General features: G+C 70.8%; 822 protein-coding genes, 7 tRNA genes, 9 pseudogenes and 2 riboswitches (1 of these 840 only partly in view). Of the genes and pseudogenes, 483 read left to right on the top strand and 355 right to left on the bottom strand.

Translation table 11 applies throughout. The features are described from left to right. Positions 1–7 precede the first annotated feature (7 nt). The gene (locus tag RPQ07_RS06440) at positions 8–793 is read left to right on the top strand and encodes an HAD-IIA family hydrolase (RefSeq protein WP_313943061.1); all 786 of its coding nucleotides are present in this window, start codon (positions 8–10) and stop codon (positions 791–793) included. Positions 794–1239: 446 nt separating this feature from the next. Here RPQ07_RS06440 and RPQ07_RS06435 read toward each other — a convergent pair whose 3' ends face one another. Beyond that, positions 1240–1737 carry a GNAT family N-acetyltransferase gene (locus tag RPQ07_RS06435; protein ID WP_313943060.1) on the bottom strand — a complete coding sequence of 166 codons (498 nt, stop codon included), beginning with the start codon at positions 1735–1737 and terminating at the stop codon, positions 1240–1242. A 73-nt stretch (positions 1738–1810) separates the two neighbouring features. Further along, positions 1811–2227, bottom strand: a complete 417-nt coding sequence (locus RPQ07_RS06430; RefSeq protein WP_313943059.1) for a hypothetical protein — start codon at positions 2225–2227, stop codon at positions 1811–1813. 213 nt (positions 2228–2440) lie between these two features. On the opposite strand from RPQ07_RS06430, the gene RPQ07_RS06425 reads away from it, so the two are divergent. Continuing rightward, on the top strand, positions 2441–3715 hold the full coding sequence (locus RPQ07_RS06425; protein WP_313943058.1) for a hypothetical protein: 1275 nt from the start codon (positions 2441–2443) through the stop codon (positions 3713–3715). Between the two features lie 82 nt (positions 3716–3797). Here the strand turns inward: RPQ07_RS06425 and RPQ07_RS06420 are convergent, their stop codons facing one another. Continuing rightward, positions 3798–5921, bottom strand: coding sequence for a transglycosylase domain-containing protein (locus tag RPQ07_RS06420; RefSeq protein ID WP_413777706.1), 2124 nt, complete (start codon positions 5919–5921; stop codon positions 3798–3800). Positions 5922–6194: 273 nt separating this feature from the next. On the opposite strand from RPQ07_RS06420, the gene RPQ07_RS06415 reads away from it, so the two are divergent. Continuing rightward, the gene (locus RPQ07_RS06415) at positions 6195–6401 is read left to right on the top strand and encodes a hypothetical protein (RefSeq protein ID WP_313943057.1); all 207 of its coding nucleotides are present in this window, start codon (positions 6195–6197) and stop codon (positions 6399–6401) included. A 66-nt stretch (positions 6402–6467) separates the two neighbouring features. On the opposite strand, the gene RPQ07_RS06410 is transcribed toward RPQ07_RS06415, so the two are convergent. Next, positions 6468–7028: an NAD(P)H-dependent oxidoreductase gene (locus tag RPQ07_RS06410; RefSeq protein WP_313943056.1), complete on the bottom strand. Its 561-nt coding sequence runs from the start codon at positions 7026–7028 to the stop codon at positions 6468–6470. 116 nt (positions 7029–7144) lie between these two features. On the opposite strand from RPQ07_RS06410, the gene RPQ07_RS06405 reads away from it, so the two are divergent. Both RPQ07_RS06405 and RPQ07_RS06400 read left to right on the top strand, forming a co-directional pair. Continuing rightward, complete coding sequence (locus RPQ07_RS06405) at positions 7145–7603, top strand: MarR family winged helix-turn-helix transcriptional regulator (protein WP_313943055.1); 459 nt, start codon at positions 7145–7147, stop codon at positions 7601–7603. Positions 7604–7665: 62 nt separating this feature from the next. Then, positions 7666–8730, top strand: a complete 1065-nt coding sequence (locus RPQ07_RS06400) for an LLM class flavin-dependent oxidoreductase (RefSeq protein ID WP_313943054.1) — start codon at positions 7666–7668, stop codon at positions 8728–8730. Between the two features lie 27 nt (positions 8731–8757). Here RPQ07_RS06400 and RPQ07_RS06395 read toward each other — a convergent pair whose 3' ends face one another. Further along, positions 8758–9975, bottom strand: coding sequence for a cytochrome P450 (locus RPQ07_RS06395; RefSeq protein WP_313943053.1), 1218 nt, complete (start codon positions 9973–9975; stop codon positions 8758–8760). 136 nt (positions 9976–10111) lie between these two features. Here RPQ07_RS06395 and RPQ07_RS06390 point away from each other — a divergent pair, with 136 nt between their 5' ends. The 3 genes from RPQ07_RS06390 to RPQ07_RS06380 all read left to right on the top strand — a co-directional run bounded on the left by RPQ07_RS06390 (position 10112) and on the right by RPQ07_RS06380 (position 11833). Next, positions 10112–10726 (top strand): helix-turn-helix domain-containing protein, encoded by a 615-nt coding sequence (locus RPQ07_RS06390; protein ID WP_313943052.1) that lies wholly within the window; start codon positions 10112–10114, stop codon positions 10724–10726. A gap of 103 nt (positions 10727–10829) precedes the next feature. Next, on the top strand, positions 10830–11468 hold the full coding sequence (locus tag RPQ07_RS06385; RefSeq protein WP_313943051.1) for a LysE family translocator: 639 nt from the start codon (positions 10830–10832) through the stop codon (positions 11466–11468). A 277-nt stretch (positions 11469–11745) separates the two neighbouring features. Next, positions 11746–11833, top strand: a tRNA-Leu gene (locus RPQ07_RS06380). A 129-nt stretch (positions 11834–11962) separates the two neighbouring features. Here RPQ07_RS06380 and RPQ07_RS06375 read toward each other — a convergent pair. Beyond that, positions 11963–13792 (bottom strand): AMP-dependent synthetase/ligase, encoded by a 1830-nt coding sequence (locus RPQ07_RS06375; protein WP_313943050.1) that lies wholly within the window; start codon positions 13790–13792, stop codon positions 11963–11965. Between the two features lie 437 nt (positions 13793–14229). Between RPQ07_RS06375 and RPQ07_RS06370 the strand changes: the two genes are divergently transcribed. Beyond that, complete coding sequence (locus tag RPQ07_RS06370) at positions 14230–14739, top strand: GtrA family protein (RefSeq protein WP_313943049.1); 510 nt, start codon at positions 14230–14232, stop codon at positions 14737–14739. Positions 14740–14774: 35 nt separating this feature from the next. Here RPQ07_RS06370 and RPQ07_RS06365 read toward each other — a convergent pair whose 3' ends face one another. Beyond that, positions 14775–15560, bottom strand: a complete 786-nt coding sequence (locus tag RPQ07_RS06365) for a CDP-alcohol phosphatidyltransferase family protein (protein ID WP_313943048.1) — start codon at positions 15558–15560, stop codon at positions 14775–14777. A gap of 109 nt (positions 15561–15669) precedes the next feature. On the opposite strand from RPQ07_RS06365, the gene RPQ07_RS06360 reads away from it, so the two are divergent. From RPQ07_RS06360 to RPQ07_RS06340, 5 genes and pseudogenes are all read left to right on the top strand, one after another. Then, positions 15670–16662: a zinc-binding alcohol dehydrogenase gene (locus tag RPQ07_RS06360; protein WP_313943047.1), complete on the top strand. Its 993-nt coding sequence runs from the start codon at positions 15670–15672 to the stop codon at positions 16660–16662. 78 nt (positions 16663–16740) lie between these two features. Further along, complete coding sequence (locus tag RPQ07_RS06355) at positions 16741–17139, top strand: 6-carboxytetrahydropterin synthase (protein ID WP_313943046.1); 399 nt, start codon at positions 16741–16743, stop codon at positions 17137–17139. A 56-nt stretch (positions 17140–17195) separates the two neighbouring features. Next, positions 17196–18266, top strand: a complete 1071-nt coding sequence (locus tag RPQ07_RS06350; RefSeq protein WP_313948805.1) for a glycosyltransferase family 4 protein — start codon at positions 17196–17198, stop codon at positions 18264–18266. Then, positions 18194–19108: an SAM-dependent methyltransferase gene (locus RPQ07_RS06345; RefSeq protein WP_413777825.1), complete on the top strand. Its 915-nt coding sequence runs from the start codon at positions 18194–18196 to the stop codon at positions 19106–19108. Before RPQ07_RS06350 ends, RPQ07_RS06345 begins: the two co-directional genes overlap by 73 nt. Then, a pseudogene (locus RPQ07_RS06340) lies at positions 19105–19935 on the top strand (lysylphosphatidylglycerol synthase transmembrane domain-containing protein); the annotation flags it as partial. The gene RPQ07_RS06345 and the pseudogene RPQ07_RS06340, both read left to right, overlap by 4 nt. Positions 19936–20034: 99 nt before the next feature. On the opposite strand, the gene RPQ07_RS06335 reads toward RPQ07_RS06340, so the two are convergent. Together RPQ07_RS06335 and RPQ07_RS06330 are read right to left on the bottom strand one after the other, a co-directional pair. Beyond that, positions 20035–20880 (bottom strand): RibD family protein, encoded by an 846-nt coding sequence (locus tag RPQ07_RS06335; RefSeq protein ID WP_313943044.1) that lies wholly within the window; start codon positions 20878–20880, stop codon positions 20035–20037. After that, positions 20877–21629, bottom strand: a complete 753-nt coding sequence (locus RPQ07_RS06330) for a creatininase family protein (protein WP_313943043.1) — start codon at positions 21627–21629, stop codon at positions 20877–20879. The genes RPQ07_RS06335 and RPQ07_RS06330 overlap by 4 nt, the downstream gene beginning before the upstream one ends. Before the next feature lie 138 nt (positions 21630–21767). Between RPQ07_RS06330 and ribA the strand changes: the two genes are divergently transcribed. Next, positions 21768–22421, top strand: coding sequence for a GTP cyclohydrolase II (gene ribA / locus RPQ07_RS06325; RefSeq protein WP_313943042.1), 654 nt, complete (start codon positions 21768–21770; stop codon positions 22419–22421). A gap of 137 nt (positions 22422–22558) precedes the next feature. Here the strand turns inward: ribA and kstD are convergent, their stop codons facing one another. The 7 genes from kstD to RPQ07_RS06290 form a co-directional block, all read right to left on the bottom strand. Then, positions 22559–24337: a 3-oxosteroid 1-dehydrogenase gene (gene kstD / locus RPQ07_RS06320; RefSeq protein ID WP_313943041.1), complete on the bottom strand. Its 1779-nt coding sequence runs from the start codon at positions 24335–24337 to the stop codon at positions 22559–22561. A 118-nt stretch (positions 24338–24455) separates the two neighbouring features. After that, positions 24456–25007 (bottom strand): hypothetical protein, encoded by a 552-nt coding sequence (locus RPQ07_RS06315; protein WP_313943040.1) that lies wholly within the window; start codon positions 25005–25007, stop codon positions 24456–24458. Positions 25008–25043: 36 nt separating this feature from the next. Beyond that, positions 25044–27011 carry an amino acid transporter gene (locus RPQ07_RS06310; RefSeq protein ID WP_313943039.1) on the bottom strand — a complete coding sequence of 656 codons (1968 nt, stop codon included), beginning with the start codon at positions 27009–27011 and terminating at the stop codon, positions 25044–25046. Between the two features lie 161 nt (positions 27012–27172). Next, a complete protein-coding gene (locus tag RPQ07_RS06305; RefSeq protein ID WP_413777705.1) occupies positions 27173–30070 on the bottom strand; it encodes an NHLP bacteriocin export ABC transporter permease/ATPase subunit in 2898 nt (965 codons plus the stop codon). Next, positions 30045–32357, bottom strand: coding sequence for an NHLP family bacteriocin export ABC transporter peptidase/permease/ATPase subunit (locus RPQ07_RS06300; RefSeq protein ID WP_313943037.1), 2313 nt, complete (start codon positions 32355–32357; stop codon positions 30045–30047). Before RPQ07_RS06300 ends, RPQ07_RS06305 begins: the two co-directional genes overlap by 26 nt. Beyond that, positions 32354–33160 (bottom strand): HlyD family efflux transporter periplasmic adaptor subunit, encoded by an 807-nt coding sequence (locus RPQ07_RS06295; protein ID WP_313943036.1) that lies wholly within the window; start codon positions 33158–33160, stop codon positions 32354–32356. Before RPQ07_RS06295 ends, RPQ07_RS06300 begins: the two co-directional genes overlap by 4 nt. A gap of 271 nt (positions 33161–33431) precedes the next feature. Further along, positions 33432–33665, bottom strand: coding sequence for a type A2 lantipeptide (locus RPQ07_RS06290; RefSeq protein WP_313943035.1), 234 nt, complete (start codon positions 33663–33665; stop codon positions 33432–33434). A 677-nt stretch (positions 33666–34342) separates the two neighbouring features. On the opposite strand from RPQ07_RS06290, the gene RPQ07_RS06285 reads away from it, so the two are divergent. The 7 genes from RPQ07_RS06285 to RPQ07_RS06255 all read left to right on the top strand — a co-directional run bounded on the left by RPQ07_RS06285 (position 34343) and on the right by RPQ07_RS06255 (position 44345). Next, positions 34343–36265 (top strand): cellulase family glycosylhydrolase, encoded by a 1923-nt coding sequence (locus RPQ07_RS06285; protein WP_313943034.1) that lies wholly within the window; start codon positions 34343–34345, stop codon positions 36263–36265. A 154-nt stretch (positions 36266–36419) separates the two neighbouring features. Further along, positions 36420–41114 carry a DUF6531 domain-containing protein gene (locus RPQ07_RS06280; RefSeq protein WP_313943033.1) on the top strand — a complete coding sequence of 1565 codons (4695 nt, stop codon included), beginning with the start codon at positions 36420–36422 and terminating at the stop codon, positions 41112–41114. Positions 41115–41150: 36 nt separating this feature from the next. Further along, complete coding sequence (locus RPQ07_RS06275) at positions 41151–41627, top strand: hypothetical protein (protein WP_313943032.1); 477 nt, start codon at positions 41151–41153, stop codon at positions 41625–41627. A 133-nt stretch (positions 41628–41760) separates the two neighbouring features. Continuing rightward, a complete protein-coding gene (locus RPQ07_RS06270; protein WP_313943031.1) occupies positions 41761–42096 on the top strand; it encodes a hypothetical protein in 336 nt (111 codons plus the stop codon). A 95-nt stretch (positions 42097–42191) separates the two neighbouring features. Next, the gene (locus RPQ07_RS06265; protein WP_313943030.1) at positions 42192–42635 is read left to right on the top strand and encodes a hypothetical protein; all 444 of its coding nucleotides are present in this window, start codon (positions 42192–42194) and stop codon (positions 42633–42635) included. A gap of 91 nt (positions 42636–42726) precedes the next feature. Beyond that, positions 42727–43212 carry a hypothetical protein gene (locus tag RPQ07_RS06260; protein ID WP_313943029.1) on the top strand — a complete coding sequence of 162 codons (486 nt, stop codon included), beginning with the start codon at positions 42727–42729 and terminating at the stop codon, positions 43210–43212. A gap of 446 nt (positions 43213–43658) precedes the next feature. Further along, positions 43659–44345, top strand: coding sequence for a histone-like nucleoid-structuring protein Lsr2 (locus RPQ07_RS06255; RefSeq protein WP_313943028.1), 687 nt, complete (start codon positions 43659–43661; stop codon positions 44343–44345). Between the two features lie 10 nt (positions 44346–44355). Here RPQ07_RS06255 and RPQ07_RS06250 read toward each other — a convergent pair whose 3' ends face one another. Next, positions 44356–45174: an N-formylglutamate amidohydrolase gene (locus RPQ07_RS06250; RefSeq protein WP_313943027.1), complete on the bottom strand. Its 819-nt coding sequence runs from the start codon at positions 45172–45174 to the stop codon at positions 44356–44358. A 156-nt stretch (positions 45175–45330) separates the two neighbouring features. Between RPQ07_RS06250 and RPQ07_RS06245 the strand changes: the two genes are divergently transcribed. After that, complete coding sequence (locus RPQ07_RS06245; RefSeq protein WP_313943026.1) at positions 45331–46656, top strand: hypothetical protein; 1326 nt, start codon at positions 45331–45333, stop codon at positions 46654–46656. 90 nt (positions 46657–46746) lie between these two features. Continuing rightward, positions 46747–47748, top strand: a complete 1002-nt coding sequence (locus tag RPQ07_RS06240; protein ID WP_313943025.1) for a hypothetical protein — start codon at positions 46747–46749, stop codon at positions 47746–47748. 123 nt (positions 47749–47871) lie between these two features. On the opposite strand, the gene RPQ07_RS06235 is transcribed toward RPQ07_RS06240, so the two are convergent. The 3 genes from RPQ07_RS06235 to RPQ07_RS06225 form a co-directional block, all read right to left on the bottom strand. After that, positions 47872–49116 carry a cation:proton antiporter gene (locus tag RPQ07_RS06235; protein ID WP_313943024.1) on the bottom strand — a complete coding sequence of 415 codons (1245 nt, stop codon included), beginning with the start codon at positions 49114–49116 and terminating at the stop codon, positions 47872–47874. Between the two features lie 2 nt (positions 49117–49118). After that, a complete protein-coding gene (locus RPQ07_RS06230) occupies positions 49119–49589 on the bottom strand; it encodes a cation:proton antiporter regulatory subunit (protein ID WP_313943023.1) in 471 nt (156 codons plus the stop codon). 165 nt (positions 49590–49754) lie between these two features. Next, positions 49755–51020: an SGNH/GDSL hydrolase family protein gene (locus RPQ07_RS06225; protein WP_313943022.1), complete on the bottom strand. Its 1266-nt coding sequence runs from the start codon at positions 51018–51020 to the stop codon at positions 49755–49757. 272 nt (positions 51021–51292) lie between these two features. On the opposite strand from RPQ07_RS06225, the gene RPQ07_RS06220 reads away from it, so the two are divergent. Continuing rightward, entirely contained in the window at positions 51293–52105 is an 813-nt protein-coding gene (locus tag RPQ07_RS06220; protein WP_313943021.1) for an SAM-dependent methyltransferase, read from the top strand. 104 nt (positions 52106–52209) lie between these two features. Here RPQ07_RS06220 and RPQ07_RS06215 read toward each other — a convergent pair whose 3' ends face one another. Next, positions 52210–52401: a hypothetical protein gene (locus RPQ07_RS06215; protein ID WP_313943020.1), complete on the bottom strand. Its 192-nt coding sequence runs from the start codon at positions 52399–52401 to the stop codon at positions 52210–52212. Between the two features lie 44 nt (positions 52402–52445). On the opposite strand from RPQ07_RS06215, the gene RPQ07_RS06210 reads away from it, so the two are divergent. Beyond that, positions 52446–52916 (top strand): hypothetical protein, encoded by a 471-nt coding sequence (locus RPQ07_RS06210; RefSeq protein WP_313943019.1) that lies wholly within the window; start codon positions 52446–52448, stop codon positions 52914–52916. Between the two features lie 69 nt (positions 52917–52985). On the opposite strand, the gene xylB is transcribed toward RPQ07_RS06210, so the two are convergent. Continuing rightward, positions 52986–54464: a xylulokinase gene (gene xylB / locus RPQ07_RS06205; RefSeq protein WP_313943018.1), complete on the bottom strand. Its 1479-nt coding sequence runs from the start codon at positions 54462–54464 to the stop codon at positions 52986–52988. A gap of 177 nt (positions 54465–54641) precedes the next feature. Between xylB and xylA the strand changes: the two genes are divergently transcribed. Next, a complete protein-coding gene (gene xylA / locus RPQ07_RS06200) occupies positions 54642–55811 on the top strand; it encodes a xylose isomerase (protein ID WP_313948804.1) in 1170 nt (389 codons plus the stop codon). Between the two features lie 229 nt (positions 55812–56040). Here xylA and RPQ07_RS06195 read toward each other — a convergent pair whose 3' ends face one another. The 3 genes from RPQ07_RS06195 to RPQ07_RS06185 form a co-directional block, all read right to left on the bottom strand. Beyond that, on the bottom strand, positions 56041–57318 hold the full coding sequence (locus RPQ07_RS06195) for an ROK family protein (RefSeq protein WP_313943017.1): 1278 nt from the start codon (positions 57316–57318) through the stop codon (positions 56041–56043). A 3-nt stretch (positions 57319–57321) separates the two neighbouring features. After that, positions 57322–57852: a toxin-antitoxin system, toxin component gene (locus RPQ07_RS06190; protein WP_313948803.1), complete on the bottom strand. Its 531-nt coding sequence runs from the start codon at positions 57850–57852 to the stop codon at positions 57322–57324. A gap of 78 nt (positions 57853–57930) precedes the next feature. Continuing rightward, entirely contained in the window at positions 57931–58590 is a 660-nt protein-coding gene (locus RPQ07_RS06185; RefSeq protein ID WP_313943015.1) for a helix-turn-helix transcriptional regulator, read from the bottom strand. A gap of 371 nt (positions 58591–58961) precedes the next feature. Here RPQ07_RS06185 and RPQ07_RS06180 point away from each other — a divergent pair, with 371 nt between their 5' ends. Next, positions 58962–59894: a transcriptional regulator gene (locus tag RPQ07_RS06180; RefSeq protein ID WP_313943014.1), complete on the top strand. Its 933-nt coding sequence runs from the start codon at positions 58962–58964 to the stop codon at positions 59892–59894. Positions 59895–60113: 219 nt separating this feature from the next. Beyond that, a complete protein-coding gene (locus tag RPQ07_RS06175; protein WP_313943012.1) occupies positions 60114–61610 on the top strand; it encodes a M28 family metallopeptidase in 1497 nt (498 codons plus the stop codon). Positions 61611–61826: 216 nt separating this feature from the next. Here RPQ07_RS06175 and RPQ07_RS06170 read toward each other — a convergent pair whose 3' ends face one another. Genes RPQ07_RS06170 through RPQ07_RS06160 form a run of 3 tightly spaced genes read right to left on the bottom strand, consistent with a single transcriptional unit; the run spans position 61827 to position 63090 of the window. After that, positions 61827–62126, bottom strand: a complete 300-nt coding sequence (locus RPQ07_RS06170) for a hypothetical protein (protein WP_313943011.1) — start codon at positions 62124–62126, stop codon at positions 61827–61829. A gap of 59 nt (positions 62127–62185) precedes the next feature. After that, entirely contained in the window at positions 62186–62605 is a 420-nt protein-coding gene (locus RPQ07_RS06165; protein WP_313943010.1) for a hypothetical protein, read from the bottom strand. Then, a complete protein-coding gene (locus RPQ07_RS06160; protein ID WP_313943008.1) occupies positions 62599–63090 on the bottom strand; it encodes an ATP-binding protein in 492 nt (163 codons plus the stop codon). The genes RPQ07_RS06165 and RPQ07_RS06160 overlap by 7 nt, the downstream gene beginning before the upstream one ends. Before the next feature lie 124 nt (positions 63091–63214). Between RPQ07_RS06160 and RPQ07_RS06155 the strand changes: the two genes are divergently transcribed. Together RPQ07_RS06155 and RPQ07_RS06150 are read left to right on the top strand one after the other, a co-directional pair. After that, a complete protein-coding gene (locus RPQ07_RS06155; protein ID WP_313943007.1) occupies positions 63215–64075 on the top strand; it encodes a helix-turn-helix transcriptional regulator in 861 nt (286 codons plus the stop codon). Next, on the top strand, positions 64076–64312 hold the full coding sequence (locus RPQ07_RS06150; protein ID WP_313943006.1) for a DUF397 domain-containing protein: 237 nt from the start codon (positions 64076–64078) through the stop codon (positions 64310–64312). 141 nt (positions 64313–64453) lie between these two features. Here RPQ07_RS06150 and RPQ07_RS06145 read toward each other — a convergent pair whose 3' ends face one another. Next, positions 64454–66361, bottom strand: coding sequence for a M64 family metallopeptidase (locus RPQ07_RS06145; RefSeq protein ID WP_313943005.1), 1908 nt, complete (start codon positions 66359–66361; stop codon positions 64454–64456). Positions 66362–66556: 195 nt separating this feature from the next. On the opposite strand from RPQ07_RS06145, the gene RPQ07_RS06140 reads away from it, so the two are divergent. Next, entirely contained in the window at positions 66557–66835 is a 279-nt protein-coding gene (locus tag RPQ07_RS06140) for a hypothetical protein (RefSeq protein ID WP_313943004.1), read from the top strand. Between the two features lie 13 nt (positions 66836–66848). Here the strand turns inward: RPQ07_RS06140 and RPQ07_RS06135 are convergent, their stop codons facing one another. Further along, complete coding sequence (locus RPQ07_RS06135; protein WP_313943003.1) at positions 66849–67505, bottom strand: NAD(P)H-binding protein; 657 nt, start codon at positions 67503–67505, stop codon at positions 66849–66851. Positions 67506–67606: 101 nt separating this feature from the next. Continuing rightward, positions 67607–69400: an FAD-dependent oxidoreductase gene (locus RPQ07_RS06130; protein ID WP_313943002.1), complete on the bottom strand. Its 1794-nt coding sequence runs from the start codon at positions 69398–69400 to the stop codon at positions 67607–67609. 114 nt (positions 69401–69514) lie between these two features. Between RPQ07_RS06130 and RPQ07_RS06125 the strand changes: the two genes are divergently transcribed. Further along, positions 69515–69949, top strand: a complete 435-nt coding sequence (locus RPQ07_RS06125; RefSeq protein ID WP_313943001.1) for a YchJ family protein — start codon at positions 69515–69517, stop codon at positions 69947–69949. Between the two features lie 90 nt (positions 69950–70039). Here RPQ07_RS06125 and RPQ07_RS06120 read toward each other — a convergent pair whose 3' ends face one another. Together RPQ07_RS06120 and RPQ07_RS06115 are read right to left on the bottom strand one after the other, a co-directional pair. Next, positions 70040–70486: a hypothetical protein gene (locus RPQ07_RS06120; RefSeq protein WP_313943000.1), complete on the bottom strand. Its 447-nt coding sequence runs from the start codon at positions 70484–70486 to the stop codon at positions 70040–70042. Further along, on the bottom strand, positions 70483–71136 hold the full coding sequence (locus tag RPQ07_RS06115) for a DJ-1/PfpI family protein (RefSeq protein ID WP_313942999.1): 654 nt from the start codon (positions 71134–71136) through the stop codon (positions 70483–70485). The genes RPQ07_RS06120 and RPQ07_RS06115 overlap by 4 nt, the downstream gene beginning before the upstream one ends. Positions 71137–71345: 209 nt before the next feature. Between RPQ07_RS06115 and RPQ07_RS06110 the strand changes: the two genes are divergently transcribed. Then, positions 71346–72329 (top strand): GlxA family transcriptional regulator, encoded by a 984-nt coding sequence (locus tag RPQ07_RS06110; protein WP_313942998.1) that lies wholly within the window; start codon positions 71346–71348, stop codon positions 72327–72329. 51 nt (positions 72330–72380) lie between these two features. Here RPQ07_RS06110 and RPQ07_RS06105 read toward each other — a convergent pair whose 3' ends face one another. From RPQ07_RS06105 to RPQ07_RS06095, 3 genes are all read right to left on the bottom strand, one after another. Next, entirely contained in the window at positions 72381–73592 is a 1212-nt protein-coding gene (locus RPQ07_RS06105) for an acyl-CoA dehydrogenase family protein (RefSeq protein WP_313942997.1), read from the bottom strand. A gap of 2 nt (positions 73593–73594) precedes the next feature. Continuing rightward, complete coding sequence (locus RPQ07_RS06100; RefSeq protein WP_313942996.1) at positions 73595–74056, bottom strand: SCP2 sterol-binding domain-containing protein; 462 nt, start codon at positions 74054–74056, stop codon at positions 73595–73597. A gap of 124 nt (positions 74057–74180) precedes the next feature. Then, positions 74181–74438, bottom strand: coding sequence for a hypothetical protein (locus RPQ07_RS06095; RefSeq protein WP_313942995.1), 258 nt, complete (start codon positions 74436–74438; stop codon positions 74181–74183). 218 nt (positions 74439–74656) lie between these two features. On the opposite strand from RPQ07_RS06095, the gene RPQ07_RS06090 reads away from it, so the two are divergent. Together RPQ07_RS06090 and RPQ07_RS06085 are read left to right on the top strand one after the other, a co-directional pair. Then, entirely contained in the window at positions 74657–76633 is a 1977-nt protein-coding gene (locus RPQ07_RS06090) for an AMP-dependent synthetase/ligase (RefSeq protein WP_313948802.1), read from the top strand. Between the two features lie 57 nt (positions 76634–76690). Continuing rightward, positions 76691–77338 (top strand): ThuA domain-containing protein, encoded by a 648-nt coding sequence (locus RPQ07_RS06085; protein WP_313942994.1) that lies wholly within the window; start codon positions 76691–76693, stop codon positions 77336–77338. 53 nt (positions 77339–77391) lie between these two features. Here RPQ07_RS06085 and RPQ07_RS06080 read toward each other — a convergent pair whose 3' ends face one another. Next, positions 77392–78621, bottom strand: a complete 1230-nt coding sequence (locus RPQ07_RS06080; RefSeq protein ID WP_313942993.1) for a helix-turn-helix domain-containing protein — start codon at positions 78619–78621, stop codon at positions 77392–77394. A 704-nt stretch (positions 78622–79325) separates the two neighbouring features. Here RPQ07_RS06080 and RPQ07_RS06075 point away from each other — a divergent pair. From RPQ07_RS06075 to RPQ07_RS05995, 17 genes are all read left to right on the top strand, one after another. Continuing rightward, positions 79326–79967, top strand: a complete 642-nt coding sequence (locus RPQ07_RS06075) for a hypothetical protein (RefSeq protein WP_313942992.1) — start codon at positions 79326–79328, stop codon at positions 79965–79967. 82 nt (positions 79968–80049) lie between these two features. Continuing rightward, positions 80050–81576 carry a DUF6801 domain-containing protein gene (locus RPQ07_RS06070; protein ID WP_313942991.1) on the top strand — a complete coding sequence of 509 codons (1527 nt, stop codon included), beginning with the start codon at positions 80050–80052 and terminating at the stop codon, positions 81574–81576. Between the two features lie 62 nt (positions 81577–81638). After that, positions 81639–82640, top strand: coding sequence for a hypothetical protein (locus RPQ07_RS06065; protein WP_391838057.1), 1002 nt, complete (start codon positions 81639–81641; stop codon positions 82638–82640). A 287-nt stretch (positions 82641–82927) separates the two neighbouring features. Next, entirely contained in the window at positions 82928–83911 is a 984-nt protein-coding gene (locus RPQ07_RS06060; RefSeq protein WP_313942989.1) for an ABC transporter ATP-binding protein, read from the top strand. Next, positions 83908–84738, top strand: a complete 831-nt coding sequence (locus tag RPQ07_RS06055) for an MlaE family ABC transporter permease (protein ID WP_413777704.1) — start codon at positions 83908–83910, stop codon at positions 84736–84738. The genes RPQ07_RS06060 and RPQ07_RS06055 overlap by 4 nt, the downstream gene beginning before the upstream one ends. Positions 84739–84742: 4 nt before the next feature. Beyond that, positions 84743–85546, top strand: coding sequence for an ABC transporter permease (locus RPQ07_RS06050; RefSeq protein WP_313942988.1), 804 nt, complete (start codon positions 84743–84745; stop codon positions 85544–85546). Beyond that, the gene (locus RPQ07_RS06045; protein WP_313942986.1) at positions 85543–86781 is read left to right on the top strand and encodes an MCE family protein; all 1239 of its coding nucleotides are present in this window, start codon (positions 85543–85545) and stop codon (positions 86779–86781) included. The genes RPQ07_RS06050 and RPQ07_RS06045 overlap by 4 nt, the downstream gene beginning before the upstream one ends. Further along, positions 86778–87809 (top strand): MCE family protein, encoded by a 1032-nt coding sequence (locus tag RPQ07_RS06040; RefSeq protein ID WP_313942985.1) that lies wholly within the window; start codon positions 86778–86780, stop codon positions 87807–87809. Before RPQ07_RS06045 ends, RPQ07_RS06040 begins: the two co-directional genes overlap by 4 nt. Beyond that, on the top strand, positions 87806–88846 hold the full coding sequence (locus RPQ07_RS06035; protein ID WP_313942984.1) for an MCE family protein: 1041 nt from the start codon (positions 87806–87808) through the stop codon (positions 88844–88846). The genes RPQ07_RS06040 and RPQ07_RS06035 overlap by 4 nt, the downstream gene beginning before the upstream one ends. Further along, complete coding sequence (locus RPQ07_RS06030; protein WP_313942983.1) at positions 88843–89952, top strand: MCE family protein; 1110 nt, start codon at positions 88843–88845, stop codon at positions 89950–89952. Before RPQ07_RS06035 ends, RPQ07_RS06030 begins: the two co-directional genes overlap by 4 nt. 71 nt (positions 89953–90023) lie before the next feature. After that, entirely contained in the window at positions 90024–91115 is a 1092-nt protein-coding gene (locus RPQ07_RS06025; RefSeq protein ID WP_313948800.1) for an MCE family protein, read from the top strand. After that, a complete protein-coding gene (locus RPQ07_RS06020) occupies positions 91115–92419 on the top strand; it encodes an MCE family protein (protein WP_313942982.1) in 1305 nt (434 codons plus the stop codon). The genes RPQ07_RS06025 and RPQ07_RS06020 overlap by 1 nt, the downstream gene beginning before the upstream one ends. Further along, complete coding sequence (locus RPQ07_RS06015; RefSeq protein ID WP_313942981.1) at positions 92412–92945, top strand: hypothetical protein; 534 nt, start codon at positions 92412–92414, stop codon at positions 92943–92945. Before RPQ07_RS06020 ends, RPQ07_RS06015 begins: the two co-directional genes overlap by 8 nt. Further along, complete coding sequence (locus RPQ07_RS06010; protein ID WP_313942980.1) at positions 92942–93601, top strand: hypothetical protein; 660 nt, start codon at positions 92942–92944, stop codon at positions 93599–93601. Before RPQ07_RS06015 ends, RPQ07_RS06010 begins: the two co-directional genes overlap by 4 nt. A gap of 14 nt (positions 93602–93615) precedes the next feature. Beyond that, positions 93616–94143, top strand: coding sequence for a hypothetical protein (locus RPQ07_RS06005; protein WP_313942979.1), 528 nt, complete (start codon positions 93616–93618; stop codon positions 94141–94143). Between the two features lie 16 nt (positions 94144–94159). Next, positions 94160–94882, top strand: a complete 723-nt coding sequence (locus tag RPQ07_RS06000) for a hypothetical protein (protein WP_313942978.1) — start codon at positions 94160–94162, stop codon at positions 94880–94882. Beyond that, positions 94879–96066, top strand: a complete 1188-nt coding sequence (locus RPQ07_RS05995; RefSeq protein ID WP_313942977.1) for a lytic transglycosylase domain-containing protein — start codon at positions 94879–94881, stop codon at positions 96064–96066. The genes RPQ07_RS06000 and RPQ07_RS05995 overlap by 4 nt, the downstream gene beginning before the upstream one ends. Here RPQ07_RS05995 and RPQ07_RS05990 read toward each other — a convergent pair. Then, positions 96049–97119, bottom strand: coding sequence for an ATP-dependent DNA ligase (locus tag RPQ07_RS05990; RefSeq protein ID WP_313942976.1), 1071 nt, complete (start codon positions 97117–97119; stop codon positions 96049–96051). The genes RPQ07_RS05995 and RPQ07_RS05990 overlap by 18 nt on opposite strands. A 52-nt stretch (positions 97120–97171) precedes the next feature. Here RPQ07_RS05990 and ligD (RPQ07_RS05985) point away from each other — a divergent pair, with 52 nt between their 5' ends. Next, on the top strand, positions 97172–98182 hold the full coding sequence (gene ligD, locus RPQ07_RS05985) for a non-homologous end-joining DNA ligase (RefSeq protein ID WP_313942975.1): 1011 nt from the start codon (positions 97172–97174) through the stop codon (positions 98180–98182). Between the two features lie 111 nt (positions 98183–98293). On the opposite strand, the gene RPQ07_RS05980 is transcribed toward ligD (RPQ07_RS05985), so the two are convergent. Together RPQ07_RS05980 and RPQ07_RS05975 are read right to left on the bottom strand one after the other, a co-directional pair. Continuing rightward, entirely contained in the window at positions 98294–100447 is a 2154-nt protein-coding gene (locus tag RPQ07_RS05980) for an OmpL47-type beta-barrel domain-containing protein (protein WP_313948799.1), read from the bottom strand. Between the two features lie 56 nt (positions 100448–100503). Further along, positions 100504–102984 (bottom strand): ThuA domain-containing protein, encoded by a 2481-nt coding sequence (locus tag RPQ07_RS05975; protein WP_313942974.1) that lies wholly within the window; start codon positions 102982–102984, stop codon positions 100504–100506. A gap of 198 nt (positions 102985–103182) precedes the next feature. Here RPQ07_RS05975 and RPQ07_RS05970 point away from each other — a divergent pair, with 198 nt between their 5' ends. Further along, positions 103183–104208: a multicopper oxidase domain-containing protein gene (locus RPQ07_RS05970; protein ID WP_313942973.1), complete on the top strand. Its 1026-nt coding sequence runs from the start codon at positions 103183–103185 to the stop codon at positions 104206–104208. A 25-nt stretch (positions 104209–104233) separates the two neighbouring features. Here the strand turns inward: RPQ07_RS05970 and RPQ07_RS05965 are convergent, their stop codons facing one another. Next, on the bottom strand, positions 104234–105115 hold the full coding sequence (locus RPQ07_RS05965; protein WP_313942972.1) for a hypothetical protein: 882 nt from the start codon (positions 105113–105115) through the stop codon (positions 104234–104236). Between the two features lie 247 nt (positions 105116–105362). Between RPQ07_RS05965 and RPQ07_RS05960 the strand changes: the two genes are divergently transcribed. After that, positions 105363–106154 carry a VOC family protein gene (locus RPQ07_RS05960; protein WP_313942971.1) on the top strand — a complete coding sequence of 264 codons (792 nt, stop codon included), beginning with the start codon at positions 105363–105365 and terminating at the stop codon, positions 106152–106154. A gap of 136 nt (positions 106155–106290) precedes the next feature. Next, positions 106291–106536 carry a WhiB family transcriptional regulator gene (locus RPQ07_RS05955; protein ID WP_313942970.1) on the top strand — a complete coding sequence of 82 codons (246 nt, stop codon included), beginning with the start codon at positions 106291–106293 and terminating at the stop codon, positions 106534–106536. 7 nt (positions 106537–106543) lie between these two features. On the opposite strand, the gene RPQ07_RS05950 is transcribed toward RPQ07_RS05955, so the two are convergent. From RPQ07_RS05950 to RPQ07_RS05935, 4 genes are read right to left on the bottom strand one after another with little or no spacing between them, the layout of a single operon-like run. Next, positions 106544–107149 (bottom strand): hypothetical protein, encoded by a 606-nt coding sequence (locus RPQ07_RS05950; RefSeq protein ID WP_313942969.1) that lies wholly within the window; start codon positions 107147–107149, stop codon positions 106544–106546. Beyond that, positions 107146–107829, bottom strand: coding sequence for a hypothetical protein (locus tag RPQ07_RS05945; protein ID WP_313942968.1), 684 nt, complete (start codon positions 107827–107829; stop codon positions 107146–107148). Before RPQ07_RS05945 ends, RPQ07_RS05950 begins: the two co-directional genes overlap by 4 nt. 26 nt (positions 107830–107855) lie before the next feature. Then, positions 107856–109100: a putative T7SS-secreted protein gene (locus RPQ07_RS05940; protein WP_413777703.1), complete on the bottom strand. Its 1245-nt coding sequence runs from the start codon at positions 109098–109100 to the stop codon at positions 107856–107858. Next, positions 109084–109395: a hypothetical protein gene (locus tag RPQ07_RS05935; protein ID WP_313942966.1), complete on the bottom strand. Its 312-nt coding sequence runs from the start codon at positions 109393–109395 to the stop codon at positions 109084–109086. The genes RPQ07_RS05940 and RPQ07_RS05935 overlap by 17 nt, the downstream gene beginning before the upstream one ends. A 295-nt stretch (positions 109396–109690) precedes the next feature. Here RPQ07_RS05935 and RPQ07_RS05930 point away from each other — a divergent pair, with 295 nt between their 5' ends. The 8 genes from RPQ07_RS05930 (at position 109691) to RPQ07_RS05895 (ending at position 117116) form a co-directional block, all read left to right on the top strand. Further along, positions 109691–110509, top strand: coding sequence for a hypothetical protein (locus RPQ07_RS05930; protein ID WP_313942965.1), 819 nt, complete (start codon positions 109691–109693; stop codon positions 110507–110509). Beyond that, the gene (locus RPQ07_RS05925; protein ID WP_313942964.1) at positions 110493–111209 is read left to right on the top strand and encodes a hypothetical protein; all 717 of its coding nucleotides are present in this window, start codon (positions 110493–110495) and stop codon (positions 111207–111209) included. Before RPQ07_RS05930 ends, RPQ07_RS05925 begins: the two co-directional genes overlap by 17 nt. Then, entirely contained in the window at positions 111206–112693 is a 1488-nt protein-coding gene (locus RPQ07_RS05920; RefSeq protein ID WP_313942963.1) for a hypothetical protein, read from the top strand. The genes RPQ07_RS05925 and RPQ07_RS05920 overlap by 4 nt, the downstream gene beginning before the upstream one ends. Before the next feature lie 255 nt (positions 112694–112948). Next, the gene (locus RPQ07_RS05915; protein ID WP_313948798.1) at positions 112949–114259 is read left to right on the top strand and encodes a DUF1996 domain-containing protein; all 1311 of its coding nucleotides are present in this window, start codon (positions 112949–112951) and stop codon (positions 114257–114259) included. A 150-nt stretch (positions 114260–114409) separates the two neighbouring features. Beyond that, positions 114410–114481: transfer RNA gene (locus RPQ07_RS05910), tRNA-Glu, on the top strand. A 10-nt stretch (positions 114482–114491) separates the two neighbouring features. Beyond that, positions 114492–114564 (top strand) — tRNA-Val (locus RPQ07_RS05905). Between the two features lie 30 nt (positions 114565–114594). Beyond that, positions 114595–115929: an SDR family NAD(P)-dependent oxidoreductase gene (locus tag RPQ07_RS05900; RefSeq protein WP_313942962.1), complete on the top strand. Its 1335-nt coding sequence runs from the start codon at positions 114595–114597 to the stop codon at positions 115927–115929. Then, positions 115929–117116 carry a ribonuclease inhibitor gene (locus RPQ07_RS05895; RefSeq protein ID WP_313942961.1) on the top strand — a complete coding sequence of 396 codons (1188 nt, stop codon included), beginning with the start codon at positions 115929–115931 and terminating at the stop codon, positions 117114–117116. Before RPQ07_RS05900 ends, RPQ07_RS05895 begins: the two co-directional genes overlap by 1 nt. 3 nt (positions 117117–117119) lie before the next feature. Here the strand turns inward: RPQ07_RS05895 and RPQ07_RS05890 are convergent, their stop codons facing one another. Together RPQ07_RS05890 and RPQ07_RS05885 are read right to left on the bottom strand one after the other, a co-directional pair. After that, positions 117120–118967 (bottom strand): ATP-binding protein, encoded by a 1848-nt coding sequence (locus RPQ07_RS05890; RefSeq protein ID WP_313942960.1) that lies wholly within the window; start codon positions 118965–118967, stop codon positions 117120–117122. Continuing rightward, positions 118964–120331, bottom strand: a complete 1368-nt coding sequence (locus tag RPQ07_RS05885) for a DUF2201 family putative metallopeptidase (protein WP_313948797.1) — start codon at positions 120329–120331, stop codon at positions 118964–118966. The genes RPQ07_RS05890 and RPQ07_RS05885 overlap by 4 nt, the downstream gene beginning before the upstream one ends. A gap of 184 nt (positions 120332–120515) precedes the next feature. Here RPQ07_RS05885 and RPQ07_RS05880 point away from each other — a divergent pair. Further along, positions 120516–120591 (top strand) — tRNA-Trp (locus RPQ07_RS05880). A 43-nt stretch (positions 120592–120634) separates the two neighbouring features. Here the strand turns inward: RPQ07_RS05880 and RPQ07_RS05875 are convergent. Next, on the bottom strand, positions 120635–121474 hold the full coding sequence (locus tag RPQ07_RS05875; RefSeq protein ID WP_313942959.1) for a hypothetical protein: 840 nt from the start codon (positions 121472–121474) through the stop codon (positions 120635–120637). Between the two features lie 113 nt (positions 121475–121587). Between RPQ07_RS05875 and RPQ07_RS05870 the strand changes: the two genes are divergently transcribed. Then, positions 121588–124980, top strand: coding sequence for a hypothetical protein (locus RPQ07_RS05870; RefSeq protein WP_313942958.1), 3393 nt, complete (start codon positions 121588–121590; stop codon positions 124978–124980). A 64-nt stretch (positions 124981–125044) separates the two neighbouring features. Here the strand turns inward: RPQ07_RS05870 and RPQ07_RS05865 are convergent, their stop codons facing one another. Both RPQ07_RS05865 and ddaH read right to left on the bottom strand, forming a co-directional pair. Further along, complete coding sequence (locus RPQ07_RS05865; protein WP_313942957.1) at positions 125045–126019, bottom strand: acyl-ACP desaturase; 975 nt, start codon at positions 126017–126019, stop codon at positions 125045–125047. A 116-nt stretch (positions 126020–126135) separates the two neighbouring features. Next, positions 126136–126912, bottom strand: coding sequence for a dimethylargininase (gene ddaH / locus RPQ07_RS05860; protein ID WP_313942955.1), 777 nt, complete (start codon positions 126910–126912; stop codon positions 126136–126138). Between the two features lie 213 nt (positions 126913–127125). On the opposite strand from ddaH, the gene RPQ07_RS05855 reads away from it, so the two are divergent. After that, positions 127126–127199 (top strand) — tRNA-His (locus RPQ07_RS05855). Positions 127200–127407: 208 nt separating this feature from the next. Next, positions 127408–128454, top strand: coding sequence for a Ku protein (locus tag RPQ07_RS05850; protein ID WP_313942954.1), 1047 nt, complete (start codon positions 127408–127410; stop codon positions 128452–128454). 101 nt (positions 128455–128555) lie between these two features. On the opposite strand, the gene RPQ07_RS05845 is transcribed toward RPQ07_RS05850, so the two are convergent. The 3 genes from RPQ07_RS05845 to RPQ07_RS05835 form a co-directional block, all read right to left on the bottom strand. Further along, positions 128556–128750, bottom strand: coding sequence for a DUF6381 family protein (locus tag RPQ07_RS05845; protein ID WP_313942953.1), 195 nt, complete (start codon positions 128748–128750; stop codon positions 128556–128558). 123 nt (positions 128751–128873) lie between these two features. Then, entirely contained in the window at positions 128874–129206 is a 333-nt protein-coding gene (locus RPQ07_RS05840; RefSeq protein ID WP_313942952.1) for a hypothetical protein, read from the bottom strand. Between the two features lie 325 nt (positions 129207–129531). Next, positions 129532–130200 (bottom strand): type III effector protein, encoded by a 669-nt coding sequence (locus RPQ07_RS05835; protein WP_313942951.1) that lies wholly within the window; start codon positions 130198–130200, stop codon positions 129532–129534. 129 nt (positions 130201–130329) lie between these two features. On the opposite strand from RPQ07_RS05835, the gene RPQ07_RS05830 reads away from it, so the two are divergent. From RPQ07_RS05830 to RPQ07_RS05800, 7 genes are all read left to right on the top strand, one after another. Beyond that, a complete protein-coding gene (locus RPQ07_RS05830) occupies positions 130330–130761 on the top strand; it encodes an Hsp20/alpha crystallin family protein (protein WP_313942950.1) in 432 nt (143 codons plus the stop codon). Between the two features lie 270 nt (positions 130762–131031). Continuing rightward, the gene (locus RPQ07_RS05825; protein WP_313942949.1) at positions 131032–131427 is read left to right on the top strand and encodes a DUF2267 domain-containing protein; all 396 of its coding nucleotides are present in this window, start codon (positions 131032–131034) and stop codon (positions 131425–131427) included. Positions 131428–131983: 556 nt separating this feature from the next. After that, the gene (locus RPQ07_RS05820; RefSeq protein WP_313942948.1) at positions 131984–133561 is read left to right on the top strand and encodes an ATP-binding protein; all 1578 of its coding nucleotides are present in this window, start codon (positions 131984–131986) and stop codon (positions 133559–133561) included. A 55-nt stretch (positions 133562–133616) separates the two neighbouring features. Next, on the top strand, positions 133617–134054 hold the full coding sequence (locus tag RPQ07_RS05815) for a roadblock/LC7 domain-containing protein (RefSeq protein WP_313942947.1): 438 nt from the start codon (positions 133617–133619) through the stop codon (positions 134052–134054). A 2-nt stretch (positions 134055–134056) separates the two neighbouring features. Further along, the gene (locus tag RPQ07_RS05810) at positions 134057–134437 is read left to right on the top strand and encodes a DUF742 domain-containing protein (RefSeq protein ID WP_313942946.1); all 381 of its coding nucleotides are present in this window, start codon (positions 134057–134059) and stop codon (positions 134435–134437) included. Continuing rightward, positions 134415–135020 carry a GTP-binding protein gene (locus RPQ07_RS05805; RefSeq protein WP_313942945.1) on the top strand — a complete coding sequence of 202 codons (606 nt, stop codon included), beginning with the start codon at positions 134415–134417 and terminating at the stop codon, positions 135018–135020. The genes RPQ07_RS05810 and RPQ07_RS05805 overlap by 23 nt, the downstream gene beginning before the upstream one ends. 31 nt (positions 135021–135051) lie before the next feature. After that, positions 135052–135642 carry a GAF domain-containing protein gene (locus RPQ07_RS05800; protein WP_313942944.1) on the top strand — a complete coding sequence of 197 codons (591 nt, stop codon included), beginning with the start codon at positions 135052–135054 and terminating at the stop codon, positions 135640–135642. A 127-nt stretch (positions 135643–135769) separates the two neighbouring features. Here the strand turns inward: RPQ07_RS05800 and RPQ07_RS05795 are convergent, their stop codons facing one another. Beyond that, positions 135770–137002 carry an acyl-CoA dehydrogenase family protein gene (locus RPQ07_RS05795; RefSeq protein WP_313942943.1) on the bottom strand — a complete coding sequence of 411 codons (1233 nt, stop codon included), beginning with the start codon at positions 137000–137002 and terminating at the stop codon, positions 135770–135772. A gap of 553 nt (positions 137003–137555) precedes the next feature. On the opposite strand from RPQ07_RS05795, the gene RPQ07_RS05790 reads away from it, so the two are divergent. After that, positions 137556–138080, top strand: coding sequence for a hypothetical protein (locus RPQ07_RS05790; protein ID WP_313942942.1), 525 nt, complete (start codon positions 137556–137558; stop codon positions 138078–138080). Positions 138081–138103: 23 nt separating this feature from the next. On the opposite strand, the gene RPQ07_RS05785 is transcribed toward RPQ07_RS05790, so the two are convergent. Beyond that, positions 138104–138541, bottom strand: a complete 438-nt coding sequence (locus RPQ07_RS05785; protein WP_313942941.1) for a hypothetical protein — start codon at positions 138539–138541, stop codon at positions 138104–138106. Next, positions 138522–138983, bottom strand: coding sequence for a hypothetical protein (locus RPQ07_RS05780; protein WP_313942940.1), 462 nt, complete (start codon positions 138981–138983; stop codon positions 138522–138524). The genes RPQ07_RS05785 and RPQ07_RS05780 overlap by 20 nt, the downstream gene beginning before the upstream one ends. Positions 138984–139197: 214 nt before the next feature. Here RPQ07_RS05780 and RPQ07_RS05775 point away from each other — a divergent pair, with 214 nt between their 5' ends. Then, complete coding sequence (locus RPQ07_RS05775; protein ID WP_313942939.1) at positions 139198–139626, top strand: ester cyclase; 429 nt, start codon at positions 139198–139200, stop codon at positions 139624–139626. 136 nt (positions 139627–139762) lie between these two features. Here the strand turns inward: RPQ07_RS05775 and RPQ07_RS05770 are convergent, their stop codons facing one another. Further along, positions 139763–140590: an endonuclease I family protein gene (locus RPQ07_RS05770; protein WP_313942938.1), complete on the bottom strand. Its 828-nt coding sequence runs from the start codon at positions 140588–140590 to the stop codon at positions 139763–139765. 257 nt (positions 140591–140847) lie between these two features. On the opposite strand from RPQ07_RS05770, the gene RPQ07_RS05765 reads away from it, so the two are divergent. The 3 genes from RPQ07_RS05765 to RPQ07_RS05755 all read left to right on the top strand — a co-directional run bounded on the left by RPQ07_RS05765 (position 140848) and on the right by RPQ07_RS05755 (position 142325). Beyond that, positions 140848–141219: a PadR family transcriptional regulator gene (locus tag RPQ07_RS05765; protein WP_313942937.1), complete on the top strand. Its 372-nt coding sequence runs from the start codon at positions 140848–140850 to the stop codon at positions 141217–141219. Next, positions 141216–141806 carry a hypothetical protein gene (locus tag RPQ07_RS05760; protein WP_313942936.1) on the top strand — a complete coding sequence of 197 codons (591 nt, stop codon included), beginning with the start codon at positions 141216–141218 and terminating at the stop codon, positions 141804–141806. The genes RPQ07_RS05765 and RPQ07_RS05760 overlap by 4 nt, the downstream gene beginning before the upstream one ends. A gap of 87 nt (positions 141807–141893) precedes the next feature. Beyond that, positions 141894–142325 carry a DUF3592 domain-containing protein gene (locus RPQ07_RS05755; protein WP_313942935.1) on the top strand — a complete coding sequence of 144 codons (432 nt, stop codon included), beginning with the start codon at positions 141894–141896 and terminating at the stop codon, positions 142323–142325. 102 nt (positions 142326–142427) lie between these two features. Here RPQ07_RS05755 and RPQ07_RS05750 read toward each other — a convergent pair whose 3' ends face one another. Then, the gene (locus tag RPQ07_RS05750) at positions 142428–144071 is read right to left on the bottom strand and encodes an ABC-F family ATP-binding cassette domain-containing protein (protein ID WP_313942934.1); all 1644 of its coding nucleotides are present in this window, start codon (positions 144069–144071) and stop codon (positions 142428–142430) included. 324 nt (positions 144072–144395) lie between these two features. Between RPQ07_RS05750 and RPQ07_RS05745 the strand changes: the two genes are divergently transcribed. Beyond that, a complete protein-coding gene (locus RPQ07_RS05745; RefSeq protein ID WP_313942933.1) occupies positions 144396–145061 on the top strand; it encodes a GOLPH3/VPS74 family protein in 666 nt (221 codons plus the stop codon). An 81-nt stretch (positions 145062–145142) separates the two neighbouring features. Then, positions 145143–145958 (top strand): isocitrate lyase/phosphoenolpyruvate mutase family protein, encoded by an 816-nt coding sequence (locus RPQ07_RS05740; protein ID WP_313942932.1) that lies wholly within the window; start codon positions 145143–145145, stop codon positions 145956–145958. Positions 145959–145980: 22 nt separating this feature from the next. Here RPQ07_RS05740 and RPQ07_RS05735 read toward each other — a convergent pair whose 3' ends face one another. Further along, complete coding sequence (locus RPQ07_RS05735) at positions 145981–146397, bottom strand: SsgA family sporulation/cell division regulator (RefSeq protein WP_313942931.1); 417 nt, start codon at positions 146395–146397, stop codon at positions 145981–145983. Positions 146398–146561: 164 nt separating this feature from the next. On the opposite strand from RPQ07_RS05735, the gene RPQ07_RS05730 reads away from it, so the two are divergent. After that, a complete protein-coding gene (locus tag RPQ07_RS05730) occupies positions 146562–147695 on the top strand; it encodes an oxidoreductase (RefSeq protein ID WP_313942930.1) in 1134 nt (377 codons plus the stop codon). 152 nt (positions 147696–147847) lie between these two features. On the opposite strand, the gene RPQ07_RS05725 is transcribed toward RPQ07_RS05730, so the two are convergent. Next, the gene (locus tag RPQ07_RS05725; RefSeq protein WP_313942929.1) at positions 147848–148141 is read right to left on the bottom strand and encodes a YciI family protein; all 294 of its coding nucleotides are present in this window, start codon (positions 148139–148141) and stop codon (positions 147848–147850) included. 179 nt (positions 148142–148320) lie between these two features. Between RPQ07_RS05725 and RPQ07_RS05720 the strand changes: the two genes are divergently transcribed. The 3 genes from RPQ07_RS05720 (at position 148321) to RPQ07_RS05710 (ending at position 150706) form a co-directional block, all read left to right on the top strand. Further along, positions 148321–148932 (top strand): RNA polymerase sigma factor, encoded by a 612-nt coding sequence (locus tag RPQ07_RS05720; RefSeq protein ID WP_313942928.1) that lies wholly within the window; start codon positions 148321–148323, stop codon positions 148930–148932. Further along, a complete protein-coding gene (locus tag RPQ07_RS05715; protein WP_313942927.1) occupies positions 148925–149881 on the top strand; it encodes a hypothetical protein in 957 nt (318 codons plus the stop codon). Before RPQ07_RS05720 ends, RPQ07_RS05715 begins: the two co-directional genes overlap by 8 nt. A 132-nt stretch (positions 149882–150013) precedes the next feature. Further along, positions 150014–150706 (top strand): endonuclease V, encoded by a 693-nt coding sequence (locus RPQ07_RS05710; RefSeq protein ID WP_313942926.1) that lies wholly within the window; start codon positions 150014–150016, stop codon positions 150704–150706. A 64-nt stretch (positions 150707–150770) separates the two neighbouring features. Here the strand turns inward: RPQ07_RS05710 and RPQ07_RS05705 are convergent, their stop codons facing one another. Continuing rightward, on the bottom strand, positions 150771–151970 hold the full coding sequence (locus tag RPQ07_RS05705) for a saccharopine dehydrogenase family protein (protein ID WP_313942925.1): 1200 nt from the start codon (positions 151968–151970) through the stop codon (positions 150771–150773). A gap of 218 nt (positions 151971–152188) precedes the next feature. On the opposite strand from RPQ07_RS05705, the gene RPQ07_RS05700 reads away from it, so the two are divergent. From RPQ07_RS05700 to RPQ07_RS05685, 4 genes are read left to right on the top strand one after another with little or no spacing between them, the layout of a single operon-like run. Next, complete coding sequence (locus RPQ07_RS05700) at positions 152189–153331, top strand: CaiB/BaiF CoA-transferase family protein (protein ID WP_313942924.1); 1143 nt, start codon at positions 152189–152191, stop codon at positions 153329–153331. Next, complete coding sequence (locus tag RPQ07_RS05695; protein WP_313942923.1) at positions 153328–154470, top strand: acyl-CoA dehydrogenase family protein; 1143 nt, start codon at positions 153328–153330, stop codon at positions 154468–154470. Before RPQ07_RS05700 ends, RPQ07_RS05695 begins: the two co-directional genes overlap by 4 nt. A gap of 33 nt (positions 154471–154503) precedes the next feature. Beyond that, a complete protein-coding gene (locus tag RPQ07_RS05690) occupies positions 154504–155718 on the top strand; it encodes an acetyl-CoA C-acetyltransferase (RefSeq protein ID WP_313942922.1) in 1215 nt (404 codons plus the stop codon). A gap of 41 nt (positions 155719–155759) precedes the next feature. Continuing rightward, positions 155760–157955: a 3-hydroxyacyl-CoA dehydrogenase NAD-binding domain-containing protein gene (locus RPQ07_RS05685; protein ID WP_313942921.1), complete on the top strand. Its 2196-nt coding sequence runs from the start codon at positions 155760–155762 to the stop codon at positions 157953–157955. 111 nt (positions 157956–158066) lie between these two features. Here RPQ07_RS05685 and RPQ07_RS05680 read toward each other — a convergent pair whose 3' ends face one another. Then, complete coding sequence (locus RPQ07_RS05680; RefSeq protein ID WP_313942920.1) at positions 158067–159140, bottom strand: MerR family transcriptional regulator; 1074 nt, start codon at positions 159138–159140, stop codon at positions 158067–158069. 94 nt (positions 159141–159234) lie between these two features. Here RPQ07_RS05680 and RPQ07_RS05675 point away from each other — a divergent pair, with 94 nt between their 5' ends. Next, the gene (locus tag RPQ07_RS05675; protein ID WP_313942919.1) at positions 159235–160764 is read left to right on the top strand and encodes an alpha/beta fold hydrolase; all 1530 of its coding nucleotides are present in this window, start codon (positions 159235–159237) and stop codon (positions 160762–160764) included. Here the strand turns inward: RPQ07_RS05675 and RPQ07_RS05670 are convergent. Next, entirely contained in the window at positions 160761–161528 is a 768-nt protein-coding gene (locus RPQ07_RS05670) for a MerR family transcriptional regulator (RefSeq protein ID WP_313942918.1), read from the bottom strand. The genes RPQ07_RS05675 and RPQ07_RS05670 overlap by 4 nt on opposite strands. A gap of 143 nt (positions 161529–161671) precedes the next feature. Here RPQ07_RS05670 and RPQ07_RS05665 point away from each other — a divergent pair, with 143 nt between their 5' ends. Next, entirely contained in the window at positions 161672–162148 is a 477-nt protein-coding gene (locus RPQ07_RS05665) for a macro domain-containing protein (protein WP_313942917.1), read from the top strand. A gap of 154 nt (positions 162149–162302) precedes the next feature. Here RPQ07_RS05665 and RPQ07_RS05660 read toward each other — a convergent pair whose 3' ends face one another. Both RPQ07_RS05660 and sph read right to left on the bottom strand, forming a co-directional pair. After that, positions 162303–163376: a S1 family peptidase gene (locus RPQ07_RS05660; RefSeq protein ID WP_313942916.1), complete on the bottom strand. Its 1074-nt coding sequence runs from the start codon at positions 163374–163376 to the stop codon at positions 162303–162305. Positions 163377–164227: 851 nt separating this feature from the next. Continuing rightward, positions 164228–165214: a sphingomyelin phosphodiesterase gene (gene sph, locus RPQ07_RS05655; RefSeq protein WP_313942915.1), complete on the bottom strand. Its 987-nt coding sequence runs from the start codon at positions 165212–165214 to the stop codon at positions 164228–164230. A gap of 258 nt (positions 165215–165472) precedes the next feature. On the opposite strand from sph, the gene RPQ07_RS05650 reads away from it, so the two are divergent. Together RPQ07_RS05650 and RPQ07_RS05645 are read left to right on the top strand one after the other, a co-directional pair. After that, positions 165473–166357 (top strand): ion transporter, encoded by an 885-nt coding sequence (locus tag RPQ07_RS05650; protein ID WP_313942914.1) that lies wholly within the window; start codon positions 165473–165475, stop codon positions 166355–166357. Positions 166358–166447: 90 nt separating this feature from the next. After that, positions 166448–167350, top strand: a complete 903-nt coding sequence (locus tag RPQ07_RS05645) for an oxygenase MpaB family protein (protein ID WP_313942913.1) — start codon at positions 166448–166450, stop codon at positions 167348–167350. Here RPQ07_RS05645 and RPQ07_RS05640 read toward each other — a convergent pair. From RPQ07_RS05640 to RPQ07_RS05625, 4 genes are all read right to left on the bottom strand, one after another. After that, entirely contained in the window at positions 167292–168692 is a 1401-nt protein-coding gene (locus RPQ07_RS05640) for a GH1 family beta-glucosidase (protein ID WP_313942912.1), read from the bottom strand. The two genes, RPQ07_RS05645 and RPQ07_RS05640, sit on opposite strands and share 59 nt — an antisense overlap. A gap of 61 nt (positions 168693–168753) precedes the next feature. After that, positions 168754–169659, bottom strand: a complete 906-nt coding sequence (locus RPQ07_RS05635; RefSeq protein WP_313942911.1) for a carbohydrate ABC transporter permease — start codon at positions 169657–169659, stop codon at positions 168754–168756. Continuing rightward, positions 169656–170618 carry a sugar ABC transporter permease gene (locus RPQ07_RS05630; protein WP_313942910.1) on the bottom strand — a complete coding sequence of 321 codons (963 nt, stop codon included), beginning with the start codon at positions 170616–170618 and terminating at the stop codon, positions 169656–169658. The genes RPQ07_RS05635 and RPQ07_RS05630 overlap by 4 nt, the downstream gene beginning before the upstream one ends. A 210-nt stretch (positions 170619–170828) precedes the next feature. Beyond that, positions 170829–172133: an ABC transporter substrate-binding protein gene (locus RPQ07_RS05625; protein WP_313942909.1), complete on the bottom strand. Its 1305-nt coding sequence runs from the start codon at positions 172131–172133 to the stop codon at positions 170829–170831. A gap of 240 nt (positions 172134–172373) precedes the next feature. Here RPQ07_RS05625 and RPQ07_RS05620 point away from each other — a divergent pair, with 240 nt between their 5' ends. Then, the gene (locus RPQ07_RS05620) at positions 172374–175157 is read left to right on the top strand and encodes a glycosyl hydrolase (RefSeq protein WP_313942908.1); all 2784 of its coding nucleotides are present in this window, start codon (positions 172374–172376) and stop codon (positions 175155–175157) included. A 101-nt stretch (positions 175158–175258) separates the two neighbouring features. Here the strand turns inward: RPQ07_RS05620 and RPQ07_RS05615 are convergent, their stop codons facing one another. Continuing rightward, positions 175259–176299 (bottom strand): LacI family DNA-binding transcriptional regulator, encoded by a 1041-nt coding sequence (locus tag RPQ07_RS05615; protein ID WP_313942907.1) that lies wholly within the window; start codon positions 176297–176299, stop codon positions 175259–175261. Positions 176300–176574: 275 nt separating this feature from the next. On the opposite strand from RPQ07_RS05615, the gene RPQ07_RS05610 reads away from it, so the two are divergent. The 3 genes from RPQ07_RS05610 to RPQ07_RS05600 all read left to right on the top strand — a co-directional run bounded on the left by RPQ07_RS05610 (position 176575) and on the right by RPQ07_RS05600 (position 181631). Beyond that, on the top strand, positions 176575–178551 hold the full coding sequence (locus RPQ07_RS05610) for a Xaa-Pro dipeptidyl-peptidase (RefSeq protein WP_313942906.1): 1977 nt from the start codon (positions 176575–176577) through the stop codon (positions 178549–178551). Next, complete coding sequence (locus tag RPQ07_RS05605) at positions 178548–179828, top strand: M14 family metallocarboxypeptidase (RefSeq protein WP_313942905.1); 1281 nt, start codon at positions 178548–178550, stop codon at positions 179826–179828. The genes RPQ07_RS05610 and RPQ07_RS05605 overlap by 4 nt, the downstream gene beginning before the upstream one ends. Before the next feature lie 126 nt (positions 179829–179954). Next, positions 179955–181631 carry a BCCT family transporter gene (locus RPQ07_RS05600; protein ID WP_313942904.1) on the top strand — a complete coding sequence of 559 codons (1677 nt, stop codon included), beginning with the start codon at positions 179955–179957 and terminating at the stop codon, positions 181629–181631. Between the two features lie 104 nt (positions 181632–181735). On the opposite strand, the gene RPQ07_RS05595 is transcribed toward RPQ07_RS05600, so the two are convergent. Further along, positions 181736–182695, bottom strand: a complete 960-nt coding sequence (locus tag RPQ07_RS05595) for an FAD-dependent oxidoreductase (protein ID WP_313942903.1) — start codon at positions 182693–182695, stop codon at positions 181736–181738. Between the two features lie 157 nt (positions 182696–182852). Here RPQ07_RS05595 and RPQ07_RS05590 point away from each other — a divergent pair, with 157 nt between their 5' ends. Both RPQ07_RS05590 and RPQ07_RS05585 read left to right on the top strand, forming a co-directional pair. Beyond that, positions 182853–184493, top strand: a complete 1641-nt coding sequence (locus tag RPQ07_RS05590; protein ID WP_313942902.1) for an ABC-F family ATP-binding cassette domain-containing protein — start codon at positions 182853–182855, stop codon at positions 184491–184493. A gap of 163 nt (positions 184494–184656) precedes the next feature. Then, positions 184657–185133 carry a hypothetical protein gene (locus tag RPQ07_RS05585; protein WP_313942901.1) on the top strand — a complete coding sequence of 159 codons (477 nt, stop codon included), beginning with the start codon at positions 184657–184659 and terminating at the stop codon, positions 185131–185133. 200 nt (positions 185134–185333) lie between these two features. Here RPQ07_RS05585 and RPQ07_RS05580 read toward each other — a convergent pair whose 3' ends face one another. The 3 genes from RPQ07_RS05580 to RPQ07_RS05570 all read right to left on the bottom strand — a co-directional run bounded on the left by RPQ07_RS05580 (position 185334) and on the right by RPQ07_RS05570 (position 188875). Continuing rightward, positions 185334–187697 (bottom strand): Tex family protein, encoded by a 2364-nt coding sequence (locus RPQ07_RS05580; protein ID WP_313942900.1) that lies wholly within the window; start codon positions 187695–187697, stop codon positions 185334–185336. A gap of 82 nt (positions 187698–187779) precedes the next feature. Further along, positions 187780–187911 (bottom strand): LPFR motif small protein, encoded by a 132-nt coding sequence (locus RPQ07_RS05575; RefSeq protein ID WP_313942899.1) that lies wholly within the window; start codon positions 187909–187911, stop codon positions 187780–187782. A gap of 109 nt (positions 187912–188020) precedes the next feature. Continuing rightward, on the bottom strand, positions 188021–188875 hold the full coding sequence (locus RPQ07_RS05570) for an SCO6745 family protein (protein ID WP_313942898.1): 855 nt from the start codon (positions 188873–188875) through the stop codon (positions 188021–188023). A 148-nt stretch (positions 188876–189023) separates the two neighbouring features. Between RPQ07_RS05570 and RPQ07_RS05565 the strand changes: the two genes are divergently transcribed. Together RPQ07_RS05565 and RPQ07_RS05560 are read left to right on the top strand one after the other, a co-directional pair. Next, complete coding sequence (locus RPQ07_RS05565; RefSeq protein ID WP_313942897.1) at positions 189024–190031, top strand: GlxA family transcriptional regulator; 1008 nt, start codon at positions 189024–189026, stop codon at positions 190029–190031. Positions 190032–190059: 28 nt separating this feature from the next. After that, entirely contained in the window at positions 190060–190704 is a 645-nt protein-coding gene (locus tag RPQ07_RS05560; protein ID WP_313942896.1) for a DJ-1/PfpI family protein, read from the top strand. Between the two features lie 11 nt (positions 190705–190715). Here RPQ07_RS05560 and RPQ07_RS05555 read toward each other — a convergent pair whose 3' ends face one another. Then, positions 190716–191474, bottom strand: a complete 759-nt coding sequence (locus tag RPQ07_RS05555; RefSeq protein WP_313942895.1) for an enoyl-CoA hydratase/isomerase family protein — start codon at positions 191472–191474, stop codon at positions 190716–190718. Between the two features lie 282 nt (positions 191475–191756). Here RPQ07_RS05555 and RPQ07_RS05550 point away from each other — a divergent pair, with 282 nt between their 5' ends. Further along, complete coding sequence (locus RPQ07_RS05550; RefSeq protein WP_313942894.1) at positions 191757–192272, top strand: ATP-binding protein; 516 nt, start codon at positions 191757–191759, stop codon at positions 192270–192272. A gap of 18 nt (positions 192273–192290) precedes the next feature. Here the strand turns inward: RPQ07_RS05550 and idi are convergent, their stop codons facing one another. The 4 genes from idi to galE form a co-directional block, all read right to left on the bottom strand. Next, a complete protein-coding gene (idi, locus tag RPQ07_RS05545) occupies positions 192291–192884 on the bottom strand; it encodes an isopentenyl-diphosphate Delta-isomerase (protein ID WP_313942893.1) in 594 nt (197 codons plus the stop codon). 135 nt (positions 192885–193019) lie between these two features. Further along, on the bottom strand, positions 193020–194261 hold the full coding sequence (locus tag RPQ07_RS05540; protein WP_313948796.1) for a bifunctional class I SAM-dependent methyltransferase/N-acetyltransferase: 1242 nt from the start codon (positions 194259–194261) through the stop codon (positions 193020–193022). A 189-nt stretch (positions 194262–194450) separates the two neighbouring features. Next, positions 194451–195392 carry a cation diffusion facilitator family transporter gene (locus RPQ07_RS05535; protein WP_313942892.1) on the bottom strand — a complete coding sequence of 314 codons (942 nt, stop codon included), beginning with the start codon at positions 195390–195392 and terminating at the stop codon, positions 194451–194453. 142 nt (positions 195393–195534) lie between these two features. Continuing rightward, positions 195535–196518, bottom strand: a complete 984-nt coding sequence (gene galE / locus RPQ07_RS05530; protein WP_313942891.1) for a UDP-glucose 4-epimerase GalE — start codon at positions 196516–196518, stop codon at positions 195535–195537. Between the two features lie 259 nt (positions 196519–196777). Here galE and RPQ07_RS05525 point away from each other — a divergent pair, with 259 nt between their 5' ends. From RPQ07_RS05525 to RPQ07_RS05435, 19 genes are all read left to right on the top strand, one after another. Next, positions 196778–198718 (top strand): DUF5941 domain-containing protein, encoded by a 1941-nt coding sequence (locus RPQ07_RS05525; RefSeq protein ID WP_413777824.1) that lies wholly within the window; start codon positions 196778–196780, stop codon positions 198716–198718. Beyond that, on the top strand, positions 198715–199467 hold the full coding sequence (locus tag RPQ07_RS05520; protein ID WP_313942889.1) for a phosphocholine cytidylyltransferase family protein: 753 nt from the start codon (positions 198715–198717) through the stop codon (positions 199465–199467). The genes RPQ07_RS05525 and RPQ07_RS05520 overlap by 4 nt, the downstream gene beginning before the upstream one ends. Next, positions 199455–200519, top strand: coding sequence for an iron-containing alcohol dehydrogenase family protein (locus RPQ07_RS05515; protein ID WP_313942887.1), 1065 nt, complete (start codon positions 199455–199457; stop codon positions 200517–200519). The genes RPQ07_RS05520 and RPQ07_RS05515 overlap by 13 nt, the downstream gene beginning before the upstream one ends. After that, positions 200497–201276 carry a CDP-alcohol phosphatidyltransferase family protein gene (locus RPQ07_RS05510; RefSeq protein WP_313942886.1) on the top strand — a complete coding sequence of 260 codons (780 nt, stop codon included), beginning with the start codon at positions 200497–200499 and terminating at the stop codon, positions 201274–201276. Before RPQ07_RS05515 ends, RPQ07_RS05510 begins: the two co-directional genes overlap by 23 nt. 41 nt (positions 201277–201317) lie before the next feature. Beyond that, positions 201318–202169: a glycosyltransferase family 2 protein gene (locus tag RPQ07_RS05505; RefSeq protein ID WP_313948795.1), complete on the top strand. Its 852-nt coding sequence runs from the start codon at positions 201318–201320 to the stop codon at positions 202167–202169. Positions 202170–202268: 99 nt separating this feature from the next. Next, complete coding sequence (locus RPQ07_RS05500) at positions 202269–203198, top strand: ABC transporter permease (protein WP_313942885.1); 930 nt, start codon at positions 202269–202271, stop codon at positions 203196–203198. Further along, positions 203191–203973, top strand: a complete 783-nt coding sequence (locus tag RPQ07_RS05495) for an ABC transporter ATP-binding protein (protein WP_313942884.1) — start codon at positions 203191–203193, stop codon at positions 203971–203973. Before RPQ07_RS05500 ends, RPQ07_RS05495 begins: the two co-directional genes overlap by 8 nt. A 471-nt stretch (positions 203974–204444) precedes the next feature. Next, positions 204445–205377: a squalene synthase HpnC gene (hpnC, locus tag RPQ07_RS05490; RefSeq protein ID WP_313942882.1), complete on the top strand. Its 933-nt coding sequence runs from the start codon at positions 204445–204447 to the stop codon at positions 205375–205377. 8 nt (positions 205378–205385) lie between these two features. Then, complete coding sequence (hpnD, locus tag RPQ07_RS05485; RefSeq protein WP_313942880.1) at positions 205386–206318, top strand: presqualene diphosphate synthase HpnD; 933 nt, start codon at positions 205386–205388, stop codon at positions 206316–206318. Between the two features lie 85 nt (positions 206319–206403). Beyond that, positions 206404–207789, top strand: a complete 1386-nt coding sequence (gene hpnE, locus RPQ07_RS05480; RefSeq protein ID WP_313942879.1) for a hydroxysqualene dehydroxylase HpnE — start codon at positions 206404–206406, stop codon at positions 207787–207789. Positions 207790–207827: 38 nt separating this feature from the next. Then, positions 207828–208895 (top strand): polyprenyl synthetase family protein, encoded by a 1068-nt coding sequence (locus RPQ07_RS05475; RefSeq protein WP_313948794.1) that lies wholly within the window; start codon positions 207828–207830, stop codon positions 208893–208895. Between the two features lie 113 nt (positions 208896–209008). Next, positions 209009–211027 carry a squalene--hopene cyclase gene (shc, locus tag RPQ07_RS05470; RefSeq protein ID WP_313942878.1) on the top strand — a complete coding sequence of 673 codons (2019 nt, stop codon included), beginning with the start codon at positions 209009–209011 and terminating at the stop codon, positions 211025–211027. Beyond that, on the top strand, positions 211027–211680 hold the full coding sequence (locus tag RPQ07_RS05465; protein WP_313942877.1) for a 1-hydroxy-2-methyl-2-butenyl 4-diphosphate reductase: 654 nt from the start codon (positions 211027–211029) through the stop codon (positions 211678–211680). Before shc ends, RPQ07_RS05465 begins: the two co-directional genes overlap by 1 nt. Positions 211681–211685: 5 nt before the next feature. Continuing rightward, a complete protein-coding gene (gene hpnH / locus RPQ07_RS05460) occupies positions 211686–212708 on the top strand; it encodes an adenosyl-hopene transferase HpnH (protein WP_313942876.1) in 1023 nt (340 codons plus the stop codon). Between the two features lie 4 nt (positions 212709–212712). Beyond that, positions 212713–213876 (top strand): flavodoxin-dependent (E)-4-hydroxy-3-methylbut-2-enyl-diphosphate synthase, encoded by a 1164-nt coding sequence (ispG, locus tag RPQ07_RS05455; protein ID WP_313942875.1) that lies wholly within the window; start codon positions 212713–212715, stop codon positions 213874–213876. A 25-nt stretch (positions 213877–213901) separates the two neighbouring features. Next, positions 213902–215776: a 1-deoxy-D-xylulose-5-phosphate synthase gene (dxs, locus tag RPQ07_RS05450; RefSeq protein ID WP_313942874.1), complete on the top strand. Its 1875-nt coding sequence runs from the start codon at positions 213902–213904 to the stop codon at positions 215774–215776. A 3-nt stretch (positions 215777–215779) separates the two neighbouring features. Then, positions 215780–217207 (top strand): aspartate aminotransferase family protein, encoded by a 1428-nt coding sequence (locus RPQ07_RS05445; protein ID WP_313942873.1) that lies wholly within the window; start codon positions 215780–215782, stop codon positions 217205–217207. A gap of 60 nt (positions 217208–217267) precedes the next feature. Then, a complete protein-coding gene (locus RPQ07_RS05440; protein WP_313942872.1) occupies positions 217268–217855 on the top strand; it encodes an XRE family transcriptional regulator in 588 nt (195 codons plus the stop codon). Between the two features lie 42 nt (positions 217856–217897). Next, positions 217898–218023, top strand: a complete 126-nt coding sequence (locus tag RPQ07_RS05435; protein WP_313942871.1) for a DUF6126 family protein — start codon at positions 217898–217900, stop codon at positions 218021–218023. A 69-nt stretch (positions 218024–218092) separates the two neighbouring features. Here the strand turns inward: RPQ07_RS05435 and RPQ07_RS05430 are convergent, their stop codons facing one another. Beyond that, positions 218093–218905: a tyrosine-protein phosphatase gene (locus tag RPQ07_RS05430; protein ID WP_313942870.1), complete on the bottom strand. Its 813-nt coding sequence runs from the start codon at positions 218903–218905 to the stop codon at positions 218093–218095. A 180-nt stretch (positions 218906–219085) separates the two neighbouring features. Here RPQ07_RS05430 and RPQ07_RS05425 point away from each other — a divergent pair, with 180 nt between their 5' ends. The 3 genes from RPQ07_RS05425 (at position 219086) to RPQ07_RS05415 (ending at position 223555) form a co-directional block, all read left to right on the top strand. After that, positions 219086–221179 (top strand): alpha-galactosidase, encoded by a 2094-nt coding sequence (locus RPQ07_RS05425; protein ID WP_313942869.1) that lies wholly within the window; start codon positions 219086–219088, stop codon positions 221177–221179. Between the two features lie 311 nt (positions 221180–221490). Then, positions 221491–221647: riboswitch (cyclic di-AMP (ydaO/yuaA leader) on the top strand. Positions 221648–221651: 4 nt separating this feature from the next. Next, positions 221652–222602 carry a LysM peptidoglycan-binding domain-containing M23 family metallopeptidase gene (locus RPQ07_RS05420; RefSeq protein ID WP_313942868.1) on the top strand — a complete coding sequence of 317 codons (951 nt, stop codon included), beginning with the start codon at positions 221652–221654 and terminating at the stop codon, positions 222600–222602. A 161-nt stretch (positions 222603–222763) separates the two neighbouring features. Then, positions 222764–223555: an SGNH/GDSL hydrolase family protein gene (locus RPQ07_RS05415; RefSeq protein WP_313942867.1), complete on the top strand. Its 792-nt coding sequence runs from the start codon at positions 222764–222766 to the stop codon at positions 223553–223555. 19 nt (positions 223556–223574) lie between these two features. Here the strand turns inward: RPQ07_RS05415 and RPQ07_RS05410 are convergent, their stop codons facing one another. The 5 genes from RPQ07_RS05410 to RPQ07_RS05390 all read right to left on the bottom strand — a co-directional run bounded on the left by RPQ07_RS05410 (position 223575) and on the right by RPQ07_RS05390 (position 228818). Further along, a complete protein-coding gene (locus tag RPQ07_RS05410) occupies positions 223575–224429 on the bottom strand; it encodes an STM4011 family radical SAM protein (RefSeq protein ID WP_313942866.1) in 855 nt (284 codons plus the stop codon). A 7-nt stretch (positions 224430–224436) separates the two neighbouring features. Beyond that, the gene (locus RPQ07_RS05405) at positions 224437–225774 is read right to left on the bottom strand and encodes an STM4012 family radical SAM protein (protein WP_313942865.1); all 1338 of its coding nucleotides are present in this window, start codon (positions 225772–225774) and stop codon (positions 224437–224439) included. Further along, positions 225771–226580: an STM4013/SEN3800 family hydrolase gene (locus RPQ07_RS05400; RefSeq protein ID WP_313942864.1), complete on the bottom strand. Its 810-nt coding sequence runs from the start codon at positions 226578–226580 to the stop codon at positions 225771–225773. Before RPQ07_RS05400 ends, RPQ07_RS05405 begins: the two co-directional genes overlap by 4 nt. A gap of 154 nt (positions 226581–226734) precedes the next feature. Beyond that, positions 226735–227874, bottom strand: coding sequence for an STM4014 family protein (locus RPQ07_RS05395; RefSeq protein ID WP_313942863.1), 1140 nt, complete (start codon positions 227872–227874; stop codon positions 226735–226737). Positions 227875–227876: 2 nt separating this feature from the next. Further along, entirely contained in the window at positions 227877–228818 is a 942-nt protein-coding gene (locus RPQ07_RS05390) for an STM4015 family protein (protein WP_313942862.1), read from the bottom strand. A gap of 244 nt (positions 228819–229062) precedes the next feature. On the opposite strand from RPQ07_RS05390, the gene RPQ07_RS05385 reads away from it, so the two are divergent. Together RPQ07_RS05385 and RPQ07_RS05380 are read left to right on the top strand one after the other, a co-directional pair. Continuing rightward, on the top strand, positions 229063–229389 hold the full coding sequence (locus tag RPQ07_RS05385) for a hypothetical protein (protein WP_313942861.1): 327 nt from the start codon (positions 229063–229065) through the stop codon (positions 229387–229389). Between the two features lie 104 nt (positions 229390–229493). Further along, on the top strand, positions 229494–230543 hold the full coding sequence (locus RPQ07_RS05380) for a DUF6745 domain-containing protein (RefSeq protein ID WP_313942860.1): 1050 nt from the start codon (positions 229494–229496) through the stop codon (positions 230541–230543). A 240-nt stretch (positions 230544–230783) separates the two neighbouring features. Here the strand turns inward: RPQ07_RS05380 and RPQ07_RS05375 are convergent, their stop codons facing one another. The 4 genes from RPQ07_RS05375 to RPQ07_RS05360 form a co-directional block, all read right to left on the bottom strand. Next, the gene (locus tag RPQ07_RS05375) at positions 230784–231692 is read right to left on the bottom strand and encodes a carbohydrate kinase family protein (RefSeq protein ID WP_313942859.1); all 909 of its coding nucleotides are present in this window, start codon (positions 231690–231692) and stop codon (positions 230784–230786) included. Between the two features lie 149 nt (positions 231693–231841). Continuing rightward, the gene (locus RPQ07_RS05370) at positions 231842–232462 is read right to left on the bottom strand and encodes a TetR/AcrR family transcriptional regulator (RefSeq protein ID WP_313942858.1); all 621 of its coding nucleotides are present in this window, start codon (positions 232460–232462) and stop codon (positions 231842–231844) included. Positions 232463–232590: 128 nt separating this feature from the next. Further along, a complete protein-coding gene (locus RPQ07_RS05365) occupies positions 232591–233769 on the bottom strand; it encodes a glutamate dehydrogenase (protein WP_313942857.1) in 1179 nt (392 codons plus the stop codon). Beyond that, a complete protein-coding gene (locus RPQ07_RS05360; RefSeq protein WP_313942856.1) occupies positions 233766–235808 on the bottom strand; it encodes a thiamine pyrophosphate-binding protein in 2043 nt (680 codons plus the stop codon). Before RPQ07_RS05360 ends, RPQ07_RS05365 begins: the two co-directional genes overlap by 4 nt. A 556-nt stretch (positions 235809–236364) precedes the next feature. On the opposite strand from RPQ07_RS05360, the gene RPQ07_RS05355 reads away from it, so the two are divergent. The 7 genes from RPQ07_RS05355 to RPQ07_RS05325 all read left to right on the top strand — a co-directional run bounded on the left by RPQ07_RS05355 (position 236365) and on the right by RPQ07_RS05325 (position 242272). Then, complete coding sequence (locus RPQ07_RS05355; protein WP_313942855.1) at positions 236365–236805, top strand: PPOX class F420-dependent oxidoreductase; 441 nt, start codon at positions 236365–236367, stop codon at positions 236803–236805. Between the two features lie 91 nt (positions 236806–236896). Next, positions 236897–238138 (top strand): MBL fold metallo-hydrolase, encoded by a 1242-nt coding sequence (locus RPQ07_RS05350; RefSeq protein WP_313942854.1) that lies wholly within the window; start codon positions 236897–236899, stop codon positions 238136–238138. A 283-nt stretch (positions 238139–238421) separates the two neighbouring features. Then, positions 238422–240293 carry a sensor histidine kinase gene (locus RPQ07_RS05345; protein ID WP_313942853.1) on the top strand — a complete coding sequence of 624 codons (1872 nt, stop codon included), beginning with the start codon at positions 238422–238424 and terminating at the stop codon, positions 240291–240293. A 6-nt stretch (positions 240294–240299) separates the two neighbouring features. Continuing rightward, entirely contained in the window at positions 240300–240734 is a 435-nt protein-coding gene (locus tag RPQ07_RS05340) for a roadblock/LC7 domain-containing protein (protein WP_313942852.1), read from the top strand. Between the two features lie 2 nt (positions 240735–240736). Then, complete coding sequence (locus RPQ07_RS05335) at positions 240737–241108, top strand: DUF742 domain-containing protein (RefSeq protein ID WP_313942851.1); 372 nt, start codon at positions 240737–240739, stop codon at positions 241106–241108. Then, positions 241086–241700 carry a GTP-binding protein gene (locus RPQ07_RS05330; protein WP_313942850.1) on the top strand — a complete coding sequence of 205 codons (615 nt, stop codon included), beginning with the start codon at positions 241086–241088 and terminating at the stop codon, positions 241698–241700. The genes RPQ07_RS05335 and RPQ07_RS05330 overlap by 23 nt, the downstream gene beginning before the upstream one ends. Next, positions 241697–242272 (top strand): GAF domain-containing protein, encoded by a 576-nt coding sequence (locus RPQ07_RS05325; RefSeq protein ID WP_313942849.1) that lies wholly within the window; start codon positions 241697–241699, stop codon positions 242270–242272. Before RPQ07_RS05330 ends, RPQ07_RS05325 begins: the two co-directional genes overlap by 4 nt. 75 nt (positions 242273–242347) lie before the next feature. On the opposite strand, the gene RPQ07_RS05320 is transcribed toward RPQ07_RS05325, so the two are convergent. From RPQ07_RS05320 to RPQ07_RS05310, 3 genes are all read right to left on the bottom strand, one after another. Beyond that, a complete protein-coding gene (locus tag RPQ07_RS05320; protein WP_313948793.1) occupies positions 242348–243544 on the bottom strand; it encodes an acyl-CoA dehydrogenase family protein in 1197 nt (398 codons plus the stop codon). Between the two features lie 520 nt (positions 243545–244064). Then, positions 244065–245252 carry a mandelate racemase/muconate lactonizing enzyme family protein gene (locus RPQ07_RS05315; protein WP_313942848.1) on the bottom strand — a complete coding sequence of 396 codons (1188 nt, stop codon included), beginning with the start codon at positions 245250–245252 and terminating at the stop codon, positions 244065–244067. Beyond that, a complete protein-coding gene (locus RPQ07_RS05310) occupies positions 245249–246292 on the bottom strand; it encodes a LacI family DNA-binding transcriptional regulator (RefSeq protein ID WP_313948792.1) in 1044 nt (347 codons plus the stop codon). The genes RPQ07_RS05315 and RPQ07_RS05310 overlap by 4 nt, the downstream gene beginning before the upstream one ends. A gap of 186 nt (positions 246293–246478) precedes the next feature. Here RPQ07_RS05310 and RPQ07_RS05305 point away from each other — a divergent pair, with 186 nt between their 5' ends. The 3 genes from RPQ07_RS05305 to RPQ07_RS05295 are packed head-to-tail and all read left to right on the top strand — an operon-like array spanning position 246479 to position 249230. After that, positions 246479–247342 (top strand): ABC transporter permease, encoded by an 864-nt coding sequence (locus RPQ07_RS05305; protein ID WP_313942847.1) that lies wholly within the window; start codon positions 246479–246481, stop codon positions 247340–247342. A 35-nt stretch (positions 247343–247377) separates the two neighbouring features. After that, the gene (locus tag RPQ07_RS05300; protein ID WP_313942846.1) at positions 247378–248397 is read left to right on the top strand and encodes an ABC transporter substrate-binding protein; all 1020 of its coding nucleotides are present in this window, start codon (positions 247378–247380) and stop codon (positions 248395–248397) included. Beyond that, positions 248394–249230, top strand: a complete 837-nt coding sequence (locus RPQ07_RS05295; RefSeq protein WP_413777702.1) for an ABC transporter ATP-binding protein — start codon at positions 248394–248396, stop codon at positions 249228–249230. Before RPQ07_RS05300 ends, RPQ07_RS05295 begins: the two co-directional genes overlap by 4 nt. Before the next feature lie 117 nt (positions 249231–249347). Here RPQ07_RS05295 and RPQ07_RS05290 read toward each other — a convergent pair whose 3' ends face one another. Both RPQ07_RS05290 and RPQ07_RS05285 read right to left on the bottom strand, forming a co-directional pair. Next, a complete protein-coding gene (locus tag RPQ07_RS05290) occupies positions 249348–250205 on the bottom strand; it encodes a sugar phosphate isomerase/epimerase (RefSeq protein WP_313942845.1) in 858 nt (285 codons plus the stop codon). Between the two features lie 28 nt (positions 250206–250233). Next, positions 250234–253707 carry a ThuA domain-containing protein gene (locus tag RPQ07_RS05285; RefSeq protein WP_313942844.1) on the bottom strand — a complete coding sequence of 1158 codons (3474 nt, stop codon included), beginning with the start codon at positions 253705–253707 and terminating at the stop codon, positions 250234–250236. Positions 253708–253897: 190 nt separating this feature from the next. Between RPQ07_RS05285 and RPQ07_RS05280 the strand changes: the two genes are divergently transcribed. Continuing rightward, positions 253898–254263 carry an MmcQ/YjbR family DNA-binding protein gene (locus RPQ07_RS05280; RefSeq protein WP_313942843.1) on the top strand — a complete coding sequence of 122 codons (366 nt, stop codon included), beginning with the start codon at positions 253898–253900 and terminating at the stop codon, positions 254261–254263. A 38-nt stretch (positions 254264–254301) separates the two neighbouring features. Here RPQ07_RS05280 and RPQ07_RS05275 read toward each other — a convergent pair whose 3' ends face one another. Beyond that, positions 254302–255207 carry a transketolase gene (locus RPQ07_RS05275; protein ID WP_313942842.1) on the bottom strand — a complete coding sequence of 302 codons (906 nt, stop codon included), beginning with the start codon at positions 255205–255207 and terminating at the stop codon, positions 254302–254304. A 55-nt stretch (positions 255208–255262) separates the two neighbouring features. After that, positions 255263–255913, bottom strand: coding sequence for a transketolase (locus tag RPQ07_RS05270; protein ID WP_313948790.1), 651 nt, complete (start codon positions 255911–255913; stop codon positions 255263–255265). A 338-nt stretch (positions 255914–256251) separates the two neighbouring features. Here RPQ07_RS05270 and RPQ07_RS05265 point away from each other — a divergent pair. From RPQ07_RS05265 to RPQ07_RS05250, 4 genes are all read left to right on the top strand, one after another. Then, positions 256252–256328: transfer RNA gene (locus RPQ07_RS05265), tRNA-Pro, on the top strand. An 83-nt stretch (positions 256329–256411) separates the two neighbouring features. Next, the gene (locus tag RPQ07_RS05260; RefSeq protein ID WP_313942841.1) at positions 256412–257170 is read left to right on the top strand and encodes a sulfite exporter TauE/SafE family protein; all 759 of its coding nucleotides are present in this window, start codon (positions 256412–256414) and stop codon (positions 257168–257170) included. A 146-nt stretch (positions 257171–257316) separates the two neighbouring features. Further along, positions 257317–258540 carry a cytochrome P450 gene (locus RPQ07_RS05255; protein WP_313942840.1) on the top strand — a complete coding sequence of 408 codons (1224 nt, stop codon included), beginning with the start codon at positions 257317–257319 and terminating at the stop codon, positions 258538–258540. A 64-nt stretch (positions 258541–258604) separates the two neighbouring features. After that, entirely contained in the window at positions 258605–259366 is a 762-nt protein-coding gene (locus RPQ07_RS05250) for a cobalt-precorrin-6A reductase (RefSeq protein WP_313942839.1), read from the top strand. Here the strand turns inward: RPQ07_RS05250 and cobF are convergent. After that, positions 259335–260090, bottom strand: coding sequence for a precorrin-6A synthase (deacetylating) (cobF, locus tag RPQ07_RS05245; RefSeq protein WP_313942838.1), 756 nt, complete (start codon positions 260088–260090; stop codon positions 259335–259337). The genes RPQ07_RS05250 and cobF overlap by 32 nt on opposite strands. A gap of 72 nt (positions 260091–260162) precedes the next feature. Here cobF and RPQ07_RS05240 point away from each other — a divergent pair, with 72 nt between their 5' ends. The 3 genes from RPQ07_RS05240 to RPQ07_RS05230 are packed head-to-tail and all read left to right on the top strand — an operon-like array spanning position 260163 to position 262917. After that, complete coding sequence (locus tag RPQ07_RS05240) at positions 260163–260873, top strand: (Fe-S)-binding protein (RefSeq protein WP_313942837.1); 711 nt, start codon at positions 260163–260165, stop codon at positions 260871–260873. Continuing rightward, a complete protein-coding gene (locus RPQ07_RS05235) occupies positions 260870–262288 on the top strand; it encodes a LutB/LldF family L-lactate oxidation iron-sulfur protein (protein ID WP_313942836.1) in 1419 nt (472 codons plus the stop codon). Before RPQ07_RS05240 ends, RPQ07_RS05235 begins: the two co-directional genes overlap by 4 nt. Then, complete coding sequence (locus tag RPQ07_RS05230) at positions 262285–262917, top strand: LutC/YkgG family protein (RefSeq protein ID WP_313942835.1); 633 nt, start codon at positions 262285–262287, stop codon at positions 262915–262917. Before RPQ07_RS05235 ends, RPQ07_RS05230 begins: the two co-directional genes overlap by 4 nt. Positions 262918–262930: 13 nt before the next feature. Here RPQ07_RS05230 and RPQ07_RS05225 read toward each other — a convergent pair whose 3' ends face one another. Next, complete coding sequence (locus RPQ07_RS05225) at positions 262931–263398, bottom strand: DUF309 domain-containing protein (RefSeq protein WP_313942834.1); 468 nt, start codon at positions 263396–263398, stop codon at positions 262931–262933. Between the two features lie 125 nt (positions 263399–263523). Between RPQ07_RS05225 and RPQ07_RS05220 the strand changes: the two genes are divergently transcribed. Next, a tRNA-Pro gene (locus tag RPQ07_RS05220) sits at positions 263524–263600 on the top strand. Positions 263601–263718: 118 nt separating this feature from the next. Here RPQ07_RS05220 and RPQ07_RS05215 read toward each other — a convergent pair. Both RPQ07_RS05215 and RPQ07_RS05210 read right to left on the bottom strand, forming a co-directional pair. Continuing rightward, a pseudogene (locus RPQ07_RS05215) lies at positions 263719–264023 on the bottom strand (thiamine pyrophosphate-requiring protein); the annotation flags it as partial. Between the two features lie 2 nt (positions 264024–264025). Then, the gene (locus tag RPQ07_RS05210) at positions 264026–265210 is read right to left on the bottom strand and encodes a zinc-dependent alcohol dehydrogenase (RefSeq protein ID WP_313942833.1); all 1185 of its coding nucleotides are present in this window, start codon (positions 265208–265210) and stop codon (positions 264026–264028) included. A gap of 398 nt (positions 265211–265608) precedes the next feature. Here RPQ07_RS05210 and RPQ07_RS05205 point away from each other — a divergent pair, with 398 nt between their 5' ends. The 3 genes from RPQ07_RS05205 (at position 265609) to RPQ07_RS05195 (ending at position 268446) form a co-directional block, all read left to right on the top strand. Then, complete coding sequence (locus RPQ07_RS05205; RefSeq protein ID WP_313942832.1) at positions 265609–266571, top strand: TIGR03557 family F420-dependent LLM class oxidoreductase; 963 nt, start codon at positions 265609–265611, stop codon at positions 266569–266571. 13 nt (positions 266572–266584) lie between these two features. Next, a complete protein-coding gene (locus RPQ07_RS05200) occupies positions 266585–268117 on the top strand; it encodes an FAD-dependent oxidoreductase (protein ID WP_313942831.1) in 1533 nt (510 codons plus the stop codon). 140 nt (positions 268118–268257) lie between these two features. Continuing rightward, entirely contained in the window at positions 268258–268446 is a 189-nt protein-coding gene (locus RPQ07_RS05195; protein WP_313942830.1) for a CsbD family protein, read from the top strand. Between the two features lie 123 nt (positions 268447–268569). Here RPQ07_RS05195 and RPQ07_RS05190 read toward each other — a convergent pair whose 3' ends face one another. The 3 genes from RPQ07_RS05190 to RPQ07_RS05180 form a co-directional block, all read right to left on the bottom strand. Next, positions 268570–268902, bottom strand: coding sequence for a DUF3140 domain-containing protein (locus RPQ07_RS05190; RefSeq protein WP_313942829.1), 333 nt, complete (start codon positions 268900–268902; stop codon positions 268570–268572). A gap of 257 nt (positions 268903–269159) precedes the next feature. Then, entirely contained in the window at positions 269160–269393 is a 234-nt protein-coding gene (locus RPQ07_RS05185) for a hypothetical protein (protein WP_313942828.1), read from the bottom strand. A gap of 62 nt (positions 269394–269455) precedes the next feature. Further along, complete coding sequence (locus RPQ07_RS05180) at positions 269456–269650, bottom strand: SDR family oxidoreductase (RefSeq protein ID WP_313942827.1); 195 nt, start codon at positions 269648–269650, stop codon at positions 269456–269458. On the opposite strand from RPQ07_RS05180, the gene RPQ07_RS05175 reads away from it, so the two are divergent. Further along, on the top strand, positions 269640–269912 hold the full coding sequence (locus RPQ07_RS05175) for a hypothetical protein (protein ID WP_313942826.1): 273 nt from the start codon (positions 269640–269642) through the stop codon (positions 269910–269912). The genes RPQ07_RS05180 and RPQ07_RS05175 overlap by 11 nt on opposite strands. A 71-nt stretch (positions 269913–269983) precedes the next feature. Here RPQ07_RS05175 and RPQ07_RS05170 read toward each other — a convergent pair whose 3' ends face one another. Together RPQ07_RS05170 and RPQ07_RS05165 are read right to left on the bottom strand one after the other, a co-directional pair. Beyond that, positions 269984–271513 carry an amino acid permease gene (locus RPQ07_RS05170; RefSeq protein ID WP_313942825.1) on the bottom strand — a complete coding sequence of 510 codons (1530 nt, stop codon included), beginning with the start codon at positions 271511–271513 and terminating at the stop codon, positions 269984–269986. Between the two features lie 98 nt (positions 271514–271611). Continuing rightward, entirely contained in the window at positions 271612–272607 is a 996-nt protein-coding gene (locus RPQ07_RS05165; protein WP_313948789.1) for a hypothetical protein, read from the bottom strand. 278 nt (positions 272608–272885) lie between these two features. Here RPQ07_RS05165 and RPQ07_RS05160 point away from each other — a divergent pair, with 278 nt between their 5' ends. From RPQ07_RS05160 to RPQ07_RS05140, 5 genes are all read left to right on the top strand, one after another. Next, positions 272886–274352 carry an FGGY family carbohydrate kinase gene (locus tag RPQ07_RS05160; protein WP_313942824.1) on the top strand — a complete coding sequence of 489 codons (1467 nt, stop codon included), beginning with the start codon at positions 272886–272888 and terminating at the stop codon, positions 274350–274352. Next, entirely contained in the window at positions 274349–275746 is a 1398-nt protein-coding gene (locus RPQ07_RS05155) for an FAD-dependent oxidoreductase (protein ID WP_313942823.1), read from the top strand. The genes RPQ07_RS05160 and RPQ07_RS05155 overlap by 4 nt, the downstream gene beginning before the upstream one ends. Then, a complete protein-coding gene (locus RPQ07_RS05150) occupies positions 275743–276951 on the top strand; it encodes an NAD(P)/FAD-dependent oxidoreductase (protein ID WP_313942822.1) in 1209 nt (402 codons plus the stop codon). Before RPQ07_RS05155 ends, RPQ07_RS05150 begins: the two co-directional genes overlap by 4 nt. An 85-nt stretch (positions 276952–277036) precedes the next feature. Then, entirely contained in the window at positions 277037–278500 is a 1464-nt protein-coding gene (locus tag RPQ07_RS05145) for a DNA-3-methyladenine glycosylase 2 family protein (RefSeq protein ID WP_313942821.1), read from the top strand. Further along, the gene (locus tag RPQ07_RS05140) at positions 278497–279246 is read left to right on the top strand and encodes a 2OG-Fe(II) oxygenase (protein ID WP_313942820.1); all 750 of its coding nucleotides are present in this window, start codon (positions 278497–278499) and stop codon (positions 279244–279246) included. The genes RPQ07_RS05145 and RPQ07_RS05140 overlap by 4 nt, the downstream gene beginning before the upstream one ends. A gap of 30 nt (positions 279247–279276) precedes the next feature. Here the strand turns inward: RPQ07_RS05140 and RPQ07_RS05135 are convergent, their stop codons facing one another. Beyond that, positions 279277–279699, bottom strand: coding sequence for a DUF350 domain-containing protein (locus RPQ07_RS05135; RefSeq protein WP_313948788.1), 423 nt, complete (start codon positions 279697–279699; stop codon positions 279277–279279). Between the two features lie 208 nt (positions 279700–279907). Here RPQ07_RS05135 and RPQ07_RS05130 point away from each other — a divergent pair, with 208 nt between their 5' ends. Next, entirely contained in the window at positions 279908–280426 is a 519-nt protein-coding gene (locus RPQ07_RS05130) for a DoxX family protein (protein WP_313942819.1), read from the top strand. Positions 280427–280563: 137 nt separating this feature from the next. Here the strand turns inward: RPQ07_RS05130 and RPQ07_RS05125 are convergent, their stop codons facing one another. Further along, positions 280564–281547, bottom strand: coding sequence for a helix-turn-helix transcriptional regulator (locus RPQ07_RS05125; RefSeq protein WP_313942818.1), 984 nt, complete (start codon positions 281545–281547; stop codon positions 280564–280566). A 158-nt stretch (positions 281548–281705) separates the two neighbouring features. Here RPQ07_RS05125 and RPQ07_RS05120 point away from each other — a divergent pair, with 158 nt between their 5' ends. Then, positions 281706–282140: a VOC family protein gene (locus tag RPQ07_RS05120; RefSeq protein WP_313942817.1), complete on the top strand. Its 435-nt coding sequence runs from the start codon at positions 281706–281708 to the stop codon at positions 282138–282140. A 139-nt stretch (positions 282141–282279) separates the two neighbouring features. Next, positions 282280–283377, top strand: a complete 1098-nt coding sequence (locus RPQ07_RS05115) for a winged helix DNA-binding domain-containing protein (protein ID WP_313942816.1) — start codon at positions 282280–282282, stop codon at positions 283375–283377. Between the two features lie 27 nt (positions 283378–283404). On the opposite strand, the gene RPQ07_RS05110 is transcribed toward RPQ07_RS05115, so the two are convergent. Further along, positions 283405–284307, bottom strand: a complete 903-nt coding sequence (locus tag RPQ07_RS05110) for a LysR family transcriptional regulator (RefSeq protein ID WP_313942815.1) — start codon at positions 284305–284307, stop codon at positions 283405–283407. A 132-nt stretch (positions 284308–284439) separates the two neighbouring features. Here RPQ07_RS05110 and RPQ07_RS05105 point away from each other — a divergent pair, with 132 nt between their 5' ends. The 5 genes from RPQ07_RS05105 to RPQ07_RS05085 all read left to right on the top strand — a co-directional run bounded on the left by RPQ07_RS05105 (position 284440) and on the right by RPQ07_RS05085 (position 287623). Further along, positions 284440–285291, top strand: coding sequence for a 3'(2'),5'-bisphosphate nucleotidase CysQ (locus RPQ07_RS05105; RefSeq protein ID WP_313942814.1), 852 nt, complete (start codon positions 284440–284442; stop codon positions 285289–285291). 41 nt (positions 285292–285332) lie between these two features. Continuing rightward, positions 285333–285929: an NADPH-dependent F420 reductase gene (locus RPQ07_RS05100; protein WP_313942812.1), complete on the top strand. Its 597-nt coding sequence runs from the start codon at positions 285333–285335 to the stop codon at positions 285927–285929. A 173-nt stretch (positions 285930–286102) separates the two neighbouring features. Then, positions 286103–286564: an aspartate 1-decarboxylase gene (panD, locus tag RPQ07_RS05095; protein WP_313942811.1), complete on the top strand. Its 462-nt coding sequence runs from the start codon at positions 286103–286105 to the stop codon at positions 286562–286564. Positions 286565–286637: 73 nt separating this feature from the next. Continuing rightward, positions 286638–286982 carry a GNAT family N-acetyltransferase gene (locus RPQ07_RS05090; RefSeq protein ID WP_313942810.1) on the top strand — a complete coding sequence of 115 codons (345 nt, stop codon included), beginning with the start codon at positions 286638–286640 and terminating at the stop codon, positions 286980–286982. Positions 286983–286990: 8 nt separating this feature from the next. Continuing rightward, positions 286991–287623 (top strand): aspartate/glutamate racemase family protein, encoded by a 633-nt coding sequence (locus RPQ07_RS05085; RefSeq protein ID WP_313948787.1) that lies wholly within the window; start codon positions 286991–286993, stop codon positions 287621–287623. 433 nt (positions 287624–288056) lie between these two features. On the opposite strand, the gene gndA is transcribed toward RPQ07_RS05085, so the two are convergent. Continuing rightward, positions 288057–289499 (bottom strand): NADP-dependent phosphogluconate dehydrogenase, encoded by a 1443-nt coding sequence (gene gndA / locus RPQ07_RS05080; protein WP_313942809.1) that lies wholly within the window; start codon positions 289497–289499, stop codon positions 288057–288059. A gap of 386 nt (positions 289500–289885) precedes the next feature. On the opposite strand from gndA, the gene RPQ07_RS05075 reads away from it, so the two are divergent. The 6 genes from RPQ07_RS05075 (at position 289886) to RPQ07_RS05050 (ending at position 295888) form a co-directional block, all read left to right on the top strand. After that, complete coding sequence (locus tag RPQ07_RS05075) at positions 289886–290647, top strand: DeoR/GlpR family DNA-binding transcription regulator (RefSeq protein ID WP_313942808.1); 762 nt, start codon at positions 289886–289888, stop codon at positions 290645–290647. Positions 290648–290780: 133 nt separating this feature from the next. Beyond that, on the top strand, positions 290781–292142 hold the full coding sequence (locus tag RPQ07_RS05070) for a sugar ABC transporter substrate-binding protein (protein ID WP_313942807.1): 1362 nt from the start codon (positions 290781–290783) through the stop codon (positions 292140–292142). After that, a complete protein-coding gene (locus RPQ07_RS05065; RefSeq protein ID WP_313942806.1) occupies positions 292139–293101 on the top strand; it encodes a sugar ABC transporter permease in 963 nt (320 codons plus the stop codon). The genes RPQ07_RS05070 and RPQ07_RS05065 overlap by 4 nt, the downstream gene beginning before the upstream one ends. After that, entirely contained in the window at positions 293098–293991 is an 894-nt protein-coding gene (locus RPQ07_RS05060) for a carbohydrate ABC transporter permease (RefSeq protein WP_313942805.1), read from the top strand. The genes RPQ07_RS05065 and RPQ07_RS05060 overlap by 4 nt, the downstream gene beginning before the upstream one ends. Next, complete coding sequence (locus RPQ07_RS05055) at positions 293988–294977, top strand: zinc-dependent alcohol dehydrogenase family protein (protein WP_313942804.1); 990 nt, start codon at positions 293988–293990, stop codon at positions 294975–294977. Before RPQ07_RS05060 ends, RPQ07_RS05055 begins: the two co-directional genes overlap by 4 nt. Then, positions 294974–295888: a PfkB family carbohydrate kinase gene (locus RPQ07_RS05050; RefSeq protein WP_313942803.1), complete on the top strand. Its 915-nt coding sequence runs from the start codon at positions 294974–294976 to the stop codon at positions 295886–295888. The genes RPQ07_RS05055 and RPQ07_RS05050 overlap by 4 nt, the downstream gene beginning before the upstream one ends. 69 nt (positions 295889–295957) lie before the next feature. Here RPQ07_RS05050 and RPQ07_RS05045 read toward each other — a convergent pair whose 3' ends face one another. Genes RPQ07_RS05045 through RPQ07_RS05030 form a run of 4 tightly spaced genes read right to left on the bottom strand, consistent with a single transcriptional unit; the run spans position 295958 to position 300542 of the window. Next, positions 295958–297313 carry a GH1 family beta-glucosidase gene (locus tag RPQ07_RS05045; RefSeq protein ID WP_313942802.1) on the bottom strand — a complete coding sequence of 452 codons (1356 nt, stop codon included), beginning with the start codon at positions 297311–297313 and terminating at the stop codon, positions 295958–295960. A gap of 20 nt (positions 297314–297333) precedes the next feature. Then, positions 297334–298197 (bottom strand): carbohydrate ABC transporter permease, encoded by an 864-nt coding sequence (locus RPQ07_RS05040; protein ID WP_313942800.1) that lies wholly within the window; start codon positions 298195–298197, stop codon positions 297334–297336. Then, complete coding sequence (locus tag RPQ07_RS05035; RefSeq protein ID WP_313942799.1) at positions 298190–299218, bottom strand: sugar ABC transporter permease; 1029 nt, start codon at positions 299216–299218, stop codon at positions 298190–298192. Before RPQ07_RS05035 ends, RPQ07_RS05040 begins: the two co-directional genes overlap by 8 nt. Before the next feature lie 10 nt (positions 299219–299228). Next, on the bottom strand, positions 299229–300542 hold the full coding sequence (locus RPQ07_RS05030) for an extracellular solute-binding protein (protein ID WP_313942798.1): 1314 nt from the start codon (positions 300540–300542) through the stop codon (positions 299229–299231). A 142-nt stretch (positions 300543–300684) separates the two neighbouring features. Here RPQ07_RS05030 and RPQ07_RS05025 point away from each other — a divergent pair, with 142 nt between their 5' ends. After that, complete coding sequence (locus tag RPQ07_RS05025; RefSeq protein WP_313942797.1) at positions 300685–302022, top strand: ROK family transcriptional regulator; 1338 nt, start codon at positions 300685–300687, stop codon at positions 302020–302022. 128 nt (positions 302023–302150) lie between these two features. After that, positions 302151–303398: a transglycosylase family protein gene (locus tag RPQ07_RS05020; RefSeq protein WP_313942796.1), complete on the top strand. Its 1248-nt coding sequence runs from the start codon at positions 302151–302153 to the stop codon at positions 303396–303398. Here RPQ07_RS05020 and RPQ07_RS05015 read toward each other — a convergent pair. Beyond that, on the bottom strand, positions 303300–304370 hold the full coding sequence (locus tag RPQ07_RS05015) for a DMT family transporter (RefSeq protein WP_313942795.1): 1071 nt from the start codon (positions 304368–304370) through the stop codon (positions 303300–303302). The two genes, RPQ07_RS05020 and RPQ07_RS05015, sit on opposite strands and share 99 nt — an antisense overlap. 210 nt (positions 304371–304580) lie before the next feature. Between RPQ07_RS05015 and RPQ07_RS05010 the strand changes: the two genes are divergently transcribed. The 10 genes from RPQ07_RS05010 to RPQ07_RS04965 all read left to right on the top strand — a co-directional run bounded on the left by RPQ07_RS05010 (position 304581) and on the right by RPQ07_RS04965 (position 316110). Further along, positions 304581–305270, top strand: a complete 690-nt coding sequence (locus RPQ07_RS05010) for a (2Fe-2S)-binding protein (RefSeq protein ID WP_313942793.1) — start codon at positions 304581–304583, stop codon at positions 305268–305270. A gap of 49 nt (positions 305271–305319) precedes the next feature. After that, positions 305320–306483 (top strand): glycogen synthase, encoded by a 1164-nt coding sequence (glgA, locus tag RPQ07_RS05005; RefSeq protein WP_313942792.1) that lies wholly within the window; start codon positions 305320–305322, stop codon positions 306481–306483. Between the two features lie 44 nt (positions 306484–306527). After that, positions 306528–307745 (top strand): glucose-1-phosphate adenylyltransferase, encoded by a 1218-nt coding sequence (gene glgC, locus RPQ07_RS05000; RefSeq protein WP_313942791.1) that lies wholly within the window; start codon positions 306528–306530, stop codon positions 307743–307745. A 165-nt stretch (positions 307746–307910) separates the two neighbouring features. Next, the gene (locus tag RPQ07_RS04995; RefSeq protein ID WP_313942790.1) at positions 307911–308327 is read left to right on the top strand and encodes an ATP-binding protein; all 417 of its coding nucleotides are present in this window, start codon (positions 307911–307913) and stop codon (positions 308325–308327) included. 541 nt (positions 308328–308868) lie between these two features. Further along, entirely contained in the window at positions 308869–309528 is a 660-nt protein-coding gene (locus RPQ07_RS04990) for an ArsR/SmtB family transcription factor (RefSeq protein WP_313942789.1), read from the top strand. Positions 309529–309644: 116 nt separating this feature from the next. Beyond that, positions 309645–310373, top strand: a complete 729-nt coding sequence (locus RPQ07_RS04985) for an SRPBCC domain-containing protein (RefSeq protein ID WP_313942788.1) — start codon at positions 309645–309647, stop codon at positions 310371–310373. A gap of 232 nt (positions 310374–310605) precedes the next feature. After that, positions 310606–312069 (top strand): SDR family NAD(P)-dependent oxidoreductase, encoded by a 1464-nt coding sequence (locus RPQ07_RS04980; protein ID WP_313942787.1) that lies wholly within the window; start codon positions 310606–310608, stop codon positions 312067–312069. A gap of 579 nt (positions 312070–312648) precedes the next feature. Beyond that, positions 312649–312822, top strand: a complete 174-nt coding sequence (locus tag RPQ07_RS04975) for a hypothetical protein (RefSeq protein ID WP_313942786.1) — start codon at positions 312649–312651, stop codon at positions 312820–312822. Between the two features lie 216 nt (positions 312823–313038). Next, positions 313039–313569, top strand: coding sequence for an NUDIX hydrolase (locus tag RPQ07_RS04970; protein WP_313942785.1), 531 nt, complete (start codon positions 313039–313041; stop codon positions 313567–313569). Positions 313570–313764: 195 nt separating this feature from the next. Further along, on the top strand, positions 313765–316110 hold the full coding sequence (locus RPQ07_RS04965; RefSeq protein WP_313942784.1) for an alpha-L-fucosidase: 2346 nt from the start codon (positions 313765–313767) through the stop codon (positions 316108–316110). Here RPQ07_RS04965 and RPQ07_RS04960 read toward each other — a convergent pair. Together RPQ07_RS04960 and RPQ07_RS04955 are read right to left on the bottom strand one after the other, a co-directional pair. Next, the gene (locus RPQ07_RS04960; RefSeq protein ID WP_313942783.1) at positions 316088–317494 is read right to left on the bottom strand and encodes a lipase maturation factor family protein; all 1407 of its coding nucleotides are present in this window, start codon (positions 317492–317494) and stop codon (positions 316088–316090) included. The two genes, RPQ07_RS04965 and RPQ07_RS04960, sit on opposite strands and share 23 nt — an antisense overlap. Beyond that, complete coding sequence (locus tag RPQ07_RS04955; RefSeq protein WP_313942782.1) at positions 317472–318029, bottom strand: DUF1990 domain-containing protein; 558 nt, start codon at positions 318027–318029, stop codon at positions 317472–317474. Before RPQ07_RS04955 ends, RPQ07_RS04960 begins: the two co-directional genes overlap by 23 nt. A 297-nt stretch (positions 318030–318326) precedes the next feature. Between RPQ07_RS04955 and RPQ07_RS04950 the strand changes: the two genes are divergently transcribed. From RPQ07_RS04950 to RPQ07_RS04920, 7 genes are all read left to right on the top strand, one after another. Beyond that, positions 318327–319364: a DUF6777 domain-containing protein gene (locus tag RPQ07_RS04950; RefSeq protein WP_313942781.1), complete on the top strand. Its 1038-nt coding sequence runs from the start codon at positions 318327–318329 to the stop codon at positions 319362–319364. 53 nt (positions 319365–319417) lie between these two features. After that, the gene (locus RPQ07_RS04945) at positions 319418–321496 is read left to right on the top strand and encodes a SpoIIE family protein phosphatase (RefSeq protein ID WP_313942780.1); all 2079 of its coding nucleotides are present in this window, start codon (positions 319418–319420) and stop codon (positions 321494–321496) included. A gap of 100 nt (positions 321497–321596) precedes the next feature. Beyond that, entirely contained in the window at positions 321597–322943 is a 1347-nt protein-coding gene (locus RPQ07_RS04940) for a wax ester/triacylglycerol synthase family O-acyltransferase (protein WP_313942779.1), read from the top strand. 189 nt (positions 322944–323132) lie between these two features. Beyond that, complete coding sequence (locus RPQ07_RS04935; RefSeq protein ID WP_313942778.1) at positions 323133–324128, top strand: aldo/keto reductase; 996 nt, start codon at positions 323133–323135, stop codon at positions 324126–324128. Continuing rightward, complete coding sequence (locus tag RPQ07_RS04930; protein ID WP_313942777.1) at positions 324125–324436, top strand: L-rhamnose mutarotase; 312 nt, start codon at positions 324125–324127, stop codon at positions 324434–324436. Before RPQ07_RS04935 ends, RPQ07_RS04930 begins: the two co-directional genes overlap by 4 nt. Before the next feature lie 3 nt (positions 324437–324439). Next, positions 324440–325291, top strand: a complete 852-nt coding sequence (locus RPQ07_RS04925) for an amidohydrolase family protein (protein ID WP_313942776.1) — start codon at positions 324440–324442, stop codon at positions 325289–325291. Between the two features lie 37 nt (positions 325292–325328). After that, on the top strand, positions 325329–326189 hold the full coding sequence (locus RPQ07_RS04920) for an Fpg/Nei family DNA glycosylase (RefSeq protein ID WP_313942775.1): 861 nt from the start codon (positions 325329–325331) through the stop codon (positions 326187–326189). A 41-nt stretch (positions 326190–326230) separates the two neighbouring features. Here RPQ07_RS04920 and RPQ07_RS04915 read toward each other — a convergent pair whose 3' ends face one another. Next, positions 326231–326908, bottom strand: a complete 678-nt coding sequence (locus RPQ07_RS04915; RefSeq protein WP_313942774.1) for a zf-HC2 domain-containing protein — start codon at positions 326906–326908, stop codon at positions 326231–326233. A 179-nt stretch (positions 326909–327087) separates the two neighbouring features. On the opposite strand from RPQ07_RS04915, the gene RPQ07_RS04910 reads away from it, so the two are divergent. Next, complete coding sequence (locus RPQ07_RS04910; RefSeq protein ID WP_313942773.1) at positions 327088–327888, top strand: LytTR family DNA-binding domain-containing protein; 801 nt, start codon at positions 327088–327090, stop codon at positions 327886–327888. A gap of 279 nt (positions 327889–328167) precedes the next feature. Next, a complete protein-coding gene (locus tag RPQ07_RS04905) occupies positions 328168–328437 on the top strand; it encodes a hypothetical protein (RefSeq protein WP_313942772.1) in 270 nt (89 codons plus the stop codon). An 11-nt stretch (positions 328438–328448) separates the two neighbouring features. On the opposite strand, the gene RPQ07_RS04900 is transcribed toward RPQ07_RS04905, so the two are convergent. The 5 genes from RPQ07_RS04900 to RPQ07_RS04880 all read right to left on the bottom strand — a co-directional run bounded on the left by RPQ07_RS04900 (position 328449) and on the right by RPQ07_RS04880 (position 331628). After that, positions 328449–328970, bottom strand: coding sequence for a hypothetical protein (locus RPQ07_RS04900; protein WP_313942771.1), 522 nt, complete (start codon positions 328968–328970; stop codon positions 328449–328451). A gap of 270 nt (positions 328971–329240) precedes the next feature. Next, positions 329241–329825, bottom strand: a complete 585-nt coding sequence (locus tag RPQ07_RS04895; protein ID WP_313942770.1) for a TIGR03086 family metal-binding protein — start codon at positions 329823–329825, stop codon at positions 329241–329243. Between the two features lie 14 nt (positions 329826–329839). Continuing rightward, positions 329840–330226 (bottom strand): GntR family transcriptional regulator, encoded by a 387-nt coding sequence (locus tag RPQ07_RS04890; protein WP_313942769.1) that lies wholly within the window; start codon positions 330224–330226, stop codon positions 329840–329842. Further along, positions 330223–330975 (bottom strand): hypothetical protein, encoded by a 753-nt coding sequence (locus RPQ07_RS04885; RefSeq protein ID WP_313942768.1) that lies wholly within the window; start codon positions 330973–330975, stop codon positions 330223–330225. The genes RPQ07_RS04890 and RPQ07_RS04885 overlap by 4 nt, the downstream gene beginning before the upstream one ends. 98 nt (positions 330976–331073) lie before the next feature. Continuing rightward, entirely contained in the window at positions 331074–331628 is a 555-nt protein-coding gene (locus RPQ07_RS04880) for a sigma-70 family RNA polymerase sigma factor (protein ID WP_313942767.1), read from the bottom strand. A gap of 301 nt (positions 331629–331929) precedes the next feature. On the opposite strand from RPQ07_RS04880, the gene RPQ07_RS04875 reads away from it, so the two are divergent. Further along, positions 331930–333207: a CapA family protein gene (locus RPQ07_RS04875; RefSeq protein WP_313942766.1), complete on the top strand. Its 1278-nt coding sequence runs from the start codon at positions 331930–331932 to the stop codon at positions 333205–333207. Positions 333208–333262: 55 nt separating this feature from the next. On the opposite strand, the gene RPQ07_RS04870 is transcribed toward RPQ07_RS04875, so the two are convergent. Both RPQ07_RS04870 and RPQ07_RS04865 read right to left on the bottom strand, forming a co-directional pair. Next, positions 333263–334699 (bottom strand): amino acid permease, encoded by a 1437-nt coding sequence (locus RPQ07_RS04870; RefSeq protein WP_313942765.1) that lies wholly within the window; start codon positions 334697–334699, stop codon positions 333263–333265. A gap of 132 nt (positions 334700–334831) precedes the next feature. Next, on the bottom strand, positions 334832–335293 hold the full coding sequence (locus RPQ07_RS04865; protein ID WP_313942764.1) for a universal stress protein: 462 nt from the start codon (positions 335291–335293) through the stop codon (positions 334832–334834). 60 nt (positions 335294–335353) lie between these two features. Between RPQ07_RS04865 and lysX the strand changes: the two genes are divergently transcribed. Then, the gene (gene lysX / locus RPQ07_RS04860; RefSeq protein ID WP_313942763.1) at positions 335354–338662 is read left to right on the top strand and encodes a bifunctional lysylphosphatidylglycerol synthetase/lysine--tRNA ligase LysX; all 3309 of its coding nucleotides are present in this window, start codon (positions 335354–335356) and stop codon (positions 338660–338662) included. A gap of 101 nt (positions 338663–338763) precedes the next feature. Beyond that, positions 338764–339621 carry a polysaccharide deacetylase family protein gene (locus RPQ07_RS04855; protein ID WP_313942762.1) on the top strand — a complete coding sequence of 286 codons (858 nt, stop codon included), beginning with the start codon at positions 338764–338766 and terminating at the stop codon, positions 339619–339621. Positions 339622–339661: 40 nt separating this feature from the next. On the opposite strand, the gene RPQ07_RS04850 is transcribed toward RPQ07_RS04855, so the two are convergent. Next, positions 339662–340315, bottom strand: coding sequence for a class F sortase (locus tag RPQ07_RS04850; RefSeq protein ID WP_313942761.1), 654 nt, complete (start codon positions 340313–340315; stop codon positions 339662–339664). Positions 340316–340637: 322 nt separating this feature from the next. On the opposite strand from RPQ07_RS04850, the gene RPQ07_RS04845 reads away from it, so the two are divergent. Further along, positions 340638–341465 carry a hypothetical protein gene (locus tag RPQ07_RS04845; RefSeq protein ID WP_313942760.1) on the top strand — a complete coding sequence of 276 codons (828 nt, stop codon included), beginning with the start codon at positions 340638–340640 and terminating at the stop codon, positions 341463–341465. A gap of 102 nt (positions 341466–341567) precedes the next feature. Here RPQ07_RS04845 and RPQ07_RS04840 read toward each other — a convergent pair whose 3' ends face one another. After that, the gene (locus RPQ07_RS04840) at positions 341568–342089 is read right to left on the bottom strand and encodes a hypothetical protein (RefSeq protein WP_313942759.1); all 522 of its coding nucleotides are present in this window, start codon (positions 342087–342089) and stop codon (positions 341568–341570) included. A gap of 458 nt (positions 342090–342547) precedes the next feature. Here RPQ07_RS04840 and RPQ07_RS04835 point away from each other — a divergent pair, with 458 nt between their 5' ends. The 3 genes from RPQ07_RS04835 (at position 342548) to RPQ07_RS04825 (ending at position 346739) form a co-directional block, all read left to right on the top strand. After that, positions 342548–343552 carry an SCO0930 family lipoprotein gene (locus RPQ07_RS04835; protein ID WP_313942758.1) on the top strand — a complete coding sequence of 335 codons (1005 nt, stop codon included), beginning with the start codon at positions 342548–342550 and terminating at the stop codon, positions 343550–343552. Between the two features lie 209 nt (positions 343553–343761). After that, on the top strand, positions 343762–344574 hold the full coding sequence (locus RPQ07_RS04830; RefSeq protein WP_313948786.1) for an SAM-dependent methyltransferase: 813 nt from the start codon (positions 343762–343764) through the stop codon (positions 344572–344574). Then, complete coding sequence (locus RPQ07_RS04825) at positions 344574–346739, top strand: putative bifunctional diguanylate cyclase/phosphodiesterase (RefSeq protein ID WP_391843204.1); 2166 nt, start codon at positions 344574–344576, stop codon at positions 346737–346739. The genes RPQ07_RS04830 and RPQ07_RS04825 overlap by 1 nt, the downstream gene beginning before the upstream one ends. Positions 346740–346797: 58 nt before the next feature. Here RPQ07_RS04825 and RPQ07_RS04820 read toward each other — a convergent pair whose 3' ends face one another. Further along, positions 346798–347688: a LysR family transcriptional regulator gene (locus tag RPQ07_RS04820; RefSeq protein ID WP_313942756.1), complete on the bottom strand. Its 891-nt coding sequence runs from the start codon at positions 347686–347688 to the stop codon at positions 346798–346800. An 83-nt stretch (positions 347689–347771) separates the two neighbouring features. Here RPQ07_RS04820 and RPQ07_RS04815 point away from each other — a divergent pair, with 83 nt between their 5' ends. The 3 genes from RPQ07_RS04815 to RPQ07_RS04805 are packed head-to-tail and all read left to right on the top strand — an operon-like array spanning position 347772 to position 351177. Further along, positions 347772–348476: a succinate dehydrogenase gene (locus tag RPQ07_RS04815; RefSeq protein WP_313942755.1), complete on the top strand. Its 705-nt coding sequence runs from the start codon at positions 347772–347774 to the stop codon at positions 348474–348476. A gap of 2 nt (positions 348477–348478) precedes the next feature. Further along, a complete protein-coding gene (locus tag RPQ07_RS04810) occupies positions 348479–350434 on the top strand; it encodes a fumarate reductase/succinate dehydrogenase flavoprotein subunit (protein WP_313942754.1) in 1956 nt (651 codons plus the stop codon). Continuing rightward, entirely contained in the window at positions 350431–351177 is a 747-nt protein-coding gene (locus tag RPQ07_RS04805) for a succinate dehydrogenase/fumarate reductase iron-sulfur subunit (RefSeq protein ID WP_313942753.1), read from the top strand. Before RPQ07_RS04810 ends, RPQ07_RS04805 begins: the two co-directional genes overlap by 4 nt. 20 nt (positions 351178–351197) lie before the next feature. Here the strand turns inward: RPQ07_RS04805 and RPQ07_RS04800 are convergent, their stop codons facing one another. Together RPQ07_RS04800 and RPQ07_RS04795 are read right to left on the bottom strand one after the other, a co-directional pair. After that, positions 351198–352220, bottom strand: coding sequence for an MBL fold metallo-hydrolase (locus RPQ07_RS04800; RefSeq protein WP_313942752.1), 1023 nt, complete (start codon positions 352218–352220; stop codon positions 351198–351200). A gap of 96 nt (positions 352221–352316) precedes the next feature. Next, positions 352317–353237 carry a serine hydrolase gene (locus tag RPQ07_RS04795; RefSeq protein ID WP_313942751.1) on the bottom strand — a complete coding sequence of 307 codons (921 nt, stop codon included), beginning with the start codon at positions 353235–353237 and terminating at the stop codon, positions 352317–352319. 103 nt (positions 353238–353340) lie between these two features. On the opposite strand from RPQ07_RS04795, the gene RPQ07_RS04790 reads away from it, so the two are divergent. The 3 genes from RPQ07_RS04790 (at position 353341) to melC2 (ending at position 355941) form a co-directional block, all read left to right on the top strand. Further along, complete coding sequence (locus RPQ07_RS04790) at positions 353341–354318, top strand: LysR family transcriptional regulator (protein WP_313942750.1); 978 nt, start codon at positions 353341–353343, stop codon at positions 354316–354318. Positions 354319–354645: 327 nt separating this feature from the next. Continuing rightward, positions 354646–355098 (top strand): tyrosinase family oxidase copper chaperone, encoded by a 453-nt coding sequence (locus tag RPQ07_RS04785; RefSeq protein ID WP_313942749.1) that lies wholly within the window; start codon positions 354646–354648, stop codon positions 355096–355098. Positions 355099–355113: 15 nt separating this feature from the next. After that, on the top strand, positions 355114–355941 hold the full coding sequence (gene melC2, locus RPQ07_RS04780) for a tyrosinase MelC2 (RefSeq protein WP_313942748.1): 828 nt from the start codon (positions 355114–355116) through the stop codon (positions 355939–355941). 92 nt (positions 355942–356033) lie between these two features. Here melC2 and RPQ07_RS04775 read toward each other — a convergent pair whose 3' ends face one another. Together RPQ07_RS04775 and RPQ07_RS04770 are read right to left on the bottom strand one after the other, a co-directional pair. Further along, positions 356034–356975: an alpha/beta hydrolase gene (locus tag RPQ07_RS04775; RefSeq protein WP_313942747.1), complete on the bottom strand. Its 942-nt coding sequence runs from the start codon at positions 356973–356975 to the stop codon at positions 356034–356036. A gap of 73 nt (positions 356976–357048) precedes the next feature. Then, positions 357049–358329: a damage-control phosphatase ARMT1 family protein gene (locus RPQ07_RS04770; protein ID WP_313942746.1), complete on the bottom strand. Its 1281-nt coding sequence runs from the start codon at positions 358327–358329 to the stop codon at positions 357049–357051. A 105-nt stretch (positions 358330–358434) separates the two neighbouring features. Here RPQ07_RS04770 and RPQ07_RS04765 point away from each other — a divergent pair, with 105 nt between their 5' ends. Then, positions 358435–358848, top strand: coding sequence for a hypothetical protein (locus RPQ07_RS04765; protein ID WP_313942745.1), 414 nt, complete (start codon positions 358435–358437; stop codon positions 358846–358848). 21 nt (positions 358849–358869) lie between these two features. On the opposite strand, the gene RPQ07_RS04760 is transcribed toward RPQ07_RS04765, so the two are convergent. Further along, positions 358870–359901, bottom strand: coding sequence for an MsnO8 family LLM class oxidoreductase (locus tag RPQ07_RS04760; RefSeq protein WP_313942744.1), 1032 nt, complete (start codon positions 359899–359901; stop codon positions 358870–358872). Between the two features lie 39 nt (positions 359902–359940). After that, complete coding sequence (locus RPQ07_RS04755; protein WP_313942743.1) at positions 359941–360462, bottom strand: hypothetical protein; 522 nt, start codon at positions 360460–360462, stop codon at positions 359941–359943. A gap of 161 nt (positions 360463–360623) precedes the next feature. On the opposite strand from RPQ07_RS04755, the gene RPQ07_RS04750 reads away from it, so the two are divergent. Then, a complete protein-coding gene (locus RPQ07_RS04750; protein WP_313942742.1) occupies positions 360624–361316 on the top strand; it encodes a TetR/AcrR family transcriptional regulator C-terminal domain-containing protein in 693 nt (230 codons plus the stop codon). 50 nt (positions 361317–361366) lie between these two features. After that, the gene (locus RPQ07_RS04745) at positions 361367–361858 is read left to right on the top strand and encodes a hypothetical protein (RefSeq protein ID WP_313942741.1); all 492 of its coding nucleotides are present in this window, start codon (positions 361367–361369) and stop codon (positions 361856–361858) included. A 31-nt stretch (positions 361859–361889) separates the two neighbouring features. Here RPQ07_RS04745 and RPQ07_RS04740 read toward each other — a convergent pair whose 3' ends face one another. The 3 genes from RPQ07_RS04740 to RPQ07_RS04730 form a co-directional block, all read right to left on the bottom strand. Further along, a complete protein-coding gene (locus RPQ07_RS04740) occupies positions 361890–362105 on the bottom strand; it encodes a dodecin (protein WP_313942740.1) in 216 nt (71 codons plus the stop codon). A 24-nt stretch (positions 362106–362129) separates the two neighbouring features. Next, complete coding sequence (locus tag RPQ07_RS04735) at positions 362130–362915, bottom strand: GntR family transcriptional regulator (protein WP_313942739.1); 786 nt, start codon at positions 362913–362915, stop codon at positions 362130–362132. Positions 362916–363112: 197 nt separating this feature from the next. Next, a complete protein-coding gene (locus RPQ07_RS04730) occupies positions 363113–363940 on the bottom strand; it encodes a GntR family transcriptional regulator (RefSeq protein ID WP_313942738.1) in 828 nt (275 codons plus the stop codon). Positions 363941–364151: 211 nt separating this feature from the next. Between RPQ07_RS04730 and RPQ07_RS04725 the strand changes: the two genes are divergently transcribed. From RPQ07_RS04725 to RPQ07_RS04690, 8 genes are all read left to right on the top strand, one after another. Continuing rightward, entirely contained in the window at positions 364152–365408 is a 1257-nt protein-coding gene (locus RPQ07_RS04725; protein ID WP_313942737.1) for an extracellular solute-binding protein, read from the top strand. Continuing rightward, positions 365405–366301, top strand: coding sequence for a sugar ABC transporter permease (locus RPQ07_RS04720; protein ID WP_313942736.1), 897 nt, complete (start codon positions 365405–365407; stop codon positions 366299–366301). Before RPQ07_RS04725 ends, RPQ07_RS04720 begins: the two co-directional genes overlap by 4 nt. Beyond that, positions 366298–367146, top strand: coding sequence for a carbohydrate ABC transporter permease (locus RPQ07_RS04715; RefSeq protein ID WP_383238268.1), 849 nt, complete (start codon positions 366298–366300; stop codon positions 367144–367146). The genes RPQ07_RS04720 and RPQ07_RS04715 overlap by 4 nt, the downstream gene beginning before the upstream one ends. Before the next feature lie 11 nt (positions 367147–367157). Then, positions 367158–368672: a beta-N-acetylhexosaminidase gene (locus tag RPQ07_RS04710; protein ID WP_313942735.1), complete on the top strand. Its 1515-nt coding sequence runs from the start codon at positions 367158–367160 to the stop codon at positions 368670–368672. Further along, a complete protein-coding gene (locus RPQ07_RS04705) occupies positions 368669–370081 on the top strand; it encodes a cellulose binding domain-containing protein (protein WP_313942734.1) in 1413 nt (470 codons plus the stop codon). Before RPQ07_RS04710 ends, RPQ07_RS04705 begins: the two co-directional genes overlap by 4 nt. A gap of 184 nt (positions 370082–370265) precedes the next feature. Next, positions 370266–371516, top strand: a complete 1251-nt coding sequence (locus RPQ07_RS04700) for an extracellular solute-binding protein (protein ID WP_313942733.1) — start codon at positions 370266–370268, stop codon at positions 371514–371516. A 134-nt stretch (positions 371517–371650) separates the two neighbouring features. After that, entirely contained in the window at positions 371651–372484 is an 834-nt protein-coding gene (locus RPQ07_RS04695) for a GNAT family N-acetyltransferase (protein WP_313942732.1), read from the top strand. Next, entirely contained in the window at positions 372481–373350 is an 870-nt protein-coding gene (locus tag RPQ07_RS04690; protein WP_313942731.1) for a lysophospholipid acyltransferase family protein, read from the top strand. Before RPQ07_RS04695 ends, RPQ07_RS04690 begins: the two co-directional genes overlap by 4 nt. Here RPQ07_RS04690 and egtD read toward each other — a convergent pair. From egtD to egtA, 4 genes are read right to left on the bottom strand one after another with little or no spacing between them, the layout of a single operon-like run. Then, on the bottom strand, positions 373245–374207 hold the full coding sequence (egtD, locus tag RPQ07_RS04685) for an L-histidine N(alpha)-methyltransferase (RefSeq protein ID WP_313942730.1): 963 nt from the start codon (positions 374205–374207) through the stop codon (positions 373245–373247). The two genes, RPQ07_RS04690 and egtD, sit on opposite strands and share 106 nt — an antisense overlap. Continuing rightward, entirely contained in the window at positions 374204–374959 is a 756-nt protein-coding gene (gene egtC, locus RPQ07_RS04680; protein ID WP_313942728.1) for an ergothioneine biosynthesis protein EgtC, read from the bottom strand. Before egtC ends, egtD begins: the two co-directional genes overlap by 4 nt. Then, a complete protein-coding gene (egtB, locus tag RPQ07_RS04675) occupies positions 374959–376275 on the bottom strand; it encodes an ergothioneine biosynthesis protein EgtB (protein WP_313942727.1) in 1317 nt (438 codons plus the stop codon). Before egtB ends, egtC begins: the two co-directional genes overlap by 1 nt. After that, the gene (gene egtA / locus RPQ07_RS04670; RefSeq protein ID WP_313942726.1) at positions 376272–377546 is read right to left on the bottom strand and encodes an ergothioneine biosynthesis glutamate--cysteine ligase EgtA; all 1275 of its coding nucleotides are present in this window, start codon (positions 377544–377546) and stop codon (positions 376272–376274) included. The genes egtB and egtA overlap by 4 nt, the downstream gene beginning before the upstream one ends. 135 nt (positions 377547–377681) lie before the next feature. On the opposite strand from egtA, the gene RPQ07_RS04665 reads away from it, so the two are divergent. Beyond that, the gene (locus tag RPQ07_RS04665) at positions 377682–378515 is read left to right on the top strand and encodes a TIGR02452 family protein (RefSeq protein WP_313942725.1); all 834 of its coding nucleotides are present in this window, start codon (positions 377682–377684) and stop codon (positions 378513–378515) included. A 27-nt stretch (positions 378516–378542) separates the two neighbouring features. Here RPQ07_RS04665 and RPQ07_RS04660 read toward each other — a convergent pair whose 3' ends face one another. Beyond that, entirely contained in the window at positions 378543–379010 is a 468-nt protein-coding gene (locus RPQ07_RS04660; RefSeq protein ID WP_313942724.1) for a type II toxin-antitoxin system PemK/MazF family toxin, read from the bottom strand. 145 nt (positions 379011–379155) lie between these two features. Further along, the gene (locus RPQ07_RS04655) at positions 379156–379854 is read right to left on the bottom strand and encodes an alpha/beta fold hydrolase (protein WP_313948784.1); all 699 of its coding nucleotides are present in this window, start codon (positions 379852–379854) and stop codon (positions 379156–379158) included. A 953-nt stretch (positions 379855–380807) separates the two neighbouring features. Here RPQ07_RS04655 and RPQ07_RS04650 point away from each other — a divergent pair. Together RPQ07_RS04650 and RPQ07_RS04645 are read left to right on the top strand one after the other, a co-directional pair. Then, positions 380808–381830 carry a LacI family DNA-binding transcriptional regulator gene (locus tag RPQ07_RS04650; RefSeq protein WP_313942723.1) on the top strand — a complete coding sequence of 341 codons (1023 nt, stop codon included), beginning with the start codon at positions 380808–380810 and terminating at the stop codon, positions 381828–381830. Between the two features lie 87 nt (positions 381831–381917). Then, entirely contained in the window at positions 381918–382187 is a 270-nt protein-coding gene (locus RPQ07_RS04645; protein ID WP_313942722.1) for a hypothetical protein, read from the top strand. Between the two features lie 180 nt (positions 382188–382367). On the opposite strand, the gene trxA is transcribed toward RPQ07_RS04645, so the two are convergent. After that, the gene (trxA, locus tag RPQ07_RS04640) at positions 382368–382763 is read right to left on the bottom strand and encodes a thioredoxin (protein ID WP_313942721.1); all 396 of its coding nucleotides are present in this window, start codon (positions 382761–382763) and stop codon (positions 382368–382370) included. Positions 382764–382915: 152 nt separating this feature from the next. Here trxA and RPQ07_RS04635 point away from each other — a divergent pair, with 152 nt between their 5' ends. The 3 genes from RPQ07_RS04635 to RPQ07_RS04625 all read left to right on the top strand — a co-directional run bounded on the left by RPQ07_RS04635 (position 382916) and on the right by RPQ07_RS04625 (position 385864). Then, the gene (locus tag RPQ07_RS04635; RefSeq protein ID WP_313942720.1) at positions 382916–384346 is read left to right on the top strand and encodes an NAD(P)/FAD-dependent oxidoreductase; all 1431 of its coding nucleotides are present in this window, start codon (positions 382916–382918) and stop codon (positions 384344–384346) included. A gap of 111 nt (positions 384347–384457) precedes the next feature. Beyond that, on the top strand, positions 384458–384808 hold the full coding sequence (locus RPQ07_RS04630; RefSeq protein ID WP_313942719.1) for a VOC family protein: 351 nt from the start codon (positions 384458–384460) through the stop codon (positions 384806–384808). A gap of 132 nt (positions 384809–384940) precedes the next feature. Continuing rightward, positions 384941–385864 (top strand): AEC family transporter, encoded by a 924-nt coding sequence (locus RPQ07_RS04625; protein ID WP_313942718.1) that lies wholly within the window; start codon positions 384941–384943, stop codon positions 385862–385864. A gap of 18 nt (positions 385865–385882) precedes the next feature. Here RPQ07_RS04625 and RPQ07_RS04620 read toward each other — a convergent pair whose 3' ends face one another. Further along, on the bottom strand, positions 385883–386218 hold the full coding sequence (locus RPQ07_RS04620; protein ID WP_313942717.1) for a tetratricopeptide repeat protein: 336 nt from the start codon (positions 386216–386218) through the stop codon (positions 385883–385885). A gap of 131 nt (positions 386219–386349) precedes the next feature. On the opposite strand from RPQ07_RS04620, the gene RPQ07_RS04615 reads away from it, so the two are divergent. Further along, positions 386350–387315 (top strand): pirin family protein, encoded by a 966-nt coding sequence (locus RPQ07_RS04615; RefSeq protein ID WP_313942716.1) that lies wholly within the window; start codon positions 386350–386352, stop codon positions 387313–387315. 76 nt (positions 387316–387391) lie between these two features. Here the strand turns inward: RPQ07_RS04615 and RPQ07_RS04610 are convergent, their stop codons facing one another. Beyond that, positions 387392–388126 (bottom strand): phosphoribosyltransferase, encoded by a 735-nt coding sequence (locus RPQ07_RS04610; protein WP_313942714.1) that lies wholly within the window; start codon positions 388124–388126, stop codon positions 387392–387394. A gap of 319 nt (positions 388127–388445) precedes the next feature. Here RPQ07_RS04610 and RPQ07_RS04605 point away from each other — a divergent pair, with 319 nt between their 5' ends. The 5 genes from RPQ07_RS04605 (at position 388446) to RPQ07_RS04585 (ending at position 393113) form a co-directional block, all read left to right on the top strand. Next, positions 388446–390233, top strand: coding sequence for a serine/threonine-protein kinase (locus tag RPQ07_RS04605; protein WP_313942712.1), 1788 nt, complete (start codon positions 388446–388448; stop codon positions 390231–390233). Positions 390234–390542: 309 nt separating this feature from the next. Beyond that, the gene (locus tag RPQ07_RS04600; protein WP_313942711.1) at positions 390543–390710 is read left to right on the top strand and encodes a hypothetical protein; all 168 of its coding nucleotides are present in this window, start codon (positions 390543–390545) and stop codon (positions 390708–390710) included. Positions 390711–390925: 215 nt separating this feature from the next. Beyond that, positions 390926–391417: a phospholipase gene (locus tag RPQ07_RS04595; RefSeq protein WP_313942710.1), complete on the top strand. Its 492-nt coding sequence runs from the start codon at positions 390926–390928 to the stop codon at positions 391415–391417. A 143-nt stretch (positions 391418–391560) separates the two neighbouring features. Further along, the gene (locus RPQ07_RS04590) at positions 391561–392640 is read left to right on the top strand and encodes a dihydrodipicolinate reductase (protein WP_313942709.1); all 1080 of its coding nucleotides are present in this window, start codon (positions 391561–391563) and stop codon (positions 392638–392640) included. Continuing rightward, a complete protein-coding gene (locus RPQ07_RS04585) occupies positions 392637–393113 on the top strand; it encodes a carboxymuconolactone decarboxylase family protein (RefSeq protein WP_313942708.1) in 477 nt (158 codons plus the stop codon). The genes RPQ07_RS04590 and RPQ07_RS04585 overlap by 4 nt, the downstream gene beginning before the upstream one ends. Positions 393114–393245: 132 nt before the next feature. On the opposite strand, the gene RPQ07_RS04580 is transcribed toward RPQ07_RS04585, so the two are convergent. Then, a complete protein-coding gene (locus tag RPQ07_RS04580; protein WP_313942707.1) occupies positions 393246–394889 on the bottom strand; it encodes a GMC oxidoreductase in 1644 nt (547 codons plus the stop codon). 206 nt (positions 394890–395095) lie between these two features. Here RPQ07_RS04580 and RPQ07_RS04575 point away from each other — a divergent pair, with 206 nt between their 5' ends. Genes RPQ07_RS04575 through RPQ07_RS04565 form a run of 3 tightly spaced genes read left to right on the top strand, consistent with a single transcriptional unit; the run spans position 395096 to position 397397 of the window. Beyond that, a complete protein-coding gene (locus RPQ07_RS04575; protein WP_313942706.1) occupies positions 395096–395776 on the top strand; it encodes an ABC transporter permease in 681 nt (226 codons plus the stop codon). Beyond that, a complete protein-coding gene (locus RPQ07_RS04570) occupies positions 395773–396447 on the top strand; it encodes an ABC transporter permease (RefSeq protein ID WP_313942705.1) in 675 nt (224 codons plus the stop codon). The genes RPQ07_RS04575 and RPQ07_RS04570 overlap by 4 nt, the downstream gene beginning before the upstream one ends. Beyond that, on the top strand, positions 396444–397397 hold the full coding sequence (locus tag RPQ07_RS04565; protein WP_313942704.1) for an ABC transporter substrate-binding protein: 954 nt from the start codon (positions 396444–396446) through the stop codon (positions 397395–397397). Before RPQ07_RS04570 ends, RPQ07_RS04565 begins: the two co-directional genes overlap by 4 nt. Before the next feature lie 28 nt (positions 397398–397425). Here the strand turns inward: RPQ07_RS04565 and RPQ07_RS04560 are convergent, their stop codons facing one another. The 3 genes from RPQ07_RS04560 to RPQ07_RS04550 all read right to left on the bottom strand — a co-directional run bounded on the left by RPQ07_RS04560 (position 397426) and on the right by RPQ07_RS04550 (position 401034). Next, the gene (locus tag RPQ07_RS04560; RefSeq protein ID WP_313942703.1) at positions 397426–397974 is read right to left on the bottom strand and encodes a hypothetical protein; all 549 of its coding nucleotides are present in this window, start codon (positions 397972–397974) and stop codon (positions 397426–397428) included. Between the two features lie 220 nt (positions 397975–398194). Beyond that, positions 398195–399661 carry a hypothetical protein gene (locus RPQ07_RS04555; RefSeq protein WP_313942702.1) on the bottom strand — a complete coding sequence of 489 codons (1467 nt, stop codon included), beginning with the start codon at positions 399659–399661 and terminating at the stop codon, positions 398195–398197. Between the two features lie 209 nt (positions 399662–399870). Continuing rightward, a complete protein-coding gene (locus tag RPQ07_RS04550; protein ID WP_313942701.1) occupies positions 399871–401034 on the bottom strand; it encodes a betaine/proline/choline family ABC transporter ATP-binding protein in 1164 nt (387 codons plus the stop codon). 186 nt (positions 401035–401220) lie between these two features. Here RPQ07_RS04550 and RPQ07_RS04545 point away from each other — a divergent pair, with 186 nt between their 5' ends. The 4 genes from RPQ07_RS04545 to RPQ07_RS04530 all read left to right on the top strand — a co-directional run bounded on the left by RPQ07_RS04545 (position 401221) and on the right by RPQ07_RS04530 (position 405814). Beyond that, entirely contained in the window at positions 401221–402699 is a 1479-nt protein-coding gene (locus tag RPQ07_RS04545) for a cellulase family glycosylhydrolase (protein ID WP_313942700.1), read from the top strand. Between the two features lie 75 nt (positions 402700–402774). Continuing rightward, positions 402775–404073: an alpha/beta fold hydrolase gene (locus RPQ07_RS04540; protein WP_313942699.1), complete on the top strand. Its 1299-nt coding sequence runs from the start codon at positions 402775–402777 to the stop codon at positions 404071–404073. Between the two features lie 109 nt (positions 404074–404182). Further along, the gene (locus tag RPQ07_RS04535; protein WP_313942698.1) at positions 404183–404929 is read left to right on the top strand and encodes a PIG-L deacetylase family protein; all 747 of its coding nucleotides are present in this window, start codon (positions 404183–404185) and stop codon (positions 404927–404929) included. A 51-nt stretch (positions 404930–404980) separates the two neighbouring features. Then, positions 404981–405814 carry an enoyl-CoA hydratase/isomerase family protein gene (locus tag RPQ07_RS04530; RefSeq protein ID WP_313942697.1) on the top strand — a complete coding sequence of 278 codons (834 nt, stop codon included), beginning with the start codon at positions 404981–404983 and terminating at the stop codon, positions 405812–405814. Between the two features lie 46 nt (positions 405815–405860). On the opposite strand, the gene RPQ07_RS04525 is transcribed toward RPQ07_RS04530, so the two are convergent. Beyond that, positions 405861–406742: an SDR family oxidoreductase gene (locus tag RPQ07_RS04525; protein WP_313942696.1), complete on the bottom strand. Its 882-nt coding sequence runs from the start codon at positions 406740–406742 to the stop codon at positions 405861–405863. Between the two features lie 132 nt (positions 406743–406874). On the opposite strand from RPQ07_RS04525, the gene RPQ07_RS04520 reads away from it, so the two are divergent. The 11 genes from RPQ07_RS04520 (at position 406875) to RPQ07_RS04470 (ending at position 417345) form a co-directional block, all read left to right on the top strand. After that, the gene (locus tag RPQ07_RS04520; protein WP_313942695.1) at positions 406875–407459 is read left to right on the top strand and encodes an XRE family transcriptional regulator; all 585 of its coding nucleotides are present in this window, start codon (positions 406875–406877) and stop codon (positions 407457–407459) included. Positions 407460–407619: 160 nt separating this feature from the next. Then, positions 407620–408588 (top strand): NADPH:quinone oxidoreductase family protein, encoded by a 969-nt coding sequence (locus RPQ07_RS04515; RefSeq protein ID WP_313942694.1) that lies wholly within the window; start codon positions 407620–407622, stop codon positions 408586–408588. After that, entirely contained in the window at positions 408585–409766 is a 1182-nt protein-coding gene (locus tag RPQ07_RS04510) for an acyl-CoA dehydrogenase family protein (protein ID WP_313942693.1), read from the top strand. Before RPQ07_RS04515 ends, RPQ07_RS04510 begins: the two co-directional genes overlap by 4 nt. Further along, complete coding sequence (locus RPQ07_RS04505; protein ID WP_313942692.1) at positions 409763–410869, top strand: acyl-CoA dehydrogenase family protein; 1107 nt, start codon at positions 409763–409765, stop codon at positions 410867–410869. The genes RPQ07_RS04510 and RPQ07_RS04505 overlap by 4 nt, the downstream gene beginning before the upstream one ends. Positions 410870–410976: 107 nt before the next feature. Beyond that, complete coding sequence (locus RPQ07_RS04500) at positions 410977–412575, top strand: ABC transporter substrate-binding protein (protein WP_313942691.1); 1599 nt, start codon at positions 410977–410979, stop codon at positions 412573–412575. 23 nt (positions 412576–412598) lie between these two features. Then, on the top strand, positions 412599–413564 hold the full coding sequence (locus tag RPQ07_RS04495; RefSeq protein ID WP_313948783.1) for an ABC transporter permease: 966 nt from the start codon (positions 412599–412601) through the stop codon (positions 413562–413564). After that, entirely contained in the window at positions 413557–414423 is an 867-nt protein-coding gene (locus RPQ07_RS04490) for an ABC transporter permease (protein ID WP_313942690.1), read from the top strand. The genes RPQ07_RS04495 and RPQ07_RS04490 overlap by 8 nt, the downstream gene beginning before the upstream one ends. Positions 414424–414461: 38 nt before the next feature. Continuing rightward, the gene (locus tag RPQ07_RS04485) at positions 414462–415379 is read left to right on the top strand and encodes an ABC transporter ATP-binding protein (RefSeq protein ID WP_313948782.1); all 918 of its coding nucleotides are present in this window, start codon (positions 414462–414464) and stop codon (positions 415377–415379) included. Beyond that, entirely contained in the window at positions 415372–416031 is a 660-nt protein-coding gene (locus RPQ07_RS04480) for an ABC transporter ATP-binding protein (RefSeq protein ID WP_313942689.1), read from the top strand. Before RPQ07_RS04485 ends, RPQ07_RS04480 begins: the two co-directional genes overlap by 8 nt. Before the next feature lie 136 nt (positions 416032–416167). Continuing rightward, on the top strand, positions 416168–417031 hold the full coding sequence (locus tag RPQ07_RS04475) for a phosphatidylinositol-specific phospholipase C/glycerophosphodiester phosphodiesterase family protein (RefSeq protein WP_313942688.1): 864 nt from the start codon (positions 416168–416170) through the stop codon (positions 417029–417031). Positions 417032–417150: 119 nt separating this feature from the next. Further along, positions 417151–417345, top strand: coding sequence for a hypothetical protein (locus RPQ07_RS04470; RefSeq protein WP_313942687.1), 195 nt, complete (start codon positions 417151–417153; stop codon positions 417343–417345). Positions 417346–417367: 22 nt separating this feature from the next. Here RPQ07_RS04470 and RPQ07_RS04465 read toward each other — a convergent pair whose 3' ends face one another. Beyond that, positions 417368–417724, bottom strand: a complete 357-nt coding sequence (locus RPQ07_RS04465) for a DUF779 domain-containing protein (RefSeq protein ID WP_313942686.1) — start codon at positions 417722–417724, stop codon at positions 417368–417370. Positions 417725–418020: 296 nt separating this feature from the next. On the opposite strand from RPQ07_RS04465, the gene RPQ07_RS04460 reads away from it, so the two are divergent. The 7 genes from RPQ07_RS04460 (at position 418021) to RPQ07_RS04430 (ending at position 424419) form a co-directional block, all read left to right on the top strand. After that, a complete protein-coding gene (locus RPQ07_RS04460; protein WP_413777701.1) occupies positions 418021–420108 on the top strand; it encodes a SpoIIE family protein phosphatase in 2088 nt (695 codons plus the stop codon). Positions 420109–420300: 192 nt separating this feature from the next. Continuing rightward, positions 420301–421431, top strand: coding sequence for an MFS transporter (locus RPQ07_RS04455; RefSeq protein WP_313948780.1), 1131 nt, complete (start codon positions 420301–420303; stop codon positions 421429–421431). Positions 421432–421449: 18 nt separating this feature from the next. After that, positions 421450–422139: a YoaK family protein gene (locus RPQ07_RS04450; RefSeq protein WP_313942685.1), complete on the top strand. Its 690-nt coding sequence runs from the start codon at positions 421450–421452 to the stop codon at positions 422137–422139. A gap of 67 nt (positions 422140–422206) precedes the next feature. Continuing rightward, positions 422207–422383, top strand: coding sequence for a hypothetical protein (locus tag RPQ07_RS04445; RefSeq protein ID WP_313942684.1), 177 nt, complete (start codon positions 422207–422209; stop codon positions 422381–422383). Between the two features lie 155 nt (positions 422384–422538). Further along, complete coding sequence (locus RPQ07_RS04440) at positions 422539–422952, top strand: hypothetical protein (protein ID WP_313942683.1); 414 nt, start codon at positions 422539–422541, stop codon at positions 422950–422952. A gap of 118 nt (positions 422953–423070) precedes the next feature. After that, positions 423071–423865 carry an SDR family oxidoreductase gene (locus tag RPQ07_RS04435; RefSeq protein WP_313942682.1) on the top strand — a complete coding sequence of 265 codons (795 nt, stop codon included), beginning with the start codon at positions 423071–423073 and terminating at the stop codon, positions 423863–423865. Between the two features lie 107 nt (positions 423866–423972). After that, a complete protein-coding gene (locus RPQ07_RS04430; protein WP_313948779.1) occupies positions 423973–424419 on the top strand; it encodes a nitroreductase family deazaflavin-dependent oxidoreductase in 447 nt (148 codons plus the stop codon). A gap of 50 nt (positions 424420–424469) precedes the next feature. Here RPQ07_RS04430 and glpK read toward each other — a convergent pair whose 3' ends face one another. Continuing rightward, positions 424470–425987 carry a glycerol kinase GlpK gene (glpK, locus tag RPQ07_RS04425; protein WP_313942681.1) on the bottom strand — a complete coding sequence of 506 codons (1518 nt, stop codon included), beginning with the start codon at positions 425985–425987 and terminating at the stop codon, positions 424470–424472. Between the two features lie 357 nt (positions 425988–426344). Continuing rightward, a complete protein-coding gene (locus tag RPQ07_RS04420) occupies positions 426345–427238 on the bottom strand; it encodes a kinase (protein ID WP_313942680.1) in 894 nt (297 codons plus the stop codon). A 308-nt stretch (positions 427239–427546) separates the two neighbouring features. On the opposite strand from RPQ07_RS04420, the gene RPQ07_RS04415 reads away from it, so the two are divergent. The 6 genes from RPQ07_RS04415 (at position 427547) to RPQ07_RS04390 (ending at position 433775) form a co-directional block, all read left to right on the top strand. Continuing rightward, positions 427547–428551, top strand: a complete 1005-nt coding sequence (locus RPQ07_RS04415) for a pyridoxal-phosphate dependent enzyme (protein WP_313942679.1) — start codon at positions 427547–427549, stop codon at positions 428549–428551. A 71-nt stretch (positions 428552–428622) separates the two neighbouring features. Next, positions 428623–429468, top strand: a complete 846-nt coding sequence (locus RPQ07_RS04410; RefSeq protein WP_313942678.1) for a Rossmann-like domain-containing protein — start codon at positions 428623–428625, stop codon at positions 429466–429468. Next, on the top strand, positions 429465–430733 hold the full coding sequence (locus RPQ07_RS04405; RefSeq protein WP_313942677.1) for an MFS transporter: 1269 nt from the start codon (positions 429465–429467) through the stop codon (positions 430731–430733). Before RPQ07_RS04410 ends, RPQ07_RS04405 begins: the two co-directional genes overlap by 4 nt. Before the next feature lie 220 nt (positions 430734–430953). After that, positions 430954–431973, top strand: coding sequence for an iron ABC transporter permease (locus RPQ07_RS04400; RefSeq protein WP_313948778.1), 1020 nt, complete (start codon positions 430954–430956; stop codon positions 431971–431973). Position 431974: 1 nt separating this feature from the next. Beyond that, the gene (locus RPQ07_RS04395; RefSeq protein ID WP_313942676.1) at positions 431975–432748 is read left to right on the top strand and encodes an ABC transporter ATP-binding protein; all 774 of its coding nucleotides are present in this window, start codon (positions 431975–431977) and stop codon (positions 432746–432748) included. A gap of 22 nt (positions 432749–432770) precedes the next feature. Continuing rightward, complete coding sequence (locus RPQ07_RS04390) at positions 432771–433775, top strand: ABC transporter substrate-binding protein (protein WP_313942675.1); 1005 nt, start codon at positions 432771–432773, stop codon at positions 433773–433775. Between the two features lie 27 nt (positions 433776–433802). Here RPQ07_RS04390 and RPQ07_RS04385 read toward each other — a convergent pair whose 3' ends face one another. Genes RPQ07_RS04385 through RPQ07_RS04375 form a run of 3 tightly spaced genes read right to left on the bottom strand, consistent with a single transcriptional unit; the run spans position 433803 to position 437517 of the window. Continuing rightward, complete coding sequence (locus tag RPQ07_RS04385; RefSeq protein WP_313942673.1) at positions 433803–436013, bottom strand: xanthine dehydrogenase family protein molybdopterin-binding subunit; 2211 nt, start codon at positions 436011–436013, stop codon at positions 433803–433805. After that, positions 436010–436999, bottom strand: coding sequence for a xanthine dehydrogenase family protein subunit M (locus tag RPQ07_RS04380; protein WP_313942672.1), 990 nt, complete (start codon positions 436997–436999; stop codon positions 436010–436012). The genes RPQ07_RS04385 and RPQ07_RS04380 overlap by 4 nt, the downstream gene beginning before the upstream one ends. Before the next feature lie 2 nt (positions 437000–437001). Then, positions 437002–437517 (bottom strand): (2Fe-2S)-binding protein, encoded by a 516-nt coding sequence (locus RPQ07_RS04375; RefSeq protein ID WP_313942671.1) that lies wholly within the window; start codon positions 437515–437517, stop codon positions 437002–437004. A 348-nt stretch (positions 437518–437865) separates the two neighbouring features. Here RPQ07_RS04375 and RPQ07_RS04370 point away from each other — a divergent pair, with 348 nt between their 5' ends. Then, entirely contained in the window at positions 437866–438309 is a 444-nt protein-coding gene (locus tag RPQ07_RS04370; protein WP_313942670.1) for a hypothetical protein, read from the top strand. Between the two features lie 38 nt (positions 438310–438347). Here RPQ07_RS04370 and RPQ07_RS04365 read toward each other — a convergent pair whose 3' ends face one another. From RPQ07_RS04365 to RPQ07_RS04325, 9 genes are all read right to left on the bottom strand, one after another. Then, complete coding sequence (locus tag RPQ07_RS04365; RefSeq protein WP_313942669.1) at positions 438348–439034, bottom strand: class I SAM-dependent methyltransferase; 687 nt, start codon at positions 439032–439034, stop codon at positions 438348–438350. A gap of 156 nt (positions 439035–439190) precedes the next feature. After that, complete coding sequence (locus RPQ07_RS04360; RefSeq protein WP_313942668.1) at positions 439191–439937, bottom strand: hypothetical protein; 747 nt, start codon at positions 439935–439937, stop codon at positions 439191–439193. 341 nt (positions 439938–440278) lie between these two features. Further along, complete coding sequence (locus RPQ07_RS04355; protein ID WP_313942667.1) at positions 440279–443143, bottom strand: condensation domain-containing protein; 2865 nt, start codon at positions 443141–443143, stop codon at positions 440279–440281. Further along, on the bottom strand, positions 443133–444947 hold the full coding sequence (locus RPQ07_RS04350) for a non-ribosomal peptide synthetase (protein ID WP_313942665.1): 1815 nt from the start codon (positions 444945–444947) through the stop codon (positions 443133–443135). The genes RPQ07_RS04355 and RPQ07_RS04350 overlap by 11 nt, the downstream gene beginning before the upstream one ends. Positions 444948–445014: 67 nt before the next feature. Continuing rightward, a complete protein-coding gene (locus RPQ07_RS04345) occupies positions 445015–446973 on the bottom strand; it encodes a non-ribosomal peptide synthetase (protein ID WP_313942664.1) in 1959 nt (652 codons plus the stop codon). After that, complete coding sequence (locus RPQ07_RS04340) at positions 446973–450161, bottom strand: amino acid adenylation domain-containing protein (protein ID WP_313942663.1); 3189 nt, start codon at positions 450159–450161, stop codon at positions 446973–446975. Before RPQ07_RS04340 ends, RPQ07_RS04345 begins: the two co-directional genes overlap by 1 nt. Positions 450162–450347: 186 nt before the next feature. Beyond that, positions 450348–451667: a condensation domain-containing protein gene (locus tag RPQ07_RS04335; protein ID WP_313942662.1), complete on the bottom strand. Its 1320-nt coding sequence runs from the start codon at positions 451665–451667 to the stop codon at positions 450348–450350. Positions 451668–451768: 101 nt separating this feature from the next. Beyond that, on the bottom strand, positions 451769–453085 hold the full coding sequence (locus tag RPQ07_RS04330) for an MFS transporter (RefSeq protein WP_313942661.1): 1317 nt from the start codon (positions 453083–453085) through the stop codon (positions 451769–451771). Positions 453086–453603: 518 nt separating this feature from the next. Then, the gene (locus RPQ07_RS04325; protein ID WP_313942660.1) at positions 453604–454275 is read right to left on the bottom strand and encodes a DUF4097 family beta strand repeat-containing protein; all 672 of its coding nucleotides are present in this window, start codon (positions 454273–454275) and stop codon (positions 453604–453606) included. 222 nt (positions 454276–454497) lie between these two features. On the opposite strand from RPQ07_RS04325, the gene RPQ07_RS04320 reads away from it, so the two are divergent. The 13 genes from RPQ07_RS04320 (at position 454498) to RPQ07_RS04260 (ending at position 466598) form a co-directional block, all read left to right on the top strand. Then, on the top strand, positions 454498–455247 hold the full coding sequence (locus RPQ07_RS04320; protein ID WP_313942659.1) for a GbsR/MarR family transcriptional regulator: 750 nt from the start codon (positions 454498–454500) through the stop codon (positions 455245–455247). 98 nt (positions 455248–455345) lie between these two features. Then, a complete protein-coding gene (locus RPQ07_RS04315; protein ID WP_313942658.1) occupies positions 455346–455996 on the top strand; it encodes a CatB-related O-acetyltransferase in 651 nt (216 codons plus the stop codon). A 580-nt stretch (positions 455997–456576) separates the two neighbouring features. After that, positions 456577–457152, top strand: coding sequence for a hypothetical protein (locus tag RPQ07_RS04310; protein ID WP_313942657.1), 576 nt, complete (start codon positions 456577–456579; stop codon positions 457150–457152). A 71-nt stretch (positions 457153–457223) separates the two neighbouring features. Next, the gene (locus RPQ07_RS04305; protein ID WP_313942656.1) at positions 457224–457445 is read left to right on the top strand and encodes a hypothetical protein; all 222 of its coding nucleotides are present in this window, start codon (positions 457224–457226) and stop codon (positions 457443–457445) included. Positions 457446–457914: 469 nt separating this feature from the next. Continuing rightward, the gene (locus RPQ07_RS04300) at positions 457915–458586 is read left to right on the top strand and encodes a hypothetical protein (protein ID WP_313942655.1); all 672 of its coding nucleotides are present in this window, start codon (positions 457915–457917) and stop codon (positions 458584–458586) included. Between the two features lie 109 nt (positions 458587–458695). Then, positions 458696–458935, top strand: a complete 240-nt coding sequence (locus tag RPQ07_RS04295) for a ferredoxin (RefSeq protein ID WP_313942654.1) — start codon at positions 458696–458698, stop codon at positions 458933–458935. Further along, the gene (locus tag RPQ07_RS04290; RefSeq protein ID WP_313942653.1) at positions 458925–460316 is read left to right on the top strand and encodes an NAD(P)/FAD-dependent oxidoreductase; all 1392 of its coding nucleotides are present in this window, start codon (positions 458925–458927) and stop codon (positions 460314–460316) included. The genes RPQ07_RS04295 and RPQ07_RS04290 overlap by 11 nt, the downstream gene beginning before the upstream one ends. Before the next feature lie 250 nt (positions 460317–460566). Continuing rightward, positions 460567–461793, top strand: a complete 1227-nt coding sequence (locus tag RPQ07_RS04285; protein WP_313942651.1) for a cytochrome P450 — start codon at positions 460567–460569, stop codon at positions 461791–461793. 131 nt (positions 461794–461924) lie between these two features. Then, complete coding sequence (locus RPQ07_RS04280) at positions 461925–462431, top strand: SRPBCC family protein (RefSeq protein WP_313942650.1); 507 nt, start codon at positions 461925–461927, stop codon at positions 462429–462431. Then, positions 462431–463489 (top strand): LLM class flavin-dependent oxidoreductase, encoded by a 1059-nt coding sequence (locus RPQ07_RS04275; protein WP_313942649.1) that lies wholly within the window; start codon positions 462431–462433, stop codon positions 463487–463489. Before RPQ07_RS04280 ends, RPQ07_RS04275 begins: the two co-directional genes overlap by 1 nt. Beyond that, positions 463486–463989, top strand: coding sequence for a helix-turn-helix domain-containing protein (locus RPQ07_RS04270; RefSeq protein ID WP_313942648.1), 504 nt, complete (start codon positions 463486–463488; stop codon positions 463987–463989). Before RPQ07_RS04275 ends, RPQ07_RS04270 begins: the two co-directional genes overlap by 4 nt. A 453-nt stretch (positions 463990–464442) precedes the next feature. After that, positions 464443–465033: a phosphoesterase gene (locus tag RPQ07_RS04265; protein WP_313942647.1), complete on the top strand. Its 591-nt coding sequence runs from the start codon at positions 464443–464445 to the stop codon at positions 465031–465033. After that, on the top strand, positions 465030–466598 hold the full coding sequence (locus tag RPQ07_RS04260; RefSeq protein WP_313942646.1) for an alkaline phosphatase D family protein: 1569 nt from the start codon (positions 465030–465032) through the stop codon (positions 466596–466598). The genes RPQ07_RS04265 and RPQ07_RS04260 overlap by 4 nt, the downstream gene beginning before the upstream one ends. 154 nt (positions 466599–466752) lie before the next feature. Here RPQ07_RS04260 and RPQ07_RS04255 read toward each other — a convergent pair whose 3' ends face one another. From RPQ07_RS04255 to RPQ07_RS04210, 10 genes are all read right to left on the bottom strand, one after another. Further along, complete coding sequence (locus RPQ07_RS04255) at positions 466753–468276, bottom strand: aldehyde dehydrogenase family protein (RefSeq protein ID WP_313942645.1); 1524 nt, start codon at positions 468274–468276, stop codon at positions 466753–466755. 106 nt (positions 468277–468382) lie between these two features. Continuing rightward, positions 468383–469945, bottom strand: a complete 1563-nt coding sequence (locus RPQ07_RS04250) for a GMC family oxidoreductase (protein ID WP_313942644.1) — start codon at positions 469943–469945, stop codon at positions 468383–468385. 30 nt (positions 469946–469975) lie between these two features. Beyond that, positions 469976–471553, bottom strand: a complete 1578-nt coding sequence (locus tag RPQ07_RS04245) for an APC family permease (RefSeq protein ID WP_313942642.1) — start codon at positions 471551–471553, stop codon at positions 469976–469978. Continuing rightward, complete coding sequence (locus RPQ07_RS04240) at positions 471550–473019, bottom strand: aldehyde dehydrogenase family protein (protein ID WP_313942641.1); 1470 nt, start codon at positions 473017–473019, stop codon at positions 471550–471552. The genes RPQ07_RS04245 and RPQ07_RS04240 overlap by 4 nt, the downstream gene beginning before the upstream one ends. A gap of 171 nt (positions 473020–473190) precedes the next feature. Then, on the bottom strand, positions 473191–474444 hold the full coding sequence (locus RPQ07_RS04235; RefSeq protein WP_313942640.1) for a GAF domain-containing protein: 1254 nt from the start codon (positions 474442–474444) through the stop codon (positions 473191–473193). Between the two features lie 57 nt (positions 474445–474501). After that, positions 474502–475080 carry a peptidoglycan recognition family protein gene (locus RPQ07_RS04230; protein ID WP_313942639.1) on the bottom strand — a complete coding sequence of 193 codons (579 nt, stop codon included), beginning with the start codon at positions 475078–475080 and terminating at the stop codon, positions 474502–474504. Between the two features lie 22 nt (positions 475081–475102). Continuing rightward, a complete protein-coding gene (locus tag RPQ07_RS04225; protein WP_313942638.1) occupies positions 475103–476119 on the bottom strand; it encodes an acetamidase/formamidase family protein in 1017 nt (338 codons plus the stop codon). A 173-nt stretch (positions 476120–476292) separates the two neighbouring features. Next, on the bottom strand, positions 476293–477660 hold the full coding sequence (locus RPQ07_RS04220; protein WP_313942637.1) for an esterase-like activity of phytase family protein: 1368 nt from the start codon (positions 477658–477660) through the stop codon (positions 476293–476295). Positions 477661–477885: 225 nt separating this feature from the next. Beyond that, the gene (locus RPQ07_RS04215) at positions 477886–479160 is read right to left on the bottom strand and encodes an SWF or SNF family helicase (RefSeq protein ID WP_313942636.1); all 1275 of its coding nucleotides are present in this window, start codon (positions 479158–479160) and stop codon (positions 477886–477888) included. Then, positions 479157–482045 carry a DEAD/DEAH box helicase gene (locus RPQ07_RS04210; protein ID WP_413777700.1) on the bottom strand — a complete coding sequence of 963 codons (2889 nt, stop codon included), beginning with the start codon at positions 482043–482045 and terminating at the stop codon, positions 479157–479159. The genes RPQ07_RS04215 and RPQ07_RS04210 overlap by 4 nt, the downstream gene beginning before the upstream one ends. A 263-nt stretch (positions 482046–482308) precedes the next feature. Here RPQ07_RS04210 and RPQ07_RS04205 point away from each other — a divergent pair, with 263 nt between their 5' ends. The 3 genes from RPQ07_RS04205 to RPQ07_RS04195 all read left to right on the top strand — a co-directional run bounded on the left by RPQ07_RS04205 (position 482309) and on the right by RPQ07_RS04195 (position 484311). Then, positions 482309–483415 (top strand): acyl-CoA desaturase, encoded by a 1107-nt coding sequence (locus RPQ07_RS04205; RefSeq protein WP_313942634.1) that lies wholly within the window; start codon positions 482309–482311, stop codon positions 483413–483415. A gap of 97 nt (positions 483416–483512) precedes the next feature. Beyond that, a complete protein-coding gene (locus RPQ07_RS04200) occupies positions 483513–483695 on the top strand; it encodes a hypothetical protein (RefSeq protein WP_313942633.1) in 183 nt (60 codons plus the stop codon). 73 nt (positions 483696–483768) lie between these two features. Further along, the gene (locus RPQ07_RS04195; RefSeq protein WP_313942632.1) at positions 483769–484311 is read left to right on the top strand and encodes an MOSC domain-containing protein; all 543 of its coding nucleotides are present in this window, start codon (positions 483769–483771) and stop codon (positions 484309–484311) included. A gap of 406 nt (positions 484312–484717) precedes the next feature. Here the strand turns inward: RPQ07_RS04195 and RPQ07_RS04190 are convergent, their stop codons facing one another. From RPQ07_RS04190 to RPQ07_RS04180, 3 genes are all read right to left on the bottom strand, one after another. Next, positions 484718–485527 carry a hypothetical protein gene (locus RPQ07_RS04190; RefSeq protein ID WP_313942631.1) on the bottom strand — a complete coding sequence of 270 codons (810 nt, stop codon included), beginning with the start codon at positions 485525–485527 and terminating at the stop codon, positions 484718–484720. A 174-nt stretch (positions 485528–485701) separates the two neighbouring features. Next, positions 485702–485950, bottom strand: coding sequence for a hypothetical protein (locus RPQ07_RS04185; protein ID WP_313948777.1), 249 nt, complete (start codon positions 485948–485950; stop codon positions 485702–485704). 162 nt (positions 485951–486112) lie between these two features. Continuing rightward, positions 486113–486640, bottom strand: coding sequence for a PadR family transcriptional regulator (locus RPQ07_RS04180; protein ID WP_313942630.1), 528 nt, complete (start codon positions 486638–486640; stop codon positions 486113–486115). A 140-nt stretch (positions 486641–486780) separates the two neighbouring features. Here RPQ07_RS04180 and RPQ07_RS04175 point away from each other — a divergent pair, with 140 nt between their 5' ends. Next, positions 486781–487542: an alpha/beta hydrolase gene (locus RPQ07_RS04175; RefSeq protein ID WP_313942629.1), complete on the top strand. Its 762-nt coding sequence runs from the start codon at positions 486781–486783 to the stop codon at positions 487540–487542. Here RPQ07_RS04175 and RPQ07_RS04170 read toward each other — a convergent pair. Continuing rightward, the gene (locus RPQ07_RS04170; protein ID WP_313942628.1) at positions 487533–488132 is read right to left on the bottom strand and encodes a class I SAM-dependent methyltransferase; all 600 of its coding nucleotides are present in this window, start codon (positions 488130–488132) and stop codon (positions 487533–487535) included. The two genes, RPQ07_RS04175 and RPQ07_RS04170, sit on opposite strands and share 10 nt — an antisense overlap. Before the next feature lie 162 nt (positions 488133–488294). On the opposite strand from RPQ07_RS04170, the gene RPQ07_RS04165 reads away from it, so the two are divergent. From RPQ07_RS04165 to RPQ07_RS04130, 8 genes are all read left to right on the top strand, one after another. Next, complete coding sequence (locus RPQ07_RS04165; protein ID WP_313942627.1) at positions 488295–489179, top strand: MHYT domain-containing protein; 885 nt, start codon at positions 488295–488297, stop codon at positions 489177–489179. Between the two features lie 55 nt (positions 489180–489234). Next, positions 489235–491886, top strand: coding sequence for a nitrate- and nitrite sensing domain-containing protein (locus tag RPQ07_RS04160; protein ID WP_313942626.1), 2652 nt, complete (start codon positions 489235–489237; stop codon positions 491884–491886). Next, complete coding sequence (locus RPQ07_RS04155) at positions 491883–492305, top strand: roadblock/LC7 domain-containing protein (RefSeq protein WP_313942625.1); 423 nt, start codon at positions 491883–491885, stop codon at positions 492303–492305. Before RPQ07_RS04160 ends, RPQ07_RS04155 begins: the two co-directional genes overlap by 4 nt. Positions 492306–492342: 37 nt before the next feature. Beyond that, on the top strand, positions 492343–492750 hold the full coding sequence (locus tag RPQ07_RS04150; protein ID WP_313942624.1) for a DUF742 domain-containing protein: 408 nt from the start codon (positions 492343–492345) through the stop codon (positions 492748–492750). Between the two features lie 505 nt (positions 492751–493255). Beyond that, entirely contained in the window at positions 493256–493861 is a 606-nt protein-coding gene (locus tag RPQ07_RS04145; protein WP_313942623.1) for a GTP-binding protein, read from the top strand. Positions 493862–493939: 78 nt separating this feature from the next. Continuing rightward, positions 493940–494344, top strand: a complete 405-nt coding sequence (locus tag RPQ07_RS04140; protein ID WP_313942622.1) for a roadblock/LC7 domain-containing protein — start codon at positions 493940–493942, stop codon at positions 494342–494344. 120 nt (positions 494345–494464) lie between these two features. After that, the gene (locus RPQ07_RS04135; protein ID WP_313942621.1) at positions 494465–495409 is read left to right on the top strand and encodes a DUF6397 family protein; all 945 of its coding nucleotides are present in this window, start codon (positions 494465–494467) and stop codon (positions 495407–495409) included. A gap of 473 nt (positions 495410–495882) precedes the next feature. After that, complete coding sequence (locus RPQ07_RS04130) at positions 495883–496374, top strand: response regulator (protein WP_313942620.1); 492 nt, start codon at positions 495883–495885, stop codon at positions 496372–496374. 16 nt (positions 496375–496390) lie between these two features. Here RPQ07_RS04130 and RPQ07_RS04125 read toward each other — a convergent pair whose 3' ends face one another. Continuing rightward, a complete protein-coding gene (locus tag RPQ07_RS04125) occupies positions 496391–496708 on the bottom strand; it encodes a hypothetical protein (RefSeq protein WP_313942619.1) in 318 nt (105 codons plus the stop codon). A 228-nt stretch (positions 496709–496936) separates the two neighbouring features. Here RPQ07_RS04125 and RPQ07_RS04120 point away from each other — a divergent pair, with 228 nt between their 5' ends. Further along, positions 496937–497812: a glycosyltransferase family 2 protein gene (locus tag RPQ07_RS04120; protein ID WP_313942618.1), complete on the top strand. Its 876-nt coding sequence runs from the start codon at positions 496937–496939 to the stop codon at positions 497810–497812. 158 nt (positions 497813–497970) lie between these two features. On the opposite strand, the gene RPQ07_RS04115 is transcribed toward RPQ07_RS04120, so the two are convergent. After that, the gene (locus RPQ07_RS04115; RefSeq protein WP_313942617.1) at positions 497971–498969 is read right to left on the bottom strand and encodes a winged helix-turn-helix domain-containing protein; all 999 of its coding nucleotides are present in this window, start codon (positions 498967–498969) and stop codon (positions 497971–497973) included. 313 nt (positions 498970–499282) lie between these two features. On the opposite strand from RPQ07_RS04115, the gene tdh reads away from it, so the two are divergent. From tdh to RPQ07_RS04100, 3 genes are all read left to right on the top strand, one after another. Next, entirely contained in the window at positions 499283–500311 is a 1029-nt protein-coding gene (gene tdh, locus RPQ07_RS04110) for an L-threonine 3-dehydrogenase (protein WP_313942616.1), read from the top strand. A gap of 187 nt (positions 500312–500498) precedes the next feature. Beyond that, complete coding sequence (locus RPQ07_RS04105) at positions 500499–501680, top strand: glycine C-acetyltransferase (protein WP_313942615.1); 1182 nt, start codon at positions 500499–500501, stop codon at positions 501678–501680. A 22-nt stretch (positions 501681–501702) separates the two neighbouring features. Next, positions 501703–502617, top strand: coding sequence for a LysR family transcriptional regulator (locus RPQ07_RS04100; RefSeq protein WP_313942614.1), 915 nt, complete (start codon positions 501703–501705; stop codon positions 502615–502617). Positions 502618–502831: 214 nt separating this feature from the next. Here RPQ07_RS04100 and RPQ07_RS04095 read toward each other — a convergent pair whose 3' ends face one another. The 5 genes from RPQ07_RS04095 to RPQ07_RS04075 all read right to left on the bottom strand — a co-directional run bounded on the left by RPQ07_RS04095 (position 502832) and on the right by RPQ07_RS04075 (position 508799). Beyond that, positions 502832–505000, bottom strand: coding sequence for an ATP-binding protein (locus RPQ07_RS04095; protein ID WP_313942613.1), 2169 nt, complete (start codon positions 504998–505000; stop codon positions 502832–502834). Positions 505001–505028: 28 nt separating this feature from the next. Continuing rightward, the gene (locus RPQ07_RS04090; protein ID WP_313942612.1) at positions 505029–505541 is read right to left on the bottom strand and encodes an SRPBCC family protein; all 513 of its coding nucleotides are present in this window, start codon (positions 505539–505541) and stop codon (positions 505029–505031) included. A 188-nt stretch (positions 505542–505729) separates the two neighbouring features. Next, entirely contained in the window at positions 505730–507346 is a 1617-nt protein-coding gene (locus RPQ07_RS04085) for a cation acetate symporter (protein WP_313942611.1), read from the bottom strand. After that, a complete protein-coding gene (locus tag RPQ07_RS04080; protein ID WP_313942610.1) occupies positions 507343–507747 on the bottom strand; it encodes a DUF485 domain-containing protein in 405 nt (134 codons plus the stop codon). The genes RPQ07_RS04085 and RPQ07_RS04080 overlap by 4 nt, the downstream gene beginning before the upstream one ends. Positions 507748–507869: 122 nt before the next feature. Continuing rightward, entirely contained in the window at positions 507870–508799 is a 930-nt protein-coding gene (locus RPQ07_RS04075) for a DMT family transporter (RefSeq protein WP_313942609.1), read from the bottom strand. Positions 508800–508949: 150 nt separating this feature from the next. Between RPQ07_RS04075 and RPQ07_RS04070 the strand changes: the two genes are divergently transcribed. Beyond that, complete coding sequence (locus RPQ07_RS04070) at positions 508950–509840, top strand: LysR family transcriptional regulator (RefSeq protein ID WP_313942608.1); 891 nt, start codon at positions 508950–508952, stop codon at positions 509838–509840. A 53-nt stretch (positions 509841–509893) separates the two neighbouring features. Here RPQ07_RS04070 and RPQ07_RS04065 read toward each other — a convergent pair whose 3' ends face one another. The 4 genes from RPQ07_RS04065 to RPQ07_RS04050 all read right to left on the bottom strand — a co-directional run bounded on the left by RPQ07_RS04065 (position 509894) and on the right by RPQ07_RS04050 (position 516169). Continuing rightward, complete coding sequence (locus tag RPQ07_RS04065; protein WP_313942607.1) at positions 509894–511162, bottom strand: ThuA domain-containing protein; 1269 nt, start codon at positions 511160–511162, stop codon at positions 509894–509896. Beyond that, complete coding sequence (locus tag RPQ07_RS04060; RefSeq protein WP_413777823.1) at positions 511159–513354, bottom strand: RICIN domain-containing protein; 2196 nt, start codon at positions 513352–513354, stop codon at positions 511159–511161. The genes RPQ07_RS04065 and RPQ07_RS04060 overlap by 4 nt, the downstream gene beginning before the upstream one ends. A gap of 152 nt (positions 513355–513506) precedes the next feature. Next, a complete protein-coding gene (locus RPQ07_RS04055) occupies positions 513507–514892 on the bottom strand; it encodes an RICIN domain-containing protein (protein WP_313942605.1) in 1386 nt (461 codons plus the stop codon). Beyond that, positions 514889–516169, bottom strand: a complete 1281-nt coding sequence (locus tag RPQ07_RS04050) for a ricin-type beta-trefoil lectin domain protein (protein WP_313942604.1) — start codon at positions 516167–516169, stop codon at positions 514889–514891. Before RPQ07_RS04050 ends, RPQ07_RS04055 begins: the two co-directional genes overlap by 4 nt. Positions 516170–516505: 336 nt before the next feature. On the opposite strand from RPQ07_RS04050, the gene RPQ07_RS04045 reads away from it, so the two are divergent. Both RPQ07_RS04045 and RPQ07_RS04040 read left to right on the top strand, forming a co-directional pair. Further along, positions 516506–517717 (top strand): MFS transporter, encoded by a 1212-nt coding sequence (locus RPQ07_RS04045; protein WP_313942603.1) that lies wholly within the window; start codon positions 516506–516508, stop codon positions 517715–517717. A 199-nt stretch (positions 517718–517916) separates the two neighbouring features. After that, positions 517917–518342 carry a GlcG/HbpS family heme-binding protein gene (locus tag RPQ07_RS04040; RefSeq protein WP_313948776.1) on the top strand — a complete coding sequence of 142 codons (426 nt, stop codon included), beginning with the start codon at positions 517917–517919 and terminating at the stop codon, positions 518340–518342. An 82-nt stretch (positions 518343–518424) separates the two neighbouring features. On the opposite strand, the gene RPQ07_RS04035 is transcribed toward RPQ07_RS04040, so the two are convergent. After that, positions 518425–518940 carry a pyridoxamine 5'-phosphate oxidase family protein gene (locus RPQ07_RS04035; RefSeq protein WP_313942602.1) on the bottom strand — a complete coding sequence of 172 codons (516 nt, stop codon included), beginning with the start codon at positions 518938–518940 and terminating at the stop codon, positions 518425–518427. Between the two features lie 45 nt (positions 518941–518985). On the opposite strand from RPQ07_RS04035, the gene RPQ07_RS04030 reads away from it, so the two are divergent. After that, complete coding sequence (locus RPQ07_RS04030) at positions 518986–519465, top strand: MarR family winged helix-turn-helix transcriptional regulator (protein WP_313942601.1); 480 nt, start codon at positions 518986–518988, stop codon at positions 519463–519465. A gap of 53 nt (positions 519466–519518) precedes the next feature. Here RPQ07_RS04030 and RPQ07_RS04025 read toward each other — a convergent pair whose 3' ends face one another. The 6 genes from RPQ07_RS04025 to RPQ07_RS04000 form a co-directional block, all read right to left on the bottom strand. Continuing rightward, positions 519519–520124: a hypothetical protein gene (locus RPQ07_RS04025; protein ID WP_313942600.1), complete on the bottom strand. Its 606-nt coding sequence runs from the start codon at positions 520122–520124 to the stop codon at positions 519519–519521. A 187-nt stretch (positions 520125–520311) separates the two neighbouring features. After that, the gene (locus RPQ07_RS04020; protein ID WP_313942599.1) at positions 520312–522219 is read right to left on the bottom strand and encodes a transglycosylase domain-containing protein; all 1908 of its coding nucleotides are present in this window, start codon (positions 522217–522219) and stop codon (positions 520312–520314) included. A 69-nt stretch (positions 522220–522288) separates the two neighbouring features. Then, on the bottom strand, positions 522289–523533 hold the full coding sequence (locus RPQ07_RS04015; protein WP_313942598.1) for a HAMP domain-containing sensor histidine kinase: 1245 nt from the start codon (positions 523531–523533) through the stop codon (positions 522289–522291). Between the two features lie 2 nt (positions 523534–523535). Further along, on the bottom strand, positions 523536–524249 hold the full coding sequence (cseB, locus tag RPQ07_RS04010) for a two-component system response regulator CseB (RefSeq protein WP_313942597.1): 714 nt from the start codon (positions 524247–524249) through the stop codon (positions 523536–523538). Beyond that, on the bottom strand, positions 524249–524995 hold the full coding sequence (locus tag RPQ07_RS04005; protein ID WP_313942596.1) for a hypothetical protein: 747 nt from the start codon (positions 524993–524995) through the stop codon (positions 524249–524251). Before RPQ07_RS04005 ends, cseB begins: the two co-directional genes overlap by 1 nt. Positions 524996–525158: 163 nt before the next feature. Then, positions 525159–526151 carry an aldo/keto reductase gene (locus RPQ07_RS04000; protein ID WP_313942595.1) on the bottom strand — a complete coding sequence of 331 codons (993 nt, stop codon included), beginning with the start codon at positions 526149–526151 and terminating at the stop codon, positions 525159–525161. Positions 526152–526322: 171 nt separating this feature from the next. On the opposite strand from RPQ07_RS04000, the gene RPQ07_RS03995 reads away from it, so the two are divergent. After that, positions 526323–526763 carry an SPW repeat protein gene (locus RPQ07_RS03995; protein ID WP_313942594.1) on the top strand — a complete coding sequence of 147 codons (441 nt, stop codon included), beginning with the start codon at positions 526323–526325 and terminating at the stop codon, positions 526761–526763. 199 nt (positions 526764–526962) lie between these two features. Beyond that, positions 526963–528189, top strand: coding sequence for an MFS transporter (locus RPQ07_RS03990; protein WP_313942593.1), 1227 nt, complete (start codon positions 526963–526965; stop codon positions 528187–528189). A gap of 94 nt (positions 528190–528283) precedes the next feature. Here the strand turns inward: RPQ07_RS03990 and RPQ07_RS03985 are convergent. Further along, positions 528284–529247: pseudogene (locus tag RPQ07_RS03985) on the bottom strand (endonuclease/exonuclease/phosphatase family protein). A gap of 139 nt (positions 529248–529386) precedes the next feature. Further along, complete coding sequence (locus RPQ07_RS03980) at positions 529387–529833, bottom strand: SRPBCC family protein (protein ID WP_313942592.1); 447 nt, start codon at positions 529831–529833, stop codon at positions 529387–529389. Between the two features lie 192 nt (positions 529834–530025). Between RPQ07_RS03980 and RPQ07_RS03975 the strand changes: the two genes are divergently transcribed. Both RPQ07_RS03975 and RPQ07_RS03970 read left to right on the top strand, forming a co-directional pair. Beyond that, positions 530026–530958 (top strand): lytic polysaccharide monooxygenase, encoded by a 933-nt coding sequence (locus RPQ07_RS03975; RefSeq protein ID WP_313942591.1) that lies wholly within the window; start codon positions 530026–530028, stop codon positions 530956–530958. Between the two features lie 123 nt (positions 530959–531081). Then, the gene (locus tag RPQ07_RS03970; RefSeq protein WP_313942590.1) at positions 531082–532053 is read left to right on the top strand and encodes a TIGR03557 family F420-dependent LLM class oxidoreductase; all 972 of its coding nucleotides are present in this window, start codon (positions 531082–531084) and stop codon (positions 532051–532053) included. Between the two features lie 22 nt (positions 532054–532075). On the opposite strand, the gene RPQ07_RS03965 is transcribed toward RPQ07_RS03970, so the two are convergent. Continuing rightward, positions 532076–532801 carry a DUF2470 domain-containing protein gene (locus RPQ07_RS03965; protein WP_313942589.1) on the bottom strand — a complete coding sequence of 242 codons (726 nt, stop codon included), beginning with the start codon at positions 532799–532801 and terminating at the stop codon, positions 532076–532078. A 146-nt stretch (positions 532802–532947) separates the two neighbouring features. Here RPQ07_RS03965 and RPQ07_RS03960 point away from each other — a divergent pair, with 146 nt between their 5' ends. Further along, the gene (locus RPQ07_RS03960; protein WP_313942588.1) at positions 532948–533526 is read left to right on the top strand and encodes a YdeI/OmpD-associated family protein; all 579 of its coding nucleotides are present in this window, start codon (positions 532948–532950) and stop codon (positions 533524–533526) included. A 110-nt stretch (positions 533527–533636) separates the two neighbouring features. Here the strand turns inward: RPQ07_RS03960 and RPQ07_RS03955 are convergent, their stop codons facing one another. Continuing rightward, positions 533637–534605: a zinc-binding dehydrogenase gene (locus RPQ07_RS03955; protein ID WP_313942587.1), complete on the bottom strand. Its 969-nt coding sequence runs from the start codon at positions 534603–534605 to the stop codon at positions 533637–533639. A gap of 230 nt (positions 534606–534835) precedes the next feature. On the opposite strand from RPQ07_RS03955, the gene RPQ07_RS03950 reads away from it, so the two are divergent. Together RPQ07_RS03950 and RPQ07_RS03945 are read left to right on the top strand one after the other, a co-directional pair. Beyond that, positions 534836–535450 (top strand): histidine kinase, encoded by a 615-nt coding sequence (locus RPQ07_RS03950; protein WP_313942586.1) that lies wholly within the window; start codon positions 534836–534838, stop codon positions 535448–535450. 17 nt (positions 535451–535467) lie between these two features. Beyond that, positions 535468–536850 (top strand): diacylglycerol/lipid kinase family protein, encoded by a 1383-nt coding sequence (locus tag RPQ07_RS03945; RefSeq protein ID WP_313942585.1) that lies wholly within the window; start codon positions 535468–535470, stop codon positions 536848–536850. Positions 536851–536943: 93 nt separating this feature from the next. On the opposite strand, the gene RPQ07_RS03940 is transcribed toward RPQ07_RS03945, so the two are convergent. Together RPQ07_RS03940 and RPQ07_RS03935 are read right to left on the bottom strand one after the other, a co-directional pair. Then, positions 536944–538449: a glutamate synthase subunit beta gene (locus tag RPQ07_RS03940; protein ID WP_313942584.1), complete on the bottom strand. Its 1506-nt coding sequence runs from the start codon at positions 538447–538449 to the stop codon at positions 536944–536946. Between the two features lie 170 nt (positions 538450–538619). Continuing rightward, positions 538620–540578: a TetM/TetW/TetO/TetS family tetracycline resistance ribosomal protection protein gene (locus RPQ07_RS03935; RefSeq protein WP_313942583.1), complete on the bottom strand. Its 1959-nt coding sequence runs from the start codon at positions 540576–540578 to the stop codon at positions 538620–538622. 286 nt (positions 540579–540864) lie between these two features. Between RPQ07_RS03935 and RPQ07_RS03930 the strand changes: the two genes are divergently transcribed. From RPQ07_RS03930 to RPQ07_RS03920, 3 genes are all read left to right on the top strand, one after another. Further along, positions 540865–542115, top strand: a complete 1251-nt coding sequence (locus tag RPQ07_RS03930) for an FUSC family protein (RefSeq protein WP_313942582.1) — start codon at positions 540865–540867, stop codon at positions 542113–542115. 167 nt (positions 542116–542282) lie between these two features. Beyond that, positions 542283–542645, top strand: coding sequence for a DUF3040 domain-containing protein (locus RPQ07_RS03925; RefSeq protein ID WP_313942581.1), 363 nt, complete (start codon positions 542283–542285; stop codon positions 542643–542645). 594 nt (positions 542646–543239) lie between these two features. Next, entirely contained in the window at positions 543240–544052 is an 813-nt protein-coding gene (locus RPQ07_RS03920) for a VOC family protein (protein WP_313948775.1), read from the top strand. A 61-nt stretch (positions 544053–544113) separates the two neighbouring features. Here RPQ07_RS03920 and RPQ07_RS03915 read toward each other — a convergent pair whose 3' ends face one another. Both RPQ07_RS03915 and RPQ07_RS03910 read right to left on the bottom strand, forming a co-directional pair. Next, the gene (locus RPQ07_RS03915; protein WP_413777822.1) at positions 544114–545082 is read right to left on the bottom strand and encodes an iron-containing redox enzyme family protein; all 969 of its coding nucleotides are present in this window, start codon (positions 545080–545082) and stop codon (positions 544114–544116) included. An 83-nt stretch (positions 545083–545165) separates the two neighbouring features. Beyond that, a complete protein-coding gene (locus RPQ07_RS03910) occupies positions 545166–545864 on the bottom strand; it encodes a HemK2/MTQ2 family protein methyltransferase (RefSeq protein WP_313942580.1) in 699 nt (232 codons plus the stop codon). A 281-nt stretch (positions 545865–546145) separates the two neighbouring features. On the opposite strand from RPQ07_RS03910, the gene RPQ07_RS03905 reads away from it, so the two are divergent. Next, the gene (locus RPQ07_RS03905; protein WP_313942579.1) at positions 546146–546919 is read left to right on the top strand and encodes a 2OG-Fe dioxygenase family protein; all 774 of its coding nucleotides are present in this window, start codon (positions 546146–546148) and stop codon (positions 546917–546919) included. A gap of 43 nt (positions 546920–546962) precedes the next feature. On the opposite strand, the gene RPQ07_RS03900 is transcribed toward RPQ07_RS03905, so the two are convergent. The 3 genes from RPQ07_RS03900 to RPQ07_RS03890 form a co-directional block, all read right to left on the bottom strand. Beyond that, complete coding sequence (locus tag RPQ07_RS03900; protein WP_313942578.1) at positions 546963–548069, bottom strand: glutamate--cysteine ligase; 1107 nt, start codon at positions 548067–548069, stop codon at positions 546963–546965. Positions 548070–548166: 97 nt separating this feature from the next. Then, entirely contained in the window at positions 548167–548397 is a 231-nt protein-coding gene (locus tag RPQ07_RS03895; RefSeq protein WP_313942577.1) for a DUF6296 family protein, read from the bottom strand. 63 nt (positions 548398–548460) lie between these two features. Beyond that, positions 548461–549075 (bottom strand): hypothetical protein, encoded by a 615-nt coding sequence (locus RPQ07_RS03890; RefSeq protein WP_313942576.1) that lies wholly within the window; start codon positions 549073–549075, stop codon positions 548461–548463. 89 nt (positions 549076–549164) lie between these two features. On the opposite strand from RPQ07_RS03890, the gene RPQ07_RS03885 reads away from it, so the two are divergent. After that, the gene (locus RPQ07_RS03885) at positions 549165–549971 is read left to right on the top strand and encodes an alpha/beta hydrolase (protein ID WP_313942575.1); all 807 of its coding nucleotides are present in this window, start codon (positions 549165–549167) and stop codon (positions 549969–549971) included. Between the two features lie 443 nt (positions 549972–550414). Here the strand turns inward: RPQ07_RS03885 and RPQ07_RS03880 are convergent, their stop codons facing one another. Then, a complete protein-coding gene (locus RPQ07_RS03880; protein ID WP_313942574.1) occupies positions 550415–551524 on the bottom strand; it encodes a serine hydrolase domain-containing protein in 1110 nt (369 codons plus the stop codon). Positions 551525–551675: 151 nt separating this feature from the next. Here RPQ07_RS03880 and RPQ07_RS03875 point away from each other — a divergent pair, with 151 nt between their 5' ends. Further along, entirely contained in the window at positions 551676–551855 is a 180-nt protein-coding gene (locus tag RPQ07_RS03875; RefSeq protein ID WP_313942573.1) for a hypothetical protein, read from the top strand. 41 nt (positions 551856–551896) lie between these two features. Here the strand turns inward: RPQ07_RS03875 and RPQ07_RS03870 are convergent, their stop codons facing one another. The 3 genes from RPQ07_RS03870 to RPQ07_RS03860 all read right to left on the bottom strand — a co-directional run bounded on the left by RPQ07_RS03870 (position 551897) and on the right by RPQ07_RS03860 (position 555351). Next, positions 551897–552229 carry a hypothetical protein gene (locus tag RPQ07_RS03870; RefSeq protein WP_313942572.1) on the bottom strand — a complete coding sequence of 111 codons (333 nt, stop codon included), beginning with the start codon at positions 552227–552229 and terminating at the stop codon, positions 551897–551899. A gap of 119 nt (positions 552230–552348) precedes the next feature. Then, positions 552349–553605, bottom strand: a complete 1257-nt coding sequence (locus RPQ07_RS03865) for a Tm-1-like ATP-binding domain-containing protein (protein ID WP_313942571.1) — start codon at positions 553603–553605, stop codon at positions 552349–552351. A gap of 432 nt (positions 553606–554037) precedes the next feature. Continuing rightward, positions 554038–555351 carry a chloride channel protein gene (locus tag RPQ07_RS03860; protein ID WP_313942570.1) on the bottom strand — a complete coding sequence of 438 codons (1314 nt, stop codon included), beginning with the start codon at positions 555349–555351 and terminating at the stop codon, positions 554038–554040. A gap of 217 nt (positions 555352–555568) precedes the next feature. Here RPQ07_RS03860 and RPQ07_RS03855 point away from each other — a divergent pair, with 217 nt between their 5' ends. After that, positions 555569–556009, top strand: coding sequence for a hypothetical protein (locus tag RPQ07_RS03855; protein WP_313942569.1), 441 nt, complete (start codon positions 555569–555571; stop codon positions 556007–556009). A gap of 89 nt (positions 556010–556098) precedes the next feature. On the opposite strand, the pseudogene RPQ07_RS03850 reads toward RPQ07_RS03855, so the two are convergent. After that, positions 556099–556964: pseudogene (locus RPQ07_RS03850) on the bottom strand ((2Fe-2S)-binding protein). 141 nt (positions 556965–557105) lie between these two features. Between RPQ07_RS03850 and RPQ07_RS03845 the strand changes: the two are divergent. From RPQ07_RS03845 to RPQ07_RS03815, 7 genes are all read left to right on the top strand, one after another. After that, on the top strand, positions 557106–558311 hold the full coding sequence (locus tag RPQ07_RS03845; RefSeq protein ID WP_313948773.1) for an ATP-grasp domain-containing protein: 1206 nt from the start codon (positions 557106–557108) through the stop codon (positions 558309–558311). Next, positions 558308–560086, top strand: coding sequence for an IucA/IucC family protein (locus RPQ07_RS03840; RefSeq protein ID WP_313942568.1), 1779 nt, complete (start codon positions 558308–558310; stop codon positions 560084–560086). The genes RPQ07_RS03845 and RPQ07_RS03840 overlap by 4 nt, the downstream gene beginning before the upstream one ends. A 6-nt stretch (positions 560087–560092) precedes the next feature. Continuing rightward, positions 560093–561850, top strand: coding sequence for an IucA/IucC family protein (locus tag RPQ07_RS03835; RefSeq protein ID WP_313942567.1), 1758 nt, complete (start codon positions 560093–560095; stop codon positions 561848–561850). Continuing rightward, positions 561847–563109 carry a type III PLP-dependent enzyme gene (locus RPQ07_RS03830; protein ID WP_313942566.1) on the top strand — a complete coding sequence of 421 codons (1263 nt, stop codon included), beginning with the start codon at positions 561847–561849 and terminating at the stop codon, positions 563107–563109. The genes RPQ07_RS03835 and RPQ07_RS03830 overlap by 4 nt, the downstream gene beginning before the upstream one ends. A gap of 75 nt (positions 563110–563184) precedes the next feature. After that, the gene (locus tag RPQ07_RS03825) at positions 563185–564171 is read left to right on the top strand and encodes a D-cysteine desulfhydrase family protein (RefSeq protein ID WP_313942565.1); all 987 of its coding nucleotides are present in this window, start codon (positions 563185–563187) and stop codon (positions 564169–564171) included. A 55-nt stretch (positions 564172–564226) separates the two neighbouring features. Then, complete coding sequence (locus RPQ07_RS03820) at positions 564227–564823, top strand: gamma carbonic anhydrase family protein (protein ID WP_313942564.1); 597 nt, start codon at positions 564227–564229, stop codon at positions 564821–564823. Positions 564824–564981: 158 nt separating this feature from the next. Further along, positions 564982–565986 (top strand): alpha/beta hydrolase family esterase, encoded by a 1005-nt coding sequence (locus RPQ07_RS03815; RefSeq protein WP_313942563.1) that lies wholly within the window; start codon positions 564982–564984, stop codon positions 565984–565986. A gap of 151 nt (positions 565987–566137) precedes the next feature. Here RPQ07_RS03815 and RPQ07_RS03810 read toward each other — a convergent pair whose 3' ends face one another. Next, a complete protein-coding gene (locus tag RPQ07_RS03810) occupies positions 566138–566524 on the bottom strand; it encodes a helix-turn-helix domain-containing protein (protein WP_313942562.1) in 387 nt (128 codons plus the stop codon). Between the two features lie 127 nt (positions 566525–566651). On the opposite strand from RPQ07_RS03810, the gene RPQ07_RS03805 reads away from it, so the two are divergent. After that, positions 566652–567068 (top strand): STAS domain-containing protein, encoded by a 417-nt coding sequence (locus tag RPQ07_RS03805; protein ID WP_313942561.1) that lies wholly within the window; start codon positions 566652–566654, stop codon positions 567066–567068. Positions 567069–567083: 15 nt separating this feature from the next. Here RPQ07_RS03805 and RPQ07_RS03800 read toward each other — a convergent pair whose 3' ends face one another. Then, positions 567084–568445, bottom strand: coding sequence for an MBL fold metallo-hydrolase (locus RPQ07_RS03800; RefSeq protein ID WP_313942560.1), 1362 nt, complete (start codon positions 568443–568445; stop codon positions 567084–567086). Between the two features lie 262 nt (positions 568446–568707). Between RPQ07_RS03800 and RPQ07_RS03795 the strand changes: the two genes are divergently transcribed. The 3 genes from RPQ07_RS03795 (at position 568708) to RPQ07_RS03785 (ending at position 571212) form a co-directional block, all read left to right on the top strand. Next, entirely contained in the window at positions 568708–569454 is a 747-nt protein-coding gene (locus RPQ07_RS03795) for an SDR family oxidoreductase (protein ID WP_313942559.1), read from the top strand. 101 nt (positions 569455–569555) lie between these two features. Then, on the top strand, positions 569556–570461 hold the full coding sequence (locus RPQ07_RS03790; RefSeq protein ID WP_313942558.1) for an SDR family NAD(P)-dependent oxidoreductase: 906 nt from the start codon (positions 569556–569558) through the stop codon (positions 570459–570461). A gap of 31 nt (positions 570462–570492) precedes the next feature. Beyond that, positions 570493–571212: a TetR/AcrR family transcriptional regulator gene (locus tag RPQ07_RS03785; RefSeq protein WP_313942557.1), complete on the top strand. Its 720-nt coding sequence runs from the start codon at positions 570493–570495 to the stop codon at positions 571210–571212. Between the two features lie 324 nt (positions 571213–571536). On the opposite strand, the gene RPQ07_RS03780 is transcribed toward RPQ07_RS03785, so the two are convergent. Together RPQ07_RS03780 and RPQ07_RS03775 are read right to left on the bottom strand one after the other, a co-directional pair. After that, positions 571537–571890 (bottom strand): hypothetical protein, encoded by a 354-nt coding sequence (locus tag RPQ07_RS03780; protein ID WP_313942556.1) that lies wholly within the window; start codon positions 571888–571890, stop codon positions 571537–571539. Between the two features lie 153 nt (positions 571891–572043). After that, the gene (locus RPQ07_RS03775; protein WP_313942555.1) at positions 572044–573648 is read right to left on the bottom strand and encodes a hypothetical protein; all 1605 of its coding nucleotides are present in this window, start codon (positions 573646–573648) and stop codon (positions 572044–572046) included. A 373-nt stretch (positions 573649–574021) separates the two neighbouring features. On the opposite strand from RPQ07_RS03775, the gene RPQ07_RS03770 reads away from it, so the two are divergent. Both RPQ07_RS03770 and RPQ07_RS03765 read left to right on the top strand, forming a co-directional pair. Continuing rightward, positions 574022–578314: a HAMP domain-containing protein gene (locus RPQ07_RS03770; RefSeq protein WP_313942554.1), complete on the top strand. Its 4293-nt coding sequence runs from the start codon at positions 574022–574024 to the stop codon at positions 578312–578314. Between the two features lie 76 nt (positions 578315–578390). Continuing rightward, on the top strand, positions 578391–580865 hold the full coding sequence (locus tag RPQ07_RS03765) for a SpoIIE family protein phosphatase (RefSeq protein WP_413777699.1): 2475 nt from the start codon (positions 578391–578393) through the stop codon (positions 580863–580865). A 38-nt stretch (positions 580866–580903) separates the two neighbouring features. On the opposite strand, the gene RPQ07_RS03760 is transcribed toward RPQ07_RS03765, so the two are convergent. The 4 genes from RPQ07_RS03760 to RPQ07_RS03745 all read right to left on the bottom strand — a co-directional run bounded on the left by RPQ07_RS03760 (position 580904) and on the right by RPQ07_RS03745 (position 583270). Beyond that, positions 580904–581092 carry a DUF6381 family protein gene (locus RPQ07_RS03760; RefSeq protein ID WP_313942553.1) on the bottom strand — a complete coding sequence of 63 codons (189 nt, stop codon included), beginning with the start codon at positions 581090–581092 and terminating at the stop codon, positions 580904–580906. Positions 581093–581104: 12 nt separating this feature from the next. After that, entirely contained in the window at positions 581105–581332 is a 228-nt protein-coding gene (locus tag RPQ07_RS03755) for a DUF5133 domain-containing protein (protein ID WP_313942552.1), read from the bottom strand. A gap of 89 nt (positions 581333–581421) precedes the next feature. After that, positions 581422–581955, bottom strand: a complete 534-nt coding sequence (locus tag RPQ07_RS03750) for a universal stress protein (protein WP_313942551.1) — start codon at positions 581953–581955, stop codon at positions 581422–581424. 4 nt (positions 581956–581959) lie between these two features. Beyond that, the gene (locus tag RPQ07_RS03745; RefSeq protein ID WP_313942550.1) at positions 581960–583270 is read right to left on the bottom strand and encodes an SLC13 family permease; all 1311 of its coding nucleotides are present in this window, start codon (positions 583268–583270) and stop codon (positions 581960–581962) included. A gap of 126 nt (positions 583271–583396) precedes the next feature. On the opposite strand from RPQ07_RS03745, the gene RPQ07_RS03740 reads away from it, so the two are divergent. The 4 genes and pseudogenes from RPQ07_RS03740 to RPQ07_RS03725 all read left to right on the top strand — a co-directional run bounded on the left by RPQ07_RS03740 (position 583397) and on the right by RPQ07_RS03725 (position 587064). Then, a complete protein-coding gene (locus RPQ07_RS03740; protein WP_313942549.1) occupies positions 583397–583723 on the top strand; it encodes a hypothetical protein in 327 nt (108 codons plus the stop codon). 283 nt (positions 583724–584006) lie between these two features. Next, complete coding sequence (locus tag RPQ07_RS03735; protein WP_313942548.1) at positions 584007–584501, top strand: hypothetical protein; 495 nt, start codon at positions 584007–584009, stop codon at positions 584499–584501. Between the two features lie 189 nt (positions 584502–584690). Then, positions 584691–585929 (top strand): annotated as a pseudogene (thrS, locus tag RPQ07_RS03730) (threonine--tRNA ligase); the annotation flags it as partial. 127 nt (positions 585930–586056) lie between these two features. Further along, positions 586057–587064: an alpha/beta hydrolase gene (locus RPQ07_RS03725; protein ID WP_313942547.1), complete on the top strand. Its 1008-nt coding sequence runs from the start codon at positions 586057–586059 to the stop codon at positions 587062–587064. 20 nt (positions 587065–587084) lie between these two features. Here the strand turns inward: RPQ07_RS03725 and RPQ07_RS03720 are convergent, their stop codons facing one another. The 3 genes from RPQ07_RS03720 to RPQ07_RS03710 all read right to left on the bottom strand — a co-directional run bounded on the left by RPQ07_RS03720 (position 587085) and on the right by RPQ07_RS03710 (position 589155). Further along, on the bottom strand, positions 587085–587705 hold the full coding sequence (locus RPQ07_RS03720; protein WP_313942546.1) for a DNA polymerase ligase N-terminal domain-containing protein: 621 nt from the start codon (positions 587703–587705) through the stop codon (positions 587085–587087). Positions 587706–587771: 66 nt separating this feature from the next. Beyond that, positions 587772–588785: a non-homologous end-joining DNA ligase gene (gene ligD, locus RPQ07_RS03715; RefSeq protein WP_313942545.1), complete on the bottom strand. Its 1014-nt coding sequence runs from the start codon at positions 588783–588785 to the stop codon at positions 587772–587774. Positions 588786–588828: 43 nt separating this feature from the next. Beyond that, positions 588829–589155 (bottom strand): plasmid stabilization protein, encoded by a 327-nt coding sequence (locus RPQ07_RS03710; RefSeq protein ID WP_313942544.1) that lies wholly within the window; start codon positions 589153–589155, stop codon positions 588829–588831. Positions 589156–589396: 241 nt separating this feature from the next. On the opposite strand from RPQ07_RS03710, the gene RPQ07_RS03705 reads away from it, so the two are divergent. The 4 genes from RPQ07_RS03705 to nthA all read left to right on the top strand — a co-directional run bounded on the left by RPQ07_RS03705 (position 589397) and on the right by nthA (position 591126). Then, complete coding sequence (locus RPQ07_RS03705) at positions 589397–589816, top strand: CBS domain-containing protein (RefSeq protein WP_313942543.1); 420 nt, start codon at positions 589397–589399, stop codon at positions 589814–589816. A gap of 164 nt (positions 589817–589980) precedes the next feature. Continuing rightward, on the top strand, positions 589981–590262 hold the full coding sequence (locus RPQ07_RS37770) for a hypothetical protein (protein WP_327677567.1): 282 nt from the start codon (positions 589981–589983) through the stop codon (positions 590260–590262). After that, the gene (locus RPQ07_RS37765) at positions 590255–590542 is read left to right on the top strand and encodes an SH3-like domain-containing protein (RefSeq protein ID WP_413777698.1); all 288 of its coding nucleotides are present in this window, start codon (positions 590255–590257) and stop codon (positions 590540–590542) included. Before RPQ07_RS37770 ends, RPQ07_RS37765 begins: the two co-directional genes overlap by 8 nt. Next, the gene (nthA, locus tag RPQ07_RS03695; RefSeq protein WP_313942542.1) at positions 590539–591126 is read left to right on the top strand and encodes a nitrile hydratase subunit alpha; all 588 of its coding nucleotides are present in this window, start codon (positions 590539–590541) and stop codon (positions 591124–591126) included. The genes RPQ07_RS37765 and nthA overlap by 4 nt, the downstream gene beginning before the upstream one ends. 137 nt (positions 591127–591263) lie before the next feature. Here nthA and RPQ07_RS03690 read toward each other — a convergent pair whose 3' ends face one another. The 3 genes from RPQ07_RS03690 to RPQ07_RS03680 all read right to left on the bottom strand — a co-directional run bounded on the left by RPQ07_RS03690 (position 591264) and on the right by RPQ07_RS03680 (position 593954). Beyond that, positions 591264–592262 (bottom strand): GlxA family transcriptional regulator, encoded by a 999-nt coding sequence (locus RPQ07_RS03690; protein WP_313942541.1) that lies wholly within the window; start codon positions 592260–592262, stop codon positions 591264–591266. After that, complete coding sequence (locus tag RPQ07_RS03685; RefSeq protein WP_313942540.1) at positions 592250–592897, bottom strand: HD domain-containing protein; 648 nt, start codon at positions 592895–592897, stop codon at positions 592250–592252. Before RPQ07_RS03685 ends, RPQ07_RS03690 begins: the two co-directional genes overlap by 13 nt. Positions 592898–593051: 154 nt before the next feature. Then, entirely contained in the window at positions 593052–593954 is a 903-nt protein-coding gene (locus RPQ07_RS03680; protein ID WP_313948771.1) for a DMT family transporter, read from the bottom strand. A 197-nt stretch (positions 593955–594151) separates the two neighbouring features. Here RPQ07_RS03680 and RPQ07_RS03675 point away from each other — a divergent pair, with 197 nt between their 5' ends. Then, positions 594152–596329 carry an FUSC family protein gene (locus RPQ07_RS03675; protein WP_313942539.1) on the top strand — a complete coding sequence of 726 codons (2178 nt, stop codon included), beginning with the start codon at positions 594152–594154 and terminating at the stop codon, positions 596327–596329. 13 nt (positions 596330–596342) lie between these two features. Here the strand turns inward: RPQ07_RS03675 and RPQ07_RS03670 are convergent, their stop codons facing one another. Next, positions 596343–597080, bottom strand: coding sequence for an SAM-dependent methyltransferase (locus RPQ07_RS03670; protein WP_313942538.1), 738 nt, complete (start codon positions 597078–597080; stop codon positions 596343–596345). Positions 597081–597337: 257 nt separating this feature from the next. Here RPQ07_RS03670 and RPQ07_RS03665 point away from each other — a divergent pair, with 257 nt between their 5' ends. The 3 genes from RPQ07_RS03665 (at position 597338) to RPQ07_RS03655 (ending at position 599919) form a co-directional block, all read left to right on the top strand. Further along, entirely contained in the window at positions 597338–598324 is a 987-nt protein-coding gene (locus RPQ07_RS03665; protein WP_313942537.1) for an aldo/keto reductase, read from the top strand. Positions 598325–598441: 117 nt separating this feature from the next. After that, a complete protein-coding gene (locus RPQ07_RS03660; RefSeq protein WP_313942536.1) occupies positions 598442–599335 on the top strand; it encodes a SigB/SigF/SigG family RNA polymerase sigma factor in 894 nt (297 codons plus the stop codon). 113 nt (positions 599336–599448) lie between these two features. Continuing rightward, positions 599449–599919: a hypothetical protein gene (locus RPQ07_RS03655; protein ID WP_313942535.1), complete on the top strand. Its 471-nt coding sequence runs from the start codon at positions 599449–599451 to the stop codon at positions 599917–599919. A gap of 72 nt (positions 599920–599991) precedes the next feature. Here the strand turns inward: RPQ07_RS03655 and uvrA are convergent, their stop codons facing one another. Then, positions 599992–602496, bottom strand: coding sequence for an excinuclease ABC subunit UvrA (uvrA, locus tag RPQ07_RS03650; protein ID WP_313942534.1), 2505 nt, complete (start codon positions 602494–602496; stop codon positions 599992–599994). Positions 602497–602753: 257 nt separating this feature from the next. On the opposite strand from uvrA, the gene RPQ07_RS03645 reads away from it, so the two are divergent. The 4 genes from RPQ07_RS03645 (at position 602754) to RPQ07_RS03630 (ending at position 605388) form a co-directional block, all read left to right on the top strand. Beyond that, positions 602754–603191 carry a DUF4440 domain-containing protein gene (locus tag RPQ07_RS03645; RefSeq protein ID WP_313942533.1) on the top strand — a complete coding sequence of 146 codons (438 nt, stop codon included), beginning with the start codon at positions 602754–602756 and terminating at the stop codon, positions 603189–603191. 473 nt (positions 603192–603664) lie between these two features. Then, a complete protein-coding gene (gene tgmA / locus RPQ07_RS03640) occupies positions 603665–603856 on the top strand; it encodes a putative ATP-grasp-modified RiPP (RefSeq protein WP_313942532.1) in 192 nt (63 codons plus the stop codon). Between the two features lie 13 nt (positions 603857–603869). After that, positions 603870–604796 (top strand): ATP-grasp ribosomal peptide maturase, encoded by a 927-nt coding sequence (gene tgmB, locus RPQ07_RS03635; protein ID WP_313942531.1) that lies wholly within the window; start codon positions 603870–603872, stop codon positions 604794–604796. 187 nt (positions 604797–604983) lie between these two features. Then, positions 604984–605388 (top strand): ATP-binding protein, encoded by a 405-nt coding sequence (locus tag RPQ07_RS03630; protein WP_313942530.1) that lies wholly within the window; start codon positions 604984–604986, stop codon positions 605386–605388. 30 nt (positions 605389–605418) lie between these two features. On the opposite strand, the gene RPQ07_RS03625 is transcribed toward RPQ07_RS03630, so the two are convergent. Continuing rightward, the gene (locus RPQ07_RS03625) at positions 605419–605637 is read right to left on the bottom strand and encodes a hypothetical protein (protein ID WP_313942529.1); all 219 of its coding nucleotides are present in this window, start codon (positions 605635–605637) and stop codon (positions 605419–605421) included. 41 nt (positions 605638–605678) lie between these two features. Between RPQ07_RS03625 and RPQ07_RS03620 the strand changes: the two genes are divergently transcribed. After that, positions 605679–606995 carry a phytase gene (locus RPQ07_RS03620; protein ID WP_413777697.1) on the top strand — a complete coding sequence of 439 codons (1317 nt, stop codon included), beginning with the start codon at positions 605679–605681 and terminating at the stop codon, positions 606993–606995. Positions 606996–607162: 167 nt separating this feature from the next. Here the strand turns inward: RPQ07_RS03620 and RPQ07_RS03615 are convergent, their stop codons facing one another. The 6 genes from RPQ07_RS03615 to RPQ07_RS03590 all read right to left on the bottom strand — a co-directional run bounded on the left by RPQ07_RS03615 (position 607163) and on the right by RPQ07_RS03590 (position 613338). Then, positions 607163–608206 (bottom strand): NAD(P)/FAD-dependent oxidoreductase, encoded by a 1044-nt coding sequence (locus RPQ07_RS03615; protein ID WP_313942528.1) that lies wholly within the window; start codon positions 608204–608206, stop codon positions 607163–607165. Between the two features lie 114 nt (positions 608207–608320). Then, complete coding sequence (locus tag RPQ07_RS03610; protein WP_313942527.1) at positions 608321–609286, bottom strand: YihY/virulence factor BrkB family protein; 966 nt, start codon at positions 609284–609286, stop codon at positions 608321–608323. Positions 609287–609558: 272 nt separating this feature from the next. Further along, complete coding sequence (locus tag RPQ07_RS03605; protein WP_313942526.1) at positions 609559–609726, bottom strand: hypothetical protein; 168 nt, start codon at positions 609724–609726, stop codon at positions 609559–609561. 31 nt (positions 609727–609757) lie between these two features. Further along, positions 609758–610114 (bottom strand): PRC-barrel domain-containing protein, encoded by a 357-nt coding sequence (locus tag RPQ07_RS03600; RefSeq protein WP_313942525.1) that lies wholly within the window; start codon positions 610112–610114, stop codon positions 609758–609760. Between the two features lie 297 nt (positions 610115–610411). Then, positions 610412–611785, bottom strand: coding sequence for a hypothetical protein (locus RPQ07_RS03595; protein WP_313942524.1), 1374 nt, complete (start codon positions 611783–611785; stop codon positions 610412–610414). Positions 611786–612003: 218 nt separating this feature from the next. After that, the gene (locus RPQ07_RS03590; protein WP_313942523.1) at positions 612004–613338 is read right to left on the bottom strand and encodes a YncE family protein; all 1335 of its coding nucleotides are present in this window, start codon (positions 613336–613338) and stop codon (positions 612004–612006) included. A gap of 159 nt (positions 613339–613497) precedes the next feature. On the opposite strand from RPQ07_RS03590, the gene RPQ07_RS03585 reads away from it, so the two are divergent. Further along, positions 613498–614160, top strand: a complete 663-nt coding sequence (locus RPQ07_RS03585) for a helix-turn-helix domain-containing protein (RefSeq protein WP_313942522.1) — start codon at positions 613498–613500, stop codon at positions 614158–614160. 123 nt (positions 614161–614283) lie between these two features. Here RPQ07_RS03585 and RPQ07_RS03580 read toward each other — a convergent pair whose 3' ends face one another. The 5 genes from RPQ07_RS03580 to RPQ07_RS03560 form a co-directional block, all read right to left on the bottom strand. Further along, positions 614284–614784: an SRPBCC family protein gene (locus RPQ07_RS03580; RefSeq protein ID WP_313942521.1), complete on the bottom strand. Its 501-nt coding sequence runs from the start codon at positions 614782–614784 to the stop codon at positions 614284–614286. After that, entirely contained in the window at positions 614781–615164 is a 384-nt protein-coding gene (locus RPQ07_RS03575; RefSeq protein WP_313942520.1) for a metalloregulator ArsR/SmtB family transcription factor, read from the bottom strand. The genes RPQ07_RS03580 and RPQ07_RS03575 overlap by 4 nt, the downstream gene beginning before the upstream one ends. Before the next feature lie 68 nt (positions 615165–615232). Continuing rightward, entirely contained in the window at positions 615233–615631 is a 399-nt protein-coding gene (locus RPQ07_RS03570) for a YybH family protein (RefSeq protein ID WP_313942519.1), read from the bottom strand. Between the two features lie 80 nt (positions 615632–615711). Continuing rightward, on the bottom strand, positions 615712–616719 hold the full coding sequence (locus RPQ07_RS03565) for a zinc-binding dehydrogenase (protein ID WP_313948768.1): 1008 nt from the start codon (positions 616717–616719) through the stop codon (positions 615712–615714). A gap of 114 nt (positions 616720–616833) precedes the next feature. Then, positions 616834–619542 (bottom strand): glycoside hydrolase family 97 catalytic domain-containing protein, encoded by a 2709-nt coding sequence (locus RPQ07_RS03560; RefSeq protein WP_313942518.1) that lies wholly within the window; start codon positions 619540–619542, stop codon positions 616834–616836. A 329-nt stretch (positions 619543–619871) separates the two neighbouring features. On the opposite strand from RPQ07_RS03560, the gene RPQ07_RS03555 reads away from it, so the two are divergent. Beyond that, positions 619872–620345, top strand: a complete 474-nt coding sequence (locus RPQ07_RS03555) for a hypothetical protein (protein ID WP_313942517.1) — start codon at positions 619872–619874, stop codon at positions 620343–620345. A 102-nt stretch (positions 620346–620447) separates the two neighbouring features. Here the strand turns inward: RPQ07_RS03555 and metX are convergent, their stop codons facing one another. The 4 genes from metX to RPQ07_RS03535 form a co-directional block, all read right to left on the bottom strand. Then, positions 620448–621599, bottom strand: coding sequence for a homoserine O-acetyltransferase MetX (gene metX, locus RPQ07_RS03550; RefSeq protein WP_313948767.1), 1152 nt, complete (start codon positions 621597–621599; stop codon positions 620448–620450). Next, complete coding sequence (locus RPQ07_RS03545; RefSeq protein ID WP_313942516.1) at positions 621596–622954, bottom strand: bifunctional o-acetylhomoserine/o-acetylserine sulfhydrylase; 1359 nt, start codon at positions 622952–622954, stop codon at positions 621596–621598. Before RPQ07_RS03545 ends, metX begins: the two co-directional genes overlap by 4 nt. A gap of 100 nt (positions 622955–623054) precedes the next feature. Beyond that, a complete protein-coding gene (locus RPQ07_RS03540; RefSeq protein WP_313948766.1) occupies positions 623055–623543 on the bottom strand; it encodes a carbonic anhydrase in 489 nt (162 codons plus the stop codon). 222 nt (positions 623544–623765) lie between these two features. Next, positions 623766–624683 carry a nitroreductase/quinone reductase family protein gene (locus tag RPQ07_RS03535; RefSeq protein WP_313942515.1) on the bottom strand — a complete coding sequence of 306 codons (918 nt, stop codon included), beginning with the start codon at positions 624681–624683 and terminating at the stop codon, positions 623766–623768. An 821-nt stretch (positions 624684–625504) separates the two neighbouring features. Between RPQ07_RS03535 and RPQ07_RS03530 the strand changes: the two genes are divergently transcribed. Together RPQ07_RS03530 and RPQ07_RS03525 are read left to right on the top strand one after the other, a co-directional pair. Then, positions 625505–626557: a LacI family DNA-binding transcriptional regulator gene (locus RPQ07_RS03530; protein WP_313942514.1), complete on the top strand. Its 1053-nt coding sequence runs from the start codon at positions 625505–625507 to the stop codon at positions 626555–626557. Positions 626558–626622: 65 nt separating this feature from the next. Next, positions 626623–626753: pseudogene (locus RPQ07_RS03525) on the top strand (IS5/IS1182 family transposase); the annotation flags it as partial. A 38-nt stretch (positions 626754–626791) separates the two neighbouring features. Here RPQ07_RS03525 and RPQ07_RS03520 read toward each other — a convergent pair. Beyond that, entirely contained in the window at positions 626792–626989 is a 198-nt protein-coding gene (locus tag RPQ07_RS03520) for a hypothetical protein (RefSeq protein WP_313942513.1), read from the bottom strand. Positions 626990–627509: 520 nt separating this feature from the next. Here RPQ07_RS03520 and RPQ07_RS03515 point away from each other — a divergent pair. Beyond that, positions 627510–627911 (top strand): SMI1/KNR4 family protein, encoded by a 402-nt coding sequence (locus tag RPQ07_RS03515; protein WP_313942512.1) that lies wholly within the window; start codon positions 627510–627512, stop codon positions 627909–627911. Positions 627912–628034: 123 nt separating this feature from the next. Here the strand turns inward: RPQ07_RS03515 and RPQ07_RS03510 are convergent, their stop codons facing one another. Continuing rightward, the gene (locus RPQ07_RS03510) at positions 628035–628562 is read right to left on the bottom strand and encodes a GNAT family N-acetyltransferase (RefSeq protein WP_313942511.1); all 528 of its coding nucleotides are present in this window, start codon (positions 628560–628562) and stop codon (positions 628035–628037) included. A 495-nt stretch (positions 628563–629057) separates the two neighbouring features. On the opposite strand from RPQ07_RS03510, the gene RPQ07_RS03505 reads away from it, so the two are divergent. The 3 genes from RPQ07_RS03505 to RPQ07_RS03495 all read left to right on the top strand — a co-directional run bounded on the left by RPQ07_RS03505 (position 629058) and on the right by RPQ07_RS03495 (position 636224). Next, on the top strand, positions 629058–631241 hold the full coding sequence (locus RPQ07_RS03505; RefSeq protein WP_313942510.1) for a discoidin domain-containing protein: 2184 nt from the start codon (positions 629058–629060) through the stop codon (positions 631239–631241). Positions 631242–631480: 239 nt separating this feature from the next. Further along, a complete protein-coding gene (locus tag RPQ07_RS03500) occupies positions 631481–632539 on the top strand; it encodes an NAD(+)/NADH kinase (RefSeq protein WP_313942509.1) in 1059 nt (352 codons plus the stop codon). A gap of 307 nt (positions 632540–632846) precedes the next feature. Next, complete coding sequence (locus RPQ07_RS03495) at positions 632847–636224, top strand: pyruvate carboxylase (RefSeq protein ID WP_313942508.1); 3378 nt, start codon at positions 632847–632849, stop codon at positions 636222–636224. Positions 636225–636255: 31 nt separating this feature from the next. Here RPQ07_RS03495 and RPQ07_RS03490 read toward each other — a convergent pair whose 3' ends face one another. Beyond that, positions 636256–639162 (bottom strand): helix-turn-helix transcriptional regulator, encoded by a 2907-nt coding sequence (locus RPQ07_RS03490; RefSeq protein ID WP_313942507.1) that lies wholly within the window; start codon positions 639160–639162, stop codon positions 636256–636258. A gap of 189 nt (positions 639163–639351) precedes the next feature. Continuing rightward, a complete protein-coding gene (locus tag RPQ07_RS03485) occupies positions 639352–641148 on the bottom strand; it encodes a S8 family serine peptidase (RefSeq protein ID WP_313942506.1) in 1797 nt (598 codons plus the stop codon). A gap of 407 nt (positions 641149–641555) precedes the next feature. Here RPQ07_RS03485 and RPQ07_RS03480 point away from each other — a divergent pair, with 407 nt between their 5' ends. From RPQ07_RS03480 to RPQ07_RS03470, 3 genes are all read left to right on the top strand, one after another. Then, on the top strand, positions 641556–642605 hold the full coding sequence (locus RPQ07_RS03480) for a glutathione S-transferase family protein (protein WP_313942505.1): 1050 nt from the start codon (positions 641556–641558) through the stop codon (positions 642603–642605). A 212-nt stretch (positions 642606–642817) separates the two neighbouring features. Further along, positions 642818–643480 (top strand): hypothetical protein, encoded by a 663-nt coding sequence (locus RPQ07_RS03475; protein WP_313942504.1) that lies wholly within the window; start codon positions 642818–642820, stop codon positions 643478–643480. 82 nt (positions 643481–643562) lie between these two features. Next, a complete protein-coding gene (locus tag RPQ07_RS03470; protein ID WP_313942503.1) occupies positions 643563–644507 on the top strand; it encodes an NAD-dependent epimerase/dehydratase family protein in 945 nt (314 codons plus the stop codon). A gap of 15 nt (positions 644508–644522) precedes the next feature. On the opposite strand, the gene RPQ07_RS03465 is transcribed toward RPQ07_RS03470, so the two are convergent. Continuing rightward, positions 644523–645371 carry a class I SAM-dependent methyltransferase gene (locus tag RPQ07_RS03465; protein ID WP_313942502.1) on the bottom strand — a complete coding sequence of 283 codons (849 nt, stop codon included), beginning with the start codon at positions 645369–645371 and terminating at the stop codon, positions 644523–644525. 178 nt (positions 645372–645549) lie between these two features. Between RPQ07_RS03465 and RPQ07_RS03460 the strand changes: the two genes are divergently transcribed. Then, a complete protein-coding gene (locus tag RPQ07_RS03460; protein ID WP_313942501.1) occupies positions 645550–646227 on the top strand; it encodes a helix-turn-helix domain-containing protein in 678 nt (225 codons plus the stop codon). Positions 646228–646283: 56 nt separating this feature from the next. Here the strand turns inward: RPQ07_RS03460 and RPQ07_RS03455 are convergent, their stop codons facing one another. Then, the gene (locus RPQ07_RS03455) at positions 646284–646745 is read right to left on the bottom strand and encodes a GNAT family N-acetyltransferase (RefSeq protein WP_313942500.1); all 462 of its coding nucleotides are present in this window, start codon (positions 646743–646745) and stop codon (positions 646284–646286) included. A 137-nt stretch (positions 646746–646882) separates the two neighbouring features. Between RPQ07_RS03455 and RPQ07_RS03450 the strand changes: the two genes are divergently transcribed. Then, on the top strand, positions 646883–647701 hold the full coding sequence (locus tag RPQ07_RS03450; protein ID WP_313942499.1) for a methyltransferase domain-containing protein: 819 nt from the start codon (positions 646883–646885) through the stop codon (positions 647699–647701). A 101-nt stretch (positions 647702–647802) separates the two neighbouring features. Further along, complete coding sequence (locus RPQ07_RS03445; protein WP_313942498.1) at positions 647803–647946, top strand: hypothetical protein; 144 nt, start codon at positions 647803–647805, stop codon at positions 647944–647946. Positions 647947–647962: 16 nt separating this feature from the next. On the opposite strand, the gene RPQ07_RS03440 is transcribed toward RPQ07_RS03445, so the two are convergent. Next, positions 647963–649882 carry a glycoside hydrolase family 5 protein gene (locus RPQ07_RS03440; RefSeq protein WP_313942497.1) on the bottom strand — a complete coding sequence of 640 codons (1920 nt, stop codon included), beginning with the start codon at positions 649880–649882 and terminating at the stop codon, positions 647963–647965. Between the two features lie 153 nt (positions 649883–650035). Between RPQ07_RS03440 and RPQ07_RS03435 the strand changes: the two genes are divergently transcribed. Both RPQ07_RS03435 and RPQ07_RS03430 read left to right on the top strand, forming a co-directional pair. Next, entirely contained in the window at positions 650036–651313 is a 1278-nt protein-coding gene (locus RPQ07_RS03435; RefSeq protein WP_313942496.1) for a 4-hydroxybenzoate 3-monooxygenase, read from the top strand. Between the two features lie 107 nt (positions 651314–651420). Continuing rightward, a complete protein-coding gene (locus RPQ07_RS03430; RefSeq protein ID WP_313942495.1) occupies positions 651421–651558 on the top strand; it encodes a hypothetical protein in 138 nt (45 codons plus the stop codon). A gap of 402 nt (positions 651559–651960) precedes the next feature. On the opposite strand, the gene RPQ07_RS03425 is transcribed toward RPQ07_RS03430, so the two are convergent. After that, the gene (locus RPQ07_RS03425) at positions 651961–652392 is read right to left on the bottom strand and encodes an HGxxPAAW family protein (protein ID WP_313942494.1); all 432 of its coding nucleotides are present in this window, start codon (positions 652390–652392) and stop codon (positions 651961–651963) included. Positions 652393–652495: 103 nt separating this feature from the next. On the opposite strand from RPQ07_RS03425, the gene RPQ07_RS03420 reads away from it, so the two are divergent. Beyond that, positions 652496–653005, top strand: a complete 510-nt coding sequence (locus tag RPQ07_RS03420) for a MarR family transcriptional regulator (protein ID WP_313942493.1) — start codon at positions 652496–652498, stop codon at positions 653003–653005. A 147-nt stretch (positions 653006–653152) separates the two neighbouring features. Here the strand turns inward: RPQ07_RS03420 and RPQ07_RS03415 are convergent, their stop codons facing one another. After that, entirely contained in the window at positions 653153–653563 is a 411-nt protein-coding gene (locus RPQ07_RS03415; protein ID WP_313942492.1) for an ATP-binding protein, read from the bottom strand. A gap of 110 nt (positions 653564–653673) precedes the next feature. Between RPQ07_RS03415 and RPQ07_RS37760 the strand changes: the two genes are divergently transcribed. Beyond that, positions 653674–654090, top strand: coding sequence for a DUF397 domain-containing protein (locus tag RPQ07_RS37760; protein ID WP_391842779.1), 417 nt, complete (start codon positions 653674–653676; stop codon positions 654088–654090). An 87-nt stretch (positions 654091–654177) separates the two neighbouring features. Then, entirely contained in the window at positions 654178–655080 is a 903-nt protein-coding gene (locus RPQ07_RS03405; protein WP_313942491.1) for a helix-turn-helix transcriptional regulator, read from the top strand. Positions 655081–655199: 119 nt separating this feature from the next. Here the strand turns inward: RPQ07_RS03405 and RPQ07_RS03400 are convergent, their stop codons facing one another. Then, positions 655200–656012 (bottom strand): SAM-dependent methyltransferase, encoded by an 813-nt coding sequence (locus tag RPQ07_RS03400; protein WP_313948764.1) that lies wholly within the window; start codon positions 656010–656012, stop codon positions 655200–655202. Positions 656013–656415: 403 nt separating this feature from the next. On the opposite strand from RPQ07_RS03400, the gene RPQ07_RS03395 reads away from it, so the two are divergent. From RPQ07_RS03395 to RPQ07_RS03380, 4 genes are all read left to right on the top strand, one after another. Beyond that, complete coding sequence (locus RPQ07_RS03395) at positions 656416–657339, top strand: glutamate ABC transporter substrate-binding protein (protein ID WP_313942490.1); 924 nt, start codon at positions 656416–656418, stop codon at positions 657337–657339. 109 nt (positions 657340–657448) lie between these two features. Further along, positions 657449–658072 (top strand): isochorismatase family protein, encoded by a 624-nt coding sequence (locus tag RPQ07_RS03390; RefSeq protein ID WP_313942489.1) that lies wholly within the window; start codon positions 657449–657451, stop codon positions 658070–658072. Next, complete coding sequence (locus tag RPQ07_RS03385; protein WP_313942488.1) at positions 658069–658980, top strand: GlxA family transcriptional regulator; 912 nt, start codon at positions 658069–658071, stop codon at positions 658978–658980. Before RPQ07_RS03390 ends, RPQ07_RS03385 begins: the two co-directional genes overlap by 4 nt. 244 nt (positions 658981–659224) lie before the next feature. After that, on the top strand, positions 659225–659461 hold the full coding sequence (locus RPQ07_RS03380; protein WP_313942487.1) for a chaplin: 237 nt from the start codon (positions 659225–659227) through the stop codon (positions 659459–659461). Positions 659462–659524: 63 nt separating this feature from the next. On the opposite strand, the gene RPQ07_RS03375 is transcribed toward RPQ07_RS03380, so the two are convergent. The 8 genes from RPQ07_RS03375 to RPQ07_RS03340 form a co-directional block, all read right to left on the bottom strand. Beyond that, positions 659525–662794 (bottom strand): family 78 glycoside hydrolase catalytic domain, encoded by a 3270-nt coding sequence (locus RPQ07_RS03375; protein WP_313942486.1) that lies wholly within the window; start codon positions 662792–662794, stop codon positions 659525–659527. A 124-nt stretch (positions 662795–662918) separates the two neighbouring features. Further along, a complete protein-coding gene (locus RPQ07_RS03370) occupies positions 662919–663953 on the bottom strand; it encodes a LacI family DNA-binding transcriptional regulator (protein WP_313942485.1) in 1035 nt (344 codons plus the stop codon). Beyond that, the gene (locus RPQ07_RS03365; RefSeq protein ID WP_313942484.1) at positions 663953–665395 is read right to left on the bottom strand and encodes an L-fucose/L-arabinose isomerase family protein; all 1443 of its coding nucleotides are present in this window, start codon (positions 665393–665395) and stop codon (positions 663953–663955) included. Before RPQ07_RS03365 ends, RPQ07_RS03370 begins: the two co-directional genes overlap by 1 nt. Continuing rightward, a complete protein-coding gene (locus RPQ07_RS03360) occupies positions 665392–665742 on the bottom strand; it encodes an L-rhamnose mutarotase (protein ID WP_313942483.1) in 351 nt (116 codons plus the stop codon). Before RPQ07_RS03360 ends, RPQ07_RS03365 begins: the two co-directional genes overlap by 4 nt. Positions 665743–665756: 14 nt before the next feature. Continuing rightward, positions 665757–666842, bottom strand: coding sequence for a rhamnose ABC transporter substrate-binding protein (gene rhaS, locus RPQ07_RS03355; protein ID WP_313942482.1), 1086 nt, complete (start codon positions 666840–666842; stop codon positions 665757–665759). A gap of 61 nt (positions 666843–666903) precedes the next feature. After that, positions 666904–667896 carry an ABC transporter permease gene (locus RPQ07_RS03350; RefSeq protein ID WP_313942481.1) on the bottom strand — a complete coding sequence of 331 codons (993 nt, stop codon included), beginning with the start codon at positions 667894–667896 and terminating at the stop codon, positions 666904–666906. Further along, entirely contained in the window at positions 667893–668930 is a 1038-nt protein-coding gene (locus RPQ07_RS03345) for an ABC transporter permease (protein ID WP_313942480.1), read from the bottom strand. Before RPQ07_RS03345 ends, RPQ07_RS03350 begins: the two co-directional genes overlap by 4 nt. Next, positions 668927–670492: a sugar ABC transporter ATP-binding protein gene (locus tag RPQ07_RS03340; RefSeq protein ID WP_313942479.1), complete on the bottom strand. Its 1566-nt coding sequence runs from the start codon at positions 670490–670492 to the stop codon at positions 668927–668929. The genes RPQ07_RS03345 and RPQ07_RS03340 overlap by 4 nt, the downstream gene beginning before the upstream one ends. A gap of 254 nt (positions 670493–670746) precedes the next feature. Here RPQ07_RS03340 and rhaI point away from each other — a divergent pair, with 254 nt between their 5' ends. From rhaI to RPQ07_RS03320, 4 genes are all read left to right on the top strand, one after another. Beyond that, entirely contained in the window at positions 670747–671907 is a 1161-nt protein-coding gene (gene rhaI / locus RPQ07_RS03335) for an L-rhamnose isomerase (protein WP_313942478.1), read from the top strand. Between the two features lie 5 nt (positions 671908–671912). Beyond that, entirely contained in the window at positions 671913–673952 is a 2040-nt protein-coding gene (locus RPQ07_RS03330) for a bifunctional aldolase/short-chain dehydrogenase (RefSeq protein WP_313948763.1), read from the top strand. 91 nt (positions 673953–674043) lie between these two features. Then, on the top strand, positions 674044–675555 hold the full coding sequence (locus RPQ07_RS03325; protein WP_313942477.1) for a rhamnulokinase family protein: 1512 nt from the start codon (positions 674044–674046) through the stop codon (positions 675553–675555). 124 nt (positions 675556–675679) lie between these two features. Continuing rightward, a complete protein-coding gene (locus RPQ07_RS03320; protein ID WP_313942476.1) occupies positions 675680–677158 on the top strand; it encodes a glutamate-cysteine ligase family protein in 1479 nt (492 codons plus the stop codon). 63 nt (positions 677159–677221) lie between these two features. Here the strand turns inward: RPQ07_RS03320 and RPQ07_RS03315 are convergent, their stop codons facing one another. Beyond that, a complete protein-coding gene (locus RPQ07_RS03315) occupies positions 677222–678871 on the bottom strand; it encodes a lysyl oxidase family protein (RefSeq protein WP_313942475.1) in 1650 nt (549 codons plus the stop codon). A 268-nt stretch (positions 678872–679139) separates the two neighbouring features. Next, positions 679140–681467 carry a chitinase C-terminal domain-containing protein gene (locus RPQ07_RS03310; RefSeq protein WP_313942474.1) on the bottom strand — a complete coding sequence of 776 codons (2328 nt, stop codon included), beginning with the start codon at positions 681465–681467 and terminating at the stop codon, positions 679140–679142. Between the two features lie 346 nt (positions 681468–681813). Here RPQ07_RS03310 and RPQ07_RS03305 point away from each other — a divergent pair, with 346 nt between their 5' ends. From RPQ07_RS03305 to RPQ07_RS03275, 7 genes are all read left to right on the top strand, one after another. Continuing rightward, complete coding sequence (locus tag RPQ07_RS03305; protein WP_313942473.1) at positions 681814–681996, top strand: hypothetical protein; 183 nt, start codon at positions 681814–681816, stop codon at positions 681994–681996. Between the two features lie 517 nt (positions 681997–682513). Next, positions 682514–683575 (top strand): LacI family DNA-binding transcriptional regulator, encoded by a 1062-nt coding sequence (locus RPQ07_RS03300; protein WP_313942472.1) that lies wholly within the window; start codon positions 682514–682516, stop codon positions 683573–683575. 630 nt (positions 683576–684205) lie between these two features. After that, positions 684206–685450: a sugar ABC transporter substrate-binding protein gene (locus tag RPQ07_RS03295; RefSeq protein WP_313942471.1), complete on the top strand. Its 1245-nt coding sequence runs from the start codon at positions 684206–684208 to the stop codon at positions 685448–685450. Between the two features lie 2 nt (positions 685451–685452). Beyond that, positions 685453–686424, top strand: a complete 972-nt coding sequence (locus RPQ07_RS03290) for a sugar ABC transporter permease (protein WP_313942470.1) — start codon at positions 685453–685455, stop codon at positions 686422–686424. Continuing rightward, positions 686421–687278 carry a carbohydrate ABC transporter permease gene (locus tag RPQ07_RS03285; protein ID WP_313942469.1) on the top strand — a complete coding sequence of 286 codons (858 nt, stop codon included), beginning with the start codon at positions 686421–686423 and terminating at the stop codon, positions 687276–687278. Before RPQ07_RS03290 ends, RPQ07_RS03285 begins: the two co-directional genes overlap by 4 nt. 51 nt (positions 687279–687329) lie before the next feature. After that, complete coding sequence (locus tag RPQ07_RS03280) at positions 687330–688529, top strand: glycoside hydrolase family 1 protein (protein ID WP_313942468.1); 1200 nt, start codon at positions 687330–687332, stop codon at positions 688527–688529. Positions 688530–688748: 219 nt separating this feature from the next. Next, complete coding sequence (locus RPQ07_RS03275) at positions 688749–690212, top strand: glucoamylase family protein (protein WP_313942467.1); 1464 nt, start codon at positions 688749–688751, stop codon at positions 690210–690212. A 31-nt stretch (positions 690213–690243) separates the two neighbouring features. Here the strand turns inward: RPQ07_RS03275 and RPQ07_RS03270 are convergent, their stop codons facing one another. The 3 genes from RPQ07_RS03270 to RPQ07_RS03260 all read right to left on the bottom strand — a co-directional run bounded on the left by RPQ07_RS03270 (position 690244) and on the right by RPQ07_RS03260 (position 693924). Then, positions 690244–691923: a sigma-70 family RNA polymerase sigma factor gene (locus RPQ07_RS03270; protein ID WP_313942466.1), complete on the bottom strand. Its 1680-nt coding sequence runs from the start codon at positions 691921–691923 to the stop codon at positions 690244–690246. A 231-nt stretch (positions 691924–692154) separates the two neighbouring features. Then, on the bottom strand, positions 692155–693408 hold the full coding sequence (locus RPQ07_RS03265) for an RNA polymerase sigma factor (protein WP_313942465.1): 1254 nt from the start codon (positions 693406–693408) through the stop codon (positions 692155–692157). A 111-nt stretch (positions 693409–693519) separates the two neighbouring features. Continuing rightward, complete coding sequence (locus RPQ07_RS03260; protein WP_313942464.1) at positions 693520–693924, bottom strand: YciI family protein; 405 nt, start codon at positions 693922–693924, stop codon at positions 693520–693522. A 216-nt stretch (positions 693925–694140) separates the two neighbouring features. Here RPQ07_RS03260 and RPQ07_RS03255 point away from each other — a divergent pair, with 216 nt between their 5' ends. The 4 genes from RPQ07_RS03255 to RPQ07_RS03240 all read left to right on the top strand — a co-directional run bounded on the left by RPQ07_RS03255 (position 694141) and on the right by RPQ07_RS03240 (position 698845). Further along, positions 694141–695799, top strand: a complete 1659-nt coding sequence (locus RPQ07_RS03255; protein WP_313942463.1) for an FAD-dependent oxidoreductase — start codon at positions 694141–694143, stop codon at positions 695797–695799. After that, entirely contained in the window at positions 695796–697289 is a 1494-nt protein-coding gene (locus tag RPQ07_RS03250) for an ATP-binding protein (protein ID WP_313942462.1), read from the top strand. Before RPQ07_RS03255 ends, RPQ07_RS03250 begins: the two co-directional genes overlap by 4 nt. A 15-nt stretch (positions 697290–697304) precedes the next feature. Then, positions 697305–697667 (top strand): UBP-type zinc finger domain-containing protein, encoded by a 363-nt coding sequence (locus RPQ07_RS03245; RefSeq protein WP_313942461.1) that lies wholly within the window; start codon positions 697305–697307, stop codon positions 697665–697667. Positions 697668–697735: 68 nt separating this feature from the next. After that, the gene (locus tag RPQ07_RS03240) at positions 697736–698845 is read left to right on the top strand and encodes a DUF475 domain-containing protein (protein WP_313942460.1); all 1110 of its coding nucleotides are present in this window, start codon (positions 697736–697738) and stop codon (positions 698843–698845) included. 9 nt (positions 698846–698854) lie between these two features. Here RPQ07_RS03240 and RPQ07_RS03235 read toward each other — a convergent pair whose 3' ends face one another. Together RPQ07_RS03235 and RPQ07_RS03230 are read right to left on the bottom strand one after the other, a co-directional pair. Next, positions 698855–699619 carry a YqjF family protein gene (locus RPQ07_RS03235; protein ID WP_413777696.1) on the bottom strand — a complete coding sequence of 255 codons (765 nt, stop codon included), beginning with the start codon at positions 699617–699619 and terminating at the stop codon, positions 698855–698857. A 47-nt stretch (positions 699620–699666) separates the two neighbouring features. Beyond that, entirely contained in the window at positions 699667–700191 is a 525-nt protein-coding gene (locus RPQ07_RS03230; RefSeq protein ID WP_313942459.1) for a hypothetical protein, read from the bottom strand. 172 nt (positions 700192–700363) lie between these two features. Here RPQ07_RS03230 and RPQ07_RS03225 point away from each other — a divergent pair, with 172 nt between their 5' ends. Together RPQ07_RS03225 and RPQ07_RS03220 are read left to right on the top strand one after the other, a co-directional pair. After that, complete coding sequence (locus RPQ07_RS03225) at positions 700364–700714, top strand: PRC-barrel domain containing protein (protein WP_313942458.1); 351 nt, start codon at positions 700364–700366, stop codon at positions 700712–700714. 270 nt (positions 700715–700984) lie between these two features. Next, positions 700985–701815 carry a SigB/SigF/SigG family RNA polymerase sigma factor gene (locus RPQ07_RS03220; protein ID WP_313948761.1) on the top strand — a complete coding sequence of 277 codons (831 nt, stop codon included), beginning with the start codon at positions 700985–700987 and terminating at the stop codon, positions 701813–701815. A 22-nt stretch (positions 701816–701837) separates the two neighbouring features. On the opposite strand, the gene RPQ07_RS03215 is transcribed toward RPQ07_RS03220, so the two are convergent. Further along, positions 701838–702266, bottom strand: coding sequence for an ATP-binding protein (locus tag RPQ07_RS03215; protein ID WP_313942457.1), 429 nt, complete (start codon positions 702264–702266; stop codon positions 701838–701840). Positions 702267–702373: 107 nt separating this feature from the next. After that, positions 702374–704266 (bottom strand): Na+/H+ antiporter NhaA, encoded by a 1893-nt coding sequence (locus tag RPQ07_RS03210; protein ID WP_313942456.1) that lies wholly within the window; start codon positions 704264–704266, stop codon positions 702374–702376. A gap of 148 nt (positions 704267–704414) precedes the next feature. Between RPQ07_RS03210 and ykgO the strand changes: the two genes are divergently transcribed. The 4 genes from ykgO (at position 704415) to RPQ07_RS03190 (ending at position 706036) form a co-directional block, all read left to right on the top strand. Continuing rightward, complete coding sequence (gene ykgO / locus RPQ07_RS03205) at positions 704415–704537, top strand: type B 50S ribosomal protein L36 (RefSeq protein WP_028801377.1); 123 nt, start codon at positions 704415–704417, stop codon at positions 704535–704537. A gap of 112 nt (positions 704538–704649) precedes the next feature. Beyond that, on the top strand, positions 704650–704814 hold the full coding sequence (rpmG, locus tag RPQ07_RS03200; RefSeq protein ID WP_313942455.1) for a 50S ribosomal protein L33: 165 nt from the start codon (positions 704650–704652) through the stop codon (positions 704812–704814). A gap of 56 nt (positions 704815–704870) precedes the next feature. After that, a complete protein-coding gene (locus RPQ07_RS03195) occupies positions 704871–705134 on the top strand; it encodes a type B 50S ribosomal protein L31 (protein WP_313942454.1) in 264 nt (87 codons plus the stop codon). 206 nt (positions 705135–705340) lie between these two features. Beyond that, positions 705341–706036, top strand: coding sequence for a lysophospholipid acyltransferase family protein (locus tag RPQ07_RS03190; RefSeq protein WP_313942453.1), 696 nt, complete (start codon positions 705341–705343; stop codon positions 706034–706036). 81 nt (positions 706037–706117) lie between these two features. On the opposite strand, the gene RPQ07_RS03185 is transcribed toward RPQ07_RS03190, so the two are convergent. The 9 genes from RPQ07_RS03185 to RPQ07_RS03145 all read right to left on the bottom strand — a co-directional run bounded on the left by RPQ07_RS03185 (position 706118) and on the right by RPQ07_RS03145 (position 716938). Then, a complete protein-coding gene (locus RPQ07_RS03185; RefSeq protein ID WP_313942452.1) occupies positions 706118–707557 on the bottom strand; it encodes an NADH-quinone oxidoreductase subunit N in 1440 nt (479 codons plus the stop codon). After that, positions 707554–709059, bottom strand: coding sequence for an NADH-quinone oxidoreductase subunit M (locus tag RPQ07_RS03180; protein WP_313942451.1), 1506 nt, complete (start codon positions 709057–709059; stop codon positions 707554–707556). The genes RPQ07_RS03185 and RPQ07_RS03180 overlap by 4 nt, the downstream gene beginning before the upstream one ends. A 7-nt stretch (positions 709060–709066) precedes the next feature. Further along, positions 709067–710962 (bottom strand): NADH-quinone oxidoreductase subunit L, encoded by a 1896-nt coding sequence (locus RPQ07_RS03175; protein WP_313942450.1) that lies wholly within the window; start codon positions 710960–710962, stop codon positions 709067–709069. Beyond that, positions 710959–711264, bottom strand: coding sequence for an NADH-quinone oxidoreductase subunit NuoK (locus RPQ07_RS03170; protein WP_313942449.1), 306 nt, complete (start codon positions 711262–711264; stop codon positions 710959–710961). The genes RPQ07_RS03175 and RPQ07_RS03170 overlap by 4 nt, the downstream gene beginning before the upstream one ends. Then, the gene (locus RPQ07_RS03165; protein ID WP_313942448.1) at positions 711261–711824 is read right to left on the bottom strand and encodes an NADH-quinone oxidoreductase subunit J; all 564 of its coding nucleotides are present in this window, start codon (positions 711822–711824) and stop codon (positions 711261–711263) included. Before RPQ07_RS03165 ends, RPQ07_RS03170 begins: the two co-directional genes overlap by 4 nt. Before the next feature lie 19 nt (positions 711825–711843). Then, on the bottom strand, positions 711844–712761 hold the full coding sequence (locus RPQ07_RS03160) for an NADH-quinone oxidoreductase subunit H (protein ID WP_313942447.1): 918 nt from the start codon (positions 712759–712761) through the stop codon (positions 711844–711846). Further along, on the bottom strand, positions 712754–714100 hold the full coding sequence (locus RPQ07_RS03155) for a hypothetical protein (RefSeq protein ID WP_313942446.1): 1347 nt from the start codon (positions 714098–714100) through the stop codon (positions 712754–712756). Before RPQ07_RS03155 ends, RPQ07_RS03160 begins: the two co-directional genes overlap by 8 nt. Further along, a complete protein-coding gene (locus RPQ07_RS03150) occupies positions 714091–714450 on the bottom strand; it encodes an NADH-quinone oxidoreductase subunit A (RefSeq protein WP_313942445.1) in 360 nt (119 codons plus the stop codon). Before RPQ07_RS03150 ends, RPQ07_RS03155 begins: the two co-directional genes overlap by 10 nt. A 229-nt stretch (positions 714451–714679) precedes the next feature. Continuing rightward, entirely contained in the window at positions 714680–716938 is a 2259-nt protein-coding gene (locus RPQ07_RS03145; protein ID WP_313942444.1) for a heavy metal translocating P-type ATPase, read from the bottom strand. A gap of 265 nt (positions 716939–717203) precedes the next feature. On the opposite strand from RPQ07_RS03145, the gene RPQ07_RS03140 reads away from it, so the two are divergent. Next, on the top strand, positions 717204–718181 hold the full coding sequence (locus RPQ07_RS03140; RefSeq protein WP_313942443.1) for a hypothetical protein: 978 nt from the start codon (positions 717204–717206) through the stop codon (positions 718179–718181). 88 nt (positions 718182–718269) lie between these two features. Here the strand turns inward: RPQ07_RS03140 and RPQ07_RS03135 are convergent, their stop codons facing one another. Continuing rightward, a complete protein-coding gene (locus tag RPQ07_RS03135; protein ID WP_313942442.1) occupies positions 718270–718986 on the bottom strand; it encodes a TetR/AcrR family transcriptional regulator in 717 nt (238 codons plus the stop codon). Positions 718987–719161: 175 nt separating this feature from the next. On the opposite strand from RPQ07_RS03135, the gene RPQ07_RS03130 reads away from it, so the two are divergent. Next, positions 719162–720385 (top strand): saccharopine dehydrogenase family protein, encoded by a 1224-nt coding sequence (locus RPQ07_RS03130; protein WP_313942441.1) that lies wholly within the window; start codon positions 719162–719164, stop codon positions 720383–720385. An 88-nt stretch (positions 720386–720473) separates the two neighbouring features. On the opposite strand, the gene RPQ07_RS03125 is transcribed toward RPQ07_RS03130, so the two are convergent. The 4 genes from RPQ07_RS03125 to RPQ07_RS03110 all read right to left on the bottom strand — a co-directional run bounded on the left by RPQ07_RS03125 (position 720474) and on the right by RPQ07_RS03110 (position 728315). Continuing rightward, a complete protein-coding gene (locus RPQ07_RS03125; RefSeq protein ID WP_313942440.1) occupies positions 720474–722525 on the bottom strand; it encodes a neutral/alkaline ceramidase in 2052 nt (683 codons plus the stop codon). A gap of 228 nt (positions 722526–722753) precedes the next feature. Beyond that, positions 722754–722921 (bottom strand): hypothetical protein, encoded by a 168-nt coding sequence (locus tag RPQ07_RS03120; protein ID WP_313942438.1) that lies wholly within the window; start codon positions 722919–722921, stop codon positions 722754–722756. A 126-nt stretch (positions 722922–723047) separates the two neighbouring features. Continuing rightward, positions 723048–725441 carry an RICIN domain-containing protein gene (locus tag RPQ07_RS03115; RefSeq protein ID WP_313942437.1) on the bottom strand — a complete coding sequence of 798 codons (2394 nt, stop codon included), beginning with the start codon at positions 725439–725441 and terminating at the stop codon, positions 723048–723050. Positions 725442–725576: 135 nt separating this feature from the next. After that, positions 725577–728315 carry a PA14 domain-containing protein gene (locus RPQ07_RS03110; RefSeq protein WP_313942436.1) on the bottom strand — a complete coding sequence of 913 codons (2739 nt, stop codon included), beginning with the start codon at positions 728313–728315 and terminating at the stop codon, positions 725577–725579. A gap of 23 nt (positions 728316–728338) precedes the next feature. Between RPQ07_RS03110 and RPQ07_RS03105 the strand changes: the two genes are divergently transcribed. The 5 genes from RPQ07_RS03105 (at position 728339) to RPQ07_RS03085 (ending at position 734260) form a co-directional block, all read left to right on the top strand. After that, positions 728339–729370, top strand: a complete 1032-nt coding sequence (locus RPQ07_RS03105; protein ID WP_313942435.1) for a LacI family DNA-binding transcriptional regulator — start codon at positions 728339–728341, stop codon at positions 729368–729370. A gap of 154 nt (positions 729371–729524) precedes the next feature. Further along, positions 729525–730616 carry an ABC transporter substrate-binding protein gene (locus RPQ07_RS03100; RefSeq protein ID WP_313942434.1) on the top strand — a complete coding sequence of 364 codons (1092 nt, stop codon included), beginning with the start codon at positions 729525–729527 and terminating at the stop codon, positions 730614–730616. Between the two features lie 146 nt (positions 730617–730762). Beyond that, positions 730763–732283 (top strand): sugar ABC transporter ATP-binding protein, encoded by a 1521-nt coding sequence (locus tag RPQ07_RS03095; RefSeq protein WP_313948760.1) that lies wholly within the window; start codon positions 730763–730765, stop codon positions 732281–732283. Continuing rightward, entirely contained in the window at positions 732276–733241 is a 966-nt protein-coding gene (locus RPQ07_RS03090) for an ABC transporter permease (RefSeq protein WP_313942433.1), read from the top strand. Before RPQ07_RS03095 ends, RPQ07_RS03090 begins: the two co-directional genes overlap by 8 nt. Next, positions 733238–734260: an ABC transporter permease gene (locus RPQ07_RS03085; RefSeq protein ID WP_413777695.1), complete on the top strand. Its 1023-nt coding sequence runs from the start codon at positions 733238–733240 to the stop codon at positions 734258–734260. Before RPQ07_RS03090 ends, RPQ07_RS03085 begins: the two co-directional genes overlap by 4 nt. A gap of 52 nt (positions 734261–734312) precedes the next feature. On the opposite strand, the gene RPQ07_RS03080 is transcribed toward RPQ07_RS03085, so the two are convergent. Further along, positions 734313–735038, bottom strand: a complete 726-nt coding sequence (locus tag RPQ07_RS03080) for an SDR family oxidoreductase (protein WP_313942432.1) — start codon at positions 735036–735038, stop codon at positions 734313–734315. A gap of 367 nt (positions 735039–735405) precedes the next feature. Here RPQ07_RS03080 and RPQ07_RS03075 point away from each other — a divergent pair, with 367 nt between their 5' ends. Further along, positions 735406–735780: an STAS domain-containing protein gene (locus RPQ07_RS03075; RefSeq protein WP_313942431.1), complete on the top strand. Its 375-nt coding sequence runs from the start codon at positions 735406–735408 to the stop codon at positions 735778–735780. 166 nt (positions 735781–735946) lie between these two features. Beyond that, positions 735947–736531 carry a GNAT family N-acetyltransferase gene (locus RPQ07_RS03070; protein WP_313942430.1) on the top strand — a complete coding sequence of 195 codons (585 nt, stop codon included), beginning with the start codon at positions 735947–735949 and terminating at the stop codon, positions 736529–736531. A 28-nt stretch (positions 736532–736559) separates the two neighbouring features. Here RPQ07_RS03070 and RPQ07_RS03065 read toward each other — a convergent pair whose 3' ends face one another. Continuing rightward, positions 736560–736991: a response regulator gene (locus tag RPQ07_RS03065; RefSeq protein ID WP_313942429.1), complete on the bottom strand. Its 432-nt coding sequence runs from the start codon at positions 736989–736991 to the stop codon at positions 736560–736562. Positions 736992–737188: 197 nt separating this feature from the next. Between RPQ07_RS03065 and RPQ07_RS03060 the strand changes: the two genes are divergently transcribed. Together RPQ07_RS03060 and RPQ07_RS03055 are read left to right on the top strand one after the other, a co-directional pair. Next, positions 737189–738781 (top strand): sensor histidine kinase, encoded by a 1593-nt coding sequence (locus RPQ07_RS03060; protein ID WP_313942428.1) that lies wholly within the window; start codon positions 737189–737191, stop codon positions 738779–738781. Next, positions 738781–740013 (top strand): PP2C family protein-serine/threonine phosphatase, encoded by a 1233-nt coding sequence (locus RPQ07_RS03055; protein WP_313942427.1) that lies wholly within the window; start codon positions 738781–738783, stop codon positions 740011–740013. The genes RPQ07_RS03060 and RPQ07_RS03055 overlap by 1 nt, the downstream gene beginning before the upstream one ends. A gap of 80 nt (positions 740014–740093) precedes the next feature. Here the strand turns inward: RPQ07_RS03055 and RPQ07_RS03050 are convergent, their stop codons facing one another. Continuing rightward, entirely contained in the window at positions 740094–741263 is a 1170-nt protein-coding gene (locus tag RPQ07_RS03050) for a DUF3103 family protein (protein WP_313942426.1), read from the bottom strand. A gap of 223 nt (positions 741264–741486) precedes the next feature. Next, positions 741487–742623, bottom strand: coding sequence for a glycoside hydrolase family 19 protein (locus RPQ07_RS03045; RefSeq protein WP_313942425.1), 1137 nt, complete (start codon positions 742621–742623; stop codon positions 741487–741489). A 452-nt stretch (positions 742624–743075) separates the two neighbouring features. Between RPQ07_RS03045 and RPQ07_RS03040 the strand changes: the two genes are divergently transcribed. From RPQ07_RS03040 to RPQ07_RS03025, 4 genes are all read left to right on the top strand, one after another. Further along, positions 743076–743456 carry a hypothetical protein gene (locus RPQ07_RS03040; protein WP_313942424.1) on the top strand — a complete coding sequence of 127 codons (381 nt, stop codon included), beginning with the start codon at positions 743076–743078 and terminating at the stop codon, positions 743454–743456. Positions 743457–743518: 62 nt separating this feature from the next. Then, on the top strand, positions 743519–745252 hold the full coding sequence (locus RPQ07_RS03035; RefSeq protein WP_313942423.1) for a cation acetate symporter: 1734 nt from the start codon (positions 743519–743521) through the stop codon (positions 745250–745252). Beyond that, a complete protein-coding gene (locus RPQ07_RS03030; RefSeq protein WP_313942422.1) occupies positions 745249–746469 on the top strand; it encodes a sensor histidine kinase in 1221 nt (406 codons plus the stop codon). The genes RPQ07_RS03035 and RPQ07_RS03030 overlap by 4 nt, the downstream gene beginning before the upstream one ends. Positions 746470–746610: 141 nt before the next feature. Beyond that, the gene (locus tag RPQ07_RS03025; RefSeq protein ID WP_313942421.1) at positions 746611–747114 is read left to right on the top strand and encodes a DUF6328 family protein; all 504 of its coding nucleotides are present in this window, start codon (positions 746611–746613) and stop codon (positions 747112–747114) included. A gap of 114 nt (positions 747115–747228) precedes the next feature. Here RPQ07_RS03025 and RPQ07_RS03020 read toward each other — a convergent pair whose 3' ends face one another. Then, entirely contained in the window at positions 747229–747663 is a 435-nt protein-coding gene (locus RPQ07_RS03020) for a DUF6003 family protein (RefSeq protein WP_313942420.1), read from the bottom strand. A gap of 387 nt (positions 747664–748050) precedes the next feature. On the opposite strand from RPQ07_RS03020, the gene RPQ07_RS03015 reads away from it, so the two are divergent. Both RPQ07_RS03015 and RPQ07_RS03010 read left to right on the top strand, forming a co-directional pair. After that, positions 748051–748497: a hypothetical protein gene (locus tag RPQ07_RS03015; protein WP_391842656.1), complete on the top strand. Its 447-nt coding sequence runs from the start codon at positions 748051–748053 to the stop codon at positions 748495–748497. A gap of 133 nt (positions 748498–748630) precedes the next feature. After that, positions 748631–750796, top strand: coding sequence for a SpoIIE family protein phosphatase (locus RPQ07_RS03010; protein ID WP_313942419.1), 2166 nt, complete (start codon positions 748631–748633; stop codon positions 750794–750796). A gap of 29 nt (positions 750797–750825) precedes the next feature. Here the strand turns inward: RPQ07_RS03010 and RPQ07_RS03005 are convergent, their stop codons facing one another. Both RPQ07_RS03005 and RPQ07_RS03000 read right to left on the bottom strand, forming a co-directional pair. Then, entirely contained in the window at positions 750826–751230 is a 405-nt protein-coding gene (locus RPQ07_RS03005) for a DUF3662 domain-containing protein (protein ID WP_313942418.1), read from the bottom strand. A gap of 100 nt (positions 751231–751330) precedes the next feature. Further along, a complete protein-coding gene (locus RPQ07_RS03000; RefSeq protein WP_313942417.1) occupies positions 751331–752227 on the bottom strand; it encodes a LysR family transcriptional regulator in 897 nt (298 codons plus the stop codon). A gap of 281 nt (positions 752228–752508) precedes the next feature. On the opposite strand from RPQ07_RS03000, the gene RPQ07_RS02995 reads away from it, so the two are divergent. From RPQ07_RS02995 to RPQ07_RS02950, 10 genes are all read left to right on the top strand, one after another. Then, the gene (locus RPQ07_RS02995) at positions 752509–759336 is read left to right on the top strand and encodes an SDR family NAD(P)-dependent oxidoreductase (protein WP_413777694.1); all 6828 of its coding nucleotides are present in this window, start codon (positions 752509–752511) and stop codon (positions 759334–759336) included. After that, the gene (locus tag RPQ07_RS02990; RefSeq protein WP_313942416.1) at positions 759333–764102 is read left to right on the top strand and encodes a polyketide synthase; all 4770 of its coding nucleotides are present in this window, start codon (positions 759333–759335) and stop codon (positions 764100–764102) included. Before RPQ07_RS02995 ends, RPQ07_RS02990 begins: the two co-directional genes overlap by 4 nt. Then, entirely contained in the window at positions 764092–764400 is a 309-nt protein-coding gene (locus tag RPQ07_RS02985) for an acyl carrier protein (protein ID WP_313942415.1), read from the top strand. Before RPQ07_RS02990 ends, RPQ07_RS02985 begins: the two co-directional genes overlap by 11 nt. A 6-nt stretch (positions 764401–764406) precedes the next feature. Then, entirely contained in the window at positions 764407–765222 is an 816-nt protein-coding gene (locus RPQ07_RS02980) for an alpha/beta hydrolase (protein ID WP_313942414.1), read from the top strand. Further along, positions 765219–766385 carry a glycosyltransferase gene (locus RPQ07_RS02975; protein ID WP_313942412.1) on the top strand — a complete coding sequence of 389 codons (1167 nt, stop codon included), beginning with the start codon at positions 765219–765221 and terminating at the stop codon, positions 766383–766385. The genes RPQ07_RS02980 and RPQ07_RS02975 overlap by 4 nt, the downstream gene beginning before the upstream one ends. Next, a complete protein-coding gene (locus tag RPQ07_RS02970) occupies positions 766382–768244 on the top strand; it encodes a class I SAM-dependent methyltransferase (RefSeq protein ID WP_313942411.1) in 1863 nt (620 codons plus the stop codon). Before RPQ07_RS02975 ends, RPQ07_RS02970 begins: the two co-directional genes overlap by 4 nt. 53 nt (positions 768245–768297) lie before the next feature. Continuing rightward, positions 768298–769173, top strand: coding sequence for a galactokinase (locus RPQ07_RS02965; RefSeq protein ID WP_313942410.1), 876 nt, complete (start codon positions 768298–768300; stop codon positions 769171–769173). Between the two features lie 62 nt (positions 769174–769235). Continuing rightward, positions 769236–769541 carry a hypothetical protein gene (locus tag RPQ07_RS02960; RefSeq protein ID WP_313942409.1) on the top strand — a complete coding sequence of 102 codons (306 nt, stop codon included), beginning with the start codon at positions 769236–769238 and terminating at the stop codon, positions 769539–769541. A 40-nt stretch (positions 769542–769581) separates the two neighbouring features. Beyond that, complete coding sequence (locus RPQ07_RS02955; protein ID WP_313942408.1) at positions 769582–769848, top strand: hypothetical protein; 267 nt, start codon at positions 769582–769584, stop codon at positions 769846–769848. 148 nt (positions 769849–769996) lie between these two features. Continuing rightward, on the top strand, positions 769997–770152 hold the full coding sequence (locus RPQ07_RS02950; RefSeq protein ID WP_313942407.1) for a hypothetical protein: 156 nt from the start codon (positions 769997–769999) through the stop codon (positions 770150–770152). Here RPQ07_RS02950 and RPQ07_RS02945 read toward each other — a convergent pair. The 3 genes from RPQ07_RS02945 to RPQ07_RS02935 form a co-directional block, all read right to left on the bottom strand. Then, a complete protein-coding gene (locus RPQ07_RS02945; RefSeq protein WP_313942406.1) occupies positions 770143–770406 on the bottom strand; it encodes a hypothetical protein in 264 nt (87 codons plus the stop codon). The genes RPQ07_RS02950 and RPQ07_RS02945 overlap by 10 nt on opposite strands. Before the next feature lie 100 nt (positions 770407–770506). Next, positions 770507–771286, bottom strand: a complete 780-nt coding sequence (locus RPQ07_RS02940) for an aminotransferase class IV (RefSeq protein ID WP_313942405.1) — start codon at positions 771284–771286, stop codon at positions 770507–770509. Positions 771287–771398: 112 nt separating this feature from the next. Continuing rightward, entirely contained in the window at positions 771399–771632 is a 234-nt protein-coding gene (locus tag RPQ07_RS02935; RefSeq protein ID WP_313942404.1) for a hypothetical protein, read from the bottom strand. A 231-nt stretch (positions 771633–771863) separates the two neighbouring features. Here RPQ07_RS02935 and RPQ07_RS02930 point away from each other — a divergent pair, with 231 nt between their 5' ends. Both RPQ07_RS02930 and RPQ07_RS02925 read left to right on the top strand, forming a co-directional pair. Beyond that, positions 771864–773369 carry a metallophosphoesterase gene (locus tag RPQ07_RS02930; protein WP_313942403.1) on the top strand — a complete coding sequence of 502 codons (1506 nt, stop codon included), beginning with the start codon at positions 771864–771866 and terminating at the stop codon, positions 773367–773369. Between the two features lie 57 nt (positions 773370–773426). Next, complete coding sequence (locus RPQ07_RS02925) at positions 773427–774533, top strand: DNA alkylation repair protein (protein ID WP_313942402.1); 1107 nt, start codon at positions 773427–773429, stop codon at positions 774531–774533. A gap of 79 nt (positions 774534–774612) precedes the next feature. Here the strand turns inward: RPQ07_RS02925 and RPQ07_RS02920 are convergent, their stop codons facing one another. The 4 genes from RPQ07_RS02920 to RPQ07_RS02905 all read right to left on the bottom strand — a co-directional run bounded on the left by RPQ07_RS02920 (position 774613) and on the right by RPQ07_RS02905 (position 780056). Further along, positions 774613–775911, bottom strand: coding sequence for a CAP domain-containing protein (locus RPQ07_RS02920; protein WP_313942401.1), 1299 nt, complete (start codon positions 775909–775911; stop codon positions 774613–774615). A 114-nt stretch (positions 775912–776025) separates the two neighbouring features. After that, positions 776026–777414 (bottom strand): M1 family metallopeptidase, encoded by a 1389-nt coding sequence (locus RPQ07_RS02915; protein ID WP_413777821.1) that lies wholly within the window; start codon positions 777412–777414, stop codon positions 776026–776028. A gap of 130 nt (positions 777415–777544) precedes the next feature. Next, on the bottom strand, positions 777545–778426 hold the full coding sequence (locus RPQ07_RS02910) for a diacylglycerol/lipid kinase family protein (RefSeq protein ID WP_313942399.1): 882 nt from the start codon (positions 778424–778426) through the stop codon (positions 777545–777547). A gap of 31 nt (positions 778427–778457) precedes the next feature. Then, complete coding sequence (locus RPQ07_RS02905; RefSeq protein ID WP_313942398.1) at positions 778458–780056, bottom strand: FAD-binding oxidoreductase; 1599 nt, start codon at positions 780054–780056, stop codon at positions 778458–778460. 68 nt (positions 780057–780124) lie between these two features. Here RPQ07_RS02905 and RPQ07_RS02900 point away from each other — a divergent pair, with 68 nt between their 5' ends. Continuing rightward, positions 780125–780724 (top strand): TetR/AcrR family transcriptional regulator, encoded by a 600-nt coding sequence (locus RPQ07_RS02900; protein WP_313942397.1) that lies wholly within the window; start codon positions 780125–780127, stop codon positions 780722–780724. Then, positions 780721–782298, top strand: coding sequence for a glycerol-3-phosphate dehydrogenase/oxidase (locus RPQ07_RS02895; protein ID WP_313942396.1), 1578 nt, complete (start codon positions 780721–780723; stop codon positions 782296–782298). The genes RPQ07_RS02900 and RPQ07_RS02895 overlap by 4 nt, the downstream gene beginning before the upstream one ends. Before the next feature lie 61 nt (positions 782299–782359). Here RPQ07_RS02895 and RPQ07_RS02890 read toward each other — a convergent pair whose 3' ends face one another. Continuing rightward, positions 782360–783226: a PhzF family phenazine biosynthesis isomerase gene (locus RPQ07_RS02890; RefSeq protein WP_313942395.1), complete on the bottom strand. Its 867-nt coding sequence runs from the start codon at positions 783224–783226 to the stop codon at positions 782360–782362. A 133-nt stretch (positions 783227–783359) separates the two neighbouring features. On the opposite strand from RPQ07_RS02890, the gene RPQ07_RS02885 reads away from it, so the two are divergent. From RPQ07_RS02885 to RPQ07_RS02870, 4 genes are all read left to right on the top strand, one after another. Then, entirely contained in the window at positions 783360–783770 is a 411-nt protein-coding gene (locus tag RPQ07_RS02885; RefSeq protein WP_313942394.1) for a hypothetical protein, read from the top strand. Then, positions 783770–786247: a DUF4132 domain-containing protein gene (locus RPQ07_RS02880; protein WP_313942393.1), complete on the top strand. Its 2478-nt coding sequence runs from the start codon at positions 783770–783772 to the stop codon at positions 786245–786247. Before RPQ07_RS02885 ends, RPQ07_RS02880 begins: the two co-directional genes overlap by 1 nt. Positions 786248–786377: 130 nt before the next feature. Beyond that, a complete protein-coding gene (locus tag RPQ07_RS02875) occupies positions 786378–787013 on the top strand; it encodes a maleylpyruvate isomerase family mycothiol-dependent enzyme (RefSeq protein ID WP_313942392.1) in 636 nt (211 codons plus the stop codon). Between the two features lie 452 nt (positions 787014–787465). Continuing rightward, the gene (locus tag RPQ07_RS02870) at positions 787466–787849 is read left to right on the top strand and encodes a hypothetical protein (RefSeq protein ID WP_313942391.1); all 384 of its coding nucleotides are present in this window, start codon (positions 787466–787468) and stop codon (positions 787847–787849) included. Positions 787850–787868: 19 nt separating this feature from the next. Here the strand turns inward: RPQ07_RS02870 and RPQ07_RS02865 are convergent, their stop codons facing one another. After that, complete coding sequence (locus RPQ07_RS02865) at positions 787869–789002, bottom strand: IS630 family transposase (protein WP_313942390.1); 1134 nt, start codon at positions 789000–789002, stop codon at positions 787869–787871. Positions 789003–789090: 88 nt separating this feature from the next. Next, positions 789091–790014, bottom strand: a complete 924-nt coding sequence (locus tag RPQ07_RS02860; protein WP_313942389.1) for a LysR family transcriptional regulator — start codon at positions 790012–790014, stop codon at positions 789091–789093. An 83-nt stretch (positions 790015–790097) separates the two neighbouring features. Here RPQ07_RS02860 and RPQ07_RS02855 point away from each other — a divergent pair, with 83 nt between their 5' ends. The 3 genes from RPQ07_RS02855 to RPQ07_RS02845 all read left to right on the top strand — a co-directional run bounded on the left by RPQ07_RS02855 (position 790098) and on the right by RPQ07_RS02845 (position 792666). Further along, complete coding sequence (locus tag RPQ07_RS02855; RefSeq protein ID WP_313942388.1) at positions 790098–791030, top strand: EamA family transporter; 933 nt, start codon at positions 790098–790100, stop codon at positions 791028–791030. Positions 791031–791218: 188 nt separating this feature from the next. After that, entirely contained in the window at positions 791219–791554 is a 336-nt protein-coding gene (locus RPQ07_RS02850) for a hypothetical protein (RefSeq protein WP_313942387.1), read from the top strand. Between the two features lie 152 nt (positions 791555–791706). After that, positions 791707–792666, top strand: a complete 960-nt coding sequence (locus RPQ07_RS02845; protein WP_313942386.1) for a 2-dehydropantoate 2-reductase — start codon at positions 791707–791709, stop codon at positions 792664–792666. Positions 792667–792792: 126 nt separating this feature from the next. On the opposite strand, the gene RPQ07_RS02840 is transcribed toward RPQ07_RS02845, so the two are convergent. Then, entirely contained in the window at positions 792793–793176 is a 384-nt protein-coding gene (locus tag RPQ07_RS02840; RefSeq protein ID WP_313942385.1) for a hypothetical protein, read from the bottom strand. 216 nt (positions 793177–793392) lie between these two features. Between RPQ07_RS02840 and RPQ07_RS02835 the strand changes: the two genes are divergently transcribed. From RPQ07_RS02835 to RPQ07_RS02820, 4 genes are all read left to right on the top strand, one after another. Continuing rightward, positions 793393–794175, top strand: a complete 783-nt coding sequence (locus tag RPQ07_RS02835; protein ID WP_313942383.1) for a sulfite exporter TauE/SafE family protein — start codon at positions 793393–793395, stop codon at positions 794173–794175. Positions 794176–794333: 158 nt separating this feature from the next. Beyond that, positions 794334–795599: a DUF4032 domain-containing protein gene (locus RPQ07_RS02830; protein ID WP_313942382.1), complete on the top strand. Its 1266-nt coding sequence runs from the start codon at positions 794334–794336 to the stop codon at positions 795597–795599. Positions 795600–795949: 350 nt separating this feature from the next. Then, positions 795950–796468 (top strand): AAA family ATPase, encoded by a 519-nt coding sequence (locus RPQ07_RS02825; protein WP_313942381.1) that lies wholly within the window; start codon positions 795950–795952, stop codon positions 796466–796468. 179 nt (positions 796469–796647) lie between these two features. Next, a complete protein-coding gene (locus RPQ07_RS02820) occupies positions 796648–797061 on the top strand; it encodes a VOC family protein (RefSeq protein WP_313942380.1) in 414 nt (137 codons plus the stop codon). A gap of 177 nt (positions 797062–797238) precedes the next feature. On the opposite strand, the gene RPQ07_RS02815 is transcribed toward RPQ07_RS02820, so the two are convergent. The 4 genes from RPQ07_RS02815 to RPQ07_RS02800 all read right to left on the bottom strand — a co-directional run bounded on the left by RPQ07_RS02815 (position 797239) and on the right by RPQ07_RS02800 (position 801457). Next, a complete protein-coding gene (locus tag RPQ07_RS02815) occupies positions 797239–798249 on the bottom strand; it encodes an ABC transporter substrate-binding protein (protein WP_313942379.1) in 1011 nt (336 codons plus the stop codon). Between the two features lie 9 nt (positions 798250–798258). Continuing rightward, positions 798259–799104, bottom strand: coding sequence for an ABC transporter ATP-binding protein (locus RPQ07_RS02810; protein WP_313942378.1), 846 nt, complete (start codon positions 799102–799104; stop codon positions 798259–798261). Continuing rightward, a complete protein-coding gene (locus tag RPQ07_RS02805; RefSeq protein ID WP_413777693.1) occupies positions 799104–800219 on the bottom strand; it encodes a FecCD family ABC transporter permease in 1116 nt (371 codons plus the stop codon). Before RPQ07_RS02805 ends, RPQ07_RS02810 begins: the two co-directional genes overlap by 1 nt. 89 nt (positions 800220–800308) lie before the next feature. Continuing rightward, positions 800309–800394, bottom strand: a riboswitch (cobalamin riboswitch). Between the two features lie 76 nt (positions 800395–800470). After that, on the bottom strand, positions 800471–801457 hold the full coding sequence (locus RPQ07_RS02800; protein WP_313942376.1) for a YihY/virulence factor BrkB family protein: 987 nt from the start codon (positions 801455–801457) through the stop codon (positions 800471–800473). Between the two features lie 388 nt (positions 801458–801845). Between RPQ07_RS02800 and RPQ07_RS02795 the strand changes: the two genes are divergently transcribed. Together RPQ07_RS02795 and RPQ07_RS02790 are read left to right on the top strand one after the other, a co-directional pair. Beyond that, positions 801846–802508: an Asp23/Gls24 family envelope stress response protein gene (locus RPQ07_RS02795; RefSeq protein ID WP_313942375.1), complete on the top strand. Its 663-nt coding sequence runs from the start codon at positions 801846–801848 to the stop codon at positions 802506–802508. After that, positions 802505–802858, top strand: a complete 354-nt coding sequence (locus RPQ07_RS02790) for an Asp23/Gls24 family envelope stress response protein (protein WP_313942374.1) — start codon at positions 802505–802507, stop codon at positions 802856–802858. Before RPQ07_RS02795 ends, RPQ07_RS02790 begins: the two co-directional genes overlap by 4 nt. 65 nt (positions 802859–802923) lie before the next feature. On the opposite strand, the gene RPQ07_RS02785 is transcribed toward RPQ07_RS02790, so the two are convergent. Both RPQ07_RS02785 and RPQ07_RS37755 read right to left on the bottom strand, forming a co-directional pair. Then, the gene (locus RPQ07_RS02785) at positions 802924–804321 is read right to left on the bottom strand and encodes a sulfatase-like hydrolase/transferase (protein ID WP_313942373.1); all 1398 of its coding nucleotides are present in this window, start codon (positions 804319–804321) and stop codon (positions 802924–802926) included. 161 nt (positions 804322–804482) lie between these two features. Further along, on the bottom strand, positions 804483–804572 hold the full coding sequence (locus RPQ07_RS37755) for a putative leader peptide (protein ID WP_384438729.1): 90 nt from the start codon (positions 804570–804572) through the stop codon (positions 804483–804485). A 159-nt stretch (positions 804573–804731) separates the two neighbouring features. Here RPQ07_RS37755 and RPQ07_RS02780 point away from each other — a divergent pair, with 159 nt between their 5' ends. From RPQ07_RS02780 to RPQ07_RS02765, 4 genes are read left to right on the top strand one after another with little or no spacing between them, the layout of a single operon-like run. After that, positions 804732–805535, top strand: coding sequence for an alpha/beta hydrolase (locus tag RPQ07_RS02780; protein WP_313942372.1), 804 nt, complete (start codon positions 804732–804734; stop codon positions 805533–805535). Beyond that, a complete protein-coding gene (locus RPQ07_RS02775; RefSeq protein WP_313942371.1) occupies positions 805535–806794 on the top strand; it encodes a PP2C family protein-serine/threonine phosphatase in 1260 nt (419 codons plus the stop codon). The genes RPQ07_RS02780 and RPQ07_RS02775 overlap by 1 nt, the downstream gene beginning before the upstream one ends. Beyond that, positions 806787–807143, top strand: a complete 357-nt coding sequence (locus RPQ07_RS02770) for an STAS domain-containing protein (RefSeq protein WP_313942370.1) — start codon at positions 806787–806789, stop codon at positions 807141–807143. Before RPQ07_RS02775 ends, RPQ07_RS02770 begins: the two co-directional genes overlap by 8 nt. 14 nt (positions 807144–807157) lie before the next feature. Continuing rightward, positions 807158–807589, top strand: coding sequence for a hypothetical protein (locus RPQ07_RS02765; RefSeq protein ID WP_313942369.1), 432 nt, complete (start codon positions 807158–807160; stop codon positions 807587–807589). 94 nt (positions 807590–807683) lie between these two features. Here the strand turns inward: RPQ07_RS02765 and RPQ07_RS02760 are convergent, their stop codons facing one another. From RPQ07_RS02760 to RPQ07_RS02750, 3 genes are all read right to left on the bottom strand, one after another. After that, positions 807684–808034, bottom strand: coding sequence for a PRC-barrel domain-containing protein (locus RPQ07_RS02760; RefSeq protein ID WP_313942368.1), 351 nt, complete (start codon positions 808032–808034; stop codon positions 807684–807686). A gap of 222 nt (positions 808035–808256) precedes the next feature. Further along, positions 808257–808712, bottom strand: a complete 456-nt coding sequence (locus RPQ07_RS02755) for a lamin tail domain-containing protein (RefSeq protein ID WP_313942367.1) — start codon at positions 808710–808712, stop codon at positions 808257–808259. 168 nt (positions 808713–808880) lie between these two features. After that, the gene (locus RPQ07_RS02750; RefSeq protein ID WP_313942366.1) at positions 808881–810746 is read right to left on the bottom strand and encodes a glycoside hydrolase family 15 protein; all 1866 of its coding nucleotides are present in this window, start codon (positions 810744–810746) and stop codon (positions 808881–808883) included. A gap of 208 nt (positions 810747–810954) precedes the next feature. Between RPQ07_RS02750 and RPQ07_RS02745 the strand changes: the two genes are divergently transcribed. The 11 genes from RPQ07_RS02745 to RPQ07_RS02695 all read left to right on the top strand — a co-directional run bounded on the left by RPQ07_RS02745 (position 810955) and on the right by RPQ07_RS02695 (position 822048). After that, positions 810955–812034 (top strand): LacI family DNA-binding transcriptional regulator, encoded by a 1080-nt coding sequence (locus RPQ07_RS02745; protein ID WP_313942365.1) that lies wholly within the window; start codon positions 810955–810957, stop codon positions 812032–812034. Next, positions 812031–813578, top strand: a complete 1548-nt coding sequence (locus tag RPQ07_RS02740) for a sugar ABC transporter ATP-binding protein (protein WP_313942364.1) — start codon at positions 812031–812033, stop codon at positions 813576–813578. The genes RPQ07_RS02745 and RPQ07_RS02740 overlap by 4 nt, the downstream gene beginning before the upstream one ends. After that, entirely contained in the window at positions 813568–815529 is a 1962-nt protein-coding gene (locus RPQ07_RS02735) for a substrate-binding domain-containing protein (protein WP_313942363.1), read from the top strand. Before RPQ07_RS02740 ends, RPQ07_RS02735 begins: the two co-directional genes overlap by 11 nt. Before the next feature lie 106 nt (positions 815530–815635). Next, positions 815636–816550 carry a ribokinase gene (locus RPQ07_RS02730; RefSeq protein WP_313942362.1) on the top strand — a complete coding sequence of 305 codons (915 nt, stop codon included), beginning with the start codon at positions 815636–815638 and terminating at the stop codon, positions 816548–816550. After that, entirely contained in the window at positions 816547–816936 is a 390-nt protein-coding gene (rbsD, locus tag RPQ07_RS02725) for a D-ribose pyranase (RefSeq protein ID WP_313942361.1), read from the top strand. The genes RPQ07_RS02730 and rbsD overlap by 4 nt, the downstream gene beginning before the upstream one ends. 94 nt (positions 816937–817030) lie before the next feature. Next, entirely contained in the window at positions 817031–817861 is an 831-nt protein-coding gene (locus tag RPQ07_RS02720) for a DUF4397 domain-containing protein (protein ID WP_313942360.1), read from the top strand. A 631-nt stretch (positions 817862–818492) separates the two neighbouring features. Further along, entirely contained in the window at positions 818493–819020 is a 528-nt protein-coding gene (locus tag RPQ07_RS02715) for a TspO/MBR family protein (RefSeq protein WP_313942359.1), read from the top strand. A 110-nt stretch (positions 819021–819130) separates the two neighbouring features. Next, a complete protein-coding gene (locus RPQ07_RS02710) occupies positions 819131–819286 on the top strand; it encodes a DUF6131 family protein (RefSeq protein WP_313942358.1) in 156 nt (51 codons plus the stop codon). Positions 819287–819623: 337 nt separating this feature from the next. Further along, positions 819624–820022: an ACT domain-containing protein gene (locus tag RPQ07_RS02705; protein ID WP_313942357.1), complete on the top strand. Its 399-nt coding sequence runs from the start codon at positions 819624–819626 to the stop codon at positions 820020–820022. 139 nt (positions 820023–820161) lie between these two features. After that, complete coding sequence (locus RPQ07_RS02700; RefSeq protein WP_313942356.1) at positions 820162–820857, top strand: L,D-transpeptidase; 696 nt, start codon at positions 820162–820164, stop codon at positions 820855–820857. A 456-nt stretch (positions 820858–821313) separates the two neighbouring features. Beyond that, positions 821314–822048 carry an NPP1 family protein gene (locus RPQ07_RS02695; RefSeq protein ID WP_313942355.1) on the top strand — a complete coding sequence of 245 codons (735 nt, stop codon included), beginning with the start codon at positions 821314–821316 and terminating at the stop codon, positions 822046–822048. Positions 822049–822111: 63 nt separating this feature from the next. On the opposite strand, the gene RPQ07_RS02690 is transcribed toward RPQ07_RS02695, so the two are convergent. The 3 genes from RPQ07_RS02690 to RPQ07_RS02680 form a co-directional block, all read right to left on the bottom strand. After that, complete coding sequence (locus RPQ07_RS02690; RefSeq protein ID WP_313942354.1) at positions 822112–822975, bottom strand: alpha/beta hydrolase; 864 nt, start codon at positions 822973–822975, stop codon at positions 822112–822114. A 106-nt stretch (positions 822976–823081) separates the two neighbouring features. Beyond that, positions 823082–824038 carry an anti-sigma factor RsbA family regulatory protein gene (locus RPQ07_RS02685; RefSeq protein WP_313942353.1) on the bottom strand — a complete coding sequence of 319 codons (957 nt, stop codon included), beginning with the start codon at positions 824036–824038 and terminating at the stop codon, positions 823082–823084. Then, positions 824035–824904, bottom strand: a complete 870-nt coding sequence (locus RPQ07_RS02680; protein ID WP_313942351.1) for an MEDS domain-containing protein — start codon at positions 824902–824904, stop codon at positions 824035–824037. The genes RPQ07_RS02685 and RPQ07_RS02680 overlap by 4 nt, the downstream gene beginning before the upstream one ends. A 283-nt stretch (positions 824905–825187) precedes the next feature. Between RPQ07_RS02680 and RPQ07_RS02675 the strand changes: the two genes are divergently transcribed. Next, positions 825188–826411: a PP2C family protein-serine/threonine phosphatase gene (locus RPQ07_RS02675; protein ID WP_313942349.1), complete on the top strand. Its 1224-nt coding sequence runs from the start codon at positions 825188–825190 to the stop codon at positions 826409–826411. Between the two features lie 36 nt (positions 826412–826447). On the opposite strand, the gene RPQ07_RS02670 is transcribed toward RPQ07_RS02675, so the two are convergent. Continuing rightward, a complete protein-coding gene (locus RPQ07_RS02670) occupies positions 826448–827623 on the bottom strand; it encodes a serine hydrolase domain-containing protein (RefSeq protein WP_413777692.1) in 1176 nt (391 codons plus the stop codon). Between the two features lie 271 nt (positions 827624–827894). On the opposite strand from RPQ07_RS02670, the gene RPQ07_RS02665 reads away from it, so the two are divergent. From RPQ07_RS02665 to RPQ07_RS02645, 5 genes are all read left to right on the top strand, one after another. After that, the gene (locus RPQ07_RS02665; RefSeq protein WP_313942348.1) at positions 827895–829622 is read left to right on the top strand and encodes a D-glucuronyl C5-epimerase family protein; all 1728 of its coding nucleotides are present in this window, start codon (positions 827895–827897) and stop codon (positions 829620–829622) included. Positions 829623–829808: 186 nt separating this feature from the next. Beyond that, positions 829809–830948 (top strand): LLM class flavin-dependent oxidoreductase, encoded by a 1140-nt coding sequence (locus tag RPQ07_RS02660; protein ID WP_313948755.1) that lies wholly within the window; start codon positions 829809–829811, stop codon positions 830946–830948. Beyond that, entirely contained in the window at positions 830945–831562 is a 618-nt protein-coding gene (locus RPQ07_RS02655) for a CE1759 family FMN reductase (RefSeq protein WP_313942347.1), read from the top strand. The genes RPQ07_RS02660 and RPQ07_RS02655 overlap by 4 nt, the downstream gene beginning before the upstream one ends. Before the next feature lie 55 nt (positions 831563–831617). Next, positions 831618–832070, top strand: coding sequence for a VOC family protein (locus tag RPQ07_RS02650; protein WP_313942346.1), 453 nt, complete (start codon positions 831618–831620; stop codon positions 832068–832070). 137 nt (positions 832071–832207) lie between these two features. Continuing rightward, on the top strand, positions 832208–832810 hold the full coding sequence (locus tag RPQ07_RS02645; RefSeq protein ID WP_313942345.1) for an HD domain-containing protein: 603 nt from the start codon (positions 832208–832210) through the stop codon (positions 832808–832810). 98 nt (positions 832811–832908) lie between these two features. On the opposite strand, the gene RPQ07_RS02640 is transcribed toward RPQ07_RS02645, so the two are convergent. The 3 genes from RPQ07_RS02640 to RPQ07_RS02630 all read right to left on the bottom strand — a co-directional run bounded on the left by RPQ07_RS02640 (position 832909) and on the right by RPQ07_RS02630 (position 835493). Continuing rightward, on the bottom strand, positions 832909–833988 hold the full coding sequence (locus RPQ07_RS02640) for a HAMP domain-containing sensor histidine kinase (protein ID WP_313942344.1): 1080 nt from the start codon (positions 833986–833988) through the stop codon (positions 832909–832911). Further along, positions 833981–834706 (bottom strand): response regulator transcription factor, encoded by a 726-nt coding sequence (locus RPQ07_RS02635; RefSeq protein WP_313942343.1) that lies wholly within the window; start codon positions 834704–834706, stop codon positions 833981–833983. The genes RPQ07_RS02640 and RPQ07_RS02635 overlap by 8 nt, the downstream gene beginning before the upstream one ends. Positions 834707–834788: 82 nt before the next feature. Continuing rightward, complete coding sequence (locus tag RPQ07_RS02630) at positions 834789–835493, bottom strand: VanZ family protein (RefSeq protein WP_313942342.1); 705 nt, start codon at positions 835491–835493, stop codon at positions 834789–834791. A 188-nt stretch (positions 835494–835681) separates the two neighbouring features. Between RPQ07_RS02630 and RPQ07_RS02625 the strand changes: the two genes are divergently transcribed. Then, positions 835682–836035: a VOC family protein gene (locus tag RPQ07_RS02625; RefSeq protein ID WP_313942341.1), complete on the top strand. Its 354-nt coding sequence runs from the start codon at positions 835682–835684 to the stop codon at positions 836033–836035. A 105-nt stretch (positions 836036–836140) separates the two neighbouring features. Here the strand turns inward: RPQ07_RS02625 and RPQ07_RS02620 are convergent, their stop codons facing one another. Further along, positions 836141–836689 carry a DUF1062 domain-containing protein gene (locus tag RPQ07_RS02620; protein WP_313942340.1) on the bottom strand — a complete coding sequence of 183 codons (549 nt, stop codon included), beginning with the start codon at positions 836687–836689 and terminating at the stop codon, positions 836141–836143. A 501-nt stretch (positions 836690–837190) separates the two neighbouring features. On the opposite strand from RPQ07_RS02620, the gene RPQ07_RS02615 reads away from it, so the two are divergent. Next, complete coding sequence (locus RPQ07_RS02615; protein WP_313942339.1) at positions 837191–837937, top strand: DUF1838 family protein; 747 nt, start codon at positions 837191–837193, stop codon at positions 837935–837937. Between the two features lie 50 nt (positions 837938–837987). Here the strand turns inward: RPQ07_RS02615 and RPQ07_RS02610 are convergent, their stop codons facing one another. From RPQ07_RS02610 to RPQ07_RS02600, 3 genes and pseudogenes are all read right to left on the bottom strand, one after another. Then, positions 837988–838926, bottom strand: a complete 939-nt coding sequence (locus RPQ07_RS02610) for an LLM class flavin-dependent oxidoreductase (RefSeq protein WP_313948754.1) — start codon at positions 838924–838926, stop codon at positions 837988–837990. Between the two features lie 18 nt (positions 838927–838944). Continuing rightward, a pseudogene (locus tag RPQ07_RS02605) lies at positions 838945–839118 on the bottom strand (ABC transporter substrate-binding protein); the annotation flags it as partial. Between the two features lie 156 nt (positions 839119–839274). Further along, positions 839275–842349, bottom strand: a complete 3075-nt coding sequence (locus RPQ07_RS02600; protein ID WP_313942338.1) for an AfsR/SARP family transcriptional regulator — start codon at positions 842347–842349, stop codon at positions 839275–839277. A 130-nt stretch (positions 842350–842479) separates the two neighbouring features. Here RPQ07_RS02600 and RPQ07_RS02595 point away from each other — a divergent pair, with 130 nt between their 5' ends. The 6 genes from RPQ07_RS02595 (at position 842480) to RPQ07_RS02570 (ending at position 848462) form a co-directional block, all read left to right on the top strand. Continuing rightward, a complete protein-coding gene (locus RPQ07_RS02595) occupies positions 842480–844183 on the top strand; it encodes a glycoside hydrolase domain-containing protein (RefSeq protein ID WP_313942337.1) in 1704 nt (567 codons plus the stop codon). A 192-nt stretch (positions 844184–844375) separates the two neighbouring features. Next, on the top strand, positions 844376–845218 hold the full coding sequence (locus tag RPQ07_RS02590; protein WP_313942334.1) for a penicillin-insensitive murein endopeptidase: 843 nt from the start codon (positions 844376–844378) through the stop codon (positions 845216–845218). 39 nt (positions 845219–845257) lie between these two features. Continuing rightward, positions 845258–845995 carry a D-Ala-D-Ala carboxypeptidase family metallohydrolase gene (locus RPQ07_RS02585; protein ID WP_313942333.1) on the top strand — a complete coding sequence of 246 codons (738 nt, stop codon included), beginning with the start codon at positions 845258–845260 and terminating at the stop codon, positions 845993–845995. Between the two features lie 63 nt (positions 845996–846058). Beyond that, on the top strand, positions 846059–846376 hold the full coding sequence (locus RPQ07_RS02580; RefSeq protein WP_313942332.1) for a hypothetical protein: 318 nt from the start codon (positions 846059–846061) through the stop codon (positions 846374–846376). Positions 846377–846422: 46 nt separating this feature from the next. Then, the gene (locus tag RPQ07_RS02575) at positions 846423–846707 is read left to right on the top strand and encodes a hypothetical protein (protein WP_313942331.1); all 285 of its coding nucleotides are present in this window, start codon (positions 846423–846425) and stop codon (positions 846705–846707) included. A 240-nt stretch (positions 846708–846947) separates the two neighbouring features. After that, on the top strand, positions 846948–848462 hold the full coding sequence (locus tag RPQ07_RS02570; RefSeq protein ID WP_313942330.1) for a SpoIIE family protein phosphatase: 1515 nt from the start codon (positions 846948–846950) through the stop codon (positions 848460–848462). A 129-nt stretch (positions 848463–848591) separates the two neighbouring features. Here RPQ07_RS02570 and RPQ07_RS02565 read toward each other — a convergent pair whose 3' ends face one another. After that, positions 848592–849698, bottom strand: coding sequence for an AI-2E family transporter (locus tag RPQ07_RS02565; protein WP_313942329.1), 1107 nt, complete (start codon positions 849696–849698; stop codon positions 848592–848594). Between the two features lie 209 nt (positions 849699–849907). Here RPQ07_RS02565 and RPQ07_RS02560 point away from each other — a divergent pair, with 209 nt between their 5' ends. Then, positions 849908–850522, top strand: a complete 615-nt coding sequence (locus tag RPQ07_RS02560) for a hypothetical protein (RefSeq protein ID WP_313942328.1) — start codon at positions 849908–849910, stop codon at positions 850520–850522. Positions 850523–850684: 162 nt separating this feature from the next. Beyond that, the gene (locus tag RPQ07_RS02555; RefSeq protein ID WP_313942327.1) at positions 850685–850879 is read left to right on the top strand and encodes a hypothetical protein; all 195 of its coding nucleotides are present in this window, start codon (positions 850685–850687) and stop codon (positions 850877–850879) included. A 100-nt stretch (positions 850880–850979) separates the two neighbouring features. On the opposite strand, the gene RPQ07_RS02550 is transcribed toward RPQ07_RS02555, so the two are convergent. The 4 genes from RPQ07_RS02550 to RPQ07_RS02535 form a co-directional block, all read right to left on the bottom strand. Continuing rightward, positions 850980–853805 carry a SpoIIE family protein phosphatase gene (locus tag RPQ07_RS02550; protein WP_313942326.1) on the bottom strand — a complete coding sequence of 942 codons (2826 nt, stop codon included), beginning with the start codon at positions 853803–853805 and terminating at the stop codon, positions 850980–850982. Positions 853806–853948: 143 nt separating this feature from the next. Continuing rightward, the gene (locus tag RPQ07_RS02545; protein WP_313942325.1) at positions 853949–854560 is read right to left on the bottom strand and encodes a DUF402 domain-containing protein; all 612 of its coding nucleotides are present in this window, start codon (positions 854558–854560) and stop codon (positions 853949–853951) included. A 171-nt stretch (positions 854561–854731) separates the two neighbouring features. After that, positions 854732–855694 (bottom strand): alpha/beta hydrolase, encoded by a 963-nt coding sequence (locus tag RPQ07_RS02540; RefSeq protein WP_313942324.1) that lies wholly within the window; start codon positions 855692–855694, stop codon positions 854732–854734. 70 nt (positions 855695–855764) lie between these two features. Further along, positions 855765–856082 carry a putative quinol monooxygenase gene (locus tag RPQ07_RS02535; RefSeq protein ID WP_313942323.1) on the bottom strand — a complete coding sequence of 106 codons (318 nt, stop codon included), beginning with the start codon at positions 856080–856082 and terminating at the stop codon, positions 855765–855767. Positions 856083–856273: 191 nt separating this feature from the next. Here RPQ07_RS02535 and RPQ07_RS02530 point away from each other — a divergent pair, with 191 nt between their 5' ends. From RPQ07_RS02530 to RPQ07_RS02515, 4 genes are all read left to right on the top strand, one after another. Further along, entirely contained in the window at positions 856274–857173 is a 900-nt protein-coding gene (locus RPQ07_RS02530; RefSeq protein WP_313942322.1) for an AraC family transcriptional regulator, read from the top strand. 167 nt (positions 857174–857340) lie between these two features. After that, the gene (locus RPQ07_RS02525) at positions 857341–858096 is read left to right on the top strand and encodes an SDR family NAD(P)-dependent oxidoreductase (RefSeq protein ID WP_313942321.1); all 756 of its coding nucleotides are present in this window, start codon (positions 857341–857343) and stop codon (positions 858094–858096) included. 85 nt (positions 858097–858181) lie between these two features. After that, positions 858182–858832, top strand: coding sequence for a hypothetical protein (locus RPQ07_RS02520; RefSeq protein WP_313942320.1), 651 nt, complete (start codon positions 858182–858184; stop codon positions 858830–858832). 56 nt (positions 858833–858888) lie between these two features. Continuing rightward, positions 858889–859635 (top strand): DUF1775 domain-containing protein, encoded by a 747-nt coding sequence (locus tag RPQ07_RS02515; RefSeq protein ID WP_313942319.1) that lies wholly within the window; start codon positions 858889–858891, stop codon positions 859633–859635. A gap of 115 nt (positions 859636–859750) precedes the next feature. Here the strand turns inward: RPQ07_RS02515 and RPQ07_RS02510 are convergent, their stop codons facing one another. Next, entirely contained in the window at positions 859751–861118 is a 1368-nt protein-coding gene (locus RPQ07_RS02510) for a pyridoxal phosphate-dependent decarboxylase family protein (protein WP_313942318.1), read from the bottom strand. Positions 861119–861327: 209 nt separating this feature from the next. On the opposite strand from RPQ07_RS02510, the gene RPQ07_RS02505 reads away from it, so the two are divergent. Then, on the top strand, positions 861328–861813 hold the full coding sequence (locus RPQ07_RS02505; protein WP_313942317.1) for a pyridoxamine 5'-phosphate oxidase family protein: 486 nt from the start codon (positions 861328–861330) through the stop codon (positions 861811–861813). Positions 861814–861909: 96 nt separating this feature from the next. Next, on the top strand, positions 861910–862545 hold the full coding sequence (locus tag RPQ07_RS02500) for a DUF1345 domain-containing protein (RefSeq protein WP_313942316.1): 636 nt from the start codon (positions 861910–861912) through the stop codon (positions 862543–862545). Between the two features lie 69 nt (positions 862546–862614). Here RPQ07_RS02500 and RPQ07_RS02495 read toward each other — a convergent pair whose 3' ends face one another. Both RPQ07_RS02495 and RPQ07_RS02490 read right to left on the bottom strand, forming a co-directional pair. Then, on the bottom strand, positions 862615–864915 hold the full coding sequence (locus RPQ07_RS02495) for an FdhF/YdeP family oxidoreductase (protein ID WP_313942315.1): 2301 nt from the start codon (positions 864913–864915) through the stop codon (positions 862615–862617). A gap of 48 nt (positions 864916–864963) precedes the next feature. Beyond that, complete coding sequence (locus RPQ07_RS02490) at positions 864964–865482, bottom strand: SRPBCC family protein (RefSeq protein WP_313942314.1); 519 nt, start codon at positions 865480–865482, stop codon at positions 864964–864966. Between the two features lie 325 nt (positions 865483–865807). On the opposite strand from RPQ07_RS02490, the gene RPQ07_RS02485 reads away from it, so the two are divergent. The 5 genes from RPQ07_RS02485 (at position 865808) to lexA (ending at position 870436) form a co-directional block, all read left to right on the top strand. Further along, positions 865808–866983 (top strand): Cmx/CmrA family chloramphenicol efflux MFS transporter, encoded by a 1176-nt coding sequence (locus RPQ07_RS02485; RefSeq protein WP_313942313.1) that lies wholly within the window; start codon positions 865808–865810, stop codon positions 866981–866983. A gap of 269 nt (positions 866984–867252) precedes the next feature. Continuing rightward, complete coding sequence (locus tag RPQ07_RS02480) at positions 867253–868434, top strand: MFS transporter (RefSeq protein WP_313942312.1); 1182 nt, start codon at positions 867253–867255, stop codon at positions 868432–868434. 113 nt (positions 868435–868547) lie between these two features. Continuing rightward, positions 868548–869234 carry a DNA alkylation repair protein gene (locus RPQ07_RS02475; RefSeq protein ID WP_313942311.1) on the top strand — a complete coding sequence of 229 codons (687 nt, stop codon included), beginning with the start codon at positions 868548–868550 and terminating at the stop codon, positions 869232–869234. Between the two features lie 196 nt (positions 869235–869430). Then, positions 869431–869622, top strand: a complete 192-nt coding sequence (locus RPQ07_RS02470; RefSeq protein WP_313942310.1) for a hypothetical protein — start codon at positions 869431–869433, stop codon at positions 869620–869622. A 124-nt stretch (positions 869623–869746) separates the two neighbouring features. After that, entirely contained in the window at positions 869747–870436 is a 690-nt protein-coding gene (gene lexA, locus RPQ07_RS02465; protein WP_313942309.1) for a transcriptional repressor LexA, read from the top strand. Between the two features lie 93 nt (positions 870437–870529). On the opposite strand, the gene RPQ07_RS02460 is transcribed toward lexA, so the two are convergent. Then, entirely contained in the window at positions 870530–870742 is a 213-nt protein-coding gene (locus tag RPQ07_RS02460; RefSeq protein ID WP_313942308.1) for a hypothetical protein, read from the bottom strand. A gap of 353 nt (positions 870743–871095) precedes the next feature. After that, a complete protein-coding gene (locus tag RPQ07_RS02455; protein ID WP_313942307.1) occupies positions 871096–872358 on the bottom strand; it encodes a serine hydrolase domain-containing protein in 1263 nt (420 codons plus the stop codon). Positions 872359–872582: 224 nt separating this feature from the next. Between RPQ07_RS02455 and RPQ07_RS02450 the strand changes: the two genes are divergently transcribed. Next, positions 872583–873191: a GOLPH3/VPS74 family protein gene (locus RPQ07_RS02450; RefSeq protein WP_313942306.1), complete on the top strand. Its 609-nt coding sequence runs from the start codon at positions 872583–872585 to the stop codon at positions 873189–873191. A 62-nt stretch (positions 873192–873253) separates the two neighbouring features. Here the strand turns inward: RPQ07_RS02450 and RPQ07_RS02445 are convergent. From RPQ07_RS02445 to RPQ07_RS02405, 9 genes and pseudogenes are all read right to left on the bottom strand, one after another. After that, a pseudogene (locus RPQ07_RS02445) lies at positions 873254–873788 on the bottom strand (GNAT family N-acetyltransferase). A gap of 52 nt (positions 873789–873840) precedes the next feature. Continuing rightward, entirely contained in the window at positions 873841–874182 is a 342-nt protein-coding gene (locus tag RPQ07_RS02440) for a hypothetical protein (protein ID WP_313942305.1), read from the bottom strand. A 115-nt stretch (positions 874183–874297) separates the two neighbouring features. After that, a pseudogene (locus tag RPQ07_RS02435) lies at positions 874298–874495 on the bottom strand (helix-turn-helix domain-containing protein); the annotation flags it as partial. Positions 874496–874555: 60 nt separating this feature from the next. After that, complete coding sequence (locus RPQ07_RS02430) at positions 874556–875491, bottom strand: DUF5996 family protein (RefSeq protein ID WP_313942304.1); 936 nt, start codon at positions 875489–875491, stop codon at positions 874556–874558. Between the two features lie 67 nt (positions 875492–875558). Continuing rightward, complete coding sequence (locus RPQ07_RS02425; protein WP_313942303.1) at positions 875559–876590, bottom strand: aldo/keto reductase; 1032 nt, start codon at positions 876588–876590, stop codon at positions 875559–875561. Positions 876591–876698: 108 nt separating this feature from the next. Next, positions 876699–877643 (bottom strand): NADP-dependent oxidoreductase, encoded by a 945-nt coding sequence (locus RPQ07_RS02420; RefSeq protein WP_313942302.1) that lies wholly within the window; start codon positions 877641–877643, stop codon positions 876699–876701. A gap of 350 nt (positions 877644–877993) precedes the next feature. Continuing rightward, on the bottom strand, positions 877994–879397 hold the full coding sequence (locus tag RPQ07_RS02415) for an amidase (protein ID WP_313942300.1): 1404 nt from the start codon (positions 879395–879397) through the stop codon (positions 877994–877996). Between the two features lie 295 nt (positions 879398–879692). Further along, positions 879693–880079 (bottom strand): hypothetical protein, encoded by a 387-nt coding sequence (locus RPQ07_RS02410; RefSeq protein WP_313942299.1) that lies wholly within the window; start codon positions 880077–880079, stop codon positions 879693–879695. Between the two features lie 135 nt (positions 880080–880214). Further along, positions 880215–881117: a LysR family transcriptional regulator gene (locus RPQ07_RS02405; RefSeq protein WP_313942298.1), complete on the bottom strand. Its 903-nt coding sequence runs from the start codon at positions 881115–881117 to the stop codon at positions 880215–880217. Between the two features lie 101 nt (positions 881118–881218). Here RPQ07_RS02405 and RPQ07_RS02400 point away from each other — a divergent pair, with 101 nt between their 5' ends. From RPQ07_RS02400 to RPQ07_RS02390, 3 genes are all read left to right on the top strand, one after another. Beyond that, positions 881219–882058: an oxidoreductase gene (locus tag RPQ07_RS02400; protein WP_313942297.1), complete on the top strand. Its 840-nt coding sequence runs from the start codon at positions 881219–881221 to the stop codon at positions 882056–882058. Between the two features lie 195 nt (positions 882059–882253). Beyond that, positions 882254–882676, top strand: coding sequence for a nuclear transport factor 2 family protein (locus tag RPQ07_RS02395; RefSeq protein ID WP_313942296.1), 423 nt, complete (start codon positions 882254–882256; stop codon positions 882674–882676). 65 nt (positions 882677–882741) lie between these two features. Next, positions 882742–883287, top strand: coding sequence for a helix-turn-helix domain-containing protein (locus RPQ07_RS02390; RefSeq protein WP_313948753.1), 546 nt, complete (start codon positions 882742–882744; stop codon positions 883285–883287). Positions 883288–883339: 52 nt separating this feature from the next. Here RPQ07_RS02390 and RPQ07_RS02385 read toward each other — a convergent pair whose 3' ends face one another. From RPQ07_RS02385 to katG, 6 genes are all read right to left on the bottom strand, one after another. Then, positions 883340–883777 (bottom strand): glutaredoxin domain-containing protein, encoded by a 438-nt coding sequence (locus RPQ07_RS02385; RefSeq protein WP_313942295.1) that lies wholly within the window; start codon positions 883775–883777, stop codon positions 883340–883342. Between the two features lie 115 nt (positions 883778–883892). Next, positions 883893–885143, bottom strand: coding sequence for an acyl-CoA dehydrogenase family protein (locus tag RPQ07_RS02380; RefSeq protein ID WP_313942294.1), 1251 nt, complete (start codon positions 885141–885143; stop codon positions 883893–883895). Positions 885144–885320: 177 nt separating this feature from the next. Next, entirely contained in the window at positions 885321–885779 is a 459-nt protein-coding gene (locus tag RPQ07_RS02375; RefSeq protein WP_313942293.1) for an Rrf2 family transcriptional regulator, read from the bottom strand. 100 nt (positions 885780–885879) lie between these two features. Next, positions 885880–886101 carry a helix-turn-helix transcriptional regulator gene (locus RPQ07_RS02370; protein ID WP_313942292.1) on the bottom strand — a complete coding sequence of 74 codons (222 nt, stop codon included), beginning with the start codon at positions 886099–886101 and terminating at the stop codon, positions 885880–885882. After that, entirely contained in the window at positions 886101–886598 is a 498-nt protein-coding gene (locus RPQ07_RS02365; protein ID WP_313942291.1) for a DUF2975 domain-containing protein, read from the bottom strand. The genes RPQ07_RS02370 and RPQ07_RS02365 overlap by 1 nt, the downstream gene beginning before the upstream one ends. 220 nt (positions 886599–886818) lie before the next feature. Further along, positions 886819–889035 (bottom strand): catalase/peroxidase HPI, encoded by a 2217-nt coding sequence (gene katG, locus RPQ07_RS02360; protein ID WP_313942290.1) that lies wholly within the window; start codon positions 889033–889035, stop codon positions 886819–886821. A gap of 617 nt (positions 889036–889652) precedes the next feature. Between katG and RPQ07_RS02355 the strand changes: the two genes are divergently transcribed. From RPQ07_RS02355 to RPQ07_RS02335, 5 genes are all read left to right on the top strand, one after another. Continuing rightward, positions 889653–890063: a Fur family transcriptional regulator gene (locus RPQ07_RS02355; RefSeq protein ID WP_313942289.1), complete on the top strand. Its 411-nt coding sequence runs from the start codon at positions 889653–889655 to the stop codon at positions 890061–890063. 108 nt (positions 890064–890171) lie between these two features. Then, the gene (locus tag RPQ07_RS02350; RefSeq protein ID WP_313942288.1) at positions 890172–891038 is read left to right on the top strand and encodes a GNAT family N-acetyltransferase; all 867 of its coding nucleotides are present in this window, start codon (positions 890172–890174) and stop codon (positions 891036–891038) included. A 107-nt stretch (positions 891039–891145) separates the two neighbouring features. Further along, a complete protein-coding gene (locus tag RPQ07_RS02345) occupies positions 891146–891610 on the top strand; it encodes a GNAT family N-acetyltransferase (protein ID WP_313942287.1) in 465 nt (154 codons plus the stop codon). Positions 891611–891723: 113 nt separating this feature from the next. Beyond that, positions 891724–892095 carry a VOC family protein gene (locus tag RPQ07_RS02340; RefSeq protein ID WP_313942286.1) on the top strand — a complete coding sequence of 124 codons (372 nt, stop codon included), beginning with the start codon at positions 891724–891726 and terminating at the stop codon, positions 892093–892095. A 228-nt stretch (positions 892096–892323) separates the two neighbouring features. Continuing rightward, positions 892324–892650 carry a GYD domain-containing protein gene (locus tag RPQ07_RS02335; protein ID WP_313942285.1) on the top strand — a complete coding sequence of 109 codons (327 nt, stop codon included), beginning with the start codon at positions 892324–892326 and terminating at the stop codon, positions 892648–892650. 18 nt (positions 892651–892668) lie between these two features. Here RPQ07_RS02335 and RPQ07_RS02330 read toward each other — a convergent pair whose 3' ends face one another. Then, positions 892669–893325, bottom strand: a complete 657-nt coding sequence (locus RPQ07_RS02330; RefSeq protein WP_313942284.1) for a maleylpyruvate isomerase N-terminal domain-containing protein — start codon at positions 893323–893325, stop codon at positions 892669–892671. Between the two features lie 260 nt (positions 893326–893585). On the opposite strand from RPQ07_RS02330, the gene RPQ07_RS02325 reads away from it, so the two are divergent. The 4 genes from RPQ07_RS02325 to RPQ07_RS02310 all read left to right on the top strand — a co-directional run bounded on the left by RPQ07_RS02325 (position 893586) and on the right by RPQ07_RS02310 (position 898025). Further along, entirely contained in the window at positions 893586–895076 is a 1491-nt protein-coding gene (locus tag RPQ07_RS02325; RefSeq protein WP_313942283.1) for an MFS transporter, read from the top strand. A 187-nt stretch (positions 895077–895263) separates the two neighbouring features. After that, the gene (locus RPQ07_RS02320; protein ID WP_313942282.1) at positions 895264–895737 is read left to right on the top strand and encodes a carboxymuconolactone decarboxylase family protein; all 474 of its coding nucleotides are present in this window, start codon (positions 895264–895266) and stop codon (positions 895735–895737) included. A gap of 35 nt (positions 895738–895772) precedes the next feature. After that, a complete protein-coding gene (locus RPQ07_RS02315) occupies positions 895773–896696 on the top strand; it encodes an RNA polymerase sigma-70 factor (RefSeq protein WP_313942281.1) in 924 nt (307 codons plus the stop codon). Positions 896697–897065: 369 nt separating this feature from the next. Next, complete coding sequence (locus RPQ07_RS02310) at positions 897066–898025, top strand: aldo/keto reductase (RefSeq protein ID WP_313942280.1); 960 nt, start codon at positions 897066–897068, stop codon at positions 898023–898025. A 93-nt stretch (positions 898026–898118) separates the two neighbouring features. Here RPQ07_RS02310 and RPQ07_RS02305 read toward each other — a convergent pair whose 3' ends face one another. Next, positions 898119–899297, bottom strand: a complete 1179-nt coding sequence (locus tag RPQ07_RS02305) for an aminotransferase class V-fold PLP-dependent enzyme (RefSeq protein ID WP_313942279.1) — start codon at positions 899295–899297, stop codon at positions 898119–898121. A 160-nt stretch (positions 899298–899457) separates the two neighbouring features. On the opposite strand from RPQ07_RS02305, the gene RPQ07_RS02300 reads away from it, so the two are divergent. Further along, positions 899458–900096, top strand: coding sequence for a TMEM175 family protein (locus RPQ07_RS02300; RefSeq protein ID WP_313942278.1), 639 nt, complete (start codon positions 899458–899460; stop codon positions 900094–900096). A 61-nt stretch (positions 900097–900157) separates the two neighbouring features. Here RPQ07_RS02300 and RPQ07_RS02295 read toward each other — a convergent pair whose 3' ends face one another. From RPQ07_RS02295 to RPQ07_RS02280, 4 genes are all read right to left on the bottom strand, one after another. Then, positions 900158–902224, bottom strand: a complete 2067-nt coding sequence (locus RPQ07_RS02295) for an iron ABC transporter permease (RefSeq protein WP_313942277.1) — start codon at positions 902222–902224, stop codon at positions 900158–900160. Positions 902225–902228: 4 nt separating this feature from the next. Next, the gene (locus RPQ07_RS02290; protein ID WP_313942276.1) at positions 902229–903209 is read right to left on the bottom strand and encodes an iron-siderophore ABC transporter substrate-binding protein; all 981 of its coding nucleotides are present in this window, start codon (positions 903207–903209) and stop codon (positions 902229–902231) included. Continuing rightward, positions 903206–904066, bottom strand: coding sequence for an ABC transporter ATP-binding protein (locus tag RPQ07_RS02285; RefSeq protein WP_313942275.1), 861 nt, complete (start codon positions 904064–904066; stop codon positions 903206–903208). Before RPQ07_RS02285 ends, RPQ07_RS02290 begins: the two co-directional genes overlap by 4 nt. A 67-nt stretch (positions 904067–904133) precedes the next feature. After that, positions 904134–906017: a hypothetical protein gene (locus RPQ07_RS02280; protein ID WP_313942274.1), complete on the bottom strand. Its 1884-nt coding sequence runs from the start codon at positions 906015–906017 to the stop codon at positions 904134–904136. 256 nt (positions 906018–906273) lie between these two features. Here RPQ07_RS02280 and RPQ07_RS02275 point away from each other — a divergent pair, with 256 nt between their 5' ends. The 3 genes from RPQ07_RS02275 to RPQ07_RS02265 form a co-directional block, all read left to right on the top strand. Further along, positions 906274–906717 carry a helix-turn-helix transcriptional regulator gene (locus RPQ07_RS02275; RefSeq protein WP_313942273.1) on the top strand — a complete coding sequence of 148 codons (444 nt, stop codon included), beginning with the start codon at positions 906274–906276 and terminating at the stop codon, positions 906715–906717. A 10-nt stretch (positions 906718–906727) separates the two neighbouring features. Then, on the top strand, positions 906728–907138 hold the full coding sequence (locus tag RPQ07_RS02270) for a VOC family protein (RefSeq protein WP_313942272.1): 411 nt from the start codon (positions 906728–906730) through the stop codon (positions 907136–907138). A gap of 409 nt (positions 907139–907547) precedes the next feature. Continuing rightward, positions 907548–909915: the 5' portion of an excinuclease ABC subunit UvrA gene (locus RPQ07_RS02265; RefSeq protein ID WP_313942271.1), read on the top strand. Its footprint extends 38 nt past the window's final position; the window shows 2368 of its 2406 coding nt (coding positions 1–2368); its start codon is at positions 907548–907550; its stop codon lies beyond the right edge, outside the window.

The raw sequence follows: 909915 nt of genomic DNA, 5'->3' as shown, positions 1-909915 counted from the left end.
CGGGACCATGGAACGGGTCGGCGCAGTCCTGATCGACATCGACGGTGTGCTCACGGTCTCCTGGAAGCCGCTTCCGGGAGCCGTCGAGGCCATGGAACGCGTGCGCGAGGCGGGGGTACCGCTGGCGCTGCTCACCAACACCACGTCGCGTACCCGGAGTTCCATCGCGCGGCTCCTCGTGGCGTCGGGATTCCCGGTCACGGCGGACGACATCCTCACCGCGCCGGCGGCGACCGCCGCCTATCTCACGGAGCAGTTCCCCGGGGCTCGCTGCGCGGTTCTCAACAGCGGTGACATCGCCGAGGACCTGGCGGAGGTGACCCTCGTGGATCTCGACGACCCGGACGCCCGCCCCGATGTGGTCGTCGTCGGCGGCGCGGGACCGGAGTTCGGCTACGAGGCCCTCAACACGGTCTTCGCCCACCTCCAGCGCGGAGCCCGCCTGCTCGCGATGCACCGCAATCTCTCCTGGCGTACGGACGCGGGGCTGCAGCTCGACGCGGGCGCCTTCCTCCAGGGCCTGGAACGCGCGGCCGGTGTCGAGGCGGAGGTGCTCGGGAAGCCGGCCGGGGCGTTCTTCGAAGCCGCCCTGGCCCGCCTCGGCGCGGACGCGTCGCGGACGCTGATGGTGGGCGACGACATCGAGTCCGACGTACTCGCCGCCCAGCGTCAGGGCATCACGGGTGTCCTGGTCCGGACGGGGAAGTACCGCCCCGAGACGCACCGGGCCGCGTCCGGCGAACCCGACCACGTCGTCGACTCGTTCGCGGACGTGCCGGGACTACTTGCGTAGTCGCGGGCCGCGGGCCGAGGGGGAGGTGACGCTCACCAGCATCGCCTCTCATGATCACCGTGGTCGTCACCATCGCGCCGGCGTTCGTCGGCTGTGCGGCCACCTACCTCGACGGCGTGCGGCTCTCGCAGCGGCAGCAGCGCCCGTCCCGACGGCAGGTGGCCGTCCCTGCACGAGACACCCCCGTCCGAAGAGGAACCCGCCGAGTGGCGGTTGTGGGTCAGGACCGTCCTCCTCCCGACCATCCAGGCCATGCGCGACCTCGTCGTCCAGCACGCCGACCTGCTGAGCGAATCGGGGATGCCGCCGATCCCGCTGCGGCTGTGCGCACACGTTTCCGGCGACGAGATCGTCGCCCCCCGCTGGGACCACGGATTCGCGGGTCTGAAGCAGGAACAGGGACGACTGCCGGGAGGACGCACAGCAGCTGACGCGGCTCCCCGAGGTCAGCAGGCTCGCTCGTATTCGATCTGGTCGAGCAGGTTGCCCTCACCGAAGTCGAAGGCCCGTGCGGCGCCGGTCTCGGCGAAGCCCGACTTGGCGTAGAACCGTCGCGATTGGGGGGTGTCGCGCAACGTCCACAGGTGCACCCGCGTGAATCCCTCGTCGCGGAGGCGGTTCAGCGTCCCTGTCATCAACACGGCGGCGACCCCGCTGCCCCAGGCGTCGGGATGGCTGTAGAAACTGCAGATCTCCGCGAGACCCGGGCGGCCCGGGGACGGGAGACAGAGGGACAGCGCCACGGGGCGGTCGTCGAGGGCCGCGAGCAGGATCGTCCCCGTCCCTCCCGCGACCCGATCGTGCCAGCGGGTCCGCCTGCTGAGGACACCGCGTGCGGCGAAATCGGGCGCGAAGAAGGGGGCGTAGGCCGCCTCCCAGGCGGCGGCGTGGATCTCGCCGAGCACGCGTCCGTCGTCCGGCTCGGCCTGGCGCACCTTGATCATCGGCTCATCCTCCTGATGTCGCTCCTGGGAGCCGCCTCAGCCTTCCGGCCCGACGCGAGGCGTGCCGGTCCGGTCACGTCTGCGGCCGGACGGACCCCGGCCACGGCCGGAGCCGGCCCGGCCAGGTCGCCCAGCGCACGGAGTCGCACTCCTCCGGCGGCAGCAGGCCCGCGCCGATGAGCGCCGCGCGGCCGGCCTGTCGGCCCGCGATCCGGTAGCCGTACTCGGACGAGTCCACCTCGTGGTGCCTGCCGTCCGTGAGCAGTACCGCGGCCGCCACTCCGCCCAGCCCGTCCAGCAGGCCCTCCCGCAGCGCCGGCACGTACTCCGGGGGCAGCCGGTCCTCCGGGAGGGAGTTCCGGAGCTCCAACGCCGCGTCCGCCCGGGGCGGTTCGAAGGTGGCGACGATGTACGCGAAAGGGCCGCAGGCGCCGATGTTCATCTTGACGTGAACACGGACGTCGGGTACCCGTACAGGCAGGCCGGTCATGGTCGACACCGTAGAGGTGTCCCGGATCGGCGGTCGACCGGTTTGACGTCGGGGGACGGGGACCGAGGCACCGTCACTCGCGGCGCGTCGGCCACATCCGCCCGTGCAAAACACGTCACATCACGGACCACTTCCGCCCTGTTCCGAATCAACACGTATATTCGGACAGGTGTAACCGGGGGCATGTGTTTGTTTTTCTGGGGGCGGAATTCTATGGCGCAGAGTGTGAGGGCCCAGGCGCGTGCCCGTGCCCGTAAACGGGCACGCATCCGGTTCGGAGCCGCGGGGGTGGCCGCCATCGTGGCCGGAGCGGTGGGAATCCTGGCGTTGACCGGCGGGGACGGGGACGGCGCCGCCAACGCGGCGTCACGCAGTGGCGTGGGGGAGAAGTCCGCCAAGGACGACGAGGAGAAGTGGGACGGCACGACCAAGGTGCTGGGGGACGGCTCGACCTCCTACACCGGGCCGCAGCCCAAGCAGCTCGAGCCCAAGAAGCTCAAGCCGGGGGAGAAGCCCCCGCAGTTCGTCGTGTTCTCCTGGGACGGCGCCCTGGAGGGCGACGACCGGACGTTCTCCCGCTTCCGCAAGGTGGCCAGGGAGAGCGACGCCACCATGACGTTCTTCCTCACGGGCATCTATCTGCTGCCCAAGGACAAGGCCAGTCTCTACCGTCCGCCGCAGCACGGCGTCGGCGCGGCCGCGATCTCGTACCCCACGGACGAGCACATCCGCACCACCCTGAAGGAGCTCGGCGGCGCCTGGAAGGACGGCAACGAGATCGGCTCCCACTTCAACGGCCACTTCTGCGGTGAGAAGGGCGGCGGCGACTGGAGCGTCGAGGAGTGGAAGAGCGAGATCGAGCAGACCTACGGGTTCGTCAAGAAGTGGAAGACGAACACGGGCATGAAGGATCTGCCGCCGCTGCCCTTCGACGTGCAGAAGGAGACCGTGGGTGGTCGCGCTCCGTGCCTGGAGGGCCAGAAGAACCTGATCCCCGCGATCAAGAAGTTCGGCTGGCGCTACGACGCGAGCTCGTCCGGTGACTTCCAGATCTGGCCGTCCAAGATCAACGGCATCTGGAACTTCCCGCTCCAGCTCCTGCCCTACCCGGACAAGGAACTCCAGGTCCTCGCCATGGACTTCAACTTCCTCTACAACCAGTCCGGCGGTACCACCGAAGGTGATCCGTCGCGCTACGCGGAGTGGGAGAAGGAGACCCGGGACGCCTACCTCAACGGGTTCGAGCGGGTCTACAACGGCAGCCGCGCCCCCATGTTCATCGGAAACCACTTCGAGAACTGGAACGGCGGCATCTACATGGACGCCGTGGAGGACGTCATGCGGAAGGTCTGCCCCCGCTCCGACGTGAAGTGTGTGTCGTTCCGGGAGCTCAGCGACTGGCTCGACGTCCAGGACCCCCAGGTCCTCGCCAATCTGCGCGGCCTCGACCCGGCGCAGTCCCCGGACTGGAAGGCCTTGATCGACTGAGGCGGGTCAGGGGGCGCGGCAGACCTGTCGACGCGCCCCGGGGCCGCGCACGCCCCGGCCGGTGCCGGGGCGCGTGCGCCGGTCACCGCGCCGACGCCATGTGGTCCTTCCAGATCTTCGTCGCCATCGAGACCGGTGAGCCGGCGTCCGGCCCGCCCAGCCCCTTGAGCGGCAGCAGCTCCAGCTTCCTCAGGTCCGTCCGGTAGAGCACCACCGCCGTGGACTCCTGCGGTGTGTACCCGACGAACCAGGCCGCCGTGTCGTCCTGTGTCGTCCCGGTCTTGCCGGCCGCGTCCTCGCCGACCGACTTGGCCGCCCGTCCGCTGCCCTCCTGCACCGAGTCCCGGAGGGCGTCGGTGACCTTGGCGGCCACATCGGGGCTCATCGCCCGGTCCGCGTCCGGCCGCGGCAGCCGCAGCAGCTTCCCGTTACGGGTCACTTTCAGCACCGAGTAGGGCTCGGTGTGCATGCCCTCCGCGGCGAAGGTCCCGTACGCGGTCGCCATACGGATGGCACTGGGCTTGGAGTTGCCGAGCGAGAACTCCGGTATGGAGCGCCCGAAGCTGGACGTCAGCAGCCCGGAGTCGGCCGCGGTCTTGCGGACCTTGTCCAGGCCGACGTCCATGCCGAGCTGGAGGAACGGGGTGTTGACCGAGTTGGCCATGGCCGTGCGCAGGCTGATCGCCTGGCCCCACGACCGGTTATCGTCGTTGCGGCCCTTGACGATCTTGCCGCTGCGGTCCCAGTACGGGCCCTCCGGCGTACGGACCGCGACGTTGTCGTTGCCGTTGTAGAGGGTGTCCGGGGACACCGGAACGCGCGGCGCCTCCCGTTCCTTCTGGACGCCTTCGGCGAGCCCCGCCGCGTACACGAACGGGGTGAAGGCCGAACCGGCGGGCACGGTCACCGCGTTCGCCTCGTTGAAGCCCTGCTTGAGGTAGTCGGGCCCGCCGTACACGGCGAGAATGCGGCCGTTCGGGGCGACGGACGCGGCGCCGGTCTTCACGTAGGTGTCGGTGGGACGCTTCTTCGGGTCGAGCTTCGCCCGCACCTTCTCCACCGACGAGGTCAGCGAGGCGACCCGCTGTTTGTCGAACGTCGTGTAGATCTGGTAGCCGCCGAGGTCGAACTGGGCGTCGGAGATCTCCACGTGCTTGGACGTGTAGTCCTTCGCCAGCTCCACGAGATAGCCCTGCTGACCGCTCAGATTGCCGGGCGGGGCCGCCTTCTTCGGCTCGGGGAACTTCGTGTACCGGGCCCGCTCCTCGCGCGAGAGCTTGCCGACCGCCACCATACGGTCGAGCGTCCAGCTCCACCGCTGCTCCGCGCGTTCGCGGTTCTTGGCGCTGATGGTCGGGTCGTAGAGCGCGGCGCCCTTCAGCAGTGAGGCCAGAAAGGCGCCCTCGCTGGCGTTGAGCTGCGAGGCCTCTTTGCCGTAGTACGCCTGCGACGCCCGCTGGATGCCATAGGTCCCGCGGCCGAACCAGCTCGTGTTGAGGTAGCCCTCCAGGATCTCCTTCTTGCTCAGGCGGTTGTCCAGCTTCACGGCGAGCAGGACTTCGGTGAACTTCCGGGAGTAGGTCTGGTCCTGGTTCAGATAGGCGTTCTTGATGTACTGCTGGGTGATGGTCGAGCCGCCCTCGGTGTCGCCGCCGCCGACCATGTGACCGAGTGCTCTGACGATGCCCGACACGGAGATGCCGGGGTCGGAGTAGAAGTTGGCGTTCTCGGCGGAGAGAACCGCCCACTGGACGTCCTCCGGCACCTGGTCGAGCGACGTCTCCTGCCGGCTGACCCAGCCGGACCGCGCCATCTGCGTCCCGTCGGACCAGTAGTAGATGTTGTCCTGCTGAGTGGCGAACCCGTTGAGGTTCTTGGGGATGTCGGTCTTGACGTAGGCGAACATCACCAGCAGCGTCACACCGGCTGTGGAGACCAGGAACAGACTCAGGGACTGGCGCCACGACGGCACCCAGCGCCGCCAGCCCTGGCGGGTCGAGCGCGGGTAGTCCACGCTGTGCCACATGTCCGCCAGCCGGGTGCGCAGTCCGAGCGCCCGTACGATCCGCTTGACGTTCGGCTGCTGCATCGCCTCCCGGAGGCGCGCGACCCTGAGGCGCGTGACGAGGCCGCTCAGTGTGGTGCGGCCGGAGGCCGGTGCGGAGTCGTCGCCGTCCGTCTCGGGTCCTCGTCCGTGTCTACCCATGGTCCGGCACCGCCCCGTGCCCCCGGACAGTCCCGACGTCCTCGCCGTTGAACATCTAGCCCCCACGCTCCCACTGGCCCTGGCCGGACCACTCCCCAGGGATTCACCCTACGAAGCGCCGGATGTCCGTCGGCACCCGGGGTCCCCGAAAAGCAGACCACTGCCGGTCGGACGCGTGCCGCACCGGCCAGACGAGTGTTTTAGGAGGCGCGGGAGCGCGCTCGGACGGGGGGTGGGTACGAGGGGACACATCGGACCGAACAGGGAGAGACCATGAACGATCCACAGTCCGGCGCGAACCCCCCGCCCGATGACTCCGTCACGCCCGACTCGTTGCTGCACACCGGCTCCGAGGGTGAGGTCTCACCCGAGGATCTCGTTCTCGCCTCAGGTCGTGACCTCACCCCCGAGAACCTGGCCTGGGCGCAGCGCAAGCTGGCCGAGGAAGGCCCCGGTGCCATCGACAAACTGCTGCCCTGACCGCCGGGCGCGGACGTCTGCCGAGGTGCCGACGCCGGGGGCCCGGCCCCCGGGTCCCGCCCGGTCTCAGGCGGCCCGCAGCGGCGCCAGCGCCTGGCTCCAGGAGACGACCTGGTCGAGCGTCGTCGTGAGTGCGTCCCGCTGGAAGTCGCCCGGCTTGAACACGCTGAAGTTCTCGAAGTCGGTGAACAGCGACAACGCGACCTGCGCCCGCACATCGGCCATCTGGAGCTCGCCTGCTATCAGGCGCAGGTGCTCCACCGCGCGGGTGCCGCCGGCCGAGCCGTAGCTGACGAATCCGACGGCCTTGTTGTTCCACTCGGCGTAGAGGAAGTCGATGGCGTTCTTCAGCGCGCCGGAGGTGGAGTGGTTGTACTCCGGCGTCACCATCACGAAGCCGTCGAACGAGGCGATCTTGCTCGCCCAGCTCAGCGTGTGCGGCTGCGAGTACTGGCCCAGTGACGGCGGGTACGCCTCGTCGAGGTGGGGGAGCTTGTAGTCGAGCAGGTCGACGAGCTCGAACTCCGCGTCGTCGCGCTGTGCGGCGATGTCGTGCACCCAGCGGGCGACGGCCTCTCCGTTACGCCCCGGGCGGGTGCTGCCGAGAATGATGCCGATCTTGGTCATGGGTGTCCCTCGATAAATCTGTCGTGATCCGGACTCTGTGGTGATCCGGCCTACAGGTCCTTGCCTCGTCAAGTATCCACCTAGAACTTGCTTCGTCAAGCAAGTACTATCGAGATATGACCGACGCCGAGCAGCAGCCGCTGCGACCCCTGAGCACCGACGAGGAAGCGCTGCTGCGCGAGCTCGGTCGCGTGATGATCGTTCTGCCGCGCGTGATCGACGCCGACATGATGCGCGAGCAGCGCATCCCGGTCTCCGAGTACACGACCCTGATGCACCTCTCCGAGGCGCCGCACCGGCTGATGCGGATGAACGAGCTCGCCGCCGCGTGCAATCTCTCCCTCAGCGGGATGACCCGCGTGGTGACCCGCCTCGAGACCCAGGGTCTGGTCGCGCGGACCCGCTGCGACGAGGACGCCCGCGGCTGGAACGCCGTACTCACCGACGAAGGCCTCGCCCGGCTGGAACAGGCCTGGCCCGCCCATCTCGCGAGCGCCCGCCGTCATGTCTTCGACCACCTCGAAGGCGCCGATCTGGCCCGGCTCACCCAGGCACTGCGGCGCATCGCGACCTGACCCACCCGTGACGCGCGACGCGACCGCGAGAACCACGCGTCACACCATGCAGGGAGTACGACATGACCAGCCCTTCGACCGGCCGGACCGATGGGGGAGACCTCACGCTCGGCCTGGACACGTTCGGCGATGTGACCGATGACCGCGACGGCCGTCCGATGTCACACGCGCGGACCATCCGCCATCTCGTGGAGGAAGGCGTCCTCGCCGACCAGGTCGGCCTCGACCACTTCGGCATCGGCGAGCACCACACCGACACGATGCCCCTGTCGGCCGCCGACGTCGTCCTCGCCGCCATCGCGTCGCGGACCTCACGGATACGCCTCGGCTCGGCGGTGACGGTCATCAGCTCCGACGACCCCGTCCGCGTCTTCCAGCGGTACGCCACCCTCGACGCCGTGTCGAACGGCCGGGCCGAGCTCATCCTCGGCAGGGGATCGAGCACCGAGTCGTTCCCCCTCTTCGGCTACGAGCTCAGCGACTACGAGGAACTCTTCGAGGAGAAGGTGGGCCTGTTCGCCGAGCTCCTGAAGGAGAAGCCGGTCACCTGGTCGGGCAACACCCGCGCGTCCCTCGACGGTCTCCCGGTCTACCCGCACAGCGAGTCGGGGGCGATCCCGACCTGGATCGGTGTCGGCGGCAGCCCTCAGTCGGTGGTCCGCACCGCCCGCTACGGCTTCTCCCTCATGCTCGCGATCATCGGCGGCGAGACGGCCCGCTTCGCACCCTTCTCACAGCTGTTCCGGCAGGCGCTGGAACAGTTCGGTCAGCCACAGCGGCCGGTCGGTATCCATGCGCCCGGGCACGTCGCGGCCACCGACGAGCAGGCGATCGAGGAGTTCCTGCCCGCCCTGGAGGCCGCGATGCGCAGGGTGTCCCGCGAGCGCGGCTTCCGCACCCCCACCCGCGAGACTCTTCTGCGCGACGTTGGCCCCGGGGGCGCACTGCACGTCGGCTCGCCCGAGACCGTGGCCCGCAAGATCGTGAGGACGCTCACCGACCTGGACGCGACCCGTTTCGACCTGAAGTACGGCATGCACGGCATGGCGCACGACGCGGTGATGACCAATATCGAGCTGTTCGGGACCAAGGTGGCGCCCCTGGTACGGGAGATGATGGCCGACTGACGCCTGCGGCCCCGCTCGGGCTCCGCCTCACCACGTCACGGCAAGCCGGTCCAGTCCTCGCAGCAGGCTGGGCCGCCACGCCGGCGGGGCGGACGGGTCGGCGAGAGCGAGGTCCGGGAGGCCTTCGAGCAGGGTGCGCAGGGCGATCGCGGATTCCATGCGGGCCAGCGGAGCGCCGAGGCAGTGATGGATGCCGTGGCCGAACGACAGATGCGTACGCGTGGTGGCCGGGTCACGGTGGATGTCGAAGCGGTCCGGATCGGCGAACACCGCCGGGTCGCGATTGGCGGCGGCCAGGCTGAGCACGACGGGTTCGCCCTGGGGGACCGTGGTGCCCGCGATCGTCACGTCCGTGACCGGATAGCGGTAGGCCGCGGCGAGGGCAGGCGGCTCGTAGCGCATGGCCTCTTCCACGGTGCCTTCGAGGAGGGTCCAGTCCGCGCGCAGGGCGGCGAGCTGCGCCGGGTTGCGGAGCAGCAGGTTCACGGCGCTCGAGATCAGGTTGGCCGTGGTCTCATGGCCGGCCACCAGGAGCAGGAAGGCCATCCCGAGCAACTCCGGTGCCGTCAGGGGCTCTTCTTCCGCGCTGTCCGCGTGGGCGAGAGCGTGCAGCAGGTCGCCCCGAGCCGAGCCGGCCGTCTCGGTCTCCGTGGGGGACGGGAGGGCGCGCTTGGCCGCGATGAGGTCGGTGAGGTACGCCGTCATCGCCAGGCCGGCGGCCGACGCGGCCTCGTGGCTGGTGGCCGCGACGATCTCGGCGGACCAGGCACGGAAGGGGGCCCGGTCCTCGCCCGGTACGCCGAGCAGTTCGCAGATCACGGTCACCGGCAGCGGAAAGGCGTAGGCATCGACGAGATCGGCCTCTCCCGCCGGTGCCAGCGCGCCGACCAGGCCGTCGGCCATCTCCTGGACGCGCCCGCGCATCGCCTGGACGCGGTGCCGGGTGAACTCGCGTGCCACCAGCCGGCGTAGCCGGGTGTGGTCCGGCGGGTCGACCTGGAGCAGGTTCCGTCCGATCGCGTACCCGCCGTCGTGGGTCCAGGACGCCGAGTGCCGTACGTCGTTGCGCAGCCGCTCGTCGGCCAGCGCGGCCCGTACCGCTCGGGCGTCGGTCACCAGCCAGGCGGCCTCCTTCGACGGCAGCAGCACATGGTGGATGCCTCCCTGCGCGCGCAGTTCCGCGTAGCGGCTGTGCGGATCGGCGGTGAAGCGGTCCTGGTCGGGGACCAGTTCGACGAGTGTCACGGTGCCTGCCCTCCGGTGGCGTGGACGTGCGGCGGATGACGGCGGCAGCAGCCGTAAGTGGGGACTGCTCCCCGCTTCCGGTTTCCGACCGTAGCAGAAAGTGGGGAGTGCTCCACGGTTCGGGTAGCGTGAGGGCGTGAGACAAGACGCGGAGCGCAACCGGCTACGGATCCTGGAAGCAGCGCGGGAGGTCTACGCGGAGCAGGGCGTGGAAGCCCCCCTCGACGTGATCGCCCGCCGGGCGGCCGTCGGCAACGCCACGCTCTACCGGCGGTTCCCGGACCGCGCCGCCCTGATCGAGGCGGTGTTCCACGATCTGCTGGCAGCGACGCGCGAAGCGGGCGAGCGTGCCCGCGAGGCCGAGGATCCGTGGGCGGGTCTGGTCGACTACGTGACGCACATCTTCACGGGACTCGCCGCCGACCGGGGCGTCACCGACCTGATGACCACGACGATCCCCGGGATCCCTTCGCTGGAGGGCCTGTACGCCCACAACGCCGAGACCTTCGGACTGCTCCTCGCCCGCTGCCGCGAGAGCGGCACGGTCTGCGAGGACGTGACGGTCGAGGACCTGCTCTTCGTCCTCGCCGCCCTGGGCCGGGCCGTCCCGGCCGCCGAGGCGGCGTCGCCCGGTGCCTGGCGGCGTCCGCTGGCGATCCTCCTCAACGGGCTGCGGGCCACGGGCGCGTCCCTGCCCGGCCCCGTTCCGACCCCGGGCGAGCTGGAGCAGGCGCTGTCCCGACTGCACTGATCGTGCCCGCCGGCGGACGATGTGCCGGTGGCCAGCGGGCAGAGAACCCGCAGGCAGAAAAAGGGCTGCGAGCGAGCGTGGCGCTCTGGCTACGATCGGCCGCATGCTCTCCACCGACCGTCTCCTCGCCTTCGCGGCGATGTCCTTCCTGCTGATCGTGATACCCGGCCCGAGCGTGCTGTTCGTGGTCGGGAGGGCATTGGCGCAGGGCCGTCGCGCCGCGCTGACCACCGTCGTGGGGAACACGCTCGGTGCCTACGTCCTCGTCGTCGCCGTGGCCCTCGGGGTCGGTGCCGTGGTCGAACGCTCGGTCGTCGTCTTCACGACGCTGAAGCTGGTGGGCGCCGCGTACCTGGTGTATCTGGGGATCAAGGCCGTACGGGAACGCGGGTCGTTGCATGCCGCGTTCTCGGGCGACGCCCCTGTGCACAGCAGTTGGCGCACGCTCGCGGACGGGTTCGCCGTCGGGGTGGCCAACCCGAAGACCATCGTGTTCTTCGCCGCCGTGCTGCCGCAGTTCGTCGACCGCGGCCAGGGAAACGTCACGGGCCAGATGCTGCTGCTCGGCCTGGTCTTCAACGTCATCGCGCTGGCCTGCGACAGTGTCTGGGGGCTGGTCGCCGCCACCGCGCGGAGCTGGTTCGCCAGGTCGCCGCGGCGGCTGGCACTGGTCGGCGGAGTGGGCGGGGTGACCATGATCGGCCTCGGCGTCACGGTCGCCGCGACGGGCCGCAAGGACTGACGCCGCCCGGTCCTCGTGCGCGGAGCCGGTGAGCATACGGAGGCGAGCACGGGGGGTGACCGGTGTGACGCTGCGGATACGCCGGCAGGTGCGCGAGCAGGCTCCCGGCCGGGGCCGGAACGGAGTGCCCGGCGGGCCCGCCCGGCTCGCGCGCCGGGCTCGTCCTGCCTGGTCACGACCGATCCCGGCCCCGGGAAAAGGCAGTCACGGAGGGCCCTGAACCCCTGGTATTGTTGTCCATGTCGCCGCGGGGATGCTCACGGCCGACACACACCTTGTCCGGGTGGCGGAATGGCAGACGCGCTAGCTTGAGGTGCTAGTGCCCTTTATCGGGCGTGGGGGTTCAAGTCCCCCCTCGGACACCACGGAGAAACCCCACATGATGTGGGGTTTCTTTTGTTTCCGGGCTCGAAAGGTACGGGGTCCGGTTCGGGCCGCACCCGCCCGGCCCGCGCACCGCGCTCACTCCGTGCCGGTCGCCCGGCGAGGCCCCCTCACCGCCGGTAGAGCGCGTTGATGTCCGCCGCGTACGCCCCCGCGATCGCCCGCCGCTTGAGCTTCAGCGTCGGTGTCATCAGACCGGAGTCCAGCGTGAACTCCCTCGGCAGGATCCGGAAGGCGCGGATGGACTCCGCCTGGGACACCCGGGTGTTGGCCCGGGAGACCGCGCGCTGGATCTGGGCCCTCAGGTCCTCGTCGTCCGTCATCGCCGACACGTCCCACTGCGGCTTCCCCTTCAGGGCCAGCCAGTGCGCCAGCGCCTCCGGGTCCACCGTGATCAGGGCGGCGATGTACGGCTGGTCGTCGCCGACGATCAGGCACTGGGAGATCAGCGGATGGTGGCGCAGCTGCTCCTCCAGCGGCAGTGGGGCCACGCTCTTGCCGCCGCTGGTGATGATGATGTCCTTCTTGCGGCCCGTGATGACGAGGTAGCCCTCCTCGTCGAGATGGCCGGTGTCACCGGTGGCGAACCACCCGTCCCGCAGCACCGCCTCGGTGGCCTTCGGGTTGTTGAGATAGCCCGCGAAGACCGTCTCGCCGGCCACCCACACCTCGCCGTCCTCCGCGATGTGCACCGCGCAGCCCGGAATCGGCCGGCCCACCGTGCCGAACCTGACCTCGCCCGGCGGCTGTGCCGTGATCGCTCCCGCGGTCTCGGTGAGGCCGTAGCCGTCGTACACGGTGACGCCCGCGCCCGCGAAGAACAGCCCGAGCTCGCGGCGGAGAGTGGAGCCGCCCGAGACCGCGGTGCGTACCTGGCCGCCCAGTACCGCACGCAGTTTGGTGTACACCAGACGGTCGTACACGGCGTGCAGGACCTTCAGGGAAGGACCCGGACCGTGGCCCGCGCCGGTCGACTGGCGCTCCAGGGACTCCGCGTAACGCACCGCGACGGCGGCGGCCTTGTCGAAGAGGCCGAGGTTGCCCGCGCCCTCGGCGGTCCGGCGGGCCTTGTGGAAGATCTTCTCGAAGATGTACGGCACCGCGAACAGGAACGTCGGCCGGAACGACGACAGGGCCGGCAGCAGCGACTCGGGGCTCAGATCGGGCTGATGGCCCAGCCGTATGCCGCCGCGCAGACACGCGACCCCGACCATCAGGCCGTAAATGTGCGCGACGGGAAGAAAGTTGAGGATCGACGGCTGCACACCGGGTTCGGCGAGAATGCCGCCCCACCCTTCGAGCAGGATGTCGCACTCGGCGGCGAGGTTGCCGTGCGTGATGAGGCAGCCCTTGGGGCTGCCGGTGGTGCCGGAGGTGTAGGTGATCGCGGCGATCTGGTCCGGCAGCACCGCGGCACGGTGACGGTGGATCATCTCGTCGTCCAGCGTGAGCCCTTCCTCGACGAGGGTCGCCACACAGCCCCGGTCCATCTGCCAGATCGCGGTCAGGGCCGACTGCGAGTCGGAGGCCGCCGCCACCGTCATCGCGTGGTTCTCGTGCTCGACCACGATCGCCCTGACCTGGGCGTCGTTGAGGATCCAGCGCACCTGCTCGATGGACGAGGTGGGATACACGGGAACGATCTCCGCGCCCACCGACCACAGGGCGTGGGCCAGCACCGTCCACTCGTAGCGCGTACGGGACATGAGCGCGACGCGGTCGCCGAAGCGGATGCCGTTGGCCAGGAACCCCTTGGCCACGGCGACGACTTGATCGCACAGCTCCCGCGCGGTCACCGGCTCCCAGGTGCCCTCGTCCCGCCCGGTGCGGCGTGACACCTGCACGAGGGAGGGATGACGCAGAGCGGCCTCGAACACCGAATCGGCGAGGCCGCCCGTGCGTTCGTACCCGGGACGGAACGGAGGACCGTGTCCTTGCATCGTGGCCTCTCCCTTCCCCACCCCCGGGGCGCCGTGCCGTGCACTCAGGGAGCGCAAGATACCGTCCGGACGGTCCGGCTGCCTAGGTTCCGGGCACATCGGCACATTTTCCGTGTGCGTGGCGCCCGCTCGGCACGCGGAATGACGGTGTGTCATGCCGGCCGGAGTCGCGCCGCAGGGGCCCGTGACCTGCCCGCCGCCCCCGTTCCTGTCCGCGGATCCGGTGTCGCGGCGCAGCTCGTACGCCCCGTGCTGTGGAGCGACCGGGTGAACTGCCTCCGCCACGCACCACGCACACGAGGTCCCCGGGCATAGGTGGTGTGTCTGCCGCCCGGGCGGACCCCTTCGTCCAGGGGAGACCCGTCGCGCGGGAGCGGTGGCGTCGAGCGCATCACCCGACGAGGGCCCAGTCGCACGTGACCGGTCACGACCGGCGCGTGTCTCGTCCCGTCCCGGAGCTGCCCATGCACGAGGCGAAGCCGAGGCACAACGCGACGCCGCCCCCGCTGATGCGCGAGATGCTGCGGTTCGGCACGGTCGGCGGCCTCGGTGTGGCGGTGAACTTCGCCGTGTTCAATCTGTGCCGCGCGGCCACGTCCGAGTCGGTCGTGCGATGCAGTATCGCCGGCACCGCCGCGGCGATCGTCTTCAACTACCTGGGCTATCGCTACTTCACCTACCGCGAGAGGGACAAGCGCAGCCCCGCCCGGCAGTTCTCCCTGTTCGTCGCCTTCAGCCTCGTCGGTCTGCTGATCGAGAACGGAACGCTCTACGCGGCGACCTACTGGCTCGGCTGGAACGGCGTCCTGCAGAACAACCTGGTGAAGGCACTCGGCCTCGCGGCCGCGACGGCCTTCCGGTTCTGGGCGTACCGCACCTGGGTCTTTCTGCTGCCGTCCGGCGCACACAGGCGGGACTCCCCGGCGCCTCAGGGCCGTGGGTCCTGAGAGCTGTGCCGCAATGCGCGTACGGGCCGGGCCCGTTACGCAGCCGAGCTGTGCCGCACCGCGTCCGCCGCCGTACGACGCGGCGATGCGAAGACCTCCGACTCCGGAACGTTCCGCACCCGCCACAGGTACCTGATGTCCCGGCCGAACGACCACAGCAGGAGGCCGAGCGCCATGCCCACGGCCGTCAGCGCCGGCCACTGCGGCAGGATTTCCGCGCCCACCACCAGGAGCACGATCCCCTGGAGCGCCGCCACCGTCTTGCGGGCCGTGCTCGGGGGGAGGGCGCCGTTCAGCCAGGGGAGGACGCGGGCCGCGGCGACGAACGCGTAGCGCATCGTGCCGATCAGCAGCACCCAGGGACCCAGCGACATGGCGACATAGATGCTGAGCACCAGGATGAGGAAGGCGTCGACCTCCATGTCGAAGCGCGCCCCGAGTGCGGACGACGTTCCCGTGCGCCGGGCCACCTTGCCGTCGACCGCGTCGAGTATCAGCGCCACCGCTGTCAGGGCGACCAGCACGGTGACCGGGCGGGGGCTCTCGAAGGAGTCCGCGACAAGCGCGGTCACTCCGCCGACGAGCGTGGCCCGGGCGAGCGTGACGCGGTTGGCCGCGCCGAAGGAGCGGAGCCAGGAGCGGGACAGGGCGCGGGTGAGCACGGCCCAGGTGACGAGCGCGAACGCCAGGCCCGTCAGCCACCCCGCGAGCCCCAGACCCATCGCCGATCCGAGGAGGGCGAGCAGCAGCAGTTGAGCACCCGCACCCACGGCCGTCTCCTGGTGCAGGAGCCTCCTGTCGAGCGTGTCGTTCAAGGTCACCGTGTGTCCTCCGGCTGTGTGACAGAGTCCGTGAGTGCCGCGTACCGTGTCCGCGGCTTCGTAAAGATCAGTACGTGGACCGCTGCCCGAATGTTCAGGAGGACGCCTCATGGAGCTCACCGCCCGCGCCTTCTGGCTCCGCTCACCCGGCCACGGAGAGATCCGGGACGTGTCCCTGCCGGCCCCCACGGACGACGACGTCGTGGTGCGCACCCTCTACTCGGGGGTGAGCCGAGGGACGGAGACTCTCGTCTTCCGGGGCGGAGTTCCGGAGAACCAGCACACGACGATGCGGGCGCCGTTCCAGGAGGGCGACTTCCCGGGCCCGGTGAAGTACGGGTACCTCAATGTCGGCCTGGTGGAAGCGGGGCCGCGGGAGCTGGTCGGCCGTACCGTCTTCTGTCTCTACCCGCACCAGACCCGCTATGTCGTCCCCGCGAGCGCCGTGACACCGGTGCCGGACGGGGTGCCCGCCGCGCGGGCCGTGCTGGCCGGAACCGTGGAGACCGCGGTGAACGCCCTGTGGGACGCCGCGCCGCTGGTCGGCGACCGGATCGCCGTCGTCGGAGCGGGCATGATCGGCGCGTCGGTGGCCGCCGTCCTCGCCCGGTTCCCCGCCGTACGCGTCCAGTTGGTCGACGCCGACCCCGGCCGTGCCACCGTCGCCAAGGCCCTCGGGGTCGACTTCGCGCTCCCCGAGGAAGCCAAGGGCGACTGCGATCTCGTCGTCCACGCCAGCGCCACCGAGGCCGGGCTCACCCGCTCGCTGGAGTTGCTCGCCCCGGAGGGGACGGTTCTCGAACTGAGCTGGTACGGCGACCGCCGCGTCAGCCTGCCGCTCGGGGAGGCCTTCCACTCCCGCCGGCTGGTCGTCCGCAGCAGCCAGGTGGGGACCGTGTCCCCGGCCCGGGGCTCCCGCCGGACGTTCGCCGACCGGCTCGCCATCGCGCTCGATCTTCTCGCGGACCCCGTCTTCGACACGTTCGTCACCGGCGAGTGCGCGTTCGACGAGCTTCCGGAGGTACTGCCGCGGCTCGCCTCGGGCGACCTGCCTGCGATGTGTCTCCGGGTTCTGTACGAATCTGCTGCTGATCCGGCCTGAACAAGGAGAACAGGCCGGCCGTACTACACGACAGACCCCGGCAGGGGGTCAGAGGCGCCGTACCTGGAGGATCGTCCGTTGTTCAGCATCACCGTCCGCGATCACCTCATGATCGCTCACAGCTTCCGTGGAGAGGTCTTCGGACCCGCGCAGCGCCTGCACGGAGCGACCTTCCTCGTGGACGCCACGTTCCGGCGTGCCGAACTCGACGCCGACAACATCGTCGTCGACATCGGCCTCGCCACCACCGAGCTGGGCACCGTCGTGGCCGCGCTGAACTACCGCAACCTCGACGACGAGCCCGACTTCGCGGGCATCAACACCTCCACGGAGGCGCTGGCCAAGGTCATCGCCGACCGTCTCGCCGACCGGGTGCACGCCGGTGCACTGGGCGAAGGCGCCCGGGAGATCGCCGGCATCACGGTCACGCTGCACGAGTCCCACATCGCGTGGGCGAGTTACGAGCGAACGCTGTGACGTCCGTGGACCGTGCCGACGCCGCCACCCCGCCCTCGCGCGCGGTGCACTTCGTCATGCCCGGTGGTGTCGACGACCCCGCCGCACCCAGCGGCGGCAACGTGTACGACCGCCGGGTCTGCCGGGACCTGTCCCGTATCGGCTGGCAGGTCCACGAGCACACCGTCGCGGGCGGCTGGCCGCAGCCCGACGCCGCGGCGCGCAACGAACTGCGCCGCATCCTGGCCGAGCAGGCCGACGGTTCCCTCGTCCTCGTCGACGGAATCGTCGCCTGCGGGGTGCCCGACATCGTCGTCCCCGAGGCGGAGCGGCTGCGCCTGGTGGTCCTGGTGCATCTGCCGCTCGGCGACGAGACGGGACTGGTCGCCGCCAAGGCGGCGGAGCTGGACGCCCTGGAGCGCGACACCCTGCGCGCCGTCAGGGCGGTCGTGGTGACGAGCCATTGGGCGGCACGCCGCCTCGCGGCCCACCACCGGCTCGCACCCGACCGGCTCCATGTCGCCGCCCCCGGCGTCGACACCGAGCCCGCGGCACCCGGCACCGACGGTGTCTCGCGGCTGCTGTGCGTGGCGGCCGTGACTCCGCGCAAGGGCCAGTACCGGCTGGTGAAGGCGCTTGCGGGCGTCGCGGACCTGCCCTGGTCCTGTCTGTGTGTCGGCGGCCTCGACCACGACCCCGGCTACGTCTCCGGGCTGCGTGAGCTCATCGGCAACTCCGGTCTCTCCGACCGTGTCCGGCTCGCGGGTCCGCTCCCGCGGGAAGAACTCGCCGCCCACTACGCCGCCGCCGATCTGCTCGTCCTCACCTCGTACGCCGAGACGTACGGCATGGCCGTCACCGAGGCACTCGCCCACGGCGTGCCCGTCCTCGCGACGGCCGTGGGCGGACTCCCCGAGGCGGTCGGCCGGGCACCCGACGGCAGTGTGCCGGGCATCCTCGTCCGGTCCGAGGACCCGTCGGCCCTCCCGGCGGCGCTCCGCCGCTGGTTCGACGAGCCCGAACTGCGCCGGCAACTGAAGGCGGCGGCACTCGGCCGCCGCGCCGTGCTCGACGGCTGGGAGACGACAGCGCGTCATCTCGCCGGAGCACTCGAACACCTCCTGCACGAACCCCGGAGGGTCGCATGACCGCCACCGAAGTGCCTCGTTACGCCCCCGAGTGGCTGGAGCTGCGCGAGCCCGCCGACGCGGCCGCACGCGCGCGTGAACTCCTCGCCCCCCTGATCAGCGCTCTGACGAGTGGTCAGGACGACGGCACGGGTCTCGTGATCCACGACCTCGGCTGCGGCAGCGGGTCCATGGGCCGCTGGCTCGCCCCCCGGCTGACCGGCGCGCAGCACTGGGTCCTGCACGACCGCGATCCCGAACTGCTCGTACTGGCCGCCGACCGAACCCCCCGGACCGCCGACGACGGCAGCCCCGTCACGGTCGCGACCGTACGCGGTGATCTCGCCGGTCTCACCGCCGCGACCCTCGCGGGCGCCTCACTCGTGACGGCGTCGGCCCTGCTGGACGTCCTGACCCGCGAGGAGATCGACTCTCTCGCCGCGGCCTGTGCCGAGGCCGGCTGCCCGGCGCTGCTGGCCCTGTCCGTCATGGGCCGGGTCGAACTGACCCCCGCCGACCCGCTCGACGCCGAGATCCAAGAGGCCTTCAACGCCCACCAGCGGCGCGGCGGACTGCTGGGCCCCGACGCCGTGACGCAGGCTTCGGAGGCCTTCGCACGGCACGGCATGACCGTGCGGGTGCACGCCAGCCCGTGGCGGCTCGGCGCCGAGGAGTCGGAGCTGACGGGGGAGTGGCTGCAGGGCTGGGTCGGCGCCGCGTGCGAGGAACGCCCGGACCTCGGGCCGCGTGCCGTCGAGTATCTGCGGCGCCGCCTGGCGGCCTGCGCCGCGCGCGAGTTGGAGGTGGTCGTGCACCACAGCGATCTGCTGGCACTGCCCCGGCCGACGGGCGGGACGTCATGAGCGCACAGAACCTCAAGGGCCGGATCGGCACGGTCGCCGGTGCGGCGATCCTCGCGGTGCTGCTGTGGCGCCTGGGCACCGGCGCCTTCCTGGACGGACTGCGCAGGATCGACGGTCCCACCCTCCTCGCCGCGCTCGGCATCGGTCTGTTCACCACCGTCCTCAGCGCCTGGCGGTGGTGCGTGGTCGCCCGCGGACTGAACATCAAACTGCCGCTCGGCGGCGCCGTCGCCGACTACTACCGGGCCTTGTTCCTCAACGCGGCACTGCCCGGCGGCGTACTCGGCGATGTGCACCGAGCCGTACGGCACGGGCAGAACACGGGCGACATCGGCCGGGGGGTCCGCGCCGTCGTCCTGGAGCGGACGGCGGGCCAGATCGTGCTGCTCGTCGCAGGCGTAACGATCCTGCTCACGCTGCCCTCGCCGGTCCTGGCCGTGACCCGCGACGCGGTCGCGTCCCCCCTGGCCGCCGTCGTACTCGCGGCGCTGTGCGCCCTCGGTGTCGCGGCCGCCGTCCGCCGGCGCCGCAAGCCCGCAACCTCCCGCTGGCGCAGGGCGGTCCGCGCCACGCTCACCGAGGCGCGGACCGCGCTGCTGGCCCGCGGGAGCTGGCCCGCCGTGGTGGTCTCGTCCGTCGCCGTACTGGCGGGCCACCTCGCGATGTTCCTCGTGGCGGCCCGCGCCGCCGGCTCCACCGCGCCCTTCGCCGAACTGGCCCCGCTGATGGTGCTGGCGCTGCTCGCCATGGCGTTGCCGCTCAACGTCGGCGGCTGGGGCCCAAGAGAAGGCGCCACCGCCTGGGCCTTCGGCGCCGCCGGCCTCGGCGCGGCCCAGGGCCTGACCGTCGCCGTGGTGTACGGAGTTCTCGCGTTCGCCGCGAGTCTGCCCGGCATGCTCGTGCTTGCCGGGCAGTGGCTCGTGCGGCTACGGCGTTCCGAGTCCGAACTCGAAAAGGGTGTCCTCGCCGAGCATGGCGCGCCGCGTCGGCGGACGCAGCGCCTCACGCATCACGGACGTGCCCGCGAAGCGCAGACCGGGAACGCCGTCGCCCAGCAGGACCGGTGCGACGGTGACGTACAGCCGGTCGAGTGCCTGCTCGTGCAGGAAGCGCGACACGGTGACACCGCCGCCCTCGATCAGCATCCGGCCGAGACCGCGGCTCGCCAGGGTCTCGACCAGCCGACGGGGGGCGAACGCGTCGTCGTCCGGCAGCGTCAGCACGTCAACACCGCCACTGCCGCCACCGACACTGTCGCGCACCCGCTTCTCGTGGCCGCCGCCGGCGCCGACCACCCACAGAGTGGGAGCTGACCCATCGGTGAAGACCTTGCGCTCCAGAGGGACCCGGCCGCGCGGATCGAGCACGACACGCACCGGGTTGGTACCGGCGCAGGCGCGCACCGTCAGCTGGGGATCGTCCGAGACGGCGGTGCCCGCCCCGACCACGACAGCGTCGGCGAGCGCCCGGAGCCGGTGCAGATGACGACGGTCCTCCTCGCCGGTGACGAAGTCGGCGTCGCCGGTACGCGTGGCGATGAAGCCGTCGACGCTCTGACCGAGCTGAGCGACGGTCAGACGCGGACCGGCCAGGCACAGCGGCAGATACAGATCGGCGAGCGCCTCCGCTTCGGGCGAAGCGTCCTGGCTCCACCGCCGGACCCCGTCCCGGCCGAGCACCAGCCCGGCGGCCTCGGCATCCGCCTCGGAGCGCACACCGAGCAGCAGTTCCCACGCCTGTTCCTCCGTCAGGGAGGTGCCGTGAACACTCATCGCGCCTCCTCCCCGGAGAGAAGTGACAGGTATTCACCGAAGGAATCGACGAGTGAGGCCAGCAGCTCCTTCCCCTTATCCGCGGACGCCAGCGACGGGCGGCCGATGACACCGGACTCCGTATAGCCCGGCATACCGAGAGTGAGCAGATGCCTGCGGTCGTCGGCGACGTGATCCGCCGTCTCATAACCGGGACGGACCACGTCCGGATGGGCGTGCAACAGGATGGATGTCTCCACTTCTCCGGCATGCATATCGCTGTGCGACGAGGTCTCCAGACCGGCTCTCGTCCGGGCCGCAGCCCAGTCGCCCGAGCCCGGGAAAAGAGCCATCCGCATACCGCTGAAGGAGGCGGATTCCTGAACAACATTACGCAGCACGTAATTTCCGCCGTGCCCGTTCACCAGAATCAGCGAGGTGATACCGGAGCGGCGGAGGGAGTCGGCGATATCACGGACCACGGCATAAAGCGTCGTGGCGGAAATACTGACAGTACCCGGCCAGGCGGCATGCTCGTGGGAGCAGGACACCGTCACGGGAGGAAGGTGGAGAACCGGATGCGCGGCGGCGATCTCGGCGGCGATCGTGCCGGCGATGACCGTGTCGGTCACCAGGGGGAGAAATGCTCCGTGTTGCTCGAAGCTGCCGATGGGAAGCACGGCAACGTCGGCCCGGCGGGCCCGTACGTCCTCCGTGGTGTCCGTCGGGAGCAGGCCCGAAGCCCACTGTGGTGTTCCCGAACCGCTCATGTCGTTCCGGCCTTTCGTACGTCACTGCAAGGGATATGGCCGGTCGAACGTGATGAACCGGGCACTCGGTTGATGCGTCGTCTCTCATTTTCCCCCACGCCGCCTTGGAATTACCACCTGCCCGGTTAGGATCGAGCCATGATAGAAAGTGATGACGTGTTCGACGACGACGGTACTCGTCCGTCCGGAGTCGAGCGCGCGGTGAGTGTCCGGCTTGCCACCGTGCACGGCGATTTCCTTGCCATCGGCTACCTCGACCGCAATCGCGGTGAGGAGCAAATGGTGCTCGTTTACGGAGACGTCGAGACCGAAGGTGCGCTCACCCGACTGCACTCGGAGTGTCTCACCGGAGATGTCTTCGGCTCCAAGCACTGCGATTGCGGCGAGCAACTGTCCGCGGCGCTGGGTGCGATAGTCAAGGAGGGCCGCGGCATTCTTGTCTACCTCCAGGGACATGAGGGCCGGGGGATCGGGCTGCTCGCCAAACTCCGTGCGATGAAACTCCAGGCGGAGGGCATGGACACGGTCGAGGCCAATATCGCCCAGGGGCTGCCGGTCGACGCGCGTGACTACCAGGTCGCGGCCGACATCCTGCACGACCTCGGCGTGCGGTCCGTGCGGCTGCTGTCCAACAACCCGCGGAAGCGGGAGTCGCTGCAACGGCACGGGATCAAGATCGACTCCCAGGTGCCGCTGCTGATTCCGCCGAGCGAGGAGAACAAGTCCTACCAGTGGACGAAGCGCGACCGTCTCGACCACTACCTGCCGCACCTGGACATCGCGGCGGACTAGCGGACGCGCCCCGGTCGTTGGGGCGGGCCGACGACGCGGTGGGCGGCCGGCCCGGGAGTCGAAACACGGGCCGGCCGGTGCTCATGGCATGGGCCGGCGCGGGGCTCAGTTCCCGTCGCGCTCGGACCCGGGCGGGCTCAGGGACTGTCCGCGATGTCGTTCGCCGCTATGTAGCCGAACGTCATCGCCGGACCGATCGTCGAGCCCGCCCCGGCGTAACTGCGCCCCATGACAGCCGCGCTGGCATTCCCCGCCGCGTACAGGCCCGGGATCACGGAGCCGTCGGGGCGGAGAACCCGGGCGCGGGCGTCGGTCGTCAGGCCGCCCTTGGTGCCGAGGTCACCGGGCACGATCCGGAACGCGTGGAACGGCGGCAGCCACAGCGGTGCCAGGCAGGAGTTGGGCGCGATCCCGGGGTCGGTGTAGTAGTGGTCGTACGCGCTGTCGCCTCTGTGGAAGTCGGCGTCCGAGCCCGCGCGGGCCTGGCTGTTGAAGCGGTTGACGGTCGCCCGGAGCGCCGCCGCCGGTACGCCGATCCGCCCCGCCAGCTGGTCCAGGCTCCACGCCGTGTGCACGGCACCGGACGCGTACCAGGAGTCCGGGAGGACGAAGGTGGGCGCGATGTCCTTGAACAGATACCGGTTGCGGTAGTTCTGGTCGACCACCAGCCACGCCGGGATGTCCGGTGAGCTCGCGTTGCGCTCGTACATGACGTGGACGACATCGCTGTACGGCGCCGCCTCGTTGACGAACCGCGCCCCGGCCTGGTTGACCAGGAGACTGCCCGGCAGGGTGCGTTCGGCCAGGCAGAAGTACGGTTCGCCCGGCAGCGGGATCGCCGGCCCCCACCAGGCGTCGTCCATCAGGGCGAGCGCCCCTCCTGCCCGTTTACCCGCCCGGATCCCGTCACCCGTGTTCTCCTTGGCGCCCACCGTCCAGTCGGTGCCGATCGGCTGCTGCTGATAGCGGTCGCGCATCGCCGCGTTGTGCTCGAAGCCGCCCGACCCGACGACGACCGCGCGCCGGGCCCGGACGAGCCCGGGTGCGCCGCCGCGTGTCACGACCGCGCCGGTGACCCGGCCGTTCTCCATGTGCAGATCGGAGAGCGGGGTGCTCAGCCACACCGGTACCCCCGCGCTCATCAACCCGGCCCGCAGTCCGCCCGCCAGTGCCTGGCCCATGGTGAGCGGCCGCTGTCCGAGCAGGGCGGCCCGGGTCCCGCGGGCCAGGCACTCGGCCGCGACGGCGGCACCCTTGATGCTGACGGCGGCGAGGGCGATCCACTTGTAGTCGGCGCTGAAGACGACCATCCCGGCGGGGACGGGGAGGTAGGGAGCGTTCAGCCGGCTCAGCTCCGCGCCGAGGATGTTGCCGTCCAACTGGGCGGGCTCGATGGACCGTCCCACCGACAGTCCGCCGGGCAGCTCGGGGTAGTAGTCGCTGTAGCCCTCCATCCAGCGGAATCGCAACGGGCTGTTGGCCATCACGAACGAGATCATGGACGGTCCGTGCGCGAGGAACGCCCGTTGCCGGTCGGCGCCGACCTCGTCCCCGACGACGGCGGCCAGATAGGCCGCGGCCTTCTGCGGGGTGTCGGGCACACCCGCGGCGAGGGTCACCGGATTGTTCGGAATCCAGATCCCCGCGCCGGACCGGGCCGCCGAACCTCCGTACGTGGGCGCCTTCTCCACGACCCCGCAGCTCAGCCCGCGACGCGCGGCGGTGAGCGCGGCGGTCATCCCGGCCGCACCGGAGCCGACCACGACGACGTCGTACGTCCCGAGGAGAGGCGGCTCCGCCGCGTGGGCGGAGGCCGCCGGCAGACCGGCGGCGACGGCGAGCCCCGCGCCGGCGGCCCCGAGGACATGGCGGCGCGAGGGTCCGATGGTGTCCGGTACCGGCGTGATCTCGGGCATGGTGAGTCGCTCCAGTGGGGTGACGGGGGCGGTGCGGCGCCATGCTGATGGGTCGTCAGAGAAGGTCGCGCGGGGGTCTTGTGAAGTCAAGAGGCCCGCGGCCGGTGCCCTGCTTCGGTCACACGACCGGTTCGGCGGCCTCCGTCGGATCCACCACCCCGGGCACGAACTCGGGATTGACCGTGTCGAAGTACACGCTGTTCGTGCCGAGATCGAAGTGGAACCGGCCCCGGTAGACCGCCTGCGTGATGTGCCGGTCGTAGCGCGGGCTGGTCAGCCACCGGGCATGCTCGGGCAGAAACCTCTCCAGTGCCGTGGGCGCGGGCTCCGGGACCCCGGGGGAGAAGCCGTACGCGGTCAGGCCGACGACGGCCGCGGCTCTGCCCGCCGGCAGCCGGGCGATGCCGACCACCCGGATCTGCGGATCGGGTTCGGGGACGGACGCACGTCCGTGGCGGTTCGGGTTGAAGCCGAGCCAGTGAGGATCGGACAGCTGCCCGATGGAGGTGAACCGCCGTCGGAGCGGGGCCGTGTCCGTGCGCACTCTCTCCCGGTCCGCCCGGGAGGGGTCGTCATCGGTGGCCGCGTAGATGCCGGTACCGCCGCCGACGACGGTGAGGCCGCCCAGAAGGAGCCAGCCGCGGCGGCTCAGCGAGATCGACACCGTCATGGCCCCCGTTCGTTCGAGGGCAGATCCTAGCCCTCGTCAGCCCACGTGCACCCGGGGTCTGCGGGCCGGGTCCGGTTCCGCACGGCGCAGGATCTCGCGTGTCACCGGTGCCACCTCGCCGCTGCCGAAGACGAGGAAGCGGAACAGCTGACCGATCGGGCCGCCTTCCGTCCAGGTGAAGTACGCGTGGGGGACCCGGCCCGTTCTGTCGCGCAGCGACATCAGCACCGCGGCGACCGTGTTGGGCACGGTCGTGCCCTCCACCCGCAGCCGGCGCACGCCGTGCTTCTCGTCGCCATGGACGATCAGGTCGGCGCTGAAATCGGAGGAGTCCTTCACGAACGCCTCCAGGAAGAGGACCTGCCGTCCGAGCGGGATGGGGGTCTCCTCGCGCTGGCTCCGTTCCTTCTCGCGGTAGGCGGCCGTGCTGTGTTCCTGCGGCTCGTTGGCGATGAGCTGGAGCGGCCCCTCGGCGGCCGCCTCGTCGATGAACTGCGCCGCCCTGCCGTCGAGGACGACCTCGACCGCACGCAGCTCGAAGGCGCGGCGGACGCGGGAGACGAAGGACGTCACCATGATCGCGAAGATGAACAGCAGCGCGATCTTGATGCCGTCGGGCCGTTCGATGATGTTGGCGACCAGCGTGTACGCGAAGACGGCGGTGATCGTCCCGAATCCGATCGCGGCCCGCCGGCGGCCGCTGCGGTGCACCGCGACCGTCGAGGCGAAGGCCGCCGACAGCATGAGGACCAGCACGCCGGTGGCGTACGCGCCGCTCTGCTTGTCGACGTTCGCGTCGAAGTACACCGTGATCATCACGGCGATCGCCATGAAGACCAGGACGAGGGGCCGCACCGCCCGTGCCCATTCGGGCGCCATGCCGTAGCGGGGCAGGAACCGCGGTACGAGGTTCAGCAGCCCGGCCAGCGCGGACGCTCCGGCGAACCACAGGATGCAGATGGTGGAGAGGTCGTAGACCGTGCCGAAGACCTCGCCCAGATTCTCGTGCGCCAGATAGGCGAGCGCCCGCCCGTTCGCCGGGCCGCCGGCCTGGAATGCCTCCTGCGGGATCAGCAGGGTGGTGGCCAGGCTGGACAGCAGAAGGAAGCAGCACATCGTCAGCGCGGCGGTGGTCAGCAGCTTGCGGGTGTCGCGGATCCGGCCGGCCGGATTCCGGTACGTGTCGCCGGGACCGCCCTTGATCTGCGGCATCACCGCCACGCCGGTCTCGAAGCCGGACATGCCGAGCGCCAGCTTCGGGAACACCAGCAGTGCCACACCGATCATGGCCAGGGGAGAGGAGTGCTCGGCGGTCATGGCGCTCCACCAGTCGCCGATCACCACGGGCTTCCCGGTCACCTGCCAGGCGGCGGAGACCAGCACCACCAGATTGAGCCCGAGATACGCGGCCACGAGGGGGACCGCGATGCCGATCGCCTCGTGAAAACCACGGAGGAAGACGGCACCCAGCAGTCCGATGAGGATCAGGGTGATCCAGATGCCCGAGTTGTGCATCCAGTGCGGCGCGAACGGGTTCTCCACCACGTGCGCCGCGGCGTCGGCGGCCGAAAGAGTGATGGTGATGACGAAGTCGGTGGCCGCGAAACCCAGCAGCACCAGGACCAACAGCTTCCCCGACCACCATGTCAGGAGCCGCTCCAGCATCGCGATCGAGCCCTCGCCGTGCGGTGACTCCTTGGCCACCCGCCGGTAGACGGGCAGGGCGCCGAACAGGGTCAGCGCCAGCAGGACGAGGGTCGCGATCGGGGACAGCAGCCCCGCGGCGAGCGCCGCGATACCGGGCTGGTAGCCCAGGGTCGAGAAGTAGTCCACGCCGCTGAGGCACATGACGCGCCACCAGGGATTGCCCGGGTGGTCGGGCGGCGGTTCGCCGTGCGGCGCGGGGTACCGGGCCGCCTGTTCACTGCCCTGGAGCAGCCACGTACGCCAGCGTCGCTTCCCCACCCGCCGTCGGGGCCCGGTCTCGGTCTGCGCGCCGGTCATGGGCCTCCTCACCTTCGTCGCGTGCGCGGACAGCGAGCCCATCGTCGCCCGGGGGCCGGGCGTCGGCAGCCCGCGTGAGGGCCGTTCAGGGGGCGTACGTCGGCGCCGGGCGGGCGAACCGTCGACAGCCGGCCCCTACCGCCCCCCGCTCCGGCCGCGCCTCACGCCATCTGGCGGCGCACCAGCTCCTGGAGGTGACCACCGCGCGCGAGCAGGTCCGCGGGTGCCCCTTCCTCGACCACCTTGCCGTCCGCCATCACGATCACCCGGTCGGCGTCCATCACCGTCGACAGCCGGTGCGCGATGACGATCCGGCTGGCGCTGAGCGTGCGGGTGCTGTCGATGACGATGCGCTGGGTCTCGTTGTCCAGCGCGCTGGTCGCCTCGTCGAAGAACAGGACGCGCGGCCGGCGGATCAGCGCCTGAGCGATCATCAGCCGCTGCCGCTGGCCACCGGAGACCGCGCCGCCTCCCGCGATCATGGTGTGCAGCCCCATCGGCATCCGCTTGATGTCCTCGGCGAGGCCGGCCATCTCGGCGGCCTGCCACACCTCTTCCTCAGCGAATTCCTCGGCACCGCAGATGCAGTCCAGGATCGAGCCGGTGAGCGGCTGCGCGTTCTGCAGGACGACACCGCACTGCCGTCGTACGGCCGCCTGGTCCAGCGCGGCCAGATCCTGGCCGTCGTAGAGCACGCTGCCGGAGACCGGACGGTCGAAGCCGATGAGCAGCCGCAACAGGGTCGACTTGCCGCAGCCGCTCGGCCCCACGATCGCCACGAACTCGCCGGCACCCACCTGGAGGGAGACGTCGTCGAGAACCAGCGGGCCGTCGTCGCCGTAGCGGAACGACAGCCGGCGTGCCTCCAGGGCACCGGTCAGCGCGCCGGGCTGGGCGCTGGAGCCGCGCACCTCCGGGGCCTCGTCGAGCACCGGCCTGATCTGCTCGATCATCGGCAGTGCGGCGGCGACCGAGACGAGCGCGCCGGTGAGCTGGGTGACCGAGGAGAGCAGCATGGTGACGGCGGTGTTGAACGTCAGGAACTCACCCGCCGACATGCTGCCGCGGGCGGGGCCCGCCAGCAGCATGAACATCGTGAGGGCGCACAGCGGCAGATAGACGGCGTCGAGCACGGTCGTCAGATTCCTGATGCGTCCCGCGCGCTGCTGCAACTCGCGCGAGCGCGCGAACTCCCGGGCCCACGCCGCGTACGCGAAGCTCTCCGCCGCGGCGACCCGCAGCTTCGGCAGCCCTCGCAGGGTCTGGAACGCCTGGTTGTTCAGCTTGTTGCCGAGTTCCACCAGCTCCCGCTGCCACTTCAACTGCCACAGGCCCATCCCGAGGAAGACCGCGCCGATCACGGCCAGCATGCCGATGGCGGCCAGCGCCAGGGGCACGCTGTAGCAGAGCAGCAGCACGATGTTCATGGTTCCGATCGTGCTCGCCTGCACCGCGACCGGACCGATGCCGGACAGCACCCGGCGCACCGCACTGACACCCATCGCCGCACTGGCCAGCTCCCCGGTGGAGCGCTCGGCGAAGAACGTCGTCGGCAGCCGCAGCAGCCGGTCCCACACGGCCGGTTGCAGCGAGCTCTCGATCCGCCCCTCCATCCGCAGAACCGTGAGGTTCTGCAGCAGCATGAAGGCCGCGGCCACGATGCCGGCGATCATCACGGCCACCGACACCTGCACGATCAGGCTGCGCTCGGCCGTGGGCACGTACACGCCGAGGACCTGTCCGGTGGCGATGGGCACCAGCGCCCCGAGACCGACCGTCACCAGCGCGCCGACGGCGAGATTGCGCAGATCCATCCGCGTGCCGCGCAGGCTGAACCGCAGCAACCGCCAGAACGTCGGAGGCTCTTCCGGCAGCGGCCGGTAGAACATCACGCCGCTCGGTTCGAACTCCTCGGCGCTGTCCCCGCCGATGCGCCGCCGCAGTCCCGATGCCGGGTTCACGGCCTCGTAGCGTCCGCGCCGCCACAACAGCGCGACCGGCGCACCCGACTTGGCCCAGTGGCCGACCAGCGGACCGATGTCGGTGCGCCACCAGCGTCCGGAGAGCCGGACCGTGCGGGTCCGGATCCGGGAGTGCATCGCCACCCGCTCCACCGGGCCGACCCGGTCGTCGACCGCGGTGCCCTTCGGCGGCTCGGTCAGCGTGATCCCCGCCGCCTCGGCGACCTGACGGCACACCGCGTACGTGGCGTCGTCCGCGGCGGTGTCCCGTCCGCTCGCGCCGCGCCCGGCCCGGTCAGGTCTGCCGATCGAGGCGATCAGCGCCTGGTCGGCCCTGGCCCGTACGGCTTCACCGGCCCTGATGCCGGCGGCCGTACGGTCCTCGTGGGCGCGCTCCAGCTGGTCGATCCAGCGGTCCACCGCCGACAGGAGCCGGTAGTGCTGGTTCACCATGCGCTGCCAGAGTGCGGCGTCGACGAGCAGATCGCCGGCCGCGTCGGCGCTGTAGGCGCCGCCGTACTGGACGCTGCCGGACGGCACCGGCATCCACAGGATGTCGTCGTCGGCGACGGCCTCCTCGACCGGCCGGCCGTTGAGCGCAGCCTCGAAGAGGACCCCGAGAGCCCGTCCGGTCCCGAGGGAGAACGCGTACTCCAGGGCGGTCGGCATCCCCTCCTGACCGTACTGCACGGTGTCGTACTGGCCCGTGTCGAACTGCCCGGTGTCGTACCCGGCGTACTCGGGGCGGTACAGCTCCCTCAGTTGGATCCGGCGCAGCAGACAGTCCTGCGACGGGCGGCCGACCAGGGTGTGCTGCGGTCCCTCGACCGGGCCGAGGAGTACGGTCCCCGCCTCCAGGCGGCCGAGGAAGTGCCACTGCCCCTGCTGCGCCGCGTCGACGGCGAACACGTCGAGCGCACCGCCGACGACGAGCCACAGCACCTGCGGCCCCTCCAGCGGCACACTGCGCAGTCCTGCGCAGTCGACGGGGTGGCCGAGGCCGCCGAGAGCGTGGGTGACGGGGTCGCCGCTGCCGGCGCCGGCGACGGCTGACGGGTGGACGGACGACACGTCAGTGCTCCCTGACCAGGTCGGCATAGGCACCGCCGGCTGCCACCAGATGCTCGTGACGGCCGCGTTCGACCACCGTGCCGTGGTCGAGGACGACGATCTCGTCGCTGTCCCGCACGGTGCTCAGCCGATGGGCGATGACGACGCACGCACAGCCGCGGCGCCGCAGGTTGTCGATGATGAGCTGCTCCGTCTGCGCGTCGAGGGCGCTCGTCACCTCGTCGAGGACGAGGACGCTGGGCCGGCGCACCAGCGCGCGGGCGATCTCCAGCCGCTGGCGCTGCCCGCCGGAGAAGTTACGGCCGTCCTGCTCGACGCGGCTGTGGATGCCGTCGGGGCGGCGGGCGATCACATCGTCGTAGAGGGCTGCGTCCCGCAGGGCCGCGACGACGGCGTCGTCCGGGATCGAGGGGTCCCACAGGGCCACGTTGTCGCGGACGGTGCCCTCGAAGAGGAAGACGTCCTGGTCGACGAAGGAGACCGAGGCCGCCAGCGCGCTGCGGGGAATGTCCTCGAGACGCCGGCCGTCGATCCGGATCGTGCCCTCCCACGGGCTGTAGAGCCCGGCGATGAGGCGCGAGACGGTGGACTTGCCGCTGCCGGACCCGCCGACGAGCGCGACCTGCTGCCCGGGCCCGACGGTCAGCGAGAAATCGGTGAGCAGGGGCTTGTCCAGCGGGCTGTAGCCGAAGGTGATGCCGTCCAGCGTCACATGGCCCGTGAGCCTGCGGGTGCTGGGGTCCGGCTCGTCGCGCGAGTAGAGCTCGTCGACCGGGAAGTTCTCGACGTCCTTCAGGCGGGCCACATCCGCGGCGAAGTCCTGGATACGGCCGGCCACACCGTTCAGCCGGGTGATCGGCGCGGTGAAGCGGGTCACGAGCGCCTGGAACGCGACGAGGAGACCGACCGAGATCGCTCCCTCCACCGCCCGCATACCGCCGATCCACAGGATCAGCGCGCTGTTGAAGGTCGCGAGGGTCGGTGCGACGATCGCGAGGACCGCGCTCGGCACACCGAGGCGCTGCTGCTCCTCCAGCGTGGTCGCGTGCTGCCCGGCCCAGCGGCGGAAGAAGCCGTTCTCGCCGCCGGTCGCCTTCATGGTCTCGATGAGCTGAAGGCCCGTGTACGAGGTGTTCGTCAGCTTCGCGCTGTCGGCCCGCAGCTTCTGTGTATGAGTGGCCCGCAGCCGGATCACGATCCGCATCGCCACCACGTTCAGCAGCGCGATCAGCACACCGATGACGGTGAGTTGGGGGTCGTAGGTCCACAGCAGGAAGGCGTAGAGGATCACGACGACGCCGTCCACGCCCGCAGCTGCGAGATCGCGCGCCAGCGTCTCGGCCACCGCGTCGTTGGACTGGAGCCGCTGCACCAGATCGGCCGGGCTGCGCTGGGCGAAGAACGTGACCGGCAACCGCAGCAGATGCCGGAAGAACCGCGCGCTGCCGAGGGTCGAGGAAATGACACGGCCGCGCAGCAGATTCGCCTGCTGGAGCCAGGTGAGGACGGCGGTGAGCACCACCAGCGCGGCCATCGAGGCGAACAGCGGCCCCAGTAGCGAGGTCTGCTCGCCGATCAGGAACATGTCGATGTAGGTGCGGCTCAGCGCGGGCAGCGCGGCGCCCACGGCGACCAGCAGCAGACTCGCGAACAGAGCGGCCAGCAGCGTGCCCTTGGTGCCGCGCAGCCGGGCGGGCATCGCGCCCGCGACGCCAGGCTTGCGGCCGCCGCGGCGGAAGGCGGCGGTCGGCTCGAAGACCAGGACGACACCGGTGAAGCTGGTGTCGAAGTCCTCCATCGTCACGAAGCGGCGGCCCTTGTCGGGGTCGTTGATGTGCACCCCGCGCCGGCCGAAGCGGCGCCCCATGCCGTCGTAGACGACGTAGTGGTTGAACTCCCAGAACAGGATGGCCGGCGCCTGGACCTCGGCGAGCGCCGCGGGCTCCATCTGCATGCCCTTGGCCTGAAGGCCGTAACTCCGGGCGGCCTTGAGGACGTTGCTGGCGCGCGATCCGTCGCGGGAGACACCGCAGGCGATCCGCAGCTCCTCCAGCGGCACATGCCGTCCGTAGTGGGCGAGCACCATGGCGAGCGACGCGGCGCCGCACTCCAGGGCCTCCATCTGGAGGATGGTGGGGGTGCGGACGGTGCTGCGCCTGCGCGGCTTCGGGGGACGGCTGCGCTGCGCGCGCCGTCGGCCGCCGCCGGTCTCCTGCCGCTGGCGGCGGCGGCCCGGAGGAGGCAACTGCTGCTGCGGTGCCTGCCGTTGTGACCCCCGCCGCTGTGACGCTGCGGTGTTGCCTGTCGCGGTCATGGAAGCAGCCAATCGATCGGGTGCTGCTCGCTGAGACGGATGGCAGCGCTCGTGAGGGTCATCGACTCGATCTCGAAGGGCGGGCCGTCCGAGGAGGACCAGGTGTAGCCGGATCTGGTCGTCTTCGAGGCGTCGAGGCGCACCAGGACCGCCACCGGCTGGCCGCTCTGCGAGAACTGCTCACCGAGCTGGCTGCTGCCGAGGAAGCCGCTGATCCGCTGACGGGTCTGCGCGGTCCTGCCCACGGCCTTCACCGTGCCGCGGAGCACGCCGTACTGCTGGGTCGGCACGGACTGCACGGTGAGATCCACCGAGGCGCCGACGGGCACGGTCGATCCCCGCTCCGCCGGTACGTAGACCATCGCCATCAGGGGGTCGTTCGCCCCCTTCGCACGCTCCACGGCGGCCACGTCGGCTCCGGTCGTGACCACGGAGCCGATGGTGGCGGCGAGCGTCGTCAGCCGTCCGGCGGCGATGCTGCGGACGACGACGGCTCCCTGCTGGGTACGCACCTTCACCAGGGGGGAGTTGGCGGCCACCCGCTCACCCTCCTCGGCGAGGACCTCGGTGATCTGACCGGAGACGGGGCTCTGGAGGATGTAGCTGCCCTGGCCGTAGGTGAGGACGCCGGGGGCCTTCACGGTGGAGGTGATGGATCCGGTCACGGCCCAGAACGCTGCGGCGATCATGACGAGAACGGTCACGGACAGCACGAGCAGACCCTGCGGCCGGGCGAACCGTACCGGCAGGTCGAGTTCCTCGGGCGAACGCAGTTTGGAGAGGGCCTGTTGGCGGAATTGCACGACGCTTTCCCTCTACTGCGGGGATCCCCGGCGCTGCGGGAATCGGTGACGGGCGCGGAACACCCGTGGACGTACGGGTCCGTGGGGTACACGGGTACAGCGGGAAGGACACGGGGGCGGACCGGGACGGGCCCCACACGGACGACGGCCGTGCTGTCCGGAACCTGGTGGGCTCGGACAGCACGGCCATGGCGCGTCGGCTCAAGAGGGGAACAGCCGACGGGCCGTCATCGACCGGTGGGTGTGCCGCTCGGGGCGGCACACGGTCCAGTCAGAGACCGGCGACGAGGCCCGTCACGCCGGCGGTGTTCAGGCCGGTGAGGCCCTCGACCGTGCCGGTCACGGAGCCGACGGTGCCGGCGGCGGCGGCGAGGGTGCCGGAGACGGGAACGACCGAGTCGACGGTGCCCGTGACGGCGCCGACGGCCTGGTTCACGAGGCCACCGGCCACGTTGTCGAGGTCGGCGTCCGAGATTTCCTGGGTCTCGACCTGGAAGTTGTTCATGATGGGGGTTCCCTTCGCATGGATATATCGAAATTGCCGCGACCGAGCCATCGTCAGGTGAGTCCTGTCGCAGCGGCGGTGGTCGTACGAGTCAGGCGAGCCCGTATTCGGAAACCCCTTCGTACGACTCCCGCGGTGCGAAGGATCAAAGCACGGGGCTGCGTTGCTCAGCCAATCGGACAAGCGCCGATCCGCTGTCTCCAAGGCCGCTGGATTACCTGACGTGTACGCGCGTCCATGAGTTGGCGGCAGCTTCTTCACGTGTCTCCACGCATTGATCGCCGCACGTCAGCGCGACCAGGCCGACGGAACGGGACATTCCGCCTCGACGTGTACGGTGCGCGGACCCGCAGGGGAACGGCTGTCGGAAACGTTGTGACGCCGAGGTATTCAGTGTGCAGATTCGCTGAAGAGTGCCGTGTGTTTCGGCGGCATGTCGCCGGATGTCACGCGATGCAGTCGAGAGGCTATTCCGTGCTACCGCCGACCCTGGGTGCGCGGCACATAAAGGCATAACGGAGTTCCGTCGGGCGAGATACGGAATGGTCGAATTACTGCCGATTCTTCAGTGCTCCAGGATGCTCAACGCCCCCTTTCGGGACGAGGTGGTGCAAGGTGCGACAGCGGCATCCGCCGGAACCATTGACAAGCTGATGGTCCGTCAGGATGTTGTGGGCATGGCGAAGATGCGCGGGCGTCTGATCGGTCTCCTCATCGTCCTGACGGCCTCGTTGACGGTGGGAGAGCCGTCCGTTGCCGCTCCGGTGCCCGAACCCCAGCCGGGTACACCGCCGTTCGGTGAACGGGCCGCGGCCGTGCGCGCCGCCCCCGGCGGGCTCTGGTTCGACGAGCAGGCCGCTTCCTCGTTCACCGTCGGGAACGGGCGCTTCACCGACGGACTCGGCCGCGAGGTCGTCCTGCGCGGCTACAACGTCTCGGGCGAGACCAAGCTCGCCGAGAACAAGGGGCTGCCCTTTGCCTCCGTCGCCGACGCGGAGAAGTCGGCGGCCGCGCTGCGCAACCTCGGCGGCGGCAACACGGCGCGCTTCCTGCTCTCCTGGGCGTACGCCGAGCCCGTGCGCGGGCAGGTCGATGTCACCTACCTCGCCGCCGTCACCGCGCAGATACGGGCCTTCCTCGCGGCAGGCGTCCGCGTCTACCCCGACTTCCACCAGGACCTCTTCTCCCGCCACCTCTTCCACGAGGGCAGTTGGTACACCGGCGACGGCGCCCCGCGGTGGGTCGTCGAGGCAGGCGGCTACCCCCGGGAGTCCTGCGGGATCTGCCTCTTCTGGGGGCAGAACATCACCCAGAACGAGGCCGTGAAGCGCGCCACGTACGACTTCTGGCACAACCGGGGCGGAGTTCAGGACGCCTTCCTCGCCACCGCGCGGACCACGATGGCGTACCTCGCCGAGCACCTGACCCCGGCGGAGTTCGCCGGCATCGCCGGCTTCGACCCCTACAACGAACCGCACGCCGGGACCTACGACGCCGGCCAGAGCAGCCGGGCCTGGGAACGGGACGTCCTCTGGCCGTTCTACGAGAAGTTCCGTGCCCGCATGGACGAGGCGGGCTGGCGCCACAAGCCCGCGTTCGTGGAGCCGAACCTCTTCTGGAACGCCAACCTCGCCTTCCAGAAGCAGGAGGGCGGCCTGCTGGACGCCGGGACGCTCGGCCCGCGCTACGTCTTCAACACCCACTTCTACGACCAGAAGGCCATCTCCGGCATCTTCATGTGGGGCAAGGCGGCCGACGGCCAGTACAGCGGCGACTTCGGCACGGTCCGCGACCGCGCGGCGGCCGCGGGTACGGCGGGCATCGTCAGCGAGTTCGGCCACCCGCTCACGGGCTCGGTCTCCGACAAGGCCCCGACGATCGGCAAGGCGATGTACCAGGCCCTGGACTCCCGCCTGCCCGGCGCCACATGGTGGTCACGCCCCCAGGACTCGGGCCCGGTTCTCTCGGGCACCCAATGGCAGTGGGACATCTACCACGGCCGCCACCACGAACTCATGAACGGCAACCCGGACAAGGTCCTGACCGCGGCGGACGCGTGGAACGACGAAGACCTCTCGGCGGTCCGCCTGGACGACTCCGGCACCCCGGTCCTGCGCCAGGACGCCCGGCTCCTGGACCGGCTGTACCCGAGCGCCGTGGCCGGCCGCACGGTGGCCTTCACCTACGAGGACCGGGCGCGCGACGGCTCGACGACGCTGACATGGAACCCGGTCCCGGCCTCGCTGCCGAAGGTCCGCGAACTGGTGGGGGCGGGCCAGTACGGTCTCCTGCTCTGGCGCTCGACGGGCGTCACCGCGCCGACAGAACTGCACCTGCCGGCCTCGTTCCCGAGTGCGACGACGACGGTGGTCTCGGACGTGGGTTCGGTACACGGCTTGCCGGCGTATGCGGCGGGGGTACCGGTGGCAGTGGCGCCGGAGGTGGGCGGAACGGGAAGCAGGCGGCTACTGCTGACACCGGCGGCCGAGGGGCTGCACTACGCACTGGTGACGAACGGGGCGGAGGCGTCGGCGCCGTCGGGGGAGCTGCTGCGGGCGGCGAAGGCGGAACTGGCGGGGTGGGCGGCGGGGCGGGGCTGAATCCTCTCCCCTTTTCCCGGCCGCAGTGACCCCTGACGGTCTCTCACCATGTCCTCACAGGTCGTCTGGAACCTTGTAGAGCCCATCAGTTGTCTCATGCGAGAGTAGATGATCTTAAAGTCGTACTGGTTGTTGTGACGGGGGTAGGTGCGTCGTGGGTTACACGATTCCTGAGGGCGTCGACACGATGCTCGACGTGGTCGGCGTGGGCTGGCCCAACGTCGACGAGGACGCGTACCGCGATATGGCGGACGCGCTGCGGGAGTTCGCGGACGACGCGGACGAGGACGGCCATGCCGCGCACCAGCACGTCCAGCGCCTGCTCTCCAGCGGTCAGAGCGAATCACTGACGGCGCTGGACAAGCACTGGAAGAAGGTGTCGGGCAAGCACAAGGACCTGGCGAAGGCGGCCCGCATCATCGCCGGCGCGCTGGACCGGGTGGCCGACATCATCGTGGCCCGGAAGATCGCCGCGGTCGGCGAACTCGCCGACCTGTGTGCCACGGTGGGCATCACCCTCGCGTTCGCGCCGGTGACCGCCGGTCTGTCGACGCTCATCGCGGGAGCGAAGATCGCGGCCACCCGGATCGCGTTCAAGCGGATCCTGAAGGAGATGGCGGAGGCGGCGGTCTCGGAGATCGTCGCGACGCTGACCCAGCCCGCGGTCGCCGCGATCGAGAACGTGGTGGCGGACCTGGCCATCCAGACCGCGATGAACATCGCCGGGGTGCAGGACGGGTACGACAAGGACCAGACGGTGAAGGCCGGGAAGGAGGGCCTTCAGCTCAACTCCGCCCCTGGCTCGGGCGGTCCGGGACCCGGTGGCGGGCCGGTGATCGACCACGACGCGCACGGCAATGTGGGGATGCACCTGGCCGGCGTGCAGGTGTCGATGAACAACAAGGCCGGGAGCAAGCTGGGCAGGGCCAAGGGCCACCACGGCCGCGCCAAGGGCAAGGACTCCCTGACCGCGGTCCTGGACACGACCATCGAAGGCGTCACGGAGAAGCTCGGCAAGGCGCTGAAGGACCTGGGCGAACACGTCGGCACGACTTTGCCGAAGGCGATCGGCAAGAGCTCGAAGACCCACAAGGAAACCGACCAGGACATCCACGACAGGGTGCGCGGGATCAAGGGCGGGGACCGCAAGGGCGAGGGTGGGGTGGAGGGGCGGCGGGGTGCTTCGGGGCCTGCGCGACCCCGTCCCAAGTCGATGCGAGAGCTGGTGGAACGGGCCCGCGAGGTCGCGATGGCACTCCTCAGCCGGCGGTGCAAGACCGACCCGGTGGATGTGGCGACCGGAGAGATGGTTCTCGCCCAGACGGATCTCGCCCTGCCGGGCGTCCTGTCCCTGGTACTGAGGCGCACCCACATATCCAGCTATCGCTTCGGCACCTGGTTCGGCCCCAGCTGGGCCTCCACGCTCGACGAACGCCTGGAGATGACCGGCGCGGGCGCTGCCTGGGCACGGGAGGACGGCTCAGTCCTGGTCTATCCGGCGCTTCCGCCCGAGGACGGCGAGGTGGAGGTGTTGCCGCTGGAGGGTGAGCGGATGCCTCTCGTTTTCGAGGAGCGAGGGGTCCTCGGCGATGTCACGTACGCGGTCACGGATCCGCGTTCGGGTATCACCCGGCGGTTCACGGGCAACCCGTACGGCTCGGGTCTGTACTGGCTGGGTGAAGTCGAGGACCGCAACGGCAATGCCGTACTGATCGGCCGCGGCGAGGACGGCCTGCCCGTCACTGTCGTCCACGAGGGCGGGTACCGCGTGCGCGTCACCACCGACCCCGGCCTGGGCCGGGTCACCGCTTTGGACGTGCAGACCCCTGAGGGGCCGGTGCGGGTCGCGTCCTTCGGCTACGACCCGGAGCGGAACCTGGAGGCCGTCTCGGGCGCATCCGGCGTGCCGTTGCGTTTCACCTACGACGACGAGCGCCGCGTCACGTCGTGGACCGACCGCAATGATCACACCTACTCCTATGTGTACGACACCGCGGGGCGGGTGGTGGAGACGATCGGCCCCGACGGGGCCCTCTCCTCGCACTTCTCCTACGACTCCGAGTCCCGCGTCACCCGGTTCACGGACTCCACCGGGGCGGTCACCGTCACCCGCCTGAACAGCCTCGGCCAGACCATCGCCGAGACCGACGCCCTCGGCCACACCGTGCTGTTCACCTGGGACCGCTACGACAATCTGCTCTCCCGCACCGACGAACTCGGGACCACGTCCCGGTTCACCTACGACGAACGCGGCAACCTGACCACGGTGCACTACCCGGACGGACGGGAGGCGTCGGCCACGTACGACGACCTGCACCTGCCGGTATCGATGACGGGTCCGGACGGCACTGTCTGGCAGCAGGCATTCGACGAGTCCGGCAACCGAACCACGATCATTGCCCCCGACGGAAACTCGACCGCGTTCACATACGACGGGGCCGGCGCCCTCGCCACGGTGACCTTCCCCAACGGCACCGTGGAGCGGCGCACCAACGACCCGGCGGGTCTGACGCTATCGGTCACCGATCCGCAGGGCGCAACCTACGCGGTCAGGCGCGATGCCTTCGGGCAGCCCTGTGAGTCGATCGATCCAGCCGGGTCGGTCACCCGCCTGGAGTGGACGCATGAGGGCTGGCTGTCGCGATGCACGGCACCGGACGGCACGAGCGAGTCGTGGACGTGGGACGAGGAGGGCAACTGCCTCTCGTACACCAATCCCATGGGCGGCGTTGTCGGGTTCGAGTACACGTGGTTCGACCTGCTCGCCGCCCGGACGGGCGCCGACGGGGCACGCTACGAGTTCACCTACGACACCGAGCTACGGGTCACCGGCGTCCTCAACCCGCAGGGCAGGACGTGGAGTTACCGCTACGGACCGACGGGTCTCCCCACATCGGAATCCGATTTCGACGGGCGTACCACTACGTACGACCATGATGCCGCAGGACGCCTCATCGCCCGTACGAGCCCTCTCGGCCGGCGCATCGCCATGTCGTACGACGCCGTCGGCAACGTGGTGGCGAAGGACGCCGCCGGAATCGTCACCCGCTACTCCTACGATGTCGCGGACCGACTGACCCGGGCCGAGTCACCGACATCCACGCTCGCCGTGGAGCGCGACGCGACGGGGCGGCTGCTGGCAGAGACCGTCGACGGGCGCGCCATGTTCTTCGGCTACGACGCACACGGCGAACTGGTGTCGCGCACCACCCCCACGGGGGCGGTGACCTCGTACTCGTACGACGCCGGCGGCAACCGGGTGCGCGTCGAAGGGTCCGGGCACGTCCTCGACTACAGGCGCGATGAACTGGGCCGCGAGCTGCAGCGCTCGTTCGGGCCCTCCGGCGCACCGGTAACGCTCGCGTCGGGCTGGGACGCGATCGGTCGCCTGACGTCGCAGACGGTTTCCACAGCGCGGCGCACAGTCTGCTCGCGGGCATTCGCCTATCGCGCCGACGGCTTTCTCACCTCAGCGACCGACCAACTGAGCGGCCTGACGACGCGGTTCGAGCTTGACCCGGTGGGCCGTCCGCTCGGCGTCACTGCCGGCGACTGGTCGGAGAGTTACACCTACGACGCCACCGGAAACCAGACCGGCGCTCAATGGCCCGACAAGGCCCGCCACACGGAGGGCCGCGGCGAACGGACCTACGACGGGACGCGCCTCCTCGGAGCGGGCGGTGTGCGCTACGAGTACGACGTCGCCGGACGGATCGTGCTGCGCCAGAAGCGGCGCCTGTCCCGCAAGCCCGATACCTGGCGCTACGCGTGGGATGCCGAGGACCGCCTGGAGTCCTGCACCACCCCCGACGGCACGGTCTGGCGATACACCTACGACCCGCTCGGGCGCCGTACGGCCAAGCACCGTATGGCACCCGACGGAGCTACGGTCGCAGCCACCGTTCACTTCGCCTGGGACGACACGCGGTTGGCCGAGCAGACGGACACCTCGACCGGGGTGACGCTGACCTGGGACCACGAGGGGTACCGCCCCGTCTCCCAGCTGGAACGCCGTACAGTCGCGGACTCCTCGCAGGACGAGGTCGACAGCCGCTACTTCGCCATCGTCACCGACCTCGTCGGCACGCCCACCGAACTCGTCGACGAGCAGGGCCGGATCGCCTGGCACAAGCGATCCACGGTCTGGGGCCTCACAGCCTGGGCCCGCGAAGCGGACGCTTACACTCCGCTGCGCTTCCCCGGTCAGTACGACGACCCGGAAACCGGTCTCCACTACAACCTCCAGCGGCACTACGACCCGGAGACGGCGCGCTATGTGTCGGCGGACCCGTTGGGCTTGGCGCCGGCGCCCAATCCGGCGACCTACGTGACCAATCCGTACACGTGGATGGACCCTGAGGGGCTGATCTCCAAGGGCTGTACGGTCAACGGTGGTTGGTACGGCGGTCTGATGCCCGCGAATCTGAAGGACAAGACGACGGGCAAGCCCCTGTACGGCGTCAGGATGGAAGTCAATCACATTCCACCCAAGGCGGCCTGGAAAGACGTCACCAACCCTGGCTTCTATCGAGCGGGGAAACCGCACGACGAGCAGGAGGTTCGCCGGGGACCGGCCATCCGCATGGAGCGGGACGATCACCTGGACCTCTACAGCACCGGATACAGCGTCCAGACGCAGGCATGGCATCTGAGGCAGCGAGAGCTGATCAGCCAGGGGCGTCTGACCGAGGCGATGAGGATGGATATCGTCGACATCAAGAGTAAGTTCCCTGGCAAGTACGATCAGCACATCGAGGAGATGGTCGCGAGTCTCAAACACAATAAGCCGCTCCAGGCCATGCTGGCCAAGCGCGGCTGGTCGATCGACGAAGCGGCCCTGTTGGCCTGAGACGGGTTGCGGCCGAGCATAGAAAGCAGAACAACGATGGACATTGAAATCGTGCCTCATGTCGGCGCCGGACCGTTCCGTCTCGGCATGTCCTTCGATGAGGCCATGCAAGTGGCGCACGAGCGGGGCACTGTGAAGCACGGTGCCGAAGGCGAAAGGCCGCCTGGCAAGTATGTGGTGAAGCAGCCCGACACCACCCTCAACTTTGTGCTCATCTTCGAAGCAGACGAGAAATTGGACGGCATCGAATTGTGGCGCTTTCTGAGTGAGGACGAGGACGTGCACGTCACCCTCGACGGGTTCGATGTCTTCCGCACCCCGAAGAAGGAGCTGCGCCGCCGGATCGAGGGCCGCGGACACGTCATCGATTACAACGACCTCGGCTTCGACGGTATCCCGGACCTCAACGTCATCCTCGCCAACGCGAGCAGCCAGGAGTTCCCCACCGATCCGAGGACCGGTGCCCCGCTGTACTTCGACTACGCGTTGGTGGCCACGAGGATCGCCTTGTGAAGCCGTCGAGCGGATGGACGCCTGACCTGTTGCCGCTCGTAGGTGCGCGATGATTCCGGAGCTGTTGCCGAAGGCGGGGGTGTCCGAGGTTGCCGGCTTGCACCGAGTCGGCAACAGGGAATGAGCAGCACGTATGGATGTCGATATTCTGCCGCACATCGGTGCTGGCCCGTTCCGGCACGGCATGCCCTTCGGCGAAGCCATGGAGAGCGCTCATAGGCTGGGCCGGATCAGTCATCGGCCAGGGGCCGAGCGGCCGCCGGGGATGTATGCGGTGAACCTCGATGACTCCGCGTTCCCATTCGTCCTGTCCTTCCCTCAGGACGGGACGCTGACTGCTGTTGAGCTCTGGCGCTTCCGCGTGGAGGACGCCGATATCAACGCCACCTTCGATGGACTGGACGTTTTCCGTACTCCCGGCGAGCAGCTGGTTTCGCAGATGGAGGAAAGCGGTCACTCCGTCGCCTGACGGATTCCCAGCGACGGCGAGCGGATCGGAACTGCGGCGTGGACATGGACCTGGTACTCGACCCTCCTCGTGGAGTGGCGCCCGTGCTCCTGGGGATGACACTGGATGAAGCGGTGTCCGCGGTGAGTGTCTGGGGCGAGGCCAAGGTGCTGCGCCGTAGCACCCGCAGGTCCGTGAAGGTCTTGGCAGTGTGCGAAGGCGTCAGCTATCAGGCGCTGCTGGAGGACGGGGAGCGCGTCACCGCGATCGAACTGTGGTGGCCGGGTGAAGGCAAGGAGACCAACACGCGCGTCCTGCTGGACGGCGACGACGTCTTCAGGACACCGGCCGAGGACATCCTCGAACGCGCGAGGGCGGCGGGCCTGCGTGTCGACGATTCCCAGCCGGATTCTCCGGTCGTCCCCGGCGTCTCGCTGGGATTCACACGGCAGACGTCGCAGGAAGTTCCCCGTGACTCCCACGGCCTTCCGCTGTATTTCACGTCCGTCCTTGTCGGGAACGAGGACTATTACAACTACCGCTACGAGAGCGGCTCTTGACGGCACTCAGGGTGAACGTCAGTCGCCCACAACCTTCTCGGTGGGGGGCAAGCAGTGTGGCCCCGGGGGTGGACAACGTGAGGAGGGGACGATGATTCTGGAGCTGCTGCCGGAGGTGGGAGTTGCCACGCTCAGGCTCGGTATGTCGGCCGACGAGGCGGTTGGGGCCGCGCGCGAACTGGGCTTTGCCCCTTCCGACCCGGAATACGGCGGCGCGCCTGGGCAGGTGCTCTGCGAGCATGAGGAGTCCCAGACGGAGTTCAATCTCGGCTTCACCAAGGGCGCGCTGACAGACATCCACGTCTACCGGTTCCGAGTCGAGGACGCGGATGTGACGGTCGTCCTCGACGGGCTCGACGTCTTCCGGACTCCCAGTGAAGATCTGTTGGAGCGCCTTGAGGAGCGTGGCCACACGGTCGAGCAGAACGACGACGGCGTGGACACCCTTCCCGCCCTCAAAGTCATTCTGTCGAACGAGAGCAGCTTCGAATACCCGATGGACGAGGAGGGGGACCCGGTCTACTTCGACTACGCCCTCGTCACCTCGGTGGACTTCTTTGGGCCGCGCGGGGACTGACCCCTGCGGCCGTCCGGGGCGGGCACGGTCGCGGCCAACAGTGGAACAGGGACCGACGGTGCCTTGTACCGCGCCGGGCTGTGCTGCCGGGTGACGACCTATCGCGGGCGATCCGGCTGAAGCCAGCGCTGCTGGGGGACGGGCAGCAGGTCACGGCGACAGACCTGTGGTGGTCGGGCGAGGGCAAGGAGACCGGCACGCGCGTGCCGCTGGACTGCGAGGACGTCTTCCGAACGTCCGCGGGGGACATCCTCGAATGTTCACGGGCGCGAGCGCGGCCGGAATCCCCGGTCATTCCCGGAGCCTCGCTGGGCTTCACCGGCGGACGTCACACTGGAACGTACCGTGGCGCGCGGTCGGGGCTGCGCGCTGCCTGGGCCTCGGTGGGCTTCGGGGGTCCGCGCGGAGGCTGACGAACTGCAACAGCGGCACTGGCGGGGGTTTCTGTGACCAGCTTCGACGACCTCGTCCGGCTCTGTCCGCCCCCGGCCGACCCGCCCCGGGTGGACTGGGACGCCGTCGAAGGCACCCTGGCCATTCGGCTGCCGGAGGACTACAAGCAGCTGGCCGCCGCCTTCGGTCCCGGCGCATTCTGCAACTTCATGCGCGTTCACCACCCGCACGGGGCGACCGACTGGGTCTGTCTCACCGGCTCGATGCCTGCCACTGTTCGTGCCCAGCTGGAGCAGGACCGCAATCGAGGCACCGACACCGGGCCCCATGACCCGGCGAACCTCTTCGCCATCGGGGTGACCGACAACGGCGAGTACTTGTTCTGGGTCAGCGAACCGGCCACGGAGCCTGATACCTGGTGCATTGCTGTCAACGAAGCCCGTGGCCCCGGCTGGTACACCTTCGACGGCACACTCACCGACTTCCTCGCGTCGGTGCTCAGCGGCACGACACGCGTGCCGTTGTTTCCGGATGATCTCCTCGCCCAGGGGCCGTCTTTCGCCCCCTCCGCAACAGCATCCGGCGACCCCGAGCCCTCAGCTCCCCGTGCTCCCCGAGCCCTTGACGGCAAGACGGTCCGAGCCTGGGCCCGCGCCAACGGCTACCAGGTACCGGACCGCGGACGCATCCCCGCCGAGGTCCTCACCGCGTGGGAGCGGGCCAACAGCAGCGCGCCGTGATGGCCGGTTCTTACCCACGCGGGGGAGTCAGCGCGTTCACCAGCTCCGCCAGCGCCACCGCCAGCGGAGTCAGCCCCGGCCCCGTCGGCCCTCCCGGTTCCTTCATGTAGACGTCCCGCCGGATCTCGACCATCAGCGCGCTGACCCGGGCGTCCTTGGCGTAGTACTCCAGCGGTACGTACGTCCCGGCGAAGGGGCTGTTGATCCCGGTTCCGCCGAAGTCCCCGAACGCCTCCTGCGCGAGGGCGAGAAGTTCGGGCGGAGTGTGGAAGGCGTCCGTGCCCAGGCAGATGGGCGGCCGCGGGCCGTCGCCGTGGAGTTCGTACGGCAGGGGCTCGCTCGGGTACGAGTGGACATCGATGATCACGGCTCGCCCGGCCGTCTCCAGCCGGTCCGCAACGGCCGCGGTCATGGCCGCCGCGTACGGGTGGAAGTAGCGGTCGATCAGCGGCCGGCCGTCGAAGCCGTCGGGGCGGAGCGGCTCCCGGTGCGTGGTCCGCGTGTAGACCGCGCCCATGCCGACCGAGAGCATTTCCTCCCGCTCATCGGGGAAGCGTTCCGGGTCGATCACCAGCCTGGACAGCCGGTTGACGAACTGCCAGGGCGGGAGGGGGCAGAGTCCGGCGGCCGCGGTGGCCAGTTCGGCCGTGTGGGAGTCGGTGATGTGGCCGAGTTCGGCCGCGAGGGAGTCGTCGTCCAGCAGGATCCCGTCACGCACGGACGCCGGAAGCGCCCGCGAGGAGTGCGGGACGTGAAGGATCACCGGCGACGCCTCGGCACCGGCCAGCAGATGGAAGGGCTCGCGCGCGTTCTCGGGGAGTGTGGTCATCGCCTTCTCGTGGGCCGGGGCCGGTGGCCGGTGTCGGACTCCACGACCGTAGCCGAGCGCAGCCCCGACGAAGGGTGGGCGGGCAGGTCGTGGCGACCGGAGCACCTGATAACTTCTGCGAATTGTGACCAGCGGCAAAGAGCACGAGGGGGGCGCGTGAGCGACGCGGGGGAGGACCGGGCAGGCACACGGCTGCCCGAGGGAGTGCCGCCGATGAGACCACGGTGGCTGCCGCGGATACCGGGCAGGCCTGATCAAGGGCCTTGGCGGCGCCGGTCCAACCAACTGCTGTACGTTCTCGCGCTGGCCGGGATGGGAGCGAGCCTCTGGGCGTTCTGGCTCACGCTGGAGGACATGGGCGAGAAGGCCGACAGCAAAGACCGGATCGCCGAAGCGTGCGCGGGACTTGTGGACGCCGATGCCGTGTTGTCGCTGCGAGGCGGGGTGGTCAGGACGCAAGCCGACAGCGGTGCGGACTCCGGGCTCCGTATCGACTCCCTGCCGAGCGCGTGCCGGATCTACGGGGTATCGGAGTCCGGACGATCGGACGGCCTCTTCTCACTCGTGGTCCGCGCGACGGCCGACGGTCGTCCCCTGCATGTCGTGGGCGACGAGAGCAGGCTGGAACCGTTCCAGAACCCGTTGGGCCGTGAGAGCGACGACGAGGATGTGACCCGCACGGCGGACCACGCGGAGCCCCACCCCCTGGGGGACGGCGCTCCGGGTGACTACCGCGACGACTCCGTGACGGTACGGGCGGTGTGCGCGTCGGGGAAGCCCGCAACTCTGTCGGTCACCGCCCGGGCCGACTACGAGGACGTGTCGGACCAGGACCGCCGGACGCTCGCCGAGGTCGCCCACGGGTCGGCGGTGAAGGCCGCCGCTCGGCTGAAGTGCGACGCGAAGGTGTCTGCTCTTCCGGCGGAGTTGCCCACGCCGGGACGGGAACTCGGCGATCCGACGTCCGCGAAGGCGTCCTGCGGTTGGTACCGGGGTTACCTGGGCCGTACGGACCGGGGGCGGCTGCCCGACCGCGTGCTGGAGGCACCGCTCGGTGCCAAGAGCTCCACGGAGTCGTGCCTGTTGGCGGTCAGCCCGACCGCCGTGGGCGAGATCGCCGACGATCTGAAGGGATCGGACAGGGAGTTCGCCGAACCGGCGCTCACCCACTCTCCGTGGTGGATGAGGGCATCGTCGTTCCTCGGCACCGAGGCCGAGTCGGTGGGGCACTCGCTCTTCACCGACACCACCTTCCTGAAGCCGGGCACGGCCGGGGGTGACGAGGGTGCCGGCGTCTGGTGGGCCTCCTCCGTCTGCGACGGGCGGCCTGCCCTGCACGCGCTCACCGTGAGCTACACGTACGACGGCGTCGTGAGCGGGCAGATGGCCGCGCTACTGCGTGCGTACGTGGATGACGTGACCGAGCGCAGGGGGTGCACGGACGTCGTGTTCCCGCCGGCTTCGGTATTCGCGCCGAAGTAATGGGTGGCCTGGCGTGCCGGTTCCGGACGAGGACGGGGACGACGGCACGCTACGTATCAGCGGCACCTGCACCCGAGGTGGACACAGGACATGGACTGCACACGCTTCGCGGCTGAACTCATGGCCCAGGAAGAGTTTCCCGGATTCGCGCTTCACCCTCGCGACGCCTGGCTGGTGCGCGACGGAGCGTGCTGGCTGGTGGCCGAGCGGACGGGGGAGACCATCGTGGGGCGGGTCGACGAGGACTCCTCTCGTGTCCTCACTCGGCAGCGACGTTGGCCTTCGCCCCGGCCCGGAGCAGGGCATGGATTCGCTTCCCCGCTCCCCGACGGCGGTCTCGCAGTCAGTGGCAGGCACGCCATCACCGTGTACGACGCGGACGGGTGGGTGCGCTGGACGTACAGCCACGACGCCTGGCCCGGCGAAGGGAACATCGGCTCCGGTGCGTGCGTCGCCGATGCATCGGGTCGCCTGCTGCTCGCCACGGTGTCGGGTCCGGCGCAGCCCGGCTCGTACCCGGGTGACCTGTGTATCGCCCTCGACCTGGCCGATGGCCGGCGGGTGACGCAGACCGTGCTGCCCTCTGCCTCCTCGGGCTACACCTTCCAGCAGTCGCTGACCGATCCCTCGCAGGTGTTCCTCGACGCGGCGGGAGGCGACACGTTCCACTCCCTCGTCATCACGGTCGAGGACGACGCGCTCCGTGCGCAGCCGGTGGGTCTGGAGGACGAGCCGTTCGCCGGACTGAGCAGGGACGGTGCGTTTCTCAAGCTGGACGTGGGCGGGGAGTGGCTGAGCCGCTACGCCTCAGGGCAGGCCGATGTCAGCGTCGACGCGGAGGACGTGCTGCCCGAAGGCCTGCGTTTCGTCGGGTACCGTCCGGGCTTCCTGGACACGGACCGGGTGTTGGCCGCTGTCGGCAAGGAGCAGGACTCGCAGGACAATCGGCACCTTGTCCTCGACGGTCGCACCCTGCAGCCCGTGGCCGAGGTGGACTACCCGGGCACCAATTGCTTCGACCCCCTGGCGCTGGGCGACGGCACGTGGCTGACCGTGGAGGGTGACACCGTCCGGCGCTGGCGCACAGCCTGACCCGGGGTACGCGTACGGCACCGGGAGCCCGAGAGGTGCCTGCTGCCGAGTTGCCGCTGGGCTCGCACCGTCACCGGCCCTGGCCCGTCCGGGCACTCCTGACCGCGCAGCCACCGGCAGCCCTCAGCCACCCACCGGCCCGCTCGAACTCGCCGACGGCGTGATCTCCTCGTGCCCCGGTACTCCGCCCGGCCCCGTCGGCAGCCCCGGCTTCGGAGGCGTCCGCCGCAGCCGGGAGAGCAGCGGTTCCGTCCAGCGCGCCGCCAGGGGGCCGAGGATCACCATGATCAGGACGTACGCCGTCGCGATCGGGCCGATACGGGGTTCGGTCGCTACCGCGAGGCCCGCGATCACGATCGAGAACTCGCCGCGGGCCACCAGCGCGCCGCCCGCCCGGAGCCGGCCGCGGGGCGCGATGCCCGCGCGGCGGGCCGCGTACCAGCCCGTCAGGATCTTGGTGGCCGCCGTGACCACCGCGAGCAGCAGCGCGGGCAGCAGGACCGGCGGGATCTCGGACGGGACCGTGGAGAGGCCGAAGAAGACGAAGAACACGGCCGCGAACAGGTCGCGCAGCGGGGTGAGGAGTTTGCGCGCGCCCTCGGCGACCTCGCCGGAGAGGGCTATGCCCACCAGGAACGCGCCGACCGCCGCCGAGACCTGCAGTTCCTGGGCAACTCCCGCCACCAGCAGGGTCAGGCCGAGGACGACCAGCAGCAGCATCTCGGGGTTGTCGGACGAGACCGCGCGGCTGATCAGCCTGCCGTGGCGGAGCGCGAGATAGAGGACGACGCCGACCGTGCCCAGCGCGATCAGCAGGGTGATGCTGCCGCCCGCGAGTCCCGCGCCCGCCAGCAGGGCGGTCAGCAGCGGCAGGTAGACGGCCATCGACAGGTCCTCGATCACCAGGACGCCCAGGATCACCGGTGTCTCGCGGTTGCCGAGACGGCCGAGGTCGGTCAGCACCTTCGCGATGACGCCGGAGGACGAGATCCAGGTGACACCGGCGAGGGCCACGGCCGCCACGGGTCCCCAGCCGAGGATCAGGGCGGCGGCCGCGCCCGGTACGGCGTTGAGGACGAAGTCGACCGCGCCCGACGGGTACTGCGTCTTGAGGCTGCCGACGAGTTCGGACGCGCTGTACTCCAGTCCGAGCAGGAGGAGCAGCAGGATGACGCCGATCTCCGCGCCGACGGCGATGAAGTCCTCACTGGCGCTGAGCGGCAGGAGCCCGCCCTGCCCGAAGGCGAGTCCCGCCAGGAGGTACAGGGGGATGGGGGAGAGGCCGATGCGGCCGGCGAAGCGGCCTATCAGCCCCAGGCCGAGGATGATCGCGCCGAGTTCGATCAGCAGGGTCGTCGTCTCGTGCACGGTCAGCCTCCGGCGATGATCTCGACAAGGGCGTCGACGCCCTCGCGCGTGCCGACCGCGACGAGCGTGTCGCCCGCCGCGAAACGGAAGTCGGGTCCGGGGGAGGGATGCGCACCGGTACGGCGGAGCACCGCGACGATCGACGCGCCGGTGCGGGTGCGGGCCTGGGTGTCGCCGAGGAGCCGTCCTGCGTACGGCGACCGGATGCCGACCGGGATGTGCTCGGTGACCAGGTCGATGCCGTCGGTCCGTACGGCGTCGATGGGCGCCGGGTCGATCAGATGGGCGAGGGCGGTGGCCTCGTCCGACGAGAGCGGGACGGACAGCAGACACGCGTCGGGGTCGTCGGGGGCGAAGAAGCCGAGGAAGCGCCGTCCGTCGTGGTGGACGACGACGGATATGTGCCGGCCCGCCTCGGTCGTGAAGTCGTACTGCGTACCGACTCCCGGCAATGAGGTACGACGGGTGCCCATGCTCGCCTCCCATGGCGTTGGCCGGCCCCCACCGAGGACGGGGTGGGCCGTGATGTCCGAGAGTTCGAACAGTCTACGTAAGCCGATCAATCCCGGCCCGTGTGGCATCTCCCGGGCCGGGGCGGCTGACCTGCGGCTCTGGGTACCTCCCGGTCGACCCGGCCGCTATCGGCGGGAGCAGCGCAGCTGCTCCGGGTCGACGGCGTCGGCCATCACCGGCATCCCCGCGTCGCCGGGGTGCAGATGGTCTCCGCTGTCGTACGCGGGCAGGATCCGGGACGGGCGGGCGGGGTCACGGACGGCCGCGTCGAAGTCGACGACCTCGTCGAACGCCCCGCTCTCCCGTACGAAGGCGTTGACCTCCTGCCGCAGCGCCTCGCCGCTGGGGCTCCACTCACGCCGGCCCTCGTACGGCATGACGGTCGCGCCGACCACGCAGATTCCGGCGGCGTGCGCGCGGTCGATGATCTGCCGGTAGCCCGCGATGAGGGCGGCGGCGGTGGGCGCGGGGGTCGCCTTGAGGTCGTTGACGCCTTCGAGCAGGAACACGGTGTGCAGCCCGCGCTGCGACAGGACGTCACGGTCGAGGCGCTTGAGGGCGCTCTGGCCCGAGCCGTCGCTGAGGACCTTGTTGCCGGAGATCCCTTCGTTGGCCACACCCTTGATCCGCGTGCGGGGATCGGCGGCGAGCCTGCGGGCCAGGAAGTCGGGCCAGCGGCGGTTGGTGTCGGCCGTCGACGAGGCGCCGTCGGTGATCGAGTCGCCGAGCGTGGCCACGGCGCCGGTGCCGCGCCGGGCGTTCACGACGGCGGCGTCGAGATAGAACCAGGAGGTGGCGCGGTCGGTGTACGCGGTGGCCGCCTCGTCCGGCGCGTGGTCGCCCGAAGGGGCGATCCAGGAGGTCTGGAGCGCCATCTTGTGGCCGGTGGCGGGACCGCTCGCCTGCCGCACGTACAGACTGACCGCGAGGTCGGCCTGCGGGCGGAGCGTGCCGCGCAGCGGGTCGCTGTAGACGGACGCGCCGGGCGCCAGGGTGACGGTGGGGGAGCCGCCGAAGCTGAGCTGCCGATTGCTGCCGGGCACCAACGCCGCACCCGTGGCCCGCAGACCGGCGTACGCCCGGCCGAAGGTCACGGGCCGGGTGCCGAAGGTGTTGGAGAGCCGGATGCGCAGTCCCTCGCCGCCCACGCTGGTACGGACGATGAGGCGGTAGGTGCGCTCCTGGAGGGCGGTGGGGCTGACGAGGTCCGTACTGGCGGCCCAGGTGACGACGGGCGTGGGGCGCGAGATCGCGGGCATGGCATCCGCGCCCGGGACTGCCGGGGCCGCCCCGATCAGGGCGCCGGTCGCCAGCACGGCTGTGGTGAGGTGCAGGGCCCGGGTGAGCGGCCGTAACCGGGATCTGGGGGTGGTGGGCGGGGTGGTGTTCATGTGCCGGGGTTCCTCCCTTGCGGCGCGGGACCCGTCGGGCCCCGGGGCGACGGCATGGGCATGAGACGGAAGGCATGAACATGCCAGTGATGGTGCGGGGGTCATTCACTCCCGGTCGGGTGCGCGGTGTCCAGACCGCCTGGGGCCGCACCCGACCTGCGGTGAACTCCCTTACTGAGTAACGGGGTTACTTGCCGGAGGGCACGCCTCCTGGGATGATCACCGATCGTTGAACCCTTGACCTGAGCACCTCCGCCCCCAAGGAGCCTCGTATGACCGGGACCGAGCCGACCAGCCCCAGGATCGACACCAGCAAGCCGCATCCTGCCCGTGTGTACGACTGGTTCCTGGGCGGCAAGGACAACTACCCGGTGGACGAGGAACTCGGCCGCCAGATCATGAGCATCGACGCGCGCGCCAAGCATGTCGCCCGGACGAACCGCTGGTTCATGCAACGCGTCACCCGCTGGCTGGCGGGGGAGGCGGGAATCACTCAGTACCTCGACGTCGGCACCGGCATTCCCACCGAGCCGAATCTGCACCAGATAGCCCAGGGCATCGCCCCCGAGGCGCGCGTGGTCTACACGGACAACGACCCCATCGTGCTGACGCACGCGGAGGCGTTGCTGCGCAGCACCCCGGCGGGCGTCACCGACTACATCCAGGCCGACGTCCGCGAGCCCGAGCTCATCCTCGAACAGGCCCGGAAGGTCCTGGACTTCGACCGGCCCGTCGCCCTGTCGCTGGTGGCACTCCTGCACTTCGTCGGCGACGCCGACCGCCCGTACGACCTGGTCGGCCGGCTCGTTGACGCGCTGCCGTCGGGCAGCTATCTCGTACTGTCGCAGCTCACCTCCGACTTCGACCCGGAGGCGGTCCAGCGCGGAGTCCAGATGTACGCCGCCGGCGGAGTCACCCTCGCGCCCCGCACGCAGGCCGAGATCGCGCGCTTCTTCGAAGGTCTCGACGTGGTCGAGCCGGGAATCGTCCAGCTCACCCGGTGGCATCCGGAACTCGCCGTCGACGAGGCGGCCGAGGGGAACGAAGGGGCGTCGCTGTACGCGGCGGTGGGGCGCAAGCCGTAGCGGGCGCGCCGAACTCGTGTCTCCCGACCGTCCGGAGGGTGGGGGAGTCGCGTGCTGGGAAGGCAGGGTGCATGGGCATCTTCCGTCGACGTCGCCGGTCCACGTCACCCGGCGACCGACAGCAGCGCTACCGGATCGGCGAGGAACAGGGGCACGGTGACTACGCGCGCGTTCTCGACGAGAGCGGCGCCGTGGCCGGCCTCTGGCTGAGAAGCCCGCACCACGCCCATGACACCTTGATGATCGACGCCCTGCTCCACAAGCTGGACCAGCCCGCTCTGATGGGTGAGGCTCATCGTGTCGTCGCCAACACGGTCGACGGCAAGGCGGATTGTTCGTCATGTTCGGCGGCCGGCGCGCCCCCGGTGAGCCCGAGCCCGCGCCGTTCGCGCACGACGAGGGCTTCGCCGGTGGCGAAGGAGCGGCCGCCGGCCGATCGTTGATGATCAACGGCCACCGGTACCCGCTGCACGAGGAGTTCGAACCCTTCGGCCGGGACGCGGCGGCGGGCAGGATCGCGCTGCTCAGAACGACGATCTCCGGCCTGACCATGGGCGACCGGATGTGGCTGTTCGACGTCGTGGCGGCCGTCTTCGGCGAGGACTGTCCCGAGACCCGCGCGGTGGTCGGCGCGGGCTTCCACTGCCTCACCTGCTTCCAGGGCTACTCGGCGATGGTCATCCAGGTCCGCGATCATCTGCGCAACGGTGGACGGTCGAACCTGCGGGACATCACCGAGTGCCGTGAATGCGGAGGGACGGACGCGGTCTGGGTCTACCGGCCGCCCGCGGAGGCGGCACCCGCTCAGTAGCCGGTGCCGCCCGGCCGGCCGGCCGAACGGGTCGGCCGGCCCGTTCAGGCGGCTCCCGCCTGCCGCGGATCAGCGCGTGAGCAACGCCGGCGTCGCCCGCTCCAGCACCTCCGAGACCCGCTCCCATGTCTCCATGTCCCTTTCCACCGGCGGAAGGTGGGCAGCGCGGCCGCCCTGCCAGCGGCCCGCCAGCGCCACCGGGTCCTCGCCCGAGGCCGCTGCCGCCGCCAGCGCCGCCGCTCCCACGGCGACCAGCTCCTCGCTCTCGGGGATCAGCAGGGGCCGTCCGGAGAGGCGGCGTACGGTCTCCACCCAGTACCTGCCCCGCGCTCCGCCGCCCACCAGACGCAGTGGGCGCGACGCGACGTCCGCGTCCGCCGGGTCCGTACCGCAGGCGCGCAGCACCTCGTCGAGGGCCCGCAGCACGGTCACGACAGCGCCCTCGTAGGCCGCTCCGAGGATCTGCTGGCGGCTGGTGGTGTGCCGCAGTCCGGTCAGGAGTCCGGAGGCAGCGGGCAGATCGGGTGTCCGCTCCCCGTCGAGGTACGGCAGCAGGACCACCTCGCCGCCCGCCTCCGCCGTGTCCCGGCTCAGGCCGAACAGGGTGGCGATCCGGTCGACGGCCTGGGTGCAGTTCAGGGTGCAGGCCAGCGGGAGGTACGTGCCGTCGGCGGCGGCGAAGCCCGCGAGGACCGCTGAGGCGGGCCGGGTGCGGGTCGCCGCGAACACCGTGCCCGACGTGCCGAGGCTCAGGGCCGGATGGTCGAGCAGCCCCGCGCCGCCGAGCCCCAGCCCGACGGCCGCGGCCATGTTGTCCCCGGTGCCGGCGGCGACCGCGATGCCCGCGGGCAGTCCGAGGTCGTCGGCCGCCGCGTCGATGAGTGAGCCGACACGGGTGGCGCCGGTCTCCGCGACCTCGGGCAGCAGATCCGCCTCCAGTCCGACGAGCTCCAGCAGCCGCGGGTCGTAGGCGCCGGTCGCGGTGGAGTACCAGCAGGTCCCCGAGGCGTCGCCGGGGTCGGTGGCGGCGGTGCCGGACAGCCGTTCGGTGAGGAAGTCGTGGGGGAGGCGCACGGCGGCGGTGGCCTTCGCGGCGCGCGGCTCGTTCTCCCGCAGCCACTGCCACTTCGCGGCGGTCATCGAGGCGACGGGCACCGAGCCGGTACGGGCGGTCCAGGCCTCCGGGCCGCCGAGCGCCTCCGTGAGCGCGGCGGCCTGCGGGGCCGAACGGGTGTCGTTCCACAGCAGCGCCGGGCGCACGGGACGGCCGCTGCTGTCCAGGACGACCAGACCGTGCTGCTGTCCGGCGACCGCGATGCCCGTCACGGCGGAGGCGGACACGCCGGACTCCCGCAGCCCGATGGCCACCGCCTCGCGCAGGGCGTTCCACCAGACCTCGGGGTCGGTCTCGCGAGCGCCGTGGTCGCCGCTGACCTGATGGGCCGCGCGGCCGACGGCAAGTGTCCTGCCGCTGGCCGCTTCGATGAACGCCGCCTTGGTGGACTGGGTCGAGCTGTCCACGCCGATGACGACAGCCTGCGTCGGCATTGCCTCCACCTCTCCGTCCGGGACCGGTCCCGTCCAGGGCCTATTTGGCCGTGGGAGAAACAAATTACGTCAACCCATCGCCGGGGAACAGGTGTTGCGGGGCTTCAGAGATCGGCGGGGGAAGTGCATTATTAGTAAGGCCAGAAAACAAACTGTGGATCGAAGGCGGTCATGGCGATGACGGAACGCTTCACCCCCACCCCCGAGGACCGGTTCAGCTTCGGCCTCTGGACGGTCGGCTGGCAGGGCAGGGACCCCTTCGGGGACGCGACCCGGCCGCCTCTGGACCCCGTCGAGTCCGTGCAGCGGCTCGCCGCGCTGGGTGCGTACGGCGTCACCTTCCACGACGACGACCTGATCCCCTTCGGCGCGACCGAGGCGGAGCGCGAGTCCCACATCAAGCACTTCCGCCAGGCGCTGGACAAGACCGGTCTCGTGGTGCCGATGGCGACCACCAACCTCTTCACCCACCCCGTCTTCAAGGACGGCGGCTTCACGTCCAACGACCGGGACGTGCGCCGCTACGCCCTGCGCAAGACGATCCGCAACATCGACCTGGCGGCCGAGCTCGGGGCGCAGACCTATGTCGCCTGGGGCGGGCGCGAGGGTGCGGAGTCCGGCGCCGCGAAGGACGTGCGGGCGGCGCTCGACCGGATGAAGGAGGCGTTCGACCTGCTGGGGGAGTACGTCACCGAGCAGGGCTACGACCTGCGCTTCGCCATCGAGCCCAAGCCCAACGAGCCGCGCGGCGACATCCTGCTGCCCACCGTCGGCCATGCGCTGGCCTTCATCGAGCGCCTGGAGCGGCCCGAGCTGTACGGCGTGAACCCGGAGGTCGGGCACGAGCAGATGGCCGGGCTGAACTTCCCGCACTCCATCGCGCAGGCCCTGTGGGCGGGGAAGCTCTTCCACATCGACCTCAACGGGCAGAACGGCATCAAGTACGACCAGGACCTGCGCTTCGGCGCGGGCGATCTGCGGTCCGCGTTCTGGCTGGTGGACCTGCTGGAGACGGGCGGCTACGAGGGCCCGCGCCACTTCGACTTCAAGCCGCCGCGCACGGAGGACTTCGACGGGGTGTGGGAGTCCGCGGCCGGGTGCATGCGGAACTACCTGATCCTGCGGGAGAGGGCCGCCGCCTTCCGTTCCGACCCGAAGGTGCAGGAGGCGCTGCGGGCCGCCCGGCTCGACGAGCTGGTCCTCCCGACCGCCGAGGACGGGCTGGCAGCGCTGCTCGCGGACCGGTCGGCCTTCGAGGAGTTCGACGTGACGGCCGCGGCGGAGCGGGGAATGGCCTTCGAGGCACTCGACCAGCTGGCGATGGACCACCTGCTCGGGGTGGCCTGACCGTCTGCCGGGCAGGCCCAGGGTGCTGTTCCGGAGCTACGGATCTCCGGGAGGGCCGGGCGGGCTCGAGAGGTTGGACGGGGCCGGGCGGGCTCGAGAGGTTGGACGGGGCCGGGCGGGCTCGAGAGGTCGGACGGGCCGGGCGGGCCGGGGCTGTTCAGGCCCGTCCGGCGGAGGCCGACACCAGGCCCACCCGGCGGCCGGGGTCAGGCCCGTCCGGCGACCGAGGTCAGGCGCGCCCGGCGACCGAGGGAATCGCGTACGCCACCGGGTCCGTCAGCACGTCCTGCACCACCAGCGCCGCGGCACCCCGCGCGGCGTCCGCGGCGGGGGAGGAGGCCCGGAGCCGGTCGCCGCCCTCCGGCCACAGGCCCGAGACCACCCGTCCGCCCAGTTCCGCACCGGCGGGCGGGGCGAGCCAGGGCACCAGGGGGCGGTAGATCCCGCCGAGCACCACCGCGTCCGGGTCGAAGAGGTTGACCGCGCCGGACAGCACCCGGCCCAGCATCGACCCGGCACGCTCCAGTGCTGTCAGCGCTGCCGCCTCACCCGCCCGGGCCCGGCGCTCCAGCTCCGCCACGGCCACCGCGCCGTTCGTCTCGTCGATGCCCGCGGCACGCAGCAGGGCGGACTGACCCGCGTACTGCTCCAGACAGCCGCGCGAGCCGCAGCGGCACTCCGGACCGTCGGGCGTGACGACGACATGGCCGATCTCGCCGGCGAAACCGTGCGCCCCGCGCAGCAGCTCGCCGTTCAGAACCAGGGCGCCGCCGACACCGATCTCACCCGTCAGGTACAGGAAGGTACGCATCGCGCCGAGGCCGCCGAACCACAGCTCGGCCAGCGCCGCCAGGTTGGCCTCGTTCTCCGAACGGACCGGCAGCGCGGGCAGTCCGGGGTGCAGGGCGGCGAGCGCGTCGGCGAACGGGAGCTCGGCGGCGACCTGGCTCCACCCGAGGTTGGGTGCCTGCCGCACGGTGCCGGCGGCGACCAGGCCGGGCAGCGCCAGGGCGGCTCCGACCGGCTGGAGCTGCTGCTCGACCGCGGACGTCAGCGCGCGGGCCGCGATACCCGCGGCGCGCGCGAGCACCCGGGCGGGCGGCGCACCGCGGTTGTCGAGGTGCTCGACGAGCCGGACCCGGTCGGTGCCCGCCAGGTCCACCACGCACACGGACACATAGTCGACGTTGATCTCGACGCCGATCCCCGCGACTCCGGTCCGGGCGACCTTCAGTACCGTGCCCGGGCGGCCGGCCTGACCGCTGAAGGTCTTGCCGGACTCCGAGAGGAACCCGCTCTCCAGCAGTTGTTCCACCAGGGAGGAGATGGCAGCGCGGGTCAGGCCCACCCGAGCGGAGACCCCGGCCCGCGTCACCTCACCGGCCTCGCGCACGGCTCGCAGCACCAGGCTCAGATTGTGTCGTCGCACCGTGTCCCTGTCGGCCTTGGGCTCCAGCGGTGTGCGGCCCACCGGGCCGGCCAGTGTCACGCGTGCGGGTGGTTCCACGAATCAGCCCTGTGGCCCGCGATATCCCAGGGACGCCTCGATCCGTCCGGCGAGACCGTCGCGGCTGACAGGGCCACGGCCCGCCGAACCGGCCAGCCAGGAGCGGCACTTGCTGCTGAGCAGCAGCCCGAAGCTCTCCGCCTGGTTCTCCTCGGCCTGGTCGAAACGGGTCCTGGCCGCGACCTTGAGGACGGTGGCCTGGAGGTCCGCCTCGTCGGAGAGCAGCCGTGCGGCGACCGCCGCGCCGTCGACATGATGCGTGCAGTGCCCGGCCTTCATGTGCCAGAGCTCATGGCCGAGGATGACCAGCTGGTGGTCGGGCGCGGTGCGCTCCTCGATGACGATCAGGTCCTGGTCCCTCATGTCCAGCCAGAGGCCGCTCGCCGTGCCCGGCGGAAAGGTGGCCGTGCGGTAACGGACGGGCCGGCCGCGGCGTCTGCTCATGACGCCGCACAACGCGCCGTAGAGATCGGTGGGAGCCGCGGGGGCGGGCAGGTCGATTCCGGCTACCAGCTCGCCGCACAGCCGGCGCATCTCCTTGCCTATGCTCACCGTTCTCCTCTCCCCGTCAGCGGTTGTGTGCACACGTGCGGTGTCGAGCCTGGCCTGAAATCAGGGGTCCGTCGGGTCCGCAGGATCAGCCGGCGAGGTCGGTTTGACGCTCTCCAGCAGCAGGTCGAGCCACTCGGTGACCTTGTCCCGGTGCTTGTCGGTGGGCAGTTGGGCCGCGCGCCAGGCGATGCCGCGTACTCCATGGTCCTGGAGCAGGCGCTCCAGCGGGTCGCCCTCGCCGGCATAGTCCTGAAGCAGCCGCTGCTCGGTGCGCTGCAACGCACCGTTGAGCGCGTCCGCGTCCTCGGCCGTGAGGAAGCCCGCGTGGACCTTGAAGAACCTCTGGATCGCATCGCAGTGCTCCATGGTGGGGCGACGGTCGCCGTTGATGAGAGCACCTGCCTGCTGACGTGACATGGCGGCGCCGTCGGCGATCTCCTGCTGCGTGTACCGGCGGCCGTTCGGCTTGAGCCGGGTCCTGCGCAGCAGGTCGAAGCGCTGCAGAAAGCGTGTCTGGAGGTCGGGTTCGCCGGCCGGCAGGCCGTCGAGCAGTGAGCTGACCACATCGGCGGGAACGCCCGAGGCCTCCGAGAGCTGATGCACGTCGAGGACCTCGCCGTAGCTCAGTCCGAGCTTGCCTGCGAGTTCGGCGACACGGGCGGCCGACGCCGCCAAGGGGCCTGCGGCTGCCGGGCCCGGAACCGAGAAGCCGTCTGTCACCAGTAGGTCTCCTAGATCACGCGAGGTCGCTCCGCACACAGTTGGCTGCCCGGAGATTAGCCGCTGGAAGAAAATACAGCCAGGTCTTGCCACAGCTGTGGCGCGATCTGAACGCTCTACGGCGTGGAATGCCACGATAGTTGACATGGCTGCTTCCGCGGTAGCAGGATCGCCAGGCGGGGTGAAGATCCAAAGGGCGCTGCCGCAGCGGGACTTCGAGAAGGGTGGCGTTCTCGATGACACATGAGGCGGGCGTTGATCGGCCTGGTGTCCATGGTCGACGGACGTGTGCGGCGACGAACCGCGGCACGGTCCGGTCGAGACGGCTGACCGACGTTCTCCGACGGCGCCGGGAGGAACTCGGGCTGAGTGTGGCGGATGTGGCGGCACGGCTGGAGATCAGTACGGGCGCCTACGGCAGCTGGGAGCGCACACCGGCGCAGGAATGGACCGACGAGAGGCTCTCCGCGCTGGTCAAGGCGCTGGAGATGACGGACCAGCAGGGCGGCTGGCTGTTCCGCCTCGCCGTCGACCGCGATCCCCCCTACGCCTCGGCCGAACCGTGGGCTTCTTCTACGCCCGTAGCTCCGCTGGGACCCGCGCGGCCGTCCGGACCGGCCTTTCCGTCCGGGCCCGTGCGTCCGTACGTACCGGTGCCCGCGCCCGCGCTGCCCGCCGAGCCGTCCGCGCCCGCCGAGCCGCACGACCCGGAGACGCAGGCGTATCTGCGGGACTACGCCGCGATGATGGACGCCGTGCCGCTGCCGTCGGTCCTCTTCGACAGCCGCTGGGACGTGGCGCACGTCAACCCCGCCTTCCACGCACTGTTCCGGGGAGTGGGGGAGCACCCCACCGCCATGCCGGACCAGAACTTCCTGCGGTTCGTCCTCTTCCACCCGGACGCGGGCTCCGTGCTCGGCGACCGGGAGACGAGCTGGTGCCTGCCGCTGCTCGCCCAGCTGGAATCGGCGCTCGAGAGGTACGAGGACGACCATGTCCTTCAAGCCATTCGTGACGACATCGCCGACGATCCGATCATGGATGTCGCCTACCGCTGCGGGCTGCCGCACTGGATGCGGATCACGGGCGCGGCCGCCGTCCACCACGACGGCGCCGTACGGCCGTTGCACCACCCGGACCCGCGCTGGGGCCACACGGATTGCCGGATCGTGGACGAGACGCCCGCGACGCTTCAGGACCGGGGCTTCACCCGGATGACGCTGGTGCTGCACGAACGTCGGAGCGCCGCCCCGCCGTCCGCGCGCCGGGGCAAGCCGCATCTGCGGGCGGTCGCCGGCGGCTGAGGACCGAGCGCGTCGCGCGGGGGCCCGGCGCGGCGGCAGCCGACGGGGTGGGTGCCCTTCGCGGCACCAGGCGCAGGAGCGTGGGCTGAACCCTCCGCGGCAACAGGCGTAGCGGACGCGCTGTGCCCACTGCGGCACCAGGCGAGGCCTCACCGAGCCCGTCGTCCGGCCCCCGCCCGTGCCCTTGTCAGGTGCTCGGCGCGCCACGACCATGACCTCATGTCGCAGCAGACGCCAGAACCCACCGGTGATCACGCCCTCCCCCCTGGCACCAGCCGCAGATCGGTCATCGCTGCCACGGCCGGCACCGTCGCGCTCGGCGCGACGCTGTCCGGAGCCGGAGCGACGCCCGCGGCCGCCGTCACCGAGGAGACCGTCACGGGCACCGCCCCGGTGCGGCGCGGTCGCACCCCGGACCGGGACCTCCCCGCCACCGCGCAGCGCCCTTCCCGTGAACTGCGGGCCCTGCTCGCGGAGATCGACACCGACCGCATCGAGGCGACCGTGCGCAAGCTCGCCTCCTTCGGCACCCGCCACACCCTCTCCAGCCAGGACGACCCGGAGCGCGGCATCGGTGCGGCCCGCGACTGGATCTTCGCCGAGCTCAAGCGGTATGCGGCCGTCAGCGGTGGCCGGATGACGGTGGAGCTCCAGAGCTACATCCAGGAACCGGCCTCACGCATCCCCGTGGCGACCCGGATCACCAACATCGTGGCCACGCTGCGGGGTTCGACGGACCCGGACCGCGTCTACGTCGTCTCCGGACACTACGACTCACGTGCCACCGATGTGATGGACGCCGTGGGTGACGCGCCCGGCGCCGACGACGACGCCTCGGGTGTGGCCGTCGCCATGGAACTCGCCCGGGTGACGGCGAAGCGGCGCCCGGCCGCCACCCTCGTGTTCGCGGCCGTCGCGGGTGAGGAACAGGGACTGTACGGGGCCGCTCACATGGCCCGGACCTTCGCGTCGGCCGGGGTCGACCTCCAGGGCATGTTCACCGACGACATCGTCGGCAGCCCGACGGCCGACGACGGCAGCAGTGACCCGTACACCGTCCGGCTCTTCGCCGAAGGCGTGCCCACCACCGAGACCCCCGCCGAGGCGGCCACCCGCCAGTCGGTCGGCGGCGAGAACGACTCACGGTCGCGCCAACTGGCCCGTTTCGTGCGGGACGTCGCGGACAACGACGCCACCGGCATGCACGTCCGGGTCGTCTACCGCAGAGACCGCTATCTGCGCGGCGGCGATCACATCCCCTACCTCGAACGGGGCTTCCCCGCCGCCCGGTTCACCGAACCGGCCGAGGACTACGCCCACCAGCACCAGGACGTGAAGGTGGTCGACGGCAAGCAGTACGGGGACCTTCCGGAGTTCTGCGACTTCGCCTACATCGCCCGTGTCGCGAAGGTCAACGCCGCCGCGGTGTGGACCCTGGCCCAGGCGCCCGGCACCCCCAAGGGCGCGAAGATCCTCACCAGTGCGCTGACGAACGCGACCGAGCTGGTGTGGGAGCGGGGCAAGGAGAGCGATCTGGCCGGTTACGAGGTCGTCTGGCGGGAGACCACCGATCCCGAGTGGACCCACGTCGTTCGGGCGGGCAATACGACACGGCACACCGTGGACCTGTCCAAGGACAACGTCTTCTTCGGCGTCCGGGCCGTGAACCGGGCCGGTCTGCGCAGTCCGGTCGCGTTCCCCGCCCCGCAGCGCTGAACACCGGATGGATCAGGGGGCCGGAGCCGGGAACCGTTCGGGGCCCGGTCCCGCAGAACGCCCCCAGCGCCCTGCGGGACCGGGCCCCGCCCCGCGAGGCCATGTCCCCGCCCTTCCCCCAGGCAGGGTCGTGGCCTCTCCCCCATCCCCCCTTTTCCCCGTTGGCCTGTGTCCCCGGCTCGCCGTCAGCCGGGGCTGTCCTTCGTCGCGCGCGGCTCAGCGCAGGGCGGCGACCGCCCACTCGGCCGCGACCACCACGGCCACTCCCGCGCCCAGTACCGCTGTGGCCACCCGTGTACGCCCCTGCTTGCTCAGGACCAGTGCGCTGCCGGAGAGGATCAGCGCGATCCCGTAGAACCCCATCGTCAGGACGGAGTGTGTGCTGCCGAGCCGCAGGACGAGTGTCAGACCGACCGCGACCATGATGAGCGCGGAGAGCACGATCCGGACGTGGCGTGCCTGACGTGGTGTGAGCCCCTGCCGCTCCGGGCCCGAACTGGCTTCTGCTTCTGACATGTCGGGAAGATTAGCCGTCTCGTCCCCGCTCAGGCGGTCGGGTCCAAGACGTGCGCCGCTCATGCGCTCCGAACGCTGCCGACGCCGGCCGTCCACAGGGGAGCGGTGCCGGTGAGCTGGCAGGCGACCAGGTACAGCGGAATCGGTGGTGTGTAGGGACTGGAGTCGTCGGGCCGCCGGATGAGCCGCGGGTTCACGGCCGGTACGTACGCTCCTTCGGCGTAGTGCGATGGCAGCGGCCAGGTCAGCTCCTGGTCGGAGCCGGCCGGCACGATCCACCACCACCAGTCGGTGTCGGCGAACACGCAGCCGTTGCGCGGCAGCCGGCCGAGCATCCGGAAGCCGTGCCGCGCGGGCACGCCCACGGCGTCGCAGCCCAGGGTGGGTACGACCGTGGGCGGGAGCTCGAGCCGGGTCAGCCCGTGCCCCCTCGTTCGGCTGCCGCCCCGGACCAGGAGCGTCACCAGATTTCTCAGCACGGCCTCGCCGCCCCGCGCGGAAAGTCCACCCCGTAGGGGATGTCCACGTGCGGCAGCTCCGCCCAGACGATCCGGCCGGCGCCGTGGTGCGGTACGTGTGCCCCCCAGGAGCTGGACAGGGACTCGACCAGCAGGAGTCCGCGTCCGCGCTCCTCCTCCTGCACGGCGTGGCACACATGCGGGCCGGTGGGTGTGCATCCCTGGTCCTGGACGCTTATCCGCAGGTGTTCGACGTCGTTCAGAAGTTCGCACGAGACCAGGTGACCGTCGGCGTGCACCACCGCATTGGTGACGAGCTCGCTGACGACCAGCATGGCCGTGTCATGGACATCGCCTTCTATGCCCCAGCACTGCAGTCGCTCACGGGTGAGTTTTCTGGCCCGTGAGACGCATTCGGCGCGCGCCGGCAGCTCGAAGCCGTACCGATGGTGGTCGGCCTCTGAGCACGGGTCCAAGAGTGGGGCAAGGAGCGCGTCGAGGTTCACCGCACCACTGTCCCGCTGTAATAGTCACCTTGGCAAGGCCCACTCTGAAAAATCCAGAGTGGGCATATTCATCCATGCAGGCGCGTGGCACACTGCTCGCAACAGCACGTGGGGAGGTCTCGAAGTGAGTGAACCGCGGTCCGCCCCCACCGTGGGGCAGGTCGTACTCGGCAAGCGCTTGCAGGATCTGCGCGAGCGAGCCGGGCTGAGGCGCGAGGAAGCCGCGAAGGTTCTTCGTGTGGCCGCGGGCACCATTCGCCGGATGGAGACCGCCGAGGTCGCCCTGAAGATCCCGTATGTCCAGCTTCTGCTGGGTGCGTACGGGATCCATGAGGAGGAGGCGCGCGGCTTCATAGAGCTGGCCGAGGAAGCCAATAAGCCGGGATGGTGGCAGCGCTTTCACGATGTGCTGCCTGGCTGGTTCTCGATGTACGTCAGCCTGGAGGGCGCGGCCAGCATCATCCGTGCCTACGAGCCGCACTTCGTGCCGGGTCTGCTTCAGACGGAGGACTACGCCCGGGCGATCATGCGCGGCGGCGCCGTCGGAGGGACCGACTCCGCGGACATCGAGCGTCATGTGGCGCTGCGGATGGAGCGGCAGGCACTCCTCACCCGGCACGACGCCCCCAGGCTGTGGGTGATCATGGACGAGACGGTGTTCCGCAGACCCGTCGGCGGTCCCGGCGTCATGAGAGCGCAGATCGACCGGCTGCTCGAAGGCGCCCAGCTGCCCAACGTCACCTTGCAGATCGCGGAGTTCTCGACCGGACACCACCCCGGCACCTACGGGCCGTTCGTGCTGTTCCGGTTCGCTGTCCCCGAGCTCCCGGACATGGTCTACAGCGAGTACCTCACCGGTGCCGTCTATCTCGACGCGCGCCCGGAAGTGGCCTCGCATCTGGAGGTTCTGGACCGCATGGCGGCTCAGGCCGCGACTGCGCAACGCACGAAGGAGATCCTCAACGATCTCCGCAAGGAGCTGTGAATGGATCACATATACAACGGCATGCCTGCCGCCGACCTGGGTGAGGTGGGCTGGCACAAGCCGTGGAGCGGCGGGAACGGCGGCAACTGCTTCGAGACCATGAAGCTCGCCGACGGCCGTGTCGCGGTGCGCCAGTCCGCCGATCCGGACGGGCCCGCGTTGATCTACACCTCCAGCGAAATCGCCGCCTTCATCCAGGGGGCCAAGTCGGGCCAGGCGGACTTCCTCCTCACCTGATCACGTCCCTGGCCGCTGCCACCTGCGCCTTTTCGATGCTCACCATCGCCGGCCAGGGCTTCCGGGCCGGTACACGGACACACGAACACCATGTCGGCGGCGCCTCGCGGGGCGCCGCCGACATGGTGTTCCCGGGCGGATTCAGCGGCTGGCGCCCGGCGGGACCAGCGTCGCCAGGAACGCCTTCGGCGCCGAGACGTTCCCGGCCGCGTCGATCGTGCGGTGTTCGATCGTGTGCGTTCCGTAGTCAGGGGTCGCGTCGTCCCAGGGCACGGCACGTGAGGCGCCGAGCTTGCCGTAGACGAGGTCGTCGATGACGGTTCCGCCGGGCGTGAAGCGGAAGGGCGCGTCGGCGTCGGTCGGCCAGCCGTAGTACGTCTGCCAGCCGTCGCCGTCGACCCGGAACTGCGAGACGACGTGCCCGGCCCGGTCGTCGCGGGCCGTCAGCTTCATCGTGAAGGGGCCGTCGTACACGTACTCCACGGGCCGGCCCGGCCGGTGGACCGTGCGCAGGGGCTCGGACAGCGCGTACCGGCTGCTCGCCGGGCTCGCGTCCACCGTCCAGTTCAGCGTGGTGGCCGTCCCGGCGATCCGCGCGGTGAGGCGGTGGCTGCCCGGACGCAGCCGCAACGCGCCCAGGTCGAGATCGCGGTCGTTGCCGGGGTTGGCCAGCGGGCGGCCGTCGATGCTCCACCGCACGGCGAGCGCGCGGTCCGCGGGGTGCGTCGTGTCCGCGTACACGACCGCCTCCGAGCCCACCGGGGCTCCGGTGTCCGTGTGACCGGTGAAGGCGGCCGGGACCGCCTCGGGCGGGGTGGTCACGGCCGTGTCCACCGTCCAGGTGACGGTGCGTGTCAGGGCCGACGAGCCGCGGATCGCCGGGTCGCGCACGTACGGCGTCGGGTCCGTGACCGTCGCGGTCAGCTCATGGGTGCCGCGCGGCAGACGCAGGCTGCGCAGGTCCAGCGAGCGTGCGTCGCCGGCCCGGTGCAGCGGGCGGCCATCCAGGCGCCAGACGACGTCCAGCTCACCGCCGACCGGATGCAGCGTCTCGACCCACACCGTGCGGTCGTCGCCGACGGGCGCGGTGTTCGGTGCGTGGCCCTGGAGGAGGTTCACCTTGCCGGAGATCTTCTGGACCATCACCTCGCGCCCCACCTGGTCGAACGCGTAGCCCAGCGTCTTCATGATCGAGTGCTTGCTGGGCCGCCAGACGCCCTTCGTGGCGTACATACCGCCTTCGTGGCGTCCGATGACACCGCCCGACTCGCTCTTCTCGCCCAGCCAGCGCCACCACTTCGCGCGCTGCTGCTTCATCTGGTCCTCGGTGAGCACGGTGTGGTGGGCGGAGTTGGGCTCGCCGCCCTCGTGGGTGCCGCCGGGAACCCCGCGCCCGTAGTAGTCGTACTCGTCCTGGAGCTTGCCCAGGGAGTGGCCTATCTCGTGCGGGGTGATCAGCGAGGACAGGGCGTTGCCGCCGGAGGCGGTGGCGTACGTGCCGCCGGCGCCGCCGTACGTGTCGCTGTTGGCCAGCGCGACGATCTGCCGGTTCGCGTCCGCCGACCCCGGCACGAGGTCGGCCAGCGCGCTCGCCGCCCCGCTGTTCACGGTGAGCAGGCGCTGCACGCTGCCCGCGTTGCAGCCGCCCCAGAAGCCCATACCGAGGGCGGTGTCGCGGCGCGGGGAGTCGAGTCCCGGGTCGCAGTCCACCCCGGACTCGGCCGAGGGGACCTCCACGGCCCAGACGTTGATGTAGGAGCGGTAGGAGGCGAAGGGTTCGACGGACCAGAGCACGTTGAGGTGCTTGTCGACGTCGGCGCGGAAGGCGGGCATCTCTTCGGCGGTGTAACCGTCGCCCATGAGAACGATGTTGAAGCGCTTGTCGGCCGGACCGGTGGTCTGTACGGGGACGACGGTCGCGGCCTCCGTGACCGGTGGGGCCTCCTCGGCGGCGGCCGGGTCGGCGGCGGCCAGCAGACAGCCGGCCAGCAGGGCGCCCGCGGTGGCGAGCAGCGTCGCTCTTCGTGGTCGTGCACCGGGTGAGGTCATGAGGCGGGAGCGTACGGGCAGGCTCAACGGGCCGTAAAGACAAGCGAGTTGACTGTGCGATGGCTGAACGCCGCGGTGGCGCGCGGTCGGTCGGCGGGTGCACCACCATGTCACGACCCGGCCGAGGGCGGCTGGGGAGGTGACCTCTGCGCGACAACGGCTGTCGCGTGCGGCGCGTCACCGATCGCCCTGGCCGTGACCGCGGGCCTGACGGCCCTGCACGCCCACCCCTCGGACGCCACCCTCCAGCAGTACACCGCCATCTGTGCCGACGCCCTCGGACGCGCGTACCCCGCGAGGCTCCTCGGTCTGTGGTCGCAGAACCCCTGGCACGAGGAGCGGCTCCGTCCGGAGGTCGCACGGCTGCTCTCGACCTTGTCCGAGGACGACCTGAGCCCGGTCCCCGCCGAACTCCTCGACCGGGCACGCAGGTCCCTCGACGGCTCGGCGGCGCGACCGCCGGGATCCGGGTGAGGCCCAGTGCGTTCTACCGCCGCCGGACGTTGGCTTCGACGGCGTCCCGGATCGGGACGGATCCCGTGGTGAGTTCGAGGATCTGCCGGCCGATGCGGGGTTCGTGCAGCAACGCGGCGAGAGTCGCGGCGACATCGGCGCGGGCCACCTGGCCGTGGAACTCGGCCGGTCCGAGCGAGACGGTGCCCGTGCCGGGATCATCGACGAGCAAGGACGGCCGAAGGATCAGCCAGTCCAGATCGCTACGGCTGAGCGCGATGTCTGCTTCCTTCTTCACGGCGAAGTAGTACTCGACCTCCTCGCCGAGGTCGCGCTCCCGCCAGGACTCCGGGAGAACCGAGACAAGCGCAAGACGACTCACTCCTGCTCGGCGAGCCGCCTCGATCGCCTTCGCGACGCCGTCGCCGTCGATCGCCTTGGTGTCCTGCGCACTGCCGCCGTTCGACCCCGCTCCGAACACGACGGCGTCGACGGTTCCGAAGGCCGCCGCCAGCGCGTCCACGGACATGCCGGCGAGATCCCCGACGACCGCATCGACGCCGAGCGCCGCGAGGTCCGCCCGCTGTTCTTCGCGGCGCACGAGCCCGTGGACGGTGTCTCCCCTGGAGAGAAGCTCCTGTGCGAGCAGCCCGCCGGTCCTGCCCGTGATCCCGATGATGAAGGCATCCATGCAGGCGTCCAACATTCCCATCGCCACCGACATTCCGACATTCCGCACGGGCGACCCCGGCGTCGTACGGGGCGGTCCTCCGCAGGCAGATGAGCGCCCGCTCAGCCCAGATCGAAGAGGTTCCGCAGGCCCAGCCGGTACCGCGTCCGGTCGTGGCGCTTCAGAGCCTCCACCTCAGGGGCACGGAAGAGGGGTTTCACCGTGCAGCGGGCCGCCGTCGAACCGACGCGGTCCAGCAGGCCGTTGACCGCCGCGCGGGCCGAGGCGTTCGCGCCCTCCATCGTGGCGAGGTCGATGTCGACCAAGACGTAGTCGCCCGCCAGGAAGAAGTTCGGGATCTTCGTGACGGCCGACGGGCGGTTGTGGAGAGTGCCGACCGGGTGGATCAGCAGTTCGTCGTCGTTGGTCGGGTGAGGGGTGCCGATGCCGTCCACGCCCGGGTCCAGGAACCATGAGTGCAGGGTGCTGTCCTTGAGCACGACCCGGCCGGTGTCGTTGAGGGCCGCCTTCAGCTGGGCCCACACCTCGCGGGCGACCTGCTCACGGGTGCACTGCTTCGCGGTCCTGCCGTACAGGATGCCGGGCCGGTCCCACTCCGAGATGTCCACCGAGACGCAGTCCACGGCCACGCCGTCCCCGTAGTCGGCCGGGAAGTCCCGGTCGGGCCAGTGCCCGGCCTGCTGAATCGCCGTCAGGGACCAAGGGGAGTCGATGCAGTTGAGATGTCCGTCGATCAGCGGCGCGCTCTCCGTCAGATAGAACTGGATGCCCGTCATCCAGTCGGTCTCCAGCCGGTCGCATCGCGCCAGCTGCGGGTCCGCGGCACGGAGCCCGGCGCCCCAGGTCCGGCGCGCGTGCTCCACGGGGATCGCGGAGATGTAGTGGTCGGCGGTCACCGTCCGGCGCACGCCCTGCGGGTCCTCGATCACCGCGGCGGTGACCTTCCCGGCGCCGTACGTCACGTCCCGGACCGTCCAGCCCACCCGGAACTCCGCGCCGAGACCGGTGAGATGCTCCACCCACGGGTCGATCCAGGCCTCGTTCGTGGGGGCGTTGAGAATCCGGTCGAGCGGTCCGTCGGCGCCCCTGCCCAGCGCGTTGAAGGCGAACGCCTCGAGGAGCGTGGCGACCGTACGCGTACTGGCCTCCTCGGCCTTGGTGGCGACGATGTTCCTGGTGAGCCCGATGGCGAGGACGCGCTGGTAGTCGTAGCTCATCCGGCCGGCCCCGATGAAGTCCCACCAGGGCGTGGCCTCCCAGGTGGCGTCCCGGCGCTCGGCGCAGCTGGTGAGGAAGACCAGACCCCGGTTGACGAAGTACGCGGTCTCCAGCGGCGGGATGCCCAGCGCGGTGTCCAGCAGGGCGGTGAGCGCGCGGCGGATTTCGTCCAGGGTGAGATCGGCGGGCTTGTGCCCCGGCCAGGGGAGCGGGATCCGGAGATCCTCGCGGCCGGTGCGCGTGAACGACATCTCGGGGGGTGCCACGAGGTTGTCCCACACGCCGTTCGGGTTGCCCGGGAAGGGGATGCGCCGCATCGTGTCCGGGAGGTTGTGATAGATGCCGGGAATGAAGCGGAAGCCATGCTCCGCTGGTAACGGCTTCCTGGTGCCCTTGGCGCTGCCGGGCACGTCCATGCTGCGCGCCTTGCCGCCGAGCGCCCTGCGTTCGTACACCGTGACCCGGAAGCCGCGCTCGGCCAGTTCGTGCGCGGCCGTCAGACCGGCGACACCGCCGCCGAGCACGGCGACCGACTGTGCGGCCCGGTTCCCGTCGGCCGTGGTGTGTCCTGCCGCGGCGGCCGGAGCCGCAGTGGCCGCCGTGCCCAGCGCCGCCGTACCGCCGACCGCTGCCGCCCCGGCCATGAAGGTGCGTCGTGAGTTGCCCACCCGGTCCATCCCCAACCCCTTACCGACGGTAACAGTCGCGTCCGGCGCAGGAGCATACGGAGATCCCCCATGACCCGGAAGCCACACGTGCGCCCATTCGTTCAATGGCTGGAAAATGGAGCCATGTCCCGACGCAGCTCCCGCTCCCGCCGCACCGACGAGCCCGCCTTCTCCGCCGCATCGCCCTGCCCCTGCGGGTTGCCGGCCCCCTACGGCGAATGCTGCGGGCGGTACCACTCGGGTGCCGCCGCAGCGCCGACGGCCGAGCTGCTGATGCGCTCGCGCTACAGCGCCTTCGTCCTGCTCGACACGCAGTACCTGCTCCGCACCTGGCACCCCGCCACGCGGCCCGGTCACCTCGAACTCGACCCCGCCATGCGCTGGGCCGGTCTGGAGATCCTCCAGACGATCGACGGCAGTCCTTTCCACTCCTCCGGCCTGGTCACCTTCCGCGCCCGCTACCGGCACCACGGCAAACGGGGCGCGCTGCACGAGCGCAGCACCTTCGAGCGGCAGGACGGTGCGTGGGTCTACGTGGACGGCACCTTCCTGGACTGACGCGCCTCGATTGATGTGCCGCGACCGACGCGCTTCGACCGACGCGCCTCGACCGACGCGCCCGGGACGAGTCGCCGGGTGCGGAGCGGATCAGGCCCCCGTGGTCGACCCCGGGCGCACGATCATCAGGACCGTCACGGTCGCCCAGAGCAGATTGAACATGCCCGTGTACATCGCGAGCCGGGAGCCGGCGAGCGCGCCGAAGTCGTCCAGCACGGCGCTCTGCCCCGGCAGGACGAGCAGTCCGAGGACCAGGGCGGCCACCACGGTGAGCACGATGGACACGATCAGCCAGGTGTCACCGAGGACATGGAGACTGTTCGCGGTGGCCAGACCGAAGACCGGTACGACTACCCCGACCAGGGCGTAGACCCGGCAGATGCGGTGCAGATTGCGTACGGCGCCCACCGTCTGCCCGCTCTCCGGCTCGGCGGCGGCGCGCCGGACCGCGGCGGGGAAGGCGCTGGCGGCGACCGTCACCGGACCGATCGCGATGATCGCGGCCAGGACATGGACGGCGAGAAGGAACTCGGTCACGCCGCGACGCCCTGTCGCCCGCCACGGGCGCTCCAGACGGTGCCGCGCCGCTCGTACTGGAAGAGCTGCTCCACCGCGTGCGCCACCCGTGGCCCGAGCTCCCGCTCCAGGAGATACAGACCGACATCGAGTCCCGAGGTGACACCGCCGCCGCTGACCAGATCGCCGTCGTCGACGACCCGTGCGTCGATCGCGTGCACGCCGGCCTCGGCGAGCGCGTCGAGGCCCAGGTGATGTGTGGTGGCCCGGCGGTCGCCGATGAGCCCGGCCATGGCGAGGAGCAGGGAGCCGCCGCATACCGTGGCCATGGTCGGACCGGGCCGGTCGCACGCGGCCCTGAGCAGGGGAGCGAGTCCGGTGCCGAGGCTGCGGGCCAGGATCGCCGCGACCGTGTCCTCGCCGCCGTCGTCGGAGATACGCCCCGCGGCACCCGGCAGGACCACCAGATCGGCGCGGCCGGGGTCGAGCGCAGCCACGGCCCGCAGCGAGAGCAACCCCATGCCGGACGGCACATCGCGCGGGCCCTCCGCGGAGACCAGTTCGACGGTGAGGCCGCCGCCGGCAACAGCGCCGCCGGCGCCGAGCACTTCGTAGGGGGCGATGACGTCCAACGGGTCGAAGCCGTCGAACAGGACGATCTGGGCGTACATCGGCACCAGTCCTTGTCTCTCGTGGTCTCTCGTGTCCGGGCACCCGTCCGGGGACCCGGAACGACGCTAGGGAGCGTGCCGGAGCATCGACAGTGGCGTGAATGCCACAGTCCAACGGATTCCCGCCAGCAGGGCATTCGGTACGCACGGATACGGGGAACAGCCCGGGGCCGCTTGGCCGGAACCCGTGGAGCACCTAAGTTGTCGCCATGCACACCGTGGCCGTACTCGCCCTGGACGGCGTCATCGCCTTCGACCTGTCCACCCCGCTCGAGGTGTTCACCCGCACCCGGCTGCCCGACGGCCGGACCGCCTACCGGGTCCGCGTCTGCGCCCCTGCCGAGGAGATCGATGCGGGCGCGTTCACGCTGCGCGCGCCGTGGGGCCTGGAAGCGCTCGCCGAGGCGGACACGATCATCCTGCCGGGCTGCGCCGACCCGACGGTGCCGGTGCCCGAGGACGTCCTCGTGGCCCTGCGGGCGGCGGCCGCCCGCGGCACCCGTATCGCCTCGGTCTGCGCGGGCGCCTTCGTCCTGGCGGCCACCGGCCTGCTCGACGGTCTGCGGGCCACCACCCACTGGCTGGCCGCGGACGCACTCGCCCGGCTGCACCCCCGGATCGAGGTGGACCCCGATGTGCTCTACGTCGACAACGGCCAGTTCCTCACCTCCGCGGGCGCGGCCGCCGGCCTGGACCTGTGTCTGCACATGATCCGGCGCGACCACGGTTCCGCGGTCGCCGCCGACGCGGCCCGGCTGTCCGTGATGCCGCTCGAACGCGAGGGCGGTCAGGCCCAGTTCATCGTGCATCAGCTACCGCCGAGCCCCGACGGCACCGCGCTGGAGCCGGTGCTGCGCTGGATGGAGGAGAACGCGCGGCGTGAACTCACGGTCGCCGAGATCGCCGCCCGGGCAGGGATGAGCCCCCGCACGCTGAACCGCCGCTTCCGCGAGCAGACCGCCAGCACACCGCTCCAGTGGCTGCACCGGGCCCGGGTCCGTCAGGCGCAGTATCTGCTGGAGACGACGGCGCACTCGGTGGACCGGATCGCGGCACAGGTCGGGTTCGGCTCACCGACGGCCTTCCGCGACCGGTTCAAGCGGCAGGTGGGCACCAGCCCGCACGCGTACCGCCGCGCGTTCCGCGGCGTGCCGGCGGCCGAACCCCCGGTGGCCGCTGCCCAGCGGATCTGACGCCCGGCGGGTTCGGCGCGGCGGGCTTCAGTGGACCGCCGCCCGCAGGTCTCAGCGGATCTGACGCCCCGAGATCGCCCTCGCGATCACCAGACGCTGGATCTCACTCGTCCCCTCGAAGATCGTGTAGATCTTGCTGTCGCGGTACATCCGCTCCACCGGGTGCTCCCGGCTGTACCCCGCGCCGCCCAGGATCTGCACCGCCTTCTCGGACGCCGCCACCGCCAGTTCGCCCGCACGGAGCTTGGACATCGAGCCCTGTGCCGCGTCGAAGGTGCGGTCGTTGCGACCCATCCAGGCGGCCTGCCAGATCAGCAGCCGTACCGCCTCGATCTCGGTACGGATGTCGGCCAGCGCGAAGGCGATGGACTGGTTCTCGATGATCGGACGGCCGAACGCCACCCGGTTCCCGGCGTACTCGAGCGCGTACTCGTACGCGGCGCGGGCGATGCCGAGGGCCTGTGCGCCCACCGTGGGCCGGCTGACCTCGAACGTGGCCATCGCCGCCTGGGACTTGGCGGTCGTGCCCTCGCGTGCCCGGGCGAGGCGCGCGTCCAGCTTCTCCCGGCCGCCCAGCAGACAGTGGCCGGGGACGCGGACATCGTCGAGGAAGACATCGGCGGTGTGGGAGGCCCGCAGCCCCAGCTTCCTGATCTTGCGGGCGCCCTCCAGGCCGGGCGTGCCGGGCGGGACGATGAAGGCGGCCTGGCCGCGGGAGCCGAGCTCCGGTTCGACGGAGGCCACGACGACATGGACGTTCGCGATGCCGCCGTTGGTGATCCAGGCCTTCTGGCCCTGCAGCGTCCACTCGTCCCGGGCCTCGTCGTAGCGCGCCCGGGTCCGCATCGCGGAGACGTCCGAACCGGCCTCGGGTTCGGAGACGCAGAAGGCGGCGACCTTGGGGTCCTGTTCGTCGCCGTAGCACTGCGGGACCCACTCGGCGAGCTGGTCGGGTGTGCCGGAGGAGAAGATGCCGGCGACGGCGAGCGAGGTGCCGAAGAGGGCCATACCGATGCCGGCGTCGCCCCAGAACAGCTCCTCGTTGGCGATCTGCAGGGAGAGCCCGCTGGGGTCGCCGTACATGTCGGCCAGCGACTCGAATCCGTACAGGCCGATCTTGGCGGCCTCCTGGATGACGGGCCACGGGGTCTCTTCGCGCTCGTCCCATTCGGACGCCGCGGGGCGGACCACATCGGCAGCGAATCCGTGGACCCAGTCGCGCAGGTCCCGCTGCTCTTCGGTGAGCTGGAAGGAGAAGGACATGGTCAGGCCTTCGGGATGTCGAAGTAGCGGGTGAGGCCCGCGGCCAGTGCCACGTCCCCGGCGATCTTGAGCTTGCGCATCATGAACATGGTCACCGGGTTCCCGTTGCCCGAAACCAGCTTGAGGAACTCGGCGTCGCCCATGACGAGCGTGGTGCGCGGCTCCTGTTCCGAGCGGCCCTCGTGGACGGTGCAGGTGCCGTCGGTGATCGAGGTCTCGAAGATCTCCTCGGTCTCACCGGTGATCTTCCAGCGGATCAGCGCATCGACGGAGCCCGCGTTCTCCGGGCGGAACTGCTGCTTCATGCGCCCGAACACCTCGCGGAGCACACGCCCGCGCAGCTCACCTCGCATCAGATCGGCGAGTTCTCTGCCGGACAGCCCTTTGACGATCCTCGCGAACTCCTCGGGCGAGACCGCCGAGAAGTCGAGTGCGGCGAGCTCGTCGCCGATGTTCTCCGCCACAACGCGTCCTTACTCCGGAGTCAGCTTACTTCGGAGTAAGGTAGCCGCGCGGTCGTGGCGTCGGCAAGGGGCCGCCCGTCGGCGGTGGGGTGCGGAAGGGGTCGTGCGTCCGGGCAGGGTGGGGTCAGTGCACGCCGCCGGGGCCGATGACCAGCCGCGGGTTGTAGGCGGCGAGGATCTTGTTCGCCCGGGCGAGGGCGGAGAGGGCGTGCTCGCGGTCGGCCCGGTCCTCGTTGCACAGAGGACCCCGGAACCGGTTCGCCTCGCGCGCGGCACAGTCCGCGTCGACCTCGGCCTGCAGGATGTCGATCGGCATGCAGGATCCGATCAACGCGGCCACGCGGTCGGGGATCGGCACGGGGATGAGGGGCGACGCGGTCACGTGTGTAGTCCTTCTTCTTCGGTCGGGTGCCGGTGGTCGGCGTCCCACCCCTCCATACGTACCGGACGAGCTTCCGTGTTCGTCTTCGGGGATGTCTCTGTGCGGCAACCGTTTCCGGCCGCCTGATTGATTTCTTGTTACGCGGGGGTAAGTTGACTCCCGAGTAAGTGCTGAGTCCCGTCAACTCACCGTCCGCGAGCCGCGAACTGGAGCCGACCATGGGCGTGCGCAAGGATCTGAAGAAGGCGAAACAGCGCGGCGACCTCGCCGACCGAGCTCCTGTCGAGCTGATCAGGAGCGACGGTGTCGTACGAGAAGTGCGCACCACGCGGCTTGCCCGGCCCCCAGCCTCCGGCAGCACCGGCGACATACCTTACGCGAACGCCGAGCAGGCACCCGCATCGGTGGTCCTGCGACGCAAGGGCGACGACGGACAGTGGCAGCCCGTCACCGCGGCCGGCTTCGCCCGCCAAGTCACCGCCGTGGCGAAGGGGTTGATCGTTTCCGGGCTGGAGCCCGGCGGCCGGGTCGCGATCATGTCCCGTACCCGCTACGAGTGGACCGTGATCGACTTCGCCGTCTGGGCGGCCGGCGGTCAGAGCGTCCCCGTCTACGCCACCTCGTCCGCCGACCAGATCGCCTGGATTCTCGAGGACTCGGGCGTCTCCCACATGATCGTGGAGAACGACGATCTCGCCGCGACGGTGGCCACGGCCGCGAGCCGGCTGCCCCGGGCGCCGAGGATCTGGCGCATCGACGCCGGAGCGCTCGACGAGCTGACCGCCCTCGGGAGCGATCTCCCCGACGGTGAGGTGACCGAGCGACGGGCCGCCGTCACCCCCGACTCGATCGCGACCGTCTGCTACACCTCCGGCACCACCGGCAGGCCCAAGGGGTGCGTCCTCACCCACGGCAATCTGCACGCCGAGGCCGCCAACACGGTGGAACTGCTGCACCCCGTCTTCCAGGCGGTCACCGGACAGGCCGCCTCCACCCTGCTCTTCCTGCCGCTCGCCCACATCCTCGGCCGGACGATCCAGATCGCGTGTCTGCTCGCCCGGATCGAACTCGGCCACTGTCCGAGCATCAAGCCCGACGAACTGCGCCCGGAGCTCCAGAGGTTCCGGCCGACCTTCGTGGTCGGCGTCCCCTATCTCTTCGAGAAGATCCACGACACCGGACGCGCCACCGCCGAGAAGATCGGCCGGGGCTCATCCTTCGAGCGGGCGGACCGCATCGCCGTCCGCTTCGCCGAGGCTCACCTCGGCCGGTACCTCGGCACCCGTGAGGGGCCGGGAGCCGGCACCGACCCGGACGCACGCACCGGCCCGGACACCCGTTCCCGCAAGGGCCCGGGCATCCGGCTCACCGCCGCCTGGGCGCTCTACGACCTGCTCGTCTACCGGCGCATCCGCAAGGAGCTCGGTGGCAGACTGCACTACGCCATCAGCGGCGGCTCGCCCCTCGACCGTCGGCTCAGTCTCTTCTTCTACGCCGCCGGCATCGTGATCTACGAGGGGTACGGCCTCACGGAGACCACCGCGGCCGCCACCATCAGCCCGCCGCTGTCGCCGCGTCCCGGCACGGTCGGCAGGCCGGTGCCCGGGACGGCGATCCGTATCGCCGACGACGGAGAGGTGCTGATCAAGGGAGGCATCGTCTTCGGGTCGTACTGGAACAACCCGGTGGCCACGGGCGAGGCGCTCGACGACGGCTGGTTCGCCACCGGGGACCTCGGCCGCCTGGACGACGACGGCTATCTGACGATCACCGGCCGCAAGAAGGACATCCTCGTCACCTCCGGCGGCAAGAACGTCTCACCCGCCGTGCTGGAGGACCGGCTGCGCAGCCGCCCGCCGGTCGGCCAGTGCATCGTCGTCGGCGACAACCGGCCCTACGTCGCGGCCCTGGTGACCCTGGAGCCGGACGCGGTCGAGCACTGGCTCGCGGTGCGCAAACGGCCCCGGGACACACCGCTCGCGGAACTCTGCGAGGACGCGGATCTCCTGGCCGACGTGCAGCGGGCCGTCGACCACGCCAACGAGGCGGTCTCGCGGGCCGAGTCGATCCGCCGGTTCCGCATCGTGCCGGGGGAGTTCACCGAGGAGAACGGGCTGCTGACCCCGTCGCTGAAGATCAAGCGCCATGCGGTCGCGGCCGACTACGCGGCGGAGATCGCGGCACTCTACGAGTGATACGCGTGACTGCGGCCGATACGCGTGACGGCGGCGTCCCATGAGTGAATACCGTCCATGAGGATCCTGGTCTTCACGCGGACCGCCGGCTACCGGCACGAGTCCATACCCGACGGAATCCGGGCCTTCACCGCCCTGGGCGAGGAGCACGGCTTCGCCGTCGACGCCACCGAGGAGGCCGGCGCCCTCGCCGGTCCGCTCGACGGCTACGGCGCCGTGGTCTTCCTCTCCACCAGTGGCGAGGTCCTCACCCCCGAGGCCCGCTCAGGACTGATGGCCTACTGCGCGGCCGGCGGCGGCTTCATGGGGGTGCATTCCGCCGCCTGCACCGAGGAGGAGTGGCCGTTCTTCGGCGGGCTCCTCGGCGCCCGTTTCGTGCGCCATCCGAGGCTGCAGCCCGGGACGGTCGTCGTCGAGGACGCCGACCACCCAGCGACCCGGCATCTGCCCGGCCGCTGGCCCCTCACGGACGAGTGGTACGACTTCGACGTGAGCCCGCGGGGCGCGGTGCGGGTGCTCGCCTCGGCCGACGAGGCCTCGTACGAGGGCGGCGGCATGGGCCGGGACCACCCGCTGGCGTGGTGTCACACCCACGCCGGGGCGCGGGTGTTCTACACCGCCCTGGGGCACAGCCCCGAGGCGTACGCGGATCCCGACCACCGGGCCCATCTCCTCGGCGGTCTTCAGTCCGTGCTGCGGCGGTAGCGGGCAGGCGGAGCCGGAAGCCGGGGACGGCCGCCGGTGCAAGCCGTCAGCCGTCAGCCGGCCAGGGGCCTGCCCGGCGAACCCTCGGTCCGTGAGCGCAGGGCCAGTGCCCTCAGGACGACCTCGATGGCGAACCGCCGTTCGGCGTCGACGAGTTGATCGCCGAGTATCGACTCCAGACTGCGCAGGCGGTAACGGACGGTCTGGGGGTGGACGTCGAGGCGCTCGCCCATCTGGGCCGCCGTGCCACGCGTGTCGAGCCAGATCCGCAGGGTGTCCACGAGCCGGTCGCGCCGAGACGGTGTGAGCTCGGCGAGCGGTGAGAGTTCACGCTGGGCGAGCTGGTCGAGCAGCCCGGGGTCGGACAGCAGCCACAGGGGCACGAGGTGGTCGGCGGCGAAGGCCAGCGGGCCGTCCTCGACGATGCCCGCGTCGACGAGTTCCAGGGTGCGCCGGGCCCACCGGATCGAGTCATGTGCGTCGGCGGCCGGGACGGTGAGGCCGACGGCCGCGCGGTTGCCGAACAGGGCGCCGTCCAGCATGCGTCTTCGCGCGGCGTCGACGGGCCCCGGGATCAGTAAGTGCGGATGCGGATCGCTGAGATCGGCGAGGACATCGTTGTCCATGTCCGCCCGCTCCAGGACCGCGGGGGAGCGCAGGGCGACCAGCGTGACGTACTCGGGCAGCGGCCAGGCGGTCTGCTCGGACAGCTCCGCGATGGCGGCACGGGGGACGGGCGGCCCGGCGAGCAGCAGATGCAGCAGCCGCCGGCGCAGGATCTCGTTCTGCTCCCCGGACCGCGACTGCACCTCCAGGTAGCCCTCGCGGGACAGCGCTTCGAGCTCGTCGACATAGGCGAACAGCGCGTCGGCGAAGGTCAGCATCATCGTGGGGGAGAGGTTGTAGCTCCGGCCGACCTTCTTCGCCCGCCGCAGCGCGATGCGTGCCCCGAGCCGGTACGCGCCCTGGAGCGCGTCGAGGCTGCGGCCCTCGTACGCCTCGTAGCGCCCGAACCTGCGGCACATCTCGTCCCGCAGGGCGGAGGGCGCGGACGGTTCGGCGACCTGGTCGACGAAGACCAGGATGCTCTGCTCGACGCCGACCCGGATGCCCTGGCCGTACGGACCGTTCAGCAGCCGCGCGTACTCGGGATAGGCGCGGGTGACCTCGATGCCGATCTCTTTGATGAGGCTGGGCAGTTCGGGCCGGATGATGGCCGCGAACTCCTGCGGCAGCGGACCCAGCGACTCTCCGGTGTCCGACGGATTCACAGCTCCCGGCATGGCTGCTTCCCCTCGCTTTCCGGTCCCGGTGGGGGTCGGGTTTCGATGCAAGCGCTCGCCATGGAAGCAGCTCGCGCTCATCGACTGCGGCTTGCCGAAGATAGACCAACCCCGGAGGGCTGAACACCACTTGGGACAGAACGAGTTTCCTTGGGCCAGAAAACGCTCTCTGTCGGCGGTGATCGAGTGGCTCGGAATGCCGCCGGACGACGTAAAAGGGCTTCCGATTCCGGTGAAGGCACAGCAAAGTTCCGGCCATTGCGGCCCGATAGTCCCGGGGGATGCGGCGGCTGACGGACGGTGACGGCCGTGCCGTACGGTGGGCCGGCTCTTCCGCGCGGCGCTGCGAGCGCGGGTTCTCCGCCGGTATGCGGCCCTCTGTCCCGAGGTGACAGCTTGCGTCGGCAGTCCCCGGAGGTCGGCCGGGTGCGCACCCGGGAATTGCGCACCGAATGACAAGCGGTGCGCGCGAATTGCGTACCCCGGGACGAGGAAAAATGCTCGCCGAGAGAATCTTGACCGGCGGGATTGTGCGCGATGTTTCCCGCAAGTAACGTCTGGCATCGTCACAGATCGTACCTGGCTGAATCCTGTCGACCGCCACTGAACGGGGTTCAACGTCGCGTCCCGCCCTTCCCCCACACGGCTGTGGAACGCGTCCTGCGCAAGCAATGCATCGCACTGACGAATCGGAGGAACCACCCGTGCGAAACCCGATCGGAAAGGCCGCGTTAGTCGCAGTCGGGGCAACAGCCGCCGTTGCCCTCGCCACCGCACCGGCACTTGCCGCACCCACGACATGGACCGTCGGACCGAACTCTCCGGAGACGTTCTCGGCGCTGTCGACGAATACGGTTCTGGACCTGAACGGAATTCCCCTCACCTGTCCCGCCGCCACCGCGGGCGGAAATCTCTTCAGCGCCACCGGAAATCCGGCTCATGTCGGAGACATAGCCAGTGCCGCCTTCGGCAGCGAGGCCGACCCCTGTACCAGCCCCGTGGGTCCGGTGGAGCCGGTCGCCGACACCAGCCCCGCCTGGCAGTTGCAGGCCACCGACTACGACGCGGCCACCGGCACCACGACCGGCTACCTCACCGGCATCAACGCCTCTCTCACGGTGCTCACCTGCACCTTCGACGTCACGGGCGAGGTGAACGCGACCTACACCAACTCCACCGGTGTGCTGACCGTCTCCAATGCGGACCGCCAGCTGACGGTCGTCAACGCCAGTGCGGGTTGCGCGGGTATCGCCCAGGACGGCGACCACCCCACCTTCAACGGCGACTACACGGTGGTCACGCCTGCGGGCGGCACGGCACACCCCACCCTCGTGGGCACCGAGTAGCGCAAGACGTCCGCGGCCGTCCGGGACCGCGCGGCGGGGAACCGTCCGCCGTGCGGGCCCACCGGGTTTCGTGAAGGGAGGCATGCAGGTGCTGCGCAGCAGCGGGAACTGCCGTACGACGGGAACGCGTTCACGCACGGCCGTGCGGGGAGCGGCCGTCGCCGTCATGATCCTCGTGGCCGGCACGGTCCCCGGGGCCGGTGCCGCGGACGGTGAGCAGACCGTGGCCGCCGAACTCGCCTACACCTGCGAGGCCCCGGCGGGTCAGGAGGCCGTACGGATACAGGTACGGATCGCCGCCACCCTCCCCGAGGCGCACGCGGTGGGCGAGGCGGTCCAGGCGGAGGGCGTTTCCACGACGGTGATCCTGTCCGAGACCACCCGAGCCGAACTGGCCCTCCTCCGGGCGGCCGAGGTCACCGGCGCGAGCCGGCTCACCGTCGCCGTGGCCCAGGACGAGCACACGGCCGAAGCGGTCTGGGCGGGCACGGCCGCGCAGCCCGTTCCCGTCCCGGACAGCGGCGAGATGGCGCTCAGCACGTCCGGGCTCGTCCCCACCGTCACGGCCGGCGACACCGGCGGCCTCACCTTCACGGCGGGCCGGCTGACCGTCGACCTCACACCGCGCCGGGCGGACGGAACCCCCACCGAACCGGCCGTCGTTCCGCTCACCTGCACCCCGGACAAGAGTGCGGAGACGCTGCTCGCCACGGTCGAGATCACCGACGGCGACAGCCCCTCCACCCCGCCCCCCACCACGCAGCAACCCGCCCCCACCACCGGAGCACCCCGGCCGGACGGACCGCGCGACCTCGGCATCGCACCTCCCGCACCGAACGACGACAGCGCCCCCGCGGCACCACCCCCGTGCGTCGGCGACACCGTCAACCCCTTCGCGATGGTCGCGTACATCACGGGCTACTCGAACGTCGCCAAGCTCCGGGCGGCATCCGAAGTGCCCCTGTCCTGCACCCAGCTCATCGACGTCTCCAAGAAGATCGTGCCCAAGCCCGACGGGCTGCATCTGGTCCAGCACGCGACCGGCGTCCTGGACCACGAAGGCCGCCCCCAGATGCCGCCCGCCCCCGCCACCTTCCTGACCTACGGGTTCATGCCGACGACGGCCATGATGGAGCTCACGCAACTGGACACCATGACCATCGACTCGGACATCCTGCTGGCCAAGTCCTCCGGTCTCACACACATCAGGGTTCCCCTCCGCCTCCGCCTGTTCGACGTCAAGGTCAACGGCGTCCCCCTGGACGTCGGCCCCGACTGCCGGACGACCGGCTCCCTGTACTCGACGGACCCCGATCCCGCGCAGGACACCAAGGACCATGTGGTGCTCACCGGGGTGCTGAAGGGGCCGGGCAACGGCTATCAGCTCGTCACCGGAGGCGTACTCACCTCCACCATGACCATCCCGCCGTTCAGCGGCTGCGGAGTGGACGAGGACCTCGACGCCCTCTTCACCTCCTCCGTGTCCGGGCCGGGCAACTACCTCAAACAGGTGCAGGCCGCCCCCTGCGCATCGGGCAACCCCCGGCCCGACGCGCGCTACTGCACCCCCGACCACCAGCCGGTCAAGGTGCCGAAGCCCGAGCGCTGACCCTCTGACACAGCACACCCCGCAGCACAACTCCCCCAGAACTGGAAAGGATTGAGGGAGAGATGAGACCTGTCTCCTTGAGCTCCGACAGAGCGCGCACCGCCGCGAGCGGCGCGCTCGCCGCCCTCCTCGTGGCGGCGGTACCCTTGACCGCGGGGCCCGCGAGCGCGGCCGAGCCCGTGAGCGAGCAGCCGCCGGTGACGGCATCCGCTCCCGTACAACTCAACGGCCACTGGGCGCCGTTCACCCGGTGCCCGGTCGACGACCCCGCGATGCTCGCCGCCGACGGCCAGGCCACGGTCGCCACCTGTGTGTCCTCGCAGTCACCGGGCGGCTCCATCAAGCTGGGCAAGACGACCGCGACGACCGGCCCCAACGACCTCCAGTTCGGGGTGGTGCAGCAGACGGCGACCGGCACCTTCACCGTCGTGCCGCCCGCCGGCGGCGCTCTCGTCGGATCACCGACGGCCATCCCCGGTGGACTGCTCGGCCTGATGTGTCCGAGCGACATCCCGGTCGTCAGCGAGATCTGCCGGCAGCTCACCGAGAGCACCCTCAACAAGGTCACCGCCACCGTGGAATCGGCGGGCACACCCACGGAGTTCAGCCTCACCTCGGGTCTGACCACCGGCAAGCCCATCGTGAAGCTGCCGGTACGGATACGGCTTCAGAACCCGTTCCTGGGCTCGCAGTGCTACATCGGCTCCGCCGCCGACCCCATCGTGCTGCGGCCGCAGAACACGACCGCACCCGCCGTCGCCGTACAGCGCTTCGACGCAGGTGGAACGCCCAACACGGCAGGCGCGATGCTGCGGTTCGCCCTCACCGGCAACAGTCAGGGGGACACTGCCTTCTCCGTACCGAAGGCCAACGGATGCGGCCTGTTCGGCATCCTCAACGGAGCCATCGACCTGAAGACGGGGCTTCCCTCGCCGTCCGGCAACAACCGCCTGACGCTCGACAACGCCTCCACCTACAGCGGCGGTCTCACGGCACCGGGCACCGTGAAGCCGGACGCCGGCAAGGTGCTGTCGCGGCACTGGCACTCCGCCGTTCTTCCCTGAGCGACGGCTTTCCCGAATGGACCGGCCTCGCGGCTCCGGCCCCCCTGGGCCGCGAGGCCACCATCGACTGCGACTGCGACTGCGACTGCGACTGCGGAAGCGGGCGATGGCTGCGCAGAACTCCACAACGCGGCGGCAGGAACTTGTCACCGCATGACAAACAATTCAGCACCCCGGCAATTCACCGATCACGAGACCGTTCAGGCACTTGTCCTCGCGCCACAGGTCAACTTAACGTGCGCCCTCGGCGCACCCCTGTCACGTAGTGAGCACACGCAGGAGGTGAGATGGGAATCGAAGTGGTGGTCGACGGGCTGACGAAGTCCTTCGGCAAACAGAACATCTGGCAGGACGTCACGCTCACTCTGCCGGCCGGCGAAGTCAGCGTCATGCTGGGGCCTTCCGGCACGGGGAAAACCGTGTTCCTCAAGTCGATCATCGGGCTTCTCAAGCCCGAGCGCGGACGGGTCCTCATCAACGGCGTGGACATGGTGAACAGTTCCGAAAGGGACATCTACGAGACCCGCAAATTGTTCGGCCTGATGTTCCAGGACGGCGCACTCTTCGGTTCGATGTCCCTCTTCGACAACATCGCCTTTCCCTTGCGTGAACACACCCGCAAAAAGGAGTCCGAGATCCGCCGCATCGTCATGGAGCGGATGGACATGGTGGGCCTCGTCGGGGCGGAGGAAAAGCTGCCCGGCGAGATATCCGGCGGAATGCGCAAACGCGCCGGGCTCGCCCGCGCGCTCGTTCTCGACCCGCAGATCATTCTCTGCGACGAACCCGACTCCGGACTCGATCCCGTGCGCACCGCCTATCTCTCCCAGTTGCTGATCGATCTCAACGCCCAGATCGACGCGACCATGCTGATCGTCACCCACAATCTCGACATCGCCGCCACCGTCCCCGACAACATGGGGATGCTGTTCCGGCGCAATCTCGTCACCTTCGGCCCGCGGGAAGTGCTGCTCACCAGCGAGGAACCCGTCGTCGCGCAGTTCCTCAGCGGCCGCCGCGAAGGCCCGATCGGGATGTCCGAGGAGAAGGACGCCGCGACACTGGCGATGGAGCAGCGCACCCTCGGCAGCGCCGCGGCGGGGCCGCGCCCGCTCGTACCCCAGCTGGAGCCGTCACCGGGGCTGCCCGAGCGCCGTGCCGTCCAGCGCCGCAGAGAACGCGTGCTGGCGATGATGGACCGGCTGCCCGAAGCCGCTCGGACCGCGATCGCGCGCAGCTACGCCCCGGCCGGCGGCGGGGTGCCCAGGTGACCGCCCAGCTGCCGGTCAGGCCCGCCGCGCCGCCGGGCCCGCCGACCCCGCGACCCCCGCTGAAGGCGCTCGCACCGCTGCGTGAGACCGGCAGGCTCTTCGCGCTCGCGCTCGCCGTCGCCCGGGCGATCTTCCGCCGTCCCTTCCAGGTACGGGAGTTCATCGAGCAGTTCTGGTTCATCGCGGGCGTCACCATCCTGCCCGCCGCACTCGTCTCGATCCCGTTCGGCGCGGTCATCGCCCTCCAGGTCGGCTCGCTCACCCAGCAGCTCGGCGCGCAGTCGTTCACCGGCGGCGCGAGCGTCCTCGCCGTCATCCAGCAGGCCAGTCCGCTCATCGTCGCGCTGCTGATCGCCGGCGCCGGCGGCTCCGCCATCTGTGCGGACCTCGGCTCCCGCAAGATCCGCGAGGAGCTCGACGCGATGGAGGTCATGGGCGTGTCGCCCATCCAGCGCCTCGTCGTGCCGAGGGTGCTGGCCACCATGTTCGTCGCCGTCCTGCTCAACGGCATGGTCTCCGTCGTCGGCACACTCGGCGGTTACTTCTTCAACGTGATCATGCAGGGCGGCACCCCCGGCGCGTATCTCGCGAGCTTCTCCGCACTCGCCCAGCTGCCCGACCTCTACATCAGCGAGTTCAAGGCGCTCGTCTTCGGCTTCATCGCGGGCATCGTCGCAGCCCACCGCGGGCTCAATCCACGCGGCGGCCCCAAGGGGGTGGGCGACGCGGTCAACCAGTCCGTGGTCATCACCTTCATGCTGCTGTTCTTCGTGAACATGGTCCTCACGGCGGTCTATCTGCAGATCGTCCCCGCGAAGGGGGGCTGATCCGATGGCCGTGCTCAGCCGCCTCGACCGGGCCGGAGACCAGCTCACCTTCTACGTACGGGCCCTGGTCTGGATCCCGAGAACCCTGCGCCGCTATCTCAAGGAGGTGCAACGCCTGCTGGCGGAGGTCGCGTTCGGGAGCGGCGGCCTCGGAGTCGTCGGCGGGACCATCGGCGTGATGATCGCGATGACTCTGTTCACCGGCACCGTCGTCGGCCTCCAGGGATACGCGGCGCTCAACCAGATCGGCACCTCCGCCTTCACCGGCTTCGTCTCCGCGTACTTCAACACCCGGGAGATCGCCCCGCTCGTCGCCGGCCTCGCCCTCTCCGCCACCGTCGGCGCCGGGTTCACCGCCCAGCTCGGCGCGATGCGCATCAACGAGGAGGTCGACGCCCTGGAGGCCATGGGCGTGCGCTCCATGCCCTATCTCGTGACCACCCGCATCATCGCGGGTGTCGTCGCGATCATCCCGCTGTACGCGATCGGGCTGCTGTCGTCCTACTTCGCCTCCCGGTGGATCACCGTCGTCTTCAACGGCCAGTCCGCGGGCACCTACGACCACTACTTCCGGCTCTTCCTCTCCCCGGACGACGTCCTGCTCTCCATCCTCAAGGTGCTGATCTTCAGCGTGATGGTGATTCTCGCCCACTGCTACTACGGCTTCCGCGCCGAAGGCGGACCGGCCGGAGTGGGCATCGCCGTCGGCCGCTCCGTACGCAACGCGATCGTCCTGATCAGCGTCACCGACTTCTTCCTCTCGCTCGCCATCTGGGGCGCGACGACGACGGTGAAGGTGGCGGGATGAACACAACCGTCTTACGCCGAAGGCTTGCCGGAGTGGTCTTCCTGCTGGTGCCCGCCCTCCTGGTGTGGCTGTCGGTCGCCGTGTACGACAAGAAGTTCACCGACGACGCCACGATCACCGTCCTCGCCGGCTCCGTCGGCAACGAGATGCACGACAACGCCGAGGTGAAGCTCCGCGGCGTCGTCGTCGGCGAGGTGCGTGACATCCGCGCCGACGGCAGAGGCGCCCGTCTCACCCTCGCCATCGACCCCGGCCGGCTCAGCAGCATCCCCGCCGATGTCACCGTGCAGATGCTCCCGACCACCCTCTTCGGCGAGCGCTTCGTCGCCCTCGTACCGCCCGCCCGCAATGCCTCGTCCCGCACGCTCCGGGCCGGCGACACCATCACTCAGGACCGCTCCAGCAACGCCATCGAGCTGGAGCAGGTGCTCGACCATGTGCTGCCGCTGCTCACCGCGGTGCAGCCGCAGAAACTCTCCGCGACCCTGACCGCCGTCTCGCAGGCGCTGGAGGGCCGCGGTGACCAGCTCGGCCGCACCCTGGTCACCCTGGACGCGCACCTCAAGAAGCTCAACCCGCAACTGCCCGTCCTCAACCGGGACATCGCGCACCTCGTCAAGGTCAGTCACCTGTACGCGGACGCCGCCCCGGACGTCCTGAAGGCGCTCACCGACTTCACCACCACCACGGGCACCATCGCCGGGCAGCAGGCCGAACTCGCCCGCCTCTACGGCTCGACCACCACCACCGCGCAGGACCTCACCACCTTCCTGCGCCACAACAAGGAGAACCTCATCCGGCTCGCCGCGGTGAGCCGCCCGACGCTGGAGCTGCTCGCCCGCTACTCGCCGTCGTTCCCCTGCACCCTGCGCACCCTCGCCGGCTTCGTGCCCGCCATGGACAAGGCACTGGGGAAGGGCACCGACCGGCCCGGACTCCATGTCGATCTGACCACGGTGCCCTCCCTCGGGAAGTACGTGCCCGGCAAGGACACACCCGTCTACGACGGAGGCGACGGACCGCACTGCTACGCCGTGCCCTACAACGGCACACCGGCGCCCGCCGCGGCGGAAGCGGCCGCACCGAGCCTCGGCCTGCCCAACTCGCCCCAGGAGAACGAGCTCGTCAACGAACTGATGGCCCCCGAACTGAAGAAGGCGCCGCGGGAACTGCCCGACTGGAGCAGCGTCCTGACCGGGCCCGTCTACCGCGGCACGGAGGTGACGCTCAAGTGAAGCGCCGCAGCATCGCCGGGCCGCTGGTGAAGTCGGTCGTCTTCATCGTGGTCACCGTGCTGGCCACCACCGTCCTGGCCGTCAGCATCGCCAACACCGGGGTCGGCGACACGGCCCCGTACAAGGCACGGTTCACCGATGTCACCGGACTGATCGCGGGCGACAGCGTACGGATCGCCGGGGTGAAGGTGGGCCAGGTCGAGTCCGTCAGGGTCGCCGACCGCCGCGAGGCCGAGGTCTCCTTCAGCGTCCGCGAAGGGCGCAAGCTGCCCGTCTCGGTGACCGCCTCGGTCAAATACCTCAACATGGTCGGGCAGCGCTACATCGACCTCGACCAGGGCGCGGGCCCCGTCGGGCAGTACCTGGCGGCCGGCGACACCATTCCCCTGAAGCGCACCACGCCCGCGCTCGACCTCACCCAGCTCTTCAACGGCTTCCAGCCGCTCTTCGAAGGTCTGTCACCGAACGAGATCAACGACCTGGCCTCCTCGATCGTGACCGTCCTCCAGGGCGACGGGGGCACCGTCGACAGTCTGGTGAAGCACGTCGGTTCCCTGACGACGACCGTCGCCGGCAAGGACCAGGTCATCGGCCAGGTCATCAAGAACCTCAACATCGTGCTGAAGACCGTCAACGACCGCGAGGCGGGCTTCGACCAGCTCGTCGACACCCTCCAGCGACTGGTCAGCGGATTCTCCGGCGACCGCAAGCCCCTCGGCGAGGCCGTGGCCGCCATGGGCGGGCTCACCACCGTCACCGCGGACCTGCTGACGGACGGCCGTGCGCCGCTCAAGAACGACATCCGGGAACTCGGCCGTCTCTCCCGGCAGTTGGGCGACAACAGCCCCGCCATCGAGAATTTCCTGCGGAAGACGCCCGCCAAGATGCAGGCCCTCACCCGGCTCGCCTCGTACGGGTCCTGGCTCAACCTCTATCTCTGCGAGGCGAAGGTCAGCGGCGTCACCACGTCGGACGGCAGCACACCGCCCACGGGCATCGGGATCAGCGAACCGAGGTGCCAGGGATGAGGATGACCATGCCGGGCCGTATCAAGCCCATCAGGGAACGCAACCCGGTCGCCGTCGGCCTCGTCGGACTCCTCGTCCTCGCGCTGCTCGGGTTCGCGGCGTTCCGTGCCGACTCCCTGCCCCTCGTCGGCGGCGGCACCACCTATACGGCGGAGTTCACCGAGGCCGCCGGACTCACGGACGGCGACGAGGTACGCATCGCGGGGGTGAAGGTCGGCGAGGTCACCTCCGTCGGTCTGGACGGCGACAGGGTGGCCGTCCGCTTCCGGGTCGAGGACGCCTGGATCGGCAACTCCAGCACGGTCGCCATCGCCATCAAGACGCTGCTCGGGCAGAAGTACCTGGCCGTCGACCCACTCGGCACCACCGGCCAGAGAGCGTCCGAGCGCATCCCCGCGAGCCGCACCACCTCCCCGTACGACGTGACCCAGGCCTTCAACGGACTGGGCGAGACCATCGGGAAGATCGACACCGCGCAGCTCGCCAAGAGCTTCGAGACGATCTCCGCGACCTTCAAGAACTCCCCGCCGAACGTGCGCACGGCCGCGACCGGGCTCTCCGCACTCTCCCGCTCCGTCTCCCAGCGCGACGCCCAGCTCGCCGCGCTCCTCAAGAGCAGCAGACAGCTCTCGCGCACCCTGGACGGCAAGAAGAGCAGCTTCGAGATCCTGCTGGAGGACGGCAGTCTGCTGCTCGGTGAGATCCAGGCCCGGCGCGACGCCATCCATCTGCTGCTCACCGGCACCAAGAACCTCGGGAAACAGCTCTCCGGGCTGGTCGCGGACAACCGTCAGCAACTGGCCCCCACCCTGGCCGCGTTGAGCAAGGTCACCGGGGTGCTCCTGAAGAACCGCACGAGCCTCGACCGGACCCTGGCGCTCGCCGGACCGTACTACCGGCTCGTCGGCAACACCCTCGGCAGCGGGCGCTGGTTCGACAACTACCTCTGCGGACTCGTCCCGCGGACCTATCTGCCTCCCGGCACGCCTCCCACGACCGGATGCATGCCGCCCAAGCCCTCAGGCGGTGCCTCATGAACCTCCGCCGGATCATCGGGATCACTGCCGGGCTCGCGGTGATCGCCGTCGCGGGAGCTTCCGGGGCGATGGCGCTGAAGGAAGCCGAATCCACCCGCGTCACCGCCTACTTCAGCCGCGCCACCGGTGTGTACGAGGGCTCCGACCTGCGGGTCCTCGGTGTCAAGGTCGGCACGGTCGATACGGTGAAACCGATGGGGGACCAGGTGCGGGTCACCCTGCTGCTCGACCGCGACGTCGAGGTCCCCGCGGACGCGCACGCCGTCGTCGTGGCCCCCAGCGTCGTCGCCGACCGCTACATCCAGCTGGCCCCCGCCTACCGCGGCGGCGCACGGCTCGAGGACGGAGCGGTCCTGCCCGCGGAACGCAACGCCATGCCACTGGAGGTCGACCAGCTCTACGCGTCGATCACCGAACTCAGCACCGCACTCGGGCCCAAGGGCGCGAACGCGGACGGCGCGCTCGCGCGTCTCTTCGACACGGGCGCCGCCAACCTCGACGGCAACGGAAAGGCGATAGGCGACTCCGTCGCACAGTTCGGCAAAGCGGCACGCACGCTCGACAGAAGCAGCGGCGACCTCTTCGGCACCCTGGAACACCTCCAGTCCTTCACCGCCATGCTCAAGAAGAACGACGGCACGGTGGCCAAGGCCGAACAGCAACTCGCCAACGTCACCGGCTTCCTGGCGGACGACAAGGAGAACCTGTCGGCCGCGCTCAAGGAGCTCGGCAAGGCGCTCGGCGTGGTGAAGGGCTTCATCAAGGAGAACCGCGCCGGGCTCCAGAAGAACGTCGACGCCCTCGTACCGCTGACCCGGACCCTGGTCGATCAGCGCGCCTCACTCGCCGAGGCGATGGACACCGCCCCCCTCGCCGCCGGCAATCTGATGGCCGCGTACGACCCGGTCCACCGCACCATCAACGGCCGCGCCGACATCAACGAACTCAGCTTCGGCGGCGATCTCGTCAACCCCGACGGTACGCATCCACTGGCCGGCCTGGTTCCCGTGGCGCCGAACCGGCAGAAGGCCCTGCCCGGTCTGCCTCTGCCGCCCGTCGGCACCGTCTACGGCACCCCGGACAAGCGTCGGGGGGCCTCCCGGTGAGGAACACGCGCACGGCAGCCGCGCTGACCGCACTCGCCCTGGGCCTCGGGCTCACCGCCTCCGGCTGCTCGATGCCGGAACTGTCGGGCATCGAGCAGCTGCCGCTGCCCGGCGGCGCCGATCTCGGAAGCCATCCGTACGACATCACCGCCGAGTTCGAGGACGTCCTCAGCCTGGTGCCGCAGTCCGCGGTCAAGGTGAACGACGTCGCCGTCGGCCGCGTCACCGGCATCACCCTCAGCTCCCAGGACTGGTCCGCGAAGGTCACCATGCGCATCAACGGCGACGTGGAACTGCCCGCCGACGCCTACGCCCACCTGGAACAGTCCAGCCTTCTCGGCGAGAAGTACATCCAGCTCTCACCCCCGCCCGCCAGGACGCGGGCGGCGGCCGCCACTCATGCGGCGGCGGGCCCCCTCGCGGACGGCGCGGCCATCCCGATCGCCCGCACCAACCGCAACCCCGAGGTCGAAGAGGTCTTCGGAGCGCTGTCGCTGCTGCTCAACGGTGGCGGCATCAACCAGATCAAGACCATCGCCACCGAGCTCAACAAGGCCATCGGCGGGCGTGAACCCCAGGTCGCCTCCGTGCTCAAGCGGATCGACACCCTGGTGACCAGCCTCGACAAGAACAAGGGCAACATCACCGCCGCCCTCGACGGCGTCAACCGGCTCGCCGCCACCCTCGCGACCCGCAAGCAGCAGGTCGGCCGGGTGCTCACCGGACTGAGCCCCGGCCTGTCCGTGCTGGAACAGCAGCGCGGCTCCCTCCTCACCATGCTGCGCGCCCTCGGCACCCTCTCCGACGTCGCCGTCGACACCGTCGAACGGAGCAAGGCCGACACGATCGCCGACCTCAAGGCACTCGGGCCGACGCTGAAGGCGCTCGCGGACTCGGGGAAGGCCCTGCCCGACTCGCTCCAGGTGCTGGTGACCTATCCGTTCACCGACGAGGTCCTGCGCGGGGTGAAGGGCGACTACCTCAACGTCTATCTGAACGTGGCGGCGGTCCCCGGCACACAGATCATCCCCGAGCTCACACCGCCGGGGGCGCAGGCAACCGTGCGGAGGGGCCGCGACGCGGGGCTCCCTCTTCCCCTTCCGCCCGTCACGACGGCACCTGCCCCGGCGGACCCCGCCACGCCCGCGGAAGGGAGCCGCTGATGCTCACCACCGCCACGCGCCTCAAGAACGTGGCCTTCCTGGTCGTCGCCGTCCTCGTGCTCGGCTTCGTCGGCATCCGCTACGCCGACCTCGGGCGGTACGCGGGACTTCAGGAGCACTACACCGTGCGCGTCCAACTCCCGCACACCGGCGGCCTCTTCACCCATTCCGACGTCACCTACCGGGGCGTGTCGGTCGGCCGGGTCGGACCCATCGAGCTGCGCGAGGACGGCGTCGAGGCCGAACTCCGTATCAAGGACTCGGCACCCCCCATCCCCGCCGACCTGGAAGCGGTCGTCGCCGGTCTGTCCGCGGTCGGCGAGCAGTACATCGACCTGCGGCCGAGGAACAACGCGGGCCCGTACCTGAGCGACGGCGCGGTCGTCGCACAGCGCGACACCCGCGTCCCCGCGCCGGTCACCGACGTCCTCACCAGCGTCGACGCCCTGGCCTCCTCCATCGACCCGGAGTCGCTGCGCACCGTCGTGGACGAGTTCGGTGCCGCGCTGAGCGGACGCGGCGACGACCTTCAGGTGCTGCTGGACAGCGGCGACGACTTCGTCCGTGCGGCCGACCGGGCGCTCCCGGTCACCACGCGGCTGATGAACGACAGCGAGACCGTGCTCCGTACGCAGACCGAGCAGGGGCAGGCCCTCAAGTCCTTTGCGACGGGGGCGAAGGAGCTCGCCGGACAGCTGAAGGGGTCCGATGCCGATCTGCGGCGCCTCATCGCCGCGGCGCCCGACGCGGCCGGCCAGATCAGCGGCCTCCTGCGCGATCTCGATCCCGCTCTCGGGGTGGTGGTCGCCAATCTGCTCACCACCTCGCAGGTCGCGGTCACCCGGCAGCGCGGCATCGAGGAACTGCTGGTCCAGCTGCCTGCCGTGGCCGCCGCCGGATCGACCGCGATCACCGGCCAGGGAGCCCGCTTCGGTATGGCGGTGACGTTCTTCGAACCGCTGCCGTGCACCGCCGGATACGGCGGGACCACCTATCGCAACGGACTCGACACGTCACCCGCCGCGGCACTCAACACCAAGGCCCGCTGCACATCGCCGGCCGGCAGCGGAGTGAACGTCCGCGGCAGCGCGAACGCCCCCGGCGGCGGCGCGGTGCCCGACCCCGCGGTACCCGGCTCCATGCTTCCGCCGGCCGCCGGGACCGATGGAGCCGGCACGGCCCCCGCCCCGGCCGAACGCCTGCCGGGGCTGCTCGGACTGCCGTCGGTCGCCGGCACCCCGCCCGGCCTCGGCGGGCTTCTCGGACTGGAGGCGGGCGATGACCTGGAGGCGGGCGATGACTAGGACGGGGCGACGCTTCGCGGAGCAGCGCGGACGCGTGGTGTCGGGGACGGCCGCCGTTCTCGCCGTCGTGTTCTGCGCCGTCTCCGCATGGGCGTACGGCCAAGCGCGCGGCGACGACTCCCTCGCCCACGCCACCTCGCGCGACGAGGTGCTGTCCGACGGCAAGGAGCACATCGTCCGGCTCACCAGCTTCGACGCCGAGGACCCGGCCGCCGGGAGGCGACAGTGGCTCGACGCCTCGACCGGGCCGCTCCACGACGAGCTGAAGCGGGTGAAGGCGCGGAAGGGCGCCACCGCTCGTACCGCCCGTGCCACGGTCACCGACGCGGCGCTCACCGCCCTCGACAAGCGCGCAGGTACCGCCGAACTGATCGCGACCGTCCGCGTCGAACGGGCCCCGGGGGCTGGGGCTGCGGCAGGTGCCACGGCCGGCAGCGAGCGCAAACGGCTGGAGGCCGTCCTCGCCCGCACCCCGGACGGCTGGAAGGTGCAGTCCCTGAGCGCCGTCCCGGTGGGTGGCGCATGAACAGCGAAGCGGTACAGGCGGAAGCGGTAGAAGTGACGCCAGCGACGACGGGACCGGACGCGGGCACGCACCCCGAAGCGAGACCGGAGACGGGGCCGGAGACGACGGGGCCGGAGGCGGGCACACGGTCGGCAGCGGCGCCGGAGCGCCCGCCAGGCCTCCGCCGCCGCACGCTCGCCGCCGTCGCCCTCCTGCTCGCGCTGGTACTCGGCGGCGCCGCATTCCTGTTCGCCACGGCGCGGTTGAACGACACACCCGCCGCCCGCAACCGCGCGCTGACCGACACCGCGGCCACCACCGAGGTGATCGAGGACGTCAGCGGTGCGCTCACCCAGGTCTTCTCCTACACACCGGCCGGCACGGAGTCGACCCGGCAGGCCGCCCGCAGCCTCCTCGCCGGGAAGGCCGCCCGCCAGTACGGAGAGCTCTTCGGCCAGGTCGAGAAACGGGCGGCCGAGCAGAAGCTGACACTCACCACCCATGTCGTACGGGCCGGGGTCACCCGGCTGACCGGCCACAGCGCCCACCTCCTGGTCTTCCTCGACCAGGTCGCCGAGCGCCGCGGCAAGCCGCCGGCAACCGCCGCCGCCCAGCTGTCCGTCACCGCGGAACTGCGCGGCGGACGCTGGCAGATCGTCGACATCGCATCCCGATAGGGAGGGACTGGACCATGGCAGGGACGAGGAGGAATCCGCTGCTCGCCGCGGCGCTCGCGCTGACGGTCGTGGCGGCCGGGTGCGCGGGCTGGGGCGGCTGGTCCTGGTATGCCGCCGCGCACGACGACTCCGCCGCGTACGCCAGGGAACGGGACCGGGTCCTGACCGCGGGGGAGCAGGCGGTGCTCAATCTCAACACCCTCGACCACCGGGACGTCGACGGGGGCCTCGACTCCTGGGAGGACTCGGCCACGGGCGAGCTGCGCAAACAACTCACCGACGGGCGGAGCCAGTTCGAGAAGCAGATCCAGCAGGCCAAGACCGTCACGAGCGCCCAGGTGCTGTCCGGGGCGGTCACCGAACTCGACGACCGCGCGGGGCGTGCGAGCGTGCTGGTCGCTCTGCGGATCACCGTCACGGCCCCCACCGGCACACCCGCGCGGAAGGAGAGCCGGATGCTCGGCGAGCTCACCCGTACGCCCGAGGGCTGGAAGCTCAGCGCCCTCGGTCAGGCACCCGTCGGCAACACCGCGGCCGAGTGACGAGAGGACCCCGGACATGTCGACAACCCGCCATCTCATCAACCGCCGGAGGCGACTGGCGACCACGGGCCGCCCCGGCACCGCGCCCGGCGACACACTGACCTCCGACCGTCCCGCGACCGCGACCGCGAAGGCCGGAGCCCTGTCGCGGCGGCCGGCCGTACGCGAACGCGGCGCCGTCGCACCGCAGGAGCTCGCCGACGTGAAGCCGGCGGCGGCCCGCGGCAGTCGGCTGCTCGCCGTGCTGTGCGCCCTCATCGTCCTGTCGGGAGGCTTCGCCGCCTTCGCCGGTACTCAGGCGTCCGACCTGCGCGACGAGCCCGCCGTACGCAACGCCGCCCTGGCCGACACCGCGCGCACCAGCGAGCTGAAAGGCCGGGTGACGGCGGCGGTCGAGGCGCTGTTCTCCTACAACTACGCGGATTCCGGCGGCCTCGACCGGGCCGTGAAGGAGCATCTGACCGGCAAGGCCGTCGCGCAGCATGCCGCCATGCTCGCTGCCGTACGCAAGGAAGGGCCCCGCCAGAAGCTCGTCCTCACCACCACCGTCACCGAGAGCGGCGTGGAACTGATCGACGGCGACCGGGCCCGGGTGCTGGTCTTCGCCGACCAGAGCAACACCCGCACCGCGACGAAGGGCGAGACGACCTACGCCGCCGCCATGCTCGCCGTCGACGCCGTCCGCTCCGACGGCACCTGGCGCCTCGCCGCTCTCGACACGTTCGGGGAGGGGTCATGAGGCGCCCGCGCGGTGCGCGCGCCCGCAAGCGACTCGCCGGCAGCGTGGCCGCGGTGGCGGCGATGGCCGCGCTGACCGCCTCCCAGGCACCGGGAACCGTTCCCGAAAAGCCGACCGGCGAGACCAACTCCGAGGCCGCGTACGGGACATGGGCCGAGCCGCCGAACGACGACTCGTACCACACCGAACTGCCGCCTCTGCGTACACCGCCCGGGCCCGTCCGGCCGGGCCGGCGGTCCGGTGGCGTCCAGACCGGCGTCGTGCGGACCGAGTCGGGAATCCCCGCGACGGTTCTCGCTGCGTATCGCCGTGCGCAGACACTGATCGCCCGCACCGATCCTGGCTGCCGGCTGCCGTGGCAACTCCTCGCGGCGATCGGCAAGGTCGAGTCCGGTCAGGCGCGCGGCGGGCGGGTGGACGCCTCGGGCACCACGCTCTCGCCGATCCTCGGCCCGGTCCTCGACGGCAACGGCTTCGCCACCATCAGGGACACCGACAGGGGCGCGTACGACGGCGACCGGCGCTACGACCGTGCGGTGGGGCCGATGCAGTTCATCCCCTCCACCTGGGCGCGCTGGGGCCAGGACGCCAACGGCGACGGACGCAGGGATCCGGGCAACATCCACGACGCGGCCCTCGCCGCCGGACGCTATCTGTGCGCCGGCGACCGCGATCTGACGGTACCCAGGGATCTGGACCGGGCGATCCTCGGCTACAACCACTCGCGGGCGTATCTGCGCACGGTCCTGGCCTGGCTGGACTTCTACCGGTCCGGCGCCCACCCCGTCCCGGACGGCACGGGCGTCCTGCCCGGGAGCCCCGGTGCGGGCGGCAGGACTCCTGCCGTGCGTCCTGTCGGGAAGGGGAACGGGAGCGGTGGAGGCATCGTCGTCGGTCCCACGCCGACACCGGCGCCGACCGTCCGGCCCCGCCCGACTCCCGGCCGGCCTCCGGGGCCGTGGCCGCCCGGCGGTCCCACCTCGCCGCCGCCGACCGGCTCGCCGGATCCGAGCCCCTCGCCCGATCCGACCCCCTCGCCGGATCCGAGCCCGACACCCAGCCCGACACCTTCCGAACCGTCGCCCTGTCCCTCACCCGATCCGACACCCTCGCCCCAGCCGTCCCCGGAACCGTCGCCGAGCGGCAGCCCCGGCGACGATCCCTGCTCACCCCTCCCGGGGTGACAGCACCTCGGCGAGGTCGTACGACACCGGTTCCTCCAACTGGGTGTACGTGCAGGAGGCCGGTTCGCGGTCCGGCCGCCAGCGGCGGAACTGTGCCGTGTGCCGGAAGCGGTCTCCTTCCATGTGATCGTAGGCGACCTCGACCACCCGCTCCGGTCGCACGGCCACCCATGACAGATCCTTCTTGCCCGTCCAGCGGCTCTGCGCGCCGGGCAGCCGGGCTCCCTCGTGGGCGGCCTCCTCGGCCCAGGCCGCCCACGGATGCCCCTCCGGGGAGTCCATGAGCAGCGGCGCCAGCTCCTCGATCAGCTCCGCGCGCCGCTGCATGGAGAAGGCGGCGCAGACGCCGACGTGCTGGAGCGCGCCCGAGTCGTCGTACAGACCGAGCAGCAGCGACCCCACGACCGGCCCGCTCTTGTGGAGCCGGTAGCCCGCGACCACGGCATCGGCCGTGCGCTCGTGCTTGATCTTGAACATCAGGCGTGCGTCGGGGCGGTACGGCACATCCAGCGGCTTGGCCACCACCCCGTCGAGCCCGGCGCCCTCGTACTGCTCGAACCACTGCTGGGCCAGCTCCACATCGGTGGTCGCGGGCGCGAGATGAACGGGTGGCGCCGCGTCCGCCAGCGCGGCGGCCAGCGTCGTGCGCCGCAGCGACAGCGGGGCGTCCAGCAGGGCCTCGTCACCCAGAGCGAGCAGATCGAAGGCCACGAAGCTCGCGGGTGTCTGCTCGGCGAGCATCCGCACCCGGGAGTCGGCCGGGTGAATGCGCTCGGTGAGCTTGTCGAAGTCCAGCCGCCCCTCATGGGCGATGACGATCTCCCCGTCCACCACACAGCGGTCGGGGAGCTGGGCCGCCAGATCAGCGGCGAGCTCCGGGAAGTAGCGGGTGAGCGGCTTGCCCGTACGGGAGCCGATCACCAGCTCGTCCCCGTCCCGGTGGACGATCGCACGGAAGCCGTCCCACTTGGCCTCGTACTGCATGCCGGGCGGGATCTTCTTCACGGACTTGGCGAGCATCGGCTTCACGGGCGGCATGACCGGCAGATCCATATCGCGATTGTCCGGTATGCGGGGGAACTCGGCACGGCCTACGCTGACGGGCATGGCCGGAGCGGTGGAACTGGAAGTGGGGGAGCGGACCGTACGCGTGTCCAATCCCGACAAGGTCTACTTCCCTGAGCACGGCTACACGAAGCTGGACATGGTCCGCTACTACCTGGCCGTCGGCGACGGCATCACCCGGGCCCTGCGGAACCGTCCCACCACCCTTGAGCGCTACCCCGACGGGGTGACCGGCGAATCGTTCTTCCAGAAGCGCGCGCCCAAATACCTGCCCGACTGGATCCCGACGGCCCATATCACCTTCCCCAGCGGCCGGTCGGCCGACGAGATGTGCCCGACGGAACCCGCGGCCGTCATCTGGGCCGCCAACCTCGGCGCCGTCACCTTCCACCCCTGGCCCGTGCGCCGTGACGACACCGACCACCCCGACGAGCTGCGCATCGACCTCGACCCGCAGCCGGGCACCGACTACGCGGACGCCGTCCGGGCCGCCCATGAGCTGCGGGCCGTGCTCGACGAGGTGGGACTGCGCGGCTGGCCCAAGACGTCCGGCGGCCGCGGTATCCATGTCTTCGTGCCGATCGAACCGCGCTGGACCTTCACCCAGGTCCGCCGGTCCGCCATCGCGGCCGGCCGGCTGCTGGAGCGCCGTATGCCCGACCGGGTGACCATCAAGTGGTGGAAGGAGGAGCGCGGCGCGCGCATCTTCGTCGACTACAACCAGACGGCGCGGGACCGCACCATCGCCTCCGCCTACTCCGTACGGCCCCGGCCGCACGCACCCGTTTCCGCCCCGCTGCGCTGGGAGGAGGTCGACGACGCCAGGCCCGAGGACTTCGACATCATGACGATGCCCGGCCGGTACGCCGAGGTCGGCGACGTCCACGCCGACATGGACGACCACCGGTTCAGTCTGGAGACCCTGCTGGAGGCGGCGAACAAGGACGAGGCCGAGCACGGCCTCGGCGATCTGCCGTATCCGCCGGAGTACCCGAAGATGCCGGGCGAGCCGAAACGGGTGCAGCCCAGCCGGGCGAAGAAGACGGAATGACGCCGCAATGACGAGGGCCCCCTCCCGGTGTGCGGGAGGGGGCCGTTGCCGTCCACAGGAGCGTCGGGGCCAGGACACGCCAAGGGCCTGCCCTGATCCGAATGAAAGACCCTAGAGCTCCTGGATCCGGATGTTGCGGTAGGAGATGACATCCGTCGTGCCGTGGACCTGGAGTCCGATGTAGCCCGACGCGTACCGGCGGCCGTCCGTGCCGGGGTCGTCGCCGCGCGGCGGGACGAAGTCCTGGCCGCCGGTGTTCTCGAACTCGTTGATGAGGACACCGTTGCGGAAGACCGAGTAGTGCTGGCCGACCACGCGGATCTCGTAGTCGTTCCAGGTGCCCTTCGGAGTCACACCCGCACCGGCCAGGCCGACACGGTCGAATCCGTAGATCGAACCCGACTTGTACATGTCGCCGTCGGGCCGGTCCAGGACCTGGATCTCATGTCCGTACTTGATCGCGACCCACTCCGGGCGCGACTCCTCCGGGTTGTCGTGGACGTTCGGGAAGCGGACGAAGACACCGCCGTTGGCGTTGCCGGTGCCCGGTGCGTCGTCCCGCCACTGGAGCTTGAGCGAGAAGTCGCCGTACTGACGCTGCGGGAACCACAGCATGCCCATGCCCGGCACGGTGGTGCTGCTGGTCATGGCGCCGTCACCGCTGAGCGAGAACGAACCGCCGCCCACGTGCTGCCACTTGCCGAACGTGCTCTGGGTGCCGTCGAACAGATCCTTGTAGCCGGTGTTCTGGCCCGGCTTGCCGATGCCGGACTGCTTGGCCGCCTTGTAGATCTTCTTGTGCTCGCGCTGGTCGATCACATTGTCGGCGAGCAGCTTGTCGACGACCTGGTCCACGTGCTTGAGGAACAGCGCGTGCGAGGACCAGTCCTTCTCGTCCTCGATCAGTTCGTTGATCGTGCACCGGCTGCGGGTCATCCGGTTGGGGATGCCCGTGTCGACCGTGCCGACGATGACGGTCAACCGCTCGTCCCACTCGGGGCAGTTGGGCGCCGGGACGCCGCCGCCCTCCGCGACCGTGAACGACACCTTCTGCGCGGCCGAGGTGTTGCCGGCCTTGTCGGTCGCCCGGTGCAGAACGGTGTGGAAGCCCACCCGGTCGACGAGCACCGGAGCGGTGTAGGCGAGGTACGGGCCTCCGTCGAGGGAGTACTCGACCTTGTCGACACCCGAGGCGCCCTCACCGGTGTCCGTCGCGGTGACGGTCACCTTGGCGCTGGTGACATACGCGCCGTCGGAGTTCTTCTCACCCGTCACCCCCGCCGAGGTCTGCGGCGGGGTCTTGTCCACGACGGGCGGCGCGACCACCGTGAACTGCACGGACTTCTCCGCGGCCGCGTTGCCGGCCTTGTCGGTCGCCTTGAAGCGGACCGTGTGGGTGCCGACGGCGTGCACCATCACGGGAGCCGTGTAGGGCTGCCAGGCGCCGGAGGCGCCGATGGCGTACTCGATGGTGTTGACGCCCGAGCCGGTGTCGGACGCGGTCACGGTGACCGTCGCCATGTCCAGGTACTGGCCCTGTTCGTTCTTCTCACCGGTCACCGTCGCCGAGGTCTCCGGCGGGGTCTTGTCGTCCGTCGGCGGGGCGACGACCGAGAAGTCGGCCGCCTTCTCCGCGGCGACGTTGCCGGCCCTGTCCGTGGCCCGGTACCGGATCTTGTGCGTACCGACCTCGTTCACGACGACCGGGTTGGTGTATGCCTGCCAGGGACCGTCGGCCCCGACCGCGTACTCGATCTTGTCAACCCCGGAGCCCGCGTCGGTCGCCGCCACCGTCACGGTGGCCTGACCGACGTACGCGCCCGCGGAGTTCTTGTCGCCGTCGACCTTCACGGTCGTCTCGGGCGCCGTGGTGTCCTCGCCGGTGCCCTCGGTGACCGTCAGGATCCCCTGCATCGAGCCGTGGCCCGGAATGGTGCAGTGGAAGAGATACCGGCCGGGGGTCAGCGTGACCTCGGCGGTGTGCTTGCCACCCTGGTCGTCATTGGGGTTGGCCAGGATGTTCAGCGGTACGTCGTTGTTGTACTCGGGGTCCGAGACGTCGAAGGTCAGCGTGTGCGGCATCCCGGTGGTGTTCCCGGTGGCCTTGCTGTTCTCGAACACGATCGTCGTCGCCCCCGCCACCGCCGTGGTGGGGAAGGAGAGATAGCGGTCGATCGGGTCACCCGCGGTCCAGGTGAGAACCTGGGCCGCCTCCCGGTCGTCGGTCTGCCCGTAGGCGGCCGCGGACATCAGTCCGACGACCATGGCCACGGACGCCAGCAGGGCCGTCCACAGGCTCGCTGTCCGGTGTCTGACGAATCTCACTGTGCCGCCTTCCGTGCCAGCTTGTCGGCGGACGGCGTCGCCTCGCCGCCCTTGTATGTCACGCGCCACAGCGCCGACTGGGCGTCGGAGGTGAAGAACCCGCGTCCGTAGTCGAGGACATAGAGCGAACCGTCGGGCGCGAACTTCCAGTCCATGAGGTTGCGGATGCCGCCGTTGCCGACCGGGATGATCTTCTTCAGGGATTCGGCGTGAACCGGGATGCCGCCCTTGCCGACCGTCTTCGGGTCGGTGAGGACCGCGTGCCGCGGCTGGTCGCCGTCGTAGAAGTCACCGACGAACCACTTGCCGTCCCAGTACGCCGGCCACTTCTCGGTACCGGTGCTCGCCGCGTCGTAGCGGTAGACCGGGCCGTTCATGGTCGCCTGGCCGCCGCCCTTGAGCCACGGCATGAGCAGCTTCTGCTCCTCCGTCTTGTAGCTCGGGATGCCGTTGGCGTTACGCGGGTAGTCCACGCCACCGCCCTGCGGCGAGTACCAGATGGTGTTGGAGGTGACGGGAGGCAGATTCACCAGGCCGTCGTTGTTCGGCGACTCGTTCTTCGGCGCGTCGCAGTTGTACCAGCCGAGCGGCTGGTTCGGGTCGGGCAGGTTGCGGTCGCGGTAGGGCTGCTTGTTGCCCATGCAGTACGGCCACCCGTGGTTGCCCGCCTTGGTGATGGCGGAGAAGGTGTCGTACTTGGCGGGGCCCCAGGTCGTCGACGGCGCGCCGGCGTCCGGGCCGACCCAGCCCGCGTACAGGGTGTCGGTCGTCTTGTCGACGAAGATGCGCGCCGGGTTGCGGACGCCCATCACATAGATCTCGCCGCGGGTCTTGCCGCCGCCCTCGTCCGGCTCCTGGCCGGTGAAGAGGTTGCCCGCGGGGAGCGTGTAGGTGCCGTCGTCCTCCGGGTGGATCCGCAGGATCTTCCCGTTGAGGTTGTTCGTGTTGCCCGCCGTGCGGCGCGCGTCGGCGAACGAGACACCCTTGAAGTTGGGCTGCGGGTTGTTGCCCGAGTAACCGCCGCTGAAGCCGGACGAGTTGTTGTCACCCGTCGCGATGTAGAGGTTCTGCTTCGAATCCCAGGCCAGTCCGCCACCCGCGTGGCAGCAGCTGTGGATCTGCACCGGCCACTTGAGCAGGACCTTCTCACTGGCCATGTCCAGCTTGTTGGTCGCGGGGTCCAGGGTGAAGCGGGAGACCCGGCGCTCGGCCATGTGCGTCTCGCGGTTGATCTGCGAGTGCGGGGTGTAGTGCAGATAGACCCAGCCGTTGGTCCGGAAGTCGGGGTCGAGCTCGATGCCGAGCAGCCCCTCCTCGACCTTGATCAGCTCGTCGCCTCCGCCCTTGTTGCCGAAGACGGTCAGCGAACCGGCCAGGGTGACCTTCTTGGTCGCGGGGTCGTAGACGTGGATCTCGCCCTGGCCCTTGCCCATGTCGGGGTTGTTCCAGTCGGTGATGACGGGCTTGCTGGAGTCCGCACCGCCGCGCCCGATGTAGAACACGCGCCCGTCGGGAGCCGTCACCAGTCCGTGCGGCTCACCGATCTGGTCGTTCTGCCCGGGCTGGTTGGGCTGAGTGACCCGCTGCGCCGTGTAGTTGGAGGTGATCGTCGCCTTGCAGTCGGCACGCGAGATACGGCTCGTCCAGGCGAGAGCGCCGCGCAGATGGTCGCGGAAGTCGACCTCGGCGAAGCTCTCGGCCGTACCGCCCATGCCGGTGTAGAAGGAACGCCCGCCGTCGTAGTCACGGCACCACGAGATGGGGTGGTCCCAGCCGTTGGCGCCCGCCGCCGGAGTGAACGAACTCTCCTTGAGGCGCGCCACGGTGTGGACACTGCCGGAGGGATTCGTCGACCAGTTGAACCACTTGTCCGGTCGCTTCCACTGCAACGGCAGCGACGTGGTGGCCGGATGGCGACGGTCGCCGACCTCGACGACGGCCCGCTGGACCGAGCTCGCCGCACCCGCGGGACGGGCACCGATCAGTCCGGTGAACCAGTCGGAGTACGGCTCGGTCCGCGCCGCGTCATGGATACCGAGGAAGCCTCCCCCCGCCTCCAGATAGGACTCGAGCCCTGCCTCCTGCTCCGGATCGAGCACATCACCGCCTCCCGTCAGGAAGACGACGGCGTTGAACCGTCCGAGCTTGGTGGCATTGGTGAACACGGAAGCATCGTCCGTGGCCTCGGTCTTGAACCGGCCGGCCGCGGGTCCGGTGAGGCCGATGTTCTCGATGGCCGCGATACCGGCGTTGACGACCGGCGACTCCTCGGTCGCCGAGCCGTGGAAGACCAGGACCCGCACATTCTGGCCGCCGGGAGGCGACGGCAGGGACAACGTTGTCGACGGCGGTTCCGGGTACGGTTTGGCCGCCGCGACATTCCCTCCGCCCAGTAGCGACACGGTCAGTGCGCCGGCCCCAAGTACCGCGGCCAGAGCGCTTCTTCGGGACCTCGACCTGTGTGGTGTGCGCTGCATGTGGTCACCCACCCCTCTTTGGTCACAACAACAGCCTCGGAAACTAGACCTCTTTTCGTGGTTCGCCAATAGATACGACCGGAGTGGCACGAACTTTGTCCTGAGTGTGGATAAACGAAGATCACCCGGCTACCGTGTGGCCGTCCCCGGGGTCACACGCGCCCCGTCAACCTCCGCGACAGACATGGGGAGTTCGGCATGGACAGACGGAGCTTCAACAGGCGGCTCCTGGCGGGAGGCGCCGTCGCGGCCACCGGGGCGACATCGTTGTCTCTCGCCTCCGCACCGACCGCCACCAGCGCGCCGACGGCCGCGGGCGCGGCGAGAACCGCACCCGCCGGCGGCGTCGTGCGCCATATGAAGCTGTACGCCGAGAAGTTGCCGGACGGTCAGATGGGCTACGGGCTGGAGAAGGGCAAGGCGTCCATCCCCGGCCCGCTGATCGAACTCAACGAGGGCGACACGCTGCACATCGAGTTCGAGAACACCATGGACGTACCGGTCAGCCTGCACGCCCACGGTGTGGACTACGACATCTCCAACGACGGCACCAAGCTCAGCAAGAGCCATGTCGAACCGGGCGCCACACGCACCTACACCTGGCGCACGCACCTCCCGGGCAAGCGGGCGGACGGCACCTGGCGCCCCGGCAGCGCCGGTTACTGGCACTACCACGACCATGTGGTGGGCACGGACCACGGCACGGGAGGCATCCGCAAGGGGCTCTACGGCCCCGTCGTCGTGCGCCGGAAGGGCGACATCCTCCCGGACAAGCAGTTCACGATCGTCTTCAACGACATGCTGATCAACAACAAGCCGGCCAACGCGAGCCCCAACTTCCAGGCCACCGTGGGCGACCGGGTCGAGATCATCATGATCACGCACGGCGAGTTCTACCACACGTTCCATATGCACGGTCATCGCTGGGCGGACAACAGGACGGGCCTGCTGGAGGGTCCGGCGGACGTCAGCCGGGTGATCGACAACAAGATCACCGGACCGGCGGACTCCTTCGGCTTCCAGATCATCGCGGGCGAGAACGTCGGCGCCGGCGCCTGGATGTACCACTGCCATGTACAGAGCCATTCGGACATGGGCATGGCCGGGCTGTTCCTGGTGGCGAAGGCGGACGGCACGATCCCGGGGTACGAGCCGCACCACCCGACGGGCGCGAAGGGCGCGGCGAAGAAGGCCGCGGCGGAGGCGGGTGGCCACAGCCACTAGGGTCTTCCGTTCGGATCGGGCGGGCTCAGTGGCCGAGGTCCAGGACGCACCACTCGCTGTACGGCTCCGACTGCACGTACAGCCGCGGACCCCGGTTCACGAGCCGCCGCCGGCCGAGCTCACCGCCGTCGGGCAGGACGAGCGTTCCGTACGCCACCGGCTCGGCGGCGGTCTCGGTGAGCAAGCACATCACCAGGCGGGAGTGGTCGTACCCGTGGCCGCCGAGCAGGGCGAGACGGTCACCGTGGACGGCGAGACCGTGGGTGCCCTTCACCGGACCCGTGCGTACGGTGACCGGCTGCCCGTCCCGGATCTCCAGCAGACCGGTACGGGTGCCGGCCCAGGCCGTGTGCGCTCCCACGTTCAGGCTGAGGTAGTCCGCCGTGCCCACCGGCCCGGGCTGCGCCACGACCTCGCCGAGCACTCCTCCCGTGAGCGACAGTCGCCGCACGGCGGGACCCTGCGTGATCCACAGCGCGCCCGACGCATCGGTGAGCACATGGTCGACATCGCCACCGGGGTCGAGGGTCCAGGACGCCCTGCCCAGCGCGTCGAAGATCTGGATCCGGGCGGTGTCGGCGACGACGAATCCGCCGTCCGGCAGTGCGTCCAGCCGGGGGTTGCGGGCGGTCACGGCGCTCAGCTCGGTGGCGTGGGCGCTGCCGCCGTCCACGGTGACGACGAGCGCGTCGTACGGAACGCCGTCCGGAACGGCGTACGGAACGCCGTCCGACAGGCCGTCCGAGGCGCCGTCCGCAGGGTTGTCCGGGGCGCTGTCCGGTGCCTCGGGACGCCCGGCGAGCAGCCAGTGCGCCCGCCCGCCGGCGTCGACCGTGCTGTGCAGCACGTGCAGCCGCGCATGGGAACGCGGGAGACGGGCGTAAGGGGTGAGAGCGGTGGCTGCCACGGTGGTGCTCCTCGGCAAGGGCTGAACGGACGGTCCGCGGGTCTCGGGGAGGTCCGGCGGCGTACGGGCCGAGGGCGGCAGCGCGGGGCGGCTACCGGGCACGGGCCTTTCTGCTCGTCATGGCCGGAATCCTGCACGAGGCCGTGACCTCGGCACAAGGGAGTTCACCCGCGCTTCGGGTGCGAAGGCCCGGGATCGGTAGCAGACTCGGGCGAGAGCACCACGGGACCCCGCGAAGGAGCGCACCATGCTCACCACCCGTTTCGTCACAGGCTCCCCGAACTGGCTCGACCTCGGCACCCCGGACATCGAGGCGGCGACCGCGTTCTACGGCGGCCTGTTCGGATGGACCTTCCGGTCGGCGGGTCCCGAGGCCGGCGGTTACGGAATGTTCCAGCTGGACGGCAAGACCGCGGCCGGCGGCATGCAGGTCCCCCTGGAGCAGAGCCCGCCCGGCTGGACGGTCTATTTCCAGACGCCCGACGCGGACGCCACAGCGCGGGCGGTGCAGCAGAACGGCGGCTCGGTGATGTTCGAACCGATGGACGTCTTCGACCTCGGCCGCATGGTGGTCTTCACCGACCCGTCGGGCGTCGGGTTCGCCGCCTGGCAGCCCGGCCGGAACAAGGGCCTGGACGTGGTGAACGACCCCGGCTCCCTGTGCTGGCTCGAACTCAACACCACCGCCCCGGACGCGGCCCTCGGCTTCTACGACAAGGTCTTCGGCTGGGAGACCACGTCGATGCCGTTCCCCGACGGCAGCGGCATGTACACCATGATCAACCCGGCGGGCGAGGGCGCGGAAGCGATGTTCGGCGGCCTGGTCCCGGTCCCGGCGGACGCCCCGGAGACGGAGGGCCCGTACTGGCTCCCGTACTTCGAGGTCGAGGACTGCGACGCGGCGGTGGCGAAGGCGGAACGACTGGGCGGCCGGGTCACGATGCCGGTGGTCGAAGCGGAGGGAGTGGGCCGCTTCGCGAGCCTGACGGACCCGGCGGGCGCGAGGTTCGCGCTGATGCAGGCGGCGGCGCAGGAGTAGTCGCGGCGGGATGGTCGCGGCGGCATGGCCGCGGGTGGGCGGTCGTGGGTGGGCCGGGGTCGGGCTCGCGGTTGCCTCCGGGGCGTGTTGATGGGTCGTTGATCCGGTGTTTATCGGCACGGGAGAGCGTGTGCGCATGCCGATCAACACCATCACCGATGACGAACTCTCCTGGCAGGAGACAGCACTCTGCGCGCAGACGGGCCCGGACTTCTTCTTCCCGGCCCCGGGCTCGTCGACGCGAGAGGCGAAACAGCTGTGCAGGGCGTGCGAGGGGCGGGTGGCGTGCCTGGAGTACGCGCTGGCGCATGACGAGAAGTTCGGGGTGTGGGGTGGGCTGTCGGAGAAGGAGCGGTACCGGTTGAAGCGGAGCCGGGGCTGACGGAGCTTCACGTCCTGTGAACCTTGCCGCCCGTGATGAGCCCGGCCCGCTCGGCGAGCGCGTCGTCCTCAGGACTGCCGTCGGGGATGGGGCCGACGGGGGCCTCGGGCACGACGCGCACGGGGAAGTGCCCGCCGACGGGGGAGACGACACCGCCGAAGCGGGGGTCGCCGGCGAACCAGATGGTGTCGGGCTGGGGGTTCTGTTTCTGTGCGAGGTTCACGGAGAACGGGGTGAAGCGCAGTACCGGTGCGTGGTCATCGCTGAACCTGATCATGATCACCTTGGGGCTCTCGCCCGTGCGGCGGGGGAATTCGCAGGGGTAGGCGCGCCACGGGTACGTCTCGAGAATGGCAGCTACGCGTCTGGTTCGATGCAGCGCGAGAGCAGTTGCCCACAGCAGCAAGGGGTAGAGGCACAGGCTGACCAGCGTCAGTCCGACAAGTTTGCGCAGCGATTGACCGACGCCCGCATACACGGACATGGCCGTGAGGCAGACAACGAGGATCAGCCACGCCCAGCGCTTGGCGACGAGATTGCGGTGGCCCACCACGGTGGGCTGATGATCCAGGGCTGATTGGCACGCAGGCAGAGAGGGCGGCCGTGCGGTCATGAGAAGAGCTCCAGAATGCGAGACGTGCGGGGTGCGGGTGCCTCCACGTGATGGGGTGGCGTGAACGTCATCGTGTGACCGATTGCCTCAAGGATGTCCGTGTAGGAATCCGCATGACGGGTCGCTGCGCTCGTCAGATCTGCCACGGCAACGTGCTGGCTGCTCGGGCACGAAACTGTGAGACGCGCTTGGAAGACGTCAATCGGTTCGGCCGTGATGCCCATCTGCTTCAGCGTTGCCGGCGGTGGTGCGGCCAATGTTCCCGCCACAAGCGCTGCCGGGCCGACGGACAGTTCCAAGAGTTTGCGTGTGTGGGCTCTCCACAGGGGAGACTCCACGATGGACAGAGCGCTCTCGGCGACAGCCAGAATTCGCGTCGGCGCTGCGACGGTGATGATGGTCAGCGTGAAGATGGAAAGACTGGTGCCATCCCTGTCGTCGGGATGTACCCCGATCGACGCCAGCATGCTACGGCCTTCGCGTACGGTAGCGAGCAGTTCGACCAGTACGTGGGCGTCGGCGAGGGTCCTTTCGACGACGTCTGTTCCGTCAAGGATCGGGGCCAGCACAGCTGTCGTTGCGTGTTCCAGTTCGTCCAACGTGACATCGCTCAGGGAGTGAAAGCCAGGTGGCAGCCGGAACCACATGGGTGGTGGGTCAGGCGAGCGGTCGTTCGACATCAAGTGAAGTACCTTGCTTCTTGTCGTCAGCGAACAAGTGAAGTCCAGGCCTGGGCCAGCTTGGCTCCAGAGCTGGGACCGTCATCGACAACGGCTCGAAAACCGTCAGCACCAGTGGCACTGTTCGCGAAGGTCTCGTTGTCATCCAGTGGCGTGTAGTGGCTGACTGCTGTGGCCGCCCCCGCAGCTGGTAGACCGTATTTCACCGATTCCTTCACCGCGACAGGCGTGCTCTGCAACGCCCAACCGGTGAGCGGGTTTTCGACCCTGCGCATGTCGTCCATGGCGGTTTTCGCCCCACCGGCGAACCCGTCCGAGCCGGCGCGCATGGCAGCCATAGCGCCCGCGTCCGCGACAGCTCCGCCAGCGTGAACAGCGGCGGATGCCGATTTCGCACCGTGCGCGATGGCTGCTACACCAGGCACCGACCCCAATGCGTCGCCGGTCAAGGTCACTGTGCTGTCCCAGAAATCAGCGTCGAACTTCCCCTTCGTAAATCCGTCTTTCAGCGACTTGTGAATCCTGGAGTCGGTGGCGTGAAGTGCGAGCGCGCCGATGCTTGCGCCGGTCGCAACGAAGAGAAGCGCCAGGCCGAGCGGTGCACAGACTGGGCCGAGGACCAGGGCCAGGAAGCCCGCTCCAGCGGAAATGTCGGACAGGAGGTCACCCAGGTCCTCGTCCACCCACTTCAGGAACCTGTCCAGCGCCCCCGGCTCCTTCGGCGCCAACCGCTCCGTCGCCTCGTTCAACCCCTTCGCAATCCGCCCCGCCTCCGCCCCATGCGCATCCTCCAATTCCCGCGCCAGCTTCCGGACCGACGCGAGCGCCTCCCGCGCCTTCGTCACCGACTCCGCCGCCGCCCGCAGCTCCGGTTCCGGCGTCGACGCGGCCGCTCGCAGCAGGTCGTGGTGCGCCTCCGCCTTCGTGATCGCCGCCGTGTCCAGCTTCGCCTGGGTGTCGTAGCGGCGGGCCGTCGCCTGGTAGCTCACCAGGTCGTCGTGCCAGCGGCCCAGTTGCTTCGCCGCCTTGGAGACCGACCTGTGCGCGTTCTTCAGATACCTCGGCAGTTCACCGTCGATCGCGGCGCGGAACGCGTCCGCCGCCTCGCCGCGCCAGAACGAGCTCTGGCCGAGCAGCTCGCTGACCAGACGGTGCGCCGTGCCCAGGGCCTCCGCCGAGGAGGTGAGCTTCGTCTGGAGCGTGGACACCGCCGACGGGTTTCCCGGAACCGGGTTCCAGCCCAGGTGCGGGTAGTCAGGCGCGGGGGTCACCGACGTGCACCGCCTTGAAGGCCGCCACGATCGCGCGGTTCACCTGGACGTAGCCCTGGTGGCTGAGCCGCACACCGTCGTTGACCGACCTGATCCGCCCGTTCAGTTGCTCCGCGCCGTACTTCCAGCGCCGCTGGAACCCGTCGCACGCCTCGTCGAGTTCCTTGGTGCCCAACTGGTCCGCCCGTACATGCTCCAGTGCCCCTCTCGCCTCGGCGAGCGACGTCAGCGAGCGGTCGAGGGCACGTGAGAACCGGCCCAACTGGTCGGTGTCCACCTGAAGATCCACATCCATGGCCGACCACCTTGGCAGATCATCGCCCGAATCGGATAAACCGTGTCACTCCGACAGGTGGTGCGGCCCGGAGCACTGAGGGCGCGCAGGCGGCGTGCGTGAATCAATCGTGCGCGCTAGTGCGCCCCCTTGGAACTCCACGACCGGAACACCCCTTCGTCAACACGCCCCTACGTTGGTACTCCGCCCGGTGGGGCCTGGGGCCGCGAGGAGTCGCCCCGGGGAGCCGGGCGCTGTGTGCGCCGACGGTATGGGGATACCGGCTCGGCGCCGTACCAACCATTGGGGGGAATCCATGGTGACGATCCGACGCAGAACGCACCGGTCGGCGGCCTTGCTCGCCGCGCTGTGCCTGTGCTCCCTGGCGACGTTGACGGCATGCGGTGACGGCGGTGACGGCGGCGACGCATCGGACACGGAAACAACGGCCAGTACGTCCGAGACGGCGCCGGCCACCGCTACGCCGGACGAGGACACTTCCACGCCGACGGAGAGCGAGAGCGACAGCACAGAACCGGACGAGGAGACCACGGAGGCGGAGGACGACACCATCGACACCACCGACACCGGTGACGAGGGGACGGAGTCCGACGAATCGAGCAATTCGTCCGACGTACCGCACGGCACCTGGACCGGCAACGCGAGGATCAGCGTCGACTTCGAGGACCCCGGGTGCGCCGCCTCGTCGCAGACGTACAGCTTGCCCGCGACGCTGATCATCGACGATCCGGCGGGCTCGGAGAGCAACGACTTCCACCTCTCCTGGGCCAGTGACAGCCAGCGTGCGGCGGGCGCCTTCGGGGTGACCTCCGCGCTCAGCGGGACCGACACCACGGACGGCGAGTCGGTGGAGACCGGCTACTGGTCGCTCACCGACGACGGGGGCGGGGACATCTCCGGGAGCCTGACGGACACGGGCGGTTCGCAGGGTCTCGCGCTCAATCTGGTCTTCGTGCCCAAGCCCCTGTTCCCGTGCAGCGGGTACACCCCGTTCGCATACTCGATGGCCGAAGGCACCACGCTGGAAGGCACCCTGACCGAGGACTCCGCCTCGCTGACGCTGAGCGGCACGACGAGTGACGGGACGAGGAGCTTCCGTGTCGAGTGGTCCTGACCCCCGGCTGCCGTCCGCCGAGGAGTCCGCCGCGGCCGTCCTGGACGCGTGGTCCCTCCGTATCGCGTCGGCGGCGGCCCCGCACGAGGCCGACTTCGCCCCGCACACCGCCCGCGTCTATGCCGCGGGCGGCCGCGGCCGGCGGGTGCTGCTCCGTTCCGCGCCCTCCACGCCCGGCGGCTCCGGCGGTGAACTCGTCGCCGCACTACCGCTGTTGTGGGACGCGCTCGCCACGTCGTACCGGCTGCTGGAGTCCGCCCTCGGGTCACCGGCCGTCGGCAACGCGGTGTCGGGGGCCGCGCTGCTCCTCGCCATGAAGAGACGCGAGGCGCCGCCCGAGGATCCGGCGGCGCCGACACAGCCCGCACCGACGGACCCGGCCCCGTCGTCCGGCCCGCAGCCGACCCCCGAAGCCGGCCCGGACGCTCCCGCTGCTCCCGAACTCGCGCGCCTCGTCGATGCCGTGGTCCGCGTTTCCGCGCTTCTCCAAGGGCGCGGCGTGAGCCGTCAGGAGGCCGACCGGGCTGCCGCGGAAGCGGTGGCCGCGCTGTACGAGGGCCACGACGACGGCGCCCTCGCCTTCCTCGGCCTACTGAGCGGAGGCGACCCGCCCGCCGGCCCCGGCGGACGCCGTGGACCGGCCGTCTCCTTTCCGCGCAGGCTGGCCGGCTGGTGGCGAGGCCGTACGGAGGAGGCATGAAGCGCGCCCGCGCCGACACCCCGGCCGGCGATTTCGCGGACGGACTCACCGACGGACCGATCGACGCCGGCGACGGATCGGCCGACGCCGGGGACGGACCGACCGAGGCCACCGACGGACCGATCGACGCCGCCGTCGGACTCGCGTCGCCTCCACCGCCGTGGCTGTGGCTCGCTCTCGTCATGTACCTCTACGAGCTGCCCTCGACCGCAAAATGGTGGCACGAGCAGGTCACCTGGCTCTGGACCTCCGAGGTGTTCGGCCCCGAGGTCGTCGGGGGTGCCGCCTTCGCGGCTCTGCGTGTCACCACGATCAGCCAGGCCATGCCGACGCTCATCGTGCTGGCCGGCCTCGCAACCGTCCTGCTGCCGCACATCCGCGGCCGCTGGACGGAATGGCGTCACGCGCTCGTCGACGCCCGCGGAGACGCCCGCGGAGTCGAGGCGCCAGGTGCGGAGGAGACGCGCCGCGAGATCCAGGAACACCTCGACCGGTACGCGCCGGGGGCCGTCCTCATGGTGTCGCGCAGCGGCGGCGGCCCGCCCATCCGGGTGTACGCGCGGGGCTGGCGGACACGGCGGGTCGCCGCATCCCTCGGGTACCTCGGCATGTGGCACAGCCATCCCCGGCGGGCCCGCGCGTTGCTCGCGCACGAGGCGGCTCACCTCACCCGCGGCGAACACCTCATCACCGGGCTCGGCAGCCCGTTCACCACGATGGTCACGGCTTGGCCCGTGGTGTTCCTCGCGCTCGGGGTGGGCCCGCTGACCTGGCTCGCCATCGCACACCACCCCTCCGGCTCGCTGATGAGCGCCCAGGTGCTCACCGTGATGGTCAAGCTGCCGCAGATGCTGATCGTGCCCGTGGCCGCCCTCTGGTGCATCGAACTGGCCGCGGACCGGTACGCCGTGGACGCCGCGGGGCGCCGCACCGTCGCGGCGGCGCTCCTGGCAGCCCACGAGCGCGAGTCCCGGCTCCGGCGGGCGGGCTCCGTACTGCACCACCCGCCACGGTGGTTGAGGCGCTGGTTCCTCGCGCGGGCGCACCGGCCCTCCGCGCCGCTGCTCCTGCTGATGGCCGGTCCGCTGGCCCTGCTCGTACAGGCCGTGGTGGTCACCGCCTTCGCCGTGCCCAGTCTGATCCTCGCGGGCGATCCGGCCAGGAACGCCGTGGCGAGCAGCCTGGATCTCGCCCACCGCAACCTGCTGCCCGTACCGCTGTGGACCGCGATTCTGGTGATCCTGCTGGTGTGGCCGGCCGTGGAAGGGGTCTGGCCGCGGTTGTGGGGTGCACCCCGGCCCTCCGGGCCCGGGCCGTCCGGTGTCCGCCGTCCACGCCTGCATCTCGTGGCCGCGCTGCTGCCGGCCACCGTCCTTGCGGCGGCTCTGCTGCCGCACAGCGGTGCGCTCGAACGCGACCCAGTGCTGCGGCCTGCGCCGGCCTCCGCGGCCCAGAACGACCACTCTCAAACCTCTGCCCCGTGACGATTCTGAAAAAATGTTCGGGATCTCTTGAGTCGAATCGCCGCCGTCTCCGTATCTGACGGCGTTGCGCTCCGATGTCCGCTCGGCGGGTGAGGGCACGGACCGACTTGGCCGAGTGGCAGCCGGTCCCCGGCGTATGAGCAACCAGAAAGGGACGGACTTGTGAGGAACAGACAGAGACACAAGCGGTCCAGATGGATCGGCGTCACGATCGCCGGTGTGGCAGCACTGGCCGTGGGCGGCGGGGCTGTGCTGATGACGAACAACAGCGCGTCGGCGTCGCGGGAATCCGCGAGCCAGCAGGCGGCCGCGCAGGCGACGATGACGCTCAACTGCCCCGATGTCTCTGCCCGTCTGACGGACGTGCCGCAGGAGGCGCGGCCCGCCGTGGACACCGAACTCGCCAAGCTGGACACCCAGGTCGCGGACGCCTACGGGCAACTCGCCACCGGCGCGAAGACGGACAAGGAGTGGGTACGCACCAGCGTGCTGGACCCGCTGTCCTCCGAGCGGCGTCAGTCGCTCGACCGCATCGGCGCCGAGATCGGCAAGGTCGCCCAGCGGCCCGCCGGACTGGACTCGCTGGCGGCCTGCACGGTACGCAAGGAAGAGGCGGCCCCCGCCGTCGCGGCCGCGAACGGCTCGGCGGCCCCGAGCGCACCCGCGGCAGGCGGCCAGGCGCAGAACGCCCCCAGCCGTGCGGACTTCGTGGACATCCGCAAGGTGCGGCCCAACGTCGTCACGCCGCGTCAGAAGGCCAACGCCTCCAAGGGCACCTTCTCGTCGCGCTGCGGGCGCAACGAGAACAAGCACTTCAACCCCGACAACGTCATCGTGGCACCGGGTGTGAGCAACGGCGCCCACCACATGCACGACTACGTCGGCAACCTCGAGACCGACGCGTTCTCCACCAACGACGACCTCGCCGGGGCCGGGACGACCTGCACCAACGGCGACCGCTCCACCCACTACTGGCCGGTCCTGCGTCTGCGCAACGGCAAGAACGAGGCCGACGCGAACCTCCCGGGCGGAGGCCAGGACGGCAACGTCGGCCGCATCCTCCAGCCCGCCTCCGTGCAGCTGACCTTCCGCGGCAGCCCGGTCGGCAAGGTCGCCGAGATGCCCACCTTCCTGCGCATCATCACGGGTGACGCCAAGGCCTTCGTCAACGGCACGGCCAACGCCAACGCCTCCTGGAGCTGCACCGGCTTCGAGAACCGGCAGCTGAAGGACAAGTACCCGCTGTGCCCGAGGGGCAGCAACGTCGTGCGGACGTTCAACTTCCAGAGCTGCTGGGACGGCGCGAACATCGACAGCGCCAACCACCGCACCCATGTGGCCTTCGCCCAGGCCAACGGAGCGTGCCCGCAGGGCTTCCGCGCGATCCCGCAGCTCGTGCAGAGGATCACCTACAAGGTGACACCCGGATCGGTCTTCGCGGTCGACAGCTTCCCCGAGCAGTTGCACAAGCCGGTCACGGACCACGGCGACTTCATCAATGTGATGTCCAAGTCGCTGATGAAGAAGGCGGTGAGCTGCATCAACGGCGGCCGCAAGTGCGGCTGAGCAGCTGACGCGTGGTGCCGCGGTGACCCGGGGAGGGTTCGCTGCGGCACCACTGTTTCGTACGGCCGGTGGGCGCGGCCCCGCCGGCTCACCCCGGCCACCCGCCCCGGTGAGCCATGGCCGGGGGGCCCGATAGGATCCCCGCAATGTCCGGCCGTAGCGCAGAGGCAGGCGCACCGCCTTCTCAGGGCGGACACGCCGGTTCGAATCCGGCCGGCCGGACAGGCCGGACGGTCCCGTAGCGCAGAGGCAGGCGCAACGACCCCACACGGTCGGTCACGCCGGTTCGAATCCGGCCGGGACCACGCACAGAACGACGGGGGACGGGGCGGCGGATGGAGCACATCGGCGACGACGAGCTCGCGGCGTTCGACCGCACGGTCAAGAAGCTGCGTGCGCTGCCCGTAGACGACCCGGTGCGGCTGCGGGCCGAGCAGGTCGCATCCTCTTTTGCCCGGGACGGACGGCAGCGCAGGCGCAAGTCCCGCATCGGCGCGCGTGCCGACAGGGACGCCGCCGTTGTCGCGGCCACCGCCACCGGTTCCGTCGCCCGGCGCGAGGACGCGCCACTGGAGGTGGCGGCCAAAAGCGCCGGCGTCTTCACGAAGCCACGGCGCTGCTACGTCTGCAAGTCGTTCTATCGACAGGCCGACTCCTTCTACCATCTGCTCTGTCCCGGCTGTGCGGCCGACAACACCGCGCGGCGCGGCATGAGCACCGACCTCTCCGGCCGCAGGGCGCTCCTGACCGGCGGACGCGTCAAGATCGGCTTCCAGCTGGCGCTGATGATGCTGCGCGACGGCGCCGAACTCCTTGTCACCAGCCGTTTCCCGCACGACACCCTGCGCCGTTTCCGGGCCGCGCCCGGCAGCGGGAAGTGGCTCGACCGGCTCACCGTCGTCGCCGTCGATCTGCGGGACCCCCGGCAGGTGCTCGGCCTGTGCGAGCGGCTGCGCCAGGACGGGGAGCCGCTCGACATCCTTGTCAACAACGCCGCCCAGACGGTCCGCAGGCCTCCCGCTTCGTACGCCCTGCTCGCGGCCGGGGAGTACGGGGCCCTGCCCGGCGAGGTGCTGTGCGCTCCGGGGTACGAACCGATGGGCGCCCTTGAACCCGCGGGCGCCGGGGGAGCGCTTGCCATGGTCCTTCCGGAGGCCGACGAGGCGGGCCTGCTGCCCGACACCGCGCCGGCGAACTCCTGGTCGGCTCGCATCGGCGAACTCGACGCCGCCGAACTGCTGGAGACCCAGCTGGTCAACGCCCTGGCGCCCACCCTGCTGGTCGACCGTCTGCTGCCGTTGCTGCTCGCCTCTCCCCGCCACCGCCGTTACATCGTCAACGTGACCGCCGTGGAAGGCAGATTCGCCGTGCGGCGCAAGATGTCCACGCATCCCCACACCAACATGGCGAAGGCCGCACTGAACATGCTCACCCGCACCAGCGGGCCCGAACTCGCCGAGCAGGGCGTCCACATGTGCAGCGTCGACACGGGATGGATCACCGACGAGAATCCCGTGCCGAAGAAGGAACGGATCGCCGCCGAGGGCTTCCGCACACCCCTGGACATCGTCGACGGCGCGGCGCGCGTGTACGACCCCATCGTGCGGGGAGAGGCGGGCGCGCCGGTCTCCGGCGTCTTCCTCAAGGACTACCGGGAAGCGGAGTGGTGATGGAGGAGCCCTACGCGGGTGTACCCGAAGTGCTGCCCCGTTCGGTCGCCGAACTCGGTCCGCTCATCGCCTGGTTGCGAGACGGGCGGACGACGGACCGCAGACTCGACTTCGCCGCGGGCACCGCGCTCCCGGACGGGCGCCTCGACCTGTGCAAGCAGGCGCTCGGCCCCGACGGCGCCGCTCTCGTCGCCGAGGCGCTGCGCGAGGGCGGCGCGAGCGGCACCGTTCCCGCGCGGCACCTGCTGCTCGGCACCGACGGGCTCGGCGACGAGGGTGCGGCCACCGTCGCCGACAGGACCGTGGGCTCCGGTGTCGAGACGCTGTACCTGGGGTGCAACGGCATCACCGCGGCCGGCGCCTGCCGGATCGCCGACAGCCTGCGGGCGTCGGAACACGTGGTCAGCGGGGTCTGGCTCAAACGCAATCCGCTGGGCACCGGCGGCGGTCGGGCGGCCGCCGAACTCATCGCCGCGGCCTCGTCGCTGCGCACGCTCGACCTCGTCCAGACAGGGCTCGACCCGGCCGGGCTCACGTTCCTCACGGAGGCGCTGCTCGCCGCGGACACGCGGGGACGCCGCATCGAGCGGCTCTTCGTCGGGGGCAACCCCCTCGGTCAGGCCGGAGCCGTGCCGCTTGCCGCACTGATCGTGAGCGGCGCGGTCGGCGAACTCTATGCGTCCGCGACCCGGCTGGGCGACGAGGGTGCCCAGCGGCTGGCCGATGCCCTGGGGCGGGCGCCGCGGGGACGACTGGCCCGCCTCTCCGTCGCCAGCAACGGCGTCGGTCCGTCGGCCGCTGCCCGTCTGGTCGCCGCAGCGGCCGCCGCCGGCGTCGAACTGCTGGACATGGGGCGAGTTCGGGCCGCGGGCACACTCGGCGCCGAGGACAACCGGATCGACACGGATGCCGCGACGGCCATCGGCGAGAGCCTCGCCGATGGCGAGCACCGGCTGACCCACCTCGTCCTCGCGCACACCGGGATGCGCAGCCGCGAGGCCCACCGCATCCTCGACGCCGCGCCTCGCGCCGTGAGCCACACCCGCTTCGTGCTCGGGAAGGGCATCGCCACCAGCGTGCGCCGCCGCCTCGACGCCTTCAGCGCACACCTGCCCGCGCCCGCCGTCTCCGCCGATGTCGCCGCCGTACGCAGTGTGCACCGCACGGCGCCCCCGGAAGCACCCTGACGATCAGCGCACCCCGGCCGTGAAGATCTCGATCCAGAACCGCTGGTGCTTCTCGGACGCGCCCACCAGATAGGTCGACCGCAGTTTCGGCGGCAGCAGTGCCACCAGCCGGGCCACCACCCTGCGGTGCTTCTTCAGCTGTGACAGCTCGGCGTTGGCGATGATCTGATGCACCACATCACTGTCGTTGCCGCCCTCCCCGGACTGCTCGGCGGCCCTGCGCAGTCGTCCCTCCCACAGCTCCACCCGCTCGGCGAGCTCCCGCAGGCCGGTCACCGGCCGGTTGTCCAGGCGCTCGATCAGGGACGTCAGGGGCACCGGAGCGTACTCGCCGTCCCCCAGATAGACCGTGCCCATCTCCAGCGGCAGACCGCGCTGATGCAGCTTGATCAGCCGCTCGATCGTCCGCTTGGTGATCCACGCCCGACCCTCGTCGTCGATGTCGTGCTTCCACCAGTCGAGCACCGTCTCGGCGACCGGCCCATAGGTCCCGATCAGCCACTCGTTGGCCGGGATGTCGTCCGGCTCGACGGTCAGCGATGCCGTGAACCGGGTCGCCTGGGCGATGTTGTTGCGGGAGACGAGCAGCTTGCGGCCCAGGTGGTACGGCGGGTTCTGGACGGCGATCTGTGCCCGCAGCCCTTCGATCCGCCGCCCCGCCAGCGACCACTCCTGGGTGATCTCCATCAGTTTGGCGAACGCCGCTTTGTCCTTGGGCCGGTTGTACTCGTCCCACACGATGGCCTTCGGCTCCGCCCCGGTGAACCCGGCCGCCAGCAGATTGTCCAGGGAGCCGTCGGGCGTCGGGATCGGGGCGCACAGGTCCTCGACATTGGTCACCGGCAGCGAGAAGTACAGCGGTTCGCGCCCGCCGAGCCCTTCCCGTACGGTCTGGCGCACGAGCTCCGTCTTGCCACAGCCCGGCGGACCTTGCAGCAGCACGGTCCAGCGGTTGCGCAGCGCGGCGCGCACCACCTGCCGCACCGGGTCGGGAATCGTCGCCGGGTTGGGTACGCCGAGAGCGGCCGCGATGCGGTCGAGCACCTCCGCGGTCCGGTTCTGCCCCGGTCGGCCGTCACCACGCGGCTCGACGAGGCGCAGCCGCTCGCCGTTGACCAGCGGAAGCCCCCAGCGCAGCGGGAATCCCTCCTGGGCGTTGGCCAGGATGTGGTCGACGGTGCGTGGCGCCAGCAGTTCGCGCAGCGCCGGGCTGAGCGACGCCCACACCGCGAACACCCCGCGCAGGTCCCATGTCCGGTACTTGGCGGCCAGCTTGTAGCGCCACGAGGTGTCGTTCGCGGTGATCCGGATGGTGACCATACGGTCCAGGATCGCCAGATCGCTGCGGCGGGCGGCCGTCTCGGCGAGTGATTCGTTGTCGGCGAGGAACACGCCGATACAACCCAGCGCCCGCAGGTCGTACTCGCCGAGCGTCCAGTTGCAGGCGATCTGCATCAGCTGCGACTGGATCGTCTCGCCGGCCTGAAGCGAGTCGTCGATCAGCAGGACGAAGGGCTTTCCCGGCTTGAGCTGGCTCATCACCAGCTGCCGCAGCACCAGTTGACCGCTCTCGGTGTCTCGCACCGGCGCGTTCGCCAGCAGGTCGTCCGGCGTGAGGTTCGCCGCGGGCACGAAGACCAGCTCCGCGTCCGGATACGCCTCCGCCACATGGGAGAAGAACGTCGCCGTCTTGCCGATGCCGTGCTCGCCGAAGACCTGACCGGTCTGCCCCATGTCGATCATCGCGTCGATGAAGGACTCGAGCCGGGACACACCCGTCCAGCCCTCGGGACGCTCGGGGTAGGTGGCATTGCCGCGCCACTGCCGCCGGTGGTCGGTCGCGGTGGTCATCTCGATCCTGTCGTGACGCGATGGCAGGCCATCGGGGGTTGGTGGGCATCGGGCCAGTCGTCCCCGCCCTCGGTGATCAGCCAGATCCACTTGTCGGGTTCCGCCGGCGTGATGTGCGGGGCGTACCCGTCGGTGAGCATCACGATCGCGTCCGGGGTGACGTCGAACAGCCGGCCGTCCACGGCGGTGCGCCCCTCCACGTAGTCCGCGACGGCCTGGAAACTCGTACCGCCGCCGCCGAGCACCCGCTCGCCGGGTGCGAAGGGCATCACCACACCGTCGAACGACAGCCAGTGCGCCTCCACACCGTCGATGCCGCCGACCAGTTCGGTCAGCCAGGTGACCACGTGCTGCGGCATCGATCCGGAGGTGTCGTACGCGATGACGAGCACCTTGTCGCGCACCGGACCCCGCCGCGAGAGCATCGGGTCGTGGCCCAGCGCGGCGAGCAGCGCCCCGCGCTTCTTCGGATACACCAGCCGCTCACCCTCACGCAGCTTGGACGCCATGACGTCCACCAGCCACCGCTGCCACCAGTCGACGCGGCCCGTCCGAGCCGTCCGCCCTCGCAGCGCACCTGCCCCCAGCCGGCCCCACATCCGGGTGATCCGGTCGGACGCACCGTCCGTACGGTCCATCAGGTCACCCAGCTCCTGCTCGGCTCCCGCGTGACCGCGGCGCGCCGCCAGCAGCGCATTGAGCAGGGCCGACGAGCCGACCGCGTCGGTCGTCCGCTGGTCGCCCGGGACCTCGGCGTCCGTCAGACGGATGCACATCGGCTGCGGCACCGGGGGGTTCTTCATCCGCTTCAACTCGCTGTACACGGACATGTCGGTGGCGATGAACGCGGAGTACTCCAGGGGGTCGAGGCCGTGGGCCCGCAGGTCCGCCTCGTAGGCCTCGTGGATCTCGCGGGGATCGATGCCGGTCGGCTCGCCGTGCAGCAACGGCAGCGCGTCCCGGCCGAGCCTGACCATCGCCACGTGGTTGATGGAGACCTCGGCCGCGAGCGTGAACACCGGGTCCTCCCGCAGTTCGGGCTCGGCGAAAAGATGCCGGTGGACCAGGTGGCGTGCCTCGTGGAAGAGCACGAACTTCACCCCGTCGAGGCCGAGGTCCACGAAGAACCGCGGGTTGTAGAGCAGCAGGCAGGTGCCGTCGCCGCTCGCCACCACGGCCGCCGTGTCCACCGCCGTCGTCGCGATCTGGTGGTGGCACTTGGCATAGAGCCAGGAGGCGACCGCCGACTCGGTCAGCCCGAAGTCCAGCAGCGCGGCCTCCTTGAGCTGCCGTGCCTCCTCGACGGTCCCCGCGTCGGCCGGCTGCCATCGCTCCAGCGCCCGCCGGTCCGCCAGATCGACCACGGGACGCACGTGCCCGTTCCGCTCCCCGTATGCCACGTCCCGCACCCCCCTCGTACAGGCTCATTGGTACCAGGGGCCACTGACATCGGGCGAAGCGGTTTCCGCAGCGCAGCCGTGCCGGCCGAGCGGGCGGAGGGCTCACGGTGCGGCGGCCTCCCGCGCGGCCTTAGGATCTCCGGCAAGGGCGGGGCCGTAGCGCAGAGGCAGACGCGCCGGTCTCCAGAACCGGAGGACGCTGGTTCAACTCCAGCCGCCCCGCCCCCTTTCCGGTCCCGAGCCCGCGGCCGGACGGCATGCGCCTTCCTAGGCGATGGCGCCCGAGGTCACGATCAGCTCGGGCGCGGTACCGGTGAACGTCGGCAGCAACTGGGCGAGCACCGCCCAGGCTTCGGTGTTCTCGCCCAACGAGCCCTGAACCAGCGGCCGCAGGACCGCCTCGGCCTCCGGCAGCCGGCCCGGGAACGCCCAGCGGCCGGAGTCCAGCACCGACAGCACGTCCTGTGCGGTGCGCCAGTTCTCCGCGTACGCCCCCGGGCCCGCCACGATCCCGGCCTGCCGCATCCGGTGGGCGAAGCTCGGATGGTCGCTGAACCGTTCCCGCAGCGCCTTCGGACAGTCGATGCGGGTGGCCAGCGCCCAGCGCGCGAAGCCGGGCAGGGGCTCTTCGAGATCGGCCGCCGCCACCTGGGCCCAGTCGTCCCGGCCGACGGCCGCGGCCGCCCTGCGCCCCTGCCGCATGCGGGTGACCGCCCGCAGTTCACTCACGACACCACGCGGTCCGGTGCCCGGAAGATCCACGGGCTCGGTCTGCTTCCGCAGCCCCGGCGCGAGCGGGAGCGGTCCTCGCGCACCGTCGCCGAACGGCACCCCGCGCAGGATGTCGCGCTGGATCCGGCCGCCCACCCCGTCGACGTGGTAGACGACTTCGTTGATGTCGGGCCGGTCGGCCTGAAGCATCCAGAACAGCACCGACGCCGGTGTTCCCGCCCGCGAGACCTGTCGTGCGGCCTCCCAGACGGGGGGAGGGCCGGCCGGCGGGTCCTCCGTCACGGCCAGCCGCTTCCGCACCCGTCGCGCCACGTCCGCGTCGGCGAGTGTGAACAGCAGATGGAGAGCCATGGCGGTCCTGCGGTCACCGTTCATCGCGTCCCCCTGCACGGCCCCCGTCGGCGGCCCCGTCCGTCCCTGTGGCGGCCGATCATGCCAGGTTCCCTATTCGCCGGGGATCACGGTTCTCCGGAAGGCACAATTCCCGCATGCCGCACACCTCCCGGCGCTCGGCGGATCTCCTCCTGGCCGCGATCGAGCCCCTCCCGTATCCCCTGCGCATGCGCGAACTGTCCCGGCGGACCAGGGAGACGGAGCCCGAGGAACGGCGGTCGCTGCTGGTCGAACTCGACGCCCGCGGGCCCTACGAGCGAGGGCTCGCCGTCGTCGTCGCGTCCGTGGGCGGCGAGACCGGGTGGATCGGTGACCGGCTCGCGGACCCCGACGCCTTCGTCCGCGGCCAGGCACTGCGGGTCGCCGCGGGGCTCGGCGTCACCGACGAGGCGTTCGCCGCGGCGCTGGACGATGCACCGGCCGCGATACGCCGGCAGTTGCTGCGAGCCGTCGTCTCGCAGCGGCGCACGGCGCTCGCGGACCGGCTCGTCGACGGCGTCAGGGAGACCTGGGGCGACACCGAGGCGGCGCGCCTGCTGCCCGGGTGCGGGCGCGACACCGTCGCACGGCTGCTGCCCGCCCTGTTCCACGCCGTCCACGGCTGGACCTCGCTCGGCCGCCGGCATCCCGGTCCGGTTCTCGACGCCGCCGAGCGCGAACTGGCCGCGCTGCCCGAGTCACTGCGGGACGGCTGGTGGCAGCGGTACGCCAGGGCGGTCGCCGCCACGGCGGACGCCGAACCGCGGCGGGTTCTCGCCCTGTTCGAGAGCATGGGACCCGCAGCCCTGCCGGTGCCGCTGAGCCATCGGCTCGCCGGTCTGGCGAAGGCCGACCCCGCGCGGATCGTGGGCATGCTGCTCGCTCCCGAGGGGCACGCACTCCGCGGCCGCGTCACCCGGCGCCCGGCCCTGCTGAGCTTCCTCGCCCGGCACGCCCCCGAGGATCTGATGCTTCGACTGGGACGGGTCAGCGCCGCATGGCCCGACCAGCTCGCGCGACTGATCGCCGCGCATCCGCCGGCCCGGCGGGGCGCGTTCCACGAAGCCGTCGTCAGCGACCGGGGCAGCGACGCACAGGTGGTGAACGCCGAACTCCTGGACGTCCTGCCCCGCAGCTGTGTCGCCGTCGAGGCCCGCCGGATGGCCGAGCGGGCCCGGGAGCGTTCGGCTCCGTGGAGCGAGGTGCTGCTCGCCGAGTCGTATCTGCCCGTGGACGAGGCGCGCGAACGGCTGGTCGCGGCCACGCGCCGCCCCGCCGCGGAGGACCGCTCCGAGGCCTGGCCGCTGCTCGTCCGCAACGCCGCGCGGTCCGGCGACGCCGACTCCGTGACCGCGGTACTGCGCGAGATGGCACGGCTGCGCAACGAACAGGACCCGGTCCGCTCCGCTGCTCTGGACGCCCTTGCCGCCACGCCGCCCGTGCTGTTCACCGAAGAGGCTGAGGACCATCTCGACCGGGTCGCCGCCGACGCCGTCGAGGCCCGTGACTCGTCCCCGGCCACCCGCCAGGCGCTCAGCCGCCTCGCGGTCGAGGTGCTGCGCGAGCACGCCGCCGCCGGCCGGCGCGGGCTCGTCAACTGGGCGCTGCGTACGGTGGTGCGGATCTCCGGAAGCACTGGTGGCGCCGATCTCGGGCGGCTGGACCGTACGCTGCGCCGCGGCCAGGAACACGACGTCTTCGAGGCGCTGCGCCCGTGGATCGAGGCGGGCGCCGAGAAGGCGGACTTCAGTCTGGCCTTCGCACTCGCCCGCGCGGCCGGCCGGCGTGCTGCGGGCATGCCCGAGCTTCAGGAACTGCTGTGGCAGGCGGTGCGGTTCGGCAACAGCCGGGCCGCACGCACCGCGGTCGGCCTCTGGCTCGAAGCGCCCCAGGACCGCGACCGGCGGGTGGAACTGCTGCTGAGCCACGAGAGATCGGCGGCCGTACTGCCGCCCGTCGTCGCGGTACTGACCTCCCGCCGCACCGATCTGCTCGACCGCATCCTGGAGGACACCCCGCCGTACGGGCGCTTCCTCACCAAGGACAGCCACTGGACCCTGCCCGTCAACAACATCGACCGCACTGTCCACCGCTGGACCGCTCGCCAACAGCGCTCCGCCGTACGGCAGTTGGCGAACGCAGCGGATGACACCTCGCTGCCGCTGTACACCCGGGCGGACGCGGTCGCGTCGGTCGCGCGCATCCCGGCCGGCGGAGCGGATGCCGCACGCCGCTGGACGGGCTCCCCTGACGTGGTGCTCGCCGAGGCCGCGCTCGCCGCCCTCAGCCGGACCCTGCGTCCCGCCGACGCGCTGCCCGAACTGCTCTCGTACGCGAACGGCGACCGGGCCCGCGTCGCCGTGTACGCGGTCACCCGGGCGTCCCGGTACGCGCGGCCGTCCGAACTCGGCGCCCTGCTGCGCGGCGTTCTGGAGCCGGGTGCGGCCAAGGTGACCAGCCGCAAAGAGGCCGTGCGGCTCGCCGCGGCCCGCCTTCCGCCGACCGATGCGGCGTCGGTGCTCGCCGACACGTACGCGATGGAGGACCAGCACCGTGATGTCCGCGCCGCGTGCGTGGCCTTCGCTCCGGCCCTCCTCGGTGACGAACGCATATGGCGCCTGCTCACCGACGCGTCCGCCGGTGAGCGGGTGCTGCGCGACGGCGTGCTGCGTGTGGTGCCGATGGACCTCCCGGAGTCGTACCGCCCGCGCTATGCGCGTCTGATACGCGGTGTGTGCGAGATCCGCGACAAGGAACTCGCCGGTACGGCGTTCGCGGCCCTCGCCCACTGGCTGCCCTGGTCGCCCGAGGCTTCCGCGGTCCTGGTGTCCGCGATCACCGATCTGTCCGACCGGCGGTCCTGGTACGCGGCGGCCGACGCGCTCGCCGCCGCTGCCGTTCACGGGCCCGAGGCGGCAGCCGCCGTGGAGCAGGCGCTGACGCGGCTGGCCACCGCCGACGCTCTGGCGGTGGAGAACGCCGACGACGCCGGCGCTGAACGGGACCGGCCGGCCCGCCGCCGGGTCGAGCACCTCACGGACCGGCTGTGCCGCCGGTCCGGTGTACGCCCCCGGGTGCTGCGCCCGGTGCAGAAAGCCGCCGCCGAACTGCTCGCGGGGCACGACACCTTCGTGCCGCAGGCGGCGGCGCTGCTGACGGAGTCCCTCGACCTGACTGCCGACGCGGACTCGCTGCGGGTGTCATACGACCGGCTCGTCGCCCTGCACGAGGACCGCCCGGCCCTCGCCGTCCGTACCGCCGATGCGCTCGGCCGCAGACTCCGCGGCGCGGACCGGGCCGGCGACGCCGCGACGCTGCTCACCGCCGCCCGGCAGCTCACCGAGGCGGGCGGTCGCACCGAGGGGCTTCTCGCGGTGACGCTCACCGCAGCGGGCGGCGAGCGCACGTCCTGGACCGAGCCGTGGCGGGCCCAGTTGCGCAGGCTGCGCCGCCATCCGGTCGCCGATGTGCGGGACGCCGCCCTCGGGTGCGTCACCGCTCATGAATGACGCCCGGCCGGGCCGCGCACCACAGGATCGTGGGCGCGGCCCGGCCGGGCGGGAGACAGCGGAGTCAGCGCGCTGCGCGCGCCGCCATACGTGCCTTGCGGGCCGCGAGCTTCTCGTCGAACTTCGACGCCTCGGCGTCCAGCCCGCCCATGTACAGCCCGAGCTCCTCCTGCGCCTTGAGACCCTCCGGGCCCAGCCCGTCGATCTCCAGCACCTTCAGGAAGCGCAGCACCGGCTGCAGCACGTCGTCGTGGTGGATCCGCATGTTGTAGATCTCGCCGATCGCCATCTGCGCGGCGGCACGCTCGAAGCCGGGCATGCCGTGACCGGGCATCCGGAAGTCGACGACCACGTCGCGCACGGACTGCATGGTGAGGTCGGGGGCGATCTCGAAGGCCGCACGCAGCAGGTTCCGGTAGAAGACCATGTGCAGGTTCTCGTCGGTCGCGATCCGGGCCAGCATGCGGTCGCAGACGGGGTCACCCGACTGGTGGCCGGTGTTGCGGTGCGAGACGCGGGTGGCGAGCTCCTGGAAGGCGACGTACGCCACGGAGTGCAGCATGGAGTGCCGGTTGTCGGACTCGAAGCCCTCCGACATGTGGGCCATGCGGAACTGCTCGAGCTTGTCGGGATCGACGGCACGGGAGGTGAGCAGGTAGTCGCGCATCACGATGCCGTGCCGGCCCTCTTCCGCGGTCCAGCGGTGAACCCAGGTGCCCCAGGCTCCGTCGCGGCCGAAGAGGCTGGCGATCTCGTGGTGGTAGCTGGGCAGGTTGTCCTCGGTCAGCAGATTGACCACAAGAGCCGTTTTCCCTATGTCCGTGACCTTCGACTGGCTCGGCTCCCAGGCCTCGCCGTCGTCGAAGAGACCGGGGAAGTTGCGGCCGTCACCGAAGGGGACGTACTCGTGCGGCATCCAGTCCTTGGCAACCTTGAGATGGCGGTTGAGTTCCTGCTCCACCACCTCTTCCAGCGCGTACAGCAGCCGGGCGTCGGTCCACGCGTCCGAGCTGCCGAGTTGGGGAGAGGTGATTGACACGGGTGCTCCAGGGGGACGGGAGAGTTACTTACGTCTTCGTAGGTTACGAAACCGTAGGTTAAGGCGCCGTAAGCCGTCGGGCCAAGCCCGCTCCCGGAATGTCCGGTTACATTTAGTTATGCATGCAGGTCGCGGAGGCGTACCGAGAGGCAGGTCACGCAGCCTTCGAGCTTCTCGAACTCGCTGATGTCGACCGGCACCGGCTCGTAGCCGAGATCCGCGAACAGCTCGGCCGACTTCGGGGCGCTCGCCGCCATCAGCAGCCGGCCCCCGCCGAGCAGCACGACATGTGCCCCGGACTCCTCCGGCACGGGGAGATGACGGGGGAAGACGGACGGGGTCTCGACCAGCGGCGGGTAGCCGATGACCGTGGCGTCGGGCAGGGCCGTCACCGCCGACTTCAGGTGCAGCACCTTGCTGATCGGCACGGCGACGACCCGCGCCCCCAGCGGCTCGAAGACCTGCCGCAGTTGCGCCACGCCGGCGGCGTTCGTCCGGCCGCCGCGGCCGACGTAGATCGTGTCCCCGACCTTGAGCACATCGCCGCCCTCCAGGGTGCCGGGCTCCCACACCCAGTTCACCGAGCAGCCGAGCCGCGCCAGCGACTCCTCGACGGCGGCGGTCTCCGGCCTGCGCGACTCGGCGCCGGGGCGGGCGATCAGAGCGACATTGCGGAAGACGACGACGGTGTCCTCGACGAACACGCCGTCCGGACAGTCGTCGGCGGGCTCGGTCTCGACGGTCTCCCAGCCGTGCTCGCGCAGCGTCTCGGCGTAGGTCTGCCACTGTTCGAGCGCCAGCGCGGCATCGACGGGCGTGCGCTCGATGTGGGTGACCAGCCCCTCCGCGAGACGCGGGCTGGGGCGGCGGATCAGGGCTTTCCTGCTGGGCACGGGCGAATCTCCCGGGAGGCTCGGGGCTGGTGGCGCCCATCATGACCCTTGGTGCGGGGGCCATGGAATCCCTGGTTGCAGGCTTGTGAGCGGTGGGGAGGGGGCCGGTGGGCGCCGACGCCCGGACCGTCCGGGGTCGTCCGGGCCCTTGTCGGCCCCGTGCAAAAGGAGTTGGGCCCGAGCCGGACCGGGTCCTACGCTTCTCGGCACATGGTGTTCGTAGCTGAGTTCGGTACAGCACCCGGCTGTGGACCGGGAGATCGCGGGTTCGAGTCCCGCCGTACACCCTTTTCCGGACCCTCGGCGGTTCCGGGCTGCGACTCCTCCCGCGGCGGGGGCGGGTCAGGTAGCGGTTGCCGTCATCCGCGCGGGTGAGCACGCTGAAGAGTGAGTCTCATCAGCGCTGCACATGCGGCCGATGTGCGGTCGAGCCCGAGACGGCGAAGCGGGTTCCGAGATCCCGATCCACCGGCAGGCCGGGAGCGGAGTGGGCACATGGCACGCGCGATCTGGACCGGTGTCATCACCTTCGGGCTGGTCAGCGTGCCCGTCGGGCTCTTCACCGCGATCGAGGACCATACGGTCCACTTCCACCACCTCCAGCGCGGAACCGCGGACCGCATCCGCAACAAGCGGGTCAACGAACGGACCGGCAGGGAGGTGGCATCCGAGGACATCGTCAAGGGGTACGAACTCACCGAGGGCGAGTACATCGTCGTGGAGCCGGACGAACTGGACCACATCGCGCCAGGCCGCTCCCAGACCATCGACATCAGCGACTTCGTCGACCTGGCCGACATCGAGCCGGTGTACTTCGACCGCACCTACTACGTGGCCCCGCGCGGCAAGGAGTACGCCAAGGTGTACGGGCTGCTGCGGACAGCGCTGGCGCAGTCGGACAAGGCCGGGATCGCCACCTTCGTGATGCGCAACAAGCAGTATCTGACCGCCCTGCGAGCGGAGGACAGGATCCTGGTGCTCCAGACCCTGCACTGGGCCGACGAGGTCCGCGACCCGGGCGAGGAACTGCCCGACCTGCCCTCCGGCCGTACGGGCAAGGGCAAGGAGTTGGAGATGGCGAACCAGCTGATCGGAACCCTGAGCAGCCCGTGGGATCCCGCCCGGTATGCCGACACGTACCAGGAGAAGGTACGGGAGCTGGTGCAGGCGAAGGCCGACGACCAGGAGATCGACCTCGCCGAGGAGGCGCCCGAGGCCACCAATGTCGTCGACCTGATGTCGGTCCTGCAGGGCAGCATCGACCGGGCGGGCGGCGCGCGAGGCAAGGGGTCCTCCGCATCGCGACGGAAGACGTCCGCCGGCCGCAAGGGGTCGCCCGGAGCGGCCGCGAAGAAGAGCGCCGACGACAAGAAGGCTCGTTCACGGGGCGGAGGAAAGAGCGAGCTGCGGGAGCTGACCAAGAGGGAGCTGTACCAGCGAGCCACCGAGCGGGGAATCTCCGGCCGCTCGAACATGGGCCGGGAGGAACTGGTCGACGCCCTCGCCCAGGCAGGGCGCCGCCGGAAGAAGAGCGCCGCCTGACCATTGGCAGGTCGACTCGTCCTTCAGCGCCTGGGCGAGGGACTGCTGGGCGAGGGACTGCAGGAACGACGCGGGCGCGCGTTCCTGCACAACGCCCGCCGCTACAGCGGGTTCATGCCCATCTCGTCGGGGCCCTTGCCGCCCGTGCGCTTGCTCTCTTCCGTAAGCCGGTCGGCCTTCTCCATGAGGCGCTTGCGCTCCTCCGGGTCGGTGGCCCGCTCGGCGGCGTCCTTCAGCTCCTGGGCCTTTGCGCGCATCTGCTGGGCAGGGCCGCCGGACTCACTCGCACTCGACATGATCACTCCAGGGACTCGGGGGAGCGGACCACCTCAGCGAAGCAGCAGCCGTACCCGATCGCATCCCGGAGCCTCACACATGGTGACGACGCCTGCGGCCGCCGAGCCTCGGCCGCCGACGGTCTAGACGGCCGTCGTGAAGGCCGAGTCCTCGGCGGCGCCGGTGCGGGCCTGCACGATCAGGTCGTCGTTGCCGTTCATCTCGAGCATGCGGCGCACCGCGACGCTCGCGGCGCGGACCGTCATCGGCATGCCCAGGTCGCGTTGCGCTCGCAGTACGGCACTGAGGGCGGCGCTGCTCTCCGCCGCGTCCTCGAGGACGACCAGGACAGACTCCGGACGGTGTGAGCGGACGAGCGCGCTGATGTCCTGGGCGAGCTGTGCCCGCCGCGCGATGCCCGGGTCCTCGTGCAGGGTGATGACCAGACGGGTACCCGTGACGGCATGGGACCACATGGAGACCCTCCGATTCGTGCACAGAAGATGTGTGTGCAGTGAATCTGCCCCGTCTTGCATTGCAATATGCCGGACGTCTTCTGCTTGCGTTTCATTCGGCCTAAGGCGGCCTGGCCAACGTTTCCCGGGAACGGAGTCCTCCGCTTTCAGGGGGTGGGTACGGGCCGGCCTGGCGGCCTGGCGTGAGGGCGGGATCGTCGAGTGAGCGCAGACGCATCCGCGGCACCGAAACGATCTCCCGAGGAGTCGGACTCGCCTGTTCGGGAACCCTTGCTTTGACCCCACCGCCCCGACTCGCTCCTCGTGCGCGGCTGGTCACCGACCCTCAACTCCCCGGCTGTTCGGCCGACATCGGTCCGTTGCGGAGCTCGTCGGTGTGGCGCGTGACGCTGTGGACACGGGCGGCGAGGTCGGGGTGGCCGGCTGTCAGGTGGGTGTAGGTGTCGGCCAGGGGTGCGATGAGGTTGGCGGCGTCGTTGTCCGCGAGGGCGTCGGCGAGCCTGGCCAGCGGGAGGCGGGCCCGAGCCGGGAGATCCGTGAGGGCGGTGATCTGACCGGCGAGCCGGCGCAGATCTCCGGCGTTGCCGCGGGCCCAGGCGGTGACGGTGCGGCCGGCGGCGCGGCGGTCGCGGGTGGCCTGTACCCGCTCTTCGCCGGTGCTGCCGGGGGTCCCGGGGCGTACGCGCAGGTAGCGGCGTTCGGCGGCCTGGCGGCTGGCGACACCGAGGGGGTGGGCGAGGTCGGCCCAGCTGGCGCCGGCCGCGCGGGCGGCTTCGATCAGTCCGGGTTCCCATCCCGCGAGTCGGTCCCTCAGCTCGCGCAGCAGGAGCAGGGTGGCCAGTGCCTGTTCGGGGCCGGCGGCCGCTGCGGGTTCGGGGTGCTGCCCGGCTTGCGGGGGAGCCTGGGCGGTGCGTACGGCCTCGTCGATGGCGCTCAGCGCCGCCGCGGCGGCGGGCAGGGATGAGGGGTCTTTGGCCTGGTCGGCGGCGGTCATGGAGGCCCTTTCCGTGTGTGTCACCCTTCTGACGACATCGTGCTTGTCATCGTTTGGATGACATGTTACAACGGTGTCAGGTGAAGCGCATTGGCAGTTTCTGCCTGAACCGACTGGAGGTGTTTCGCGATGTTGATGCGCACCGATCCGTTCCGCGAACTCGACCGGCTCACCCAGCAGCTCCTGGGCACACCCGGCACCTGGTCCCGGCCCTCGACCATGCCGATGGACGCCTATCGCGAGGGCGACGAGTATGTGATCGCCCTCGACCTGCCCGGTGTCGGAAGGGAAGCGATCGACATCGACGTCGAGCGCAACATGCTGACCGTCAGGGCCGAGCGCCGGCCGGCCGTCAAGGCCGACGATGTGCAGATGGAGCTCTCCGAGCGGCCACTCGGTGTCTTCTCCCGCCAGCTCGTGCTGGCCGACACCCTCGACACCGAGCGCATCACGGCCGACTACGACGCGGGCGTCCTGACCCTGCGGATCCCGATCGCCGAGCGGGCCAAGCCCCGCAAGATCGCCATCGGCGAGCAATCGCCCCGGCAGATCAGCGGCTGAGTCGCCGAACCGCCGCACGAGCCGCGGGGGACGGGGCCCGATCTCCCCCTCCCTCCCGTCCTCCGCGCGCCGTCAGGAAGAACAGGCCCGCGACCAGGGCGTCAGCGCGGTCAGCACGACCCGGACGCGGGCCGACGAGCACCTCGATCCCGCGTCCGGCCGCAACCTTCCCAGCGGCCCCCCAACTCCACACCACTGCACGTCACTCAGGATCAGAAAGGCAGCATTCCGATGTTCGTCCAGCCTGCACCGGCCTTTGACCCTCAGGGCATGACGTTCGACCAGATGCTGGAAAGGATCCGCTACGCAGGCGCGTACCCGACACGCGAGCGTGCCGCGGAGGCCGTGCACGCCGTGATGACCGGCCTCGGCCGTCAGCTCTCCGGCGAGGAACGGGTCGAACTCGCCGCTCGCCTCCCCATCGAGGCCGCGATCACCTTCACCGCCCAGATCCCCACCGCCGAACCCCTCACCGGCTTCGGCTTCGTCAAGGAGATCGCCGCCCGCACGGGTGGAACTCCCGCAACTGCCCGTTGGGACACCGGCGCCGTCCTCGCCACCGTTGCCGACCTGGCGGGCCCTGACCTTCTCGATCGCATTCTGGCCCGGCTTCAGCCCGGTTACGCCCTTCTGTTCGGTCGCGCCGAACTCGTCCAGGCCGCTTGACGGTTGTGCCGCTCGGCCCCATGTGAGACCCCGGGACTCGCCGCAGAGTCCCGGGGTCTCGCGTAGGTGTCACTTTTTCGCCAATGTCATCGTGTGGACACTCGTCGGCGTGTCCTACTGGACCCGTCGCGCGGTAAATGTGTCTATTGGCGGCGTAGACGAGTCCGATCGCTCAGCGGTGTCTCTTTCCCGCGAACCGGAGCGGGATCGTTTCTGCAGCTCAAGACGTCCCTTTTCGGTGTGCCGGTCCCGGATGTGATTACAACGGGTTCATGAGTGTGCACTAGGGTGGCGGCGCCTTCAACTGTCCAACCGTGTAGACGAGTTGACTGTTAGTCGGCGGCGTACCCGTGCACCCCACCCCCCGGGGTGATCGAGAGGACTCCCTTTGTCTGAATCCCCGACGTATGCAGCGCGCCCGGAATCCGGTCGGACGACCGCTGGGGGCTCGGCACGAAACAGGCACGGCAGGCGGCCGGCGCAGGAGGAGGCCGCCGATCCTGCCGCCCGCTCGAGGGCGATACGCCTCGCGGTCCTTCCCGCGGCCCTCATATCCGTGCTCGCGGCCGCACTGGTCGTTTTCGTTCTTCGCGCACAATCCGGCACGGCCGACGCCGCCACCTGGGGCGTCCTCGTCACCGCCGGCGTTCTCGGCGCGAGTGTCCTGATCGGCGCCGCGCGTGCCGCCTCCGCCGAAGCCCGGCGGACCGCCGAACGCCACACATCGCTCCGCAACTCCCTCGCCCCGGGCGTCAGCGATCTGCAGAACATGGTGCTCCGGCTGGAGCAGGGCGAGCCGGTGGAGCAGCCGCTCTTCTCGCAGCCCGCCCCGCCCTCGAACGACCCCGTCAGCCGCCTCGCCTACGAGCTCACGATCAGCCTGCTCCAGGCCCAGGCGGCCATCGCGCACGCCGCGCAGTTCCCCCAGGCCTCTGCCTCCCCCAATGAGGAGAGCATCGAGGTCTTCGTCAACCTCGCCCGTCGTCTGCAGTCCCTCGTCCACCGCCAGATCAGCATGCTCGACGAGCTGGAGAACGAGGTCGAGGACCCCGAACTCCTCAAGGGTCTCTTCCAGGTCGACCACCTCGCGACGCGTATCCGCCGTCACGCCGAGAACGTCGCCGTCCTCGGCGGTTCGGTGTCGCGCCGCCAGTGGACCAAGCCGGTGACGATGATGGAGGTGCTGCGGTCCTCCATCGCCGAGGTCGAGCACTACTCCCGCGTCAAGCTCGTCCCGCCGCTCGAAGGGACGCTGCGCGGCCACGCGGTCGCCGACGTCATCCACCTGCTGGCGGAACTCGTCGAGAACGCCACCGGGTTCTCCGACCCGAGCACCCAGGTACTGATGCGCGCCCAGCGGGTGACCGCCGGACTCGCCATCGAGGTCGAGGACCGCGGCCTCGGCATGTCGCAGCACGAGCAGGACCGGATCAACTCCCTGCTCGCCCACCCCGACCGCATCGACATCAGCAAGCTGATCGCGGACGGCCGCATCGGTCTCTACGTGGTCTCGGCGCTGGCCCGGCGGCACGGTATCGCCGTCCGTCTCCAGGGCAACATCTACGGCGGCATCCAGGCGATCCTCGTCCTGCCCACCGGTCTCCTCGGCGAGGAGCCGCTGGACGCGCCGCACCACGCCGCTGCCGCGGCACCCCGGTCCGCCGCGCCCGCCTCACCCCAGCGGCCCGCGGTGCAGGCCGGACCCGAGGCCCAGTACGTACCACCGCCGCTGGACACGGCTCAGCCGATGACCCCGACACCGTCACAGCCGATGCCGCCGGTGCACCACATGTCCGCACCGGCGCGCCAGCCGCAGCAGCAGGCGCCTCAGGCTCCGCAGCGCACGTCCCAGCAGCAGATGCCCCAGTCCCAGCAGCAGCCGTCTCAGCACGCACGGCCCGCCGAGCGGCCCGCACCCCGCGACGCCGGGTCGTACGACACACCGGCCCCGCAGGCCGGGCGCCCGCCGCTGCCGCAGCGCCGGGCCCAGGAGCATCTGGCACCGCAACTCCGGAACGCCCCCACCACGCGCATGCGGGGGGACATGCCGGAGGGGGAGCACGATCCGGGACTGATGGCTGCCTTCCAGCGGGGAGTCAGCCTCGCCGACGACGTATCCGACGAGACCCGCTGACAGCTCCTGCCAGCCGCACTTCCCGTACTCACCCCCGAGGAGAAAGAACGCCACCATGGTGAGCGACACGCGTACCGGTTCGAACCAGAATCTCGACTGGCTCCTTCAGGGGCTCGTCAAGAGAGTCCCGTACACCCGCAGCGCACTTCTGTTGTCGTCCGACGGTCTGACCAAGGCCGTCGACGGGCTCGGCACAGACGAAGCCGACCACATGGCCGCGCTGGCGTCCGGCATGTACTCCCTCGCCCGCAGCGCCGGTTCCCGCTTCGCGGGCGGCGCCGACGTACGCCAGGTGGTCGTGGAACTGGACACGGCGCTGCTCTTCGTCTCAGCGGCGGGCTCCGGGGCCTGCCTCGCCGTCCTCGCCGACAGCGAGGCGGATGCGGCCGTCCTCGGCTACGAGATGGCCATGCTGGTCAAGAGTGTCCGCCCCTACTTCGCCACGCCTGCCAGAAACCAGGCACCTGGCGCGACGCGCGCTGCGGGGCACTGAGGATGGCGGATGCGCAGGGCGGAGCGTGGCTCGACGACGAGGCCGGACGACTGGTCCGGCCCTACGCCGTCAGCAATGGCCGCACGCGCCCGACAGCGCACTTCGACCTTCTCACCCTCGTGATGGCGACCGGCACCCGTCCGAAGACGTACCTAGGACCCGACTACGACCAGGTCCTCGCCCTGTGCGGGGGCCGGCCCATCTCGGTGGCCGAGGTGGCGGCCCATCTGCGGCTGCCGGCCGTCATCACCAAAGTCCTGCTGTCCGACCTCGTGACGCACCAGGCGCTCAGCACACGTGCGCCCCGGGCCATCGAGGCGGCCTCCCCAACCGACCGAAACCTCCTGGAGGCGGTGCTGCATGGCCTTCGCAAGCGGCTCTGACGATCCTTTCCCGACCGCACTGAAGATCCTCATAGCCGGAGGATTCGGGGTGGGCAAGACGACCTTCGTCGGAGCGGTCAGTGAGATCGCACCCCTGAGCACCGAAGAGCTGCTGACCCAGGTCAGCGCTCGGACGGACAGCCTGGTGGGCATCGAGGACAAGACCACCACCACGGTGGCGATGGACTTCGGGCGCATCACCCTGAGCGCGGACCACGTCCTGTACCTCTTCGGCACGCCGGGGCAGGAACGCTTCTGGTTCATGTGGGACGAACTGTCCAACGGAGCGCTGGGTGCGGTGGTACTCGCCGACACCCGCAGACTCGACCAGTGCTTCTCGGCCGTCGACTTCTTCGAGCAGCGCGGTATCGGCTTCGTCGTGGCCGTCAACCAGTTCGACGGCGCGTACCACTACGAGCCCGCCGAGATCCGGGCCGCGCTCGACCTCAAATCCGAGGTGCCTGTCGTGATGTGCGACGCCCGCCAGTGCAACTCCAGCACCGAGGTGCTGATCGCACTCGTCGAGCACCTGCTCGCCCCTGCTCCCGGCATGTCGCCCGCGGAGCCCACCCCGCTGCACTGACGCCCGCTCAGCGCTGTCGAATGGAGCCTGCATGTCCGCGCCTGTTCCCTACACGCAATACGACCCGACCGGCCAGATGCTGGTGACTCCCGAGGACCGGGACGCACCGGCCCGCGTGGCCCGGCTGCGTGAGCTCGGCATCGGAAGCGCCCCCGTGCCGGAGTTCGACGCGTTCGCCCGCAATCTGGCGCGCACGCTCGAAGCGCCGTACGCCATGGTCAACTTCATCGATGAGAACCGGCAGTACTTCGCCGGGCTCTACACTCCCGCGGACAGTCAGCCGGGAGTGGAGCTGGAGCCCCAACAGGCCTCCACCAGCCGGGTCATGGCCCGCGATCACGGCTGGTGCCCGCACGTCGTCGTACGGCGCAAGGCGCTGGTGCTGGAGGACGTCTGCGACTATCCGCGGTTCGCGGGCAACCCCGTGGTGGACGAGATCGGCATCCGCTCGTATCTGGGCGCGCCGCTGATCGACTGGAACACGGGGATGGCCCTGGGCACGATCTGCGTGATCGACACGGACACCCGGCCCTGGGGACGGCAGGGCCTGGAGACCATCAAGTCGATGGCGCAGCAGATGGTGGAGAGGCTGCACCAGATCGAGGAGCGGGGTCAGGCCTGAGCGCCTCCGGGTGGCCGCCGCTCACTGCACGCGGCCCCTCGACCCCTGACGGGAGCCTCGGACACGACGCTGTGTCCGTGGCTCTTCGTTCTTTCTCTCCCCGGGGCTTCTCACACCCCGGGTTCTCTCACACGCCGGCCGGCTCCAGCAGGTCCTCTTCCAGGTGATCCGTCGGACCGGTCCGCACCAGGTCGGCCAGACGCTCGGACCACTGGCCCTTGGCCGTACCGAGCGCGACCTCGCCCAGCCGCAGAAGCTGGATGTCGGAGGTGCCGGCGGGCGCGTAGATGTGGTGGGCGTCGCGCAGATAGCGCTCCACCGGGCGGTCGGTGAACAGGCCGCTCGCCGCATGGATCTCCATGGCGTCGCCGGCCGAATCGATGGCGGACTCGACATTGAGGTACTTGGCGTTCATCAACTCCGCGTCGCAGGGCTGCCCTTGGTCCATGAGGTGAACAGCGTGATAAGCGGCGAGCCGGGCGGTCATCAGCCGGTGCTTCATACGGCCCAGCTTGATCTTGATGTTGTTGAGCTCGCCGAGCGCCGCGCCATACCGTTCGCGTTCGATGCACAGCGCCGTTGTCTCCTCCATCACGGCCTGGTGGATGCCGAGGGAGACCGCGGTCAGGTTGGGCCGCCCGTAGAGGACGCTGGAGGAGTACGCGACGGCCAGGCCCTGTCCTTCCCTGCCGAGCAGGTTCGCGGCCGGTACCCGGCAGTCCTCGAAGATCATTTTTCCGAAACTGAATCCGTGCAGCCCCATGGCGGGCTGTTGTTCGGCGAGCGAGAACCCGGGGCGGTCGGCCTCGACGAGGAAGGCCGAGAGGCCCTTGGAGCCCTCACCGGTGCGGACGATCACGCCGTGCACGTCGCCGACGTGACTGTTCCCGACGAAGACCTTGTGGCCGTTGAGGATGTAGTCGTCACCGTCGCGTACGGCGGTACTGGTCATGCCGAGGACATGGCCGCCCGACTCCTCCTCGGTGGTCGCGATGGTGGGCAGGCAGTCGCCGGCCGCGATACGCGGCAGCCAGGCCGTTTTCTGGACATCGTTGCCATAGTGGATGATCTTGGCCGTACCCAGCTGGGATGCCTGCACCATGGCACCCATCGCCCCGCTGACGCGGGCCAGTTCCTCGATGATGATCGTCTTGGCGAGATGGCCCGCCCCCATACCGCCGTAGGCCCGGTCGATGGTGACACCGATCCAGCCCTGCTGGGCGATCAGCCGGGACACGTCGTGGGCGACGCCCCGGGAGGCTTCCATCTCGGGTATGCGGGGACGCACCTCGCGCTCGGCGAACTCACGCACACGCTGCCGTAGATCCTCGTGCCGTTGCTTGGTGAAGTACCGTTCCACGACCCCTCCTCCGCACTGCCTCCGCGTCCGTTCGGATACGGAGGGACGTCCTTCGGGCAGTGGTTCTCCGCCTCCAGGCAGACCGTCTGTTGGATTGTCGTCTTGTCGATCCATCTCGGCCAAGATCGTCAGCACTCTTTGACTGAAACCCTCCGTCTTGTAAATCGATCGCAACTGTGCGATGGGCGGGGTCACTTGGTCGCATCCGGTCACTTGTGAAACACGGGCGCCACGGGCCGTACCACACGCCACTGACAATGCCACAGGGCTGCCCACCAGGAACGCGCCTCCCCGGCGGACTCACCGCAGCGGCGCCTGCGCGAGGTGCGCGGTCGACCGCCGGTGAGCGAGGTTCGCGGCCCTGTCAGCGGAGTTCAGCCAGAATCAGCGGGGCACGGATATGCCGGGGCGCCCATGGGCATGCATCCACGATTGACCTGTCCGGCAGCGCACGACTGTCCCTCGCGGTGCCGGGCGGCGGATGGGCTCCGCAGAGGATCTGGCTGTGGGTTGCCCCTCCCGCCTCTGTCGCGCGGACGTCACAATGACGGACGTGCCCGACAACACGCTCTGGGTTGCTGCGCTGACCGCCGGAACGGCCGTCCTGGCGAGCTGGGTCACCAGCCGCGGAAACGCCAATGCCGCTCGCCTTCAGGCCGAAGCCGCCTCCGAATCACAGCGGACCGCCCGGCAGCGGGAAGCCCGGCGCGAGGCGTACGCGGCGGTCATCGACAAAGCCGTCGCCATCGGCGAGCTGTACTGGAAGATCCCCGAGGCGACGCGCATCACCGAGCCCGAAGCCCGGCGCGCCGAGATCCTGCGCCTGCGCGAACAGATACGGGACGTCTACGCCGCGCTCCTGCGATGCGTCCAAGTCGTCACGCTGGAAGGGCCGGACGACGTGGCGGAGGCAGCCGCTGCCCTCGACGAGGCGACCCCTTCCACCGCCCGCCTCATGCGAGCCATGGCCGAGGGCGACCCGGCAGCCGAACGACAGCTCACCGAAGAGACTCGTGCCTACTGGCCTGCACTGACCGAGTTCATCGCGCGGGCGAGCAAGGCCGTGCGCACCATGTGACGCCCCGCAGCCGTCCGGCGGACCTACCGCCCGTACAGGAAGAACTTCGCCGGGACGAAGACCTCATGGCCGGTCGGGAAGCGGACACGTACGCCTGCTGTCGTCCACGTGGTGGATTCGATCCCGTCCGCGCCCAGATCCGTGTCGACACCTACCCAGTGCCCGTAGGACAGTCCGGGGTCCCGTCCGATGACCAGCCTGTAGGAGTGCCGGCCCGACAGGGTGTGCTCGTGCACCAGGCCCAGGTGGTGCTCCGAGTCGTCCTCGTAGGTCACCGACGAGGGGGCGCTGCTGCGGTACGTGACATCGGACCGTGGCCACCACAGGACGGTGAAGAACACGGCGGTCAGGGCAACGCCCGCGGCGCCGGCGAGCAGCGCCTGTGCGACTTTGCCCCACCGCCGTCGTGGCGGCGCGGGCCGGCCGGGCAGGGCGGTCGGGTCAGCAGCTGGGCTGGGCACGGTGCGAGGTGAAGTGGGCGCCTGCGGCGGGCAGGTACAGGAGCGCAGCGGCGGCGATCGCCAGGACCTCGTGGGTGCGCTCCGCGGCGAGGGACACGTCGAAGCCGCTCATGGTCAGGTTGTTCACGAGCCAGAGGGCGCACAGAGCGCCGGCGGCGGTGAGAACGACGCGTGCCCAGCGGTGCCCCGCTCGCATCTTGTACGCGCAGAGCAGCCACAGGCCGTTCAGCGCGACCAGCACGCCTGCGGACACGGCGAGTTGCCCGAATGCCTCGGACGGCCCCCTGTCCGCGCGGAGGTCGCCCCAGCCCGTCGGAGCGATGACGAACGAGCCCAGCACCCACCCGACGAGTTCGACGGCCGTCCCGGCCATCGACAGCGCGAAGGCCAGGCGCACCGGCTTCGGTGCCCCGTCGGCCCGGTCGAGCCCCGTGGTGACCATCCGTACTCCTTGTGCCGCTCGGTAGGCGTCGCTTCCCCAGTGACGCCTCGTGCCCGGCTAGACCGCGAATCGGCCCGACGGGTTCCATCGATGAGGGGCTGCGGGGGAGTCCGTGGCCGTTCTTGACCATGACGCGGCGGCAGGGTTTCTACTGAAAGCCATGCGGATCGGAGCGATCACCGCATGGCGGGCGAACCCCTGGAGAGGACCCACGATGGACACCGGTACGGAGAAGAACCTGGCCCTGCTGCGCACGGCCTATACGACGCTGGAGAGCGGAGATCTCGACGCGTGCGTGGAGCTGCTGGCGGAGAACTTCATCGCCAACCTCCCCGGGCTGCCCGACCCGTTGCACGGCCGGGAGATCTGGCGGCTGGGCACCGAGGCCATGGTGGAGGGATTTCCCGACCTGACGATCGATGTCGAGGACATGTTCGGCGCGGGCGACAAGGTGGCCGTGCGGGTCCACTTCCGTGGAACGCACCGGGGCACGTTCCAAGGGGTAGAGGCGACGGGGAGGCCGGTCAGCTTCCGGAGCATCGAGATCTACCGCGTCGAGGGCGGCAGGATCGCGGAGGAGTGGGTCTCGCCGGACATGATCGGCCTCATGCAGCAGATCTCGCCCGTGCCGGCCGGCCACTGACCCCCGTGTGCACACCCGACGGGGGCGTGCGGCGACGGTCTGCCCATCGCCGCACGCCGGGTGCCGACCGCTCACCGGACCGACAGCGGAGCCGGTCGGCGAGGCGACAGCCCCGCACCGTCGGTGGAGCAGGCGGCTACGTCCAGATCGCGTTGACCCACTCCGGGTGGTCGATGAAGGGGTTGCGGTTGCGCTGGATGCCGAAGATGGCCTCATTGCGCTTCTGCTCGAACGCGTCCGGCGGGTCCTCGGTGTTCCACTGCTTGAGCACGGACAGCCGGCCGATCGCCGGTGCGGAGCCGTTGTTCACCTTGTCGTTCGGCTCCAGGTCCGGAGCGCCGTCCTCGCCGTCGTAGCGGACGGCCATGTAGAGGATCATGCGGGCGACATCGCCCTTGACCTGGTCGCGGGGCTCGAACGAGTCGCCGTCGGCGAAGTTCCCGGGCGCCTCGGCGACCTCGTCGCCGCCGTTGTCGAAGTCCAGGTTCCCGCGCGTGCTGTTCACGGACACGTCCGCGGGCCGCAGATGGTGGATGTCGGTGCCCGGACCGGTGGCGGTACCGAAGTCGCCGTGGGACTTCGCCCATACGTGCTCGCGGTTCCAGTCGTCGGGCCCGCTCCCGTTGGTGGTCTTGGCCTGGGAGCGGCCGGTGTAGAGGAGGATGACGTTCGCCGCGTTGGCGGGGTCCTCGTCGGTCTTCTTGAGCGCTTCCCACACGTCGTCGTAGGAGAGCTTCGTCTGCTCGCTGATGATCGTGTGCAGAGCCGCTTTCAGCTCCGGGCCGCTCTTGCCGAGGGCACCCTCGTAGTAGGTGTCGTCGAGGGCCCCGACGGTCGTGCGCTCGTCGGGGGAGGTGCCGGGCTGACCGGCGAAGGCGACGGTGGGGACTGCGACGGCCGCTGCCGCCACGGCTATGACGGCGTGGCGCCACGGGCGCCGGCGGGACAGTCGGTGAGTGGACATGTGTGGGGGGAGTCCTCTCCGGTTCGGTCACCCCGCTCTGCGGGCCAACGCGGCACGTGCGGCGGGGTGATGGGCTGTTGGCCCTCGGAGACTGGCACGGAGTGCCCGCCGGGAAGTGGACACGATGCGCGTATCTCGTACCGAGACGGTGAACGGCGCGCAGCTCGTGACGACCGGGCTCGCCACGCTTCCCGCGTGCGGCCCGGGACGACCAACTACCTTGCGGCGCATGGCAATGACCCACTACCGTGCACCACATGACAAAGGAGCTGCCCGCCGTCGACCAACGGCGCAGCCAGTTGTTGCGGGGCGTGCTCGACCTGTGCCTGCTCGCGAAAATCGCCGAACGGCCGCGTTACGGCTATGAGTTCGTGGAGGCTCTGGCCGCCGACGGGCTGGAGCTCATCAGCGAGGGGAGCATCTATCCGTTGCTGGCCCGGATGGAGCGGGCGGGGCTCGTCGACACGTTCCGGGCGCCGTCGGCCACCGGCGGTGCGCCGCGCAAGTACTACCGACTCACCAGCGCCGGAGAGGCTGAACTCGCCGGCGGCCGTGCCGCCTGGACGCACTTCACCGAAGCGGTCGGCCGGACGCTGGACCACGACACCACGGGGAGAACCACCACATGACGACGCGCGAGCAGGTGCTGGCGGTCTGCAGGGCCAACTGGGAGTACCGCGGCCTCGACGAAAACTCCGTACGGGAGATGCTCGACGAGCTCGACGACCACCTTCGGGACGCCGCTGCCGACGGGCGTGGCGCCGAGGCGGTGGTCGGCAAGGACATGAAGGCCTTCGCCGCGTCCTGGGCCCGCGCGAGGGCACCGCTGCCGGTCCGGCTGCTGCGTATGACCGCCATGACCGCTTTCGTCACCGGCTGGATGCTCCTCTTCGGGCACCTCGTCCGCTGGACTGCGGAACTCCCCGTCTCCACAAGCCGTATCGCCTTCTTCGCGGTCCTCGCCACGGTCAGCGTCACCTGGGACATGAGACGAGGCGGCTCCGCGCTCGGCAGGGGGTGGCTGGTCGCCAATACGGCCGCGGTGGCCGCAGCGATATCGATCGTGTGGCTGGCCGGTGATCGGACACTCTTCCACCTGCCGCTGTGGTGCTCGCTCCTGCTGCTTGCCCCCGGCCTGCCGTACGCCCTGGCCGACGCCCGCGCGAAGCGCAGGGCCGGCAGGACCCGGGACGCAACGGCCCCTGCTGCCAGGTGAATCGGACGAGGACTGAGGACGAGAGCGCGGGTGGGGCGGGCCACAGCAGCCCCACCGTGACACCCCCACGGACACGGTGCACACCACATGGAACCTGCATGGCTCATCCCGCTCATCCCACTGACGATCGGCGCGGGCTTCCTGAGCTTCGGCGTCTACGGACTCCGTCGCGCCCGGGTGCTGCGTAGCGCGGGTGTCACCGTCGAGGGGCGGATCGTCCGTCACGATGTCCGGCGGAACGACGAAGGCGTCACGTTCTACCACCCGGTCGCGGTCTGGACGACCCGGGACGGGGTGACGTGCGAGTACTCGTCCAGGCTCGGACGCGGTTCGGTCCGGCACGGGAGCGGCTTCCGCGCAGGAACCCTCGTGTCGGTCCGGTACGACCCGGCGGATCCCCGGCGGTTCGCCATCGAGGGCTGGGACTCCACCGTCATCGACCTGGTGTTCACCGTCGTGGGGTCGGTGCTCACAGCGGGCACCCTGGTCGTGCTGCTCGTCCTCCTGCTCATTCTCTGAGGCCCGGACGACGCCCGGATGCGGGGTGCGGGCGGCGACGACCCGTGTGCCGGACAACGTCGGTCCGGCCCACGGGTCGTCGCCGCGAAGGCGTCCGGCACGTCACGCCGTCGGGAACGCTCCCTCCCGTACGTCGTCCGGCCCGATGTCCCGCAGTTCGCCCTCCAGCAGCAGCCAGCGCGTGATGCCGATCGACTCCAGGAACGTCACATCGTGGCTCGCCACGATCAGTGCTCCCTCGTACGCCTCCAGCGCCGCCGTCAGTTTGCGCACGCTCGCCATGTCCAGATTGTTCGTCGGCTCGTCGAGCATGAGCAGCTGGGGTGCGGGCTCCGCCAGCAGCAGGGCGGCGAGCGCGGCCCGGAACCGTTCTCCGCCCGAGAGCGTGCCGGCCGGCTGGTCGGCTCGTGCGCCCTTGAACAGGAAGCGCGCCAGCCGTGCCCGGATGCGGTTGTCGGTCGCCTCCGGGGCGAACCGGGCCACGTTCTCGACCACGCTGAGCGCGTCGTCGAGTACGTCGAGCCGCTGCGGCAGAAAGCGCAGCGGCACCGCGGTCACCGCCTCGCCCGCGACCGGTTCCAGTTCACCGGTGATCGTGCGCAGCAGCGTCGTCTTGCCCGCGCCGTTGCGGCCGATCAGGGCGATCCGTTCCGGGCCGCGTACCTCGAACTCTCCCTTCACCTCGGCTCCGTAGCGCAGCCGCAACTCGCTCAGCCGCAGGACCTCACGGCCCGGGTGGACCTTGGTGGACGGCAGCTCGATACGGATCTCGTCGTCGTCCCGGACCGCGAGCGCGGCCTCGTCGAGACGCTCCTTCGCCTCGGCGAGCTTCTCCGTGTGCATGATCCGGTGCTTGCCCGCCGAGACCTGGGCCTGACGTTTGCGCGCCCCCATGACGATCTTGGGTTCGCGCTTGTTGTCCCACATCTTCTGGCCGTAGCGCTTGCGGCGGGCCAGTTTGACCTGGGCATCGGACAGTTCACGCTTCTGGCGCTGCACATCCGCCTCGGCGACGCGCACCATCCGCTCGGCGGCCTCCTGTTCCACGGCGAGCGCCTCCTCGTAGGCCGAGAAGTTGCCTCCGTACCAGACGACCTCCCCGTCGCGCAGGTCGGCGATCTGGTCGACGAGCTCCAGCAGTTCGCGGTCGTGGCTCACCACGACCATCACCCCGGACCACCCGGCGACCGCCTCGTACAGCCGGCGGCGCGCGTACAGATCGAGGTTGTTCGTCGGCTCGTCCAGCAGCAGGATGTCCGGCCCGGCCAGCAGCAGCGCGGCGAGCCGCAGCAGCACGGCCTCGCCGCCGGAGACCTCGCCGATCGTGCGGTCGAGCCCCACCTGGCCGAGGCCCAGCTGATCGAGGGTCGCGCGGGCACGTTCCTCGACGTCCCAGTCGTCGCCGACCGTCTCGAAGTGGTGCTCACTCGGGTCGCCGGCCTCGATGGCGTGCAGCGCGGCGCGGGTCCCGGCGATGCCGAGCACCTCGTCCACGCGCAGGTTCGTGCCGAGCGCGACGTTCTGCGGCAGATAGCCGACCTCGCCCACGGTGCGGACCGTGCCGTCCGTGGGAGTCAGCTCCCCGGCGATGAGTTTCAGCAGCGTCGACTTCCCTGATCCGTTGACGCCGATGAGACCGGTACGGCCGGGGCCCACGGCGAGCTGGAAGTCGTCGAGGACACCGGTGCCGTCGGGCCAGGCGAAGCCGAGAGCGGTGCAGGTGATGTGGGTGGAAGCGGTAGACATGAGGGCGTCTCCCTGTTGCGTGGAAGGGTTCGGGGCAACGGGTGGGGACACCGAGATGTGGGCGACGGCCGCCGACGGGGCACAAGAGGTGATGGATAAGTCCCGGCCGGGGGAGAAACGGCTCGTATGCCGAGGTCGCACGCACTGCGCACGCCGCACTGACTGCGGCTGTGACGCACGGTGTCTCAGGACCTCAGACGAGCAACGTCCTTCTCCGATCGACGACAACAGAACCGTTGTACACCGTAAGAGCGCACCCAGGGCCTGTCAACGGAATTACGTGACCAGGGCCTGCCCGCGCGACGCACCAGGAGGCACCAGCCCATGCCCGACGCATCGCTCTCGCTCGCCGCCCGGCTCGCTCTCCTCGCATGGGACACCGAACGGATGAAGCTCACCGGCGTCTCCCAGCTCGCCCACCTCGTCCGGGCCGGCGCACTCACGGAACTCGCCCAGCGGAGCATGCTCGCCGACGACGGCGGGATCGCCCGGCCCGTCTCCGACGACCGCACCGGTGATCCGGCACTGGACGACCTCCTGGAACTGATCGAGGAGTCCCGGCCCCGCACGTGGAAGAGCTGGGTGACCAGCCATTCCAAGTACACCCTCGACGCCGTCCAGACCCAGCTCGCCGGCACCGGTCATCTGCGGAAGGAGCACAGGCGGGGGCTCTTCTCCAGAACGCAGTACCGCCTGGAGCGTCCCGACGTCGTGAAGGCGTTGCGCGCGGACGCGCGGGACGTCCTGACCGGTCCGGCCCCGGCGGACCAGGTCTCCGACCGGGACGCGGCACTGGTCGCGCTGGCCGCCGCGGCCGAACTGCGGACCCTCGCGACCGGCAGCGAACGCCGTCGGTACAAGGAACGCATCGAAGCCCTCACCGTGCGCAGCGGCACGGCGGCGCCTGCCCTGAAGAAGGTGATCGACGAGGTACGGACCGCGGTCGTCGTGGTCGCGGCGACGACGGCGGCCACCGCGGGCAGCGGCTGAATACCGGACACGGCCCCCCGCGGGACATTGATGTCGGAAAGCTGCCAGCCGGACACCGGGGCCGGGTGATTGGCTCCACGCATGACGACCTCGATCGAACGCGCCCGCCGCTTCCGCTCGCTGCACACCGCCGACCGTCCCCTCGTGCTGCCCAACGCCTGGGACACCGCGAGCGCCCGCATCATCGCCCAGGCCGGTGCCGAGGCGATCGCCACCACGAGCGCCGGCGTCGCGTGGGCCCTGGGTGCCGCGGACGGCGACCGGCTGGACCGCGCTGCCGCGCTGGAGCACCTCGGCCGTATCGTCGCGGCCGTCGACGTGCCGGTGACCGCGGACATCGAGGGCGGTTACGCGCAGACCGCGGACGGGGTCGCCGAGACCGTCCGCGCGGTGCTCGCCGCGGGCGCCGTCGGCATCAACATCGAGGACGGTCCGCGCCCCCACGAGGAGCATCTGCGCCGGATCGGGGCGGCGCGGGCCGCGGCGGACGCGGCAGGCGTCCCGCTGTTCGTCAACGCCCGCACGGACGTGTTCCTGGCGGGCATCGGCCCCGATGCACGGCGGCTGGAGGAGACGCTGAAGCGTGCCGCCGCCTGCGTCGCCGCCGGCGCGGACGGGATCTTCGTGCCGGGGGTCACCGACGCGGACACCGTGGCGGCCCTGGTGCGGGGGATCGACGCCCCGCTGAACGTGATGACGGGTCCGGGAGCGCCGAGCACCGCGGAGTTCGCGCGGCTCGGGGCAGCGCGGATCAGTGCGGGCTCCTCGATCGCCCAGGCGGCCCACGCGCTCGTCCGCGACGCCGCCCGTGAACTGCTCACCGACGGCACGTGCACGACTCTGGCGAACGGCTACGACTACGGCGAGCTCAACGCGCTGCTCGGTGCGCGGCGCTAGTTCGTGTCCGCGTCCGCGGGACTCAGCTCGCGTCGCGCAGCAGCTCGACCAGGTTGTGGTCGAGGTCCAGATAGAGGTGCTCGCGCCCGGCGGGCACCACCGCCTGGACACGCCCCAGGAACCGGCGCAGCTCGCTGGTGCGGATGTGCACCATCGCCACACCCTCGGGGGCGTGGAACTCCACGACGGTGCGGTCGTAGCCGTACGGCCGCACCCGGACGTCCCCGAGCCCCGCCGGGGCGTCGACGCCCGCGGCGAGCAGCTCGCGGGAGAACGCCCAGGACACGTCGGTGCCTTCCAGGGTCGCCGTGGCGGGGAAGGCGATCCGTACGGCGTAAGGGTCACGGCGGTCGTAGAGCAGCGTCGCCGGGACGGATTCCATCCGGGGCGCCGAGGCGACCATACGTGCCTGCACGGCGTGTTCGATCACGGTGGACAAGACCTTCTCCTCGGTGCACGGCTCGCCGGCGTCTGCCTGACACCGGAGGAGACGGCAGAACGAGCCATTGCGTGCATCGGAACCATGCGTGACGTGTGTCACCGCCCGCGCGCGTCAGACGGCACCCTGGACGGGGTGCGGCGGGTGGGCTAGCTTCCAGCGCCATGACGTCCATGGGGAAGACGAGACGAATGGTGTCGGTGGGGCTGTGCGCGGCGGCGGTTGCCGCAGCTCTGACGGTCCCGGCACAGGCGGCCCAGCACACCGGCGGCGCGGTGTCGCCGCAGTGGAACCTCAAGCAGACCGGTACGGATGTACGGTTCCGCGGACTCGCGGCCGTCAGCCGCGACACCGCCTGGGTGGCGGGCTCCAAGGGCACCGTGCTGCGCACCGCGGACGGCGGACGCAGCTGGCGCAACATCTCGCCCCCGGGAGCGGGGGAGCTGGAGTTCCGCGACATCGAGGCGTTCGACAGCCGTCGCGCCGTGGTGCTGGCGATCGGCGAGGGCGAGGCTTCCCGTGTCTTCCGCACCACGGACGGGGGAGCGACCTGGACGGAGTCCTTCCGCAACCCGGATCCGAAGGCCTTCTACGACTGCGTCACCTTCTTCGACAGCAAGCACGGCCTCGCCATGAGCGATCCGGTCGACGGCAAGTACCGCATCCTGTCGACGGCCGACGGCGGCGCCTCTTGGAAGGTGCTGCCCAGCGCCGGGATGCCGGCCGCGCTGCCCGGCGAAGCGGGCTTCGCGGCGAGCGGCCAGTGCCTCGTCAGCTCGGGTCCGAAGGATGTCTGGCTCGCGACCGGCGGCGGCGCCACGGCCCGTGTGCTGCACTCCTCCGATCGCGGCCTGAACTGGACCGTCGCCGAGTCCACCATCCCGGCGGGCGATCCGGCGCGTGGGGTCTTCGCCCTCGCCTTCAGTGACCGCCGGCACGGCCTGGCCGTAGGCGGTGACTACCGCCCCGACCAGCAGTCGCCGAAGGCGGCGGCGGTCAGCCGTGACGGCGGCCGCAGTTGGCAGCAGTCCACGACACCGCCGCCCGCCTACCGCTCGGGTGTCACCTGGCTGCCGCACAGCAGCCGCGCGGCCCTGGCCGTCGGCCCGACCGGCACCGACCTGACGGTGGACGGGGGCCGCCGCTGGCGCACCGTCGACACCGGCTCGTACGACACGGTCGACTGCACGAAGGACTTCGGCTGCTGGGCCTCGGGGGAGAAGGGCCGCGTCGCACGGCTGGAGTTCAACTGGACCGAGGCCGGGTCCGTCATCCGCCAGGGCGTGTTCCAGAAGTAGCGCCGTCCACCCGCAGGGCGGGGCAGGCGAGACTGCTGCAACACCCCCAGGGCCCGTTGTACGGATCAGGTTCCAGGTCCCAGCCGTCGTGCAGGCCCCGAAGGTCCTGTCCGGTCGATCGGCGCGAACCCGGCATGATCCGAACGAAAGGCCTACAGCTGCTGCCGGTACGGCGCGAGTCCGGGCGCGGTCTTCGTCGCGATGAACTCGGTGATCCGGTACTCGCACACGCCGCCGACCGTGAAGGGGTCGGCCGCCGCGATCTCCTCGATCCGCGCGCGGTCGTCCCCCACGGCCAGGATCACGCCGCCGTCACGCGGGTTCTTGCGGCCCGAGGCGATGAACACACCCTCCTCGTAGAGCGCGTCCAGCCAGGCCACGTGCGCATCGAGCAGCGCGTCGACGTGCTCGATCGGAGCGGTGTAGGTCAATTCCAGTACGAACATGATCGACAGGCTAGCCCGTGGTATGCCGTGCCGTTCCGGGGTGGTCCGGTGTACCCGGGACGGCCCGGCGCGCGCCTTCGTCCCCTCGGGGGCGCGTACCTGTCGGGCACCTCCGTGAACCCGGTCGCGGACTTCGGGCAATAGTGAGTGCCCAGACCGCCGCGCGATACGGAGACCGTGTGACCAGCCCGCCCGACAGACATGACGAGGACGCCTCGGTGATAGCCCGGTCCCTGGACCGGCCCGAGGTCTTCGGTGAGCTGTACCACCGGCACGCCGCGGGCATCCACCGCTACGTCACCCGCCGTCTCGGTGACGACGCGGCCGACGACATCACGTCCGACACCTTCCTCATCGCGTTCCGCACCCGCACGCGCTACGACCTCACCCGGTCCAGCGCCCTGCCCTGGCTCTACGGCATAGCGGCCAACCTCATCGGGCGCCAACGCCGCTCCGAGGTACGGGCGTTGAAGGCCGTGGCCCGTACCGGCCTCGACCCCGTCGCCGAGTCGTGGACGGACCGGTCCGACAGCCGGGTGAGCGCGCAGGCCGCACACCGGTCCCTGGCCGGCGCCCTCGCCGGGCTGCCCGCGCGCGACCGCCATGTCCTCCTGCTGACCGCCTGGGCGGACCTCACCTACCAGGAGGTCGCCGAGGCACTGTCGATCCCGGTCGGGACCGTGCGGTCCCGGCTCAACCGCGCCCGGAAGAAGGTCCGTACGGCCGTCGGCGGGAGCGATCCCACGTCCTACGAGACAAGCCAGTCGCAGGAGGCGGCCACCCATGGATGAGATGCAGACGCTCGGCGAGTTCCGTGCCGACGCACCGGCCGCCGACCGCGCCCGCCTGGCTCCCGGCCACGAGCGGCTCCTCGCCGAACAGGGCAGGAAGCCCCGCTTCCGCGGCAACTGGAAACTCACGGCACTCGGCGCCGCTGCCGCCGTCGCGGCCGCCGCCGTGCTGTCGACACAGCTCGGACCGGACCCCGCTCCGCCGCGCCCGCAGACCGGGACCGAGGCCGTGTCCCAGCCCCGGGACGGTCAGTGGATCTATCGCAAGGTCGTCGAGTGGCAGGCGCCGCTGAACTTCGTCAACGACCTCAACCCGACGACCGACGACAGGGCGGGGAGACCTGACGGCTGGACGCATGAATCGGAGAGCTGGACGCAGTACGGCAGCGGCAAGCTGATGCGGACCCTGCCCCAGTCGAAGCAGATCGACCGTCATGGCATCACCACCGCCAACGGGGGCTCCCCGAAGGCGCTGCGCGGCAGGATCGCGAAGCTGCCCGACGAACCGGCCGCGCTGTTCCGGGCGCTGAGCACGATCTTTCCCCTCGGTTCCGGCGGTGCCGGGGAGCAGAGCCTGGTGGACAGCGCCAACTACCACCGCGTGGTGATGGCCTTCACGGAGGTCGACGAGATTCCGCCGAAGGTTCGTGAGTCGCTGTTCCGCGCCCTCGGCACGCTCTCCGGTGTCACGGTCTCGAAGCAGCCGGTCGAGGACGCCGCGGGCCGGCCGGCCCTGGCGGTGTACGAGGCGGTCACCGATACCACCCGGTCGCTGAACCTGCGCAGGGAGCTGCTGATCGACCCGACGACCCATACGTACCTCGGCGAACGCACCCTGTATCTGGCCGGCGGAAAGCTCGACGGCAAGGTGACGACGAAGGACACGCTGGTGAGGCGCTCGGCTCTGGTGGCGAACAAGGTGGTGGACGACCACAGTCTGCGTTCCTGAGCCGGACGTTGCTGTATCCGGCGCGGGGCGACGGCTCCGCGGGCGGGCCGAATGCCCGCGGAGCCCGTGCCGTTGGAGCCGCTGCCGTTCACGGGGCGGCCGCCCGTGCCCGCGTCGTAAGGTGGCCGCACCATGAAGATCATCGAGAAGCCCGCAGACTGGCCCGCCGACGAGGCGACGGCCATCGCCGTCCAGGACGAACTGCGGACCCGCGTGGTCCTGGACGAGCCGGGACCGCCGCCGTCCTCCGGGCTGGTGACGGGCGTGGACGTGGCCTACGACGACGAGCGTGACGTCGTCGCGGCGGCGGCCGTCGTGCTGGACGCCGGGACGCTCGACGTCGTGGAGGAGGCCACCGCGGTCGGCCGGGTGGCCTTCCCCTATGTTCCCGGGCTGCTGGCCTTCCGCGAGATCCCCACCGTCATGGCCGCTCTGGCCTCCCTCACCCGTGACCCCGGCCTCGTCGTCTGCGACGGCTACGGCCGGGCGCACCCCCGGCGCTTCGGGCTCGCCGCCCACCTCGGGGTACTGACCGGACTGCCGGTCGTCGGAGTCGCCAAGAACCCCTTCGTCTTCACCCACGCCGAACTCGGGCCCCGCCGGGGCGATGTCGCCGCCCTGCTCGCGGACGACGGGGAGGAGGTCGGCCGTGCGCTGCGCACCCAGGACGGTGTGAAACCGGTCTACGTCTCGGTCGGCCACCGCACCGGCCTCGACAACGCCTGCGCGCACATCCTCGCCCTGACACCGCGCTACCGGCTCCCGGAGAGCACCCGGCGTGCCGACCGGCTCTGCCGCCGGGCACTCATCGAGGCGACCGCGTAGGACGTACCCGGCTCGGGACGGCCCGACCGCCCGGCCGGCTCCGGCAGCCGGGCCGCCCCCGCCGTCAGCGCGCGGCCGCCACCCGGAAGCGGATCCCGGCAGCCTGGAGCCGCCCCAGCAGCGCGTCGCCCATCGCGACAGCCGTGGTGACCTGCCCCGAGGTGTCCGGCAGGGTGTCGAAGACCAGGCACAGCGCCGACTCGGCGAAGATCTTCGCCGTCTCGTCGTAGCCCGGATCGCCGCCCGAGACCTCCGTGTAGACGGTGCGTCCGCCGCCCTCGCCGACGAAGCGCACCGAGAACCAGCTCTTCGCCCGGCGCTTCTCGTCGGGCCCCTCGCCCGGCTTGACCCGTTCCGACAACCAGCGCCGCGCCGCGGACAGTTGGGCGAGTCCCACCAGGGCGCCGACCGCCGCGACCCCGCCCGCAGCCATGGGCAGGGTTTTGACCGCCGCGTAGTGGCGGTAGCGGAAGTCCGGCCCGTAGCGGGCCAGCGCCCGCGCCGACCGGGCGATGATCTGGCCGTCGATCACCGGCAGCGGCAGCGCCCAGGCCTGCGTCTCCCGGCTGAACCTCGGTGTGCCGAGCGGGGAGCGTGCCCGCCGTCCCATCAACCGCGGCTCGTGCAGCCGTCGTTGGTGCGCGGCCTTCGCCATCTGCCGGCCGCGGCCCATCGCGTTGAGCGCGGACGCGAACGTGCCGCCCGAGAAGGCCGCGTTGGAGCGGACGAACCCGTCGACGTTCAGCGGTACGTCCTGCGGCAGCTGCTGGACCGTGTAGTACGCGCCGAGGTCGTGCGGCACGGAGTCGAAGCCGCAGCAGTGCACCAGCCGCGCCCCGGTCTCCCGGGCCCGCGCGTCGTGGCGGACGTACATCAGGTCCACGAACTCGGGCTCGCCCGTCAGGTCGATGTAGTCCGTCCCCGCCTCGGCGCAGGCGGCGACCAGCGGCTCGCCGTACCAGAGGTAGGGGCCGACGGTCGTGGCCACCAGCCGGGCGGACTCGGCGAGTTCGCGCAGCGCCTGCTCGTCGTCGGCCTGCGCCTCGATCAGCGGGAGGGCCGCGCAGCCGGGGTGGTTCTCGGCGAGGCGCTCGCGCAGCCGTTCGAGCTTCTGGCGGCTGCGGCCCGCGATCGCCCAGCGGCATCCCTCCGGCGCGTGCGCAGCGAGGTACTGGGCGGTGAGCTCCCCGACGAATCCCGTGGCTCCGAAGAGCACGATGTCGTACGGGCGCTGCTCGCGACCGGTCGCGTCCTGCCTGTTCAATGGCCCCTCCGCCGTTGTCGTCGGTGGCTGAGGCTAGCGTGCGAACGCGCCCGGAAAAAGATGCGTTCCCCATCGGTAACATCCGGCCGCCCCGAGGTCAGGACGCGCAGCGGGCCGAATCTAAGCGCTTGCTCGGCCCAGACCCTTGTATCCGGTGGAACGCGTTCTTACCATCGCTGGTGTTACATCAGTTGTGTCACATCAGAGCAGGGGACTCCATGGCAGTGGCAGGGAACGGCCCGCTCTCCGGAGTACGGGTGGTCGAGCTGGCAGGAATCGGCCCCGGCCCGTTCGCCGCCATGCTCCTGGCCGACCTGGGCGCCGATGTCGTACGGGTCGACCGGCCCGGCGGCGCCGGACTCGCGATCGACCCCGCGTACGACCTCACCAACCGCAACAAGCGCTCCGTACTGATCGACCTCAAGGCCGACGACGGGCCCGAGCAGGTGCTCGCCCTCGTCGAGCGGGCCGACATCCTGATCGAGGGCTACCGTCCGGGCGTCGCCGAGCGCCTCGGGGTCGGGCCCGAGGAATGCCTGGCCCGCAACCCGCAGCTCGTCTACGGACGGATGACCGGCTGGGGCCAGGAGGGACCGCTGGCGCAGCGGGCGGGGCACGACATCGCCTACATCGCGATCACCGGCACCCTCGGCATGATCGGCAAGCCCGACGAACCGCCCGCCGTCCCGGCCAACCTCGTCGGCGACTACGCGGGCGGCTCCCTCTATCTCGTCGTCGGTGTGCTCGCGGCACTCCAGCACGCGCGCACCGAGGACGGCCGGGGCCAGGTCGTGGACGCGGCCATCGTCGACGGCACCGCCCATCTGGCCACGATGATCCACGGCATGATGGCGGCCGGCGGCTGGCAGGACCGGCGCGGAGCGAATCTGCTCGACGGCGGCTGCCCCTTCTACGGCACCTATGAGACGGCCGACCGCGAGTACATGGCGGTCGGAGCGCTGGAGCAGCAGTTCTACAACGAGTTCGTCGAGCTGCTCGGTATCAAGGACGAGGCCCCCGCCCGTAAGGACTTCGACCGCTGGGACGAGCTGCGCGCCGCCGTCGCCGCCCGGTTCAAGACCCGTACCCGCGCGGAGTGGACCGCCGTCTTCGAGGGCTCCGACGCCTGTGTGGCACCGGTGCTCTCCCTGCGGGAAGCCCCCGCACACCCGCATCTCGCCGCCCGCGGCACCTTCGTCGACCACAGCGGGCTGACCCAGCCGGCGCCCGCGCCCCGGTTCTCCGCCACCCCCGGTTCGGTGCGCACCGGTCCCGCCATGCCGGGAGCCGACACGGCCGCCGTGGCCCGTGACTGGGACCTGCCCGGCCTCGTCGAGCCCGCCAAGGAGGGCACCCTGTGAAGCGCCAGATCTTCACCGCGGACCATGAAGCGTTCCGCGAGACCGTCCGCACCTTCCTAGCCAAGGAAGTCCTGCCGCACTACGAGCAGTGGGAGAAGGACGGCATCGTCAGTCGGGAGGCCTGGCTCGCCGCGGGAAGGCAGGGGCTGCTCGGCCTCGCCGTTCCCGAGGAGTACGGAGGCGGCGGGAACCCGGACTTCCGCTACAGCGCCGTCCTCGCCGAGGAGTTCACCCGCGCCGGCGCCGCCGGGCTGGCGCTCGGGCTGCACAACGACATCATCGGCCCCTACCTCACCGGACTCGCCACCGAGGAGCAGAAGCGGCGCTGGCTGCCCGGCTTCTGCAGCGGCGAGATCATCACCGCCATCGCGATGACCGAACCGGGCGCCGGGTCCGACCTCCAGGGCATCCGCACGACGGCCGAGGACCGCGGCGACCACTGGATACTCAACGGCTCGAAGACCTTCATCTCCAACGGGATCCTCGCCGACCTCGTCGTCGTCGTGGCGAAGACGACGCCCGAGGGCGGTGCCAAGGGGCTGTCGCTGCTCGTCGTCGAGCGTGGTGCGGAGGGCTTCGAGCGCGGCCGCAACCTCGACAAGATCGGCCAGAAGTCCCAGGACACGGCCGAGTTGTTCTTCAACGACGTACGCGTTCCCAAGGAGAACCTCCTCGGTGAACGGGACGGCGCCTTCATCCATCTGATGACCAACCTCGCCCAGGAGCGCATGGGCATCGCGGTCGCCGGGATCGCCGCCGCCGAGTACCTGCTGGAGATCACCACCCAGTACGTCAAGGAGCGGGAAGCCTTCGGACGGCCGCTGTCCCGGCTCCAGCACATCCGCTTCGAGATCGCCGAGATGGCCACCGAGTGCGCCGTCACCCGCGCGTTCCTCGACCGCTGCATCGTCGATCACGCGAACGGCGAGCTCGACGCCGTGCACGCCTCGATGGCCAAGTGGTGGGCCACCGAACTGCAGAAGCGCGTCGCCGACCGCTGTCTGCAACTCCACGGCGGCTACGGCTACATGACCGAGTACCGCGTGGCCAAGGCCTTCACCGACGGCCGTATCCAGACCATCTACGGCGGTACGACCGAGATCATGAAGGAGATCATCGGTCGCTCCCTGCTCGCCTGACCCGACCTTCATCACCCTCGAAAGGCTGCTGTCTTGAGTACCGAAGCGTATGTCTACGACGCGATCCGCACGCCTCGCGGCCGCGGCAAGGCCACCGGCGCCCTGCACGGCACCAAGCCGATCGACCTCGTCGTCGGCCTGATCCACGAAATCCGCGACCGCTTCCCCGGACTCGACCCGGCGGCCGTCGACGACATCGTGCTCGGCGTCGTCGGCCCGGTCGGTGACCAGGGCTCCGACATCGCCCGTATCGCGGCGATCGCGGCGGGACTGCCCGACACGGTCGCCGGCGTTCAGGAGAACCGCTTCTGCGCATCGGGGCTGGAAGCGGTCAACATGGCCGCGATGAAGGTCCGTTCGGGCTGGGAGGACCTCGTACTCGCCGGGGGCGTCGAGTCCATGTCGCGGGTGCCCATGGCCTCGGACGGCGGCGCCTGGTTCGCCGACCCGATGACCAACTTCTCGGTCGACTTCGTCCCGCAGGGCATCGGCGCCGACCTGATCGCCACCATCGAGGGCTTCTCCCGCCGCGACGTCGACGAGTACGCCGCGCTCTCCCAGGAGCGGGCCGCGGCGGCCTGGAAGGACGGCCGCTTCGAGCGGTCCGTCGTGCCCGTCCGCGACCGCAACGGTCTGCTCGTCCTGGACCACGACGAGCACATGCGCCCCGGCACCACCGCGGACTCCCTCGCCTCCCTCAAGCCGTCCTTCGCCGGGATCGGTGACCTGGGCGGCTTCGACGCGGTCGCGCTCCAGAAGTACCACTGGGTCGAGAAGATCGACCATGTCCACCACGCGGGCAACTCCTCCGGCATCGTCGACGGCGCCGCCCTCGTCGCGGTCGGCAACAAGGAGGTCGGCGAGCGCTACGGGCTCACCCCGCGCGCCCGGATCGTCGCGGCCGCGGTCTCCGGCTCCGAGCCGACCATCATGCTCACCGGGCCCGCCCCCGCCACCCGCAAGGCGCTCACCAGGGCCGGGCTGACGATCGACGACATCGACCTCGTCGAGATCAACGAGGCGTTCGCCGGTGTCGTCCTGCGCTTCGCCCGCGACATGGACCTCTCCCTGGACAAGATCAACGTCAACGGCGGCGCCATCGCCATGGGCCACCCGCTCGGCGCCACGGGCGCGATGATCCTCGGCACGCTCGTGGACGAACTGGAGCGCCAGGACAAGCGGTACGGGCTTGCCACCCTCTGCGTGGGCGGCGGCATGGGTATCGCCACCGTCGTCGAGCGTCTCTGACCGTCCTGTCCCTCACGGCCCCACAACGGAGCAGTCACACCATGAGCGAGACCACCACTTCCTCGACCATCCGCTGGGAACAGGACGACACCGGCATCGTCACCCTGGTCCTCGACGACCCCAACCAGTCCGCGAACACGATGAACCAGGCGTTCAGGGATTCCATCGCGGCTGTCGCGCAGCGCGCGGAGGCAGAGCAGGACTCCATCCGCGGCATCGTGTTCACCTCGGCGAAGAAGACCTTCTTCGCCGGCGGCGACCTCAAGGACATGATCAGGATCGGTCCGGAGAACGCCCAGCAGGCCTTCGACGCGGGCATGTCCATCAAGCACGCCCTGCGCCGGATCGAGACCCTCGGCAAGCCCGTCGTCGCCGCCATCAACGGCGCGGCCCTCGGCGGCGGTTACGAGATCGCCCTCGCCTGCCACCACCGCATCGCCCTCGACGCACCCGGTTCGAAGATCGGCCTGCCCGAGGTCACCCTCGGACTGCTGCCCGCGGGCGGCGGCGTCACCCGGACCGTACGCCTGCTCGGCATCGCGGACGCGCTGCTCAAGGTGCTCCTCCAGGGCACCCAGTACTCCCCGCAGCGGGCCCTGGAGAACGGTCTGGTCCACGAAGTGGCCGCCACCCAGGACGAGATGCTGGCCAAGGCGCGCGCCTTCATCGACGCCAACCCGGAGTCCCAGCAGCCCTGGGACGTCAAGGGCTACAAGATCCCCGGCGGCACGCCCTCGAACCCGCGGTTCGCCGCCAACCTCCCCGCCTTCCCCGCGAACCTCAAGAAGCAGACCGCGGGCGCCCCCTACCCGGCACCCCGCAACATCCTCGCGGCGGCCGTGGAAGGCTCCCAGGTCGACTTCGAGACCGCGCAGACCATCGAGGCGCGCTACTTCACCGAGCTGGTCACCGGCCGGATCGCCAAGAACATGATCCAGGCGTTCTTCTTCGACCTCCAGGCCGTGAACTCCGGCGCCAACCGCCCCCAGGGCATCGAGCCGCGCCCCGTGCGCAAGGTGGCGGTGCTCGGCGCCGGGATGATGGGCGCCGGCATCGCCTACTCCTGTGCCCGGGCCGGTATCGACGTCGTGCTCAAGGACGTCACCGCCGAGGCGGCGCAGAAGGGCAAGGAGTACAGCGAGAAGCTGCTCGCGAAGGCCCTGTCCCGCGGCCGTACGACGGAGGCCAAGCGGGACGCGCTGCTCGCCCGCATCACGCCGACCGCCGACCCCGCCGACCTCGCGGGCTGCGACGCCGTGATCGAGGCGGTCTTCGAGGACACCGCGCTCAAGCACAAGGTGTTCCAGGAGATCCAGGACATCGTCGAACCGGACGCGCTGCTGTGCTCCAACACCTCGACACTGCCCATCACCGCGCTCGCCGAGGGCGTGACGCGGCCCGTCGACTTCATCGGGCTGCACTTCTTCTCGCCCGTCGACAAGATGCCGCTCGTCGAGATCATCAAGGGCGAGCGCACCGGCGACGAGGCGCTGGCCCGCGCCTTCGACCTGGTCCGGCAGATCAACAAGACGCCCATCGTCGTCAACGACTCGCGCGGCTTCTTCACCTCGCGCGTGATCGGCCAGTTCATCAACGAGGGCGTGGCGATGATCGGCGAGGGCGCCGACCCCGTCTCGGTCGAGCAGGCCGCCGCCCAGGCGGGCTACCCGGCCAAGGTCCTCTCGCTGATGGACGAGCTGACGCTCACCCTGCCGCGCAAGATCCGCAACGAGACCCGGCGCGCGGTCGAGGAGACCGGCGGCACCTGGGCGGGCCACCCGGCGGACGCGGTCATCGACCGGATGGTCGACGAGTTCGGCCGCCCGGGCCGCAGCGGCGGGGCCGGCTTCTACGACTACGACGGGGAGAGCAAGCGTGCCGGGCTCTGGCCCGGACTCCGCGAGCACTTCGCGAAGCCGGACGTCGAGATCCCCTTCGAGGACATGAAGGAGCGGATGCTCTTCTCGGAGGCGCTCGACACGGTGCGCTGCCTGGAGGAGAACGTCCTGACGTCCGTCGCGGACGCCAACATCGGCTCGATCATGGGCATCGGCTTCCCGGCCTGGACGGGCGGCGTGCTCCAGTACATCAACGGGTACGAGGGCGGGCTGCCCGGCTTCGTGGCGCGCGCCCGCGAGCTGGCCGCTGCCTACGGCGAGCGGTTCGAGCCGCCGGCGCTGCTGGTGCGGAAGGCGGAGCGGGGCGAGCGGTTCAGCGACGAGGAGCAGGGCCGCTAGTGCCTCGACCGGTACCTGGGTCTGTCGTCCGGATCAGTCCGGCACGATCCGTACGACAGGCCGCCCCGGGTCCGAACCGGGGCCGCCCGTACGGTCCTTGAGCCTCGTGCGTCATCCGCCGGTGAGCGCGCCGCCTTCGCGGGCGGCGTGCCCACCCCGGTCGGCCCTGCGGGAATCGGCGTCGGTGTCCTCGGATGCCGGCGCCGATCCACGTACGGGCACACCCGCCCCGGTCCCCAACTGGGTGTCCAGCGCGGCGAGGAGCCAGTCGTGCGCGGACCCCGGTGTCGGCTCGGGCGGGCCGCCGCGCGGGCTGATCAGCTCGGCCGTCAGCTCCCAGTACCGGTCGATCCTCGGGTCGGCGGCGAGCTGCCCGGACAGCAGACGGCGGAAGCCCGGGGTGTCCCGGGTCCCGAACGCGCTCGCGTAGGCGTTCACGAAGCCGTCCAGTGCCTCACCCGGGTACGGCTCCCGGCCGCGGCGCAATGGGCCGCCCGCCAGGTCGTACGCCTCGGCCAGGCCCGCGTACAGCACCGCCGCCCCACGGGATCCCGCGACCTGGTGCGCATGGGGACGGCACGGCTTCGACCCGCCGCACGGGCCGGTCGTCATCGCGGACAGCCGGGCGAACGCGAGCACCTGCGACGGGTCCGGGTCGTCGGGCGGATGGGGGACCGCCACCTCCAGGAACGCGGACGTCGCCCGCGCCGGCATCCGGGGCGGCAGCCAGGCACGCCAGAAACGGGCCAGCGGGGCCGTGCTGGGCGGTGCGGTCACCGCCCCGACCAGCCGCAGCCGGTCCGCCCGTTCGCCGGGCGGGCTCTCCTGCACCAGCCGCAGCGCCGCCTCCCGCCAGCGCAGGGCCGCGAGTTGGGAGCCGATCGCACGCAACTGCCCGGCGACGGCGTCCTCCAGAGCGCCGCCCGCCGCGATGGCGGGGCCCTCGCCGTCCTGCTCGTCGAGAATGCGGCGCACCTCGGCCACCGGCAGATCGAGGGTGCGCAGCGAGCGGATCAACCGCAGCCGCTCCAGTGCGCCGGGGCCGTAACGACGATGCCCGCCGGCACTGCGGGAGGCCGCCGGCAGCAGCCCGCTGTCGGAGTAGAAGCGGACGGTCTTGACACTGACACCCGCGCGTTCGGCGAGCTCGCCGATGCCGCACAGGCCGTCGGGCGAGGAGAACACTTGAACCTCCCTCAGGGGGAGTTCCTACGGTACCGGCGAGCGCGGCCGGTCGACCGGACCGGTCCGCGGAGGGCGACGGATCGAGGAGAGGCTCATGACCGTATTCATCCTGGTGCCAGGCGTGTTCACCGGCGCACAGGTGTGGGAGGAGACGGCCGCACGACTGGCGAAGGCGGGCGACGAGGTGCACACGGTGAACCTCACCGGGCTCGGAGAGGCCCGCGCCGCCGAGCCCACCGACGCCGAGAGGCGCGTCGATCTGGAGACACACATCGCCGATGTGCTCGGGGTGCTCGACACGGTGGACCCGGCGCCGGGCCGGGAGATCGTGCTCGTCGGCCACGACTACGGCGTCCATCCCGTGATGGGCGCCGCCGACAGACGGGCGGAGCGCGTCGCCCGGATCGTCTGCGTGGACTCCGCGCTGCCGCGGGACGGTGTCCCGGCCCTGGCCGCGGTGCCCGACCAGCGCCTGCGCGAGCAGATGGCCGAGCGGGGCCCTGCGGAGCAGGGAGAGTTGCCGCCCCCGGCGCGTGACGAGTGGCAGCGCTGGGGCAGCACGGCGGGTGTCCCCGCAGCGGCGCTCGACCGGCTCACCGACCTCGCCGCACCACAGCCGCTGGGCACGCTGCTCCAGCCGCTGCGGCTCACCGGCGCCGTCGCCGCGGTCCCCACCACCGGTGTGCTGTGCACCGGCAACGGTACGAGCATCGAGCTGGTCCGGATGCTGGTGGGCATGGGCGATCCCGCCCTCCAGGTCCTGACGGCCCCCGGGGTGACCTTCTTCGAACTGCCCACCGGGCACTGGCCCATGCTGTCCTGCCCCGCCGAGCTGGCCGACGTCCTGCTGAAGGCCGCCGCCGGTGGGGGAGACCGGCTTGAGCCGGCCGACGCCACGGAGCCGCCCGCCCATCTGCGGCCCTTCCTGCTCGACGTGCCCGAGCTTCCCCGCGAGCGGATCGGTAACGTGGACCTGTATCCGCCGGCCCACGCGGAGGGGCCGCGCCCGGCGGTCGTCTTCGTGCACGGCGGCCCGGTGCCCGCCGACGCCCGGCCCACCCCACGGGACTGGCCGACGCTGACGGGGTACGCCCGGTACGCGGCCGGCGAGGGCGTGGTGGGCGTGACGCTCGACCACCGCCTGCACGACGTGGCCGACTACGAGCGGGCCGCCGGCGACGTGGCGGCCGCGGTGGAGAGGGTCAGGGCCGATCCGCGGGTGGACGAAGACCGGATCGCTCTGTGGTTCTTCTCGGGCGGCGGCCCGATCGCGGCGGACTGGCTGGCGGCGCCGCCGACCTGGCTGCGCTGCCTGGCGGCCACGTACCCGGTCCTGGCGCCCCTGCCGAACTGGGGACTCCCGGGCGGCCGTTTCCGGCCCGCGGAGGCGGTGACGCACGCGGGTGCGCTGCCGATCGTGCTCACCCGGGTCGGGCTGGAGAGCCCCGAGATCGCGGCCACCGTCGCAGAGTTCCTGGCCGTGGCCACCGGCTGCGGAGCGCATGTCGAGGTGGTCGACGTGCCGCACGGGCACCACGGCTTCGAGACCCGTGACCCGACGGACGAGTCGCGCGAGGCGGTGCACCGGGCGATGGGCAGGGTGCTGGGCCGTCTGCGGACCTAGGTCCCGGACCTGGGGTCCGGGCCGTGTTCGGTGTCCGGCTCCGACCCGAACGCGGCCCGTAGCTCCTCCTTGAGCGACCGCTGGAACGCGGTGACCAGGGCCTGCACCACCAGCGGCTGCATATGGGCCGACAGGGACTTCATCGCCGCCACGTGCTCCGGGTCGGCCTCCCGGCGCCGGTAGGGGTTCCACACCTCGTCGCGGAACAGCCGGGTGAGCTCCTGGGCGGCCGAGCGGGTGTGCTCGACCAGAACCGTGCGGGCGGCGAGGATCGTCTCGTGGGCGATGGGCACGTCCAGTAGCTGCACGCCCAGCCGGAACAGTCCGTGGTCGAGCCGGAAGACGCCCGGCTCCGGCGCCCGTTGCAGGACGTCCATCGCGACCAGCCGGCCGATGTCCTCCTCGCTCAGCGGCCGCCCGGCCCGCCTTTCCAGCTCGGCGGCGGTCGCCTCCTCCGCGGAGTCCGGCGCCCAGGACGCCACCATCGCGCGATGGATCGCGAGGTCGTGGGCGCTGAGGTCGTCCGGCAGCTGTTCGAGATAGCGTTCGATGGCGGACAGCGTCATGCCCTGGTGCTGGAGCTCCTCGATGAGGGCCAGCCGGGACAGATGGGCGGGGCCGTACTGGCCCACGCGGCGGGGCCCGATCGTCGGCGGGGGCAGCAGCCCGCGGGTGCTGTAGAAGCGCACGGTGCGTACGGTCACCCCGGCACGGGCAGCCAGTTCGTCCACGGTGAGGGTCGGCTCGTCGGTCTCGGTCGCCACGCTCGTGCCTCGCTCTCCACCGCTCGTCGTCGATCTCCCTGCGGTGCAACAGTATTGCTGTCTCACCATTGTTGTGAAAGCGGTGGGAGCGGGCGGAACGATCGTCGGTGACGATTGTCAGTGGTGATCCGTACGGTGGATGCATGTCGGGGATCACGTTTGTACGGGGGGACGCCACCGCGCCGCAGGGCAAGGGGGTGAAGCTGATCGCGCACGTCTGCAACGACCTGGGCGGCTGGGGGAAGGGCTTCGTGCTGGCGTTGTCCCGCCGCTGGCCGGAGCCCGAGCAGGCCTACCGCCGCTGGCACCGGGAGCGCGCGTCGAACGACTTCGGCCTCGGCGCCGTGCAATTCGTCCGCGTCGGCCCGTATCTGTGGGTCGCCAACATGGTGGGACAGCGGGGGACGAGGACCGGGAGCAAGGGCGTTCCCGTGCGGTACGAGGCGATCGACACGGCGCTCGCCGCGGTGGCGGTGAAGGCGGCGGAGCTGTCGGCGTCGGTGCATATGCCGCGGATCGGCTGCGGGCTCGCGGGCGGCAGATGGTCACGGGTCGAACCGCTGATAACCGACCGGCTGACATCGCGGGGGACAGCGGTGACGGTGTACGACCACGACTGAGGGGGGCCGCGGGCCGCGGGAGGGGCATGCACGGCCCCGGGAGGCCGGGCGTACGCGCCGTGCGCACGCGGCTTCAGGGGACGAGGACGTGCGCTCGGGACGGCCGAGGGTGCGCGCTCGGGGTGAGCGACCCTCGGCCGTCCGCGCGATGACGTCAGTAGACGGTCACGCCGTACGCAGCCAGTGCTTCGGTCACCGGCTGGTGGATCGCCGAGCCGTTCGTTCCCGTGCAGCCGGCGCTGCCCGAGTGGATGCCCAGCGCGACGGAACCGGCGAAGTGGGCGCCGCCGCTGTCGCCGCCCGCCGAGCAGGCGGTGGTGCGGACCATGCCGTAGACCGGTCCGTCGCCGTAGTTCACCGTGACATTCACGGCGGTGACGGTGCCGGCGGTCACCTGCGTCGTGGAGCCGCTCTTGTGGACGGCCTGGCCGACGATGGCGTCGGCGGCGGAGGCGATGTCCTGGTAGCTGCCGTTGTACAGGTTGACGCTCCCGGCGGGCTGGTCGGTGCCGGTGTAGCGCACGATGCCGTAGTCGTTCGTCGGGAAGCTGGTGCCCTCGCGGGTCCCGATCGCGGCGCCGCCGGACGTGGCCGACCACGTGTCGCCGAGATTGGTGCAGTGGCCCGCGGTCACGAAGTAGCGGACCGTGCCCTTCGCGGCGTTGAAGGCGGCGGAGCAGCGGACGCCCCCGCCGTAGATGGCGTCACCGCCGGCGACCTCCTTGGTGAACACCCCCGGCACACGCGCGATGCGGACGGCGTCGCCGAGGGTGGCGGCGACCCGCGTCAGGCGCGCCATGGAGAGCGTGGAGACGGACCGGTCGGCCTCGATCGCGACCTGGTTGGTCGAGGGGTCGATGCCCCACGACGTGCCGGTGATCTTCGCCTTGGTCTCGAGGACGTTCATGGCGGCTTCGAGCTGGGCGGTGCTGCGCTCGACGAGTTCGGCCCGGGCGCCCGAGGCGCGTACCTCTTCGGCGGCGGACTGGTCGGTCACGGTGATGACGAGGTCGCCGGTCTGGGAGTCCAGGTACGAGCCGGCCGAGCGGTCGCCAAGGGTCCGTTCGAGCGTGGAGTCGAGTGCGTACTGGCCGGGGGAGGCCGTGACACCCGGGGCGGGGCTCGGCACCGGGTCGGGCGCGGCGTGGGCGGTCCCGGTTCCGAGACCGACGGCGGGCAGGGTGAGCAGTACCGAAAGGCAGATGCGCGCGCGGAGCGTGCGTCTCATGGGGGGCTTCTCCTTCGCAGGTGTGCGCTGTGGGGGGATTTACCGAGAAGCAGTGTGGACTGGACCAGTCCGGAGTGTGGTCTCAATGTGGCATGCTCCTGTCACGCCGACAAGGGTGTGGAAGGCCCCCGGAAGAGCGGTTCTTCACGGGTGGTCAGATCGTTCGCCGGCTGGGCTGCGGCAGGCGGGGGCCTCCCCGTTTCGCACTGGCATCGCGGCCGCCCGGCGCTCTGGGTTCGCGGACATCCGCCCGGTGCCGCCCGCCGCCAGGCGGCCGGCCACACCGGTCCGCCTCCGGTGCCCGTGTCCCGGAGGAGACGCCGCCCCCTCTCGATGACCCGCGGACGTACCGCGTCCCTCCGGCCTGGTCCGGGACGGGCCGGCTGCGCGCTGATCGGCGCTGTCGTGCCGCTGCCGGGCCCTCGCTGCGTGCCCTCACGACGCACGTCGTGGCACCGGCCGTTCGTGCCCGTGACCGTGGGGCCGGTCAGCGGATCGGCCCGCTGCCATCCGGGTGCCGCACCGCCCGGGTACGGCAGTTCGGCCAGAGAGGTGAAACGTCACGCCTGCCATGCGGCCGGTCGGCGGCCGAGGGCCCGGACCGGCCCCGCCGTTACCGTCACGACCCGTATCGTCCACGTGCCGCCGACGAAACCCATGAGGCCCGCGACGGTCCCTGCCGCCGGATGGCTGACCCGTCGAAGGCGGGCCGACCGTTCGGGGCGGCACACGGCAGTGGTGGCCCGTGACATGCCCGAGAGCTGTCACGGGCCACCACGTCCGAACGCCTGCACCCTCGCGGCCGCCGTCGCGGTCCCCAGGGGGCCCGGCCGGCCGCCAAGGGCTTGCGCCTACTGCCCCGACGCGGTCACCGGGTAGTGATCGGAGAGGTTCGTGTACGTGTAGTCCGTGCCCCAGCTGGAGACCGTCCAGGGCGCGCTCTGCTCCTTGATCACGTCATTGGTCCAGCCGGCCTGCCGCGCATGCCCGGCACGGTGCAGGACGTAGTCGAGGTCCTCGCGGGCGTCGTCCGGGTAGCGATCCGCGGCGATCGAGTTCTGCTCGGTGTCGAAGGAGTACGGGTGACCCGTGCGGGTGTCCGCCCCGACCAGCCCGGCGTCGGCGAGCATCGTCGCGTACTCCGGGGTGCGGGAGTCCACGTTGAAGTCACCCGCCACGAGGACCTGTTCGGACGCCGGGATCTTCTTGGCGTCCAGGAACGCGTCGATCGCCCGGAACTGCCGGCTGCGCATCCGGGCCGCCTCGCCCGTGCCGCAGCCGGAGTCGGTGGACTGCGCGTGCGTGCCCACGACGTGCACCTTCGTGCCGTTCACGTTCAGCACCGCGTACACGAAACCCTTGTTGGACCACCAGTCCGAACCGCACGCGTCCTTGTAGACCCACTGCTCCTTGCGGACGATCGGCCACTTGCTGAGGACGGCGACACCGCCGTCCTCGGGAGTGGCGGCCGAGTAGGAACCGCCGGTCGCGTCCCAGCCGGTCTTGCTCCGCCCCATCACCGGTGTCTGGTAGGGGTACTGCGCGGCGGCGTTCTGTTTCATGGCGTCCGAGGACGAGTTGTCGAACGCCTCCTGGATGACGACGACGTCGTTGCCCTGGAAGAACGAGGTCGCGGGAATCGCCGCGGCCCGGTGGTCCTGGCCCCAGTTGGGATAGAGCGTCTTGCTGAAGAGGAAGGTGTTGTACGTCAGCACCTTCAGGCGCGGCGTCGCGTCCGGCGCGGCGGAGGCCGTCGGGGCCGTGCCGGTGAGGACGGCGGCGGCGAGCGCGGTCGACAGGGCCGCGGCGGGCAGGCGGCGGAGCGAGGACGGCGGCACAGGGACTCCCGGGTGAGGTGGGGGGTACGAGCGGCGACGCACATCAAAGCAGCCGCAGTTACTCCTTGGTAATGGCTCGGGGCCTTCTTTCTTGCCGCCACGAAACGATCTCACCAACGCACGGGCCGGGCATGTGTGCGAAGGGGGTACCCCTCCGGGTGGGCTTGTCGGGCCCCGGTGTGTGCGTCGCCCGTCCCACGGACATGTGTGCGCAAGTCTGGAGAGTTCACAGCGGAAGACACCTCAGGTGGGGAACGAATGAGCCTGCGCACCGACATGGCGAACGACCGAAGGCGACAACTGGCGTACCGCGCCCGTCTGCTGACCGAGGAGGACTGGTTCTCCACCGTCGCCGTCTGCGCCATCGCGGTCAACGCGATCCTGCTGGGAGTGGAGACGTACGCGGGCTTCGCCGACCGCTGGGAGTTCCAGCTGAAACTCCTCGAACACCTGCTTCTGGGGGTGTTCACCCTGGAGATCCTGATGCGCGCCGCCGCTCACGCCGACCGCCCCGCGGACTTCTTCCGCAACCCCTGGAACATCTTCGACATGGTGGTCGTCCTCAGCGCGTTCCTGCCGTTCCTCAGTGAGAACACCACCGTGCTGCGGCTGCTGCGCCTGGCCCGGGTCATCCGCACCGCACGCTTTCTGCCGCAGCTGCGGATCATCGTCACCGCCATCGGCAAGAGCATCCCGGGCGCCGTGAGCTTCCTGCTGGTCGGCACGCTGCTGCTGTATCTGTACGCGATGCTCGGCTGGGCGTCCTTCGCCACGGCCGACCCGGAGCACTACGGCTCGCTCGGCAGGGCGGCACTCACCCTCTTCGTGCTGATGACCCTCGACGGACTGGGCGACGCCGTCAACGCGGGGCTCCAGATCTCGCCCTGGTCCGTTCTCTACTACGCCTCGTATGTGCTGCTCAGCTCGTTCCTGCTGGTCAATCTGCTGATCGGGGTGGTCATCAACTCGCTCGAACAGGCCCGGGTGCTGGACGAGGAGCGCAAGGCGCCCGCGGCACCCGACCCCGAGGCCGCCCAGGAACTCCGCGACCGGATCGCCGCCGCCCGGGCCTGTCTGGAGGATCTCGAAGGGCTCCTCGTCCAGGTCCCGGCCCAGCCGGAGAAGGCCGGCACCACGCCCTGACGCACCAGGACGGCGAGGGCTTCGGCCCGCAGGCGTACGAAGCCGAGCAGGAGGCCGTGAGGGCAGGAGAGCAGGCCGTAAAATGGCGATATGTCCAAGGTTGTGGCCCCTGCGCCGCCACCGCCGGGCGGCGTGCTGTGGTCCGTCGTCGGCGACGTCCGCGAGCTGCTCATGCTGCCCGCCGCACTCGCCCTCCAGGTCGCCCACCCCGCCGTCGCCGCGGGCGTCGACGAGCACTCCGTCTTCCGCACCGATCCCTGGGGCCGCGGTGAGCGCTCTCTGCACTCGCTCCAGCTGTGGGTGTACGGCGGGGAGGAGGCCGCCCGCGAAGGGCGGCGGGTGCGCCGGCTCCACCGGTCCGTGCAGGGCACCGACCCCTACGGCCGCGTCTACCACGCGCTGAGCCCCGACTACTACGCCTGGGTGCACGCCACGGGCTTCCCGGTGTTCCAGCACGCGCTGCGCTACCTCGCGCGTCCCCTCACCGAGGCGCAGGAGCGCCGGCTGTACGCGGAGTGGCTCCAGGTCGGCCGGGTCCTCGGCATCCGCGAGAGGGACATGCCCGCGACGATCGAGGACTTCTGGCCCTACTTCCGCAGGATGCTCGCCGACGAGGTGGAGGAGACCGCCGTCCTGCGCGAACTCATCGCCCTGGACGCGCCGGTGCCGCCGCCCGGCCTCGGCCCGCTGCCCGTCAGAGCGCTTCTCGGGGCCCTCTGGCCCGCGCTCCTGCCGTCGTTCGTCCGTATCCGCCGCTTCCTCACCATCGGGCTCATGCCACCCGAGGCACGCGCGGCGATCGGCCTCGACTGGACCGACCGCCAGGAGCGGGCGCTCGTCCGCCTCGGCCGGGTCGTACGGGCCGTGGTGCCCGTACTCCCCGACCGGCTGCGCTACCTCCCGCTCGCGCGCGAGGCGCGGCGGGCCGCCGGCCTCAGCGGGCCAGCCCGCCGCGCGCGACGACGTCGCCGTACCAGCGTGCGCTGTCCTTGAAGGTCCGCCGCTGGGTCGCGAAGTCGACATGGACGATGCCGAACCGCTTGCTGTACCCGTAAGCCCACTCGAAGTTGTCCAGCAGCGACCACAGGAAGTACCCGCGCACATCCGCCCCGGACTCGATCGCCCGGTGCACGGCCGTCAGATGCGACGTCAGGTAGGCGACGCGCTCGGGGTCGTGGACCGCGCCCGAGGGGTCGGCGTAGTCGTCGTACGCCGCTCCGTTCTCGGTGATGACCAGCGGAACACCCGGCAGGTCCTCGCTCAGCCGGGTCAGCAGGTCGTACAGCCCCTCGGCGTCGACCGGCCAGTCCATCGCGGTGCGCGGGCCCGGCGCGGGGACGAACCGTACGTGCTCCTCGGCTCCCGCCCACGGTGACGGCGACTCGGAGGACCCGGCGGCGACGACCGTGGGGGAGTAGTAGTTGATGCCCAGCCAGTCGATCGGGGTGGAGATCGCCTCCAGATCCCCCTCCCTGACGAAGGACCAGTCGGTCACCGTCGCGGTGTCGCGGACCAGGTCCTCCGGGAGCCGGCCGTGGAAGACCGGTTCGAGGAAGACACGGTTGCCGACGGCGTCGATCCGCCGCACCGCGTCCAGATCGGCCGCGGAGTCCGTCAGCGGACGGACCGCGTGCAGATTGAGCGTCAGCGCGATCTCGGACGTCGCAGGAAGGGCGGAGTGCAGCGCCTGCGCCGCCCAGCCGTGCGCCAGATTGAAGTGGTGCGCGGCGCGCAGGGAGGCGTGCGCACTGGTGCGGCCGGGCGCGTGGACGCCGTTGCCGTAGCCCAGGAAAGCCGCGCACCACGGCTCGTTGAGGGTGATCCAGGCAGCCACGCGGTCGCCGAGCGCGTCCGCCATGATGCCCGCGTAGTCGCCGAAACGCTGCGCCGTCTCACGCTGCGGCCAGCCGCCGGCGTCCTCCAGTTCCTGCGGCAGGTCCCAGTGGTAGAGCGTGGCCACCGGACGGATGCCCGCCGCCAGCAGCTCGTCGGTGAGCCGGCGGTAGAAGTCCAGGCCCTTCTGCACGGCCGGGCCCCGGCCGGTCGGCTGCACCCGGGGCCAGGAGACCGAGAAACGGTAGTCGGTGATGCCGAGCTGCTTCATCAGCGCGACGTCCTCGCGCATCCGGTGGTAGTGGTCGGCGGCGATGTCGCCGGTGTCGCCGTTGCGTACCTTGCCGGGGGTGCGGCTGAAGGTGTCCCAGATGGACGGCGTACGGCCGTCCTCCGCGGCTGCGCCTTCGATCTGGTACGCGGCGGTCGCGGTGCCCCAGCGGAATGCGGCGGGGAACCGGAGCTCCGTCGTCGTATCGGGGCGGGCGTCGACAGCGGTCATGAGGCGGAACTCCCAGGAGGTGTGGTGGAGCGGTGGGGGGTGGCAATGCGGCTGCCGGGGCTCAGCCCTTCACGGCGCCCTGCATGATGCCTCCCACGATCTGCCTGCCGAGCAGGCCGAAGACGAGCAGCACGGGAAGGGTGCCGAGCAGCGTGCCGGCCATGATCACGGACTGGTCGTGGACATAGCCGCCGCCGAGCTGGCGCAGGGCGACCTGCACGGTCGGCTCCTGCGAGGACAGGGCGACGATCGGCCAGAAGAAGTCGTTCCACGCGGCCATGAAGGTGAGCATGCCGAGGACGGCCATGCCCGGCCGGGCGATGGGCACCACGACGGACCAGAAGATCCGGGCACTGGAGGCGCCGTCCACCCGTGCCGCCTCGATCAGTTCGTCCGGCAGCGACTGCACCAGGTACTGCCGCATGAAGAACACACCGAAGGCGGAGACGAGCCCGGGCAGGATGACGGCCTGGAGCTGGTTCACCCACTGCAGTTCGGCGATCAGCATGAACAGCGGGATCACCCCGAGCTGCGGCGGGATCATCATGGTGCCCACCGTGATCGCCAGCAGCGCGCCACGGCCGCGGAAGCGCAGCTTGGCGAAGGCGAAACCGGCGAGCGTGCAGCACAGCACGGTGCCGACGGTGATCGAGCCCGAGACGATGAGGGAGTTCAGCAGCGCCTTGCCGATGTCCGCCTCCTCCATCACCGCCTCGAAGTTGCGCATCAGGTTCGGCCCGGGCAGCAGCGACGGAGGCACCTTCGCCAGATCGGCGTTGGACCGGCTGGCCGCGACGATCGTCCAGTAGAACGGGAACGCCGAGATCAGCAGCGCGACGATCAGGATCGCGTAGGTGAGCTTGCCGCCGTGCATGGTGCGTCCGGCGCGGGTCCTGCGCCGGCGCGGGGTCCGGGGGCGCCGGTCCGTGGTGGGCGGCTCGGTCGGCGGAGCGGCGAGCGCGGTCATCGGCCGGCCTCCTTGCGGTAACGGCGGCGCGCGATCAGGGCGTTGACCCCGACGAGCACCAGGATCAGCAAGAACATCACCCAGGCGATGGCGGCGGCCCGGCCCAGGTGGAAGAAGCCCCAGCCCTGTTCGTACATGTAGAGACCGAGCGTCTGGTACTGGTGCGAGATACCGCCGGAGATGGAGCCCTCGAACAGGAGCGGCTCTCCGAAGAGCTGCGTCGCGCCGATCGTCGACACGACGACGGTGAAGACGATCGTGGGCCGCAGCCCCGGCAGCGTGACATGGAAGAACTGCCGCCAGCGGGAGGCGCCGTCCATCTCGGCGGCCTCGTACAGCTCGCTCGGGATGGACTGCATGCCCGCCAGATAGATCAGCGCGTTGTATCCGGTCCACCGCCAGATCACGATCGTGGAGACGGCGATCTGCGAACTGACCGTGCCGGTCTGCCAGTCGACCGGGTCGATGCCGACCAGACCGATGGCGTAGTTGATCAGTCCGAAGTCGCGGCCGAAGAGCTGGGCGAAGACCAGTGTCGCCGCCGCGACCGATGTGGCGTAGGGCAGCAGCATCGCCGTACGCAGGAAAGTGCGGCCGCGCAGACGGTAGTTGAGCAGATGGGCCAGGCCCAGCGCCATCACCAGCTGCGGGACCGTGGAGAGCACCCCGATGGTGAAGGTGTTGCGCAGCGCGGTCCAGAAGATCTCGTCGCCGAAGAGCGCGGTGTAGTTGTCCAGGCCACGCCACTGCATGTCGCCGGGCGTCTGCAGTTCCACCCGGTACAGCGACACGAACGCCGTGTAGATCAGCGGGAAGAGGCCGAAGGCGGCGAACAGCGTGAAGAACGGCGCCACATAGGCGTACGGGGTCAGCTTCCGCCAGGTCCGGTGCGCGGCCGACGGCTGCGGGGGCGCCGGTGGCCGGGGCGCGTCCGGCTTCGCGGTGGCGGTGAGGGTCACGAGCGGCCCTTCGGGAGGAGGTACGGGGGTACGGGCGTACGGGAGAGGCGTGGAGTCCGGAGGCCGGTCCGGCCGGGTGTCGAGGACCGGCCTCCGGGGCGTGGTGGCCGGGTCCAGGACCGGCCTCCGGGGCGTGGTGGCCGGGTCCAGGACCGGCCTCCGGAGCGGGTGGCCGGGACCAGGACCGGCCTCCGGATCGTGGGGCCGCGGTCAGCCGGTGGCGTTCTCCACGTTCTTCTTCGCGGTCGACCAGGCCTTGTCGGGCGAGGTGCCCTTGCGCTCCACCTCGCTCAGCGCGTTGGTGATCTGGTCGGCCACGTTCTTGTCGTGGACGCCGAGCACCTGCACCGGGGCGGCCTTGGCGGCGTCACCGAAGATCTGGCCGATCGGCGCGTCGGAGAAGTACGGGTCCTTGGCGTCGGCGACCTGAGCGATGGCTCCCGTGGACGACGGGAAGTTGCCCTGCTTGGTGAAGAGCTTGGCCTGCTGCGCGGGGGCGGTCAGCCACTGGATCAGGTCGTACGCCTCCTTCTTGTGCTTGGCGGCCCGGGGGATGGAGAGGTACGAGCCGCCCCAGTTGCCCGCGCCGCCGGGCAGCTTGGCGATGTCCCACTTGCCCTTGCCGGCCTCACCGGCCTGGCCCTTGATGTAGCCGAGCATCCAGGCGGGGCAGGGCATCGTGGCGAACGAGCCGGCGGAGAACGCCTGGTTCCACTGCGGCGACCACTGGTCGAGCTTGGCGCTCAGGCCCGCTTTCGCGGCATCGGCGGAAGCCTTCCAGGCCGCCTTGATCGGCGGGTTGTTCTCGTAGATCAGCTTGCCGGAGGCGTCGTAGTACCGCTCCTCCTCCTGGCCGACCATGATCGTGTAGAGGCTGCCGACGCTGTCCATCCAGGCGCTCTTGGCGGGGGCCTTCTTCTTGTACTCCTTGCCCAGGGCGAGGTAGCCGTCCCAGGTGGACCACTTGGCCGCCAGCTCGGTCCGGTCGGTGGGCAGGCCGGCCTTCTCGAAGAGATCGGTGCGGTAGCACATGGCCTCCGGGCCGACGTCGGTGCCGAGGCCGAGGACCTGGCCGTCCTTGCCGGTGGCGGCGGACCACTTGGCGTCGGCGAACTGGCTCTTGAGCTTGTCGGCGCCGTACTTCTTCAGGTCCTCGAACTTGTCGGCCTGCTGCTGGGTGACGGCGGCGATGCGGCCCACCTCGATGCCCTGCACGTCGGCGAGGCCGCCACCGCCCGCGAGCCGGGTCTGCAGCGACTTCCAGTAGTCCTGCTCGTCCTCGGTGTCGCTCTGCTTGATCGTGACGCCCGGGTGGAGCTTCTCGTACTCCGCGTACAGCCCGGCCTCCTTGTATCCGAACGAACCGAAGAGGTCGACCGTGATCGTGACCTTCCCGTCCGCGCTGTCCGACGCGCCGTCCGAGGAACCGGATCCGCATGCGGCCAGAAGTGCTCCGGTGAGTGCGACCGCACCCACGCGGACGACGGCCCTCTTGGCGGCTCGGGCGATGGGCATGGGAAGCCTCCCTTGGCTTCGGTGGAGCGAGACCGCCATTGAGAGCGCTCTCAAAGATGCGACTGGAGCGTGCCCCGGAGGGGCTCGTCCCGTCAAGACTCGAAGGCGTAACGGCTTGGACTCAGCCCCAACTGGGGCCTGTGTCCCATCTATTGACACGTCTGTTTCAGGAGTTTTACGTTGCAGGACATCTGAGAGCGCTCTCGGACGCCCTTTCCCTCATGACTCGAGGTGCCGTCCATGCCAGCCCACCGCACCAGACCAGCTGCCGCGCTGTTCCTGGTCACAGCCCTGGCCGCCGTCGGCCTGGGCCCGGCCGCCACTCCGGCGGCGGCCGCAACCATCCCCGTAGGCTCTGGCAGCTACTCCGACAGCCGCCCCGCCGGCACGTCGGGCCCGACCACCAACACCGGCGCGCCGGTCACCCCCAAGACCACGCCCGCCGCCAAGGACAAGCCGGTCCCCACCAACGACTGGTGGTCCTCCCTGGCCTTCCAGCGCTACGGCGACAACCCGTACTCCACCCCCATGTACGGCCACCCGCTGACGTACCAGGCCACCGCCGGCGGGCTCGACATCGGCTACCCGACGACGGCCGCCATCGTCGGCGACGGCCGTCAGTACGAGTACGCGCACAAGCGGGACCTCACCCTCGGCCTGAGCGGGCTCAACTCGCCCGACACCAAGGCCGATGCATGGTCCGACTGGACCGTGACCCCCTACTGGTCGGACGGCACGCGCACCCTGCGCACCACCATCGGCCACGGCATGCCGTTCGTATACGCCAAGGGCTCCGGGGCAGCCGCCCAGATCACCACCGCGGCGGCGCCCACGGTCTTCGCCGACCAGGGCAACGTCCTCGGCATCACGGTCGCGGGCCACCACTACGCGCTGTTCGCCCCCACGGGCAGCGACTGGACGGTCTCCGGCTCGACCATCACCGCCGGCCTCGGCGCCAAGGACTACTTCTCCCTCGCCGTCCTGCCCTCCACCGACGCGCTGGCCACCTACCGGAAGTACGCCTTCAGTTTCGTCACCGGCTCCCAGGCGAGCTGGAGCTACACCGGCGGCAACTCCCGGGCCACGTACACCCTGACCACCGAGGCCAAGGAGGGCACCGAGCGCGGGACGCTCCAGGCGCTCTACCGCCACCAGTGGATGAACAGCACCGATCCGCTGACCTCGTACACCTACGTCTCACCGCGCGGGACGATGAAGGTCCGCGAGTCCGCGTCCTTCAGCACCAGCCAGAAGGCGTCCGCCGTGCTGCCCGGGCTGCCGAGGACCAACGCCGTCGACACCGCACGGCTGCGCGGCTATCTCAACGAGGTCGTGAACGCGGCCGACCCCTTCTCCGGCTACACGGACACCTACTGGACGGGCAAGGCGCTCGGCCGCCTCGCCCAACTGGTCCCCGTCGCCGACCAGATCGGCGAGACCGCCACCCGCGACAAGCTCATCGGGCTGCTCAAGGGCCGTCTTCAGGACTGGTTCACGGCGGGCGGCGTCAGCGAGTTCAGCTACGACAAGGCGTGGAAGACGCTCACCGGATACCCCGCCTCGTACGGCAGCGACACCGAACTCAACGACCACCACTTCCACTACAGCTACTACATCTACGCGGCCGCGATCGTCGCCCAGTACGACCAGGCCTGGGCCGCCGACTCCGCCTGGGGCGGCATGGTGAAGACCCTGGTGCGGGACGCGGCCAACCCCAGCCGCGGTGACTCCGCCTTCCCCTTCCTGCGGGGCTTCGACGTGTACGCCGGGCACAGCTGGGCCTCCGGGCACCAGGGCTTCGCCGCCGGCAACAACCAGGAGTCGTCGTCGGAGTCCATCAACCTCAGCGCAGGCCTCGTGCTGTGGGGCTCGGCCACCGGTGACACCGCTCTGCGCGACCTCGGCACCTATCTGCTCACCACCGAGTCCGAGGCGATCGGCCAGTACTGGTTCGACGCCGACCAGCAGGTCTTCCCGTCCTCCTTCGGCCATGACACGGTCGGCATGGTGTGGGGCAGCGGTGGCGCCTACGCGACCTGGTGGACCGCCAACCCGGAGGAGATCCATGGCATCAACGTCCTGCCCGTGACCGGTGGTTCGCTCCACCTGGGCGGCGAGAAGACCGCGATCCGGCGCAACATCGCCGAGATGGAGCGTGAGAACGGCGGCCCCGCCGTCGAATGGCGCGACATCCTCTGGGAGTTCCAGTCGTTCGCCGATCCCGCGGCGGCGAAGGCCAAGTGGGACGCGGGCCATGCCGGATACACGCCCGAACAGGGCGAGTCCAAGGCGCACACCTACCACTGGCTGACCACCCTCGACGCCATCGGGGCGCCCGACGCGACGGTCACCGGGGACATCCCGACGTCCGCCGTGTTCACCAAGGGGACGGCACGGACCTACGCCGCGCACAACTACGGCGCCACGGCCCGCACGGTGACGTTCTCCGACGGCAAGACGCTCTCCGTACCGGCGCGTTCGACGGCGACCGGCACGGGAACGGGCACCGGCGACCCGGACCCCGACCCGGATCCCGATCCGCCGACCGGGAACACCTTCCAGCTCCGTACGGGAGGAACGCTGACCACCGCCACCGGTGGCACGGCCGGCAGTGACACGATCGCCTCCGCCGGCGGCGGCAATCACGACGGCACCCCGAACCAGCCGCTCGTCTACCAGGCCAGGCAGGTCAACGGCACGGTCACGCCCGGCGCAGCCACCGCCTTCCGCCTCCAGCTCGACGCGGGCACGGCGGTGGGCCTCGGCCAGCAGGCCCGGGTCAGCTACGACTTCACGGGCGACGGCACCTTCGACCGCACCGAGACCTACCAGTACTTCGCCACCGACCCGGTGGCGGGCTGGGAGGAGTACGCCCAGTCGCGCGGACTGCGCTCGGCGACCGGGAGTCTCGGTGACCTGAAGAACGGCACGGTGCGGCTGGAGGTGTGGCACGCCATCGGCAACGGCACCGCGAAGCTCCAGACCGGCACGGACAGGTCGGTGCTGGTGATTCCCTTCGGCTGAGCCGGCGGATCGTGCCGGTGCCCAATGCACCGGGCCGCCGGTCGCGCCGGTCACCAGCGGGCGAAGGAGATCAGCACCGTGTGCGGCGGGCACCCGGCCTCTCAGGCCGAGGCCCGCCGCACCAGCGTGGTCGGGGTGATCACCGAGGCGGGAGCGCCGGTGTGCTGCTCGCCCTCGTTCAGGACGCGCATCAGCAGCCGCACCATGAGCCGGCCCATGCCCTCGATGTCCTGGCGGACCGTCGTCAGCGGAGGGTCGGTCGACTCGACGACCGAGGCCATGTCGTCGAAGCCCACCACCGCCACGTCCTCCGGCACCCGAAGTCCCCGCTCCCGCAGGGTCCGCAGCGCGCCGGAAGCCATCAGATCGTTCGAGGCGAACACGGCGTCGAGGCCGGGGCGCCGGTCGAGCAGTTCCGCCATCGCACGGGCACCGCTCTCCACGGTGAAGTCGCCCTGGCTGACGAGGTCGGGGTCGGCGTCGAGCAACACGTCCCGGTAGCCGTCGATCCGGTCGAGTGCGGAGGTCTGGTCGCGCGGCCCCGCGATGTGCGCGATGTGCTCGCGGCCGAGCGAGACCAGATGCCGCACGGCCTCCCGGGCGCCGCCGCGGTTGTCGCAGTCGACGTAGGGGAGGGCGAGACCGGAGGAGGCACCGGGCCAGCCGGGACGGCCGCCGAAGACGGTCGGGACCTTGACCCGGCTGATGATGGAGGGCAGTTCGTCGTCGTTGTGCAGCGAGAAGGCCAGCGCACCGTCCACATGGCCGCCGCCGAGATAGCGGGCGATCCGGTCGTGGTCGCCGGGGCCCTCGACCCACAGCAGCACCAACTGGGAGTCGTGCGCGGTGAGCTCCCGGCTGATGCCGCGCACCTGCTGCTCGAAGAAGGGGTCCGAGAAGATCCTGAACTCGGGCTCGGCGATGATCACGGCGACCGCACCGTTGCGCCGGGTCACCAGGGTGCGCGCCGCGTGGTTCGGTACGTAGCCGAGTTCCTCGACCGCCTGCCGGACCTTGTCCACCAGCGGCCGGCGCACCCCCGCGCCGCCGTTGACGACCCGGGAGGCCGTGGCCCGGGAGACACCGGCGCGCGCGGCGACGGCTTCCAGCGTGGGACGGGACCCAGTGGTCTGCTCGGGCAAGGCGGATGCTCCTCGGCTGGGTCGGTCGGCTGCGTCGGGCGACAGCGAGAATGCGCTGCCGGTATCAGGATATCCGTGCCCGGGCGGGCTGCTGAGAGCGCTCCCACCAGCCCGGACCGGGCGATGGCCCGCGAGACGGGCCGTGGGACCCGGGCGACGCGGCTCCGTCTCCCGCCGGCCACCGATCCCATCTGTCCCGTCCGGCGCACGGATGCCTTGATTGCCCCCTGATTGCCCTCTGTCGCAGGGAAGTTGACGGGAGTAGCTTCCCGCCCATGCCGATACGCGCGGGGGGCACCCGCTTGACGTGCAGATCGCTGGTGGTGGCGGCGTCGGCCGCCCTGATGGCCATGACGCTCACGCCCACCGGCGCCCAGAGCGCCCCGCTGCGGGAGAGCGGGCCGGTCCACTCCTACGAGAACGCGATCCGGGAATCCGTCTGGGTGGACACCCGGCTCGACGGTGACGGCGACGGGAAGAGCGACCGGGTCGCCGTGGACATCGTCCGGCCCCGGGAGCCGGCACAGCAGGGCCGGAAGATCCCGGTGATCATGGACGCCAGCCCGTACTACTCCTGCTGCGGCCGTGGCAACGAGAGCCAGCTCAAGACGTACGACGCGGACGGCAACCCGGTCCAGTTCCCGCTCTACTACGACAACTTCTTCGTCCCGCGCGGCTACGCCTTCGTCGCAGTCGACCTCGCCGGCACCAACCGCTCCGACGGCTGCGTCGACGTCGGTGGCCGCTCCGACGTCCAGTCCGCCAAGGCCGTCGTCGACTGGCTGAACGGCCGCGCCCGCGGCTACACCACCAGGACCGGGACCGAGCGCGCGGGAGCCGGCTGGAGCAACGGCCGGACCGGCATGATCGGCAAGAGCTACGACGGCACCATCGTTAACGGTGTCGCCGCCACCGGAGTGGAGGGCCTGGAGACGATCGTCCCGATCGCCGCCATCTCCTCCTGGTACGACTACTACTTCGCCAAGGGCGCACCCCTCTACGACTCGGGACCCGAGTGGCTGTCCGACTACGTCGAGAGCCCCGACGCCCGCTCGCGCTGCCAGGCCGTCCAGCAGCGCCTGGTGGACGAGGCCCCTCGCACGGGAGACCTCACCCGCCTGTGGAGCGAGCGCGACTACGTCCGCGACGCCGACAAGGTGCGCGCCAGCGTTTTCGCCGTGCACGGCATGCAGGACCTCAACGTCCGCTCCAAGCACTTCGGCCAGTGGTGGGACGCGCTCGCCGACGAGGGTGTCGAGCGCAAGGTGTGGCTGTCGCAGACAGGTCACGTCGACCCGTTCGACTTCCGGCGTGGCGAGTGGGTGAAGACACTGCACCGCTGGTTCGACCACTACCTGCTCGGTTACGACAACGGCATCGAACGCGAACCCATGGCCGACGTCGAACGCGCCCCCGACCAGTGGTCCACCGACCGTGTCTGGCCGCCGCGCGCCACGGACGCCACCACACTGCGTCCCGGCATCGGCACCGCACCGGGGGTCGGCACGCTCGGCCTGCGCCCCGCCCGCCCCGGCGCGAGCGAGACCTTCACCGACGACCGCACGAAGGACGAGACCGACTGGGCCGCCCGCATCGACCTCTCGACCCCGGACAAGGCCGGGTTCGTCAGCCGGCCCCTCGGACGCGATCTGCGGCTCTCGGGGTCCTCGACGGTGAAGGTGACCGTCACCCCGAACACCAGCAGCGCGCATCTGTCCGCGGTGCTCGTCGACCTCGGCCCCGACACCATCCGCGACTACGCGGCGGCCGGCGAAGGCATCACCACCCTTCCCGAGCGCACCTGCTGGGGTGCGACCGCTCCCGGCGACAGCCCCTGCTTCAAGGAGACCCGGGCGCGCACGGCCGCCGTGGACCACACCGTCTTCAGCCGGGGCTGGGCCGACCTCGGCAACCACGCGTCCGCCGCCCAGGGCCGACCGCTGACACCCGGCAGGGCGTACACCATCACGCTCGATCTGCACGCAAGTGACCATGTCGTCCCGGCCGGCCACCGGCTGGCACTCATCGTCGCCGGCACGGACCGGGACCTCATCGACCCGCCCGCGAGCACCCCGACGCTGCGCGTCGACCTGGCGCGCACCTCGGCCTCGCTGCCGATCGTCGGCGGCGCCCCGGCCTTCGTACGCGCCACGGCCCCCTCGGCCGTCCCGCCCGCGCCCCGCGACTCCCGCCCCGGCGGTGTCGCCGAACCGCGTCCGTTCCGTCCGATTCCCTCAGGGGGCAGCCGATGAGAGCACCGCTGCGCACACTCGCCCTGGCCGTGACGGCTGCCGCCGTGGCCGTACCGCTGATCACCGCGCCCGCCGAGGCGGCCCACCGGCCGCCGCGTACAGGCTTCGAGATCAGCAACGGCGCGCGCTGGACCGGTCAGCCGGAGGAGCAGACGTTCCTGCGCGCCGTCGACCGCGGCAGCGACCGGGTCTCGGTCGCCCGCATCGGGACGACCAAGGAGGGCCGGCCGCTCCAGCTCGTCCGGATCGGCGCGCGGCACGCCGCAAGCACGGTCCTGCTCATCTGCTCCCAGCACGGCGACGAACCCTCAGGCCGGGACGCCTGTCTCACCACGATCCGCGACCTCGCCTTCACGGACGACGACACGACCCGCAGGCTGCTGTCCCGGACCCGCATCCTCGTCGTCCCGACGGCCAATCCGGACGGGCGGGCTGCCGACACCCGCGGCAACTCCGACGGCGTCGACATCAACCGCGACCACATCGCTCTGAAGACCGCCGAGGGGCGGGCCATGGCCGCCGTCCTGCGCGACGAGCGGCCCGACATCGTCTACGACCTGCACGAGTACGGCGCGACTCCGCCGTACTACGACAAGGACCTCTTCGATCTCTGGCCGCGCAACCTCAACACCCACGCCCGCGTCCACGACGAGTCGCGGGCGCTGTCCGAGCGCTATGTGCGCCCCGCCGCGCACGACGAAGGCCACACCACGGGCACGTACGGCATCTGGACCGACCCCGTCACCGGCGATCCGATCAAGCAGACCGCGGGCGACGGCCAGGAGCGCATCCTGCGCAACGCCTCGGGCGTGAAGAACGCCCTGGGCCTGCTCATCGAGAGCCGCGTCGACCCCATGACCGAGGAGGAGAAGGCGGACGCGGCCCTCAACAACCGCCGCCGCGTCGGCAGTCAGCTGGCCGCCCTCGGCGGACTGTTCTCCTTCGCCGACGAACGGCGCGGCCGGATCGAGGCGGCGACGACCGCCGCCGCTCTCGCCGGATTCAGGGACCGCGGCCCGGTCTATCTCGGTGGCGCCGACAACGACCCGGCGACACCGGAGGAGACGCTCGCCGACCCGCCCTGCGGCTACCGCCTGGACGCCGCGCAGTTTGCGGATGTGAGGGACGAACTCGCCCTGCACGGTGTCGTCTCGCGACCGGACGGTCACGGTGCGTTCGTGCCGCTGCGGCAGTCCCGACGGCAGCTGGTGCCCCTGCTGCTGGATTCCCGGGCGACTTACCACCTCACATCGGGAGAACCAACGCCCGCCTGTTGACGTGGGTGGCGTGGATCACATGTGGTACGGGGTAGCGGAAGCGAAAGCAGGTTTGTTCCGAGCAATCCGTGAAAGGTGCCGCTTGTGTCGCACGAACCAGAACCGGAGGGCCGGAAGGAGAAGCTGGTGCCAGCTGATCTTCCCGGTTCTCCCCACGAGACCGGGCGCCCTACGACGGACCGGGTGGTCTTCGGAGTCACTGCCGTACTCACCCTTGCCTTCGTGGTGTGGGGCGCCGTAGCCACCGACGCGCTCGAGAGCGTGTCCAGCAAGATGCTGAGCGGACTGATCCACAACGGCGGCTGGGCCTTCGTCCTGGCCGCCTCCGGATTCGTCGTCTTCGCCCTCTGGCTGGCCATCAGCCGGTACGGCAAGATCCCGCTCGGCCAGGAGGGCGAGGGCCCGGAGTTCAAGACGGTCTCCTGGGTCGCCATGATGTTCAGCGCCGGTATGGGCATCGGCCTGATGTTCTACGGAGTGAGCGAACCGCTCGCCCACTTCACCTCGCCCCCGCCGGGCACCGCTCCCGCCGATTCGGCGGCCGCGATGCAGACGGCGATGGCGACCACGCTCTTCCACTGGACCCTGCACCCGTGGGCGATCTACGCGGTCGTTGGACTCGCGATCGCCTACAGCACCTTCCGCCGGCGCCGCCGGCAGACGATCAGCGCGGTCTTCGTGCCGCTCATCGGCGAGAAGCAGGCGCACGGCCCCACGGGCCGGGTCATCGACATCCTGGCGATCTTCGCCACGCTGTTCGGCTCGGCGGCGTCGCTCGGCCTCGGCGCCCTGCAGATCGGCAGCGGCTTCACCGAACTGGGCTGGATGAACAAGGTCGGCACGGGACTGCTCGTCGGCATCATCGCGGTGCTGACGCTCGCGTTCGTCCTGTCCGCCGTCTCCGGTGTGGAGAAGGGCATCCAGTGGCTGTCCAACACCAACATGGTGCTGGCGCTGCTGCTCGTGCTGTTCGTCTTCATCGCGGGTCCGACGATCATCATCCTCGACCTGGTGCCCTCGTCCATCGCCGCCTACTTCGGGGATCTGCCGGAGCTGGCCGGACGCACCGAGGCGTCCAGCGGTAAGGGCGTCGCGGAGTGGCTGGGCAGCTGGACGGTCTTCTACTGGGCCTGGTGGATCTCGTGGACGCCGTTCGTCGGCATGTTCATCGCACGCATCAGCCGCGGCCGGACGATCCGTCAGTTCGTCGGCGGCGTCATCCTGGTTCCGAGCACCGTCAGCCTGATCTGGTTCGCGGTCTTCGGCGGCACGGCGATGAAGCTCCAGGAGAACAAGCAGCTCGGCGACGAGACCACGCCCGAGGGCCAGCTCTTCGCGGTGCTCCAGCAGTATCCGATCGCCACCGTCATGAGCCTGCTCGTGATGATCCTCGTCGGCATCTTCTTCGTGTCCGGCGCGGACGCCGCGTCGATCGTGATGGGCACGCTTTCCCAGAAGGGCTCCTTCGAGCCGACCAAGCTGGTCGTCGTCTTCTGGGGTGTGGTCACCGGCGCCGTCGCGGCGATCATGCTGCTCATCGGCAACGGCAAGGGCGACGCGCTCGCCGGTCTGCAGAATCTGACCATCCTGGTGGCCGCGCCCTTTGTGCTCGTGATGATCGGCATGTGCGTGGCGCTCATGCGCGACCTGCGCCACGACCCGCTGATCGTGCGCGGCGAGATGGGTGCGGAGGTCGTGGAGTCCGCGGTCATCGCGGGACACCACAAGTACGACGGTGACTTCGAGATCCGTATCGGCCCCGGTGTCGGTCCCGACGACGACCGGAGCCCCGTGGAGCCCTGACAGCCACGGTATGTCGCACCACCGGACGCCGTCCGGAGCCGTAGCCCGGCTCCGGACGGCGTCCGCTTTCGTGCGGCTGCGGCCGGTTCTCCGCCGGCGGCGCTTCAGCTCTGCTCGACGAGGGCGGAGGCCGCCTCGGCACACCCCCACGCGACCGTCACCCCGGCCCCGCCGTGTCCATAGTTGTGCACCACCGCACCGCCACCCGGAAGCCGCTCGGCCTCGATGCGTACGCCCGCGGCCCTCGCCGGACGCAGCCCCACCCGGTGGCCGAGAATCCGGGCCTTCGCGATCTCGGGGCGGAACCGGGCACAACGCGCCACGATCGCCTCCGCCGTCGCCGGATCGGGCTCGGTGCGCCGGTCCCCGTCCTCGGCGGTGCCACCGAGGACGAGCCGGCCCGGCTGCGGGAAGAAGTACGTGCTCTCGGCGGACCTGTCCTTGGCCAGGACGAACCACTCGTCGATGCCCGGGTTCTCCACCAGCACGAGCTGTCCGCGCACGGGCTGGACCCCTGCGTCGGGCACCAGCTCACGGGCGCCCAGCCCCGTGCAGTTCACCACCACTCGCCCCGCGGCTGCCGCCTGCGCGAGAGAACGGACGTCCCTGACCTCCACCGTGCCGCCCGCGCTCTCGAAGCGCCGCCGCAGCCAGTTCAGATGGGCAGGCATGTCGATCAGCGGGAGCCGCGCCCGCACTCCCTCCCGGTGGCCGGGAGGCAACTCGTCCGGCTCCGCGGCCCGTAGCCCTTCCACCTCGGCCGACCAGGGCCCGAGCCGCGTCACCGCCTGGTCGGCGAGGACACCCGCGACCAGACGCACCCCGGTCTCCTCGGGCCGCTCGGCCAGCTCCCGGTACACCCGCAGTGTCGCCGTCGCCCACCCGCCGACCCGTTCCGCCGGTTCGATCCGGTACGGCCACCACAGCGCACCCGCCACCGCGGACGTGGTCTCCTCCGCCGCGTCCCGCGTCCACAGACGCACACGCCGGCCGCTCTCCGCCAGCACCACGGCGGTCGTCAGCCCGATGACGCCGCTCCCGACCACCACCACATCGCCGCTCATGCAGGGACCGTAGCGAAGCGCGCGGCGCCCACGCGAGGTACGTCGACGATCTCGACGCCGGCCGTTCCACCAGCGACGGCCCGGCATGAGGAGTACGGCCCGGCTCCGACCGGCCGGGCGGTCCACCGGAGCCCGGCCCCGTTAGGATCGCCGTCTGATGACTGCCACTCTCGTCGCCAAGGATCTCGCCGCCGGACACGGCGACCGTACGCTCTTCGCCGAGCTGGACCTCGTCGTCGCACCCGGCGACGTGATCGGCCTGGTCGGTGCCAACGGAGCCGGAAAGTCGACCCTGCTGCGGATGCTCGCCGGTCTCGAACGGCCCGAGGAGGGCGAGCTGAGGCTCTCGCCGCCCTCGGCCACGGTCGGGCATCTTCCGCAGGAGCCGGAACGCCGGCCCGGCGAGACCGTGCGGCAGTTCCTGGCCCGCCGTACCGGCGTCGCAGCGGCGCAGGAGGCCATGGACGAGGCGACCCAGGCGCTCGTCGACGGCGCACCCGGCGCCGACGACGCGTACGCCACGAGTCTGGAGCGCTGGCTCAGCCTCGGTGGCGCCGACCTCGACGAGCGCGCCGAGGAGGTCGCCGGCACCCTCGGGCTGACCGTGGGACTCGACCTCCCCATGACCGCACTCTCCGGCGGCCAGGCGGCCCGCGCCGGACTGGCCTCCCTGCTGCTCTCGCGCTACGACGTCTTCCTGCTCGACGAGCCGACCAACGACCTCGACCTGGACGGCCTGGAGCGGCTGGAGGCGTTCGTCCGCGGACTGCGGGCCGGCACGGTCGTCGTCAGCCACGACCGCGAGTTCCTCACCCGCACGGTCACCAAGGTCCTCGAACTCGACCTCGCCCAGCAGCAGATCACCCTGTACGGCGGCGGCTACGCGGCCTATCTGGAGGAACGGGAGACGGCCCGCCGGCACGCCCGCGAGGGCTACGAGGAGTACGCCGACAAGAGGTCCGCCCTCGAAGGCCGCGCACAGATGCAGCGGTCCTGGATGGACAAGGGTGTCAAGAACGCCCGCCGCAAGGCGAGCGACAACGACAAGCTCGGCCGCAAGTTCCGCAGCGAGGCGAGCGAGAAGCAGGCGGCCAAGGCGCGGCAGACGCAGCGGATGATCGAACGGCTCGACGTGGTCGAGGAGCCGCGCAAGGAGTGGGAACTGCGGATGGAGATCGCGTCCGCCCCGCGCTCCGGATCGGTCGTGGCCACCCTGCGCGAGGCGGAGGTGCGCCGCGGCGACTTCCGTTTCGGGCCGGCGTCGCTCCAGATCGACTGGGCGGACCGGGTCGCCATCACCGGCGCCAACGGCTCCGGCAAGTCCACCCTCCTCGCCGCCCTGCTCGGGCGCCTGCCCCTCGACGCGGGCCAGGCATCACTCGGCTCGGGCGTCGTCGTCGGCGAGGTCGACCAGGCGCGCGGGCTGTTCTACGGCACCGAGAAACTCCTCGACGCCTTCTGCGCGGCGGTCCCGGACACCGAACCGGCGGAGGTACGCACCCTGCTGGCCAAGTTCGGACTCAAGGCCGCGCATGTGCTGCGCCCGGCGACGACGCTTTCGCCGGGGGAGCGCACCCGGGCCGCCCTGGCGCTGCTCCAGGGACGCGGCGTCAATCTCCTGGTGCTCGACGAGCCGACCAACCACCTGGATCTGCCCGCGATCGAGCAGCTGGAGACGGCCCTCGACTCGTACCAGGGCACTCTGCTGCTGGTGACGCACGACCGCCGGATGCTCGACGCGGTGCACACCACGCGCCGTGTCGAAGTTGCCGACGGCAAGGTCACCGAGCTCTCCTGACGGCCGGTCCCGGGGGAGCCGGGGCCGAGGGGCCGGGCCCCACCGGTGTCACGCACGCGTCCGGGAAGCGTCCCGGGACGGCAACAGCGAGGCTGTCCACGACAACCTTCGGTACCCCCTGCGGATCTACTCCCATGACCAGCCCGGAGAATGGGCACAAATCGTGAAACGGGGTACACAGAATGTTCCGCACTCCCAGGCGTTCCGGACGTCGCGTCGCGGCCGCGGCCCCGTCCTCGGTCTCGGCCTTTCGCTCGCCGCCGTCTCACCGGCCTCCGCGGCACCCACCGTGGACGTCAACGGCCGGTACACGGCGAAGGAGATCCACACCTTCCTCGACCGGTTCTACGGCGAGCACGGACCCTCCGCGGCGGACCGCAGGAACCGCGTATCCGATCTGCTCAAGGAGAAGGCAGCCGCCAACCCCGGCTTCGACGTGCTGCTCTGCGCACAGAACACACCGCGGTCGATCGACATCGGCAAGGTGACCACCGCGCAGTCCGCGCGGGTCGGCTGGGCCACGGTGACGACCCACTGGGGCGACCACGGCGAGGTCACCGCGGAGCTGCGTGCGCTGGTGGACCTGGACGCCTCGAAGCCGTTGAAGCTTCTCGACGTGGAGTGCTCGCCGGAGGGCTGACCCTCCGGACAGCCGGCCGCACCGAAGCCTGCCCGAAGGAAGGCCGGCCGGGTCCGGAGAACGGTCCGACGGACGGCTGACCGAGGTCCGGAGGCCGGCGCGACGGAGGCCGACGACCCGGACAGGGCCACGCCGTCCGCACACGCGAAGGGACCCCGCAGTCACCCTCCTGCGGGGCCCCTTCGACGTACTCGTGAGCGTCAGCGCCCCCGGCCCGGATCCGTGAGACCGGCGCGCCGCAGGGCGTCCGCCATCGCGCTGTTCGCCGGGGGAGGGGCCTGCCGGTCCCCGCCACGGCCGCCGCCCTGCTGACGCCGCTGCTGGGGCGCACGCCCGCCGCCACGCTCACCGCGCTGCTGCCGCGGTCCGCCGGCCGGCGCCTTCGGGGCCGCCTCGTCCTCCAGCCGCAGGGTCAGCGAGATCCGCTTGCGCGGGATGTCGACGTCGAGGACCTTCACCTTCACCACGTCGCCCGGCTTGACCACGTCCCGCGGGTCCTTGACGAAGGTCTTCGACATGGCGGAGACATGAACGAGACCGTCCTGGTGGACACCGACGTCGACGAACGCGCCGAACGCGGCCACGTTGGTCACCACGCCCTCGAGGATCATCCCCGACGTCAGGTCGCCGATCTTCTCGACACCGTCCTTGAAGGTGGCCGTCTTGAAGGCGGGCCGCGGGTCGCGCCCCGGCTTCTCCAGCTCCCGCAGGATGTCCGTGACCGTCGGCAGGCCGAACGTGTCGTCGACGAAGTCCGCCGGCCTCAGCGAGCGCAGCACCGGCGCGTTGCCGACCAGCGAGGCGACCTGCTCGCCCGCCGTCTTCACCATCCGGCGCACCACGGGATAGGCCTCCGGGTGCACGCTGGAGGCGTCGAGCGGGTCGTCGCCGTCGCGGATCCGCAGGAAGCCCGCGCACTGTTCGTACGCCTTGGGGCCGAGCCGTGCCACGTCCTTGAGCGCCTTGCGGGAGCGGAAGGGGCCGTTGGCGTCGCGGTGGGCGACGATGTTCTCCGCGAGTCCCGCGCCGATGCCCGACACCCGTGAAAGCAGCGGTGTGGAAGCGGTGTTGACGTCGACGCCGACGCCGTTCACACAGTCCTCGACGACCGCGTCCAGCGAGCGTGAGAGCTTCACTTCGGACAGGTCGTGCTGGTACTGGCCGACGCCGATCGACTTGGGGTCGATCTTCACGAGCTCGGCCAGCGGGTCCTGGAGGCGGCGCGCGATCGACACCGCTCCGCGCAGCGACACATCGAGACCCGGCAGTTCCTGCGAGGCGAAGGCGGAAGCCGAGTACACGGAGGCGCCCGCCTCCGAGACCATCACCTTGGTGAGGTTCAGCTCCGGGTGCTTGGTGATGAGTTCACCGGCGAGCTTGTCGGTCTCGCGGGAGGCCGTGCCGTTGCCGATGGCGACCAGGTCGACCGCGTGCTCCTTGGCGAGGCGTGCCAGCTTCGCCAGCGACTCGTCCCACTTGTTCGCGGGGACGTGCGGATAGATCGTGTCGGTGGCGACGACCTTGCCGGTCGCGTCGACCACGGCCACCTTCACACCCGTACGGAAGCCCGGGTCCAGGCCCAGCGTGGCGCGCGTACCGGCGGGGGCGGCCAGCAGGAGATCGCGCAGATTCGCGGCGAAGACCCGTACCGCCTCGTCCTCGGCCGCCGTGCGCAGCCGCAGCCGCAGATCGATCCCGAGGTGCACGAGGATCCGCGTCCGCCAGGCCCAGCGCACGGTGTCCGCCAGCCACTTGTCGCCCGGCCGGCCGCGGTCGGCCACTCCGAAACGACGGGCGACCATGTTCTCGTAGGCGGACGGGCCGGGCTGCTCGGACGGCTCCTCCGGCTCCAGCGAGAGGTCGAGAACATCCTCCTTCTCGCCCCGGAACATCGCCAGCACCCGGTGCGAGGGGAGCTCCGTGAAGGCCTCCGCGAAGTCGAAGTAGTCGGCGAACTTCGCGCCCGCCTCCTCTTTGCCGTCCCGCACCTTCGCCGCCAGCCGGCCGCGCGTCCACATCCGTTCGCGCAGTTCGCCGATCAGATCGGCGTCCTCGGAGAAGCGCTCGGTGAGGATCGACCGCGCGCCCTCCAGCGCCGCGGCGGCGTCCGCCACACCCTTGTCGGCGTCGACGAACGCGGCGGCCGCCGACAGCGGATCCACCGACGGGTCGCCCAGCAGCCCCTCGGCCAGCGGCTCCAGACCGGCCTCGCGGGCGATCTGCGCCTTGGTGCGCCGCTTGGGCTTGAACGGCAGGTAGATGTCCTCCAGACGCGCCTTGGTGTCGGCGGCCCGGATCTGCGCCTCCAGCGCCTCGTCCAGCTTGCCCTGCTCGCGTACGGACTCCAGGACGGCGGTCCGGCGCTCCTCCAGCTCCCGCAGATAACGCAGCCGCTCCTCGAGCGTGCGCAGCTGCGCGTCGTCGAGCAGCTCGGTCGCTTCCTTGCGGTAGCGCGCGATGAACGGCACGGTCGAGCCGCCGTCGAGCAACTCCACGGCCGCCCTGACCTGCCGCTCCCGTACGCCGAGTTCCTCGGCGATCCTGCCTTCGATGGACGTCGTCACGGTTCCCCGACTCGCCTTCTCGTGCTGGCAATGCTTGAGAGTGCATTGTGCCGGGTGGCCGGGTGCCGTGTCGCGCGCCGCCTCACACGCGGCGGGTGCGCCGTCCGCCGCCGGACGCACTGCCGAAGAGCTTGGCGAGCAGGCGGAAGGGCAGCGTGACCACGGTGGCGATGGCGGAGCCGACTGTACGAAGTGCGTCTGCGATGGCGCGCACGGGAACCTCCAGTGTCGATGACCTTGCACCGGTCGGGTTGCCGTGAAGATCCCCGGCAAACGTCGCCCCGAGAAGGGCCGACGCACTGCCGGGGCCGGACCGCCGGTCGTCAGCCGACGGCATCCGACGGGAAGGCTCCCGCCGACAGCGCCTGCGTCAGGAACCCGCGCGCGAGCTCGGTGAGCCGCTCGACGCCCTCGGCACCCAGGTGTTCGTACGGAGCGCGGTCGATGCGGTCCGTGAGGTCCTCCAGCTCCGCCCTCAGCGCGGTGCCGGCGTCGGTCAGTTCACCCTCGGGGGAGAGCAGGCCGCGACCCCGCAGCCGGCTCTCGGCCGCCTCCCAGTCCGTGCGCCGCCAGCCGCGCGTCGCGAGGATCCAGCGCGGTGCCATGCCACGGCCCGTGGCGGTGTGACTCACCAGCGCCTCCAGCGGGTCCAGCTCCATGGCCAGCAGTGCCGCGACATGACCGTCGCCGCGGTGCTCGCGCAGCAGGGTCGCGGCGTGCCAGTACGCGAGATGCGGCTCGTCGGGGACGGGCAGATCCGCGTGTGCGGAGTACAGCGGGCGGGCGTGACGCGTGCACGCCTCGGCGGCGCGCAGGGCCAGCTCGGCGGCCTCGGCCAGTTCCTCGGAGGCGATCGCCTCGGCGCCCAGCAGCCGCCGCAGCGTGGTGTCCACGGCGCGCAGCCGCGCCTGGAGCGCCTGCTCGGGAGACGCGGTCTCCCACACCGCCGGCAGGTGCCGCGCGATCAGCTCGTGGTTGAAGTTGTAGAAGGTCGCCGTCACGGCGCCGGGCCCGACGGCTCCCATCGCGGCGGCACGGGCAGCGAAGTACGCGGCGCTGGAGTCCTCGATGCCGATCCCGGCCATCTCCGACGCCAGGTCGGGCGAGAAGTACACCGTCGAGTGCATCGGATTGAGTGCGTGGTGGCAGCGGCGTCCCGCGCGCGGCGAAGAGGTCATGGACTGCACGTTACCGACTGGTCGGTACGGCAGTGAAGGCGGGTGCCCGGGCCGCTGCTCGGGCCCGTCAGCTCCGCGCCGCCGTCATGGCAGGAAAGGTGGGTTCTTCGTCATTGCGGACATCGGCCGTCCGGCGAAGGATGTAGGCATGACCGACCGATCCGTGCTCGTCGTCCTCTTCGACGGAGTGCAGAGCCTCGATGTGACGGGCCCCGTGGAGGTGTTCACGGGCGCCGGCAAGGTGACCGGCGGCCGCGGTGGCTACCCGCTGCGGACGGCCGCGCTCGGCACCGCGCCCGTACGGACGACCAGCGGGCTGACCCTGCTCCCGGACACCACCCTGGCCGGGGCGCCGGCGCCGCACACCCTGCTCGTCCCCGGCGGACAGGGCACCCGACGGCCCGACCCCGCCCTGATCGACTGGCTTCGCGAGAACGGCCCCCGGGCCGAGCGCCTCGTCTCCGTCTGCACCGGAGCCCTGCTGCTCGCCGAGGCCGGCCTGCTCGACGGCCGCCGGGCCACCACCCACTGGGCCGTCTGTGATCACTTCGCCCGCACCTATCCGCGGGTCGAGGTCGACCCGGACCCGGTCTACGTGCGCGACGGACACATCGCGACCTCCGCGGGCGTCACGGCGGGCATCGACCTGGCCCTCGCGCTCGTCGAGGAGGACCACGGCCGTGACATCGCACTGACCGTCGCCCGTCACCTCGTCGTGTTCCTCCGGCGGCCGGGCAACCAGGCGCAGTTCAGCACGCAGCTCGCCGCCCAGACCGCGCACCGCGAGCCGCTGCGCGAGGTCCAGCAGTGGGTCACCGAGCACCCCGGCGGCGATCTGTCCGTCGAGGCGCTGGCCGGCCGGGCCCGGCTGTCGCCGCGTCACTTCGCCCGGGCGTTCCAGGCCGAGACGGGGACGACGCCCGGGCGTTATGTCGACGGCGTACGGCTCGAACACGCCAGACGGCTGCTGGAGGACACCGCCGACGGGGTCGAGGAGGTCTCGCGCGCGTCCGGCTACGGCACGCCCGAGGCAATGCGCCGGGCGTTCCTGAAAGCCCTCGGCACCGGGCCCGCGGAGTACCGCCGCCGCTTCCGCGCCGCGGCACCGCACGCGAAGCCGTCACTCCCCGGCTCCCGACCTGCCACCACGCCCTGACCTGCCGCCAATCCCGACAAGGAACCCGATGCAGATCGCCGTTCTCCTCTTCGACCGATTCACCTCGCTGGACGCCGTCGGCCCGTACGAGCTCCTCGCCCGCGTCCCGGGTGCGGAGACGGTCTTCGTGGCCCAGGAGCCCGGCCCGGTACGCAACGACCAGGGCTCGCTCGCCCTGGTCGCCGACCGGGCGCTGACAGAGGTGACGGCCCCCGACATCGTGCTGGTGCCCGGTGGCCCCGGCGCCCGCGAGGCGATGCGGGACGAGACGGTCCTCTCGTGGCTGCGCACGGCGGACGCCACCAGCACCTGGACCACGTCCGTGTGCACCGGTTCCCTCGTGTTGGCCGGCGCCGGGCTCCTGCGGGGCCGCCGGGCCACCTCGCACTGGCTGGCGCTGGAGGAACTCGTACCGCTGGGCGCCGAACCCAGCGGTGAGCGGGTGGTGTTCGACGGGAAGTACGTCACCGCCGCGGGCGTCTCGTCCGGCATCGACATGGCGCTGCATCTGCTGGGCCGGATCGGCGGCGACGAGCTGGCCCAGACGGTGCAGCTGCTGACCGAATACGATCCGCAGCCGCCGTACGACGCCGGATCACCCGACAAGGCCCCGGCCCGGATCGTCGACCGCTGGCGGCGCGGGGCCGAGAGGGTCCTGAGCGGGGAGAGCTGACGCCGTCGGGCTCACACGGTCCAGGTGAAGCGCGGCGCGCGCCGCTCCAGGAAGGCGGCGATGCCCTCGGCGGTGTCGCCGCCGCCGTGCGCCTGCGCCTGCCAGTACGCGTCCCGGTCCGTGCGGCCCGTCGCGAACTCCTTCGCGGCGGCCTGCGTGAGCTGCGAACGCGTCGCCACGACGCGGGTGAACTCGGCCACCCGCTTGCCCAGCTCCCCGGACGGCAGCACCTCGTCCACCAGCCCGCTGCGCAGCGCCCGTTCGGTGTCGATCAACTCGCCGGAGAACAGCAGGTACTTGGCCGCGGAGGGGCCCACCAGGGACACCAGCCGGCGGGTGGACGAGGACGGATACACGATGCCGAGCTTCGCCGGGGTCACCCCGAACAGGGCGTCCGTCTCGGCGAATCGCAGATCGCAGGCGGCCGCCAGCTGACAGCCGCCGCCCACGCAGTAGCCGCGGACGGCCGCGACGGTCGGCTTGGCGAACGCGGCGAGCGCCTCCTCGGCCCGCACGGCGAGGTCCTGCGGGCTCTCACCGGGCTCCCGCAACGACGAGATGTCGGCCCCCGCGCAGAAGGTCGGGCCCTCGCCGGTCAGGACGAGAGCGCGGACGGACGCGTCGGCTTCCAGCCGTCCGAGCAGTTCCGGCAGGGCCCGCCACATCGCGGCGGTCATGGCGTTGCGCTTGGCGGGATTGCTGATGACGACGGTGGCGACGCCGTCCGTGACGGTGTGCACCAGCCGCGGACCCGGTTCCGACTGCTCCATGCGCGGGATGCTATCCGCCGCGTCCGTCGGGTGATCGCTCAGGTGCGCCGGGGCCCTCGCCCGGGCCTGCCCGGCCGTGGTCAGAAGGAGATGTCCGATTCCGCCGGAGAAGTGACCAGAACAAGATCAGGAACAGTCGCGCGCTTGACCCTGTCATACGCACCCGGTCAAAAGACGTCGATAGATGCTGACTTCTGTTCAGCCTCTCGGTCCGGACCAACTCACTGCCAACACTGATTACTCGATGGTCAGGAGCAGTCGATTCAAGGGTGGTGCCGGACTATGGAGAGCCGCGGGAGCGTCCCGGCCCGGCCGCTGTCGTACGAGGGCATCTGGCGCTTCACCGCACCCGCGGTCGACGTGTCGGTACCCCAAGCGCGACACGCCGTGCGGGACCTGCTCAACCGTCAGGGCGTACCGGTCCAGGACGACCTCGTCCAGGGCCTGTTGCTGATCGTCTCCGAGCTGGTGACCAATGCCGTACGGCACGCGGCCCTGCTCTCGCCCGAGATCGCCGTCGAGGTCGCCATCGGCACCGAGTGGATCCGGGTCTCCGTGGAGGACAACCACCCCTACCGCCCCAAGGCGCTGGTGACCGACTGGGGGCAGACCGGCGGCCGTGGGCTGCTGCTCGTCCGGGAGATCACGCTGGAGGCCGGCGGCTCCTGCGACGTCGAGCACACCGCCGGCGGCGGAAAGATCATCTGGGCGGCGCTGCCCCTGCGGCCGGACGCGCAACCGGCACCGGTGCAGCAGGACGCAGGCACCGGCACCGCACCGCTCCAAGCTCCGGAGTGAAGCCGCCCCGGGGCTGGTTCACCAGCCGCTGGACGGACCCGTCAGTTCCTTGACCGCCGGACGCGCCGCGTCGAGCACCGTCATGAACCACGCCGAGAACGGGCCCTCGGCATGCCGTTCCGCCAGTTCCTCCGGCGTCACGAATGCCGTCTCGCCGACCTCCTCCGGGTTCGGCCGCAGCGGAGCCTGCACCAGACCGACGAAGAGGTGGTTGTACTCCTGCTCCACCAGGCCCGAGTCCGGGTCCGGGTGGTTGTAGCGGACCGTGCCCGCCTCGGCGAGCAGCGAGGGCGAGATGCCCAGTTCCTCGTGCGTCCGCCGGGCTGCGGCGGCGAAGGGTGCCTCGCCCGGATAGGGGTGTCCGCAGCAGGTGTTCGACCAGACACCGGGGGAGTGGTACTTCCCCGCCGCGCGGCGCTGGAGCAGCAGCCGGCCGTGCTCGTCGAAGAGGAACACGGAGAACGCCCGGTGCAACCGGCCGGGAGCCTGGTGGGCCGAGAGCTTCTCAGCGGTGCCGACGGTATTGCCGTCCTCGTCGACCAGTTCGAGCAGGATCGCTGGTGAGACGCCGTTCGACGTGCTGTTCGTGGCGGTGGCGGGTGAGGTCGGCATAACCATCCTTCGCGTCGGTCCTCGGCCCTCGGGGGCCTGCCCAGTCTGCCGTACAAAAGCGGCTTGTCCGCACTTCGGCAGTCCGGGCATGTCCGTCCCCGCCGCGCCGGCGTGCGGCGGGGACGGATTCATGCATCAGACGCCGAAAGCCTCCGGGTAGCGGATCGTGCCCCGCGGCACACCGGAAGAACCGTCGAGCACAAGGGCCATCATGGCCTCATCCGGTACCTCGAAAGATGGCCGGATTCCGTACTGCGAAGCAGGTTCGAAACCGAACCGCGGATAGTAGTCCGGATGGCCGAGGACCAGCACCAGCGGTTCCCCCTGCATCCGGGCCACATCGAGTACCGCCCGCACGACGGCCTGACCCGCTCCGCCGCGCTGGTGCTCCGGCGACACGGCGACCGGCGCCAGGGCCAGTGCCGGGGCGCCGTCGACATGACAGCGGGTGAGCAGCGCGTACGCGGCGACCGAGCCGTCCGCCGCCTCGGCGACGTACGACATGCCCGGCACCCACGCCCCGGCGTCCCGCCGCAGGGCGTCCACGAGCCCCGCCTCCTCCGCGGTGGGGAAGGCGGACGCGTTGACCGCACGGACTACCGGGACGTCGTCCGCCGTCTCCGGCCTGGTGCGCCAGCGCGGATCGGCGGCCCGCAGCGCGTAGCCGGTGTAGCCGTACTCCATGCCCAGGTCGCGGCGTACCGCGATCTCCTGCCGGGTGGCGGCGAGCGCCTCCGTCATGCCCGGAGCGGAGGGGTCGGCGGCGTCGGCGCGGGCGCCGAGCGGCCCGTAGTACTCCTCCCAGTCGCTCTCGGGCTGCTGGTGCACCCCGAGAACGTGGTAGCCCGCTGCGACGGCCGCGGCGATGTTCTCGCCGCTCGTGCGCAGCGGACAGTGCTGGTCCCAGAAGGCGCGTGCGTCGGCCGACGGGGTGCCGGTCGTCCACTCGCACTCGGTGACCACGAGCGCGCCGCCCGGCGCGAGCAGCCGCCGCCACCGGCGCAGGGCGGTGTCGAAGCCGATGCTGTAGGCGGAGCTCTCGGCCCAGACGAGATCGAACGAGCCGTCGGGGTAGGGGAGATCGGCCATGTCGGCCGTGACGGTGCTGATCGCGTCGCCGAGCCCGCGGGCTTCGGCGCTCTGCCGCAGCTCGTCGAGGAACGGCTGATGCAGATCGACCGCCGTCACCCGGGCGCCGGCCTCGGCGGCCAGCAGCAGGGCGGCACGGCCGGGGCCGCAGCCGAGATCGAGTACCCGCGGAGCAGCGGGCAGCGTGCCGGCGAGCGACGCGAGAGCGAGCAGCCGGCGGGTGGTGTCGTCAGAACCTGGACCCTGCCGCGGAAGACCGTGGTGCAGGGCGAAGAAGGCGTCGTGCATGGCGTTGTCGGACAACGTGGAAACCCTTGAGTGTGTGAGGGCTCCGGCCGACGTACGAGATACGGGTCAGCCGGTAACCCGGAAGCCGAGGACGGACCGGGGGCTGCACAGGGCAGCCGTCGCTGCGACGGTCATCAACTCAGCTCCTCTCAAGCGTGGGTGCCAGCGTAACAGCCCGGTGCACAGCCCTCAGTGGCAGAGCCGGGCCTCGTGCTCGGCATGGCCGACCGGCTCCAGCTGGAAGGTGCAGTGCTCCACGTCGAAGTGGCCGCCGACGCATCCCTGGAGATCGTGCAGCAGCTTCTCGTGGCCCACCGCGTCCAGCACATCCGGGTCCACCACCACATGCGCGGAGAGCACCGGCATCCCGGAGGTGATCGTCCAGGCGTGCAGGTCGTGCACGTCCTCCACGCCCTGAAGGCCCAGGAGGTGCGTGCGCACCTCCGCCATGTCGACGCCCTTGGGCGCCGCCTCCAGCAGGACGTTCAGCGTCTCGCGGAGCAGTTTCAGGGTGCGCGGCACGATCATGAGGCCGATCACCAGTGAGGCGATCGGGTCGGCGGCCTGCCAGCCGGTGAAGAGGATGATCGTCGCCGCCACCAGCACGGTGAGCGATCCGAGGGTGTCCGCCAGCACCTCCAGATAGGCGCCGCGGACATTGAGGCTCTCCTTCTGCCCGCGCATCAGCAGCGAGAGGGACACGGCGTTGGCGACCAGACCGACGAGGGCGAACGCGATGGCGAGTCCGCCCTTGGTCTCGGCCGGGGTGATGAACCGCTCCACCGCCTCGTAGAGCAGGAAGCCTCCGACGCCGAGGAGCAGCACACAGTTGGCGAGGGCCGCGAGTATCTCGGCCCGCGCGAAACCGAAGGTGCGGTTGCCGCCGGCCGGCCGGTTGGCGAAGTGGATCGCCAGCAGCGCCATCGCGAGACCGACCGCGTCCGTCGCCATGTGGGCGGCGTCGGCGATCAGGGCGAGAGAATCGGCCAGCACACCGCCGACGATCTCCAGCACCATCACACCGAGCGTGATCGTCAGCGCGATGCGCAGCCGTCCCTTGTAGGCGGAGGCCGCGGTGCCGGTCGGCGGCGGGCCGCCGTGCGCATGCCCGTGGTCGTGCCCAGCCCCCATGAGAACGCCTCCGGTCGTCGGAAATCGTGCTGCCGAGACCTCAGTGAACTACGCCCGCGGGGTACCGGGCAACACGGCACTGAACACCGTTGTCATATCGCCTGACCTGCGGAAACGACCCGCAGGTCAGACGCGTGAAAGATCACTTCGAGCGGGCTTCCGGGTGCCGCAGGCACCAGCCCTCCCAGGCCGACTCCACCATCTCGCGCACCCCGCGCGAGGCGCTCCAGCCGAGCTCCTCGGTGATCAGGTCGACCGAGGCGACCGCCTTCGCGGCATCGCCCGCGCGCCGTGGCTCGATGACCGGCCGGGCGTCGTACCCGGTGATCTCGCCCACCAGATCGGCGAGCTCGCGCACCGAGACCCCGACCCCGCGACCGATGTTGACCGTGAGATCGCCGGCACTCTGCTGCTCGGCCAGCCGGCGGGCGACGGTCAGATGGGCGTCGGCCAGGTCCGCGACATGGATGTAGTCGCGGACACAGGTGCCGTCCGGGGTCGGGTAGTCGTCGCCGAAGATGCGAGGTGCCTCACCCCGCGTGATCCGGTCGAAAAACATCGGAATGATGTTGAACACTCCGGTGTCGGCGAGCTCGGGGCGGGCCGCGCCGGCCACGTTGAAGTACCGCAGGCAGGCCGTCGAGATCGAGTGCGCCCGGCCCGTGGCCCGTACCAGCCACTCACCGGCCAGCTTGGTCTCGCCGTACGGATTGATGGGGACGCAGGGCGCCGACTCCGGGATCAGGTCCAGCTCGGGCACCCCGTACACGGCGGCCGACGACGAGAACAGGAACTGCCGCACACCTGCCTCGACGACCGCCTCCAGCAGCACGGTGAGCCCGTGCACGTTCTCCCGGTAGTAGTGCAGCGGCTGCTCGACGGACTGTCCGACCTGCTTCTTCGCCGCGAGGTGGACGACACCGGTGACATCGTGATCCGCGAAGGTACGGTCCAGCAGCTCACGGTCCAGGACCGCCCCCCGTACGAGTTCGATCCCCTCGGGCAGCCGCTCGGTGACCCCCGACGAGACGTCGTCGAGCACGACGACCTTCTCGCCCGCCGCCGTCATGGCCAGCGCCACATGTGCGCCGATATATCCCGCTCCACCTGTGATCAGCCAAGTCATGGCCGCCAGCTTAGGGTCTGCGGTCGCGATCGGGCCGGGCGGTTCCCGGGGCCGGGGCCCGCGGTTTGTGGGGCGAGGCGGTGATCGACAATGATGAGGCCGCGGACCCTCCCGGGGGTTCCGCCGTGTCGAGCGGGGCGTAAACGGCCAGTGAACTCCGGCCTCAGCGCATCCGATAGCCTCTGCCGACGAGCCGCCGCCCGCACACCGGGCCGAGCCGCCGCGCATCCGCACCCTCGGTTCCAAGGAGTGAGTCCGTCTGTCGACCGCCATCCTCACCGGTCCGCCCGTACCCGGATCGTCGCTCGAGGGCGATCTGCGGTCACTGGGCTTCGACGTACGCGTCGCTCCGGGTGCCGCCGAGAGCGAGGCGCTCCTCGCCGCCGTCCCGGCCGCGGAGCGCGTCGCGGTGGTGGACGCGCGCTTCGTCGGCCACGTCCACTCCCTGCGGCTGGCCCTGACGGACCCCCGCTTCCCGGCCTCCGCGGTCCCCGGCGCACTCACGGCGCAGCCCGAGGCGCGTGCGGCCCTGGCGAAGGCCTTCGCGGCCACCACGGCTCCCGCCCCCGCGGCGGAGACGGCCGCCGGAGTCTCGGACCTGCCCGGCGACGCCGACGCTTCCGCTGCGGCACCGCAGAGCGCTGCGGCGACCCCGGACGCGCAAACGACCCCGGACACGGAGGCGAGCGCGGCCGGCCTCGGAACCGCCCTGCGCGCCCCCGACCTGCCCGGCCTGCTCGCCGACACCCTGGACTCCGCCGGCACCCCCGTCCACCGGCCCGAGCTCGGTTCGCTCGTCGCGACCGTGCCCGCCGATCCGCAGGCCCGCAACGAGGCACGTCAGGCCGTCGCGGCCGTCGACGACGAAGAGGTGCGGCTGCGGTCGGCCGTGAAGGCCCGGGACGGCTTCTTCACCACCTTCTTCATCAGCCCGTACTCGCGCTACATCGCCCGCTGGTGCGCGCGCCGGGGGCTGACCCCCAACCAGGTCACCACCGCATCCCTGATCACCGCCCTGATCGCGGCCGGGGCCGCGGCCACCGGCACCCGCGGCGGGTACATCGCGGCCGGCCTGCTGCTGCTCTTCTCCTTCGTCCTGGACTGCACGGACGGGCAGCTCGCCCGGTACTCGCTCCAGTACTCGACGATGGGCGCCTGGCTCGACGCCACCTTCGACCGCGCCAAGGAGTACGCCTACTACGCGGGCCTGGCGCTGGGCGCGGCCCGCGGCGGTGACGACGTCTGGGCGCTGGCCCTGGGCGCGATGGTGCTGCAGACGTGCCGCCATGTCGTGGACTTCTCCTTCAACGAGGCGAACCACGACGCCGAGTCCAACACCAGCCCGACCGCCGCCCTCTCCGACAAGCTCGACAGCGTCGGCTGGACGGTGTGGGTGCGCCGCATGATCGTGCTGCCGATCGGTGAGCGGTGGGCCATGATCGCGGTCCTGACCGCCGTCACCACACCCCGGATCGTCTTCTACGCCCTCCTCGTCGGCTGCGCCTTCGCCGCCTGCTACACCACGGCCGGCCGGCTGCTGCGCTCCCTCACCCGCAAGGCGCGCAGGACCGACCGTGCCGCGCAGGCCCTGGCGGACCTCGCCGACTCGGGGCCGCTCGCGGAGGCGGTCGCGCGCGCGGGTCGCAGGTTCGTCGCCGGGCTCCCCGCGATGGCGCCGCCCGTCATCGCGTTCGTGGGCGGTGCGGGCCTGGTGGCCGCCGCCGTGTTCAGCGGCTACGGCTCCCTCTGGCCGGTCGTCGCGGCCGTGACGTATGTCATCACCTCCGGCCTCGCCGTCGCCCGCCCCCTCAAGGGCGCGCTCGACTGGCTCGTCCCGCCCGTGTTCAGGGCCGCCGAATACGGGGCCATCCTGGCGCTCGCGGTGGCCGCGGACGTGAACGGAGCACTGCCCGCGGCCTACGGCCTGGTGGCCGCGGTCGCCTACCATCACTACGACACGGTGTACCGCATCCGCGGCGGCACGGGCGCTCCGCCGCACTGGCTGGTACGGGCGACCGGAGGACACGAGGGGCGGATCCTGCTCGTCGTGCTGCTGGCCGCCCTGGTCACCGACACCGACTTCACCATCGCGCTGGCGGCCCTCGCTGTCGCCGTCGCACTCGTGGTGCTCGTGGAGAGCATCCGCTTCTGGGTGTCCTCCGCAGCACCCGCAGTTCATGACGAAGGAGAACCCGCATGATCGGCCTTGTTTTGGCAGCCGGTGCCGGACGGCGTCTGCGCCCCTACACCGACACGCTCCCCAAGGCCCTCGTGCCCGTAGGCCCTGAACAGGACGGCGAGGCCACGACCGTCCTCGACATCGCCCTGAAGAACTTCGCGGAGATCGGGCTCACCGAGGTCGCCGTCGTCGTCGGCTACCGCAAGGAGGCCGTGTACGAGCGCCAGGCGGCCCTGGAGGCGAAGTACGGCCTCAAGCTCACCCTCGTCGACAACGACAAGGCCGAGGAGTGGAACAACGCCTACTCCCTGTGGTGCGCCCGCGACGTCCTGAAGAAGGGCGTCATTCTCGCCAACGGCGACACCGTCCACCCGGTCTCGGTCGAGCACTCCCTGCTCGCCGCCCGCGGCGACGGCCGGAAGATCATCCTCGCCCTCGACACGGTGAAGCAGCTTGCCGACGAGGAGATGAAGGTCATCACGGACGGCGACCAGGGCGTGCAGCGCATTACCAAACTGATGGACCCGGCCGCCGCGACCGGCGAGTACATCGGCGTCACCCTCATCGAGCCCGAGGCGGCCGAGGAGCTGGCCGACGCGCTGAAGACCACCTTCGAGCGCGACCCCGACCTCTACTACGAGGACGGCTACCAGGAGCTCGTCAACCGCGGCTTCCGGATCGACGTGGCTCCCATCGGCGACGTCCCGTGGGTCGAGATCGACAACCACGACGACCTCGCGAAGGGCCGTGAGATCGCGTGCCTGTACTGACCCGGCTGATCCCGTCCCCGGTCGTCGTCGACATCCGCGCGGGAGCCCTGGACGACCTGGCGGGCCTTCTGGCCGACCAGCGGATCTCCGGATCCGGCAACCTGGCGATCGCGATCAGTGGCGGCTCCGGCCAGGCCCTGCGCGAGCGGCTGGCGTCGGTGCTGCCCGGTGCCGATTGGTACGAGGTCTGCGACGGCACGATCGACTCGGCCGTACAGCTCGCCGATGACATCAAGGGCAAGCGGCGCTACGACGCCGTGGTGGGCCTCGGCGGCGGCAAGATCATCGACGTGGCCAAGTACGCCGCCGCGCGCGTCGGTCTGCCGATGGTCGCCGTGGCGACGAACCTCGCGCACGACGGACTGTGCTCGCCCGTCTCGACGCTCGACAACGACAACGGACGCGGCTCGTACGGCGTCCCCACACCGATCGCGGTGGTCATCGACCTCGACGTGGTGCGCGGGGCCCCGGTCCGCTACATCCGTTCCGGCATCGGCGACGCGATCTCGAACATCTCCTGCGTCGCCGACTGGGAGCTGTCCCACCGGGTGACCGGCGAGTCCATCGACGGACTGGCGGCTGCCATGGCCCGGCAGGCCGGCGAAGCGGTCCTGCGGCACCCCGGCGGCATCGGCGACGACGCCTTCCTCACGGTCCTCGCCGAAGGTCTCGTACTGACCGGCATCTCCATGTCGGTCGCCGGCGACAGCCGCCCCGCGTCGGGCGCCTGCCACGAGATCAACCACGCCTTCGATCTGCTCTACCCGCGCCGCTCCGCTCCGCACGGCGAGCAGGTCGGACTGGGTGCCGCGTTCGCCATGCACCTCCGCGGCGCCCACGACGAGGCCGGACTCTTCGCGACAGTGCTCCGCAGACACGGTCTGCCCGTGCTCCCGGAGGACCTCGGCTTCACCGTCGACGAGTTCGTCCGAGCCGTGGAGTACGCGCCGCAGACCCGTCCGGGCCGTTTCACCATCCTCGAGCACCTTGACCTCACCACCGATCAGATCAGGGACGCGTACGCCGACTATGCCAAGACCATCCGTAGCTGAACTCCGCCCGGTCGTTCACCCGGCGGGAGTGAAGGACCGGCGCAGCGGAGAGCACTGGGGCGGACGCCTGTACATGCGCGAGATCTCGCTGCGCATCACCCGCCTCCTGGTCACCACGAAGGTCACGCCGAACCAGCTGACCTACGTGATGACCATCTGCGGCGTGCTCGCCGCCCCGGCGCTGCTGGTGCCGGGCATCTGGGGCGCCGTCCTCGGCGTCGTCGCCGTCCAGCTCTATCTGCTGCTGGACTGTGTCGACGGTGAGGTCGCCCGCTGGAAGAAGCAGTTCTCGCTCTCCGGGGTCTACCTGGACCGCGTCGGCGCCTATCTGTGCGACGCGGCGGTCCTCGTCGGTCTCGGCCTGCGCGCCGCCGACCTGTGGGGCCCGGGGCAGATCGACTGGCTCTGGGCGTTCCTCGGCACCCTCGCCGCACTCGGCGCGATCCTGATCAAGGCCGAGACCGACCTGGTCGGGGTCGCGCGCCACCAGGGCGGACTGCCTCCGGTCAAGGACGCCGCCGCCGAGCCGCGCTCCTCCGGTATGGCACTCGCCCGCCGGGCCGCCGGGGCGCTCAAGTTCCACCGGCTGATCCTCGGCATCGAGGCGTCGCTGCTCATCCTGGCGCTCGCCGTGGTGGACCAGATCCGCGGCGATCTGTTCTTCACCCGCCTCGGAGTCGCCGTCCTCGCCGGTATCGCGCTGCTCCAGACGCTGCTGCACCTGGTGTCCGTCCTCGTCTCCAGCAGGCTGAGGTGAGTGCCGTGAAGCCGCTGAAGGTCGGCGCCGTCATCATCACCATGGGCAACCGTCCGGACGACCTGCGCGCGCTCCTCGACTCGGTCGCCAAGCAGGACGGCGACCCGATCGAGACCGTGGTCGTCGGCAACGGTGCCCCGGTGACGGGTGTCGAGGACTTTCCGTTCGTCCGGACCGTGGATCTGCCCGAGAACCTGGGCATCCCCGGCGGCCGCAACGTCGGCATCGAGGCCTTCGGGCCGTCCGGCTCCGGTGTCGACGCGCTGCTCTTCCTCGACGACGACGGTCTGCTCCCCGGCACCGACACCGCGGAGCTGGTGCGACAGGCCTTCGCCGACGATCCGAAGCTGGGCATCGTCAGCTTCCGCATCGCCGACCCGGAGACCGGCCTCACCCAGCGCCGCCACGTCCCGCGGCTGCGCGCCTCCGACCCGATGCGCTCCTCGCGGGTGACGACCTTCCTCGGCGGCGCCAACGCCGTACGCACACAGGTCCTCGCCGAGGTCGGCGGCCTGCCCGACGAGTTCTTCTACGCCCACGAGGAGACGGATCTCGCCTGGCGTGCCCTCGACGCCGGCTGGGCCATCGACTACCGCGCGGACATGGTGCTGTTCCACCCGACCATGCCCCCGTCGCGGCACGCGGTCTATCACCGGATGGTGGCCCGTAACCGGGTCTGGCTCGCCCGCCGGAATCTGCCCGCCCCGCTGGTGCCGATCTATCTCGGTGTCTGGGTGCTGCTCACCCTCGCCCGGCGCCCCTCGGTGTCCGCCCTCAAGGCATGGATGGGCGGCTTCAAGGAGGGCTGGCGGACCCCCTGCGGTCCCCGCCGGCCCATGAAGTGGCGTACGGTATGGCGGCTCACCCGACTGGGCCGACCTCCTGTCATCTGACAAGCTCGGTCCTGAGAGCATCGGGCACGTCCGGGTACCCGGCGCGTCCGACGCCGCGCCCCCATCTGCCGCGCATCTTGAAGACGAAAGTTTCAACTTGTGAGTGACACAACCCACGACGGTGCGATCACGATGACCGCCCCGCCATCCGCCGACCAGGGCCTTTCCGCGGCGGACCTCGCCGCCAAGTACGGCCTGTCGGTCAGCGGTGCCCGGCCCGGGATGGCCGAGTACATCAGGCAGCTGTGGGGCCGACGCCACTTCATCCTGGCCTTCTCGCAGGCCAAGCTGACGGCCCAGTACAGCCAGGCGAAGCTCGGCCAGCTGTGGCAGGTCGTGACGCCCCTGCTGAACGCGATGGTCTACTACCTGATCTTCGGGGTCATCCTGGGGACCAGGGAGGGCATCTCCAACGACGTCTTCATCCCGTTCCTGGTCACGGGCGTCTTCGTCTTCACCTTCACCCAGAGCTCGGTGATGGCGGGTGTCCGGGCGATCTCCGGCAATCTCGGCCTGGTCCGCGCCCTGCACTTCCCCCGGGCGTCCCTGCCGATCTCCTTCGCCCTCCAGCAGCTCCAGCAGCTGCTCTTCTCGATGATCGTGCTGTTCGTGATCGCGGTGGGCTTCGGCAGCTACCCGAGTCTGTCCTGGCTGCTGATCATCCCGGCGCTGGTTCTGCAGTTCGTCTTCAACACCGGCCTGGCGCTCGTCATGGCCAGGCTCGGCAGCAAGACGCCCGACCTCGCCCAGCTGATGCCCTTCATCATGCGGACGTGGATGTACGCCTCGGGCGTCATGTACTCCATCCCGATCATGCTGAAGGACAAGCCGGCCTGGATCTCGGACGTCCTCCAGCTGAACCCCGCGGCGGTCTACATGGACCTCATCCGCTTCGGTCTGATCGACGGCTACGGCTCGGAGAACCTGCCGCCGCACGTCTGGATGTGGGCCGTGGGCTGGGCGGTCCTCTTCGGCATCTGTGGATTCGTGTACTTCTGGAAGGCTGAAGAACGGTACGGCCGTGGCTGACAAGAACCTGGGGCGCGTCCCCACAGTGATCGCCGACGACGTGCACATCGTGTACCGCGTGCACGGCAGCTCGGGCGGCAAGGGCAGCGCCACCGCAGCCCTGAACAGGATCATCAAGCGCGACAAGGGCGAGTCCCGCGGTGTGCGCAAGGTCCACGCCGTACGGGGCGTCTCCTTCACCGCGTACCGCGGCGAGGCCATCGGCCTGATCGGCACCAACGGTTCCGGCAAGTCCACCCTGCTGCGGGCCATAGCCGGCCTGCTCCCCACCGAGCACGGCAAGGTCTACACCGACGGCCAGCCCTCGCTGCTCGGCGTGAACGCCGCGCTGATGGGCGACCTGACCGGTGAGCGCAATGTCATCCTCGGTGGCCTGGCCATGGGCATGTCGCGCGAGGAGGTCCGCGAGCGATACCAGGACATCGTCGACTTCTCCGGGATCAACGAGAAGGGCGACTTCATCACCCTGCCGATGCGCACCTACTCCTCGGGCATGGGCGCGCGGCTCCGGTTCGCCATCGCGGCGGCCAAGGACCACGACGTCCTGATGATCGACGAGGCGCTGGCGACGGGCGACCGCAAGTTCCAGATCCGCTCCGAGCAGCGCATCCGGGAGCTCCGGGAGCACGCGGGCACGGTGTTCCTGGTCAGTCACAGCCTCGGCTCCATCAGGGACACCTGCGACCGCGTCCTGTGGCTGGAAAAGGGCGAGCTGCTGATGGACGGTCCCACCGCTGAGGTCCTCAAGGCGTACGAGAAGGAGACCGGCCGCTAGGTCCCCGAGGCCGTTTCCTGGACCGGTCCGCGAAAAGGCCCCCGCCCTGGCATCCGGGCGGGGGCCTTTCTGCGTCCTGTCAGTCGACGGGCCACCGGACGCGCCCGGCGGCGGGCGGGCCTCGGGGCCGGGCCCAGGCGGTCGTGGCCCCGGAACGTCAAGGGCGAGTCAATTCCTGTCCGGACAGGGACGGTTGACCACGATTGGAGTGTTCTTGTAATGCGCGCAACACCCCGGCGTATCACTGGGCGTTGTACAACGTAAGCTGTACCGGTGCTGAATCACGGCAAGTGGGGCGATACGCCCTCGGTATCGCCCCCGCCGGGCGGGACCCCCGCAGACGGCGCGACGGGCGGCGTGTCCGAAATAGGATGGATTGGATCGGCAGTGTAGAACGGGAGATGTGACGGCAATGATCGAAAATCTCCAGCTCCTCGAGGCTTTCGCCGTCCCCTCGCCGGGCAGCCACGTATGACCGGCACCCGGCAGACACGCGTGGCGACCTCGGCTGATTCCGCACGTGCCACCCTCGACAAGGCCGCGGACGAGAACTTTCCCGTGGCCCCCTTCTTCCTGCCGCGCGCCTGGCGCGACGATCTGATGGCCGTGTACGGCTTCGCCCGTCTGGTCGACGACATCGGCGACGGCGACCTCGCCCCGGGCGGTGCGGACGCCCGCCATCTCGGCGTGGACCCGGCCGACGCCGACGACCGCCTCGTGATGCTGGACGCCTTCGAGACCGATCTGCGGCGCGTCTTCACCCCCGACGGCGACGAGACGCCGCACCACCCGCTGCTGCGGGGGCTGCTCCCCACCGTGCGGCGCTGCTCGCTCGACCCCGGGCCCTTCGCCGGGCTGATCGCCGCGAACCGTCAGGATCAGCTGGTGCGGCGGTACAAGACGTACGACGAACTCCTCGCCTACTGCGAGCTGTCCGCCAACCCCGTCGGCCGGCTCGTCCTCCGGATCACCGGTACGGCCAGTCCCGAGCGGGTGCGCCGGTCCGACGCCGTGTGCACCGCGCTCCAGATCGTCGAGCACCTCCAGGACGTGACCGAGGACCTCGCGCGCGACCGGATCTATCTGCCTGCCGACGACATGCAGCGGTTCGGGGTGACGGAGGCCGATCTGGCCGCGCCGGCCGGGAGTGCGTCGGTGCGTGCCCTGATCGCCTACGAGTGCGAGCGCGCCGGCCGGCTGCTGGACGAAGGCATGCCGCTGGTCGGCAGCGTCCACGGCCGGCTGCGGCTGCTGCTCGCCGGCTTCGTGGGCGGCGGGCGTGCCGCCCTCGCCGCGATCGCGGCCGCCGGTCACGACGTCCTGCCGGGACCGCCCAGACCTGCCAGGACAAGGCTGTTGCGCGAAGTCGGAGCAGTCCTGCGAAGAGCGCGTAGAGAGGGGTGAGCGGGACGATGGAGGGACCGACCGACGTGTCGCCACCGGTGCAGGCCGCGTACAGCTACTGCGAGGCCGTCACCGGACAGCAGGCGCGTAACTTCGCCTACGGGATCAGGCTGCTGCCGACCGACAAGCGGCAGGCCATGTCCGCGCTGTACGCGTTCTCCCGCCGTGTCGACGACATCGGCGACGGCACGCTCGCGCCCGAGGCCAAGCGCGACCGCCTCGAAGTGACGCGGGCCCTGCTGGACCGCGTCCGGCAGGGTGCGATCGCCGAGGACGACACCGACCCGGTCGCCGTCGCTCTCGCGGACGCGGCACAGCGCTTCCCGATCCCGCTCGACGGGCTCGACGAGCTCATCGACGGTGTCCAGATGGACGTACGCGGCGAGGCCTACGAGACCTGGGACGACCTCAAGGTCTACTGCCGCTGCGTGGCGGGCGCGATCGGACGGCTCTCCCTCGGCGTGTTCGGTACTCAGCCCGGCGCACGCGGCGCCGAACGCGCTCCCGAGTACGCCGACACGCTGGGCCTCGCCCTCCAACTCACCAACATCCTCAGGGACGTTCGCGAGGACGCGGCCAACGGGCGCACCTACCTGCCCGCCGACGATCTCGCCAAGTTCGGCTGCTCCGCCGGATTCCACTCGGCGACCCCGCCGGCCGGCTCCGACTTCGCGGGCCTCGTCCACTTCGAAGTACGGCGCGCCCGGGCCCTCTTCGCCGAGGGCTACCGGCTGCTGCCCATGCTCGACCGGCGCAGCGGTGCCTGTGTCGCCGCCATGGCCGGCATCTACCGCCGCCTGCTCGACCGCATCGAGCGCGACCCCGAAGCGGTGCTGCGCGGCCGCGTCTCGCTCCCCGGCCGCGAGAAGGCGTTCGTGGCGGTGCGCGGTCTGTCGGGGCTCGACGCCCGGCACATCACCCGTCAGAGAGGGCGCGCCTGATGCCACGGCCCGACACGCACAACCGGCGGGCAACCGTCCGGACCGGTCCGGCGTCCCTGACGGCAACGGCCCGAGGGGAGGTCGCATGACGGACGAGGACATGCGTTCCCGGCACGCGGTGGTGATCGGCGGCGGACTGGCCGGTATCACCGCGGCGCTTCAGCTCGCCGACGCGGGCGTGGGCGTCACTCTCGTCGAAGGCCGCCCACGACTGGGCGGCCTCGCCTTCTCCTTCCAGCGCGGCGCCCTGACCGTCGACAACGGCCAGCACGTCTATCTGCGCTGCTGCACCGCCTACCGCTGGTTCCTCGACCGCGTCGACGGTGCCGCGCTGGCCCCGCTCCAGGACCGGCTGGACGTCCCCGTCCTGGACGTGGCCCGCGCCGGCGGACCCCGGCTCGGCCGGCTGCGCCGCACCGCGCTGCCCGTACCGCTGCACCTCGCCGCCAGCCTCGCCACCTATCCGCATCTCTCGCTCGCCGAGCGGGCGAGTGTGGGACGCGCCGCCCTCGCGCTCGGCAGGCTCGACCCGGCCGATCCCGCGCTGGACGGCATCGACTTCGCGACCTGGCTCGGGCGGCACGGCCAGTCGCAGCGCACCATCGAGGCGCTCTGGGACCTCGTGGGGGTCGCGACCCTGAACGCCACCGCGCCCCACGCCTCCATGGGGCTCGCCGCGATGGTCTTCAAGACCGGACTGCTCTCCGAGCCGGGTGCCGCGGACATCGGCTGGGCCCGGGTGCCGCTCGGTGACCTGCACGACACCCTCGCCCGCAAGGCCCTCGACTCCGCCGGTGTCCGCACCGAGCTGTCGACCAGGGTGCGCGCCGTATCCCGCGCGGACCACGGCCGGTGGCACGTCGACATCGCCGGCGAGCGGCTGGAGGCCGACACCGTCGTCCTCGCCGTGGCGCAGCGCGAGGCCCACGACCTGCTGCCCGAGGGCGCCGTCGAGGACCCCGACCGGCTGCTCGACATCGGCACCGCGCCGATCCTCAACATCCATGTCGTGTACGACCGCAAGGTGCTGCGCCGGCCGTTCTTCACCGCGCTGGGCACCCCGGTCCAGTGGGTGTTCGACCGTACGGAGGCATCGGGGCTCACGGAGGGTCAGTACCTGGCGCTGTCCCAGTCGGCCGCCCAGGACGAGATCGACACCCCGGTCGCCGAGCTGCGCGCACGCTATCTGCCGGAGCTGGAGCGGCTGTTGCCCGCCGCCCGCGGTGCGCAGGTGCGTGACTTCTTCGTCACCCGTGAGCGCACGGCGACCTTCGCACCCTCGCCGGGCGTCGGCAGGCTGCGCCCCGGTGCCCGAACCCGTGCGCCGGGGCTGTACCTTGCGGGCGCGTGGACCGCCACCGGCTGGCCCGCGACCATGGAGGGTGCCGTACGCAGCGGCTTCAGTGCCGCCGGCGCCGCGCTCTCCGCTCTCGGCCGCTCCCATGAACATCCGCTCAAGGAGGCGGCGTGAGCATCAGTACTGGAACAAGAGGAGAGACCGTGCCGACAGTGCCTTCGGCGAACCCGGCTGACGACACCGCAGCGGACGTGGACATCGTCGCGCTGCTGGAGCGCGGGCGGACCATGTCGACGCCGGTGCTGCGTGCGGCCGTGGACCGGCTCGCACCGCCCATGGACACCGTCGCCGCGTACCACTTCGGCTGGATCGACGCCGAGGGCCGGCCTTCGGACGGTGACGGCGGCAAGGCCGTGCGCCCCGCGCTCGCCCTGCTGTCCGCCGAGGCGGCCGGGGCGTCGCCCGAGACCGGCATCCCCGGCGCGGTCGCGGTCGAGCTGGTGCACAACTTCTCGCTGCTGCACGACGACCTGATGGACGGCGACGAGCAGCGCCGTCACCGCGACACCGTGTGGAAGGTGCACGGCCCGGCGCAGGCGATCCTCGTCGGTGACGCGCTGTTCGCCCTGGCCAATGAGGTCCTGCTGGAGCTCGGCACGGTCGATGCCGGGCGGGCGACCCGGCGGCTGACCACCGCGACCCGCAAGCTGATCGACGGCCAGGCCCAGGACATCTCCTACGAGCACCGCGAGCGGGTCACCGTCGAGGAGTGCCTGGAGATGGAGGGCAACAAGACCGGCGCACTGCTCGCCTGCGCCGTCTCCATCGGCGCCGTGCTCGGCGGGGCGGACGACCGTACCGCCGACACGCTGGAGGCGTACGGCTACCACCTCGGACTCGCCTTCCAGGCCGTGGACGATCTGCTGGGCATCTGGGGCGACCCCGTCGCCACCGGCAAGCAGACCTGGAGCGATCTGCGCCAGCGCAAGAAGTCCCTGCCGGTCGTCGCCGCGCTCGCCGCCGGAGGACCCGCCTCGCAGCGCCTCGGGGAGCTGCTCGCGGCCGACGCCAAGAGCAACGACTTCGACAGCTTCTCCGAGGAGGAGTTCGCCACCCGGGCGGCCCTCATCGAGGAGGCCGGCGGCCGTGAGTGGACCTCCCAGGAGGCACGCAGGCAGCACGCGATCGCCGTCGACGCCCTGAACGGTGTCGAGATGCCCGCGCACGTCCGGGCGCAGCTCGTCGCGCTCGCCGACTTCGTCGTCGTCAGGAAGAGATGATCGCTATCGCCTGCACCATATGAATCGCAGTCGCCGGCCGGCGACCGGGCAACCGGTTGCCGGCCGACGGAGACCCCAGCACAGCAGATCAGCACTGCAACGAAGGGGAAGCCATGACAGCGACGACCGACGGAAGCAGCGGGCCCCTCAAGTCCCGCGCAGCCGCGGCCAGTTCAACAACCGACACACCGTTCGTCTCCCTCACGGGCCCGGCCAGGAGCGATCCGCCCGAGGCCGCACGGCATGCCGCGGAACGCTCCGTCGAGTATCTGCTGAGCATCCAGGACGCCGAGGGCTGGTGGAAGGGCGACCTCGAGACCAATGTGACGATGGACGCCGAGGATCTGCTGCTCCGTCAGTTCCTCGGTATCCAGGACGCGCGCACCACCGAGGCGGCCGGCCGCTTCATCCGTGGTGAGCAGCGCGAGGACGGCACCTGGGCGACGTTCTACGGCGGTCCCGCGGAGCTCTCCACCACCATCGAGGCCTACGTCGCGCTCCGGCTGGCGGGCGACCTGCCGGACGATCCGCACATGGCGCGCGCCGCCGCCTGGATCAGGGAACACGGCGGCATCGCGCAGAGCCGGGTCTTCACCCGCATCTGGCTCGCATTGTTCGGCTGGTGGAAGTGGGACGACCTCCCGGAACTGCCGCCCGAGCTGATCTTCCTGCCCTCGTGGTTCCCCCTGAACATCTACGACTTCGGCTGCTGGGCCCGGCAGACCATCGTGCCGCTCACGGTGGTCTCGGCGAAGCGGCCGGTGCGGCCGGCGCCGTTCGCGCTCGACGAGCTGCACACCGATCCCGCGCGGCCGAACCCGGGCAAGCCGCTTGCGCCCGCCACCAGTTGGGACGGCTTCTTCCAGCGCACCGACAAGGCGCTGCACCTGTACCGCAAGGTCGCCCCGCGCAGGCTGCGCCGGGCCGCGATGAACGCCGCCGCGCGGTGGATCATCGAACGCCAGGAGAACGACGGCTGCTGGGGAGGCATCCAGCCGCCCGCCGTGTACTCGATCATCGCCCTGCACCTGCTGGGATACGACCTCCGGCATCCGGTGATGCGGGCAGGGCTGGAGTCGCTGGACCGCTTCACCGTGTGGCGCGAGGACGGCGCGCGCATGATCGAGGCCTGTCAGTCGCCGGTGTGGGACACCTGCCTCGCCACCATCGCCCTCGCCGACGCGGGACTGCCCGCCGACCATCCCGCCCTGGTGAAGGCGGCCGACTGGATGCTCGGCGAGGAGATCGTGCGGCCCGGCGACTGGGCGGTGCGCAGGCCCCAACTCGCGCCGGGCGGCTGGGCGTTCGAGTTCCACAATGACAACTACCCGGACATCGACGACACCGCCGAGGTCATCCTCGCGCTGCGCAGGGTCAAGCACCCCGACCCCTCGCAGGTCGAGGGCGCCATCGTCCGGGCCGGCCGCTGGACGCTGGGCATGCAGTCGAAGAACGGCGCCTGGGGTGCTTTCGACGCCGACAACACCAGCGCCTTCCCCAACCGGCTGCCGTTCTGCGACTTCGGTGAGGTGATCGACCCGCCGTCGGCGGACGTCACCGCGCATGTCGTGGAGATGCTCGCGCACGAGGGAAAGGCCCATCACCCGCGCACCCGCCGCGGTATCGACTGGCTCCTCGCCGAACAGGAGCCGAACGGCGCCTGGTTCGGCCGCTGGGGAGTCAACTACGTCTACGGAACCGGCTCGGTGGTCCCCGCACTCGCCGCCGCCGGGGTGCCCGCTTCGCATCCAGCGATCCGCCGTGCGGTCCGCTGGCTCGAATCCGTCCAGAACGACGACGGCGGCTGGGGCGAGGACCTGCGCTCCTACCGGGAGGAGGAGTGGGTCGGCCACGGCGCATCCACGGCCTCCCAGACCGCGTGGGCACTGCTCGCGCTGCTGGCTGCGGGGGAGCGGGGGAGCAAGGCGGTCGAGCGGGGTGTCACCTGGCTGGCCGTGACCCAGCGGGCCGACGGTTCCTGGGACGAGCCCCACTTCACGGGGACCGGCTTCCCCTGGGACTTCTCGATCAACTACCACCTCTACCGGCAGGTCTTTCCGCTGACCGCGCTCGGCCGGTACGTGCACGGCGAACCGTTCGCCGGGCGCGCGCCCGCCCGCAAGGGGGGCTGATGGCAGCTTCCCCGAGGCCCTCCGGCTCCGCCTCGCCGCTGCTGATCGCCTGTGCGCTCGGTATCGAGAAGGCCGCCCTGCGCAGCGGCGACCGCAGCGGCGCGCGGGGGCCGGTGACCGTGCTGCGTACGGGCATGGGGCCGCAGAACGCGGAACGTGCCGTACGCGCGGCCCTGAGTGCCACGGCCATGGGCGGGGCGCCGGTCGTGGCGTCCGGATTCTGTGCGGGGCTCGCCCCGGGGATGCATCCCGGGGACCTGATCGTCGCCGACGAGACCCGCCACCCCGCCGGTACCAGCCGCTGCACGGACACGGAACTGCTGGTCAAGGCCGTGGCCAGGGCCGTGCCCGGGCGCGCGGTGCACTGCGGTCCGCTGATCGGTTCCGATCATGTCGTCCGCGGTCCCGAGCGGGCGGCCCTGTGTGCCACCGGCGCGATCGCGGTGGACATGGAGTCCGCCGTCACGCTCCGCACAGCGCTGGGCGCCGGACCCCGCCCGGTTGCGGCCGTCCGAGTGGTCGTGGACGCTCCAGAGCATGAGCTCGTCCGTATTGGCACGGTCCGCGGTGGAATATCAGCCTTCCGTGTTCTTCGTGCCGTGCTTCCTGCTTTCTTTGAATGGCACCGTTCTTTGCTGCTCCCCAGGAGGTGAGCTAGATGGCCATGCCGCTTCGTCAGACCATCAGGGTCGGGACGTACCTCTTCGAACAGAAACTCCGCAAGCGGGAGAAGTTTCCGCTCATCGTCGAGCTGGAGCCGCTCTTCGCCTGCAATCTGGCGTGTGAGGGGTGCGGGAAGATCCAGCATCCGGCCGGTGTCCTCAAGCAGCGCATGCCGGTGGCGCAGGCGGTGGGTGCGGTGCTCGAATCGGGCGCGCCCATGGTCTCCATCGCCGGCGGTGAGCCGCTGATGCATCCTCAGATCGACGAGATCGTGCGCCAGTTGGTCGCGAAGAAGAAGTACGTCTTCCTCTGCACCAACGCGATGCTGCTGCGCAAGAAGATCGAGAAGTTCACCCCCTCCCCGTACTTCGCCTTCGCCGTGCACATCGACGGGCTGCGCGAGCGGCACGACGAGTCGGTGGCCAAGGAAGGCGTCTTCGACGAGGCCGTGGAGGCGATCAAGGAGGCCAAGCGCCGCGGCTTCCGGGTCACGACGAACTCGACCTTCTTCAACACCGACACCCCGCAGACCGTCATCGAGGTGCTCAACTACCTGAACGACGAGCTGAAGGTGGACGAGATGATGATCTCGCCCGCGTACGCGTACGAGAAGGCACCCGACCAGGAGCACTTCCTGGGTGTCGAGCAGACCCGCGAGCTGTTCAAGAAGTCCTTCGCGGGCGGCAACCGGCGGCGCTGGCGGCTCAACCACTCGCCGCTGTTCCTCGACTTCCTCGAGGGCAAGGCGGACTTCCCGTGCACGGCGTGGGCGATCCCCAACTACTCGCTCTTCGGCTGGCAGCGGCCCTGCTACCTGATGAGCGACGGGTACGTCCCCACGTACCGGGAGCTCATCGAGGAGACGGACTGGAGCAAGTACGGCCGGGGCAAGGACCCGCGCTGCGCCAACTGCATGGCGCACTGCGGCTACGAGCCCACCGCCGTCCTCGCCACCATGGGCTCCCTCAAGGAGTCCATCAGGGCGGCGCGGGAGACCGTCTCGGGAAACCACGGGTGACGTGATGTCCTCAGAGCCTGTCGCACTGGGGCTCCCGGTGCTGCCGGCCCGGCCGATCGCGATGCGCCGCCACTCGCGGCGCATCCAGGTCGGGTCGGTGGCCGTCGGCGGGGACGCCCCGGTGTCGGTGCAGTCGATGACGACGACCAGGACGTCGGACATCGGTGCCACGCTGCAGCAGATCGCTGAACTGACCGCGTCCGGTTGCCAGATCGTGCGGGTGGCGTGCCCGACGCAGGACGACGCGGACGCGTTGTCGACGATCGCGCGGAAGTCGCAGATCCCGGTGATCGCGGACATTCATTTTCAGCCGAAGTATGTGTTCGCGGCGATCGACGCGGGCTGTGCGGCGGTGCGGGTGAACCCGGGGAACATCAAGCAGTTCGACGACAAGGTGAAGGAGATCGCGCGGGCGGCGGGTGATGCGGGGACCCCGATCCGGATCGGGGTGAACGCGGGTTCGCTGGATGCGCGGCTGCTGGCGAAGTACGGGAAGGCTACGCCGGAGGCGCTGGTGGAGTCGGCGCTGTGGGAGGCGTCGCTGTTCGAGGAGCACGGTTTCCGGGACATCAAGATCTCGGTGAAGCACAACGACCCGGTCGTGATGGTCAACGCCTACCGGCAGCTGGCTGCGCAGTCGGACTATCCGCTGCACCTGGGTGTGACGGAGGCCGGTCCCGCCTTCCAGGGCACGATCAAGTCGGCGGTGGCGTTCGGTGCGCTGCTGAGTGAGGGGATCGGGGACACGATCCGGGTTTCTCTGTCGGCGCCGCCGGCGGAGGAGGTCAAGGTCGGTATCCAGATTCTGGAGTCGCTCAATCTGCGTCAGCGCCGGCTGGAGATTGTGTCGTGTCCGTCGTGCGGTCGGGCGCAGGTGGATGTGTACAAGCTGGCGGATGAGGTGACGGCGGGTCTGGAGGGCATGGAGGTGCCTCTGCGGGTCGCGGTCATGGGGTGTGTGGTGAACGGCCCGGGTGAGGCCCGTGAGGCCGATCTGGGTGTGGCGTCCGGCAATGGCAAGGGTCAGATCTTCGTCAAGGGCGAGGTCATCAAGACGGTGCCCGAGTCGAAGATCGTGGAGACCCTCATCGAAGAGGCGCTGAAGATCGCCGAACAGATGGAGGACACCGGGGCGGTATCGGGTCCGCCCGCCGTCACCGTGAGCTGAACCGGCAAGTGAAGGGGGTCCGACCGTGACGATTCTGGAGAGCATCAGGGGGCCGCGCGATCTCAAGGCGCTGACCGACGAGGAAATCGAGGAACTCAGCAGAGAGATCAGAGAGTTCCTGGTCCATGCGGTGGCCAGAACGGGGGGCCATCTCGGCCCCAATCTCGGCGTGGTGGAGCTGACGCTGGCTCTGCACCGCGTGTTCGAATCGCCCGTCGACCGCATCCTGTGGGACACCGGCCACCAGAGCTATGTGCACAAGCTGCTCACCGGCCGTCAGGACTTCTCCAAGCTGCGGGGCAAGGGCGGGCTCTCCGGCTACCCCTCCCGTGAGGAGTCGGAGCACGACGTCATCGAGAACTCCCACGCGTCCACCGTGCTCGGCTGGGCCGACGGACTCGCCAAGGCTCATCAGGTGCTCGGTTCCACCGGCCATGTCGTGGCCGTCATCGGGGACGGCGCGCTGACCGGCGGTATGGCCTGGGAGGCGCTGAACAACATCGCCGCGGCCAAGGACCGCCCGCTGATCATCGTCGTGAACGACAACGAGCGTTCCTACGCGCCCACGATCGGCGGCCTCGCGAACCACCTCGCCACTCTCCGGACGACCGACGGCTACGAGCGCTTCCTCGCCTGGGGCAAGGACGTCCTCCACCACACCCCGGTCGTCGGCAAGCCGCTGTACGAGTCCCTGCACGGGGCCAAGAAGGGCTTCAAGGACGCCTTCGCCCCGCAGGGGATGTTCGAGGACCTGGGCCTGAAGTACGTGGGACCCATCGACGGGCACGATGTGGCGGCGGTCGAGTCGGCGCTGCGGCGGGCCGCCCGTTTCCACGGGCCCGTCCTGGTCCACTGTCTGACCGAGAAGGGCCGCGGCTACCAGCCGGCGGTCGAGGACGAGGCCGACCGGTTCCACACGGTCGGCGTGATGGACCCGCTCACCTGCGAGCCGCTGACGCCCGCCGGCGGACCGTCGTGGACCTCGGTGTTCGGTGACGAGATCGCCGAGATCGGTGCGGAGCGGCCGGACGTCGTCGCGATCACCGCCGCGATGCTTCACCCGGTCGGCCTCACCCGGTTCGCCGAGCGCTTCCCGGACCGTGTGTGGGACGTCGGGATCGCCGAGCAGCACGCCGCGGTCTCCGCGGCCGGACTGGCCACCGGCGGACTGCATCCCGTCGTCGCCGTCTACGCCACCTTCCTCAACCGCGCCTTCGACCAGCTGCTGATGGACGTCGCCCTGCACCGGTGCGGCGTGACCTTCGTGCTGGACCGGGCCGGGGTCACCGGAGTCGACGGGCCCTCGCACAACGGCATGTGGGACATGTCGATCCTCCAGGTCGTCCCGGGCCTGCGGATCGCCGCTCCCCGCGACGCCGAGCGGCTGCGCCAGGAGCTGCGCGAGGCCGTCGCGGTGGACGACGCACCGACCGTGCTGCGCTTCCCGAAGGAGACGGTGAGCGAGCCCGTCGAGGCCGTCGACCGGGTCGGCGGCATGGACGTCCTGCACCGTGCGGAGGACCCCGAGGTGCTGCTGGTGTCCGTGGGCGCACTCGCCTCCGTCTGCCTTCAGGCGGTGGACCTGCTCCGCGGGCGCGGGATCCGCTGCACGGTGGTGGACCCGCGGTGGGTCAAGCCGGTGGACGAACAGCTCCCACCGCTCGCCGCGGCGCACCGGCTGGTGGCCGTCGTGGAGGACAACAGCCGGGCCGGCGGCGTGGGTTCGGCCGTGGGGCAGGCGCTCCGGGACGCGGGAGTGGACGTGCCGCTGCGCACGTTCGGCATCCCCGAGCAGTTCCTCGCCCACGCCAAACGCGGCGAGGTGCTCGCCGACATCGGCCTCACACCGGTGGAGATCGCGGGACGGATCAGTGCCGCCCTCGTGCCTAAGGAGAACTGAGGAATGACCGAGCCGCTCAAGGCATGCGAGCAGCCTCCCGGCGCGGAGCCGCCCAAGGGCTTCGACCTCGCGAAGCTGCTCGCCGAGCGCGGGGCCGAGCGCTACGACCTGCATCTGCGGCACCTCAATCACCAACTGCCGCGCATGCTGCACACCATCGGCTTCGACAAGGTCTACGAACGGGCCGAAGGCGCCTACTTCTGGGACGCCGAGGGCAACGACTACCTCGACATGCTCGCGGGCTTCGGGGTGATGGGCCTCGGCCGCCACCACCCCGTCGTCCGCAAGGCGCTGCACGACGTGCTCGACGCCTCGCTCGCCGATCTCACCCGCTTCGACTGCCAGCCCCTGCCGGGGCTGCTCGCCGAGAAGCTGCTGGCGCACAGCCCGCATCTGGACCGGGTGTTCTTCGGCAACAGCGGTACGGAAGCGGTCGAGACCGCGCTGAAGTTCGCGCGGTACGCCACCGGCAGGCCGAGGGTGCTGTACTGCACCCACGCCTTCCACGGGCTGACCACCGGATCCCTGTCCGTCAACGGCGAGGCGTCCTTCCGGGACGGGTTCGCCCCGCTGCTGCCCGACACCGCCGTCGAGCCCGGCGACCTCGCCGCGCTGGAGCGCGAGCTGAGGCGCGGCGACGTGGCCGCCCTGGTGGTCGAGCCGATCCAGGGCAAGGGGGTCATCGAGCCCCCGCCCGGGTTCCTGCGCGCCGCTCAGGACGCACTGCGCCGGCACAAGGCACTGCTGATCGCCGACGAGGTGCAGACCGGTCTCGGCCGTACCGGCGACTTCTACGCCTACCAGCACGAGGACGTCGAGCCGGACCTCGTCTGCGTGGCGAAGGCGCTCTCCGGTGGCTACGTACCGGTGGGGGCGACCCTCGGCAAGGACTGGATCTTCAAGAAGGTCTACTCCTCGATGGACCGGGTCCTCGTGCACTCGGCGAGCTTCGGCTCCAACGCCCAGGCCATGGCCGCGGGGCTGGCTGTCCTGTCGGTGATCGAGGACGAGCAGGTCGTGGCGAACGCGCGGGCGACCGGCGATCTGCTGCGGTCCCGGCTGGCCGCGCTCGTCGACCGGTACGAGTTCCTGCACGAGGTACGCGGACGCGGTCTGATGATCGGCATCGAGTTCGGGCGGCCCGATTCGATCAAGCTCCGCAGCCGCTGGGCCATGCTCCAGGCGGCCCGTAAGGGTCTGTTCGCGCAGATGGTCGTGGTGCCCCTGCTCCAGAAGCACCGCATTCTCACCCAGGTCTCCGGCGACCATCTGGAGGTGATCAAGCTGATTCCGCCGCTGACGATCGGTGAACGGGAGGTCGACCGGTTCGTCGCCGCCTTCACGGCCGTGATGGATGACGCGCACGCCGGGGGCGGTCTGATGTGGGACTTCGGCAAGACCCTGGTGAAGCAGGCCGTCGCCAACCGCTGAGCTTTTGCCTCTGAGGCAAACGGTTTGCCTCAGAGGCACTTTCTCTGGCCCAATGGATGCATGACCAGCCATACGGGAGAGTCGGCGGGCGCGCTGCCCGACGTCGCGCCCCGGCTGCGCGATCTGCGCCGCCGCCGAGGGCTCACCCTGGAAGCAGCCGCGCATCGCGCCGAGCTGTCACCCGCCCATCTGTCCCGGCTGGAGACCGGCCGCCGGCAGCCGTCGCTGCCGATGCTGCTCGGTCTCGCCAGGATCTACGGTACGACGGTCGCCGAGCTTCTCGGCGAGCAGGCGCCCGAGCGTGAGCCCGTCATCCGGGCCGGTGCGCGCGAGCCCACCGCGGCGGACGGCTGGACCTACCACCAGGCCGGCGGATCCGGCCGCGCGATGCAGGCCCTGCGGGTGGTGGTGCCGTACGGAGCCCAGGGCGACCTGGTGCGCGTGCATCCGGGCGAGGAGTGGATCCACGTCCTCGACGGACGGCTGCGGCTGAGCCTCGGCGACACGGTGCACGAACTGGCCCCCGGGGACAGCGCGCACTTCGACTCGCTGACTCCGCACCGCATCGCGGCGGCCACCCCGGACGGGGCCGAGCTCTTGTTCGTGCACACGCTGCTGCAGAGCCCCGATCTGCATCCGCACGCCTGATCCGGGGACCCTCCGTACCGCCGAGCCGAAAGCGAGACCGTCGTGTCCGAGAGCAACGAGGAGAAGTCATTTCCCCGGGGGCTGGTGATCCGGCTCTTCGCGTATCTGGTGGCGGGCCATGTCTTCGCCGGGTTCCTCTACCTGCTGTTCACCGTGGGGGCGAAGTAGCCGGTTTCGGCGAGAGGTTCACGTACGGCGAGGGGCCGCACGTGAACCGGTGCGCTCACGCCGAGGGGCTCACGCCTCGTCGAGGAGCCGGGCCCGCAACTGCTCGCGCGTCTCGGGGCTCACCTTCAGGCCCTCGGTGAGATAGCGGTCGGTGGTGCCCCAGGTCTGGTCGATCGTGTCGAACGCGGCGTGCAGATACGTGGAGCGTGCGTCGAAGAGGGGGCTCAGCAGCTCCATCACCTCCGGCGACATGCCGGCGGGAGAGTTGTCCTTGCGCCGGACCACGTAACGCCGGTGCGGGTCGTTGGACTTGAGGTAGTCCGCCTCGATCGCCTCGCGCTCCACCCCGACCGCCATCAGGGACACGGCGATCGACAGACCCGCGCGGTCCTTGCCCGCGGCGCAGTGCATCAGGGCCGGCACGCTGTTCTCGGCGAGTGCGTGCAGGACACGGCTGTGCTCGCCGGTGCGCTGCGTGATGATCGTGCGGTAGGAGGCGGACATCCTGTCCGCCGCCTTGCCGTCCGAGAGGATCGAGCGCAGCTGGTCGATGTTGCCCTCGCGGACCATCTTCCAGAACTCCGCGCCGTCGGCCGGGTCGGTGAGCGGCAGGTTCAAATTGCGTACGCCGGGAAGCTCGACGTCAGGACCTTCCAGCCGCATGTCCGCCGCATTGCGGAAGTCGAAGATCGTGTGCAGGCCGAGCGTCGTCAGGAACGAGGCGTCGGCCGCGGTCGCGTTCGCGAGATGGCCGCTGCGGAAGAGCTTTCCGTACCGCACCTGCCTGCCGTCCACGGTCGGCAGACCACCCACGTCCCGAAAGTTGCGCACACCGGCCAGTTCGGGCTCGGTCGACGGGACCTGCGGCAGCTGCTGCGTCACGTGAGCTCCTGAAGTCACTGCGGTCGGCGCCGGTCGCCGACGACGGCGGTTTCGACGATACGACATGGATTCGTCGGGCAATCATCTTGGCCCCGACCCCGCAGAGGCGTTGCACGGGCGGTGGTCCACGTCGGATGATGTGCGGGCCTGTGCGGACCTGTGAGTATCTGAGGGGTCGGGATGATCGAGAGCGTTGGCAAGGGTCGTACGTGGGTTCTCTCCGGACCGACGAGCAGCTATGCGCTGCACCTCACGGACGACGACGAGCTGTTGCATCTCCACTGGGGGCCGCGCATATCCGGTGCGGACGCCGAGGCGCTCGCGGACCGGGGGCTGCCGCCCTACTGGCCGTTCGAGTCCCCTCTCGACGGGCACGAGGAGTACCCCGTCGAGGGCGGCCCCCGTTTCGTCCGCCCCTCCCTCTCCGTCCGCACACCCCAGGTGCGCGGTACCGAGTGGGCTTTCGCCGACGCCTCCGCGGACGGCGACGAGCTGCGGCTGCGCTTCACGGACGCCGTGCACGGGCTGGGGCTCATCCTTCACCACCGCATGCGCGACGAGGCCGATGTGATCGAGCGCTGGGTGACGGTCGCCCATGAAGGGGAGGGGCCCGATCTGGAGCTGCTGCGGGCCGACTCTGCCGCCTGGACGCTGCCGCAGCGCGACGCCTGGCGGCTGAGCCAGCTGCACGGCCGGTGGGCCGCCGAGTCCCTGCTCGTACGGTCCCCGCTCACCTATGGCGAAAAGGTGCTCAGCAGCCGCCGCGGCCACACCGGCCACCAGCACCTTCCCTGGGTCGCGCTCGACGCGGACGGGGCGACCGAGGAACACGGCGAGGTCTACGGCTGCGCGCTCGGCTGGTCCGGGTCCTGGCGCATCAGCGTCCAGCAGCTGCCCGACGGCCTGGTGCAGATTACCGGCGGGGCCGGTTACGACGACTCCGGACTGCTCAAGCTCGCTCCCGGGCAGAGCTACACCTCACCCGTATTCGCCGGTCTGTGGAGCGCCGAGGGGTTCGGCGGCGCCAGTCGTGCCTGGCACACGTGGCAGCGCGCGCGGGTGATCCCGGACGCCGCCGCCGACCGGCCCGTGCTCTACAACTCCTGGGAGGCGACGAACTTCGACATCTCCGAGGACCAGCAGCGCGCGCTCGCCCGGCGGGCGGCGGACATGGGCGTCGAGCTGTTCGTGGTCGACGACGCCTGGTTCGGGCAGCGGACGAGCGACCGCGCCGGCCTCGGCGACTGGACCCCCAACCCGGACCGCTTCCCGAACGGCCTGCGGCCGCTCGCGGACGAAGTGCACGAGCTGGGCATGCAGTTCGGCATCTGGGTCGAGCCGGAGATGGTCAACGCCGACAGCGATCTCTACCGGGCGCATCCCGACTGGGTGCAGCACCACCCCGGACGGACCAGGACCGAGCTCCGCAATCAGCTGGTCCTGAACCTCGCCCGCAAGGACGTGCAGGACTACCTGTGGGAGCAGTTGCACACGCTGCTCGGCAGCGCACCGATCGACTATGTGAAGTGGGACTTCAACCGCTGCTTCACGGACGCCGGCTGGCCCGGTGAGGACTATCCGCAGCGGCTGTGGGTGGAACACGTCGACGCCCTCTACGCGCTCCTGGAGCGGCTGCGTGCCGCACACCCCGGTGTCGCGTTCGAGTCCTGCTCCGGCGGTGGCGGCCGGATCGATCTGGGGATCCTCTCCCGCACCGACCAGGTGTGGACCTCGGACAACACCGATCCGCTGGACCGGCTCGCGATCCAGGACGGCTTCACCCAGATCCACCCCGCGCGGGTGATGGCCGCCTGGGTCACCGACAGCCCCAATGTCCAGCTCAACGGGCGATTCAGCAGCCTGCGCTTCCGCTTCGTGAGCGCCATGGCGGGTGTGCTCGGGGTGGGCGGTGACCTGACCGAGTGGACCGAGGAGGAGCTGGCCGAGGCGCGCGACTGGGTGGAGCTCTACAAGAGGATCCGTCCGGTCGTGCAGCACGGAGACCTGTACCGGCTGCGGGCACCGGAGGGCGGGCTCAGCGCCGTGCAGTACCTGCGCGGGGACGAGACCGTCGTCCTCGCCTGGCTCCAGGCGCAGCACTACGGCGAGCAGCCGCCGCGGCTGAGGCTGCGCGGCCTCGACCCGGCCGCGGCCTACGAGTGCCAGGACACCATGCAGGTGCACCGGGGATCGGTGCTGCTCCATCACGGGCTGCAGACCGGGCTGAAGGGTGACATGGACGCCATGGTGATCAGGTTGCGGCGAATTGGCTGATACCGCTCACCATTCTTTATGTCTGGGCTTTCTGTCCGAATTGAACTGTTCGCCATAGCCTGCCCCATCTGGAATGGAGATGGGAAAAGGCCCGTGAGCAGGATCTCATTCGTGACGGACCGTGGCTGATCCACCGGCCAGAACTGCGACACCAGAAGGAAGTTGACGCTCCCTCGTCCACGGAGTGTGACCGGAATTTCCCGTCAGATATGCATGTGGCCCCTGATCGGAAAAAGAGGTGGCTTGTTCCCGTCCGCAATGCTCGCTTACGGTCACGGAAATCCGGACGGACCGCCTAATCCTGCCGCCGACCGGAATACCCACCCACCCACGTGTGGCAGGAGCGGGGGACCCAGGTAGTACGCCGTCCGGTGCTCCGGACGGCTTGGGGTGAAGTCACGCAGCAACGTGACCGGGCATCTCCAGCCCGAACCCGACAGCTCACCTCGCCGGCGCCGGAGAGGAATGCGCCATGCCCGGAAAGGGTAAGCACCGCCGTCCCAAGTCCCGTTCCCTCTCCCGCGGTTTCGTCGCCGCGGGTACCGGTGGCGCAGCCATCGCCCTCCCGCTGATGGGTGCGGCAGGCGCCCACGCCGCGGACAAGGCGGCCCCCGCCGCGGCCCCGGCCGTCGCTCCGCAGAAGGCGGCCGCCGCTCCGGCCGCTTCCACCGCGCAGAAGCCGGCCGCCCCCACGTCGTACCGCGTCGTCGCCGGTGACTATCTGTCCAAGATCGCCGCCGAGCACGACGTCCGTGGCGGCTGGCAGAAGCTGTACGCGGACAACCGTGCCGCCGTGGGCGACGACCCCGCGCTGATCCACCCGGGCCTCAAGCTCACCATCGGCGCCAAGGCCCAGGAGCAGCCGGCCGAGAAGCCGGCGCGGAAGGCCGCCCCCGCGAAGCCGAAGGCCTCGGACAACGAGGACCGCGCCTCCCGCAGCGAGTCCCGCGAGAGCGGCACGGCCGCGAAGGCCTCGACGAGCGACGCGGCCGAATCCGCGCCGCAGGAGAACGCCTCCGGCTACTCCGCGCCGCTGGACTCCGCCGCCGTCACGACCCCCTACCGCGCCTCCGGCGCCATGTGGTCCAGCGGCTACCACACCGGTATCGACTTCGCCGCGTCCACCGGCACCACGGTCAAGTCCGTGGGCCCGGGCAGCGTCGTCTCCGCCGGGTGGAGCGGTGCGTACGGCAACGAGGTCGTCATCCAGCACACCGACGGCACCTACTCCCAGTACGCCCACCTCTCGTCGCTGACCGTCTCCGCGGGTCAGAACGTGAGCGGTGGACAGCAGATCGGCCTCTCCGGCTCCACGGGCAACTCCAGCGGCCCGCACCTGCACTTCGAGATCCGCACCGGCCCGAGCTACGGCTCGGACATGGACCCGGTCTCGTACCTGCGCCAGTACGGCGTTTCTCTCTGACGCACCCAAAACGCCCGAATCCCCTCGTGCCGCCCCTTTTGGCACGGGGGGATTCGGCGTATTCCGCGCTTGTCGAAACTTGACCGGTGGCAAAGATCACGCACCGTCAACCCCTCCTTACGGTCGCGTAGGTCACACCCGTAAGGACAGGATGAGTCCTTGTGGCAGACGATTCGAGAACAGACGGAACAGGCGCAATCGGGTCGTACGCGGCGATCGGTGACAGCTTCACCGAAGGCGTCGGAGACCCGGGACCGGACGGGGCGTTCGTCGGCTGGGCGGACCGGTTCGCGGTCCTGCTCGACGACCGGATGCCCGAACACACCTTTCGCTACGCCAACCTCGCCGTGCGCGGCCGGCTGCTCGACCAGATCGTCGCGGAGCAGGTGCCGCGGGCGAGGGAACTCGCCCCGGACCTGGTGACGTTCTGCGCCGGCGGCAACGACATCATCCGCCCGGGCAGCGACCCCGACGACGTGGCCGAACGCTTCGAGCGAGCCGTCGCCGACCTCACCGGCGCGGTCGGGACGGTGATGGTCACCACCGGCTTCGACACCCGCGGTGTGCCGGTGCTGCGCCATCTGCGCGGCAAGATCGCCACGTACACGGCCCATGTCCGCGCCATCGCCGATCGCTACGACTGTCCCGTGCTCGACCTCTGGTCGCTCAAGTCGGTCCAGGACAGGCGGGCGTGGGACGGCGACCGGCTGCACCTGTCGCCCGAGGGGCACACCCGGGTCGCCCTGCGCGCCGCCCAGGTCCTCGGACTCGACGTGCCCGCCGACCCGGACCAGGAGTGGCCGGTCCTGCCGCCGCGCGCTCCCTTCGAGGTGCGCCGCGACAACGTCCAGTGGGCACGCGAGCACCTGGTGCCGTGGATCGGCCGCAGGCTGCGCGGCGAGAGCTCGGGCGACCACGTCGCGGCGAAGCGGCCGGACCTGCTGCCGCTGTGAGGCGGGCGGTGGGGAACGGCTAGCGGCCGGCAGGTCGGGCCGGGATCCGCTCCAGCACCCCGCCGGCGAACACGTCGTACAACGGCAACGACTCCAGGTGGACATAGCCGATGTGGCAGTCGCAGACGGCCAGCGGACAGGCGCGGGGGCGCAGCGCCTGCCGGTAGGTGCCGTCGTAGAGGTTCCCGAGCTCGTCCGGGACGAAGTGACAGCGCCGCACCGTGCCGTCCCCGTCCACGGAGACGACCGATTCGCCCGTCCGGCAGGGCAGCCCGGCCGACCGGTGCGGATGGCGGCTGTACGCGAACAGCGGGTCGAGTTCGCTCCACTCGGCGGCCTCGGCGTGGGTGTAGGTGCGGCCCTCCGCCGCGTTCACCCAGAGGTAGACATGGGCCGGCAGTTCGGCGCGGAGCCGGCGGGCGTGCTCCAGGTGCTCGGGGAAGCCGACGATGCCGACGCTGAAGCGGACCCCGCGCGCGGCGAGATCCCGGCACTTGCCGAGGAAGCGGTCGTACGGCGTCTGGCCCGGGTGGTAGGTGCACCAGAGCGCCAGGGTGTCCGGGTCCGCGTCCGTGAGCCAGTCGGTGCGGCAGCTCAGGTTGGTCTGGATCGCCACCCGCCGGACCTGCGGCAGCCGGGACAGATCGACGAGCGCCCTGCGGTACCAGGAACGGACCAGCCCCTCGCCCCAAGGCGTGAACAGCACCGCCAGACGGTCGTCGGTCTGCTCGCACACCCATCCGGCGAAGCGTTCCAGAGCTGCCCGGTCAGCACGCAGCTGCTCGGTGCTGTCCCGCCGCTTGGCGAACGGGCAGTAGGGGCAGTCGTAGTCGCACGAAGCGAGCGGGCCCCGGTACAGGAGGGTCAGATCCATCTGCGGCTCACTTCGGTTCGTACGCGGCCATGGCGGCGCGCACGGCGGGTGAGAAGAGCTCCGGACCGAGCGCGTCCGAGTGCGCCAGGCCCTCCGCACTGAGCCTCAGCCGGTCCGGTGCGGCGGTGTCGTCGAGCCAGCCGAGCGACGCGAACCGCTCCAGCTCCGCCCCGAAGTCGTGGGCAGGGTGGTGTCCGAACCGCTGCCGGTACTCCTTCACCTCCATGCCCTCCGCCTGGAGAAGCGACTGGAGCAGATGGCGTCGCCGGGCCTCGGACTCGTCGATGCGGCGGCCGACCTCGGCACGGCCGAAGTCCTTGGTGGCCGTGTAGTCGTCGATGATGCTGCGGACCTGGTGCATGTCCACGGCGTAGTCGAAGGAGTAGTGCAGGGCGGAGGTGTAGGAGCGGGCGCCGCAGCCGAGGCCGATCATGCCGTCGGTCTGGCAGGCGTAGTCGTCCGCGCCCTGTGCGGGAGCCCCCGTGCGGCGGAACATCCGCATCGACACCTGCTCGTATCCCTCGGCGAGGAGATGGTCACGGCCCTCGCGGTACAGCTCCAGGCGCTGTGCGTCCCATGCCTCGTCGCTGCCCGTCGCTCGACGGCCCAGACCCGTGAGCGGTCTGACGTAGAGCGGGTAGAGATACAGCTCCTCCGGCTCCCAGGCGAGCGCGGCGTCCAGCGAACGGCGCCAGCTCCCCGGGGTCTGGCCCTCGATGCCGTAGATCAGGTCGATGTTGAGGACGGGGATGCGGGCATCGCGTATCCGGGACAGCGCGGACTCCACGTCGGCGCGGCGCTGCGGTCGGACGGCGGCCCGGGCCTCCTGGTCGTCGAAGCTCTGTACGCCGATGCTGAGCCGGGTGGCACCACGGTCGGCGAGGACGGCGAGCCGGTCCGCGGTCGCGGTGGCCGGAGAGGTCTCCACGGACAGCGGGACGGCGCGCAGATCCACGCCGGTCCTCTTCTCGGCGATGTCGCACAGCCGGTCCAGCTCGCCGGCGGTCAGGAAGGTGGGGGTGCCGCCACCGAAGGCCGCGGCGGCGAAGCGCACCGGATCCCGGTCCCCGAGCGCGTCCCGGACAGCGGTCGCCTGGCGGTCCAGTGCGTCGACATAGCGGGTGCTCAGCTCGTCGGGAGCGCCGATGCGGGTGAAGAGATTGCAGAAGCCGCAGCGGACCTCACAGAACGGTATGTGCAGATAGAGGGAGAGCGCGTCCTTGCGCTCCGCCGACCACAGCTCGCGCAGCGACGGCCGGTCGGGGAGCGGACGGTACGCCGTCTTGTGCGGATACGCGTAGACATAACTCTGGTACGGGCGGGGGCGGTTCACCGGTGCGCTCATGCCGTGGCCCCTTCGAGGAAGAAGTGGACGTACGGCACGGTCCAGACGGCCTCATGACCGAGACGGTGCCCGGTGTAGCCGTCGTCCCCGTAGGCCGTGCCGTGGTCGGAGCAGACGATGGCGAAGCAGCGCCGGCGGCTGCGCGCGGCGGCGAACAGCCGGCCGATATGACGGTCGACGTACTCCAGGGCTGCCGCGTGGGTCTCCCGCGTGTCGCCCGACTCCCGGGTGGCGCCCGGGAGATGGAACCAGTTGGGCTGGTGCAGCGAGGGAACGTTGACGAACAGGAACAGGCGCTGCTCGTGCGGGAGCCCGGCGACGATCTGCTCGGCACGCGCCACCTGCGCCTCGAAGGAGGTGGGCGACGCGACCCCGAACTCCGGCTCCCAGTGGCTCTCCTGGAACATCCCCGGGAGGACGGAGCCCAGCGGGCCCTGCTGGTTGAAGAAGCCCACGCCACCGACGCAGACCGTGCGGTACCCGGCCTGCGCCAGACCGGAGACGAGGTCGGGGGTGTCGAAGACGTAGGTCCTGGGGGCGGTCGTCTCACTGCCCGCGAAGCGTGCGGCGAACAGCCGCGGATGCGGTCCCGGTGCGGCCGGTGTCGGCAGGAAACCCGCGAAGATCGCCTGGTGGGAGGCGTAGGTGAAGCTGCCCGGCGCGTGTCGCTCCTGCCAGCGTCCGCCGGGCAGATGACGGGCCAGATGGGGAATGCGGCCGGCGGCCGCGAGCTCGGCGGCGACGTCGAAACGCAGTGTGTCGAGGGTGACGAGCAGCAGATCGTCGCGCCCGACGACCTCGTTCATGTCCGGGTCCGGGTCGGGGTCTGACGCCGGTGCCGGTGCCGGTGCCGGTGCCGGTGCCGGTGCCGGTGCCGGTACGGATGCCGGGGCTGCGGCCGGGTGTGAGGGTGGTGCCGGATTCGGGTGCGGGGCCCCGGACGTCGGGTGGGCGGAGGTCTCAGGCGGTGGCACGGTGCACGTTCCTTCTTCTGCCGGGATCGGCGGCTCTGCGTACGGCGGCGATCTGCGCCGCGTAGGTGTCCTGGCCCTCGGCCCCGCTGCCCGGCAGACCGGTGAGGCCCGGCAGCAGGTCGCCGAAGGCATTGACCTCGCCGACGGCGAAGCGCCGCCATCCGGTGGCGGGCAGCACATCGACGCCCACCCGCAGCGAGCCGGGGAAACAGGCCGCGGCCCGCTCGCACAGCTCCAGCATGCCGGTCCAACTGCCGCCCGCTGCCTCGGTCGCGGCGCGGGCAGCCGCCAGATCCCCGCGTGCTCCGCCAAGATGGAGGTTCGTCATCGGAGAGCGGCTCGTTCTGACGACCGCGTGGGTGGCGCGGCCGGCGACGACGACCACCCGCAGGTCGGCCGACCTTCCGCGTTGCGAGACCTTGGGCACCCAGCGCTCGATGTGCAGACCGTCCGGTGCGAGGGCGTCGACGAGGGCCGCCACCTCACGCTCGGTCGAATAGCGGCGTACGCGCAGGGAGTTGAAGAGCCGGCCCTGATCGTCCCGCTCCACGGAGGTCGTCGCCTGCACTCGGCCGCCGCCTGCCGTCTCCACGGCGAGCACGCCCGACGCCGAGGAGCCGTGGGCGAGTTTGACGAACATCCGGCGCAGCCCGGTGTCCTGCTGCAGGGCACGGACGTCCTCCCAGCCCCGTACCCTCGGTGCGGCTTCGCCGGACGTGGGCGAGTCGGGCACCGGGACCCCGGCTTCCCGCAACACACCGTGACAGCGCCGCTTGTCGAACAGCACCGCCAATTCGACCGGGTCGTCCAGCAACGTCGCTCCGGCACCCGTCGCGAGCTCGGCCACGGTCCTGGCGGCGCGCACGAACCGCTCGTACCAGCGGGCCGTACCCTCGACCCTCGCCGCGTCGTCCATGCCCCGCAGCTCCCGGTCCACCAGCGGATCCTCGCCGGGCGACTCGATGCGGACCCACTCGCCGGGGCGGAACCGTGCCCGGCCGCGCAGCACGTCGATCCACGGCACGGCGCGCACGTCGATACCGTCGGCACGCGCCGCGTCCCGGTACAGCGTGACGCGGCGGTTGCCGGGGATGCCGACCACCGCGAGCCGCGGCGAGGGCCGCACTGTCACTCCGCCACGGCCGTGTAGCGGTCCTCCCGGCCTTCCGCGCTCTCGTCCTCGGACAGGTCGACCTCCACGCCGTCCGCCCCGAACGCGCCGGACAGCCGGTCGGCCATCGGCTTGCTGATGAAGTGGTGGTGCAGATCGAGCTTCTTCAGATGTGAGAGCGGCTGCCCGTTCAGCAGGGCTTCGGCACCTTCGTCGCCCAGCGTGCCCATCGAGAGATCGAGGGTCTCCAGCCGCGCGACGACCGGGGCGCCGGCCACCGCCACGGCGATCTCGTCCTGTATCTCGCTGTTGCGCAGGGCCAGATACGTCAGGGAAGGAAGCCGGGTGCCCGCGAGGATCGGTTCCAGATCGGACACATCGGCGTTCGCGCCGTACCAGGAGGTGCCGAGCCAGAGGTCGAGGTGCTCCAGCGCGGGCAGATCACTCGCCGCGACACCGCGCACCACGGCCGCGTCCAGTCCGCCCGCCTCGATGGTGAGCGAGCGGAGCTTCTCGTGCCGCACGGCGGGAAAGGCCAGGCCCTGACCGCCGCGCACCCCGAACTCCAGGAGCTCGGGATAGGCGTCGAGGAGTGGCGTCACCAGCCCCTGGTTGATCCAGGAGATCTCGCACTCCTCGTACGTGATGTCGCCGACGAACAGCGCCCGCAGCCGCGGAAGTCGCTCGCGGGCCTCGACCAGCGCCGAGATGATGGGCTCCGGACCGGAGTCGAACGCCTCGCTCCACGGCCCGACGATCAGCGCCCGCACCTGCGTGGTGTCCACCGCGCCGAGGAAGCGGGCGAAGGCTTCCTCCCACTCCTCCTCGCTGTCGTACGAGTCGACCGCTATCCGCCACGCCACAGAAGGCACGCTCGGCAGTTCGGCCTTCGACCCGGCGTCGGGGAAGTCGAACACGGGCAGCCCGTGCAGCTCCTGCAGATGCTCCGAAATGGTCATGCGGGCTCCAGACACCGGACGGTGCGGTCGGGACGGCGTACATCGCTGACGAGCAGAGTTCTACCAAGCCGCACTGACAACGCTCTCCGCGGGGCCGGGCGACCGCGGCCGCGTCGCCGGACGAGGCCGGTCCGCCCGGGGCCCGATCGCCGTGCCGCCGCTGGTCCGGGCGGCGTTGTCAGACCCTGCCTCTAGCGTCGGTATCAGCTTCGGCGCACTCGGCGTCGGAAGTGAGGGGAGAGCCATGTACCGGCAGGGAGATGTGCTGATCGTGCCCGTCGCGGAGGAGGCTGTGCCGTCGCACATCGCGGGCACTCCCGGTGAGGCGCGGGACGGGCGGGGGCGGCTGGTCCTCGCGCTCGGCGAGGTGACGGGCCATGCCCACGCGGTCACCGGGCCCGGCCGGCTGGTGCGCGAACCGGGGCCGTTCGGCCCGATGGTCCTCCAACTGCCGGAGGGCGGCCGGGTGGTGCACGAGGAGCACGCGGCGATCACGCTGCCGAAGGGCTGGTACCGCGTCGTGCGCCAGCGCGAGTACCTGCCGGGCGCGGTGCGCAGCGTCGCGGACTGAACGACGAGCGGGACGGCAGGCACAGAGACACACAACGCACAGAGCAACACAACGCACAGAGCAACAGCAACAGCGACACGGCCGGACAGGGGACGGGGAAGAACATGCAGGACGTGGACATGTGGCGGGCCGTGGCGACGGCCACCGGCCCGGCGGACCGGGCGGCGGCCGAGGAGGGCCTGCGCCTCGCCTACCGCACCGCGGGGCTCGCGGAGCCGGAGCGGATCATCTGGGCCGCCTCGCCCCGTTCGGGCGTGAGCGAGGTGCGTGCCCTCCAGGGCGCCGGACGCTCCGTCCGCGACGAGGTACGCACCAGGCCCTGGGCCGAGGAACGCCGCCGTGTCCACGACGAGTTGGGCCCGGCGGGCTGGACGGAGCTGTGGAGCGTGACCGGCGCCCGGCTCTGGGACGGCACCCGCGCACTCGCCGAGCGGATCCGGACAGGTGTGGTGGACGACCTCCTCGCCGGAGAGCAGACCGAGACGCCTGCGGACCCGGCGACGCGGGGCGCCGCGACGCGGGCAGCCGAGACCGCGATACGCCTGATCCTGCTGGACGCCGTGCTCGGACAGCACGACGCGGCCTGGCTCGCCGCCTTCGACGGCCGCAGCGAACGGCTCAACGGGCTGGCCCGTGTCGCTCGCCAGGCCTGCTGGTGGTGGCCGTTCGAGAAGGCGGTCGTGATCTGCGAACGGCCCGTGGAACTGCACCGTGACGAGGCGGGCCGGCTCGACCACGGCGAAGGACCCGCGCTCGCCTTCTCCGACGGATTCGCTCTCCACGCATGGCGGGGCATGCCCGTCCCGGCAGCGTTCCTGCGGGAACTCTCCTCGCTCACACCCCAGCGCATACGCACCGAGGAGAACGCGGAACTGCGCCGGGTGATGCTCGAGTACTACGGCTACGACCGCTACCTCGCCGAGTCGGGTGCCCAGCCGGTCCACACCGACGAGTCCGGCACTCTGTGGCGGATCGCGCTGACCGACGACGAGGACGTGGTGATGGTCGAGGTGCTCAACTCCACCCCGGAGCCGGACGGCACACACCGCACCTACTGGCTGCGAGTGCCGCCCACGACCAGGACCGCGAGGGAAGGCGTGGCCTGGACCTTCGGCCTCGCGGAGGAGGCGTACGAACCACTGCTGCAGACCTGAGCGGGTCGGACCCCGAGCAGATCGGACCTGAGCAGATCAGACGTGGGCGGAACGGGCCTGAGCCGGTCGGACCGTCTGCGGCCTGACCGGCGCGGACCTGAACTGCTGCCGATCGACCTCTCGGACCCGGGACCGACCAGCCCCGGCCCCGGACCCGGGTCCGGCCGGTCCCGGGTCCGACCGGCCCCGCCCCGACCGGCCCCGCCCCGGCCGGCTCAGGCCAAGCCTGCTCGGACCGGCTCAGACCTGTGCCGCGCGGATCTGCTCCTGGCCGATCAGTGCGGTACTGCCCTCGCCCGTACAGGCGTGGGCGCCGGCGAGCGCTCCCAGCCGGGCGCACTCCTCCAGGTCGCGTCCGCCCAGCCTTCCGTAGAGGAAGCCGCTGACGTAGGCGTCTCCGGCGCCATTGGAGTCGACCACACGGCCGGGCGGGGCGACGGCGGGCACCGGTCGCGGTGTACTGCTCCCGTCGCGAGTGAGGAGATACGAGCCGCCGGCCCCGGCTGTCGCGACCACGGCCTGCGCGCGGCCGTCGCGCAGGATCTCCCGCATCACGTTCGCGATGCGCTCACCGGCGCCCGCGGCGCTGAGAAAGACGAGATCCGCACGCAGAGCGAACTCCCGCTGGTGGTCCGCGAGTCCGTCCCAGTCGTGCAGATCGGTGGAGACGGGGACACCGAGTTCCTCGATGTCGTCGAAGAGGAAGCGAGCGAAGTTCACGATCGACAGATGGACATGGCGGGCCTGCCGCAGATGAGGGAGGTAGGCATCGCGCGGCATCCGCAGATCGGCGGGGTCGCGGCCGTCGTAGAACGACATGCGGTGGCCGGACGGATCGACCAGATTGACCGCCCGGCGGGTTCCGGCGGGGGATATCAGTGCCTCGAACGCGACATCACCGGCGGCCAGCCGTTCCCGGACCTGGCGGCCCGGCCAGTCGTCGCCTATGTAGTCGAGGAGGGTGACGTTCAGGCCCAGGGCCCGGCAGCCCAGGGCCACGTTTCCGCCGGTGTGGCCGGGCCATTCGAGGATGGGGCCGACACCGAGCGAGTCGGAGAGCGGTACGGGCAGCGTGTCGACACGGACGACCGTGTCCACACCGGTGCCACCGATGACGAGTACATCGGGGGGTGTATCGGAGGGAGGCACATCGGGAGAGGAAGAGGAAAGGGGGGCGGTATGTTCCGTCTGGCGCTGCGACAGGTGCGACACAGTTGCCCAGTATGGCTGTTGGGACTCCTGTGGTGCAGGCGATGACCGGTCAGTGGGAGGCGTTGGACGGCCAACCGGTGGTCCGGTCAGCGGGTGGCGGCGGCGAGTTCCGCGCGCTCCAGGCCGAGTTCACGGGCGAGCGCCTCGTCGGTCCACTCCAGCATCGCGGCCCGGGACAGCGAACCGCCGTACGACGTCATCTGGACGGCGAGTCCGTCCAGGAACGCGGTCAGCCGCCACGCCGCCGCCGCGGGATCATCGCAGGGGAACTCGCCCTCGGCGGCGCCCTGCGAGATGACCTCGGTCAGAGCGGCCTTCCACTGCTGGTCGAGGTCACGGGCGACCTCGCGGAGCGCGGGCTCGCGCAGCGATGCCGCCCAGCTCTCGATCCACAGCCGCCAGCCCTTGGCGGTTCCGGTGGGCGCGTACCAGCGGACGGCCGATCGCAGTCGGCGCACCGCGGTCGTGCGGCGGCCCAGCAGTTTGCGCAGATGGGCCAGGTCGCCGTCGGCGGCATGCGTGAACGCCGCCGCGACGAGCTTCTCCTTGGTCGAGAAGTGGTACAGGACCAGCGCGTTGCTCACCCCGAGGGACGCGGCCACATCGGCGATGCGTACGGCAGCGACACCGCGTTCCTCGATCTGCGCGACGGCAGCACCGAGAAGCTCCTCACGTCGCTCCGCCACGCTCAACCGGACTCTTGCCACGTTCTCACCCTACACAGCCGATCTTGGTGGGAGCCATGGATGTGCGTCCGGGCCGGCCGCCGGCGTGACCGGCCCCGGGGGCCTCACCGTCGGCGCCGTCGTCGGCGGGCCCAGTGCGCGGGCTGCTGTCAGCGGTACCAGCCGAAGCGTTCGGCGATGACCGGCAGCCGGTCGGCGACGATGGCGTGCGCGGCCGCCCGAGGGGTGGTGCCGTCCGCCTCCGCCCGCGCCAGCATCTGGTCGATCAGCTCGCGCATCGACCGACGGGTGTACGCGAACGCCTCATCCGCATCGGCCTCGATGTCCCCGAACAGGGTCCACCACCACCAGGCGTTGGTGCCGGAGTTGACCACCACGTCCGGCAGTACGGTGACGCCCCGCCCGGCGAGCAGTTCCTCCGCCTCCTGGAGCACCGGCATGTTCGCCGCCTCCACGATCCACGAGGCGGTGATCTGCGCCTGGTTGGCCGTGTCGATCGCATACGAGACCGCGGCGGGCACCAGCACCTCGGCATCCACCGACAGCCAGGCGTCGCCCGGCAGTTCCAGGTCCTCGGGGCGAAGTGCCGTCCGGTCGACGGTGCCGTAGGAGTCACGTGCGGCGAGGAGCGCGTCGACGTCCAGGCCGTCCGGGTTGGCGACCGTGCCCTTGATGTCGGCGACGGCCACGATCTTCAGTCCGGCGCGCGCGAGGAACCGCGCCGTGGCTCCGCCCATCGTGCCGAGCCCTTGTACGGACACCCGCGTGCCCTCGTGGGCGACGCCCGCACGGTCGAGCGCCACCAGGACCGACTCGGCGACACCGCAGCCGCCGACGAGTTCGTCGAGTCCGATGCCGTCGACCTCGACGGCGAAGGCGTCCGCGAGCCGCCGGCGGGCCGTGGCCTCGTCGTCCAGCAGGTGGTACACGGCCTGGATGGAGGAGACCAGTCCCGCCTCCGACGCGGCGCGGTCGACGATGTCCTGCGTCAGCCCGAGGTCCTCGCCGGTGGTCCACATCGCCTCGACATACGGGCGCACGGCCCGCAGATAGCGGACGAGGATGCCGTACGCGCGCGGGTCCTGCGGATCGCAGTCGATGCCGCCCTTCGCGCCGCCGAGAGGGATGTACTTCCCGTCCGGGTTGTAGTGCAGGGCCTCCTTCATGGTCATGCCGCGGGCGAGACCCGCCACTTCGTCGAGCGTGCAGCCCTCCCGCATCCGCAGACCGCCACTGGAGACTCCGCGCACGAGCCGGTCGATCACCAGATGGCCCTGGCGGCCGGTGACATGGTCGGTCCAGGTGAGCGAGAGCACGGGGGCGGTCATCGAGAGGTCTCCTCGGGAACGGTGATCACAGTGGGACCGGGGGTGGCGAACGCGCGGGTGAGCGCGGCGGCCAGCGCCTCGGGGGTGGTGGCGGATGTGCCGTGCCCGCCGTACGCCCGGGCGATGCCGGGCAGATCGACGGGCGCGAGGTCGACGGCGGCGGGGGTGTCGCCGCGGGCGGCCATTTCGTCACGGATCTCGCCGTAGCCGCCGTTGTCGAACACGACGATCGGCAGGGGCAGTCGGAGCTGCGCCGCCGTGGCGAGTTCCTGGATCGAGAACTGGAGTCCGCCGTCCCCGCTGAGCGCGAGAACCTGTCGGTCGGGGTGGGCGCTCTTCGCGCCGATCGCGGCGGGCAGTGCGTAGCCGAGGGTGCCGAAGCCCGTGGGGTGCAGATAGCGGGCGTCGGGGCCGATCGGCAGGTGGGGGAGCGCGCCGTAGTAGCAGCACTGGGCGCTGTCGGAGGTGATGACGGCGTCGGCGTCGAGCACGGAGCGGATGGCGTGGAGGTACGGCAGCCAGCGGGCGTCGCGCTCCCGGGTCTCGCCGTCGCGGGCGACCCGCAGCTCGGCGACGGCGGCGACGCCGGTCCGGTGTTGGGCCACGCCGGTTCGGTGTTCGGCGACGCCCATCCGGTGGTCGGCGGTGGCGTCCTCCGGCTCGTGGTCGGCGACGCCGGTCCGGTGTTGGGCCACGCCGGTTCGGTGTTCGGCGACGCCCATCCGGTGGTCGGCGGTGGCGTCCCCCGGCTCGTGGTCGGTGCCGGCCGACCCGGACCCGCGGGCCGCGACGACGTCGGCGCCGGCCTGCGGGCCCGAAGTGTCGATCACGGCGCCCGGCCCCGCGACGTCCGGCCTTCCGTCGGCTGCCCGGAGTCCGGGGCCGCGCCTGTCCTCGACCGCTTCGGCCCCTTCTGCCGCGCCCGTGTCCGGGCCGCTCTCGTCGCCCCGGACCAGCCGCAGTTCGACGGCCCGGTGTGCGCCCGCCGCGGTACCGCCGCCCGTGGCCAGGCGCAGGGACGGGGCCGCCGGGCTCCCGCTCCGGCCTTCGCGGTACGCACCGAGCAGCGCCGACACGACCTCCCGCGCATCGCCCACGAGCGGGATGTGCGCCGGGATCCCCGCGTACATCTGGGCCGGATCCAGATCGACCCGCACCAGCGTTCCGCCGAGCGGGACGGGCTCGGACCACAGGTCCGACTCGGCCAGTTCGGTGCCCACGGCCAGCACCACATCGCAGTCCGCCAGCCACTTCTGGACGGCCGGGCTGTGCAACGACACGCCGAGGGACAGGGGATGGGACTCGTCCACGATGCCCTTGCCGTTGGCCGTGGTGACCACGGGTGCGGCCAACTCCTCGACCAGGGAGCACAGTTCGCTCGCGGCCCCGCGGGCGCCGCCGCCCAGCACGAGTGCGGGACGGCTCGCCGTCCGCAAGGCCTCGCCGGCCCGGGCGAGTTGCTCGGACCGGGGCGCGGCCGGCCGCACGGGCGGGGAGAGGCGCAGGGGTGCGACGGATTCCGCGGACTCCAGCAGGTCCAGCGGGATCTCGATGTGCACCGGCCGCGGCCGCTCGGTCGTGAACAGCGTGAACGCCCGGGCCACGGCCGTACCGATCTCGTCGACGGACGACACCCGGTGGCTGAACGCCGCCACTCCGCGCAGTGCCTCCGTCTGGCTGCGCATCTCGTGCAGCAGCCCGGTCGCCTGTCGCGGATGCCGCAGCGGCATGCCGGGGGAGACCACGAGCAGCGGCACACTGTCCGAGTAGGCCTGACCGACCGCTGCCGCGATGTTCAGCAGGGCGGGCCCGGTGGTGGTGATCGCGACGCCGGGCCGCCCGGTGACCCGTGCGTAGCCGTCCGCCGCGTATCCCGCGCCCTGCTCGTGGCGCGGGGTGACATGGTCGATGCCGTAGGCGGCGAGATGCCGGTAGATCTCGAGGTTGTGGGTGCCGGGGATGCCGAAGGCCCGGACGGTGCCGTGCAGAGCCAGCGCGCGGACGGCCGTTTCGCCGCCGGTGAGGGGCATGGCCGACATGTCACATGCCCCCTGCGCTGATCAGCCGCATGATGTCCGAGATGCTCCCCTCGATCCCCGCCGCCCTGGCGTCGGGCAACCACTGATCCGCCGGCCGGCGGGGCGAGTGACTCCGTCCGTCGGGCGTCGGCACCGCTGCCCGGATGCAGTATGCAGCTTTTCCGGGTGCCGCGAGCGTCGCCCGGCGCCCGTCGGCCAGGGTGCACCGGCCTCCCCGTGGCCGGATCCGGTCGTGCGCGAGCGCGCGTCCGGGCCCGGCGGTGCGGGGCCCGCCGGTCGTGTGCGGGACCGGCTCCGCGGGGAGCTCCGGCATGCTGCCTCCAGGCGTGACAGGGAACTTCTAACTGAATCGTCAGTCAGTATCTGAATGGCTGAGGCCCGCTGTCAACATGATCGCCGGGCGGCTGCCCGTACGGATCGGGAGCGAGGGAGCGCGCGTGGCCCGGCCCGTGAGGGACGCGCGATCCGGGACCGGAGCACCGGGCCGACCGCGAGCCGGAGGGAAGAGGAAGGACTCTTCAGGAACACCGGAAGCGGGGCATGCGTTGCCTTGGTCATGACGGAATCCGACGTGCGGCAGGAATCCCTGCTCCAGCTGGTCGCCGACCATGACGGAGGAGTGCTGGTCACCCTCAAGAAGGACGGCCGGCCCCAGCTGTCGAACGTGAACCACGCCTATGACCCGCGGGAGCGGACCATCCGGGTGTCGATCACGGACGACCGGGCCAAGACCAGGAACCTGAGGCGCGACCCCCGCGCGTCGTACCACGTCACGAGCCCCGACCGATGGGCGTGGACGGTGGCCGAGGGCACCGCGGAGCTGTCCGCGGTCGCGGCCGATCCGGACGACGACGCCGTCGAGGAGCTGATCCGCCTCTACCGCGACGTCCAGGGGGAGCACCCGGACTGGGACGACTACCGGCACGCGATGGTCCGCGACCGGCGCCTGGTGATGAGGCTGCGCGTCGAGCGCGCCTACGGCCAGCCCCGAGCGTGAGCGGACCCGATGCTTCCGCGTCTGCGGATCACCCTCCCCTACCGGCACACCCCGCGCACATAATGGAAAGACCCCGACATCAGGAGGTGCCGTGACCGGCGCTGGTTCCCCCCACACGCTGAGATCCCGGCTGCGTGCGCTGCGCCCCGCCGCGTTCGGCGCCGACCCTGCCGGAGAGCGGATGGAGCGGATCCGCCGCTCGCCGAACTTCTCGGACGGCACGTTCCAGAACCCGGTGGGAGCGCGGACGAGGCCGTCCGGTGGCTCCATGGTCGAGTTCGCCAAGATCTACTTCCAGAAGGAGGCACGGGCCCGCCGGTCGCCGGTCGGCCAGGTGCCGCTGCACGCCACCACGCTGAAGGACCTGGAGCACCCGCCGGTCTCCGGGCTCCGCCTGACCTGGGTGGGGCACTCCAGCGTGCTCGCCGAGATCGACGGACGCCGGGTGCTGTTCGACCCGGTCTGGGGCAACCGCTGCTCGCCGTTCGCCTTCGCCGGACCCAAGCGGCTGCACCCCGTGCCCCTGCCGATCGCCTCGCTCGGTCCCGTCGACGTCGTCGTGATCTCGCACGATCACTACGACCACCTCGACATGCCCTCCATCAAGGCCCTGGCCTCCACCGACACCGCCTTCGCGGTGCCGCTCGGCGTCGGTGCGCACCTCGAGCGCTGGGGCGTCCCGGCCGACCGGCTGCGCGAGCTGGACTGGAACGAGACGACCGAGGTGGCGGGCATCAGGCTCACGGCCACCCCCGCCCGGCACTTCTGCGGCCGCGGCATCCGTAACCAGCAGCACACCCTCTGGGCCTCCTGGGCGGTCGCGGGTCCCGAGCACCGGATCTACCACAGCGGTGACACCGGGTACTTCCCCGGCTTCAAGGACATCGGCGCCGAGCACGGGCCCTTCGACGCCACCATGATCCAGATCGGCGCGTACAGCGAGTACTGGCCCGACATCCACATGACCCCCGCCGAGGGCATGCGCGCCCATCTCGACCTCCAGGGCGGCGAGCCGTCCGGGGTCATGCTGCCCATCCACTGGGGCACGTTCAATCTCGCCCCCCACCCGTGGGCGGAGCCGGGCGAGGGCACGGCCGCGGCCGCCGCGGAAGCGGGTGCGCGGCTCGCACTGCCGCGCCCGGGAGAGCCCTTCGAGCCGACCACGGAGAACGTCCCGGACGAGCCGTGGTGGCGGCCGGCGGCGACCGCGCCCGCCGGCGGATGGTCCGCCCATCCCCGCCGGGACGGCGCCCGCGCGGACGGCGGTCCCGCGGGACAGGGCGGCGGCAAGAGCGCCGGTACCGGCAGCCCGGAGGTCGCGCCCACCGGCTGACCCCCTCTCCCGCTCCCACGCCCTTTCGGCGTCCGACCCCTGTCGTGGCCCCCGCCGCGGCAGGGGTCAATTGTGTGTTGTCGAGCTGGTGTGCGATGCCTCATACCAGAGCGGGACGATTCGCGGGCAAGTTTGTCAACTGCCCGTCGCACGTGACGAACTGGCGACTACCGTGTGTGCCCGGTGATCAACGGTGGGCTCATATCGCCATTCCCGGGCCGTCGTTGAACCGTGCCGACCCCATGCACGCCGAATCCTGGGACCCCACGTACCAAGGACGCTGATGTCTCAACTACGCGCACCTGCCGCGCGGCCGGACCGCCGCGAGGGCGGGCGCCACGGCCGGACTGCCGCCCGCTCCGCCTCACCGGCGGGCAGACAGCATTCCGCGCCGTCGTCGCCGGAAACCCGCATACGCCCGCAACTGCTGCGTACGGCGGTGCTACCGGCCCTGGTCGCCGCGCTGAGCGGCGCCGCCGCGGTGATCTTCACCATCCGCTCGGCCACGCCTCAGCCGTCCGGCGGTCTCTGGGTCGTGCTGACCGGCTCGGCGGCGCTCGCGATAGCGGCCGTGGCCGCCGCGGCGCTCGGCGCGGACCGGATGGCCCGGTCGGTGCTCGACCGGTGCGCGGCACTGCGCCGCACCACCGCCCGCAGCCAGGCGGACCTGCGTACCGTGGTCGACCGGCTCCGCCGGGGCGAAGGCCCGCCGGCCCCCCGTCCGGCGCTGCCCGCGGCACAGCGCGGTGACGAATTCGACCTGCTCACGCACGAGTTGGGCCGTTCCCACGAGGCAGCGGTCGCCGCCGTGGTGCAGGCATCCCGGCTGTCCAGCAGCGTCGGCAACGAACAGAAGGTCGAGGTCTTCGTCAATCTCGCCCGGCGGCTCCAGTCGCTGGTCCACCGCGAGATCCAGCTCCTCGACGAGCTGGAGAACGAGGTCGAGGACCCCGAGCTGCTCAAGGGCCTCTTCCACGTCGACCACCTCGCGACGCGTATCCGCAGGCACGCGGAGAACCTCGCGGTCCTCGGTGGCGCGATCTCCCGCCGGCAGTGGTCCAACCCGGTCACCATGACCGAGGTGCTGCGCTCCGCGATCGCGGAGGTCGAGCAGTACCCGAGGGTCAAGCTGGTGCCGCCCATCGACGGCACCCTGCGCGGCCACGCGGTCGCCGACGTCATCCATCTGCTGGCCGAGCTGGTGGAGAACGCCACGCTGTACTCCGCGCCGCACACCCAGGTGCTGATGCGCGCCCAGCACGTCACGGCCGGTCTCGCCGTCGAGGTCGAGGACCGCGGACTCGGCATGCCCCTCGGTGAGCAGACCAAGATGAACGCTCTGCTCGCCGACCCCGACCAGGTCAACGTGGCACATCTGCTCCAGGACGGGCGGATCGGTCTGTTCGTCGTCTCGGCGCTCGCTCGCCGGCACGGCATCGCGGTACGGCTCCAGTCCAACATCTACGGCGGAGTGCAGGCCACCCTCGTCCTGCCGGAAGGACTGCTCGGCACCGAGCCGGGAGGACTCCAGCAGTCCGATACCACCGACTCCACCGCCGCCGCGCCCGAGGGCGGCGGGCGCCGCCGCAGGGCGCAGCCGACCGTCACCCAGGCGACCTCGCCGCCCGCGATTCCCCGGCAGCTACAGCCACAGCATCAGGCGCCACAGCACCAGCGGCCGCAGGCACCACCACCACAACAGCATCAACCGCCTCCGCCGCACCACCACCCCGCGCAACCGCAGCACCAGCCGCAGCCGGCCCACGCCACACCCGGCGCAGCGGCACCCCTGCCCGTCCGGGCCGCGCACCCCGACCGCCCCAATCCCGCCGAGGCACCCCCGGGCTTCAGCGCCGCGGGACCCTCCCAGGGCCCTCCCGCCGGTGAGACGGCCTCCGCGCCGGGCACCCGGCCCCCCGGGGTGGTGCGCGGCACCATGGGCCGGCCCCAACTACCCAGGCGGCGCAGCCAGGAGCACCTCGTTCCGCAGCTCAAGAACCCCCCACCGCCCCGCAAGGACGACGAACACGCCCTGCACGACCCCGGTCTGATGGCCGCCTTCCAGCGCGGCATCGGACTGGCCGAGGCGCAGCCCCCCGCGGATTCCGTCCGGCAGGGCGAACCGCAGCGCCACGACAACACCCCCAAGGAGTAGATGCACATGGCGAGCGATGTGCCGAACGGCCATGTCTCGGACCTCGACTGGCTGCTCAGCGGCCTGGTCCAGCGCGTGCCGTACACCCGCAACGCGGTACTGCTCTCCTCGGACGGCCTGGTGAAATCCGTACACGGCCTGGACCACGACAGTGCCGACCACATGGCAGCCCTCGCGTCGGGCCTCTACTCCCTCGGCCGCAGCGCCGGAACGCGCTTCGGCGACGGGGGAGAGGTGCGTCAGGTGGTCGTGGAACTCGACAGCACGCTGCTGTTCGTCTCCACCGCCGGTTCCGGGACCTGTCTGGCCGTGCTGGCGGGCCGTGAGGCGGACGCCGCCGTCCTCGGCTACGAGATGGCGATGCTGGTCAAGAGCGTGCGGCCGTACCTCGCCACGCCTGCCAGACAGGCGGCCGGGGCGACCGGCGTCGCGGGGCCGTGAACGTGCCGTCCCCCACGGACGGGCCGCTGCTCGACGACGCCGCAGGCCGCCTCATCCGCCCCTACACGGTGAGCGGCGGACGTACCCGCCCGACGGCCACGCTGGATCTGCTCTCCCTGGTGATGGCCACCGGCACGGTGCCCCAGACGCACCTCGGGCCCGAGCACGCGACCGCGCTCGGGCTGTGCGGCGGGCCGACCTCCGTCGCCGAGATCTCGGCGCATCTGCGACTGCCGGCCGTCGTCACCAAGGTGCTGCTCTCCGACCTCGTGGACTGCGGTGCGGTGACCGCCCGGGCTCCGCGCTGCAACGACGCATCCACCGACCGCTCTCTGCTGGAGGCAGTGCTCGATGGCCTACGACGACGGCTCTGACGTGGAAGTCCTCTTTCCGACCGCGCTCAAGATCCTGATAGCGGGCGGGTTCGGGGTGGGCAAGACGACCTTCGTGGGAGCGGTCAGCGAGATCGAACCACTCAGCACGGAGGAGCTGCTGACCCAGGTCGGGGCGGCGACGGACAGCCTCGACGGCATCGAGTCCAAGACCACCACCACGGTCGCCATGGACTTCGGCCGGATCACCCTGGACGAGCGCCATGTGCTGTACCTCTTCGGCACACCGGGTCAGGAGCGCTTCTGGTTCATGTGGGACGAGCTCTCCGAAGGGGCGCTCGGCGCGATCATCCTTGCCGACACGCGCAGACTCGAGGACTCCTTCTCCGCCGTCGACTTCTTCGAACGGCGCGGCATCGGGTTCGTCGTCGCCGTGAACGAGTTCGACGGCGCCTACCGCTACGAACCCGAAGAGGTGCGGGCCGCGATCGACCTCAAGCCGGAGGTGCCCGTCATGCTGTGCGACGCGCGGATCGCCAGCTCGGGGATCGGGACCCTGGTCACCCTCGTCCAGCATCTGCTCACCACCACCGCGGTGCCGGCTCCGGCGCCGAGCTACGGAGCACCGACATGACCTACGACCCGACCGGCCATCTGCTGCTGACGCCCGTCGACCGGGAGGCGCCCACGCGCGTCCGGCGGCTGCGCCAGCTCGGACTCGGGGAGCGGCCCGACCAGGCTTTCGACGAGTTCGCCCGCAAGCTCGCGGAGGTGACCGGCGCTCCGTACTCCATGGTCAACTTCATCGACGAGAACCGGCAGTTCTTCGCCGGACTGCACACCCCGGCGGGCACGCACAGCGGCAGCGACCTGGGCGCGGCGGCCGCGTCGGGCGGCGCCGAGGTCAATCGCTTCATGGCCCGTGACCACGGCTACTGCCCGCATGTCGTCGTACGGCGCAAGGCACTCGTCCTCGAAGACGTCTGCGACTACCCGCGGTTCGCCGGCAACCCGGTGGTGGACGAGATCGGCATCCGCTCCTATCTGGGTGCGCCGCTGATCGACCGTACGGGGATCGCGCTGGGCACGATCTGCGTGGTGGACACCGAGCCGCGCCCCTGGGGGAGGGCGGGGCTGGAGACCATCAAGTCCCTGGCGGCGGAGCTGGTCGACCAGATCCACCGGCGCGAGGACAGCGGTATCTAGAGCCAGGCCCACGTGGGCAGGGCGGTGCCCGGCCCGGTACGCCTCGGGCGGACCGGGCCGGTACGGAGGTCCCGTTCACACCGCCGGCTCCAGTCCGACCACCTCGGACAGCCTCTGAGACCACTGGCCCTTCGCCGTCCCGAGAGCCACTTCCGCGAGGCGGAGCAGCTGGACGTCGGATGTGCCGGCGGGGGCGAACATGTGCAGCGCGTCCCGCAGATAGCGCTCGATGGGCCGGTCGGTGAAGAGCCCGGCGGCGGCGTGGATCTCCATGGCGTTGCGGGCCGAGTCGATGGCCGACTCCACATTGATGAGCTTGGCGTTCATCAGCTCCGCGTCGCACGGCAGGCCCGCGTCGAGGAGATGCACCGCGTGATAGGCGGCCAGCCGGGCGGTCATGAGCCGTGACTGGAGCTTGCCGAGCTTCAGCTTGATGGTCGGCAGCTCGTGCAGGGGCTTGCCGTAGCGCCGGCGCTGCTCGCAGAACCGGGTCGTCTCGTCCAGGATCGCCTGGTGGATGCCGAGCGAGACGGCGGTGAGGTTCGCGCGTCCGTACAGCACGCTCGAGGAGTACGCCACGGCCAGACCGTCGCCTTCCCGGCCGAGCCGGTTCGCCGCGGGCACCCGGCAGTCGTGGAAGTGGAGTTCGCCGAAGCTGAAGCCGTGCAGACCCATCGTCGGCCGCTGGTCGCCGACACGCACACCGGGGCGGTCCGACTCGACGAGGAAGGCGGTCAGACCGCCCGATCCGGAGCCGGTCCGCACCACCACGCCGTGCAGATCGCCCACATGACTGTTGCCGACGTACACCTTCCGGCCGTTCAGGACGTAGTCGTCACCGTCCCGTACCGCGGTGGCACTCATGCCGAGGACATGGCCCCCCGACTCGGGTTCGGTCACCGCGATCGTCGGCAGACACTCGCCGGCGGCGATGGCGGGCAGCCAGGTCTTCTTCTGTGTCTCGTTGCCGAAGTGGACGATCTTGGCCACGCCCAGCTGGGAGGCCTGCACCATCGCGCCCATGGCTCCGCTGACGCGGGCCAGCTCCTCGATGATGATTGTCTTGGCGAGGTGTCCCGCGCCCATGCCGCCGTGGCCTCGGCTGATCGTCGCCCCCAGCCAGCCCTGCCGGGCTATGAGCCGGGACAGATCGTGGTGGACCGAGCGGGCAGCCTCCATGGCGGGGATTCTGGGGCGTACCTCCCTCTCCGCGAAGCGCCGTACCTCTGCGCGTAGTTGATGATGCAGCCGACTGGCGAAGTAGCCGTCCAACGCGAGCCCTCCTCTGCGAAACGCCTGCTCGGGCGGTTGTTCGAGCAGGTGGTGCATCGGCAGTGGTCCCGTGCCGAACAGGCCGGCCACGTGGTCGTGTTGATCAGTTGCACGTGGCACAGGAGCGACGCCGACGGTGTCCTGATGCCGGCCGTCGATGGGTTGAGGGATGGTGGGTTGCGCGTGGTGGTGGCCTGTCCGGTACTGCGGTACGGCATTCCCCGTGTACTTCTTTCTGCCACATGCCAACGGCAAAGGTTTCGTGGGCATATGGCACTGAGGGACAGCCGCTGGTGGCGAACGGGCCCCGAAGCGGGCATCCGTGCGCACCGGGAGGACCGCTACGGCAAGGCTGCGGGCGGAAAGCGGCACGGCCGGACCGGGCTCGCGGCGGGCGGCCCGGCGCTGCCCGCGCACAGCGGTGCATTTCGGCGCGTGGGGCGTGCACGGGGCGCCAGGGGCGCATGCACCGGCGTATTCGGCCTGACAGGGCCCCGCTACGCGCGACGCCCGCCCCGGGTTACGCCCGGCGCTCCAGTACGTCGACGGCCAGCTCGCGCACCACCGCCTCTTCGACCTCGACGCCGAGACCCGGCGCGTCGGGAACACGGGCCACGCCCTTCTCCACCCGTACGGTCTCACCCGCGTACGGCGAATCGATGAACTGCCGCCCGTTCAGGTCGACCGGGGTGTCGATGCCGTACGCCGAGAACAGATGGAGCGACGCGGCCAGCCCCAGATCCGAGTCGGTGAGCCCCGACCCCATCAGCCGCACCCCGCAGTCCTCGGCGAGCGAACACAGTCGGCGCGACAGGGTGAGTCCGCCGCTGCGCTGCACCTTGGCGATCGCCACGTCGACGGCTTCCAGGCGTACGAAGGTCGCCAGATCGGTCGGGTGGCGCAGGCTCTCGTCGAGGGCCACCGGCACGGGGGAGTGCTCGCGCAGCCGGCGAAGCCCTGCGATGTCGTTGGCGGGCAGCGGCTGTTCGAAGGCGGTGATGCCGATCTCGTCCAGCCGCCGGGCCATGCGCAGTGCGGCATCCACCGTGTACGCCTGATTCGCGTCCACCCACACCGGGGCGCCCGGCGCGTGGTCGCGCACAGCGGCCACCACGGCGGCGTCCGTGTCCTCGTCATGGAGCCCGATCTTGACCTTGAACGCACGGTGGCCTGCGTCCGATCCCTCCGCCACGCTGTCGCCGACCTCGGCGGGGGACTGTCCGGACACGATCCACCCGAGCTCGATCGTCTCCGACCGGCGCTGTCCCCACAGCACGCCGAGCGGTACGCCGGCGGCCCGCCCCAGCAGGTCGTGCAGGGCGGTGTCGACCGCGCTCTTGGCGAGGGGGGCCCCGATGGTGAAGCCGCGGTTGATCGCCCGATCGAAGGCGCGGTCGACGGCGTCGAGATTCCAGACCGGAGTGCCGATGACGGCCGGTGCGAGATAGCGGTCGATGGTGGTGACGATGGACTCGGCCGTCTCGTAGGTCCAGGCAGGCAGCGGCGTGGCCTCGCCCCAGCCGTGCGCCCCGTCCGCGGTCACCTTCACCAGCACCCGTATCGAGGGCTGTCCGGCGACGGCGACGGCCCCGCCCGAGACGCCGAAGGAACGGCGGGTCGGCAGCGCGACCGCGAAGGTCTCGACACGGTCGATCGTGGCCTGCACGGGGGAGGTGCTCCGTTCGGTCAGCGGGCTGTGCGCGGTCATCGACGAGTCCTTTCCGCAAGGGAATCGGGGGGAGGTGGCGCGGCGCTGGCCCGCAGGACGACCTCGCCGCCGGCCCGCACCACACGTGAGCGCGGTCCGCGTGGCTCCCGCAGGGCCAGGGCCATGACCTGCTGCCCCATCGCGGCGAGCGGCAGGGCGACGGTGGTCAGGGGCGGTGAGAGCTCCCGTACGAGCGGGATGTCGTCGAAGCCCGCCAGGGAGATGTCCTCGGGGACCCGTACGCCCTCCTCCCGGAAGGCGGCGAGTGCCCCGACCGCCATCACGTCGGTGACGGCGAAGACGCAGGTCGGCCGGGTGGGCCGGGTCAACAGCTCGCGTGCGGCCGCGTATCCCCCGTCGCGGGTGAACGGGCCCTCCACGACGCGCTCCTGGGGCAGCGTGACACCGGCCCCGGCAAGGCCGTCACGGAAGCCCGCCAGCCGGTCGGAGACGGTGGTCAGTTCCGGCGGGCCGCTGAGCACGGCGAACTCCCGGTGCCCGAGGCCCAGCAGAGCACGCGCCAGGGCCGCCGCGCCGGCGCGGTTCTCGGGCAGCACGGCGTCCACCCGCAGGCTGCGGTGCCGGCTCACCACCGCGACCCGGCCGCCGGCGCGGACGTACGGTTCGAGTTCGGCGGCGAGGGCCCGCTCCCAGGCGCGGTCCTGGAAGCCCGAGCCGATGAGCAGGATCGCGCGGGCCCGCTGTGCGCGGAGCGTGGAGACGTACGCGATCTCGCGCTCGGGTTCCCGGAAGGTGCTGGCGAGCATGACGAGGAGGTCCTGCTCGGCGGCCGCGCGCATCACTCCGGCGGCGATCGCGGCGAAGTACGGGTCGCCGACGTCGTGGCAGATCAGTCCGACCGTGTTGTTGGAGGCGCTGGCGAGCGCCTGGGCATGGGCGTTGGGTATGTAGCCGAGCAGATCCGCGGCCGCGCGGACCCGCCGGCGCAGGTCCTCCCGGACCCGTGTGGTCCCGTTGAGCGCGCGGGAGGCCGTGGCCAGGGAGACCCCGGCCTGCCGCGCGACGACGTCGAGCGTCACATGGACGGGTGTTGCTTGCCGTTCACTCACCGCACCCCCCGAAACTTCGGGACGACCTATTGACCGTGCGTACAGGCAGTCATTAGCGTGGCGACACCTTACCAGAAAGCGCTTTCTGAAAGCGTTTTCCGCAGATGTCAGTCCACAGCTCTTCTTAGCCGCTCCGGAGACCGGAGGAGTTGACCCGTGAGCCAGAGCGTCATCAACGCAACACCCGAGAAAGTGGCGGGAGTTGCCCAGCGGAACAAGCCGGGAACGGGGGAGCGGATCACTCGCGCCCTGGACCGGAGCTGGCGCCCCGTGGCGCTGCTGCTGGTCTGCTTCGGCGCGTGGTGGGTGATCGCCGCGGCCGAACTGGTCGAGCCCTACCTCGTCCCCTCGCCCGGCGCGACGCTCGACGTCCTGACCGGCAAGACCGACTACCTCTGGCAGCACACCTGGGTGACCACCTACGAGACGCTGCTCGGCTTCCTGATCGCCGTCGTCGTCGGCGTCGCCGCCGCGGTGATCATGGTCTACTCGACGACCGTCGAGAAGACGCTCTATCCGATCCTGCTCTTCGCCCAGGTCGTTCCCAAGATCGCCATCGCGCCGCTGTTCGTCGTCTGGCTCGGCTTCGGCATCGCCCCGAAGATCCTGATCGCCGTGCTGATCGCCTTCTTCCCCGTCGTCATCTCGATGGTGACCGGGCTCAAGGCGGTCGACCCGGAGATGCTCCAGCTGTCGTCCACCATGGGCGCGAACTCCTGGCAGACCTTCGTCAAGATCCGGTTCCCCGCCTCCCTCCCGCACCTCTTCTCCGGCCTCAAGGTCGCGGTCACGCTCGCCGTCACCGGCGCCGTCGTCGGCGAGTTCGTCGGTGCCAACGAGGGACTCGGCTACGTCATCCTCCAGGCCAACGGCAACCTCGACACCCCGATGCTCTTCGCGGGACTGCTCGTGATGTCGCTGATCGGCGTGATCCTCTTCGTCCTCGTCGAGATCGCCGAGAAGTTCCTGCTCCCGTGGCACGCCAGCCGCCGGGACTCCGGTGCCACCACCGCCTACTGATCCCGCACGACCCACGCTGACGAGAAGGACCAGCCATGACTGCGCGCAGAGTTCTGATCGGCCTCGTTCCGCTGCTCCTGGTCGCCACGGCCTGCGGTGAGGACGGCTCGGACAAGAGCACCAGTGACTCGGGCAAGGAGCTCGACAAGGTCACCCTGACCCTCAACTGGTATCCGTACGGCGAGCATGCGCCGTTCTACTACGGCAAGCAGCAGAAGATCTTCGAGAAGCACGGCATCGACCTCACCATCCGGGCCGGACAGGGTTCCCAGAAGACCGTCCAGGCCACCGGCGCCGGCCAGACCGACTTCGGCTGGGCGGACACCCCCGCGGTGCTCTCCGGCGTCGACTCCGGCGTCAAGGTCAAGAGCCTCGGCGTCTTCCTCCAGACCACACCGTCCTCCGTGCAGTTCTTCGCGTCGCAGGGCATCAAGGCCCCCGCCGACCTCAAGGGCAAGACGATCGCGGGCACCGCGGGCGACGCGCTGTCGAAGACGTTCCCGATCTTCCTGAAGAAGAACAACCTCCAGGAGTCGGACGTCAAGGTCCAGAACACCGACCCGGCGGGCAAGATCGCCGCGGTGATCTCCGGCAAGACGGACGGGCTGCTCGGCTACGCCAGCGACCAGGGCCCCACCATGCAGAACAAGGCCAAGAAGCCCGTCGCGTATCTGCGCTTCTCCGAGAACGGCCTCAACTTCTACTCCAACGGCCTCATCACCGGGCAGCGTTTCCTGACCACCAAGAAGGACGTGGCCGCCCGCATGGCCAAGGCGGTCAGCGAGTCCTTCGCCGCGGCGGAGAAGGCACCCGCCCCGGCCGTCGGCGCGATGGACGGCGCGAGCGAGCAACTCCCGCCCAAGGAGGTGCTGTCGGAGCAGTTCAAGACGACCCTGACCCTGCTGCACACCCAGGCGACCCAGGGCAAGGCACCGGGCGTCAACACCGATGCCGACTGGCAGCAGACGATCGACGTCTTTTCCGAGGCCGGCCTGGTCAAGAGCCCCAAGGCCGTGGCGGAGTACTGGGACAGCGCCACGGCAATGAAGGGATGACGATGGCGAGAGAGACGACGGTGCGGGAGCCCGCAGTGCAGCTGGACAAGGACGAGCGGCAGACGGCGGCGGTCGGTCTGGCCGACGTGGCCGTGCGCTTCCGCACCAAGAACCGGGACGTCACCGCGCTGGAGGGCGTCTCCCTCGATGTCGCCCCCGGCGAGTTCGTCGCCATCGTCGGTCCCTCGGGTTGCGGGAAGTCCACCCTGCTCAAGCTGGTCGCCGGTCTGCTGAAGCCGTCTGCCGGCGATGTCCGGCTGGCGGGCGAGCAGGTGCGCGGCCCGCGCCACGACATCGGGTACGTCTTCCAGCGCGCGGCCCTCCTGGAGTGGCGCTCCGCCCGCCGCAACATCCTGCTCCAGGCCGAGATGCGCAGGATGCCGGGCACGACCGCCCGGCGGCGCGTCGACGAGCTGATCGCCATGACCGGCCTCGGCGGCTTCGAGGACGCCTATCCGCACGAGCTCTCCGGCGGTATGCAGCAGCGGGTGGCGCTGTGCCGCGCGCTGCTGCACGAACCGCCGGTGCTGCTGATGGACGAGCCGTTCGGAGCGCTCGACGCACTGACCCGCGAGCAGATGAACGTGGAACTCAACCGGATCTGGCGGGAGACGGGCACCACCGTGCTGCTCGTCACCCACTCCATCTCGGAAGCCTGCTACCTGGCCGACCGGGTGGTGGTGATGAGCCCGCGGCCCGGCACCATCACCGAGATCATCGAGGTGGGGCTGCCGGCCGAGCGCAACTACAGCGACACGATGGGGCGTCCGGAGTTCCGGGAGGCCACCAGTCACATCCGCCATCTGCTCGGTGCGGCCTCCGCCGCGGACTGACGGACGGAGCGCACGGCGCCTCGCGTGGGTCCGCGGACCGGCGCACGGATCAACGCCACTGGGCCTCGCACCCCGACGAAGGGGTGCGAGGCCCAGTGGCGTGCCGGCCTGCCGCCGTCAGTACCTCAGCCGGGAGAGGTACCGGTAGCTGTTCAGGGCCGTGGCGAACGGGTCGGCCGGTGAGTCGTGCTCGACCAGCCACTGCCGTACGCCGCCGCTGTCCGCCGTCCCGAACATCGAGCGGAAGTCGAGGACGCCGGAACCGACGTCGGCGAAGTCGCCGTTCGGAGCCATGTCCTTGACGTGCAGCGCGGGGAAGCGCCGGCGGTGGCGCACGAACAGCGACCGTGGGTCGGCGCCGCCCTTGGCCGCCCAGTACACATCGAGCTCGAATCCGACCAGGTGCGGGTCGGTCTCCTCCAGCAGGATGTCGTACAGGTTCTCGCCCTCGACGACCTCGTGGTCCAGGCCGTGGTTGTGGAACAGGAGCGGACCGAGTCCGGCCTCGCGGGCCGCGAGCCCGGCCTTGTTGAACTCCCGTGCCGCTTCCCGGAATCCCGCCGGGGTGTGCATGGCGCCGGGCAGGCTCGGGACGACGATCCACCGGGCGCCGAGGGTGTGGATGTCCTCCAGGGCCTGCGGCAGACCGCTGCCGCGGACAATGTCGTACCCCACGTGCTCGAGCACCGCCTTCAGACGGGTCTCGTCCAGCATGGTCCGGATCGCGGCCGCGGTGTTGCCGTGCCGGCCGCTCACACCGACCGTCGCGTAACCGATGTCCGCGAGCCGGGCGAGGGTGCCCTTGAAGTCCGTCGCCAGCGGGGTGCGCATCGTGTACAGGTGCATGCCGAGGCCGGACGGCGGTATGCGCCGCCGGCACCGGCCCGTCTCGGCGGCCTGGGCGGGCGTGCCCAGGGCGGTCGCCGCGGCCGCGCCCAGAGCGGTTCCGAGGAAGGCGCGTCGGGTGCCGTTCATGTCAGCTCCTCTCATCTCTGCTCCTGCCTCAACTCACGGTGACGCGGGCGAAAGCACTGGTGGTGTCGCCCTCGTTGTCGGTGACGGTCAGATGTGCGGTGTACGTACCGGGCCTGGTGTAGCTGTGCGTGGCCGTCGCGCCCTCGGGGTCGGTGGGCTTGGTGTTGTCACCGAAGTCCCAGTGGTACGAGGCGATGGTGCGGCCCGCGAGAGGTTTCACGGTGCTCGTCAGCTGGACGGCGAGGGGCGCGGTGCCGGTGGCCGGAGCCGCCTGCACGGTGACCTTGGTCCCCGGGTGCTTCTCGACGCCGCGTCCGTTGAAGTGCAGCCAGTCCACGGCGAACAGGTCCGGTTTGTCGGCGCTCCACTGCGGGTTGGAGAAGACCGCGTACAGCGGCGCGCTGATCCCCGCGAACTTCAGGGGTGTCGTGGGTGAGACGACATTGCCCCAGTCGCCGGTGTTGGGCACGTTCACGCTGCCGAGGAGGGAGCCGGTGGGTGATCCGGAACGGAACTCGACCGTACCGCCGAGTCCGCCCGAGGCCGCGCCGACCGTCACCGAGTCGATCCCCTTGAGGTGCACGGGATCGAAGCGGATCCAGTCGCCGTCCTCGATCTCGGTCAGCCGCTTGCCGCCGGAGGCGTCCGTGCGGCTCGCCACCACCGCACCGCCGTGGGCGCCGCCGGTGGAGGTGTGGTGCTCCGCCTCGCGCAGGGCGGGGCGCAGGGTGAGCGAGGTGGAACCCGTGAGCGCCGGTGCGCCCGGTGCTCCCTTGTCCTCGTACTGGGCGGTGATGCCGTAGTAGAGGTTCTGGCCGGGCCCGTGGCTGTCACCGGCGTCCGTCCGGATCTCACCGGCGCAGCCGGTGTAGTTGTCCAGCGGATGCAGATGCGAGTCGTGGCCGAGCTGCGACTGGACGACCACCCGCGAGCAGTCGATCTCTCCGTCCTCGCGGTCCGTGACCTTGACCTTGAACGGGATCGTGTCGCCGAAGCTGAACATCCCGCCGTTCGGGGGCTGTTGAATGGTCACCTCGGGCCGGGAGTTGCCGACGGTGATGTCGGTGACCGCGAGGCCGCTGAGCTTCCCGGGAGTGGTGACCGTCAGCCGGGCGGTGAAACGGCCCTTGGTCCGGTAGACGTGGGTGGGGTTGGCCGTCGTCGAGTCGGTGGTGCCGTTCCCGTCGAAGTCCCAGGCGTACGTCACGGGTGTGCCGTTCGGCAGACCCGATCCCGCGCTGGAGAACTTCACCGTCAGCGGTGCCTTCCCGCTGTCGGGCGTGGCCGTCACCTTGGCGTCCGGCAGCCGGTCGTCACCGACGTAGTCGATGCGGTAGATGCCCGAGCCCTCGTTGCTGCCGCCGCGGCCGGTGCCGCTGCCGAGACCGAAGTCGATGACGTAGAGCGCTCCGTCGGGCCCGAAGTCGGCGTCGAAGGGCTGGTTCCACTTCATGTCGCCGAAGATCCCGTTGATGGAGTGCAGATCACCGGCCTTCGCCGGGGCGAAGCGCGGATCGGTGAACGTCTGGTCCTTCTGCTGGAACGAGAACGCCTTGAACCAGATGCGGGTGAGCTCGTAGTTGAGCCACTTCCCGTCGAAGTACTCCGGGAACTTGGTGCGATAGGTGTTCGCCGGATCGTAGTCGTAGACCGGACCGCTCATCGGCCCGCCGCCACCGGTTCCCAGCTCGGGGAATTCGGGCGATGCGGAGTAGGCGTACCAGACGGTGGCCGGCTGGGCCGGTGGCAGCTGCGTGAGCCCGGTGTTGTTGGGGGAGTCGTTGACCGGGGCGGAGCAGTCGAACTTCGGACCCGGCGTCTTGGTCGTGAAGTCGTAGTCGTTGAAGGGGGTGTTGTTGCCGATGCAGTACGGCCAGCCGAAGTTTCCGGCCTTGGTGATCCGGGTGTACTCGACCGTCCCCTCGGGCCCGCGGTCCGCCTTGGCCTCACGGGCGTCGGGACCGTAGTCCGCGACCATCAGCGCACCGCTCTGCGGATCGGTGGTGATCCGGAACGGGTTGCGCATACCCATCGCGTAGACCTCGGGACGTGTCTTGTCCGTACCCGGCGCGAAGAGGTTGCCCTCCGGGATGCTGTACGTCCCGTCGTCCTTCGGCGTGATGCGCAGGACCTTGCCGCGCAGGTCGTTGGTGTTGCCCGAGGTGCCCTGGGCGTCCCAGGCGCGGCGGCCCTCACCCTCGTCGATGGGCGTGAAGCCGTCGGAGGCGAAGGGGTCGGTGTTGTCCCCGGTCGCGATGTAGAGCTCGCCGTGCTTGTCGAAGGCGATCGAGCCGGCCATGTGGGAGTTGGCCCGGCCTTCGCCCCGCAGGGTGGGGATGGCGAGCAGCCGCTTCTCGGAGGCGGGGTCGATCGTGTTGCCCGTGACGGTGAACCGCGACAGATTGATCCGCTTCTCGGTCTTGTCGGAGTTCAGGAGATACAGCCAGTGGTTCTCGGCGAAGCCGGGGTCCAGGGCCAGGCCGAGGAGACCGTCGGACTGGCTCGTCATCTCCGGGGTGTAGGCGAAGTCCAGTGCGGTGGTGACCTTGAGCGTCTGCTGGTCGATCACCTTGACCTTGCCGGTGCGCTGGATGAAGAACACCCGGCGGTCGGGCGCGACGGCCAGTTCGAAGGGGTCGGCCAGATCGCTGGTGGCGAGCGGCGTGCGCTGGAAGGCACCTGTCTTGCCCGCGGTGCAGTCACCGGGCTTGTCGCCCGCGGCCCACTGGATGCCGCCGAGCAGATGCTTGAGGAAGGCGGCCTCGTCGAAGGCGGCCTTGTCGTGCCCGCCGGCGGTGAACCAGGAGCGGCCGCCGTCGTAGTTCTGGCACCAGGACCACGGATGGTCGACGCCCTCGTCGAGCCCGGTGATGCCGTCGCGCACCTTGATCTGCGCGAGCGTGTGGACCTTGCCGGTGGGGTTGGTGCGCCAGTTGTACCACTCCTCCGAGCGCTCCCAGAGTTCCGGGAGACCCTTGGTGGAGGGGTGCGCCTGGTCGAGAACCTTGACCCGCCCGGTCTGGACGGCGGGGTGCTTGTCGAAGATGGCGCCGACGAGACCCTCGTACCAGGTCCAGTCGCGCTCGCTGGCCGAGGCCGCGTGCAGACCGACCCAGCCGCCACCGCCGCGGACGTACTTCTGGAGCGCGGCACGCTGCGCGGCATCCAGCAGATCCCCGGACTCCGGCGTGGAGTTGGTGTTGTTGAAGACGATCGCCTGGAAGCGCGCGAGGTTCGCGTCGGTGAAGGCGGCGGCGTCGTCGGTGGCCTCGACCTCGAAGCCGTTCTCACTGCCCAGCTTCTTGACGGCCTCGATCCCGGCGGGGATGGAGTCATGGGTGAAGTTGGTGACCTTGGAGAAGACCAGGACCCGGTAGGCCGCGGCCGCTTCGGCCCGCGGGGGCGAGGCCAGGCCGAGCCCGACGACGAGCGCGAGAAGTGCGGTGACGACGGTGGAATGGAAGAGGATTCTCCGGCGGAGCCGTGTGCGATGCCTGCTCATTGCGCTCCCGGTGGCTGGTGTGCGGACCGTGAATTAGAAAGCGCTTTCTAGATACGTCGCACAGCGTAGGTTCCGGCCTCACAGGGGGTCAATGGGTCGGGAGCGGCCCGTGTGGGGCGATCGGGCCTCAGTGCAGGGGGAGTTGGGCCGCCGCGAGGCGAGTGTCGGTGCGGCGTCGTACGGTCGTCCCATGGCGACCGCCGACGACGTACGCAGAATCGCGCTCTCCCTGCCGGGGGCGCTGGAGAAGCTCTCCTGGGGCCTGCCCACGTTCCGTGTGGACAAGGGCAAGCTGTTCGCCTCGCTGAACGACGAGGACAAGGTGCTGGGGGTGAAGTGCCCGAGGGAGGACCGCGAGGAGCTGATCGCCGCCGAGCCCGAGAAGTTCTTCATCCGGGTCGGCCACGACGACCAGTGGCCCTGGCTGCGCGTGCGGTTGGCGGCGCTGGAGGACGAGGAGGAACTCCGTGCGATCCTCCTCGACTCCTGGCGCCAGGCCGCTCCGAAGAAGCTGCTGGCCGCGCACCCCGCTCTGTCGGTGCCGGAAGAGCGCTGAAGGCCGGCATCCGACCGGCCGAGGGAGACGGCCGAGGGCTACCGCCCGCGTCCGAGGAAGCCGCTGATCCGCTCGCGCAGCCCCTGCGCGTCGAGGCCCTGCGCTGCCAGATGCTCGTCCAGGGAGCCGTAGCGGCGCAGTTCCTCGCGGGAGACGCCGAGGCCGAGGACCCGGTGCGGCAGCTCCGCGAGGGCGTCATTGGCGGCGGTGGTCGATGTGCCCGCGAGATAGGGCTCGACGAGCACGGCGTCCGCCGCCCGCGCACCGGACACCGCCGCGCGCAGCGCCTCGCCGTCGAAGGGCCGCACCGTGGTGGCGTAGAGCACGGTCACATCGAGACCCTCCGTGGCGGCGAGGACGTTGTCCAGCATCGGGCCGACCGCGACGACCACGCCGGCGGCCCCCTCGCGTACGCGGAGGAAGCGGGCGCCGTCGACATCGAGCCCCTGCGCGTTCGACTGGAGCGACAACCGGACGTACACCCGGTCGTCCCCCGCCGCCGCGTGCCGGATCAGCGACTCGGCCTCGTTCGGATGGCCGGGTACATGGACCGTCCAGCCCTCCAGGGTGTCGAGCAGCGCCACATCGCCCGGTGACATATGGGTGAAGCCGCCCGCCGGCCAGTCGTAGGACGCGCCGGCGCTCACCAGTACGCCGCCCACGTGCTGGTGGCCCAAGTCGAGCTTCACCTGCTCGAAGGGCCGCTCCACCAGGAAGCTCGCGAAGGTGTGCATGACCGGGCGCATTCCGGCGAGAGCCATGCCGCCGCCGACCCCGACCAGCAGCTGTTCCCTGATGCCCACGTTGATCACGCGGTCCGGGTGCCTGCGGTGCGCCCCGTCGAAGCCGTCCCTGCTGATCTCGGCGAGCACGACGGCGAGCCGCGCGTCCTCGTCCAGCAGGCGGCTCGTGGTCGCGATGAACCTGTCACGCATCGTATCCATGATCAGAATCCCCTCGTGGTGTGTCCGTGTGCGGTGGTCCGGGCGCTGCGCTGGTTCAGGCGTTCTTGGGCTCGACGCGGGCGACGACGGCCCGCGGCCGCCCCGGATGCGGGGCGATGTACGCGGCGTGCAGCGCCTCGTGGTCCCGGCCGTCGACGGTCTGCGCCGACCAGCCGGCGGCCTCGAACCGGGAGGCGATGCCGCCGGGCCAGCCGTGGGTGGCGGAGGAGTTGTCGATCACGAGCGTGTGCAGCCGCTCCAGACCGGCGGGCCCCGCGTAGGCGATGGCCTCGTGGTTGCTGCCCTCGTCGAGCTCGGCATCCCCGATCAGGACCCATACGTGCGGATCGGTGAGGCCGCGGGCCCGCAGCCCGAGCGCGGTGCCGACGGCGAGGGGCAGCCCGTGCCCGAGTGAGCCGCTGCCGATCTCGGCCCCGGGCACCAGCGTCCGGTCGGGGTGATGCCCGAGAGGTGAGTCGTACGAGCCGAAGCCGGGCAGCCACGCCTCGGGGAAGAAGCCCTTGGCGGCGAGGACCGCGTAGTACGCCATCGGGCCGTGCCCCTTGGAGAGGAGGAACCGGTCGCGGCCGGGTGCGTCGGCGGTGGCGGGCGAGACACGCAGGACGCGGTCGTAGAGCACCCACAGGGCGTCGAGCGTGGACGTCGCCGCGGGTCCGTGCTTCTCGTCGCCGGTCATCAGGGCCATCAGTCGATGGAGATCCGATGTGTCGAGGTCGGGCGCTCCGAGGTCCGATGCGTCGAGGTCCGATGCGTCGAGGTGCGGCGCGACGAGTCCGGGTGCGTCGAGATCCCGTGCTGCCCGCCCGGGCGCTGCGTCGGCGTCCGATGAGATCGCTGTGCGCGTGGTCGATGTCGTCGTCATGAGGACCACCGTGCAACCTCAGCTTTGGTTGAGGTCAAGCGCTTCTGTGGGCCGGTCCGGTATGCGCCGTCCGTGCGGAAAGCGGTTCGTGACCACCCGGGGAAGTGCGGTATTGTTCTCATGCGCGTTCGGCCGGGGGAAACCCCAGGTCAGACGGGCACCGGGACGTGGCGCAGCTTGGTAGCGCACTTGACTGGGGGTCAAGGGGTCGCAGGTTCAAATCCTGTCGTCCCGACCAGCGACTTCGCAGGTCGGAGGCCGTATCGGAATCATCCGGTACGGCCTTTTCGGTTTTCCGTGGCCGTACCATCGGTTCCTGGCATGGACATCACTGTGAGCTGGGGACTGGTCGCGCTCGCCGCCGCGGCCGCGCTGGTCGGTTTCTCCAAGACGGCGGTCAGCGGGGCGAACACCGTCAGCCTGGCGGTCTTCGCCGCCGTACTCCCCGCCCGCGAGTCGACGGGCGTCCTCCTCCCCATCCTGATCGCCGGCGACGTGGTCGCGGTGCTCACCTATCGGCGCCATGCGCACTGGCCGACGCTGCTGCGGCTGTTCCCGGCGGTCGCCGCGGGCGTCGTCGTCGGCACCGTGTTCCTGTTCTGGGCCGACGACCAGGTCGTGCGTACCTCGATCGGGGCGATTCTGCTGCTGATGGCCGGCGTCACCGCACTGCGCCGCCGCTCGGGAGGGGATGAGGAGCCGTCGTCGTCGGAGAGCCGGCGGCGGGGCCGGCTGAAGGCGCGTTCGTACGGGGTACTCAGCGGGTTCACCACCATGGTCGCCAACGCGGGCGGTCCGGTCATGTCCCTGTATCTGCTCTCCGCGGGCTTCCGGAAGCTGGGTTTCCTGGGCACGTCCGCGTGGTTCTTCCTGATCGTCAACGTGTCCAAGGTGCCGTTCAGCGTGGGTCTCGGGCTCATCGACCGGACCTCGCTCCTGCTGGACGCGGTCCTCGTCCTGTTCGTCCTGCCGGGAGCGATGCTCGGGAAATGGTGCGCGGACCGCATCGACCAGGTGCTCTTCGAACGGCTGGTCATCGCGGCAACCGTGCTGGGCGGTCTCCAACTGCTGCTGTTCTGACAGCCGTTCGTGCGCATGCTCCGATGACCGTCCGAGAACGGCACCCTCGCCGGCGGGCGTACTTTCCGCCACCTCCGCGCGGGTGCACCATGGCCGGACCGACCGGTGGCCGGCCGCCGGTCCTTCTGCCGCCCCGGAGGCGCCGCGTGGCCAGAGCCGATCACGCCAGGCTCGACGACCTGTACCGCGACCCCTATCCGCTGTACGAGCGAGCCCGCCGGGGCGAGGGCCTGACCTTCGTCCCCGAGGTCGACGCCTGGCTGGTCGCGCGGGACGAGGACGTACGGGAGGTCCTGCGCAGACCGGAGGACTTCTCCTCGCGGCGGGCCCTCCTGCCCGACGTGCTGCCCTCACCGCCGGCCCTGGAGATCCTCGGCCGGGGGTTCGGCGGCCGCCCCACCGTGGTGTCCAGCGACGGGGAGGCCCATCAGCGCCACCGGGCTCCGCTCAGCAGGGGGATGTCGGCCGCGCGGGTCGCCGCCCTGGTGCCGTTCGCCGTCGAGCGCGCCGGGACGCTCGTCGACAGCTTCGCGGCGGACGGGCGATTCGAACTGATGGAGACGTACGCCCGGCAGTTGCCCGGCCAGGTCGTCGGACGGCTGATCGGCCTCGACCCGGTGGACGTACCGGCCGTCGTGTACGGCGGCCACCGCGCCGAGCAACTCCTGTTCCGCCCACTCGGACCGGACGAACAGATCAGCGCCGCCCAGGACATCGTCGCCCTGCAGAGACTCCTGGACGGCTATGTGCGCGACCGGCGCGAGAACCCCCGCGACGACCTCTGCTCCGACATGGCCGCGGCGCTCGCGCCCGGTGACGGCGAACTCACCCTCGACCAGCGCCACGAACTCGTCTCCGAACTCCAGAACTTTCTGATCGCCGGACATCTCACCACCACCGCGCTGATCGGCACGACCTTCCTGCATCTTCTGAGCGACCGCCGCCAGTGGGAACTGCTCTGCGCGGAACCCGAGTTGATCCCGGCCGCGGTCGAGGAGGCCGCGCGCTACGACAGCGCCGTGCAGGCTTTCCGGCGGGTCACCACGCGGCCCGTCACCGTCGCCGGGACCGAGCTGCCCGAGGGAGCCACGCTGCTCGTGGCGTACGGATCGGCCAACCGGGACGAACGGCGGTACGAGCGGGCGGACGTCTTCGACATCACCCGCCCACTCTCGCGGCAGCACCTGGCCTTCGGGCACGGGCCGCACGGCTGCCCCGGCTCCCGCCTCGCCCGTGAACAACTGCGGCTCACCCTGGAGCTGTTCACGCGCCGTATGCCCGGGCTGCGCATCGACGAGGACCGGCCGGCGCCGGTGATGCTCCCCACGCTGATCCACCGCTCACCGGAAGCCCTGCACCTCGTCCACTGAACGGCCGGGGCTCCCCGGGGCCCTCGGTCGGGCCGGCGAGCCGCGGCGACGTAGCCTCGGGGCCATGACCGGCACGCACATCCTGATCCTCGGCGGCACGGCCGAGGCGCGGCAGCTCGCCACCGAGCTCGCCGTGCCCGGCGGCGCCCGGGTCACCACCTCGCTCGCCGGGCGGGTGGCACGGCCGCGGTTGCCGGCCGGTGACGTGCGCATCGGCGGATTCGGCGGCGCCGAGGGACTGGCCGCCTGGCTGCGGGCCGAGCGCGTGGACGCCGTCGTGGACGCCACCCATCCGTTCGCGGACGTGATCAGCACCCATGCCGCCCGGGCCGCTGCGCTCAGCGGCATCCCGCTCGTCGCCCTGCGCAGGCCCGGCTGGCACTCCGGCCCCGGGGACCGGTGGCACGACGCGCTCTCCCTCGACGACGCCGCGGCGCAGTTGCCGGCCCTGGGGCAGCGGATCTTCCTCACCACCGGACGGCTCGGGCTCGCCGCCTTCGCCGGCCTCGCCGAACTGCACTTCCTCGTACGGTCCGTGGAGCTCCCCGAACCGCCCCTGCCACCGCACACCGAGACGGTCCTGGCCCGGGGCCCGTTCACCGTCGACGGCGAGCTGGACCTGATGCGGACCCACCGCATCGACGTGCTGGTCACCAAGGACAGCGGGGGACCGGCCACGGCGGCCAAGCTCGAAGCGGCCCGGTCGCTGGGGCTGCCGGTCGTCGTGGTCCGCCGGCCGCCCGTGCCCGAAGGAGTGCCGGCCGCCGAGGACGTACCCGCAGTGCTCGCGCTGCTCAGCCGCGCCGCAGCAGATAGGTGTCCATGATCCAGCCCTTGCGGGCGCGCGCCGCCGCCCGCAGTTCCTCGATGCGGTCCGACACCTCCGACAGCCGGCCCGACACCAGGATCTCGTCCTCGGTGCCCACGTACGCGCCCCAGTAGATGTACAGGTCCTGGTCCAGATGGCGGGTGAACGCCTGCCGGGCGTCGAGCATCACCACCACGTCGTCCACCCCCTCCGGCCAGCCCTCGGCGAGCCGTCGGCCGGTGGTGATCTGCACCGGGCGCGCGACCCGGTTCAGGCCGGTGCGATGCCGGGCGAGCAGGGCGGAGACGCTGCTGATGCCGGGAACGACCTCGTGGTCGAAGACGACCGCGCCGCGTTCCAGGATCTCCTCCAGGATGCCGAGCGTGGAGTCGTACAGTGCCGGATCGCCCCAGACGAGGAAGGCCCCGCACTCGTCGTCGGCCAGTTCCTCGGCGATGAACCGCTCGTAGAGATCGGCGCGGCGGCGGCGCCAGTCGTCGACGGCGGGGGAGTAGTCCGATGTCTGACGGTCCCGCTCCGGATCGCGGGCCTCGACGAGCCGGTATCCGGGGTCGTCGATGTGCGCGTCGAGAATGTCCCGGCGCAGCCGGGTCAGATCCGCCTTGTCCTCACCCTTGTCGAGGATGAAGAAGGCATCCGCCTTGTTCAGCGCCTTGACGGCCTGGAGCGTCAGATGGTCGGGGTCGCCCGCCCCGATGCCGATCACATAGATCTTCCTCACCCCGCCGAGTCTGCCCCATCCGGCTGATCGCGGGACCTACCGGGGTCCGCGGTCGCGGCATATCCTCCGACCATGCGTGTCGCACTCTTCGTCACCTGCGTCAACGACGCGATGTTTCCGGCCACCGGCATCGCGACCACGCGGCTCCTGGAACGGCTCGGAGTGGAGGTGGACTTCCCGGCCGGGCAGACCTGTTGCGGACAGCCCCAGTTCAACACCGGGTACCGCCGCGAGACTCGGCCCCTGGTCGAGCGGACGGCCCGGGTCTTCGAGGAGTACGAGTACGTCGTCACCCCGTCCGGGTCGTGCGCGGCGATGGTGCGCGACCACTATCCGGAGTTCGGGGAGACGGGTCTGCCGTCGCGGACGTACGAACTGACGGAGTTCCTGGTCGACGTCCTCGGGGTCACCGACGTCGGAGCGTACTTCCCGCACACCGTGACCTATCACCCCTCCTGCCACGGCCTGCGCCTGCTGCGGCTCGGGGACAGACCCCGCAGGCTCCTCGAAGCGGTCAAGGGCCTGGAGCTGCGCGAGCTCCCCGGCGCCGAGGAGTGCTGCGGCTTCGGCGGCACCTTCGCCGTCAAGAACCCCGATGTCTCCGCCGCCATGGGTCAGGACAAGGTCCGCAACGCCGTCGCCACCCGGGCCTCCGTCCTGTGCGGCGCGGACAACTCCTGTCTGATGCACATCGGCGGCATCATCCGCCGCCAGGACGAGCCCCTGCGGGCGCTGCACATCGCCGAGATCCTCAGCGCGACGGAAGAGGAGCCCCACGTATGAGCGGGACGTATCTCGGTATGCCGTCCTTCCCCGCCGCCGCCAAGGAGGCGGTGCACGACTCGACCCTGCGGGCCAATCTGCGGCACGCCACCCACACCATCCGCGACAAGCGGGCCAAGGCCGTCGCGGAACTCGCCGACTGGTCGCTGCTGCGGGAGGCGGGCAAGCAGATCAAGGACCACACGCTCCGTCACCTGGACCGGTATCTGGTGCAGTTGGAGGAGCGGGTGACCGCGGCGGGCGGCGTCGTGCACTGGGCCGCCGACGCCGACGAGGCCAACCGCATCGTCGCGGATCTGGTCAAGGCCACCGGCGAACGGGAGGTCGTCAAGGTCAAGTCCATGGCGACGCAGGAGATCGGCCTCAACGAAGCACTGGAGGCCGAGGGCATCGCCGCGTACGAGACGGACCTGGCGGAGCTGATCGTGCAGCTCGGTGACGACCGGCCCTCCCACATCCTCGTCCCCGCCATCCATCGCAACCGCGGCGAGATCCGCGACATCTTCCGCAGCCGGATGGCGGACTGGGGGCGGGCGGCGCCCGACGGACTGTCCGACACCCCGGCCGAACTCGCGGAGGCGGCCCGGCTCCACCTCCGCGAGAAGTTCCTGCGCGCCAAGGTGGGCGTCTCCGGGGCCAACTTCATGGTCGCCGAGACCGGAACGCTCGTCGTCTTCGAATCCGAGGGCAACGGACGCATGTGTCTGACCCTGCCCGAGACCCTGATCTCCGTCGTCGGCATCGAGAAGGTCGTGCCCAGCTGGCAGGATCTCGAAGTCTTTCTCCAGACCCTGCCGCGCTCCTCGACGGCCGAGCGGATGAACCCCTACACGTCCATGTGGACCGGGACGGCGGACGCCGACGGGCCGCGGACCTTCCATCTGGTCCTGCTCGACAACGGCCGCACCGACACCCTCGCCGACGAGGTCGGCCGGCAGGCGCTGCGCTGCATCCGCTGCTCCGCCTGCCTGAACGTGTGCCCGGTGTACGAGCGCGCCGGCGGTCACGCCTACGGCTCGGTCTACCCCGGCCCCATCGGCGCCATCCTCAGCCCTCAACTGCGCGGCATCCAGAGCGACATCGACGCCTCCCTGCCGTACGCCTCCTCGCTCTGCGGCGCCTGCTACGAGGTCTGTCCCGTCGCCATCGACATCCCCGAAGTCCTTGTCCATCTGCGGGAGTCGGTCGCGCAGAAGGGCGGCAAGGGACACCGGCTGGAGAAGGCCGCCATCATGGCGGCGGGCTGGGTGCTCAACCACCCCGGCGCCCTCGCCGCCGGTGAACGTCTTGCTTCGAGGACCCGCAGATTCCATCCGGCGAAACCGCCGGGTGCCGGCGGATGGACCGCGAGCAGGGACCTGCCCGAAGTGCCCGCGGAATCCTTCCGCGACTGGTGGAAGAAGAACCGCGGATGACCTCCTCACGTGACCGCATCCTCGGGCGGATCCGAGCCGCCGTCGGCGACGCGCCCGACGTGCCGGAAGCCGCACGCGACTATCTCGCCACCCACACACCGGACGACCCGGCCCTCGTCCTGGACCTGCTGCACGAGAACCTCGCCGACTACCGGGCGATCGTGCACCGCAGTACGCCGGCGGCGCTGCCGGGACTGATCGGCGACCTGCTGGACGGGCACGGAGCACGGTCGGTCGCGGTGCCGGACGGCCTGCCCGAGGACTGGCTCGCGGCCACCGCAGCCGAACGGCGCAGCGACGACGGACCGCTCACGGCGTACGAACTCGACGCGACCGACGCGGTGGTCAGCGGATGCGCGCTGGCGATCGCCGAGACCGGCACGATCGTGCTCGACGCCGGCCCCGGACAGGGCCGCCGGGCACTCACCCTCGTCCCCGATCTGCACATCTGCGTCGTCCGCGTCCCCGAGCAGGTCGTCGCCTCGGTGCCGCAGGCGATGCCGCGCCTGGACCCGACCCGCCCGCTGACCTGGATCTCCGGTCCGTCCGCCACCAGCGACATCGAACTGGACCGCGTCGAGGGCGTCCACGGCCCCCGCACCCTGGAAGTCATCCTGCTCCAGGGGTGAGGCCCACCCGTCGCTAGAGCGCCAGCCGGGGAGCCTCGGCGACCGGGTCCACCGGGCCGTCGAGCCGCTCCGCCAGTTCACGCGCCCAGGCGGCGAGACCGGACACGTCGACGCCGTGCGGATCGCCGAATCCGACGATCCGGTCAGCGCCGCGCAGCAGCAGACGCGCACCACCCGTTCTGTTGCCGCGGGCGGCATGCGTCAGCCCCACCGCGAGCTGCGCCAGGCCCCGCCACAGCTCACGCTCCTCCTCGGGCCCGGACTTCCACGCGTCCTCGAACACCTCGTGCGCGTGGAACGGCTTGCCCGCGTCCAGCAGCCGCTGCGCCTCCGCCAACGTCTCCTCGGGGGAGCGCACGATCCCCTCGGGCTGCCGCTCCACACCGGGCGCGCCGTACGGCAACGGCCGCCCGAGCCCGTCGCGGGGCCGGGCGTTGCGTGCGCGCCCGTCGTCGTCTCGGTCCCTGCGTGATGCGTCCACGTTCCCGATTGTCCCTCCCGCCCCGCCGGACCTGCATCCGACCGTCCGGCCGGGCGTCCGCCGGTGCCGGAGAGTGGGGTAGTGTTTCTCCTGCGTGCCCGGCCGGGAACGGCGCAGGTACGCATCGGGACGTGGCGCAGCTTGGTAGCGCACTTGACTGGGGGTCAAGGGGTCGCAGGTTCAAATCCTGTCGTCCCGACCAGCGTTTACGCGGGTCAGAGGTCGTATCGGAACATCCGGTACGACCTTTTCGCGGTTCACCACCGCCCGCGACGAGTGCGATCGCCGGACGCCCGGGTGGGCGGACGCGGCGCCGATGCGTCCATGCCCAGCAGTGCCTCGGCGACGCCGGCGCAGAGCGTGTCGGCGTGCTCGACCCGCGCACGGGCGCTGCGCGCCCTGGCCCATGAGAACGGCGACCTTCTCACCCTCGTCGAGCAGGTCCGCCGCGCGGGTGATGTCGGCGTCGTCCGCACCGGCGCGTAGGGAGCCATGCCGAGCCCGGACGGGACCATCTTGAACTCGTGTGCGGGCGGGGTGTATTCGAGTTCCTGGACAGGTCGACCTCCTGCGGGTACGAGCCGCCCATGACGCTGCGGCTCGTCTGACCGGCGATGGCGACGACGGTCAGGGCTTCAGGAGCGTCTTGATCATTCCGTCCTGCTTCTGCTGGAACATCTCGTACGCCTTCGGCGCGTCCTCGAGCGGCATGGTGTGGGTCGCGAACCCCTCCACGCCCAGCAGGTCCTCGTCCGACAGCAGCGGCAGGATGTCGGGCACCCAGCGCCAGACGTTGGCCTGGCCCATGCGCAACTGGATCTGCTTGTCGAACATGGTCAGCAGCGGCAGGGGGTCGGCGGCGCCGCCGTACACACCGGAGATCGAGATGGTGCCGCCGCGCCGCACGATGTCGATCGCCGAGTAGAGGGCGTTGAGCCGGTCGATGCCCGCGCGCTCCATCACGCGTTCGGCGACGGCGTCGGGCAGCAGCCCGGTGACCCACTGAGCGGCCTTCACCACCGGCGCGCCGTGGGCCTCCATGCCCACCGCGTCGATGACGGCGTCGGTGCCCCGCCCGTCGGTCAGATCGCGGACGGCGTCGCCGAGGTTCTTGCCGTGCCGGCGCAGATCGAGCCCCTTCACGCCGTGGGCGGCCGCGCGGGTCAGCCGCTCCGGGACCAGGTCGACACCGATGACGAGTTCGGCGCCGCGGTGCCGGGCGATGCGTGCCGCCATCTCACCGATCGGTCCGAGGCCGAGGACGGTGACGGAACCGCCCTTCGGGATGCCGGCGTACTCGACGGCCTGCCAGGCGGTGGGCAGGACGTCGGACAGATAGACGAACCGCTCGTCGCCCGGGCCGTCGGGCACCTTGATCGGCAGCGTGTTGCCGAACGGAACCCTGAGGAACTCGGCCTGCCCGCCCGGCACCTGACCGTAGAGCTTGGTGTAGCCGAACAGGGAGGCACCGGTGCCCCGTTCGCGGTTCTGCGTGGTCTCGCACTGGGACTGGAGCCCCTGCCCGCACATGAAGCAGTCACCGCAGGAGATGTTGAACGGGATGACGACGCGGTCGCCGGCGGAGAGGGCGGAGACGTCCGCACCCACCTCCTCGACGACGCCCATGGCCTCGTGGCCGAGGATGTCGCCCGGGTCCAGGTAGGGGCCCATCACTTCGTACAGATGGAGGTCCGAGCCGCAGATCCCGGTGGAGGTGACTTTCACGATCACGTCCGTCGGTTCCTCGATCCGGGGGTCGGGCACGGTCTCCACCCGCACGTCCCGCTTCCCCTGCCAGGTCAGTGCTCGCATGCTGTCCTCCTCGTGTCGTGATCGGCTCGACCGGCGGTGATATCTCCCGAGTCCCCCGGATATCGGCTGATATCCCGGACCGAACCCGCCCGTCCCGGCAGTGCCGGGTTCGGCCCCGCTGCGGCGGTGGTCCTTCTCGCAGCAGCCGTCCTGCCGATGCCGGACCGGGACGCCCTGGGCGAGGGGCCGGCGCACCACGCCACGGACCACGGAGCGCACCTGGTGACCACCTCCTGCGGCCACGGACCGTGGGCGGCGCACTCCGGGCCGGTCACCGACCTGCGGGCGGCGGCCGGCGCACGGCGCCGAATGGGCACGTGTGTCGTTTGAGGGGCAGGTGAGCGGTTACTCGCCCAGCGTTCGATCCGGGTAACGGGGTACACCGTCGAAGGAGCGTCATGACCACCTACGGATACTTTCTCTCGTCCGAGGATTTCACCCCCGCAGAGCTGCTCGCGCAGGCCAGGGCCGCCGAACAGGCCGGCTTCGAGGCCCTGGCGATCTCGGACCACTTCCATCCGTGGAACGACGAGCAGGGGCAGAGCCCCTTCGTCTGGTCGATGATCGGCGCACTGTCCCAGGTCTCGTCACTCCCGGTGACCACCTTCGTGACCTGCCCGACGGTCCGGATGCATCCCGCGATCAACGCACAGGCGGCGGCCACCGCCGCCGTGCTCACCGAAGGGCGCTTCCGCTTCGGGATCGGCACCGGCGAGGCCCTCAACGAGCACATCTACGGCGACGCCTGGCCGGAGGCCGACCAGCGGATGGAGATGCTGGAGGAGGCCGTCCAGGTCATGAACCACCTCTTCACCGGCAAGCAGGTCTCGCACCACGGCAAGCACTACACCGTCGAGAACGCCCGCCTCTACACCGTCCCCGACCAGCCGCCGCCGCTCTATGTCTCCGGCTTCGGACCGCAGGCCGCCGCCCTCGCCGGACGCATCGCGGACGGACTCGTCACGATGATGCCGGACGAGAGCCTGGTGGAGCAGTTCCGCACGTCAGGCGGCGGGCAGAAGCCGGTGATCGGCGGGCTCAAGGTGTGCTGGGGCACCGACCGCGATCAGGCGGTCAAGACCGTGCACCGGCTCTGGCCGAACCAGTTCCTGCCCGGTGAACTCGCCCAGATCCTCCCCACCCCCAGGCACTTCGAACAGGCCAGTGAGCTGGTCACCGAGGACATGGTGCGGGACGGCGTGACCTGCGGTGATGACGTAGACGAGCATGTGAAGACCGTCGGGGCCTACGCGAAGGCCGGATTCGACGAGGTCTACGTCAACCAGATCGGACCCGAACAGCAGGGGTTCTTCGACTTCTACCGCACCAGCGTCCTGCCCCGGTTGCGGGACGCAGGCTGACACCGGAGGAATCATGGCCCTCGCCCACCGCCCGACCGTCGACGAGTCGTACTGGATGACCACGACCGCCGCCACGGACCATCCGCCCCTGCTGTCGCGGACGACGGCGGACGTGGCGGTGATCGGCGGTGGCATCGCCGGGCTCGTCACCGCCTGGGAGCTCCAGCGGGCCGGACTGGACGTCGTCGTCCTGGAGGCCGACCGGATCGCCGCGGGCGTCACCGGTTACACGACGGCCAAACTGACCTCCCTGCACGGACTGCACTACGCACAATTGGAGGCCAGGCACGGCGGCGAGAGCGCGGCGCTGTACGCGCTCTCGCAGCAGGACGCCGTCGAGCACGTGGCCGCGCTCTGTGCCGAGCTGGGTATCGACCCGGATCTGGAACGGGTTCCCGCCTACACCTTTGTGGAGGATCCGAAGCGGGTGGACGAGGTGCGCGCCGAGGCCGACACCGCGCGCAGGGCCGGTCTGGAGGCCACCTTCGTGACCGACACCGAACTGCCCTTCCCGGTGGCCGGAGCGGTACGGGTCGAGGGCCAACTGCAGTTCCATCCCCGCAAGTTCCTGCTGGGTCTCGCCGAACGGTTCGTCCGGGCCGGCGGCCGCATCCATGAGCGCACCCGGGTCACGGGCCTGCGGGACGGGCGGCGTTGTCACCTCACGACCGAGAGCGGTGCCACGGTCGACGCGAGCGACGCCGTCATCGCCACCCATTATCCGGTCTTCGACCGGACCCTGCTGTTCACCCGGCTCAAGCCCCGCCGTGAACTGGTCCTCGCGGCGCCCGTGCCCACGGCGGACGCGCCCGAGGGCATGTATCTGAGCCCGGAGTCGGGGACGCGGTCGCTGCGCAGCGCGCCGTACGACGAGAGCCGGCGGCTGGTCATCCTCACCGGCGAGTCGTTCGAGCCCGGCGCGGGCGGGGTGCGGGAGCGCTACGCCCGGCTGGAGGCCTGGGCGGGTGAGCGGATCGCGGGCTTCGCCGCCGCGGAGAAGACCTACCGGTGGGCAGCCCAGGACAACGACTCGCACGACCACCTGCCGTACGTCGGTCATGCGCATCCGGGTACGCAGCACCTCTATGTGGCCACCGGCTTCGGCGGCTGGGGGATGAGCAACGGGGTCATGGCGGGGCGGCTGTTGACCTCCCACATCGCCGGCGGACCGCGCCCGCCCTGGACGGAGCTGTACGACCCCCGCCGGCTGCCGGCCGTACGGGACACGGCCGAACTGGCCAAGTATCAGGCCGGGGTGGCGAAGCACTTCGTCGGAGACCGGCTCCACTCGAGCCATGTGGACTCGGTGGAGGAGGTCGCACCCGGCAGCGGGGCGGTGGTCCGCGTCGGCGGCAAGCACTGCGCGGTCTACCGCGACGCGTCGGGGGAGGTCCGGTCGCTGTCCGCGCGCTGCACCCACCTCGGCTGTCTGGTGCAGTTCAACGACGCCGAGCGGACCTGGGAGTGCCCGTGCCACGGCTCCCGCTTCGCCACGGACGGATCCGTCCTGCACGGCCCGGCGACCCGGCCTCTGGAAGAACTCTGACGACCGCGTGAAAGGCGCCCTGAGTGCTCTGACCAGGGACGATTGTAGCTACGTTCTGTGCCCGTTTGCGCACTGGGGGTGATGGGGTCAGTGTGAATATGTCGATACATCTCCTTGTGCGACGCACGAAAGGAAACGTCATGGGTAAGGCGAAGGCCAAGGGCAAGCAGGCCAAGGGCAAGGTCAAGGAAGTCGCCGGCAAGGCCATGGGCGACCGTGGCATGCAGGCCGAGGGCCGCGGCGAGCAGATGGCCGGCAAGGCTCACGAGCAGGTCGAGCGGACCGCCGAGCGGGCCGGCGAGCGCATGAAGCGGCCGTCGGGCCGCTGACGCGGCTCCCAACGGCATCGTGCCCCCGGAACGCGCATGACGTGCGTTCCGGGGGCACAGCTGTGCGAAATCGATGCTCCGCGCCGGCGTGGGGCCGGTTCGGTGACCGGGCCGGGCTGCCTCTCAGGGCTTGAGCGGATCATGTCCGAGAGTCATCAGGCCCTGCCGCCATCGCTCGTCACCGGAGCCGGATGCCCGCTCCTGCTGGTCCTCGATCTCCTCCACGACCCGCAGCATCAGCTGCACGTCCTCGTCGGTCAGATCGGCACGCCGCTTGTGCAGGAGGGCCACCACCTGGAGGCCGGTGGCCGCACCCGCCGACTCGGGCAGCGTCTCGGCCGTCTCGGCCGCTTCGCTGGTCCTGAGCCATGCGGTCAGCTCCTGGGACGTCATGTTCACCAGCTGGTGAAACTCCTCCCAGAGTGCCTGGCTTTCGAGGGGGTTCAGTTCGCCCATGACGTCACGGGTGACCGGTCTGCCGCACGTCAAACGCCTGTGCCGCACGACACACACGGAAGAGGGCGGCATAGCGGGCATCCGCCGAGGCCGTCTCCGCCCGGAGGGTGTGTCGGGACGCGGCCGAGCAGCCTCGCGACCTCAGGGGTCGAGCGGCCGCCCGCCAGGATGCCCGCGCGGCCTCGTGCCCGGCCGGCCACGCCGCGTCGCGCCCGGACCCCCGTGCTGCCGTCCCGCCCCGAGCGTGCCCCGGTGGGTCAGGTCACCCGCTGATCCTCGTACAGCACCGGTTGCAACCTGGCCACCAGCCGGAAGAAGCCGGCCTCGTTCCCCGCCATGCCCAGCGCGTCCAGCGCGTCGTCCGCCTCGGCGATCGGGGCCATCAGCAGCGGCATCGGAACGATGGGCTGCTCCGTGTCGGCGAGCACGGCCCGGGTGGTCTGCAGCAGTCGTACGTACGCCTGCGCCGCCGCGAGTTCGGGATCGGTCATGCCAGTTCCCCCCTAGGAGAGGTGTCGGACCGTCCAGCATCTCGCGCGGCACTGACAATCGATCAGCGGCCGAGTGCCGCACCCCCGTTGATGTGCAGAATCTGGCCGGTCAGATAGGCGGCCTCCGGTGAGGCGGAGTACATCACGAGCGCCGCGATCTCCGAGGGGAGGCCCGGCCGGCCGGTCAGTGTCCGGCGTACGCGGGAGGCGACGAACTCCGGGGTCGCGCGGTCGCCGAAGAACTCCGTGTCCGTCACGAAAGACCGGCTGCGGCTCGACCACCAGTGGAACGGATCGACCGGTGCGCCGCCCGCCGTCACCGACGCCGCCTGGCACGACGTCCGCGTGGTGCACTGCGCCGACAGCGGCGAGATCGCGGTCTATGCCGACGGCTCGAAGCACCCGCTGATGACGGCCGTCGACACGACGTTCGCCGCGGGCCGGGTCGGCTTCGGCTCGTTCGACAACGTGGGCAGCCTGCGGAACCTGAAGGTCTCCGGACAGCGCGCGCGGCAGTAGCCGTCCCGCGGCCCCGCACAGCTGTGGGCCCCGTCCGCCCGGACGGGGCCCACACGGTTGCGGCGGGAGCGTCAGACGATCTGGTCGGAGATCTCCGCCTGCTCACGGGCGGTGCCGTACGACTGCGGTGTGCCGTACGAGCGACGCGCGACGAACCACCACACGGTCGCCAGGACCAGCACCGTGACCAGCGCGATGGAGGCGTAGTTCATCGTGTCGACCGTCACCGGGCTGGACTGCGGCAGGCAGAACAGCACGGTCACACACGCCACCCAGACCACCGCGATCCAGCCGATCGGCTTGCTCCAGCGGCCCAGGCTCCACGGCCCGGGCTCGAAGCGGTCGCCGGCGCGCAGCTTGAGGTAGATCGGGATCGCGTACGCCGGGGTGATACCGATGACGTTGATCGCCGTCACCGCGCCGTAGGCCGTCGTGGAGTAGAGCGAGGGCAGGGCGAGCAGGCAGGCGAAGCCGACCGACAGCCACACCGCGGGGACCGGGGTCTGGGTGCGGCTGCTGACCTTGCGCCAGATGGCCGACCCGGGCAGCGCGTTGTCGCGGCTGAAGGCGAAGACCATCCGACTGGCGGCCGCCACCTCGGCGTTGCCGCAGAACAGCTGCGCCACGATGACCACCAGCAGCAGTGCGGTGGCGCCACCGGTGCCGAGCGCGTCGAGCAGGATCTGCGCCGGCGGCACGCCGGTCGAGCTGTCCAGGGTGCCCGCGTAGTCCTGGATGGCGAACGTCAGACCCGCGAGCAGCGCGAATCCTGCGATCCAGGAGACCCAGATCGAGCGGACGATGCCACGTGCCGCGGAGACGGAGGCGTTGGAGGTCTCCTCCGAGAGGTGGGCCGAGGCGTCGTAGCCGGAGAACGTGTACTGGGCGAGCAGCAGGCCGATCGCCGCCACATAGATCGGGCTGTCCCAGCCGGTGTTGTTGACGAACTCGGTGAAGACGAACTCGGGGGACTGGTGGCTCGACGGCACGATGGCGAGCGCGCCGACGATGATGGCCACACCGCCCAGGTGCCACCACACGCTGACGGAGTTGAGCAGGCTGACCAGCCGTACACCGAAGAGGTTCAAGGTGGCATGGATCAGCAGAATGCATATGAAAATGATCATGGTGGAGCCGGGTGTGGGGTCGAAACCCCACTGAAGATTCAGAAAGGCGCCGGTGAACAGGGCGCAGCCGTAGTCGATACCGGCGATCGCGCCCAGCAGGCCCAGCAGGTTCAGCCAGCCCGTGTACCAGCCCCACTTGCGTCCGCCCAGCCGGTCGGCCATGTAGTAGAGCGCACCGGAGGTCGGGTACGCGCTCGTGACCTCGGCCAGCGCCATACCGACACACAGGACGAACAGGCCGACGCCCGCCCAGCCCCAGAGCATCACCGCCGGGCCACCGGTGTTCAGACCGAAGCCGTACAGCGTCATGCATCCCGACAGGATCGAGATGACGGAGAAGCTGATGGCGAAGTTGCCGAAGCCTCCCATGCGGCGGGCCAGAACCGGCTGGTAGCCCAGTTCCCGCAGCCGCTCCTCCTCGTCCTTGGGCGGCGACTGGTCCGACTTCGACCACCTGGGCGGGGATATGGACATCGTTGTACCTCCGGGGGGAAAGGAAGATGCACTGAGCGGACAGGGCGAAGGGGAGGTGCTGTGGTGCGAGGGGGGACCGGGACGGCGGCAGCGCTCGGCTACGTACCTGCCTCGTGCGCGGCGGCCAGACATCTTCCGCGGGCACGGAGGAAGACTTCCTCGGCCAGGCCCGCGTCGCCGGGACTCTGGGTGCGGTACGACCAGGGCGGTGCCGTGTAGTACGGGCCCAACGCCTCGAACACCCGCGCGGCCTCGGCGAACTGGCCCGAGCCCCACAGCGCGTGGGCGAGGTGGTTGAGGTCGAGCAGCGAGGACAGGGCCGGGTTCACATGGTCGAACCAGCCGTCCAGCGCGCGCGTGGCCTCCCGGGTGGCGTCGTCCGTCACCCAGTGCAGGTCCAGCGCCCGCTCATGCCCGTTGTCGCGGCGGTAGCGCTCGACACGGACATAGAGCGGAAGGGCGAGGAGAGCGGAACCGGTCGGGGCGGCGGAGGACGCCCACTGGACGAAGTTGACCGCCTCCGACAGATGCCCGCCCGACTTGCGGGCGTACACGAACTGCAGCATGCGGTGGTACGCCTCGCGGTTGTGCGGGTCCCGTTTGTGGGCCTCCGACAGCAGGCCCCACGGTCCGGGGAAGAGCATGGGGCCCGGCGGGATCTGCCGGTGCTCCTCCAGCCGCTGCTTCTCGTCGAGTTGGGCCAGGGCCAGCAGACACACCCACGGCACCGGGTCGTCGGGCCCCTGGTGGGCGGCGATCCGGCACGCCTCCCAGGCCTCGTGCCACAGGTCCTGGGTGCGCTGGTGCTGTTCGCGGTGGGCCCGCAGCGCCCGTTCGACGGAGATCCGGCAGTGCATCACGGTCGCGGCGAGGGAGTGGGGTTCCTCGGCCCGCCATGCCTGTACGGCGTCGGAACCGGCCGCCACCGCGGCGAGGACCTGTGTCCGCTGCGTCCAAAGGCCCCAGTCGGAGGTCGAGGCCAGCAGGTTCCGCATGGATAACCAGCGTCCGGTGCGTAAGTCCTGCATGGCGGCGCGCAGTTCATTGTCGTGACCCGCCGGGTGGTACACCGGGCGGTTCTGGTCCTGGGCCATCAGCGCGTAGCCGCCGCCGTCGGTGTCCAACGGCGCGGATGTCGCATTCTGGGCGTCATGGGTCCTCTTGGGACAGTGGGGGGTTGGGACCGGAATGGAGTGGTCGCTCCACGGCCCGTAGTTTCGCCGATCTTACTCAACTGTTCGATGACGACAAGAAGTTGATGAAGTATCGGTCCGTGGACAGTTTCGATCGTTACTTGACGACCGACGTGCCCTGATCCAGGCTTCTTGCGTCCACGATCAAGGTTTCCTTCCAGCGAGGGGCGGGGTGGCCGATGACCGGCCCGGTGCTTGCCGTCGACCAGGGCACTTCCGGCACGAAAGCGCTGGTCATCTGCCCCGAACGCGGAGTGATCGGCACCGGATCGGCGGCGGTGGAACCCCGCTACGGCGCGGGTGGCAGCGTCGAGGTCGACCCGATGAGCCTGCTGACATCCGTGGTCGACGCGGGCCGCCAGGCCCTCGCCGACGCCGGGGAACCGGTCCACGCGGTCGGGCTCGCCAACCAGGGCGAGACGGTGCTGGCCTGGGATCCCGTGAGGGGCGATCCGCTCACCGACGCCATCGTCTGGCAGGACCGGCGGGCGGAGCCGCTGTGCGAGGAACTCGCCCCGCACGCCGATGAACTGACCCGGCTGACCGGCCTGCCCCTCGACCCCTACTTCGCCGCGCCCAAGATGGCGTGGATACGCCGTGAACGCACCCGGGACGGCGTCGTCACCACCAGCGACGCCTGGCTGGTCCACCGGCTCACGGGCGCCTTCGTCACCGATGCGGCGACCGCCGGCCGTACCCAGCTCCTCGACCTCGACAAGGTCGCCTGGTCGCCGGAGGCGCTCGGCATCTTCGGCCTGGACGGCGAACGGATGCCGGAGGTCGTCGACGCGGACGGACCCGTCGGCATCACCACCGCCTTCGGCGACGGCATCCCGCTGACCGGGCTCCTCGTCGACCAGCAGGCGGCCCTCCTCGCGCAGAGCGTCACCGAGCCCGGCAGCGCCAAGTGCACGTACGGCACGGGGGCGTTCCTGCTCGCGCAGACCGGATCGAGCCCGCGCCGCACCGGCAGCGGCCTGGTCAGCTGTGTCGCCTGGCGGCTGGGCGGACACACCAGCTACTGCCTCGACGGACAGGTCTACACGGCCGCGTCCGCCGTCCGCTGGCTCACCGATCTGGGGGTGATCGCGGGCGCGGCCGACCTGGACCCGGTGGGCTCGTCCGTACCGGACAGCGGTGGTGTCACCTTCGTCCCGGCGTTCGCCGGACTCGCCGCCCCGTGGTGGCGGGGCGACCTGCGCGGCTCACTCACCGGACTCGGACTCGACACCGGTCCCGGGCATCTCGTGCGTGCGCTCTGCGAAGGCATCGCCGCCCAGGTGGCCGAACTGACCGACGCGGTCGCCGCCGACCTCGGCCGGCCACTGACCGGCCTGCGGGTGGACGGCGGACTGACCCGCTCCGCGCTGCTGATGCAGACCCAGGCCGATCTGCTGCAACTGCCGGTGGAGGTATCGGCGTTGCCCGATGTCACCGCGCTCGGTGTCGGCGCCGTCGCCCGGCTCGGCATGGACGCCGCACTGACCACCGACCAGGTGGTACCGGCCTGGCGGCCCTCCGCCGTCTACGAACCGAGGATCAGTGCCTCGCAGGCGGCCGAACGCCTCGGCCGGTTCCGCGGTGAGGTGTCCGCGCTGCTGGACCGTACGCCCATGGCCGGGGGAGCGGGGACGGCGGGCGCATGACCGTCACCACCGCCGGCGAACTGCCGGACTCGCTCTACGACGTGATCGTCGTCGGCGCCGGAGTCGTCGGATCGGCCATCGCCCGCGAGCTCGCCCGCCGCCGGCTGCGTACCGCCTTCGTGGACGCCTCCGACGACGTCGGCAACGGAACCTCCAAGGCCAACACGGCGATCCTGCACACCGGTTTCGACGCCGTGCCCGGTTCGCTGGAAGCCCGGCTCGTACGCGACGGACAGCGCCGGCTCGCGGCCTACGCGGCCGAGGCCGGTATCCCCGTCGAACCGATCGGCGCCCTGCTCGTCGCCTGGGACCGGACGCAGCTGGACGCGCTGCCGGCGCTCGCAGCCAAAGCCGAACGCAACGGCTACCACGACGCCCGCCTGATCGACGCCGACGAGGTGCGCCGCCGCGAACCGCACCTCGGCCCCGGCGCACTGGGCGCACTCGACGTTCCCGGCGAGAGCATCATCTGCCCGTGGACGACCACCCTCGCCTACGCCACCCAGGCCGTCCGCGGCGGCGTCGATCTGCATCTCAACTGCCGGGTGCAGAGCATCACCGGCACCACCCACCATGAACTGGCCACCAGCCGCGGTCTGTTGCGCACCCGCTTCCTCGTCAACGCCGCCGGACTGTACGCCGACGAACTCGACCGGCAGCTCGGCCACGACACCTTCACCGTCACCCCGCGCCGCGGTCAGCTCATCGTCTTCGACAAGTTCGCCCGCCCTCTGGTCCGCCACATTCTGCTCCCGGTGCCGACCGCCCTCGGCAAGGGCGTGCTCGTGTCCCCGACCGTGTACGGCAATGTGATGCTCGGACCGACCGCCGAGGACCTGGACGACAAGCAGGCCACCGGCTCCACGGCCGAAGGACTCGCGCTGCTGCGCGAGCAGGGCCGGCGGATCCTGCCGGAGCTGGTGACCGAGGAGGTCACCGCCGTCTACGCCGGACTGCGCGCCGCCACCGAGCACGACGACTACCAGGTGCGCGCCCACGCACGACAGCGGTACATCACCGTGGGAGGAATCCGTTCCACCGGCCTGACCGCGTCCATGGCCATCGCCGCGTACGTCATGGACCTTCTGTCCGACGTCGGACTCGACCCCGGTCCCGCCCACGACCTGGAACCGGTGCGGATGCCGAACCTCGGCGAGGCGTTTCCGCGCCCCTGGCAGCAGGCCGAGCTCATCGCCGCCGACCCGGCGTACGGCACCCTCGTCTGCCACTGCGAACGCGTCTCCCTCGGAGAGATACGCGACGCGCTGGACAGCACCGTCCCACCCGGCTCCCTGGACGGACTGCGCCGGCGGACCCGGGCCCGCGGTGGCCGCTGTCAGGGATTCTTCTGCGGGCCCGCGGTGCGCTCCCTGTTCGAGGAGGGGCGGCGATGACGGTACGCACGGTCGACGTCCTCGTCGTCGGGGCGGGCCCGGCCGGGCTCGCCGCGGCCACCCGCCTGGCCGCCGCCGGAGCGGGCCGGGTCGAGGTCGTCGAACGTGAGCAGCAGGCCGGCGGCATCCCGCGCCACTGCTGCCATGGCGGCTTCGGGCTCCGCGATCTGCAGCGGCCGCTCAGCGGCCCCGAGTACGCCCGCCGGCTCGTCCACGGCGCCGTACGCTCCGGCGCCCGGCTGCGCACCGGCGTCACCGTCACCGGCTGGGCGGGCCCGCGCACCCTGGAGACGGTCGGACCGGCAGGCCCGGAGACCGTCTCGGCACGGGCCGTGGTTCTCGCCACCGGAGCCCGTGAACGTTCGCGCAGCGCACGGCTCGTCCCCGGCACCCGGCCCGCGGGCGTCCTCACCACCGGCGAACTCCAGCAGGCCGTCCATCTGCACGACCAGTGGGTCGGCAGCCGCGCGGTCGTCGTCGGCGCGGAACCGGTCGCCTTCTCCGCGGTACGCACCTTGCGCGCGAGCGGCGCCGAGACCGTCGCCATGGTCACCGAACAGCCCCGCACCCGCGTGCCGTCCCTGCGCCGGCCCGTCCCCCTGCTGGCCAGGACACACATCGTCGAACTGCTCGGCCGGCGCCGGCTGACCGGCGTGCGGCTGCGTCACGAGGACGGGCGGACCACCACCCTCGGCTGCGACACGATCGTGTTCACCGGCGACTGGATCCCCGACCACGAACTGGCCAGACGCGGCGGGATCGCGCTCGACGCGGGCACCCGCGGACCGGCCGTCGACACCGCCTTCCGCACGGCCGAACCCGGTGTTTTCGCCGCGGGAAATCTGCTGCACGGCGGTGAGCGGGCCGGCATCGCCGCCGAGGAGGGCAGCGCCGCCGCGGAGGACGTGCTGCGCCATATCGCGGGCGAGCCGTGGCCGGGCCCCGGGCTGCCCGTACGGGTCGACGCCCCGCTGCTGTGGGCCGTGCCGAACATCGTCCGCCCGCACGGTCCCCGGCCGGTGCGGTTCGTCCTGCGCCCCTCGACACCGCTGGCACCACCGCGCGTGCTGGTCAGCCAGGACGGCCGGGTACTGCACCGGCAGCAGCTGCTGATGCCCGCCCGGCCCGGGCGCCCGCTGCATCTGCGAGCCGGCCGGCTCGATGGCCTGGACCCCGAGGGCGGCCCGGTGCTGATCAGCCTCTGACGGCCCGAGAGCTCGTCCGAGCCTGCCGAACGTGACGTCCGAATTCCGCCAGCCCGGCTGCCGGGGCCGTGCCCATACTGGCCGTATGACGATCGAGGACAGCAGGTACGAGGCGGTGAGCAGCCGGGACGCCCGGTTCGACGGCGTCTTCTTCTTCGCCGTCTCCACCACCGGGATCTACTGCCGGCCGAGCTGCCCGGCGATCACCCCCAAGCGCCGGAACGTGACCTTCTACCGCACGGCGGCGGCCGCCCAGGGCGCGGGCTACCGCGCCTGCCGCCGCTGCCGGCCCGACGCGGTACCGGGCTCCGCCGAGTGGAACGCCCGCGCCGACGTCGTGGGCCGAGCGATGCGGCTGATCGGCGACGGGATCGTCGACCGTGAGGGTGTGGCGGGGCTCGCCGGCCGACTGGGCTACAGCGCCCGTCAGGTGCAACGGCAGCTCAACGCCGAGCTCGGCGCCGGCCCCATCGCGCTGGCCCGGGCCCAACGCGGCCACACCGCCCGCGTACTGCTCCAGACGACGACCCTCCAGGCCGCGGAGATCGCCTTTGCCGCCGGATTCGCCAGTGTCAGGCAATTCAACGACACCATGCGCGAGATCTACGCGGCGACGCCCAGCGAGATCCGCTCCGCCCGCCCCGGGCGCGCCTCACGCTTCGGACCCGTCGCGGCGGCGAACGGCCGCGCCGGCGTGCCTCTTCGACTCGCCCACCGCGGCCCCTACGCCTCCGTCGAGGTCTTCGATCACCTCGCCGCCCGTGCCGTTCCCGGAATCGAGGAGATCGTCGGCGAACGCGGGTCCCGGACCTACCGGCGCACCCTGCGGCTGCCCAGCGGCGCCGGAGTGGCCGAAATCGGTGAACAGCCGGGCGCTGGCGGCTGGCTGGAGTGCCGGCTGCATCTGACCGATCTGCGCGACCTGACGACGGCCACCCAGCGCGTGCGCCGCCTGTTCGACCTGGACGCGGACCCGTGCGCGGTGGCCGAACGCCTGGGAGCGGACCCGGCGCTGGCGCCCCTGGTCGCCGCGCGCCCCGGACTGCGCGCCCCCGGAGCGGCCGACCCGCACGAGCTCGCCGTACGCGCCGTGCTCGGCCACCGGGCGACGACCGAGGAGGGACGCCGACGCGGCCACGCGCTCGTCGTGGCACACGGCAGTCCCCTGTGCGAACCGAGCGGCGGACTCACCCATCTCTTCCCGGACACCGCCACCTTGGCGGGCGCCGACCTCGACGATCTCGACCTGCCCGACGCGCGGCGGGCCGCCCTGCGCACCCTCACCACCGCCCTCGCCGACGGCTCGGTGACCCTCGACCCCGGTGCCGACCGGGACGACGCCGAACGCCGACTGCTCGCCCTGCCGGGCATCGACCGCTGGACGGCCGGCTACATCCGGATGCGGGCCCTGGGCGACCCCGACGTCCTCCTCACCGAGGACCCGGCCGTCCGCGCGGGCATGCGCCGGGCGGGCGCCCAGGCGTCCGACCCCGAGGCGTGGCGGCCGTGGAGTTCGTACGCCATGCACCACTTCTGGAGCACACCATGACCGTGCGGAGCACCGAAGCCCTCGCTGCCGAAGCAGCGTTTCCCACCGAAGCAGGGTTTCCCGCGACGGACTGGGCGGCACTCGCGGAGGAGATCGACGCATACGGCTGCGCCCTGACGCCGCGCATCCTGGATCCGGCCGAGCGCCGCGCGATCGCCGCCCTCTGGGACGAGCCCGAGCACTTCAGGTCCACGGTCGACATGGCCCGCCACCGGTTCGGCTCCGGCACCTATCGCTACTTCTCCGACCCTCTGCCGCCGACCGTCCGGGCACTGCGCGCAGCGTTCTACCCGCGGCTGCTGCCGATCGCCCGCGCCTGGGCCGAGCGCCTGGGCCGGCCGGCACCCTGGCCCGACGAGCTGGACGACTGGCCGGCGATCTGCCACGAGGCCGGCCAGACGAAGTCCTCGCAGATCCTGCTGCGTTACGGACCCGGCGACTGGAACGCCCTGCACCGTGACGTCTTCGGCGAAGCGGTCTTCCCGTTGCAGGTGGCCATCGGCCTCGACCGGCCCGGTACCGACTACACGGGCGGCGAGTTCCTCCTCGTCGAACAGCGGCCCCGGGCGCAGTCCCGCGGCACGGCGACCCTGCTGGAGCAGGGCCGCGCCCTGATCTTCACCACCCGCGACCGCCCGGTCCGCTCCAGCCGCGGCTGGTCGGCGTCACCGGTACGGCACGGGGTGAGCGCGATCAGGTCGGGGGAGCGGCACACCCTGGGACTCGTTTTCCACGACGCGTCGTAGCGAGTCCGCCCATCCCTCCCTGCGTGCGCGTCAGGCGATCGACGCGGAGATGATCGCCGACACCGCCAGATTGCAGGAGGCGGTCACCCACACCGCCGGATGCGGCTCCGGCTCCACGAGGGTCGCGCCCAGCTTGCCCGGCGTCACCAGGTCCACCACCAGGAACGCGACCGCCATCATCACCAGACCGAGGAGGCCGAACGCGGCCGTCGAGGCGAGGCCCTTGCCGAAGTGGTCGTACGTCGTCCAGATCGAGGTGAACACGATGCCGCCGATACCGAGGAGCGCGGAGCTCAGCAGCAGCGCGGCATTGCGGTTGCGGTCCTCCCATATCTGACGGCCGAGCTTGCCCGGCGTCAGCAGGTCGATCAGGACGATCCCGAGGATCAGGAGGACCACACCGAGTGCGCCGTACGCGGTCGCGCGGCCAAGTCCGTTGACGATGTCGCTCATTGAGGGGCCGGTCTCCGTGTCGATGAGGTTGATGCCGGTCAAGGGCGCGCAAAATCTACCGCACGGCCCGCGGAGCGGATCAGGCACCCATGTCACCCGTATGGAGTAGCAGTACCGAGGGTGGGCGGCCGGGCGGGACGAGAGTGGTCACATGCGCCTCCGCGGCGGCGCCCCACCCTTCGCGCCCCACCGGCACCGGGAGACACTCATGGCCCGCCTCAACCGACGTGACCTCGGACTGCTCGCCCTGCGCCTCGGCACCGCAACGGTGCTCGTGGCGCACGGATCGCAGAAGCTGTTCGGCTGGTTCGGCGGCCCAGGCATCGAGGGCACGGCCCAGGGCATGGAGGCCATGGGCTACCACCCCGGCCGCCAGAGCGCGATCGCCGCCGGGGTGGGAGAGACGGGCGGCGGCGTGCTGCTCGCCCTGGGCCTCGCCACACCGGCGGCCGGAGCGGCCGCGGCGGGAGCGATGGCCGGCGCGGTGGCGGTCCACGCCCCCGCGGGGTTCTTCGCCCAGGAGGGCGGCTTCGAATACCCGGCCTTCCTCGGCTTCACCGCGGCTACGGTGGGCCTCACCGGCCCGGGCCGCTACTCCCTCGACCACGCCAGCGGGCACCTGTTCGACCGGGGCTGGACGCTGGCGGCGGCGTTCGTGGGGAGCGCGGTGGGGGCGGCGATGGTGGTGGGGAGGCGGGCGAAGGGACGGGGGGCTGTGGAGTCGTAGGCGAGCCGGTACACAACTCCCCGCTGGTGAGTGCGCCGAGCTGTTCCCCGGCGCAGCGAGTACGAGCGCGCGCCCGGGCGACGTCCAGGAAGCCTGGGCCGTCTTTCGCGTGAGCCGGCGCAGCACCCCGCCGCCTGTCACGGCGCGGTCGTGCCGGCCGCCTTGGAGAAGCGGGTGGCGAGGCGGGCGAACGCGCTCTTGAGCTCGGGCGGGCCGACCACCTCGATGTCCGCGTCGAAGCGGCTGACGGCGGCGGCCAGACCGGTCCATGACCATGAGCCGAGGACGAGCCGGCAGCGGTCGGGCGCGAGTGCCTCGGCGATTCCGTCCTGGGCGAAGGGCGCGACGGCGGTGGCAGGGAGGTTGAGGATCACTTCGCCTCGGCACGGCCAATCGCTGCCGTCGCTGCCGTCGCTGCCGCGGAAGCGGTTGGTGATGAACGCGGAAACGGTGCCACCGGGAAGTTCGCGCGGTACGAAGCGGGGGCCCGTGGGCGTGCGGGGGCGTATGCGGTCGACGCGGAAGGTCCGCCAGTCGTCGCGGTCCAGGTCCCAGGCCGCGAGGTACCAGCGGCCGCGCCAGGTGACCAGGTGGTGCGGTTGGACCCGCCGGGGTTCCTCGGTGGCGGTTGCCGGCCCCTGGCCGTAGTCGAAGCGGAGTTCCACGTGTGCGTGGATGGCGGTGCTCAGCTCCACGAAGGTCTGAGGGTCGACCTGAGCGGTGTCCTCCTTTTCGGGTGGGTGTACGGCGGTGACGCTCACCGTGTCTGTGCGGTGCCGTAGTCGTGGTGGCATGACCTGCCGGATGGTGCCGAGGGCCCGTGCTGCGTCATCGGCGACGGCGTCCCCGGCTGCGACGGATTGCAGGGCCACCGTGAGTGCCACGGCTTGGCCGTCGTCGAACAGCAGCGGAGGCAGATGCGCGCCTGCGCCGAGACGGTATCCGCCGGAGGGTCCCTTGACGGCGGTGATCGGATACCCGAGGTCGCGCAGGCGGTCGATGTCGCGGCGCACCGTGCGCGGAGTGACGTCGAGCCGCTCGGCGAGGTTCTCGCCGGACCAGGCGCGGCGCGTCCGAAGCAGCGAGAGCAGCGCGAGCAGTCGCGAGGAAGTTGTCTGCACCGACGTCATGGTGCCCGCAGTAGAGGACACATCCTGTCCGCTACCCGTGGAACGGTGGCGACCGAGCCGCCGAGGGTGCGCCGCCCTGGTCAGGGCACCCCTTCCGGGGCTCGGTCAGTGCGTTGCCGCGCACATCCGTCCGTCAAAAGGGAGCAGCCATGTCCGTCATGACCACCACCCACCTGAACTTCCGGGGCGCCGCGCGTGAGGCGCTGGGGTTCTACCAGTCCGTCTTCGGCGGACGCGGCGTCACCGTCACGTACAAGGACGCCGGCAACGTCCAGGGCGAGAACGAGGCGGACTGGGTGATGTGGGGTGAGGTGGTGGGGGAGAACGGTTTCCGCGTCATGGCCTACGACGTGCCGTCACAACTCGCCTGGAACCAAGGGGAGAACCCGTTCTTCGCCTCCGTGCGCGGTGACGATGCCGACGAGATCAGCGCCTTGTGGCAGAAGCTGGCGCAGGGTTCGACAGTGGTGCGACCCCTGGAGGCCGCGCCGTGGGCGCCGCTCTACGGCATGCTCACCGACCGCTTCGGCGTGACCTGGGTCCTGGACGTCACTGCTCCGTACGACGCTCCGCACAACGGCTGATCCGCTCCGGCTCGGCTCATGGCAGTCAGGGCCGGCCACGCCACCGTGGCCGGCCCCGGGACAGAAGGGAGGGGCCAGGTCGCCGTACCCGCACGGCAGTTGTGTCTGTCGGCCGGGTACGAGGTGGCCTGGGAACACCATGACGGTACTCGGCACACGTGCTCTCAACCGCGCGACACTCGCTCGTCAGTACCTGCTCGACCGTGCGGACACGTCCGTGTGCGATGCCGTGGCGCACCTGTGCGGCTTGCAGGCGCAGGAGCCTCAGGAACCGTTCGTCGGACTGTGGTCCAGGTTGCGCGCCTTCGAGCCCACCGAACTGGACGAAGCGCTGACGGGCGCTGATGTCGTCCGCACGCACCTGATGCGCCGCACCGTCCATCTCGTCACCGCCGAGGACGCGCTGGCCTGGCGGGCCCGCCATGAACCGATGCTGTGCCAGCGCGTGTTGGCCACATACCGGCACGAACTCGCGGGCATCGACCTGGACGAGGTGGCCGCGGCCGGCCGTGCGGTCATGGCCGACGAACGGCCCCGCACCATGGCCCAACTCGTCCAGGCACTCGAAGACCGCTGGCCGGGCCCGCCGCGCCGGGCGCTGGGGGAACTGCTCGTGGCCGCCCTGATCCCGATGGTGCAGCTCCCGCCTCGCGGTCTGTGGCGGACGACCGCCGGTGTGCGCAATCTGCCGCTGGCCACCTGGCTCGGCCGCGACGTGGATCCGCTCCCCTCCGACGGGAACGATCCGGTCGGGCAGCAGCTGGTGCGACGCTATCTCGCCGCCTACGGGCCTGCTGCCTCGGCGGACCTGCGTTCCTGGTGCGGTCTCGCGGGACTTCCCGCAGCAGTCGGAGCCCTCCGGGAGGAGCTCGTCGCCTTCCGTGACGAACGCGGCCGCGAGCTCCTCGATCTGCCCGACGCGCCACGCCCCGATCCGGACACTCCCGCCCCCGTGCGCTTCCTCCCGGCGTTCGACAACGCGATCCTCGGCTACCGCGACCGCAGCCGCATCATCGACGACGCCCACCTCGGCCTGTCGGTCACGGGTCACCGCGTCGTGCTCGTCGACGGCCGGGTCCGAGCCACCTGGACCGTGCGCGACAAGCACCTGCACGTCACTCTGCTCCGGCCTCTCGCCGCTTCGGAGCGCGAGGCCGTGAGCGCCGAAGCCGATGCCCTGACCGCCTTCTTGGACCAGGACATCAGCGGCGTGGACATCACCGAGACCGACGGCTGAGCGTGGTGCTCCGCGGCGGTTCCGTGGTCAATGTGCCGCCTCAGTCAGCGCGGCTCGCGCCAGATTGCGCAGCCACGCATGTGCGGGGTCGGTGTCGTAGCGCTGATGCCAGGACAAGTACACCGGAGCCGGCGGAAGTTCGAACGGCAGGGGGAGAAGCACCAGCCCGAGGTCCGCGGCCGTTGAGCGGGTTGTCGATTCGGGGGCGGTGACCAGCAGGTCGGAGTCACGCACGAAGCTCAGGCCGGCCGCTTCGGTCGGCGCGGTCGCCACCACACGTCGTGTGAGTCCGAGCTGCGCCAGAGCGCCGTCGAGTGCGTTGTCGAACCTTCCGCGTCTCGAGATGGTGATGTGCTCGGCCTCGGCGTACCGGGCGAGGGTGACGGCCTTGGCGCGGGCGAGCGGATGGTCCGGGCGTACGACGACGACGTGCCCGGTCTCGGCGAGGAGCTCGCCGCGAATGTCGGACTGCGTCGGGCGGTTCGCGTTGGCCTCGAGGTCGACTTCGCCGCGGCGCAACTCAGGCGTGTCGGTGCTCGATTCAGCGATGAAACGCAACCGAACGCCCGGTGCCTGCTTTCGTACTTCCGCGAGCAGTGCGGGGCCGCCGAGCCCGACGAGAGAGTCGTGCCAGCGCAGGGTGAACGTCCGCTCGAGTGTCGTGAGATCGAGTTCTCGGCTGGGCGCCAGCACGCTCTGGACCTGCTGGAGCAGCTCGTGGACCTGCTCCCGAACGGCGATGGCGTACGGAGTCGGGGTCATGGTCCGCCCGGTGCGCACCAGGATCTGATCACCCGTTGTTCTCCGGATCCGGCCGAGACTCCGGCTCATCGCCGGTGCCGTCACGTGCAGGCGCTCGGCCGCGCCGGCGACGCTTCCTTCATCGAGGAGCGCGTCGAGGGCGGCGAGCAGGTTCAGATCCAGTTGCATGCGAGTCACTCTAGCCGTGCTTTACATGCACTTGAGGTTAACGATGCGCGCCCATACCTTCGATGTGCGGGGCGCGGAGATCGTCGATCACGCCCTCGCCCTCATCACCCCTGCTGAGTTGGGAGTACAGCCATGTCCGAATCGATTCAGAGCACCGGTGGCACCGGTGGCACCGGTAGTGCCGTAGTTGCCGATGCGGCGTCCGACGCCGATCTGCTGGCGCAGACCGCGATCGCCGTGGAGGCTGCGGGCTCGGTGCTGCGAGAGCGGTTCGGCGGCGTGGTCCGCCACCGGACGCGCGAGGAGCTGATGCGCGCGCTCGCCGCCAATGACGAAGCGGCCCTCGATGTTCTGCGTCCGCGCCTCACGTTCCTGCGCCCCGGCGCCCGTTGGGTCGAGGAAGAGCTCGACGGCGGGGCTCTGCCCGCCGGTGAATGGTGGGTCGTCGATCCGGCCGAGGGCAACGTCAACCACCTGCACGGTCTGCCGGATTGGGCGGTCACCGCCACACTCGTGCGCGAGAACCAGCCGGTGCTGACCGCTGTCCATCTGCCGTTGACCGGTGAGACCTACACCGCGCTCGCGGGCGGTGGCGCCCACCTCGACGGCCGCCCGTTGCACGTTTCCGAGACCACGGACCTCGGACTCGGCCTGGTGGCCACGAGCCAGGCCAGGCCGGACGAGGACGAAGCCGTCACACGGCGCATCGGCGCCTCGATCACGGCGATGCTGCTCGACGCGCTCGTGGTGCGGACGTCAGTGCCCGCAACCCTGCACCTGCTGAACGTGGCCGCCGGCCGGATCGACGCCTTCTGGCAGTTCGCCGGCGCCCGGGCGGACCTGCTTCCCGGCGCGTTGCTCGTCTCCGAGGCCGGCGGGCGGATCTCCGACGCCGAGGGCCGCCCGTGGACGACACAGAGCGAGAGCCTGCTGGCCGCCGCACCCGGTGTGCACACCGACGCTGTCGCCACGCTCTCCCGCTGACCACCGTTGAGATCCAGTAGCACCGAAAGGACCAGATCGACATGACCAAGATCGCCGTACTCGGAAACGGCCGCGTCGGCGGCAGCCTGTCCGCAGCCCTGAGCCGGGCCGGGCATCAGGTGACCGTCGCGGACCGCTCGCCGGGCGCCGCGGCCGACGCTGCCCGAGCGGCGCGGATCGTCATCAACGCGACGCCGGGCGCCGGCTCGCTGGAACGGCTTCTCGCTCTGCGGGAGGCGCTGGAGGGCAAGATCCTCATGGATGTCTCCAACGCCACCGTCGACGGACCGGACGGACTCCCCGCCGACCTGATCTACCCCGGCTCGAGCCTCGGGAGGCAACTCCAGGAAGCGCTCCCCGGCACGCGCGTGGTCAAGACGCTCAACACCATGCTCTACACCGTGATGACCGCGCCGGCGGCACTCTCCCAATCGCCCACCGCCTTCCTCTCCGGTGACGACGAGGAGGCGAAGCGGGTCGTCCAAGGGCTCCTCGAAGACCTCGGCTGGCAGCGGGACTGGATCACGGACCTCGGCGGGATCGAGACCGCGCAGGCCGTCGAGGCCGCGGTCCTGTTCGTCCCTCACGTGATGCGTTCCGGCGGGTTCGCGCCCTTCGCCGTCTCGATCGCTCGCTGACAAGGGCGAGGGCGAGGGCTGCGCGGTGATCCTGGAGGTGGCAGCCGTCCGTGCCCGTCCAGGCCCGCAAATCCCGGCTGGCCCTGCCCTGGCGCGCGACTGGCGGGTAAGGTATGCGCACAGCCCTTGACCTGCAAGAACGCAGGCAGGGAGCCTACTTGCAGGAGCACCCCATGCTGCGCACCATGTTCAAGTCCAAGATTCACCGTGCCACCGTGACCCAGGCCGATCTGCACTACGTCGGATCCGTCACCGTCGACCGCGATCTCATGGACGCCGCCGACCTCCTTCCCGGCGAGCTCGTCCACATCGTCGACATCACCAACGGCGCCCGCCTCGAGACCTATGTCATCGAGGGTGAACGGGGCTCCGGAGTCATCGGGATCAACGGCGCCGCCGCCCATCTCGTCCACCCCGGGGACCTCGTCATCCTGATCAGCTACGCCCAGGTCGACGACGCCGAGGCGCGTGCGCTCGTGCCCGCCGTCGTACATGTGGACGCGCGCAACCGCATCATCGAGCTCGGCTCGGACGCCGCCGCGCCCGTGCCCGGCAGCGGCACCGAGCGCAGTCCCCACGCCGCCGCGCCCGTGCCCGGCAGCCGCACCCAGCGCAGCCCCCACGCCGTAACATGATCGCCCGTCAGACAGCAGACCCGTCAGACGGCAACCACAGCAGAAGCTGATCCGAGCGAGGGAGCCCGCCGCCATGTCCGAGCCCGACATCCGCGACAACCGGTCGAAGGGCCTCCTCGAGGCCTATGAGGACGGCCAGGTCACCGGGCACATCGCCTACTTCACCCTGGACGCGGTGCCGCCGGCCCTCGTCGCGGTGCACACCATCGTCGAACCGGAGCACGAGGGCAAGGGCATCGCGAGCGCCCTGGTGCGTGAGCTGTTCCGGATCGCCGAGCGGGAGGGCGTGCCCGTCGTGACGCTCTGCCCGTACGCCGCCCGCTGGGTGCAGAAGCACCCCGACGAGGGCCCCACGCCCCCGTCCGAACTGGTCGTGGCCGCCGAGGACCAGTTGAAGGCGAACCCCGACCTCTGGTGAGCGAGAACATGCTGGCCCTGCTCCACACCTCCCCGGTCCACGTGCCGGTCTTCGACTCCCTGCGGGACGCCGACCACCCCGGCGTCCCGCTGCGCCACTACGTGCGGGAAGAGCTGTTGTCCCGTGCGGTGGCCCAGGGACCCGACGCCGTCGGCGCGGACGTCGCCGCCGTGCTCGAGGAGGCCGTGGCGGGCGGGGCGAGGGCCGTGCTGTGCACCTGTTCCACGATCGGATCAGTCGCCGAGAGGCAAGCGGTAGGGACCGGCGTACCCGTGCTGCGGGTCGACCGGCCGATGGCCGCCGCGGCGGCGGCTCACCAGCGCGTCGTGGTGGTCGCCGCCCTGCACAGCACCCTGGAGCCCACCGCCTCGCTCATCCGTGAGGAGGCCGCCGGGCGCCGTGTCGACCTGCGGACCGTTCTGGCCGGCGAGGCCTGGGAGCACTTCCTCGCGGGTGATCGCGAGCGGTATCTCGACCGGGTGGCCGCCGAGGTCGACGCCGTGCGGGACGCCGATGTCGTCGTGCTGGCCCAGGCGTCGATGGCGGACGCCGCCGCCCGTACGACAACCGCTCTCCCCGTCCTGTCCAGCCCTCGCCCGGGCCTGCGGGCGGCCGTGGGAGCGGCACGTTCCGGATCTTGAGGCGTGTGGACCCGGCGCGCGTGGGCAGGCGGAGCACGAGACATTGGGAAGGCACGACTCCGAACCCTGGAGGTCAGGCATGACCCAGCCGCCCGTTCCGCCGTCACCCGTCCCCTCGCCGGGACCGCCCGGCCCGACACCGGGCCCCCTGCCCGGTCCCGTGCCGGTGCCCTCGCCCCCGCCGGGGCCGGCGCCCGACCCGATTCCGAAGCCGCCGGGCCCCGACCCGGACCCGTCGCCGGAGCCCGAACCCGCGCCAGGCCCCGCGTGAGAAACCGGGCGAGCAAACGCCCGGCCCCGCGTGAGAACCGGGAAGCACACGCCCGGCCCGGCGTACGAAGCCGTAGAAGACCAGGCGTGACAGACAGAGAACCCGCACCGGGCCCGGCCGAAAGGCACGGGCCCGGTGGGCTGAGCAGCGGCTGTCGCGGCGTCAGTCGGTGCCGACCTCGGAGCGGTCGCCACCCCAGAGGGTGTGGAACGAGCCCTCCCGGTCCACGCGCCGGTAGGTGTGCGCACCGAAGAAGTCCCGCTGCGCCTGGGTGAGCGCGGCAGGCAGCCGGTCGGCCCGCAGCGCGTCGTAGTACGCGAGAGCCGCCGAGAAACCGGGCGTGGGCACGCCCTGGTGCGCCGCCGTCGCGACCACATCGCGCCAGTCGTCCTGCGCCGAGCCGATCTCCGAGGCGAACTCCTTGTCCGACAGCAGGCTCGGCAGGTCCCGCTGGGTGTCGTACGCGGCACGGATCCGGTCCAGGAACGCGGCCCGGATGATGCAGCCCGCCCGCCAGATCGCCGCGACGGAGCCGAGGTCGATGTTCCAGTCGTAGGCATCACTGCCCGCCTGGATCTGGTGGAAGCCCTGGGTGTACGACACGATCTTGGACGCGTAGAGGGCCTGCTCCACCTGGTCGGCGAAGCGCGAGGCCTCCTCGTCGCTCAGCGCACGGGGCGTCGGGCCGGGCAGCCCGCGCGAGGCCGCGCGCAGATCCGCGTGCCCCGACAGCGACCGGGCGAAGACCGCCTCGGCGATACCGGAGACCGGCACACCGAGGTCGAGCGCGATCTGCACGGTCCAGCGGCCCGTGCCCTTCTGCTCGGCCTGGTCGGTGACGATGTCGACGAACGGCTTTCCGGTGGCGGCGTCCGTGTGGGCCAGCACCTCCGCCGTGATCTCGATCAGATACGAGTCCAGCCGGCCCGTGTTCCAGGTCCTGAACGTCTCGGCGATCTGCGCGGGGGAGTAGCCCGCGACCGACCGCAGCAGGTGGTACGCCTCGGCGATCAGCTGCATGTCGGCGTACTCGATGCCGTTGTGCACCATCTTCACGAAGTGACCGGCACCGTCGGGGCCCATGTGGGCCACCGTCGGGGTGCCGTCGGGCGCCTTCGCCGCGATCTTCTCCAGCATCGGACCCAGCGTCGCGTACGACTCGGCCGAGCCGCCCGGCATGATGCTCGGCCCGTGCAGCGCGCCCTCCTCGCCGCCGGAGATGCCGGTACCGACGAAGTGGATGCCGCGCTCGCGCAGCTCCTTCTCCCGGCGCCGGGTGTCCGCGAAGTGGGCGTTGCCGCCGTCGATGATGACGTCGCCCTCCTCCAGAAGCGGCGCGAACTCCTCGATCACCGCGTCCGTGGGGTCACCGGCCTTGACCATGATGACCAGGCGGCGCGGCCGCTCCAGCGCCGCGACGAACTCCTCCGCCGACTCGGCGGGGACGAACGTGCCCTCGTCGCCGAACTCCTCCACCAGCGCCCGTGTCTTCGTCGCTGTGCGGTTGTGCACGGCGACGGTGAAGCCGTTGCGCGCGAAGTTACGGGCGAGGTTGCGCCCCATCACCGCGAGCCCGGTGACACCGATCTGGGCTGTACCACTCATACGTGTGCTCCTGGAAGTCCGTCGGAGAATCCATGTCCGCGCCTACGCATACGTACGGGCGGACCCAGCCATTCATCGATTTTCCAGCCCTCCGGAGCTCACCGCATTCCGGGTCCCGAAGGGGTGTGCGGCTCCAGTCTCCGCCCTCGGGCGCCGTTCGGACTCGGCAGGGGGGCCAAGCGGGCACGGCCGGGGCCCGCGATCCCCGTGCCCGGCGCCGCGACCAGCGCGGATCGCGTCGGGGAAACGGGCGCATACGGGCACACGGGATTCAGCGAAGAGCCTGGTCGAGCGGCCGGGACTGCTTGTACAAACGACGCATGGGCCCGAACGGACTTCGGACCCGGCGCGCAACAGTGCACGGAGCGGAAACAGGGAAGTGTGTCGTGGACACCGAGGAACGCCGACGGGGAATTCTCGACACGGCCCGACGGGACGGGTCGGTCGATGTCACCGCTCTCGCGGGTCTCTTCCGAGTGGCCAAGGAGACCATCAGGCGCGATCTGCACGTCCTGGAGGAGCACGGCCTCGTGCGGCGCACCCACGGCGGGGCGTACCCCGTCGAGTCCGCCGGGTTCGAGACCACCCTCGCCGTGCGCACCACCCGTCATGTGCCGCAGAAGTCACGGATCGCGGCCGCGGCCGCCGATCTGCTGGGTGACGCGGAAACCGTCTTCGTCGACGAGGGCTTCACCCCGCAGCTCGTCGCGGAGGCACTGCCGAGGGACCGGCCGCTGACCGTGGTCACCGCGTCCCTCGCGGTCGCGACCGTCCTCGCGGACGCCGAGAAGATCGCCGTACTCCTCCTCGGCGGCCGGGTGCGCGGCGGCACCATGGCCACCGTCGACCACTGGGCCACCCGGATGCTCGCCGACTTCGTCATCGACCTGGCGTACGTCGGCGCGAACGGGATCTCCCGCGAGTACGGACTGACCACCCCCGACCCGGCCGTCAGCGAGGTCAAGGCGCAGGCCATGCGCAGCTCACGACGGCGGGTGTTCACCGGAATCCACACGAAGTTCGGCGCGGTCAGCTTCTGCCGCTTCGCCGACGTCGGTGACTTCGAGGCCATCGTCACCGACGCCGCCCTGCCCTCCGCCGAGGCCCAGCGCTACTCACTCCTCGGCCCCCAGGTCGTCCGCGTCTGAGGAGGACCCCTCCTCCGGCCTCCCCTCCAGTCCCCACACATGTCGCGTCCAGCCCCCGTCACCGGCCGGGGGACGGGCCGGCCATGCCCCGCACCACCGATCACCGAGCCGCTACGACTGATCAGGAGAACTCATGCCCCACCACCGACGACGACGGGGAATCCGCGTACGTGCGGGCGCGGGCACGGCAGCGATGGCACTCCTCGCGGCAGGCTGCGCCGGAGCGGGCGGCACCTCCTTCGGGGGCGGCGACGCGCTCAACGTCCTGATGGTGAACAACCCGCAGATGGTCGAGCTGCAGAAGCTCACCAAGAAGCACTTCACCGAGGAGACCGGTATCAAGGTCAACTTCACGGTGCTCCCGGAGAACGACGTCCGCGACAAGATCAGCCAGGACTTCTCCAACCAGGCGGGTCAGTACGACATCGCCACCATCAGCAACTTCGAGGTGCCCTTCTTCGCGAAGAACGGCTGGCTGCACCCGCTGGACGAGTACGCCCGGGCCGACACCGCCTTCGACCAGCAGGACATCCTCGAGCCGCTGCGGGACTCCCTGACCGCCGAGGACGGCAGGCTCTACGCCGAGCCCTTCTACGGCGAGTCGTCCTTCCTCATGTACCGCAAGGACGTCTTCGCGAAGAAGGGCCTGACGATGCCGCCGAAACCGACCTGGCAGCAGGTCGCCGACCTCGCCGCGAAGGCGGACGGGGCCGAGCGCGGTATGAAGGGCATCTGTCTGCGCGGCCTGCCCGGCTGGGGCGAGGTCATCGCCCCGCTGACCACCGTGGTCAACACCATGGGCGGCACCTGGTTCACCGAGGACTGGGAACCGAAGCTCACCTCACCGGAGTTCAAGAAGGCCACCGAGTTCTATGTGAACCTGGTCCGCGAACACGGGGAGCTGGGCGCACCTCAGTCCGGCTACGCCGAGTGCCTCAACAACATGACGCAGGGCAAGACGGCGATGTGGTACGACGCCACCGCCGGCGCCGGATCGCTGGAGGCGTCGGGCTCCCCGGTGAAGGGGAAGATCGGATACGTACCGGCCCCGGTCGAGCGCACCAAGAGCTCCGGCTGGCTCTACACCTGGGCCTGGGGCATGCAGAAGGCCTCCAAGAAGTCCGACGACGCCTGGGAGTTCATCTCCTGGGCCTCCGGAAAGGACTACGAGGCCCTCGTCGGCGGGACGAGCGGCTGGGCGAACGTGCCCGCGGGCAAACGGGCGTCGACCTACGCCAACCCCGACTACCGCAAGGAAGCCGGTGCGTTCGCCGACGTCACCGAGCAGGCCATCTCCAGTGCCGACCCGAAGAACCCCGGCACCCAGCCCCGGCCGACCGCCGGGATCCAGTTCGTCGGCGTACCCGAGTTCACCGATCTCGGCACCAAGGTCGCCCAGGAGATCAGTGCCGCCATCGCCGGCCGCCAGTCCGTGGACAAGGCCCTCTCCGCCTCCCAGAAGCTGGCCGAGAAGGTCGCCGAGGAGTACCGATGACCACATCGATCAGCCGGCCGGCCCTGTCGCGCCGTCCCGCCGTGGCGCGAACCGGAAAGAGCGGCCGGGCCCGCGCATGGGCCACTCGCGCCCCGCTGCTGCCCGCCCTCATCTTCTTGATCGCCGTCACCCAACTGCCGTTCGTGGCAACCCTGGTGATCTCGCTCTTCGACTGGAACTCCCTCAGCCCGGACAAGCGCCACTTCACGGGCCTGTCCAACTACGCCTCCGTCGTCACCGACCCGGCGCTGCGGGACTCCGTCATCACGACCGTGGTGCTGACGGTGGCCGTCGTCCTCGTCACCGTGGTCCTCGGCCTGCTCTTCGCCCTCCTCCTGGACCGCACCTTCTTCGGCCGGGGCATGGTGCGCACACTGCTCATCACGCCCTTCCTCATCGTGCCGATCTCCGCCGCCCTGCTGTGGAAGCACGCGCTCTACAACCCGGAGTACGGGCTGCTGAACGGAGCGCTCACCTGGGTCGGCGACCTGTTCGGGATCGAGAGCATGTCGCAGCCGGACTGGATCTCCGGCATGCCGCTCCTCGCTGTCGAGGCGGCGCTGGTGTGGCAGTGGACCCCGTTCATGATGCTGATCCTGCTCGCGGGTCTGCAGAGCCGGCCCGCCGAGATGATGGAGGCCGCGCGGCTGGACGGCGCGAGCAGCTGGCAGACCTTCCGCTATCTGACACTGCCGCATCTGCGTCGCTACCTCGAACTCGGCGTCCTGCTCGGCTCCGTGTACATCGTGCAGAACTTCGACGCGGTGTTCACCATCACCTCCGGCGGACTGGGCACCGCCAACCTCCCCTACACGATCTACGAGACCTTCTACCGAGCCCACGAGTACGGGCTGGCGTCCGCCGCGGGAGTCGTCGTGGTGATCGGCACCATGATCATCGCGACCTTCGCTCTCCGGGTGGTCTCCTCCCTCTTCCGCGAGGAGGCGAATCGCGCATGAGCGCTGCCACCACCACTGAGCCCGCGGCCACCGGCCGTACACCCCAACTGCCGCCCGCGGCGCGGAAGGCCGGACGGCGTTCCGCGGCACTCGGAGTCGTCGCCTGGATCGTCGGGCTCGCCTTCTGCCTGCCCGCGCTGTGGATGGTGCTGACCTCGCTGCACTCCGAGGCCGACGCCGCCACCAACCCGCCGTCGCTCGCCGCCTCGCTGACACTGGACGGCTACCGCCAGTTCTTCGGCGGCGGAGGCGGCCCGACCCCCTGGCCACCCCTGATCAACTCCCTGTCCGCGTCACTGTTCTCGACCGTCCTGGTGCTCGTCCTCGCGTTGCCGGCCGCCTACGCCCTGTCCATCCGGCGGGTCCGCAAGTGGACCGACGTGATGTTCTTCTTCCTCTCCACGAAGATGCTGCCCGTCGTCGCCGGACTGCTGCCCGTCTATCTGTTCGCGAAGAACGCCGGGATGCTGGACAACATCTGGCTGCTCGTCATCCTCTACACCTCGATGAATCTGCCGATCGCGGTGTGGATGATGCAGTCCTTCCTCGCCGACGTGCCGGTCTCCATCATCGAGGCCGCCCAGGTGGACGGCGCCCGGCTGCCCACCGTGCTGGCCCGGGTCGTCGCGCCCGTCGCCGGGCCGGGTATCGCGGCCACCGCCCTGATCTGCTTCATCTTCAGCTGGAACGAGCTGTTGTTCGCACGGGTGCTCACCGGCGTCGTCGCCCAGACGGCACCCGTCTACCTGACCGGATTCGTCACCAGCCAGGGCCTCTTCCTCGCCCAGCTGTGCGCCGCCTCCGTCATCGTGTCCCTGCCGGTGCTCGCCGCCGGCTACGCCGCCCAGGACAAGCTCGTTCAGGGCCTCTCGCTTGGAGCAGTCAAATGAGGGCAGCGATCGTCGAAGCCCCCGGCAAGGTCTCGGTCACGACGGTTCCCGACCCCACCCCCGGGCCCCGCGAGGTCGTCGTCGACGTCGCCTCCTGCGGGCTGTGTGGCACCGATCTGCACATCCTCCAGGGCGAGTTCGCACCGACGCTGCCGATCGTGCCCGGCCACGAGTTCGCCGGTGAGGTCGTCGGTATCGGCGCCGATGTCACCGAACTGGCCGTCGGGGACAAGGTCGCCGTCGATCCGTCGCTGCACTGCCACGAGTGCCGCTACTGCCGGTCCGGACGCGGCAATCTCTGCGACCGGTGGGCCGCCATCGGGGTCACCGTCCCCGGCGGCGCGGCCGAGTACGCCGTCGCACCGGTCGCCAACTGTGTACGGCTGCCGGACCATATCGACGTCCACGACGCGGCCCTCATCGAGCCGCTGTCCTGCGCGGTGCGCGGCTACGACGTGCTCAACAGCACGCTCGCCGCCGAGGTGCTGATCTACGGCTCCGGCACCATGGGCCTGATGATGCTGGAGCTCGCCAAACGCACCGGCGCCGCATCCGTCGACGTCCTCGACGTCAACCCCGAACGCCTCGCCACCGCGGGCCTGCTCGGCTGCTCACGGACGGCATCCGGCGCGGACGCGCTGGACCGGCCGGGCGGCTGGGACGTCGTCATCGACGCCACGGGCAACGCCGGAGCCATTCAGGACGGCCTCGGCCGCGTCGCCAAGGGAGGCACCTTCCTCCAGTTCGGGGTCGCCGACTACGCGACGACCGCCGTCATCGAGCCCTACCGGATCTACAACCAGGAGATCACCATCACCGGTTCGATGGCGGTGCTCCACAGCTACGAGAGGGCCGCGGCCCTCTTCGCGGCCGGCGTGCTCGACCCGTCCGTCTTCATCAGCGACCGGCTGCCCCTGGAGCGGTACCCGCAGGCGATCGAACGCTTCCAGGCCGGCATCGGGCGCAAGATCGTGGTGGAGCCGTGACCGGCGGGTCCGCTGCGGTCCTCGTCGTCGGCGAGGCGCTGATCGACCTCGTCCCGGTGCCCGGTGAGCCCGGCGTGCTGCGTGCCCAGCCGGGCGGCGCGCCCGCCAATGTGGCGGTCGGCCTCGCCCTGCTCGGCCGGCGGGTCTGCTTCGCCGGAGGTCTCGGCGACGACGGCTTCGGACGGTCCGTGGAGCAGTGGCTGACCGGTGCGGGCGTCGACCTCGGGCTCAGTGCGAGGGCGGACCTCCCGACGGCGCTCGCGGTCGCCGACCCGGGCAGCAGCGGCAATGCCTACCACTTCCACCTCGAGGACACGGCGACCTTCCGGCTGCCGCGGCCGGCCGAGGAGGCGGCCCGGTTCGGCGCCGTGTACGTGGGCGGGCTCGCGGCGGTCGTCGAACCCGCGGCGAGGGCGGTCGCCGCCGTCGCACAGGAGGCGGCACGGCACTCGCTGCTGGTGGTCGACCCCAATGTGCGCGAGGACCGGACCGTCGACGCCGTCCGCGGTCTGCGACGGCTGCGGGACCTGTGCGCCCTCGCGCATGTCGTGAAGGCCAGCGACGAGGACCTGGTGCGGCTCTGGCCGGACACCGACCCGGACCGGAGCTGCCGCAGGCTGGCGGACGAGGGCCGGCTGGTGGTGGTGACCCGCGGGGCGCAGGGCGCGACCGCGTATGTGCCCGGCGGGGAACCCGTCTCCGTCCCGGCGGTTCCCGTCGAGGTGGTCAACACCATCGGCGCGGGCGACGCGTTCATGACCGGGATCCTGGCCTGGCTGGGCGCCGAGCGGGGCTGGGACCGTGCGCTCTCGCCGTCGTCCGCCAGGGCGATGCTGGAGTTCGCCTCCCAGGTCGCCGCCTCCGTCTGCGCCAGGACGGGGACCGAGCCCACGGCCCCGGCCGCTGTGTGACCCGGCCGGAGAGCGAGTGGCCGAGCGGGCGGGCCACGCCGGACCAGGTCCGGCGTGGCCCGCGTCGGCTCAGGCCGCCCGGCGGGCCCTGCGGGACGCGGCGCGGACGATGTCCGCGTACCGGTACCCGCTGCCCTTGATGGTCCGCTTCTGCGTCGTGTAGTCGACATGCACCAGGCCGAAGCGCTTGTCGTAGCCGTACGCCCACTCGAAGTTGTCCAGCAGCGACCAGGCGAAGTAGCCCGCGACGGACGCGCCCCGGCGAGCCGCCCGACCGCATGCAGCGAGGTGCTCCTCCAGATAGCGCACCCGCTCGGGGTCGTCGACGGTCCCGTCCGCGCGGACGACGTCGGGATACGCCGAGCCGTTCTCCGTGACGAAGACGCGCTGCGCGCCGTACTCCTCCGACAGCCGCACGAGCAGCTGCTCCAGACCGTCGGCGTGCACCTCCCAGTCCATGGCGGTGTGCCGGGCGCCGGGCGTGTAGATCTGCTTGGCGTACGGGACCGGGCCGCTGAGGTCCGCGGTGACGATCTGCCGGAAGTAGTAGTTGAGCCCGAGCCAGTCGAGCGGAGAGGCGATGGTCTCCAAGTCGCCGGACTTCTCGGGGAGTTCGACCCCGTACAGGTCCAGCATGTCCTGCGGGTACCCGCGGCCGTGGATCGGGTCGAGCCACCAGCGGTTGGTGTGACCGTCCGCCCGCACCGCCGCGGCCCGGTCCTCGGGACGGTCGCTCGCGGGCTCGATGGGGGAGAGGTTGTTGACGATGCCGACGCGTGCGTCGGACGAGGCCGCGCGGATTGCCTGCACGGCGAGCCCGTGGCCGAGGTGCAGATGGTACGAGGCGCGTACCGCGGCCGTCAGATCGGTGAGACCGGGCGCCATCTTGCCTTCCAGATGGCCGATCCACGACGAGCACAGCGGCTCGTTCAGCGTCGCCCAGTCCTTCACGCGGTCGCCGAGCCGTTCGGCGACGGCCGACGCGTACGCGGCGAAGTGCTCGGCGGTCTCGCGGGCCGGCCAGCCGCCCCGGTCCTGCATCGCCTGCGGCAGATCCCAGTGGTACAGCGTGGCGAAGGGGGTGATGCCCGCTTCGAGCAGACCGTCGACGAGACGGTCGTAGAAGGCGAGGCCCGCGGGGTTCACCGGACCGTCACCGCCGGGGACGATGCGCGGCCAGGCGATCGAGAACCGGTAGGCGCCCACGCCGAGCTGCCGCATCAAAGAGATGTCCTCGGGCCAGCGGTGGTAGTGGTCGCAGGCCACGTCGCCGGTGTCGCCGTTGTCCACCGCGCCCGGGGTGTGCGAGAACGTGTCCCAGATGGAGGGCGAGCGGCCGTCCTCGGCCACGGCACCCTCGATCTGGTAGGCGGCGGTCGCGACGCCCCAGGTGAAATCGGGCGGAAGGGCGTTGAGGTCGTTCACGGACTGCCTTTCGCTTGAGGTCACTTGACTGCGCCGGCGGTGAGGCCGGCGACGAGGTAGCGCTGGAGGAGCAGGAACCCGGCGACGACGGGCACGCTGACGACCAGCGACGCGGCCATGACCTGGTTCCAGTACACGTCGTTCTCGGTGGCGTAGCCGCGCAGACCGACGGAGAGCGTTCGTGTGGTGTCGTTCGTCATCACGGAGGCGAAGAGGACTTCGCCCCAGGCCGTCATGAACGCGTAGACCGACACGGCGACGATGCCGGGGACCGCGGCGGGCACGACGACCCGGAAGAGCGCCCCGAGGGCGCCGCAGCCGTCCACCATCGCGGCTTCGTCCAGGTCTCGCGGGATGGAGTCGAAGTAGCCGATCAGCATCCAGATCGAGAAGGGGAGCGAGAACGTCAGATAGGTGAGGATCAGTCCGCCGCGCGAGCCGTACAGCGCGATGCCCGTGCTGTTGCCGATGTTCACGAAGATCAGGAACAGCGGCAGGAGGAACAGGATCCCCGGGAACATCTGCGTGGAGAGCACGGTGACGGTGAAGATCCGCTTGCCGCGGAACCGGTAGCGGCTCACCGCGTAGGCGGCGAACACCGCGATCACCACGGACAGCACCGTCGCCGACACCGCCACGATCAGCGAGTTGACGAAGTAGTGGGCGAGGGGAACGGTGTTCCAGATGTCGATGTAGGGCCGGATGGTGAGCCCGGACGGAATCCAGCGGAACTGGCCCGAGACGTCCTGGAGCGGCTTCAGCGAACTGCTGAGCATCACATAGACGGGCAGCAGGGCGAAGACCGTCAGCAGCGTCAGCACGACCCGGCGGGTCCAGAGGAAGGACTGCGGCGGTGCGATCGGGGACCGCGGTGGCTTAGGCATCGGCGCTCTTCCTTGTGCGGGAGGCTCCTCGCGGGGTGCGGGAGGTGAGCAGCAGATAGACGGCCGTCACCACCAGCAGGAAGAGCAGCAGCAGGACGGACATCGCCGAACCCTGGCCGAAGTTCCAGGTGACGAACGACGACTGGTAGATGTGCACCGAGATCAGGTCGGCCGCCTCCGGGGCCGCCCGTCCGAAGAGCACGTACGGCGTGTTGAAGTCGTTGAACGTCCACAGGAACAGCACCAGGACGAGCACCTGGTTGACCGGCCGCAGCGACGGCAGGGTGATCTTGCGGATCTGCTGCCAGACGCCGGCACCGTCGATCGCGGCGGCCTCGTAGAGCTCACGCGGGATGTTCTGGAGCCCCGCCATCACGATCAGGAACGCGAACGGCCACGACTTCCAGACCGCGACGACGACCACGGCGAAGAACGCGTTGTCGCCGATCAGCCAGAAGGACGGCTGGTCGGTCAGTCCCAGCTGGTCGTGCAGGACGTGGTTGATCATGCCGTTGTCCCGCTGGAACATGAACGCCCAGGTGATGACGGCCGCGTACACCGGCAGCGCGTACGGCGTGAGGAAGACGGCCCGCAGCAGTCCGCGGCCGCGGAAGTTCTCCTGCATCATGATCGCCGCGGCGACGCCGAAGAGCCAGGACAGGCCGACGGCGAGAACGGTGAACGCACAGGTGACGAGGAACGAGTTGAGCAGGTCCTCGCCGATCGGTGCGCTGAAGTCGACGGCGATGCGGTAGTTGTCGAAGGCCGTCCACGGGGCCTCGCCCCAGTTGCGGATGTAGAACTGCGTGAGCTGACGGAAGCTCATCACGATCCCGATCACCATCGGGATCAGGTGGATGAGGAGTTCGAGCAGGACCGCGGGCAGCAGGAGGAGATAGGGCAGACCGCCGTGGCGGATCCGGTCGGGGATGCGCGGCATCCTGCGCCGCGCATCCCCCTTCCCCACCCGCTCACCGCTGTCCGCCGGGCCGGTGCGGCCGGGAGTGACGGTGGTGGTCATCGGGTGTGCCTCACTGCTGCATCTGCTGCTGGGCCTTGTTCAGACGTTCCTTGACGGACGCCGTGGTCACCGGGCGTCCGGCCGCGGCGTCCGCCCACAGCTCCTTCACGGCCGTGCCGACCGTGGTCTCGAACTGCGACTCCGTCGGCACCTGCGGCAGCGGCGCGGCGCTCGTGGACAGCGTGTCGCGCAGGACCTTCAGGTCCGGTGCGGCGAACGCCGGGTCCTGCTGCGCGGCCGTGACCGGCGGGATCGATCCGTACGTCTTGTTGAGGAGCTTCTGCTCGGCGTCGCTGGTCATGAACTTCACGAACTTCTTCGCGCCGTCCACGTTCTTGGTGTTGTTGAAGACCGCGATGTTGATGCCGGCGACCATGGAGTTGGTGTTAGCGCCGGTGCCGGGTGTGCCCTGCTGGACGGGGACGGGGGCCACGCCCCAGTCGGCGGGCTTCATGCCCTGGGCCGCGAAGGTGGACGCGGCGGCCTGCCACAGCACCATCGCCGTCTTGCCGCGGGCGAAGTCCTGGAGCGACTGGTTCTGCGCGTACTCCGCGTTGCCCGGAGCGACGATCTTGTCCTTGGCCATGAAGTCCACGTACTGCTTCACCGCGGCGACCGCGCCGTCGGAGGTGAAGGTGGGCTTGCCCGCGGAGTCGAAGAAGTCGGCGTTGTGCTGCTTGGCGAGGACGAAGACCTGGTGGATGTTGTTGGCGAGGTTGCCGCCCTCGGCACCCAGCGCCCACTTCCCGCCCTTGGAGATCTTCTTGCCGTCCGCCACGAGCTGGTCCCAGGTGGCCGGCGGCTGCGAGATGCCCGCGTCGGCGAACATCTTCTTGTTGTAGTAGAGGGCGTACGCGAGCGAGTACAGCGGCACGGCCGCGGGGTCCTTGCCCTCGGCGCCCGCGGAGGCGACGGCCGAGTCGACGAAGCGGTCCCGTCCGCCGATCGCGTCGAAGTTCTTCTGGTCCCAGGGCAGCAGGGCGCCCGTCGCCTGGAGCGATGCGGACCAGGTGTTGCCGATGTTCAGGACGTCGGGGCCCTGTCCGGAACTCGTGGCGGCAAGGATCCGGTTGAGGAGGTCGGACCAGGGAATGACCTCCAACTTGACCTTGATGCCCGTTTCCTTCTCGAACTTCTTGAGTTCGGGCGTGAGGATCTTCTTGTCGGCCTCGATGTTGGGGCCCTGGTTGGAGGCCCAGTACGTGAGCGTTTTGGGGGATTCGTTGCTGCCGCTTCCGTCGGTGGAGGAACCACCGCCGCAGCCGGATATGGCGACAAGCGCGCTGATGACGGTGACGGCTGCTGCGGCTCTGATGGTGCGCATGAGAGAGGGCCCCTTCCCGGGGATGGCTGCGTTCGATTCCCGAACGGCATCCATGACTTAATTTAGATCGTGATTTAAGAGGTGAGGGAAGGTCGCGTCAAGGTCTGCGACCGGGGTATGTTGCGACGAGGGAAGGAGCACCATGGCGGAGCGCAACAGACGGACAGTGCGTGACCTGCGGCGCGGCAACCGTGCCAGGGTTCTGCAACGGTTGTATTTCGACGGCCCGTTGAGCCGCCAGGAGCTCGGACCGGCCACCGGCCTGAGTTCAGGCTCTATCAGCAATGTGGTGGCCGAGCTGGTCGCCGAGGGAGTGCTCGAGGAGGCCGGTGTCGTCGACTCCGACGGCGGCCGGCCGCGCACCCTGCTGCGTGTCACCCCGTCCGGCGGTCTGCTCATCGGCATCGACATCGGCGAGACGCGCGTACGGGTCGAACTCTTCGATCTGTCCCTCACCGAGCTCGCCCGCACGGAACGGCTGCTGGCCCAGCACGGCTACGACGTCGACCGCGTCGTCTCCCATGTGAGCATCGGCGTCGCCGATGTCCTGCGGGACGCCGGCGTGGACGCCGCCGGTCTGCTCGGCATCGGCATCGGCGTGCCCGGCATCATCGAGCAGGACGCGCGGGACGGCGCGATCGTGCACGGCCAGACCATCGGCTGGACCGCCGTCCCCTTCGAGAAACTGCTCCGCGACGCCATCGAACTGCCCCGGGAAGTACCGCTGTTCATCGACAACGGCGCCAAGACCCTGGGGCAGGCCGAGATGTGGTTCGGCGGCGGACGCGGCGCCCGGGAAGCGGCCGTGGCCCTCATCGGGTCCGGTGTCGGTGCCTGTGTCGTCCACGCCGCCACGCGCGAGGAGTCCGCCAGCAACAGCGCCCTCGAATGGGGTCACACCACGGTCCGGATCCGGGGCAGGCGCTGCCGCTGCGGATCCCTCGGCTGTCTGGAGGCGTACGCCGGCGCGGAGGCGCTCCGCGAACGCTGGCAGGAGGCGGGCGGCCCGCTCCCGGCCGCCGCCGACGACGAGACCGCGCTCGCCACCCTGCTGACCGCCGCCTTCCCCGGAGCCCACGGCCCCGATCCGGATCCGGTCGCCCTCGCCCTGCTCGACGACACCGCCGAGTACCTGGGCGCCGCGGTCGCCGACCTGATCAACCTCTTCCGTCCCGAGCGCATCCTGCTCGGCGGCTGGGCCGGACTGCTGATCGGACCCCATCTGCTCCCCGAAGTGCGCCGGTACGCGGGCGAGTACGCCCTCGACCACGCCGCCGCCCGTACCACCATCGAGCTCGGCCGGCTCGGCCCCGATGCCGTGACCGTCGGCGCCGCGACCCTGCCGCTCGCCGACTTCCTCGCCCGGGGCGGCAGCCGTCCGCCGGCCGGCGGGGCCGGCGATCCGGAGCGCGCCGAGCGGGTCGGCGTCGGCCGCCGCTGGTCACCTGCCCCGGCCGCGACGGAGGGCGCCCCCGGCTGATCTCCCGGGGCGGCTCTCCGGCCCCCTGCGCCCCGGTACGCCGGGCCTGAACCCTTGTCACGGTCGGTGCACAGCACCTAAGTTGACCGCTTGCGACGTGACCTACATGTCAGTGGGGGAGTCTCGAGATGGCCGCAACCGGTCGGCACCGCCGATATCAGCCGAGCCGCATCAACCGCGCCTCACTCACCGTCACCGCGGGCGGAGCCGGCATGGCGCTGCCGCTCATCGGTGCCGGTACGACCCATGCGGCCTCGGTGGACGTCTGGGAGAAGGTGGCCGCCTGCGAGTCCACCAACAACTGGCGCATCAACACCGGCAACGGCTACTACGGCGGGCTCCAGTTCACCCAGTCCACCTGGGAGGCGTACGGCGGCAGGCAGTACGCCCCGCGCGCCGACCTCGCCAGCAAGGACCAGCAGATAGCCGTCGCCGAGAAGGTCCTCGAGGGGCAGGGCCCAAGAGCGTGGCCGGTCTGCTCCGCGCGCGCCGGTCTCACCCGCGGCGGGGACGCTCCCGACATCGCGCCGGACCGCCGATTAGCGGCGAAGACCGACGCGAAGAGCAAGCAGAGCGACCGCCGGGACAGACCCGCGGCCCAGCGGCAGTCCGCGCCCCCGAAGGCGACGCCGACGACGGTGCCCACGCACCGGGAGGGCTACACCGTGGCCCGCGGCGACTCGCTCTCCCGGATCGCCGACGCCGAAGACGTACGCGGCGGCTGGCAGGGCCTGTACGCGCAGAACCGTACGGTCGTGGGGCCCGACCCCGACCTCATCCACCCCGGCCAGAAGCTGATCCTGCGCATCGAGGCGCCCAGGAGCCGCACGGGACCCGTTCCGTCCGCCGAGGCACCTGAGCGCAGGCCCGCCGCCAAGCCCCGCCCGGCCCCCGGGCAGCAGCCGCCCAAGCAACAGGCCCCCAAGCAGCAGGCGGCCAAGCCCGCACACGTCAAGAAGCCCGTGCAGAGGTCCGGCTTCAGCGCCCCGGTCGACGCCTCCACCGGCACGCCGTACCGCAAGGCCGGCTCCTCCTGGTCCAGCGGCTACCACACGGGCGTCGACTTCCCCGTCCCGACCGGGACCTCCGTGAAGTCCGTCGCCTCCGGCCGGGTCGTCTCGGCCGGCTGGGCCGGTGCGTACGGCTACCAGGTCGTCATCCGTCACACGGACGGCAAGTACAGCCAGTACGCACATCTGTCGGCGCTCACCGTGCGCTCCGGGCAGCAGGTCACCAGCGGCCAGCGGATCGGCCGCTCGGGGTCCACCGGCAACAGCTCAGGACCGCATCTCCACTTCGAGATCCGGACAGGTCCGGGGTACGGCTCCGACATCGATCCCCTCGCCTACCTCAGGGCGGGCGGCGTCCCGGTCTGAGACCGGGGTCCGCTGCTCGGGCGCTTTCATCGGCGTCCCGGGGGTCTGTGACGACCGGTCGTCCCCGGGCGCGTGCCGGTCGTCCCGGTGCCCGCGCCCGTCCGCGTCCCCCGCCGCCGGTGAACCGTCCGCATCGTTCCTCCCGGCGGCGGCGAGACGTTCCGTCGTCAGCAGGATCAGACCGCCTGCCGCCAGGGCGCCGAAGCCGAGCGCGAGCAGAGTGCCCGGGATGCCGCCCCGGAACGATTCGCCGAACATCGTGATGCCGACGGCCGCCGCGACGACCGGGTTGACCACGGTCACCGTGGCCAGCGGCGCGGCCAGACCCGCGCCGCGGTACGACGCCTGGGACAGCAGCAGACCGCCGATCGCCAGCACCGCCATCACCAGCAGACTGCTCCACTGGGCGAGCGGGGCCGACCAGTCCCAGTCCACCGCCACGGTCTTCGTGAAGACCGACGCGATACCGAAGGCCACACCGGCCGACGCGGCCAGCAGCACACTGCGCAGCACCGGCCGGTGAATGGTCTGGGCGACCAGGAAGAGGAGAGCCACCCCGCCGAACGTCGCCGCCGCGAGCACCCCGCGCTGGCCCGTGCCCAGCGATTGGGCGTCCGCCGTGTCCGTCAGTGCCAGCAGGCCGGCGAGACCGGCCGTCGCCATCAGCGCGCCCTTCCACGCGGTGGCGCCCACCCCACGCCGCACGAACAGGGCGGCCATCGGCAGGGCGAAGACGATCGTGAGCGCGCCGAGCGGCTGCACCAGGCTCAGCGGCCCGTACGCCAGCGCGACGACATGGAGCACCGCACCCAGGGAGTTCAGGGCCACGGCGAACCACCACCCCGCGTGGTGCAGCGGGGCGTAGGGCCGGGCGGAGGTGGATGCCGCGACATGCTCCTGCACGATCGCCCCGGCCGCATAGGCGACCGCGGAGACCAGTGACAGCAGCACTGCCAGCACAAGGGAACTCATAGAGACCACGATCTCCCTGTTCCGCGTTCGCGTCGTCGTCCTTGAGCAGGCATTTGGACGTACTGCCGACGTAGTACGAGCCTAGGCCAAAAGTCCCCCGTACGGCGGTCGAGCAGGTCAGCGGGGGTGGACCGGTGTACGCCCGACGCTACGGTGACCGGTGTTGCGCGGCGGTCGAGAAATGCTCGAGAACAAGGCGGTGAGCAGGGGATGGACCTGACGGAGCTGGACGCGGTCGGCGGCTTCTTCGCGCTGCGTGCGGATCCGTCCGGCGGCGGAGGGGCGCCCCTGGCCCGGCTGTACGCCGGCGACACCGCCCCCCTCAGCAGCAGGATCGACACCGTCGCCGCCCGCCTCGGCACCGGAGAGCGGCGCGTGGCCGCGTCCGTCGCGCACCTGGGGTTCGCGGCCCGGCTGTGGTCCATCGCCCTCGGGTCGGCCGCTCTCCACGGGGAGATCCCCGATCTCGATCCCGCGCGGCTGCACTGGGCACCCCAACGCAGCGCACCCGACGATCTGTGGCTCACCGGCTCCGGTTCACTGTCCGCCACCGCGGTCACCCTGCGTGAGGCGGTTCAGTACGGACACCTCGTCCCCTTCGCCGACGCGCTGCGTCAGGACACGCCCGTCTCGCGGCAGCTGCTGTGGGGAAACGCAGGATCGGCACTCGCCGGAGCCGTGCGCATGCTCGCCGACTGGGCCCGCCGCGGCGGCAGGGCCGCTGTGGGCGAACGGGCCGCCGCCCTCGCCGCCGAACTGCTGAGCCACCCCGATCTGGCGGGCACCGTCCGCGGCCCGGCCATGCGCCGCAGCACCTGCTGTCTCTACTACCGCGTGCCCGGCGGCGGGCTGTGCGGCGACTGCGTTTTCGACCGTCCGCCCCGCCGGACACCGCAGTGATCCTGACGGCGGTCTTCCCCGTACGCCGCGCGTGGGTGACCATCAAGGGGTGAAGGTCGGACTGCTCACACGCGAGTACCCCCCGGACGTGTACGGGGGCGCCGGTGTCCATGTGGAGTTCCTCGCCCGGGAGTTGAGAGCACTCGCCGACCTGGAGGTCCACTGTTGGGGCGAGGGCGAGGCGGAAGGGGTGCTGCGGCACCGGGCGCCCTCCCAGCTCGACGGTGCGAACGACGCACTGCGCACCTTCGCCGTCGACCTGGCCATGGCCGCCGAGCTCGGCGGCCGCGAACTGGTCCACTCCCACACCTGGTACGCCAACCTGGCGGGTCATCTCGCCAAGCTCTTCCACGGGGTCCCGCATGTGATGACGGCGCATTCCCTGGAGCCGCTGCGGCCCTGGAAGGCGGAGCAGCTCGGCGGCGGTTACGCCCTCTCCAGCTGGGCCGAGCGCACGGCGATCGAGTCGGCCGATGCCGTCGTCGCCGTGTCCCGCGGTATGCGGGACGACATCCTCGCCTGCTATCCCGCCCTCGACGCCGACCGCGTGCACGTGATCCACAACGGCATCGACACCCGGCTCTACCGGCCCGATCACGAGACGGCCGCGCTGAGGCGGATCGGACTCGATCCGGACCGGCCCTTCGTCCTGTTCGTCGGCCGCATCACCCGTCAGAAGGGGGTCCCGCATCTGCTGCGCGCGGCCCGCTCGTTCGACCCCGACGCCCAGTTGGTGCTGTGTGCCGGAGCCCCGGACACCCCCGAGATCGGCGCCGAGTTCCGCGAACTGGTCGACGAACTCGAGCGGGTGCGCGACGGCGTGCACTGGATCCCCGAGATGCTGCCACGGCCACAGGTCATCCAACTCCTCAGCCATGCGGCCGTGTTCGTCTGCCCCTCGGTCTACGAGCCCCTCGGCATCGTCAACCTGGAGGCCATGGCGTGCGGTACCCCCGTCGTCGCCTCCTCGGTCGGAGGCATTCCCGAGGTCGTGGACGACGGACGCACCGGACTGCTCGTGCCCTACGTGGCGCGTCACCCGGAGGATTTCGAATCCGGTCTTACACAGGCGGTGAACCGGGTACTCGACGATCCGGCGGAGGCCGCCAGGATGGGCGCCGCCGGCCGGCAGCGCGCGGTGCGCGAGTTCGGCTGGGACCAGGTGGCCCGGCGGACGTACGAGCTGTACGAGGACCTGCTCAAGCAGGTGTGACAGGGACGGCAGTGCGACACACACAGCAGGTGTGAGGGGGCACGATGCGCGGTGGACCTTCGGTGCTCGGGATCGTTCTGGCCGGCGGGGAGGGCAAGCGGCTGATGCCGCTCACCGCCGACCGTGCGAAACCGGCGGTGACCTTCGGCGGGATGTACCGCCTCGTCGACTTCGTCCTCTCCAGTCTCGTCAATGGGGACATTCTGCGCATCTGCGTGCTGACGCAGTACAAGTCGCACTCGCTGGACCGCCATGTCACCACCACCTGGCGGATGTCGAGTCTCCTCGGCAACTACGTGACGCCCGTACCCGCCCAACAGCGGCTCGGCCGACGGTGGTACCTCGGCAGCGCGGACGCGATCCTCCAGTCGCTCAACCTGGTCAACGACGAACAGCCCGACTACATCGCGGTGTTCGGTGCCGACCATGTGTACCGGATGGACCCGCGGCAGATGCTCAAGCAGCACATCGAGGGCGGGGCAGGGGTCACCGTCGCCGGGATCCGGGTCCCGCGCGCCGAGGCCTCGTCCTTCGGGATCATCACGCCCGCGTCGGACGGCGCGAGAGTGGAGCGGTTCCTCGAGAAGCCCGCGGACCCGCCCGGACTGCCCGGCGATCCCGAGCGGGTGTTCGCCTCCATGGGCAACTACCTCTTCACCACCAAGGTCCTCGTCGACGCGCTGTACCGGGACGCCGAGGACGACAACTCCGTGCACGACATGGGTGGTTCGATCCTGCCGATGCTCACCGAGCAGGGCATGGCACAGGTCTACGACTTCAACGAGAACCATGTGCCGGGGGAGACGCCACGGGAACACGGCTACTGGCGCGACGTGGGCACCCTCGACTCGTACTACGACGCCCACATGGATCTGATCCCCGACCGGCCGGCCTTCGACCTGTACAACCGCCGCTGGCCCATCTACACCCATCCGGGCCAGCTTCCCCCGGCACGCTTCATCGGGGCCGGCATCGCGAGCGAGTCGATCGTCAGCCCCGGCTGTGTCGTCCGCGGGCAGGTCACCCGGTCCGTCCTCTCTCCCGGGGTGATGGTCGGGGAGGGCGCGGTGGTGCAGGGCTCGGTGCTGCACGACAACGTCCGCATAGGCCGGGGCGCCGTCGTCCGCGGTTCGATCCTGGACAAGAACGTCGACGTGCCGCCCGGTGCGACCATCGGCGTCAACCCCGAGCGGGATCAGGAGCTTTACACCGTCTCCAAGAACGGTGTCATCGCGCTCGGCAAGGGCCAGCGGGTCCTGTGAGCCGTCCTGGGAGTAGTCCTGTGAACGCTCCGTGACATGAACCCCGATTGCGGATCACTCCGTCCGGGCACCACTTGGAGGTAGGGGCACGCCGTCGCGCATCCGCGGAGCACGGCAGCCCCGTTCGGCTTTGAGGCTGCCATCGACCGGGACGGAGTGATGAGGATGCGTACGCAAGGGCGCACCCGTCGGCGCGCCGCGCGTGCGACGTACCAACTGCCGCAGGCGGAGACCTCCGCCCGCTGGGCGCGCCATCTGACCACGGTCTTCCTGAGCCGCCGCTGCGGCGAGCCGGTGACGGGGGACCAGATCGAGGACGCCACCCTCGTCGTGTCCGAGCTGGTCACCAACGCCACCCGGCACGGCCGCAGCGGCTGCCGGCTGCGGCTGCATGTCGACCCGGGCCTGGTCACCGTCGAGGTGGAGGACGCCAGTCCGATCCACCCGAGAGAGTGCTCGCCCCTGGAGAGCGACGAGAGCGGGCGCGGCATCTTCATGGTGCGCGAGCTGTCCCGGCACTTCGCGGTACGAGGCGGACCGGGCGGCGGCAAGACCGTCCAGGCGGTGCTCGCGGCGTCCTGAGGAGTTCCGAGGACGCTCACCGTTCGGCACGGCTGAGGCCACACTCCGGGCTCCTTGCACATCGAGCTGAACCCCGTCTGCCACGCACCGTGGCAGAACGCGCGGACCGGCACGGCGTGTTCGACGGGGATCAGGGTCTTGCCCGCCGCCACGAACATCGTTCCTGAGCCCGGTGGGCATTCCGCGCTCTCGTGCGCGAGCCGCGCGATCGTCCCCTTGCACGCGAGCTGGTGAGCTGCCGTCAGCGGGAAGCCGGTGGTGTCGAGACAGGCGTCGAGCAGACCGGGCTCCGCCGCAGCGACTCCGCGCTCACGGCGCACCTCGATCCTGGCCGCCATCAGCGGGCGCCGCGTCGTCCCTGAAGCCGATGCGGCGGACGCCCGTGCATCCCTTGCTCCCCTGCCTTCCCGTGCGACCGGGACACGGCTCTTGTTCTGTACCTGACCGGGTCGGTGGTGTGGCCGACCGTGTCCCGCCATGGCCCGAGACCGACAACAAAAGAGTGCTGGACAAGAAAAGTGTTCGGTGAGACGGTGGAGCCATGTTGGACGTCACAGTGATCGAGGACTCCGCGGCAGCCGCCGTCTCGCTGGACCCCGTGCGCTCCCGGCTCCTGGCGGAGCTCGCCGCGGGCCCCGCCTCTGCGGCCATGCTCGCCGGCCGGGTCGGGCTGCCCCGTCAGAAGGTGAACTACCACCTCAAGGCGCTGGAGCGGCACGGCCTGGTCGAGCTGGCCGGGGAACGCCGCAAGGGCAACGTCACGGAGCGGCTGATGCGGGCCACAGCGGCCTCGTACGTCATCTCTCCACTGGCCCTGGCCGCGGTGCAGCCGGACCCGGCGGGGTTCCGCGACCAGCTCTCCGCGCGCTGGATGCTCGCGGTCGCCGCGCGTCTCGTGCGCGATGTCGGCAGCCTGATCACCGGCGCGGCCAAGGCGCGCAAGCGACTCGCGACCTACGCCCTGGACGGCGAGGTGCGGTTCGCCTCCGCAGCCGACCGTGCGGCCTTCGTCGAGGAACTCACCCAGGGCGTGAGCGCGCTGATCGCCCGCTACCACGCCGAGGACGCCCCGGGCGGCCGCGATCACCGCCTGGTCGTGGCGCTTCATCCGACCGTGAAGATCCCGGACGCCGTCGAGGGGGCGGACGCCAGGGACCCGGACACCGAGAGCCCCGCCGCGCTGCCCGGCGAGCCGTCATGACGAAGCCACCCGGTCCGCGCGTCCAGCACCTCGCCGGAGCGCCGCGGCCCGCCTGACCGGCCATCCGCCCCATCCCCCCATCAACGCACCGAACCAGCACGACACAAGGAGACGTCATGTCCAAGGAATTCGAGATCGTCCGGGAGTTCGAGGTCGACGCCGAGCCCCAGCAGGTCTGGGAGGCGATCACCACCGGGACCGCCGGCTGGCTCTGGCCGATGGAGTACGAACCCCGCGAGGGAGGTGCGGCCCCGCACGGCGGCACCGTCACCGCCTGGGACCCGCCCCACCGGTTGACCGGCCGCACCGAGGACGCGGAAGGCATCTCCCAGCAGACCTTCAACCAGCTCGATCACGTCATCGAGCCCCGCGAGGGCGGCGGCTCCTGGGTGCGCTACGTGCACAGCGGCATCCTGGTCGAGGACTGGGACAACCAGTACGACGGTGCCGACAAGCACACCGACTTCTATCTGCACACCCTGCGCCAGTACCTGCTGCACTACACCGGCAAGGCGGCCGTGTTCATGAGCGTCGACGCCCCCGACACCTCGAACGAGCCGGACGGTCTCGACGTCGTGAGCCGGGGACTCGGACTGGCGGACGACGCGGCCGAGGGCGCGACCGTACGCGTCGAACTGCCCGGCACCGGCCCGGTCGACGCCGTCCTCGACTACCGCAATCCCTACTTCGTGGGGCTGCGCACGGACGACGCCATGTACCGCGTCTTCGGTCGCAACCACTTCGGCGCCCCTGTCGGCGTCAGCGTCCACGACTTCGCCGCCGGAGCGGACGCACAGAAGAACGAGGAAGCCTGGCGCACCTGGCTGACCGGCCTGTTCGCGTAGCCGACCCGTGCCGCGCCGTCGGTCTTCCCCTATCAGCCGGGCCGGGGAGACCGACGGCGGCCGGGTGGGGGAGACCGGGTGGCGACCGAGGCCCAGTGGGGGAGGGACACCGGCGTCGCGCGGGCAGGCTCGAAGCCCCCGGTCACGGGATTTTGTCGTCACCCATTTGCTCAGTAAAGTTGCGCTTTTGAAACCCCCACAGCGCGCGAGCGACCGAGGAACGGCAAAGGCCATGACGGTGACAGAGGACAGTCAGGTATTCGGCCCGGGCATCGACCCGGAGCGGATGGCCGTCTGCCTGAGCGTGCTCGACGAGCTCGACAAGCTGGACGTCGACCACCCCGACGCCATCGCGGTCCGCCGGGCCACCGCCGGTATCTACCGGACCGTGAAGCAGCGCCGCCGCCAGGAGCGCCGCGCCGCGAAGACCGCGCACGACAAGTCGGTCACCGAGGCCACCGCCACCGGATCCGCCGAGCGGATCGACGACGAGACCGAAGGTCTCCTTCCTTCGTCGTCGGCCACCGGCGAGATCGCCGGCATACTCCAGCGCCCCCGGTCCTGCTACATCTGCAAGACCCGCTACGTCGAGGTCGACGCCTTCTACCACCAGCTCTGCCAGAAGTGCGCGGCCGAGAACCGGGCCCGCCGCGACGCCCGGACCGACCTTACCGGCAAGCGGGCGCTCCTCACCGGCGGGCGCGCCAAGATCGGTATGTACATCGCGCTGCGACTGCTCCGTGACGGTGCCCACACCACGATCACCACGCGCTTCCCGAACGACGCGATCCGCCGCTTCAAGGCGATGCCGGACAGTGACTTGTGGATCCACCGCCTCAAGATCGTCGGTATCGACCTGCGCGACCCGGCGCAGGTCGTCGCCCTCGCCGACTCCGTGTCCGCGCAGGGCCCCCTGGACATCCTGATCAACAACGCGGCGCAGACGGTGCGCCGGTCCCCGCAGGCCTACAGCGAACTCGTCAGCGCCGAGTCCGCCCCGCTGCCCGCCGGCGAGCTGCCGCCCGCCGAGGTCATCGGCACCTTCGGCAGCGGCGCGGTGGAGACGGTGGCCGCGCTGCCCTCCGCCGCGGGCGAGGGCCTCACCGCCCAGGACGTGACCGGGCTCGCTCTCGTCAGCGGCTCGGCGTCCCCGGCGCGGATCGCGGCCGGCAACGCGATCGACGCCGGCGGTCTCGTTCCCGATCTGCACCACACCAACAGCTGGATCCAGACGGTGTCCGAGGTCGACCCGGTGGAGCTGCTCGAGGTCCAGCTGTGCAACTCCACGGCCCCGTTCATCCTCATCAGCAGGCTGCGCCCGGCGATGGCCGCCTCCGCCGCCAAGCGCACCTACGTGGTGAACGTCTCCGCGATGGAGGGTGTCTTCAGCCGCGGCTACAAGGGGGCGGGCCACCCGCACACCAACATGGCCAAGGCCGCGCTGAACATGCTCACCCGCACCAGCGCCCAGGAGATGTTCGAGAGCGACGGCATCCTGATGACCGCCGTCGACACCGGATGGATCACCGACGAACGCCCGCACCCCGACAAGATGCGTCTCGCGGACGAGGGCTTCCACGCCCCGCTCGACCTGATCGACGGTGCCGCCCGCGTCTACGACCCGATCGTGCGCGGCGAGTCCGGTGACGACCTCTTCGGCTGCTTCCTCAAGGACTACGCTCCGGCGAACTGGTAACCCTCCCTCCCTGGTGGACGGCGTACGGGACTCCCGTGCGCCGTCTTCTGCGTACCGCACACGGTCCCGGCGGGGGACCTCGTGGGGGACCGCTGTGCCGGTCTCGGGTCTCGGTCGACCTGCTCCGCGCACCGTGCCCCGGCCGCCCCCGTCCGTTGCCGGCCACCACGCCCGCTACTCCATCCGGGTGTCCGGCGGGGACGGTCGTGAGGCCCGCCATGGCTCCTCGTCAGCCGGTCTCCGGTCGCCCGCCTGACCGGTGCCGAGGAGGCCCCGGTCCCCGCTGCCGCGCCGGTACCGAGGCGGTCCCGTGATCATCCCGGGGCAGTTCGGCCTCGATCCCCCGAAGGCCCGGACAGGCAGAGATCGTTGGCCGGATTTGCGTTGATTTTACGGCCCCATAGAGCGGGCCTCTGCTCATTTGGTTACTCTGAGGCGAACGGACGCCACCAAGGGGTTCACGAAAACCACTTGGCCGTCCTGGGACAAGCCTGCAACCAGGCTGCGGTCCCGCCCGAAGACCGGCGCCACCGCGACCGACCTGCCTTGTCCCAGTTACGCGACACAGAGGAGTGCGCGGTGACACCTGATGTGAAGAAACACGAGAAGCGACCGCTGGATCTCAGCGGCGAGCGGTCCCGTCGTCCCGACGAGCTCGGAAGCCTGGAAGTCTGGGCCCGCTCGGCCCCGATCCGGCTGGCCGGCTACGAGGACGACCTGGCAGAGCCGCACATCCTGCCCGGCATCGACTGAGCGGATCGCTTCACCCCGTGCCCCCTGCCGACGGCAGGGGGCACGAACGGTCGAGGTGCCGCGCGCATCCCGTCGCCGACGCGTACGTCCCGGCCCGGGCCCCCGCCGTCCCGCCCGGCGCGCGACGCCCCCGACGAGGCTTGTGCGGTGGGCAGTTGACTTCGGTCCCGCGATCCCGGACACCGCCCCGAAGCGCGGTCGGCATAGGGTGTGCGGGTGATCCACGGTGAGACCGACGCAGAGATCCTGGACGCGCTGGTGGCCGATGTCGGGCTCGCCGCTCTGGAGCTCGACGAGGCGCGGGCGTGGCTCGACCGGGCGCAACACCACCCCGGGGAGCCGCTGGCGGCAGAGGTCTGGGTGACCGACCAGGCCTTCGACCACGTCCTGCTCGTGAAGCACCGATGGCGCGGCTGGGTGCCACCCGGGGGGAAGGTCGAACCGGGCGAGACGCCTCGCGCCGCCGCAGCCCGCGAGCTCGCCGAGGAGACCGGCGTACGGGTGGAACTGCTGCCACGGCCGGCGGCTACCTCCGTGCGTTCGTACCGGCCCGACCGGCCGCCGACGCTGGGTCTTTCCTATGCCGCGATCGTGAGCCGCGACGTGCCGCTGGGCGGCGAAGCGGGGCAGCCCCCGCGCTGGTTCGCGCTCGACGAGCCGTGGGAGTCGGTGTTCCCCGAGGACCGTGACCACATCCGCGCACACGTGCGCCGACTTGCGGCGGAGTACCGGGTCCGCGGGCACTGACCCCCGGTCCCGTGAGCCCGGCAAGATCAAATGAAAGACCCCGACCCCACGGTGAAGCGCACATGTCTGCGGTCGCCGCGCCGACCGGTCAAGATCACCTCACCCTGATTCATCCGATGGATGGGTGAGGGAACTCCCGTTCCTCGCTGTGAAGAGTATTGACAGGTTCCCGACACCCTTCAATCATCGGACCTCATGACCGAACTTCCCAGGCGCCACGTACTCGGAATGACGGCGGGGGCGGCAGTCGGCGCCGCCTTCATCACCCCGGCCACGGCCGATGCGAGCCCGCAGGCGACACCACGCGATACGACAGGCGGTGACTGGGGCACGGTCCCGCCCGCCGTGCCCGTACCGCTGGATCGCTGGTTCGACAACGACGGCATCGACACCGCGGACGCCCGCGGCGGCAACTTCGACGGCTCCGGCTACACCTTCCCCGGCGAGGAACTCCCCGCAGGCAAGCGGGAGATCGACGGCATCCCCTATCTCTTCCCCACCGCCGCGGCGGGGGCCAAGAACAACATCGTCGCGCTCGGCCAGCGCATCGACCTCCCGGCCGGCCGCTATCTCTCCGGGCTCCTTCTCGTCGCGAGCAGCTACGGCGCGGCCTCCGGCACGGCGACCCTCCACTACGCCGACGGCTCCAGCCGGCCGGTGGCACTCGGCGGCCCCGACTGGTACTCCGGCAGCGGTGCGATCACGGCCGCCTACCGCTACACCCCGACCGGTGCCAAGGACCCGCACCCCGTCGTCATCGCCACCGCCGAACTCACCATGGACCCGACCAAGGAGGCCGTGGCGCTGACGCTGCCGGTCACCAACCCGGCGGAGGCGGACAGGAGTTCCCTCCACATCTTCGCTCTCACTCTCCAGCCGGCAGCCACTGGACGGGCGTTGGCGCTGCGCGAAGCGCACTCGACCAGCTCGCTGCTCGGCGCGGGCGCGCAGAGTGTCGAGGCCACCGTCATCAACGCCGGCACCGTCGGCATCCTCCCCTCCGACCGGCTCACCGTCTCCGTCGACGTGCCCGGCGCCCGCACGGTCGCCCCCGCCACGGTCGGCCGGCTCGCCCCGGGGGAGCAGGCGAGAGTGCGGGTCGGCATCCGCCGCCGGCCCGGTACTACGCCCGGCACCCGGCAGGACGGCACCGTGCTCGCCCGCGGCCGGGGGCAGCAGGCGGCCGCCGCGCGGCGCACCCTGACGCTCGGCGTTCCCGACTACGAGCCCACCGACGCCTCGCTGAACACCCATCAGGCCCCCTACTGGTTCCAGGACGCGAAGTTCGGGATCTTCATCCACTGGGGTCTCTACTCGGTCCCGGCGTGGGCACCGGTCGGCAAGCAGTACGCCGAGTGGTACTGGAGCCAGATGCAGGACCCGAACAACCCGACGTACGCCCATCACCGTCAGACGTACGGTGAGTCCTTCGCCTACGACGACTTCATTCCGCGGTTCCGGGCGGAGCGGTTCAACCCCCGCTCCTGGGTCGAACTCTTCCGTGACGCCGGAGCGCAGTACCACGTCCTGACCTCCAAGCACCACGAGGGCTTCGCGCTCTGGGACACCAAGGTCAGCGACCGCAACTCCGTGAAGATGGGCCCCCGCAGAGACCTGATCGGGGAACTCTTCGACGCCTCCCGCCGCTACGCCCCCGAGCTGCACCGCGGCCTGTACTTCTCCATGCCCGAGTGGTTCAACCCCGACAACCCCTGGTCGGGGCACGCACCGCGGAACCCGTACACGCTGGAGCCCGTGCCGTACACCGGCCACCGCAGCGGCGACTACATCAAGGATCTTCAGGCACCGCAGATGCTGGAGCTGATCGACGGCTACGACCCCGAGATCCTGTGGTGCGACATCGGCGGGGCGAACGACAGCCACCGGGTGCTCGCGGAGTACTTCAACCACGCGAAGAACCGGGCCCGCCCCATCGAGGTGACCGTCAACAACCGTTCCGGCATCGGGCCGCACGACTTCACGACGCCCGAGTACACGACGTACGACTCGATCGTCACCGACAAGTGGGAGTCGAGCAGGGGACTCGACCCGTTCAGCTACGGCTACAACGCGCAGACCCCCGACGACCGGTACATGACGACCGAGGAGGTGGTGCACTCCCTCGTCGACATCGTCTCCAAGAACGGCAACTTCCTGCTCGACATCGGACCGCGGGCCGACGGCACCATCCCCGAGATCATGGAGCGCCGGCTGCGTGAGACGGGCGCGTGGCTGAAGGTCAACGGCGAGGCGATATACGGCAGTACGTACTGGGCGCGGATGCCGCAGCTCGGCGAGGATCTGCGCTTCACCGTCCGGCCGGACGAGGCCTTCTACATCCACTCGCTCGCCGCACCCGGCAGCACCCTCACCGTCGAGGCGCCGGTACCGGTCCGCCAGGGCGACCGCGTGACGATGCTCGGCCACGACCGTTCGCTGACCTGGCGTACCACGGGGGACACGTTCGTCGTCGACGTGCCGGCCGCGGCCCGCCGGGCGGGCCGGCATGTCTGGGTGTTCAAAGTAGCCTGGTCGGCCTGAGGAACTCGCGCACATGGCTCCGGTGCCACCAGGCACCGGTGGCCCGCAGTTCGCGCCAGGTCGTGTACCGGTAGTGGTACACCCTGGCGCGGACATACGCGGGCGGGGCGTCGGGGAACGGATTGTGGCGCAGCAGCTTCAGCGTGTCCCGGTCGCCCTCCAGCAGCCGCTCCATGAACGTCCCGAACCAGGGCCCCGCGTAGGCGGGGGAGAGCGCGGCGAACCACATCATCCAGTCGAGCCGCAGATGGTAGGGGGCGAACTGACGCGGCATCGCGCGGACATCGCCGGGCTTGCCCCGGAACCCGTACTCCCGCCACTCGGTGCCCTCGTGGAGAACGGTCTCCTCGGTGCCCTCGATCACCACTTCGTGGCGGATCCGCCCGACCGTTCCGAACGCGCCGTAGGCGTTGACCAGATGCAGCGAGTCGTAGGAGCGGTTCATCTGCTGCCGTCGGGAGAGCAGATTGCGCGCCGGGCGGTAGCTGAGCACCAGGACGAGCACGGTGACCGCGATGACCACGATCTCGTACCAGAGCGGGGCAGCGGGCAGCGCAGGCGCCTCGGAGATCAGTGAGCCGTCGACGGCGGAGAGCGCGAGCACGATCGTGATCCAGTTGAGCCAGGCGAAATTGCCGGAGAGCACCAGCCACAGCTGCGTCACCACGATCAGCGCGGCGGCCGCACCCGCCACCGGCTGGGGCGTGAACAGCAGGAACGGCACGACGAGTTGCGTGACATGGTTGGCGGCGACCTCGACACGGTGGGCCGGACGTGGCAGATGGTGGAAGAACCAGCTCAGCGGGCCGGGCATCGGCTGGGTCTCGTGGTGGTAGTCCAGACAGGTCAGCTTGCGCCAGCACTCGTCCCCGCGGATCTTGATCAGGCCCGCCCCGAACTCCACCCGGAACAGCACCCAGCGCAGCAGGAACAGCACCAGGACGGGCGGTGCGGTGCGTTCGTTGCCGAGGAACACGGCCAGGAAGCCGGTCTCCAGCAGCAGGGACTCCCAGCCGAAGCCGTACCAGGTCTGTCCCACGTTGACGATCGACAGATACAGCAGCCACAGCACCGCCCACCAGGCCATCGCCGCCCCGAGCGGGATGTGGTCGGCGGCTCCCGCCAGCAGCGCCGCGGACAGCAGACAACCGCTCCAGGCGACGAGGGCGAAGAAGCGGTCGGAGTAGTGCAGTTGGAAGAGGCTCGGCGCCTGCCGCCACGTCGTCCGGCGTACGAAGGCGGGCACCGGCAGCATGCCCCGTTCGCCGATCAGGGCCCGGAACTGAAGGGCCGCGGTCAGGAAGGCGACCAGGTACACGCCGGCCAGAGCCCGCTGGAACACCAGCCGGCTCAGCCAGTAGTCACTGTCGACGAACCACTCCATCACCTCCAGTATCGGTCTCCGCGAGCCGGCGCACGGTGCGACCGAGCCGGCGTACGTACGCCGTCTGCATCAGCGGCACGAGAGGCCCGCCGAGCCGGGACCACCAGACCGCCGGGCGGCTGAAGGCCATCACGGTGAACCAGACCGAGCCGTCGTCCCGCAGATCGACGACGAACGACTCCTCTCCGCGGACGGGGTGCCCCCGCAGAGTGCCGTAGCCGAAACCGGTCCGGTCCCGCTCGTGCACCGTCCACACCACCTCGCAAGGGGCGGTGATCCGCAGGGGGCCGAAGCCCGCGGAGACCTCGACCCGTACGCCGGGCTCGGCCCGCCGGGCCGACGTGCGCAGCCGCACCCCCGAAGCCCGGTGCGCACGCCAGGTGGCGAGGGCCTCGCCCGCCGCCGCGAACACCGCCCGGCCGCGGCCGATCCGGACCGTGCGATGCAGATGGCGGTAGCCGTCGGGCATCGGCCCGAGGCGGGTGGCCCCGGCCTCCGGGTAGCTGAGGGCGCCGGTGCGGTGGACGCTGTTCATACGTCCTCCGGCGATGAGGTCGGCCGAATGGGTGCGAGCCCCACGCACGGGGCCGGTGGCCCCTCCCGGGGCCCGGGAGCCGTTCCTGCGGACGTCAAGATCACGTTGACCAGCGCGAACATCGCGCACCCCTCCCCGAGGCCGAGCACGTTCACCTTCCCGGATCTGAGCCTAGGCCCGTACTTGAACGCGTTCAAGTAGCGGAGGTGGCGGCAGTCCGGCAGAACTTGAGAAATGCATCGGGAGAAAAGGTGGGAGAGGTTCGTGCGTCCCGTTCGTCGTCGGTACTCCGCGGCCATGGCTCTGGCCGTCGCGCTCTCACTCGGACTCCTGACCGCCGGCTGCGGCGGCGACAGCAGTGCGGCGACGGACACCGAGGAAAAGGTGCTCCTCCAGTCGGCGACGGCTCCGGGACCGGATCCCTTCACGGCGTCGACGGCACGCTCCCTCTCCTCGCCCGCGCCCGACCCGCCCGCCCCGTCGGCCGCCACGAGCAGCGAACCCGCCCGCGGGCAGAGCCTGCGCACCCTCTCGGGCGGCACGCCCGGTCTCTACGGCGGTACCGAGACCATCGGCAGCTGCGACATCGAGCAGCAGATCACCTTCCTCGGCAAGGACGCGGCGAAGCAGCGCGCCTTCGCCAAGGCCGCCGGGGTCTCCGAGGCGAAGGTGCCGGCCCATCTGCGCAGCCTGACCCCGGTCGTCCTGCGCGCCGACACCCGGGTGACCGGCCACGGCTTCGAGGACGGGTCGGCCGTCGCCCGGCAGTCCCTGCTCCAGGCGGGCACCCCTGTGCTGGTCGACGAGTACGGCGCGCCCCGGGTCCGCTGCGTCGGCGGAAACCCGCTGAAGGCGCCGGTCGCCGTCAAGGGAGCCGTGATTCACCAGGGCAGGCCGTGGATGGGCTTCCGGCCGGACCGGGTCGTCGTCATCAAGCCCACCGCCCAGGCCGTCAGCACCCTGATCATCGTCAACATCCTCGACAGCACCTGGATCGAGCGGAAGGCCGGGAGCGACGGTGAGCAGGACAGAAGGCCCGAGGTGCTCCCGCCCGTCGCCCCGGACGACATCTTCACCTACCCGCCGGCCATGCCGCCCCCGCCGGACGGCTCCACCCCGCCGGGCACCCCGAGCGAGCCCGCCGCCCCCGGCGATCCGTCCGTCCCGGCCGAGTCCCCGTCCCGCCAGGACGTGGCCCCGCCGGCCGACCCGCCGAGCGAGGAGCTGCCCTCGGCCGATCCCGGCATGCCCTCCGAGGAGGACGTCGATCCCTCCGATCCGAACCTGCTCATCCCCTTCGACGAGCCGTCCGAGCCGGACACCTTCGCGGGCTGAGCGGGCCGTCCGAACCGGTCGAAGAATCGGACGAATGATGGCAGAGTGGCTCCATGGTTGACCGGGCAGCGGGGGCCCTGTCGCTTCCCGACGACTGGCCTGCCGACCCCGATCTGAGCCTGATTCTCAACCGCATGGGGCTCTGGGACTGGGATCTGGCCAGCGGGCTGATGCACATGGACGAGCCCGCTCTCGACGTGTTCGACGTCCGTCCCGAGGAGTACGACGGCCGGCCGGAGAGTCTTGCCTTCCGCGTGCCGCCCGAGGAAGCCGCGCGGCTCGATGCCATGGTCGCGCAGGCGCTGAAGACCGGCAGCGACCACTACGGCGCGTACTTCCGCATCCGCCGCCGCGACGGCAGTCTGCGCTGGACCCACACCCAGGGACGCGTCCGCCGTGACGGCAGGGGCCGGCCGGTGCGCATCATCGGCATCGTCCGCGACGCCACCGAGGAGCTGGCCGACTCCTCCGCGCGGATCGCGGTCGACATCGAGCGCCGCCGGCAGACCAGCGTCGTCGAGAGCACCACCGCGGCGCTCGCCCATGCCAGGACCGTGCAGGACGTCATCGACGTGCTCAAGGACTCGCACGGTCTCGAGCACTTCGGCGCGACCAGCCTGGTGATGGGACTGCTGGAGTCGGGCGGGCGCATCCATCTGGTCGCGGAGGGCCCGGAGGGCTCGTTCGTGCCGGGGACCCGCTACACCCGGGTGGACGAGCAGTACCCGATGAGTGAGGTCGTGCGCACCCTGGCCCCGCGCTTCATCGAGTCCAAGGAGGACTTCGCCACCTCCTATCCGGTGCTGTGGCCGGACATCGAAGGGCTCGGCATCGAGGCGGCCGCCTATCTTCCGCTGATCGCCCAGGCTCAGCCCATCGGAGCGCTCGGACTGCTCTACCGCGACAAGTCGGGCTTCAGCGCGGAGGAGCGCAACGTGCTGGTCGCCCTCGGCAGCAGCATCGCGCAGAGTCTCCAGCGCGCCGTGCTCTACGACCAGGAGCACGACCTCGCGGAGGGTCTTCAGCAGGCCATGCTGCCGCGCAAGATCCCCCAGGTCCCCGGGGCCGGGATCGCCGTGCGCTACCGCTCGGCCCGGATGGGCCGGGACGTCGGCGGCGACTGGTACGACGTCATCACCCTGCCGGGCGGCCGGGTCGGGGCGGTCATCGGCGACGTGCAGGGCCACGACACGGACGCCGCGGCGGTGATGGGGCAGCTGCGCATCGTGCTGCGGGCGTACGCGGCCGAGGGCCACACCCCGGCCACCGTGATGGCGCGCGCCTCCGTCTTCCTGCACGAGCTGGACACCGACCGGTTCGCGACCTGCATGTACGCCGAGGCCGATCTGACGACCGGGGTGGTCCAGGTGGTGCGCGCCGGGCACATGGACCCCCTCATCAGGGACGCGGACGGCGACTGCCGCAGGGTCCCGGTGGAGGGCGGCCTCCCGCTGGGGCTGTCGGCGGAGTTCGGGCAGCTCGAATACCCGGTCAACACGGTGGAGCTGGACCCCGGAGCGACACTCATCCTGTACACCGACGGCCTGGTCGAGATGCCCGGCGCCGATCTGGACGACGGACTTCAGCTGCTCACTGCCCTGGTCCACGCCGGCCCCCGTGACCTCCAGCTGCTGGCGGACCATCTGTGCGACGTGGTGGAGGAGCGGGGCGGTGGCGACGACGTGGCGCTACTGCTGCTCCGCCGGAAGGGCGCGTTCGCTCCGCGGACGGGCGGCCGGCTGCGTCAGCACGTCGCCCAGAACGACGCGGAGGCACTGCGTTCCGCCCGGCACATGGTCCGCGCCACGGTACGCGCCTGGGGCGCGCGTGAGCGCGCCGACGAGATCGAACTCGCCGCGGACGAGATGATCACCAATGCGCTGATGCACACCGACGGCGGAGCGATCGTCACGGTGCGGGTCCTCTCCGGGCCGCAGCGGCGGCTGCGGGTGGAGGTCGAGGACCGTTCCAGCGCGCTGCCGCGGCGGCGGGACGCGGGGGAGTCGGGAGTCTCCGGACGGGGGCTTCTGCTGGTGGACCGGCTGGCCGATGCATGGGGAGTGGAGTCACGCGGCAGTGGCAAGTGCGTGTGGTGCGAGTTCACCGTCCCGGACAGAGCGGGCGGGGAATAAGAATCCGATGTTAACTGTCCGTGAACTGATCGTACTTGACCGTAACCGACCGAAGGCGATTGACTTCGCACTCCCTGGCTATCTAGGACATGAGGACACCGTGAGCAGCGAGCTTCTCGCCCCCCTCGACCTGGCGTTCTGGCACCTCGAATCCACCGGCCACCCCATGCACCTCGGTGCCCTCGCCTTCTTCGGCTCCGCCGAAGGGGACAGGAGCGACGACGAGGTTCTCGACCTGCTCGCCACCCGCGCGGCGGCCATCCACCGGCTGCGGATGCATGTACGCGACGTCCTGCTGCCGGTCGGCGGGGCCGCCTGGTCGGTGGCCCCGGACTTCGACGTGACGCGCCACGTCCACCATGTGCGCCTTCCGGCGGGCGACTTCACCGCCGCGGCCACCGGCATCGCCGGGGAGCTCATGGAGCGCCCGCTGGAGCGCGGACTCCCGCCGTGGGAGATGTACCTCCTCACCGGCGAGCCCGGCGGCCCCTTCGCGGTGCTCGTCAAGCTCCATCACGCCCTCGCCGACGGGATGCGCGCGGTCGCCATCGGCGCCGGCATCTTCGACGAGATCGCCGGCGCGCGCGGGATGAGGGCGCGCCGGTCCCGGCCGGTGCCGGCCTCGTCGTGGCGCAGCGTGCCGGCCCAGCTCATCGGCTTCGCCCGGGACCGTATCGACGATCTCGGCAACGCCGTGGGTGTCGGGGCCTCCGTCGTACGGGCCAGCCGCTTCGACTCCCGGGGCATGCCCGCCCTGGCGGCAGGCTCCAGCGGAACCCGCAGGCTCGGCACCGTCGCACTCGACCTCGACGATGTGCAGCGTGTGCGCAAGGCCGTGGGCGGCACGGCCAACGACGTCCTGCTCGCCATCGTCGCCGGAGCGCTGCGGCGGTGGACGCGGGAGCGCGGAGACCTGCTGCCGACCGCGGACCCCCGGGCGCTGGTGCCGGTGTCGCGGCGCAGGCCCGGCAGTCCGGCCGGATCCGGGAACCGGCTCTCCGCGTACCTGGTCGACCTGCCCGTCTCCGATCCCGACCCCCGTGCGCGGCTCGACACCGTCCGGATCGCCATGAACCGCAACAAGGCGGCGGGGCCGATGCGCGGAGCCGGGGCCGTCGCCGTACTCGCCGATCAACTCCCGCCGCTGGCACACCGGTTCGGTGCGCCGCTGGCAGGCGGCGCGGCCCGGATGCTCTTCGATGTCCTGGTGACCAGCGTGCCGCTGCCGCGCTCGGCCCTCTCGCTGGGCGGCTGCCCGCTGCTCTCGATCTACCCGATGGCGCCGCTGGCGCGCGGTCAGTCGCTGGCCGTCGCCCTGACCACCTACGGCGGGCAGGTGCACGTGGGCCTGGTGGCCGACGGCAAGGCCGTGCCCGACCTCGACCGGCTCGCCCGCAGCGTGGAGGACGAGCTGGCCGAGCTGCTCGACATGGCACTGACGCTGTGAGCCGAAGTGTCCGAAAGATCGGACACATCGACCGCCGTCCGTAACATCTCGCCCCTTCGCGGGTGTTGACGCCCTGAGTGATCCGATGAATATTCGGCAGTGATCGATGGATTGATGGATCGATGCACCGACCGGCGAGCTCGATGCGGCCGCGTCGGCGGACACCAGGGGCGAGGGGGCAGCAGCGGGATGCGACGAAGCAGGCTCGGCCGCAGCGGGGTCGAGATCACCGAACTGTCCTTCGGGGCCGCGGCCATCGGCAACCTCTTCACCCCGGTCGCGCCCGAGGAGGCGGCGGCCGCGGTCGACGCCGCCTGGGACGTGGGCATCCGCACCTTCGACACGGCGCCGCACTACGGTCTCGGCCTCTCCGAGCGCAGGCTCGGCGAGGCACTGCGCGGCCGGCCCCGCGAGGCGTACACCCTCTCCACCAAGGTGGGGCGGCTGCTCGAACCCTGCCCGGCCGACGGCGACGACCTGGCCCATGGCTTCGCCGTCCCGGCCGACCACCGGCGCGTCTGGGACTTCAGCGCCGACGGTGTGCGCCGCAGCGTCGAAGAGAGCCTCACCCGCCTGGGCCTCGACCGGATCGACATCGTTCATCTCCACGATCCGGACGAGCACGAGGAGGCCGCGTTCCGGCACGGGTACCCGGCGCTGGAGCGGCTGCGTGCGGAAGGCGTGGTCGGTGCGATCGGCGCCGGTATGAACCAGGCCGCCATGCTGACCCGGTTCGTCCGCGACACCGACGTCGACACCGTGCTCTGCGCCGGGCGCTACACCCTCCTGGACCAGAGCGCCCTCGCCGAACTGCTGCCCGAGGCCGAGGCCCGGGGCATCAGCGTCATCGTCGGAGGGGTCTTCAACTCGGGGCTGCTCGCCGACCCGCGCCCGGGCGCCACCTACGACTACACGGCCGCACCCGACGACCTCCTGCGGCGCGCGCTGCGGATCGAGGCCGTCGCCGCACGGCATGGAGTTGTGCTGCGGGCCGCCGCACTGCACTACTCACTCGGTCATCCGGCCGTCGCCGGTGTCCTGGTCGGCACACGCTCCGCCCGCGAGGTACGGGACGCGGCCGGCCTTCTCGCCCAGGACGTTCCGGCCGCCCTGTGGGACGACCTGCTCGCCGAGGGGCTCCTGCCGAAGGATGGCCCGCTGCCCCAGGGCGGAGGCGCCCGATGAGAGTGGCCCTGCACACCGCGGTCCGCCCCGACCGTATCGAGGAGTACGAGGCCGCCCACCGCGAGGTCCCGGCCGAACTGACCGAGGCGATCCGCGCAGCCGGCGTCACCTCCTGGACCATCTGGCGCAGCGGAACCGACCTCTTCCACCTCCTCGACTGCGACGACTACGCCGGGTTGCTGGCGGCGCTCGAAACACTCCCCGCCAACATCGCCTGGCAGGCCCGGATGGCCGAACTCCTCGACGTCGTGCACGACTACACCGCGGACGGCGCCGGCGCCGGACTGCCCGTCGTCTGGGAGCTGTGAGGTATGGCCGTCGTCGATGCCCACCACCATGTGTGGGACCTCTCCGTCCGGGACCAGGACTGGATCACCGGCCCCGACCTCGCGCCCCTGCGCCGTACCTTCACGCTCGACGACCTGCGGCCGGAGGCGCGCGCCGCGGGAGTCCGCGCGACCGTGCTCGTCCAGACCGTCACCGTCGCCGGGGAGACACCGGAGTTCCTCGCGCTCGCCGACGGCAGCGACCTCGTCGCGGGGGTCGTCGGATGGACCGACCTCACCGCCCCCGACGTCGCCGACGCACTGGCCGCGCTACGGGAGGGGCCGGGCGGCGACCGGCTCGTCGGCATCCGCCACCAGGTGCAGGGCGAACCCGATCCCGTGTGGCTGCTGCGGGACGACGTCCGACGGGGACTCGAAGCCGTCGCGTCCGCCGGCCTCGTCTACGACCTGCTGGTCCAGCCCCGTCAGCTGCCCGCCGCGGTCGAGGTGGTGAGCCGGGTCCCCGGACTCACCTTCGTCCTCGACCATCTGGGCAAGCCCCCCATCGCCGCCGAGGAGCTGGAACCGTGGGCGGGCCGGGTGCGTGCGCTCGCCGAGCGGCCCAACACCGTCGGCAAACTCTCCGGCATGGTGACGGAGGCCGCCTGGGCGACCTGGACCACCGCGGATCTCGCCCCGTACGCCGAGACGGTCGTCGAGGCCTTCGGGCCCGACCGCCTCATGTTCGGCTCCGACTGGCCGGTCTGCCGGCTCGCCGCGAGTTACGCCGAGGTCGTGGAGGCCGCCCGCACGCTCACCCGGGGTCTGAGCGCGGACGAGCGCTCCGCCGTCTTCGAGACCACCGCCTGCCGGGTCTACGGGCTCCCGGCGGAATGAACCTGCATCCCTGTGGCCCCTGCGGCACCCTGGAGGCATGCCGGAGCTGCCCGAGGTCGAAGCGCTGAGAGAGTTCCTCGACACCCATCTGGTGGGACAGGAGATCGTCCGTGTCCTGCCGCTGGCGATCAGCGTGCTGAAGACGTACGACCCGCCCCTGTCCGTGATCGAGGGCGCCGAGGTCACTGCCGTGGAACGCCGCGGCAAGTGGCTCGACATCACCGTCGGCGGCCTCCACCTGGTCACGCACCTGGCCCGCGCGGGCTGGCTCCAGTGGAAGGACGAGGTCCCTGCCGCGCCGCCGCGCCCGGGCAAGGGCCCGCTCGCCCTGCGCGTGGTGCTCGCCTCCGGGAGCGGCTTCGATCTGACCGAGGCCGGTACCACCAAGAGGCTCGCCGTCCATCTCGTCCGCGACGCCGGCGAGGTGCCGGGCGTCGCCCGCCTCGGCCCCGATCCGCTGGCCGACGCCTTCGACCGCGACGCGTTCGCCGCGCTGCTCGCGGGGGAGCGGCGGCAGATCAAGGGCGCGCTGCGGGACCAGAGTCTGATCGCGGGAATCGGCAACGCCTACAGCGACGAGATCCTGCACGCCGCGAAGATGTCGCCCTTCAAACCGGTGCAGAATTTGGGCGAGGACGAGATCACCACACTGTACGAAGCCCTCCGCAGCACCCTCGGTGAGGCCGTCGAGCGCTCGCGCGGAGTCGCGGCGGGACGGCTCAAGGCGGAGAAGAAGAGCGGTCTGCGGGTCCATGGCCGGACCGGTCAGCCGTGCCCGGTCTGCGGCGACACGATTCGCGAGGTCTCGTTCAGCGACTCGTCGCTCCAGTACTGCCCCACCTGCCAGACCGGCGGCAAGCCGCTGGCCGACCGCAGACTGTCGCGCCTGCTGAAGTGATCCGATCGCGGTGCGCAGGCGCTCGGTTCAGCTCCTGACGGTCACTTGATCGTCAGCAGCGGCTTGCCGTCGAACGTCCGCACTTCCCAGCGGCCGATGTCACTGCTCGACAGGTCGGTGCCCCCCTCGATCTCCAGGGGCTTGGCATGACCGGGGACATCCGTGCCGTATCCGCCCTGGGGAACGCGCCAGCTGAGCACCGGATGCTCGATGCCGTCCTTGCCGACGGCGACCAGCCGGCAGGAGCCGGGCCCGGTGAGGCCCGAGAGCCGCATCGCCACCGCCGTGCCCCACATCCGGTCCTCCACGAAGGCGGACGCCGTGACGCCGGAGCCGGCGTCCTTCACCGTGACCTGCTTGCCCGCGACGGCCGGCGGGGCGGGGTCCTGCGGGGTCCGCATCGCGAGCGCGCCCAGCGGCAGGGCGACGATCAGCGCCGCCACCGCGGCGACCAGCCGGAGCCGGCGTCTGCTGCTCCGCCTCCGCATCAGCGCGACCTCCTCGGTCAGCCGCTCCAGCAGCCGGGGCGAGGGCCGGGACGCGATCACGCCGGGTCCCGTGAGGTCGGAAATCGCCGAAGCGACCGACGAGAAGTCCGAGAGCTGTACTGTGCACAGCACGCACTCGGCGAGATGCTCCTCGAAGCGGAACGCGTCCCCCGGTTCCAGCACGCCCAGCGCATAGGCGGCCACGTCCTGGTGCCGCTGCTGCATGCCCATGGCGTCCTCGTTTCGTCTCTGGCCGTGCTGTGTCCGTTGCGGTCGGTCGCCGTTGAATACGGATCAGGCGCGTTCTCTGCTCAACCGCGGCCACGATGAGACGAACTCTCTTCGCGGACCCCTTCCCGCGGGCGAAGGACCGTGGCCCCGGCGATCGGGGCGCGCCTAAACTCCGCAGCATGCTGCGTGTACTGGCGGTCGACGACGAGAATCCGGCGCTCGAGGAACTCCTCTATCTGTTGCGTTCCGACGCCCGGGTCACGAGCGCGGAGGGCGCGACGGACGCCACCGAGGCGCTGCGCCGGATCAGCCGGGCGCTGGAGGCGGGACCGGACGGTGAGGACGGCATCGACGTCGTCTTTCTCGACATCCACATGGCCGGACTCACCGGACTCGATGTCGCCAGGCTGCTCGCGGGGTTCGCCAGGCCGCCGCTGATCGTGTTCGTCACCGCGCACGAGGGCTTCGCCGTCCAGGCCTTCGACCTCAAGGCCGTCGACTACGTCCTCAAGCCGGTGCGCAGGGAGCGGCTGGCCGAGGCGGTGCGCAGGGTGCGCGACCAGGTGCTCGCCGCCCGGGAGACCCGCCAGCCGGAGCACGAGACCGCGGTGACGGCCCCCGCCACCCGTGCGCCCGTGCACAACGCCGCCGAGCAGATACCCGTCGAACTGGGCGGTGTCACGCGGTTCGTGGCGGTCGACGACATCGCCTATGTCGAGGCACAGGGGGACTACGCCCGGCTGCACACGGAGGACGGCAGCCACCTCGTCCGCATTCCGCTGTCCGCCCTGGAGGAGCGGTGGGCCTCCCGCGGCTTCGTCCGCATCCACCGCAGCCATCTCGTCGCGCTGGCCCGTATCGACGAACTGCGCCTGGACGCGGGGACGACGACGGTCCGGGTGGGATCGGCCGAACTTGCCGTCAGCCGGCGTCATGCGCGGCAGCTGCGGGACCTGCTGATGCGGCACGCCGGCAGCTGACCCGCTGCGCCGGCTGAAGGAAGCCGGCCTTCCGCGCCGATTGCCCGGGGCCTCACGCACACCGGCGACCGGACATGCACCCGCCGGCCGTTTCACCGGACGCGCCGCACCGGCCGTTCACCGGACGCGCCCGACCGACCGTTCACCGGTTGGGGCCAACCGTTCGTCGCGGGACAGGCCCACCCGGCGACGAGCGTCATCCGCTGGCCGAGAGACGAGGGGATTCGGCGCACCGGGCTCCGGCGGCGGCCTAGCCTTGATCAGGAGGTAAGGGGTCTGATGTCCGACATCGAAGCGCTGCTCGCGGAACTGCGGAGCCTGCCGGCGACCCCGGCGTCCGGCCCGGGGGACATCGAGGCGCTGCTCGCCACGGTCAAGAGCGCCGCGGGGCGCTGGGCGGACGTGCTGTACGAGATCCGGCAGTCGGCCCAGGGGCTGGTCGGCCCGCGCGCCGAGGCGGCCCTCGAAGTCGCCTTCCGCCGGGCGGAGGAGTCGTACGTCGAGCTGGAGATCGCGCTCAAGGACTGCGGCCGGCGGCCGGGCCCCTGACAACTGCCTGCTCAGAACAGGTGGATGGCCAGATGACTCAGCGGCAGGCCCAACTGCCAGGCGGGCATCCATATCTGTTCGCCCTCGTCGACGCACGCATCCAGCGGATTCGCCGGGTGCCACGGTTCCGTGTCCCCGAGGTCGGCGGCGAGCAGTTCGGTCTGCCGCAGCCACTTCCATGAGTCCCGTGCCAGGGCGAGATCCGGATCGGGTCCGCCGCCGAGCTGCCGCTCCCGCTCGCCGCGTGCGTCGAGTCTCTCCCGTGCCCAGGCCGGCCAGGGATGTCCGTACGCGGTGAGGTTCAGCCACTCCTCGATCCTGGACACCGCGCGGACACCGGCGAGTTCGTCCGAACCGTCACAGAGATAGATGGTCAGCGCCAGCGTCTCGCGGCCCGCCCGGTATTCGAGCGAGCCGCCCTCGACGAGGGCGCCGGTGCGGAGCATCTCGTCGGCGATGTACTCGGCGCAGAGCCATGCCATGGGGACTGCCAGCGCGCCTCCGCTGGTGCCGTTCGTGCTCTCGGGCTGCAACCTTCCCACCTTCTTCCGGACGACGTCGTGTGCCGACTCGGAGACGAGCCTCCACCGTGTGACACGGCTGGGGGCGCATCTTTACTCAACTTCACCGTGAGGTTTCGCATACTGTCGCCCCTTGGCCGTGGCCCCAGGGAGACGGGGACACCGGCGGGACATCAGGGGCGCACGTGACTGCGCCGCCGAGGTTTGGAGTCCGCCATGGGGCGGGTACGACGACGCCCGCTCCGGAAGGGAGCGGGCGGCTCGTGCCGTAAGGCAGGCGTCTCAGTGAGGATCGCGTCCGATGAGTCCGAGGAGCCGGTCCTGGAGGGGAGCGTCCTCGGGGACGGGCACCTCGGGGCCGAAGACCTCCACCCCCGGACCGAACGCGCCGGGCGTCCGGAACTTCTCCATCACCTCGGCCGGGATCGCGGAGGTGCCACGCCACATCCGTTCCACGTCGTCGGCGGGCATCGTCTCGTCCTGCCCGGTGGCCCGCGCCAGGTCCCAGCCATGCAGCACGAGGTCGTCACTGATGACCCGGTCGATGTGCTGTTCGGCCGTCAGTGGCCCGCTGGGTGTCTCGCAGGGAGCCGCCGCGAGTTCGGGGTCGTCGAGCACGGCCTCGACATCGGCGCGTGCGGCCCGGAACGCGGCGAGGGGATCCTTCTCGACGGACGGTGCGCGGGAGGGACGGCGGTCGAGCGGGCGCAGCATGACGCCGTGCATCACGACGATGTGTCCGACGACGTCCCGGGCGGACCAGCGGGCGCACGGCGACGGGTTGTCCCACTGCTCGGGCCGGACGGCGGCGACCTTGCTCTCGAAGTCGTCGGCGTGTCTGCGGTATCGGTCGGCGATGTCGGTCATCGGCCGGGTTCCTCTCAGCCGTCGGGGGTGGCGAGCGCGTGGCGCAGGGCGGCCAGGGCATCTTCGTCGGTGACACCGAGGTTCCTGGCGGCGACGGCGAAGTGGCGGGCGTGGTCGGCGAGCCGGGTGGCGGCGTCGGGGCCGCTCGCGACGGCGGCGACGCGGGTGCCGGAGCCGCGCCGGCTGTGCACCAGCCCGGCCGACTCGAGTTCCCGGTAGGCGCGGACCACAGTGTTGTTGGCGAGACCGAGGTCGGAGGCGAGCTGGCGCACCGGAGGCAGCTTCTCGCCCTCGCGCATCCGGCCGACCGCGATGAGATCGGCGAACTGCTGTCTGATCTGCTCGTACGGAGGCACGGGTGTGGCCGGGTCGACCCGGATCGTCAGGCCGGCGGCGGTCACGGGCGTTCCTTGATGTACGCCTGCGGCAGCAGGAGGGCGCTCAGGCACCAGCCGGCGGTCAGTACCGAGACGAACGCGACGATTCCGAGGGCCCAGAAACTCACGGTCTCCATCCAACCACCACAGCTCAGGCTGAGCATCGCGGTCGCCATGGTCAGCGACACGGCGAACAACGGTGCTGCCGTCAGCAGACCCCACGCGCCGACCGTGGCGCGCGCTCTGATCCGGCGCCGCTCGTCGTCGGCCGCTCGCATCGTGATGCGCCGCAGTGTCGCGGCGCACACCACGGTCCCGACAGCGAGTCCACCGAGCACCGGCCAGGCGTAGTACGGCCCGGGCCAGGGCCCCACCAGCTGGTCCCGTCCGTCGCAGGCGACGGCGCGGCCCGCGTGCCCGGTGGCGTCGGTGGAGGCGGTGGCGACGGCGACGACCAGGAGGACGACGAGCAGCAAAGCCTGCACGAGCAGGGTCGACGAAAGCCCGCGCGGGACGTGGTCACGTATCCGGCGGGGCGCCGCCGAGGCCTGCCGTACTCCGCGCGCCGCCGGATGGGCGACCACGTCCGCGAGAAGCACTCCGCCGACGGCGCAGATACCGAGGACGGGGATGGCGTAGAGCAGGTCGACGTCGGACTCGGGGCTGAAGGTGACGAGATTGTTCACCACGACGCCTGCGGCGAGCCCTGTCCAGCGGACCGGGGTGTCGATCCAGTTGCGCCAGTCGGTGCGGAACTCCCGAATGGTGGACATGCGAACCCCCTGATGACCGGCCATGCGTATCAATCGCTTGAGACAATCTGTCGCCTGGGGAGCAACTGTGTCAAGCGATTGATACACCCGGCCCGGGTTCAGCGACTCATGGCCGGGCGTGGGCGCGCATAGCCGGGGAGGCAGCGGGCGAGGGCCCGCAGCGCGTAGTACGAACGGGACTTGACCGTCCCCGGCGGTATCCCGAGCGACTCCGCGGCCTCGTTGACGCTCAGTCCCTCGAAGTAGATCCGGACCAGCACCGCCTGGTGCTCGGGGCTCAGGGACTCGACCGCCGCGCGGACGTCGAGGGCGGCGACGGCCGTCTCGGTGACGTCCGCCGGATCCGGGGTGGTGGCGAGGACCCCGTCGCCGATCTCGGTGGGGCGGGCGAGACGAGAGCGGCGTGCGTCGATGGCGAGGCGGCGGCCGACCGTGAAGAGCCACGGGCGCATCGACTCGTACGGACCCTCGAAGGCCTCCGGGTGCTGCCAGGCGCGGACCAGGGTCTCCTGGAGCAGGTCCTCCGCGCGCTGCTGGTCCCCGTAGGTGAGGCCCTGGAGGAAGCTGAGCAGTGCGGGGCCGTGCTCGCGTTGCAGGTCCGCCATGGCCCGCTCGTCGGTCGTCGCGGAAGCGGTCACGGTTGCCGTCGCCATTGCCAACACCCTTTCGCGCGGAGGTCGCTGCTACGTGGCGTATACGAACGCATCCGGGCGCGAAGGGACAGACGGCGCACCACTGTCTTCGGCGAGCGGTCGCTCGGAGCGACGAATGGTGCGGTGAGCGGGTGGCCGGATACCGACGGCCGGTGAACCGGCCCGGGACAGGGCTCGGAATGAGCCCGGGATCAGGTCCGATCCGGTGACCCGCGCGGCCGGGTCGCTTGACGCGCCCGGGCCCGAACGATGCATTCGGTGTGCCGCTGTCACGCCGGTTCGCATTGGTCGGGAGCACTCCATGACACGCCGCCCGCTACAGGGCCCCACCCCGCTCGCGACGCCGCTCGCGCGACGGGGAGCGACGGCGCTCGCCGCCGTACTGCTCGGGGCGACGGCCGCCTGCGCCGCGCCGGGCCCCTGGTCTGCGGACGGTCGCTCCGAGCGCCCCGCGTCCGCGCCCGCGGCCGCCGGCGGCGCGGCACCCGCACGCGGCTTCACCCTCGTCGCGGGCGGTGGTGTCCTGCCGCACGACGCGGTCGTCCGACAGGCCCGCGTCCGCGGCGACGACTACGACTTCCGCCCCGTGCTCGCCGGTGTCCGGCCGGTCGTCTCCGCCGCGGACCTGGCGATCTGCCAGCTGGAGACGGTGTTCGGGACGGTCGAGGAACAGGGCGGTGACGAGCGCGGCCGCTCGGCCGTCATCTCCCCGCCCGAGCTCGCGAAGAACCTCGCGGCCATCGGCTACGACGCCTGTTCCACGGCCTCCGACCACGCCTTGGCGGACGGCGCCGCAGGCGTCGAACGCACGCTGGACGCACTGGACACCGCCGGCATCGGACACACCGGCACCGCCCGTACCGCCGCCGAGGCACGCGAGCCCGCGTGGCTGAAAGCAGGCGGTGCCAGGGTCGCCCAGCTGGCCTACACCTACGGCCTGGACGGCGACCGGCACCCCGGGGCACAGCCCTGGGCGGTCGCGCTGATCGACGAGGAGCGGATCGTCGCCGACGCCCGGGCCGCCCGGAAGGCGGGCGCGGATGTCGTCCTCGTCAGCCTGCACTGGGGCACCGCATGGCAGACCGCCCCCGACGAACGGCAACTGGCGCTCGCCGGCGCCCTCACCGCCTCGAAGACCGCGGGCCGCCCGGACATCGACCTGATCGTGGGTGCCCACGCGCATGTCCCGCAGCCGTACGAGAAGGTCAACGGCACCTGGGTGGTCTACGGGACCGGCGACCAGCTCGCCGGAGCCGGAGCCGGAGCCGGAGCCGGAGCCGGAGCCGGAGCCGGTCCCGGTCCCGGCCGCGGCCGCGACCGGCAGCGCGACCCCCGCGCCAACCAGGCGACCCTCGGCCGCTTCACCTTCGCGCCCCCCGCCCGTCCCGGAGAACGCTGGGAGGTGGCGAAGGCGGAGTTCGTCCCGCAGTGGACGGACGCCGCGGGGCGTGTGGTGAACACGGCGGACGCATCGTCGAGGGACGCGGACCGACACGACCGCAAGCAGGCGAAGGATGCCGTCAGCGCTGCCGTGTTCAGCCGCGGCGCGGCTGAACACGGTCTGACGATGGGCCGCTGAGCGGGCGAGGTCACCTGAGCCCCCGGCCAAGCACGACCGCCCGGCGCGCGGTTCCTCAGCGCAACCCCTTCTCCTGCCCGGTGTTCTGAGACGTCGCCAGATCCGACTTCCGGTAGGAGTACGCGAAGTAGATGACCAGGCCGATCAGCAGCCACACCGCGAAGCGGACCCATGTGTGCCAGGCCAGGAAGGTGATGAGCCAGATCGAGAACACCACACCGATCGCCGGGACGAAGGGCATGCCCGGGCAGCGGAACGTACGCGGCAGATCGGGTCGCCGATAGCGCAGCACGATGACCGCCACACACACGACCACGAAGGCGAGCAGAATGCCGATGTTGGTCAGTTCCGCCGCCTCGCCGATCGGCAGGAAACCGGCGATCGCCGCCGACGCCACACCGACGATCCAGGTCACGCGGGTCGGCACATGGCGTGTCGGATGCGTCTTGGCGAACCACTTGGGCAGGAGTCCGTCGCGGCTCATCGAGAACCAGACACGGGTCACGCCCAGCATGAACGTGAACATGACGGTGAGGATGCCGATGATGGCGCCGACGGCGATGACGTCCGCCAGACCGCCCAGGCCGACCGACTTGAAGGCCGTCGAGAAGCCGCTCTCCGGGTCGATCTCCGTGTAGTTCTGCATACCCGTCAGCACCAGGCACGCAAGGACGTACAGCACCATCGAGATCGCCAGCGAGTACAGGATCGCCTTCGGCATGTGGCGCTGGGCGTCCTTGGACTCCTCGGCCGCCGTCGACATGGCGTCGTAGCCGAAGACCGCGAAGAAGACCGTCGCTGCGCCGGTGAACGCTCCGCTCACCCCGAACGGGAAGAACGGGTTGTAGTTCGCGGTCTCGATGTGGAACACGCCGACACCGATCACCAGCAGCACGACCAGGACCTTCAGCACCACCACGACCGTCTCGAAGCGGGCCGCGTTCTTGATGCCGAGGGTGAGGAGATAGGCGATCAGCAGGCACAGGATCGCGGCGAACAGGTCGATCCGGTGTCCGTCACCCGTGCCGGGCGCACCCAGCATCCAGTTCGGCAGCTCGGCACCCGTCTCGCCGAGCAGGAAGTTGAAGTACCCCGAGATGCCGATGGCGACGACCGCCACGATCGCCGTGTACTCCAGCAGGAGATCCCACCCGATGAACCAGCCCGCCAGTTCGCCGAGTACGGCATAGCCGTAGGTGTACGCCGACCCGGCCTTCGGAATGAGCCCCGCGAACTCGGCGTAGGAGAAGGCCGCGGCCGCACTCGCCACCCCGGCGATCAGGAACGAGATGAGGACCGCGGGACCCGCCGTGCCGTTGGCGACCGTGCCCGCGAGGGTGAAGATGCCGGCTCCGATGATGCCGCCGACACCGATCGCGGTCAGCTGCCACAGGCCGAGCGTTCTGGTGAGCTGTTCGGCTGTGCCGCCTTCCTCGATACGTTCGATGGGCTTGCGCCGCAGTACGCCCTGCCCTGACCACAGGCCTGCCATGACTCACCTCTCCGAAGGTCTGGTGGGACCGATGGCGGCTCATGATGGTGCAGGCCCGGCAGGGACGGAAGGCGCCGGGCGGCATCCGGAGCCGAGCGCTCCGCAGTGACCACCGGACGGCCGAACGGGAGGTCAGGGAACGACGGTGACCGGCCAGCGTCCTGCCTTGACCAGCCGCACCGCCACCGAGCCGATGAAGCGGTGACCGGCCGACTCCGACGCCCCGACGACCACGGCGTCCGCCTTCAGCTCGTCGGCGGCCTTCACCAGGCCGCTGTAGGGATCGCCGCGGAAGGTGTGGAACTCCCAGCGCACCTCCCAGATCTCCCGGACGCGCTCGGCGGCCGACCGGATCTCGGCCACCAGCCCCTCCGCTATCTCCTCGGTGGTGTCCGCGACCGGAACCCCCAGTGCCGCGCCGGTCGACATCACCGGCTGGACGTACACCACCGCCAGCAGGGCGTTCTGGCGGCGGGCCAGGCCACTGGCGTAGGCCGCAGCCCGCAGGGAGGAGTCGGAACCGTCCACACCGGCGACGATGACCTTCGGGCCGTCGGTGCCGCGTTCGAAACGGTGAGGTCGCTGCTCAGTCACACAGCCGAGGCTATCCGCTCCCGAGAGGCGGGCCGTGGCCGGTCTCCGTACAGTCTGATCATGAGTGTCACCGTGCAGGAGCCCTCTCAGGCACGCGGCCCCTTGCTGAGCCGGGTCCCGAACGCGTTCGCGATCTTCTTCGGCCTGCTGGGTGTCTACTGCATCCTCATCTCGCTCATCCCGCCCCTGCGCCGCCTGCTCGCGCCCGTCTCGCGCTTCGTCGACCAGGTCGCCGTCCCCGTCAGCGCGAACCTCGCCTACGCCGTCTTCCTGCTGCTGCTCGCCGCGGCCGTCGGCGCCCGCAAGAAGACCGCCTGGTGGCTGGTGGTCGTCTATCTGTCGCTGGTGCTGCTCACCGACATCCTGGGCGTGGCCTTCGACCGTGAATGGGGCTGGGTCGCCAACCTGGTGCTGTGCGCACTCGCGCTGGGCGTGCTCGTCGCGGCCCGCGGAGAGTTCTACGCCAGGACCAGACGCGGGTCCCTGCGCCGAGCCCTGATGGTCCTCGTCCTCGGGCTGGCCGCCGGCGTCCTCGCCGGCTGGGGGCTCGTCGAGCTGTTCCCCGGCTCCCTGCCGCAGTCCCAGCGGCTGGTCTGGTCCGCCAACCGGGTGCTCGGCGGGCTGGCCTCCGCCGGCCAGTTCGACGGCACCCCACCGCGCGGGCTCTACTTCCTGCTCGGTCTGTTCGGCGCGATCGCCCTGCTCTGCGCCGCGGCCACGCTCTTCCGCTCGCAGCGCATGGAAGCCGCTCTGCACGGCGACGAGGAGGACCGGATCCGCGCCCTCCTCGGCGCCTACGGCTCCCAGGACTCGCTCGGCTACTTCGCCACCCGCCGCGACAAGGCCGTCGTCTTCTCGCCCAACGGCAAGGCCGCGGTCACCTACCGCGTCGAGACCGGCGTGGCGCTGGCCAGCGGAGACCCGGTGGGGGACCACGGTGCCTGGCGGCAGGCCATCGACGCCTGGCTGGCGGTGGCCAAGCGCCACGCCTGGGCACCGGCCGTGATGGGAGCGTCCGAGGACGGCGCGAAGATGTTCGCCCGCGCCGGGCTCGGCGCGATCCAGCTCGGTGACGAGGCGATCCTCCAGGTCGCCCGGTTCGACCTGAACGGCCGCGACATGCGGGTCACGCGGCAGGCCGTCAACCGGGTCAAGCGCACGGGGGCGACCACGCGCATCCGCCGGCACTCCGCCCTCACCGACGAGGAGATGCGGCGCGTCGTCGACAAGGCCGACGCCTGGCGGGACACCGAGACCGAACGCGGCTTCTCCATGGCGCTCGACCGGCTCGGCGACCCCGCCGACGGCGACTGCCTTCTCGTCGAGGCCTTCGACGGCGAAGGCCGCCTGACCGCCCTGCTCTCCTTCGTGCCCTGGGGCAGGGACGGCATCTCGCTCGACCTGATGCGCCGCGACCGCGCCGCACCCAACGGCGTCATGGAGTTCATGGTCGCCGAACTCTGCGGGGAGGCCGCGAAGCTCGGCGTCCGCCGCATCTCCCTCAACTTCGCCGTCTTCCGCTCGGCCTTCGAGGAGGGCGCCCGCATCGGTGCGGGCCCCGTTCTGCGGATGTGGCGCAGACTGCTGCTCATCTTCTCCAAGTGGTGGCAGCTGGAGGCGCTCTACCGGTCGAACGTGAAGTACCAGCCGGAGTGGTTCCCGCGCTTCCTCTGCTTCGGCGACGCGGGCTCGCTCGCCCGGGTCGGTCTGGCCTCGGGCATCGCCGAGGGCTTCGTCTCCGTCCCGAGCCTGCGCAAGCGCTTCGGCCGCGGCCGGCCGGGCGCCCGCGCCGGCGTCACCAAGCCGGTCACCACCGAGGGCCTGCCCGCCATCGAGGCGCTGGGGCTCGTGGGTCCGGACTCACCAGCGGAGGAGAGGGAACGGCGGCTGCCCGACCAGGTGCGCGTCCGCCACACCAAATTGGAGCGGCTGCGGGAGGCGGGCATCGATCCGTACCCCGTCGGCGTCCCCCTGCGCACCGACACCCTCGCCGCGATCCGCGCCGCTCACCCCGCTCCGGTACCCGGGAGCCGGACGGGCACCACGGTGACGGTCGCGGGCCGGGTCATGGTCGTACGCGACCTCGGCGGCGTGGTCTTCGCCGTCCTGCGCGACTGGTCCGGTGACCTTCAGCTCGCCTTCACCCGGGACGGTACGGGGGCCCAGGTGCTGGGGTCCTTCACCTCCGACATCGACATCGGCGACCACATCACCGCGACCGGCGAGGTCGGCGCCAGCGACAAGGGCGAGCTGTCGGTCTTCGTGACGGACTGGCGGCTGACCGGCAAGTGCCTGCGCCCGCTGCCCGACAAGCGGCGCGGTCTGGCCGATCCCGAGGCCCGTGTCCGCCGCCGCTATCTGGACCTGGTGTCGAGTCCGGACGCACGGGATGTCGTACGCCGGCGTTCCACCGCGGTCCAGGCACTGCGTCAGGGGCTCCTGGAGCGCGGCTACCTCGAGGTCGAGACCCCGATGCTCCAGCAGATCCACGGAGGCGCCAACGCCCGCCCCTTCACCACCCACATCAACGCCTACGACCTCGACCTGTATCTGCGTATCGCGCCCGAGCTGTATCTGAAGCGGCTGTGCGTCGGCGGTATGGAGAAGGTCTTCGAGATGGGCCGTACCTTCCGCAACGAAGGCGTCTCCTACAAGCACAACCCCGAGTTCACCATGCTGGAGGCCTACCAGGCCTTCGCCGACTACGACGTGATGCTCGATCTGACCCGGGAACTCATCCAGGGAGCGGCGACCGCGGCCTTCGGCTCGCCTGTCGCCCACAAGGCGGACCGCGACGGCAAGCTCGTCGAACACGACATCTCCGGCCCGTGGCCGGTCAAGACGCTCTACGGAGCGGTGTCCGAGGCGCTCGGCGAGGAGATCGACGCCGACACCGAGGAGACCGCGCTGCGCCGGCTGTGCGACGGGGCGGGTGTGCCGCACACACCCGACGACACCCGCGGCGACGTGGTGCTGGAGATGTACGAGCGCCTGGTCGAGGAGCGGACCGTGATGCCGACGTTCTACAAGGACTTCCCGACCGATGTCTCGCCGCTGACCCGGCAGCACCGGCGCGACCCGCGGCTCGCGGAGCGGTGGGACCTGGTCGCCTTCGGCACGGAACTGGGCACCGCCTACTCCGAGCTGACCGACCCGGTGGAACAGCGGCGCAGGCTCACCGCTCAGTCCCTGCTCGCGGCGGGTGGCGACCCGGAAGCCATGGAGATCGACGAGGACTTCCTGGACGCGCTGGAGTACGCGATGCCGCCGACCGGGGGACTGGGCATCGGCGTCGACCGGCTCGTCATGTTCCTCACCGGACTGACCATTCGCGAGACTCTGCCCTTCCCTCTCGTACGCCGGAACTGATCTCGTCCGTCCGTCCGAACAGCCCGCCTCGAACGGGTACTTTCGCGACCGCCCGCGTGTTGATACGGCGTGCCGGACAAGAGCCGTGCGAGCAGTTGGTCATGAAAAAGGATCAGATGCTTCCGGGGCGTCGGTCGGCGCTCCGCATCGTCGCCTGTCTCGGCGCTGCCGCCACGGCGGGGCTGCTCGTCACCGAACGGTCGGGGACATCGGGCGGGGCGGCCGCCACCCGCCCGGCAGGCGGCCCCCAGATCGCCTCCGGCCCCCGGGCGGCCACCGGTCCGTCCGTCCGGGCATCCGCGTACCGGCTGCAGCCCATGACGGCGTACGCCCCGCCGAGGTACCGGCGGGCCCTGCCGCCGGTGCGTCAGCGCCCGTTCCTCAGGATGTCGGAGGCCGGCCGGACCATGGTCCTGACCTTCGACGACGGCCCCGACCCGCGCTACACCCCGGACATCCTGCGCACCCTGCGCGAGTACGACGTGCGCGCGATGTTCTTCGTCTGCGGCGAGATGGCCACCGACAACCGTGATCTGCTCCGCAGGATGGCCGACGACGGTCATGTGGTGGGCAACCACTCCTGGTCCCATCCGCTGATCACGAAGCTGCCGCCGTCCGGCATCCGCAGCGAACTGGGCCGCACCAGCGAGGTGATCGACGACGTACTCGGCAGACCCCCGCTCTGGTACCGGGCCCCCTTCGGGGCCTGGAACAAGCACTCCTTCGAAATCGGTGCCGAACTCGGCATGGAGCCGCTGGCCTGGACGGTCGACACGCTCGACTGGACCGAGCCCGGCACGAGGACGATCGTGCGCCGGGTGATGGAGGGTGCCGGGCCCGGAGTGGTGGTCCTCTCGCACGACGCCGGCGGCGACCGCGCGCAGAGCGTGGCCGCCCTGCGCAGCTATCTGCCGAAGCTGCTGGACGACGGGTACCGGATCACGGTCCCCCGGCGCTGAGCGGCTCGCGGCGGCTGCCCGAGGCGCAAGGCGCCGGAGGTCAGAGGGACTTGACCATCCGTGCGAACACGACGACGTTGCCGTCGTAACCCTGCGTCTTCGAGTAGCCGCCGCCGCAGGTGATGACCCGGAGCTCGGCGTAGCCGGTGTCGCCGTAGACGCGGCTGCCGGGGAAGTTCTCCTTGGAGAACACCTCCACGCCGTACACCTCGAAGACGGCCGTCTTGCCGTCGAACCGGCTCACCTCGATGCGTCCGCCCTTCTCGAGCGAACCGAGGCCGTAGAAGACGGCCGGGCCCGAGAGGTTGTCGACATGGCCGACGACGACCGCGGTTCCGCGCTGGCCGGGGGCGACACCGTTCTGGTACCAGCCGGCCATGTTCGGATCCTCGGGCGGCGGTGCCTCGATCCAGCCGTCGGGGTCCAGGCCGACGTTCATGAGCGGGGCGTCGACGTCGATCGAGGGGATGTGCACCCGGGCCGCGGGGGCGTAGCTGAGGGCCTTCGGGGTGAGGAGGGGGGTGAACGTTTCGCCGCTGGGCCGGGCGAGTGACGCCGCCGCGGCCGGCTGGGGCGGACCCAGGCCGACGTCGACCCCGTTCTTCATCATCGCGATCCCCGTGAGCATCACCAGGGCCACCACGCCCCAGGGCGAGCGTTTCCTCGACACCGAGCCGTTGTAGTCCTCGCCCATGATTCTCCCTTTTGTCATCTTTTCCAGGCGCCTGTAGGCACGCTAAGTGAGCGTCACGGGACTGGCGAGGAGGGAAGAGCGAACGGGTGGCGAGGGCCAGTCGGCGTGACCCATCCGTGTCACCGGGCCGATAAAACTTCTGACGGTCTGTGACCTGCGGGTCCGTCAGTCGCGAGGGCGTGTCGTCGGCGTGTCGTCTCACCGGGGTGGACCAGCGCCGACATGCGGAGAAAGGTGCACACAGTGAGGGTTCGTCATGGAAGGCGTACTCGTCGAATTTCCCGGGGCGCCGCTTCGGAGCGTCTTCCGCTGGAGGTTCACGATGCGTGCTTCACGCACTCTCGCAGTGGCCGCGGCCGCGTGCGTGGCCGTCGGGCTGTCTGCCCCGCTGGCCGCCGCCGGCGGTGACAGCAACAACAATGACAACAGCCCGATCAGCGTCTCCGTCAACCCGCGGTCGGTCCACCAGGGCGGCACGCTGACAATCAGCGTCCGGGGCTGCAGCCGGGGCGGCACGGTGACGTCCAACGCCTTCCGTCAGGTCCACCTCTCGGAGAACCGCGGCGGTATCGCGACGGCGATCGCCCGGATCAACGACAACGCCTCGCCGGGCCAGTACAACCTGGCCGTCCGGTGCAACAACACTGCCGGTAACAAGGGCAGCAGCAACAACTACCACGGGAACGACAACGACCGCGGTAACGGCAACGACCGTGGTAACGGGAACGACAACGACCGCGGTAACGGCAACGACAACGGCCGCGGTAACGACAACGGCGGCAACAACAACCAGGGCAACAACAACCAGGGCAACAACAACGGCAACGGGAACCACAACAACGGCAACGGCAACGGCAACAACCAGGGCAACAACAACAACAACCAGAACAACAACAACCACAACAACGGCAACAACCAGAACAACAACAACAACTTCAATAACAACAACAACTTCAACAACAACAACCAGACGGTGGCGACGGCGCAGTTCACCGTTCTCACGGGCAGGGGCGCGCAGGGTGGTCTCGGCGGCTCGGTCGCGCCCAGCTCGGCCGAGATGGCGGTCGGAGCGGGCCTCGTCGTCACGGCGGCCGTCGGCGGCACGCTGTTCATCGCCCGTCGCCGCCGCACGATCAGCGGCAAGGCCTGACCGGCCGAACCTCCCCGGTCGAGCTGAACCGCCCGTCGCCCCGAGTCCTGGCCAGGACTCGGGGCGACGGGCGTTGACGGTACGGGGGGAGTGGCGTGCCGGTCAGTGCCGGCGGTCGGCCACCCGCCTGCGGAGTACGAAGACGGTCGCGGTGGCGGCGGCCAGGACGAGTCCGGCGCCCGCGGCGATCTCGCCGCGGTCCAGGCCTCCGACACTGCCGCCGAGCCCGCCCTGGACGCCCTGAGGCGTCGTGGTGACGGTGGAGCCGGTCGTCGGCGTGGAGCGGCCGCCCGCGATGGTGAGGTTGAAGGTGCCCCGGTCGTTGCCGCAGTTGAACTGCACGGAGTACTGGGCGCCCGGCCTGGCGTCGGAGTCCACCACGGCGGAGGCGGAGGTGCCGGGCTGAATGGTCACGGCGTCGAAGACGCCGGACGAGGCATAGGCCGTGGTGTCGCAGCCGCTGGCGGACAGATTGACACGCCCGCCCGCGGAGACCGTCGAGGGGCTGACGGTGAATAGCGGCGAGGTCTGCTTGGCGTCGTCGTCGGCCACCGCGAAGGGGGCGGCCAAGGCGAGAGAAGCCGCTCCCAGCAGAGTGGCTGTTGCGGCACGTATCGCGCGCATGGTGAATCCTCCGGTCCCCGAGGAGCAGGCGCGGAACCGATTTCCACAAAAGGCAGAGAATGCCCCTCGATGAGCGAAACGCTAGGAGTGAGGGGTGCGCGCCGCGATCGCTGTCCGGCGAATGGGTTATTCGTTCCCCCGGCTGGAGGACATCTGAGCGTGTCGCACGGTCCCGGCCGGTGCCGGATGGGAAAGGGGGTCCCGCTGCCCGCTGCCCGCTGCCCGCCGCCGCCGGTGCGGGGCCCTCACGGTGTGACAGGTGCAGCGGGTGGGGCGGATGAGATCGAGCCATTCCGCGCGGAGGCATGCCCGCCGCCTACGGAACGCGGACGTTCACATCGGCGCTCCGGAAGATTTTCTCAGCCTCGTTGAACACTGAGCGGCTCCCTGTCCGTACCTAGAGCCATGAACGGCGCACCCAGGCGTCGCAACAGGCTCAGAGGACAACAGGAGTGGACATGAACACCTGGCGTAACGCCTCGCTCGCGGTGACTGCGGCGGCCGTACTCGCGCTGACGACGGCGTGCGGTCAGGAACAGGGTACGCAGACGCCCAACGGTCAGGCCGTCGGCGCGGCCAACCCGGCAGGCCAGCAGCCCGGCAGCGGCGGATACGGATCCGACTACGGTTCCGGCGCCGGTTCGAACGCTCAGGGAGCGGCGGCCAAGCCGGCCGGCCAGCTCGCCGTCTGGGACAGCAAGCAACTCGGCAAGGTCGTCACGGACAGCGCCGGTCTCACGCTCTACCGCTTCGACAAGGACACCGCCTCGCCGCCGAAGTCCAGCTGCGAGGGCGAGTGCGCCAAGACCTGGCCCGTGGTGGCGGCCGGCGGAGCCTCCGCCGCTCCCGGGATCGACGCCGCGCTGATCGGTGAGGTCACCCGGTCCGACGGCTCCAAGCAGCTCACCATCGGCGGCTGGCCGATGTACCGCTACGCCAAGGACACCAAGGCGGGCGACGCCAAGGGTCAGGGCGTCGGCGGTACCTGGTACGCCTCTGCCCCCGACGGAAAGAAGGCGGGCGGCGGCGCGGCGGCCGGCTCCGGTGGCGGTGCGGACTACGGCGACGGCGGCGCCGAGGCCGGCGGTCAGCCCGCCGACCAGGCGGGACTGTCCACCCGCAAAGACGCCAAGCTCGGTGAGATCGTCGTCGACAAGAACGGTATGACGGTCTACCGGTTCATGAAGGACAGCGCATGGCCGATGAAGACGGCCTGCACCGGCGAATGCCTCAAGAAGTGGCCGGTTGTCGCCCCCGTCTCCAAGAACGACACCAAGGGAATCCTGAAGAAGGGCTTCGTCACCTTCGACCGCCCCGACGGCGTCAAGCAGCAGACGATCGACTGCTGGCCGATCTACACCTTCGCGGGTGACGCCAAGCCCGGAGACACCAACGGACAGGGTGTCGGCGGTACCTGGTACGTGGTGAGCCCGGAGGGCAAGCCGGTCGGAGCGCCCAAGTAGTCCCCACGCAGCGCCTCCGGCCTCAGCCGGCCCGTCTCACGCCCCCCGCGTGATGGCGGGCCGGTTGTCGTCGCGTTGTTGTGTGACCAAGAACGGACCGCGAATTTCCGTTTGGGCTCGCCCTCTTGGCGGGCGATCAGTAGCCTCGGCTCGAACAACTGGCCATGGACATGGCCGACTTCCCCCGTGGCGACTTGTTGGAGACATCGATGGAGCGTCCCGCCTGGGCCCCGCAGGGCATCGACATTTCGGTGCCGAGCGTGTCCCGCATTTACGACTACTACCTGGGCGGTTCGCACAATTTCGAGGTCGACCGGGAGGCCGCCCGCAAGGCGATGGCGTTCCTTCCTGGCCTGCCGAAGATCATGCAGGCGAACCGCGCCTTCATGCGGCGGGCCGTGCGATACGCGGTGAACGAGGGCGTCACACAGTTCCTCGACATCGGCTCGGGCATTCCGACGTTCGGCAACGTCCACGAAGTGGCCCAGAACGCCTCCGACGACGCACGCGTGGTCTACGTCGACCATGACCAGGTCGCCGTCGCCCACGGCCGGGCCGTGCTCGAAGGGAACACCCGGGCGACCGTGGTCTCCGCCGATCTGCGCAAGCCGCGGCAGATCCTGGACAGTTCCGAGGTCTCCTCGATGCTCGATCTGCGGCAGCCGGTGGCGCTTCTGCTGGTCGCCGTGCTCCACTTCATCGAGGACGCGGACGATCCGATCGCCGCGGTGACGGAGCTGCGGGAGGCACTGGCGCCCGGCAGCCTCCTCATCCTCACCCACGCCTCGTACGACGGAGTCCCGGTGCCCGAGGAGCGGGCGGTCGGTGCCGTCGACGTCTACCGGGACATCCGCAATCCGCTGGTCATGCGTTCGCGCGAGGAGATCGCGCGATTCTTCGAGGGGTACGAGATGGTCGAGCCCGGTCTGGTGTCCATGCCCCTCTGGCGCCCCGACGCCCCCGCCGAGCAGGAGGACCCATACGCCTTTTCTGGCTTCGCCGGGGTGGGGCGCAGGGCGTGATGGCACCGTCGCAGGCGGCGGGTTCCGCGGCGGACCCGGACGGTCTCGAGGACAGACTCCGCAGGTTCGCGACGATATGGAGCCGCGCCGTCTTCCCCGTGACGGCGACCTCGCTGACCCGTATCGAGGTCGAGCAGCATCTGCTGCCGCTCGCGCGGCAGTTGAGCGAGTCGCTGCACGGCCGCACCTTCGATCCGCAGGCCGCTCAGCGGATCGGCGTCGCCCTCGTCGACGCCCACTGCACCGATCCGGAAGCGCTCAGCCGCACCCTCGGCGTCATCGACTCCTATCTGGTGCTCTACTGCGGCAGCGGAGAGATCGAGCAGACGGCCGAGGAGAGCCGCGCGCGGTGCGCCCGGCTCCAGCACGCACTGGCCGCCGGTTTCGCGCAGGGCCTTCGCGAGCGCACACTCGCCGAGCAGGAGGCCATCGCACGCTCCTCGCTCCAGGCGCGCACGGACGCGGTCGAGGCGCTGCACGCCACCGAGACCCGGTTCCGCGCGGTCTTCGAGGGGGCGGCGATCGGTATCGGCATCGCCGACCTCGAAGGCAACATCCTCGAGGTGAACGGGACCCTGCTGCGCATGTTCGGCGGTCTCGAGAACCATGTGCGCGGCAAGAAGGTCACCGACTGGTCGCACCCCGAGGACCGGCCCCATGTCTGGCAGCTGCACCGGGAGTTGGTGAAGGGCGAGCGTGAGCACTTCCACGTCGAGAAGCCCTTCTACCGCAACGACGGCACCGTGCTGTGGACCAACCTGACGGTCTCCTTGCTGCGCGACCCCGACGGCCGTCCGCAGTACCAGCTCGCGCTGATGGAGGACACCACGGAGCGGCGGCTGCTCAACCTGCGGCTGCGCTACGAGGCCACCCACGACGCCCTCACCGGCCTGCCGAACCGGACGCTGTTCTTCGAGCGGCTGGAGAAGGCGCTCGCGGCGAGCGAGGGTTCCCGGTTCGGGCTGTGCTACCTCGACCTCGACGGCTTCAAGGCCATCAACGACAGCCTCGGCCACGCCGCCGGCGACCGGCTGCTGGTGGAGGTGGCCGACCGGCTGCAGAGCTGCGCCACCGCGCCGGGCGAGATGGTGGCCAGGCTCGGCGGCGACGAGTTCGTCGCCCTGACCACCGGACCCGACACCGAGAGCCAGGTCGACGAACTCGCGGCCCGCATCCTCGCCGTCCTCGGTTCGCCGATCCGGGTCGACGGGCGGGAGTTCACGGTCCGCGGCAGCATCGGTATCGTCGAGGGACCCGCCGGTGAGCGGACCACCGCCGAGGTGCTCCGGAGCGCCGACATCACGATGTACCGGGCCAAGTCGGCGGGCGGCAACCGCTTCGAGCTCGCCGATCCGGAGGCGGACGCCCGTGCGATCACCCGGCACGGGCTGACGACCGCGCTGCCCGCAGCGCTGGAGCGCGGCGAGTTCTTCATCGAGTACCAGCCGCTGGTGCACCTCGGCGACGGCACGGTGCACGGGGCCGAGGCGCTCGTGCGCTGGTGCCATCCGCAGCACGGGGTCCTCGGTCCCGACCAGTTCATCCCGCTCGCCGAACACACCGGTCTCATCGTGCCGCTCGGCCGCTGGGTGCTCCAGGAGTCCGTACGCCAGGCGAGGTACTGGCAGGAGCGGCACAGCGACGGTGGCCCGCTGCGGATCAACGTCAATCTGTCGCCGACCCAGCTCCACCACCCCGGACTGGTCGCCGACACCGTCGATGTCCTGGAACGCTCCGGGCTGGAACCGGGCGCACTGTGCCTGGAGGTCACCGAGTCCGCGCTCATCGGCGCGAACGAGGATCTGCTGAAGCCGCTGCGCCAACTCGCCGAGATGGGCGTCGACATAGCGCTCGACGACTTCGGTACGGGCTACTCCAACCTCGCCAATCTGCGCCGGCTGCCGGTCAGTGTCCTCAAACTCGACCGCTCCTTCACCCAGGGGATGCAGCGCCATCCTGCCGACCCGGTCGACCTGAAGATCGTCGAGGGCATCGTCACCCTGGCGCACAGCCTGGAGCTGGCCGTCACGGTGGAGGGCGTGGAGACCGGGGCGCAGGCGGAACAGCTGCGGGAGCTCGGCTGCGACACGGCCCAGGGCTGGTACTACGCCAGGCCCGGGCCGCCGGACAAGCTGCACGCGCTGTCGATGGCCGACGCGGTGTAGCGGGGGCACCCGGCCGAGGGTCCCGCCGGTGCTTCGACCGCATCCTCGGCACCACCCGTCAGAGCACCGCCGCCCGTGAGCCGAACAGCACCTTCTGGAGCTCACGGGCCGCACGCGGCGGTGCCACGTCGCTGCGGTGGGCCAGCGCGATGGTGCGGCGCAGCCCGGGAGGTGCCAGCGGTGTGACCCGCAGGTCGGGACCCGCGCGGCCGGCCACCATGCTGGGCACCACGGCGACGCCGAGACCTGCCCGTACGAAACCCAGCACGGCGTCCATCTCGCCGCCCTCGACGGTGAAGGCCGGCTCGAAGCCTTCGGCGCGGCATGCGGCCACGGTGAGTTCCCGCAGGTCGTAGCCGTGCCGGAACATCACCAGCGGTTGATCGCGCAGATCGGCGATGCGTACGGGGCTGCGCGGCGGCTTCGCCGTGGCCGCCGACACCACCACCAGGTCCTCCCGCAGCAGTTCCACGGTGGTCAGGGCGGGGGAGGCGGGCGGCAGCGGCAGGACGATCAGTGCCAGATCGAGTGCGCCGCGTGCCAGCTCGCGTACGAGGTCGTGCGAGCCGCCTTCCTCGATCAGCAGCTCGATCCCCGGATGCCGGTCGTGGAAGACGCGCAGGACGTCCGGGAGGAGGCCCGTGCACAGACTCGGAGTGGCTCCCAGCCGCACCCGGCCGCGCCGTAGCTGGACCAGTTCCTGCACCTCGTGCCGCGCGGTGTCGGCGTCAGCGAGGATACGGCGGGCGAGCGGCAGCAGCGCCTCTCCGGCCTCGGTGAGCGCGATGTTTCCGCGGGCGCGGCTGAACAGGGTCGCGCCCAGCTCCTTCTCCAGCGCCCGGATCTGCTGGGAGAGCGAGGGCTGGGACACATGGACGCGCTCGGCGGCGTGCGTGAAGTGCCGGGTCTCGGCGACCGCGACGAAGTAGAGGAGCTGCTGGAACTGCATGGGACCCATGATAGGTGATGCCTATGGAGATCAGCAGGATCATGTCTTGGACCTCTGGAGGTTCCCGGACGTAGCGTCCTTGCATGGCTCTGGCAACGCGGACGGACCGAAAACCGTCGCCCCCGCGCACCTTCTGGGGATCGACGATCGGCAAGAAGACGGTCATGGCCGTGAGCGGCCTGATCATGCTCGGGTATCTCGTCGCCCACGTCCTCGGCAACCTCAAGGTCTTCTTCGGGCCCGGTGAGTTCAACGGCTACGCGCACTGGCTCCGTACGCTGGGAGAGCCCTTCCTCCACTACGAGTGGGCGCTGTGGGGTGTCCGTCTCCTGCTGGTCGCCGCCGTGGTCGCGCACGCGGTCTCCGCCTACCAGCTCAGCAGGCGTGACATCAAGGCCCGGCCGGACCGCTACGTCCACCGCCGCAAGCGCGCGAGCTACGCCACCCGCACCATGCGCTGGGGCGGCATCATCGTCGCGCTGTTCATCGTCTGGCACCTCCTCGACCTGACCACCCTCACGGTCAACGAGCACGCACAGCCCGGCCATCCCTACGAGAACGTCGTCGCCACCTTCTCCACCTGGTACGGCAACGTCATCTACATCGTCGCGATGCTGGCCGTGGGCCTGCACATCAGACACGGCTTCTGGAGTGCGGCCCAGACGCTCGGCGTCGGCAACGCCGCCCGGGACCGCGCACTCAAGACCCTCGCAGGCGGGCTCGCGCTGGTGCTGACCGCGGGCTTCATCGCCGTACCCGTCGGCGTCATGACCGGAGTGGTGAAGTGACCATGAACTCCATCGACTACGCGGCCTTCACGACCGGCGATCCGATCGCCGACACCAAGGCACCCGAAGGACCCATCGCCGAGCGCTGGGACCGCCGCCGCTTCGAGGCCCGGCTGGTCAACCCCGCCAACCGCCGCAAGCACACCGTCATCGTCGTCGGCACCGGCCTCGCCGGCGGAGCCGCCGGCGCGACACTCGCCGAACAGGGCTACCACGTCGAGCAGTTCTGCTATCAGGACTCGCCCCGCCGGGCCCACTCCATCGCCGCGCAGGGCGGCATCAACGCGGCCAAGAACTACCGCAACGACGGCGACTCGATCCACCGCCTCTTCTACGACACCGTCAAGGGCGGCGACTTCCGGGCGCGCGAGTCCAACGTGCACCGGCTCGCACAGATCTCCGTGGAGATCATCGACCAGTGCGTGGCCCAGGGCGTGCCGTTCGCCCGCGAGTACGGCGGGCTGCTCGACACCCGTTCCTTCGGCGGCGTCCAGGTCTCCCGCACCTTCTACGCCCGCGGCCAGACCGGCCAGCAGTTGCTGCTCGGCGCGTACCAGGCCCTGTCCCGGCAGATCGCCGCCGGCACGGTGAACCTGCACGCCCGCACCGAGATGCTCGATCTGATCGTCATCGACGGACGGGCCCGCGGCATCGTGGCCCGGGACCTGATCACGGGCGAGATCACCAGCCACTTCGCCGACGCGGTGGTCCTCGCCACCGGCGGCTACGGCAACGTCTTCTACCTGTCGACGAACGCCATGAACTCCAACGCCACCGCGGTGTGGCGCGCCCACCGGCGCGGCGCCCTGTTCGCCAACCCCTGCTTCACCCAGATCCACCCCACCTGCATCCCGCGTACCGGCGACCACCAGTCGAAGCTGACCCTGATGAGCGAGTCGCTGCGCAACGACGGCCGGATCTGGGTCCCGAAGGCGCGCGGTGACCAGCGGTCGGCGAATGAGATCCCCGAGGACGAGCGGGACTACTACCTGGAGCGGATCTACCCCGCCTTCGGCAACCTCGTCCCGCGCGACATCGCCTCACGGGCCGCGAAGAACGTCTGCGACGAGGGCCGCGGCGTCGGCCCCGGCGGCCAGGGCGTCTACCTCGACTTCGCCGACGCCATCGGCCGTATGGGCCGGGCGAAGGTCGAGGAGAAGTACGGCAACCTCTTCGAGATGTACGAGCGGATCACCGCCGAGAACCCGTACGAGGTCCCCATGCGGATCTACCCTGCCGTGCACTACACGATGGGCGGACTGTGGGTCGACTACGACCTGCAGACCACCGTGCCCGGACTGTTCGCCATCGGCGAGGCCAACTTCTCCGACCACGGCGCCAACCGGCTCGGCGCCTCCGCCCTGATGCAGGGCCTCGCCGACGGCTACTTCGTCCTGCCGTCCACCATCAACGACTATCTGGCGCGCACACCCCTGGACGGTTCGCCGGACGCGTCGCACCCCGCGGTCGCCGAGGTGCTCGCCGAGACCGAGGACCGGCTGAACCTGCTGCTCTCCGTGGACGGCGACCGCACCCCCGACTCCTTCCACCGCGAACTCGGCGAGCTGATGTGGGAGTTCTGCGGCATGGCCCGTACCGACGAAGGGCTGCGCAAGGCGCTCGACCGCATCCCGCAGATCCGTGAGGAGTTCTGGCGCCGCATCAAGGTGCCCGGTACCGAAGAAGAGTTCAACCAGTCGCTGGAGAAGGCCAACCGGATCGTCGACTACCTGGAACTCGCCGAGCTGATGTGCCTCGACGCCCTCCACCGCGCCGAATCCTGCGGCGGTCACTTCCGTGAGGAGTCCCAGACCGCCGACGGTGAGGCCGAGCGGAGGGACGACACCTACGCGTACGCCGCGGCCTGGGAGTTCACGGCCACCGGCCGGGCGCCCGTCCTGCACAAGGAAGACCTCGTCTTCGACTACGTCCACCCCACCCAGCGGAGCTACGCATGAAGCTCAACCTGCGCGTGTGGCGTCAGCACAGCGCCGACGCACCCGGCGCCATGGCCACCTACGAGGTCGACGGCATCTCCCCGGACATGTCGTTCCTGGAGATGCTCGACACCCTCAACGAAGAGCTCATCCTGCGCGGTGAGGACCCGGTCGCCTTCGACCACGACTGCCGCGAGGGCATCTGCGGTGCCTGTTCCCTGGTCATCAACGGCGACGCCCACGGGCCGGAACGCACCACCACCTGCCAGCTCCACATGCGCTCGTTCCGGGACGGCGACACCATCGACGTCGAGCCGTGGCGCGCCTCCGCCTTCCCCGTCGTCAAGGACCTGGTGGTGGACCGCTCGGCCTTCGACCGGATCATCCAGGCCGGCGGGTACATCACCGCGCCCACCGGAGCCGCACCCGAGGCGCATGCCACGCCGGTGCCCAAGCCGGACGCCGACTTCGCCTTCGAGCACGCCGAGTGCATCGGGTGCGGCGCCTGCGTCGCGGCCTGCCCGAACGGCTCGGCGATGCTCTTCACCTCCGCGAAGATCAACCACCTCAATGTGCTGCCGCAGGGCGCACCCGAGCGCGAGACCCGGGTGCTGGACATGGTGGCGACGATGGACGAGGAGGGTTTCGGAGGCTGCACCCTCACGGGGGAGTGCGCGACCGCCTGCCCCAAGGGCATTCCGCTGCCGTCCATCGCCGCCATGAACAAGGAGTGGCTGCGCGCGAACCGCAAGGTCCGGCGCTAGAACGCCTGCGGGGGTGCGGATCAGCCCGTGGGCGGCAGGGCCCGCATGTCCCCTCCGAAGTCCGTCCCGTAGTCGGGGACGACCACCCTCGACGCGGGACTGAGCCGCCGGACCTCGGCGACGAAGGCGTCCAGATCGATGGACGGGTCGCGCTGGGGCGGAGAGGCGAGCGGCTTCTCGAAGTTGTCCCAGTGCACGGGCACGACCGTCGCCGGGTGGTCGAGTGCCTCCAGCAGCCGGGGCAGATAGCGGTACGTGGACGGGGACGCGGGCGTCGCTGCCATCAGGACGTCCGGCCGCAGGCCCTGTGCCGACCGCTCGTCGAGGTCGCTCGCCCCCATGAGGAAGAGCGAGGGGCCGCCGTCCACCGTCACCTGGAAGGCGAGGGTGTCGCCCTCCGGCAGGTCGGAGATCGTCCGCGGTGCGCGGTGGGGCGGGGCGTTGAGGGTGCCGGGGGCGAAGTAGGAGTAGGAGGCGTTGCGGCTGTGCCGGCTGGACACGACCTCGACGCTGTAGCCGTCGAAGGCCAGCACCTCACCCCCCTTGACCACGCTGATCTGCGCCGCGTCGACACCGAGCGCCCGCAGCACGTGGTACGTCGTCTCGGTGCCGATGACCCGAGCGCCCGTGGACTTCGCGATATGGGGGACGTCGTTGATGTGGTCCCAGTGCGTGTGGCTGACCAGCACCACCTCCGGCCGGCCGGCGTGCCGGTCGACCAGCGCGTGGTCCGTCGTCAGTTTCGTCTTCGCGTCGAAACCGCCCTTGGGGCCGAACAGCCCCGTGGTGAAGCGGGTGATGTACGGGTCGAACAGCACGGTCCGGGCTCCGATGCCGATACGCCAGCCGGAGGTGCCCAGCCACCGCAGCACGGCCGTGCCCGCCTGCGGGGTGGAGGCGGCACGGGGCGCCGACGCTCCGCCCGGTCCCGTCGCACCGGCGCCGGTGGCGGAGAGCAGTGGTGCGGCCGCACCCAGGGCCGCGCCCCGCAGCAGCGTGCGCCGGACGACCTCACGCCGTGAGCCGGTCTCTCGGTCACTCATGGATTCGCTCATACGACGCAGAAGATCAGCACCTCGCTACGCCCGTCCAAGACCGGGAACGCCCGCCTGCCATACCCGTTGATGTATGAGGCCAGGTCAGGACGGGCGCGAAGAGGCCGTCGAGCGGAGGAAATCCACCGCGGTGCGCGCGGCGGTGCCGATCGCCACGTCCGTGCCGGTGCTGTTCGCCGCGAGACCCGGAGTACGGGCGAACACCGCGACCGCGTACCGCCGGCCGTCCGGATACTCGGCCACGCCCACCTCGTTGTGCAGCCCGGGCAGTGTGCCGGTCTTCGCGGACACGCGCACGCCGTCGCCGAAGCCCGCCGCCAGCCGGTGCCGGAACACCTGACGTGACATCAGCAGCCTTACCTGCGCGCAGGCTTGGGGTGGTCCTGCCGTGTCACGCCAGATCATCCGCAGGAGCCGGGTCATCTCGCGCGGTGTGCTGGAGTTCGTGCGCCGCGGGTCGAGAGCGGCGAGGCGGTGCACCTCGTCGGCGGGCAGGGTGGGGAAGACGGCGGCGAACTCCCGCTCGTCACGCGCTCCGACGTCCGCCAGCATGGATTCCAGCACCTGCCGAGGCCCGCCCACGACGCGGGTCTCCACCAGGCCGAGCTCCTTGGCCAGCAGTCCGGGGGTGTCCCGGCCGACCCGGTCGAGCAGCAGGTCCGCCGCCGTGTTGTCGCTGACCGACATCGCGAAGTGTGCCAGGTCCCGCAGGGACAGCTCCACATCGTCCAGGCAGCCCGCGGTGCCCCAGCCGCCGAGCCGGTGGTCGGCGGTGATCCGTATCCGCTCACGGGGATCGAGGTGTCCGGCCACGGACTGCCGCGCGAACTCCAGCACCAGCAGCACCTTGAACACCGAGGCGAGGACGACCGGTTCGTCCGCGTCACACCCGGCTCCGGCCGTGTCCCCAGGGCCCTCGTCCTCGTCGATGGATCGTGCGTGGAGCCGGCCCTCTGCTCCAGCGTCCCTGAACACGGAGCGCAGTCTCTCCTCGATCGGCAGCATCCGGCCCCTCATTCGGCTCTGGAGTGTCCGCAAAGTATCGCCGTCCGCCCGCAGGGCGCCGCCAACCGGACGAGACGCAGCGGACAGGCCCTAGGCTCGTGGCGTGGATCTCTTGCGCCACCTGCGCATTTTCGTCGTCGTCGCCGAGGAGCTGCACTTCGGGCGGGCCGCCGAGCTGCTCGGCATGGCCCAGCCGCCGCTCAGCCGGTCGATCCGGCGGCTGGAGGACGACCTCGGCGCCGAACTCTTCGACCGCACCCACCGGCAGGTGAGGCTCACACCGTCCGGCGCCGTACTGCTCGACGAGGCACGGGACTTGCTGGCGCGGGAAGAGCGTACGAGAGCGCTCGTCCGACGGGCCCGCGACGGCGGTCTCGGCACGCTGCGTGCCGGTGTGCCTCCGGACACTCCGGCCGCGGCGCTCGGCGCGCTGCTCGCCGAGTGCGCCGAGCGGCTTCCCGGCGTACGGGTCGACCTCCAGGAGGTGACGACGGACGAGCAGCTCCGGCTGCTCGCCTCCGGCGGGCTGGACGCGGGGCTCGTGCACCGGCCGGTCGACGCCACCGAGTTGCTGCTGGGCCCCGAGGTCCGGGTCGAGTTGGGGGTGGTGCTGCCGCGTACGTCGCCGCTCACCCGGCTTCCCGAAGTGGGTCTCGCCGATCTGGCGGGCCAGGATCTGGTGCTGTTTCCGCGGGCGTCGGCACCCGGTTGGTACGACCGGACGCTCGACATCTGCCGGGCCGCCGGCTTCGTACCCGGGCGCGTCCGGCACGCGCGCAACCCGGAGTTCCTCATCGGGCTGGTGTCCGCGGGCTGCGGAGTCGCCTTCGATCAGGGGCCGGTGGCGCGCAAGGAGCCGAGGGTGGCCTGGCGGCCGCTGGCCAACCGGCCCCTCGCGCAGCGGATCTGTGCCGTACGGCCGAGGCGGTCGCCGCACGCGGCGGCGCGTGCTTTCGGGGAGATCGCGGCCGGTGTCCTGTCGCGGGACACGGCGAGCGTGCTGCACGGCGAGAGCTCGTCGGCGGGCGGGGAGCCGCCCGGGGAACAGGAGCCGAGGCCCTGGTCCGTCGTGTTCGGCTGAGGAGCCGCGGCTCCGTCCAGGCATATGTTCCGGACATGTTTCAGATGTGAGGACCGGCACAACTTCCGACCTTGCGCCGCAAATTCTTCACAAGAATGGCATGTTCACAGCGGAATGTTCGCCTCCCCTCCGAAGTGACGGTCGCTGCGGAACAAGATCAATACTGTTCAACGCTGCACTTCGAATCAGGACATGTCCGCATGGTGGCCCTCCGTCCTCCGCCGACTTCGGCCCACGGCATCCCGCCCTGTAGTCATGGCAACGGCGGTCTGCCTGACCAACGGGCCGCCGTCCGACACAAGTACAGCCATATCTGGGGGGACACCCATGTCCAGAATCACCCGCCGCCAGGCCCTGACCGCTGCCACGGGCGCGGCTGCCGGCCTCGCGATCACCGGCGCCGCCCGGGCCTCGTCCGGCAATGGAGCGCATCCGGCCGGTGGCCGGGCCAAGCGCCCGGCCGACGGTCCCGCACCCTTCGACGAGGTCTACCTGGGACGCCGCATCCAGGGCGCACCCGCGCACGGGGGCCACGGCGGCCACGGCGCTCACGGGGGCCACGGCGGTCACCAGGCTCCCGCCGGCCAGGGGGGCCACGAGGGTCACGGCGGCTACCGCGTGCACATCGACGGCGAGGAACTGCATGTGATGAGCAACGCCGACGGCACCTGGATCAGCGTCGTCAACCACTACGAGCCGCACCCGACCCCGCTCGCCGTGGCCCGCGCCGCCGTCGCCGAACTCCAGGGCGCCGACCTCGTGCCCCTCGACCTCGTCTGATCCAGGAGACCCGCCATGACCGTACGCAAGAACCAGGCGATCCTCTCCGCCGACGAGAAGCGCTCTTTCACCAACGCCGTGCTGGAACTCAAGCGCAGCGGCCGGTACGACACCTTCGTCACCACCCACAACGCCTTCATCATGGGTGACACCGACACCGGTGACCGTGTCGGGCACCGTTCGCCGTCCTTCCTGCCGTGGCACCGAAGATTCCTCATACAGTTCGAGCAGGCCCTTCAGTCCGTCGATCCCTCGGTGGCCCTGCCCTACTGGGACTGGACCGCGGACCGCACCACCGCCTCGTCGCTGTGGGCGGCCGACTTCCTCGGTGGCACCGGCCGCAGCAGGGACGGCCAGGTGATGGACGGTCCGTTCGCCTTCTCCGGCGGCCGCTGGCCGGTCAGCATCCGGGTGGACGGTCGCGGCTATCTGCGCCGTGACCTGGGAGTCGGTGTCCGCCAGCTGCCGACCCGGGCCGAGGTCGACTCCGTGCTCGCCATGCCGGTCTACGACGCGCCGCCGTGGAACAGCGCGTCCAACAGCTTCCGCAACCACCTGGAGGGCTGGCGGGGAGTCAATCTGCACAACCGCGTCCACGTCTGGGTCGGCGGTCAGATGGGGACCGGCGTCTCGCCCAACGACCCGGTGTTCTGGCTGCACCACGCCTTCATCGACAAGCTCTGGGCCGACTGGCAGACCCGTCACCCGGACTCGCCGTACCTTCCCGCCGCCGGCACGCCCAACGTCGTCGACCTGCGCGACACCATGCGCCCGTGGAACGACGTGACCCCGGCGGACATGCTCGACCACACCCCGCACTACACCTACGACACGGCGGCCTAGGCCTCCCCGCGGTCCGTGTCCACCGGCACGGACCGCGTCCCGTCAGCAGGGCCGCCGGCCGGCCGCGGTGAGCCGGGTGACGGGAGCCGGAGTCATTTCATGGGGCTCGCGCTCGGGCGGGCGACAGCGGCGCGGTTCGCGACCAGGCGGATCGCCGCCGTCGTGAGGTCCGGGTCGTGAAGCTGGACGTAGTGGTCGCTGCCGGTCGCCAGCAGGTGCGGAGTCTGCGGCCGCAGGGCCACCAGCGCCTGCTGGGCCTTGGGCCAGGCGTCCTCCAGCTTCGCCAGCAACTGCTTGTTCATGGTGGGCGGCGCGGCGAAGGGTTCCGTCTTGCTCAGGACCGCGACCGGGACCGGCGGGAGCGGGCCACCGCGCTCGATGGCGGTCACCCCGCCGTCGATGTCCACCTGCTCGAAGTCCGGATCGGTGTCGAAGGGTGTACCGGGATGCCGCAGGGCCTCGACGTACGCCGGCCAGTCGGCCCCCATCGCCGGCTTCAGCGCGGGTCCCAGCGCGTCGACCAGGACCAGCCCGCGGGTCTGCTCCGGGTGCTCCTGTGCGTACCGCAGGGCGAGCATGCTGCCGAAGGAGTGCCCCACCAGCACGTACGGCCCCGGCACGTGGCCGGCCGTCAGGACGCGGTCCAGGTCCTGGACCATGGCGCCCAGAGCCCGGGTTCCCCGCACGGGTGTGCTGCGGGTGGTGAGTGTCGGGGGCTGGGTGTAGCGGATCGTGCCCGGCCGGTCGTAGGTGCACACGCGGGTGAACCCGGCCACGCCCGGTAGCACCGGTGTCTTCGGCACGGGCGGGGTGACGTCGGACAGCGACCACGGGTCGGCGGACTCGTGGAGTCCGGACAGCAGCACCACGGTCGGGCTCCCCGAACCCGAGCACTGCAGGTACAGGCTTCGCCCGCCGCCGATATCCACCCGCTTCCCGGTGTCCCCGCCAGGCGCCCCGGGCGTGCCCGCGACCAGCAGGGCCACGGCCACCACGGCCGCCACACCACCGGACGCACGCCATCGCCATCGCATGCCTCCAGCGTCCCCGTCACCCCGTCACGCCGCCATCCGGGACCCGGCGGTGCCGCGATCCGCCGGAGGCGGCCTACGCCGGGCCCTCGGGGTCGCCCTCCGCCCCGGACGAGGTCCGGCGCGAGGTGGCGGCCGGCGCGGGCCGGGCCTGGATCAGGGCGTGGGTGCCACTGGTGCGCCAGGCCGCGCCCGTCCGGTCGAGGGCGTCGGTCATCGCCGCGGTCAGTCCGACGATCACGTCCGACTTCAGTGTGCGCAGGGCCGCGACGGACCCGGGGAAGTACGCCGTGACATCCGCGAAGGGCGTCGTCGCCGGCCAGAGCCGATCGCCCACCAGGCGGCGGTAGTTGAGGTCGCCCTTCAGGATCGTCAGCGTGACGGAGGCGAACTGAGTCCTGAGATCCTCGGGCATCTCCTCGTACGGAAGCGGTGCGCAGAAGAACGGGTGCGCGCGCACCTCCAGGCGTCCGGTTCCCGCCGCGGTCCAGAGGCGCCTGCCGATCTCGCCGGCCCGGCCGGACGCCCGGACGAGCCGCCGGAGAGCGCCGACGACATCGGTGGTCGTCGCGTCGGAGACGTAGTACGGATACGGCTTGACGTGCAGGACGACGTCCGTCGCGTGACCGCGTTCGAGGAGGTGGTCGACGAGGACGAGGTCGGGGATCAGCTCGCGCCCCGCATTGTCGGCGACCACGGCGACGGTGGCCGGCGTTCCCACGGGCAGCAGCGACCACAGCAACGCACTGTCGTCGGCGACGAGGCCGGCACCGGCATCAGCACCGCCATCCGTGTCGGTCCGGGCGGACTCGTCGGCCGTCACGCTGAAGCCGAGGTCGGCACGGTTTCCCCAGAGCGAGGCCTGCAGCAGTGCGGACGCCTGCCGTTCGGCGGGCAGATCGGCGAGTGTGTCGAGGGCCCGCAGCTCCTCGTCCACGACGGTGCTGCTCAGTTCGGCGTCCTTGAAGGGGCCGAACGGGTCCACACCCTGCCACGGGCCTTCGCCGAAGTATTCGAGGGCCGCGAGGAGCTTGCGGTAGAAGTAGCTCTCCGCCCACAGGAAGGGGGCGTCGAACCACGACCGTCCGAGGTACGGCTCCGCCCGCTCCGCCCAGAGCGCGTGATCCTTCGCCGTCGCGTCCAGCGGTTCGACGACTCCGTCGGTGATCTCGGCCAACAGGGCGTCGAGCGCGCGGTGTTGACGCGGAGCGTAGGGGAAGGCGTCGCGTACCTGCTGGATCAGGGCCGGATGGCGTCGGTGCAGTACTCCCCAGGCGAAGCTGCCGGGTTCATCGCACATGACCACGGGAGGACGGGAGTCCGGGACGTCCGAGGGGCGGGGGAGGCGTGCTGTCATGTCGGCTGAGCCCTTCGCGTATCGCTGGTCCGTGCGTCCCGGCTCATCCTCGCTCCGAGGCGCCGTCCCGCGGAACCGGCGACACGGTCCGGGCGTCGAAGGGGCATGACGGAGAAACCGGTACAGGCCGCATTCACCCTCGTGCTGGCGGCGCTGCTGCTGACGGCCTGTAGCGGCACCGGCGAACCGGCCTCACAGGAGAGCCCGTCCGCCCGCACCACGCCGTCCGTCCGCACCGTGCCGTCGGTCCGCACCGCTCCGTCCGCCCGGACGATCGCGTTCCAGCTCTATACGCACTGCGGCATCGGCGAGGCCCGCATCGGCTCCACCTACTTCGAGGCCGAGACGCCCCTCTCCGACGGCTCGGCCGGGCCGCCCGAAGGATGGGACAACCCGTACCAGAGCGGCAGGATGACGCTGACGTCCGCGACGCGGGCCGTCTTCACCGATGACGCCGGACACGAGGTCGTCTTCCGTGCCCGGCCGGGTGCGAAGGCCTTCACGGTGATCTGCCAGTAGCCGTGCACGGCGCCGCACGGATCACCGCTCCCCATCAGGAGCAGGCCTGCCGAGACCGGCCGCCTTCGCGAGCCTGCGGTAGGAGTCGAGCAGTGACCCGCGGTCGTACGTACTGGTCGTGATCAGCACCTCGTCGGCGGCGCTGTCCTTGACCACCGACTCGAGCGCGTCGAGGACCTGATCCTCCGTGCCGGCGATGTGGCCCCGCAGTCCCGACTCGTAGAACTCCCGTTCCTTCGCGGTCATGGTCAGTACCTCGATCCGCTCGGGCGCAAGGAGCGGGGGAAAGACGCCGTGCGTGCGGGAGTACGCCATCGACCAGGCTTCCGGCATCAGCAGCCGCCGGGCCTCCGCCTCGGTCGCGGCGACCGCGACCGTGCCGGAGATCGTCACATGGGGGCGCTCGGACCAGACGGAGGGCCTGAAGCCCTGGCGGTAGCGTTCGACGCCGGCCAGCATCCGGTCCCGGCTCCGCAGGTCGCCGATGACCATCGGCAGTCCGGCCTCCGCCGCGATGGCGGCTCCCTCACCCGTGGCGAGGACGAAGGGCGGGACCCGGAGGCCCTCCGCCGGGCGGGCGTGCACCTGAGGATGCGACGACTGCTCGCCGGTGAACCATCCGAGCAGTTCCTCCAGCCGGCCGGCGAAGTCGTCCGCGTCCTTCTTGTCCCGGCCCAGCGCCCTGCGGATGCCGTCGGTGAAGCCGACCGAGCGGCCCAGCCCCATGTCGATCCGGCCGGGGAACAGGGACTCCAGGACCCCGAACTGCTCGGCGACGACCAGGGGTTGGTGGTTGGGCAGCATCACCCCGCCGGTACCCACCCGGATCGTGGAGGTCGCCGCCGCCACCGCCGCCGCCAGTACGGTCGGCGCGGAGCCGGCCACCCCGGGCACGCTGTGGTGCTCGGAGACCCAGAACCGGTGGTAGCCGAGCGTCTCCAGCTCGCGGGCAAGGGACACCGTGTCCCGCAGGGCGGCGGGACCGTCGTACCCCTCGCGGGTGCGGGACCGGTCCAGTACGGACAGTCGGGTGGATGCGATCCATGAGCTCACACAGGGTGCAACGCCGTGGGGGCGTCAGGATTCCCGGGGTCAGGCGAGCGCGAGCAGGACGAGGACGGCGATGGACCCGGCCATCACGACGGTGTGCCGGACGTTCTGCAGGCCGGGCAGCACCCAGGAGGGGAAGGCCTTCTCGGCGGCGTCGAGCAGCGCGACGACGTCCATGCGCTGCAAGGCGGCGTCCCCGCTCTTCGCGAAGTGCGCCCGCACGGTCCGGACGGCGGTCAACTGGCTGTGCAGGATCAGTACGTTGCCGAGCAGGACGATCGGCTGGACGATCCAGGACGACGTCGCGCCCCACGCGTTCCCGGTGAGGTTGAGCGCCGCCAGAACCGCGAGGGTCAGAGCGACGCCGACGGGGACGGCCGTCTCGTGGCCGCCGGCGTCGAACCGCAGCTTGTTCTCCGCCAGCACCGTGGCGGGGACGCCCTGACGGTCCAGTTCGGCCTCGGCGGCGGCCTGGGCCCGCGCTCCGTAACGGGCGCGCACCATCGGGATGCTGACGAAGGCCGTCGCGATGAGCAGTTGCAGCGCAGCGGCGATCGGGGTCATGACTGTCTCCTTCACTGGGCCGCACGGGCGGCGAGAACCGAGGACGTGGGCGACTTGAACTAAGTGCAAGTGAAGGCTAGCGGCCTACTTGAACTAAGTGCAAGAGTCTTCCTCGGGCCCGTGAACTCCTTCTTGAACTAAGTGCATCTACGCTGGGCGGTATGCCACGGAACACCCTGACCGCCGAGCAGATCGTCCGCGCTGCCATCGAGTTGCTGGACGCCGAAGGGCTGGACGGCCTCAACATGCGCAGCCTGGGCGGCCGGCTCGGCTCCGCCGCCACCGCCGTCTACTGGCACGTCGGGAACAAGGACAACCTCGTGAGACTCGCGGGCGACGAGGTCTGGCAGGAGATCGATCTGCCCGACCTGGACTCGCTCGACTGGCGGAACGCCGCCACGGCGATGGCCGCGGGCCAGCACGCGATGATGGCGAGGCACCCCTGGCTCGTCCAGGCGCTCGCCGGTCATCTCCTCTACGGTCCCGGCAAGGCGCGCCACGACGACCACATCCTCGCCGTGTACGAGAAGGCGGGGTTCGTCGGTGCGGAGGCCGATCAGGCGGCCGCCACCGTCTTCATGTTCGTTCTCGGCAACGCGGCGGGCGCCTCTGCCACGATCGCGCTGACCCGGCGCCTCAACCGCGGCGGTGGCGACGCGGAGGAGCAGCTGCGCGACACCATGGCCCGGGCGAGTGAGATCGCCATGACGTACCCGCGACTGCGCTCCCGCCTCCAGGGGGCGTCGGCGGCCGAGTACAACGCGGCTCCCGACGACAGTTTCGCGTTCGGTCTGGAGGCCATTCTGGACGGGTTCGAGAAGAGGCTCGCGGCGCAGCGCACGGCGGCGGGCTAGGGACCGCTGACCCGCGCCGGTGGAGGGCGGACACGACCTAGGGTGGGGGCGTGACCCGAAACAGCAGGCCGCTGGCCGTATTCGACCTCGACGGAACCCTTGCCGACTCCGGGCATCGGCAGCGTTTTCTGGAGCGCAAGCCGCGGGACTGGAACGCCTTCTTCGCCGCCGCGCCGAAGGATCCGCCGCTGAGCGAGGGTGTCGAGCTGTGTCTGCGGTCCGCCGAGGAGTGCGACGTCGTGTACCTCACGGGCAGGCCGGAACGCTGCCGCAAGGACACGCTGGCGTGGCTCGCCGCGCAGGGACTGCCCGAGGGGCCGGTGCACATGCGGCGCAACGACGACCGCCGGCCCGCCCGCACCACCAAGGTGCAGATCCTGCGGCGGCTCGGCCGGGACCGGGAGATCCGGATGCTCGTGGACGACGACGAGCTGGTGTGCGACGCGGCCGAGAAGGCCGGCTTCCCGGTCGTACGGGCCGTATGGGCGGCCGGTACGACCGAGGCGATGAAGGAGGCTCAGGAGCGGGAGGGCCGCACCTGATCCGCCGCCGAACCGGTGATGCGGGGTGCGGTCAGGCACCCTCCTCGAGCCGGAAGCCGACCTTCAGGCCGACCTGGTAGTGCTCGATCTCCCCGTCCACGATGTGGCCGCGGACCTGGGTCACCTCGAACCAGTCGAGCCCTCGGAGGGTCTGGCCGGCGCGCTTGATGCCGTTGCGGATGGCGGCGTCGATCCCTTCGGGGGAGGTGCCGACGATCTCGGTGACCCGGTAGGTGTGATTCGACATGGGTGTCGCACTCCTCTCGATGCGTTACTCCACCGTGCCCCACCACGCCGCCGTGCGCGAGGCGTCGGGGGCAGGACGGTCGTCCGTCGAGGTGCCGAGCGCGAGCCGGGAGACGATGCGGTACCGGTCGCCGCGGTAGAGGGACCGTACGTACTCCACGGGGCGTCCGCCGGTGTCGGAGGTGACACGGTCGAACAGAAGGGCGGGGGAGAACACCGGCACACCCAGCAGTACGGCCTCGTCCTCGCTCAGCACGGTCGGCTCGATCGACTGCACGGCCTGGGCGGTCCGTACTCCGCGCGCCTCGCGGAGGTGCGTGTAGAAGCCCGCCTCCATCTGCTCCGCCGTGAGCCCGGGGACCAGGGCTGCCGGGATGTGGAGAAACTCCAGGGCGATGGGCGTGCCGTCGACCAGGCGCAGCCGCGCGACGTACACGAGGTCGTCGGCGGGGGACACCTTCAGGCGCCGTCCGATCCGGGCGCCCGCGCTCACCGTGCTGAACTCCAGAACCCGGCTGGACCAGGCGCCCGTTGGCATCGGCGCCGAGGCGGGATGGCGGTCGGAGACGAGTTCCTGGGTGATCTTGGCGGGGGCGACGAACATGCCGCGGCCGTGTTCGCGGACGAGTTGTCCGGTGGCGACGAGTTCGTCGACGGCGGCGCGGAGGGTGGGGCGGGAGACGCCGAGTTCGGCGCTGAGGGTGCGTTCGGAGGGGATGGCGTCGCCGGGCCTGCGGTCCTCGACCAGCGCCAGCAGATACGCGCGCACCCGCTCCCGCTTGAGCACCGTCCTGGAGCGGGTGTCGGGCATCCTCGCCCTCCTGAACTGCGGGCCGGTCCGGGGCGGAGCCGGCGGTGGGCCTTCGAGGATACGGGCAGCACCGCGGGCACCCGCGGGCGGCACTCACCGCCGGGTCGGCAGGCGTCCGGGTCGTCAGGTGCGGTGCGGGCGGCACGCGACGCGCGGTGCGGCCGGGGTGAGGCGGGCACGCGCGGTGCGGCAGCGGTTCAGTAGGCGTCGCCTGTGGTGGAGGAGTTGATGATGTCGCCGTGCGCGAAGTCGCCCGGCGGGATGCCGGGATGATGACCTTCCGGACGCGGACGCGGCACGGAGGTGCCGAGCGCGAGCCGGGAGACGATGCGGTACCGGTCGCCGCGGTAGACGGAGTGGACGTACTCGACGGGGTTTCCGGCGGTGTCGGTGGTGAGCCGTTCCACCAGCAGTGCGGGGGAGAGGACCGGGACGTCGAGCACGGCGGCCTCCGCCTCGTTGACCACGGTCGGCTCGATGGACTGGACGGCCTCGTTCACGAAGACGCGGTGATGCTCGCGCAGATGGTCGTAGAGGTCGCCGGCCTCCAGCTCCTGGGGGGTGAGGGTGGGGACCAGCCCGGCGGGGATGTGCAGATGCTCGATGGCCATCGGAGCCCCGTCGACCCGTCGCAGCCGGGCGATGTAGACCAGTTCGGCGGCCGGTGAGATGCGCAGCTTGCGGCCGATGCGGGCGCCCGCCCGGATGGTGGCCAGCTCCAGCACGGTGCTGGACCAGGTGCCCGCGGCGCGCGGCACGGCGAACGCGGCGTCGTCGGAGACGAGTTCCTGAGTGATCTTGGCGGGGGCGACGAACATGCCGCGGCCGTGTTCGCGGACGAGTTGTCCGGTGGCGACGAGTTCGTCGACGGCGGCGCGCAAGGTGGGGCGGGAGACGCCGAGTTCGGCGCTGAGGGTGCGTTCGGAGGGGATGGCATCGCCGGGCCTGCGGTCCTCGACCAGCGCGAGCAGGAACTCCCGTACCCGCTCCCGCTTCAGTACGGCACCCGAAGTGCTGCGTTCCATCGCCCTGGCCTCTCTGCTGTGGTCCACCTCGTCGACAACTGGTCAGATGGTAAACGACTTTCTGACCAGTGAGGCTCCGTCGGGTCGATGGGCAACTCCGTGAACGGCCCAGCTTTTCAAGGCTCTTGACGTCAACATTGGTCCATGCCACCTTCTAGCCACGCCGTTGGCCAGTTGACCAATTGGTCAACTCATCTCCGAGGTGACATCCGTGAAGACTCGCTTCATCGCCGCTGCCGCCGTCCTGGCAGCCACCACCGCGCTCACCGCCTGCAGCACGTCGTCCTCCGGCTCCGGATCGGCGAGCGGCGACGAACGGCTGACCGTCTGGATCATGAAGGACAGCGTCTCCGACGCCTATCTCCAGCGGTTCACCAAGGGCTTCGAGAAGGAGCACCGGGGCACCACGCTCGACATCCAGATCCAGGAGTGGGACGGCATCGGTGAGAAGGTCACCGCCGCCCTGGCCAGCAAGGACGCACCGGACGTCATCGAAGTGGGCAACACCCAGGTCGCGCAGTACGCGGCCAGCGGCGGTGTGACCGACCTCGGCGCCAAGGTCACCGAACTGCGCGGCGGCGACTGGCTCCCCGGACTCGCCGAGCCGGGCAAGGTCGACGGCAAGCAGTACGGCATTCCCTGGTACGCGGCGAACCGTGTGGTGATCTACAACAAGGACCTCTTCGGCAAGGCCGGCATCACCGCGCCGCCGAAGACACGTGACGAGTGGCTGGCGATCACCCGCAAGCTCAACGCGGGCCCGGTGCAGGGCATCTATCTGCCGGGCCAGAACTGGTACACCCTCGCCGGATTCATCTGGGAGGACGGCGGCGAACTCGCCGAGGAGAGCGGCGGCAACTGGAAAGGTTCGCTCGACAGTCCCGAGGCCCTGAAGGGCATGGACTTCTACCGGCAGCTCCAGGCGCTCGGCAAGGGGCCCAAGGACTCAGACGAGGCGAAGCCGCCCCAGGCCGACGTCTTCGCCAAGGGCGACGTGGCCCAGATCATCTCCGTGCCCGGCGGGGCGAAGATCGTCGAACAGGCCAATCCGGCGCTCGCCGGCAAGCTCGGCTTCTTCCCGATCCCCGGCCGGACCGCGGACAAGCCCGGGGCCACCTTCACCGGTGGCTCCGACCTGATCGTGCCGGCCGCCTCCGCCCACCAGGACGCCGCTTACCAGGTGGTGAAGGCGCTCGCGGGGGAGAAGTGGCAGAGCGACCTCGCCAGAACCATGAGTTATGTCCCCAACCGGACCTCGCTCGCCAAGGTCATCGAGGACAACGAGGGCACGGCAGCGATGGCGGCCGCGGCCGCCCAGGGCCGGGCGACGCCCAACTCCCCGCAGTGGGCGGCCGTCGAGGCCACCAATCCGATCAAGCAGTACATGACCGCCGTTCTGACCGGCAGCGACCCGGCGAAGGCGGCGAAGGAAGCCTCCGACAGCATCACCAAGACCCTCGGCTCATGAGGGCCGGCCCCCGAGCCCTCTGGCCCTATCTGCTGATAGCCCCCACCGTCCTCGGCGCGGCCTTCCTCCTCGCCTACCCCCTGGTCCGCAATCTGGTCATCTCCTTCCAGCACTACGGGATGGCGGAGCTGATCCGCGGCGGCGCCGGCTTCGCGGGCCTGGAGAACTACCGGGAGATCCTCGGCGACACGGCCTTCTGGGAGGTCGTGCGGCGCACGCTGTGGTGGACCGCCCTCAACGTCGTACTGATCATGGTGCTCGGCACCGTCGTGGCCCTGATGCTCCAGCGCCTGCGCAAGGGCCTGCGGATCCTGGTGCTGAGCGGACTGGTCCTCGCCTGGGCCAGCCCGGTCATCGCCACCACCACCGTCTTCCAGTGGCTCTTCTCCTCACGCCTCGGCGTGGTCAACTGGCTGCTGGTCCGGCTGGGGTTCGACTCCTTCCGGGACTACTCCTGGCTCGCGCACGGCGGTTCGGCTTTCACCATCCTCGTCCTGCTGGTCGTCTGGCAGTCCGTGCCGTTCGTGGCCGTCACCCTGCACGCCGCCCTGACCACCGTCCCCGCCGAACTGGTCGAATCGGCCAGGATCGACGGCGCCGGCGGCTGGCGGATCTTCCGCTCCGTCACGCTGCCCGTCCTGCGCCCCGTCTTCGGGCTCGTCCTGTGCCTCGAAGTCATCTGGGTCTTCCGCTGCTTCGCCCAGATCTGGGCCGTCACCAAGGGCGGACCCGGCGGTGCGACCACCACCCTGCCGGTCTACGCCTACCAGGTCGCCCAGTCCCTGCACCGCTACGACCTCGGCGCCGCCGCGGCCACCCTGACCGTGCTCATCCTGCTGGCCGCGCTGATCCTCTACTTCCGACAGATGTTCCGGCAGGAGGCCGAGCTGTGAGACTCCTGCGACCCGGACCCGCCGCACTGCGCCGGCTCCCCCTGAACGCGGGGGCGCTGATCGTCTTCGTCCTCAGCGTCTTCCCCGTCTACTGGATGATCCTGACCGCCTTCAAGCCCACCCGGGACATCCAGGCCGAGACGCCCGTGTTCCTGCCCACCGACCTCACGCTCGACCACTTCTCCGCGGCCGTGAACGCCGACGGATTCTGGTCCTTCTGGCGCAACAGCCTGCTGGTGACGGCCAGTTGTGTCCTGCTCGCCCTGGTCGTGGCGCTGGGTGCGGCCTTCGCCGTGGCCCGGCTGCGCTGGCGGGGCCGCCGTGGCTTCGTGCTGATGGTCTTCATCGCCCAGGTCGCGCCCTGGGAGGCGCTGCTCATCCCGATGTACGTTATCGCCCGCGACACCGACATGCTCGACCGGCTCGCCACCCTGAGCCTCGTCTACTTCATGATCACGCTGCCCTTCACCATCGTGACCCTGCGCAGCTTCCTCACCGCGATCCCCGTGGAACTGGAGGAGGCCGCCCAGGTCGACGGCTGCACCCGGGCCGCCGCCTTCCGCCGGGTGACGCTGCCGCTGCTCGCCCCCGGGCTGCTCGCCACCTCGCTGTTCGGCTTCATCACGGCCTGGAACGAGTTCGCCTTCGCCAACATGCTGATCATCAAGAACCAGGACGACCGCACCCTCCCGGTTTGGCTCTCCTCGTTCTCGAACGTCTTCGGCACCGACTGGGGCGCCACCATGGCCGCCTCCACCCTCTTCGCGCTGCCCGTCCTCGTCCTCTTCCTGGTGCTCCAGAGCCGGGTCTCCGCCGGAATGACCGGCGGAGCGGTCAAGGGATAGGAGAAGCCGTCATGCCGCTGTCCCGCCATCGCATCGACCTGGTGCCCCGGCCGACCCAACTCACCGTCATGAACGGCAGGTTCACCTTCGACGACCGTACGACCGTCCGAGCGGCGCCCGGCGCCGAGCCCGCGGCCGCACTGCTGCGCACCCTGCTCGCCCCCGCCACGGGACTTCCGCTGCCCCTCGCCGCGGACGGCCGCGTCGTCATCGCCCTCGACGCGGACCTCACCGGACTCGGCACGGAGGGATACGGACTCACCGTGGGCGCCGACGCGGTGCTGCTGCGGGCCGCCCGTCCCGAAGGACTGGTCCACGGCGTCCAGACGATCCGTCAACTGCTGCCGCCCGAGGCCCTGTCCGGGAACCCGGTGCGCGGCACCCCGTGGTCCGTGCCCTGTGTGCAGATCACCGACGTCCCCCGGTTCGCCTGGCGCGGAGCCATGCTGGACGTGGCCCGGCACTTCCAGCCCGTGTCCTTCCTGCGGCGCTTCACCGACCTGCTGGCCCTGCACAAGCTGAACGTGCTGCACCTGCATCTCACCGACGACCAGGGCTGGCGTATGCCCGTCGCCGCCCGTCCCAAGCTCACCGAGGTCGGCGGAACCCCGCACGGCGGTGCGTACACCCGGCAGGAACTCGCCGGGCTCATCGATCACGCCGCCGCCCGCGGCATCACCGTCGTGCCGGAGATCGAGATGCCGGGCCATGCGCGCGCGGCGCTCGCCGCCTACCCGCATCTGGGCAACCGCCCCGGGCGGCAGCTGGAGGTCTGGCGCCGATGGGGTGTGTGCGACACGGTCCTCGGTGTCCACGACGAGGTCCTGGACTTCTGCCGCACCGTCCTCGACGAGGTGATGGACACCTTTCCCTCGCCGTACGTCCACCTGGGCGGCGAGGAGTGCCCGACGACGGAATGGCATCAGTCGCCCGCCGCGCTGGCCCGGGTCGCCGAGCAAGGGCTGGAGGGCCCCGGTGCCCTGCACGGCTGGTTCATGGGCCGCATGGGCGAGTTCGTCACGGAGCGCGGCCGCCGTCCGCTCGGCTGGACCGAGACCGGTGTCGATCTGCCGGACACCTTCACCGTGCTGCCGTGGCGGGACCAGCGGCACGGTCTCGCCGCCGCCCGCGGCGGCCGGCAGGTGATCATGGCGCCGTACCGCTCCACGTACCTCGACTACCCCCAGTCCGCACTGCCCGGTGAGCCGCCCGGCCAGCCGGGCCAGGTCGTCGACCTGCGGACCGTCCATGCGACCGAACCGGCGCCCGCCCACTGGGAGCCGGAAGCCGCGGCCCGGGTGCTCGGCACACAGGCCCAGTTGTGGACCGAGTACGTCACCACCCCCGCGCACGCCGAGTACCTCGCCTTCCCCCGGCTGTGCGCGCTCGCCGACACCGCCTGGTCCGGTGGCCACGACTGGCCCGGTTTCCAGGCGCGTATGCACCGCCACAGAGCCCGGCTCGACGCGCTCGGCGTGCCGGACCGGCCCCCCGTGCTCCACCCGTCCCGAGAGGATTCCCCATGAGCCTCAGTCCCCTGCGCCTTCGAGCCGCCGTGGCCGCCGCGGCCGTGGCCGGCCTCGGCTGCGCGACGCTGACCGCGTTGCCGGCGGCCGCCGCCGGCGAGCAGGTCAAGGTCCAGTACCGGCAGAGCGCCACCGGCAGCGACCAGGCCGAGCCCTGGTTCAAGGTGGTCAACACCGGCAGCAGCTCGGTCCCGCTGAGCCAGGTGAAGATCCGCTACTACTTCAAGGCCGACGCGGGAGCCTCGTACCGCTTCGCCTGCTCCTGGGCGGTGAAGGGCTGCGCCAACATCACGGGCACCTTCGGCACCCTGGCCCGGTCCACGGCCGACGCCGACCGCTATCTGGAGATCGGCTTCACGGCCGGGGCCGGATCGCTCGCCGCCGGCGCCGACACCGGTGACATGCAACTGCGGTTCCACCGCAGCGACTGGCAGTCGATCAACCAGCACGACGACTACTCCTTCGCCGCCTCCCGGACGGCGTACGGCGACTGGTCCAAGGTCACCGCGGCCGTCGGTGGCGCGACGGTGTGGGGAACGGCCCCCGCGGGCAACGACCCCGACCCGGATCCGACGGATCCCACCGACCCGCCCGGCGACGGAGCCACGCTGTTCGACGACTTCACCTACACCTCGCACACCGACCCGGCGCTCAGCGCCCACGGCTGGAACGTCCGCTCCAACTCCGGCGGCCCCGGAGTGCCGGGCGCGGCCTGGGCGCCGGAGAACGTCACCTTCGCCAGGGAGGGGACCAACTCGGTCATGAACCTGGAGACCTCCACGGCCGGTACGGCCGCCTCCACCGAGCAGACCGAAATCCTCACCCGGGCCACGAAGTTCAAGAACGGTACCTACGCGGCGCGCGTGAGGTTCTCCGACGCCCCGAGGTCGGGCCCGGACGGCGACCGCCTCGTCCAGACGTTCTTCACCATCAACGACCTCAAGGCCCCGATGGCGGACGACTACGCCGAGTACGACTTCGAGTACCTCCCCAATGGCGGCTGGGGCGAGCCCGCCAACATCCTCTACACGACCTCGTGGGAGACCTACCGGCCCGACCCCTGGGAGGCGGTCAACCAGCACTCGGAGGCCCGCACCAGCTACGCCGGCTGGCACGACCTCGTCGTCACCATCGACAACAGCGCCATCACCTACTACGTCGACGGCACCCTGTTCGGCCGGCACGACGCCCGGTATCTGCCCGAGCGCCCGATGTCCATCAACTTCAACCAGTGGCTCATCGATCTCGCGGGCCAGACCAGCACCACCCCGCGCGCCTACGACCAGAAGGTCGACTACGTGCTGCATGTGAAGGACCAGGTGCTCACTCCCGCCCAAGTCGGCGCCCGTGTGGCCGCCTTCCGTTCCGCCGGGACGGCCTTCCAGGACACGGTCCCCGGCACCGGCTGACCGGCGTCGCGGGGGCGGGCGCCGTCGCGCGCCCGCCCCCGCGCGCGAACCCTCCGGCGGCTGCCGGGGGTTGACCCGGGCATTGGTACATACCAAACTCCACCCACACACCCGTGCGAGCGCGGAGCGCGCTTTCCCCCCATGTCGGGTCCGCTCCCGTGTCCTCTCGCCGAAGGTGACCGCCGTGAAGAACTTCCGTGCCCTGTCCGTCGCGCTCGTCTCCGCGCTCACGCTCACCGGCTGCGGGGTGATCCCCGGCACCGGATCGGATACACGGACCGTGCGGATCTGGCTGATGCAGGACAGCGTCTCCGACGACTTCCTGAAGCGGTTCACGACCGCGTACGAGAAGGACAACCCGTCGGTGGAGCTCGACGTCACCTTCCAGGAGTGGACCGGCATCGGGAAGAAGGTCATGGCCGCGCTGGAGAGCGGCAAGGGGCCCGACATCATCGAGGTCGGCAACACCCAGGTCGCCCAGTACGCGGAGAGCGACGCCCTGCTGGACCTCACGCTGGAGTCCGTACGCGACCTCGGCAACGAGCAGTGGCTGCCGGGACTCGCCGAACCCGGCAGCATCAACGGCTCCCAGTACGGCATCCCCTGGTACGCGGCCAACCGCGTCGTCATCTACAACAAGGACCTCTTTGCGGACGCCGGGATCACCGCGCTTCCCAAGACCCGGGCCCAGTGGCTCGACACCTCGGAGCAGCTCGACGACAACGGCGTCCAGGGCATCTACCTCTCCGGCCAGGACTGGTACACCCTGTCCGGCTTCATCTGGGACGAGGGCGGTGACCTGGCTGTCGAGCGAGGCGGCGACTGGCAGGGCACCCTCGACACCCCGGCGGCGCTGCGCGGCATGGCGTTCTACAAGGAGCTCCAGGCACACGGCGACGGGCCCAAGGCCGCCGACGAGCAGACGCCGCCCCAGGCGGAGGTCTTCGCCCAGGGCGATGTCGCCCAGATCATCGCCGTGCCCGGCGCCGCGACCGTCATCGAAAAGGCCAACCCGGACCTGAAGGGCAAGCTCGGCTACTTCCCCGTGCCCGGCAAGACGGCCCAGAGACCCGGCGCCGTCTTCACCGGCGGCTCCGACCTGATCGTCCCGGAGAAGGCCCGCGAACGGGCGGCGGCCATCGAGGTCGTCAAGGCGCTGGCCGGGACGCGCTGGCAGACCGATCTCGCCCGCACCATGAACTACGTCCCCAACAAGACCACCCTCGCCGGCGTGCTCAAGGGCGAGGAGGGCACGGCCGCGATGGCCGTCGGAGCCGCGCAGGGCCGGGCGACCCCCAACTCTCCGCAGTGGGCCGAGGTCGAGGCCGACAACCCGATCAAGACCTATATGACCGCCGTCCTCCAGGGGAAGAACGCCGCTCGCGCGGCGCGGCAGGCCTCCGAGCGCATCACGGACGTCCTCGCACGCGGGTGACACCCCGGCATTCAGCCGTCGCACATCCACTCTCCGCCGGGCTGTCATGTCGAATCCAGCCGGCCACGGAAGAAGTAAGGAGCCGGCCGCCGCACCGGCGGTCCGTCCCCCTCCGTCCGGCACAGGAGACAGCCATGCCCGCATCGCCAGCCGTCGTCGCCGCGCCCCTCCGACTCCCCGCCCCGGCCCCTACGTCGCTCCCCACCCGGCTCCCCGAGGCCGGCGCGGAGGCCGAGCAGCCCCGGTACATCGTCTCGCTCGCCCGCGACCAGGAGGACGTCAGCGCAGCCCAGCGGCTGCGCCACCAGGTCTTCGCCGGCGAGATGGGCGCACGGCTGGAGGGACCGGAGCCGGGTCTGGACATCGACGCCTTCGACGCGTACTGCGACCACCTGCTGGTGCGCGAGGCGGACACCGGCGAGGTCGTCGGCACCTACCGGCTGCTGCCGCCCGACCGTGCCCGTGCGGCCGGGCGGCTCTACTCCGAGACCGAGTTCGACCTGGCCCGGCTCGACCCCATCCGCGACGACCTGGTCGAGGTCGGCCGCTCCTGCGTCCACCCGCTGCACCGCAACGGGGCCGTCATCGGCCTGATCTGGGCCGGGCTCGCCCGGTACATGACCCGCACCGGACACAACTGGCTGGCCGGCTGCTGCTCGATCCCGCTCGCGGACGGCGGCACCCTCGCCGCGGCCACCTGGTCCACGGTCCGCAGCAAGAACCTGGCCCCCGAGGAGTACTGGGTGACCCCCCACAAGGTCTGGAACGCCGACACCGTCGCCCTTCCCGCCGGCCGCACCGAACTGCCCGCTCTGCTGCGCGGATACCTCCGCCTCGGCGCCTGGGTGTGCGGGGCGCCCGCCCACGACGCCGACTTCGGTGTCGCCGACCTGTACGTACTGCTCTCGCTGCGCCGCACCAACCCGCGCTACCTGAACCACTTCCTCTCGCTCGCCCCCGGACGATGAGCGTCTGGCTCCCCGGCGCGCCCTGCACCCCCGCCGGATGCGCCACCCACCAGGGCCCGGTGGCCGGCACGATCACCGCGGTCGCCCGGCTGACGGCAGGACTGCTGACCGCGCTCGCCGGCATCCTCGTCGGGCCGCTGGTGGCGCTGCTCGCCCTGGTACTGGGCACCCGGTTCCGGCATCTGGCGACCCGCTGCTGGACGCGGGCGGTGCTGCGCGCCTTCGGTGTGCGCCTGCGGATCGTCGGCCGGCCCTACGCCCCGCGGGGCTCCCTCGTCGTCGCCAACCACATCTCCTGGCTGGACATACCGCTGATGGCCACCGCCCTGCCGGGGCGGATGCTGGCCAAGACAGAGGTCAGGCACTGGCCCGTCCTCGGACCGCTCGCGGCCCGCGGCGGCACCTTCTTCCTGGAGCGCGACCGGTTGCGGACACTCCCCGCGGCCGTGGCCGAGATGGCCTCCGCGCTCCGCGGGGGCGCCCGGGTCATCGCGTTCCCCGAAGGGTCCACCTGGTGCGGGCGTGAGCAGGGCCGCTTCCGGCACGCCGTCTTCCAGGCCGCTCTGGACGCCGGCGCGAGCGTGCAGCCCGTCCGCATCACCTATCTGCCCACCGGCGCGGCCGCCTTCGTCGGTGAGGACTCGCTGCCCGCGTCGCTGTGGCGGGTCGTGGCGGCCGGTGAACTCACCGCCGAGATCCGGCTGCTGCCGGCCATCCCCGCGGGGAGTTTCCCCGACCGCCGCTCACTGGCCCGCGCGGCTCAGCAGGCCGTCGCCAGGGACAGCGCGAACCTGCCCTCCCTGTCCGTCCACCAGTTCGTCAACTCCATGCCCGCCGCCGCCAGTTCCGTCCGCACACCCTCCTGACGGAACTTCGCGGAGATCTCGGTGCGCATCTCCTCGCCCTCCTCGAAGGCGACCACGAGATCCAGCTCGGGAATCTTCACGCTCAGGGCGTGACGCGCCCGCAGCCGCATCTCGATCCACTCCTCCTGCGGGTCCCATCGCGCCACATGGTCGAAGTCGGCGGGGTCGACGTCCGCGCCCAGCTCCCGGGCGAGGACGTTCAGGACGTTCTTGTTGAACGCGGCCGTCACCCCGGAGGCGTCGTCGTAGGCGCGTACCAGCACGTCCTCGTCCTTGACGAGGTCCGTGCCCAGCAGCAGCGCGTCCCCGGGGTCGAGCAGCGACCGCACCGAGCTCAGGAACGCCGCCCGCTCGGCCGGCAGCAGATTGCCGATCGTGCCGCCGAGGAACGCGACCAGCCGGGGGCCCGGAGTGCCGGGCAGCGCGAGCCCGCGGGTGAAGTCGGCGATCAGGGCGTGCACATCGAGCCCGGGATGCTCCTCCAGCAGCGCCTCGGCCGCGCCCCGCAGGGCGCTCTCGCTCACGTCGACCGGCACATAACTGTGCAGGTCGTTCAGCTCGTCCAGCAGATGACGGGTCTTCTCCGAGGAGCCCGAGCCCAGCTCCACCAGCGTCCGGGCCTTCGTCGCCGCGGCGATCTCCGCCGAGCGGTCGATCAGGATCTCCCGCTCGGCTCGGGTGGGGTAGTACTCGGGCAGCCGGGTGATCTCCTCGAACAGCTCGCTTCCGCGGGCGTCGTAGAACCACTTCGGCGGCAGCGTCTTGGGGGTGCGGGTGAGCCCGTGCAGGACGTCGCCGCGCAGCGCGGCGTCGGTGGCGTCCTCGGGCAGGGTGCGGGTCAAGAGGAACGGGCTCACGAAGTGGGCTCCTTGAGCGGTGTCAGCAGGACATCGGTTCGGGTTGCGGCGAGCAGTGTCCGGTCGGGCACCTCTCGCCAGTGCGGATCGTCGTCGTACGGCTCCGAGGCCACGACCGTGCGGCGGCCGGGCTCGGCGAGGTACCACAGGGTGTCGCCCCAGGCGCTCGCCGCGATCGTCTCGCCGTCGGTGAGCAGGAAGTTCAGCCGTGAGTCCGGTGCGGCCCCGGCCGCCTCGTAGATCGTCTCGGCGATCGCCTGGCCGGGTTCGTCGCCGTCGCGCAGCCTGCGCAGCACCAGGGCCCACAGCAGCGCCGAGTCGCAGCGCGATTCCAGCGAGAGCAGGTCGGTGGCGGGCAGGGAGAGGGAGAGCGGCGCCATGGAGCGCGGCCAGCCCCTGACGGCCCCGTTGTGACTGAACAGCCAGGGCCCGGAGGCGAACGGAGCCGCGGCGGCCTCGCCGTCCGCACCGGCCTCCGTGGCGTCCCGGACGGCGGCGAGCACCGCCCCGCTGCGGACGACCCGGGCGATGTCGGTGAACGACAGGTCCGCCCAGATGGGTCCGGTGCGCCGGTAGCGTGCGGGCACCGGATCGCCCTCGGCGTACCAGCCGACGCCGAATCCGTCGGCGTTGACCGTCCCGTACCGCTGGCGGCGGGGGGCCCACGACTGCCGCAGCAGTCCGTGCGCCGGTTCGGCCAGCAACTGCCCGAGGGGCAGCGGCGGGCCGAGGTAGGCGATATGACGGCACATCAGGTGACATCCTCGTGGCCGGCGGCGTCCCGTGCGGTGCGGAAGCCGGAGAAGATCTGGCGCCGCACCGGGAGGTCCCAGTTGCGGAAGGTGCCGCGGCAGGCCACCTTGTCGACGGCGAACGAGCCGCCGCGCAGCACCTTGTGGGCGCTGCCGAAGAACACCTCGGAGTACTCGCGGTAGGGGAACGCGGCGAAGCCGGGGTAGGGGAGGAAGTCGCTCGACGTCCACTCCCACACATCGCCGATCAACTGCCGGACGCCGAGCGGGGACTCGCCCTCCGGGTAGCTTCCGGCAGGGGCCGGACGCAGATGGCGCTGTCCCAGGTTGGCCTGCGTGGGCGTCGGGTCCGCGTCGCCCCACGGGAAGCGCCGCGAGCGGTCCGCCTCCTGGTCGTGGCGGGCGGCCTTCTCCCATTCGGCCTCGGTCGGCAGCCGCCGCCCCGCCCAGCGGGCGTAGGCGTCGGCCTCGTACCAGCTCACATGCAGCACCGGCTCGTCCGCGGGCACCGGCTCCGTCACGCCGAAGCGGCGGCGCAGCCACTGCCCGGCCTCCCGGCGCCAGAACAGCGGTGCGCCGATGTCGTGCCGGCGGATCTGGTCCCAGCCCTCGGCGGCCCACCAACGGGGGTCGTCGTAGCCGCCGTCCTCGATGAACGCGATGTAGGCGCCGCAGGTCACCGGCGCGGTGTCGAGATGGAAGGCCGGCACGTCGCGCCGGTGCGCGGGACGCTCGTTGTCCAGCGCCCACGGCTCGGTCGAGGTGCCCATGGTGAAGGGGCCGCCGGGGACCAGGATCTCCTCGGCCAGGCCCTGCATACCGCCCGCCGGGGGCTCGGGCGCGCTGAGCACGGCGGGACCCTTGCGGAGCTGGTGGGTGATGAGCATCGTCTCGTCGTGCTGCTGCTCGTGCTGGGCGATCATGCCGAAGGCGAAGCCCGAGTCGGTCAGCCGGTCGGTGCCCTCCAGCGGGGTGCGCTCGAGGATGTCGAGGACCCGGCCGCGTACGTCGGAGGCGTAGGTGCGGGCCTCGGACGGGGCGAGCAGGGGGAGGGTCGGGCGCAGGGCGCGCGGGTGCTCGAAGGCGTCGTAGACGGAGTCGATCTCGGGCCGCAGGGCCTCACGGCCTCCGACGGTCCGCAGCAGCCACTGTTCTTCCTGGTTGCCGATGTGCGCGAGGTCCCAGACCAGCGGCGACATCAACGGGGAATGCTGGGCGATCAGTTCGTTCTCGTCCACGCAGGTGGTGAGACCGGCGGTGCGGTCCCGGGCGGTGATCAGCGCGTCGAGAGCGCGTCGCCTGAGGTCGTCGGTCATGAGCTCGGTTCCTTCCCGAGTGACGGGATGCGCAGATCGTCGGCGGGACATCGGCCCCGCAGGACATGGCGCTCGTTGAAGGCGGCGACCGCCTCCTGTACCGCGGTGGAAGCGCCGATGCGGGGGAGCGCCTCCAGGGCTACGCCGAAGCAGATGACGGCCGCCGCGTGCAGTTCGGGGTCGGTCAGTCCGTTCCGGGCCGCGCTCATCCACAGCGGATTGCACGGGGCGGGCAGCGGACCGGCGTACTCCGCCAGCGGTTTGACGGCGCGGTAGACGGTCTCGGCCGCCTCGGCGTCGTCGAACAGGGCCGTGGTGACGGCCAGCGGCACCCTCCAGCCGTCCTCGCCCGGCTGAGCGTCGATCATGCGCAGTTCGAGATGGCCACGCGGCCGCACGGGCGGGAACAGCGTGGTCAGGTGGTAGTCGAGATCCTCGCGGGTCGGCGGGCGCGGACCGCCGGAGCGCAGCCACTGACGGAAGGTGAGCCCCTCCGGCCGAGCCCAGGGCCCTTCGGGCGCCCGTACACACATCACGGGTGCGTCCAGCGCGTGCGCCGTCCAGGCCGCCCGCGGCTCCCGGTCCAGGGGCGGTGACAGCGGTCGTACGGCGTCCAGTTCGGCCCACACGGCCTGACGCGTGGAGCGCCAGCCGGTGTAGTGGCCCTCCCGCGCGGGGGAGTTGGCGAACGCGGCGGTCAGCACCGCGCCGAGCAGATGCGCGAGCTGCCAGCGTCTGCCGTGGCCGAGCGGTCCCGGCTCCTCGTTGCCCGCGTCCAGACACACCTGGACGGAGGCGGAGGTGCACATCATGGCGCGGCCGGCGGGGCCGGTGCGGTCGAGGAAGGCCTCCATGGCCTCGTACCGGGGTTCGTGGAGGAGCCGGCGCGGCGTCTGCCACGGGTCCAGTCCGTACCCGGCGAGGGTGAGTCCGGCCGGCCGGAGCACCGCGCGTACGGCGTCCAGATCGGCGGCGACGGAGTCGATGCACTCCGTCAGGGAGGCGGCGGGGAGCGAGCTGAGCTCCAGCTGGCCGCCCGGTTCGAAGGTCAGGAGCGAGTCGAGGTGCAGAGAGCGCACCCGGTCGTATGCCGCTATGAGGCGGTCGGCCGGGACGGGCTCATGGGGTCTGTCCTGGTCGTGTACGAGCCATTCCAGTTCCACACCCACCGTTCTGGGCGGGCCGTTCTTGAAGCAGATACATCGAAGGAGATCTTCTGCTTCTCCCTCGTCCATCGGCCGGCCGTAGTCGCCGGGATCAGGTGGGTGCATGATCCGCTCCTCCTTCGAAGGCACTCTGCCAACCTAAGGCCAGCGCCGCAGGTTCGCACAAGAGTGCCCTTGGGGCCCGTGTGGCGCACATAAACCGATTGCCCCAGCTGTCGCCGCTCACCCACGATGTGGCGCATGAGTGCACGACTGCGGGGGATCGCCAAGCACACCCAGGAGATCGTTGAAATCGGCCACTACTTCGCGTCCGACGGACGCCGTGTGGTGATCGCTCCGGACCTGGCCGCCGCCCTGGAAGGGACCCGGATGTACGGGCCCGAGAGCGTGCCCGTCACCCCGGACAGCGACCGTACGACGGTCTTCGACGTCACCGGCGAGAGCAGCACCCAGGCCGCCCAGCGCCTCACCGCGGCGGACGCCGCACCGGTCGCCGTGCTGAACTTCGCCTCGGCACGCAACCCCGGCGGCGGCTATCTGAACGGCGCCCAGGCCCAGGAGGAGGCGCTGTGCCGGGCCTCCGCCCTCTACAGCACGCTGCTGCGCGCCCCCGAGTACTACGCCCACCACCGTGCGGACCGCGATCCGTTCTACTCCGACCGGGTCATTCATTCCCCTGGCGTCCCGGTCTTCCGCGACGACCGCGGACAGCTGCTCGACGCGCCGTACACCGCCGGTTTCCTCACCTCGCCCGCACCGAACGCCGGGGTCATCACCCGTCGCACACCCGAGCAGGCCCACCGCATCCCGGCAGCCCTCGCGGCCCGCGCCGAACGGGTCCTGGAGACGGCCGTCGCGACCGGTTACCGCAGGCTCGTGCTGGGCGCCTGGGGCTGCGGAGTGTTCCGCAACGACCCGGGCGCGGTGGCGGGCGCGTTCCACGCGCTGCTCACCGCGGACGGCCGTTTCGCGGGTCACTTCGAGCACGTCGTCTTCGCGGTCCTCGACCGTACGCCGGAGGGGTCGACCCTGGAGGCCTTCCGCCGGGCCTTCGCCGGTCAGCTCCGGCCGTAGCGCCGGGCCCCTGCCGGTAGCTCCAGGTCAGCTCCAGCCGTAGCGCTCCCGCAGCCGCGCGACGACCGCATCGAACCGCGGCCGCGGCAGCGCGCAGGCCTCACGGCGCATACCGCTCTCGTGGACGCGCAGCACACGGTCGAGGTCGACCCACGACTCCCGGCCCGCGCTGTCCCACGGGCCGACGCCGATCGGCACCCACTCGCGGTCGTGGTCGTGCCGCCTGCTGGAGAGCTGCACGGCGAGCAGTGTGCCGGCGGGCTCCCGGGCCACGACGAGCACCGGGCGGTCCTTGCCGCGACCGTCGTTCTCCTCGAACGGCACCCAGGTCCACACGATCTCGCCGGGGTCCGGGTCACCGTCGCGGTCCGGCGCGTACGACGTGCGGACCGGACCCACCTCTGCGGGGTCGGCCTCGGTCGTCGCGCCCGGACCGCTGCGGCCGGGCCGGGCGAGGTCGTCGGAGGAGTCGGAGGAACGGCGGAAGATCGTCACGCGCCCACGGTAGAGCCTCGCCGGTCCGGGGGTCCCTGGTGGGTGCGGGCAGCTGCGCGAGCGCGCGACGAAGGCGCGTCGCCCGGAGCCGCGAGGACCTGCTGCCCGTGCCCGGCGCGCCGCAGGTGCCCACGTCCGTCGCGCGTCAGACCCAGCCGTCCAGCGCGGCCATGAAGCCGTCGAAGTCGTCGCGGTGGATGGTGTGCCCGGCCCCGGGGACCGTCCGCACCTCGAAGCCGCGCGCGGTGAGCAGCTCCGCCCGCTCGGCGGGTACGAGGAAGCTCGGGTCCGCGAGCATGACGAGCGACGGTACGACGGGCTCGGCCGGCAGCAGATCCGTGCCGGCGAGGCCGGCCAGACCGTAGGCCGTCCCCTCCTCCCAGACCCGCAGGGTCTCCAGCTCGATGCCGACGTCCACCTCGTCCCAGCGGGGACCGGCGGCCCGGATCTGCTCCCGTGTCAGCGTCTTGGCCTGTGCGAAGAGGTCGGGACGGTACCCGTCGTCGCCGTCCGGCAGATGCCAGGCGGGATCCGCGTACACGGCTCGTTCCGGTGCCAGCTGCCGTACCGCCCTCGACAGGGCCAGACCGCCGAGCGAGTGACCCATGGCCACCTCCGCGCCGGTGGGCAGCGTCTCCACGAGGTCGTCCGCGTGGTCCTGGAGCGTGTAGCGCTCCGCTCGGCCGCTGGCACCGTGACCGCGCAGATCGACGGCGAGCACGCGGTAGCCGCGCGCGGCGAGTGCGGGGCCGACCCGCCGCCAGGTGCGGTGGTCGGCCATGATGCCGTGGACGAGCAGCGCGAGACGGTCGCCCGTCCCCCAGGTCGTGGTGTGGAGCTGCACAGTGATGCCTTTCCGGTGCGGGGCGGTGGGCAGTCGAAGGGGGTGCATGCGTCGAACTGGTGCAACGGATCGGGTGGTTCATGCCGGGGCGGAGCGCTGTGGTCGAGAACAGCCCGGCGGTACGGCGGCTTCCCGATCCGGGGCCGGGCATGGATCGGGCTCCGGCCGCCGAGGACGGACCGAGCCGATGCGGCGGCCGCGGGGCCGGTTCCCCGCCACCCGCGTCCGACGCCGGCCTCGAACCTGTGCGGCGGCTGCCGCCGAGCCGACCCGAGCCGACGCGGACCCGCGGCGATTCGCGACCGCGGGACCGGTCCCGCGGAGACGGACCGACGACCGCGAGCTGCCCGACCGCGTCGCTCCGGCACCCGACGCCGAGCCGATCCGCGGTCGCAGGCCGGCCCCGTGCCGCCCCGGCACTCGGCGCCGGACCCGAGCCGATCCGCGTCCGACGCCGGACCGCACCGATCCGCGACCGCAGGGCCGCACCGATCCGCGACCGCAGGGCCGGTCGCGTGTCGGCCCGGCACGCGACGCCGGACGCGCGAACCGGCCGTCAGGACACGGGAGTTCGGGCCGAAGATCAGACCGAACTCGGCCACGTTCCGGGGCGGATGGATCTCCTCTGCGGGCAGGCCGTGGCGGACCGCCGGGAAGCCGCCCGAGAGCGCTTACATCGCGGCGCTCATCGCGACCCGCCGCGATCAAGGGCTTCCGGCGGATTTCCGCGGTCCGGTTTCGAGGGGTTTGCGGAGCCGCCCGGCCGATGCCGGCCGCAGAGCCGGCGGAGCCGGGAGTCCGTGCGGCCACACTGCCCTCCGGACGAGGTGACGAAGCGGGGGTGCCGACCGAGGATGGCGCGTGTCACTGACGCGTGTAAACCCTTTCTGGCGCTCGTTTCCGGCCATCCACCGGACGGCGTTCGGTGCCGTTCTGGAAGGATGCCGAGGGCGATGAGCCAGACACCCAAGCAGTCCGCAGAACGCCCCGTTCCCACCAGCGCCGATGTCGCCCGGCTGGCCGGAGTTTCCCGGGCCACCGTCTCGTACGTGCTCAACAACACCTCGGCCGTGCGCATCAGTGAGCCCACCCGCCGACGTGTCCGTGAGGCCGCCGAAGAACTCGGATACGTCCCCCACGCCGCCGCCCGCAGCTTGCGCGCCGGGCACACCCGCATGGTGCTGCTGCCGACCGCTCACGTCCCCGTCGGGCCCCTCTATAGCCAGTTCTTCAACGAACTCCAGTGGGCACTGCGCCGACTCGACTACACGGTCGTTCAGTACGGCAGCCTCGGACTCGAGGGCGACGAGGCGGCCAGGGCCTGGGCGGAGCTGCGGCCGGTCGCCGTCGTATCCTTCGGAGAGGTGGCCCTCACCCGCCACAGCGTCGACGTACTCAAACGCTCCGGCGCCAAGGCCGTCATAACCCTCGGCCCGCGACGGGTCGAGGGCGCGCACTCGCTCGTCATGGACCAGAGCGAGATCGGAAGCTGCGCGGTGTCGCACCTGGTCGCACGCGGCCGACGGGCCATCGGGGTCGTGATGCCCGAGGAGCCGGGTCTGGAGCTCTTCTCCGAACCGCGGCTCGAAGGCGCCCGCAGGGCGGCCGCCGTCACCGGCGCCCGCATCGAGCCGCTGCCCCTGTCGTACGACGAGGTGTCGGCCGCCGCCCTCGCCGCCCGCTGGCGGGAGCTGGAACTGGACGCGGTGTACGCGTACAACGACGAGCACGCCCAGCTCCTGATGCGCGCCCTCCAGGACGAAGACATCGATGTCCCGGGCGCTACCGCCGTCATCGGCGCGGACGATCTGCTGCTGGGCAGGCTCCTGCGCCCGCGACTGAGCACGGTGCACATCGACATGGTGACCGGCCGCCGGCTGGCCGAACTGGTCGACGGCATGGTCCGTGAGCCGGGTGAGGAGCCGGAGATCCACGACCTGATGGGCGCGAGAGCCGTGCACCGCGAATCCAGCTGACCCGGTCCGTCCTTCCGGCGTACCCGGCACACCGGCGGACCGGCGGACGACGTGCGCCCGGGGCGGCGGGTGGCTAGCGTCACGTGCATGACCAGCGATCCGCAGCGCTTCGAAATCCTGGTGGTGCCCGAGCACATCGAGGGCGACGATCATGCCTCCCTGGCCGGGGCCGCCATCCGGTCGGCCATCGTCGCGGCGACGGGCGACCGCGGTGAGTCGGGCTATCCGCGGTACGTGGGCCAGGGGGTCGAGGCCGACATCGACCCCGCCACGCGGACCGTCGAGGCCCTGCTGGTCGACGGCGCGGAGCTGGACTACGGCCTCTCGGCGCGCGTCGTCGAGCCGAAGAGCCTCTGACGGCACGACCGCGGACGACGCCGCCCGAAACGTGGCCCGCGCTGCGGGCAGCCCGCCGCCCGCGGTGATGTCGCGCAGCCGGCAGGACGACCCGGCCGCGCGGGCCCGGACGCGACTGTGGTCCCGGCCGTCCGGCCGGGACCACAGATGAGGCCGCGCCTCGTACGGAGCAGGGCCGTGTCAGGCCTCGGCCGCGCCGTCCGCTCCCGCCGCCTTGGCCTCGGCGGCCTTGATCGACTTGCGGACCTCGTCCATGTCGAGGGCCCGCGCCTGGCCGATGACGTCCTCCAGCGCGGCCTCGGGGAGAGCGCCGGGCTGGGCGAAGACGGCGACGTTGTCGCGGACGATCATCAGCGTCGGGATGGACTGGATCTCGAACGCGGCGGCCAGCTCCTGCTGGGCCTCCGTGTCGACCTTGGCGAAGACCAGGTCGGAGTGACGCTCGGCGGCACCTTCGTACACCGGGGCGAACTGCTTGCAGGGGCCGCACCAGTCCGCCCAAAAGTCGATCAGGACGAAGTCGTTGTCGCTCACGACCTGATCGAAGTTCTCCTTGGTGAGCTCAACAGTGCTCATGACGTACTACCTCTCCCTGATGTTCGCTGGTGTGCCGTCCCGGAGGAACACCCCGGTCCGTCAGCTGCCCCACGACAACCCTGCCCGGGGCCTTGCTATTCCTGCCCCTGCCCATGTGGCCAGGACGCACACCCACGACCAGACTGGCCTTCATGACGGAAGCTGTGGAATTCGACGTCGTCGTGCTGGGCGCGGGCCCCACCGGCGAGAACGTGGTGGACCGGCTGAGGGCAGCGGGCCTGAGCACCGCGGTCGTGGAGAGTGAGCTGGCAGGCGGCGAATGCTCGTACTGGGCGTGCATGCCCAGCAAGGCGCTGTTGCGCCCCGTGACCGCCCGTGCGGAGGCGCGCCTGGTCCCGGGTCTGCGCCAGGCGGTGCAGGGGCCGCTGGACACCGAGGCCGTGCTGGCCCACCGGGACGAGAAGGCCGCACATTGGAAGGACGACGGCCAGGTCGGCTGGCTCGAATCGACGGGCGCCCGCTTCTACCGGGGCCAGGGCCGCCTCCACGGCCCCAAGAAGGTCGTGGTCGACGGTCCCGAGGGCGAGCACCATGTCCTGACCGCCCGCTACGCGGTCGCCGTGTGCACCGGCAGCCGCGCGGTCCTGCCCGATGTGCCCGGCCTGGCCGGCGCCAAGGCGTGGACCAGCCGTGAGGCGACCAGCTCCCACACCGTGCCGGGACGGCTGATCGTCGTCGGCGGGGGAGTCGTCGGGGTGGAGATGGCCACCGCCTATCAGGCACTGGGTTCCCAGGTGACCATGCTGATCCGGAGCGTCGGACTGCTGCCCAAGATGGAAGCCTTTGTGGGCGAGCACGTCGCGGAGGCCCTCACCGAGGCCGGCGCGCAGATCCGCACGGACGTGGAGGTCGCGTCGGTCGAGCGCACCGGGGGGACGGGCCCCGTCAGGGTGGTGCTGGACAGCGGGGAGCGTATCGAGGCCGACGAGATCCTCTTCGCGACCGGACGGGCACCGCGGACCGAGGACATCGGCCTCGAGACGGTGGGCCTGGAGCCGGGTTCGTGGCTTTCGGTCGACGACACCTGCCGGGTCGAGGGGAGCGATTGGCTCTACGGCGTCGGTGACGTCAACCACCGCGCGCTGCTGACCCATCAGGGCAAGTACCAGGCGCGTATCGCCGGGGCGGCCATCGCGGCCCGGGCGAGCCAGGTGCCCCTTCTGGAGACGGACCGCTGGGGCGCGCACGTCGCCACCGCCGACGTGGCGGGCGCCCCGCAAGTCGTGTTCACCCACCCCGAAGCCGCGGCCGTCGGGCTCTCGCTCGCCGAGGCCGAGGCGGCCGGACACCGGGTGCGTGCCGTCGACTACGAGATCGGCGATGTCGCGGGCGCGGGTCTGTTCGCCGACGGCTACCGCGGCCGCGCCCGGATGGTGGTCGACCTGGACCGCGAGATCGTTCTCGGTGTCACGTTCGTCGGCCCCGGCGTGACGGAGCTGCTGCACTCGGCGACCGTCGTGGTGGTCGGAGAGGTGCCGCTCGACCGGCTGTGGCACGCGGTGCCCGCGTATCCGACGATCAGCGAGGTGTGGCTGCGGCTGATGGAGACCTACCGCGGCTGACCCTGCCCGAACTCCGCGACCGAGCTCCGTCCGCCGGTCGCGGCCGCGCGGCCCGGCGCCGGTGACCGGTCCGGGCCCCGGCACCCGCCTCAGCCCAGGAAGGAACCACCCATGTCCGTACGCCGCGTGGTGCCCGACATCCACACCGCGTCCCTCGCCGAGAGCCGGGACTTCTACGGCCTCATCGGCCTGGAAGAAGTGATGAACCTCGGCTGGGTCATGACGCTCGCGTCACCCGGCAACCCCACGGCCCAGATCTCGTTCGCCACCCACGACGAGACCGCGCCGGTCGAGGCCGACATGAGCATCGAGGTCGACGACGTGGACGCCGTGCACGCGGCGATGGTCGAGCGGGGAGCGGAGATCGTGCACGCGTTGCGGGACGAGGAGTGGGGCGTACGCCGCTTCTTCGTACGCGATCCCAACGGACGGGTGGTCAACGTGCTCAGCCACCGCAGCTGAGCCCCGCGGCCCCGGTCCGGCTCGCCCCCGCATGCAGAAGGCGTCGTACGGTGCGGGCGCCATGCCGCCGGCCGCCCTCGCTGTCCCGGGGGCGGCCGCGGGCCCGTGATCGTCGTCGGGCATGCTGGCGCGGTGACCGTGCTCTCCGGCTTTCTGCCCATCTGGGTGATCACCGCCGTCGGCTGGGCGGCCGGCCGGACCCAGGTGCTCGGCACCCAGGCGCAGAGCGTGCTGGGACGGTTCGCGTTCACGTTCGCCATGCCGGCGCTGCTGTTCCTGACCCTGTCGCGGTCCCAGGTCTCGGATCTCGTGAGCCCCGGCGTCGCCGTCTTCGCGCTCAGCCTGGTCCTCGTGTTCTCGCTCGGCCTGCTCCTCGGCCGCCGGGTGTTCCGCAGGCGCCGGGCCGACCGGACCATAGGCGCGATGGCCGGGGCCTACGTCAACTCCGCGAACCTCGGCATCCCGATCGCCGTGCACGTCCTCGACGACGCCTCGTTCTTCATCGCCGCGGCGCTGTTCCAGACCCTGTTCGTGACGCCGGTCATCCTCGTACTGATCGACATCGACGCGGGGAGCGGCGCACGCGAGCGCCGGCGGCGCATACTGCGCCTGCCGCTGCGCAATCCGATCATCGCGGCCTCCGCGGCCGGTGTGACCGTCGCGCTCGCGGGCTGGCGGCTGCCCGACCAGCTGATCACCCCCGTGCAGATGCTCGGCGGAGCGGCCGTCCCCGCAGCGCTGTTCGCTCTCGGAATGTCCCTCACCACCCGGGCGGACGGACCCGACACGACCGCCCGGACCGAACGCCGGGTCCTCGTGGCGCTGAAGATCGTGGTCCAGCCGCTCGTCGCCTATGTGCTCGCCCGCTGGGTGTTCGGGCTGGGCGGGCCCGAGCTGTACGCCGTGGTGCTGTGCGCGGGTCTGCCCACCGCCCAGAACGCCTTCATCTTCGCGTCCGAGTACCGGCTGAACACCGAGCTGCCCAGGGACGCCATCCTGTTGTCGACACTGCTGTCGATGGCGTCCCTGTCGCTCATCACCTGGCTGCTCGCCTGACCTGCCGGGCCCGGGCGCTCACTCCCCGGACATCGCGGCCGCCATCCGCAGATGCGGGGCCGCGTCGGCGGTCCTTCCCTGGCGCTCCAGGGTCCGCCCCAGCATCAGCCGTGCGTAGTGCTCGACGGGGCTGAGCTCCAGAACGGCGCGCAGCTCGCTCTCGGCGCGCTGCAGCTGGGCGGAGTGGTAGTAGGAGCGCGCGAGCAGCAGCCGCTGCGCGACCTGCCGCGGCTCCTCGGCGACGAGCCCCCGCAGGATCCGGGCGGCCGTCAGGTACTCCTTGGCGCCGAAGAACAGCTGCGCGCGGTCCCACCGCTCGGCGGCGGTGCCGAACTCGTAGTAGGTGTTGTTCATCCGCTCTCCTCCTCGTGCCCTGTGTCCTGTCTCTGTGGTGGGGTCAACAGAGCAAGATGGTTGAACATTCCACTACTCTGGGATGCGTGGGGGCAGACCGCCACCGCTCGTACAGGAATAGGTTGAGCGTCATGAGCAATCTCGATCGTCAGGCCACCCTCTCCGTCTGCGGCGGTCGCGGGTTCGTCGTCGCCGAGCCCGTCCGTGAGCTCCTCAGTCCCCGTCGTGTACCGCTCGGTGAGTCCACCGAGGTACGCCGGCTGCTGCCCAACCTCGGCCGCCGGATGGTCGGTGCGTGGGCCTTCGTCGACCACTACGGTCCCGACGACATCGCCGACGAACCCGGGATGCAGGTGCCTCCGCACCCGCACATGGGACTCCAGACCGTCAGCTGGCTGCACGACGGCGAGGTGCTCCACCGCGACAGCACCGGCAGCCTCGCCACCATCCGGCCGCGCGAGCTGGGCCTGATGACCTCGGGCCGGGCCATCAGCCACTCCGAGGAGAGCCCCCGGCCGCACGCCCGCTTCCTGCACGGCGCCCAGCTCTGGGTGGCGCTCCCGGACGCCCACCGCCATGTGGAGCCGGACTTCGAGCACTACACCGACCTGCCCGTCGTCACCGCGCCCGGACTCACCGCCACGGTCGTCCTCGGCTCCCTCGACGGCGCCACGTCACCCGGCACGACGTACAGCCCGATCGTCGGCGCGGACCTTGCGCTCACCCGTGGCACCGAGGCGAACCTGCCGCTGGACCCCGACTTCGAGTACGCCGTGCTCGCCATGTCGGGCGAGGCCCATGTCGACGGTGTGCCCCTCATGCCCGGTTCGATGCTCTACCTCGGCTGCGGCCGCACCGAACTCCCCCTGCGCGCCGAGTCCGACGCCGGTCTGATGCTGCTGGGCGGTGAGCCGTTCGAGGAGGAGATCATCATGTGGTGGAACTTCATCGGGCGGTCCCAGCAGGAGATCGAGGACGCCCGCCAGGGATGGATGGAGGGGGCCCGCTTCGGTGAGGTGAAGGGCTACGACGGAGCGCCGCTCCCCGCGCCGACGCTGCCCCCGACACCCCTGAAGGCACGGGGACGCGTGCGCTGACGCCGGTGCGCTGCGGTCCGGGCGCGGCCGGAAGAGGCATCGGCCGCGGCGGAGTTGCTCGCACGTGGGCCGAGGCCTACGACGGAGATTCGCTCCCCGCCCCCGAGCCGCCCTCGGCGCCCCCCGGCCCTCCGGGACGGGTACGCCGAGCCGGCCGGGCCCGACCCGGATCCCGCGCCGCGCGCAGCAGTTCCCGTACTTCGCCGTCCGTCGTCTGCCCGAAGTCGGCGTAGGAGTTCCCCACGGCGGAGAACGGGAACGGCGTCGTGGCGCACACGACCTCGTCGACCAGGGCCCTCAACTCCCGGCAGGCGGAGGCCGGTGCGGTGGGTATCGCGACGACGACGCGTGAGGGCCCCTGGTCCAGCAGCGCGCGGACGGCGGCCTTCATGCTGGCGCCCGTCGCCAGGCCGTCGTCCACCAGGACGACCGGCCTGCCGGTCAGTTCGGGCCAGGGACGCCCTTCCCGGTATGCCTCTTCCCGCCGCAGCAACTCGCGGCCCTCGCGCTCCGCCACGCTTCGCAGTGCCTCGTCGGAGATGCGCAGGCTGCGGATGACGTTGTCGTTGCGCACCGTCACGCCACCGCCGGCGATCGCTCCCATCGCGACCTCCTCATGACCGGGAACGCCCAGTTTGCGGACCAGAAAGACATCCAGCGGGGCGCCCAGGGAAAGGGCGACCTCGTACGCCACCGGGACGCCGCCGCGCGGCAACCCCAGAACGATCACTTCCGGATCGTCGATGTGCCCGAGGAGCCCGGCCAGCTCACGGCCGGCGTCACGGCGATCGTGGAACAGACGGTGCGGCATCGATGGCCTCCTCGAAGGCCCGCCGGCCCGGACTCACCACCTGAGGCGCGCACCTCACGCGGGTCCCGAGTCGTTGTCCGAGCGCGGACTTCGCTCCCGCAATTTTACGTCGGCAGCCACCGGCCATGACGGATCGCCCTCTTCGACCCGGACCGCCGTCCGCACAGACGGCCGTCCCCGCGCGCCGTACGACGGGCCGTGTCCGATGCGCGTTCCCCGCCGACGGGAACGCCCGCGACGCCGATCGGCGCCGGGGACTGCCCGCCGATGCCCGATGCGATTCCTTACGGCCGGCCCCGGCCTCGTAAGCTGACCGGCCATGGACACCAGGGGGGCCGGCAGACGCATCGTCGACGGCCGTTTCGAACTGCTCGGCAGGCTTGGCAGCGGCGGCATGGGCACCGTGTGGCGGGCCCGCGACATCGTTCTGCACCGCGAAGTGGCGCTGAAGGAGGTGCGGCCCGCGGACCCGGCGGTGGAGGGGTCGGACCCCGCCCGGGCACGCATGCTCAGTGAGCGCGTCCTGCGCGAGGCCCGGGCGCTCGCCCGTATCGCCCACCCGCACGTCGTCACCATCTTCCACATCGTGGACGGTCCCGAGGTCCCCTACCCGTGGATCGTGATGGAGCTGGTGGACGGTGAGTCGCTGCACGACCGGCTCACGCGCGGTCCGCTGACCGTCCCCGAGGCGCTCGGCGTCGGCCGGGGCGTGCTGTCAGCGCTCCGCGCGGCCCACGGCGCGGGCATCCAGCACCGGGACGTCAAGCCCGCCAATGTGCTCCTGCGCCGGGACGGCAGTCCGGTGCTGACGGACTTCGGCATCGCCGCGCTGCGCGAGTCCGCCGGTCTCACCGCGACCGGTGACCTCATCGGCTCGCCCGAATACATCGCTCCCGAACGCATCCGCGGCGAGGAGGGCAACCCCGCCTCCGACCTGTGGTCGCTCGGCATGCTGCTCTACGTCGCTCTGGAGGGCACGCATCCGCTGCGCCGCGGCACGAGTCTGTCGACCCTGGTCGCGGTCCTCGACGAGCCGATTCCGCCGCCGGTGCGGTCCGGAGCGCTCGCTCCCGTACTGAACGCCCTGTTGGTACGCGACACGGCCGCGCGTCCGGACGCGGAACGGCTCGCGGCCATGCTCGACGGCGCCGCGCGGGAGGTTCCCGGCGGGGCGCCGCCACCGCCCGCGGCTCATTCCTACGCGCCGCCCCACAACGCGCCTTCCGTCAACGCGGCACCCGGCAACGTGCCTTCCGTCAACGCGCCGCCCCACAACGCGCCTCTTGTCAACGCGGTGCAGGACCTTCCACCGGGTGCACCGCTCGGTACCTTCGGTCCGCCGCACCCCTCCACACTGCTGCTCGGCCACACGCCCCAGCCGGCCACCGGGCCCCAGGCCGCCGCGCGCAGGCCGGAGCGCGGCAGAAGGATCGCCGTCGTCGTCGGCGCCGCCGCGGCGATCACCGCGGTGTCGCTGTTGCTGTTCCAGGTCCTTCCCGGTGGCGGTGACGGGGAGAAGGACTCGGCGGGGAAGGCCCCGGCCGCTACGGGCGGTGCCTCGGGCTCGGAGAAGGACCGGACGCCCGGCGGGGGCTCGGACACGGACACGGGCACGGAACAGCCGGACAAGGCAGCGCTGCCGCCGTCGCAGAAGTCCGCCGACCTGCTGACGCCCGCCGGCGTGCGCGAGGTGATCAAGGCACTCGAAACCACGGCGCACACCACGAAGTTCTTCGAACTCGTCGTGTACGAGGAGTACGCGATCGCCCAGGTCCCGGTGAAGGGCAGCCGGAAGAAGTACGACCGCTACGAGTACCGCGACGGCCGCGCGTCGAAGCAGGGACCGGGCGGCACGGTGATCGGCACGGACGAGGGACCGGTCGACGTCAGCAAGGTCACGTGGGACAAGCTGCCGACGCTGATCAGCCGGGCCAACCGCGAGCTGGGCATCAGCGAGCCGACGATGCGTTATGTCATCGTCCGCGGGCCCGTCTTCGAGGACGTCCCCACGGTGAACGTCTACCTCACGGACGACTACAGCTCGTCCGGATATCTCGCGGCGGACTTCAAGGGCACGGTGCTGAACAAGGTGGCGGCCGAGAACTGACGTCCCCTGGGCCCGTCCCGCTTGCCGCGCACCGCGCTCATCCGGCTGAGCCGTCCGCCCCGTCCCACGGGCACCGCCGCAGTCGGAGCCAAGGGGAACAGTCATGAGATCCGCCCAACTCGCCGCCGCGGGGCCGGCGCTCGGCGCGGCCCTCTCCCTACTCGGTGCCACCGGCACCGCGCAGGCGACGGGGACCCGTGTCACGGGCACGGCCACCACCGTGCGGGCCCACAGCAACATCCGTGACGCGCCGACCACCAGCAGCAGGCTGATGGGCACCACGACGAGGGAGACCGAGGCGGGCGTCGAGTGCTACCAGCGCGGCCGCGCGTCACGGCGGGCGGATACACCACGGACGTCCGGTACTTCGGCACCGTGCTCGACTACGGCATCGGCCACATCTGCTCCAGCGCGTGGGTCCGGGGCGGCAACGTCAACGTCGGCAGGGACCCGGGAGCCGGCATTCCTCCCTGCTGACCCTTCTCCATACCGGAGTTGCCGCCGGGCCGAGGGGCCATTCGCCTGAACTTTCGCCCCTCGGTCGGCGAAGAGCGGAGGCGCCGAACTGAATCCGAGGGAAATTCAGTGGCACGTGACATCCGCCATCTATCCCTGACAGGGACATGACGTCACGCTGAACGTGCCTCGTGAGAGCCCGCGAGGCGACAAGGCCCCAGTCACGGAGGTTCCGCATGCGCCGCCGTTTCGCCTTCCCTCTCGCCGTGGTCACCCTGTCAGTACCCCTGGCACTGATCCCCGCCACGTCCGCCTCGGCCGCACCGGCCGACAAGCCGCAGGTCCTCAGCTCCTGGACCCAGACCAGCGCCTCCAGCTACAACGCGTGGAACGCCGCCCGCCAGAACCAGGGCGCCTGGGCCGCGTACGGTTTCAACTGGACGACGGACTACTGCAGTTCCTCGCCGGACAACCCGTTCGGCTTCCCCTTCCAGACGGCCTGCGCCCGCCATGACTTCGGGTACCGCAACTACAAGGCCGCAGGCACGTTCTCCGCCAACAAGTCCCGTATCGACTCGGCGTTCTACGAGGACCTCAAGCGCGTCTGCGCCGGCTACTCGGGAGCGACCAGGACCGCCTGCAACAGCACCGCCTGGACGTACTACCACGCAGTGGACATCTTCGGTGTCGCGCCGGCCACGGCGGGCACAGCAGTACAGGCCGCCTGACGGTTCGTCACGGTGGCGGGCGGGCCCGGGTGCTTCTCGCACCCGGGCCCGCAGCGCTCGCGTCGCGATCCGTCGTGCGACTCCTCATTTCGGGTCGTTCATGGCTCTAGGAACGTCAAGGGCCCCGCGCTACCCTCCGCCGCATGATTTCCACGGTGGTCTGGGGTACCGGCAATGTCGGCCGTGCGGCCATCCGCGCCGTCGAGGCTCATCCCGCGCTGAAGCTCGCGGCCGTCATCGTCCACAACCCCGACAAGGTGGGCCGCGACGCGGGCCATCTCGCGGGCCTGAGCGAAGAGTTGGGCGTCACGGCCACCGACGACATCGACACGGTGCTGGCCGCGAGTCCACGCGCCGTCGTGTACGCGGCCTCCGGTGACATCCGCCCCGATGAGGCCCAGGCCGACATCGTCAGGGCCGTCCGGGCCGGCGCGGTCGTCGTCACTCCCGCGCTGTACGCGCTCTACGACCAGCGCAACGCCCCTCAGGAACTGCGCGACCCGGTCCTGGCGGCCATCGCGGACGGCGGCGGATCACTGTTCGTCTCCGGCGTCGACCCGGGGTGGGGCAACGATGTACTGCCACTGCTGATCAGCGGACTCGGTACGTCCGTGGACGTGATCCGGTGCCAGGAGATCTTCGACTACTCCACCTACGACCAGCCGGACTCGGTCCGGTATCTGGTCGGCATGGGCCAGCCGATGGACTACGAGCCGCTGATGCTGGCGCCGTCGATCCCCACCATGGTGTGGGGCGGACAGATACGGCTGATGGCCAGGGCGCTCGGGGTCGAACTCAACGAGATCCGCGAGACGTTGGACCGGTGCCCCCTCGACACCACGGTCAGCACCAGGACCATGGGCGACTTCGAGGCGGGTACCCAAGGGGCCGTGCGGTTCGAGGTGCAGGGCATCGTCGAGGGTGAGCCGCGCATCGTCATCGAGCACGTCACCCGTATCCACCCGTCCTGTGCTCCCCACTGGCCCACACCGCCGGACGGCGCCGGCGCACACCGGGTGATCATCGAGGGCCGCCCGCGCATCGAGGTCACGGTCGAGGCCACCGACGAGGGGGAGAACCGGTCGGCGGGCGGGAACGCCACGGCGGTCGGCCGGCTGGTCAACGCCATCGACTGGCTGGTGGAAGCGGAACCCGGACTCTATGACGCACTGGACGTCCCACTGCGCGCCGCAGTCGGCAGGCTCGGAAGGAGCCGGCGATGAACATCGACATTCCCGAGGGCCAGGAGCCGATCGGCTATGTCTGGGGCGAGATGGTCCCGGGCATCGGCATGGCCGCCGCCAACTTCTCGCTGTCCGTGTACGAGCACACGACCCTGGGACTGCGTGAGTTCGAGGCCGCACGGCTGCGGATCGCGCAGATCAACGGATGCCTCTTCTGCCTCGACTGGCGTACCGACCGGGACGGCGAGAAGGTCGAGGACGAGTTCGCCGAGGCGGTGACGCAGTGGCGCACCACGGAGGCCTTCGACGACCGCACCCGGCTGGCCGCCGAGTACGCGGAGCGGTACGCCCTGGATCACCACGGCCTCGACGACGAGTTCTGGACCCGGATGACCGCTCACTACAGCCAGCACGAGATCGTGGAGCTGAGTATGAGCATCGGCTCCTGGCTGGCGTTCGGCAGGCTCAATCATGTGCTGGGTCTCGACGCGGTATGCGTCCTGCCCCACTGAGGTGTCCGGGGCCGCTCGGTGAGATGGGCCGGCCCCGGCTCCCGGCCGACCCGCGTGAAGGCTCGTCCCTCGGCCTCCGCCGGTCGTCGCCGGTCGGTTCCTTGCTACAGGTCTGCGCCGGTCAGTCGGTTCCTACAGGTCTGCGGCGATGATTCTCTCGATGTTCCGTTCGGCGAGCGCCGTGATGGTGACGAACGGATTGACGCTGGTGTTGCCGGGGATCAGCGCGCCGTCGATGACGTACAGACCCGGATGGCCGTGGAGGCGGCCGTAGTTGTCGGTCGCCTTGTTCAGAACCGCACCGCCGAGCGGGTGGTAGGTGAGGTGGTCCCCCCAGATCTTGTAGGCGCCGAAGAGGTCGGTCCGGTAGATGGTCCCTTCCTTCGCGTTGATCTTGTCGAAGATCGTCTTGGCCATGTCGATGGACGGCTGCTTCCAGGCCGTCTGCCAGTTCAGATCGGCGGTGCCCGTCGCGGCGTTCCAGGTGAACTGGGCGCGGTGCGGGTTCTTGGTGATCGACAGATAGAACGAGGCGAACGTCTCGATCCCGGTGGGGAGCGGTGCGACCTCCGCGAACGCGCCTCCGGCGGCCCAGTTGTCGATGCCGGAGCAGGGGATGGACGACTGGAGCTTGCCGGTCGGGTCCCACAGGTGGTTGGCGCGGCCGCACATGACGTTGCCGTTGTCACCCCAGCCCTTGCCGATCTCGGAGTTCAGGCCGGGCAGCGCGCCGGTGGCCTTCAGCTTGGTCAGGAGTTTGCTGGTGCCGACGCTGCCGGCCGCGAAGAACACCCTGTCCGCCGTCACGCTCTTGGTGGTGACCGTGTCGCCGTTGGTGTTGATCTCGTCGATGACGACGGTGTAGCCGCCCGCGGCTGCCGGACGGACCGAAGTGACCTTGTGCAGCGGTGAGATGGCGACCCGGCCGGTCGCTCTGGCCTGAGCGATGTAGGTCTTCTGCAGGGACTTCTTGCCGTAGTTGTTGCCGTAGAGGATCTCGCCCTCCAGCGCCGACTTGGGAACGGTGCCTGCCGCCTCCTGCTTCATGTAGTCCCAGTCGTACACATCGGGCACGAACACGAACGGGAAGCCGGAGCGCTGGGCGTGCTTACGGCCCACCCGGGCGTACTGATAGCACTCCGCGGTCTCGAACCAGGCCGGGTCGATCGTGCTGACCCCGAGCGCGGCGTTGGCGCGCGGGTAGTAGACGTTGTACATCTCGTCGGTGTTGACCGAGGGGAGGACGGCCGGGAAGTTCTCGCGGCGGGGTGTGACCGCCATTCCGCCGTTGACCAGGGAGCCACCGCCGACTCCGCGCCCCTGGTAGACGATGATCCCGCCCATCTCCTCGGCGTCCAGGATCCCGGTGTAGCGCGGGATGGCCTTGTCGATCGGGAATCCGAGGAAGTTGCTGAGGGGCTGTTTGGTCTTGGTGCGCAGCCAGTAGGAGCGTCTGTCCGGCTTGGTGGTGTTGGCGAAGATCTTGCCGTCCGGACCGGGGGTGTCCCAGGCCATGCCCATCTCGACCATGTGCACGTCGATGCCCGCCTGGGCGAGACGCAGGGCGGCGACCGAGCCGCCGTAGCCGGTGCCGATCACGAGGGCCGGGACATGGGCGCCCGGCGGAATCGGAGCGGGCACGAGGGCGGCTTTCGCCTGGGCGGGGGTGGTGTGACCGGCCAGAGTCACGGCGCCCAGAATGGAACCGGTTCCTGTGATGAATCGGCGGCGCGACACGCCTTTGGGGGTCTTGTCGTGCAGGTGAGCGTCGGTCATGTGATGTTCCTCACTCTTGACGAATGGGAACACGTTCTACTGCTGCCCGCATGGGAAGTCACTACATACCTTTAGGTAACTTGTGTCCGATCACATATCTGGATCACCTGGTCACGGCCTCCCACGGGTAACGGTCGGGAAGTGCCGGCACCCGGACAGGCGAGCAGAACGCGCGGTCAGGGACCGGGCCGGGCTGCAATGAACAGGTGACCGCGACCCCCGACGACTGCCTCGCGCACAATGACTGGATCTGCGGTGATTATGTGTCCACCCGCCGTGAGATCCTCTGGGACGCCGTCCTCCAGCACCTCCAGCTCACGCTGATCGCGGTGGCGCTCGCCCTGCTGCTCGCCGTCCCTCTCGCCGTCGCGGCACGCCGCTGGCGCTGGGCCGCCGGCCCCGTGCTCGGGGTGACGACCGTCCTCTACACGATCCCGTCGCTCGCGATGTTCTCGCTGCTGCTCCCCGCCTACGGGCTCTCCGCCTCGCTCGTCATCGCGGGTCTGGTCCTGTACTCGCTCACCCTGCTTGTCCGCAACATCCTCGCCGGACTGCGCGCGGTACCGCAGGAGACCCGGCAGGCCGCACGCGGAATGGGCTACGGCCCCATCCGCCTGCTGCTCGCCGTCGAACTGCCGCTCGCGCTGCCCGCCGCCATGGCGGGACTGCGGATCGCGACGGTCTCCGCGGTCTCCCTGGTCACCATCGGCGCGATCGTCGGCTATGGCGGTCTCGGCAACCTCATCTACGCGGGAATGAACACCTACTTCAAGGCCCAGGTGCTCACCGCCTCCCTGCTCTGCGTGGTCATCGCCGTCGTCGCGGATCTGCTGCTCCTGCTCGTCCAGCGGTTCGCCACGCCCTGGACGCGACGGGGTCAGGCATGAACACCCTTTCAGCCGCCTGGGACTGGCTGACCAGCGCCGCCAACTGGTCGGGCGCCAACGGCGTCTGGAACCGGCTCGGCGAGCATCTGTTCCTCACCGTCGTATGCCTCGGTCTGAGCTGTCTGATCGCCCTGCCGGTCGCTCTCGTCCTCGGGCACCTCGGCAAGGGCGGTGCGCTGGCCGTGAACATCTCCAACGTCGGGCGCGCGGTGCCCACGTTCGCCGTACTGGTCCTGCTGCTGCTCAGCCCGATCGGAAGCTACGGCTCCTGGCCGACGATCATCGCGCTGGTGCTGTTCGCCGTTCCGCCGCTGCTGACCAACGCCTACGTGGGCATGCGCGGAGTCGACCAGGACGTCGTCCGCGCGGCCCGCGGCATGGGAATGACCGGCCGCCAGATGCTCCTCGGCGTGGAGATCCCGCTCGCACTGCCGCTGATCCTGACCGGGGTGCGGATCGCGGCCGTGCAGCTGGTCGCCACCGCCACCATCGCCGCACTCGCGGGCGGCGGCGGACTCGGACGGATCATCACCGCGGGCTTCAACCTCGCCTCCACCCCGCAGGTGGTCGCCGGGGCGGTGCTGGTCGCGGTGTTCGCCCTGCTCGTGGAGGGCCTGTTCGAACTGGGGCAGCGGCTGGCGCCCGGGTGGGTGCGGGGGAGCGGCGGATGAGGCCCCGCCATGCCCTCGCCGTCGCCTCGCTTGCGGTCCTGACGGCCTGTGCGACGGGCCCGTCGCTGGAGAACCAGGGCGCTGTCACCGAGTCGCCCGGCGACAGCAAGCATTTGACGATCGGATCCGCGGGCTTCACCGAGAGCGATCTGCTGGCCCAGATGTACGCTCTGCTGCTCCAGAACGCCGGCTACAGCACCGAGATTCTGTCCGTGACCAACCGCGAGATCTACGAACCCGCCTTGGAGAGCGGGCAGATCGACGTGGTGCCGGAGTACGCCGCCACCTTCGCCGACTGGCTGAACGCCAAGGCCAACGGACCGAAGGCGGGCACCGTCGGCTCGCCCGATCTCGCCGTGACGATGACGGCCCTGCGGGTGCTGGCGACGCCCCGCGGTCTCACCGTGCTCGACGCCGGGAAGGCCGTCGACCAGAACGCGTTCGCGGTGAGCGCGGCGTTCGCCAAGAAGTACGGGCTCAAGACGCTGAGCGACCTGGGCAGGTCGCGCCGGCCCGTACGGCTCGCGGCCGGTGACGAGTGCGTCCAGCGGCCGTACTGCGAGCCCGGGCTGAAGAAGACGTACGGCATCGACATCACCGCGGTGGATCCCAAGGGCGTCGGCACCACGCAGGCGAAACAAGCGGTCCAGAGCGGACAGGACCAGATGGTGCTGACCACGACGACGGACGGGACGCTCGACGAATTCGGACTGGTGCTGCTGGCGGACGACAAGCATCTGCAGAACGCGGACTACATCGTGCCGGTGGTGAACCGCTCACGCGCCGGGAGCGCCGGCGTCACGAAGGCACTCGGCAAGCTCAACTCGGTGCTCACGACGGCGGATCTGGCGGCCATGAACGAACAGGTGGACAGCTGGCGGCGGTTGCCCGAGGACGTGGCAAGGGACTACCTGGAGTCCAAGGGCCTGCTGCCCAGGCCCGGTACGTGACGGGACCGCATGCCCCCCGACCACGACGTCACGCGCCGCCCCGCGCCGCAGCCGTGGGGGCCGGTGTGAGGAGCTCGATCAGTGCCGCGCGGTGGAGGTCCGCGATCGGGTGGAGAAGGTCCGGATGCCGCAGCAGCGGCGCGGCACGGTGATCCCGGGGGCTCGGGACGGTCAGCCGGCGCGTACCGCCCATGCCGCCGCCCACACCGCCCGCGCCGTGATGCGTCGCGGCCGTGCAGGCAGCGGCGACGACGGCAAGATCGGCGTCGGCCAGCAGGCAGGCCGCCCAGCTGACGACGGTTTCGTCCACCCGTGTGCGCCAGTCGAACTCCGCCGCCCACAGCGGGTGGGTGTCCGCGCCGGTGACGGCGTCCAGCCGGCCGGAGCCACCGGGACCGAGGAGGTCCAGCAGTTCGGCGTCCAGCGCGGTGGGGTAACGCAGGGCGGCGGCGATGGTGACCGCATGCCGTGCCTGGGCCTCGGCCAGGGCGTCGTTCAGCGGGCCGGCCGCCGGCGGGAACGCCGACAGCAGCCAGCGCGCGGAGGCGGCGATGACCGGCGAGAGATGGCTGGACATGGTGGACGGTCCTTTCCCTGTGCCCGCCGTGATGCTGTCACCACTGCGTGGTCGGGTCGCGAGGACTCGCGTGCCCGGGGCGTGCGGGGCCGGCCAGCGTAAGGGCGTCCACCGGAGCGCCGACAGGGCGTACGTCACAGCCGCGCTGCCAGTGCTTCAGGGGCCGCCCGTGGGCCGCGCGGGTCAGGGGTGCGTGACCACCACCACACCTCCGAGAGGGTCAGGAGGTGCCGCGGCCGGCCGGGCGCTCGGCGTGCAGATTCTCCAGGCGCCGCTGCAACACCTGTAGGGCCCCGCGCTGGCGGCCCGGGACGCGCCGCCGCAGGCTGACGAGCCCCGGTGCCAGCGCCCGTGCCCGTGCGACGTCCCTGATCTGCTCCCACTGGTGGTGCGCACGGTCGACGGCGCCCTCGACATCGGGATCATCGGCGGCCTGCTGCCGGGTGAGCCGGGCCTCGGCAGCGGCTATCCACAACTCGCAGCTGAGGGCGGGATCACCCGCGAGGCGAGCGAGATCGGCGCGTACCTCGACCCAGTGCAGGGCTTCGGGAGAGGCGGCACCGTGGCTGCGCAGGGCCTGCTGCTCCCACGAGGCGGCGGCCGCCGCGGCTTCGTGATGCCGCCCCGCGTGTGCGGCGGCGAGGATGCCGGGATGCGGGTCGCCACCGTCGGCGGGACCGCTCACCGAGGCCGCACCGGACCCCGCGGCCGTCGGGATCGTGCTGCCGGCGGCCTGCGCGGGGAGGAGGGACGCCGGAGCGCCGGGGGTCAGAGGCAGGGGCGCGAGTGGGTCGGCCGCGACGACGGCCGCGATGGGAAGCGGCGCCGGCCGGGCATCGGTCTGGGCGCCGCCGCCCGCTCCGGCAGGTGCCGTCGCGTACGGGACGGTGGTGACGGGCGCGTACGCACCGTCCGCCGGGACCGGAGGGGCCACCGGGAGAGCCACGGGCGGGAGGGGAACGTACCCGCCCCCTTCGCTCGCCCCGTGCGGGAGGGGAACGTACCCGCCGCCCACCGTCGTTCCATGCGGTGGCGTGCCCGCGGCCGGCGCCAGCAGCAGCGCACCGTCCACCCCCGCCTGGAGCGACGCCTGCTCATGCAGCGCCGCGAGGGTCGGCCGGGAGCCGCTGCGCCAGATGGAGGCGCAGGCCGCGAGGTAGGCGGGGCCCACCGCGTCCCCGCGCTGCGGGGGCGGTGCGACGCGGCCGTACAGATGCACGCCGGCGCCCAGACCGAGTCCTTCCCGGGCCACCCGTGGCCACGTCTCCGCGTCCGCGACCAGATCCACGACCATCGTCGTGGTGCCGGGCCGTCTGATCATCAGCTCCGCTCCGAGCCAGTGCCAGGGCAGGGCGGTGTACCGCATCGTCGAGGGGGTGGACCGCGCGAGCGCCAGGTGGGGCAGCCGCTGCTTGCGGTCGAGCTGGAGCTGACCGGCGATGTACAGGAACACCGGGCCCTGGGCGGCGGCCGCCGCCCGGATCCGGGTCAGAACGGTCTGCGGGTCGAGCGGGTCCGCGAGTTCGACCACCGTCGCGGCGGCGGTGCCCGTCAGCGCGCTCGGCGGTACGGCGGCCAGCGCGGGCAGCACCGAACTCGCGTCGATCAGACGCCCCTTACCGACCGGCGCGGCCGCGATCAGCAACGCGGTACCTGGTGCCGCCGTGTCCCCTCCCGTGATCACCACACCCAGCACCGTAACCGACGCCGTGCACACCGCCGGCCGGGTGCGAGGTCGTGGGCAGGTCGACGGATACCTCATGGTCCGTCAACATCCCTACAGAGCACCGTGGTTGGGCAGCGAAGCGAAACAGTCATCCGCCCCTGCGCTCGTCGGGGTCGAGCAGTCGATTCCCTGCGGCCGAGTCGACCCGGCCGGCCCGCGACCGTCCCGCCCTACGCGTCCGACACCGAGTCGAAGTCCACCTCATCGCGCCCCACTCCCTGCGCGTCCGCGTCCACGGAACGGCGCAGTGCCTCGTGCAGCTTCGCCGGGGTGAGTACTCCCACGAAGCGGGAGCCGTCCACCACGGCGACCCACCCCGCGTCGTGCTGGAGCATCTCGCTGAACGCCTGCTTCAGCGGCGCTCCGAGCGGTACCCACGCCTCCATCCGGCGGGCCAGCTCGCCGACCGTGCCCTGTTCACCGGCGTTCGCGAGGGCGTCCGCGGAGACCCAGCCGTGCAGATCGCCGCCCGGGCCGAGCACCACCGCCCACCGGGAATCCTCCTCGCGGAGCCGGTCCGCGACCGATCTCGCCGTCTCGTCGAGACGCGCGACCGGCGGCTGCTCCAGGTCGTCCTCCTCGATCACCGTGACCGAGAGCCTCTTCAGCCCGCGGTCCGCACCGACGAAGTGCGCGACATAGGGGGTCGCAGGCGTCCCGAGCACAGCCGCCGGGGTGTCGAACTGCTCGATGCGCCCCTCTCCGTACACGGCGATACGGTCCCCCATCCGTACCGCCTCCTCGATGTCGTGGGTGACCAGGAGCACCGTCTTGCGGACCGTGGCCTGGAGACTCAGGAACTCGTTCTGCAGCCGTTCGCGCACCACCGGGTCCACGGCGCCGAACGGTTCGTCCATCAGCAGAACCGGTGGGTCGGCGGCCAGAGCGCGGGCGACACCCACCCGCTGGCGCTGACCGCCCGAGAGCTGCGCCGGATAGCGGGAGCCGTATGTCGCGGGGTCCAGGCCCACCAGATCGAGCAGTTCGGCCGCCCGTGCGCGTGCCTTCGCCTTCTTCCAGCCGACCAGCGCGGGGACGGTCGCCGTGTTGTCGAGAACGGTCCGGTGCGGGAAGAGGCCGACCTGCTGGATGACGTAGCCGATCCGGCGGCGCAGTGCGACGGGGTCGACACCCGAGATGTCCCGGCCGTCGACGAAGATGCGGCCCGACGTCGGCTCGATCAGCCGGTTGACCATCATCATCGTGGTCGTCTTGCCACAGCCCGAGGGGCCGACGAGCGTGACCAGTTCCCCCTCGGCGACCTCGAAGGACAGGCCGTCGACGGCCGTCGTGCCGTCCGGGTAGACCTTGCTGACCTGCTCGAACCGGATCATGTCCTCACGCTAGAAGCGGCTCCGCGGCCGCGCACACGGGCCGCGACTGTCCGAGTCACGCCCGAACACCGCTGCCGATCATTCTTGTCATGGCCCTTGCAGAGGGGGAGCCGGGCTGCTATTCCATCCGGTTAGGAAAGTTTCCTTTTAGTCCGGGCCCCCCTCACGAACAGGCAACGGAGACCCATGAGACCGTCAAGGAACTGGTTACGCTCGCTCGGCGGCGTCGGCACCCTCGCCGCCGCTCTGCTCCTCGGCCTCACCACGGCCCCCACCGCACCGGCGGCCCCCACGGCCGCCGAGGCCCCGGAAGCGGCGGCCGCCGTCACCCACGAGGCCGAGAACGCCGTCATCTCGCAAGGAGTCGTGGAGTCCAACCACGCCGGCTTCACCGGCAGCGGCTTCGTCAACTACAACAACAGCACCGGCAGTCATGTCGAGTGGACCGTCAACGCGGCACAGGCGGGCAGCACCACGCTGACCCTCCGCTACGCCAACGGCACCACGGTCAACCGGCCGATGACCATCACCGTCAACGGAGCCGTCGTGGCCGCCGACCGGGCCTTCCCCGGCACCGGAGCCTGGACCTCCTGGAACACCGCCACCGTCACCGCCGCCCTCAGGGCCGGCGCCAACACCGTCCGGGCCACCGCGACCACCGCCAACGGCGGCCCCAATGTGGACAGCCTGGCCACCGACGCCGGAGGCCCGCCGCCCGTCGGCCGGACCCCCGTGGAGATCAACGGCCAGCTCCGGGTCTGCGGCACCAAGCTCTGCAACCAGTACGGCAAGCCCATCCAGCTGCGCGGCATGTCCACCCATGGCCTCCAGTGGTACAACCAGTGTGTGACCACCGGCTCGCTGAACGCCCTGGCGACCGACTGGAACGCCGACGTCCTGCGCATCTCCATGTACATCCAGGAGGGCGGTTACGAGACCGACCCGCGCAGGTTCACCGACATGGTCCACTCGATCATCGAACAGGCCACCGCGCGGGGCATGTACGCGATCGTCGACTGGCACATGCTCACCCCGGGCGACCCCCACCACAACCTCGCCCGTGCCAAGACGTTCTTCACCGAGATCGCCCAGCGCCACGGCAACAAGAACAACCTGCTGTACGAGATCGCCAATGAGCCCAGCGGAGTGAGCTGGTCGCGGATCAAGAGCTACGCCGAGCAGCTCATCCCGGTCATCCGGCAGAACGACCCGGACACCCCGGTCCTCGTCGGCACCCGCGCCTGGTCCTCCCTCGGTGTCTCCGAGGGCGCCGACGAGACCGAGATCGTGAACAGCCCGGTCAACGCGGCCAACATCATGTACACCTTCCACTTCTACGCGGCGTCGCACGACAGCGAGTACCTCGACACACTCTCGCGCGCGGCCGACAAACTGCCCATGTTTGTCACGGAGTTCGGCACCCAGACGGCCTCCGGCGACGGCGGGAACAACTTCACCCGCTCCCAGCAGTACATCGATCTGATGGCGAGCAAGAAGATCAGCTGGGTCAACTGGAACTACTCCGACGACAGCCGTTCCGGCGCCGTCTTCAAGGACGGCACCTGCAACAGCAATGGCCCCTGGACCGGCACCGGGCCCCTGAAGCCCGCCGGTGCGTGGGTCCGTGACCGGATCCGGTCCGCGGACAACTTCCCGACCGGCTGACCTCCGTTCCCTGCGACTCGCGCCCGCCCATGTGATCCCATGGGCGGGCGTGGGGCGTACAGAACAGGAGCACCAGTGAGCACATACCGCCAGCCGGGAGTCGTCCTCACCGACCGGCATTTCGCCGTCCCTCTCGACCATCGCGACCCGGGTGGCGAGCAGCTCGAACTGTTCGGCCGCGAGGTCGTCGCCGGCTCGCGCGCCGGGGACGAGCTGCCGTGGCTGGTGTATCTGGAGGGCGGTCCCGGCTTCGGCGCCCGCCGCTTCATCGGGCGGCAGGCATGGCTCGGCCGCGCGGTGCAGGAGTACCGCGTCCTCCTGCTCGACCAGCGCGGCACCGGCCGCTCCGGTCCGCAGAACCGGCAGACGCTGGCGGAGCGCGGCGGACCCGAGGCCCAGGCCGAGCACCTCGCCCGCTTCCGGGCCGACAGCATCGTGCGAGACTGCGAGGTCGTCAGACACCGCCTCACCGGCGGTGCGCCCTGGACCGTGCTCGGCCAGAGCTTCGGCGGATTCTGCGCCACGCACTATCTCTCCACCGCGCCCCACGGGCTGAGCGCCGTACTCGTCACCGGGGGACTGCCGTCGCTGGACGCCTCCGCGGACGACGTCTACCGCGCCGCGTACCCCCGCATTGAGCGCAAGGCCGAGGCCCACTACGCCCGCTACCCGCAGGACATCCGGCGGGCACGCCGGATCGCCGCCCACCTCGCCGAGCACCCGACGGTCCTGCCCGGGGGCTACACGCTCACCCCCGAGGCCTTCCAGTCGCTGGGCATCCTTCTCGGGTCCGGGGACGGCAGCCACCAACTGCACTATCTGCTGGAAAGCGCCTTCGTCCGCGTGGGCCGCCGGCACGAACTCTCCGACGCCTTCCAGGAAGCGGTCCTCGCCGCACTGTCCTTCGCGGCCCATCCGCTCTACGCCGTCCTGCACGAGGCGATCTACGCCCAGGGCGAGCGGGCGACGGACTGGGCGGCCGAGCGGGTGCGCGCCGAGTTCCCGCAGTTCGACGCGGCGACGGCCCTCGCGGGCGACGGCCCGCTGCTGTTCACCGGGGAGTCGGTCCACCCCTGGCACTTCGAGGTGGATCCGGCCCTGCGGCCGCTGCGCGAATGCGCCGACGCGCTCGCCGCCCGCACCGACTGGGAACCGCTGTACGACGCCACGCGCCTGGCCGCCAACCAGGTGCCGGTCGCCGCGGCCGTCTACCACGACGACATGTACGTGGACACCGAGCACTCGCTGCGGACCGCGCGTACCGTCCGCGGGCTGCGCACCTGGGTCACGGACGAGTACGAACACGACGGGGTACGGGCGAGCGGCTCACGGGTCCTGGACCGGCTGCTCGGCCTGGCCCGCGGGGAGCTCTGATCCGCCGACTTGCCGGGGAGAGCCGCTGCCCCGCGCAGCACCCGGCAAGGACCGACCCGCACGGTTCGCGGGCCGTGCTGACGCCAGGTCAGCGACGTATCCTGCGGCCATGAGCGCTCCCGTAACGGATCAGCTGGAACCGATGCCCGACGACTGGCGGAGAGCACTGGCCGTCGTCGCGCACCCCGACGACCTGGAGTACGGCTGTGCCGCGGCGATCGCCGGCTGGACCGACGGCGGGCGCGAGGTCTCCTATCTCCTCGCCACCCGGGGCGAGGCGGGCATCGACACCATCGCGCCCGCCGAGTGCGCACCGCTGCGTGAGCGGGAGCAGCGGGCGAGCGCGGCGGTCGTGGGGGTGTCCACGGTGGAGTTCCTGGACCACCAGGACGGCGTGATCGAGTACGGCGTCTCCCTGCGCCGGGACATCGCGGCGGCGATCCGGCGCCACCGTCCCGAACTGGTCATCACCCTCAACCACCGCGACACCTGGGGCGGTGTCGCCTGGAACACCCCCGACCACCGGGCGGTGGGCCGGGCGACGCTGGACGCGGCGGGGGACGCCGGCAACCGCTGGATCTTCCCCGAGCTCATCTCCGAGGAGGGTCTCCAGCCGTGGAACGGCGTCCGCTGGGTGGCGGTCGCGGGCTCCACCACGCCGACGCACGCGGTCGACGCGACCGCGGGCCTCGAACGCTCGGTCCGCTCGCTCCTGGAGCATCGCAGCTACATCGAGGTCCTGACCGACGAGGACCCGGAGGAGTACTGCCGCACCTTCCTCGTCGGCAGCGCGGAAGCCGTCGGTGCGCGGTTCGGTGGCCGACCGGCGGTCGCCTTCGAGCTGTTCGGACGCTGACGGCGGAGGTACGCTGCCCTGATTTCTGATGATGCGTCAGAAGGGGTGGCGATGATCGACACACTGGACCGGGATATCGCCGAGGGTGAGGAGCGCATCCGCCTCGACATCGCCGACGGCGTGGGCGTCCTCACCCTGTGCCGGCCCGCCACGCTGAACGGCTGGAGCTGGGAGTCCACCCGTCAACTGGGCCTGATGGCCGACCGGATCCGCTTCGACGACAGCGTCAGAGCGGTGTTGCTGCGGGCAGAGGGCCGTGCCTTCTGCGCGGGCATCGATGTCACCGCCCCGGGCGGCGCGATCACCGGCAGGTCCGCGGCGGAGCGCACCCAGCGCTACCACGAGGGCATCCGCTGGGCGCACGAGCGCTTCGCGGCCTTCGCCGGACTGCCGCAGCCGGTCGTCGCCGCGGTGCAGGGATACTGCCTCGGCTTCGGTTTCGAGCTCGCGTTGATGGCGGACATCCGCGTCGCCGCGGACGACGCCCTCTTCGCCCTGCCCGAGGCGCAGTTGGGGGTGGCGGTGGACGCGGGCGGTGATCTGCGGATCGCGCGCGAGGCGGGCGCGGGCTGGGCCAAGTACCTGGCGCTGACCGGCCGGCGCATCGACGCGGCGACGGCCGCGCGCCTGGGTCTGGTCCAACTGGTCTGCCCGGCTGGCGAACTGGCTTCTGCCGCGCAGGAACTGGCGGCGGAGATCGCGCGGAACGCGCCGCTCGCGGTGCGGGCCGTCAAGCGCGACATCGACGCGTTCGCGGACGCCGGTCTCGCGGAGGCCCTCGACCGTACGGCGCAGAGCGCGGCGCTCACGCTCACCTCGGAGGACTGCCGCGAGGGTTACACGGCCAAGGCTGCGCGCCGGCCCCCGGACTTCGAGGGCCGGTGACCGCGCGCGCCACGAGCCCGGCGCGACCCGAGCGGCGGGCTGTGGGTCAGCCGGCGAACGGACCCCGTCCCAACTGCTCGCGCACGGTCACCACCGGCTCGTTCACCAGTGCCCGCCGCTGCCAGTTGGCGCCGTCCACCACCAGGGTGTGCCCCGTGATCAACTGGGCGTAGGGGGAGGCGAGGAACGTCGCCGCCCACCCGATCTCCCTCGGCTGCCCCACCCGCAGCGCGGGTTGTCGGACGTCCTTGTCCTCCGCCCGGTCGAGACCGCCCCGCAGATCGGCGCTCATGTCGTCGTGCGGCACCAGCCCCGGCACCAGGGCGTTGATCTGGATTCCGTACGGCCCCCATTCGACGGCCAGGGTCTCGACCATGTTCTGCACGCCCGCCTTGGCCGCCGCGGAGTGCACGAACCCCGGCCCGCCCGTCCAGGCGTACGACGCGCCGAGATTGATGATGGACGCCGGTGTGCCCGCGGCCAGATGCCGGCGGCCGAACTCCTGCGTCATGAACCAGGTCCCGCTGAGGGTGATGTCCACGACGGCACGCCAGCCGTTGGCGGACAGCTCCTCGGCGGGCACGGGGAAGTTGCCCGCCGCGTTGTTGACGAGCACGCCCGGCAGGCCGAAAGCGGCCTCGGCGGCATCGATGACCTCCGCTATGCGGTCCGGTTCGCGTATGTCGCACAGGGCTGCGGTCACGCGGCCGCCGAGTCCGGCGAGTTCGTCCTGCGCGGCCTTGAGCCGGTCGGCCTTGCGGCCCACGATCATGAGGTCCGCGCCGAGCCTGGCGAACTCCGTCGCGATCGCCTTCCCGAGGCCCGAGCCGCCTCCGGTGACGATCACGCTCCTGCCCTCGAACGTCCCCTTGGGCAGGGCGGCGGCGCCGAGGGGCGGAGGCGCGGGAATGCCGAGACGATCTGTCATGAGGGCATGAGTATCCGGTGGCGGCCGAATCGTCCATGGGCTCGCACCGATCTTTGATCTCGACGATGCCGGTGCTGGGAGCCCGAAGGTCACGGGATTGACAAATGGCCTTGCTGTTTCTGCAATGGTTCCATGAACGACGAACCCGCGCTCGATTCCGTCCTCGACGAGGTCGGTCCCCGTCTCCGGCGTATCCGCCGCGACCGTGGTGCCACCCTCGGCGCCCTCTCCGAGGTGACCGGGATCTCCGTCAGCACGCTCTCCCGTCTGGAGTCCGGTCAGCGCAAGCCCAGCCTGGAGCTGCTGCTGCCCATCGCCCGCGCCCATCAGGTGCCGCTCGACGAACTCGTCGGCGCCCCGCCCGTCGGGGACCCGAGGGTGCGGGCGAAGCCGATCGTGCGGCACGGGAGGACCATGCTGCCGCTCACCCGCCAGCCGGGCGGCCTCCAGGCGTACAAGGTCGTGCAGGAGCCGAGTGGTCAGCAGCCCGATCCCCGGACGCACGAGGGCTACGAGTGGCTGTACGTCCTGTCCGGGAAGCTCCGGCTGGTGCTCGGCGAGCACGACGTGCTCCTCGGAGCCGGCGAGGCCGCGGAGTTCGACACCCGGGTCCCGCACTGGTTCGGCCCTGCCGGCGAGGAGAGTGTGGAGTTCCTGAGCCTGTTCGGGCCGCAGGGCGAGCGTATGCACGTCCGGGCGAGGCCGAAGCAGAGCTGACGCCCCGGGCGGAAGGAGGGGCGACGCTCCCGTCGGGCCAGGCAGGGGTTCGCGGTGGGCGGGGGCCTGCGCGGCCGGAAGGGGGCTTCCCGAGCGGCAAGCGACCGCTTAGTATGCGAACCGGAGCGCAGTACTGCCTACGGTTTGTGGAGGCCCGGAAATGCAGGCATGGCGAGTGCACCGGAACGGCGAGCCGAGCGAGGTGATGCGGCTCGAAGAGGTGGACCGGCCCACGCCGGGCGACGGGCAGCTCCTGCTGAAGGTCCGCGCCGCGAACATCAACTTCCCCGACGCGCTGCTGTGCCGAGGCCACTACCAGGTGCGCCCGCCGCTGCCCTTCACGCCGGGCGTGGAGATCTGCGGCGAGACCGAGGACGGCCGCCGGGTCATAGCCAACCCCGCCCTGCCGGACGGCGGGCTCGCGGACTACGTCGTGGCCGATGCCGCTGCCGTACTGCCCGCCCCCGAGGCGCTCGACGACGCCGAGGCCGCCGCCCTGCACATCGGCTACCAGACCGGCTGGTTCGGGCTGCACCGCCGGGCCGCGCTGCGGGCGGGCGAGACCCTGCTCGTGCACGCGGCCGCGGGCGGCGTCGGCAGCGCCGCCGTCCAGCTCGGCAAGGCCGCGGGCGCCCGGGTGATCGGTGTCGTCGGCGGCGAGGACAAGGCCCGCGTGGCCCGGGAGCTCGGCTGCGACGTGGTCGTCGACCGCCGCACCGATGACATCGTCGCCGCCGTCAAGGAGGCGACCGGTGGCCGGGGCGCCGACGTGATCTACGACCCGGTCGGCGGTGACGCGTACGCCAAGTCCGCGAAGTGCGTCGCCTTCGAGGGCCGCATCCTCGTCGTCGGCTTCGCGAGCGGTGCCATCCCGAGCCCCGCGCTCAACCACGCGCTGGTGAAGAACTACTCGATCGTGGGCCTGCACTGGGGCCTGTACAACCAGAAGGACCCGGCCGCGATCCTCGCCTGTCACGAGGAACTGACCAGGCTCGCCGCCGAAGGCGCCGTCAAGCCGCTGATCAGCGGACGGGTCGCGATGAAGGACGCAGCCGACGCGGTCCAGCGCGTGGCCGACGGCACCACCACCGGTCGTCTGGTGGTCATTCCGGAAGGAGCCGCCCGATGACGGACGCCGCCGAACTGCGCACCCGCGCGGAGGAGTTGCTGGCCGCACACCCGCCGGCCACCACCGACCGCACCACCTTCCTCAAGGCCCGCTTCGACGCCGGCCTCGCCTGGGTCCACTACCCGAAGGGCCTCGGCGGACTCGACGCGCCGCGCTCTCTTCAGGCCGTCGTGGACGCCGTACTGAACGCCGCTGACGCGCCGGACAATGACCCGCGCCGTATCGGCATCGGACTCGGCATGGCGGCCCCGACGATCCTCGCGTACGGCTCCGAAGAGGTGAAGGAGCGTTTCCTGCGGCCGCTGTGGGTCGGCGACGAGGTCTGGTGCCAGCTCTTCAGCGAGCCGGGCGCGGGCTCCGACCTCGCGGCGCTCGGTACCCGGGCCGTGCGCGACGGCGACGACTGGGTGGTGAGCGGACAGAAGGTGTGGACCTCCAGCGCCCATGTGGCGCGCTGGGCCATCCTCATCGCCCGCACCGACCCCGATCTGCCCAAGCACCGCGGCATCACCTACTTCATCTGCGACATGACCGACCCCGGCGTCGAGGTGCGTCCGCTGCGCCAGATCACCGGCGAGGCGGAGTTCAACGAGGTCTTCCTCTCCGGCGTCCGCATCCCCGACGCACATCGCCTCGGCGAGGTGGGCGAGGGCTGGAAGGTCGCGCAGACGACCCTGATGAACGAGCGCGTCTCCATCGGCGGCAGCCGCATCCCCCGCGAGGGAGGCATGATCGGCCCCGTCACGCAGACCTGGCGCGAGCGTCCCGAACTGCGCACCCACGACCTGCACCAGCGTCTGCTGACGCTGTGGGTCGAGGCGGAGGTCGCCCGCCTCGCCGGCGAACGGCTGCGCCAGCAGCTCGTCGCAGGCCAGCCGGGCCCCGAGGGCAGCGGCATGAAACTCGCCTTCGCCCGGCTCAACCAGGAGATCAGCGGCCTGGAGGTCGAACTGCGCGGCGAAGAGGGCCTGTTGTACGACGACTGGACCATGCGCCGGCCCGAACTGGTCGACTTCACCGGCCGCGACGCGGGCTACCGCTATCTGCGCTCCAAGGGCAACTCGATCGAGGGCGGCACCAGCGAGGTGCTCCTGAACATCGTCGCCGAACGCGTACTCGGGCTGCCGTCCGAGCCGCGCAACGACAAGGACATCGCCTGGAAGGACCTCGCCCGATGACGAAGGCGCCGACGCGGAGCACCCAGCCCGATCTGCTCTACTCCGAGGCCGAGGACGACCTGAGGGCGGCCGTCCGGTCCCTGCTCACCGACCGCGCCGACACCGCGGCGCTGCTGACGCGGGCCGAGGCCGGCACGCCGTACGACGCGGGTCTCTGGAAGGCGCTCGCCGCCGACATGGGCGCCGCGGGGCTGCTCGTTCCGGAGAAGCTGGGCGGCCAGGGTGCGAGTCATCGTGAGGCCGCCGTGGTCCTCGAAGAACTCGGCCGTCAGGTGACTCCCGCGCCGTATCTGACCAGTTCGGTCATCGCGACCGAGGTCCTTCTCGCGCTCGACACGGAAACGCCGGAGGTCGCCGACCTGCTGGCCGCGCTGGCGTCCGGCCGCACCGTGGCCGTGCTCGCCGTCCCGCTGTCGGCCTCCCCGTACGGCCCGCTCGCCGCGGGTGAGTCCCGGGTCCCGGGTGTCGCCGACGCGGCGGCCGCCGATGTGTTCCTGGTGCTGCGGTCCGACGGCCTGTACGCGGTCGAGGCCGGGGAAGTGGGCGTCGAGGCGCAGACGCCGCTCGATCTGACGCGGCCTCTCGCGGCCGTGACCGTCCCCGGTACCGCGGCGGCCACCCGGCTCGCGGACTCCGACGCGGCGGAGGCGGCGGTCCGCCGTGGACTGCTCGCCGGGGCCGGGTTGTTGGCCTCCGAGCAGCTCGGCGTGGCCGAGTGGTGCTTGGAGGAGACCGTCCGGCACACCCGGGAGCGCCATCAGTTCAACCGGCCGATCGGCTCCTTCCAGGCGCTCAAGCACCGCATGGCGCAGCTGTGGCTGGAGGTCGTCTCGGCGCGCGCCGCGGTCAGGAACGCGGCCGACGCCCTGGCCACCGACAGCCCGGAAGCGGCTCTCGCGGTCGCCATCGCCCAGGCGTACACCTCACGGGTCGCGGTGCACGCGGCCGAGGAGTGCGTCCAGCTGCACGCGGGCATCGGCATGACCTGGGAACACCCCGCCCATCTCCACCTCAAGCGGGCCAAGTCGGACTCGATCGCCCTCGGTACCGCGGGCAGCCACAAGGAGGCTCTGGCCGAACTGGTCGACATCGAGGCTCCGTAGGCCGCCCCCGCACCGCCTTGCGGACCTGCGTAGTCCGCTCCCCTTGGCGTGCTGTTTAATTGCGAATCGTTCGCAATAACAGTGGATCTTCATTAGGGGAGTGGGCCATGTCCGCCCGATCGATACGAGGGCTGGCCGCAGCGACGCTGGCCGCCGCGCTGACCGTCGGCGCGGCGGCCTGCTCCAACCCGGACAGCGGCGCGGCCGGCAAGAACGGCGACGGGGAGTCCGCCGTCGTCGGCATCGCGTACGAGCCCGAGAGCCTCAGCCCGCTGCTCGGCTACGGCAAGGACGGCAACGCGAAGATCTTCGACGGTCTGCTGGCCCTCGACCGCGGGATGAACCTCAAGCCCGCACTCGCCGCCGCGCTGCCGAGAATCAGCGAGGACCGGCTGACGTACACCTACAAACTGCGCCAGGGCGTGAAGTTCAGCGACGGCAAGCCGTTCGGTGCCAAGGACGTCGTCTTCACCTACCGCACCATCCTGGACAAGAAGACCAACAACGCCTCCAAGTCCGAGCTCGACGCCATCAAGGACGTCAGGGCGACCGGCGAGGACACCGTGGTCTTCACGCTGAAGTACCCCTACGCGCCCTTCGCCGAGCGCACCGTCCTGCCCATCGTTCCTGAGCACGTGGTGGCCGGACAAGACGTCAACACCGGCCCGTTCACCACCAAGCCGATCGGCACCGGGCCGTACGTCCTCACCGGATGGTCCAAGGGCGAGAAGATCAGCCTCAAGGCGAACCCCCACTACTGGGGCGGGGAGCCGAAGGTGAAGAAGTTCACCATGGCGATCATCAAGGACGACGACGTCCGCGCCACGCGACTGCGCGCGGGCGACCTCGACGGCGCCATCCTGCCGCCCAACCTCGCCAAGGGGTTCAAGGGCGACGGGGCGAAGAAGACCTACGCGGCCACGACGTACGACTACCGGACCGTCACGCTGCCGACCCACAACAAGGTCGCCGGCGACACCGCGATCCGTCGGGCGCTCGATGTCGCCGTCGACCGGCAGACCATGGTCGACAAGATCCTCGAAGGTGCCGGCAAGCCCGCCTACGGTCCGGTCCCCACCGGCAGCGAGTGGTTCACCCAGGGCACCGAGCGCCCCCACGACCTGGCCCGCGCGAAGAAGATCCTCGACGACGCCGGCTGGAAGCCCGGCAAGAACGGGATCCGCGAGAAGAACGGCGTACGCGCCGCGTTCCCGCTCTGGTACCTCGCCGGTGACAAACTCCGCCAGGAGCACGCCCTCGCCTACGCCTCCGACGCCAAGAAGGCCGGTATCGCCGTCACCACGCAGGCCGGCACCTGGGAGGTCATCGAGCCGCGGATGAAGGACGACGCGGTCCTCGCCGGTGGCGGTGCCCCGGCGGACCCCGACTTCGACCAGTATCTGCTGCTCACGTCCTCGTTCGGCGGCGACGGCTTCAACAACATGGCCCGCTACGACAACCCTGCCGTCGACGCGGCCCTGGCCGAAGGCCGCAAGAGCGGCGACAAGACCGTGCGCAAGGCGGCCTACGACACCGTTCAGCGCGAACTGGTGAAGAACCCCGGCTACACCTTCCTCACCCACATCGACCACCTCTACGTCGTCGCCGACCGCTGGGACGGACTGACCACCCAGGTCGAGCCGCACGACCACGGGCTCGCCTCCGGCCCCTGGTGGAACGTCGAGGACTGGACCCCGAAGCAGTGACCCGCCGCCTTCCCTGGGAGGCGATGGCGCGGATGGCGGGGCGGCGGGCACTGTTCGCCGCCCCCGTGCTCCTGGTCGTGACCTTCGGCGTCTTCGCCGTCGCCGCCGCCTCTCCCTTCGACCCCGTCAAGGCGTACACCGGCACGGCCGGACTGACCGCCACCCAGGAGAACCTGGACCAGATCCGCGCCAACCTCGGCGTCGACCAGCCCCTCGTCACCCGCTGGTGGAACTGGCTGATGTCCGCGCTCCAGGGCGACCTGGGGAACTCCAGCGTCCTGCGCAGGCCCGTCGCCGAGGTCGTCGGCGAGCGGATCGGCTGGTCCGCGCTCCTCGCGGTCACCGCGTTCGCCGTCGCCATCCTGCTCGGCACGGCACTGGGCGTACTGGCCGCCCGCCGCCGCGGCGGCTGGCTGGACCGCTGCGTCAGCTCGGCCGCCTACACCCTCGAAGCGGCACCCGCCTTCTGGCTCGGACTGCTCGCCATCTGGTTCTTCGCCCTCGAACTGGGCGTCCTCCCGGCCGGCGGGCTCACCGACACCGCCAGCGACGTCGTCACCTTCGGCCAGGTCGCCACGCACCTGGTCCTGCCCGCGGCCGTCCTCGGCATCTCCCAACTGCCGTGGTTCTTCCTGTACGTACGCCAAGGGGTCGCCGACGCGCTCGACGAGGACCCGGTGCGCGGGGCCCGCGCCCGTGGACTCGGCGAGCCGACCGTCCTGCTCGGTCACGCCCTGCGCTCCGGCATGCTGCCGATGCTCACCCTCATCGGCTCGCGCGTGCCCGAACTCATCACGGGCGCGCTGCTCGTGGAGACGGTCTTCAGCTGGCCCGGCATCGCCGCCGCCACCGTCCAGGCCGCGACCTCGGTCGACTTCCCGCTGCTGGCCGCGCTCACGGTCCTCGCCACCGCCGCCGTGCTCGCCGGCAACCTCCTGTCCGACGTGCTGTACGGGCTCGCCGACCCGAGAGTGGGCTTCGATGGCTGAGGCAGTGTGGCGCAGTCGCGGGCGCACCCGGCGCTCCACCCGCACCGTCCGGGTCTCCGTCTCCGCCGTCGTGGTGACCGCGGTCGTCCTCGCGGTGCTGGTCGTGCCGCCGATCGCGCAGCTCGACGAGCAGGCGGTCGATCTGTCGATGAAACTGCAACCGCCGTCGCCCGCCCACCCCTTCGGCACCGACGACGTGGGCCGCGACCTGTTGCTGCGGTGCGTCTACGGACTGCGGATCTCGCTGCTCGTGGGCGTCGTCGCCGCGCTGGTCGCCACCGTGATCGGCACCCTGGTGGGCGCAGCCGCCGCGGCCTTCGGAGGCTGGACCGACCGGGTGGTGATGCGGCTCGTGGACACGTTCGCGTCCGTGCCCCACCTGCTCCTCGGCATCTTCATCGTGGCGATGTTCCGCCCCGGGGTCTGGCCGGTCGTCGTGTCCGTGGCGCTCACCCACTGGCTGTCCACCGCCCGCATCGTGCGCTCGGAAGTGCTGTCCCTGCGCTCCCGTCCGTACATCGACGCGGCGATCTCCGGCGGTGCCTCGCGATGGCGCGTCACCGCGCGGCATCTGCTGCCGGGCGTGCTGCCGCAGGCCGGCCTCGCGGCCGTCCTGATGGTCCCGCACGCCATGTGGCACGAATCCGCGCTCTCCTTCCTCGGGCTCGGACTGCCCGCCCACGAGGCGAGCCTCGGCAACCTCGTCCAGTCCGCCCGTGGTTCCCTCCTCGCCGGCGACTGGTGGCCCACCCTCTTCCCCGGGCTGTTCCTGATCATCCCGACGCTCGCCGTGGCGGGCCTCGCGGGCGCCTGGCGGGAGCGGATCAACCCGCGCCGGAGATCGGAGCTGATGCTGTGACCGTCCTGTCCGTACGGGACCTGTCCGTACGTTTCCGGATGCGCGGCGGCCGGCACATCGCGGCCGTCACCGGAGCGACCTTCGACCTCGCCGCGGGGGAGTGCCTGGCCCTCGTCGGCGAGAGCGGCTGCGGCAAGTCCGTGCTCGCCTCTGCCCTGCTGGGCCTGCTGCCGGGCAACGCCCAGACCGCCGGCACGGCGACCGTCGACGGTGTCGAACTGCTCGGTGCCGACGAGCGGACCCTCGCCCGCACGGTGCGCGGGCGCAGGATCGGCCTCGTACCGCAGAGCCCGGCCGCCCATCTCACCCCGGTCCGTACCGTCGGAGCGCAGGTGTCGGAGACGGTGCGCGCGCTCACCGGCACACCGCGCGGGGAACTGCGCAAGGCCGCCGTCGCCGCGGCCGAGCGGGCCGCCTTTCCGGCCGGAGGCCTCGACCGCTACCCGCACGAGCTGTCCGGCGGACTCGCCCAGCGGGCCGCGACCGCGCTCGCCCTCGTCGGCGACGCGCCCCTGCTCCTCGCCGACGAGCCGACCACCGGACTCGACCGCGAGCTGGTGAACCGCACGGCCGACGAACTCCGCCGCCACACCGACGAGGGCCGGGGCCTGCTGATGATCACCCACGATCTGGCGGCGGCGGAACGGATCGCCGACCGGGTCGCCGTGATGTACGCCGGGCGGATCGTCGAACTCGCGGACGCCGACGCTTTCTTCGGCAGTCCCGGCCCCCGCCATCCGTACGCCCGGGGACTGCTCGCGGCTCTCCCCGAACGGGACTTCGTCCCCGTCCCCGGCCTGCCGCCGGAGCTGGGAGACCTGCCGCCCGGGTGCGCCTTCGCCGCGCGCTGCGAGCGCGTGAGCGAACGCTGCGGGACACAGCCCGTTCCCGACGGGGGAGTCGCGTGCCACCACCCCGTGAACGCCCCCGACGACCGGGAGCCCGCCCGTGTTTGAACTGCAGGAGATCACCGCCGGGTACGACCGCGGCCGCCCCGTCGTACGCGACGCATCGCTCACCCTCGCGCCCGGTGCGGCCGTCGGCCTCCTCGGCCCCAGCGGCTGCGGCAAGTCCACCCTCGCCCGCGTGGCCGCACTGCTCCACCGGCCCTACGGCGGCCGCGTCGTCATCGACGGCGAGCCCGCCCGCGGCTGGCGGCACACCGCCCCGCGGGCCCAGCGCACCGCCATCGGCGTGGTCTTCCAGCAGCCCAGGCTCTCCGCCGACCCCCGGCTGCCGCTGCGCGACCTGATCGCCGAACCGCTGCGGGCGACCGGCAGACGCGACGAGGCCGTCCGGCGGACCGGGGAACTGGCCGACCGGGTGGGACTCACCGGGGAGCTGCTGGGCCGCCGTCCGCACGAGGTCAGCGACGGGCAGCTGCAACGTGCCTGCGTCGCCCGGGCGTTGGTGCTCGACCCGCGCTGGCTGATCTGCGACGAGATGACCGCCATGCTCGACGCCTCGACAACGGCCGCACTGGTGGCGGTCGTCGAGGACTACCGCCGTGAACAGGGCGCCGGCCTCCTCGCCGTCGGTCACGACCGGACCCTGCTGGAGCGCTGGTGCGACCGGACGGTGCACTGGTCCGAGGCCTGGACCCCGTGAGCCGCGCGGGGCGGTGCGCCCGGCACGGTCACCAGGTGACGGATGGCCGAACTCTTGGTGCAGCACTGCCGATCAGCGACTTGGCGGGCTGATACTCGGGTGTCCCTCCCGACCCCACGAGCCCGGAGGCACCACCGTGCTGACCACCCGTCGCAGAGCCGTCACGACCCTCGCCGCCGCGCTGGCCGGCGCCGTCGCCGTACCCGCCGCAGCGCAGGCGGCCCAGAACCCCGGCGTGCAGCACCGCCCGCGGCCGCTGCGTCAGGCGCACGCCCACAACGACTACCTGCACGAACGGCCGCTGCACGACGCCCTGTCGCACGGATTCACCAGCCTGGAGGCCGACATCTTCCTGGTGAACGGCGAGCTGCTCGTCGCACACACCCCGGAGGAGCTCGACCCCACCCGCACCCTGCGCTCGCTCTATCTCGACCCGCTGCTGGCCCGCGTGCGGGCCAACCACGGCTCGGTGTACCGCGGTTACGGCAAGCCGGTGCAGCTGCTCGTCGACATCAAGACCGACGGCGTCGCCTGCTACCTCGAACTCGACCGCCAGCTGCGGCGCTACAGCCGGATGCTGACCGGCTACGCGCACGGCCGGGTCCGCCCCGGCGCCGTCACCCCGGTGGTCTCCGGCGACCGCGCGGCGCGCGTTCCCATGGAGGCCCAGCGGCAGCGGTACGCGTTCTACGACGGCCGGCTCGACGACCTCGGCACCGCCACGCCCGCCTCCTTCATCCCGCTGATCTCCAGCAACTGGACGTCGAGTTTCACCTGGCAGGGCATCGGACCGTTCCCCGCGGGTGAACGCGGCACGCTGCACGCGCTCGTCTCCGCGGCCCACGACCGCGGTCAGCGCGTCCGCTTCTGGGCCACACCCGATGTGCCCGGCCCGGCCCGCGACGCCGTCTGGTCCGAGCTGCTCGCCGCCGGCGTCGACCACCTCAACTCGGACGATCTGGCGGGCCTCGAAACCTTCCTGCGCAGGCGCGGCCGGTAGCCGGAAACTCCCGCAGACTGCACCCGTACGGCGGACACGCCAGTCGGCCGTACGGGCCCTCCGCTGCGCCAGACTGACGGCCGAATGCCGCGGATCCGGCGCGGCGGAGGAGGTTGACGATGGCTGTGTCGATTTCGGTCGTACTGCTTCTGGTGGTCCTCGCGGTGATCTTTCTGCGCAACGGCGGACTCAAGCTCTCGCACGCGATCGTGTGCTGCCTGCTCGGCTTCTTCCTCGCGGGCACGAGCATGGCGCCGACCATCAGCGAAGGCGTCGCCGCCACGGCGGAGGTCGTCAGCAGTCTGCGTCCCTGAAGCGCCCGGCGTACCCGACCGGTCAGGCGCCGACGAGATGCGACCGGATCAGGAAACGCACCCCCTCCGGGGCCTCCAGCGAGAATCCGCTGCCACGGCCTTCGACGACATCGACGACGAGCCGTGTGTGGCTCCACCGTTCGTACTGGCTTCTGGAGATCCAGAAGGAGATGTCCTCCTCGACGCCCTCCACCCGGAGGTCCGCGAGAAGGATGTCGGAGGACCCCGTACGGAATTCTCCCTGCGGGTAGCACATGGGGGCACTGCCGTCGCAGCAGCCGCCCGACTGGTGAAACATCAGCGGTCCGTGTACGGCCCGCAGCCGCCGCAGCAGATCGGCGGCGGCCGGGGTCAGCTCCACACGCGGGGTCTCGGTCATGCGCCGAGCGAAGCACGGGCGAGGTTGCAAACCCGTTGCAGAACGCTCGGCCGATCCTTCGCAGGGCAACCGGGGTTGTCATACCTGTGGAATCCAGCCATCCCACTGGTGCAGGATGGTCCGCGCCTGCATCGTTGGTGATCCTCTCCCGCCCGGCGGGGGAGCGCCCGCCGGATGCGGCCTGAGCCTGGCCGGAGGGACGATGGGAGGGTCCCTGGAGGGGCACACTGATGCCGAGGCCCGGAGTGGGTACACAGCGCCTCAAGAGGTGACGACAGGCGGACGGAGGTCGTGGGATGCGCGCTGCGGAGCCTTCCCCTGACCCTGCCGAGGGGGCCGTGCGTCCGGCGGCCATCACGTCCGAGTCCGGCGGCCTGATGGATGTCCTGAACGTCGCCGCCGTCATGCTGGACGCCGAGGGCAAGATCGCACTGTGGAGCCCTCAGGCCGAGAAGCTCTTCGGGTACAGCGCCGAGGAGGCCCTGGGGCGGCCCGCCGCCCGGGTCATGGTGCACGAGCAGCACCATGAGCTGGTGCAACGGCTGTTTGCCGAGGTCATGGGCGGTGAGGGCAACTGGGCGGGGGTCTTCCCCGTACGCCACAAGGACGGCACGTCCCTGCTCGTGGAATTCCGCAATATGCGGCTGGAGGACGACCGCAAGCACCTCTACGCCCTGGGGCTGGCCACCGAGCAGTCCACGTTGCGGCAGGTGGAGCGGGATCTCGCGCTGTCGACCCGGCTCATCGCCCAGTCCCCGATCGGCCTCGCCGTCGTCGACTCGGAGCTGCGGTACATCACCGTGAATCCGGCCCTGGAGCGCATCAACGGTCTCGCCGCCCAGGAGCATGTGGGACGTCACGTCCGTGAAGCCCTGCCGTTCCTGGACACCGTGGCCATAGAGTCCGACATGCGTCAGGTACTCGCCACGGGTGTGCCGATCCTCGACCGTGAGTCGGTGGGACACACCCCGGCCGACCCCGACAACCAGCGCGCCTGGTCCGTCTCCTTCTACCGCCTGGAGTCCTCGAACGGGCGTGTGCTCGGGCTCGCCGTGTCCGTCGTGGACGTCACCGAGCGTCATCGCGCCACGAGCGAGGTGGCCGCGGCCCGCCGGCGCCTCACTCTTGTGGCCGATGCCTCGATGCGGATCGGCACCACCCTCGACCTCGACCGGACCGCACGGGAGCTCGCCGAGGTGTCGGTGCCCGATCTGGCCGACGTCGCGGCGGTGGACGTGCTCGACAGCGCCCTGAACGGCCGAACGGGCCCGGTGGTGCACGACGGCCCCGCCACCTTCCGCGCCCTCGCCGTGGCCGCCTCGTTCTCCACCGACGCCATACGCGCCGCCGACCAGCCCGGCGAGGTCGCCCGCTACGAGGTCGACCGGCTGGTCACCCACTGCGTGAACACGGGCCGGCCGGTCCGCGTGTCCCACGTCGACGAGGACGACCTGCGGCGGATCGCACGCAGCCCCGAAGCCGCGGAGCTGCTGGCGGCCGCGGGTGTGCACTCCTACATGGCTGTTCCCCTCATCGCCCGCGGCGAGGTCCTCGGCGCACTCGACCTGAAGCGCACCCGCAACCCCGAACCGTTCAACGACGACGACGAGCTCCTCGCGGGCGAGCTGGCCGCGCGGGCCGCGGTCTGCATCGACAACGCACGCTGGCACCGGCAGGTGCGCAACACCGCGCTCACCCTCCAGCGCAGCCTGCTCCCGCAGCAGCCGTCGGACCAGCCCGGCCTGGAGATCGCCAACCGCTACGAGCCCGCCCAGGCCGCCAGCGAGGTGGGCGGCGACTGGTTCGACGTCATCCCGCTGAGCGGGGAGAAGACCGCGCTCGTCGTCGGCGATGTGATGGGCAGCGGCATCAACGCCGCCGTCACCATGGGCCAGCTCCGCACCGCCACCCGCACCCTGGCCGAACTCGACCTCGCCCCCGACGAGGTGCTGCGCCACCTCGACCGCATCACCGACCGCATGGGACAGACCATCACCACCTGCGTGTACGCGGTCTACGACCCCCACCAGGCCCAGTGCCTCATCTCCACCGCCGGACATCTGCCGCCGGTTCTGGCCCGTCCCGGCCGGGCGCCCGAACTGCTCGACCTGCCCACCGGCGTACCGCTCGGCGTCGGCGGCTTCCCCTACCGCACCACCACCTTCGACCTGCGGCCGGGCGACGAGCTCGTCCTCTACACCGATGGTCTGGTGGAGACACGGGACGAGGCCATCGACGTCCGGCTCGACCTCCTTCTGTCGCTGCTCGGCGCGCCCGAACGAACCCTGGACGCGACCTGCGAAGTGCTCCTCCAGACGCTGCGGCAGCCGGGGGACCACGACGACGTCGCCCTCCTCATCGCCCGCGCGCGCACCCACCCCTGACACCGCCGCCCCGCCGGCACCGCCTCACGGAGCCGTCGCGCCCGCTCCGCCGCCGTCAGGCGCACGGCCGCCCCGGACGTGCCCCGCCGCCCGCCGCCCCCTACCGTTCACTCTGTGAGTGATCGCCTGAACACGCAGCCGGACCTGCGCCGCGGCGGCTATCTCCGGGCCGCCGGGATCTTCGCGGTGTGCATGGCGGGAACCACACTCCCCACCCCGCTCTACGGCCTCTACCAGGAGGAAATCGGGTTCTCCGAGCTGATCGTGACGGTCGTCTTCGCCGTCTACGCCTTCGGTGTCATCGGAGTCCTCCTGCTCGCGGGCAACATCTCCGACACCGTCGGCCGCCGACCCGTGCTGCTGTGCGGACTGGTCCTCGCCGCCCTCAGCGCGGTGTGCTTCCTGGCCGAGAGCGGACTGCCCCTGCTCTTCCTCGGCCGGTTCCTGTCGGGACTGTCCGCCGGACTGTTCACCGGTGCCGCGACCGCGTTCGTCATGGAATGCGCACCGCCGGGCAAGGAGGGCCGAGCCGCCTTCGCCTCGACCGCGGCCAACATGGGCGGGCTGGGCTGCGGTCCGCTGCTGGCGGGACTGCTCGCCCAGTACGCGCCCTGGCCCCTGAAGCTCCCCTTCCTCGTCCATCTCGCCCTGGTCGCCGTCTCGTTCGCGGTGCTCTGGTTCCTCCCCGAGACCGTGCGCGAGCCGAAGCCGCTGCGTGTCGCCCGCCCGCAGCGGCCCAGCCTGCCGCCCCAGGTGCGCGCCCTGTTCGTACCGGCCGGCCTCGCCGCGTTCGTCGGCTTCTCCCTGCTCGGCGTGTTCACCTCGGTGAGCCCCGCGTTCCTCGCACAGAGCCTCGGCGTGGAGAACCACGCGGTCGTCGGGCTCATCGTCTTCCTCGCCTTCTTCGCCTCCACCGTCGGGCAGTTGCTGGTGCCCAGGCTGGGTGTGGCCCGGGCGCTGCCGGCCGGCTGTTTCACGCTCGTCGCCGGGCTGGCCCTGCTGGCCGGCGCGCTCGCCTGGGACCTGCTGGCGCTCGTGGTCCTCAGCGCGCTCGTCGGGGGCGCGGGCCAGGGGCTCGCGCTCAGGGGCGCCGTCGCCTCGGTCGCGGGCGCGGCACCCGAGGAGCACCGTGCCGGGGTCATCTCCTCGCTGTTCGTGGTCGCCTACACGGGCATCTCGATTCCCGTCATCGGCATCGGATTCCTCGCCGAACCGCTCGGCCTGGAGGACGCCGGACTGGTCTTCATCTGCTGCATGGTGCTGCTCGCCGGATCCGCCGGCATCTATCTCCTCCGCCGCCCGGCGGACCGCGCACGCGTCTGACGAGCCGGGAGCCGTCGCATGGCACACGACACGGACCCGTGGCTCACCGAGCCGCACCATCTGTTCGCCTCGGCCCCGGTGCTGCTCCTGACCCTGGCGACCGGCGCGGTCGACGCCATCAGCTTCCTCGCCCTCGGGGGCGTCTTCACCAGCGTCATGACCGCGAACCTGGCCCTCCTCGGACTCTCCGTCGGAAGCCGGCAACTCCCGCTGGCCGGCCATTCGCTGCTGGCGATCACGGGCTATGTCTGCGGCGTACTCCTCGGGAGCCGTATCACCGTTTTCCGCACCGGGCCGCGGTGGACGGGAGCGCGGTGCGCGCTGCTCGTGGAAACCGTCGTCCTGGGCGGCGCGACCGTCGCCTGGGTCCTGTGGGGCGGCGCTCCGCACAGCGGCGGCAGGCTCGCCCTGCTCGCGGTCATGTCGGTGGCGATGGGAGTGCAGGGCGGGGCCGTGCGGGCCGCCGGCGCCCCCGGGCTGTCGACGACGTACCTGACAGGCGCGCTGACCGGTGCGCTGACGAGCCTCATGACCACCGGCCGGCTCCAGTGGGACAACGCGGTTCTCGTCCTCGTCCTGATGGCGGGCGCGGCGCTGGGCGGGCTGATGCTCACTCAGGCCCGGCCCGCGGCCGTCGGGCTGCCGGCGGCTCTGGTGGCGGCCGCACTGGTCCTTTCCTTCGTCGTTCCGCCGCCGCGGCGCACCTGAAGGGAAACAGGTCTCTTTCCCGCTGAGCGGGGCACACGGTCCTCACCGATTCGAGGGGAGAACCTCCATGCTTGGCATCGCAGCAGCCGTCCTGTTCTTCATCGCGTTCCTCATCAACGCGGCGGAGATCTCGACGAACGACACGTTCACCGCCACCAACATCATGCTCATCGGCCTGATGCTGCTGGGTCTGCAGGTGGCGGGGATAGGGAGCAGCTGGTCGACGCGCAGCCGCAGACGTTGACCTGAGTCAGTGTCGGGAAGGGGGCGGGCCGGATCACCGGCCCGCCCCCTTCCCGTGCGCTCTGTGCCGACGGGCCGGACCGGAAGGTGTACCGGACACGACAGCCGGATGGCGGACATCGGTTTTCGGCGCCGATACGGGGTTACCCGAGCCCCATGACTGAATCGAACAAGCGAGTAACCACAGCGTCGAAGAACGAACACGTCAATGCCGCGCGAGCCGCGGGCGGGCGGGCCAAGCAGGCTTCGTCCCGGGCCGCGGACGCCGCTTCGGACGGTGCGAACGAGGCGCGGAACGCCACGGCGTCGGCCCTCGCGGGCGCCGGGAAGTCGGTCACCACGACTCTGGAGTCGGCCTCCAGGACGGTGGGCGGTGCGGCCGGTACGGCGACGAAGGCGGTGGGCGCGGCAGCCGGCACGGCCTGGCTGTTCATGAAGGCCCGCACCCTGCTCGTCGCGGGCGGTGGCGCGAGCGCCGTCGCGGTGGGCGCAGCGGCCTTCGCGGTCGGCCGGCGTTCCGCACGACGCGGTTTCGGCCCCGTGACCCGTGCGACCGGCGGCCGTATCTGAGTCTCCGCACGCGGCAATCCGCGTCGGTCTCGTACCGAGCACCGGGGACGAGGCCGGCGCGGATTCCCGCGCGTGGCGAACCCGATCCGCTCTGCGGAGATATGAGAGCGTGCGACGCGTGCACATTGATCTGAGCAGCCGGACGGCGGTCGTCACCGGATCGTCCCAGGGCATCGGACTCGCCATCGCGACGGGCCTTGCGCGGGCGGGTGCGAGGACGGTTCTCACCGGGCGGGGCGAAGAGCGTCTGCGGCAGGCCGCGGGCAGCCTGATCGAGGCGGTGCCGGCGGCCGATGTGGCGACCGTGACCTGCGACCTGACCACGGAGGAGGGCGCCGGGCTGCTGGGCCATGCGGTCCCCGACGCCGACATCCTCGTCAACAACCTCGGCATCTTCGGACCCACCGAAGCCCTGGACATCACCGACGACCAGTGGCGCGAGTACTTCGAGACCAACGTCCTCAGCGCCGTGCGCCTCATCCGTGCCTATCTGCCCGGCATGAAGGAGCGCGGCTGGGGCCGGGTCCTGAACATCGCCAGCGACTCGGCGCTCGTCGTCCCGGTCGAGATGATCCACTACGGCATGTCCAAGACGGCCCTGCTGGCCGTCTCACGCGGCTTCGCCAAGGACGCCTCCGGCGCCGGGGTGACGGTGAACTCCGTCATCGCGGGACCCACCCACACGCCGGGTGTGGAGGACTTCGTGTACGAACTGGTGGGCAAGGACAGACCCTGGGACGAGGCGCAGCGCGAGTTCATGCGACTGCACCGTCCACAGTCCTTGCTGGGGCGGCTGATCGAGCCCGAGGAGATCGCCAACCTGGTCGTCTATCTCAGCTCCGCGCAGGCGTCGGCGACCACCGGCGCGGCCGTCAGGGTCGACGGCGGCTACGTCGACTCCATCGTCCCCTGACGGACCCCTCGGACACCCCGCGCCACACGCGCGTCCGGGATGATCCCGGACGCGCGGCGCGTTGAACAACTGGCCAGAGACCTTTACCGACGACGGGATGGATGACCATGCCTCTTGAGGGTGAGTACGAGCCGAGCCCGGAGAAGTGGGTGCGTGACCAGGTGGAGCTGTTCGAGAGCTCCGGCGGCTCCAAGGGCACGACGCTGCGCGGGATGCCGGTCATCATCCTGACCACCCGCGGCGCCAAGAGCGGCAAGATCCGCAAGTCCCCGCTGATGCGGGTGGAGCACGAGGGCGAGTACGCCGTGGTCGCCTCGCTGGGCGGGGCGCCGAAGCACCCTGTCTGGTACCACAATGTGGTGGCCGATCCCCGGGTGGAGCTCCAGGACGGCGCCGTGCGCCAGGACATGACGGCACGTGAGGTGACCGGCGAGGAGAAGGCCGTGTGGTGGGCCCGCGCGGTCGAGGCGTACCCCGACTACGCGGACTACCAGAAGAAGACGGACCGGGAAATCCCCGTCTTCGTGCTGGAGCGGGTGCCCGAGGGCCACTGACGGCCCGTCCGAAGGCCGTCAGTGGCCGACGTGCACCCGTCGGTGCCGGTCTATTCGACCTTGGCCCAGTCGAGCGTGCGCTCCACGGCCTTCTTCCAGCCCGCGTAGCCCTCCGCACGCTGGTCCTCGGACCACTGCGGCTCCCAGCGCTTCGACTCCTGCCAGTGGGTGCGCAGTTCGTCGGTGTCGCGCCAGAAGCCCGTGGCCAGACCGGCCGCGTAGGCGGCACCGAGCGCGGTGGTCTCGGCGACGACCGGACGGCTGACCGGTACGCCGAGGACATCGGCCTGGATCTGCATGCACAGGTCGTTGGCGGTCACACCGCCGTCGACCTTGAGCACGTCGAGGTGGACGCCGGAGTCCTGCTCCATGGCCTCCACCACGTCCCGGCTCTGGTAGCAGATGGCTTCGAGCGTCGCCCGCGCCAGATGGCCGTTGTCGTTGTACCGGGCGAGGCCGACGATCGCGCCGCGGGCGTCGGAACGCCAGTACGGGGCGAACAGTCCGGAGAAGGCGGGGACGAAGTACATCCCGCCGTTGTCCTCGACCGTGCGGGCCAGTGTCTCGCTCTCGGCGGCCGTCTTGACGATCTTCATCTGGTCGCGCAGCCACTGGACCGCGGAACCGGTGACCGCGATGGAGCCCTCCAGGGCGTAGACCGCGGGGCTGTCGCCGAACTGGTACGCCACCGTGGTCAGCAGGCCGTGCTCCGAACGCACCAGCTCCGTACCGGTGTTCAGCACCAGGAAGTTGCCGGTGCCGTAGGTGTTCTTGGCCTCGCCCGGCGAGTAGCAGACCTGGCCGACGGTCGCCGCCTGCTGGTCGCCGAGCACGCCGGCGATGGGGATGGCCTCACGCAGGGGCCGCGACGTACGTGTCTCGCCGTAGGCATCCGCGCTGGAGGACGGCTTGATGCTCGGCAGCATCGACCGCGGGATGTCGAAGAATCCCAGCAGTTCGTCGTCCCAGTCCAGCGTCTCGAGGTTCATCAGCATGGTGCGGCTGGCGTTCGTCACGTCCGTGGCGTGGATGCCGCCGTCGGGACCGCCGGTGAGGTTCCACAGCACCCAGGCATCGGTGTTGCCGAAGATGGCATGGCCCTGCTGAGCGGCTTCGCGGACGCCGTCGACGTTCTCCAGGATCCACTGGATCTTGCCGCCGGAGAAGTACGTCGCGGGCGGCAGACCCGCCTTGCGGCGGATGACGTCACCCTTGCCCGAGCGCTCCAGGGCGGCGGCGATGGAGTCGGTGCGGGTGTCCTGCCAGACGATGGCGTTGTAGTAGGGGCGGCCGTTGCGCGGGTCCCAGACGACGGTCGTCTCCCGCTGGTTGGTGATACCGATCGCCGCCAGGTCGGCCGGCGACAGATTTCCGTGCCGGAGGGCGTTCTGGATCACCGAGTTGGTGCGCTCCCAGATCTCGACGGGGTCGTGCTCGACCCACCCCGATCGGGGAAGGATCTGCTCGTGCTCCAGTTGATGCTTCGCCACTTCGTTTCCGGCGTGGTCGAAGATCATGAAACGGGTGCTGGTGGTTCCCTGATCCACCGCGCCGACGAAGTCCGCCATGGCTGTGCCGCCTCTCCTGTCGGATGGGCTGGGTGTTGCCTCCGCGTGCTGCGCGGAGGGCTCGGTCAGCCTTCCGGGGCCGGAACGCGTCCGGGGAATCGCCCAGCCATGGGAGCCTGCTTCCGCCGGTTCGGGACCGGTCGTCGACTGCCCGGGTTGTCCAGAAAACAGCGTAGAACGGACCGCGGTGATCCGCGCGCGATGGGATGCGGTCCCGCCTCCTGCTTGGGCGCTCGGATGGCGCCTGGCAAGAAAGGTGCAGGTCAGGGACTTCTTGTGGGCGGCCCTGCCGGCGCAGGGTCTTGTCGGCCCGCGCGCTCGACGGCTTCGCGCGGGGTGGGGTCACGCGGGGTGGGGTCACGCGGGGACGGCGAGGCTCGGCTCCGGGAAGTGGGCGTCCGGGAAGCTGAGAGTCCGGTAGACCGACACGCCTCCCGCCAGTTCCGTGCACGCCCGTGCCGCGGCGGTGGCGCGGTGCGTGCATGCGGGGTCGGCCGCGTCCAGCAGCACTCCCAGCGTCGTGCCGCTGTGTCCGACGGCCACGCCCAGTCCGCCGACCTCGCGGCAGACATCACGCATGCGCTCCAACGACCGTTTGTGCCGAAGGGATTGGTTCATCAGCGCGCTGCGGGTGGCGACCCGCCCGACCTCCGCGAGGTCGCGGGAGCGTACGGCGCCGGTGAGCCGGTCCAGCAGACGCGCGTACTCGTGCCGGTCCGCTGTCGTGAACGGCTTGGGGATGCGGTTGAAGTCGACGGTGTCGACCGCTCCGCCCTCGTCGATCCCCACCACGGTCATGGCCGGCAGGGACCCGAGGACGGCGCGCAGGCGCACGCTGCGATGGTGGAAGGCGACGATGCCCGGGTAGAGCACGCCGTCTGTGGGTTCGATGCCTGCCAGGAGTCGCTCGATCCGGGCGGCGGGCATCGCGATGCCCAGGGCCTGCCCCACGGCCCGCGCGGTCGCGACCAGGTCGGCCGATGAGCTGGCCAGCCCTTTGCCCTCCGGGATGACGCTGTTGACGGTCAGCACCCCGCCGGTCGGTCGCGGAGTCTGCTCGACGATGGTGCGTGCCAGCTGCAGGGCCTTTTGCTTACGGGCCGGCCGCACCACCACCTCGCCCATGTGCGGATAGGGCCGGAAGGTCGCCCTCGTCCAGCGCGCGACGGGCAGGGTGACGAGGAAGTCGCCGTCCTGCTCAGGCAGCACGCCTTGGAGCAGCTCGCCGAAGGTCCCGAAGGCGGTCCCCACTCCGCTGCCCGTCGTCCCTCTCGCCGGCTCCCCGCGCGGTGGACATGGTCGTGCCCCGGCCTCCTGGGTCGGCTTCACGGGACTCCTCCCTGGTGGCGCATCAAATGAAAGTGATAATCGTTTCTATATGAGTCCGGCGCCGCGGGGCAAGTCCGGGCGTCGAGTCGTAATCGGTCTTGACAATCATTTTCAATTAGTGTGATGCTCTCGCTCGATCCGGTCGTCACCAGGCGCCGGGGACACCGACACCGGTCAGACCTACCTGCTCAAGCGGTCCCGGCACAGGGGCGGCTGACAGGAAGACGGGCATGCACACACACATAGCTGAAGCGATCAAGAAACCCGATCTCATCTCCCTGCGGCCGGACGTCATCTGTCTCCGGTTCGAGACGATGAAGATCTACTCGGCCCTGGGGGCGGTCCGCCATCTCCTGGAGTCGGGTGCCGTCGAACCCGGTGACACGCTCGTCGACAGCTCCAGCGGCATCTACGCACAGGCGCTGGCACTGGCCTGTCACCGGTACGGAATGAAGTGCCACATCGTGGGATCCACGACGGTGGACCGCACCCTCCGCGCGCAGTTGGAGATCCTCGGCGTCACGCTGGAGCAGGTCCGGCCGTCGAAGAACCTGCGTCTCGACCAGGAACTCCGGGTGCGGCGCATCGCCGAGATCCTGGAGGCGAACCCCTCGTACCACTGGATGCGGCAGTACCACGACTCCATCCACTACCTCGGTTACCGCGACGTGGCCGACACGATCGCCCGGGAGGTCCCCGACGGGCCCCTGGCCCTGGTGGGCGGTGTGGGATCGGGCGCCTCGACCGGCGCCATCGCCACCTATCTGCGCGAGGCCGGCCGGGATGTGTCACTCGTCGGCGTACAGCCCTTCGGCAGCGTCACATTCGGCTCGGAGCACGTGTCGGACCCGGACATGATCATCGCGGGGATCGGCAGCGCCATCCCGTTCCGGAACGTCCGGCACGAGCTCTACGACAGGATCCACTGGGTCAATTTCGACTGCGCGCTCTCCGGCGCCGTCGAACTCCTGCGGAGCAGCGGCATCTTCGCCGGCCTCTCGGCCGGCGCCGCGTACCTCACCACTCGCTGGGAACGCACCCGGGACGCCTCCCGCACCCATGTCTTCATCGCCGCCGACACCGGCCACCGCTACGTCGAGAGCGCCTACGCGCGGCACGCGCAAGCCCCGGACATCGACACCCTCAAGCCGCACGAGATCACCGCACTCGACGAGCTCAGTCTCCCCTGGTCGACGACCTCCTGGTCCGACCTCCGTGTTCCGCACGGGAGTTGACCGCGCCGATTCCCCATCGCGGCCGAACTGCCCGCACCGCAGCACATACAACCCCGACGAGAGAACCCGAGATGCCACACCCCATGCCGCAGACAGTCGCGGAACTGACCGACGCCGTACTGTCGGACGCCCACGGTCCCGCCCCCAGGAATCTGGCCGTCACCAGCGCCTTCTGGCTCTACCACACCACCCGGCTCGCCGGGGGCGAGGCCACGTACCACAACCACTACCTGGTGCTCCGGGTCGGGCACGCCTTCGGCGCCTGCTCCTTCGAAGCCGGTGAACTCGCCCCCGACTTCTGCGAGAACGCCTCCGGCCACACCCTCGACACGCTGCTGCGCCACGAGTCCGCCCCGGTCCGTGTCGCCGCACTCGACGCCTACCTCTCCCACGTGCGTCCGCACCGCGATGCGCCCGATGCCGAACCGGTCACCCTTCCGGCCGGGACGCCGGAGATCCGTGCCCGGGCCCGCGACGCCTCCATCGCCGGTCTCCTCGACATCGAGCCGGGCGCGAAGGTGGCCCTCATCGGCGTGGTCAATCCGCTCGTCGCGGCGATACGCGACCGCGGAGGTGTGTGCCTGCCCTGCGACCTCAATCTGCGCACCACCCAGTGGGGCGACCGGGTCGGCGACGACATGACCGAGGTGCTGGGCCAAGCCGATGCCGTCGTGGCGACCGGTATGACCCTGAGCAACGGCACGTTCGACCTGATCCTCGAGCACTGCCGCGAGCAGGGCGTCCCCCTGGTCGTCTACGCGCAGACGGGCAGTGCGGTCGCCCGTGCGTTCCTGTCCGGCGGAGTCACCGCACTGAACGCCGAGCCCTTCCCCTTCTCGCAGTTCAGCGCCGACCCGACACTCATGTACCGCTACCGCGCCGACAAGCCGGTGCTCACGGGGGGAGTCGGCTCGTGACCACCGACGCCAAGACGTCGGCCACGGACCGCCGGACGGAGGAGGAGCCGCTGCCGGGCGACCTGAGGATGGCCGGTGCCCTGTGGCCCGTCCTGCTCGCCTCGGCCGTCGGCCTGCTGCCGTTCACCATCTTCAGCACCTACCTGGTGCCGATCGCGGACGAGGCGGGAAGCAGCGTCGCGGCGATGGGCGGGCTGCGCGGACTCGGCGGCCTGGCAGCCCTGTTGGTCGGCACCGCGCTCGCCCCCTTCATCGACCGCGTACGCAAGGAGTGGGCGGCCGCGGGCGGACTCGTCGCTCTCGGCGCTTCAACGGCGCTCGGTGCGAGCGGGGACTTCGTGCTGCTGGCACTGTTCTGTCTGCTGGTCGGCGCGAGTACGTCCGTGCTGAACCCGGCCCTCACCGCGGCGGCCGCCGACCGCTTCGGTACGGGCAGGGCGGCCGGCCGGGCGGCGACCCTGGTCACCGCGGTGCAGTCGATGACCGCCATGCTCGCGGCGCCGCTCGTGGCCCTGCCCGCCCTCCTCTGGGGCTGGGAGGGGGACCTCCTCGCCGTGACCGCGGCCTCGGTTCTCCTCGCCGTGCTCTTCATCGCACGGGCCGAGCCGAAGGAGGCCGAGGAAGGCGGGAAGGAACAACGCCTGAGCTATCTCGCCTCGTTCACGGCGCTCGGAGCGGTTCGCGGAGCCGTGCCCCTGCTTCTCGTCTCCCTGCTCCGCACCGCGGTCTTCATGGGCTACCTCGCCTATCTGGCGGCCTTCTACGACGCCCGCTTCGGGCTCGACCCCGGCCTCTTCGCGTTCGTCTGGACGCTGAGCGGCGCGTCGTACTTCGTGAGCAACCTCCTCACCGGGCGGATCACGAACTCCGCCGAACCCCGGATCAGCACCGAACGCCTGCTGGCCATCGGCCTCGTCGCTGCGCTGGTGTCGGTCGTGGGCTTCTACTTCACGCACTGGCTGCCGCTCGCCCTCACGCTCACCTCGCTTCATGCGGCGAGCCATGCCGTCGTGGCCGCGTGCGCCGTCAGTCTCCTGGTACGGCGCTGCGGCCCGCTGCGCGGCTCGGCCCTGAGCCTCAACGCGGCGGGCCAGAGCCTCGGGGTCTTCGTCGGCGCGGCCCTGGGCGGCGCCGGTCTCGGCCTGGCGGGTTTCCCGGGCATCGCCGCCGCCTTCGGCGCCCTTGTCGTCGTGGCGCTCGGTGCGGCCGTCGTGGTGTCCCGCCACGGCGCCCAGGAACGGGAGCAGGAGGCGGCCGCCGCGTAGCCGACGAGCCCCCGGCCTCGTACCGCCCGGCCGTCGTCACAGACCGTGGCCCTTCCCCCCCGGAACACTTCTCCTCCTACCGAAAGTGAAGGCCGGCTCCATGCCTCCGCCCGCGATCACCTCACCACCGGTCGGCACCGGTGAAACGGGATCAGCCGACATCCCAACATCCGCGGCCGCGACCGGTCTCAAGGGCCGACTCGCCTCGCCCCACGGCCTGTTGGCGGCCTGCCTCATCCTGCTCGCCGTCCTCCTCGTCTCCGTCGTCGTGGCCATCGGTCTGGGATCCGCGGTGATCACGCCGGGGGAGACCGCCCGGTATCTGTGGGCGGCCCTCAGCGGCGGACACATCGCCGAGGACGAGGTGACGACGTATCAGATCATCTGGCAGATCCGTGCACCGCGGGTCCTGACCGCGGCCCTCGTGGGCGCGGGGCTGAGTGCCGTCGGCGTCGCCATCCAGGCCCTGGTGCGCAACGCCCTCGCGGACCCCTTCGTCCTCGGCGTCTCCTCAGGGGCGTCCGTCGGCGCCGTCGGCGTCACGGTCACCGGCGGCCTCGCCGCGCTCGGCATCTACGCGGTGTCCGCCGGCGCCTTCATCGGCGCCCTGGTGGCGGCGGTCCTGGTCCACGCGGCCGCATCCAGCCGGGGCACGCTCTCACCGCTGCGCCTGGTCCTGACCGGAGTGGCCATGTCGCTCGGCTTCCAGGCGGTGATGAGCGTGATCATCTACGTCGCCCCGGACAGCGAGGCGACCAGCATGATCCTCCACTGGACGATGGGCAGCTTCGGCGCCGCGAGCTGGGGCTCGCTGCCCGTCGTCTGCGTCGCCGTCCTGCTCGGTCTGGCCGTGCTCCACCGACACGGCCGGGCGCTGGACGTCCTCGCCCTCGGGGACGAGACGGCCACGAGCCTCGGGATCAGCCCCGACCGGCATCGCAAGGGCCTGCTCGTGATCGTCTCGCTCGTGACGGGGGTGATGGTCGCCGTCAGCGGAGCCATCGCCTTCGTCGGCCTGGTCATGCCGCACGTGGTGCGCATGGTCGTCGGGGCCGCCCACGCCCGGGTGCTGGCCGTCGCCCCCCTGCTGGGGGCGATCTTCATGGTGTGGGTCGACCTGGTGTCGCGGACGCTCGTGGCACCCCGTGAGCTGCCGCTGGGCGTGATCACCGCACTGGTCGGAGTCCCGGTGTTCATCGTGCTGATGCGCCGCAAGAGCTACCTGTTCGGGGGTCGTTGAGATGGATCTGACACTCGACGGGCTCTCGGTGGTGACCGACGGCAGAAGTCTGGTGCGCGATCTCTCGCTGCGGGTGGACAGCGGCCGGGTCGTGGGCCTGGTCGGCCCGAACGGCAGCGGCAAGTCCACCGCGCTGCGCTGTGTGTACCGGGCGCTTCGCCCCAGCAGCGGCACGGTGTGGGTGGGCGACGACGATCTCTCCCGTCTCGCGATGCGCCACAGCGCGCAGACCGTCGCCGCCATGACCCAGGACGGCGCCGTCGACCTCGACTTCACGGTCGAGGAACTCGTCGCCCTGGGGCGAACGCCCCACCTCCAGGGCAATCAGGCACTCGGCCGACGGGAACGGGAGCTGTGCGAGCGGGCGATGGAGCGGCTCGACATCCGGCATCTCGCGCGGCGCGGAGTGCTCACCCTCTCGGGCGGAGAGCGTCAGCGCGTCCTGCTGGCCCGTGCTCTCGTCCAGGAGCCGAAGATCCTCGTACTGGACGAGCCGACCAACCATCTCGACGTACGCCACCAGGTCCAGCTGCTCTCGCTCCTGCGCGGCTCGGGGCTCACCGTCCTCATCGTCCTGCACGATCTCAACCTGGCCTCGGCGGCCTGTGATCACATCGGCGTCCTCTCCGACGGCCGCCTGGTGACGGCGGGTTCGCCCGCCCATGTCCTCACCCCGGAGCTAGTCGACGAGGTGTTCGGTGTCGAGGCCGACGTGGTTCCCCACCCGCTCACGGGGGCTCCCCAACTGCTGTATTCGCTCAACTCCTCCTGGTGAAAGGCCTATCCACGTGTTGCGTATGAATCGATCGTCCGGCGCGGTGTCCCGAGGCACCGCAATCGGATCCGCGCTCGCCGCCGTCCTGCTGCTCAGCGGCTGCGGCGCCGAGGTCGGGACGGACGCCGAGGCGTCCGGGAAGGTCACCGTGAAGCGCTGCGGCGAGCCGGTCGCGTACACGACCCCGCAGCGCGCCGTCGCCTACGAGGGCGGCAGCGCCGACAAGCTGTTCAGCCTCGGCCTGACCGAGCATGTGCACGGCTATGTGATGCCGCCGGCCAACCCGCCGGTGAGCGAGTCTCCCTGGGCGTCCGAGTACGCCAAGGTCAAGATGCTCAGCGACGACCTCCTCAACAAGGAACTGGTGGTGGAGGCCAAGTCCGACTTCGTCGTGGCGGGCTGGAACTCCGGCTTCAAGGACGAGCGGGGCATCACGCCGAAGATCCTGGACCGGCTCGGGATCCAGAGTTTCCTGCACACCGAGAGCTGCTTCAACTACCCCGGGTACCCCGAGAAGGTCACCCCGTTCGAGGGGCTCTACACCGACCTCGACCGACTGGGCCGGATCTTCCGGGTCGAGGACAGGGCGGACAAGGTCGTCGCCGGCCTGAAACGCCGGGTCGAGGCGGTCGCGGAACAGGCGCCCCAGGGCGACCCGGTGCCGGTCTTCCTCTACGACTCGGGCACCGATCAGCCCTTCACCGCGGGCAACCAGGTCCCGCCCAACGACATCATCAGGACCGCGGGCGGCAGGAACATCTTCGACGGACTCGACCAGCGCTGGACCCAGGTGAACTGGGAGGCGGTCGCCGAGGCCGAACCCGAGGTCATCATGATCCTCGACTACGGCGACCTGCCGGCCCGGAAGAAGATCGACTTTCTGCGGAAGTCCCCACACACGAGGGAACTTCCCGCCGTCAAGAAGAACAACTTCTTCGTCCTCGACTACAACGAGGGCATCAGCGGACCGAGGAACGTCGACGGCCTGGAGAAGTTCGCGAAGTACACGCGGACACTGGGTGGTTGACCCCACGTCGGCAGTCGGCAAGCCCGGTCAGAGAAGCTGGTCGATGGTGAAGGGGAGGGACCGCAGACGACGGCCGGTGGCGTGATGGATTGCGTTGCCGATGGCTGCCGCCACGCCGACCAGGCCGATCTCGCCGACACCCTTGGTTCCGACGTTCGTTGCGCGGTCGGGAGTCCCGCAGAAGATGACCTCCATGTCGGGAACGTCGGCGTTGACGGGCATCAGGTAGTCGCCGAACGTGGGGTTGGCGATACGACCGGTGCCCTCGTCGGTCTCGGTCGCCTCGAACATGGCCTGGCTGATACCGCCGACGGTGCCGCCGACGATCTGGCTGGTGGCCGTCTTCTCGTTGAGGATGCGTCCGCCGTCGATGGCGGAGACCACCCGCTTGACCCGCAGCAGGCCGAGCCCGGGGTCGATGCGGATCTCGACGAACTTGGCTCCGAAGGCGCCGGAGGGGGCCATGCCGATCTGCTTCCCGTCGGGCGGGGTACTGCGACCGTCGGCGCTGACCTCCTCCAGACCGTGGCGGGCGAGGATGTCGGTGTAGGGCTCGCCCTGGTCCGGAGCGCTGATGCGGTGGAGCCGTCCCTCGCCGACGGTGACGTCGTCCGCTGAAGCACCGCGCAGTGGCGACTTGTCGTCGTCGCGCACGATGTCGAGCAGTTCGTGGACGAGGTTGTCGCACGCGGTGTGGATCGCGTTGGCCAGCGCTCCGGTCAGGCCGGAGCCGCCGGCCTGGGGCGAGTAGGGCATGTCGGAGTCGCCGAGGTCGAAGCGGACCCGGCTGATCTCCAGTCCGAGGAGTTCGGCGGCGAACTGCGTCATCACGGTGTAGGTTCCGGTGCCGATGTCGGTGGCGGCGCTGCGTACATACGCCGAGCCGTCGCGGCGCAGGGACGCCCGCGCCTGGCAGGGAGCCTGGTAGAACGGGTAGGAGACACCGGCCATGCCGTACCCGACGAGCCATCGGCCGTCACGCATGGAGCCGATGTCGGGCGTACGGCGCGACCAGCCGAACCGCTCCGCACCCTGGGTGTAGCAGTCGCGGAGGGCCTTGCTCGACCAGGGCAGACCGAGCAGCGGGTGGTCTTCGGCGTAGTTGCGCAGACGGAGTTCCAGCGGATCCATACCGATGGCGTGGGCCGCCTCGTCGATGGCGGACTCCAGAGCGAAGTTGCCCTGGCCTTCGGCGGGAGCGCGCATGGACCCGGGGCAGGGGATGTTCAGACGGGCCTGCCGGTCGCGCGTCATCACGTTGGGGCACGCGTAGGACACGGCCGAGCACCCGGAGACCGGCTCGAAGTCGTCGTCCTCCATCGCCACCGACGAGATTCCGTGGTGCTCGATGGCGACGAGGTCCCCGGCCCTGCTGACCCCGATCCTGATCTGCTGGACGCTGTCCGGACGGTGCCCGACCGAGGTGAACATCTGCGGTCGCGTCAGCACCAGTTTCACGGGGTGCCTGACCTCGCGGGCGGCCAGCGCGGTCAGAATGACGTGGGACCACACCCGCAGCCCGGCGCCGAAGCCACCGCCGACGAACGGCGCGAGCACCCGGATGCCGCTCTCCGGTACACCGAAGACCGTGGCGAGTGTCGTGCGTACGTTGTGGGGCCACTGCGTGGAGTCGTGCACGGTGAGGGAGTCGCCGTGCCATGAGGCGATGGTGCTCATCAGGCCGAGCGGGTTGTTGGTGTTGTCGGGCGTCGTGTAGCGCCCTTCGACCACGACGTCCGCCTCGGCGAAGCCGGCGGACACGTCGCCCCGATCCGAGTCCATCCCCCAGGGGTTGGTCAGGACCTGCGCGTTCGGATCCTCCACGTCGAGCAACGCTTCGGCCGGCTCGTATTCCACACGTACCAGCGACGCGGCGTGCCGGGCCTGCTCGGCGCTGTCGGCCACCACGATCGCGAGGTGCTGGCCGTAGTGGAGAATCCGGTCGTCCTGCATGGGCGCCGGCGGCGACGGCCCGAGCAGTGTCATCGGTCCGCGCGGCAACTGCGGAGCGGTGAGATGGGTGATCACCGTCAGGACGCCGGGTGCGGACTGCGCGTCGGAGGCGTCGATACTGCGGATGCGTCCCGCGGCGATGGTGCTCCCCACCAGGGCGGCGTGCACCATGCCCGGATAGCTGAAGTCATTGGGGTAGTGCGCTGCCCCGGTGACCTTCAGCGGTGCGTCTACGCGCTCGATGCCTTCACCGACGACCGCGCGGGGAGTTTCGAGGGTGGTCATGACGGGGCTCCTGCAACGGTCTCGAGCGTGCGCACCAGGGTGCGCTTGGCCAGATCCACCTTGAAGGCGGTGCCCGGCAGCGTCTGTGCGCCCTCCAGGGCTGCCTCCGCGGCCATCCGGAAGCGTTCGTCGCTCGCCGGTGCTCCTCGCAGCACCTCCTCGGCGTCCCAGGCCCGCCACGGGACCGTGCCGACGCCGCCCAGGCCGATCCGTGCGTCGCGGATGGTGTCGCCCTCCAACTGCAGAGCAACGCCGGCCGAGGTCAGGGCGAACTCGTAGGACACCCGGTCGCGGACCTTCAGGTAGTGGGACCGGGTGTCCTGCGGCAGCAGCGGAATCTCGACCTCGGTGATCAGCTCACCGTGGTTCAGCACGTTCTCGATGTGCGGTGTCGAACCGGGTTCCCGGTAGAACCGCGTCAGGGGTACCGACCGGGGGCCGTCCTGGCCCTGGACATGGACGACGACGTCCAGCGCCACGAAGGGGATCGCGACGTCCGAGGCATGCAACGCGATGCATTGATCGCTTGTGCCCAGGATGGCGTGCATGCGCTGAAAGCCGGTGATCGCGGCGCAGCCGGACCCGGGGTCGCGCTTGTTGCAGGCCCCTACGGTGGGGTCCCTGAAGTAGCGGCACCGGGCACGCTGCAACAGGTTGCCGCCGATGGTCGCCATATTTCTCAGCTGCGTGGAGGCTCCGAGCAGGAGCGCCTCACGCACGAACGGAAGCCGTTCGCGCAGCACGGGATCCGCTGCCAGTTCCTCCATCGTCGTCAGCGCACCGACGTGCACCGACGACTCGGCGTGCATGATCCCCTTCAGCGGCAGCCGGGTGATGTCGACCAGCCGATCGGGATGAAGGACGCCGTCCTTCATCAGATCCAGCTGGGTCGTGCCTCCGGCCAGGAATGACGTTTTCGGGTCGGCCGTCACGGCCGCGACTGCTTGCTCGGTCTCGGAGGGCCGGACGTATTCGAAGGGGCGCATCGTCACCCCTCCGAAACGACGTCGCGTATCGCGGCACGGATATTCGGATAGGCACCGCAGCGGCAGATGTTCCCGCTCATGAATTCGCTGATGTCCTCGTCCGTGCCCGCCCGGCCCTCGGCCTCCAGGCACACGGCGGACATGATCTGCCCAGGGGTGCAGTAGCCGCACTGGAACGCGTCACGGCGTGCGAAGGCGGCCTGCATCGGGTGCGGCTCACCGTTGTCGGACAGACCCTCCACGGTGGTGATCTCGCGGCCTTCGTACTGGGCGGCGAGCGCGAGGCAGGACACGATGCGTTTCCCGTCGGCCAGCACGGTACAGGCCCCGCAAGCGCCCTGGTCACAGCCCTTTTTCGCCCCGGTCAGCACCAAGTGATCACGCAATGCGTCGAGGAGGGTCACCCGCGAGTCGAGCCGCAGACGATACGCATCGCCGTTGACGTTCAGGGTGACCTCTACGGTGGGAATCTCCGGTGTGGCTTCGCGGGGGCGTGCTTGAGTGTCGACGTGCTTCATAACGCCTCAATTCGATGTGAACCTGCCCGGGGCGATGAAGTGGGCACGCTTCGCCATCCGGCGCAGTATCCGAAAAATTCTAGGTCCGGATCGGAGTGCGCGCATTTTCTGGCGGTGGGGTTCGGGCCAGGGCTTCGCCGACCCGATGCGCAGGGTCGGCGTGCGTCCGTGATGTCCCGGACGGGCGGACGACCACGCCACGCCGACTGCCGCCCGGGTATGTCCGTGCTGGGAGCGGCCACGCCTCTACACCACCGGACGGGACACCGTCCGAGATATCCGCAACCACCGCGCGGTGACCCGAGTCCTGGCCAGAGTGGACGGGTGTGGACAACGCTTGCACCGCTCATGGGTGTCGTACTCGGCGGGCTGACCTCGTTTGCGGCCCAGTTCTGGCAAGGACGCGCGTCGGAGCGCACGGAAACGCGACGCGGCGATCGAGAACGAGCCGAGGGGCGCCGTGCCGAAGCCCTCACCCACCTCATCGACTTCCTGTCCGCGGTGCAGGAAGCCGAACGGGTGGCGGTGGACCGGTACCACGACAACCTGACCGATGAAGCGTGGCAGGCGCGGGCCAAACAGGCCGTCGACACGTTGTGGGTGGCCCAGAAGACGATTCACCTGTTGTGCCCGTCCGAGGTCAACGAGGCGGCACGGCGGGTCGCGTTCGCGGTTCAGAACGTGATCCGAGACGGCCCGCGCGACCCGGGAGCACCCCAGGACGAGAAGGTCTGGGCGTGCATCAGCCCGAGCCGGCGGGCGTTTCTCGACGCGGCGGCCGAGTACTTGTGACGGAGGTGGCCTCAAGCACTGTGCTGCGGCCTCAACCACTATTGGCGCTTCGCCCGGAGGAGCTGGACTACGACGTGATGACCGCCCTCCGGCGCACGCAATAGCTCCACGGTCTCCAGGGTGAAGTCGTGATCGATGAGCAGACCCTCCCAGAGCGGCGGCGTGAGCACCCACATCTGTGCGGCGATGGGTTCCTCGTCCCGCAGCCGGATAACCTGCTCGCGCGGTGCCACGAGGTCGGACGGCTTGCGGCCCTCGTTGTCCGTGTGCAGAGCGGAGAAGACGAGCGGGGCTCCCTCGGTGAGGCCATCTCGCAAAGCCGGGAGCAGATGGTGCGGGTCGATGCAGCCGAAGGTCCGGACACCGTACGCGGCGTCATAGGGCTCGGAGTGGCGCAGGTGCTCCGCGACATCCGCGCACACGAAGCGAACTCCGGGCTCGAGACCGTGAGCGTTCAGTGCACGCTGGTGCTGGGTGGGTGACAGGTCGATTCCGTCGACAAGGGCGCCGTGTGCTCGGGCCAGGTGGACGGCATGGTGGCCGGGTCCGGATCCGATGTCGAGCACTCGCCTGCCCTCGATCAAGCCGAGGACCTCAGAGCCGGGGCCCACATCGGGCCAGAACCCCCAGTCGATTCGCGTTGGTACGGGCGGTGTGCAGCCGTAGTCCAGTTGGCGTTGGCCGTAGGTGATCCAAGCTTGTTCGTTCGCCCGGTGAGCGCTCACGAGTTCGCCGCCTTTGGTTGGTGGCTTTGATGTCATGAGAGGTCGCCATGGTGCTGTTGTCCAGGCCCCGAATGCACACTGCTCCAAGACTGTGTCCTGGCGGTGGACCCGGGCAGGCGGCCCTGAGCCGCCTGTGTGATTCGTCCCGGCACGGGGTTAGAGCGGGCGGCGACCGGTCATCCCCTGCCAAACACTCCGGGCATTGTCGAGGGCTGTTCGCGCCTGCGGGAGTGTGAAGTCGGCATCGTGACGGGCGCGTGTGCTCGCCAGCCGCTCCTGTGCCGACGCTATCGGTTCTGTCGCGCGCCGTGCCTCTTCCAGTTCGGCTTCGAGCGCGCGGATCTTACCGGCGCGCCGTTTCTGCAGCCTGTCCGCCGCCACGGCTGCGTTCTGGATCCGGACGCTGAACCGGCGCACTGTGTCCTCGGGCCACTGCTTGCCCTCATAGCGTTCCAAGCGTTCCCTTCCGTCGGGCCGCGTGAGGTACACGTACGACGAGCGCGCAGAAGAGGAGAGTTCGAATCGGACCTGCAGGCCTGCCAGCGGTACTTCGTCGTTGGAGATGAGGACCGCGCGTTCGAACAGGATGATCCGGCCGAGCTTTTGTCTCCGGGCTCCGCGGTGCGGTGTGCGCAGTCGCTCCAGCTTGGCTTCGCACTGGCGGACGTGGCGCCGGTGGGCCCACTCGGCCCGCTTCACCGCAGCCAGTGCCTGCAACTTCTCACGACGAGCTGTCCTTCGCAGCTCGCGCACGGCACGGCGGGGCTCATCCAGTGCCCGGCGTGCCTCCCGATGCTTCTCGTGGAACGCGAAAGCCCATCCGCCCGGATATCGGAGGAATCGCCAGACCGCCCACCACGCGCTCAGGGTCATCACGGCAACGACGCACCAGATCGCGATCATGTGCTGCCCCCGTTCGCGCCTGCTCGGCCGCGGTCAACGACAGCAATAGCGTTGCGCGTTGAGCAGGTCAACCCTTCTCGTCCCGGGCTCGCTGGTTCCCTGCCTGTCGTGTCGTGACACCAGGGGCGGAGGTGCTCCGCCTTCGGTGCCAGACGGCCCAGCCTGTCCGAATCCTGGCCCTTGGGGCGACCCCGGCCGAGCTCCTCCCCGGCCGGGGTGTCGCTGCAGCACGGCATACCGCGAGGTGTTGCACCCCGAAACAACCTGGCCGTACCTCCCGCCCGACTCGCCCGGACGGCGAAAGGGGCGCCTGCCCCCCGGCAGGCGCCCCCGTCCTCACCTCAGCGTCCCGCCCGCACCTGACCCTCGATCATCGTCGCCAGCACCGACTGCCAGTCCTCGCCCGGGCGTTCGGCCAGGGACGTGGCCAGTCGGTCGGACCGGTAGTGCCAGCGGTGGTCGAGGTCCGGGTGCACCCGGTCGACGAGGCTGATCTCGCTGTCGGTCCCGAGCAGCCGGCCCAGCTCGGCCGCCAGGTCCGCCCACCCGACGTGACCGCTCACGGCGTTGGCCGTGCCGTGGACCGGAGTGTCCAGGCAGGCGGTCACCGCGCGTGCCAGCGCGGACGCGTGGACCCACGGCGCGCCGTACCAGTCGTGGCCCTCGGCGCCGGGGCCGGGGACCTGGATCGGGTCTCCGGCCAGTGCCGCCTGGTAGAGCATTCCGGTGGCTCCCCAGCGCAGTTGGTCCCGCAGACGGTCGTGCGGACCCCACACGATCGGCGAGCGGACCACGCTCGCGCCGCCGCGGCCCTCGGTGCCGGCGGCGCGCAACAGCAGCTGCTCGCAGTCGAGTTTGGCCCGGCCGTACGCGCTCAGCGGCTGCTGCGAGGCCGCGTCCTCGACCACCTGCCGGTCCGCGGGCTTTCCGTACGCGTCCACGCTGCTGACGAACACGAACGGTCCGCGGCTCCAGGCCGCGACCATTGCCTCCATCGCCGACACGTCAACCTCGGGGCGGGTGAAGGTGCACGCGGCATGGATCACCGCGTCCGCGCTCGCCACCGCGGCGCGCAGGCCGTCCAGGTCGGTGAGATCGCCCTCGACGACCTCGACACCGTCGCCGGCGACCAAGTGCGCGGACTCGGGCCGGGCCAGGGCGAGCACGGGCCGTCCCTGCGCGGCCAGTTCCCGCAGGACGAAGGCGCCGACACCGCCCGTGCCACCCGTCACCAGCACCGTGCCCTCCCGGACCCGCCGCCTGCCGGCCGCCGGTGCGGCGGTGGCGACGACGGCCGCCCTCTCGCTCTCCCGCTCGTCCAGCAGCGCGGCCAGCGCCCGGGGAGTCCGGCACTGCATCACATCGAGACCGGTCACCGGCAGTTTCAGCCCGGTACGCAGTCGTTCGGCCAGTTGCACGGCGACCAGCGAGTGACCGCCGAGGACGAAGAAGTCGTCGTCCGGTGCCGGAACGCGGCCCAGCAGTTCGGCGAAGGCCTTCGTCACCGCGTGCGCACGGGGCCCCTGCGGGACGGCTGCCGCGACCGCGCCGGGCAGGCACGCCGTGTCCAGTGAGCCGTCGGCGGTCCGAGGCATCGCGTCCAGCAGCGTCACCGCGGCAGGAACGCTTTCCCGCGGCAGGGCCGCGCGGAGGTCCGAGCGCAGCTGTGCGGGGGAGGGGCCACCCGTCTCCCGCAGGACCGCGTAGGCGATCAGCGGACCGGCGGCCGGTACGGGTACGGCCGCGTCGGCGATCCGGGCGTCCGCCCGCAGACGCGCCTCGGCCGGATGGCAGTCGTCCGCCACGATCGCCCGAGGACCACCGCCGAGTCGTGAGAGCGTCAGACCCGGATCGGCCGCGACCGCGGACAGCAGGGCGGCGAAGTCGTCCGCCAGCCGGTCTCCCGCGGCGGAGTCCAGCGCCGACTGTCCGAACTGGACGATGCAGGCCGGGGAGTCGGAGTCCACCAGCCCGAAGGACAGGTCGAACTTCGCCTCGTCGAGACCGATGTCGACCGGCTCGGCGACCGTCCCCGGCAGCCTGAGCGCGGTGGGTTCCCGCAGGACGTCGGCGGACACCCGTACCAGTGCCGTACCGTCGGCGCCCCGCGCTCCGGCGCCGAGGCGCTCCAGGATCAGGTCGAACGGCACGTCCCGGTGCTGCTGGGCCTCCAGCAGTGCGTCCCGTACGCGCTCGACGAGTGTCCCGAAGTCCGGGTCACCGGACAGATTCACCCGGATCGGAAGGGTGTTGACGCACAGCCCGACGAGGTTTCGCATGGCAGCTCCCTCGCGATGGGTGCCGGCGCAGCCGATGACCAGGTCGTCCTCACCGGTCAGCCGGTGCAGTGCCGCGAAGGAGGCGGCGAGGGACACGGTGAACAGGGTCGCCCGGTGCTGTCGGCCGATCTCGCGCAGGGCCGGCAGGACGTGGGCGTCCAAGGCAGTGGTCCGGGCGACGGCGGCCCGCCCGCCCGGGGTGTGCGCGGGCCGGGGCAGCCGTACGGGAGTCGCGCCCGCGAGGCGGCGCACCCAGTGGTCGAGGCCCTCGCCGAGACGCTTCGCCGCCGCGTGTTCCCGGCGGGCGAAGTCCGCGTACTGCGGCGGCTCGGGCTGCGTGTGGGGGCGTTCGTCCACGGCCGCGGCGTACAGCTGGGACAGCTCGTCGGCGACCGTCTCCAGCGAACCGCCGTCGATGGCGATGTGATGGAACGTCAGCAGCACGGTGTGGTCCTGCGGGCCGTGGCGCACCACCAGGGCGCGCGGCAGCGGACCGGCGGACAGGTCGAAGGGTCGGCGTGCTTCCTCGGTGAGGAGACGCATGCCGTCGTCGTCGCTCTCCACCACGACGACATCCATCGCGTCGGGAGCGGCGAGCACCTCCTGGTACGCCTCGTCGCCGCGCTGCCCGTAGCGGGTGCGCAGGATGTGGTGACGGCGGACGAGCCCGGTGAGCGCGGCGGTCAGCGCGTCGATGTCGAGCGGGCCGCGCAGCCGGGTGGCGAAGGGCACGCTGTACAGCGAACCGCCCTGGCCGAGACGGTCCATCAGCCACATACGCCGCTGGGCGTGCGAGAGCGGCGCGGGCGACGGCTCGCGGACCGCGGCGGGCGCGGGGGCTGCCGGGCGGCTGCCGGCGCGGGCACGTGCCCGGCGCAGCAACTCCTCCTGGAGCGCGGCGGAACTGGGGGTCATGTCAGTGGCCATGGGTGTCGTCCTCGGACGCGTCGGGGTGGAGGTCGCTGTGGTCGGCCAGCAGAGCGCGTTCCACCAGCGCCGCGTGTCCGGCCACCGTGGGCGCGGCGAAGAAGTCGGGCAGGGACAGCTTGACCCCGAGCTCCTCGCGCAGATCGTCGGTGACGACGAGGGCGAGCAGGGAGTGTCCGCCGAGGGCGAGGAAGTCGGCGTCCGGCCGGTTCACCTCGCAGCCCAGACTGCGGCTCCACACCTCGGCGACCGCCTGCTGCAACGGGCTCAGCGGCTCGATGGCGCCGCCGTCGGCGGGAGCGCTGTGCAGTGCCGTGAGCGCGCGGCGGTCCACCTTGCCGGAGACGGTCAGCGGCAGCCGCTCCACGAAGCTCAGTTCGTCGGGGACCAGATGGGCGGGCAGCCGCTCGGCGAGCCGGGTCCTGAGGGTTTCGGCACCGGGCACGGGGCCGGGCGCGGCGACGACGAAGGCGGCCAGACGGGCGTCGTCCTCGGCCGCGCGGCGCACGGTCACCGCGGCGTCGTCCACCTCCGGCTGTTCACGCAGGATGTGCTCGATCTCGCCGGGCTCGATCCGGAATCCGCGGACCTTGACCTGGTCGTCGGCGCGTCCGTGGAAGTCGAGCAGTCCGTCCGGACGGGCCGAGACCACATCGCCGGTGCGGTAGAGGCGGCCCAGGGACGCATGGTCCACGAAACGCTCCGCCGTCAGCTCGGGGCGCCCGGCGTAGCCGCTCGCCAACCTGCTGCCACCGATCCACAGTTCACCGTGCTCGCCGGGCGCGACCGGCTGTCCGTCGGCGTCCAGGATGTGGGTGACGGCGCCCGCGATCGGACGGCCGATGGGCACCGGACCGTCGCAGTCCGCGTCCGTCACCCGGTGGGCCGTGGCGAACGTCGTGGTCTCGGTCGGGCCGTAGCCGTTGACCAACTCCAGCCAGGGGAAGGCGCGCAGCACCGCGCGGGCGTGCTGGGACGCCATCGCCTCGCCGCCCACCACGACCGTACGGAGCAGTGAGAACAGGCGCGAACGCCGCGCCGCCAGCTGGTGGAACAGCGCGGTGGTGAAGAACGCCACGCTCACGCCGTGCCGTTCCACCTGCTGGGCCAGATCCTCGAAGGAGGGCCGCTCGGCGGTGCACACCACGACCGCCGCGCCGTTGGCCAGCGCCGACCACACCTCGAACGTCGAGGCGTCGAAGGTGGCGGGGGAGTGGAACAGCACCCGGTCGCGTGCCGTGACCGTCACATACGTCGGGTCGGTGACCAGTCCCGCGATGCCGCCATGGGTGACGGTGACACCCTTGGGCTGCCCGGTGGATCCGGAGGTGAACAGGACGAGCGCCGCCGCGTGCGGGGCGTGACCGGCCGGGGCCGACTCCTCGCCCGTCAGCAGCGGTTCGTCAGGCAGGGCGAGGGTGGGGCCGGCCGTGTCGATCGCTTCGAGCAGCTTGCTGTCGCCGACGGTCAGGGTCACCCCGGCATCGGCGAGCATCGTGTCCGTACGGGGGCGGGGGTGGGCCGGATCGAGCGGCACACAGGCCGCGCCCGCCCACCACAGGGCGAGTTGGGCGACGACGGTTCTGGCCGAGCGCGGCACGAGCAGGCCCACGCGGTCACCGGGTCTGACATCGTGCGCGCGCAGGTGGGCCGCCAGAGAACGCGCCGAGGTGACCAACTGCGCATACGTCAGCGTGGTGTCGCCGTCCATCACGGCCAGGGCGTGCGGGGTCTGCTCGGCGTGCCGCGCCACGAGCGCGGGCAGACCCGCGGCGGAAGCGGCGGATACGGAGTCGGCGGACACGCGTTGTTCCTCCGGGGTGTTCGGGCCGTGAGCTCGGGCGTGGGCGTGAGTGAGGACGGTCGCCATCTCAGACCACCGCCGTCGTGGCGGCGCGGCGCTTGTCCAGCACCGCGGCCACCGCTCGCAGGTCCGGCTGACGCAGCAGTTCCGGCGCGCGCAGACGGACGCCGGTCTCCTTCTCGATCGCGGCCAGCAGCCGGGACGCGACGAGGGAGGTGCCGCCGGCCGCGGCGAAGTCGTCGCCGAGACCGGCGCCGGGGGAGTCCAGCAGATCGCGGACCAGCCGCAGGACGAGACGCTCGCTGTCGGTCGCGCCGTCGTCCGAACCCCCGTCGTGCGAACCGCCGTCGTGCGAACCGCTCTCGCCCGGGCCGTCGTTGCCCGAGGAGTCGGCCGGACGGGCGGGCTCGGCGGCCGTACGCAGCAGTGCTGTCCGGTCGACCTTGCCGTTGGCGTCGAGCGGGAAGGCGTCCACGATGCGCACGGCCGAGGGCACGGCCTGCTCGGGCAGCCAGGCACGCACCGCGCTCAGGAGCGCGTGCGGGGCCGGTGCAGCGTCCGTGGCGACGACGAAGGCCACCAGCCGGGCGTTCCCGTCGGCGGAGCGGGGCGCGGTGACGACCGCGCTGCGCACGGACGGGTCCTGCTCCAGCGCGGCCTCCACCTCGGCCGGCTCGATGCGCACTCCGCTGATCTTCACCTGGTCGTCGAGACGGCCCAGGAACTCCAGCGTCCCGTCGTCGAGCATCCGCACCCGGTCCCCGGTGCGGTACACGCGCCGCGTGACCTCCGGGTCGATGCCCGCGGGCGGGGCGGTGAACCTGCGGGACGTCAGCTCGGGATCCAGATAGCCGAGCGCGAGGCACTCGCCGCCGATGCACAGTTCTCCCGCCGCGCCGCGAGGCGCGATACGGCCCTCATCGTCGGTGACGAGGACCGTGGCGCCCGGGATCGGGGTGCCGATCGACGGCGGGGTCTCGTCCCGCACACCGCCGTCGTCCGGGCGCATGGCGTGCGTGGTGGTGACCACGGTGGCCTCGGCCGGGCCGTACGCGTTGTGGACGGTCGCCGTGACGTCCGCGCCGGGGCGCCGGCGCATCCGGTCGCCGCCGACGACGAGATGACGCAGCGACAGGTCCTGCGGCCAGGGCCGGTTCAGCACCGGTTCGGCCATCGGCGTGGCCGCGACGGACACCGTCACCGCGGCGTCGCGCCACCACGAGGTGAGCTCGGCGGGATCCCAGCGGACCGCGTCGGGCGCGGGCACCAGGGCGGCGCCGGACGTCAGTCCCGCCCACAGCTCCATGACGTGCGGGTCGAACGCCGCGCCGATCAGCAGGGACTGACGGTCCCCGGGGGCAAGTCCCGTCTCGGCGCGATACCAGTCCAGGAGGGCGGAGAGCGCGGGCTCGGCGACGGCGACGGCCTTCGGCCGGCCGGTCGAGCCGGAGGTCAGCACGGCGTAGAAGGACTCCGGCAGGGCGGGACGTGCGCCCGCGGCGGGCGGGGCGAAAGCCGCGACCGTGGTCGGTGCGGCGTTCGTACCCTCACCCGGCAGCGGCAGCGTGATCCGCTCGGCCGCCTGGTGGCGCTCCGGCAGTACTGCGGGGTCGCCGATCAGGCAGGTGACCTCGACGTCCTCGGTGACCGCCTGGATCCGGCGCTCACCGGGACGAGGTCCGAGCGGCAGATAGACGGCGCGCATACGCGCCAGAGCGACCGCTGTGACGACCAGTCCGGCGGAGCGGTCGAGGCAGACGCCGACGAGGTCGCCGGCGCGCACACGCCCGTCGAGCGCACGCACGGTCTCGTCGGCCGCCGCGTCCAGCTCCCGGTAGCTCCAGGTACGCGTCCCGTCGATCACCGCGGGTGCCTCGGGGCTGCGGCGCACCCACTCCTCGTACCGGGCGAACACACCGGTCGTGGCGGAGGCGGGCAGGGGGCGTCCGTGCATGACGCTCGGTGCCGCCGCGGGAGCGCTCGTCAGCGGGGAGGCCGTGGCGGTGTCGGTCAGCAGGTCGGTCATCAGGACTCCTTCGGTGCGGTCGCGGCGGCGGGGACGGGTACGGCCGTTGTGGCGAGCGGCTCGAGGGCGCGGGCCTGGTCGGCGAGTACGGGGTTCTGGAAGAGCAGGCGCATCGGCGGCCGTGTGCCGATCCGCGGCTCCAGCCAGGCCGCGAGCTGGGCGGCCAGCAGCGAGTGACCTCCGGCCCGGAAGAAGTGGGTGGACTCGGAGAAGCGGTCGTGACCGAGCACCTCGCGCCAGCCCTCCGCGAGCAGCGCGAGCGTCGGATCGGTGAACGCCGCCGGACTCATGGCCGGCTCCGCGCTCTCCACGACCGGTGCGGTCTGCTCCAACTCGGCTGCCAGACGGGTCAGTTCGCTGCGGTGCGGCTTGCCGCCCGCGAGAGTGGGCATCGCGTCCAGCCGTGCCCAGCGGCCCGGGACGAGCGCGGCGGGCAGACGCCGACCGAGTTCGACGTGCAGCGCCTGCTCGTCCCACGGTTCGTGCGCTTCGCGGCTCTCCACGAAGCCGACCAGCCGGGGTCCGCCGGAGGCCGAACGGTCCAGGACGACGGCGCACGAGCGGCCGCCGAGTACCGCCGAGGCGGCGGCCTCCACCTCCTCCAGCTCGATGCGGTAGCCGCGCAGCTTGATCTGGTGGTCGCGCCGGCCGAGGAAGTGCAGCAGACCGTCGCGGTCCCGGTAGCCCAGGTCGCCGGTGAGGTAGACCCGCTCGCCGCCCAGTGCGTCGACGTGGACGAAGCGGGCGGCGGTGGCGTCCGGGTTGCCGACATAGCCTTCGGCCAGACCGGCGCCGGAGATGGCCAGTTCACCGACGGCACCGGACGGCAGGGGCCGCAGCGCCGAGTCCAGCACGTGGATCCGCTCGCCGGGCAGTTCGGTGCCGAGGGGCACCTCCGCGCCGCTCACCAGGCCGTCGCGGGTGATCTCGTGCACGGTCGAACTGATCGCTGCCTCGGTGACTCCGTAGACGTTGAGCACGGTGGCATCGGTGTCGGCCAGGAACCCGTCCAGCGCGTCCGCCGGGATGCGCTCGCCGCCGAGGACCAGCAGTCGCGGCGCCCAGCGGCGCTCGCGCAGCACGGGCCGCAACTCCTCCCGCACGGCGAGGAAGTAGCTCGTCGGCAGGTTGGCCACGGTGACGCGCGCGGTGGCGAGCAGTTCGGCGAGCTCGGTGCCGGTGGGCACCTCGCGGTCCGGCACGACGAGACAGGCGCCCGCGTACAGCGAAGGCAGCACTTCCTCCAGCGCGACGTCGAACGACGGCTGGGCGAACAGCAGCGCCCGGTCCCCGACCGCCAGGCCGAACCGCTGTGCGGCGCCCGTCAGATGGTTCTCCAGGGCGGCCCGGCCGACGGCGACGGGCTTGGGTATGCCGGTCGAGCCGGAGGTGTGGATGATGTACGCCGCACCGGGGACCACATCGGCCGGGCGCGCGGCGGGGAACGAGTCCGTGTCGATGTCCGCGGTCGGAAGGTGCGCCGGCAGGGTCACTCCCGCATCGGCGGTGGTGAGGACCAGCGCGGGGCCCAGCCGGTCGAGCAGCAGCTCGAGCCGCGACGCGGGGTCGGACGGCGAGAGCGGGCAGTACACGGCTCCGGTCCGCAGACAGGCCAGCAGCGCCACGACGGACGCGGCACCGCGCGGCAGGACGGCGGCGACCGGCTGTCCGGCCCTCACCCCGGCTGTGTGCATGCGCCGGGCGAGGGAGGAGACCTGCTCGTCGAGGTCGCCGTAGGTGAGCCGGCGCGCGCCGATCAGCAGGGCGGGGAGCGAGGGGTCGTGCGCGGCGGCCGGGTCGAGCGGGTCCGCGTCGTCTACAGCCACAACCTCCGTCGCCTGCACGGGCGTTGCCGGCAGCGCGAGGTCGGCGAGGACCGTGGCGGGGGCGTCGAGGTAGGCGCGCAGCAGATCCAGGAAGCGGTCCGCGAGCAGCGTGGCGACCTCCTCGCCGAGCAGATCCGCGTCGTAGTCCCAGACCAGGGTCATGCCGGGCGCGCCGTGGCGGAGGCTGACGCCGCGCCGGTCGTCGGGGAGCAGCACCACATCGAGGTCGAAGCGGGTGGTGCCGGTGTTGAACCCTTCGAAGAGGGTGATGTCCAGACCCGGCACGTCGATCTCGGGCAGGGAGGCGTCATGGGCGCTGAACATGACGCTGAACAGCGGGTTGTCGGCGCCCGAGGTGTGCATCCCGAGCGCACGGGTCAGCTCCTGGACGGGCACGTCCTGATGCGGCAGAGCACGGATCAGGGTGTCGGTCACCTCGTCCATGGTGTCCTCGGCAGGAGCCCGCGGGTCCAGGCGGAGCCGCAGCGGGATCGTGTTGACAAACATGCCCACGGCGTCCTCGTAGCCGCGCGGGCGGTTGCCCACGGCGGTGCCGACGACCATCTGGGAGCGGCCGCTGTGGCGGCGCAGAAGCTCGGCGAAGAGGCCGAGCAGGGTCGAGAACGGGGTGAGACCGCGCTCGCGGGCATGCCCGCGCAGCCGCTGTGCGAGGTCGGCGCCGATCGACTGCCTCAGCTGTCCGCCGTGGTGCCTGCGCCGTGCGCCGGGACGGGCGAGGCCCGGCAGCGGCATGTCGTGGGAGGCGTCGCGCAGTTCGTCGGCCCAGAAGGCGAGGCTCTCCTGCCGCTCCTCGGTCAGGGCGTCGTCGGTCCTGTCGCGCACATGGTCCGCGTACGACGACGCGGGGGGCAGCACGACGGGCTCGCCGAGGACGCGGGCTCGGTAGACCGTGAACACGTCGGCCAGCAGGATTGCGAACGAGTGGCCGTCGTGGATCAGATGGTGCTCGACGTGGATGAGCCGGTGCTGGTCGTCGGCGAGGCGGACCAGCGTCCAGCGCAGCAGCGGAGCCTCGTAGGTGTCGAGCGGAGTCTCGGCCTCGGTGCGCAGCAGCTCGAGGAACGCGGCCTCGGGGTCCGACTCACCGGTCAGATCCACGGTGTTGAGACGAGGCGCGCAGGTGTCGGCCACCTGTTGGCCGGGCATCGCGCCGGGCACGGCGACGAGTTCCAGACGGAGTCCGGGGTGACGCTCGAGGGCCGCGGCGAGTCCGTGGCGCAGGGCGTCGGTGTCCAGAGCCCCCCACAGGTCGAGTGAGGCCGTGAAGTTGTAGGCGCGGCTGCCGGGCTGCACTTGTTCGTGCAGCCAGACGATCTCCTGCGAGGAGGAGAGGGGAAGCATGGGCGATCCCTGAGGTTGTCGGGTCGGGTGATACGGATGCGGGCCGGGAACGGTTGCGCTCCCTGCCCGTAGTCGCCGGCCGGTCCGCGGATCGCGCGGATCGGCCGTGCCGGGCTGTGATGTTCTGCTGTGGTCTCGTGTTGGGGGTGCTGCCGCCGGCCGTACGACCAGGGCCGGGCGGGTGGTTCAGTGGGCGGGGTCCGCCGATGCCGGTGCGGGCAGCGCCCGGCAGAAGGCGGCGAACCCGTCCTCGGCCGCTGCGTCGTCGAGCACCGACCGGTCCCACACCATGCGGATGTGCAGCTCCGGCCCCTGGGTGAGCGAGACGGCGAACGGTGCGCGCACCGGGCGTCCGTCGATGTGGACCTCGCGGCCGGGCACCCCGCCGAGAGTGAGCGGAGGACGCCGCCGGGCATCGTCCACGGTCAGCAGGCCGTCCAGCCGGCCGGTCCACCGGGCACCCGCCGACCGGGCGGCGTGCACCACCTCGTCGAACGGGGTGTCCGCCCGGTCCAGGTCGTCCCACCACGCGGTGGCCGTCGCCTCCGACCCGCCGTCCTCCGGGAGTTGAGGCGCGTCGTGAGTACGGGCGGGGAAGACGACGGTGTTGAGGAAGCAGCCCAGAACCTGCGCCGCGGCGGCCGGGCGCCCGCCCCACGGATAGCCGATCGGCGGTACATGCCCGGGTCCGTACAGGACACGGGCCGTCGCTCGGCAGGCGTCGAGCAGGGTAGGGAACGGCACGCCCCCGGCCGGGGCGCTCCTTCGCAACTCGGCGGCTCCGGTGGGCAGTACGCCGGGTGCCGGGTCCCGCGGACGGGGCAGAGGTGCGCGTTCGTGGACCGCGCGCAGCCGGTCGCCCCAGTACTCCAGCGCGGCCGGTGAACCGCCGCGCTGCTCGGCGTCGAGCTGGAGCTCGACCGCTTCGCGGTACGCCGCCAGTTCCGCCTCGGCGTCGGCGGGTGCGAGGTCGCCCGGTCCCAGGCCGTCGCGGTAGGCGTCGCCCAGTTCGTCGACGACGCGCGCCAGCGACTGGCCGTCGCAGGCGATGTGATCGAGCACGATGCCGAGGACCTCCTCGTCGGCCCGTTCGTCATCCGTCAGATACAGGCGCATCGGAGATCCCTGCGCACTCCACGCGGACACCGCGCGGCGCAGGGCGTCGGCGGAGCTCTCGCCCGGTGCGGGCCGTACCCGCTCCAGGGGGACGTCCGCCGCCTCACGTCGCAGCGCCGGGGTGCCACGGATCACCTCGGGGCGGGCATGCAGCACCGGGTGACGAGCCGCCAGATGATTCGCCGCCGCCCGCAGCCGCGCCGGGTCCACGGTGCCGCGGGGGAAGGCGAAGAACATCGGGACGGTGTCCGGCCGTCCGGCGGGGTCCATCGCCCGCACCAGGACGAAGCGCCGCTGCGCCCCGGTGACGGGCAGCAGCCCGGCCCCGTTGTCGGCGTCGGCGATGCGTCGGAAGCGGGCCAGGTACTGACCGGTGATGCTGGTGTGCACGTGATCCTCTCGGGCGTGGGCGCGCGCGACTCACCCGATGTCGCTCGGGTGGGACGGTGGCGAGAAGTGGTGGGCGCGGCGAATGGCGAACGGAGCGTGGTTCAGGCGACGGTGACGGGTTCGGCACCGCTGCCGTGGTCGCTCCCGTCCGGGCCGTCCACGTCGTCGGGCGGGGCCGGCAGATCGCGCATCCGGCGCAGGGGGGAGCACAGCAGCGGAATCGGTACGAGGAGGAATCCGAGGGCGCAGACCCACAGCGCGGCACGGGCGCCGAACGAGCCCGCGAGTGCACCGCCCACCACGGCGCCGAGGGGGAGGGTGCCCCACACGAGGAAGCGCAGCGTGGCGTTCATGCGGCCGAGCAGCCGGGGCGCGCAGAGCGTCTGCCGGAAGCTGACCTGAGCGACGTTGTAGACGACCGCGCCGAAGGAGACGACACCCGAGCCCACGGCGAACAGGGCAGCGGCGGCACCGTGTCCGGACAGCGGCCACAGCAGCGCGAACGGGCCGGTCGCCAGCGCGGAGAGCCAGATGATACGGGCCTGGCCCAGGCGGCCGGCGAGGACGCCGGCAGTGAGCGCGCCGAGGAGTCCGCCCGCGGCGGACGCGGAGAGCATCAGCCCGACGGCGGCCGGCTCCAGGCCCACCACCCGTACCAGGAAGACGGTCTGAGTGGCCATCTGCATCGCGGTGAAGAAGTTGCCGAGACCGGTGGTCGCTGCGATGACCCGCAACAGGGGGTGCCCGAGGACGAACCGCAGGCCCTCCCCGATGTCCGAGCGCAGGGAGGCCCCCGGCACGGGCTCGGGCCGGGGCTCGGGCGGCCGCTTCATGGCCATGAGGAACAGGGCGGACACGGCGTAGCCGATCGCGTCGGCCACGATCGCCAGATGCGCGCCCACCAGCTGGACGAGCCCACCGCCGAGCCCCGGGCCTGCGACGTGGGCCGACGAACGGACCGTCTCCAGGGCTCCGTTGCCCGCCATCAGCTGCTCCTTGGGCAACAGTTGGGGCAGATAGCTCTGGTGAGCCACGTCGAAGAACACGGTCGCCGCCCCGGTGACCAGCGCGACGACGTACAGCTGCGCCATCGTCAGGACGTCGGATACGGCCGCCAGCGGCACACTGGCCATGGCGACGGCACGCACCACATCGGCCCGGATCATCAGCGGCAGTTTGCGCATCCGGTCGACCCACGCGCCCGCGGGCAGCCCGATCAGCAGAAACGCCGCAGTCTCGGCCGCGGTGAGCAGACCCACCTCGAACGCCGGCGCCTTCAGCACGAGAACGGCCACCAACGGCAGCGCGACCAGAGTGACTTGAGCGCCGACCTGTCCGGCGGCCGCGCCGGCGAGCAGGAGACGGAAGTCGCGCATACGCAGCAGACCGCTGGACGCGACGGGGGGTGAGGGGGCCATGCGGCAGACCTTCACCGCCAGGTCGATCACCCGTCAAAACGGAAACGTCACTTTCGGTCGTTTCCTTGTCACTTCCTTCACCGGAACGGCAAATTCTTCGCCAGATGAGGGGAACGCCCGGATGAATGCATCACATGATGGGCCTGCGCGGGACGATCGGTGCCCGGAACGTATGGCCGATCCCGGGTGGATCCGGCCCAGGGCACGACGAATCGCACCTCTGACCGAAAATGGCCGTCCGCTCACACTCGGTGTACAAAAGCGCGGTGACAGGCGCTATAGGCGTGACGGTCATGCACGGCGCCGCGCCGGACCGTGCCCGGCCGAGCTGCCCGGGGTCGTACTTCAGGAGCTGGGGGCTCGTCGAGCACGCTCGTGTGCACCCCGAGCTCCGAGGCCGCCGCTGTCGCCGCCGGCGTCCGCGCCCGGATCGACGTTGTCGGGCGCGGTCATGACGCACCGAAGGGCCGCCGCAGCCGGTCTGCTGCGATGGCCCATGTCGGCCCGGCGGGTACTTCTCAGAGGCTGACGGCGGTGATGTTGCCGTAGGTGGTGGTCGCGTGGATGGTCAGGTCGGCGGCGGCGCCGTCGGCGTTCTTCAGCGCGTTGTGGATACGGCCGTAGGTGGTGCCGGCGTCCAGAGTCGCGGAGACGCCGTGGGCCGCGCCGATCGACAACTCGCCCGACTCGGTGCGCAGGGCGACCGTACCGCGCAGGGCCTCGGTGATCCGGATGTCGCCCTTCTGGATGCTGACCTCCGCGGGGCCGCTCAGACGGCCGATGGCGATGTCGCCGGCCTGGAGGGTGAGGCGGGCGCCCGCGGTCTCGTCGAGCTTGACCGAAGCCTGTGCACCTTCGAAGGCGATGTCGCCGAGCCGTCCCACACCCCGGAGCTCGGCGTCGGCCGCTTTCGCCTCGACGTGGGAGCCGGTGGGCAGTTGGACCGTCACCTCGACTGATCCGGAGCTGCCGAGGACCCGGTTCTTCGGCGCAGCCGCCTCGATCCGCAGGATGCCGTCGTCGTAGGCGACGGTGGTCTGCTCGGCCGCCTTCACGTCGCGGCTCTTCGAGGCGTCCGCGGGAAGGATCTCGACCGTGGTGTCGGCCCGGTCGGCGGCGATGAACCGGATGCGTCCCGCGGGGATGTCGACGACGGCCGAGACCGGGGCGGGGGTGTCGAACTTCTGCATGGCGCTCTCCTTGGAATCGCTGTTTCCGATGATGGAAACGCTACGTTGCGTTCATGGGTTTGGCAATGATGACGTTGCGTCAAAATGCCATTCAGGCAGGTGATAGGCAAGAAATTGTTGCAATGATCTGAGGGCTAATGCAACATCCCTCTCCGTCTTCGTTGCAATGGGGTGAGAGTGAACGCTATGCTGCGAGCACCACGAACGATGAAGGAGGCCGCGATGCCGGGCGGCAGGCTCACCCAGCAGGAACGCCAGCAGATCGCGCTGGGACTGGCCGACGGTCTCCCGTACGCGGAAATCGCCAGAGGCCTCGACCGGCCGACCTCGACGATCACGCGCGAGGTGATGCGCAACGGCGGGCCCACCACCTATCGCGCGGACCTCGCCCACCGCGCCACCGGACACCGCACCCAGCGCCGCCGGCCGGCAGTACCCGCGGATCCGAAGACGGCCCCGCAGGCCCACGGACGCGACGCCGAAGCGGTGCTGGCGTACGAGGAGATGTTCACGACCGTCCTCATGCAGTCCGGTCTGCCCAAGATGATGGCCCGGGTGCTTGTCTGCCTCTACACCACCGACGCGGGCAGCCTCACCGCGTCCGAACTGGTCCAGCGCCTCCAGGTCAGCGCGGCATCCGTCTCCAAGGCGATCGCCTACCTCGATACCCAGGGGCTCGTCCGACGCGAACGCGACGACCGCCGCCGCGAGCGGTACGTCGTCGACGACGACGTCTGGTACCAGTCCATGATGGCCAGCGCCCGTGCCAACGCCCAGCTCGTGGACACGGCACGACAGGGTGTCACCGTCCTCGGCCCCGGTACCCCGGCCGGCGCCCGCCTCGAAAACATCGCCCGTTTCGTCGACTTCGTCTCCGAAAGCATCACCCGAGCCGCGGAACAGGCCCGCGATGTCCTCTACACGAAACCCGCGACGACCCCGGACGAGGAGCCCGGCCGCTCCGACGGCTAGTCGGTTCGCCGACGGGCGGATAATCCGTACCCTGCTCGGCCCGGTACGGCGATCATGGGGTGGGACACCGACACGCAGTCCGGAAGGAATCGCTCGCCATGCCCGTGCCTGCCGACCCGACGGTCCTCCACCCGATGCCCGAGCAGCCGCGGGTGGTGCTGCTCAAACCGCTGGTCAAGTCCCCACTGATCGAGGTCGGGGAGTACTCCTACTACGACGACCCGGACGACCCGACAGCCTTCGAGACGCGCAATGTGCTCTACCACTACGGGCCGGAGAAGCTGATCATCGGCAAGTTCTGCGCGCTGGGCACCGGAGTGCGGTTCATCATGAACGGCGCCAACCACCGGATGGACGGCCCCTCGACGTTTCCCTTCCCCACCATGGGAGGCTCCTGGGCCGAGCACTTCGACCTGCTCACCGGTCTGCCCAACCGAGGGGACACCGTCGTCGGCAACGACGTCTGGTTCGGCAACAGCACGATGATGATGCCCGGCGTACGGATCGGGCACGGTGCGATCATCGCCTCCGGCGCTGTGGTCACCGGCGACGTGCCCGCCTACGGCATCGTCGGCGGCAACCCGGCCCGTCTCATCCGCACCCGCTACGACGACCAGGACATCGCCAGGCTGTTGGCGGTGGCCTGGTGGGACTGGCCCGCGGAGCACATCACCGAGCATGTGCGGACGATCATGTCGGGCAGCCTCGCCGATCTCGAAGCTGCCGCCCCGGAGGCCCTGGACGGCTGACGCGCTCCGGAAGCGGGTGGCGGCCTGCCTTCCTCACACGCGCCGTCGTCGCGCCTTGGCCTTCGGCCGACCACCCGGTTCAGCACGACCTCACCAACATGCCGCTCGACGACCCGACTGGCACCGTCGTACCGGGCTCCGACGCCCGCAGTATCAGTGCCGTCCTGATCAACGGCGAGCCCCGGCAACGGGAACGGCCAGGTCCCCGGCGTCGACCTGCCGCACTGCGAACGGAGGTGCATGCCTCCCGCAGATATGTACTGGACGCATCGGCTGCCTGACGATGCCTCAGGAGTCCGTCGGCCACGCCATCAGCCGGCCCCGTGACCAACAGCGTCCCACGGCCTCGGCGCGCAGAAACTCGACCCGTCTGCCCCTGGCACCAGGGCGCCGAGAGCCGATGCCCGGACCGGCCCGCATCCGACTGCCGCTCCCACCATGCTGCGCGCCGATCGACGCGAGGCCCCCTCCGGCCGGGAGACCCGCCAACCGGGCCAGGCTTTCGGCACGGTCCGGCATGGCGGCAGACCGACGGCGCGGTCGGCCGAGATGCTGATGGCCGAACCAGGCAGGAGAGACCGTGGACGACCCCAGCCCTCAGGGAGCCCGAAGCTCGACATCCACCCGCGCGAGCCGCGACATCTCCGGCCAGCCGGGGGTCATCGGCATTGCACTCGGCGCCGTGCTGACGGCCATGCTCGCCGAGGGTTCGTGGCAGTGGTTCGCCACATACATCGGGGTGACGCTTCTCGCGGTGCTCTTCTCCCTGTACCGACTGCCGACCTGGACTCCCGGCCTCCGGTCGGTGTATGTGGGGAATCTGACGGCGTATTCGCTGGTCGTGGGCCTGTGCGTAGCGATCACCCTGGCGCCGATGCTGCAGCGCTGGGCGTGGCTGTTCCCGATGCCGGGCACGCGTGCCCGGTGCCCCTCGCTGGGCACCTACGAACGCATCCGTACGGAGGCGACGCTGGCGAATCTGTCGGGCCGCGACGCCGAAGCCCTGGCCCACACCCAGGAGGTCCAGAGCCACGCCGCGGTCGCCGACTGCCTTTCCGCCACGACGACCCTGTGGTTGCCGGTCTATGCGGTCGGAGTGGCTGTGCTGGTGGGTCTGGGGGCGTGGATCACTGATCGGGTGCGGGGGCGGAACTGAGGGCTGTCCCGCGAGCATGCAGGTGGTAATCGGGTGGCAGACTCCTCCGCTGCGTCCCTAGCGTCGGTGGCATGGAATACGAGTTCGTGGATCCAGCGACGATCACGCGGGAGATGGCCGTGCAGATTCGTGAGTGGCGAGTCGACGAGGATTTCACCTGGCGTTCCGTGGCCCGGGCCGCGACCGATCTGTGGGGTTCCGAATACGGCAGCAACCAGATCTACGGCAGGGACCTCTGTGTGGCCGCGGCGGGGGTTCTGGGTGAAGACCCCGACCGGGACCCATGGAACTGACGCCTGCTAGGAGAACGGACGCCTTCCAGGCCCGATTGCCGGGAGACGTCTGCCAGAGGGGCGGACGAAGTCCGGGCACCGCGTGACGAAGCCCTGCGAGACTGCCACACGCCCTGGTTCTCGTGCCCTCTCAAGCGGTCCGCCTCCTCGGTGGTGTCGATCAGCGGAGCCGTGGTCAAGGCGACGGCTGCCGTGAACACGTGACCGACGTGGCGGCAGAGCCGCGCCGGGCAGGGAACCGTGGCCCGGGCACTCAGGTCGCACATGCGACGACCCGCCGTCGATCTCCACCGGCAGCCGCCCGGCCGCCGGACGCCTCGGTTCGCGGCAGGCGACATGGCACCACCAACCCCCGTCACTCTCACGCACCCCCGGAGTGGCGCCGCCACGCATGCTGGCCCTTCCTGTGTGCAGAGGTCCGTCCCGGTGGCGGGCGACCACAGCCGCGGAGAGGGAGCGAGCGCCGCCCATGGAAAAACAACATCAGGCGCTGCGTACTCCGCGCGCCGCGGGCGTGGTGGGCGTCATCTTCGCTCTGTTGCTCGGCACCGCCATCGTTCTGGTGCGTCTGACGCTGCCCGAGGACCTGGATGACGTGAGCAAGGCCTGGATCTCCGACGCCTCGCGGCGGAACACGGTGGAGACGGCCCTCGGCCTCATCCCCTTCGCGGGCATCTTCTTCCTGTGGTTCATGGGCACCGTCCGGGCACGTATCGGCGACGCCGAGGACAAGTTCGTCTCCACCGTGTTCCTGGGCAGCGGTCTGCTCTTCGTGGCGACCCTCTTCGGAGCGGCGGCGGCAGCGGGAGGCCTGCTGGCGGCGGCGAGTGCGCCCGGAGCCGCATCCGGCCCGCAACTGCAGTCCTTCGGTCTGGACTTCACCTACGGCCTGCTGACGACCTACTCGATGCGTATGGCGGCGGTGTTCACCCTGGCGACCTCCTCCATCGGGCACCAGCTCGGCGTCCTTCCCCGATGGCTGTCCGTCCTGGGCTACCTCGTCGCCCTGATTCTGCTCTTCGTGACGGACAGCATCGCCTGGTCGGAGCTGGTCTTCCCGCTGTGGGCGCTGATCGTCAGCCTGCACATCCTCGTGGCCAGTCTGCGTCGCCGGCCCGCCGCACCGGCCTCTTCGCCATGACGCCGATCCCCGCGATCGGTGGGCCCATGACGCTTCTGGCCCTCTGTGCTCGCGACAACCGGACAACAGCCGCAAGCTGGGCACGGAACCACGGGAAAGGCGCCCTTTGATGAGGCTTGTCGTCGATCTGAACCGCTGCCAGGGATACGCACAGTGCGCGTTCCTCGCACCCGACGTCTTCACCATGCATGGCGACGAGGGACTGTTGTACAACCCGCAGGCCGACGCCGAGCACAAGGATCACGTCGCGCGTGCCGTAGCCGCGTGCCCCGTCCAGGCCATCCTCGTCGAGGGCCTGGACGACCTGGGCGCCCCGGCTCCCGTCGAGGAGGCGTCCCATGGACGGTGAGCACCAGCTGGAGTGGTTGAGACGCGAGGGACGGATCGTGATCGTCGGCGCGTCACTGGCCGGTCTGAGGGCCGCTGAGACGCTGCGGGAGGAAGGCTTCGCCGGGTCGCTGACCCTCATCGGCGACGAGCCGTACGAGCCGTACGACCGGCCGCCCCTGTCCAAGCAGGTCCTGCTGGGGAAGGCGACCGCCGACCGCACCGCGCTTCCCCGGCGACGGGACCCGCAGGCGCAGTGGCGCCTCGGGGTCGCCGCCACCGGTCTCGACATGGCGGCCAGGCGGGTGAAACTCGCCGACGGTGACGAGGTGCCGTACGACCGGTTGCTGATCGCGACCGGTGTGCGGGCCCGTCCGTGGCCGAACGAGGCCGAGGCCGAGCTCGACGGGGTCTTCGTGCTGCGCACCTGTGACGACGCGGCCCGGCTGGAGAGCCGGCTCTCCCAGGGGCCACGCAGGGTGCTGGTGATCGGGGCGGGATTCACGGGCTCGGAAATCGCCTCCGCATGCCGGGAGCGGGACATCCCCGTCACCGTCGCGGAACGCGCCGCCGCCCCTCTGGTCGGTGCTCTCGGCGGCGTGATCGGCGATGTCGCCGCACAGCTCCAGCGGGAGAACGGCGTGGACCTGCGCACCGGCGTCATGGTCACCTCGCTGGAGGGTGACTCCGCGGGACGCGTGCGTTCCGCCCATCTGTCCGACGGCAGCGAGATCGAGGCGGACATCGTCGTGGTCTCGCTCGGCGCCACCCGGAACACGGAGTGGCTGGCGGGATCAGGGCTGGGCGCGGGCCCCCGTGGCATCGCCTGCGACGCGGGATGCCGAGCCTTCGACATCCGGGGCATCGTGACCGACGACGTCTTCGTCGCCGGCGACGTGGCGAGGTCCCCGCATCCGCTGTTCAGCTACCAGTTCCTCTCCCTGGAGCACTGGGGCAACGCCGTGTCGCAGGCCGACACCGCCGCCCACAACATGATCAGCGCCGCCGCGGACCGCCGACCGCACATGTGGGTGCCGGCCTTCTGGTCCTCCCAATTCGGCGTGAACATCAAGTCGGTCGGCGTGCCGTCCATGGGCGAGGAGATCCTCATCAGCCAGGGAGCGCTGGCGGACCGCAAGTTCACGGGCGTGTACGGCTACCAGGGGCGCGTCATCGGCGCCGTCACCTTCGACAACTCGCGCTGGCTGCCGTTCTACCAGCGGCTGATCGAGTCGACCGCGCCGTTCCCGCCGCCGTTCGCGACGATGGACAGGCGGTCCGACGGGCAACGCCCGCTCCCGGCGGACTTTCCGGACCCCTCCGTGCCCACCCACACGCCGACCGTCACCCTCAGTGGCTACTCGCCCGCCGACCGGCGGATGGTCTTCACCCCCGGCCGATGATGACGACCGCAACAGGCCGACGGCCGCACGTCGTACGACGAGTACCTGCCGTACGACGAGCAGCCGCCGTACTGCGGCTGCCGTCCCTGCGGCCATGGCCGGCCGAACGACAACTGCCGGCCACGCGACGACCGCCCGCCGTCCCGCGGCAGCCCCGGTACGGGTCCGTCCGGGAGCCGGACCACTCCACCGCCCGAACCGTCTCCGGCAACGCCTCCCCGGCCGGCGCCCACGCCCACAAGGACCCGCGATGACGTCTCTCCTGCACCAGATCACCGACTACGCCAACCGCGCCAACCCGTACCCCCTCTACGCGGAGCTCCGCAAGACACCGGTGATCCACGACGAGGACGGCCCGTACGTCATCAGCACCTACCACGACATCCTGGGCCTGTTGCACGATCCACGGATCAGCTCCGAGGCCCGCAACCTCTCCGCGCCGGTGGCCGACGATCTGGAGCAGCCCGAGGAGACGAGCCTGCCGCCCAGCTTCCTGCGGCTCGACCCCCCGGAGCACGACCGGCTGCGTGGCATGACCAACCGCCCCTTCGGGCCACCGCACAGCCCGCGGCGCGTCGAGGACATGCGCCCGGAACTCGGTGAGATCGTCTCCGGTCTCATCGACGGTCTCGCGAACGGCGGCCGCGTCGATCTGGTCGAGCAGTTCTCGTACCCCTTCCCCGTCACGGTGATCTGCCGACTGCTCGGCGTACCGCGCGAGGACGAGTCACGCTTCCACTCCTGGGCCGACACGCTCGCCGCCAGCCTGGATCCCGCGCCGAGCGAGGACCGCACCGAGCAGGCCCGTGTCGCGGAGGAGGCCAAGACCCAACTGGGCATGTATCTGGCAGGGTTGATCGAGGAGCGGCGCAAGTCGCCGCGCGACGACATGCTTTCCGCGCTGGTCACCAATGTGGGACCGGGCGGACCCATGTCGACGATGGAGGTGCTCAGCACCGCGGCCCTGCTGCTGATCGCAGGCCATGAGACGACGGTCAACCTGATCACCAACGGGATGCTCACGCTGCTGCGCCACCCCGATGTGCTCCAGCGCTTGAGGGTCGAGCCGCGCATGGCCGTGCCGATCGTGGAGGAACTGCTGCGCTACGAACCGCCGGTGCAGTTGCTGCCGCAGCGCACGCCGATCACCGACATCGAGGTCCGCGGTGTCACCATCCCCAAGGGGGCGTCGCTGTGGCTGGTTCTGGCGTCGGGCAACCGTGACCCGGAACGCTTCGAGGACCCCGACCGCTTCGACCCGGACCGCAAGGACATCGAGCACCTGGGACTCGGCAGCGGTATCCACGGCTGCTTCGGCGCTCCGCTGGCGCGCCTCGAGGCCCAGGTCGCCCTGGCCGAACTCGCCCGCAGACTCGACAACCCCCGCCTGGTGGAAGACCCTCCGCCGTATCGCCGCAACGCCGTTCTGCGCGGACCGCGCCATCTCAACATCGAGATCGACGGCCTGCGCCCGTAGGAGAGCCGGCCATAGGGATCGCGGCCCACAGCACATCGCAACAGGCGCTGTCGACGTGTTGACCCAATTGACTTGCTGAGTCTCGTTACGCAACCATGCCTCCACGTCGCGGACGAGGAGGCTGGACCATCGTGGAATGGACAGGCGCGCGCTACGCCGACAGGCCGACAGTCGAGGTACGGGCCTGGGTCGGCGCTCCACCCGGCCGGGTGTGGGAGTTGGTCTCGGATGTGACCCTGATGCCGGCCATGAGCGATGAGCTCCAGTCGGTCGAGTGGTTGGGCGGAGCCACTCGGCCCGCCCTCGGAGCCAGGTTCGTCGGCCGCAACAAGCACGATTCGTTCGGGGAGTGGGAAACCACCTCGCAGGTGATCGAGTACGACCGGGAACGCGTCTTCGCCTGGGCGGTGGGGGACACGGAGAATCCCAGCGCGGTCTGGCGTTTCCGGCTGGAGTCGAAGGACGGCGGGACCGATCTGTCGCAGTGGATGCAGATGGGCCCCGGCCGGTCCGGGCTGTCCTTCGCCATCGACGCCATGCCCGACAAGGAGCAGAAGATCGTGTTCGTGCGCTTGCGGGAGTTCGAGCGCAACATGACCGGCGTCCTCGAGCACATCAGGAAGCTGGCGGAGGCGTGATGCGGACCGCGACCACGATCGAGGCGGCCGGCGGTGCGGCCTGGTCCGATCAGACGGATTTCGTCGTCGAAGCCGAGAAGCTCGGCCTCGACATCTGCTGGGTGGCCGAGGCGTGGGGCTCCGACGCCCCCTCCGCGCTGGGCTTCTACACCGCACGCACCGACCGGATGCTGCTCGGCTCCGCCGTGATGCAGGTCGGCACGCGGACCCCGGTCGCCCTCGCGCAGACGGCCATCACCTTGTCCAACCTCTCCGGCGGACGGTTCCTGCTGGGCCTCGGCCCGTCCGGTCCCCAGGTGATGGAAGGCCTGCACGGAGTACCGTTCGCCCGCCCCCTGGCCCGTGTCCGCGAGACCGTGGAGATCGTGCGGCAGGTGATGGACGGCGGCAAGATCTCCTACGCCGGCGGCGAGTTCCAGATCCCGCTGCCCGGCGGAGAGGCCGTCCCCATGCGGATCTCCCAGCGGGCCCAGCACCGGATTCCGATCTATCTGGCCGCGCTGTCGCCCGCCATGCTCAAGCTGACCGGGCGCATCGCCGACGGATGGCTCGGCACCAGTTTCGTCCCCGAAGGCGCGGGCGAGGCCTACTTCGCCCCGCTGGACGAAGGACTGGCCCGCAGTGGGCGAAGCCGCGCGGAGCTCGACGTCTGCCAGGGCGCCGAGGTGGCGTTCGCTCCCGACGAGGAGGCGCTCGGTGCCATGGTCGCCGACCGCAAGAAGGAACTCGCCTTCAGCCTCGGCGGGATGGGCTCGGCGTCGACCAACTTCTACAACCATGCCTACAGCCGCCAGGGCTGGGCGGACGTGGCCGCGGAGGTCCGAGACCGCTGGCAGGCAGGTGACCGTGACGGCGCGGCCGGCCTCGTCACCGACGAGATGGTGCTGGCAACCACGCTGATCGGCACGGAGGACATGGTGCGACAACGGCTGCGTGTATGGCGCGACTCGGGCGTGGACACCGTCCGTCTCTACCCGGCGGGTGAGACCCTGGATGCCCGGCTGGCCACGCTGGGCAGAGCGATCGAGCTGGTTCACGATGTCGGAGGCGAGTCATGAGCGCGCGCAAGTCCTTCGCCAACTGGCCCTGTTCGATCGCCCGCACCGTGGACCTGCTCGGTGACGCCTGGACGTCCCTGCTGCTGCGGGAGGCGTTCTACGGAAGCCGTCGCTTCGACGAGTTCCAGCAGGAGCTGGGCATCGCCCGCAACACCCTGGCCGACCGGCTGCGCCGGCTGGTGGACGAGGGGCTGATGGACAGACGGCTCTACGAGAGCGAGCCTCCTCGTCACGAGTATGTGTTGACCGAGAAGGGGCGCGATTTCTTTCCGGTCCTCGCCGCGATGGCGCGGTGGGGCGACCAGTGGCTCGCGGGCGAGGAGGGCGCTCCCGTCACCCTCCACCACGACGCGTGCGGCCACGACGCCCACCCCGAGGTGGTGTGCTCCGCGTGCGGCGACCCGATGCGGTCCGAGAACACGTCCGCGCGGATGGGCCCGGGATATCCGGAGAAGCTCAGGGAACGGCCCGACGTCCGGCGGCGCTTCGCGCACTCGTAGGCGGGTGCGCCCGGAGAGAAGGCGCCCTGACCCGACAAACCAGGTCAGGGCGCCTTCTCCCGAGCCCCTGGAAGAAGCCCATCGCGGCCGGTGACTGCGCCCACCTCGTCGAGCTGCAACTCACGGGCCACGTCCGCCTGTTGACAGCCGATCCGGCACGTCTTCGTGCGCGGCTCCCCGACGGTGTCGTGCGGTCGCGGGCGGACCGTGCGGGGCGGAAGCCAGCGGCGTCTGTCTGTGCCAACCCCAAGGCAGGGCAGCGTCCTTCCACCAGCGCAAGGACAGGCGAGGGGAGGCCCGGCCGGTGTTCGGGGACGGATGCCGGGCCGCGCATTGATCCAGGCATTGATCCAAAAGTTGTCTGAACCACTCGGTTCGATGTCTCCCTGCCGTCTTCCACGGTTCACCGCAAACTGCTGGGATGCGCGTGGCTGGTTCAACAGGGAGGCGTGAGTGAATTTTGTCGTGAACGGTGACGCGGAGAGCGGGCCCGGAGGGTCTGCGGAGCCCGTTCAGGGGGTGACGGGGTGGGTCGTGCGTGAAGGGGCGCCCGCACTCATCGCGTACGACCTCGGGGGCGGGTACCCGATGCCGTCCGACCCCGGGCCGGCCGGGCGGGGCAGCCGCTTCTTCTCCGGCGGGAACAGCCCGCGTACCGCTCTCGTCCAGGACATCGCCCTGCCCACCCGGGGCGCCACGGGGCGGGCGGCCGTCGACACCGGCCGGGTCCGCTACACCCTCGCCGGATGGCTCGGCGGATACGCGGCGCAGGAGGACGGCGCACGGCTGTCCGTGGAGTTCCGGGACGCCAAGGGCACCCCCGTCGCCCTGTCCGTCCTCGGCCCCGTGACCGCCACCGAGCGCGGGTCCCGTACCGCACTCCTGAAGCGCACCGCGTCCGCGACGGTGCCGCCCGGGGCACGCACCGCGCGTGTGCTGCTCGTCTTCACCCGCAGCGGCGGCGGCACGTCCAACGACGGCTACGCCGATGCCGTATCGCTCACCTTGACCGCCACGGCGCAGGCTCACGAGGGACAGAAATGACCACGCTCAACCGACGGGATCTGCTCAAGGCCGCCGGCGCCGCCGGCGCCTTCAATCTCGCCTGGCCGCTGAGTGCCGGCCTCTCGCCGGCCCAGGCCCGGGAGGCCGCCGAGGTGCTCGGCGCCGACTACGATCCTGCGCCCTTCACCCTCGGCGTCGCGTCCGGCGACCCGCAGCCCAGCAGCGTCGTGCTGTGGACCCGGCTCGCGCCGGAACCCCTTGCCGCCGAACAGCGCTTGCCCGAGATCGTCGAGGTCGACTGGGTCGTGGCCACCGACCCGCAGCTCCGGCGTGTCGTCGCCCGCGGCACGGCCCCCGCCTCCGCGACACTCGGCCACAGCGTCCACGTTCCGGTCGCCGGGCTCCGGCCGGGCACCCGTTACTGGTACGCCTTCAAGGCCCTCGGCAAGAAGAGCCGGGTGGGCAGGACCAAGACCGCGCCCGTCGGCCCCATCTCCTCCGTGCGCTTCGCGGCCGCCAACTGTCAGGCGTTCCACGACGGCTTCTACGCCGCCCATCGCGGAATCGCCCGCGAGAACGTCGACTTCGTCGTCCACCTGGGCGACTACATCTACGAGCACGGCCAGGAAGGCGGCGTCCCCGCCGAACACGTCCGCGACCACGAAGGCCCGGAGATCTTCACCATCGCCGACTACCGCCGCCGCCACGCCCTCTACAAGGGGGACCGCTCCCTGCGCGAGGCCCATGCCGCCCATCCTTGGTTCCTCACCTGGGACGACCACGAGGTCGCCAACGACTACTCCAGCGCCGGCGGCGACGCCCCGTTCATGCAGCGCCGTGCGGCCGCGTACCAGGCCTGGTACGAGAACATGCCGCACCGTGACGCGGGCAATTCCGCCCTGCCCGACCCCGAGATCCACCGGGTCCGCCGCTGGGGCAACTTGCTGGAGCTGACCGTCCTCGACCTGCGCTCGTACCGCTCGGAAAGGAACCTCGCGGACGGCACGATCCTGGGCGCGGGCCAGAAGGCGTGGCTGAAGCAGGGGGTCGACCGGGCGCCCGACACCTGGCACGTCTGGGCCAACTCGATCATGCTGAGCCAGTTGCGCGGCCGCCCGGGCGGTTCGTACATGTTCACCGACCAATGGGACGGCTACCTCGCCGAGCGCAAGGAGGTCCTGAACCACGTTCACAGCAGTGGCATGGAGGACTTCGTCGTCATCACCGGCGACTGGCACTCGGCATTCGTCGATGACGTCCGGCTCGACTTCGACGATACGTCCTCGCCGGTGATCGGTACGGAGTTCACCGCCCACTCCGTCACCTCGGGCGCGTACTCCCCGGACTGGAACGCGGCCAACGGCCCGCTCATGGGCGCGGCGAATCCCCATCTGAAGTACTTCGAGGGCAACCGCTACGGCTACGACGTCTACGAGGTCACCCCGAAGCGATTCAGCACCCATATGCGGGTCATCGCCGACCGCCGCGACCCGGCCTCGCCGGTCACGACGCTGACCACGTTCCATGTGGACCGTGGGAAGGCCGGTTCGTACGAAGACCCGGCCGCGAAGAACTCGCCCGCTCAGTGGCGCAGGGCCTCCTGACGCAGGCCGCAGACTGCACCGGCGCACGGTTGTGATGCGCACCGGGCCCACCCGGACCTTGCGGGCGGTCCCTCGCGAAACGGCCTCGACTTACCGCCCTGAAAGCAAGGCGCCTGACGGGTGAAAGACCAGCTCAGGCGCCTTGCTTTGCGCCCTAGAAGAACCCGAGCTTCTTCGGGGAGTACGACACCAGCAGGTTCTTCGTCTGCTGGTAATGCTCCAGCATCATCCGGTGGTTCTCCCGCCCGATGCCCGACTGCTTGTAGCCGCCGAACGCCGCGTGTGCCGGGTACGCGTGGTAGCAGTTCGTCCACACCCGGCCCGCCTGGATGGCGCGGCCGGCCCGGTACGCCGTGTTGATGTCGCGGGTCCAGACACCCGCGCCCAGGCCGTACAGCGTGTCGTTCGCGGTCTTGATCGCGTCGTCGAAGTCCGAGAAGGAGGTGACCGCGACGACCGGGCCGAAGATCTCCTCCTGGAAGACGCGCATACGGTTGTCGCCCTCGAAGATCGTCGGCTGGACGTAGTACCCGCCGGCCAGTTCCCCGTCGTGCTCGATGCGCTGACCGCCCGTCAGGATCTTCGCGCCCTCCTGCTGGCCTATGTCGAGGTACGAAAGGATCTTCTGGAGCTGGTCGTTGGAGGCCTGGGCGCCGATCATGGTGTCGGTGTCCAGGGGGTGGCCGGGCACGATCTTCTCGGTGCGGGCGATGGCCCCTTCGAGGAACTCGCTGTAGTGGCCGCGCTGGATGAGTGCGCGCGAGGGGCAGGTGCAGACCTCGCCCTGGTTGAGGGCGAACATGGTGAAGCCTTCGAGCGCCTTGTCACGCAGATCGTCGTCGGCCGCCCAGACGTCGTCGAAGAAGATGTTGGGCGACTTGCCACCGAGTTCCAGGGTGACCGGTTTGATGTTCTCGGAGGCGTACTGCATGATCAGCCGCCCCGTCGTGGTCTCGCCGGTGAACGCGATCTTCGCGACGCGCGGGCTGGACGCGAGTGGCTTGCCCGCCTCCACGCCGAAGCCGTTGACGATGTTGACGACACCGTCCGGCAGCAGGTCGGCAACCAGGCTCAGCCAGAAGTGGATGGAGGCCGGGGTCTGTTCGGCGGGCTTGAGGACCACGGCGTTGCCGGCGGCCAGGGCGGGGGCGAGCTTCCATGTCGCCATCAGGATCGGGAAGTTCCAGGGGATGATCTGGCCGACGACGCCCAGCGGTTCGTGGAAGTGATACGCGATGGTGTCGTCGTCGAGTTCGCTCAGCGACCCCTCCTGGGCGCGCAGGGCTCCGGCGAAGTAGCGGAAGTGGTCGATGGCGAGAGGGATGTCGGCGGCCAGTGTCTCGCGGACCGGCTTCCCGTTCTCCCAGCTCTCGGCGACCGCCAGCTCCTCCAGATGCGCCTCCATACGGTCGGCGATCTTCAGCAGGATGCCCGCACGGTCGCCCGCCGAGGTGCGGCCCCACGCGGGCGCCGCGGCGTGCGCCGCGTCCAGTGCGGCTTCGACGTCGTCGGCGGTGCCGCGGGCGATCTCGGTGAACGGGCGGCCGTCGACGGGGCTCGGGTTCTCGAAGTACTCGCCGCGGGCCGGCGGTACGTACCGGCCGCCGATCCAGTGGTCGTAGCGAGGGCGGTACGAGACGATCGCGCCGTCACTGCCCGGGCTTGCGTATCGGGTCATCTCCAGGGCCTCCCGGTGAGGGTGCCGCCCGCCGTTGGGCGGCGCCTGACGGGAGGCTAGGGACCGGGAGGTTGCGAGGACGTTGCACGGGAAGTGCGGCGGAACCTCAGCCCGACTTGATCATGTCGGCGCACTTCTCGCCGATCATCATGGTCGTGATGCACGGGTTGACCGCCGGCAGGAACGGCATGATCGAGGCGTCCGCCACCCGCAGGCCCGGCACGCCCTTCACCCGCAGCTGCGGGTCCAACGGCGAGTCGGCGTCGTCGATCGGGCCCATCCGCACCGTCCCGGCGGGGTGGTAGACGGTGTTGTGCGTCTCGCGGATGTAGGAGAACAGCTCGTCGTCGCTCTGCAGTGCCGGTCCGGGCGCCAGTTCCGCGCCCGCCCAGTCGGCCATCGGCGACTGGGAGACGATCTCGCGCGCGAGACGCAGGCCGTGGGTCATCACCCGGATGTCATGCTCGTCGGTGAAGTAGCGGGGGTCGACCTTCGGCTTGTCCCGGAAGTCGCGCGTCCGCAGCCTGACCGTGCCCATCGACCGGGCGCGAGTCACGTTCGGCGTCAGACAGAACGCGTTGTCGGTGGTGGGGTAGCCGCGCCGGTAGGTGTTCATGTCGAACGGCACCGAGCCGTAGTGGAACATCAGGTCCGGCCGGTCCAGGCCGGGCCTCGTGTTGGTGAAGATCCCGATCTCCCACCACTGGGTGGACCGGTCCACCATGGGCCGCTTGGCCTCCCACATGATCACGCCCTCCGGGTGATCCTGGAGGTGGGAGCCGACACCGGGGGAGTCGACGCGGACGTCGATCCCCACGTCCCGCAGATGACCGGCGGGGCCGATGCCGGACAGCATCAGCAGTTTGGGCGAGTCGATGGCGCCGCAGGAGAGGACGACTTCACGCCGGGCGGTGACCGATCCGGTGTGGATGGTGTCGGGCTCCAGGTACTCCACCCCGGTGCACCGGCCGTCGTCGCCGAACAGCAGCCGCCGGGCCTGGAGTCCCGTGCGTACATCGAGGTTCGGCCGCTTGCCGAGGATCGGGTGCAGATACGACACCGACGCGGACGAACGGACGCCGTCCTCACGGCGGTTGATCTGGAACCAGTGGGCGCCTCGCACCACGGTGCTGCCGGTGTTGAACGGCGTCGTCGGGATGTCCGCGGCGGCACACGCCTCCAGCAGCGCCGCCCCGCACGGGTCCACCGGCGGGACGGTGCGGATGACGACCGGACCCGTGCGCCCGTGGTGGTCACCGGGCGCGTCGTTGTTCTCCAGGCGCTGGTAGAGCGGGAAGCAGTCCTTCGCGCTCCAGCCCGTGCAGCCCATCGCCCCCCACTCGTCGAGGTCCTCGGCGGGTGCCCAGAACGCGATGCAGGAGTTGTGCGAGGAGCAGCCGCCGAGCACCTTCGCCCGGGCGTGCCGCATGAAGCTGTTGCCGTTCTCCTGCGGCTCGATCGGATAGTCCCAGTCGTAGCCGGACTCCAGCAGAGCCATCCACCTGTCGAGCCGCAGGATGTTGTCGTCGCCGACATCGGAGGGGCCCGCCTCCAGCACACAGACGCTCACGTCCGGATCCTCGGACAGGCGCGCGGCGATCACGGCGCCGGCGGTGCCGCCGCCGACCACCACGTAGTCGAACTCCTGGTCGGGGCTCTGTGTGGACATGGCGTCTCCAGAACTGGTTCGTGGGGAGAGTCAGGCGGAGGGCGCCGGCGGTTCACCGGTGCCGGTCGATGCGACGTAGCGGTGTGATTCGAGGACACCGGTCCGGTGCCGCTGCACGAACCAGTAGTAGGCGAAGCCGCCGAGCCCGACGATGCCGACGAACACGAACGCGCCCCAGCGCAGGTACCAGTGCTGCGGCCCGGTGGCGTTGTAGACCTCGGCGCGCGGCCAGGCGAGGTTGATGGACATGGCCAGGCCCCACAGCACCGCGAGGACGTTGATGGGGAGTCCGAACTTGCCGAGCGAGAACTTGCCCTCGGCAGGCGTCCACTTGCCGCGCAGCCGCTTGATCAGCATCGGCGTGGTGACCAGGAGATAGGCCACGTAGATCATGATGATCGCGATGCTGGTGATCACCGAGAAGATCTGCGGCTGGTTGACGTTGATCACCAGGATCAGCACGCCCACCACACCGATGACCACGGCAGGCACGACGGGCGTCTTGAAGCGGGGACTGACCTTGGCGAGATGCGTGCCGGCGGGGAGGTTGTTGTCGCGGGCCATGGCGAACATCAGCCGGATACCGGCGGCCTGGACCGCCAGCACACAGACCGTGATGGCGATGACGACACACCACAGGACGATCTCGCCGATGGTCGAACCGAGAGTCTCCAGGACCACGTACTGCAGGCCGATCGTGGACAGTTCCTCGGCGTTGATGTTGGGGACGGCCATCAGGGCGAACAGCAGGATCAGGCCGCCGATGAGGAACGAGGCGACCAGTGCGCGCAGGATGGCCCGCGGAGCGTTGCGGCTCGGGTCGTGCGACTCCTCACCCAGCGACGAGGCGGTGTCGAAGCCGTACATCACGTAGGCCGAGGCCAGCGAGGCCGTCAGGAAGGCGCCGAAGTAGCCCAGCGTCTGGCCCTCACCGAGTCCGTAGGTGTCCGTCAGCACGGTGCTGGGACCACGCGTGATGTGGGCGGCCAGGAGGATGATCAGAGCCACGGCCGCGACCAGCTCGATGAAGACGCCGGCCGAGTTGATCCGCGCCATCAGCTTCACGCCGAAGGCGTTGACCAGGGTCGAGAACAGAATGAGGACGGTGCCGAGGAGGACGGCGTTGGCCGCCGCGTCGTTCTTGCCACTGCCGTCGCCCACGAACTGGAACCAGCTGTCGATCTGCGGCAGCGTGATCTGGTACGCCAGGGCCACGGCGGAGAGCGTCACCATGGTGGCCGTCATCATCATCCAGCCGCCGAGCCAGCCGACGTGCGGGCCGCCCATGGTCTTGGCCCAGTTGTAGATGGACCCCGCCACCGGGTAGCGGGCGGCCAGCTCGCAGAAGCACAGGGCCACCATCAGCTGCCCGACGAACACCATCGGCCACGACCACCAGTAGGCGGGCCCGCCGAAGGAGACACCGAAGTAGAAGAGCTGGAAGGTGCCGGTGAGGATCGAGATGTAGCTGATGCCGGCCGCGAAGGTGTGGAAGTTGCCGAGGGTGCGCTTCAGTTCGGGCTTGTAGCCGAGTGCGCCGAGTGCGTCGTCGTCTTCCTGCCCTTGGGCACTGGCCCTGCTGCTCTTGCTGTCGTCATGGACACTCATGAGAACCACCGCTGGGGACGTGGGCTGAGGTTGCGCCAGATGTGCTTGGCCTCCTGGTACTCCGCAAGACCCGCGGGGCCCAGTTCGCGGCCGAAGCCGGACTGCTTCATCCCGCCCCATTCCGCCTGGGGGACGTACGGATGGAAGTCATTGATCCACACGGTTCCGGCGCGCACCCGGGAAGCCACCCGGTGGGCGCGGCCGACATCCTGCGACCAGACCGCGCCGGTCAGGCCGTAGACGGTGTCGTTGGCAAGGGCGACCGCCTCCTCCTCGTCGTGGAACCGTTCAACGGTCAGCACCGGACCGAACGATTCGTCACGGACGACGGACATGCCCGGAGCGCACTCGTCCAGCACGGTCGGCAGATAGTAGAACCCGTCCTGCAGCGCCGGGTCGTCGGGACGCTTGCCGCCACAGCGCAGCACAGCACCCTCGGCGAGACCTGCCGCCACATAAGCCTCGACCTTGTCACGGTGCTGAGCGGAGATCAACGGTCCGGTACGGGCGTTCTGATCGAACGGGCCACCGAGCCTGATCTCCTTGGCCTGGGCCACCACCGCGTCCACGAACCGGTCGTGCAGATCGTCCTGGACCAGGAGCCGGGCCCCGGCCGAACAGACCTGGCCGGAGTGCAGGAAGATCGCCATGACCGCGTAGTCGACGGCCGCGTCGAAGTCGGCGTCCTCGAAGACGATGTTGGGGTTCTTGCCGCCCAGCTCGAGCGCGACCTTCTTCACCGTGGGTGCGGCGGCCGCCATGATGCGCCGCCCGGTGACCAGACCGCCCGTGAACGAGACCATGTCGACCCGCGGGTCCTCGCTGAGCGGGGCACCCGCCGTGGGACCGGCGCCCAGGATCAGGTTCGCCGCGCCGGCGGGGACTCCCGCCTCGGTCAGCAGCCGCATCAGCATGATGCAGGTGTGCGGCGTGAGCTCGCTGGGCTTGAGGACGAAGGTGTTGCCCGCACCGAGCGCGGGAGCGACCTTCCAGGCGGTCTGCAGCAGCGGATAGTTCCACGGCGTGATCAGCGTGCACACCCCGACGGGTTCGTGCACGACCCGGCTGTCCACTTCCGGGTTGCCCGTGTCGACGATCCGGTCCTCGCCGCCGGCGGCCGTCAGGTTGCCGAAGTACCGGAAGCAGTTCGCGATGTCGTCCATGTCGTACTCGCTCTCCACGAGCCGCTTCCCGGTGTCCAGGGACTCGGCTCGGGCGAACGCGTCCTTGTCGCGTTCCAGCAGGTCGGCGACGCGCAGCAGCACCCTGCCGCGGTCGGCGGCCGCGGTGTGGGGCCACGGCCCGCGGTCGAAGGCGTCGCGGGCGGCGGCGATCGCCGCCGCCGCGTCCTTCGGGCCGGCCTCGTCGACGGTGGCGACGAGGGTGCCGTCCGCGGGGCAGCGGATCTCACGCACCTGCCCGTCGAGGGCGGCAGTCCACTTGCCGCCGATGAACAGCTCCGGCATGGCGTGCTCCTCCGGGTCGGACGGTCGGGCGACCCCGCCGCGGCAGGGTCGGACCTTGGTGCTCCATTCAACTGACAGTAAGGAGGTAGCGCGGGATTCGCAGTACGGAGCGGTCATTCGGTGGCGGAACCCCGCCCGACGGGGTACGCGAAGGCTCCCGGCGGACTCTCGTCAGGACCGCTGCCAGGCGTCCAGTTCCTGTACGCGGGCGAGAGCGGACGGACGCTGGGCCGACGGGAGTGCGGTGGCCAGGGCCCGCCACACCGCCAGATCGTCCTCGCCCCAGGGGCTGTACGCCCAGTCGGCGAGCAGGCCCGGATCGCCGCGGGCGATCAGCGCGGCCCTCAGCTGACCCTCCAGACGGCGGCGCAGCCGCGCCACCGCGGGTGCCTGGGACGCGGGCAGCAACGGACCGGCGTACGCGGTGAGCGCCCCCGTCACCGAACCCGAGGCGAGCCGCCGGGCCACCGCGTCGAAGTCCGCGTCGACGCGTGCGCCCAGCCGGTAGGGCCGGGAGAGCAGCAGATCGGGACCGAGCAGACCGCGCAGCCGGGACAGTTCCGCCCGGAGAGTGACAGGGGTGACGGACTCGTCCTCGTACAGCTCGATCATCAGTTCGTCGCCGCCGACACCCTCCGGGCGGTGGGCCAGTAGCACCAGGATCTCGCTGTGGCGGCGGCTGAGCCGCACCTTGCGGCCGCCCGTCACCAAAAGCGCCTCGTCGCGGCCCAGCGCCGTCAATTGCACGCTCTCCGCGGACGGCGGTGGGGCGAGAAGTGCCAGCTGGGACTCGGCGGCCCGTGCCACGGCCCCGACGAACGCGAGGCTGTGAGGGTGCGCCAGCCGGTCGCCGCCGGTGATGTCCACCGCGCCGAGCAGCCGCCCGGTGGCGGGATCGTGGATCGGGGCAGCGGCGCAGGTCCAGGCCTGGACCGGACGGCGGAAGTGCTCGGCCGCGAAGACCTGGACCGGCCGGTCGAGGGTGATCGCCGTGCCCGGGGCGTTCGTCCCGGCGACGGCCTCGGCCCAGCGGGCGCCCGGCACGAAATTCATCAGATCGGCCCTGCGCCGGGTGGTGGGCGGACCCTCGACCCAGAGCAGCCGTCCGTGCGCGTCGCAGACCGCCACGAGGTGTTCGCCGTCCATGGCGTACGCGCCCATCAGCTCCCTCATCAGGGGCATGACCCGGGCCAGCGGATGATCCTCGCGGCAGGCGGTGAGGGCGTCGTCGTCCAGTTCGACGCCGGCCGTGCCGTCGGGGCTGACATGGGCGCGGGCCGAACGCTTCCAGGAGTCGGCCACCACGGATCGCACGGGCCGCTCGACACGGCCCGCGGTCAGATAGGCGTCGTAGGCCCTGCGCAGCACGGCGATCCGCTCCGACGGATCCGCGCCCGGTTCGAGAGCCACCCATGCGTCGCTCAACTCGGCCTCCCCGGCCCATCGTGACCCAGGCGGAGGGGCGCGACAAGCGTCCCGGCGTCAGGTGAAGTTCACGAGGCGGATGTAGCGGCCCCAGTCCCAGAGCGGCCCGGGGTCGGAGTGGGTGGCGCCGGGGACCTCGTTGTGGCCGATGATGTGCATGCGGTCCTTGGGGATGCCGTAGCGGTCGCAGATCGAGGCGGTGAGCGCCGCGGACCGCTCGTAGAGCACGTCGGTGAAATACTCCGGCCTGTCCACCCAGCCTTCGTGCTCGATGCCGATGCTGCGGGTGTTGTAGTCCCAATTGCCCGCGTGCCAGCCGACGTTCCGCTCCCGCACGCACTGCGCCACATGTCCGTCCGCGGAGCGCACGACGTAGTGGGCGGAGACCTGCCGGGCCGCGTCCTGGAAGATGTCGATCGTGTCGCCGAAGGTCTCCTGAGTGACGTGGACGACGACGAAGTTCACCGGGTACGACGAAGGGCGGCTCGACGGAGTGAAGTTGGACGCCGTCGCGGGCAGCCACTCGGCGGTGGGGAAGTCGGTGTCCAAGGCTGCGGCCCGAGCGGGGGCCGCGGGCAGCAGGACGCCTGTGGCGGCCATGGCCGCGCCGCCCTTGAGCAGTCGTCTACGGTCCATGGGGCCTCTCCCGGTGGGGGTGTCAGAAGCGGGGCAGTGCGGAGGCGACCTCCCGCAGATGACGGTGGAGGCCGCCATGAGGATCTCCTGCCGGCAGCCATTCCTTGCGGATCTTGGCGACGCAGGTGTAGTTGGTGTCGCAGACATTGGCGAGCGGGGCCTCACCCGCCTGGCCCACCAGCTGGTACGCATCCAGCCGGGACAGTCCGTAGTCCCGGGCCAGCCACTGGACCAGGTCCAACTGGGAGATCCGGAACGCGTCTTCGAGCGGGCGTGCGGAGCCCGTCGACATGATGTGCGAGTCGGACTCGATACGCGGCCAGGGTGTCGACACGCCCTTGAGCAGTTCGACCACCACCACGGTGTTCATGGCGCACTCCACCGCCACACCGCAGGTCTCGCCCTCACCCTGCCGGGCGTGCCCGTCACCCAGGCTCAGCAGCGCGCCGGGCACGTTGACGCCCAGGTAGCAGGTGACGCCGGCGCGCATCTCGGGCGTGTCCATGTTGCCGCCGTGTGCGTCCGGGACCAACGCGGACCGCACCTCCAGATTGGCGGGCGCCACGCCGACGGTGCCGTGCATGGGGTCCATCGGCAGCTCGATCTGGATGTCACTGTCCCGGGCGCTGAACAGACAGGTGCGGCGCTCCCGGTCGAGCTCCCACATCCACACCACCTCGGGCAGCGGGTCCTGAAGGGTGGCCGTGGCATGGGTGGAGGTGAGCGCCCCGAACAGCGGCACGGTCGTCGACGCCGCCCAGTCGCGGGCCGGCTCCACGGAGACGAAGTGCACGGCCACCGTGTCACCGGGCTCGGCACCCTCGATGTGGAACGGCCCGGTCTGCGGATTGAGGAACGGGAACGCGCAGACCTCGGACACCAGGTCCTTCGCCGAGCGGACACGGCCCGCGAAGCAGTCCTCCGTGAACAGGTCGAGGACAGTGCCCGGCGCGATCCGCGCCACGGGCGGCGCGCCGCCGAACGTCCAGGCGTACTCGCCCGGCTCCGGGCGCACGGTCACGATCCGCGGGTCGCTCACGGTCCACCGCTCCCCTCCGCCGGCCCCGGGCGGACCGGTCGCGGGATCACGGTACGGTCGGCCGCGCGAGGGGCGGAAGATGCCGGGACGGCTCAAAGTCCGCACAACCAACGGGAGTTGACCACCGGGAGCCACGCCGCACTCAGGGCACGGGCGGCTCCCGGCGGGCGGGCTCAGCCGTGCAGCGGGCGAGGCAGACGCACGTATGTCACGGTCGTCTCGATGCCGCTGTCCACCAGCCGGCCCTGGGCGTCGAAGGCCTCGGGCCCGTCCGTCATGCCGAAGTCGTTGTCGTTGATGAGCGCGAGGGTGTTCCGGCCCACCACGGCGATGCCCTCGACCTTCCCGGGCACGCCCGCCACCTTGCCGAAGTCCGCGACCAGGCTCTTGCGCAGCACCGGGACCCCCGCTGCCGCCGGGTCCTCGATCTGCTCGTACGAGGGGGAGGTCGTGGCGCTGTCCCAGCGGCTGCCGAGAATGCCCGCGCCACGCGGCAGCGTGACACGGTGCGCCCGGGACGAGGCGTCCGTGCGCTCCTGGACGAGCAGAGTGTCGCGGCCGAGGGCGACCAGCGAGGAGATCTTCAGCTCGGACGGATCGTCCTCACCCGGGTCGACGACGTCCACCGCGTCGAAACGGTAGGCGTACTCGCCGGTCACGGCACGCTTCGTGGGCGAGAAGCGCAGCAGCCGGGCGTTGCGCGACGCCTCACCCGCGTCCTCGTCCGGCACGGACAACGGGCTCTGCACCGCGAGGACGAGATCGCCGCCGGGCAGCTGGGCCAGCCCCTCGAAACCACGGTTGATCTTGCGCTGGAGCAGGATGGACGGCAGCGCCTCGACGACCGGGTAGCCGGCGCCCCGCAGTCCCAAGCCCTTGGGCACGTAGCGCGCCAGCACCCGGCCGCGCGAGGAGACATGGACGAGCGAGGGCCCGTACTCGTCGGCGAGCCAGAAGGTGCCGTCGGACGCCCGGACGATGCCCTCGGTGTCCAGACCGTTCGGGTCGTACGACAGCGGCGTCGACGCGTTGTACGTGTACGGGGCCTCGTCGCGGGACGCCTGGTTCGGCAGACCGGTGACGGCCTTGCCCCGCGACGTGGTGATCGCAAGCGCGGTCAGCACCTTCACCCGGTTGCCGGACACCCGCACCTTCACGATGGCCGGATCGAACCCGGGGACCGGGAACGTCCGGCGCTTCGTGCCGTCGATCTTGATCTGGCCGTTGGGTCCGCGGTCGGTCACCGTCCAGAACTCGCCCTTGCGGCCCGCGGGAAAGATGTCGCTGCCGATCCCGCCCAGGTCGACCCCGCGATCGTCGGCCACCGACCCCGTGAGCAGGGAGTTGCTGAACGAGGCCAGCGGGATGTCCCCGAGCACGGCGGTGCCCGACACGCGCGGAACCGTTCCGTGTCCGCCCGTGTGGCCGGGCGCGCCCGTGGCGGTGCCGGCCACGGCGACCGCCGCGACGAGGGCGATCGGCAGCCCCGCGGCAAGGGAACGGCGTACGGAACGCGGCAACATGCGCGCAGACGGGGACATCGGGCCTCCTGGCCTACAGATCGACTGACAGCGGACAGGCTGTGCGTTCACGCCGAACGGCATGGGACATCCGGGTGAACGCGGCCTGACGTACCGCCATCGCCCGTGCGTGCCGAGTCTGTTCAGCTCCTACCGTGGGGCGTGAGCGGCCCGGCCACGAGTGGGCCGCCCTTCGCCCCACCCTCGCCGCGCGAGGCCGGGCCCGGACCAGCTCTGCTCGGACGGTCAGGGCTGTTCCAGAACGCCCGCGAGGGCCGCCGCCGGATCGTGGTCCGCGGGCCCGGCGGGGGCCCAGCGGCCACTCTCCTTGCGGTATGGCCACCAGCGGCCGTCGCGGCCCAGACGCAACTGCGCGCCGGAGCCCGGCACCGCCCACTGTCCCGGCCCCGACACGCGCAACCGGGGCCGGTCCGGCTCCTCCCAGGCTTCCTCCAGCAACGTCGTCGCCCGGGCCAGGTCCGCCGGCTCCGGCGTCCACTCCTCGTCGAACACGGACAGCGCGGCCGCGCCTCCCGACCGCCACGCGCGAACCGCCAGATCCAGCTCGGCGCGCTGCCGCCCGGTGGCCGAGGCGAGACGGGACGCGATGACACCTGTGGGCGGCGACGACGCAAGACGCACCAGGTCCTGATCGGCAGTCAGTTCTCCCTCGACCGCCTGGCCTTGGTGACCCGGCGCGAGTGCCTCGGCGAGCATCCGGTGCGCTCGCGTCGCCGTGTCCGCCGCGAGGAATTCCAGCGCGCCGGGGTCGATGCCGGGCGGTGGCACCGTCTCGGTGTCCAGGGACGGCGGTTGACCCGGCTCGTCCGGCAGCGGTGGGGGAGCGGGCAGCGGCGGGAGTATGCCCCCGGCCGCGAACGCCTCGTCGGCCCGCACTCCTCCCGGCGCCGGCTCGGGCTCCCTCTCGGGTGTGTCGCCCGAAGCCCGCGCCATGCTCCGGGCCTGGAGCTCGTCCAATAGCCGACGCTCACCGCGCCCCCGCATGAGCAGCAGGACGAACGGGTCCTGGTCGAGGAGCCTCGCCACCTGGTAGCAGAGGGCCGCGGTGTGCGGGCACAAATCCCAGGCGCCGCAGGTGCACTCGGGCTCCAGATCACCGATTCCCGGCAGGAGTTCGAGGCCCGCCGCGGCGGCGTCCTCCACCAGGACGGGCGGCATCTCCCGGTCGAGCAGCGCCGCGATGTGCCCGGCACGGTCGACCGCCATGTCCAGGAACCGGTCCCACGCGGCATCGTCGAACTCCTGGAGCAGTACGTCGCCGCGCTGCCCGGTCCCGTCCCGGTCGCGTACGACGGCGGTGATCCGTCCGGGGCGTACCGACACGGCACCGACCGCACCCCCGCGGGCGTGCAGCCGGCCCTTCTTGAGCTGCTGGGCGTCGAGAGCCGTGTCCTCCAGCGCCTTGAGCCAGGTCAGGCCCCACCAGGTGCGGGCGAAGCCGCGGCCGCGCTCGGGCGGCAGTGCCGCGAACGTCCGCTCGTTGTCGTCCCCCACGCTCATCGCGCGCCCCCTCGCAGCTCCACCAGATCCGCCAGCTCGGCGTCGGTCAGTTCCGTCAGCGCGGCCTCGCCGGAGCCGAGCACCGCGTCGGCCAGCTCCTGCTTGCGCGCCAGCATCTCGGCGATGCGGTCCTCGATGGTCCCCTCCGTGATCATCCGGTGCACCTGCACCGGCTGTGTCTGCCCGATGCGGTAGGCGCGGTCGGTCGCCTGGGCCTCGACAGCCGGGTTCCACCAGCGGTCGTAGTGCACGACATGACCGGCGCGGGTGAGGTTGAGTCCCGTGCCGGCGGCCTTCAACGACAGCAGGAAGACAGGGACTTCACCGTCCTGGAAGCGGTTCACCATGGCTTCGCGCTCGGCGACGGGCGTACCGCCGTGCAGGAACTGCGTCCGCACCCCGCGCGCGGCGAGATGCCGCTCCAGCAGCCGCGCCATCTGGACGTACTGCGTGAAGACCAGCACGCTCGCGTCCTCGGACGTGATCGTGTCGAGCAGTTCGTCGAGCAGCTCCAACTTGCCCGAACGGCCCGGGATCCGGGGCCGCTCCTCCTTGAGGTACTGGGCCGGGTGGTTGCAGATCTGCTTGAGAGCGGTGAACAGCTTCACCACCAGGCCACGCCGTTCCATGCCGTCGGCCGCGGAGATCGCGGCCAGGGTCTCGCGCACCACGGCCTCGTACAGCCCGGTCTGTTCGACGGTCAGTGAAACGGCCCGGTCGGTCTCGGTCTTCGGCGGCAGTTCGGGTGCGATACCCGGGTCCGACTTGCGCCGGCGCAGCAGGAACGGCCGTACGAGCGCGGCGAGCCGGCCGGCCGCGCCGGGATCGTTCCCGCCCTCCACCGCCTGGGCGTAGCGGCTGCGGAACGTGCCGAGCCGGCCCAGGAGTCCGGGTGTCGTCCAGTCGAGGATCGCCCACAACTCGGAGAGATTGTTCTCCACGGGCGTCCCGCTGAGTGCCACCCGGGCTTTGGCGCCGATGGTGCGCAACTGGCGGGCGGTGGCGGAGTACGGGTTCTTGACGTGCTGGGCCTCGTCGGCGACGACCATGCCCCACGCGGCCTGCCCGAGGCGGGCCGCGTCGAGCCGCATCGTGCCGTAGGTGGTGAGCACGAACTCGCCGTCGGCGAGGTTCTCCAGACTGCGGGACGCTCCGTGGAAACGGCGCACGGGCGTGCCGGGCGCGAACCTCTCGATCTCCCGCTGCCAGTTGCCCATCAACGACGTCGGACAGACGACGAGGGTGGGACCGGCGGCCGATTCGTCGGTCTGGCGGTGCAGATGGAGCGCGATGAGGGTGATGGTCTTGCCGAGGCCCATGTCGTCGGCGAGGCAGCCGCCGAGGCCGAGGGAGGTCATCCGGTTCAGCCAGTTCAGCCCGCGCAGCTGGTAGTCGCGCAGGGTCGCCGTCAGCGCGGCGGGCTGTTCGATCTCCTGCGTACCGCCCTCGGGGTCGGCGAGCCGGTCGCGCAGCCGGGCCACCCAGCCGGATGCCTCGACGTCGACACGGCGGCCGTCGACCTCGGTCGAACCGGTGAGGACCGCACCGAGTGCGTCGACAGGCGAGAGCGTACGGTTCTGGCGTTCGCGGGCGCGCCGGGCCTCTTCGGGGTCGATGAGCACCCACTGGTCGCGCAGCCGCACCACGGGTCTGCCGGCCTCCGCGAGCTCGTCCAGCTCCTCGCGAGTGAGTTGCTTGTCGCCCAGCGCGAACCACCAGTTGAAGGCGAGAAGGGCGTCGCCGGACAGGAAAGAGGGCATCCCGGAGCCCGCCGCGCCGGGGGTGCGGGGCCCCTCGTCGGGCGGGCCGACGACGGCACGTGCGGTGAGCCGGTGTGCCATCTCCTTCGGCCAGTGCACCTGGACGCCGCTTGCCGCGAGTGCGCGTGCGGCCTCGCCGAGGAGTTCGGTGATCTCCTCGTCGGCGAGCTCGATGGCGTCGGGCACGGCGGCCTCGAGCAGCGGGGTGAGGGGACTCCAGGCGCGGGCGGCCCTGCGGAGCGCGAGCAGGGCGTCCATCCGGGCCCTGGGCCCGAACTCCGTGCTCGACCTGCCGCCCGCCCAGACGTCGGCCGCGTCCGTGACGACGGCCGGATCACTGACGCTGTGCATCTGGAGCACGGCGCGGAAGGCCGGGCCTTGTGCCGAATCCTGCTCGGTGAGGTCGATCCGCAGGGACAGGCGGACGCCCGCGTCGTGCCCCGCGGCGACGTCCGCGGCCCAGGTCCGCGCGGCGGGCAGCCGCTGCGGCTTGTGGGCGGCGAAGGCGGGACCGCCGACGGCCCGCGGAGCGGCGGGAGTACGCGGCAGACCGTCCGCCACGGCGTCGAGGAACGAGCGCAACAGCCGTTCGGGCTCGTGCAGAAGGAGAGGATCGGCCGCGGCGTCCAGTGGCACTGCGTGGGCGGAGGGAGGCATCGACGCGGCGAGCCGGCGGATGCGTTCCAGATCCTCGGGCGTCAGCGGTCCGACGCGCCAGGTGTCGTGATCGGTCGGGGTCAGACCCGGCAACAGCAGCCCACGAGCGACGAGTTGGAGCGCAAGCACGGTGGCCGCGCCCCAGAACGCGGCGGCGGGCGACGCGTCGCTGCCGGCGCGCGCCCTCGTCAGGACGGGCAACGCCATGCGTACGGGCAGCAGGACGGCGGGGACGGTGTGCAGGCGGGTGTCGTCCGCCACCAGGGTGATCGACTCGGCGGTTCCGGGGATGTCGGGCAGGTCGGCGCCGTCCGGGTCCCAGAAGGCAACGTGCCCCGCGCGGGCCGGATCGGCGGGCACGAACACCGCGGAGCAGCGTGCGAGTGCGGTCACCGAGCCGGGGGCCAGGGTGGACGGGGAACCGGATGAGAGGGTCGGGGAGAACGTTGCCGCGGAGGGTCGGTGCACAGCGAAGACGCATTCCTCAAATTTGACTACTGCGGGCCGGGAGTCGCCGAGGGTACCCCACGGCGCCGCGCGACGTCGCTCCTCCCGCTGTGACGCCCCTCACGTGCACCCCTAAGGGTGTAGCTGGCAGCACCGTCGGCGGCGGGCTGCCCCCACAGCGGTCCGGGTGGTGGCGCCATGGTCCGCGCGGGCCCCGCGTACATACGTTTTCTCAGGTCAGCGCAGTCGCAGCCCGTCCCACGGCCCACAGACCGGAGACCTTCATGCCTCAGGCCACCGCCACCCTCACGGATCCGTCGTCCGTGCCGGCTCCTCCGGAGACCGGTGCGAAGCGGAGCGCGGGGAGCGACAACGCGGGGAGCGCGTTCGCGCCTCTCCTGCGGACCGTCAGAGAACAAGGGCTCCTCGATCGCCGCCCCGGCTGGTACGCCCGCGGGATCGCGGTCAACCTGCTCGCTCTCGCCGCCGTGATCACCGGCATCGCCCTCGCCGGCGGCTCCTGGTGGGTCCTCCTGCTCGCCGTACCGCTGGCCGTGTTCTCCACCCGCACCGCCTTCTTCGGCCACGACGCCGGGCACGCACAGATCACCGCCGACCGCGGCAGGAGCCGGCTCATCCAGCTCGTCCACGCCAACCTGCTGCTCGGCATGAGCCAGGAGTGGTGGAACGACAAGCACAACCGCCATCACGCCAACCCCAACCACATCGACAAGGACCCGGACGTCGCCGCCGACATCCTCGTCTTCACCCAGAAGCAGGCGGTCGGGCGCGACGGCTTCCACGGCTGGCTCACCCGCCACCAGGCCTGGCTGTTCTTCCCGCTGACCACCCTCGAAGGCATAGCGCTCAAGGTCTACGGATTCCGGGCCGTGTTCTCCGGGGGCGGCCCGCACCGGTCCGCACGCTCACGCGCCGTCGAAGCCGTGCTGCTCATCGCCCACATCGCCGGATACGCCACGCTGCTGGTGGCCGCCATGCCGATCGGCCAGGCGCTCGTCTTCGCCCTGATCCACCAGATGCTGCTCGGTCTTCATCTGGGCATGGCGTTCGCCCCGAACCACAAGGGCATGGAGATGCCGGACGAGGCCGACGGCCGGCGGTGGGGCCATCTGCACCGCCAGGTCCTCACCTCCCGCAACGTCCGCGGCAACCCGGCGACGGACTGGTTCCTCGGCGGACTGAACTACCAGATCGAGCACCACCTCTTTCCGAGCATGCCGCGCCCCCATCTGAAGCTGGCCCAGCCGCTGGTACGCGCCCACTGCCGCTCCCTGGGCCTCCCGTACACCGAGACCGGGCTCGTCGAGTCCTACCGGCAGGCGCTGAACCATATGCACGACGTCGGCGAACCGCTGCGGACCGGCGCATAGTGGAACGGACGCACGGAGGAACCGACGCGCGGAGGAACCGTGGAGCGCGCCTGCGCGTTCCCACAGCAGGAGCGGCCCAGGCCGCGGAGGAGGCGTCATGTCGACACGTACGAAGCTCGTCATAGGGGGAGTGGCCGTCGGCCTGCTCCTGATGCCGCTGATCGGATTCTGGTTCTCGCTGCTGGTCGTCATCGGCGTGCCCACCGTGGCCTATCTGATGCTCGACCCCAGCCAGCGGCGCAGGTTGCGGCGGGTGTCCCGCAAGGAGATCGGCCGCTGAGCCCGGCGCTTCCCCGCCGCGCCGGAGTAGGGTCGCGGATGATCACCGGCACGCACGAGGGGAGCGCCGCGCGATGAGTGGAACAGTCACGACGGTCAGCAGCAACGGGGAGTACTCCTTCACCAAGCCCAACCGCGACAGCATCACGCTGCTCGCCGGGCTCGGGGTCGAGGGCGACATCCACGCGGGCGTCACCGTCAAACACCGCTCGCGCATCGCCCAGGACCCCACCCAGCCGAATCTCCGGCAGGTGCACCTGATCCACGCGGAACTCTTCGACGAGGTCGCCGGGGCAGGCTTCGACGTCGCTCCCGGGGACCTCGGCGAGAACATCACCACGGTGGGAATCGACCTGCTGGCGCTGCCGGTCGGCACCCTGCTGAGGCTCGGGGACGAAGCCGTCGTCGAGGTGACGGGTCTGCGCAACCCGTGCTTGCAGATCGAGGCCTTCCGGCAGGGCCTGCTGAAGCAGGTCGTCGGCCGGGACGCCGACGGTCAGGTGGTCCGCAAAGCCGGGATCATGAGCGTGGTGCGGACGGGCGGGGTGGTCCGCCCGGGCGACCTGATCGGCATAGAGCTTCCGGCGGGACCGCACAGGCGCCTGGAGCGGGTGTAGGGCAGGGCAGGGCGGTGCCGTGGTCACCGTGCGCAGTGCGCCGTTCGTCAGGGTGACGGTGCTCCTGGCGACGGCGACGGGAACCGACCTTCTCCGCTTACTTGGAGGCCACGCGCCCGGCACCGCTACCGATACGGCTCGGTGCGTGCGAACCGGCCGTGGCCCGCTCGGCGAAGGCCGTCAGGTCTGTTCGGGCAAGCGGGTCCGGCGAGGGTCGTCCGTGGCGTGGTGAGCGGGAAGACGTGACCACCGCGAGCACCGACGGCAGCGCTCCGGGAGCGTCCGTGGGTGTCGTCCGCAGCCCTCCGGGAGCGTCCGCGGGTGTCGCGTCCGCCCGGAGGGCGTCGCGAACGTGCCCAGGGCGTCGTGAACCGGACGAGAGCGGACGAGACGTTACGGACACGGCCTAGGCCGGCCGCACCGCCATCTTCTCCAGGGCCTCGAGCAGTCCCGGCAGTTCGGGCCCGCGGCCGACCGGCAGAACCTCGCCGGGTTCCTCGTCCAGCAGGAGGAAGGCGATGTCGTCCGTCCTCGCGACCATCGACCAGCCGGGACCGTCGGCGCGGAGGGTTCGTGCGCCTCCCGGCGCGAAGCTGGAGCGGACCCGGCCGGCGGGCGGCGGGGACTCCACGTAGGTGCGGGCCGACTCCAACGCGCGCCGGATACCGGGGTGCTTCTTCTTCGGCTCGCCCCCGGCTTGTGCGTCCGCGGAGGGGAACGCCTCCTCGTCCTTGATCTGCTGCCGCCACTCGGCCCATTGGAGCGCGATCTCGTCCGCTCCCAGCCGGCGCTGCGCGGGCCCCCAGTTCTCGGTGTCGGGCGGCGCGAGGGGCGTCAGGTCCATGCCGTCCTCCGGGGCCGGGTCATGGGGGGCCGGCACTCCGGGAGCGGCGACCGCAACGGCCAGGGGCCAGCCCGGCAGCGCTGCCACGACGCTGCGCTCGTCCGGGGAGAGGTCGTACTCCATGCCGCAGTCCCACGAGGCGATGGCGACCGCGACGAGGGACACATCGTCGACGACGACCGTCCAGCGAGCACCCTCGGAGTCCTGGCCCAGGACCAGCCCGTATCCGTCGGCGTACGGTTCCAGGCGCAGCGCCGCGCAGGCGGCCGGGAAGTCGTCGCCGAGCACGCTCGGGAACTGCGCCGGTGTCAGGAGCACGGCGGTCAGCACAAACAGCGCGTCCTCGTCGACGGCTTCTTCCGTCCCGGTCACATCACCCTCCCCATGTCCGATCGTCGGTACCGGCCGATCGCTCGTCGGCGCACCTTAACCAGTGGGTAACCCGCACGTCGAGAGGCATCGGAGCGGAATTGACGTCGGCGTCGCCGTGAGGCCCGGCCCGCATGCGATCGCGGGCCGTCTCGGTACGTCCCGGAGCCTGTGCTGTCAGGCCGCGGGCAGGCCGAGGAGGCTGCGGGCCACGGTCTGCGGATCCTCGTCCCGCTCACGGGCCAGGGCGATGACCGCGCGGCAGGCGAGCTCGCTGATCCCGAAGGACAGGGCCTCCGGCGACACCCAGCCGACCGCCTCGTCCATCTGGTCCTGGTCGTCCTGCGCGCACCCGGACACATAGGACGCCGCGGCCTCGAATATGTTGTGCTGGCGCGAGGGGGCCGGCGCGGTCGTCGGCTCCACCGGCCGGTGGGCGAGGAACTTGCGGAGTCTGCTGATTCTGTCGATCACCCGGACCACCTTCCCCAGGGCGGCATCCGCCGCCGATCTTTCAAGTCTGGCATTTCTGCGCCCTGTTGGCTCCAGCGCGTTGCGAGGAGAACAGGACATGTCGCACCACCCGCCTCAGCTGCGGTCAAGACTGCGGAGAGTCGAGCGCAGCCACGACAGTTCGGCGTCACTGGTGGCGCGGGCGATCGTGAGAATGCCGCGCCGGAACGGATCGTCCAGCTCTTCGGCCCGCAGGGGCCGGTCGCCCTCGTAGAAGAAGCTGGCAGGCTCCTCCAGGAACATGAGCCGACGCCGCAGCACCTCCGCCTGGAGGCCGTGGTCGTCGAGGTGCCGGAGGAACGCCAGCAGCGTGAACCACCGGTTCTCGTCGGTGATGTCCTGCCGTGCGGGGTTCGCAAGGCGCCGCCGCAGCTCCTGCCGCCCCTCGTCGGTGAGCGTCAGCACATGGCGCGGCGCCGCGACCGCCCCGGGCTGTGTCTCCCGGGCCAGCAATGACGCCTTCTCCAGCCTCTTGATCGCCGGATACAACGTGCTCTCCGCGACCGGCTTCACATGCCCCGTGAGGGCTGTGATGCGTTTGCGCAGTTCGTAGCCGTGCAGCGGGCTGTCACAGAGAAAACCGAGGATGGCGAGCTCCAGCATGCCGTCCATTGTGCCGCAGCACGGTGGTACCTCACTCTCGTAATACATCGGTTCCGATGTATGCTGTCGATCGTTTCGCCGTCAGGCGCGGTCCCGGGGCTACGGGAACGGGTGAGCAAGGCAAATCAGGGGAGGGGCTTGTGCGACAGGCTCGATTCGACGAACAGGGCAGCTTCGTACGGTGGACCGAGGCGGCCGGCGTCGGTCCGCCGAGGATCTATCTGCACGGACTGGGTGCCGCCTCCGCGGCTTACCACGCCCATATCGCCGCCTGCCCGGAACTGGCCGGGCGCCGCTCACTGTTCGTGGACCTCCCGGGTCACGGTCTCAGTGACCGCCCTGCCGATTTCGGCTACACACTCGAGGACCATGCCGCGGCCCTCGCGGCCGCTCTCGACGAGGCCGGCGTGCAGGGCGGCGAGATCGTCGGGCACAGCATGGGCGGCGCTGTCGCCATCGTGCTGGCGTACCGTCGCCCGGACCTGGTGGCGCGCCTGCTCGTCACGGAGGCCAACCTCGACCCCCACCCGCCCCTCACGGCGGGCAGCAGCGGCATCTCGTCGTACAGCGAGGAGGAGTTCGTCCTGGGTGGCGGCTTCGCTCGCGTCCTCGACCGCGTGGGGCCGATCTGGTCGGCCACCATGCGCCTGGCCGACCCGCTCGCCTTGCACCGCAGCGCGACCGGCCTGGTGCGCGGCACGCGTCCCACGATGCGGCACATGCTGATGGAGTTGTCGATGGACCGCATCTTTGTCCAGGGCGCACTGAGCGGCGAGTTGCCCGGTCAGGATGAACTGACGGCTTCCGGCGTCAGGGTCGTCACTGTGCCGGGCGCCGGCCACAACGTCATGTTCGACAACCCCGCAGCCTTCGTCAGGGTTCTGGCAGGAGGTCAGCCCTGACGCGCGGCGAGCGCGAGGAAGCGGCTGTCCTCATCGACGTACGACGTCATCCGCCAGCCCGAACCCTCCATCAACGGACGGAGGTTGGGCTCGGCGCGCAGATCTTCGTCGGTGATCTGCCGCCCCTGCCGGGCTGCCAGGGCGCGCCGCCCGATGGGGTGGAACAGTGCCAGCACACCGCCGGTTCGCACCACACGCGCCAACTCCCTCAGACCGGCGTCGGCTTGGGGCAGGTGGGCGATGAGTCCCGCGGCGAACACGGCGTCGAGTGACTCGTCGCGCAACGGCAGCCGCGCCACATCGGCGAGCAGGAGGGTTCCGTCCGAGTCGCGTCCTGCCCGAACTGCCGCTTCGAGCATCGCCGGTGTCAGGTCGGCCCCGAGGACGGTGCCGCGTGTCCCTACGGCGGATCGCAGCGCAGGCAGTGCCCGCCCCGTGCCGCAGCCCGCGTCGAGTACCGCGTCTCCCTCCGTCAGCCCCAGCTCGGCGACGGCGGCCGCGTAGGCCGGACCGTCGTCCGGGAATCGTGAGTCCCAGTCGGCGGCGCGGGCGCCGAAGAAATCCTGCACATGTGTGTGGTCGTCGGACATGGAGACATGATCCCTCAGCGTCGCACGCGTCGCTGAGGCGACCGGGCTGTGCACACGTTCGAACTCGGCGCGATCGTGCAGAAACCTCTCTCTGTCATATTCCATCAGCTTTCGAACTGCGCCCCTGGCGTGCGCCCCGAGCGGGTCTAGCGTCCCTGACCCATGGGACACCTGGACCACGCCTCCTTCGGCCTGCTGACCCCCGCGCTGTCGTACGCGATGGCCGTCATCGGGGCTGCCCTGGGACTGCGCTGCACCGTACGTGCGCTCGCCACGAGCGGGCGCTCGCGCCGCAACTGGCTGATCACCGCTGCTTCCGCGATCGGCACGGGCATCTGGACGATGCACTTCGTCGCGATGCTCGGCTTCTCCGTCCGCGGCACGGACATCCGCTACAACGTGCCTCTCACCATCCTCAGCCTCCTGGTCGCCATGCTTGTCGTCGGTGTCGGTGTGTTCTGTGTCGGCTACGGACGTGACCGTGTCCGGTCTCTGCTGATCGGAGGGCTCACCACCGGCCTGGGCGTGGCGAGCATGCACTACCTCGGCATGGCTGCCTTGAAGCTTCACGGCTCGGTGCACTACGACCCGTTGCTCGTGGCGCTCTCCGTCGCCATCGCCGTGGTGGCCGCGACTGCCGCCCTCTGGGCAGCACTCAACATCAAGTCGCCCATCGCGGTCGTCGGCGCCTCGCTCCTCATGGGCGCGGCGGTGAGCAGCATGCACTACACCGGGATGATGGCGGTTGGTGTGCACATCGTGCCGTCCGGCGGGGATCTGTCCGGGGCCACGACGATGCAGTTCATCTTCCCCCTCGCGGTCGGTCTCGGGTCCTATCTCTTCGTCACCTCCGCCTTCGTCGCGCTCTCTCCGACGGCCGACGAACGCGCTGCCTACTCCGTCGCCGAGCAGCCGGTCGAGTCGTCCGACGGTCATCCTGCGGACCGGTCGGCCGACCAGTCCGCAGCCCAGGGTCATCCGACGCCGCTCGGTGAATCGGCTCCTGCCGGTGAGGCCGTCACACCGACCCCCGCCGCCACCGCCTAGCTGCCCGATCCCACGGCTGTCGCACCACCAGCCCCGTACCCGGAACGAGGAGGCCATGCGCACACCCCGCAGGAACCAGGGCGCAGCCCCGCCGCAGCACCCGCAGCCTCCCTCATCCGCGAAGCCGCCTCGCGGACGGCGTGCCCACGCAGGGCCGCCCGCTGTCGAACACACCGGTCACGAACCGCGCCCCGATGAGGCGCCGCAACCGCCCGCCGGTTCGGGCACCGCGAACGGCGGCCGGCTGCTGCGTCCCCGAACGGTACGCGCGAAGATCATCTCCCTTCTGATGGTTCCGGTCGTCTCTTTGCTGGCTCTCTGGGGCTTCGCCACCGTCTCCACCGCCCAGGACGTCGCGCGGCTGCGGCAACTGCAGACACTCGATGCCCAGGTCGGCGATCCGGTCACCGCTGCCGTCGCCGCCCTCCAGGCCGAGCGACGCGCAGCGGTGCGTCAGGTGGCGGCTCCGTCCGACGAACGCGCAACAGCTCTGGAGCAGGAGGGCCGTCGCACCGACGAAGCCGTGCGGAAGCTTCGTCTGGATGGCACGACGACCGTCGCCACCGGAGACAGCGCCCCGTCCGTCGTGGTGGTGCGCGTCGAGCGGTTCGTCACCCGTGCGGAGAAGCTGCGGGAACTCCGCACCGCGGTCCTCGGCGGGAAGGCCGCGTGGGACGCCACCTACGCGCAGTACACCTCGGTCGTCGCCGATGCCCTCGACGTCTCGGGCGCGCTCGCAGGAATCCATGACGCCGGACCCGCCTCCGACGCCCGTGTGCTCCTGGAATTCGCCCGGGCCGGCGAGATGCTCGCTCAGGAGGACGCTCTCCTCAGCTCGGCGCATCTCAGCAAGTCGATCGCCACAGAACGGCTTCGGACGTTCACCGGAGCCGTGGCGACCCGTAGGACCTTCACCGTATCCGCCGGGACCGACCTGCGGGAGTCCGAGGCCGCTGCTTGGCGAGAGCTCGCCAAGCAGCCCGCGTACCGGCAGTTGGAGGCCGCCGAGGACAAGGTCGTCGCCGCCTCCCCGGGGCGCAAGGCAGCGTCGGTGGTTCCGGCATCGGGCTGGGACGAGGCCCGCACGGCCGTCGGCGAAGGCATGCTCGCCATCGCCGGGGACGCCCGTCGCGGCGCGGCCGAACGCGCCGACCCCGTCGAGGACGGGCTTTTCACCTCCGCGGGTGCCGCCGTTCTCCTCGGCCTCGCCGCCGTCGTCATGTCCCTGGTCATCTCGGTGCGCATCGGCCGAGGTCTCGTCGTCGAGCTGACCAGCCTCCGCAACACCGCTCTCACGATCGCCCGGCAGCGACTGCCCCAGGCGATGCGTCGGCTCCGCGGCGGCGAAGAGATCGACATCCAGGCGGAGGCGCCGCACGGACGACCCACCGACGACGAGATCGGCCAGGTCGGTGAGGCGCTCGGCACGGTGCACCGGGCAGCCCTGCGGGCAGCCGTCGAACGCGCCGAGCTCGCCGGCAGCATCTCCGGCGTCTTCGTCAATCTCGCCCGCCGCAGCCAGGTCCTCGTCCACCGCCAGCTGACCCTGCTCGACACGATGGAACGCCGCGCCGACGATCCGAGCGAACTCGGTGACCTCTTCCGGCTCGACCACCTCACCACCCGTATGAGGCGACACGCCGAAAGCCTGATCATCCTCTCCGGCGCCGCGCCGGGCCGCGCATGGCGTATGCCTGTCCCGCTGACCAGTGTTGTGCGGGCCGCCGTCTCGGAGATCGAGGACTACGCGCGCGTGGAGGTTCGGCAACTGCCGGAGACGGCCATCGTCGGTGCCGCCGTCGCCGACGTGACGCATCTGCTGGCGGAACTCGTGGAGAACGCCGCCCAGTTCTCACCGCCGCACACCAAAGTGCGCGTCAGCGGAGAACCCGTCGGCAACGGCTACGCCCTTGAAATCGAGGACCGCGGCCTCGGTATGGGCAAGGACGCACTGGCGGAGGCCAATCGCCGGCTGGGGGAGTCCGAGGCTCTCGATCTCTTCGACAGCGAGCGGCTCGGTCTGTTCGTCGTCAGCCGGCTCTCCGTACGCCGTGACATCAAAGTCCATCTGCGGACGTCTCCGTACGGCGGCACAACCGCGGTCGTGCTGCTGCCGACCACTCTGCTGCAGAGCGCACTCACCGCACCGGCGGGCGCGCGTCCCGAGCCCGACCCGCGTGGCAGGCGCCCGGAACCGCCGACCGAGCCGGCGCGGCCGGCGAACGGCGCGCCCGTGGCAGCCCCCACCCATCGCCCCGTGCTCTCGGCGCAGCCGGAAGGCCCTCCTCCGCCTCCGGGGGTGACGGCCCTGCGGCTGCGCAGTGCACCACCGCTGCCCCCGGACGGGGAACTCCCGCGCCGGGTCAGGCAGTCGCACCTCGCCCCGCAGCTCCGCGAAGCCCCGACGGCGGACGAGACGGAGGACTCCCACGAGGGGCCCGAGGACAACCCGGAGCGTTCCCCCGAGCAGGTGCGGGACCGCATGACGGCGTACCGCAACGGCTGGACCCGAGGCGGCGGTGGCGCGCCCGGATCCTCCCAAGGGGCAGCGGCCGGACCGTCCGCCCGGGGGCCCGCGACAGGTCCCTCCGGCCGGGGGGCCGTACCGCGTCCCGCGCGACGCGACGTGAGCCCCGGCGGAGGCACGCCCATGGGCACGTCCGCGTCCGGCACTCCAGAACCCGGCCACGAAGGAGACAGATCATGACCATGCACGAGGCAGCCGCTGCCGGCCCTTTCACCGGAGATCTGGACTGGCTCCTGGACGATCTCGTCCTTCATGTCGGAGAGGTGCGCCATGCGGTGGTGCTGTCCAATGACGGCCTGCCGGTCGGGGCCTCCCATGGCCTGACCCGCGAGAACGCCGAGCACCTCGCTGCGGTGGCCTCCGGGTTCCACAGCCTCGCCAAGGGCGCGGGGCGCCACTTCGGCGCCGGGGGCGTGCGCCAGACGATGGTGGAGATGGACGACGGATTCCTCTTCGTGGCGGCCGCGGGTGACGGATCCTGTCTCGCCGTCCTCACCTCGGTCGTCGCCGACATCGGGCTGATCGCCTATGAGATGGCGCGTCTCGTCAAGCGCGTGGGGGAGCACCTCCGGACCCCGCCACGCATCGCCGCGACCTGACGAACGGCGGCGACAGCCATGAAGGGGGCGACAGTCCATGAGTGAGGCGACAGACGCCGACATCCCCGGCAGCGAGTGGTACGACGCCGATGCCGGCCCTCTCGTTCGCCCGTACGCGATGACGGGCGGGCGCACCCAACCGGGCCCCACTCACGTGCGGTTCGACCTCATCGCGCTCGTCGACATCGCAGCGGACGCGCCCGACGAGGCGGAGGAATCACTCCTCGGCCCCGAACACCGCTCGCTGCTCGGCCTGTGCCGCACCGAGACCCAGTCCGTGGCGGAACTGGCCGCCGATGCCGATCTGCCGGTGGGCGTCGTCCGTGTGCTGCTCGGCGATCTCCTCGAAGCCGGCTACGTCCGGGTCAGCCGCCCGGTGCCTCCCGCCCAACTGCCCGACGAGCGCATTCTGAGAGAGGTGATCGATGGGCTCAGGGCCCTGTGACCGCGCAATGGCCGTTCGCCGTGTGCCGTGGCGGTCCAGTGGCTGCCGCGGCGCCCCCTTTCGCCGCTGTCCGGTCCTGGCCGGGGCGTATTCGATGTGACCGCATTCGGGAACCTCCGATCACATTCGGCCAATCTCTGAAGATGGTGCCAGGACGGCTCGAACGGGCTTTGTGAGGAAATGGGCGCTGGACTTTCCTCCAGTCGCCCCTGAGGAGGCCGGTGGTGCTCGTGCCGGCCAAGGAGACGACCTCGGACGGCCGTGGTGATCGAAGTCCGCCCTCGGGGGCTGTGTGCCCAGGCGCAGGACCGGGCCGGCCACGGCCCAGGAGGACGGTCCGCCTGCCGCCTCCCCGCCCTGGTCGTTGCCCGCCCATGAATGGTGCCGCAATCCATCCGCGGGAAATCACCAGGAGAAGAGCACGGGCCGGCTCGGCGGGAATGTCCGCACAACGCTTTCCCCATGCTCGCGTGCGACTCCGGAACGATTGAGAGAGAAGTGAAAGATGGTCTCCGAAAGCTCTTCCGCCCCCGAAGGGGACAACACGGCCCTGGCATTGAAAATCCTGGTTGCGGGCGGCTTCGGCGCCGGAAAGACCACACTCGTCGGCGCGGTGAGTGAAATCAGACCCCTGCGCACGGAGGAACTGCTCAGCCAGGCAGGCACCGGCGTCGACGACACCGGCGGCGTCGACCAGAAGTCCACCACGACGGTCGCGATGGATTTCGGGCGTATCACTATTCGTTCCGGTCTGTCCCTCTACCTTTTCGGTACCCCGGGGCAGGATCGCTTCTGGTTCTTGTGGGACGAACTGTCGCAAGGCGCCCTCGGGGCGGTGGTTCTCGCCGACACGCGGCGACTCGGCGACTGTTTCCCCGCCGTCGACTACTTCGAGCACCGGCGGATCCCCTTCGTGGTCGCGGTCAACTGTTTTGCCGGGGCGCGAACATATGGAGCTCACGAGGTTTCTTGCGCCCTCGATCTGGAACGTGGAACACCGGTTGTCCTGTGCGACGCGCGTGACCGCGACTCCGGGAAGGAGGTGCTGGTGCGGCTCGTCGAATATGCCGGACGGATGCACACGGCACGTCTGCTCGATTCCGTCGGCTAGTTGCACCTTGCCGAGCGGTCCTGTGTACGAAAGGCTTACGACCCACACGGGGAACGCATGAGCGGGGAAGGATCAACGATGTCGTTGGACAAGGGACTTGACTGGCTGCTCGACGACCTCACGAAGAGGATCGAGCACATACGGCACGCGCTCGTGCTGTCCAACGACGGGTTGGTGACAGGCGCCAGCACCGGCCTGGCGCGGGAGGACGCCGAGCACCTCGCCGCGGTGTCCTCGGGTCTGCACTCCTTGGCCCGGGGCTCAGGACGGCACTTCAGGGCGGGCAAGGCCCGTCAGACCATGGTGGAGTTCGACGAGGCGCTGCTCTTCGTCACCGCGGCGGGCGAGGGAAGCTGTCTGTGCGTGCTCAGCGACGCCGAGGCGGATGTCGGCCAGATCGCCTACGAGATGACGCTGATGGTCAACCGGGTCGGCGAACACCTCGGTGTCGAGGCCAGGCAGTCCGGTGTGAACGGCATCTGACCTGCACGGATTCAGTCCAGGCGGACCCAGGCGGGCATGGTTGTCCACAGGCCGGGCGGGATGTCACAGCTTCGGACTACGGTCGTCACCGAGAGTATTCGCACTCACGGGGAGACCGATATGACCATGCAGGACACGACCAGGCAGGAAGCGGCGACGCGCACTCTGGCTCCGGGCCGCGCCGCCGGTGAACTGGAGTTGAAGCGGACCGAGTTCGATCTCGCCGTTCAACTGGGACACATCCGCGTCACGGCGGGGGCGAGTGGCGGGCCGCCGCGGGTCGCCCAGGAAGAGATCGCGCGGCTGCGGGCGGCCGAGGGTTTCCCGGACGCATTGCGGGAGCGTGTGCGGACGGTGGGCACGGTGGAGGGTGCGGAACTCCTCTCGATCAGCCCCGCCCGCTTCACCCGCCTCGCGCGCACGGGCCACGTCACGCCGATCCGCTTCTATCTCAATCGCTACCGGGCCGTGGTGTGGCTCTATCTCTGCGAAGAACTACTCGGCTTCGCCCGGGCGCATCCCGCCCTGCTGACCGGTAGGACACCACCGGCTCTGCGGTCGCTGCTCGAGGAGGGCGAGGACCGCAGAGCGCGGAACTGGCGCGGCAGGCGCCTCGGAATGCTGCTGAGGGTGACAGGCGATCCATGGGAGCGGGCGGCGGCGATCGCCTCCGTGCTCGACGCGGTCACGGTGGCGGAAGTCGTGACCGATCCCTACGAACGATCGCGTCTGAGGGTGCTGCGCCCCGAACTCGTCCCCGCGCGGCCGGAATCGCCGGCTGCCCATGCGGTGGTCGAGCGCCTGCTGCTGGCGGACCATCCCGACGAGATCCTGTGGCATCGGGTCAACCTGTCGCAGGCTCTGCGGGAGGCACGCGAGAGCTGCCCCGCACCGCGGCCCTCGGCAAGGACGGGGCAGGTGGCGCAGGCTCCCCAGGCCGGGCAGGTGGCGCAGGCTCCCCAGGCCGTTCCGCGAGGCGGGCATCCCCTCCGGAAGCGCCGTGGTCCGTACGGGCGTGGCCTGCTCAGGCGGCTCCGTTTGCGTCGAGCGGGAGCCGTGGGCTGAGGGGGAAGCGGCGTCCGGGACGGCGGGCTTCCGTGCCGGCGGGGCGTTCGTGCGCGCCCGTCCTGCCGTTTGCCGTGGCCGAGTGTGTGCGTGTGCGTCCCCGGCGCGCCGAGTCCGGCAGGATCCGAACGACAGGTCTGGGTCACCGAACGAGCCATCGTGCGGAGGTTGAGGTGGCGGTTGGGCGCGGTGCCGTGACCGAAGACGACCGGCGTGGCTGGTGCGGTAGTGACCGCTGATGCGGCAGGTCCGACGACGACGGTACGTGGCAGGGGCGGTTCGGCCAGAGCGGCGCATCCAGGGCTGTGCGCCAGACCCTCACAGGCTTCATAATTCCTCTACGTACAAAGCCCCGGTGGAGCCTGAGGAGGAAGGCGGGGCCTTCTCGCCGCAGCATGCGGCGTACGCCGATGTGGCCCCCCGTCGACGGGGGCACCAATGGGGACACGGGTTGTGCCTTGAAGATCCTTGTGGTGGACGATCGTGAGGACAACCTCTTCGCGATCGAGAGTCTCTTACGCCCCCTGGGGCGTCCGGTGGTCCGTGCGCACAGCGGGGACGAAGCCCTGAAGACCGTGATGCGTGGCGGTATCGCGGTGGTCGTTCTCGACGTGGTGATGCCGCGTATGGACGGCCTCGAAGTTCTTGCCTACCTCAAGCGGCTGGACCACACCCGCAATCTGCCCGTGGTGCTGATGACCGGTCTCGGCCGGGACGACGATCTCGCCGCCCGTGCCTATGAACTGGGCGTCTCCGACTTCATGTTCAAGCCCGTCGACCCCTGGGTCGTCCGTACGAAGGTCAGGGCGCTGGCCGACCTGTACGTCGAGAACCAGAGCCTGCGCGCTCAGCTCGGCGCGCTGCCCCGCCCTGGTCCAGAAGCCTCGGCGGCGAAGCTGCCGGGCCTGATCGGCGCGCACGTGCCCCGCCAGCCCGGTGGTGGGGCACCGCACGTGCGTCGATGATGATGATCTCCGCGCCTCAGGAGGCGTTCTGCGCCCCTCGCACGTTACGAGGTCTCTGCGGCAAGGAGGGGACGGTGGCCGGCCCGCCCTCCTGCACCGCCTGAACCGCGGCCTGATGCAGGCTGCGGCTGTCGTCCTCGGACTGACAGGGCGCGGGACTCCCTGTCATCGTGAACCAGTCGGAGGCCCCGCTGTACTGCACCGCGACGCGGGCCTCTCCGCCCGCCCAGGTCGTGTGCACGGTGAGATCACCGCTCAGCACGCCTACCTCGTCGGTGAGCACTCCTCCACGGCCGGAAAACACGCCGGCGGTCGTCCATGATGCCCAGCTCATCCTCCCAGGCTCGCACTCCGGATCCGCAAGCGCGACTGTTGCGGCGATGGTCCATGTGGCGGACCCCCGGATTGCCGGTCGAGCCACCGGCGCTTATATGCCCGGAACGGCTTCTCCGGGCAGACCGCTAGCATCACCCTCTTCTGCCGCTGCCGCTGCCGCTGCCGCTGCCGCTGCCGCTGCCGCTGCCGCTGCCGGCTCAGCTGCCGAGGACTGGAAGGATGTGACGTGTCCCGACCGCGGGTAGGTGTCGCCGTACTGACCATGGGGACCCGGCCCGCCGAGCTGCGGGTCCTGCTGGATTCCGTCGTCAAGCAGCAGGAGCCTGCCGCACACGTGGTGGTGGTCGGGAACGGATCGGTTCTCCCGGAGCTGCCCGAGGGCGTGATCGGGGTGGAGCTGGAGGAGAACCTCGGCGTGGCCGGCGGACGTAATGCCGCCCTCGCCAGGCTGCGCGCGGCCGGGGGCGTGGACATCCTCGTGGACCTGGACGACGACGGTCTGCTGATCGACGCCGACGTGTTCACCAGGATCGCCGATCTGTACGCCGCCGATCCGCGGCTCGGCATCGTCAGCTTCCGGATCGCCGACGAGACCGGCTTCACCCAGCGGCGGCACGTTCCCCGGCTGCGGGCGGGAGACCCGATGCAGCGGGGGCTGGTGACCACGTTCCTCGGCGGTGGCCATGGAATCTCGATGCAGATGCTCGATGAGATCGGGGACTGGCCCGACGACTTCTTCTTCACCCACGAGGAGACGGATCTGGCCTGGCGGGCGCTCGACGCGGACTGGAAGATCCTCTACGAGCCCGCCCTTGTCCTTCAGCACCCCCGGACCTCGCCGGCCCGGCATGCGAACTTCTACCGGCTGACCGCCCGCAACCGGGTGTGGATGGCCCGGCGCCATCTGCCCGCGCCGCTCGTGCCGGTCTATCTGGGGACGTGGGTCGCGCTCACGGTGGCCCGCACTCGTTCGCTGCCCGGCATGCGGGCCTGGTTCGGCGGCTTCGCCGAAGGGGTGCGCAGGCCGTGTGGAGTCCGCCGTCCCATGCGGTGGCGGACGGTCTGGCGCATGACCCGCCTGGGCCGCCCGCCCGTCGTCTAGCCCGGGAGGATGCCGTCCGGGCCGCCCGGAGGCCCGCCCTCCCGGTCCTCCCGTCCCCGGCCCCGCCCTGCCCAGTGGCACCCCCGCCACCCCACCGTCCCCGCCCGCACCAGTCGCCGCCCACCGTCACGTCACTCCGACGGGAGTTCCACGACCGCTCACTCCGACAGGAGTTCCACGAGCGCATGCCCACGCTCCGTGCGGCGGAGCACCACATGGCGGCCGCGCCGTTCGCGGTCCAGGAGGCCGGCGTCCTGGAGCTGGGTGCAGTGGTAGGTGATGTTGGCCGGGCTGCAGCGCAGATGCGACGCCAGCTCGCCCATGGTCATCGGTGTCGCCGACGCCCGGAGGATCGCGGCACGCAGCCGCCCCGCGATCAGCGTCAGCGGATCACGGCTGATCTCGGCCGGTTGTCCGGTCGCCGCGCCGCCGTCCCACAACTGGCCGATCCCGGGCACCGGATAGCCGATCCACACCAGGTCGGGCCGGTCGAAGGCGAACATCGAGGCACCCATGCCGGAAACAATGGGGACCAGGACGAGCCGGCGGTCGCCGAGCTCGAAGGTCCCGGCCTGCTGGTCCGGCAGATGGAGGCTGGTGCCCCGCAGCTTGAACCGCGGGCTGATCCCCGGAAGCACGCTGTCCAGGCAACCCCGTACCGTCGCGCTGCCGATACGTTCCGCCTCGCGGTGGAACAGCCGGTCGGCCTGCTTCCACACCGGCAGGAACTCCTGCCACACCTCGGCCAGAAGCCCCGCGTACGCCTGAAGCCAGTCGCGGGGGCGGTCCACGACCGGCTGCCACTGCCGGGGCACACTCTGGGCGAACTCCGTCTCCATCTCGGCCAGCAGCGTGTCCGGCGACAGATCCGCCAAGTAGTCGAACTGCGTGGTCGCGTCGCCGTCCGGCATGCACGCCGTCGGGGTCAGGCAGTCGGGAATGATCGAGTGATCGGGCGCGAAGAGCGGGCTCACCACTCCTGGTGCGGCCCGGGGAGCGGCGGATCGGACGATGCGCTGCCAGTGCGCCGGAACGCCCTGGCTGCGTCCCCCGAGCGCGTCCGCGACGAGTGACAGAAGAGTGGCTCCCGGATGAGGAGCGACGGAGACCCGGACCTGGTCGAGCGGGCCGAGTCGGAGTTCGGTGAAGCCGTGCACTGTGCGGTCCCCCTGCCGTACAAGGTGCCGTGCCGAGCCGTGTGACGGGCCGTTCTTTCAGGGGTGGGGACGCGGGACGGCTTCATGCCGGTTCAACCGCTTCAGGCCATCCTGCACACCCGTTCACACCCGCCGCATGAAGCTCTCCTGTTGCCCCGCTTAAGAAATCCTCGATGGACTCCGCGGGCCGAGCTGGGCAGATTGGTGCAGGTCCATGGACGTACGCTGTCATTGTTTGTCGTAGTTGCCGCAACTGTCGCAGTCGTCGCAGCTGTCCTCGGTCCTTTCGACACCATGCACTGGAGCCGCCCCGATGAAGGCCCTTGTCAAGCAGCATGCCGAGCCCGGCCTGTGGCTCATGGACGTGCCGGAGCCGGAGACGGGTTCGGGGGATGTGCTGATCAAGGTGCTCCGTACGGGCATCTGCGGCACCGATCTGCACATCCGGTCGTGGGACGCCTGGGCCCAGCAAGCGGTGAGCACGCCGCGCGTTCTCGGCCACGAGTTCGTCGGCGAGGTCGCGGCGGTCGGTGCGGACGTCGCGGACATCGCGGTGGGTGACATCGTGAGCGGCGAGGGCCACCTCGTCTGCGGCAAGTGCCGCAACTGTCTCGCGGGCCGCCGTCACCTGTGCCGCAGCACGATCGGCCTCGGGGTCGGCCGGGACGGGGCGTTCGCCGAGTACGTCGCCCTGCCCGCCGCCAATGTGTGGGTCCACCGCACGGAGGTGGACCTGGACGTCGCGGCGATCTTCGACCCCTTCGGTAACGCCGTCCACACCGCGCTCTCCTTCCCGCTCGTGGGCGAGGACGTACTGATCACCGGCGCGGGACCCATCGGCATCATGGCCGCGGCCGTCGCCCGCCATGCCGGCGCACGCAATGTCGTGATCACCGACGTCAGCGAGCCCCGCCTCGCCCTCGCCCGCAAGGTCGGTGCCACCCTCGCGCTCAACGTCGCCGAGCACGACATCGCGGAGGCGCAGCGCCGGCTCGGCCTGAAGGAGGGCTTCGACATCGGTCTCGAGATGTCCGGCCGCCCCGAGGCCATGCGGGACATGGTCGACAACATGACGCACGGCGGTCGTATCGCCATGCTCGGGCTGCCGGCGCAGGAGTTCGCCGTCGACTGGTCGAAGATCGTCACGTCGATGATCACGATCAAGGGCATCTACGGCCGGGAGATGTTCGAGACCTGGTACGCGATGACGGTCCTGCTCGAAGGCGGCCTCGACCTCAGCCCCGTGATCACCGGCAGCTACGGGTATCAGGACTTCGGAGCGGCCTTCGACGAGGCGGCGCAGGGCCGTAGCGGCAAGATCATCCTCGACTGGACCCGCTGACCCGCTGACCCGCTGACCCGCAGACTCACCGGCCTGCCCACCCACCCGCCGGCCGCCCTGTCGATCCGCTGACCGCCGTCCGCCAACACCCCGTCTGCGTCGTCCGCCGACACCCCGTCTGCGTCCAGGGGCTCCGCCCCGCGCCCCGACCAACAGCCCGCAGCCACCGCTCAAGGGAGCTCACCTCATGTTCGAGTCCGTCCGCGACGACCTCCGCGTCACCCTCGACGAGATCCGCGACGCCGGCCTCTTCAAGCCCGAGCGGGTCATCAGCACCCCGCAGAGCGCGTCCGTCTCCGTCCCCTCGGGCGAGGTGCTCAACTTCTGCGCCAACAACTACCTCGGTCTCGCCGACCACCCCCAGGTCGTCGCCTCCGCCAAGGAAGCACTGGACCGCTGGGGCTACGGCATGGCCTCCGTGCGCTTCATCTGCGGCACCCAGGACGTGCACAAGGAGCTCGAGGCCCGCCTGTCCGCGTTCCTCGGCCAGGAGGACACGATCCTCTACTCGTCCTGCTTCGACGCCAACGGCGGTGTGTTCGAGACGCTGCTCGGCCCGGAGGACGCCGTCATCTCGGACGCGCTCAACCACGCGTCCATCATCGACGGCATCCGCCTCTCGAAGGCCCGCCGCCACCGCTACGCCAACCGCGACATGACCGAGCTGGAGCAGCAGCTCAAGGAGACCCAGGACGCCCGTCGCCGGCTCATCGTCACCGACGGCGTGTTCTCCATGGACGGGTACGTGGCCCCGCTGCGCGAGATCTGCGACCTCGCCGACCGCTACGACGCCATGGTCATGGTCGACGACTCGCACGCCGTGGGCTTCGTCGGCCCCGGCGGCCGGGGCACCCCGGAGCTGGCCGGCGTGATGGACCGCGTCGACATCATCACCGGCACCCTCGGCAAGGCGCTCGGCGGAGCCTCCGGCGGCTATGTCGCTGCCCGCGCCGAGATCGTCGCCCTGCTGCGCCAGCGCTCCCGCCCGTACCTCTTCTCCAACTCCCTCGCGCCGGTCATCGCCGCCGCCTCGCTCACGGTTCTGGACCTGCTGGAGTCCGCGGGCGACCTGCGCGAGAAGCTCACCGCCAACACCGCGCTGTTCCGGTCGAAGATGACCGAGGCCGGCTTCGAGATCCTGCCCGGCGACCACCCCATCGCGCCCGTCATGATCGGCGACGCCGCCGAGGCCGGCCGGATGGCCGAGCTCCTCCTGGAGCGCGGTGTCTATGTCATCGGCTTCTCGTACCCCGTCGTGCCGATGGGCGCCGCCCGTATCCGCGTCCAGTTGTCCGCCGCGCACTCCACCGAAGACGTCGAGCGGGCCGTCGCGGCGTTCATCGACGCACGTCAGGAGCTGAAGGGCTGAGTCCACCTGGCAAAATGGCCGCGTGATCGACCCTCGGCGGCTGCGCATCCTGCGAGCCGTGGCGGACCACCGTACGGTGACCGCCGCGGCCTCCGCGCTGTATCTGACCCCCTCGGCCGTCTCCCAGCAGCTCATCGCGCTCGAGCAGGAGACCGGTCACGCTCTCCTGATCCGCAGCGGCAAGGGGGTGCGGCTCACGGCCGCCGGGGAGATCCTGCTCGCGCACACCCATGCCGTGCTCGCCCAGCTGGAGCGGGCCGAGGCGGAGCTCGCCGCGTACGCGGGCGGCGCCGCGGGCGAGGTCACGGTCGCCGCCTTCGCGACCGGGATCGCCGAGGTCGTCGCCCCCGCCATAGGCCGTCTCGCCGCGGACCACGCGGGTATCCGGGTCCGTGTCCGGGACGCCGAGGGCGACGAGAGCCTTCCGCTCGTTCTCGACGGCGAGGCGGATCTGGCCGTCGCGGTCGAGTACCGCGGAGCCCCGGGCGAGGGCGACCGCCGGCTGGCACGGGTGCCGCTGTACGCGGAGCCGTTCGACGCGGTCCTGCGCGCCGACCATCCCCTCGGTACGGCGACCCGGGTCGAACTGGCCGAACTCGCCGACAGCGACTGGATCGGCCCCTACCCCGGGAACCCCTGCCACGACATGGTGCTGCTCGCCTGCGAACTGGCGGGCTTCCAGCCCCGTCTCGTGCACTGGTCCGACGACTTCCGCGCCGTCGTGGCCCTCGCCGGAGCGGGCGCGGGAGTGGCGCTGGTGCCCCGCTCCGCGCTGCGCGGCATGGAGCTCACCGACACCGTCGTGCTGCCGGTCTCCGGTCCTGCCGCGACCCGCAGGGTGTTCGCGGCGGTACGGCGGGGAGCGGAGCGGCACCCGCTGATCAGCCCGGTGCTCGATGCGCTCGCCGCCGCTGCGGACGGCCTCTCCACCGACTGACCAGGGGGCCCGGCCCCGCACACCCGGCGCCTGCACTGCCCGGCCCCGCTCACCGGGCGCCAGCACAGCCCGGACCCGCACACCCGGCGCCAGCACAGCCCGGACCCGCCACGGAAGCACCGGCCCCGGCTGTCGCAGCACTGCCCGGACCCGTCGCCCGGACGCACCGCTCGGACCCGCCACGTAGGCACCGCCCCCGCCCGGATGCCGCCCCTCACGTACCGAGCCCACCCCGCGCCGAGCCGCACCGCGCCCCCAGCGCAGCGCTCAGCGCCACGGCGGGGTCGGCAGTCAGGCCCCATTGGTACGCACTCTCGTACGCCTCGTCGCCCGCCTTGGCCCGGGCCGTCCGCTCGCACTCCTCGCGGACCGCCCGCAGTTCCGGAGTGCCGCGCTGCGGGTGGCCGACCGTGTGCCAGAAGGACTGGCCCGTCCCGTACACCAGCCCGGCCAGTTCACCGTCGCCCGCCGCGGCGATCGCGGCCGCCAGCACGTCCAGCCCCAGCGCGATCCCGAAGCTGTCGCCGAGGCCTCTTTTGCTCTCGAGCATCGAGCGGGCGTGTGCCGCAGCATCCAGCGGGTTCCCGGAGAAGAGGTCGATCAGCGCGAGCTGGTAGTCGAGGTAGGCGCGGGACCAGAACTCGCCCCGCTCCACACATCCCGCACGCAGCCACAGCGCACGCTCCCGGGCCTCGTGCAGTCTGCCGAGCCCGGTCAGGGCGAAGACCTGCACGAGGTGGCAACGCAGTCGGGACGCGGAGTCGAAGGGCTCACCGGGCGCGGCTCCCAGCCCGTGCTCCGTCACCAGATGGGCGGCGACAGGTCGTCCGGTCAGCAGCGCTATGAGCCCGGTGAGATACGCGGCCGCCAGCAATTCATCGGTGTCGCCCTCCCGCCATGCGGCGCGCGTGCACTGCTCACCGACCCGCTGAGCGTCCTCGTACTCGCCCTGGAGCGTGAGGGTGATGCCGAGTGCCCACAGCGCCCGCGTACGGTCCGCTCCGTCCGACGGATGTGCGGCCAGGGCCTGTTCGAGGTATCCGCGGGCCTCGTGCAGATGGCCGCAGCAGCTCCAGAAGAAGCCGACGAGGCCGACGAGGCGCAGCGCGCGCTCCGGGGAGGTGGCCAGCAGATGGTCGAGTGCCGTGCACAGGTCGGTGTCCGCCTCGGCGATCCTGCGGTACCACCGGGTCTGGTCGGCGCTCAGCCAGCCCGCGTCCGCGTCCTGGGCGAACCGCAGGAAGTGGTCCGCGTGCCGCTCCGCCAGGGCAGCCTCCTCATGGAGCGCGCGCAGCCACAGGTGCCCGTACTCGCGGATGGTGTCGAGCATGCGGTAGCGGATGCCGTCGCCGCCCGCGACGACGGTGACGACGGACACGGCCACCAGGCGCCCGAGCAGCGCGTCCACGGCATCCGCACCGAGCGGTCCGCCCGAGCACACCGCGCGGGCGGACTCCAGGTCGAAGTCGCCGCGGAAGACGGTGAGTCGCGCCCACAACAGCCGTTCGAGCGGCGCGCACAGCTCGTGACTCCACCCGATCGCGGTACGCATCGTGCGGTGACGCTGCGGCCGGACCCCCGGACCGGGGGTGGCGAGGACGTCGAAACGGGAACCGAGCCGCTCCGCGATCTCCTCGACCGTGGTCCGACCGGCCTGGGCGGCGGCCAGTTCCAGCGCCAGGGGAATCCCCTCCAGCCGGCGGCAGATCTGTATGGCGGCCGCGGCCTGCTGCGCATCTGCGCTTCGGGCCCCGGCCTCCGCCCCCGTCGTCGCCCCTGCGCCTGTCCGCGTCCGCGTCATCGTCCCCGTCCCCGTCCCTGTCTCCGTCTCCGTCTCCGGAGATTGCGCCGCGGAGGATGCCGCGGCCACCCGTTGGGTGAACAGGTCCAGCGCGTCCGGCCCGCCCGGCGGCAGGGGCTCGACTTCGATCAGCCGCTCGCCCTCCATGCCCAGCGGTTCGCGACTCGTGACCAGCACGGTCAGGTCCGCCACGGCGGTCAGCAGATCGGCGACCAACTCCCGGCAGGCGTCGACCAGATGTTCGCAGGAGTCGAGGACGAGGAGCAGCCGCTTGCCCGCCAGCCACTCGCACAAGGCGTCGACCGGCATACGCGGCGTGTGGTCCGCGAGGTCGCACGCGTCCGAGACGGTGGACAGCAGCAGCCGGTCCCCGTGGAGCGGCGACAGATCTGCCCAGGCCACGCCGTCGGGGAACAGGGCCTGCGCTTCGCGCGCGGCCCGCAACGCCAGTCGTGACTTGCCGACCCCGCCCGTTCCGACGAGGGTGACCAGCCGGTCGCGGGCCAGCGCGCGGTCCAATCGGAACAGTTCCCAGTTCCGTCCGACGAAGCTGGTCGATTCCTCCGGAATAATGCCCAACACGGGCACATTCTTGCGTACTTCGGACCTCTCAGGAGCCGTCCTGGGGCGACTCCATCACCTTCTTGAGGTTGCGCAGGGTGATCGCGATGTTCTTGCGCTGGAACTCGGCGAACGTCCGGCCGCGGGTCGCCACCCTGTCGAACGCGCCGGCCATCGCGTCGGGCCACGACCGACGGTCGTCGGTCCAGGTCTCGGTCACCCGTGTGCCGTCGGCGACGGCCTCGAAGCGGTACTCCCAGGAGGCGATCGGCGCCTTCAGCACGGGCTTGCGCCGACCGATGGCGTGCACCCGGAACGCGAAGCGCTCGCCCGGCTCCGCGGCCGTCACGGTGCAGCGCGTCGTCCAGCGGAGGGGTCCGCGCTTGTTGTGCCCGTCGAAGACCATGCCCACATGGGCGACCCGGGTGCCGTCCGTCACCGTCGCGCCCTGGTTCTCCGGGCTCCACCGCCCCATCCGGGTCGGATCACTGACCTGGTCGTAGATCGCCGCCGGCGGGGCGTCGACGACGATGCTGTCCGAGACCGTCATGGTGCGTTTCATGGGTACGGCTCCGCTCTCGTGGCTGCCCGGGACTCCGCGGGCGATCATCTCGCCGTGGAGGTCGTTCCGTTCGGTGTGCAGGAAGGTCGCTGTGCGGGTCGTGCTCGGATGTGGAGGGCGTACTCGGGCGGACGGCCCCGTGGTGTCGCCGCGGGACCCGTCCGCCCGGACGCCGGTGGCATCCGGAGTCAGTACCGCCCTGCCGAGGTGTCGACCAGGATCGCCGCCTCCGCCGCCTCGTCGTCGAACTCCTCCTGCCGGCGGGTGCCCGTACGGCTGTTCGTCAGGCGGGTGGCGAGCCAGCCCGCGAGGAATCCGACGGGAATCGAGACGAGACCCGTGGTCGTGTACGGGAACCAGGTGAAGTCCTGGTCCGGGAAGATCGCTTGGGGAGAACCCGAGACCAGTGTGGTGCCGGTGATGAGGATCAGGACGCTGACCGCGCCACCGATCATCGACGCCAGGAGCCCCGCGCGGTTGAAGCGCTGCCAGAACAGGCTGTAGACGAGCGCCGGAGCGACCGCCGAGGCGCCCAGACAGAACGACAGGGTGACCATCGCCTGGAGATTCCAGTGCCGGGAGGCCGCCGCGAGGACGATCGCCGCGAGGCCGACCAGCGCCGCCGTCGCGCGGGCGAGCATCATCTCGGTGCCGGCCCGCAGCTGTTGCCTGCGCCGCAGGCCGTTCGTGATCAGATCATGGGCCAGGGAGTTGGCGCAGGCGAGCGTGATGCCGGCGACGGATGCCAGCAGTGTCAGGAAGATGGCCGTGGCCATGACCGTGAAGAGCAGCGTCTCGAAGCTGGACACGGACTCGCCCATGACGGCCTGGCTGACGAGGAGGATCGACGTCTTGCCCTGCGGGTCGCTGAGCGTGATCTGCTGGCGGCCGACGAGCGCCGCCGCGCCGAAGCCGATCACGGCGCTGAGCAGACCCATGACGACGACGGTGGAGACGGCCCAGCTCATCGAGCGGCGCACTGCGGGCGCGCTGCGGGAGCTGAACATGCGCATGGTGATGTGCGGGAGGCACGCTGCGCCGAGGACCACGGTCAGCTGCGTGCTGATGAGGTCGAGCCCGTCGCCGCCGAACTGGAGGCCGGGGGTGAGATACGCCTCGCCCGCGCCGCTTCCCCGTGCCGCGGCGTCGAGAAGCGACGGCACGCTGAAGTCGAAGCGGTACAGCACGAGGGCCGCGATGGCGAGGGCAGCGGCCAGCAGCACCAGGGTCTTCACCAACTGGATGAACGCCGTGCCCTTCATGCCGCCGATGGCTGCGTAGATGATCATCAGCAGGCCGAGGAGCACGATCGAGCCGGTCTTGAAGCCGGCGGCGTCGATGCCGAGGACGAAGGCCAGCAGATCGCCCGCGCCCGCGAGTTGGAAGATCAGCAACGGGAAGAGGGCCACCAGCGTCACGATGCAGGCGGTGATGCGTACGGCGGGGCTGGGCGCGCGCCGGGTGAGGACGTCGCCCATGGTGAACCGGCCCGCGTTGCGCAGTGGTTCGGCCAGCAGGAACATCAGCAGGACCAGGGACAGCGCGGTACTCAGCGCGAGTACGAGGCCGTCCTGGCCGACGAGCGAGATGACGCCGATGGTGCCGAGGACGCTCGCCGCGGAGATGTAGTCGCCGGCGATGGCGAGTCCGCTCTGCATCGGCGACAGCGAGCGGAAGCCGGTGTAGAACTCGTCCAGGTCGTCCCGGTCCGGCCCCGTCATCACGCACAGGAGCAGGGTCACGGTGATCACGGCGATGAACGCGACCAGGGACATGGTCTGGGCTTCGGTGCTGAATCCGGTCATCGTCGTGCTCCCTGCGGGGACGGGGCGGTGTTGCGGCGTACCGCTGCGGTGAGGGGGTCGACGCGGCGGCGTGCGGTGCGCTCGTACCAGGCGACGGCCAGCGCGGTCACGGGGAGTTGAAGCAGGCCCAGCAGAAGGCCGGTGGTGAGGCCGCCGGTGACCCTGCTCGACATGAGGTCGGGGGCGTAGGCGCACAGGACGAGGAAGACGACGAAGTACCCGAGGGCGGAGAACGTCGCGACGCGGCGCAGTCTCTTGTAGGCGGTGCTCAGCGCGCGCACATCACGGCGATGGTCCGCAGCGGGCTGGGCGCGCTGCTGGGACTGATGGGCCTGTCCCGGATGCTGTTCGGGGAAGTCCGGGAACTCGGGATATGAGGGCTGTGAGCGGTGGTACGACATCGCGTTCTGGTCCTCGAATGCCTTCGCGGTCGGCCTGCGACGGCTGGCGCATGCCGGTGGAGCGGCACACGTTACCCGCCGGTAGGAGTGCCGGAGCATTCTCACATGGACTGATTGGTCGGTCAGTTGACCCGGTCTGTCCGGAGTCGCGGCTCTCGCGCGGAACCCGCAGCCGGCGCGTCGACCAGCGGCGACAGTGAATTTGTCCCCTTCTGCCTGCGCGTCAGTCCGACGCCGACGAGGACAACCAACATTCCGATAACGACGCGCAGAGTGAGCGCCTCGTCGAGGACGAGTGCCCCGAGGGTCAGGGAGACCACCGGCAGCAGATAGCCCACCGTGGCCGCGTTCGTGGCACCCTCGTCAGCGATGAGCCGGTAGTTGAGCGCGAACGTGAACCCGGTGGCGAAGACGCCGAGGGCGATGACGGCCAGCACACCGACGAGCGTGACGTCCGAGGCCGACGTATCCGCGACGGGCAGCGCGAGGGTGCTCAGGCCCGTTGCGGCGAGGAGCTGGGCCGCCGAGAGTGCGATGGGCGCCGAGCCCTTCCCGGTGAGCTTGCGTCCCATGTAGGTGAACGCCACGGCGTAACTGGCCGCCGCCGCAAGGATGGCGAGCGCGCCCCAGCTGGTCAGACCGCCCTGCTGCCACGGTGCGAAGATCAACAAGGTGCCGGCGAATCCCAGAAGGAGTCCGGCGAGGCGGACCGGCCGGATTCCCCGTTCCGTACCGATGGCGAGGCCGATCAGCAGCGACCACAGGGGAGTGGTCGCGTTGAGCACGCCCGCCACCCCGGAGTCGACCGTCTGCTGGCCGATGCTGAACAGCGCGAACGGCAGGGCGTTGCAGAAGAAGGCCGCCACCGCCAGATGTCCCCAGGTCGCACGGTCGCGCGGCAGCCGCTTACGGGCCCAGGCCGCCATCGCGACCAGCACCAGCGCGCCGAGCGCGCAGCGCGCGAAGGTGATCTGCGCCGGGGTCAGGCCGTGGTCGAGCGCCACCTTGATCCAGAGGAATCCCGATCCCCACAGCAGGGCGAGTACGCCCATGCGCAGGAAAGTTCCTCTTCCGCCACTGACCACGTCCGTCTCCTCCAGGCTTTGTCGGGCGCTCCCGTCGAGGCCCTCCCCGACCACCGTGCCGCACCCGACCTGGCAGCACCAGTGAAAAGTTGTGGGGTCAGCGTTAACCTCTGCTACATGCTCGATGTGCGCAGGATGCAGGTCCTCAGGGCGGTCGTCACCAGTGGCTCGGTCACTGCCGCGGCCGCGAACCTCGGCTACACGCCGTCCGCCGTCAGCCAGCAGGTCGCGGCACTGGAGAAACAGGCCGGCACCGCGCTGCTGGAACGCGTCGGCCGTGGAGTCCAGCCGACCGCGGCCGGACGGCTGCTCACCGAGCACGCCGACGTCATCAGCAGGAACATCGCCGAGGCGGAGACCGCGCTGGCCGATCTGCGCGAGGGGCGCACGGGGCGGCTGGCCGTACGGTACTTCGCCACCGCCGGGGGCACGATCGTCGCGCCGGCGCTCGCCGATCTGCGCCGTACACATCCGGGGGTGCGGATCGACCTCAGGCTGATCGACCCGGAGGACCCGCTTCCCGAGGTCAAGCACGGCCGCGCGGACCTCGCCGTCGTCGTCCAACTGCCGGACCGGCCAAGCGAGGACGTCCGGCTCGTCCATCTCCTCGACGACCCCTACCGTGCCGTTCTGCCCAAAGAGCACCCGCTCGCGGCCCGAAGGGTGATCGATCTGGCCGACCTCGCGGGGGAACGGTGGATCGGCAGCGAATGGCCGGGGCCCTGCCTCGACGTCGTCCTCGGAGCCTGCGGTGCGGCCGGATTCACCCCCGACATCGTGGTGCAGAGCGAGGACTACGCGACCGCCCAGGGCTTCGTCGCCGCCGGTCTCGGAGTGGGGCTCATGCCGCGGATCGGTCTCGGCAACCGCCACCCCGGTGTCGTCGTACGCAAGGTCCGCAGGCCCGAGCCGGTACGGGCGATCCACGCGGCGGTACGGGAGAGCTCACTGACCCAGCCCGCCCTTCGCGCCCTGCTCGACGCCCTGAAGCAGGCGGCGCAGCAGTAGGCCCGGGCACCCCCGAAGGGGGACCCGGGCCCACTGGGTGAGCTGTCAGAGCGTCAGGGCTGCGCGGTCAACTGGAAACTCTGCGCCGCCGAGTTGTCGCAGGCACGCTGCACCAACTGCACACTGTTGGCCGAACTGCCTGTCGTGCTCAGGCACTTGCCGCTGTGCCGAGCGGTGAAGTGGTAACGCCCGGACGCCTCCCGCACCGGCAGCCACTGCTGGTTGCCGCCGCCGCTGTAGGACCACAGCTGCACCGGCGCGTTGTCCGCCGCCGACACCCCCGTCACGTCGATCACCTGCTGGGGATTGCCCCGTATCCCGATCCTCGTGTAGCCGCTGTCCGTCGTGCGGAACTGGAACTGCTGAGCCGCGGTCCCGTTGCAGGTGTACTGCTGGATCGCGGTCCCGTTGGCGGTGGCGGCCGACCGCGCGTCGGCGCAGGCGCCGTTCGCGTTGTTGGTCAGCGCATACCACGCCGTCTCGGAGATCGGATCGTTCGGTGCCGGACCGCCGCCCGCGCCGCCGAGCCACTTCAGCCCGTCGATCAGGAAGCGGTTCTGCGTGGCGCTCGCGAACGTCGACGACAACGGCTGGTTGGTGTCGTAGTTCATCGCGTTGTGCCCGAAGTTCGCGTACAGCATCTTGTACTGGGTGTTGGTCCACAGGATCGGGTAGTAGCCGCTGTACCACGTCTGGTTGGGGTCCGTCCCCAGCGGGAAGCTCGACGGGTCCACCGATGCCAGGATCTTGATGTTCTGGTTGGTACGCAGATCGTTCGACCAGCTGTACCACTCGCTCACCGACGACGTGAACGTCGCGGGCAGCCCGGTGGTCGAAGGGTGGGTCCGGTCCTCCGTCCGCAGCACCGAGGTCGTCGGACCCCAGGTGTTCGACCGGAAGTTGCCGCTCCCGAGGAACTGGTTGTAGTACCAGGGCCACGCCGCCGCGTTCGTGGTGAACGCCGAGACATGGAAGCCCATCCAGCCGCCGCCCGCACGCATGTACCGTTCGAAGCCGGCCCGCTGGGCCGCCGACTGGGGTGCGTCGTCCAGGAACAGCACCACCTGGTACTCGTTGACCCCGCCGTTCGCCAGCAGCTCCCAGTTGGTCGTGGCCGTGTAACTGAAGTTGTTCTGCGCGGCCGTGCGCGGGAACCACTCGTTGGCTTCCTTGACGAAGTTGATGTGTGCCGCGTCCCAGGTGCCGTTGTAGAAGGCGATCACCTTGAAGGCGGGCGCCTGGGGCCCGGCGTGCGCCGGGACCGTCGTGACACCGACCAGCAGCGCCAGCAGAATCAGAAGCCTTGCTCCGAGCCGCCTCACGGGTAGCTCACCAGGTTGGCCACGTTGGTGGACGAGTTGGACGGACCGCCCCTGTCGTTGATGACATGACGGATGGTCCCGGTGCCGCCGAGCGAGACGGTCACCATGTTCTGGAACCTGACGTTGGGGTTGTTGGGGACCTCGAACGCGTGCTCCGCGGTCACACTGTTGTTGACGTTGAAGAAGCAGTAGCTGCCGAGTCCGTAGGCCTGGTGACTGGTCACGTTGTTGGCGACCTTGTAGGCCGCGTAGCCCTGGGTCGAACCGTTCATCCAGGCCGCCTGGTTCGGCGGGTCGTACGGCATCTCGTTCTGGTAGAAGTACGTCCGGCCGCCGTTGCCGTTCCAGATGGTCTGGTGCTTCTGGTAGTGCTCGACGAACAGGCCGTACATGGTCACGTTGTCGCCGTTGACGACGAGTCCCGTGTCCGCGGTGTTGGTGTTCCAGCCGATGCCGCTGCCGTGGTCGCCGCGCCAGATCCACATGTGGTCGCCGATGACGTTGTCACTGTTGACCACGAGGCTCGTCGTCGCCTTGCCCACGGCCGCCCCGCCGACGCGGAAGTAGACGTCGTGCAGCGAGGTGGGGTTGGCGGAGTGGTTCGCCGCGGCGCCGGCCGGGCCGACCTCCATCAGCGTCTGCGAGTTGGTCGTACCGGCGTCGAAGAGGACACCCGCGACCTTCACCCCGTCGACATCGGCGACCGTCATCGCCGTGATGCCGTTGTCCGGGATGAACGTGGCCAGGCCCAGACCGAGGACGACGGTGTCGGGACGGGTCACCCGCAGCGTCTGGTTCAGGCGGTAGACGCCGGGGGTGACCAGGAGGTTCTTGCCCTCGGCCAGTGCGGCGTTGATCTGCGCCGCGGTCGCGCCCGGCTTGACGACGAAGAACTGGTCCATGCCGAGCGAGCTGCCCCCGGCGCTTCCGCCCGCCCAGGTGGTGGCCGAGGAGTTGGCCCGCAGGGACGGGACGAACACCTTGTAGGCGCCCGCGCTGTCCACGTACAGGAACGGCTTCTCCCGGACCGTCGGGGTCTGGTTCACCGTGGTGTAGGGCGGGTTGGGGAAGCTGTTGCCCGGCACGCCCTGGCTGCCGACGAAGACCATGTTCCAGTTGGACCCGTTCCAGCTGCCGAGCTGCGAGTTGCGGGTCAGCCACTGCTGCTGGGTGCCGGACCGCACCTGGCCGTCGACCTTGCTGTCGGCCATGAATCCGCCGCTGGCCCAGCCACCGTCGTCCAGCGCCAGATTGCCGCGGACGTGCATGCGCCGGTACGCGGACGCCTGGGAGACCGCCCACCGGTCGGTGCCGCCCGTCGGGTTCACCGACAGGTTCTCGGCGCCGCGCCAGAAGTTCTGGGTGGCGTTCTGCGGCGGGAACCAGTCCGCCTCGACGTGCACCGCGCCGTTGATGGTCACCGAGTCCGGCGACTGGCCGAGACCGAGGACCTGTGTGTAGAAGCCGACGTTGACGTCGTTGCTGTACGTACCCGGCTTGAACATCACCGCGTAGCGCTGCGGTCCGAACTGGTTCTTCTCCTGTTGCTGGAAGATCGAGTTCAGCCTGCTCTGAATCGTCGACGACGGCATGGACGGGTCGAAGACGACCACGTTCGGACCGAGATCGACGTCACCGGGCGCGGTGCTCACGGGTGCCACCTGGAAACGCTGTGCGGCGGAGCCGTTGCAGGTGTACTGCACGAGTTGAACGCTGTCGGCCGTCGAGGCGGACGGGACGTCCAGACACTTGCCGCTGTGCCGGTTGACGAAGTGGTAGGCGCCGCCTCCCTCGTCGACGGCCTGCCACTGCTGGTTGTTGCCGCCGCCGTACGTCCACAGGTGCACGGCCGCGTTGTCGGCGGAGGAGGTGTCGCTCACATCCACGACCTGAGCGGCGTCGTTGCGGTTGTTGATCCGCACGAAGCCGTCGCTCGTCGGTGTGAAACTCCACTGCTGCGCGGTGCTGTTGTTGCAGGCGTACTGCTGCACCGCGGTGCCGTTGACGGTCGCGGCCGAGCGCGCGTCCAGGCACTTGCCGCTGCCGGCGTTGACCACCGTGGACCAGCCGGCGGGCAGCGCGGCGGCTGCCTCTGCGGCGCGGGGAGTGGCGGCCTGGGTGGGCTGGACCGCGGTGAGGACCGAGGCGGCGGAAGTCGCGACCACGAAGGCCGCGACCCAGGGTCTCGTGATACGGGCCGGGATGGGACTGCGGCGATCCGCTCGGGGCGTTCGCAGGGATCGGAGCACGGTTTCTCCTGTGCCGACTGCACGGCGTGGGTGGGGGGTTGAGCCGGGGAAGGTGAGCAGGGATGCTGAGCAGGGAAGGTGAGGGAAGCTGCAGGTCAGCCGTTGTACTGCGCGAAGACGCGGGTGAAGTCCCACGGCTGCTGGGACACGCCCGAGCAGGTGTCGGCCCCGCCGCCGGTGCAGGGGCGGTCGCGGTTGACCGACCAGAAGGTCAGCCGTGCGAGATGCCGCTGCTGGGCGTAGCCGAGGATGGTGCGGAAGTCGGCGACGGTCACCGTCTCGTTGTTGTCGGTGATGCCGTTCATCGAAGAGATGCCGGTGTGCCGGTACGCCTGGTCGTCGGAGTAGCCGTAGGCACTCTTGACCGTGTTCTTCAGGCCCTCCGCGGCCCGGACGGTGAGCTGGCCCATGTTCTGGCCCGCCCCGCCGAAGTTGAACGGCATGATCGTCCAGCTGTCCACGGTCAGACCGGAGGCGGCGGCCTTGCGGATCAGGCTGTCGTCGGGGCCGTTCTGGCCGGTGCCGAAGGTGACGAACACCTTGATGCCGGGGTTGTTGGCCTTGACCGTCTTCAGCGCGTCGACCGTGCGCTGCTGGACGGTCGGGCTGTCGTACGCCGCGGCCTCGATGTCGATGTCGATCGCCTTGAGGCCGTAAGCGTTGATGACCTTCTGGTACGCCGCGGCCAGCTCACCCGCGCTGCCGCAGGAGCTCTCCAGCTTGTTGCCGCTCCACCCGCCGAACGACGGGATCACATCTCCGCCGGCGCCGCGGACGGTGTTGATCGTCTGCTGGTCCACCCCACCGGTCAGCGGCCTGCCGCCGTCCCACTGCGGGTTGCAGTAGCCGTTGCTGAGCACGAAGGCCAGCGTGAACCACTTGACGCCGGTCGCGTTCATCACGGTGGTCGGGCTCGGCGGACTGCCCCAGCCGTTGTAGAGGTACGGCGCGACGGCCATGGGTCCGGTCGGTGCCGGGTTCTCCCCGCCGCCGGGTGCGGTCCACTTCTGATTGGCGGCGCCCGTGCAGGTCCATATCTGCAGGCGGGTGCCGTTGGCCGAGCTGTTGCCGGTGGCGTCCAGGCACTTGTCGGCCTGGGGGTTGACGATGTCACGGGACGCGCCGGCCGACCACTGCTGCGCCGCGCTGCCGTTGCAGTCCCACAGCTGGATCCGGGTGCCGTTGGCCGTGCCCGCGGAGGTGACGTCGAGGCATTTGCCGAGCGCGCGGATGGTGCCGTCCGCGCCGACATTCCACTGCTGCGCCGCGCTGCCGTTGCAGTCGTAGAGCTGTACGGCGGCACCGTTGGCGCTGCTCGCGCCGGCGACGTCCACGCACTTGCCGCCGATACCGGTGATCTGGCCCGTCGCGGCGGGGGCGCCGCTCGCGGGGCTACCGGTCAGGCCGGTGACCAGGGCGGCGGCCGCTGCCGTGCCCAGTACCCCGCGCATCGCGGGCCTGCGGAGGAGTCCTGTGGTCATCGGGTCACCGCCCACTTCTGGTTGGCCGTGCCGCCACAGGTCCATATCTGCAGGCGGGTGCCGTTGGCCGAGCTGCCGCCGCTGGCGTCGAGGCACTTGTTGGCCTGGGGATTGACGATGTCCTGGGCCGCGGGGACGGCCCATTGCTGGGCTGCGCTGCCGTTGCAGTCCCACAGCTGGACGGGAGTTCCGTCGGCGGTACCTCCGGACGCCACGTCCAGGCACTTGCCGAGTGCGCGGATGGTGCCGTCGGCGCCCACGGTCCAGCGCTGAGCGTCACTGCCGTTGCAGTCGTAGAGCTGGACGGGGGTGCCGTTGGCGTTGTTCGCGCTGGGCACGTCCACGCACTTGCCGCCGACGCCGGTGATCGGACCGCCGCCACCGGGCGTGCCGCTGTCGGTGCTGACCCGGACGTAGTCGACGAGGAGCTGCTGGGGGAAGACCGTGCTGCCGTTGGGGTCTCCGGGCCAGTAGCCGCCGACCGCGAGATTGAGGATGAGGAAGAAGGGCTTGTTGAAGACCCACTGCCGTCCGCCGAGGTCGGCGGGTGTGCGCCGCTGGTAGACGTTGCCGTCGACGGACCACGTGATCGCGTTCGGGCTCCAGTCGACGGAGAAGGTGTGGAAGGCGTCGGCGAACGCCTGGCCGCCCGGCAGGGTGTATCCGGCGCCGATGCCGCCCGATCCGGAGTAGCCCGGGCCGTGCAGGGTGCCGTGGACCGTGGACGGCTCGAAGCCCACGTTCTCCATGACGTCGATCTCGCCGGAGTTCGGCCAGCCGACCTGGCCGATGTCGTTGCCCAGCATCCAGAAGGCGGGCCACATGCCCTGCCCGCGCGGGATCTTCATCCTCGCCTCGACGCGGCCGTACGTCGTGGTGAACTTGCCGGCGGTGTTCAGCCGCGCCGAGGTGTACTCACAACGCCCGTACCAGCACTGGTAGTTGCCGGGGTTCTCGCGACGGGCGGTGATGGCCAGATGGCCCTGTCCGTCGAGAGCGGCGTTGCGGTTCCCTGCGGTGTAGTACTGCCGCTCGTGGTTGTTGACGTTGTCGCCCGTCTCGATCTGCCACTTGCCGCCGTCCACGGCCGAGCCCGCGGGCCCGTTGAACTCGTCGGAGAAGGTGACGGCGGCGGCTGCCGATGCGGCTGCGGGAGGAGCGGGCGGCTTCGCTGCGGGCGCGGTCGCCCCCTGCGCGAGTCCGGTGGACAGCGACGCGAAGGTGAGGAGCGAGGCGACGGACAGCACGAGTCGCCGGGATAAGCGCGGGGAGTCCATGACTCTCCCTTCCGGGAGCATGACGGGGGAGTGTCTGCTATGGCATGCATATGTCAGACGTGGGCGCATGCGGAACCGAGTGGTTGCTGCGCCGACCGGGGTGGGGGGTAGCAAGTGGAGCTGGGGGGTGCTTAGTTCACTACGTGATTTAAGAAGTGAACAAAGACCCTGTCAAGGGCTTGGTATGGACCGCATCCATGAACGGAAGCCCGACCCATGGACGGGGGTCGAGGGAGGTCCGTGCTGGCGCCGATATAGCGCGCTTGCAAGTAATGGCGGTTGCAATTATTGTGGGCGCTCGTAAGGCGCAGAAGCAATCGTCCGGAGGTTCTCCCCATGCCACTCGCGCTGCTCGCCCTCGCCATCGGGGCCTTCGGAATCGGCACCACCGAGTTCGTGATCATGGGCTTGCTGCCCGAGGTCGCCGCGGACTTCGGGGTCTCGATCCCGACGGCCGGGTTCCTCGTCACCGGGTACGCCCTCGGTGTCGTGATCGGCGCCCCGCTGATGACCGTCCTCGGCACGAAGGTGTCCCGTAAGCGGATGCTCATGGTGCTGATGGGCCTGTTCATCGTCGGCAATGTGCTCTCCGCCGTGGCACCCGTCTTCGGCGTGATGCTCGCCGGCCGCGTCGTCGCCTCGCTCGCCCACGGAGCCTTCTTCGGTATCGGCTCCGTCGTCGCCGCCGACCTGGTGGCCCCGCAGAAGAAGGCCGGCGCCATCGCGATGATGTTCACCGGTCTGACCGTCGCCAACGTCGTCGGCGTCCCGCTCGGCACCTTCGTCGGCCAGAGCGCCGGCTGGCGCGCCACCTTCCTCGTCGTCGCCGGCCTCGGCGTCCTCGGGCTGCTCGGCGTCGCCAAGCTGGTACCGGAACAGCCCAGGCCCGAAGGCGTGCGGCTGCGCCACGAGATCGCCGCGTTCCGCAACGTCCAGGTCCTGCTCGCCATGGCGATGACCGTGCTCGGTTTCGGTGGCGTCTTCGCCGCCATCACCTACATCACGCCGATGATGACCGAGGTCACCGGCTTCGCCGACTCCTCCGTCACCTGGCTGCTGGTCCTGTTCGGACTCGGCATGGTCGGTGGCAACCTCATCGGCGGAAGGTTCGCGGACCGCGCGCTCATGCCGCTGCTCTACGTCTCGCTCGGCGCACTCTCTCTCGTGCTCGCCCTGTTCACTCTCACTGCCCACAACCCCGTCACCGCGGCGATCACCATCGTCCTCATCGGCGCGCTCGGCTTCGCGACCGTGCCGCCGCTGCAGAAGAGGGTGCTCGACCAGGCCGCGGGCGCGCCCACGCTGGCCTCGGCCGTCAACATCGGTGCGTTCAACCTGGGCAACGCCCTCGCCGCCTGGCTCGGCGGCATGGTGATCGCGGCAGGCTTCGGCTACACCGCCCCCAACTGGGTCGGTGCCGCCCTCGCCGCCTCCGCCCTCGCCCTCGCGGTCCTGGCCCAGATCCTCGAGCGCCGTTCGCCCGGCACCGGCCAGGTCGTCGCGGCCTCCGCCCCCGAGGCAGTCGTCGTCCCCGCCGGCCGCCACTGAGCCTCGCGGACACCCCCGTCGATCGCGATCGACGGACGCCCCCGTCGACCGCGATCGACGGCTGCCACTCGCCGCTGAGTCCCGCCGGCCGCCGCTGATCGGCGGGAGGTCCCTGGTTCACCGTCCCCACCACCGCAGCATCCCCCCACCACCGCAGCATCCACCCACCACGGCTAGGAGCCACCCCATGACCACCAGCATCACCACCACCGCCGTCGCGCCGCTGACCACGCAGGACGCGGAGACCCTCGTCGAGGCCGCCCGCAGCGCGGCCGAGTCCGCCGGCGTCACCGTCGCGGTCACCGTTCTGGACGCGGGCGGCCATCTGCTGGCCTTCCGCCGCGACGACCGGGCCGTCCTCATCGCCGGTGAGACCAGCACCCGCAAGGCGTACACCGCCCTCCAGTTGAACGCCCCGACGGCGGACCTCGTCGACGCCGTGCAGCCCGGCGGCCTCTTCCACACCCTGCCGACCGCGCTCGACAAGCCGCTGCTGTTCATCGCGGGCGGAGTCCCCGTCCAGCGCGACGGCCGTCTGATCGGCGCGATCGGTGTCGGTGGGGGAGCGCCGGAGCAGGACCACGGTTTCGCGACCGCGGCCGTGGACGCGCTCGCCCGCGCGTAGCCGCCGTCGCGGCAAGTACGGACGTCGCACCACCGGCTCGCGGGCCGCACCGGTCACCATCGGGGCGGCCCGCTGCCGTTTCTCAAGCGGCGGTGGGCCGCGACCAGTTCAGATGGGGCGTCCTGCCCAGGAGCGCGTCCACTTTGCTGACGCGCACGCGGTAGGGGTCGAGCCTCAGCAGCGAGGTCGTCCCGCCCGCGGGCCCGTCGGGGAAGCTGCTCCAGAAGTCGAAGCCGAGCGGCGGCGGTGTGTCCCGGAACCGTTCCCAGATGCGCGTTCGCGTCGCGGTGTCCTCGATCCACTCCACCGCGCAGTCCGCGAGGGCGACGTCGTGGGCCGGGTCCCAGTAGGAGCAGGTCGCATAGGGAGTCCGGGCCAGATGGGCCACCTTGACCGGGCTGGGCCGGGTGACGATCCAGCCGGTGAGGCCCGTCTCGCCGTACTCCCAGAAGGGATGGAGTATCCGCCCGCGCGGCCGTCCACGGGTGTCGACGGTGGCCACCGTGCACCAGACGATGCGGTGGGCGAGGGTGATGAACTCCTCGGCGATGTCCGCCGGAATGCGGGCGGTCCGCGTGTGAGCATTTTCCACAACCATGGTTGTACATTACTTGATGCACAACCTTGGTTGTACTCTTCCGGTGTGACCGATTTCGATCCGGCCGACGCCGATCTCTCGCTGCTCTCGCTCTTCGCGGGCTGGGGCCTCGCCGACGAGCTGCAACGGCGGCTGGCGGCCGACGGCTTCGAGGACAGCCGATTCGCCGACGGCGTGGTGTTCCAGCATCTGATCGAACGTCCTCTGGCCATCGGCGCGATCGCCGAGCGGCTCGGGGTCACGCAGCAGGCGGCGTCGAAGTCCGTCGCCGATCTGGAGCGGCGCGACTACCTCCTGCGACGGCCCGATCCGGGCGATGCGCGAGCCCGGCTGGTCGATCTCACCGACCGGGGCAGGGGAGTGATCACTGCGGCGCGCATGCACCGGGCGGCGATCGAGGGCGAGGTGATCGCCGCGCTCGGCGCCGAGCGGGTCGAAGCCGCCCGCCTCCTGCTGGCCGACGTCCTCACGCATCTGGGCGCGGACGCCCCCCTGCGGATGCGCCGGGCGAAGCCGCCCCGCTGAGTGCCGGACATCCGGCGCATGGCGGGCCCGTCACCGGGCCCGCCATCGCGCGGTCACGGCAGGGCCGGGACCTCCGGGGCGACCGCGGCGGCAGGCAGCGCGGGCGTCGCCGGGAGTGCGGCGGTCTCCGCCTGGGCCGCAGCCGGAAGGCTGACACCCGACAGCAGGCCGGTCACCGTGCCGAGCACCGTGTCGAGCAGGCCGGTGACGACACCCAGCAGCGAGCCGACCACGTTCGTGAGACCGGACGTGGCGGCGCCCAGCAGCTCGTCGAGCGTCTTCTGCAGATCGGCCAGGGCGTCGCCGATCGCATCCGCGCGGACGGCCCGGTCCGTACGGTTCATCTCCAGAGTGGCCATGGCCACCTGCAGGTTGGCCTTGTGTCTGATGGCCGTCGCGAGCGGCATGCGCCCGGCGTCGGTCGCCAGCACGTCGGTGAGGAAGTCGGTCATCGCCGGCGGAACACCGTGCGTGTGACGCATGACCTCGACCTGCCGGCTCAGCTCGGTGGCGCCCGGGATGGCGGACTGGACCGCGGCGGCGGCGGGGACGGTATCGGGTACGGAGGTAACTGCGGCCGCGGGGCCGACCGCCGTGAAGACGAGTGCAGCGCACAGGGCGGGCGGCGCCATGACGCGGGTCACCGATGTGAGACGCATGCAGGGGTTCCTTCCAGAGAGGGGACTTCTCGCTCACCGTGTGAAGGAAGGTCAACCCTGTGCAACCGCGAACCATACCGCCGATCGGGCGGATCTTCGTCCATCGGAAAGCTCTGACCTGCAGATTTCTGCTCGCCCGCCCTCCAGTTGCGCCTGCTGCATCCGTGTGAGTCCGGGGTCCCGCCACTCAGCCGGACGTCGGCTCGGGCACCGCCCCAGGGAAGTACGCCTCGCCGCCGCCGAGTGCCGTCTGCGTGTAGGTCATCCACATCCTGGCCGGGTATCCCTCCCCGGCGTTCGGCAGCGGTATCTGCTTGTGCGTGGTGGCGTTCTCGCCGAACAGCCCGATCGTCGTGAGCAGTTCCTCGGTCGAGCCGACGAACCACTCCGCCTTCCCGTCGTCACTGCGGCCGGACTTCTGTGTGACGTCTTGCCGGCCGTCCTCGGTCCACATCGACGGCACGGCATCACGCCGGCCCGATGCCCGGTTGAGGACATCGGTGACCGTTTCGGCCGCCAGTGAGCTGATGGCGCTGCCGCCGACCGGGTCACGCAGCGGTGTGACCTCGCCGTCCCGCTGGGCCGACTTCACGATCGACGGGGTGACCTTCTTCCCGTCGTGCCGGAAGCCGGCGTAGACACCCGCGATCTCCAGGGGACTCGCCCCCATGAGGCCGAGGGACAGCGCCTGCGGCGAGGCGACATCCCTCGGCTTCAGGTCCATGCCGAGGGCGTTCGCGGTGCTCATGACCGCATCGTCGTCGGCCGGAGGACGCTCATCGGCCTTGGCCTCCATCGACGCCGCCACGACGACGGGCTCGAACAGAGGGCCGACCTGGTAATCGGCGCGTGTGGCGTTGCTGATGTACTGCCGCATGTAGTCCCGGCCTCCGTAGAGGGCGACGACATGGCCGTTCCTCGGGTCCATCGACACCGCTCCCGCCTGGATGTTCTTGTCCAGCACAGGGCCGCCGGGTGTGCCGCCCGCCGCGGAGACCGTCTTCTCCAGGGCCTTCTGTTTGCGGGGGTCGACGGTGAGGGTGATCCGCCAGCCGCCACCTGCCAGTTCCTGCTCGCTCACGCCGGACTCCATCAGCTCGCGCCGGGCCGCTTCCACGAGATATCCGGTCTGCCCGGAGAGACCCGCCGTCGGGGAAGGCCCCACGGGCACGGGGAACTTCATCCGCCCGCGCGTGGCCTTGTCCAGCCAGCCCTGACCGACCATGTTGTCGAGCACGTAGTTCCAGCGCTGGGTGACGAGGCGCTTGCCCTCAGGGCCCGCGATCGCCCAGTCGTACTGGCTCGGGGCCTGCAACAGCGCGGCCAGATAGGCACCCTGTTCCACCGTCAGCTGCTCGACCTCCCGGTGGTAGTAGGCCCGTGCGGCCGCCTGGATGCCGTACGCCTGGCGTCCGTAGTAACTGCTGTTCAGATACCCGGCGAGGATGTCGGACTTGGAGTTCCGCTGGTCGACCTTGAGCGAGATGATCAGTTCCTTGACCTTGCGGGTCACGGTCTGTTCCTGGCTCAGGTAGTAGTTCTTCACGTACTGCTGGGTGATCGTCGAACCGCCCTGTGTGCCACGGCCGGTGACGGTGTTCAGGATGCCGCGTGCCGTGCCCGAGAAGGAGACACCTGAGTCCGTGTAGAAGTCCTTGTTCTCGGCGGCGACGAAGGCGAGCCGGACGTTCTCGGGCACCCGGTCGATCGGAACGGTCTCTCGGTTGATCTCGCCGGTACGGGCGAGCCGGCTGCCGTCGCTGAAGAGGTACACATTGCTCTGCGCCTTGGCCAGATCATTGGCCCGCGGAATGTCGATCGCGACATACAGGACGGCGAACGTGCCGGTCACCAGGGCGCATACGGTGATGAGAGCGGCCAGCGTCTTCCGCCAGCTGAGGAGTCGGCGCAGCCCGCGCCGCTTGCGGGCCTTCTGCCGCGGTGAGCGGTGCCGGCACCGCCGGGGGAGCGCCCGGCCGCGCCGTCGTGAGCGCCGGCCGGGGGCTTCCGCGACCGTTCTGAGCGAACCTGCCCGGTCGACCTCGCCCGCGCTCGGCAACTCCGCTGTCCGGTCAGGACTCCCAGTGGTTCGCATGGCGCCATCCTCAGCGCCGAAGATCTTCGGAAACCCAAAGCGAGCCATCGGCTTTGCCTCGGAGATGTATCAGCCGTGTATCGGCTCCCTCGGAGGGAGCCGCAGGGTCGCCACCGCACCACCGTCGGCCGCGTTGGCGAACTCCAGTTGCGCCCCGATCACCCGGGCCTGGCCGATCGCGATGGTCAGCCCCAGGCCGTGGCCGGTACCGCGTTCGCGGGCGCCCGTGCGGAACCGCTGCGGACCGTCGTCGAGCAGGGTGTCGGGATAGCCGCGTCCCCGGTCCCGTACCGTCACGGTCCGCCCGTCCGCGGCGACGGTGACCGTGACCGGACGGCTGCCGTGTCGGTGCCCGTTGACGATCAGATTGGTCACAATGCGCTCCAGCCTGCGTGGATCGGTCCACACCTCGGCCGTCGGCGCATCGCCCTCGACGACGAGCTCGACCGGCTCCGCCGGCAGCCCGTGCAGCGTCGTGATGTCCTCGACGAGAGAGCTGAGACGGCAGGGCGACAGATCGGCCTCCTCCGCCCCGGCGTCGAGCCGGGAGATCTCCAGAAGATCCTCGACGAGGGCGGCCAGGACACGCACCCGGTCGCGTACGAAGGAAGCCGCTTCGCCGTCGGGGAGCAGTTCCGCCGCCGTGACGAGACCCATCAGGGGGGTGCGCAGTTCATGTGCGACGTCCGCCGTGAAGCGCTGCTCGCTGCGCAGCCGTTGCTGGAGTGCGGCGGCCATGGTGTCGACGGCGGCGGAGATCTCGGCGATCTCGTCCCGCGGCCGGGGCGGTGCCTCGATACGGGCGTCGAGGTCCCCGGCCGCGATGCGCCGGGCCGTGCCGGCGGCGGACCTCAGCCGGCGGCTCATGCCCCCGGCGATGATCACGCCGAGCGGCAGCACGGCCGCGGTCGTCAGCGCTCCGGCCCAGGCGATCGTCGTGTCCAGCGCGCTGATGTCCCGCAGCGTCGTCGTCATGTCGATCCGTACGGACAGGACTTGCTCGCCCGCGGGACGCGCGGCCCACATCGCCGGACCGGTGGGCCGGGTGGAGAACTCCGTGCCCTGATGGCCGCGGTCCGCGATGCCGCGCAGCCCGGCCGGCAGCCCGGGGGCGTCGAGCACGGCGCCCGTGCCCTCGACCGTGCCCGTGCGGGCGTAGGTCACCGCGGCCCGGTCGAGCGTGGTGCGGGCGGCGTCACGCGCCTGGGTCAGTTCGCGGTCGCGCGAGGCGTGATGGACGAGGATACCGACCGCTGCGGCGACCGAGCAGATCGCGGCGGCGACCAGGGCGGCGATACGCCATCTCAACGGCATGGTCAGCGCCGGAACTTGTAGCCGAAGCCGCGGACCGTCTCGATCCGGTCGGATCCGATCTTCGCCCGCAGCCGCTGCACATGGAGGTCGACGACCCGGGTGTCGCCGTGCCAGGCGTGGTCCCACACCCGGCTGAGCAGCGTCCGGCGTTCGAGCACCACCCCCGGGGAGGCGGCGAATTCGAGCAGCATCCGCAGTTCGGTGGGGGTGAGGGCGACCGGCTTCCCGTCGCGGAGCACGTCCATGCCGCGGGTGTCGACGGTCAGTTCGCCGAAGACGAGAACCGCGGTCTCCGGAGTCGTGTCGGAGACCGGGGTGAAGGACGCGCGACGCAGCAGGGAGCGGATACGGGCCACGAGCACCGAGCTCTCGCACGGTTTGACGACATAGTCGTCGGCGCCGGCCTCCAGTCCGGAGACGACGTCGAGGGAGTCGCCGCGCGCGGACATCATCAGGATCGGGGCGAGGCTGAACTCCCGGATACGGCGGCAGAGTCCGATGCCGTCGAGGTGCGGCAGCATCACGTCGAGGAGCAGCAGATCCGGGTTCCGCTCCCGGAAGATCTCCAGGCCGGTCAGGCCGTCGGCGGCCGTGGAGACGGTGAAGCCGTACCGCTCCAGCAGCATGCGGACGGTGCTGCGGATGACCTCGTCGTCCTCGACGAGCAGCAGATGTGCCTCGTCGGCCGTGCCGGGGGATATGTGAGGGCTGCTCATCATGGCGTCCTGGTCGGGGGGATCGGTGTCGCGGGGTTCGGGGGGAGCGGGGTCGCGTCTGCCGGGGGCACCGGTGTCCCGGAGGGCTCGTCATCGCCGAGCGCGTCCTGCGGTGCGGTCGCGACGAGTTCGGTGCCGTTCCAGCGGTAGCGGGTGGTGAAGCGGCCGTCCTTGCCGGTCGAGGACAGGATCAGGTCGTTGCCGAGGGTCACGCCCGTGGCGCCGATGGTGTTCCAGCTGATGAGGATCGGCCGGACGGACGTGCCGAAGGCCCGGTAGACCTGGATCAGCGTCAGGCCGCCGACCGGATCGTCGAGGGCCACCACCAGTTCGTCCCTGCCGTCGTCGGTGAGATCCCGGTACGCGGGTGTGCGCAGGCCGCAGCTGCCGCCGGGGCAGCTCTGCAGAGCGGTACGTACGAGCTGCGGGACGTTGGGGTCCTGGTCCAGCAGTCGCAGGACGGAAACCCGCCGGAGGTCACCGGCGGGCACCTCGATGCCCTTGACGTTCACATAGCGCCGGTAGGGGGCGGCGGTCTCACCCTCGTCGGGGGTGGGTCCCTCGTACCGGGGCCACAGCGGTGAGGCGGAGATGGGCGGCGACACCTGAGGGACGGCGCCGTCGTCCCGGGCGCCGGTGTCGGCAGCGCACCCGGCGATGCCCGCGGCCGTCAGGCAGACGGCGAGAGCGGCCGGCACCGGCCGCCGGAAGCGGTGGGCGCCGGTGCGGCGGGGGGAGTGGCGCATAGGCCCATCACCCTACCGGCGGGGGTTCCGGGCCCCTCCGGTAGGTGCGGGAGGGGCCGGGGCACGCGAGGGCTGCCGGCGGTCGTGCGCGGTCCGTGGGCCGGGTGCTGCGGAGGGTCGTGCGGCCGGGAGGTGCCGACGGCCGTGCGGCCGAGGGCCGGGTCTACCAGCGGTGGTGGACCTGAGCGCGGATCCGGCGGTCGTAGAGGTCGCGCACCGCGTCCAGCGTGACCTGCGGCAGTGGGTCCAGGGCCGCCGCCGCGGCGTTGGCGCGCGCCTGCTCGGCGGACCGGGCGCCCGGGATGACGCTCGTGACACCGGGCTGCTGCATGATCCACCGCAGGGCGGTGCCGGCCGGTGTCGCTCCTTCGGGAGCGAGCGCGGCGAACTCCGCCGCGGCCTCGACGCCCGTGGCGTAGTCGACGCCGGAGAAGGTCTCGCCCTGGTCGAAGGCCTCACCGTGCCGGTTGTAGGTGCGGTGGTCGTCGGCCGTGAAGACCGTGTCCTTGGTGTACTTGCCCGACAGCAGACCGGACGCGAGCGGTACCCGCGCGATGATGCCGACACCCGCCTCCGCGGCGGCGGGCAGGACCTCTTCCAGGGGCTTGAGCCGGAAGGGGTTGAGGATGATCTGGACGCTCGCCGTGCCCGGGCGTGCGATGGCGGTGAGGGCTTCGGCGCAGGTCTCGACGCTGACCCCGTAGGCCGCGATCCGCTTCTCCGCCACAAGCGTGTCGAGCGCGTCGAAGACGGCGTCGGAGGAGTACACGGAGGACGGCGGGCAGTGCAGCTGCACCAGGTCGAGGGTGTCCACACCCAGGTTCCGGCGGGAACGGTCGTTCCAGGCACGGAAGTTGTCGAGGACGTAGTTCTCGGGGAGCTGGTCGACGCGGCGGCCCATCTTGGTGGCGACGACGATGCCGGCGTCCGGCCGCTCCCGCAGATAGCGGCCGATCAGCTGCTCGCTGCGGCCGTCGCCGTACACATCGGCGGTGTCGAAGAAGGTGACGCCCGCGTCCACGGCGGCGTCGAGCACGGCGAGGGCGTCCTCCTCGCGGACATCCCCCCAGTCCGCGCCGAGCTGCCATGTGCCCAGCCCCACGACGGAGACGTTCCGACCGGTCCTGCCCAAGACGCGCTGTTCCATGACCGGCATCCTATTCAGCCTCTTTCGCCATCAGGCGTCCTGGGGGCAGGCGGGTACCGGATATCGGAATCTATTGCTCCGGATCACTACACATAAGGAACAGATAAGCGCAAACTGGAGGAGCGTGGCTCTGCCGCGCGGCGCGGTCCGACTTGCAGCGAGAAGAAGGAGGCGAGTCGCATGGCCGACGTTTCACACAGGGGAGACCTCGCGGGTCATCCCGACATCGACGAAATGCAGGACCGCTACGCGCGGGTGCTCGGAGGGCGCGATGTGGCCCTGGTGGACGGCCCGGTGTTCCTGGTCGGCCTCGCCTGTGCGGTGTCCCCATGGGTGGTCCACTTCGCGGGCAACCAGCCGGCACTCGCGATGCACAACCTGATCATGGGTATCGCCATAGCGGTGCTCGCGATCGGTTTCACCGTCATGCCGGCGCGGATGTACGGCCTGAGCGGGGCGATGTGCGCCATGGGCGTGTGGTTGATCATCGCACCCTGGATCGTGGGCAGCAGCCCGGACGCGGGAGTGATCTGGACCAACATCATCATCGGCGGTCTCACCTTCCTGCTGGGGCTGGTCTGCACGGCCGTCGCGATGAGGAGCAGTCGCACCTCCATGTGACGGCGCTTTCCTCGACGGGATGTGCGCAGAGCGCCGGTCGGCCCGCCCCGTGGCGGGTCGACCGGCTTCGCCGGTGAACTCACGCCGGTAAATGGCCCAGTCGATACGAGCCCAAGTGGCCAGTGTTCTGGGCCATTCGGCTTCCTAGGGTGAAGGGCAGAGCGGCCGGAAGGACGGTCGCACCCTCCCGAGGAGCCGCATGCCCCTGCGTATCGTGCCGCCGAGCGGATCCCCGCGGACGCTCGCCCTCGCCCAGCTGGTGAACTCGCTGGGCGACGGCGCCTATTACGTCTGCTCCGCCCTGTACTTCGCCCGGGTCGTCGGACTCTCACCGGCCCGGATCGGCCTGGGCCTCACCGTGGCCTGGGGCATCGGCTCACTCGCGGGCGTCGCACTCGGTCAGCTCGCCGACCGCAGAGGGCCGCGGCCGACGGCGGTCGTCCTGGCGCTCGCCACTTCGGCCTCCGTCGCCTCGTTCCTCTTCGTGCGCTCCTTCCCCCTCTTCCTGCTGGCCGCCTGCTGCTACGCAACGGCCCAGTGCGGACTGGCCGCTGCCCGCCAGGCGCTGCTCGCCTCCCTGGTGGCGAAGGAGGAGCGGACCGGAACGCTCGCGTACCTCCAGTCGACGCTCAATGCCGGGCTCGCCGTCGGCGCCGCTCTCGGCGGCGTCGCCCTGCACTTCGGCAGCCGCGAGGCGTATCTGTCGGTCTTCGTCCTCGACGCAGCGGCCTTCGCGCTCTGCGCCCTGGTCCTGCTGAGGCTGCCCGATGTCCGAGTCGGCCGCCCGCCGCACCGGACCGCCGCGCAGCAGGCGGTGTTCCGTGATCTTCCCTACGCCGTGGTGACCTTCCTCAACATGATCATGCTGCTGCGCATGCCGCTGATCAGCCTCGCCATCCCGCTGTGGATCGTGGAGCGGGCATCGGCCCCCGGCTGGACCGTCTCCGCACTGCTGGTGCTCAACACCGGTGCGGTGATGCTCTTCCAGGTCCGCACGGCCGCCGCCGTACGCGATCTGCCCAGCGCCACCAGGACAGTTCGGCGCGGGGGCGTGGCGATGCTCGCCTCCTGCGCGGTCTTCGCCCTCTCGGCCGCCGCGGGAGTACCGGCCCGGGTCGCCGTCGCCGTGCTGCTCGCCGGGGCAGCGCTGCAGGTGTGGGGCGAGATGATGCAGTCGGCCGGCGCCTGGCAGATCAGCTTCGACCTCGCCCCCGCCGGGCGGCACGGCCAGTACCAGGGCTTCTTCGGCGCGGGTGTGCCCGTGGCGCGGATGCTGGGGCCTGTTCTGCTGACCACGCTGGTCGTCGGCCTGGGTGTCGTCGGGTGGCTGATCCTGGGCGCGCTGTTCCTCGCGGCCGGACTGGCCATGGGACCTGCGGTGCGCCGGGCCGGAAAGGCCAGGACGGCGACGGCGTACGCCGTGTGACGGATCGTGTCGGTCGCGCAGGGCCACATCGCCAAGGGCCACATCGCCCAGGGACAGCGGCCGGCGTCAGTGGCCCCGTCCCAGCCGTCCACCGTCAGTCGCCGAGCCGTATCCAGACCGGTGCGTGGTCGGAGCCCGTGGCATCGCGGCGCTCCGTGGGAACCTCGTCCACCGACGGCAGCGGCGGCGGTTCGGCGGGCGGCGCCGACGATGCCGGTGCCCGCCGCGGCGACCCGGTCGAGGAGCTGATGGCTGATCAGGATGTGGTCGATCAGCTCGGGCCGCCCCGCGTGAACACGGGAGTAGCGACGGTCCTCGGGTATCCACTGCGCCACGTTCCACAGGCGCATCGCATCGCCCTTGTCCTCGCGCAGGAAGCCCGGGGTGCCGATCTCGGAGCCCGGCGGGCCGTGCAGGATCTGCGTCGTGGCGGCGGCCGGCTCGTCGTTGAGGTCACCCAGGACGACCACGGCCCGCTCCTTGCCCTGTTCCTCCAGCAGCTCGTCGGCCACGGACCGCAGGGTCACCGCCTCGGCGCCGCGGCGGAACAGCGCGTAGGCCGCGTACCGCGCACGCTCGCCCTCGTCGTGCGGCTGGAACCGGTTGCCGGGAAAGGTGAGCAGCTTGGACTTCAGATGACAGACGGCCACCCACATCTGCGGCCCGTCGTCGGGCTCGACGCGTACGGCGAGCGCCCCGCGGCCCATCCTGGCGGTCGGGTCGGCGCTGTCGTCGCTCTGCACGGCACGCAGGCGCTGCGGAAACGTCTGGGCGTCGGAGACGACGTCGAGCGGATGCCTGCTGAGGAATCCGACCCGGATGCCCCGGCCGTCGGGATGCTCCGACAGCGCCGTGTGCCAGGTGCCGGGCAGCAGACCCACCAGATCCTGCAGCGCCTCGGGATCGCCGACCTCCTGGATGCCGAGGACCGTCGGTCCGAGCGCTTCGAGCGTGGCGGCGAGGGCGGCGAGTTTCGCTTCGTAGACGACCCCGTCCCGCGGCCCGTACGGCCCTCCGGGCCGGTAGAGGTTCTCGAGGTTCCATGTCCCGAGGAGCATGGCCGGCTCCCGTCCTGTGACTGCCCGGACTGCCATCGTGACAGTGCGGGGCGGGAGCGGCCAGTGCGCGGACGCGGACCGTCCAGCTCCGCTCGGGGCGGCCGGCCGGGTGGCGGAGGGCCGGGTCGGGGAGTGTCCCTCAGGACGCTTCGGCGGCCGTCTTGATCCGCTGTCCGAAGGCATCCGCGTCCTTGCGGGCGGCGCTCACGGCGAGACCGGCGAGGGCCTTGCCGACGCCGTGGCCCTCCAGGACGTTGAAGATGCGCACCTTGGTGGTTCCCGGGCCGGTGGACTCGAGGTCGTAGCCGCCTTCCTTCGCGGTCACGAGGTTCTTCGACGTCTCGGCCCAGCGGATTCTGGTGGGAGCCGTGAACTCGGTGATGCGGAACTCGCGCTTGGTGGTGAGTCCGGCGTCCTTGACGGTGCTCGTGAAAACGGTCCCGACGGTCGTCGGTCCCGGCGGCGTCTTGTCGATCTTCTGCACCCTCGGGCTGAACTTGGGGTCGTTCGTACCGTCGCCGAGGAAGGCGAACACCTCCTCGATGGGGCGGTTGACCTCGACCGTTGCCTCGAACTGACCGGCCATGATTCCTCCACTGACTGCTCGTGACGCGCTGCGGGGTTCAGGGCAGCTCTCCAGGCCCATGAGCAGTGTCCCAGCACGGGAGCGGGCCGTCGCTGTGACGGGAGGGACGGCTCTGCCATCGGGGTGAACAGCGCGGTGGGCGCGCGCGTAATACACGGCAGGCCGCCGGGCCGCCAAGGAGGTCTGCCGAGAATGACCGCGCATCGCACCGCCACCGTCGCCGCGCTCGTCGGCGTCGTGCCGCTCGTGCTCACGACGCTCGCCGCGGGGCCGGTGCACGCCCACGGAGCGCCCACCGACCCGCTCAGCAGGATCGCCGCGTGCGGTCCCGAGGGGACCCGGCAGGGATCGGCGGCCTGCCGCACGGCCGTCGCGGCCAACGGCGGCGCGGCCTTCGGCGCATGGGACAACCTCCGAGTGGCCGACGTGCGCGGCAGGGACCGCCAGGTCATCCCGGACGGGCAGCTGTGCAGCGCGGGACTGCGTGACTACCGGGGACTGGACGCGACACGTGTGGACTGGCCCAGCACACCGCTGAAGGCGGGTGCCGGCCTCACGATGACCTACCGGTCGACGATCCCGCACCGGGGCACGTTCAGCCTGTATCTCACCAAGCAGGGCTATGATCCGGCCGCTCCGCTGCGCTGGTCGGATCTGCAGAGCGAGCCGTTCGCGAGGGTGACCGATCCCGCGCTCAGGGACGGGGCGTACCGCATCCGCGGGACGCTCCCCGCCGGGCTGAGGGGGCGTCATGTGCTGTACACGATCTGGCGGAACACCGATACGCCGGACACCTACTACTCCTGCTCCGACGTAGTGCTGCGGGGCGAGGAGAACACCCCGCCGGCGCGGCCCGCGCCCGAGGAGGCGGCTCCTCCACCTGAGAAGCAGCCGGCCACCCCCGAGCCCCCGGCGGCCGAGGCGTCGGAGGCCGGGCAGGCCCCGCCGTCGCAGGCGTCCACGCCACCGCCCGTACGGGAACAGCCCGTCGTCGGGGGAGCGGGGCGCCCGCAGGCCGTGGCGGACACCGCGAAGGACCACTCCACCGTCCTCATCGGCGCCGTGGCCGCCGTGCTCGCGCTGATCGCCGTGAGCACCTCCGTGCTGCTGCGCAGGCGCCGGTAGCGGCAGGCGCCGCCCCGGGGACGGTGAGGGGCGCTTCCTCCGTTCAGCGGCTCCGGCCCGTTAAGGACCTCCGCGGCGGGGTACCTCTGCGCGGACCGGACGGCGCGACGGGGCGAGGAGCTCATGAAGATCGGGTACAAGCTGGCGGCCGAGGCGTTCGGCCCGGCCGAACTGGTACGGCAGGCGGTTCTGGCGGAGCAGGCGGGCTTCGACTTCGTCGAGATCAGTGACCACTTCCACCCCTGGCTGGACAACCAGGGGCACTCCCCGTTCGCCTGGACCGTCCTCGGCACGATCGCCGCCAGGACCGAGCGCATCGAGCTCGCCACCGGCGTGACCTGTCCGACCATCCGCTACCACCCCGCGATCATCGCGCAGGCGGCGGCGACGCTCGCGCTGCTGTCGGACGGCCGCTTCACCCTCGGCGTCGGTTCGGGGGAGCGGCTCAACGAGCACGTCGTCGGCCGCGGCTACCCGGCCGTGGCCGAACGCCATCAGCTGCTGCGCGAGGCACTGGAGATCATCCGGCTGCTCTGGCGCGGCGGCTACCGGTCGTACGAGGGCAAGCACCTGCGTCTCGAGGACGCCCGGGTCTTCGACCTGCCCGACGAACTGCCGCCGATCGCGGTGGCCGTGAGCGGCAAGGCGTCAACGGCGATCGCGGCGGAGCTGGGTGACGCGCTGTTCGCCACCGAGCCCGACCCGGAGATCGTCCGGCAGTACCGCGCCGCCGGTGGCGACGGACCGGGATACGCGGAGGTACCCCTCGCCTGGGCACCCGACGAACACACCGCGGCACGGGCCGCGTTGGAGACCACTCGCTGGGCGTTGACGGGCTGGAAGGTGATGAGCGAGCTGCCCAACCCGGTCAACTTCGACGCGGCGACCGGCACGGTGCGCGAGGAGGACATCCTCGAACACTTCGCCTGCGGCTCCGACCCGGAACGCCATGTCGCGGTGGCGCAGCCGTACGTCGACGCCGGCTTCGACCGCCTGGTCATGATGAACTCCGGCCCGGACCCTGACGGGTTCATCGACTTCTACCGGCGGGAACTCGACAGCCGTATGCGGCAATTGAAGCCGAGCGGCGCCTGAGGCTTCGGAGGGATGCGGAGGCCTACGAGTCGCTCAACAGCCGGCTCCGCGGTGAGCGGTGCCGTGCCGCGTTGAGCAGTGCGTGGATGCGTACGCCCGCCTGGTCGATGTCCTTGATGGGCGCGGGGAACGGCAGGCGGGCGTCCTGGTGGGAGCGTGCGTACTCCAGACGCAGGGTGATGCCGTACCGGTCGATGGCGACGGGCAGGGCGCGCTGCACGCCCAGCACCAGACGCGGCTTCACCAGACGCAGCAGCAGTCCGACGATGTCGCTGTGGTCGTCCACCAGGTGCGTCAGCATGCCGGCCTCGCAGGTGGCCAGGGGATCGGTGTCGGCCTCCATCAGCTCTTCGAGGCCGACGGTGATCCGCTCCTCTCCCGTGTCGAGGACGGCGTGTGCCAGCTCCATGCACCGGCTCCCCGCCGGCGCCGCGTGCCGCGGGGCCGTCAGCAGCCGCCCCGCCAGGAGGACACGGGCGCGGACCCGGTCGCGCACGGGAGTCGGCGCGATGTCGGTGAACTCCAGCGTGGCGCGCGTATAACCGTCCGCGGTGCCGTCCGCGCCGGCATCGTCCGCGTCCGTCGGGGGGTGGAGGTGGATGTGCTCGGTGGCGCCGGGCCCGTGCAGCCGGGAGACCTCGGTACGCCCCTCGTCCGTGACGATGGTCATCGAGTCGGCTGCCATCAGGATCGACCGGATTCGTTCCGCGCTGGTCGGCTGCGCGACGGGGGTGGTGAACAGGCGCATCCAGATCTCCGCTGTCGAGGGTACTTAGGTATGCCTTACCTAACCATCTCTCCGTGTCTGTGCCAAGCTCGCGCGCCGCGACCACGGGTGCGCGAAACTGGGCCGGAGTGGCAACGCCCGGCCGGGCGCGGGCGGACGGAGGGTGCATGGAGCCGATCGACGGGGTGGAGGTCCTCTTCTTCGAGGACGACGACCGGCTGGAGGCCTGGCTCGCCGAGCATCACGGCCTTGCGGCAGGGGTGTGGCTGAAGCTCGCCAAGAAGAGCTCGGGGATCCGGTCCGTGACGCCCGGTCAGGTCATCGACGTCGCCCTCTGTTATGGCTGGATCGACGGTCAGCGTCGCTCGCTCGACGCGACGTACTACCTGCAGAAGATCACCCCTCGACGGCCGAGGAGCCAGTGGTCCCAGGTCAATGTCGGCAAGGTCGCCGCGCTCGAGGAGGCCGGAAGGATGCGGGACCCGGGCCGGGCGCAGGTCGAGGCGGCCAAGGCCGACGGCCGTTGGGACGCGGCGTACGAATCCCAGAGGACGGCGCGTGTGCCGCCCGACCTGGCGGCTGCCCTGGACGCCGCCGAGAAGGCGAAGGCCTTCTTCGAGCGGCTCAACAAGACCGACCGCTACGGGGTGATCCTCCAGCTGCTGCGGGCGCGTACGCCCACGGCGAGGGCGGCGAAACTGGAGTCGGTGATGGCCCTGCTGGAGGCGGAGCGCAGGCCTCAATAGGCCATCCGCCGCAGACCCGCGCCCGAGAGCCCCGGCGCGTGTCCGGGCGCGCCGGGTCCGCGTTCGCTCGCCTCGCGGGCGGGCGCGGGTCCTGTCCTGCCGCGCGCCGGTCACGGAATGAGCAGCGCCTTGCCGGGGATCGAACGGGCCTCGATCGCACGGTGGGCATCGGCCGCCCGGGACAGCGGGAACTCCCGCGCGATGACCGGGCGCAGCCGCCCCGCCGCGGCCTCGGCCAGCGCCTTCGTCGCCAGCCGCACCACGTCCGACGCTCCGAACTGCACGTCCGCGATTCCCCGGAGGGTGATGCCCCGCGCCCGCGCGCTCTCCTCGTCGAGCTCGGCGAACCCGCCGCTCGACGCGCCATGGGCCGACACGCGGCCGCCGTCCGCCACGAGAGTGAAGGCGCGGGCGCCGAGTTCGCCGCCGACCCCGTCCAGCAGCACATCCACGGGCTGCCCCCCGAACGCCTCACGGACGTCATCCGTCCAGCCGTCCGCGCTGTAGTCGACGACGGCATCGGCGCCCAGCCGCTTCACCAGCGCCAGCTTCTGCTCCCCGCGCGCAGCCCCGACGAGCCGTGCCCCGGCCGCGTGCGCGAGCTGAACCAACAGAGTGCCCATGCCGCCCGCGGCCCCCAGGACGAGCACCCGGTCGCCCGGTGTGATGCCCGCCGCCTCCGCGATGCCGATGCCGGTCACACCGTCGTGGGCGAGGGCGGCTGCCTCCCGCGGGCCGAGGCCTTCGGGAACCGGCACCAGCCGGTCGACCCCGGTCCGGACGAGTTCGGCGTACGTACCTCTCGTGCCCGCCCCGGCCAGCACCCTGCGCCCGGTCCACGACGGGTCGACCCCGGGACCGGTGGCGACGACGACCCCGGCCGCGGCGCCTCCCGGCACGTACGGCGGGGTGATGCCGAACGCCTCGCCCCAGCCGCCACGGATCTGCGTCTCGACGAAGATGGTGTCGATTGCCTCGGCCCGTACGACGACCTCTCCGTCCCCTGCCACCGGGTCCGGCTCCTCCACCGGCACCAGCACCTCGGGACCCCCGTACCCGTCCACACGGATCGCGCGCATGCGGTCACACCTCACCTCGGTCGCGGCCGGGATCCCGGCCCTGCGGTCAGGTCTCGAGTCTCGAACGTCAACCACGCTTGAGGTCAACCCGCGCACAGCGGCCCTGCCCCCCGGAGCACCCCGGACCCGGACGCCGGGCGGCGACAGGAGGGTGCGAGCACAATGAGCTTGCGAGTGGTGGGGGCTCCTCGACCGTGATCCGCTGGGTGAGCGCCGAGAAAGGAACGACCATGTCCCATGACTCCTCCGTGTCGCCCGAGGCCTCCGATTCCTCCGACGACACGGTCCTCTTCCTCACCTTCGGGGACCCCAGCCACGCCTACGAGGCCTTCCACCTCGTCACCGAGCTCCCCGGTGTCGACCAGGCGGCGATCATGGAGCGCTCCCCGGCCGGCTTCCTGTCGGTGCCGGAAAGCTATACGTCGTCGGCCGGCCGCTCCACGCTCCTCGGCGGATCGATCGGTGCGCTGCTCGGTCTGCTCGGTGGCCCGGTCGGGCTGCTGTTCGGCTGGGGCGCGGGAACCATGATCGGGATGGTGGCGGACAACGACGCCGCCGCGGACTCGGTCGACAGCCTCACCTACTTCAGTCGCGGCGTCGCCGACGGCACCAACGTCCTGATCGTCGGCATGACCGAGACGGACCCCGCCGTCGTCGACACCATGGCCGCGCGCCTCGGCGGCACGGTCGTCCGGGTCCCGGCCGAGGAGGTGACCGCCGAGGTGAGGGCCGCGCAGGACGCCGCCGCCACGGCGGTGCGGGAGGCGCGCAGGCAGCATCGGGAGAGCCGGGGTACGGAATTCCGGGAGAAGGTCGGCGCCCTGTTCCACCACCAGGGCTCCTGACGGCGGTCGCGCCCCCGATGCCTGCCGCAGCGGACCGGGACGACTCGACGCGCCGACCGCGCCCCGTCGAGCGACTTGCCGCGTCCGTCTCCCTGGTGGCGCTGCCGGCAGCGCTGATCATCCTTGTCGTCGGAGCCTTCAGGAACTGGGCCGCCCTGCTCGCGGCCGTCGTGGCACTGCTCGTCGGTGTGATCGCCGGCTGGCACGTCGTCACACGCAAGAGGCTGCGGCGCGCCGCGGCAGGCCTGGTCGCCGTCCTCGCGTTCGTCGTCCTGCTCGCCGCCGGGATTCTCGCGGACCTCGATCTGTCGCGGGTCGCGGTGATCCTCGTGCTGATCGCGCTGTCCGCGGCGACGGCACGCATCGCACTGCGACGGCGTGCCAGGACGGCGGTCACTCGACCCGCACCGAGGCCTGCCCGGCCGGTCCTGCTGATGAACCCGAGGTCCGGCGGCGGCAAGGTCGAGAAGTTCGGGCTGGCCGGTGAATGCCGCCGCCGCGGAATCGAGGCAGTCCCGCTGCGGCCCGGCGAGGACCTGAGGGAACTCGCCGAGGAAGCCGTCGCGCGAGGAGCCGACGCGCTGGGCATGGCCGGCGGGGACGGCTCTCACGCGGTCGTCGCGGAGGTCGCCGCAGCCCACGGGATTCCGTACATCGTGGTCCCCGCGGGCACACGCAACCACCTCGCGCTCGACCTCGGCCTGAACCGCGACGACGTGGTCGGCGCCCTCGACGCGTTCACCGACGGGACGGAGCGGCGGATCGACCTGGCGACCGTCAACGGCCGCGTCTTCGTCAACAACGCCTCACTCGGCCTGTACGCGCACGTGGTGCAGACGCCCCGCTACCGCGATGCCAAGCTCCGAACCGCCGCGGAGACCATGTCCGACTTCCTCGGCCCGGACGCCGTCCCGCCCGATCTGCGCTTCACGGGACCCGACGGCACCGAATACTCCACCGCCCAGCTGATTCTCGTCTCCAACGGCCCCTATCTGCTCGATCGCCTGGAAGGCCTCGGCACCCGCGAGCGCATGGATTCCGGACGGCTCGGCGTGGTGACGCTGACGGTCCGCGACGCCTCCGAAGCCGTACGGTTCGCCACCCTCCAGGCGACCGGGCAGATCCGCCGGTTCCCCGGTTGGCGCCAGTGGACCGCGGAGCGGTTCGAGGTGCGATCGGGTGGCCCGCTGGCCGTCGGAGTCGACGGCGAGGCGGTGACGTTCGAGCCGCCGGTCGTGTTCGCCGTACGTCCGGGTGCTCTGCGCCTGCGGGTGCCCCGGCACGCGGTCGGCGTCTCGCCGGCGGGCAGGGCGGTCCATCTGCTCTCACGGTCGACCGTCGCCGCTCTCGTCGCGGTGTGCCTGGGCCGCGCGCCCGACGGGACCGGCAGGAAGCCTTAGCCGGGGCGCGCCGGTGACCGCGGGTCGCCCCTGCCGCCGTGAAATGTCGTGCAGGGAAGCGGAGTTCGGCCCTTGGCGCGAGGCACGCCCGAATCACGCCACCAGCGGCCGGTCGTGGGGTGCCACCGGCGCCGGCAGCACGGTGGAACCACTCAGATAGCTGTCCGTCGCCGCCGCGGCAGAGCGGCCCTCCGCGATGGCCCACACCACGAGTGACTGCCCGCGCCCCGCGTCACCGGCGACGAAGACCCCGTCCGCGCGTGAGCGTGCCGGCCCGGCCCGCTCGACCGTCTCGGCCGCGAAGCAGGCGTTCCTGGCGAAGTTGCCCCGGTCGTCCAGCGTCAGCCCGAGCTGTGCGATCAGGCCGCTGTCACGCTCGGGACCGGAGAAGCCCAGGGCGAGGAGCACGAGGTCCGCGGGGATCCGCTGCTCGGTGTCCGGACGCGGCTCTCTGGCCGTGGGTTCCACCTCCGTCAGATGCAGCGCGCCCACCTGTCCCGCGCGGCCCTCTTCGAAGCGCAGGGTGGCGGAGGAGAAGACCCGTGGATCCGTACCCTCACGACCCCGTGCCTCCTCATGCGCGTGGGAGATCCGGTAGACCTTCGGGTACACGGGCCAGGGTTCGGTGGCACGTCTCGCTTCGCCGGGCTCGGGATTGATGTCCAGCTGTACGACGGAGGCCGCGCCCTGGCGCAGGACCGTGCCCAGACAGTCGGAGCCGGTGTCACCGCCGCCGATGATCACCACGTGCTTGTCCGCCGCGGTGACGGGTGGCGCGGCGTAGTCGCCCTCGCACACCCGGTTGGCGAAGGTGAGGTAGTCCATCGCCTGGTGGATGCCCGACAGCTCCCGGCCGGGGACGGGCAGCTCCCGCTGCTCCCGCGCACCCACGGCGAGGATCACGGCGTCGTGCCGTCGGAGGAGTTCGGTGGCGTCGAGATCGCCGCCCACGTCCACGCCCGTACGGAACTTGGTGCCCTCCGCCCGCATCTGGCCGAGCCGCCGGTCCAGGTGCTGCTTCTCCATCTTGAAGGCGGGGATGCCGTAGCGCAGCAGTCCGCCGATGCGGTCGGCGCGCTCGTACACGGCGACGGTGTGACCGATACGCGTGAGCTGCTGCGCCGCCGCCAGCCCGGCCGGTCCGGAGCCGACCACGGCCACGGTCTTCCCGCTGAGACGCTCGGGCGGCTGTGGGGAGGCGTAACCGCGGGCCCAGATCTCGTCCGCGATGGCGTTCTCGACGTTCTTGATCGTCACCGGGTCGGCATTGATGGTCAGTACGCAGGCGTCCTCACACGGCGCCGGGCACAGCCGCCCGGTGAACTCCGGGAAATTGTTCGTCGCGTGCAGCCGCTCCGCCGCGTCGCGCCAGCTGCCGCGGGTCGCGTAGGCGTTCCACTCCGGGATCAGATTCCCGAGGGGGCAGCCGTGGTGGCAGAACGGGATGCCGCAGTCCATGCAGCGTCCGGCCTGCTCGGCGATGAGGGGCAGCTGCGACTGCCCGGCGTAGACCTCGTCCCAGTCGTTCAACCGCTCTGTCACGGGGCGGGGCGGGACGGGCCGCCGGGGGATTCTGAGGAAGCCGAAAGGATCGGTCATGCGCCGCCTCCATGCGCACACGCGGTGCATTACGGCCTTCTCGTCAGCGTACGCCTGCTTTGTGCCGCTTTCAGTCGCCCATCGCCCGGGTGAGGGGCAGGGCAAAGGGGCCCGGTGGGGCCCGGCGGTGCGGTCCGGGCACCGGGGACGAGGGGGTGCGTCGGCCGGCGCTACGACCGGGCAAGCGGGTCCGGAGCCGTCCGCGGCCGGGTCGGCACGGTGCCCACCACCGGCTGGTGGCGTGCGAACTCCGTCTCCAGCACCCCCTCTCCCCGGCTCAGAGCGGGCAGTTGCTGTTGCAGCGCGTGCACGGACGCCGCCGGGATCTCGCCCTCCAGGACGTAGGACATCCCCCGCGGCACAGGCGTGCTCAGGTTCGCCCGCAGGCTTCCCAGTACCGGCAGAAGCTGCCCCAGCAGATCGGCCGGGAATTCGAGCCGGAACCGGTGCATCGGCTCGTACACCTGCGTGCCGGCCTCGCGCAGAGCGCTCATCAGAACCATGGGCGTCAGATGACGGAAATCGCCCGCCGTACTGGACATGCTCTTGTCGAAAACGGCATGGGAATGGCTCTGCCTCGCCCAGTAGCCGGAATGCGTCATGGTGACGGTGCAGTCGGTGACCTCCCAACCATGAATTCCCTCCCGCAATGTCTCCGGCACGGTCTCCGCGACCGCTGTGATGAAGGAATACGGCAGCGATCCGAGTTCGATCTCCAGCCGGAATTCCACACCGGATCCGACCGGGGCCGGGTCGACGCGCAGACCGATCGTCGCCAGGAAAGGGTTGGGGTCCGTGTCGATGATCTGGAGTGCGGTGCCCGTGCCGACCGGTCGTTCGAGACAGATGGTGGTCGTTTCGCGGAAGGTCACGTGCACCCCGAAATCGGCGGCCAGAGTCGCCTGAATGACCTCCTTCTGCACCTCTCCGTAGAGCGAGACCGCGACCTCCTGACGCAGGTCGTCCTGGCGCAGATCGATCAACGGGTCCTGCTCGGCGAGCCGGCTGAGCGCTGCGTGCATGGCGCCCTTGTCGGCGGCCCGGACGGGCACGACAACCGTCTCCAGCGTCGGCGGGGCGAAGTGGTGGCCGTTCGCGGGAGAGTCGGGCGGGAAGCCGATCGCATCACCGATGCGGACGTCGTGCAGACCCCACAGCTTGCCGATCTGCCCGGCCGTGACCGCGGGGCTGCGTACGGCCGGGCCCCTGTCGAACACCTGGATCGCGGTCACCTTGCCCTCCGCGTCGGACCGGACCGGCAACCGGTCCCGTGTCCGCACGGTGCCCGACAGCATCCGGACGTACGCGATCTTCTCGCCCGCCGGGCCGCGCTCCACCTTGAACACCGTCCCGGAGACCGGCCCGTCGCGGTCGCCCTCACCCGCCGGCAGCAGCTCGCGCACCCCGGCGATCAGCGTGTCCACACCGGCGCCCGTGATGGCGGAGCCGAAGAACACAGGATGGACCTGTGCCCGTGCGGTCTGCGCGGCAAGCTCGGCGCGGAGCAGGTCGTACGACACCGCCGCCTCGTCCCGCACATACGCCGCGAGCAGCGCGTCGTCCTGTCCGGAGAGCAGATCGACCAGCCGGGTCGTGAAGGCGGGGTCGGCCGCCATGGACGGGGTGAAGGAGGCGTCACTCGTCCCCGGAGCGTCGACCGTCCCCATCGGGATCACGGCCTCGGTCAGCTTTCCGGAGACGCTCCGCAGCACGCGCTCGGGATCAGCGCCACCACGGTCGATCTTGTTCACGAAGACGAGGGTGGGGATACGCAGCCGGCGCAGGGTCCGCATCAGCACTCGCGTCTGCGCCTGGACGCCCTCCACGGCGGAGACGACGAGCACCGCACCGTCGAGCACACTCAGCACCCGCTCGACCTCGGCGATGAAGTCCGGGTGTCCGGGAGTGTCGATGAGATTGACGGTGATGTCGTCCACGGCGAAGGAGACGACCGCGGATTTGATGGTGATACCGCGTTGCCGTTCCAGGGCCAGTGAATCGGTCTGGGTATTGCCGTCGTCGACGCTGCCGATCGCGTCGATGACACCGGCGGTGTGCAGAAGCCGCTCGGTCAGGCTGGTCTTACCGGCGTCGACATGCGCCAGAATTCCCAAGTTCAACGTACGCACGAACTGTCATGTCCTCTGGGTAGATGGAAATTCCCTTCTCGATGGACATGAGAGTTCCTCGCATAACCGTCTCCTCGGTCGTTCGGTGGCGCCGGCCGTTTCGGCCGTCGTTCGCCGGACGATTCCAGCAGCGGCCCGTGGCGTCGGGCAACCGAATTACGCGGCGGGCGCGGCACGGGCACAGCACGAGGCGGCCGGGCCCGACGGTCGCCGGACCCGGACCCGGACCCGGACCCGGTCCATCGGGCCGTCAGCCGTCGGTGTCGCCGTCCGGCACCCACGAGCCGTGGCAGTCGAGAAGCGGATGATTCATCGCCTGCCGGGCGGAAACCCGCTCTCTGTCGACCTCACCATCCGACGGAAGTTGTGGCGCGTAGTGACGATGAGCTGGTGGCGCAGAGCGGCCTGGGAGGTGTCCGCGGTACGGGGCTCCGTACACCGGGCCCTGACCGGCCCGGGGCCCGAACGAGATGTGACCGTCCAGGCACTCAAAGCGGCGGGCGCCGCCCTGCTCGCCTGGGCACTCGTCGGCTGGTGGTGGGACGCGCCGATGGCGCTGATGGCGCCCTGGAGTGCGGTGGTGCTCGTCCAGAGCACGGTCTACCGGTCACTGCGCGCCGGACTCCAGCAGATGATCCTCATCGGTCTCGGCACACTGCTGGCGGCCGGTGCCGCCTCCCTGACCGGCAACACGACGGCGGCGATGGCCATCGCCCTGCCGGTGGCGGTACTCATCGGCACCTACGCGCGCTTCGGCGAGCAGGGCGTGTACGCCTCCACGACCGTGCTGTTCGTCCTCGCCTACGGCTCGTACTCCAGCTCCGACATCTGGCACCGGCTGCTCGAATCGCTGGTCGGAGCGCTCATCGGTATCGGGGTGAACGCGCTGATCCTGCCCCCGGTGCACCTTCGCGACGTACGCGACTGCCTCCACCGGCTGCCCCGCGACAGCGCAGAGCTGCTGCGCACCATGGCGGACGACGTCGAGCGCGGCTACGACCGGCACAGCGCGGAGCGGTGGTACGAACGGGCCCAGCGGCTGATACGCCTCCTGGACGACCTGCGCAACGCGCGGACCTGGACCCGCGAGAGCTACCGCTTCAACCCGGGCTACCGGATGCGGCGCTCGGTGCCCGCTCTGCCGTCGAGCGAGTGGGACGCGCTGTGGCAGCGCATCGCCGATCGCCTGATGTCGATCACCGGCAAGCTCGTCGACACGGCCGGCGAGGACCGCAGGCTGGCGGCACCGCCCGATCCGGTACTCGTGCGGCTGCGGGAGCTGCTGACCGCGGTGGCCGAGGTGTGCGAGGCGGACGAGGAGGCGCTCACCGAACCGGGCCCACACCCCGCCTCACAGCGCGAGACCGCGGTGCAGAGCGCCTGGGACGCCCTGGCGGACCTCAAACGCCGTCTGCACGATCACGACACGGAGACCGCGACGGCGATCGGCGGGCTCGTGGCCGACGTGCAACTGCTTCTGTACGACCTCGCCGCCCCGCGCCCGACTGAAGCTGCCCCCACCGGGTATGCGCAGTGAGACAAAATCCGGCAGTGGGCCAGCGAATCCGCCGGTTGTCGCGCACACTTGAGGGGAAGGTGCTCGCCATGACCGTGGTCCGGGCCGGCACCCGACGCTGGGGAACATCGTCCGGGGAGACGACTGGACCCTGAGATGTCTTCTGCGAGCGTAGGGAGGCGCCAGTCATGGACGGAGCCGGACTTTCGGAGCCCGAGCGGGTGATCCTGGCTGAGATCGAGCGCGAGCTGCGCACCGACGAAGCCCTGGACCGCCGACTGCGGACCATGCGCCCGACGGCACCTGTGGGAGGAGCCTTCGGCTCGTTCCGCGGATTCCGGCTGGCGACACTGGCATCTTTGCTGTCCGCCGTGGCGGTGATGCTGTTCGTCATGGCCGCCGTCAGTTCAACTCCCGTTCTGCTGTGGGTCTTTGCCGGCGTGTGGGTGCTCACCGCGGTCTGCCTGCTCCAACTGGCCTGCCGCTGGGGCGCGCGACGACTCACGACCCGGCGCGGAGTGCCTGCCGAGACGTCGGCCCACGAGAGCTGACGACCGACATCGCGCGGTTCTGACGCGACGTGGGACGGGGCCGTGTATCACCACGGCCCCGTCCGCTGTCGTTGGTCCTGCGCGAGAGACTTCGTTGCGGACCCCCTGAGTCGGCGGCGAACTCCCCCTGCCGGCAGGGCCCATTGCTGTACCTGGCGGGCTGTCTGGCTGCCGACCCGTCGGGCCTTCGGCCGCCGGTTCCGCCGCTGCCGAAGAAGCCGCCGGATTCGCGGCATCGCGCCGCCTGTCGCCGGGCGCGGACCTCCACCCCTGGGTCCCGCAGCCGCCGAGCTCATGGGGTGTCAGCCGTTCTTCGTTCGCCCCGACGCCCTCGGGCTCCCGCCGTGCCTCGACGTGAGTCCGCTGCGGGCCACGTGGGCGGATCCTCGGGACACGGCGGCCGGCACCCCGGCGTGCACTCACGCGCCCGACCACATTGCAGCGGTCCGGCAGGGGCGGCCCCGGAGACGCCCGACCATGGTCTCGCGGCGATCCGACGGACCCATCGTTTCGGTGACCTCCCGGATGGATCGCCCGGATCCGGGTACCCATCGGCTGACGACAGCCCGCCTCGATCCCTGGACACCCAGCGTGATGGACAAAAAGCCGACGACGACGCAGACGGCCCCAGGCGTGACCACGAGCCACGAGGTGTTCGGCGCACCCTGCTGGATCACCCTCATGGCGCGCGACCTGCCGGCCGCTCAGGCCTTCTACGGCGCGGTCCTCGGGTGGGATTTCCGGCGGGCCCGGCTGGGTGACGACTTCAGCCTCGCGCTCTACGAGGGAACTCCTGTCGCGGGCATCGGAGCGCTGGCCCCCGCCCTGCGTGTGCCCGTGGCCTGGACGCCGTACTTCGCCGTCTCCGACGTCGACCGGACCGCCGCCCGCATCCGCGAACGCAGTGCCACCGTCGCCGTCGGGCCGCTGCGCTTCCCGGTGGGCCGCGGAGCCCTCGCGGCCGACCGCGACGGCGCCGTCTTCGGGATCTGGGAGGGCCAGCTCGTCTCCGACTGGCAGGCCTGGCGCAAGAACGCACCTGCTTGGCTGCGCCTGCGGACCCGCAATGCGTTCGACGCGGCGATCTTCTACGGACAGGTGCTCGAATGGGCCTGTGACCGGCCGGGCTGCTGCGATGTCGACTACGAGCAGGACGAGGTCGTGCTGAGCCAGCACGGGCAGGTCCTCGCCCGGCTCAGCTCGGGAGCGGTCGACACCGCCCCCGACCCGCTGATCCAGCCCCGCTGGCACATCCACTTCCCGGTGCGGGACGTCGCCGCGACCACGGCGGCGGCCGTCCGCCACGGAGGGTCCGTACTGCGGGAGGGGCCGACGCCCTACGGCACGGAGGCGACGCTGCTGGACCCGGACGGGGCACTGTTCACCGTCACGAGCCGGCCGCACTGAGCGGTCCGCCCGGAACGCTCGGGTACGGGTGGGGTCTGAGACCCCACCCGCCCCATCGATCTCACAGCGGCTTACGCAGAGTCGACTCCCCCTTGCGCCACGACCTCAGCAGCCGGTCGCCCAGCCTGGCGTCGGCCCACTCCGTCGCGTCGATGCCGAAGGCCACGTCCGCCTCCAGCCACGGTTCCTCCTCGAGGAGCCCCGCGATCACCTCACGCCTCACCACCTGCTCGTGCACCGCGTCCGCCTCCACGTGCTCCGCGTAGAAGTGGACGGCGGCCGGGCCCGCCTCCAGCCGCCGCATGGCCGCGGCCATCCGGCGTGAGCCGGGCGACGACGTCACTTCGACGGCCGCGAAGTGCCCCACCAGGGCCCCACGCAGTGCTCGGTGCAGCCCGAACAGGGACATCAGATTGGCGAGCGTCAGCATCTCGGAGGCCGCCGCGTCGACGTAGTGCCCGTACGACGTGTCCAGGCCGAGATCCGCCATCAGGTCGGCGAACAGCTGGGCGTGCACACGCTCCGCGCGGCCCGCACCGAACTCGTCGTACTCCACCGCGACCATGGCCGCCTTCGCCCTGCCCCACAGCCGGGGGATGACCCAGGCGTGCGGGTCGGCCTCCTTGAGGTGGTAGAGCGAGCGCTGGGCTGCGTACTCGCGCAGCTGCCACACCTCGCCCTCGTCCTTCAGATAGTGCGAGGTCCCGGCGCCGTCGACCGGCTCGACCAGGATCTCCTCCAGCGCTTCCGTCACGCTCTCGCGCCGGGGTACGTCGGCACGGAGCGCGGTCAGGAAGCGCTGCTCCATCGCGCCGCGCAGCCGCAGCAGTTCGGGATCCCACTCCCAGTCCGGATCGACACCCGCGAATCCCCGGTAGTGGAGCTCGTAGCAGAGGTAGAGGGCGAGCTGCAGATCGTCGCCGTACGGTTCCGCCCGCCCGACCGCGTCGGCCGGGGGGAGCGGCGTACCGGGCCGGGAGCGCAGGGCGGTCGCGACGGCGGAGGACAGGTCACCCCGGTGCTCGGGCAGGACGGGCCCGGCCGACCGCCCGTCGTCGGTCCTGTCGGCGGGCCGTTCCGCCCTCGACGGCTGTCCGGGGGTCTGCACGGCTGTCACTTCCCGGCCTCCTCGGCGCGCTCCGCACGAATCACCACGAGCTCTTCCTTCTCCTCACCGGGCCCGATCAGCCCCTGTATCTCCAGCCACTTCCTTCGCGAACTCAGCACCGGTCCGAAGGGCACATAGCGGCGGTCCTCCACCGTCGCGCGCAGACCGGCCCGGCTCAGGCGCTCCAGGGTCGGCGGCACACCGCACAGGCCGGAATGCACCAGCAGCAGCACACCTCCTGGCCGCAGCACGCCCGCCGCGCCGTCGCAGATCCGGTCCACCAGCGCCCGACCGCTGTGTCCGGCGTCCCAGGCGAGCGAGGGCCCTCGGCGAGGCAGCCCCGGCTCGGGCGCCGGTACGTACGGCGGATTGCTGAGGACGACATCGAACCGGCGGTGCGCGACGGGCTCCAGCAGGTCGCCGCGCAGCACCTGGACCCGTAGCCCGGCGAGGGCCGCGTTGACACGGGTGGTCACCACGGCCCGCCGGGCACGGTCGACGGCGGTCACCCTCGCTCCGCGCCGAGCGGCGGCCAGGGCCAGGGCACCCGTTCCGGTCCCGACGTCCAGCACGTCAGCACCCGGTGCCAGCGGGAGGCGCCCCAGGGCGTCCGCAAGGAGGAAGGTGTCCTCCTGGGGTGCGTACACGCGCGGTGGCACCCATACGCGGCACCCCAGACCGGTTCCGTCCACAAGGCCGAGCATCCACAATCACCTCTGCAATTCGGGAGCCCTGACTCGGTGCCGCGCGGTACGGACGGTCATGGGCGGGTTCACCGCGTGGTGGCTGCTGTGTCCCAACCTCCGGATCTCTCACGGTGCCCGTGTGCCCAGTGAGACGGACTCCTCACCGCCGAAGGGGACATTTCACATAAGCGAGGAGGTCGTCGCAGGTCAGGGAGTTTCCCGGGTGATTGTTAGGTGCGGTCCGGCGGGGTATTCGCAGAGGCACACGCTCTGCTCCCCGGGAGGAAGGCAGGCACCTCATGGACCACGTCGTCGACGTTTCCGGACGCACCCCCCTCGCTCCCTCGTTCGATCCCGCGGCTGCCGCCGGGCAGGCGCTGACGACCACCGGCGCGCATCTGATGCCCGCGGCCGCCACGATGGCCTGCCTGGGCGTCGATGTGGACCAGTGGCGGCGGTTCACCACCCACTGGGAATCCTTGACGGCGGACCCGTACGCCTCCGAGCGGGGCACCCGCAGGCTGCGCCGGTACGGGCACTTCGTCTTTTCCGCACCGAGAAGGTGTTTTCACCTGCTGCCGCCCGCCGCCTTCGTGCAGCCGGAGAGCAGCAATCCGCTCTATGTCGATGTCGACCGCCGATTCGATCCCCTGACCAGCTCCTTCGTCGCCGATCCCGTGGTGGGTTCCCTGCTGCGGATGCTGGGCCGGCTGGCGACGGGCCTGGACGACAGCGAGCGGTGGGACGTGAAGGTGCACCCCTTCCGGGTCATCGCGTCCGGCGAAGCCGCGGGGCTGCCCACTCCCGAGGGACTGCACCGGGACGGGGTCACCCTCGTCTCGTCGCTCATGGTGGGCCGGCGCAACGCCACGGGAGGGGAGAGCGAGGTCCGGGACATGGACGGAAACCGGCTGCTGGCCACGACCCTCGACGAACCGGGGACACTGCTGCTCGGTGACGACCGGCGCACGCTGCACGGAGTGTCGCCCGTCCGGCCGCTGGACCCGCACACCCAGGCGCGCCGGGACGTCCTGGTGGTGACATACGCGCCACGTCGTGGCACGACGGGCTGAGCGGGCCTGGGACCGGACCGACCCCGGGCGTCGGTCCCGTGGGTCAGCGGGCGGTCGCGGCCACCAGATCGTCCACGACAGCCTTGAGCCCGCCACGCTCGCGGGCCGCCCTCTGGCGTTCCGCACCGGAGCCACGCGTCGCGAGCCGCCGCAGGAACGCCGTCACCGTGTCGAGGTCACCCTGCTCATCGAGGGCGGGACGGACGAACGCCACCAGGCGTTCGGCCTGCACCGCCGAGGGGAGAATCCCGCCGCCCAGCGCGTCGACGCCGCTGCCGGCCCAGCCGTCCCGCGCGGCCCGCCAGTACGCGGCCCGCAACACCTCACCGCACACACGAGGCCCCAGATCGCCGTGGGCCACCCGCGCTGCCGCGGTCACCACCAGCGCCCTGACGAGGAGCGTCAGGGCCACGGTGTCCTCGATGTCCGGCAGGACGTCCATCGCCCGGACCTCGAGCGTCGGAAGGCGCGGATTGGGCCGGATGTCCCAGAACGGAGTCGCGGCGTCCAGCATCGCCTCGGTCTCCTCCATGGCGGTGGCCAGACGCTCGTGGTCATCGAGCGACTCGGCGTACGGAGGCGGGCCGAGGCACGGGAACCGCCCCCGGATCACCGAGCGCCAGCCGGCATAGCCCGTGTCGTGGCCTTGATGGAAGGGGGAGTTGGAACTCATCGCCACCAGAAGCGGCAGCCACGGCCGAAGGTGGTTGCCGACGAGGACGCTCGCCTCCCGGTCCGGCAGATGCACATGGACATGCACGGCGCAGACGGCGAAGTCGTCGAGCATGGCCCGGTACTGGTCCACCCCCGCCCGGTAGCGCCAGTGGTCACCGACCTCCGCGGGATCGGTGCGCCCCACGACCGGTGTGCCCGAGGCGCAGAGCCGCAGGCCCTCCTTCTCGGCAGCGGAGCAGAGCGCGGCGCGCATCCCGGTCAGCGCGTTGCGCAGGTCCGAGGACCGCACGCACGGCTCGGTCCTGCCCTCGACCTGATAGCGCGTGAACTCGCCGGTGACGCTCTCGCCCACCGCCGTGCGGGCGCGCGCCACGACTCGGGGGCCGGCGGCTTCGACGGCCCGGGTGAGGGGGTCGACGAGGAGGTACTCCTCCTCCACCCCCACCGTCGGGCCCTGGTCGCCGAAGGACGTCACGACACCCCCTGTCCGCCGGCTTCGCTCGCTGCTGCCGGTCTCTCCCGGATTCCACGACAGAGCAGATACATACCCCGGGGCACCCCGGCCCCGGAGCTCACGACCCAAGAGAGCGCACGGTCACCGGCATGCCGGGCGCCTGATGGCCCCCGCTGGCCAGCATGCGCACCTCGCCGCGGTCGCTGATCTCGGCGCGCACGATGCCGGTGTCGTCCTCGTACACGGGGGAGCCGCTCGCTCCCGCTCTCTCGGTACGCCGGACGATCACCACATCGTCCTCGACAGTGGACGCGCGAAATACCAGTTCATAGCTGTCCGGGTAGCTCATGGAGACTCCTGACACACGGGCGCAGAGCCGGGACCTGCGCTTTCCATCGTGACCCAGGTCCGGTCAGGGCGCCTCAGGAGCGGGCGGTGCCGGCCGTCCGCCGGGGCGCAGGGCTGCCAGCGCGGCACGGCCGCGAGGGGAGAGCCGGTATCCGACGTCCAGGCTCTCGGTGAGCCCCAGTTCCTTCAGCTTGCGGACGTCCGCCTTGAAGGGAAGCCGCTCGCGGCCGACGCGGGGTGCGAGTTCGGCGGAGTTCGTCGCCGGATGGTCGGCGATCAGGGCCAGCACCCGGAGCGTCCACGCGCCGTGCCGGGAGGCCGCGTCCAGCCGGTCCAGCCGTCGGCGCAGCTCGGCCAGCGCCGTGTCGTCGAGGGCGTCGTCGCGGCGCAGCTGCTCGCGCGGATCGGCGCCGGCGTGCCGCACCTCCATGCGGTACGGCGTTCCCTCGCGCCCAGTCAGGAACGACAGAAGGGAGTCCAGCGACGGTGAGCCGGCCCGCCGGGCATCCTGCTCGGAGAGCGTGTCCAGCCCGACCGGCTCGACGGACAGCACCTCGACGAGGCCGACAGCCGTACGCATCCGGGTCCCGGCCCGCACCCGCGGCGCCCGCCAGGTACGGAACGCCAGATCGACCCGGCCCTCCACGATCCCGTCCAGCACGGCACGGGGAATGAGCACGACGCACCTCCGTCTCTTTTCCGCCGCCGGTTCTGCCGCCTTCGCTGTCCATCCTCTGATCCCTCTGCCCGCGGTGCATGCTGGTGGGCATGGCCGACCTTCTCGCGATATCGGGCGACGGCGTCCCGGTCACCGCACTCGACGAGGGCGAAGGACCCACCCTGCTGGTGGTCCACCCGGGCGGCGGCCCCGCCGTCTCCTGGAACGGCGTGACGGCCCGCCTGGCCGACAGCTTCCGGGTGGTCCGCGTCAACCGGCGCATCTATGTCTCACCGCGGTCCACTCCTCCCCTGCAGCACTCCCTGCGGACGGAGACGGCGGACGTGCTCGCCATCGCGGGTCTCCTGGGCGGACCTCTGATCCTGGTCGGCCACTCCTCCGGCGCGGTGGTCGCCCTCGAGACCGCCCTGCGCTCGCCGGCCCTCTTCGCCGGGGTGATCGCCTACGAGCCCCCGATGCCGACCCGCTCCCCGGCGGCCGGAGAGGCGGGCCACCGCGCCCGTGCCGCGCTCGACGCGTCCGACCCCGCCGGAGCGATGCGCATCCATCTGCGCGACATCGCCGGGATGCCGGCCGAGTCGGTCGACGCGATGCTCGCCGACGGGCCGACCCGGGACGCGCTCGCCGCGTACGCCTCCGCCCAGATCACCGACAACGAGGCGATCGACGCTCTCGGCGTGGGCATCGACCGCTACCGGTACCTGTCGCTGCCGACCACCCTGATCCGGGGCGACCGCAGCCCGGCGCATCTGCACGAGCGCGTGTCCGACCTGGCGGCGACGCTCCCGAACGCCCACGTGATCACCCTCCACGGCCAGGGCCACACGGCACACCGGGACGCGCCGGAAGTGCTGGCGGTGGCGATCTCGGAGGCGGCGGGGGAGGTGCTGAGGTGATGGGGCCCGCGTGATGTGTCAGGCGGATTGTTCCGATGCCGTCGGCTCGCGATTCCGCCGGCCTGAGGGCGTCGGCGTGCGCCCGCTGAGCCTCCGTGCACCGGCGGCGGTCGCGTCCAGCGACTTCGCCAACCCCTTTCGGCGCTGTGGGATTTCACGCTCCCATGGTTCCAATCTCAATAGGGCTCTGTCGGTGTGTCAGGTCTTCGTGCCGGTGTACCTGGGTGACCGCAGTGGCGAAACCCTGCGCCAGGACGTTCTGACCGAGATGGGGAAGCGATTGCGCGAGGGGCACCCGGCGGCCTCCGCTCTGTTCGCCTGGCTCCCGACGAGTCCGGAGATCGAACCTCAGCCCGTCTGACCGCGGGCTCGCTGCTGCGCGAGCGGGGAACATGGGGCGGCAAGGAGCGCCGATCCGCACCGACGCCCCTCTCACCCACCTGTCAGCCCTTCGTCAGCCCCTCGTTCACCAGCCCGATCAGATCCGTCGCCGCGCTGAAGTCCATCGTCAGCCTGTTCTTCGTCATCGCGAACGCGATCCCCGTCTCCGTGTCCCCGTACGCGAAGCTCCCTCCCGCACCACCCATCGCGAAGGCGCTGCGGGTCGTCTCCTCCATCCCGGGAAGGCCCAGGGCGTAGCCCAGGCCCCACGAGGCATCGTTGCCGAAGACCTGGTCCACCCCGCTCGCCGCCGGTGCGGTCACCTCACGCAGGCGTTCCGGGGAGATCAGCGCGACGCCGGGGACGTCGCCCAGCAGTGCGGCGTACATACGGGCCATCGCGCGGGCAGATGTCTTGCCACCCGCGGGGATGTCGGCGGAGAGGACGTCGGTGCGGTTGCCGAGTTCGGCCGTCGGGAACAGGGACAGCGGGCCCGCCTTGAGCATCGGCAGATCCTCCGGCATACCCGCCATCATGTCGGCCGCGCCCTCCTGGTCCTCCAGCCGGGCCAGTCGGCCGTGTTCACTCGCGGGCATGCCGAAGTACAGCTCGTCGGCGACGCCCAGCGGGCCGGTGACCTCTTCGCGGAGGACCTGGGAGATGGGGCGGCCCGTGGCCCGGCGGACGACCTCGCCGAGGATGTAGCCGAAGGTGTAGGCGTGGTACCCGACGGCCGTACCCGGCTCCCACCACAGTTCGGCGTCGGCGATCTTCGCGCAGATCCGGTCCCAGTCGCAGATGTCCTCGGCGGTGGTGTCGAGCGGCAGGCCGGGGACTCCGGCCGAGTGCGTCAGGACCTGCCGCACCGTCACGTTCTCCTTGCCGTGAGCCGCGAACTCGGGCCACAGGTCGGCCACGGGAGTGTCGTAGCCGAAGGTGCCGCGCTCGACGAGCACATGGACCACGGTCGAGGTGGCCGCTTTGCCGATGGAGAAGTTGTAGAAGACGGTCGCCGGGGTCACCGCCTGCCCGGTGGCGGGATCGGCGATGCCGGCAACCGCGTCCACGAGCAGCTCGCCGTGCCGGAGGACGGAGACTTGCACACCGCGCTCGGCCCCCGATTCCACGAGCTGGTCGATGCTCTGCTGTACCTGCTTCTGAATGTCGCTCACCACGGCTCCTCACAGCCTGATCCGGTCGTGAGGGGTGACTGCTCGGCGGGGCGAAACTCATCGCTGCGTGCCGCGCCGGTTCGCACCGTACGAGGTCACAGCGGGGACCTACCGTCCGGATGTGTGTTCGCCGCGAGCGATAAGGTGCAGCATGAGCACCTACAGCCTTCCGGAGATCACCCGCACCGAGTGCACCAGGTGCGGGACCGAGGTGCGGGGCATCAACGGCAGGTACGCGTGCCCGAACTGCGAATGGGTCAACCACTGGAGCGACGGGCACAACCAGCTGCCGAGCGCCGAGGCCGACCCCGACTGCCCCCGTCCGCGGTAGGCGCCGACCCCGACTGCGCCGGCCCTCGGTAGGGCGGTGCCCTACCGGGCCGACCGGTGGTCCTGCTCGCCCGCCAGCTCGCCCTGGACGAACGGATCAGCCACGGGGTCGTAGGCGCCGGCGTGGTCCGCCAGGGCCTCTACGATGCGCTCCCACTCCTCGATCTCCGCATGGACGCGTACGGCATCGGCCGCATCGTCGAACGCGTCCCTCTTCGCGGCGTGCTGCGCGGCTTCGAGTGCTGCCTTCGCCTCGTGATGCGTCATACCGGCGGCACGCTGCCGGGCAGCCGTCCAGCCCGCCTTCTCCGCGGGAGAGGGCATCTCGGACGCCGGCTCCGAGGCGGTGCGGGCCTGGTCCTGCTGCGTGCTCATCCGGATTCCTCACGGTCGTGGGGCACATGGTGCCCGGCTCTGGGTGTGGCCTGAGGGACGATATCCGCGGTACGCCCCTTCATGCGCGGCGCCGGTCCCCGGCAAGTCGGCGGTGGTCGTCAACCTGCCGCGCGGGACGCCTCCGCGCCGATCATGCCGTGGAGCCGATCGGCCGCCGCCCGCCCGAACGCGGGGTCGTTCAGATGCGTGTCGACGGTACGCAGCTCCACGGCCGAGCCGCCGAGACCCGCCGACAGTTCCGCGACGAGCGCGGCATCGGCGTGGGGGTCGTGATACGGCCCCGTGGCGACCCCGAGCGTCGACAGCCCGCGCAGCGGAGCGAGAACCGCCGTCGGCCCCGTCGCCGTCCGCAGTTTCGCGGCCATGAGACGCCCGAGCTCCGCGCACTCCGTCACGGTGGTGCGGATGACGGTGATGGACGAGTTGTGCACGTGGACATGACGGTCGCGGAACCGGCGGGGAAGGCTGTCCAGCGGCCCGAACTTCACCATGTCCAGGGCCCCCAGGCTGACCACCTGAGGCACACCGGCCCGCCCCGCGGCCTCCAGCCGGTCGGGTCCGGCCGTGAGGATGCCGCCGACCAGCTCGTCGGCGAGTTCGCAGGTGGTGAGGTCCAGTACACCCGCGAACAGCCCCTGGCCCGCCAGCGTCTCCAGTGACCGGCCACCCGCTCCACTGGCGTGGAACACCAGCACCTCGTAGCCGAGCCGGGTCAGCCGCTCGCGTGCCGCGTCGACTCCGGGGGTCGTCACGCCCGCCATGGATGCCGCGATCAGCGGCCTGCCTTGGGCGCGCAGATCCGCCGCCCTGATGGCCCGCGGTGAGCGGGCGAAGCCCTCGGCCATTCCGGCGACGGCGTCGGCGGCGTTGGCGAGCAGCGGCGCCGAGATCCGGTTGACGCCCGCGATGTCGACGACGCTGTACATCATGGTGATGTCGCAGGCGCCCACGTACGGGGCCACATTGCCCGAAGCCATGGACGAGACCATCACCTTGGGCACGCCGAGCGGCAGTGCCCGCATCACCTGGGTGGCCATGGAGGTGCCGCCGCTGCCGCCGAGAGCCAGTACGCCGTGCAGCCGGCCGCTGTCGTACAGATCCACGACGATGTGCGTGGCTCCGCGCGCCATCGTGGCAACGGCCCGGCCGCGGTCCAGGGCCCGGACGTCGGCGAGTTCGGTGCCCGCGGCCCGCGCCACGTCGGCGCCGTGGACGTCCGGATGCACCCGGGGTGTTCCGGACGCACTGGTGTCGACGAGGACCGTCTCGATTCCCCGCCGGTGCAGATGGTCCCGCAGCAGGCCGTACTCCGTACCTTTGGTGTCCAGCGTCCCCACCAGCGCAACGATCGCCATGACAGGCCATCCTCATGCCCGCCCGGTCGCCCGACAAGGCGCACAGGCACCGCGCACGGAACACCCGGGGGCGCGACGGGGACGCGGGGTCGAACAACCCGGGCCCGACCAACTGTGGGCACACACCAGGATTCGTGGCCGCCGCCCCGACCTCGGGTTGCGGACACCTCTCCGCCCGTGGCCCGCAGTTCGCGGGTGAGGAAACCGAATTCCCTTGCCTCGGTCCGGCCCAGGATCTCCTCGCTGCTGCCGGGGCCGGATGGCTCAGGATCAGCCGGGTCGGCAGGCTCGCGGCGAACGCGCCGAGCACGGTGTTCCAGCCCGAACACCACCGACAGGCTTCGGCCCGAACCGCCCACCGCACCGAAGGCGAGTCGGTCCCGGCCCGTCGTGAGGCTCACAGGACGACGCGGGCCCACGGCGGCCGCCGGCTCAGCTGCTCGGCTGCCTGATCCGCTCGACGATTTCGGCGGTGATGAAGCCGACCACCGCACAGAGCACGATGAGTGGCGCCTGGTTGTGCGCGTCGTGGCCGAGAAGGAGTACCGCGAGCACGGAGCTGGTGACCGGGAGCCGCGTGACGACGGCCGTCGCGGTGGCCACGCCGAGCGCCAGTCCCGCTGTCGTACCGAGCCCGGGCAGGCCCGAGGCGGCGATGCCCGCCGCCGCCCCCATCAGCACGGCGGGGAAGATGGGTCCGCCGCGCAGACTGCCGAGGCAGATACCCCAGGCCAGGCCCTTGAAGAGGACGAGCAGGATCAGCGCGGAGACGGCGAACGTGTGCGGTTGCCCTGCCACGACGGCGAGTGTCGCCTGGCCCGACAACGCGGCCTCGGCCGGTGAACGCCCGGTGGTCAGCGCGTACGCCGCGATGCAGACGCCCACGGCCACGGCGCACAGCACCGTGCGCAGGGCCGTGTGCTTCTGCGTCCAGGCCGCGGTGAGGTGTCCGAGCTGGTGCATCGTCGAGACGACCACGCCGATCAGCACCGCCAGGGGGATTCCCCACAGGAAGTCCGCCGCGTCCGGGGTGACGTCGGGCGGCACCTCGGGCAGGGACAGTGCCCCGATCGACAGACCCGTCCACTGCCCGAAGCCGGTGAAGACCAGAGCGCCCGCGCCACTGGCCACCAGACAGGGCAGCAGCAGGACGAAGAGCTGCGCACCTCCCATGCCGGCCGCCTCCAGCACCAGCACGGCGGCCACCACGGGTCCACCGAGGATGGTGGAGATCGCGGCGGTCGAACCCGCGGTGCCGAGGACCAGGGCGGCTTTCGGCTCCGCAGCCCTCTTGGACCGGCGCAGTGCGAGCAGGGCGAGGCCGCTGCCCAGCGCCATCAGGGGAGCCTCCGGCCCGAGGACGATGCCGAGTGGCAGCGTGGCGACGGCTGCGAGGACGACACCCGGCAGATCCTTCGGTCCGAGCATCGGTCCGCCGAGTCCGTGGGCGGGCACATGGCCGCCCGTGCCCGGAAAGCGGGTGATGATCGGCATCGCCAGGAGCCCTGCCAGCAGCAGTGACGGCAGGGGCCACCACCACGGCGGCTGGTCATAACCGACCGTCTCGGGCAGGACTTCCCACACCTGGTGCTGGAGCTCGTGCTGGAGGCTGACGAGACAGAACGAGGCGAAGGCGATCACCACGCCGGCGACGACGGACAGCAGCAGGAGCTTGAGGTAACCGCGGGTGAGGATCATCTCGTGCAGTGGGGGAGTGGGCGGTGCCTCGGCCGGTGGCGTGGTCATGCGGCTCCTCCGGACGCACGGGCGGGACGGGGCGGACTCGCCCGCGCTGGATGCTTATCGTGGAGGCGGGCTCTCGGAGGCGCGGTACGCGCCGTCCCTACACGGAAAGGGTCCCGCCTCACCCGAACGGACGCACCCGAATGGCGGCGCCGTGTGCGGCGACGGAGGCTCGAAGCCCCGTCCGCTACCGGCGTGCGGGACGACGAAGGGTTGGCCCATGAGCCAGCAAACTCACCCGGCCGGCGCGAGGTCGTCGGCGACCGGGACGAACAGCGGCTGGGTGGAGGGCGGAGTCGTCTTCGCCGGCGTGCTGTTGGTGTGCAACGGTGTGCTCGCGATCCTCCAGGGCATCGCGGCCATTGCCACGGACGACGTGTACGACGCCGTCGGCACCTACGTGTACCGGATCAGCCTCACCGGCTGGGGCTGGATCCACCTCATCCTCGGCGTGTTCGCCCTGCTCGCGGGCGCCGGGGTGTTGCGGGGTGCGGCGTGGGCCCGCTATGTGGGCATTCTGCTGGCAGCCCTCAGCCTCGTGTTCCAGTTCCTCTTCCTGCCGTATGCGCCCGTGTGGTCGGTGATCATGATCGCGATCGATGTCTTCGTGATCTGGGCGCTGGCTTCCTACCACTCGTCGCGCAGCTCGCACGCGACCTGAGTGACGGCCCCGACGCACAGGGCGGAACGCATCCGGGGCGGACCCACCCGTCGTCTCCCGACGGGTGGGTCCGCCGTCGTGCGATCCGCTCAGCCGGCCGCCGTCTCGGCCTCGATCCGCCGCAGCCGCTCGCTGTCGCACGTCCTGGGACAGGTGCCGCACGCCTCCGCGGGCCGGATCGTGTAGTAGAGGCAGCAGCCGAGGCGTGTGCGCGTGGGGTGCGAGCGGCCGTCGCGGTCCGTCAGCCGGCGGAAGTCGGCACCTCCAGGTACGGCGCCACGGGCCCCGGGAGCACTTCCCCGGCCTCCCGCACGCCGCGTTCCTCGTCGCCGGCCGACCTGCCGAGGTACCAGATCCCGGACACCAGGTCGTCCCCGACCATGCCCCACAGGGCGCGTGGTCCGCGCCGTATCCGCGGGGCGATCGCGGTCAGCAGCGGGCCCACATGGTCGGCCACGGCCCGGCGCAACTCGTCCCGCAGCGCGCCGGCGTGGGGCAGGACGCGTACGCCGGGCAGTCCGGCGGCGGGATCGTCGGGCAGGCACGAGAAGCCGCCGGGGACCACGGCGTAGGCATCTGCCGTACGGCTGACGCGGACGTCCGCGGGGCGGATACGCGGGACGCGCCGCTCCAGGTACCAGGGGCCGCTCATCAGCAGGCAGACGGACCAGAGGTAGCCGTGCAGTGCGCGGGAGGCGATGACATCGGGGCGCGCGGTGTGCCCGTACCGCTCCCGGACGCGCGCCGCCTCTGCGTCGAGGAAGGCGTCCAGGAGCTCGGGACGGTGGGCCAGTTCGGCGCCGTCGATCCAGCCCTGTCCGGCCGGTGAGAACGGTTCCGCGACGTTGACGTGCAGTGCCTGGCACAGGGCGGTGAGCCGTCGGTAGTCCGATGCGAGCAGGGTGGAGCAGCTCGGGGCAGCTCCGGCCGGTGCCCATGCCGGGGCCAGGATCACAGGTACTCCTCAGCGCTGAACATGAGTGAGGGGGTAAGGGAAGCCTCACCTTAACCACAAGTTCCTGAGGCTCGGTCACCCGGGGCCACGACACGGCGAATTGGCACTATTAGGGATGCCTAACCTAAGCTCCGGGTGGTGATCCAGACGTACCTCCTCGCCCTCAATCCGACCGACTCGGTCTCCGAGGGCTTCCTTCCCGCCGCACGCCGGCTCGGACTCCATGTCACTCTGCTGACGGATCAACCGGAGGCGCACCGGGCACGCCATCCCGACGTCGAGGTACTGGCCTGCGACGTCCGCGACCACCACGCCGTCATCAGCGCGATCTCGGAACGCAGCCGGTCGGAGGCCGGCCGCGCCCCCGCGGCGGTGTTCAGCAACAGCGATCACCTCCAGACCCAGACCGCGCTGGCCGCGGACTACTTCGGTCTGCCGGGCAAGAGCTGGCACACCACGCTCCGCACCAAGGACAAGGCGCTCATGCGGCGCCACCTGGCAGCCGCGGGCGCCGACACCGTACGCTCGGCCGAGCTCGCCCCGGGTCAGGACCCCACCGAAACACTCGGCGACATGCCCTTCCCCTGTGTGGTGAAACCGCGTGAGGGCGTGGCGAGCGAGGACGTGTTCTGCGTCGAGAACGCCGAGGAGCTGGCCCGGCGCTGCGACCAGATCCGTGCGCGCAGACCGGGCGCGGCACTGGTCGTCGAGGAGTATCTGGAGGGGGAGCTGCACACCCTGGAAACCCTGGGCGACGGTGAGCGGCTCCACGTCCTCGGCGGATTCCGCACCGAGTTGTCCCCGCTCCCGTACTTCATCGAGGAGCGCATGTCCTTCGTCGCCTCCCGGCCACCGTCCGTGGAGGACCAGGTGCTCCGTCAACTGGGCGCACTGGGTGTGGGTTTCGGAGCCTGCCACACCGAGTTCGTGGTGGACGACGGCCGTGTGCGGCTGATCGAGGTCAACTACCGGGCCATCGGCGACCAGTGCGATCTCCTGCTGGCCGAACTGCTCGGCATCCCGCTCTTCGAGCACATCCTGCGGACGCACCTGGGCGAGGCACTGCCCGCGGACCTCGGGGCGCGCACCGACGGGGCCGCGCGGCTCGACTACCCCTGCGCCGATCGCGCCGGCACGCTCGCGGCCGCACCCGGGCCGGCCGACCTGACCGTCGGGGACGTGAAGCTGACCTACCGGCCCGTCCGCGAGGTCGGAGAGCGGCTCGAACTCCACCACACCAACCGGGACTTCCTCGGTATCGTCAGAGCCGTCGGCAGGCAACAGGAGTCCGTGGACCGGGTGGTGGCCGGCTTCCTCGCCCGGCAGAGCTGGGAGATCACGCCGTGACGGTCCAGGGCGCACCGGGCGCCGCCTCCGACGGCACACCGGGTGAGGGCGCCCTGGTGACGAGCGTCCTCAGCGCGCTGCTGCGGGAGGACGTCGTCGGACTGCGCACCCGTAGTACGGCACTGGAACAGGCGGACGGTACCTGGCTGCGACTGGCAACCGGGGATCACGACGCCCTCCTGATGCCCGTGTCCGCCGCCCGGCCCGGCTTCCAGTCCACGCTCGAAGCCCGCCTGCCCCTGCTGCGGCGTGAGTCCGACGGAGCGGAGCTGGCCGACACCGACAGCATCATGACCGCACTCGCCGGCCTGGCCGACCCGGTCGACCGCGACGGCTTCGACGCCTTCGCGACCGAATGCCGGCAGGCTCTGGCGGCGCTCCGACTGCACACCGCCACCGGCGACGAGGTGACCGCACAGCTCACCGACGCGTACGGCCCCGACCCGGCGCGCTGGACGGGCCTCGCCGCCGGACTCGCCTTCGACACGCCGGCCGCGCGCACCGACCACCCCGTGTATCCGACGGGACGGAGCCGATCCGGCCTCACCGAAGGCGAACTGCGGTCCTACGCACCCGAGTTCCATCAGCGGTTTCCGCTGCGCTGGCTGGCCGTACACCGGGACCGCCTCACCGCGCACGGTCCGACGGATCAACTCCCGTGGCCCACACCATCGTCACTCGGACTGCCGCCCGGACTCGACGACACGCATCAAGCCGTTCCCGTCCATCCGCTGACCGCGGGCGGCCCTCTGCGGCAGGCACTGCGCGACACCGGGCTCGACGCCCTTCTCGCCGAGACGCCGTACCTGGAGGCCCTGCCGACCCTGTCGATGCGCACCGTGGCACTCACCGCACACCCCGGCATCCATCTCAAGCTGCCCCTGGCCACCGCCACGCTCGGGCGGCTCAACCGTCGCACCATCAAGCCCGGCACCCTCATCGACGGAGCGGCGACAGGGCGCCTCCTGGAGACCGTGATCGGGCGCACTCCCCGCTTCCGGGACACCGTCCTGCTCGCGGACGAGTCGACGTTCGTCCACGCCGGCCACGAGCTGCTCGCCGTACTCGTACGCCGTTACCCGTCCGGGCTCGACGAGACGACCGTGGTGCCGATGGCCGCGCTGCTCGGCACGTCCCCGGGCGGCGGGCTCGTCATCGACCGGCTCGCCGACCGGTTCTACACCGGCGATCCGGTCGCACTCCTCGACGCCGTCCTCACCCTTCTCCTCGACTGGCAGACCACGCTGTTCGGACATGGCATCGCCCTCGAATCCCACGGGCAGAACATCTCGCTGCTGCTCGACCGCAACAGCGGCCGCACCCGGCTGAGGCTGCTGTTCAAGGACAACGACGGCCCTCGCGTCAACGCGGCCCGGATGCGGGCATCGCTGGGCCAGGACGCCCCGGCCCGGGAGGAGTTCGACGACCCCAGAATCTTCACGGACAGCGACGAACCGGTCCTGGACCTGTTCACCACCATCACCGTCCATCTGTGTGCGGGCGCCTACGCCTTCGGTCTCGCCCGGCACGGGCGCGCACCGCTCGACGCCCTGCTCACTCTCGTCCGTGAACGCCTGGCCGAAGCATGCGAGCGCCTCGGCACCGGTCCCGGCCAACCAGGAGCCGTTCTGCGCGCCCATGTCCTCGACGCGACGGACCTGCCCGTCAAGGCGATGGTCACGGCAGGCACACTTCTGTCCAAGGACAGATCGGGGGCGTCGGACATCAACAAGCACTACAGCACGGGCCCCAACTATCTGCTGCGGGGAGCGTGACCTGCGATGACGAGCATCACCCCGGACCGTCCCGCCCATTCGGCCGAGCCGCCGAGCGAACTTCCCTCGGCCGAGGAGGCCGTGGCGCACACCCTCCTCAACTGCCTGCTGCGGGAGGTGTCGGGCCCCGAGCATCAGACGGCGGTCATCGACGGCCGCCTGCTGCTGAGGCTGCCGCGACGCGGTGTACTGCTCCGTGTGGCAGTGCGCCGGACGTCGCTCATCGGCGCCCATCGCTTCACCGGACCGGTCACCGAGGAGAGCGGCACGGGCTGGTCCCCCGTCGGCTGGCGGCGGCTCGCCGAATACGTGCAGTCCGAACTGTCCCTGCGCACCGGCGCGTCCAACGACGAGTTCCTGGATCAGATGGCCGCCGGTCACCGCGGAGTCGCCGCCGCGCTCTCCGCCCGCGTCCCCCGCACGCGGGCGCCGCACGGTGACCCGCTCGCCACCTACCTCGCCTCCGAACAGTCGCTCGTCCTCGGCCATCGCTTCCACCCCACACCGAAGGCGCACAGCGGCGACCCGGGGGCCTGGGCCTCCTTCGCCCCGGAGACCGGCGGGTCCTTCCCGCTGCGTCTGCTGGCCGTCCGGAGCCATCTGATCGCGCAGGAGTGCGCCGAACCCGGCGCCACCGACCCGCTGGACCGTCTGGGAGCCGTCCCCGAGGGGTACCGGCTGCTCCCTGCCCACCCGTGGCAGTACGACCAACTCGCCGCACGTCCCGCTCTGCGCGCGGCGCTCGGACGGGGCGACATTCTCGATCTCGGCACCGGAGAACGGCAGTTCACCCCGACGGCCTCGGTGCGCACCCTGTACGACGGTGACACGTTCCTGAAGTTCAGTCTCAACATCCGCATCACCAACTGCGTGCGCAAGAACGCCCATTACGAACTCTCCGGCGCGGTGGCCCTCACCCGGCTCCTCGGCCCCGTGTTCGGCGATCTCGCCGCGCGATTCCCGGGATCGGGCATGCTCCGGGAACCGGCCTACCGCAGCATCGCCCTGCGCGGCCCGGACGGCTCCGCCGACCGCGCGCTGCTGGAGGGCTTCGGCGTCATCGTCCGCGAAGGGCTCGGACGCCGGCTGCGGCCCGGTGTCACGCCCCTGCTCGCCGCCGCTGTCGCCGACGAATATCCGTCCGGTCCCGGCCATGTCTCCGGCCTGTCCGCCGCCACGGACCCCACGGCCGCCCTCGCCTGGTGGCGTGACTATCTGCGGCTGCTCGTCCCACCCGTCCTGGCCGCCTACTTCGACCACGGGGTCGTCCTCGAACCCCATCTGCAGAACGTGGTGGTCGCAGTGGACACCGACGGCAGGCCCGCCCAGATCCTCTTCCGTGACCTGGAGGGGACCAAGCTGGTGCCCGAGCACCACGCCCGCACGCTCGCCGCCCTGCCCGCCGAGGTCGCCGGGCCCCTCACCTACGACGCCCGGCGCGGCTGGGACCGTGTCGTCTACTGCCTGATCGTCAATCACATCGCGGAGATGCTCGCCGCACTCGCCGATCTGCATCCGCAGACCGAGGCCGCCCTGTGGTCGCTCGTCCGGCGCACGCTCACGGAGTACGCCGACGAGCACGGGTGCCCGCCCCGGCTGAGCGCCCTGCTGGCGGGCGTACCGCTGCCCGCCAAGGCGAATCTGCTCGCCCGCTGGGAGCGTGCCGCCGACCGCGACGCCGGCTATGTCCGGCTGCCCTCGCCCCTCGCCGAGGACGTGCTGTCCGAGGCGACCCGGGCCGACGCCCACCGGAGTTCCCGATGACCCTGCTGACCGACGCCGTACGCGACCTCGCGCTGTCGCTTCCCGCCGACCGGCTGCCGGCCTATGTGTACGACCTCGACGCACTGCGCGAGCACGCGGCCTTCGTGCGGTCGGTCCTGCCGGAACGCGTTGAGCTGTACTACGCGGCCAAGGCCAATCCGGAAGCGGAGATCCTGGCCGCTCTCGCGCCGTACACGGACGGCTTCGAGGTCTCCTCCGGCGGTGAACTCGCCCATGTCGCGAAGGCAGTCCCGGGGCACGCGCTCGCTTTCGGCGGGCCCGGCAAGACCGCCGCGGAGATCGAATCCGCCCTGCTGCTCGGGGTGGAGCGGTTCCATGTCGAGAGCGCCTACGAACTCCGTATGCTCGCGGACCTCGCCGAACGACTGGTTCCTCGGGTCCGCATCGGCGTCCTGCTCCGCTTCAACCTGCCGGTTCCCTCGGACTACCTGGAGTCGAGCGCCCTGGCGATGGGCGGCAGGGCCGCGCCGTTCGGGATCGACCCGTCGCAGGCCGAGGGCCTGGTCCGGCAGTTGACCGACGGCAGCTTCCCGCAACTCGAACTCCTCGGTGTGCATGCCCATTTGGCCAGCGGCCTGACTGCGCAGCCCCAGCTCGCGGTCACCGAGTCCGTCGTCGACTGGGCAGCGGAGCTCGCCGCGCGTCACCGCGTCGCCCTGCGGGAGGTCAACGTGGGCGGTGGGATGACCGTCGACTACGCCGACCCGGACGCCCGGTTCGACTGGGCCGCCTTCGGTGCCGGTCTCGCCCGCATCGCCGACGACCACCCCGGCCTCGTGCTGCGCATCGAACCGGGCCGTGCCCTCACCGCCTACTGCGGCTGGTACGCCACCGACGTGCTGGACGTGAAGCACAGCCACGGTGAGGACTTCGCGGTCGTGCGCGGCGGGACCCACCATCTGCGCACCCCTGCCACCAAGGGGCACGACCAGCCGTGCGCCGTCCTGTCCGTCGACACCTGGCCGCACCCCTGGCCACGGGCTGCGGTGGGCGGTGGCCCGGTCACCTTCGTGGGTCAGCTCTGTACGCCGAAGGACGTCCTGGCGCGCGGGGTGCCCACGGCAGGACTGCGGTCGGGCGACCGGGTGGTGTTCGCGCTGGCCGGGGCGTACGCGTGGAACATCTCGCACCACGATTTCCTGATGCATCCCCGGCCGGGCTTTCACTTCCTGGGCACCGCCGCGGTTCCCCCGCGTGCGCCGGGAGCCGCCGAGCCGTCGGCCGGCGTGCGCGGGTAGATTTCCGGCGGGGGCGGGTCGCGTACGCACCGACCGCTCGGCCGCCCGCCGAGGCGGTCCATCACTTTTGAGGAGATGGTGACGGTGGTCGCCGAGGAATCGGATCCGCAGCGGGTGACACTGGGGACCTGGCCGACGCCGCTGGAGCCCGCACCGCGGCTGGCCCGCGCTCTGGGTCTCGGCGACGGTGACCTCCTGGTCAAGCGCGACGATCTCATCGGGCTCGGAGGCGGCGGCAACAAGGTCCGCAAGCTCGAATGGACCTGCGGCGCGGCGCTGGCCGCCGGTGCCACCGTCCTGGTGACCACCGGAGCGCCGCAGAGCAACCACGCACGGCTGACCGCGGCCGCCGGGGCGCGGCTCGGGCTCGATGTCGTCCTGGTGCTGGCCGGGACGCCCGACTCGTCGGCCTCGGGGAACCTGGCGCTCGACGGCCTCTTCGGCGCTCGCGTCGTATGGGCCGGTGACGCCGACGCACGGCAGCTCGCCGCCACGGCCGACGAGGTGGTCGAGCGTCTGCGGAAGGACGGAGCGGTTCCCTCGCTCATCCCGTTCGGCGGATCCAGTGTGCTCGGAGCGCGCGGCTATGCCCTCTGCGGACAGGAACTCCTCGCCCAGGCGCCGGGGTTGTCCCATGTCGTTGTCGCTGCCGGCTCCGGCGGCACCATGGCGGGCCTCGTCGGCGCGCTCGGTGTCGACCGGGTGCTCGGCATCCACGTCGGCGCGGTCGCGGACCCGGCCGCCACCGTCGCCGGACTGGTCTCCGGTCTCGCCGAGAGCCCGTGCGATCCGGCCGCATTCCGTATGCGTACCGACCAGGTGGGCGCCGGCTACAGCACGCTGACGGAACCGGTGATGGCCGCGCTGACGCTGGCGGGCCGCACCGAGGGGCTGGTGCTGGACCCGATCTACACCGGCCGGGCGATGGCCGGGCTGGTCGCGGCGGTCGAGGACGGCGACATCGTCCCCGGGCAGCGGACGGTGTTCCTGCACACCGGTGGGATGCCGGGCCTCTTCGGCCACGCGGCGACCATCGCCCGGGCGGAAGCGGAACTCGGCTGAGCGCCGCGGTCGACGGTCCGGCCCGATCCGAACGGACAGCCCTTAGGCTCGACGCATGCTGTACGAGCACCGCGGCAGACGGCCCGTCGTCCCTGAGTCCGCCTATGTCGCGCCCTCCGCCGTCCTGTGCGGAGCGGTCGTCCTGGGCGAGCGGGCACGTGTTCTTCACGGTGCCGTTCTCACCGCCGAGGACGGCGACGTACGCATCGGCGCGGACGTGGTGGTGATGGAGAACGCCCTGGTCCGCGGACGGGCCGAGCATCCGGCCGTCATCGGCGACGCGGTCCTGATCGGCCCGCACGCCCACATCAACGGAGCGGTCGTCGAGGACGAGGTCTTCGTGGCCACGGGCGTCTCGATGTTCCCCGGCTCCGTGGCCGGCGCAGGGTCCGAGCTGAGGATCAACAGCGTTCTCCAGGTCAACTCGCGGCTCCTGCCCGCGACGGTCCTGCCGATCGGGTGGATCGCGGTCGGTGATCCGGCCGAACTGTTCTCACCGGACCGGCACGACGAACTGTGGGAGGTCCAGCGCGGGCTCGACTTCCCGGGAACGGTCTACGGGCTGCCGCGCGGCACCTCGATGCGTGAGGTGATGGCGCGTCAGTCCCGCTTCTACGGCGCCCATATGGACGACCGTCGCGTCGACGACTGACGGCGTCCCCGCCCCGCGTCGGTGCCTGGGCGCCGATCCGCCGAGAACAGAAAGAACTCAAGCTGTACGGCGGTCGGCATGTCGTCGAAAGTCTCCTCCACCACGTCGACTTCACCAGCCACGTCCGCACCCGCGGACCGATGCGGAGGACATGACGCATGCTCGCGATCAGCAGACACCTGAGGTTTGCACGAGCCGCCGCGACTGCCACGGCACTCACCGCACTGGGAGTGCCCGCTCTCCCCGGGGCCGCACACGCGGCACCCGGCCAGGCACCGAACCAGGTGCCGTACACGACCTCGTACCGGGCGCCGGACCGGCTCGACGAGCCGGTCAGGACCACCGGTTGCCGCACGGCACCCGTGGTGCCGCCCGGTGTCACGACCGCGCAGGAGATGGAGTCCGGGGGTGTGGCCCGTACCTACACCGTCCATCTGCCGAAGCGCTACGACCCCCGGCGCAGCTACCCGGTGGTCCTCTCCTTCCACGGTCACAAGCGCACATCGCAGTGGCAGGAGGAGCTCTCCGGCTTCTCGGCCCTGGACACGATCGCGGTCTACCCGCAGGGCCTGATCGGTACCGACGGGGAGTCCGCCTGGCAGGGCGCACCGTATTCCGCCCCGGTGGACGACGTCCGCTTCACCAGCGACCTTCTCGACCGGCTGCAGCGGCAGTTCTGCGTGGACAACAAGCGCATCTACGCTGCCGGAAAGTCGAACGGGGGCGGCTTCGTCGGCGTCCTGGCGTGCCGCATGCCCGGTCGGATCGCCGCCTTCGCCCCGGTGGCCGGCGCGTACTACCCGCAGGGCGGACCGTGCGGACCGTCCCGCCCCACCTCGGTGATCGCTTTCCACGGCACGGCCGACGCGACCATTCCGTACGAGGGGAACCCGGCCAAGGGGCTTCCCGCGCTGCCCGACTGGCTCGCGGACCGGGCCGAACGCAACGGATGCCGGCCGGAAGCGAAGTCCTCCCGTCCCCACCCGCAGGTGGAGGTCCAGCGCTGGACCGGCTGCGACAAGTCGTCGCGCCTCGTGCACTACCGCGTCGAAGGTGCCGGGCATGTATGGCCCAGCACCGGCCCCAACAATGATTCGAGCACGCCCACGGTGATCGACGCGACGCCCGTGATCTGGAAGTTCTTCCGGGGCAGCACGCTGTAGCGCTGACCGGTACTGGTCGGTGAGGCGCACGGACGGGGCGGTACGGGACGCCGCCCCGTCCGTGCGCGACCGGCGGGGCAGTCCCTATGGCGCTTCTTCAGGAGCAGCCGACGACGCTCGGCTCAGGTCACTCGCACCCCGTGAGGCCGCTTCAGGACATTCGTCCGTCCGCGTCGACGGACTCCTGCCGACCGCTCTCGGGCTGGGCCCCATCACTCGCACCGCTGTCGTCACCGGCCAGGTGCGGGGGTGTCGCCAGGATGTCCAGCAAGGGGGCGATGTCCCTGTGTTCCTCCGCGGGATGCCGAAACCGGCCACCTCGCATCTCGTACTTGTTCCGCCGGCCCTCACGGGTGCGCGAGAGATAGCCGGCCTCCTCGAGATCGGCGATCACGGCCTGGACGGTCCGCTCGGTCAGCTGCAGTGCCACGGCGAGATCGCGAATCCGGGCCCACGGATCGCGGGAGATGGCCGAAAGCACGCGCGCATGGCTGGTGAGAAAGGTCCATGTGCTGCGGGGCCCCGGTGCTTGTTCCATGGGCTCATCGTACGACGCGCCATGCATGTTTCCCAGTACATGAAATGAGATTCCGGTATCTCTTGACGTGTGTTTGTGAACGGCTCACCATGAGTCACGAGAGCATTCCGTTCGAGGGAGTGGACCGATGGCATCCCCTTCCAGCAGCTACGGGGACCAGGCGCCGGACCGGCACGGCAGCGGTCCGGCCTGCGACAGCCGCCTCGCGGTCACCGTGACCACGGGTGAGAGCGGCCGTTCCCGAGTGGTCGTCGTGGGCGAGATCGACCTCGAGGAAGCTCCGGCCTTCCGGGTGGCTCTCGACTCCGCCCTGGGCGCGGCCACTGGGCTGGACCTCGACCTCACCCGCGTCTCGTTCTGCGACTGCTCGTGCCTTCGCGTCCTCATGGAGATCCACTTCGCCGCGCTCGCGTCGGGCCGGACGGTCGCCGTGAGCGCGGCCAGCAGATGCGTGTGGCGGCTGCTCGACCTGACCGGTACCGGCGAGATGCTCACCGCGGCCGGGAGCGGCCCCCTGGCCGGCGCGGGCGAGGGCGGCCTCTGACCGCGGCCCCGGACGTCAGCCTGCGACCATCAGACCTGCCGACTCCGCAGCCTCCAGGTCGTCGTCGACGGTGACCACGTCACGCCCCGTCGCCTCCAGCAGGGAGGCCCCGATCGTGGCCCGCAGTCCGGTGGCGCAGTGCACCCACACCACCCCTGGCGGCACATCCGCCACGCGGCCTTGGAGTTCGTGGACCGGAATGTGGACCGACCCCTCGACGTGGCGGCCCGCCCGCTCGGAGTCGCGGCGCACATCGAGTACCACCGGCTCCTCGCCGCGCCCACGGGCCTGCGCGAGTGCGGCGAAGTCGGCGCGGGGGAGCAGTCGCAGCATCTCTCCCGTGCGGATCCATGAGCCCGGGTCCCCGGTGGCCGCGGCGACGGGGCGGTCGATGCCCACCCGCACGAGTTCCCGCTGTACCGCGGCCAGTTGCGCGGGGGACGCGGCCAGCAGCGTCACGGGTTTGCCGTCGGGGATCAGCCAGGCCAGATACGTGGCCGGCCGCCCCTCGGCCTCGATATTGAACGATCCACTCACATGCCCCTCGGAGAAGAGGGTGCGGCTGCGCACATCCACGACCCACTCGCCCGCGGCCAGCCGGGCGGCGACCTCGTCGGCATCGGCGACCGGGGGCGCGGTGAGATCCACCGGCGCGGGGCCGGCCGCATTGAGCGCGCCCACGCGCGCGTAGTACGCGGGAACGTCGTCCAGGCCGGCGAGGAGCTGCGACACGAAGGCGTCGGTGCCGAGAGCGAAGGCCTCGTTGTTCCGGCGCTCCTGGCCGATGGTGCCGGCTTCGTCCGTGGGCGGTGAGGAGGCGCAGAAACTGCCGAAGCCGTGGGTGGGCAGCACCTGGACGTCGTCGTGCAACGCGTCGGCGAGACGGTGTGCCGACGCGTGCTGGGCGCGCGCCAGCCGCTCGGTCAGCGCGGGTTCGACCAGATCGGGCCTGCCCACACCGCCGATCAGCAGCGACCCGCCGGTGAAGACGGCCACGTCGTGCCCGCCGTCGGCCAGGACGTACGACGTGTGGTGCGGGGTGTGCCCGGGGGTGGCGAGGGCCCGCACCGTGAGGTCCGGCTCCAGTGCGACCTCGTCGCCGTCGGCCACCGGCGTTCTCGGGAAGGTCACCCGGGCCTCGGCCGGGACCAGATACCGGGCGCCGGTCACCCTGGCCAGTTCGAGACCACCGGACACGGCGTCGTTGTGGAGGTGGGTCTCCGCGACGTACTCGATGCGAACACCGCGCACGGCCGCGGCGGCGAGTACCCGGTCGATGTCGCGGGGCGGGTCCACCACCAGAGCCGTGTCCGTGCCGCCGCACACATAGCCGCGGTTGCCCAGCCCCTCGGTCCCGAGGGTGTCGATGAAGAACATGAGGTCCCTTCCCTGTGCCGGCCTCGTGCTTCACGCGTGTACCCAGCGGATCGCCCGTACTCCGGGATGCCCCGTAGCGGTGCTACGCGCCGAAGGGGTAGCGGCGCTAACGAATCAGTGTTAGCGTCGCTACCGCAGAGGCGGGCAACGCCGCTACGGCAGCGGCGGGTCTCCGCACCCGGCGCTCGGCCCGGGCCGGTGTGCCGCAGACCGTCCGGAACCCGTCGTCCCGAGACACCGCTCAGAAGACAGGGAGCACGCCATGACCGAGCAGACCACCACCCCTCGCCGGGTCGCCGTCGTCACCGGAGGGTCCCGCGGTATCGGCCGCGAGGCCGCCGCGCGTCTCGCCGCCGACGGGTTCGCCGTCGTCGTCAACTACGCCGGCAACCAGGCCGAGGCCGAGTCCGCCGTGGCCGCGATCGCCGCCGCCGGCGGCGAGGCCCTCGCCTTCCGCGCCGACGTGGCCGACGAAGCGGCCGTCTCCGCGATGTTCGACCGCGCCGAAGAGGCCTTCGGTGGCGTCGATGTCGTCGTGCACGCGGCGGGCGTCATGATCCTCGCCCCGCTCGCCGAGACCGATCTGGACGTGCTGGACCGTATGCACCGCACCAACATCCGCGGCACGTTCGTCGTCAACCAGCAGGCCGCACGCAGGCTGCGCCGGGGCGGCGCCGTCATCAACATCTCGACGTCCATGCTCGCGCTCCGCCTGCCCGGCTACGGCGCCTATGCCGCCAGCAAGGGTGCTGTCGAGGCCATCACCATGATCCTGGCGCGCGAGATGCGGGGACGGGACGTCACCGTCAACGCCGTCGCCCCCGGCCCGACCGCCACCGAACTGTTCCTGGACGGCAAGGACGAGGAGACCATCGCGCGGATGGCCGCACAGCCTCCGCTGGAGCGGCTCGGCACCCCCGAGGACATCGCCGAGGTCGTCGCCTTCCTCGCCGGTCCCGCCCGCTGGGTCAACGGCCAGGTCCTGCGCGCCAACGGCGGCATCGTCTGAGCGGCCGCGCTCTCGGCTCCGACCCGTCCCTCGTCCGCACCCCGACCTTCTTCAGCACCCCGTCCCTCGTCAGTCCTCTCGACCGCACAAGGAGCTTCGCCATGAGCAAGACCGTCCTCATCACGGGAGCCGGTTCCGGATTCGGAGCGCTGACCGCCCGCGCCCTCGCCCGGGCCGGACACACCGTCTACGCCGCCATGCGGAACACCGAGCGCCGCAACGCCGGCCGTGTCGCCGACGCCCGGGCCTACGCCACCGAGCACGGAGTCGACCTGCGCACCGTCGAACTGGACGTCCTCTCGCAGGAATCGGCCGATGCGGCCGTCAGCACCGTCCTCGCCGAGGACGGACGGCTCGACGTCCTCATACACAACGCCGGCCACATGGTCACCGGCCCCACCGAGGCGTTCACGCCCGAGGAACTGGCCGCCGTCCACGACACCAATGTCCTCGGTACGCAGCGCGTGAACCGGGCGGCCCTGCCGCACCTGCGGGCCCAGCGGAAGGGCCTGGTGGTGTGGGTCGGATCCACCTCGACACGCGGCGGCACCCCGCCCTACCTGGCCCCCTACTTCGCCGCCAAGGCCGCGATGGACGCCCTCGCCGTCTCGTACGCCGCCGAGCTGGCCCGGTTCGGCATCGAGACCTCCATCGTGGTGCCGGGCGCCTTCACCTCCGGCACGAATCACTTCGCGACCGGCGGCCACCCCGCCGAACAGACGGTCATCGGCGACTACGAGGCCCGCTATGCGGGACTGATGGACCAGGTGGCCCGCCGGCTGGCCGACCTCGCACCGGCCGACGCCGACGTCTCGCTGGTCGCCGACGCGATCGTCACGGTCGTGGACACCCCGCACGGCTCCCGGCCCTTCCGGGTGCACGTCGACCCGGCGAACGACGGCTCCGAGGAGGTCAGCGCGGTGGCCGACCGCGTCCGGAGCGACTTCCTCACCCGGATCGGGCTCGACGACCTCCTCGCCCCGCACGCCCGGCCCCGCAGTGCGTAACACCGCTACACCGCTTGGTAGCGTCCGGTCGGTGACGACACGTGAGCGCATCCTCGAAGTGGCCGCCGACCTGGTCGACCGGTCCCCGGACGGCGATGTCTCCACCCGCGCGGTGTGCGAGGCCGCTCAGGTCGGCGCACCGGCGCTGTACCGCCACTTCGGTGACAAGGAGGGCCTGTTGTCGGCGGTGGTCGACCACGGGTTCGACAGGTACCTCGCGACCAAGCGTGAGTACGCTCCGGGCGCCGACCCGATCGAGGACCTGCGCAACGGCTGGGACACCCACGTCGACTTCGCGTTGCGGCACCCGAACCTGTACCGGCTGATGAACTCGCCCGCCATGCGCAGGCCACCGGAGGCCGCGCTCGAATCCCACCGGATCCTGACCCGCGACCTGAAGCGGGCGGCGGCCGTCGGCAAGCTGCGGCTGGCACCCGAACTGGCCGCCCAGATGGTGATGTCGGCGAATGTGGGGGTGGCGCTGATGCTGGTCTCCCGACCCGCCACCTACACGGACACGGCCATGTCGCGGCGGGTGCGGGACGCGGTGCACGCGGCGATCTTCACGCCGGACGTCTTCGCCCCCGGCGACGCTGCCGCGGCCGGGGGAGGGACGGAGGACTTCCTCATCCCGGCCACGGCGGCACGCCTCAACACGCTCCTGCACGACTCGCCCGGCCCGGCGCTCACGGGCGCGGAGGGTGCGTTGATGTCGGAGTGGCTGGACAGGCTGTCGAACATGCAGGGGTGATCACCCGGGAGGCGGCCCGTCCGTCGATCCGGCGGAAGCGACCGGGGAGGCGCCCCGGTTGTCACACCTCCCGCCGCGCTGCCCACGTGGCCGGCCCGGAGCAACTAGGCCGCCGCGCAATACCCGGCGGGCGCACGACGACAGCTACGGCACTCCCCCAAGCTCTTCGAGCAGGGGGGACCCCCACGCTGCGTTGTCGGATCGCCCGGATGCGACCGGTACGAGGCCGCACTCGCCCAGCCTCCGGCGGGGGTGCCCCCACCGCCTTGCGGTGCACCGCATCCGACGCCGCGCGCTGATCCACCGGCGATGACGGGACAGCCCCTAGGCCGCCGCGTCCCCGTCGCCTCGCCCCCCGGTGTGCTTCAGCGCCATCCGCGCGTCCACCACACCCGCCGTGAGCGACGTCCAGTACGGGTGCGTGCTCACCGTCACCGACAGGTCGAGGATCCGTCGCCGGAACTCGTCCACCTGCGCCAGCTCCTCGGCCGTGTAACCCGGGCTGGCCGGGAAGGACACCACGCGTTCATTGAGCATCTGCTTCTCGCTCGTCCAGCCCGGTTCCGGCTCCACCGACCACGGCAGCCTTCGGCACAGCGCCCTGTACTCCGCCTGTGCCTGGTGCAGCTCCAGCTGCGCGTCACGGAGGTCGTCGGGGAAGTCGTACTTTTCGGCCACAGCAGAATGGTACGCCTGTTCGAATTCGAATGGCGAGTGCCGGGCCGTGATGTCGCCCGCGAGTGTCACCGGGCGGTTCACTTGGCCGCACGTCGCCACGATCCGGTCCGGCCGCAGGGCCGTCGCGTGGCTCGTGTCGGACGTGCCCCCGCGTCAGCCCGTCCCCGCGGCGGCCGCCGCACGTGCCTCCTCCCGGGCCACCACCTCCCTCATCACGCCGGCCGGGAGTGACGGATTGGACGCCGCCGCTTCCACCACGTGCCAGTCGTCATCCGTGAGCAGGCCGGTGATGGCCGACGGCGGCAGGGCCGGATGGCCGGCGGCCGGGCGCCGTGCCTTCTTGTCCGTCAGGCAGGTGATCAGTGCCGCGGCCGGTGCGTCCGCGCGCCGCGCGATCGCGGTGAGTGCCTTGCGGGCCGGCGGGTCGTGCCGCGCGAGATCCGCGAGCAACGCCGGGGAAGCGTCCGGGTTGGCGGCCACCCCGGCCACGACCTGGACGCCGTGGGTGGCGACCATCGCCCGCAGCTGGGTGTCGGTGAGGCCGGGGTGCGGAGCCACGGCCTTGGCCACCTTGGCGTCGGGGTCGGCGGCGAGTGCGTCGCGGATCGCGTGCGGCAGGTCGCGACGTTCGGCCGGCAGAATCCGTACGGCCGCGGTCGGCGACGCGCTCAGCTCCGCCACTTCCGCTGCCGATGCGGTGGCGATCCGCGGCAGCAGCGTCGGGCCGACCCTGACGAGATCCGCCAACTGGGTGAGCACGTCGAGGGGTATGTGCGGATGGTGCAGGAGCCGGCGCCGCACGTCGTAGCCCGTGTCCGTGGCCAGGGCGCGGATGAAGGACTCGCCGAGCGACGGATTCGCGGCGAGTTCACCCCGTACTCCGGGATCGGGATCGGTGGCCAGCCGCGCGCACAGCTGCGGCGACAGGTCGGTACGGGCGGCGAGCTCGCGGCGGAACAGGATGGAGGGATGGTCGGCGAAGCCGGTGAGTGCTTCGACCGGTGTGGCCGGGTTCTGGAGCGCGGCCTGCTGCGTGTCGTGCACCGTGGACTCGTGGGAGCCGTCGCAGGAAGCCCCCGCCCGGAGGATGCAGTCGGGTCGCGGGCAGTGCGGGTCGTGCACAAAGGGGATCTCTTCGCGGTCGCAGACCAGGCACCGTTCGGCGGGATTCGCGTCGGTGCCCGTGGCCAGCACGGCCAGTACGGCCGGTGGTGTCGCCTCGTTGGCCGCCACTGCCCGGCGGACCTCGGCGTGCGGATGTCCGGCGAGCCGGGTGGCCGTCTCCGGCGTGGTGAACAGTGCCAGCTCCACGACGACGTCCAGGTCCGGGTCCGCTGCCAGTTTCTCCGTCACGTCCGGCGGAAGGTCCGGGCAGGAGGCGAGAGTCCACCGTCGCCAGGCATCGGTGTCCTCCGCGAAGCGGCGTGCCCACCCGGGAGGGCCAGCGTCCGCGTCGAGCAGTGCGAGCGCGGCCCGCGGCCGAATCGCCGGGTCGATGTCGGCGGCGGTCAGCCCGCCGCCGTGGACGAGCGTCGCCGCGTCGACGTCGCGGCGCGCGGCGAGCGCGAGAGTCTGGGCGCGGCTGAGGTCCGTGCGGTGGGTGAGGGCCGAGGCGAGATCGTCGGCCGCATCCGCATCCGCATCCGCATCCGCATCCCCATCCGCATCCGTGCCCGCGACCGTGATCGCGATCAGCCGGTCGGTCAGGTCCGGGGGCAGGGACGGGTTGGAGGCGAGCCCGAGCAGCAGGTGATTCACGGCCACATCCTGCCCGGGCGGTCGGAGGAAAGCTCCTGGATTACGGCTCCCGCCCACGGATCCGGCCGGGTGTGGCACCTCCGGGCCCGGAGGAGACTAGTTGGCTCCTTGATCAAAACAAATCTGTCATGGCCGATGTAGACATGAAGTCGCCGCCCGGGTAAGGTTCCCGAGCGGCCGCCGCCGGGGAGCGGCGGCCCGCAGGGGGGCGGAAGCATGCTGGTGACCTCTGGGCTCCGGCGCCGGGCGGCGCCGGAGCTCTTTGTGGGTGTCGCGCGCGCTGAGCTAGCCTTTGACGAATTTCCATGCAGCGGAATCCGCGTGAATTGGGTGGGTTCTCCGGCGGTTTGTGAAGAACTGGAACGAGGTTGGCATGGTTGAGAAGTCCGTAGCCCGTCCCGCGGGGGGCGGGGCCGCGCGCGGCACGGGCAAGGTCGGAGAACCCGAACTGCGCCAGCTGCTGGTCGGGTTGACGGCGGTCCGTGACGGAGACTTCGGCACCCGCCTCCCCGACGAGGCCGACGGACTGCTCGGTGACATCGCCACGGTCTTCAACGGCATGGTGGACCAGCTCTCGCTCTTCACGTCCGAAGTGACCCGTGTGGCCCGGGAGGTGGGCACCGAGGGAACGCTCGGCGGGCAGGCCGAGGTGCCCGGAGTCTCCGGCACCTGGGCCGACCTCACCGACTCGGTGAACGCCATGGCCGGCAACCTCACCACGCAGGTGCGGGACATCGCCCAGGTGGCCACCGCGGTCGCCAAGGGAGACCTCTCGCAGAAGATCGACGTGGACGCCCGTGGGGAGATCCTGGAGCTGAAGGACACCGTCAACACGATGGTGGACCAGCTCTCGGCCTTCGCCGACGAGGTCACACGCATGGCACGCGACGTGGGCAGCGAGGGCCGCCTCGGCGGGCAGGCCGAGGTGCCGGGTGTCGGTGGTGTGTGGCGCGACCTGACGGATTCGGTCAACTTCATGGCCGGCAACCTGACCAACCAGGTCCGCAACATCGCTCAGGTCACGACCGCGGTCGCCGAGGGCGACCTCTCGCAGAAGATCACCGTCGACGCGCGCGGAGAGATCCTGGAGCTGAAGAACACCATCAACACGATGGTCGACCAGCTCTCCGCGTTCGCGGGTGAGGTCACCCGTATGGCGCGCGAGGTGGGAACGGACGGCCGCCTCGGTGGCCAGGCCGAGGTGCCGGGTGTCGGTGGTGTGTGGCGCGACCTGACGGATTCGGTCAACTTCATGGCCGGCAACCTCACGGCCCAGGTGCGCTCGATCGCTCAGGTGGCCACCGCCGTGGCCGAGGGCGATCTCTCGCAGAAGATCAACGTCACGGCCCGCGGCGAGATCCTGGAGCTGAAGAACACCATCAATACGATGGTCGACCAGCTCTCGGCCTTCGCCGACGAGGTGACCCGGGTGGCCCGCGAGGTGGGTACGGAGGGCAACCTCGGCGGCCAGGCGACCGTGCGCGGAGTCTCCGGCACCTGGAAGGACCTCACCGACAACGTCAACGTCATGGCGTCCAATCTGACGGGCCAGGTCCGTTCCATCGCCCAGGTCGCCGCAGCCGTCGCCCGCGGTGATCTGTCGCAGAAGATCACCATCGAGGCGAAGGGCGAGGTCGCCGCTCTCGCCGGCGTCATCAACACCATGGTCGACACCCTGTCCGCGTTCGCGGACGAGGTGACCCGGGTGGCCCGCGAGGTGGGTACCGAGGGGCGGCTCGGCGGGCAGGCGCGCGTGCCCAATGTGGCCGGTACCTGGAAGGACCTCACCGACAACGTCAACTCGATGGCGAACAACCTCACCAACCAGGTCCGCAACATCGCCCTGGTCACCACCGCCGTCGCCAACGGCGACCTGTCCAAGAAGATCGACGTCGACGCACGCGGCGAGATCCTCGCGCTGAAGACCACCATCAACACCATGGTCGACCAGCTGTCCTCGTTCGCGGCCGAGGTCACCCGCGTGGCCCGCGAGGTCGGCAGCGAGGGCCGCCTCGGTGGGCAGGCCGAGGTCGAAGGCGTCTCGGGCATGTGGAAGCGCCTCACCGAGAACGTGAACGAACTGGCCGGGAACCTCACCCGACAGGTCCGCGCCATCGCCGAGGTCACCAGCGCGGTCGCCGAGGGCGACCTGACCCGGTCCATCACCGTCGACGCCTCCGGCGAGGTCGCCGAACTCAAGGACAACATCAACTCGATGGTGGGGTCCCTGCGCGAGACGACACGGGCCAACCAGGAACAGGACTGGCTCAAGACCAACCTGGCGAGAATCTCCGGTCTGATGCAGGGCCACCGCGACCTCGCCGTGGTCGCCGAGAACATCATGGACGAGCTCACCCCGCTGGTGAACGCCCAGTACGGCGCGTTCTACCTCGCCGTCGACGGTCGGCAGGGCACGGAACTCACCCTGGTCAGCGCCTACGGCCGTCCCGCCGGATCCTTCGAGGTCACCCGGTTCGCGCTCGGGGAGTCCCTGGTCGGCCAGGCGGCCCGAAGCCGCCGGGTGATCGCGGCGGACGGCGTTCCCGGCGACTACGTCACCCTCTCCTCCGGCTTGGGCAAAGCCGCGCCCGGCAGCCTGATCGTGCTGCCCATCCTGGTCGAGGAACAGGTCCTCGGCGTCATCGAACTCGCCTCCTTCACCGCCTTCACCGCCCTCCACCGCGACTTCCTCGAACGGCTCATGGCGACCGTGGGCGTGAACGTGAGCACCATCGTCGCCAACGCCCGCACCGACGAGCTGCTGGGCGAGTCCCAGCGCCTGACGGGCGAGCTCCAGGCCCGCTCCGAGGAACTCCAGGTCCAGCAGGAGGAGTTGCAGCGCTCCAACGCCGAACTGGAGGAGAAGGCGGCGCTGCTGGTCGAGCAGAACCGGGACATCGAGGCCAAGAACCTGGAGATCGAACAGGCCAGGGGAGAGCTCGAGACCCGCGCCCAGCAGCTCTCGCTCACCTCGAAGTACAAGTCGGAGTTCCTGGCCAACATGAGCCATGAGCTGCGTACGCCGCTCAACAGCCTCCTCATCCTGGCCCAGTTGCTGTCCCAGAACCCCACCAGGAACCTCACGCCCAAGCAGGTCGAGTACGCGGGCATCATCCACTCCGCGGGCTCCGACCTCCTCCAGCTGATCAACGACATCCTGGACCTGTCCAAGGTCGAGGCCGGCAAGATGGACATCAACCCCGAACGGGTCTCGCTGCGCCGGCTGCTGGAGTACGTCGAGGCCACCTTCCGGCCGCTGACCACGCAGAAGAGCCTCAACTTCACCATCACCACGGCCCCCGGCGCACCGTCCGACCTGCTCACGGACGACTCACGGCTGCGTCAGGTGCTGCGCAATCTGCTGTCCAACGCGGTCAAGTTCACCGAACGGGGCAGCGTCGAGCTGCGGATCGAACCGGCCGCGGACAGCGAACTGCCTCGGGCCCTTCCCCGCGGCGGTCCGGTCGTCGCGTTCCGTGTCCGGGACACCGGGATCGGCATCGCCGAGCAGCAACTCGAGGCGATCTTCGGCGCCTTCCAGCAGGCCGACGGCACCACCAGCCGCAAGTACGGCGGCACCGGGCTCGGACTCTCCATCAGCCGTGAGATCGCGTATCTGCTCGGCGGCGCCGTCACGGCCGAGAGCGCGCCGGGCCAGGGCAGCACGTTCACGCTGTATCTGCCCGTGACGCACACCGAGTTCAAGGACCGCGCCCTGCCCCGCCAGATCAGTGCCGAGCCGCACGGTGAGAAGGCGGTGGAGCCCGGTGCGCGGACCGCCCGTATCGCCATCGAGCCGCCCCAGCGCCGCCGGCGCCTGCTGGTCATCGAGGAGCGCCCCCGTGGGCTGATGTCACTGGTCACCGAGAGTGTCGTGGCCGAGTTCAGCGGCGGACGCGAACTGGCCGACCCCCGCGCGACGGTCGACGTCATCGGCACGGTCGGAGCCCAGGAGGCGGCCGCCGCCCTGGCTGCGGAGGCATGCCACTGTGTCGTGCTCGACCTGGACATGCCCGACGGCGAGGCCTTCCGGTTCCTGGAGGCGATGGACGGCGACGCGGCGCTGCGCAACGTACCGGTGCTGGCCCACAACAACCGCCGGCTGGGCGCTGCCCAGGAGCGCACCCTCCAGACGCGCGCCGAGAGCCGGCCCCTCGAACTGCTCTCCAGTCTGGACGAGTTGAGGGAGCGCATCGCGCTGTATCTGTCGGCGGACCAGCCGGGCGACGTCCTGCCGCTGATGCGGATCGAGGAAGCGGCGCACACCTCGCCGCACGACACGGACGCCACCCTCGCCGGGCGCACGGTGCTCGTCGTCGACGACGACGCCCGCAACCTCTACGCGCTCAGCGGCATCCTGGAACTCCACGGCATCCAGGTCCTGCACGCCGAGAACGGTCGCAAGGGCATCGACACCCTCGCCGAGCACCCGGGCATCGACCTCATCCTCATGGACGTGATGATGCCGGAGATGGACGGTTACGCGGCCACCGCGGAGATCCGGGGCATGCCGGCGCACAGCAGCCTGCCCATCATCGCGGTGACCGCGAAGGCGATGCCGGGCGACCGCGAGAAGTGTCTCGCCGCGGGAGCGAGCGACTACGTCACCAAGCCCCTGGACGCCAACGATCTGATCGCCTGCGTCCGCCGCTGGGTCGCCACCTAGGGTCTGTCCGCAGCCGGGCGGAACCTCCCGCCCACGACGCCCGTCCCCTCACCATGTCGCCCAGGAGCAGCGGTACGTGAACACTCAGCCACCCGGTGAGCCGGGCCGCAACGACGGTCTGCCGGGACACGCCCACGGCGCCGTGCCCGCGGCCCGGGGCGGTGATCTCGTAGCGGCCACCGTGGACCCGGCTCCGGCCGAGGGCGACCGTTCGTCCGCGGTCGGACGGCTGGCCGCGACCGTCGACCGTCTCCGCAAGGAGGTGCAGGCGGCCCACGCCGCGGCGGACGGCCGTGCGCTGATCGAGCTCGCCAAGGGCATGCTGGTCGAGCGCCTGCGATGTGGTCCTGCCGAGGCGGCACGGCAGCTCGCGGACCTCGCCGACCAGGCCGGTCTCTCGCAGCTGGAGCTGGCCGCGGACATCATCAACGAGACGGCGCGCGACCGTCTCTCCGAGGCGGTGGGGGACTTCGTAACCAAGGCGGGCACGGCCACGCCGCCGGACGACACCGTCCGGTCCGCCGCGGTACGGCTGCGTACCGCCGAGAGCGCCGCACTGGCCGCCGACGACACCCAGGCGGTCGCCGAATCGCTCCTGGAGCACGCCCTCAGTCCCCTCGGTGCCACCGCCGTCGCCGTCTGGTCCGCGGGCCACGACGGCTCCCTCACCCTCGCCGGCCACGCCGGCTTCCCCACGGAGGAGGCCGGGCGCTGGCGCTATGTGCCGCCCGGCGTGGCGACCGTGGCCCGCCAGGCGCTGGCGGAGCGCCGGACCGTGTGGCTGCGGGAGTTCGCCGAGGCCGGCGTGCCGTCCATCCACGACGAGCCCACCACGGACGGGGGGCGCGTCGCCGTGCCCGCCGGCACCGGGGGCCGCATCCTCGGCGTCCTGGAGATCTGCTGGCCCCACCATCTGCCGCCGCAGCCGCCGCAGATACAGCGCCAGATGGAGGCGCTGGCCGAACTCTGCGCCCACACACTGGGGTCGCACCCGCCGGCGGTCCCCGGCTCCCCGCCCGCCGCGAGCCCGCTCCAGCAGGACCTCGCCGAACTGGTGGACCTCGTCGACTGCCTCCACGACCCGGCCCTCGTCCTGCTGCCCCACCTCGACACCGAAGGCCACCTCGTCGACTTCCGGATTCACCACGCCAACCGCAACTTCGCCGATCCGGCCGGGCGCCCCCGAGGCGCCGTGGCCGGAACGCTGATGCTGGAGGCCTACCCCATGGCCGCCGGTGACGGAGGACTGTTCGAGCAGGCCGAGCGGGTGTGGGCCACGGGCGAGGCGTTCCGCGCCTCCCGGATGGCCCTCACCGCACTGGTCGACCAGGTGCCGCTGGAAGCCGTCGCCGACGTCGGCATCAGCCGGCACGGCGGCTCGGTGCTGCTCATCTGGCGGATCGAGGACCAGGCGGCCAGGCTCGCCAGTCTGCTCCAGCACGCCCAACGCCTGGGCCGTATAGGAGGGTTCGAGGAGAACACCGTCACCGGTGAGATCACCTGGAACGATCAGCTCAGCAGCCTCTACGGACTGCCGTCCACCGCCGCACCGGTCTCACTGGAGCAACTGCCCGCGCACGCCCACCCCGACGACGCGGTCGCCATCGGACGCTTCCTGCGGACCCTGCTGCACAAGCGGCGGCCCGCCTCCACCGCCTTCCGGCTCCAACGCCCCGACGGGGTCACCCGGCACGTCCGTGTCATCGCCGAACCGGTGCTGGACCCCGCCGCCCGGCTCCTCGCCGTACGCGGCGCCTACCAGGACATCTCGTCGCAGCACTGGACCGAGGTCGCCCTGGCCGCGACGCGTGACCAACTCGCCCACACCGAACAGGAGTCGGCCGAACGCAACCGGCTCGCCCTGCAACTCCAGCACGCGATCATGCCGCCCGCACGCGGTCCCCTCGACGCTCCCGGTCTGCGCGTCGGCGTGCGCTACCGGCCCGCCGAGACCGAGCACCTGGTCGGCGGTGACTGGTACGACGCCTTCGTTCTGCCCTCCAAGCAGGTCCTCGTCTGCGTGGGCGACATCGCGGGCCACGGCATCGAGGCGGCCACCAGCATGATCGTGCTGCGCAACGCGCTGCGCGGTCTCGCCGTCACCGGCGCCGGACCGGCACAGCTGCTGACCTGGCTCAACATCGTGGCCCACCATCTGACCGAACAGGTCACGGCCACGGCCGTCTGCGGACTGTACGACCCGGACCGCCGCACCCTGCGCTGGGCGCGGGCCGGGCATCTGCCGCCCGTCCTCGTGAGCGGCGAGACGACCGCCAACCTGCCGCTCATCAAGGGCATGCTCCTCGGCGCCGTCGCACAGGCGGCGTACGAGGAGGGCGAGGTCCAGCTGGAGGTCGGCGACACCCTGCTGATGTACACGGACGGACTGGTCGAGCGCAGGGACTCCTCGCTCCAGGACTCCCTGCGCCATCTGATCGTCACCGCGGGCCTGGCCACGCCCTCGCTGGAGCACCGGCTGGACCGGCTGCTCACGCACAGCAGGGCGGACACCGACGACGACACCTGCGTCGTCGGTATCCAGGTGGTGTGACCGCCGGGCCGCTGCCGGACAACCGGGAGCGGGGGCCGCTACTGCGAGGGCTTGCCGTCGTCGGCGCCGAGCCCGCGCTCGACCTCGCTCTGGTCCTGGAGCTTGCGCGCCTTCTCCTGCAGTCGCTGACGCCTCCGCGGGTCCGTCGACTGCTCAGCGGCTTCACTCAGCTGCTGTGCCTTGTCCCGCATCTGCTGGGCTCGGCCGGATTCACCTGCAATGCTCATCGTCACTCCTGCTCAGGCCGTGGTGGGGCTACTGCCGCGCGGGCGTACTCCGAGATAGCTCTCCGCCAGACGTACCGCCTCGAGGGCGGTGCGCCGGCCCATGAGGACGCACAACGTGGTTGCGGCATCCCGAAAGCTCGCGCTGATCTCGGCATCGGCCGGGTTGCGCAGCATGCGGCGTTCCTGCAGACGGTAGTTGCTCAGAAGCTCGGCGACCACAGGTTCGTTCGGCATCAGCATCAAGACCTCCCCGGACGCGGGTCTGATCCATTCTTCGCCCGGCCGTCCCCGCTTCGCCATTCGAGACCGGAAGCGGCCACCACGGAGCGTCAGCCGGGAGGCCGCGGAGGCGGTGGAGGCGGTGGAGGCGGAGGCGGCGGAGGCGGTGGAGGCGGTGGAAGACGGTCGATGCCGGGCGCGGCCCCGGGCCACACCAGCAGCACCGGACACGGAGCGTGATCGACGACGAAACGCGTGGCGGGGCCGAGGCTGCGGGGACCCAGACGGTGCCGGTCGCCGTCCCGGGCGCAAACGAGCAGGTCGGCACCCTCGGCGGCGGTGACGACCTCACGCTCCACGCGGCCGTGCGCGAAACGGCGCTCGGCGGGTCTGCCGAGGCGTTCCGCGGCCCGGTCCAGGAGTTCGGCGGCGGCGGACGCAGAGAGGGCCGCCACCTGGTCCCCGGGGTCGCGTTCCGGGTGGCCGCGGCCGAGCAGACCCGCGAACGCTCCGTGAGCGGTCTCGGCCACGTCGTCGCCGGTGACGTACAGCAAGGTCACATCGGCCCGGGCGGGAACCTGCGCCCGTGCGGCATCCACGCACGCCCGCCACGTGCCCTCCGTGATCCAGATGATCACTGTCACGGATTCAGCCCCCTCCGGTCGCCTGCAACATCGCCCACAGGGCCATGGTGGCGGCGACAAGGGTCGGAGGCACAGTCCACAGGCCGAGGCGGGTGAAGTCGCCGAGGCCGGAATCGGTGTCGTGCTCCCGCAGGACCCGCCGCCACAGAAGGGTGGCGAGCGAGCCGACGTACGTGAGGTTCGGCCCGAGGTTCACGCCGATCAGCGCCGCCAGCACGGCTCCCGGACCGCTCGACGCGACGATCGGCAGCAGGGCGAGGATCGCGGGGAGGTTGTTGATGAGATTGGAGAGGACGGCCGCCAGGGCCGCGATCGCCAGCAGCGCGCCCAGGCTGTCTCCGTGCGGCAGCACCTGGCTGATGCCGCTCTCCAGCCCGTGGTCGACGACCGCCTTGACGACGACGCCCAGCGCGAGGACGAAGAGACAGAACTGCGGGCTCGCCGCCCCCACCATGGCCCGTACGGATGTCTTCCGCCGGACCAGCGCACGGACGCCGAGGACGACGGCGCCGCCCAGCGCCGCCCACGCCGGCTCGGCGCCCAGGAGCGAGGCGACGACGAATCCGGCGAGCGTCAGACCCAGGACGACGAGGGTGAAGACCGGTACGGCGACCCGCCCGGCCTTCGGCTCGTCCGGTGCGCCGGCGGCCAGGTCGGCGGCGAAGAAGCGGCGGAAGACCACGTACTCGATCACGATGACGATCAGCCAGGCGGGCGCCATCAGGACCGCGAACCGGGTGAAGGTCAGGCCGCTGGCGGTGAAGGCCAGCAGATTGGTCAGGTTGGACACCGGCAGCAGCAGCGACGCCGAATTGGCGAGATGGGCCGTGGCGTACACATGCGGGCGCGGTCTGGCTCCGACGCGGGTGGCGGCGGCGAACACCACCGGGGTCAGCAGCACGACGGTCGCGTCGAGGCTCAGGACGGCCGTGATCAGCGCCGCCGCCGCGAACACGCCCCCCAGCAGCCGGTCGGCCCGCCCCCGGCAGGCGCGGGCGACGACATCGCCGGCCGCGGTGAAGAGCCCGTCGACCGCACAGAGCTGAGCCAGGACCAGAACCGCGGCGAGGAAGCCCACGACCGGAAGGAGGCTCTGCGTCTGCTCCCAGGCCTCGGCGGGGGAGACCGCGCCGAGGGCCACGAGGAGCGCGGCCGCGGGGACCGCGGCGACGGCTTCCGGCCATCCGCGGGGGCGCGCCACGGCGAAGGCCAGTACGGCGAGCAGCAGGGCGACGGAGAGGATCTCGGCGACGACGGAGTTCAGAGTTACCCCAGGGAGCGGGAGGCGCGCGGCGGCGGTGACACCGGTCAGCATCGTACGTGGGCAGCGGGTTCCCGCCGACCGCGCCCGGACGTGCATCCGGTACCCGGGTACAGGTCTACCGTCGGGGAAGAGGGGCCGCACAAGGGGAGTGCGTACGTCACGGAAGAGGGAGCGGACATGACCATGTGGGTGCCGGAAGCCTGCACGCTGCCGACGACGGAGCAGCCACTGAGGCTCGCGGAGTTCGACGCCCTGTTCGCCCGCTCGTTGCACCGCGTCGAGCGGGTGGCGCCCAGGTCGGTGCGGCTGGTTCTCGACCCTGCGGCCGACGGACCGGCGCGCGAACTCGCCCGGCGGGAGAGCGCCTGCTGCTCGTTCTTCACCTTCGGTTTCACCGAGTCGGACGACGGCCGGACGGTGATGGAGGTGACGGCACCCGCCGCGTACGCCGACGTCGTGGACGCGCTCGCGGACCGGGCGGACGGAGCCCGGGAGGGGGCATGACCACCGTGGCCCTGCGCAGCGGCCGGGTCGCGGAGGCGGCCGGTGGAGGCCGCGGGGCACCGGCACACGGGAGCCGGGTTGGGGCCGCGAGCGGGCACGGAGCAGGATCGAGGAGACCGACGAATAGGTCGCCGACCTCATGACGGTCCGCATGACGGTCCGCGCCTCACTCGTCTTCGCGTCGGCGGTGGGCTGCGAGGATCTGACGGGATGTGCGGCGAGCCCCGGATGCCCGCTGCCTTTCACGGACGTGGCAGAGCAGACCTGACAGAGGGGGAGCGCGGTGGGGGCGAGTGCTGAGCACAGGGAGGACGGCAGTGGTGGGGGATGCCTCGCGTGCGATCTGATCTCCGGTACCGTCGCGCCCGCGGGCGGGACGGTCAGCCGGACCGGTCACTGGACCGTAGAACACTGCGTCGGACCGCTCGGACTCGGCACCCTCATCGTCAAGCCGCTCAGGCATGTCGTGCATGTCGCGGACCTCACCGCCGACGAGTCCGCCGAACTCGGCCCGCTGCTGCGCCGGACCAGCGAGGCCGTCACCGCGGTGACGAGCCCCGAGCAGGTGTACGTATGCCTCTGGTCGCACGCCGGCCGCGTCCCCGGCCACATCCACTTCGTCGTCCAGCCCGCCCGCGCCGATGACATGGCCCGGCACGACGCGTACGGTCCCGCGCTCCAGGTCGCCATGTTCGGAGCCGGCCGTGTACCCCGCGAGGCGGACGTGGTGGACGTCTGCGACCGCCTGCGTGCGGCCCTGGCCGAACCGGCCCTGTGACCTCTGCTGCCCGGCAGACGAAAAACCGCGGGCCCGGAGCCGCTTCGACTGCTAGCGTCCGCGGCATGAAGCGCGCCGACCTGACGACGACGCCGGAGAGTGTCCCGGCGCGCTGACTGCTGACCCAAGTCGAAGCCCCGGGGCGAGTGCCCCGGGGCTTCGCCGTGCGGCCACTCGCTCCCTTCCCGCGAGGAGACCGCCATGCACGACCACCGAAGGCTCGGACGTGAACTGGACCTGTTCGACACCGACCCGCTGATCGGCGCCGGTCTGCCGTACTGGCTGCCCGACGGAGCGGTCGTACGGCATGCGCTGGAGGAGTACATCCGCGGCGCGGAACAGCGGGCCGGCTACCGGCATGTGTACTCACCGGTGCTCGGAAAGCGAGAGCTGTACGAGATCTCCGGCCACTGGTCCCACTACAGCGAGGACATGTTCCCGCCCATGGACATCGGCGGGGAGCAGGTGGTGCTGCGTCCGAGCCTGTGTCCCCATCACGCGCTCATGTACCGCTCCCGACCGCACAGTCACCGCGAACTGCCCCTCAGAATGGCGGAGCTCGGAGGCATGTACCGCTCCGAACTCTCGGGCGTGCTCGGCGGGCTGACCCGTGTCCGGGCCATCCATCTCAACGACGCCCATGTCTTCTGCACCGCCGATCAGGTGGCCGAGGAGGCGCGGGCCGCCCTGGAGCTGATCCGTGAGGCGTACGGCGTCCTCGGCATCCGGCCCGTCCGCCACCGGCTGTCCCTGCCCGGAGCGGGCGGGAAGTACGTGGCGGACCCGGGGATGTGGCAGCGGGCGGCCCTGCTGCTGCGGGAGGTGCTCGACGCGTCGGGCGTGCCGTACGAAGCCGTCGAGGGCGAGGCGGCGTTCTACGGTCCCAAGATCGACGTCCAGGTCGCGGACGACGCGGGCCGGGAGGCGACCCTGTCGACCGTGCAGATCGACTTCCATCAGCCCGGGCAGTTCGATCTGCACTACATCGGTGCCGACGGCGCGAAACACCGCCCGGTCATGGTCCACCGCAGCATCATCGGCAGCGTGGAGCGGGCCGTCGCGCACCTCATCGAGCTGTACGGCGGTGCCTTCCCGGCCTGGCTGGCACCCACCCAGCTGGTCGTCCTGCCGGTGACCGACGCACAGGTGCCGCGCTCCGCAGAGGTGGTACGGCGGGCCGTCGAACAGGGGCTGCGGGCCGAGCTTTCGGGGCCGGAGCACGGCAGTCTGGGTGCGCGGATCAGGGCCGCCCGGCTCGTCCCGCACCAGGCGGTGATCGGCTCCGAGGAGGCCGCCGACGACCTGGTCGCCCTGCGCCTGCGGGACGGACGCCGGCTGAAGGCGTTGTCCGCGGACCAGGCCCTGGCCCGGATCGGTGCGCTCGTCGCGGTGCGCAGCCGCGAACTGTGGGACACCCCCGGCGAGTAGTCGACTCCCCGCTTTTGCCGAATCGGCAACAACCGTCGTACCGCTGCTCCCTGCCCCCGCATGATCGTGGGCAGCGGCGGCGGTGCGCCGGCCGCCGAACAGACGCAGACGTTCCCGGGGAGGAACCATGTCGCAGCCCACCGAGACACCCGCGCAGCCGACCGATGAGGCCGTACACCGCCTGGTGGATGTTCCGGGTGGCCGTATCCACCTGGTGGAACAGGGCAGCGGCCCGCTCGTCCTCCTGGTCCACGGGTTCCCCGAGTCGTGGTACTCCTGGCGCCACCAGCTTCCCGCGCTGGCCGCCGCGGGATACCGCGCCGTCGCGATCGACGTCCGCGGCTACGGACGTTCCTCGAAGCCCCGCGACGTGGACGCGTACCGGATGCTCGCCCATGTGGCCGACAACGTCGGCGTCGTACGTGCCCTCGGTGAGGAGACCGCGACGGTCGTGGGCCACGACTGGGGCTCACCCATCGCCTCCAGCTCGGCGCTGCTCCGCCCCGACGTCTTCACCGCCGCCGCCCTGCTCGGCGTGCCCTACGCACCGCGGGGCGGCGGGCGGCCGACGGAGCTCTTCGCACAGTTCGGCGGGGCGGCCGAGTTCTCCATGAGCTACTTCCAGGCGCCGGGCCGCGCCGAGTCGGAGATCGAGCCCGATGTACGGGGCTGGCTCGCCGGCTACTACGCCGCGCTCTCCGGCGACACCGCACCGTCGGACGGCGACGGCAGCCTGTTCTTCGTCCCGCCGGGGGCGCGGATGCGCGACCGCTTCCCGGGCGATGTCCGGCCGGCCTGGCTCACCGAGGCCGATCTCGACGTCTACGCCGGGGAGTTCGAACGGTCCGGGCTGACCGGAGCGCTCAACCGGTACCGCAACATCGACCGCGACTGGGAGGACCTGGCAGCCTGGGACGGCGCGCCGCTCACCCAGCCCTCGCTGTTCATCGGCGGCGAACGCGACGCGTCCATCGTCTGGCTGGCGGACGCCATCAAGGCCTTCCCGGCGACACTGCCGGGCCTCGTCTCGTCGCACATCATCGAAGGCTGCGGCCACTGGGTCCAGCAGGAACGGGCGGACGAGGTCAACCGCCTGCTGGTCGACTGGCTGACCACGGTGCACCGGAACGCCTGACGCGGACCGTCCGCCGGTCGTCAGGACCGGTTGCTCTCCCACCGGTCGGCGTCCGGGTCGGCCGCGATCTGCCCGAGCGTGCGGCCGCTGCGGGCGGAGCGGGCCCGTTTGGGGTCGGGTGCGTCCTGGTCGGAGGCATGGGTGTCGTTCCGCTTCACCAGCATCCATGCCTCACGGTCGTCGTCGCCGTCTCCGCCGCGGAACCGCGTGAGCGCGTAACCGCCGTGCAGCTTGCGGCCGTCGAGCCAGAACGAGGCATGGCCCTTCTCCAGGGCCTTCTCGAACTCCTCGGGGCTGCCCTTCGGCCGGTAGGTGCCCTCGTCCCAGATGATCACCGTGCCGCCGCCGTACTGCCCCTCGGGGATGATGCCCTCGAAGTCCCGGTAGTCCAGCGGATGGTCCTCGGTCGGCATCGCGAGGCGCTTGTCGTGCGGATCGTGCGAGGGCCCCTTGGGGATCGCCCAGGACTTCAGGACGCCGTCGACCTCCAGCCGGAAGTCGAAATGGACGCTGCGGGCGTCGTGCAACTGGACGACGAACCGGGGGGCCGATCCGGACGCCGGGGCACCGCCCTGCGGCTCTCGCGTCTTGTCGAAGTCCCGCTTCCTGCGGTACTCCGACAGGTCGTCCTTCCCGGCCATGGTGAGCCGCCTTTCCTGTGGGGGCTTTCCCGTGCGGGCTTTCCCGTGCGGGGTGTGCCGGGCGGGTCAGCCCGCCGCCGGTTCCTCCCTGACCACGTCGGCCGGTTCCTTGTCGTCGCGCAGCCCGAGGAACCGGGGGTGGCGCAGCATGCCGTCACGCGTCCACTCCGTGAACCCGACCTGTGCGACGAGCCGAGGCTCCACCCAGTGCACGCCTCGCTCGCGGACCACTCCGGCGAAGGGGGACTGCCGCTGCCCCAGGCCGTCCAGCGCTCCGCGCAGCCGGCGGAGTGCGGCCTGGTCGTAGCCGGTGCCCACCTTTCCCGCGTACCTCAGTTCCCCATCCGCGTAGTAGCCGATCAGCAGTGCGCCGAAGCCGACCCGGCTGCCCGCCGGTTCGGTGAATCCGCCGATGACGAACTCCTGCGCCCGGGCGCACTTGAGCTTCAGCCAGTCGGGTGAACGCCGGGGCAGGTAGGACCCCTCGGCCCGCTTGGCGATGAGGCCTTCCCAGCCCCGGGCGCACGCCTCGTCCAGCTCGCGCTGCCCGCCCTGATTGCGGTGCGGTGTGAAGCGCACGGGAGGAGCGAAGTCCAGCGCGCGCCGCAGCAGTGACTTGCGTGTCCGCAGCGGCAGACGCCGGAGATCCTTCCCGTCGAGCGTGAGCAGATCGAAGAGGTAGTACGTCACCGCGACCCCGCTCGCGCGCGCCTTCCGCGGGTCGGTCAACTGCATGCGCTGCTGGAGCCGGCTGAAGTCGGTGCGGCCGTGGGAGTACGCCACGATCTCGCCGTCCACCGTGAAGTCCTCGCACGACTGCGCCGCCAGCGCCTCCACCAGCTCGGGATAGCTGTTGTTCATGGCGCGGCCCGTGCGCGACAGCAGCCGCGTCCCCTCGGGGGCGCGGACGGTCAGCGCCCGGATGCCGTCGAGTTTGCGCTCGAAGACCCAGGTGTCGTCGAAGACGCGGCGGTCGCTGAGCACCGCCAGCATCGGGTGCGTCGCGAGGTCGTCCCCGGAGGGGGCGGCGCTCAGCAGGCGCCGCTGCGCGGCGGGAAGCGCGTCGAGGAGGCCGCTCATGGGAAGCGTGCCGAGTCGGGGCCGCGCGTCACGGCCCGCGGACTCAGCGGCCGACGGCCCTGGCCAGCTGGGCCTTCGTCATCGAGGACCGTCCCTCGACGCCCTTCTTCTTCGCCTCGGCGTACAGCTGGTCCTTCGTCGGCCCCTGCGCACCGCTGTGCGAACGCTCGCCGCCACGCTGAGAGGCGGACTTCGGGTCCTGGGTGGACGTCCTGCTCGCCGTCTTCGCCTCGCCGGAACGCGCGCGCTCCTTGTTCACGGTGCGCGAGGCGATCTCCTTGGCACGGCCGGTGGAGGCGCCGCGTTCCTCGGCACTCTCCTTGATGTGTTCGTACTGACGCTCGCGCTTGGGGCTGGAACCTCGCGGCATGGCCGTCTCCTCGTACTCCTTGTGCGTCCGATTCCCGTGGTGCGCCGGTCCGCGCGGCCGAAGGCCACGCTCCGGTATAGGCCGTCGGTACCCGGATCTCGGCCGGGAACACACCCACTTTCCACCGATTGGTCTCTTCGTGCACCGCGAGCGTGGTGTCCGTCCTGGCGGGTACCCGAGCGGCGGAACCGGCGGCCGCGGGCACGCGGTCGTCCGTCGGAGGTCGGAGGAGGACAGTGCGATGACTCAGAAGGTTCGCGAGATCATGACCGGCCCACCGGTCACCGTCGGCGCGCTCACCGCCGTCAGCGAGGTCGCGCACCGGATGCGGGACGCGGACATCGGCGCCGTCCTCGTCACCGACGGGGATCGGCTGCGCGGTCTGGTCACCGACCGGGACCTGGTGGTCAGGGTGATGGCCGAGGGACGGAACCCCGACGACACGACAGCGCAGGAAGCCTGCAGCGACGAACCCGTCACGGTCGCCGCCGACGACGACGTGCTGCGGGCCGTGCAGCTGATGCGCAAGCACTCGCTGCGCCGGCTGCCCGTGCTCGACGGCGGGAAGCCCGTGGGCATCATCGCCCTGGGGGACCTGGCCATCGAGCGCGACCCCACATCGGCACTCGGCGACATCAGCTCCACTCCGCCGAACGACTGACCCCGCGGCCCGTGCCGGACGGCGTCGACCTGACGCGGCGCGGGCCCGTCGCGGTCCGCGCTCGGCCCCGCACTCGGGTGGCCGGTCGTGTCCCGCGCCACCAGAAGGCCTGGGTCATGCCCGCGAAGCGGACGAGACCTCCGGCCACGATCTAGGCTGGTGCCATGGCCAGGATCAACGACGTCGGCGGCATGGAGGGCTTCGGCCCCATCGACACCACCGACGACACCGAGCCCTTCCACGCGGACTGGGAAGCCAGGGTCTTCGCGCTGAACCGTGCCCTGGTCGCGGGCAACGTCTTCAACCTCGACGAGTTCCGCGACGCCGTCGAATCCATGCCGCCGTCCGACTACTTGGCCGCCTCGTACTACGAGCGCTGGCTCCACGCCATCGTCGCCCTCCTGGAGGCGAAGGGTGTCATCGAGGCCGGTGAGCTCGATGACTGACACCGCCGACCGCTTCACGCCCGGCGCGCGCGTGCGGACGATCCACCACGACCCGCCGCACCACACGCGGCTCCCGCGCTACGCCCGCGGCAAGCTGGGCACCGTGGTCGAGCCCGAGGGCCGGTCCCCGCTCGCCGACATCCGATCCCAGGGCCGCGACGACGCCCCGGTCGAGCAGGTCTACGCCGTACGCTTCGCTGCCCGCGAACTGTGGGGCGCAGGCGACCACCACGTCGTGCTCGATCTGTCCGAGAGCTATCTGGAGGACGACCGCCCGTGACCGGAACCCACGCCGACGCGGCCGTCTCCCGTCGCGTACGCCGCCTGGAAACCCTTCTCGAAGAGCGCGGCGTGATCACGGGCGCCGCCGTGGACGAGGTCATCGACGCCTTCATGAACGAGGCGTCACCGGCCAACGGGGCCCGGGTGACGGCCCGCGCCTGGACGGACCCGGCCTTCCGCGCACGACTGCTCGACGACGGCACCGCGGCCGTCGCCGAGCTGGGATTCGCGGCCGGGGGAGTGCAACCGCAGCGCCTGCGCGTCGTCGAGAACACCGCCGACACGCACAACGTCATCGTCTGCACACTCTGCTCCTGCTACCCGATCCGGCTGCTCGGGCCGTCCCCGAGCTGGTACAAGAGCGAGGCCTACCGGTCCAGGGTGGTCCGTGAACCCCGGTCCGTACTGGCGGAGTTCGGCCTTCACCTGCCGCCGGAGACCCGGATCACGGTGTGGGACTCGACGTCCGAGACGCGGTACATGGTCCTGCCGCGACGACCGCAGAACACCGAAGGGCTCTCCGAAGAGGAGCTGGCGGCCCTGGTGTCCCGCAACGCGTTGATCGGCACCGCAGCCCTCTGACCCGCGCCCCGACCGCCTCTGGGGTCTGTCGTTCGGATCAGGCTGGGTCAGTGAGTGGGTCCCCCCCCCACGCCCCAAGGGCTACGCGGGATCGCGTGCCAGGGCACGCGATCCCCGCAAGATCCGAACAACAAGCCCTAGCCGAGGGGTTCCGCGACAGCCGTCGTACGGAATCGGGCGCGGTAGACCGTCGGCGAGACACCGAGCGTGTTCCGGAACGTGCGCCGCATGGTCTCCGCCGACCCGAATCCCGAGCGGCCGGCGACCTCCTCGACCGGATCGCTGCCCGCCTCCAGCAGTGCCTGGGCGGCCTCCAGCCGCACCGACTCCAGATACTGACCCGGTGTCATCCCGATCTCGCTGCGGAAGAGTCTGGTGAGGTGCCGTGCGCTGACGCCCGCATCGCGGGCCAGTGCGTCGAGACCGTACGGTGCGCCGGGGTCGGCCCCGACGGCGTCCATCACCCGGCGCACCACGGGGTGCCCGGACTCCCGGGGCGTCAGGCGCGCGCTGAACTGGGACTGCCCGCCCGGCCGGGCCATGAACACCACGAGCTCGCGGGCCACGTTCCGGGCCATGTCCGGTCCGTGGTCCTCCTCGACCAGCGCCAGCGCGAGGTCGATGCCCGCGGTGACGCCCGCGGAGGTGACCACGTGGCCGTCCCGGACGAACACGGGATCGGCCTCCACCCGCACCTCGGGGTAGGCGGCCGCCAGCTCCCCGGCGAGCTGCCAGTGGGTCGCCGTACGCCGCCCGTCGAGCACGCCGCTCTCCGCCAGGACGAACGCGCCCGCACACACGGACGCGACCCGCTTCGAGCGGTCCGCGAGCCCGCCCGCGAACGCGACGAGATCGCGGTCCGCGACCGCCCCGCGCCAGTCCTTCCGGCCGGGCACCACCACCGTGCCGACGCGTCGCGGCAGGCTCTCCGGCCCGCCGTCCACCCCCACACGCACCCCGGACGACGTCCGGACATCGGCCCCGGTGAGGGAGACGATCCGGACGTCGTAGCGCGCGCCGTAGCCGTTGGCCGTCGTGAACACCTCGGCCGGGCCGGTCACATCGAGCAGCTGCACCTCGTCGAACGCCACCACGGCCACCACATGGCGCGCCGGGCCGCCGGTCACTCGGGCCACGGGGAGTCGACGATCGTACGGACGAAGTCACCCCGCTGGAAGCCCGGCACAAAGTGTTCGAGCACATCGGCCTTGACGTTGCCGAACGTCGTCTCCGGCTTCGGCCGGATCCCGTCCGTGAACGCCGCCAGGATGCGCTGCTTGAAGTCGGGGCGCGGATGAAGCGCGACGACGGCCGCGCGCTCCGCGTCCGAGAGGTCCCCGTAGCCGATGCCCAGGACGTCGTACTCGACGCCCGCCGTCACCAGCGCCACCTCGGGCTCCATGAACTCGGGAATCCCCGGGGTGGTGTGCAGGGCGATCGCCGTCCACACCCGCCGGACGCTGTCCTCCGGCACCTGCCGGGCCGCCAGGAAACGCCGTGCCTCGTCCGCGCTGTCCACCTCGAAACGCCGCCCGCTGGTCCTGAACCGCTCGCCGAGGCCCAGGTCGTGGAACATCGCTCCGACGTACAGCAGCTCGGGATCGAACGACAGATCACGGTGACGGCCCTGGAGGGCGGCGAAGAAGTACACACGGCGGGAGTGGCCGTAGATCAGCTCGTCGGTCGTGTCGCGCACCAGCTCGGTCGCCTCGCGGGCGAGCCGGGTGTCCGGAACGCGCACTCCGGCGGGCGCGGGAGAGGTGGTCGTCATCGCTGTCACAGACCTTTCGTCATCGGGGTGCCGGTCGGTCCGACCACTCCAGCTTCGACCGCCGCTGCCGGCGCCGCCATGGCTGTGAGGCCGGACAACCCACAGATACGGACACCCCTTCCGGCGCGCGGAATCCTGTGAGGGGCGGCGTGACTCAAGGGGCCTCCGTGGCCTTCTCCGACTCCGAGTCGTCCGGGGCCACGACGGAGCGGGTGAGCGGAATCCGGGACAGTGCGAGAACACCCGCGGCGATCAGGGCGACACCGCAGAGCTGGGGCAGCAGCCACCAGCCGGAACGGACCTCCTCCTCGTACAGGGTGATGCCGAGCGCCAGGCTGACCGCCGCGTCGCCGAGTGTGAGCGCGGGCTGGGACGCCACCAGAGGGCCTGCCTGCATCGCGTTCTCCAGCAGGAAGAGCGCGCAGACGCCGGCCGCGGCGAAGCCGTAGGTCTGCCAGGCACTGAAGAACGCAGCGATGCCCTGGTCGTCGAGAATGTGCATCGACGCCTTCATCAGCGCCGCCGTCAGGGCGTAGCTGATCGCTGTCGCCCCTCCCAGACAGGCCGCACGCGCGCGGCCCTCGGGACGCTTGAGCCCCGCAAGGGCGAGGACGACGACCGCCCCCACGCAGACGGCCAGCGCGGGAATCCAGCGGTCCAGTGCCACATGGGTGCGGTTGCCGGTCGGGGCCGCGGAGGCCAGCGCGACCACCAGACCGCCCACGACGACCGCCACGGCCAGCCAGCCCGTGCGCGGCAGATGCCGGTGCATCAGCAGGGAGGCGACGACGAGGGTGAGCGGCAGTTCGAGGACGAACAGCGGCTGCACGATCGTGAGCGGCCCGGTCGCCAGCGCCAGCGCCTGGCAGACACCTGCGGCGATCACCGCGAGGATCCCGGCCAGCCACACGGGACGCCGCAGGAGATCCAGCATCAGCCCGGCGCGGAGCCCCTCGGACCGCGGCACCGTGAGGGCCGCCTTGCGCTGAAGGACGGTGGCGACGGCGTTGCTGAACGCCGCGCAGAGCGCGAAGACGACCGGGAGCAGGGTGTGCAGCGTGGCGGCCTCCAGAGGACAGGCGAGGCGCGCCCCGCCGGTGGTCTCCTGCCATGGTCACCTCGCCGCGGCCCTCCGCGCGATCGGGACGCGCCCGGGCTGCGGACCGTTGATCACGAGCCGACAATGGGACCGGGGAGCCCGCCGGACCGCGCGTGGCTCCCACCGGCGGTGCCGCGGCTGAGAGGAACGTGCCCATGCGCGTGCCGAAGGCGGACCGTACGACGATCGTGCACCGCGCCGTCCGGGTGAGTGTGGCGTCCTGCGCCGGGTTCTACCCGTTCGTCTACGCGGTGGACCGGCCCGCGGTCGCGCTGTACGCCCTGTTCGCCCCCGTGGCGCTCGGCATGCTCTCGCCGATCCCCGGGTCCGGACGCGTCCGGGCCGGTGTGATCCTGCGGGCACTGCCCGTCGGCCTGGTGCTCGTCGCTCTGGGCACCGTCCTCGCCGTGGAGACCTGGGCGGCCGTCGCCGGCATGCTGGTCGTCGGCTTCCTCCTGGCCTTCGCAGCCGTCGGAGGACCACTCCCGGCGGGAGCGGCGCCCGGACTCCAGCTCTTCTACATCCTCGCCTGCTTCCCGCCGTACGCGCCGGGGGCCCTGGGTCAGCGGCTGGCGGGCCTGACCCTCGGCGTACTCCTGCTCGCGGCCTGCGAGGTCCTGCTGCTGCCCGCGCCGGCCACCGTCTCCTACCGGGAGCTCCTCGCCGATGCCGTGGCACTGGCGGGCCGAGCCGCGGCCACCGCCGACTCACCGTCCGAGCGACAGCAGGCTGCCGACGAGACACCTGCCGTGCAGCCGCCGGTCGCGGACGACAGACCGGTCGCGCAGCCGCCCGTCGCGGACGACACGTCGGCCGAGCGGCTGCGGGAATTCGGCGGGCGGCTGCGGCTGTCCCGGCTGCCGACCGCCGAGCGGCCGGCCGGCGCAGGCCGCAGGGACCGCGCCCTCGCACAGGCCAGCGGTGCCGCGCGCAGGCTCCTCGTACAGCTGGCACGGTTGCGGGACGCCCCCGCCTCGGTGGACGCTGCCTCGGCCGCGATGCTCGACCGCGTCGCGGCCCTCTGTGCCACCGCCGCGACCGCGCTGCGCGGCGGACAGCCGATGCCTGCGTACGGGATGATGGGGCTCGGCGCCGCGATCGACGAATTCCAGGCGGTACGGACGGCGCAGACGACGAATCCGTCCGAGGCCGCGCCGCCTCTTCAGGTACTGCGCCGACAGGCCGCGGTTCTCGCGATCGCCGAGTCCGCCCGGATCCTCGAGACGTCGGTCCGTATCGGTCTCGACGGCAGGCGTACTCCGGGCGTCCAGCCGCAGGAACTGTTCTGGTACGCCGGTCTCACGTCCGCCCGCCTCTGGTGGCGGCGCGTCGCCGGCAACACCACCCTGCGCTCGGTCCAGTTCCAGAACGCCGTGCGGATCGCCCTCGGTCTGGGAGCAGCCCGCCTGGTGGCCGGCTCCCTCGACCTCACCCACGGCTTCTGGGTGCTGCTCGCGGTGCTCACCCTGGGCCGCACGACGGCGACGGAGACATGGTCGGCGGTGCGCTCGGCCCTCATCGGCACCCTCGTCGGCGCCACGGCGGCGGGGGCGCTGCTCCTCGCGGTCGGACACCACACCGATGCGTACGCCGTGGTCCTCGCACCGGCCATGCTCGCCGCCTTCGCCCTCGGGCCGATGCTGGGAGTCGCCTGGGCCCAGGCACTGTTCACCCTGGTGGTGTCGGCGGCCTTCGCCCAGATCGCCCACGTCTCCTGGCAGTTGGCCGAGGTCCGGCTCATCGACGTGGTCACCGGCAGCGTCATCGGGCTGCTGTGCGGGCTCCTCGCCTGGCCCGCGGGCGCCCGGCGCGAGGTGCACAGGAACATGGCCGCGCTGCTGCGCGCCTCGGGTCCGCTGATCCCAGCGACCGTGCGCGTCCTGCTGCCGGCGGGCCCGGAGCCGCAGCCCACGACGCTCCCCGCGCTGCACCGGCTGCGCCTCGCGGAGGCGGCCTACCTCCAGTTCGAGAGCGAGCCCGGGCAGCGGCCGGCCGATGCAACGGACTGGCACGCCGTCCTCATCACCGCGAACGACATCCTCCTCGGCGTCCAGCTGCTGCCCCGCTTCGACCCGCCTCCGGCCGCGGGCCGGCCGGACGACGTGGCGTGGGCGCGTGCGGGCGCCGACCGGCTGGAGCTCGCCACCGACCGGATCGCCGCGCTCTGCGCCGGTGAAGGGCCGCCGCCTTCCGAGGGCCCGCCCACCGGTCTCTCCCTCGGACCCCGCCACGGCCGGCCGCTCCCGCTGCTGATGGACCTGGAGCACTGGCTGAGGGTCCTTGCCGCCGAACTCGCCCACATCGAGAAGTCGGTGACCGCCCGGGTGGACTGACCCGGTGCCCGTGTCAGCCGGACGTCGGGCGCAGCACCAGCGAGACGAAGCCCATGGTGTCGCGGTAGACCCGCAGCCACTCCTCCCGGTGGATCGTGGCCGCACGCAGGGCCTCGGCGCTGTCGGGGTCCGCGGGCCGGTCAAGCGCCCACGACGCCAGCGAACCCGTCCACGACCATTCGTAGTCGTCCAGCTCCCGGCGCGTGCTGACATGGCCGTGGACAGGGGTCCATCCCTCGGCGGTCACCCGGTCCATCGTGGTCGCCAGATCGGCGAAGTCGCCGAGCATCCCGACGGCTTCCGCCGAGGGCTCGCGCTCCCATATCCCGTCGCCGACCAACACGCGCCCGTCGGGCGCCAGGTGCTTGCGAGCGGCCGCGAGGGTGGGGAGCAGGCCGCCGAAGGCGTGGGTCGCACCGACACTGATCACGAGGTCGAAGGCGTGCGGCGCTGTGAAGTCGGCAGCGTCCTGCCGGTGCAGATTCAGACGGTCCCCGACTCCCCGTTCCTGTGCGGCCTCGCGGGCGTGGAGCAGAGCGCTCTCGGCGAGGTCGACACCCTCAGCACGCACCTGCGGACGGCCGGCCAGGGCGCGCAGCACCCACTCACCGCCTCCGCAGCCGAGATCCAGGACGCGTTCGTCGCCCCGCGGGAGGGAGTGGTCGAGCAGGCCGCGTACAGCGTCGTCGTCCAGCGGCGCGGCGACGGGGTGGCCCGCATGGGCGATTCGGGAGATCAGTTCACGGTTCACCGGCGCAGCGTGCCAGGGCTGCGCGGTCGGCGCACGTGGATTTCCGGCACCTACGGGCGTGGGGCCGCCGGGCGCCGGACGCTGGCGGGTTCGGCCGGCAGTCGGTCGGGGGACGCGGCACGTCCGGCCGGCAGGCGGACGGGGAGCCTGGGCGGAACCGTCGGCACTCGGTTCCTTGACTTCGTGAGCGCTCCAACACCCAGACTCCCGCACATCGCCCCGGCCGCCCGGTAGGGGCCCAACAGGGAGGACCTGTCATGCGGTACCGCACCATCGGCCAGAACCCGGACCACCGCCGGGAGGTCAGCGTGCTCAGCCTGGGAGCGATGCTGTTCGGGACGGCGACCGACGAGCCGACGGCGTTCGCGATTCTCGACCGCTACGTCGAGGCCGGCGGCACGTTCGTCGACACGTCCGACAACTACGCGTACTGGTTCACCGGCGGGCAGGGCGGAGAGAGCGAGCAGCTCCTCGGCCGCTGGCGGCGCAGCCGGGGCATCGGGAACGAGATCACCGTCGCCACCAAACTCGGTGCCCGCCCCCTCGCCCCCGGGACCGGCTACCTCGACAACGCCGAAGGGCTCTCGGCCAAGGTCATCCGGGAGGCCGCCGAGCGCAGCAGGGAACGTCTCGGTACGGACAAACTGGATCTGCTCTACGCCCACATCGAGGATCCCTCGGTCGCCCCCGAGGAGACCGTGGAAGGGTTCGCGCAGCTCGTCGCCGAGGGAACGGTCGGACTGCTCGGCGTCAGCAACCACTGGACGTGGAAGATCGAACGGGCCCGCACCATCGCCGCGGCGGCCGGACTGCCCGGTTACGAGGTGCTCCAGTACCAGCACAGCTATCTGCGGCCGCGTACCGACCGGCCGGGGGACATGTCCGCGGACGGCAGCCAGGGCGTCGCCGGCGGGGATCTGCTCAGTTACGTCCGCCACGACCCCGGCCTGACACTGGTCGCCTACTCGCCACTGCTGGGTGGCCGCTATGTGCGTGACGACAAGCCCTTCGGCCCCGAGTTCGACCACGCGGGCACGCCCGCGCGGAAGGCCGCTCTGCGTGCGGTGGCGCAGGAGGCCGGAGCCACCGTCAACCAGGTGGTGCTCGCCTGGCTCATCGGCGGGGAGATACCGGTCATCCCGCTGGTCGGCGCCTCGTCGGTGGCGCAGCTCGACGAGAGCCTTGCCGCGGTGGACCTGGAGCTGACGGCGGATCAGCGGGCCAGGCTGGACACCGCCTGCTGATCCCGTGCCGCGCCCCTCGGGGAGAGTCCGCAGGAATCGGATGCGTGATGCCGGCGAGGCGGGGAACCTGGACCCACGCAGCATCGCCGAAGGGGAGGGAACATCATGCTCAGCACCATGTCGTCCGAAAGCACCCGGAGCGGGACGAAGCAGGAGGACGTTTCCGCGGGGTCCCCCTCGCGCGTGGGGGAACTGCCCTGGGTCGAGAACGCCGGCAAGCTCGCGCCGAAGAACGCGAAGAGCCTGTCGAAGGTGTTCTTCGACCGCCTCAAGGTGCTGGAGGAAGGCACCCACGAGTACCAGTACGCCCGCAACACGCTCATCGAGATGAACCTCTCCCTCGTGCAGTTCGCCGCCCGCCGGTTCCGCAACCGCGGCAGCGGCGAGATGGAGGACGTCATCCAGGTCGGCACGATCGGCCTCATCAAGGCGATCGACCGGTTCGACCTGTCCCGCGAGGTCGAGTTCACCTCGTTCGCGATTCCGTACATCGTGGGCGAGATCAAGCGGTTCTTCCGCGACACCAGCTGGGCCGTCCATGTGCCCCGCCGGCTCCAGGAACTCCGCACCGAACTGGCGAAGGCCAAGGACGAACTCGCCGCCGTACTGGACCGCGACCCGACGGTGAAGGAACTCGCGGAGCTGCTCGAACTCACCGAGGACGAGGTGCGCGAGGGCCTGGTCGCCGCCAACGGCTACACCGCCGGCTCCCTCGACACCCCGAACGCCGACAGCGACGACGCCCCGGTCGGCGCCCGGACCGGCCGTGCGTACGCGGACATCCTCGGCGGTGACGACCCGTACATGGAACTGGTCGAGGACCTGCACTCGCTCGCCCCTCTGCTGGAGCGGCTGGACGAGCGGGAGAAGCGCATCCTGCAGATGCGCTTCGGGCAGGAGATGACGCAGGCGGAGATCGGCCGGGAACTGAACGTGTCCCAGATGCATGTCTCCCGTCTGCTGACGCGCACGCTGACGAAGCTCCGTACCGGCATGCTGACGGACCGCTGAGCGATCATCACGGGCCGGCCGCCCGGGACGCCGGACGAGGTGCGACGCTTGGGTCAGGGCCGTTCCGGTAGCCGCCGGAGGGCCGTTCGTGCTCGGACCTCACGGAGGCTTGGATGCAGATCGCGTCGCTGCCGTACCTCGATGAGCACGCGACGGTCGTCGAGGCGGGGGCGGACGACGTCTGGCGCAGTCTCCTCGAAACCCTGGACCGGTCGTTCTCGCGTCCGGGTGCGGCCGGTTACGCCCGGCTCGTCCGCTGCGACGACCGTTCCGCGTCCGGGCCGCGCCCGCTCGCCGAAGGATCGGTACTTCCGGGGTTCCGGGTGGTCGCCGCGGTCCCCGGTCAGGAGCTCGCCCTCCAGGGGCGCCATCGCTTCTCCTCGTACGCCCTGATCTTCCGTCTCGACGAGGCGGCCCCCGGCAGGACGCGGTTGCGTGCCGAGAGCCGTGCGGTCTTTCCCGGCCCCGCCGGGGGCGTCTACCGGCTGCTCGTCATCGGGACGGGAGGGCATGGGGTCGGTGTGCGGCGCATGCTCTCGGGGATCGGACGCCGGTCCGAGGAGCGGAAATGGGCCCGTTCCTGACGATGCCGTCAACGGCCGCGCGCATGGGCCCGGTTGCCCGGGCGAGTCGTCCGGCTCGCGCAGGCACCGCACTCAACGTGCGAGCCGACGTGCCAGATACTCCGCCGTCCGGCTCCCCGGCGCCGACGCCACCTCCGACGGGCGGCCCGCGGCCACGACGCGGCCTCCCGCGTCCCCGCCGCCGGGTCCCAGGTCCAGCACCCAGTCCGCCCCGGCGACCACCCCCATCTCGTGCTCGACCACGAACACCGAGTGGCCCGCGTCCACGAGCCCGTGCAACTGGCGCATCAACAGCTCCACATCGGCCGGATGCAGCCCCGTCGTGGGCTCGTCCAGCAGATACACCGTGTGGCCACGGCGGTTGCGCTGGAGCTCCGACGCCAGCTTGATGCGCTGTGCCTCGCCGCCCGACAGTTCGGTGGCGGGCTGACCGAGCCGCAGATAGCCGAGGCCCACTTCCTTCAGCGTGCGCAGGCTCCGCGCCGCCGCGGGGACGTCCGCGAAGAACTCCGCGGCCGTGTCCACCGTCATACCGAGGACGTCGGCGACGCTCCGTCCCCGGTACCGGACCTGCAGCGTCTCCTCGTTGTATCGGGCGCCGTGGCAGGTCGGGCAGGGCGTGTACGTACCGGGCAGGAACAGCAGCTCCACGGCCACGAATCCCTCGCCCTGGCAGGTCTCGCACCGGCCTCCGGCGACGTTGAACGAGAACCGCCCGGCCCGGTAGCCCCGTTGCCGCGCATCGTCGGTGGCCGCGAAGACCTTCCGTACGGCGTCGAACAGCCCTGTGTACGTCGCCAGGTTGGAGCGTGGGGTGCGGCCGATCGGCTTCTGGTCCACCTGTACGAGGCGGTCCACGACGTCCATGCCCTTGGCCTCGACGCCCGCTCCCGCGCGGGCGTCATGGCTGAGCGCCCCGTCGCCCTCGCCCTCGTCGGTGTCCGTGCCGCTCCGGTCCGCCGGGTCCGCGCCCAGGTGCTCGGTGAGGACACCCGCGAGCACCTGGCCGATCAGCGTCGACTTTCCCGACCCCGACACGCCGGTGACCGCGGTGAAGACCCCGAGCGGCAGGTCCACGTCCAGGTCGCGCAGGTTGTGCCGGGTGATGCCGCGCAGATGCAGCCAGGCGGACGGCTCGCGCGAGGGCCGCCCCACCCCTGTGTCCGGCTCCCCGTCGAACAGGAACCGGCGGGTCACCGACTCGGTGACGGACGCCAGCTCCGCCACCGGTCCGCTGTGCAGGACCCGGCCGCCGAGTTCGCCGGCGTGCGGCCCGACGTCGACGATCCAGTCGGCCCTGCGGACCACGTCCATGTCGTGCTCGACGACGTAGACCGAGTTCCCCGCCTCCCGCAGCCGCATCAGCACGGTCAGCAGCGCTTCGGTGTCCGCGGGATGCAGGCCCGCCGACGGTTCGTCCAGGACGTACACCACGCCGAACAGTCCGGACCGCAACTGGGTCGCCAGGCGCAGCCGTTGCAGTTCGCCGGGGGACAGCGTCGGCGTCGTACGGTCCAGGCTCAGATAGCCCAGCCCCAGTTCGGTGATCACCTCGATCCGGGCGGCCAGGTCGGCGGAGAGCGTCGTGGCGATCTGCCGTTCGGGCCCTTCGGGGAGATCCGCCACCTCGCCCCGGGCGGCGGGTCGCAGCACCTCGGCGAGTGCGGTCAGCGGCATGGCGTTGAGCTGCGCGATGGTGCGTCCTGAGAAGGTGACGGCCAGGGACTCCGGGCGCAGCCGGCTGCCGCCGCAGGCCGGACAGGGCGAGCTCTCCAGGAACCGTTCGGCTCGGGCACGCAGCGCCTGGCTCTTGGAGTCGGCGAAGGTGTGCATCACATACCGCCGGGCGCTCTGGAACGTGCCCTGGTAGGGCGCCTGGATGCGGCCCGCCTCCCGCACCGGGTGCACGGTCACCACCGGCTGCTCGTCGGTGAACAGGATCCAGTCCCGGTCCTGCTGCGGGAGTTCCCGCCACGGGCGGTCGATGTCGTGGCCGAGGGTCCCGGTCACATCCCGCAGGTTCTTGCCGTGCCAGGCTCCCGGCCAGGCGGCGATCGCCCCCTCGCGGATGCTCAGTGACGGGTCGGGGACCATCAGCTCCTCGGTGGTGCGGTGCACTCGGCCCAAGCCGTGGCAGACCGGGCAGGCGCCGGCCGCGGTGTTGGGGGAGAAGGCGTCGGAGTCCACCGGTTCGGCACCCGGGGGATAGGTCCCCGCCCGGGAGAAGAGCATCCGGAGCGTGTTCGACAGGGTGGTCACGGTGCCCACGTAGGAGCGGGAGGTGGCCGAACCGCGCCGCTGTTCGAGGGCGACGGCGGGCGGCAGCCCGAGGATGTCGTCCACCGCGGGCGCCCCCACCTGGTGGATCAGCCGGCGGGCGTAGGGCGCGACGGACTCGAAGTAGCGCCGCTGCGCCTCTGCGTAGATCGTGCCGAAGGCGAGGGAGGACTTGCCCGACCCGGAGACTCCGGTGAAGACGGCGAGCACGTCCCGCGGGATGTCCACGTCGATGCGGCGCAGATTGTGCTCGCGGGCACCACGCACCCGTACGTACGGATCGTTGGCCGGGTTGCTCATGGTTCTCCGAAGGCATCGGGGACGGGCCGTTCGCACCGCTTTCGGCAGCCACGCGGCCTCCGGCCGCCCCGGCCGTGGCCGCGCCTCCTCGACCAGTGTGCCCTCGCGTCTCTCCCTTCGCAGGCGGGGGCGTACGGCCGGACCATGTGCCGGGTGGGCCGCAGCGGCTTCAGGAGGTCAGCAGCGGTCCTGCCGACCGTCGGGATCCGCCGAAATCCGGTTGCCCGGGCAGTGGGCACCCGGACGAAGATGCTTCCATGACCGACGAGGTGAACGAGCAGCACGCATGGGACCAGTGGGACGACGATGTGCGCGCAGCGGTCGCCGGTGAGCTACGGCTGATGGACCCGACGGTGCGTTCCGCACGGGACGTGGCCCGGCAGTTGCTCGACCCGGACTTCGTGGAGGTCGGCGCCTCGGGACGGCGGTGGAGCCGTGAGGACATTCTTGCCGCACTGCCGGAGATGGACGGCGCGGCGGAGGACGGTGCCCGGTACGAACCCTCGGACCTCAGAGGTGTGGTCCTGGCGCCCGGGCTGGTGCACCTCACCTACGAGACCACCATCAACGAGGAGCGGGCGCGCCGGAGTTCGCTGTGGCGCGCGGGACATGACGGGACATGGCGGATGTACTACCACCAGGCCACGATCGTTCCCGCCGCCGGCCGGCGGCGGGCGCATGAACGACATGCATGATCCTTCGCATGATCCGGCTCTCCTGAGGTACGCGCTCTGTGTCGGGTGTCGCCCTCTCTTGCCTCCACCCCTGTGCCGAACGGGGCCGTTCGTTGTCCACACCGCCACGAGATGTGGCGGAATTTTTTCGCGCGGGCGGTACCTCGGCCCTCGCTGTTACCTGTGTGAACAGTGATAAAGCTGTGACTGTTGAGGCGTTTGAGACGGCAGTGACGGAGGTCACGCACCCACTCGGTGCACGGAATGGCTCCTTCAGGCGTCTCTACTTATGTCAGGGGGACGTCAACGGCCCGTGTGCGAGGGCCTGTTCGTGAGCCGGTTGTGCGGCCGCTCCGATCCGATGTCCTGTCTGGCGAGCGGTATCCGGAATATGACGGTATGTGATGAAACCAATACATCCATCTCCACGTATTGCTCACCGTGAGGCCACGCAGTGGCCCCCAGACAGCCCTTTGCGGGCCAGGGAGAGAAGCATGAAACCGTTCGCGTGGACCTACGCACGGCCGGCTGCGCTGTCACCGGTGGTCGACCAGTACTCGTACGACGCTGCCCTGCAGCTGAACGTCCTGCCCGACGGGCGCCCCGCCATCATGGACAGGGCCCTGCTCGCGGCGGTCGGCACCACCACCTCGACAGCCGGCTCCGCGACCCACTTCGACGACTGACCCGACGCGCACGATGACGGTACTGATCCTGACCTGTGAGCAGGATGTGACCGCGGACATGGTGGTGGCGGAGCTGCACAAGAGCTGCGTCCCGCTCGTACGGTTCGACCCGGGTGACATTCCCGGCGAGGGAGCCCTGTCCGCCGAATACGTACGGGGCGAGTTCCGCGGCTACCTCTCCACGGGTGGGCGGGTCGTCAGCATGGACGGACTGCGTTCCATCTGGATCCGAAGACCCGGTGAACCGGCTGCTCACGCGTCCGAGCCGTCTCCCTGGCTGTCCGCCGAGACCGGCCAGGCGCTGTACGGGATGCTGGACTCCACCACCGCGCGCTGGATGAACCACCCCGGCGCCGCCGCGCGAGCGCGCCTCAAGCCATGGCAGCTGCGTACGGCACACCGCAGCGGCTTTCCGGTGCCGGCGACGATCATCACGACGTATCCGCAGGTGGCGCGCCGGTTCGCCGAGCAGTACCGGCACGTCGTGGTGAAAGCCGTGTCGGGCAAGCCGCCGGCCGATCCGCCGATGGCGCTGCCCACGACCCTCGTACCGCCGGACGCGGACTTCTCCGGGGTGGCCGCGGGCCCCACGCTCCTTCAGCGCTACATCACCAAGGCCGCCGACATCCGGCTGACCAGCGTCGGCGACGAGCTGTTCGCCGCCCGCAAGGTCGCCGAGCCGGGGCAGGTGGACGGCCGGTACGGGGAGACCGGACACGACTGGAAGCCCGTCGACGTGCCGCCACGCGTCGCACGGGCCGTTGCCATGTACAAGGACATGGCCGGCCTCGCCTACGGTGCCTTCGATTTCGCCGAGGACGGCGATGGGACGTGGTGGTTCCTGGAATGCAATCAGGGCGGCCAGTTCGGCTTCATCGAACTCCAGACCGAACAGCCGATCGCCGCGGCGGTCGCCGCCTGGCTGAGCGCCGAGGCATGACGTCCGCCCGGAGCCGGGCGCGCCCCTGCGCGGTACGGCCCGGCGCGCCCCGGCGGACGAACTGTGCCGTGTAGGCCCCCGAAGGTCGGGCAGATGAGGTGTACGCACAACAACGGGGGATGCGAAAGGGCAGGGTACGCCTGTGACCGCTGACGAGGTGACAGCCGGCAGGGAGCGTGGAGACGTCGTGCCGCGACCGGTTCCGATGACGGCCGGCGACGCACGGGACGAGGTCCAGAGACTGCTGGGTGACTGGTTCCGCCGCGCCCGGCAGGGCGTGGCCGACGAGGTCGTGCTCGCGGACGCGCTGCTGGTCACCACCGAGTTGGTGACCAACGCGATCCGGCACGGCGATGGCGTGTCCGCCTTCCAGGCCGACCTGACCGAGAGGGGCTTGCGTGTCACTGTCAGTGATCACAGTGAGGTTCCGCCCACGGTCATCACCCCGACGAACGCCGAGGGAACCGTACGGGTCGGTGGCTACGGCTGGCCCCTGATCCGCCGCCTTGCCCGCGACATCGCGGTCATCCCCCGCTCCGGCGGCAAGACCATCAGCGTCCTGGTGCCCCTGCCGCAAGCGCCTGGGGTCTGAGGGCCGTCCTGCCTCCGGGGCCATGGGCCGTCACTCGCCGTCGCGTGCGAGCGCTCGCGGCGACGAGCAACCGTCGTCGCCCACCAGCCCCTGCGGTGCCAGACGCGCGCCGGCTGCTTTGGCGGCTGCCCGTACGGGCCCCGACACCCGCGCCCGCAGCGCGAGTTCACGGTTCGAACACAACGCCGTCATCTCGATGACGGCCACACGTCGCCGCTTCGCCGGAGGCTCCTGACGGACCATCGGCATGTCCCCGACATTTCCTGTCCCCGGCATCTAAGGAAGCGCCCGTGAGACTGAACCGTTCTCCCCGCACGACGGCCGGCGCCGCCCTGGGCACCGTGCTGTTGGCGCTCCTCGTCCCGTCCTCCGCGCAGGCGGTCCCGGCGGCCCTGCCGACCGTCACCCCGTCCGCCGAGACCGCGCCTCTCCACGACGACGAGGCGGGCGGCAACGCCAACGCCGACGACCCGGCGATCTGGCGCAACGACGCCCACCCCGACCGCAGTATCGTGGTCGCCACCGCGAAGGAGGGCGGTCTGCGGGTCTACGACCTGAAGGCCGACCTGGTCCAGTCGATCGCCGCACCCGCCCCGCCCTCTAAGGGCGCCGCGCCCGGCCGGTTCAACAACGTCGACCTCGTCTCCGGGCTGCGCACGCCCACCGGCCGCGCCGACATCGCCGTGGTGACCGACCGAGGCCGCGACCGGCTGCGTGTCTACCGCATCGATCCCTCCCGCCCGGGCCGCCCGCTGGTCGACGTCACCGACCCGGCCGCCGCGCCCGTGTTCTCGGCGAGCGAGTCCGAGGTCGACGACCAGCGGACCGCCTACGGTCTGGCCACCTGGACCGACCGGCGCACCGGCCGTTCGTACGCCCTGGTCAGCCGGCGGAGCGAGACCGCCGTCGCGCTGCTGGAACTCCGCCCGACGGCCGCCGGCACCGTCGGCTACCGGAAGATCCGCACGATCGAGCTCCCGGCGTCCTACCGGCTGCCCAACGGCACGACGTGGACCCCCTGCGGCGAGCCCGGTGAACTGCCCCAGGTCGAGGGCATGGTCGTCGATCCCGCGGCCGGTGTCCTCTACGCGGGCCAGGAGGACATCGGCATCTGGCGGATGCGCGCCGATCTCTCCGGCAAGCCCGTACTCGTCGACAAGGTACGGGAGTTCGGCGTTCCCGGCGTCTACGACGAGGAGACCGAGGAGTGCACACCCGGCGCCGACCCGGGGTACGGCGGCAAGCACCTGTCGGCCGACGTGGAAGGGCTCACGCTGTTCCAGGAGCGTGACGGCGACGGCTATCTGCTGGCGTCCAGCCAGGGCGACAACACCTTCGCGCTCTACGACCGGGAGATCTCCGAGCGCAACGCGTACGAGGGCGGCTTCCGCATCGGCCCCGCCTCCGCCACGCTCGACGGCAGCGAGGTGTGCGACGGCGCGGCCGTGATGAACGAACCTCTCGGCCGGCGGTACCCCCGCGGTCTTCTCGTCGTCCAGGACGGCCAGGAGACACCCGCCGCACCGGACGGTGAGGGCGGCGAACGGGAGACGACCGGCTTCAAGTTCGTCGATCTCGGCGCGGTGGTGGACGCCACCGACATGTGATGGCAGCGAGGCCCTCCGGCCCGCATCGGGCGTCAACGCCCGGTGCGGGCCAGGCATCAGGCAGGCGCGAACGGGCACCGCGACGTCTTCGAACCCCGGCAGAAGAGGCAGAAGAGGCAGAAGAGGGAGCGTGTCCGTGCGGACGGTGTGAGACGGCAGCGTGCCGTTCAGAAGCCGTGACGACGGTCGCCGAGAACCCGTTCGGCGACCTCCCGCTCCATCCCCGGGGAGAAGATCGTGCGCCGGGCCGCGACGGCCCGGCGGGTCTCGTCCGCGGTCAGATCGGCGTTGACGGCCGCGCCCGCCCGCACGCCCGCGGCGGCGGCGCCGACGACCTGATCGGTCAGGTTGACGACGTTGCCGGCCACCCACACCCCGGGGACGTCCGTCGCCCCGGTCGGGTCAGCGGCGATGCAGCTGCCGATGACGACACCGTTCACCTCCTGCTCGGTCGGTAGCAGCCCGAGCCCGCCCAGCAGATCGGCGCGCGCGGTGAACCGCGGGGCCACGACGAGGGCTTGGCGCGCGATGACATGACCGTCGGCGAGCCGTACCCCGCTGAGCCGTCCGTCCGCCGTCTCCACGGCCGTCACCTCCCCGTCGACCACGGCGATGTCCCGGGCGGCGAGCTGCTCGTACTGCTCGGAATCCGGTTCGGGCGCCGTGTGCAGAAAGAGCGTCACGTCCTTGCTCCACTGCCGCCACATCAGGGCCTGGTGCACGGCGAGCGGACCCGTCGCGAGAATGCCGATCGCCTGATCGCTCACCTCCCAGCCGTGGCAGTACGGGCAGTGGAGGACCTCGCGGCCCCAACGGTCCGCCAGACCGGGGATGTCGGGGAGTTCGTCGACGAGGCCCGTCGTGATCAGGAGCCGCTTCGCCAGTGCCGCCGTGCCGTCGGCGAGGGTGACGCGGAAGTCACCGCTCGCCAGGCGCTCGGCGGCCACGACCTGGCCTTCGGCGATCTCACCGCCGTACCCGGCGACCTCGTCGCGCCCCATGGCCAGCAGCTGAAGGGGCGGCACGCCGTCGCGGGTGAGAAAGCCGTGGGCGTGCGCCGCGGGCGCGTTACGGGGCCTCCGCCCGTCGATCACCAGTACCGAACGCCGGGCCCTGGCGAGAGTCAGTGCCCCACTGAGTCCGGCGGCGCCCCCACCGATGACGACGACGTCGTAGCGGTGGCCGTTCGCTGTCCCGGGTGATGTCCGCATCGTTCGCTCCTTCGTGTCCCCGTACCTCCGTACCAGGCCGATGATGGAGCCGTACCGACAGAACGACAAACACCCTTGCTGTATTGGCAAACTCTGGAAGGGCTGACCCCCCGATCAGTCGCCGGGACCCGGGTCCGGTCGCACCGCGTCTTCGATGCCCGCCCTCGCGGCCTCCAGCTGCGCCGCGAACGCTATGCCCAGGAACAGCGCCACGCCGGTCACATTGGCCCACAGCAACAGCGCGACGAACGCCGTCAGGGGGCCGTACACCGCACCGAAGGACCCGCTCTCGCCGATGTAGAGGGCGAGGAGCCAGGTGGCCGCGACCCACAGGATCAGATGAATGCCCGACCCGAACGCGAGCCAGGTGTAGCCCGGCTGGTCGCGGCGCGGCGACCAGCGGAAGATGACGGCCGACGCCACGCCGGCGAGCAGGACACCGACCGGGATGTGCAAGGGCCGCCACCAGTCCAGCAGGGACGGCGACCAGCCCATGGCCTCCACCACGGCCGCGCCGACGTCCTGGCCGGCGACGATCGCAAGGAAACCGCCGCCGAGCGGCAGCCCCGCGAAGAGGGCGAGGACGACGCCCCTGCCGTACTTGCGCAGGAAAGGGCGGTCGCGCTCGATCCCGTAGATGCGGTTGCAGCCCCGTTCGATCTGGCCCATCGCCGAGGCCAGATTGACCACGGCGAAGCCGAGGCCGAGCCACATGGCGACAGCGCCGGCCCGGTCCGCGTCGGCGCTGCGCCGGGTGTCGGTGAGTGCCTGCTGGATGAGGTCGGAACTCGCACCGGGCACGATTCTGCCGAGCGTCAGATCGACGATCCGGCCCACGCTCTCCGTGTGCAGCGTGGTGGCCACGCCCACGAGGGCGATGACGAAGGGCACGATGCCCAGCACGACCTGGTAGCCGAGCGAGCGGGACGAACTGAAGCCGTCCGCGTAACGGAAGCGGGCGAACGCGTCGAGGAACAGCTTGCGCCCGCCGTAGTGGCGCAGCGCGGCGAAGGCCTCGTCCCCGGAGAGCTCCTCGCCCACCATGTCCCGCGTCTGCGGCACATGCACCGCTGTTCCCATGGTCCGCCTCCACCCCCGCCCCTGAAGGCGAAGCTCCTGGTCCGCTGCACATCGTCCCTCGTCATCGGCTTCCCCGAAGACCGCGGAATCCTCGCACGGACGCGATGTTGCCTCGCGGGCACCCAGGGATCAGCGGTTGCGGTACGCAGAGCGGACGTCCTGCAGCGATCGCGGAGTTGAATGGTGGGGCAGGCGGGCCCAGGAGGCGCCGGCCGGCGAACCGGGCGGGGCGGCGCCGTGGGCCGCGCGGCGCCCGGCGCCGGACGACGGCGTCAGCGGGCGGGGCGGCGGCCCGTACGGCGCCAGCGCAGTGCCGCGTAGACCAGGTCGGCCAGCAGGACGAGGGCGCCGACGACCAGCAGATAGGCGAGCCCCTCGGCCGCGACGCCGATGATGCCCAGCACGAGGGCCACGATGACCACGAACAGGACCAGAGCCATGGCGCTTCTTTCTGAGAGAAGACGGAGCGGGTCAGCGGCGCGCGAGCTGACGTTCGCCGCCCGCGCCCGGCTGGTAGGGCAGTTCGTAGTGCTCGAAGATCCCCTGCTCGTTCTCGGCGGGAAGCACGTCGTCGGTTCCGATCGACGGCGCGTCCTTCACCAGGGACTTGGGATACGCGACCCGCACATAGTCGGGCCCGACCACTGCGCCCGCCAACGGCACGAACACGAGCCGGTGCCGCGTCGGCAGCCCGATGAGAACCGTCGCCACCGCCGGCTCGTCGGTCCTCGTGTCGACGTAGACGGCCTCCAGCGATCCGATCTTGCGCCCCTCGGGGTCGATCACGCCGTGGGTGCGCCATTCCCGGATGTCTGCACTCTTGATCACGTCGGTTCTCCTCGTCTCACCCCCGTGCCAGGGGGATCGTTCAGTGGCACCGCACCGGTGATCCTTGCGCACGGGGAAGCCGTACGACGCGAACGCCACCCCGGCGGCCGGTGACGGCCGAGGCGGCTGCGACGCCGATCGGGCTCCTGCTCTCTCGTGTGACCGCTCGACGCGGATCCACGCCACCGGGGGAGGACGAAGACACCAGGAAGGCACATGGATTCCGCGGGGGAGCGGGCCGCAACGCCGGATCGCCGCCGCCCGTAACAGGGCGGCGGCGATCCGGCGTTGTGTCTGTCAGCTGTCGCCGGCGGCGGGCCCTGCCGCCTTCTGACGGCGGAACAGGGCGGCAGCGGCCAGCACCGCGGCGAGTGCCACGCAGCCCACCGCCGTCACATCCGCCCAGGCGAAGGTCTCACCGAGTGTGTTGCCGAGGACGTCGATGGCGCCGAAGCCCGAGGTCGAGTAGACGGTGAGGACCCCGATGGCCGTGGCGGCGGCCGCCGCCCAGGTCCCCACCGACTCCTGCACCGCGAGCCAGATGCCGAACACGAGGCACAGGACGGCGATGGCCGGCGACACCACGTCCGCGTACCCACCGTCGCGCAGGGCTCCGAGATCCATCGGGACGTGAATCACGCCGCATGCCAACAGGGCCAGCGCAGCGGCCCAGCGCGGGAGCGCACGCACGACCGACGAGCCGCCGCGGGCAGGGGTGGCCGCTTCGGCGGGGGGCGTGGTGGGAGCCGTCGACGGGATGGAGAGGGGCGGGACGAGGACCGGCAGGGTGCCGGCGGACGCCATGAACGTCGGCGCGGTCGTGCGCACCATGACGGGCCGGGCCGCGACCTGCGTGGCCGGGCGGTCGGCCACCTGCGTGGCGGCCGCGGCGCAGACGTGCACGGCGGGCCAGCCCTCACCCGTGGCGAAGTGGGTGGTGTCGTGGACGCCGGGGAGTTCGTCGAAGGCGGGGGGAAAAGCGGGGGGAAGAACGGCTGCCGACGGCTCGTCCGTGCTGGACGGCTCGTGGGGGTCAGCGGCGAACTCGGTGTCGAACTCGGTACTGAGGGGCGCTTGCGGCTCCGTGCCGAACTCGCTACGGGGGGACGTTTGCGGTTCCGTGCCGAACAGTGTGCTCTGCGCCTCCGCGTCCAACGATGCCTCGGCCTCCGTGCCGGACTCCGGGTGGGGCTCCACGTCGGTCTCCGGGTGGGGCTCCGTGCCGGACTCCGCACCGGGCACGGTCATCGACCCTGTGCCGCTCCGCGTGCCGTGGTCCATACCGAGGATCGCCACCAGTTCGGCGACGTCCTCGATCGACCTGCCCATGGCTGCCGCGCGAAGCGTCGTACCGGCCTCGCCGGTGTCGTGGGGCGTCTCGTTGAGCAGAGTGACCAGCTGGCGGACCTCTTCCAGAGGACGGGCCACCGCGGCGGCGCGCAGTGCTTCGTCGCCGGGACGCGACAGTTCACCGGTCCGGTTCAGCAGAGCGACGAGTGCTGCGACCTCGTCCAGGGGACGGTGCGTCGCCGCGGTCCACAGGAGGGTGCGTATCGGCTCGTCGCTGCTGCTCGCGGTCGCATCCGGTCGTCCCGCGGGGAAGGGACCCGTCCGACCCGCAGAACCGTCGTCGGAACGGTCCTCCGGGGAGGGGGTGGGTTCAAAGGACATGGCGGGCTCCCTGTGCCAGATTCCACGGTGACGGCACCGTGATGGCCTCTGTGCGCCATGCGGCGCACGCTTCGCTTCATCCAAACGCGAGGTCAGGGCGTTCCGCCATCCGGGACCGGCATTCGGGGGGTGGACGGCGGCCGCGGCGTCGCGCGGCATGAACGAGGGCCGGACCGGTCGGCCGGCCCGGCCCTCGCGCGGTACCTGCTGACCGGTTGTCAGCGCATCTCCGGCCCGGTCCAGCCGGCCGTCACATGCGCTATCCGTACCCGCTGCGGGTGGTCGCCGACGTCCACGGACGCCACCTTCCGGCCCGTGGCGAAGTCGATCGCCGTCACGCGGTCGGCGCCGGCCTCGGAGATGACACAGGAGGCTCCGTCACCGCTGACGGTCGCCCAGTACGGCTTGGAGGCGGTCACCAGAGGTCCCTCCTGAAGCGAGGCCCTGTCGACGACCATGGCGTAGTCGTCCATGGTCCCGGCGACGCAGAGCTTGTCGCCGGCGGGGCTCATCGACATGCCGTGGTGGCGGGAGTCGTTGACCCAGGTCGTGCGGTCCTCGCTGGTCGCCGGGTTCTTCGGCAGGGTCTTGAGGCGGGTGATCCTGTCGGAGGCGATGTCGTACTCCAGGAAGCCGTTGAAGAAGGAGACCTGGAAGTACAGCTTCGACTCGTCCGGTGTGAAGGCGACCGGTCGTACCGAGTCCGAGAGGTCCTTGCGGCCGAAGGCGTCGAGACGGGCCCGCATGTCGATCACCTTGACCTCCTTGAAGGTCTCGGTGTCGACGACCGTGATGCGTCGGTCGCCCTTCGTCCAGTCCATCAGCGGGTCGTCCAGCGCGGTGTTGACCTCGCCGATCGACATGTTCCACAAGTACCTGCCGCCGCCGGTGAAGACGTTCTCGTGGGGCTTGTCGCCGGTCTTGAACGAGCCGAGCTGCCTGCCCGTCCGGATGTCGAGCACGTGGACGGTGTTCGACGTCGATGCCGACACGGCGACGCGGGTTCCGTCGGGCGAGACCGCCATGTGGTCGGAGCGGAAACCGGAGACGGGGAAGCGCCAGTTGATGCGTCCGGTGGCGAGGTCGATCGACACGACGTCCGCGAAGCTCGGGCGCGAGACCACCATCGCCGTGCCGTCGGGAGTGGCGTACATGTCGTCGACGAACTGGTCGTGACCCTCACCGGGGCCGCTGCGGATACCGAGGAAGAAGACGAGCTTCAGCGGGTTGAGGTAGATCTCCGTCAGGCGCTGGTCCTTGTCCGGGATGACATTGATCCTGCCGATCCTGGCGAAGTCGCCGCGGGCCTTGATGACATCGGCGGTGCCGTCCCAGTTGTTGCCGACGAACATCACCTGCTGGAGGCCAGGGGGCGGGTCGGGAGTGACGGTGGGGGCCATGGGCGAGGCCGGGCCGGCAAGTGCGGTGGCCGAGCCGGTGACCGTGAGGGCGACCACGGTGGCGAGGGTGCCGAGCGTGCGCAGTAACGGGCGTCGGCGGGAAGCGGCCGACGGGGCCTCGCGCCAGGGATGCCGGCGTGCGGGCAGGGACATCTGCGGTCCTTTCCGTGGGGGCGGGTCGGGCCTTGCGATGCTGGGAGAATCTGAATACGCGTGACTTCAGATTGAGCTACTGGAAAGTAACGACAAGCGGCCCACGCCACAAGAGTCGTGACAGGAGAAGATGGCCGGGACGTCAGCGGGGGAGGCACAGTGGCCGGCAGGCTGAGACAACCGACCGGCCGCTACGGGGGCATGTCGGCGGAGGAGCGCCGGACCGACCGGCGGCGGCGGTTCCTGGCCGCGGGACTTCAGCTCTTCGGGGACAGCCCCGGCTACCGGGCCACGACCGTCTCCGCCCTGAGCGAGGCGGCGGGCCTGTCCACGCGTCAGTTCTACGAGGAGTTCCGCACGCTGGAGGACGTGCTGGCCGCCGTTCACCTCCAGGTCAACGACTGGGCGGAGGCGGCGGCCGTCGCGGCGCTCGCGGACGCGGAGGGCCGGCCCATGGCGGAGCGGGCCTCGGCCGCCTTCCGCGCGTATGCGGCCGATGTCACCGGCGACCCCCGGCGTATCCGCATCTCGTTCGTCGAGATCATCGGCGTCAGCCCGCGGTTGGAGGAGCAACGGCTGAACCGGCGTTCTCGCTGGGTCGACCTCCTCTGCGCCGAGGCGACCGCGGCGGCCGCCCGCGGCGAAGCGGCGGCGCGCGACTACCGCATCGCCGCCGCGGCGTTCATCGGCAGCGTGAACGGACTGCTCCACGACTGGAGTGCCGGGCGCGTCGATGCGACGCTCGATCAGGTCGTGGACGAGCTGGTGCGGATCCTGCTGGGAATGATGGGGCCGGCGGCGGCCGAACCCGCCGGCCGCTGACCCGGGCCGACCGCCTGACCACCCCGGTCCCGCAGCGCGGCGCGGGCCCGTCGCCGTTGCCCGTGCCTCAGTCCCTGTGTCAGGTTCCCCGCGCCGCAGTCGCCCGTCGCCGTTGCCCGTGCCTCAGTCGCCCTTGGCCAGATCCTCGAAGTACGCCTTCTGCGCCGGGTAGTAGTCGTCGAAGGCCGGCGCCGCCGTGCCGTCGCGCGAGGCGACCAGATTGTCGAGGTAGTACTCCCAGCCGGGCCCCATCTCGCCGATGCCCTGGTCGGACCTGAGGTGGTGGATCAGCTGGAGTTCCGTGGTCCCGTCCGACTCGGACAGCCGCAGCTCCATGTGCCAGGCGCCCGCCTCGTCCGTCGTGGTGAGGGCAAGGCGCCGCGGGGGCTCGCACGCGTCGATGTGCGCGTCGAACCACGGCGCCCCTTCCTCGAACGACATCCGGACCTTGATCGTTCGCCCGGGTGCGGCGTCGCCCTCCCAGGGCCCGAACCAGCGGGCGGTGCGTTCGGGCTCGGTGACGCTCGCCCAGACGTCGTCGATGGGCGCCCGCATCGTGCGGGTGACCACCAGATCGCTGCCGTCGGCGGTGCGCAGGAGCCGGCCGGTGGGTGTGGGGTTCATGCGGTGTCCTCTGTGCGTTCGACGGATCCTGGGACGGGCTGTCCGGTGCGCTCACGCCGGGTGCGCTCACGGGTGGTGCGGCGGACCTCGGTCTCCAGCGCGTCGAGCCGGTGCTCCCAGCCCTCCGGGGCCCGGAGAGCCGTGATCCACTCGGCGACCTCGACGAGCGGTGCGGTGTCGAGGCGGTAGAACCGCTGTCTGCCGACCAGTTCGTCATGGACCAGGCCGCTCTCGCGCAGGACGCGCAGATGACGGCTGACGGCCGGACGGCTGATGGTGAACCGCCGGGCGATGTCGCCGGCGGTGAGCGCGGTGCCGCGCAGCATGACGAGGATCTCCCGGCGCACCGGGTCGGCGATCGCCTCTGCCACCTCGTCCATGGGAAAAGCGTAACCCATCGGTTACGGGTTTTCCAGGCGGCCGGCGACCGTGGGGGAGAACGGCGGCATCAGACCTTGGCCGGGAACGAATGGTGCTCGTGCGTGACGACCCAGCGGCCGGCCTCCTTGCGCAGCCCGATGGTCAGACGCAGCCGGCCCCCGGGGTCCTTCCGCAACTCCTCCTCGGTGCCGCAGCGCAGCAGCGCGTGCGCGAAGGCGACGTCGTCGCCGGCCGTGATGTCGAGCGAGAGGAGATCGAAGCAGGCGCCCAGCTGCTGCCAGACGAAGAACGGCGGCCAGGTCTCCCGGTAGCGGTCGATGCCCCGGACGCCGTCGTCCGGCGGCGGTACGTCGAACATGACGATGTCGTCGGCGTGGTCGGCGAGGACACCCTCGATGTCGCCCTCGTGCGCGGCCTTCGCCCAGCGTTCGATCAGTGTCCGGATCTGTGTCTCGTCGTCAGTCATGACCTCGTTCCTTTCGGTCGTGTCCCTGGACGGAACGCTCGCACCCGTACACAGGGGCAGACCGTCACGACGCGCGCGATTCATCGCCCCAGGCCGCGTCGAACCGCGGTCACCTCACGACGCCGTCCGGACGACGAGCTTGCCCACCTCCGGCCTTGTTCCAGGTCGTCGTGCGCGGTTCTGATCTCGTCCAGGGTGTAGACGTGGACGGGACCGGGGGTGACGTCGCCGTCGGCGATGCGGTCGAGATGGCCTTGCAGCACCTCGGCAGGCAGGTCGGCGGCCTCGCCTCCGTAGCCGGTCAGCCGGACGCCGTTCGGCAGGTAGCCGATGGGATAGAAGTCGGGCACGGTCCACTGGTTCGACAGCATGCCCGCGAAGCAGACGGTGCCATGGACGCGGGTGGCGGAGAGAGTGTCGGGCAGCGTGGGTGCGCCGACCAGCTCCAGGGCGGCATGGACGCCCTCGGGAAGGATCTTCCGTACCCGGTCGGCGATGCTGCCGTCGTCGACCAGCGGATGATCGGCACCATGGGCGGCGAGGTCGTCGAGGCGACTCGCGCTGCGGGTCGTCGCCAGCACGGTCGCCCCGAGCTGCTTCGCCAGACCGGTGGCGGCCGGCCCGAGCGCCGAGGTGCCGCCCCGGATCAGCAGCGTCTGCCCGGGCCGGAGGTCCAGGCCGGTGGTCAGTGATCCGTACGCGGTCTGGAGGGTCTCCGGGACCGCGCCGAGGATCTCCCACGGAAGGTCGGAGCGGAACGGGATCACCTGCGACCGGGGCACCACGGTGTACTCGGCGTATCCGCCGTCGTACGTGCGGCCCATGCCGCCCATCATGGTGGCCACCTGCGTGCCCCGCGGCAGTCGACCGTCCGGGTCCGCGTCCACCGTCCCCGTCGCCTCGATGCCGAGCACGCGAGGGAAGGTCACCCCTTCGGCGAGGCCGAGGCGTGTGTGCAGTTCCGACCGGTTCAGCCCGAACGCCTCGACCTTGATCCGCACGTGGCCGGGACCCGGCTCGGGGACCGGGAGGCGGCGCAGATGCAGGTGGTCCACCGGCCCCGGCGCGTCGAGCACCACGGCGTTCATCACGCGTCCACGACGTCCTCCTGTGATCCATCGGCCCGCCCATGGTGGACCGGTGGCACACGGCCGCGCCACCGGCACGGCCGTGTGCCACCGAGGGCAGGCGGGAGTCGCGCCTCAGGAGGCGTCTGCCGACCGCAGTTGCGCGTCCCCCCAGTCCGCGTGGTCGAAGTTGATGCCGTCACCGCCGTCCCTCGCGCGGAGCGTCAGCCGTCGTACACCCGTGACGTCGACATCGATCGGGTGCGCGGTGTCGGCGCGGCTCAGTACGCCCGTTGTCGCCAGCACCCGCCCGTCGCCGATGACCTGGAAGACCACCGTGCCCTCGCCGCTGACCTCGTCGTCGATGCCGACCTGCGCGGTGAACCGGTCGTACGCCCCGCCGATGTCGACCTCGACCTCGCCCTCGGCATGCATGCCGAGGCCCTTGTCGTACGTCGCCCCGCGGATGGTCAAGGAGCCTCCGTCGCCCGCGCTGTTCTCTCCGTTGGACCGGTCGCGCTCGATGGGTCCCCAGCCGTTGCGCTCGGCGGCGAACGGCAGGTCGCTCACGAAGTCGACCCCGGGCGGGGACACGAAGACGCGCACCGTCCTCAGCGAACGCAGCGGAGGAGTACGGGGCGATGCCCCGGGAGCCCGGTACTCCGCGGTCACCACCACGTCGTGGTTGCCGTATGCGGTGTCCTTCGGCACCCGCACCGTCCAGTTCGCATCCAGCGTGCTGCCCGTGGGCAGCTGTTCGGCCTCGGCGCCCGCGCCCCCGACCGTCCAGCCGCTGGGCGCGCTCGCCGTGAGCCGGACGTCCGCCGCGGGGCCGAACTCCTCCACGAGGAACCGGCCGTCGACCGCCACGCTCCCTCCCGGGTCCGCCTCCGCCTTCTGCGGCGTCGCTGTCAGGGACGTCAGCGGCACACGGCGGACCGGCTCGTCGCAGGTGGTGCGCCCGGGCCTGTCCCGGCAGGCGAGCGCGGCGAATCCGCCGTTGCGCAGGGTCGGGACCGACAGGGTGTCGTGTCGGTCGACGATCCGGGACTCGCGGATCAGCCCGTCCGCTCCGTCGCGTACCACCTCGACCCGCCAGCGGCCGGAACCGAGGAAGCCGAGCGGTACGCGTTCGGTGGCGGGCCCGCCGGCGGTGACGCTGCCGAGGAACCAGCGGTCGCCGCTGCGCCGGGCGAAGGCGGCACCCTCGCCCGGGTGCCCGGACAGGAGCCTGGACTCGTCCCAGACGGTGGGCACTTGCTCCAGGAAGCGCTCCACCTGGGGCCGGTCGCGGTAGGCCTGGACCGAGCCGGCGTAGTTCTGGAACCCGGATTCGTAGACGACGGACAGGGCCAGTTCGGCGGCTTCGGAGGTGTTGCGTGTACCGAACTGGAACCCCATGGGCGTGTAGTCCATGGAACCCACGGCATTGCGCGTGAACGGCAGGGTGGTGACATCCGCGACGGAGACATTGCCCTGCTCGGCGCCGTAGACCGCCTCCATCGTCATCACCTGCGGCCAGGTGCGCTGGATACCGTGCGGCAGCGTCGAGCCATGGAAGTTGACCAGCAGCTTGTGCTCTGCGGTGGCCCGCAGGATGTCGTCGTACCAGCGGAAACGTGCCTGGGAATCCGAGTCCATGAAGTCGATCTTCAGTCCCGACGCGCCCCACTTCTTGATCCGGGGCAGCACCTCCGCCCGCTCGGCGGCGGTGTCCAGATCACTCCAGTGCATCCACAACAGAACCTTCACGCCTCGCTGTTGCGCGTAGGTGATCAGCTGGGGCATCCAGTCGGTGGTCTTCCAGCCGTCGTCGACGAGCGTGTACTCCCAGCCGTGCGCCGCGCTGTAGTCGACGAACCGCTGCTGCGTCTCCAGGCTCCGCTGCGCGGCGCCGAATCCGGCGAGCCAGGACCACGCGACCCTGCCCGGCCGGATCCACGACGTGTCCCGGATGCGTGACGCCGGGGCGAGGTCGTCGACGAGCGTGGACCCGGTGACCGTGGCCAGGTCACCGATGACGGCGGTGCGCCAGGGGGTGGCCAGCGGGCCAGGCGAGCTGATGCGCTCGTCCGCGAGGCGGACCGTGTACCGGGCGCTGCCCGTCTCATGGGTCAGACGGCTGCCCGCGTACCGGCCGTCTACGTCCGACTCGGTCAGCAGCACGAAGCTGTCGCCGGACCGGAAGAGGGAGGGGTAGCCGTAGTCGCCCGCGGCCGCGCCGCCGGCGGTCGTCTCGGTGCGCGGGCGCTCGTAGTTGACGGTGTAGGGCATGAGCCAGGCCGGCGACGCGGCGGGAAGCTGGAAGGCGGACGCTTCCCGGAGGACGGTCGCACCGTCCTTGTCGGGCAGCACATAACGGTACGCGACCCCGTCGTCGGACACCCGCACATCGAGGTCGAGCCGGGCGCCGCCGTCACCGGTGAAGGAGAAGCGCGTCTGTGTCATGCGTGCGGTTCGCCGGCGCTCCTTGCCGGTCGTCGTGGTGTAGTGCTCGGTCACATCGCGAGTGTCCCGGCCGCGCAGCCGCAGGCCCGTGGTCAGGTCGGCGGCGTCGGTGACGATGCCGAGGGGTGCGGGTTCCAGTACGGTCGCGCCACCGCGGCGGACGGCGAACGACAGCGTGCCGTCCGTACCGTCGAGCCGGACATCCGCCGAGAGACGACCTGGAGCCCCTGTCTGCCGTGTGACCGTCCAGGATCCGCCCTTCCGCTCCTCGGCGGAGGCGGGAGCCGTGAGCGTGCCGACGCTGAGCACGGTGCTCAGCACGACGGCAAGCCACGTCAGAAGTCCGAACTTCGAGCTGGGTGACCCTGTGAGCACCGAAAGCCTCCACCTCGCCATGTGGCAACGTTGTCAGTCTCGCTCCGCGCGCCGATGCGCGCCTGATGGTTCCTCAACTACCAACAGGCTCAAACGAAATCGGACGGCGCACCAACAGTGACTACAGCGTTCTCCTGAGGCTGTAAACCCCTCGCGTCACGGCCGGGAGCGCGCCCGTCCGGGCCCGGGGGCAGCGGACGACCGCCCGGCCCGGGGGGATACCCCCCGGGTCGTAGGGGGCAACCCTGATCGAAGTGGGGGGTGAACCCCATCGCTGGGCCGACGCGCTCCCCCTAGGTTCTGGACTGGAATGGAACACGAGCCCAGCAACCCGTATCGGAGGCCCTCCCGTGACCGCGCAGTCGAACCAGTCGAAGCCGTCAGGGCATGTGGCCGCGGCCTTCGTCCGGTTCGTCCTCTGCGGTGGCGGCGTGGGGCTCGCCTCCAGCGGTGTGCTGGTCCTGACCCACGACCTGCTGCCGGTGGCAGTGGCCAACGCGGTGATCACCGTCGTCTCGACCCTGATCGCCACGGAACTGCACGGCAGGGTCACCTTCCGCAGTGAGCGCAGGGGTTGGGGAGTCCACCTCCAGTCCGGACTGACGGTGGCCGTCAGCTATGCGTTCACGACGGGGGCGCTGCTCGCCCTGTACGCCGTGCAGTCGACCCCGTCGGTTCTCACCGAACAGGCCGTGTATCTGACGGCCTCGGCTCTGGCGGGCATCGCACGGTTCGCGGTACTGCGTGTCTTGGTGTTCGGCGGGGAGCGAAAGGTGCGCCGGGAGCGGGTGCTCGCGAGGACGGGTGTGGCGATGGCGGCGTGAGGGTGAGTGTGTTCGGCGGCGGGCAGGGGAGGGCCTGCGCGGCGGGCATGGCCGGACCCGCCGACCCGGCCGTCGCAGCTCCACGGCACGTGGAGAGCGGGCCTACCCGTCGAGCAACTCCCGTACCAGCGCCCCGACCTGTCCCGTCTCGATCAGGAACCCGTCATGTCCGTACGGCGATTCGATCGTCCGCAAACGGTCCGCATGCGGAATGCCGGCCGCCAGCTCCGCCTGCTGGTGCGGTGGGTACAGCCGGTCCGAATCGACACCGGCGACCAGCGTCCGGGCCCGCACCCGCGACAGCGCCGCGGCCGTGCCCCCACGTCCCCGGCCGATGTCGTGGCTGTTCATCGATTCGGTGAGCGTCACATAGCTCCCGGCGTCGAAACGGCGGACCAGCTTGGCCGCGTGATGGTCGAGGTAGGACTCCACCTGGTACCGGCCACCCCGCCAGGGCTGTTCGTCGCCCTGGGCGGCTCGGCCGAAGCGTGCGTCGAGTTCGGGCTCGCTGCGGTAGGTGACATGGGCCAGCCGGCGAGCGAGGCCGAGGCCGGAGTGCGGGCCATGGCCGTCTCCCGCGTCGTGGTAGTCGCCGTTGCGCCAGTGCGGATCCGAACGGATGGCGCGGAGCTGGATGTCGGCCCAGGCGATCTGTTCGGCGCTCGCGGAGGGCGGGCAGGCGAGCAGCAGCAGGGACTCCGTGCGATCCGGACGGGACACCGCCCACTCCAGCGCGCGCATGCCGCCCATCGACCCGCCGATCACCGCCGCCCAGCGGTCGATCCCCAGCAGGTCTGCCAGGCATGCCTCGGCCGAGACCTGGTCCCGCTGGGTGAGGAAGGGGAAGCTGCCGCCCCAGCGCCTGCCGTCCGCGCGGCGTGAGGAGGGGCCCGTACTGCCCTGGCAGCCGCCGAGCACATTCGGGGCGACGACGAACCAGCGGTCGGTGTCCACCGCGCTGCCGGGGCCGATCAGGCCGTCCCACCAGCCGGGTGTCGGGTGGCCGGGCTCCACGGGACCGCTGACGTGACTGTCGCCGGTCAGCGCGTGCAGGACGAGCACGGCGTTGGAGGCATCCGGGGCGAGCCGGCCCCAGGTCTCGTACGCCAGGCGTACGCCGGGCAGCGCACCGCCGGCCTCCAGGGGCAACGGCTTCTCCAGCACCGCCCATCGGCGCCGGCCCGGCGCGTCCCCCTCCTGCCAGGCCCCCGTGGCCGGCAGGAGAGGGACGGTCGCCGCGGCCTCCGCGGTCAGGAGGCCTCCTTGGCCGCTCGGAACCCCGCTTCGAGATCGGCCTTCAGGTCGGCGATGTTCTCGATACCGACCGAGAGCCGCACGAGGCCCGGGGACGCTCCCGTGGCCGCGAGCTGGTCGGCGTCGAGCTGGCTGTGGGTCGTGGACGCGGGATGGATGATCAGGCTGCGAACGTCCCCGATGTTCGCGAGATGGCTGAACAGCTCGACCGCGTCGACGAACTTCCTCCCCGCCGCCACGCCGTCGCGCAGTTCGAAGGAGAGGACGGCACCCGAGCCCCGGGGCAGATAGCGCTGCGCGGCCTCGTACCAACGGCTCGACGGCAGGCCCGGGTAGTGGACCGCCGCCACCTCGTCACGCTGCTCCAGCCACTCCGCCAGCGCCTCTGCGTTGGCCGAGTGCCGTTCGATGCGGAGACTGAGCGTCTCCACGCCCTGGAGGAGCAGGAAGGACGAGTGCGGCGAGATGGCGGGGCCGAGGTCGCGGAGCAGTTGGACCCGGAGCTTGACCGCGAAGGCGCTCGGGCCGAGAGCGGGCCAGTAGCGCAGACCGTGGTAGCTGGGGTCGGGCTCGTTGAAGTCCGGGAAGCGTTCGGCGTGGGCACCGAAGTCGAAGGTGCCGCCGTCCACCACGACACCGCCGATGGTGGTGCCGTGGCCGCCGAGGAACTTCGTCGCCGAGTGCACCACGACATCGGCGCCGTGCTCGATCGGCCGCAGCAGGAAGGGGGTCGGCACGGTGTTGTCCACGATGAGCGGTACCCCGGCCTCGTGCGCGGTGTCCGCGACGGCCCGGACGTCGAGCACGTTGCCGCGCGGATTGCCGAGCGTCTCCGCGAACAGCGCCTTGGTGTTGGGCCGGACCGCGGCGCGCCATGCCTCCACGTCGTCCGGGTCGTCGACGAAGGAGACCTCGATCCCGAACTTCGGCAGCGTGTGCCGGAAGAGGTTGTACGTGCCCCCGTAGAGAGAGGCGCTGGAGACGATGTGGTCGCCGGCGCTCGCCAGCGTCAGGATCGCGAGGGTCTCGGCCGCCTGCCCGGATGCGAGTGCCACCGCGGCGACTCCGCCCTCCAGCGCGGCCACACGCTGCTCGAAGGCGTCCTGGGTGGGGTTGTGGATGCGGGTGTAGATGTTGCCCGGTTCGGCCAACGAGAACAGGTCGGCGGCGTGCTGGGTGTCGCGGAAGACGAAGGAGCTCGTCTGGTAGATCGGCACCGCGCGGGCGCCGGTGACGGGATCGGGCGCCGTCCCCGCGTGGATCTGCCGGGTCTCGAACGACCAGCGGGATGCGGGATCGGGGGCTGTGCCGTCAGGGGTGTGTCCGGCGGTGACGGAGTCGATCGGCTGGCTCATGGCTCTCTCTTCGTACGGAGGCGGAGGCAGGGGCAGGCAGGGTGGGAAGCGGTGGTGCGGCCGGGGCCCGGGGGCGTGCCGTGACGGATGCCCGAGGTGGTCAGGCGACTTCCGCGAGGTGTCCGGTGGCCACGTCGAACACGAACCCCCGGACGGAATCGGTGTGCGGCACGAAAGGGCTCGCGGAAATGCGGCGGATCGACTGCCGGACGTCATCCTCGATATCGGAGAAGGACTCCGCGGACCAGGGCGGCTTGATTCCGGTCTCTTTCCCGATCTGTGCCTTGAATCCGTCGTCGGTGAACGTGAGCATCCCGCAATCGGTGTGGTGAATGAGGATGATCTCGCGGGTGCCGAGGAGTCGTTGGCTGATGGCCAGCGAGCGGATCTCGTCGTCCGTCACCACGCCGCCGGCATTGCGGATGACGTGCGCCTCGCCGTCGTCGAGGCCCAGGATCGCGTACACGTTCAGCCGCGCGTCCATGCACGCGACCACGGCGACCTGCCGCGAGGGCGGGAGGGGAAGGGGCCCGCTGAACGATGCGGCATAGGCCTGGTTGTTGGTCAGGTATTCGTCGGTCGCTGAGATCTCCGGCATGGTGAACTCGCCTTCTCCGGTGCGGTCTTCGGCAACGTAACGACCGGAAAATCGAACGGGGAAGGGGCGGCCCGACATGGCCACAGGGCTGCAATGAAGCGGCAATGTTCCACGGTTGTGTGAACCCGGGGCCCGTGCGAACCGAGGGGCATGCGTGGGCAGGGCGGGCGGCGGATCACCACATCCGCCGCCCGCCCGTTCACACCTCAGGTGCTACTCGGCGGGACCCGCACCCGGAGGCGGACCCGGCGGGAACGGGACCTCCGCCAGCACGGGCAGCAGCCACTGCTCCTCGTAGTCGAGATGGGCTGTCAGTTCGACCGTCATCCGGTCCAGTTCGGCGAGGAACTGCCGCGGATCGGCGGCGCCGATGTCGGCCAGCAGCGCCGCCAGTTCGTCCTTGATCCGGGCCACGGCCCCGTGCTCCTGGCGGAGTCGGTCGAGCACGGGCACCAGGTCCGGGTGGTAGTGCGCGATGGCGGGGAAGATGTGCGCGTCCTCGCTGGTGTGATGGAACGTCAGGGTCTCGCAGAACGCCAGACAGTGCTGCCGGATCTGGAATCCGAGCCCGGGTGCCGCTGACGCACCGGGCCCCCGCGCCGCGCGCGCGGCGAGGTGTGCGTCGGCCTCGGCCCGTACGTGGCGCAGCTGGGAGCGCAGCCAGGTGTGGACCTCCAGGAGTTTGTCGGCCAGGGTGTTGATCGGCCGCGGCTGCTCCTCCGGCTCGGTGCGTTCGAGTACCACGACCGGCAGCGTCCGGGTCGTGAGGGCCTGGTAGTCGGCATAGCCGGGTGACACCGCGACGACACTCTCGAACAACCGGTCACGGCGGGCCCTTTCGGCGGGTACCGCGACGGCTTCGAAGGACTCGGTGCCGATCTCCACCTGGACGAGGGGGTGGGCGAGCAGGTTGCGGTACCAGTCGGGGTGCCGGGAGGCTCCGAGGTTGGACGCGACGATCAACAGCAGATCGCCGTTGCGCACATAGCCGAGGGGTGTGGTGTGCTCCTTGCCGGACTGCGCGCCGGTCGTCGTCAGCAGAAGGAGATCACCGCCCTCGAAGGGGCCGCCGACCTTTCCCCGGCCGGCTCGGAACTCCTCGATGACGTGCTGGTGGGAGGACGTGGACATACGGTCTCGATACTCCTGAACGGTGAGTGACGGCGCTCGATGACGCCGAGGGATCGCCCAAGGGATCGCCGGCGGACGGCGAGGGAGGGCGAGGGGGCGGTTGTGACCTGGGACGGCCGGGTGCCGCCGGACATCGCGGGTGCTGCCGGGCACGGGACCGGGTCACGCGGCCCGGCAGCCGTGCACCACGCACCCCGGGACTCGGGGCGATGGCGGCAGGACCGGCCGAGGCTGCGCACGGACCGCGGCACGGCTGCGTACGGATGACCTACGGATGCGGCAGAACGAGATGAACAGGGCGCATGAGGAGAGCGTGGCGCGCAACCGCCGATGGGTGCGCGGGGACGCTCAGGTCAGACGCAGGTCGCGGAGTGTGAACTCATGGCGGGACCCTTCGATGTACGGTGATCGCCCGATCGCCGGCCGGCCCACTGCTCTGTGGCCGACGCCGCGCGTCACGCCGGTCATTACAACCAGCCCCGCGCGAGTCTGTCAACGCCGGCCTGAGCGCGCTGTCGGGCCTCAACTCGCTCTCGCGCTAAGCCTTGACAGCTCCTTGACAGCTCGGGGAGCGTTCTCCAGCGTCTGCGGGAGAGCGCTCTCTGCACCGCCGGTCAAGGAAGTTCCTTCGCGCGCAGTCGGGAGAGCGTGTTGTTCGGACAACTCACTGCCGCTGTTGAACCGGATGGGGCTGCACCGCAGCGATGTGCACGCGGGGCACGGCATGCGAAGGACTTCGGTCCTCGCTGCGTTAGGTGTCAGGCGCAACCATCGGGGGAACAGGCCGCCGCACCGCCGGTACCTGCCGGTATAAAGAGGTCATGACTGCCGACGTGCCCCCGTCCACACGTCCCGTGACCCTCGAGGATGTGGCCCGGGTGGCCGGCGTCTCCCGGGCCACCGTTTCCCGTGTGATCAACGGTGCGCCGACGGTGGACCCTGCGCTCCGGCAGATCGTCGAGGAAGCCATCGCCGCCACCCACTACGTACCCAACCGCGCCGCCCGGTCGCTGGTGACCCGGCGTACCGACTCCATAGCCCTCGTGGTCTCCGAGCAGGAACAGCGGTCCGTCGCCACCCCGTTCATCGGGCGGATGTTCACGGACCCCTACTTCGGGCGGGTGGTCGGCGGACTGCTCGACGTGCTGCGCCCGGCCGGGGTGCAGATGATGCTCATGCTGGTGGACGACGAGGTCTCCCGCGGCCAGTTGCTGTCCTATCTGCGGCAAGGGCATGTCGACGGCGTGGTGCTCGTCTCCGCCCACGGCGCGGACCCGTTGCCGCAGATGATCACCGAGACGCGGCTGCCCGCCGTTCACGCGGGGCGGCGTGCGCAGCTCACCGGCGTCACTTATGTCGAGGTGGACCAGCGCGCGGGCGTCCAGCTGGCCGCCGACCACCTGGTGGGGCTCGGCCGCCGGCGGATCGGCACCGTGACGGGTCCGCAGGACATGCCGGCCGCACAGGAGCGTCTCGACGGGTTTCTCGGCGCGATGGCGCGGCACGGCATCGACGATGTCGCCTGTGTCGAGGGCGACTTCACCCATGCGGGAGGAGCCGCCGCGATGAAGCAGCTCCTGGCCGGGCGGCCCGACCTCGACGGTGTCTTCGTCGCCTCCGACCTGATGGCGCTCGGCGCGCTGCCGGTGCTCGCGCGGGAAGGCCGCAGGGTGCCGCAGGACGTTGCTGTCGTCGGTTTCGACGACAGCAACGCCGCCCTTGCCTGTGACCCTCCGCTGACGACCGTGCGTCAGCCGGTGGAGGAGATGTCGTCCGAGATGGCCAGGTTGCTGCTGCGGCAGATCAACGAGCCGGGACTGCGCCCGCCGTCGGTGATCTTCCATCCGGCCCTGGTGGTACGCGAGTCGGCCTGAGCGTCTGTTGGGAAGCTCAAGGTGGAAGCCGCTTGCACGTGCGGTGTCGGCGTAGGGCCTGGCAGATGCTGCGCGGCACCCTGTTCGGGCTGCACACCGGCTTCCCAGGGGAGTACCTGCCGCAGGAGTTGGGCTTCCGCCCGGGATGACGCGCTGGCGGCGGCTGCGGGACTGGAGCGAGGCAGGCGTCCGGCAGTAGTTGCCGGTTCCCCAGGGTTCGAGTTCGCCGAAAGGTCAGGAACTGGCGACGGGGCTGCGTCGTTGCAGGATCCACCGGTGTACGGGCGGTGTCATGCCGGCACCCACGATGAACCCGATCGTGACGCTCAGGCTCGCGAACGCGAGCATCCCGATAACTGCGCACAGAACCACGACGGTTACCACCAGGCCGGCGATTCTGATACGCGAGGGCATCTGGTTCAGCCAGCTCACAGCCGAGAAAGTCGTGAGATACAGGGTGGAGCCGAAAGCGGCCGACGCGAGAGCGGTGACCGGTGGTCCGTCTACTGCTGTACTTGCAGCATCCGTCGCTGCTACTACCGCTGTTGAGCGTCGTGTTCGGCGGAGCAGCATGAACACTATCGATCTTGGCGGGGTGATCAACTCATTCGAGCAATCGCTGAGGTTCCCTCGCTCAACCGTCCACCGGGTCGCGCGCCTCTGACATCGATCGGTGAGCCAACGGGACTCGCTTGCGGAGCAGCGCGACGCCGGCCCGGCCGAACGTCCGGCGTTTGAGCATCTTGATCCGGTGACGTGGCCTTCGAGTGAGGGATCCATCTCGCCACCACACGGGGTGCCGGCGGTTGCGCGGTGACCGGCCGTGGCGAGGTGCGAAACGCCAGATGTTCGGAGGAGTGAAACTTCCTCTCCTCCGGAAGGCGGGTCCTGCTCACCGCATCTCGAGGCAGCCACCGCCACCAGGCGTGACCGGCCTTGATAGAACGGCCTCATGAGTTCGAACGACGACCAGATCGCGCAGGCCGAGAGCCGCTTCGGAGTCCGATTTCCCGAGGACTACCGACACTTCCTGGCTACGGAGGGGAGCATGGCCCAGTTCGTTACTCCTGCGGACGACTTCCTGATGATCAATGCCATTGCAGAACTCATCGAAGTCAATGAAGCCGGCGACTTCCAGGAACGCTTCCCCCGGAGCGTCGTCATCGGCGGGGACGGAAGCCGCGAAATGCTCACCTACGACTTCCGGCAGGAACCTCCGTCTCTGGTCCTGCTCGACGTCTCCGCTCACGACTGGTCGTCGGCCATCCATCAGGCAACTTCGTTCTCAGCCCTGCTCGCGCAGTTCCCCGAAACCGGGTGGAAATGGGACGACTCCGAGCCCTCGCCCTCCTGAGAGGCATCCTCACGGCATTTGTGCCTGATCCGCGTTTCGCCGGCAGTCGTTGATCAACCCGGCTCGCGATGTTCGCGAGAAATGACGGTGGTGCCGTGACCGGGCACGGCCCGATGCCCGTGCTCAGCCGAAGTCGGCGGCCGATGGGGCCTCGCGGGTCATGGGCAGGGTTGGCAGTCTTCCTCGCCAGAGGTAGCGCTCGCCTGTGACCTCAAAGCCGTGGCGTCGGTAGAACCGGATCGCGCGTTCGTTGTGGTCGGTGACCCCCAGGCGGATGCGTGAAGGCCCTGCCCAGGTGAGGAACTCGGTCATCATGTGGCCGCCGAGTCCCTGACCCTGGGCATGGTCCAGCAAGTACATCGGTCCGAGGGTGACCGATTCGTCCCGGTGGCCGCAGAGATAGCCGACGATCTCCGTCTCGGACCGGACGACACGGCAGAAGTGTGGGGCGGGGTGCTGGTTCGCCACCTCGATGAACTCTCGCCACTGCGTGATGCCTTCCGCAGTGGCGGATGAACCGCGGTGCTCACGGATCCAGGACTCATCGATCCCTGCGTCTGCGTTGAGGTAGTTCTGCAGCCAGTTCCGCAGGTGCAAGGGCCCCAACGTCGCGGCGTCGTCAGGCTGAGCGGCGGTGATCGCATACGTCATGCCAGACCATTCCGGTGCACCGGACACGTCGCCGGGCGACTGCCCCGGGGAGGTTCAGCCGGCTCTGATGGGCTCTTCGGCTCGGGCTCGCCGCCCTTCGGTGCTGGAGGGCGGTGGCGGGCCGGCCCTGCGGGGTGTTCCTCGGTGCCTTCCTGGGAGGGTCCCTGCGAACTCCTCCAGCGGGTGAGGGTGTTGCGGCACAGAGAGAGCGCTCCCCGCAACCGGGAGCATGGGCGTCACCTTTGAACCGTCAAGTATTGCGGACAGGTCAATTCAACTCGCGTGCTCGGTTACGGCGTTGAGGGCCCCAGGAGTTGATCCGGCCCGCCGTACGCCTTTAGATCCTGAACACTACAGGCATGCAAGGGCAGTTGACGAACGATCGTGTGCACAAGTCTTGACGCGGCTGTCTGACAGGTTGAGCATCGACAACGGTGAGAGAGCGCTCTCTCATGCGCGCGTTCGCCCCCACCCCTGACATCACAGGAGCCGCTGATGCCCGCCACCCTCGCCAGACCCCTGCGCCCACCCGCCGGCCCCGCGCAGCACCGCACATTGACGGCACTCGTCATCACCGCCCTCGTCGCGACCCTGCTCGGCATCCTGCCCGCCTCGCCGGCGCAGGCGGCACCCGTCCTGCTCTCCCAGGGCAGGACGGTGACCGCCTCCAGCCAGGAGAACGGCGGGACACCCGCATCCGCCGCGGTGGACGGCGACAACGGCACCCGGTGGGCGAGCGCGTTCAGCGACCCGCAGTGGATCCAAGTCGACCTCGGCACCAGTGCCACGGTGAACCAGGTCGTCCTCGCCTGGGAGACGGCCTACGCCAAGGCGTACCGCGTCGAGTTCTCCACCAACGGCACCAGTTGGACCACCGTGCACTCCACCACCACCGCGACCGGCGGCACCGAGACGCTCAACGTCTCCGGCACCGCGCGCTACGTCCGGGTGTACGGCACGGCCCGTGCCACCCAGTACGGCTACTCGCTCTGGGAGTTCAAGGTCTACGGCACGACGGACGGCGGCCCGCAGATACCGGGCGGCGGTGACCTCGGCCCCAACGTCGTCGTCTTCGACCCGTCCACCCCGAACATCCAGGGCAGGCTCGACCAGATCTTCCGGCAGCAGGAGTCCGCGCAGTTCGGCAGCAGCCGCTACCAGCTGCTCTTCAAGCCCGGCACGTACAACAGCATCAACGCGCAGATCGGCTTCTACACCTCCATCTCCGGCCTCGGGCTGAACCCGGACGACACCACCTTCAACGGGGACGTGACCGTCGACGCCGGCTGGTTCAACGGCAACGCCACGCAGAACTTCTGGCGCTCCGCCGAGAACCTCGCGCTCAACCCGGTCAACGGCACCAACCGCTGGGCGGTCTCCCAGGCCGCGCCCTTCCGCCGTATGCACGTCAAGGGTGGGCTCAACCTCGCGCCGACCGGTTACGGCTGGGCCAGCGGCGGCTACATCGCCGACAGCAAGATCGACGGCACGGTCGGCCCGTACTCGCAGCAGCAGTGGTACACCCGTGACAGCTCGGTCGGCGGCTGGACCAACGGCGTCTGGAACATGACCTTCTCCGGTGTACAGGGGGCACCGGCGCAGAGCTTCCCGAACCCGCCGTACACCACGCTGGAGACCACCCCGGTCTCCCGCGAGAAGCCCTTCCTGTACCTCGACGGCAACGAGTACAAGGTGTTCGCGCCCGCCAAGCGGGTGGGGGCGCGCGGCACCTCGTGGGGCAACGGCACGCCGCAGGGCGAGTCGATCCCGCTCAGCAGGTTCTACGTGGTCAAGCCCGGTGCCACCGCCGCCACCATCAACGCGGCCCTCGACCAGGGGTTGCACCTGCTGTTCACCCCCGGCGTGTACCACGTCGACAGCACGATCAACGTGAACCGTGCCAACACGATCGTGCTCGGTCTCGGGCTCGCCACGATCATTCCGGACAACGGTGTGACCGCCATGAAGGTGGCCGACGTGGACGGTGTGAAGCTGGCTGGCTTCCTCATCGACGCGGGACCGGTCAACTCCCCGACCCTGCTGGAGGTCGGTCCGGCCGGATCGTCGGCGGACCACGCGGCGAACCCGACGACCGTCCAGGACGTGTTCATCCGCGTCGGCGGCGCGGGCCCCGGCAAGGCCACCACCAGCATGGTCGTCAACAGCGACGACGCGATCATCGACCACACCTGGGTGTGGCGCGCCGACCACGGCGACGGCGTGGGCTGGGAGACCAACCGCGCCGACTACGGGGTCCGGGTCAACGGTGACGACGTGCTGGCCACCGGACTGTTCGTCGAGCACTTCAACAAGTACGACGTGGAGTGGTACGGCGAACGCGGCAGAACGATCTTCTTCCAGAACGAGAAGGCGTACGACGCACCCAACCAGGCCGCCATCCAGAACGGCGGCACCAAGGGGTACGCGGCCTACAAGGTCGCCGACTCGGTGAACACGCACGAGGGCTGGGGGATGGGCAGCTACTGCTACTACAACGTCGACCCGACGATCCGGCAGGACCACGGCTTCCAGGCCCCGGTGAAACCGGGCGTCCGATTCCACGGCCTCCTCGTCGTCTCGCTCAGCGGCAACGGACAGTACGAGCACGTCATCAACAACACCGGCTCACCCACCTCGGGAACGTCGACCGTGCCCTCGGTCGTCGCCAACTTCCCGTAGACCGGGTCCGGCGGGGCGGGCATGCCCGCCCCGCCGGCCGCAGGCGCGTGCCTCTGGGGACACGCCGAGGGCTCACCTCACCGGCCGGCGCCGCACTCCGCGGTGCCGGCCGGATGCCGTGCCGCCGACTACCGGGTGAACGTGCACGGCTCATCCAGCCGCCTGCGGCGCGCCGCGTCCGCTCCGCACACCTCTCTGATCGTTGATCGTGCGAGGCGTACGACCGGAGAGGACTCGACATGACAGTGAAGCGAGTGGGACTCGTGGTGCACCGGGGGCGCCCCGAGGCCGTGGCGGCGGCCGATGTCGTGACCGCATGGTGCGCGGAGAACGACATCGCCTGCACCGAGACCGACGTGTGGAACCTGGGCGAGCAGCGGCACAGCGCGCGTGAGGAGGTCGATGCCGCCGGGCATCCCGATCTCATCGTCACTCTGGGCGGTGACGGCACCTTCCTGCGGGGAGCCCGGCTGGCCGCCGAGAGCGACGCGGTCGTCCTCGGGGTGGACCTGGGCACGGTGGGTTTCCTCACCGAGGTCCCCGCGGCGGACGTCCGCCGGGCACTCGACGCCGTGCACGCCGGGCGCGCCCGGGTGGAGACCCGCATGCTGCTCACCATGCGTGCCTCACGTCGCCTCCAACTGCCCCAGGAGATGGAGACGGTGCTCTGCTACGGCCGGGGCCCGATGCTGCCGCCCCCGGTCGTCCCCGACGAGTCCGACCAGGGCGGGTGGGGAGTCTCGCTGCACGTCCGGGCGGTCAACGACGTCGTGGTGGAGAAACTCGTCCGCGACCGCCAGGTCGCCCTGGGCGTCTACGTCTCGGGGCGGCTGCTCGCCTCGTACTCCGCGGACGCCGTCCTGGTCGCGACCCCCACCGGGTCCACCGCCTACAGTTTCGCCGCCGGCGGTCCGGTCGTGTCGCCGTTCGCCGAGGCCGTGGTGTTCACTCCGGTCGCCCCGCACATGACCTTCAACCGGTCCGTCGTCGCCGCCCCCGACGAGCCGATCGGGCTGCGGGTCCTGCCGCACTCCGGACGGGCCGCGGTGAGCGTCGACGGTCAGCTGCGGGGGCTGCTCGACCCCGGCGACTGGATCGGCGTCTTCGCCGCCGAGCGCCGGCTGCGGGTGATCCGGTTCGGACCGACCGACTTCTACGGCCGGCTGCGGGACCGGATGGGGCTCACGGACGCCCCGGCGGCCGCGGCGGCGGGCGACCCCGCGCGTCTGTGGCCGGCCTCGGAACCGGTCCCCGCCGATCTGCAACACCTGCGTCTGCCCCCTGGCTACGACGTCTGAAACAGGCGGGCGGTGTCGGTCATCCCACGGCGCCATCCGTTGCGAGCTGGACGAACCGGCCGGTAACTTACGCGCACCGGTCATCACCGCTTCGCGATCCGTCGCAGGTCGTCCGGTACGGTGGCCACGCTCCGGCCTCCCATCACCAGACATCGGCCGGTGCGGTGCACAGCGTGGTGCACCGATCAGCGAACTCATCGACACCGTCCACGACGACACCCTCCACGAGGGCACCGGACGCCTCAGGCGCCGGTGGCGACAGCGCCCGTCCCGAGGCCGCCGGCCCGCGACACGACTGGGGAGTTTGATGTTCGGCAAGGTATTGGTCGCCAACCGCGGTGAGATCGCCATTCGCGCGTTCCGCGCTGCGTTCGAGCTCGGCATCTCCACGGTGGCGGTCTTTCCGCACGAGGACCGCAACTCATTGCACCGGGCCAAAGCGGACGAGGCGTATCAGATCGGCGAACCCGGCCATCCCGTGCGGGCCTACCTGTCCGTGGACGAGGTCGTCAAGGCCGCCCAGAAGGCGGGGGCCGACGCGATCTACCCCGGCTACGGATTCCTCTCGGAGAATCCGGACCTGGCCGCCGCCTGCGCGGAGGCCGGCATCACGTTCGTCGGGCCGCCGGCCTCGGTCCTCCATCTGACCGGCAACAAGGCCCGTGCCGTCGCGGCGGCGAAGGAGGCCGGTGTACCGGTCCTCAAGTCGTCGGAGCCGACCACCGATGTGGACGCGCTCGTGGCGGCCTCCGAGGACATCGGCTTCCCCGTCTTCGTCAAGGCCGTCGCCGGCGGCGGCGGCCGGGGCATGCGCCGGGTCGCCGAGCCCGGCGAGCTGCGCGAATCCATCGACGCGGCCATGCGCGAGGCGCAGTCCGCGTTCGGCGACGCCACCGTCTTCCTCGAGCAGGCGGTCGTCAACCCCCGCCACATCGAGGTGCAGATCCTCGCCGACGCCGAGGGCAACGTGGTGCACCTGTACGAGCGCGACTGCTCGGTGCAGCGGCGTCACCAGAAGGTCGTCGAGATCGCCCCGGCCCCGAATCTGGACCCCGACCTGCGGGCGCGCATCTGCGCCGACGCCGTCGCCTTCGCCCGGCACATCGGCTATGTGAACGCGGGCACCGTCGAGTTCCTCGTCGACGAGCGCGGCAACCACGTCTTCATCGAGATGAACCCCCGCATCCAGGTGGAGCACACGGTCACCGAGCAGGTCACCGGCCGTGACCTGGTGATCGGACAGCTGCGCATCGCGGCCGGGATGTCGCTGCCGGAACTGCGGCTCACCCAGGACGACATCGAGCTGAACGGCACCGCGCTCCAGTGCCGGATCACCACCGAGGACCCGGCCAACGGCTTCCGGCCCGACACCGGCACCATCTCCGCCTACCGGTCACCGGGCGGCCCCGGCGTACGGCTCGACGGCGGCACCGTGCACACCGGCGCCGAGGTGTCCGCGCACTTCGACTCGATGCTCGTCAAGCTGACCTGCCACGGGCACGACTTCGCGAACGCCGCCCGTCGGGCGCGCCGCGCCATCGCCGAGTTCCGCATCCGCGGTGTGTCCACCAACCTGCCCTTCCTCGGCGCCGTGCTCGACCACCCCGACTTCCGGGCCGGCCGTATCACCACGAGCTTCATCGACGAGCACCCGGAGCTCATCCGCGCCCGCCCCTCCGCCGACCGCGGCAGCCGTATGCTCAGCTATCTCGCGGAGACGACCGTCAACCGGCCCCACGGCCCGCGGCCGCAGGTCATCGACCCCGTCGACAAGCTGCCCGCCGTCTCCCTCACCACACCGGCGCCCGACGGCTCCCGGCAGCGCCTCGCGGCTCTCGGACCGGAGGCGTTCGCCGCCGAACTGCGCAGGCAGAAGGCCGTGGCCGTCACCGACACGACGTTCCGTGACGCCCATCAGTCCCTGCTCGCGACCCGGGTGCGGACCCGCGATCTGCTCGCCGTCGCCCCCTACGTCGCCCGGACGGCTCCGGAACTGCTCAGCCTGGAGTGCTGGGGCGGCGCGACCTACGACGCGGCGCTGCGCTTCCTCGCCGAGGACCCCTGGGAGCGGCTCGCCCAACTGCGCGAAGCGGTGCCCAACATCTGTACGCAGATGCTGCTGCGCGGACGCAACACCGTCGGCTACACGCCCTACCCGACCGAGGTGACCGAGGCGTTCGTGGCCGAGGCCGCGGCGACCGGTATGGACATCTTCCGCATCTTCGACGCGCTCAACGACGTCAACCAGATGCGGCCGGCGATCGACGCGGTGCGGGCCACGGGTACGGCCCTGGCGGAAGTCGCCCTGTGCTACACCGCCGATCTCTCCGACCCCGCCGAGTCCCTCTACACGCTGGACTACTACCTGCGCCTCGCCGAGGAGATCGTCGAGGCCGGGGCGCACGTCCTGGCCATCAAGGACATGGCGGGCCTGCTGCGCCCGCCGGCCGCCCGCACGCTGGTGACCGCGCTGCGGGAGCGGTTCGATCTGCCGGTGCATCTGCACACCCACGACACGGCCGGCGGACAGCTCGCGACACTGATCGCCGCGATCGACGCGGGAGTCGACGCCGTGGACGCCGCCGTCGCGTCGATGGCGGGCACCACCAGCCAGCCGCCGCTGTCGGCGCTGGTCGCCGCGACCGACCACAGCGAGCGGGCCACCGGGCTCTCGCTCCAGGCGGTCGGTGATTTGGAGCCGTACTGGGAGGCGACCCGGAAGGTCTACGCGCCGTTCGAGTCCGGTCTCGCCTCGCCCACCGGCCGGATCTACCACCACGAGATTCCGGGCGGCCAGCTGTCGAACCTGCGCCAGCAGGCCATCGCGCTCGGCCTGGGCGACCGGTTCGAACTGATCGAGGACTGCTACGCCGCGGCCGACCGGATGCTGGGCCGCCTGGTGAAGGTGACCCCGTCGTCGAAGGTCGTGGGCGACCTGGCGCTGCATCTGGTGGGCGCCGGTGTGGAGGCCTCGGACTTCGAGTCCGATCCGGGCAAGTTCGATGTCCCGGACTCGGTGATCGGGTTTCTCCGCGGCGAGCTGGGCGACCCGCCCGGCGGGTGGCCGGAGCCCTTCCGTACCCGTGCGCTGCAGGGCCGACCGGAGAAGGCGGACGCCCCGACCCTCGACGACGAGGACCGGCGAGGTCTTGCTCAGACGCGCAGGGCGACCCTGAACCGGCTGCTGTTCCCCGGGCCGACCAAGGAGTTCGAGGCGCACCGTGAGTCCTACGGCGACACCTCGGTCCTGCCGACGCGCGACTTCCTCTACGGCCTGGAGCCCGAGACCGAGCACACGGTCACCCTCGAACCCGGAGTGACCCTGCTGATCGAGCTGGAGGCCATCTCGGAGGCCGACGAGCGGGGCTTCCGTACGGTCATGGCCACCCTCAACGGGCAGTTGCGGCCGGTGGCCGTGCGGGACGAGTCCGTCGCGACCGAGGTCAAGGCGGCGGAGAAGGCGGAGCGCGGCAACGAGCGTCATGTCGCGGCGCCGTTCGCCGGAGTGGTCACCCTCCAGGTCGCCGAGGGTGATTCGGTGGACGCCGGTCAGACGGTCGCCACCATCGAGGCGATGAAGATGGAGGCGTCCATCACCGCCCAGAGCGCGGGCACCGTGAGCAGGCTCGCGATCGGCAGGATTCAGCAGGTCGAGGCGGGCGATCTGCTCATCGAGCTCGGCTGACGCACACCGCGGACGGTCCGGCGCGCGCCCCTCAGGGGCCCGCCGGGCCGTCCGTCGTCTCCGGCGGCGGACGGTGCGCGGGCCAGGAGTTCAGCGCGGTGGCCAGCTGCGCGCGCGAACGGACGTCCAGCTTCTGGTAGATGCGGGTCAGCCGGGCCTCGACCGTCTTCACGCTGAGGTAGAGCTTCGCCGCCGCCTCCTGGTTGCTGGCGCCCTCGCGGACCAGTGCCGCGAGACGCAGCTCCGCCTCCGTCAGGGAGTTCTGAGCGCCGCCGCGGGCAGGATCGGGCTCGGCCGATCGGGACGGCGTCTCCGCCGCCAGCGCCAGCCAGGGCAGTGCTCCCGTGCGTTCGAAGACCGCGGCCGCTGTCTGGAGGGCGTTCTGAGCGGAGGAGCGCCGTCGGCGACGGCGCTCGACGCGGGCCAGCGCGATGAGGGCCCGCCCCCGCTCCAGCGGCAGTCCCGCCGCGTCGAACCGCTCGGCGGTCTCCGTCAGCAGCTCCGCCGCCTCCTCGGGCTTGCCGCTCGCCGCCAGATACAGCGCGTACGCCCGGTCGCAGCCGAGCAGTACGGTCGTCCGGCCGAGCCGTTCGGCCACCGGGCGGACACCGGAGAGGAGGAAGGCGGCCTCTTCCGGGGCGTCTCCGGCGACCAGCGCCTCCGCCAACTCCTCGTGCCAGCGCAGCATCGACGGGTCCACGGTCGACTGGGCCTGCTCGTCCGCGCGGACACGGCGCAGCGTCTCCACGGCTTCCGTCACGTCGCCTGCGACGAGTTGGACCCGGCCGAGCGCGTAGAGACTGCGGGAGAGGAAGACCCGGTCACCCTCCTCCTCGGATGCCTGGACACTGCGCCGGGCGTAGCTCGCGGCGCGCGCGAAGCTGCCGCCCGCGGTCTCGGCGAGGGCCAGGGCGTACCAGGCGGGCCCGGGGGACAGCCCGGCCTCCAGGGTCAGGGCGAGGGACCGTCCGGCGTGGGCCACCGCCGCGGCACACAGGCCCTGGCGGGCCTCGATCTCCGCGAGCGTCCGGAAGAGTTCGATGGCGTCCTCGACGGTGCCCCGCCGCTCGACGAGCGGCAGCAGCGCGTTCAGCTGATCGCGGGCGTCGGTGAGCCGGTCGTCGAACAGGGCATGACGGATCGTCAGGATCTGGGCCGCGTTGCGGATGCCGAGCGGACGGTCGACCAGTTCGAGCGCGCGCGCCTCCGCGAGCACCCGCTGCTCCTCCGCGGAGCCGAGGACCCGTTCCATGCGTGCCTGCACCGTCAGGGCCCGGGTCGCCGTCTGCCGGTCACCCACCGAGGCTGCGAGCCGGGCCGATTCGACGGCGGCCGCGCGGGAGCGTACGGGATCACCGTCGGCGAGCACGTACTTGACCGCCAGCCTGAGCTGGACGGCCGCTCGCAGGGCCGTGTCGTCCTCCGAGTCCTCCATGGCGTGCACATAGGTCTCGTCGAGGTCGCCGAGCCCCTGGCCCGCCGTGTCCAGCACCGCGAGACGTGCGCGCACCCGGTCGGCGGGGGTGGCGTCGCGGGCCAGCAGATCGGTGGCGGCGCGCATCGCGAGATCCGCGCGTGCCGCCCGCGCGGCTTCCTCGGCCGCATCCACGAGCCGCGCTATCCGCTTCCCGCCGTGCTCGACGGGTGTGGACTCGGCGGCGAGCAGGGCGAGTTCGGCGGCCAGGGCGCTGTTGCCGCGGCGGCGCGCGGTGTCGGCCGCCGCGGCGACCTCCTGCGCGAGGTGTTCGTCGGGCGCGTCGGCGGCCAGCGCCCGGTGCCGTACCGCTTCGACGGGGTCGTTGACCACGCGGGCCAGTGCGGTGTGCCCCGCGCTGCGCTCGTTCCAGCAGGCGTCGTGCACGAGTGTGGACGGCAGGACGCCGGCGCTGAAGGCGACGGTGCCGTCCTCGGTGAGCGTGATGAGGTTCGCCCGCTCGGCGGCGGCGAGGTCGGCCTCTGCCGTGGCGCGGCCGGCGCGGCGGATCAGAGCCGCCGTCGGCCGCAACGCCAGGGCGGCGAGCAGCAGGGTGGCGCGTACGGCCGGGGAGGCGGCGCCCAGGAGCTGCCGGGCGAGGTCGCGGGCACGGCCCGACAGCGACAGTGCCTCGGCGTGGTGGACCGGTGTCCGGGCGTCGGCGAGCGAACGGCCGACGGCGAGCGCCAGCCGGGGATTGCCGCCGCTGGCCCGGTGGATACGGCCGGCCATCCGGGACGGCAGCCGGTGGTGGACGAGGAGCTCGGCGATCTCGTCGGCGTGCAGGGCCGGCACGAACAGCACATCCGCCTCGGAGGGCACCCACAGAGCTTCGGGGCCTGACGGGTCCTGCGGGGGCTCGCCGGGTCCCGGAGCCGTGGGGGAGTACGCGGAAGGGGTCTCGGCGGCGATGACCCGCAGCGCCGGCGGAGCCAGATGCAGCGCGAAGCGCAGCAGGTCCGCGCTGTCGGCGTCGATGTGCTGGACGCCGTCGACGACGAGCAGGACCGGAGCCCGCGCGGCGAGGGTCCGCAGGATCTGGGCCAGGGCGAGCCGCAGCGCGATGGGATCCCAACCGCCCTCGGGGATGGGCGCCTCGCGGCACAGCATGGCGACGGCGCTGCGCTGCGGTCCGGGCAGTGCTTCGAGTGCGTCGGCCGCTCCGGGACCGCCGGGCCCGGCGGGGGATGGGGCGGCGGGCCACGACACGGAGGCCCGGACGGACGCGAGAAGGGCGGCCGCCGCCGCTCCGGGTATGTCCCGGTCGGCGGGCAATGTGGCCAGCCAGAGCACGGTCTCGCCGCGGGACTCGGCCTGTGCGGCGGCGGCCAGGGCCATCTCCGTCTTGCCGATTCCGGCGGGACCGGTGAGGAGCGCGCGCCCCCGGGTGTGCAGGACCCGCTCGAGCCGGGCCAGGAGCTCGGCCCGCCCGACCGGCGCGGGGCGGTGAACCGTCGACGTCACGCCCTTCACCCCCCTTGTGACCTGCGCAGGTCTCTGCCTGTGAGTGCAGAGCATACGAATCAGGCCACGGCAGTCCAGGCCCCGCGTCCGACATTCGGACGCGAGGTCCGGGAACGGCGGTGGGGCGCGCCCGCGGAATGTGCCGCGAACGCGCCCCTGACCAGCCCTGTGCTGCTGTGGTGCGGGTGCTCAGAAGGTGAGACTCCAGGAGTCGATGTAACCGGTGTCACCCGAGGCCACATCGCGGACCTGCAGCTTCCACATTCCGTTGGCGACCTCGCTGGAGGCGTCGACGGTGTAGGTCGCCACGACGTTGTCGGCGCTGTCGGAGGACGAGGACGCCTTCAGGTTGCGCACGGTGCCGTCGGGAGCGACCAGATCGACGACCAGGTCGCCGCGCCAGGTGTGCTTGATGTCGACGGCGACCTTGAGCGCGGCGGGGGCGTTGCCGGAGCGGCCCGAGACGGCGATCGTGGAGCTCACGGTCGCGTTGTCGCTGATCGTGACGTCCGCGGCGTTGGTGAACGTCGCGCCACCGGGAGTCGTGGTCGTCACGGCGTTCACGGTCTTGGTGGCGTCGGCGATGCCGGTGCCGCAGCCGCCGGTGCACGTGCCCGGCAGCGCACGGGCGTTGGCCTTGATCGCGGACTCGATGTCGGCGGGCGTCAGGGCCGGCTTGGCCGACTCCAGCAGCGCGGCGAGCCCGGCGATGTGCGGGGCCGCCATCGAAGTGCCCTGGTACGGCTTGTAGTTCTCCGCCGACTGCGTGGTGGTACCGGAGTTCAGGGTGGAGAGAATGCCGTTCTCGGGGGTCGTCACGGTACCGGGGGTGTCGGTGGCGCGACGGGTCTCACCGCCGGGCGCGGCCACATCGACGCTGGTGCCGAAGTTCGAGTAGAACGACCGGTTGCCCTCGCGGCTGGTGGAGGCCACGTTGATGATGTTGGCGCAGTTCGCGGGGGTGAAGCCGGACGCGTTCGCGTTGCTGTTGCCGGCCGCGACGACGACCGTGGTGCCGCGGGAGACGGCGCCGTTGATCGCGTTCTGGTAGACGCTCGGGCAGGTGGCGCTCGAACCACCGAGGCTCAGGTTGATGACCTTCGCGGGGGTGGCGTTCGCCGGGACGCCGGGCACACTGCCGCCCGAGGCCCAGGTGATCGCGTCGGCGATGTCCGCGGAGGACCCGCCGCACTTGCCGAGCACCCGGACGGGCTGGATCTTCGCGTTGTACGCGATGCCGGCGACGCCCTTGGTGTTGTTCGTGGACGCCGCCACGGTGCCCGCGACGTGCGTACCGTGCCAGGACGAGTTGCTCGCCTTGGAGCCCGCACCGCACTCGCCGTCGGTGGCGTTCCAGTCGCCCTCGTCCTTGGCGTTGTTGTCCCGGCCGTTGCCGTCACGGGCGTCCGCGGAGGAGGAGATGAAGTCGTAGCCCGACACCACGTTGCCCGCGACGTCGGAGTGGGTGGCGTAGCCGGTGTCGATGACGGCGACGGTGACACCGCTGCCGGTGGTCTTGTCCCAGGCGCCGGGCACGTTCATGCCGCCGGTGGCCTCGAACAGGTCCCACTGCTTGGCGTACTCGGTGTCGTCGGGCGTGACCGCCATCGCGTAGGCACGGATGTCGGGTTCGACGGATGCCACCGAGGGGTCACCGCGGAAGGCGTTCATGACCTCGGCGAGGTCCTTCTTCGAGGCCTCGCCGCCCAGGTCCACCAGGGCGGCACCGCCGGCCAGCCGGCGCTCGAAGGCAAGGTCCTCGCCGGTCGCGGAACCCTTGGCGGTCGCGTCACCGGCGGCGGCGGTGTTGGAACGCGCCTCCGCCGTGGTCGCCTTGTAGGTGACGATGACCTTCTCGACCGGCGAGACCGGCAGGCCGGCCATGGCCTGCGAGGCCGGAGCCGGCTTCGGCGAGGGGGGCGGGGTGGCGGCGAGGGCTACGGAGGACGTGGCGGCCACGGCGGCGATCGTGGCACTCGCAGCCACGACGGCTATGAGTCTCCGTCTGGAACCGTTCAAGGTGTTCCCCTTCAGATGACGGCGCGGAGCGCGGCGGACGGCGCGGGAATCGCGGTTCGCTGTGGGGGTGCGACCCGCGATTCCCTGGGCCGGGTACGCCCGTGCGCCCCCCGCCGTCGCAAACGGCCCCTGGTCAAGGGCCGCCACCGGCGAAACCCCTGATTTCCATGCACCTGACATCAACGAGTCGGGGCACGAGATCCGCCGGTTCGGCAGACAGTAGGGAACGCCGAGATGAACCCGATACGGGGAAAACCCTTGTCACCCCGTGCGAGGACCCGCGAGAGGGCAGGGCGCGACGCAGACTGGGCATGCGTACAGCGCACGGCCGCACCCGGCCGCGCGGCAGGACGCAGAGCGGAAGGAGACAGCACATGAGCCGCCCCACCGACAGCGACGGCAGCACGCGCGACGACCAGGGGGGCAACGCCGGGTACGGGAAGAAGCCCTTCAAGCGGTCCACCAGTCATTTCGCCGACCGCATCACCGCCGACGGGAGGGACGGCTGGCCGGTGGAGGCGGGCCGCTACCGCCTGGTGGTGAGCCGTGCCTGCCCCTGGGCGAGCCGCGCGCTCGTCTCCCGGCGGCTCCTCGGGCTGGAGAACGTGGTGCCGCTCGCCGTCACCGACCCGATCCAGGACGACCGCAGCTGGCGCTTCACCCTCGACCCGGACGACCGCGACCCCGTGCTCGGGATCCGGTTCCTCAGCGAGGCGTACGACGCGCGGGAGAAGGACTACCCGGGCGGCGTCAGCGTGCCGGCGATCGTGGACGTCCCCACCGGCGAGCTCGTCACCAACGACTATCAGCAGATCACCCTGGACTTCGCGACGGAGTGGACGGCGCTGCACCGCCCCGGCGCCCCCGACCTCTACCCCGAGCGGCTCCGCGACGAGATGGACGAGGTGATGGACGGCATCTACCGGAACGTCAACAACGGTGTCTACCGCGCCGGTTTCGCCTCGGAGCAGAAGGACTACGAAGCCGCGTACCGCGATGTGTTCCGGCAGCTCGACCTGGTCTCCGAGCGGCTGTCGGACAGGCGCTATCTCATGGGGGAGACGATCACGGAGGCGGACATCCGGCTGTTCACCACGCTCGTGCGCTTCGACGCGGTCTACCACGGTCACTTCAAGTGCAACCGCTCGAAACTGACCGAGGACCCGGTGCTGTGGGCGTACGTCCGGGACCTCTTCCAGACGCCCGGCTTCGGCGACACCGTCGACTTCGACCACATCAAGCGGCACTACTACCAGGTGCACGAAGGCATCAACCCGACGAAGATCGTGCCGCTGGGACCGGACACGGCGGGATGGCTGACCCCGCACCACCGCGAGGAGCTGGGCGGACGCCCCTTCGGCGACGGCACACCCCCGGGTCCGGTGCCCGCGGAGGAGGAGGTCCCGGCGGCGGGGCGCCCCTGAGCCCTGCCGGTCCGCGGGCGCCCTTGAGCCCCCGTGGGGGCCGAATCCCTGTCGACACCGCCCACCGTCGCCGGGAACGGACACGACCCGGTACGCCCTCGAACGGTGGATCTGTCACGGCCGTGCCCCATACGTACCGACACCGTGACGAACGCCCCGTGCGCCCCCTATGTGGCGGTACCTTCTGCGTACCGAAGCCCTGGGGGGACACCATGCGCAAGACCCTGCTCGCCGCTGTCGTCACCGCCGCCACCTGCCTCGCCCTGACCGCCTGTGAGGGCGGTGCCGAGGCCGGCGGCGACGCCGCGCCGTCCACGACACGACCGCGGCCCACGGCACCCGCGACACCGGCGTCCGCCACACCCGCACCCGCCGGTGAACCGGGCCCCACGGACGCCGGGCCCGCCGCTCTCGACCTCGGCGAGCCGTCCCGGACCGTGGGCGCCAGGACCGTCGGAATCCTGGAGATCACCCCGTCGTCCGTGGTCTATGCCGACGAAGGCGCCGGAGCGACACCGCAGTCCGGCGTCTTCGCCGTCGTGACGATGAAGGAGAAGTCGCTCAGCGCCAACCCTGCCGCCGAGGAACTGCCGGCCGCCGGCGGTGGCTGGGAGTGGCTGACGCCCGACGGGCGGACGATCCCCGCCGGCAACGGCAACGCCCGCCAGGTCACCCTCGACGGATACGACAGCTCCGGCCCCCTCGAACCGGGCGCCACGCGGATGGCCGCCAAGGTCTTCGACCTCACTCCCGCGCAGGCCAGGAGCGGCAGGATCGTCTACACGGACGGCGTGCAGGCTTCCTACCGCTGGAAGATGCCGGCCGGGAGCACAGGTCCCGAAGTAGCCGATGTGGAAGGGCAGTTGGCGCCCTGACCGTCCTGGCCCGTTCACCGCGCGGATCATGGAGACTGGACGGAGCCGCGACCGTGCGGTGACCGACCTTCGAGGAGCTGCGATGACCTCGCCCGGCGATGGGCTTCATGTGGTGTTCGGCGCCACCGGTGCGATCGGGAGCGCGGTGGTGGCCGAACTGCTGCGCCGGGGACGCCCGGTGCGGGCCGTGAGCCGCGGTGGCCGTGCTCCGGAAGGTGCCGAGGGAGTCGCCGCCGACGCCGCCGACCCGGCCCAGGCCGCTTCGGCGGCCGCCGGGGCAGCGGTCGTCCACCACTGCGCCGCCCCTGCGTACACCCGGTGGCCCGAGCTGTTCCCCGTGCTGACCCGCTCCGTGCTGGCTGCCGCCGAGTCCGCGGGTGCCAAGCTGGTGTTCGCCGACAATCTGTACTCCTACGGACCCGTCGACGGGCCTCTGCGTGAGGACCTCCCGGCCGCGGCGCAGGGCCGCAAGGGGCGGACGCGCACCGCCATGGCGGCCGAACTGCTCGACGCGCACCGCGCGGGCCGGGCGCGGGTCGCGATCGGCCGGGCGTCGGACTATTACGGGCCGCGGGGCACCAACTCCACCGCGGGCGACTCCCTGTTCGGGCGTCTTCTCGCCGGCAGGAAGCCCCAGTGGATCGGCAGTACGGTCCAGCCGCACACGCTGCACTACCTGCCGGACATCGCGCGGGGGCTTGTCACGCTCGCCGACCGCCCCGAGGCGGACGGCCAGGTCTGGCACCTGCCGGCCGACGAAGCGCTGACCGCCCAGCAGTTCACCGATCTCGTCGCCGAGACCGCCGGACGACCCGTGCCGGCCCCGATCGCCGTCGCGGGACCGGCCGTGCTCGCCGTGGGCGGACTGTTCTCACGGATGCTGCGCGAACTGCGGGAGACCGCCTACCAGTTCAGCGCTCCCTTTGTCGTCGACAGCTCGAAGTTCGGTACCGCACTGGGCCCGTTCGAACCCACACCGCACGCGGAGGCGGTGGCCGCGACCGTCGAGTGGTTCCGCTCCCGGTGACGCCCCGGCGGGGTCTCAGGCGCTCCTGCGGGCGGTGACGAGGAGGTACTCCCAGTCCAGCGCGGTGGTCCCGGAGGCGTCCGCGTGGCGCAGGGCGAGGTCGTCGAGGTCACGGTCCAGCGCGGCGACCTTCTCGGCGTCGTCCGCGATGTTCCGGTAGGTGGCGACGGTCGGACCGTAGTTCGCCTTGAAGTACTCACGGAACGCGTCGGGCCTGTCGAAACGGCCGATCCGCACGGTCTGCCGGCGCGCCTCCAGGTCCGTCACCCGGTCGCCGAGGAGTTCGCGGACATGAGCTTCCCGACCCCACAGCGGCGGGGGCTGCGCGCCGGGAGGCGGCTTGGGGGCGTACGGCTTCATCGCCGAGAACATCTGCCCGACGAAGCCCTCCGGGGTCCAGCAGATCAGGCCGATGGTGCCGCCGGTCCGGCAGACCCGGACCAGTTCGTCCGCGGCGGCCTGGTGGTGCGGCGCGAACATGACCCCGAGACACGACATCACCGTGTCGAACTCACCGTCGGCGAAGGGCAGCGCCTCGGCGTCGGCCTCCCGCCACTCCACTTCGGCCCCGCGCTCGACAGCGAGCTTGCGCCCGACGTCCAGCAGCTCCGGTGTGAGGTCACTGGCGACCACCTCGGCCCCCGCGAGGGCGGCGGGAATCGCGACGTTGCCGGTACCGGCGGCGATGTCCAGCACCCGCTGCCCGCTCCGTACACCGCACGCCTCGACGAGGGTCGCGCCGAGATCAGGAATGAGCTCCGCCGCCACGGCGGAGTAGTCGCCCAGCGCCCACATCTTCCGGTGTTTCGTCTTCAGCGCGCGGTCGGCCTCGGCGGCCTCGGTGGCTTCGGTGGCTTCGGTCATGACGGCTCTCCTCGGCTCTCGCGCCGGACGGACACTGGCCGGCGCCCTGTATCGAGCGTAGGAAACGAACGGACACCGCCCCTAGTACGGAATCTGTACCAGCGGCCCCCGGGACGGAAGCCGTATCCGTCGCCCGCCGTCGGTGGTCGGGTCACCGGACCGGCCGTAGCCTGCCCCTATGGGGTCCTCGTACTACCAGTTCTGCCCCGTCGCCAAGGCGATGGAGCTGCTCGACGAACGCTGGACGCTGCTCGTCGTACGGGAGCTGGTGACCGGCACCGAGCACTTCAACGAGCTGCGTCGCGGGGTGCCGCGGATGTCCCCCACGCTGCTCTCGAAACGGCTTCAGCAGCTGGTGCGCGCCGGGATCGTGGAGCGGCGTGCGGAGGGGCACGAGGTCCGGTACGTCCTGACGCCGGCCGGCGAGGAGCTGCGTCCGGTGATCGAGGCGCTGAGCGTCTGGGGGGTGCGCTGGATCGGGGAGCTCGGCGACAAGGATCTCGACCCGAAACTGTTGCTGTGGGACATGCATCGCCGCGTCGACCACGGAGCCGTACCCGACGGCCGGTCGGTGATCCGGTTCCTGTTCTCGGACGTGCCCCTCCCGGTACGGGACTGGTGGCTGGTGATCACGCCGACCGAGGCGGATGTCTGCGACCGCGACCCGGGGTTCGACGTGACCGTCACGGTTTCCGCCGCCCTGCGGCGCATGATCGAGATCTGGCGCGGCGACCTGGCCTGGGCCGAGGCCCTGCGCTCGGGCGCGGTCGAGGTACAGGGACCCGAGGCGTTGCGCAGGGCGGTCCCGGTCTGGTTCACCCTGCCGCCGTTCGCGACGGTGCCGCGGGCCTTCTGAGACCTGCGAACCCCCGGCGAACAGCGGCTCGGCCGGCCGTCGCGGGAGCTCCTCGCCTACGGCCCCGGCTTCCAGACGTAGCGGACGTCCGGCTCCCGCTCCTCGTTGCGCGAGCCGTCGGTGCGCTCCACCTCCGTGAAGCCGTGGCGCTCGTAGAACCGCCCCGCGGGCCCGTTGACCTGGAACGTCCACAGCGCCAGCCCGTCGGGGCGCTGTCGCTTGGCCAGCGCGACGAGCCGGTCGCCCAGCCCGCGGCCCCGCCACGACGGATCCAGGTACAGCTGCTCCAGTTCCCCACCGTCGAGCACCAGCAGCCCGGCGACCGAGCCGCCGGCGAGTGCGACCCAGCTCTCGTGGTGGGGAACGACCACGTGCGCGAACCACGCCCGTACCTCGTCGTCGCTGTGTGCCCGCCGCACCGTGGGAAGGGCCGCGGAGAAGGAGCGCAGCCAGGTGCGGGCCATCTCATCCGCGTCCGCGTCTTCCGCGCGCCGCAGGAGCAGGTCGTCGCTGTTCATGGAGGGAGACTCTTCCACAGACGGGCGGACACCCCGGGTGCGAGCATGGGATCAGGGCAGCGGCCGACGCGAGACCGGCGGGGAACCGGCCGCCTGCCCGGTGGACGACCAGTGGGCTCACTGCGGAAGGAAAGGCCATGGGGGACTCCCGACCGACCTCCGAATTCCACGCGGGGAACATCTCCGCGTCGAGCGTCGAACGGCTCGTCGCCGCCCTGGACGCGCAGGAGGGCACCCCCGGAGTGCGCCGCCTGCGTGCCTGGGCGCATCGCGGGCTGGACGCCCGGCCCGGGGAGCGGGTGCTCGACATCGGCACGGGCACCGGATCGGAGGTGCGGGCGCTCGCCGCGGCGGTTTCGCCCGGCGGCGACGCGCTGGGCGTGGAGCCGAACCCCGGTCTGCGTGCGGTCGCCGAGCAGCGAACCGCCGAAGCGGGCAGCACCGCCCGCTTCGCCGAGGGCGACGCACTGGCGCTGCCCCTCGATGACGCCTCGGTCGACCTGGTGTGGTGCGAGCGGGTGTTCCAGCACCTCGACGAGCCGCAGAAGGCGGCCGGGGAGATCGCACGCGTCCTGAGGCCCGGCGGCCGCGTCGCCCTCCTCGACACCGACTGGGCGACCGCCATCCTGCACCCCGGCGAACCCGAGGTGGTGAAGGCTTTGAGCGCCGCCGCGCTCGCCGCCGCGGCCAACCCCTACGCGGGGCGCAGGCTCGTCGGTCAGCTGCGGGCCGAGGGGTTCGAGATCGACGACGTGGGCTCTCAGGCCCTCATCCAGGACAGGCTGGAGACTGTGGAGCCGCTGATCAGGATGCTGGGGGAAACGGCTGTACGCAGTGGGCTGATCACCGAGCCCCAGCGGGACCGGCTGTACGAGGAGCTGACGGCGGCCGGCGAGCACGGTGCGCTCCATCTGTCCGTGACCATGTTCGGGGTGATCGCCCACCGCCCGGACTGACCGGAGTGGGCCGAACCGCGGATGCTTCCTCCCCGACACACATCGACCGGGCGACCGGGGGTAGGCACTCCGTGACGCATAGGTGATCAGTTGGAGGAGACATGGCCGGAATCCTGGACCGCATCAAGTCGTTCGCCCGCAGTCCCAAGGGACGCCGGATGATCGAGCAGGGCCGGAGGGCCGCCGCCGACCCGCGCAAGCGCGCCCAGGCGAAGGAGACGCTGCGGAAGTTCCGGTCGCGCTGACCGCGCCCCGAATGCTTCAGCGGAGCCTTCTGCACAGCAGGGCGTCAGGCGTCCTCGACGAGCCGACGCGGCCGGTGTACGCGACACCGGCCGCATACTCGTCGTCCGCGCACTGCCCCTTGTAGCGCCCCTGCGCGAAGTCCCCGCCCTTCGGGGCCGCGGGACGGTTGTCGCCGCGGTCGAACCACACGGTCCGGCCGCCGCCACCGGGCGCCGCGTCGGAGGCTGCGCACAGAACGGCGGAGACCGCTGCCCCACGGACGCTGTAGCCGATGAGCAGATGGCGGGGCGGGCACTCCAGCTTGGTGTACCCGGGGGCCCAGTCGCCCGTGCCGACGTACCGCTCGTCGCGCACCACCTCATGTCCGGCACCCGGGGCCCACGGGTCCCGCGCGCCGGCGTCGGTGCACAGCCCCCGGTTGCCGGTGTGCCCGAGGCCGGCGAGCCGCTGACCGTCGGGACAGACCGCCTTGCGCGCGCCGGAGTCCCAGTCGGGCAGGGCGCGCATCCGCAGGGACTGGACGAAGTCCCCGTGGTCGGGACTGAGCATCGACCAGCGGTCGACCGGGGCCACCTGGCCGCTGCGCCCGTCGGCGGCGATCAGCCGGCTCCAGGCACCGGCACGCCAGTCGTCACCGTCGAACACCCCGATCCGCCCGCCGGCCGCGTCCCAGTGCAGCAGCGCCCAGCCGTTGCCCTTCCGGTTCTCGTGCCATCCGACGAGCGGCCAGTACGCGAAGTCGGCGTCGGTCTGGACGAGGAAGTCGACGAAGTTCTCGAACCACGCCCGCTGCTCCTCACCGTGCTCGTCCCGGCCGCCGACGCCGAACTCGCTGATCCACACCGGGGCCGTGAAGTGCCGGTCCCCTTCGCCGCTCACATAGAACGCCTGTCGGCGCAGTACGTCGTGGAGTTCGGCGCGGGTGAAGTCCCGGTAGCGGTTGTCCGAGGTCTCGCCGGTCCCGGTCGCGCCGCTGTGGCGGGGGCCCGTGTAGTCGTAGAAGTGCGCGGAGTAGACGAGTTTGCCGGATCTGACCAGGGTGTGCGAGAGCCGCTGGACGGGCTCGAGGGTGGGGCGCTCGTGCGGCAGGCCGTCGACGGGGATGCCGGTCCAGTTGATGCCCTCGACGACGATCAACAGGTCCGGGTTGGCCTCCTGGAGGATGCGGTCGCCGAGCCGCTGCGTCGCCGCGAACCAGTCGTGGCGGTCACCGAGGCCCCAGTTGGGGTCGTCCCACACCGAGCGGCGCACCTCGTTGTAGAGGTCGGCGCCCACGACGCGCGGGTTGGCGCGGTAGCGCCGTGCCATGAAGAGCCAGTCGTTCTCCCACGTCGCGTCGCTCTGGCTCGCGTTCCACCGCTCGTTGCCGTCGACGCCGCAGCACCAGCGTGTGGTGTTGGTGTGGTTGTTGAGGACGACCGCGAAGCCGGCGCCGGTGAGTGCCTCGACGGCCGCGTCGTACACCTGGAGCGGGGTCCTGCCGCGCAGCGCCGGATTGGCGGCCACCGACGCGTCCGCGACCGGACGGGTGTCGCGCAGCATCTCGTTGGAGAACGGCAACCGCACGCTGTTGAGGCCGAGTTCACGAAAGCCCTCGACGATCGCGGCCATGGGGGCGCGGTCCAGGCCCAGCGGCATACGGTCGGACTTCTCGCCCGCGTGGTTGTCCGCGGCGTTGTCCGGGCTTCCCGAGCCGGTCCAGGTCCCGCTCGCGCCGTGCCAGTTGCCCGACTTCAGCTTGAACCGGTTGCCGTCCGCGTCGACGATGTAGCGGCCGCGGGTGCTCAGGGGAGGGGTCCAGGCCGCCTGCTGCACGGCCGGCTTCGCAGCGGCCTCGGGGCGGGGCGATTCGACCGCTTGGGCCGGCAGCACGGCGGAGCCCGCCAGCAGGACGAGCACGGCGGCGGGCACCAACCTGATCAGGGACCTGTTCATGACCATCCGATTCGACGAACACCGGCCACGGACACCCCGGTTGGCGGTTGACATGACTGCGCCATGATGGCGGAGCGAGGAAGCCGTGAACAGAGTTGCTCCGGACACATTCGCGGCCGCCGAGGCTGACTGAGCGCCGCCATAATGCTCGGCATGGCCGCCGTCTCCCCGTCTTCCGACGCCTCTTCGCTCCCCGCCTCCGTCTCGTCGCCCGTCACGCCGCCGTCCCGCACCCGGGTCGTCGTCATCGGTGCGGGTCCCGCCGGGCTCACCGTCGCCAACATCCTGCGGGCCGCATCCGTGGACTGCGTGGTGCTGGAGACGGAGAGCAGAGAGTTCATCGAGCAACGGCCCCGTGCCGGCTTCCTCGAGGAATGGGCCGTACGGGCTCTCCAACGGCGTGGTCTGGCCGACCGGTTGCTCCAGAACACCGAGATGCACGGCGAGTTCGAGTTCCGCTTCGCAGGGGAGCGGCATCGCTTCCCGTACGCCGAGATGACCGGCAACCGCCACTTCGTCTATCCGCAGCCGCTGTTGGTCACCGACCTCGTCCGCCGATATGCCGACGAGCTGGGTGGCGAGATCCGCTTCGGTGTACGGGACGTGGAACTGCACGCCATCGACACGGACCGGCCCGAGGTCTCCTACACCGACCCGGACACCGGCGAGCGCCGGCGCATCGTGTGCGAGGCCGTGGCAGGCTGCGACGGAGCGAGGGGAGTGACCCGCGCGAGCATGCCCCCGGAGCACGCGGTCGTGGCGCGGCACGACTACGGCGTGGGCTGGCTCGCCCTCCTCGCCGAGGCGCCCCCGTCCAACGACTGTGTCGTCTTCGGCGTCCACAGCCGCGGCTTCGCCGCGCACATGGCCCGCAGCCCCCAGGTCACCCGCTACTACCTCGAATGCCCGCCCGGCGACGACCCGGACAACTGGCCGCACGACCGTGTGTGGTCCGAGCTCCGGGCGCGGCTGTCGGCGGACGGCGCCCGGCCGCTCGCCGAGGGCCCGCTGATCGAGAAGCGCGTGCTGGACATGCACAACTACGTCGTGGAGCCGATGTCGTACGGCCGGCTGTATCTGGCGGGCGACGCGGCCCACCTCGCGGCGCCGATCGCCGCGAAGGGCATGAACCTGGCGCTGCACGACGCGCTGCTGCTCGGCGACGCGCTGGTCGCCCACTGCGCGAAGGGCGACGACGGCGGGCTGCGCGGCTACTCGGCGGCCTGTCTGCGGCAGGTGTGGCAGTACCAGGAGTTCTCGCAGTGGCTCGCGGAGGTGATGCACGGGGCGTCGTCGGGCGACCCGTTCCGCGCGGCGTCCGCGACGGCCCGGCTGCGGCGGATCTTCGAGTCGCCCGCGGCGGCGGCCGCCTTCGCCGAGCTCTACATCGGCAAGGACATCGACGGTGGGGGACACCCGGGCACGGCGTGAGCGGGGCCGGGGCCGTGCCACTGCGGCGCGGTGAGAGTGTGGCCGGCTGGCGTCCGCCGGACCGCGGATGACGGGTGACGCCTCCCCGGGTGCGAAGGAGCCGGACCATGAGTGCTGCGCGGACCGCCGTGCCGGCCGGATCGCGGATGACGGGTGACGCCTCCCCGGGCGCGATGGAGCCGGACCATGAGTGCTGCGCGGAACGCGGTGCCGGACCGGATCGGGTGGTCGCCGGATCTCCTTAGTCCGGGACCGCCGACCGGTGCGGGCGATCGGATGCGGTCCGGAAGCCGGCGTGCTGCCCGTGTGCGAACGGCTGAGGACCGGTCGGGCTGGGGCCGTGGCGCTCGCGCTCACGGCCGACCGCAACGCCCCGCACAAGGCCGGCGGCCGCCTGTGACTGTGCCGTACGGAACGGGTGGCCCTGGAGATCCCGGACGCCTCCTCGACACCGCCTTCGCCGTCAACGTCCATCCGTTCCGGACCCTCACCCCGGAACAGTGTGCTGCGGGCCGGGCGGACCGCAGTCGGCCGAACGCGTGACCGCGCCGGCGGCCGACACGATGCGAGTGAACGGATACACCGTTGGGCGGATCCGCTCCCGCACCGCCCGTACCGCGGACTCCGGCCGGGCGCCGGGCGCGGGATCACCCTGACGTCTGCAGCGCGGGCGCGTCGGCGGTGACCGGAGCGCCTGCAGTGACCGAAGTGCCGGCAGCGAGAGAAGTGCCGGCGGCGGCCGGTGGGACGTGCGGTGCGACGGCCGGGGCCGCCTCCGGCCTGCGGCCCGCCAGCCGGCATCCGACACACCCCGGGTGCCCGTACCGGACGGTGGTGTCGCGGGTGCGCCAGCTCCGTCGTCCGGGGGGCCGGGGCCCACTGGGCTTGCCCCACCCCGCGAGGTGCAGCAGCCAGGTGGTGAGCACGGCGAGCACGACGACGGCTCCCCCCAGACCGAGGCCCCAGGGCGAGCCGGCGGCGAGCCCCGCGCCGAGCACGGCGGTGCCCGCGGTGGCCATCGCGGTGCCGGTCCAGCCGGCCACCGTGTGGCCCATGTCGTGATCGCCGTGCGCACTCATCTCTGGCTCCTCACCGGTGGTGTGATAGATCAGCGACCTGGGCACACCTCATACCCAGGAATGTCTTACGAGCTAAGTAACTTAGATGCTAAGGGGATATCCGGTGGAGGGCAAGGCGCGCCCGGAGGCGACGGCCGCAGAGGCGCAGTACGCGATGGACCGCATGATCGCGCTGGCGCAGTTCGGCCAGCAGGACATCGCAGGGCGGCTCGGACTCAACGTCACCGACCTCACCTGCCTCGGTTTCGTCATCGAGGCCGGTCTGGCGGGGGAGTCGCTCGCCGCGGGCGACCTGGCCGAGCGGGCCCGGCTGACCACGGGCGCGGTGACGGGTGTGCTCAACCGTCTGGAGAAGGCCGGCTATGTGCGCCGCCAGGCCGATCCGGGGGACCGCCGCCGGGTGCGCGTGGTGATGGAGGAGTCGGCCCAGGCCCGCATCCTCGAGGTCTACGGCCCGTTCTACGAGCGCATCGCCGCGCTCTTCGCCGACTACTCGCCGGACGAGGTGGCGGTGCTGGCCGACTGGTTCACGCGGGCCACGGACGCGATGCAGGTCTCACTGGAGGAGACGCGGCGCGGGGGACCCGCGCCCGGCGAGCGAAAGGTGCCGTAGTCCGGCGGCCGAACGATCCGTGAGTGGCCCGGAACCCGACGATGCGAAGTCGGGGGCGGCGGACCGGGCCTGCCGGCGGCGCTCGCGGTCCCGGACCCGCGCGAGGTGGGCGTCATCGGCGCGGACCTCACCGGCGTCGCGCGGGCTTCACTGCAGGGGCAGGGTCGCCCAGACCGTCTTGCCCTTCGGCGGGGTCAGGGACCACGACCATGTGTCGCAGAGCGCGCTGATGAGGTGCAGGCCCCGGCCGCCGAGGGCGCATTCGTCCGCGCTGCGGGGCCGTGGTGCGGTGGAGCTCGGGTCGGTGACCGCGCACACGAGGTCACCGGGCTGCCGGAAGATGCCGAGCCAGACCGGGTAGTCGCCGTCCTCGGGCGATGCCGGGTCCAGTGCGTGCTGCACCGCGTTGGTGACGAGTTCGCTGACGACCAGCTCGGCGTCGGGGACAAGCTGCGGAAGCGCCCATCCGGTGAGGGTCGTGGCGACGAACTGCCGTGCCTGCGAAGCGTTCTGCAACTGACCGTCGAGTCCGCACGCGGCGAATCCGGTCCGGCTCATCCTCTGGTTCCAGGCCCACTGGGGTTCGCCCGCGGGGATCGTCGCGGGCAGTGGTTCCGCGCCAGGCTCCGCACCGCAGAACCGGCTTCCGTGCCTGGTGCTCGTGCTCGATGAGGCTGACACGTGAGTTGTCACTGGTCATGTCCCCCTGGAGGAAGTGGACTTCGGCGCTGCGCCGGCCGCCGTGGAGCGAGTATGGTCGAGCGCCACCCAAGAATGCAATTGCATCTGGGATTGCAATGGTTGGGTGTCGGTGCGAACGAACGTACGAAAATGAAAGGGCTGTTGCAGTGGAGTCTTTCTTCAACGGCATGCGCGCGACCGGGCTGAGCTCCGTGGCGTGGACCAAGAGCAGTCACAGCAACGCGACCGGGAACTGCGTTGAGCTGGCAGAGCTCCCTGGGGGGCGTGTGGCGATGCGCAACTCCCGTGACCCACAGGGGCCCGTGTTGATCTATACGCGTGATGAGATCGCTGCGTTCGTGGCGGGCGCCCGAGGCGGAGACTTCGACTTCTTCATCGGCTGAAAATCGCTCCAAGTGCGACGTATTCCGAGCCATGAACGCCTCGTTGGTGGATACTGGGCGTCTTCCCCGCGTCCGCAGGAGCGCCCAATGGCTGCAGCCGATCCGAATGCGTCGTTGTTCGTACGACCGCTAGGGGCGGTGGAGAAGAACCCGACGGCGCTGAAGCTCATCGTCGGCGGCAAGTTGCGCGAACTGCGCGTCGCCGCCGGACTGGATCCCGCCGATGTCGACAGCAAGCTGGGTTTCTCGCAGTCGAAAACCAGCCGCATCGAGCTCGGCCGGCACGGCTGCAAGCAGGTCGACGCTCTGGCCCTGCTGCATCTGTACGGGGTGGACGGCGAGGAGCGCGTCGCCGAGTTCCTCCGGCTGGTCGACCAGTCCCGCCGGCCCGACTGGTGGCGGTCGTTCAGCGATGTCCTCTCCGACTTCTTCACGCCGCTGGTCGCGCTCGAAGGCGCGGCCGAACGTATCCGTACCTACGAACCGTTCTACGTACCCGGTCTGTTGCAGACGCCGGAATACACCCGTGCCGTGATCCAGGCCGGCCCCGGACATCTGCTCGAGCACGAGGTGACGCGGCGCGTGGAGCTGCGCCAGGAACGGCAGCGTCAGCTGGACCAGCCGGACGCGCCGCGGCTCTGGGCCGTCATCGACGAGTCCGTCCTGCTGCGGGTCGTCGGCGGCCCTGACGTGATGCGCGCACAGTTGGAGCATCTGCTCGCCATGATGGAGCGCCCTCGTGTCACGCTGCAGATCGCGCCGCTGGACGTGACGGCCGCGGTCGGCGTCGGGACCGGAGTGACCTATCTGCGCTTCGCGCTCGGCGACCTGAAGGACGCCGTGTACATCGAGCACCTCACCGACTCGACGTTCACCCAGAAGCCCCAGGGCGTCGAGCAGTACCGGAACATGCTCGACCGGCTGGGCGCGTGCGCCCTCACGCCCGCGCAGTCGATCGCGGCGCTGCGTGAGCGCATGCGGACTCTCTGACGGCCCGCTGACGAAGCGCGCCCGGCGTCGCCTGCGGTCCGCACAACACGACCGGCACGAGAACGGCCCCGGCACACGCGCCGTAGCGCGCGGCCGGGGCCGCTTCCTTGTCGTGGGAGTCAGCCGAGGCGTGCCACGCCGCCCCACTCGATCCACTCGTCGGTGAGCTGCGTGGGCGCCAGATCGGTGTCCGGCCGCCAGGTCGACACCTCCACCAGACCGGGCTCGAGGATCTGGAGGCCGTTGAAGTACTGCGTGACCTCGTGCTCCTCGCGGACCCTGCCCCAGTTGCCACCGGTGGCCTCGGCCATGAAGTCGGTGACGAACTTCCTGATCTCCGGCCGGTCGCTGACCAGTTGGCAGATGACGAGGAAGCTGCCGGGCACCAGGCGGTCCGCCACTCGCCGGATCAACGCCGCCGGGTCGTCCTCGTCCGGGATGCAGTGCATGACGGAGACGAAGAGGGCCGCCACGGGTTGACTGAAATCGATCAGCCGCGTGGTCTCCGGGTGCCCGAGGATGTGGTCCGTCTCGCGCATGTCTGCCTGGATGACAGCGGTGTTGTCGTTCTCGTCCAGCAGTGCCCTGCCGTGAGCCAGAACGATCGGATCGCTGTCGACATAGACCACTTTGGATGCCGGGTCGACGGCCTGGGCGACCTGGTGGACATTGTCCTGGGTGGGCAGGCCTGAGCCGTGGTCGATGAACTGGCGGATGCCGTACTCGCCGGCCAGCAGACGGACGACGCGCTGAAGGAACCTGCGGTTGTTGACCGCCAGCACCTTGGTGCTGGGCACCTGCTTGAGCAGCTGCTCGCAGGCGTCACGGTCCGACTGGTAGTTGTCGCTGCCCCCCAGGAAGTAGTCGTACATGCGTGCCACGCTGGGCACCGTCGTGTCGATGGCGTCCGGGCGCCACGACTCCTCTCGCATCCAGTTCTCACCCGCGTCAGTAGAAATCAGGACCTGTTGGGCGCTCATGCTAAGGAGCGAGGAGCCCTCCGGATAGGCCAAGGGAGAGGGAACAGGCGCACGTGATGCCTTTTCAGCCATCCCTGGCTCAGGGGCAGTTGAACACCCCCGTTCCCGCGCGGAGTTCAGGCCACGGTGTGGATCACCCTGCCGACGACAGCCGCGCAGGCCGCAGCGCTGTTACGGGAGTGACGGGAATGTCCGGTTGCGGCCGGATCGTAATGCTCAAGTTCTGCTCAGATCTGCTGACGGTGGCCGAACTCCGTCCATACCCTCCTCCCAGCGGACACGGGGGCCCTGCGACGGCGCGCCTCGTGCTCCCGCCGTCGCATCTGCTCTATCCGGACATGAGGGATTCTTGATCATGAAGGTCCGCAAGTCTGCCGCCACCGCGGTGATCGCTGTACTCGCGCTGACGGCGACCGCCTGCAGCAGCGGCGAGTCCGGCACGTCCGACGACGACGTCATCACCGGCGGTTCGGGCGGCAAGGATCAGCCCCGGCTGCCCACCTACCCGGTGGCCACGTCCGTCGACCTGGACTCCCCGACGCTCAAGAAGGCCCAGAAGGCCGGCAAGATCGTCATCGGTGCCAAGAACGACCTCCCCTTCCTCGGCTTCGAGGACAAGGAGGGCACACGCTCCGGGTTCGACGCCGAGGTGGCCAAGATGGTCGCCGCCGATCTCGGCTTCTCGCCCGCCCAGATCGAGTTCAAGACGGTCGAGTCCAGCGTCCGCGAGAGTGCCATCGCGCAGGGGGACGTCGATCTGTACGTGGGCACGTACACGATCAACGACAGGCGCAAGAAGCAGGTCGGCTTCGCCGGCCCGTATTTCGTGGCCGGCGCCGACCTCCTGGTCCGCAAGAACGACAAGTCCATCGCCGGACCGTTCTCCCTGCAGGGCAAGACCGTCTGCTCCATCAAGGGCTCGACGTCGCTCCAGGAGATCAAGAAGCCGGACTACGGGACCAAGACCCTGGAGCTCGCCAAGTACTCCGCGTGCGTCCAGCAGCTGCTCGACAAGAAGGTCGATGCCGTCACCACCGACGACGCCATCCTTATGGGGTTCGCCGCCCAGCGGCCGTCCAAGCTGAAGGTCGTCGGCAGGCCGTTCACCAAGGAGCCTTACGGCATCGGCATGGACAAGAGCGACAAGGTCCTGCGCGACGCGGTGTCCGACGCCCTGGAGGCGCACGACACGAACGGCGACCTGATGGAGGCGTACGACGCGACGCTCGGGCTGTCCGGCTCCGGCTGGATCGGCCCGCCGATGCTCGAACGCTACTGAGGAACGGGCGGGCGGACTCCGGACGCCCCGGCAGCGGTGACCGGATCGGTCCGCCCGTGGACCTCGTCGGCCCTGTTCGGCGCCTGTCCGGGCAGGTCAGACTGACGGCATGACCCGAGCGCTGATTGTCATCGATGTCCAGGAATCCTTCCGTGCCCGCCCGCAGTGGAAGACCATCTCGGACCCGGACGTGGCCCGTAAGGCGGACCGTCTCGTCCAGGCGGCACGCCGTGCGGGCGACCTCGTGGTGTGGGTGCTGCACTGCGAACCGGGCACCGGCGGTGTGTTCGACCCCGTGCTCGGCCATGTGCGGCTGATGGAGGAGCTGCGGCCCCTGGACACGGAGCCGCTCATCCGCAAGACCTCGCACAACGCCTTCACCAGCACCAATCTGCAGCAGACCCTCACCCGGCACGGGGTCGGTGAGGTCATCGTCTGCGGGATCCGCACGGAGCAGTGCGTGGAGACGACCGCGCGGGTCGCGAGCGACCTCGGCTACGGCGTCACCTTCGTCGTCGACGCGACCGCCACCAACCCGATCGCGCACCCCGATGCCCCCGACGACCGGAGCATCGACGACCTCCTGTCCGACCCCCGCACCCTGAGCGCCGAGGAGGTCATCCGGCGCACCGCGTACGTCCTCGCCGGACGGTTCGCCACCATCACCACGGTCGCCGAGGTGGAGGCCGCACTCCCGCACACCGCACTCCCGGACACCGCCACGGGATCATGAGCCGGGTCGTCTTCCTGCTCCTGCCCGGCGTGCATCTGCTGGACCTGGCCGGACCCGCGCAGGTCTTCTTCACCGCCGCGGACTTCGGCCACCCCTACACGCTCGGTTATGTGGCGGAGCAGACCGATGTGGCCTCCGCCCAGGGGCTGCCGCTGCGGGCCTCCCTCGACTGGCCCGGACTCGGGCCGGAGGATCTGGTGGTGGTCCCGGGATGGCGGGCGCGCACGCTCGCCGACAGCCCGGTCCTCGGGCAGGCCTCCCTGAGGGCGCTGCGGGAGCACCACGCCCGCGGCGGCACGGTCGCCGGCGTCTGCTCGGGCGCGGAGGCACTCGGCCAGGCGGGACTGCTGGACGGTCGCCGCTGTACGACGCACCACGAGGTGCAGGACGAACTGGCCCGTCGCCATCCGCGCTCGCACCTCGTACGCGACGTCCTGTTCACGGCCGACGACCGGGTGGTCACCTCTGCCGGTATCGCCAGCGGCATCGATCTGTCGCTCTATCTGATCGCCACCCGGCACGGCCCCGCCGCGGCCGCCCAGGTGGCCCGGAGCATGGTCGTCTACTCCCGGCGCAACGGCGACGAGCCGCAGACCAGCGTCATGCTCCGGCACCGCTCGCACCTCAGTGACACGGTCCACCGCGCTCAGGACCTCATCGACGCGCAGTTCGACAAGCCCCTGCGCCTGCCCGACCTCGCCGCGGCCGTCGGCGTCAGCGAGCGCACCCTCACCCGTTCCTTCACGCGTGTCACCGGAGGTCTCACCCCGCTGCGCTATCAGCAGACCCTCCGGCTGGAGCGTGCGGAACACCTCATCGGACAGGGGGCGACGGTCCATGCCGCCGCTCGTTCGGTGGGCTTGCAGGATGCGCGGACGCTGCGCCGGATGCGCGCCCGCGCTCAGTGATCCGGCGGAGACGGCGGCACACGATCGTGCTGGTCGCGGGCGATTCACCGGACGCGACGGCCGGGCGAACAGCCTAGGCGAATTCACCCGATATGGCGGAGAAAGTCCCTCCAGCGCGAGGAACGCGTGAAGTGGGGGGACACATCAGCAGACGCTCGGCGGCTCCCGACCGTGGCGTCAGGCTGTCCGAAGCGGGCGCCTGCGCCAGGGGCCGCCTCCCCGCTTCTGTACAGGAGATCTCTTCATGGCTCTCATCAAGACCGCTGCAGTCGCCGCCGGTGTCTGCGCCCTCGTGCTCGGCGGCGCCGGCTTCGCGACCGCGGACAGCGACGCCGACGGCATCGCGGCGAACTCGCCCGGCTTCCTGTCCGGCAACGTCGTCCAGGTGCCGATCAACGCGCAGCTCAACCTCTGCGGCAACACGGTCAACGTCATCGGCCTGCTCAACCCGGCGGCCGGCAACCTCTGCTTCAACGACTGACGAAGCAGTGATCGGTGTGGCCCCCGGACCGTCGTCCGGGGGCCACACCCTGTCGGCCCCGTGTCAGCCGGTCACGTCCCGCGCCGTGAACACCCACGTGCCGTGCGGAACGCGATGGACCACATGACCGGACTCGGTCCGGTCGTAGGAGGCACCTTCCGGCGCCGTGACGGCGGAGCGGCCCGCGGCCGGCACATGGACCTCGGCCTGCGAACCGACCGGCACCTCCACCGTGAGGCGAAGCTCCCGGCCCGAACGCTGCCAGCCCGCCGACACCCGCCCCCTGACGGTGCGGATCGCGGTGCGGGCCCAGGTGACACCCGTCCTCGCGTCGGGACGGACGGTGAAGGTGCGGTATCCGGCATCGCCCGGACGCAGGCCGGCCACGTTCTCGTAGAGCCACTGCACGACGGTTCCCTGGAAGTAGTGGTCACGCGAGCGTGAGTCGAGCGGCCACATCTCCCACATGGTGTCGGCGCCGTGCTCGAACCAGTGCCCCCAGCCGGGATAGGTCTTCTGCGTGGCGATGGCGTGGGCCACGTCCGCGTGGCCCTCGGCCGTCAGCGCGGGCAGCAGCACACTGGTCCCGAGCGCGCCGGTGTTGAGATGGCTGCCCCGGGCGGCGATGTCGTCGATCAGGCTCCGGGTCACCGAGGCGCGTGCGGACTCCGGCACGAGCCCGAACGCCAGGGGTATCGCGTTGCTGGTCTGCCGGTATCCCGGGTCCTTGGCGGTGCGGTAGTGACCCGACACCGGGTCGAGGAACGCCGCGTTGAAGGCGCTCCTGAGCCGCTCGGCGCTCTCCCGGTAGCGCTCGGCCGTCGCCGCTTCGCCGATGACGTCGCCCATCTCGGCGGTGTGCAGAAGGGCACGGCGCAGATAGGCCGTGGCGGTCAGACGGGTGTCCTCGGGGGGATTGCCCCCGTAGCCCGGAGGCAGGTAGTCGCCCAGGGCGGTGACCGCGAGACCGTCCTCGAGCCGGCTGATCTCCCAGTCCAGATAGCGGGTGAGCGCCGGCCAGTGCTGCCTGGCGATTCGGTCGTCCCCGTACACCCGGTACATCTCCCGGACCACGAAGGGATAGACGGTGGTCCATTCCGGCGAGGGGCCCAGATCGCCGTAGCCCCAGCCACCGCTCGGCACGATGACGGGCAGCTGGCCGTCCGTGTTCTGGCTGTCCGCCAGGTCGTCGAGCCACTTCGACAGGAAGCGGTGGACTCCGAAGGCGTAGGCCATCACGGGGGCGCCGAGCTGGGCGTCACCGGTCCAGCCGTTCTTCTCGTACATCGGGGTGTCGGTCGGGATGCCGTGCAGATTGTTGAGGACCGTGCGGCGCATCGCCTTGTCGAGCCGCTCGTAGAAGGGCTCGGAGCAGCGGAACTCGCTCACCTCGTCGACCCTGGTGTGCACCACACGGCCGAGCACCTCGTCGGGCTCCGGTCGCCGCGGCAGTCCGCTGATCTGGACGTAACGGAAGCCCTTGTAGGAGAACCTGGGTTCCCAGGTCTCCCTGCCGCTGCCCGCGCACACGTACTCGTCCGTCTGGAACCGGCCGGGCACATGGCCGGTCTCGGCGTGCACGCTCCCGTCGGCCTTCAGCTTCTCGCCGTGGATCAGGCGAACCGTGGTCCCGGCGGGGGCGGTGACGGTGAGCCGGGTCCAGCCGGCGAGCGTGCGCCCCATGTCGACGACGTGGACGCCGGGGCTCAGCTCGGTGACGGCGGTGGGCCGGATCGTCTCGATGATCTCGATCGGGTCGTGGGGCTGGGCCCTGAGCGTGCCCTTCGGCGCCTCCTGGACACCGGCGGCGGACCAGCCGCTGTCGTCGAAGCCCGCCTTGGTCCAGGCGCGTGGTGCGCGGCGCGCGTCGTAGGTCTCGCCCGCGTAGAGGGAGTTGGAGAGGGTCGGGCCCTGCGTGATCCGCCAGTCGGGGCCGGTCGCCACGGTCGTGCGGGAGCCGTCGGGGTGGTCGACCTCCAGCTGCGCCAGCAGCCGGGGCTCGCCGTGCCAGGGCGGGCGGTGCCAGTTCCAGACGTTCGGGGTGGTCATGCCGTAGAAGCCGCGGCCGAGGGTGACACCGATGGCGTTGGCGCCGCGCTCCAGGTGGCCGGTGACATCGTGGACGGCGTACAGCACGGTCTCGTCGTAGTCGGTGAAGCCGGGGTCGAGCACCTGCCGGCCCACACGCCGCCCGTTGATCTCCGCGTCGTAGTAGGCGAGTCCGGAGATGTGCAGCCGGGCGCGGGCGACCGGCTTGCGCAGGGTGAACTCCCGGCGCAGCAGCGGCGCGGGCAGCTCGGGGACGGCGACGGTGACGCCCGTGCCCCAGGGGCCCTGGCCGTACGGGGAGAGGACCACGGCCGGCGCCCAGCCGCTGTCGTCGTGGTCGGGCCGCTGCCAGCCGTCCTGTTCGGAGTCCTCGGCCCGCCAGCCGTTGCCGGTCACGAGCTGATGGCGGTGGCCGTCGGCGGTCTCGACCTCCAGACGGACCAGGAGGCCGCCGGGGTTGATGACAACGTTGCCGCGATTGGTGGCCACCGCGGCCAGCACGATGCGGCCGCCCGAGGCACGCACCTGCTCGGTGACGTCGGCGCTTCGGCCGGTGCGCCAGCCGTCGGTCTGCTCGGGGGCGTGCAGCACCTGCTGTCCGCCGAGGTGGAGGGTGAAGTCGTCGTCGGCGGTGGCCACCACGGTCGCCCGGGACACCTCGGCTCCGGCGGGCAGTTCCAGCGCGGCACGGAACCAGCGGGGTCCGGCCGGGGCGTCGGTGGAGGTCGCGCCCGCCGACCAGATCCAGGAGGCGCCGTCGAAGCCGGGCGCCTCGGGCGCCGCCTCCGCGCCGATCCAGCGGGCGCGCCACCCGTTTGCGGGCAGAGCGGTCTCCCACCAGCGGACGGCGCTCCACGAGGAGGCGCGGCCCTGTTCGTCCCAGACGCGCACCTGCCAGTGGTAGCGGGTGCGGGGCCGCAACTCCGGTCCCGCATAGGGGACGTTGACCGACCGGGTGGAGACGACGCGGCCCGAGTCCCACAGCGGACGGCGGCTCAGGTCACGGGCGTCAACGGCGACGCGCACCTGGTACGCGCTCTGAGCGGCGCCCCGGCCGCCCGCGGCCAGCTCCCAACCGAGGTGCGGGACGGCGGTGTCGATGCCGAGGAGTTCCTCCGCGTACTCGACGGTCGTCCGCTCGACGCGCAGCCGGCCCGCGCCGGGGCCGGGTCCCGGCGGCCGTGGCGCACCGGATGCGGTGCCCATGGTGCCTGCCGCGGCGCCGGCCGCTGCCGTCACGACGGCCGCGCGCAGGAAGACCCGGCGGTTCCAGTTTCTGCTCATGACTCGTCCCTCGCTGTGGAGTGTGAGATGGAGCGTGATGGCGACGATGCACGCGCGCCCCGTCACCGAAAGTGACATGACGATGCGTCAAAGACCTTGCAGGGAAGCGCTGTTGGAGCGGTCGTCAGCGCCGCTTGGCCGCCGGCCGCGCGATGGAGGAGCCCCGCACGACCAGCTCGGGCTGGAGCACGATCCGCTGATGGCGGTGGTCCGCCGCGTCCGGCCCGGTCTCCTCGATCAGCAGCTCGGCCGCCAGCCGCCCCATCCGGACGGCCGGCTGCCGCACGGAGGTGAGCGGCACCGCGGCCGCGGAGGCGAACTCGATGTCGTCGTACCCGACCAGCGCGATCTCGTCGGGGACGCTCACGCCGGCGGCGAAGAGCGCCTGGAGCACGCCGAGTGCGAGCAGGTCGTTGGCGCAGAACACGGCGGTCGGCCGGGGTGACATCCCCAGCAGCCGGGCCCCGGCGTCCCGGCCGGCCGACACATCGAGCTTCCGGGTCTCGAGAACCGTCAGCCGGTCCTCGTCCAGCCCGGCCTCGGCGAGGGCCCGCAGCACTCCCGTACGGCGGTCCTGGCACTGCGAGAGCTGAAGAGGTCCGCTGACGTACACGATCCGCTCATGGCCCTGGTCGAGCAGATGCCGCCCGGCGAGGCTGCCGCCGACGACGTCGTCCACCGACACCGAACACCCCTCGGCGCTCGGCACCACCCGGTCGACGGTGACGAACGGGATCTCCTGGCGCCGGAAGCCCGCCAGATTGCGCCCGGAGGTGTCCGCCGGGGTCACCAGCACGCCACGCACCCGCTGCTCGCTGAACAGGCCGAGATACTCGGCCTCCTCCTCGCTGCTCTGCGCGCTGTTGCAGAGCATCACACCGAGTCCGGCGTCACGGGCCACCCGTTCGGCACCGGCCGCGACATCGACGAAGAAGGGGTTGGCCATGTCGAGCACGAGCAGCGCGATGATGCGGCTCCGCCCGGCCCGCAACTGGCGGGCCGACTCGCTGCGCACATAGCCGAGCCGGTCGATGGTGGACAGGACGCGTGTCCGGGTCGCCTCCGCCACCGAGTCGGGCCGGTTGATGACGTTCGACACCGTGCCGACCGACACCCCGGCCTCGCGCGCGACATCCTTGATACCCACCGACTGCGTCATCAGGCCGAGACCTCCACCAGCTCCAGTCCGCCGAGATCGGCCAGCGCGCGAAGGTCGGGCAGCAGATGACCTGTGGCCAGAGCCCAGTGATGGCCGACCCCGCCGGCACTCCACGCGTCGGTCCATTCACCGGGGTCGCAGCCGAAATCGACGCGCGACGTGGTGTTGCCGATCTCGAGGAGCGGACCGCCGACCACTTTACCCTCGGCCGCGACCAGCCGGTATGCGCCCTGACGGGACTGTCCGAGGCCCACCAGGGTGACCGGTCCGTGGCGAACGTCGAACTCCACCGACACACCCCAGCCCCGTTTGCCGTGGAAGACGCCGAGCCCGCGGAGCAGCGGTTTGCGGGCGCTGACGGCCGGATGGCCCGGGCCGTCGTGGCCCATCTCGACCACGCCCGCCCGGAAGTCCAGTGCCTGGAGTTCGGTGAACGACCCGCCGCCGCCCAGGCGTCCGGCGATGAGCATCGCGATCGAGGTGCGGAGCTCGTACTCGCCGCAGGCCGGGATCCCGCGAGCGGTCAGCAGCGACGATCCCAGGATCATGCCCGCACCGAGGCGTTCGTGGATCTCGCCCTCCAGGCCCCGGTGGTAGTACGCGAGGCTGTCCAGGTCGAAGTCCGCGACGAGCCGGTCGAGGCCCACGGAGACCCGCGCCGCCCAGGCGAGGTCCTCCGTCACCACGCTGTCGTCGAGTTCGAAGACCTCGCGGGTCTCGGCGAGCCGGGCCTCCACCTCCGCGTCGTCGGCCTTCTGGACCCGTACCCGCAGATCGTCGAACTCCAGGACCTCGACATGGCCGCCGAGATGGCCCGGCACCATCGTGAGGTCCGTCGAGACGTCGTACATCCCGGGGTAGAGATGGCCCATGAGACCGTGCCGTCCGCCGCGGAGGACGGCGAGTGCGCCCGCCGCCCTGATCCAGCGGCCGATGCGCTCCCAGGCCCGCTCGTCCTCCAGGTACCCGGACACCGAGCGGAAGGGGACGCCGACGCGTTCGAACGTGTTGGCCATCTCGGGCAGCGGACAGGCCCCGCAGTACGCCAGCCAGTCCCCGGTACCGAACGACGCGTGGTCCATTGCCTCGGTCGGCTGGAGATTGATGAGCAGCACGGGCGCTCCGCTGCGCCGGGCGATCGGCACGAGCATCGTCGCCGTCATATAGGTGGTCAGGAAGCCGACGATGAGATCGCAGTCGGCCGCCCGCAGCCGCTCGGCTGCCGCCGCGCCGTCCGTGGCGTCCGAGATGAAGCCGACGTCGACCACCTCCGCGTCGAACGCCCGCATGCGCTCGGCGACCCGAGCCGCCGACCGTTCCAGCCGGGGCAGGAGATCGGGGAACTGCGGCCAGTAGGCCCCCAGCCCGCCCGCGACGAGACCGATCCTCGGTCGGCGGCTGACGGCGGGGACGCGTCGGAAGGCGCCTGCCTCGGTGGTCATGTCCGCATCTCCGTCTCCTCCGCGTCGCCGCCGAGATGGAACACCTCGGTCAGCGGCGTCATCGCCTCGTCCGGTCCGGCGCCCTCCAGCGCCTCGAAGAAGTCCGCCATCTCCGCCTGCCAGCGGGCGTTGACCCCGGTGGCGGCCATCGCCGCCCGCGCGGCGGTGAAGTCCTCCGTCTCCAGATAGCCGACGAGCAGTCCGTCCTCGCGCAGGAAGAGGGAGTAGTTGCGCCAGCCGGCGGCGGTGAGCGCCGAGAGCATCTCGGGCCACACCGACGCGTGCCGCCGGCGGTACTCCTCCGTCCGCTCGGGGCGGACCTTCAGCACGAAGCACACGCGTTGCATCCCGGCTCTCCGGCTCAGAAGTCGAATTCGTCGATGTTCTTGACGTCGAAGACGGTCGGCGGGCCGAGGATGACCTCCCCGTCCTTGCCGATCGTGTACTCGCCCAGGTCGCCGGCCGTGAACGTCTCGCCCTGCGCCCCGGTGATCCGGCCGGAGGCGAGGGACGCCGCCGCGTAGGCGCCGAGGCGGCCCAGCTTCTTGGGGTCCCACAGCGAGAACTGCTCGACGGTGCCGTCCTTGACGTACTTGCGCATCTGGTTGGGCGTGCCGAGGCCGTTGAGCACGACCTTGCCCTTGTACGACGAGCCGCTGATGTAGCGGGCGGCCGCGGCGATGCCGACGGTGGTGGGGGAGATGATGCCCTTCAGGTTCGGATACGCCTTGAGCAGCCCCTGCGTCTCCTGGAAGGACTTCTGGTCGTCGTCGTCCCCGTAGGCGACCTTCACCAGCTTCATGTCCTGGTAGGCGGGCTTCTTCAGCTCGTCCTTCATGAACTCGATCCAGGTGTTCTGGTTGGTCGCGTTCTGGGTGGCCGAGAGGACCGCTATCTCACCCTTGTTGCCGAGCTGCTTCGCGAGATGCTGCACCTGGGTGCGGCCGATCTCCTCGGAACTGGCCTGGTTGATGAAGATCTGCCGGCAGTCCTTGGCGGTGTCCGAGTCGTAGGCCACGACCTTGATGTTCTGCCGCATGGCCTGCTTGAGGGGGCCGCAGACGGCGTTGGGGTCGTTCGCCGCGATCAGGATGGCGTCCTGGCGCTGCTGGATCAGGGTGTTGATGTACGAGACCTGGGACGAGGCCTTGGCGTCGGAGGGGCCGACCTCCTTGCCCGTGGCGCCGAACTCCTTGGCCGCGGCGATCCCCGCGTCGTCGACGATCTTCTCGTACGGGTTGTTGATCTGCTTCGGCAGGAAGGCGAGCTTGAGGCCCTTCTTCATCGGCGCGCCGGGATCAGCCTTCGCGCCGGCCGCCGCGGTCCCGGTGTCCTTGGCGGCGTCGTCCTTGGTGGTGCCCGAGCAGCCGACGAGAGCGACGGCGAGGGCGCACACGGCTGCCGCGGCGGGCAGGATACGGCGGCGTGCGCGGGAGTGCGGATGCATGACGGGGCCTTTCGGGTTGCGGGGGCGGGCATCGGGGACGAGCGGTGGGGGAGGTGCCGGGTCAACTCACGGACGCTGTAGCGGCGTTGCGCCGGTGTCGGCGCTCGCTGACCGTGGTGATGACCCTCGGGGTGAGCACGGACGCGATGAGCAGCAGCCCGGTGACGATCACCTGGATCTCGTTGGACACGTCGTTGAGCGTGAGCAGGTTGTTGAGGAGGCCGATCAGCAGGACGCCGGCGACGGCGCCGCCGAGGGTCCCCTTGCCGCCGTCGAAGTCGACGCCGCCCAGCAACACCGAGGCGATGACGACGAGTTCGAGCCCGACGCCGTTGTCGGCGCGGGCGCTGCCGTAGCGCAGCGTGTAGACGATCCCGGCGAACGAGGCGACCAGCCCGGAGACCATGAACAGCGCCAGCTTGATGCGCTTGACCCGGATGCCGGCGAAGTGGGCAGCGTCCTCCTGCGCGCCGACGGCGTACAGGGAGCGGCCGAACCCGGTGCAGTGCAGGACGACGGCGGCGACGACCGCGAGGACGGCGAACAGTGCGACGGGATAGGGCACGAACGTACCGGGAATGGTCTCGGTGTAGCGGGCCCATTGGGCGTACGACTCGGGGAAGTCGGCCACGGCCTTGTCACCCAGGGCCACGGAGGCGAGACCCCGGTAGAGGGTGAGGGTGCCGATGGTGACGGCGAGCGAGGGCAGTCCCACCCGGGTGACCAGCCAGCCGTTGAGGAGTCCGCCGAGGACACCGGTCAACAGGCAGATCGGCACGATCAGTTCGAACGTCCAGCCGGCGTCCCACAGCGAACCGGCCAGCGCGCTGGACAGGCCCAGCATGGAGGCCACGGACAGGTCGACCTGCCCCGCGACGACGAGCAGCGTCATGGGCAGCGCGATCAGCGCGATCTCCGCCGTGTCGTCCAGCGCCGCCGAGAGGTTCGCGGTGTCGGCGAAGCCCTCGGTGGTGCCCGCGCCGGCGAGGAAGACGGCGATCAGCAGGATCCCGACCGCGGTGTCCCAGCGGAGGTACTTGGTCAGAGTGCTCATCGCCGGCTCTTCTTCCTCAGGGCGCTGGTGGTGCGCACCTGGACGACACGGTCGGTGGTGATGGCCAGGAGCAACAGGACACCGGTGATCGCCTGCTGCCAGAAGGAATCCACCTTCAGCACGACCAGAGCGCTGCCGATCGTGGTGAGCAGCAGGGCACCGAGCGCCGCGCCCCACACGCTGCCGGTGCCGCCGGTGATGGCGATTCCGCCGACCACGACCGCGCTCACGACCGTGAGTTCCCAGCCGTTCGCGGCGTCGGCGACGACCGTGCCGAACCGTGCCAGCCACAGGGCGCCGGCGAAACCGGCGACAGCGCCGGAGAAGGCGTAGGCGGCCAGGACGCGCCGGCGGATCGGGATGCCGGCCAGCCGCGCGGCCTCGGGGTTGGAGCCGATCGCGTACAGCTCGCGGCCGCTGCGGTAGGTCCGCAGGAAGTACGCGGTGCCGGCCAGGACCGCGGCGGAGATGAGCGGCAGATAGGGGATGCCCGCCACGGAACCGCTGCCGAGGGAGAGGACCCCGTCGGGGACATTGGCGGCGTTGATCTGTTCGCCGTGGGCCCATGCGTGGTCGAGGCCCTGGATGACGTAGAGCATGCCGAGGGTGACGACGAGGGCCGGGACCCGGCCGAAGCTGACCAGCGCACCGCTGACCAGTCCGCACACCACACCGAGCGCGATGCCGAGCACGACGACGGTGAAGGCGCTGTGGTCCGTGCCGGAGACGAAGTGGCCACAGGCGAAGGCGGTCAGGCCGACGACGGAACCGACCGAGAGGTCGATGTTGCGGGTGATGACGACGACGGACTGGCCGACGGCGAGCAGCACCAGGATCGAGGAGTTGAGGAGCAGGTCCTTGATGCCCTGGTCGTCGAGGAAGGACGGATTGGCGAGCCAGGTGCCGGCGATCAGCAGGGCGAGCGCGCCGCCGATGCTGATCTCGCGGGCGCGGAAGACGGCGTCGGCGAGGGAGCGCGCCGAACGCTCGGACGGCGTCCCGGTGGTGGGCGGCTTGTCGAGCGCGGTGGTCATGCGGAGCTCTTTTCGTTGTCGCCGGCCGACGGCGCGGGTACCGGCGGCCGGGCGGCTCCCGCTCCGGTGGCGGCGGCCATCACCGTCTCCTCGGTGGCCTCGGACCGGTCCAGTTCTCCGACGAGCCGGCCTTCGCGCATCACGAGGATCCGGTCGGCCATGCCGAGCACCTCGGGCAGATCGGAGGAGACCATCAGCACCGCGAGTCCGTCGGCGGCGAGCGACGAGAGCAGCCGGTGGACCTCGGCCTTCGTCCCCACGTCGATGCCCCGGGTGGGTTCGTCGACGATGAGGACGCCGGGCCGGGTGGCCAGCCACTTGGCGAGGACGACCTTCTGCTGATTGCCGCCGGACAGCACGCCGACCGGGTCGGACAGCTTGTTGTACTTGAGCTGGAGGCGGACCGCCCAGTCGGCGGCCCTGGCCTGTTCGAGGGCACGGCGTACGAGGCCGCCCCTGCCGAGCCGGTCCAGCCCGGTGAGGGCGATGTTGCGCTCGATGGACATCTCCATGACCAGTCCGCGCTGTCTGCGGTCCTCGGGCACGAGCGCGATGCCCGCGTCCATCGAGGCGGTGGGGGAGCCGGCGGGCAGCGTGCGTCCCGCCACCGTCACCTCACCGGCGTCGGGGCGGTCGACTCCGAAGACCGCCTGGACCACTTCGCTGCGTCCTGCGCCGACGAGTCCGGCGAGCGCCACGATCTCACCGCGGTGCACGTCGAAGGAGATGTCGCGGAAGACACCCTCCCGCGTGAGCCGCCGCACGGACAGGGCCGACTCCCCGACGGTGGTGCGCTGTTTGGGATACAGCTCGTCGAGGTCCCGGCCGACCATCCGTCGTACGAGCGCCTCTTCGGTGAGGCCCTCCAGCGGTTCCGTGGCGATCAGCCGTCCGTCCCGCAGCGTGGTGACACGCCGGCAGATCTGAAAGATCTCCTCCAGGCGGTGGGAGATGAACAGGACGGCGGTGCCCTCGCCGCGCAGCGTCTCGACGACGGAGAAGAGGCGTGCCGTCTCGCTCGTCGTGAGCGCCGCCGTGGGTTCGTCCATGATCAGGACCCGCGCGTCGAAGGAGAGGGCTTTGGCGATCTCGACGATCTGCTGGTCCGCGATGGACAGTCCGCGGGCGGGGCGCTGCGGGTCGAGTCCGACACCGAGCCGGCTCATCAGGGCCGACGTGGCCGCGTGGACCGAGCCGCGGTCGATACGGCGCAGCGCACCCAGCGGCTGACGGCCCATGAAGATGTTCTCGGCGACGGACAGGTCGGGGAAGAGCGTCGGTTCCTGGTAGATGACGGCGATACCGGCGTCCCGGGCGTCACCGGGCCCGTGGAAGACCACCGGGTCGCCGTCGAGCAGGAGCGTGCCCGCGTCGGGCCGGTGCACTCCGGCAAGGATCTTGATGAGGGTCGACTTGCCCGCGCCGTTCTCGCCGGCGAGGGCATGGACCTCGCCGGGGAGAAGGCTCAACGAGACGTCCTGCAGGGCCCGTACGGCGCCGAAGGACTTGGAGACGTCCGTCAGCGCCAGAACGGGGGCCGGGCCCGTGTCGGACTGGTTCATGGGGACTCCTCAGGGTCGCCGGGGCGTTCGTCCCTGACGCCGTGAAAGGTTTCAAATGAGTTTCACGGAAGCTAGACGTGCGGGCCCGGCGCCGTCAATGGGTCTGCAGCCCTGAGTTTCCCCGTCGATTCTGGTACCTCAACAGCACGGTACGTGGCGCGGGTTGAGCCCTTGACAGTCCCGTGCGGGCTCCTTAGCTTCACCCTGATGAATCGATTCATGGCGTTGTTGTCCGTGACACGGGAGTGCTGACCATGCCGAGCCGAACCACCGTCATCGCCGCCCTCCGGACGCAGGCCGTCGAGACGGCCTCCTGGGCGTACGCGAACTCCGGCACCCGTTTCAAGGTCTTCGCCCAGCGGGGCGTCCCCCGCACCCCGCAGGAGAAACTGGACGACGCCGCCCAGGTCCACCGCCACACCGGCGTGGCGCCGACCGTGGCGCTGCACATCCCCTGGGACAGGGTCGACGACTACGCGGCTCTCGCGAAGTACGCCGAGGAGCGCGGACTGCGCCTCGGCGCGATCAACGCCAATGTGTTCCAGGACGACGACTACAAACTCGGCAGCGTGTGCCACCCCGACGCCTCGGTACGCCGCAAGGCACTGGACCATCTCTTCGAGTGCGTCGACATCATGGAGGCCACCGGCTCGCGCGACCTCAAACTGTGGTTCTCGGACGGCACCAACTACCCCGGCCAGGACGACATCCGGGACCGGCAGGACCGGCTCTCCGAGGCGCTCGCCGCGGTGTACGAGCGACTCGGCGACGACCGGCGGATGCTGCTGGAGTACAAGCTCTTCGAGCCCGCCTTCTACACGACCGACGTGCCGGACTGGGGCACCGCGTACGCGCACTGCCTGAGGCTGGGGGAGAAGGCGCAGGTCGTCGTGGACACCGGCCACCACGCGCCGGGCACCAACATCGAGTTCATCGTCGCGCTGCTGCTGCGGGAGGGGAAACTCGGCGGCTTCGACTTCAACTCACGGTTCTACGCCGACGACGACCTCATGGTCGGCGCGGCGGACCCCTTCCAGCTCTTCCGGATCATGTACGAGGTCATCCGCGGTGGCGGTCTCGTGCCCGGCACCGCCTTCATGCTCGACCAGTGCCACAACATCGAGGCGAAGATCCCCGCGATCATCCGCTCGGTGATGAACGTCCAGGAGGCGACGGCCAAGGCGCTGCTCGTGGACGCCGAGAGCCTCGCCGCCGCACAGGCGAGCGGCGATGTGCTGGAGGCCAACGCCGTCCTCATGGACGCCTACAACACGGATGTACGGCCGCTCCTCGCCGAGGTGCGCGAGGAGATGGGCATCGACCCCGATCCCGTCGGCGCCTACCGCCGCTCCGGCTGGGCCGAGAAGATCATCGACGAGCGCGTCGGCGGTACGCAGGCGGGGTGGGGGGCATGAACGACATGGCGCAGCACCCGACGGCCGCCGAACTGCTCGCCCGTTCCCACCGGCTGGGAGCGGACCCGCGCAATACCAACTTCGCCGGCGGCAACACCTCCGCCAAGGGCACCGGCACCGACCCCGTCACCGGCACGGACGTCGAGCTGATGTGGGTCAAGGGATCCGGTGGCGACCTCGGCACGCTCACCGCCGGCGGCCTGGCCGCCCTCCGGCTCGACCGGCTGCGCGCGCTCACCGCCGCCTACCCCGGCATCGAGCGCGAGGACGAGATGGTGGCCGCCTTCGACTACTGCCTGCACGGCAAGGGCGGGGCCGCTCCCTCCATCGACACCGCGATGCACGGCCTCGTGGACGCGGTCCATGTCGACCACCTCCACCCGGACTCGGGCATCGCGCTCGCCTGCGCGGCGGACGGTGAAGCCCTGACCAAGGAGTGCTTCGGCGAGCGGGTGGTGTGGGTGCCATGGCGGCGGCCCGGCTTCCAGCTCGGCCTCGACATCGCGGCCGTCAAGAAGGCCCACCCACAGGCGATCGGCTGCGTCCTCGGCGGCCACGGGATCACCGCCTGGGGGGCGACGTCCGAGGAGTGCGAGCGCAACTCGCTGGACATCATCCGTACGGCCGAGACCTTCCTGGCCGAGCGCGGCGCACCCGAACCCTTCGGCCCGGTGCTCGCGGGGTACGAGCCTCTGCCCGAGGCCGAGCGGCGGGTCCGCGCCGCCGCCCTCGCGCCGGTGATCCGCGGTCTCGCCTCCCACGACCGGGCGCAGGTCGGCCACTTCACCGATGCCGGACCGGTGCTCGACTTCCTGTCCCGGTCGGAGCATCCGCGACTGTCGGCGCTGGGCACCTCGTGCCCCGACCACTTCCTGCGCACGAAGATACGGCCGCTGGTCCTCGACCTGCCGCCGGGCGCCGGGCTCGACGCCGCCGTGGACCGGCTGAAGGAGCTCCACCGGGAGTACCGCGAGGAGTACCGGGCGTACTACGAGCGGCACGCCGACGAGCACACGCCCCCCATGCGCGGCGCCGATCCGGCGATCGTGCTGGTGCCCGGCGTGGGCATGTTCTCGTTCGGCAAGGACAAGCAGACGGCGCGCGTCGCCGGCGAGTTCTATCTCAACGCCGTCCATGTGATGCGCGGTGCCGAGGCCGCCTCGTCCTACACGCCGATCGAGGAGTCCGAGAAGTTCCGCATCGAGTACTGGGAACTGGAGGAGGCCAAGCTCCGGCGGATGCCGAGGCCCAGGCCGCTGGCCGCCAGGATCGCGCTGGTCACCGGAGCCGGCTCCGGCATCGGCCGGGCCATCGCGCACCGGCTCGTCGCCGAAGGCGCCTGTGTCGTCGTCGCCGATCGCTCCAGTGCCGGCGCCGAGACGGTGGCCGCCGAGCTCGGCGGGCCCGATCACGCGGTCGCGGTGACCGTCGACGTGACGAGCGAGGAACAGATCACCGAGGCCTTCGCGGCCGCCCATCTCGCCTTCGGCGGCGTCGACCTGGTCGTGAACAACGCCGGGATCTCCATCTCCAAGCCGTTGCTGGAGACATCGGCGAAGGACTGGGATCTCCAGCACGACATCATGGCCCGCGGATCCTTCCTGGTCTCCCGGGAGGCCGTCCGTACCATGACCGCCCAGCAACTGGGCGGCGACATCGTCTACATCGCGTCCAAGAACGGGGTCTTCGCGGGTCCCAACAACATCGCCTACGGCGCGACGAAGGCCGACCAGGCCCACCAGGTCAGGCTGCTGGCGGCCGAGGTCGGCGAGCACGGGATCCGGGTCAACGGGGTCAACCCCGACGGTGTGGTGCGCGGCTCCGGCATCTTCGCCGGCGGCTGGGGTGCCCAGCGGGCCGCCGTGTACGGCGTGGAGGAGGCGGAGCTCGGCGCGTTCTACGCCCGGCGCACACTGCTGAAGCGGGAGGTGCTGCCGGAGCATGTGGCCAACGCGGTCTTCGCGCTGACCGGCGGGGACCTCTCGCACACCACCGGACTGCACATCCCGGTGGACGCCGGGGTGGCGGCCGCCTTCCTCCGCTGACCGAGCGGGTCCCGATGACGACAATCCGAACCCCGCAGCCGGCCCGGCATCCGACCTGGCAGCGCCGGCACCCGACCGGCAGGAGGTGAACATGACCGACCCCCTCGCTTTCGCCGCCGTCGACCTCGGTGCGTCGAGCGGGCGGGTGATGCTGGGCCGCGCCGGTCCGGGCGTCCTGGAGCTGACCGAGGTCCACCGGTTCCCCAACCGGCCGGTCAGGACCGGTGCCACCCTGCACTGGGACATCCTCGCCCTCTACCGGGGTGTGCTCGACGGCCTGCGGGCCGCGGCCGCCGCGGCGGGCGGACGCCTCGCGGGTATCGGCATCGACAGCTGGGCCGTCGACTACGGACTTCTCGACGCGTCCGGCGAGCTCCTCGGCAATCCGGTCCATTACCGGGACGACCGTACGAAGGGAGTGGCGGAGAAGGTCGCGGCCGCCCTGCCGGCCGGCGAGCTGTATGCGGCGACAGGGCTCCAGTATCTGCCGTTCAACACCGTCTACCAGCTGGTCGCGGCACACGGAACACCCCAACTCGCCGCCGCCCGGCAGGTGTTGATGATCCCCGATCTGATCAGTTACTGGCTGACCGGCGGGGCCGGGACGGAGATCACCAACGCCTCCACCACCCAGCTGGTCGACCCCCGCACCCGCGACTGGTCCCCCACCGTCGCCCGGCGTCTGGGGATCGACCTCTCCCTCTTCCCGCCGCTGCGGGCACCCGGCGACACCGCCGGCACCCTGCGCCCCGAGGTGCTGGCCGAGACCGGGCTCACCGGGCCCGTGCCGGTGATCGTCGTCGGTTCGCACGACACCGCGTCGGCCGTTGTCGGCGTCCCCGCCGACGGCGAGGACTTCGCCTATGTCGCCACCGGCACCTGGTCACTCGCCGGGGTGGAGCTGCCCGCACCGGTCCTCGGGGAGGCGAGCAGACGCGCCAACTTCACCAATGAGCTCGGTGTGGACGGCACGGTCCGGTATCTGCGCAACATCATGGGCCTGTGGCTCCTCCAGGAGTGCCTGCGGAGCTGGGAGACGCAGGGCCGGGCCCAGGATCTTCCCGCACTGCTCGACGCCGCCGCGGCCGCCGTACCGCTGCGCTCGGTGGTCGACGCGAGCGACCCCGCCTTCATCGCCCCCGGCGACATGCCCCGCCGTATCGCAGACGCCTGTCTGCGGACGGGACAGCCCGAGCCCCGCACCGAGGCCGAGACGGTGCGCTGTGTTCTCGACTCGCTCGCGCTGGCCCACCGGCAGGCCGTCGAGGACGCCGTCCGGCTGGCCGGACGCCCTGTCTCGCGGGTGCACATCGTCGGGGGCGGAGTGCGCAATACGTTGCTGTGCCGGCTGACGGCCCAGGCGACGGGCCTGCCGGTCGTCGCCGGTCCCGCGGAGGCCGCCGCCTTCGGCAATCTGCTGGTGCAGGCGCGGGCGGCGGGGGCCGTCACCGGAGGTCTCGGGGATCTGCGCGCACTGCTCCGCACCACCCAGGAGCTGCGGGTTCACGAGCCAGGGGGTGCGAGCGGCACCACGCGCGAAGCGTGGGACGAGGCGGCGGCCCGCTGCCGCCGCGCCGAGGGGGCATCGGCCCGGCCCCGGTGAACCCGAGACGCCCCGTGCCGTCACACCCACGACGAGAGGCTGCCGCGGCTCCCTCGCTGGTCGGGTCGGCCCGGGAGTGCGATTCTGGGAGAGGGCAGTCTGCCGAGGGGACTCGGGAGGGCCGATGGGACGAGATGTCCCGGCGAAGGTGTTCACACGTGAGGACCGCCGCCGGTACCGGATCAAGATGCAGGCGTGCCTCGACGCCTTCGCGCAGATGCTGCGCGACTCCCGGTTCGAGTTCGAGCGGCCGCAGGTCGGTCTGGAGATCGAACTCAATCTGGCGGACGCCGAGGGCCGGCCCGCGATGCGCAGCACCGACGTGCTGGAGGCGATCGCCGATCCCGCGTGGGCGACCGAGCTGGGCCGGTTCAATCTGGAGATCAACATCCCGCCACGGCGGCTCACGGCCGGCGGCCCCGACGACTGGGAGCAGGAGATCCGCGACGCGCTCAATCATGCCGAGGAGCGGGCCGCCGCCGTCGGCGCGCATCTGATCATGGTGGGCATCCTGCCGACCCTGCGGCAGCCGGACGTGGGCGAGGCCGCGCTGTCGGAGGATCCGCGCTACAGGCTGCTGAACGAGCAGGTCTTCGCTGCCCGCGGCGAGGATCTGAGGATCGCCGTGGACGGGGTGGACCGGCTGAGGACGTATGCCGACACCATCACGCCCGAGGCGGCGTGCACCAGTACCCAGTTCCATCTGCAGGTCTCGCCCGACGAGTTCGCCGGCTACTGGAACGCCGCACAGGCCATCGCCGGCGTCCAGGTGGCGCTGGCGGCGAACTCACCGTTCCTGTTCGGCAAGGAGCTGTGGCACGAGACCCGTATCCCCCTCTTCGAGCAGGCCACCGACACCCGCTCCGACGAGATCAAGGTGCAGGGGGTTCGGCCCCGCGTGTGGTTCGGCGAACGGTGGATCAACAGCGTCTTCGACCTCTTCGAGGAGAACGTGCGGTACTTCCCCGCGCTGCTGCCGCTGTGCGACGACCAGGACCCGCTGCAGACCCTGGACGGCGGCGACATCCCCGAGCTGGCCGAACTCACCCTGCACAACGGCACGATCTACCGCTGGAACCGCCCGGTGTACGCGATCGACCACGACAAACCGCATCTGCGCGTGGAGAACCGCGTACTCCCCGCCGGGCCCACGGTCGCCGACGTCCTCGCCAACGGAGCGTTCTACTACGGTCTGACCCGCGCGCTGGTCGACGAGGAGCGTCCGGTCTGGTCCCGCATGTCGTTCTCGGCCGCGGAGGACAATCTGCACGCCGCCGCGCGGAACGGGATCGACGCACGGCTGTACTGGCCCGGAATGGGTGAGGTGCCCGTGGTCGAACTGGTGCTGCGCCGGCTGCTGCCGCTGGCGCACCAGGGGCTGGAGCGCTCCGGCATGGACGCGGCATGGCGGGAGCCGCTGCTGGGAATCATCGAGCAGCGGTGCGTCACGGGCCGCAACGGGGCGGTCTGGCAGAAGGAGATGTTCCATCACATCGCCGACTCCAGCCACGTCGGCTCCCGCGAGGCACTGCGCCGGATGACCCGGCAGTACAGCGACTACATGCATCTCAACGCACCCGTCCACACCTGGCCGGTGGACTGAGAGCGGCAGGAGGCCCGGTCACCTGCGAGAGATGACCGGGCCTTCGTGCTGTGTGACCGTGTGTCAGGGGGCGTTGATCAGGTCGTGCGGAGGAACGGTGACCTTGCGGGCACCCGCCTTGCCGCTGAGGACGACCTTGCGCAGGGCGACGTTGTTCTTGAGGTTCGTCTCCTGAAGCCGCTTCTCCGGGTTGGCGATGACCTGGATGTAGTACGTGCCGTTGGGCAGGTCCGTCACGTCGAAGGACTGACCGGGACGGTACTGGGTGTAGGTGTCGCCGGAGCCCACGTCCAGGACCTCACGCACCGAGATCGAGCTCTGTTGACCGCAGGCGGTGGACAGATCGGTGTTGAACGGGTGCCAGTTGGCGTTCTTCACCGTGTAGTCGATCGCGTCCGTGTTGGCCAGGCAGAAGGCCTCCTTGCCGCTGCGGACGATCTCGCTCTGGTCGGCGCTCAGCAGGCGGTAGCTGGCGAAGTCGGTGAAGTGCCAGTGCTCGTGGCCGATGCGCGGGTCCCACTCCATGGTGCCTGTGGGGGTGTAGCCGACCTGCTTGCCCTTCGCGTCGTAGAAGTACTGGTAGGCGTCCATCAGGTCCTTGCCGGGACTGCGGAAGCCGTCCACGACGAGCGGCGCGGGACCGGCGTTCCACACGTTGGCGCTGAAGACCATGTAGTCCTTGCCCGGGACGTCACCGTCCTCGCCGTCGGAGATGCCGATGTCCCAGGCCGGCAGCGAACGCAGGTCGGGCTTGGGCACGTCGGGCACACTCGCCCGGCCGGTCGGACGCTTGGCGTTGGGCGTGAGGGCGGGCGCGATCCGCGAGCCGTCGGTGTGGCCCGGGCCGTCACCGAGGTGACCGGCCGCGCGGGCGGCCTTCAGCGCGTACGGCAGGGCGGGCGGCGCGGGTGCGTCGGCTCCCCGGCCCTCGTGGTAGGCGTGCCCACCGGCAGCCGGCTTCCCGTGGGCGGCGCCGTGACCGGAGTGACCGGTCTTCGACGAGCGAGCCCCTTCACCGGGCGGGCTCTGGCGCACGGTCACCTTGAGCGACTTGGTCTCGTCGGGCATACCGAACAGATCGCGGTACGCCTTGGTCACCGACAGCTTGGCGGTGTATTCACCCACCGGCAGCTTCACCGGCTCGGAGTAGTACCCGAGGTAGGTGTTGGAGGCCCAGCCGTTCTCGACACCCCAGACCGATCCGAGGGTGAAGGGATTGGTGGGACAGCTCTCGGGATACTTCGACTTCGCCGGGGCGTCCGGGCGGATGCGGCCGGAGGCGTTGTTCGGACAGAAGGTCTCCTGCTTGCTGAGCACCTTCTTCCCGTTCTTGTCCGTGATGGTGACCTGGAGGAAGCCGGCCAGGCCGGTGAAGTCCTTGACGAGGCCCTTCGGCAGCGTCTTGGTCGTGGTCTTCTTCCCCTGGCGGATGACCTGTTGGGCCACGACAGGGTCCTTGTAGGACTTGCGCTTCACCTGGAACTCCAGGGGCGCGCCCTCGGCGGTGAGGTAGGTGCCGAGGTCGAGATAGACCCCGGACTCCTCGTCCCGGTCGAGAGTGACGGCGGTGGAGGCGGCGATCAGCCGAAGCTTGGGTGTGGTCTGTGCTGTGGCGGCGTCGGGAGCGGCGGCGGCTACGCCGGCGATCACAGCCAGCGCGGCGGAGCCGGCGAACGCGGCGCGCCAGAGACGATTGCGGTGAGGTCTGGTCATCGGTTCCTCGTCCTCAGGAGCCAGCGGAATGACCCGATCGGTTCTGATCGGAGCCTGGCCGACCTGTCAGAACGCGGGACGCCCGAACCGGTTGTCTGAGGACCCTCAAGTCGTCGATCCTTGTCCGAAATGGTGGCGGTTCCGCGACAATCCGGCCGTCCCCCTGCCTTTCGCCCCATGGCAATCGGCGCTGTGCTAACGGACGCGTCTGCGGTGGCACAGGAGAGAACTGTGCCACCGCAGACGCGAGTTCGGTCCGCCGAGAAGGTCAGCAGGCGCCGAGGTCCTGCCACACACCCCATTCACCCGTGGAGCCGGGCTCCTCGCCCTTCGTCCACCACTTGGACTTCCACTGGTGCGCCTTGTGCGACACCGTCGTGGGGTTGCCGTACTCGGTGGTGGCGCTCCACGCGGGGGCCGTGCAGGTGCCCGGACCGGTCGGGTCGGGTGAGGGGTCCGGGCTCGGTCCGGTGCCCGAACCCGGCTCGACCACCGTCGTACCGCGCGTCAGATCCCCGGCGAGTCCGTAGGTCCTGCCGCCGATTGTCACCGTCCAGTTGGAGGGGGTGGACGTCGGCAGGTAGTACACGAAGTCCAGCTCGACGAAGGCGCCGGGTGCCAGGGTCTGCCAGGCCGGCAGCTTCAGCGACACCCGGTTGACGTCGCCCTTCAGACCGCCGATGTTGCTGCCGCTGTGATCACTGCGCACGATCGTGGTCCCGAAGCCGGACTGGTCCTTGGCATTGGCGGGCGACGAGGTGGCGTAGTCGAACTGGAACTCCGTGCCCCCGGGCAGCGCCGTCTTCGTGTTGTTGGTGATCCTGAGCTTGGGGCTGATCGGGTAGTTGGAGTCGCCGAGGGGGAACTGGCCGAAGTCCACGTCCACCTTGACCGCCTCGGCCGGCAGGGCGGTCGCGGCCCTTCTGGCGCCGTACGGAGCGGCGGTCCGGAACTTCGCGTACATCGCGGTGGTCAGCGTGTCACCGGTCTCGTACTGCCCCTTGGCGGCGTTCCACGCGTAGTCGCCCGCGAGCTCCCAGATCATCGTGCCGCCGATGCCGCGGTCGACGACATAGTCCGCCTTGGCGGCGACCGACTGCTCGTCCTCGGTGGACAGGAAGACCTTCTTCTGCGCGTTCCACAGCCAGGGCGCGACCAGGGTCGCGTCGTACCTGCGGGCGTAGGTGCCGGTCAGCGTGGTGTTCGCGGGGAAGCCGTACGTGGTGACGTAGTCGCCCACCACGCCCTTCTCCAGATTCTTGGCGTGCCACATCGGGTTGGAGCCGGCCGGGGACTCGTTGCCCGCCGTGTCCTTGTCGTGCCAGAGGTTGTCGATGCCCACCGCACCGTCACCGCACTTGGTCAGCCCCGATCCCGCCGGGCAGGTGGTGGTGGCCGCCTTGCCCCAGAGCCCGTCGGTGCCGCCCTGCACGTTCTTGAAGCCGCGGGTGTAGTACGGCAGGCCGATGTTGATGCGGCCGGCGGGCATGGAGCCGCGGAAGTAGTGGTACGCCCAGTCGGTGTTGAGGTATCCGATGCCGCCGTACTGCGAGGTGGAGTACACACCGGCGGAAGCGAGTTCGGCGTCCTTGCCGTCATCGAACAGGGAGGCGTTGGGACCCACGTACTCGTTCCAGGCGCCGTGCAGGTCGTACGACATGATGTTGACGTAGTCCAGGTACTTCTGGACCTGGAAGGTCTCCATGCCGCGCAGCAGATAGCCGGACGAGGGCGCGGCCACGGTCAGCAGATAGTGCTTGCCGTCCGCGGCGCCCGCGCGGTCGAGCTTCTCGCGCAGGGACTTCATCAGCGCCGCGTAGCCCTTGACCAGGCCCGCGCGGCGGGCGTTGGACAACTGGTGGTCGAGCGGGTTCCCGGCGTCCTTCATCGATGTCGGGTATTCGTAGTCGATGTCGACGCCGTTGAACCCGTACTTCTTGATGAAGGCGACGGCCGACTCGGCGAAGGTGTCGATGCCGGTCTGGTTCACCGAACCGTCGGCATTGGTGGCCATCGAGTAGAAACCGCCGGAGTTCACCCGCTCGCCGTCTTCGGCGAAATACCCGCCGGTCTCGGCCCAGCCGCCGACGGAGATCAGTGTCTTCACGTCGGGGTGCTGCTTCTTGAACTTCGTCAGCAGGTTGAAGTGCCCCTTGTAGGGCAGGGCGGGGTCCATCTCGGCCCCGGCGACCCCGGGCCAGGTCAGCCCGGTGGCGGCGTTGGCCGGGGTGTCCGCGCCCACCGACAGCCCGTTGGCGGAGTCGATGTGCCCGAAGGCGTAGTTGATGTGGGTGACCTTGTTCCACGGGATGTCCGAGGCGAGGTAGGCGGGAGTGCCGTCCTTGCCGGTGCGCCAGCCGGTGAAGTAGCCGATGACGCGGCGCTGGTGGTCCGCGCCCATCTTCTCCCGGCCCTCGGCGTCGTAGACGGAGCAGTAGGGGACGTCGACGCCCGGGGTCGAGTAGAGCCCGTCGGGTCGACAGGACTCCTGGGCGGCGGCGTGGGAGACGCCTGAGGAGAGTGAGCCGGCGAGCAGCGCGGCGGCGGCTGCGCCGGCTGCGAGCAGCGATGCTCTGGTACGGGTGAGGGACAGCACGGTCGGATCCTCCTGGTGGGGGTCCCCCTGCACCCACCGGGGCGCAGGGTTGATCGGCCTCGCACAACAACTGGCATGGGGATGGGTGCAGTTGGTCCCGTGAGGTGCGCACCGCCCGGGACCGGATCCGCGCAGGTGACGCAGAGGCTAAGAGGACTAGACCAGTGCGTCAATAGGTCTGGACCATTCCGGTCGGGGCGTCACGGAAATGATCCCGGCGGAGCGCCGCCCGGGGAGCACGTGTTCCTGCGCGCATGCGGTGAACAGGCCCTCGCCTACGTGCCGTTCGTCGCCATCGCGGGCGCCCGCGCGTGAGGGGTGCGCGAGTGCCACCGGCACCGACGAGGTGCCGGCCGTCGCCCGGGCCCACGGTTCGAACGCCGCGCAGATCCCGCTCGCGTGGACGCTCCCGTGCGGACCTCATGTGCCGGCCAACCCGGGCACCGGCAACCCGGGCCACCTGACCGGCAACGTGGCAGCGGCCGCTCCGGGGCTCTCCGATGACGAACTGGCGCGGCTCGCCGTGTAGAAGGCGACCACCGGGTGCCGCCGCGAGTCCTTCCCCCTGGAGTCGGCCGCGCGGTGAGGGTCGACCGGACCCGCGCCCTCCCGGGGAGACCCCTGGCCCTGACGGCGGGCGACGGTCTTCGGCGCTCCATCTGCGCCGGTCTTCCGGCTGCCCCGAGGCGTCCCGCGGCGCGCCGCTCCGGGCGCGCCTCTCGTCGGGGTCCGGCTGCTGTGCGCCATGGCGGGAGCGGGAAACCGCGCGGCTTCTGGCCATGCTCGACGACGTGGCCGGGGCGTGCGGCACCCCGGCCGCTCTGACGGCTTTCGTCGCCGTCGGCCCGACATGACCCGGACGGCAGCCCGACACTGCGGGCGATCCCGGGCGGGACCTGGCCGGCGCCGGGCCCTGAAAACGGCGCCGCCACGGCGGGACCGCCTTGCCCGTGGACCGGGTCGCGGCCTACTGTGAATGCGCTTTCACCGGGGTCGGTTCCCGGGAAAGCGCCTGGGTGTCGAGCTGTGAATGGACGGTCGGTCGGGTGAGTGCCCCCACGGTGTACGACGTCGCCGAACGGTCGGGCGTCTCGATCGCCACGGTCTCGCGGGTCTACCGCAATCCTGACTCCGTCCGGGCCCAGACCCGCGACCGCGTGCTGGAGGCGGCCCGGGCCCTCGGTTACGTACCGAGCGCGAACGCGCGCGGACTGGCCAGCCGGCGCACCGGCGTACTCGGCCTCTGCTTCCCCGACTACGCGGACCCGGCCGCGGAGAGCGGCGGCGAGTCGGACGACGAGTACGACGACTCGGCCGTGATGCTCTACTCCGACCAGATCATCCGCGGTATGGAGCGGGCCGCCAGGCGGCACGGATACGCGCTGCTGATCGCGGCATCGCTGGAGGGCGGACCCGAGAGCCTGGTGGCGAAGGTGGCCGGGCGGGTCGATGGCTTCGCGGTCCTCGCCCGGACCGTACCGACCGAGGACCTGGAGCTGATCTCGCGACGGCTGCCGGTGGTGATGCTGGCGGGACCGCGCGAGATCGACCACCTCGACCACATCGAGGTGGCCAACACGGACGGCGAGCGGGAACTGGCGCGCCATCTCATCCGGGACCACGGCTTCACCCGGCTCGCCTTCGTCGGGAGCGAGGAGCATTCGCCGGACGCCGAGGCGCGTTTCCGCGGCTTCCGGGAGGCGTGCGCGGAGGCCGGTCTGCCGGTGCCCGACGCTCCGGACCTGCGCGCCCCGATGATGACGCAGCCGGAGGGCGAGCGCGCCGCCGGCGCATTGCTCGACCGGGCCGGGGAGCGACCGCAGGCGTTGCTCTTCGCCAACGACCAGATGGCGGTGGGGGCGTTGCGCGCGCTGGAACGCCGGGGCGTCCGGGTGCCGCAGGACATCGCCGTCACCGGCTTCGACGGCATTCCGCTCGGCCGGCTGGTCCGGCCCGCCCTGACGACGGTACGGCAGCCGATGCGCCGCCTGGGGGAGGAGGCGGTGGACCTGCTGGTCCGGCGCCTGTCGGGCGACCGCGACAGCCCGCCTGTCTCGATGGTCCTGCCGGTCTCCCTGGCCCGGCGCGCGAGTTGCGGGTGCGTCTGAGGGGGCCAGCGGTACGGGGGCGGCAGGGGCGGGCCGTTCGCACGGCAAACGCGGCATCCCGGTAGCCGTGCCGCTGCGCATCCCGCACACCGCGACGCTGCGCATGCGGGGCACAGCCGTACATCCGGCACCCCGCGACCCTGCACGCACGCAAGCATGGGCACGCCGCGGCCCTGCGCATCCCGAAGACGCCGGCCGTACCGCGTAGCCCGAAGACGCCGGCTGTACCGGGACCCTGCCCATGCGGCGCGCCGCGTCCCTGCGTACGCCGCGACCCTGCCTGTCCGGCACACCACGACATCCCTCACGTCGCGGCGCTGAACATCGCCCTGCCCCGGGCATCCGCGTGCCGCACCCCGTGCCCCCGTGGCGGGCGCGGTCCCGGCTCGCCCCCGGGGTTCCGGGAGGGTCGGACGCCACCCCTCCGCACCGCGCCGAGCATGCGGAATCTCTTCTGTCACTTTCGTTCCGCAAATCCTCCGCCTAGCCTTCGACGGGCAACCGCCGAGGTCGCGCCCGTTGCGAGAACGTGACCTGAGCCCCTCTTGTGGTGGCCGGAAAGGCTGCATGAGAGTGATGTATGCGCTTACAGACTGCGCATACATTGCGGAGCTCAAGGAGGAGCCGTCCATGCACCGCACCGCTCGAACCGTTTCGGCCGCCCTGGCGATCTCGCTGGCCTGCGGACTCACCGCATGCGGGTCGGGAGGTGAGGGACTCGCCGCCGACGCCGAACAGACACTGACTGTCTGGGCGATGGGAGCCGAGGGCGAGAAACTCGGCGCGGTGGCCGCGGAGTACACCAAGGCCAACCCCGAGATCGACGTCAAGGTCACCCCGATCGGCTGGGACGTCGCCCACCAGAAGCTCGTCTCGGCGGCCGCCGCCGGGACGCTGCCGGACGTGATGCAGATGGGCAGCACGTACATGGGTGAGTTCGCCGAACTCGGTGTGCTGGAGCCGGTGGACACCAAGACCTTCGACAAGAAGGACTTCTTCCCCGCCGGCTGGGAGCAGGGTGTCGTCGACGGCGAGGTCTACGGCGTGCCCTGGTACGTGGACACCCGCGTCCTGTACTACCGCACCGATCTCGCGCGGAAGGCGGGGGTCGGCAAGCCCCCGGCGACCTTCGCCGAGCTGGAGAGCATGGCCGCCGCGTATCAGGACAAGGCGAAGACCAAGTGGGGCATCTACCTCCAGCCCCGTGGTCTGGACACCGTCCAGAGCTTCTACCCGTTCCTGTACTCGGCGGGCGGTGAGATCGTCGACAAGAACGGCAAGGCCGCGGTGAACAGCCCTGCCGCGGTCGGCGCCTTCGAGCAGTACGGTGCCTTCTTCGACAAGGGACTCAGCACCAAGAGCGTGCAGCCCGGTTACGACCCCTTGAAGGACTTCAACACCGGAAACGTCCCGATGTTCTTCTCCGGCCCGTGGATCAGGACCCTGATCGACGAGCAGTACCCGGACCTCAAGGGCAAGTGGGCGGTCGCCAACGTGCCGACCGGGAAGTCCTCCACCTCGATGGCCGGGGGTTCCAGTCTGGTGATCTCCAAGGACAGCGAACACAAGGCCGCCGCCAAGGAGTTCGTCGCCCATCTCACCAGCGCCCAGGCGCAGGCCGACTGGTACCGCCGTACCCACGATCTCCCGGCCAACCTCGCCGCCTGGTCCTCCGGCGAACTGGCTGAGGACCCCGGCATGAAGGTGTTCTTCCAGCAGATGAAGACCGCGAAGTCCACACCCACCCTGCCCACCTGGTCGGAAATATCCGCCTCGGTCGACACCGCGCTGGAGTCGGTGACGCAGGGCAAGGCCTCCGGACGGGAGGCCGCCGGCGAGGCACAGGCCGGTGTCGAGGACCTGGTCTCGCGATAGCCATGAGCACCACGACCACACCGGCCGCGAAGACGGCCGGCAAGCGGAACGGACCGGCGCAGCGGCGGGCCCCGGCCGACGGGCCGCCGCGCCGCCTCGGCAGGCAGAACGCCGCCGGGTGGCTGTTCTCCACCCCCTTCCTCGTCCTGTTCGCCGTGTTCATGGCGTTCCCGATCGTCGCCACGCTCCTCATGAGCTTCACCGACTTCGGGCTGCGCAATGTCACCCACCCGCTCGACGCCGAGTTCATCGGCCTGGAGAACTACACCAAGCTGTTCGAGGACGAGAAGTTCCTCAGGGCGCTGTTCAACACCGCGTACTTCGTGGTCGTCGGCGTCCCGGTGACCGTCCTTCTCGGCCTGCTCGTCGCCGTCCTGCTGAACAACGGCATCGACCGCGCCCGGACGTTCTTCCGTGTCGGCTTCTACACGCCCGTCGTCACGAGCATCGTCGCCGTCGCCGTCGTATGGCGCTTCGTCCTGGACCCGACGGACGGCCTGATCGCCGGGCTCGCCGCCGAAGCAGGCTTCACCGCACCCGATTTCCTGGGATCGGAGACGCTCGCCATGCCGTCGCTCATCGCGATGGCGGTCTGGCGGAACCTCGGCACCGTGATGGTGCTGTTCATCGCCGGGCTCCAGGCCATTCCCACCGAAGTACGGGAGGCCGCGCGGCTCGACGGCGCGGGAACCTTCCAGGAGCTCCGGCGGATCACCGTGCCCCTGCTGCGGCCGACGACGCTGTACGCGACCGTCATCACCACGATCGGCTACCTCAACGTCTTCGAGGAACCGTTCGTGATGACGCAGGGCGGCCCGTCGGACTCCACGCTGACCGTCTCCCTGCACATGTACCGCGAGGGCTTCAATTTCTTCCACATGGGCTACGCGAGCGCCATGGCCTACGTCCTGTTCGTGGTCATCATGGCCGTCACGGTGCTCCAGCTCCGACTGCTGAAGGACAACACGTCATGAGCGGCACGCGAGCTCCGGGCATCCGTGGCACCTCCCGCATCCGCAGGCCGGCGGTCTACGTCGTCGTCTCCGCGGGACTGCTGGTGATGGCGGCGCCGTTCCTGTGGATGGTCCTCTCCGCCTTCAAGACGGACCGCGAACTGACCGCCAGCCCTCCGGTCTGGATTCCGACGGAGTGGACGTTCCAGCACTTCACCGAGCTGCTCGAGCGACTCGACATGCCGCTGTACTTCATGAATTCGGTGATCGTCGCCGTGTTCGTGACCGTCTGCAACCTGGTCTTCTGCTCGATGCTCGGCTACGCGCTGGCCAAGCTGGACTTCGGCGGCCGCAGCAAGGTCTTCGCGATCGTCCTCGGCGCGCTGATGGTGCCCGGGAATCTGATGCTGCTGCCCCTCTTCGTCCTGATGAGCAGGCTTCAGCTGATCGACTCCTACGCCGGGTTGGTGCTGCCGTTCGCCGCGGGCGCCGTCGGGGTCTTCCTCATGAGGCAGTTCATGCTGTCGATCCCCGACGACCTGCTGGAAGCGGCCCGGCTCGACGGGGCCGGGGAGTGGTTCATCTTCTGGCGGATCGTGATGCCGCTGGTGAAACCCGCCCTCGCGACCCTGTCGATCCTGACCTTCCTCGGCTCGTGGAACAACTTCGTCTGGCCGCTGATCGCCACCAACGACCCCGGCAAGTACACGCTGCCGGTGGCACTGGCCACCTTCGCGACCGATCCGAACAAGTCGGCGGGCTCCAACGGCATGCTCATGGCCGGATCGTTCCTGGTCGTCCTGCCCGTCCTGATCGTGTTCATCGCCCTGCAACGCCACTTCACCCAGGGCATCGCGACCGCGGGCATGAAGTAGCGAGCCCCGGGCCCCCGATCCCCCCACCGTCCGTACCGGAGAGTTCTCACGATGACGCACAGCACCACCCCCTTCCCCGACGGCTTCCTGTGGGGCGCCTCCACCGCCGCCCACCAGATCGAGGGCAACAACACCAACAGCGACTGGTGGCACAAGGAGCACAGCGGTACCTCGCACATCGAGGCGCCCAGCCTCGATGCGTGCGACAGCTACCACCGGTGGGACGAGGACATGGACCTGCTGGCCGGACTCGGGTTCACCGACTACCGGTTCAGCATCGAATGGGCCCGGATCGAACCGGCGCCCGGTCACTTCTCCCGCGCCGAACTCGCCCACTACCGGCGGATGGTGGACGGCGCGATCGCCCGCGGGCTGCGCCCGATGGTCACGCTGCACCACTTCACCGTCCCGCGGTGGTTCGACGAGCGGGGCGGCTGGACCGCCGAGGGGGCCGTCGCCCTGTTCGCCCGCTACGTCGCCGCGACGGCACCGGTGATCGCCGAGGGTGTGCCGTACGTCTGCACCATCAACGAGCCCAACATGATCGCCGTGATGGCGGGAGCGGCCAAGGCGGGCGATGTGGGCTTCCCGCCGGCCGGACTGCCCACCCCCGACGAGGAGACGACCTGGGCGGTCATCGAGGCCCACCGCGCCGCCGTCAAGGAGGTCCGGGCCCTCAACCCGCGGATCAGGGTCGGCTGGACGATCGCCAACCAGGTCTACCAGGCCCTGCCCGGCGCCGAAGAGGTCACGGCGGCCTACCGCCACCCGCGCGAGGACGTGTTCCTGGAGGCCGCGCGGGACGACGACTGGGTCGGCGTGCAGTCCTACACCCGTACCCGCATCGGCGCCGACGGACCGATCCCCGCCCCCGAGGACGCCGAACGCACGCTCACGCAGTGGGAGTACTACCCGGCGGCCGTCGGACACGCGCTGCGTCATACCGCCGACATCGTCGGCGACGTGCCGCTCGTCGTCACCGAGAACGGCATCGCCACGGCCGACGACACCCGCCGCGTCGACTACCTGACCGGCGCGCTGAACGAAGTGGCCCGGGCGATCGAGGACGGCCTCGACATCCAGGGCTACCTCGCCTGGAGCGCCCTCGACAACTACGAATGGGGCTCGTACCGGCCCACCTTCGGCCTGATCGCCGTCGACCCCGAGACGTTCGCCCGCACCGCCAAACCGTCCGCGGTCTGGCTCGGCGGACTCGGCCGCAGCCGTGAACTCCCGCGGGGCGAAAGCTGAACAGCCCGTTCGCCACCGCCGCCGACACCGCACCGGCATCCCCGCCGGACACCGTGCCACCGGGCTGCACCGCCCGGTAGGGACCGGGGACGGGCGGACCCTGACATCCGCCCGTCCCCCGCTTCACCCCTCCCAGGCCCGTCCGCCGCCTCACCGACCCGACACGCCTGCACGAACAGCCACCTCTCCCAGTCCCCAGACTTCAGGAGCCGGATCCGCATGGACCGTCGTTCGTTTCTCGCAGCCACCACCGCAGGGGCCGTGGCCCTCTCCCTGCCCTCGGCCGGCAGCGCCACCGCCGCCGGCCGGCGGGAATCCGAAACGGCGCTGCTGCGCCGCTGGTTCCGCGACACCTACCGGTCGATCGAGGCCATGACGACCGACATCGGTCTGGCCGCCGACACGCTCGACCTCAGCCGGCCCGGCGGCCCCGTCGTCTCGCGGAACACGTCCCCGACGAACATCGGATGCGGACTGTGGGCCACCGTCGCCGCGGCCGGCCTGGGCGTCATCGACAGGGACACGCTGCACCGCCGCCTCACTCGCACCGTCGCCTCCGTCGAGAAGCTGGAACGCCATCACGGCTTCTGGCTCAACTGGTACGACGCGCACGACGGTTCGGTCCTGACGAGCTGGCCCGGCACCGGAGACCCGGTCCGGCCCTTCCTCTCCTCCGTCGACAACGCCTGGCTGGTCACCGGACTGCGCATCGCGGCATCCGCCGAGCCGCGGCTGCGCGGCCGGATCGCCCGGCTCCTCGCCGCCGCGGACTGGTCGTACTTCTACACGCCGTACGACCCCGCCGACCCGGTGGCCGGACCGGGCCAGTTGCGCGGCGGCTTCTGGACGGACACGGGGGAGCCGACCGCACACCACTACGGCGCCCTCAACACCGAACCCCGGATGGCCAGTTACCTCGGTATCGCGGACGGTTCGCTGCCGGGCGAGCACTACTGGCACATGCTGCGCACCATGCTTCCCGAGCACGGGCAGGAGCAGATGCCGCAGGGTGCGTACGACACCGTCGACGGTGTCCGGCTCTGGCAGGGGCACTACACCTATCGTGGCCGCAAGCTGATCCCCACCTGGGGCGGCTCGATGTTCGAGGCGCTGATGGTGCCGCTCTTCGTCCCGGAGGCCTCCTGGTCACCGCGGTCCTGGGGCACCACCCACCACCGCTTCGTCCGTTCCCACATCGAGCACGGCCTCTCCGAGGCACGGTACGGCTACTGGGGGTTCTCCCCGTGCAATGTGCCGGAGGGCGGCTACCAGGAGTACGGCGTCGACGCCATCGGCATGCAGACCGACGGCTACGCCTCCAACACCGACCGCACGTACGTCACCCCGGGCCAACCGGCACCGCCCGCGTCGGCGTACACCAACGGCGTGGTCACCCCGCACGCCTCCTTCCTGGCCCTGCCCTACGCCCGACGGGACGCCCTCGCCAATCTGCGCGCCATCGACCGGGACTTCGGCGCGTACGACGACGGCTACGGCTTCCGTGACTCCGTCAATGTCGGCACCGGACGCGTCAGCGACTTCGTCCTGGCGCTCGACCAGGGCATGATCGCCGCGGCCCTGGCCCAGGAGCTGAGCCCGGGACTGCTCCAACAGCCTTTCACCACGGGTGGGTTCAGCTCGCGGGTGCGCCCGCTGCTGGCGAAGGAGCGCTTCGGCATCTGAGAAGCGTGCGGTGCCGGAGACCGCGCCGGTCTCAGCTGCTCGCCCCGAAGACCTGCGTCCACCACGGGCCGCCCGGGCCTTCGTGGAGGCCGAGGCCCATGTTCGTGAACGCGCAGTTCAGGATGTTCGCACGGTGACCGGGGCTGTTCATCCAGCTCTCCATCACCGACGCCGCGCTCTGCTGCCCTCTCGCGATGTTCTCGCCGTAGGTCCGCCACTGGTAGCCGGCAGCGGTGATGCGGTCGCCGGGGCTTCTGCCGTCCTGAGAGGTGTGCGAGAAGTAGTTCTTCGCCGCCATGTCCTCGGAGTGCCGGCGGGCGGCCGTGTCCAGCCGGCCGTTGCCGCTCAGGGGGCCGCATCCGGCCGCGGCACGCTCCTTGTTGACCAGGGAGAGGACGGTGCCGGTGGGCCCGGACCGGGACTGCTGCGTTTCTGTTTCTGTTTCCGGTTTCGGGGCGCGTGCGGAGTCCGAGACGGCGGGACGTGGGGCCGGAGTGCGGGTCGCGGCGCGCTTCGACGGTGACGGCGACGGCCGGGGCGTCGGCGTCGCGCTGCCGGGAGACGGCGAAGGTGAGGCGGTCGCCGTGGTCCTCGCCGGGGGAGTGGACGGCAGGACTCCCTGTGCTTCGGTGACCGTCGACGGCGTCCGCGTGCCGGGATCCTGGTCGTCCGTGAACACGTGGAGCGCGCCCCCTGCGGTGATCAGCGCCGCCACGGCCACGGCCGCGGCACTCGTCCGCCGGCGGCGCCGTGCGCGATCGAGCCGCCGCTGCGTCTCGCGCCCGTGGGCACGGCTTCCGCCGTGTCCGAGGGCCGTTCTTCCGTGCTGCATGGGTATCTCGTGGTGCCCTGCCGGTTCGTGCTCCCCGGGTATCTCGCGACCCCCGGGTATCCGGTCGTGTGCCGCGGCGAGCGCCGGATCCGCCCCGGCCGGAGCCAGCGTCGTCGCCGCGGCCGCGAGCGGCACGAGCGCCAGGCCGACGAGGAGGCGCTCCGCCGGGACGAGACCGGCCGAGAAGCCGGAACACACCGTGCATTCGCGGGCATGGCGGGCGATGCGCTTGCGCCACAGGGCGGAGGGCGCCCCGTCCCACCCCTCGACCAGTGACTCCAGCAGCACACACCGGGGTTGGGCCGCGAGGGCGCGCACGACCACCCGCGACGCCTCGAGCTGTGCCTTCATCCGCTGCACGCGTACGGCCGTGTGCTGCGGGGACAGCTCCATGGCCACGGCGACCTCGGCGCGGGTCAGTTCGCCGGTGGACTCCAGCCACCACAGGGACAGCAGCGACCGGTCGTCCTCGTCGAGCCAGCGGGTCGCCTCGGCGACCTCGCGTCGCTGCCCCGACAGTCCGAGGCGCGCGATGGTCAGGTCGACGAAGTCCGCCCCGGGGTCGGCGAGGTCGTAGGCGTCGTCCAGACCGCCGGTGACCGGTGCCTCCCGGTGCCGGCGCCAGTGGCCCCGGATCTGATTCACCGTGATGGCCACCAGCCACGACCGGAAACTGCCCGGGTCGCGCAACGTTCCGAGACCGGACAGGGCGCGGAGCATGGTCTCCTGCGTCACGTCGTCGACGTCGGCGTGCCCGTCGAGCGCCCGCCCGACGATGTTGTGGACGAGCGGGAGGTACGCGGCGACGAGCCGGTCCTGGGCCTGCTGATCCCCGGACCGGGCCGCCACGATCTCCGAGACCTCGAGGTCACTGCTCACGTTCACTCCGCTCCTTGCTCCCGACTCGGGCCTGTTCCGCCCCACGGAAGGGAGACACGAGGAATCCACGCGGATAACAGAAACCGGAAAAGGGGCCGACGGGCTCCTCCGTCGGCGTGGTGCGGAGAGATCGTAGGCGAACGGGTGTTCCGGGCCGACAGGTGCCTGACGGAAGGGTGATCGATCGCCCTCCCGGGAAACGAACTCCCCGGGTCGGCCCCCTGTCCGCGGCTATGGGCGCGCGGGCCCGCCTTCGCCCTCCGCAGCGAGTTCGGCCGCCTGGATGGTGAGGTAGTGCCGCTCCGGGAGGCTCGCCGTCCGGTTGGCGGCGGCCCGGTAGTTCGCCACCGCCCCCTCCCGGTCCCTGGCCATCCGCAGCAGATGGGCGCGCACCACGTACAGCCGGTGGTGGTCCTTGAGCCGTGCGTCGGACGCCAGGTCCTCCAGTACTTCCAGACCGGAGTCGGGACCGTGCACCATGGCGGCGGCGACGGCCCGGTTGAGGACGACGAACGGGTTGGCGGAGATGCGCTCGAGCACGCCGTACAGCGCGAGGATCTGCGGCCAGTCCGTCTCCTCGGCCGTCGGCGACTCGTCGTGCACCGCGGCGATCGCCGCCTGCACCTGGTACGGGCCGACCGGGCCGCGCGGCAGTGCGGCGGTGATCAGGGCGCCGCCCTCCGCGATCGCCTCGGCGTCCCACAGGCCGCGGTCCTGTTCGGCCAGGGGGATCAGTTCACCCGCGGGGCCGGTCCGCGCCGGTCCGCGCGCGTCGTTCAGAAGCATCAGGGCCAGCAGTCCGCTGACTTCGCCGTCGTCGGGGAGCTGGGCATGCACGGCACGCGTCAGCCGGATCGCCTCGGTCGAGAGCTCGACGCGCCGGACATCGGGGCCGGTACTGCTCGTGTGACCCTCGTTGAAGATCAGGTACAGCACCTGAAGGACCGCGTCCAGCCGGTCCGGCCACTCCTCGCGGTCCGGCATGCGGAACGGAATCCCCGACGTCTTGATGCGCTGCTTCGCCCTGCTGATCCGCTGGCCCATGGTGGGCTCCGGAACCATGAACGCCTGGGCGATCTCGCCGGTCGTCAGCCCCCCGACGGAACGCAGCGTGAGCGCGATCGCGGCCTCGGGCGACAGCGCGGGGTGGCAGCACAGGAAGAGCAGCATGAGCGTGTCGTCGTGGTCCGCACCGTGCGCGGTGTCCGCAGCCGGCGCGGCCTGCCGGTCCGCCGGGTTCTGCGCGGCGACCAGTTCCTCCCGGCGGCGGCGGGCCTGCTCGCTCCTGACCTGCTCCGTCATCCGCCGCTGCGCGACCTTGATCAGCCAGCCCCGCGGATTGCGCGGCAACCCCTCCGCCGGCCACTGGTGCGTGGCCGCGAGCAGGGCTTCCTGGGTCGCGTCCTCGGCCGTCTCGAAGTCGCCGTAGCGCCGGGTGAGTACGCCGACGACCTGCGGCGCCAGGCGGCGCAGCAGGTCGCTCACGGACTCGGGCAGGTCGGTCAGCGTCGTGGTCCTCGTCGTTGATCGGCATCGATCGGCGTCGACCGGCCGGTCGACGGTGGGCCCGGGGGTGACGGGCCCGACCGCTCCTTCCTACAGGTCGGCGGGCGGGGCCGACATCACCTGCCGCACCTCGATCGGCATGTTCAGGGGCGCTCCGCCCGGGCCGGGAGCGGCCGACACGGCAGCCGCGATCTCGACGGCACGTTCGGGGGTCGGGCAGTCCACGATCCAGTAGCCGGCGAGGAACTCCTTCGTCTCCGGGAAGGGGCCCTCCGTCACCACCGGCGCCCCGCTGCCGTGCCCCCGGACGATCTTGGCCGTCTCCGGCATGGCCAGTCCCTGGCCGTCGACCAGCTCGCCACTGGCCGTGAGCTGCTGATTGGTCTCGTTCATGAAGGCCATGTGGGCCTTGATCTCGTCGGCGGACCAGGTGGTGATCGGCGGGAGCGTGTCCTGCATGTCCGCGCTGAACTGCATGAGCAGCATGTACTTCATGGTGGTCTCCCTCTGCCCGGGGAGCCCCTCCTGGGGCGCCCTCACAAGTAGGTAGAAGCACGGGCCGCGTTTTCGACAGCCTCCGGACGATCTGCCGAAAAATCTAAGGGACAGCCCTTGGCGGCAGCTTCCCCCGGGCGCCGCCCCGACCGCCGGTTCCGCGCTCGCCGGGCATTCGCATCGCATTCGTGATCGGTGCGGCGCATGATGGTGGGCATGGCGAAGCCGACCATCCTGACCGTCGATGACGACCCAGGAGTCTCCCGAGCCATCGCTCGCGACCTCCGTCGCCGGTACGGCGACCGGTACCGCGTGCTCCGGGCACCGTCGGGCGAAGAGGCGATGGAGGCTCTGCGCGAGGTCAAGCTGCGGGGCGAACCCCTCGCCGTGATGATCGCCGACTACCGCATGCCGACGATGAACGGCGTGCAGTTCCTGGAAGCGGCGATGGACCTGTTCCCGCTGGCCAGACGCGTCCTGCTGACGGCGTACGCCGACACCGGGGCCGCCATCGACGCCATCAACATCGTCGATCTCGACCACTATCTGCTCAAGCCGTGGAGCCCGCCGGAGGAGAACCTCTACCCGGTGCTGGACTCCCTGCTGGAGCTGTGGACCAACGCCCCCGAACGAGGTGCCGGAGAGACCCGCATCGTCGGTCACCGCTGGTCGGCGCCCTCCTTCGCCGTGCGGGAGTTCCTCGCCCGCAACCTCGTCCCCTACCGCTGGATCGCGGCCGACGAACCCGAGGGCAGACGGCTCCTGGACGCCGCGGGTCTGAGCGCCGACGACGTACCGCTGGTGATCACGTCCGAGGGCAAGACCCTGCAGTCGCCGACCGAGGCCGAGCTCGCCGCCCAGGTCGGCCTGAGCACCACACCCGCCTCCGACTTCTACGACGTCGTCGTCATCGGCGCCGGCCCCGCCGGTCTCGGAGCCGCCGTCTACGCGGCATCCGAAGGCCTGCGGACCGTCCTGGTGGAGCGCAGCGCGACAGGCGGGCAGGCCGGCCAGAGCAGCCGCATCGAGAACTACCTCGGCTTCCCGGACGGGGTGTCCGGTGCGCAGCTCACGGACCGGGCCCGCCGCCAGGCGACCCGCTTCGGCGCCGAGATCCTCAGCGCCCGTGAGGTGGTCGCCCTGGAAGCGGCGGGAGCGGGCCGGGTGCTGCGGTTCAGCGACGGCACCTCCATCGGGGCGCACACGGTGGTCCTCGCCACCGGGGTGTCGTACCGGCGACTGGAGGGCGAGGGCCTCAACGAGTTCACCGGGGCTGGCGTGTTCTACGGCTCCGCGTCCTTCGAGGCAGCGAACTGCTCCGGCCAGGACGTGTACATCGTCGGCGGCGCCAACTCCGCCGGTCAGGCCGCCGTCTACTTCTCCCGGTACGCCCGGCGCGTCCATCTCCTCGTCCGCGGCGCCGACTTGATCCGGTCGATGTCGTACTACCTCGTGCAGCAGATCAGCGCCATCGACAACATCGAGGTCCATCCGCACACCGAAGTGACGGGCGGCGCGGGCGACAGGCATCTGCAACGGCTCACGCTGCGCGACAACCGGACCGGTGACGTCGTGACCACCGAAACCTCCTGGCTGTTCATCTTCATCGGCGCCGAGCCGCCCACCGACTGGCTGGACGGCGTCGTGGCCCGTGACGGCCGCGGCTTCGTGCTCACCGGTCCCGACCTGCTGACCGAAGGGGAAAGGCCCGCCCACTGGCCGCTGTCCCGGGACCCGTACCACCTCGAAACCAGCGTGCCCGGAGTCTTCGCCGCCGGAGACGTACGCGCTGATTCCGTCAAACGGGTCGCATCCGCGGTGGGTGAGGGTGCCATGGCCGTCTCCCTCGTGCACCGCTACCTGGAGGCGCCATGAACGACCCGGGCCCCCGTACCGGGCTCACCCCGGCCGAACTTCAGGAACTGTTCCTCTTCGAGGCGCTCGACGACAAGCAGTTGCAGTGGCTGTCCGAACGCGGCCGCGTCGAGACACGGCCGGGCGGCTCGCCCGTGTACTCCGAGGGTGAGGACGCCACCTGCTTCTTCGTCCTGCTCAGCGGCACGGTCTCGATCGGCCGCCGTGTCCACGGTGACGACGTCGAGTTCAACCGCACCGACCAGCGGGGCGTCTACGCCGGGGCCACCCAGGCCTACATGGGGGACCGGGTCGATCAGGCATACCCCAACACCCTGGTGGCGATCACCGACGTCGAACTCTTCGTCCTGCCCGCCGACGAGTTCTCCTACGCCGTCCGCACCTGGTTCCCGATGGCGCTGCACCTGCTCGAAGGCCTCTTCTTCGGGACCCGGGCCAGCAACACCATCGTCGGGGAACGCGAACGGCTGGTCGCCCTCGGCTCCCTCACCGCCGGCCTCACGCACGAGCTCAACAACCCCGCGGCCGCGGCCGTCCGGGCCACCGACACCCTGCGCGACAGGGTCACCAAGATGCGCCACAAGCTCGCCCTCATCGCCGACGGCCGGGTCGACGGGACCCAGCTGCACCGGCTGGTCGAGATGCAGGACGCGGCCGTCAAGCGGGCCACGAACGCCCCCAAGCTGACGGCGATCGAATCGTCCGACGCGGAGGACGAGGTCGCCGACTGGCTGGAGGACCACGAGGTCGCCAGGCCCTGGGACATCGCACCCGTGCTGGTCGCCGGCGGCATCGACCCCGACTGGCTGGCCGACGCGACCGAGAACCTGGGCGACGAGAACCGTCAGGCAGCGGTGGGATGGCTCACCTACACCGTCGACACCGAGCTGCTGATGAGCGAGATCGAGGACGCTGTCAGCCGCATCTCCGGGCTCGTCGACGCGGCACGCCAGTACTCGCAGCTCGACCGCTCCGCCCAGCAGCCCGTCGATGTGCACGAACTCCTCGACGCCACGCTCGTGATGCTCCAGGCCAAGATTCCCTCCGGTGTGCGCGTGGTCAAGGAGTTCGACCGCACCCTGCCGCCCGTCCCGGCGTACGGCGCCGAACTCAACCAGGTGTGGACGAACCTCATCGACAACGCGCTCAGCGCGATGGAGGGCAGCGGCACCCTCACGATCACCACCTGGCGGGAGGACGAGCGTCTCTTCATCGAGGTACGCGACACCGGCCCCGGCATCCCCGCGGACGTCCGCCCGCGGATCTTCGAACCCTTCTTCACCACCAAACCGGTCGGCGAGGGCACCGGGCTCGGTCTCGACATCTCCTATCGCATCGTGGTCAACAAGCACCACGGCGACATCCGGGTCGACTCGCGGCCCGGTGACACGCGCTTCCGTGTCTGTCTGCCCATCACACCTCCCTCGGACGACGACAGTCCGCCGCCCGAGGGCGTCGGCAGTACCGGAACCGAACCAGCCTCGGGCTGAGTGAGGAGAAACCCCATGGCAGACGACCGGATCCCCGGTATCGACCCCGCGGCGAAGCCCAGCGGGGACGGATGCGCCGACTGCCTGGCCGGCGACGGGCCCGGCTGGTGGGTGCATCTGCGCCGCTGCGCCGCATGCGGCCACATCGGCTGCTGCGACTCGTCACCGTCGCAGCACGGCACGCGGCACGCGAAGCAGGAGGGGCACCCGTTCCTCACCAGCTTCGAACCGGGGGAGGAGTGGTTCTGGAACGTCGAGACGGAGCAGTACTACGAAGGCGGCCCCCAACTGCCGCCTCCCACCGCCCATCCCCTCGCCCAGCCGACGCCCGGGCCGCAGGGCGCCGTACCTCCCGACTGGCAGCAGCACGTCAACTGATCGCCCGTCGGCCCTGGTGCCTATGGTGGGTGAGGTCGGTCTGCCTACGCGATTGATGGGGATGGCGGATGGTGTGGAAGACATTTCGCTGGTCGTTCGGCGTCACCGCCCTCGGCCTCGTGGTGGCGGTGTTCTACGACGGGTGGGCGGCACTCGGGGTCGTGGCGATCCTGACCGTGCTGGAGGTCTCGCTGTCGTTCGACAACGCGGTGATCAACGCCGGAATCCTGAAGAAGATGAGCGCCTTCTGGCAGACGATCTTCCTCACGGTGGGCGTGCTGATCGCCGTCTTCGGTATGCGGCTGATCTTCCCGGTCGTCATCGTCGCCGTGAGTGCCCAGCTCAGTCCGGTCGACGCGGTGCATCTCGCCCTGACCGACAAGCCCCGCTACGAGGAACTGGTGACCGACGCGCATCCCTCGATCGCCGCGTTCGGCGGGATGTTCCTGCTGATGATCTTCCTCGACTTCGTCTTCGCCGACCGTGACATCAAGTGGCTCGGCTGGCTCGAGCGCCCGCTGGCCAAGCTCGGCAAGATCGAGATGCTGTCGGTGTGCATCGCCCTGATCGTGCTGATGATCAGCGCCACGACCGTCGCGACCCACGCCCATCAGCACGGCGGCACACACGTCGACAAGGGCGAGACCGTGCTCATCTCGGGTGTCGCGGGGCTGGTGACGTATCTCGTGGTGGGCGGGCTGTCGGGGTTCTTCGAGAACAGGCTCGAAGAGGAGGAGGAGCGCGAGCACCGGGCCGAAGAGGAGGCCCGGCGCAGCGGAAAGGATCCGTCCGCCGTGGTCCTGGCGGGCAAGGCCGCGTTCTTCATGTTCCTCTACCTGGAGGTCCTGGACGCGTCGTTCTCCTTCGACGGTGTCATCGGCGCCTTCGCCATCACCAACGACATCGTGCTCATGGCACTGGGTCTCGGCATCGGCGCGATGTACGTTCGGTCGCTGACCGTCTATCTGGTCCGCCAGGGCACGCTCGACGACTACGTCTACCTGGAGCACGGCGCGCACTACGCGATCGGCGCCCTTGCCGTGATCCTGCTGGTCACCATCCAGTACCAGATCAACGAGATCATCACCGGTCTGATCGGCGTCGTGCTGATCGGGGCGTCGTTCCTGTCGTCCGTACGCCGCAACAAGGCCCTCGCCGCCGACGGCGAAGACCCCTGACCGGCGCCGTCAGGGTGTGGGGATGCCGCCCGGCCGGGCGGGGCGGCCGAACCGTACCGGGACACCGGGCGAGTACAGGACGCTCACCGGGTCGCCGACGGGTTCCGGGAGCCCGGCGGCCGTGATGAGGGACTCGTCGCACTCGACCAGATCGGCCCGGTGCAGCGGCCACCGGGGGTGGGTGTTGGGCAGGTAGAGCTGCCGTCCGAAGAACGTGCTGTGCATGCCCCAGCGAGCGGTGAGGAAGTGTTCGAGGTCGGTCGGCTCCTCGATGCTCTCCCTGATGCGAATGCCGATCCTGCTGTGCGCGCCCCGGGGCCCCGGCCAACGCCGGGCGCTGCGGTAGGTGATCGTGTCGTCCGTGTGACGGATGGTCATCCGCGACCACATGTACGGCAGTCGGAACAGGGCGCGGGCCACTGCCACGGGGATGAACCGTGAGGCGTCGAGCGAACGGAAGACGACCCCACGCCGTCCGTGCGTGTCCACCGAATAGAGCCGGACATTGGTCTCCGGGAAGGTCCCCAGATACGGGACACCGGGCAGACGGAACCACCCCACGCGGTGCATCCGGAAGGCGACCAGACCGACATAGCTGACCCCGTCGAGCGTGTCGGGCACGGTACCGGTGGGGAGCAGCGGAGCCACATCGGCCGGGTCCACGGCCCAGTGCAGGAAGGCAAGGTCCAGCCACGACTGCGTGAGCAGCGGGTTCTCCGTACGGTGCGGAGGGTCGGCCGCTATCGGGCCCGCGTCGAACGATGGATGGGACACCGCGCCAGCATCTCAGACGCGGCCCATGGACCGGACGGCTCCCGGCGTCACTTCCGCGCGCGCCCGCCGCCCAGCACGTCGGCAGCGACGGACGTCCGCAGTGCCTCCAGGGCCGCTGCCTGCTCCTTCGCCCGGTCGAGGAGTCCGTCGATCAGGACCGCGTCCAGCCGGTCGTCGGACTCCGCCAGCGCACGCAGCGTCCGCCAGCACGACGCCTTCCCCTCCACCCCCAGCCGCATGACCTCCAGCTCCAGGACGTCGCTGAGCGGGGAGCGGGAGGCGACGCGGCCGTTGAACTTCAGCCGGCCCGCCTTCTCACCGATCCACCCCAGGGCGACCTTGGCCCGCTGCGGCGGCACACCGAGCTGCGCCATGAGCCGGAGCAGCGCCTCCCGGTCCGCCGCCACCTCGGCGGCCAGCCGTGCGAGTTCCCTCCCGATCGAGCTGCTCCGGTGCGACCGCGCCGAGCGCCGCAGCAGCTCCACGCCGCCCGTCGAACCGGCCAGATGGTCGTTGAGATAGATCCGCAGCAGCGACAACGTGTCTCGTGTACCGGCCGCCTGGGTCTCCATGGCAGTCCTCCAGCTCGTGGAGCGCGGTGGGATCTCCATGGTGCTACGGCTCGCGCCGCGTGTCCTGCGCGGTGTGTGACCCGCTCCCACAGGGGCACTCGGAGTCCGTCAGGGCCGGGGCTCCGTGAAGGGACCCGCCGGCCGGGTGTGCACCGACGGCGAGGAGGCGCGCGTGAGCGAGAACATCTGGGGTTACCCGCAGACGGCAGGGCATATCGCGGGGGTCGACCTGGTCGGGTTCAAGGTCGAGGCCTTGGACGGAAGCATCGGCAAGGTCGACAAGCACTCCGACGACATCGGCTCCGCCTATCTGGTCGTCGACACCGGGATATGGATCTTCGGCAAGCAGGTTCTGCTGCCCGCGGGCACCGTCTCCCGCATCGACACGGACGGCGAGACGATCCACGTCGACCGCACGAAGGCGCAGATCAAGGACGCTCCCGAGTTCGACAAGGCGAAGCACATCGGGGATCTGGGCTATCACCAGGAGGTCGGCGGGTACTACGGCAGTCACCGCGCCTGACGGTGGCCCGGGCCGTGGGCACGTCCTGCCCGGGGTCCGATCCATCGGGCTGATCCAGCGGGCTGATCCGACGGTCCGGTCCGTCGGTCCGACCCGGCCTCCCGGTCCGGCCGGTTCTGATCCCGTGCAAAAGTTGTCGGGCGGCAACGGTGTAGGGCTGCGCTGTCCGGGCAGGTGCCTAACAGGCCCCTATCCCGAGGTGACGTCGTGACGACATCCACGCAGGTGAGCGGAACGCCCCGCACGACCCGCCGGTCGGCACCGCCGGCGGTGGTGGACGCCGCGGGCGGACTGCCCTGGATCGACGACGCGGGCAAGATCGCCCCCAAGGACGCCCGGGAGCTGTCGCGACTGTTCTTCTCCCGGCTCCAGGCCCTGGACGAAGGCACCCACGAGTACCAGTACGCCCGCAACACGCTGATCGAGATGAACCTGTCCCTGGTCCGCTTCGCCGCCCGGCGGTTCCGCAACCGCGGCAGCGGTGAGATGGAGGACATCGTCCAGGTCGGCACCATCGGGCTGATCAAGGCGATCGACCGGTTCGAGCTGGCCCGCGAGGTCGAGTTCACCTCGTTCGCCGTGCCCTACATCGTGGGCGAGATCAAGCGGTACTTCCGCGACACCACCTGGGCCGTGCACGTGCCGCGCCGCCTCCAGGAACTGCGCGTCGACCTGGCCAAGGCCAAGGAAGTGCTCTGCACCCGCATGGACCGCGACCCCACCGTCAAGGAGCTGGCCGCCCATCTGGACCTGACCGACGAGGAGGTCCTCGAAGGGCTGGTGGCCGCCAACGGCTACACCGCGGGTTCCATCGACACCCCCGGCGTCAGCGACGACGAAGCGGGCGACGGCGGACGTGTCTACGCCGACACCATGGGCGAGTGCGATCCCGCGATGGACCTCTTCGAGGACCTCCATGCCCTCGCTCCCCTCCTCGACCAGCTGGACGACCGCGAGCGGACCATCATCGACATGCGCTTCGGCGCCGAGATGACCCAGGCGCAGATCGGTGAGCACCTGGGCATCTCCCAGATGCACGTCTCACGGCTGCTGGCGCGCACCCTGGGCAAACTGCGTTCGGGCCTGCTCACCGACCAGTGAGCCCGCGTTGTCCTGAGATCTGTCAGTGAGCGGGGTGCGGCGACGGCTCGCCGCCCGGGGTGAAGCAGGCCGTGACGGTCTTGCCACCCGGCTGGGGGCGGGTCTCCCAGTGATCCGCGAGAGCGTCGATGAGCACGAGCCCGCGTCCCGAGGGCCTGGTCGAGTCCGGTTCGCGGGGCGTGGGGACGCCGGTGTCCGAGTCGTGGACGCTGACGTGCAGGCACTCGCTGTCCCAGGTCAGGATGAGCTGGGCGTCGCTGTGGGCGTGCACATGCGCGTTGGTGACCAGCTCGGAGATGGTGAGCAGGACCGCGTCCACGGTCTCCGGCGCCCGCGTGGTCCAGCCGAGGGCCTCCAGGTGTTCCCGCGCCCATTCGCGTCCTGCCCGTACGCCGTCGGACACCGGGAAGGACTGGGCCCACCCCACGGCCCTCAAGGAGGTGTCGGTCATGGTCTGCCCTCTCTGCACCGACAACGGTTCCGGCCTGTCGAGTACCCGCTGACGGCCCGGACACCGGGCGTTCTGCGGGACCTCGGGCGCAGAGCTTGATCAGGCGGTCAGGCAGGCGGCGTGAGCAGGGAGCGCTGGCGGGCCAGTTCGACGGCCTCCGTCAGGCCGGCGATGTCGTACGCCCCTTGATGGCGGCGCCCGTTGACGAAGAACGTCGGGGTACCGGTCACACCGCTCAGGTCGGCGGATTCCACGTCGTCGGCGATCCGCCCGGCCCCACGACGATGCTTGATGTGATGGCGGAAGGCGTCCACGTCCAGCCCCAGTTCCGAGGCGTAGCGCACCAGGTCGGTGGGTCGCAGCGCGTCCTGCCGCTCCATGAGCAGGTCGTGCATCTCCCAGAACGCCCCCTGCGCTCCAGCGGCCTCCACCGCCTCGGCGGCGAGCTGGGCGTTGGGATGCACATCGGTCAGGGGCAGATGGCGGAACACATACCGGACGTCTCCTTCGTCCGCGAGCATCTCCCGTACGACCGGTTCCGCCTGGCCGCAGTAGGGACACTCGAAGTCGCCGTACTCGACGATGGTCACCGGCGCGTCCCGTGGGCCGCGCATCCTGTCCCGTTCCTCGTCGACGGGGACGGCGAGGTCCGTGAGGGGTTCGGTGGTTCCGAGCAGGGCGCGGGCGCGACGGTGGGCGGGCAGCAGTCCGATCACCAGGGTGATCGACCAGCTGACGACGAAAGAGCCGATCAGCGTGGCGAGAATGCCGATCTTGGCGTTGTCGAGTTCCTCGCCCTCGAAGGCGAGCACGGCGATCAGCAGGGACACCGTGAAGCCGGCTCCCGCGATGCTGCCTGCCGCGGCGACCGAACCCCAGCCGACCGGCGGGCGCAGCCGGTGGCGGGTGAGCTTGGTGACCAGCGCCGTGGACCCGAGGACGCCCACCAGCTTGCCGACCACGTACGCGGCGAGAATGCCGAGGCACACGGGGGAGGTGAAGGCGCGCGCCAGCTCGCTCGCGCCCACCGGGATACCGGCGTTGGCCAGGGCGAACAGCGGCACGATCACATAGCTGGTCCAGGGGTGGTACATCTGCACCAGGCGTTCGTTCACCGAGACGGCCGAGGCCAGGCCCCGCCGCACGGATCGTTCGAGTTCCGGCGTCGGCTGCTCCCGGAAGCGGCGGAACAGCCCGCTGGCGGCCTCCAGATCGCTGCGCGCTGCCGGGTAGGCGACGGCGAGCGCCCCCACCGCGAGCCCCGTGACCACGGGATCGATGCCCGCCTTCAGGAGTGCCACCCAGACGACCACGGCGAACACCGCGTACAGCGGACCGCGTCCGAATCCCGTGAAGCGGACCACGAGGATCAGAACCATGGCTCCGGCGGCCACGGCGAGCGCCGGCAGATGGATGGATTCGCTGTAGAAGACGGCGATGACCAGCAGCGCGATCAGGTCGTCGACCACGGCGACGGACAGGATGAAGGCCCGCAGCGACGCCGGGAGCCGCGAGCCGAGGATCGCGAGGATGCCGAGCGCGAAGGCGGTGTCCGTGGACATCGCCGCACCCCAGCCGTGCACGGAATCGCGGCCGCTGTTGATCGCGACATAGATGAGAACCGGCACGATCATGCCGCAGACGCCGGCGAAGAGGGACAGCAGCACCCAGCGCCGGTCGCGCAGTTCGCCCACATCGAACTCGCGCCGCGCCTCCAGGCCCACGACGAGGAAGAAGAACGTCATGAGTCCGCTGTTGATCCATTCGTGGAGATCCAGCGAGAGGCCGTACGAGCCGATCCGGACGGACAGATCGGTGGCCCACACCATCTCGTACGCGTGCAGATCGACGTTCGCCCAGACGAGGGCGGCCACCACGGCGGCGAGCAGCACGGCCGCACTGCCCGTCTCCGTACGGAGGAAGTCCCGCAGGGGCTTGTTGACCTCACCGGCATCGGTCGTCTGACCCGAGAAGCCTGAGTCGTCCGCTGTCCCGCTCACCGGAGCAGTATCTCCGCACGGTGCGGCCTCAGCACCTCCGCGCGGCTGCGGCCGCCCGGCGGTGCCGGAGGAATAGAGACGGCCGGTTCCCGGTTGTCCCACCCGCACAGGCTTTCCGGCCTGGGGCCCGACGGAAGGTGGTACCGCCGTGAAGGTTCGCAAGTCTCTTCGTTCCCTGAAGTCGAAGCCGGGAGCGCAGGTGGTCCGACGGAGGGGTGTCACCTTCGTCATCAACAAGAAGGACCCGCGCTTCAAGGCTCGCCAGGGCTGACCCGCCGGCGGGCGCGCCCGGGGGAATACCTCGGGCCGGCCCGCCGTTGAACCAAGCAGACATTGACATGAGCGAGACAAGCTCAGGTGGGTGTTTCGCGCAAGGAGGACGCATGGCCCGCAGTACCGCACGCCCCGTCGTCACGCTCCGGTCGTCGGCCGGCACCGGCACCACGTATGTGACGCGCAAGAACCGGCTCAACGATCCCGACCGCCTCGTGCTGCGCAAGTTCGACGCGGCAGCGGGAGAGCACGTCCTGTTCCGCGAGGAGCGCTGAAAAACGCCGTCCACCGGCTCTCCGCGGCCGGCGGACGGCAGCAGGAAGGACACCGCATGAAGCCTCGTATCCACCCCGAATCCCGTCCGGTCGTCTTCCGCGACCGTGCCGCCGACGTGGCGTTCCTGACGCGTTCGACCGCCGACTCCGCACGGACGATCCAGTGGGAGGACGGCAACACGTATCCCCTGATCGACGTGGAGACCTCCTCCGCGAGCCACCCGTTCTACACGGGTACGTCGCGCGTCATGGACACCGCCGGTCGCGTACAGCGCTTCGAGCGCCGCTACGGGAACAGCGCCGCCGCCAGCCGCGGCTGAGGAACCGCCGACGCGGGATGCGAACCGAGAACAGGGCCCCGGTGCCGTGGTCGGCCGACCACGGCACCGGGGCCTTCGCCGTCCCTCCCTACGGCCTTGCCGGGGTGACCTACTCGGGAGATGAGTAGCAGCGCTCAGGCGCCGACCGGCCCCCGCGGCCGACGATGAGGATCTCTTCCCGTCGCCGCGCCTGTGGAGGTCCGCCCATGCTCAGCCGTATCGCCGGGACCGTGGTGCCCGCATTCGGCCGTCTCACCGTGACGACGGACCCCGAGGCCCGGCTCGTGCCCGGAAGTGTCGTCGTCGCGAACCACACCTCCCTCGCCGACCCGGCCGTGGTGCTCGCCGCGCTGCACCGCCTCGGCGTCGAGCCGGTGGTGCTGGCGACGGCAGGGCTCTGGCGCATCCCGGGACTCGGCCGGGCGCTCACCCGCGAGGGCTTCGTCCCGGTGCACCGCAACGGCCCACGGGCGTCCGACGCCCTGGCCGGTGCCGCGGACGCCCTCGCGGACGGTCGGATCGTCCTCATGTACGGCGAGGGCGGCATCCCGCCCCGCAAGGGCTCCGGCGAAGCACCTCCGGCGGTCTTCCGTACGGGCGTTGCCCGGCTCGCGCAGCACACCGGAGCTCCGGTGTCTCCGCTCGGTCAGGTGGGAGCCCGGCGGCTCTCGTCCGGTACCTGGGCGAAGCAGCTCGCGGGCCTGGTCACCGCTCCCGTGCGACGGCCTGCCCTGCATGTCCACGTCGGAGCACCCCTGCGGCTCACGGGGGACGCGTCCCTGGCGTCGGCGCGTGTGCGCGAGGCCGTGACGGCTGCCTGGCGCACCGCGGCCGGCCATGTCGGTGAGCACCGACCGATCGTGCCCGCCGAGGAGACCGCTCGTGAGTCGGTGGCAGCGTGACAGGTCCCCAGCCCGGCGCGGCCCCTGCCGAACGACCCCGGGTGCGGAGCCGGTTCGCGGTCGGTCGCCGGTCGCGTTCGGTCACCGTGTGAGCGGGCTGTCCAGGAGGGCCAGCACCGGTCCACCGATCACTCCCAGCACGACCGAGGCGGCGGCCGCGGTGCAGGCGACCGTGCGGGCCGTGCGGCTTCCCTCGTCGTACGCCTGCCGGCCGCCCTTGGGTGTCCGACGGTCATCGCGGCTGAGCGCGGGGACGATCCACCGCAGGTAGTAGAAGACGGATGCCACCGTGTTGATCGCGGCCAGGACGGCGAGCCAGACGTAACCGCCGTCGATGACGGCGCTGAACACCTCGAGCTTGCCGAGAAAGACGGCCGTGGGCGGGGTGCCGACCAGCCCCAGCAGGCAGACGACAAGGCTCACGGACAGCAGCGGTCGTTCACGCGCCAGTCCGCGGTAGTCGTCGACGGTCGTCCGCCCGGGCAGAGCGCAGACCACGGCGAATGCCCCGAGGTTGGTGACGGTGTAGGCCGCGAGGTAGTACAGCAGCGCCGGCTGGGCACGGTCGGAGGCGGTCACGACAGCCACCGGCATCAGCAGATAGCCGACCTGACTGATGGTCGAGTACGCCAGAAGCCGCTTGACGTCGCTCTGGAAGAAGGCCGCGAGGTTGCCCAGGGTCATCGACGCGGCGGCCAGGACGGCGATCAGCGCCGCCCACGGCAGAGGACCGCCCGCCAGGGGCACGGCCCCGAGGCGGAAAGCGGCGGCGAGTGCACCGATCTTCGGCAGGGTGGCGAGGAGCGCGGCGACCGGTGGACTGCTGCCCTGCACCGCGTCCGGGACCCAGAAGTGGGCGGGCACCGCACCGGCTTTGAACAGCAGTCCGGCCAGTGCGCCCAGTACCCCCGTGGCGAGCAGCGCCTCGGGGGCGTCCTCCAGTGCCGTGGCCAGGAGGGGGTAGGAGGTCGCGCGACCGGTGGCGTACACGAGGGTGATGCCGGTGAGCAGGAGAACGCCGAGGAGGGCGCCGACGACGTAGTACTTCAGGGCCGCTTCGGTGCCGGGGCCGTCCTTGCGGAACCCGGCAAGGGTGTACGTGGGGATGGAGGCGAGCAGGTAGGCGGCGGCGAGGAGCAGCAGATCCTGGGCCGCTGCCAGCATCACCGCGCCCAGCAGGGCGAGTTGGAGCAGCACGTAGAACTCGGCCTCGCGCCGGTCGGCGTGCAGGGGGCGCAGGCTCAGGGCGAGGACGATCAGACCACCGCCGAGGATGACGACGCGGCAGGCGCCGGTGAGCGGGTCGACGGCGAACGAGTCGCCGAAGACGGCGGTCGGGCTTCCGGAGGCCGCGACCGCGGCAGCGACGATGCCCGCGGTGCAGACGGCCCCGGCGACTGCACCGACGATCCACTGGCGGGAGCGGGGCAGCCAGGCCCCCAGCAGCAGGCCGAGTACGGCCCCGGCGGCCAGGAAGATCTCGGGGAGGATCGCGACGGGATTCTCGTTCATCTCCGTCATCGCGTCAGCAGCTCCAGCACCGTGTGGGATGCGGGCTCGATGACGTCGAGGAGGAAGCCGGGGGTGATGCCCACCACGACCGCCAGGGCCAGCAGCGGCACGACCGCCGTGTTCTCGTGGGCGCGCAGATCACCGAACGGCCGGGCCGCTCCCGGTGCGTCGGGCAGCCGCAGCGGCCCGAGGAACATCTTCTGGAGGGCGCGCAGGAACAGCGCGGCGGTCAGCAGGATGCCGAGGACGGACAGGGCAGTGGCCAGCGGCCGGGGCCCGAGGCTGCCGGTGAAGATCTGGAACTCCGCGATGAAGCCCGAGAAGCCGGGCAGTCCGAGGGAGGCGAAGGCGGCGATGGCCGTCATGCCGGTGAGCACCGGTGCGCGCGCCGCGATGCCGGAGTAGGCGTCCATGTCGTAGGTGCGGCCGCGTTCGTAGAGGGAGCCGGCGAGGAGGAAGAGGGCGCCGGTGAGCAGGCCGTGACTGACCATCTGGGTCACCGCGCCGGTCACCGCCAGCGCCTGGGCCTGCCGACTGGTGTCAGCGGTCGCGGCGGCCGCGCCGACGGCGAGGACGATGTAGCCCATGTGGTTCACCGACGTGTAGGCGATCATCCGCTTGAAGTCGGTCTGGGCCAGGGCGACGAGTGCTCCGTAGAGGACCGAGACGACACCGATGACGACGATCACGGTGGCGTGACGGCGCCAGGCGTCGGGCAGCATCGGCATGGCGATGCGCAGGAAGCCGTAGGTGCCCATCTTCAGCAGCACCCCGGCCAGGACGGCGGAGCCCGCGGCGGGCGCCTCGGTGTGCGCGAGCGGGAGCCAGGTGTGGAACGGCACGGTCGGTGTCTTGACCGCCAGCCCGATGCCGATCGCCAGCAGCACCGCACCCGCGTAGCCGGCACGTCCGGCGAGCGGGTCCGCCGCGGCGAGGTCGACCATGTCGAAGGTGTGCGGGGAGGCGGCCAGATAGAGCCCGATGAAGCCGAGCAGCAGCACCAGCGAACCGAGGAACGTGTAGAGGAAGAACATCAGCGCCGCGCGCGCCCGGTCGCGGTGGCCCCAGCCGGCGATGACGAAGTACATGCCCACGATGGACAGATCGAAGAAGACGAAGAACAGGATCAGGTCCAGCGAGACGAACAGACCCAGGCACGTCGTTTCCAGGAACAGGAACAGCGCCGCGAACTCGCGGATCCGGCGGGTGTCGCGCCAGGACCGTACGGCGCAGGCCGCGAACAGCACGCAGGTCAGGCCGAGCATCGGCAGGGACAGCCCGTCGACACCGACGTGGTAGCCGACGCCCGCGCCGGGGATCCACCGCACCCGTGTCTCGTACTGCATCCCCCCGTCCGCGTCGTAGCCGGCCCACAGGACAACGACGAAAGCCAGCAGGACGACCGTCGTCGCCGTCCAGATCGCGCGGACCGTCCGGTCGGACGTACGGCGGGGGAGCGCGAGGAGCAGCAGGGCGACGGCGAGCGGGGCGAAGGCGAGGACGGTCAGCACCGGGGACCTACTTCACGAGGACGAGCACGAGGGCAAGGACGGTGAAGGCCGCGACGGCCTGTGCGAGGTACTGGTGCAGCAGGCCCGTCTGGGGCCGTCGCGCGAGACGGCCCAGCGCACGCCCGGCCGAGGCGACGGCGGACACCGAACCGCCGACCCCCGCCTCCAGCCGCTGATCGGACCAGCGGGCCAGGTCCAGCGCCCCGCGGCCCGCGCCGCGCACGGCCGCGTCCAGGACACGGTCGTCGAACCGCGCGGCGGTCCGGGCGAGGGCGAACAACGGCCGTACCAGCAGCAGATGGGCGGCCTGCTCCAGCTTCAGCCAGCCGCCGAGGAAGCCCGGTGACCCCGGGCCGCCGGGGCCCGGCGCCGGGGTGGGAAGCGGTGCCTTCCGGGACGCCCACGCCCAGGCGGCCGACGCCGCGGCGACAGCGAGGGCACCGGAGAGCATCCACTCCCACAGGTGCGGGGCGGGCTCGGACCCCGCACCCAGTACCCGGGACACCGCGGCGCGCGCCGGGTCGAACGCCAACGGGCTCAGCAGGGCACAGGCCAGGGCGAGCACGGCCAGGGGCGGCAGTACCCGCCCGGGAACCTGCCGGGTGCCGCGCCCCTCGCTGTCGAGACCGTGGTCGTCCGTCCGCGCCGGCTGCCAGACGAACCACACCGCTCGGGCGCTGTACAGGGCGGACACCACCGCGGCCGCCAGCCCCGCCGCGTACAGCCAGGGTGAGGTCTCCAGCGCTGCCGCCAGCACCACGTCCTTCGTCGCCCACAGCGACAACGGCGGCAGCCCGGCGAGGGTGCACGCGCCGACGGTGAACAGCACGCCGGCAACCCGGTACCGCCGGGCCGCGCCGCGCAGTCCTGGCAGCGCCTTGGTGCCCAGCGCGGTCAGCCACGCTCCGGCGATGAGGAACAGCAGGCTCTTGGCGGCCGCGTGCGCGATCAGCTGGAGGGTGCCGCCCGTGATCCCTCCGGCTCCCGCGGCCAGCACCATGAAGCCGATCTGGGCACAACTGGAGGCGGCGAGCAGTTGCTTGATGTCGTTCTGCACCAGCGCCACCAGGCCCAGCGCGATCGCGGTGAGCGCTCCCGTCCACGCGACCACGTGGGTGCCCCAGCCGGACGCCTCCAGCAGAGGGCTCGTACGCAGCAGCAGATACGCACCGGCGACGACCATGGTGGCGGAGTGCAGCAGGGCGGAGACGGGGCTCGGACCGGCCATGGCGCGGGAGAGCCAGAAACTGAACGGCAGTTGGGCGGACTTGCCGAACGCCGCGGCGATCAGCCCGGCGCAGATCAGGGAGCGCCACGGGTCCGCCGCCTCCGCCAGGCCGTCCAGGGCGACCGTGCCGGTGGGGCCCGCGGCGAGTGCGGCGCCGGCGGCGAGGTAGAGACCGAGATCGGCGGTGCGCGTGGTGAGAAAGGCGGTGTCGGCGGCGCCGACGCGCTCGCTGTCGCGCCACCAGTAGCCGATCAGTGCCCAGGAGGTGGCGCCCATGACCTCCCAGCCCATCAGCAGCACCGGCAGGGTGGCGGCGGTGACCGTGACGAGCATGCTTCCGGCGAAGAGCAGCATGAGACCGTAGAAGCGGGCGCGCGCCTGGTCGGGTCCGAACTCGGCCGCACTGAAGGCCAGGACGAGCAAGGTGACGGCTGCGACGGTGACGGCGAGGAGACCGGACAGCCCGTCGACGGTCAGTTCGGCGGGCAGGCCGGACAGGAAGGGCGCACGGACGGACGGCTGTGTGCGGGCCACGGCCACCGCGAGCCCTACTGTCACGAGCATTGTGGTCACGGCCGTGAGGGCCGCCGCCCGGTCGGCACGGCGGCCGGTCACCAGCAGGAGGCTTCCCGCTCCCAGGGGCAGGGCGATGAGCGCCCACAGCACGCCGCTCACTCCTTCAGCTCCGCGGCCATGTCGGTCATGTCGACCTCGCGGTCACGGAACAGGGCGGTGACGATCGCGAAACCGATCGCCATCTCCAGCGCCATGGCGGTCACCGCGACGATGACGACGACCTGTCCGTCCGCACGGCCCGGCGCGATGTAGTACCAGACGCCGGCCGCGGCGACGATGACGCCACCGAGCATCAGCTCCAGCCCCATCATCAGCATGACGATCGACTGCTGCGTCAGAGCGCCGAACAGGCCCGTGCACCACATGGCGGCGGCCAGCAGCAGGACGGCTTCGAGGCTCACCGGCCCACCCCTCCCCGCACCGGGTCGTCGGGGCGCCGCGCGTCGAGGCCGTCGCCGAGACGGTCGTAGCGGCCGCGGCGGGTGGCCAGCACCACGCTGGAGACGATCGTCGCGAACAGTGCCATCCCCAGGGTCATCATCGTCAGCATCTGAGGACCCATCAGGGACAGTCCCAGGTCCATGGTCACGTCCCGCGGCGGTCGTCCCTTGCGCGCGGGCCACGGCGCCAGGAGGATCCCGGCCGCCAGGAGGACGAAGAGCGCGGTGCACAGGACCGCGGAGCCCTTGGCGTTGTGCATCATGGTCATCGGCATCAGACCGGCCGGATTCATCATGTACATGATCATGAAGACGGCCATGACGGCCATCTCGATCGTCATCATCAAGGCGATGACGATGCCCAGGTAGTTCAGACCCAGCAGGACGACCACGCCCGCCACCGCGAGCAGCGAGGCCAGCAGTGAGAACGTCGCCCGGGCCATGGAGTCGACGACGAAGACCATCACCCCCGCGGCGACGGCGAGGACGGCCAGGACGAAGAAGACGACATCACTCACCACGGACAGGTCCCTTCCACGGTCATCGGCCGAGCACCACCAGGGCCACCACCAGGGCCTGGAGGACGGCCAGCGGTGTCAGCACCACCCAGGCCACTTCCATGTAGCGGTCCATGCGCAGCACCGGCAGCCGGCGGCGTGCCCACATCAGGACGGCGAGGACGGCCGCGGTCTTGACCAGGGTCCAGGCCCAGCCCGGCAGCCACGGCCCGTGGCCGCCGCCGAGGAACAGCGGAACGGCTGCGGCCGCGGCCACCGTGAGCAGCAGTCGGCGCCCGCCGAGGAAGAGCACCCGTTCCACACCGGACAGTTCGGCCGCGGCCCCGCCCGCCGCGTCGCTGCCGACGGGCTGGTCGAAAGGGCCCCAGAAGGCCATCGCCAGCGCGCTCGCCAGATAGATGACGAACGCGACCGGCATCCACACCGCGAACCAGAGCCCGCCCTGCGCGTCGACGACCGCGCCGACGCGCAGCGACTCCGCTCCCAGCGCGGCGGTCGTGATGGCCAGCATGTGAGGGATCTCGTACGCCAGGCCCTGAGCAAGGAACCGGTAGCCGCCGATCATCGACAGGGCCGAGTTCGGCCCCCAGCCCGCCAGCCATACCGCCGCCCAGGCGAGGGCCTCCATCGCGTTGAACCACACGATTCCGTCGGGGAGATCACTCACCGCCGTGAAGCCCAGCGGCACCACGACCCCGGCGAGGACCGCGGCCACCGGCAGCAGTGTCACGCCGACGCGCAGCAGCAGGTGGTCCGAGGCATTCGTCGTACGGCGCTGCTGCACCAGCAGCCGCAGAACCTCACGCCCGGGCAGCCCCGCGCGCCGCGTGCCGCCGGGCCCCGTCCCCAGCGCGGCATCCGCGGTCGCCGCGCACACCGCGGCGAACACCAGGACGCCGGGCAGGACGAGGACGGACCACAGAGAGGTGGCGTCAGTCATGGGCCACCGTCACCGCCGCGGGAGCCTGGGCGAGTTCATCGAGATCGGGGTCGAGACTGGCCACGGTGAGCCGGGCACTCGCGAACTCCGCACCCACCAGGAGCGGGGGGAGTACGTCGAGCAGGGCCTGCGACGGCGGCAGGGGGCCGCCGAGAGCGCCGCGTGGCCCGGCCAGGTCCGGACCGCGAAGGAGCGCGGTCTCCTCGCACATCGCGGCGGCGCGAGCCGCTTCGTCCAGCCAGACGTTCAGGCGGTCCCAGACATCCCCGCCGGCTGTCAGCGCCGGGCCCGAGACGCCTGCCGCCGCGGCCGTCCGCGCGTCCAGCACACCCACTCCTCGGGTCAGCCATCGAAGGGTCCGCGAACGGCCGACCCTCCGCACCAACGGCGAGACCGCCGCCACGAGAGCCTTCGCCGGGGCGCCCTCCAGCGCCGTGTCCCGTGCGGCCCGGGCCTGTTGCGCCTGCGCCGGCCATCCGGCCACCGCCAACAGGCGGCCCACGCTGTCGAGATGTGCCGCACACAGCCGTCGTGCCGCCGGTCCGCGCGGTACCTCCTCACCCGCCGCGGCCCGCAGCCACGGCTCGTCCCAGAACGGCCGCCCCTCGCCGGCCCGAGCAGCGATCTGCTCGACGTGTACGCGCTGTACCACGTCACCCTGGAGGGCGAGGCGGAGCACCAGACCCGCGGGCCAGTCCAACAGAGCGGGTCCCAGTGGGAGATGGAGCTGATCGAGCCGCAGCCCATCGCGGTCGTCGGCGCGGTCGGCCATGGGCAGCCCGGAGACCTGCATCCCCATGTCGTGACCCTCGTGCCCGCCGTGGGCTGTGCGGTCGCGGTGTCCGCCGTGTCCGCCGTGACCTTCGGGATCGCCGTGTCCCTCGTGTCCGCCGTGACCTTCGTGCGTCTCGTGCGCGCCGTGACGTGCCCCGTGCTCGCCGTGCCCCTCATGGGAGGTGTGCGGCGCGGCCCCGTGCAGGTGGTCCTCCGGCCGCGCACCGGGGCGGGGGAGCGGAGGACTGCCGGCCGCCGGGCGCAGCAGCGCGGCAGCGCCCGCGTCGAGGCCGCGCGCGATCTGTTCGGGAGAGACGATGACGATGCGGGCCCGCGGGGCGGGCATCGCGCGCCACAGCCCCTCGCACCAGTCCATCCGCGCGGGATCGGGACGGCCGACCAGGACGAGGAGGTTCGCCGTCGCCGGGCCGGTGGCCAACGGCCAGCCCCGGGAGCGCAGTTCGCGCTCCAGGAGCACTCGGGCCTCCGTCGCACCCGGGCAGACCGCCGGCAGGACGGCGGGCCGGGCCAGTGCGGTCCGCAGGATCCGCTTCCTCAGGTCCATCGCAGGGCGCCTTCCCGCCATGCGTAGCCCACCGCGGCCAGGAGGATGCCCAGGAAGAGGAACATCTCCACCACGGCGGTGACGCCGACCTCCCCGACGACGAGCGTCCACGGGTACATGAACAGCATTTCCATGTCGAAGGCGAGAAAGATCATCGTCACCGGGTACCAGCGCACATGGAAGCGGGAGAAGGGGTGCTCCTGCGGACTCAGGCCTCCGCTGAACGGCATCGCGCCCGTGAGGGGTTCCGGTACGACCCGCAGGACACCGCCGATCGCGTACACGACCGCGACTCCCGCCGAGGCCACCCCCAGCAGCAGGAGCACCGGCAGCCAGTCCGCACCCGCCATCAGTCCGCCCCTCCCGCGCTCGCCTCACCGTCGCCGCGGCCGGCGGCGAGCCGGCACACGGACCGCCGTGCGCCGGTGCGGACGCAACTCCCCGGAGCATCCCCGGACGGTCCCCGGAGAGCGCCGAGGCGAACTCTTCGCGGCGCAGGGGCGGTCGGCGCGAGCTTATACGGGCAGGGGGTATGGGGGAGGGAGATCGGGTGCGACGGCGATTCCTCGCGGGCCGGCATCACACGGTGGCCCGGAAGCTGCGCAGCCGCAGGCTGTTGCCCACGACGAAGACGGAGGAGAACGCCATCGCCGCGCCCGCGATCATGGGGTTGAGCAGCCCGGCGGCCGCGAGCGGCAGGGCCGCGACGTTGTAGGCAAAGGCCCAGAAGAGGTTGGACCTGATGGTGCCGAGCGTCTTGCGGGACAGCCGGATCGCGTCCGCCGCGGCCCGCAGGTCGCCTCGTACGAGAGTGAGGTCGCCCGCCTCGATGGCGGCGTCGGTACCCGTGCCCATCGCGAGTCCGAGGTCGGCCTGGGCCAGGGCGGCGGCGTCGTTGACGCCGTCACCGATCATGGCCACGGAACGGCCCTCGGACTGAAGCTTCTTGACGACGTCGGCCTTGTCCTCGGGCATGACGTCGGCGATCACCTCGTCGATACCGACCTCGGCCGCGACGGCACGGGCGACCGCGGCGTTGTCGCCGGTGAGCAGGATCGGCGTCAGCCCGAGACCGCGCAGCCGCCGTACGGCTTCGGCGCTGGTGTCCTTGACCGCGTCGGCGACCTCGAGGACCGCGCGTGCCTCCCCGTCCCAGGCGACCGCGATCACCGTCCGCCCGGCGCTCTCGGCATCGCGGGTGGCGCGGGCGAGCCGTGCGGGCAGCTCGATCGCCCACTCCCTCAGCAGCTTTTCACGGCCGACCAGGACCGCGTGGCCCTCCACGATGCCCTGGACGCCCAGCCCGGGGATGTTCGCGAAGTCGTCCGGCACCGGCAGGGCGCCGACACGGTCCGTCGCTCCGGCCGCCACGGCGCGGGCGACGGGGTGTTCGGAGGCGTGCTCGAGTGCGCCGGCCAGTCGCAGCACCTCGGTCTCGTCCGCGCCCTCGGCGACATGGACGGCGAGCAGCGTCATCGTGCCGGTGGTCACCGTGCCGGTCTTGTCGAGGACGACGGTGTCGACGGTGCGGGTCGACTCCAGCACCTCGGGGCCCTTGATGAGGATGCCGAGCTGCGCGCCGCGCCCGGTGCCGACCATGAGCGCGGTCGGTGTGGCCAGTCCCAGGGCGCAGGGGCAGGCGATGATCAGTACGGCGACGGCAGCGGTGAACGCGGCGGTCAGCCCGGCGCCGTTGCCGAGCCAGAACCCGAGCGTGCCGAGCGCGAGGGCGATCACCACGGGGACGAACACCGCTGAGATCCGGTCGGCGAGGCGCTGGGCGGCCGCCTTGCCGTTCTGGGCGTCCTCCACCAGCCGGGCCATTCGCGCCAGTTGGGTGTCGGCGCCGATGCGGGTGGCCTGCACGACGAGACGGCCCGAGGTGTTCAGCGTGGCGCCGGTGACGGTGTCGCCTGCGGAGACGTCCACGGGGACGGACTCACCGGTGAGCATCGACGCGTCGATCGCCGAGGCCCCCTCGACGACCGTGCCGTCCGTGGCGATCTTCTGGCCGGGCCGGACGAGGAACCGGTCGCCGACCGTCAGCTCGGAGATGGGGACGGTCTCCTCCCGGCCGCCACGCAGCACGGTGACATCCTTCGCCCCCAGTTCCATCAGCGCCCTCAGTGCGGCACCCGCCGTGCGCTTGGAGCGCGCCTCGAAGTAGCGGCCGGCGAGGATGAATGCCGTGACGCCCGCCGCCGCTTCGAGGTAGATGTTCCCGGCGCCGTCGCTGCGGCCGATGGTGAGTTCGAAGGGGTGGGTCATCCCCGGTGTGCCGGCGGTGCCGAAGAACAGGGCCCACAGGGACCACAGGAACGCGGCGGAGGTGCCGACCGAGATCAATGTGTCCATGGTGGCCGCGCCGTGCCGGGCATTGGTGAACGCGGCCCGGTGGAAGGGCCAGGCGGCGTAGGTGACGACGGGGGCGGCGAGGGTGAGTGAGAGCCACTGCCAGTACTCGATCTGCAGTGCGGGGATCATCGCCGTCGCGATGACCGGCACGGCGAGCACGACGGCTGTGACCAGTCGCTGCCGCAGTGTCCGCAGCTCGCCGGGTTCCGGCGGTACGTCGCCGTCGTCACCGGTCGCGGGCGCGGTGCGTGGCGGGGCCGGCTCGGTGGCCGTGTATCCGGTGGCCTCGACGGTGGCGATCAGATCGGTGACGTCCAGGTCGCTGTCGTAGACCACCTTGGCCTTCTCGGTGGCGTAGTTGACCGTGGCCCGGACACCGTCCATGCGGTTGAGCTTCTTCTCGATACGGGCCGCGCACGAGGCGCAGGTCATCCCGCCGATGGCGAGTTCGACCTCGGCGGTTTCGGTGACCGTGGTAGTCATCACTGCTCCTCGGGCTGGTGGGTGCACAGGGCGGGGCGCCGGGCCGGCGGACCTGTCCGGCAGGGGCGTCGAGTGGCCCGGCGGCGGGACATGGACTCCTCCTCAACATGCAGCTGATACCCCTAGGGGGTACCCTGAAGGCCTCCAGGTATACCCCCGCCCGGTATTTTTGGCAACAGCTCCCCGATGGCTTGCACATACCCCCGAGGGGTATACGCTCGGCGGTGGCAGCCCCGGCCGGGGGCTCCCCGTAGAAAGGACCGCCATGCATACCGTCGTGAAGATCGCTGGGTTCGGCGCCGCCCTCGTGGCCTCCTTCGGAGCGGCCTACGGCCTCGGCAACGCCGTCGGTCCCCTCACCTCCGAACCCGAGCCCGCCGCTCACTCCCGCCACAGCGGGGACGCCTCCCCGGACCCCGGCGGCGGCTCGGCCGGCACCGCGGCGGGAGGACTCCAGATCTCCGAAGCGGGTTACACCCTCGACCTGAAGACGGCAGGTGTGCGTGCCGGAGAGAAGGACGAACTGCGCTTCGCCATCCGCGACCGGCAGGGCCGTCAGGTCACCGCCTTCCAGCGGGAGCACGACAAGGAACTGCATCTGATCCTCGCCTCACGCGACCTGGCCACCTACCAGCACCTGCACCCGTCGCGAGCCGCCGACGGCACGTGGTCCACCCCGGTCACCCTTCCCGCCGCGGGCTCCTACCGGGTGTTCGCCGACTTCACCCCCGGCGTGAAGGGTGCGAAGAACCTCACCCTCGGCGCCGATCTGCCGGTCGCCGGTCCCTTCAAGGCCGCGAAGATGCCGGACCCTTCGCGGACGGCGACCGTCGACGGCTACACCGTCACCCTGGGCGGCACCCTCCGGCCCGGCAAGGCCGGCCGGCTCACCCTGAACGTCGCGCGCGACGGCCGGCCGGTCACCGACCTCCAGCCCTACCTCGGCGCCTACGGCCACCTCGTCGCGCTGCGCTCCGGCGACCTCGCCTATCTCCACGTCCACCCGAACGGCGAGCCCGGCGACGGCAGGACCCGGCCCGGACCGGGCATCTCGTTCACCGCCACCGCTCCCAGCTCGGGCACCTACCGCCTCTTCCTCGACTTCCGGCACAACGGCACCGTCCGTACCGCGGCCTTCACGGTCGAGGCCGGGGCGGTCGGGGGCACCCCACCACAGGTACCCCCGCCGGCCGAGACGGACGGTCACGCCGAGACCGGTGGGACCGGCGGGCACGGACACTGATCCGGTATCCGAGCAGGGCATCGAGGAGCGCCGGGGAAACCGGCGCTCCTCACGTGGTCATTGCGCGGTCACGTGCACACCGCGCGCATCAGGAGCCCGCGAATCCGGCACGGCCCAGCTGCGCCGCAGCGCTGTCGAGCAGCATTTCCAGCGCGGCGGGGTAGGCGCTGTCGTTCATCCGGGCGACGAGCAGGTGCGCGGTGGCAGCGATATGGGGATGCGTGGCGGCGGGCAGCCGTGCGTACGTGGCCTGCCAGACCTCCTCGTCGGACTCCCGGGCGGTCACCGGCAGAGCCAGCGATGCCGCGTCGAGCGCCGAGAACGCCAGGGCCTGGTCGATGAACGCGTGATAGATCCGCACGGCCCCCGCGTCCGGAAAGCCGGCCGTCCGCAGCACCCCCAGGATCGTCTCGTCGGCCGCCACCTCGTGCGCCCTTCCGCTCACCCGGCTCGCGGTCAGCACCGCGGCCTGCGGATGTCCGAGATACGCGGCGTGGATCCGCAGCCCCAGGTCCCGCAGGTCCGACCGCCAGTCCCCGGTGGCCTTCCAGCCCGCCACGGCCCGCCCCACGAGGACGTCCCCGATGGCCAGGGTCAGATCGTCGATGCCGCGGAAGTAGCGGTACAGCGTGCTCGGATCCGCGCCGAGTGCGATCCCCAGACGGCGGACGGTGAGTCCCGCGCTGCCGTGCTCCCGCAGCATGCGCAGCGCCGTCTCGATGATCACCTGCTCGGACAGCACCGCGCCGTTCTTCGTCGGTCGGCGCCGTCGCCGGGCCTCTTCCGGCACGACGGGCTTGGCCACAGCGCGCTCCTTCGCCACGAGCCGGCACGGCCCACGAAACGGCCGCGTCCTGGCGTGTCGACCTTATGCCAACACCATTGACGTGAATAGTGGCGCACGCGTTGGATCGAATGAAGACAGGCGCCGCAATCTGAAGCAGCGCCCTGCAGGCTGTGCCTGGAAACGGAGATCTGCCATGCGTGTACTGCTCGTGGGGGCCGGCGGGGTCGGTACCGCCATCACCCGGATCGCGGCCCGCCGCTCCTTCTTCGACCACATGGTCGTCGCCGACTACGACCTCGCCCGGGCCGAGTCCGCCGTCGCGGCCCTCGCGCCCGACCAGCGCTTCAGCGCCGAGCGGATCGACGCGAGCGACGAGTCCGCTGTCGCCGCCCTGCTCCGGCGCGCGAACTGCGACGTGCTGCTCAACGCCACCGACCCGCGTTTCGTCATGCCGCTCTTCCAGGCGGCACTGTCCGCCGGAGCGAACTACCTGGACATGGCCATGTCCCTGTCCCGCCCGCACCCGGAGCGCCCGCACGAGCTGTGCGGGGTCAAGCTCGGCGACAGCCAGTTCGAGCGCGCCGAGGACTGGGAGAAGGCGGGCGCACTCGCCCTTGTCGGCATCGGCGTCGAGCCGGGCCTGTCCGATGTGTTCGCCCGGCACGCCGCCGACGAACTCTTCGACGAGATCGAGGAGATCGGCATCCGCGACGGAGCCAACCTCACCGTCGACGGCTACGACTTCGCCCCGTCCTTCAGCATCTGGACGACCATCGAGGAGTGCCTCAACCCGCCGGTCGTCTGGGAGGCCGACCGCGGCTGGTTCACCACCGCCCCTTTCAGCGAGCCCGAGGTCTTCGACTTCCCCGAGGGCATCGGCCCGGTGGAGTGTGTGAACGTCGAGCACGAAGAGGTGCTGCTGGTGCCGCGCTGGGTCGAGGCGCGCCGCGTCACCTTCAAGTACGGCCTCGGCGAGGACTTCATCCACACCCTGCAGACGCTGCATCTGCTGGGCCTCGACCGGACCGACCCCGTGCCGGTGCCCGCTGCGGACGGATCGGGGACCGTTCAGGTCTCCCCGCGGGACGTGGTCGCCGCGTGTCTGCCCGACCCGGCGACGCTGGGGGAGCGGATGCACGGCAAGACCTGCGCCGGCACCTGGGTCAAGGGCACCAAGGACGGCCGCCCGCGCGAGGTCTACCTGTACCACGTCGTCGACAACCAGTGGTCCATGCGGGAGTACGGCTCCCAGGCGGTCGTGTGGCAGACCGCGATCAACCCCGTGGTCGCCCTCGAACTGCTCGCGTCCGGCGCCTGGTCGGGCAGCGGGATCCTCGGTCCCGAGGCGCTGCCGGCCAGGCCCTTCCTCGATCTGCTGACGGAGTACGGCTCGCCCTGGGGCATGCGGGAGCAGTGACCGGACGGTGCCGGTGTGCGGGCCGCGCTCATGCACGGCCCGCACACCGCCCGGTTCGAGGCGTCAGTACACCTTCTCGCTCAGGACGTCAGCCCACCGTGAAGGCCGGCGACACCCCGGTGAACGGCGTGATCCTGCCGAGCAGGTTCTTCGAGTCGCCGAAGTGCACGATGCGATACGTGCCGGGCGCGGCGCCCGCCCCGATGGACCAGGTGATCGTGGCCTTCGACGTGCCGGTCAGACCGTTGATCCGGGTCCAGCGGTACTTCGTCTCCCAGTCGCCGTCGTCCAGGGTGCGCACCCACTGCCCGTTGACGAGCCGTTGCACCTCCAGGAAGGTGCCGCCCCGCCGCAGGTTGTTCTTCGGATGCCCGGTGGCGAAGTCGACGGTCACCGTCTGCCCCCGGGTGTACGACGCGGCAGGCGCGGTGAGGACCGAACCGAACGAGCTGTTCGGCGGCGGGTTGTCGTACACGACGCCGGTCTGGAAGTTGAACTGCCGGGCCGACTCGTCCGGCGGCGCCGTCCCGCGGTCCAGCGGGGTGCCCGCGCGCAGGGACGCCGCCACCCGGGCGAACTCCTGCTGGTACGCGGGCAGGGTGTAGCGCCCGTACAACGTGGAGCCGCCCTCGTACTGCTGGGCGTCGTACTCCTCCGGCGTCGTCACGTACTGGCTGTAGGCGTTGGCGTACCCCTGCAGCAGCACACGGTCGAGCGGCACACCGAGCTGTGCGGCCACCGTGCGGCGCACGCGCAGACCGGACGTGATGGTGAACTCGCCAGGGCCCGCGACGAGATAGAGCTCGCCGATCTTCATGATCTGCAGCGGCAGGATCTTCGGGGTGACCGGGTGGACGTTGCTCAGCAGTCCGGTCGGGACCAGACTCGCCTTCGGGTACTGGCAGGTCGCGAGCCACGACGGCGTGTCGATGTGCAGCGCGTCGATGATGGCGGCGACCGGGGTCCGCATGCCCTCGGTGAAGCCGGGGATCGCCGGACCGTCCTCGACGCTGCCGGCGAGCGTGGACGCCCCCACGACGGCCGGGCAGGTGCGGTGCTCCTGCTGATCCGGGGTGTAGGCGCCGCTCACGGTGACGTTCTCCATGTCGACGTATGTCAGCCGTGAGTCGACACCGCCGGTGACCGGCTTGGCGTTCCGGTAGACCTCGCTGGCCTTGTCGAACTGGCGCTCACCCAGAATGCGGGTGTTCTCGAACTCGTCCTCGGTGGGCCCGGATCCGGGCTTCAGATTGAGGTTCGGAGACATGTCGCCGGCGTTCGTGTTGGGGAACGCGGCGACGAACCCCGGGGAGTTGTCGAGGTAGCGGACGCCCTCGTGGTCGTGCTCCCAGGTGTAGGCGGCATACCCCTTGTTGTCGGGGCTGATGAGCGTGTTCTTGTTGGTGATCGACGTGTTGTGCGTGGCGAACCAGCTGATCGCGCCCGCGTCCTTGTCGCCCTGGCGGAAGCGCAGCACGGTCATGGCCGGGTCGATGCCGCCGGGGAACGCGGCCCGGTCGGAGGCGGGGTTGCGGTCGAAAGCGGTGCGGGAGCGGTTCACGCTGGCATTGGTGAGGGTGCCGGTGCCCAGACTGATCGTGCCCGGCTTCAGATCGTCGTGCGCCTTGGCGACCGACTCGACGATGCCGTCGACGATGGCCCGGTAGGTGCCGCTCTGGAAGCCGAGCACGGAGAGGTTGTACGCGACGTGGTGGGAGTAGCCGCCGGGCCCGGAGTGCGTGTGGGTGGCCGACAGGAGCACGTTCTCTTCGCCGTACAGACTCCCGTAGCGCTCCTTGAGCCGGGCTATGACGCCCTGTTGCACGGACTGGAAGATCATGGCGAGATCGGCGTTGACATACACGACGCGCTTGCCGCTCGCCCGGTCCACGACGACGAACGCGCGGGACCGCTGCCGCTGATGGATGCCGGACGTCTTCTGGTCGAAACTCGAATAACCCATCATCCCGGTCTCGGCGGCCTCGCCGGTGACGTCGGAGATGCCGCGGCCGACGAGGTATTCCCCGTCGAGAGCGGCACCCGAGGCGGGCGAGGGTGCGCCGAGAGTGACCGCTCCCAGGGTCGCGGCGAGTGCCACGACCGGGAGTTTGCGTCGGGAGCGGCGGGGGGTGGGGGGCATGGAACCTCCTGGGGCGGGAGAAAACCTGTCGCCCGGTCCCGGTCGGCGGCTCACCGGCCTGTGGTGGTCCCGGAGCGGTGCCCCGACGGTAGAGGTGTGTGACCTGCGTCGCATAGATCTCTACCAGCCAGTAAGAGCATTCCTCGGCACCGGTCTTCGACCCGTGAGGAGATATCCGCCTCTATGCGGGGCTCCACCCCTCTTGCTCCGCGCGACGCGCGAGGCCCGTCACTCGTTCGCGAGCAGGTCCTCGGCGCCGTCGAGCGACCCGTCCGCGACGATCGGGACGGAGACCGGGAGGCCCAACGGGCCTTCCTGCGTGTCGGCGTGGGCCTGGGGCGACGGGGTGAGCAGGGATGCCACGACACCGGTGACAAGGGAGGCAACAGCGGCCATGCTTCGCTTCTTCATGACGTGGTCAACGTCCGACGACGCGTGACGTCACGGTTCCCGTGGTGAACTCGGCCGTGCGCTCGAACCCGGCGGCCGGTTCGAGCGCCTCGCCGTCGCCTCCGCGCGGGATCAGACGAACCTCCACAGATGGTCCGCCGTCCCGTTGTCGGCGAACTGCACCACCTGCGCGCTGTTGGCCGTCGACATCCGGTCGACGCCCAGCACCTTGCCGCTGTGGCGGTTGCGTACTCGGTACCACCCGTCCCCGTTGTCCACCAGGGTCCACAGGTGGTCCGCGGTGCCGTTGTCCTCGTACTGGACGACCGTGGCACTGTCCGCCGTCGACATTCCGTCCACGCCGAGCACCTTTCCGCTGTGGCCGTTGCGCACGAGGAACCAGCCGTCGCCCCGGTCGACGAGCTGCCACGCGTGGTCGCCGGTGCCGGTGTTGTCGAACTGCACCACCCGGGCGCTGTTCTCGGTGGACATGCCGTCGACCGCCAGAACCTTGCCGCTGTGCTGGTTGACCACGCGCCGGAACGGTGGTTCGGGGCTCCACGCGTGACCGTCCGCCGCCGTGGTCGGGAAGGAGGTGATGCGCAGCCTCGCGGCGCCCATCGGGACGAGCGTGACCGTCTCGGCGGACGCGGTGGAGCGCGCCGGGCTCTGCTGGAGCGGCGCGACGACGTGCTCGTCGTCGGCGATCCACTCCTCGATCCGGCGGGCGCGTGCGGTGATGCCGACCGGACTGGTGGCGTGGGTGAAGGGGTTGGCCGCGAGCGGGCGCCCGGAGCGGTGGAAGACCGGCGGCACGGTCGTGTCCAGGCCGTAGTTCCACGGTGTGGTGGCGTGTACCTCGTACTCGGGGAAGCTGTCGGTGCCCGCGTAGCGCACATACTCCTCGCCGATCCGCAGGGAGTAGGTCAGCGGGCCGTGGCTGACGCTCACCGCACCATGCCCGGCGGACCACGTCCGCACCGCCGTGCGCTGGGGGAGGCGCAGTGTCACCACATCGCCGTCCGACCAGGTGCGCCGGATCTCCGCGAACGCGGGCCCGGCCGGGGCGCCGGCCACACGGCCGTTCACGCGCAGGACGGGGTTGCGGCACCAGCCGGGGATGCGCAGACGGAGCGGGAAGGACACTCGCTCGGGGACGGACAGGGTCAGGGTGACGGTCTCGCCGAAGGGGTAATCGGTGGTCTCGGCGACCGTCACGGTCGTGCCGTCGGCCACCACCGCGCGGACCTCGCACGGTGCGTACATCGCGGCCGCCAGGCCCTTGTCGGGGGTGGCCAGCCACAGTTCCTCGGCGAAGTACGGCCAGCCCATGCCGTAGTTGTGCGGGCAGCAGCGGTACTGGTCGATGCCCGGCTGGAACGACTGCATGGCGAAGCCGTTCTGGAACTGGCCCTGCGTCTTGCGCGCGTTGTCCAGGTCGACGCTGTTGGCGCTCGTGATGTAGTGGACGCCGGTGCCCTGCGGGTCGAGTGAGGCGGGCAGCAGGTTGAACGCCAGGTCCTCGCACCGGTCGGCCCACACGGGGTCTCCGGTGATGCGGGTGAGCAGCTCGTGGCTCGCCATGAACTCGACGATGCCGCAGGTCTCGAACCCCTGGCGGGGATCGCCGAAGCCGGGCCGGTGGTTCTCGTCGCCGGCGATGCCGCCGCCGGGGAACTGGCCGTACTCACCGAGGACACGCTCGTAGGTGCGATAGGCGGCCCGGGTCAGGGCCGGGTCACCGGTGAACTGCGCGTACTGGGCCGGCTCCCGGAACCCCTGGGCGATGTTGACGTTGTGCGGTGTCGGGATCGTGTCGGTCCAGTTCGCGCCATGGGTGTGCATCTTCGCGGCGAGGTCGATCAGGAAGGCCTCGTTCGTACGGCGGTACAGCCACAGCGCGATGTCGAGACCGTCGCCCCAGCGGTAGGAGATCCAGCTGGTGTTGAAGGCGCCGGGGCCCTGGGTGTTCATGTAGCGCAGGAAGCGGGTCAGGAACGGGACGACGCGGGCGTCGCGCATGTGCTCCTCCCACGTCCGCAGCGCCATGAGCAGCGGCAGGAAGGGCCAGAAGTCGGGACCGCCGTTCAGCGAGGTGCGCAGCGCCCGCGGACCGAAGAAGCCGTCGCTCTGCTGGGTGGCGAGGACGGCGTCGATCCATCGGCGGGCCTTGGCAAGGGCCGCTCGGTCTCCGGTGGCCACTGCGAGAGGGACGTAGCCGCGCAGCCAGTACGGGACCTCTTCCCAGCCGCCCCGCTCCGGGTGCACCCATCCGCTGGTGTCGAAGTCGAGGAAGTGGGATCGCTCGTCCAGCCGGCCGGCGAGCCCGTTGAGCTGGAGCCGTAACTGCTCGGCGAGCCAGCCGCGTGCCCGGATGCTGCCGGGCGGAAGTCTGTGGAAGGCGTCGGGCGCGGGCCCGGCGGTGCGGGGGGCGGCCGTGGCGCCGATGGTGAGTGGTCCACAGAGCGCGGTGGCGCCGGCGGTGAGAGCGCCGGCCCGCAGGAAGTGGCGTCGGTCGAGGGGCATGAGGGTGCTCCTGCCGGTGAGTGTCGGGGGATGGCGGCCGTGCGGGCCGGTGAGCATCGGCGAACGGGGGGGGCCGGTGTCAGGGAGCCGGGCGGCCCGCCCGCCTCGTCGGGAGAGGCGGGCGGACCACGCGGATCAGGGGGCCGTGCAGGTGAGCGTGCCGTTCTCGGCGCCCTTGATCAGCGCCTCGTGCGCCGCCTTGAGGCGGCCGACATCGGACTTGACCACCTTGCGGTCGTAGGTGATCAGGCCGTTCAACTCGCCTTCCACATCGGTGATCTGGGTGTACACCGCGCCGTTGCCGCCCTTGCACGCAGCGAGTTGTCCGACCTCGTTCAGCCGATCGATGTACACATCGGTGTACTTGTCCTTCTCGACACCGACATAGGTGTGCTGGACCGGGAAGGAGTGTCCTGGCACAGCGAGGCCGAGACCGCCGTACTCGCCGCTGACCAGGGCCCGTTTCCCGTCGGGAGCGGGCAGCAGTGCGCTGGGATAGCCGTGCGCGTCGGCGATGTCACCGTTGCCGCCGTCGACCGCGCCGCAGCAGTTGACCCCGCTCATGTTGTTGACCAGCCGGGTCGGATCGAGCGACTTGGCGTAGTCGGCGATCCTGGCCTGGTCGTACTGGCCCCAGCCCTCGTTGAACGTGACCCACATGATCACCGAGGGATGGCTGTCGTGCTGCTCGATCATCCGCTTCAGTTCCAGCTCGAACTGGGTACGGGCGGCCCCCTGCGGGGTCCTCGGCATGGACGGCATGTCCTGCCACACCAGCAGACCGAGCTTGTCGGCCCAGTAGAACCAGCGGTCGGGTTCCACCTTGATGTGCTTGCGGACCGAGTTGTAACCCATCGCCTTGTGCATCTTGAGGTCGTACGCGAGCGCCTGGTCCGTCGGCGCGGTATGCAGGCCGTCCGGCCAGAAGCCCTGGTCGAGGGTGGCCATGGAGTAGACGGGCTTGCCGTTGAGCAGGGTGCGCTGCTTGCCGTCGACGGTCGCGACCTCGACGCTGCGCATACCGAAGTAGCTGCCGACGCGGTCCCTGCCGACGGATACCTCGAGCCGGTACAGATGCGGATCGTCCGGCGACCACAGGTGCGGGTCGGGCACCGGGACGGTGAGCGGCTTCCCGGTGGTGCCCCGGGCCCTGCCCACCTCGCGGCGGCCGTCGTAGGCGACCGCGGTGACCGGTACGCCGGCCCTGGTGCCGCGTACCTCGACGGCGACCTTTTCGCCTGTCACATCGGGTGTGGTCTTCACGTCCGTCGCGCGGTCGGCCGCGACCGGCTCCATCCACACAGTCTGCCAGATGCCCGATGAGGAGGTGTAGAAGATGCCGCTCGGGTCGAGCCGCTGCTTGCCCATCGGCGGGTTCTCGCCACCCGCCGCGTCCGTCGGGTCGTAGACGCCGACGACCAGCTCCTGCGGACCACGCCCCTTGAGCGCGTCGGTGACATCCACGCTGAAGCGGTCGTAGCCGCCCTTGTGGTCGGCGAGCTTCTTGCCGTTGACGTAGACGGTGGTCTGCCAGTCGACCGCGTCGAAGTTGAGCTGCAGACGCCTGCCGTCGCCGACCTGCCAGTTCTGCGGCACGGTGAAGGTGCGGCGGTACCACATGCGGTCCTCGTGCCGCTGGATGCCCGAGAGCTGGGACTCCACGGGGTACGGCACCAGGATGCGTTCGCGCAGCTGCTTCCCGAACGGCGGCAGCTCACCGGCCTCCGCACCGGCGAACTGCCACCGGCCGTTGAGGTTCTGCCAGTCCTTGCGGGTCATCTGCGGCCGCGGGTACTCGGGGAGAGCGTTGTCCGGTCCCACCTGCGAGGCCCAGGGTGTTTTCAGCTGGTACGTCGAGTTGATCGGGCCGCTGGTCCAGAACGCCGCGACCGCCTTGCCGTCCGCGCGGGTGAGACCGCCCTGGCCGTCGTAGCGGACATCGGCGGAGCCGCCGTGACCGCCGACCACCGGCTCGTCCAGCGGCACGATCAGCCGCTTCGGGTCGGCCGGGTCGAGCCGGGCCGCACCCCGCGGCCACTCGGTGCCGCCGATCTCGATGCCCAGATGCTCATCGAGCCCGGCCGGGGGAGCGGCGAGGGGCTCGGCGAAGTCGAGGGTGAGGGTGCGGCCGGTCTTCTCGACGGCCACCGCGGTCGGCCCGTCGTAGTCGAAGCCGTCGGGCAGGGTGAAGGCGGACTGGGGCACGGCCTTCTTCTCATCCCCCGGAGGCGTCCAGCGCAGATGGAGGTTGGAGCCGCCGAAGTGCTCGAAGTACTCCACCTTGATGTCGTAGGCGCGGCCGGCGTCGAGCGCGACGGGCTGCGAGTTCTGCTCGCGGTCCCAGTCGTCGACCCAGTGGTCGATGACGAGCGAGCCGTCGATCCACAGCCGGAATCCGTTGTCACCGGTGATCGAGAAGACATGGTCGCCGGTCTTCTCCGGTGTGATCCGGCCGGTCCAGCGGACGCTGGCGTCATCGGCCTGGCCGGTGCGGGCGCGCAGTCGTGGTTCGAGGTCGTTGAAGTCCAGCGACGGATCGACGGCCGTGGTCTTCAGGGTGCCGAAGTCGAAGGCGCCGGGGGCGGACTGGAGGTAGTAATCGCCTTTCAGACCGTGTGCGGCCGCGGGCTCCGCGGCCTCGTCCTGAGCGGCGGCCGGACCGGTCGTGGTGAGCAGAAGGGCGAGTACGCAGAGGAGGGCGAGGGCCCAGCCGTGCAGGCTGCGCCATGGACGAGGGGAGAGTGATCGCACGGAACCTCCGGGAAACGGAGAAGGGGGTGCTGGCTCTGCCGGTTGTCCCCACCATCTTGTATAACGTTGGAAACAAGGGCAGTTGGCATGACAGCACGCCTCCTGCGCCCTGTCCAGGTGCATGACAAGCGGGATGGGAGTGTCGGGTGAGGGTGAGCCTCAAGGACGTCGCCGAGCGGGCCGGTGTGTCGATCAAGACCGTCTCGAACGTCGTGAACAACTATCCGCACGTCACACCGGCCATGCGCACCCGGGTGCAGCAGGCCATCGACGAACTCGGCTACCGCCCCAATCTCACCGCCCGCCACCTGCGCAAAGGACGTACGGGCATCATCGCGCTGGCCGTCCCCGAGCTGGGCAACCCGTACTTCGCCGAGCTCGCCGGAGCGGTCATCGACGCTGCGGCTGAGCACGACTACACGGTGCTCCTCGACCACACCGGGGGCAGCCGGGAGCAGGAGATCCTCGTCTGCCAGGGCTTCAGGTCCCGGGTGATCGACGGGCTGATCCTGAGTCCTCTCGAACTGGAGACGGAGGACCTCGCCGCGCGGGCGGACGACATCCCGATGGTGCTGCTCGGCGAGCGGCGCTACGACCTGCCGTACGACCACATCGCCATCGACAACATCGCCGCGGCGCGGGCCGCCGTGCGTCATCTGCTCGACCTCGGCCGTCGTCGTATCGCCTTCCTCGGCGCCCGCCAGGACCGCGTCCATCAACCCGCTCACCTGCGCCATCTCGGCTGGCAGGCGGAGCTGGCCGCCCAGGGGGTGCCGATCGACGAGGCTCTGGTGGTGCACAGCCGGGGCTGGGGCCGTGAGGACGGCGCCGTCGCGATGGCGCATCTGCTCGACTCGGGAGTGGTGCCCGACGCGGTCTTCGCGTACAACGACCTGGTCGCCGTCGGTGCGATGCGGGTGATGTACGAACGCGGGCTGCGGGTGCCCGAGGACATCGCCGTCGTCGGCTTCGACGATGTGACCGAATCCCGGTTCGGAGCAGTGTCGTTGACCACGATCGCTCCGGACAAACAGGCGATCGCACGGCTCGCTGTCGAGTCCCTGGCGAGCCGGCTCGACCGGGACCAGGACGGCGCCGTGACGCGGACCCCGCGCGAACTCCAGCCGGGGTTCGCCCTGGTGGAACGCGAGAGCACGCTGGGGCGCACCACTGTCTGATGCTCCGTCAACTCCGTGGCCTGCGTGGTCTTCTGCGCGGCCGCGTCGGACACCAGTTGCTGCGCGGGGTGTTTACAGCGCCCTTCCAACGATGTAAAACCATCCCGGATGTGGTCCACCACCCGGCCCTCGGCGCCTTGAGATGGGGAGTCCCATGAAGCCGCACGCCCGCCTCACGATCACCAAGAGCCTTCTCTCCGTCGGCCTCGTCGCCACCCTCGCGCTGTCCACGGGCTGCGCCAAGTCCGAGGACGACCCGGCCGACAGCAAGGACTCCGCTTCCGGTGCGACACAGGACAGCGGCCAGAAGATCGCCGAGAACACCACCGGCGAGAAGTGCGGCATCGACGCTTACGGCGGCAAGAAGCTCGACCTCAAGGGCGCGACCGTCGGCTTCTCGCAGTCCGAGAAGGAAGCCAATCCGTTCCGCATCGCGGAGACGGCGTCCATCAAGGCCGAGGCCGGCAAGCGATCCGTCAAACTCCTCACGGCCAACGCCCAGTCGCAGTTCTCCAAGCAGATCAGCGACGTCCAGGACCTGATCGCCAAGGGTGCCGACCTGCTGGTCATCGCCCCGCTGAACTCCGACGGCTGGGGACCCGTGCTCCAGCAGGCGAGTGCCAAGAAGATCCCGATCGTCACCATCGACCGCAAGATCAACGCCGAGCCCTGCAAGGACTACATCAGCTTCATCGGCTCCGACTTCACCGAGCAGGGCAAGCGCGCCGCGGACCGGATGATCGAGGCCACCGGCGGCAAGGGGGAGATAGCCATCCTCCTCGGCGCTCCCGGCAACAACGTCACCACCGAACGCACCAAGGGCTTCAAGGACCGGGTGGCGGAGAAGGCCCCGGACCTGAAGGTCGTCTTTGAGCAGACCGGTGAATTCGCCCGCGAGAAGGGCCAGTCGGTCACCGAACAGCTCATTCAGTCCAAGCCCGGCATCACCGGGATCTACGCCGAGAACGACGAGATGGGCCTCGGCGCGGTGAACGCCCTCAAGGGCGCGGGGAAGAAGGCCGGAACCGTCAAGATCGTCACCATCGACGGAACACGCAACGCCGTCCAGGGCATCGTCGACGGCTGGATCCACAGTGTCGTCGAGTCCAACCCCCGCTTCGGCCCGCTGGCCTTCCAGACCCTCGACAGCTTCACCAAGGGCGAAGAGGTCGGCGAGAACATCGTGATCCAGGACAGCGAATACACCCAGGGCAATGCCAAGGGCGACCTCGGCAAGGCGTACTGAACGTGACCGCGGAGGACTCCCGGGACGGGACCGGACAGGGAGCCCGGGGTGAAACCGTGCACGAGAGCGCGGCACGGAAGGAACCCCGGGCCGGGGCCGGACAGAAACCCCCGGTCGATCCGGCCACCGGCGGAGCACGGGGCGTCCTGGAGGTCCGGGGCCTGACCAAGCGCTTCCCCGGCGTCGTGGCACTCGACGACGTGACCTTCGCGGCCCGCGCGGGGGAGGTGCACGCACTCGTCGGGGAGAACGGCGCCGGCAAGTCCACGCTCATCAAGGTCCTCACCGGGGTCCACCACCCCGACGAGGGCGACCTCGCCCACCTGGGCGAACCGGTGTCCTTCGCGACACCGCTCGCAGCCCAGCACGCGGGCATCTCGACCATCTACCAGGAGGTCAACCTCATCCCGCTGATGAGTGTGGCCCGCAACCTCTGTCTCGGCCGCGAGCCCCGCACCCGGTTCGGCCTGATCGACTTCGGGCGCATGCACCGTGAGGCCGACCGGACCCTGCGCGAGTACGGCGTACACGTCGACGTCCGCAGGCCGTTGCGCGAACTCGGCGTCGGAGCACAGCAGATGGTCGCGCTCGCCCGGGCCGTCTCGGTGGACGCTCGCGTGGTCATCATGGACGAGCCCACCTCCTCACTGGAGCCACGGGAGGTCGAGACCCTCTTCGGCGTCATCCGCAGGCTGCGCGACCAGGGCATCGCGGTCGTCTACGTCAGCCACCGCCTGGAGGAGCTGTACGCGGTGTGCGACGCGGTCACCGTCCTGCGCGACGGCCGCGTCGTCCACACCGGACCTCTCGCCGAGACCGACCGTCTCACCCTCGTCTCCCTGATGCTGGGCCGGCCGCTCGGCGAGGTGCGCGCGGAGGGTGTCACCAAGTTCTCCGGCGCCCACGACACCGGGCAGGAACCCGTTCTGTTCGCCGAGGGCCTCACCCGGCGCCACCAGCTCCACGACATCTCCCTGCGCATACGCCCCGGCGAGGTGCTGGGCCTCGGCGGGCTCCTCGGCTCGGGCCGCAGCGAGACGGCGAAGGCCATCGCCGGGGCGCTCCCGCTCGGTTCGGGCCGGATCACGGTGGCCGGCACCGCGCTGCGCACCGGTTCGACACCCGCCGCGATCCGGGCGGGCATCAGCCTGCTCCCCGAGGACCGCAAGGCGGAAGGCATCGTGCCCGGCCTGTCGGTCCGGGAGAACATCGCGCTCGCGGCACTGCCGCGCCTGTCGCGTTTCGGCCTCGTCTCCGACACTCGCATCGACGCCGTCGTGGACACCTTCATGAAGCGGCTGCGCATCAAGGCGTCCGGACCGCACCAGAAGGTCGGCGAACTCTCCGGCGGCAACCAGCAGAAGGTGCTCCTGGCGCGCTGGCTCGCCATGCATCCCAAGGTGCTGCTGCTGGACGAACCCACCCGCGGAATCGACATCGGCGCCAAGGCCGAGGTCCAGAAGCTCATCGACGAACTCGCCGAGGACGGACTGGGGGTCCTGCTCATCTCCTCCGACGTCGAGGAGCTGATCGAGGGCTCCGACCGGGTGGTGGTGCTCAGGGACGGCGCCGTCGTCGGCGAACTGTCCGGAGACGACGTCACCGAGGACCGGTTGATGCAGGCGATCGCCGCGGCGGCCGAGGAGGAGGCGGTCACGCATGGCTGACGTGGCGCTGCGCAAGGAGGCCCCGGCGGACCGCGCCGTACTGCTGCGCCGACTTCAGGAGTACGGCGTCTACGGCGGCCTGGTCGTGCTGCTGGTGTTCAACATCGCCTTCACCGACAACTTCCTGTCCGCCGAGAACTTTCGCACCCAGGCCGTCCAGGTCTCCCCGATCCTCATCGTCGCCCTCGGGATGGCCCTCGCCATCGGGACCGAAGGGGTCGATCTGTCGGTCGGGTCCGTGATGGCCCTGTCGACCTCGCTGCTGGCGCTCTACCTCGGCTACGGTCCCTGGCTCGCCCTGCTCGTGGTCCTCATCGGCGGCGCGGCTGTCGGTCTCCTCAACGGCTCGCTCATCGCGTTCGTCGGGGTCCAGCCCATCGTGGCCACGCTGGCCCTGATGGTGGGCGTACGGGGACTCGCACTCGTCCTGCTCCCGCAGCTCAAGGACGTGCGCAATCCCGGTATGGCCTCGCTGGGCTCGGGCGACATCGCGGGCATCCCGTACGTCGTGCTCATCGCCGTCGCGCTGGCCCTCGTCGTCGGATTCACCGTCCGCCGCACCACCTTCGGGCGGCAGCTGCTGGCGATCGGCGACAGCCGTCCCGCGGCCCAGCTCGCCGGCCTCCCCGTACGCCGGGTGCTCGTCCTCGTGTACATCTGCTGCGGCATGCTCGCGGCGGTCGCCGGCTTCCTCGCGACCGCCCGGCTCCAGGCCAGCGACCCGACCTCGCTCGGCAACCTCATGGAACTGTCCGCCATCACCGCCGTGGTGGTCGGCGGCACTCCACTGTCCGGCGGCCGGGTGCGGATCGCCGGCACGGTCGCCGGAGCGGTGCTCATCCAGCTGCTCACGGCGACCCTCATCAAGCACGATCTGCCGCCGTCCTGGACGCAGATCGCCCAGGGCGCGGTGATCGTCCTCGCCGTCTACGCGGCACGGGAAAGGGGAAAGCGGTGACCGTCATGAAGGAGCAGCCCGCCCCCCTCGCGACGACGACGGACCAGGACTCGCCGGGAAGCGGCCGCGGCGAGCGGCTCAGTGCCCTCGCCCAGCAGCACGGCGCGCTGGTGGCACTCGTGGTGCTCGCCGTCGTCGCCTCGTTCTCCTTCGACTCCTTCGCCACCGGCGACAACGTGGAGAACATGGCGGTCTCCTCGGCCTTCCTTGCCGTCGTGGCGCTCGGAATGACCTTCGTCATCATCACGGGCGGCATCGATCTGTCGGTCGGCTCGGTCTTCGTGCTCGGGGGAGTGCTGGCCGCCTGGGGATCGCGGTACGGGACCGTCGTCGCGATCCTGCTCCCGCTCACCGTCTGCGGACTCGTCGGCCTCGTCAACGGGCTGCTCATCGCGAAGGCGCGGCTCGCGCCGTTCATCGTGACGCTGGCGACCATGCTCGCCGCCCGCGGAGTGATGCTGAACATCACCGACGAGGGCGGAACGACCTATCTCGTCGACAAGGACGCCTTCTTCGCGCAGCTCGGCCAGGGCAAGGTGCTGGGCATCGGAACGCCCGTGTGGATCACGGCCGTGCTCTTCGTGGTCGGGGCGGTCGCCCTGCGCCGCAGCCGCTTCGGTCAGCACGTCTACGCCGTCGGGGGCAACGAGGACGCGGCGGCGCTGATGGGCACGCCCGTCGCCCGTACGAAGATCATCGTCTACGCGCTCTCCGGGGTGCTGGCCGGGCTGGCGGGTGTTCTCAACGCGGCCTGGCTCACCTCCGGCGTGACCATCCTCGGCATCGGGATGGAACTGGACGCGATCGCCGCTGTCGTCATCGGCGGGACGCTGCTGTCCGGAGGTATGGGCTTCGTCAGCGGCTCACTGGTGGGTGTCCTGCTGCTCAAGGTAATCCAGAACATCATCAACCAGATCGGCTCGCTCGACTCGGCGTACCAGCAGGTGGCCAGCGGGGCGTTCCTGGTCGTGGTGATCATCGCGCAGACCTGGCTGGGGCGCCGTCGACGGGTGCTCTGACCGGCGGGCCGGATGCCTCGTCGAAGCATCACAGCCGGTTACCCGGAGCCCGTCACATTCCGCCGGCGACCCGCATGATCGTCCCCGTCGCGAAGGAGGCATCACCGGAGAGCAGCCACGACACGGCGCCCGCGATCTCCTCGGGCTGCCCGGCCCGGCCCATGGGGATGGTGTCGGCCATCTTCCCGGGGCGCTGCGGGTCCGCGTGGAAGTCGGTCCAGATGACGCCCGGAGCAACGCAGTTGACCCGGATCCCGTCGGCTGCCACCTCCTTGGACAGACCGACGGTCATGGTGTCGACGGCGGCCTTGGCGGCGGCGTAGTGCACGTACTGGCCGGGGCTGCCGAGCGTCGCCGCGGCCGAGGAGACGTTGACGACGGCGCCTCCGCCGGACCGCGTCATGTCGCGCACGGCACGGCGGGCGCACAACAGATACCCGAGGACGTTGACTTCGAGGGCGCGCCGCATGCCGTCCGCGTCCGCCTCGGCGAGCGGACCGTTGGGCCCGCTGACGCCGGCGTTGTTGACCAGTCCGGTCACCGTGCCGAGCTCGGCCGCGGCGTCGAAGAGCCGGTCGACATCGCCCTCGTCGGAGGTGTCCACCCGCACGGCGAGCGAGCGCCGGCCGTTCTCGCGGACGGTGGTGGCGACGGCCTCGGCGGCGGTGGCGTCGGAGGCGTAGCCCACGACGACGTCGTGGCCGTCCGCGGCGAGCCGTGCGCAGATCGCGGCGCCGATGCCACGGCTGCCTCCGGTCACGATGGTGAGATTGCGCACGGAAACCTCGGGCTCTCTGTCCGGTGACGGCGACACGGTCACCCTACGACAGCGGCGGGGAGGTACTCCGGCCGCCGGTGGAGACGGTGGGCGGGCCCCTCCGCGCGTCGCTCCCAACCTGCCTTGACCAGGCGGAAGGTGACCGCGCGTGAGGCGCGCGGGAGGGGGAGGGGTGGCGCCGGCCGTCCTCGCTGTGCCACGCTGGCAGGAAGAAGAGGCTGTGTCCGGTTCTTTGGCCAAGAGGTTCTGGGGACAGGGGTCTCCGAACGTTGCCCCCTTCACGGGCATTCGGCCCCCTCCATCGCTGACCGGTTCGCGACATCTCCGGCAGCCGTGGGCTTCCGACCCCGCAAGGGGGACCGCCCCAATGAAGACCACCACCACGATCAGCGGCACCACCGCGACCATCACGTTCCACACGGACATCGACTTCGAGTCGTTGCCCGAGATCGAGGCGGCAGTGACCCTGCCGGCCACGGTGACGGACGTGACCTGGAACCTGGAGAACACCCCCTTCATGGATGTCACCGGCCTCCGTCTGCTCCAGGAGCAGCGCGACGCCGCCCGTGCGCGGAAGGGCTCTCTCACCGTCACGGGTCTGCACAGCCAGCCGCAGCGTCTGCTGCAGACGGCCGCCGAACTGTTCCCCGCGATGGACTGGGACCAGTTCCTTCCCCGCCCCACGCTTTTCCCCGCCCCTTGCCTGTCGGCCCGGGGATCGGGAGTGGTCGGCATTTCCTGAACGCATTCGCGGGCCGGATTCACCAGCGCCTTATCGCGCGGCACGTACGTATTCGATTGCCGTGATCCGGCCCCCATGCGAAGCGACGCGGTGACCTGCATTCCTGCAAACCCGCCGTGCCGTTGCGCTGCCCGTTCATGAAATGGGCCGGTGCTAATGTGGCGGCATGTCTGAGTCCGAGCACCGCGTCGTTGTCGAAGGCTCCCGGATTCTTACGCCGCGGCTCATTCTGCGGCCCTGGGAGCGGGAGGACGCCGAGCCGGCCCTGTCGGTCTACGGTTCCGACGACGTGGCCCGCTGGCTGGCACCGGCCGTGGAGCGCGTGGCGGACGCGCAGACCATGCGGGCGCTCATCGATCACTGGATCGCCGACTCCGAGACCCGCGAGCAGCCACAGGGGCGCTGGGCCGTCGTCCTTCGGGAGACCGGTGAATTGGTCGGGGGAGCGGCACTGTTGCCTCTGCCCCCGTACGACGTCGACCTGGAGATCGCCTGGCAGCTGGCGCCGGACGCATGGGGCAAGGGACTGGCGGCCGAGGCCGGCCACGCCGTCGCCCACCACGCGTTCGCGTCGGGGATCGACGAGCTGTTCGCGGTCGTACGGCCCAATAACGCGCGGGGTGCCGCGACCGCCCGGCGCGTCGGGATGGCCTGGGTCGGCGAGACCGAGAAGTACTACGACCTCCGGCTCCAGGTGTACCGCCTGCGCAAGGCCGATCTGGACGCACCGACCCAGCCCTACGGGATCTGACCCCGCCCCTGAGGGGCCGGGGGCCCTGCTATTCCCGGGGGAGCTTCGTCGCGGTGTCGAGGTAGAACGCGTCGATACTCTGCACGGCCCGGTTGAAGTCGTCGAGATTGACCGGCTTCGTCACATACGCATTGGCGTGGCTCTGGTAGGCGCCCGTGACGTCGTCGGGGGCGGCCGACGTGGTCAGGACGACGACCGGGATCGTGCGCAGGGCCTGGTCCTCCTTGATGATGGCGAGCAGTTCCCGGCCGTTCATGCGAGGCATGTTGAGATCGAGCACGATCAGATCGGGCTTCGGGTTCTCGGAATTGCGCAGGTAGTCCAGCGCGGCCATGCCGTCCTCGACCTGGGTGAGGTTGCGGGCACCGCGTTCGGAGAGAGCGTCCCCGATGAGCATGGCGTCGGCGAGGTCGTCCTCGACCAGCAGCACGTCGTAAGGGCGTGCGGTGGCGGTCATCATCATCGGCTCCGGTGCGGTCGGTGGGTGGTGCTCGGGGCGGTGGCGAGTGTTCGCCGTAACCGGTTCCCGCCTGCGGCAGCAGGCAACCTCACCTTAGGCGGGCGGCACAGCGGAGAACAACAACAGTTGTCGTACAGCAGCTAAAGTGGCGCCTGCCGCGGGGGCTCGGACAGCGGCCAAGCGGAGGGCAGAACAGCGTGGTGACAGAGCAAACCGGGGACAGACCCGGCGGGGGCCGCGGGTGGGCGACCTGGACCACCCGGCGGTGGCTGCGGGTGGGTGTGGGAGCGGCCCTGGCGGTGCTGGCGGTGCTCGGAACCATCGGGATATGGACGATGGGCCGTACCTCGGACCTCACCCATCAGCTGGTCGACATCCGCTCGCCCGCGCTGATCAACTCCGTGCGGCTGGAAGCGGCGCTCCTCAACCAGGAGACAGGCGTACGCGGTTACGGACTGGCCGGCAATCAGCAGTTCCTCGGTCCGTACACGAAGGGCCTGGCCGACGAGAAGGCGGCCCGGGACCGACTGCATCCGCTGGTCCGCGGCGACGAACGCGCGCAGGCCGACCTGGACACGGTGCTGGTGCAGGTGGAGAAGTGGCAGGAGCGGATCACCCGCCCGATCGCGGCCGCAGCCTCCGGTCCCGCTGTGACACTCGCCACCCAGCGGGCCGAGGAGGGCAAGACCACGTTCGACGCTCTTCGACAGGCGATGAGCCGGCAGCAGGACTACCTCCAGGACGCGCGGACCGCGGCCGGCTCCGACCTCGACCGGGCGACCGAACTGCGCAACGGTGTGTTCATCGCGATCGGCCTGGTGATCCTGGTGCTGGCCGGGCTGGTCTTCGAAGGGCTGCGGCGGGGCATCACCGACCCGCTGGCACGGCTCGGCAGGGACGTACGGCTCGTCACCGAAGGCAGGTTCGATCACGCCATCACCGCGACCGGGCCCGCCGACCTTCGCCGGCTGGCCGAAGACGTGGAAGCGATGCGGCAACGCCTGTCGGACGAGCTCGGCCTCGCCGAGGAGTCACGGCGGTTGCTGGACGAGCAGGCGGCCGACCTGCGGCGCTCCAACGCCGAACTGGAACAGTTCGCCTACGTCGCCTCGCACGACCTCCAGGAGCCGCTGCGGAAGGTGTCGAGTTTCACTCAGCTCCTGCAGCGCCGGTACGCCGGGCAACTGGACGACCGGGCGGACCAGTACATCGGCTTCGCCGTCGACGGCGCCAACCGCATGCAGCGGCTCATCAACGATCTGCTGGCGTTCTCCCGCGTCGGGCGCATCCACAACCAGCAGGACGTCGTCGAACTGGACACGATCGCCGACCGCACCGTGGAGGCACTGAGCGTCGCCATCGAGGAGTCCGGGGCGGAGATCACCCGCGATCCGCTGCCCACGGTCGTGGGGGATGCCACGCAGCTGGGCATGCTGTGGCAGAACCTGATCGCCAACGCGGTGAAATTCCGTAGCCCCGAGCGGAAACCGCGCATTCACGTCGAGGCGGAGCGCGACGGCGATCTGTGGAGATTCGCGGTCACCGACAACGGTATCGGTATCAGCCCGGAGTTCGCGGACAAGGTCTTCGTCATCTTCCAGCGTCTGCATACCAAGGACGCCTATCCCGGCAGTGGTATCGGCCTTGCCATGTGCAAGAAGATCGTGGAATTCCACGGCGGCACCATTGCCATCGACACCACGCACAGCAAGGGGACGCGGATCCTCTTCACTCTTCCTGTCCACACACCCGTCGAGGGCGACGACACCACCGGAGAACCGAGACCGTGATGCCAGCCGGCTCGCCCGATCCCCACTACCGCATCCTGCTCGTCGAGGACGACGCGGGAGACGCGGTACTCGTGCGCGAATACCTCGCCGACACCGAGCTCGCGTACACACTCCTGTGGCACAAGACGCTGAGTGAGGCGCGGACCGAGCTGGAGGGCCGGGCGGTCGACTGCGTCCTGCTGGATCTGCATCTGCCGGACGCGGTGGGGCTGAGCGGTGTGTCGGCGATCCTGGAGGCGGCGCCGGAGGCGGCCGTCATCGTCCTGACCGGTCTGGCCGAGTCGCAGGCCGGCGCCGACGCGCTGGCGGCGGGCGCCCAGGACTATCTGGTCAAGGACAAGGTCGAGCCCGAGCTGTTGCAGCGAGCAGTGCGCTACGCCGTACAGCGAAAGCAGACCGAACGCGCCGGTGCCGACCTCCAGGCCGGACATCTGCGCGCGCAGGAGAACGCCCGGCTGGAGCGCGGCCTGCTCCCGCAGCCCATGCTCGGCATCGCCGGGACCCCCGTCGTCACGGCGACCAGCCGCTATCTGCCAGGCCGTGAACGCGCCCTGCTGGGCGGCGACTTCCTCGATGTCGTCGAGACCGACGACGGACTCGTGCACGCGGTCATCGGCGATGTCAGCGGTCACGGTCCCGACGCGGCCGCTCTGGGGGTCTGCCTGCGCATCACCTGGCGCGCGCTGGTCCTGGGCGGCCACGGGGGCCACGAACTGCTGCGTCTGCTCGAACGGATGCTGGTGGCCGAACGCGCCCAGACGGACATGTTCGCGACCTGCTCGCTGGTCACCCTCGACCTGTCCGCGAGCACGGCCACGATCCACCTCGCGGGCCACCACGAACCGCTGCTCACGGATTCCGGCGCGACCAGGGAGGTCGTGGCCCAGCACGGGATCGGCCTGGGCATCGCACCCGGAGTCGAACACTGGCCCCCGACCACCCTGCGGCTTCCCCGGGTGGGCACCCTGACCCTGTACACCGACGGCCTGTTCGAAGGGCATGCGGGCGAGGGCGGCGACCGACTCGGTCCGGACGGGCTCCTGGCGCTCATCAACCGCCTGTCCTCGGACGACCCGGACAGTCATCTCGACCGGCTGATCGCCGCTGTCAGCGAGCTCAACGCCGGGCGCCACACGGACGACCTGGCCATCCTCCGCCTCGACTGGGCGACCGCACGGGTCGGCGCGCAGCCGGGGCCGCCGACGCTGCCGGGCGGTACCACGAGCATGTGACGCGGTCGCAGGACCGGCCGAAGGAGCCCCGGTCCGTCCCCCCCCGAAGAGGGCGGGCGGATCGGAGCGACCGACTGACGCTAGAAGCCGGAGACCCAGTAGGGCTCCAACGTCATCGAGCCGTTGCCCCGAGCCCCGCCGGACGAGCCGGACAGCGACTGGGCGAGTGTGTACCAGGAGTCCACGTAGTCCGGATCGTCGGTCCACCAGTCGTCGGGCATGGCGTCCAGGACGGCGTTGACCAGGGGAATGTACGCGCCCAGGTCGGCGATGGTGAGCAGGACACCGGCGATGGCCGTCGCGAGGGCCCGGTAGTTGGTACTGCCGTCCTCCTCCATCATCACCACGTCGGCGAGGTTGTACTTGTAGGACGACCAGTTGACCAGGATCTGGTTGGGGCTGTAGGTCTTCCCGTCCTCGTCGAGGTACGGCATGTCGACCGGGTCGACGCGCACCTTGCCGTCGAGGCCGAATCCGGTCACCAGGGAGTAGATCTCGGCGTCACCCTTGACCCACGGCTCCTCGTCGTCGGACAGCCGGACCGAGGAGATGCGGCTGGTCCAGAATCCGTTCGCGGTGGCGGCTGCCGGAGCTGTCGCCGGGCCGGTGAGGCCATGGGCGGCGAACTGCTCGCGCAGGACGGCCATGCCCGCGGCCACGGCCTTGTCACCGTCGAGGTCGATCACATAAACGGGGCGTTCGGGGATCTTCCGCATGTCCAGCAGGTGGGTGCGGCCGCGGCTGTCGTAGGCCGTGACGGCGGTGGTGTCGTCGTCGGAGGGCGCGGCGGCCACCAGGGGCTCGGCTCCTGCCCCGAGCGCCCGGCGCATGGAGCTGTCGCCGAGGCGCAGTTGCAGGAGCGAGCCCGTACCGGCGCGGAGTCCCTTGGCCCGGGCGAGGTCGCGGTCGGCATCGGCGATGGCGGACTTCAGGCTCTCGGCGGCAGGTGAGCCGGGCTTGTCGACGAGCGAGCCGAGCGTCACCGCGGGGGAGGCGAGGGCGGCGTTTCGTATCTCGGTTCGCCAGGCCGGCCGGCCGAGGGACGCGGCGAGCGTTCGGGCCGTACGGTCCTCGATGCCGGCGACGGCGTGGGCGCGTATGCCGTCCGCCGGGTGTGCGGAGGAGGGGGCCTCCGCGGAGGAGGTTGGGGCGGTTGCCGCGGCCGAGGTGGCCGGGACGGCGAGGAGGCTGAGAGCGGAGAGGGCGGCACACACGACGGTCGTTCTGTACCGGTACCGGTGCTTGGTCACGCGAGTCTCCTGTGAGGTGGGGGGTGAGCCTGTGCAGGGACGTGCGAGGTGCGGCCGGTTGTCTATGCGGGTAGAACCCGGCCCGCCGACAAGAATGACGGTGTCATGCCAAGGCAGCAAGAGGGCTTGCGTGTCCAATACCTGACGGTCCGTAAGATCCGTGGGACGCGAAGGCGCGGCCCGGGAATCCCGGGCCGCGCCGTGTTCGTCGGGCGTACGGATCTCAGCAGTACAGGTTGCCGCCGGGGGCGACGCCGAGGATCTGGGTGAATTGCTGGTACTTGGTGACGCGGCTCTGGACCTGGGCGGGGTTCTTGCCGTCGCATTCCAGGGAGCCGTTGATGGAGCGGATGGTCTGGCCGAAGCCGGCCTGGTTGACCATGGCGTTGTGGGGGGTCATGGTGCCGGGGCCGTTCTGGGTGTTCCAGTACCAGAGGCCGGTCTTCCAGGCGATGGCGGCGTTCTGTTCGACCTGCCAGGGGTTGCCGAGCAGGTCGATGCCGAGGGCGTCGCCGGCGGCCTTGTAGTTGAAGTTCCAGCTGAGCTGGATGGGGCCGCGGCCGTAGTAGGCGGCCTGGCCGGCGGGGCAGCCGTAGGGCTGGCTCCAGTCGCAGTAGTGCGGGTAGTTGGCGGTGTTCTGCTCGACGACGTGGACCAGTCCGCCGGTCTCGTGGGAGACGTTGGCGAGGAAGGCGGCGGCTTCCTGCTTCTTCACGGTGTCGCTGCCGGTGTTGGCGAAACCGGGGTAGGCGCTGAGCGCGGCGGTCAGGCCGCTGTAGGTGTAGAAGGAGTTGCGGCCCGGGAACATCTGGTTGAACTGGGACTCGCTGACCACGAAGCCACCGGGCTGCGGGTTCCCGCTACCGGGCGCCGACCACTTCTGGTTCGACTGGCCCGAACACGTCCATATCTGGAGCCGGGTGCCGTTGGCCGTACTGCGGTCGCGGACGTCCAGGCACTTGTTCGCCTGGGGGTTGACGATGTCGTTGGCGCCGGACACGACCCACTGCTGGTTCGGCGTGCCGGCGCAGTCCCACAGCTGGACGAGTGAACCGTCCGCCGTGCCGCGGTCGACGATGTCGAGACACTTGCCGAGTGCCCGGACCGTGCCGTCGCCCGGGAGGGACCACCGTTGCGCGTTGCTGCCGTTGCAGTCGTAGAGCTGCACGGGCGTCCCATTGGCGTTGCTCGCCCCGGCCACGTCGACACACTTGCCGCCCAGCCCGCTGATCCGGCCGTCCGCGGCCTGGGCGGGGGCGGTGAACAAGGCGGTGAACACGGCCGCGATCGCCAGGGCGGCGCCGGATCGTCCCAACGAGCGGCGTCTCGGGAGAAGGCGCGCGAGCGGAATGAGGGACATCGTTGTCTGTCTCCTTTTCGCGAGCCGCACACCATGGGCCGCCGGTCCCGCGCCATGGGGGACGCGCGGGCTCGGCGGGCATGCCGGACATGCGGCTGGGGACCGGTGGAGGGGTGGGACTCAGGAGTGCGGGGCTGTCGCGCGGGGAAGCGGGGCTGGCGCCTGGTCCAGACCATGGCAGCGGCCTCGGATGCAGTCAATAGTTGAACAACCTTGCCCTGTATGTGGCTTGAAACCCCCGGCATGCCTCCGGAACGTGAAGTCGCGGACTTCCCCGGGCGGTACTCCTGGGCCCTCCGCCTCCAGGGCGTGTAGCGCTCGTCCGCACCCCGGACGGTAGGGACGCTTCCGGTTCCGTATCGCCGTCCGTTCTGTGTCTACCGTCGGTAATCGCTCCTGCGTAGACTCCACATCTCCCCCGAGCCCGACGAGAGACGCTGGAGCGGACGACGATGTCTGCAGAGCAACACCCCCGACGTGAAGTCGTCACCGGCGTACCGCGCAGCGCCCGGCGGGCTCCCGGCCACGCGCCCGCCCGCTCCGAGATCAGCGAGCAGACAACCCTCGGCGCCACCTATGTGCGCTCTCTCATGCGCAGCCAGCTGAGAGCCGCGCTCTACGCACTCGGCACCCTTGCCCTGCTCGTCGGCTCGCTGCCCCTGCTGTTCGCGCTCCCTGCCGTGTTCGACGGCACCCTGGCCTCGCCCGAACCGTTCGTCTGGGCGGCGCTCGGCCTCGCCGTCTACCCCGTGATGTGGCTGACGGCCCGCTGGTACGTCCGCCGGGCCGAGCGCAACGAAGAGGACTTCACCCGGCTCGTCGAAGGACGCTGACGGGTGCCGCGGACGGCAGGGCCCGGTGACCGGACCGGCGCACGGCGGCCGGGCGGGCGGAGATGAACCAGACCTACGCGGTCACCGCCGTCACCGTGGTGGTGCTCGCCACGGTGCTCATCGGCGCGCTCGGGCTGCGAATATCGCGCACAACCTCGGACTTCTACGTCGCCTCACGCACGGTGAAACCCGGCCTCAACGCGGCGGCCATCAGCGGTGAGTACCTCTCCGCCGCGTCCTTCCTCGGCATCGCGGGGCTGGTGCTGCTCCAGGGGCCGGACATGCTCTGGTACCCGGTGGGATACACCGCCGGCTACCTCGTCCTGCTGGTACTGGTGGCCGCGCCCCTCCGCCGTTCCGGGGCCTACACCCTCTCCGACTTCGCCGAGGCCCGGCTGGAGTCCGCCGCCGTGCGCCGGCTCGCCAGCCTCTTCGTCGTCGGTATCGGCTGGCTCTATCTCCTGCCCCAACTCCAGGGCGCGGGCCTCACCCTGGAGATCCTCACCGGCGCACCCGACTGGGTGGGCGGACTCGTCGTGGCCGTCGTCGTCACCGGTGCGGTCGCGGCGGGCGGCATGCGCAGCATCACCTTCGTCCAGGCCTTCCAGTACTGGCTCAAACTCACCGCACTGCTCGTGCCCGCGCTCTTCCTCGTCGCGGCCTGGGCCCACGACGACGCCCCGAGAGCCCGTTTCGACGCGCCCGCGCTGCTGCGCGAGCACACCGTCGTCCGGGTGGGCGACACCGTACGCGTGGAACTGGAGAAGCCGCTCACCCTCACGGTCCGCGGGGAGATCGACGGCACCGCGTACGACAACCGCACCGTCACCCTCGGCGAGGGCACCCACCGGATCGACGCCGGTACCCGCCTCGGCTTCCCCCAAGGCGCGGAGGTGCCCGAACGGGCCTTCACCGGCGACGATCCGGCGAGCTGGTCGCAGCCGCTGTCCGGCGGCCGCGACGGCTATCACCTGTATGCGACGTACGGGCTCATCCTCGCCACCTTCCTCGGCACGATGGGCCTCCCGCATGTGGCCGTCCGCTTCTACACGAGTCCCAACGGACGCGCCGCGCGCCGCACCACGCTCGTCGTGCTGGGGCTGATCGGCGCGTTCTATCTGCTGCCTCCCGTGTACGGCGCACTCGGCCGGATCTACGCACCCGAACTCGCCCTCACCGGGGACGCGGACGCCGCCGTGCTGGTGCTTCCGGAGCGAGTCGTCGGCGGGATCGCGGGCGATCTGCTGGGTGCGCTGCTCGCGGGCGGCGCGTTCGCCGCCTTCCTGTCCACCGCGTCCGGGCTGACCATGTCCGTCGCGGGCGTGATCACCCAGGACGTCCTGCCCTCACGCGGCGTACGCCACTTCCGGCTCGCGACCCTGCTCGCCATGGCGGTTCCACTCGCCGTGAGCGTCGTCGCCACGAACGTCCCGGTCGCCGATGCCGTCGGGCTGGCGTTCGCCGTGTCGGCGTCCTCGTTCTGTCCGCTGCTGGTGCTCGGCATCTGGTGGCGAAGACTCACCCCGCCGGGCGCCGCGGCGGGCCTCGTCATCGGCGGCGGCACGGCGCTCACGGCGGTGATGGCCACCCGCGCCGGACTCGCGCCCGAGGGCTGGCCGCACACCCTGATGGCCTGGCCGGCCGTCTGGTCCGTACCTCTCGGCTTCCTCACCATGGTGCTGGTGTCGCTCGCCACCGCACGCCACATACCGCCGGGGGCCACCGCCATGCTGGCGCGACTTCATCTGCCGGAGGATCTCGTCGGCAGACCCCAGCCGGAGGGAGCGGAGCGATGACCGGGACCGGACTGGCCGCACTCGCGGCGGCAGGTGTCGTCCTCCTCGTGATCGGTGTCGTCGTGGGCCGGTTCACCGCACGCCGTGGCGGGGAGAGGGACCTCGACCTGGGCACACCCGTCGAACGGGCCACCTTTCACACGCTGCACACCGCCTCGCTCGCCGCACCGCCCCTGCGGGCCGGACTCACCGAGGACACGGCCCGCAAGGCCGCCCGCCGGCTGCGTTCCCTGCTCGGCACCGAGGCGCTGTGTCTCACCGACCGGGAGAGCGTGCTCGCCTGGGACGGGCCGGCCGCCGATCATCACGAACAGCGGGTGATGGAGCGCGTCGCCGAGATGCTGGAGTCGGGGCGCAGCATGAGTGTGCGCACCGACTGCGACGAGCTGGAATGCCCGCTGCGCTGGGCGGTGATCGCCCCGCTGACCGGTGAGGAAGGAGTGCTCGGCGCGCTCGTCGCCTACGGCTCCCGGGAGTCGGCGGTGCTGGTGCGGGCGACGACCGAGGTGGCCCGCTGGGTGTCCGTACAGCTGGAGCTGGCCGAACTGGACCGGTCCCGGACCCGGTTGATCGAGGCGGAGATCCGCGCGCTGCGGGCCCAGATCTCGCCGCACTTCATCTTCAACTCCCTCGCGGCGATCGCTTCGTTCGTCCGGACCGACCCCGAGCGCGCCCGCGAACTGCTGCTGGAGTTCGCCGACTTCACCCGCTACTCCTTCCGGCGGCACGGCGACTTCACCAACCTCGCCGACGAACTGCGGTCCATCGAGCAGTATCTGGCGCTGGCCGGGGCCCGGTTCGGCGACCGGCTGAAGGTGACCCTCCAGGTCGCCCCCGAAGTGCTGCCGGTGACGCTGCCGTTCCTCTGTCTTCAGCCGCTCGTCGAGAACGCCGTCAAACACGGCCTGGAGGACTCCAGGAACGAGTGCCGGGTCACCATCGCCGCCCAGGACGCCGGTGCCGAGGCCATGGTGACCATCGAGGACGACGGCGTGGGAATGGACCCGGCCGTGCTGCGAGCGATTCTCGCGGGGGAACGGCCCGCGACATCGGGCATCGGCCTCTCCAACGTCGACGAGCGACTGCGCCAGGTGTACGGGGACGACTACGGCCTCGTCATCGAGACCGGTGTCGGTGCGGGCATGAAGATCACGATGCGGCTCCCCAAGTACCGGTCGGGCGTGCACTCTTCGGCCGGCCGCCGCTCCGCCGGCTGATCCGCCCGAGCGCCGTCGTCGTCCGCGCCCGGGATCCGTCGTACGTGCGCGAGGGCCCGGGCCGACCGCAGCGGTCTGATCAGCGGATTCCCGGGTACCTGATGCGGACATGGATCATTCACCGATGGGGAGGGGACCTCGATGGCGACGGAAGCGCAGCAGGACGCCGTCAGATCTGACGGCCGTGACGAGACGCCGGACGAGCGGGCCGACCGGCAGTGGGGCGAACTCGTCCAGGAGATACGCGTCGCTCAGACCGGTGTGCAGATCATGTTCGGCTTTCTGCTGACGGTCGTCTTCACTCCCCGGTTCGTGACGCTCTCGGGCACCGACAAGACCATTTACATGATCACTGTGGTGCTCGGTGCGGCAGCCGTGGGCGCCCTCATCGCGCCCGTCGCCTTCCACCGGATCGTCTCCGGACGACGCATCAAACCGCATGCGGTGCAGTGGGCTTCGCGGCTCACGTTCGTCGGACTGCTTCTGCTGCTGGCCACGCTGGTCTCGGCGCTCCTGCTGATCCTGCGGGCGGCCACGCACGACCACATCGTCCCCTGGATCGTCAGCGGCGTGTTCGCCTGGTACGTGCTCTGCTGGTTCGTCCTGCCTCTGTGGGCGAAGCGCCGGCACACCACGGCCCCGTGAACGGGTCACGGCGCAGGAACGAGTGAGGCTCGCCCGGTGCCCGGTGCCCGGTGCCCGGTGCCCGGTGCCCGGTGCCCGGTGCCGACGGCGACCACCGAGCCACCTGGCCGGCCGTCAGGCCCGAGCGACCCCGGTGAGCCGGGCGATGTCCTGGGGGTCCAGACCGGTGAGGCGGGCGATGCGCGGAGCGGGGACGCCGGCCGCCAGGGCGCGGTGCACCAGGGCTTCCCAGTCCTGCGTGACCTCCCGGAACCCGAGAAGCTCGTTCTCCATGTCGGTCACCGCCTGAGGAGCGCACTGCTCATGCACGCGGAAGGTCTCCTCCTCGCTCAGCGGAACGGGCAGCCGGTCGACGTCCTCGGGAATGAACACCTCGGAACCGCCCGGCAGGATCCGCACCTGCTCGGAGGAGGCCGACACACCGTGGGCGTCCAGCCAGCCGCGGACCGCCGGGGTCTCCACGCACTCCAGGTCGCCGACCGCGCCGAGCGCTGCCCCCAGCAGCGGAGAACGGTCGGGAAGCAGGAAGAGACAGGCCTCGTCAGCCATCGTGCGGAACCGCCTTTGTCGTAGAGCGAGCGGACACCGATGCTATCGCCGCAATCGGCGCGGCTCGTCACGCCCCACCGGGGCGGGGCACGCTCGGAGGCCGGACCCGCGGAACGAGCGGACACGTGGTGACACCGCGCCCCCGCAGGTCGGGCTCTCGTCGCGGATCCGGACCGGCCGCGGGGCAACGCGGTCCCATGCGGGGCGTGCGCCCCGGCCGCGGACGTGCGGGCGGCCGGCCCGTGCCCCGGACACCGGGCGTGGCGCGCCCGTGGCGGCGTGTGTCCCGAGGTGCGAACGGTGGCGAACACGCGGAGTGTGGAAGTAACCCGATCGGCCTACGGCAAACCGCCCGGGAGGCCTCGCAGCGGGGTGAAGGAGCAGACCATGACCAGTCATGTGAGCGGGGCCCGACCGCACTCCACGTCACGGAGTTCCACCAGCAGCGGGTTCGTCACCGGCTGGACGGTGTTCGCCGGCGTCATGATGATCTTCGGTGGTCTCATGACCCTCTTCGCGGGCATCGCCGCCATCGCCAAGGACGACGTGTTCGTCGCCACGCGCAACTACGTCTTCCAGTTCGACCTCACCGGGTGGGGCTGGATCCATATGATCCTGGGCATCGTCATCGTGATCGCCGGGTTCGCCCTCTTCCAGGGCTCCACCTGGGCCAGGGTGGCCGGGATCGCGCTCGCCGGTCTGGCCATGCTGGCGAACTTCCTGTGGCTGCCGTACGCCCCGTTCTGGGCCGTGGTGCTGATCGCCATCGACGGCTTCGTGATCTGGGCACTCTGCGCACCCCGCCACTCGGAGTCCTCGGCCTCGGCGCACTGACCGGTCTCCTCACGGCATGCCTCCGTCAGCCCCTGCTTTCCCGGCTCGCCACCACGACGGTCTCGTCAGCGGGCCGGGTGTCCGGCCGCGGCCATGAAGGGACCGGCCGCGGCCGAGAAGGGAGGAGAGCGGAGTGGGCGACCCGATCGAGCCGCGTCCTCCCGGACGTGAGTGGAGCGACGCCCTCCTGGAGGCGCTGTTCACCGAGTCCCCCACGGGCCTCTACCTGGTCGACAAGGACCTCAGGCTCATCCGCATGAACAGCGCGGCGCGCGGATGGCGGGGGGTGGCCGTCGAGGACAACACGGGCCGCCGCCTCGGGGAAGTGATACCCGGCTTCGACACCGAGGCGATCGAGGCGATGCTGAGGCGGGTGCTCGACACCGGGAAAGCCGTGATCGACTTCGAGCAGCGCGGGTTTCCGCCCACCGACCCGACCCGCGAGTACGTGGCGTCCATCTCGGCCTTCCGGCTCCAGGGCCGCGGCGACGCGGCCGACCGGGTCGGAGTGGCGGCGGAGGTCACCGATGTGACGGCGCAGTACCGCGCCCGCACCCGCGTGATGCTGCTCAACGAGGCCGGCGAGCGGATCGGCAGGACGCTCGACATGACCGGCACGGCAGAGGAGTTCGTCGGGTTCGCGGTCCCGGCGCTGGCCGATGCCGCGACGGTCGATCTGTTCGACTGTGTGCTGCGCGGAGGCGAGCCCCCGGCCGGTCCGGTGGAAGCGCACCTGCCGCTGAGACGCGTCGCCCGTCGCGACGCGGAGAGCACCGGCGCGGACGGTGATCAGGCCGGTCCGATGCCGCTGATCAGCCTCGATCCGCCGACTCCGTACACCCAGAGCGTTGTCGATCACCGGCCGCGGCTCATCCAGCAGCCCGGCGTCGATCCGGGCGTCCCGGGCACCGGCGGGCGCGGCCCGGCCGACGAGGAATCCGGCTCCGTCCTGGTGCTGCCTCTCGTCACCCGCGGAGTGGCGCTGGGCGTGGCCGTGGTCCGGCGGAACAAGCACTCCGACCCGTTCGACGAGGACGATCTCGCGATCGCCGCCGAGGTGGCCGGCCGGATGGCCCTGAGTCTGGACAACGCCCGCCGGTACGAGCGTGAGCACGCGACCGCCCGTACGCTCCAGCGCGGGCTGCTGCCTCCCGCCCTGCCGCGAGTCTCCGCCGTGGAGACCGCACACCGGTACCTGCCCGGTCATGACGCCGGCGGGGACTGGTTCGATCTCCTCACGCTGTCCGGAGGCAGGGTCGCGCTCGTGGTGGGTGACGTCGACGGCCACGGCCTGGCGGCCGCCACGACCATGGGGCAGCTGCGGACCGCCGTCTCCACACTGGCCGCGATGGACCTCCAGCCGGACGAGGTGCTGTCGCGCCTGGACGACCTGATGGCCCGCATGACCGAGGAACGCACCCGGCTCGCGGGCGACGCGACGAGCGACCAGCATGCCGGCGCCAGCTGTGTGTACCTCGTCTACGACCCCGTCTCCCGGCTGTGCACCTTCGCCCGCGCCGGACACCCGCCGCCCGTGCTCGTCCGGCCCGACGGGCACACGCAGGTCCTGGACGGCGGGGCCGGACCCCCGCTCGGCCTCGGTGGGCTGCCCTTCGAGGCCGCGGACATGGAACTGCCCGAGGGAAGTCTGCTGGCTCTCTACACCAACGGGCTGATCGAAGGCCGCCGGGCCTCCGACGACGCGCTGGGCCGGCTCCAGCGCGTCCTCGGCCACCCGGGACGGACCCTGGCGGACAGTTGCGACGAGGCCGTGGCCGCCGTGCGGCCACACCGGGCGGACGACGACGCCGTTCTGCTGCTGGCCCGCACCCGCTCCCTCACGTCCGACTCCGTCGCCACCTGGACCCTGCCGCTGGATCCGGCGATCGTCTCCACCGCGCGCACCCTGGCGGGCCGCCAGCTCGCCGCCTGGGGCCTGGACGACCTCGCCTTCACGACGGAGCTGATGGTCAGCGAACTGGTCACCAACGCCATCCGCTACAGCACGGGCACGGTCGTGCTGCGTCTGATCCGCGACGGCGACTCGCTCCTGTGCGAGGTGTTCGACAACAGCACCACCGCACCGCATCTGCGCCGTTCCCGCGACAGCGACGAAGGGGGACGCGGTCTGCTGCTGGTGGCCCAGTGCTCGCGACGGTGGGGCACACGCCTGACGGCCACGGGCAAGGCGATCTGGGCGGAACAGCCGCTGCCCGCGCCCGTAGCCGCGGAACGTCTGTCGCAACGGCCTGCGGATCCGGGACCGTCGGAGTCGCGGGATCCGGGAGCGCCGGCGTGAGCGCCGGCCGCCCGACTTGACCGTGCCGTTCAGTTCGTGGTCGAGGGGAACGCGTCGGCGCGGACATGGGGCATGGCCCGGCTGGCCACCCGATAGCGGCCGTTGGGCAACTGCGCCGACGAGGTGGTGACGCGCACGGTCAGCGGACCGGCCCACTCGTATCCCTGCGCCTCCCCATGGCGGGCGAGCGAGTCCGTCAGCGCCCGCCCGACCTCCCCGACGCGCCGCAGCAGCTCCTTGTGCACACTGCGGGTCAGTTCGATCTCGTACGCGTTGGGCACGACGACGCGGCTCTGGCTGCACACCACCGCATGGGTGTCGCACTCGCCTCGCAGCGCGTCGACCAGTTCCACCGGGTCCCGATGAATGACCTTGGCGAGCAGCCCGTCCTGCCAGCGCTCAAGGGCCTGCTCCCACCGCTTCAGATGTCCCATGACACTTCGCGTGCCCGTGACACCGGCAGATCACGCACACCGGAACGGCGCTCTCCCCGGACGCCGGCACTCCGGTACCGGTGCGATCCGGCCGGCAGGTCTACGACGCGGGCGCTCCCGCCGGTGCGCTGTGCCGGGCGTGGACAAGAAAGCTGCGGGCGGCGGCACTGAGCGGGCCGGGCTGGTGTGCGATACCGACCGGCCGTAAGAGGGGCGGGCTGAACGAGCGGACCTCCACCCGGTGATGGAACACCCGGAACACCGTGTCCCGGTATCCGATGAGCGACCCGCGTTCCTCCGTGACACCGCCAGTCCGTGGGGCCGTTCGCTCATCGTTCTCGGCCACGGCCAGCGGGCGCACACCGAGCCGGCCGAACATCGCTTCGAGCTCGGTACGCCGGCCCGTACCGAGGGGAGGGAGCACCACCCTCAGCCCGCCCAGCATCCGCAGCGGCACCGGGTCGGGCAGCTCCGAGCCCGGTGGCGAAATCAGCACGATCTCACGGTCCTGGAGGCGGTACGCCGACAGCTCCTGGTCCACCGGCAGATGGACCAGCCCCAGTTCGGCCGCACCGTCGACCAGGGCGCGCTCGAGTGCCTCACGGCTGTCGTGCCGGAGCAGCCGTACGTCGATCTCCGGGTGGCGCTCCACGAACGAGGGCACGAGATCGGCGGCGATCACACCGCAGAGGGCAGGCGTCGCGGCCACTTTCACGGTGGCGCGCAGCGCACTCCTGCGGGCCGTGCCGACGTCCTCGATCGCTCCGACGGCGTCGAGAACCGTCCGCGCCAGACGCACGACTCGGGTGCCCTCGGCGGTCAGGGTCGCGCGCCGGCCCCTGCGGTCCAGGAGTGTCACGCCGAGATCCCGCTCCAGAGACTGGATGGACCGGGAGAGGGCGGGCTGGGCGATGTAGACGGAGCACGCTGCGGCTGTGATGGAGCGGCAGTCAGCGACGGCGACGAGGTATCGCAGCTGTTGCAGTGTGGGGGTCATGTGCGGACGTTAGCCCTCCGGGTCTGAGCCCTGAAAGAGGCACTCAGGTCAACAAATCCCGTGCCGCGTATGAAATCTGACGCACCGTCTGTTGCCAACCATACCTCTGCGGCATGGATGGGCGGATGGGCGTTGACACTGCCGTCGGGCCGCCGCAGGATGCAACGCGGCATTGCGAAGTTACTGGCCGTTAATCACCTCAGGCACCCGCGCACCCCCCACCTCACCGCCGTCGTGCCCCGCTCCCTCGACCGGCCCTGCACGGAACCCAAGGAGAGCCTGTGATCTCTCAGCCTGCCCGGCGTTCCCGCCGGGATCTCGTCGTCTTGGTCAGTCCGTTCGAGGAGCCCCGCCCCCGGATGGTCGCGGCGGCGGAACGAGCGGGAGCACTGGGCATCCTCGATCTCGGCAGGGACCGCGACCGGGCGCTCGCCGCCATGGCCGGACTGAGTGGCCGGTACGGCGTGCGGATACCGTCCGGCTGCCCGCTCGCCCCGGACGACCTGCCCGCCGCCGTGGACACCGTGCTCCTCACCGAACCCCACTGGCGCGGTGGCACCGGCGCGTGGTCGGACGGCGGACGGCGCCGGGTGTGGGCCGAGGCGGTCAGCCCGGCCGAGGCCGCGGACGCCGTCCTCGCGGGAGCCGACGGCATCGTGGCCAGGGGCCACGAAGGCGGCGGACGCGTCGGCGAACTCACCACCTTCGTCCTGCTCCAACGCCTGCTCGCCGACCCCCGGTTGACCGTCCCCGTGCATGCCGCAGGGGGCATCGGCCTCCACACCGCGGCAGCCGCCGTCGCCGGCGGGGCAGCAGGAGTCGTCCTCGACACCCAACTCGCCCTGACCACCGAGGGACTGGACGGACTGCCCCGCGCGGTCGCCGACGCGATGCGTGCCATGGACGGCAGCGAAACCGCCGTCGTCGCGGGCCATCGTGTCTACACCCGGCCCGATCTGGCGCTTCCCGAGGGGGACATCGCCGAGCTGCTCGGTGCGGGAGATCTGTTCGGCGTGCCGTTACCCGTCGGCCAGGAGGGGGCGACAGCCGCCCGCCTCGCCGCGCGTCACCGCACCACCGGCAGTGTCGTCCAGGCGGTCCGGGCGGCGATCACCGGCCACATCGGTGCGGCCGCCCGGACCCGTCCCCTGCTGCCGCGCCCCGGCGACGACCTGCTGCCCGTGGTCCAGGGCCCCATGACCCGGGTCAGCGACCGGTCGGCCTTCGCCTCCGCCGTGGCCGAAGCGGGCGGCCTGCCCTTTCTGGCCCTGGCCGTCATGGACGGCCGGGACGTGCATGCCCTGCTCACCGAGACCGCGAGCCGGCTGACCGGCCGTCCGTGGGGCGTCGGTCTGCTCGGCTTCGCCCCGGACGAGCTGCGCCGGGCACAGTTGGAAGCGGTCGCCGCCGTACGTCCGCCGTACGCGATCATCGCGGGCGGGCGGCCCGCACAGGCCGCACCGCTCGAAGCGGCGGGCACCAGGACGTATCTGCATGTGCCCTCACCGGGCCTGTTGGAGCACTTCCTCGCCGAGGGCGCCCGGCGCTTCGTCTTCGAGGGACTCGAATGCGGCGGACACATCGGTCCGCGCGCCGCCTTCCCGCTCTGGGAGGAGCAGATCGAGCGCCTGCTCGCCTTCCCGCACGCGGAGGAACTCGACGTCCTGTTCGCCGGCGGCATCCACGACGAACGCTCCGCCGCCATGGTCGCGGCCGCCGCCGGGCCGCTGGCCGAACGAGGAGCCCGCGTCGGCGTCCTGATGGGCACGGCCTACCTCTTCACCGAGGAGGCCGTCGCCGCCGGTGCCGTCCTGCCCGGATTCCAGCAGGCCGCGCTCGACTGCGACACCACCACACTGCTGCGTACGGCTCCGGGACATGCCACCCGGTGCGCCGTCACGCCGTACGCCGACACCTTCACCGCCACGGCCGAGCGGCTGCGCGCGGACGGGGCGCGTCCGAACGAGGTCTGGGAGGAGCTGGAGAAACTCAACCTCGGCCGGCTGCGGATCGCCAGCAAGGGCCTGCGCCGCACCGGATCGGAGCACACGCCGGTCGGCGAGGACGAACAGCGCGCCGAAGGCCTCTACATGCTCGGGCAGATCGCCACCGCGCGCACGTCCGTCACCACCGTCGCAGCCCTCCACGCCCAGGTGACCGAGGGAGCGACCGCCCTTCTCGCCGAGCGCGCCCGGCTGCTCGCGGCCGACGAAGCCGTCCCGGAGACGGAGGAACGGGCGCCGCTGGAGATCGCCGTGGTCGGGATGGCCTGCCGGTATCCCGGCGCGGACGACCTCGCGGGGTACTGGGCCAACATCGTCGCCGGGACCGATTCGGTGACCGAGGTCCCCGCGGACCGCTGGGACACCGCCGCGTATCACGACCCCGACCCGGCGCGGGCGGGGGAGCGGACCCCGTCCCGGTGGGGCGGCTTCCTGGGCCCCGCGCCCTTCGATGCCCTCGCGCACGGCATCGCTCCCGCCTCCCTCGGCAGTATCGAGCCGGTCCAACTGCTCGCCCTCGACACAGCTGCACGCGCCCTCGCGGACGCCGGATACGCGCCCGGGCGGCACTTCGACCGGTCCCGCACCTCCGTGGTCTTCGGGGCCGAAGCGGGCACCGACCTCGCCGGTGCCTACGGCTTCCGAGCCCTGCACCGCGGCTACCTCGGCGACCTGCCGCCGGGTCTGGACGCCCAACTGCCCAGGCTGACCGAGGACTCCTTCCCCGGAGTGCTCGCGAACGTCATCGCAGGGCGCGTCGCCAACCGCCTCGACCTCGGCGGCGCCAACTGCACCATCGACGCCGCCTGCGCCTCCTCGCTCGCCGCCCTCGACCTGGCGTGCAAGCAACTCGGCGACGGGGACAGCGACATGGTGCTGTGCGGGGGCGCCGATGTGCACAACAGCATCAACGACTACCTGATGTTCGCCTCCGTACGGGCCCTCTCGCCCACCGGCCGGTGCCGGCCCTTCGACGCGAGCGCGGACGGCATCGCCCTCGGTGAAGGCGTCGCCTGCCTCGTCCTCAAACGGCTCGCCGACGCGGAACGCGACGGTGACCGCATCTACGCCGTCGTCCAGGCCGTCGGAGCATCCAGCGACGGCCGCTCCCTCGGCCTGACCGCACCACGCCCCGAAGGACAGCGCCGGGCCCTGGACCGCGCCTACGCACGGGCCGGGATCGAGCCCGCCGACATCGGACTGGTGGAGGCGCACGGCACGGGCACGGTCGTGGGTGACAGCGCGGAACTGTCCGTCCTCACCGAGGTCTTCGGCGGGCAGGAGACCGGCTTCTGCTCACTGGGCTCGGTCAAGTCGCAGCTCGGACACACCAAGTGTGCGGCCGGCCTCGCAGGCCTCATCAAGGCGGTGCGGGCCGTGCACTCCGGTGTACGGCCGCCGACGCTGCACCTGACCGGCCCCAACGCCGACTGGACCGCGGAGACCAGCCCCTTCTTCTTCGACACCGAGGCCAGACCGTGGGCCGCGCCCGCCGGCAACCGGCGGGCCGCCGTCAGTGCCTTCGGCTTCGGAGGCACCAACTACCACGCCGTGCTGACCGGGTACGCGCAGGCCGAGGAGCCCGAGCACGGCCTCGACGTCTGGCCCGCGGAACTCTTCCTGTTCCGTGGGGCCGACCGGCAGGCCGCGGTGCGCGCCGTCGACCGTCTCACCGCCCGCCTGGCACAGAACGACGCGGCCGGGCGGCCCTGGCCGCTGCGTGACCTGGCGGCCGAGGTCTCCACCCAGGACGGCCCGGTCCAGGTGGCCGTCGTCGCGACAGACCTCGACGACCTGGCCGAACAGCTGCCCCACGCCCGCGAGTTCACGGCCGGCGACGGAGTCCATGTGTCGCACGAGGGACGCGAGACCGGCCGGACGGCCTTCCTCTTCCCCGGTCAGGGCAGCCAGCGCCCGGGCATGATGGGCGACCTGTTCATCGCCTTCCCGCGCCTGCGCTCGGTGCTCCACGACGCGGACGCCGGCTGTGTTGCGGCCATGTATCCGCCCGCCGCGTTCACCGCCGAGGAGCGGGAAGCACAGCGGGCCGCCGTCACCGACACCCGGACGGCACAGCCGGCGCTCGGTCTCGCCGGGGCGGCGGCCCACCGCCTGCTCACCTCGCTCGGCGTACGCCCGGACTGCACGGCCGGCCACTCCTACGGCGAACTGGTCGCCCTGTGGGCGGCGGGTGCCTACGACACCACGACCCTGCTGCGGCTCAGCGACCGGCGTGCCGCGGCCATACTCGCCGCAGCGGGGGACGACCCGGGAGCCATGGCCGCCGTACCCTGCGCGCCGCAGGACATAGCGGGACCGCCGGCCGGCTGCGTCGTCGCCAACCACAACGCGCCCCGGCAGAGTGTCATCTCCGGTCCGACCGCGGCGGTGGAGGCCGCGGTGGCGGACCTGCGGGCAGCCGGCGTGGCCGCCGAGCGTATCCCGGTCGCCTGCGCCTTCCACAGCGAGGTCGTCGCCGGCGCCGCGGACCTGCTGTCCGCGGAACTCGCGGACGCGACGGTGACCGCCCCCGTCCTGCCGGTCTGGTCCAACACGACCGCCCGCCCCTACGGCACCGAACCCGCCGCCGTGCGGGAGCTGCTCGCCCGTCAGGTCGCCGAGCCCGTCCGGTTCGTCGACCAGATCGAGGCCATGTACGCGTCCGGCGTGCGGATCTTCGTGGAGGCCGGACCCGGCCGCGTCCTGAGCGGACTGGTGGGCCGCATCCTGGGCGACCGCCCGCACACCGCCGTACCCCTCGACGTCCGCGGTGAACACGGCCTGACGCGGCTGGTCACCGCGCTCGCCGAACTCGCCGCCGCAGGTGTCCCCGTCGATCCGGAACCGCTGTTCCGCGGCCGCGCCGCGGTGCTCCCCACCGAGGCACCCCGGCGCCCGGGCTGGCTGGTGGACGGGCATCTCGTACGGACGGCGGACGGTGTGCCGGTGGCAGGAGGGCTGCAGCCCGCCCGACGGGTGGAGGCATCAGCCCCGGCAGCAGCGGACGACCGCCGGGAGGACGCGGTCCTGGAGTATCTGCGCGGAGCGCGGGAGCTGGTCGCGGCCCAACGGGACGTCCTGCTCGGCTACTTGGGTGCAGGTGGGGAGACCCCGTCCCCGGTACGCGAGGCCGTGCCTCGGGAGTTCGTGCCGCAGGAGATCGTGGAGGAGTCGGCGACCGGCAGGCCCGCGGTGGACGAGGACCGCCCCCTGACACCTGCTCAGCTCCTGGACTCCGTACTGGAGATCATCCACATCCGGACCGGCTATCCGCGCGAGATGCTCGACCCGGCACTCGATCTGGAGGCCGACCTCTCGGTGGACTCCATCAAACGTGTGGAGATCATCGGGGCGCTGGCCGACCGGATCGGGCTGCCGTCCGGGACCGGCGGCGCCGAGGAGTCGGCGGTCGAGGAACTCGCCCGCATCAAGACGATCAGCGGCATCGTCGACTGGATCGTGGCCCGCGGTACGACCACGACCGGTCACGGTACGACGGTGGCCGAGGGCGCGGTGATCACGGCCGAACCGGGTCCGACAGCCGGTCCGGCCGGCAGCGAGCTGCCTGCCCCCGCAGCCGTCCCCGTCCCGCTGACCAGGCTGCTCGTCGAAGTCGCCTCGGTCGAGCCGCCCGCGACGCGGGACCCCGCCGACGCCCTGGCAGGACGGCAGTTCGCCGTCGTCGACGACGGCCTGGGTGTTGCCGTCGCCCTCGCGGCCGCACTGGAGGAGCACGGCGCGGAGGTGCGCACCGTGCACTCGGACCGGCTGGCCGATGCCGCGGGCTGCGACGGCGTCGTCGACCTCAGTGCCTTGCGCCCGGCGCCCACCCCCGTCCTGCCGGAAGGCTTCCGCGCCCTGCGGGACACCCTGGTGGCCGGGACGCGCCAGTTGCTGCTCGTCACCGGCTGCGGAGGAGCGTTCGGCAGGGGCGCCCCACCCGCGGACGCGGACGACGACATGCCGCCCCGGGGAATGCCCGAGGCCACGGACCCCATCCCCGGGGCAGGCCTGTACGGCTTCGCCCGCTCCGCCGCGATCGAGTATCCGGGCGCGGAGATCCGGGCCGTGGACATCGACCCCAAGGACCGTCCCGAACGGATCGCCTCGCATCTGATCGCCGAACTGTGCTCCCCGGACGAACCCGTCGCGGTCGGCTACACCAACGGCACCCGCAATGTGCTGCGTACCGTCCCCGCACCGCTGCCCGGCGGCGGACGGCGGCCTCTGCCTCTGAGCCGCGACTCCGTGGTCCTGCTCACCGGCGGGGCCCGCGGGATCACCGCCCGCACCGCCCTCGCCCTGGCGGACGCCACCGGCTGCCACATCGAACTCATCGGCCGTACGCCACCGCCCGACGACGTGGAGGATCCGGCACTCGCCCACGCCCTTGACCGGGTCGCGCTGCGTGCGGCCCTCGTCCACCAGGGACTGCGTACGCCCGCCGACATCGAGGCGGCCGCGACCCGGGTCCTCGCCGCCCGGGAGATCCGGGCCGGCCTGGACGCGCTGAGGCGCGTCGCGGCCTCCGTGCGCTACCACGCGGCGGATGTCACCGACCCGCAGGCCGTGCACGCGGTCGTCCGTGACATACGCGCCCGCCACGGCCGGCTCGACGGCATTGTGCACGGAGCCGGGACCATCGAGGACAGGCTGCTGTGCGACAAGGACCCGGCCTCCTTCGCCCGGGTCTTCGGCACCAAGGTCGACGGCGCACGTCACCTCGCCGACGCCGCGGCCGGCCACGGGGACGCCCCCGCACCCGAGTTCCTCGTCCTCTTCGGCAGCGTCGCCGGCGTCTTCGGCAACCGCGGCCAGGCGGACTACGCGGCCGCCAACGACGCCCTGGACACACTCGCCACCACCCCGGCCTGGTCGCGCCGCTTCCCCGGACGGGTCCTCGCCGTCGACTGGGGCCCCTGGGCCGCCGAGGCCGGCGGCATGGTGACTCCCGAGCTGGAACGGATGTACGCGAGCCGGGGAATCCCGCTGATCGACCCCGACGGCGGTACGGACGCGTTCCTGGCCGAGCTGGCACACGGGACCACGGGCCAGGTCGTGCTGCTGGCCGAGCAGCCCGGCAACGGGTTCGGAGGGCGGCCGTGACCGACCCGGGCCGCGGCCCCCGGCCCACCGACGCCGCGATCGTCGGGATGGGCGCGGTCTTTCCCGGCGCGGGCGACCTGGCCGCGTACCGCCGCAATCTCTACGCGGGCACCGACGCCATCACCGAGGTACCTCCCGGGCGCTGGGACCCGGAGGTGTACTACGACCCGCACGGCAGCGAAGGGCCGGCGCGCAGCGACCGCTTCTACTGCCGGCGCGGCGGCTTCATCGACGAGCTGACGGCCTTCGATCCGACCCGCTACGGCATCATGCCCGCGGCCGTGGCGGGAGCGGAGCCCGACCAGCTGCTCGCGCTGCGCGTGATCGCCGAAGCCGTCGCCGACGCCGGGGGAGAGGAGGCGCTGCCCGACGACCGCTCCCGGATCGGTGTGATCCTCGGCCGCGGCGGCTTCATGGGGGTCGCCACCGCCCGCCTCGACCAACGGGTCCGTACCGCACACCAGTTGGCGACGACCCTGCGCGAACTGGCCCCGGAACTGGGGGAGGACCGGATCACCGCGGTCCGCGATGCCTTCCAGGCCGGCCTCGGCCCTGAGCGGCCCGAGGCGTCGATCGGCCTCGTCCCCAGCTTCACGGCCGCGCGGACCGCCAACCGCCTCGACTTCCGCGGCCCCGCCTACACCCTCGACGCCGCATGCGCCTCCTCCCTGCTCGCGGTCGAGCAGGCGGCCGGGCTGCTGGCGGCCGGGAGCTGCGATCTGGTCGTGGCGGGGGCCGTGCACCACTGCCACATCGCCACCTTGTGGAGCGTCTTCACCCAGTTGCGGGCGCTGAGCCCCAGCCAGCGCATCCGCCCCTTCGACCGCCGCGCCGACGGCACCCTGCTGTCCGAGGGCACCGGAGTGGTCCTGCTGAAGCGGCTCGCCGACGCCGAACGGGACGGTGACCGTGTCTACGCCGTCGTCCGGGGTGCCGGTGTCGCGGGCGACGGACGAGCGGCGAGCCTGATGAGCCCTCTCGTGGACGGACAGGTACGCGCACTCGAACTTGCCTGGAAGCAGAGCGGCCTGGACCCGACCGCCCCCGACGCACTCGGCCTGCTCGAAGCCCACGGCACCGGGACCCCGGTGGGAGACGAGGCCGAACTCATCACTCTGGCGCGGGTGTTCGGGTCGCGGGAGGCGGGCGGTGAATCCGTCGCGATGGGCTCCGTGAAGTCGATGCTCGGGCACACCATGCAGGCGTCCGGGATGGCGGGTCTGATCAAGGCCGTACTCGCCGTGCACGACGGGACCCTGCCGCCGACCCTCCATGTGGACGATCCGCACGAAGGGTTCGCCCGGACGCGGATGCGCCCGGTCACGGCGGCAGAGCCGTGGGAGCGTGGCCGGGCACCGCGTCGGGCGGGTGTGAACGCGTTCGGCTTCGGCGGAATCAACGCACATGTGGTGGTGGAAGAAGCCCCGGGGGTGAGGTTGTCGGGCGCCGTGGGGCCGCGGCCCGCGGGTGCGGGGGCGGCGGTTTCCCGTGCCGTGGCGCAGTCGCCCGTCCCGTTCGCGGGGGCCACCGGGGCCGCCATGGTCACCGGGACCGCCCGGGCCGGCGAGGATGTGCTCCTGCTCTCGGCCACAGGCCCGGAGGAGCTGGCCGCCTCCCTCGCGCGCCACCCGGATCCGGCGGTCGATCCGGCGGCGGAGTCCCGCGGCGGACCCTGCCGGCTCGCTGTCCTCGGGCCCACCCCGAAGCGCCTGGCCCTGGCCGCCTCGGTCGTCGCCAGGGGACGGCCGTGGCGCGGCCGGGGCGGCGTGTGGTTCACGCCGGACCCGCTGCTCGCGTCCGACGACGCCCGGCTGGCGTTCGTCTTCCCCGGCCTGGAGCCGGACCTCGTACCCGACGTGGACGACGTCGCGGATCTGCTCCGGCTGCCGAGGCCCACCCTGACCGGCGGCGGCACACTGGTGGAACGGGCCGTCGACGCCATCGCCACCGGCCGGTTCTTCTCCCGCGTTCTGCCCGAACTCGGCATCCAGCCCGACCTGTTGGCGGGACACAGCCTGGGGGAGTGGACCGCCATGGTGGCCGCGGGGATGTATCCGCAGCAGGCGGTCGACACCTTCATCGACTCCCTCAGGCCGGGAGATCTCGACGTGCCCGACCTTGTCTACGCGGCGCTCGGCTGCGGGGCGCGACAGGCCACCGAGGCGCTGCGCGGACTCGACCGCATCGCGGTCAGTCATGACAACTGCCCGCACCAGTCGGTGCTGTGCGGGGAACCCGGGCCGGTGGCGGCGGCAATGGCCAGACTGGCCGACCAGGGGGTTCTCGCGCAGGAGCTGCCCTTCCGGTCGGGCTTCCACACACCGATGTGGGCGCCGTATCTCGACCAGGTGCGCGCCGCGTTCGGCAGACTGCCACTACGCCCGCCGACCGTACCGGTCTGGTCGGCGACGACCGTCTCGCCGTACCCGGATGCCGACCACGAGATCCGCGACGTGGTGCTGCGACACCTCCTGGAGCCGGTGCGCTTCCGGGAGTTGACGACACGGCTGTACGCCGAGGGGGTGCGGGGCTTCGTCCAGCTGGGCCCGGGCAGCCTCCCCGGTTTTGTGGGGGACACACTCCACGGCCAGAGCCATCTGGTCGTCCCCGCGGGCGCCGTCCCGGGTGAGGGAGTTGCCCAACTGCGCAGCCTGGCGGCGGCGTTGTGGACGGAGGGTCTGCAGCCGCACTGGGAACGACTGCTGGAGGGCCGCCCGTCCTCGCCCCGCCCCGCGCGGGTGCCGCCATCCATGGCCTCGGACGCACCGCCGCGCCCGGCTGCCGGCGAGCCGGGCGGACTGCGGCTCGACTTGGGTTCGCCCCTCGTACGCCTCGACGGAAAGACGCCTCGGCTCACCCTCGGCACCGGCCGGGTGAGGAGCGCCGTCGAGCGCCCGGTACTGCTGTCGGCCCTGGACGCGGTGCTCGACGAGACGGAGAACGCCGTACGGAGTGTGGCCGACGCCTGGCGCTCGACGGCAGCACCCGCACCTTCCCTGACGCGCGAAGCGGCCGCACCCGCACGTTCCCTGGCCCGCGAGGCAGCCGGACCCGCACGTTCCCCGGCCCGGGAAGTGGCCGCGCGCTCCCTGGCTCCCCAGGAAGCCGCACCCTCCCGCCCCGAAGCCCGCGCGGCCACTGCTCCCACGGCCCGACCGACGGCCGCGGTCCCGTCTCCCGCCCGCCGGACCCGGCGGCAGCTCTCCCTGGAGACGATGCCGTACGTCCGCGACCACTGCGTCTACCTTCAGCCGGACGACTGGCCCGAGCCTGCCGACCGGTTCCCCGTCGTCCCCATGACCACGCTGCTGGAGTTGGCCGCCGACGCCGCTCGCGAGGCCGTGCCGGGTCGGCCGGTGACCGGCTTCGAGGACGTACGCGCCCTGCGCTGGCTGCCCGTCGCCCCGCCCGTGGACGCCGACATCACCGCGACACCCTCCGTGGAGCCCTTGGGGGCGGACGGCGTACGCGTACGCGTGGAGATCGCCGGCAGCGCGACCGTCACCGTCGTCCTGGCCGGCCGCCACTCCTCCGCACCGGCCCCCGATCGCTCGCCGCTGATCGGTGAAGGACCGCCTCCCGTCAGCGCCGAGGCCCTCTACCGCGACCGGTGGATGTTCCACGGGCCCGCCTTCGCAGGGGTCCGCCGCGTGGACGCCGTCGCCGAGGACGGCATCCGCGGCGTGCTGCGGGCCCTGCCCGCGCCCGGCGCGCTGCTCGATGCCGCGGGGCAGCTCCTGGGGCACTGGATGCAGTTGCGGCTTCCCGAGGACCGCCTCGTCTTCCCGGCCTCGCTGGAGCGGATCCACCTGTACGGTCCCGCACCCCGCGAGGGTGCACTGCTCGGTGCCACGGCGCGGATCCGAGCCGTACGACCGGACTCCGTACGCGGGGATGTGGAACTCACCGCCGGTGACGGCACGGTCTGGGCCCGCCTCGAGGGCTGGACGTACCGGCGCTTCGCGGCCGACGAGCGGGTGTGGCCGATGAAGTTCACCCCGGAGATCTGCGGCATCGGCGAGCCGCAGCCCGGCGGCTGGTGTCTGGCCAGACGCCGCTGGAGCGACCCCGCGTCGCAGGAACTGGTCATGCGCCGCTACCTGGGAGCCGACGAGCGCGCTGCGTACGAGGGACGTCCTCCACGTGCCCGTTCGGCCTGGCTGCTCGGGCGGATCGCCGCCAAGGACGCGGTACGGCAGGCCCTGTGGGACACCGGCGCGGGGCCCCTCTTCCCCGTGGAGATCCCCATAGGCAACGACTCGCTCGGCCGCCCCGTCCCCGAGGGCCCCCTCGCCGCCGGTCTGCGACTCTCCCTCGCGCACAAGGACCGGATGGCGGTCGCCCGCGTTCACACCGGCAGCTCCGTCGGTATCGACATCGAAGCCGTCACGGACGACCCGGACGCCCTGACCCGGATCGCGCTCACCGCCGACGAGCGGCGGCTCGCCGAGGACCTCGCGGCGCGGGAGGGAATCGGTCACGCGCAGGCGACCACCGTGCTCTGGTGCGCCAAGGAGGCCGCGGCGAAGGCGGAGGGCAGCGGGCTCGGCGGCCGCCCCCGGCAGTGGACCGTCGCGGAGGGGCCCGCCGGACTGCTCGTGAGCTCCCCCGAGGGCAACGGCCACAGCATCCGGACCACCACCGTCCTCGGACCAGCCGAGCCGGACCGCACCCCCGAGACGTTCGTCGTCGCCTGGACGGTCCCGGCGCCCACCCCCACCCATCGAGTCACCCCCACCCCCACGGAGGCCGGCCATGGCATCTGACCCCACCGCCGAACGCATACTCGCCGAGATCACCGTCATGCTCGTCGAGACCGTGGGCGACGACTTCCTGCTGGAGGAGGAGGTCACCGCGGACACCACCTTCAACGAGGATCTGGCCCTGGAGAGCATCGAGTTCGTCGCCTTCGCCGAGCTGCTTCAGCAGCGCTACGGCACGGCCGTGGATCTCATGGCCTTCCTGGCCGAGAAGGACATGGAGGAGATCCTGGCGATGACGGTCGGCGATCTGGTGGCCCACATCGCGGGCAGGCTCCCCACGACACCGGCCCCGGTCGTCTGAGCCGGCATGCCCCTCGTCCACGCCAACTCCCTGCGCTTCCACGTCCACCGGCCGCCCGGCGACCGCACCGGCGCGACCGCCGTGTTCCTCCACGGCCTGGTCGTGGACAACCTCTCCAGCTTCTACGCCACCCTCGCGGTCCCCGCCGCCCAGGCCGGCCACGACATCGTCCTGTACGACCTGCGCGGCCACGGCCGCTCCGAACGCCCGCCCACCGGCTACGACATCGCCACCGCCGTGCAGGACCTGACCGCGGTGCTGACCGCCCTCGGCCTCGACGAGCGTCCCGTCCACCTCATCGGCAACAGCTACGGCGGCACGATCGCGCTGCACACCGCACTCGCACGCCCCGACCTCGTCGCCGGACTCGTCCTGGTGGAGGCCCCGCTGACCGGACCCTGGATCGAGAACATGCTCGACACGCTGTCCGTCGCGGCCCTCGCCCTGGAAGGGAGCCAGGTCCCGCAGGAACTCTCCTCCATCGGCGCGCGCAAGGCCGCTCGGCTGACCGCCACCGCCGACGAACTCCTCAACCGCACCAGCATGATCGACGACATCGCTGCGAGCCGGCCCTTCACCCCCGACGATTTCGCCCGCGTGCGCTGCCCGGTCCTCGCCGTTTGCGGCGAACACTCCGAACTTGTCCCCGGTGCACGGGAATTGGTCCACCACGCCTCCGACTGCACACTGCGCATCCTGCCGGGCCTCGGTCACGACGTCCTTCAAGGAGGCACCGACGACCTGCGGCACGCCGTGCTCGGCCGACTCGCCGAAGCGGCCGGCCTCCGAGAGACGCGACACGCCGGCGCGGTGGTCGTATGAAGGTCCTCTTCGTCGTCCCGCCGCTGGCCGGGCACATCAACCCGACGGTCGCCGTCGCCGCCGAACTCGCCGCGCGCGGGCACCGGGTCGCCTGGACCGGACCGGCCGAAGTCCTGCCCCGGCTGCTGCCGGCGGACGCGCGGCTCTTCCCGTCCGGCGACCGTCCCGGCCCCCGCGGCTACGGCGCGCTGCACACACACTGGCGCGATCTGCGGGGAGTCGCCGCGCTCCGCTTCCTGTGGTCGGAAGCGCTCATCCCGCTCGCCCACGCCATGATTCCCGGCGTCGAGGCGGCGGTCGACTCCTACGCTCCCGATGTCCTGGTCGTCGACCAGCAGGCACTCGCCGGAGCGGTGGTCGCCGAGCGGCGGGGGCTGCCCTGGGCGACATCGGCGACGACATCGGCCGAGTTCACCCGGCCCTTCGCGGGCTTCCCCAAGGTGGCCGACTGGGTGATGGATCAGCTGGCAGGGCTGCTCGCGGACTGCGGGTCGGACCCCGGCTGGGACCCCCGCTTCTCCGACCGTCTGGTCCTCGTCTTCTCCACCCTCGAACTGGTCGGTGAGCACGCGTCTCACCCCGGGCACTTCGCCTTCGTCGGCCCCGCGTTGAGCCCTCGTCCCTCCGACGGCTCCGCCTTCCCGTGGCAGCGGCTCGACCCCCTGAGACACCGGGTCCTGGTGTCGCTCGGCACCCTGAACGGCGAGGCGGGCGGCCGCTTCTACGCCGCCGTCCTCCAGGCCGCCGAACAGCTCGCCGACCGGGCGCAGTTGATCCTCGCGGCTCCGCCCGACGCCGTCGGCGAGGTTCCCGATCACGTCCTGCACCAGGAACGCGTACCCCAACTGCCCTTGCTGCCGCACCTCGACGCCGTGGTGTCCCACGGCGGCCACAACACCGTATGCGAATCCCTCGCGTACGGACTGCCACTCGTCGTCGCCCCGATCCGGGACGACCAGCCGATCGTCGCCGAGCAGGTCACCACCGCCGGTGCGGGCCTGCGGGTCCGCTTCGGCCGGCCCCGCGCGGCCGAGCTCCACGACGCCATCGCCGCCGTACTCGACAACCCCGTCCACCGCGGGGCAGCCCGCCGTATCCAGGCATCGTTCGCCGCCGCGGGCGGTGCCGCGGCCGCGGCCGACCGGTTGGAGAAACTCCTATGACACCGTCCCCGACCGACATTCCGTGGGCCGCCGTCGTCGCCCTGGCCGGGCTGACAGCGGGCACCGTGCGCGCCCGCCGAAGACTGCGCACCCTGCCCGTACTGGACCCGCTCGCCCCTGCGAACGGCACGGCCCCGTCCGGTGAATGGCATCTGATCACAGCCCGCGGGGTCGACGTCGACGCGGCGACCCTGCGCGCCGCGATCGCCCACGCCGAACGGGCCGGCCTCCAGGTGGTCGACCTGATACCCGGCAGGCTCGACACGGAACGGGCCCTGAGCCTGCTCCGCCTCCTCGACCGCAGCGCCGCGCGCTACGACCGCACCGCCGACGGCCGTGGAGCGGGACACGCTCTCCTCGTCGCCGAGGACGTCCTGCGTCGGTCGGGGATCGACGACGGCACCGGCGCCGCCCGTGAACCCGCCGAACTGCACACCCTGCTGGGGCGTCTGAAGGAGTACGCCCCCGCCGGGACCGGAGTCGCCATCGCGCCCGGCCTGACCGTCCCGCCGCCCGATCCCTCCCGCCGGGGAGCGGAGCTGCGCGCACAGGGGCTGCCCACCGGCCTGCTGACCGTCGCTCAACTGGCCGGTCTCGGGCTGCTGACGCGCGCCGCCGTCGCGGACGGCGGATGGGGAGCAGCGGCAGCCGCCCTGTACTGGCTCCAGCCGGCCCTGGTCCTCGGCGGGCCGCAGCGACCGCTGCGCCCGGCCGACCTCCTCCTCGCGACCGCGGCGCGCCCCTTCAAGTCCTTGGCCTCTGCGATCCGTACGGCCGCCGACGAGCGCTCCGGATCCGGTGCGGCCACCGCCGAACTGGAGGCGCTGCGCCCCGTCTACGCCGCCGAGCTCAAGGCGGGTACCGACCGGTTCTTCGAGCCCCGGCGCCCCGACTGCCCCTGGTGCGGCTCGACCGAACTCTCCGTCCGCATCCGCGTCCCCGACCTCCTCCAGGGCAAACCGGGCCGCTTCACCCTCGAACAGTGCGGCGACTGCGGACACGTCTTCCAGAATCCCCGACTCTCCCTGGACGGACTCGACTTCTACTACCGCGACTTCTACGAGGGCCTCGGAGTGTCGGGCGCGGCCCAGGTGTTCGGCACGATGGGCCGTTCCTACCGGGCGCGCGCCGCGATGCTCCAGCCGTTCGGAACGCCCGCCGCATGGCTCGACGTGGGCACCGGCCACGGCCACTTCTGCGACAGCGCACGTGACGTCTGGCCCGGAACCCGTTTCGACGGCCTGGACATGAGCCCCGCGGTGCGTGAGGCGGAGGTACGGGGCTGGGTCGCCGCCGCCCACCAGGGCCAGTTCCCCGAACTCGCCACCGGCCTCGTCGACCGCTACGACACCGTCAGCATGTTCCACTACCTCGAACACACCCGGGAACCGCTCGCCGAACTCGACGCGGCAGCGGCCGTCCTGCCCCCCGGCGGCCATCTGATCATCGAGCTCCCGGACCCCGAGTCCCGGCTCTCCCGGGTGCTCGGCCCGCACTGGCTGCCGTGGTTCCAGCCCCAGCACCAGCACCTCATCCCGATCGGCAACCTCCGCAAGGCACTGGAGAGCCGCGGATTCACGGTGCTGGCGGAGGAACACGGCACGGCGCACCAGTCCTGCGACTTCGTCGGGGCCGTCCTGCTGACGGCGAACCGGCTCGCGCCTCATCCGTACGCCCCGTGGGGCGAGGGCAGAGCGACCCGCACACGGCGTGTCGTCCGCACGGCCGTGCACACCGCGGCGCTGCCGTGCTTCGTCGTCGCGGCCGGTCTCGACGCCGCGCGTGCGGCGGTCGCCCGGCGTACGGAGGGCGGCAACGCATACCGGCTGCTGGCCCGCAAGACACCGGAGGCGGGGTGACGGACACCGGGAGCCGCACTGGCGGCGGAGCGGGGACGAGAATCGTGCCGGGCGTGCCGGACATCGCACGCCGCCACACCGCCGACCCGCTCTTCCGCCTGGTGGCCTTCGCCCTCGAATCCGCCCACGGCCGTCCGCCGGCCACGGTGTGGAGCGCCCCGCACGCCTTCCACCTCGCGGCGCGCCACACCGTCGCCGCCGCGGGCTGGCCGGTGGCGGCGGCCGCGGCACCACGCGACGACGGCCTGGTGCGGCTGAGTTCGCTGGCCCACCCGGCGCAGAGCTGCGAGTTCCGGCTCAGCGGTCCCTCGACGTCGCATCCCGAGTGGGCGGCCCGCAGCTACGTCCTGCTGCGCACCATGGCCCGTGCCGGATACGGCCGGGGCGGCGCCGATCTGCACATCCACTCCACGCTGACCCCGGCGACCGGGCTCTCCAGCACCGAGCCGCTGGAGTGCGCCGTGGCGCTCGCGATCGCCGAACTGCACACCACCGGCGCCGGAACGCGCCCGCCCCGAGGGCGCCTCGCGTCCCTGGCGAGGTCCGCGTCCCCGGACGGCGACGCGGCACTGCGCGAGGCCGTCCTGTTCGGCCGCCCCGGCCGGGCGCTGGTGCTCGAAGGCGGCCGCAGACGCCGGATCGACTTCGATCCTCCCGCACAGGGGGCCAGGCTGATGTTGCTGGTGACCCGCGGCGAGGGCCTCGGCGCGGACGACGTCCGCCGGGCGCAGGAGTGCGCCCGGCGGACCGGAGCCCTGGCCGCCTGGCGACCGGGTAGGGGTCCCGGACGGAGCACGCTCGTGCTGCTGCCGCAGGACCGGCTGACACCCGTCCGTACCGCGGTGGCGCAGGAGTTCCGGGCCGCCGGTCTGCCGGTGCCGCGCTTCCTGACCATCGAGGTGGCGGGACCGGCCCGCCGCGAGGAGTGAGGAGGACCGCGACAGTCCTGAACACGGATGACACCCGGCAGCGATGACGTCCACACTGAGCCGTGCGAGTCGATCAGACGCTCAACGTCACCCTGGCCAGGGCCTTCGTCCCCATGGCGATCATCGTCGCTGCACCGGTTCTGCTCGTCGCCGGTGCACCGATCCATCGCCGCTACCTGCGACACGTCCACCGAGACGACGCACCCGCCCTCGTCGACAAGCCCATGGGACGGGTGAGCGTCCACTACTTCGTCGTGAACAGCCGACTCCTCCACTGGCTGTGTCTGCCCACGGAGACCTTGAGCCGACGAGCCCGCGCCGGACGAGCCCGCGCCGGACGAGCCGCAAGGCGGCGACCGCCCGCCTGACCCGGCCGCGATGTCAGTGGTGCCTGCGATGGTGTGAGACATGGACGAGTTGATGCGTGGCCGGGTGTACGGCGCTGACCATGACGATCCCGATCCGGGCCCGCGGCCCGGGCACGTCTATCGCGAGCTGGTCGGGGGGCCGCTGGACGGGCTGCTGCTGGATGTCACCGACTGGCCCGCGGCACAGCTGGCGGAGGGGGCCGCGCTGCCCACCGAGCTCGGTTCCTTCGGGCCCGGCGGCCGTGCGGCGTACGGCCCACGGGCCGGTGACCCACGGCGCTGGGACTGGACGGGCGACGTCCGCTGACCCCGCCCGCACACCACCCTGCGTCCCGGCCCCCGCGCCCACGGGAGGGGGTGGACGGTCATCGCCGCAGGGTGGACCGTAGACTCGGTTCCCGCTTCCGGCCGCCGGCGGGGAGCGGGAAGCCGTTCGAAGGAAGGACCTCACGACCGTGAGCACCGCGGACCGATCAGACGCCCCCATCTACGCAGAGCTCGTCGACGAGCGAGGGGACGTCCCGGCCGAAGCACGCAGAACGGCCGAGCAGGCCCAGCAGCAGCTCGAGCAGACGATGAACTTCCGCGCCCGGGCGCACGGCTACAGCTGAGGTACTCGCCGCAGACGTGCCACGGGCCGACCGCGCCGCAGCGCGTACCGCCCGCAGCGGCGCAACTGCCCGGGCAGACCGTTCGCCCGCTGTCCGCCGTGGGTGATGAACGCGTTCACGGGCGTCAGCGGATCGGCGCCCATGGTCCGTGCCAGCAGGACGCCGGCGGCCAGCGGCAACAGGACGCCGACGAGGGCGGCCCCGGTGACGGAGACGTGCTGGAGGCGGGGGCGGCGGGCCGCGTCAGGTGTCATGGCCGCTATTCGACCAGCTCGGAAGCCGGCCGGTATCGGCTCGGATACTCAGCCGAACGCGCCCCATGTACTCACCCCGGCCGAGGTGTGACCCAGGAGGTCAGACGGTGTCCCAGGGCACGGCTTCGTACGCCGCCGTGACGCCGGCCATGAACTCACGGGCGACGGGGAACTCGACGTCGTCGATCCGGCCCACCGGACTGATGCCGTGGGAGTTGGTGACGAACGCGGCGCGGTAGCGGGGCAGATCGCCGAGGGTGACAGGTCGGCGGACCGACGGCAGCCGCGGCTCCAGCAGCGCCATCGTCATCCCCCGCAGACAAGGAGCGTCGGGCCAGACGACGTGCTCGCCGTCCCAGAAGGCGATGTTGGTGATGGCGCCCTCGGTGACCAGGCCCTCGGGGGTGGTGAGCAGCGCTTCGTCGGCGCCCCTGGCCTCGGCCTCGTCGAGGGCTCGGTTCTGCACTGCTCCGTCGAGATGCTTGATCCGCGGAGTGTGGCGGACGTACGGCACGGAGACGAGGCGCAACGGCCCGGTCGCCGCGACCTGGGGCCCCCGCACCGTAACCCTCAGCGTCGCCCGGCTGTCGCCGTCCGGCCAGTGGACATGGACCCGCACGGACGCGTCCTCGCGCCCCGAGGCGGCGAGCGCCTGCCGGATCTCCGCCCGCACCCGCTCGCCGTCCAGGCCTGCCCGGCCGAGGTACTCCCGGGTCGCCGCGTCCAGTCGGCCGAGATGGAGCGCCAGGCCCCGCACTCGACCGCCACGCACCTGCATGGCGGTGAAGTGACCGGGACCGGTCAGCGCGGGCGCCGCGAGTGCGGAGTCGACGGCAGGCGCCCCGTTGATCTCTGTGTACGTGGTCTCTGCGCAGGTCAAGCGATCCCCCTCGGCGCGGGTCGGGCGGACTCGCCGGGCAGGGCCACCGGATCCGACACCCGCGCGCCGTGCGAAACGGTGCGGGGCGTCGGGATGCCGTGGCCAGGGCGGGTCAGTGACGCAGGAAAGAGTCTCCGTGGGTGTTCACATAGGCCTCGAGCGCGGTGAGCGCGTCCTGGGTGGCCTGCGGGCTGCCGCTGCCACGGCGCTCCGCGTAGTACGCGGCGCCGAGCTTCTTCAGCAGGTCACCGCCGGCCTTCTGCTGCTGCACATCGTCGACCTTCTGCTTGCCCTGCTGCAGCGCGGACTGCGCCTGCTCCTTGGCTCGGTCGAGGAACCCGGCCATGTCTGCCTCCTGAGGATCAGTGGTACCTACTGGCACAACGTGATCAGTGCCGCCCGGGTTCCGCAGTGGCGGGATGCGTCGCCGTTCCACCCGAACGGGCCCGTCGACGCGGCCTGCCGACCCCTTGCCGGTCCGGGCTGCCGTCCGGGCTCGCGGAGCCCTCCGGGTCCGTGCACGTGCGCCGCTGCTGATCCCTCCCGCCGCAGTGGCGATCGTTGTTACGGTTCGCCGATGCCTGACTCTTCGCGCGATTCGGCCGACGGTGCCGGCTGGGGTACCAAGGAACGCGGCTCGTACAAGGAGTTGATGCCGCAGCACGTCGAAAAGCTGTCCTGGCTCAATCCGAGGACGCTGTGGCCGGCCCGGAACGGCGTCCTGGCCTCGTGGTTCGGCGACCCCACCAACGACCACCGGCAGCGCTGGGTGGAGCGGATGGCGGCCGATGGCGCCCCCGCCGACCTGGTGATCCGGCGTGACGACCCCGAGCACTTCTCGTTCATGCTCATCGCCGACACCGGTGAGGGAGACGACCCGCAGTACGCGGTGGTCCCCGGCTTCCTGGCGGCGAGCCGGGGAACGCGCTTCGCCGTGCTGGCCAGCGATGTCGTCTACCCGGTCGGCAACGCCGACGAGTACGGCACGAAGTTCTTCCGCCCCTACAAGGACTATCCGGCGCCCATCTACGCCGTGCCCGGCAACCACGACTGGTACGACGACATCAACGGCTTCATGCGGGTGTTCTGCGACGCCCCGGCCCTGCCGCAGGACGCCGTCCCGCGGGCGCGGCCGCTCAGCCGGGCGTGGCTGCGCTCCCTGCTGTGGCGGAAACCGCGGACACCCGACGAGCAACGTCTCGCCGAGGCGCGGCAGTTGCGCTCGGCGCCGGCCCAACGGGCCGTACAGCCGGGCCCGTACTGGGCCGTCGACGCCGGCCCCGTGCGCGTCATAGGGATAGACACCGGCCTGCTGGGCGGGATCGACGCCGAGCAGGGCCGCTGGCTGCGTGAGGTCTCGCGGGGCGACACCCCCAAGATCCTGGTGACGGGCTCGCCGCTCTATGTGGACGCCGAGCACGAGCCGTGTCCGATCGAGGGCGGCGGCACGGTCGACGACATCGTGCGGAACCCCGCGCACCACTATGTCGCCGCGATCGGCGGCGACATACACAACTACCAGCGCTACCCGGTGAACGTGGACGGCCGCACCATCCAGTACGTGGTGGCCGGCGGCGGGGGCGCGTTCATGCACGCCACGCACACCATTCCACGGGTCTCCGTCGCCCAGGTCACCGAGGACGACTTCCGCTGCTACCCGTTGCGCGGCGACTCGCTCGCCTCCTACAGCAGGCTCTACGGCCGCAGGCTGCACATGCGCCGCTTCTTCGAGCTCAGCGAGGCGCAGGCCGCCGCCGTCGTCGCCCATCGCCTCGGCATCCGCCCGACCCGGGCCGCCGGACCCCCGGCACGCGTGACCCTCCGCACCCGCGTCGTGGCGTCCCTGCTGGGTGCCGGCAGCCGCCCCCAGCGCGCCTCGTGGCTGCGCCTCCCGGTCCGCAAGACCTACACGCAGCTGTTCTCGCCCGGCTCGGCGACGTACAGCCCTCCGTTCTTCAAGTGCTTCCTACGACTGGACGTCACCCCGGAATCGGTTCGTCTGCGCTGCTTCTCCGCGACCGGGAACCGGGAAGCCGAACTCGACCCGCCGGTGGAGGACGATGTGACGATCCCTCTGAAGTGACCGCCCTCCGACCCGACCAGCCCCACCCGGCCGTGTGCCGCTCGACAGGAGACCCCCATGCCTTTCGCCGATGAACTCATCGGGCGGACCACGGCCGAAGCCCTCACGAACGCCGTGCGGGGCGCGGCCCCCGACGCGCCCCTCAAAGCCCTGCGCGCCGCGGCCTCCGCGCTCGGACCGCTGTCGCTGCGGGAGCGCAGCGACCTGCTGCGCGACGCGCTGATCGAGGATCTGCCGGGCGACTACGCGGCGTTCGCCCGAACCGTACGAGCCGCCCGCGACGGCGGCCCCGAGTTCAGCGGCTGGCTGATCTGGCCGGTCACCAGCGCCGTCGCGGCGAAAGCGGTCGACGAAGGAACCGACGAGGCATTCGACGACGCCCTTCGGCTGCTGGCCGAGCTGACCTCACGGCTCACCTCGGAATTCGCCGTCCGCCGGCTCCTCAACCACGACCTCGACCGCGCACTGGAAACCGTCGCGACGTGGACGACATCGGACGACGCCGACGTACGCCGCCTCGCCTCGGAAGGAACGAGACCCTTCCTGCCCTGGTCCGCCCGCGTCCCGCGCATCCTGGCCGAACCCCGCGCGACCCTGCCCGTCATCAACGCCCTCTACCGCGACGAGAGCGAGTACGTCAGGCGCTCCGTCGCCAACCATCTGAACGACCTCAGCCGTGGGCACCCCGACCTTGTGGTCGAAACGGCGGCCGCCTGGCTCGCCGACCCGGACGACAACACCGAACGCCTGGTCCGCCACGGGCTGCGCACCCTCGTCAAGAAGGGCCACCCCGGGGCGCTCGGCCTCCTGGGCTTCGCCCCGGCGGCCATCGAGGTGACCGGTCCCCACCTGTCCGCCGACGGCATCGCGTTCGGCGGCACCCTCGGTTTCACCGCGACGGTCCGCAACACCGGCCCGGAGCCGGCGCGGCTCGCGGTCGACTACATCGTTCACCACCGGAAGGCCAACGGCACGCAGACCGAGAAGATCTTCAAGCTCACGACGCTGACCCTCGAACCGGGCGAACGCTTCGACATCGCCCGCGACCACTCGTTCCGCGCGATCACGACGAGGCGCTACTACCCGGGCGCCCACGCGGTCGAGCTCCAGGTCAACGGTGTCCGCTCCGGCCGCGCGGAGTTCACGCTGCTGCCGCCCGGATGAGAATCTCCCGTCCGGAACTCGCCCGCGACGACGCGGCGTTGTCTCACCGGTCCGCGGGAGCGAGGGCTCACGCCGTGCGTCACCGCATGCCGAAGAGCTGCGTCCAGTACGTACCCCCGGGGCCGCCGCTCGCGAAGCCCACGCCGAGGTGCGTGAAGTCCGGCTTCAGGATGTTGGCGCGGTGTCCCGGGCTGTTCATCCAGCCCTGGACCACCGCGGCGGCGGAGCGCTGACCGAAGGCGATGTTCTCGCCGATACCCCGGTGGTCACTGCCCGCGGCGGCCGCCCGGTCCCATGGCTGGAGACCCTCGGGCGAGGTGTGGGAGTAGAAGCCGCGCGCGGCCATGTCGGCGCTGTAGGCCTGCGCCACGCCGGCCAGGACCGGATCGGGTGCCAGCGGCGACAGCCCCGCGACGGCCCGTTCCGCGTTCGTACGGGACAGGACCTCGGCGACCGTACGGGCCAGGCCGTCCGGCGTGAGGGGCCGGGCCCACAGCGCGGTCCAGTAGGTCTCTCCCCGGCCGTCCACCGCGGAAGCCACACCGAAGTGGGTGAAGTCGCGGCCCGTCACGGTGCTCCGGTCGGAGGCTCCGTCGAGGCAGTGGGCGAGGAACTGATCCGGAGTGCGCGGACCCGAGACGAGGTGCTCGGCGAGGTCCAGATAGGCGAATCCATGGGCGGTGACGAGCTGGTACACCGATCGCCCGTCGGGTCCCTCGGTGCCGAGGCGGTTCTGCCGGGCCATCGCGGTGGCATGCGCCTGGGCCGCGGCCGTGAGGGCGGGAGCCGGAGTGACGGGCGGGACGCCGACCCGCTGCCGCTCGGCGTTCACGAGTGACGTGAACGCGTCCGGCGGCCCTCCCGCGGGAGCTGCGGGAGGCGCGACCTCGGACGTGCCGTCGTCCGACACATCGACGCCGAAGTCACGTGCCACGCCCGCGAGGCCGTCCGCGTACCCCTGGCCGAGGGCACGCAGCTTCCACGCACCGCGGTGGCGGTAGACCTCGGCCAGTAGCAGCACACTCTCCTGTCCCGCCGGAGGCGGTGTGAAGCGGGTGAGCGTGCGGTTCGACAGATCGGCGACCTCCATCCTGGGGGAGGGGAGGCGGCTGAGCGGGGTGCCGGGTGAGGAGGAGCTGACGACCAGGGTGACGCGCCCGGCGCCCGGGCGAAGCCCCTGCCGGTCCAGCGTCACGGCCGCCGTGCCGAGGCGGACACCGGGCGCCGACGGCTGGTTCCAGAAGACGAAGTCGCCGTCGTCGCGGACCCTGCCGTCGTCACCCGTGACCAGCACGGAAAGGTCGAAGGGGCCCGGCACGCGGAAAGTGAGCGTGCCGTGCGGCAAGGGGACGTTGCCGCCCGGAACCAATTCGCTCATGACCGTCGCCTTCGCGGTGTACGTGCCCCGCAGGAGCCTTGCGGGCCCCTCGTTCGCAGGCCTCAGTCCGCTCAACGGAGTACGGCCCGTCCCGGGTTCCCGGCCGGCCCGGCTCTACGGCCGGGCGGGCTTGCCCTTCGTGCCGATCCAGGTGTGGAACAGCCTGTCGAGGTCCTTGCCGGACTGCCGCTCACAGAGGCGGACGAACTGCGCGGTGGTTCCGTGACCGTCGTGGTGGTCGGTCGCCCAGGTGCGCAGGATCCGCAGGAAGGTCCTGTCGCCGACCGCCTTGCGCAGCTGGTGCAGAGCCATCGCCCCGCGGGAGTACACGGGTGCGCCGAAGATGTTCGCTCCGCTGCCCGGGTCGGCCGGCGGGAACGCCCACAGTTCGCTGCTCGCGGGTTCGGCGTACAGGGCGTCGAAGGCCTTCTGCGCGCTGTCGCCGCCGTGCTGCTCCGCGTAGAGCCACTCGGCGTAGGTCGCGAAGCCCTCGTTCAGCCAGATGTCCTTCCAGCTGGTGAGCGACACGGAGTTGCCGAACCACTGGTGTGCGCTCTCGTGGACCAGGGTGGGGAGGTCGGGTGCCCTGTCGTACACCGGCCGGGTCTGCGTCTCCAGTGCGTAGCCCGCCTGCGGCGCGCGGTCGACGATGGCGCCCGCGGCCCGGAAGGGGTAGGGCCCGAAGAGCTTGCTTCCCCAGGCGATGACCGACGGCAGCTTCTTGAGGACCGGAGCGGACGCGGCCGCCTCGCGGGGGTCGACGGCGTTGTAGATCCGCAGACCGCCGGGGCCGGTGTACTGCTGGACCTTGAATGTGCCCACCGTAGCCGTCGCGAGGTACGCCGCCATCGGCTCGCTCTGGCGCCAGCGGAACGTCGTGCGTCCCTCGGAGGTCTTCTGGCCGAGGAAGACGCCGTTGGCGACGGCCGTACGCCCGGCCGGCACGGTGACGGCGAAGTCGTACGCGGCCTTGTCCTTCGGGTGGTTGTTGGCGGGGAACCACGTCATGGCGCCCTGCGGCTCACCCGCCACGAACGCCCCGTCGTCCGTGGGGATCCAGCCGTCGAGGGACCCGTCCGGGTCGGTCACGGGCCGGGGAGTCCCCTCGTAGGTGACGGTCGTGCGGAACTCCTGGCCCTTGCGCAGCGCCTTCCTCGGCGTGATGACGAGTTCCTGCCCGTCACGGCGGAAGGAGGCCTTGGCGTGGTCGACCGTGACGCCGGTGACCCGCAGCCCGCTCAGATCGAGATGGAAGCGGGACAGCCGTTCCGTGGCCCGGGAGGTGATCACGGCCCGTCCGTCGAGGTGACGGCTCGTGGTGTCGTAGCCGAGGGTGAGGTCGTAGTGACGGACGTCGTAGCCCCCGTTGCCCGCCAGCGTGAAGTACGGGTCGCCGACACCGGGTGACCCCGCCGTCCCGGCCACGGCGGGCCCGGCCGCCGCGGCCAGCGCGGCGACCACGGCGACGGGGAGACCCGTCGCGACGACGGCACGCCGCCGCAAGCGGGCCGGGCGCCCGGCAACCTGCTGGAAGGGTCGGGTCACCGAAGCTCCTCGGGCTCGGAGGCGATCACTTCGATCCAGACTAGGGTGCCGATCGCCACGGAACTCCCTCGAAACGGTCAAGGCACGCTCAGGCCAGGACGTTCAGTGCTCCCGGCAGGACCCGCGCGGTCATCGGCAGCGTCGCGTCGACCTCGCCGTCCGCCCCGTACGGCACGGGCCGGTCCGTCTCGACGCGTACCTCGGTGCCCCGGAGGATCTCCACCTGCGGGCGGCTGATGTGGGCACCCGTCTTGAGCTCGTTCATCATCGTGAAGAACAGCCGCTTCGGGGCGTGCCGGATCACGACGACGTCCAGCAGACCGTCGTCCACACGGGCGCTCGGCGCGACGAGACGCCCGAAGCCGTAGTAGCCGGAATTGGCCGCCACGACCGTGTAGCCGCGGCGTTCGTACAGCTCGCCGTCCACGGTGATGCGGTAGTTCACCGGCCGCCAGGTGACCACCGCCCGCAGCCCGCCGGCGTAGTACGACGCGGCGCCGCGCAGCAGCCGGGAGGTGTTTGCATGGCGGTTGGCCAGGGCGTCGACGCCGGCGTACACACTGCCGAGGACGGCGGTCCTGTCGTGGAACGCCGATTCGACCTCGATGGTGTCGACCTTGCGCGGAGCGCCGTTCAGCAGGACGTCCGCCAGCGCTCCGGGCTCGGTGGGCAGACCGAGCGCTCGGGCGAAGTCGTTGCCCCGCCCGGCCGGCACGAGCCCGAGCACGGCGTCCGTGCCGCTCAGTGCCCCGCCGACGCAGCCGGCCATCCCGTCGCCGCCGACCGCCAGGACGGTCCGGCCCCGTTCGCCGGCCGCCCGGGCCACGCTGCGGGCGTGCTCCAGGCTGTTGCTGTACTCCGTCTCCAGGTCGGCGCCCGCCTCCCGGAGCAGACGGGCGAGCGGGAGAAGGGTCGCGGCTCCGCTGGATCCCCCGGAGGCAGGGTTGACGACGGCGGTGAACTGTCGCATGCGTACGCCTTTCGGAAGGCAGGGGAGCCGGTCAGCGGAGGGGGAGGAGGACGCCGGGATTGAGAATCCCGTCGGGGTCGAGACGTGCCTTGACGGCCTGGAGGATGTCGGTGCCGAGCGCGCCGATCTCCTGCCCGAACCAGTCGCGGTGGTCGGTTCCCACGCCGTGGTGGTGACTGATGGTGCCACCCGAGGCGAGGATCGCGTCGTTCGCGGCCCGCTTGACGGGGGTCCAGTGGGCGATCGGGTCCTGGCCCTGGGCGGACACGACGGTGAAGTACAGCGACGCCCCGGTCTCGTAGACGTGCGAGATGTGGCACATGACCAGCGGCGGGGTGCCCGCGGCGGTCAGGGTCTCGTTGAGGGCGGTGCGGACCGCGTCGTAGAGCGCGGGGATGCCGGACCAGAAGGTGGCGGTCTCCAGCGTCTCGGCGAACGCGCCGGCGTCCAGCAGGGCGTCCCGCAGGTAGGGGGCGGAGTAGCGTCCGTGGGCCCAGCGCTCACCGGGTTCGGTGCCGACGAGCTCGCCCCCGCAGGTCTCCAGCACGGTCCGTGCCTGCTGCTGCCGGCTCGCGTTGTCCTCGGGCGTTCCTTCGAAGCCGACGATGGCCATGCACCCGGCGGGCGCTCCGTCGGGGCCGGAACCGCCGATGGCGTCGGGCTGGGCGAGCCCGATGAGGGTCTCGGTCTCGTCGGACAGCCTCAGCACGGTGGGCCGCGGGCCGTCCTGGGCGAGCGTGCGCAGGGCGGCGGCTCCGGCCTCGAACGTGGCGAAGCGCCACCCTTCGTAGACCCGCTCCACCGGGCGGGGGCGGATGCGCACCGTCACCGAGGTGATGACACCGAACGCGCCCTCGGACCCGAGGACCAGCTGACGCAGATCGGGTCCGGCGGCCGAACGCGGCGAGCGGCCGAGGTCGAGGCTGCCGCGGGGGGTGGCGACCGTGAGGCCGAGCACCATCTCGTCGAAGCGGCCGTATCCGGCCGAGGCCTGGCCGCTGGAGCGTGCCGCGGCGAAACCGCCGATGGTGGCCCACTCGTAGGACTGCGGGAAGTGGCCGAGCGTGAAGCCGCGTTCGGCGAGGAGAGCCTCGGCCTCCGGCGCGCGGAGCCCGGGCTGGAACGTGACGGTGCGGGAGACCTCGTCCAGCGTGAGCAGGGCGTCCATACGGCGCAGGTCCAGGGCGACGAACGGGCCCTGGCCCTCGGGCGCGAGCCCGCCGACCACGGAGGTACCGCCGCCGAAGGGGACGACGGCCACGCCGTGGGCGGCGCAGACCGCCAGGACGGCGACGACGTCGTCGTGACTGCCGGGGAGCAGGACCGCGGCAGGGGTGTCGTCGGTGTTGCCGGCCCGGATGCGCAGCAGGTCGGGTGTCGACTTGCCTCGGGTGTGCCGGATCCGGGTCTCGGCGTCCGTCCGCAGGTGTTCCGGGCCGCCGAGCGCGTCGGCGAGGGCCTGACGGACATCGGCGCCGAGCGGTGAGTCGGGGACCCGTATCTCCTCGAGGGCGATCGGTTCCGCGGTCCGCGGCTTCACTCCGAGGGCTGCCTGCAGGAGCTCGATGACCGAGTCGGGCAGAGGGGCCGCCTTGGCCGGGTCGCCCCAGCCGCTCCACAACATGTCCACGCGGGTTTTCCTCACTGGTTGGTCCGGTGGCCGTGTCAGTCGGCCGCACTGCCGTTACACTGTGACAGATGACGCCCATTCGTCACAACCATTCGGACGGCGATGCCGTTCTCGACGCGGCCCGGGACTGTGTTCTCGCGGTCGGCGTCCGCCGGACCACCCTGACCGACGTGGCCCGGCGGGCCGGCGTCTCCCGTATGACGCTCTACCGGCGCTGGCCCGATGTGCGGACCCTCGTCGGCGATCTGATGACGCGTGAATGGATCGCCGTCGCCCAGGGCGCGCTCCCTCAGGCCGACGACGCCGCCCCCACCCGGGACCGGCTGGTCGACGGGCTGGCGGCCGGAGCGCAGGCGTTCCGGGCGCATCCGCTGTTCCGCAAGATCATCGACGTGGATCCGGAGCTGCTCCTGCCCTATCTGCTCGACCGGCGCGGTGCCACACAGGACGCCCTGCTGGAGCTGATCGTCACCGCGGTCGAGGAGGGGCAGGCCGACGGCTCGATCCGCCGGGACCACGCCGTCCGTCAGGCCCGCTCACTGCTTCTCGTCGTGCAGGGATTCACGCTCTCGCTGCGCACCATGACCGACGACAGCGAACCCGACCTCACCGCCGCCGCGTTCCAGCAGGAGCTGCGGACCGTCCTGGAGAGGATGCTCGCCCCATGAGCCCCACCCCCGACCCCTTCCCTTCCTCCCTCAACGCCTCACGGCGCGCTCGTGAGTTGGCCGAGCTCACCGACGGCGCCACTGTCGATGTCCTGGTCGTCGGACTCGGCGCGACCGGCGCCGGCGCCGCGCTCGACGCTGCCGCCCGGGGACTGTCCGTGGCGGCGATAGACGCCCACGACCTCGCGTTCGGCACCTCCCGCTGGAGTTCGAAGCTGATCCACGGCGGGCTGCGCTACCTCGCCACGGGCCAGCTCGACGTCGCCCACGAGAGCGCCGTCGAACGCGGCATCCTGATGGAACGCACCGCCCCGCACCTGGTACGCCCGCTGCCCTTCGTCCTGCCCCTGACCCCGCTGGTGGGGCGGACCCAGGCCGCCATCACCCGGGTGGGTCTGCGCGCGGGCGACGTCCTGCGCGCGTCCGCCCGCACCTCGCGTGCCACGCTGCCCGCACCGCGTTCCCTGTCCGCGCGGGAGACCCGGCACCTGGCGCCCGGCCTCCGCTCGACGGGTCTGCGCGGCGGTCTGCTGTCGTGGGACGGCCAACTCAGCGACGACGCACGCCTGGTGACGGCGATCTCCCGGACGGCGGCGGCACACGGCGCCCGCATCCTGACCCGGGTCCGTGCGCTGGAGGTCGGTGATTCCGTCGCCCGGATACGCGACGAGCTCACGGGCGAGGAAGGGTTCGTCCGAGCGCGTGCCGTGATCAACGCAACGGGCGTATGGGCGGGCGGCCTTGTGGAGGACATCCACCTGCGCCCGTCGCGCGGGACGCATCTGGTCCTGCGGGCCGAGGCGCTGGGCGGTCTGTCGTCCGGTCTGCACATCCCGGTCCCGGGAGAGTCCAACCGCTTCGTGCTCGTGCTCCCGCAGGGTGATGGCAGGGTCTACGTCGGTCTCACCGACGAGCCGGTGGACGGCGACATCCCCGATGTCCCCGAAGTGCCCGAGTCCGACATCGGGTTCCTGCTCGACGTGCTCGGGTCGGCGCTGTCGGCACCGCTGCCCCGGTCCGCGGTCGTGGGCGCGTTCGCCGGGCTGCGGCCGTTGCTGACCGCGGGCAGCGGGGCGCAGGAGCGCACGTCCGACATCTCACGCCGGCACGCGGTCCTCAGCTCCCGGGACGGTGTCGTCACCGTCGTCGGCGGCAAACTCACCACCTACCGGCGCATGGCGCAGGACGCGGTGGACCACGCCGTGAAGACGCGCGGACTCGTCGCCGGACCGTGCCGGACGGCCACACTGCCGCTGGTGGGGGCCGCCGCACCGGACGCCCTCGCCGCCCTGGACGCCCCCCGCCGCCTGGTCGAGCGGTACGGCACCGAAGCCCCCGCCGTCCACGCCCTCGGCACCGCGGACCCGGCCCTGCGGGAACCGGTGGTCGCCGGCCATCCGGTCACCGGAGCCGAACTCGTGTGGGCCGTGCAGCACGAAGGCGCGCTCGACGAATCCGACGTCCTCGACCGTCGCACCCGCATCGGACTGGTCCCGCAGGACCGGGAGTCGGCGATGGCAGCGGCACGCTCGGCGCTGTTCGCGGGGTCGCCCGGCGGGGGCGGGAGCGACTGACCGCGGGGTGGTGGATCGAGCGATCGGCGCCGGTCCACCGGCCCGCGTCCTCGCCGCCGGGTCAGGAGATCCGCGTGCCCGTCCCCGACACCCGTACCCGCTCGTCGCCTTCGCGCAGCTCCACCGTCAGTACACCCGGGCGGCCCAGATCCTCGCCCTGGTGGAGAGTGAGCACCGACGACCCGGGGACCAGGCCCAGTTCGCGGGCGTACGCGCCGAAGGCGCCCGCCGCCGCACCCGTGGCCGGGTCCTCGACCACACCGCCCACCGGGAAGGGGTCGCGGACGTGGAAGACGGTCTCCGACTCCCGCCACACCAGGTGCACCGTCGTCAGATCGAGGCGGTGCATCAGGGCTTCGAGACGTTCGAAGTCGTACTCCAGATCCGCCAGTCGCTCGCGGGTCGCGGCCCCCAGCACGAGATGACGCGCGCCGGCGAAGGCGATGCGGGGCGGGATCGCGGGATCCAGATCGCCGGCCGGCCAGTCGAGCGCGGCCAGAGCCTCGTCGAGATCGGCGGCCGCGATCTCCTCGGTGTGCGGTTCGACCGTCGTGAGCGTGGCCCGCAGCGAGCCGCTCACCTCGGTCACGGTCACGTGCACCGTGCCCGCGCGTGTCGCGAAGACCAGGTCGCCGGGGCCGATACGCTCGCCGAGAGCGACGGCCGTGGCGACGGTGGCGTGGCCGCAGAACGGCACTTCGGCCTGCGGGCTGAAGTAGCGGATGGTGAACGCACGGCCGCTGTCGCCGCCGAGCCCCTCCGGCGGCGGGGTGAGGAAGGCCGATTCGCTGTACCCGAGCTCCGCGGCGATGGACAGCATCTCCGCGTCGCCGAGCGCTGCGGCGTCGAGGACGACGCCCGCAGGGTTGCCACCCTTCGGATCCTCGGAGAAGGCGGTGTAGCGCAGGACCTCTTGCTTCGTCGTCATGACGGGCGCAACGACGTGCGGGCGTGGGTTGTTCCTGACGGCCGCTCGGCAGGTGAACGGCCGGAGCCGTGCAGGCCGGCGACAGACTCCCGCCGGCGGGCCGTTGTCAGTGCCGCCCCCTAATCTCCTCGGCATGGCACGGGTGACATTCGTCGACGAGACGACATCGGGCAGCCGCAGTGACGGCTGGGGACTGGACATCGCCGAGGAGCGGCTGGCGTTGCGCGAGGTGATCCGGCGGCGGGTCTTCCAGGAGGTCGCCGAGTTCCACGCACGGGGCGCCGGGGAGTACCAAGGGCTGGTCCGGCCCGCCTCCGGCAACGGTCGGGCGGACCGCGCGTCCGGTGCCGGCCGTACGGGCGAGGCGACCGGCGGCCGGATGGATCCGGAGGCCCAGTGCGCCCTCGCGCTCGCCGCCTTCGAGCGCAACGGCTTTCTCATACTCGTCGGCGACCGGCAGGTCGAGGATCTGGACGAGGAGATCGAGCTGCGCCTCGACACCGAAGTCACCTTCCTCAAGCTCGTCCCCCTGGTGGGTGGCTGATGACCATGTACGGAACCGAACAGCTGCGGCAGGTCGAGGGCCACATCGCCGACGACAACATGGGCGAGCTGGCGAAGAAGCTCGTGAACATCGCCACGGTCACCAACAACCACTGGCACGACGACGGCGCGAAGATCCTCGCGGCGGTGGGCGCGCTGCCCGAGAACTCCCGGCTGCGGCTCGCCAACGCCCTGGTCGCACGCCACCGGTCGGGCGGTGACGGCGACACCGTCCGCGGGCATGTCCTCACCCTGGTCGGCGTCGTGGGGCGTGACCTGCCCGACGATCTGCTCTCCGCGGAGCGGCTGCGGAAGCTGGACGACCTCTCCCGGGTCAGCTCCCACTACGCGACGCACGAGCTCCAGACCCTCGTCGAAGCCGAACTGGCCGCCGGACGGTCGGTGTCGGGCCATGTCGTCGCCGTGGTGCGGCGCTGCCACCTGAGCGCCTATCACGACAAGCAACGGCTCGGCGAGCTGGCGAAACGGCTCCCCGAGCCGCTGCTCAATCCTGGTGAGGCCTGGTCGGACCGCGTGCTGGCAGACCTGCCCGTGCTCGCCGGCGACTGGCCCGCGCTGCTGTCGCACGCGCTCACCGCCACCTCGGCGAAGCCCAGCGCGAAGTGGGACCAGTCCGCCCGGGACCTGATCGCCTCCATCGGGGCTGATCAGGTGCGGACCACGGTGGTGTCATGGCTCGCGCTGGTCGGGCGGCCCCGGACGCTGGAACTGGTCCGCGGCCCCTACGAGTCGGACGTCAACAACGCTCTGGACCCGTACAACGCCAATGCCCTGCGCGGTCTCGCCTGGATGCTGTCCCTGCTTGCGCCCCACCCCGAGACGGCACGGGCCCTCGGGGCGCTGACCGATGCCTGTCTGCGCAAGGTGGCCGGGCTCGGCCCGCGCAATCCGAAGATCGCCAACGCGGGGGTCACGGCACTCGCCCGTATCGAGAGCGAGTCCGCCCTCGCCGAACTGGCCCGGCTCGCCACCCGAGTGACCTACAAGGGCACCCTGAAACTGATCGACGCGGCACTGGAGACACGGGCCGCCGCGCTCGGGCTGAGCCGGGACGAGATTGAGGAACTCGCCGTACCCGCCTACGGGTTGACCGAGGTGGGCCGGTCGGTGCACCAGCTGGGGGAGTGCACCGCGGAGCTGACCGTGACCGGCGGCCGGGCCCGCCTGACCTGGCTGAATGCCGCGGGCAAGCAGGTCAAGGCGCCGCCCGCCGCGGTGCGGCGGGACCACGCCGACGAGCTGAAGGAGCTCAAGGGCGCGGCCAAGGACATCGACAAGATGCTCGGCGCCCAGTCGGAGCGGCTGGACCGGCAGTTCCTCGCGCGCAGGTCGTGGGCGTACCGGGCCTGGCGCGAGCGGTATCTCGACCATCCGCTCGTCGGCACCCTCGCACGACGACTGCTGTGGTCCGTGGACGGCACGGCATGCGGATACGCCGACGGCGAGCTGCGCGACCAGGACGACGCGCCCGTCACCGACGGCACCACCGTGGAGCTGTGGCACCCCGTCGGCAAGGACGCCGCGGACGTCGTCCGCTGGCGGCTCTGGCTCGAACGGCACGCGATCACCCAGCCGTTCAAGCAGGCACACCGCGAGGTCTATCCGCTCACCGATGCCGAGCGGGCCACGGGGACGTACAGCAACCGCTTCGCGGGGCACATCCTGCGCCAGCACCAGTTCCACTCGCTCGCGGCGGTCCGCGGCTGGACGAACCGGCTCAGGCTCTGCGTGGACGACTCCTACGCACCCGCCTACCGTGAGCTTCCTCAGTGGGGGCTGCGGGCCGAGTACTGGATCGACGGCGAGGCCGAGGGCTGGGGCCCGGGCGAGACCACCGAGTCCGGCAGCTATCTGCGGCTGGCCACCGACCAGGTCCGCTTCTATCCGATCGACGCCCCGCACAACTACGCGCACGCCGGCAGCGGGCGCTACGAGATGTGGCTGCGGGACGGCGGTGACCGCGTCGCACCGCTGGCTCTCACGGACATCCCCGAGCTGGTGCTCTCGGAAGTGCTGCGCGACGTCGACCTCTTCGTCGGGGTGGCGTCCGTCGGCAACGACCCCACGTGGCAGGACGGTGGCCCCGGCGGCCGCTTCCGGGAGTACTGGACCAGTTACGGCTTCGGAGAGCTGAACCAGAGCGCGGCGACCCGCCGGGAGCTCCTCGCCCGGCTCGTGCCGCGCCTCGCGATGGCCGATCGCTGCACGGTCGAGGGCCGCTTCCTGGAGGTACGGGGCGATCTGCACACGTACAAGATCCATCTGGGGTCCGGCAACATCCTGCGGACGCCGAACGACCAGTACCTGTGCATCGTGCCCAAGGCCGGCGGCGGACACGACACCGGGTATCTGCCCTTCGAGGGTGACGGCATGCTCGCCGTGATCCTCAGCAAGGCCACGATGCTCTCCAGGGACAAGGAGATCACTGATCCCACGATCGTCAGCCAGCTGCGCTGAGCGCGGGGCGGGCTGGGGCCGAGGGATCCCCGGAGAAAATGTCGCGGCACATGTCGATCCGGCCGTCTCCTGTTCGACGCAGGAGTGAGAGGCGGGGACAGGCCCCGCCCGCCGGACGGTGGAGCCGACCATGGACCGCGACGAGATTCTCTCCTGGGTGAAGGCCGAGCGCCTGAGCCTTGCCGACTTCTTCGAAAGCCTCCACGACGAGGAGTGGGAGGCGGCATCGCTCTGCGCCGGCTGGACGGTCCACGACGTGGCAGCGCACCTGACCCTGTCGACCCGCACCACACTGGCGGGCTCGATCACAGGGATCATCCGGGCACGCGGCAACTGGGACCGGATGGAAGCCGACAAGGCGCGGGAAAGGGCGGCCGGGTTCGGCCCGGCCGAGCTGATCGCCCAGCTCCGTGAGACGGCCGGCTCGGCTCGTCGGGCGCCCGGCGCCGCCGCGCTGGACCCGCTGGTCGACGCCCTGGTGCACGGCCAGGACGTGGCCCGTCCACTCGGGCGCCGCCGGGACATGCCGGTGGACCGGACGGTCGCGGCCCTCGCCCATGTCCACGGCAGCATCTTCTACGGCGCACGCAAACGCCTCCGCGGTACGAAGGTGGTGGCCACGGACGCGGACTGGTCGGCGGGGGAGGGCCCGGACGAGGTCAGGGGACCGGTCGGGGACCTGCTCCTGCTGGCGACCGGGCGTCCGGAGGGGCTGGCGGGTCTCTCCGGCCCGGGTGTGCGACGGCTCGAGGCGGCGCTGCGGTGACAGGGCTCGGCTGCGACCGGGCTCCGGCGACAGGGCCGCGCCCCCGCGAGCCGACGCAGGAGGACAGGGCGCCCCGCGAACCGCGCTCCGAGGACGCGGCCTCGGCGGCACCGGGTTCGCGGGATGCCGCGGCCTTCTCGGGTACTCCCGTCCCAGGCCCTGTCCGGGCGATCTTGTCGGGCCTGTGACGACAGCTACGGCACTCCCCCTGAGCCCTTCGGGCACGGGAGGTGCCCCCACGCTGTGTTGGCGGAGTCGCCCGAGTACGCCCGGTACGAGAGCGATCTCCCCCGGCCTCCGACGGGGGTGCCCCCAGCGCCGTGCGATGCACCGCATCCGACAGGCTGTTCCTCGAAGGTCGCCCGGACAGGACCTAGTGCCGCATCAAGCAACGCTCGCCCTGTCTTGGGGCGGCAGGTAGCTGTTGGGTGCGCTCCGCGTAGTCTCGCGGAGTGCACTCTCATCTGAGCTTCGAGAACCCTCCCGCGCTGCCTCACGAGGTAGTGGTCGAGACGATGGAGCGGGCCCTGCGTGACCGCTCAGCAGAGGGCGAAGCAGCGGGAGTCCTGGTCGGGACCGCATTGAACGACGACGACGCGGGATTCATCGAGCACTGGTGCGTACAGGTTGGGACGCGGGCTGTGTCGGGTAGTCCGCTGCTAGGACTGGCCGGCCTGTGTCTGGGACACGCCGCTCGACGCTTCGGTCGTCTCGGTGATGAAGCCCTGGCGCTGGCGGAGTCGCTGTCGGCGAGGGCCCAGGCGGATCCGACGGACGTGGACGGTCGGGCCCTCGACGGCTATGACGATGTCCGGAGTTTCCTGCACCTGTGGTGACGCCGCCCGCCGTAGCAGGTCAGGCGACGTTTGCCCTGCTCACGAGGGCTTTGAGGCGCTTGTCGGCGGCGTTCTTGTTCCGCCAGATGATGTAGCGGCGGATCATGCTGCCCTGGGCCTTGTGGGTGGGGTGGTCGGTGCCGTCGAGGGCAAAGTAGCGCAGGGCGGTGAACTGGGCCTCGATCCGGTTGAGCCAGGAGCTGTTGGTCGGGGTGTAGGCGATCTCCACGTTGTTCGCCGCCGCCCAGGTCCCGACCCGCTGGCAGCGTTTGGTGGTCAGGTGCGGGGAGTAGTTGTCACAGATGATCGCGATGCGTGTGCCGGCTGGGTGGAGGGAGCGCAGGTAGCGGCAGAACTCCAGGAACTTGGAGCGGGTCTTGGTCTTCTTGATGTGGCCGTAGAGCTGGTCTTTGCCCAGGTCGTAGGCGGCGAACAGGTGCCGCACGCCGTGCGGTCGGGTGTAGGTCGCACGGCGACGCGGCCGCGGTTCACGGTCGGGGTCTTTGTACTTGCCACCGCGTGCGGCCCACTGCCTGCCGGGGTGGGGCTGGAGGTTGAGCGGCCCGAACTCGTCCATGCAGAACACGACCTCGGGCTCGCCCGCCTCAGCTATGACCTCGCCGTCGGCGATGGCGTAGAGGTGCTCGACGCGGGCCTTCTTGGCCGCGTAGTCGGGATCCTTCGAGGTCTTCCAGGTCTTCAGGCGTTGAAGGGTGACGCCTTCCTCGCGGAGCAGGATGCGCAGGCCCTCGTGGCTGATGTCGTCGACCACCCCCTCAGCGACCAGGAAGTCGGCCAGCTTGACCAGGCTCCAGGTCGAGAACGGCAGGCCGTGCTCGACCGGCCTGGACTTGGCGATCTTCTTGATCTCGCGCCGCTCGGGAAGCGTGAACGTCCTGGGCCGACCGCCTTTGTACTTCGGGTAGAGCGAGGAGAAGCCGTCGGCGTTGAAGTTGTGGATGACATCCCGGACCCGGTCGGGGCTGGTGAACGTCACCTCGGCGATCTTGGCCACGTCCATGCCCTGGGCCGATAAGAGCACTATCTGGGCCCGCCGCCAGGTCACCACCGATCCGGTTCCCCGGCGGACGATCCGCAGCAGCCGTTTGCCCTCGTCGTCATCGATCTCACGCACCCGCACACGCTCGGCCACTCGCAGAGCATGACGCACAACGAGCCGCCCGGATCACCATCCGGACGGCTCGTCACAACAGGGCCAACGTTGCTTGATGCGGCACTAGCTAGAGACCGACACCCGTGATGGCGGTGGCCAGAGCCGTGATCGGTGGCCACGACCACTGGCCGGCACGCGCCAGCAGAAAGCTGCGGCGCTTGCCGGCCAGCGGATCCAGCGGGCGGAACGCGACGTCCGACCGGCTCCTCTCGATCCCCGATTCCGCGAGCAGCGCCACCCCGAGTCCGGCCCCGACCAGGCTGTTCACCAGGTGCAGGCTGTCCACGCGGTGGGCGATGCGGGGGGTGAACCCGGCGATGGCGCACACACGCTGCACCAGTTCGTCGTCGTCGGTCCCGCGGGAGTTGGCGATCCAGCCCGTCCCGGCGAACTCCGCCAGCTCGGACACCGCGACGGGCCTGCCGGCGTCCGGGTGGTCCACGGGGACCGCCAGGAAGAGCGGCTGTTCGTCGAACTGCCGGGCACTCAGCTCGGGCGGGAGGCTGCGCGGGACCAGGCTGTAGTCGTACACGACGCCGAGGTCCATCCCGCCGGAGAGCAACAGCCCCGCCGTGTGCTCGGGCTCGTGCTCGTACACCTCCGCCACCACGCGTGGGTACACCGCACGCAGATGCTCCAGGGCGGGGAGGACGACAGGCTCCACCGCGGTGAAGAAGCTCGCCAGCCGCACCCTTCCCACCGGATCGGCCACGCCCCGCAGCTCCGCTTGAGCCTCCTCCACCGCGGCGAGGATGCCCACCGCGTGCTCGACCAGCCGCTGACCGGCGGGTGTCAGCTGGACCCGGCGGCCGACCCGGCTCAGCAGCGGGACCCCGACCTCCTCCTCCAGGACGGCAAGGTGCTTGGAGACGGCCGATGTCCCGTAGCCCGTGCTCGCTGCCACCGCGGCCATCGTGCCCAGGCGGTGCAGTTCGACCAGGAGACGCAGCCGTCCCAGATCGGGCAGATGCTCGATGCCATCACTCGTCATCCAGCGATTGTCCACCGATAGTGGCCAAAGCGTCCACCATCGGCCCGTGGACAGAAACAGAGCCCGGCCGGTCCAATGGCCTGGTGACTGCCACCACCACCGCCGATACGACCGACGCAACCACCGGTGCCACGGCGCCCTCCGGGCCCCGTCTCATGCCGGGCCCCGCGCTCGTCCTCATCGCCATGGCCGCCCTGCACACCGGCAGCGCCCTGGCGACCGAGCTGTTCGGTTCGCTCGGTCCGGCCGGGACCACCTGGCTCCGGCTGACGTTCGCGGCCGTGTTCCTGCTGGCCTGCACCGGCAGGTCACTGTGGCGGACGCTGAAGACGACACCGCGCGCCGACCTAGTGGCCACGTTCCTGCTGGGTGCGGTCAGCGCGGGCATGATGCTCCTCTTCTCCGAAGCGGCCGCGCGGCTCCCGCTGGGGACGGCCACCGCGCTGGAGTTCCTCGGCCCCCTCACGGTCGCCGTCGTCGCGTCGCGTCGCTTCAAGGAGCTGACCTGGCTGGGACTTGCGGCCATCGGCGTCCTCCTGCTCACCTCCCCGTGGGCGGGCGCCACGAGCCTGACGGGCGTCCTGTTCGGTCTCGGCTCGGCGGCGTGCTGGGCGCTGTACGTCGTGGGTACGGCCCATGTCGGCAGCCGCTTCTCGGCGTCCCACGCCCTGGCCGTCTCACTCGCGGTCGCCGCCCTCGTCGCCGCACCGTTCGGCGCGCCCGGCGCTCTTCCGGCCCTCACCTGGCACACCGCCGCCGCCGTCGCCGGTATCGCGGTGCTCATGCCGCTCGTGCCGTTCCTGCTCGAGATGAAGGCGCTCCAGCGCATCGGCAAGACCACCTACGGCACGCTGGCCGGACTGGAACCGGCTGTGAGTCTGCTGGCCGGCGTGATCCTCATCGCCCAGACACCCACGTCGCTCCAGATCGCCGGCACCGCTCTGGTGGTTGCCGCGGGCATCGGCGCGACGCGGGCGGAGGCACGCCGGCGGACCGGCGGGCCGGCGGTCCTGTAGCGCGCCTGCGGACCGCTGGCCCGCCCGAGGCGCGTCCATTCGTGTGCCCATGTCCGGCCGTGCACTGGGTACGCGGTCCTCGGGGGAACCGATGACCTTGGCCCTCGCTCCTGCGGGGCGCCGGGCTCCTGCGGGTTCGCCCTCGGTGGAGGGCGGCCCGACATCCAGCGATTCGAGGCGAGACCCAGATGAACGATCACGGCACGGACGACGCCGCACCTCAGCGACCGCAGGACGAGCTCCGAAGGAACGCCGCCGAGCAGGGGGCTCGCGAGCGGGAGCGTACGGAGCAGGAAGCGGTGGTCGCCGCGGCGGAGGCGGCAGCCCCGACGTCGTCCGAGGGCTCGGACACCCTCCGCCGGGCACTGGCCCGTACGGGAGTCCTCGACGTGTTCGGCGACCAGGACGAGACGGTGGTCGGGGCTGTCGCAGAGGCGTCCCCGGATGCCGCCGCCGTGGTGGCGGGATGGATCGACACCGCTTTCGAGGCGGGCCGGGCCCGACGCCCGGACTCCCCGGCGTAGTCCGCACCTGCTCCGCGTACCGTCCGGAGCCGCGCCGGAGAAGGCTGAGGGTGCCGCGTACCGTGGCGGTCAGCCGTTGATCCGACCGAGCCGGTGCTCGGGCGCGGATTGTCCGGAGTACGCGGGTCGTTCACAGAGAAGGAACAGGCGTCATGCGTATTGCTGTCGTAGGTGCGGGGGGAGTGGGCGGGTACTTCGGTGCGCGCCTCGCGGCGGCCGGGAACGAGGTGACGTTCGTGGCCCGGGGCAGGCAGTTGGAGGCGATCCGCCGCAACGGGCTGCTGGTGCGAAGCCCCCTGGGCGAGTTCCGGGTGCACGCCGACGCGGTGGTGCCCACGATCGCCGACCTCGGCCCCGTCGACGTCCTTCTCATCGCCGTCAAACTGTGGGACACCGACGACGTGGTGGCCCAGCTCCGGAACCACGTCGGCGCGGGCACCATGGTCATCTCCCTGCAGAACGGCGTGCAGAAGGACACGGTCCTGCGTCGCGAACTGCCCGCGGAGGCCGTCGCCGGGGGCGTCTGCTACATCTCGGCCGCCATCCAGGAGCCCGGGATCGTCGTGCACAACGGCGAGATGCAGAAGCTGGTCTTCGGCGAGTACGGCGGTCAGGACTCGGACCGGACCCGGGCGTTTCTCGACGCCTGCCTCAAGGCCGGTATCGATGCCGAGATCAGCGCCGACATCGAGCGGGTCATCTGGGAGAAGTTCGTCTTCCTGGCCAGTGTCTCGGCAGCGACGTCAGTGGTTCGCCAACCCATCGGCGTGGTCCGTTCCCACCCCCGCTCCCGCGCCCTGCTCGGCGATCTCATGGCGGAGGTCGTCGCGGTCGGCCGCGCCGCCGGGGTCCACTTGGATCCCGCGTTCGCCGACGACCGGCTCACCTTCTGCGACAGCCTTCCGGCGACGATGACCTCCTCGATGCACCACGACCTGACGGAGGGGCACCGCCTCGAACTGGCGTGGCTGAGTGGCGCGGTGGCCGGTCTCGGCGAGGAACTCGGCGTGAGCACACCACGCCACCGGACCGTCGCCGACATCCTGGCTCCCTACGAACTGGGTGAACCGGATTCGGTCGACGAGTCCATCGACACCGACACCGACGCCTGAACGGGCGGCACGACCCGAGCGCACACCGGCTGCCCGGCCCATCGGCCGGGCAGCAGGTACTCGGGCAGGCTCGTACGAGGTCCGGGCGCACGATTCCGCGCCGGACGACCGCGCCGGACGGACGGATCAGCGACTGCCGTCCTTGTCGGAGGATTCCTGCGGGTCGACGCCGGTGAAGGCGGAAGCGTCCTTCTTGCCGCTGGGGCGCTGGGACTTTCCCCTCCGGCCGGTGTCGTGCATGCCCTCGGACTTCTTGCCACGGTCCTCGCCGCTCGTGGTCGTGCTGTCCACGGGCGTGCCGGCCTCCGAAGCCCGCTTCTCCCCCTTGGTGGACGCCCTGCGTGGCTTGTCGGCCTCGGGGGCGTACGTGTCGGGGTGGAAGGACCGGTGAGCGCTCGGGTTCGGCTGCTGGGACTTCTCGTCCACATCGGGCGACCACCCGTGCTGCTTGTCCCCCTCGTGTCGACTCGGCCCCTCGCCGTGCCGGGGCTGCCTGGGCTTGTTCGCCATCGCGAGACCTCTCGTAGATGTCGTATGTCCCAGTATCCGCCTTCTTGAGTGTTTGGTTCCAGGGGTGCCGGTCATGATGGCCCAGCGCGCGCAGTCACGCCGTCCGGCGTACGGCTGCCCCCGTGGCCGCCGAGATCACGAGGTCCTGTGCGTGACCCGCGCGAACCCGGTTGAATGACGCATCGGCGAAGATCGAGACCGGCGGAAGGGACCGCGGTGGACTGGTGGACGCTCCTCGGGGGCCTGGTCGCAGGGCTGGCCATCGCGGCGCTCACCGCGCCGGTCGGTGTGTCCGGGGCGGTGTTTCTCCTTCCGGTGCAGCTGAGCGTGTTCGCCGTGCCGAACCCCGCGGTCACCCCGACCAACCTGCTGTACAACGTCGTCGCCGGCCCGGGCGCACTGTGGCGCCACCGCACCGCCGGCACCCTCGGCGGTCCGCTGACGCGCCGCCTGGTGCTGGGCACGCTGCCCGGCGTCGTGCTCGGCGCCTGTATCCGGGTCTTCGCGCTCCCCGGCCCGACGGTCTTCCGGCTGCTCATCGCGTCCCTGCTGCTGCCGCTCGGGCTGTCCCTGTGCCTGCGCACGCTCAGGCCCGTACGGCAGCGGACCGTCGACGAACTGTCGGGTCCGGCGCTGACCGCCCTGGCCGTGACGGTCGGAACCGTCGGCGGGATCTACGGGATCGGCGGCGGATCTCTGCTGGGACCGATTCTGGTCGGCCGGGGCGTACCCGTGGCGAAGGTCGCCCCGGCCACGCTCGCGGCGACCTTCGCCACCTCCGTGGTCGGTGCCGGCGCCTACGCGCTGCTGTCCCTGGTCGGCTCCGGCACCATCGCCCCCGACTGGCCCCTCGGCCTCGCCTGCGGTGCGGGCGGTCTCATCGGCGGGTATCTCGGTGCCCTGCTCCAGCCGTACCTTCCGGAGTCCGCGCTCCGCGTGATGCTCGGCCTGATGGCAGCGGCCCTGGGCATCCTCTACGCGGTACAGGTCCTGCGCTGACCGGTGGCCGTGCGCCGAGGAGCCCGGCAAAGGACCGCGTCAACCGGCGCCGTCGAGCGACCGTTCGCCCGGCAGGCGCGGGACGCCCTGCCGGGCGACAGGGCGCGCAACCCGTACGTCACACTGGTGGCCCGTCACCGTACGACGCGAGGCGACCGATGGCTTTGCAGATCAGTGCCACCAACCCCGAGCACCCCGCCGTCCTGCTCGAACTGCCGTGGCATCTCCCGCTGGAGGAGTGGCCGGAGAAGTATCTGGTGCCGCTGCCGCGCGGTATCTCCCGGCACGTCGTGCGCTACGCCCGCGCCGGGGCCGAGGTGGTCGCCGTCAAGGAGCTGGCGGAGCGGCCGGCGACACGGGAGTACGAACTGCTGCGCACCCTGGCCCGGGTGGGCATCCCCGCGGTCGATCCGCTCGCGGTCGTCACCGGGCGCAGCGGAAGCGACGGGGAGCCCTTGGAGCCGGTGCTGATCACCCGCCACCTCAACGGGTCCCTGCCCTACCGATCCATGTTCGAGACCACCCTGCGTCCCACCACGGTCCATCGGCTCATGGACGCCCTGGCCGTCCTGCTGGTCCGGCTGCATCTGGCGGGCTTCGCCTGGGGCGACTGCTCCCTGTCCAACACCCTCTTCCGCCGTGACGCCGGTGCCTACGCGGCCTACCTCGTGGACGCGGAGACCGGTGAGCTGCACCGCCAACTCAGCACGGGGCAGCGCGAGTACGACATCGACCTGGCCCGGGTGAACATCATCGGCGAGATGCTGGACCTGGAGGCGTCGGGCGCGCTGCACCCCTCGGTCGATCCCATCGCGTTCGGCACCGAGATCTGCCGCCGCTACCACGACCTGTGGACGGAGCTGACGCGAACCTCGGTCTATCCGGCGGGCAAGTACCACTACATCGACCGCCGGATCCGCCGGCTCAACGATCTTGGCTTCGACGTCGCCGAGATGCAGATCCAGCACTCCTCGAACGGCGACACGGTCACCTTCGTGCCGAAGGTCGTCGACGCCGGCCACCACCAGCGCCAACTGCTGCGCCTCACCGGCCTCGACACCGAGGAGAACCAGGCCCGGCGCCTCCTGAACGACCTGGAGAGCTGGATGGTGACACAGGACGACTACGCACCGGGCGATCCGCTCGGCGCCCGGACGGAGGTGCTGGCCCACCGCTGGGTCCGCGAGGTCTTCAGGCCCACGGTACGGGCGGTCCCGCAGCAGCTCAGGGGCGCCATGGACCCGGCCGAGGTCTACCACGGGCTGCTGGAACACCGCTGGTATCTCTGCGAACGCGCGCAGCACGACATAGGCCTGGAGACGGTGGTCGAGGACTTCGTCACGCATGTGCTGCCCCAGACGCCGGAGGCGGCGAACGAGACCGTCGCACCGCCCGCGAGGGACACGGCGCCACCGTCGCCCTGAGTGTGTGGTGGTGGCGGAGGGCTTTCGCACCTCGTGACTGCGGCGGACCCTCAGGGACCCTCAGGACATTGCCGGCGCGGGTGCCCATCCGGCCGTCCGGACCCGCCAGTTCGCGGGCCGGAGTGGCCCACGGTCAGCAGCAAGCAGCACACCCGCGCAGCACGCAGCAAGGGGCCACAGCTCCGCCGCGCGGCGCACAAAGCCCGCGTTCGTCCTCCGCCGCCACGGGGGGAGTGCAGGAACTGCGTCGGCACCAGGCCGAATCGGCCGTCCAGGAGGGACCGCCGTGCTGCCCGGCCCTCTCGGCGGAGAGGGCAGGCCCTCAAACGGCGGCGGATAGCCTGCACCCCGTGAAACGCATCCTCGTGGCCGGCATCAGCGGGGCCGGGAAGACCACCCTGGCTCAGGCCGTTGCCGCGCGGCTGCACCTGCCGTTCCACGAGATGGACTCCCTGAAGTTCACCGGACCTGACTGGGCGACCGGCCCGGACTTCGTCGAGCAGGTGGCGGCGATCGCCGCCCGCCCGGGCTGGATCATCGACTCCCTCGGCTATCCGGAAGTGCGGGACCTGCTGTGGGAGCACGCGGACACCGTGATCTGGCTCGACTACCCGAGAGCCGTCGTCATGCCCCGCATCCTGCGCAGGTCGCTGCGGCGGACCCTGTTCCGTGAGCGGATCTTCGGCGGCAACGTGGAGACCGTCTCCGACTGGTTCCGCCGTGACCATCCGGCGTGGTGGGCCTGGTCGCAGCACGCCGCCCGGCGTGCGGAGATCGAACGGCGCACCCGCGATCCCCGCTTCGCACCGCTGCACGTCCTGCGTTTCGCGTCTCCCCGGCGCGCGGAGGAGTGGTTGCGGCAGGTGTGACCTGCCGGTTCCGGACCGGAGGGCCGCACAGCACCGGGACCGGCCGGTACCGCGAGCTGATCCAACGGCCACCCGAACCACGTCCTCCGCGAGCCGATGAGTTTTCTGATCGCCGCCCGTCTACTTATCCGAACGGCAGCCACCGCGGCGGCCGCGGACGCGAGAGCGGAGTGACGGACATGGCGCAGCAGGTCTACATCAACCTTCCGGTGAAGAACCTCGAGACGACGAAGGCTTTCTGGAGCAAGCTCGGGTTTTCCTTCAACGATCAGTTCAGTGACGAGCAGGGGGCCTGTCTGGTCATCAGCGACACCATCTACGCGATGCTCCTCACCGAGGCGCGCTACAAGGACTTCACCAAGAAGGCCGTCGCCGACGCCTCCACGACCAGCGAGGTCATCATCGCGTTGAGCGCGGAGAGCCGTGAGCGGGTGGACGAACTCACGGACAACGCGCTGGCGTCCGGCGGTTCGCCCGCGGGCGAGACGCAGGACCACGGGTTCATGTACGGCCGTTCCTTCCAGGACCCGGACCACCACAACTGGGAGGTCATCTGGATGGACATGGCCGCCGCCGGTGGCGACCAGGGCTGAGCTCTCACCCGAGGACATGGCCCGGCTGTGCCGTCAGGACGTGTGCGTGGTCGACGGCCCGGTGAGGACGACTCCTCGCCGGGCCGACGCACAGCGCCGCACACCTCGCAGGGCCGTCACGCGTGACCGGCCCCCCCCGGCCCCCCGGCGCCCCGACCGGCGCCCGCCGCCCAGGCCTCAGCCGCCGGCCGTCCGCAGATACGCGGCGAGCGCCTCGATCGCCGCCGGATTGCGCGGGCTCTCCACCAGGTCGACGTAGTCGAGCACGAAGATCTTCCGGTTCTTGACCGCGGCGACATGCGCCAGCGGGGGATAGGACAGCAGGAATTTCCGCTTCGCCTCGGCGCTCGGCTGCGCGTAGTCGTTGATGACGATGACGTCCGGGTTCTTCTCGACCACGCTCTCCCAGCCGATCGTCGTCCATGAGTCCGCCAGGTCATGCGTGATGGACGTGCCGCCCGCCTTGGTGATGATCTCCTCGGGCGCGGCGAAACGGCCCGCCGTGAACGGCTTGTCCTCGCCACTGTCGTAGAGGAAGACCGTGGGCCGCTCGGCACTCCGGGGAGTCCTGGCCGCGACGACGGCGATCCGCTTCTTGAAGTCGGCGATCAGCTTGGCGGCGCGGTCCTCCACGCCGAAGAGCTTTCCGAGGTTGGTGAGGTCGGTGTACAGGGCCTGGAGCGGCGGCATGATGCCGCGTGCCTTCTCGTTGCCGTTGCGGCAGGACTCGGTGAGGACGTACGAGTCGACACCGACCTTGCGCAGTGAGTCCGGCGTGATGCCGTCGCCCTCGCTGAAGCCGTAGTTCCAGCCGGCGAAGACCATGTCGGCACGCGCGTCGAGCACCACCTCGCGCGTGATCGTCTTCTTGGAGAGCCACGGCACCTTGTCGTATCCGGCGCGCCAGGGCACTCCGTTCAAGTCGCCCTTGTCGTCCGGCATCACATAGCCGGCCATGCGGTCCTCCAGACCCAGGGCGAACATGATCTCGGTGATGCCGACATCGTTCGTCACCACGCGCCGGGGCACCTTGTCGAAGGTCACCTTCCGCCCGCAGTTCTCGATGGTCACCGGCCCGGCGTCGCCCTTCGCGTCGGAGGGCTCGGACTTCTTCGCGCCGCACCCCGCCAGCGTCAGGGTGAGGACGGCGGCGAAGGCGGCGCAACGGCGGCGGGACATGACGGACATGAGGGTTTCCTATTCGGGGAGAGCGGCTTCGGGGAGCGCCGCGACGGGGAGCTGGGCCGGCGCGGGCAGCCGGTCGAACAGCAGCCGCAGGGCGCCGGTCTCGGGGTGGCGGACGCGATGGGCGCGCACCCCGAAGACGGTGGCGAGCAGTTCGGGGGCGAGCACCTCGTCCGGCGGGCCCGAGGCGACGACGGAGCCCTGGCAGATCACGTACAGCAGATCGCAGTACTCCGCCGCGAGGTTGAGGTCGTGCAGCGCGGTCAGCACGGTCACCGCACGGTCGGAGCCGGGCGGCCGCCAGTCGCGTACCAGCGCCAGGAGGTCCAACTGGTGGGCGATGTCCAGGTGGTTGGTCGGCTCGTCGAGCACCAGCACGCGCGGCGACTGTGCGAAGGCGCGGGCCATCAGCACCCGTTGCCGTTCACCGCCGGAGAGGGTGAGAAAGGTACGGTCCGCCAGATGCCCCGCACCGGCCCGGTCGAGCGCCTCGGAGCAGACCGCGATGTCGCTCGCCGACGGCCGGCCCAGCGCGGAGGCGCGCTGGTGGGGCAGTCGGCCCATGGCGACCACCTCGGCGACCGTGAAGTCGAACTCCGGGGCCGAGTCCTGAGGGAGGGCGGCGACACCCCGGGCCGCGGCCCGCGCGTCCATGGTGTGCAGGTCCTCGCCGTCGAGACGCACCACGCCGTCCGCGGGCCTCAGCGCCCGGTAGACACAGCGCAACAGGGTCGACTTGCCACTGCCGTTGGGACCCACAAGGCCGACCACCTGACCCGCGGCGACCCCCAGATCGATGTCCCGCAGCAGGCGGGCACCCCCGATGTCGACCGACAGCCTCTCGATGTCGACCCGCATCATCGGCCCCCGAACGCATAGCCACGACGGCGCATCAGCACCAGGAACAGAGGCACGCCGACCACAGCGGTGATCACACCCACCGGGAGTTCGGCGGGCGCGAGCAGCAGTCGGGACAGGATGTCCACCCACACCAGCAGCACCGCACCCATCAGCGGCGCGACAGCCAGTACCCGCCGGTGGTCGGCGCCGACCAGCATCCGGACGAGGTGCGGAACCATCAGACCGACGAAGCCGATCGCACCGCTCACCGCGACCACGGCGGCCGTGACCCCGGCCGTGACGACGAACAGCTCACGGCGCAGCCGCTCGGGGTCCACTCCCAGCGCGGCCGCGGTCTCGTCGCCCATGGCCAGCGCGTTGAGCCGGCCCGAGGACAGAGCGAGATACGCCAGCCCCGCGGCCACCGTCGCCGCCGCGATCGGCAGCGCGTTCCACGACGCGCCGCTCAGACTGCCCAGCAGCCACATCAGGGCGGACCGTGCGGCCTCGCCGCGTTCCGCGCCGAACACCATCAGGGTGGTGACGGCCGAGAAGCCGTACGACATGGCCGTCCCGGTGAGGATGAGCCGCAGCGGGGTCAGACCGTGCGCGCTGCGGGCCACCGCGTAGACCAGGGTCATGGCCGCGAGCGCGGAGGCGAAGGCGGAGACGGACAGCGCCCAGATCCCGAGTGCCGCGAAGGTGCCGAAGAGGATCACCGCGTTGGCGCCCACAGCCGCGCCGTAGGAGATGCCGAGGACGAAGGGGTCGGCGAGCGCGTTGCGCACCATCGCCTGGACGGCGACGCCCGTCGTGGCCAGGCCCGCACCGACGACGGCCGCGAGCAGGGTGCGGGGGAAACGGATCTCCCAGACGATGCTGTAGGCCGCCGTCTCGTCCGCGCCCAAGGTCCCGCCGGTCAGCCCGGCCCACAGCAGTCGCAGCACCTCACCCCACGTCAGATCCGAGGCTCCCAGTGCCACTCCGCACACGAGGGACAACAGCAGGGCAGCCGCAAGACCGACGGCGAGCGGCCCGGAAGGCGTCCGGCGCGGTGGACCGGCCCCCGGAGACTTCACGGGCGTGGCGGTGGCTGCGGACACGCGCGGTCCTTCGGATCGGGCCGCGGGCATACCTGAGCAAGGGCGGCCCGCACGGCACGAGGCGCGCGGTTTCCCTCTCGCAGTCCACGGCGAGCAGTGGGGAGTTCCGTACGCTCCATGGGTAACCGGGCTTGCACGTCGCCCTGTTCACCGGGCGACATGCTTACCGTTGCGGGTCAGCGCCGGACTCTCACCGGACTTCCCCCACGGGACGCCTGCGCAGCGTAGCAAGGGGCCGTACGTGGGCCGCAACAGGGCGACCGGCCCGCGTACGGCCCGCGCTACGAGGTCGACGCGGCTGCCGGACCCGGCTCCGGCGCCGGTGCACGCTCCGCCAGCCGGTGCAGTTCGGCGGTGAACTGGGCGCCGGCGAGCAGCGCCAGGTTCGACACCCACAGCCAGATCAGGAAGACGACGATCCCGGCCAGCGAGCCGTACAGCCTGCTGTAGGTGCCGAATCCGGAGACGTAAGCCGTGAAGCCGGCGGAGGCGGTGAGCCAGAGCAGGCCGGCGAGCACACCACCGGGCAGGGCATGCCGCAGACAGCGCGCGGACGTCGGTCCCGTACGGAAGAGGACCATCACCAGAACCGCGACGAGCGCGACGAGGACCGGCCACTTCAACAGACTCCAGGCCGCCGCGCCGCCCTCGCCGATGCCGGCCCACCGGCCGAGCGTGGCCGCCAGCGAACCGCTGGTCACCAGGACGACCGCACTGACGACCAGCAGGCCCAGCACGGTGATCGCCATCAGCACGATCCGGTAGGCAGTACGCAGGGCGGGCCGTGTGTCCTCGGTGCCGTGGAGGGCATGCAGCGCCCGCCGGAAGACGGCCACATAGCTGGACGCGGACCACAGGGCGCTGACACCGCCCGCTGCCACGAGGGTGAGCGCGGCGGACCGTTCCGCGGCCATCCCGCGCAGCGCCTCCTGGAGCGCGCTGCCCGCTTCGGCGGGCGCCCAGGCCGTGACATGGGCGATCAGCGTCTCGGTGGTGGTGTCGCTGACCAGCCCGATGACGGAGACGGAGACGAGGAGGGCGGGCAGCAGGGCGAGAATCGCGTAGTAGGTGAGCGCCGCCGCCCAGTCGGACACGTCGTCGTTCCACATCGACACCGGTGTGCGGCGCAGCGCTGCTCGCCGCTGCGACCAGGCGGTGTGGGCGGGCGGGGTCGCGCAGGGCTTCGCCGGGGCTGCGGCCGCGGGGGCGGAAGCGGCCGGCCCGAGGCCGAGGCCGATGCCGTCGGGGGCGGGGACGCGCCGTGTCATGGCGTTGCCTCTCAGGGTGCGTGGTGCGGGGGAGCGGCTGTGATCATGTCATTCGTGGTGAAGGGCCCGGTCCGGCGACAGAGCCCTGACCTCCGTGTGCCCCCGCCACGGCAATGTCCTCGTCACAGAGGTGACGGCATTCGGTGTGTTCAGTGGATACGGTGCACCCGGGGGCACCGGCCGCGCGGATCCGCCGCGCGGTCGCGGAACGTCCGCACACTCCTCGGGACCGTTCCTCGTGCCGCGTCACGCGGTCGTCGGGCGTGTCCATGGACAGACGAGGTGAGCACGTGGCCATGGCCGAGAAGACGGGCCTCGACCGGCAGATGGTCAGCGCGCGCGGCGTCCGCGCACGCCGCCGTCCGACGCGGGAGGGGGTTGCAGGGCGATGACCCAGAACCCTCACGCCCCTCATGAGCAGGACGGTCCCGGCAGGGAAGAGACGCGGGACGTCGATCTCCTGCCGTGCGGGCGCGACCTGTTCCGGACCGTCGAGCAGGGGCAGAGCGAGCAGTCCGATGCGCATGCCCGCTCCTGCCCGTACTGCGCGGCCGTACTGAGCGAAACCGCCCTGCTGAACGAGGTCGTACGCCGTGCCGGGGACGGCGGTTCCGCCGGCGGCGACGCCGACGCCGGCGACGACACAGACCGGAACGCACGGATCATGGACGTGGTGCGCCTGGAGCTGAGCCCCGGCAGGAACCTCCCGCTCGGCGGGAGAGACGAGGACACGTGGATCACCGAGGCGGCCACCGCCCGGACCTTCCGGGCCGCGGCCGCGTCACTCACCGGCGTCCACATCGGCGACTGCGTGATCCGTCCGCTCGACGCGGCGGATCCGGGGCCGGCCCGGTGGCCGCGCGGTCCGGTCCACGTCCGGCTGGACGCCGTCGTGGCGAGGACGTGGGACCTTCAGGACGTCGCCGCACGCATCCGGGGGCGCATCACCTCGGCGGCCGACACGGAACTGGGCATGGACGTCGCTGTCATCGACGTACGGATCGCCGACATCCTCGACCCCGAGGCCGGCGACGAAGGGGGAGAGCGATGACGGACAGCAAGCCGTCCGCGCAACTGGCGGACGCCATCACCACCGCGGTCCTGAGCACCCGGGGCGTGGCGTTTCTGCGCCCCGGGCTCACCGACCTCCTCATCGCCTCGTCCGGCTCCGGATGGGGCCGCCCGGCCGGTGACACCACCAGAGCCGGCGGGGGAGTGCGTGTCGTGCGCCAGCAGGAGTCCGAGGCCTGGACCGTGGAGGTCACCATCGTCCTGCGGCGCGGCCACCGTGCGCTGGACGTCACCCGGGCGGTGAGGGCAGCCGTCGCGGAGACGGTCCGCCCCGCGCGCGGCCCCTCGGTGCCGGTGCATGTGACGGTGACGGTCAGCGGGGTGGTCTGAGCCCAGGCGCGCGGTGGTGCGCTGCGGGCCTCCGACCTCGGCCCCGCTGCCCGTCGATGTGCCCCCTACGCCGGATACTGCAGCAGTCCGGCGTCCGTGCGTTCCCAGGCCGCCTTGAGCTCGCGCAGCAACTCCGGCCGCAGCGCGGCCTTGTCGGCCTGTTCGCGTACGTCCGATGCCAGATGGAAGAGCTGGTCCTGGCCGCTCCGGCCCCGGTAGTACTTCCACTCCCCGCGCCGCAGGGCCCGCTCTCCGCGCACCCGCCAGAACAACTCCCGCTGCGCGGCGGGTTCTTCGCCCCGCCGCAGATACCCGGCCAGACTGGTGCCGTCGAGCGGGTAGGCACGATGCGGCCGGGCGCCGCCCAGTTCCAGCAGCGTCGCTGTCCAGTCCGGGGTGAACACGGGCACACGGCTGACCTGACCGCCGTCGACCGCGGCCGGCCAGCGCAGCACGGTCGGCACCCGGATGCCGCCCTCCTGCAACGATGCCTTGTTGCCGCTCAGCGGCCAGTTGTAGGAGAACCGCTCACCGCCGTTGTCGCTGGCGAAGACGACCAGGGTGTCCCGCTCCTGCCCCGATCTGCGGAGCGCGGCGAGCACCTGCCCCACGGACCGGTCGAGGTCCTCGACCATCTCCGTGTACTTCTCGATGGACCCGCCGTCGGCGTGCCACAGCGCCCGCCCGTCGCCGGCCTTGATCCTGCGGACGATCTCGGCGCTCTCCCGTGTGTCCCCGTCCGCGATCCAGGGCCAGTGCGGGGTGGTGAAGTTCAGATTGAGCAGCCACGGCCGCTCGTGGTCGCGCTGTACGTACTCGCTCGCGCGCTCGGTCAGGATGCGGGTGTAGTACCGCAGGTCCCGGTACTCGGCATCGCCCTCGTAGAGGTCGTACGCACCGCCGAGCCCGAGCTTAGAGTAGTACTCCAGAGCTCCGCCGAAGTTCCCGAAGAACTCGTCCCAGCCGGACCTGGTGGGCGAGTAGTCCGGCAGATAGCCGCAGTGCCACTTGCCGATCAGCGCCGTCGCGTAGCCGGCGTCCCCCAGCAGCGAGGCGAGGGTGGGATGGGTCGGTTCGAGCCCCACGGACCGGTCCGCGATGGGCTCCGCAAGCCCGCCCTTGGTGCGGCCCGGATAGCGGCCCGTATAGAGGGAGAACCGGGTCGGCGAGCAGGTCGCGGACCCGGAGTAGGCGTCGGTGAAGCGCACACCCTGCCGGGCGAGCCGGTCGAGATGGGGCGTCCTGATGTGGGGGGACCCGTACGAGGACAGGTCGGCCCAACCGAGGTCGTCGCCCAGGATGAAGAGGATGTTGGGCCTGCGGGAAGGGCGTCGCGGGGCGGCTGTGAACGGTCGTTCGGCGGCCTGTGCCTCACCCGCGGTCACCCCCACAGCGGCGGCCGCGCCGGCGCCGATGACCCCGCCGAAGGTGCGACGGGACAGCTTGGATGCACGTGAAACCATGACGTCTCCAGACAAACAGACCTGCCCGTGTCGGATCGCCGCGCACCTGCGGACAGGGTCCTCGGGCGTGGGAGGGCAGGGCGAAGGAAGCGGCGGCCGTGGTGGCCGGTCAGACGGATACAGGGAGTTCAGCGCTCGGAGCCACAGGGCTCAGACGCGACTCAGACGCAACAGATGGCGCTCGCTACACGGACCAGGTCGACGTGGCGGCGCTCCACGAGCGTGACCGTGCGGTCACCGAGGGGCTGCATGATCGGGGAGCCTGTCCCACACCCCGCGCACCTGTCAACGCCTGTCCGCGGGCCGGAACGCCGTGGGCCCGCTGGGGGACGCCGGCCGGGAGGACTCCGAGTCCGCGGGACGGCGGTGCAGATTCGTGTTTCGGGGAAGGCGGGTGAAGGATGAGCCATATGGACGTGCGGAGCAGAAATCATGTCAGGGTGACCGGCCGGGAAGACGGCCCGGTCGTGGTGCTGTCGCACGGGTTCGGCTGCGACCAGAACATGTGGCGCCTGGTGGCGCCCCATCTGGAGCGTGACTTCAGGGTCGTGCTGTTCGACCATGTGGGGGCCGGCCGGTCCGATCCGGCGGCGTGGAGCGTGGAGCGGTACTCCACGCTGGAGGGTTACGCCGACGACGTGCTCGAGGTGTGCCGTGACCTGGCATCGGGCCCGGTGACCTTCGTCGGGCATTCGGTGAGCGCCATGGTCGGGGTTCTGGCCGCGGCCCGGGAACCGGATGCCTTCGCCCGGCTCGTCCTGCTGACTCCGTCGCCCTGCTACATCGACGACGGGGACTACCGGGGAGGGTTCAGCGCGGCGGACATCGAGGAACTGCTGGAGTCCCTGGACAGCAACTATCTGGGCTGGTCGGCGGCGATGGCGCCGGTCATCATGGGCAACCCGGACCGGCCCGAGCTCGGGGACGAACTGACCAACAGCTTCTGCCGCACCGACCCGGACATCGCGCGGGTCTTCGCCCGGACCACGTTCCTGTCCGACAACCGGGCGGATCTCGCGCGGGTCACGGTCCCGACACTCGTGGCCCAGTGCTCGAACGACGCGATCGCCCCGCCGGAGGTGGGCGCGTACGTGCACGCCCAGATCCCGGGCAGCCGGCTGGTCACCCTGGAAGCCACGGGACACTGCCCGCAGCTGAGCGCACCGGAGGCGACCGCCGCGGCGATCGCGGCCTTCGCCGGTGCGACTCGATGATGTGCGACACGAGCGACGGCGGGCCTGAACCGTGCCCGGATGCCGAGCCGCCGGGTGACGACGAGGCGCGCTTCTCCGCCCTGCTGGAGGACAGTGCCGAGGACCTGTACGAGAACGCGCCCTGCGGCTACCTCTCGACGCTCCTCGACGGGCAGATCGCCAAGGTCAACGCCACGCTCCTGGACTGGCTGGGATACCGCCGCGAGGACCTCGTGGGCCGCAGGCGCTTCGCCGACCTGCTCACCGTCGGCGGCCGGCTCTACCACGAGACGCACTTCGCCCCCCTCCTTCAGATGCAGGGGGAGATCAACGGCATCGCTCTGGAACTACGCACGGCCGACGGAGAACGGCTGCCGGTGCTCGTCACCTCGACGGTCAAGACCGGCAGCGACGGCCGGCCGCTGCTGATCCGCACCACGCTCTTCGACGCGCGGGACCGCAGGGCGTACGAGACCGAGCTCCTGCGCGCCCGCCGGGAGGCCGACACGGAACGTGAGCGCCTCCAGAAGCTCGCCACCACCCTCCAGCAGACGCTGCTGCCGCCGGCTCTGGCGCCCGTACCGGGTCTCGATGTGGCCGCGCACTACCACATCGCCTCCATCGACCAGGTGGGCGGCGACTTCTACGACCTGTTCCCGCTGGCCGCCGGGACATGGGGCCTGTTCCTGGGCGATGTGTGCGGCAAGGGAACGGCAGCCGCGGCCGTGACGTCCCTGGCGCGCTACACGCTGCGCGCCGCAGCGGTGTACGACCCTGCCCCCGCCGCGGTGATCAGCAATCTGAACACCGTGCTGAACCACGAGTACCACGGGCACGACCCGCGATTCTGCACGGTCATCTTCGGTGTGCTGACCCCCGACGCCGACGGCTTCCGCGTCACGCTCGCCGGCGGCGGGCATCCGCCGGCCCTGCTGCTTCGGGCCGACGGCACCGCCGACTACCTGCCCACCCCGGGAGGACAGCTCGTCGGCGTCCTGCCCGACGCCCACGTCGCCACGGTCGCCGTGCGTCTCGATCCCGGCGACACACTGATCCTCTACTCCGACGGCCTGACCGAGGCCCGTACCGACACGTCCGCCGAACGCTGGGGTGACGAAGCGCTCCTCGACTTCGCGCGGGCCCTCGCGCCGACGACCGCGTCGGCCGCCGTCACCGCCCTGAGCGACCTGCTCGAATCCTTCGGCGCAGGCGTGGACGACGACGCCGCCGTCCTCGCCATCAGCGTGCCCCACCGTCCAGTGAAGAGCCACAGTGAGTGAACTGAGCGTCACCACCCGCACCGGACCGAACGGCCCGGTCGTCGAGCTGGCGGGTGAACTGGACCACGACACCGCCTCCGAGGTCCGATCCCTGCTGTCCGCACTGGAACTGCGCCCGGGCACACAGCTCGTCGTCGATCTGACCGACCTGACCTTCTGCGACTCGAGCGGGATCACCGTCCTCCTCGCCGCCCGCAACCACGTCCTCGCGGCGCAGGCCGCCATGGCGTTGTCAGCGGTCCCCGACGGCGTCCAGCGCGTCTTCCGCATCCTCGGCCTGGATCAGGTCTTCGTCACGTACCCGACCGTGGAAGAAGCGGTCGCCGCCTGGCCGCAGCAAACCGAATGAGGGAGAGCACACCGATGAACGGCCCTTCCGATCCGACACAGCGAGAGCGGACACCAGTGATCACCGAACCCGTGCCGGATCTCCAACTGCAGCTCCTGATCCGCCTCCTGGGCCAGGATCCCCGGATGAGTCTGCCCATCACGCTGAACGTCCCCGGCGCCGTCATCCACGGTGACCTGATCGCCCACGAGGCGTGGAAAGCGGACTGGGCGCAGAGTCTGCGGCGCATGGAAGGGCCCGGCGCTCAACTCCTCGCGTCCTTTCCCGAATCGGTGGACCAGGCTCTGGACGAAATGGCCGGCGACGACGGCCACCAGGGCCTTCCGCAATGGATCCACCTCCGGGACACGACCTGTTTCACCGGCACCCCTCATCCCGTGACCTCCGCCTTGTGGCGGGGGCGGTTGGCGGATGTCGCCGGCTGGTCACTCGGTAAACCGGCATGACCCGGGTTGCGCGCGTGAGAAAAAGCGCATGACAAAGAAGGGGGCCGACCGGAAGAATTTCCGGTCGGCCCCCTTCTCACGGGGTGCATGCCGTTCAGGCGAGGGGACGGCCGTAGTAGCCGCCGATCTCGTCGTGGTAGCCCGCGTCGCCGATGTGCTTGTCCTTGTCGAACTCGGGAGCGTCCTTGATCTGCTCCTTGGTCCTGTCGACGTAGATCTTCTCCTCGGCGGCGTCGACGCGGACGACGGTGCCGGCCGGCAGCAGGACATGCTTGCCGAAGATCCAGACGCCGGTGTCGACCACCAGGTAGGCCGCACCCACGTCGTCGGAGTGCTTGTCGACCTTGCCGATGTGACCGTCCGTCGCCTCGACCTTGAATCCCACCAGGCTGTGGCCCGGGGTGTATCCGGTCGTCGGCTGGTAGCCCCAGATGTTCTCGCTCATGAATGTCTCCCTTGTCGATCGGTCGCTGAATTCTTCGCCGCCGCCGAATAATTGACGGCGCGTCGTCAAAGGCAACAAGTAGGGGGTAGCGGTTGTCGGCCTCCGAGCCACCGAGTGCCCCCTCCCATTCCTGTCACACACGTGATCGGAAACGGGGCCGGAAATGCACGAAGGCGCCCACCCCTCGCGGGTGGGCGCCTTCGCTCTCGCATACTGCTCGGATCAGCACATCTTGTAGTCGACCTTGGTGGAGTTGTAGGCACAGGTGTCGACGGTCGCCCCGGTGGACCTCTTGAGGGTCGCCGTGTCCCGGTCGTTGTTCCATACGTACGCCGCCCGGCCCTGGTACCGGTTGGTCGCGGTGTTGGTGCCCTTGCCGGTGCGGATGGTCACCGTCTTGCCCTTGCCGAGGGTGTAGGCGCCGAAGACGTACCGGTGGTTGGCCGCATCCACGAGTGTCCAGCCGGTGAGGCTGACGGCCGCGGCGGTGGTGTTGCGGATCTGCACCCACTCGTTGGTGAGACTGGTGTTGGTGCGGGTGTCCGAGCCGGGGCTGTCGTAGTAGATCTTGTACAGGTGCACCGAGCCGGGTGCCGCCTGGGACGGCGTCGGCATCAGGACAAGGCCGCCGAGACACGCGGTGACAGCGGCAGCGGCGATGGAACGGGTGTGGAGCATGGGCGTCCTCGGATCAAGGCCGGGCACCCCCCAAATCGGGCCCGGCAAGACGCCCAGGTTAGGTCCAACCACCCCGGGGCGGGCGGTATTCGGGAATTCCGGAAGTATCGTGCATGTGTGCGACGTCTGGCGGCATGTGCAGGGGGACCCGCGTCCCGCTGCGGCGAGTCAGCTCATCCGGTGGTCGAGGTTGATCGCCGAGCTGATGAGGGCGAGGTGCGTGAACGCCTGCGGGAAGTTGCCCAGATGCTCGCCCGTCAGCCCGATCTGCTCGGCGTAGAGACCCACATGGTTGGCGTAGGTGAACATCTTCTCGAGTGCGAGCCGGGCACGCTCCACCTCGCCCATGCGCACCAGTGCCTCGACCCACCAGAACGAGCAGATGGAGAACGTCCCCTCGCTCCCGTCCAGTCCGTCCGGTGCCTCTTCCGGGTTGTAGCGGAACACCAGACTGTCCACCACCAGTCGGCGCTCGATGGCCTCGACGGTCGACCGGAACCGCGGATCGGTCGGGGAGAGGAACTTGACCATCGGCATGAGCAGCAAGGACGCATCCATGATCGTCTTCGGGTGACCGTCGTCGTCGGAGAGCCGCTGGACGAACGTGCGCTCTTCCGGATTCCAGCCTCGCGCCATGATCTGGTCGTAGATCTCGTCGCGGACCCGCATCCATCGGACCAGGTCCCCGGGCAGACCCCGCTGGCGGGCCATTCTGACCATGCGCTCGAGCGCGACCCAGCACATGAGCCGTGAGTAGGTGTGGTTCTGCTGCCCCGCCCTCGTCTCCCAGATGCTTTCGTCGGCGCCGTCCCAGTTCTTCAGCAGCCAGTCGAGGATGCCGCAGAGGTCGGACCAGCTGTCGTGCGAGATACCCGCGCCGTACTTGTTGAACAGATAGATCGAGTCGATCAGCTCGCCGTAGATGTCCAGTTGGCACTGACCGCTCGCTCCGTTGCCGATACGCACCGGATGCGATCCCCGGTACCCCTCCAGGTGGTCGAGCGTCTCCTCGGGGAGGATCGCGTCTCCGTCGATCGAGTACATGACGCGCAGCGGTCCCGCGGCGCCGTTCGTCGCGTTGCGCAGGCGCGCGGCGAGCCAGTCGATGAACTCCTGCGCCTCCTGCGTGAATCCGAGGCGCACCATCGCGTACAGGGAGAACGCGGCATCCCTGATCCACACATAGCGGTAGTCCCAGTTGCGCCGGCCGCCGAGTTGTTCGGGCAGCCCGAGGGTGGGCGCGGCGATGATCGCGCCCGTCGGTTCATGGGTCATCATCTTCAGCGTCAGGGCCGAGCGGTGGACCATCTCACGCCAACGGCCGGTGTAGGTCGACTGCTTCAGCCACTGGCGCCAGTACGTCACCGTGGCATCGAAGAGCTCGTCGGCGGCGGTGGCCTCCACCGGGTCCGACGTCGTGTCGTCCTCGTCGTCGGCCGTCTCCAGGATGAAGAGCGCCGTCTCGCCCTCGCGGAGGACGAACCGGGCGTGGGCGTCGGTCGCATCGAGCTCCAGGTCGACCGTGGACCGCACCGAGAGGCTGATCTCCCGGCCCGTGAACCGTACGCCCTGGGTGGTCCGCTGGGTGCGAGGCATTTCGCGGCCGTAGTCCAGTCGCGGTGCGATCCGCACGGACATCGTCATGTGGCCTCGTACATTGACCACCCGCCGCACGAGGCGCTGCCGGTGGTCGGGGTCCTTCTCCCGGAGGATGGGCATGAAGTCCTGGACCTCGACGATGCCGTGCTCGGTGAGCATCCGGGTGAGGAGGATGTTCGTGTCGGGAAAGTAGAACTGGTGGTGGGTGACGCTCTCGCACATCGGCCTGATCTCCCAGTAGCCGCCGCGCTGTGCGTCGAGCAGGGAGCCGAAGACGCTGGGGGAGTCGAACCGCGGGGCGCAGAACCAGTCGATCCGTCCGTTGGTGCCGACCAGGGCCGCCGTGCGCAGATCGCCGATCAGGCCGTGTTCGGCGATCGGCAGATACCCGTTCGGGTCGCTGTCCGTGGGCTCCTGTGCTCGCGCTGTGGTCATTTCCCGGCACCTCGCCACCCCGGTGACTCGTCCTGCCCAGTCTCACTCACCGGTGCGGCGAACGCACGCTGGTCACGATCCGGTATCGCTCTGCGGTCCGACCCTTGCGTTTCGGCCATGTAATCGATTCCAATCGGCCGTGTAATCGTTTCCATGGCTCACTGCCGTGGTGCGAGGCGCACGGAACCCACAAGGAGGTGGACCGTCGATGGCGAGCATCAAGGATGTCGCGGCCGAGGCCGGAGTCTCCGTTGCCACGGTCTCCCGCGTCCTCAACAGCCATCCCTCCGTCAGCCCCGGGGCGCGGGCCCGCGTCCTCGCCGCCGTCGACACGCTCGGTTACCGGCCGAACGCCGTGGCCCGGTCCCTGCGCACCGATCAGACCCGCACCCTCGGCCTCGTGATCAGTGACGTGCTCAATCCGTACTTCACCGAGCTGGCCCGCTTCGTCGAGGAGGAGGCCCGCGCGCTCGGCTACAGCGTGATCATCGGCAACGCCGACGAGCGGCCCGAGCTCCAGGACCACCATGTACGGACCCTGCTCGACCGCCGCATCGACGGTCTGCTCGTCTCGCCCGCGGACGGACGGTCCCCGCTGACGCTGGACGCGGCACGCGGCGGCACCCCGATGGTCTTCGTCGACCGCTGGATTCCGGGCGTCGACGTGCCCGTCGTGCGCTCCGACGGCCGGCAGGCCATCCGGGACCTCGTCGGCCACCTGCACGGCCTGGGCCACCGCAGACTCGCCATCATCGCGGGTCCCGCGGCCACCACCACCGGACGCGAGCGCGTCGACGCCTTCCGCGACGCGCTGCGTGAGCACGGGCTCCCGCTGATCGACGCGTACATCGGACAGGGCGACTTCCAGGCCGAGAGCGGCCGCCGTGCCACCGAGGCGTTCCTGGCGCTCGCCGAGCCGCCCGAGGTGGTCTTCGCCGCCGACAATCTGATGGCACTCGGAGCTCTGGACGCCATCCGTGGACACGGCCTGCGCGTACCGCAGGACATCGGGCTCGCCGCCTTCGACGACATCCCGTGGTTCCTGCACACCGATCCACCGATCACGGCGATCTCCCAACCCACAGCCGAGCTCGCCAGAGCCGCCGTCCGGGCGCTGGCCGACGTGATCGAGGGCAGACCCCCGAGCTCCGTCAGCCTCCCCGCGCGTCTGGTCGTACGCCGCTCCTGCGGTGAGAGCGGCGCGCATGCCGAAGCCCCCGGCACCCCCGAGATCCCGGAAGTCCCCGAAACCCCCGACCACCCCGCGAGCCAGAGGAGCAACTTGTGAGCCACCCCGACGAGTTGCTGCGCATCGAAGGACTGCGCAAGACGTTCCCCGGCGTCGTCGCCCTCGACGCCGTCGACTTCGACCTGCGCCGCGGTGAGGTGCACGTCCTGCTCGGCGAGAACGGAGCCGGCAAGAGCACCCTCATCAAGATGCTCTCCGGCGCCTACCGCCCCGACAGCGGACGCATCCTCGCCGACGGGCGCGAGGTCCGTATCCACAGCACCCAGGACGCCGAACGGCTCGGGATCGCGACCATCTACCAGGAGTTCAACCTGGTCCCCGATCTCACGGTCGCCGAGAACATCTTCCTCGGCCGTCAGCCGCGGCGGTTCGGGATGATCGACCGCCGCCGCATGGAGACGGACGCGGCCGCGCTGCTGGACCGCGTCGGACTGCGGGTCTCCCCGGGCGCCCTCGTCCGCGAACTGGGCATCGCCCGGCTCCAGATGGTCGAGATCGCCAAGGCGCTCAGTCTCGACGCCCGCGTCCTGATCATGGACGAGCCGACCGCCGTGCTCACCTCCGAGGAGGTGGACCAGCTCTTCCGTATCGTGCGGCAACTGCGCGAGGACGGCGTGGGCATCGTCTTCATCACCCACCACCTCGAGGAGATCGCGGCACTCGGCGACCGGGTGACCGTCCTGCGGGACGGCCGCAGCATCGACGAGGTCCCCGCGTCGACCCCCGAGGCCGAACTCGTACGGCTGATGGTGGGCCGGAGCATCGACCAGCAGTATCCCCGGCAACGCCCCGAGGTGGGCGAGCCACTGCTCTCGGTGCGCGGACTCACCCGGGGCGGCGTCTTCCACGACGTCAGCTTCGAGGTGCGCGCCGGTGAGGTCGTCGGCCTCGCCGGGCTCGTCGGCGCGGGCCGCACCGAGATCGCCCGGGCCGTCTTCGGCGCCGACCCCTACGACACGGGCACGATCGACGTGCGCGGCACACAGCTCCGCGGGCACGACGTGAACGCCGCCATGCGGGCCGGCATCGGCCTCGTCCCCGAGGACCGCAAGGGCCAGGGGCTGGTGCTCGACGCCACGGTGCAGGAGAACCTGGGCCTGGTCACCCTGCGCTCGGCCACCCGCGCCGGACTCGTCGATCTGAAGGCGCAGCGCGTCGCGGCCGCCCGGATCGCCGAGCAACTGGGCGTGCGGATGGCGGGCCTCGGCCAGCACGTCCGCACCCTGTCCGGCGGCAACCAGCAGAAGGTCGTCATCGGCAAATGGCTCCTCGCCGACACCAGAGTGCTGATCCTCGACGAACCGACGCGCGGAGTCGACGTCGGCGCGAAGGTCGAGATCTACCAGCTCATCAACGAGCTGACCGCTTCCGGTCACGCCGTCCTGATGATCTCCAGCGACCTCCCCGAGGTCCTCGGCATGAGCGACCGGGTGCTCGTCATGGCGCAGGGCCGCATCGCCGGTGAACTCACCGCACACGAAGCCACCCAGGACGCGGTGATGGCGCTCGCCGTCAGCGCACCACCCACGACAACCCCCGCACAGAACGACGCAGTGAACGAGGAGGGCCCCCGTGGCCAGTGACACGCTCAAGAACGACACGGGCAAGAGCGGCGCCTCCGCCTCGACCCTGCGCCGGATCCTGCTCGACAACGGCGCCCTGACCGCCCTCGTGGTCCTGGTGGTGGCGATGTCGCTGCTCTCCGGCGACTTCCTGACCACCCAGAACCTCCTCAACGTCGGCGTCCAGGCGGCCGTCACCGCGATCCTCGCGTTCGGCGTCACCTTCGTCATCGTCTCCGCGGGCATCGACCTGTCGGTCGGATCGGTGGCGGCGCTCAGCGCCACGGTCCTCGCCTGGATCGCGACGTCCGAGGGACTACCGGTCTGGCTCGCGGTCCTCCTCGCGATCGGCACAGGCCTGGCCTGCGGCCTCGTCAACGGTGCCCTCATCTCCTACGGCAAACTGCCGCCCTTCATCGCCACGTTGGCCATGCTGTCGATCGGCCGCGGACTGTCCCTGGTCATCTCCCAGGGCAGCCCGATCGCCTTTCCCGACTCCATCTCCGTGCTGGGCGACACGCTCGGCGGCTGGCTGCCCGTCCCGGTCCTCGTGATGATCGGCATGGGCCTGATCACCGCACTGATCCTCGGCCGCACCTACATCGGCCGCTCGATGTACGCCATCGGCGGCAACGAGGAGGCGGCCCGCCTCTCGGGCCTGCGCGTCAAGCGACAGAAGCTCGTCATCTACGCCCTGTCCGGTCTCTTCGCGGCCGTCGCCGGAATCGTCCTCGCCTCCCGGCTCGTCTCCGCACAGCCCCAGGCCGCGCAGGGCTACGAACTCGACGCGATCGCCGCGGTCGTCATCGGCGGCGCCAGCCTGGCCGGCGGAGTGGGCAAGGCGTCGGGCACGCTCATCGGCGCGCTCATCCTCGCCGTGCTGCGCAACGGTCTCAACCTCCTCTCCGTCTCCGCCTTCTGGCAGCAGGTCGTCATCGGTGTCGTCATCGCCCTGGCCGTCCTGCTCGACACCCTGCGCCGGCGCACCGGAACCACGGCGGCGGCCGCGGGCGCTCCCGGCACCGGCGGTCCGGGAAGCGGGAAACGCGGTGCGCTGAAGCTCGGCGTGGCCGCCGTGTGTGTCGCGGCCGTCGTCGGTGGTGTGTCCCTGCTCAACCCCGGCGGCTCCGGGACCACCACGAAGATCGGGATGTCGCTCTCCACTCTCAACAATCCGTTCTTCGTGCAGATGAAGGATGGCGCGCAGGCGGAGGCCAAGGCCGCGGGTGTCGACATCACGGTCACCGACGCCCAGAACGACGCTTCGCAACAGGCCAACCAGCTCCAGAACTTCACCAGTTCCGGCGTGAAGTCCGTCATCGTGAACCCCGTCGACTCGGACGCGGTCGGCCCGGCGGTCCGGACCGCCAACAAGGCGGGCATCCCGGTGATCGCCGCCGACCGCGGTGTCAACAAGGCCGAGACCGCGACCCTCGTGGCGTCCGACAACATCGCGGGTGGCAAGCTCGCGGCGAAGACGCTCGCCGACAAGCTCGGCGGCAAGGGCACGATCGTCGTTCTCCAGGGCACGGCCGGCACCTCCGCGAGCCGGGAACGCGGCGCGGGCTTCGCCGAGGGCCTCAAGGCCTACCCGGGCATCAAGGTCGTCGCGAAGCAGCCTGCGGACTTCGACCGCACCAAGGGTCTGGACGTCATGACCAACCTCCTCCAGGCCAACCCCGGCATCAACGGTGTCTTCGCCGAGAACGACGAGATGGCGCTCGGCGCGGTCAAGGCGCTCGGAGCCAAGGCGGGCACGTCCGTGTCCGTGGTGGGCTTCGACGGAACTCCCGACGGCCTCAAGGCGGTTCAGGCGGGCACGCTGTACGCCTCGGTCGCCCAGCAGCCCAGGGAGCTCGGGAAGATCGCCGTCCAGAACGCGGTGAAGGCCGCGCAGGGCAAGGAAGTGAGCAGCACGGTGAAGGTGCCCGTGAAGGTCGTCACCAAGGCGAACGTCGACGACTTCTCCTGAGCCGCGGTCGGAGGGCCGCGGGTTCGCCGCGGTCCTCCGATCCGCCGGATCCATCCGGTCCGGCAGCACACGTCCCACCCGAGAGAACGAGAAAGCAGGACCATCGATGCACGACCACGGCCCCCACGACCTGCTGGTCATCGGGTCGGCCAACGCCGACCTGGTGATCGGGGTCGAACGCCGCCCGGCGCCGGGGGAGACGGTGCTCGGCTCCGACCTGTCCGTCCACCCGGGCGGAAAGGGCGCCAACCAGGCTGTCGCCGCCGCGCGGCTCGGGGCGCGCGCCGCCCTGGTCGCGCGGGTGGGCGACGACGACCACGGCCGCCTGCTGCTCCGGTCCCAGAAGGCGGCGGGTGTCGACACCGCGGGCGTCCTCGTCGGCGGCGCGCCGACCGGCGTCGCGCTGATCACCGTGGACCCGTCGGGGGACAACAGCATCGTGGTGTCGCCCGGCGCGAACGCCCGGCTGACACCGGCGGATGTCAGGGCGGCCGAGGACCTCCTCGCCGCAGCACGCGTGATCTCGGTCCAGCTGGAGATCCCGCTGGACACGGTCGCCGAAGTGGTGGCCGTACTGCCGCCGACGGCCCGTCTCGTCCTGAACCCCTCCCCGCCCGCACCGCTTCCGCCCGACGTGCTCGCGGCGTGCGACCCCCTGGTCCTCAACGAGCACGAGGCGCGCTTCATCCTGGGCCCCTCCGCGGGAGCCACACCCGAGGAGTGGGCCGCGGGACTCCTGGCCATCGGCCCGCGCTCGGTCGTCATCACGCTCGGCGCACAGGGGGCGTTCGTCGCCGACACCCGGACGGGCGCTGCCGTGCACGTGCCGAGCCCGCGGGTGGAGGCGGTCGACACCACCGGCGCCGGGGACGCGTTCACGGCCGCCCTGGCATGGCGGATCGGCCTGGGCGAGCCACTCGCCACCGCGGCCTCCTTCGCCGTGCGGGTGGGTGCCGCCGCCGTCACCGGGCAGGGCGCTCAGGAATCGTTTCCCACGGCCGAGGAGGTCGCTGCCCTGTGAAGAAGACAGGCATTCTGAACCGCCACCTGGCGGGCGCGCTGGCGGAACTGGGGCACGGCGATCTGGTGCTGGTCTGTGACGCCGGTATGCCCGTCCCCGACGGGCCGCGCGTGGTGGATCTCGCGTTCCGGGCAGGAATCCCGTCGTTCGCGGATGTGCTGGACGGCCTGCTGGACGAGCTGGTGATCGAGGGAGCTACGGCGGCCCGAGAGGTCACCGATGCCAACCCCGAGGCCGCCCGTCTCCTCGCGCAACGGCTGCCGGCTCTGGACTTCATCACCCACGACGAGCTGAAGGCGCGCTCGGCGACGGCCCGTCTGGTGGTACGCACGGGAGAGGCGCGGCCCTACGCGAACGTGCTGCTGAGGTGCGGCGTCTTCTTCTGAGCGGAGGCCGGCCGCGCATCCGCCGGCCGCCCCGGCCGGGAAGTAGTGGCGAGACCCGCACCGAGCGAGTCCCGCCACGAAGGGATGCCAGATCATGAATTCCCGTACCCCCGCCGCAGTCGTCGCCTCCCTCGGCGCATGTGCACTGGCACTCGGTGCCGCCGCTCCTGTCGGCGCCGCTGACCGGAGCGCGGACCAGGCCATGGTCTCCGTCTTCCACGCCGTCCCGGGCCTGACGGTGGACGTCTACGCGAACGGTGACGAACTCCTGGGCGACTTCGAGCCCGGCACACTCACCGAGCCGCAGGCCCTCGCCGCCGGCTCCTACGATCTGAAGGTCTTCAAGGCGGGCGAGGGCCCCGACGGCACGCCCGCGATCCAGAAGACGATCGACGTGCCGGCCGGCGCCAATGCGACGGTCGTCGCCCATCTGTCGGCCGACGGCACACCTGAGCTCGACGCCTTCGTCAACAACGTCTCCAAGGTGCCGCCCGAAAAGGCACGGCTGACGGTACGTCATGTCGCGGCGGCACCCGCCGTGGACGTACGAGCCGGCGGAACACCGCTGTTCACCGGGCTGGTCAACCCTCGTGAGGCCACCGCCGAGGTGGACCCGGGCACGGTCTCCACCGATGTCGTGCTCGCCGGCACCGACACGGTCGCCATCGGACCCGCGGACCTGAAGCTGGCCGAGGGAACCGGCAACGTCGTCTACGCCTGGGGCAGCGCCGCCGACAAGAACCTCGCCCTCAAGGTGCAGTCGTTGGACGGCATGCAGTCCACCCCGGGTGCTTCCGCCGGGAGAACGAGTGCCATGGGCGTGACCAACTCCTCGGACTCCTGGCTCGTGTGGAGCGCCGCCGCGGGGATCACCGCTCTGGCGGGCGCGCTCGTCCTGAGCCGTCGGGCCCGCGAGCGTGCCTGATTCCCGGCAGTCGGCCCTGCCGGCCGGGCCTCCCCTCGTGCACGTCGTAGAGGGTCTTCGTTCTCAACGGCGCGGAGGAGGAGACGGTGGCGGAGCACCTCGATCCGGCGGACCTCGCGGAGCTGTCCCTGGGAACGGCGGGTGAGGCGGATCTGGAGGAGGAGGCCCGGCGGCATCTGCGGGACTGTGCGCAGTGCAGGCACGAACTGGCAGAGCTGCAACGCGTCGTGCGAGCCGCGCGTTCGGCCGGCCCGGCGGACCTGCTGCGGACTCCTCCCGGCAGGGTGTGGGAGGCGATCGTGAGGGACATGCGGGCGCCGTACGAGGTGGACACCCGGCCGTCCACCAGGGCTGCCGGGCCTGCCGAGGAGGGATCGCTCCGGCGGGCCTGGCGCCGCCACGGACCGACCCTTCTCCTCGCCACCGGGTGCTTCCTCGCAGGAGCGGCCGCGGGCGGTGCCGTGTTGTGGTGGAACAGACACTGGTGGAACAGGCACGCAACCGCGGTCCCGCGCACGCCCTCGCGCTCAGCAGCGCGGCCCGCGGGCCTTTGCCGCGCCGACGCAGACACTCTTCGGCCGTCTTCGGTCAGTCCTCGGTGGTTCGCCGGGCCGGGGGAAGAAGACGGGACATGAGGCTGATCAGCGAGCGCACCGACCCCGGTACACGCGTCCGGTGGAAGTACTACGTGGCCGCGGGGACCGCGGTCGCGGCGACGGCCGTCGCGGGATCGGCAGCCGTCGACCCGACGGCATCCTGGTACCGGGCACTGTCCAAGCCGCGGTGGCAGCCGCCCCCGTGGGTGTTCGGCGCCGTTTGGACACCGCTGTACGCGAGCATCGCCTGGGCGGGCGGCCGTGCCCTCGACCGGGCCTCACCCCCGGACCGGAAGCCCCTGGCGATCGGCCTGGCGGTGAATCTCACCCTCAACGCGGCCTGGAACTGGCTGTTCTTCCGGGCGCGGAGCCCGCGCGCCGGCCTCCTCGGCACCCTGGCGCTGGACCTGAGCAACACGCATCTCCTCGTCCGCACCGCGCTCAGCAGCCGCTCGGCGGGCGCCGCGCTCGTGCCGTACGCCGCTTGGTGCGCGTTCGCCACCGTCCTCAGCGCCGACCTGGCACGCCGCAACCCCAGGGGGTCCGGGCTGCGGCCGGCATGACCGGGCCTGAGCGTCGGGCACGGGCTCAGTGACCGGTGCGGACGGCGCGTGGTTTACCGCGGCGAGATGAGGCAACCCGGCTGGTGCGGGACTCACCATCGGAGGACGCAATGATCATTCTCGGTCTCATCCTGCTCATCATCGGTGCCATCGCGGGCATAGGCATCCTGTGGACCATCGGGCTCATTCTGATCGCAGTCGGAGCCGCACTGTGGATTCTGGGAAAGGTGGGCCACGCCGTCGGTGGTCGCCAGCACTACTGGTGACCGGCGACTGACCGCCGGCCCGCCGGCCCGCCGGCCGGCACAACGGTGCGCCCGCACGACGGGACAGGGCAGGTACCCCCTCGGGTTCTCGGGGGTACCTGCCCTGTCGCTGTGCGTGATCGGCCGAGGCTCGGGAGTGACCCGCGCGAGGTCCGTGATGGCCCCGGTACGCACGTACGCGCCGTGTGACGGGTGCGAGCAGTGGGTGAGCGCCACCTGTGGGCGGCTCTCCGCATCCCGAGGCGATGGCCCGCTCCCCACCGCTGCCGCGGGGGCGGAGGTGCCGTGCCCGCATTCGGTGGCACCCCGGATAGCGTGGTGATCATGAGTGGTGATCATGAGTGGTGAGCGGGACCTTCGGAAACTGCTGAGCGGTATGCGCCCCGAGCTGAACCCCGGGCGTTATGTGTTCACCTCGGTCGACGGCGGTGTCCCCCGGGGTGTCACCCCCGTGGTCACGGTCACGGAGCCGGAGGGGCTGACGTTGGTGCTTCCCGTGGAGGAGGCCGACGCGGCGGGCCTGGCCTACGACTACATCGCGGGCTGGATCACCCTGCGTGTCCACTCCGCCCTGGATGCCGTGGGACTGACCGCCGCGGTCGCCGGTGAACTCGCCGACGCGGGCCTGAGCTGCAACGTCGTCGCCGGATTCCATCACGACCACCTCTTCGTCGCCCACGCGCGCGCGGGCGAGGCGCTCGGTCTGCTGGAGAACCTTGTGCGGCGTTCCGGATGATCTGACCGCACTCGTACCTCCCTGTGGCTGTTGTCACATACGGGCTCAGGGGGTGGAACTGGTGCTTGGTGCAACTAATGTGGCTTCTCCGTCGTCTTCCGGGCGACAGCGCACCATGCACGAACGAGGAGTGTCAGCCGTGGGGGACATACGTCGCCGGGGAGCCGTCGTACTCGGGATCACCGCCCTGGTGGCCCCGCTCTCGGTGGTCGTGGGGAGCACGACCGCCCAGGCGGCTTCCTGTACGACACGGACCGGCACCTATCAGAAGCAGGTCGAGCGGTTCCTCGGCCGCCCGGTGGACGGCAAGCAGTCGGTCAGCGACTGCAAGGCGATCCAGGCGTTTCAGACCAAGCACGCGATCAGCCCCGCCGCCGGCCTGGCCGGTCCCGTCACCTGGGGTGTCATGGATCTCATGAACCGGCAGAAGGCCGTCGGCCGGAACCCGAACAAGGCCGGCGCGTGCCCCGTGAACAGGGGCCGGATCGCCTGTGTCGATCTGACGCTCCAGCTCAGCTGGATCCAGGACGGAACGAAGCTCGTCCACGGACCGGTACCCGTGCGCACCGGCCGCGACGGGCACGAGACCCGCACCGGGCTGAAGAAGGTCTCCTGGCGCGACATCGACCATGTCTCCAGCCTGTACGAGACGCCGATGCCCTACAGCCAGTTCTTCGACGGAGGCCAGGCCTTCCACTCGGTCGGCATCAGCGTCTGGGGTCAGCCCGGCTCGCACGGCTGCGTGAACATGACCAAGACCGACGCCGCCGCGTACTGGAAGCTGCTCCGCACCAACGACGACGTCTTCGTCTACGGCCGCAAGCCGGGCACCTGAGCGCACCACCCTCCCCCGGGAGCCGGCTGCCGATCCCTCCGAAGGCGCCGAGCGCAACCGGCCGAGCGATGAATGAACCAACTCCGGTCACAGTGCTGCCATTCGGCTGCGCCTCCTGAACAACACCGGGCAGAATCCTGCGCAGTTTGACTTCATGCCCATGCCACGCGGGAGCTTCCCCGGGCCCAACCCCCCTTCCTCTCCGCAGTATTGGGCGTTCCTTCACCAGAGCGACATCTGTCCACTCTCCGGAGGCCGACGGACGCGGGAGACGGTGCTCCGGGCATGCCGCAGCCGGACTGCCCGTCCCGCGACGGTGTCGATCAGGAGGACGCAGTGAACAAGAAGTGGTCGTCGAGGGCCTTCGGGCGCCCCACGCAGCCCGCCGTGTCCGCGGACGGTGCCTCCACGGCCCGCAAGCCGAATCGGTCGCGGCGGGTGGGCAGACTGTCGCTCATGAGCTTCGCCGGAGCCGTCGTCCTGGTCGTGGCGTCACCGGCCACCGCCTTCGCCGACCCCCCGCGCGCCCTCCCCGGCAACGCCAGCGGTCTCGAGCAGACCTTCCAGCCCGCCTACGACTACGACCGCGACGGCTGTTACTCCTCTCCCGCCATCGGCCCCGACGGGACGATCGCCCCGGGCCTGAAGCTCGGCGGTGACGTCAACGGCAACTGCCGCGATCTGTCCGACCTGGAGAACACCAACGGGTACTCGCGGGAGAAGTGCAACAACGGGTGGTGCGCGATCGTCTACGCGCTCTACTTCGAGAAGGACCAGGTGTCACTCGGCGGCGGCAGCCTCGGTCACCGCCACGACTGGGAGCACGTCGTGGTGTGGGTGCAGAACAACCAGGTCGAGTACGTGTCGACCTCCGCACACGGCGGGTTCACGGTGCACAACCGTTCCCAGATCCGCTTCGACGGAACACATCCCAAGATCGTGTATCACAAGGACGGTGTGAGCACCCACACCTTCCGGGCCGCCAACTCCGGTGACGAGCCGCCGGAGAACCACAGGGGTACGTGGCAGTTCCCGGCGCTCGTGGGCTGGAACGGTTATCCCTCGGGCCTCCGCGACAAGCTGAGCGCGGCCGACTTCGGCAGCGCCACCCTCGGCATCAAGGACGATCAGTTCAACTGGCACCTCTCCAGGGCCAAGCCGGCGAACATCCCGTTCGACCCGAACGCCTGACCGTCGGACCGGCCCCCTCCGCTCACGGACGGGGGCCGGCCCGTCTCGGGCCCCGGTGCCCTGTCACGCGGGACGTCCGGGCTCCTGCTGGGCGAGGAACCCGCCCACGGTGTCGCGGAAGCGGAGCGGGTCGTCGAGCCACGGGTAGTGACCGGCGTCGGGCTGGACGGCCAGTTCGGCCCGGGGAAACAGCTCCGCCACGGCGGCGGCGACGCGGGGGAGCGGACCACTGTCGAGAGCCCCGGCGAGGACCAGCACCCGGGCGTCGAGGGATGCCATGACGGCCCGGGCGGCGGCAGGGTCGAAAGCTCCGGAGGCGGCATACGCCTCCGCCGCCTCGGCGTTGCTCTGGGCGGCCTCGGATGCCGCGTGCGTCTGTGCGGCCGCGTCCCAACGGCCGTAGAAGAAGGGGCTGATGGCGTCCCAGTCGGCATCGGTCGCCGAACCCGCCCAGACGGCTTCCCAGGCCTCCTGGGCGGAAGCGAACCACGGCTCGGCGGCGCGCAGGAGAGCGGCCTCCCGGCGGTGCTCGTCGGTGAAGTCGATGCCGAGCGCACGCGCGCGGGAGGTGATCAGTGAGAGGGAGCGAACCCGATCCGGATGTCGCGCCGCGTGGAGCAGCGCGAGATCACCGCCCGCTGAGTGGGCGAGTACGTCGACACGCTCGAGTCCGAGATGCGCCCGCAGCCCTTCGACGTCATCGACCTGCCGGTCGCAGCGGTAGGTCGCCGGGGTGCCGGGAAGGCCCGATCCGCCTGTGCCCCGCAGGTCGAGCAGGACGAGTCGGCGCTGCTTCGACAGCCCGCCGAGATCTCCCAGATACGCGGAAGCGCGCATGGGTCCGCCCGGGATGCAGAGCAGCGGCTCACCTTCTCCCACGAGGTGATAGGTGATGACGGTCCCGTCGGAGGCGGTGAAGGCAGGCATGCACCAACCCTGGTACGGCAGGATGATCACCGCAACTGGATGGTCCCGCCGGCCAACGGCCGTCTGGTGTGGTGCCGTTGGCGGCTCGGGCTGCCCGCCCGTGCCCTCAGCGGGTGAGTGCCATATGGAGCCGTAGCGTCAGGCCCGTCTCGGCTGCCCGTACCTCGACGAGGTCGCAGAGGTGGTGGATCATCCAGAGGCCCCGGCCACCGTTGGCCGAGGCGATGGACGGCCGGCGACGGCCGGCCAGGGGGTTGGACAGCCGACCGCTGTCACGGACTTCGGCCACGGCCGCGCCGCTGTCGTTCGTCCACAGGCGCAGTGTGCCGCTGCCGCCGCCATGAGCGATCGAGTTGGCGGTCGCCTCGCTGATGGCGAGGACCAAGTCGCTGCGTCGCCCGAAATCGAGCGAGGTGCCGAGGGCCCATGTCTCGGCGTGTTCGCGTACGAGGCCGAGCTGGCCGCGGCTGTAGACGAGCGAGGACGCCTCGGCCGGTTCCGGTAGCGGCTCGTCGCAGTCCGCGCAGACGACGGCAGGGTCGATGTACGCGGGACTGGCCTGGTGGCTGCCGTCCTCGATGAGTGTCGGGTGGGTGCGGCGGGCGTTCGCGAGGATCGACTCGCCGAGCCGTTCGACGTCGTAGGGACAGAGAATGGTGGCCGTGCGGCCGGCGAAAGCCGTGTTGATGAGTGCCTCGTGCCGCGTCGCTTCGAGGACTTCCTCGTGGGAACGGGACGGCCAGATCGGCTCGCCGACGATACGGGCGGACCGCCCGGTATGGCGGTCGGCGAAGCCCTGCAGGGCGGACAGAATGCGGCCGGGATTGACGCCGAGGACGGTCATGTCCTTGAAGTCCACACCGCTGCCAGGGGCGCCGATACTGTCGCGCAGCGCGGCCAACTGCGGCCCGGGTACGGCCACGAGCACGGGTTCGTCCGCCTCCAGCGCCCGGGTGACGAAGCCGCCCACCTCCGCCACGTACTCGTCGAGACCGCGGTAGAAGAGGCCGGGATGGACGAACGCTTCGGTCTGCGGCTCCCGGACAACCTGCGCTTCGCTCATGCTGCCACCTCCAGCACCGTGCACTCGTCGGGGAACAGTTCGGCCACACGTTGCAGGGAGGGCGGTGGCCACTGCAGCACGAGACGACGGCCCTGACTCCTGAAGGTACCTGCCGTCTCCACCAGTGCCCCGACCGCGTCCATGCCGAAGAACCGCGTCCCGGACAGGTCGAGACGGACCACGCTGCCGGGCATCCGGGGCAGGGTGTCCAGTACCGCGGTGAGGGCGGTGCGGGTGTCCGTGTCGGCGTCGCCGCGCAGCCGCAGGCCGGAGCTGCCGGTCAACGGGACGGCCGTCAGGGGCGCGTCGACCCCCGCGACGTGGGTGAGGGACGGCGACAGATGGATGTGATGGGCGGCGAGCAGGATGTCCGACTGCGTGTCACGCCGGTCGTAGAGACATGTCCCGGTCAGCGGGAGATCCGCGTACACCTCTGCCTCGACCCGCAGTTCGTACTCCAGCAGACGGTCGGCCCCCGGTGGTCGCCGCAGGTGCCAGTTCATCTCGCCGACCACGCGCAGTCCCGGATACCCCTGGGCCACGGCGTCTGCGCACGCTTGGCGCAGCCCCGCGATCAGCAGGTCCGGATCGAAGGGGAGCCGCTCCAGGTAGCTCTGGTGGGTGTCCGTCACCCGCAGCTGCCCGCTGCCCAGCAGCGTGTCCACGTCCACGCCGTCGGAGCGGAGCAGAGAAGCGATCGCCGACGGCTCGGCCGTGTCGGCGAAGAAGCGGATCTGCTGCCCCTGCGCGAGTCCCTCGCGCACCGACGCGGTCACCGTGGCTGCCCACTCGGCGCGACTGCGGTAGGCATGGCAGGCATGGACGCCCCGTGGCGGGGCCGGCCGACCGCCGCTGACTGCAGGCACCGTTCCTCCTCGCGAAGCGGCGGTCTCATGACGCCTCCGTGCACCGCCCGAACGTCGAGACTACAAGGCCGGAATCCGTCGCGCTGAGGATCCGTCCCGGAGAGTGACGGGAGGTGACCGCGGGCCGCCGGTGCCGTCCGGTCCGGACCCTGCGTATCGGGTCTCGTGTTCGCTGCCCCTCGTGCGGTGAATACCAACCCTCGCGAAAGGGGTGAAAGGCTCGTAAATTGATCAGTGGTGAGTGGTGAGCGGCGAGGCAGCGGACATGTGAGCACGTGATGCCATGAGACTCGACTACGCAGCGTTGTTCTTCGCGACGCCCAGTCCCTGTCTCGTGCTGGACTCGGACCTCATCATCGTCGATGCGAACCGCGCGTATCTCCTGGCGACGGTCCGCACCAGGGAGGATCTGGTCGACCGCTTCGTCTTCGACGCCTTCCCCGACAATCCGGGGGACCCCGACGCGGAGGGCGTGCCGAGCCTCGCGTCCTCGTTCCGCCGGGTCCTGGACACCCGCAAGCCGGATTCCCTGGCGCCGCAGCGCTATGACATACCGCTCGTGGACAGCCCCGGTCAGTTCGAGGAGCGGTGGTGGTCCACCACCAACACGCCCGTCTTCAGCCCGACCGGCGAAGTCGCCTGGATCCTTCACCGGGTCGAGGATGTCACCGCCTTCCTCCAGGACATCCGGCGGCGCGGCCCCGACAGACTGCGGGAAGCGGGAATGGAGGCCGAACTCTACGGACGTTCGCGCGAGTTGCAGCGTGTCAACGAGGAACTGCGGCAGGCGCACGCACGCGAGCGCCAGGTGGCGGTGGCCCTTCAGGAGGCGATGCTCCACGTGCCCGACCTGGACAAGCACCAGGACATCGCCGTGCGCTATCTGCCCGCCGTCGGATCGCTCAATGTGTGCGGCGACTGGTACGACGTCGTCGATCTCGCGCACGGCATCTTCGCCCTCGCGGTGGGGGATGTGGTGGGGCACGGGTTGCAGGCGGCGACCGTGATGGGCATGCTGCGCAGCGCCCTGAGCGCGGCGACGCGCGCCGTCGACGGTCCGGCCAAGGCCCTCGAAGTCCTCGGCCTCTACGCCCGCTCCGTCGAGGGAGCCGTGGCGACCACCGCCGCCGTGGTGACGATCGACACCAGCCGGTGCCTCATGACGTACAGCTGCGCCGGCCACCCTCCACCGATCCTGATGCGCCCGGACGGCAGCTGGGAAGCGCTCGACCAGGCGACCGACCCCCCACTGGGCGCCCGCCCCTCCCACGTTGCCCGCCCACAGGCGAGCCGCCCCTACACCCCCGGCGCCATGCTCGTCCTCTACACGGACGGACTCGTGGAGCGACGGGGCGAGGACATCGACGTCGGACTGGACCGGCTCGCGGGTGCCCTGTCCCACCACCGGCAACTCGGCGCGGAGCGCCTGGCCGATGCCGTGCTGGGCGAACTCGACGTCAGCGGCGGGGCGGCCGACGACATCGCGCTGGTCATCGTCCGGCTGTGACCGTCGGGGGCCGGGCGCTGTGGGCCGGCCCAGGGATCAGTCCTCGGGGGGCGGTGGAAGGAACGCGGCGCGGAGGATGCGTTCGCCGACGGGGTTCATGCCCTCGGCCTTCGCGTCGAGCGCATGGACCGCGTACACGAGCGTCCGGGACAGGTTCCTGGTCGCCGCGATGATGGTGCTGTAGCCCGGCCGGGACCCGGTCTTGAGCCACAGGACGAGTCCGCCGCCCGCGTCGTAGCGCTGAAGCCCCGCGCTCAGCACGGCGCCCTTCACGTCCGCCACCGTGAACATCTCCTTGTCCAGCAGGGGTTGTGGGACCAGGCTCCCGCCGAACAGCGCGAAGAGAAGCTTCTCCAGGTCCGCGGTGGTGGAGATCATGTCGCCCGCCGCCCACCGGTCCGACATGTTCCACAGCGTCGCGTCGACGACCGTGCCGTCCGCCAGCCTCTGGTAACCCCGGTTGTGCGGGCCGTGGATGCGCGGGTCGGGACCGCTCGGGAAGGAGGTGTGCCGCATACCGGCCGGCCCGAAGATACGCACCTGCGCCTGGTGGCGGTAGGAGTCGCCCGTGACCTTCTCGATGAGCATGCCGAGGACCGTGTAGTCGATGTTGGCGTACCGCTGCTTCCTGCCCGGCCCTTCGTCCGGTCCCTGGTAGGGCCCCTTGGCGACGGAAGCGGCCACCACCTCTTCGGGCGTGAGGGTCCTGAACCGGTTCTCGAACCCTTCCGCGTTCTCCGGACCGAGAGAGGCGCCGGGCTGCAGCCCGCTGGTGAAGGTCAGCAACTGCCGTACGGTGATGGGGCCGAAGGCGTCCGTCAGCAGGCCCGGCAGATATCTCTGCACGGTGCCGTCGAGATCGATCTCCCCCTCCGCGGCGAGTTGCAGCACGATGGCCGACGTGACCACCTTGGTGGTGGACCCGGCCCGGAACCGCGCCCCTTCCAGGGCCTTGCGGTTGCTCCGCAGATCGTGCACCCCCGCGCTTCCCCGCCAGCTTCCCCGGCCAGCGACGCGTACGAGGGCCGCCGTCGCGTGCTGGTCGGGAAGCCCTCGCAGGGCCTGCTCCAGGGCCGCTGCGTCGGGTCCGGTCGCCTGACCGGCCGTCACCCGGGCGTCGGGCGCCACAGCAAGGGCGGGCGGTGCGAGCGCGCCCGCGCCGAGACCCAGGACGAGGGCGGCGGTCAGAGCGGTACGTCGGGGAATGCTCAAGAGTTGCTCCCTGGTGTGGACGGGCCTGTCCGTGCGGGGTTCATCCTGTCGAGCACCGGCGGGAGCGGAAATCGGCGAGAAGTACGGCACCGACCCTGACGGAGCCCTGGGGCAACTGCGTTGCTGGACAGGGGAGTTGTCGGGGATGGCCCCTAGGACCGGCCGGAATTGGATGCTGACATGTGATCAGCGGGAGATATGATCTTCACGCCGCATTCATCTCGCACTCACGTTTCATCCAAGCCCTGGGGGGGCCTCCGCCATGTCCGAAATGCCGCCGACCCTTGACCGCAGACGCCTGCTCCGCCTGGCTGCCGCGGGTGCCGCCGTCGCGGCAGGGGGGACCTTCGCCGGGCCCGCGTCCGTCGCGACGGCCGCTCCCGTCCCCACCCCGTTCCCCGGGATTCCGCGCTCCCTCGCCCTGAGCGTCCCGCGAGGAGTCGACGGGAGCGCGCCCCTGCCGCCGCTGCCCGACCCGATCTCCGAGGGCCGGATCGCCAGGCCGAGCCGCAGCATCCCGTACGCTCCGGGCGCGCCCGACCCGCGGACGGTCACCGACGACGTCCCGACAGAGCTGCCGTTCGCCTTCAACCGGACCGGGTACACGATCGCCACCGATCTGCCCGACTACCTGCGGCCGTGGCGCGACCGTCCCACCACGTGGGCGAACGTCACCCCCAACTCGGAGCACGTCTATCTGGACTCCATGGGCGTCGTGCAGTACCGGCCGGGCTGGAACGAGCCCGGCTACGACCAGCCCGTCACCCAGATCCAGTTCGGCCTGGGCTGCATCACCAGCTACCGCAACGAGCAGGACCCCGCCCGCAAGGCGCTCTTCCTGACGCGCGCCAAGGCGCAGGCGAACCGGCTGATCGAGAAGCGCGTCGAGAAGCGCGGTGCCTGGTACTTCCCGTACCCCTTCGACTTCACGCACGCGGCGCACAGCGGCGTCTCCTACCGTGCGCCCTGGTACTCCGGCATGGCGCAGGGCGAGGCGATCAGCCTCTTCATCCAGCTGTCCGAGCTGGACGGCCTCACCACGGAGGAGCGGACGCTCTACCGCGCGGCGGCCGACGGCGCGTTCTCCTCGCTGCTCCGCGCCGACGACGCGCAGCCGTGGGTGATCAACAAGAACGACTCGGGCTATCTGTGGATCCAGGAGTACCCGGGCGCGCAACCGGGCACGGGTGACTACACCTACAACGGCATGATCTTCGCCATGTTCGGCCTGTGGGACTACTTCGTGGCCACCGGCAACGAGCTCGCCGCCCAGCTGTACGACGGCTCGGCCACCACCATGGCCCGCTACTTCCCGCTGCTGCGCAACACCCGCTGGCACTCGTACTACTGCCAGACCCACCGCATTCCCGCCCCCACCTACCACCAGCACCACATCAACCTGTTCCGCCAGCTGCACTGGCAGACGGGCAGCCCGGACTTCGCGCACCACCAGGACGTGCTGACGGACGACTTCCCGTCGCCGTACCTGCGCGACGGCTCCACCATCGCGTTCGCGGCGGGCACCCACACGCTCTACCGCCTGGACACGGCCGCCGATGGCACCTGGGTCGCTGCCAAGGGCGACGCGCAGCTCGAGACGAAGAAGGTCACCTTCGCCCGGGCGACCCAGGCGCCCGCGGCGATGAGGCGCCGTATCGAGGACCGCGGCATCTACTACCGCATCGGCGCGGGCGCGTACGCCGACTGGTGGGTGGGCGAGGTGTGGCCGAACTCGTTCCTGCGCGGTGAGTACCTCACCACGGTCTTCCGCCCCCAGCGCACGCTCACCTTCCCCGGCGGCAACCAGCCGGTGGAGGTCTACCGCTTCACCGAGGACGGAACGGCGGCGAGCATCAAGACGGTCGCGTTCGCCAACCCGTCCAACGCGCCCTTCGACCGCAGGGCGATCGTCAACGGCCGGCCGATGTGCCAGATCACCGCGGGCACGCTGACCGGCTACTGGGTCGCGGCGAACCAGATCACGACGGACGGGCACTGACACTCGCCGGGATGGTGGCGCGCCCCTCGGGGGTGCGCCACCGCCGGCGTCGCGGGCCGAGGACCAACCGTCGCGGCAGCGGTGTGCAGGGGTTCTGCGGGACAGGATCGTGCGTGACAAAATGGGGGAGAGCCCGGGCAGTGAAGCCAGAGGGAGCTCGGAATGGAATCTTCCGAAGCGTCTGGGATGCAGTTCGGCATCTTCACCGTCGGTGATGTCACGACCGACCCCACGACGGGGCTCACCCCTGCCGAGTCGGAGCGTATCCAGGCCACCGTCGCCATCGCGCGCAAGGCCGAGGAAGTCGGACTCGACGTCTTCGCCACGGGCGAGCACCACAACCCGCCGTTCGTGCCGTCCTCGCCGACGACGCTGCTCGGCTACATCGCCGGGCAGACCGAACGCATCATCCTGTCGACCTCGACCACCTTGATCACGACCAACGACCCGGTCAAGATCGCCGAGGACTTCAGTGTGCTCCAGCACCTGTCCGGCGGCCGCACCGACCTCATGCTGGGACGAGGGAACACCGGCCCGGTCTACCCGTGGTTCGGGCAGGACATCCGCAAGGCCATCCCCCTGACCGTGGAGCACTACGGTCTGCTGCGCCGCCTCTGGCGCGAGGAGGTGGTGGACTGGGAGGGCGAGCTGCGAAGTTCGCTTCAGGGCTTCACCCTTGCGCCGCAACCCCTGGACGGCGTCCCGCCTTTCGTATGGCACGCCTCGATACGCACCCAGGAAGTGGCCGAGCTGGCGGCCTACTTCGGTGACGGATTCTTCGCCAACCACATCTTCTGGCCCGCGTCCCACACGCGGACGATGGTGGAGCTGTACCGCCGGCGGTTCGCGCACTACGGCCACGGACGGCCGGAGCAGGCCATCGTGGGCCTGGGCGGACAGGTCTTCATGCGGCGCAACAGCCAGGACGCCGTCGACGAGTTCCGGCCCTACTTCGACAACGCGCCGGTCTACGGGCACGGCCCGTCGCTGGAGGACTTCACCTCGATGACGCCCCTGACGGTCGGATCACCGGCTGAGGTGATCGAGAAGACGCTGGGCTTTCGTGAGTACGTGGGCGACTACCAGCGCCAGCTCTTCCTCGTCGACCACGCCGGTCTCCCGCTCAAAACCGTGCTCGAACAGCTCGATCTCCTCGGGGAAGAGGTGGTACCCGTCCTCCGCAAGGAGTTCGCGGTCGGCCGGCCCTCGGACGTCCCGGCAGCACCGACGCACGAGTCCCTGCTGCGCGCCCGTCGGCGCGAGGAGAGCGGGCAGTCCGAGGACGAACCGGAGAACGAGAACCCAGAGAATCCGGATACGCGATGAAACTAGCCATCATCTCCGGCGGCCTGCGTGAGCCGTCGTCGACCCGACTCCTCGCCGACCGGCTGGTCACGGCTCTGACCGGTGAGGTCGAGAAGTCCGGCGACTCTGTCGAGGCGTCGTTCGTGGAACTCCGTCGGCTGGGCCACCCCATCATGGACGCGATGCTGACCGGATTCGCGGGGGAGTCCCTGGAGTCGGCCTTCGCCAGGGTCGCGGAGGCGGACGGCGTCATTGCTGTCACCCCCGCGTTCAACGCCTCCTTCGGCGGGCTGTTCAAGTCCTTCTTCGACGTGCTGCCGGAAGACACCCTCGCCGACATGCCCGTTCTCATCGGCGCAACGGGCGGTACCGAGAGGCACTCCCTGGTCCTCGAACACGCTCTGCGGCCGATGTTCTCCTATCTGCACGCGATCGTGTCCCCCCGCGCTGTCTACGCAGCCACCAGTGATTTCGGTTCCCAGACGGGCGCCGCCCTCGGGGAACGCATCACCGCCGCCGCGGCCGACTTCGCCCGTCTCCTGCGTGCCTGTGGTCCGCGGGCCCGACGGGAGGTGGCCGACGAGGACCTCGCGTCCATGCAGCAGCTGCTGGGCGGTGCGGTCGCCGGACCGTAGTGAGCCGGGCCCATGTCGACCACGCGGCGGCGTCCATAAGGCGAAGGGCTGATCCATGCGCAGCGAAGATCTTCCGGCCCCCGCGACGGGGTTGATCCTCACACACTTCCTCACCGTGGCCGACGTCCCACGATCGCGTGCGTTCTATGCCGACGTCCTCGGTGGCGAGGTCGTCCTCGAGGAGAACCCGTGCATCGTCAAACTCGCGAACAGCTGGCTCCTCATGAACCCCGGCGGCGGGCCGACGCCCGACAAACCCGACGTCACCCTGCACCCGCCGACCGATCCGACGACGGCCACAAGCTTCCTCAACATACGTGTGGCCGACATCGAGAGCGTCTATCGCGAATGGAGCGCCAAGGGGGCGGAGTTCCTCACTCCGCCGATCGACCGGAAGGCCGAGATCCGGTGCTATGTCCGCGACCCTGACGGCTATCTCATCGAGGTCGGGCAGTCCACGGGGCTGCTGAAGGGGATTCTTGCCGACCCACCGGCCGGTGAGGACTGAGGACTGAGGACTGACGGGCCGGATCCGACTGACGGGCCGGATCCGCGCGAACTCTCCGGCGGGCGCTGCGCGTACGACGCTGCCTCCTTCGTCAGTGCTGCCTGCCCCGGCTGAGCGCCACCAGTAGGGTCTGCGGGATGACCTCGACGCCTTCGGACTTCTTGCTCCGTGCCCTCGACGCCCCGGGCGAGCCCCCTCTGCGGCCGCTCCCGCCCGTGGTGGCGGAACTCCTGCGTTCGCTGGAGGCCCCGCCCCGTCTCGCGGCGCACCTGCGCGCGGTCCACGATGTTGCCGTCGAACTCTCCAATTGGGTGCGGGACCGCTACCCGGACGTTGCCGTCGACCGTGACGCCGTTCTCTTCGGTGCGGCGACCCATGACATAGGCAAGACACTGCACCCCGAGGAGCTCGTCGGGCCCGGCTCGGCGCACGAGCCGGCCGGCCGCGACCTGCTTCTGGACCGCGGTTTCGAGCCGGCTCTGGCGCGGTTCGCCGCCACGCACGCGAGCTGGGACGACCCCGCCGTGACGATCGAGGACCTCCTTGTCAGCACGGCCGACAAGGTGTGGAAGGACAAGCGGGTCCCCGACCTCGAGGACAGGCTGGTCCGGGCGCTGGCCGAGGCGACGGGGCGGGAGCCCTGGGAGGAGTACCTCGCGCTCGACGACCTGCTGTCCGGGCTCGGCGCGGACGCCGGGCGTCGCCTGGCCTTCCAATCGGAGTTTCCGGTCCACCCGTGACGCGGGCCGATCGGCGGTACGGGGGAGTCCTGGAACGGGCCCGACGGCTCAGCCCTGGCGGGCTGCTCAGGGATCCGGCGCCCATACGGGGACGATGCCTACCGCGTGGCGGGAAGCCGGACCGTGACGCGGAGACCGCCGGCGGGGCGGGGGACGAGGTCGAGTGTTCCGTCGTGGGCGCGGACGACGCTGTCCACGATGGCCAGGCCCAGGCCGACGCCCGCGTGCTCGTCGGTGCGTACGCGTTCCGCGCCGCGCTGGAAGGGTTCGGTGAGGGTCGGTACCAGTTCCGCCGGGAGCCGGCGGCCCGTGTTCTCGACCCGCAGCTCGCTCATGTCGCCGTCCGCCTCGGTGTGGACCGTCACGGTGCCGCCGGCGGGGAGGTTGTGGACGATGGCGTTCTGGACAAGGTTCGTCACCATCCGCAGAAGGAGCTCCGCGGAGCCGCTGGTCCGGGCCGCCGAGCCGGTGGCATCGAGCGTGATCCGGCGCTGTTCGGCGAGGGGAAGCAGCGTTTCGGCGGCTTCTTCGGCGATGAGGGAGAGGTCGACGCTCTCGCGGGCGACGTTTCCCCGGTCGCCGCGGCTGAGCAGCAGGAGCGCCTCGGTGAGGTCAATCGCCCGCGTATTGACAGCGTGCAGGCGTTCGACGATTTCGCCCCGGTCCCGCGCGGGGTCCTTGCGGGCGACGTCGAGGAGCGTCCGTGAGATCGCCAACGGGGTGCGCAGTTCGTGGGAGGCGTTCGCGGCGAACCGCTGCTGCTCCCCGACGTGGGACTCGAGTTGTCGGAGCATCGAGTCGAACGCGTCGGAGAGCTCTCGGAATTCGTCCTGGCGGCCCTCCATGCGGATGCGGTGGGACAGCGATCCGTGCTCGGCCATCCGTGCCGCTGCCGTGATCTGTGTGAGGGGTGCGAGCATCCGGCCGGCGAGGATCCATCCCCCCAGAAGGCCGAACACGAGCAGGAGGAGCATCGCCACGGCAGCGGCGGGAGCGAACATGCGCACCAGGAGATAGCGGTTGGGCGCGATCCCGAGCAGGCCCTGGGAGTTGTCGGGTACGTAGCGCAGCAGGAACACCCACACCACGGCCAGCAGGAGAGCGCCGGCGACGGCGAGGAACCCGGCGTAGCTGAGGGTGAGTTTCCATCGGACGCTGAGCCCTGGGCGTCTATCCATGCGTCATGCCGGGGGTGGTGGCGTCCCTGCCGGGGTCGGTGTCCGTACCGGGGCCCGTACCGGTGTCGATCCGGTACCCGACGCCGGGCACCGTGGCGATGATCCATGGTTCGCCGAGCCGTTTGCGCAGCGCGGAGACGGTGATGCGCACGGCGTTGGTGAGAGGGTCGGCGTTCTCGTCCCAGGCCCGTTCCAGCAGCTCTTCGGCGCTCACGACCCCGCCCTCGGCGCCGACGAGGACCTCCAGGACGGCGAACTGTTTGCGGGTGAGCGCGACGTAGCGTCCGTCGCGGAAGACCTCCCTGCGGAAGGGGTCGAGCCGCAGGCCCGCGATCTCGCGGACCGGGGGCCGGGCGTACGCGCGTCTGCGGTCGAGCGCCCGCAGCCGCAGGACGAGCTCCCGCAGCTCGAACGGTTTGGTGAGGTAGTCGTCGGCGCCGAGCCCGAACCCGGATGCCTTGTCGTCGATGCGGTCGGCGGCGGTGAGCATGAGGATCGGGATGCCGCTGCCGGAGGCGACGATGCGCCGGGCGACCTCGTCGCCGGAGGGGCCGGGGATGTCGCGGTCGAGAACCGCGAGGTCGTAGGAGTTGACGCCGAGCAGTGCCAGGGCGGAGTCGCCGTCGCCGGCGATGTCGGCGGCGATCGCCTCCAGCCGGAGGCCGTCACGGACGGCTTCCGCCAGGTAGGGCTCGTCCTCCACGATCAGTACGCGCATGTCCGAAGCCTAAGCAGGAGACCGTATCGCCGGTGTATGCGAAGGCGTGGTGCGACGACGTGGGCACACCGGACCGAATGATTCAGCCCGCCGGGGTCATCACGGGCCGAGTCCGGTCCGACGGCGCTTCCTCCGCAGTGCGCCACCAGCGGCGCGACGCCAGCGCGGCCAGCACGGCGCCGGAGGCGTTGACCAGTACGTCGTCCACGGAGGACACCCGGTCCAGCCGCAGGACGTACTGTGCGGTTTCGACGAGGACCGAGCAGCCCACCCCGAGCGCCAGGATCCGCGGCACGGACGCCGCCGCCGCGAACCGCATCGGGGCGAAGAACCCCAGCGACGCGAAGACCAGCAGATTGCCGACGATCCCCAGAGAGCCCATCGTGACCAGATCGCGCAGCGGCACCAGGCTCACCCGGGCGGGGACGACGCCCGCACCGCCGCCCGGCATCATGGTCAGCCACAGGAACGGCACCGTCCCGTGGACCATGCCCACCTCGGCGAGCGACATCCGCCACGCCGAGACGACTCCCGCGCCACGCCGGCGGCGCGCCAGCGCCCACACCACCAGTGCGGCCAACGGCAGTGCGACCAGGGTCATGAGCACCACACCGTTGAACGTGTCGAAGCAGCCGTGCCACCGCCCGGCCATGCATGTCGGAGCGGACATCATGAGTGGCCGCCACAGGACGAACAGGGTGCTCGCCACGCCGAGGACGGCCAGGCCGATGAGCACGATCCCGCGCGCGCGGCGGGCCGGTGCCGACAGGGATGCGTTGTGGTTCATGCCCTCATTGGAGAGGGAGGGCCGTTGCGGTGGCGTATGCGGTTTTCGATACGCCCACGACAATTCGATACGCCCACGACAAGCAGACTCCCTCGCCACAGGAGGCTGCCGGACGAGGCCTTCTGTGGCTCACAGCCCATGAGTCGGCCGCTCTGACGACGCGCGCGGCGCTGGTCTTTGCTCTGCGGATGACCTTGGAATGGGAGCAGGTACTCGTCCACTCGGTGGACCCGGTGGCGTTGGGGCAGTGGTGGGCCGAGGCTCTGGGGTGGGTGGTGGTCCACTCCTCCGATGACGAGTTCGAGATCCGCCCGGCGCCGGATCGCCTGCCGGGGCTGGACTTTGTCCGGGTCGACGAGGCCAGGACGGCGAAGAGCCGACTGCATCTCGACTTCAGGCCCGACGACCAGGCCGCCGAGGTGGCGCGTCTGGTGGCCCATGGCGCACAGCATGTCGATATCGGCCAGGGTGAGCAGTCCTGGGTCGTCCTGGCGGACCCCGAGGGGAACGAGTTCTGCGTCCTCGGCCGGCGGCGTCAGTGAGCCGACTGTCTCAACTCAGCGTGCACGCGGACCAGTCGGGGTGCTCCGAGGCCCAGGGCCCGCCCGGCAGGATGCGCCGGACAGGCCCTGACCTTCGAGCAGGGGTCAGCGCTTCAGCGTGAAGGTGAAGTCGCCGGAGAGCTTGCCGCTCAGCCGGACCGCCGACACGAGCTTCCCCTCCGTGATCAGCCTCTCCACCTCGGCCCGCGAAAGACCGCAACCCTCGGCGACCAGTCGCACCGGCCGGACGGGGATCCGGGCCGCGAAGCGGACCGAGATGTCGATCACCTCTCGGTCCAGATGATCCGATCCGCCGGTGTCGAGACGCCAGGCGTTGTCCCAGTCGAGAGCGATGCGATTGCGGCGCAGCACGAGCGGATCCTGGAGGAGTTCAGCTGTCAGCCCAGGGTCGTTGTCGTGCAGCCGGTCCAACAGCTCAGGCCGTACGGAGCGCACATTCACCCGCTCCAGGACGGTGAGCTTCGCCGTGTCCCCGCACGAGGTACAGAGCACGAGGAGCCAGGCGTCGATCACCTTGTGGTTCGCGTTGACGCGGAATTTTCCGCTTGCCCGGAAGCGCTCCGCCGCGCACCCGTGGCATCGGCGGAGGACGAGCGGCAGGCAGGTGGGCATGACCACCCAGTTGTTGAGCACAGAAGTACACCGGTTCCAGTGAGAAGTCCGCAGCAAAAAGGAGCGCGGCGCACAGGTGCGACGCGCGACGATTCAGCGCTCGGGAGGTCTCACAGGGTGTACAACGGCACGTCCTTGCCCAGACGACTCGGTTCGGCAGCACGGTAGTGGCGCGGAGTTGTGCCGCTCCACCGGTTTTCGGGGCCGACGGTACGAGCCGGGCAGGGCTCATGATTCCCGGCCGCCCCCGCCCCCCATTGCTCACCAGGAACGGGATGTCTTCCGGATCGAGGCCGGCCGGCACCGCGTTGTGCGCGGTCTCCCGCTGATGGAGCACCTGCCGCGAGTCGTTGACCGTGATCTGACGCGAGGCGATCGGCGAAGAGCGATGATGCGGCCCTGGGGCGATCGCGGTCGGCTCTCCTGGGGGCGGATGTCACCGGGCCGACGCGGACGATCCGCGTCCGACCCGCCTCCGACCCGCGTGTTTCCCCGCGGTGGCGGCGGCGCAGGGTAGTGCGTATGACCACACCCGCGGAGTCGTTCCGCTCCTTTGCCCGCACCCGTGCTTCGCTCGACGGCACGGAGGTGACCTTCTGGTGGTCCGGCGACGTGTACTCCTGGGCTCCCGACGAGCCCTACCGGCGTGTCTTCGGCTTCGAAGGGCTCAACGTCGCCCGCCTGGTCCAGGACCCGGATGCCGGACCGGACGCCTGGCAATTGCTCACCCGCGAGGCCGCCTTCTACCTCGACCCCGCGACCCGCGAGATCCTGGAGACCTGGGAGGGCCTGCCGGTCGTGCACGTCTGGAACGATCCGGCCAACCAGCGGTGGCGTCCCTTCCCCATTCCGACGACCGAGCTCGGCGGGCAGGTCTGTTACAGCCTGGAGATCCCGCTCGCCTACCCCTCACCGCTGCCGGTGGCCCAGTATCCCGTCCACTCCGCCGGCGACACCTACAAGGCCCTGGAGCTCTTCCAGTTCTTCGCCGACCGCGCCGACCTGGCCGGCCCCGCGCCCAGCGTTCCGGCCACCATGTCGTGGAGCCGGATGTCCCCGTGGCTTCCGTGGATGGCACGAGGGCAGCGGCCCGGCGGCCTCACGTTCCACTGCCGGGGCCGCAAGCTCGGCTCGTACACGGAGGTCCCCGCGCGCACTCGTGCCTACATCGCCGACCGTCACCCGGAGTTCGCCGAGGCCCCGGAGAAGTGGAGCGAGCCGAACGAGACGAGCTGGACGTACTTCCGCAAGCTCAACCCGCCGGAGTAGGCCGCAGGTTGCCCGGCGGCACAGCGGCCCCGGTCCGTCGGAAGGCGCCGCTACCAGCCGCGCCGGCGGCCGGCCGAGTGGGGGGACCGGAGCCGGCCCACCAGGGCGCGGCGCAGCTCGCGGTCCTCGTCCGTCTCGACGGCCATGTCGAGCTGGACGATGTCCACCCCTGCCGACCGCAGCACGCCGATGCGTTCGGCCACGCTGTCCGGGGAGCCGACGAAGGCGGCGGCGAGGGACCGGCGGATGTAGGCCACCACCTGCTCCGGCCCGCGTGCCGGGTCGGACCGGCCGCGTTCACGGTCCCGGTCCAGCTGGACCGCCTCCGTCCAGCGCGCCGAGGCCGGGCCGGAGGTGAGGCGCAGCGCGTCCTGCGTGATCCGCCGCGCCCGTGCGGCGGCCTCCTCGTCGCTGGGACCGAGCACGAGAGTGATGTGCCGCCAGATGCGCAGCGTCCGGCCGTGCTCAGCCGCGGCGGACCGGACCTCCGCGATACGGCGTCGCGTGGCCGGCACCGGAAGCGGTGCGATGGCGTACGCCTCGGCGTGCCGGGGCGCGAGGTCGAGCCCTTCCGGCGAGGAGCCGCCGAACGACAGCAGTTCGCCGCGCGGTTGGGCACGCAGTCCTGACAGGGCGTCCCGGATCGAGGAGAACTCGCCCTCGTGGTCGGAGCCCTGTTGCTCCGTCAGAGAGCGCCGGAAGACCTCCAGATACTCTCCGGCCCGCCGGTAGCGGTCGGACTTCCCCAACGGGTCGCCGTCGCGCAGGACGTCCGCGTCGCTCGACCCGACGATCACGTGGGCCGCCGCGCGACCACCGGAGAGTCTGTCCAGCGTGGCGAGCGACCGGGCCGCCGCGGTCGGCGCCGTGGTTCCCGCCCGGTGGGCCGCGGCGACACGCAGCCGACTGGTGGCCGCCAGCGCCCACGCGGCCACCAGCCAGGGGTCGGGCCACGAGCTGGGGGAGAACGAGGAAGAGGGCCTGGACAGCGCCCTCGTGGTGCAGTCCTACTCGATCCAGTTCACGTCCCCCGAGCGCAGGGCGGCGGTGCGGGCCGCGGCGTCCGGGATCGACTTGATCACCAGCTTGTCGAGCCTGGGCGCTCCCCGCCAGTAGCGCTTGTTGCCGGCCAGTTCGATCTGCAGGCCCTCCATCTGCGAGACGAAGGTGAACGGGCCTGTGCCGACGGGCTTTCATCCAGTGACCGCAGGTCACAGGCAGGAGGCCCGGGGGAACGAGAACGCGATGACCGGCGGCGGCGCGTCGGGGCACTCGGCGGCGGCCGCGTGGGATGCGTCTCGGGGCGGGCGGCACCTGTCCCCGCAGCGGAAGTCCTCTCAGTGCGCGGCCGCCGGTGCCAGGTGCCCGCCCAGCCGGCGCCGGGAGGGCGTGAGCGCCGGGCGCAGGTCGGGGGAGAGGCCGAGGGAGGCGCGCAGGGCCGTCGCCTCGTGGCGGGCCCGCTCGCGGGGGCCGTCATCCTCGTGGATGTCGGCGAGGACGTCGAGCGTACGGGCGGTCCAGTACGGCGAATCGAGCCGCCGCCAGATCGCCAGCGACTGCCGGGCGCTCTCCATGGCCGCGGGCCGGCGCCCCGCATGCAGGTGCAGATCGGCCAGCGCCCGCAGGGTGATGGCCTCACCGAAGCGTTCGCCGAAACGGCGGTATGCGGCCAGGCATCCGTCCAGGATGCCCTCGGCGCGATCCGTGTCGCCATGGACGTCGGTGAGGTGGCCCAGCCACTGGAGGACGTGCACCTCGCCGACATGGTTTCCCTGGCCGGTGGCGATCCGGTGGGCCGTCTCCAGCCGTTCCCGGGCGCCGGCGAGCCTGCCGACGGCGAGTTCGACGAGGCCGAGGCAGCGCTGTGCGGAGAACTCGCCCCGGCGATAGCCCGCGGTGCGCGAGAGCATGAGCGAGCGGCCGAAGGCGATACGGGCCGCGGAGGTCTCACCGCGTTCCAGATGGACGGTGCCGAGCGCGCACAGCGCGTAGGCCTCGGCGCGGGCGTTGCCCGTCTCCCGCGCGGCGGATATGCCCTGTTCCAGCCGGCAGGCCGCCTCCCTGTACCGGCCGCGCAACCGCAGCAGGACGCCGAGGCCCACAGCGGCTGCCGCCTCGCCCGGGTCCGGTCGGCCGCGCAGGGCATAGGCGTCCAAAGACCGCTGGAAGCTCGTGATGGCCTCGCTGTAGCGGTCCTGCGCGGTGTTGAGTTCACCGAGTCCTCGGTGCATGACGGCCTCGCCGAGGCGGTCGCCCACCGCGCGTGCGGCCGCAAGCGCCGTCTCGTGGGTGTCGCGCCAGTCGTCGAAGCGGGCTGCCGACTCGAAGGAGTCGGCGAGTGCGGCGGCGAGCCGCCACGCCGTACCCGGCTCGGCCTGGCGTACCAGCGCACAGACCGTGGCCCGTTCCGCGCTCAGCCAGGCGAGCGGCCCGGCCGGCAGCCGGTCGGCGGGGGGCGGGTGCCAGGTGGCAGGCAGTGCCGGCACAGGGCCCGCGAAGCCGGAGGCGAGGGCCCGGTCGGCTCGCTGCGCGAGGTGCAGATAGGCGGTGCAGACCCGGGCCAGCGCGGCCCGTTGCTCGTGCGGCGGCTCGTGCGCGGCCGCTTGCTCCTGCGCGCACAGCTGTACGAGGTTGTGCATACGGAAGCGGGGTTCGCCGGTGGTGTCGGGCCCGGCGACCTCCAGCAGCCGGTTGTCGACGAGGCGGTCCAGGGCGCGTTCCGCCTCCGCGGGCCCGCAGTCGAGGAGCGCGCCGACGACCCAGCCGGGAACGGTGGCGGCGGAGAGCAGGCCGAGCAGGCGGAAGGCGCGTTCCGCGCTCGGTTCGAGGGCCGCGTAGCTCAGCGAGACGCTGGCCCGTACCGCCAGGTCTCCGGCGATCAGCTCGTCCAGGCGCCGCCGTTCGTCCGAGAGGGCATCCGCGATGCGGCCGGCGGAGAGATGGGAGCGGGTCGCCAGCCGCGCGCCGACGATACGCAGTGCGAGGGGCAGGTTCCCGCACTGGCGGACGATGCGCGCGGCGGCTTCGGGCGAGCGCCGGGTGCGGTCGTCGCCGACCGCGCGGGCCAGGAGGGTGTGCGCCTCGTCGTCGGGGAGCAGCCCGAGGTCGAGGCGGCGCGCGCCTTCCAGGCCCGCCAGTGCGCTGCGGCTGGTGGCGAGGACGGCACTGTCGTCGGTGCCGGGCAGCAGCGGGCGCACCTGCCGTTCGTTCTGCGCGTTGTCGAGGACGACGAGGACGCGGCGGTCGGCGAGTTCGGCCCGGTAGCGCCGGGACCGTTCTGCGAGCCCGTCGGGGATGGCGCCGCCGCTCACCCCGAGGGTGCGCAGCAGCGAGAAGAGGATGTCTCCGGGCTCGGCCGGATGCTGTGCGGAGGTGCGCAGATCGGCGTAGAGCTGGCCGTCGGGGAACGTGTCGCGCAGCTGATGCGCCGCGTGCACCGCGAACGCACTCTTGCCGGCCCCGGCGACACCCGTGACGACGACGATGCGCGGCGCCCCCGCGGCCGGGCCGCCGAGCAGGCCGAGCGCCTGGTCGAGGTGCGCCTGCCTCCCGACGAAGTCCGGCACGGAGGGCGGCAGTTGACAGACCGGCTTGGCGGCCCGGGGTTCGGTGTCGTCGAGTACGGTCCTCAGCGCCTCCTGGAGCCCGGCTCCCGGGGCGACGCCCAGCTCCTCGTGGAGGAGGCGTCGTGCCGAGGCGAACGCGTGCAGGGCGTCCGATCGGCGTCCCGAGCGATGCAGGGCGATCATCAACGTGGCCCACAGCGACTCGTGCAGGGGTTGTTCGGCGAGCAGGGCGCCCAGTTCGGCTGCCACCTCGCCGTGCATGCCCGCGGCGAGTTTGGCTTCGGCGAGAGCCTGCCGCGCGGTCAGCCGGCACTCCTCGAGCCGTGCGGACTCGGCCAGCACCGACGGGGTGGGCAGGACGTCCCCGAGGGCCCGCCCGCGCCACAGTCCCAGGGCTTCGGACAGAACGCGCACGGCTTCCTCCGGCTGCCCGTCGGCCAGAGCGGCGCGTCCGGCGGATGTGAGTGCGGCGAACCGCTCCGCGTCCGACTCGCCCGCGCGCAGGGAGAGTTCATAGCCTCCGGACCGGGTGAGCAGTCCGCCCTGCGCCGTGCCGAGAACCTTCCGGAGCCGGTGCACATACACCTGGAGGGACTTCGCCGCCGAGCTAGGGACGTGATCGCCCCACAGCTCGTGGATCAGGGAGTCGGCGGAGACGAAGTGGTTCGCGTCGATGAGCAGAAGTCCCAGCACCGCCCGCTGCTTTGCCGCGTTCACGGATGTCCACTGCGTGCCGTCGAAGACTTCCAGCCGCCCGAGGATTCGGTAGCGCATCACACCGCCCAGGTCGCGCTCGGATCGTGCGGCCGTGGCCCGGGACTGCCGGCCAGTGGCCGATGTGAGCATGCCAAGCCGCGCTACCGTCGCGCAACCACCGTGCTACTACCGCCCGGTAGACACAGGTCTCCACTTCCGGGAACCGGACAGGAGACCGCTGATGGAACCGCGTTCAGTCAGGTGCCGACGTCTGTGGTCGGTGGCAGCGACGCTCCTGGCCCTGGTGGGCGGGGTGGCCGTGGCGCCCGCCGGAGCCGATCCGGTGAACAGCGGTACGCGTACGGTCGGTTACCACGGCTACGAGATAGAGATACCGGCGAGCTGGCAGGTCGTCGACCTCACCGAGCAGCCCGACGCGTGCATCCGCTTCGACCGCCCCACGGTCTACCTCGGCCGCCCCGGCGCGCGCAGCAGCTGCCCGGCGCACCTCGTGGGTCGAACCGCGGGCCTGCTCGTCGAACCGCTCGACGCCTCCTCCGCGCAGCGGATCACCGGTGCGACGGCGCGTGCGGTCAGCGGTACGGCCGTGGCTCCGACGGCCGTGTCCCGCAATGCCGAGATCAAGGTCGCCGTCGAGGACGCCGGAGTGCTCGTCACCGCGGCCCACACACCCGAGACCGAACCGGCCGTACGCCGCGTCCTCGACTCCGCGACGCTGGCCGCCGGAGCCGAGCGAACCCGGGTGCCGAACCGCGCCGATGCCACACCCCTGGCCGCCGCCGGACCCCAGCCCGGCACCTTCGCAGGCAAGGGCTTCGACGCGTGTGCCGCGCCCTCCGCCGCCACCATGAACGCCTGGTACGCCGCCTCTCCCTACCGCGCCGTCGGCGTCTACATCAGCGGAGCGACCCGGGCCTGCGGGCAGCCGAACCTCACGGCGAACTGGGTGACGGACCAGACCGCCAGGGGATGGCGGCTGATGCCCATCGACGTCGGCAAACAGGCCCCGTGCTCCGCCTTCTCCAACAAGATGTCCACCACGCCGGCCACTGCCCGGTCCCAGGGATCCGCAGCGGCCGACGCCTCCGTGGCCGCCGCGCAGTCGCTCGGCATTCCCGCGGGCAGCGCCCTATACAGCGACATCGAGGGCTATCCGTCCACTGCCTCGTGCAAGGCGTCCGTGCTGTCCTACCTGTCCGGCTGGACGGATGCGCTGCATGCCCGGGGTTACTTCTCCGGCCTCTACTCCAGTGCCTCGTCGGGCATCCGGGACGCAGCCACCGAGTACGACAACAGCGCCTACAGCCGCGTCGACCACATCTGGTACGCCTGGTGGAACAACGCCGCCGACACCAACACCGGCACGTACGTCCCCGCCGGTCACTGGGCCGACCATCAGCGCATCCACCAGTACGCGGGTGACGTCTCCGAGACCTGGGGCGGAGTCACCGTCAGCATCGACCGCAACTATCTCGACGTCCGTACGGCGTCGACGCCACCCACAGGGTGTACGACCACGAACCTCAATTTCACCGCGTATCCGACCCTGACGTCCGGGTCCACGGGCAGCCGGGTCAGCGCCGCCCAGTGTCTGCTCAGGAGCGCCGGACACGATCCGGGCGCGGGCACACCCACCGGCACCTACGACGCGGGTACATCCACCGCCGTCCGCTCCTTCCAGACCGCTCGCGGGCTCCCCGGCGACGGCATCACCGGGCCGAAGACCTGGACGGCCCTGCTCTCCCGGGGCTCCACCCCGCTCATCCGCACCGGATCGACCGGAGAAGCCGTGACGCGGATCCAGCGCGCCCTCACCGCCGCGCTCGGCCGCACGGTCGGCATCGACGGCGCCTTCGGCGCCGGTACGGAAGCGGCCGTGCGCGACTACCAGTCCTCCCGTGGTCTCACCTCGGACGGTATCGCCGGCCCGGCCACCTGGTCGGCGCTCCAGTCAGGGAAATAGGGACCCGCCATGCAGTCCACACTCACGGCTCGCGCCATGAAGCACAGTCCCCGTGATCGCGATCGACTCCCTCGGCGGGCTTGGCTGTTCATCGCCGCCGCGGTCCTCCTTCTGACCGGTGTCGGCACGCCCGCCCACGCCTTCCCCCAGGCCTTCACACCGGCACAGAGCATCGGCAACCGAGGAGCGGACGTGGTTGCCCTTCAGCACCTGCTGACCGCACGCGGCCAAAGCCAGACCGCCGACGGAATCTTCGGCTCAGGGACCGCCGGATCCGTCCGGGCCTTCCAGAGCGCCGAGGGTCTGGGAGTGGACGGGATCGTCGGGCCCGCCACCTGGGCCAGGCTGTTCGTCACCGTCCGGGGCGGCGACACCGGATCCGCGGTCAAGGGCGTGCAGTCCCTGCTCAACGCCAAACGCAGCGCCGGGCTGACCGTCGACGGGAGCTTCACCGCCGCGACCACCGCCGCCGTCAAGACGTTCCAGACCCACGCAGGACTCACTGCCGACGGCATCGTCGGGCCGGACACCTGGAAGAACCTTCTGTGGCACTACGAGTACGCCGCCTTCGGCTCCGGCAGCGGGCTCTGCGACGTCGACCCGGACGGCAACACCACCGCCAATTGGGCCACGGCCGCCGCCGTCGCCCAGCTCGAAGCCGCGGCAGCCTCCTTCGCCGCCACCGGCAACGGCAGGATCCCCGTGGGTGACGCCGGCTTCGAACACGGCGGAGCCATCAACGGACACGCCAGCCACCGCGTCGGCCTCGACATCGACCTCTGGCCGGTGCGGACCGACTCGGCCCAGTGCACCGGCCCCCGCATCACCTGGCAGTCCGCCACGTACGACCGGGCCGCCACCCGCGGCCTCGTCCAGGCTCTCCGCGCCGCTGCCCCCGGCCACGTCGCACTCGTCTTCTTCAACGACCCACAGCTCATCTCCGAGGGACTGACCACGCAGTACGCCGGACACGACAACCATCTGCACATCCGGTACTGCGAAAAGGTCCACCCCAACAGCCTCTACGTCTGCTGATCCCCGTCCCCCCGCACGCACTTCGGACCTGGAGGTCCCATGACCCAGCGCATCGTCAGATCCGTCCTCGCTCTGGTCCTGCTCGCGGCCGGTCTGCTCGCCGGCTCGCTCGCCACCGCGGGATCGGCTCACGCGGACGGCTGCTACACCTGGAACCGCACCCTCTCGCAGGGCGCCTCCGGAGCCGACGTGACCGAGCTGCAGATACGTGTCGCCGGATATCCCGGTTACGGAGGTGTACTCGGCATCGACGGCGACTTCGGGCCCGCCACCAAGGCGGCCGTGACCCGCTTCCAGCAGGCCTACGGTCTGCCCGCCGACGGGATCGCCGGCCCCGCCACCTTCGAGCGGATCTACGCCCTTCAGGACAACGACTGCACGCCCGTGCACTTCTCCTACGCCGAACTGAACACCTGCAACACCACCTGGGCCGGTGGCGCGGTCTCCGCCGGCACCGCCAAGTCCAACGCCCTGCGCACGATGTGGAAGCTGGAGGCCATGCGGCACGCACTGGGTGACCAGCCCCTCCGGGTCACCAGCGGATTCCGCTCCACCGCCTGCAACAACGCCGTCGGGGGCGCGGCCGGCAGCCGGCATCTCTACGGTGACGCGGCGGACCTCGGCGCAGGCCCGCACACGCTGTGCAGGCTCGCCCAGCAGGCCAGGAGCCATGGATTCAACGGCATCCTCGGCCCGGGCTACCCCGCCCACAACGACCACGCGCACGTCGACCACCGCCCCTCCCGCTTCTGGTCCGCGTCCTCCTGCGGCATCTGACCGGCAGCGACCGAAGAGCCCGTCTCCTCGAAGCACCCCACCCACTGCACAGGGAGCACGTGCATGAAGACCATCGGACAGGCCGCCGTGGCCTGCGCTCTCGTAGCGGGATCACTCGTCGCCACCTCGTCGACGGCGCACGCGGATCCCACGACGCCGGACCATGCCGTCATCGTCTGCGACAGCGCGAGCTTCTACGACAACTACGACAGCGCGCACGGCCCGACCGGCCTGAAGCGCACCCTGCTGCGCGGCAACAAGGTCGGGCACACCCGCGGAGCGCACCCGGTCTACAACGGCTGGGCGGCCACCTTCGACTTCGGCCCCAACGACTGGGGCTATGTCCGTCAGGAATGCCTCGGGGGCTTCGGCTCCTGGTAGTCCCCTGGCGTCCGAGCAGCCCCCGGCACCCTCGAAGGAGTCACTGATGAAACGCACCCCCCTGCGCGCGGCCGCCGTCCTCGGCCTCGCGCTCGCCGCCGCCCTGACCGTCACGCCCGCCGAGGCCGCGAACGGGACCGTCGGCGAGCGCGAGACTGTATGCGCCACCGACCTCTTCGTCCGGGTGACCGCACCGCACGGAGCGTGGATGGGCACGCTCTACCGCGGCCAGACCTTCCTCGTCGAGAAAGTGAACGGGGACTGGGCCTACGGCTTCGCCTACGGGGACATCAACCGGCGGGGCTGGGTCCAGAACGGATGGTTCTGCTGACAGGTATCCACGAGGGTCACCGGCCGGCAGCTGATTTCGGTCACCGACGGTGATGGTCCACAGGGAGCGGCCCCGGTCTCCGGGGCCGCTCCACCCACGTTTCCGGGGGCTCGCAGCCGGCCGGCAGTGCCGAAGCTGCCCTTTGAGGGGGACGATGGAGGTGGTAAAGACGCGCAAACCGGGCCACGGCCCGGACCGGCGCCCTGCCGGTGGCGGTGTATGCGGAGAGGAGGGCCTGGAATGGGTGCAGCCGAGTCTTTCCGGGCCGGTCCCTACACGGGGAGTGTCCCCAGTGACGCAACGGGTGGCCTCCTCGATGTCCTGAACGTGGCGGCGGTCCTCCTCGACGACGAGGGAAGGATCGACCTCTGGAGCCCGCAGGCCGAGCTTCTCTTCGGCTACACCGCCGACGAGGCTCTCGGCAGATACGCGGGCCGCCTGCTGGTCCACGAGGAGCAGCGGGAGACGGCGGTGGGGATGTTCGCCCACGTCATGGAGGCCGGCGAGAGCTGGGCCGGGGTCTTTCCCGTACGGCACAAGGACGGCAGCACCCGGCTGGTGGAGTTCCGCAACATGCGGCTGCTGGACGACCAGGGCGACTATTACGCCCTGGGGCTCGCCGCCGACCAGACCACGCTGCGCCAGGTCGAACGGGACCTGGCCCTCTCCAACCGGCTGGTGTCCCAGTCGCCGATCGGGCTGGGAGTACTGGACACGGACCTCAGGTACGTCTCGGTCAACCCTGCGGAGGAGCGGATGAACGGCGTGGCCGCCGCCGACCACGTCGGCCGGCACGTCCATGAGGTGCTGCCCTTCCTGGACGATTCCTTCGAAGGGACCATGCGCAAGGTCCTGGCCACCGGCATCCCCGTTCTCGACCAGTACACCAGCGGCCGCACCCATGCCGATCCGGACCACGAGCACGCCTGGTCGATCTCCTTCCACCGGCTCGAAGCGCCCAACGGGGAGGTGCTGGGGGTGGTGACCTCCAGCGTGGACGTCACCGAGCGCCACCGTGCCGTGGAGGAACAGCGCCGTACCGTTCTCACGCTCCAGCGCAGCCTGCTGCCGCACCCGCCGCCGAAACGTCCAGGCCTGGCTCTCGCCGCCCGCTACCAGCCTGCCCAGAAGGCCAGCGAGATCGGCGGCGACTGGTTCGACGTCATCCCGCTCGCCGGCGACAAGACCGCCCTCGTCGTCGGAGACGTCATGGGTAGCGGCGTCAGCGCCGCGGCCAACATGGGCCAGCTCCGCACGGCGACCCGCACCCTCGCGGGCCTCGACCTCGACCCTGCCGAGGTCCTCCGGCATCTCGACCACATCACCGACGAACTCGAGCAGGACACCATCGCCACCTGCGTGTACGCCGTCTACGACCCGCACACCGCGCAGTGCCGCATCTCGCTTGCCGGACATCTGCCACCGGCCGTCCTGCGCATCGACGGACGGCGCGAGCTCCTGGACCTGCCCACCGGCACCCCGCTCGGCGTCGGCGGAACCCACTTCCACAGCACCACGATCGATCTCAGCCCGGGCGACCAGCTCGTCCTGTACACCGACGGGCTGGTCGAGAGGCGGGACAAGTCCATCGACGAGTGCCTGGACAAGCTGCTCGGTCTGCTGGACGACCCCCACCGTTCGCTGGACGAAACCTGCGAGCTGCTGCTGAGCACGCTGCGTCACGCCGGCGACCACGACGACGTCGCGCTGCTCATCTCCCGGGTCCTGCCCTCCCTGCACAGGGGCGACAGCTGATCCGTGGACCGTCTCGGCCGGTCAGGAGCGCGCGAATTTCCCGCGCAAGCTCCGCCGGCGCCTCCTCCGCCAGGCAAGGCCGCCGCACTCGGGCACGCGCGCTGACACATCGCCCGCGTGCCACAGCCGCTACGACGGGACGGCGGCCGGGTCGTCTGCCGTCGGAGCCGGCGGCGGATCGCTGAGCTGCTCGCGCACGTAGTTCCAGACCACCGCGATCAGCGCGGCCACCGGTACCGCGAGCAGACTGCCCACGACTCCGGCCAGGTTGCCGCCGAGCGCCACGGCCACCAGCACCATCGCGGCGTGCAGGCCGAGCCCACGGCTCTGGATGATGGGCTGGAACACGTTCCCTTCGAGCTGCTGCACCACGATGATGATCGCCAGCACGATCAGCGCGTCGGTGAGGCCGTTCGACACCAGCGCGATGAGCACCGCGACCAGCCCGGCGAACAGGGCACCCACGATCGGGACGAACGCCGAGACGAAGGTCAGTACCGCCAGCGGAAGCACCAGCGGAACCCCCACGATCCACAGGCCGAGGCCGATGAAGACGGCGTCCAGCAGACCGACGAGCGCCTGGGAACGCACGAACGCGCTCAGGGTGTCCCAACTGCGCGCGGCCACGGTCGGGATGTCGGTGGCGAGCCGGCCGGGGAGCTGACGGGTGAGCCACGGCAGGAACCGCGGACCGTCCTTGAGGAAGAAGAACATCAGGAAGAGCGCCAGTACGGCGGTGACCACACCGTTGAACACGGTGCTCACTCCGGTGACGACCGTGGAGGTGATGCTGCCGATGCTGCCCTGAAGGCGTGCCACCCCGGAATCGAGGGCCTTGGTGATCTGGTCGTCGCCGATGTTCAGCGGCGGCCCGGCGGCCCACTCGCGCAGCTTCGCGATGCCATCGACCACACCGTCGGTCAGCTCGCCCGACTGGGACGCCACCGGCACCGCGATGAGCGCCGCGACCCCCACGGCGACAAGGAGGAACAGCACGGTGACAACCGACGCCGCCAGAGCGGGACGCCACCCGTGCCGGCGCAGGAACCGCGTCAGGGGCCACGTCAGCGTGGTGAGGAACAGGCCCACTATGAGCGGCCAGACGACCGACCACATACGGCCGAGTACCCACAGGGCCACCGCAGCCATGACGAGGACCAACAGCAACTCGGCGGACACTCGCGCCGACGTCCGGAGCGCGGCGGCGGTTTTTCGGGAGCTCAACCTGGCAGACATGGGGTCACCTTATGGGTACTCGCCTCGCACTTCAGTATCCGCTGTCCCTTCCGCAACAGCCGTGGGGTGGCCCGTCGCAGAGCGGTCCCCGCGAACGGAGTTGCGCCTCGTCCTCATCCCTCCCGGAGCGAGGAGAGAGGGCAGCTTTGGGCCTCTTTGTGGCTGAAAGCTGCGAGTTGGGCAACGTGCGCGCCGCTCGAACGTCTCACATGGCGTACGGGCAACTCATCGATGTGGGGGAGCAGATCATGCGGCGTTACTGGGCAACGGGTGTGGCACTTGCGCTGGCGGGTGCGGGACTTGTGGCAGCGGTGGGACCGGCGGGAGCCGCGACACAGCCCGCATCGGGCGCCGCGTCGCCGTCCGCGTGCGCGACGGCGTGGGGCAGTACCGTCAAGCAGGCCCTCGACACGGACTCGAAGCCGCTGCGGAACGTGACGACGTCCCGGGGCGAGTGCTACGACCGCATGGTCTTCGACGTCAAGGGAGCCACGGGCAAGCTCGGCTACTACGTCGGCTACGTCGACGCGTTCCACCAGGACGGCTCCGGCGATCCGATACCGGTCGGCGGAGGCGCCATTCTGGAGATCTATGTCTCCGCCCCGAGCTACGACCCGGTGACGCTTCGTCAGACCTACGGCGGGCGGGCCGCGAAGCCCCTGCCGGGCGTGGACCTGACCGGGTACAAGACGTTCAAGGACACCCGGTTCGGCGCGAGTTTCGAAGGACGCTCGCAGATCGGGCTCGGTGTCCGGGCGAGGCTCCCGTTCCGGGTGCTGCAGTCCGGCGACAAACTGATCGTGGACGTGGCCCACAAGTGGTGACCGGCACTCCGGGAACCGGAGGCGTGCTGCCCCGGGAGCCGCGGAGCGTGGCAAACCTCCCGCGCGCCTGCATCACCGGGGTGGAGTAACAAAAGGCGCCCAGGGGTGGCGGACATGGTGGCATGTAGGTGAAGAGTGCTGCCTAGCCAGAGGAGCCGAGGCATGTACGAGATGTGGGCCGGAGCCACTGCCGCAGGTGAGGATCCCGCCTGGCACGTGCTGGCGCCGGACAAGACCAAGACGCTCTGTGGCCTTCGACGGTCCGAGGGCCAGGAGGAGTACTCGACAGAACGGCACTGCTTTCCGTGCATGACCGCCTTCCAGCACGTCATCGAACCACCTGAGCGCGTGCGGTGAGCTGACCGCACCAGGATCGTGTCCGCAGGAGCGCCGGCAAAGGATGTTCACCCCGCCCCGGCGCTCCTTCGGTGCGGAAGGCGCCTCGACGCGTGGCCGCTCACCAGGAGATGGCGTCCAGGAGCTGGTCCATCGCAGGCTGCGGCGCGTCGAACAGCGGCTGTTCGGTCCAGATGACCTTCCCGGCGGGCGTGTACCGGATGCCCCACCGCCGGGCGAACTGGGAGACGAGGAACAGCCCGCGCCCGCCTTCGTCCGTCGTCGCCGCGTGGCGCAGATGCGGGGCGGTGCTGCTGCCGTCGGACACCTCGCAGATGAGGCTTCGCTCGTACAGGAGGCGCACATGGACGGGCTCCGCCCCGTAGCGGACCGCGTTGGTGATGAGCTCGCTCAGAATCAGCTCGGTGGAGAAGGCGATGTCCGCCAGCCCCCACTCCTCCAGTTGCCGGCCGCACGCGGCGCGTACGGGAGAGACCGCTGAGGGATCCAAGGGCAGATCCCACTCCGCGATCCGCCAGGGTTCGAGCAGGCGGGTCCGGGCCACCAGCAGGGCGATGTCGTCCGTACGGTCCGGCACCACCATCGCCCGGACGACGGCTTCGCACATCTCCTCGGGCGTCCGGTCCCCGCCTTCGGTCAGGGTGCTGCGCAGGAGACGGAGCCCGGAGTCGAGGTCGCGGTCCCGGTGCTCGACGAGGCCGTCGGTGAAGAGGACCAGCCCGCTGCCCTCGGTCAGCTGAAGTTCGACGGTCTCGACCGGCAGGACACCGACTCCGAGCGGCGGGGACACGGGCTCGTCCGGGAGGAGCTCCACGGTGCCGTCGGGACGCACCAGCGCCGGAGCCGGGTGCCCGGCCCGGGCGAGACAGCACCGGCCCGTCACCGAGTCGTAGATCGCGTACAGGCACGTGGCTCCCGCGATGCCGTCGCCGCCTTCCTCCTCCTCGATCCGGGTGACCAGCTCGTCCAGGTGTCCCAGGATCTCGTCGGGCGGCATGTCGAGGGTGGAGAAGTTGTGGACCGCCGTGCGCAGACGGCCCATGGTGGCCGCGGCATGCATGCCGTGTCCGACGACGTCACCGACGACCAGCGCGACCCGAGCACCCGGAAGCGGGATGACGTCGAACCAGTCGCCCCCCACCCCGGCGTGCGCGGGCAGATAGCGATGGGCCACCTCCACGGAGTCCTGCTCGGGCAGCACGCCTGGCAGCAGGCTGCGCTGAAGCGCCACGGCGAGGGCGTGTTCGCGCGTGTAACGCCGGGCGTTGTCGATGGCCACGGCGGCACGCGCGGCCAGTTCCTCGGCGAAGGACAGATCCTCCGGCTCGAAGGGCGCGGCGTCCTCCGTACGCCAGAAGTTGGTGACACCCAGGACGACACCCCCGGCCCGCAACGGCACCGTCACGAGCGAGCGGATTCCGTAGGCGAGAGCGGCTTGTGCTCCGGGGGGATCCTGGGCGCGCCAGCCGTCCGCCACCGTCAGGTCGGCCTCCCGCACGCCGTGACCGCTCGCCAGAGCCGCGGCCATGGGGGTCGTGGGGATGTCGAACCCGATGACGTCGCCCACCGGCTGGAACGGGTCGTCGGCGCGGCGACCGCTCAATGCCACACGCCGCAGATCCGTGTCCACGCTCGACGGCTCCTCGCCGCGTACGACGCTGTCCAGCAGCTCCACCGTGGTGAAGTCCGCGAACCGGGGGACGGACACCTGAGCCAGTTCCTCGGCGGTCTGCCGCACATCCAGTGTGGTGCCGATCCGGACGCCCGCCTCGTAGAGTATGCCGAGCCGCTCGCGAGCCACCCTCGCCGTGCCGGTCAGGGCGCTCAGCTCGGTGGTGTCGCGCAGCGTGGCCACCGTGCCGGGCACGCCCGCACGAGGCGCGGTCGGCCGTGTGTTGACGGCCAGCAGGCGGTCTCCGGCGCGATGCACCTCGTCCGTCACCTCTCGGCCCGAGGCGAGCAGTTCGGCGATGTCACCGTCGAGGCCGAGTTCGACGATGCGGCGCCGTTCCGCACCCGCCGGAATCTCCAGGAGCTTGCGCGCCTCGTCGTTGGCCAGCACCAGCCGGCCGTCGCCGCCGATGATGAGAACGCCTTCCCGTACCGCGTGCAGCACGGCGTCGTGATGCTCGTACATGCGGGTCATCTCGGTGGGGCCGAGGCCGTGGGTCTGGCGGCGCAATCGCCTGCTCACCAGCACGGCACTGATCGTCGCCAGCGCGAGTGCGGCGGCGGCGCAGGCGAAGAGGACGGGCATCTGACGGTTCACGTAGGCGCCGATGTGCTCGATGCGGACACCGGCGGCCACGAGACCGACAACGGTGCCGTCGGCATCGGTCACGGGGACGACCGCGCGCGCCGCGTTGCTCGGGTCTCCTCGGAAGATCTCCGTGAAGGCTTCCCCCGACGCGGCCCGTTCCACCCCTTCGGCCCGCAGACCGATCAGTGTGCGATCGGAGTCGGCGAGGCGGACGCCCGACGGGCGCATGACCGAGACGAAGTCCACGCCCGAGCCGTGCCGTGCCTCTTCGACATGAGACTGCAGAACGCCGGTCGGTGCCCCGGATCTCAGTGCCGCCTCGGTGCCCGGAGCATCCGCGAACGACTCGGCGGCCGCGAGCGAGCGGCTCTCGGCATTCTGCTGGCCGTCGTGCTGCGCTTCGAAGGAGAGCGCGGCCACTGCGCCCGCGATCAGCACTGCGGCGACGACGACCTGAAGGATGAGCACCTGCCCGGCGGCGCTGCGCTCACCGAGGAAGGCACGCAGTCCGCGCCGCCCTGATCTCCCGGGCGCCGAGGACGAGTTGGCAGAAGGAGCGCTCCGCGCGCGCTGTGATGTGCGGTGCGCGGTGCGCTTGCCCCAGAACCGAGCGACCGACGAGCGGAGCGAGGAAAGCGCCGAGCGAAGGGGAGAATTTCCCGTCATGCCCTTTTTGTAGCACTGAGCAGCGCACATATCGCCCTGAGGAGGAGGCGCGGAGGCCCCTCTTTCCCTGGCACACGGGTGCGGCCGGGCCCGGCGTGCGGGTGGAGCCGCCGCGCGGGGGCGCGGGGCTCCTGTGGGCCGAGTCAGAAGCCTGCGTCCGCCACCCCGACATTCTCCAGGGCCAGCGGCCCGGGCACCTCGGCCGCGGCTGGAGGCTGCCAGTCGCGCCACTGCTCCCACCAGCAGTCACCTGTCCCGATCAGCCGCACGACCTCGTCAGCGGCCTCGCGCACGGCCTCCGCCTCACCGGGGCCGAAGCCGCCCGCACGCACCCGCTCCTCGAAGTGGTCGACGTCCTTCCATACGAAGGGGGAGCCGTCCGCCGGGATCACCAGGTCGAGCTCCTGGTCGAGGGTGTCGAAACCGCGCTCGGTACGTCGCATGGGCCGCTGGAAATTGACGTACCAGTCCTTGAGCGCGGCCCCCTCCCAACGCGCCCAGACCGCGTATCCGTCCCCCGCTCGCTGCAACTGGAGAACCCCGGTGGACTGCCAGGAGTGGTCGAAGTCCACCCACGGGTGCAACCCCCAGGAGAAGTCGCCGCGGCCGAAGGTCAGCGGCGTCCCCTGGGCGAGGTACACGGCGAGGGTGCGGCCGTCGTCGGCCACCACGCGTACGGGGTAGACCAGCCATTCGCGATCATCCAGTATCTCGCGCCGGACGACGACCTGACCTGCGGAAAAGCGGGGTTCCATGTGGTTCACCCTAGGGGCGCGCGGTCACGACGTGTGCCGCGACCCCCGCCACCTCCCGGGTACGGCTCCGGCCCTCCGCGGCCGAGTAGGAGGATGGATACGAGGCCCTCGGACGTGACGGCCCGGGGGCCTCACGGAGGGGTACGGGGGCGCCCTCCTCGGCGACGCCGCTCACCCGCGACCGGTCAGCACCCGGGCTAGCCAGTCCTTGCGCGTCCTGCGCGCCGCCTCCGACACCCTCACCTGCGGATACAGCGCGTCGAAGCCATGGAAGCCTCCCGCCCAGACATGCAGCTCCGCCTGGCCGCCGGCCTCCCAGATCCTCGTGGCGTAGTCGACGTCCTCGTCGCGGAACACCTCGGCCGAGCCGGCGTCGATGTAGGTGGTCGGCAGGCGTGAGAGATCGTCCGCGAGCGCGGGGGAGAGGTAGGCGGGCACATCATCGTCGGCGAGTGCGCCCAGTACGGATCGCCATCCGAACTCGTTCATCTCGCAAGTCCAGACGCCGGGCCCGCCGGAGTACTGCCGGCTGGAGGTGGTGATGTTGCGGTGGTCGAGCATGGGGCAGATCAGCATCTGGGCGGCGATCGGCGGAGTGCCGAGGTCGCGGGCCATCAGCGCCATTCCGGCGGCCAGGCCTCCGCCCGCGCTGGCACCGGCGATCACGACACGCGTGGGATCCACGCCCAGATCCTCGGCATGCTCGACGATCCAGAGCAGGCCCTGATAGCAGTCGTCGACCAAGGTCGTGCCGGTGGCCTCCGGCGCCAGCCGGTAGTCCACGGAGATCACGACGGCGCCGAACTCGTCGAGCCACTCCAGCGGGATGTCGATCTGCGAGAAGCGGTCTCCCATGACCATTCCACCGCCGTGCATCCAGTAGACGCACGGAGATTTCGTCGGGCGGCCTGCGCCTGCGGGGCTGAAGACCGACAGAGGGATCCGCGTGCCGTCGCCGCTGAGGACGGTGACCTCGCGCCGCTCGACCGCGCGGCCTTCGAGGAGTTCGTCGACCGGCGTGGAAGGGAGCCCCCGCAGTTGCGCGAGCACCTCAGGGCCGAGCTCGGAGGGGAGCGCCATGTCGGCCAGCAGAGCTCGGAGTTCGGGGTCGATGTCGGGGCGTGCCTGGGTCACGACGGGTCCTTTCGGCGGGACGGGAGCGGGGCGGCAGGTCGGTCGGGAAGGGATGAGACGATCAGCGCGCTCAGAACGCGGCCTTGCCGTGGACCGGGACCTGGTCGGTGTACTCGGGCTCCTTGAGCAACAGCCCTTCGATCTGCGACACGACGCTCTGAGCGGCCTCACCGGCGAAGAGCCGGTGGTGGTCCTCCTCGCTGGTCCAGCCCTCGGTGATGTGGACGACGTCGGGGTCGGACGCCGAACGGCAGACCAGATAGACGACGCAGTGCTCGCTCGCGCCGGGGCTGCCCTCATGCAGGCCCGTCAGCAGCAGCTCGACCAGCTGGTCGCTCATTCCGGGTCTGGCGGTCAAGGTGGCATGAAATCCATAGGTGGCTGTCACGGCGATTTTCCTTTTCGCGAGAAGGGATGGGGATTTCGGTACGGGATGCGGAGTCGATCGTCCGCTCCGTTCAATTCGCTGGTTCCATTCAAGCCGTGGGACCGGGGAACCCACACATCGATCCTCGCCGTGACTTGCACAATCCTCCTCCGGCAGGGAACAGGCGACCGGCTGTGTGCTGCAATGGAGACATGTACCTCGACGAGCTCCGCACCTTGCTGGTCCGGCACGCGCGGCCCGACTGGACCACCGCGATCGACGGCGTCCTCATCTCGCGCGTCGAACGGTCGGACCCGCCGTCCCTGTCGATGTCCGGCACGGTGCTTGCGGTCATCGCCCAGGGCGCCAAACACCTCGCGCTGGGGGAGCGGGTGTACGAATACCGTGCCGGTCAGTACCTCGTCACCTCGGTCGACCTGCCCGTCACCGGACACTTCGTGGATGCCTCCCCGCAGCACCCGGCACTGGGGTTCGGGCTCACGCTGGAGCCCTCCGCCGTCGCTGAACTGCTGTTGCAGGCCGGACCCGGAGACATCCCCCGCGCCGGCGGCGGCGCGTCGCCGGGCATCGCCGTCAGCGATGCTCCGGATGCGCTGCTCGACGCGGTGATCCGGCTTCTGCGCCTGCTCGACGAGCCCCGCGACCAAGCGGTTCTGGCGCCGCTCGTCAAGCGCGAGATCCTGTGGCGGCTGATCACCGGCGAGCAGGGAGGCATCGTGCGCCAGCTCGGCCTCGCCGACAGCAGTCTCAGCTACATCGCGCGGGCGGTGCGGTGGATCCGCGAGCACTACGCGCAGCCGTTCCGGGTCGAGGACGTCGCGCAGCTGGCCGGCATGAGCGTCTCCGCCTTCTACCGCAACTTCCAGACGGTGACCGCGATGAGCCCCATCCAGTTCCAGAAGCAGATCCGCTTGCAGGAAGCCCGACTCCTGCTGGCCACCCGCCCCCACGACGTCACCGGCGTCGGCCAGAGCGTCGGCTACGACAACCCCTCGCAGTTCAGCCGCGAGTACCGCCGTCAGTTCGGCGCGCCCCCCAGCCAGGACGCCGCCCGCCTGCGCCGCTCCGTGAGCCCCGCCACTGTGCCCTGAATCTCCCGTGGGCCGGGCCGTCATGGACGTCCAGTACTCACCGCGAGAGGATTGTGCAGGGAAGCGAGAGAATTGATATTCTCGTTGCCCCTTTCCGAGTGCTTCCATGAATGAGTCGGATTTCCGCACCGAGGAATACGAATACATTCAACACCAGGAGGCACATCATGAAGGTCGCCATTGTCACCGGCGGAAGCTCCGGAATCGGTCAGAGCGCGGCAGTACAGATCGCCCAGCGGGGCGTCGGAGTGATCCTCACCTATAGCGGCAACCTGCAAGGGGCCCTCGACACCGTGGCGGCGATCGAGAAGGAGGGCGGCACCGCTGTCGCGCTCCCGCTGGACGTCGGCGACACCGGCGGATTCCCTGCCTTCCGCGCCTCCGTCGTCGACGCACTGCGAGACACCTGGCAGCGCGACACCTTCGACCACCTCGTCAACAACGCCGGCTTCGGGCAGATGGCGATGTTCGAGGACACCACCGAGGAGCTGTTCGACCGGTTCACGCGAGTCCTGCTCAAGGGGCCGTACTTCCTGACCCAGACGCTGCTGCCGCTGATGGCGGACGAGGGCGCCATCGTCAACACGTCCAGCAACTCGGCCACCTCGGTCGCGGAGCCCGGCTACTCGGCCTACGCGACGATGAAGGGCGGGCTGAACGTGCTGACCCGCTACATGGCCAAGGAGTTCAGCACACGGGGCATTCGCGTCAACGCCGTGTCGCCGGGCTCCACCCGCACCCGGATCTCCGGCAACGCCTTCGAGAAGTTCCCCGAGGTGATTCCGGCCCTCGCCGCGAAGACCGCGCTCGGACGGCTCGGAGAGCCCGACGACGTCGGCATGGTGATCGCCGGCCTGCTCTCCGACGAGAGCCGTTGGATCACCGCGCAGAACATCGACGTGTCGGGCGGCTTCAACCTCTGACCGCCGCGGGGTGGGATGCGTTACAGGGCGCGATTCCCGAACCCCGGGGCCAGGAACTGCGGTGATGATCCATGATGGGTCAGCCATGCCGTGGACCAGCCCTACTCGCGCCGCGCGCCGCATCGGACAGGAACCGATCAGCGGCGCGCCGGTGTGCGCCGTCCGCGCCGGGGTGTTCGCCGCCATCGGTACGGCTCTGGCGGTCACGGGACACCATCTGGTCTCGGGACATCCGGTGCCGTGGCGGGCCGTGCTGCTCGCCGGCGGGCTGCTCTTCGTCCTGGCACTGCCGCTCGTACGGACCGCGCGCTCGCTCCCGACCGCGCTCCTGGCCACCGGGGCGGCCCAGGTGGCCCTGCACTTCTGGTTCCTCCGCTTCGTCGGGCAGGAACCGGGCCACGGGGCCCATGCGATGGCCTCCCACGACGGTCCCGGCGCGGCATGGCCGGCCACTCACCACGATCCTGCGATGACGATCGCGCATGTCGTCGCCGCTCTGCTGGTGGCCTGGTGCCTGCACCGCGCGGACACCGCGAGCCGCCTCGTGGGACGACTCCTGGTCGAGGTGCTCGGCGGCATCGTCCTGAGGCTGGTACCGGCCGCCGGCCTCCCCGTCGCGACGCGCGCCGTGCCGCCGGCACGGACGCGGGCACAGTCGCAGCCGCGTACATCCCTGGTGCTGGCGCACGCCGTTGTGCGCCGAGGTCCCCCGGCGGCGTTCGCTCTCGTCGTCTGACCTCGGGGCGCGTGTCCTGCGCGCCCGCCAGCCTCAACCCACCATGGGAGTCACCCGTGTCCCGCATCACCCGCGCGCGCACCGCGCGCCGCTTCTCCGTCGTGGCCGGCGTCGCCCTCGCCGCCTCCATCGCCTTCGCCGCCCCGGCCTCGGCCCATGTCGAAGTCGAGTCGGAAGGCGCGGCCGCCCTGGCGCAGAATGTCACGCTGAACTTCTCGGCCGAGTCGGAGTCCGACAAGGCCGGGATCACCAAGCTGGAAGTGATCCTGCCCGAGGGTCTCCTGCCGCCCGACATCGCCTTCAAGAAGGGCCCGGCGGGCTGGAAGCTGACGCCCACGGCCCGCGGCTACGCGGTGTCGGGTCCGAAGGCCGCCGTCGGCGGGGACGTCGAGTACTCCGTCGTCGTGCGGCAGCTCCCCGACGCCAAGTCCGTGGCGTTCAAGACCCTGCAGACCTACAGCGACGGCCAGGTGCACCGCTGGATCGAGCTGGAGAAGCCCAGCAGCGACGGGCACGGCCACGGACACGGCAGTCCGGCCCCGGTCCTGGAACTGAAGGCAGCGGCGCCGGGCGCCAAGCCGGTGAGCCCCACTCCCACGACCGAGCCCACCACCGCCGCTCCGACCACGGCCGCGCCGTCCACGCCGGCCACGGAGGACGGCAAGGCGGCGGAGGAGACCGCGGAGACGTCGGACAGCGGCTCGTCGCCCGCTCTCCCCATCGTCATCGGTGTCGTCGTGATCGCTGCTCTGGCCGGCGGCGCCTGGTGGTTCAAGCGCCGGGGCACGGCGGGCGGCGCCTGACGAGGAGGCAGCGTCGAAGGGCTCGCGGCGGGTCGTCGGCGAGGGAGCGACGGCGGACTTCGCCGCTCTCGCACCCCTCCCCGGCGACCCGCCGCGAGCCGGCCGCGCGACGGCCTCAGATGTCGACAGCCGCGCGCTGGATCGCGGCGAGTGCGCGTCTCACGTCGTCGTCGGTCGTCGACCAGTTGCTCACCGAGATACGCACGACCCGTCGGCCGCGCCAGGTGGAACCGCTGATCCACGTCGTGCCGTCGTCGAGCAGCCGGGCGAGCACGCGTTCCGTACGCTCGTCACTGCCGAACTCCGCGCAGACCTGGGTGAACACCACGTCGTTGAGCACCGTCGCGCGGTCCATCCCGGCGATACCGGCGGCGAACGCCGCGGCGTGCCGGCACAGCCGCTCGACCAGGTCGGCCACCCCCGAGCGGCCGAGGGACCTGAGGGCGGCCCACACGGTGAAGGCTCTGCCGCGCCGGGAGAGCTCGGGGACCTTGTCGCTGGGATCGCCGCGTTCGTGCAGGATCAGGTAGTCGCCGTGCAGGCCCATCGCCGCCCGGAGCGCATACGCGTCGCGCACGATGGCGAGCCCGCAGTCGTAGGGGACGTTCAGGGTCTTGTGGGCATCCGTCGCCCAGGAGTCCGCTTCCGCGCAGCCCTCCGTCAGATGTGCGTACGCGGGGGAGACGGCCGCCCACAGTCCGAACGCGCCGTCGATGTGTACCCATGCATCCGCCTCACGTGCGGCGCGGATCGACTCGACGAACGGATCGAAGGCGCCGGAATGGATGTCTCCGGCCTGGAGGACCACGATGGTCGGCGTCTTCGCGCCGGTCGCCAGGGTGCTCCGGAGTGCCGCGGGATCGATACGTCCCTGATCGTCCGCCGCCACCAGTTCGGGCTGTCCGAGGCCCAGGTAGCGCAGCGCAAGGTCGATGGCCATGTGGCGGTTCGCTCCGGCGATCACGCGTACGGCCGGCCCGCCCGCAAGTCCGTCCCGGGCAACGTCCCTGCCGGCGCGCCGCAGCACCGCGTCGCGTCCGGCGGCCAGGCACGTGAAGTTCGCCATCGTGGCGCCCGTGGTGAAGCCGACGGCGCTCTCGCCGGGCAGGCCGAGCAGATCGAGCAACCAGGCGCTCGCGATGTCCTCCACGGCCGTGTACGCGGGGGAGACGGAGGACATCACGGCGTTCTGGTCCCATGCGCTGACCAGCCAGTCCGCGGCCAGCGCCGCCGGTTCGCTGCCACCGACCACGAAGCCGTAGAAGCGTCCGCTGGGGAACGCGGTGAGCCCCGGTTCGCAGGCCGAGGCCAGCAGGTCGACGACGTCGGCGGGCGTACTGGGACCGTCGGGCAGTTCGGAACCGAGCGCGCTCACGATCTCGTCCACCGAAGCGCGGGCGGGAACCGGGCGGTCGGACAGGCTCGCCAGCCAGCGGACAGCATGGTCGTACGCCTGGTGGAGCGCCGTCTCGCGCGGGTCCATACCTCGGACTATGGGACAGGTGGCGGGGCCACGCAAGCGCAGTCGCGAGGGGACATCGAACGGGGCCGACATGGGGAACAGAGGTGTCCGCGCCCACGGAACGCCCGCTCTGCGACCAGGTCGCTCGCCCGAGCGCATCGGACGGTGCTCGCCCTCGCCCACCCCGGATCCGCACCACCGCGAGCCGGTGCCGTGCAACCATGCGAGCCATGACACCGCGCGACGACCTGGCCGAGATGGCCCGACACGTCATGGACTCCCACCGGTATCTCACCCTCGGGACCACCGAACCCGACGGACGTCCTCGGGTGTCGCCCGTGTATTTCACCCACGCCGACTACCGGGACATCTACTGGGTGTCGTCGCCAACGGCACACCACTCCGCCAACATCGCCGAACGGCCCGCGGTCGCACTCGTCATCTTCGACTCGACCGCACCCGTCGGCCAGGGACGCGCTGTCTACATCGACGCCCGTGCCTCGGTGGTCGACGACGCCGAACTGCCCCGGCGCTGCGCCGAGGCGTTCAGCCGGGCCGACGGAAAGGGCGCGACGGCATTCGAGCCGCACGAACTGAGGGGGGACGCCGACCTGCGCCTCTACCACGCCCGTGCCACGAGCCACGAGGTGCACATCCCCGGGCGGGACCCGGTCCACGGCACGGGCGTGGACACCCGCCGTCCCGTCACGCTCTAGCCGGAAATAGCGGCCGCATTCGGTCGCGATTCTTCACCCGCGCCTTCGAGGCGCATTGTCGGCCGAGTGATCACTGCACGGCTAACGTGGTGGCCCATGAGAACCTGGTTGCCGCTTTCCGCGGTCCCACGACTTGCCTACGCGGTGGTTGTCGGAGCGTTGACCGGTCTGGTCGTGGGATTCTCGACCGGGCCATTGCTGGGAATTCTTTCCGGAATCGCCGCCACGGAGACGGTCTTCGTCGTGACGGGCTGGATCGTACTGTGGCCGATGAATGCCACGGCCACACAGACCAACGCCCAACGCGAGGACTTTCGGCCCGCGGTCGATGAAATCGTCGTTGTCGGGGTCGCCCTCTGCGGGCTGGTCGCCATTGTGCTGCTGCTCCTTCTGGGCAAGTCCGACAGCGGCCACGCCGCGGCCGCGACCGCGCTCGCCGGCGTTTTCATGGCCTGGGCGGCGCTCCATCTGATGTACGCCACGCGCTATGCGTACTTCTATTACCTGCGGCCCGCAGGCGGGATCGACTTCAACTCCGAACGCCCGCCGGCATACAGGGACTTCCTGTACTTCAGCTACAACCTCGGCATGACATATCAGGTCTCCGACACCGACGTCTCGAGTTCGAAGATCCGTTCCAACGTGCTGCGGCATTCCCTGTTGTCGTACGTCTTCGGAACCAGCATCCTGGCGACGACCATCAACCTCGTGACCGGCATCGTCACCGGCTGATTCCCGTGGCCTGGATGCGTGCGGCCGAGGCCGCACGCACCAAGCACAGGCCCGGCCCGAAGGGCTCGCTCACCGCACTCGGACTGCGGTGGGCTCCAGACGGACCACGATGCCCTTGGCGGTCGGCTGGTTACTGGTCCGGGCCACGCTGTCCAGCGGCAACAGGACATTGGTCTCGGGGTAGTACGCGGCGGCGCAGCCGGCTGTCGTCGGGTAGGGGACGACCACGAAGTCCTCCGCGCGCCGTTCCGCGTTGTCCGACCACACGCTCACCAGATCGACGTGCTGCCCCTGCGTCAGACCGAGCCGGGACACGTCCTGCGGGCTCACCAGGACCACGCGGCGGCTTCCGTGGATGCCCCGGTAGCGGTCGTTGTCGGTGTACGGGATGGTGTTCCACTGGTCGTGCGAGCGCAGGGTCTGGAGCAGCAGATGCCCCTCGGGTGCCTGTGACATCTCCCAGTCGTTGCAGGTGAACAGGGCCTTGCCGACGGTCGTGGGGAAGACTCCCTCGTTGACCGGATTCGGCAGCCTGATGCCTCCGGGACGGGCGACCCGGCGGTTGAAGTCGTGCAGACCCTGCACGACACCGGAGATCCGGTCGCGAATCGTTCCGTAGTCCGCCTCGAACTGGCTCCACGGAATGCCGGCCTTGCCGTCCAGGGTCCGCACGGCCAGCCGGCAGAGGATGGCGACCTCGCTGAGAAGGATCGGGGATGCCGGCTCCAGGCGCCCCTGGGAGGTGTGGACCTCGCTCATCGAGTTCTCCACCGTCACGAACTGATGGCCGGTGGCCTGGATGTCCTGCTCGGTGCGGCCGAGGGTCGGCAGGATGAGGGCGGTCCCGCCGCAGACCGTATGGGACCTGTTGAGCTTCGTGGAGATGTGGGCGGTCAGGCGGCACTGCCGCATGGCGTCCTCGGTGACGTCACTGTCCGGAGCGGCGCGGACGAAGTTTCCCGCGACGCCGAGGAAGACCTTGATACGGCCTTCGCGCATGGCTCTGATCGAGTTCACCGAGTCGAGCCCGTGAGCGCGCGGAGGTTCGAAGCCGAACTCCTGCTCCAGCGCGTCGAGGAAGGAGTCGGGCATCTGCTCCCAGATACCCATCGTGCGATCGCCCTGGACGTTGCTGTGTCCGCGTACGGGACAGGCACCCGCTCCGGCCTTGCCGAGATTGCCGCGCAGCATCAGGAAGTTCACGATCTCCCTGATGGTGGGGACGGCGTGAGTCTGCTGCGTGACCCCCATGGCCCAGCACACGATGACGCGTTCGCTGTTCAGGACCGCGTCCCGGACGTCGTCGATCTCTTCCCGGGTCAGTCCGGTCGCGGTGAGGACGTCGTCCCACGCGATGGTTCGTGCGTGGCGGGAGAAGTCTTCGAAGCCGCTGGTACTGGAGCGGATGAAGTCCTGGTCGAGCACCGTCCCCGGCCGTGCGTCCTCCGCCTCCAGCAGGAGCCGGTTCAATCCCTGGAACAGTGCGAGGTCGCCTCCACTGCGGATGTGCAGAAACTGATCGGCGATCTGGACACCGCGCCCGATCACACCGCGAGCCTTCTGCGGGTTCTTGAACGCAAGCAGTCCGGCTTCGGGAAGGGTGTTCACCGCGATGATGCGGGCGCCGTTGTCCTTGGCCTGCTCCAGCGCGGAGAGCTGCCGTGGATGGTTCGTCCCGGGGTTCTGCCCCACCAGGAAGATCAGATCGGCGTGATGGATGTCCTCCAGGCTCACCGTCCCCTTGCCGGTGCCCAGGGTCTCGTGCAGGGCGAAGCCGCTGGACTCGTGGCACATGTTGCTGCAGTCGGGCAGATTGTTGGTGCCGAAGACCCTGGCGAAGAGCTGAAGGATGAAGGCGGCCTCGTTGCTGACCCGGCCGGACGTGTAGAAGACCGCCTCGTCGGGCGAGTCCAGTGCTTTCAGCTCCTCGGCGAGCAGCCCGAGCGCGTCGTGCCAGCTGATCGGCTCGTAGTAGTCCGAATCGGGCCGCTTGACCATCGGTTCGGTGAGCCTGCCCTGCTGGTTGAGCCACAGATCGGACCGCCGGCCCAGTGCGGAGACCGAGTGCCTGCGGAAGAAGTCGGCGGTGATGCGCCGTGTCGTCGCCTCGTCGTTGATGTGCTTGGCGCCGTTCTCGCAGTACTCGTTGCGGTGCCGGTGTCCGGGGGTGGGATCCGCCCAGGCGCAGCCGGGGCAGTCGATGCCGTCCACCTGATTCATGGTCAGCAGCGTCACTCCGGTACGTCTGACCGACGTCTCCTCGAGCGAGTACTCCAAGGCATGGGTCACGGCGGGCACTCCCGCCGCCCATGTCTTGGGAGGGGTGACGGTCAGTCGCTTGGCCGGCTCTTCACCGGGGGGCTTCTTCATCGAGCTCGCTCTCTCGCTCTCCAGCAGACGGATCGGCCGGCGGACGGATCAGCCGACAGGCCAGTGCGGAACCCGGCTTCGGGGCGGCTCCGGTTCCATGGGTTCGACGCGTCCGTTACGGATGACTCCCCGCCAGGCCCCGCCCTCCTGGCCCAGACCCTCGATGAACTCCTTGAAATGACCGAGTTCGGATCGCAGCACACGCCTCGTGAATCCGGTGGCGCGGGCGTGCAGGCGCGCGGCCTTCTGCGGCTCCGCATGGATACGTACGACGACCGTGGTGCGGCCCGGTGTTGTGGCGTGGAACGACACCTCACCCCGATGGCTGAGGCCCCGACCCAGGCTCTGCCACGCCATGTGGGAGTCCGGCAGTTGCTCCACGATCTCCGCGTCGAACTCGTGCCGCAGCGGACCGAGCCCGACGACCCAGCGGGTGACGGTGGGCCGGACCTGTTCGACGCTCTTCACCGTGGACATGAACCGCGGGAAGCTCTTGAACTGGGTCCACTGGTTGTAGGCGGTACGAACCGGCACGCCGACGTCGATCGTTTCTTCAACGGTAGTCATGGCTCACCTGTCTCAGGCACTGATGCACTCAGTGTCACCGCCTTAGCGCCAGGCCGCCATTTCAGTCGCGGAGCGTGACGGTCGGCCCCGGCGGGGCGCGGCAAGAAAATCGGGTGCCGTGTCCGGCGCGGGTTCGGTAGCGTGCGGGCCATGTCGAGCCCTGAGGCATCCACGGTGGGGGCTTTCGGTCACGCCGTCAGCCCCCTGAACCACTGAGTTCACAGGTCCCCACCCGCCCCTTGTGCTGGTGTGAGTGCACCCCTGGGTGCTGACCGCGGTGACGAGACGTCCCCTCTCGTGCTTCTCCTCACCTCGGAGCCACTCGATGCCTCTCCCGCTGTATCTCCTTGCCATGGCTGTGTTCGCCATGGGCACCTCAGAATTCATGCTCGCCGGTCTCCTGCCGGACATCGCCTCGGACCTCGACGTGACCGTGGGGACGGCGGCCCTGCTCACCTCGGCCTTCGCGGTCGGAATGATCGTCGGTGCCCCGCTCATGGCCGCGCTCGCTCGCACCTGGCCCGTCCGGTCCAGCCTTCTCGGGTTCGTCCTCACCTTCCTGGCAGCCCACGTCGTGGGCGCTTCCACGTCCAGCATTGCCGTACTGGTCGCGACCCGGGTGGTCGCAGCGCTCGCCAACGCCGGGTTCCTCGCGGTCGCGCTGACGACGGCCGGCGCGCTGGTCCCTCCCCACAAGAGGGGAAGGGCGCTCGCTGTGCTGCTGTCGGGCACGACGCTGGCCACCATCGCCGGCGTCCCCGGGGGATCCGTACTCGGCACGCTACTCGGGTGGCGGGCCACCTTCTGGGCCGTCGCCGTTCTCTGTGTGCCCGCGGCCATCGGCATCCTCAAGGGAATCCGGGTTCGCGCCGCGCGGCAGGACGAACCGGCCGGTCCCGCCCTGCGATCGGAACTCGCGCAGCTCAGACGTCCGCGACTGATCCTGGTCATGGGGCTCGGTGCGCTGGTGAACGCGGCAACCTTCGGAGGCTTCACCTTTCTCGCGCCCGTCGTCACCGACACCACCGGACTGGGCGCGCTGTGGGTCCCGGTCGTCCTGATGCTCTTCGGCGTCGGATCCCTGGCCGGTGTCACGGCCGCCGGCCGGCTGTCCGACGAGCGTCCCGGCCTGGTCGTCGCAGCCGGCGGCCCGCTGCTGCTCATCGGCTGGCCCGCCCTGGCCGTACTGGCAGAGGAGCCGGTCGCCCTGCTCGCCCTCGTCTTCGTGCAGGGCGCTCTGTCGTTCGCGCTGGGCAGCACGCTGATCACGCGGGTCCTCTACGAGGCGTCAGGAGCTCCCACCATGGCCGGCTCCTACGCGACGGCGGCGCTCAACGTCGGCGCCGCGCTCGGACCGCTGATCGCCGCGGCCACCCTCGGCACCACGGTCAGGGAGCTGGGGCCGCTGTGGGCAAGCGGACTGCTCGTCGCGCTCGCCCTTCTTGTCGCCGTACCCGTGCGTGAGGTGATCGCGGCTCCTCGACAGCCGGACACGACATGACGGATCGCGCCGTCACATTCCTCGGCCGTCACCCGGATCACGGCCGAGGCTGCATCGGGCTGCGGCAAGCCGCTGCGGTCCGCTTCCCCAACACGGGTGCCGCCGCACACCATCGGTGAGGCGTTCTCCGCCGGATTCGTCAACAGGTCCGGCTGCGTGGTGAGTTGCTTCCTGGGAGCGGGTAGGGCGAAGGCGTCACGGCGAGCCCACGCCGGATGTGCGAAAGGTCGGTGGAGTTGTCCGCATCCGGAACCCGCTACCGGGACCTGATGTCTCGTGAGCCACTGCTGTGGGGCCTGGTCGCGCTGACGAGCAAGACTCCGGTGGCCATGGCGCCACTGGCCCTGGTGTTCCTGACCCGGCAGAGCCCGTACGGCTACGCCTTCGGCGCGATCCTGGCCTCCGTGTACGTCCTGGGGGAGGTGGCCGGAGCGCCTCTGCTCGGGACTCGGCCGGGCCGGGGCCGTATGCGGTGGCACCTGTCGTTCGGGCTGATAGCGGGTGCGCTCGCCTTCGGTGCGCTGCCGCTCGCGGTCTCCGCCCCGCCCTCCGTGCTGATCGGCCTCGCCTTCGTGGCCGGCGTGGCTCCGGCAGCCTGCCCCGGAGGAATCAGGGCGATGCTGACCCGTCTGGTGGCCGACAACGCGGTGCCGCGCGCGCTGAGTGCCGAGGCCATGCTGACGCAGATCGTCTGGGCCGCGGCGCCCGGCCTGGTGGTCCTGCTGGCTCTCCAGGTCCACCCCGGAGCTCCGCTGATGGTGGTCGCACTGCTCGCCACCACCGCGTCGGTCCTGCTGCTCCGGCTCCCGGAACCCGAGGAGCCCGAATCAGCCGGACCGTCGAGCAGGCCGATGACGGCGACCCTGCTCACCGGCTGGCCCGTCTACCTCACCAGCGCGGCCTCCATGGCGATGCTGGCCACCGCCGAACTGGTGCTCCCGGCCCTCCTCGAGGAGCGGCACATCGCGGTGGGGTGGGCGGGGCCGCTGCTCGCCGGCTTCGCACTGGCCGGCGCTGCGGGCGCGTTCTGCTACGGCCTGCGGACCTGGCCCGGCTCGGTACGGACCCAGAGCCTCGTGTTCCTCGTCGGCACCGCAGGGTGCCTCGCTCTGGTCACCGTTCTGCCCGGTGTGACGGGCATCGCCGCCGGCCTTCTGCTGACGGGCGTCCTCCAGGCCGGTGTCATGATCGCGCGCACGCTCAGCCTCCGGGAACGCCTTCCTCAGCACGCTCACGCTGCCGCGTACTCGGTGATGTACGCGGTCGGGGGCGTGGGGTACAGCCTCGCCGCGTCCCTCTCCGCCGTGGTGTCGGACCTGGCGAACGCCTCGGTCGCGATTCTCGGCGGTGTCATGGTCACCCTCCTCATCACCGCGGTCAGCGCCCTGGCCGAAAGCCGCCGCCCCGCGCCCCGGATCCCGCACCCGGGCCGAGCCTCCGACCCGCACTGACGCGTACCCGAGGCAGACTTCGCGCCCATGGCGGCCGCCGGACCGCGGTGTACGACAGGGGGCCCACCTCCGTCGTAGGCTGCACCTCGCACGTTCTGGGACTGGAGGCTGAGATGGCCGTGACGACGTCGACCGAGACGACGGTGGCCGAGGTGATGGCCGAGCTGGCCACCCTCGAGGACCCGAAAGCACGCGCGGTGAACGAGCGGCACGGTGACGATCACGGCGTGAACCTCAGCAAGCTGCGCGCGGTCGCGAAGCGTCTGAAGACGCAGCAGGAACTCGCCTGCCGGCTCTGGGAGACGGGTGACACCGCGGCGAGACTGCTGGCGCTCCTGATCTGCCGACCGAAGGCGTTCGAGCGTGACGCATTGGACGCGATGCTGCGCGAGGCGCGCGCGCCCAAGGTGCACGACTGGCTCGTGAACTACGTGGTCAAGAAGAACCCGCACTCCGAAGGGCTGCGTCAGGCGTGGTCAGCCGATCCGGACCCGGTGGTCGCGAGCGCCGGCTGGGCGCTGACCACCGAACGCGTCGCGAAGAAGCCCGAAGGTCTCGATCTCGTGGGACTGCTCAACGTCATCGAGGCGGAGATGAAGGACGCCCCGGATCGTCTCCAGTGGGCGATGAACCACTGCCTGGCGCAGATCGGCATCGAGCACGCGGAGCACCGCACCCGCGCCCTCGCCATCGGGGAGCGCCTGGAGGTGCTCAAGGACTACCCGACGTCGCCGGGCTGTACGTCTCCGTTCGCGCCGATCTGGATCTCCGAGATGGTGCGCCGCCAGGACGCCAAGTAGGTTGCCCATGGCCTCGGCCGGCCGCAGCGGACACCAGCGGCCATAAGGGGCCTCACGCCGCTCCACGGGCTTGCCGGGTGCGGGGCGCTACGGCGATGCTGGGCCCGTGCCGGGGCAGAGGAAGCGGAAGCGACAGCAGCAGGACAGGGCCCGGCGGGACGCTGACCGCTTCGCCCCTGAGGCAGGACGCTGGGACGTGCTGTTCGAGACTCAGGACGCGTCGGAATGGCGTGCGCGGGTTCGGCGCTTGCGAGCAGACGGTGAGCAGATCGACTGGACAGCGATCCGCATGGACACACTCTGCGGGCGGTCGGCTCACCCGACGACCTACCGGCTGAGCCTGTTCGTCCCGGCCGCGGGGCCCGTCGCCGAGGACGACCACCACTGACGGCGGGCAGCCGGACTGCGCCACTCGACCGCGTTCACCGTCCGGCGAAGATCCCTCCTGTTCCCTTTGCGTCACTTGGCGGGATACTGTCCCTGCGTAAAGATCAAGGGCAGGGGTGGGACACATGCATGCAGACGAACCAGCGCGCCGGGGGCGCCCGCCGGGCGGGCAGACGGACGCGGACGGTTTGACGAGCAGGCAGGCCGCCGTGGTGAACTTCATCGAGCAGACCGTGGCCCGCAAGGGATACCCGCCGTCGATGCGTGAGATCGGCGAAGCGGTGGACCTCAAGTCGACCTCGTCGGTCGCGCATCAGCTGATGACGCTGGAACGCAAGGGCTTCGTCGAACGTGACCCGCATCGCCCCCGCGCCTACCGGGTCCGCAGACGCCTCACCTCCGACTCCGGCCAGGCGCCCGCCCCGACCCGTACGCAGGGGCACACGGCCGATGTGCCGCTTCTGGGACGTATCGCGGCCGGACCCCCGATCCTCGCCGACGAATCCGTCGAAGACGTCCTGACCCTGCCGAGGCAACTGGTCGGCGAGGGCGAGCTGTTCGCGCTGACCGTGGTCGGCGACAGCATGATCGACGCGGCGATCCGCGACGGCGACATCGTCACCGTCCGCCGCCAGCAGACAGCCGACCACGGTGACACGGTGGCGGCCCTCCTCGACGGCGAAGCGACCGTGAAACGCCTCCACCGCGAAGCGGGCGAAGTCTGGCTGATGCCGGCGAACCCGGCCTACCAGCCGCTGCGCGGCGACCAGGCACGGATCCTCGGCAAGGTTGTGGCACTCATGCGGCGCTTCTGAGGCCCCCGAGCACGATCGGGCGCAGTAGGCCGCGGTTCGTCGACGAGGGCGACGAGGGTGCGCCGTAGCGGAACATGCAGGGGCGTGAGTTCGTCAGTCGGGCAGCGGAATGCGGATGACGGGGTCGAAGGGGCGCTTGTTGAAGCCGGCGCGCACGTTCCGGCAGTTCGGTGCCGTGCACATGAAGAACCCTCCGACGTTCCTCAGGCTCGTGCGCTCCTTGAGCCAGAGCTTCTCCGGGCCGGTCAGAGGACGGTGCGGTTCGTCGGAGTCGCAGGTGTAGCAGAATTTCGTGTTGCGTGGCACGACACCTCCTGAGAAGGACGGGCAGGCCAAGTGGCAAGCATATGCGGATATGTGAGTGTCATGCACTCGTAGTAACCGACTTTGTCGGCGTTTGCCGCCGCTGAGCAGCGCATCCGGGCGCGCCCCTTGCCGGTAAGGCGCTGCTTTACGGGCCTGCCGGCTCACGCCCAGGTTTCCCACCGCGTCCCAGCTCGCCCGGCGGCTCTCGCGCCCTGGACCGACTCGCGGAGCAACCGGCTCGTCTCCTCCGCGCCGATGCGGGCGGCAGCGACGAGTCGGAGACAGCCGTCGGCGTCGTGCTTCCGTGATGCGGCCGGCTCGTCCGGGCCACCGCGGACCCACCGGCTACCTCGTCAGGGGGTGGGGGAGGGCGTCGCGCTCGGCGTCGGCCGGGTCGGCACCACCGGGAGGTTGTACACGTGGTCCGGAGTCACGATGCGGGTGATCGCCTGACCGAGCAGGGTGCTCGGCTCCTGCTCGTTGTGCAGGATGTCCGTGTTGAGCAGTACCACCAGCGTGGCCTCGGCCTCGGGCAGATACATGGTCAGGGACTCGTACCCGGGCAGGGAGCCGTTGTGGCCGATCCAGCTCTGCACGTTGAAGATGCCGAGGCCGTAGGAGGCGCCGGGGATGTTCGTCGGGGCCGTGTCGAGGCGTTGGGCCTGGGTCGCGGGCTTGAGCAGGGTGCCGGTGGCGAGGATCCGCGCCCACGAACGCAGGTCCTGGAGGTTGGAGATCGCCGCTCCCGCGGCCCAGCCCCACGAGGGGTCCCAGTCCGTGGAGTTCTCGACCTTGCCGCTGAGAGTCTGGTTCGTGTAGCCCTGGGCGTGCGGGTTCGGGAAGGTGGCGTCGGTCGCGAGGAACGTGTTGCGCAGCTTGGTCGGCCGCGTGATGTTCTTCGAGATGAAGTCCTGAAGCGGCATTCCGCCCTGCTTCTCCACGACGAGACCCAGCAGGATCAGGTTGGTGTTGCTGTACTCGAACTGAGCGCCCGGCTGGAAGTTCACGGGGTGCTTGAAGGCGTAGTCCAGCAACTGCTGCGGGGTGAAGGGCTGGCGGGGATCGGTGAGGAACGCTTTGACGAAGCCGTCGTCCATTGTGTAGCTGAACAACCCGCTGCGCATGCCCGCCAGTTGGCGCAGGGTGATCCGGTTGCCGTTGGGGACCCCGTCGATGTACTTGTCGATGGTGTCGTCCAGCCCGGCCTTGCCCTGGTCGACCAGTTGCAGCAGGGCGGTCACCGTGAATGTCTTGGTCTCGCTGCCGATGCGCATGTTCATGTCGGCGTCCATCGGTGCGCCGGTGCTCTTGTCCGCGACACCGAAGGTCCGCAGGTAGGTCCCCTTGTCGGGCGCCGACACGGCCACCGTCACACCAGGTATCGCCGCTTCGCGCATCACCTGCTGGATGGCGGTGTCCAGGCGCGCGGAGATGGACGCGTCGAGGTTCGGGAAGGTGGAGCCCGGGGAGGTGGAGCTCGGGGAGGGTGATACCGAACCGGAGGGGTCCGGAGTGGGCGCTCCGTACGCGCCTCCGGCCGTTACCGGTATGACCAGCGCCGCCCCCACGGCCACAGCTACGCACGCCTTGCGCCAACTCTTCGGTGAAATCACCACGGCGAGCCTCCTGCCATCCGATGGCGACAGTCACGTTCAGGCTAGAGCCGTCCCTGGAGTCCCGCGCGGCGGCGCCGACTCGCGGGCCGCGGGTGGATGGGGTAGGGCGTCCTCAGCGGTCGTGTGGTGACGGTATGCCCGGCACAGCACGGATGCGGGTGCCGAGCGTGCTCCGTAAGCTCGGAGGAGGCATCACCGACGACGCACGGGACGTGAGGCCCTCCATGACCACCCCGAGAACGCTGCTGATCGTCGCCATGGACAGCGCCACCAGCGGACCCGTGGAATCGGGCGACCTGTCCCTCGCGCTCGCCGGAGCCGAGCTGATCGACCTTCTGGATGCCCAGGCCATCGGGCTGGACGACGATCGGATCGTTCCCGGCACCGAGCCTGCACCGGCCGATCGTCTCCTGGCCGAGGCCGCCGACTCGCTTGTCCGGGAGAGGCCGTACGAGTCGGTCGGCGACTGGCTGTGGCGCAGAGGCAAGGGCCTCGCCGTTGCCTATACGGCCGCGCTCGAGGAGGACGGACTGGTGACCCGGCCACGCAGCCGCAGTCATCCCTTCCGGGGCGGCCCGCCGGTCGTGGCCGAATCCCCCGCCCGCACCGAGGCGATGGAGCGCTGGAACTCCCGTGAACCGGTCCTCGCAACCCTCGCGGAATCCATTGGCGTGCGTGGCGAGCAGGGCAGTGATCATCCAGAGGTCGCGGACGACTCCGTGGCGACAGTGCTCGCCGGGGTCAACGACGCACTGGTGGAACTCCAGGCCGTACGGCAACGGAGGAACATCGAAGAGGCGGCCTTCGACAACGTCTGGCGCGGCCTGGAGTGACGCCGTCTCCGGCCACGCCGGCTCCGCCGGCGTCCTTGGCCGCCGGACCGCACGTCAGCCCGTCATGCCGGCTTCCAGTCCTGCGCGAGGAGCCCCAGCAGCACCTCGTCGAGGAACTCGCCCATCACCCAGGCCGACGAGCGCAGCACGCCCTCGCGGACGAAGCCGTTGCGCTCGGCGGAGCGCAGCATCGCGGTGTTGTCCGACAGCGTCTCGATCTGCAGTCGGTGCAGGCCGCGCACGACGAACCCGTAGTGGCACAGCACCGCGACCACGGTCCGTGCCGTAACCCTTGCCGCGGGAGGACGGCAGCAGCCCCAACCCGATGTGCGCCGACCGGTTGTGGTTGTCGATGCCCCACAGCGTCGCGGTGCCGACGAGCGCGCCGCCGTCCAACTCGACCACGGAGAACGGGACATGTCCCTCCTCCGTGTCGTCCACGACGAGCCGCGAGTCCTTCGAGTCCGGCGTGATCGGCCGCCACGGCCTGCCGTCGGCCCGTGAGGCGTTGACCACGTCGTCGTAGAGCTCGGCCCGCAGGACCGGGATGTCGTCCTCGTGCCGGGCCCTGAGCCCGACTTTGCCACCGCTCAGCATGCGAGCTTCCTATCCGACCGGGATCGGCGTCAGCAAGCCGATTAGCGGTCCGTCACGGCGTTGACCGCTGCTCCAGCGCCTCCAGGAACGCGTGCTCGTCGCGGCCAGGGGGCCGGGGCATCGCGCGCGGGCGACGGACGCCGAGAGGGCTGAGTTCGAAGACCAGCCGTCCCAGCGCAATGAGCGTGCCCTGCCCGAAGACGAGGATCAGCCATGCCCCGTCGTGCCAGTACCAGCCCTCGGTCCAGGGTCGGGTGATCACCGCTGCGGCGATGAGATGCGAGACGGCGATGATGATGCCCGCCCGTCGCCGCCGGGGACAGAGGAGCGGCAGTATCGCCCAGAGCGTGGACGCCAGCAGCATCACGGGGGCGACGAAGGGCAAACCGGACATGGCGCACCTCGGAATCGGTGGAGAGTGCCGGCAACGATCACACCGGCGGGTCCGTGGCACCAGCCCGGCGCGATATCGCCCCGATCACGATGCGGCGTCAGGACACCGCCACCGGTCAGTCGGGTGGCAGGTCCGCCAGTGCGTCACGCAGCGCTGCGCGGGAGGTCACGCCCAGCTTGGGGAAGAGCTGGTACAGGTGGGTGGAGACGGTTCGCGGGGAGAGGAAGAGCCGTTCGCCGATCTGCTTGTTGGTGAGGCCCGCGGCGGCGAGCTCGGCGATCTCCCGCTGTTGCGGGGTGAGTGACCCGGATCCGGCCGCCGACATTCTCCGCCGCCCCCCATCGCCTCTCGGCCGCCCAGGACGGGCAAGGCCTCAGGAGCGGATCACGGGATCGGTGACACCTCCGGGGCAGGCACGGCGGTCGATGTCCCAGTCGGCGAGGTCGGCCGCGGACCGGTAGACGCACTCGAAGAAGTCGAGAACGGTGTCCCGCGGGTTCGCGCTGTTGCGGACGTCCTCGTAGTCCAGCGTGGCCAGATGACTGCCGCCGCGTTCCAGCCACCGCGCGGTCTCCGGACGAAGAGGACGCTCGCCGAGCCCGCCGGGCTCGGGCGCCGCGTACGAATAGAAGGCCGGCTGGGGGTAGGAGTCGTCGCCGAACCAGAAGCCCGAGCTGATGACTTCCCGCGAGTACGCCTCGCGGGTCACCGGGTCGACACTCGCCGGCTGGTCGATGACACGGTCGGAGAACCGGGTGACCGCGATGTCGAAGGTGTGCCAGAAGTGGTGCACCGGGCTGACTTTCCCGGAGAACCCGGCGGAGAACTCCTCCAGCACCAGATTGACCTGACTGAGCACCTGCCAGTAGCGGTTGACCCAGTACGGGTCGTACGCGGTGTGCTCCGTGTCGTCGGCGAACGCTCGGCGGGCGTCGGGGAGGTCGAAGGGGTAGGGGTGCGCGATGGTCGCCGCCGCGCCCACCGCGCGAAGGGCGTCGAGCGTCTCGCGATAGAACGACGCCACGGACCGCCCGGCGAGCGGGAACGAAGCGGTCAGGCCGTCGAGCGAGTGCGCCGTCAACCGGTGGTCGACGAAGTCGAAGTCGATCGTGAAGACCGACGTGCCGTAGGCCCCGCCCATGGGGCGGGTCGTGATGCCTCGCCCCGTCAGATGGAACGGAACATTCCACCAGTGGTTCCGCCGTACGCTGCCGGCCAAGCGGATCTTGCCGACGATCTGGGTGAACCGGTGCAGTGTCTCTTTGGAGTCTTTCCACTCCGACAGTGGAAGTGCGGGAAACAGGTCCACGGTGTGCCCCTACGCTCGTTGTGCTGTGCCGCTGCACGGCTCGGTCGGTCGATGGGTGTGCTGTACGTCAGCGGCGCCGCAGCGCCTTGTCGGAGAGCGCCGGCGGTGTGTAGTACGAGTCGTCCCGGTTCAGGTCCGTTCCCGGAGGCACGATCTCGTCGATCCGGTCCAGTACGTCCGCGCCGATCTCCACGTCGGCACCCTTCAGCAGGTCCTCCAGGTGCGCGGGCGTCCGCGGGCCGATGATGACGGAGGTGACGGCCGGGTGTGAGCGGACGAACGCGATGGCCATGTGCCGCAGCTGAAGGTCCGCCTGGTCGGCCACCTCCGTCAGCTCGGTCACGGCCTGCAGTTTTGCCGCGTTGCCCGGGCGCGACGGGTCGAACTTGTTCTGCTCCATCGCCGCGCGCCCGCTTCCCGCCGAGAGGTCGACGTCCGACGCCTTGCCGTACTTTCCGGAGAGCCAGCCCGCGCTGAGCGGACCCCAGGTCAGCACGCCCATCCCGTAGCGCTGGGCCGTCGGCAGCACTGATCCTTCGACGCCCCGGGCGAGGATCGAGTACGGCGGCTGCTCGGTCCGGAAACGCACATGACCCCGCCGTTCGGCCGTCCACTGGGCCTCGACGATCTGTTCCGCCGGAAACGTCGAGTGGCCGATGGCGCGGACCTTGCCCGCCCGGACGAGATCGGACAGGACGGACAGGGTCTCGTCGATGTCCGTGTGCGGGTCGGGCCGATGGACCTGATAGAGGTCGATCCAGTCGGTGTTCAGCCGCCGCAGGCTGTTCTCGACGGCCCGGGTGAGCCAACGCCGTGAGTTCCCGCTGCTGTTGGGGTCCTCGCCCATCGAACTGTGGCCCTTGGTGGCCAGCACGACGGAGTCCCGGCGCCCCTTGAGCGCCTTGCCGACGATCTCCTCCGACTCGCCCTGGCTGTAGACATCGGCGGTGTCGACGAAATTGATCCCGGCGTCCAGGGCGCGGTGGATGATCCGCACCGATTCGTCGTGGTCCCGGTTGCCCCAGGCGCCGAACATCATGGCGCCGAGGGCGTATTCGCTCACCGAGATGCCTGTGCCGCCGAGAATCCTGCGCTTCATCAGAGCTGTTCCTTGTCTCGAATGCGGGAGTGCCACCGCGATGGCGGATGTCGTGCTGTGCCCGTGGCAGCCGGGGCGCGCCCCCTGGGAGCGGGAAGGGGGAGCGGGTCAGGGGAAGGTGACGACGACCTTGCCCCGAATGTGCTGGGTGGCGAAGTCGTTGACTGCCTGCGCGGCGTTCGCGAAGGGGTAGCGGGCGCCGATCTCCACCTGGAGCCGTCCGTCCGCCGCGCGTGCGGCGAGATCGTCGAGCTCCCCGGGCTGCGCCTGGAACGAGCCGATGTAGACGGACTCGACGTCACGACCGAGGTCGGCGGGTCCGTACAGCGGGGACACCAGCCGGCCGCCCGGGCGGGCAGCGCGTGCCGTACCCGCCAGCCCGTCACCCGAGTTCACCAGGTCGATGACGACGTCGACACCGCCGGGCACCAGACGCAGCACCTCCTCCACCACATCCGTCCGCCGGTAGTCGACGGTGTCGTCGCACCGAGGCCACGCAGATACTCCGCGTCCTCCGCGGTCGACGTGGCGATCACGCGGGATCCGATCGCGTGGACGAGCTGCACGGCGAACATGCCGATACCGCCGGTCGCCCCGATCACCAGCACACTCTCGTCGGCCGTCGGCCGTCGGCCGTACGGCCCGCAGCAGATTCACCGCGGTCAGACCGGATTCGGGGATCGCCGCCGCGTGCTGACTGTCGAGACCGGCGGGACGCCGGGCGAGCAACGGCCCGGACGACGCCACCGTGTACTCCGCGACGGCGCCCGCACCGCCCCCGGTGAAGACGAGCACAGGATCGCCCGCAGAGTAGCGAGTGACGTTCTCGCCGACCTCGACGACGGTCCCCGCGGCGTCCATGCCGACCACCAGCGGATGGTCTGCCGGGTAGCTCTCCTTCGCCGCGCCGGTGATGAGCATCAGGTCGAGCGGATTGAGCGCGGCGGCCTCGACCTTGACCAGGACCTGGTCCGGTCCGGGCGTGGGAGTGGGGTGCTCGGTGACGGCGACCTGGTCCAGCGGAACGTAGTCGGGCGCGACAAGGGCTCGCATCGGGTTGCTCCCTGACGTGGCGTGAGGAGCGACCTCGGCGTACGCGGCGGCTCCGGGGCACCCGGTGTGAGGGCCCTTGTCTCTTCTACGCGGCCGCCCGGGCTCGAGCGAGGAGCGTGACCGTGGGAGGGGCCGAACGGGCGTCGTCCATCCACTCCTGGCCATTGGCGTTCCGCTGTGGTGAGTGCCGACGCTCGTCCGGACGGGAGCACCGGAAGTCAGCACCGGAAGGCAGCACCGGACGAAGGCCGGGACAGAGGGAGGGCGGGAGGAGGCCCGCCATGCTGGAGGCCCCCCGTTCATCAGCCCTCAGGCGGGGAAACCGGGCGGTGTCCGACCGGCCCAAGCCCTCAGGCGGGGAAACCGGGCGGTGTCCGACCGGCCCAGGGGCGAGCCGTCTCCAGTTGCGCGGAGAGCGACAGCAGCGTCGGCTCGTCGTCCCGACGGCCGACCAGCTGCACCGCGAGTGGCAGGCCGTCGGCGGAGAAGCCGGCCGGTACCGAGGCCGCGGGGTTGCCGGTGACGTTCCACAGCGCGCAGTAAGCGATCATCGGCATCGCCCGCAGCGCGGCCCGCACCGTGCCCGTGCCGCGCAGTCGCCCGGTCGCGGGCGGCAGACCCGCCATCGTCGGGGTGAGCAGCACATCGATCCGCTCGAAGACTCTGTTCGCCTTGGCGGCGGTGCGCTCGCCCTGTTCGAGCGCCCATCGAGTGACGCGCGGACGGACCCAGCTGCCGAGGCGGACCGTCTCACGCGTCCGCCGCTCCAGCCGGCCGTAGTCGTCCATCGCGAAGGCCTCGGTCCGCAGACCGGCGAACCACTGCGGTACGAACGCGGCCGTCGGGTCCGGGTAGCGCGGGTCGACCTCCTCGACGTGGTGGCCCAACTCCGCCAGCAGCGTGGCGGTTTCCTCGACTGCCCGGACGACCTCCGCCGCCGGCCGTACACCGACGGAGGCCGACTTGGTCGACCAGCCGATCCGCAGCTGCCGGGGTTCGGTGACGGCGGCGGCGAACGAGGTGGCCGGGTCGGCGGCGCGGAACATGTCGCCGGGCAGCGAGCCGCGGATCGCGTCGTGGACGAGTGCGGAGTCCAGCACGGAGCGCGTCAGGGGGCCGAGCACGCCCAGACCCCACCAGAGGTGGGGATGCGGTGAGGTGCTGACACGGCCGCGTGAGGGCTTCAGCCCGAACAGGCCGCAGCTGGCGGACGGGATCCGGATCGAGCCGCCGCCGTCGCCACCGATGGCGGCCGGGACCAGGCCGGCCGCGACGGCCGCGGCAGAGCCACCGCTGGAACCGCCCGGCGAATGCCCGGGTGCCCAGGGGTTGAGCGTGGCGCCGTGCGCCGACGACTCGGTGAACGGGAAGAGGCCGAACTCGGGCATGTTCGTCTTGCCGATGACCACGGCCCCGGCTGCGCGCAGCCTGCGCACCACCTCGCTGTCGGCCGCCGCCGGCCGGCTGTTGGCCGCAGTTCCGAACGTCGTCACCTGGCCCTCGACGTCGTTCTCCTCCTTGATCGCGACCGGTACCCCGTGCAGCGGGCCACGGTCGGCCTGCGGGGTCCCGTCCCGGCGGTCGGCCTCGGCGAGGGCCTCCTCGGCCATCACCACGGTGAACGCCGTGAGGCTGCCGTTGTGCCGTTCGATACGGGCGAGGTGCAGCTCGGTGAGTTCACGAGCCGACACGTCCCCGGCGCGGACGGCCTTCGCCTGTCCGGCGACACCCGCATAGGCAAGATCGTCAGTCATGGCGGGAAACTACATCCGTTCGGGGGCGGGGGAGAAGGGCAGAAACTGCGCTCCCTTGCGGCAGCCGAGCCGGGCGGTCACCCCGGACGCGAGCCGCTGTGTGCGGCCGTCGCGGTTCGGCGAACGCGGTGAGCGCACCGAACCGCCACGAAGCACCTGTCCGACGAAGCACCTGTCCGGAGACCGGTGACCTGCTCGCCGGCCCACGTCCTGGCTGCGGAGCCGGTTGCGGCAACGAGCCGCACCGACCGCTCCGGCCCATGGGAGTCCGGGGGCGCGGCGGACAGTCGCCAGGTCAGTCCTCGGTGAACTCCTTCTGCGAACAGACCTCGCCGGGCCCGTTCCAGCACAGCTTCAGGAGGTACTTCGCGCCGTAGGGAATGACGTTGTAGTCGAAGTAGCCGCAGCCGGAGTCACCGCCGTCCTGCTTCGTCTCCTTGAGCTGCCAGCCCGCCAGGTAGACGTACAGCTTGCCGGTGACCCCGTGACCGTCCGCACGCGTGTCGCAGACGCGGAACGTGTCCGGGTCGGGGTCGAGGTGGGTCATCGTGCCGATGGTGTGACCGCCGCGGGACAACCGCAGTGTGGTGTCGGCCGCGGCGGCCGTCCCCGACGCCGCGGCGACAAGCGTGATCGCACCGACCGCGGCGACGGCGGCACGGGCCCCGTAGATCTTCCTCACCGAAACTCCTTGTGAAGTGTTCATGCTGAATTGATCCACTTCACCGTACCGGGCGGGCAAGAGCGGTCGGTGCGCCGGGTGTTGGCCGCCGGTGAGGGGACGTTCGCTCTGCTTGCGGCGTCACGCGAGGGCTTGTCACCCGGACCGGGTGAAGTCCGTGGCCGCGGCCATCTCGGTGACCACATCGAGCAGTCTGTGCAAGGCGGGGGAGTCGTTGCCGGACAGCCACACCATCTCGGTGGGGACGGACTCCCCCGTCAGGGGTACGAACACCACACCGGTCCGGCGCAGATTGCTCGCCGACCGGGCCAGCCGCGTCACCCCGACACCGGCCGCCACCAGTCCGAGCAGGCTCTGCACGCTCGCGTCGCGCCGCACCACATCGGGAGTGAATCCGGCCGCGCGGAAGGATTCGTCGAATGCCCGGTGCCAGGGTTCCCACGAGCTGCGCGGGGTCAACACCCAGTGCTCGCCCGCCAGCTCACCGAGGCTCAGCTCCGCGCGCTGTGCGAGCGGGTGGCCCTCGGGAAGCACGGCGCACACCGGCTCGCTGACCAGCGTTCTGGTCTCGAGGCCCTCCACCAGCGGAGGCCGTGTGAACGCGACGTCGTAGCGCCCTTTGCGCAGACCCTCGACCAGAGGGGCGATCGTCGTCTCCTCCGTCGCCACGTCGAGTCCCGGCAGCCGTCGTCCCACGGCCCGGACCACCGGGGGAAGCAGATAGTTGGTCGTGGTGGCGAGGAAGGCGAGTCGGAGGCTGCCGAGCTCGCCGCGTGCGGCTCGCGCCACGACGTCCATCGCCTCGTCGGCCCGGTCGAGTACCGCACGGGCCTCCGGGAGGAACAACGCCCCGACGGCGGTCAGGCTGGTGCCACGGCTGTCGCGGTCGAAGAGTCTCACCGCCAGCATGCGCTCCAAGAGGCTGATCTGCTGGGACAGCGACTGCTGGCTGATCATGAGTCGCTCGGCGGCGCGTGTGTAGCTGGACTCCTCGGCGACGGCGACGAAGTACCTCAGCTGCCGAAGATCAGGGGTCACAGGCAGAGCCTACAGCGACGACAGGCAGCCGGTGTTGGACGCTCCTCGCGCCTCGGAACAACCATTGACCTCGACAGACACCACGTTGAAGGGCATGGCTGATGACGATGAGCAGGCAGGACCGCGTCTGGTTGATCACGGGATGCTCGGCCGGGTTCGGCCGGGAGATCGCGCTCGCGGCGCTGGCCGCCGGAGACCGGGTCATGGCCACGGCGCGCCGCCCGGAGACCCTCGCCGATCTGGCGGAGACCGGGGGCGAGCGGATCAGCACGGCAGCGCTGGACGTCACGGATCCCGCCTCGGTCCAGGCCGCGGTGGACGCGACGCTCGCTGTGTTCGGCCGCATCGACGTCCTGGTCAACAACGCCGGATACAGCGTGATCGGGGCTGTGGAGGAGACCTCGATGGAGCAGCTGCGCGCGATGATGGAGGTCAACTTCTTCGGTGCCGCGGAACTCACGAAGGCGGTCGTCCCCCTGATGCGGGAGCAGGGTTCCGGGACGATCGTGCAGATGAGCTCCCTCGGCGGCCGGATCACCTTTCCCGGCATGGGCGGCTACCACGCGACGAAGCACGCGCTCGAAGGGCTCAGCGAGTCGCTCTCGACCGAGCTGGCTCCCTTGGGAATCCGGGTACTGCTGGTGGAGCCGGGCATGTTCCGTACCCGGATGAGCAGCAGCCTGCAGTTCACCCCCGAGATCCCGGGCTACGAGGCGACCTCGGGCGGGCTCCGGCAGCTGGTCACGGGCATCGTGGGCACTGAACCCAACGATCCGGTCAAGGGCGCCGCGGCCATCCTCGAGGTCCTGGAGGCCGAGAACCCGCCGCTTCGCCTCGTACTCGGCGGGGACGCGGTCGACGCGCTGCGCGAGCACGACGAGTCGCTGCTGGCCGACGTCACCGCATGGGAGGCCCTCAGTCGCTCGACTGCGGTGTCCTGACCCCTGAGCAGCACAGATGCGGTCGGGACCGGCCAGGGTCCAGATTTCCAAGCCAGAAGTGTTACGTTTGTTTTCCCAACCCAGCTTCCGGGACGCGTCGGCCCTCCGCCCTGGGGCGTGGCCGACGAGGGGCTCCCGGGGCAGCGGCTCCTCCCGGCCCACCCCCGGCCCGGGATCGCGAAAGGACCGACCGGCATGACGAACCCCTCCGCCGTGGACGACGTGCACAACTTCTTTGCGCACGTCTGGCAGTCCCCGCAGAACTACGACGCGATCGATGATCTTGTGGTCGAGGACTTCGTCCTCATCACCGGCGGCAGGCGCGTCGAGTCCCGGGCCGCCTTCAAAGAGTGGGCACGGAGCTTCGGTACGGTCATCGACAATCTGGAGTTCGAGGTCGTCGAGTCGTTCGCGAACCACGACGGTTCACGCGTGGCCTCCATGTGGCGCCTGACCGGCAACAACAACGGGGCCCTTCGAACCACCCCCGACGGGGCGCCGATCGAGATGACCGGCACGGCGGTGTGGGCGGTGCGCGAAGACGGAAAGCTGCTGTGGAACCGCGTCGAGCGCAACGCGTTCGAGGTCTACCAGCAGCTCACGAACGGTGCGGCGTAGTCTCGCCGCAGCTCGCACACGGCGCACTCGCGCCCGGCGCACGGACAGGATTCGGATACGTGGCGATGCACGTGGACACGACGACGGCAGCGGACGCGGATGAGCCGGGCGCGCGCGGCGAGGTGTGTTCCATCCAGCGCAGCCTGGACATCCTGGGCCAGAAGTGGGCCTTCCTGATCGTCCGCAACGCGCTGCGCGGCACCACCCGGTTCTCCGACTTCCGCAAGGAGCTGGGCATCCCGACGGACGTGCTGAGCGCGCGCCTGTCCACCCTGGTGGACGCGGGAATCTTCGAGCGCGAGTCCTACCAGGAGACCGGATCGCGCATCCGCCACGCGTACCGGCTGACCCGTCGCGGCCAGGAGCTCAAGGTCGTCCTGGCCGCCTTGCAGCAGTGGGGCGAGGAGAACCGTCCCGCTCCCGGCGTCCCGGCCACGTACATCCAGGAACGCGGCGGTGGCAACGTCCAGGTCGCGATGCTCGACGAGGACGGGCACGTCCTCGACATCGACGACGTACGCCTGGTGCCGGCAGAAGTGGCGCGCGGAATCCGGTCGCGGGCGAGCGCCGGGACGCACCCGGTCGACGAGGCACGTTCGGGACAGGGCTGAAACTCCGGGACGGTGAGGGTGACGTCGCGGCGTCGGGCTGCCCCGCTCCCCGTCAGGCGGAGGCGTCGAGCTGGTCGCGCACCCAGGCGGGGTCGGGGTTGACGTGCGGCCGGCCGGCCACGAAGACCGTCGGTACGGTCTCATTGCCGTCATTGACCGCTCGCACCGCTGCCGCGCCGGCCGGATCGCGCCAGATGTCGACCCAGTGCACCTGGCGGGCGCGCCGGCCGAGCCGAATGCGCATGCGCAAGCAGTACGGGCAGCCCGGCCGCCAGAAGACGGTCGGCCGGCCGTCGACCGTGCTGCGGCGCTGTGCCTCCAGCGCACCGATGGACCTCGGGAAGATCAGCGGGGAGTTCGTCGCTGCGAGCAGCACGAACAGCAGGAGGAGCGCTACGGCGGTGACGGGGCTCCCTCCGAGGAGCAGCCCGGTCGCCACGACTGAGCCGCAGAGCACGAACAGCAGTGGCGAAATCCAGGCGCGCGTCATGACAGCAGAGCCTAAGGGCTGTCCCATGATCCCCCCTCGCCGCGTCCGGAGTGGCCCCGCCCAGCACTGTTCGCCGGCCGGGACGGGACGACACCGGAGCGGTCGTCGCAGCGCGTCAGACACGCACCGTGAAGGGAGGGCGAGCGCCGTTGAGGAAATGGTCGCCGATGTCGCGCAGTCGGTGGGAGGAGGGCGTCTGCGCCGTCAGTACCCGCGCGTTGCGCCAGAACCGGTCGAGGCCCGTGCCGCCGTCCAAGTCGTCCGCGTCGGCGGTGAGTTCCAGCAGCCGCGTGGTGGTGTGCACGGCGGTCCTGCCGGTGACGGCTTCGGCGGCGGAGACGAGCACGGCGACGTCCGCGTGATGGTCGACGCTCAACTCCGGCCCCAGCGCCACCGCATCGGCCAGTGCCTGCGTCGCATGCTCGACGACCGTGGCGGAGGTGTGGGCGCCGATCGCCAGTTCTCCGTAGGCAAGGAGGAGGTACGGATCGTCGCTCGGCCGCTCGGCGTACGCACCGCCCATCGTGGTGGCCGCCGGGACGGGCGGTGCCGTACGGCTGATGTCCCGCGCCTCCGTGAGAGCTCCCTCGGTGAGCCCGAGCGCGACATGAGCGAGCAGGAGCCGCAGGGCGAGCGGCGCGAGGGCGCTGAAGGGGGATGTGGTGTGCTCGTCGCGGGGAAGGGCGCAGAGCACATGATCCGCGCTGCTCACCGGCACATTGTCGAAGTCGACGCTGCCCGCGCCCGCCAGCCGCTGACCGACCCGCTCGCTCGCCGCCTCGACCAGGACGCCGGGATGCGCCGGGTCCACGAGCACCAGCAGTAAGTCACCCGTCTTGGCACACGTCGCGCCCAGGATCAGCCGGTCGGCCACGGTGACCCCCGCGGCAAAGCTCCTGCGGCCGCCCAGCACGTACCCCGTGCCCGTCGGCGCGAGCATGAGGTCGGTGGGCGAGCCGGCCGGGATGTCGATGCTGCCGCCCAGCAGCCCATGCTCCTCGGCGACCCGCGGCTCATGACGACCTGCGGTGTCGGCGGAGCCGAAGAAGCGCGTGCTCCACGCCAGGGCGTAGTGGCGGGCGAGGAGTTCGCCCATGGAACTGTCGGCCGCCGCTATCTCGCGGACCACGGCGCAGGCGGTGCGCCAGTCGGAGCCCTGTCCTGTCGTGCGGGTGGGGGTGAGCAGATCCAGGAGACCGGCTTCGCGCAGTCGCTCGACCTCGTCGGTGGGGGACTTGCCCGCGCGTTCGCGTGCGATCGCGTCGGTGGCGAGATCGTCCGCGAGTTCCCGGACGATGCGCGGCCACGGAGTCTCCTCCACCGGGGTCGGTGGGAGCGACTGCCCATCGGCGGACTTCTTCGGCATTACGCATCCTTCCCCGGCCGGGCAACAGGATCGGCGTTCTCCCGCGGTCCCCTGATTCCTAGTATTCCTACTGGATTAGTAGGGATACTCGCAGAGGTGGTGCCCGGGCCCAAGAGGACGTTCAGATGGTGGACAAGTCGATCCGTGTGGTGAGCGGTTGGAGCTGCGGTCGGACCGTCAGGGGTTCGTCCAGGCGGCGGCGTCCTCGGCGAGGGCGGACACCCTGGTGGGCAGCTCGGCCGATGCGACATCGGCCAGCGTCACGCCTTCGAGGATCTCGCGGACGTTCGCCCGGAGCGCGATCCACAGCGGCAGCAGCGACTCGGCGGGACCGGTGTAGGACAGTTCCGGGGGCCGCACGCCGCGTACCGAGACGAGGGGCCCGTCCACGGCGCGGATCACGTCGGCGATGCTGATCGATTCTGCGGGCAGCGCCAGACGATAGCCGCCACCGCCGCCGCGCCGGCTGGCCACGAGGCCGCCGCGGCGCATGTCGTTCAGGATGCCCTCGAGGAACTTGTGCGGAATGCTCTGGGCGTCGGCGATGGCCTCCGCCTTCAGCGGTCCGGCGTCCCGGAACGCGGCGAGTTGCAGCGCGGCGCGTACCGCGTAGTCCGCCCTGGCTGAGATCCGCATGCGGCCAGATTATCCCGCACCGGCCTGGCCGGTGCCGGGCATCGCCGCTCCGGGGCCGCAGCCACGGGCGGCCGGCCGAGCCGGCCGCCGATGCCGGGCGTCAGACGTCTGCGGTGTCCTTGCACTCCCAGCGCAGCAGGTCGCCCGGCTGACACTCGAGCACCTCGCAGAGCGCGGCGAGCGTCGCGAAGCGCACCGCCTTGGCGCGGCCGTTCTTGAGTACTGCCAGGTTGGCCGGCGTGATGCCGACGCGGTCCGCGAGCTCGCCCACGGACATCTTCCGCCTGGCCAGCATGACGTCGATGTCGACGGCGATCGGCATCAGATCACCTCTGCCAGCTCGGCCTGCATCCGCGCGGCCTCGACGTCACGCGCCACTGACTGCGCGAGCAGCATCCGCAGCACCAGCACGATGAGGGCGACCCCCAGGGCCGCCATGACGCCCCCGCCCAGCAGGAGGACGATGCCCGGTGGGACGGCCTCACCCGGCGCCAGGACGACGCCGAGCGCGAACAGCAGGAGAGCGGCCGCCACGATCGCGCCGATCACGATGTGGACGTACCGGAAGGCGGCGTCGGAGAAGACGGTGCCGCGTCGGACCATCGTCACGAGCCGCCACACACAGACGAGGACGACCTGGACCGTCACGATGCCCAGGACAGTGATCACCAGGAACGGGGTACGGAGGTGCGCGACGTCCGCGTCGAGGCTCTCCATGTCGATGGCCAGCAGCGGCACCATCACGGCCTGGACGAACACCGAACCGGCGAGCAGGCCCACGAGTACAGCCCGCAGCGCAAGGACTGTCAGCTTTCCCATCACGTCTCCTTCAATCGAGCAGCGATGGAAATCTATCGAGAAACGATAGGCAGGGCAAGTGGTGGGCCGCTGCAGGCACCTGCCGCCTGAGCGGCGCTCGGGGAGGGCGCGCTCGTGTGAACGACGGGAGGGGCTCACAGCCAAGCCGGCTGTGAGCCCCTCCCGTCGTCCTGGGCCGGCCCGCTCTCGTACGAGCACGAGCCGACCCGGACGCCTTCGATCAGACGAGGTCGAACCGGTCCAGGTCCATGACCTTGGCCCACGCCGCGACGAAGTCGTTCACGAACTTCTCCTTCGCGTCGTCGCTCGCGTAGACCTCCGCGAGCGCGCGCAGCTCGGAGTTCGAGCCGAAGACGAGGTCGGCACGGGTGCCGGTCCACTTGACGGCGCCCGAGGCGTCACGGCCCTCGAAGGTCGTCTGGTCGCCGGAGGTCGACTTCCACGTCGTGCCCAGGTCGAGCAGGTTGACGAAGAAGTCGTTGGTCAGCACGCCCGGGGTGTCCGTGAACACGCCGTGCGAGGACTGCCCCTGGTTGGCACCCAGGACGCGCAGACCACCGACGAGGGCGGTCATCTGCGGCGCGCTCAGGGTGAGCAGGTTGGCCCGGTCGAGCAGCAGGTACTCGGCCGGCAGGCGGTTGCCCTTGCCGACGTAGTTGCGGAACCCGTCGGAGGACGGCTCCAGCGCGGCGAACGACTCGGTGTCCGTGTGCTCCTCGGTCGCATCCACACGGCCCGGCGTGAAGGGGACCTCCACGTCGAAGCCCGCGTCCTTGGCGGCCTTCTCGACCGCGGCGGCACCGCCGAGGACGATCAGGTCGGCCAGGGAGACCTTCTTGGCGCCGGAGTTGAACTCCGACCGGACGCCCTCCAGGACGCGCAGGACCTGCGCGAGCTGGTCGGGGTTGTTGACCTCCCAGCCGTTCTGCGGCTGCAGACGGATACGGGCGCCGTTGGCACCGCCGCGCTTGTCGCTGCCGCGGAACGTCGAGGCCGACGCCCACGCGGTGGAGACCAGCTGCGAGACGGTCAGCCCCGACTCCAGGAGCTTGGCCTTGAGCGCCGCGGCTTCCGCGGCGTCGATGGCCGCGCCCTCGGCCTGCGGCAGCGGGTCCTGCCACAGCATCGTCTCCGCCGGGACCTCCGGGCCGAGGTACAGGGACTTCGGGCCCAGGTCACGGTGGGTCAGCTTGTACCAGGCGCGGGCGAAGGCGTCCGCGAACTCGGCCGGGTTCTCGTGGAAGCGGCGCGAGATCGGCTCGTAGATCGGGTCGAAGCGCAGCGAGAGGTCGGTGGTGAGCATCGTGGGCCGACGCTTCTTCGACGCGTCGTGCGCGTCGGGGATGATCTCCTCGGAGTCCTTGGCCACCCACTGGTTGGCGCCGGCGGGGGACTGGGTCAGCTCCCACTCGTAGCCGAAGAGGATGTCGAAGAAGTCGTTGCTCCACTGGGTCGGCTTGGTGGTCCAGGTGACCTCGAGACCGGAGGTGATGGCGTCGCCGGCCTTGCCGGAGCCGTGGGTGGACTTCCAGCCCAGGCCCTGCTCCTCCATGGAGGCGGCCTCGGGGTCGTTGCCGACGGCCTCGGCCGGGCCGGCGCCGTGGGTCTTGCCGAAGGTGTGACCACCGGCGATGAGGGCGACGGTCTCCTCGTCGTTCATCGCCATGCGGCGGAACGTCTCACGGATGTCGCGGGCCGCCGCGATCGGGTCCGGGTTGCCGTTCGGGCCCTCCGGGTTGACGTAGATGAGGCCCATCTGGACGGCGCCGAGCGGGTTCTCCAGCTCACGGTCGCCGGTGTAGCGCTGGTCGTCGAGCCAGGTGGTCTCGGGACCCCAGTACACGTCCTCGTCGGCCTCCCAGACGTCGGCACGGCCGCCGGCGAAGCCGAAGGTCTCGAAGCCCATCGTCTCCAGCGCGACATTGCCCGTGAGGATCATGAGGTCGGCCCAGGAGATGGACTGGCCGTACTTCTTCTTGACCGGCCACAGCAGACGGCGGGCCTTGTCCAGGTTGCCGTTGTCCGGCCAGCTGTTCAGGGGGGCGAAGCGCTGCTGGCCACGGCCGCCACCACCGCGGCCGTCGCTGATGCGGTAGGTGCCGGCGCTGTGCCAGGCCATACGGACCATCAGCGGGCCGTAGTTGCCGAAGTCGGCGGGCCACCAGTCCTGCGAGGTGGTGAGCACCTCGGCGATGTCACGCTTCACGGCCGTGAGGTCGAGAGCCTGGAACGCCTCGGCGTAGTCGAACTCCGCACCGAGCGGGTTGGCGACGACCGGGTCCTTGGCAAGGATCTTCAGGTTGAGCCGCTCCGGCCACCACTGGCGGTTGCCACCGCCCTGGGTGGGGTGCGCGGCGCGGTCATGTGCGACCGGGCAGCCGCCGCCGGTGCCCTCCGTTTTCGCGTCGGTGACGATTGCGTCGTGGTTCTCGGACATGGAAATCCTTCCGGAGGGGGCGGATCGCTGTGCTCAGGAACTGCAGTGGATGGATCGGTCGGGATACAGGCCCCGGTCGGTCACGTGGACCTCGTGAGCCGAGAGGCCGTGGTCGCCGCAGGCGGTCGGTCTCACCGTCCCGCGGGCCGCTCGGCCCTTGCCGACGACGACCCGAAGCGCGGTCTCGTACCGGGCCCGCGGGCAGGTTCGGCGCACGCTGCCGGCCGGGGTGCGTCCCGCCGCGACAGGCGCGTGGAGGGCTTCGCACGGGGCCGGGGTGTGATGCCGCTCACGCGGTCGCTCGTCCCGGAGGGGTCGGAGGGAGTCGTCTCGATGGGAGGACGGTCGCCGTTCCGCCGGTCTCGGGGAGCGCCACGCGGGCGGCCGTCACCTGCGCGCCGGCCCGGCACAACCGCTCGGCGGTGGTCGCGTCACGTCTTCTCTCCTGTCCTGCGGGAACAGTCGGGAGCAGTCCTGTCCCTTGGCTATTGCCGGAACCGATCCTACGATGGACAGAGTCCAGGTCAACAAGTGCGCCAAGCTCGTATTCAATCGGAACCCTGGCGTCCGCCGGGTAGCCTTCGGGTATCCCGCCGCATCTGAATAGGTGAACCGATATGAGTGACCTGCTGGAGCGACTACGAGGGCGTGGCTGGCGGATGACCTCCCAGCGGCGTGTCGTTGCGGAGGTCCTGGCCGGTGACCACGTGCATCTCACGGCAGACGAGGTGCACGCTCTCGCCGTGCAGCGGCTGCCCGAGATCTCCCGGGCCACCGTCTACAACGCCCTGGGCGAACTGGTCCTGCTCGGAGAGGTCATAGAGGTCTCCACCGACGGCCGCGCCAAGCGCTACGACCCGAACGCCCACCACCCGCACCAGCACTTGGTGTGCTCGCAGTGCGGCACCGTCCGCGACGTCCACCCGACGGGCAATCCGCTCGCCGACCTCCCGGCGGACGAACGGTTCGGCTTCACCGTGTCCCAGGTCGAGGTCACCTACCGCGGACTGTGCCCGACCTGCGCCTGAGGGACAGCTCCTAGGGCCGTCGTCGGGATCCTGCCGAGCCCCTGAACCGCACCGCGCCGCTCGGAAACCAGGTGCGGTCGGTCGGTGCGCTGGTGTCTGCTCGGGTCCATGGCGATGAGGTTGGGCAAGCCGGGAGCCGACGGGCTGGGCGACGTCGTGGACGTGCTGCGGGAGTGGCAGTCCGAGGGGGCTCCGATGCAGCTGCATCCGGGGGACCTGGGCTGGTTCTGGCGGTGGGGCGCGGAAGTGACAGCGGCGGCGGTCAGGACGTGGACCACGGACGGACGGATCCTCGCCGTCGGGCTGCTGGACGGTCCTGAGCTGTTGCGGCTGACGATGGCGCCGGACGCGCTGCGGGACGAGGAATTGGCGCGGCGCTTGGTCGAGGACGTGACCGAGCCCGAGCGAGATGTACTGCCTGCGGGGAGGGTGAACGTCGAGGCGCCGGTGGGTGCCTTGGTCCAGGATCTCCTGTGCGAGCGCGGCTGGAGGGCCGACGAGCCGTGGACGCCGTTGCGCCGCGACCTCACGGAGCCGGTGAAGGACCCTGGCGTGCGGATCGAGGCGGTCGGGCCTGAGCAGGCGCACGTGTTTGCCGCCGTGGTCCGGGGAGCCTTCGAGGGCTCGACGTTCACCGAGGAGCGCCGGCACGCGATGGCGGCCGGACTGCCGTACGCCGATGCCCGGTGCCTGGTCGCCTACGACGAGCGGGGCAACGCCGTGGCGGCGGTGACGGTGTGGTCGGCCGGCCCCGGCAGGCCCGGATTGCTCGAACCGATGGGCGTGCACCGGGAACACCGCCGCCAGGGCTACGGCCACGCGATCACCCTCGCCGCGGCGGCCGCACTCCAGGAACTGGGTTCGTCGAGCGCGCTCGTCTGCACCCCGAGCTCCCATGCCGCCGCCGTCGCCACGTACAGGAGGGCCGGCTTCCGGCAACGGCCCGAGGTGCGGGACCGATACCGGGACGCCTAGGTTCTGCCCGACGGCTCGCGGGAACAGGACTCACCTCGTTCTGGCCTGCATGAAGCCGATACGCCTGATGCAGAAGGGAGGCGCTCGCCACCACTTAGGGTTCCTGTATGACGACCACACTCGGCCTGCGGGAGATCACCCCCGCCAACGTCGACGCCGCGATCGGTCTGCGGGTCCGTCCGGATCAGGAGCACTTGGTCGCGCCGGTCGTGAAGTCTCTGGCCGAGGCGTATGTCTACGGGCCGACAGCGTGGCCCCGCCTGATCGTTGACGGTGACGTTCCCGTCGGATTTCTCATGGCCTTCCTCGACCTGGACTGGAGCGGCGACGGCACGGACATCCGTTCCGGCCTCTGGCGGCTCAACATCGCAGCCGGTCAGCAGGGGCGGGGATGCGGACGCTTCGCGGTCGAGTCGGTCGCCGCCGAGATCCGTCGTCGCGGCGGAACCCGCCTGACCACCACCTGGCATCCGGGTGCGGGTGGCCCCGAGGGCTTCTACCTCGGGCTGGGGTTCCGGCTGACGGGTGAGACCAGCGGGGGCCAAACAGTGGGTGAGCTGGACCTGCGCTAGGACTCGGCCCCGTCGGACAGTGTCCGGGCAACTGCCGCGATCTCCACGGCCGGTGGCCCTGCGGCCCTGCTCCTGAGGCCCTGTCCGGGTGATCGCCGGGCACACTGGGCGACATGCCTGTTTCGCTGCATCACATCGTCATCGACGCCCACGACCTGCCTGCCCTCGCCCGGTTCTGGGCCGAGGTGCTGCGCTGGCGGATCCTGTCCGAGCGGGAGCGGGAGGTGGTCATCGGGCCGGACGAGACCGCGCCCGTGGGGATCTGCTTCATGCCTGTGACGGACCGAAAGGTCGTCAAGAACCGCCTGCACCTCGACCTGACCTCGGCAGCGGAGGACCGGGAGGCCGAGATCGAGCGCATCGTCGCACTCGGTGCCCGCCGGGCCGATGTAGGGCAGAGCGGCAGTGAGTCGTGGACGGTGCTGGCCGATCCGGAGGGGAACGAATTCTGTGTGGTCCGCCCGAAGGAGACTCTCATCGGGTAACCAGTGCGGTCCGGACGGCTGCGCGATGGCGCGGCCACTGCACGGCTGAGCTGGGAGTCCGTACGGCGGGGCTGAGGGGGCGGCGCAGGGGCGTCGCGCGCGCCGGTCCGCCCCTCGGCCGCGAAGCCGAGCACGCGGTGCTTCAGCCTTCCTCAGGATTCTGCCGATGAGAGTGCGACGCTTGATGGCAACACGTGCGAAATCGGCGGATAAGAGGGAGAAACGCGCATGCCGCTCTATCTGTCAAGGTTCAGCTACACACCGGACACCTGGGCCAGGATGATCGGCAACCCGGAGGACCGCAGAAGAGCCGCTCGGACGTACATCGAGTCGGTCGGCGGAAAGCTCCACGGGTTCTGGTACGCCTTCGGCGAGCACGACGGCTACACCCTCTGGGAAGCCCCCGACAATGTGTCCATGGCCGCCGTCGCGCTGGCGATCACCGGAGGGGGCGCGCTCGGGTCGCTCGAAACGACAGTGCTCCTCACCGTCGACGAAACGATCGACGCCCTGCGCAAGGCCGAGGAGGTTCAGTACCGACGGCCTGGCGCATAGTCCCGCTCAGCCGGGGGATCAGCCGAGGACGAGCGGGAGTCTCGCGGTGAGACCGCCCAGTTCGGCCTTCTCCGCCCCGGTCGGGGCGCGCCGTCCCGTGCCGACGAGAAGCGCCTCCTTGTCGGAGAACGAGGCGGGGAAGGGCGTCCCCGCGATCTTCTCCAGCATCGCGCGGGACAGGGCGAGCCCTTCCACAGGTGGTTCCGCCGCGTGCGGGAGGTGCGCCACCAGGTCGAGGTGGTGCAGCGTCCACTCCATGACGTATGCGGTGAGGTAGTCGCCCGCGGTGAGGACCTCGTCGCGGGTACGGACCCGACGTGCGGAGTCGGCGAGTTCGGCGGCGCGGCCGGCGGCGGAGCCGACGTCGTCGAGGTGGAATTGGAGCAGGTGAGGTTCTCCGTACGCGGCGGCCAGCCGGACCGTCAGCGCGTCGAGCGGATCGTCGCCGGTCGGCGGCGTATCGGTGACCTCCCAATAGGTCACCGCGTCGCGGGTCGGTTCCGTGTCGGCGGGGGTCGCGAGGGTGATCAGAACGTCCTGAGCATCGATGACCAGATGGCACACCAGGTCCCGCACGAGCCAGCCGGCACAGCCGGACGGCTGTCCGAAGTCCTCGTCCGCGAGTGCGGCGACCGCCGCGCGCAATGCCGTCCACGAGCGTGAGAAGAGATCCACATCGGCACGGTAGTGCGGTGCCGCAGTGGCGGACAAACATGCGTCGGGACCGTCGGATCGCGCCGGAGGCGGAGGGGGGCAAGGCCTCCGCGACGCCCCCCAGGCCGGTGGGGGAGGGCATCCTGAGCGCCTGTGACGCGCGTGGGTCGTTGACCGGATTGGTGAGGGCGCGCTGTATAGGGTCTGGGCAACCGTCCTCCTCGGCAAGGCCGCCCCGCCCCGCATACGACGGGACTTTGCGGCAGGCCGTGAGCGCAGACATGACTTCGATCATCAGGAGTGCTGCCGTGCCATCCAGAGAGACGTCATCTGCGCCCGGCGGGCTCGGCCGTAACCGTGAGAGCGCGATGCTCGCGCTGCTGTCCTTCGCGATGCTCATCGTCTCGCTCGACCAGTACATCGTGGTCGTGGCACTTCCCGACATCGCCCGCGACCTCGGCTACTCCGCGCAGACTCTTCAGTCGGTCATCAGCGCCTACGCGGTCGCCTCGGCCGGGTTCCTCCTGTTCGGCGGACGTGCCGCCGACTTGCTCGGGCGACGGCGCGTCCTTGTCACCGGCCTCGCGCTGTATGCCGGGGCCGCCCTCGTGGGAGGACTCGCCACCGGGCCCGGAACGCTTCTCGCCGCCCGCGCGATTCAGGGGCTCGGCGGGGCGCTGGTCTTTCCCACCACCCTGGCGCTCATCAACACCACCTTCGCCGAAGGCCGGGCCCGCAACCGCGCGTTGGGGATCTGGGGAGGGTCGGGCGCGGCAGGGCTCGTCATCGGTGTGCTGCTCGGCGGGATTCTGACGCAGGCGTTCGGCTGGGAAGCGGTCTTCTTCGTCAACGTCGCCCTGGCAGGGCCCGCGCTGGTGCTCGCCCTTGTCGTCATTCCCCGGGACGGAGAACGCGAAAGGGGCCGCAAGTTCGACCTGCCGGGCGCGCTCAGCGTCACCTTCGGGGTCACGCTCATCGTGTTCGCCCTCGTTCAGGGCCCCGGACTGGGCTGGCTGTCGCCGGGCATCGTGCTCAGTGCGGTGGCGGGCATCCTGCTGCTCGGAGCGTTCTTCGTCATCGAGCGGCGCAGCAACGACCCGCTGATGCCGACCGAGTTGCTCTCCAACCGCAACCTCATCACCGGTGTGTTCATCGCCTTCATGTTCATGGCGACCTTTGGCTCCGTGCTCTACTTCCTGTCCATCTACTTCCAGGAGATTCTGGGTTACGACCCGTTGCAGACCGGTGCCGGCTTCCTCATCCCCACGGCTGTGGTCGTGGCCGGTTCGACCTTCGCCGGCCATCTCGTGACGCGGTTCGGTCTCCGGCGCACGCTGGCCGCGGCTCACATCATCGGCGCGCTCGGCGCGGTCGGCCTCGGCCTGGCGATCTCGCCGGACGGTACCTACGTCGGACTCGTCCCCGGCCTCGTGGCGCTCAGCATCGGCGACGGAGTGGTCTTCACCGGCATGTTCATCGCCGCCGCCACCGGAATCCCCGACCGGCAACAAGGCATCGCCTCCGGCATCGCATCCACCGGCTCGGGAGCGGGCGCCGCTGTCGGCCTCGCCATCCTCGTCCTGGTGGCGACCGCGGGCCTGGACGGCCTCTCCGGTGAAGAGCTCCACGTCGCCACCGCCGAGGGAATCAGAACCGCGCTCTTCGCCGCCGCGGGCGGCATCGTGCTGACCTTCCTCGTCACCCTGCGCCGCTGCCCGACACCGCCCGAGCGGGGGCTCACTCCTGTGCCGTACCAGACCCGTCGCTGCTGACCGCGCGCCGGCGAGCACGTCGTCCTGGCGAACGACCCCATGGTGCGGCGCTACGTCCACGGTCGCCGAGCACAGCGGCGAACGAGAGGTGAGTGCGGGAGACGCAGGTCACATTCGCCCATGTCACACGGCGTCCTGCTACCTCGTCTCAGGTGTGTACCCACTGACGACCACAGAGGAGCCCACCATGGACGCGCGACTGAACTATTTCGCCAGCCCCACCGCCGGCAAGGTCATCAAGTACGTCATGTCGGCGGGCAAGACGCTCAAGGACGGGCCGGTTCCGGCCGCGACGCAGGAGCTGGTAGCCCTGCGCGTGAGCCAGATCAACGGCTGCGCCGTCTGCGTCGACATGCACACCAAGGACGCCGCCGCGGCCGGTGAGACCGCGGTGCGGCTGAATCTGGTCGCGGCGTGGCGGGAGGCCACCGTCTTCACCGAGGCCGAGCGGGCCGCGCTGGCACTGGCCGAGCAGGGGACCCGGGTTGCCGACGGGGCCGGTGGGGTCAGCGACGAGGTGTGGGCGTATGCCGCGAAGCACTACGACGAGGAGCAGCTCACGGCCCTGGTGATCCTGGTTTCCTTCATGAACATGGTGAACAGGCTGAACGTCGTCACACAGCAGCCGGCCGGCAGCTACGAGCCCGGACAGTTCCACTGAACGAGATCAGCACCTGATGTGAGGGAGGGGCCGGCGTGAGCAAGGTCGAGGAGTTCGAGGAGCTGCGGCCACTGCTGTTCTCGATCGCCTACCGGATTCTGGGCAGCGTGAGTGAGGCCGAGGACGCGGTGCAGGAGACATGGCTGCGGTTCGACGGCTCGTCGACCCGGCCCACGTCGACCAAGGCCTTTCTGTCCGCAGCGGTGACGCGGATCGCCATCGACGTGCTGCGTTCCGCGCGGGTGCGGCGGGAGGAGTACGTGGGCCCGTGGTTCCCCGAGCCGTTGCTCAGCGATCCGTACGAGGACCCGGCGCGGGCGGTGGAGCTGGCCGACTCGGTGTCGATGGCCGCGCTGCTGCTGCTGGAGCGGCTCAGCCCGCTGGAGCGGGCGGTGTTCGTGCTGCGCGAGGTGTTCGCCTTCGGGTTCGACGATGTCGCCGCGGCGGTGGGGCGCTCGGAGGCGGCGTGCCGGCAGTTGCTGGTGCGGGCGCGACGGCACATGGACGCCGGGCGGCCGCGGTTCGCGGCTGACGGGCAGGAACAGCGAGAACTGGCGACGCGGTTCTTCGAGGCGCTGAAGGACGGCGATGTGGAGGGACTGCAGGATCTGCTGGCGGCCGATGTGCAACTGGTCGGGGACGGCGGAGGCAAGGCCCCGCAGCTGGCCAGGGCGGTCACGGGCGCGGAGAAGGTGGCCCGGTTGCTCGCCACGTTCATCCTCCGGCTGGTCCGGCTCGATGTGTCCTTCGAGCCGCATCAGATCAACGGCCGGCCCGGGGCGGTCTTCCGGGACCGGGACGGAAAGGTGCTCCACATTCTGGCCCTGGACGTGCTCGACGGGCGGATCCAGACCATCCGCGGGGTGATCAACCCCGACAAGCTCGGCCACATAGGGCCGGTCGCCGACGCCTGGGCCATCGACCGTGAGGTGAGGCAGGTCCGTCGGCGGATGAACTGACCGTGGCATGCAGCGGTCCGGCCCTGCCGTCCGGCGTCCGCACCCGCCTGACGGGCCGTCGCATACGTACGGTCCCAGCCGTGGTCAGTCGTCTTCGGGCTCGGGCTCGAACGTGAAACAGATGGTCGGCGTGCGGGGCTCGGCCTCGTCGTACGCGTCATCCCACGCCACCCCTGCGCACGCCGCTCATGACGACGCCCGGTGGGACCGCCGCGCATCCGGAAGGGTTCTTCAGCCGGTCACGCGGCGAGGTGCCGGAGCCGGTCTGCCGACGCGACACAGGGCGCCGGGCGGCCGTGCCCAGGTCAGGACGCGCAACGCGTGAATTCCGCGTGGTCTCTCACCAGGGTCCGGTCGTAGGGTGGCGCCGTGACGACGACGGCGGAACAGACACAGCCCGGCCGGCTCCTCTATGGATGCATGGGACTCGGCGGCAGCTGGGACCACGAGCCCTACACCTCGAAGGACATCGCGGTCGCGGAAGCTGCCGTGGAGGCGGCCCTCGACAGTGGCATCAACACCTTCGACCACGCCGATATCTACCGGAACGGCAAAGCCGAAGCGGTGTTCGGCGAGATCCTCGCCCGCGCACCGGAACTGCGGGAGCGCATCGTCGTGCAGACCAAGTGCGGCATCCGCCTCGCGGACGGGGACCACCCGGGGATCTACGACCTGCGCGGCACCACCATCGTGGAGCGCGTGGAGGAGAGTCTCGCCCGGCTGCGTACCGACGTCCTCGATGTCCTGCTCCTGCACCGGCCGGACCCGCTGGCGGATCCCGACGATGTCGCCGAGGCACTGACGTCACTGCACCGGCAGGGACTCGTGCGGCGTTTCGGCGTCTCGAACATGAGCGCGGCACAGATCGCGCATCTTCAGGCGGCGCTGGAGCTGCCACTGGTCGCCAACCAGCTGGAGATGAGCCTTCAGCAGCGGGACTGGGTCGAGGCGGGCGTCGTGGTGAACACACCGCAGGCGGCGGCCGTCGGTTTCCCCCTGGGAACGCTCGAGTACTGCAGCGCCAACGGAGTGCAGGTCCAGGCGTGGGGCGCTCTCGCCCAAGGCCGTTACACCGGCCGTCAGGAGACAGCGGACGAGCAGGCGACCGCGCGGCTCGTCGAGGCGTTGGCCAAGGAGAAGGACACGAGCCCCGAAACGATCCTGCTGTGGTGGCTGCAACGACACCCCGCCGGCATCGCACCGGTCATCGGCACCGCCCGCCCCGAACGCATCCGCGCCTGCCGGGATGCCGCGACGGGGGAGCCGCGGCTCAGCCACGAGGAGTGGTACGACCTGTGGATCACGGCCCGCGGAGCGGCGTTGCCGTAGACCCTCGGGCGGCCCGGGCCAAGGCGTAGGCGGAGTCCTGCTCTGCACGGCCCGGGCCAAGCCGCGTGCCGAGTCCTGCCCTACGCCGCCCGGTCATGCCGTGCGTGCGGCCTCCGCGACGACCTCGACGGTCCGTTCGAGTTCGGCCTCGGTGTTGTAGTAGTGCGGCGACAGCCGCACCAGCGGGTGAACTCCCCTGTTCAGCGTGTCGAACTGGGTGTGCTCGGCGACCGTGGTCGACACATTGATGTGATGGCGCGCGAGGACGGCCGCGAGGTCATGGGTGTCCAGTCCGTCGACCTTCGCGGTCACGATGGCGCAGCGGTCGCGGCCGAGGTCGTACGTCGTGACGCCGGGCAGCGCGTCGAGCCGGTCGCGCAGCTGCGCGCCGAGCGCGATGCTCCGGCGGCCGATCCGGTCCATACCCAGTTCGAGGGCCTGGACCACGGCGGCGTCCAGGCCCAGGACATTGGCGTAGCTCATCTCCCAGGAGGCGAAGCGCCGTGCGCCCTGGTGCCAGATGAAGCCGTTGCCGCCGTCCCAGGTGGCGGCTTCGATGTCGTTGACGAACGGATCGAGGTGCTCAAGCATCTGCGTCCTGACCCAGAGGAACCCGGTGCCGCGCGGCCCTCGCAGGAACTTGCGGCCGGTCGCGGTCACCATGTCGCAGCCGAGGGCCTCGACGTCCACGGGGAACTGCCCGATGGACTGCGTGGCATCGAGGAGGAACGGCACCCCCGCCGCACGGGCGATCCGTCCGATCTCGCCCGCCGGGTTGATCAGGCCGCCGCTGGTGGGGACATGGCTGATGCCGATCAGCCGGGTGCGCTCGTCGATCAGACCCGCCAGGGCAGCGGCGTCGGTCTGCCCCGACGCGTCGTCCGGGACCACGACGATCTCCACGCCGGTGCGCCGGGCGGTCTGGAGGTAGGCCAGGACATTGCTCCCGTACTCGGCGCGGCCCGTGAGGATACGGTCGCCCGGCTGGAAGGTGAGCGAGTAGAACGCCGCGTTCCAGGCGTGGGTGGAGTTGTCGAAGATGGCCACCTCGTCGGCCCGTCCGCCGATCAGCTCGGCGATGTGCTCGTACGTGGCGTCGATCCGGCTCCGTTCCTGGCTGGCAGCCTCGTAGCCGCCGATGGACGCCTCCAGCTCCAGGTGCGCCGTCATCGCGTGCAGCGTCCGCCGGGACAGCAGCCCGGCTCCTGCGTTGTTGAGGTGCACGCGGTTGGCGCATCCGGGGGTGTCCTGGCGCAGTGCCTCGATGTCCACGTGAACGCTCCCTCATCGGTCGGATGCTGTGACCTCTACCCGTCAGGGACTCCGCATCCCGGGTTGCCGGGCGGCTCGATCCCACTGGTCCGTAGAGCGATCGGGGGAGGGCCCGGAGCGGTGACCGGCAACGGCGGCGCCACGTCCGTAGCGTGGCGGCGTGGCGCGGATCGATGAACCTGAGACAGCGGGCCTGGCGGGGGACCCGGGCCGGCTGCTGGCCCTGTCCGACGGCATCTTCGCCATCGCGATGACGTTGTTGGTGCTCGATGTCACCGTGCCGGACGATCTCGACGTACGCGCGTTCCGGGAGGCGTTGGACGATCTGTGGCCCAAGGTGGCGGCGTACGGCTTGAGCTTCACCATCCTGGCGGCGTTCTGGATGGACCATCGAAGGATCTTCCTGTGGGTGCGCCATGTCGATGACGCGGTTCTGAGGGTGTCGCTGTGCGGTCTCGGGGCGATCGCGCTGCTGCCCTTTCCCACGGCTCTGCTGGCGGAGTATCCGGGGCGTACGGTCTCCGTGGCGCTGTACGCGGGCACCATCGCCGTCACCGATCTGCTGCATCTCGCGCTGTTCGTCATCGTGTGGAAGCGTTCGCGGCTGCAGCACGAGCCCATCGGCGACCGTGTGGGCCGTGCCATGGTCGCCGACCTCATCACCTCGATCGTTGTCTTCGGGGCGTCGGTGGGCATTGCCTTCGCGTCCCCGCGCGCGGCGGTGTGGAGTTGGGCCGTGCTGCTGCCGGTCAAATTCGTGACGGGCCGCCGCGCCCGGGCAGGCATCCGGACGCCGTGAACCGCCTGGGGCGGCCTGCCGCGGCAGGCCGCCCCAGGCGGTTCGACTCGGGTACCGACCGCTATCGGCGGCTGCGCATGAGCAGGTGGAGGAAGTACGGCGTGCCGACCATCGCCGTCATGAGTCCGGCGCCCAGCTGGGCCGGGGCGATCACCGTACGGCCCAGAAGGTCCGCGACGCAGACGAGGGTGGCGCCGAGGATCACCGCGACCGGGATCACGCGGACATGGAGCCTTCCCACCAGGGCCCGGGCCGCATGCGGGGCCACCAGCCCCACGAATCCGATCCATCCCGCGGCGGAGACCGCGGTCGCGCTGAGGAGGACGCTCAGTACGAGGAAGCCCAGCCGCTCCCGGGGCAGACCGATGCCGAGGAGTCGCGGCGTGTGGTCGTCGAGCGAGACGAGGTCGAGTTCCGTGCGGCGTACGACCGCGATCGCCAGTCCCACGGTGAGTACCGCCGCGAGAGGCAGCACGTCCGGCACCGACCGTCCGTAGGTGGACCCCGAGAGCCAGGTGAGGGCCTTCGTCGCGTTGAACGGGTCGGTGAGAACGATGAGCAGGCTGATCACGGCGGCGGCCGCGGTGGCCATGCCGATGCCCACGAGGACGAGGCGGTTCTGCTGGAAACCGCCGCGTGCCGCGAGGCCGAAGACGACGGCGGCGGTGATCCCTGCCCCGGCGAGCGCGGCTCCCGCGATGCTCCACGACCCGGCCATGGGCACGGTGGTCACGAGAGCCACGGCGCCGAGGGCGGCCCCGCCGGAGACGCCGAGGACACCGGGCTCCGCGAGCGGATTGCGGGTCACGGCCTGCACCAGGGTTCCGGACAGAGCCAGTGCCGCGCCCGCCAGAAGTGCCGCGTAGACCCGGGGCGTCCGGGTGTCGAGGACGAAGGAGACGCTCTGACCGGCTCTGCCCTGCACCCAGTTGACGACATCGCCCAGCAGCAGCTTGCTGTCGCCGAGCAGCACGGCGGCGATCGTCACACCGACGAGCACCGTCGTCAGCACGGCCGTGGTGGTCAGGAAGGCCGCCCGGCTCTTGATGCGCAGCCGGTCGGGTGCTGCCGCCGCGGTGGTGTCCCGGAGCCGTGTCGCCATCACGACCAGGAACAGGGCGCCGACGAGGCTGGTGACGACGCCCGTCGGGACGGCGACCGCCGTGTCCGCGGGCACGAGTGCCCGCAGCAGCACATCCGATCCGAGTACCAGCGCGGCCCCGGCCAGGCCCGCGAGCGGCATGCTCGCACGGCCCCGGGCGAACGCGCGGAAGCGTCGTGCCAGGGGACGGACGAGTGCGGGCGCGCACAGGCCGACGAAGCCGATCGGCCCGGCGAGCGTGACCGCGGCCGCGGAGAGCAGCGACGCGAGCACCACCACGGTGACGCGTGTCGACCGGACCCTGACGCCGAGGCCGCGCGCCGCGTCGTCGCCGAGTGCCAGGGCGTCGACCCGACGGGCGATCAGCAGCAGCCCGACGAGGCCGACAGCCGCGACGGGCGCCATCTGGAGCACGCCGTCGAACCCGTTCTGGCTGATGCTGCCCTGGTTCCACTGGTAGAGCCCCTCTGTCTGCTGGGGGAACAGCAGGAGGAGCCCCTCGGTGATGGAGGTGAGGCCGAGGGCCAGGGCGGTGCCGGCGAGAACGAGCCGGACGGTGCCCGCGCCGAGGCCGGACAGACCGAGAACGATGCCCGCAGCCGCCAGGGCGCCGACGAACGCGACGCCGGTGGAGGCGAACAGGGGAAGACTGATGCCGGTGACCGCCATCAGGCTCAGCGCGAGGTAGGAACCCGCGTTCACGGCCAGTGTGTCGGGTGAGGCGAGGACGTTGCGGCTGACCGCCTGCAGGGCGGCGCCCGCGATGCCGAGCACCGCTCCGACGAGCAGTCCGGCGACCATCCTCGGCAGCCGGGAGGCGATGACGACGGATGCGTCGCCCGCGTCCGCCCGGCCGGTGAGAGCCTTGAACACCGCGTCGGCGTCCGTCGCGGCGGTGCCCTGCGTGATGTCCATCGTCGCGAGAACCGCGAGCGTCAGGAGAAGTGCGGCGGTCACCGCTGCCGGGCCCGTCCGGGACGGGGCCGGCGACGAACGAGCCGCGGATTTCGTAGCGGTGACGGCCATGGTGCTACTTCTTCGTGAGTGCCTGGACGACCGCGTCGATGTATGCCTCCATCGACTCGGTGCCGCCGAACATCCAGATGCCGTCGGGCAGCCGGTGCACGTCGCCGGCCTTCACGAACGGCAGCGACGTCCACACGGAGTTCTTGGCCAGGGCGCCGGTGAACGGCGTGCTGGACTTGTCGTCCTTGTTGGCGATGTAGGCGAACTGGACGTCGCCGAGCTTGGTGAGGCCCTCGACGTCGGTGGCGGCCAGACCGTAGCTCTCGTCGCCCTTGATGGTCCAGGCGTTCTTCAGGCCGACCTTCTCGTTGACGGCACCGAGGAGCGAGCCGCTGGTGTAGGGCCGGATGGAGACCTGGTTGGAGGTGACGTAGCCGTCCGCGAAGGCGAACCCGGTACCGGCGAGGCCAGCCTTGGCGAGCGCCTGCTTGCCCTCGGTGATCTTGGCCTCGAACTCCTGCTTGAGCTTCTCGGCCCGGGCCGTGGTACCGGTGGCCTTCGCGATGACGTCCAGGTTCGTCGTCATCCGGCCGATCGGGTCGGCCGCCTCGGCGGAGCGCACCTGAAGCACGGGCGCGACCTTGCGCAGCTGCTTGACGGCGGCCGCCGGCAGGTCGTGGGTGGCGACGATGAGGTCGGGCGACAGGGAGGCGACGGCGTCCATGCTCGGCTCGCCGCGCAGGCCGATGTCCTTGGGCTCGTTCTTCAGCGGAACGACGGTGTCCCAGGCCTTGTATCCCTTGACGTCCGCGACGCCGACGGGGTCGACCCCGAGGGATATCAGGTGCTCGACGACGTTCCACTCGGTGCCGACGACCTTCTTGGCGGGGCCGTCGAGCTGCACCTTGGCGCCGGAGGCGTCGGTGAGGGTGATGGGGGCGGCGGTCTTCTTCACGGCCTCCGCGGCGGGCTCGGTCGTTCCGCAGGCGGACAGGGCGAGGGCCGCTGCGGTGGTGGCCGCCACGGTGATGAGGATGCGTCTCATGAGGTGGTGCTGGGCCTTTCACTTCGTGTGTGGTGTCGGCCGATCGCGCGGGTGCGCAGCCGGCCCGTCAGGGGGTCGTGGGAGATCTCAATGCGGATGCCGTACGTGTCCGTCAGGCGCTCCGCGGTCAGGACGTCTTCAGGGCTTCCGTCGGCGATGATCCGGCCCGCTTTGAGGAGCATGATCCGGTCGGCGACGGCAGCGGCCTGGTCGAGGTCGTGCAGGACGACGCCGACGGCGATGCCGTGAATGTCCGTGAGGTCGCGTATGAGGTCGAGGAGTTCGACCTGGTAGCGAAGGTCGAGGTAGGTCGTGGGCTCGTCGAGGAGCAGCACACCCGTCTCCTGCGCGAGGCAACCGGCGAGCCACACGCGCTGCAACTGCCCGCCGGAGAGGTTCTCGGCGCCGCGGTCGGCGAGTTCGGTGACGCCGGTCAGGGCGAGTGCCCGGTCCACGGCGGCATGTCCGTCGGGGTCCGCACCGCCCCAGCGTCCGCGATGCGGGTAGCGGCCGAACTCGACGAGGTCGCGCACGGTGAGCCCGCTGGGAGTGGGGCGGCCCTGCGTCAGGAGGGCTACGCGGCGCGAGAACTCACGTGGGCTCAGCGCGAAGCCGTCGGTGCCGCCGTCGATGGTGAGCGTGGCGGTCCGCGGCTTCTGAAGGCGGGCCAGCGTGCGCAGGAGTGTCGACTTCCCGCTGCCGTTGGGTCCCACCAGGGCGGCCACTTCGCCGGCCCGCAGGGTCACGGACGCGTCGTGCACGACGTCGTCGCCGTCGTACGCGACGGTCACACCTGTGGCCGACAGGGCATGGAGGGAGACCCTCGTGGCCGCTGAAGTTTCCTCATCAACTTTCACGAGACGAAGGTTAGCCTAGCCTAAGTGGTCCCAGGTATCCGCGGTCACCGCCGTGACCAGGGAGGCGTCAGTTGCGACGCAGCACGCGGTTCGCCGAGGTCGCCGCGACCGTCGCCAGGAGCCAGCCCGCGCAGATCAGCAGGACCGCGATCCACTGGAGAGCCCCGTCCGCCGCGTAGAAGCGGTCCTGGCCGAGATCGGTGAGCGGGATCAGCAGATCGAGGGTGTAGAGCGGGGCGTTGAACGCGGGGTACGGCCCGTCGCCGACCGGGCTCGGACGGTGCGCGGAGAACACGGTCGCCCCGAGCGTCAGGAGCAGGACGAGCAGCCAGACGGCCCGGCTGGGCAGATAGCCGTAGCCGATCACCAGATCCTGGAGCAGCCCCCACAGCCGCTGGGGGAGCGGCAGCGTGGAACGCAGCCGCCGGTGCTTGGCGAGCAGCACCGACCGGGCGTCGGTGTCGCGGCCGATGCGTTGGTAGTGGGCGGCGAGTTGCTCGTACGGCTGGGGGACGAACCCCGCCGGGTCCCGCATCAGCCAGGACAGCCGCTCGGCGGCGCGGGCGGGGCCCGGCAGCGCGTCGTAGTGGAGTCCGTCGAGCACGAGGGCCGCCGGCCAGGTGGCCGGAGCGTCACGCAGGACGCCGAGCGCGGCGAAGCTCAGGTCGATGCGACCGGCGGGTGCTTCCCGCAGTCCCAGCGACAGTTCGGGGGTGCCGACGCGCCGGAGGATCAGCGCGTCCTCGCCCTCGGGTGTGGAGATCGCCGCGCCCGCGAAGGAGATCCGGCTCCCGACGGAAGCGCTGCTGAGCCAGACGGTGCCGTGCGCGGTGAATCCGCCCGAGCAGTCGATGCGGGCACCGACCACGAGGTTGCGTGCCCGCATCGCGATGCCGTCATGGCCGGTGAGCTCGGCGCCGTCCAGTTGCAGCGAACCGCCGATCCTCGCTCCGGACAGTTCCAGCGTCCCCACCGCGACGAAGCCGTCACGGGCGTGCAGGTCCCCGCCCACCTGGACGCGGAAGGCCTTGACCGCCGGGCCGAGGGGGTTGTCCACCCGGGCGCCGTCCAGATTGACCGTGCCCCGGATCTGGGTGTCGCGCAGGTCCACGCAGCCGCTCACAAGTACGCCGGCACCTGCCTGGATGTTCCCCTCGACGGTGGCGCACACCAGACCCAGTGCCGCCTGGCCGCGGCCCATGCCGCGTCCGGTCAGCGTCGCCTCCTCGAGGTGGAGGGAACCGCCGATGGTGGCCCGGTAGAGGTTGGTCGCCCCCTCGTTGACGAAGCCTCGGTCGAGGTGGACGCTCCCCCCGACGACGAGCTCGGGGGCGCGGAGACGGGCTTCGGGGCCGAGAAGCCGCGCGCCGCGGAAGCCGAGATACTCCTGGACGTTCGCGCTGTGCAGAAGCACGGCGCCGTTGCAGACCAGGCCGGCTGCGGACAGGCCCATCGCGACGCCGAGTGATTGCGCGTCCAGAGCCGGACGTCCGGGCGGCCCCTCGATCCGGGAGTCATCGAGGCTCAGCCAGGCGCCGACTTTGCAAGAGCGCAGGTCGAGGGTGCCGTCCACGACGCAGTCGACGATCTTCATCTCGCGGGCGGTCGCCGCGCCGGTGGCCACGATGCCCGGTACCTCGCAGCCCACGAGTACGAGAGCGTTGACGCGGGCGCCGCGCATGAGGAGGGGACTCGCGAAGGTGCATCGATGCATACGCACGGGCACACCGATGTCGGCGTCGGCCAGGTCCAGCGCGCCCGTGATCCGGGCCCCGCGCAGATGGAGTCTCGCCGACTGACCGCTCTCCGGCTCGGGAGCGGTGAGGAGCAGCGATCGCACGGCGTCAGCCCCGACCTCGCCCACGTCGCACCACTCGCCGCGACGGTACTGCTGCCACATGTGCTGCTCGTCCGCGGTCCAGTGGGCGGGCGGTCCGTGGGGCGACGTCACGCTTGCAGGGCCTCTCCGGTCCGGATACGTCGAGCGGTCACGGTCGCGATGTCGCTGCCCGCGGTGCAGCACAGTGTCACGCGCGTCAACCGCCGTGCAAGGGGACGAAGTTGGGCCCGCCGCAGCCGGGATGGCATGCGGCCCGGGACGTCCGCGGGGAGGCCGGCACCGGATTCCCGGGACTGTTCCCCTTCAGGCCGGTTTGCCCGTACGAGTCGACAGATGTCGGCAGCGGGGACGACGTACGATCTCCCGTGTGAGCAGCAGACCCGACCCGGCGCCGAACCTGCGCGATCTCGCCCGGCTGCGCCGCGTGCGCGACCGGATGGACCGGGAGTACGCGCAGCCGCTGGACGTCGAGGCGCTCGCCCGAGGCGTCCACATGTCCGCCGGGCACCTCAGCCGGCAGTTCCGGCAGGCTTACGGCGAGTCGCCGTACAGCTATCTCATGACGCGGCGCATCGAGCGGGCCATGGCGCTGCTGCGGCGCGGCGACCTCAGTGTCACCGAGGTCTGTTTCGAGGTCGGCTGCTCGTCGCTGGGCACCTTCTCGACGCGGTTCACCGAACTCGTCGGCATGCCGCCCAGCACCTACCGGGAGCAGGCGGCGAGCGCGACGGCGGGGATGCCGTCGTGCGTGTCGAAGCAGGTGACCAGACCGGTCAGGAATCGAGAAGCGCGGTCTCCGGCCCGGGACTAGCGTGACGGCCATGGACATCACCATTCACGCGAGCTTCCTTCCGCAGGACGACCCGGACGCCGCCCTGGCCTTCTACCGCGACGCCCTCGGCTTCGAGGTCCGGGGCGACGTCGGATTCGACGGGATGCGCTGGATCACGGTCGGCCCCGTCGGCCAGCCCAGCACCTCCATCGTCCTGCATCCGCCGGCCGCGGACCCCGGGATCACCGACGACGAGCGCCGCACCATCACCGAGATGATGGCCAAGGGCACCTTCGGGAGCATCGTCCTGTCGACCCCCGACCTCGACGGCACCTTCGCACGGCTCCAGGCCACCGACGCGGAGGTCGTCCAGGAGCCGACCAAGCAGCCGTACGGCGTTCGCGACTGCGCCTTCCGTGACCCGGCGGGCAACCTGCTCCGTATTCAGGAGCGGAGCTGAGCCGCGGGGCTTTCCCGCCCACGGTGTGAAGGGGCGGCAGCGGCGAAGGCCGAGGCCGTCCGGTCCCGGGGCCGGTACGAGCTGATCCGTCGTGCCCGGTGCTGCGGTCCTCATCCGGTACTGCTGGACGCTGCCGGCCCCGCCGCCCGCCCTCTCAGCAGGCACACCGGCCGGAGGCGCAGCAACCGAAACGGCATGGATCGCGTCATCGTCGGGTCGAGTGGTGCGAGCCCGTCCGGCGCCGGCCGGGCGGGCTCGCGTCACCATCGCCGATCACGGGTGCGGCGGACCATTGCCACCACCCCTCGGACCACGTAGAACCCTGCATACTGCTCGAAGCTGGGCAGATCCAGCCAGGCGACGCCGACGGAGACCGCCGACGCGGTCCCGCCCGACAGATGGAGACACGATGAGCAAGGCCACGCGGACGGACACGCGGTCGCCTGCGCTGCACGATGCCGACAGCCACGACATGATCCGCGTGCACGGCGCTCGTGAGAACAACCTCAAGGACGTCAGCATCGAGATCCCGAAGCGCCGGCTGACGGTGTTCACCGGCGTCTCCGGCTCGGGCAAGAGCTCCCTGGTGTTCGACACGATCGCCGCGGAGTCGAAGCGGCTGATCAACGAGACCTACAGCGCCTTCCTCCAGGGCTTCATGCCGTCGACGGCGCGGCCCGAGGTCGACGTCCTCGACGGGCTGACGACCGCGATCACCGTCGACCAGCAGCGGATGGGCGGCGACCCCCGCTCCACGGTCGGCACCGCCACCGACGCCAACGCGATGCTGCGCATCCTCTTCAGCCGGCTCGGCAAGCCCCATATCGGCCCGCCCAGCGCGTACTCCTTCAACACCGCCTCGGTCCGGGCGAGCGGGGGGATCACCGTGGACCGCGGCGCCGCCAAGACCAAGACCGTGAAGGCGACCTTCGAGCGCACCGGCGGCATGTGCACGCGCTGCGAGGGCCGGGGCAAGGTCTCCGACATCGACCTCACCCAGCTCTACGACGACTCCAAGTCGATCGCCGAGGGCGCGTTCACCATCCCCGGCTGGAAGTCCGACAACGTGTGGACCGTGGGGATCTACGCCGAGTCCGGCTTCCTCGACCCCAACAAGCCGATCCGCCGGTTCACCAAGAAGGAGATGCAGGACTTCCTCTACCGCGAGCCGACCAAGGTGAAGGTCAACGGCGTCAACCTCACCTACGAAGGCCTGATCCCCAAGATCCAGAAGTCGTTCCTGTCCAAGGACAAGGAAGCGATGCAGCCGCACATCCGGGCGTTCGTGGAGCGGGCGGTCACCTTCACCACCTGCCCCGAGTGCGACGGCACCAGGCTGGCCGAGGGCGCCCGGTCGTCGAAGATCAACCGGAAGAGCATCGCCGACGCCTGCGTGATGGAGATCAGGGACCTGGCCGAGTGGGTCCGCGGCCTCAAGGAGCCCTCGGTGGCGCCGCTGCTCACCGCGCTCCAGCAGACCCTCGACTCCTTCGTGGAGATCGGTCTCGGCTATCTCTCGCTCGACCGGGCGTCGGGCACGCTGTCCGGCGGCGAGGCGCAGCGCGTCAAGATGATCCGCCACCTCGGCTCCTCGCTCACCGATGTCACCTACGTGTTCGACGAGCCCACGGCCGGCCTGCACCCGCACGACATCCAGCGCATGAACCGACTGCTGCTCCAGCTGCGGGACAAGGGCAACACGGTGCTCGTCGTGGAGCACAAACCGGAGGTCATCGCGATCGCCGACCACGTCGTCGACCTGGGCCCCGGCGCCGGTACGGAGGGCGGCACCGTCTGCTTCGAGGGCACCGTCGAGGGGCTTCAGAGCAGCGACACCATCACCGGCCGGCATCTGGACGACCGGGCCTCCCTCAAGGAGGAGGTGCGCAAGCCCACCGGTGCGCTGGAGGTCAGGGGCGCGAAGGCGAACAATCTCCAGGGTGTCGACGTCGACATCCCGCTCGGGGTGCTCACCGTCATCACCGGCGTCGCCGGCTCCGGCAAGAGCTCGCTCGTGCACGGGTCGATGGCCCGACAGGCGGGGGCCGAAGGTGTGGTGTCGATCGACCAGAGCCCGATCCGCGGCTCGCGGCGCAGCAACCCGGCGACGTACACCGGACTGCTCGACCCGATCCGCAAGGCGTTCGCGAAGGCCAACGACGTGAAGCCGGCGCTGTTCAGCGCCAACTCCGAGGGCGCCTGCCCCACCTGCAACGGCGCCGGTGTCATCTACAGCGACCTGGGGATCATGGCCGGTGTCGCCACCACCTGCGAGGACTGCGGCGGGAAGCGGTTCGATTCGTCGGTGCTGGAGTACCGGCTCGGCGGGCGCGACATCAGCGAGGTGCTCGCGATGCCGGTGACGGAGGCCGAGGAGTTCTTCGGCGCGGGGGAGGCGCACACCCCGGCCGCGCACCGGATCCTCCAGCGGCTCAGTGACGTGGGGCTCGGCTACCTGACCATCGGCCAGCCGCTCACCACGCTGTCCGGCGGCGAGCGGCAGCGCCTCAAGCTGGCCACACACATGGGAGACAAGGGCGGTGTGTACGTCCTGGACGAACCCACCACCGGCCTCCACCTCGCGGACGTCGAGCAACTGCTCGGCCTGCTCGACCGGCTCGTCGACTCCGGCAAGTCGGTCATCGTCATCGAGCACCACCAGGCGGTCATGGCGCACGCCGACTGGATCATCGACCTCGGCCCCGGCGCCGGCCATGACGGCGGCAAGATCGTCTTCGAGGGCACACCGACCGACCTCGTCGCCGACGGTTCCACCC

It is taken from the genome of Streptomyces sp. AM8-1-1 (assembly GCF_032229325.1).
GTDB classification, from domain to species: Bacteria; Actinomycetota; Actinomycetes; order Streptomycetales; family Streptomycetaceae; genus Streptomyces; species Streptomyces achmelvichensis.
Note: the sequence above shows the minus strand (reverse complement) of the source record. Positions and strands in the feature narration are given on the sequence as shown.

Excerpts from the sequence above, each read along its gene's own strand:
- RPQ07_RS06440 (WP_313943061.1), top strand. The coding sequence starts at position 8 with ATGGAACGGGTCGGCGCAGTCCTGATCGACATCGACGGTGTGCTCACG.
- RPQ07_RS06435 (WP_313943060.1), bottom strand. The coding sequence starts at position 1,737 with ATGATCAAGGTGCGCCAGGCCGAGCCGGACGACGGACGCGTGCTCGGC.
- RPQ07_RS06430 (WP_313943059.1), bottom strand. The coding sequence starts at position 2,227 with ATGACCGGCCTGCCTGTACGGGTACCCGACGTCCGTGTTCACGTCAAG.
- RPQ07_RS06425 (WP_313943058.1), top strand. The coding sequence starts at position 2,441 with ATGGCGCAGAGTGTGAGGGCCCAGGCGCGTGCCCGTGCCCGTAAACGG.
- RPQ07_RS06420 (WP_413777706.1), bottom strand. The coding sequence starts at position 5,921 with ATGGGTAGACACGGACGAGGACCCGAGACGGACGGCGACGACTCCGCA.
- RPQ07_RS06415 (WP_313943057.1), top strand. The coding sequence starts at position 6,195 with ATGAACGATCCACAGTCCGGCGCGAACCCCCCGCCCGATGACTCCGTC.
- RPQ07_RS06410 (WP_313943056.1), bottom strand. The coding sequence starts at position 7,028 with ATGACCAAGATCGGCATCATTCTCGGCAGCACCCGCCCGGGGCGTAAC.
- RPQ07_RS06405 (WP_313943055.1), top strand. The coding sequence starts at position 7,145 with ATGACCGACGCCGAGCAGCAGCCGCTGCGACCCCTGAGCACCGACGAG.
- RPQ07_RS06400 (WP_313943054.1), top strand. The coding sequence starts at position 7,666 with ATGACCAGCCCTTCGACCGGCCGGACCGATGGGGGAGACCTCACGCTC.
- RPQ07_RS06385 (WP_313943051.1), top strand. The coding sequence starts at position 10,830 with ATGCTCTCCACCGACCGTCTCCTCGCCTTCGCGGCGATGTCCTTCCTG.
- RPQ07_RS06375 (WP_313943050.1), bottom strand. The coding sequence starts at position 13,792 with ATGCAAGGACACGGTCCTCCGTTCCGTCCCGGGTACGAACGCACGGGC.
- RPQ07_RS06360 (WP_313943047.1), top strand. The coding sequence starts at position 15,670 with ATGGAGCTCACCGCCCGCGCCTTCTGGCTCCGCTCACCCGGCCACGGA.
- RPQ07_RS06350 (WP_313948805.1), top strand. The coding sequence starts at position 17,196 with ATGCCCGGTGGTGTCGACGACCCCGCCGCACCCAGCGGCGGCAACGTG.
- RPQ07_RS06335 (WP_313943044.1), bottom strand. The coding sequence starts at position 20,880 with ATGAGTGTTCACGGCACCTCCCTGACGGAGGAACAGGCGTGGGAACTG.
- RPQ07_RS06330 (WP_313943043.1), bottom strand. The coding sequence starts at position 21,629 with ATGAGCGGTTCGGGAACACCACAGTGGGCTTCGGGCCTGCTCCCGACG.
- ribA (WP_313943042.1), top strand. The coding sequence starts at position 21,768 with ATGATAGAAAGTGATGACGTGTTCGACGACGACGGTACTCGTCCGTCC.
- kstD (WP_313943041.1), bottom strand. The coding sequence starts at position 24,337 with ATGCCCGAGATCACGCCGGTACCGGACACCATCGGACCCTCGCGCCGC.
- RPQ07_RS06315 (WP_313943040.1), bottom strand. The coding sequence starts at position 25,007 with ATGACGGTGTCGATCTCGCTGAGCCGCCGCGGCTGGCTCCTTCTGGGC.
- RPQ07_RS06310 (WP_313943039.1), bottom strand. The coding sequence starts at position 27,011 with ATGACCGGCGCGCAGACCGAGACCGGGCCCCGACGGCGGGTGGGGAAG.
- RPQ07_RS06305 (WP_413777705.1), bottom strand. The coding sequence starts at position 30,070 with ATGCCGACCTGGTCAGGGAGCACTGACGTGTCGTCCGTCCACCCGTCA.
- RPQ07_RS06300 (WP_313943037.1), bottom strand. The coding sequence starts at position 32,357 with ATGACCGCGACAGGCAACACCGCAGCGTCACAGCGGCGGGGGTCACAA.
- RPQ07_RS06290 (WP_313943035.1), bottom strand. The coding sequence starts at position 33,665 with ATGAACAACTTCCAGGTCGAGACCCAGGAAATCTCGGACGCCGACCTC.
- RPQ07_RS06285 (WP_313943034.1), top strand. The coding sequence starts at position 34,343 with ATGGCGAAGATGCGCGGGCGTCTGATCGGTCTCCTCATCGTCCTGACG.
- RPQ07_RS06275 (WP_313943032.1), top strand. The coding sequence starts at position 41,151 with ATGGACATTGAAATCGTGCCTCATGTCGGCGCCGGACCGTTCCGTCTC.
- RPQ07_RS06270 (WP_313943031.1), top strand. The coding sequence starts at position 41,761 with ATGGATGTCGATATTCTGCCGCACATCGGTGCTGGCCCGTTCCGGCAC.
- RPQ07_RS06265 (WP_313943030.1), top strand. The coding sequence starts at position 42,192 with ATGACACTGGATGAAGCGGTGTCCGCGGTGAGTGTCTGGGGCGAGGCC.
- RPQ07_RS06260 (WP_313943029.1), top strand. The coding sequence starts at position 42,727 with ATGATTCTGGAGCTGCTGCCGGAGGTGGGAGTTGCCACGCTCAGGCTC.
- RPQ07_RS06250 (WP_313943027.1), bottom strand. The coding sequence starts at position 45,174 with ATGACCACACTCCCCGAGAACGCGCGCGAGCCCTTCCATCTGCTGGCC.
- RPQ07_RS06240 (WP_313943025.1), top strand. The coding sequence starts at position 46,747 with ATGGACTGCACACGCTTCGCGGCTGAACTCATGGCCCAGGAAGAGTTT.
- RPQ07_RS06230 (WP_313943023.1), bottom strand. The coding sequence starts at position 49,589 with ATGGGCACCCGTCGTACCTCATTGCCGGGAGTCGGTACGCAGTACGAC.
- RPQ07_RS06225 (WP_313943022.1), bottom strand. The coding sequence starts at position 51,020 with ATGAACACCACCCCGCCCACCACCCCCAGATCCCGGTTACGGCCGCTC.
- RPQ07_RS06220 (WP_313943021.1), top strand. The coding sequence starts at position 51,293 with ATGACCGGGACCGAGCCGACCAGCCCCAGGATCGACACCAGCAAGCCG.
- RPQ07_RS06215 (WP_313943020.1), bottom strand. The coding sequence starts at position 52,401 with ATGAGCCTCACCCATCAGAGCGGGCTGGTCCAGCTTGTGGAGCAGGGC.
- RPQ07_RS06210 (WP_313943019.1), top strand. The coding sequence starts at position 52,446 with ATGTTCGGCGGCCGGCGCGCCCCCGGTGAGCCCGAGCCCGCGCCGTTC.
- xylB (WP_313943018.1), bottom strand. The coding sequence starts at position 54,464 with ATGCCGACGCAGGCTGTCGTCATCGGCGTGGACAGCTCGACCCAGTCC.
- xylA (WP_313948804.1), top strand. The coding sequence starts at position 54,642 with ATGACGGAACGCTTCACCCCCACCCCCGAGGACCGGTTCAGCTTCGGC.
- RPQ07_RS06190 (WP_313948803.1), bottom strand. The coding sequence starts at position 57,852 with ATGCGCCGGCTGTGCGGCGAGCTGGTAGCCGGAATCGACCTGCCCGCC.
- RPQ07_RS06175 (WP_313943012.1), top strand. The coding sequence starts at position 60,114 with ATGTCGCAGCAGACGCCAGAACCCACCGGTGATCACGCCCTCCCCCCT.
- RPQ07_RS06170 (WP_313943011.1), bottom strand. The coding sequence starts at position 62,126 with ATGTCAGAAGCAGAAGCCAGTTCGGGCCCGGAGCGGCAGGGGCTCACA.
- RPQ07_RS06150 (WP_313943006.1), top strand. The coding sequence starts at position 64,076 with ATGGATCACATATACAACGGCATGCCTGCCGCCGACCTGGGTGAGGTG.
- RPQ07_RS06145 (WP_313943005.1), bottom strand. The coding sequence starts at position 66,361 with ATGACCTCACCCGGTGCACGACCACGAAGAGCGACGCTGCTCGCCACC.
- RPQ07_RS06135 (WP_313943003.1), bottom strand. The coding sequence starts at position 67,505 with ATGGATGCCTTCATCATCGGGATCACGGGCAGGACCGGCGGGCTGCTC.
- RPQ07_RS06130 (WP_313943002.1), bottom strand. The coding sequence starts at position 69,400 with ATGGACCGGGTGGGCAACTCACGACGCACCTTCATGGCCGGGGCGGCA.
- RPQ07_RS06125 (WP_313943001.1), top strand. The coding sequence starts at position 69,515 with ATGTCCCGACGCAGCTCCCGCTCCCGCCGCACCGACGAGCCCGCCTTC.
- RPQ07_RS06115 (WP_313942999.1), bottom strand. The coding sequence starts at position 71,136 with ATGTACGCCCAGATCGTCCTGTTCGACGGCTTCGACCCGTTGGACGTC.
- RPQ07_RS06110 (WP_313942998.1), top strand. The coding sequence starts at position 71,346 with ATGCACACCGTGGCCGTACTCGCCCTGGACGGCGTCATCGCCTTCGAC.
- RPQ07_RS06105 (WP_313942997.1), bottom strand. The coding sequence starts at position 73,592 with ATGTCCTTCTCCTTCCAGCTCACCGAAGAGCAGCGGGACCTGCGCGAC.
- RPQ07_RS06090 (WP_313948802.1), top strand. The coding sequence starts at position 74,657 with ATGGGCGTGCGCAAGGATCTGAAGAAGGCGAAACAGCGCGGCGACCTC.
- RPQ07_RS06085 (WP_313942994.1), top strand. The coding sequence starts at position 76,691 with ATGAGGATCCTGGTCTTCACGCGGACCGCCGGCTACCGGCACGAGTCC.
- RPQ07_RS06080 (WP_313942993.1), bottom strand. The coding sequence starts at position 78,621 with ATGCCGGGAGCTGTGAATCCGTCGGACACCGGAGAGTCGCTGGGTCCG.
- RPQ07_RS06070 (WP_313942991.1), top strand. The coding sequence starts at position 80,050 with ATGCAGGTGCTGCGCAGCAGCGGGAACTGCCGTACGACGGGAACGCGT.
- RPQ07_RS06065 (WP_391838057.1), top strand. The coding sequence starts at position 81,639 with ATGAGACCTGTCTCCTTGAGCTCCGACAGAGCGCGCACCGCCGCGAGC.
- RPQ07_RS06060 (WP_313942989.1), top strand. The coding sequence starts at position 82,928 with ATGGGAATCGAAGTGGTGGTCGACGGGCTGACGAAGTCCTTCGGCAAA.
- RPQ07_RS06050 (WP_313942988.1), top strand. The coding sequence starts at position 84,743 with ATGGCCGTGCTCAGCCGCCTCGACCGGGCCGGAGACCAGCTCACCTTC.
- RPQ07_RS06045 (WP_313942986.1), top strand. The coding sequence starts at position 85,543 with ATGAACACAACCGTCTTACGCCGAAGGCTTGCCGGAGTGGTCTTCCTG.
- RPQ07_RS06035 (WP_313942984.1), top strand. The coding sequence starts at position 87,806 with ATGAGGATGACCATGCCGGGCCGTATCAAGCCCATCAGGGAACGCAAC.
- RPQ07_RS06030 (WP_313942983.1), top strand. The coding sequence starts at position 88,843 with ATGAACCTCCGCCGGATCATCGGGATCACTGCCGGGCTCGCGGTGATC.
- RPQ07_RS06025 (WP_313948800.1), top strand. The coding sequence starts at position 90,024 with ATGCCGGAACTGTCGGGCATCGAGCAGCTGCCGCTGCCCGGCGGCGCC.
- RPQ07_RS06020 (WP_313942982.1), top strand. The coding sequence starts at position 91,115 with ATGCTCACCACCGCCACGCGCCTCAAGAACGTGGCCTTCCTGGTCGTC.
- RPQ07_RS06015 (WP_313942981.1), top strand. The coding sequence starts at position 92,412 with ATGACTAGGACGGGGCGACGCTTCGCGGAGCAGCGCGGACGCGTGGTG.
- RPQ07_RS06010 (WP_313942980.1), top strand. The coding sequence starts at position 92,942 with ATGAACAGCGAAGCGGTACAGGCGGAAGCGGTAGAAGTGACGCCAGCG.
- RPQ07_RS06005 (WP_313942979.1), top strand. The coding sequence starts at position 93,616 with ATGGCAGGGACGAGGAGGAATCCGCTGCTCGCCGCGGCGCTCGCGCTG.
- RPQ07_RS06000 (WP_313942978.1), top strand. The coding sequence starts at position 94,160 with ATGTCGACAACCCGCCATCTCATCAACCGCCGGAGGCGACTGGCGACC.
- RPQ07_RS05995 (WP_313942977.1), top strand. The coding sequence starts at position 94,879 with ATGAGGCGCCCGCGCGGTGCGCGCGCCCGCAAGCGACTCGCCGGCAGC.
- RPQ07_RS05990 (WP_313942976.1), bottom strand. The coding sequence starts at position 97,119 with ATGGATCTGCCGGTCATGCCGCCCGTGAAGCCGATGCTCGCCAAGTCC.
- ligD (WP_313942975.1), top strand. The coding sequence starts at position 97,172 with ATGGCCGGAGCGGTGGAACTGGAAGTGGGGGAGCGGACCGTACGCGTG.
- RPQ07_RS05980 (WP_313948799.1), bottom strand. The coding sequence starts at position 100,447 with ATGGTCGTCGGACTGATGTCCGCGGCCGCCTACGGGCAGACCGACGAC.
- RPQ07_RS05975 (WP_313942974.1), bottom strand. The coding sequence starts at position 102,984 with ATGCAGCGCACACCACACAGGTCGAGGTCCCGAAGAAGCGCTCTGGCC.
- RPQ07_RS05970 (WP_313942973.1), top strand. The coding sequence starts at position 103,183 with ATGGACAGACGGAGCTTCAACAGGCGGCTCCTGGCGGGAGGCGCCGTC.
- RPQ07_RS05960 (WP_313942971.1), top strand. The coding sequence starts at position 105,363 with ATGCTCACCACCCGTTTCGTCACAGGCTCCCCGAACTGGCTCGACCTC.
- RPQ07_RS05955 (WP_313942970.1), top strand. The coding sequence starts at position 106,291 with ATGCCGATCAACACCATCACCGATGACGAACTCTCCTGGCAGGAGACA.
- RPQ07_RS05950 (WP_313942969.1), bottom strand. The coding sequence starts at position 107,149 with ATGACCGCACGGCCGCCCTCTCTGCCTGCGTGCCAATCAGCCCTGGAT.
- RPQ07_RS05945 (WP_313942968.1), bottom strand. The coding sequence starts at position 107,829 with ATGTCGAACGACCGCTCGCCTGACCCACCACCCATGTGGTTCCGGCTG.
- RPQ07_RS05935 (WP_313942966.1), bottom strand. The coding sequence starts at position 109,395 with ATGGATGTGGATCTTCAGGTGGACACCGACCAGTTGGGCCGGTTCTCA.
- RPQ07_RS05930 (WP_313942965.1), top strand. The coding sequence starts at position 109,691 with ATGGTGACGATCCGACGCAGAACGCACCGGTCGGCGGCCTTGCTCGCC.
- RPQ07_RS05920 (WP_313942963.1), top strand. The coding sequence starts at position 111,206 with ATGAAGCGCGCCCGCGCCGACACCCCGGCCGGCGATTTCGCGGACGGA.
- RPQ07_RS05915 (WP_313948798.1), top strand. The coding sequence starts at position 112,949 with ATGACGAACAACAGCGCGTCGGCGTCGCGGGAATCCGCGAGCCAGCAG.
- RPQ07_RS05900 (WP_313942962.1), top strand. The coding sequence starts at position 114,595 with ATGGAGCACATCGGCGACGACGAGCTCGCGGCGTTCGACCGCACGGTC.
- RPQ07_RS05895 (WP_313942961.1), top strand. The coding sequence starts at position 115,929 with ATGGAGGAGCCCTACGCGGGTGTACCCGAAGTGCTGCCCCGTTCGGTC.
- RPQ07_RS05890 (WP_313942960.1), bottom strand. The coding sequence starts at position 118,967 with ATGACCACCGCGACCGACCACCGGCGGCAGTGGCGCGGCAATGCCACC.
- RPQ07_RS05875 (WP_313942959.1), bottom strand. The coding sequence starts at position 121,474 with ATGAACGGTGACCGCAGGACCGCCATGGCTCTCCATCTGCTGTTCACA.
- RPQ07_RS05870 (WP_313942958.1), top strand. The coding sequence starts at position 121,588 with ATGCCGCACACCTCCCGGCGCTCGGCGGATCTCCTCCTGGCCGCGATC.
- RPQ07_RS05850 (WP_313942954.1), top strand. The coding sequence starts at position 127,408 with ATGGCACGCGCGATCTGGACCGGTGTCATCACCTTCGGGCTGGTCAGC.
- RPQ07_RS05845 (WP_313942953.1), bottom strand. The coding sequence starts at position 128,750 with ATGTCGAGTGCGAGTGAGTCCGGCGGCCCTGCCCAGCAGATGCGCGCA.
- RPQ07_RS05840 (WP_313942952.1), bottom strand. The coding sequence starts at position 129,206 with ATGTGGTCCCATGCCGTCACGGGTACCCGTCTGGTCATCACCCTGCAC.
- RPQ07_RS05835 (WP_313942951.1), bottom strand. The coding sequence starts at position 130,200 with ATGACCGCCGCCGACCAGGCCAAAGACCCCTCATCCCTGCCCGCCGCC.
- RPQ07_RS05830 (WP_313942950.1), top strand. The coding sequence starts at position 130,330 with ATGTTGATGCGCACCGATCCGTTCCGCGAACTCGACCGGCTCACCCAG.
- RPQ07_RS05825 (WP_313942949.1), top strand. The coding sequence starts at position 131,032 with ATGACGTTCGACCAGATGCTGGAAAGGATCCGCTACGCAGGCGCGTAC.
- RPQ07_RS05815 (WP_313942947.1), top strand. The coding sequence starts at position 133,617 with ATGGTGAGCGACACGCGTACCGGTTCGAACCAGAATCTCGACTGGCTC.
- RPQ07_RS05810 (WP_313942946.1), top strand. The coding sequence starts at position 134,057 with ATGGCGGATGCGCAGGGCGGAGCGTGGCTCGACGACGAGGCCGGACGA.
- RPQ07_RS05805 (WP_313942945.1), top strand. The coding sequence starts at position 134,415 with ATGGCCTTCGCAAGCGGCTCTGACGATCCTTTCCCGACCGCACTGAAG.
- RPQ07_RS05800 (WP_313942944.1), top strand. The coding sequence starts at position 135,052 with ATGTCCGCGCCTGTTCCCTACACGCAATACGACCCGACCGGCCAGATG.
- RPQ07_RS05780 (WP_313942940.1), bottom strand. The coding sequence starts at position 138,983 with ATGGTCACCACGGGGCTCGACCGGGCCGACGGGGCACCGAAGCCGGTG.
- RPQ07_RS05775 (WP_313942939.1), top strand. The coding sequence starts at position 139,198 with ATGGACACCGGTACGGAGAAGAACCTGGCCCTGCTGCGCACGGCCTAT.
- RPQ07_RS05770 (WP_313942938.1), bottom strand. The coding sequence starts at position 140,590 with ATGTCCACTCACCGACTGTCCCGCCGGCGCCCGTGGCGCCACGCCGTC.
- RPQ07_RS05765 (WP_313942937.1), top strand. The coding sequence starts at position 140,848 with ATGACAAAGGAGCTGCCCGCCGTCGACCAACGGCGCAGCCAGTTGTTG.
- RPQ07_RS05760 (WP_313942936.1), top strand. The coding sequence starts at position 141,216 with ATGACGACGCGCGAGCAGGTGCTGGCGGTCTGCAGGGCCAACTGGGAG.
- RPQ07_RS05755 (WP_313942935.1), top strand. The coding sequence starts at position 141,894 with ATGGAACCTGCATGGCTCATCCCGCTCATCCCACTGACGATCGGCGCG.
- RPQ07_RS05750 (WP_313942934.1), bottom strand. The coding sequence starts at position 144,071 with ATGTCTACCGCTTCCACCCACATCACCTGCACCGCTCTCGGCTTCGCC.
- RPQ07_RS05745 (WP_313942933.1), top strand. The coding sequence starts at position 144,396 with ATGCCCGACGCATCGCTCTCGCTCGCCGCCCGGCTCGCTCTCCTCGCA.
- RPQ07_RS05740 (WP_313942932.1), top strand. The coding sequence starts at position 145,143 with ATGACGACCTCGATCGAACGCGCCCGCCGCTTCCGCTCGCTGCACACC.
- RPQ07_RS05730 (WP_313942930.1), top strand. The coding sequence starts at position 146,562 with ATGACGTCCATGGGGAAGACGAGACGAATGGTGTCGGTGGGGCTGTGC.
- RPQ07_RS05725 (WP_313942929.1), bottom strand. The coding sequence starts at position 148,141 with ATGTTCGTACTGGAATTGACCTACACCGCTCCGATCGAGCACGTCGAC.
- RPQ07_RS05715 (WP_313942927.1), top strand. The coding sequence starts at position 148,925 with ATGGATGAGATGCAGACGCTCGGCGAGTTCCGTGCCGACGCACCGGCC.
- RPQ07_RS05710 (WP_313942926.1), top strand. The coding sequence starts at position 150,014 with ATGAAGATCATCGAGAAGCCCGCAGACTGGCCCGCCGACGAGGCGACG.
- RPQ07_RS05700 (WP_313942924.1), top strand. The coding sequence starts at position 152,189 with ATGGCAGTGGCAGGGAACGGCCCGCTCTCCGGAGTACGGGTGGTCGAG.
- RPQ07_RS05685 (WP_313942921.1), top strand. The coding sequence starts at position 155,760 with ATGAGCGAGACCACCACTTCCTCGACCATCCGCTGGGAACAGGACGAC.
- RPQ07_RS05675 (WP_313942919.1), top strand. The coding sequence starts at position 159,235 with ATGACCGTATTCATCCTGGTGCCAGGCGTGTTCACCGGCGCACAGGTG.
- RPQ07_RS05665 (WP_313942917.1), top strand. The coding sequence starts at position 161,672 with ATGTCGGGGATCACGTTTGTACGGGGGGACGCCACCGCGCCGCAGGGC.
- RPQ07_RS05660 (WP_313942916.1), bottom strand. The coding sequence starts at position 163,376 with ATGAGACGCACGCTCCGCGCGCGCATCTGCCTTTCGGTACTGCTCACC.
- RPQ07_RS05650 (WP_313942914.1), top strand. The coding sequence starts at position 165,473 with ATGAGCCTGCGCACCGACATGGCGAACGACCGAAGGCGACAACTGGCG.
- RPQ07_RS05645 (WP_313942913.1), top strand. The coding sequence starts at position 166,448 with ATGTCCAAGGTTGTGGCCCCTGCGCCGCCACCGCCGGGCGGCGTGCTG.
- RPQ07_RS05640 (WP_313942912.1), bottom strand. The coding sequence starts at position 168,692 with ATGACCGCTGTCGACGCCCGCCCCGATACGACGACGGAGCTCCGGTTC.
- RPQ07_RS05635 (WP_313942911.1), bottom strand. The coding sequence starts at position 169,659 with ATGACCGCGCTCGCCGCTCCGCCGACCGAGCCGCCCACCACGGACCGG.
- RPQ07_RS05625 (WP_313942909.1), bottom strand. The coding sequence starts at position 172,133 with ATGCCCATCGCCCGAGCCGCCAAGAGGGCCGTCGTCCGCGTGGGTGCG.
- RPQ07_RS05620 (WP_313942908.1), top strand. The coding sequence starts at position 172,374 with ATGCCAGCCCACCGCACCAGACCAGCTGCCGCGCTGTTCCTGGTCACA.
- RPQ07_RS05610 (WP_313942906.1), top strand. The coding sequence starts at position 176,575 with ATGCCGATACGCGCGGGGGGCACCCGCTTGACGTGCAGATCGCTGGTG.
- RPQ07_RS05605 (WP_313942905.1), top strand. The coding sequence starts at position 178,548 with ATGAGAGCACCGCTGCGCACACTCGCCCTGGCCGTGACGGCTGCCGCC.
- RPQ07_RS05595 (WP_313942903.1), bottom strand. The coding sequence starts at position 182,695 with ATGAGCGGCGATGTGGTGGTGGTCGGGAGCGGCGTCATCGGGCTGACG.
- RPQ07_RS05590 (WP_313942902.1), top strand. The coding sequence starts at position 182,853 with ATGACTGCCACTCTCGTCGCCAAGGATCTCGCCGCCGGACACGGCGAC.
- RPQ07_RS05570 (WP_313942898.1), bottom strand. The coding sequence starts at position 188,875 with ATGACCTCTTCGCCGCGCGCGGGACGCCGCTGCCACCACGCACTCAAT.
- RPQ07_RS05565 (WP_313942897.1), top strand. The coding sequence starts at position 189,024 with ATGACCGACCGATCCGTGCTCGTCGTCCTCTTCGACGGAGTGCAGAGC.
- RPQ07_RS05560 (WP_313942896.1), top strand. The coding sequence starts at position 190,060 with ATGCAGATCGCCGTTCTCCTCTTCGACCGATTCACCTCGCTGGACGCC.
- RPQ07_RS05555 (WP_313942895.1), bottom strand. The coding sequence starts at position 191,474 with ATGGAGCAGTCGGAACCGGGTCCGCGGCTGGTGCACACCGTCACGGAC.
- RPQ07_RS05550 (WP_313942894.1), top strand. The coding sequence starts at position 191,757 with ATGGAGAGCCGCGGGAGCGTCCCGGCCCGGCCGCTGTCGTACGAGGGC.
- idi (WP_313942893.1), bottom strand. The coding sequence starts at position 192,884 with ATGCCGACCTCACCCGCCACCGCCACGAACAGCACGTCGAACGGCGTC.
- RPQ07_RS05540 (WP_313948796.1), bottom strand. The coding sequence starts at position 194,261 with ATGCACGACGCCTTCTTCGCCCTGCACCACGGTCTTCCGCGGCAGGGT.
- RPQ07_RS05535 (WP_313942892.1), bottom strand. The coding sequence starts at position 195,392 with ATGGGGGCTGGGCACGACCACGGGCATGCGCACGGCGGCCCGCCGCCG.
- galE (WP_313942891.1), bottom strand. The coding sequence starts at position 196,518 with ATGACTTGGCTGATCACAGGTGGAGCGGGATATATCGGCGCACATGTG.
- RPQ07_RS05520 (WP_313942889.1), top strand. The coding sequence starts at position 198,715 with ATGATCGGCCTTGTTTTGGCAGCCGGTGCCGGACGGCGTCTGCGCCCC.
- RPQ07_RS05510 (WP_313942886.1), top strand. The coding sequence starts at position 200,497 with ATGCCAAGACCATCCGTAGCTGAACTCCGCCCGGTCGTTCACCCGGCG.
- RPQ07_RS05505 (WP_313948795.1), top strand. The coding sequence starts at position 201,318 with ATGGGCAACCGTCCGGACGACCTGCGCGCGCTCCTCGACTCGGTCGCC.
- hpnC (WP_313942882.1), top strand. The coding sequence starts at position 204,445 with ATGACCGGCACCCGGCAGACACGCGTGGCGACCTCGGCTGATTCCGCA.
- hpnD (WP_313942880.1), top strand. The coding sequence starts at position 205,386 with ATGGAGGGACCGACCGACGTGTCGCCACCGGTGCAGGCCGCGTACAGC.
- hpnE (WP_313942879.1), top strand. The coding sequence starts at position 206,404 with ATGACGGACGAGGACATGCGTTCCCGGCACGCGGTGGTGATCGGCGGC.
- shc (WP_313942878.1), top strand. The coding sequence starts at position 209,009 with ATGACAGCGACGACCGACGGAAGCAGCGGGCCCCTCAAGTCCCGCGCA.
- RPQ07_RS05465 (WP_313942877.1), top strand. The coding sequence starts at position 211,027 with ATGGCAGCTTCCCCGAGGCCCTCCGGCTCCGCCTCGCCGCTGCTGATC.
- hpnH (WP_313942876.1), top strand. The coding sequence starts at position 211,686 with ATGGCCATGCCGCTTCGTCAGACCATCAGGGTCGGGACGTACCTCTTC.
- ispG (WP_313942875.1), top strand. The coding sequence starts at position 212,713 with ATGTCCTCAGAGCCTGTCGCACTGGGGCTCCCGGTGCTGCCGGCCCGG.
- RPQ07_RS05445 (WP_313942873.1), top strand. The coding sequence starts at position 215,780 with ATGACCGAGCCGCTCAAGGCATGCGAGCAGCCTCCCGGCGCGGAGCCG.
- RPQ07_RS05440 (WP_313942872.1), top strand. The coding sequence starts at position 217,268 with ATGACCAGCCATACGGGAGAGTCGGCGGGCGCGCTGCCCGACGTCGCG.
- RPQ07_RS05425 (WP_313942869.1), top strand. The coding sequence starts at position 219,086 with ATGATCGAGAGCGTTGGCAAGGGTCGTACGTGGGTTCTCTCCGGACCG.
- RPQ07_RS05420 (WP_313942868.1), top strand. The coding sequence starts at position 221,652 with ATGCCCGGAAAGGGTAAGCACCGCCGTCCCAAGTCCCGTTCCCTCTCC.
- RPQ07_RS05410 (WP_313942866.1), bottom strand. The coding sequence starts at position 224,429 with ATGGATCTGACCCTCCTGTACCGGGGCCCGCTCGCTTCGTGCGACTAC.
- RPQ07_RS05405 (WP_313942865.1), bottom strand. The coding sequence starts at position 225,774 with ATGAGCGCACCGGTGAACCGCCCCCGCCCGTACCAGAGTTATGTCTAC.
- RPQ07_RS05400 (WP_313942864.1), bottom strand. The coding sequence starts at position 226,580 with ATGAACGAGGTCGTCGGGCGCGACGATCTGCTGCTCGTCACCCTCGAC.
- RPQ07_RS05390 (WP_313942862.1), bottom strand. The coding sequence starts at position 228,818 with ATGACCATTTCGGAGCATCTGCAGGAGCTGCACGGGCTGCCCGTGTTC.
- RPQ07_RS05385 (WP_313942861.1), top strand. The coding sequence starts at position 229,063 with ATGTACCGGCAGGGAGATGTGCTGATCGTGCCCGTCGCGGAGGAGGCT.
- RPQ07_RS05380 (WP_313942860.1), top strand. The coding sequence starts at position 229,494 with ATGCAGGACGTGGACATGTGGCGGGCCGTGGCGACGGCCACCGGCCCG.
- RPQ07_RS05365 (WP_313942857.1), bottom strand. The coding sequence starts at position 233,769 with ATGACCGCCCCCGTGCTCTCGCTCACCTGGACCGACCATGTCACCGGC.
- RPQ07_RS05360 (WP_313942856.1), bottom strand. The coding sequence starts at position 235,808 with ATGTCGGCCATGCCCCTCACCGGCGGCGAAACGGCCGTCCGCGCGCTG.
- RPQ07_RS05355 (WP_313942855.1), top strand. The coding sequence starts at position 236,365 with ATGACGGAATCCGACGTGCGGCAGGAATCCCTGCTCCAGCTGGTCGCC.
- RPQ07_RS05345 (WP_313942853.1), top strand. The coding sequence starts at position 238,422 with ATGTCTCAACTACGCGCACCTGCCGCGCGGCCGGACCGCCGCGAGGGC.
- RPQ07_RS05340 (WP_313942852.1), top strand. The coding sequence starts at position 240,300 with ATGGCGAGCGATGTGCCGAACGGCCATGTCTCGGACCTCGACTGGCTG.
- RPQ07_RS05330 (WP_313942850.1), top strand. The coding sequence starts at position 241,086 with ATGGCCTACGACGACGGCTCTGACGTGGAAGTCCTCTTTCCGACCGCG.
- RPQ07_RS05325 (WP_313942849.1), top strand. The coding sequence starts at position 241,697 with ATGACCTACGACCCGACCGGCCATCTGCTGCTGACGCCCGTCGACCGG.
- RPQ07_RS05315 (WP_313942848.1), bottom strand. The coding sequence starts at position 245,252 with ATGACCGCGCACAGCCCGCTGACCGAACGGAGCACCTCCCCCGTGCAG.
- RPQ07_RS05300 (WP_313942846.1), top strand. The coding sequence starts at position 247,378 with ATGACTGCGCGCAGAGTTCTGATCGGCCTCGTTCCGCTGCTCCTGGTC.
- RPQ07_RS05295 (WP_413777702.1), top strand. The coding sequence starts at position 248,394 with ATGACGATGGCGAGAGAGACGACGGTGCGGGAGCCCGCAGTGCAGCTG.
- RPQ07_RS05290 (WP_313942845.1), bottom strand. The coding sequence starts at position 250,205 with ATGAACGGCACCCGACGCGCCTTCCTCGGAACCGCTCTGGGCGCGGCC.
- RPQ07_RS05285 (WP_313942844.1), bottom strand. The coding sequence starts at position 253,707 with ATGAGCAGGCATCGCACACGGCTCCGCCGGAGAATCCTCTTCCATTCC.
- RPQ07_RS05280 (WP_313942843.1), top strand. The coding sequence starts at position 253,898 with ATGGCGACCGCCGACGACGTACGCAGAATCGCGCTCTCCCTGCCGGGG.
- RPQ07_RS05275 (WP_313942842.1), bottom strand. The coding sequence starts at position 255,207 with ATGGATACGATGCGTGACAGGTTCATCGCGACCACGAGCCGCCTGCTG.
- RPQ07_RS05270 (WP_313948790.1), bottom strand. The coding sequence starts at position 255,913 with ATGGCCCTGATGACCGGCGACGAGAAGCACGGACCCGCGGCGACGTCC.
- RPQ07_RS05260 (WP_313942841.1), top strand. The coding sequence starts at position 256,412 with ATGGACATCACTGTGAGCTGGGGACTGGTCGCGCTCGCCGCCGCGGCC.
- RPQ07_RS05250 (WP_313942839.1), top strand. The coding sequence starts at position 258,605 with ATGACCGGCACGCACATCCTGATCCTCGGCGGCACGGCCGAGGCGCGG.
- RPQ07_RS05240 (WP_313942837.1), top strand. The coding sequence starts at position 260,163 with ATGCGTGTCGCACTCTTCGTCACCTGCGTCAACGACGCGATGTTTCCG.
- RPQ07_RS05235 (WP_313942836.1), top strand. The coding sequence starts at position 260,870 with ATGAGCGGGACGTATCTCGGTATGCCGTCCTTCCCCGCCGCCGCCAAG.
- RPQ07_RS05230 (WP_313942835.1), top strand. The coding sequence starts at position 262,285 with ATGACCTCCTCACGTGACCGCATCCTCGGGCGGATCCGAGCCGCCGTC.
- RPQ07_RS05210 (WP_313942833.1), bottom strand. The coding sequence starts at position 265,210 with ATGCGAGCACTGACCTGGCAGGGGAAGCGGGACGTGCGGGTGGAGACC.
- RPQ07_RS05205 (WP_313942832.1), top strand. The coding sequence starts at position 265,609 with ATGACCACCTACGGATACTTTCTCTCGTCCGAGGATTTCACCCCCGCA.
- RPQ07_RS05200 (WP_313942831.1), top strand. The coding sequence starts at position 266,585 with ATGGCCCTCGCCCACCGCCCGACCGTCGACGAGTCGTACTGGATGACC.
- RPQ07_RS05195 (WP_313942830.1), top strand. The coding sequence starts at position 268,258 with ATGGGTAAGGCGAAGGCCAAGGGCAAGCAGGCCAAGGGCAAGGTCAAG.
- RPQ07_RS05190 (WP_313942829.1), bottom strand. The coding sequence starts at position 268,902 with ATGGGCGAACTGAACCCCCTCGAAAGCCAGGCACTCTGGGAGGAGTTT.
- RPQ07_RS05185 (WP_313942828.1), bottom strand. The coding sequence starts at position 269,393 with ATGACCGATCCCGAACTCGCGGCGGCGCAGGCGTACGTACGACTGCTG.
- RPQ07_RS05170 (WP_313942825.1), bottom strand. The coding sequence starts at position 271,513 with ATGTCCATATCCCCGCCCAGGTGGTCGAAGTCGGACCAGTCGCCGCCC.
- RPQ07_RS05165 (WP_313948789.1), bottom strand. The coding sequence starts at position 272,607 with ATGGCCCAGGACCAGAACCGCCCGGTGTACCACCCGGCGGGTCACGAC.
- RPQ07_RS05160 (WP_313942824.1), top strand. The coding sequence starts at position 272,886 with ATGACCGGCCCGGTGCTTGCCGTCGACCAGGGCACTTCCGGCACGAAA.
- RPQ07_RS05155 (WP_313942823.1), top strand. The coding sequence starts at position 274,349 with ATGACCGTCACCACCGCCGGCGAACTGCCGGACTCGCTCTACGACGTG.
- RPQ07_RS05150 (WP_313942822.1), top strand. The coding sequence starts at position 275,743 with ATGACGGTACGCACGGTCGACGTCCTCGTCGTCGGGGCGGGCCCGGCC.
- RPQ07_RS05145 (WP_313942821.1), top strand. The coding sequence starts at position 277,037 with ATGACGATCGAGGACAGCAGGTACGAGGCGGTGAGCAGCCGGGACGCC.
- RPQ07_RS05140 (WP_313942820.1), top strand. The coding sequence starts at position 278,497 with ATGACCGTGCGGAGCACCGAAGCCCTCGCTGCCGAAGCAGCGTTTCCC.
- RPQ07_RS05135 (WP_313948788.1), bottom strand. The coding sequence starts at position 279,699 with ATGAGCGACATCGTCAACGGACTTGGCCGCGCGACCGCGTACGGCGCA.
- RPQ07_RS05130 (WP_313942819.1), top strand. The coding sequence starts at position 279,908 with ATGGCCCGCCTCAACCGACGTGACCTCGGACTGCTCGCCCTGCGCCTC.
- RPQ07_RS05120 (WP_313942817.1), top strand. The coding sequence starts at position 281,706 with ATGTCCGTCATGACCACCACCCACCTGAACTTCCGGGGCGCCGCGCGT.
- RPQ07_RS05115 (WP_313942816.1), top strand. The coding sequence starts at position 282,280 with ATGACGGTACTCGGCACACGTGCTCTCAACCGCGCGACACTCGCTCGT.
- RPQ07_RS05110 (WP_313942815.1), bottom strand. The coding sequence starts at position 284,307 with ATGCAACTGGATCTGAACCTGCTCGCCGCCCTCGACGCGCTCCTCGAT.
- RPQ07_RS05105 (WP_313942814.1), top strand. The coding sequence starts at position 284,440 with ATGTCCGAATCGATTCAGAGCACCGGTGGCACCGGTGGCACCGGTAGT.
- RPQ07_RS05100 (WP_313942812.1), top strand. The coding sequence starts at position 285,333 with ATGACCAAGATCGCCGTACTCGGAAACGGCCGCGTCGGCGGCAGCCTG.
- panD (WP_313942811.1), top strand. The coding sequence starts at position 286,103 with ATGCTGCGCACCATGTTCAAGTCCAAGATTCACCGTGCCACCGTGACC.
- RPQ07_RS05090 (WP_313942810.1), top strand. The coding sequence starts at position 286,638 with ATGTCCGAGCCCGACATCCGCGACAACCGGTCGAAGGGCCTCCTCGAG.
- RPQ07_RS05085 (WP_313948787.1), top strand. The coding sequence starts at position 286,991 with ATGCTGGCCCTGCTCCACACCTCCCCGGTCCACGTGCCGGTCTTCGAC.
- gndA (WP_313942809.1), bottom strand. The coding sequence starts at position 289,499 with ATGAGTGGTACAGCCCAGATCGGTGTCACCGGGCTCGCGGTGATGGGG.
- RPQ07_RS05070 (WP_313942807.1), top strand. The coding sequence starts at position 290,781 with ATGCCCCACCACCGACGACGACGGGGAATCCGCGTACGTGCGGGCGCG.
- RPQ07_RS05065 (WP_313942806.1), top strand. The coding sequence starts at position 292,139 with ATGACCACATCGATCAGCCGGCCGGCCCTGTCGCGCCGTCCCGCCGTG.
- RPQ07_RS05060 (WP_313942805.1), top strand. The coding sequence starts at position 293,098 with ATGAGCGCTGCCACCACCACTGAGCCCGCGGCCACCGGCCGTACACCC.
- RPQ07_RS05055 (WP_313942804.1), top strand. The coding sequence starts at position 293,988 with ATGAGGGCAGCGATCGTCGAAGCCCCCGGCAAGGTCTCGGTCACGACG.
- RPQ07_RS05040 (WP_313942800.1), bottom strand. The coding sequence starts at position 298,197 with ATGCCTAAGCCACCGCGGTCCCCGATCGCACCGCCGCAGTCCTTCCTC.
- RPQ07_RS05035 (WP_313942799.1), bottom strand. The coding sequence starts at position 299,218 with ATGACCACCACCGTCACTCCCGGCCGCACCGGCCCGGCGGACAGCGGT.
- RPQ07_RS05030 (WP_313942798.1), bottom strand. The coding sequence starts at position 300,542 with ATGCGCACCATCAGAGCCGCAGCAGCCGTCACCGTCATCAGCGCGCTT.
- RPQ07_RS05025 (WP_313942797.1), top strand. The coding sequence starts at position 300,685 with ATGGCGGAGCGCAACAGACGGACAGTGCGTGACCTGCGGCGCGGCAAC.
- RPQ07_RS05020 (WP_313942796.1), top strand. The coding sequence starts at position 302,151 with ATGGCCGCAACCGGTCGGCACCGCCGATATCAGCCGAGCCGCATCAAC.
- RPQ07_RS05015 (WP_313942795.1), bottom strand. The coding sequence starts at position 304,370 with ATGAGTTCCCTTGTGCTGGCAGTGCTGCTGTCACTGGTCTCCGCGGTC.
- RPQ07_RS05010 (WP_313942793.1), top strand. The coding sequence starts at position 304,581 with ATGGACCTGACGGAGCTGGACGCGGTCGGCGGCTTCTTCGCGCTGCGT.
- glgC (WP_313942791.1), top strand. The coding sequence starts at position 306,528 with ATGCGCGGTGGACCTTCGGTGCTCGGGATCGTTCTGGCCGGCGGGGAG.
- RPQ07_RS04995 (WP_313942790.1), top strand. The coding sequence starts at position 307,911 with ATGCGTACGCAAGGGCGCACCCGTCGGCGCGCCGCGCGTGCGACGTAC.
- RPQ07_RS04990 (WP_313942789.1), top strand. The coding sequence starts at position 308,869 with ATGTTGGACGTCACAGTGATCGAGGACTCCGCGGCAGCCGCCGTCTCG.
- RPQ07_RS04985 (WP_313942788.1), top strand. The coding sequence starts at position 309,645 with ATGTCCAAGGAATTCGAGATCGTCCGGGAGTTCGAGGTCGACGCCGAG.
- RPQ07_RS04980 (WP_313942787.1), top strand. The coding sequence starts at position 310,606 with ATGACGGTGACAGAGGACAGTCAGGTATTCGGCCCGGGCATCGACCCG.
- RPQ07_RS04965 (WP_313942784.1), top strand. The coding sequence starts at position 313,765 with ATGACCGAACTTCCCAGGCGCCACGTACTCGGAATGACGGCGGGGGCG.
- RPQ07_RS04960 (WP_313942783.1), bottom strand. The coding sequence starts at position 317,494 with ATGGAGTGGTTCGTCGACAGTGACTACTGGCTGAGCCGGCTGGTGTTC.
- RPQ07_RS04955 (WP_313942782.1), bottom strand. The coding sequence starts at position 318,029 with ATGAACAGCGTCCACCGCACCGGCGCCCTCAGCTACCCGGAGGCCGGG.
- RPQ07_RS04950 (WP_313942781.1), top strand. The coding sequence starts at position 318,327 with ATGGCTCTGGCCGTCGCGCTCTCACTCGGACTCCTGACCGCCGGCTGC.
- RPQ07_RS04945 (WP_313942780.1), top strand. The coding sequence starts at position 319,418 with ATGGTTGACCGGGCAGCGGGGGCCCTGTCGCTTCCCGACGACTGGCCT.
- RPQ07_RS04935 (WP_313942778.1), top strand. The coding sequence starts at position 323,133 with ATGCGACGAAGCAGGCTCGGCCGCAGCGGGGTCGAGATCACCGAACTG.
- RPQ07_RS04930 (WP_313942777.1), top strand. The coding sequence starts at position 324,125 with ATGAGAGTGGCCCTGCACACCGCGGTCCGCCCCGACCGTATCGAGGAG.
- RPQ07_RS04925 (WP_313942776.1), top strand. The coding sequence starts at position 324,440 with ATGGCCGTCGTCGATGCCCACCACCATGTGTGGGACCTCTCCGTCCGG.
- RPQ07_RS04920 (WP_313942775.1), top strand. The coding sequence starts at position 325,329 with ATGCCGGAGCTGCCCGAGGTCGAAGCGCTGAGAGAGTTCCTCGACACC.
- RPQ07_RS04915 (WP_313942774.1), bottom strand. The coding sequence starts at position 326,908 with ATGGGCATGCAGCAGCGGCACCAGGACGTGGCCGCCTATGCGCTGGGC.
- RPQ07_RS04910 (WP_313942773.1), top strand. The coding sequence starts at position 327,088 with ATGCTGCGTGTACTGGCGGTCGACGACGAGAATCCGGCGCTCGAGGAA.
- RPQ07_RS04905 (WP_313942772.1), top strand. The coding sequence starts at position 328,168 with ATGTCCGACATCGAAGCGCTGCTCGCGGAACTGCGGAGCCTGCCGGCG.
- RPQ07_RS04895 (WP_313942770.1), bottom strand. The coding sequence starts at position 329,825 with ATGACCGACATCGCCGACCGATACCGCAGACACGCCGACGACTTCGAG.
- RPQ07_RS04885 (WP_313942768.1), bottom strand. The coding sequence starts at position 330,975 with ATGTCCACCATTCGGGAGTTCCGCACCGACTGGCGCAACTGGATCGAC.
- RPQ07_RS04880 (WP_313942767.1), bottom strand. The coding sequence starts at position 331,628 with ATGGCGACGGCAACCGTGACCGCTTCCGCGACGACCGACGAGCGGGCC.
- RPQ07_RS04875 (WP_313942766.1), top strand. The coding sequence starts at position 331,930 with ATGACACGCCGCCCGCTACAGGGCCCCACCCCGCTCGCGACGCCGCTC.
- RPQ07_RS04870 (WP_313942765.1), bottom strand. The coding sequence starts at position 334,699 with ATGGCAGGCCTGTGGTCAGGGCAGGGCGTACTGCGGCGCAAGCCCATC.
- lysX (WP_313942763.1), top strand. The coding sequence starts at position 335,354 with ATGAGTGTCACCGTGCAGGAGCCCTCTCAGGCACGCGGCCCCTTGCTG.
- RPQ07_RS04855 (WP_313942762.1), top strand. The coding sequence starts at position 338,764 with ATGAAAAAGGATCAGATGCTTCCGGGGCGTCGGTCGGCGCTCCGCATC.
- RPQ07_RS04850 (WP_313942761.1), bottom strand. The coding sequence starts at position 340,315 with ATGGGCGAGGACTACAACGGCTCGGTGTCGAGGAAACGCTCGCCCTGG.
- RPQ07_RS04845 (WP_313942760.1), top strand. The coding sequence starts at position 340,638 with ATGCGTGCTTCACGCACTCTCGCAGTGGCCGCGGCCGCGTGCGTGGCC.
- RPQ07_RS04840 (WP_313942759.1), bottom strand. The coding sequence starts at position 342,089 with ATGCGCGCGATACGTGCCGCAACAGCCACTCTGCTGGGAGCGGCTTCT.
- RPQ07_RS04835 (WP_313942758.1), top strand. The coding sequence starts at position 342,548 with ATGAACACCTGGCGTAACGCCTCGCTCGCGGTGACTGCGGCGGCCGTA.
- RPQ07_RS04830 (WP_313948786.1), top strand. The coding sequence starts at position 343,762 with ATGGAGCGTCCCGCCTGGGCCCCGCAGGGCATCGACATTTCGGTGCCG.
- RPQ07_RS04825 (WP_391843204.1), top strand. The coding sequence starts at position 344,574 with ATGGCACCGTCGCAGGCGGCGGGTTCCGCGGCGGACCCGGACGGTCTC.
- RPQ07_RS04820 (WP_313942756.1), bottom strand. The coding sequence starts at position 347,688 with ATGCAGTTCCAGCAGCTCCTCTACTTCGTCGCGGTCGCCGAGACCCGG.
- RPQ07_RS04815 (WP_313942755.1), top strand. The coding sequence starts at position 347,772 with ATGGCTCTGGCAACGCGGACGGACCGAAAACCGTCGCCCCCGCGCACC.
- RPQ07_RS04810 (WP_313942754.1), top strand. The coding sequence starts at position 348,479 with ATGAACTCCATCGACTACGCGGCCTTCACGACCGGCGATCCGATCGCC.
- RPQ07_RS04805 (WP_313942753.1), top strand. The coding sequence starts at position 350,431 with ATGAAGCTCAACCTGCGCGTGTGGCGTCAGCACAGCGCCGACGCACCC.
- RPQ07_RS04800 (WP_313942752.1), bottom strand. The coding sequence starts at position 352,220 with ATGAGTGACCGAGAGACCGGCTCACGGCGTGAGGTCGTCCGGCGCACG.
- RPQ07_RS04795 (WP_313942751.1), bottom strand. The coding sequence starts at position 353,237 with ATGCTGCCGATCGAGGAGAGACTGCGCTCCGTGTTCAGGGACGCTGGA.
- RPQ07_RS04785 (WP_313942749.1), top strand. The coding sequence starts at position 354,646 with ATGTCCAGAATCACCCGCCGCCAGGCCCTGACCGCTGCCACGGGCGCG.
- melC2 (WP_313942748.1), top strand. The coding sequence starts at position 355,114 with ATGACCGTACGCAAGAACCAGGCGATCCTCTCCGCCGACGAGAAGCGC.
- RPQ07_RS04775 (WP_313942747.1), bottom strand. The coding sequence starts at position 356,975 with ATGCGATGGCGATGGCGTGCGTCCGGTGGTGTGGCGGCCGTGGTGGCC.
- RPQ07_RS04770 (WP_313942746.1), bottom strand. The coding sequence starts at position 358,329 with ATGACAGCACGCCTCCCCCGCCCCTCGGACGTCCCGGACTCCCGTCCT.
- RPQ07_RS04765 (WP_313942745.1), top strand. The coding sequence starts at position 358,435 with ATGACGGAGAAACCGGTACAGGCCGCATTCACCCTCGTGCTGGCGGCG.
- RPQ07_RS04755 (WP_313942743.1), bottom strand. The coding sequence starts at position 360,462 with ATGACCCCGATCGCCGCTGCGCTGCAACTGCTCATCGCGACGGCCTTC.
- RPQ07_RS04750 (WP_313942742.1), top strand. The coding sequence starts at position 360,624 with ATGCCACGGAACACCCTGACCGCCGAGCAGATCGTCCGCGCTGCCATC.
- RPQ07_RS04740 (WP_313942740.1), bottom strand. The coding sequence starts at position 362,105 with ATGTCGAATCACACCTACCGGGTCACCGAGATCGTCGGCACCTCCCCC.
- RPQ07_RS04735 (WP_313942739.1), bottom strand. The coding sequence starts at position 362,915 with ATGCCCGACACCCGCTCCAGGACGGTGCTCAAGCGGGAGCGGGTGCGC.
- RPQ07_RS04730 (WP_313942738.1), bottom strand. The coding sequence starts at position 363,940 with ATGGAACGCAGCACTTCGGGTGCCGTACTGAAGCGGGAGCGGGTACGG.
- RPQ07_RS04720 (WP_313942736.1), top strand. The coding sequence starts at position 365,405 with ATGAGGGCCGGCCCCCGAGCCCTCTGGCCCTATCTGCTGATAGCCCCC.
- RPQ07_RS04710 (WP_313942735.1), top strand. The coding sequence starts at position 367,158 with ATGCCGCTGTCCCGCCATCGCATCGACCTGGTGCCCCGGCCGACCCAA.
- RPQ07_RS04705 (WP_313942734.1), top strand. The coding sequence starts at position 368,669 with ATGAGCCTCAGTCCCCTGCGCCTTCGAGCCGCCGTGGCCGCCGCGGCC.
- RPQ07_RS04695 (WP_313942732.1), top strand. The coding sequence starts at position 371,651 with ATGCCCGCATCGCCAGCCGTCGTCGCCGCGCCCCTCCGACTCCCCGCC.
- RPQ07_RS04690 (WP_313942731.1), top strand. The coding sequence starts at position 372,481 with ATGAGCGTCTGGCTCCCCGGCGCGCCCTGCACCCCCGCCGGATGCGCC.
- egtC (WP_313942728.1), bottom strand. The coding sequence starts at position 374,959 with ATGTGCCGTCATATCGCCTACCTCGGCCCGCCGCTGCCCCTCGGGCAG.
- egtB (WP_313942727.1), bottom strand. The coding sequence starts at position 376,275 with ATGACCGACGACCTCAGGCGACGCGCTCTCGACGCGCTGATCACCGCC.
- egtA (WP_313942726.1), bottom strand. The coding sequence starts at position 377,546 with ATGCACCCACCTGATCCCGGCGACTACGGCCGGCCGATGGACGAGGGA.
- RPQ07_RS04665 (WP_313942725.1), top strand. The coding sequence starts at position 377,682 with ATGAGTGCACGACTGCGGGGGATCGCCAAGCACACCCAGGAGATCGTT.
- RPQ07_RS04650 (WP_313942723.1), top strand. The coding sequence starts at position 380,808 with ATGAGCCAGACACCCAAGCAGTCCGCAGAACGCCCCGTTCCCACCAGC.
- RPQ07_RS04645 (WP_313942722.1), top strand. The coding sequence starts at position 381,918 with ATGACCAGCGATCCGCAGCGCTTCGAAATCCTGGTGGTGCCCGAGCAC.
- trxA (WP_313942721.1), bottom strand. The coding sequence starts at position 382,763 with ATGAGCACTGTTGAGCTCACCAAGGAGAACTTCGATCAGGTCGTGAGC.
- RPQ07_RS04635 (WP_313942720.1), top strand. The coding sequence starts at position 382,916 with ATGACGGAAGCTGTGGAATTCGACGTCGTCGTGCTGGGCGCGGGCCCC.
- RPQ07_RS04630 (WP_313942719.1), top strand. The coding sequence starts at position 384,458 with ATGTCCGTACGCCGCGTGGTGCCCGACATCCACACCGCGTCCCTCGCC.
- RPQ07_RS04620 (WP_313942717.1), bottom strand. The coding sequence starts at position 386,218 with ATGAACAACACCTACTACGAGTTCGGCACCGCCGCCGAGCGGTGGGAC.
- RPQ07_RS04615 (WP_313942716.1), top strand. The coding sequence starts at position 386,350 with ATGAGCAATCTCGATCGTCAGGCCACCCTCTCCGTCTGCGGCGGTCGC.
- RPQ07_RS04610 (WP_313942714.1), bottom strand. The coding sequence starts at position 388,126 with ATGCCGCACCGTCTGTTCCACGATCGCCGTGACGCCGGCCGTGAGCTG.
- RPQ07_RS04605 (WP_313942712.1), top strand. The coding sequence starts at position 388,446 with ATGGACACCAGGGGGGCCGGCAGACGCATCGTCGACGGCCGTTTCGAA.
- RPQ07_RS04595 (WP_313942710.1), top strand. The coding sequence starts at position 390,926 with ATGCGCCGCCGTTTCGCCTTCCCTCTCGCCGTGGTCACCCTGTCAGTA.
- RPQ07_RS04590 (WP_313942709.1), top strand. The coding sequence starts at position 391,561 with ATGATTTCCACGGTGGTCTGGGGTACCGGCAATGTCGGCCGTGCGGCC.
- RPQ07_RS04585 (WP_313942708.1), top strand. The coding sequence starts at position 392,637 with ATGAACATCGACATTCCCGAGGGCCAGGAGCCGATCGGCTATGTCTGG.
- RPQ07_RS04580 (WP_313942707.1), bottom strand. The coding sequence starts at position 394,889 with ATGACCGACGCTCACCTGCACGACAAGACCCCCAAAGGCGTGTCGCGC.
- RPQ07_RS04570 (WP_313942705.1), top strand. The coding sequence starts at position 395,773 with ATGAACACCCTTTCAGCCGCCTGGGACTGGCTGACCAGCGCCGCCAAC.
- RPQ07_RS04565 (WP_313942704.1), top strand. The coding sequence starts at position 396,444 with ATGAGGCCCCGCCATGCCCTCGCCGTCGCCTCGCTTGCGGTCCTGACG.
- RPQ07_RS04560 (WP_313942703.1), bottom strand. The coding sequence starts at position 397,974 with ATGTCCAGCCATCTCTCGCCGGTCATCGCCGCCTCCGCGCGCTGGCTG.
- RPQ07_RS04550 (WP_313942701.1), bottom strand. The coding sequence starts at position 401,034 with ATGATCCGGTTCGAGCAGGTCAGCAAGGTCTACCCGGACGGCACGACG.
- RPQ07_RS04545 (WP_313942700.1), top strand. The coding sequence starts at position 401,221 with ATGAGACCGTCAAGGAACTGGTTACGCTCGCTCGGCGGCGTCGGCACC.
- RPQ07_RS04535 (WP_313942698.1), top strand. The coding sequence starts at position 404,183 with ATGAGCGCTCCCGTAACGGATCAGCTGGAACCGATGCCCGACGACTGG.
- RPQ07_RS04530 (WP_313942697.1), top strand. The coding sequence starts at position 404,981 with ATGATCGACACACTGGACCGGGATATCGCCGAGGGTGAGGAGCGCATC.
- RPQ07_RS04525 (WP_313942696.1), bottom strand. The coding sequence starts at position 406,742 with ATGACAGATCGTCTCGGCATTCCCGCGCCTCCGCCCCTCGGCGCCGCC.
- RPQ07_RS04520 (WP_313942695.1), top strand. The coding sequence starts at position 406,875 with ATGAACGACGAACCCGCGCTCGATTCCGTCCTCGACGAGGTCGGTCCC.
- RPQ07_RS04515 (WP_313942694.1), top strand. The coding sequence starts at position 407,620 with ATGCAGGCATGGCGAGTGCACCGGAACGGCGAGCCGAGCGAGGTGATG.
- RPQ07_RS04510 (WP_313942693.1), top strand. The coding sequence starts at position 408,585 with ATGACGGACGCCGCCGAACTGCGCACCCGCGCGGAGGAGTTGCTGGCC.
- RPQ07_RS04505 (WP_313942692.1), top strand. The coding sequence starts at position 409,763 with ATGACGAAGGCGCCGACGCGGAGCACCCAGCCCGATCTGCTCTACTCC.
- RPQ07_RS04500 (WP_313942691.1), top strand. The coding sequence starts at position 410,977 with ATGTCCGCCCGATCGATACGAGGGCTGGCCGCAGCGACGCTGGCCGCC.
- RPQ07_RS04495 (WP_313948783.1), top strand. The coding sequence starts at position 412,599 with ATGGCGCGGATGGCGGGGCGGCGGGCACTGTTCGCCGCCCCCGTGCTC.
- RPQ07_RS04490 (WP_313942690.1), top strand. The coding sequence starts at position 413,557 with ATGGCTGAGGCAGTGTGGCGCAGTCGCGGGCGCACCCGGCGCTCCACC.
- RPQ07_RS04485 (WP_313948782.1), top strand. The coding sequence starts at position 414,462 with ATGCGCGGCGGCCGGCACATCGCGGCCGTCACCGGAGCGACCTTCGAC.
- RPQ07_RS04470 (WP_313942687.1), top strand. The coding sequence starts at position 417,151 with ATGGCTGTGTCGATTTCGGTCGTACTGCTTCTGGTGGTCCTCGCGGTG.
- RPQ07_RS04465 (WP_313942686.1), bottom strand. The coding sequence starts at position 417,724 with ATGACCGAGACCCCGCGTGTGGAGCTGACCCCGGCCGCCGCCGATCTG.
- RPQ07_RS04460 (WP_413777701.1), top strand. The coding sequence starts at position 418,021 with ATGCGCGCTGCGGAGCCTTCCCCTGACCCTGCCGAGGGGGCCGTGCGT.
- RPQ07_RS04455 (WP_313948780.1), top strand. The coding sequence starts at position 420,301 with ATGGCGGGAACCACACTCCCCACCCCGCTCTACGGCCTCTACCAGGAG.
- RPQ07_RS04450 (WP_313942685.1), top strand. The coding sequence starts at position 421,450 with ATGGCACACGACACGGACCCGTGGCTCACCGAGCCGCACCATCTGTTC.
- RPQ07_RS04445 (WP_313942684.1), top strand. The coding sequence starts at position 422,207 with ATGCTTGGCATCGCAGCAGCCGTCCTGTTCTTCATCGCGTTCCTCATC.
- RPQ07_RS04440 (WP_313942683.1), top strand. The coding sequence starts at position 422,539 with ATGACTGAATCGAACAAGCGAGTAACCACAGCGTCGAAGAACGAACAC.
- RPQ07_RS04430 (WP_313948779.1), top strand. The coding sequence starts at position 423,973 with ATGCCTCTTGAGGGTGAGTACGAGCCGAGCCCGGAGAAGTGGGTGCGT.
- glpK (WP_313942681.1), bottom strand. The coding sequence starts at position 425,987 with ATGGCGGACTTCGTCGGCGCGGTGGATCAGGGAACCACCAGCACCCGT.
- RPQ07_RS04415 (WP_313942679.1), top strand. The coding sequence starts at position 427,547 with ATGCACACACACATAGCTGAAGCGATCAAGAAACCCGATCTCATCTCC.
- RPQ07_RS04410 (WP_313942678.1), top strand. The coding sequence starts at position 428,623 with ATGCCACACCCCATGCCGCAGACAGTCGCGGAACTGACCGACGCCGTA.
- RPQ07_RS04395 (WP_313942676.1), top strand. The coding sequence starts at position 431,975 with ATGGATCTGACACTCGACGGGCTCTCGGTGGTGACCGACGGCAGAAGT.
- RPQ07_RS04390 (WP_313942675.1), top strand. The coding sequence starts at position 432,771 with ATGAATCGATCGTCCGGCGCGGTGTCCCGAGGCACCGCAATCGGATCC.
- RPQ07_RS04385 (WP_313942673.1), bottom strand. The coding sequence starts at position 436,013 with ATGACCACCCTCGAAACTCCCCGCGCGGTCGTCGGTGAAGGCATCGAG.
- RPQ07_RS04380 (WP_313942672.1), bottom strand. The coding sequence starts at position 436,999 with ATGCGCCCCTTCGAATACGTCCGGCCCTCCGAGACCGAGCAAGCAGTC.
- RPQ07_RS04375 (WP_313942671.1), bottom strand. The coding sequence starts at position 437,517 with ATGAAGCACGTCGACACTCAAGCACGCCCCCGCGAAGCCACACCGGAG.
- RPQ07_RS04370 (WP_313942670.1), top strand. The coding sequence starts at position 437,866 with ATGGGTGTCGTACTCGGCGGGCTGACCTCGTTTGCGGCCCAGTTCTGG.
- RPQ07_RS04360 (WP_313942668.1), bottom strand. The coding sequence starts at position 439,937 with ATGATCGCGATCTGGTGCGTCGTTGCCGTGATGACCCTGAGCGCGTGG.
- RPQ07_RS04355 (WP_313942667.1), bottom strand. The coding sequence starts at position 443,143 with ATGGCCACTGACATGACCCCCAGTTCCGCCGCGCTCCAGGAGGAGTTG.
- RPQ07_RS04345 (WP_313942664.1), bottom strand. The coding sequence starts at position 446,973 with ATGACCGACCTGCTGACCGACACCGCCACGGCCTCCCCGCTGACGAGC.
- RPQ07_RS04340 (WP_313942663.1), bottom strand. The coding sequence starts at position 450,161 with ATGCTTCCCCTCTCCTCCTCGCAGGAGATCGTCTGGCTGCACGAACAA.
- RPQ07_RS04330 (WP_313942661.1), bottom strand. The coding sequence starts at position 453,085 with ATGGCCCCCTCACCCCCCGTCGCGTCCAGCGGTCTGCTGCGTATGCGC.
- RPQ07_RS04325 (WP_313942660.1), bottom strand. The coding sequence starts at position 454,275 with ATGCAGAAGTTCGACACCCCCGCCCCGGTCTCGGCCGTCGTCGACATC.
- RPQ07_RS04320 (WP_313942659.1), top strand. The coding sequence starts at position 454,498 with ATGCCGGGCGGCAGGCTCACCCAGCAGGAACGCCAGCAGATCGCGCTG.
- RPQ07_RS04315 (WP_313942658.1), top strand. The coding sequence starts at position 455,346 with ATGCCCGTGCCTGCCGACCCGACGGTCCTCCACCCGATGCCCGAGCAG.
- RPQ07_RS04305 (WP_313942656.1), top strand. The coding sequence starts at position 457,224 with ATGGAATACGAGTTCGTGGATCCAGCGACGATCACGCGGGAGATGGCC.
- RPQ07_RS04300 (WP_313942655.1), top strand. The coding sequence starts at position 457,915 with ATGGAAAAACAACATCAGGCGCTGCGTACTCCGCGCGCCGCGGGCGTG.
- RPQ07_RS04295 (WP_313942654.1), top strand. The coding sequence starts at position 458,696 with ATGAGGCTTGTCGTCGATCTGAACCGCTGCCAGGGATACGCACAGTGC.
- RPQ07_RS04290 (WP_313942653.1), top strand. The coding sequence starts at position 458,925 with ATGGACGGTGAGCACCAGCTGGAGTGGTTGAGACGCGAGGGACGGATC.
- RPQ07_RS04285 (WP_313942651.1), top strand. The coding sequence starts at position 460,567 with ATGACGTCTCTCCTGCACCAGATCACCGACTACGCCAACCGCGCCAAC.
- RPQ07_RS04275 (WP_313942649.1), top strand. The coding sequence starts at position 462,431 with ATGCGGACCGCGACCACGATCGAGGCGGCCGGCGGTGCGGCCTGGTCC.
- RPQ07_RS04270 (WP_313942648.1), top strand. The coding sequence starts at position 463,486 with ATGAGCGCGCGCAAGTCCTTCGCCAACTGGCCCTGTTCGATCGCCCGC.
- RPQ07_RS04260 (WP_313942646.1), top strand. The coding sequence starts at position 465,030 with ATGACCACGCTCAACCGACGGGATCTGCTCAAGGCCGCCGGCGCCGCC.
- RPQ07_RS04255 (WP_313942645.1), bottom strand. The coding sequence starts at position 468,276 with ATGACCCGATACGCAAGCCCGGGCAGTGACGGCGCGATCGTCTCGTAC.
- RPQ07_RS04250 (WP_313942644.1), bottom strand. The coding sequence starts at position 469,945 with ATGTCCACACAGAGCCCCGACCAGGAGTTCGACTACGTGGTGGTCGGC.
- RPQ07_RS04245 (WP_313942642.1), bottom strand. The coding sequence starts at position 471,553 with ATGAGTGTCCATGACGACAGCAAGAGCAGCAGGGCCAGTGCCCAAGGG.
- RPQ07_RS04240 (WP_313942641.1), bottom strand. The coding sequence starts at position 473,019 with ATGCCGGAGCTGTTCATCGGCGGCAAGTGGACTGCCGCCCTCGACGGG.
- RPQ07_RS04230 (WP_313942639.1), bottom strand. The coding sequence starts at position 475,080 with ATGGACCGTAGACGACTGCTCAAGGGCGGCGCGGCCATGGCCGCCACA.
- RPQ07_RS04220 (WP_313942637.1), bottom strand. The coding sequence starts at position 477,660 with ATGTCCCCGTCTGCGCGCATGTTGCCGCGTTCCGTACGCCGTTCCCTT.
- RPQ07_RS04215 (WP_313942636.1), bottom strand. The coding sequence starts at position 479,160 with ATGAGCGTGGGGGACGACAACGAGCGGACGTTCGCGGCACTGCCGCCC.
- RPQ07_RS04205 (WP_313942634.1), top strand. The coding sequence starts at position 482,309 with ATGCCTCAGGCCACCGCCACCCTCACGGATCCGTCGTCCGTGCCGGCT.
- RPQ07_RS04200 (WP_313942633.1), top strand. The coding sequence starts at position 483,513 with ATGTCGACACGTACGAAGCTCGTCATAGGGGGAGTGGCCGTCGGCCTG.
- RPQ07_RS04195 (WP_313942632.1), top strand. The coding sequence starts at position 483,769 with ATGAGTGGAACAGTCACGACGGTCAGCAGCAACGGGGAGTACTCCTTC.
- RPQ07_RS04180 (WP_313942630.1), bottom strand. The coding sequence starts at position 486,640 with ATGCTGGAGCTCGCCATCCTCGGTTTTCTCTGTGACAGCCCGCTGCAC.
- RPQ07_RS04170 (WP_313942628.1), bottom strand. The coding sequence starts at position 488,132 with ATGTCCGACGACCACACACATGTGCAGGATTTCTTCGGCGCCCGCGCC.
- RPQ07_RS04165 (WP_313942627.1), top strand. The coding sequence starts at position 488,295 with ATGGGACACCTGGACCACGCCTCCTTCGGCCTGCTGACCCCCGCGCTG.
- RPQ07_RS04160 (WP_313942626.1), top strand. The coding sequence starts at position 489,235 with ATGCGCACACCCCGCAGGAACCAGGGCGCAGCCCCGCCGCAGCACCCG.
- RPQ07_RS04155 (WP_313942625.1), top strand. The coding sequence starts at position 491,883 with ATGACCATGCACGAGGCAGCCGCTGCCGGCCCTTTCACCGGAGATCTG.
- RPQ07_RS04150 (WP_313942624.1), top strand. The coding sequence starts at position 492,343 with ATGAGTGAGGCGACAGACGCCGACATCCCCGGCAGCGAGTGGTACGAC.
- RPQ07_RS04145 (WP_313942623.1), top strand. The coding sequence starts at position 493,256 with ATGGTCTCCGAAAGCTCTTCCGCCCCCGAAGGGGACAACACGGCCCTG.
- RPQ07_RS04140 (WP_313942622.1), top strand. The coding sequence starts at position 493,940 with ATGTCGTTGGACAAGGGACTTGACTGGCTGCTCGACGACCTCACGAAG.
- RPQ07_RS04135 (WP_313942621.1), top strand. The coding sequence starts at position 494,465 with ATGACCATGCAGGACACGACCAGGCAGGAAGCGGCGACGCGCACTCTG.
- RPQ07_RS04125 (WP_313942619.1), bottom strand. The coding sequence starts at position 496,708 with ATGAGCTGGGCATCATGGACGACCGCCGGCGTGTTTTCCGGCCGTGGA.
- tdh (WP_313942616.1), top strand. The coding sequence starts at position 499,283 with ATGAAGGCCCTTGTCAAGCAGCATGCCGAGCCCGGCCTGTGGCTCATG.
- RPQ07_RS04105 (WP_313942615.1), top strand. The coding sequence starts at position 500,499 with ATGTTCGAGTCCGTCCGCGACGACCTCCGCGTCACCCTCGACGAGATC.
- RPQ07_RS04090 (WP_313942612.1), bottom strand. The coding sequence starts at position 505,541 with ATGAAACGCACCATGACGGTCTCGGACAGCATCGTCGTCGACGCCCCG.
- RPQ07_RS04085 (WP_313942611.1), bottom strand. The coding sequence starts at position 507,346 with ATGACCGGATTCAGCACCGAAGCCCAGACCATGTCCCTGGTCGCGTTC.
- RPQ07_RS04080 (WP_313942610.1), bottom strand. The coding sequence starts at position 507,747 with ATGTCGTACCACCGCTCACAGCCCTCATATCCCGAGTTCCCGGACTTC.
- RPQ07_RS04075 (WP_313942609.1), bottom strand. The coding sequence starts at position 508,799 with ATGGGCGTACTCGCCCTGCTGTGGGGATCGGGATTCCTCTGGATCAAG.
- RPQ07_RS04070 (WP_313942608.1), top strand. The coding sequence starts at position 508,950 with ATGCTCGATGTGCGCAGGATGCAGGTCCTCAGGGCGGTCGTCACCAGT.
- RPQ07_RS04055 (WP_313942605.1), bottom strand. The coding sequence starts at position 514,892 with ATGACCACAGGACTCCTCCGCAGGCCCGCGATGCGCGGGGTACTGGGC.
- RPQ07_RS04050 (WP_313942604.1), bottom strand. The coding sequence starts at position 516,169 with ATGGACTCCCCGCGCTTATCCCGGCGACTCGTGCTGTCCGTCGCCTCG.
- RPQ07_RS04045 (WP_313942603.1), top strand. The coding sequence starts at position 516,506 with ATGCCACTCGCGCTGCTCGCCCTCGCCATCGGGGCCTTCGGAATCGGC.
- RPQ07_RS04035 (WP_313942602.1), bottom strand. The coding sequence starts at position 518,940 with ATGGTTGTGGAAAATGCTCACACGCGGACCGCCCGCATTCCGGCGGAC.
- RPQ07_RS04025 (WP_313942600.1), bottom strand. The coding sequence starts at position 520,124 with ATGCGTCTCACATCGGTGACCCGCGTCATGGCGCCGCCCGCCCTGTGC.
- RPQ07_RS04020 (WP_313942599.1), bottom strand. The coding sequence starts at position 522,219 with ATGCGAACCACTGGGAGTCCTGACCGGACAGCGGAGTTGCCGAGCGCG.
- RPQ07_RS04015 (WP_313942598.1), bottom strand. The coding sequence starts at position 523,533 with ATGCCGTTGAGATGGCGTATCGCCGCCCTGGTCGCCGCCGCGATCTGC.
- cseB (WP_313942597.1), bottom strand. The coding sequence starts at position 524,249 with ATGAGCAGCCCTCACATATCCCCCGGCACGGCCGACGAGGCACATCTG.
- RPQ07_RS04005 (WP_313942596.1), bottom strand. The coding sequence starts at position 524,995 with ATGCGCCACTCCCCCCGCCGCACCGGCGCCCACCGCTTCCGGCGGCCG.
- RPQ07_RS04000 (WP_313942595.1), bottom strand. The coding sequence starts at position 526,151 with ATGCCGGTCATGGAACAGCGCGTCTTGGGCAGGACCGGTCGGAACGTC.
- RPQ07_RS03995 (WP_313942594.1), top strand. The coding sequence starts at position 526,323 with ATGGCCGACGTTTCACACAGGGGAGACCTCGCGGGTCATCCCGACATC.
- RPQ07_RS03990 (WP_313942593.1), top strand. The coding sequence starts at position 526,963 with ATGCCCCTGCGTATCGTGCCGCCGAGCGGATCCCCGCGGACGCTCGCC.
- RPQ07_RS03980 (WP_313942592.1), bottom strand. The coding sequence starts at position 529,833 with ATGGCCGGTCAGTTCGAGGCAACGGTCGAGGTCAACCGCCCCATCGAG.
- RPQ07_RS03975 (WP_313942591.1), top strand. The coding sequence starts at position 530,026 with ATGACCGCGCATCGCACCGCCACCGTCGCCGCGCTCGTCGGCGTCGTG.
- RPQ07_RS03970 (WP_313942590.1), top strand. The coding sequence starts at position 531,082 with ATGAAGATCGGGTACAAGCTGGCGGCCGAGGCGTTCGGCCCGGCCGAA.
- RPQ07_RS03965 (WP_313942589.1), bottom strand. The coding sequence starts at position 532,801 with ATGCGCCTGTTCACCACCCCCGTCGCGCAGCCGACCAGCGCGGAACGA.
- RPQ07_RS03960 (WP_313942588.1), top strand. The coding sequence starts at position 532,948 with ATGGAGCCGATCGACGGGGTGGAGGTCCTCTTCTTCGAGGACGACGAC.
- RPQ07_RS03955 (WP_313942587.1), bottom strand. The coding sequence starts at position 534,605 with ATGCGCGCGATCCGTGTGGACGGGTACGGGGGTCCCGAGGTGCTGGTG.
- RPQ07_RS03950 (WP_313942586.1), top strand. The coding sequence starts at position 534,836 with ATGTCCCATGACTCCTCCGTGTCGCCCGAGGCCTCCGATTCCTCCGAC.
- RPQ07_RS03945 (WP_313942585.1), top strand. The coding sequence starts at position 535,468 with ATGCCTGCCGCAGCGGACCGGGACGACTCGACGCGCCGACCGCGCCCC.
- RPQ07_RS03940 (WP_313942584.1), bottom strand. The coding sequence starts at position 538,449 with ATGACCGATCCTTTCGGCTTCCTCAGAATCCCCCGGCGGCCCGTCCCG.
- RPQ07_RS03925 (WP_313942581.1), top strand. The coding sequence starts at position 542,283 with ATGGACGGAGCCGGACTTTCGGAGCCCGAGCGGGTGATCCTGGCTGAG.
- RPQ07_RS03920 (WP_313948775.1), top strand. The coding sequence starts at position 543,240 with ATGGACAAAAAGCCGACGACGACGCAGACGGCCCCAGGCGTGACCACG.
- RPQ07_RS03910 (WP_313942580.1), bottom strand. The coding sequence starts at position 545,864 with ATGCTCGGCCTTGTGGACGGAACCGGTCTGGGGTGCCGCGTATGGGTG.
- RPQ07_RS03905 (WP_313942579.1), top strand. The coding sequence starts at position 546,146 with ATGGACCACGTCGTCGACGTTTCCGGACGCACCCCCCTCGCTCCCTCG.
- RPQ07_RS03895 (WP_313942577.1), bottom strand. The coding sequence starts at position 548,397 with ATGAGCTACCCGGACAGCTATGAACTGGTATTTCGCGCGTCCACTGTC.
- RPQ07_RS03885 (WP_313942575.1), top strand. The coding sequence starts at position 549,165 with ATGGCCGACCTTCTCGCGATATCGGGCGACGGCGTCCCGGTCACCGCA.
- RPQ07_RS03875 (WP_313942573.1), top strand. The coding sequence starts at position 551,676 with ATGAGCACCTACAGCCTTCCGGAGATCACCCGCACCGAGTGCACCAGG.
- RPQ07_RS03870 (WP_313942572.1), bottom strand. The coding sequence starts at position 552,229 with ATGAGCACGCAGCAGGACCAGGCCCGCACCGCCTCGGAGCCGGCGTCC.
- RPQ07_RS03865 (WP_313942571.1), bottom strand. The coding sequence starts at position 553,605 with ATGGCGATCGTTGCGCTGGTGGGGACGCTGGACACCAAAGGTACGGAG.
- RPQ07_RS03860 (WP_313942570.1), bottom strand. The coding sequence starts at position 555,351 with ATGACCACGCCACCGGCCGAGGCACCGCCCACTCCCCCACTGCACGAG.
- RPQ07_RS03855 (WP_313942569.1), top strand. The coding sequence starts at position 555,569 with ATGAGCCAGCAAACTCACCCGGCCGGCGCGAGGTCGTCGGCGACCGGG.
- RPQ07_RS03835 (WP_313942567.1), top strand. The coding sequence starts at position 560,093 with ATGACGAGCATCACCCCGGACCGTCCCGCCCATTCGGCCGAGCCGCCG.
- RPQ07_RS03830 (WP_313942566.1), top strand. The coding sequence starts at position 561,847 with ATGACCCTGCTGACCGACGCCGTACGCGACCTCGCGCTGTCGCTTCCC.
- RPQ07_RS03825 (WP_313942565.1), top strand. The coding sequence starts at position 563,185 with ATGGTGACGGTGGTCGCCGAGGAATCGGATCCGCAGCGGGTGACACTG.
- RPQ07_RS03820 (WP_313942564.1), top strand. The coding sequence starts at position 564,227 with ATGCTGTACGAGCACCGCGGCAGACGGCCCGTCGTCCCTGAGTCCGCC.
- RPQ07_RS03815 (WP_313942563.1), top strand. The coding sequence starts at position 564,982 with ATGCTCGCGATCAGCAGACACCTGAGGTTTGCACGAGCCGCCGCGACT.
- RPQ07_RS03810 (WP_313942562.1), bottom strand. The coding sequence starts at position 566,524 with ATGGAACAAGCACCGGGGCCCCGCAGCACATGGACCTTTCTCACCAGC.
- RPQ07_RS03805 (WP_313942561.1), top strand. The coding sequence starts at position 566,652 with ATGGCATCCCCTTCCAGCAGCTACGGGGACCAGGCGCCGGACCGGCAC.
- RPQ07_RS03800 (WP_313942560.1), bottom strand. The coding sequence starts at position 568,445 with ATGTTCTTCATCGACACCCTCGGGACCGAGGGGCTGGGCAACCGCGGC.
- RPQ07_RS03795 (WP_313942559.1), top strand. The coding sequence starts at position 568,708 with ATGACCGAGCAGACCACCACCCCTCGCCGGGTCGCCGTCGTCACCGGA.
- RPQ07_RS03790 (WP_313942558.1), top strand. The coding sequence starts at position 569,556 with ATGAGCAAGACCGTCCTCATCACGGGAGCCGGTTCCGGATTCGGAGCG.
- RPQ07_RS03770 (WP_313942554.1), top strand. The coding sequence starts at position 574,022 with ATGGTTGAGAAGTCCGTAGCCCGTCCCGCGGGGGGCGGGGCCGCGCGC.
- RPQ07_RS03760 (WP_313942553.1), bottom strand. The coding sequence starts at position 581,092 with ATGAGCATTGCAGGTGAATCCGGCCGAGCCCAGCAGATGCGGGACAAG.
- RPQ07_RS03755 (WP_313942552.1), bottom strand. The coding sequence starts at position 581,332 with ATGCTGATGCCGAACGAACCTGTGGTCGCCGAGCTTCTGAGCAACTAC.
- RPQ07_RS03745 (WP_313942550.1), bottom strand. The coding sequence starts at position 583,270 with ATGCTGACCGGTGTCACCGCCGCCGCGCGCCTCCCGCTCCCTGGGGTA.
- RPQ07_RS03740 (WP_313942549.1), top strand. The coding sequence starts at position 583,397 with ATGACCATGTGGGTGCCGGAAGCCTGCACGCTGCCGACGACGGAGCAG.
- RPQ07_RS03725 (WP_313942547.1), top strand. The coding sequence starts at position 586,057 with ATGTCGCAGCCCACCGAGACACCCGCGCAGCCGACCGATGAGGCCGTA.
- RPQ07_RS03720 (WP_313942546.1), bottom strand. The coding sequence starts at position 587,705 with ATGGCCGGGAAGGACGACCTGTCGGAGTACCGCAGGAAGCGGGACTTC.
- ligD (WP_313942545.1), bottom strand. The coding sequence starts at position 588,785 with ATGAGCGGCCTCCTCGACGCGCTTCCCGCCGCGCAGCGGCGCCTGCTG.
- RPQ07_RS03710 (WP_313942544.1), bottom strand. The coding sequence starts at position 589,155 with ATGCCGCGAGGTTCCAGCCCCAAGCGCGAGCGTCAGTACGAACACATC.
- RPQ07_RS03705 (WP_313942543.1), top strand. The coding sequence starts at position 589,397 with ATGACTCAGAAGGTTCGCGAGATCATGACCGGCCCACCGGTCACCGTC.
- RPQ07_RS37770 (WP_327677567.1), top strand. The coding sequence starts at position 589,981 with ATGGCCAGGATCAACGACGTCGGCGGCATGGAGGGCTTCGGCCCCATC.
- RPQ07_RS37765 (WP_413777698.1), top strand. The coding sequence starts at position 590,255 with ATGACTGACACCGCCGACCGCTTCACGCCCGGCGCGCGCGTGCGGACG.
- RPQ07_RS03685 (WP_313942540.1), bottom strand. The coding sequence starts at position 592,897 with ATGACGACCACCTCTCCCGCGCCCGCCGGAGTGCGCGTTCCGGACACC.
- RPQ07_RS03675 (WP_313942539.1), top strand. The coding sequence starts at position 594,152 with ATGCGCGTGCCGAAGGCGGACCGTACGACGATCGTGCACCGCGCCGTC.
- RPQ07_RS03665 (WP_313942537.1), top strand. The coding sequence starts at position 597,338 with ATGCGGTACCGCACCATCGGCCAGAACCCGGACCACCGCCGGGAGGTC.
- RPQ07_RS03660 (WP_313942536.1), top strand. The coding sequence starts at position 598,442 with ATGTCGTCCGAAAGCACCCGGAGCGGGACGAAGCAGGAGGACGTTTCC.
- RPQ07_RS03655 (WP_313942535.1), top strand. The coding sequence starts at position 599,449 with ATGCAGATCGCGTCGCTGCCGTACCTCGATGAGCACGCGACGGTCGTC.
- uvrA (WP_313942534.1), bottom strand. The coding sequence starts at position 602,496 with ATGAGCAACCCGGCCAACGATCCGTACGTACGGGTGCGTGGTGCCCGC.
- RPQ07_RS03645 (WP_313942533.1), top strand. The coding sequence starts at position 602,754 with ATGACCGACGAGGTGAACGAGCAGCACGCATGGGACCAGTGGGACGAC.
- tgmA (WP_313942532.1), top strand. The coding sequence starts at position 603,665 with ATGAAACCGTTCGCGTGGACCTACGCACGGCCGGCTGCGCTGTCACCG.
- tgmB (WP_313942531.1), top strand. The coding sequence starts at position 603,870 with ATGACGGTACTGATCCTGACCTGTGAGCAGGATGTGACCGCGGACATG.
- RPQ07_RS03625 (WP_313942529.1), bottom strand. The coding sequence starts at position 605,637 with ATGCCGATGGTCCGTCAGGAGCCTCCGGCGAAGCGGCGACGTGTGGCC.
- RPQ07_RS03615 (WP_313942528.1), bottom strand. The coding sequence starts at position 608,206 with ATGCGGACATCACCCGGGACAGCGAACGGCCACCGCTACGACGTCGTC.
- RPQ07_RS03610 (WP_313942527.1), bottom strand. The coding sequence starts at position 609,286 with ATGGGAACAGCGGTGCATGTGCCGCAGACGCGGGACATGGTGGGCGAG.
- RPQ07_RS03605 (WP_313942526.1), bottom strand. The coding sequence starts at position 609,726 with ATGGCTCTGGTCCTGTTCGTGGTCATCGTGGCCCTCGTGCTGGGCATC.
- RPQ07_RS03595 (WP_313942524.1), bottom strand. The coding sequence starts at position 611,785 with ATGTCCTTTGAACCCACCCCCTCCCCGGAGGACCGTTCCGACGACGGT.
- RPQ07_RS03590 (WP_313942523.1), bottom strand. The coding sequence starts at position 613,338 with ATGTCCCTGCCCGCACGCCGGCATCCCTGGCGCGAGGCCCCGTCGGCC.
- RPQ07_RS03580 (WP_313942521.1), bottom strand. The coding sequence starts at position 614,784 with ATGAACCCCACACCCACCGGCCGGCTCCTGCGCACCGCCGACGGCAGC.
- RPQ07_RS03575 (WP_313942520.1), bottom strand. The coding sequence starts at position 615,164 with ATGGACGAGGTGGCAGAGGCGATCGCCGACCCGGTGCGCCGGGAGATC.
- RPQ07_RS03570 (WP_313942519.1), bottom strand. The coding sequence starts at position 615,631 with ATGACTGACGACGAGACACAGATCCGGACACTGATCGAACGCTGGGCG.
- RPQ07_RS03565 (WP_313948768.1), bottom strand. The coding sequence starts at position 616,719 with ATGAACGCCGTGGTGCTCGACGCGCCGGGGCCGGTGGACCACCTGCAT.
- RPQ07_RS03560 (WP_313942518.1), bottom strand. The coding sequence starts at position 619,542 with ATGGCGAGGTGGAGGCTTTCGGTGCTCACAGGGTCACCCAGCTCGAAG.
- RPQ07_RS03545 (WP_313942516.1), bottom strand. The coding sequence starts at position 622,954 with ATGAGCCAGCCGATCGACTCCGTCACCGCCGGACACACCCCTGACGGC.
- RPQ07_RS03535 (WP_313942515.1), bottom strand. The coding sequence starts at position 624,683 with ATGTCCACGTCCTCCCACCAGCACGTCATCGAGGAGTTCCGAGCCGGC.
- RPQ07_RS03530 (WP_313942514.1), top strand. The coding sequence starts at position 625,505 with ATGACTGCCGACGTGCCCCCGTCCACACGTCCCGTGACCCTCGAGGAT.
- RPQ07_RS03515 (WP_313942512.1), top strand. The coding sequence starts at position 627,510 with ATGAGTTCGAACGACGACCAGATCGCGCAGGCCGAGAGCCGCTTCGGA.
- RPQ07_RS03510 (WP_313942511.1), bottom strand. The coding sequence starts at position 628,562 with ATGACGTATGCGATCACCGCCGCTCAGCCTGACGACGCCGCGACGTTG.
- RPQ07_RS03505 (WP_313942510.1), top strand. The coding sequence starts at position 629,058 with ATGCCCGCCACCCTCGCCAGACCCCTGCGCCCACCCGCCGGCCCCGCG.
- RPQ07_RS03500 (WP_313942509.1), top strand. The coding sequence starts at position 631,481 with ATGACAGTGAAGCGAGTGGGACTCGTGGTGCACCGGGGGCGCCCCGAG.
- RPQ07_RS03495 (WP_313942508.1), top strand. The coding sequence starts at position 632,847 with ATGTTCGGCAAGGTATTGGTCGCCAACCGCGGTGAGATCGCCATTCGC.
- RPQ07_RS03480 (WP_313942505.1), top strand. The coding sequence starts at position 641,556 with ATGAGCCGCCCCACCGACAGCGACGGCAGCACGCGCGACGACCAGGGG.
- RPQ07_RS03475 (WP_313942504.1), top strand. The coding sequence starts at position 642,818 with ATGCGCAAGACCCTGCTCGCCGCTGTCGTCACCGCCGCCACCTGCCTC.
- RPQ07_RS03470 (WP_313942503.1), top strand. The coding sequence starts at position 643,563 with ATGACCTCGCCCGGCGATGGGCTTCATGTGGTGTTCGGCGCCACCGGT.
- RPQ07_RS03465 (WP_313942502.1), bottom strand. The coding sequence starts at position 645,371 with ATGACCGAAGCCACCGAAGCCACCGAGGCCGCCGAGGCCGACCGCGCG.
- RPQ07_RS03460 (WP_313942501.1), top strand. The coding sequence starts at position 645,550 with ATGGGGTCCTCGTACTACCAGTTCTGCCCCGTCGCCAAGGCGATGGAG.
- RPQ07_RS03455 (WP_313942500.1), bottom strand. The coding sequence starts at position 646,745 with ATGAACAGCGACGACCTGCTCCTGCGGCGCGCGGAAGACGCGGACGCG.
- RPQ07_RS03450 (WP_313942499.1), top strand. The coding sequence starts at position 646,883 with ATGGGGGACTCCCGACCGACCTCCGAATTCCACGCGGGGAACATCTCC.
- RPQ07_RS03445 (WP_313942498.1), top strand. The coding sequence starts at position 647,803 with ATGGCCGGAATCCTGGACCGCATCAAGTCGTTCGCCCGCAGTCCCAAG.
- RPQ07_RS03440 (WP_313942497.1), bottom strand. The coding sequence starts at position 649,882 with ATGAACAGGTCCCTGATCAGGTTGGTGCCCGCCGCCGTGCTCGTCCTG.
- RPQ07_RS03435 (WP_313942496.1), top strand. The coding sequence starts at position 650,036 with ATGGCCGCCGTCTCCCCGTCTTCCGACGCCTCTTCGCTCCCCGCCTCC.
- RPQ07_RS03430 (WP_313942495.1), top strand. The coding sequence starts at position 651,421 with ATGAGTGCTGCGCGGACCGCCGTGCCGGCCGGATCGCGGATGACGGGT.
- RPQ07_RS03425 (WP_313942494.1), bottom strand. The coding sequence starts at position 652,392 with ATGAGTGCGCACGGCGATCACGACATGGGCCACACGGTGGCCGGCTGG.
- RPQ07_RS03415 (WP_313942492.1), bottom strand. The coding sequence starts at position 653,563 with ATGAGCCGGACCGGATTCGCCGCGTGCGGACTCGACGGTCAGTTGCAG.
- RPQ07_RS37760 (WP_391842779.1), top strand. The coding sequence starts at position 653,674 with ATGAGGCTGACACGTGAGTTGTCACTGGTCATGTCCCCCTGGAGGAAG.
- RPQ07_RS03405 (WP_313942491.1), top strand. The coding sequence starts at position 654,178 with ATGGCTGCAGCCGATCCGAATGCGTCGTTGTTCGTACGACCGCTAGGG.
- RPQ07_RS03400 (WP_313948764.1), bottom strand. The coding sequence starts at position 656,012 with ATGCGAGAGGAGTCGTGGCGCCCGGACGCCATCGACACGACGGTGCCC.
- RPQ07_RS03395 (WP_313942490.1), top strand. The coding sequence starts at position 656,416 with ATGAAGGTCCGCAAGTCTGCCGCCACCGCGGTGATCGCTGTACTCGCG.
- RPQ07_RS03390 (WP_313942489.1), top strand. The coding sequence starts at position 657,449 with ATGACCCGAGCGCTGATTGTCATCGATGTCCAGGAATCCTTCCGTGCC.
- RPQ07_RS03385 (WP_313942488.1), top strand. The coding sequence starts at position 658,069 with ATGAGCCGGGTCGTCTTCCTGCTCCTGCCCGGCGTGCATCTGCTGGAC.
- RPQ07_RS03380 (WP_313942487.1), top strand. The coding sequence starts at position 659,225 with ATGGCTCTCATCAAGACCGCTGCAGTCGCCGCCGGTGTCTGCGCCCTC.
- RPQ07_RS03375 (WP_313942486.1), bottom strand. The coding sequence starts at position 662,794 with ATGAGCAGAAACTGGAACCGCCGGGTCTTCCTGCGCGCGGCCGTCGTG.
- RPQ07_RS03370 (WP_313942485.1), bottom strand. The coding sequence starts at position 663,953 with ATGACGCAGTCGGTGGGTATCAAGGATGTCGCGCGCGAGGCCGGGGTG.
- RPQ07_RS03365 (WP_313942484.1), bottom strand. The coding sequence starts at position 665,395 with ATGACCACCGAGGCAGGCGCCTTCCGACGCGTCCCCGCCGTCAGCCGC.
- RPQ07_RS03360 (WP_313942483.1), bottom strand. The coding sequence starts at position 665,742 with ATGCAACGCGTGTGCTTCGTGCTGAAGGTCCGCCCCGAGCGGACGGAG.
- rhaS (WP_313942482.1), bottom strand. The coding sequence starts at position 666,842 with ATGCATCCGCACTCCCGCGCACGCCGCCGTATCCTGCCCGCCGCGGCA.
- RPQ07_RS03350 (WP_313942481.1), bottom strand. The coding sequence starts at position 667,896 with ATGAGCACTCTGACCAAGTACCTCCGCTGGGACACCGCGGTCGGGATC.
- RPQ07_RS03345 (WP_313942480.1), bottom strand. The coding sequence starts at position 668,930 with ATGACCACCGCGCTCGACAAGCCGCCCACCACCGGGACGCCGTCCGAG.
- RPQ07_RS03340 (WP_313942479.1), bottom strand. The coding sequence starts at position 670,492 with ATGAACCAGTCCGACACGGGCCCGGCCCCCGTTCTGGCGCTGACGGAC.
- rhaI (WP_313942478.1), top strand. The coding sequence starts at position 670,747 with ATGCCGAGCCGAACCACCGTCATCGCCGCCCTCCGGACGCAGGCCGTC.
- RPQ07_RS03330 (WP_313948763.1), top strand. The coding sequence starts at position 671,913 with ATGGCGCAGCACCCGACGGCCGCCGAACTGCTCGCCCGTTCCCACCGG.
- RPQ07_RS03325 (WP_313942477.1), top strand. The coding sequence starts at position 674,044 with ATGACCGACCCCCTCGCTTTCGCCGCCGTCGACCTCGGTGCGTCGAGC.
- RPQ07_RS03320 (WP_313942476.1), top strand. The coding sequence starts at position 675,680 with ATGGGACGAGATGTCCCGGCGAAGGTGTTCACACGTGAGGACCGCCGC.
- RPQ07_RS03315 (WP_313942475.1), bottom strand. The coding sequence starts at position 678,871 with ATGACCAGACCTCACCGCAATCGTCTCTGGCGCGCCGCGTTCGCCGGC.
- RPQ07_RS03295 (WP_313942471.1), top strand. The coding sequence starts at position 684,206 with ATGCACCGCACCGCTCGAACCGTTTCGGCCGCCCTGGCGATCTCGCTG.
- RPQ07_RS03290 (WP_313942470.1), top strand. The coding sequence starts at position 685,453 with ATGAGCACCACGACCACACCGGCCGCGAAGACGGCCGGCAAGCGGAAC.
- RPQ07_RS03285 (WP_313942469.1), top strand. The coding sequence starts at position 686,421 with ATGAGCGGCACGCGAGCTCCGGGCATCCGTGGCACCTCCCGCATCCGC.
- RPQ07_RS03280 (WP_313942468.1), top strand. The coding sequence starts at position 687,330 with ATGACGCACAGCACCACCCCCTTCCCCGACGGCTTCCTGTGGGGCGCC.
- RPQ07_RS03275 (WP_313942467.1), top strand. The coding sequence starts at position 688,749 with ATGGACCGTCGTTCGTTTCTCGCAGCCACCACCGCAGGGGCCGTGGCC.
- RPQ07_RS03260 (WP_313942464.1), bottom strand. The coding sequence starts at position 693,924 with ATGAAGTACATGCTGCTCATGCAGTTCAGCGCGGACATGCAGGACACG.
- RPQ07_RS03255 (WP_313942463.1), top strand. The coding sequence starts at position 694,141 with ATGGCGAAGCCGACCATCCTGACCGTCGATGACGACCCAGGAGTCTCC.
- RPQ07_RS03250 (WP_313942462.1), top strand. The coding sequence starts at position 695,796 with ATGAACGACCCGGGCCCCCGTACCGGGCTCACCCCGGCCGAACTTCAG.
- RPQ07_RS03245 (WP_313942461.1), top strand. The coding sequence starts at position 697,305 with ATGGCAGACGACCGGATCCCCGGTATCGACCCCGCGGCGAAGCCCAGC.
- RPQ07_RS03240 (WP_313942460.1), top strand. The coding sequence starts at position 697,736 with ATGGTGTGGAAGACATTTCGCTGGTCGTTCGGCGTCACCGCCCTCGGC.
- RPQ07_RS03230 (WP_313942459.1), bottom strand. The coding sequence starts at position 700,191 with ATGGAGACCCAGGCGGCCGGTACACGAGACACGTTGTCGCTGCTGCGG.
- RPQ07_RS03215 (WP_313942457.1), bottom strand. The coding sequence starts at position 702,266 with ATGACCGACACCTCCTTGAGGGCCGTGGGGTGGGCCCAGTCCTTCCCG.
- rpmG (WP_313942455.1), top strand. The coding sequence starts at position 704,650 with ATGGCCCGCAGTACCGCACGCCCCGTCGTCACGCTCCGGTCGTCGGCC.
- RPQ07_RS03195 (WP_313942454.1), top strand. The coding sequence starts at position 704,871 with ATGAAGCCTCGTATCCACCCCGAATCCCGTCCGGTCGTCTTCCGCGAC.
- RPQ07_RS03190 (WP_313942453.1), top strand. The coding sequence starts at position 705,341 with ATGCTCAGCCGTATCGCCGGGACCGTGGTGCCCGCATTCGGCCGTCTC.
- RPQ07_RS03185 (WP_313942452.1), bottom strand. The coding sequence starts at position 707,557 with ATGACGGAGATGAACGAGAATCCCGTCGCGATCCTCCCCGAGATCTTC.
- RPQ07_RS03160 (WP_313942447.1), bottom strand. The coding sequence starts at position 712,761 with ATGACTGACGCCACCTCTCTGTGGTCCGTCCTCGTCCTGCCCGGCGTC.
- RPQ07_RS03155 (WP_313942446.1), bottom strand. The coding sequence starts at position 714,100 with ATGGACCTGAGGAAGCGGATCCTGCGGACCGCACTGGCCCGGCCCGCC.
- RPQ07_RS03150 (WP_313942445.1), bottom strand. The coding sequence starts at position 714,450 with ATGGCGGGTGCGGACTGGCTGCCGGTGCTCCTGCTGCTGGGGGTGGCC.
- RPQ07_RS03145 (WP_313942444.1), bottom strand. The coding sequence starts at position 716,938 with ATGACTACCACGGTCACCGAAACCGCCGAGGTCGAACTCGCCATCGGC.
- RPQ07_RS03140 (WP_313942443.1), top strand. The coding sequence starts at position 717,204 with ATGCATACCGTCGTGAAGATCGCTGGGTTCGGCGCCGCCCTCGTGGCC.
- RPQ07_RS03130 (WP_313942441.1), top strand. The coding sequence starts at position 719,162 with ATGCGTGTACTGCTCGTGGGGGCCGGCGGGGTCGGTACCGCCATCACC.
- RPQ07_RS03125 (WP_313942440.1), bottom strand. The coding sequence starts at position 722,525 with ATGCCCCCCACCCCCCGCCGCTCCCGACGCAAACTCCCGGTCGTGGCA.
- RPQ07_RS03120 (WP_313942438.1), bottom strand. The coding sequence starts at position 722,921 with ATGGCCGCTGTTGCCTCCCTTGTCACCGGTGTCGTGGCATCCCTGCTC.
- RPQ07_RS03115 (WP_313942437.1), bottom strand. The coding sequence starts at position 725,441 with ATGCCCCTCGACCGACGCCACTTCCTGCGGGCCGGCGCTCTCACCGCC.
- RPQ07_RS03110 (WP_313942436.1), bottom strand. The coding sequence starts at position 728,315 with ATGCACCTGGACAGGGCGCAGGAGGCGTGCTGTCATGCCAACTGCCCT.
- RPQ07_RS03100 (WP_313942434.1), top strand. The coding sequence starts at position 729,525 with ATGAAGCCGCACGCCCGCCTCACGATCACCAAGAGCCTTCTCTCCGTC.
- RPQ07_RS03090 (WP_313942433.1), top strand. The coding sequence starts at position 732,276 with ATGGCTGACGTGGCGCTGCGCAAGGAGGCCCCGGCGGACCGCGCCGTA.
- RPQ07_RS03075 (WP_313942431.1), top strand. The coding sequence starts at position 735,406 with ATGAAGACCACCACCACGATCAGCGGCACCACCGCGACCATCACGTTC.
- RPQ07_RS03070 (WP_313942430.1), top strand. The coding sequence starts at position 735,947 with ATGTCTGAGTCCGAGCACCGCGTCGTTGTCGAAGGCTCCCGGATTCTT.
- RPQ07_RS03065 (WP_313942429.1), bottom strand. The coding sequence starts at position 736,991 with ATGATGACCGCCACCGCACGCCCTTACGACGTGCTGCTGGTCGAGGAC.
- RPQ07_RS03055 (WP_313942427.1), top strand. The coding sequence starts at position 738,781 with ATGCCAGCCGGCTCGCCCGATCCCCACTACCGCATCCTGCTCGTCGAG.
- RPQ07_RS03045 (WP_313942425.1), bottom strand. The coding sequence starts at position 742,623 with ATGTCCCTCATTCCGCTCGCGCGCCTTCTCCCGAGACGCCGCTCGTTG.
- RPQ07_RS03040 (WP_313942424.1), top strand. The coding sequence starts at position 743,076 with ATGTCTGCAGAGCAACACCCCCGACGTGAAGTCGTCACCGGCGTACCG.
- RPQ07_RS03035 (WP_313942423.1), top strand. The coding sequence starts at position 743,519 with ATGAACCAGACCTACGCGGTCACCGCCGTCACCGTGGTGGTGCTCGCC.
- RPQ07_RS03030 (WP_313942422.1), top strand. The coding sequence starts at position 745,249 with ATGACCGGGACCGGACTGGCCGCACTCGCGGCGGCAGGTGTCGTCCTC.
- RPQ07_RS03025 (WP_313942421.1), top strand. The coding sequence starts at position 746,611 with ATGGCGACGGAAGCGCAGCAGGACGCCGTCAGATCTGACGGCCGTGAC.
- RPQ07_RS03020 (WP_313942420.1), bottom strand. The coding sequence starts at position 747,663 with ATGGCTGACGAGGCCTGTCTCTTCCTGCTTCCCGACCGTTCTCCGCTG.
- RPQ07_RS03015 (WP_391842656.1), top strand. The coding sequence starts at position 748,051 with ATGACCAGTCATGTGAGCGGGGCCCGACCGCACTCCACGTCACGGAGT.
- RPQ07_RS03005 (WP_313942418.1), bottom strand. The coding sequence starts at position 751,230 with ATGGGACATCTGAAGCGGTGGGAGCAGGCCCTTGAGCGCTGGCAGGAC.
- RPQ07_RS03000 (WP_313942417.1), bottom strand. The coding sequence starts at position 752,227 with ATGACCCCCACACTGCAACAGCTGCGATACCTCGTCGCCGTCGCTGAC.
- RPQ07_RS02985 (WP_313942415.1), top strand. The coding sequence starts at position 764,092 with ATGGCATCTGACCCCACCGCCGAACGCATACTCGCCGAGATCACCGTC.
- RPQ07_RS02980 (WP_313942414.1), top strand. The coding sequence starts at position 764,407 with ATGCCCCTCGTCCACGCCAACTCCCTGCGCTTCCACGTCCACCGGCCG.
- RPQ07_RS02975 (WP_313942412.1), top strand. The coding sequence starts at position 765,219 with ATGAAGGTCCTCTTCGTCGTCCCGCCGCTGGCCGGGCACATCAACCCG.
- RPQ07_RS02970 (WP_313942411.1), top strand. The coding sequence starts at position 766,382 with ATGACACCGTCCCCGACCGACATTCCGTGGGCCGCCGTCGTCGCCCTG.
- RPQ07_RS02955 (WP_313942408.1), top strand. The coding sequence starts at position 769,582 with ATGGACGAGTTGATGCGTGGCCGGGTGTACGGCGCTGACCATGACGAT.
- RPQ07_RS02945 (WP_313942406.1), bottom strand. The coding sequence starts at position 770,406 with ATGACACCTGACGCGGCCCGCCGCCCCCGCCTCCAGCACGTCTCCGTC.
- RPQ07_RS02935 (WP_313942404.1), bottom strand. The coding sequence starts at position 771,632 with ATGGCCGGGTTCCTCGACCGAGCCAAGGAGCAGGCGCAGTCCGCGCTG.
- RPQ07_RS02930 (WP_313942403.1), top strand. The coding sequence starts at position 771,864 with ATGCCTGACTCTTCGCGCGATTCGGCCGACGGTGCCGGCTGGGGTACC.
- RPQ07_RS02925 (WP_313942402.1), top strand. The coding sequence starts at position 773,427 with ATGCCTTTCGCCGATGAACTCATCGGGCGGACCACGGCCGAAGCCCTC.
- RPQ07_RS02920 (WP_313942401.1), bottom strand. The coding sequence starts at position 775,911 with ATGAGCGAATTGGTTCCGGGCGGCAACGTCCCCTTGCCGCACGGCACG.
- RPQ07_RS02910 (WP_313942399.1), bottom strand. The coding sequence starts at position 778,426 with ATGCGACAGTTCACCGCCGTCGTCAACCCTGCCTCCGGGGGATCCAGC.
- RPQ07_RS02900 (WP_313942397.1), top strand. The coding sequence starts at position 780,125 with ATGACGCCCATTCGTCACAACCATTCGGACGGCGATGCCGTTCTCGAC.
- RPQ07_RS02895 (WP_313942396.1), top strand. The coding sequence starts at position 780,721 with ATGAGCCCCACCCCCGACCCCTTCCCTTCCTCCCTCAACGCCTCACGG.
- RPQ07_RS02890 (WP_313942395.1), bottom strand. The coding sequence starts at position 783,226 with ATGACGACGAAGCAAGAGGTCCTGCGCTACACCGCCTTCTCCGAGGAT.
- RPQ07_RS02885 (WP_313942394.1), top strand. The coding sequence starts at position 783,360 with ATGGCACGGGTGACATTCGTCGACGAGACGACATCGGGCAGCCGCAGT.
- RPQ07_RS02880 (WP_313942393.1), top strand. The coding sequence starts at position 783,770 with ATGACCATGTACGGAACCGAACAGCTGCGGCAGGTCGAGGGCCACATC.
- RPQ07_RS02875 (WP_313942392.1), top strand. The coding sequence starts at position 786,378 with ATGGACCGCGACGAGATTCTCTCCTGGGTGAAGGCCGAGCGCCTGAGC.
- RPQ07_RS02860 (WP_313942389.1), bottom strand. The coding sequence starts at position 790,014 with ATGACGAGTGATGGCATCGAGCATCTGCCCGATCTGGGACGGCTGCGT.
- RPQ07_RS02850 (WP_313942387.1), top strand. The coding sequence starts at position 791,219 with ATGAACGATCACGGCACGGACGACGCCGCACCTCAGCGACCGCAGGAC.
- RPQ07_RS02845 (WP_313942386.1), top strand. The coding sequence starts at position 791,707 with ATGCGTATTGCTGTCGTAGGTGCGGGGGGAGTGGGCGGGTACTTCGGT.
- RPQ07_RS02840 (WP_313942385.1), bottom strand. The coding sequence starts at position 793,176 with ATGGCGAACAAGCCCAGGCAGCCCCGGCACGGCGAGGGGCCGAGTCGA.
- RPQ07_RS02830 (WP_313942382.1), top strand. The coding sequence starts at position 794,334 with ATGGCTTTGCAGATCAGTGCCACCAACCCCGAGCACCCCGCCGTCCTG.
- RPQ07_RS02820 (WP_313942380.1), top strand. The coding sequence starts at position 796,648 with ATGGCGCAGCAGGTCTACATCAACCTTCCGGTGAAGAACCTCGAGACG.
- RPQ07_RS02815 (WP_313942379.1), bottom strand. The coding sequence starts at position 798,249 with ATGTCCGTCATGTCCCGCCGCCGTTGCGCCGCCTTCGCCGCCGTCCTC.
- RPQ07_RS02810 (WP_313942378.1), bottom strand. The coding sequence starts at position 799,104 with ATGCGGGTCGACATCGAGAGGCTGTCGGTCGACATCGGGGGTGCCCGC.
- RPQ07_RS02805 (WP_413777693.1), bottom strand. The coding sequence starts at position 800,219 with ATGCCCGCGGCCCGATCCGAAGGACCGCGCGTGTCCGCAGCCACCGCC.
- RPQ07_RS02800 (WP_313942376.1), bottom strand. The coding sequence starts at position 801,457 with ATGACACGGCGCGTCCCCGCCCCCGACGGCATCGGCCTCGGCCTCGGG.
- RPQ07_RS02795 (WP_313942375.1), top strand. The coding sequence starts at position 801,846 with ATGACCCAGAACCCTCACGCCCCTCATGAGCAGGACGGTCCCGGCAGG.
- RPQ07_RS02790 (WP_313942374.1), top strand. The coding sequence starts at position 802,505 with ATGACGGACAGCAAGCCGTCCGCGCAACTGGCGGACGCCATCACCACC.
- RPQ07_RS02785 (WP_313942373.1), bottom strand. The coding sequence starts at position 804,321 with ATGGTTTCACGTGCATCCAAGCTGTCCCGTCGCACCTTCGGCGGGGTC.
- RPQ07_RS37755 (WP_384438729.1), bottom strand. The coding sequence starts at position 804,572 with ATGCAGCCCCTCGGTGACCGCACGGTCACGCTCGTGGAGCGCCGCCAC.
- RPQ07_RS02780 (WP_313942372.1), top strand. The coding sequence starts at position 804,732 with ATGGACGTGCGGAGCAGAAATCATGTCAGGGTGACCGGCCGGGAAGAC.
- RPQ07_RS02775 (WP_313942371.1), top strand. The coding sequence starts at position 805,535 with ATGTGCGACACGAGCGACGGCGGGCCTGAACCGTGCCCGGATGCCGAG.
- RPQ07_RS02765 (WP_313942369.1), top strand. The coding sequence starts at position 807,158 with ATGAACGGCCCTTCCGATCCGACACAGCGAGAGCGGACACCAGTGATC.
- RPQ07_RS02760 (WP_313942368.1), bottom strand. The coding sequence starts at position 808,034 with ATGAGCGAGAACATCTGGGGCTACCAGCCGACGACCGGATACACCCCG.
- RPQ07_RS02755 (WP_313942367.1), bottom strand. The coding sequence starts at position 808,712 with ATGCTCCACACCCGTTCCATCGCCGCTGCCGCTGTCACCGCGTGTCTC.
- RPQ07_RS02750 (WP_313942366.1), bottom strand. The coding sequence starts at position 810,746 with ATGACCACAGCGCGAGCACAGGAGCCCACGGACAGCGACCCGAACGGG.
- RPQ07_RS02745 (WP_313942365.1), top strand. The coding sequence starts at position 810,955 with ATGGCGAGCATCAAGGATGTCGCGGCCGAGGCCGGAGTCTCCGTTGCC.
- RPQ07_RS02730 (WP_313942362.1), top strand. The coding sequence starts at position 815,636 with ATGCACGACCACGGCCCCCACGACCTGCTGGTCATCGGGTCGGCCAAC.
- RPQ07_RS02720 (WP_313942360.1), top strand. The coding sequence starts at position 817,031 with ATGAATTCCCGTACCCCCGCCGCAGTCGTCGCCTCCCTCGGCGCATGT.
- RPQ07_RS02715 (WP_313942359.1), top strand. The coding sequence starts at position 818,493 with ATGAGGCTGATCAGCGAGCGCACCGACCCCGGTACACGCGTCCGGTGG.
- RPQ07_RS02710 (WP_313942358.1), top strand. The coding sequence starts at position 819,131 with ATGATCATTCTCGGTCTCATCCTGCTCATCATCGGTGCCATCGCGGGC.
- RPQ07_RS02705 (WP_313942357.1), top strand. The coding sequence starts at position 819,624 with ATGAGTGGTGAGCGGGACCTTCGGAAACTGCTGAGCGGTATGCGCCCC.
- RPQ07_RS02695 (WP_313942355.1), top strand. The coding sequence starts at position 821,314 with ATGAGCTTCGCCGGAGCCGTCGTCCTGGTCGTGGCGTCACCGGCCACC.
- RPQ07_RS02690 (WP_313942354.1), bottom strand. The coding sequence starts at position 822,975 with ATGCCTGCCTTCACCGCCTCCGACGGGACCGTCATCACCTATCACCTC.
- RPQ07_RS02685 (WP_313942353.1), bottom strand. The coding sequence starts at position 824,038 with ATGAGCGAAGCGCAGGTTGTCCGGGAGCCGCAGACCGAAGCGTTCGTC.
- RPQ07_RS02675 (WP_313942349.1), top strand. The coding sequence starts at position 825,188 with ATGAGACTCGACTACGCAGCGTTGTTCTTCGCGACGCCCAGTCCCTGT.
- RPQ07_RS02665 (WP_313942348.1), top strand. The coding sequence starts at position 827,895 with ATGCCGCCGACCCTTGACCGCAGACGCCTGCTCCGCCTGGCTGCCGCG.
- RPQ07_RS02660 (WP_313948755.1), top strand. The coding sequence starts at position 829,809 with ATGCAGTTCGGCATCTTCACCGTCGGTGATGTCACGACCGACCCCACG.
- RPQ07_RS02655 (WP_313942347.1), top strand. The coding sequence starts at position 830,945 with ATGAAACTAGCCATCATCTCCGGCGGCCTGCGTGAGCCGTCGTCGACC.
- RPQ07_RS02650 (WP_313942346.1), top strand. The coding sequence starts at position 831,618 with ATGCGCAGCGAAGATCTTCCGGCCCCCGCGACGGGGTTGATCCTCACA.
- RPQ07_RS02645 (WP_313942345.1), top strand. The coding sequence starts at position 832,208 with ATGACCTCGACGCCTTCGGACTTCTTGCTCCGTGCCCTCGACGCCCCG.
- RPQ07_RS02640 (WP_313942344.1), bottom strand. The coding sequence starts at position 833,988 with ATGGATAGACGCCCAGGGCTCAGCGTCCGATGGAAACTCACCCTCAGC.
- RPQ07_RS02635 (WP_313942343.1), bottom strand. The coding sequence starts at position 834,706 with ATGCGCGTACTGATCGTGGAGGACGAGCCCTACCTGGCGGAAGCCGTC.
- RPQ07_RS02630 (WP_313942342.1), bottom strand. The coding sequence starts at position 835,493 with ATGAACCACAACGCATCCCTGTCGGCACCGGCCCGCCGCGCGCGCGGG.
- RPQ07_RS02625 (WP_313942341.1), top strand. The coding sequence starts at position 835,682 with ATGACCTTGGAATGGGAGCAGGTACTCGTCCACTCGGTGGACCCGGTG.
- RPQ07_RS02615 (WP_313942339.1), top strand. The coding sequence starts at position 837,191 with ATGACCACACCCGCGGAGTCGTTCCGCTCCTTTGCCCGCACCCGTGCT.
- RPQ07_RS02600 (WP_313942338.1), bottom strand. The coding sequence starts at position 842,349 with ATGCTCACATCGGCCACTGGCCGGCAGTCCCGGGCCACGGCCGCACGA.
- RPQ07_RS02585 (WP_313942333.1), top strand. The coding sequence starts at position 845,258 with ATGACCCAGCGCATCGTCAGATCCGTCCTCGCTCTGGTCCTGCTCGCG.
- RPQ07_RS02580 (WP_313942332.1), top strand. The coding sequence starts at position 846,059 with ATGAAGACCATCGGACAGGCCGCCGTGGCCTGCGCTCTCGTAGCGGGA.
- RPQ07_RS02575 (WP_313942331.1), top strand. The coding sequence starts at position 846,423 with ATGAAACGCACCCCCCTGCGCGCGGCCGCCGTCCTCGGCCTCGCGCTC.
- RPQ07_RS02570 (WP_313942330.1), top strand. The coding sequence starts at position 846,948 with ATGGGTGCAGCCGAGTCTTTCCGGGCCGGTCCCTACACGGGGAGTGTC.
- RPQ07_RS02565 (WP_313942329.1), bottom strand. The coding sequence starts at position 849,698 with ATGTCTGCCAGGTTGAGCTCCCGAAAAACCGCCGCCGCGCTCCGGACG.
- RPQ07_RS02560 (WP_313942328.1), top strand. The coding sequence starts at position 849,908 with ATGGCGTACGGGCAACTCATCGATGTGGGGGAGCAGATCATGCGGCGT.
- RPQ07_RS02555 (WP_313942327.1), top strand. The coding sequence starts at position 850,685 with ATGTACGAGATGTGGGCCGGAGCCACTGCCGCAGGTGAGGATCCCGCC.
- RPQ07_RS02550 (WP_313942326.1), bottom strand. The coding sequence starts at position 853,805 with ATGACGGGAAATTCTCCCCTTCGCTCGGCGCTTTCCTCGCTCCGCTCG.
- RPQ07_RS02545 (WP_313942325.1), bottom strand. The coding sequence starts at position 854,560 with ATGGAACCCCGCTTTTCCGCAGGTCAGGTCGTCGTCCGGCGCGAGATA.
- RPQ07_RS02530 (WP_313942322.1), top strand. The coding sequence starts at position 856,274 with ATGTACCTCGACGAGCTCCGCACCTTGCTGGTCCGGCACGCGCGGCCC.
- RPQ07_RS02525 (WP_313942321.1), top strand. The coding sequence starts at position 857,341 with ATGAAGGTCGCCATTGTCACCGGCGGAAGCTCCGGAATCGGTCAGAGC.
- RPQ07_RS02520 (WP_313942320.1), top strand. The coding sequence starts at position 858,182 with ATGCCGTGGACCAGCCCTACTCGCGCCGCGCGCCGCATCGGACAGGAA.
- RPQ07_RS02510 (WP_313942318.1), bottom strand. The coding sequence starts at position 861,118 with ATGGACCCGCGCGAGACGGCGCTCCACCAGGCGTACGACCATGCTGTC.
- RPQ07_RS02505 (WP_313942317.1), top strand. The coding sequence starts at position 861,328 with ATGACACCGCGCGACGACCTGGCCGAGATGGCCCGACACGTCATGGAC.
- RPQ07_RS02500 (WP_313942316.1), top strand. The coding sequence starts at position 861,910 with ATGAGAACCTGGTTGCCGCTTTCCGCGGTCCCACGACTTGCCTACGCG.
- RPQ07_RS02495 (WP_313942315.1), bottom strand. The coding sequence starts at position 864,915 with ATGAAGAAGCCCCCCGGTGAAGAGCCGGCCAAGCGACTGACCGTCACC.
- RPQ07_RS02490 (WP_313942314.1), bottom strand. The coding sequence starts at position 865,482 with ATGACTACCGTTGAAGAAACGATCGACGTCGGCGTGCCGGTTCGTACC.
- RPQ07_RS02485 (WP_313942313.1), top strand. The coding sequence starts at position 865,808 with ATGCCTCTCCCGCTGTATCTCCTTGCCATGGCTGTGTTCGCCATGGGC.
- RPQ07_RS02480 (WP_313942312.1), top strand. The coding sequence starts at position 867,253 with ATGTCTCGTGAGCCACTGCTGTGGGGCCTGGTCGCGCTGACGAGCAAG.
- RPQ07_RS02475 (WP_313942311.1), top strand. The coding sequence starts at position 868,548 with ATGGCCGTGACGACGTCGACCGAGACGACGGTGGCCGAGGTGATGGCC.
- lexA (WP_313942309.1), top strand. The coding sequence starts at position 869,747 with ATGCATGCAGACGAACCAGCGCGCCGGGGGCGCCCGCCGGGCGGGCAG.
- RPQ07_RS02450 (WP_313942306.1), top strand. The coding sequence starts at position 872,583 with ATGACCACCCCGAGAACGCTGCTGATCGTCGCCATGGACAGCGCCACC.
- RPQ07_RS02440 (WP_313942305.1), bottom strand. The coding sequence starts at position 874,182 with ATGTCCGGTTTGCCCTTCGTCGCCCCCGTGATGCTGCTGGCGTCCACG.
- RPQ07_RS02425 (WP_313942303.1), bottom strand. The coding sequence starts at position 876,590 with ATGAAGCGCAGGATTCTCGGCGGCACAGGCATCTCGGTGAGCGAATAC.
- RPQ07_RS02420 (WP_313942302.1), bottom strand. The coding sequence starts at position 877,643 with ATGCGAGCCCTTGTCGCGCCCGACTACGTTCCGCTGGACCAGGTCGCC.
- RPQ07_RS02415 (WP_313942300.1), bottom strand. The coding sequence starts at position 879,397 with ATGACTGACGATCTTGCCTATGCGGGTGTCGCCGGACAGGCGAAGGCC.
- RPQ07_RS02400 (WP_313942297.1), top strand. The coding sequence starts at position 881,219 with ATGACGATGAGCAGGCAGGACCGCGTCTGGTTGATCACGGGATGCTCG.
- RPQ07_RS02395 (WP_313942296.1), top strand. The coding sequence starts at position 882,254 with ATGACGAACCCCTCCGCCGTGGACGACGTGCACAACTTCTTTGCGCAC.
- RPQ07_RS02390 (WP_313948753.1), top strand. The coding sequence starts at position 882,742 with ATGCACGTGGACACGACGACGGCAGCGGACGCGGATGAGCCGGGCGCG.
- RPQ07_RS02385 (WP_313942295.1), bottom strand. The coding sequence starts at position 883,777 with ATGACGCGCGCCTGGATTTCGCCACTGCTGTTCGTGCTCTGCGGCTCA.
- RPQ07_RS02380 (WP_313942294.1), bottom strand. The coding sequence starts at position 885,143 with ATGCCGAAGAAGTCCGCCGATGGGCAGTCGCTCCCACCGACCCCGGTG.
- RPQ07_RS02375 (WP_313942293.1), bottom strand. The coding sequence starts at position 885,779 with ATGCGGATCTCAGCCAGGGCGGACTACGCGGTACGCGCCGCGCTGCAA.
- RPQ07_RS02370 (WP_313942292.1), bottom strand. The coding sequence starts at position 886,101 with ATGCCGATCGCCGTCGACATCGACGTCATGCTGGCCAGGCGGAAGATG.
- RPQ07_RS02365 (WP_313942291.1), bottom strand. The coding sequence starts at position 886,598 with ATGGGAAAGCTGACAGTCCTTGCGCTGCGGGCTGTACTCGTGGGCCTG.
- katG (WP_313942290.1), bottom strand. The coding sequence starts at position 889,035 with ATGTCCGAGAACCACGACGCAATCGTCACCGACGCGAAAACGGAGGGC.
- RPQ07_RS02355 (WP_313942289.1), top strand. The coding sequence starts at position 889,653 with ATGAGTGACCTGCTGGAGCGACTACGAGGGCGTGGCTGGCGGATGACC.
- RPQ07_RS02350 (WP_313942288.1), top strand. The coding sequence starts at position 890,172 with ATGGCGATGAGGTTGGGCAAGCCGGGAGCCGACGGGCTGGGCGACGTC.
- RPQ07_RS02345 (WP_313942287.1), top strand. The coding sequence starts at position 891,146 with ATGACGACCACACTCGGCCTGCGGGAGATCACCCCCGCCAACGTCGAC.
- RPQ07_RS02340 (WP_313942286.1), top strand. The coding sequence starts at position 891,724 with ATGCCTGTTTCGCTGCATCACATCGTCATCGACGCCCACGACCTGCCT.
- RPQ07_RS02335 (WP_313942285.1), top strand. The coding sequence starts at position 892,324 with ATGCCGCTCTATCTGTCAAGGTTCAGCTACACACCGGACACCTGGGCC.
- RPQ07_RS02325 (WP_313942283.1), top strand. The coding sequence starts at position 893,586 with ATGACTTCGATCATCAGGAGTGCTGCCGTGCCATCCAGAGAGACGTCA.
- RPQ07_RS02320 (WP_313942282.1), top strand. The coding sequence starts at position 895,264 with ATGGACGCGCGACTGAACTATTTCGCCAGCCCCACCGCCGGCAAGGTC.
- RPQ07_RS02295 (WP_313942277.1), bottom strand. The coding sequence starts at position 902,224 with ATGGCCGTCACCGCTACGAAATCCGCGGCTCGTTCGTCGCCGGCCCCG.
- RPQ07_RS02290 (WP_313942276.1), bottom strand. The coding sequence starts at position 903,209 with ATGAGACGCATCCTCATCACCGTGGCGGCCACCACCGCAGCGGCCCTC.
- RPQ07_RS02270 (WP_313942272.1), top strand. The coding sequence starts at position 906,728 with ATGGACATCACCATTCACGCGAGCTTCCTTCCGCAGGACGACCCGGAC.